Annotated in this window: 848 protein-coding genes, 2 tRNA genes, 7 pseudogenes and 7 riboswitches (2 of these 864 only partly in view); of the genes and pseudogenes, 379 read left to right on the top strand and 478 right to left on the bottom strand. The window is 72.2% G+C overall.

From position 1 onward, the window contains the following. The 3 genes in view from KM427_RS14405 to KM427_RS14395 are tightly spaced (each overlapping or abutting the next) and all read left to right on the top strand, a layout consistent with a single transcriptional unit that may run on beyond the window. Nucleotides 1-1320, top strand: the 3' portion of a protein-coding gene (locus KM427_RS14405) for an aldehyde dehydrogenase family protein (protein ID WP_215524309.1). 189 nt of this gene lie to the left of the window's left edge; only the last 1320 of its 1509 coding nucleotides appear in the window; its start codon lies off the left edge, out of view; the stop codon is at nt 1318-1320. Next, nucleotides 1317-2462 carry a CaiB/BaiF CoA transferase family protein gene (locus KM427_RS14400; protein WP_215524308.1) on the top strand — a complete coding sequence of 382 codons (1146 nt, stop codon included), beginning with the start codon at nt 1317-1319 and terminating at the stop codon, nt 2460-2462. The genes KM427_RS14405 and KM427_RS14400 overlap by 4 nt, the downstream gene beginning before the upstream one ends. Further along, the gene (locus tag KM427_RS14395) at nt 2459-3649 is read left to right on the top strand and encodes an acyl-CoA dehydrogenase family protein (RefSeq protein WP_252274513.1); all 1191 of its coding nucleotides are present in this window, start codon (nt 2459-2461) and stop codon (nt 3647-3649) included. The genes KM427_RS14400 and KM427_RS14395 overlap by 4 nt, the downstream gene beginning before the upstream one ends. 97 nt (nt 3650-3746) lie before the next feature. Here KM427_RS14395 and KM427_RS25555 read toward each other — a convergent pair whose 3' ends face one another. Beyond that, the gene (locus KM427_RS25555) at nt 3747-4229 is read right to left on the bottom strand and encodes a nuclear transport factor 2 family protein (protein WP_252274511.1); all 483 of its coding nucleotides are present in this window, start codon (nt 4227-4229) and stop codon (nt 3747-3749) included. Between the two features lie 64 nt (nt 4230-4293). Continuing rightward, nucleotides 4294-4635, bottom strand: a pseudogene (locus KM427_RS25550) (sigma-70 family RNA polymerase sigma factor); the annotation flags it as partial. Between the two features lie 253 nt (nt 4636-4888). On the opposite strand from KM427_RS25550, the gene KM427_RS14385 reads away from it, so the two are divergent. The 30 genes from KM427_RS14385 (at nt 4889) to KM427_RS14240 (ending at nt 47416) form a co-directional block, all read left to right on the top strand. Further along, nucleotides 4889-5707: an APH(3'') family aminoglycoside O-phosphotransferase gene (locus KM427_RS14385; RefSeq protein WP_215524306.1), complete on the top strand. Its 819-nt coding sequence runs from the start codon at nt 4889-4891 to the stop codon at nt 5705-5707. Nucleotides 5708-6182: 475 nt separating this feature from the next. After that, nucleotides 6183-7427, top strand: a complete 1245-nt coding sequence (locus tag KM427_RS14380) for a quaternary amine ABC transporter ATP-binding protein (protein ID WP_215524305.1) — start codon at nt 6183-6185, stop codon at nt 7425-7427. Further along, entirely contained in the window at nt 7424-8350 is a 927-nt protein-coding gene (locus tag KM427_RS14375; RefSeq protein ID WP_252274508.1) for an ABC transporter permease, read from the top strand. Before KM427_RS14380 ends, KM427_RS14375 begins: the two co-directional genes overlap by 4 nt. Nucleotides 8351-8516: 166 nt before the next feature. Beyond that, nucleotides 8517-9392, top strand: coding sequence for a glycine betaine ABC transporter substrate-binding protein (locus KM427_RS14370; protein WP_215524304.1), 876 nt, complete (start codon nt 8517-8519; stop codon nt 9390-9392). Between the two features lie 233 nt (nt 9393-9625). Then, complete coding sequence (locus tag KM427_RS14365; protein WP_215524303.1) at nt 9626-12766, top strand: CLIPPER-2 domain-containing protein; 3141 nt, start codon at nt 9626-9628, stop codon at nt 12764-12766. A gap of 507 nt (nt 12767-13273) precedes the next feature. Next, nucleotides 13274-14281, top strand: coding sequence for an AfsR/SARP family transcriptional regulator (locus KM427_RS14360; RefSeq protein WP_183594397.1), 1008 nt, complete (start codon nt 13274-13276; stop codon nt 14279-14281). 119 nt (nt 14282-14400) lie between these two features. Continuing rightward, complete coding sequence (locus KM427_RS14355; RefSeq protein ID WP_215524302.1) at nt 14401-15738, top strand: collagen-like triple helix repeat-containing protein; 1338 nt, start codon at nt 14401-14403, stop codon at nt 15736-15738. Nucleotides 15739-15799: 61 nt separating this feature from the next. Beyond that, nucleotides 15800-17458 carry a phage tail sheath subtilisin-like domain-containing protein gene (locus KM427_RS14350; protein ID WP_215524301.1) on the top strand — a complete coding sequence of 553 codons (1659 nt, stop codon included), beginning with the start codon at nt 15800-15802 and terminating at the stop codon, nt 17456-17458. A 10-nt stretch (nt 17459-17468) separates the two neighbouring features. Continuing rightward, the gene (locus KM427_RS14345; protein ID WP_215524300.1) at nt 17469-18005 is read left to right on the top strand and encodes a hypothetical protein; all 537 of its coding nucleotides are present in this window, start codon (nt 17469-17471) and stop codon (nt 18003-18005) included. A gap of 10 nt (nt 18006-18015) precedes the next feature. After that, on the top strand, nt 18016-18474 hold the full coding sequence (locus KM427_RS14340) for a hypothetical protein (protein WP_183594404.1): 459 nt from the start codon (nt 18016-18018) through the stop codon (nt 18472-18474). Continuing rightward, complete coding sequence (locus KM427_RS14335; RefSeq protein ID WP_215524299.1) at nt 18471-19697, top strand: hypothetical protein; 1227 nt, start codon at nt 18471-18473, stop codon at nt 19695-19697. Before KM427_RS14340 ends, KM427_RS14335 begins: the two co-directional genes overlap by 4 nt. A gap of 10 nt (nt 19698-19707) precedes the next feature. Next, a complete protein-coding gene (locus KM427_RS14330) occupies nt 19708-20241 on the top strand; it encodes a hypothetical protein (RefSeq protein WP_246391247.1) in 534 nt (177 codons plus the stop codon). A gap of 65 nt (nt 20242-20306) precedes the next feature. Beyond that, the gene (locus tag KM427_RS14325; RefSeq protein ID WP_183594410.1) at nt 20307-20723 is read left to right on the top strand and encodes a hypothetical protein; all 417 of its coding nucleotides are present in this window, start codon (nt 20307-20309) and stop codon (nt 20721-20723) included. A 56-nt stretch (nt 20724-20779) separates the two neighbouring features. Beyond that, nucleotides 20780-24835 carry a peptidoglycan-binding protein gene (locus KM427_RS14320; RefSeq protein ID WP_215524298.1) on the top strand — a complete coding sequence of 1352 codons (4056 nt, stop codon included), beginning with the start codon at nt 20780-20782 and terminating at the stop codon, nt 24833-24835. Beyond that, nucleotides 24832-25728, top strand: a complete 897-nt coding sequence (locus KM427_RS14315) for a hypothetical protein (protein ID WP_215524297.1) — start codon at nt 24832-24834, stop codon at nt 25726-25728. Before KM427_RS14320 ends, KM427_RS14315 begins: the two co-directional genes overlap by 4 nt. Then, nucleotides 25728-26786, top strand: coding sequence for a hypothetical protein (locus tag KM427_RS14310; protein WP_215524296.1), 1059 nt, complete (start codon nt 25728-25730; stop codon nt 26784-26786). Before KM427_RS14315 ends, KM427_RS14310 begins: the two co-directional genes overlap by 1 nt. Next, entirely contained in the window at nt 26783-27586 is an 804-nt protein-coding gene (locus tag KM427_RS14305; protein WP_183594416.1) for a phage baseplate assembly protein V, read from the top strand. The genes KM427_RS14310 and KM427_RS14305 overlap by 4 nt, the downstream gene beginning before the upstream one ends. A 75-nt stretch (nt 27587-27661) precedes the next feature. After that, a complete protein-coding gene (locus tag KM427_RS14300; RefSeq protein ID WP_183594418.1) occupies nt 27662-27985 on the top strand; it encodes a hypothetical protein in 324 nt (107 codons plus the stop codon). 46 nt (nt 27986-28031) lie between these two features. Further along, nucleotides 28032-28550, top strand: a complete 519-nt coding sequence (locus KM427_RS14295; protein ID WP_215524294.1) for a GPW/gp25 family protein — start codon at nt 28032-28034, stop codon at nt 28548-28550. Then, nucleotides 28547-30169, top strand: coding sequence for a baseplate J/gp47 family protein (locus KM427_RS14290; protein ID WP_215524293.1), 1623 nt, complete (start codon nt 28547-28549; stop codon nt 30167-30169). The genes KM427_RS14295 and KM427_RS14290 overlap by 4 nt, the downstream gene beginning before the upstream one ends. After that, nucleotides 30156-34526, top strand: coding sequence for a hypothetical protein (locus tag KM427_RS14285; RefSeq protein ID WP_215524292.1), 4371 nt, complete (start codon nt 30156-30158; stop codon nt 34524-34526). Before KM427_RS14290 ends, KM427_RS14285 begins: the two co-directional genes overlap by 14 nt. Next, the gene (locus KM427_RS14280; protein WP_215524291.1) at nt 34523-35479 is read left to right on the top strand and encodes a hypothetical protein; all 957 of its coding nucleotides are present in this window, start codon (nt 34523-34525) and stop codon (nt 35477-35479) included. Before KM427_RS14285 ends, KM427_RS14280 begins: the two co-directional genes overlap by 4 nt. 72 nt (nt 35480-35551) lie before the next feature. Next, complete coding sequence (locus KM427_RS14275; RefSeq protein ID WP_252274506.1) at nt 35552-39595, top strand: helix-hairpin-helix domain-containing protein; 4044 nt, start codon at nt 35552-35554, stop codon at nt 39593-39595. Between the two features lie 380 nt (nt 39596-39975). Beyond that, on the top strand, nt 39976-40449 hold the full coding sequence (locus tag KM427_RS14270; RefSeq protein WP_183594429.1) for a DUF3830 family protein: 474 nt from the start codon (nt 39976-39978) through the stop codon (nt 40447-40449). 4 nt (nt 40450-40453) lie between these two features. Next, nucleotides 40454-41248, top strand: coding sequence for an IclR family transcriptional regulator (locus KM427_RS14265; protein ID WP_183594431.1), 795 nt, complete (start codon nt 40454-40456; stop codon nt 41246-41248). Beyond that, on the top strand, nt 41245-42129 hold the full coding sequence (locus KM427_RS14260) for an ABC transporter substrate-binding protein (RefSeq protein ID WP_183594432.1): 885 nt from the start codon (nt 41245-41247) through the stop codon (nt 42127-42129). Before KM427_RS14265 ends, KM427_RS14260 begins: the two co-directional genes overlap by 4 nt. 10 nt (nt 42130-42139) lie before the next feature. Continuing rightward, nucleotides 42140-43060 carry an amino acid ABC transporter permease gene (locus KM427_RS14255; protein ID WP_215524289.1) on the top strand — a complete coding sequence of 307 codons (921 nt, stop codon included), beginning with the start codon at nt 42140-42142 and terminating at the stop codon, nt 43058-43060. Then, complete coding sequence (locus KM427_RS14250) at nt 43057-43821, top strand: amino acid ABC transporter ATP-binding protein (RefSeq protein WP_183594436.1); 765 nt, start codon at nt 43057-43059, stop codon at nt 43819-43821. The genes KM427_RS14255 and KM427_RS14250 overlap by 4 nt, the downstream gene beginning before the upstream one ends. 103 nt (nt 43822-43924) lie before the next feature. After that, nucleotides 43925-45097, top strand: a complete 1173-nt coding sequence (locus KM427_RS14245; protein WP_183594437.1) for a trans-sulfuration enzyme family protein — start codon at nt 43925-43927, stop codon at nt 45095-45097. 30 nt (nt 45098-45127) lie between these two features. Continuing rightward, entirely contained in the window at nt 45128-47416 is a 2289-nt protein-coding gene (locus KM427_RS14240; protein WP_252274504.1) for a thiamine pyrophosphate-binding protein, read from the top strand. Here the strand turns inward: KM427_RS14240 and KM427_RS14235 are convergent. Beyond that, nucleotides 47397-48308, bottom strand: coding sequence for a YhjD/YihY/BrkB family envelope integrity protein (locus tag KM427_RS14235; RefSeq protein WP_215524287.1), 912 nt, complete (start codon nt 48306-48308; stop codon nt 47397-47399). The two genes, KM427_RS14240 and KM427_RS14235, sit on opposite strands and share 20 nt — an antisense overlap. A gap of 453 nt (nt 48309-48761) precedes the next feature. Further along, nucleotides 48762-49427, bottom strand: a complete 666-nt coding sequence (locus tag KM427_RS25545; protein WP_252274502.1) for a class E sortase — start codon at nt 49425-49427, stop codon at nt 48762-48764. A 195-nt stretch (nt 49428-49622) separates the two neighbouring features. On the opposite strand from KM427_RS25545, the gene KM427_RS25540 reads away from it, so the two are divergent. Then, nucleotides 49623-50927, top strand: a complete 1305-nt coding sequence (locus KM427_RS25540) for a hypothetical protein (protein WP_252274500.1) — start codon at nt 49623-49625, stop codon at nt 50925-50927. 30 nt (nt 50928-50957) lie between these two features. After that, a complete protein-coding gene (locus tag KM427_RS14220; protein WP_215524284.1) occupies nt 50958-57209 on the top strand; it encodes an SdrD B-like domain-containing protein in 6252 nt (2083 codons plus the stop codon). A gap of 207 nt (nt 57210-57416) precedes the next feature. Here the strand turns inward: KM427_RS14220 and KM427_RS14215 are convergent, their stop codons facing one another. After that, complete coding sequence (locus KM427_RS14215) at nt 57417-59078, bottom strand: SulP family inorganic anion transporter (RefSeq protein ID WP_215524283.1); 1662 nt, start codon at nt 59076-59078, stop codon at nt 57417-57419. A 141-nt stretch (nt 59079-59219) separates the two neighbouring features. Between KM427_RS14215 and KM427_RS14210 the strand changes: the two genes are divergently transcribed. Beyond that, the gene (locus KM427_RS14210; RefSeq protein WP_215524282.1) at nt 59220-60977 is read left to right on the top strand and encodes a SulP family inorganic anion transporter; all 1758 of its coding nucleotides are present in this window, start codon (nt 59220-59222) and stop codon (nt 60975-60977) included. Continuing rightward, nucleotides 60974-61666 (top strand): GAP family protein, encoded by a 693-nt coding sequence (locus KM427_RS14205; RefSeq protein WP_215524281.1) that lies wholly within the window; start codon nt 60974-60976, stop codon nt 61664-61666. The genes KM427_RS14210 and KM427_RS14205 overlap by 4 nt, the downstream gene beginning before the upstream one ends. Before the next feature lie 41 nt (nt 61667-61707). Here KM427_RS14205 and KM427_RS14200 read toward each other — a convergent pair whose 3' ends face one another. Further along, on the bottom strand, nt 61708-62823 hold the full coding sequence (locus tag KM427_RS14200; RefSeq protein ID WP_252274498.1) for an AI-2E family transporter: 1116 nt from the start codon (nt 62821-62823) through the stop codon (nt 61708-61710). Between the two features lie 133 nt (nt 62824-62956). Continuing rightward, on the bottom strand, nt 62957-63247 hold the full coding sequence (locus tag KM427_RS14195) for a DUF1330 domain-containing protein (RefSeq protein WP_215524280.1): 291 nt from the start codon (nt 63245-63247) through the stop codon (nt 62957-62959). 149 nt (nt 63248-63396) lie between these two features. Here KM427_RS14195 and KM427_RS14190 point away from each other — a divergent pair, with 149 nt between their 5' ends. Beyond that, entirely contained in the window at nt 63397-64545 is a 1149-nt protein-coding gene (locus tag KM427_RS14190) for an NDMA-dependent alcohol dehydrogenase (RefSeq protein WP_183594451.1), read from the top strand. Nucleotides 64546-64643: 98 nt separating this feature from the next. Here KM427_RS14190 and KM427_RS14185 read toward each other — a convergent pair whose 3' ends face one another. After that, entirely contained in the window at nt 64644-65453 is an 810-nt protein-coding gene (locus KM427_RS14185; protein ID WP_215524279.1) for a siderophore-interacting protein, read from the bottom strand. A 141-nt stretch (nt 65454-65594) separates the two neighbouring features. On the opposite strand from KM427_RS14185, the gene KM427_RS14180 reads away from it, so the two are divergent. The 8 genes from KM427_RS14180 (at nt 65595) to KM427_RS14145 (ending at nt 77735) form a co-directional block, all read left to right on the top strand. Continuing rightward, complete coding sequence (locus KM427_RS14180; RefSeq protein WP_215524278.1) at nt 65595-67265, top strand: ABC transporter transmembrane domain-containing protein; 1671 nt, start codon at nt 65595-65597, stop codon at nt 67263-67265. Next, the gene (locus KM427_RS14175; protein WP_215524277.1) at nt 67262-69004 is read left to right on the top strand and encodes an ABC transporter ATP-binding protein; all 1743 of its coding nucleotides are present in this window, start codon (nt 67262-67264) and stop codon (nt 69002-69004) included. Before KM427_RS14180 ends, KM427_RS14175 begins: the two co-directional genes overlap by 4 nt. A gap of 56 nt (nt 69005-69060) precedes the next feature. Then, entirely contained in the window at nt 69061-70020 is a 960-nt protein-coding gene (locus KM427_RS14170; RefSeq protein WP_215524276.1) for a calcium-binding protein, read from the top strand. Between the two features lie 59 nt (nt 70021-70079). Then, a riboswitch (cobalamin riboswitch) is annotated at nt 70080-70225 on the top strand. A gap of 28 nt (nt 70226-70253) precedes the next feature. After that, nucleotides 70254-73892, top strand: a complete 3639-nt coding sequence (locus tag KM427_RS14165; protein WP_215524275.1) for a cobaltochelatase subunit CobN — start codon at nt 70254-70256, stop codon at nt 73890-73892. Between the two features lie 166 nt (nt 73893-74058). Next, nucleotides 74059-74826, top strand: coding sequence for a precorrin-6A synthase (deacetylating) (gene cobF, locus KM427_RS14160; protein WP_215524274.1), 768 nt, complete (start codon nt 74059-74061; stop codon nt 74824-74826). Beyond that, entirely contained in the window at nt 74826-75353 is a 528-nt protein-coding gene (locus KM427_RS14155) for a 2'-5' RNA ligase family protein (protein WP_215524273.1), read from the top strand. The genes cobF and KM427_RS14155 overlap by 1 nt, the downstream gene beginning before the upstream one ends. A gap of 121 nt (nt 75354-75474) precedes the next feature. Further along, complete coding sequence (locus KM427_RS14150; protein ID WP_215524272.1) at nt 75475-76971, top strand: cobyric acid synthase; 1497 nt, start codon at nt 75475-75477, stop codon at nt 76969-76971. Beyond that, nucleotides 76968-77735 (top strand): cobalt-precorrin-6A reductase, encoded by a 768-nt coding sequence (locus tag KM427_RS14145; RefSeq protein WP_215524271.1) that lies wholly within the window; start codon nt 76968-76970, stop codon nt 77733-77735. Before KM427_RS14150 ends, KM427_RS14145 begins: the two co-directional genes overlap by 4 nt. Here the strand turns inward: KM427_RS14145 and KM427_RS14140 are convergent. Further along, nucleotides 77647-78552: a cobalamin biosynthesis protein gene (locus tag KM427_RS14140; RefSeq protein ID WP_215524270.1), complete on the bottom strand. Its 906-nt coding sequence runs from the start codon at nt 78550-78552 to the stop codon at nt 77647-77649. The two genes, KM427_RS14145 and KM427_RS14140, sit on opposite strands and share 89 nt — an antisense overlap. 2 nt (nt 78553-78554) lie before the next feature. Here KM427_RS14140 and cobU point away from each other — a divergent pair, with 2 nt between their 5' ends. After that, the gene (gene cobU / locus KM427_RS14135; protein ID WP_215524269.1) at nt 78555-79073 is read left to right on the top strand and encodes a bifunctional adenosylcobinamide kinase/adenosylcobinamide-phosphate guanylyltransferase; all 519 of its coding nucleotides are present in this window, start codon (nt 78555-78557) and stop codon (nt 79071-79073) included. A gap of 2 nt (nt 79074-79075) precedes the next feature. Here the strand turns inward: cobU and KM427_RS14130 are convergent, their stop codons facing one another. The 7 genes and pseudogenes from KM427_RS14130 to KM427_RS14095 all read right to left on the bottom strand — a co-directional run bounded on the left by KM427_RS14130 (nt 79076) and on the right by KM427_RS14095 (nt 87217). Then, nucleotides 79076-79774 (bottom strand): adenosylcobinamide-GDP ribazoletransferase, encoded by a 699-nt coding sequence (locus tag KM427_RS14130; RefSeq protein ID WP_215527631.1) that lies wholly within the window; start codon nt 79772-79774, stop codon nt 79076-79078. Nucleotides 79775-79792: 18 nt separating this feature from the next. Further along, nucleotides 79793-80830, bottom strand: a complete 1038-nt coding sequence (cobT, locus tag KM427_RS14125) for a nicotinate-nucleotide--dimethylbenzimidazole phosphoribosyltransferase (protein ID WP_252274495.1) — start codon at nt 80828-80830, stop codon at nt 79793-79795. After that, a complete protein-coding gene (locus tag KM427_RS14120; protein ID WP_215524268.1) occupies nt 80827-81600 on the bottom strand; it encodes a CbtA family protein in 774 nt (257 codons plus the stop codon). The genes cobT and KM427_RS14120 overlap by 4 nt, the downstream gene beginning before the upstream one ends. A 13-nt stretch (nt 81601-81613) precedes the next feature. Continuing rightward, a complete protein-coding gene (locus KM427_RS14115; protein WP_183594470.1) occupies nt 81614-81832 on the bottom strand; it encodes a CbtB domain-containing protein in 219 nt (72 codons plus the stop codon). Between the two features lie 157 nt (nt 81833-81989). After that, a pseudogene (cobBC, locus tag KM427_RS25535) lies at nt 81990-84582 on the bottom strand (bifunctional hydrogenobyrinic acid a,c-diamide synthase/histidinol phosphate aminotransferase CobBC). Beyond that, nucleotides 84576-85193 (bottom strand): cob(I)yrinic acid a,c-diamide adenosyltransferase, encoded by a 618-nt coding sequence (gene cobO / locus KM427_RS14100; protein WP_183594473.1) that lies wholly within the window; start codon nt 85191-85193, stop codon nt 84576-84578. The pseudogene cobBC and the gene cobO overlap by 7 nt, the downstream one beginning before the upstream one ends. Beyond that, nucleotides 85193-87217, bottom strand: a complete 2025-nt coding sequence (locus KM427_RS14095; RefSeq protein ID WP_252274493.1) for a VWA domain-containing protein — start codon at nt 87215-87217, stop codon at nt 85193-85195. The genes cobO and KM427_RS14095 overlap by 1 nt, the downstream gene beginning before the upstream one ends. 34 nt (nt 87218-87251) lie before the next feature. After that, a riboswitch (cobalamin riboswitch) is annotated at nt 87252-87385 on the bottom strand. Between the two features lie 92 nt (nt 87386-87477). Between KM427_RS14095 and cbiE the strand changes: the two genes are divergently transcribed. From cbiE to KM427_RS14080, 3 genes are all read left to right on the top strand, one after another. After that, a complete protein-coding gene (gene cbiE, locus KM427_RS14090) occupies nt 87478-88689 on the top strand; it encodes a precorrin-6y C5,15-methyltransferase (decarboxylating) subunit CbiE (RefSeq protein ID WP_215524265.1) in 1212 nt (403 codons plus the stop codon). Then, nucleotides 88668-89438, top strand: coding sequence for a cobalt-precorrin-4/precorrin-4 C(11)-methyltransferase (locus tag KM427_RS14085; protein ID WP_252274490.1), 771 nt, complete (start codon nt 88668-88670; stop codon nt 89436-89438). Before cbiE ends, KM427_RS14085 begins: the two co-directional genes overlap by 22 nt. 91 nt (nt 89439-89529) lie before the next feature. Next, nucleotides 89530-89871, top strand: coding sequence for a hypothetical protein (locus tag KM427_RS14080; protein WP_183594479.1), 342 nt, complete (start codon nt 89530-89532; stop codon nt 89869-89871). A 13-nt stretch (nt 89872-89884) separates the two neighbouring features. On the opposite strand, the gene KM427_RS14075 is transcribed toward KM427_RS14080, so the two are convergent. The 3 genes from KM427_RS14075 to KM427_RS14065 are packed head-to-tail and all read right to left on the bottom strand — an operon-like array spanning nt 89885 to nt 92870. Then, a complete protein-coding gene (locus KM427_RS14075) occupies nt 89885-91390 on the bottom strand; it encodes a precorrin-2 C(20)-methyltransferase (protein ID WP_215524264.1) in 1506 nt (501 codons plus the stop codon). Further along, on the bottom strand, nt 91387-92064 hold the full coding sequence (locus tag KM427_RS14070) for a precorrin-8X methylmutase (RefSeq protein WP_183594483.1): 678 nt from the start codon (nt 92062-92064) through the stop codon (nt 91387-91389). The genes KM427_RS14075 and KM427_RS14070 overlap by 4 nt, the downstream gene beginning before the upstream one ends. Then, the gene (locus KM427_RS14065; protein WP_252274488.1) at nt 92061-92870 is read right to left on the bottom strand and encodes a ferredoxin-like domain-containing protein; all 810 of its coding nucleotides are present in this window, start codon (nt 92868-92870) and stop codon (nt 92061-92063) included. The genes KM427_RS14070 and KM427_RS14065 overlap by 4 nt, the downstream gene beginning before the upstream one ends. A 52-nt stretch (nt 92871-92922) precedes the next feature. Then, nucleotides 92923-93120: riboswitch (cobalamin riboswitch) on the bottom strand. Between the two features lie 108 nt (nt 93121-93228). Next, nucleotides 93229-93421, top strand: a riboswitch (cobalamin riboswitch). A 20-nt stretch (nt 93422-93441) separates the two neighbouring features. Here KM427_RS14065 and KM427_RS14060 point away from each other — a divergent pair. Genes KM427_RS14060 through KM427_RS14040 form a run of 5 tightly spaced genes read left to right on the top strand, consistent with a single transcriptional unit; the run spans nt 93442 to nt 97229 of the window. After that, nucleotides 93442-94452: an ABC transporter substrate-binding protein gene (locus KM427_RS14060; protein WP_215524263.1), complete on the top strand. Its 1011-nt coding sequence runs from the start codon at nt 93442-93444 to the stop codon at nt 94450-94452. Further along, a complete protein-coding gene (locus KM427_RS14055) occupies nt 94449-95489 on the top strand; it encodes a FecCD family ABC transporter permease (protein WP_425490202.1) in 1041 nt (346 codons plus the stop codon). The genes KM427_RS14060 and KM427_RS14055 overlap by 4 nt, the downstream gene beginning before the upstream one ends. Beyond that, complete coding sequence (locus tag KM427_RS14050) at nt 95486-96256, top strand: ABC transporter ATP-binding protein (protein WP_215524262.1); 771 nt, start codon at nt 95486-95488, stop codon at nt 96254-96256. Before KM427_RS14055 ends, KM427_RS14050 begins: the two co-directional genes overlap by 4 nt. Then, nucleotides 96253-96951, top strand: a complete 699-nt coding sequence (locus tag KM427_RS14045) for a (2Fe-2S) ferredoxin domain-containing protein (RefSeq protein WP_215524261.1) — start codon at nt 96253-96255, stop codon at nt 96949-96951. The genes KM427_RS14050 and KM427_RS14045 overlap by 4 nt, the downstream gene beginning before the upstream one ends. Beyond that, nucleotides 96948-97229: a hypothetical protein gene (locus tag KM427_RS14040; protein WP_215524260.1), complete on the top strand. Its 282-nt coding sequence runs from the start codon at nt 96948-96950 to the stop codon at nt 97227-97229. Before KM427_RS14045 ends, KM427_RS14040 begins: the two co-directional genes overlap by 4 nt. Nucleotides 97230-97384: 155 nt before the next feature. Here the strand turns inward: KM427_RS14040 and KM427_RS14035 are convergent, their stop codons facing one another. The 6 genes from KM427_RS14035 to KM427_RS14010 form a co-directional block, all read right to left on the bottom strand. Further along, nucleotides 97385-98080: a class I SAM-dependent methyltransferase gene (locus KM427_RS14035; protein ID WP_215524259.1), complete on the bottom strand. Its 696-nt coding sequence runs from the start codon at nt 98078-98080 to the stop codon at nt 97385-97387. Continuing rightward, the gene (locus tag KM427_RS14030) at nt 98077-98871 is read right to left on the bottom strand and encodes an ABC transporter ATP-binding protein (RefSeq protein WP_183594496.1); all 795 of its coding nucleotides are present in this window, start codon (nt 98869-98871) and stop codon (nt 98077-98079) included. The genes KM427_RS14035 and KM427_RS14030 overlap by 4 nt, the downstream gene beginning before the upstream one ends. After that, nucleotides 98868-99887: an ABC transporter substrate-binding protein gene (locus KM427_RS14025; protein ID WP_215524258.1), complete on the bottom strand. Its 1020-nt coding sequence runs from the start codon at nt 99885-99887 to the stop codon at nt 98868-98870. Before KM427_RS14025 ends, KM427_RS14030 begins: the two co-directional genes overlap by 4 nt. 34 nt (nt 99888-99921) lie before the next feature. Beyond that, complete coding sequence (locus KM427_RS14020; RefSeq protein WP_215524257.1) at nt 99922-101031, bottom strand: FecCD family ABC transporter permease; 1110 nt, start codon at nt 101029-101031, stop codon at nt 99922-99924. A gap of 253 nt (nt 101032-101284) precedes the next feature. After that, the gene (locus tag KM427_RS14015) at nt 101285-103747 is read right to left on the bottom strand and encodes a lysylphosphatidylglycerol synthase domain-containing protein (RefSeq protein WP_183594499.1); all 2463 of its coding nucleotides are present in this window, start codon (nt 103745-103747) and stop codon (nt 101285-101287) included. Then, nucleotides 103744-105777 (bottom strand): phage holin family protein, encoded by a 2034-nt coding sequence (locus KM427_RS14010; protein WP_215524256.1) that lies wholly within the window; start codon nt 105775-105777, stop codon nt 103744-103746. The genes KM427_RS14015 and KM427_RS14010 overlap by 4 nt, the downstream gene beginning before the upstream one ends. A 90-nt stretch (nt 105778-105867) precedes the next feature. On the opposite strand from KM427_RS14010, the gene KM427_RS14005 reads away from it, so the two are divergent. Further along, nucleotides 105868-106653 (top strand): spermidine synthase, encoded by a 786-nt coding sequence (locus tag KM427_RS14005; protein WP_252274485.1) that lies wholly within the window; start codon nt 105868-105870, stop codon nt 106651-106653. Nucleotides 106654-106665: 12 nt separating this feature from the next. Here KM427_RS14005 and KM427_RS14000 read toward each other — a convergent pair whose 3' ends face one another. The 3 genes from KM427_RS14000 to KM427_RS13990 form a co-directional block, all read right to left on the bottom strand. After that, a complete protein-coding gene (locus tag KM427_RS14000) occupies nt 106666-108222 on the bottom strand; it encodes an AMP-binding protein (RefSeq protein ID WP_215524255.1) in 1557 nt (518 codons plus the stop codon). Nucleotides 108223-108385: 163 nt separating this feature from the next. Continuing rightward, a complete protein-coding gene (locus KM427_RS13995) occupies nt 108386-109507 on the bottom strand; it encodes an acyl-CoA dehydrogenase family protein (protein WP_215524254.1) in 1122 nt (373 codons plus the stop codon). A 24-nt stretch (nt 109508-109531) separates the two neighbouring features. After that, nucleotides 109532-110752 (bottom strand): acyl-CoA dehydrogenase family protein, encoded by a 1221-nt coding sequence (locus KM427_RS13990; RefSeq protein WP_215524253.1) that lies wholly within the window; start codon nt 110750-110752, stop codon nt 109532-109534. Between the two features lie 130 nt (nt 110753-110882). On the opposite strand from KM427_RS13990, the gene KM427_RS13985 reads away from it, so the two are divergent. From KM427_RS13985 to KM427_RS13970, 4 genes are all read left to right on the top strand, one after another. Continuing rightward, on the top strand, nt 110883-112058 hold the full coding sequence (locus KM427_RS13985; protein WP_183594508.1) for a 3-ketosteroid-9-alpha-monooxygenase, oxygenase component: 1176 nt from the start codon (nt 110883-110885) through the stop codon (nt 112056-112058). Nucleotides 112059-112062: 4 nt separating this feature from the next. Beyond that, nucleotides 112063-112356, top strand: a complete 294-nt coding sequence (locus KM427_RS13980) for a hypothetical protein (RefSeq protein WP_183594510.1) — start codon at nt 112063-112065, stop codon at nt 112354-112356. 27 nt (nt 112357-112383) lie between these two features. After that, nucleotides 112384-113481: a 2Fe-2S iron-sulfur cluster-binding protein gene (locus tag KM427_RS13975; RefSeq protein WP_215524252.1), complete on the top strand. Its 1098-nt coding sequence runs from the start codon at nt 112384-112386 to the stop codon at nt 113479-113481. A gap of 174 nt (nt 113482-113655) precedes the next feature. Continuing rightward, on the top strand, nt 113656-114327 hold the full coding sequence (locus KM427_RS13970; protein ID WP_215524251.1) for a hypothetical protein: 672 nt from the start codon (nt 113656-113658) through the stop codon (nt 114325-114327). Between the two features lie 35 nt (nt 114328-114362). Here KM427_RS13970 and KM427_RS13965 read toward each other — a convergent pair whose 3' ends face one another. Together KM427_RS13965 and KM427_RS13960 are read right to left on the bottom strand one after the other, a co-directional pair. Continuing rightward, entirely contained in the window at nt 114363-115031 is a 669-nt protein-coding gene (locus KM427_RS13965) for an MBL fold metallo-hydrolase (RefSeq protein WP_252274482.1), read from the bottom strand. Nucleotides 115032-115033: 2 nt separating this feature from the next. Next, nucleotides 115034-115753: a maleylpyruvate isomerase N-terminal domain-containing protein gene (locus KM427_RS13960; RefSeq protein ID WP_215524249.1), complete on the bottom strand. Its 720-nt coding sequence runs from the start codon at nt 115751-115753 to the stop codon at nt 115034-115036. Between the two features lie 152 nt (nt 115754-115905). Between KM427_RS13960 and uvrA the strand changes: the two genes are divergently transcribed. After that, on the top strand, nt 115906-118944 hold the full coding sequence (gene uvrA, locus KM427_RS13955; RefSeq protein ID WP_215524248.1) for an excinuclease ABC subunit UvrA: 3039 nt from the start codon (nt 115906-115908) through the stop codon (nt 118942-118944). Between the two features lie 49 nt (nt 118945-118993). Here the strand turns inward: uvrA and KM427_RS13950 are convergent, their stop codons facing one another. Further along, on the bottom strand, nt 118994-119581 hold the full coding sequence (locus tag KM427_RS13950; protein ID WP_215524247.1) for a sulfotransferase family protein: 588 nt from the start codon (nt 119579-119581) through the stop codon (nt 118994-118996). Between the two features lie 134 nt (nt 119582-119715). Here KM427_RS13950 and KM427_RS13945 point away from each other — a divergent pair, with 134 nt between their 5' ends. Next, a complete protein-coding gene (locus tag KM427_RS13945; RefSeq protein ID WP_215524246.1) occupies nt 119716-120126 on the top strand; it encodes a Rieske (2Fe-2S) protein in 411 nt (136 codons plus the stop codon). A 492-nt stretch (nt 120127-120618) separates the two neighbouring features. Here the strand turns inward: KM427_RS13945 and KM427_RS13940 are convergent, their stop codons facing one another. Then, nucleotides 120619-121917, bottom strand: coding sequence for a tetratricopeptide repeat protein (locus KM427_RS13940; protein WP_215524245.1), 1299 nt, complete (start codon nt 121915-121917; stop codon nt 120619-120621). A 172-nt stretch (nt 121918-122089) separates the two neighbouring features. Here KM427_RS13940 and uvrC point away from each other — a divergent pair, with 172 nt between their 5' ends. The 9 genes from uvrC to KM427_RS13895 all read left to right on the top strand — a co-directional run bounded on the left by uvrC (nt 122090) and on the right by KM427_RS13895 (nt 131039). Continuing rightward, the gene (gene uvrC, locus KM427_RS13935) at nt 122090-124132 is read left to right on the top strand and encodes an excinuclease ABC subunit UvrC (RefSeq protein WP_215524244.1); all 2043 of its coding nucleotides are present in this window, start codon (nt 122090-122092) and stop codon (nt 124130-124132) included. Nucleotides 124133-124246: 114 nt separating this feature from the next. Continuing rightward, a complete protein-coding gene (gene rapZ / locus KM427_RS13930; RefSeq protein WP_246391439.1) occupies nt 124247-125074 on the top strand; it encodes an RNase adapter RapZ in 828 nt (275 codons plus the stop codon). An 8-nt stretch (nt 125075-125082) separates the two neighbouring features. Then, nucleotides 125083-126060, top strand: a complete 978-nt coding sequence (locus KM427_RS13925) for a gluconeogenesis factor YvcK family protein (RefSeq protein WP_215524242.1) — start codon at nt 125083-125085, stop codon at nt 126058-126060. Between the two features lie 38 nt (nt 126061-126098). Continuing rightward, nucleotides 126099-127085 carry a DNA-binding protein WhiA gene (whiA, locus tag KM427_RS13920; RefSeq protein ID WP_183594530.1) on the top strand — a complete coding sequence of 329 codons (987 nt, stop codon included), beginning with the start codon at nt 126099-126101 and terminating at the stop codon, nt 127083-127085. Between the two features lie 271 nt (nt 127086-127356). Further along, the gene (gene gap, locus KM427_RS13915) at nt 127357-128355 is read left to right on the top strand and encodes a type I glyceraldehyde-3-phosphate dehydrogenase (RefSeq protein ID WP_183594532.1); all 999 of its coding nucleotides are present in this window, start codon (nt 127357-127359) and stop codon (nt 128353-128355) included. A gap of 2 nt (nt 128356-128357) precedes the next feature. After that, the gene (locus KM427_RS13910) at nt 128358-129557 is read left to right on the top strand and encodes a phosphoglycerate kinase (protein WP_215524241.1); all 1200 of its coding nucleotides are present in this window, start codon (nt 128358-128360) and stop codon (nt 129555-129557) included. A gap of 4 nt (nt 129558-129561) precedes the next feature. Continuing rightward, entirely contained in the window at nt 129562-130371 is an 810-nt protein-coding gene (tpiA, locus tag KM427_RS13905; RefSeq protein WP_252274480.1) for a triose-phosphate isomerase, read from the top strand. A 31-nt stretch (nt 130372-130402) separates the two neighbouring features. Next, a complete protein-coding gene (secG, locus tag KM427_RS13900) occupies nt 130403-130633 on the top strand; it encodes a preprotein translocase subunit SecG (protein ID WP_215524240.1) in 231 nt (76 codons plus the stop codon). A 97-nt stretch (nt 130634-130730) separates the two neighbouring features. After that, the gene (locus KM427_RS13895) at nt 130731-131039 is read left to right on the top strand and encodes an RNA polymerase-binding protein RbpA (protein WP_221200099.1); all 309 of its coding nucleotides are present in this window, start codon (nt 130731-130733) and stop codon (nt 131037-131039) included. 234 nt (nt 131040-131273) lie between these two features. Here KM427_RS13895 and KM427_RS13890 read toward each other — a convergent pair whose 3' ends face one another. The 9 genes from KM427_RS13890 to tkt all read right to left on the bottom strand — a co-directional run bounded on the left by KM427_RS13890 (nt 131274) and on the right by tkt (nt 142081). Continuing rightward, nucleotides 131274-132209 (bottom strand): calcium/sodium antiporter, encoded by a 936-nt coding sequence (locus KM427_RS13890; RefSeq protein ID WP_215524239.1) that lies wholly within the window; start codon nt 132207-132209, stop codon nt 131274-131276. 161 nt (nt 132210-132370) lie between these two features. After that, nucleotides 132371-133312, bottom strand: a complete 942-nt coding sequence (locus tag KM427_RS25730; protein ID WP_215524238.1) for a methyl-accepting chemotaxis protein — start codon at nt 133310-133312, stop codon at nt 132371-132373. Then, nucleotides 133309-133791 (bottom strand): PAS domain-containing protein, encoded by a 483-nt coding sequence (locus tag KM427_RS13880; protein WP_215524237.1) that lies wholly within the window; start codon nt 133789-133791, stop codon nt 133309-133311. The genes KM427_RS25730 and KM427_RS13880 overlap by 4 nt, the downstream gene beginning before the upstream one ends. A gap of 120 nt (nt 133792-133911) precedes the next feature. Next, nucleotides 133912-134631 (bottom strand): 6-phosphogluconolactonase, encoded by a 720-nt coding sequence (pgl, locus tag KM427_RS13875; protein ID WP_215524236.1) that lies wholly within the window; start codon nt 134629-134631, stop codon nt 133912-133914. After that, entirely contained in the window at nt 134628-135539 is a 912-nt protein-coding gene (locus KM427_RS13870; protein WP_215524235.1) for a glucose-6-phosphate dehydrogenase assembly protein OpcA, read from the bottom strand. Before KM427_RS13870 ends, pgl begins: the two co-directional genes overlap by 4 nt. 145 nt (nt 135540-135684) lie before the next feature. Further along, nucleotides 135685-137220 (bottom strand): glucose-6-phosphate dehydrogenase, encoded by a 1536-nt coding sequence (gene zwf, locus KM427_RS13865; RefSeq protein ID WP_215524234.1) that lies wholly within the window; start codon nt 137218-137220, stop codon nt 135685-135687. Continuing rightward, nucleotides 137217-138899, bottom strand: coding sequence for a glucose-6-phosphate isomerase (gene pgi / locus KM427_RS13860; RefSeq protein WP_215524233.1), 1683 nt, complete (start codon nt 138897-138899; stop codon nt 137217-137219). Before pgi ends, zwf begins: the two co-directional genes overlap by 4 nt. After that, a complete protein-coding gene (gene tal, locus KM427_RS13855; RefSeq protein WP_183594549.1) occupies nt 138896-140005 on the bottom strand; it encodes a transaldolase in 1110 nt (369 codons plus the stop codon). Before tal ends, pgi begins: the two co-directional genes overlap by 4 nt. A 42-nt stretch (nt 140006-140047) precedes the next feature. Beyond that, nucleotides 140048-142081, bottom strand: a complete 2034-nt coding sequence (gene tkt, locus KM427_RS13850; protein ID WP_252275405.1) for a transketolase — start codon at nt 142079-142081, stop codon at nt 140048-140050. A gap of 181 nt (nt 142082-142262) precedes the next feature. Between tkt and KM427_RS13845 the strand changes: the two genes are divergently transcribed. Next, the gene (locus KM427_RS13845; protein WP_183594551.1) at nt 142263-143207 is read left to right on the top strand and encodes a heme o synthase; all 945 of its coding nucleotides are present in this window, start codon (nt 142263-142265) and stop codon (nt 143205-143207) included. A 166-nt stretch (nt 143208-143373) separates the two neighbouring features. On the opposite strand, the gene KM427_RS13840 is transcribed toward KM427_RS13845, so the two are convergent. Genes KM427_RS13840 through KM427_RS13830 form a run of 3 tightly spaced genes read right to left on the bottom strand, consistent with a single transcriptional unit; the run spans nt 143374 to nt 145917 of the window. Further along, nucleotides 143374-144282: a COX15/CtaA family protein gene (locus KM427_RS13840; RefSeq protein WP_252274478.1), complete on the bottom strand. Its 909-nt coding sequence runs from the start codon at nt 144280-144282 to the stop codon at nt 143374-143376. After that, nucleotides 144273-145046 carry an ABC transporter permease gene (locus KM427_RS13835; protein WP_215524232.1) on the bottom strand — a complete coding sequence of 258 codons (774 nt, stop codon included), beginning with the start codon at nt 145044-145046 and terminating at the stop codon, nt 144273-144275. Before KM427_RS13835 ends, KM427_RS13840 begins: the two co-directional genes overlap by 10 nt. Continuing rightward, complete coding sequence (locus KM427_RS13830) at nt 145039-145917, bottom strand: ABC transporter ATP-binding protein (protein WP_252274476.1); 879 nt, start codon at nt 145915-145917, stop codon at nt 145039-145041. Before KM427_RS13830 ends, KM427_RS13835 begins: the two co-directional genes overlap by 8 nt. Before the next feature lie 105 nt (nt 145918-146022). On the opposite strand from KM427_RS13830, the gene KM427_RS13825 reads away from it, so the two are divergent. The 8 genes from KM427_RS13825 (at nt 146023) to KM427_RS13790 (ending at nt 152774) form a co-directional block, all read left to right on the top strand. After that, entirely contained in the window at nt 146023-146742 is a 720-nt protein-coding gene (locus KM427_RS13825) for a helix-turn-helix transcriptional regulator (protein ID WP_215524231.1), read from the top strand. After that, the gene (gene sufB / locus KM427_RS13820; protein ID WP_183594556.1) at nt 146742-148160 is read left to right on the top strand and encodes a Fe-S cluster assembly protein SufB; all 1419 of its coding nucleotides are present in this window, start codon (nt 146742-146744) and stop codon (nt 148158-148160) included. The genes KM427_RS13825 and sufB overlap by 1 nt, the downstream gene beginning before the upstream one ends. A 149-nt stretch (nt 148161-148309) precedes the next feature. Then, on the top strand, nt 148310-149488 hold the full coding sequence (sufD, locus tag KM427_RS13815; protein WP_343057985.1) for a Fe-S cluster assembly protein SufD: 1179 nt from the start codon (nt 148310-148312) through the stop codon (nt 149486-149488). After that, entirely contained in the window at nt 149485-149832 is a 348-nt protein-coding gene (locus tag KM427_RS13810; protein WP_215524230.1) for a non-heme iron oxygenase ferredoxin subunit, read from the top strand. Before sufD ends, KM427_RS13810 begins: the two co-directional genes overlap by 4 nt. 76 nt (nt 149833-149908) lie before the next feature. After that, nucleotides 149909-150670 carry a Fe-S cluster assembly ATPase SufC gene (gene sufC / locus KM427_RS13805; protein ID WP_183594562.1) on the top strand — a complete coding sequence of 254 codons (762 nt, stop codon included), beginning with the start codon at nt 149909-149911 and terminating at the stop codon, nt 150668-150670. 1 nt (nt 150671) lies between these two features. After that, a complete protein-coding gene (locus KM427_RS13800) occupies nt 150672-151943 on the top strand; it encodes a cysteine desulfurase (protein ID WP_215524229.1) in 1272 nt (423 codons plus the stop codon). A gap of 2 nt (nt 151944-151945) precedes the next feature. Further along, entirely contained in the window at nt 151946-152398 is a 453-nt protein-coding gene (sufU, locus tag KM427_RS13795) for a Fe-S cluster assembly sulfur transfer protein SufU (protein ID WP_183594814.1), read from the top strand. A gap of 97 nt (nt 152399-152495) precedes the next feature. Next, nucleotides 152496-152774: a metal-sulfur cluster assembly factor gene (locus KM427_RS13790; protein ID WP_246391445.1), complete on the top strand. Its 279-nt coding sequence runs from the start codon at nt 152496-152498 to the stop codon at nt 152772-152774. Nucleotides 152775-152916: 142 nt separating this feature from the next. Here KM427_RS13790 and KM427_RS13785 read toward each other — a convergent pair whose 3' ends face one another. After that, nucleotides 152917-153837 (bottom strand): hypothetical protein, encoded by a 921-nt coding sequence (locus tag KM427_RS13785; RefSeq protein WP_215524228.1) that lies wholly within the window; start codon nt 153835-153837, stop codon nt 152917-152919. Nucleotides 153838-153894: 57 nt separating this feature from the next. On the opposite strand from KM427_RS13785, the gene KM427_RS13780 reads away from it, so the two are divergent. The 4 genes from KM427_RS13780 to KM427_RS13765 are packed head-to-tail and all read left to right on the top strand — an operon-like array spanning nt 153895 to nt 157929. Beyond that, nucleotides 153895-154500 (top strand): acVLRF1 family peptidyl-tRNA hydrolase, encoded by a 606-nt coding sequence (locus KM427_RS13780; RefSeq protein WP_215524227.1) that lies wholly within the window; start codon nt 153895-153897, stop codon nt 154498-154500. A gap of 24 nt (nt 154501-154524) precedes the next feature. Then, on the top strand, nt 154525-155442 hold the full coding sequence (locus KM427_RS13775; RefSeq protein WP_183594571.1) for an ABC transporter ATP-binding protein: 918 nt from the start codon (nt 154525-154527) through the stop codon (nt 155440-155442). Further along, nucleotides 155439-157010, top strand: coding sequence for an ABC transporter permease (locus KM427_RS13770; protein ID WP_215524226.1), 1572 nt, complete (start codon nt 155439-155441; stop codon nt 157008-157010). The genes KM427_RS13775 and KM427_RS13770 overlap by 4 nt, the downstream gene beginning before the upstream one ends. Before the next feature lie 10 nt (nt 157011-157020). Continuing rightward, nucleotides 157021-157929 (top strand): phosphotransferase, encoded by a 909-nt coding sequence (locus KM427_RS13765; RefSeq protein ID WP_215524225.1) that lies wholly within the window; start codon nt 157021-157023, stop codon nt 157927-157929. 180 nt (nt 157930-158109) lie between these two features. Here the strand turns inward: KM427_RS13765 and ypfJ are convergent, their stop codons facing one another. Continuing rightward, complete coding sequence (gene ypfJ / locus KM427_RS13760) at nt 158110-159036, bottom strand: KPN_02809 family neutral zinc metallopeptidase (RefSeq protein ID WP_215524224.1); 927 nt, start codon at nt 159034-159036, stop codon at nt 158110-158112. A 213-nt stretch (nt 159037-159249) separates the two neighbouring features. Here ypfJ and KM427_RS13755 point away from each other — a divergent pair, with 213 nt between their 5' ends. The 3 genes from KM427_RS13755 to KM427_RS13745 are packed head-to-tail and all read left to right on the top strand — an operon-like array spanning nt 159250 to nt 163553. Further along, nucleotides 159250-160848 (top strand): ABC-F family ATP-binding cassette domain-containing protein, encoded by a 1599-nt coding sequence (locus KM427_RS13755; RefSeq protein WP_215524223.1) that lies wholly within the window; start codon nt 159250-159252, stop codon nt 160846-160848. A gap of 37 nt (nt 160849-160885) precedes the next feature. Next, nucleotides 160886-161662: an enoyl-CoA hydratase/isomerase family protein gene (locus tag KM427_RS13750; RefSeq protein WP_215524222.1), complete on the top strand. Its 777-nt coding sequence runs from the start codon at nt 160886-160888 to the stop codon at nt 161660-161662. A 13-nt stretch (nt 161663-161675) separates the two neighbouring features. Continuing rightward, on the top strand, nt 161676-163553 hold the full coding sequence (locus KM427_RS13745) for an ABC transporter ATP-binding protein (protein ID WP_215524221.1): 1878 nt from the start codon (nt 161676-161678) through the stop codon (nt 163551-163553). 156 nt (nt 163554-163709) lie between these two features. Here the strand turns inward: KM427_RS13745 and KM427_RS13740 are convergent, their stop codons facing one another. Further along, complete coding sequence (locus KM427_RS13740) at nt 163710-164711, bottom strand: SURF1 family cytochrome oxidase biogenesis protein (protein WP_215524220.1); 1002 nt, start codon at nt 164709-164711, stop codon at nt 163710-163712. Nucleotides 164712-164795: 84 nt separating this feature from the next. Between KM427_RS13740 and moaA the strand changes: the two genes are divergently transcribed. Beyond that, nucleotides 164796-165785, top strand: coding sequence for a GTP 3',8-cyclase MoaA (gene moaA / locus KM427_RS13735; protein WP_502887136.1), 990 nt, complete (start codon nt 164796-164798; stop codon nt 165783-165785). Nucleotides 165786-165822: 37 nt separating this feature from the next. Here moaA and KM427_RS13730 read toward each other — a convergent pair whose 3' ends face one another. Together KM427_RS13730 and KM427_RS13725 are read right to left on the bottom strand one after the other, a co-directional pair. Further along, nucleotides 165823-166050, bottom strand: a complete 228-nt coding sequence (locus KM427_RS13730) for an acetone carboxylase (RefSeq protein ID WP_215524218.1) — start codon at nt 166048-166050, stop codon at nt 165823-165825. Between the two features lie 129 nt (nt 166051-166179). Beyond that, on the bottom strand, nt 166180-166527 hold the full coding sequence (locus KM427_RS13725; protein WP_183594587.1) for a DUF3099 domain-containing protein: 348 nt from the start codon (nt 166525-166527) through the stop codon (nt 166180-166182). Between the two features lie 43 nt (nt 166528-166570). On the opposite strand from KM427_RS13725, the gene KM427_RS13720 reads away from it, so the two are divergent. From KM427_RS13720 to KM427_RS13705, 4 genes are read left to right on the top strand one after another with little or no spacing between them, the layout of a single operon-like run. Then, nucleotides 166571-166783, top strand: coding sequence for a dodecin (locus KM427_RS13720; RefSeq protein WP_183594589.1), 213 nt, complete (start codon nt 166571-166573; stop codon nt 166781-166783). A 43-nt stretch (nt 166784-166826) separates the two neighbouring features. Beyond that, nucleotides 166827-167546: a 3-oxoacyl-ACP reductase FabG gene (gene fabG / locus KM427_RS13715; protein ID WP_183594591.1), complete on the top strand. Its 720-nt coding sequence runs from the start codon at nt 166827-166829 to the stop codon at nt 167544-167546. A gap of 5 nt (nt 167547-167551) precedes the next feature. Then, nucleotides 167552-168325, top strand: coding sequence for an enoyl-ACP reductase FabI (fabI, locus tag KM427_RS13710; RefSeq protein WP_183594593.1), 774 nt, complete (start codon nt 167552-167554; stop codon nt 168323-168325). Nucleotides 168326-168329: 4 nt separating this feature from the next. Next, the gene (locus tag KM427_RS13705) at nt 168330-168836 is read left to right on the top strand and encodes a SixA phosphatase family protein (protein ID WP_215524217.1); all 507 of its coding nucleotides are present in this window, start codon (nt 168330-168332) and stop codon (nt 168834-168836) included. 192 nt (nt 168837-169028) lie between these two features. Here the strand turns inward: KM427_RS13705 and serB are convergent, their stop codons facing one another. Beyond that, complete coding sequence (gene serB / locus KM427_RS13700) at nt 169029-170243, bottom strand: phosphoserine phosphatase SerB (RefSeq protein ID WP_215524216.1); 1215 nt, start codon at nt 170241-170243, stop codon at nt 169029-169031. A 59-nt stretch (nt 170244-170302) separates the two neighbouring features. Between serB and KM427_RS13695 the strand changes: the two genes are divergently transcribed. Beyond that, on the top strand, nt 170303-170665 hold the full coding sequence (locus KM427_RS13695; protein WP_183594598.1) for a VOC family protein: 363 nt from the start codon (nt 170303-170305) through the stop codon (nt 170663-170665). Between the two features lie 16 nt (nt 170666-170681). On the opposite strand, the gene KM427_RS13690 is transcribed toward KM427_RS13695, so the two are convergent. After that, entirely contained in the window at nt 170682-171416 is a 735-nt protein-coding gene (locus tag KM427_RS13690) for an Rv1486c family protein (protein ID WP_215524215.1), read from the bottom strand. 54 nt (nt 171417-171470) lie between these two features. On the opposite strand from KM427_RS13690, the gene KM427_RS13685 reads away from it, so the two are divergent. Beyond that, nucleotides 171471-172265 (top strand): ABC transporter ATP-binding protein, encoded by a 795-nt coding sequence (locus tag KM427_RS13685; RefSeq protein ID WP_183594602.1) that lies wholly within the window; start codon nt 171471-171473, stop codon nt 172263-172265. Between the two features lie 15 nt (nt 172266-172280). Here KM427_RS13685 and KM427_RS13680 read toward each other — a convergent pair whose 3' ends face one another. Further along, nucleotides 172281-173051: a phosphotransferase gene (locus KM427_RS13680; RefSeq protein ID WP_215524214.1), complete on the bottom strand. Its 771-nt coding sequence runs from the start codon at nt 173049-173051 to the stop codon at nt 172281-172283. Here KM427_RS13680 and KM427_RS13675 point away from each other — a divergent pair. After that, nucleotides 173046-174104 (top strand): phosphotransferase, encoded by a 1059-nt coding sequence (locus tag KM427_RS13675; RefSeq protein ID WP_215524213.1) that lies wholly within the window; start codon nt 173046-173048, stop codon nt 174102-174104. The genes KM427_RS13680 and KM427_RS13675 overlap by 6 nt on opposite strands. On the opposite strand, the gene KM427_RS13670 is transcribed toward KM427_RS13675, so the two are convergent. Together KM427_RS13670 and KM427_RS13665 are read right to left on the bottom strand one after the other, a co-directional pair. After that, on the bottom strand, nt 174092-174583 hold the full coding sequence (locus tag KM427_RS13670) for an adenylyltransferase/cytidyltransferase family protein (RefSeq protein ID WP_183594608.1): 492 nt from the start codon (nt 174581-174583) through the stop codon (nt 174092-174094). The two genes, KM427_RS13675 and KM427_RS13670, sit on opposite strands and share 13 nt — an antisense overlap. A gap of 10 nt (nt 174584-174593) precedes the next feature. Beyond that, nucleotides 174594-175463, bottom strand: coding sequence for a hypothetical protein (locus KM427_RS13665; protein ID WP_215524212.1), 870 nt, complete (start codon nt 175461-175463; stop codon nt 174594-174596). A 71-nt stretch (nt 175464-175534) separates the two neighbouring features. On the opposite strand from KM427_RS13665, the gene KM427_RS13660 reads away from it, so the two are divergent. Genes KM427_RS13660 through KM427_RS13650 form a run of 3 tightly spaced genes read left to right on the top strand, consistent with a single transcriptional unit; the run spans nt 175535 to nt 177909 of the window. Next, nucleotides 175535-175996 (top strand): NfeD family protein, encoded by a 462-nt coding sequence (locus KM427_RS13660; RefSeq protein WP_183594611.1) that lies wholly within the window; start codon nt 175535-175537, stop codon nt 175994-175996. A 27-nt stretch (nt 175997-176023) separates the two neighbouring features. Continuing rightward, nucleotides 176024-177148, top strand: a complete 1125-nt coding sequence (locus KM427_RS13655) for an SPFH domain-containing protein (RefSeq protein WP_183594612.1) — start codon at nt 176024-176026, stop codon at nt 177146-177148. Next, nucleotides 177145-177909 carry a sulfite exporter TauE/SafE family protein gene (locus KM427_RS13650; RefSeq protein WP_183594614.1) on the top strand — a complete coding sequence of 255 codons (765 nt, stop codon included), beginning with the start codon at nt 177145-177147 and terminating at the stop codon, nt 177907-177909. Before KM427_RS13655 ends, KM427_RS13650 begins: the two co-directional genes overlap by 4 nt. A 9-nt stretch (nt 177910-177918) precedes the next feature. On the opposite strand, the gene KM427_RS13645 is transcribed toward KM427_RS13650, so the two are convergent. Beyond that, nucleotides 177919-178278 (bottom strand): DUF4267 domain-containing protein, encoded by a 360-nt coding sequence (locus KM427_RS13645; RefSeq protein WP_215524211.1) that lies wholly within the window; start codon nt 178276-178278, stop codon nt 177919-177921. A 49-nt stretch (nt 178279-178327) separates the two neighbouring features. On the opposite strand from KM427_RS13645, the gene KM427_RS13640 reads away from it, so the two are divergent. Beyond that, a complete protein-coding gene (locus KM427_RS13640) occupies nt 178328-178987 on the top strand; it encodes a nitroreductase family protein (RefSeq protein ID WP_183594617.1) in 660 nt (219 codons plus the stop codon). 19 nt (nt 178988-179006) lie between these two features. Here the strand turns inward: KM427_RS13640 and KM427_RS13635 are convergent, their stop codons facing one another. The 7 genes from KM427_RS13635 to KM427_RS13605 form a co-directional block, all read right to left on the bottom strand. Next, entirely contained in the window at nt 179007-179978 is a 972-nt protein-coding gene (locus KM427_RS13635) for an alpha/beta hydrolase (RefSeq protein WP_215524210.1), read from the bottom strand. A 70-nt stretch (nt 179979-180048) separates the two neighbouring features. Beyond that, entirely contained in the window at nt 180049-180750 is a 702-nt protein-coding gene (locus KM427_RS13630; protein WP_183594621.1) for a glycerophosphodiester phosphodiesterase, read from the bottom strand. Further along, nucleotides 180747-181460, bottom strand: a complete 714-nt coding sequence (locus tag KM427_RS13625) for a gamma-glutamyl-gamma-aminobutyrate hydrolase family protein (protein ID WP_215524209.1) — start codon at nt 181458-181460, stop codon at nt 180747-180749. Before KM427_RS13625 ends, KM427_RS13630 begins: the two co-directional genes overlap by 4 nt. Beyond that, the gene (locus KM427_RS13620) at nt 181460-182239 is read right to left on the bottom strand and encodes a 3-oxoacyl-ACP reductase (protein WP_215524208.1); all 780 of its coding nucleotides are present in this window, start codon (nt 182237-182239) and stop codon (nt 181460-181462) included. Before KM427_RS13620 ends, KM427_RS13625 begins: the two co-directional genes overlap by 1 nt. A gap of 114 nt (nt 182240-182353) precedes the next feature. Continuing rightward, nucleotides 182354-183721 (bottom strand): aldehyde dehydrogenase family protein, encoded by a 1368-nt coding sequence (locus KM427_RS13615; protein WP_215524207.1) that lies wholly within the window; start codon nt 183719-183721, stop codon nt 182354-182356. After that, nucleotides 183721-185091 carry a glutamine synthetase family protein gene (locus tag KM427_RS13610; RefSeq protein WP_215524206.1) on the bottom strand — a complete coding sequence of 457 codons (1371 nt, stop codon included), beginning with the start codon at nt 185089-185091 and terminating at the stop codon, nt 183721-183723. Before KM427_RS13610 ends, KM427_RS13615 begins: the two co-directional genes overlap by 1 nt. Nucleotides 185092-185114: 23 nt before the next feature. Then, nucleotides 185115-185849, bottom strand: coding sequence for a FadR/GntR family transcriptional regulator (locus KM427_RS13605; protein ID WP_252274473.1), 735 nt, complete (start codon nt 185847-185849; stop codon nt 185115-185117). Between the two features lie 147 nt (nt 185850-185996). On the opposite strand from KM427_RS13605, the gene KM427_RS13600 reads away from it, so the two are divergent. The 3 genes from KM427_RS13600 to KM427_RS13590 all read left to right on the top strand — a co-directional run bounded on the left by KM427_RS13600 (nt 185997) and on the right by KM427_RS13590 (nt 191224). Then, nucleotides 185997-187601 (top strand): amino acid permease, encoded by a 1605-nt coding sequence (locus KM427_RS13600; protein ID WP_215524205.1) that lies wholly within the window; start codon nt 185997-185999, stop codon nt 187599-187601. A gap of 19 nt (nt 187602-187620) precedes the next feature. Continuing rightward, nucleotides 187621-188553: a phosphotransferase gene (locus KM427_RS13595; protein ID WP_215524204.1), complete on the top strand. Its 933-nt coding sequence runs from the start codon at nt 187621-187623 to the stop codon at nt 188551-188553. Nucleotides 188554-188845: 292 nt separating this feature from the next. Further along, entirely contained in the window at nt 188846-191224 is a 2379-nt protein-coding gene (locus KM427_RS13590; RefSeq protein ID WP_252274471.1) for a GcvT family protein, read from the top strand. On the opposite strand, the gene KM427_RS13585 is transcribed toward KM427_RS13590, so the two are convergent. Then, nucleotides 191130-191864: a DUF2238 domain-containing protein gene (locus tag KM427_RS13585; protein WP_215524202.1), complete on the bottom strand. Its 735-nt coding sequence runs from the start codon at nt 191862-191864 to the stop codon at nt 191130-191132. The genes KM427_RS13590 and KM427_RS13585 overlap by 95 nt on opposite strands. Before the next feature lie 85 nt (nt 191865-191949). Here KM427_RS13585 and KM427_RS13580 point away from each other — a divergent pair, with 85 nt between their 5' ends. Together KM427_RS13580 and KM427_RS13575 are read left to right on the top strand one after the other, a co-directional pair. Further along, nucleotides 191950-193119, top strand: coding sequence for an LLM class flavin-dependent oxidoreductase (locus KM427_RS13580; protein WP_215524201.1), 1170 nt, complete (start codon nt 191950-191952; stop codon nt 193117-193119). Beyond that, on the top strand, nt 193116-193736 hold the full coding sequence (locus KM427_RS13575; protein ID WP_183594638.1) for an FMN reductase: 621 nt from the start codon (nt 193116-193118) through the stop codon (nt 193734-193736). Before KM427_RS13580 ends, KM427_RS13575 begins: the two co-directional genes overlap by 4 nt. Nucleotides 193737-194098: 362 nt before the next feature. On the opposite strand, the gene KM427_RS13570 is transcribed toward KM427_RS13575, so the two are convergent. The 16 genes from KM427_RS13570 to KM427_RS13495 form a co-directional block, all read right to left on the bottom strand. Further along, nucleotides 194099-195271, bottom strand: a complete 1173-nt coding sequence (locus KM427_RS13570) for a M20 family metallopeptidase (RefSeq protein ID WP_215524200.1) — start codon at nt 195269-195271, stop codon at nt 194099-194101. 58 nt (nt 195272-195329) lie between these two features. Continuing rightward, complete coding sequence (locus tag KM427_RS13565) at nt 195330-197717, bottom strand: xanthine dehydrogenase family protein molybdopterin-binding subunit (protein WP_215524199.1); 2388 nt, start codon at nt 197715-197717, stop codon at nt 195330-195332. After that, nucleotides 197714-198226, bottom strand: a complete 513-nt coding sequence (locus tag KM427_RS13560; RefSeq protein ID WP_215524198.1) for a (2Fe-2S)-binding protein — start codon at nt 198224-198226, stop codon at nt 197714-197716. The genes KM427_RS13565 and KM427_RS13560 overlap by 4 nt, the downstream gene beginning before the upstream one ends. Beyond that, nucleotides 198219-199070: an FAD binding domain-containing protein gene (locus KM427_RS13555; protein WP_215524197.1), complete on the bottom strand. Its 852-nt coding sequence runs from the start codon at nt 199068-199070 to the stop codon at nt 198219-198221. The genes KM427_RS13560 and KM427_RS13555 overlap by 8 nt, the downstream gene beginning before the upstream one ends. After that, nucleotides 199067-200062 carry an LLM class flavin-dependent oxidoreductase gene (locus tag KM427_RS13550; RefSeq protein WP_215524196.1) on the bottom strand — a complete coding sequence of 332 codons (996 nt, stop codon included), beginning with the start codon at nt 200060-200062 and terminating at the stop codon, nt 199067-199069. Before KM427_RS13550 ends, KM427_RS13555 begins: the two co-directional genes overlap by 4 nt. After that, a complete protein-coding gene (locus tag KM427_RS13545) occupies nt 200059-201294 on the bottom strand; it encodes an oxamate carbamoyltransferase subunit AllG family protein (RefSeq protein ID WP_215524195.1) in 1236 nt (411 codons plus the stop codon). The genes KM427_RS13550 and KM427_RS13545 overlap by 4 nt, the downstream gene beginning before the upstream one ends. Then, entirely contained in the window at nt 201284-202147 is an 864-nt protein-coding gene (locus tag KM427_RS13540) for a DUF1028 domain-containing protein (RefSeq protein ID WP_215524194.1), read from the bottom strand. The genes KM427_RS13545 and KM427_RS13540 overlap by 11 nt, the downstream gene beginning before the upstream one ends. Then, nucleotides 202144-203157 (bottom strand): LLM class flavin-dependent oxidoreductase, encoded by a 1014-nt coding sequence (locus tag KM427_RS13535; RefSeq protein ID WP_215524193.1) that lies wholly within the window; start codon nt 203155-203157, stop codon nt 202144-202146. The genes KM427_RS13540 and KM427_RS13535 overlap by 4 nt, the downstream gene beginning before the upstream one ends. A gap of 14 nt (nt 203158-203171) precedes the next feature. Further along, complete coding sequence (locus tag KM427_RS13530; protein ID WP_215524192.1) at nt 203172-203882, bottom strand: ABC transporter ATP-binding protein; 711 nt, start codon at nt 203880-203882, stop codon at nt 203172-203174. Further along, nucleotides 203869-204603, bottom strand: a complete 735-nt coding sequence (locus KM427_RS13525; protein ID WP_215524191.1) for an ABC transporter ATP-binding protein — start codon at nt 204601-204603, stop codon at nt 203869-203871. Before KM427_RS13525 ends, KM427_RS13530 begins: the two co-directional genes overlap by 14 nt. Then, nucleotides 204596-205624, bottom strand: coding sequence for a branched-chain amino acid ABC transporter permease (locus tag KM427_RS13520; RefSeq protein WP_183594654.1), 1029 nt, complete (start codon nt 205622-205624; stop codon nt 204596-204598). The genes KM427_RS13525 and KM427_RS13520 overlap by 8 nt, the downstream gene beginning before the upstream one ends. After that, a complete protein-coding gene (locus KM427_RS13515) occupies nt 205621-206487 on the bottom strand; it encodes a branched-chain amino acid ABC transporter permease (protein ID WP_215524190.1) in 867 nt (288 codons plus the stop codon). Before KM427_RS13515 ends, KM427_RS13520 begins: the two co-directional genes overlap by 4 nt. Before the next feature lie 70 nt (nt 206488-206557). Beyond that, nucleotides 206558-207766, bottom strand: coding sequence for an ABC transporter substrate-binding protein (locus tag KM427_RS13510; protein WP_183594658.1), 1209 nt, complete (start codon nt 207764-207766; stop codon nt 206558-206560). A gap of 51 nt (nt 207767-207817) precedes the next feature. After that, on the bottom strand, nt 207818-208318 hold the full coding sequence (locus KM427_RS13505) for a YybH family protein (RefSeq protein ID WP_183594660.1): 501 nt from the start codon (nt 208316-208318) through the stop codon (nt 207818-207820). 97 nt (nt 208319-208415) lie between these two features. Further along, a complete protein-coding gene (locus tag KM427_RS13500) occupies nt 208416-209282 on the bottom strand; it encodes a MurR/RpiR family transcriptional regulator (RefSeq protein WP_183594662.1) in 867 nt (288 codons plus the stop codon). Between the two features lie 90 nt (nt 209283-209372). Beyond that, complete coding sequence (locus KM427_RS13495; RefSeq protein WP_215524189.1) at nt 209373-209900, bottom strand: YbhB/YbcL family Raf kinase inhibitor-like protein; 528 nt, start codon at nt 209898-209900, stop codon at nt 209373-209375. Nucleotides 209901-209993: 93 nt separating this feature from the next. On the opposite strand from KM427_RS13495, the gene cobA reads away from it, so the two are divergent. Both cobA and KM427_RS13485 read left to right on the top strand, forming a co-directional pair. Then, nucleotides 209994-211217 carry a uroporphyrinogen-III C-methyltransferase gene (cobA, locus tag KM427_RS13490; RefSeq protein ID WP_215524188.1) on the top strand — a complete coding sequence of 408 codons (1224 nt, stop codon included), beginning with the start codon at nt 209994-209996 and terminating at the stop codon, nt 211215-211217. 163 nt (nt 211218-211380) lie between these two features. Further along, a complete protein-coding gene (locus tag KM427_RS13485; RefSeq protein ID WP_183594667.1) occupies nt 211381-212184 on the top strand; it encodes a TrmH family RNA methyltransferase in 804 nt (267 codons plus the stop codon). Between the two features lie 162 nt (nt 212185-212346). Here the strand turns inward: KM427_RS13485 and KM427_RS13480 are convergent, their stop codons facing one another. Both KM427_RS13480 and def read right to left on the bottom strand, forming a co-directional pair. Continuing rightward, on the bottom strand, nt 212347-213483 hold the full coding sequence (locus tag KM427_RS13480) for a magnesium and cobalt transport protein CorA (RefSeq protein WP_183594668.1): 1137 nt from the start codon (nt 213481-213483) through the stop codon (nt 212347-212349). A gap of 119 nt (nt 213484-213602) precedes the next feature. After that, nucleotides 213603-214187: a peptide deformylase gene (gene def / locus KM427_RS13475; protein WP_215524187.1), complete on the bottom strand. Its 585-nt coding sequence runs from the start codon at nt 214185-214187 to the stop codon at nt 213603-213605. An 81-nt stretch (nt 214188-214268) separates the two neighbouring features. On the opposite strand from def, the gene KM427_RS13470 reads away from it, so the two are divergent. Both KM427_RS13470 and KM427_RS25930 read left to right on the top strand, forming a co-directional pair. Further along, complete coding sequence (locus KM427_RS13470; RefSeq protein WP_252274468.1) at nt 214269-216146, top strand: acyl-CoA dehydrogenase family protein; 1878 nt, start codon at nt 214269-214271, stop codon at nt 216144-216146. Continuing rightward, nucleotides 216098-216856, top strand: a complete 759-nt coding sequence (locus KM427_RS25930; RefSeq protein WP_252274466.1) for an acyl-CoA dehydrogenase family protein — start codon at nt 216098-216100, stop codon at nt 216854-216856. Before KM427_RS13470 ends, KM427_RS25930 begins: the two co-directional genes overlap by 49 nt. Nucleotides 216857-216864: 8 nt before the next feature. On the opposite strand, the gene KM427_RS13460 is transcribed toward KM427_RS25930, so the two are convergent. Both KM427_RS13460 and galK read right to left on the bottom strand, forming a co-directional pair. Further along, nucleotides 216865-217410, bottom strand: coding sequence for a hypothetical protein (locus KM427_RS13460; protein ID WP_215527763.1), 546 nt, complete (start codon nt 217408-217410; stop codon nt 216865-216867). A gap of 75 nt (nt 217411-217485) precedes the next feature. After that, on the bottom strand, nt 217486-218667 hold the full coding sequence (gene galK / locus KM427_RS13455) for a galactokinase (protein ID WP_215524186.1): 1182 nt from the start codon (nt 218665-218667) through the stop codon (nt 217486-217488). A gap of 56 nt (nt 218668-218723) precedes the next feature. Here galK and KM427_RS13450 point away from each other — a divergent pair, with 56 nt between their 5' ends. Continuing rightward, complete coding sequence (locus KM427_RS13450; protein ID WP_215524185.1) at nt 218724-220160, top strand: GuaB1 family IMP dehydrogenase-related protein; 1437 nt, start codon at nt 218724-218726, stop codon at nt 220158-220160. Nucleotides 220161-220169: 9 nt separating this feature from the next. On the opposite strand, the gene KM427_RS13445 is transcribed toward KM427_RS13450, so the two are convergent. The 4 genes from KM427_RS13445 to KM427_RS13430 form a co-directional block, all read right to left on the bottom strand. Next, nucleotides 220170-221957 (bottom strand): BCCT family transporter, encoded by a 1788-nt coding sequence (locus KM427_RS13445; RefSeq protein WP_183594674.1) that lies wholly within the window; start codon nt 221955-221957, stop codon nt 220170-220172. A 446-nt stretch (nt 221958-222403) separates the two neighbouring features. Beyond that, nucleotides 222404-222997, bottom strand: a complete 594-nt coding sequence (locus KM427_RS13440) for a LysR family substrate-binding domain-containing protein (RefSeq protein ID WP_215524184.1) — start codon at nt 222995-222997, stop codon at nt 222404-222406. Nucleotides 222998-223004: 7 nt separating this feature from the next. Continuing rightward, nucleotides 223005-223268, bottom strand: a complete 264-nt coding sequence (locus KM427_RS13435; protein ID WP_183594676.1) for a GlsB/YeaQ/YmgE family stress response membrane protein — start codon at nt 223266-223268, stop codon at nt 223005-223007. A 67-nt stretch (nt 223269-223335) separates the two neighbouring features. Beyond that, complete coding sequence (locus tag KM427_RS13430) at nt 223336-224559, bottom strand: hypothetical protein (protein ID WP_215524183.1); 1224 nt, start codon at nt 224557-224559, stop codon at nt 223336-223338. Nucleotides 224560-224653: 94 nt separating this feature from the next. Between KM427_RS13430 and fadD1 the strand changes: the two genes are divergently transcribed. Next, complete coding sequence (gene fadD1, locus KM427_RS13425; protein ID WP_215524182.1) at nt 224654-226243, top strand: fatty-acid--CoA ligase FadD1; 1590 nt, start codon at nt 224654-224656, stop codon at nt 226241-226243. Nucleotides 226244-226317: 74 nt separating this feature from the next. Next, nucleotides 226318-227802 carry an LCP family protein gene (locus KM427_RS13420; protein ID WP_215524181.1) on the top strand — a complete coding sequence of 495 codons (1485 nt, stop codon included), beginning with the start codon at nt 226318-226320 and terminating at the stop codon, nt 227800-227802. A gap of 23 nt (nt 227803-227825) precedes the next feature. Here KM427_RS13420 and KM427_RS13415 read toward each other — a convergent pair whose 3' ends face one another. The 4 genes from KM427_RS13415 to KM427_RS13400 all read right to left on the bottom strand — a co-directional run bounded on the left by KM427_RS13415 (nt 227826) and on the right by KM427_RS13400 (nt 230842). Then, complete coding sequence (locus KM427_RS13415; protein ID WP_215524180.1) at nt 227826-229772, bottom strand: CHAP domain-containing protein; 1947 nt, start codon at nt 229770-229772, stop codon at nt 227826-227828. A 303-nt stretch (nt 229773-230075) separates the two neighbouring features. After that, on the bottom strand, nt 230076-230417 hold the full coding sequence (locus tag KM427_RS13410) for a DUF5615 family PIN-like protein (protein WP_215524179.1): 342 nt from the start codon (nt 230415-230417) through the stop codon (nt 230076-230078). 20 nt (nt 230418-230437) lie between these two features. Beyond that, nucleotides 230438-230668: a DUF433 domain-containing protein gene (locus tag KM427_RS13405; protein ID WP_183594682.1), complete on the bottom strand. Its 231-nt coding sequence runs from the start codon at nt 230666-230668 to the stop codon at nt 230438-230440. An 88-nt stretch (nt 230669-230756) separates the two neighbouring features. After that, nucleotides 230757-230842, bottom strand: a tRNA-Leu gene (locus KM427_RS13400). 90 nt (nt 230843-230932) lie between these two features. Between KM427_RS13400 and KM427_RS13395 the strand changes: the two genes are divergently transcribed. Beyond that, nucleotides 230933-232258: a M20/M25/M40 family metallo-hydrolase gene (locus KM427_RS13395; protein ID WP_215524178.1), complete on the top strand. Its 1326-nt coding sequence runs from the start codon at nt 230933-230935 to the stop codon at nt 232256-232258. 21 nt (nt 232259-232279) lie between these two features. Here KM427_RS13395 and KM427_RS13390 read toward each other — a convergent pair whose 3' ends face one another. Together KM427_RS13390 and KM427_RS13385 are read right to left on the bottom strand one after the other, a co-directional pair. Then, nucleotides 232280-232498 carry a DUF5703 family protein gene (locus KM427_RS13390; RefSeq protein WP_221200106.1) on the bottom strand — a complete coding sequence of 73 codons (219 nt, stop codon included), beginning with the start codon at nt 232496-232498 and terminating at the stop codon, nt 232280-232282. 51 nt (nt 232499-232549) lie between these two features. Further along, nucleotides 232550-233497 carry an aldo/keto reductase gene (locus tag KM427_RS13385; RefSeq protein WP_183594684.1) on the bottom strand — a complete coding sequence of 316 codons (948 nt, stop codon included), beginning with the start codon at nt 233495-233497 and terminating at the stop codon, nt 232550-232552. Nucleotides 233498-233571: 74 nt separating this feature from the next. Between KM427_RS13385 and KM427_RS13380 the strand changes: the two genes are divergently transcribed. After that, a complete protein-coding gene (locus KM427_RS13380) occupies nt 233572-234396 on the top strand; it encodes an undecaprenyl-diphosphate phosphatase (protein WP_215524177.1) in 825 nt (274 codons plus the stop codon). A gap of 8 nt (nt 234397-234404) precedes the next feature. On the opposite strand, the gene corA is transcribed toward KM427_RS13380, so the two are convergent. Further along, nucleotides 234405-235376 (bottom strand): magnesium/cobalt transporter CorA, encoded by a 972-nt coding sequence (corA, locus tag KM427_RS13375; protein WP_215524176.1) that lies wholly within the window; start codon nt 235374-235376, stop codon nt 234405-234407. A 32-nt stretch (nt 235377-235408) separates the two neighbouring features. On the opposite strand from corA, the gene KM427_RS13370 reads away from it, so the two are divergent. From KM427_RS13370 to KM427_RS13350, 5 genes are read left to right on the top strand one after another with little or no spacing between them, the layout of a single operon-like run. Continuing rightward, a complete protein-coding gene (locus KM427_RS13370) occupies nt 235409-236134 on the top strand; it encodes an MSMEG_4193 family putative phosphomutase (protein ID WP_215524175.1) in 726 nt (241 codons plus the stop codon). A 10-nt stretch (nt 236135-236144) separates the two neighbouring features. Beyond that, nucleotides 236145-236723 carry a DUF3090 domain-containing protein gene (locus tag KM427_RS13365; RefSeq protein WP_215524174.1) on the top strand — a complete coding sequence of 193 codons (579 nt, stop codon included), beginning with the start codon at nt 236145-236147 and terminating at the stop codon, nt 236721-236723. Next, on the top strand, nt 236720-237493 hold the full coding sequence (locus KM427_RS13360; protein ID WP_286674191.1) for an SCO1664 family protein: 774 nt from the start codon (nt 236720-236722) through the stop codon (nt 237491-237493). The genes KM427_RS13365 and KM427_RS13360 overlap by 4 nt, the downstream gene beginning before the upstream one ends. 31 nt (nt 237494-237524) lie before the next feature. Beyond that, nucleotides 237525-238763 carry a cysteine--1-D-myo-inosityl 2-amino-2-deoxy-alpha-D-glucopyranoside ligase gene (gene mshC, locus KM427_RS13355; RefSeq protein ID WP_215524173.1) on the top strand — a complete coding sequence of 413 codons (1239 nt, stop codon included), beginning with the start codon at nt 237525-237527 and terminating at the stop codon, nt 238761-238763. Between the two features lie 12 nt (nt 238764-238775). Continuing rightward, nucleotides 238776-239267 carry a hypothetical protein gene (locus KM427_RS13350; protein ID WP_183594690.1) on the top strand — a complete coding sequence of 164 codons (492 nt, stop codon included), beginning with the start codon at nt 238776-238778 and terminating at the stop codon, nt 239265-239267. 12 nt (nt 239268-239279) lie between these two features. Here the strand turns inward: KM427_RS13350 and KM427_RS13345 are convergent, their stop codons facing one another. After that, nucleotides 239280-240128 (bottom strand): PAC2 family protein, encoded by an 849-nt coding sequence (locus KM427_RS13345; RefSeq protein ID WP_215524172.1) that lies wholly within the window; start codon nt 240126-240128, stop codon nt 239280-239282. A gap of 227 nt (nt 240129-240355) precedes the next feature. Here KM427_RS13345 and metH point away from each other — a divergent pair, with 227 nt between their 5' ends. Together metH and KM427_RS13335 are read left to right on the top strand one after the other, a co-directional pair. Beyond that, complete coding sequence (metH, locus tag KM427_RS13340; protein WP_215527618.1) at nt 240356-244021, top strand: methionine synthase; 3666 nt, start codon at nt 240356-240358, stop codon at nt 244019-244021. After that, nucleotides 244014-244679: an HAD family hydrolase gene (locus KM427_RS13335; protein WP_215524171.1), complete on the top strand. Its 666-nt coding sequence runs from the start codon at nt 244014-244016 to the stop codon at nt 244677-244679. The genes metH and KM427_RS13335 overlap by 8 nt, the downstream gene beginning before the upstream one ends. A gap of 804 nt (nt 244680-245483) precedes the next feature. On the opposite strand, the gene KM427_RS13330 is transcribed toward KM427_RS13335, so the two are convergent. Then, the gene (locus KM427_RS13330) at nt 245484-246365 is read right to left on the bottom strand and encodes a RecB family exonuclease (RefSeq protein ID WP_183594823.1); all 882 of its coding nucleotides are present in this window, start codon (nt 246363-246365) and stop codon (nt 245484-245486) included. A 91-nt stretch (nt 246366-246456) separates the two neighbouring features. Between KM427_RS13330 and KM427_RS13325 the strand changes: the two genes are divergently transcribed. The 3 genes from KM427_RS13325 (at nt 246457) to arc (ending at nt 250475) form a co-directional block, all read left to right on the top strand. Continuing rightward, entirely contained in the window at nt 246457-247593 is a 1137-nt protein-coding gene (locus tag KM427_RS13325; protein WP_183594693.1) for a site-2 protease family protein, read from the top strand. Nucleotides 247594-247613: 20 nt separating this feature from the next. Continuing rightward, a complete protein-coding gene (locus tag KM427_RS13320) occupies nt 247614-248591 on the top strand; it encodes a tRNA (adenine-N1)-methyltransferase (RefSeq protein ID WP_221200108.1) in 978 nt (325 codons plus the stop codon). 126 nt (nt 248592-248717) lie between these two features. Next, a complete protein-coding gene (gene arc, locus KM427_RS13315) occupies nt 248718-250475 on the top strand; it encodes a proteasome ATPase (RefSeq protein ID WP_215524170.1) in 1758 nt (585 codons plus the stop codon). A gap of 199 nt (nt 250476-250674) precedes the next feature. On the opposite strand, the gene KM427_RS13310 is transcribed toward arc, so the two are convergent. After that, nucleotides 250675-251469 (bottom strand): sulfotransferase, encoded by a 795-nt coding sequence (locus KM427_RS13310; protein WP_215524169.1) that lies wholly within the window; start codon nt 251467-251469, stop codon nt 250675-250677. Continuing rightward, nucleotides 251466-252095, bottom strand: coding sequence for a class I SAM-dependent methyltransferase (locus KM427_RS13305; protein WP_215524168.1), 630 nt, complete (start codon nt 252093-252095; stop codon nt 251466-251468). Before KM427_RS13305 ends, KM427_RS13310 begins: the two co-directional genes overlap by 4 nt. Nucleotides 252096-252138: 43 nt before the next feature. On the opposite strand from KM427_RS13305, the gene dop reads away from it, so the two are divergent. The 12 genes from dop (at nt 252139) to KM427_RS13245 (ending at nt 262700) form a co-directional block, all read left to right on the top strand. After that, the gene (gene dop / locus KM427_RS13300) at nt 252139-253647 is read left to right on the top strand and encodes a depupylase/deamidase Dop (RefSeq protein WP_286674189.1); all 1509 of its coding nucleotides are present in this window, start codon (nt 252139-252141) and stop codon (nt 253645-253647) included. Nucleotides 253648-253746: 99 nt separating this feature from the next. After that, nucleotides 253747-253944: a ubiquitin-like protein Pup gene (locus KM427_RS13295; RefSeq protein ID WP_183594698.1), complete on the top strand. Its 198-nt coding sequence runs from the start codon at nt 253747-253749 to the stop codon at nt 253942-253944. A gap of 82 nt (nt 253945-254026) precedes the next feature. Beyond that, a complete protein-coding gene (gene prcB / locus KM427_RS13290) occupies nt 254027-254884 on the top strand; it encodes a proteasome subunit beta (RefSeq protein ID WP_215524167.1) in 858 nt (285 codons plus the stop codon). Then, the gene (prcA, locus tag KM427_RS13285; protein WP_215524166.1) at nt 254881-255696 is read left to right on the top strand and encodes a proteasome subunit alpha; all 816 of its coding nucleotides are present in this window, start codon (nt 254881-254883) and stop codon (nt 255694-255696) included. Before prcB ends, prcA begins: the two co-directional genes overlap by 4 nt. 91 nt (nt 255697-255787) lie before the next feature. Then, nucleotides 255788-257149, top strand: a complete 1362-nt coding sequence (gene pafA, locus KM427_RS13280; protein WP_183594701.1) for a Pup--protein ligase — start codon at nt 255788-255790, stop codon at nt 257147-257149. Nucleotides 257150-257239: 90 nt separating this feature from the next. Continuing rightward, the gene (locus KM427_RS13275; RefSeq protein WP_183594702.1) at nt 257240-258196 is read left to right on the top strand and encodes an FKBP-type peptidyl-prolyl cis-trans isomerase; all 957 of its coding nucleotides are present in this window, start codon (nt 257240-257242) and stop codon (nt 258194-258196) included. 22 nt (nt 258197-258218) lie between these two features. Then, entirely contained in the window at nt 258219-259199 is a 981-nt protein-coding gene (locus tag KM427_RS13270; RefSeq protein WP_215524165.1) for a helix-turn-helix transcriptional regulator, read from the top strand. Further along, nucleotides 259196-260185: a WYL domain-containing transcriptional regulator gene (locus tag KM427_RS13265; RefSeq protein ID WP_215524164.1), complete on the top strand. Its 990-nt coding sequence runs from the start codon at nt 259196-259198 to the stop codon at nt 260183-260185. The genes KM427_RS13270 and KM427_RS13265 overlap by 4 nt, the downstream gene beginning before the upstream one ends. Before the next feature lie 85 nt (nt 260186-260270). Further along, nucleotides 260271-260528: a Sec-independent protein translocase subunit TatA gene (tatA, locus tag KM427_RS13260; protein WP_246391256.1), complete on the top strand. Its 258-nt coding sequence runs from the start codon at nt 260271-260273 to the stop codon at nt 260526-260528. A 90-nt stretch (nt 260529-260618) separates the two neighbouring features. Next, the gene (gene tatC, locus KM427_RS13255; protein WP_183594705.1) at nt 260619-261386 is read left to right on the top strand and encodes a twin-arginine translocase subunit TatC; all 768 of its coding nucleotides are present in this window, start codon (nt 260619-260621) and stop codon (nt 261384-261386) included. Then, on the top strand, nt 261383-261793 hold the full coding sequence (locus tag KM427_RS13250) for a hypothetical protein (protein WP_183594706.1): 411 nt from the start codon (nt 261383-261385) through the stop codon (nt 261791-261793). The genes tatC and KM427_RS13250 overlap by 4 nt, the downstream gene beginning before the upstream one ends. Before the next feature lie 28 nt (nt 261794-261821). Next, on the top strand, nt 261822-262700 hold the full coding sequence (locus KM427_RS13245; protein WP_252274461.1) for a diacylglycerol/lipid kinase family protein: 879 nt from the start codon (nt 261822-261824) through the stop codon (nt 262698-262700). 33 nt (nt 262701-262733) lie between these two features. On the opposite strand, the gene KM427_RS13240 is transcribed toward KM427_RS13245, so the two are convergent. Both KM427_RS13240 and KM427_RS13235 read right to left on the bottom strand, forming a co-directional pair. Beyond that, complete coding sequence (locus KM427_RS13240) at nt 262734-264188, bottom strand: aldehyde dehydrogenase family protein (RefSeq protein ID WP_215524161.1); 1455 nt, start codon at nt 264186-264188, stop codon at nt 262734-262736. A gap of 106 nt (nt 264189-264294) precedes the next feature. After that, the gene (locus tag KM427_RS13235; RefSeq protein ID WP_183594709.1) at nt 264295-265089 is read right to left on the bottom strand and encodes an IclR family transcriptional regulator; all 795 of its coding nucleotides are present in this window, start codon (nt 265087-265089) and stop codon (nt 264295-264297) included. Nucleotides 265090-265209: 120 nt separating this feature from the next. On the opposite strand from KM427_RS13235, the gene KM427_RS13230 reads away from it, so the two are divergent. The 9 genes from KM427_RS13230 to KM427_RS13190 are packed head-to-tail and all read left to right on the top strand — an operon-like array spanning nt 265210 to nt 276524. Then, a complete protein-coding gene (locus tag KM427_RS13230; protein ID WP_215524160.1) occupies nt 265210-266826 on the top strand; it encodes a thiamine pyrophosphate-dependent enzyme in 1617 nt (538 codons plus the stop codon). Then, entirely contained in the window at nt 266823-267692 is an 870-nt protein-coding gene (locus tag KM427_RS13225; RefSeq protein ID WP_215524159.1) for a cupin domain-containing protein, read from the top strand. Before KM427_RS13230 ends, KM427_RS13225 begins: the two co-directional genes overlap by 4 nt. After that, nucleotides 267689-268750, top strand: a complete 1062-nt coding sequence (locus KM427_RS13220) for an ABC transporter substrate-binding protein (RefSeq protein WP_215524158.1) — start codon at nt 267689-267691, stop codon at nt 268748-268750. Before KM427_RS13225 ends, KM427_RS13220 begins: the two co-directional genes overlap by 4 nt. Nucleotides 268751-268755: 5 nt before the next feature. Beyond that, complete coding sequence (locus KM427_RS13215) at nt 268756-269514, top strand: ABC transporter ATP-binding protein (protein WP_183594713.1); 759 nt, start codon at nt 268756-268758, stop codon at nt 269512-269514. After that, nucleotides 269504-270274: an ABC transporter permease gene (locus KM427_RS13210; RefSeq protein ID WP_215524157.1), complete on the top strand. Its 771-nt coding sequence runs from the start codon at nt 269504-269506 to the stop codon at nt 270272-270274. Before KM427_RS13215 ends, KM427_RS13210 begins: the two co-directional genes overlap by 11 nt. Further along, the gene (locus KM427_RS13205) at nt 270271-271029 is read left to right on the top strand and encodes an ABC transporter permease (RefSeq protein WP_215524156.1); all 759 of its coding nucleotides are present in this window, start codon (nt 270271-270273) and stop codon (nt 271027-271029) included. The genes KM427_RS13210 and KM427_RS13205 overlap by 4 nt, the downstream gene beginning before the upstream one ends. 57 nt (nt 271030-271086) lie before the next feature. Continuing rightward, nucleotides 271087-272388, top strand: a complete 1302-nt coding sequence (locus tag KM427_RS13200) for a type I glutamate--ammonia ligase (RefSeq protein WP_215524155.1) — start codon at nt 271087-271089, stop codon at nt 272386-272388. A gap of 13 nt (nt 272389-272401) precedes the next feature. Beyond that, complete coding sequence (gene rocD / locus KM427_RS13195) at nt 272402-273658, top strand: ornithine--oxo-acid transaminase (RefSeq protein ID WP_286674188.1); 1257 nt, start codon at nt 272402-272404, stop codon at nt 273656-273658. 40 nt (nt 273659-273698) lie between these two features. Further along, on the top strand, nt 273699-276524 hold the full coding sequence (locus KM427_RS13190) for a DEAD/DEAH box helicase (protein WP_215524153.1): 2826 nt from the start codon (nt 273699-273701) through the stop codon (nt 276522-276524). 61 nt (nt 276525-276585) lie between these two features. Here the strand turns inward: KM427_RS13190 and KM427_RS13185 are convergent, their stop codons facing one another. The 3 genes from KM427_RS13185 to KM427_RS13175 all read right to left on the bottom strand — a co-directional run bounded on the left by KM427_RS13185 (nt 276586) and on the right by KM427_RS13175 (nt 281671). Next, on the bottom strand, nt 276586-279900 hold the full coding sequence (locus tag KM427_RS13185) for a S8 family serine peptidase (protein WP_252274459.1): 3315 nt from the start codon (nt 279898-279900) through the stop codon (nt 276586-276588). Between the two features lie 185 nt (nt 279901-280085). Then, nucleotides 280086-280742, bottom strand: coding sequence for an NAD(P)H-binding protein (locus tag KM427_RS13180; RefSeq protein WP_215524152.1), 657 nt, complete (start codon nt 280740-280742; stop codon nt 280086-280088). A gap of 26 nt (nt 280743-280768) precedes the next feature. Further along, nucleotides 280769-281671, bottom strand: a complete 903-nt coding sequence (locus tag KM427_RS13175; protein WP_183594721.1) for a 5'-3' exonuclease — start codon at nt 281669-281671, stop codon at nt 280769-280771. Nucleotides 281672-281738: 67 nt separating this feature from the next. On the opposite strand from KM427_RS13175, the gene KM427_RS13170 reads away from it, so the two are divergent. Beyond that, nucleotides 281739-282191, top strand: a complete 453-nt coding sequence (locus tag KM427_RS13170) for an Lrp/AsnC family transcriptional regulator (protein ID WP_252274457.1) — start codon at nt 281739-281741, stop codon at nt 282189-282191. 1013 nt (nt 282192-283204) lie between these two features. Here KM427_RS13170 and KM427_RS13165 read toward each other — a convergent pair. Genes KM427_RS13165 through KM427_RS13145 form a run of 5 tightly spaced genes read right to left on the bottom strand, consistent with a single transcriptional unit; the run spans nt 283205 to nt 289089 of the window. Next, nucleotides 283205-284671 (bottom strand): KamA family radical SAM protein, encoded by a 1467-nt coding sequence (locus KM427_RS13165; protein WP_183594723.1) that lies wholly within the window; start codon nt 284669-284671, stop codon nt 283205-283207. A 60-nt stretch (nt 284672-284731) separates the two neighbouring features. Continuing rightward, a complete protein-coding gene (locus KM427_RS13160; protein ID WP_215524151.1) occupies nt 284732-285325 on the bottom strand; it encodes a GNAT family N-acetyltransferase in 594 nt (197 codons plus the stop codon). Beyond that, the gene (locus tag KM427_RS13155) at nt 285322-286932 is read right to left on the bottom strand and encodes an amidohydrolase (RefSeq protein ID WP_215524150.1); all 1611 of its coding nucleotides are present in this window, start codon (nt 286930-286932) and stop codon (nt 285322-285324) included. The genes KM427_RS13160 and KM427_RS13155 overlap by 4 nt, the downstream gene beginning before the upstream one ends. Continuing rightward, nucleotides 286929-288350 carry an AMP-binding protein gene (locus KM427_RS13150; protein ID WP_215524149.1) on the bottom strand — a complete coding sequence of 474 codons (1422 nt, stop codon included), beginning with the start codon at nt 288348-288350 and terminating at the stop codon, nt 286929-286931. Before KM427_RS13150 ends, KM427_RS13155 begins: the two co-directional genes overlap by 4 nt. Then, the gene (locus KM427_RS13145; protein ID WP_183594726.1) at nt 288343-289089 is read right to left on the bottom strand and encodes an enoyl-CoA hydratase/isomerase family protein; all 747 of its coding nucleotides are present in this window, start codon (nt 289087-289089) and stop codon (nt 288343-288345) included. Before KM427_RS13145 ends, KM427_RS13150 begins: the two co-directional genes overlap by 8 nt. Nucleotides 289090-289190: 101 nt before the next feature. Here KM427_RS13145 and KM427_RS13140 point away from each other — a divergent pair, with 101 nt between their 5' ends. From KM427_RS13140 to KM427_RS13125, 4 genes are all read left to right on the top strand, one after another. Next, nucleotides 289191-289808, top strand: coding sequence for a TetR/AcrR family transcriptional regulator (locus KM427_RS13140; RefSeq protein WP_215524148.1), 618 nt, complete (start codon nt 289191-289193; stop codon nt 289806-289808). A 583-nt stretch (nt 289809-290391) separates the two neighbouring features. Then, nucleotides 290392-291939: an apolipoprotein N-acyltransferase gene (gene lnt / locus KM427_RS13135; protein ID WP_252274455.1), complete on the top strand. Its 1548-nt coding sequence runs from the start codon at nt 290392-290394 to the stop codon at nt 291937-291939. Between the two features lie 13 nt (nt 291940-291952). Continuing rightward, nucleotides 291953-292720, top strand: coding sequence for a polyprenol monophosphomannose synthase (locus KM427_RS13130; protein ID WP_502887135.1), 768 nt, complete (start codon nt 291953-291955; stop codon nt 292718-292720). Beyond that, a complete protein-coding gene (locus KM427_RS13125; RefSeq protein WP_215524147.1) occupies nt 292717-293229 on the top strand; it encodes an FxsA family protein in 513 nt (170 codons plus the stop codon). The genes KM427_RS13130 and KM427_RS13125 overlap by 4 nt, the downstream gene beginning before the upstream one ends. 28 nt (nt 293230-293257) lie before the next feature. Here KM427_RS13125 and KM427_RS13120 read toward each other — a convergent pair whose 3' ends face one another. The 3 genes from KM427_RS13120 to KM427_RS13110 form a co-directional block, all read right to left on the bottom strand. Next, nucleotides 293258-293638, bottom strand: coding sequence for an RNA polymerase-binding protein RbpA (locus KM427_RS13120; protein ID WP_183594729.1), 381 nt, complete (start codon nt 293636-293638; stop codon nt 293258-293260). A 218-nt stretch (nt 293639-293856) separates the two neighbouring features. Beyond that, nucleotides 293857-295236: an MFS transporter gene (locus tag KM427_RS13115; protein WP_215524146.1), complete on the bottom strand. Its 1380-nt coding sequence runs from the start codon at nt 295234-295236 to the stop codon at nt 293857-293859. A 2-nt stretch (nt 295237-295238) separates the two neighbouring features. Next, on the bottom strand, nt 295239-296039 hold the full coding sequence (locus KM427_RS13110; RefSeq protein WP_252274453.1) for a glycerophosphodiester phosphodiesterase family protein: 801 nt from the start codon (nt 296037-296039) through the stop codon (nt 295239-295241). Nucleotides 296040-296105: 66 nt separating this feature from the next. Between KM427_RS13110 and KM427_RS13105 the strand changes: the two genes are divergently transcribed. Further along, a complete protein-coding gene (locus KM427_RS13105) occupies nt 296106-296378 on the top strand; it encodes a TFIIB-type zinc ribbon-containing protein (RefSeq protein ID WP_183594732.1) in 273 nt (90 codons plus the stop codon). Nucleotides 296379-296820: 442 nt separating this feature from the next. Here the strand turns inward: KM427_RS13105 and KM427_RS13100 are convergent, their stop codons facing one another. Then, nucleotides 296821-298347, bottom strand: coding sequence for a helix-turn-helix domain-containing protein (locus KM427_RS13100; RefSeq protein WP_215524144.1), 1527 nt, complete (start codon nt 298345-298347; stop codon nt 296821-296823). A gap of 85 nt (nt 298348-298432) precedes the next feature. Between KM427_RS13100 and KM427_RS13095 the strand changes: the two genes are divergently transcribed. Then, nucleotides 298433-299449 (top strand): zinc-dependent alcohol dehydrogenase family protein, encoded by a 1017-nt coding sequence (locus tag KM427_RS13095; protein ID WP_183594734.1) that lies wholly within the window; start codon nt 298433-298435, stop codon nt 299447-299449. Between the two features lie 36 nt (nt 299450-299485). On the opposite strand, the gene KM427_RS13090 is transcribed toward KM427_RS13095, so the two are convergent. Next, complete coding sequence (locus tag KM427_RS13090) at nt 299486-299896, bottom strand: hypothetical protein (RefSeq protein WP_183594735.1); 411 nt, start codon at nt 299894-299896, stop codon at nt 299486-299488. 114 nt (nt 299897-300010) lie between these two features. On the opposite strand from KM427_RS13090, the gene KM427_RS13085 reads away from it, so the two are divergent. From KM427_RS13085 to KM427_RS13070, 4 genes are all read left to right on the top strand, one after another. Beyond that, nucleotides 300011-300469 carry a helix-turn-helix transcriptional regulator gene (locus KM427_RS13085; RefSeq protein WP_215524143.1) on the top strand — a complete coding sequence of 153 codons (459 nt, stop codon included), beginning with the start codon at nt 300011-300013 and terminating at the stop codon, nt 300467-300469. A gap of 10 nt (nt 300470-300479) precedes the next feature. Next, the gene (locus tag KM427_RS13080) at nt 300480-300893 is read left to right on the top strand and encodes a VOC family protein (RefSeq protein WP_183594737.1); all 414 of its coding nucleotides are present in this window, start codon (nt 300480-300482) and stop codon (nt 300891-300893) included. An 11-nt stretch (nt 300894-300904) separates the two neighbouring features. Next, on the top strand, nt 300905-301132 hold the full coding sequence (locus KM427_RS13075) for a hypothetical protein (RefSeq protein WP_221200110.1): 228 nt from the start codon (nt 300905-300907) through the stop codon (nt 301130-301132). 99 nt (nt 301133-301231) lie between these two features. Next, nucleotides 301232-303592, top strand: coding sequence for an ATP-binding cassette domain-containing protein (locus KM427_RS13070; protein ID WP_215524142.1), 2361 nt, complete (start codon nt 301232-301234; stop codon nt 303590-303592). A gap of 12 nt (nt 303593-303604) precedes the next feature. Here KM427_RS13070 and KM427_RS13065 read toward each other — a convergent pair whose 3' ends face one another. Both KM427_RS13065 and KM427_RS13060 read right to left on the bottom strand, forming a co-directional pair. Continuing rightward, nucleotides 303605-304000, bottom strand: coding sequence for an MmcQ/YjbR family DNA-binding protein (locus KM427_RS13065; protein ID WP_215524141.1), 396 nt, complete (start codon nt 303998-304000; stop codon nt 303605-303607). A gap of 46 nt (nt 304001-304046) precedes the next feature. Next, nucleotides 304047-304520, bottom strand: a complete 474-nt coding sequence (locus KM427_RS13060; protein WP_215524140.1) for a hypothetical protein — start codon at nt 304518-304520, stop codon at nt 304047-304049. A gap of 316 nt (nt 304521-304836) precedes the next feature. Between KM427_RS13060 and KM427_RS13055 the strand changes: the two genes are divergently transcribed. From KM427_RS13055 to KM427_RS13040, 4 genes are all read left to right on the top strand, one after another. Continuing rightward, complete coding sequence (locus tag KM427_RS13055) at nt 304837-305082, top strand: type II toxin-antitoxin system Phd/YefM family antitoxin (RefSeq protein WP_215524139.1); 246 nt, start codon at nt 304837-304839, stop codon at nt 305080-305082. Continuing rightward, the gene (locus KM427_RS13050; RefSeq protein ID WP_215524138.1) at nt 305079-305336 is read left to right on the top strand and encodes a Txe/YoeB family addiction module toxin; all 258 of its coding nucleotides are present in this window, start codon (nt 305079-305081) and stop codon (nt 305334-305336) included. Before KM427_RS13055 ends, KM427_RS13050 begins: the two co-directional genes overlap by 4 nt. An 86-nt stretch (nt 305337-305422) precedes the next feature. Further along, nucleotides 305423-306253: a hypothetical protein gene (locus KM427_RS13045; protein WP_215524137.1), complete on the top strand. Its 831-nt coding sequence runs from the start codon at nt 305423-305425 to the stop codon at nt 306251-306253. Nucleotide 306254: 1 nt separating this feature from the next. Then, complete coding sequence (locus KM427_RS13040; RefSeq protein WP_215524136.1) at nt 306255-306788, top strand: RNA polymerase sigma factor; 534 nt, start codon at nt 306255-306257, stop codon at nt 306786-306788. On the opposite strand, the gene KM427_RS13035 is transcribed toward KM427_RS13040, so the two are convergent. After that, on the bottom strand, nt 306722-307315 hold the full coding sequence (locus KM427_RS13035; RefSeq protein ID WP_252274451.1) for an ArsR/SmtB family transcription factor: 594 nt from the start codon (nt 307313-307315) through the stop codon (nt 306722-306724). The genes KM427_RS13040 and KM427_RS13035 overlap by 67 nt on opposite strands. 67 nt (nt 307316-307382) lie before the next feature. Between KM427_RS13035 and KM427_RS13030 the strand changes: the two genes are divergently transcribed. Continuing rightward, entirely contained in the window at nt 307383-307952 is a 570-nt protein-coding gene (locus KM427_RS13030) for a dienelactone hydrolase family protein (RefSeq protein ID WP_215527463.1), read from the top strand. A 64-nt stretch (nt 307953-308016) separates the two neighbouring features. Continuing rightward, nucleotides 308017-308580 carry a dihydrofolate reductase family protein gene (locus tag KM427_RS13025; protein WP_183594744.1) on the top strand — a complete coding sequence of 188 codons (564 nt, stop codon included), beginning with the start codon at nt 308017-308019 and terminating at the stop codon, nt 308578-308580. Nucleotides 308581-308601: 21 nt separating this feature from the next. Here the strand turns inward: KM427_RS13025 and KM427_RS13020 are convergent, their stop codons facing one another. Beyond that, entirely contained in the window at nt 308602-309150 is a 549-nt protein-coding gene (locus KM427_RS13020) for a GNAT family N-acetyltransferase (RefSeq protein ID WP_215527462.1), read from the bottom strand. Nucleotides 309151-309451: 301 nt separating this feature from the next. Between KM427_RS13020 and KM427_RS13015 the strand changes: the two genes are divergently transcribed. The 4 genes and pseudogenes from KM427_RS13015 to mraY (KM427_RS13000) all read left to right on the top strand — a co-directional run bounded on the left by KM427_RS13015 (nt 309452) and on the right by mraY (KM427_RS13000) (nt 313213). Next, the gene (locus KM427_RS13015) at nt 309452-310696 is read left to right on the top strand and encodes an HNH endonuclease signature motif containing protein (protein ID WP_215527461.1); all 1245 of its coding nucleotides are present in this window, start codon (nt 309452-309454) and stop codon (nt 310694-310696) included. A gap of 362 nt (nt 310697-311058) precedes the next feature. Beyond that, nucleotides 311059-311778: pseudogene (locus KM427_RS13010) on the top strand (phosphotransferase); the annotation flags it as partial. Nucleotides 311779-311790: 12 nt separating this feature from the next. Then, nucleotides 311791-311976, top strand: coding sequence for a protein kinase family protein (locus tag KM427_RS25925; RefSeq protein ID WP_252275467.1), 186 nt, complete (start codon nt 311791-311793; stop codon nt 311974-311976). A 151-nt stretch (nt 311977-312127) separates the two neighbouring features. Further along, nucleotides 312128-313213, top strand: a complete 1086-nt coding sequence (gene mraY / locus KM427_RS13000) for a phospho-N-acetylmuramoyl-pentapeptide-transferase (RefSeq protein WP_215527459.1) — start codon at nt 312128-312130, stop codon at nt 313211-313213. A gap of 57 nt (nt 313214-313270) precedes the next feature. Here mraY (KM427_RS13000) and KM427_RS12995 read toward each other — a convergent pair whose 3' ends face one another. The 3 genes from KM427_RS12995 to KM427_RS25725 form a co-directional block, all read right to left on the bottom strand. Next, on the bottom strand, nt 313271-313582 hold the full coding sequence (locus KM427_RS12995; protein WP_183595060.1) for a hypothetical protein: 312 nt from the start codon (nt 313580-313582) through the stop codon (nt 313271-313273). Next, complete coding sequence (locus KM427_RS12990) at nt 313579-313917, bottom strand: AbrB/MazE/SpoVT family DNA-binding domain-containing protein (protein ID WP_183595059.1); 339 nt, start codon at nt 313915-313917, stop codon at nt 313579-313581. Before KM427_RS12990 ends, KM427_RS12995 begins: the two co-directional genes overlap by 4 nt. Before the next feature lie 86 nt (nt 313918-314003). Beyond that, nucleotides 314004-314129, bottom strand: coding sequence for a hypothetical protein (locus tag KM427_RS25725; RefSeq protein ID WP_286674388.1), 126 nt, complete (start codon nt 314127-314129; stop codon nt 314004-314006). A 427-nt stretch (nt 314130-314556) separates the two neighbouring features. Between KM427_RS25725 and KM427_RS12985 the strand changes: the two genes are divergently transcribed. Continuing rightward, nucleotides 314557-315837 carry an IS110 family RNA-guided transposase gene (locus KM427_RS12985; protein ID WP_215527114.1) on the top strand — a complete coding sequence of 427 codons (1281 nt, stop codon included), beginning with the start codon at nt 314557-314559 and terminating at the stop codon, nt 315835-315837. 404 nt (nt 315838-316241) lie between these two features. On the opposite strand, the gene KM427_RS12980 is transcribed toward KM427_RS12985, so the two are convergent. Together KM427_RS12980 and KM427_RS12975 are read right to left on the bottom strand one after the other, a co-directional pair. Next, nucleotides 316242-316418, bottom strand: coding sequence for a hypothetical protein (locus tag KM427_RS12980; protein ID WP_183595058.1), 177 nt, complete (start codon nt 316416-316418; stop codon nt 316242-316244). Nucleotides 316419-316591: 173 nt separating this feature from the next. Continuing rightward, nucleotides 316592-316924, bottom strand: coding sequence for a hypothetical protein (locus tag KM427_RS12975; protein WP_183595057.1), 333 nt, complete (start codon nt 316922-316924; stop codon nt 316592-316594). Nucleotides 316925-317031: 107 nt separating this feature from the next. On the opposite strand from KM427_RS12975, the gene KM427_RS12970 reads away from it, so the two are divergent. Continuing rightward, nucleotides 317032-318186, top strand: coding sequence for a GDSL-type esterase/lipase family protein (locus tag KM427_RS12970; protein WP_215527458.1), 1155 nt, complete (start codon nt 317032-317034; stop codon nt 318184-318186). Nucleotides 318187-318189: 3 nt separating this feature from the next. On the opposite strand, the gene KM427_RS12965 is transcribed toward KM427_RS12970, so the two are convergent. Both KM427_RS12965 and KM427_RS12960 read right to left on the bottom strand, forming a co-directional pair. After that, nucleotides 318190-319065, bottom strand: a complete 876-nt coding sequence (locus KM427_RS12965; RefSeq protein ID WP_215527457.1) for an LLM class F420-dependent oxidoreductase — start codon at nt 319063-319065, stop codon at nt 318190-318192. A 9-nt stretch (nt 319066-319074) separates the two neighbouring features. Continuing rightward, on the bottom strand, nt 319075-319785 hold the full coding sequence (locus KM427_RS12960) for a M50 family metallopeptidase (protein WP_215527765.1): 711 nt from the start codon (nt 319783-319785) through the stop codon (nt 319075-319077). A gap of 42 nt (nt 319786-319827) precedes the next feature. Here KM427_RS12960 and KM427_RS12955 point away from each other — a divergent pair, with 42 nt between their 5' ends. The 4 genes and pseudogenes from KM427_RS12955 to KM427_RS25515 all read left to right on the top strand — a co-directional run. Continuing rightward, nucleotides 319828-320322 carry a hypothetical protein gene (locus KM427_RS12955; RefSeq protein WP_215527456.1) on the top strand — a complete coding sequence of 165 codons (495 nt, stop codon included), beginning with the start codon at nt 319828-319830 and terminating at the stop codon, nt 320320-320322. Between the two features lie 14 nt (nt 320323-320336). Further along, the gene (locus tag KM427_RS12950) at nt 320337-321173 is read left to right on the top strand and encodes an aldo/keto reductase (RefSeq protein ID WP_215527455.1); all 837 of its coding nucleotides are present in this window, start codon (nt 320337-320339) and stop codon (nt 321171-321173) included. A gap of 47 nt (nt 321174-321220) precedes the next feature. Beyond that, nucleotides 321221-321898, top strand: a complete 678-nt coding sequence (locus KM427_RS12945) for a peptidylprolyl isomerase (RefSeq protein ID WP_215527454.1) — start codon at nt 321221-321223, stop codon at nt 321896-321898. A 32-nt stretch (nt 321899-321930) separates the two neighbouring features. Next, nucleotides 321931-323331, top strand: a pseudogene (locus KM427_RS25515) (alkaline phosphatase family protein); the annotation flags it as partial. Between the two features lie 103 nt (nt 323332-323434). On the opposite strand, the gene KM427_RS25850 reads toward KM427_RS25515, so the two are convergent. Genes KM427_RS25850 through KM427_RS12930 form a run of 3 tightly spaced genes read right to left on the bottom strand, consistent with a single transcriptional unit; the run spans nt 323435 to nt 325452 of the window. Continuing rightward, nucleotides 323435-324064: a CDP-alcohol phosphatidyltransferase family protein gene (locus KM427_RS25850; RefSeq protein ID WP_215527453.1), complete on the bottom strand. Its 630-nt coding sequence runs from the start codon at nt 324062-324064 to the stop codon at nt 323435-323437. 45 nt (nt 324065-324109) lie between these two features. Continuing rightward, on the bottom strand, nt 324110-325000 hold the full coding sequence (locus KM427_RS12935; RefSeq protein WP_215527452.1) for an oxidoreductase: 891 nt from the start codon (nt 324998-325000) through the stop codon (nt 324110-324112). A 2-nt stretch (nt 325001-325002) separates the two neighbouring features. After that, nucleotides 325003-325452 (bottom strand): OsmC family protein, encoded by a 450-nt coding sequence (locus KM427_RS12930; protein ID WP_215527451.1) that lies wholly within the window; start codon nt 325450-325452, stop codon nt 325003-325005. A gap of 112 nt (nt 325453-325564) precedes the next feature. Between KM427_RS12930 and KM427_RS12925 the strand changes: the two genes are divergently transcribed. The 4 genes from KM427_RS12925 (at nt 325565) to crcB (ending at nt 327447) form a co-directional block, all read left to right on the top strand. Beyond that, complete coding sequence (locus KM427_RS12925) at nt 325565-325849, top strand: Fe-S cluster assembly protein HesB (protein ID WP_183595047.1); 285 nt, start codon at nt 325565-325567, stop codon at nt 325847-325849. Between the two features lie 178 nt (nt 325850-326027). Next, a complete protein-coding gene (locus tag KM427_RS12920; RefSeq protein WP_215527450.1) occupies nt 326028-326573 on the top strand; it encodes a fluoride efflux transporter FluC in 546 nt (181 codons plus the stop codon). 119 nt (nt 326574-326692) lie between these two features. Continuing rightward, nucleotides 326693-327082 carry a DUF190 domain-containing protein gene (locus KM427_RS12915; protein WP_252275350.1) on the top strand — a complete coding sequence of 130 codons (390 nt, stop codon included), beginning with the start codon at nt 326693-326695 and terminating at the stop codon, nt 327080-327082. Continuing rightward, on the top strand, nt 327079-327447 hold the full coding sequence (gene crcB / locus KM427_RS12910) for a fluoride efflux transporter CrcB (RefSeq protein ID WP_215527449.1): 369 nt from the start codon (nt 327079-327081) through the stop codon (nt 327445-327447). The genes KM427_RS12915 and crcB overlap by 4 nt, the downstream gene beginning before the upstream one ends. A 19-nt stretch (nt 327448-327466) precedes the next feature. On the opposite strand, the gene KM427_RS12905 is transcribed toward crcB, so the two are convergent. Next, the gene (locus KM427_RS12905) at nt 327467-327877 is read right to left on the bottom strand and encodes a VOC family protein (protein WP_215527448.1); all 411 of its coding nucleotides are present in this window, start codon (nt 327875-327877) and stop codon (nt 327467-327469) included. A gap of 74 nt (nt 327878-327951) precedes the next feature. Continuing rightward, nucleotides 327952-329574, bottom strand: coding sequence for an aminotransferase class V-fold PLP-dependent enzyme (locus tag KM427_RS12900; RefSeq protein ID WP_183595043.1), 1623 nt, complete (start codon nt 329572-329574; stop codon nt 327952-327954). 134 nt (nt 329575-329708) lie between these two features. Between KM427_RS12900 and pepN the strand changes: the two genes are divergently transcribed. From pepN to KM427_RS12865, 7 genes are all read left to right on the top strand, one after another. Next, the gene (gene pepN / locus KM427_RS12895) at nt 329709-332168 is read left to right on the top strand and encodes an aminopeptidase N (protein WP_215527447.1); all 2460 of its coding nucleotides are present in this window, start codon (nt 329709-329711) and stop codon (nt 332166-332168) included. Beyond that, complete coding sequence (locus tag KM427_RS12890) at nt 332165-332998, top strand: formate dehydrogenase accessory sulfurtransferase FdhD (RefSeq protein WP_215527446.1); 834 nt, start codon at nt 332165-332167, stop codon at nt 332996-332998. The genes pepN and KM427_RS12890 overlap by 4 nt, the downstream gene beginning before the upstream one ends. 254 nt (nt 332999-333252) lie before the next feature. Continuing rightward, nucleotides 333253-334434, top strand: coding sequence for an exonuclease SbcCD subunit D (locus tag KM427_RS12885; RefSeq protein WP_215527445.1), 1182 nt, complete (start codon nt 333253-333255; stop codon nt 334432-334434). A 2-nt stretch (nt 334435-334436) separates the two neighbouring features. After that, on the top strand, nt 334437-337070 hold the full coding sequence (locus KM427_RS12880; protein ID WP_252275396.1) for an AAA family ATPase: 2634 nt from the start codon (nt 334437-334439) through the stop codon (nt 337068-337070). 18 nt (nt 337071-337088) lie between these two features. Further along, nucleotides 337089-337850, top strand: a complete 762-nt coding sequence (locus KM427_RS12875; protein WP_215527443.1) for a class I SAM-dependent methyltransferase — start codon at nt 337089-337091, stop codon at nt 337848-337850. Between the two features lie 123 nt (nt 337851-337973). Next, nucleotides 337974-339494 (top strand): TldD/PmbA family protein, encoded by a 1521-nt coding sequence (locus tag KM427_RS12870; RefSeq protein WP_215527442.1) that lies wholly within the window; start codon nt 337974-337976, stop codon nt 339492-339494. Beyond that, nucleotides 339494-340882 (top strand): TldD/PmbA family protein, encoded by a 1389-nt coding sequence (locus KM427_RS12865; RefSeq protein WP_215527441.1) that lies wholly within the window; start codon nt 339494-339496, stop codon nt 340880-340882. Before KM427_RS12870 ends, KM427_RS12865 begins: the two co-directional genes overlap by 1 nt. On the opposite strand, the gene KM427_RS12860 is transcribed toward KM427_RS12865, so the two are convergent. Continuing rightward, entirely contained in the window at nt 340807-341694 is an 888-nt protein-coding gene (locus KM427_RS12860; RefSeq protein ID WP_215527440.1) for a CHAD domain-containing protein, read from the bottom strand. The two genes, KM427_RS12865 and KM427_RS12860, sit on opposite strands and share 76 nt — an antisense overlap. Nucleotides 341695-341894: 200 nt before the next feature. Between KM427_RS12860 and KM427_RS12855 the strand changes: the two genes are divergently transcribed. Then, the gene (locus KM427_RS12855) at nt 341895-342638 is read left to right on the top strand and encodes a hypothetical protein (RefSeq protein WP_215527439.1); all 744 of its coding nucleotides are present in this window, start codon (nt 341895-341897) and stop codon (nt 342636-342638) included. A gap of 8 nt (nt 342639-342646) precedes the next feature. Here KM427_RS12855 and KM427_RS12850 read toward each other — a convergent pair whose 3' ends face one another. The 13 genes from KM427_RS12850 to KM427_RS12790 form a co-directional block, all read right to left on the bottom strand. After that, on the bottom strand, nt 342647-343987 hold the full coding sequence (locus KM427_RS12850; RefSeq protein WP_215527438.1) for a serine hydrolase domain-containing protein: 1341 nt from the start codon (nt 343985-343987) through the stop codon (nt 342647-342649). Nucleotides 343988-344018: 31 nt separating this feature from the next. Continuing rightward, nucleotides 344019-346814, bottom strand: coding sequence for an aminomethyl-transferring glycine dehydrogenase (gene gcvP / locus KM427_RS12845; protein WP_252275394.1), 2796 nt, complete (start codon nt 346812-346814; stop codon nt 344019-344021). Between the two features lie 183 nt (nt 346815-346997). Next, a riboswitch (glycine riboswitch) is annotated at nt 346998-347099 on the bottom strand. A gap of 89 nt (nt 347100-347188) precedes the next feature. Further along, nucleotides 347189-347782 (bottom strand): MerR family transcriptional regulator, encoded by a 594-nt coding sequence (locus KM427_RS12840; RefSeq protein WP_183595031.1) that lies wholly within the window; start codon nt 347780-347782, stop codon nt 347189-347191. Between the two features lie 307 nt (nt 347783-348089). Beyond that, on the bottom strand, nt 348090-348557 hold the full coding sequence (locus KM427_RS12835; protein WP_183595030.1) for a bifunctional nuclease family protein: 468 nt from the start codon (nt 348555-348557) through the stop codon (nt 348090-348092). A 99-nt stretch (nt 348558-348656) separates the two neighbouring features. Then, nucleotides 348657-349406, bottom strand: a complete 750-nt coding sequence (gene ftsR / locus KM427_RS12830; protein ID WP_215527436.1) for a transcriptional regulator FtsR — start codon at nt 349404-349406, stop codon at nt 348657-348659. A 7-nt stretch (nt 349407-349413) separates the two neighbouring features. Beyond that, complete coding sequence (locus tag KM427_RS12825; RefSeq protein WP_215527435.1) at nt 349414-349935, bottom strand: zinc-ribbon and FHA domain-containing protein; 522 nt, start codon at nt 349933-349935, stop codon at nt 349414-349416. Between the two features lie 138 nt (nt 349936-350073). Next, the gene (gene gcvH, locus KM427_RS12820; RefSeq protein WP_215527434.1) at nt 350074-350460 is read right to left on the bottom strand and encodes a glycine cleavage system protein GcvH; all 387 of its coding nucleotides are present in this window, start codon (nt 350458-350460) and stop codon (nt 350074-350076) included. 77 nt (nt 350461-350537) lie between these two features. Continuing rightward, nucleotides 350538-351314 carry a DUF881 domain-containing protein gene (locus KM427_RS12815; protein ID WP_215527433.1) on the bottom strand — a complete coding sequence of 259 codons (777 nt, stop codon included), beginning with the start codon at nt 351312-351314 and terminating at the stop codon, nt 350538-350540. A gap of 4 nt (nt 351315-351318) precedes the next feature. Next, complete coding sequence (locus KM427_RS12810; RefSeq protein WP_183595025.1) at nt 351319-351651, bottom strand: small basic family protein; 333 nt, start codon at nt 351649-351651, stop codon at nt 351319-351321. Further along, entirely contained in the window at nt 351648-352511 is an 864-nt protein-coding gene (locus KM427_RS12805) for a DUF881 domain-containing protein (protein WP_215527432.1), read from the bottom strand. The genes KM427_RS12810 and KM427_RS12805 overlap by 4 nt, the downstream gene beginning before the upstream one ends. Next, a complete protein-coding gene (clsA, locus tag KM427_RS12800) occupies nt 352504-353103 on the bottom strand; it encodes a cardiolipin synthase ClsA (RefSeq protein ID WP_183595023.1) in 600 nt (199 codons plus the stop codon). Before clsA ends, KM427_RS12805 begins: the two co-directional genes overlap by 8 nt. A gap of 244 nt (nt 353104-353347) precedes the next feature. Next, nucleotides 353348-354397 (bottom strand): hemolysin family protein, encoded by a 1050-nt coding sequence (locus tag KM427_RS12795; protein WP_183595022.1) that lies wholly within the window; start codon nt 354395-354397, stop codon nt 353348-353350. Beyond that, entirely contained in the window at nt 354394-355758 is a 1365-nt protein-coding gene (locus KM427_RS12790; protein ID WP_215527431.1) for a hemolysin family protein, read from the bottom strand. Before KM427_RS12790 ends, KM427_RS12795 begins: the two co-directional genes overlap by 4 nt. Before the next feature lie 249 nt (nt 355759-356007). Here KM427_RS12790 and KM427_RS12785 point away from each other — a divergent pair, with 249 nt between their 5' ends. The 3 genes from KM427_RS12785 to KM427_RS12775 all read left to right on the top strand — a co-directional run bounded on the left by KM427_RS12785 (nt 356008) and on the right by KM427_RS12775 (nt 359888). Further along, nucleotides 356008-357450, top strand: a complete 1443-nt coding sequence (locus KM427_RS12785; RefSeq protein ID WP_215527430.1) for a DUF1800 domain-containing protein — start codon at nt 356008-356010, stop codon at nt 357448-357450. Between the two features lie 5 nt (nt 357451-357455). Then, the gene (locus KM427_RS12780; protein ID WP_183595019.1) at nt 357456-358703 is read left to right on the top strand and encodes a DUF1501 domain-containing protein; all 1248 of its coding nucleotides are present in this window, start codon (nt 357456-357458) and stop codon (nt 358701-358703) included. Nucleotides 358704-358832: 129 nt separating this feature from the next. Next, entirely contained in the window at nt 358833-359888 is a 1056-nt protein-coding gene (locus KM427_RS12775) for an NAD(P)H-dependent amine dehydrogenase family protein (protein WP_215527429.1), read from the top strand. 265 nt (nt 359889-360153) lie between these two features. On the opposite strand, the gene KM427_RS12770 is transcribed toward KM427_RS12775, so the two are convergent. Together KM427_RS12770 and KM427_RS12765 are read right to left on the bottom strand one after the other, a co-directional pair. Continuing rightward, on the bottom strand, nt 360154-361257 hold the full coding sequence (locus tag KM427_RS12770) for an NAD(P)H-dependent flavin oxidoreductase (RefSeq protein WP_215527428.1): 1104 nt from the start codon (nt 361255-361257) through the stop codon (nt 360154-360156). A gap of 12 nt (nt 361258-361269) precedes the next feature. Beyond that, the gene (locus KM427_RS12765) at nt 361270-362931 is read right to left on the bottom strand and encodes an acyl-CoA synthetase (protein ID WP_183595016.1); all 1662 of its coding nucleotides are present in this window, start codon (nt 362929-362931) and stop codon (nt 361270-361272) included. 45 nt (nt 362932-362976) lie between these two features. Between KM427_RS12765 and KM427_RS12760 the strand changes: the two genes are divergently transcribed. After that, nucleotides 362977-363792 carry a crotonase/enoyl-CoA hydratase family protein gene (locus KM427_RS12760; RefSeq protein ID WP_215527427.1) on the top strand — a complete coding sequence of 272 codons (816 nt, stop codon included), beginning with the start codon at nt 362977-362979 and terminating at the stop codon, nt 363790-363792. A 118-nt stretch (nt 363793-363910) separates the two neighbouring features. Further along, nucleotides 363911-364729 carry a phosphatase PAP2 family protein gene (locus KM427_RS12755; protein ID WP_215527426.1) on the top strand — a complete coding sequence of 273 codons (819 nt, stop codon included), beginning with the start codon at nt 363911-363913 and terminating at the stop codon, nt 364727-364729. On the opposite strand, the gene fadD8 is transcribed toward KM427_RS12755, so the two are convergent. The 4 genes from fadD8 to KM427_RS12735 form a co-directional block, all read right to left on the bottom strand. Beyond that, entirely contained in the window at nt 364688-366292 is a 1605-nt protein-coding gene (gene fadD8, locus KM427_RS12750; protein WP_215527425.1) for a fatty-acid--CoA ligase FadD8, read from the bottom strand. The two genes, KM427_RS12755 and fadD8, sit on opposite strands and share 42 nt — an antisense overlap. A 36-nt stretch (nt 366293-366328) precedes the next feature. Then, on the bottom strand, nt 366329-367099 hold the full coding sequence (locus tag KM427_RS12745; RefSeq protein WP_215527424.1) for an NAD(P)-binding domain-containing protein: 771 nt from the start codon (nt 367097-367099) through the stop codon (nt 366329-366331). Nucleotides 367100-367142: 43 nt separating this feature from the next. Further along, a complete protein-coding gene (locus KM427_RS12740) occupies nt 367143-367802 on the bottom strand; it encodes a sortase domain-containing protein (protein ID WP_215527423.1) in 660 nt (219 codons plus the stop codon). Between the two features lie 65 nt (nt 367803-367867). Then, nucleotides 367868-368911: an LLM class F420-dependent oxidoreductase gene (locus KM427_RS12735; RefSeq protein WP_215527422.1), complete on the bottom strand. Its 1044-nt coding sequence runs from the start codon at nt 368909-368911 to the stop codon at nt 367868-367870. 76 nt (nt 368912-368987) lie between these two features. On the opposite strand from KM427_RS12735, the gene KM427_RS12730 reads away from it, so the two are divergent. The 5 genes from KM427_RS12730 (at nt 368988) to KM427_RS12710 (ending at nt 373211) form a co-directional block, all read left to right on the top strand. Then, nucleotides 368988-370007, top strand: a complete 1020-nt coding sequence (locus KM427_RS12730; RefSeq protein WP_215527421.1) for a Zn-ribbon domain-containing OB-fold protein — start codon at nt 368988-368990, stop codon at nt 370005-370007. Between the two features lie 21 nt (nt 370008-370028). Continuing rightward, nucleotides 370029-371096, top strand: a complete 1068-nt coding sequence (locus KM427_RS12725; protein ID WP_215527420.1) for a thiolase family protein — start codon at nt 370029-370031, stop codon at nt 371094-371096. Then, the gene (locus KM427_RS12720) at nt 371096-372262 is read left to right on the top strand and encodes a thiolase family protein (RefSeq protein WP_215527419.1); all 1167 of its coding nucleotides are present in this window, start codon (nt 371096-371098) and stop codon (nt 372260-372262) included. The genes KM427_RS12725 and KM427_RS12720 overlap by 1 nt, the downstream gene beginning before the upstream one ends. Continuing rightward, nucleotides 372229-372825: a DUF5994 family protein gene (locus KM427_RS25505; RefSeq protein ID WP_252275347.1), complete on the top strand. Its 597-nt coding sequence runs from the start codon at nt 372229-372231 to the stop codon at nt 372823-372825. Before KM427_RS12720 ends, KM427_RS25505 begins: the two co-directional genes overlap by 34 nt. A 65-nt stretch (nt 372826-372890) precedes the next feature. Continuing rightward, on the top strand, nt 372891-373211 hold the full coding sequence (locus KM427_RS12710; protein WP_183595006.1) for a helix-turn-helix domain-containing protein: 321 nt from the start codon (nt 372891-372893) through the stop codon (nt 373209-373211). Nucleotides 373212-373226: 15 nt separating this feature from the next. On the opposite strand, the gene KM427_RS12705 is transcribed toward KM427_RS12710, so the two are convergent. The 3 genes from KM427_RS12705 to KM427_RS12695 all read right to left on the bottom strand — a co-directional run bounded on the left by KM427_RS12705 (nt 373227) and on the right by KM427_RS12695 (nt 375390). After that, entirely contained in the window at nt 373227-373832 is a 606-nt protein-coding gene (locus KM427_RS12705) for a ClpP family protease (RefSeq protein ID WP_215527417.1), read from the bottom strand. Further along, entirely contained in the window at nt 373829-374434 is a 606-nt protein-coding gene (locus tag KM427_RS12700; RefSeq protein ID WP_215527416.1) for an ATP-dependent Clp protease proteolytic subunit, read from the bottom strand. Before KM427_RS12700 ends, KM427_RS12705 begins: the two co-directional genes overlap by 4 nt. 62 nt (nt 374435-374496) lie before the next feature. Continuing rightward, a complete protein-coding gene (locus KM427_RS12695; RefSeq protein ID WP_252275344.1) occupies nt 374497-375390 on the bottom strand; it encodes an aldo/keto reductase in 894 nt (297 codons plus the stop codon). Between the two features lie 38 nt (nt 375391-375428). On the opposite strand from KM427_RS12695, the gene map reads away from it, so the two are divergent. Continuing rightward, on the top strand, nt 375429-376199 hold the full coding sequence (map, locus tag KM427_RS12690; RefSeq protein ID WP_183595003.1) for a type I methionyl aminopeptidase: 771 nt from the start codon (nt 375429-375431) through the stop codon (nt 376197-376199). 18 nt (nt 376200-376217) lie between these two features. Here map and KM427_RS12685 read toward each other — a convergent pair whose 3' ends face one another. Further along, a complete protein-coding gene (locus KM427_RS12685) occupies nt 376218-377459 on the bottom strand; it encodes a cytochrome P450 (protein WP_183595002.1) in 1242 nt (413 codons plus the stop codon). Between the two features lie 124 nt (nt 377460-377583). Here KM427_RS12685 and KM427_RS12680 point away from each other — a divergent pair, with 124 nt between their 5' ends. Further along, the gene (locus KM427_RS12680) at nt 377584-378747 is read left to right on the top strand and encodes a steroid 3-ketoacyl-CoA thiolase (RefSeq protein ID WP_183595001.1); all 1164 of its coding nucleotides are present in this window, start codon (nt 377584-377586) and stop codon (nt 378745-378747) included. Between the two features lie 357 nt (nt 378748-379104). On the opposite strand, the gene KM427_RS12675 is transcribed toward KM427_RS12680, so the two are convergent. From KM427_RS12675 to KM427_RS12665, 3 genes are all read right to left on the bottom strand, one after another. Next, a complete protein-coding gene (locus KM427_RS12675) occupies nt 379105-379962 on the bottom strand; it encodes a hypothetical protein (protein ID WP_215527415.1) in 858 nt (285 codons plus the stop codon). Nucleotides 379963-380304: 342 nt separating this feature from the next. Further along, complete coding sequence (locus KM427_RS12670) at nt 380305-381186, bottom strand: SDR family oxidoreductase (RefSeq protein ID WP_215527414.1); 882 nt, start codon at nt 381184-381186, stop codon at nt 380305-380307. Continuing rightward, a complete protein-coding gene (locus KM427_RS12665) occupies nt 381183-381944 on the bottom strand; it encodes an SDR family oxidoreductase (protein WP_183594998.1) in 762 nt (253 codons plus the stop codon). The genes KM427_RS12670 and KM427_RS12665 overlap by 4 nt, the downstream gene beginning before the upstream one ends. Nucleotides 381945-382020: 76 nt before the next feature. Between KM427_RS12665 and KM427_RS12660 the strand changes: the two genes are divergently transcribed. Genes KM427_RS12660 through KM427_RS12645 form a run of 4 tightly spaced genes read left to right on the top strand, consistent with a single transcriptional unit; the run spans nt 382021 to nt 385494 of the window. Then, nucleotides 382021-382776: an enoyl-CoA hydratase family protein gene (locus KM427_RS12660; protein WP_215527413.1), complete on the top strand. Its 756-nt coding sequence runs from the start codon at nt 382021-382023 to the stop codon at nt 382774-382776. Continuing rightward, on the top strand, nt 382773-383666 hold the full coding sequence (locus tag KM427_RS12655; RefSeq protein WP_215527412.1) for a CoA transferase subunit A: 894 nt from the start codon (nt 382773-382775) through the stop codon (nt 383664-383666). The genes KM427_RS12660 and KM427_RS12655 overlap by 4 nt, the downstream gene beginning before the upstream one ends. Beyond that, nucleotides 383663-384430, top strand: coding sequence for a CoA-transferase subunit beta (locus tag KM427_RS12650; protein WP_215527411.1), 768 nt, complete (start codon nt 383663-383665; stop codon nt 384428-384430). Before KM427_RS12655 ends, KM427_RS12650 begins: the two co-directional genes overlap by 4 nt. Next, nucleotides 384427-385494 carry an NAD(P)H-dependent flavin oxidoreductase gene (locus KM427_RS12645; RefSeq protein ID WP_215527410.1) on the top strand — a complete coding sequence of 356 codons (1068 nt, stop codon included), beginning with the start codon at nt 384427-384429 and terminating at the stop codon, nt 385492-385494. The genes KM427_RS12650 and KM427_RS12645 overlap by 4 nt, the downstream gene beginning before the upstream one ends. 31 nt (nt 385495-385525) lie before the next feature. Here KM427_RS12645 and KM427_RS12640 read toward each other — a convergent pair whose 3' ends face one another. After that, nucleotides 385526-385990 carry a MarR family winged helix-turn-helix transcriptional regulator gene (locus KM427_RS12640; RefSeq protein WP_215527409.1) on the bottom strand — a complete coding sequence of 155 codons (465 nt, stop codon included), beginning with the start codon at nt 385988-385990 and terminating at the stop codon, nt 385526-385528. Nucleotides 385991-386038: 48 nt separating this feature from the next. On the opposite strand from KM427_RS12640, the gene KM427_RS12635 reads away from it, so the two are divergent. Then, nucleotides 386039-386401: a hypothetical protein gene (locus tag KM427_RS12635; protein ID WP_252275342.1), complete on the top strand. Its 363-nt coding sequence runs from the start codon at nt 386039-386041 to the stop codon at nt 386399-386401. A 26-nt stretch (nt 386402-386427) separates the two neighbouring features. Continuing rightward, nucleotides 386428-387210, top strand: a complete 783-nt coding sequence (locus tag KM427_RS12630; protein ID WP_215527408.1) for an isocitrate lyase/PEP mutase family protein — start codon at nt 386428-386430, stop codon at nt 387208-387210. Between the two features lie 205 nt (nt 387211-387415). On the opposite strand, the gene KM427_RS12625 is transcribed toward KM427_RS12630, so the two are convergent. From KM427_RS12625 to KM427_RS12610, 4 genes are read right to left on the bottom strand one after another with little or no spacing between them, the layout of a single operon-like run. Next, nucleotides 387416-388579 carry an acetyl-CoA C-acetyltransferase gene (locus tag KM427_RS12625; RefSeq protein WP_215527407.1) on the bottom strand — a complete coding sequence of 388 codons (1164 nt, stop codon included), beginning with the start codon at nt 388577-388579 and terminating at the stop codon, nt 387416-387418. A gap of 47 nt (nt 388580-388626) precedes the next feature. Then, on the bottom strand, nt 388627-389223 hold the full coding sequence (locus KM427_RS12620) for a TetR/AcrR family transcriptional regulator (protein ID WP_183594992.1): 597 nt from the start codon (nt 389221-389223) through the stop codon (nt 388627-388629). Next, a complete protein-coding gene (locus KM427_RS12615; RefSeq protein ID WP_183594991.1) occupies nt 389216-390019 on the bottom strand; it encodes an SDR family oxidoreductase in 804 nt (267 codons plus the stop codon). Before KM427_RS12615 ends, KM427_RS12620 begins: the two co-directional genes overlap by 8 nt. Further along, entirely contained in the window at nt 390019-391215 is a 1197-nt protein-coding gene (locus KM427_RS12610; protein ID WP_252275340.1) for an acyl-CoA dehydrogenase family protein, read from the bottom strand. The genes KM427_RS12615 and KM427_RS12610 overlap by 1 nt, the downstream gene beginning before the upstream one ends. A 21-nt stretch (nt 391216-391236) precedes the next feature. Between KM427_RS12610 and KM427_RS12605 the strand changes: the two genes are divergently transcribed. The 7 genes from KM427_RS12605 to KM427_RS12575 all read left to right on the top strand — a co-directional run bounded on the left by KM427_RS12605 (nt 391237) and on the right by KM427_RS12575 (nt 399458). Further along, nucleotides 391237-392742, top strand: coding sequence for a FadD3 family acyl-CoA ligase (locus KM427_RS12605; protein ID WP_215527405.1), 1506 nt, complete (start codon nt 391237-391239; stop codon nt 392740-392742). Nucleotides 392743-392856: 114 nt separating this feature from the next. Then, a complete protein-coding gene (locus KM427_RS12600; RefSeq protein ID WP_215527404.1) occupies nt 392857-394137 on the top strand; it encodes an acyl-CoA dehydrogenase family protein in 1281 nt (426 codons plus the stop codon). Next, nucleotides 394134-395006, top strand: coding sequence for an acyl-CoA dehydrogenase family protein (locus KM427_RS12595; protein ID WP_183594987.1), 873 nt, complete (start codon nt 394134-394136; stop codon nt 395004-395006). The genes KM427_RS12600 and KM427_RS12595 overlap by 4 nt, the downstream gene beginning before the upstream one ends. A 13-nt stretch (nt 395007-395019) precedes the next feature. After that, nucleotides 395020-395991 (top strand): acyl-CoA dehydrogenase family protein, encoded by a 972-nt coding sequence (locus KM427_RS12590; RefSeq protein WP_215527403.1) that lies wholly within the window; start codon nt 395020-395022, stop codon nt 395989-395991. 271 nt (nt 395992-396262) lie between these two features. Then, complete coding sequence (locus KM427_RS12585; protein WP_215527402.1) at nt 396263-397396, top strand: NAD(P)/FAD-dependent oxidoreductase; 1134 nt, start codon at nt 396263-396265, stop codon at nt 397394-397396. A 68-nt stretch (nt 397397-397464) separates the two neighbouring features. Beyond that, complete coding sequence (locus tag KM427_RS12580) at nt 397465-398820, top strand: MFS transporter (RefSeq protein ID WP_215527401.1); 1356 nt, start codon at nt 397465-397467, stop codon at nt 398818-398820. Beyond that, nucleotides 398817-399458, top strand: coding sequence for a hypothetical protein (locus tag KM427_RS12575; RefSeq protein ID WP_215527400.1), 642 nt, complete (start codon nt 398817-398819; stop codon nt 399456-399458). Before KM427_RS12580 ends, KM427_RS12575 begins: the two co-directional genes overlap by 4 nt. A 67-nt stretch (nt 399459-399525) precedes the next feature. Here the strand turns inward: KM427_RS12575 and KM427_RS12570 are convergent, their stop codons facing one another. From KM427_RS12570 to KM427_RS12545, 6 genes are all read right to left on the bottom strand, one after another. Further along, nucleotides 399526-400224, bottom strand: a complete 699-nt coding sequence (locus KM427_RS12570; RefSeq protein WP_246391483.1) for a flavin reductase family protein — start codon at nt 400222-400224, stop codon at nt 399526-399528. Between the two features lie 44 nt (nt 400225-400268). After that, the gene (gene hsaC / locus KM427_RS12565; protein ID WP_252275337.1) at nt 400269-401171 is read right to left on the bottom strand and encodes an iron-dependent extradiol dioxygenase HsaC; all 903 of its coding nucleotides are present in this window, start codon (nt 401169-401171) and stop codon (nt 400269-400271) included. Beyond that, nucleotides 401168-402013, bottom strand: a complete 846-nt coding sequence (hsaD, locus tag KM427_RS12560; protein ID WP_252275335.1) for a 4,5:9,10-diseco-3-hydroxy-5,9,17-trioxoandrosta-1(10),2-diene-4-oate hydrolase — start codon at nt 402011-402013, stop codon at nt 401168-401170. The genes hsaC and hsaD overlap by 4 nt, the downstream gene beginning before the upstream one ends. Nucleotides 402014-402085: 72 nt before the next feature. After that, complete coding sequence (gene hsaA / locus KM427_RS12555; RefSeq protein WP_183594981.1) at nt 402086-403252, bottom strand: 3-hydroxy-9,10-secoandrosta-1,3,5(10)-triene-9,17-dione monooxygenase oxygenase subunit; 1167 nt, start codon at nt 403250-403252, stop codon at nt 402086-402088. Nucleotides 403253-403442: 190 nt separating this feature from the next. After that, nucleotides 403443-403835 (bottom strand): VOC family protein, encoded by a 393-nt coding sequence (locus KM427_RS12550; protein WP_215527398.1) that lies wholly within the window; start codon nt 403833-403835, stop codon nt 403443-403445. Between the two features lie 87 nt (nt 403836-403922). Then, a complete protein-coding gene (locus tag KM427_RS12545; RefSeq protein ID WP_252275333.1) occupies nt 403923-405395 on the bottom strand; it encodes an FAD-binding oxidoreductase in 1473 nt (490 codons plus the stop codon). Between the two features lie 209 nt (nt 405396-405604). On the opposite strand from KM427_RS12545, the gene KM427_RS12535 reads away from it, so the two are divergent. Both KM427_RS12535 and KM427_RS12530 read left to right on the top strand, forming a co-directional pair. Next, complete coding sequence (locus tag KM427_RS12535) at nt 405605-406222, top strand: hypothetical protein (RefSeq protein ID WP_215527395.1); 618 nt, start codon at nt 405605-405607, stop codon at nt 406220-406222. Continuing rightward, nucleotides 406219-406422 (top strand): DUF6186 family protein, encoded by a 204-nt coding sequence (locus tag KM427_RS12530; protein WP_215527394.1) that lies wholly within the window; start codon nt 406219-406221, stop codon nt 406420-406422. The genes KM427_RS12535 and KM427_RS12530 overlap by 4 nt, the downstream gene beginning before the upstream one ends. A 7-nt stretch (nt 406423-406429) precedes the next feature. On the opposite strand, the gene KM427_RS12525 is transcribed toward KM427_RS12530, so the two are convergent. Continuing rightward, the gene (locus KM427_RS12525) at nt 406430-407659 is read right to left on the bottom strand and encodes a DUF222 domain-containing protein (protein WP_215527393.1); all 1230 of its coding nucleotides are present in this window, start codon (nt 407657-407659) and stop codon (nt 406430-406432) included. 176 nt (nt 407660-407835) lie between these two features. Here KM427_RS12525 and KM427_RS12520 point away from each other — a divergent pair, with 176 nt between their 5' ends. Next, nucleotides 407836-408156 (top strand): hypothetical protein, encoded by a 321-nt coding sequence (locus KM427_RS12520; protein WP_215527392.1) that lies wholly within the window; start codon nt 407836-407838, stop codon nt 408154-408156. Further along, nucleotides 408123-408674, top strand: coding sequence for a hypothetical protein (locus KM427_RS12515; protein ID WP_215527391.1), 552 nt, complete (start codon nt 408123-408125; stop codon nt 408672-408674). The genes KM427_RS12520 and KM427_RS12515 overlap by 34 nt, the downstream gene beginning before the upstream one ends. Nucleotides 408675-408706: 32 nt before the next feature. Here KM427_RS12515 and KM427_RS12510 read toward each other — a convergent pair whose 3' ends face one another. The 5 genes from KM427_RS12510 to KM427_RS12490 form a co-directional block, all read right to left on the bottom strand. Then, a complete protein-coding gene (locus KM427_RS12510) occupies nt 408707-409798 on the bottom strand; it encodes a hypothetical protein (RefSeq protein WP_215527390.1) in 1092 nt (363 codons plus the stop codon). After that, nucleotides 409693-410685 carry a hypothetical protein gene (locus KM427_RS12505; RefSeq protein ID WP_215527389.1) on the bottom strand — a complete coding sequence of 331 codons (993 nt, stop codon included), beginning with the start codon at nt 410683-410685 and terminating at the stop codon, nt 409693-409695. The genes KM427_RS12510 and KM427_RS12505 overlap by 106 nt, the downstream gene beginning before the upstream one ends. Before the next feature lie 205 nt (nt 410686-410890). Then, nucleotides 410891-411982, bottom strand: a complete 1092-nt coding sequence (gene dmpG / locus KM427_RS12500; protein WP_215527388.1) for a 4-hydroxy-2-oxovalerate aldolase — start codon at nt 411980-411982, stop codon at nt 410891-410893. Between the two features lie 121 nt (nt 411983-412103). Next, entirely contained in the window at nt 412104-413006 is a 903-nt protein-coding gene (locus KM427_RS12495) for an acetaldehyde dehydrogenase (acetylating) (protein WP_215527387.1), read from the bottom strand. A 4-nt stretch (nt 413007-413010) separates the two neighbouring features. After that, nucleotides 413011-413808: a 2-keto-4-pentenoate hydratase gene (locus KM427_RS12490; protein ID WP_286674387.1), complete on the bottom strand. Its 798-nt coding sequence runs from the start codon at nt 413806-413808 to the stop codon at nt 413011-413013. A gap of 34 nt (nt 413809-413842) precedes the next feature. On the opposite strand from KM427_RS12490, the gene kstD reads away from it, so the two are divergent. Beyond that, complete coding sequence (kstD, locus tag KM427_RS12485) at nt 413843-415555, top strand: 3-oxosteroid 1-dehydrogenase (protein WP_215527385.1); 1713 nt, start codon at nt 413843-413845, stop codon at nt 415553-415555. Continuing rightward, on the top strand, nt 415555-416433 hold the full coding sequence (chsH3, locus tag KM427_RS12480; RefSeq protein ID WP_215527384.1) for an enoyl-CoA hydratase ChsH3: 879 nt from the start codon (nt 415555-415557) through the stop codon (nt 416431-416433). The genes kstD and chsH3 overlap by 1 nt, the downstream gene beginning before the upstream one ends. Before the next feature lie 22 nt (nt 416434-416455). On the opposite strand, the gene KM427_RS12475 is transcribed toward chsH3, so the two are convergent. Next, nucleotides 416456-417661 (bottom strand): DUF480 domain-containing protein, encoded by a 1206-nt coding sequence (locus KM427_RS12475; RefSeq protein ID WP_215527383.1) that lies wholly within the window; start codon nt 417659-417661, stop codon nt 416456-416458. A gap of 35 nt (nt 417662-417696) precedes the next feature. Here KM427_RS12475 and ppk2 point away from each other — a divergent pair, with 35 nt between their 5' ends. After that, nucleotides 417697-418503 (top strand): polyphosphate kinase 2, encoded by an 807-nt coding sequence (gene ppk2, locus KM427_RS12470; RefSeq protein WP_215527382.1) that lies wholly within the window; start codon nt 417697-417699, stop codon nt 418501-418503. Nucleotides 418504-418637: 134 nt separating this feature from the next. Here the strand turns inward: ppk2 and KM427_RS12465 are convergent, their stop codons facing one another. The 6 genes from KM427_RS12465 to KM427_RS12440 form a co-directional block, all read right to left on the bottom strand. Then, entirely contained in the window at nt 418638-420719 is a 2082-nt protein-coding gene (locus KM427_RS12465; RefSeq protein WP_215527381.1) for an acyltransferase family protein, read from the bottom strand. A gap of 91 nt (nt 420720-420810) precedes the next feature. Beyond that, nucleotides 420811-421977 (bottom strand): lipid-transfer protein, encoded by a 1167-nt coding sequence (locus tag KM427_RS12460; protein ID WP_183594961.1) that lies wholly within the window; start codon nt 421975-421977, stop codon nt 420811-420813. Next, a complete protein-coding gene (locus tag KM427_RS12455; protein WP_286674386.1) occupies nt 421974-422360 on the bottom strand; it encodes a MaoC family dehydratase in 387 nt (128 codons plus the stop codon). The genes KM427_RS12460 and KM427_RS12455 overlap by 4 nt, the downstream gene beginning before the upstream one ends. After that, the gene (locus KM427_RS12450) at nt 422357-422755 is read right to left on the bottom strand and encodes a Zn-ribbon domain-containing OB-fold protein (RefSeq protein ID WP_215527380.1); all 399 of its coding nucleotides are present in this window, start codon (nt 422753-422755) and stop codon (nt 422357-422359) included. The genes KM427_RS12455 and KM427_RS12450 overlap by 4 nt, the downstream gene beginning before the upstream one ends. Continuing rightward, entirely contained in the window at nt 422752-423252 is a 501-nt protein-coding gene (locus KM427_RS12445) for an FAS1-like dehydratase domain-containing protein (RefSeq protein ID WP_215527379.1), read from the bottom strand. The genes KM427_RS12450 and KM427_RS12445 overlap by 4 nt, the downstream gene beginning before the upstream one ends. Continuing rightward, nucleotides 423249-425429 carry an acyl-CoA dehydrogenase family protein gene (locus KM427_RS12440; RefSeq protein WP_252275330.1) on the bottom strand — a complete coding sequence of 727 codons (2181 nt, stop codon included), beginning with the start codon at nt 425427-425429 and terminating at the stop codon, nt 423249-423251. The genes KM427_RS12445 and KM427_RS12440 overlap by 4 nt, the downstream gene beginning before the upstream one ends. Nucleotides 425430-425560: 131 nt before the next feature. On the opposite strand from KM427_RS12440, the gene KM427_RS12435 reads away from it, so the two are divergent. From KM427_RS12435 to KM427_RS12410, 6 genes are all read left to right on the top strand, one after another. Further along, the gene (locus tag KM427_RS12435) at nt 425561-426796 is read left to right on the top strand and encodes an alpha/beta hydrolase (protein WP_215527377.1); all 1236 of its coding nucleotides are present in this window, start codon (nt 425561-425563) and stop codon (nt 426794-426796) included. A gap of 83 nt (nt 426797-426879) precedes the next feature. Then, nucleotides 426880-427413 carry a DUF6318 family protein gene (locus KM427_RS12430; protein WP_215527376.1) on the top strand — a complete coding sequence of 178 codons (534 nt, stop codon included), beginning with the start codon at nt 426880-426882 and terminating at the stop codon, nt 427411-427413. 347 nt (nt 427414-427760) lie between these two features. After that, nucleotides 427761-428138 (top strand): hypothetical protein, encoded by a 378-nt coding sequence (locus KM427_RS12425; RefSeq protein ID WP_215527375.1) that lies wholly within the window; start codon nt 427761-427763, stop codon nt 428136-428138. 495 nt (nt 428139-428633) lie between these two features. Continuing rightward, the gene (locus KM427_RS12420) at nt 428634-429878 is read left to right on the top strand and encodes an HNH endonuclease signature motif containing protein (RefSeq protein ID WP_215527374.1); all 1245 of its coding nucleotides are present in this window, start codon (nt 428634-428636) and stop codon (nt 429876-429878) included. 317 nt (nt 429879-430195) lie between these two features. Next, nucleotides 430196-431824, top strand: a complete 1629-nt coding sequence (locus KM427_RS12415) for a calcium-binding protein (RefSeq protein ID WP_215527373.1) — start codon at nt 430196-430198, stop codon at nt 431822-431824. 94 nt (nt 431825-431918) lie between these two features. Next, a complete protein-coding gene (locus KM427_RS12410; protein ID WP_215527372.1) occupies nt 431919-432206 on the top strand; it encodes a DUF1905 domain-containing protein in 288 nt (95 codons plus the stop codon). A gap of 180 nt (nt 432207-432386) precedes the next feature. Here the strand turns inward: KM427_RS12410 and KM427_RS12405 are convergent, their stop codons facing one another. Further along, complete coding sequence (locus KM427_RS12405) at nt 432387-434435, bottom strand: acyl-CoA dehydrogenase family protein (RefSeq protein WP_215527371.1); 2049 nt, start codon at nt 434433-434435, stop codon at nt 432387-432389. 362 nt (nt 434436-434797) lie between these two features. Here KM427_RS12405 and KM427_RS12400 point away from each other — a divergent pair, with 362 nt between their 5' ends. Further along, the gene (locus KM427_RS12400; RefSeq protein ID WP_252275328.1) at nt 434798-435442 is read left to right on the top strand and encodes a class I SAM-dependent methyltransferase; all 645 of its coding nucleotides are present in this window, start codon (nt 434798-434800) and stop codon (nt 435440-435442) included. Here KM427_RS12400 and KM427_RS12395 read toward each other — a convergent pair. The 3 genes from KM427_RS12395 to KM427_RS12385 are packed head-to-tail and all read right to left on the bottom strand — an operon-like array spanning nt 435401 to nt 438520. Beyond that, the gene (locus tag KM427_RS12395) at nt 435401-436537 is read right to left on the bottom strand and encodes a glycoside hydrolase family 15 protein (protein ID WP_215527370.1); all 1137 of its coding nucleotides are present in this window, start codon (nt 436535-436537) and stop codon (nt 435401-435403) included. The two genes, KM427_RS12400 and KM427_RS12395, sit on opposite strands and share 42 nt — an antisense overlap. Further along, nucleotides 436534-437283: a class I SAM-dependent methyltransferase gene (locus KM427_RS12390; RefSeq protein ID WP_215527369.1), complete on the bottom strand. Its 750-nt coding sequence runs from the start codon at nt 437281-437283 to the stop codon at nt 436534-436536. The genes KM427_RS12395 and KM427_RS12390 overlap by 4 nt, the downstream gene beginning before the upstream one ends. Beyond that, entirely contained in the window at nt 437270-438520 is a 1251-nt protein-coding gene (locus KM427_RS12385) for a glycosyltransferase family 4 protein (RefSeq protein ID WP_215527368.1), read from the bottom strand. The genes KM427_RS12390 and KM427_RS12385 overlap by 14 nt, the downstream gene beginning before the upstream one ends. 267 nt (nt 438521-438787) lie before the next feature. On the opposite strand from KM427_RS12385, the gene KM427_RS12380 reads away from it, so the two are divergent. Beyond that, nucleotides 438788-439393 (top strand): TetR family transcriptional regulator, encoded by a 606-nt coding sequence (locus KM427_RS12380; RefSeq protein WP_215527367.1) that lies wholly within the window; start codon nt 438788-438790, stop codon nt 439391-439393. A gap of 27 nt (nt 439394-439420) precedes the next feature. Here KM427_RS12380 and KM427_RS12375 read toward each other — a convergent pair whose 3' ends face one another. From KM427_RS12375 to KM427_RS12365, 3 genes are all read right to left on the bottom strand, one after another. Continuing rightward, nucleotides 439421-440734 (bottom strand): peptidase associated/transthyretin-like domain-containing protein, encoded by a 1314-nt coding sequence (locus KM427_RS12375; RefSeq protein ID WP_215527366.1) that lies wholly within the window; start codon nt 440732-440734, stop codon nt 439421-439423. Further along, nucleotides 440731-441348 carry an RNA polymerase sigma factor gene (locus tag KM427_RS12370; RefSeq protein WP_215527365.1) on the bottom strand — a complete coding sequence of 206 codons (618 nt, stop codon included), beginning with the start codon at nt 441346-441348 and terminating at the stop codon, nt 440731-440733. Before KM427_RS12370 ends, KM427_RS12375 begins: the two co-directional genes overlap by 4 nt. Nucleotides 441349-441441: 93 nt before the next feature. Continuing rightward, nucleotides 441442-442626: a hypothetical protein gene (locus tag KM427_RS12365; protein ID WP_215527364.1), complete on the bottom strand. Its 1185-nt coding sequence runs from the start codon at nt 442624-442626 to the stop codon at nt 441442-441444. A gap of 488 nt (nt 442627-443114) precedes the next feature. Here KM427_RS12365 and helR point away from each other — a divergent pair, with 488 nt between their 5' ends. Next, on the top strand, nt 443115-445307 hold the full coding sequence (gene helR, locus KM427_RS12360; protein WP_215527363.1) for an RNA polymerase recycling motor ATPase HelR: 2193 nt from the start codon (nt 443115-443117) through the stop codon (nt 445305-445307). A gap of 191 nt (nt 445308-445498) precedes the next feature. Here the strand turns inward: helR and KM427_RS12355 are convergent, their stop codons facing one another. The 16 genes from KM427_RS12355 to KM427_RS12280 all read right to left on the bottom strand — a co-directional run bounded on the left by KM427_RS12355 (nt 445499) and on the right by KM427_RS12280 (nt 459775). After that, entirely contained in the window at nt 445499-445996 is a 498-nt protein-coding gene (locus tag KM427_RS12355) for a pyridoxamine 5'-phosphate oxidase family protein (RefSeq protein ID WP_215527362.1), read from the bottom strand. 4 nt (nt 445997-446000) lie between these two features. Beyond that, the gene (locus KM427_RS12350; protein WP_215527361.1) at nt 446001-446756 is read right to left on the bottom strand and encodes a glucose 1-dehydrogenase; all 756 of its coding nucleotides are present in this window, start codon (nt 446754-446756) and stop codon (nt 446001-446003) included. Further along, entirely contained in the window at nt 446756-447655 is a 900-nt protein-coding gene (locus KM427_RS12345) for a 3-oxoacyl-ACP reductase (RefSeq protein WP_183594944.1), read from the bottom strand. Before KM427_RS12345 ends, KM427_RS12350 begins: the two co-directional genes overlap by 1 nt. Nucleotides 447656-447659: 4 nt before the next feature. Continuing rightward, complete coding sequence (locus KM427_RS12340; protein ID WP_183594943.1) at nt 447660-447851, bottom strand: ferredoxin; 192 nt, start codon at nt 447849-447851, stop codon at nt 447660-447662. A gap of 4 nt (nt 447852-447855) precedes the next feature. Further along, complete coding sequence (locus KM427_RS12335) at nt 447856-448827, bottom strand: NAD(P)/FAD-dependent oxidoreductase (RefSeq protein WP_183594942.1); 972 nt, start codon at nt 448825-448827, stop codon at nt 447856-447858. Nucleotides 448828-448923: 96 nt separating this feature from the next. After that, nucleotides 448924-449757: a hypothetical protein gene (locus KM427_RS12330; protein WP_215527360.1), complete on the bottom strand. Its 834-nt coding sequence runs from the start codon at nt 449755-449757 to the stop codon at nt 448924-448926. Next, the gene (locus KM427_RS12325; protein WP_183594940.1) at nt 449754-450266 is read right to left on the bottom strand and encodes an Rv1363c family protein; all 513 of its coding nucleotides are present in this window, start codon (nt 450264-450266) and stop codon (nt 449754-449756) included. Before KM427_RS12325 ends, KM427_RS12330 begins: the two co-directional genes overlap by 4 nt. Beyond that, a complete protein-coding gene (locus KM427_RS12320; protein WP_215527359.1) occupies nt 450263-451528 on the bottom strand; it encodes an MlaD family protein in 1266 nt (421 codons plus the stop codon). Before KM427_RS12320 ends, KM427_RS12325 begins: the two co-directional genes overlap by 4 nt. Further along, nucleotides 451525-452952 (bottom strand): MCE family protein, encoded by a 1428-nt coding sequence (locus tag KM427_RS12315; protein ID WP_252275326.1) that lies wholly within the window; start codon nt 452950-452952, stop codon nt 451525-451527. The genes KM427_RS12320 and KM427_RS12315 overlap by 4 nt, the downstream gene beginning before the upstream one ends. Next, nucleotides 452949-454133, bottom strand: coding sequence for an MCE family protein (locus KM427_RS12310; RefSeq protein ID WP_215527358.1), 1185 nt, complete (start codon nt 454131-454133; stop codon nt 452949-452951). Before KM427_RS12310 ends, KM427_RS12315 begins: the two co-directional genes overlap by 4 nt. 1 nt (nt 454134) lies before the next feature. Then, nucleotides 454135-455130 (bottom strand): MCE family protein, encoded by a 996-nt coding sequence (locus KM427_RS12305; RefSeq protein ID WP_252275324.1) that lies wholly within the window; start codon nt 455128-455130, stop codon nt 454135-454137. Further along, entirely contained in the window at nt 455127-456215 is a 1089-nt protein-coding gene (locus tag KM427_RS12300; protein WP_215527357.1) for an MCE family protein, read from the bottom strand. The genes KM427_RS12305 and KM427_RS12300 overlap by 4 nt, the downstream gene beginning before the upstream one ends. Beyond that, a complete protein-coding gene (locus KM427_RS12295; RefSeq protein ID WP_215527356.1) occupies nt 456215-457540 on the bottom strand; it encodes an MCE family protein in 1326 nt (441 codons plus the stop codon). Before KM427_RS12295 ends, KM427_RS12300 begins: the two co-directional genes overlap by 1 nt. 10 nt (nt 457541-457550) lie before the next feature. After that, nucleotides 457551-458390: an MlaE family ABC transporter permease gene (locus KM427_RS12290; RefSeq protein ID WP_183594935.1), complete on the bottom strand. Its 840-nt coding sequence runs from the start codon at nt 458388-458390 to the stop codon at nt 457551-457553. 3 nt (nt 458391-458393) lie between these two features. Then, on the bottom strand, nt 458394-459167 hold the full coding sequence (locus KM427_RS12285; RefSeq protein WP_252275322.1) for an MlaE family ABC transporter permease: 774 nt from the start codon (nt 459165-459167) through the stop codon (nt 458394-458396). Nucleotides 459168-459445: 278 nt separating this feature from the next. After that, nucleotides 459446-459775 carry a GIY-YIG nuclease family protein gene (locus KM427_RS12280; RefSeq protein ID WP_215527355.1) on the bottom strand — a complete coding sequence of 110 codons (330 nt, stop codon included), beginning with the start codon at nt 459773-459775 and terminating at the stop codon, nt 459446-459448. Nucleotides 459776-460036: 261 nt separating this feature from the next. On the opposite strand from KM427_RS12280, the gene KM427_RS12275 reads away from it, so the two are divergent. Genes KM427_RS12275 through KM427_RS12250 form a run of 6 tightly spaced genes read left to right on the top strand, consistent with a single transcriptional unit; the run spans nt 460037 to nt 466182 of the window. Beyond that, a complete protein-coding gene (locus KM427_RS12275; protein WP_183594933.1) occupies nt 460037-460585 on the top strand; it encodes a DUF1707 SHOCT-like domain-containing protein in 549 nt (182 codons plus the stop codon). Then, nucleotides 460582-461244 (top strand): ion channel, encoded by a 663-nt coding sequence (locus KM427_RS12270; protein ID WP_252275320.1) that lies wholly within the window; start codon nt 460582-460584, stop codon nt 461242-461244. Before KM427_RS12275 ends, KM427_RS12270 begins: the two co-directional genes overlap by 4 nt. Nucleotides 461245-461298: 54 nt before the next feature. Continuing rightward, complete coding sequence (locus KM427_RS12265) at nt 461299-462024, top strand: class I SAM-dependent methyltransferase (protein ID WP_215527354.1); 726 nt, start codon at nt 461299-461301, stop codon at nt 462022-462024. Further along, on the top strand, nt 462021-463043 hold the full coding sequence (locus KM427_RS12260; RefSeq protein ID WP_252275317.1) for a glycosyltransferase: 1023 nt from the start codon (nt 462021-462023) through the stop codon (nt 463041-463043). Before KM427_RS12265 ends, KM427_RS12260 begins: the two co-directional genes overlap by 4 nt. Next, on the top strand, nt 463040-463963 hold the full coding sequence (locus KM427_RS12255) for an NAD-dependent epimerase/dehydratase family protein (RefSeq protein ID WP_215527353.1): 924 nt from the start codon (nt 463040-463042) through the stop codon (nt 463961-463963). Before KM427_RS12260 ends, KM427_RS12255 begins: the two co-directional genes overlap by 4 nt. Next, nucleotides 463960-466182, top strand: coding sequence for a hypothetical protein (locus tag KM427_RS12250; RefSeq protein ID WP_215527352.1), 2223 nt, complete (start codon nt 463960-463962; stop codon nt 466180-466182). The genes KM427_RS12255 and KM427_RS12250 overlap by 4 nt, the downstream gene beginning before the upstream one ends. Before the next feature lie 6 nt (nt 466183-466188). On the opposite strand, the gene KM427_RS12245 is transcribed toward KM427_RS12250, so the two are convergent. The 5 genes from KM427_RS12245 to uvrB all read right to left on the bottom strand — a co-directional run bounded on the left by KM427_RS12245 (nt 466189) and on the right by uvrB (nt 471878). After that, the gene (locus KM427_RS12245; protein WP_215527351.1) at nt 466189-466749 is read right to left on the bottom strand and encodes a hemerythrin domain-containing protein; all 561 of its coding nucleotides are present in this window, start codon (nt 466747-466749) and stop codon (nt 466189-466191) included. A gap of 61 nt (nt 466750-466810) precedes the next feature. Next, nucleotides 466811-467611 carry an NPCBM/NEW2 domain-containing protein gene (locus KM427_RS12240; protein WP_215527350.1) on the bottom strand — a complete coding sequence of 267 codons (801 nt, stop codon included), beginning with the start codon at nt 467609-467611 and terminating at the stop codon, nt 466811-466813. 68 nt (nt 467612-467679) lie between these two features. Next, a complete protein-coding gene (locus KM427_RS12235) occupies nt 467680-468966 on the bottom strand; it encodes an MFS transporter (RefSeq protein WP_183595076.1) in 1287 nt (428 codons plus the stop codon). Nucleotides 468967-469323: 357 nt separating this feature from the next. Beyond that, the gene (locus KM427_RS12230) at nt 469324-469737 is read right to left on the bottom strand and encodes a VOC family protein (protein ID WP_425490216.1); all 414 of its coding nucleotides are present in this window, start codon (nt 469735-469737) and stop codon (nt 469324-469326) included. Between the two features lie 20 nt (nt 469738-469757). After that, entirely contained in the window at nt 469758-471878 is a 2121-nt protein-coding gene (gene uvrB / locus KM427_RS12225) for an excinuclease ABC subunit UvrB (RefSeq protein ID WP_183594925.1), read from the bottom strand. A gap of 80 nt (nt 471879-471958) precedes the next feature. On the opposite strand from uvrB, the gene KM427_RS12220 reads away from it, so the two are divergent. Next, the gene (locus KM427_RS12220; RefSeq protein ID WP_252275314.1) at nt 471959-473218 is read left to right on the top strand and encodes a phospholipase D-like domain-containing protein; all 1260 of its coding nucleotides are present in this window, start codon (nt 471959-471961) and stop codon (nt 473216-473218) included. A gap of 110 nt (nt 473219-473328) precedes the next feature. Here KM427_RS12220 and KM427_RS12215 read toward each other — a convergent pair whose 3' ends face one another. Next, nucleotides 473329-474258 carry a DNA-3-methyladenine glycosylase family protein gene (locus KM427_RS12215; protein WP_215527349.1) on the bottom strand — a complete coding sequence of 310 codons (930 nt, stop codon included), beginning with the start codon at nt 474256-474258 and terminating at the stop codon, nt 473329-473331. A 54-nt stretch (nt 474259-474312) separates the two neighbouring features. Here KM427_RS12215 and KM427_RS12210 point away from each other — a divergent pair, with 54 nt between their 5' ends. Next, complete coding sequence (locus KM427_RS12210; RefSeq protein ID WP_215527348.1) at nt 474313-475098, top strand: enoyl-CoA hydratase/isomerase family protein; 786 nt, start codon at nt 474313-474315, stop codon at nt 475096-475098. Nucleotides 475099-475105: 7 nt separating this feature from the next. On the opposite strand, the gene KM427_RS12205 is transcribed toward KM427_RS12210, so the two are convergent. Next, on the bottom strand, nt 475106-475603 hold the full coding sequence (locus tag KM427_RS12205; RefSeq protein WP_215527347.1) for a MarR family winged helix-turn-helix transcriptional regulator: 498 nt from the start codon (nt 475601-475603) through the stop codon (nt 475106-475108). Between the two features lie 86 nt (nt 475604-475689). Between KM427_RS12205 and KM427_RS12200 the strand changes: the two genes are divergently transcribed. Beyond that, nucleotides 475690-477411, top strand: a complete 1722-nt coding sequence (locus KM427_RS12200) for an FAD-binding oxidoreductase (RefSeq protein WP_215527346.1) — start codon at nt 475690-475692, stop codon at nt 477409-477411. Beyond that, on the top strand, nt 477404-478273 hold the full coding sequence (locus KM427_RS12195; protein WP_215527345.1) for an LLM class flavin-dependent oxidoreductase: 870 nt from the start codon (nt 477404-477406) through the stop codon (nt 478271-478273). The genes KM427_RS12200 and KM427_RS12195 overlap by 8 nt, the downstream gene beginning before the upstream one ends. 27 nt (nt 478274-478300) lie before the next feature. On the opposite strand, the gene KM427_RS25500 is transcribed toward KM427_RS12195, so the two are convergent. The 3 genes from KM427_RS25500 to KM427_RS12185 are packed head-to-tail and all read right to left on the bottom strand — an operon-like array spanning nt 478301 to nt 480287. Then, a complete protein-coding gene (locus tag KM427_RS25500; RefSeq protein ID WP_252275312.1) occupies nt 478301-478453 on the bottom strand; it encodes a hypothetical protein in 153 nt (50 codons plus the stop codon). Nucleotides 478454-478506: 53 nt separating this feature from the next. Next, a complete protein-coding gene (locus tag KM427_RS12190) occupies nt 478507-479265 on the bottom strand; it encodes a 5'-3' exonuclease (RefSeq protein WP_252275310.1) in 759 nt (252 codons plus the stop codon). After that, on the bottom strand, nt 479262-480287 hold the full coding sequence (locus KM427_RS12185; protein ID WP_215527344.1) for an App1 family protein phosphatidate phosphatase: 1026 nt from the start codon (nt 480285-480287) through the stop codon (nt 479262-479264). Before KM427_RS12185 ends, KM427_RS12190 begins: the two co-directional genes overlap by 4 nt. Before the next feature lie 60 nt (nt 480288-480347). On the opposite strand from KM427_RS12185, the gene KM427_RS12180 reads away from it, so the two are divergent. Both KM427_RS12180 and KM427_RS12175 read left to right on the top strand, forming a co-directional pair. Then, on the top strand, nt 480348-481886 hold the full coding sequence (locus KM427_RS12180) for an ATP-dependent DNA ligase (protein WP_215527343.1): 1539 nt from the start codon (nt 480348-480350) through the stop codon (nt 481884-481886). A 76-nt stretch (nt 481887-481962) separates the two neighbouring features. Next, on the top strand, nt 481963-482211 hold the full coding sequence (locus KM427_RS12175; protein WP_215527342.1) for a hypothetical protein: 249 nt from the start codon (nt 481963-481965) through the stop codon (nt 482209-482211). 54 nt (nt 482212-482265) lie between these two features. On the opposite strand, the gene KM427_RS12170 is transcribed toward KM427_RS12175, so the two are convergent. Next, nucleotides 482266-482487, bottom strand: a complete 222-nt coding sequence (locus KM427_RS12170) for a hypothetical protein (RefSeq protein ID WP_183594907.1) — start codon at nt 482485-482487, stop codon at nt 482266-482268. Between the two features lie 72 nt (nt 482488-482559). On the opposite strand from KM427_RS12170, the gene KM427_RS12165 reads away from it, so the two are divergent. Beyond that, the gene (locus KM427_RS12165) at nt 482560-483240 is read left to right on the top strand and encodes a TetR/AcrR family transcriptional regulator (RefSeq protein ID WP_215527341.1); all 681 of its coding nucleotides are present in this window, start codon (nt 482560-482562) and stop codon (nt 483238-483240) included. Nucleotides 483241-483328: 88 nt separating this feature from the next. On the opposite strand, the gene KM427_RS12160 is transcribed toward KM427_RS12165, so the two are convergent. The 6 genes from KM427_RS12160 to KM427_RS12135 all read right to left on the bottom strand — a co-directional run bounded on the left by KM427_RS12160 (nt 483329) and on the right by KM427_RS12135 (nt 489311). Further along, complete coding sequence (locus KM427_RS12160) at nt 483329-483970, bottom strand: sigma-70 family RNA polymerase sigma factor (protein ID WP_215527340.1); 642 nt, start codon at nt 483968-483970, stop codon at nt 483329-483331. Nucleotides 483971-484102: 132 nt separating this feature from the next. Then, nucleotides 484103-485224 carry a DNA glycosylase AlkZ-like family protein gene (locus KM427_RS12155; protein WP_183594904.1) on the bottom strand — a complete coding sequence of 374 codons (1122 nt, stop codon included), beginning with the start codon at nt 485222-485224 and terminating at the stop codon, nt 484103-484105. A gap of 53 nt (nt 485225-485277) precedes the next feature. Continuing rightward, nucleotides 485278-486171: an acyl-CoA thioesterase gene (locus KM427_RS12150; protein WP_183594903.1), complete on the bottom strand. Its 894-nt coding sequence runs from the start codon at nt 486169-486171 to the stop codon at nt 485278-485280. After that, the gene (locus tag KM427_RS12145; RefSeq protein ID WP_183594902.1) at nt 486168-487019 is read right to left on the bottom strand and encodes an acyl-CoA thioesterase; all 852 of its coding nucleotides are present in this window, start codon (nt 487017-487019) and stop codon (nt 486168-486170) included. The genes KM427_RS12150 and KM427_RS12145 overlap by 4 nt, the downstream gene beginning before the upstream one ends. Continuing rightward, nucleotides 487019-487993 carry a PAC2 family protein gene (locus tag KM427_RS12140; RefSeq protein WP_252275308.1) on the bottom strand — a complete coding sequence of 325 codons (975 nt, stop codon included), beginning with the start codon at nt 487991-487993 and terminating at the stop codon, nt 487019-487021. Before KM427_RS12140 ends, KM427_RS12145 begins: the two co-directional genes overlap by 1 nt. 94 nt (nt 487994-488087) lie before the next feature. After that, nucleotides 488088-489311: a hypothetical protein gene (locus tag KM427_RS12135; RefSeq protein WP_215527339.1), complete on the bottom strand. Its 1224-nt coding sequence runs from the start codon at nt 489309-489311 to the stop codon at nt 488088-488090. A 157-nt stretch (nt 489312-489468) separates the two neighbouring features. Between KM427_RS12135 and KM427_RS12130 the strand changes: the two genes are divergently transcribed. The 7 genes from KM427_RS12130 (at nt 489469) to KM427_RS12100 (ending at nt 497463) form a co-directional block, all read left to right on the top strand. Further along, a complete protein-coding gene (locus KM427_RS12130) occupies nt 489469-490671 on the top strand; it encodes a thiolase family protein (protein ID WP_183594900.1) in 1203 nt (400 codons plus the stop codon). Then, the gene (locus KM427_RS12125) at nt 490671-492737 is read left to right on the top strand and encodes a 3-hydroxyacyl-CoA dehydrogenase NAD-binding domain-containing protein (protein WP_215527338.1); all 2067 of its coding nucleotides are present in this window, start codon (nt 490671-490673) and stop codon (nt 492735-492737) included. The genes KM427_RS12130 and KM427_RS12125 overlap by 1 nt, the downstream gene beginning before the upstream one ends. Nucleotides 492738-492925: 188 nt before the next feature. Next, nucleotides 492926-493687, top strand: coding sequence for a response regulator transcription factor (locus KM427_RS12120; RefSeq protein ID WP_215527337.1), 762 nt, complete (start codon nt 492926-492928; stop codon nt 493685-493687). Between the two features lie 43 nt (nt 493688-493730). Beyond that, a riboswitch (guanidine-III (ykkC-III) riboswitch) is annotated at nt 493731-493795 on the top strand. Between the two features lie 9 nt (nt 493796-493804). Continuing rightward, nucleotides 493805-494119, top strand: coding sequence for a DMT family transporter (locus tag KM427_RS12115; protein WP_183594897.1), 315 nt, complete (start codon nt 493805-493807; stop codon nt 494117-494119). 502 nt (nt 494120-494621) lie between these two features. After that, nucleotides 494622-494996, top strand: coding sequence for a hypothetical protein (locus tag KM427_RS12110; RefSeq protein WP_215527336.1), 375 nt, complete (start codon nt 494622-494624; stop codon nt 494994-494996). 35 nt (nt 494997-495031) lie between these two features. Then, nucleotides 495032-495451: a hypothetical protein gene (locus tag KM427_RS12105; RefSeq protein ID WP_215527335.1), complete on the top strand. Its 420-nt coding sequence runs from the start codon at nt 495032-495034 to the stop codon at nt 495449-495451. Between the two features lie 413 nt (nt 495452-495864). Continuing rightward, nucleotides 495865-497463: an IS1182 family transposase gene (locus tag KM427_RS12100; protein WP_215526751.1), complete on the top strand. Its 1599-nt coding sequence runs from the start codon at nt 495865-495867 to the stop codon at nt 497461-497463. A gap of 193 nt (nt 497464-497656) precedes the next feature. Here the strand turns inward: KM427_RS12100 and KM427_RS12095 are convergent, their stop codons facing one another. Further along, nucleotides 497657-498979, bottom strand: a complete 1323-nt coding sequence (locus KM427_RS12095) for a sensor histidine kinase (protein WP_215527334.1) — start codon at nt 498977-498979, stop codon at nt 497657-497659. A 4-nt stretch (nt 498980-498983) separates the two neighbouring features. After that, nucleotides 498984-499667 carry a response regulator transcription factor gene (locus tag KM427_RS12090; protein WP_183594893.1) on the bottom strand — a complete coding sequence of 228 codons (684 nt, stop codon included), beginning with the start codon at nt 499665-499667 and terminating at the stop codon, nt 498984-498986. A 111-nt stretch (nt 499668-499778) separates the two neighbouring features. On the opposite strand from KM427_RS12090, the gene KM427_RS12085 reads away from it, so the two are divergent. Both KM427_RS12085 and KM427_RS12080 read left to right on the top strand, forming a co-directional pair. Next, the gene (locus KM427_RS12085; protein WP_215527333.1) at nt 499779-500213 is read left to right on the top strand and encodes a hypothetical protein; all 435 of its coding nucleotides are present in this window, start codon (nt 499779-499781) and stop codon (nt 500211-500213) included. 19 nt (nt 500214-500232) lie between these two features. Beyond that, nucleotides 500233-502434 carry a CocE/NonD family hydrolase gene (locus KM427_RS12080; protein ID WP_215527332.1) on the top strand — a complete coding sequence of 734 codons (2202 nt, stop codon included), beginning with the start codon at nt 500233-500235 and terminating at the stop codon, nt 502432-502434. Here the strand turns inward: KM427_RS12080 and KM427_RS12075 are convergent. Together KM427_RS12075 and KM427_RS12070 are read right to left on the bottom strand one after the other, a co-directional pair. Further along, a complete protein-coding gene (locus KM427_RS12075) occupies nt 502431-503099 on the bottom strand; it encodes a response regulator (RefSeq protein WP_215527331.1) in 669 nt (222 codons plus the stop codon). The genes KM427_RS12080 and KM427_RS12075 overlap by 4 nt on opposite strands. A 187-nt stretch (nt 503100-503286) precedes the next feature. After that, complete coding sequence (locus KM427_RS12070) at nt 503287-505329, bottom strand: sensor histidine kinase (protein WP_215527330.1); 2043 nt, start codon at nt 505327-505329, stop codon at nt 503287-503289. A gap of 176 nt (nt 505330-505505) precedes the next feature. On the opposite strand from KM427_RS12070, the gene KM427_RS12065 reads away from it, so the two are divergent. Further along, nucleotides 505506-506126 (top strand): hypothetical protein, encoded by a 621-nt coding sequence (locus tag KM427_RS12065; protein WP_215527329.1) that lies wholly within the window; start codon nt 505506-505508, stop codon nt 506124-506126. Between the two features lie 128 nt (nt 506127-506254). Here KM427_RS12065 and KM427_RS12060 read toward each other — a convergent pair whose 3' ends face one another. Genes KM427_RS12060 through dxs form a run of 3 tightly spaced genes read right to left on the bottom strand, consistent with a single transcriptional unit; the run spans nt 506255 to nt 510947 of the window. Further along, nucleotides 506255-507760 carry an amino acid permease gene (locus KM427_RS12060; protein WP_183594888.1) on the bottom strand — a complete coding sequence of 502 codons (1506 nt, stop codon included), beginning with the start codon at nt 507758-507760 and terminating at the stop codon, nt 506255-506257. Nucleotides 507761-507808: 48 nt separating this feature from the next. Continuing rightward, on the bottom strand, nt 507809-509008 hold the full coding sequence (locus KM427_RS12055; RefSeq protein ID WP_215527328.1) for a hypothetical protein: 1200 nt from the start codon (nt 509006-509008) through the stop codon (nt 507809-507811). A 16-nt stretch (nt 509009-509024) separates the two neighbouring features. Continuing rightward, on the bottom strand, nt 509025-510947 hold the full coding sequence (gene dxs, locus KM427_RS12050; RefSeq protein ID WP_215527327.1) for a 1-deoxy-D-xylulose-5-phosphate synthase: 1923 nt from the start codon (nt 510945-510947) through the stop codon (nt 509025-509027). Between the two features lie 157 nt (nt 510948-511104). Between dxs and KM427_RS12045 the strand changes: the two genes are divergently transcribed. Then, nucleotides 511105-514497 carry an ATP-binding protein gene (locus KM427_RS12045; protein ID WP_215527326.1) on the top strand — a complete coding sequence of 1131 codons (3393 nt, stop codon included), beginning with the start codon at nt 511105-511107 and terminating at the stop codon, nt 514495-514497. Between the two features lie 385 nt (nt 514498-514882). Here the strand turns inward: KM427_RS12045 and KM427_RS12040 are convergent, their stop codons facing one another. Together KM427_RS12040 and KM427_RS12035 are read right to left on the bottom strand one after the other, a co-directional pair. After that, nucleotides 514883-515608, bottom strand: coding sequence for a hemerythrin domain-containing protein (locus tag KM427_RS12040; RefSeq protein WP_215527325.1), 726 nt, complete (start codon nt 515606-515608; stop codon nt 514883-514885). Between the two features lies 1 nt (nt 515609). Next, the gene (locus KM427_RS12035; RefSeq protein ID WP_215527324.1) at nt 515610-517751 is read right to left on the bottom strand and encodes an MMPL family transporter; all 2142 of its coding nucleotides are present in this window, start codon (nt 517749-517751) and stop codon (nt 515610-515612) included. Between the two features lie 175 nt (nt 517752-517926). Between KM427_RS12035 and KM427_RS12030 the strand changes: the two genes are divergently transcribed. Beyond that, complete coding sequence (locus KM427_RS12030) at nt 517927-518292, top strand: hypothetical protein (RefSeq protein WP_183594882.1); 366 nt, start codon at nt 517927-517929, stop codon at nt 518290-518292. 15 nt (nt 518293-518307) lie between these two features. On the opposite strand, the gene KM427_RS12025 is transcribed toward KM427_RS12030, so the two are convergent. The 4 genes from KM427_RS12025 to KM427_RS12010 form a co-directional block, all read right to left on the bottom strand. Further along, on the bottom strand, nt 518308-518991 hold the full coding sequence (locus KM427_RS12025) for an ABC transporter ATP-binding protein (RefSeq protein ID WP_215527323.1): 684 nt from the start codon (nt 518989-518991) through the stop codon (nt 518308-518310). Continuing rightward, nucleotides 518984-519856, bottom strand: coding sequence for an ABC transporter ATP-binding protein (locus tag KM427_RS12020; RefSeq protein ID WP_252275305.1), 873 nt, complete (start codon nt 519854-519856; stop codon nt 518984-518986). Before KM427_RS12020 ends, KM427_RS12025 begins: the two co-directional genes overlap by 8 nt. Further along, nucleotides 519853-522924: an FtsX-like permease family protein gene (locus KM427_RS12015; RefSeq protein WP_215527322.1), complete on the bottom strand. Its 3072-nt coding sequence runs from the start codon at nt 522922-522924 to the stop codon at nt 519853-519855. Before KM427_RS12015 ends, KM427_RS12020 begins: the two co-directional genes overlap by 4 nt. A gap of 79 nt (nt 522925-523003) precedes the next feature. After that, the gene (locus KM427_RS12010) at nt 523004-524617 is read right to left on the bottom strand and encodes a peroxidase family protein (RefSeq protein WP_215527321.1); all 1614 of its coding nucleotides are present in this window, start codon (nt 524615-524617) and stop codon (nt 523004-523006) included. A gap of 176 nt (nt 524618-524793) precedes the next feature. Here KM427_RS12010 and KM427_RS12005 point away from each other — a divergent pair, with 176 nt between their 5' ends. From KM427_RS12005 to KM427_RS11995, 3 genes are all read left to right on the top strand, one after another. Then, nucleotides 524794-525495: an SDR family NAD(P)-dependent oxidoreductase gene (locus tag KM427_RS12005; RefSeq protein WP_183594878.1), complete on the top strand. Its 702-nt coding sequence runs from the start codon at nt 524794-524796 to the stop codon at nt 525493-525495. After that, nucleotides 525492-526490 (top strand): S-adenosylmethionine:tRNA ribosyltransferase-isomerase, encoded by a 999-nt coding sequence (locus KM427_RS12000; RefSeq protein WP_215527320.1) that lies wholly within the window; start codon nt 525492-525494, stop codon nt 526488-526490. The genes KM427_RS12005 and KM427_RS12000 overlap by 4 nt, the downstream gene beginning before the upstream one ends. Before the next feature lie 190 nt (nt 526491-526680). Next, nucleotides 526681-527973: a FlgD immunoglobulin-like domain containing protein gene (locus tag KM427_RS11995; RefSeq protein WP_215527319.1), complete on the top strand. Its 1293-nt coding sequence runs from the start codon at nt 526681-526683 to the stop codon at nt 527971-527973. A 30-nt stretch (nt 527974-528003) separates the two neighbouring features. Here KM427_RS11995 and KM427_RS11990 read toward each other — a convergent pair whose 3' ends face one another. The 3 genes from KM427_RS11990 to KM427_RS11980 form a co-directional block, all read right to left on the bottom strand. After that, a complete protein-coding gene (locus tag KM427_RS11990) occupies nt 528004-528420 on the bottom strand; it encodes a hypothetical protein (RefSeq protein ID WP_215527318.1) in 417 nt (138 codons plus the stop codon). Between the two features lie 99 nt (nt 528421-528519). Next, nucleotides 528520-529317 carry an inositol monophosphatase family protein gene (locus KM427_RS11985; protein ID WP_215527317.1) on the bottom strand — a complete coding sequence of 266 codons (798 nt, stop codon included), beginning with the start codon at nt 529315-529317 and terminating at the stop codon, nt 528520-528522. Next, complete coding sequence (locus tag KM427_RS11980; RefSeq protein ID WP_183594873.1) at nt 529314-529721, bottom strand: YjbQ family protein; 408 nt, start codon at nt 529719-529721, stop codon at nt 529314-529316. Before KM427_RS11980 ends, KM427_RS11985 begins: the two co-directional genes overlap by 4 nt. A gap of 48 nt (nt 529722-529769) precedes the next feature. Here KM427_RS11980 and KM427_RS11975 point away from each other — a divergent pair, with 48 nt between their 5' ends. Next, nucleotides 529770-530561 carry a GNAT family N-acetyltransferase gene (locus tag KM427_RS11975; RefSeq protein ID WP_215527316.1) on the top strand — a complete coding sequence of 264 codons (792 nt, stop codon included), beginning with the start codon at nt 529770-529772 and terminating at the stop codon, nt 530559-530561. Here the strand turns inward: KM427_RS11975 and KM427_RS11970 are convergent. The 4 genes from KM427_RS11970 to KM427_RS11955 form a co-directional block, all read right to left on the bottom strand. Beyond that, nucleotides 530539-531294, bottom strand: a complete 756-nt coding sequence (locus tag KM427_RS11970; RefSeq protein WP_215527315.1) for a hypothetical protein — start codon at nt 531292-531294, stop codon at nt 530539-530541. The genes KM427_RS11975 and KM427_RS11970 overlap by 23 nt on opposite strands. A 100-nt stretch (nt 531295-531394) precedes the next feature. Continuing rightward, nucleotides 531395-532066: a thioredoxin-like domain-containing protein gene (locus KM427_RS11965; RefSeq protein WP_215527314.1), complete on the bottom strand. Its 672-nt coding sequence runs from the start codon at nt 532064-532066 to the stop codon at nt 531395-531397. Nucleotides 532067-532076: 10 nt separating this feature from the next. Next, nucleotides 532077-532376 carry an MTH1187 family thiamine-binding protein gene (locus KM427_RS11960; protein ID WP_183594870.1) on the bottom strand — a complete coding sequence of 100 codons (300 nt, stop codon included), beginning with the start codon at nt 532374-532376 and terminating at the stop codon, nt 532077-532079. A gap of 238 nt (nt 532377-532614) precedes the next feature. Next, nucleotides 532615-535467 carry an aconitate hydratase gene (locus KM427_RS11955; RefSeq protein WP_215527313.1) on the bottom strand — a complete coding sequence of 951 codons (2853 nt, stop codon included), beginning with the start codon at nt 535465-535467 and terminating at the stop codon, nt 532615-532617. A 208-nt stretch (nt 535468-535675) separates the two neighbouring features. On the opposite strand from KM427_RS11955, the gene KM427_RS11950 reads away from it, so the two are divergent. The 3 genes from KM427_RS11950 to KM427_RS11940 are packed head-to-tail and all read left to right on the top strand — an operon-like array spanning nt 535676 to nt 538228. Further along, a complete protein-coding gene (locus KM427_RS11950; protein WP_215527312.1) occupies nt 535676-536470 on the top strand; it encodes an ABC transporter permease in 795 nt (264 codons plus the stop codon). Then, nucleotides 536463-537263: an ABC transporter permease gene (locus KM427_RS11945; RefSeq protein ID WP_183594867.1), complete on the top strand. Its 801-nt coding sequence runs from the start codon at nt 536463-536465 to the stop codon at nt 537261-537263. The genes KM427_RS11950 and KM427_RS11945 overlap by 8 nt, the downstream gene beginning before the upstream one ends. Next, the gene (locus KM427_RS11940) at nt 537260-538228 is read left to right on the top strand and encodes an ABC transporter ATP-binding protein (RefSeq protein WP_183594866.1); all 969 of its coding nucleotides are present in this window, start codon (nt 537260-537262) and stop codon (nt 538226-538228) included. Before KM427_RS11945 ends, KM427_RS11940 begins: the two co-directional genes overlap by 4 nt. Before the next feature lie 423 nt (nt 538229-538651). On the opposite strand, the gene KM427_RS11935 is transcribed toward KM427_RS11940, so the two are convergent. From KM427_RS11935 to KM427_RS11900, 8 genes are all read right to left on the bottom strand, one after another. Next, complete coding sequence (locus KM427_RS11935; protein ID WP_215527311.1) at nt 538652-539938, bottom strand: TIGR02679 family protein; 1287 nt, start codon at nt 539936-539938, stop codon at nt 538652-538654. Beyond that, nucleotides 539935-544182, bottom strand: a complete 4248-nt coding sequence (locus tag KM427_RS11930; RefSeq protein ID WP_215527310.1) for a TIGR02680 family protein — start codon at nt 544180-544182, stop codon at nt 539935-539937. The genes KM427_RS11935 and KM427_RS11930 overlap by 4 nt, the downstream gene beginning before the upstream one ends. After that, nucleotides 544179-545495 (bottom strand): TIGR02678 family protein, encoded by a 1317-nt coding sequence (locus KM427_RS11925; protein WP_215527309.1) that lies wholly within the window; start codon nt 545493-545495, stop codon nt 544179-544181. The genes KM427_RS11930 and KM427_RS11925 overlap by 4 nt, the downstream gene beginning before the upstream one ends. Next, on the bottom strand, nt 545492-547108 hold the full coding sequence (locus tag KM427_RS11920) for a DUF2397 domain-containing protein (RefSeq protein WP_215527308.1): 1617 nt from the start codon (nt 547106-547108) through the stop codon (nt 545492-545494). Before KM427_RS11920 ends, KM427_RS11925 begins: the two co-directional genes overlap by 4 nt. A gap of 227 nt (nt 547109-547335) precedes the next feature. Next, the gene (locus KM427_RS11915; protein ID WP_215527307.1) at nt 547336-548058 is read right to left on the bottom strand and encodes a hypothetical protein; all 723 of its coding nucleotides are present in this window, start codon (nt 548056-548058) and stop codon (nt 547336-547338) included. Beyond that, nucleotides 548055-548756, bottom strand: coding sequence for a helix-turn-helix domain-containing protein (locus KM427_RS11910; protein WP_215527306.1), 702 nt, complete (start codon nt 548754-548756; stop codon nt 548055-548057). Before KM427_RS11910 ends, KM427_RS11915 begins: the two co-directional genes overlap by 4 nt. Nucleotides 548757-548885: 129 nt before the next feature. Continuing rightward, on the bottom strand, nt 548886-550016 hold the full coding sequence (locus KM427_RS11905) for a class I SAM-dependent RNA methyltransferase (protein WP_215527305.1): 1131 nt from the start codon (nt 550014-550016) through the stop codon (nt 548886-548888). Continuing rightward, a complete protein-coding gene (locus tag KM427_RS11900) occupies nt 550013-552061 on the bottom strand; it encodes an APC family permease (protein ID WP_183594864.1) in 2049 nt (682 codons plus the stop codon). Before KM427_RS11900 ends, KM427_RS11905 begins: the two co-directional genes overlap by 4 nt. Before the next feature lie 256 nt (nt 552062-552317). Here KM427_RS11900 and KM427_RS11895 point away from each other — a divergent pair, with 256 nt between their 5' ends. Next, nucleotides 552318-552980 carry a potassium channel family protein gene (locus KM427_RS11895; RefSeq protein WP_183594863.1) on the top strand — a complete coding sequence of 221 codons (663 nt, stop codon included), beginning with the start codon at nt 552318-552320 and terminating at the stop codon, nt 552978-552980. Nucleotides 552981-552987: 7 nt separating this feature from the next. Beyond that, nucleotides 552988-553659: a potassium channel family protein gene (locus tag KM427_RS11890; RefSeq protein WP_183594862.1), complete on the top strand. Its 672-nt coding sequence runs from the start codon at nt 552988-552990 to the stop codon at nt 553657-553659. 115 nt (nt 553660-553774) lie between these two features. On the opposite strand, the gene KM427_RS11885 is transcribed toward KM427_RS11890, so the two are convergent. Genes KM427_RS11885 through dut form a run of 4 tightly spaced genes read right to left on the bottom strand, consistent with a single transcriptional unit; the run spans nt 553775 to nt 556015 of the window. Next, complete coding sequence (locus KM427_RS11885) at nt 553775-554503, bottom strand: DUF3159 domain-containing protein (RefSeq protein ID WP_252275303.1); 729 nt, start codon at nt 554501-554503, stop codon at nt 553775-553777. Continuing rightward, entirely contained in the window at nt 554500-554862 is a 363-nt protein-coding gene (locus KM427_RS11880; RefSeq protein WP_183594861.1) for an OB-fold nucleic acid binding domain-containing protein, read from the bottom strand. Before KM427_RS11880 ends, KM427_RS11885 begins: the two co-directional genes overlap by 4 nt. 4 nt (nt 554863-554866) lie before the next feature. Further along, entirely contained in the window at nt 554867-555538 is a 672-nt protein-coding gene (locus KM427_RS11875; protein WP_183594860.1) for a DUF3710 domain-containing protein, read from the bottom strand. A 6-nt stretch (nt 555539-555544) separates the two neighbouring features. Beyond that, nucleotides 555545-556015 (bottom strand): dUTP diphosphatase, encoded by a 471-nt coding sequence (gene dut, locus KM427_RS11870; RefSeq protein WP_183595069.1) that lies wholly within the window; start codon nt 556013-556015, stop codon nt 555545-555547. A 55-nt stretch (nt 556016-556070) separates the two neighbouring features. Between dut and KM427_RS11865 the strand changes: the two genes are divergently transcribed. Together KM427_RS11865 and KM427_RS11860 are read left to right on the top strand one after the other, a co-directional pair. Beyond that, nucleotides 556071-556538 carry a DUF3093 domain-containing protein gene (locus KM427_RS11865; protein ID WP_183594859.1) on the top strand — a complete coding sequence of 156 codons (468 nt, stop codon included), beginning with the start codon at nt 556071-556073 and terminating at the stop codon, nt 556536-556538. A 23-nt stretch (nt 556539-556561) separates the two neighbouring features. Then, nucleotides 556562-556858 carry a DUF4235 domain-containing protein gene (locus KM427_RS11860; protein WP_183594858.1) on the top strand — a complete coding sequence of 99 codons (297 nt, stop codon included), beginning with the start codon at nt 556562-556564 and terminating at the stop codon, nt 556856-556858. 181 nt (nt 556859-557039) lie between these two features. On the opposite strand, the gene KM427_RS11855 is transcribed toward KM427_RS11860, so the two are convergent. The 3 genes from KM427_RS11855 to KM427_RS11845 form a co-directional block, all read right to left on the bottom strand. Continuing rightward, complete coding sequence (locus KM427_RS11855; RefSeq protein WP_183594857.1) at nt 557040-557330, bottom strand: DUF4193 domain-containing protein; 291 nt, start codon at nt 557328-557330, stop codon at nt 557040-557042. A gap of 158 nt (nt 557331-557488) precedes the next feature. Continuing rightward, a complete protein-coding gene (locus tag KM427_RS11850) occupies nt 557489-558310 on the bottom strand; it encodes an inositol monophosphatase family protein (RefSeq protein WP_183594856.1) in 822 nt (273 codons plus the stop codon). Then, a complete protein-coding gene (locus tag KM427_RS11845) occupies nt 558307-559398 on the bottom strand; it encodes a ferrochelatase (protein ID WP_215527304.1) in 1092 nt (363 codons plus the stop codon). Before KM427_RS11845 ends, KM427_RS11850 begins: the two co-directional genes overlap by 4 nt. A gap of 70 nt (nt 559399-559468) precedes the next feature. Here KM427_RS11845 and KM427_RS11840 point away from each other — a divergent pair, with 70 nt between their 5' ends. Together KM427_RS11840 and KM427_RS11835 are read left to right on the top strand one after the other, a co-directional pair. Beyond that, nucleotides 559469-560677, top strand: a complete 1209-nt coding sequence (locus KM427_RS11840) for an MFS transporter (protein ID WP_215527303.1) — start codon at nt 559469-559471, stop codon at nt 560675-560677. Continuing rightward, nucleotides 560670-561983, top strand: coding sequence for a D-arabinono-1,4-lactone oxidase (locus KM427_RS11835; RefSeq protein ID WP_215527302.1), 1314 nt, complete (start codon nt 560670-560672; stop codon nt 561981-561983). The genes KM427_RS11840 and KM427_RS11835 overlap by 8 nt, the downstream gene beginning before the upstream one ends. A 66-nt stretch (nt 561984-562049) precedes the next feature. On the opposite strand, the gene KM427_RS11830 is transcribed toward KM427_RS11835, so the two are convergent. Next, nucleotides 562050-562895, bottom strand: coding sequence for an ABC transporter permease (locus KM427_RS11830; protein ID WP_183594853.1), 846 nt, complete (start codon nt 562893-562895; stop codon nt 562050-562052). 67 nt (nt 562896-562962) lie between these two features. Next, complete coding sequence (locus KM427_RS11825; RefSeq protein WP_246391480.1) at nt 562963-563925, bottom strand: ATP-binding cassette domain-containing protein; 963 nt, start codon at nt 563923-563925, stop codon at nt 562963-562965. A gap of 281 nt (nt 563926-564206) precedes the next feature. On the opposite strand from KM427_RS11825, the gene sepH reads away from it, so the two are divergent. Then, on the top strand, nt 564207-565187 hold the full coding sequence (gene sepH / locus KM427_RS11820) for a septation protein SepH (protein ID WP_215527301.1): 981 nt from the start codon (nt 564207-564209) through the stop codon (nt 565185-565187). A 6-nt stretch (nt 565188-565193) separates the two neighbouring features. Here the strand turns inward: sepH and KM427_RS11815 are convergent, their stop codons facing one another. Then, nucleotides 565194-565997, bottom strand: a complete 804-nt coding sequence (locus tag KM427_RS11815; RefSeq protein WP_215527300.1) for a sulfurtransferase — start codon at nt 565995-565997, stop codon at nt 565194-565196. A gap of 66 nt (nt 565998-566063) precedes the next feature. Between KM427_RS11815 and KM427_RS11810 the strand changes: the two genes are divergently transcribed. Both KM427_RS11810 and KM427_RS11805 read left to right on the top strand, forming a co-directional pair. After that, the gene (locus tag KM427_RS11810; RefSeq protein WP_215527299.1) at nt 566064-566465 is read left to right on the top strand and encodes a VOC family protein; all 402 of its coding nucleotides are present in this window, start codon (nt 566064-566066) and stop codon (nt 566463-566465) included. A gap of 38 nt (nt 566466-566503) precedes the next feature. Further along, a complete protein-coding gene (locus KM427_RS11805) occupies nt 566504-567157 on the top strand; it encodes a thymidine kinase (RefSeq protein ID WP_183594849.1) in 654 nt (217 codons plus the stop codon). Nucleotides 567158-567500: 343 nt separating this feature from the next. Here the strand turns inward: KM427_RS11805 and KM427_RS11800 are convergent, their stop codons facing one another. Both KM427_RS11800 and cspE read right to left on the bottom strand, forming a co-directional pair. Beyond that, nucleotides 567501-567767, bottom strand: coding sequence for a hypothetical protein (locus tag KM427_RS11800; protein ID WP_183594848.1), 267 nt, complete (start codon nt 567765-567767; stop codon nt 567501-567503). A 183-nt stretch (nt 567768-567950) separates the two neighbouring features. Further along, nucleotides 567951-568154, bottom strand: coding sequence for a transcription antiterminator/RNA stability regulator CspE (cspE, locus tag KM427_RS11795; protein ID WP_183594847.1), 204 nt, complete (start codon nt 568152-568154; stop codon nt 567951-567953). Between the two features lie 257 nt (nt 568155-568411). On the opposite strand from cspE, the gene KM427_RS11790 reads away from it, so the two are divergent. Then, nucleotides 568412-568609 (top strand): hypothetical protein, encoded by a 198-nt coding sequence (locus KM427_RS11790; RefSeq protein ID WP_183594846.1) that lies wholly within the window; start codon nt 568412-568414, stop codon nt 568607-568609. On the opposite strand, the gene KM427_RS11785 is transcribed toward KM427_RS11790, so the two are convergent. Genes KM427_RS11785 through KM427_RS11770 form a run of 4 tightly spaced genes read right to left on the bottom strand, consistent with a single transcriptional unit; the run spans nt 568602 to nt 573711 of the window. Next, entirely contained in the window at nt 568602-569720 is a 1119-nt protein-coding gene (locus KM427_RS11785) for an alkaline phosphatase family protein (protein ID WP_215527298.1), read from the bottom strand. The genes KM427_RS11790 and KM427_RS11785 overlap by 8 nt on opposite strands. Nucleotides 569721-569728: 8 nt before the next feature. Continuing rightward, complete coding sequence (locus KM427_RS11780) at nt 569729-570316, bottom strand: DUF5998 family protein (protein WP_183594844.1); 588 nt, start codon at nt 570314-570316, stop codon at nt 569729-569731. A 42-nt stretch (nt 570317-570358) separates the two neighbouring features. Further along, nucleotides 570359-570982 (bottom strand): sulfotransferase family 2 domain-containing protein, encoded by a 624-nt coding sequence (locus KM427_RS11775; protein ID WP_215527297.1) that lies wholly within the window; start codon nt 570980-570982, stop codon nt 570359-570361. A 41-nt stretch (nt 570983-571023) separates the two neighbouring features. Further along, the gene (locus KM427_RS11770; protein WP_183594842.1) at nt 571024-573711 is read right to left on the bottom strand and encodes a bifunctional acetate--CoA ligase family protein/GNAT family N-acetyltransferase; all 2688 of its coding nucleotides are present in this window, start codon (nt 573709-573711) and stop codon (nt 571024-571026) included. A gap of 78 nt (nt 573712-573789) precedes the next feature. Between KM427_RS11770 and KM427_RS25920 the strand changes: the two are divergent. The 9 genes and pseudogenes from KM427_RS25920 to KM427_RS11735 all read left to right on the top strand — a co-directional run. Continuing rightward, nucleotides 573790-574356 (top strand): annotated as a pseudogene (locus tag KM427_RS25920) (DNA gyrase subunit A); the annotation flags it as partial. An 87-nt stretch (nt 574357-574443) separates the two neighbouring features. Next, nucleotides 574444-575010: pseudogene (locus KM427_RS25915) on the top strand (LAGLIDADG family homing endonuclease); the annotation flags it as partial. Between the two features lie 414 nt (nt 575011-575424). After that, nucleotides 575425-577542: pseudogene (locus KM427_RS25910) on the top strand (DNA gyrase/topoisomerase IV subunit A); the annotation flags it as partial. A 4-nt stretch (nt 577543-577546) separates the two neighbouring features. Then, nucleotides 577547-578254: an LppX_LprAFG lipoprotein gene (locus KM427_RS11760; RefSeq protein ID WP_215527295.1), complete on the top strand. Its 708-nt coding sequence runs from the start codon at nt 577547-577549 to the stop codon at nt 578252-578254. An 18-nt stretch (nt 578255-578272) separates the two neighbouring features. Further along, the gene (locus tag KM427_RS11755; RefSeq protein ID WP_215527294.1) at nt 578273-580036 is read left to right on the top strand and encodes an MFS transporter; all 1764 of its coding nucleotides are present in this window, start codon (nt 578273-578275) and stop codon (nt 580034-580036) included. 22 nt (nt 580037-580058) lie between these two features. Next, nucleotides 580059-580550 carry a beta-class carbonic anhydrase gene (locus KM427_RS11750; protein ID WP_252275300.1) on the top strand — a complete coding sequence of 164 codons (492 nt, stop codon included), beginning with the start codon at nt 580059-580061 and terminating at the stop codon, nt 580548-580550. Nucleotides 580551-580648: 98 nt separating this feature from the next. Continuing rightward, entirely contained in the window at nt 580649-580894 is a 246-nt protein-coding gene (locus tag KM427_RS11745) for a hypothetical protein (protein ID WP_183594838.1), read from the top strand. 113 nt (nt 580895-581007) lie between these two features. Continuing rightward, the gene (locus KM427_RS11740; RefSeq protein WP_183594837.1) at nt 581008-581328 is read left to right on the top strand and encodes an ArsR/SmtB family transcription factor; all 321 of its coding nucleotides are present in this window, start codon (nt 581008-581010) and stop codon (nt 581326-581328) included. Next, nucleotides 581325-581798, top strand: coding sequence for an SRPBCC family protein (locus KM427_RS11735; RefSeq protein WP_183594836.1), 474 nt, complete (start codon nt 581325-581327; stop codon nt 581796-581798). The genes KM427_RS11740 and KM427_RS11735 overlap by 4 nt, the downstream gene beginning before the upstream one ends. Nucleotides 581799-581829: 31 nt before the next feature. Here the strand turns inward: KM427_RS11735 and KM427_RS11730 are convergent, their stop codons facing one another. After that, nucleotides 581830-583929, bottom strand: a complete 2100-nt coding sequence (locus tag KM427_RS11730; RefSeq protein ID WP_215527293.1) for a DNA gyrase/topoisomerase IV subunit B — start codon at nt 583927-583929, stop codon at nt 581830-581832. Nucleotides 583930-584370: 441 nt separating this feature from the next. Here KM427_RS11730 and KM427_RS11725 point away from each other — a divergent pair, with 441 nt between their 5' ends. The 3 genes from KM427_RS11725 to KM427_RS11715 all read left to right on the top strand — a co-directional run bounded on the left by KM427_RS11725 (nt 584371) and on the right by KM427_RS11715 (nt 585996). After that, entirely contained in the window at nt 584371-584604 is a 234-nt protein-coding gene (locus KM427_RS11725) for a DUF7455 domain-containing protein (RefSeq protein WP_183590253.1), read from the top strand. An 85-nt stretch (nt 584605-584689) separates the two neighbouring features. Next, nucleotides 584690-585166, top strand: coding sequence for a DUF456 domain-containing protein (locus KM427_RS11720; protein WP_183590255.1), 477 nt, complete (start codon nt 584690-584692; stop codon nt 585164-585166). After that, the gene (locus KM427_RS11715) at nt 585163-585996 is read left to right on the top strand and encodes an EamA family transporter (RefSeq protein WP_183590257.1); all 834 of its coding nucleotides are present in this window, start codon (nt 585163-585165) and stop codon (nt 585994-585996) included. The genes KM427_RS11720 and KM427_RS11715 overlap by 4 nt, the downstream gene beginning before the upstream one ends. A gap of 68 nt (nt 585997-586064) precedes the next feature. On the opposite strand, the gene KM427_RS11710 is transcribed toward KM427_RS11715, so the two are convergent. From KM427_RS11710 to KM427_RS11695, 4 genes are all read right to left on the bottom strand, one after another. After that, complete coding sequence (locus tag KM427_RS11710; protein WP_215527292.1) at nt 586065-586514, bottom strand: hypothetical protein; 450 nt, start codon at nt 586512-586514, stop codon at nt 586065-586067. Nucleotides 586515-586637: 123 nt separating this feature from the next. Beyond that, entirely contained in the window at nt 586638-587201 is a 564-nt protein-coding gene (locus tag KM427_RS11705) for a hypothetical protein (protein WP_183590261.1), read from the bottom strand. After that, on the bottom strand, nt 587201-588655 hold the full coding sequence (locus tag KM427_RS11700) for an RNA polymerase sigma factor (RefSeq protein ID WP_215527291.1): 1455 nt from the start codon (nt 588653-588655) through the stop codon (nt 587201-587203). The genes KM427_RS11705 and KM427_RS11700 overlap by 1 nt, the downstream gene beginning before the upstream one ends. Before the next feature lie 170 nt (nt 588656-588825). Then, on the bottom strand, nt 588826-589056 hold the full coding sequence (locus tag KM427_RS11695; protein ID WP_183590265.1) for a hypothetical protein: 231 nt from the start codon (nt 589054-589056) through the stop codon (nt 588826-588828). Between the two features lie 287 nt (nt 589057-589343). Between KM427_RS11695 and KM427_RS11690 the strand changes: the two genes are divergently transcribed. Continuing rightward, on the top strand, nt 589344-589550 hold the full coding sequence (locus tag KM427_RS11690; protein ID WP_183590267.1) for a hypothetical protein: 207 nt from the start codon (nt 589344-589346) through the stop codon (nt 589548-589550). A 37-nt stretch (nt 589551-589587) separates the two neighbouring features. Here KM427_RS11690 and KM427_RS11685 read toward each other — a convergent pair whose 3' ends face one another. The 3 genes from KM427_RS11685 to KM427_RS11675 all read right to left on the bottom strand — a co-directional run bounded on the left by KM427_RS11685 (nt 589588) and on the right by KM427_RS11675 (nt 591006). Next, nucleotides 589588-590163, bottom strand: coding sequence for an HhH-GPD-type base excision DNA repair protein (locus KM427_RS11685; protein ID WP_215527290.1), 576 nt, complete (start codon nt 590161-590163; stop codon nt 589588-589590). Nucleotides 590164-590299: 136 nt separating this feature from the next. Then, on the bottom strand, nt 590300-590563 hold the full coding sequence (locus tag KM427_RS11680; RefSeq protein ID WP_183590270.1) for a metal-sensitive transcriptional regulator: 264 nt from the start codon (nt 590561-590563) through the stop codon (nt 590300-590302). Further along, entirely contained in the window at nt 590563-591006 is a 444-nt protein-coding gene (locus KM427_RS11675; protein ID WP_215527289.1) for a DUF302 domain-containing protein, read from the bottom strand. Before KM427_RS11675 ends, KM427_RS11680 begins: the two co-directional genes overlap by 1 nt. 109 nt (nt 591007-591115) lie before the next feature. On the opposite strand from KM427_RS11675, the gene KM427_RS25905 reads away from it, so the two are divergent. Beyond that, complete coding sequence (locus KM427_RS25905) at nt 591116-591277, top strand: DUF8730 family Cys-rich protein (RefSeq protein WP_502887156.1); 162 nt, start codon at nt 591116-591118, stop codon at nt 591275-591277. 112 nt (nt 591278-591389) lie between these two features. On the opposite strand, the gene KM427_RS11670 is transcribed toward KM427_RS25905, so the two are convergent. From KM427_RS11670 to KM427_RS11660, 3 genes are all read right to left on the bottom strand, one after another. Further along, nucleotides 591390-591971 (bottom strand): hypothetical protein, encoded by a 582-nt coding sequence (locus KM427_RS11670; protein WP_215527288.1) that lies wholly within the window; start codon nt 591969-591971, stop codon nt 591390-591392. 154 nt (nt 591972-592125) lie between these two features. Then, the gene (locus KM427_RS11665) at nt 592126-592308 is read right to left on the bottom strand and encodes a hypothetical protein (protein WP_183590271.1); all 183 of its coding nucleotides are present in this window, start codon (nt 592306-592308) and stop codon (nt 592126-592128) included. A gap of 21 nt (nt 592309-592329) precedes the next feature. Then, a complete protein-coding gene (locus tag KM427_RS11660) occupies nt 592330-592902 on the bottom strand; it encodes a hypothetical protein (RefSeq protein ID WP_215527287.1) in 573 nt (190 codons plus the stop codon). Between the two features lie 177 nt (nt 592903-593079). On the opposite strand from KM427_RS11660, the gene KM427_RS11655 reads away from it, so the two are divergent. Continuing rightward, the gene (locus KM427_RS11655) at nt 593080-593418 is read left to right on the top strand and encodes a hypothetical protein (RefSeq protein WP_215527286.1); all 339 of its coding nucleotides are present in this window, start codon (nt 593080-593082) and stop codon (nt 593416-593418) included. Then, nucleotides 593415-593858: a CBS domain-containing protein gene (locus tag KM427_RS11650; RefSeq protein ID WP_215527285.1), complete on the top strand. Its 444-nt coding sequence runs from the start codon at nt 593415-593417 to the stop codon at nt 593856-593858. Before KM427_RS11655 ends, KM427_RS11650 begins: the two co-directional genes overlap by 4 nt. Before the next feature lie 50 nt (nt 593859-593908). Here KM427_RS11650 and KM427_RS11645 read toward each other — a convergent pair whose 3' ends face one another. Further along, nucleotides 593909-594844: a universal stress protein gene (locus KM427_RS11645; RefSeq protein ID WP_215527284.1), complete on the bottom strand. Its 936-nt coding sequence runs from the start codon at nt 594842-594844 to the stop codon at nt 593909-593911. A gap of 229 nt (nt 594845-595073) precedes the next feature. Between KM427_RS11645 and KM427_RS11640 the strand changes: the two genes are divergently transcribed. After that, nucleotides 595074-595553, top strand: a complete 480-nt coding sequence (locus KM427_RS11640) for a pyridoxamine 5'-phosphate oxidase family protein (RefSeq protein WP_183590276.1) — start codon at nt 595074-595076, stop codon at nt 595551-595553. A gap of 1 nt (nt 595554) precedes the next feature. Next, nucleotides 595555-596151 (top strand): CBS domain-containing protein, encoded by a 597-nt coding sequence (locus tag KM427_RS11635; protein WP_215527283.1) that lies wholly within the window; start codon nt 595555-595557, stop codon nt 596149-596151. Between the two features lie 13 nt (nt 596152-596164). On the opposite strand, the gene KM427_RS11630 is transcribed toward KM427_RS11635, so the two are convergent. Further along, nucleotides 596165-597589 (bottom strand): MBL fold metallo-hydrolase RNA specificity domain-containing protein, encoded by a 1425-nt coding sequence (locus KM427_RS11630; RefSeq protein ID WP_215527282.1) that lies wholly within the window; start codon nt 597587-597589, stop codon nt 596165-596167. A 153-nt stretch (nt 597590-597742) separates the two neighbouring features. Between KM427_RS11630 and KM427_RS11625 the strand changes: the two genes are divergently transcribed. Continuing rightward, on the top strand, nt 597743-598195 hold the full coding sequence (locus KM427_RS11625; RefSeq protein ID WP_215527281.1) for a pyridoxamine 5'-phosphate oxidase family protein: 453 nt from the start codon (nt 597743-597745) through the stop codon (nt 598193-598195). 13 nt (nt 598196-598208) lie between these two features. Here the strand turns inward: KM427_RS11625 and KM427_RS11620 are convergent, their stop codons facing one another. The 12 genes from KM427_RS11620 to KM427_RS11565 all read right to left on the bottom strand — a co-directional run bounded on the left by KM427_RS11620 (nt 598209) and on the right by KM427_RS11565 (nt 608703). Continuing rightward, the gene (locus KM427_RS11620) at nt 598209-598892 is read right to left on the bottom strand and encodes a response regulator (RefSeq protein WP_183590280.1); all 684 of its coding nucleotides are present in this window, start codon (nt 598890-598892) and stop codon (nt 598209-598211) included. A gap of 85 nt (nt 598893-598977) precedes the next feature. Next, the gene (locus KM427_RS11615) at nt 598978-600387 is read right to left on the bottom strand and encodes a vWA domain-containing protein (RefSeq protein ID WP_215527280.1); all 1410 of its coding nucleotides are present in this window, start codon (nt 600385-600387) and stop codon (nt 598978-598980) included. After that, on the bottom strand, nt 600384-600812 hold the full coding sequence (locus KM427_RS11610) for a TadE/TadG family type IV pilus assembly protein (protein ID WP_215527279.1): 429 nt from the start codon (nt 600810-600812) through the stop codon (nt 600384-600386). Before KM427_RS11610 ends, KM427_RS11615 begins: the two co-directional genes overlap by 4 nt. Before the next feature lie 107 nt (nt 600813-600919). Then, entirely contained in the window at nt 600920-601141 is a 222-nt protein-coding gene (locus KM427_RS11605) for a Flp family type IVb pilin (RefSeq protein WP_252275298.1), read from the bottom strand. Between the two features lie 386 nt (nt 601142-601527). Further along, a complete protein-coding gene (locus KM427_RS11600) occupies nt 601528-602172 on the bottom strand; it encodes a response regulator (protein WP_215527278.1) in 645 nt (214 codons plus the stop codon). Next, nucleotides 602144-602830, bottom strand: a complete 687-nt coding sequence (locus KM427_RS11595) for a sensor histidine kinase (RefSeq protein ID WP_183590283.1) — start codon at nt 602828-602830, stop codon at nt 602144-602146. Before KM427_RS11595 ends, KM427_RS11600 begins: the two co-directional genes overlap by 29 nt. After that, on the bottom strand, nt 602827-603756 hold the full coding sequence (locus KM427_RS11590) for a type II secretion system F family protein (protein ID WP_215527277.1): 930 nt from the start codon (nt 603754-603756) through the stop codon (nt 602827-602829). The genes KM427_RS11595 and KM427_RS11590 overlap by 4 nt, the downstream gene beginning before the upstream one ends. Nucleotide 603757: 1 nt before the next feature. Continuing rightward, nucleotides 603758-604708, bottom strand: coding sequence for a type II secretion system F family protein (locus tag KM427_RS11585; RefSeq protein ID WP_215527276.1), 951 nt, complete (start codon nt 604706-604708; stop codon nt 603758-603760). Beyond that, entirely contained in the window at nt 604705-606102 is a 1398-nt protein-coding gene (locus tag KM427_RS11580; protein ID WP_183590286.1) for a TadA family conjugal transfer-associated ATPase, read from the bottom strand. The genes KM427_RS11585 and KM427_RS11580 overlap by 4 nt, the downstream gene beginning before the upstream one ends. Before the next feature lies 1 nt (nt 606103). Then, complete coding sequence (locus tag KM427_RS11575) at nt 606104-607282, bottom strand: CpaE/TadZ family protein (protein WP_215527275.1); 1179 nt, start codon at nt 607280-607282, stop codon at nt 606104-606106. Then, nucleotides 607279-608055: a Flp pilus assembly protein CpaB gene (cpaB, locus tag KM427_RS11570; protein ID WP_215527274.1), complete on the bottom strand. Its 777-nt coding sequence runs from the start codon at nt 608053-608055 to the stop codon at nt 607279-607281. The genes KM427_RS11575 and cpaB overlap by 4 nt, the downstream gene beginning before the upstream one ends. Nucleotides 608056-608301: 246 nt before the next feature. Beyond that, nucleotides 608302-608703 carry a universal stress protein gene (locus KM427_RS11565; protein WP_183590289.1) on the bottom strand — a complete coding sequence of 134 codons (402 nt, stop codon included), beginning with the start codon at nt 608701-608703 and terminating at the stop codon, nt 608302-608304. 151 nt (nt 608704-608854) lie between these two features. On the opposite strand from KM427_RS11565, the gene KM427_RS11560 reads away from it, so the two are divergent. After that, a complete protein-coding gene (locus tag KM427_RS11560; RefSeq protein ID WP_215527273.1) occupies nt 608855-609289 on the top strand; it encodes a hypothetical protein in 435 nt (144 codons plus the stop codon). A 26-nt stretch (nt 609290-609315) separates the two neighbouring features. Here KM427_RS11560 and KM427_RS11555 read toward each other — a convergent pair whose 3' ends face one another. Genes KM427_RS11555 through KM427_RS11545 form a run of 3 tightly spaced genes read right to left on the bottom strand, consistent with a single transcriptional unit; the run spans nt 609316 to nt 612978 of the window. Continuing rightward, nucleotides 609316-610779 (bottom strand): glutamate-cysteine ligase family protein, encoded by a 1464-nt coding sequence (locus tag KM427_RS11555; RefSeq protein ID WP_215527272.1) that lies wholly within the window; start codon nt 610777-610779, stop codon nt 609316-609318. A 9-nt stretch (nt 610780-610788) separates the two neighbouring features. Further along, on the bottom strand, nt 610789-611925 hold the full coding sequence (locus tag KM427_RS11550; RefSeq protein ID WP_215527271.1) for a carboxylate-amine ligase: 1137 nt from the start codon (nt 611923-611925) through the stop codon (nt 610789-610791). Between the two features lie 9 nt (nt 611926-611934). Further along, nucleotides 611935-612978 carry a DUF4192 domain-containing protein gene (locus KM427_RS11545; protein ID WP_215527270.1) on the bottom strand — a complete coding sequence of 348 codons (1044 nt, stop codon included), beginning with the start codon at nt 612976-612978 and terminating at the stop codon, nt 611935-611937. A gap of 144 nt (nt 612979-613122) precedes the next feature. Here KM427_RS11545 and KM427_RS11540 point away from each other — a divergent pair, with 144 nt between their 5' ends. Next, the gene (locus KM427_RS11540) at nt 613123-614454 is read left to right on the top strand and encodes a DNA polymerase IV (RefSeq protein ID WP_183590294.1); all 1332 of its coding nucleotides are present in this window, start codon (nt 613123-613125) and stop codon (nt 614452-614454) included. Here the strand turns inward: KM427_RS11540 and KM427_RS11535 are convergent. The 3 genes from KM427_RS11535 to KM427_RS11525 are packed head-to-tail and all read right to left on the bottom strand — an operon-like array spanning nt 614417 to nt 616601. Continuing rightward, entirely contained in the window at nt 614417-615295 is an 879-nt protein-coding gene (locus KM427_RS11535; RefSeq protein WP_215527269.1) for a 5-oxoprolinase subunit C family protein, read from the bottom strand. The two genes, KM427_RS11540 and KM427_RS11535, sit on opposite strands and share 38 nt — an antisense overlap. After that, nucleotides 615292-615885 carry a 5-oxoprolinase subunit B family protein gene (locus tag KM427_RS11530; protein ID WP_183590296.1) on the bottom strand — a complete coding sequence of 198 codons (594 nt, stop codon included), beginning with the start codon at nt 615883-615885 and terminating at the stop codon, nt 615292-615294. Before KM427_RS11530 ends, KM427_RS11535 begins: the two co-directional genes overlap by 4 nt. A gap of 14 nt (nt 615886-615899) precedes the next feature. After that, nucleotides 615900-616601, bottom strand: a complete 702-nt coding sequence (locus KM427_RS11525; RefSeq protein ID WP_252275295.1) for a LamB/YcsF family protein — start codon at nt 616599-616601, stop codon at nt 615900-615902. A 22-nt stretch (nt 616602-616623) separates the two neighbouring features. Here KM427_RS11525 and KM427_RS11520 point away from each other — a divergent pair, with 22 nt between their 5' ends. Both KM427_RS11520 and KM427_RS11515 read left to right on the top strand, forming a co-directional pair. Continuing rightward, on the top strand, nt 616624-618780 hold the full coding sequence (locus tag KM427_RS11520) for a S9 family peptidase (protein ID WP_215527268.1): 2157 nt from the start codon (nt 616624-616626) through the stop codon (nt 618778-618780). A 187-nt stretch (nt 618781-618967) separates the two neighbouring features. After that, nucleotides 618968-619921 (top strand): sigma-70 family RNA polymerase sigma factor, encoded by a 954-nt coding sequence (locus KM427_RS11515; RefSeq protein ID WP_183590299.1) that lies wholly within the window; start codon nt 618968-618970, stop codon nt 619919-619921. A 156-nt stretch (nt 619922-620077) separates the two neighbouring features. Here KM427_RS11515 and coaE read toward each other — a convergent pair whose 3' ends face one another. Both coaE and KM427_RS11505 read right to left on the bottom strand, forming a co-directional pair. Next, nucleotides 620078-620662 (bottom strand): dephospho-CoA kinase, encoded by a 585-nt coding sequence (gene coaE / locus KM427_RS11510; RefSeq protein WP_215527267.1) that lies wholly within the window; start codon nt 620660-620662, stop codon nt 620078-620080. A 147-nt stretch (nt 620663-620809) separates the two neighbouring features. Continuing rightward, nucleotides 620810-621760 (bottom strand): NAD-dependent epimerase/dehydratase family protein, encoded by a 951-nt coding sequence (locus KM427_RS11505; protein WP_215527266.1) that lies wholly within the window; start codon nt 621758-621760, stop codon nt 620810-620812. Between the two features lie 109 nt (nt 621761-621869). Between KM427_RS11505 and KM427_RS11500 the strand changes: the two genes are divergently transcribed. Beyond that, nucleotides 621870-622574: a TetR/AcrR family transcriptional regulator gene (locus KM427_RS11500; protein ID WP_252275293.1), complete on the top strand. Its 705-nt coding sequence runs from the start codon at nt 621870-621872 to the stop codon at nt 622572-622574. Nucleotides 622575-622796: 222 nt separating this feature from the next. Here KM427_RS11500 and KM427_RS11495 read toward each other — a convergent pair whose 3' ends face one another. The 3 genes from KM427_RS11495 to KM427_RS11485 form a co-directional block, all read right to left on the bottom strand. Next, on the bottom strand, nt 622797-624029 hold the full coding sequence (locus KM427_RS11495; RefSeq protein WP_252275291.1) for a cytochrome P450: 1233 nt from the start codon (nt 624027-624029) through the stop codon (nt 622797-622799). An 88-nt stretch (nt 624030-624117) separates the two neighbouring features. Beyond that, the gene (locus tag KM427_RS11490; RefSeq protein ID WP_215527264.1) at nt 624118-625014 is read right to left on the bottom strand and encodes a hypothetical protein; all 897 of its coding nucleotides are present in this window, start codon (nt 625012-625014) and stop codon (nt 624118-624120) included. Next, the gene (locus KM427_RS11485; RefSeq protein ID WP_215527263.1) at nt 625007-625573 is read right to left on the bottom strand and encodes an RNA polymerase sigma factor; all 567 of its coding nucleotides are present in this window, start codon (nt 625571-625573) and stop codon (nt 625007-625009) included. Before KM427_RS11485 ends, KM427_RS11490 begins: the two co-directional genes overlap by 8 nt. Before the next feature lie 112 nt (nt 625574-625685). On the opposite strand from KM427_RS11485, the gene KM427_RS11480 reads away from it, so the two are divergent. Beyond that, on the top strand, nt 625686-626756 hold the full coding sequence (locus KM427_RS11480) for an NAD(P)-dependent alcohol dehydrogenase (protein WP_252275289.1): 1071 nt from the start codon (nt 625686-625688) through the stop codon (nt 626754-626756). Here KM427_RS11480 and KM427_RS11475 read toward each other — a convergent pair. The 4 genes from KM427_RS11475 to KM427_RS11460 form a co-directional block, all read right to left on the bottom strand. Then, nucleotides 626722-627348 (bottom strand): fibronectin type III domain-containing protein, encoded by a 627-nt coding sequence (locus KM427_RS11475; RefSeq protein ID WP_215527262.1) that lies wholly within the window; start codon nt 627346-627348, stop codon nt 626722-626724. The genes KM427_RS11480 and KM427_RS11475 overlap by 35 nt on opposite strands. A 35-nt stretch (nt 627349-627383) precedes the next feature. Beyond that, the gene (locus KM427_RS11470) at nt 627384-627533 is read right to left on the bottom strand and encodes a hypothetical protein (RefSeq protein ID WP_215527261.1); all 150 of its coding nucleotides are present in this window, start codon (nt 627531-627533) and stop codon (nt 627384-627386) included. Next, entirely contained in the window at nt 627530-628573 is a 1044-nt protein-coding gene (locus tag KM427_RS11465; protein ID WP_215527260.1) for an SGNH/GDSL hydrolase family protein, read from the bottom strand. The genes KM427_RS11470 and KM427_RS11465 overlap by 4 nt, the downstream gene beginning before the upstream one ends. Before the next feature lie 117 nt (nt 628574-628690). Continuing rightward, nucleotides 628691-629635 carry a GlxA family transcriptional regulator gene (locus KM427_RS11460; protein ID WP_183590306.1) on the bottom strand — a complete coding sequence of 315 codons (945 nt, stop codon included), beginning with the start codon at nt 629633-629635 and terminating at the stop codon, nt 628691-628693. 94 nt (nt 629636-629729) lie between these two features. Between KM427_RS11460 and KM427_RS11455 the strand changes: the two genes are divergently transcribed. Beyond that, on the top strand, nt 629730-629876 hold the full coding sequence (locus tag KM427_RS11455) for a hypothetical protein (RefSeq protein WP_183590307.1): 147 nt from the start codon (nt 629730-629732) through the stop codon (nt 629874-629876). A 108-nt stretch (nt 629877-629984) separates the two neighbouring features. On the opposite strand, the gene KM427_RS11450 is transcribed toward KM427_RS11455, so the two are convergent. Then, complete coding sequence (locus tag KM427_RS11450; protein WP_215527259.1) at nt 629985-631607, bottom strand: sulfatase family protein; 1623 nt, start codon at nt 631605-631607, stop codon at nt 629985-629987. A gap of 286 nt (nt 631608-631893) precedes the next feature. Then, nucleotides 631894-633363, bottom strand: a complete 1470-nt coding sequence (gene rpsA, locus KM427_RS11445) for a 30S ribosomal protein S1 (protein WP_183590309.1) — start codon at nt 633361-633363, stop codon at nt 631894-631896. A 221-nt stretch (nt 633364-633584) separates the two neighbouring features. On the opposite strand from rpsA, the gene KM427_RS11440 reads away from it, so the two are divergent. Beyond that, the gene (locus KM427_RS11440) at nt 633585-634394 is read left to right on the top strand and encodes a class I SAM-dependent methyltransferase (RefSeq protein ID WP_183590310.1); all 810 of its coding nucleotides are present in this window, start codon (nt 633585-633587) and stop codon (nt 634392-634394) included. Between the two features lie 61 nt (nt 634395-634455). Here KM427_RS11440 and pgfA read toward each other — a convergent pair whose 3' ends face one another. After that, complete coding sequence (gene pgfA, locus KM427_RS11435; protein WP_183590311.1) at nt 634456-635385, bottom strand: cell envelope lipid trafficking protein PgfA; 930 nt, start codon at nt 635383-635385, stop codon at nt 634456-634458. Nucleotides 635386-635529: 144 nt separating this feature from the next. Between pgfA and KM427_RS11430 the strand changes: the two genes are divergently transcribed. The 4 genes from KM427_RS11430 to KM427_RS11415 are packed head-to-tail and all read left to right on the top strand — an operon-like array spanning nt 635530 to nt 642174. After that, nucleotides 635530-637317: a hypothetical protein gene (locus tag KM427_RS11430; protein ID WP_215527258.1), complete on the top strand. Its 1788-nt coding sequence runs from the start codon at nt 635530-635532 to the stop codon at nt 637315-637317. Then, the gene (locus tag KM427_RS11425; protein ID WP_215527257.1) at nt 637314-639179 is read left to right on the top strand and encodes a hypothetical protein; all 1866 of its coding nucleotides are present in this window, start codon (nt 637314-637316) and stop codon (nt 639177-639179) included. The genes KM427_RS11430 and KM427_RS11425 overlap by 4 nt, the downstream gene beginning before the upstream one ends. Continuing rightward, nucleotides 639176-640360: an acyltransferase family protein gene (locus KM427_RS11420; RefSeq protein ID WP_215527256.1), complete on the top strand. Its 1185-nt coding sequence runs from the start codon at nt 639176-639178 to the stop codon at nt 640358-640360. The genes KM427_RS11425 and KM427_RS11420 overlap by 4 nt, the downstream gene beginning before the upstream one ends. Then, a complete protein-coding gene (locus tag KM427_RS11415; RefSeq protein WP_215527255.1) occupies nt 640357-642174 on the top strand; it encodes a hypothetical protein in 1818 nt (605 codons plus the stop codon). The genes KM427_RS11420 and KM427_RS11415 overlap by 4 nt, the downstream gene beginning before the upstream one ends. Here KM427_RS11415 and KM427_RS11410 read toward each other — a convergent pair. Both KM427_RS11410 and KM427_RS11405 read right to left on the bottom strand, forming a co-directional pair. Beyond that, nucleotides 642090-646241, bottom strand: a complete 4152-nt coding sequence (locus KM427_RS11410; protein ID WP_215527254.1) for an alpha-(1->3)-arabinofuranosyltransferase domain-containing protein — start codon at nt 646239-646241, stop codon at nt 642090-642092. The two genes, KM427_RS11415 and KM427_RS11410, sit on opposite strands and share 85 nt — an antisense overlap. Continuing rightward, nucleotides 646241-647002: a class I SAM-dependent methyltransferase gene (locus KM427_RS11405; protein ID WP_215527253.1), complete on the bottom strand. Its 762-nt coding sequence runs from the start codon at nt 647000-647002 to the stop codon at nt 646241-646243. Before KM427_RS11405 ends, KM427_RS11410 begins: the two co-directional genes overlap by 1 nt. Before the next feature lie 44 nt (nt 647003-647046). Between KM427_RS11405 and KM427_RS11400 the strand changes: the two genes are divergently transcribed. Further along, nucleotides 647047-648228, top strand: a complete 1182-nt coding sequence (locus tag KM427_RS11400; RefSeq protein ID WP_215527252.1) for a glycosyltransferase family 4 protein — start codon at nt 647047-647049, stop codon at nt 648226-648228. Nucleotides 648229-648249: 21 nt separating this feature from the next. Here the strand turns inward: KM427_RS11400 and KM427_RS25720 are convergent, their stop codons facing one another. The 5 genes from KM427_RS25720 to KM427_RS11380 are packed head-to-tail and all read right to left on the bottom strand — an operon-like array spanning nt 648250 to nt 653147. Then, entirely contained in the window at nt 648250-648381 is a 132-nt protein-coding gene (locus KM427_RS25720) for a hypothetical protein (RefSeq protein WP_286674385.1), read from the bottom strand. 55 nt (nt 648382-648436) lie between these two features. Beyond that, nucleotides 648437-650125, bottom strand: coding sequence for an MmpA family trehalose lipid delivery protein (locus KM427_RS11395; RefSeq protein WP_215527251.1), 1689 nt, complete (start codon nt 650123-650125; stop codon nt 648437-648439). 14 nt (nt 650126-650139) lie between these two features. Next, entirely contained in the window at nt 650140-650895 is a 756-nt protein-coding gene (dprE2, locus tag KM427_RS11390) for a decaprenylphospho-beta-D-erythro-pentofuranosid-2-ulose 2-reductase (protein WP_215527250.1), read from the bottom strand. 40 nt (nt 650896-650935) lie between these two features. Next, nucleotides 650936-652285 carry an FAD-binding protein gene (dprE1, locus tag KM427_RS11385; RefSeq protein WP_215527249.1) on the bottom strand — a complete coding sequence of 450 codons (1350 nt, stop codon included), beginning with the start codon at nt 652283-652285 and terminating at the stop codon, nt 650936-650938. Further along, nucleotides 652278-653147 (bottom strand): decaprenyl-phosphate phosphoribosyltransferase, encoded by an 870-nt coding sequence (locus tag KM427_RS11380; protein ID WP_252275287.1) that lies wholly within the window; start codon nt 653145-653147, stop codon nt 652278-652280. Before KM427_RS11380 ends, dprE1 begins: the two co-directional genes overlap by 8 nt. 75 nt (nt 653148-653222) lie before the next feature. On the opposite strand from KM427_RS11380, the gene KM427_RS11375 reads away from it, so the two are divergent. Further along, nucleotides 653223-654449, top strand: a complete 1227-nt coding sequence (locus KM427_RS11375; RefSeq protein ID WP_252275284.1) for a lipopolysaccharide biosynthesis protein — start codon at nt 653223-653225, stop codon at nt 654447-654449. Nucleotides 654450-654610: 161 nt separating this feature from the next. Here KM427_RS11375 and polA read toward each other — a convergent pair whose 3' ends face one another. Beyond that, entirely contained in the window at nt 654611-657292 is a 2682-nt protein-coding gene (polA, locus tag KM427_RS11370; RefSeq protein ID WP_183590324.1) for a DNA polymerase I, read from the bottom strand. Nucleotides 657293-657334: 42 nt separating this feature from the next. Here polA and KM427_RS11365 point away from each other — a divergent pair, with 42 nt between their 5' ends. Further along, nucleotides 657335-657778 (top strand): PaaI family thioesterase, encoded by a 444-nt coding sequence (locus KM427_RS11365; protein WP_215527248.1) that lies wholly within the window; start codon nt 657335-657337, stop codon nt 657776-657778. 111 nt (nt 657779-657889) lie between these two features. Here the strand turns inward: KM427_RS11365 and KM427_RS11360 are convergent, their stop codons facing one another. After that, a complete protein-coding gene (locus KM427_RS11360; protein ID WP_215527247.1) occupies nt 657890-658462 on the bottom strand; it encodes a GNAT family N-acetyltransferase in 573 nt (190 codons plus the stop codon). A gap of 109 nt (nt 658463-658571) precedes the next feature. Here KM427_RS11360 and KM427_RS11355 point away from each other — a divergent pair, with 109 nt between their 5' ends. Beyond that, entirely contained in the window at nt 658572-659318 is a 747-nt protein-coding gene (locus KM427_RS11355; protein ID WP_215527246.1) for a DUF554 domain-containing protein, read from the top strand. Between the two features lie 145 nt (nt 659319-659463). Then, a complete protein-coding gene (locus KM427_RS11350; RefSeq protein ID WP_215527245.1) occupies nt 659464-660819 on the top strand; it encodes an ABC transporter substrate-binding protein in 1356 nt (451 codons plus the stop codon). A gap of 804 nt (nt 660820-661623) precedes the next feature. Here KM427_RS11350 and KM427_RS11345 read toward each other — a convergent pair. From KM427_RS11345 to KM427_RS11320, 6 genes are all read right to left on the bottom strand, one after another. Further along, entirely contained in the window at nt 661624-662415 is a 792-nt protein-coding gene (locus KM427_RS11345; protein ID WP_183590328.1) for an ABC transporter ATP-binding protein, read from the bottom strand. After that, nucleotides 662412-663398, bottom strand: coding sequence for an ABC transporter ATP-binding protein (locus KM427_RS11340; protein ID WP_183590329.1), 987 nt, complete (start codon nt 663396-663398; stop codon nt 662412-662414). The genes KM427_RS11345 and KM427_RS11340 overlap by 4 nt, the downstream gene beginning before the upstream one ends. 4 nt (nt 663399-663402) lie before the next feature. Next, nucleotides 663403-664578, bottom strand: a complete 1176-nt coding sequence (locus KM427_RS11335; RefSeq protein WP_215527243.1) for a branched-chain amino acid ABC transporter permease — start codon at nt 664576-664578, stop codon at nt 663403-663405. 17 nt (nt 664579-664595) lie between these two features. Next, nucleotides 664596-665882 carry a branched-chain amino acid ABC transporter permease gene (locus tag KM427_RS11330; RefSeq protein WP_215527242.1) on the bottom strand — a complete coding sequence of 429 codons (1287 nt, stop codon included), beginning with the start codon at nt 665880-665882 and terminating at the stop codon, nt 664596-664598. Nucleotides 665883-666076: 194 nt separating this feature from the next. Beyond that, on the bottom strand, nt 666077-666613 hold the full coding sequence (locus KM427_RS11325) for a response regulator (protein WP_246390042.1): 537 nt from the start codon (nt 666611-666613) through the stop codon (nt 666077-666079). A gap of 114 nt (nt 666614-666727) precedes the next feature. After that, complete coding sequence (locus tag KM427_RS11320; RefSeq protein ID WP_215527241.1) at nt 666728-666955, bottom strand: hypothetical protein; 228 nt, start codon at nt 666953-666955, stop codon at nt 666728-666730. A 94-nt stretch (nt 666956-667049) separates the two neighbouring features. Here KM427_RS11320 and KM427_RS11315 point away from each other — a divergent pair. After that, nucleotides 667050-667122: transfer RNA gene (locus KM427_RS11315), tRNA-Leu, on the top strand. A gap of 413 nt (nt 667123-667535) precedes the next feature. On the opposite strand, the gene KM427_RS11310 is transcribed toward KM427_RS11315, so the two are convergent. From KM427_RS11310 to trpC, 9 genes are all read right to left on the bottom strand, one after another. After that, nucleotides 667536-668060 (bottom strand): 2'-5' RNA ligase family protein, encoded by a 525-nt coding sequence (locus KM427_RS11310; RefSeq protein ID WP_215527240.1) that lies wholly within the window; start codon nt 668058-668060, stop codon nt 667536-667538. Between the two features lie 59 nt (nt 668061-668119). Beyond that, entirely contained in the window at nt 668120-669589 is a 1470-nt protein-coding gene (gene pyk, locus KM427_RS11305; protein ID WP_183590334.1) for a pyruvate kinase, read from the bottom strand. Nucleotides 669590-670032: 443 nt separating this feature from the next. Next, nucleotides 670033-671502 (bottom strand): glutamate synthase subunit beta, encoded by a 1470-nt coding sequence (locus tag KM427_RS11300; RefSeq protein WP_215527239.1) that lies wholly within the window; start codon nt 671500-671502, stop codon nt 670033-670035. Nucleotides 671503-671534: 32 nt separating this feature from the next. Beyond that, nucleotides 671535-676151 (bottom strand): glutamate synthase large subunit, encoded by a 4617-nt coding sequence (gene gltB, locus KM427_RS11295; RefSeq protein ID WP_425490143.1) that lies wholly within the window; start codon nt 676149-676151, stop codon nt 671535-671537. 187 nt (nt 676152-676338) lie between these two features. Next, nucleotides 676339-677280 (bottom strand): prolipoprotein diacylglyceryl transferase, encoded by a 942-nt coding sequence (lgt, locus tag KM427_RS11290; RefSeq protein ID WP_215527238.1) that lies wholly within the window; start codon nt 677278-677280, stop codon nt 676339-676341. A gap of 7 nt (nt 677281-677287) precedes the next feature. After that, nucleotides 677288-677896, bottom strand: coding sequence for an SCO family protein (locus tag KM427_RS11285; protein WP_215527237.1), 609 nt, complete (start codon nt 677894-677896; stop codon nt 677288-677290). Continuing rightward, nucleotides 677889-678713: a tryptophan synthase subunit alpha gene (gene trpA, locus KM427_RS11280; RefSeq protein WP_215527236.1), complete on the bottom strand. Its 825-nt coding sequence runs from the start codon at nt 678711-678713 to the stop codon at nt 677889-677891. Before trpA ends, KM427_RS11285 begins: the two co-directional genes overlap by 8 nt. After that, nucleotides 678710-679987, bottom strand: coding sequence for a tryptophan synthase subunit beta (gene trpB / locus KM427_RS11275; RefSeq protein ID WP_215527235.1), 1278 nt, complete (start codon nt 679985-679987; stop codon nt 678710-678712). Before trpB ends, trpA begins: the two co-directional genes overlap by 4 nt. Next, nucleotides 679984-680766, bottom strand: coding sequence for an indole-3-glycerol phosphate synthase TrpC (gene trpC, locus KM427_RS11270; RefSeq protein WP_215527234.1), 783 nt, complete (start codon nt 680764-680766; stop codon nt 679984-679986). The genes trpB and trpC overlap by 4 nt, the downstream gene beginning before the upstream one ends. Nucleotides 680767-680904: 138 nt before the next feature. Between trpC and KM427_RS11265 the strand changes: the two genes are divergently transcribed. Further along, nucleotides 680905-681249, top strand: coding sequence for a DUF4190 domain-containing protein (locus KM427_RS11265; protein ID WP_183590342.1), 345 nt, complete (start codon nt 680905-680907; stop codon nt 681247-681249). Nucleotides 681250-681358: 109 nt separating this feature from the next. On the opposite strand, the gene KM427_RS11260 is transcribed toward KM427_RS11265, so the two are convergent. The 6 genes from KM427_RS11260 to KM427_RS11235 all read right to left on the bottom strand — a co-directional run bounded on the left by KM427_RS11260 (nt 681359) and on the right by KM427_RS11235 (nt 686939). Beyond that, nucleotides 681359-681805: a DUF2752 domain-containing protein gene (locus tag KM427_RS11260; RefSeq protein ID WP_183590343.1), complete on the bottom strand. Its 447-nt coding sequence runs from the start codon at nt 681803-681805 to the stop codon at nt 681359-681361. 22 nt (nt 681806-681827) lie between these two features. Further along, nucleotides 681828-682028: an HGxxPAAW family protein gene (locus KM427_RS11255; RefSeq protein ID WP_183590344.1), complete on the bottom strand. Its 201-nt coding sequence runs from the start codon at nt 682026-682028 to the stop codon at nt 681828-681830. Between the two features lie 263 nt (nt 682029-682291). Beyond that, nucleotides 682292-682882, bottom strand: coding sequence for a Trp biosynthesis-associated membrane protein (locus KM427_RS11250; protein WP_215527233.1), 591 nt, complete (start codon nt 682880-682882; stop codon nt 682292-682294). Beyond that, nucleotides 682875-683228 carry a phosphoribosyl-AMP cyclohydrolase gene (gene hisI / locus KM427_RS11245; RefSeq protein WP_215527232.1) on the bottom strand — a complete coding sequence of 118 codons (354 nt, stop codon included), beginning with the start codon at nt 683226-683228 and terminating at the stop codon, nt 682875-682877. Before hisI ends, KM427_RS11250 begins: the two co-directional genes overlap by 8 nt. A 124-nt stretch (nt 683229-683352) precedes the next feature. Next, nucleotides 683353-685143, bottom strand: coding sequence for an ABC transporter ATP-binding protein (locus KM427_RS11240; protein ID WP_215527231.1), 1791 nt, complete (start codon nt 685141-685143; stop codon nt 683353-683355). Next, complete coding sequence (locus KM427_RS11235) at nt 685140-686939, bottom strand: ABC transporter ATP-binding protein (protein ID WP_215527230.1); 1800 nt, start codon at nt 686937-686939, stop codon at nt 685140-685142. The genes KM427_RS11240 and KM427_RS11235 overlap by 4 nt, the downstream gene beginning before the upstream one ends. 131 nt (nt 686940-687070) lie before the next feature. Here KM427_RS11235 and KM427_RS11230 point away from each other — a divergent pair, with 131 nt between their 5' ends. After that, a complete protein-coding gene (locus tag KM427_RS11230) occupies nt 687071-687700 on the top strand; it encodes a TIGR03085 family metal-binding protein (RefSeq protein WP_215527229.1) in 630 nt (209 codons plus the stop codon). A 707-nt stretch (nt 687701-688407) separates the two neighbouring features. On the opposite strand, the gene hisF is transcribed toward KM427_RS11230, so the two are convergent. The 7 genes from hisF to KM427_RS11195 all read right to left on the bottom strand — a co-directional run bounded on the left by hisF (nt 688408) and on the right by KM427_RS11195 (nt 694242). Next, nucleotides 688408-689169 (bottom strand): imidazole glycerol phosphate synthase subunit HisF, encoded by a 762-nt coding sequence (hisF, locus tag KM427_RS11225; RefSeq protein ID WP_215527228.1) that lies wholly within the window; start codon nt 689167-689169, stop codon nt 688408-688410. Continuing rightward, nucleotides 689166-689915 (bottom strand): bifunctional 1-(5-phosphoribosyl)-5-((5-phosphoribosylamino)methylideneamino)imidazole-4-carboxamide isomerase/phosphoribosylanthranilate isomerase PriA, encoded by a 750-nt coding sequence (gene priA, locus KM427_RS11220; protein ID WP_215527227.1) that lies wholly within the window; start codon nt 689913-689915, stop codon nt 689166-689168. Before priA ends, hisF begins: the two co-directional genes overlap by 4 nt. Before the next feature lie 18 nt (nt 689916-689933). Further along, entirely contained in the window at nt 689934-690524 is a 591-nt protein-coding gene (hisH, locus tag KM427_RS11215; RefSeq protein WP_502887155.1) for an imidazole glycerol phosphate synthase subunit HisH, read from the bottom strand. Between the two features lie 56 nt (nt 690525-690580). Further along, on the bottom strand, nt 690581-691189 hold the full coding sequence (gene hisB / locus KM427_RS11210; RefSeq protein WP_215527226.1) for an imidazoleglycerol-phosphate dehydratase HisB: 609 nt from the start codon (nt 691187-691189) through the stop codon (nt 690581-690583). Continuing rightward, nucleotides 691186-692319 carry a histidinol-phosphate transaminase gene (locus KM427_RS11205; protein WP_215527225.1) on the bottom strand — a complete coding sequence of 378 codons (1134 nt, stop codon included), beginning with the start codon at nt 692317-692319 and terminating at the stop codon, nt 691186-691188. The genes hisB and KM427_RS11205 overlap by 4 nt, the downstream gene beginning before the upstream one ends. 2 nt (nt 692320-692321) lie before the next feature. Next, nucleotides 692322-693623, bottom strand: a complete 1302-nt coding sequence (hisD, locus tag KM427_RS11200) for a histidinol dehydrogenase (RefSeq protein WP_183590355.1) — start codon at nt 693621-693623, stop codon at nt 692322-692324. Between the two features lie 79 nt (nt 693624-693702). Continuing rightward, a complete protein-coding gene (locus KM427_RS11195) occupies nt 693703-694242 on the bottom strand; it encodes a Uma2 family endonuclease (RefSeq protein WP_246389896.1) in 540 nt (179 codons plus the stop codon). Between the two features lie 175 nt (nt 694243-694417). Here KM427_RS11195 and KM427_RS11190 point away from each other — a divergent pair, with 175 nt between their 5' ends. After that, nucleotides 694418-695104: an LON peptidase substrate-binding domain-containing protein gene (locus tag KM427_RS11190; protein ID WP_252275282.1), complete on the top strand. Its 687-nt coding sequence runs from the start codon at nt 694418-694420 to the stop codon at nt 695102-695104. A gap of 336 nt (nt 695105-695440) precedes the next feature. Then, nucleotides 695441-695932 (top strand): Cys-tRNA(Pro) deacylase, encoded by a 492-nt coding sequence (ybaK, locus tag KM427_RS11185; protein WP_215527224.1) that lies wholly within the window; start codon nt 695441-695443, stop codon nt 695930-695932. Here the strand turns inward: ybaK and KM427_RS11180 are convergent. The 27 genes from KM427_RS11180 to mraZ form a co-directional block, all read right to left on the bottom strand. Further along, a complete protein-coding gene (locus KM427_RS11180) occupies nt 695919-697526 on the bottom strand; it encodes a DUF3352 domain-containing protein (RefSeq protein ID WP_183590358.1) in 1608 nt (535 codons plus the stop codon). The genes ybaK and KM427_RS11180 overlap by 14 nt on opposite strands. Before the next feature lie 54 nt (nt 697527-697580). Continuing rightward, a complete protein-coding gene (locus KM427_RS11175) occupies nt 697581-698114 on the bottom strand; it encodes a hypothetical protein (RefSeq protein WP_183590359.1) in 534 nt (177 codons plus the stop codon). Beyond that, on the bottom strand, nt 698111-701656 hold the full coding sequence (dnaE, locus tag KM427_RS11170) for a DNA polymerase III subunit alpha (protein WP_215527223.1): 3546 nt from the start codon (nt 701654-701656) through the stop codon (nt 698111-698113). The genes KM427_RS11175 and dnaE overlap by 4 nt, the downstream gene beginning before the upstream one ends. Before the next feature lie 168 nt (nt 701657-701824). Beyond that, a complete protein-coding gene (locus KM427_RS11165) occupies nt 701825-702559 on the bottom strand; it encodes a GNAT family N-acetyltransferase (RefSeq protein WP_215527222.1) in 735 nt (244 codons plus the stop codon). Continuing rightward, nucleotides 702549-703415, bottom strand: coding sequence for an RluA family pseudouridine synthase (locus KM427_RS11160; RefSeq protein ID WP_246390049.1), 867 nt, complete (start codon nt 703413-703415; stop codon nt 702549-702551). Before KM427_RS11160 ends, KM427_RS11165 begins: the two co-directional genes overlap by 11 nt. A 62-nt stretch (nt 703416-703477) precedes the next feature. Then, nucleotides 703478-704089, bottom strand: coding sequence for a signal peptidase II (gene lspA, locus KM427_RS11155; protein WP_183590363.1), 612 nt, complete (start codon nt 704087-704089; stop codon nt 703478-703480). Continuing rightward, the gene (locus KM427_RS25715) at nt 704062-705207 is read right to left on the bottom strand and encodes a TraR/DksA family transcriptional regulator (protein ID WP_286674384.1); all 1146 of its coding nucleotides are present in this window, start codon (nt 705205-705207) and stop codon (nt 704062-704064) included. Before KM427_RS25715 ends, lspA begins: the two co-directional genes overlap by 28 nt. Nucleotides 705208-705381: 174 nt before the next feature. After that, nucleotides 705382-706140 carry a DivIVA domain-containing protein gene (locus KM427_RS25710; RefSeq protein WP_183592125.1) on the bottom strand — a complete coding sequence of 253 codons (759 nt, stop codon included), beginning with the start codon at nt 706138-706140 and terminating at the stop codon, nt 705382-705384. 89 nt (nt 706141-706229) lie between these two features. After that, the gene (locus KM427_RS11140; RefSeq protein ID WP_252275280.1) at nt 706230-706493 is read right to left on the bottom strand and encodes a YggT family protein; all 264 of its coding nucleotides are present in this window, start codon (nt 706491-706493) and stop codon (nt 706230-706232) included. A 71-nt stretch (nt 706494-706564) separates the two neighbouring features. Then, nucleotides 706565-707074 carry a cell division protein SepF gene (locus tag KM427_RS11135; RefSeq protein ID WP_183590366.1) on the bottom strand — a complete coding sequence of 170 codons (510 nt, stop codon included), beginning with the start codon at nt 707072-707074 and terminating at the stop codon, nt 706565-706567. Between the two features lie 59 nt (nt 707075-707133). Further along, nucleotides 707134-707829, bottom strand: coding sequence for a YggS family pyridoxal phosphate-dependent enzyme (locus KM427_RS11130; RefSeq protein ID WP_215527221.1), 696 nt, complete (start codon nt 707827-707829; stop codon nt 707134-707136). After that, the gene (gene pgeF, locus KM427_RS11125) at nt 707826-708545 is read right to left on the bottom strand and encodes a peptidoglycan editing factor PgeF (protein WP_215527220.1); all 720 of its coding nucleotides are present in this window, start codon (nt 708543-708545) and stop codon (nt 707826-707828) included. The genes KM427_RS11130 and pgeF overlap by 4 nt, the downstream gene beginning before the upstream one ends. A gap of 4 nt (nt 708546-708549) precedes the next feature. Continuing rightward, nucleotides 708550-709725, bottom strand: a complete 1176-nt coding sequence (gene ftsZ, locus KM427_RS11120; protein WP_215527219.1) for a cell division protein FtsZ — start codon at nt 709723-709725, stop codon at nt 708550-708552. Between the two features lie 265 nt (nt 709726-709990). Next, complete coding sequence (locus tag KM427_RS11115; RefSeq protein WP_215527218.1) at nt 709991-711235, bottom strand: HNH endonuclease signature motif containing protein; 1245 nt, start codon at nt 711233-711235, stop codon at nt 709991-709993. Between the two features lie 852 nt (nt 711236-712087). Then, a complete protein-coding gene (locus tag KM427_RS11110) occupies nt 712088-712894 on the bottom strand; it encodes a cell division protein FtsQ/DivIB (protein WP_215527217.1) in 807 nt (268 codons plus the stop codon). Beyond that, nucleotides 712887-714257: a UDP-N-acetylmuramate--L-alanine ligase gene (murC, locus tag KM427_RS11105; protein WP_215527216.1), complete on the bottom strand. Its 1371-nt coding sequence runs from the start codon at nt 714255-714257 to the stop codon at nt 712887-712889. The genes KM427_RS11110 and murC overlap by 8 nt, the downstream gene beginning before the upstream one ends. Then, entirely contained in the window at nt 714254-715342 is a 1089-nt protein-coding gene (murG, locus tag KM427_RS11100; protein WP_215527215.1) for an undecaprenyldiphospho-muramoylpentapeptide beta-N-acetylglucosaminyltransferase, read from the bottom strand. Before murG ends, murC begins: the two co-directional genes overlap by 4 nt. Nucleotides 715343-715352: 10 nt before the next feature. Further along, nucleotides 715353-716600 carry a putative lipid II flippase FtsW gene (gene ftsW / locus KM427_RS11095; protein WP_215527214.1) on the bottom strand — a complete coding sequence of 416 codons (1248 nt, stop codon included), beginning with the start codon at nt 716598-716600 and terminating at the stop codon, nt 715353-715355. A gap of 35 nt (nt 716601-716635) precedes the next feature. Next, a complete protein-coding gene (gene murD / locus KM427_RS11090) occupies nt 716636-718096 on the bottom strand; it encodes a UDP-N-acetylmuramoyl-L-alanine--D-glutamate ligase (protein WP_183590375.1) in 1461 nt (486 codons plus the stop codon). Nucleotides 718097-718106: 10 nt separating this feature from the next. Then, complete coding sequence (mraY, locus tag KM427_RS11085) at nt 718107-719177, bottom strand: phospho-N-acetylmuramoyl-pentapeptide-transferase (protein ID WP_183590376.1); 1071 nt, start codon at nt 719175-719177, stop codon at nt 718107-718109. After that, nucleotides 719174-720562, bottom strand: coding sequence for a UDP-N-acetylmuramoyl-tripeptide--D-alanyl-D-alanine ligase (locus tag KM427_RS11080; RefSeq protein WP_215527213.1), 1389 nt, complete (start codon nt 720560-720562; stop codon nt 719174-719176). The genes mraY (KM427_RS11085) and KM427_RS11080 overlap by 4 nt, the downstream gene beginning before the upstream one ends. Beyond that, nucleotides 720550-722049: a UDP-N-acetylmuramoyl-L-alanyl-D-glutamate--2,6-diaminopimelate ligase gene (locus KM427_RS11075; RefSeq protein ID WP_502887154.1), complete on the bottom strand. Its 1500-nt coding sequence runs from the start codon at nt 722047-722049 to the stop codon at nt 720550-720552. The genes KM427_RS11080 and KM427_RS11075 overlap by 13 nt, the downstream gene beginning before the upstream one ends. A gap of 26 nt (nt 722050-722075) precedes the next feature. After that, nucleotides 722076-723851 carry a peptidoglycan D,D-transpeptidase FtsI family protein gene (locus tag KM427_RS11070; RefSeq protein ID WP_252275278.1) on the bottom strand — a complete coding sequence of 592 codons (1776 nt, stop codon included), beginning with the start codon at nt 723849-723851 and terminating at the stop codon, nt 722076-722078. Nucleotides 723852-723901: 50 nt separating this feature from the next. Beyond that, complete coding sequence (gene ftsL / locus KM427_RS11065; protein WP_215527211.1) at nt 723902-724483, bottom strand: cell division protein FtsL; 582 nt, start codon at nt 724481-724483, stop codon at nt 723902-723904. A gap of 76 nt (nt 724484-724559) precedes the next feature. After that, on the bottom strand, nt 724560-725525 hold the full coding sequence (gene rsmH / locus KM427_RS11060) for a 16S rRNA (cytosine(1402)-N(4))-methyltransferase RsmH (protein ID WP_183590380.1): 966 nt from the start codon (nt 725523-725525) through the stop codon (nt 724560-724562). Between the two features lies 1 nt (nt 725526). Next, nucleotides 725527-725733: a hypothetical protein gene (locus KM427_RS11055; protein WP_183590381.1), complete on the bottom strand. Its 207-nt coding sequence runs from the start codon at nt 725731-725733 to the stop codon at nt 725527-725529. Between the two features lie 231 nt (nt 725734-725964). After that, entirely contained in the window at nt 725965-726396 is a 432-nt protein-coding gene (mraZ, locus tag KM427_RS11050) for a division/cell wall cluster transcriptional repressor MraZ (RefSeq protein WP_183590382.1), read from the bottom strand. A gap of 478 nt (nt 726397-726874) precedes the next feature. On the opposite strand from mraZ, the gene KM427_RS11045 reads away from it, so the two are divergent. Genes KM427_RS11045 through KM427_RS25705 form a run of 3 tightly spaced genes read left to right on the top strand, consistent with a single transcriptional unit; the run spans nt 726875 to nt 731508 of the window. Continuing rightward, a complete protein-coding gene (locus KM427_RS11045; protein WP_215527210.1) occupies nt 726875-727846 on the top strand; it encodes an AAA family ATPase in 972 nt (323 codons plus the stop codon). Nucleotides 727847-727864: 18 nt separating this feature from the next. Next, on the top strand, nt 727865-729130 hold the full coding sequence (locus KM427_RS11040; RefSeq protein ID WP_215527209.1) for a DUF58 domain-containing protein: 1266 nt from the start codon (nt 727865-727867) through the stop codon (nt 729128-729130). Beyond that, complete coding sequence (locus tag KM427_RS25705) at nt 729127-731508, top strand: transglutaminase TgpA family protein (protein ID WP_215527208.1); 2382 nt, start codon at nt 729127-729129, stop codon at nt 731506-731508. Before KM427_RS11040 ends, KM427_RS25705 begins: the two co-directional genes overlap by 4 nt. Before the next feature lie 315 nt (nt 731509-731823). Here the strand turns inward: KM427_RS25705 and KM427_RS11030 are convergent, their stop codons facing one another. The 4 genes from KM427_RS11030 to KM427_RS11015 form a co-directional block, all read right to left on the bottom strand. Continuing rightward, nucleotides 731824-732258, bottom strand: coding sequence for an SCO2097 family morphological protein (locus KM427_RS11030; RefSeq protein WP_183590386.1), 435 nt, complete (start codon nt 732256-732258; stop codon nt 731824-731826). Between the two features lie 215 nt (nt 732259-732473). Continuing rightward, on the bottom strand, nt 732474-733208 hold the full coding sequence (locus KM427_RS11025; protein ID WP_183590387.1) for a methyltransferase: 735 nt from the start codon (nt 733206-733208) through the stop codon (nt 732474-732476). Nucleotides 733209-733271: 63 nt separating this feature from the next. After that, nucleotides 733272-733703, bottom strand: a complete 432-nt coding sequence (locus tag KM427_RS11020; RefSeq protein WP_215527207.1) for an SAV_6107 family HEPN domain-containing protein — start codon at nt 733701-733703, stop codon at nt 733272-733274. Nucleotides 733704-733891: 188 nt separating this feature from the next. Beyond that, complete coding sequence (locus KM427_RS11015) at nt 733892-734350, bottom strand: hypothetical protein (RefSeq protein ID WP_183590389.1); 459 nt, start codon at nt 734348-734350, stop codon at nt 733892-733894. Nucleotides 734351-734400: 50 nt separating this feature from the next. Between KM427_RS11015 and KM427_RS11010 the strand changes: the two genes are divergently transcribed. The 4 genes from KM427_RS11010 (at nt 734401) to KM427_RS10995 (ending at nt 737731) form a co-directional block, all read left to right on the top strand. Continuing rightward, nucleotides 734401-734874 (top strand): YbaK/EbsC family protein, encoded by a 474-nt coding sequence (locus KM427_RS11010; RefSeq protein ID WP_183590390.1) that lies wholly within the window; start codon nt 734401-734403, stop codon nt 734872-734874. Then, on the top strand, nt 734874-735230 hold the full coding sequence (locus tag KM427_RS11005) for an ArsC/Spx/MgsR family protein (protein WP_215527206.1): 357 nt from the start codon (nt 734874-734876) through the stop codon (nt 735228-735230). The genes KM427_RS11010 and KM427_RS11005 overlap by 1 nt, the downstream gene beginning before the upstream one ends. 7 nt (nt 735231-735237) lie before the next feature. Continuing rightward, nucleotides 735238-736539 (top strand): phytoene desaturase family protein, encoded by a 1302-nt coding sequence (locus KM427_RS11000; RefSeq protein ID WP_215527205.1) that lies wholly within the window; start codon nt 735238-735240, stop codon nt 736537-736539. A gap of 145 nt (nt 736540-736684) precedes the next feature. Continuing rightward, nucleotides 736685-737731 (top strand): hypothetical protein, encoded by a 1047-nt coding sequence (locus KM427_RS10995; protein WP_215527204.1) that lies wholly within the window; start codon nt 736685-736687, stop codon nt 737729-737731. Nucleotides 737732-737836: 105 nt separating this feature from the next. Here the strand turns inward: KM427_RS10995 and metF are convergent, their stop codons facing one another. Next, the gene (gene metF, locus KM427_RS10990) at nt 737837-738727 is read right to left on the bottom strand and encodes a methylenetetrahydrofolate reductase [NAD(P)H] (protein ID WP_183590394.1); all 891 of its coding nucleotides are present in this window, start codon (nt 738725-738727) and stop codon (nt 737837-737839) included. A gap of 64 nt (nt 738728-738791) precedes the next feature. Here metF and KM427_RS10985 point away from each other — a divergent pair, with 64 nt between their 5' ends. Beyond that, nucleotides 738792-739862: a polyprenyl synthetase family protein gene (locus KM427_RS10985; protein ID WP_183590395.1), complete on the top strand. Its 1071-nt coding sequence runs from the start codon at nt 738792-738794 to the stop codon at nt 739860-739862. Nucleotides 739863-740065: 203 nt separating this feature from the next. Here KM427_RS10985 and KM427_RS10980 read toward each other — a convergent pair whose 3' ends face one another. After that, complete coding sequence (locus tag KM427_RS10980) at nt 740066-740437, bottom strand: Rv2175c family DNA-binding protein (RefSeq protein WP_215527203.1); 372 nt, start codon at nt 740435-740437, stop codon at nt 740066-740068. Nucleotides 740438-740568: 131 nt separating this feature from the next. On the opposite strand from KM427_RS10980, the gene pknB reads away from it, so the two are divergent. From pknB to KM427_RS10955, 5 genes are all read left to right on the top strand, one after another. Continuing rightward, nucleotides 740569-742656 (top strand): Stk1 family PASTA domain-containing Ser/Thr kinase, encoded by a 2088-nt coding sequence (pknB, locus tag KM427_RS10975; protein WP_252275275.1) that lies wholly within the window; start codon nt 740569-740571, stop codon nt 742654-742656. 42 nt (nt 742657-742698) lie between these two features. After that, nucleotides 742699-743610, top strand: a complete 912-nt coding sequence (locus tag KM427_RS10970; RefSeq protein ID WP_215527202.1) for a deoxyribonuclease IV — start codon at nt 742699-742701, stop codon at nt 743608-743610. Then, nucleotides 743607-744500 carry a DMT family transporter gene (locus KM427_RS10965; RefSeq protein WP_215527201.1) on the top strand — a complete coding sequence of 298 codons (894 nt, stop codon included), beginning with the start codon at nt 743607-743609 and terminating at the stop codon, nt 744498-744500. The genes KM427_RS10970 and KM427_RS10965 overlap by 4 nt, the downstream gene beginning before the upstream one ends. Before the next feature lie 267 nt (nt 744501-744767). Continuing rightward, nucleotides 744768-745805 (top strand): 3-deoxy-7-phosphoheptulonate synthase, encoded by a 1038-nt coding sequence (gene aroF, locus KM427_RS10960; protein WP_246390062.1) that lies wholly within the window; start codon nt 744768-744770, stop codon nt 745803-745805. A gap of 57 nt (nt 745806-745862) precedes the next feature. Continuing rightward, nucleotides 745863-746756: an NADase-type glycan-binding domain-containing protein gene (locus KM427_RS10955; protein WP_215527200.1), complete on the top strand. Its 894-nt coding sequence runs from the start codon at nt 745863-745865 to the stop codon at nt 746754-746756. On the opposite strand, the gene KM427_RS10950 is transcribed toward KM427_RS10955, so the two are convergent. Then, a complete protein-coding gene (locus KM427_RS10950) occupies nt 746736-747383 on the bottom strand; it encodes a DUF2238 domain-containing protein (RefSeq protein ID WP_183590401.1) in 648 nt (215 codons plus the stop codon). The genes KM427_RS10955 and KM427_RS10950 overlap by 21 nt on opposite strands. Before the next feature lie 162 nt (nt 747384-747545). Between KM427_RS10950 and KM427_RS10945 the strand changes: the two genes are divergently transcribed. Continuing rightward, the gene (locus KM427_RS10945; protein WP_215527199.1) at nt 747546-749018 is read left to right on the top strand and encodes a PAS domain-containing sensor histidine kinase; all 1473 of its coding nucleotides are present in this window, start codon (nt 747546-747548) and stop codon (nt 749016-749018) included. Between the two features lie 159 nt (nt 749019-749177). Here KM427_RS10945 and KM427_RS10940 read toward each other — a convergent pair whose 3' ends face one another. From KM427_RS10940 to KM427_RS10865, 15 genes are all read right to left on the bottom strand, one after another. Beyond that, the gene (locus KM427_RS10940; protein ID WP_183590403.1) at nt 749178-750170 is read right to left on the bottom strand and encodes a threonine aldolase family protein; all 993 of its coding nucleotides are present in this window, start codon (nt 750168-750170) and stop codon (nt 749178-749180) included. A 176-nt stretch (nt 750171-750346) separates the two neighbouring features. Continuing rightward, nucleotides 750347-750673, bottom strand: coding sequence for a helix-turn-helix domain-containing protein (locus KM427_RS10935; protein WP_215527198.1), 327 nt, complete (start codon nt 750671-750673; stop codon nt 750347-750349). A gap of 69 nt (nt 750674-750742) precedes the next feature. Then, entirely contained in the window at nt 750743-751084 is a 342-nt protein-coding gene (locus KM427_RS10930; RefSeq protein WP_215527197.1) for a helix-turn-helix domain-containing protein, read from the bottom strand. A 418-nt stretch (nt 751085-751502) separates the two neighbouring features. Further along, a complete protein-coding gene (locus KM427_RS10925; protein WP_215527196.1) occupies nt 751503-752036 on the bottom strand; it encodes a hypothetical protein in 534 nt (177 codons plus the stop codon). Then, complete coding sequence (locus KM427_RS10920) at nt 752033-752680, bottom strand: hypothetical protein (RefSeq protein ID WP_215527195.1); 648 nt, start codon at nt 752678-752680, stop codon at nt 752033-752035. The genes KM427_RS10925 and KM427_RS10920 overlap by 4 nt, the downstream gene beginning before the upstream one ends. Continuing rightward, a complete protein-coding gene (locus KM427_RS10915) occupies nt 752677-753858 on the bottom strand; it encodes an MlaD family protein (RefSeq protein WP_215527194.1) in 1182 nt (393 codons plus the stop codon). Before KM427_RS10915 ends, KM427_RS10920 begins: the two co-directional genes overlap by 4 nt. After that, nucleotides 753858-755288, bottom strand: coding sequence for an MCE family protein (locus KM427_RS10910; protein ID WP_215527193.1), 1431 nt, complete (start codon nt 755286-755288; stop codon nt 753858-753860). Before KM427_RS10910 ends, KM427_RS10915 begins: the two co-directional genes overlap by 1 nt. Next, on the bottom strand, nt 755285-756337 hold the full coding sequence (locus tag KM427_RS10905) for an MCE family protein (protein ID WP_215527192.1): 1053 nt from the start codon (nt 756335-756337) through the stop codon (nt 755285-755287). Before KM427_RS10905 ends, KM427_RS10910 begins: the two co-directional genes overlap by 4 nt. Further along, nucleotides 756334-757347, bottom strand: coding sequence for an MCE family protein (locus KM427_RS10900; protein WP_252275273.1), 1014 nt, complete (start codon nt 757345-757347; stop codon nt 756334-756336). Before KM427_RS10900 ends, KM427_RS10905 begins: the two co-directional genes overlap by 4 nt. Next, complete coding sequence (locus tag KM427_RS10895; protein ID WP_215527191.1) at nt 757347-758420, bottom strand: MCE family protein; 1074 nt, start codon at nt 758418-758420, stop codon at nt 757347-757349. Before KM427_RS10895 ends, KM427_RS10900 begins: the two co-directional genes overlap by 1 nt. Further along, the gene (locus tag KM427_RS10890; RefSeq protein WP_215527190.1) at nt 758417-759799 is read right to left on the bottom strand and encodes an MCE family protein; all 1383 of its coding nucleotides are present in this window, start codon (nt 759797-759799) and stop codon (nt 758417-758419) included. Before KM427_RS10890 ends, KM427_RS10895 begins: the two co-directional genes overlap by 4 nt. Beyond that, nucleotides 759796-760662 carry an MlaE family ABC transporter permease gene (locus KM427_RS10885; protein ID WP_252275271.1) on the bottom strand — a complete coding sequence of 289 codons (867 nt, stop codon included), beginning with the start codon at nt 760660-760662 and terminating at the stop codon, nt 759796-759798. Before KM427_RS10885 ends, KM427_RS10890 begins: the two co-directional genes overlap by 4 nt. A 34-nt stretch (nt 760663-760696) precedes the next feature. Next, on the bottom strand, nt 760697-762457 hold the full coding sequence (locus tag KM427_RS25900; protein ID WP_502887153.1) for an ABC transporter permease: 1761 nt from the start codon (nt 762455-762457) through the stop codon (nt 760697-760699). 131 nt (nt 762458-762588) lie between these two features. Further along, the gene (locus KM427_RS10870; protein WP_215527189.1) at nt 762589-763572 is read right to left on the bottom strand and encodes a hypothetical protein; all 984 of its coding nucleotides are present in this window, start codon (nt 763570-763572) and stop codon (nt 762589-762591) included. Between the two features lie 201 nt (nt 763573-763773). After that, the gene (locus KM427_RS10865; protein WP_215527188.1) at nt 763774-765162 is read right to left on the bottom strand and encodes a hypothetical protein; all 1389 of its coding nucleotides are present in this window, start codon (nt 765160-765162) and stop codon (nt 763774-763776) included. A gap of 368 nt (nt 765163-765530) precedes the next feature. Between KM427_RS10865 and KM427_RS10860 the strand changes: the two genes are divergently transcribed. From KM427_RS10860 to KM427_RS10845, 4 genes are all read left to right on the top strand, one after another. Then, entirely contained in the window at nt 765531-767066 is a 1536-nt protein-coding gene (locus KM427_RS10860; protein ID WP_215527187.1) for an Ig-like domain repeat protein, read from the top strand. Between the two features lie 112 nt (nt 767067-767178). Next, a complete protein-coding gene (locus KM427_RS10855; RefSeq protein ID WP_215527186.1) occupies nt 767179-767970 on the top strand; it encodes a hypothetical protein in 792 nt (263 codons plus the stop codon). After that, complete coding sequence (locus tag KM427_RS10850; RefSeq protein WP_215527185.1) at nt 767960-769960, top strand: copper amine oxidase; 2001 nt, start codon at nt 767960-767962, stop codon at nt 769958-769960. Before KM427_RS10855 ends, KM427_RS10850 begins: the two co-directional genes overlap by 11 nt. A 314-nt stretch (nt 769961-770274) precedes the next feature. After that, nucleotides 770275-771036, top strand: a complete 762-nt coding sequence (locus KM427_RS10845; protein WP_215527184.1) for a hypothetical protein — start codon at nt 770275-770277, stop codon at nt 771034-771036. A 310-nt stretch (nt 771037-771346) separates the two neighbouring features. Here the strand turns inward: KM427_RS10845 and KM427_RS10840 are convergent, their stop codons facing one another. Next, nucleotides 771347-773062 (bottom strand): hypothetical protein, encoded by a 1716-nt coding sequence (locus KM427_RS10840; protein ID WP_215527183.1) that lies wholly within the window; start codon nt 773060-773062, stop codon nt 771347-771349. A gap of 386 nt (nt 773063-773448) precedes the next feature. Here KM427_RS10840 and KM427_RS10835 point away from each other — a divergent pair, with 386 nt between their 5' ends. The 7 genes from KM427_RS10835 (at nt 773449) to KM427_RS10805 (ending at nt 780970) form a co-directional block, all read left to right on the top strand. Further along, the gene (locus KM427_RS10835) at nt 773449-774114 is read left to right on the top strand and encodes a hypothetical protein (RefSeq protein ID WP_215527182.1); all 666 of its coding nucleotides are present in this window, start codon (nt 773449-773451) and stop codon (nt 774112-774114) included. Nucleotides 774115-774231: 117 nt separating this feature from the next. Next, nucleotides 774232-774885: a hypothetical protein gene (locus KM427_RS10830; protein WP_215527181.1), complete on the top strand. Its 654-nt coding sequence runs from the start codon at nt 774232-774234 to the stop codon at nt 774883-774885. Between the two features lie 63 nt (nt 774886-774948). Next, on the top strand, nt 774949-775629 hold the full coding sequence (locus KM427_RS10825) for a hypothetical protein (RefSeq protein WP_215527180.1): 681 nt from the start codon (nt 774949-774951) through the stop codon (nt 775627-775629). A gap of 369 nt (nt 775630-775998) precedes the next feature. After that, complete coding sequence (locus KM427_RS10820; RefSeq protein ID WP_215527179.1) at nt 775999-777234, top strand: hypothetical protein; 1236 nt, start codon at nt 775999-776001, stop codon at nt 777232-777234. A 554-nt stretch (nt 777235-777788) separates the two neighbouring features. Further along, nucleotides 777789-779051 carry a PucR family transcriptional regulator gene (locus tag KM427_RS10815; RefSeq protein WP_215527178.1) on the top strand — a complete coding sequence of 421 codons (1263 nt, stop codon included), beginning with the start codon at nt 777789-777791 and terminating at the stop codon, nt 779049-779051. Then, the gene (locus KM427_RS10810; RefSeq protein ID WP_215527177.1) at nt 779048-780163 is read left to right on the top strand and encodes an HAD family hydrolase; all 1116 of its coding nucleotides are present in this window, start codon (nt 779048-779050) and stop codon (nt 780161-780163) included. The genes KM427_RS10815 and KM427_RS10810 overlap by 4 nt, the downstream gene beginning before the upstream one ends. 567 nt (nt 780164-780730) lie before the next feature. Then, nucleotides 780731-780970, top strand: coding sequence for a hypothetical protein (locus tag KM427_RS10805; protein WP_215527176.1), 240 nt, complete (start codon nt 780731-780733; stop codon nt 780968-780970). Between the two features lie 743 nt (nt 780971-781713). Here the strand turns inward: KM427_RS10805 and KM427_RS10800 are convergent. From KM427_RS10800 to KM427_RS10790, 3 genes are all read right to left on the bottom strand, one after another. Further along, nucleotides 781714-783054, bottom strand: a complete 1341-nt coding sequence (locus KM427_RS10800; protein ID WP_183590426.1) for a class II 3-deoxy-7-phosphoheptulonate synthase — start codon at nt 783052-783054, stop codon at nt 781714-781716. 70 nt (nt 783055-783124) lie between these two features. Next, the gene (locus KM427_RS10795; RefSeq protein WP_215527175.1) at nt 783125-784570 is read right to left on the bottom strand and encodes an APC family permease; all 1446 of its coding nucleotides are present in this window, start codon (nt 784568-784570) and stop codon (nt 783125-783127) included. Between the two features lie 79 nt (nt 784571-784649). Continuing rightward, entirely contained in the window at nt 784650-785222 is a 573-nt protein-coding gene (locus KM427_RS10790) for a hypothetical protein (protein WP_252275270.1), read from the bottom strand. A 74-nt stretch (nt 785223-785296) separates the two neighbouring features. On the opposite strand from KM427_RS10790, the gene KM427_RS10785 reads away from it, so the two are divergent. Then, nucleotides 785297-786061 (top strand): endonuclease/exonuclease/phosphatase family protein, encoded by a 765-nt coding sequence (locus tag KM427_RS10785; protein ID WP_215527174.1) that lies wholly within the window; start codon nt 785297-785299, stop codon nt 786059-786061. Nucleotides 786062-786064: 3 nt separating this feature from the next. Here the strand turns inward: KM427_RS10785 and KM427_RS10780 are convergent, their stop codons facing one another. From KM427_RS10780 to KM427_RS10770, 3 genes are all read right to left on the bottom strand, one after another. Next, entirely contained in the window at nt 786065-787027 is a 963-nt protein-coding gene (locus KM427_RS10780) for a hypothetical protein (RefSeq protein ID WP_215527173.1), read from the bottom strand. Then, a complete protein-coding gene (locus KM427_RS10775) occupies nt 787024-787551 on the bottom strand; it encodes a SigE family RNA polymerase sigma factor (RefSeq protein ID WP_183590430.1) in 528 nt (175 codons plus the stop codon). Before KM427_RS10775 ends, KM427_RS10780 begins: the two co-directional genes overlap by 4 nt. An 88-nt stretch (nt 787552-787639) precedes the next feature. Further along, nucleotides 787640-788668: a 6-phosphofructokinase gene (locus KM427_RS10770; protein WP_183590431.1), complete on the bottom strand. Its 1029-nt coding sequence runs from the start codon at nt 788666-788668 to the stop codon at nt 787640-787642. A gap of 115 nt (nt 788669-788783) precedes the next feature. On the opposite strand from KM427_RS10770, the gene KM427_RS10765 reads away from it, so the two are divergent. Continuing rightward, a complete protein-coding gene (locus KM427_RS10765) occupies nt 788784-789611 on the top strand; it encodes a DUF1028 domain-containing protein (protein WP_183590432.1) in 828 nt (275 codons plus the stop codon). Further along, on the top strand, nt 789608-791089 hold the full coding sequence (locus tag KM427_RS10760; protein WP_183590433.1) for an FGGY family carbohydrate kinase: 1482 nt from the start codon (nt 789608-789610) through the stop codon (nt 791087-791089). The genes KM427_RS10765 and KM427_RS10760 overlap by 4 nt, the downstream gene beginning before the upstream one ends. A 280-nt stretch (nt 791090-791369) precedes the next feature. Here KM427_RS10760 and KM427_RS10755 read toward each other — a convergent pair whose 3' ends face one another. From KM427_RS10755 to KM427_RS10745, 3 genes are read right to left on the bottom strand one after another with little or no spacing between them, the layout of a single operon-like run. Then, nucleotides 791370-792269 carry a hypothetical protein gene (locus KM427_RS10755; RefSeq protein WP_215527172.1) on the bottom strand — a complete coding sequence of 300 codons (900 nt, stop codon included), beginning with the start codon at nt 792267-792269 and terminating at the stop codon, nt 791370-791372. Further along, nucleotides 792266-792769 (bottom strand): flavin reductase family protein, encoded by a 504-nt coding sequence (locus KM427_RS10750; protein ID WP_215527171.1) that lies wholly within the window; start codon nt 792767-792769, stop codon nt 792266-792268. The genes KM427_RS10755 and KM427_RS10750 overlap by 4 nt, the downstream gene beginning before the upstream one ends. Before the next feature lie 7 nt (nt 792770-792776). Further along, a complete protein-coding gene (locus KM427_RS10745; protein WP_502887152.1) occupies nt 792777-793529 on the bottom strand; it encodes a lysophospholipid acyltransferase family protein in 753 nt (250 codons plus the stop codon). A gap of 88 nt (nt 793530-793617) precedes the next feature. Between KM427_RS10745 and KM427_RS10740 the strand changes: the two genes are divergently transcribed. From KM427_RS10740 to KM427_RS10730, 3 genes are read left to right on the top strand one after another with little or no spacing between them, the layout of a single operon-like run. Then, nucleotides 793618-794391, top strand: a complete 774-nt coding sequence (locus KM427_RS10740) for an alpha/beta hydrolase (protein WP_215527170.1) — start codon at nt 793618-793620, stop codon at nt 794389-794391. A 21-nt stretch (nt 794392-794412) separates the two neighbouring features. After that, nucleotides 794413-794904, top strand: coding sequence for a hypothetical protein (locus KM427_RS10735; RefSeq protein ID WP_215527169.1), 492 nt, complete (start codon nt 794413-794415; stop codon nt 794902-794904). 37 nt (nt 794905-794941) lie between these two features. Further along, nucleotides 794942-796186 (top strand): ornithine cyclodeaminase, nickel-pincer nucleotide-dependent, encoded by a 1245-nt coding sequence (locus KM427_RS10730; RefSeq protein WP_183590438.1) that lies wholly within the window; start codon nt 794942-794944, stop codon nt 796184-796186. On the opposite strand, the gene KM427_RS10725 is transcribed toward KM427_RS10730, so the two are convergent. From KM427_RS10725 to KM427_RS10695, 7 genes are all read right to left on the bottom strand, one after another. Then, nucleotides 796119-797087: an ROK family protein gene (locus tag KM427_RS10725; protein WP_183590439.1), complete on the bottom strand. Its 969-nt coding sequence runs from the start codon at nt 797085-797087 to the stop codon at nt 796119-796121. The genes KM427_RS10730 and KM427_RS10725 overlap by 68 nt on opposite strands. A gap of 32 nt (nt 797088-797119) precedes the next feature. Next, nucleotides 797120-797401, bottom strand: coding sequence for a type II toxin-antitoxin system RelE family toxin (locus tag KM427_RS10720; RefSeq protein WP_183590440.1), 282 nt, complete (start codon nt 797399-797401; stop codon nt 797120-797122). Next, nucleotides 797398-797664, bottom strand: coding sequence for a type II toxin-antitoxin system Phd/YefM family antitoxin (locus KM427_RS10715; RefSeq protein ID WP_183590441.1), 267 nt, complete (start codon nt 797662-797664; stop codon nt 797398-797400). The genes KM427_RS10720 and KM427_RS10715 overlap by 4 nt, the downstream gene beginning before the upstream one ends. A 52-nt stretch (nt 797665-797716) precedes the next feature. Further along, nucleotides 797717-798658: an ROK family glucokinase gene (locus KM427_RS10710; RefSeq protein ID WP_183590442.1), complete on the bottom strand. Its 942-nt coding sequence runs from the start codon at nt 798656-798658 to the stop codon at nt 797717-797719. Nucleotides 798659-798848: 190 nt separating this feature from the next. Further along, nucleotides 798849-799238 (bottom strand): hypothetical protein, encoded by a 390-nt coding sequence (locus tag KM427_RS10705; protein WP_215527168.1) that lies wholly within the window; start codon nt 799236-799238, stop codon nt 798849-798851. Between the two features lies 1 nt (nt 799239). Further along, complete coding sequence (locus KM427_RS10700) at nt 799240-800433, bottom strand: ArsA family ATPase (RefSeq protein WP_215527167.1); 1194 nt, start codon at nt 800431-800433, stop codon at nt 799240-799242. Further along, nucleotides 800433-800873, bottom strand: coding sequence for an SRPBCC family protein (locus KM427_RS10695; RefSeq protein WP_215527166.1), 441 nt, complete (start codon nt 800871-800873; stop codon nt 800433-800435). The genes KM427_RS10700 and KM427_RS10695 overlap by 1 nt, the downstream gene beginning before the upstream one ends. Nucleotides 800874-800975: 102 nt before the next feature. Between KM427_RS10695 and KM427_RS10690 the strand changes: the two genes are divergently transcribed. Next, on the top strand, nt 800976-802775 hold the full coding sequence (locus KM427_RS10690; protein ID WP_215527165.1) for an AMP-dependent synthetase/ligase: 1800 nt from the start codon (nt 800976-800978) through the stop codon (nt 802773-802775). 16 nt (nt 802776-802791) lie between these two features. Here the strand turns inward: KM427_RS10690 and KM427_RS10685 are convergent, their stop codons facing one another. The 5 genes from KM427_RS10685 to KM427_RS10665 all read right to left on the bottom strand — a co-directional run bounded on the left by KM427_RS10685 (nt 802792) and on the right by KM427_RS10665 (nt 808319). Continuing rightward, nucleotides 802792-804039: a M48 family metallopeptidase gene (locus KM427_RS10685; protein WP_215527164.1), complete on the bottom strand. Its 1248-nt coding sequence runs from the start codon at nt 804037-804039 to the stop codon at nt 802792-802794. Further along, complete coding sequence (locus KM427_RS10680) at nt 804036-805310, bottom strand: hypothetical protein (protein WP_215527163.1); 1275 nt, start codon at nt 805308-805310, stop codon at nt 804036-804038. The genes KM427_RS10685 and KM427_RS10680 overlap by 4 nt, the downstream gene beginning before the upstream one ends. 50 nt (nt 805311-805360) lie before the next feature. Beyond that, on the bottom strand, nt 805361-806344 hold the full coding sequence (locus tag KM427_RS10675) for a C40 family peptidase (RefSeq protein ID WP_183590449.1): 984 nt from the start codon (nt 806342-806344) through the stop codon (nt 805361-805363). A 13-nt stretch (nt 806345-806357) separates the two neighbouring features. Then, a riboswitch (cyclic di-AMP (ydaO/yuaA leader) is annotated at nt 806358-806544 on the bottom strand. A 233-nt stretch (nt 806545-806777) separates the two neighbouring features. Next, entirely contained in the window at nt 806778-806984 is a 207-nt protein-coding gene (locus KM427_RS10670; RefSeq protein WP_183590450.1) for a hypothetical protein, read from the bottom strand. A gap of 66 nt (nt 806985-807050) precedes the next feature. Then, nucleotides 807051-808319 carry an NYN domain-containing protein gene (locus KM427_RS10665; protein WP_215527162.1) on the bottom strand — a complete coding sequence of 423 codons (1269 nt, stop codon included), beginning with the start codon at nt 808317-808319 and terminating at the stop codon, nt 807051-807053. Nucleotides 808320-808420: 101 nt separating this feature from the next. Between KM427_RS10665 and KM427_RS10660 the strand changes: the two genes are divergently transcribed. Continuing rightward, nucleotides 808421-810235 (top strand): DEDD exonuclease domain-containing protein, encoded by a 1815-nt coding sequence (locus KM427_RS10660; RefSeq protein ID WP_215527161.1) that lies wholly within the window; start codon nt 808421-808423, stop codon nt 810233-810235. Nucleotides 810236-810263: 28 nt separating this feature from the next. After that, nucleotides 810264-810542 (top strand): Lrp/AsnC family transcriptional regulator, encoded by a 279-nt coding sequence (locus KM427_RS10655; RefSeq protein ID WP_183590453.1) that lies wholly within the window; start codon nt 810264-810266, stop codon nt 810540-810542. Between the two features lie 24 nt (nt 810543-810566). Here the strand turns inward: KM427_RS10655 and trpD are convergent, their stop codons facing one another. Genes trpD through KM427_RS10640 form a run of 3 tightly spaced genes read right to left on the bottom strand, consistent with a single transcriptional unit; the run spans nt 810567 to nt 813077 of the window. Then, a complete protein-coding gene (gene trpD / locus KM427_RS10650) occupies nt 810567-811589 on the bottom strand; it encodes an anthranilate phosphoribosyltransferase (RefSeq protein ID WP_183590454.1) in 1023 nt (340 codons plus the stop codon). Beyond that, nucleotides 811586-811981 (bottom strand): Rv3143 family two-component system response regulator, encoded by a 396-nt coding sequence (locus KM427_RS10645; RefSeq protein WP_183592131.1) that lies wholly within the window; start codon nt 811979-811981, stop codon nt 811586-811588. The genes trpD and KM427_RS10645 overlap by 4 nt, the downstream gene beginning before the upstream one ends. Before the next feature lie 34 nt (nt 811982-812015). Beyond that, on the bottom strand, nt 812016-813077 hold the full coding sequence (locus KM427_RS10640; RefSeq protein WP_252275268.1) for a cytochrome c oxidase assembly protein: 1062 nt from the start codon (nt 813075-813077) through the stop codon (nt 812016-812018). A gap of 134 nt (nt 813078-813211) precedes the next feature. Between KM427_RS10640 and ctaE the strand changes: the two genes are divergently transcribed. The 4 genes from ctaE to qcrB are packed head-to-tail and all read left to right on the top strand — an operon-like array spanning nt 813212 to nt 817533. Next, entirely contained in the window at nt 813212-813790 is a 579-nt protein-coding gene (ctaE, locus tag KM427_RS10635; RefSeq protein WP_246389906.1) for an aa3-type cytochrome oxidase subunit III, read from the top strand. Between the two features lie 34 nt (nt 813791-813824). Further along, nucleotides 813825-814703, top strand: a complete 879-nt coding sequence (gene qcrC, locus KM427_RS10630; RefSeq protein ID WP_183590457.1) for a cytochrome bc1 complex diheme cytochrome c subunit — start codon at nt 813825-813827, stop codon at nt 814701-814703. Beyond that, a complete protein-coding gene (gene qcrA, locus KM427_RS10625) occupies nt 814700-815782 on the top strand; it encodes a cytochrome bc1 complex Rieske iron-sulfur subunit (protein WP_183590458.1) in 1083 nt (360 codons plus the stop codon). The genes qcrC and qcrA overlap by 4 nt, the downstream gene beginning before the upstream one ends. Nucleotides 815783-815784: 2 nt before the next feature. Next, nucleotides 815785-817533, top strand: a complete 1749-nt coding sequence (gene qcrB, locus KM427_RS10620) for a cytochrome bc1 complex cytochrome b subunit (RefSeq protein ID WP_215527160.1) — start codon at nt 815785-815787, stop codon at nt 817531-817533. A gap of 274 nt (nt 817534-817807) precedes the next feature. Here qcrB and KM427_RS10615 read toward each other — a convergent pair whose 3' ends face one another. From KM427_RS10615 to ctaC, 4 genes are all read right to left on the bottom strand, one after another. Further along, on the bottom strand, nt 817808-819016 hold the full coding sequence (locus KM427_RS10615; RefSeq protein ID WP_215527159.1) for a L,D-transpeptidase: 1209 nt from the start codon (nt 819014-819016) through the stop codon (nt 817808-817810). An 86-nt stretch (nt 819017-819102) separates the two neighbouring features. Beyond that, complete coding sequence (locus KM427_RS10610) at nt 819103-819501, bottom strand: cytochrome c oxidase subunit 4 (RefSeq protein WP_183590461.1); 399 nt, start codon at nt 819499-819501, stop codon at nt 819103-819105. Next, nucleotides 819501-821255, bottom strand: coding sequence for an aa3-type cytochrome oxidase subunit I (gene ctaD, locus KM427_RS10605; protein WP_183590462.1), 1755 nt, complete (start codon nt 821253-821255; stop codon nt 819501-819503). Before ctaD ends, KM427_RS10610 begins: the two co-directional genes overlap by 1 nt. Next, nucleotides 821252-822112, bottom strand: coding sequence for an aa3-type cytochrome oxidase subunit II (gene ctaC, locus KM427_RS10600; protein WP_183592132.1), 861 nt, complete (start codon nt 822110-822112; stop codon nt 821252-821254). The genes ctaD and ctaC overlap by 4 nt, the downstream gene beginning before the upstream one ends. A gap of 164 nt (nt 822113-822276) precedes the next feature. Here ctaC and KM427_RS10595 point away from each other — a divergent pair, with 164 nt between their 5' ends. Both KM427_RS10595 and KM427_RS10590 read left to right on the top strand, forming a co-directional pair. Next, the gene (locus KM427_RS10595; RefSeq protein WP_215527158.1) at nt 822277-823374 is read left to right on the top strand and encodes a cysteine desulfurase family protein; all 1098 of its coding nucleotides are present in this window, start codon (nt 822277-822279) and stop codon (nt 823372-823374) included. Next, a complete protein-coding gene (locus KM427_RS10590) occupies nt 823375-823620 on the top strand; it encodes a sulfurtransferase TusA family protein (protein ID WP_215527157.1) in 246 nt (81 codons plus the stop codon). Nucleotides 823621-823774: 154 nt separating this feature from the next. Here the strand turns inward: KM427_RS10590 and KM427_RS10585 are convergent, their stop codons facing one another. Genes KM427_RS10585 through KM427_RS10575 form a run of 3 tightly spaced genes read right to left on the bottom strand, consistent with a single transcriptional unit; the run spans nt 823775 to nt 825979 of the window. Then, a complete protein-coding gene (locus KM427_RS10585) occupies nt 823775-824938 on the bottom strand; it encodes an NAD(P)/FAD-dependent oxidoreductase (protein WP_215527156.1) in 1164 nt (387 codons plus the stop codon). Between the two features lie 13 nt (nt 824939-824951). Further along, entirely contained in the window at nt 824952-825572 is a 621-nt protein-coding gene (gene folE, locus KM427_RS10580; protein ID WP_183590466.1) for a GTP cyclohydrolase I FolE, read from the bottom strand. Next, a complete protein-coding gene (locus KM427_RS10575; RefSeq protein WP_183590467.1) occupies nt 825569-825979 on the bottom strand; it encodes a hypothetical protein in 411 nt (136 codons plus the stop codon). The genes folE and KM427_RS10575 overlap by 4 nt, the downstream gene beginning before the upstream one ends. 96 nt (nt 825980-826075) lie before the next feature. Here KM427_RS10575 and KM427_RS10570 point away from each other — a divergent pair, with 96 nt between their 5' ends. Next, nucleotides 826076-826762, top strand: a complete 687-nt coding sequence (locus KM427_RS10570; RefSeq protein ID WP_183590468.1) for a helix-turn-helix transcriptional regulator — start codon at nt 826076-826078, stop codon at nt 826760-826762. On the opposite strand, the gene KM427_RS10565 is transcribed toward KM427_RS10570, so the two are convergent. Continuing rightward, nucleotides 826746-827729, bottom strand: coding sequence for a carbohydrate kinase family protein (locus tag KM427_RS10565; RefSeq protein WP_215527155.1), 984 nt, complete (start codon nt 827727-827729; stop codon nt 826746-826748). The genes KM427_RS10570 and KM427_RS10565 overlap by 17 nt on opposite strands. Before the next feature lie 64 nt (nt 827730-827793). Here KM427_RS10565 and KM427_RS10560 point away from each other — a divergent pair, with 64 nt between their 5' ends. Then, nucleotides 827794-828003 (top strand): hypothetical protein, encoded by a 210-nt coding sequence (locus KM427_RS10560; protein WP_215527154.1) that lies wholly within the window; start codon nt 827794-827796, stop codon nt 828001-828003. 482 nt (nt 828004-828485) lie between these two features. On the opposite strand, the gene erpA is transcribed toward KM427_RS10560, so the two are convergent. Together erpA and KM427_RS10550 are read right to left on the bottom strand one after the other, a co-directional pair. Continuing rightward, nucleotides 828486-828848, bottom strand: a complete 363-nt coding sequence (gene erpA / locus KM427_RS10555; protein WP_183590471.1) for an iron-sulfur cluster insertion protein ErpA — start codon at nt 828846-828848, stop codon at nt 828486-828488. 70 nt (nt 828849-828918) lie between these two features. Next, nucleotides 828919-830016, bottom strand: coding sequence for a glycerate kinase family protein (locus KM427_RS10550; RefSeq protein ID WP_215527153.1), 1098 nt, complete (start codon nt 830014-830016; stop codon nt 828919-828921). A 35-nt stretch (nt 830017-830051) separates the two neighbouring features. On the opposite strand from KM427_RS10550, the gene KM427_RS10545 reads away from it, so the two are divergent. Together KM427_RS10545 and nadA are read left to right on the top strand one after the other, a co-directional pair. Then, complete coding sequence (locus KM427_RS10545) at nt 830052-830969, top strand: GNAT family N-acetyltransferase (protein ID WP_252275266.1); 918 nt, start codon at nt 830052-830054, stop codon at nt 830967-830969. A gap of 50 nt (nt 830970-831019) precedes the next feature. Next, nucleotides 831020-832192: a quinolinate synthase NadA gene (gene nadA, locus KM427_RS10540; protein WP_215527152.1), complete on the top strand. Its 1173-nt coding sequence runs from the start codon at nt 831020-831022 to the stop codon at nt 832190-832192. Nucleotides 832193-832224: 32 nt separating this feature from the next. On the opposite strand, the gene KM427_RS10535 is transcribed toward nadA, so the two are convergent. The 9 genes from KM427_RS10535 to KM427_RS10495 all read right to left on the bottom strand — a co-directional run bounded on the left by KM427_RS10535 (nt 832225) and on the right by KM427_RS10495 (nt 841420). Next, nucleotides 832225-833385 carry a sensor histidine kinase gene (locus KM427_RS10535; RefSeq protein ID WP_183590474.1) on the bottom strand — a complete coding sequence of 387 codons (1161 nt, stop codon included), beginning with the start codon at nt 833383-833385 and terminating at the stop codon, nt 832225-832227. A 109-nt stretch (nt 833386-833494) separates the two neighbouring features. After that, nucleotides 833495-835048 (bottom strand): permuted SH3 domain-containing protein, encoded by a 1554-nt coding sequence (locus KM427_RS10530; RefSeq protein WP_215527151.1) that lies wholly within the window; start codon nt 835046-835048, stop codon nt 833495-833497. Continuing rightward, nucleotides 835045-835821 carry a hypothetical protein gene (locus KM427_RS10525; protein ID WP_215527150.1) on the bottom strand — a complete coding sequence of 259 codons (777 nt, stop codon included), beginning with the start codon at nt 835819-835821 and terminating at the stop codon, nt 835045-835047. The genes KM427_RS10530 and KM427_RS10525 overlap by 4 nt, the downstream gene beginning before the upstream one ends. Before the next feature lie 28 nt (nt 835822-835849). Further along, on the bottom strand, nt 835850-837076 hold the full coding sequence (locus tag KM427_RS10520) for an ABC transporter permease (protein WP_183590477.1): 1227 nt from the start codon (nt 837074-837076) through the stop codon (nt 835850-835852). Then, nucleotides 837073-837795 carry an ABC transporter ATP-binding protein gene (locus KM427_RS10515; protein ID WP_286674375.1) on the bottom strand — a complete coding sequence of 241 codons (723 nt, stop codon included), beginning with the start codon at nt 837793-837795 and terminating at the stop codon, nt 837073-837075. The genes KM427_RS10520 and KM427_RS10515 overlap by 4 nt, the downstream gene beginning before the upstream one ends. After that, nucleotides 837792-838931, bottom strand: coding sequence for an efflux RND transporter periplasmic adaptor subunit (locus tag KM427_RS10510; protein WP_215527149.1), 1140 nt, complete (start codon nt 838929-838931; stop codon nt 837792-837794). The genes KM427_RS10515 and KM427_RS10510 overlap by 4 nt, the downstream gene beginning before the upstream one ends. A 132-nt stretch (nt 838932-839063) precedes the next feature. Next, on the bottom strand, nt 839064-839651 hold the full coding sequence (pspAB, locus tag KM427_RS10505; RefSeq protein WP_183590479.1) for a PspA-associated protein PspAB: 588 nt from the start codon (nt 839649-839651) through the stop codon (nt 839064-839066). Further along, the gene (gene htpX, locus KM427_RS10500; RefSeq protein WP_183590480.1) at nt 839651-840568 is read right to left on the bottom strand and encodes a zinc metalloprotease HtpX; all 918 of its coding nucleotides are present in this window, start codon (nt 840566-840568) and stop codon (nt 839651-839653) included. The genes pspAB and htpX overlap by 1 nt, the downstream gene beginning before the upstream one ends. Before the next feature lie 36 nt (nt 840569-840604). Beyond that, complete coding sequence (locus KM427_RS10495; RefSeq protein WP_183590481.1) at nt 840605-841420, bottom strand: PspA/IM30 family protein; 816 nt, start codon at nt 841418-841420, stop codon at nt 840605-840607. 131 nt (nt 841421-841551) lie between these two features. On the opposite strand from KM427_RS10495, the gene KM427_RS10490 reads away from it, so the two are divergent. Next, a complete protein-coding gene (locus KM427_RS10490) occupies nt 841552-842136 on the top strand; it encodes a DUF3043 domain-containing protein (protein WP_183590482.1) in 585 nt (194 codons plus the stop codon). Between the two features lie 182 nt (nt 842137-842318). On the opposite strand, the gene KM427_RS10485 is transcribed toward KM427_RS10490, so the two are convergent. From KM427_RS10485 to paaA, 8 genes are read right to left on the bottom strand one after another with little or no spacing between them, the layout of a single operon-like run. Next, the gene (locus tag KM427_RS10485; RefSeq protein WP_183590483.1) at nt 842319-843323 is read right to left on the bottom strand and encodes an aldo/keto reductase family protein; all 1005 of its coding nucleotides are present in this window, start codon (nt 843321-843323) and stop codon (nt 842319-842321) included. A gap of 40 nt (nt 843324-843363) precedes the next feature. Further along, nucleotides 843364-843792, bottom strand: a complete 429-nt coding sequence (locus KM427_RS10480; protein WP_183590484.1) for a TA system VapC family ribonuclease toxin — start codon at nt 843790-843792, stop codon at nt 843364-843366. Then, nucleotides 843789-844019 carry an antitoxin gene (locus KM427_RS10475; RefSeq protein ID WP_183590485.1) on the bottom strand — a complete coding sequence of 77 codons (231 nt, stop codon included), beginning with the start codon at nt 844017-844019 and terminating at the stop codon, nt 843789-843791. Before KM427_RS10475 ends, KM427_RS10480 begins: the two co-directional genes overlap by 4 nt. Before the next feature lie 34 nt (nt 844020-844053). Further along, nucleotides 844054-845112 carry a 1,2-phenylacetyl-CoA epoxidase subunit PaaE gene (gene paaE / locus KM427_RS10470; RefSeq protein WP_215527148.1) on the bottom strand — a complete coding sequence of 353 codons (1059 nt, stop codon included), beginning with the start codon at nt 845110-845112 and terminating at the stop codon, nt 844054-844056. Between the two features lie 29 nt (nt 845113-845141). Beyond that, entirely contained in the window at nt 845142-845681 is a 540-nt protein-coding gene (gene paaD, locus KM427_RS10465; protein ID WP_215527147.1) for a 1,2-phenylacetyl-CoA epoxidase subunit PaaD, read from the bottom strand. Next, nucleotides 845678-846415, bottom strand: coding sequence for a 1,2-phenylacetyl-CoA epoxidase subunit PaaC (gene paaC / locus KM427_RS10460; protein WP_183590488.1), 738 nt, complete (start codon nt 846413-846415; stop codon nt 845678-845680). Before paaC ends, paaD begins: the two co-directional genes overlap by 4 nt. After that, complete coding sequence (paaB, locus tag KM427_RS10455; protein ID WP_183590489.1) at nt 846412-846693, bottom strand: 1,2-phenylacetyl-CoA epoxidase subunit PaaB; 282 nt, start codon at nt 846691-846693, stop codon at nt 846412-846414. Before paaB ends, paaC begins: the two co-directional genes overlap by 4 nt. Beyond that, complete coding sequence (gene paaA / locus KM427_RS10450) at nt 846690-847613, bottom strand: 1,2-phenylacetyl-CoA epoxidase subunit PaaA (RefSeq protein ID WP_215527146.1); 924 nt, start codon at nt 847611-847613, stop codon at nt 846690-846692. Before paaA ends, paaB begins: the two co-directional genes overlap by 4 nt. A gap of 85 nt (nt 847614-847698) precedes the next feature. Between paaA and KM427_RS10445 the strand changes: the two genes are divergently transcribed. From KM427_RS10445 to KM427_RS10430, 4 genes are read left to right on the top strand one after another with little or no spacing between them, the layout of a single operon-like run. Further along, on the top strand, nt 847699-848256 hold the full coding sequence (locus KM427_RS10445; RefSeq protein ID WP_183590491.1) for a GNAT family N-acetyltransferase: 558 nt from the start codon (nt 847699-847701) through the stop codon (nt 848254-848256). A 52-nt stretch (nt 848257-848308) separates the two neighbouring features. Further along, entirely contained in the window at nt 848309-848527 is a 219-nt protein-coding gene (locus tag KM427_RS10440) for a hypothetical protein (RefSeq protein ID WP_183590492.1), read from the top strand. 14 nt (nt 848528-848541) lie between these two features. Then, nucleotides 848542-849240, top strand: coding sequence for an AzlC family ABC transporter permease (locus KM427_RS10435; protein WP_215527145.1), 699 nt, complete (start codon nt 848542-848544; stop codon nt 849238-849240). Continuing rightward, the gene (locus KM427_RS10430) at nt 849237-849536 is read left to right on the top strand and encodes an AzlD domain-containing protein (RefSeq protein ID WP_183590494.1); all 300 of its coding nucleotides are present in this window, start codon (nt 849237-849239) and stop codon (nt 849534-849536) included. The genes KM427_RS10435 and KM427_RS10430 overlap by 4 nt, the downstream gene beginning before the upstream one ends. Before the next feature lie 78 nt (nt 849537-849614). On the opposite strand, the gene KM427_RS10425 is transcribed toward KM427_RS10430, so the two are convergent. Continuing rightward, complete coding sequence (locus KM427_RS10425; RefSeq protein ID WP_183590495.1) at nt 849615-849815, bottom strand: hypothetical protein; 201 nt, start codon at nt 849813-849815, stop codon at nt 849615-849617. 134 nt (nt 849816-849949) lie between these two features. Beyond that, complete coding sequence (dapB, locus tag KM427_RS10420) at nt 849950-850696, bottom strand: 4-hydroxy-tetrahydrodipicolinate reductase (RefSeq protein ID WP_215527144.1); 747 nt, start codon at nt 850694-850696, stop codon at nt 849950-849952. 63 nt (nt 850697-850759) lie between these two features. Here dapB and KM427_RS10415 point away from each other — a divergent pair, with 63 nt between their 5' ends. Genes KM427_RS10415 through KM427_RS10390 form a run of 6 tightly spaced genes read left to right on the top strand, consistent with a single transcriptional unit; the run spans nt 850760 to nt 857028 of the window. Next, a complete protein-coding gene (locus tag KM427_RS10415; protein WP_215527143.1) occupies nt 850760-851275 on the top strand; it encodes a class I SAM-dependent methyltransferase in 516 nt (171 codons plus the stop codon). Nucleotides 851276-851331: 56 nt separating this feature from the next. Continuing rightward, the gene (locus KM427_RS10410; RefSeq protein ID WP_183590497.1) at nt 851332-851952 is read left to right on the top strand and encodes a sigma factor-like helix-turn-helix DNA-binding protein; all 621 of its coding nucleotides are present in this window, start codon (nt 851332-851334) and stop codon (nt 851950-851952) included. After that, nucleotides 851942-852502, top strand: coding sequence for a hypothetical protein (locus KM427_RS10405; protein ID WP_215527142.1), 561 nt, complete (start codon nt 851942-851944; stop codon nt 852500-852502). The genes KM427_RS10410 and KM427_RS10405 overlap by 11 nt, the downstream gene beginning before the upstream one ends. 55 nt (nt 852503-852557) lie before the next feature. Continuing rightward, nucleotides 852558-854444 (top strand): ATP-binding protein, encoded by a 1887-nt coding sequence (locus KM427_RS10400; protein WP_183590499.1) that lies wholly within the window; start codon nt 852558-852560, stop codon nt 854442-854444. Nucleotides 854445-854491: 47 nt separating this feature from the next. After that, a complete protein-coding gene (locus tag KM427_RS10395) occupies nt 854492-856492 on the top strand; it encodes an eCIS core domain-containing protein (protein WP_183590500.1) in 2001 nt (666 codons plus the stop codon). Next, nucleotides 856489-857028 carry a hypothetical protein gene (locus KM427_RS10390; RefSeq protein ID WP_183590501.1) on the top strand — a complete coding sequence of 180 codons (540 nt, stop codon included), beginning with the start codon at nt 856489-856491 and terminating at the stop codon, nt 857026-857028. The genes KM427_RS10395 and KM427_RS10390 overlap by 4 nt, the downstream gene beginning before the upstream one ends. A 375-nt stretch (nt 857029-857403) precedes the next feature. Here the strand turns inward: KM427_RS10390 and KM427_RS10385 are convergent, their stop codons facing one another. The 3 genes from KM427_RS10385 to rpsO form a co-directional block, all read right to left on the bottom strand. After that, nucleotides 857404-858753 (bottom strand): M16 family metallopeptidase, encoded by a 1350-nt coding sequence (locus tag KM427_RS10385; protein WP_252275263.1) that lies wholly within the window; start codon nt 858751-858753, stop codon nt 857404-857406. Then, the gene (locus tag KM427_RS10380; RefSeq protein WP_215527141.1) at nt 858750-860999 is read right to left on the bottom strand and encodes a polyribonucleotide nucleotidyltransferase; all 2250 of its coding nucleotides are present in this window, start codon (nt 860997-860999) and stop codon (nt 858750-858752) included. Before KM427_RS10380 ends, KM427_RS10385 begins: the two co-directional genes overlap by 4 nt. A 288-nt stretch (nt 861000-861287) precedes the next feature. Beyond that, nucleotides 861288-861563 carry a 30S ribosomal protein S15 gene (gene rpsO / locus KM427_RS10375; RefSeq protein ID WP_183590503.1) on the bottom strand — a complete coding sequence of 92 codons (276 nt, stop codon included), beginning with the start codon at nt 861561-861563 and terminating at the stop codon, nt 861288-861290. A 179-nt stretch (nt 861564-861742) separates the two neighbouring features. Between rpsO and KM427_RS10370 the strand changes: the two genes are divergently transcribed. Further along, a complete protein-coding gene (locus tag KM427_RS10370) occupies nt 861743-862444 on the top strand; it encodes a L,D-transpeptidase family protein (RefSeq protein ID WP_252275260.1) in 702 nt (233 codons plus the stop codon). A gap of 23 nt (nt 862445-862467) precedes the next feature. Here the strand turns inward: KM427_RS10370 and KM427_RS10365 are convergent, their stop codons facing one another. Beyond that, on the bottom strand, nt 862468-863028 hold the full coding sequence (locus tag KM427_RS10365) for an RNA polymerase sigma factor (protein ID WP_215527140.1): 561 nt from the start codon (nt 863026-863028) through the stop codon (nt 862468-862470). A 65-nt stretch (nt 863029-863093) separates the two neighbouring features. Here KM427_RS10365 and KM427_RS10360 point away from each other — a divergent pair, with 65 nt between their 5' ends. Next, nucleotides 863094-863945: a hypothetical protein gene (locus KM427_RS10360; RefSeq protein ID WP_215527139.1), complete on the top strand. Its 852-nt coding sequence runs from the start codon at nt 863094-863096 to the stop codon at nt 863943-863945. 50 nt (nt 863946-863995) lie between these two features. Then, a complete protein-coding gene (locus KM427_RS10355; protein WP_183590506.1) occupies nt 863996-864373 on the top strand; it encodes a hypothetical protein in 378 nt (125 codons plus the stop codon). A 64-nt stretch (nt 864374-864437) separates the two neighbouring features. Here KM427_RS10355 and KM427_RS10350 read toward each other — a convergent pair whose 3' ends face one another. Next, entirely contained in the window at nt 864438-866267 is a 1830-nt protein-coding gene (locus tag KM427_RS10350; RefSeq protein WP_215527138.1) for a phosphoenolpyruvate carboxykinase (GTP), read from the bottom strand. Nucleotides 866268-866382: 115 nt separating this feature from the next. Between KM427_RS10350 and KM427_RS10345 the strand changes: the two genes are divergently transcribed. Then, nucleotides 866383-866742, top strand: coding sequence for an ArsR/SmtB family transcription factor (locus KM427_RS10345; protein ID WP_215527137.1), 360 nt, complete (start codon nt 866383-866385; stop codon nt 866740-866742). 8 nt (nt 866743-866750) lie between these two features. Beyond that, on the top strand, nt 866751-868406 hold the full coding sequence (locus tag KM427_RS10340) for a SulP family inorganic anion transporter (RefSeq protein ID WP_252275258.1): 1656 nt from the start codon (nt 866751-866753) through the stop codon (nt 868404-868406). A gap of 268 nt (nt 868407-868674) precedes the next feature. Here the strand turns inward: KM427_RS10340 and KM427_RS10335 are convergent, their stop codons facing one another. Further along, nucleotides 868675-870834, bottom strand: coding sequence for an MMPL family transporter (locus tag KM427_RS10335; RefSeq protein WP_215527136.1), 2160 nt, complete (start codon nt 870832-870834; stop codon nt 868675-868677). A 175-nt stretch (nt 870835-871009) separates the two neighbouring features. Between KM427_RS10335 and KM427_RS10330 the strand changes: the two genes are divergently transcribed. Both KM427_RS10330 and KM427_RS10325 read left to right on the top strand, forming a co-directional pair. Continuing rightward, the gene (locus KM427_RS10330; RefSeq protein WP_215527135.1) at nt 871010-872170 is read left to right on the top strand and encodes a sensor histidine kinase; all 1161 of its coding nucleotides are present in this window, start codon (nt 871010-871012) and stop codon (nt 872168-872170) included. Next, complete coding sequence (locus KM427_RS10325) at nt 872167-872763, top strand: LuxR C-terminal-related transcriptional regulator (protein ID WP_252275385.1); 597 nt, start codon at nt 872167-872169, stop codon at nt 872761-872763. The genes KM427_RS10330 and KM427_RS10325 overlap by 4 nt, the downstream gene beginning before the upstream one ends. Nucleotides 872764-872769: 6 nt before the next feature. On the opposite strand, the gene KM427_RS10320 is transcribed toward KM427_RS10325, so the two are convergent. Next, nucleotides 872770-874425, bottom strand: coding sequence for a putative PEP-binding protein (locus KM427_RS10320; protein ID WP_252275256.1), 1656 nt, complete (start codon nt 874423-874425; stop codon nt 872770-872772). Between the two features lie 27 nt (nt 874426-874452). Between KM427_RS10320 and KM427_RS10315 the strand changes: the two genes are divergently transcribed. Next, nucleotides 874453-874710 carry an HPr family phosphocarrier protein gene (locus tag KM427_RS10315; protein ID WP_183590513.1) on the top strand — a complete coding sequence of 86 codons (258 nt, stop codon included), beginning with the start codon at nt 874453-874455 and terminating at the stop codon, nt 874708-874710. Here the strand turns inward: KM427_RS10315 and KM427_RS10310 are convergent. The 8 genes from KM427_RS10310 to rimP all read right to left on the bottom strand — a co-directional run bounded on the left by KM427_RS10310 (nt 874707) and on the right by rimP (nt 883058). Further along, the gene (locus KM427_RS10310) at nt 874707-875675 is read right to left on the bottom strand and encodes a hypothetical protein (protein WP_215527133.1); all 969 of its coding nucleotides are present in this window, start codon (nt 875673-875675) and stop codon (nt 874707-874709) included. The two genes, KM427_RS10315 and KM427_RS10310, sit on opposite strands and share 4 nt — an antisense overlap. Next, the gene (locus KM427_RS10305; protein ID WP_215527132.1) at nt 875672-876604 is read right to left on the bottom strand and encodes a bifunctional riboflavin kinase/FAD synthetase; all 933 of its coding nucleotides are present in this window, start codon (nt 876602-876604) and stop codon (nt 875672-875674) included. The genes KM427_RS10310 and KM427_RS10305 overlap by 4 nt, the downstream gene beginning before the upstream one ends. 20 nt (nt 876605-876624) lie before the next feature. Next, entirely contained in the window at nt 876625-877491 is an 867-nt protein-coding gene (truB, locus tag KM427_RS10300) for a tRNA pseudouridine(55) synthase TruB (protein ID WP_215527131.1), read from the bottom strand. After that, complete coding sequence (gene rbfA / locus KM427_RS10295; protein WP_215527130.1) at nt 877484-877996, bottom strand: 30S ribosome-binding factor RbfA; 513 nt, start codon at nt 877994-877996, stop codon at nt 877484-877486. Before rbfA ends, truB begins: the two co-directional genes overlap by 8 nt. A gap of 107 nt (nt 877997-878103) precedes the next feature. Further along, entirely contained in the window at nt 878104-880920 is a 2817-nt protein-coding gene (gene infB / locus KM427_RS10290) for a translation initiation factor IF-2 (protein WP_215527129.1), read from the bottom strand. Between the two features lie 136 nt (nt 880921-881056). Then, nucleotides 881057-881290, bottom strand: coding sequence for a YlxR family protein (locus KM427_RS10285; protein WP_252275254.1), 234 nt, complete (start codon nt 881288-881290; stop codon nt 881057-881059). 284 nt (nt 881291-881574) lie between these two features. Continuing rightward, nucleotides 881575-882558 (bottom strand): transcription termination factor NusA, encoded by a 984-nt coding sequence (nusA, locus tag KM427_RS10280; RefSeq protein WP_215527128.1) that lies wholly within the window; start codon nt 882556-882558, stop codon nt 881575-881577. Next, nucleotides 882558-883058, bottom strand: a complete 501-nt coding sequence (gene rimP, locus KM427_RS10275) for a ribosome maturation factor RimP (RefSeq protein WP_183590521.1) — start codon at nt 883056-883058, stop codon at nt 882558-882560. The genes nusA and rimP overlap by 1 nt, the downstream gene beginning before the upstream one ends. 118 nt (nt 883059-883176) lie before the next feature. On the opposite strand from rimP, the gene KM427_RS10270 reads away from it, so the two are divergent. Beyond that, nucleotides 883177-883596, top strand: a complete 420-nt coding sequence (locus tag KM427_RS10270) for a hypothetical protein (protein WP_215527127.1) — start codon at nt 883177-883179, stop codon at nt 883594-883596. Then, complete coding sequence (locus KM427_RS10265; protein WP_183590523.1) at nt 883593-884027, top strand: ferritin-like domain-containing protein; 435 nt, start codon at nt 883593-883595, stop codon at nt 884025-884027. Before KM427_RS10270 ends, KM427_RS10265 begins: the two co-directional genes overlap by 4 nt. A 199-nt stretch (nt 884028-884226) precedes the next feature. Here KM427_RS10265 and KM427_RS10260 read toward each other — a convergent pair whose 3' ends face one another. From KM427_RS10260 to KM427_RS10240, 5 genes are all read right to left on the bottom strand, one after another. Then, entirely contained in the window at nt 884227-886008 is a 1782-nt protein-coding gene (locus KM427_RS10260) for a proline--tRNA ligase (protein WP_215527126.1), read from the bottom strand. A gap of 66 nt (nt 886009-886074) precedes the next feature. Next, nucleotides 886075-886923 carry a GNAT family N-acetyltransferase gene (locus tag KM427_RS10255; protein ID WP_183590525.1) on the bottom strand — a complete coding sequence of 283 codons (849 nt, stop codon included), beginning with the start codon at nt 886921-886923 and terminating at the stop codon, nt 886075-886077. 119 nt (nt 886924-887042) lie between these two features. Further along, complete coding sequence (ispG, locus tag KM427_RS10250; protein ID WP_183590526.1) at nt 887043-888194, bottom strand: flavodoxin-dependent (E)-4-hydroxy-3-methylbut-2-enyl-diphosphate synthase; 1152 nt, start codon at nt 888192-888194, stop codon at nt 887043-887045. A gap of 121 nt (nt 888195-888315) precedes the next feature. Beyond that, nucleotides 888316-889671, bottom strand: a complete 1356-nt coding sequence (locus tag KM427_RS10245; protein ID WP_286674371.1) for a M50 family metallopeptidase — start codon at nt 889669-889671, stop codon at nt 888316-888318. 29 nt (nt 889672-889700) lie between these two features. Continuing rightward, nucleotides 889701-890786 carry a 1-deoxy-D-xylulose-5-phosphate reductoisomerase gene (locus KM427_RS10240; protein ID WP_215527125.1) on the bottom strand — a complete coding sequence of 362 codons (1086 nt, stop codon included), beginning with the start codon at nt 890784-890786 and terminating at the stop codon, nt 889701-889703. A gap of 30 nt (nt 890787-890816) precedes the next feature. Between KM427_RS10240 and gabT the strand changes: the two genes are divergently transcribed. Next, the gene (gene gabT / locus KM427_RS10235) at nt 890817-892136 is read left to right on the top strand and encodes a 4-aminobutyrate--2-oxoglutarate transaminase (protein ID WP_215527124.1); all 1320 of its coding nucleotides are present in this window, start codon (nt 890817-890819) and stop codon (nt 892134-892136) included. A 257-nt stretch (nt 892137-892393) separates the two neighbouring features. Beyond that, complete coding sequence (locus KM427_RS10230) at nt 892394-892762, top strand: YciI family protein (protein WP_215527123.1); 369 nt, start codon at nt 892394-892396, stop codon at nt 892760-892762. Between the two features lie 6 nt (nt 892763-892768). Here KM427_RS10230 and KM427_RS10225 read toward each other — a convergent pair whose 3' ends face one another. The 6 genes from KM427_RS10225 to KM427_RS10200 form a co-directional block, all read right to left on the bottom strand. Beyond that, nucleotides 892769-896290: an ATP-binding cassette domain-containing protein gene (locus KM427_RS10225; protein ID WP_215527122.1), complete on the bottom strand. Its 3522-nt coding sequence runs from the start codon at nt 896288-896290 to the stop codon at nt 892769-892771. 54 nt (nt 896291-896344) lie between these two features. Continuing rightward, nucleotides 896345-896875: a pyridoxamine 5'-phosphate oxidase family protein gene (locus tag KM427_RS10220; protein WP_215527121.1), complete on the bottom strand. Its 531-nt coding sequence runs from the start codon at nt 896873-896875 to the stop codon at nt 896345-896347. Nucleotides 896876-896963: 88 nt separating this feature from the next. Further along, entirely contained in the window at nt 896964-898172 is a 1209-nt protein-coding gene (locus KM427_RS10215; RefSeq protein WP_215527120.1) for a saccharopine dehydrogenase family protein, read from the bottom strand. Between the two features lie 238 nt (nt 898173-898410). Beyond that, complete coding sequence (locus KM427_RS10210) at nt 898411-899844, bottom strand: aminobutyraldehyde dehydrogenase (RefSeq protein WP_215527119.1); 1434 nt, start codon at nt 899842-899844, stop codon at nt 898411-898413. A gap of 70 nt (nt 899845-899914) precedes the next feature. Beyond that, the gene (locus tag KM427_RS10205) at nt 899915-901537 is read right to left on the bottom strand and encodes an amidohydrolase (RefSeq protein WP_215527118.1); all 1623 of its coding nucleotides are present in this window, start codon (nt 901535-901537) and stop codon (nt 899915-899917) included. Further along, on the bottom strand, nt 901537-902085 hold the full coding sequence (locus KM427_RS10200) for an arginase family protein (protein WP_215527117.1): 549 nt from the start codon (nt 902083-902085) through the stop codon (nt 901537-901539). The genes KM427_RS10205 and KM427_RS10200 overlap by 1 nt, the downstream gene beginning before the upstream one ends. Nucleotides 902086-902210: 125 nt before the next feature. Here KM427_RS10200 and KM427_RS10195 point away from each other — a divergent pair, with 125 nt between their 5' ends. Both KM427_RS10195 and KM427_RS10190 read left to right on the top strand, forming a co-directional pair. Continuing rightward, nucleotides 902211-903599, top strand: coding sequence for an aspartate aminotransferase family protein (locus KM427_RS10195; protein ID WP_215527116.1), 1389 nt, complete (start codon nt 902211-902213; stop codon nt 903597-903599). Between the two features lie 116 nt (nt 903600-903715). Then, nucleotides 903716-904654, top strand: coding sequence for a hypothetical protein (locus KM427_RS10190; protein ID WP_215527115.1), 939 nt, complete (start codon nt 903716-903718; stop codon nt 904652-904654). A gap of 45 nt (nt 904655-904699) precedes the next feature. Here the strand turns inward: KM427_RS10190 and KM427_RS10185 are convergent, their stop codons facing one another. From KM427_RS10185 to KM427_RS10170, 4 genes are read right to left on the bottom strand one after another with little or no spacing between them, the layout of a single operon-like run. Beyond that, the gene (locus KM427_RS10185) at nt 904700-905497 is read right to left on the bottom strand and encodes an ABC transporter permease (RefSeq protein WP_183590538.1); all 798 of its coding nucleotides are present in this window, start codon (nt 905495-905497) and stop codon (nt 904700-904702) included. Beyond that, complete coding sequence (locus tag KM427_RS10180) at nt 905497-906402, bottom strand: ABC transporter permease (protein WP_183590539.1); 906 nt, start codon at nt 906400-906402, stop codon at nt 905497-905499. The genes KM427_RS10185 and KM427_RS10180 overlap by 1 nt, the downstream gene beginning before the upstream one ends. Then, entirely contained in the window at nt 906402-907568 is a 1167-nt protein-coding gene (locus KM427_RS10175) for an ABC transporter ATP-binding protein (protein ID WP_183590540.1), read from the bottom strand. The genes KM427_RS10180 and KM427_RS10175 overlap by 1 nt, the downstream gene beginning before the upstream one ends. Next, complete coding sequence (locus KM427_RS10170) at nt 907552-908757, bottom strand: polyamine ABC transporter substrate-binding protein (protein WP_252275251.1); 1206 nt, start codon at nt 908755-908757, stop codon at nt 907552-907554. The genes KM427_RS10175 and KM427_RS10170 overlap by 17 nt, the downstream gene beginning before the upstream one ends. Nucleotides 908758-908956: 199 nt before the next feature. Here KM427_RS10170 and KM427_RS10165 point away from each other — a divergent pair, with 199 nt between their 5' ends. Together KM427_RS10165 and KM427_RS10160 are read left to right on the top strand one after the other, a co-directional pair. Continuing rightward, nucleotides 908957-909430 (top strand): Lrp/AsnC family transcriptional regulator, encoded by a 474-nt coding sequence (locus KM427_RS10165; RefSeq protein ID WP_183590541.1) that lies wholly within the window; start codon nt 908957-908959, stop codon nt 909428-909430. A 113-nt stretch (nt 909431-909543) separates the two neighbouring features. After that, the gene (locus KM427_RS10160; RefSeq protein ID WP_252275249.1) at nt 909544-910824 is read left to right on the top strand and encodes an NAD(P)/FAD-dependent oxidoreductase; all 1281 of its coding nucleotides are present in this window, start codon (nt 909544-909546) and stop codon (nt 910822-910824) included. Nucleotides 910825-910827: 3 nt separating this feature from the next. Here KM427_RS10160 and KM427_RS10155 read toward each other — a convergent pair whose 3' ends face one another. Further along, nucleotides 910828-912291: a M1 family metallopeptidase gene (locus KM427_RS10155; RefSeq protein WP_183590542.1), complete on the bottom strand. Its 1464-nt coding sequence runs from the start codon at nt 912289-912291 to the stop codon at nt 910828-910830. Between the two features lie 178 nt (nt 912292-912469). Here KM427_RS10155 and KM427_RS10150 point away from each other — a divergent pair, with 178 nt between their 5' ends. After that, nucleotides 912470-913288: the 5' portion of a serine protein kinase RIO gene (locus tag KM427_RS10150; protein ID WP_183590543.1), read on the top strand. Its footprint extends 93 nt past the window's final position; only the first 819 of its 912 coding nucleotides appear in the window; its start codon is at nt 912470-912472; its stop codon lies beyond the right edge, outside the window.

The following is a 913288-nucleotide window of genomic DNA, read 5'->3' as shown; positions in this document are numbered from 1 at the left end:
GAGCTCGCCCGGCTGGCGGACACCGAGACCGCTCTCGGGCTGGACCGACTGACCGGCGAGGTCGGCCGGATGGCCGACCAGCTCCGCTTCTACGGCCAGGTCGCGGAGGAGGGGAGCTGGCTCGACGTCACCGTCGATCACGCGACCCCCACGACGCCGCGGCTGGTGAAGGTGAACCGGCCGCTCGGCCCGGTCGCCGTGTTCGGCGCGAGCAACTTCCCCTTCGGGTTCGGGGTGCTGGGCAACGACACCGGCTCGGCGCTGGCCGCCGGCTGCACCGTGGTTGGGAAGGCACACCCGGCCCACGTGCAGACCTGTGTGCGGCTCGAGGAGATCGCGCGGACGGCGCTGGCCGCGGCCGGAGCGCCCGACGGCACCTTCGCGATGGTGAGCGGACTCCAGGCCGGGATCGACCTCGTGCGGTCCCCGGCCGTGGCCGCCGTCGGTTTCACCGGCTCCCAGGCCGGCGGCCTCGCTCTCTGGAGAGCGGCCAACGAGCGCGAGGTGGTGATCCCGGTCTACGCCGAGATGGGCACCGTGAACCCGGTCGTCCTCGCCCCCTCGGGGCTGGCCCGGCTCGACGAGATCGCGCAGGGGTTCGTCGGCTCGTTCACGCTGGGGGCGGGGCAGTTCTGTACCAAGCCCGGTCTGATGTTCGCCCCGGCGGGGGAGCAGGTGCCGGCCAGGGTCGCCCGCGCCCTCGCCGACGTGTCGCCCGCAGCCGTGATGCTCACCGAGGCGATCGCGGACGGGGTGGCCAGCGGGATCCGCGACCTGGTCGCGGCGGGGTGCTCCGTGGTGGGCCGGGTCCCCGGTCCGCCGACAGGATGGGCGGCGGACGCCGCCGTCCTGTCCGCGCCGCTCGAGGCCCTGGCGCCCGGGAGCCGGGTCCTCGAGGAGTGCTTCGGCCCGGTGGCCGTCGTCGTCGAGTACGACGCCCTGGACGACCTCGGGCCGGCGCTGGCCGGGCTGCAGGGGAGTCTTGCCGGTGCCGTGTTCACCGCCGGCGATGGATCGGTGGACCCGGCGGAGGCGTCCCTGGTCGCCCAGCTGGCGCGGAAGGTCGGCCGGGTCATGGTCGACGACTGGCCGACGGGCGTGGCCTTCACCTGGGCGCAGCAGCACGGCGGCCCGTGGCCCTCGACGTCGAACCCGGCGGCGACCTCGGTCGGCGCGGGAGCGCTCGGCCGGTTCCTCCGGCCCGTCGCCTACCAGTCCGTGCCGGACCCGCTGCTCCCGCCCGCGGTCCGCGAGGCCGTCTCCCCGGACAACCCCTGGGGCGTCCCGCGCCGGATCGACGGCCGGCTGGAGACCGCATGACGATGCCGCTCGAGGGCCTGCTCGTCGCCGACTTCAGCCGGGTCCTCGCCGGTCCGCTGGCGACGGCCACCCTAGCCGACCTCGGTGCCCGGGTCGTGAAGGTCGAGCGGCCCGGGACCGGCGACGACACTCGGTCGTGGGGACCACCGTGGACGCCGAGCTCGAGTGCCTACTTCGAGAGCTGCAACCGCAACAAGGAGTCGGTCGTCCTCGATCTCGCGGACCCGCACGACCGCCGGCTCGCGCAGCGGCTGGCGCGGCGTGCCGACGTGCTGGTCGAGAACTTCCGCACCGGCACGCTCGACAAGTACGGGCTCGGCTACGACCAGGTCGCCGCCGACCAGCCCGGCATCGTGTACTGCTCCATCACGGGCTTCGGCAGCGGCGCCGGGGCCGCGCTGCCCGGCTACGACTTCCTCGTCCAGGCCGTCGGCGGCCTGATGAGCGTCACCGGCGAGCCGGACGGCGAGCCGATGAAGGTGGGAGTCGCCCTGGTCGACGTGCTCACCTCGAAGGACGCGGTCACCGGCATCCTCGCCGCGCTGCACTCGCGCCACCGCGACGGCGTCGGCCAGCACGTCGAGGTGAACCTGCTGTCGAGCCTGCTCACGTCGCTGGTCAACCAGGCATCGTCGTACCTGACACCAGGAGCGGGGGTGCCGCCGCGGCTCGGCAACGCGCATCCCTCGATCGCGCCGTACGAGCTGCTCCGCACCGGCAGCGACCACCTGGCACTGGCCTGCGGGAACGACCGCCAGTTCCGCGCCCTCGTCACCGCGATCGGGGAGCCGTCGCTCGCCAACGACCCGCGGTACGCGACGAACGCCGCCCGGGTGGCGCACCGGGCCGACCTGGCCGCCGATCTCGAGCGACTGCTGGCCGCCGACACCGCCGCAGGCTGGACCGAACGGCTCGCCGCGGTGGGCGTGCCGGCCGGGCAGGTGGGCGACCTCGCCGGGGCGTTCGCCCTCGCCGACGACCTCGGGCTGCGGCCCGTCGTCGAGGTCGGTGCCGGGCGACCTGCACAGGTGCGGCACCCCGTCAGCTACTCCGCCGACCCCGTCACCACCTACACCCCGCCCCCGGACCTGGGACAACACAGCGACGAGATCCGTCGTTGGCTCGAGGAGGAAGAATCATGACCGCTGCGATGAAGCCCGGCCGCGTCGACGCCCTGGACCCGGCAGGCCTCGACGCCCTGCTCACCGACGACGAGCGATCGGTCCGGGCCTCCATCCGCGAGATGCTCGACCGGTCGGTCGAACCGAACATCGCCGAGTGGTTCGAGCAGGGCGGCATCCCCGACGTCCGCGGCCTGGCGAAGGAGCTCGGCGCGCTCGGCGTACTCGGCATGCACCTGGAGGGCTACGGCTGCGCCGGGATGAGCGCCACCGAGTACGGCCTCGCGTGCCTGGAGCTGGAGGCGACCGACTCCGGGCTGCGCTCACTCGTCTCGGTGCAGGGCTCGCTCGCGATGTACGCGATCTGGCGGTGGGGGAGCGAGGAGCACAAGCAGGAGTGGCTGCCCCGGATGGCGGCGGGCGACGCGATCGGGTGCTTCGGGCTCACCGAGCCTGACGTGGGCTCCGACCCCGGCGCGATGACCACGCGCGCCCGCCGGGACGGCGACGACTGGGTCCTCGACGGCCGCAAGATGTGGATCTCGAACGCGCCGTACGCCGACGTCGCCGTCGTGTGGGCCGGAACGCCCGAGGGGGTCCGCGGCTTCGTCGTACCCACGGACACGCCGGGCTTCTCCGCTCCGGAGATCAAGCACAAGATGTCGCTGCGCGCGTCGGCCACGGGCGAGCTCGTGCTCGACGGCGTGCGGCTGCCGGCATCGGCCGTGCTGCCCGAGGTCATCGGCCTCAAGGGGCCGCTGTCGTGCCTCAACGAGGCTCGTTTCGGGATCGTCTGGGGCGCCCTCGGCGCGGCCCGGTCCAGCATCGAGGCGGCGCGGTCGTACGCGATCGACCGGGTGCAGTTCGGCAAGCCGATCGGTGCGTTCCAGCTCACCCAGCAGAAGCTCGTCGACATGTCGCTCGAGTACGTCAAGGGCTACCTCCTGGCCGTGCACCTCGGCCGCCGCAAGGACGCCGGCGTGCTGGAGCCCGAGCAGGTGAGCATCGGCAAGCTCAACAACGTCCGGGAGGCGCTGGAGATCTGCCGGACCGCCCGGACGATCCTCGGCGCTAACGGCATCTCGCTCGAGTACCCCGTCATCCGGCACATGAACAACCTCGAGTCCGTCCTCACCTACGAGGGCACGACCGAGATGCACACGCTCGTCCTCGGGCAGGTGCTCACCGGGCAGTCCGCGTTCCGCTGATCCGCACCACCCAGCGCCTACGACGAACGGCCGGGCGCCCCGCAGGGGTTGCCGGCCGTGGTCGGATCCGACGCCCGACCTATCGGACGACGCCGGACTACGCCGGACTGCTCGTGTCGTCCGCAGGCAGGCGCTCCGGCAGTCCGAGCCGCGGGAACTGGTCGGCGTGGAACGTGACGATCTCGGTGATCGCCCCGCCGCTGACGCGCAGGACGTCGAGCGTCAGGGGCAGGTACGCGCGCTCCGGATCCCGCCAGTGGTAGAAGGCGAGGGCGGGCTGCCGGTTGACGGCGGTGGGTACGGCGCGCAGTCCCGTCATCTCCTCGAAGCCGTCCTCGCGCCAGTCGTTCACGACGGCGTCGCGGCCGACGTACAGGCCGGGCGTGGGCGGCATCGAGCAGCGGACGTCGTCGCGAAGCATGGCCGCGATCGCGTCGATGTCCGTGGCCACGCTCGCGTCCGCGAAGCGGCGTACCAGGTCGCGCGTGCCGGTGTCGTCCTCGGCGCCGGTCCAGTCCTGCCGCTCGGCGGGCAGGTGCTCCCGCATGCCGGCGCGGGCGCGCTGCAGCGCGCTGTTCACGGAGTTGACGGGAGTCCCCGAGCAGCTCCGCGACGTCCTTGGCCGGCCAGCCGAGCACATCGCGCAGGATCAGCACCGCCCGCGGGCGCGGCGCGAGATGCTGGACCGCGACCAGGTACGCCAGCTCGATCGTCTCCCGGGCGACGGCGACGGTTTCCGGCTCGTCCGCGTCGTCGGCGGTGAGCTCGTCGAGCAGCCGGTCCGGGTAGGGCTGCAGCCACCGCACCTCGCCACCGGTCGCCGGTTCCGGGCGTCGCCGGGCGAGCAGGTCCAGGCAGGCGTTGGTGGCGATCCGGTACAGCCAGGCCCGGAACGTCGACCGCCCCTCGAAGGTCTCCCGCCGCCGCCAGGCGCGCAGGAACGTCTCCTGCACGGCGTCCTCGGCGTCCTGGAACGACCCGAGCATCCGGTAGCAGTGCACGTGCAGCTCGCGCCGGTGCCGCTCCGCCAGCCTCGAGAACGCCGGCTCGTCGATCTCGCCGAGATCGTTCGCGTTCATGTCGAGCTCCTCCAACCGCAGGTCTGCACCCATCACGTCGATCCTTCCGTCTCCGCGTGCCTCGTCGCAGGTATGACGGACGCGAGCGCCACAACTCATCACTCGGGCTGCCGTGTGGTGCTGAGAACCCGCACGCCCCTCGGCACGGCATACTGGGCGGATGTCGGTGAACGCGTCGATCGCGGTCGCGGCGCTGCTGCCCGTGGACGGATCGGCGTGGGTCCCGGTCGAGACCGGGGAGTCGGGCGCGACGGTGCTTCACGATCGCGAAGGGGCGCGTTTTGCGAAGCTCGTCCCCGTCGAGGAGTCGGAGACTCTCGCCGCTGAGCGGGACCGGATCTCGTGGCTCGGCGAGGCCGGACTGCCCGTCGCCTCCGTCCTCGATTGGCACGCGACCGACGACGGCGCCTGCCTGATGACTCGTGCCGTCCCCGGCGTGCCGGCCGATCGGCTCGATGCGGACATGCTGCGACGGGCGTGGCCGTCGATCGCCACGATGCTGCGCGAGCTGCACGAGGTCCCGGTGGCAGGCTGCCCCTTCGACAGGAGCCTCGCGGTGATGATGGCGGTCGCCCGCCGGACGGTGGCGGAGGGCCGCGTGCAGCCGGAGTTCCTGCCCGACGACCTGCAACGAGCCGCGCCGGCGGAGATCCTCCGGCGGGTCGAGGACGAGCTGCCGCGACGCCGCCAGGAGGAGGACCGCGAGCACGTCGTCTGTCACGGCGACTTCTGCCTGCCGAACATCCTCGTCGACCCCGAGACGCTGGGTGTCTCGGGGTCGATCGACCTGGGACGACTCGGCCGCGCCGACCCGTACGCCGACATCGCGCTGCTGCTGGCGAACGCGCGGGAGACGTGGCCCGACGAAGGCGCTGCACGCAGGGCCGATCACGACTTCGCCGCACGGTATGGGATCGACCTCGACGCCGGGCGGCAGCGCTTCTACCTGCTGCTCGACCCCCTGACCTGGCCGGGCTAGGCCGAGGCCGGCCGATCTGCGCCTGTCGGAGCGCCCGGGTCAGGCCACAGGCGGTGGCGTGGTCACCCGTGGTTTCGAGGCTCGGGCCTGGCGGCCCTCGCACCTCAACCACCGTGGTGGGAGGTCGGTGGTTGAGGTGTGAGGCGCGTGAGCGCCGAGCCTCGAAACCACTGTGGTGGCGGCGTGGTTTCGAGGCTCGGGCCTGGCGGCCCTCGCACCTCAACCACCGTGACGGCCTGGCCGTTTTCGCACCTCGACCGCCGTCCGATTCCAGCGGGGGAGGGCTCTGTTATTTGCGGACGCGTGAGGTCCGGACTAGCGTGCTGGGCTGGTCCGGCAGGAGCGCCGGCGTAGCGGGTGCTCCCCGGTCGTAGGACGGGGTGACTCGGGACCTCGGTGCGATGGACATGCCTGGCCGGTTGGAGCGACGTCGGCGGGAGGTCGATGTCCACTGCATCCTGAGGAGCCCTTGCGCGTGCCGTTGATCGAGGCCCATGAGATCTACAAGGTGTTCGGACGACGACCGGAGAGAGGGGTCGAGCGTCTGAGGCGCGGTGAGGACCGGGAGGGGCTCAGGAGCGACGGCTACACGGCCGCGGTCATCGACGCGTCGTTCGAGGTCGAGCAAGGTCAGATCTTCGTGGTCATGGGGCTGTCGGGCTCCGGCAAGTCCACGTTGATCCGCATGGTCAACGGCCTGCTCACCCCGACGGCGGGCCGGATCGAGGTGGCCGGCCGGACGGTCTCCGGACTCGGTACGGCGGGGCTGCGCCAGCTGCGCCGCGAGCAGGTCAGCATGGTCTTCCAGCACTTCGCGCTGCTGCCGCACCGCACGGTGGGGGAGAACGCCGCCTACGGCCTGAAGATCCAGGGCCTCAGCCGGTCGGAGCGGGAGCGGCGGGCCGAGCAGGCGCTCGACCTGGTCGGCCTCGGCGGCTGGGGCGGGTCGATGCCCGGCGAGCTGTCCGGCGGGATGCGGCAGCGGGTCGGCCTCGCACGGGCACTGGCGGCGGGCACCGAGGTGCTGCTGATGGACGAGGCGTTCAGCGCGCTGGACCCGCTGATCCGGCGGGAGATGCAGGACCAGCTGGTCGAGCTCCAGCACCGGCTCGACAAGACGATCCTGTTCATCACCCACGACCTCAACGAGGCGATGCGGCTCGGGGACCGGGTCGCGATGATGCGCGACGGGCGGATCGTGCAGATCGGCACCGCCGAGCAGATCCTCAACGACCCGGCCAACGACTACGTCGCGCAGTTCGTCCAGGACGTCGACCGCACGCGCGTGCTGACCGCCTCGTCGGTCATGGAGCCACCGGTCGCGGTGCTGAGGTCGGAGCAGGGGCCGCGGGCCGCGCATCGGCTGATGCGCGAGCACCAGGTGAGCTCGCTGATGGTCGTCGACCGCGACCGGCGCCTGCGCGGCGTCGTCACCGAGGACGACGCGGCCGACGCCGTACGCCGAGGCGCGGACGCGCTGGGCGACGTCCTCCGTCCGGCGGTCTCCACGGGTCCCGACACGGCGCTCGCCGATCTCTTCGCCGCGGCCGCCGACACGGCGATCCCGCTCGCAGTGATCGGCGAGGGGGACCGGCTGCTGGGGGTCATTCCGCGGGTGACCCTGCTGAGCGCGCTGGGGGCGGGCACGACGCCCGAGGTCACGACCGTGCCACCCGACGACGATCCGGCCCGCCGCGAGCACGTGGGGGTGGGCGCGTGAACGCGTGGGAGACGGTCGACGGCGTGCCGCGCATCCCGGTCGGCGACTGGAGCGAGTCCGTCTTCGAGTGGGTCCTGGACCGGTTCGGCGAGTTCTTCGACCGGCTCTCGGACCTGATCGAGTCGACGGTCGACGGCCTCGCCGACCTGCTCAACACACCGGCGCCGTTGGCGATGGTCGTGATCCTGTCGCTGCTGGCCTGGCTGGTCCGCGACTGGAAGGTCGGGCTGGGATCGCTGGTCGGGCTGACGGTCGTGATCGGCATGGGCCAGTGGGAGCCGACCATGGAGACGCTCGCCCTGGTGTTCTTCGCGACCGTGGTCGCCCTGGTGATCGGCGTCCCGGTCGGGATCGCGGCCGCCCGCTGGAGTCGGTTCAGCCGTCTGGTGCGGCCGGTGCTCGACCTGATGCAGACGATGCCCGCCTTCGTGTGGCTGGTGCCGGTGGTGATGCTCTTCGGCATCGGCGCGCCGGCCGGGTTGGTGGCCACGGTGATCTTCGCGCTGCCGCCGGGGGTGCGGCTCACCGAGCTCGGCATCCGGCAGGTGGACGCCGAGGTCGTGGAGGCCGGCCACGCGTTCGGGGCGACACCGCGCCAGATCCTGCGCGAGACCCAGTTGCCGCTGGCCATGCCCACCGTGATGGCGGGGGTGAACCAGGTGATCATGCTCGCCCTGTCCATGGCGGTCATCGCCGGCCTGGTCGGCGGCGGGGGACTGGGCAGCCAGGTCACGACCTCGATCTCGCGACTCGACATCGGCCTGGGCTTCGAGGCCGGGCTGTCCGTGGTGATCCTGGCCATCTACCTCGACCGGGTCACCGCCTCTCTGAGCGCCGATCGCAGCCGCGCGGGCGTCGTACGCCGCCTCCGCGCCGCGGCCGCGGCACGGGCCGACGCGCGGGCGGTCGCGCGAGCCGGCTGAGCCGAGTCACCCGCCGCAGCACCAGACGTTTCTCGGGACGGCGCGTGCCCGGGCAAGCCGGCGCGCGCAGCACACAACTGAACCCAGAGTGAGTGAAGAAAGAGCGAGAGGACGACGAACCATGCCGAAGAAGATGACGAAGCGAGTCGGAAGTGCAGTGGCCGCGGTGCTCAGTCTGAGCCTGCTGGCCGCCGGGTGCGGCAGCGACGACGGTGACAGCGGAGCGGCCAAGGACGGTGGCTCCAGCGCCGACAAGTCGATCACGCTCGGGATCATCCCGTCGTGGACGGACGGGCTGAGCACGGCGTACCTGTGGAAGGACCTCCTTGAGGAGGAGGGCTACGAGGTCACCATCCAGGAGCTCGCGGACGCCGCGCCGCTCTACGCCGGGCTCGCCAAGGGCGACATCGACGTCTACCCGTCGGCCTGGCCCGAGGTGACGCACCAGTCCTACATGAAGAAGTACGCCGACGACATCGAGGACCTCGGCGCCTACTACGACGGGGCGAAGCTGACCTTCGCGGTGCCGGAGTACACCGACATCGACTCGATCGCCGACCTCCCGGACCACGCGGACGACCTCGGCGGCAAGATCATCGGGATCGAGCCCGGCGCCGGGCTGACGGAGACGACCAAGAGCTCCGTGATGCCCGCCTACGGCCTCGAGGACGACTTCCAGCTCGTGGAGTCCTCCACCACGGCCATGCTGGCGCAGCTGAAGAAGGCGACCGACGCCGAGAAGGACATCGTGGTGACGCTGTGGCGGCCGTTCTGGGCCAACAGCGCGTTCCCGGTCAAGGACCTCGAGGACCCCGAGGGCGCGCTGGGCGAGGCCGAGGGCCTGCACGAGCTCGCTCGCGAGGGCTTCGGCGAGGACCACCCCGAGATCGCGGCGATGATGAGCAACCTCAAGCTCGACGACGCGCAGTACGGCGCTCTGGAGGATCTCGTCGTCAACGAGTTCGGCCAGGGCAAGGAGGCGGAGGCCGTGGCCGCGTGGAAGAAGGATCACCAGGACGTGCTGGACAGCCTCCGGGGCTGATCCGTTCGTCACCCGAGGGCCGTCCGACACGGGCGGCCCTCGGGCGCTCTCGGCGTGACCTGGGACCGTCGTCGTGCGGGTCGCGGGGCACGGCGGTCGCCGCCCGAACGATCCGGTGCATTTGACCCACGTGGGTGTGGTCAGGGCCCGGTCTCGGGTCTACCGTCGGAGCTACCACGGGCCAACCGGGAGGGGCTGACCCGGCAACCAGTTCGGGCTGGTGGGTGAGCCTCATGGCGTGTCGAGTCCAGGGCCGGGGAGCACGGCGGGCCGCGGCGGGCTTCGTCTCGATGATCATGGCGGTCGTCGGTCTGGTCGTCGTCCAGACCGCCTTCTCCCCACCGGCGCAGGCGGCCGAGGTGCCCTGGGACTGCGGGGACGCCGCCTATCTGTTCCAGTCGCCGAACAATCTCAACCCGCCGCACCAGGTCCAGTCGATCGACCTCGTCAGCGGTGCCTACACCACCGCCGGAGCGACCGCCGACGCCGTCAACGCGGTCGCCTACAACACCGCGGACGACTACATGTACGCCTGGAACCTGCGCACGGACACCCTCGTGCGCATCTCCGCCGACCTGACCCTGACGAACCTGGGCGTACCCGCGAACACGGGCGACAGCTTCCGGGGCATCGACTACAACGTCGGTGACTTCGACGCGGACGGCAATCTCTGGATCATGGACAACCAGACCGGCAGGTGGCTCCGCATCGACATGAGCGACCCGGACGCGCCCCGGACCACGGCCTCCGGAACGGCCGCCGCTCCGGCGAACCTGCTCATCCCGGGGGACTGGGTCTACCTGAACGGGGTCTTCTACGGCGTCGCACCACGCGCCGACGGCACCGGCGACGCTCGGTTGGTCTCGTTCGACCTCACCAGTCGGACCTTCACCAACCGCGGCATCCTCACGGGGATGGCGTCCGGTTCGACCTTCGGGGCCGTCTACAGCGACGACACCTACCTCTACGCCTCGCGCAATCAGGGCGGCAACATCTACCGGGTCAACCCCACCGACGTCACCAACATCTTCCTCTCCGCCGGGCCGGCGGCCTCGTCCAACGACGGCGCGCGCTGCCGCTCCAACAAGATCCCCACCGTCACCCTCGTCAAGCAGGTCGGCGGACGCCTCGTGCCCGACGACCAGTTCCGTGTCGAGCTGGTCAACGCGTCCGGGACGATCGTCAACTCCGTCACCACCTCCGGCACCCAGACGACCGCGACGTCGATCAACCAGCCGGTCGAGTACGGACGCACCTATGTCATCGCGGACCGCCTCACCGACGGCGCCCCGTCGCAACCCGGCGACTACCAGGGCAGCCTCAGCTGCACGACCAGCGGGCTGCCGGCGGCGGCGACCCCGGCGGTCGCCATCGCCACGTGGACCTTCACGCCGAACTCCCGCGCCGCCTGGACCTGCGTCGTCACCAACGCCCCCAGGAGCCCGGCGCCCGCACTCGAGCTCGTGAAGTCCGTCTCGCCGCAGGACGCAGGCTCGTTCACCGCCGGTCAGGTCCTCACCTACTCCTTCGTGGTCACCAACATCGGCAACACCGTCGTCTCCAACATCGCCGTCAACGAGGTCGCGTTCTCCGGCGCGGGCACCATGAGCACCCCGACCTGCCCGGTCACGACCCTGCTGCCGCGGTTCTCGGTGACGTGCACCGCCACGTACACCGTCCAGGCCGCCGACGTCACCGCGGGAACGATCACCAACACCGCCCGCTCCACCGGGACCGGCCCCAGCGGCGGGCCGGTGGTCTCCAACGACGACAGCGCCGAGGTCCCCACCGGCGGGATCCCCGGGCTCAGCATCGTGAAGACGGCGCTGCCGCCGATCGCGCTCAAGGCGGGCGAGGTCGTCCACTACGAGTTCGTCGTCACCAACACCGGCAACACCACCGTCTCGAACATCGCCATCGCCGAAGGCGCCTTCAACGGCACCGGCGCACCGATCACCCCACCGGTCTGCGACCGCACCACGCTCGTTCCGGGTCAGCGCGCGCTCTGCTCGGCCCGCTACACCGTGACCCAGGCCGACATCGACCGCGAGACGCCACTGACGAACACCGCCCGCGCCACCGGCACCGACCCCGGGGGTGGACCGGTGCTCAGCCCACCGGACGACGCCGACGTCCCCGTCCTGCAGAGCCCGCAGCTCGACCTGGCCAAGGACGCTCGATCGTCAGGCCACGAGGCAGGCGACGTGGTCACCTATCGGTTCAAGGTCACCAACACCGGCAACACCACCGTCACGGGTCTCACCGTCGGTGAGACCGACTTCTCCGGTACCGGCACGCTCGGCCCCGTCACCTGTCCCGTCACGACCCTCGCGCCGGGAGCGACGACGACCTGCACCGCCACGTACACGCTGACCCGAGCAGACATCCGTGCCGGCCACGTGGACAACACGGCAGTCGCCACCGCCCGCGACCCCCAGGGCACCGCCGTACCCTCGCCGCCGGACGCGGCGATCGTCGGGTTCCCCCAGGCAGCCCGCTCCGCGCCCCGGCTGACCACGCGTGTCTCCGACAAGCGGGTCACGCCAGGACAGAGGTTCCACGACCGGCTGCGCCTGCGCGGCATCGTCAAGGGCACGAAGGTCAAGGCCACGGCCCGGCTCTACGGCCCCTTCGTGAGCCGCGGTGCCGCCACGTGCAAGAGCCAGCACGTCGCCAGGACCGTGACCTGGCGCGCCGGTAGGGGCTGGTCGAAGTCGCCGGCCGTCAGCGTGTCCGCTCCGGGCGTTTACACCTGGCGCGTCAAGACCAAGGCCAGCGCGAACAACGGTGCCGGCCGACACCCGTGCGGGCAGAAGGCCGAGACCCTGACCGTGGCGAAGCCCGCCTACCAGGCACCGACCGTCAACGGCGGCTTCTCCGGCACCCTCCTCCCATCGACGAGGGCCAGGACGACACTCCCTCGGGTCCACGCCAGAGCGATCCGCCTGAACGCGGCCGTGCTCACCGCGGGAGTCACCCGTGGCCAGATGGAGCTGCCCGGGGACGTCGGCATGGTCTCCTGGCTGCGCAAGTCGGCGGGCTACGGCGACAAGATCGGCACCACCGTCATCGGCGGTCACGTCTCCGACCGGCACGACCGACCGGGCGCGCTACGCCGCCTCAGCCAGGCGCGGCTCGGGCAGCTCGTCGATGTCGCGTCGATGGGCAAGGTGCACCGCTTCAAGGTCGTCAGCAAGGCCAGCTTCGCGAGGACCACGGGCATCCCGGCCCGCTACTTCTCCACCACCGGACCTCACCGGCTCCTCCTGGTCACCTGCACCGATCGCGTCGTCTACCCGAACGGGCACTTCCACTACACCCGCTACCAGGTCGTCGTCGCCAAGGCGGTCCCGCGGCGCCACCACCGCCGCTGAGGTGAGGGGTGCCGCTCCGCTCCCGGGGCGGCGCCGCGCTTGGTCCCTGACCCGGGTGCACCCGCCCAGGCGGTTGGGGCGGGGGTCACGGCAGCGTCCAGGCTCCTGCTTCGCAGCCGAAACCCGCGCGACACGCCGTATCGGTCCGGCGTGTCGCGCGGGCTTCGGCGGTCAGCCGGTGAAACCCGCGACGCCCGCACGGCGCCCGGTGCTCGGACGACGCGGGCAATGGGTCGACCGGGCTATTTTCCCGTGCGAGCAATGGCACCATCGGGCCTTGGCACCTGGCTCGAACGCGGCACAGGATGAAGTCGCCGCAGGGTGCTGCTGCGGCTGCGGCAGCATCCCGGTGAACCGGCTCGCCTCGGGAGGCTCGGATGAGCGCCGCCACCGTCGACACCAGGACTCGTTCGGCGCTGCGCCGCGGCCGTCGTGCCCCGGGCCGACCGCAGGGCGCAGCCGCGCGTACGGATGGCGGCGCGGTCGAGCGACGGCAGAGGCGGGGCGTTGCGTGAGCTGCAGGTATCGATGATGGGCACCTTCGCGATCAGGGACGCGACCAGGGGCCCACCGTCGGCGATGCTGGGCAAGGCCCAGGACCTGCTCGCCCTCATCCTGCTCGCCCCGCAGCGCAGCGTACGTCGCGAGCACGCCGCCGAGTCCCTCTGGCCGGACGCCGGGGCGAACGCCTCGAAGAAGGCGATGCGTCAGGCGCTCTGGCGGATCCACCACGCGACCGACTCCGCCGTCCCCGAGTCCGGACGGCTGATCGTGACCGAGGGCGAGGCGCTGCGGGTCAACCCCGAACGACGCCTGTGGGTCGACGTGTCGGTGCTCACCGCGGCGGTGCGGGTCGCCCAGACCGCCGGACCGGACCTGGCCGACGGCGAGCTCGCCCATCTGGGTCGCGCCGCCGACCTGTACCGCGGGCCGCTGCTCGCCGGCTGCTACGGCGAGTGGTGTCTCGCGCCGCGCGCTCGCATCGAGGACGGCTGCATCACCCTGCTCGACACCCTGACCCGCGCGTACGAGCGGCGCGGCAGCCTCGACGCATCGATCGGCTGGGCCCAACGACTGCTCGACATCGAGCCGGCACACGAGCTGAGTCACCGCAGGCTGATGCGCCTGCACTATCGCAACGGCGACCGCACCCGCGCGCTGCGCCAGTTCGACCAGTGCCGGGCGGTGCTCCGGCAGGAGCTGGGCGTCCTGCCGTCCGCGCACACGATGGCCCTGGGCGAGGCGATCATGGCCGACCGGATCGGCGATGCGCTGAGCCCCGACCCGGTGGGCCGTGACTGGCACGGGATGGCCGTGCTCGACGCCGGGCCGGAGGTCGTCGTGCTCGCGGTGCCGCGGGCCGCGGCGCACATGATGGTGTCGATGACCCGGGCGGTACGCGAGGTGACCCGCCCGGCGGTCGGCTCGGGTGTCGCGACGCCGCTGGCCGCATCGGGCGGGGGAGAGGCCCCAGCGAGCACCGACGGGTCGCCGACGGGGCGGCCCACCCCGTAGGCGAGACGCGCGCCCGAGACACGCACGAGACACGGACGAGACACGGGCGAGACGCTCGCGAGACAGCCCGGCCCCACCGTGAGGGCACGAACCAGCACGTCACCAGGGGCAGTCGTGGCATGGACGAGTCGACGTACGACGACGAGGACGGACCAGTCCTCGCGCGGTCCTTCGTCGTCCGTGCCCTGCTCGAGCAGCCCAACCTCGTGGCCAACGGTCGCCGGTTCGGGCGACCCAGACGCGGCGCGCCGCAGTGGCACGGCTACGTCACCGACGCCGAGACCGGTGACCGGCTGGCGTGGACGCGACCCCAGGACGTGGCGCGATTCATCGAGCGGCGGCTCGAGCAGAGCGGCCCGGGTCCGGCCGCGGTCGAGCGCCTCGAACCCGGCGCACCCGGCGCACCCGGCGTACCCGGAGTGCCCGGTGAACCCGGCGCACCGGGAGTCCGCCTCCGAGGACTGGCGATGGCCGCACCGGCACTGACGGACGTCGTCACCGACATGCTGACCGTGCTGGGGCAGCGGCTCCCGCCCGCCGCCGGAGCGGTGCCGGCCCCCAACGTCACCCTCGAGCGAGTCCGCGAGCGGCTCGTCGGCCTTGGCAACCACACCGGCGCCGAGCCCACCGGCACCCTCGGCGTGCGGACGGTGCGTGGCGGCCGGCTCGACGCGCGGGTCCGGTTCCAGGTCTGGGCGACGACGGCGTCCGACGTCGACGCCGCGGTGCAGACGCTGCACACCGCGCTCCTCGACGACCGCGACGAGCTCAAGCAGGCCGGGTTCCTGCAGCTGGCCGCCGCGGACACGACCCTCGCGGGGGAGGAGGCGTCGGTCCCCGGTTGGCGCAAGGCCACGAGCTACGACGTGCTGTACGAGTACCGCTACGTCGACAGCGACGACGCGCAGAGCCTGATCGTGCGGATCCCGGTCAGCACGGACCCGGAGGAGTCGCCCAGCCCCGTGCGGGAGGTCGAGTCGATCACCGACGAGATGGTGCGGTGGGACCAGGACGGTGCGCCACCCCTGGAGGTGCGCGGTCCCGGCGTCGTCACCCGGCTGTCGGCCCTGGTGTTCGTGCCCGGCCCGGCGCTCGGCGGCACCGTGACGTTCGCGCGCAGCTCGGGCGGCGGCGGCCCGGTGGCGCATCTGCCCACCCTAGCGGCGTTCCTCGACGCGACCTCGGGCGAGGAGCCGGCGGAGACCGACGCCGACGTGCAGCTCGACCCGGCCGCCGCCTTCGCCGGGCTCGGGGCGGCCGGCCCCGGGCTGACCATCGGCGACTGGGACGCCGACGCCGTCACCGACGTCTACGCGGGCTTCGACCGGCGGCTCGACGTCCCCATCACCCTGACCGGCGCCGCGGACCGGTTCACCGTGACCTACGCCCCGCCGGCGGGACCGGCGACGGGGCTCGACCAGACCGCCGTCGTCTACCTGCGGGCGAACCCGCCGTGAGTCGCAACGGAGCCGGCGCGGCGCGCCCAGACCTGACCGACCAGTCGGAGGAGAGGAAGTCATGACCGAACAAGTCCTGCCCGGCGTGCTCATCGAGGTACGTCCGGAGGCGCTCATCGTCCCCGGTGCCATCACCGTGGGGAACGTGGGGGTCGTGGGCACGGCGGGCAAGGGTCCCGTCGGCTCTCCTCAGCTGCTCGGCAGCTACTCGGACGCCCTCCAGCGGTTCGGCGCGTATGACCGCTGGGTCGACGGCGCCTCCGGCGAGCTCACGCTCACCCGGGCGCTGGAGCAGGCGTTCAAGTTCGGGGCCACGACGGTCTGGGCCGTCCGGGTCGCCGACGCCAACGCCGGCGCCGCGTCGGTTGACCTCGACTCGGCCGGCGGCCCCTGTGTGACCATCCGGGCCAAGTCGCCGGGCACGTGGGGCAACGACCTCACCGTGTCGGTGTCGACCGCGGACACGAACGCCGTGGTCCGCGAGGAGGAGGTCGCTGCCGCGACGCTCACCCTCGCGCACACGGCCGTCGTCCAGAGCGCCGTGAACCGGATCGTGGTCCGGCCCGGCGGCGGTGGCGCCGACCGGGTGCCCGGCGTCCTCTACGACGCCGCGGCCGCCGACGTCGGGCCCACGCAGGTGAGCATCGACACCGCCGGTGGGGTGCTGACCTTCGGCACCGCGCCGGCTGCGGGCGACACCGTCCTCGCGACGTACACCGTCGAGAAGACGGCCGCGCGCAAGGTCACCGTCAAGCTCGGTGTGGCCGTCGAGGAGTCGTACAGCATCGTCTCCGGTGACGACCTGATCGCGGACCTCGCCGCCGGATCGGCCCTGGTAGAGGGCGTCGCGCTCGCGAATCCCACCGAGCTGCCCGACGAGGTCGCCGCGACCCCGCTCGGGGGCGGGGCCAACGGCGCGGCGGGCGCCGACTACCAGAGCGGCCTGGACGCGCTGCTCGAGGTCGACGCGCACATCGTCGTCGCGGGCGGTCAGGACGCGTCCTTCGGCGACGACCTGGCGGCGCACGCGGCCCTCGCCTCCGGCGACGAGAACAAGCGCGAGCGCATCGCGGTGGTCGGCACGGCCCTCCAGAGCGACCGCGACCAGTTCGTGCAGAGCGCGTCGGGGCACTCGCTCAACAGCGACCGGCTGATCCTGGTCGGTCCCGGCATCCGGGCGGCCGACCGCTCGCAGCAGCCGCCGGCGACCGTCACCCTGCCGGGCGCCTACACGGCCGCGGCGGTGGCGGGCCTGCTGGCGTCGCTCCCGGCGCACGTGAGCCTCACCAACAAGGTGCTCGCGGTGGACGGCCTCGAGCACGACCTGACGAACGCGCAGCTCAAGCAGCTCGTGCTGTCCCGGATCCTCGCCGTCGAGAACCGGCAGGGCTTCCGGCTCGTCAGGGGCATCACGACGTCGACCAACACGGCGTGGACGCAGATCACCACGCGCCGGATCGTCGACTACGCGAAGTACGGCGTGCGGAGCGCCGCGACGCCGTACATCGGCCTGCTCAACAACGAGCGGGTGCGCGGTGCCCTGCGGGCGACCATCAACAGCTTCCTCAACGGGATGGTCCTCGACGAGATGCTCGTCAGCTACGACCTGACGGTCTACGCGAGCCGTGACGACGAGATCCGCGGCATCGCCCGGGTCGACCTCGTGCTCCGGCCGACGTTCAGCATCGACTTCATCAAGGTCACGATGTTCCTCGAGTAAAGGATCCACCATGGCTCTCACAGAGGTGTACACGGGCAAGAACGCCCAGCTCTCCCTGGCGACCGCGGACTCCCCCGAGGGTGCGGACGCGAAGGCCGCGCTCGACGGCTACGCACTGCAGACCGTCGGCCGCCTGACGGAGGTCCGGGTCACCGTCGACACCGCCCTCAAGGAGTTCTACGAGGTCGGTCGCCGGCACCCGGTGTCGCTCAGCCCGGGCGACATCGCGATCCACGGCAGCGCCCAGCGGGCCTACATCAACGGCGCCCTGCTGTTCCTGCTGATGGGCCGCGGCGCGTCGTTCACGGCCGTCGCCGAGCCGTACGTCCAGCCGACGTTCGAGATCTCGATGGGCTTCGCCGACCCCGCGCGCCCGGAGGAGGCGCTGTCGCTGACGATCGGGGGCGTCAAGTTCGAGAACTGGCGGGTCACGGTCCCCGAGGACGAGTTCGTCATCGAGAACCTGTGCTTCCGGGCACTGACCATCGGTGTCCTCGACGTCGGCGCGGACAACGCCGGCAACGTCGTGTTCGCCGACCAGCAGTGAGGCCGGTGCCATGCCCCTCACCGCCGAGGACCTGCTCGCCGGCAGCTCGCTGACCCACGTCGTCGACGTGCCGGCCGGTCTGGTGGGAGCCGGCGACCCCGGCACCGTCACGCTCCGCCCGCTCACGGTCCGCGACGTGCAGCTCGTCGCCCACGCGGCGAAGGACGACCGCGAGCTCGCGGCGGTCCTGATGATCTCGCGCGCGCTGGTCGAGCCCCCGCTCACCGCGGACCAGGCCGGGCGGCTGCCCGCGGGCCTCGCCCGGTTCCTCGTCGACACGATCAACGAGCTGAGCGGCATCGACACGCCCCGCGACCGGCTGGCCGAGCTCGTCCAGGCGCCGCTCGCGAAGGCGTGCTTCGTGCTCGCCGACGAGTTCGGCTGGACGGCGGAGGACGTCACCGGCATGACGATCGGACAGATCCTGATGTACCTCGAGATGGCCGGGCGGGCCGCGGAGGTCGCATGACCACGAGACCGGCACGCGAGCACCGCTCGGGCATGGTGACGCTCGGCGGCGGCAGCGCCGCGCAGTGGTGCAGGGACGTCGTGCGGGTCACGCGCGACGTGCACCGGATCGACACCGCCCTGGAGGCGGCGTGCGCGACGGTGTCGCCCGCGCCCCGGATCACCGCGACGCCGCTGCTGGGTGGTGCGCTGGCGGAGGTCGTCGAGCGGACGGAGCGACCCGTGCCCGACGCCGCCGCCGAACACCGGAGCCACCGCCGTGTGGAGGCGGTCGCGCGTGACCTCACCGGACCCCACGCGGACGACTGCCCGGCGGGCACCCGGCCCCGCCCACGACCGGTCGAGGCGCCCGACCCGGTCTCGCCCCCGGGATGCGCGCCGCGCCCAGCCGAGCGGCTCGACCCGGGGCCGGCGCCGTCGGTGCCCCGGAGCCCGTCCGTGCCGGTGGCCCGGCTGCGAGCGCTCGCGGGACCCGACCTCGACGCGTGCGCACCGGGACGCAGCCCCGGTGCGGCCGACGCCGGACGTCGTACGCCGTGGCCCGCCCCACGCACCGGGCCGAGCCGGCCGGCGCAGGCCGTCGCGCCGGTGCACCCGTCTGCGGACCTCGCCGCGAGCCTCGCGTCGCGGCTCGCGAGCCGGGTCGGGGCGAGTGGTCCCGACGACCTGCTGAGGCTCGGGCGGGCGCGGGTGCGCGCGACCGGCCCGGCCACCCACCTCCTGGCGGCCGACCTGCGGACGCTCGCCACTCCGGGCGCCGCGGACCACGCCCTCGGCACGGCGCGCGAGCGTGCCGCGGACACGCCCGTCGAGGCGCCGCGCGGCCGGCGACGCCGGCCCGCCGAGCCGCCGGGTGGTGGCCACCGAGCACCGTCGACCGCCGACCGCGCCGACTCGGTCCGCGCCCCGCGTGCACGCACCGACGCACCGGCAGCTCCCGACCGGACGCCGTCGACCCCGGCCGCCGACCCACCCACGGACGTGCAGGGACTGCGCGCGCTCGCCCGGTACGCCGAGCCGCCGGCGCCGCCGCCCAGGCTGGGCGGTGGACCGTTGTCGGACGACACCGAGGCCGCCCGCGGGCTGCCGTGGACCGGCACCGCGCCGGTCACCCCCGATGTCCGCGCCGCCACGACCGCCGTCGGGCTGAACGAGCCCGACCTCGAGCTCGTGATGACCCGCATCCTCGACGATGCCGCCCGCCGACACGGGATCGAGGTGTGAGGTGCGCCCGATGCTCGCGGGGACCGAGCTGCCGCAGGTGCAGGACCTGACGACGGCGGACCTGCGCGCGGTCGCGGAGCACAAGGCGCCCGGCAAGGACGGGTCGATGCTGCAGAACCTGGGCCGGGCCCCGACGGGCGTCACCGTCGCCGGCATCGCCTCGGACCCGAGCGCGCTCGACCTCGTGGAGAGGCTCAAGGACGACCTGCGCACCGGCCAGCCGGTCGCTTTCGTCGCCGACATCACGGCGGACACGGTCATCGAGCAGGTGCTCATCGACGACGTCCAGGTCCGGCAGCTCGCGGGGCGGCCGGACCGCTACGCGTACGCGATCGCGCTGCGCGAGTTCATCGAGCCGGTCGAGCCCGCCTCCACGGCGGCGCTCGACGCCGACATCCTCGGCGACGCGACGGACCTGCTGGGCGGGCTGCTCGACGGCCTCGACATCGCCGACCTGTTCGCGACCGGGCTGGAGCGGTTCGTCGAGCCGCTCAGCGGCCTGCTCGGCCGCCTGCAGGAGGCCAACGGGTCGGGAGGTCCGTGACCGCGCGGCGCACGAACCGCGGACCCCCGCACCACGACAGGACAGGACCGAGAGGGGAGAGACCGATGGCGGACCAGAGCCTGTTCGAAGAGCTCAAGGAGGTCCTCAGCGACTTCAAGAGCTTCCTGGACGACAACGTGCCGACGATCAAGCCCGCGATCCAGGCGATCGCGTCGCTCGTGCCGCAGGTCACCGAGCTCCTCGACGAGCTCGCCGGTCTGCTCGACAAGCTGAAGACCGAGATCCAGAACCTCGACGTCGGGGCGATCCCCGGCCTGGGCGAGGTGGCGGAGTTCACCGGCAAGATCCCGGCGCTCCTGGAGGCGGCCAAGAAGCTGCTGCCGAACGAGTCCTCGAGCATCGGCGCGATCGGCGACATCTCCGACGTGGTCAGCGGCCTGCCGTCGGTGGACGCCGTCAAGCAGGAGCTCCTCGACCTGATCGACGCGGTGAAGGCGCACCTCGTCTCGCTGAAGCCCTGACCGGCGCGAGGCACCCGACGGGCAGGGCACGGACCGCAGGAAGGGGGTGAGCGCGCATGGTGCGTCCGATGCTGGGCGACCTCGAGCTGGAGCAGGTGCAGGTCGTGGAGACCGACGAGGACCAGCTCCTCGTGCGCCACCCCGTGCCCGTGCTCGAGGGCGACTTCCTGCAGGACCTCGGCCGCCGCGGCGCACGGGTGTCGCTCACCGGCGTGCTCACGCGGCCCGACGTGGCGGACGGCCTCGCCGACCTGCGCGACGCGTTCTACGCGGGCGACCCGGTGGCGTTCGTCTCCGACATCACGCAGGCGACCCTGATCGACCGGGTGCTGATCGAGCGCATGGACGTGCGCGAGCTCGCCGGCCGACCGAGCGCGTACGAGTACTTCCTCACGCTGCGCGAGCTGACCGAGGCCGAGCCGATCGAGGTCACGCCCGTGATCATCCCGCCGCCCCCACCGCCGAAGGTCGACCAGGGCCGCTTGACCGTGACGGTCGTGGTCGAGGGCGACCCGGCGTTCGACATGGACCGCGTGCAGGTGACCGTGGCGGGGAGGACCGACGAGGGCGACCCGGGCTTCCGCAAGCAGCTGACCAACCGGATCCGCCCCGACACCTGGTTCGAGGATCCGTTCCCCGCGGGTCAGTTCACCGCGACCGCCCTCGTCGACGACGACAAGACACCGACCGGCCAGCACGAGACGCTCACGGGCTCCGAGCCGGTGACGGTCCGCGAGGGCGAGGAGGCCCACGTCACGATCGTGTTGCGGCGCGGCTCGAAGATCGGCACCGTCTTCGTCGTCACCTTCCACTTCGACAAGGCGTTCGTCGAGCCGTGCGAGCGGCACGTGCTGCAGCAGGTGCAGCAGTACGCCCAGGAGCACCCGGACGAGCAGCTGCTGGTGGTCGGACACACCGACAAGGTCGGGTCCGACGAGTACAACCAGGCGCTCTCGGAGCGCCGCGGCCGCGCGACGTTCGCGATGCTCACCGCCGGCAGCGACCGCGCCCGGTCCGTGGCCGAGTGGAACGGCCTGCGCCAGGCCAGGCCGACCGGCACGATCGCCACCGTCAAGGACACGTGGGGCACCCGCGAGATCCAGCTCATGCTGCAGGACCTGGGCCGGTTCCAGGGCAACGTGGGCAAGGACCCGGAGCTCACCGACGCCGCGATCCGCCAGTTCCAGCGCGACCACGGCCTGGCCGACGACGGCGTGGTCGGCGACGCGACCTGGCCGGTGCTCATCGACGAGTACCTGGCGCACGACGCCGTGGACCTCCCGCCGGCCCGTCTCTTCGAGAACAAGAACGCCTCCGGCTGCGACTCGGGCGCGCTGCGCTGGCTCGGCTGCGGCGAGCAGGACCCGGTCGACGGGCGCGAGACCGCGTGGCGGCCGAACCGCCGCTGCGAGCTCATGTTCGTCAAGGAGCACACGATGCCCTGCCAGGTGCCGCGGCCGGTGACCCTGGACCAGACCCCCGACGGAGCCGGTGGCGGCGGCTGGTGCCTCGACGACGGGACGGCCACCGCCGTCGACTGCTTCGTGGTGCCGTGGCCGGACCCGTGCCCCACCAACCCACCCGGTGCCGGCGGCCCCGCCCCGGCGAACCGGCCCTGGTGCCGCAAGCCGGCGGAGTCCGGCACCTTCCCGGTCGCGGGGAGGATCACCTTCGAGGACGGCAGCCCGTTCGCCTCCGGCTCCTACGTGCTCATGGCTCCGGACGGCGAGTACCTCGGCGGCGAGGTCGCCGTGACCGGAGCGGAGCGCGCCGGCACCCCGATCGCGAGCCGGTCCGCATCCGACGGGTCCTTCACGTTCCCGGGGCCGGTCCCGCAGAAGGGGCCCGGCACGTACGTCGTTTCGGTGGACGGGCCGTTCCTGGTGCGCACGCGCACGCAGACGCTGGCCGAGGTCACGGGCAACGCCACCTGCTTCCGGCTGGACGGGTCGGCGCCGGCGGACGTCGTGATCGTCGACCGGGCGGTCGCGTCGGTGCGGCCCGCCGTCACGGGACCCGACGTCGTCGTCGTGCGGAAGCCGCACACGAACCCGGCGCGCCGGCAGGTAGTGCTGCGCTCCACCACGGCCTTCACCGGGACCGGCACCTTCACCCGGTCGAGCGACGCGGTCCGGTTCTTCGACGCCGCGGCGGGCGGCACCGAGCTCACCTTCGACGGCGTCGACAACGTCTTCGACGCCGCCCGGCTCGCCGCGGGGGTCACCCTGTTCGCCGAGGGGCGTACGGCGAGCGCGGCGCCGAACGACGTCACGCTGACGCTCGCGCTCACCGTCAACGGGACGCCGGGGCTGTCCACGACCCACCGGCTCACGTCGGTCGAGCTCTTCCTCGACCTGCACGCGAGCCGGACAGCCGCGGGCGCGGCCCCCACCCCGCTCAGCGATGCGCAGAAGATCGACCCCGGCCGGTTCGTCCAGGTGCAGGACGCCGGCAACCACGCCGGCCGCGCGATGCTGACCGTGCGGCAGGCGGCCCCCGCCGCCTTCACCGGCATCCTGGTGCTCGCGCCCGTCGGCGCGCGCACCCGGCTCTTCGGCGCCGCCGACGAGGTCGCCGCCGCGGGACAGGCTCCGCTCGGCACGCCGGTGAACCTGCCCACCACGGGCATCCCGGCCACCGGGACCTCGTTCTGGGTCGAGGGGGTGACGGCGAGCGGCGCGCTGCGCGACGCGACCGTGCAGCTCGGGATCGACGGCGTCGAGCCCGATGGCGACCACGTGAACCTCACCGTCGTGCTGCTCAGCGACCTCGTCGCCACGGTCCCGGCGACGCCGGCTCGGACCGCACGACTCGGCAACTCGCCGGTCGCGGCGCACGCGCTGACCGTCGCCGCCGGACCGGTGCCACCGGCGTCCGCCTTCGACACCGACCCGACCGTGAACCCGCCGCTGCCGCTGGTCGAGGGCTCGGTCGCCGCCGGCTCGCCCGTCGCCCTCACCGTGCAGGTCCGGCCCGCCGGCGTACCGGTGCGATGGCAGGCGCTGCGCGCGACCGGCATCGCGGTGGCGAGCGGCGGCGACGACGCGCCGGGCGTGGTCGCGCTGTCCGCGAACCCCGTGCCGACCGTGACCCCGGACGCCGGCAACCCGCTCGCCGCGACGATGGTCGCGGACGCCGTCGGCACGTTCCACGTGCGCGCCTTCGTGGACGGCAACGGCAACGGCGCCTTCGACGCGGGCGCCGATCGCGAGCCCGCCATCGTGCTGCCGGTGGTGTGTGGCCGCGCGACGCTCTTCCTCGACTCGTCGGTCGCGCGGTCGACGAACTTCACCGTGACCCCGAACGGCGTCGGCGGCATCACCGTCACCTCGGGCTCGTTCAACATCGCCGCCCCGGCGACCGCCGCGATCCACATGAACGCGCAGGTCGACATCGTCACCGGCGGCGCGGACGGGCGGCGCGTCATCAACCAGTTCTTCGGTGGCTGGATCAACAACGAGACCGCGGTCGAGAACGTCGTCGGCACCTTCCAGGACGCCGCCGGCACCGTGCACTCCGACCCGGCGGTGTTCGCGTCCAACACCGGCGCCGCCACCGGAGGTACGCCGGCGAGCCCGGTCTTCCTGCCCGGCGACCCCGCACCGGCGCTCATCGCGCCGCCGCTGCTCGACTCCGGGCGCGGCGCCGGCACGGTCGGGATCGGCGGCGACAGCGCGACCCTCACCCGGAGCCGGATCCGCACCCGGACCAACCAGGCCCTCGGGGAGCGCTGGATCGTCGAGTCGGTCGACAGCCCCGGCGACGGCGAGGGCCCCACCCATCCCGGGTTCGCGGCGGCGACCCTGCGCAGCTTCCGGTTCGGGCTCACGTTCTCCTCGACGCTGGGCATCTGGACGAACCGCACCGCGGTGAGCGGCGCGACCGGCGACCCGGCGGACCGGGTCTACGGCGTCGTGCTGCAGCTCGCCTGGACGCAGGGCGGGCAGTGGACCGTCACGCCCGCCACCGGTGCCATCGCCGTCGTCACCGCGCCCACCACGACGATCTCGGGGCGGGTCACGACGTCGCCCGCCGTCGCCGCGTCCACCACACCCGTGGAGGTCCGGTTCCCGGCCTCGACCGACCAGATCGCGAGGGACGCACGCGCATGACGGACTGGACCGTGACCTCGGAGCTCCTCGACGCCGGCCTCGTCGTCGCGGTGGAGGTCGTCGACGTCCGACTGGGCGACACGGAGGACGACGGGTCTCGGGTGGTGCGTCGCGGCACGGTGACCGTGCGGGTCGTCGAGGTGGTCAAGGGCCGCTCGCTGACGCCGGTCGGCGAGACCGCGGACGTCGACATCGAGGTGCGTACGTCGTCCGGCACGCGGGTGCCGGGCGGCTGGTTCGGCATCTGGTCGGCCGTGCCGCTCGAGCCGGGCGTCGTCCTGGTCGCGTTCTGCGACGCCGGGTCGGCGGACCTCGCCGTGGCCCTGACCGACGAGCACTGCACGCAGTTGGTGCCGGACGGGCCGAGGCTCGACGACGTGCATCTCGCCCAGGCGGTGCAGCGGCGCAGCCCGACCGTCGACCGGCTGCTCGACGAGGCCTGGCGGCGCCGCGGGGAGGCCGGCCCGGTGTTCGCCCGCTACGTCTGGGTCGCCGTGCGCGAGGCCGTGGTGGCCGACGCGGCGCGCTTCGGCCGGCTGATGGACGTCGCGACCGACGGTGGGACGCGCGCCGACGCGCAGGAGCAGTACCTGGTGTGCGCCTACGAGGACGCGACCTTCTCCTCGGCGTTCCCCGCCGAGCGACGCGCGGCGCTGGCCCGCGCGATGGCGGCCGCCGCGCTCGACCCGCGACTCGGCGAGCTGCGTGAGCACCTGCTGTCGACGTACCTGCCGAACCTCGTGGGCGCGCCGGCCCCGGAGCCGCTCACCCCGGCGGCGGTCTTCGCCGACGACGAGCACCTGCGCGACGTGCTCGCCGCCGAGGTCGCCGACCCGGCCGATCCCGCGACGTCGAGCCCCGCGCTCTCGGCCTGGCTGCGGGAGGGGTCCTGATGCTGCGCCCCGGGTACCGGATCACGATCGGCGACCACGTCGTCGACACGACCGCCGAGCCGAGGGCGAGCACCGCGGTCGAGCTCACGGTCCGCCTCGACATGGACACGCCCGTGGACTCGGTGACGCTCGTGCAGGGCCAGGTCGGCGGCCTGCGTGCGCAGCCCGGCGACGACGTGTCGGTCGACCTCGGGTACGCCGACGAGGACGACGGGCTGGTCCGCGTGCTCACGGGCACGGTGGTGACCGCCGGCCCCGGGATCCGCACCGAGCGCATCGTCGGGCACTCGACCGCGGACGCGCTGCTGCGCACCTTCGTCGACCGCACGTTCGAGGACACGACTGCGGGCGAGATCGTGCGGACGCTCGCGCAGGAGGCCGGCGTCGACGTGGACCGCGCCGAGGACGGACCGTCGCTCCCGGCGTACGTCGTCGACGGCCGGCGCAACGGGCTGCGGCACGTCCGAGACCTGGCCTGCCTGTCCGGTTTCGACACCTACGTCACGCCCGCGGGGGCGCTCGTCTTCGAGCCGTTCACCGGCAGCCGGGACGTGCACACCGTGAAGTACGGCGAGCACGTGCTGGGCGCCGAGCAGTGGCGGGCGCGCCCGCGAGCGGGGACCGTGGTGGTCTTCGGAGAGAGCCCCGGATCGTCGCGCGGGGACGAGTCGTGGGCCTGGCTCACCCAGGACTTCACGCCGCGGCGGGGGAGCGCCGGGAGCGGCGCGCCCACGCTCCTGGTCGAGCGCCCGGTCGCCCGGTCCGCACAGGTGGCGCAGGCCGCGGCGCGGGGGATCGCCGACGCGCTCGTGGCCTCGTCGCTGCGGGTGCGGGTGCGGCTCCAGGGGCGCCCGCAGGTCAAGCTCGGCGACCTGCTGCGGCTCGAGCGGTTCCCCGCGAAGGCCGCCGTCGACCGTCTCGACGGCAACTACCAGGTCCGCGGCGTCCAGCACCGCATCACCAAGACCGACGGCCTGCTCACCGACGTGACCCTCCGCGGGCTCGCCGGACCCGCCGCCGGGATCGGGGCCGGCCTGCCCACGGGAGGCACCCCATGACCCTCGTCGACACCATCGCCGCCATCGTCCGGCACGAGCTCGCCGCGGTGCGCGTCACCGAGCTCGGCGTCGTCGCGGACGTCCACCCGCACTCGGACGCGAGCGACGACGACAACTACGGCGTCGACGTCACGCTCAAGAACAGCGGACTGGCCCTCAAGCGGGTCCCCGTCGCCACCGGGCACGTCGGGACGGTGGCGATCCCGAACGTCGGCGACCTCGTGCTCGTCGGCTTCGACCACGGCGACGTCAACGCGCCGGTCGTGCTCGGCCGCCTGTACGACGACCGGGACCGCCCACCGCTGTCCACGACCGACGAGACGGTCTTCCGGCTGCCGCTCGCGGAGCCCGACGACAAGAGCGTGCTCGCGGCGATCCGCAACCACCAGGACGACGACCCGCCCCGCGAGCTCGTCATCCAGATGCCACCCAAGATCACGGTGCGGATCGTCGACGGCGTCGTCACCGTGACGGCGGGCAGCACCGAGATGGTGCTCGACCAGGCCGGCAGCAGCGGCGGCAAGGTCACCGTGCGGTCCGGCTCGTCGTCGATGGTCCTGGACCAGGACGGGGACGTGACCGTCGAGTCCGCGCGGTCCGTCACGTTCAAGGCCGCGCAGGCGCTGGCCATCGAGGCCGGCACGTCGGTGTCGATCAAGGCCGGGACGAGCCTCACCGCGTCGGCCGGGACGACCGCCACCGTCAAGGGGTCGCTGACCGCAACGCTGCAGGGGAGCGCCGGCGCGACCGTGCAGGGAGCCCAGGTGTCCGTCAAGGGCATGACCTTCTTCTCGCCATGACCACCTCGATCCGCGCCCGGGCCGAGATCCGGGCCGACACCACCCACACGACCGGAGGGAGCGACCGTGCCAGGGATGCCCGTCAGCATCGGCTGCAACGTGATGGTGATGCCCGGCGCAGCCGGGCCACCGGACACCGGCACGATCATCGCCGTCCTGCCGCCGTTCGTGTTCGCCGACGTCATGCCCCTGGCCACCTCGGGCTCGATCTGCCTCATGGTCAACTCGCTCTCGGGCGTGACCTACCCCCTGGTCATCGGGCCGCTCGGGTCGGCCGGGGTACGGGTGACCGGCAGGTCCCTGGTCCGGATGGGCGACCTGATCCCGTCGCCACCGGGCGTGCTGATGATCCTCGGCCCGCCGGCCGCGACCTGCGTGACGGACCAGTGGCCGCCGTGACGCCGCGCCGTCGGTCCACCACCTCCGGATCCGGAAGGAGAGAGCGATGAGCACCCCGGCGATCGGATCGGCCGGCGCCCTCCGCGACGCCCTCTTCGGGAACGACCTGCGTCTGCTCGGCGACCTCTTCACCGCGGAGCAGCGCGAGCGCGGCAGCGACCTGTTCACGGCGCCGCGCCCGCAGGCCGTGCTGCCCGGTGCTCCGGACGCGTCGCCGCAGGACCTCCAGCGCGTGGAGGGCGTCGCGGACCTCATGCAGGCCCTCATCCTGCGATTCCTCACCCAGGTGGGCGAGCTCGCACACCTGGGCCACCCGACCTACGGCAGCCGGCTGCACGAGCTCGTCGGGGAGCCGAACACGGAGACGACCCGGAACCGGGCCAAGCTCTTCGCGCTCCAGGCGCTCCTCGACGAGCCGCGGGTCGCGAAGGTCCGGTCGATCTCCGTCGAGACCGACCGCCGCCGTCCCACCTGGGTGGAGGTCAGGGCGGCGATCGTCGCGATCGACGAGGTCACCGAGCTCAACCTCGTCTTCCCGGTCCCGCTCGAGGGAGGTACGCCGTGAACGTCGACACCGTGACACTCGTCCATCGCCCGTACGGCGACCTGGTCGACGACATCCTGACGTCGGTCGTCGGCGGCGTGGTCAACGAGAAGATCCTCTTCGACCTCAAGATCCTCACGTACCCGCTCGCCGAGCCGTCGTCGGGCATCCGCGGCATCACCGGCACCGCCGGGGGGCAGCCGCGCACGTTCCTGCTGCACATCGACTTCGAGTTCGGGGCGGCCACCAACGTGGTGATCTGGCTCGACGACGGCACGCTGCCCGACGACGACACGGCGTTCTACGTCGACTACTTCCGGGTCGACAGTCGCTCGCCGCTGAGCGACATCAACGTCGGCAGCGTGACGCGCACCCTCACCGAGGCGGTCGGCCGCGAGGTCGCGACCGTCTACGAGCAGATCAACCTCGCCTACCTGTCGGCGTTCGTGGACACCGCGACCGGCCAGTCCCTGGACTACGTCGTCGCGATCTTCGGCATCACCCGCAAGACCGCCGAGTTCGCCGAGGGGCTCGTGACCTTCTTCCGGGCCGAGGGTCTCGACGGCAACATCACCATCGCGGCCGGCACGGGGCTGGCGACCACGACCGGCTCGGTCCTGTTCGTCACCACGCAGCCGCGGACGCTCCAGCGCGGCCAGGTGCGCATCGACGTGCCGGTGCGGGCCGACGTCGGGTTCGCGGGCGACCCCGGCCTGGTGGCTGCCGGGACCATCACGGAGATGACGCAGCCGGTCGCGGGCATCGCGCGGGTGAGCAACCTGGACCCGACGCTGCGGGCGGCGGCCGACGAGACCGACGACGAGCTGCGCGCCCGCGCCCAGGCGGTGCTCCGCGGCCTCGGCAAGGCGACCCTCGCCGCGCTCGATCGCGTGATCCGGGAGGGCAGGGGCACGCCGGTGGAGTTCTTCGACCCCAACAGTCCGCCGGCCAACCGGGCCGAGCCCGGCACGGTGACCGTGGTGGTCGACGCCGAGCCGGAGCGGCTGCCGAGCCTGGTCGACCAGGTGCACCAGACGCGTGCCGCCGGGGTGCTCGCGACGCTCGTGGCGCGCTACGTGTTCATCACGCCGCGCGTGCACGCCACCATCACCGCGGACCTCTCCGACCCGGGCCAGGAGCAGGTCCGGCGAGACGTCGTGGCGGCGCTCCAGGCGTACGTCGACGGTCTCACGCGCGGCGACCCGGCGGACGGCGCCACGATGCTCACGGCGATCAAGGCGGTGCCGGACGTGCTGGACGCGACGGCCATCGTCGACGTGGTCGTCGCGCGCGCGGACCTGACCGGGGCCGACGGCGACGACGCGCTGCTCGACGCGCTCGTGCAGGCAGCCGTGCTGACGCCGCCACCCGCGACCCCGGGGGACACCTCGGTCCTGCGGGCGGCGCTCGCGGCCGCGGTCGACGCCGCGGGCAGCCCGGCGCCCAGCGGCGCCCGGGTGCCGGACCGGTCGCTGCTGGTCTCGACCGCGGAGGGCCGGGCCGGGCAGCCGGCCTCCGACGCCGACATCGAGGCGGGCGAGTTCCGGGTGTCCGCCACGGTCGCGGGCGAGTCCTGGTGGATCGCCCTGGCGATGACGCCCGGCGACGTGGGGACGGAGGTCGGTGGTGCCGAAGGCTGACCGAATCCTCGCGAACCTGCCGCCCACCTTCCGGCTGCGGGGCGACCCGTCCGCGCTGCGCGCGCTCGTGGACGCGTACGGCGGCGAGCTGCAGGCCGCCGAGAACTCGCTGGTCTCGGTCATGCGCGCCCACTGGGTGCAGTTCGCCGACGCGGGCGAGCGCGAGATCCACGACCTCGCGCTGTTCGCCGCGCTCTACGGACTGCAACCGCGTGCGGACGAGAGCGTCGAGGAGTTCCGCGAGCACCTCCTGCGCTACGTGCGCAGCCAGCTCGACAGCACCGCCACCGTGCTCGGCGTGCTCCGGACCACCGCGGAGGCGCTCGGCCTGCACCTGGAGGAGGCGGCGCTCGACACCTGGTGGGAGCGCGAGCTGCGGGGCGAGCCGCTGCTGACGACGACCCAGTCGATCGGCGCCGACGCCGCGACCCTGGTGCTCGGCCTGCCGAAGGCCGTCCGCACCGGAGCGGCGGCGGCCCCTGGGCGGGTCCGCGGCACGGTCGACCTGAGCGACGGCGTGGACCTGAGCGGGCGCTCCTGGCTGTGGGTCGCGCTCGACGGCGGCGCGCCGCAGCGGGTCGAGCTCGCCGACGGCGCCCCGGACCCCTCGTCGGTGACCGGGCAGCAGATCCTCGGCGCGTTGGACCGCGACCTCGGCCCCGACGGCGTCGGCTCACTCGTCGACGGCCGGCTGGTGCTGACCTCGCCGACCGCGGGGCCCGGCTCCGAGGTCGCGGTCGTCGACGGCGAGAACGACGCGGCGGACCTCGTGCTCGGGCTCCGGCCGCGGACCTACCAGGGCACCGCCGCCACCCGGGCCCGGCTGACCGGCACGCCCGACCTGTCCACCGCCCTCGACCTCACCGACGCGCGCTACCTGCGCCTCGCCGTCGACGGCAGCCGCCTGGTCGAGGTGGACTGTGCCGCGCTCGCGGGCGACCCCGCCGCGGTCGACCTCGGCGAGGTCACCGACGCCGTCAACGACGCCTTCGGCGTCGCGGTCGCATCCGACGACGGACGGTTCCTCACGCTGACCTCGCCCACGCTCGGTCCCGCCGGGTCGATCGTCGTGCTCGACCCCGCCGCGCAGCCCGCGACGACCCTGCTGCTCGGGCAGGCGCCGCGCACCGCGGTCGGGCTGCCCGCGCTCAGCGCGCGGGTGGTGTCCGACCGGAGCATCGGACTGGGCGTCGACCTGGGCAGCGACTCGGTGCTGCGGCTGGCCATCGACGCGGAGCCGGCGGTGTCGGTCGACGTCGCGGGCCTGGACCCCGGCGCGACCCTGCCCCAGGAGATCGTCACGTCGGTCAACGAGGGGCTCGGCGCCACCGTCGCCTCGCACGACGGCGACCGCGTGACGCTGCGCTCCTCGACCGAGGGCGAGACCGGTCAGCTGCTCGTCGAGGAGGTCACCGGTGACGCCGCCGAGGCGGTCATGGGCCTGCGCCCGCGGGCCGGCCGGGGCGCACCTCCCGTCACCGCCGCGCTCACCGGGAGCCCCGACCTGGCCGGCAGCGTGGACCTGTCGGCCCGGCACGTCCTCGTCCTGGCACTAGACGGCGCCGAACCGGTCGCCATCGACCTGCGCTCGCACGCCGCCGACCCGACCCACGCCACGCTCGAGGAGGTTGCCCGCGCGATCAACACCGCGCTCGGACGCCCCGACGACGACCCGGTCGCCTCCGACGACGGCGCGCACCTGGTACTCGTCTCGCCCACCGAGGGCGAGGGCGGCGGCCTCGCCGTGCTGCCGTACGTCGAGACGTCGCACCGTCGGTTCGTCACCCGCGCCCGCGTGACCGACGACGCCGCGACCACGCTGCTCGGCTTCACGGCCCGCACCGCCCACGGCACTGCGGCCACGAGCGCCCGGCTGACCGGGGCGTCGGACCTGGCGAGCGGCGCCGACCTGAGCGCCCACCGGTGGCTGCGGGTGCGCATCGGGGCTGCCGAGCCGCTCGAGGTGGACGTTGCCGGGCCGCGGCCGCGCGCGACGACGCCGGAGGAGATCGCCGGCCGGGTCGACGACGCGTTCGCCGCCGAGCGGCCGGGGGTCCGGCGGCCCGTCGCGCTCTCCGACGGGCACGCCGTGACCTTCCAGGACCTGGAGGCCGGTGCGGCGTCGTCGGTCGCCGTCGAGCCGTCGCGGTCCCTGGACGCGCGCGAGACCGTCCTCGGGACGGTGCCGGACCTGGTGCCCGAGGATGTGCGCGGCCGCGGCCCCGCCGGCGTGCTCCTCACCGGCACCGTCGATCTCTCCGCGGGTGTCACGCTGCCGGGCGACGCGGCACTGCGCATCGGCGTGGACGGGGCAGGTCCGGTCGACGTACCGATCGGTGAGGGCGGCGGCCCGGCGTCACACTCGCTCACCCAGGTCGCCGCTCGGGTCAACCTCGCACTCGGCGGACCCGTGGCCGGCCACGACGGCACCCATCTGCTGCTCACGTCGCCGACCACCGGCTCCGGCAGTCGGCTCGTGCTGGAGCCACCGAGCGCGGGCACCGACGTGTCCGCCGAGGTGCTCGGTGTCTCCGTGCCGCGCACCTACGCCGGGCGCGAGGCCACGGCCGCGCGGATCACCGGGGTCGTCGACCTCGCGGCCGGGGTCGACCTCCGCACCGCGCACCTGCTGTCCCTCGCCGTCGACGGGGCGCCGGCCGTCGTGGTCGACCTCACCGCCGCGGTCGCGGGGGAGGGCCGCGACGCCGTACCCGCGAACGTGATCGCGGCCGCCGTCAACGCCGGCTCGGCCGCCGAGGCCGTGACCGTGCCGATCCCGGGCGGGGTCGCGGTGCAGGTCACGTCGCCGACCGCCGGACCCGACAGCCATCTGGTCCTCGGCATCGCCCACGAGGGCGACGCCGCGGACCTGGTCCTCGGCGGCGCGCCCCGCACGGCTCACGGCCTCGCGCCGGGCCCCGCCGTGGTCGACGGCGACGTGGACCTGCTCGGCGCGGTGGACCTCTCGGACCGCTCGGTGCTGCGGCTCGCGGTCGACGGCGGGGAGGCCGTCGACGTCGACGTCGCCGGTCCGGCACCCGCGCAGACCATGCTCGGCGACGTCGTGGCCGCGATCGACGCGGTGCTGCCGGGCGTCGCAAGCCGAACCCCGGCGGACCGGCTCCGGCTTACCTCGCCCACGGCCGGCGTCGACAGCCGCGTCGAGGTCGTCACCATCCGCCACCTCGAGCTGCAGGAGTACCCGCCCACCACTGATCGAGCCTCGGCCGCGGTCCGCAACGGCGCCCTCGTCGCGCTGCACAACGTGGGCGCCGCGGCGGTGACCGGCCGCGTCACGCTCACGACCACCCACGGGGTCGCCGGGCCGCGGTTCGCGGACCCCGACGTCGGCTGGTCGGTGCGGATCGGCGACGCGGTCAGCGCGGGGGAGCGGCTCGTCGTCGCGGCGACCGCGGCGGGCGACGTCGTCGCCACCATCACCGAGCTCGGTACGCCGCGCACGGTCGCTCCGGAGCACGTGCACGTCGCCTCCGGCGAGGTCGCACCGCTCACCGTCCGTCGCGGTCGCACCCGGTGGAGCTACACGGAGTGCCGGGCCGCCCGCTTCGACGAGGCCGTGTTCGACACCGATCACTTCGCGGGGGGACCCTGCACGGAGGAGGCGGTCCTCGACCTCAGCCGGTTCGCCCCCACCGACGTGTCCGCCGTGTTCTCGGCCGGGGGCGCGCGACCCGCGACGGCGCAGCTCGAGGTCGTCTGGGACTCCCACGCCGCCGGCTCCTTCGTCGTGAACCTGCCGCGCGAGCTCGACGTCCGCTTCGGCGAGGGGCTGGGGGAGACCCGGCTCGGCGCGGGCGACCCCGAGCACATCCCCGGCGTCGTCACGGAGCCGTCGAGCGACGACGACTTCCTGCGCGACCGCATCAACCACGAGTCGCGCCTCGTCGTCGTCGCGCCGCTGACCGTCCCGCAGGTTCCGATCGGGTGGGAGCCCGTCACGCTGCCCTTCCGTCGGCTCGTCCCGTTCACCCTCGGCAACGCCGAGAGACCCGCGCGGCTCTACCTCTCCGACCCCGGGTTCGGGTCGCGCTTCCTGCTCCTGGAGGCCAAGGCGCCCGGCGCATGGGGCAACCGGATCAGCATGTCGGCGCGACTCGCCGGACCCGCGATCTACGACCTGGAGATCCACTTCACCGGCAGCAGGTTCGAGTCCGCCCGCAGCGTGGCGCTCGGACCGCCGCTGCCCACACTCGCCGACGACCTCCTCGCCCCGCGCCCGCTCGGCGTCGGGACCGGCAAGGCCGCCGGAGTCCGCGCAGCAGTCACCAGGGACCGGGTGGCCGGACCCACGACCAGTCAGGGCGGGCCCAGCCCGCACGAGGAAGGAACACCATGAGCGAGAGCACCGCGCCGTACGTCGAGCGGTCGCCTGGCGACCTGCTCACCGCCGAGGACTGGAACACGGTCCAGGTGAAGATCCAGGAGGACATCCGCGCAGCGGCTCAGGCGGCGGCGGACTCCGTCACCCACGTCGCCGCCGCCGACGACGCCACCAGGATCGAGGGCAAGGACCTCGACGCCCTCACCGACGAGATCGTCAAGCGGGTCCGCGACGACCTGCGCGGGCAGACCGGCTACCAGCAGCTGTTCAAGGTGCTGCACGCCGGCGAGGTCACCGTGATCGAGCACGACCTCGGCACGATGCCGCTCGTTGACCTCTACAGGCTGGAGTACTTCCAGGTGGTCTGCCGCGAGGACGACGAGTCGCGCCTGGCGTATGCGACCTTCTACCTGCACAACGCCGAGGAGCGCCGCCTCCGCGTGACCAACGACGCCGGCACCCGCGTGGCCGTCGACGTCCAGGAGCCGGACGGGCCCGAGCGGGGCATCCCGTTCGCCGACATGCTCACCCGCTACGACGTGCAGTACACGGACACGACCTCGCTCGACGACCTGGTCACCGAGTTCTGGCAGGCGTTCTTCGGCGACCCCAACGACCGCTTCGACGACGACCAGTACTGCTACTCGCCCTGGTTCGAGCGCTGCTGCAAGGAGCAGCAGTCGGTTCGCAAGCTCAAGCAGAACGGCGACTGGGACGACATGATCTTCCAGTTCCGCCCGCTCAAGTCGGTGAACTACCCGACGGGCGCGACGCTCGGCTCGGGCGACGACCCCACCCTCCTCCCGCGGCCGGCCAACACGTTCGTCGAGCATCTCGACAACAACCGCACCGCGGTGCGGTTCCTGGGGAAGTCCGTGCACAACGCGGCCGACGCGGGCGCCGTCGAGTACATCGGTCAGGAGGAGTTCGAGGACGAGCTCAAGCTGATGATCCTGCTCAAGGTCTGAGGAGAGGGCGGTTGGCGGAGGAGCGAGAGGGGCGTCGCGATGCGGGTTCGGGCCGAGCACGTGGGGCGAGGGTTGCCGTTCGAACGCGACCGGCGGCTGGTGCTGCGGCGCCTGCCGGTCGACGCCGTCGTGCAGCGCGCGGTCCTGACGCTCACCCCGGTCAGCACCGACGCCGGCGGGCGGTTCCTGGAGACGCTCTCGTTCGGTGACGGCCGGGGCGACTGGGGCGCGACCAAGGTCGCGACGAGCACCGCCGTCGAGATCGATCTCCACGCCCGCCGCCGGCTGGCGTCGCTGACCGGCACCAACCTCGGCACGGCGCACCTGCTCGCCGACCTCGGCGGCGGATTCCTCGCGGTCGACTCCGAGGGCGGGTTCGGCGACAACGGCACGTTCGCCCTGGGCAACGCGGTCACCCTGCCCGGCATCTGCGTGACGGGCCTGCGCGCGCCGACTCCCACTGCGTCGGCCCCCGACATCTCGCAGCTGCGGGTGTCCTCACCCCCGAGCAACGTGACGGTCGCGGTCGAGGGCGGGCCGGTGTTCTTCACCCACCTCGGCGACCTGATGGACCCGGTGACGACGCCGGACTTCGCCGACCTCCTCCAGGGGCTGCTCGCGGACCTGGACGTCGAGAACGGCTGCGTCGTCGTGCCCTTCGTGTTGCACTCCGACACCATCGCCCGCCTCGACCTGGTGCTCGAGATCGACTACGCGATCGAGGCCGGCGGCCTGCCCGACGGGGTCGCCTCCGCGCAGGCGCAGTACGCGTTCGGCGGAGCGCCCGTGGCCGGGCAGGGCGCACTGTCGGTGACGGCGCCGCCGGGGCTGGTCGCGGTCGCGGGCGGGACGACGGGTCGGGTGCAGGGTGCCTTCGCCGAGACCCGCGTGGTGTTCGGCGCGGTGACCGGGGCGCTGCCGCCCGAGCTGGTGTCGGTGGGCCCGGGGCAGTCCCTGGCGCAGCAGATCGTGCTGCCCGGCGCCCGGGTCGCGTCGTCGGTCGACCTGCTGCTCACCGCGGTGACCGCCGAGGCCGCGCTCGCGATCGACATCGTCGACGACCTCGACGGCAAGCCGGGGCGGACGTCGCTGCTGAGCCGGCCGGCCGACCTCCGCCTCACCCGCGACGACGCCGGATCGCCTACGTGGCTGAGTGTCCCGCTGCCCGCGGAGACCGAGCTGGCGGCCGGGACGACGCGCTGGGTCGTGGTGCAGGCGCGGACCGGCTCGGCGGCCTGGAGTGCGGGGCCCGACGACGGCGACGCGGTGGCGCCGGGGCTCCAGACGACCCGTGACGGTGGGCTGTCCTGGCGACGCGCGGAGGGCAGGTCGGTCACCGCGCCGTTGCGTGCGCCGTTGCGGCTGCGGCACACCACGCCGGGCTTCGAGATGCCGCTCGAGCTGCGGGTCGGGGCCGGCGGGGCCGAGGTCGCGGTCGACCTGCAGCGGTTCGCCGCATCCGGGACCGTCGACTTCGGGCTCGACTTCCCCGAGGTGGCCGAGGCGTTCAACGCCGCGCTGGCCGCGGCGGGCGCCCGTCCGGACGGTGGCGGCGAGCGGGTCGCCAACGGCGACTTCGTGACGTGGTACCGCGTCGGCAGCGCCGTTGCTCGGAGCAACGAGCTCCGCCTTCCGGAGGCGACGGGCCTCCGGTTCGGGCTCGCGGCCTTCGGCCGCGACAGCGGACTGGTCCACACCGTGGTGCAGGGGGACGGCGACGCGAGCTACGTGGGGTTCGACGTCTTCTCCGGGGCGCCGACGCTGCAGCAGAGGATCGGCGACGGGACGCCCGTCGCGCTGGCCATGGACGCCCCCGGCCGGACGGCGCTGGTCTCGATGGTCGACTTCTCCGATGCCGTCATCGGTCGCCTCGGCTCGGACAGTGTGGTCCTCGCGGCCGCCGGGGCCGACGGCCCGACGATCCGCGGCGGGCTGCTGCTGGTCGACACGGCGACCGGGCGGCCCTCCGGGGGCCGGGTCGCGACCCCGGAGCCGGTGATCGGCCTGGCGGCCGCCCCCGACGGGCAGGGCGTCTACGTCGTCGGCTGGGACGTCGTCGCCGACGAGACCAGGTCCGTGGTCCGGCACGTCGGCTGGTCCGACCTGCGAGCCGCCGCGGCGGGCGCCGAGCTGGCGTGGTCGACCCTGCCGCGCACGGTCGTGAGCGGGCAGCTGCGTCACGTCACCGTCGCGCCGGACGGTCGGCTCGTGCTGCTGGTCGCGGGTCCGGACGGGGACGTCGCGGCCGGCGGCTCCGCCGGAGAGGTGCTCGCCTACGCGGACCGGGCCGCGGTCGCGGCCGGCGACGCCGTACGGGTACCGGCGCCCGCCGATGCCGTGCAGGTCGCGGCGACCCCGGACGGCGCGAAGCTGCTCGTGCTGGCGCGCGCGGGCGTGACGTACCTGCGATCGGCGGATCTGGCGACGCTCGACGACGTCGCGTTCCTCGACGAGGCAGGCGGCGCGGGGCAGGCGCTCGGCATCGCGCCCACGGGCGACGTCGCCGCCGTCGTGCGCCGGGAGGCCGTGAACGTCCTCGACGTGCCGAACCGGCGCTGGCTGACCGACCCCGGGTTCTCGGTGCCGGTCGGCAGGGCCGGCGGGCAGGTCGTCGTCAACGCCGCGGGGACGCACGCCGCGGTCGTCGGCATGGGCATGTCGGACGGCACCCTGGTGGCCATCGGGGCCGCCCTGCCCGCCGACTGGGAGGTCACCGCCGGGGCGGTCCGGCCGGTGAGCCTGCCGGCGACCGGCGAGGTGCTGGCGCTGCTCGGCGACCCGCGCGGGATCTCCGGCCGGGTGGCGACCCAGGCCGCGGCGATCTCCCAGGTGGTCCCGGTGACCGGCGCCGTGCGCTACCGGATCTCCTTCGACGGGCTGTCGCTGGTCGAGGGCGGCGTCGCGCAGGTGCGCTGGCTCGGTGACCGCTGCCGGCCCGGCCGGGTCGACCGGGTGCCGGTGACGTCGTTCGACGTCGAGTCCGGAGGGTCGGTCGAGCGGATCCCGCACCACGAGGCGGTGCTGACCTCGCCGGCCGACGCCACGCAGGCCGAGGTGCGGTTCCACGTGCCCGAGGCGGCGATGGCGATCGACAAGGTCTCCCTGCTCCCGTCGCTGGACGTCGCCTCCGGCGCGTGGACGCCGGACGACCCGGCCACGACGGTGACGGCTGCGGGCGCCGGCACCGTCGTCTCCAACGGCGGCGCGGCCACCTCGACGGTCTCGCAGGTCGCGGCGGTGCGGGCGGGCGACCTGTTCGAGCTGACGGTGGAGGCGACCACCAGCGGCGAGCCGGGGGCGGCGGTCGAGCTCGGCTTCGCGGATGACGCCGGCGCGGTCGTCGGCGACGTACCGAGCGTGCCGCTCGACCCACTCGACTTCGACGACCGCGCCGCGAGCGGCACCGTCCCGGACGGCGCCGTCGAGGCGACCCTGCGGCTCGTGCTGCCACCGGGCGCCGTCGTCGAGCTGCGCACGCTGTCCTTGTCGGTGGGCGCCGCCGCGGAGGTGGAGCTCTACTTCGCCTCGCAGGCTCCGGGCGAGCTGCGCGTGTCCGACGTGGGCGTCAGGTTCGAGGCGGACGAGCCGCAGCCGCTGCCCGTGCCGCCGGGTGGGCTCTGCCCCGCGACGCCGACGGGGGAGGGCCCCGACGGCGAGGCCTGCCACTGCCAGGCCTGCGGTACCACCGGCCCGGTCCGGCAGGCCGCGGCCGCAGTCACGCCCGCCGGGCGCCCGGTCGTCGTGACGCCGTGTCCGACGTGCGGCACCGACCGGGTCCGGCTCGGCGGCAAGGTCGTCCGTGGGGCTCAGCGCCCCCTGTTGCGCCAGTTCGAGGTCCACGACCGCCAGGTCGCGCTCCGAGTCGGCGAGGAGCGCCGTCCGGCCGTCGAGAGCCGGGTGCGCGTCGACGAGCCGCTCGAGGCCGTCGACGGGATCGCCGAGTCCCGCGCGACCCTGCTGCGCGCGCACGGCGTCCGCGATCTCGTCGCGCTGAGCCGGGCCGACGCCGCCGCGCTCGCGGACCTGCCCGGGGTGTCGCGCGGGATGGCCGAGAGCTTCATCGCCCAGGCCCGGATGCTCGTCCGCGAGCGCGGCGTCCGCGTCGTCTTCGACTGAGGTCCGGCGCGTCGGATGTCGGTGGTTTCGAGGCTCAGGCGCCAGGGCGCCTTCGCACCTCAACCACCGTGGCCGGTGGTTGAGGTGTGAGGAGCGCCGGCGACGAGCCTCGAAACCACCTCGACGAGACGCGCCAGAGCACCTTCGCGCCTCAACCACCGTGGCCGGTGGTTGAGGTGTGAGGAGCGCCGGCGACGAGCCTCGAAACCACCTCGAAGACCGGGGCCGACCTCAGGTCGACAGCGTCCCGGGAGGCGGGCGCGAAAAGGCGCATGAGAACTCGCGTGGAGCCCTTCCATTTGCGGCGCGCGAGTGCCTATGATCCAGCACACATGTTCGTTCAGCGTACAGGCGTTTCGCACAGTAAAACAAGGAGTCCCATGAGTTTCATCGAGATCGAGTTCACCGGCCAGCAGAAGACCTTCCGGGCCGAACTGCTCGATCAGACCGCCCCGAAGACCTGCGAGGCGCTGCGATCGATGCTCGCGGAGCCGGTGGTCGGCGCGAGCTACCACTCGATCTACTCCGGCCAGGAGTTCTACGTGTACTGCCCGCCGGTCGACCTGCCGCTGGAGAACCACGTGGTGTGGCCCAAGCCCGGCCAGATCGTCTACTACTACTTCCCCGAGAACATGTACGCCGGCATGCACGTCCACAAGGACCGCATCCAGGGGGACGGCGCGGAGATCGCGCTCTGGTACGGACACGGCGACCTGCGCGTGGTCAGCGAGACCGGGATCCGGGGCAACCTGTTCGCCGAGATCGTCCCCGAGCAGCTCGACGACTTCTACGCCGCCGGCGACCACGTGCTGGCGCACGGCCGCGAGGACATCATCATCCGGCTGGCGGACTGAGACCATGCCGCGCTACGAGGTCGAGGGCGTCCAGAAGGCGGTCGGGCTGCTGCGCGCGCTCGCCAAGTCGGATCAACCGCTCGGCGCCTCCGACCTCGGCCGGCAGGTCGGCCTCGGCCGGTCGACGGTCTTCCGGCTGCTCTACACCCTGCAGCTGGAGGGCATGGTCCGCCAGGACGAGAGCACCAAGAAGTACCGCCTCGGCCCGGACCTCGCCGCCCTCGGACGCGCGGCCAGCGACGACTTCGACCTGCGGCGCGAGGCGCGTCCCGCCATGGAGCGCCTCGCCGCCGCGGTGAACCTGCCGGTCTTCCTCAACGTGCCAGGTGCCTCGGAGGTCATCTGCATCGAGCACGTGGCCAGCCTGAGCACGGTCGAGCTGTACGGCCGCGCGGGCTCGACCCTGCCCTACCACGCCTGCCCCTCCGGCTACGTGTTGCTGGCCTTCGGTCCGTCCGAGCGGCTGGAGCAGGTGCTGGAGGGGCCGATGCCCCGCTACGCGTCCCGGACGCCGGACGCCGACACGTTGCGACAGCGCGTGCTCGACGTCCGGCAGGCCGGGATCGCCCACGCGAGCGACGACCTCGACGAAGGGGTCTCCTCGCTCGCCGTCCCCGTCCTCGACATCCACGGAAACACGATCGCCTCGCTCGGCCTCGCGGGATTCTCCGTCAACTTCGACGCCCGCGTCGACGAGCTCTCCCGCGGTCTGCGCACTGCCGCATCCCAGGTCTCGGAGCACAACCATCTCGCCGTCCCCGGCCTCGCCCGGCCGACCAACCCCGGAGATCCGACATGATCACGAACCACCGCCGCCTGACCGGCGCCCTCCTCGCCGCCGGCCTGCTCGCCACCGCCGTCGGCTGCGGGTCCTCCGACTCCACGGAGTCCGAGCCCGACCAGAGCGCCATCGTCAAGGAGCTGCGTGACCAGCTGCCCGAGGCGGTGACGAAGTCCGACACCCTCAAGGTCGCCACCTCCATCTACCCGCCGGTCGACTTCTACGAGAGCGACGGCAAGACCCTGACCGGCTTCGACTACGAGCTGATGGAGGAGATCGCGAGCCGCCTCGGCGTCACCATCGAGTGGAACGTGATCGACTTCGCGAACATCATCCCCGGCATCCAGTCCGGGCAGTACGACTTCGCCACCGACCTCAACGACACCGCCGAGCGCGAGGAGGTCGTCGACTTCGTCACGGAGTTCCGCGACGGTACGTCGATCCTCGTGCCCGAGGGCAACCCGGACGGGATCACCGACCTCGACAGCCTGTGCGGCAAGACGGTGGTCGTCACCAAGGGCAGCACCCAGGTGGCCCTGGTCGCGGAGCAGAACAAGACCTGCTCGACGCCGATCAAGCCGATGCAGCTGCCCGACGACCCCGACGCGATGCTGGCGATGCGCAACGGCCGAGCCGACGCCTACCTGGTGAACACGCTGGCCGGCTCGTACGCCGTGAACACCGCCGGGCAGCAGGGCTTCGAGATCCTCGAGGGCGTCTACGACGAGGTGTTCGCCGGCCTGGTGTTCCCGAAGAAGTCGACGGAGCTGCGCGACGCGATCCTGAGTGCCATGCAGGCACTGATCGACGACGGGACGTACGCCGAGGTGATGAAGGACTACGGCCTGGAGAACAACATGATCGACAAGAGCATGGTCAATGCGGTCGGCAACGGGTGAGGCGGCGGTCGTGACCGCGCCCGCGACCCAGCCGGCGGAGGAGGTCGAGGCGATCCGGGCCGTGCCGGTACGGCACCCGGGCCGGACCGTCGCCGGCGTCGTCCTGCTGCTGCTGATCGTCTGGGTGGCGATCACCGTCGCCGGCAACGAGCAGTTCGACTTCGGCGCGATCCCGGAGTACCTCTTCGACCCGGTCGTGCTCAGCGGCGTCCGGCTGACGATCGTGCTGACCGTCGTCTCCATGGTGCTCGGACTCGTGGTCGGCGTGATCGCCGCGATCGGCCGGCTGTCGGAGAACCCCGTGCTGCGGTGGGTCGCCGGCGCCTACATCTGGCTGTTCCGCGGTACGCCGGTGCTGGTCCAGCTGGTCTTCTGGTTCAACATCGGGATCGTCTTCCCGACGGTGGGCATCTCGGTGCCCTTCACCGACATCTCCCTGGTGTCGGTGGAGTCCAACAGCGTGGTCACCCCGGTCAACGCCGCGATCCTCGGCCTCGGTCTCAACTCGGGCGCCTACATCGCCGAGATCGTCCGAGGCGGCATCACCTCGGTCGGGCGGGGCCAGGTCGAGGCGGCTGCGGCGCTCGGCCTGGACCCGCGCCGGACGATGCGCCGGATCGTGCTGCCGCAGGCGATCCCGGTGGCCGTGCCGCCGCTGGGCAACGAGTTCGTGAGCATGCTGAAGTACTCCGCGCTGGCGAGCGTGATCGCCGTCCAGGAGCTGCTCGGGTCGGTGGAGACCATCTACTCGGTGAACCTGCGGACGCTGGAGCTCCTCGTCGTGGCCAGCATCTGGTACCTCGCGCTGACGACGCTCTTCTCCGGCCTGCAGTCGCTCCTCGAGCGGCGGCTCAGCCGGGGCCGCACCGGCATCGTCACCGTGCGGTCGAGTCGGTTCTCCTTGTCGAGGCTCTGGAGGTGGAGCGCATGAGCACCCCCGCCGTCCTCGCCCGTCAGGTGCACAAGAACTTCGGCCCGAACCACGTGCTGCGCGGGATCGACCTGGAGGTCGCACCCGGCCAGGTGCAGGTGATCGTCGGCCCGTCGGGCAGCGGCAAGTCGACGTTCCTGCGCTGCATCAACCACCTCGAGCGGATCGACGCCGGCCGCCTGTACGTCGACGGCGAGCTGGTCGGCTACCGGGAGGTGCACGGCAAGCTGCACGAGCTCCGGCCGCAGGAGGTGGCCCGGCAGCGGGTCCGCACCGGCATGGTCTTCCAGCACTTCAACCTGTTCAGCCACATGACGGTGACGCAGAACATCATCGAGGCGCCCCGGCACGTGCGCGGGCTCTCGAAGTCGGACGCCGTCACGCTGGCCCACGACCTGCTCGCCCAGGTGGGCCTGGCCGACAAGGCCGACGCCTACCCGGCCGAGCTCTCCGGCGGCCAGCAGCAGCGGGTCGCGATCGCCCGGGCCCTGGCCATGGAGCCGAAGCTGATGCTCTTCGACGAGCCGACGAGTGCGCTCGACCCCGAGCTGGTCGGCGACGTGCTCGCCGTGATGCGCTCGCTCGCCGAGGGCGGCATGACCATGGTCGTCGTCACCCACGAGATGGGCTTCGCCCGCGACGTGGGGGACGCGCTGGTGGTGATGGCCGACGGACGCGTGGTCGAGCAGGGCCCGCCGCGCGAGGTCCTGGCCAACCCGTCCACCGAGCGCGCCGCCAAGTTCCTCGCCCGGGTCAACTGACCCCCGCTCGCCCGACCCCTTCCCGCCGACGTCGCACGACCTGCGGCCTCGCACGATCACTCGCACGACTTCGCATGACCTTCGTATGACAAGGAGCAACACCATGAGCACGGCCAACCCGCGCGCCGACCTGGACTCGAACCTCGGCCTGAACACCCTCTCCATCCACGCGGGGGAGGCGACCGACCCGAGCACGAACGCGCTCAACACGCCGCTGTACCAGACCGCCACCTTCGCCTTCGAGAGCGCGGTGGCGAAGGAGGACGCCGTCGACCGGGCCCTGGAGTGGGAGCCCGGCGTGTTCTTCTACAGCCGCACCGGCAACCCGACGACGTACGCCCTGGAGCAGAAGCTCGCGGCCCTCGAAGGGGCCGAGGACGCGGCGGTCGGGGCGTCGGGCATGGCCGCCTGCGCCACCGCCCTGATGGCGGTGCTGGACGCCGGGGACCACTGCATCGCCTCCGAGGACCTCTTCGTGATCACCCGGGTGCTGCTCGACGAGGCCCTGTCCTCCAAGGGCATCGAGGTGACGCACGTGGACGTGACCGACCTCGACGCGGTCGCGGCGGCGGTGCGCCCGAACACGAAGGCGCTCTTCATCGAGTCCCTGTCGAACCCGCACATGGACGTCGCGGACCTGCCGGCGCTGGCCGCCCTGGCCCGGGAGCACAACCTCACCTACATCGTCGACAACACGTTCCTCTCGCCGAGCCTGCTGCGGCCGCTGGAGCACGGCGCCGACCTGGTCGTGCACTCGGCGACCAAGTGGCTCGGCGGCCACGGCGACGCGGTGGCGGGCGTGGTCGCGGGGCGCAAGGAGCTGATCGACCGGGTCCGGTTCAACATGGACGCCTTCGGTGCGGCCGTCAGCCCGTTCAACTCCTGGCTGATCCTGCGCGGGATGCGCACGCTCGGGCTGCGGATGAAGGCCAGCAGCGCCAACGCGCTCGCCGTGGCGGAGTTCCTCCAGTCGCGGCCGGAGGTCGCGATGGTCAGCTACCCGGGGCTCCCGACGCACCCGCACCACGAGCTGGCCGCCAAGCTGCTGCCCGACGGCTTCGGCGGCATGATGGCGATCCGGCTGCACGGCGACGCGGAGACCATGGGCAAGTTCGCAGCCGCGCTGAAGCTCTCGGCGATCGCGGTGAGCCTCGGCGACGTGCACACGCTGGTCTACCCGATGCCCAAGCGCGACAACCTGATCCGGCTCTCGATCGGCTGCGAGGACACCGACGACCTGGTGGCCGACTACGCGCAGGCACTGGACGCCTGCTGACCGATGACTGCCTACCAGGTGCCGATTCCCATGTCCGGGGCTGACGTCGGGGTGCTGCGCGAGATCGCCCAGCGGGTCCTCTGGCTGTCCACGTCGATCGTGGACTCCGCGAACAACGGCCGCCGGGACCCCTCGGGGCTGAAGGTCGGGGGACACCAGGCGTCCTCGGCCTCGATGGTCGACATCATGGTCGCGCTGTGGTTCCACGAGCTCGACGAGACCGACCGGATCTCGGTCAAGCCGCACGCCTCCCCGGTGCTGCACGCGATCAACTACCTGATCGGGCAGCTGCCCGCGTCGTACCTGACCACGCTGCGAGCCAAGGGTGGGCTGCAGAGCTACCCCAGCCGGCTGAAGGACCCCGACCCGGTGGACTTCTCCACCGGGTCGGTGGGGATCGGGGCGACCGCCCCGATCTGGGCGGCGATCGCCCACCGCTACGTGCGCGCGCACTTCCCGGACACCCCGCGGGCGGGCCGGTTCATCAGCCTGCTCGGTGACGCCGAGCTCGACGAGGGCGCCGTGTGGGAGGCGATCGCCGACCCGCAGGTCGGCCAGCTCGGCGAGCTCCTCTGGATCGTCGACCTCAACCGCCAGTCGCTCGACCGGGTCGTCCCGGACATCCAGGCGGGCCGGCTCAAGGGCATGTTCGAGGCCGCCGGCTGGCAGACGATGACGCTCAAGTGGGGCCGGGCCATCTCGGCGGTCTTCGAGCGCCCCGGTGGCACCGAGCTGAAGCAGCGCCTGGAGTCGATGTCGAACGAGGAGTACCAGCGGTTGCTGCGGCTCCCGGACGGCGAGCTGCCGGACCGGCTCGCCGGTGCGCAGCCGTCACCGCAGCTGCGCGCGCTGGTCGACTCGATCGCGCCGGCCGAGCTGGCGGAGACGATCCGCGACCTCGGCGGCCACGACCTCGGGCTGCTGCTCGACGCGTTCGGCCAGGTCGCCACGGACCGCCCGACGGTCATCTTCGCCTACACCGTGAAGGGTCGCCGGCTGCCGACGGAGGGCCACCCGGCCAACCACTCGGCGCTGCTGACGGGGGAGCAGATGGTCGCGCTCGCCGAGACCTGCGGCGCCGACCGGGACGACCCGTGGGCGGCGTTCCCGGCGGACTCGGCGGCCGACCTGCTCTGTCGCGAGCGCAGTGAGCGGCTGCGGCGCCCGAACCCGGGCGAGCCCGCCGCCCTCACCGTGCCCACCTCGCTGGGGCATCCCTTCCGCAAGCCCGTCTCGACGCAGGCGGCGCTGGGACGGATCCTGGCCGACCTGAGCCGGGACGCTCCCGATGTCGCGGACCTCGTGGTGACCTGTAGCCCGGACGTCGCGTCGTCGACCAACCTGGGCGGCTGGATCAACAAGCGCAGCGTGTGGGCGCCGTACGATCGATGGGACTGGTTCTCCGACGATGCCGAGCGCCTGCTCCGCTGGTCGGAGGTCGACTCGGGCCAGCACATCGAGCTGGGCATCGCCGAGGTGAACCTGGTCGGCCTGGCCGCGGAGCTCGGCACCACCTGGAGTCGGTGGGGCAAGCGGCTGATCCCGATCGCGACGCTCTACGACCCGTTCGTGGCGCGCGCGCTGGAGCCCTGGTCGTACGGCATCTACGCCGGCGGGCAGTCGATCCTGGTCGGTACGCCGTCCGGGGTGACGCTCGCGCCCGAGGGCGGCGCCCACCAGTCGATCACCACCCCGTCGATCGGGCTGGAGCAGCCGGGCTGCGTCGCCTGGGAGCCGGCCTTCGCGCAGGACCTGGAGTGGTGCCTGCTGCACGCGATGTCCCAGGTCGGCCGACCCGACGGCACCTCGGCGTACCTCCGCCTCTCGACCCGCTCGATCGACCAGGAGCAGGCCCGGCTGCCGGAGGAGCCGGCGTTGCGCGAGCGCCGGCGGCGGCAGGTGGTGGCGGGCGGCTACCGGATCGCGGGCGACCCCAGTGCCGACCAGGTGACGCTCGTCGGAGTCGGCGCGATCATGCCGGAGGTGATCGAGGCCGCCGGGATCCTGACCGACCTCGGCCACGACGTGGGCGCGATCTGCCTGACCAGCCCGGACCTGGTCTTCCGGGCCTTCCAGCAGGGTCCGGCGACCGGCATCGCGGGGGAGCTGTTCCCGCCGGCGCATCCGGCGCCCCTGGTGACGGTGCTCGACGGGCACCCACACACGCTGTCGTTCCTGGCGGGCCTGCGCGGGGACCGGATCCGGTCCCTGGGCGTGGTCGACTTCGGTCAGTCGTCGTCGCTGGCCGACGCCTACGACCTGCACGGGATCGGCGTCAACGCCATCGTGGACGCGGCCCTCACTCTGCTGGAGTCGTGACCTCCGACTGCTGGCGGCGTCGGGTGGCCTGCCACACCGACGTCGCCAGCCGGGTCACGGTCGGGTCCTCGGAGACGATCCGGCCCACGAGCGCCGCGCCCACCATGACCGCGGCGAACCCGATCAGCCACGTCGACACGGCCAGGATCACGCCGAGCGTGCCGAACTGGTCGGCGTTGGCCTGGACGTACGGCGGCATCACCAGCGACGAGCCGCGGTTGTAGAGCACGCCGAGGTAGCCGGTCAGCAGCGCTCCGATGGCCAGGGAGCGCCAGGGGACCCGCCCGAACAGCAGCACCCAGCTGGTGGCCCACCAGATCAGCGACAGGGCCAGCCCCTGGAGCGCCAGCGCCAGTCCGTCGCCGACCAGGCCACCGATGCCGTCGAAGGCCCGGCGCAACGCCCCGGCGATCTGCAGGGTCATCATCCAGCCGAGCAGCCACAGCAGGCAGCGCCGGGCGCCGGACATCCCGCCGACGTGCGGCTGCTCCCAGATCCGCTCGTACATCCGCTGGATCGCCCGGGCGAAGCTGGTCGCCGAGAAGATCGTGATGACCAGGCCGAGGAGGCCGGTCTGGGTGCGGACCTCGTCGGCGCTGACCTGGCCCTCGATCAGCTGCGTCCCGTCGTGCCCCACACCGGCGGCGTCCGAGAAGGACCGGACGGCGTCGCCGGTGATGTGCGGCAGGAACGCCGAGAGCACGACGAGCATGGGGATCAGCGCCAGCAGCCCCTGGGCGGCGATCAGCATGCACCGGTCGATGAACTCGATCCGGATGAACTCGTTCACCAACCGGCCCAGGATCGGGATCCGGTCCACCAGGGCCTTCGCCTGGTCGCGCCGGGTGCGGAACGTCGTGGTCGCCCGGACGCGCAGCGCGGCGAGGTCCACGGGTGCTCACCTCTCCCTCGGTGCGCCGCGGTGTCGGCAGGATGGCCCCATCGTGGGTGGAACCGGACCCACGGCGATCACCCGGAGCGGGTGAACCGGGGTCGCTCGGCGTGCTCGCGGGCGGTCGGGGCGGGTCGGCGTTTCATCAAGGGATGAAGGTGGGGCCGCGGCTCCCTGGCTGAGCTCACCCGGGGAGGCGTGGATCGGCCTTCTTCCCTTGATGAAACGGTTGCCACCTCACCGCCGGGCCGGGGAGTTTCCGGGTGGCGGTGGGTAGGCAACGTTTCGGGTGCGCGGAATGGTTGCTACGGCACCGCTGGGCCGGTGGGTTCCCGGGTGGCGGTGGGCAGGCAACCTTTCGGGTGCTCGGAACGGTTGCTGGCTCACCGCCGCACCGGCCCGCCCACAGCCAACGACAGCACCCGGCCCCCCGGGACCACCAAGGAGCCCGGGCTACTTCGGCTTCTTCGACACCAGGTGGCCGAAGGCGACCAGCCGGTCGTCGGTGTGGAACAGCTCGGCGCAGGTCACCAGCGTGATCAGCCTGGTCGAGCCGATCCGCTCGGACATCGGCCGATCGGTCCCGGGCTCGACCGGGTCGGACGTCGTCACCCAGCCCGCGTTGAAGTCGACGGTGAGGGCGTCGCCGTCGGTGTCCAGCACGTAGGTGTACGTCGTGTCCGCGGTCTCGACGACGATCTCGTCGCCCGCGTCGAGCTCGGGGAGGCGCCGCAGCGGCTCGCCGTGGGTGATCCGATGCCCGGCGAGCGTGAAGTTGCCCTTGCCGCCCGGCGGGGCGGCGTCGTCGAAGATGCCGAAGCCGCGCGCGAGCGTGGCGTCGTCGGTGCCGCGGTGCGCGGGGACGACGTACTCCTCGCCGAGCCTCGGGATCCGGACCAGCGCGACGACCCCGTCGGCGAGGGCGCGCTGGTCCGCGGATCGGCCGCCGCCCTCCCACACGTCGCGGGTGGCCTCGACGATCTTGTGCTGCTCGCGTTTGGACACCCAGGTGGTGCCGTAGAGCTGCCACCCGACGTAGCCGAGCAGGGCCACGCCCGCGACGATGAGGAGGACGCCCGATCCCACGAGGAGTCGTCTGCGCTTGCGCTGGCCGGCCACGGCACCAGTCTCCGTCACGCCGGTGCGCAGCCGGGCGAGCGGGGTGGCGACGGCGTGACGATCGCGAAGTCCGGGTCGCCGGGATCGAGCACCGACGTCAGGCGCTCGAGCACGTCGTTGGTGCCGGAGGCCCGTGGCTCGCTTCACCCTTCTTGGGTGAGTGAGGCGCGGGCGATGCCTGCTTACGGTCGCTGCATGACGGATCCTCGGGAAGGGGTGCGTGTCGTCCGCGCGCACCCGTGGTCCAGTCTGCCCGCGTGGACCGGCCTGTTGCTGCTGGCGACGATCCTCGCGGTGGTGCCGCTCCCGCAGGGCCTCACGCCCCGGGCCGATGCGGCGGCGGTGCTGAGCGTGAGCCAGGACATCCCGGGCGAGACCCTGATCGGCGGCGAGACGCCCGTCGTGGTGACCTTCGAGAACACCGGCGACCAGCCGGCGTACAACCTGGCCTTCTCGGTCCGGGTGCCGGTCGGGGTGACGCTCTCGTCGGCGGACCAGCCGCCGAGCCGGACGGTGGTCGAGACCGACGGCGCGGGTACGCCGACCGGGACCGTCTACCTCTGGGAGAACGTCGTCGACATCGCGGCGGGGAGCGTCTTCCACTTCCGCTACGCGCTGCAGCACGAGGTCGGCACGGGTTCCGGCCAGTGGCAGGTCAACGACACCATCGAGGCACCCGTCGACGCCTACTTCAGCACCGCCGAGGCCACGGTCCCGACCTTCCCGGACCCCGGCACCGCCGACCCGGTCGAGGTCGACCCGCCCACGGGGGCCGGGATCGTGGCCGCGCCGAGCGCCGCCGGCGCCACGACCCTGGTCCCGGTGCTGCTCACCAAGGCGGAGCCGTCGCCGGAGGGCGAGCTGCTGCGCGGCGTCCACGACCACCAGACCGTCTACACGCTCACGTTGGAGACCGGCACCCAGGGAGGCGTCGAGATCGGCCTGGTCGAGGACTGGATCCCGGCCGGCCTGGAGTTCCTCGGCTGCGACGTCGACAACTCGGCGGGGGAGGAGTACCCGGGCTCGGGACCGCTGACCCAGGGCAACGTGCTGCCGTCGGCCGAGTGTCCCGCACCCGTGACCGTGGAGACCGTCGACAGCGGGCTGCCCGCCGGCCTGGCCCCCGGCGTCTACACCCATGTCGTGTGGGACGTGGGTGACACCCTGGGGGCCTCCGCGACCGCGCAGATCTCCTACGTCGCCGGCATCCCGCAGCGCAAGAACACCATGACCTGGCCGGGCGCCACGCCGGGGACGGGCGGAGCCCAGGCGGCGAACCTCGACAACAACACCGGCGCCCTCACCACCCAGGTCGGGGACGGCGAGGTCTACGTCAACCAGGCGCAGATCGACACGACGTTCGGGGGCCAGGCGAGCGTCGTCACCGACACCGAGTCCGTGCAGGCCGTCGACGTCTCCGAGCAGAAGTACGTCGACACGCCGACGATCGCCCAGGGCGGCATCTCGACGTGGACGATCCAGCTGCAGACCTCCGAGTAGGTCGTGGCCGGCGGCGTCGGGAGCCCGGTCGTGCGCGACACGACGCCCGACGGCACCTGCCCGATCGACACGGCCGCGACGGCCTGCACCGGCGAGACCGCGCCGCCGCCGAGCCTCGCCTACGACCTCTACGAGTACGACGGGAGCACCGGCCGCACCAGCCTGCGCTGGGACCTGCCCGCCGGGTGGTTCGGCCCCAACGAGAGCGGACAGATCACCTTCTCCACCGAGGCCCTGACGGCTTACCACAACGGCAACCCGGTCTCCGCCAACGACACCTGGACCAACACCACGGACCTCGACGCCGACGTGACGACCTTCGACCAGCGCGGGCCGAGCAACCCGCTCGGTCACGACACGAACGCCGTCACCGACGACTCGAGCGCCACCCAGTCCGGCACCGCCGTGACGTTCACCAAGGACGTCGGGATCCCGACCCCCGGCCAGCAGTGCGGCGACGGTCGGTTGGTCAGGTGGCATCCGAGCTTCGCGGCAGGGGTCGGGCCGGGCGACCGCGTCTGCTTCCGACTCACGGCCACCGCGCCCGACTTCCTCGACACCCGCGACGTGTCGATGGTCGACTTCCTGCCCCTCGGCTTCAACTACGAGACCTCGATGCCCGGCCCCGACAACGAGGTGCCCGAGGCGAACATCGCGAACCCCCAGGTCACGCCGCCGTCGCCGACCCAGGCCCAGCAGCGGGTCGACTTCACCCTGATCCCGGGAGAGGTGGTCCAGCCGGCGCAGACCGCCCAGGCGATCATCCAGGCCGTGTTCGTCGCGGCGGACCCGCCCGACCTCGGCACGAACGGGACCACGATCACCAACAGCGCCCGTTACTCCTTCCAGAACACCAACGGCGAGGTCTTCGTCAATCCGGACGACGCGTCGGTCGGGTTCGTCGAGGCACACCTGAGCCTGACCAAGGGCATCAGCGGGCTCAACAGCACGACGTACGACCCGCCGGTCGACCCGCTCCGCGACGTGGTCGAGGGCGACGCGGTCACCTATGCCGTCAGCGTCGCCAACGACGGTGAGCGCGACGCCACGGACGCCGTCGTGTGGGACCTGCTGCCGCAGGGCACCGGTGGCGTCCCGGACGCCACCTGTGCGCAGATCTCGAGCATCGACCACGGCGGCGCGTGCAGCGGCGGCCGGATCACCTGGTCCGGCCTCGACCTCGCCGCGGGCCAGACCATGGTGCTGCACTACACCTGGACCTTGCCCTCCGGCGCCGTGCCGCTCGCGGCGCAGTGGACCAACCACGCGGGCGTGGTGGAGTACCAGTCGGCCACGAACATCGGCACGAGCTTCACCTACGTCCCTCGGAACAACATCGACCCGGGTCGTGAGGACGACGCGAACACCGACCGGGCCGACGACACGGCGAACGTCTACAGCCCCGGCATCGTCCTGACCAAGACGCGGAGCACCGGCGTCGCGGAGACCGGCAACGCCGGGTCGAACCAGGCCACGATCGGCGAGACCATCCACTACACGATCGAGACCCGGCAGCCCGGGGGCACGACGGCCCAGGACTACGTGCTCGACGACACGCTGGTCGGCCGCGGCCAGACGCTGGTCCCGGGCTCGGTGGACGCGAACAGCGGTTTCGTCGCGGAGGGTGCGGAATGCCCCACCTCGGGCGGCACGTCGGCCACCGTGACGACCTCGGGCAACGCCATCCACGCCGAGCTGCCCGGCCCCATGTCGCCGGACGCAGGGCAGGAGGGCTGCTTCCGGCTGACCTTCGACGCCGTGGTCGAGGACGCCGCCGACGACCCGGGCGAGCCGCTCAACCGCCGGCCCGACTCGGTCATCAACGCCACCGACCTGACCTACAGCTTCGACAACGGCTCCGGTCCCGTTGCCGGCTCGGCGCACGCCGAGGTGAGCACCCAGCTCGTCGAGCCCGACATCGCCATCGACAAGGTGGCCGGTGCGAGCACGACGGTGCTGCCCGGCGCGGATGTGCCCTACACGATCGTGGTCACCAACCGGGCCGGCAGCGCGGTCTCGACCGCGCACGACCCGGTCGTGGTCGACGACTTCGACCAGGGGAGGGTCGCCTCCGTCAGCGGCGTCGGCAACGGCGGCGTGGTCGACATGGCCGCGGGCACGATCACCTGGAGCCTCGCCGACCTCGCCCCCGGCGAGTCGGTCACGCTCACCTACACGGTGCGGCTCGCGAGCCCGCTGGACGCCAGCGCGACGATCGCGAACACCGCCGAGGCGACGACGACGTCGCTGGCCGGTGCGAGCGGCGCGGAGCGGTCGGGCCGGGACCCCGGCGCGTCGGCCTGTTCGCCGTCGACCTGCCCGGGCTACCAGGCCACCGACGGCGCCAGCGTCACGGTTGCCGGCCCGATCTTCACCAAGACCACGACGACGCCGCGGACCACGCCCGGCGGCATCGCGACGTACACGCTGCGGGCGGAGTTCCCCCGCGGCCTGAACTTCGGCCAGACGACCATCACCGACGACCTCGCGGGCGACCGCACGGAGTACGTCCGCACCGTGTCGGCCGACTGCACGAACTGCAGCCTGGCGAACCTGACCGCCTTCCTGCGGCCCGAGGACGCCGACCCGCCGGCGACCGACCCGCCGGTCTGGGACCTGGGCGTGGTCGGGGCCTACCGGTTCACGCGCACCTGGACGATCACGTTCGAGGCCCGGACCCTCGACCTGCCTGCGAACGTCGACGGCGCCACCGTGCACAACACGGCCGACCTGGACTACGCGACGGGCACCCTCTCCGACGCAGCCGACGTGCCGGTCGCCGAGCCTTCCGTGACGATCACCAAGCAGGTCGAGACCGATATCGACCCCGGCCCGGCCGACACGGCGCGCGGCAAGGTCGGCGGCACCGTCACCTACCACGTGTCGGTGACCAACGACAGCGACTGGACGGCGTACGACGTGGCCGTCGTCGACGAGCCGGACACCGGCGAGACCGACGGCTGCACGACCGGCACGCCGCGGGTCGCCGTACCGGCCGGCGGCATCGCCGACGGGACGAGTTGGGCGGTCACCGACGACGCGCTGGGCGCGGGCGACGCCTGTCTCGGCTTCACGGTTCCGGTGATCCTGCCGGGTGCGACCGTCGAGATCACCTACACCCTCGACGTCCCCGCGACCTTCCCGGTCGGCGACATCGGGCCCGGACCGGAGCTCGTCAACCGGGCCGACGTGACGGGGTTCTTCGGTCTCACCGAGGCCGACCGTGCCGGCAACGACGAGGCCCGCAGCTACGACGGGCCCGCCGACACGGCGGCGGTCAACCTCGACGGCGGCGAGCTGGGCAACCTGGTCTGGCTCGACGTCGACGGCGACGGCAACGGGCCGGACACCCCGGGTGCCGGCGCCGACCCGGGCGAGCCCGGCATCCCCGGCGTCGACGTGACCGTCACGTGGTTCGGCCCCGACGGCGTGGTCGGTGGCGGGGACGACGAGGTCTACGACCGCACCACGGACGCGGACGGCCGGTGGCTGACCAACAACACGATCAACCCGCCGACCCTGCTGCCGGCCGGCACGTTCCGCGTCGACATCGACACCACGACGCTGCCACCGGGCCTGACGAACAGCTTCGACCCCGACGGCGGTGCCGACAGCACGTCGGAGGTGGCCTTGGCCGAGGGAGCCGAGGACCTCGACCAGGACTTCGGGTACGCCGGCACCCAGAGCCTCGGCGACCGGGTCTGGCTCGACCTCACCCGTGACGGCGCACAGGACCCCGCTGAGCCGGGGCTCAACGGGGTCGGCGTGAGTGTCACCTGGGCCGGGTTCGACGGCGACCTCGGGACCGCCGACGACATCGCCGACTACGGCACCGCGACCACCAGCGGCGACGGCGACTACACCGTCGACGGCCTGCCGACCGGGCGGTTCGAGGTCACCGTCGACGGGCCGTTCCCGGTGGGTGGCCTGACCGAGACCTACGACCTCGACGACGGCACGACCGACCCCGACGGCGTCGCCGTACGCGACCTGGGCGTGGTCGACGACGCCACCGACGTCGACTTCGGGTACGGCGGCACCAACAGCGTCGGCGACACGGTCTTCCTCGACACCGACGGCGACGGCGACCAGGACTCAGGCGACCCCGGTCTCGCCGGCGTCGAGCTCGACGTCACGTGGTGGGGCCTCGACGGCGCCTTCGGGGGAGGCGACGACGTCACGGTCACCCGGACCACCGCCGCGGACGGGACGTACCTCGTCGAGGGCATCCCGAACGGCGACGTCCGCGTCGACGTCGTCACGGGATCGCTGCCCGGCGGGCTGACGCAGACCTTCGACCCCGACGGCACGCTCGACGACTCGACCGTGCGACAGCTCGCCGGGCCCGGCGACGAGGACCTCGACGCCGACTTCGGCTACACCGGCACCCACGAGATCGGCGACCTGGTCTGGCTCGACGTCAACGGTGACGGCGACGGCCCGCGCACCCCGGGTGCCGGCACCGAGCCCGGTGTTCCCGGGCAGCGGGTCCGCGTCGTCTGGGCGGGGGTCGATGGTGCCCTCGAGACCGCCGACGACGTCGTGCTGGGCACGCAGCAGACCGGTGCCGACGGCGGGTGGAGCCAGCCGCGAGTGCCGTCGGGCGTCGTGCGCGCCACGCTCGTCGGCGCCCCCGCCGACCGGATGCGTGTCAGCTACGACCGGGAGGGCGCCCTGGACGGGGTCGGGATCGCGACCGTCACCGGCGACGACCTCGACTTCGACTTCGGGCTCGCCGGCACCGGCTCGATCGGCGACACGGTGTGGCTGGACTTCGACGAGGACGGGACGGTCGACGCGGGAGAGCCGCGGCTCCCGGACGTCGACATCCACCCGACCTGGGCCGGCTTCGACGGCAGCTTCGGCACCGCGGATGACGTCGACTACGGCACGCGGACCACCGACGCGCAGGGCGAGTACGTCGTGGCGAACCTCCCGCCCGGCCGCTACCGGGTCACCGTGGTCGCCGCGACCCTGCCGGCCGGCGTGCGCGCGGTCTACGACCTCGACGGCGGCGGCGACGGCAGCGCCGTGCGCGTCCTCGACCGGGCCGAGGCCGCCCGCGACGTCGACTTCGGGTACGCCGGCACCGGCTCGATCGGCGACTTCGTGTGGTGGGACCTCGACGGCGACGGCGTCCAGGACCCGACCGAGCCCGGCCTCGCCGACGTCGGTGTCACGCTCGACTGGGCCGGCTTCGACGGCGCGTTCGGCACCGCCGACGACGCGCGGCTCAGGCAGCCGACCGAGGGCAAGGGCGGCTACCTCTTCACCGGGCTGCCCGCGGGCGGCTACCGGGTGACGATCGCGAAGGCGGACCTGCCGAGCGGCGTACGCGCGACGGCCGACCCCGACGGCGGCGGCGACTCGGCGTCCGCGCTGACGCTCGCGGGCGGGGAGAGCAACCTCGCCCAGGACTTCGGCTACGTCGGCGACTCCGCGATCGGCGACCTGGTCTGGCGCGACGTCGACCTCGACGGCACCCGGCAGGCCGACGAGGTGGCCCTCGGCGGCATCGGGATCACGGTCACCTACCTTGGTCCCGACGGTGTCGAGGGCGGCGGCGACGACGTCTCGATCCGGCAGACGACCGGCCGCCCGCCGACGACGGCGCCGCGTGTCGCCCGTGGTGGCGCGCCGACCGGCGACGACCCGTACTACCGCGTCGACGGCCTCGCCCCCGGCAGGTACGTCGTGACGCTCGACGGCGCCACGGTGCAGGTGCCCGACGCGCCGGTCTCGGACCTCGACGGCGGCGACCCGACGGTGACCCGGCTGACGCTCACCTCGACGCCGCAGCTCGACGCCGACTTCGCGGTGTTCCGCAACGACGAGCCGACCTTCGACGGCGACGGTGCCGCGGGCGCCGGCATCTCGGTCGCGTGCGACGGCCGCGTCGTGATCGACCCGTTCGCGTTCGTCGGCGACCCCAACGGCGACGAGCTGCACATCGTCACGGGTTCGATCGAGGTCCCCGCCGACGTCACCGTCGAGCGCACCGACCACGGCAGGCTGCGGATCGGCACCACCGGCGACGACGACTTCACGGTCCGCTACCGGGTCGCCGACGGCCGGGGCGGCACCGTCACGGTGCGTATCCCGATCGAGGTCTCGACGAGCTGTGCCGACGGTGGCACCGACGACGGGGACGACGGCGGCGGGATCCCGCTGCCCGGCACCGGCGCCGACGTGCCGCCCTGGCTGTTCGGCCTCGGCCTCGGTCTGCTGCTGGCGGGCGCGGTCGCCGTCGGGCTGGGACTCCGCCGCCGCGAGCACGGCTGACCCGCTGACAGTGGTTGCGCTAGCAGCGGCTCGAAACCGCCGCCCACCTGGCAGCCGAAACCCGCACGACACGCCGGTGATCCGCGGCGTGTCGTGCGGGTTTCACCGGCCAGCCGCCGAAACCCGCAGGGCCGGGAGCCGCTGCAAACCGTCGCGGACCCTCGGTGGAGGCGTGCGGCCCAGACCTGGCGGCGGGCGCGGGCGCCGTCAGCCGGATCGCGCGCGGCTGACGGCCTCGTCGACGTCGTGGCAGAGGCCACCCCGCTCGGCGAAGTCGGCGAACCACGCAGAGTGCCGGGCCGCCCGGACGGAGCGCTCCGGCAGCCCGGCGATGAGCAGGTCGATGCCCTCGCGGTCGAGGTCGGTCGCGAGCCCCTCGATCACGTCGAGGAACGGCATCGTCACCCAGCTCACCTCGAGCGCCTCCAGCACCACCGCACGCGGTCGTGCGGCGAGGGCGGCCGCGAACACCGCGTCCTGGGTGGGGCGGGCGTTGCCCGTGTAGAGCGGTCCGCCGACGTGGAGCAGCAGCAGGTCGTCGTACGCCGGCACGGCGACCCCGGCCTCGGGCGGGACGAGCGTCCAGCCGCCGCCCGGGCGCGGATAGAGCGGCCGGGACTGGTCGCGGCTGACGGCCCGGAGCACCAGCACCAGCGTCAGCGCGACGCCGAGCCCGACCGCGACCAGCAGTCCCGCGGTGAGCCCGACCACGGCGGTGCCGGCCGCCACCCAGAACTCGCCGCGGTCGACCCGGCGCAGCCGCACGAAGTCGGGCGGCGAGACCAGTCCGAGCACGGCGACCAGCACCATCGCGGCGAGGATCGCCTGGGGCAGGTCGTCGAGAACCGGCCCCAGGAAGAGCGCCACCAGCACCGCGAGCACGGCGGTGGTGAGGCCGGCGAGCTGCGAGCGGGCGCCGGCCCGCTGGTTGACCGCGCTCTGGGAGAAGCCTCCGGCGGGCGGCAGGCACTGGCTCAGGCCCCCGGCCAGCGCGGCGACGCCGTTGGCCAACAGCTCCTGGTCGCTGTCGATGGGAGGCTCGTTGCGCTCCCGCTGCGCCCGGGCGACCAGCACGGTCTCCATGAAGGCCATCACCGCGATCGCGAGCGCGCCCGGCACCAGCGCGCCGACGTCTCCCCACATCGGCATGGTGGGGGTCGGCAGGCCCGAGGGCACTTCGGCGATCAGCGCGAGACCATGCTCCTCGACGTCGGTCAGCGCCACGAGCAGGATCGCCCCGACCACCACGACCAGGGGACCCGGCACCTGAGGCGCGAAGCGCCGCAGCAGGTACAGCGTGGCCACCGCGATCGCCGAGACGACGACCGTCGTGAGGTCGGCCTCGTCGAGCTTCGACAGGGTGTCGACGAGCTTGTCGAAGAAGCCGCCCCCGCCGTCGTCGTCGCTCACCCCCAGCAGGGTCGGCAGCTGGGTCACGGCCACGGTCAGCCCGACCCCGGTCTTGACCCCGACCATCGTCGCCGGACTGATCTGCTCGACCAGGGAGCCGAGCCGGAAGAGCCGCATCGCGAGCAGCGCGACCCCGACCAGCACCGTCAGCGTGAAGGCGTCGCGGAGCGTCTCGTCGGCGGACCGCTGGTCGGGCAGCACGCTCAGCGTCGAGGCCGTGAGGATGGCGATGGTCGACGTGGTCGAGATGCTCAGCGACCGGGAGCCGCCCAGCAGCGCGTAGACCAGCATCGGCAGCATGCACGTGTAGAGGCCGACCTCGACCGGCAGCCCCGCGATCGTCGCGTACGCCATCGCCTGGGGGATCACGACGGTGCCCGCCGCGACGCCCGCCAGTACGTCGTACCGGACCCGCCCGCGGCCGTAGCCGTGGAGCGTCGGGAGGAGCCAGGCGGGCACGCCTCACCCAAACGTGACGGGCCCTGCGGCGCCTCACCCGCATCGGGTGAGGCGCCCGCGCCGCCGGACCCACAGGCTGGACGCTCCCGGCGGGACAGCCTCGCGGCGGCCGGACCAGTGATCCAGGAGTACCAGGAGACGATGGCTGCTACCAGCGCTCACCCGGCTCGCCTCTTCACGTCGCTGGGCGGCTACCGGCGGTCGTGGCTGCGCGGCGACGTCGTCGCCGGGCTGACCGTCTGGGCGGTGCTGGTGCCGGAGTCGCTCGCCTACGCGACGATCGCGGGCGTCTCGCCGGTGGTCGGCCTCTATGCGGCGGTGCCGGCCCTGCTGCTGTACGCCGTGTTCGGGAGCTCGCGGCAGCTGGTGGTGGCGACCATGTCCGGCACCGCGGCACTGTCGGCCTCGGTGGTGGCGGACGCCGCGACGCCGGGCACCGAGGCCTTCGTCGTCACCACCGCGGCACTCGCCGTGGTGGTCGGCCTGCTGGGCATCGTGGCGGGCCTGTGCCGGATGGGCTTCCTCGCGTCGTTCATCTCCGAGCCGGTGCTCAAGGGCTTCATCGTCGGCCTGGCGCTGACGATCATCATCGGCCAGGTGCCCGCGCTGCTGGGCATCGACAAGCCTGCCGGAGACTTCTTCGAGAAGCTGTGGGGCATCCTCGCCGAGCTCTCGAGCGTCGACGGGCTCACCGTCCTCGTCGGCGGCTCGGCCCTGGTGGCGATCCTGCTCCTCAAGCGGCTGCTACCCCTGGTGCCGGCGTCGCTCGTGGCCGTGCTGGCCGGCATCGCGGCGGTCGCGATCTTCGGTCTCGACGACCACGGCGTCGCTGTGGTCGGCTCCATCGAGGCCGGCCTGCCCGCGGTCGGGCTGCCCGACCTGGGCCTGCGGGACTACCTGGACCTCGTCGGGCCCGCCGCCGGCGTCCTGCTGATCGGGTTCGCCGAGGGCCTGGGCGCCGCGAAGACGTACGCCGTCCGCGAGGGGTACGAGATCGACGCGAACGCCGAGCTCATCGGCATGGGCACCGCGAACGTCGGCTCCGGTCTCGCGAGCGGCATGATCGTCAACGGCAGCCTCTCGAAGACGGCGGTCAACGGCGCCGCGGGCGCCAAGTCCCAGGTGTCCGGCATCACGGTGGCGCTCCTGACCCTGGTCACGCTGCTGTTCCTGACCGGACTGTTCGAGCAGTTGCCCGAAGCGGTCCTCGCGGCCGTGGTGATCGCCGCGGTCATCGAGCTCGTCGACATCGCCTCGCTGCGCCGGCTCTACGGCGTGTGGACCGGGCCGCTCGGCAGGATCTACCACGTCACGGCGCGCGTCGACTTCATCGCGGCCGTCACGACCATGGTCGGAGTCCTCGTCTTCGACACCCTGCCCGGCCTCTTCATCGGCATCGCGGTGTCGCTGCTGACCCTGCTCTACCGGTCGTCGCGACCGCACGTCGCCCGGCTGGCCCGGGACCCCGGCCCCCCGCCGACCTGGGTCGACCTGGCGCGGCGGCCCGAGCTGGCCGCCGACGAGGAGCTCGTGGTGGTGCGGGTCGAGGCGGGGCTCTACTTCGCCAACGCCGACGTCGTCCGCGACGCCATCACCGGCATGGTGGGTCCGCGGACCCGGACCGTCGTCCTGGACGCCGAGACCGTGCCGACCATCGACGTGTCCGGTGCGTCCATGCTCGCGACGCTCCGGACCGATCTGGAGCGCCGAGGCGTCCCACTACTGATCGCCAAGAGCATCGGCCAGGTCCGCGACGTCGTGTCGACGGCGGAGTCCGTCGACGTCATCGCCGGGCGCTACCCCAGCGTCGACGCGGCCGTGGCCGCGGCGCGGACCGCTGAGACCGCTCAGCAGCACGAAGACCCTCCCGCACCGGGGGAGAGGAAGGATCGAGGATGACGACCAGCGCAGACCTGTCCACCGCACTCGGTGACCTGCTGCCCGCGGCACTGGGTGTCGCGATCAGCCCGGTGCCGATCATCGCGACCGTGCTCATGCTGCTCTCGAAGCGGGCCCGCGTCACCGCGCCGGCGTTCGCCGTCGGGTGGATGCTCGGCACCACCCTGGTGCTCGTCGTCGTGCTGCTGCTCGCCGGCCCCGACGGGATCGACACCGGCGGGTCGTCGGACCTGACCGGGTGGATCAAGCTCGTCCTGGGCCTGCTGTTCCTGCTGCTGGCGGCGCACACCTGGCGCGGTCGTCCCCGGCCGGGCCAGGACGTCGTACCGCCGAAGTGGATGTCGGGCCTGGACCGGACACCGCCCCTGGTCGCACTCGGCCTGGGCGCGGCGCTGTCGGGCCTCAACCCGAAGAACCTGGCCCTGGCCGTGACCGGCGGTGTCGCCATCGCCTCGAACGGCCTCGACACCACCGAGTCGGTGATCGCGGTCGTCGTGTTCGTGCTGATCGCGAGCACGCTGGTGGTCGGCCCGGTCGTCGCGTTCCTGGTCGCGGGCGACCGGATGACGCATCCGCTCAATGCGCTCAAGGACTTCATGGAGGTCCACAACAGCGCGATCATGGTGGTGCTGCTCGGGATCCTCGGCCTGTCCAGCCTGGGCAAGGGGCTCGGCGTGCTGCTCGGCTGAGCGCCTGCCCGGGGGCCTCCATCCGGGGCGCGGTCGGGCCGTCAGGCTGCGGGCGGATCCGCCGCGGTCTCCGCCGGATCGTCCTTGTTGGAGATCAGCGAGCGCATCCAGCGGGTGGTCGGATCGACGTCGACCAGCAGCGCCTTGGCGAAGAGCGTCAGCGGGATCGCGAGCAGCGCACCGAGCGGGCCGATCACCCATGCCCAGAAGACGAGCGAGATGAAGGACAGCGTGGTCGACAGGCCCACCGCGTCACCGACGACCTTCGGCTGGATCACCGACTGGATGACCACGTTGAGGACGCAGTAGATCGCGATCACCGCCAGCATCAGGCCCGGGCCCCCCTCGAGCAGCGCGAGGATCGCCGGCGGGATCAGGCCGATCACGAAGCCGATGTTGGGGATGTAGTTGGTGATGAAGGCCAGCAGGCCCCACAGGAACGGTGCCGGCACGCCGAGCAGTGCCAGGGCGATCGTGTCGAAGACCGCGACGATCAGGCCGAAGACCGTCGAGACCGCGAGGTAGCGCCGGGTGCCCCGCGCGAAGTCGCTGACGGCGTCGACCAGGGCGGGGCGGGCCCGCCGCGCCCGCTCCAGCTGCCGCGGGAACGAGCCGCCGTCCATCGTCATGAAGAGCACGAGCGCGAGGATGAAGAACAGGTTCGAGACGAGACCCATCAGCTCCGTGAGCAGCGCCCCGACGAACGAGCCGAGCTGGCCGAGGCTGAAGGAGGAGCCGACCTTCTCGACCTGCTCCTGGCTCACGCCGGCGTTGGTGAGCCACGCGGTCAGATCGTCGATTCGCTGCGAGGCCTCGTCGGTGTACTCGGGGAGCAGCGTCGCGAACCGGGCCACCGAGACCACGACGGCCAGCGCCAGGCCGAGGAGCAGCGCGTAGATCGCCACCGTGCAGACCAGCGAGGACGCCCACGAGGGCATCCAGGCGTCGAGCCACCGGCGCATCGGATGCGCCAGGATCGTCAGCACCAGCGCCAGGAAGGTCGGCGCGAGGATGTCGGCCGCCGACCTCATGCCCGCGATGACGATGACGGTCGCCGCCAGGCCGCCGAGGACCAGCACCCCGCGCGGCAGCACCGGACGGCTCGGCTCGCTCGTGATCACCACGTCCCACTCCGCCTTCCCGCTAGTGGCCGCCACCGGAAGTTCTTCGGGTGGCCCGAGGAACTTCCAGCGACGACCGCTAGCCCCCGCCATCGTCGGGGCGAGCCGGGGCCGTCGGATCACCCGAGTCGGGTGATCTGGCCCGTCCGCTCACCCGGCCCCGCTCGCGTCAGTCGCTGCCCGGCACGATGCGCAGGTCGCGCACGGCGCCGCCGTCGAGGGCGGCCAGCGCCTCCTGGTACGCCGCGCTGTCGTGCGCCGCCTCCGCCTGCGCCACGGACTCGAACTCGATGACCACCGTGCGGGTCCGCTGCCCGGACTCGTAGACGACCTCGGGCAGTCCCCGGGCCACGAACCTGCCGCCACCTCCGGTCAGCGCCGGACCGGCCAGCGCGGCGTACGCCGCCAGCTTGGCCTCGTCGGTGACCTCCACGTAGGTGCTGATCCAGTACGCCGTCATGGCGTCATCGTGCCGCACCCGTGGGACGGCGCGCCGGTCGGTTCGCGGAGCGACCGCTCGCGGCACCGAGCGAACACGTGACAGGCGCCACACCAGGGACTACCTTGCAGGTGAACAAGAACGCGTTCTACTTTTCCGAGGGAGTCAGCATGAAGACCCGCGCAGCCATCCTGTGGGAGCCGCACACCGAGTGGAGTGTGGAGGACATCGAGCTCGACCCGCCGAAGCGTGGCGAGCTCCTCGTCAAACTGGCCGCCTCGGGCCTGTGCCACTCCGACGAGCACATGGTCACCGGCGACATGGTGCTCGACCCGGAGCTCGCCGAGGCCTTCGGGCTCAAGCAGTTCCCGGTCATCGGCGGACACGAGGGCGCCGGCGTCGTCCAGGAGATCGGCCCGGACACGGTCGGCTTCGAGGTCGGCGACCACGTCGTGTTCAGCTTCATCCCCTCCTGCGGGAGGTGTCCGTCGTGCTCGACCGGCCAGCAGCACCTGTGCGACCTCGGCGCGTTCCTGCTCAGCGGCATGCAGCTCTCGGACTTCTCCTACCGCCACCACGCCAAGGACGGCCGCGACCTCGGCATCATGGTCGGCCTCGGCACGTTCTCGCCCTACACCGTGGTCAACGTCGACAGTGCGGTGAAGATCGACAAGAGCATCCCGCTCGAGAAGGCCGCGCTCGTCGGCTGCGGCGTGACGACCGGCTGGGGCTCCGCGACGTACGCCGCGGACGTGCAGTCGGGCGAGACCGTGGCCGTGGTGGGCATCGGCGGCATCGGCATGAGCGCCGTCCAGGGCGCGGCGATGGCCGGCGCTCGGCACGTCGTCGCGATCGACCCGGTCGCCTGGAAGCGCGAGAAGGCGCTCACCCTCGGCGCCACCCACACCGCGGCGTCCATGGAGGAGGCGCAGCCGCTGATCAGCGAGATCACCCAGGGCGCGATGGCCGACAAGGCGATCCTCGCGGTCGGCCTCGCGACCGGAGATCTGATCGCGCCGATGATGAGCCTGGTCAAGAAGGCCGGCCGGGGCGTCGTCACCGCGGTCGCCAACATGATGGCCGACGAGGTGAAGCTGAACCTCTTCGAGATGTCGATGATGCGCAAGGAGCTGGTCGGCTGCATCTTCGGCAACGCCAACCCGCGCTACGACATCCCGCGCCTGCTCAACCTCTACATGGAGGGCCGGCTCAAGCTCGACGAGATGGTCACCACGACGTACACGCTCGACGACATCAACCAGGGCTACCAGGACATGCGCGACGGCAAGAACATCCGGGGCGTCATCGTCTACGACTGATCCTCATCTCGGCGCGGCTGGGATTGGGTGCTACACACACGCCCGGTGGTCGTGCGGGTTTCGGCTGCCAGCAGCCGAAACCCGCACGACGGCGACCCCTACGCGACCTCGGCGTCCATCGCCGCGACGTAGTCGCTCTTGATTGCCCGCCAGGCCTCGTCGGTCATCGTGCGCCGCCAGTACGGCGAGCACGACATGCTGGACCGGTCGAGGCCGCGGTCGGTGAGCAGGTGGCGGCGGATCGCCCGGATCTCGTCGGCCTCGCCGTGGACGAACGCGTGCACCCGGCCGGACGGGAACTCCAGGTCGGCCACCGCGTCGGCGAGCAGGTCGACGTCGTCGTCGGCGCCGGTGCGGTGCAGCCAGACGAGGTCGAGCTCACCGGGGCAGGTCAGCGCGATCTCGTGCTCCGGGCCGTCGCAGACCAGCCGCACCACGGCCCGGCTGCCGGCGGGGACCGCCGCGAGCGAGACCGCGATCGCCGGCAGCGCCGACTCGTCGCCGGCCAGCAGGTGCCAGTCTGCGGCGGGGTCCGGGCGATAGCCGCCGCCGGGACCCTCGAAGACCAGGATGTCGCCGACCCGCGCCCCGGCCGCCCACGGACCGGCGACACCGTGGTCGCCGTGCACCACGACGTCGAGGGTCAGCCGGCCGGCCGCGCCGTCCCAGTCGCGCACGGTGTAGCGACGGCGCACCGGCCAGTGCTCCTTGACGTGCTGCTCCTTGACGTCGGCGGGGGCGAAGACCCCGGCGTACGGCGCACCCGGGGGCGGGATCGCGACGTTGACGTAGGTGTCGGTGGTGTCGGGCAGCTCGAAGCCGGTGAGGCCGTCGCCGCCCAGCACCACCCGCACCAGCGCGGGCGTCACCCACTCCGTGGTCTCCACCTGTCCGTGCCATGCCGGCATCCGGGCTCCTCTCGTCGTACGGCTCGTCGTCCGGCCGCCTACTTAGGCTACCCTTAGTTCAATGGACGCGCGCTCGCGGTATCTCGATCCGATTCTCTCCCGCCGCCGGTCCGCGCGCGCCGACGTGACCGTGCAGCCGGCGTGAGCGCGGAGCAGGTCCCGGCGACGCCGGGCGCGCTGATCCGGCGCACGGTACGCCGCCAGCGGCGCCGCCTGCTGGGCGCGATCGCGCTGATCACGCTGTGGCAGGTGTGCGAGGCCGCGGTCCCGGTCCTGATCGGCGTGGTGATCGACCGGGCCGTCGCCTCCGGCGACCTGGAGCGACTGGTGCTGTGGTGCGCCGTGCTGTGCGTGCACTTCGCGGTGCTGAGCTTCTCCTACCGGTTCGGGTCGCGGATCGGCTTCCGGGCGGTCCAGGAGGAGGGCCACCTGCTGCGCACCGAGGTCTCGGCCCACGTGCTGTCGGCCCGTGGCGCGCGGACCGACCGACTGCCGGGCGACGTGCTCGCCCTTGCGACCGGGGACGCCGAGCTGGTCGCGGGAGTCGTGCGCCAGCTGACCTTCACGGTCGCCGGCACCGCCGGCCTGGTGATCAGCGCGATCGTGCTCGCCACGATCGACCCACTGGTCGCGGTGGTCGTGCTCGTCGGCGTACCTGTCGTGCTGGTGTGCACCCAGGTGCTCGCGCCCCGGCTCGCCCACCGTGCCCACGAGCGCCAGGAGGCGATCGGCCGAGCGACCGGGCTGGCGACCGACCTGGTGCGCGGCCTGCGCCCGCTCAAGGGCATCGGCGCCGAGCGGGTGGCCCACGCGCGCTACCGCCGGCAGAGCCAGGACGCCATGGGCGCCAGCATCGCCGCCGCTCGCTGGGAGGGGCTGCTCTACGGGCTGACCAGCGGGCTCAGCCTCGCCTTCCTCGCGGTCGTCGCGCTGGTCGCCGGCCACCGGGCGCTCGACGGCGGGATGAGCATCGGCGAGCTGGTCGCCGTGGTGGGCCTGGCCCAGTTCGTCGCCGAGCCGATGGGGATGATCGCCTACCTGGTCGCCCAGCTCGCTCGGTCGCGGGCGTCGGCACGGCGCATCCTCGGCGTGCTCGCCGCTCCGCCGCTCGTGCGGGCCGGCGATCGCACCGCGGTCGCGTCCGACCTCGAGCTCGACGGCGTCGTCGCCGGCACCCTCGTCGACGTCTCCGCGCGCGTCGCGCGCGGCGAGGTCGTCGCCGTCGTGGCCGAGGATCCCTCCGACGCGGGCACCCTGATCCGGCTGCTGCACGGCGAGGAGGTGCCCGACCGCGGTGCGGTGCTGCTCGGCGGTGTGCCCCTGACCGAGCTCACCATCGCGGAGTCGAGGCGGCTGCTGGTCGTGGCCGAGCACCACGTCGACCTCTTCGAGGGCACCCTGCGCAGCAACGTCGACCCCGCGGGTCGGATCGGCGAGGAGCGGTTCGACGAGGTGCTGCGCGCGTCCTCGGCACACGACCTCCCCGACGAGCCGGTGACCGTCAACGGAACCACCCTCTCCGGCGGCCAGCGCCAGCGGCTCGGCCTGGCCCGCGCGCTCGCCGCCGCGGCACCCGTCCTGGTGCTGCACGACCCCACGACCGCTGTCGATGCCGTGACCGAGCAGCGGATCGCGGAGGGCATCGACGCCGTACGCCGGGCCGACGGTGCCACGCTCGTGCTGACCAGCAGCCCCGCGCTGCTGGCGCGGGCCGACCGGGTGCTGCACCTGGTCGGCGGCCGGGTGGTCGCGGTCGGGACGCACGTCGAGCTCGCCGAGCTGGACGAGTACCGCGCGGCGGTGCTGCGATGAGTGCCCACCAGCTCCCGGTGGCCACGCCGCGCGAGGCCGGGGCGCTCGCCCGCCGACTGCTGCGCCGGCGCCCGGCGGCGCTGACGCTGTGCGCGCTGATGTTCGCGGTCGAGGGCCTGACCGGACTGGTCGGGCCGTGGATGCTCGGGCGCATCGTCGACGTCGTCGTGTCGAACGGCTCGGCGGCGCAGCTCACCGGGCCGGTGCTGTGGATCCTCGGTGCCGCAGTGGTGGGCGGGACGGCGACGGCGCTGTCGATCGCGCTGCTGGCCCGCACCGCCGAGCCGGCCCTGGCCGATCTGCGCGAGATCGTCGTCGAGCGGTCGCTGGGGCTCGAGGCCGGCGAGCTCGAGGCGGCCGGGCAGGGCGACCTGCTGTCGCGGGTCGGCGACGACGTACGCCTGATCACCGAGTCGTTCACCGAGGTGATCCCGATCCTGGTGAACTCCGCGATCGCGGTGGTGTTCACGGCCATCGGGCTCTTCGCGCTCGACTGGCGGCTCGGCCTCGCCGGCCTGGTGGCGGCGCCGTTCTACGTGCTCGGCCTGCGGTGGTACCTGCCGCGGTCGGGGCCGTACTACCGCCGCGAGCGCGAGGCGAACGCCGCGCGCGCCGAGGCGCTGCTGACCGGCGTGCACGCCAGCCGCACGCTGCGGGCCTACCGCATGGCCGACCGGCACCAGGCCGTGACCGAGGAGGCGTCGTGGCGCTCGACCCAGCTGTCGATCGACGTCTACCGGCTGCTGACCCGCTTCTGGGCACGCAACAACCGGGCCGAGGTGATCGGGTTGCTGGCGATCCTCGCGACCGGCTTCGCGCTGGTCGACGCCGACGCGGTGACCGTCGGCGCGGTGACGTCGGCCGCCCTGCTCTTCCACCGGCTCTTCAACCCGATCGGCGCGCTGATCGCGCTCTTCGACGAGGCGCAGTCGGCCGGGGCGTCGCTGGTCCGGCTGGCGGGCATCGCGCTCCTGCCCGCGCCGGTGCCCGTGCCCGACGCCCGCCGCCCGGACGACGGACACCTCGTCGTACGCGACCTGCACCACGAGTACGTCGCGGGTCGGCCCGCCGTCGACACCGTGTCACTGGACGTGGCGCCCGGGCACCGGGTCGCCGTGGTCGGCGCCTCGGGCGCGGGCAAGACGACCCTGGGCGCGGCCGTCGCGGGCCGGCTGCGGCCGACGCGAGGCACGGTGTCGCTCGGCGGCGTGCCACTCGCGGGGCTGGACGGCGCGGGCCGGCCACCCGTGGCGATCGTGAGCCAAGAGGTGCACGTGTTCGCGGGCACGGTGCGCGACAACCTGACGCTCGCGGCGCCGTCGGCGACCGACGAGGACTTGCTCGCCGTCTTGGACGCGGTGGGCGCTCGGGCGGCGGTCGCGGCGCTGCCCGACGGCTTGGCGACCGCGGTCGGCGACGGGGCGTCGACCCTCACGCCGGCGCTCGCGCAGCAGCTGGCGCTGGCGCGAGTGCTGCTCGCCGACCCGCTGGTGGTCGTCCTCGACGAGGCGACGGCGGAGGCGGGCTCGGCCGGCGCCCGTTCGCTCGAGCGGGCGGCGACCGCGGTGGCATCCGGGCGCACCTCGCTCACCATCGCCCACCGCCTCACCCAGGCCGTCGACGCCGACGAGATCGTGGTGATGGACGCCGGCCGGGTCGTCGAGCGGGGCCGGCACGACGAGCTCGTCGCCGCCGGGGGTGCCTACGCCGAGCTGTGGGCGGCCTGGGCCGGGCGCTGAGCGGGCTCCGCGTGGCACTCGTGTAACGGCAGGCCGGGATGGCACGCTCTCCAGACATGACGCTCTCTCGGCTCCAGCTCCGGACGGTCGGACCGATCGCCGCGGTCGCGACGCTGCTCGCGGCCGCCGGCGCCGCCTCGGTCGCTCCGTCGTCGGCGGCGGACATCACGACCTGCCGCGGCCAGCTCCCGACGATGGTCGCGACCGCCGACGGGCAGACGATCACCGGCACCGACGGCGACGACGTGATCATCGCGTGGGGCTTCGCCGACGTCACCGTGAACGCGGGTGCCGGCAACGACCGGATCTGCGGCGATCCCGTCGCCGTTGACGGCGGCGACGGCAACGACACGATCTTCACCGTCGGCGGCACGGTGAACGCCGGCGCGGGCAACGACGTGGTCTCCCACGCCGGCGGCACGACCGACGGTGGCCCGGGCAACGACCGCATCGTGCAGCGCCAGTTCGGCTCCGCGCGCGGCGGCGAGGGCAACGACGCCGTGACCGCGCGGATCCACGTCGGCGCCGTCGACCCCGCACTCGCCCCGTGGGAGACGGCGATCCCGGCCGGCGCCCCGGTGTTCGACCTGGCCGGGGACGCGGGCCCGGACCGGCTCACCGTCAGCGCCCCCACCGACGGCACGACCAGCAAGCGCTGCCCGGCGTGCAAGCTGAGGGTCGACGGCGGCGACGGGAAGGACACGGTCGTGGTCCGCGGTGTGGGTGCCCGGATCCACCTCCAGGCGGGCACCGCGCGGTTCGCGGGCACCAAGGCCCGGGTGCGCAACGTCGAGAACGTCATCGGCACGGCCGGTCCCGACGTCATCGTCGGCGACGCCGGCCGCAACACCCTCAGCGGCAAGGGCGGCCGCGACCGGATCTACGGCGGCCCCGGCGGCGACCTGCTCAAGGGCGGTGCCGGCCGCGACCTCCTCGTCGGACAGGGCGGCCTCGACGGCGCGCTGGGCGGGCGCGGGATCGACCGGTGCTTCGCCGAGCTGTCGCAGAACTGCTGACGTCGTCCTCTCGTGGTCGTCGCTGGAGGTTCCTCCAGGGTGCGGGCCACCCGAAGAACTTCCGGTGATGGCCACTAGGCTGAGGACACTCACGTCTCGTGGAACAGGAACCCGGTGCGAGTCCGGGGCGGTTCCGCCACTGTGAGGCCGCTCCCGGGTGAGGGTGCGGCCGAAGCCAGACACTGGCCACGGGACCTCCGTCGAACAGGGGCGAGAACCCCAGGAGAAACCAGATGCGACTGGCGCTGTTGTCCACCTCCGACACCGACCTGCTCTCGGCCCGGGCCTCGGGTGCCGACTGGCTCTGGGCGAACCCGGCACGGGAGCTCCCCGACCTGGGCGGCGTCGCCCTGGTCGTCGTCCGCCTGCTGGGGTCGCCGCACGACCTCGAGCCGTGGCGAGCGGAGCTCTTCGCCGGAGACCGGCCGGTGGTCGTGCTCGGGGGCGAGGCGCAGCCGAGCGCGGAGCTGATGGAGCTCTCGACGGTGCCGATCGGAGTCGCGGCCGAGGCCCACCGCTACCTCGCCGAGGGCGGGCCGGCGAACCTCGCCCAGCTGCACGCCTTCCTCTCCGACACGGTGCTGCTCACCGGTGAGGGCTTCGAGCCGCCGGCGGTGGTGCCGGGCTGGGGCTTTGCTCGTCGGGAGGGTGGTTTCGAGACAGGCGCTAGCGCGCCTTCCTCAACCATCGAGACGGTGGTTGAGGTGCGAGGGCCGCTAGGCCCGAGCCTCGAAACCACCGCGGCCCTGCCGCGCGTCGGCGTGCTCTACTACCGCGCCCACGAGATCAGCGGCAACGACGCCTTCGCGCACGCCTTGGCCGACGCGATCGACGCGACCGGCGAGGCCGTCGGCGTACCCGTCTTCGCGGGCAGCCTGCGGTCGGCGCCCGACGAGCTGTACGACGCGCTCGGCACGCTCGACGCGCTCGTCGTGACCGTGCTCGCGGCCGGCGGCAGCAGGCCGGCCGGGGCGAGCGCCGGGGGAGACGACGAGGCGTGGGACGTCGAGCGACTGCGGCGCCTCGACATCCCGGTACTGCAAGGGCTCTGCCTGACGACCAGTCGGGAGGAGTGGGAGGCCTCCGACGACGGCGTCACCCCGCTCGACTCGGCGACCCAGATCGCGATCCCCGAGTTCGACGGGCGGATCATCACTGCGCCGTTCTCCTTCAAGGAGGTCGACGCGGACGGACTGCCCCGCTACGTGGCCGACCCCGAGAGGTGCGCCCGCGTGGCGGGGATCGCGGTCAACCACGCGCGGCTGCGGCATATCCCGAACGCCGAGAAGCGGATCGCGCTGATGCTCTCGGCGTACCCGACGAAGCACTCGCGGGTCGGCAACGCCGTCGGCCTCGACACGCCGGTGAGCGCGGTGCGACTGCTGCGCCGGATGCGTGCCGCCGGGTACGACGTCGGTGACGTGCCGGGGCTCGACCTCGCCGATGACACCGAGGCCGGCGACGCGCTCATCCACTCGCTGATCGCCGCGGGCGGCCAGGACGAGGAGTGGCTGACCAGCGCCCAGCTCACCGACGCGCACGTGCGCATCACCCGGGCGGAGTACGACGCGTGGACCGCCGACGTGCCGGCGCCGTTGATGGACGCGATGGTCGAGGCGTGGGGAGAGTCGCCCGGGCGGCTCTTCGTCAACGATGCCGGGGAGATCGTGCTCGCCACCATCCAGGCGGGCAACGTGGTGCTGCTGATCCAGCCGCCGCGCGGGTTCGGCGAGAACCCGGTCGCGATCTACCACGACCCGGATCTGGCACCCTCGCACCACTACCTCGCGGCGTACAAGTGGGTCGAGCACGGCTTCCGCGCGCACGCCGTCGTGCACCTCGGCAAGCACGGCTCCATGGAGTGGCTGCCGGGCAAGAACGCCGCCCTGTCGGCCTCCTGCGCGACCGACGCGGCGATCGGAAACCTGCCGCTCGTCTACCCGTTCCTCGTCAACGATCCGGGCGAGGGCGCACAGGCCAAGCGCCGAGCCCACGCGACGATCGTCGACCACCTGGTGCCGCCGATGGCTCGGGCGGAGACGTACGGCGACATCGCGCGCCTGGAGCAGCTGCTCGACGAGCACGCCAACATCGCCGCGATGGATCCGGCCAAGCTGCCGGCGGTGCGCGGCGAGATCTGGCAGCTCATGCACGCCGCCGAGATGCACCGCGACCTCGGGCTCGACGAACGTCCCGAGGACGACGACTTCGACGACTTCCTGCTCCACGTCGACGGCTGGCTGTGCGAGATCAAGGACGCCCAGATCCGCGACGGGCTGCACATCCTCGGGCAGGCGCCGTCCGGCGAGGCTCGCGTCAACCTCGTGCTCGCGATCCTGCGGGCCGCGCAGGTCTGGGGCGGTGAGGCCAACGCCGTACCCGGGCTGCGGATGGCGCTCGGCCTCAAGGACGGCGAGTCGGTGACCGCGGTCGACGCCATCGAGCAGCAGGCGCGCGAGCTGGTGCAGCGGATGGAGGAGGCCGACTGGTCGCCGGCCGCCGCGACCGGGCTGCACGACAACCCCGAAGTGCAGCGGGTGCTGCGCTTCGCGGCCGACCAGGTCGTGCCCCGGCTGCGGCGTACGACCGACGAGCTGGACGCCGTGCTGCACGCCCTCGACGGCGGCTTCGTGCCCGCCGGACCGTCGGGCTCGCCGCTGCGCGGCCTGGTCAACGTGCTGCCGACCGGCCGCAACTTCTACACGGTCGACCCGCGGGCGGTGCCGTCGCGACTGGCCTGGCAGACCGGGCAGGCGATGGCCGACTCGCTGCTCCAGCGCTACGTGGACGAGACCGGCGACTACCCGTCGTCGGTGGGCCTCTCGGTGTGGGGCACATCCGCGATGCGCACCTCGGGCGACGACGTGGCGGAGGTGCTCGCGCTGCTCGGCGTACGCCCGGAGTGGGATGAGATGTCGCGGCGGGTCAGCGACCTGCGCGTCGTGCCCTTCGACGAGCTGGGCCGGCCGCGCATCGACGTGACCGTGCGGATCTCGGGCTTCTTCCGCGACGCCTTCCCGCACGTGGTCGCGATGCTCGACGACGCGGTGCGGCTGGTGGCCGGGCTCGACGAGCCCGACGACCGCAACTTCGTGCGCGCCCACGCCCGCGCCGACCTCGCCGCCCACGGCGACGAGCGGCGGGCCACGACCCGCATCTTCGGCAGCAAGCCGGGGTCGTACGGCGCGGGCATCCTGCAGGTCATCGAGTCCGGGTCGTGGCGCTCCGACGAGGACCTCGCCGAGGTCTACACGGCGTGGGGCGGCTTCGCCTACGGGCGCGACCTCGACGGCGCACCGGCCGCCGACGACATGCGCACGGCGTACCGCCGGATCAAGGTGGCCGCCAAGAACGTCGACACCCGCGAGCACGACATCGCCGACAGCGACGACTACTTCCAGTACCACGGCGGCATGGTCGCGACGGTGCGCGCGCTCACGGGCACGGATCCGAAGGCGTACGTCGGCGACTCGACCTCGCCCGATGCGGTCCGGACTCGCACGCTCCAGGAGGAGACCAACCGGGTCTTCCGGGCGCGGGTGGTCAACCCGCGCTGGATCTCGGCGATGCAGCGGCACGGCTACAAGGGCGCGTTCGAGCTCGCGGCGACCGTCGACTACCTCTTCGGCTTCGACGCGACGGCCGGGGTGGTCCACGACTGGATGTACGAGTCGCTGGCCCGGGAGTACGTGCTCGACGAGACCAATCGCGAGTTCATGGGCCGCTCCAACCCGTGGGCGCTGCGCGGGATCGTGGAGCGGTTGCACGAGGCGGCCGACCGTGGCTTGTGGGAGTCGCCCGACCCGGACACCCTTGCTGCCATGCAGCAGGTGTACCTCGAGCTCGAGGGCGATCTGGAGGACCGCGGGTGAGCGCGTCGGTGCGGAGCGGCGGTGAGCCAGCAACCTTCTCGTCGTCCAGATCGGTTGCCTGCTCACCGCCGCGCGGTGCGACGACCGGGCAGCGGTGCGTGAGCAACCTCTTCGTCGTCCAGAACGGTTGCCTGCTCACCGCCGGGCGCACGGCCGGACGGACGCCGTGAAGCGGGTCCGCGTGATCGGCGTCGGCCCGGGCGACCCCGACCTGGTCACGCTGGAGGCGGTGCGCGCGCTGCGCGAGGTCGACTACTTCGTGGTGACCGACAAGTCCGGTCGGGGCGGCATGCCCGACCCGCTGGTCCACGCCCGCGAGCGGCTGCTCGACCGGCACCTGGGCCGCGAGCCGGTCGTCGTGCGCGTCGACGACCCCGAGCGGGAGCGACGGCCCGACCGGACCGCCACCCAGGAGCAGTACGACGCGGCCGTCGCGCAGTGGCACGAGGCGCGGCAGGAGGCGTTCGCGCAGGCGCTGGAGTCGCGAGCGGGGGAGGCCGGCTTCCTGGTGTGGGGCGACCCGGCGTTCTACGACTCGACGATCCGGATCCTCCAGTCGCTGCAGGAGCGGGGCCGCCTCGACCTGGTCCTCGACGTGATCCCGGGCATCTCCAGCATCCAGCTGCTGGCCGCGCGGCACCGCATCGTGCTGCACGAGGTCGGCCACGCACTGCACGTGACCAGCGGCCGACGGCTTCAGGAGGCGGTCGAGCAGGGGCAGGACAACGTCGTCGTCATGCTCAACCGGGTCATCGAGCTGCCCGGGCTCGACGACTGGTCGATCTGGTGGGGCGGCAACCTCGGCACCCCGGTCGAGGAGCTGGTCGCCGGCCGCGTCGGCGACGTGCTGCCCGAGATCGATGCCGCTCGTGAGCGGCTGCGGACGGCGGCCGGCTGGGTGATGGACATCTTCCTGCTGAGGCGGGACGCCTGATGGTCCGCCCGCCCGCGCACACCGTGCTCGTCGTACCGGTGCCGGAGCTGGAGCGCTTCGTGCGCGAGCGCACCGAGCACTACGACGCGTCGTTCCTCTCGGCCGACCCGGCGTTCGTGCACGCGCACATCACGGTGCTCGGCCCGTTCCTGCCCGCGCCGGCCGCCGCCGACCTCGACCTGGTCGCGGCGATCGCGGCCGGTGTGCCGGCGTTCGACTTCCGCCTGGAGCGGCTGGGCGAGTTCCCCGACGGGATCATCCACCTGCTGCCCGACCCCGACACGTCCTTCCGCGAGCTGACCCGGCGGCTCGTCGCGGCGTTCCCGCAGTGCCCGCCGTACGGCGGCGCCTTCCCGGAGCCGATCCCGCACCTGACGCTCGACCAGCGCGCCGCGGGCATCGACCCGGAGTCCGTGCGCGCCGCACTCGGCGCCGAGCTCCCCGCGAGCTGCCGGGCCGACCGGATCGCGCTGCACCGCTACGCCAACCACGACTGCCGGGTCCTGGCTGACTGGAAGCTCGCATGAAGGCCGTCGTCGACAGGGCGCACCGTTCGCCTCACGTGTCACAGTGCTCGGGGACAGCCCTCGGTTCACCGGGTATTCCCGCGCGTTCTGACCCCGCCCGCCTCCGACCGGTCGAGCTCCCATGACCGGCCTCCTCGTCGCCGGCACCACCTCCGACGCCGGGAAGAGCATCGTCACCTCGGGGCTGTGCCGGGCGTTGGTCAGGCGCGGCGTCAAGGTCGCGCCGTTCAAGGCGCAGAACATGTCCAACAACTCGATGGTCGTCGTCGGCCCCGGCGGCAGCACCGGCGAGATCGGCCGTGCCCAGTGGGTGCAGGCGCTCGCGGCCGGCGTCGAGCCCGAGATAGCGATGAACCCGGTGCTGCTCAAGCCCGGCAGCGACCGTCGCAGCCACGTGGTGGTGCTCGGGCGGCCGGCGGGCGAGGTGTCCGCGCACGACTTCGTCGCCGGGCGGGCGCATCTGGCGCGTGCGGCGTACGACGCCTTCGACGACCTCTCGTCGCGCTTCGAGATCGTCGTCGCGGAAGGTGCGGGGAGCCCGACGGAGATCAACCTGCGGTCGAGCGACTACGTGAACCTCGGCCTAGCCCAGCACGGCGGGCTCGCCACGGTGCTGGTCGGCGACATCGACCGCGGCGGGGTCTTCGCGTCGCTCTTCGGCAGCGTCGCGCTGCTTGCACCGGAGGATCAGCGGCTGGTGGCGGGCTTCGTCGTCAACCGGTTCCGGGGCGACGAGACCCTGCTCGCACCCGGCCTGCGCGAGCTGGAGTCGCTGACCGGGCGGCGGGTGTACGGCGTACTCCCGTTCAACAGCGACGTGTGGCTCGACAGCGAGGACACCCTCGACGTCGGCGACCGGCGCGTCCTCGACGGTCCCGCGCCGTTGCGCGTCGTCGTGGTGCGGTCGCCGCGGATCAGCAACTTCACCGACATCGACGCCCTCGGGCTCGAGCCCGGCGTCGACGTCGTCTACGCCTCCGACGGCCGCTCGGTCGCGGACGCCGACCTCGTCGTACTGCCCGGCTCGCGGGCGACGCTGGCCGACCTCGCCTGGCTGCGTGGTCGTGGCATCGATCGGGCCGTGGCCGCGCACGCCGCCGCGGGCCGGCCGGTCCTCGGTATCTGCGGCGGCTTCCAGATGCTCGGCCGGACGATCTCCGACCCCGACGGCGTCGAGGGCCCTCCCGGCGCGGCGACCGACGGCCTCGGGCTGCTCGACGTCTCGACGACGTTCGCCGCGGAGAAGGCGCTGCGGCTCCTGCGGGGCAGTGCGCTCGGCACCCAGGTCGGGGGCTACGAGATCCACCACGGGCGGGTGACGGCGGGATCGGGCGAGGAGTTCCTGGGCGGCGTCCGCGACGGCCACGTCTTCGGCACGATGTGGCACGGCTGCCTGGAGCACGACGACTTCCGTGCGGCCTTCCTCGGCGAGGTCGCCCGGCTCACCGGGCACGTGTGGACGCCGTCGGGGGTCAGCTTCCTGGCCGCGCGGGAGCGCCGCCTCGACCTGCTCGGCGACCTCGTCGAGCACCACCTCGACGTCGACGCGCTGCTCGACCTGGCCAGGTCCGGCCCGCCCGCCGGCCTGCCGGTGCTGCCGCCGGGGGACCGGCGATGAAGGTGCTGGTGCTCGGCGGTACGGCGGAGGCGCGGTCGCTCGCCGCGGCACTGGTCGACGACGGCGTCGACGTGACCACCTCGCTGGCCGGCCGGGTCGCCGAGCCGCGACTGCCGGTCGGAGCCGTGCGCGTCGGCGGGTTCGGCGGCGTGGCCGGGCTCGCCGCGTACGCGCGGGACTTCGACGCGATCGTCGACGCCACCCACCCCTTCGCCGCGCAGATCTCGGCCCACGCCGCGGCGGCCTGCGACGACGTACCTCTGCTGCGGCTGCAGCGGCCCGGCTGGGCCGACCGGTCGGCGCCGGCGTGGGTGTGGGTCGACGACCACGACGCGGCGGCGGCCGCGGCCGCTGAGCTGGGGGAGCGGCCGTTCCTGACCGTCGGGCGACAGGCGCTCGGTCGCTTCACGGGACCGCTGGCGGGCGCGTCGGTGCTGGTGCGGGTGGTCGACGATCCGGAGGTCGCCCTGCCGGACACCTGGGAGGTGCTGCGCGATCGGGGCCCGTACGCGCTCGAGGACGAGACGGCGCTGATGCAGGGGCACGACGCCGACGTGCTGGTGACCAAGGACTCCGGCGGCGACCACACCTGGCCGAAGATGCAGGCCGCGGCCGGCCTCCGGATCCCGGTCGTGGTGGTGCGGCGGCCGTCGACGCCGGCCGGAGTGACGACCGTCAGCGGCGTCGACGACGCAGTGCGATGGGTGCGATCGCGGCCAGCGCCCCGACCCCGACCCGCCGCGCCAGCCGGCGGGCCCGGGTGATGTCGTGACGGTCGGGAGCGCGTCCGTCGCCGAGCACCTGCCGGTCCTCGGTCCGGCCGCCGTACGCGTTGACGCCCCCGAGCCGCACGCCGAGCGCTCCGGCGAACGCCGCCTCGACCGGCCCGGCGTTCGGGCTGGGGTGGCCGCCGGCGTCGCGCCGCCACGTCCGCCAGGCGGCGCGCCGGTCGTGGCCGAGCATGACCGTCAGCGCGGCGGTGAGCCGCGCGCCCGGCAGGTTGAGCAGGTCGTCGAGTCGGGCCGCCGCCCAGCCGTAGCGCTCGTAGCGCTCGTTGCGGTGGCCGATCATCGCGTCGAGGGTGTTGGTGGCCCGGTGGGCCAGCAGCCCGGGCACGCCCGCGACGGCGCCCCAGACCAGGGGCGCGACCACGGCGTCGGAGGTGTTCTCGGCGAGCGACTCGATGACGGCGCGCGCCACACCGGCCTCGTCGAGCTCGCTCGTGTCGCGGCCGACCAGGTGGGTGAGTCGCTGCTGCGCTGCGGGCAGGTCTCCCGCGGCGAGATGGGCCTGCACGGCCGCGGCCTCGCGGTCGAGGGAGCGGCCGCCGAGGACGACCCAGGTCGCGATGGCCGTCGCGACCGGACCGGCGCGGCGCACCCCCACCGAGGTCGTCGCGCCGACGAGGATGGCCACGTGCACCGCGCCGGCGCCGCGGCGGTCGGCGTACGTCAGTCGCTCCAGGGCCGCCGCCGCGCGCCCGAACCCGGCCACCGGGTGCCAGCGTGCCGGGTCGCCGAGCACGCGGTCGGCGGCGAAGCCCGCCGTGAGTCCGAGCAGCCGTCCCGAGAGTGGAGTCATCGATGAGGGTCCTGGTCACCGGCGGCGTCCGATCCGGCAAGTCGCGGCACGCAGAGGGCCTGCTCGCCTCGGCCACGGCGGTGCGGTACGTCGCGCCCGGGCCGGTGCGCGACGACGCCGACTGGCAGGAGCGGATCGCGGCCCATCGCGCGCGCCGCCCGGCGCACTGGTCGACCGTCGAGACCGGCGATCTGGCGACCGCGCTGACCACCTCGGACGCCGTCCTCGTCGACTGCCTCGGCACCTGGCTGACCCGGCTCGTCGACGACGCCGGCCTGTGGGACGCCTCGATGCCCGATCTGTCGGATTACGTCGACGAGCAGGTCGATCGGGCCCTGGAAGCACTGTCGGCGGCCGGTGGCACCGTGGTCCTGGTCAGCAACGAGGTCGGATGGGGGGTGGTGCCGGAGCACCGGTCGGGCCGGGCCTTCCGTGACCTGCTCGGGTCGGTCAACCAGCGGTTCGGGGCGGTCTGCGACGAGGTGCACCTGGTGGTGGCGGGGAAGGTGCTGCGCCTCTGACCTCACAGCCATGCCCAGGTGAGCAGCATGGTGGCGAGGGCGAGTTCGATCGCGGCACCGAAGACGTCGCCGGTGACGCCCCCGAAGCGAGTGGTCGCCCGGCGTACGAGCACGAGCACGGCCAGGCCGCCGGTGACCGACAGCAGCACGCCGCCGAGCACCGCGACGGGCAGTGGCACGGTGCGGGTGTAGGTGACGCCCAGGCCGTCGGCGCGCGCCGCCGGTACCCGCGTGCAGCAGACGACCCAGAGCGCACAGCGCGACAGGCAGACGAGCGCGCCCGCGAGCGCGGCGAGCGCGATCGAGTGGCTGTAGGCCGTCAGCGCGGCCGCCTGCGTGCCGGCCACCACGACGGTCGCGGTGACGCCGGCCGGGCCGCTGGTCCCGGTCTTCATGACGGCGAGCGAGCGCTCGCGGTCGTACGACGCCGTCAGCCCGTCGGCCACGTCGGACAGGCCGTCCCAGTGCAGGGCCCGCGATCCGGCGGCCAGCGCGCCGACGGCGACGAAGGTGACCGCCAGCGGAGGAAGGGAGGTGAGGTCGCCGAGCCACAACAGCATCGCCACGAGCACGCCGAGGGGGAGCACGGCCAGTGGCGCCAGCAGCATCGCGGTGCGCGCGGTGCGGCGATCGACGCGCGTCGGTGGACGGACCGGCAGCGCCGTCAGGGTGCCGGTCGCCAGGCGCCAGGCGTCACGCATGGTCGTCACGCTCGGTCGTTACGCACGGTCGTCGGACGGCAGCAGCTCGGAGAGCAGCGCGACGTCGCGCAGGAGGGCGACCGCACTGCGCAGCACCGGCACGGCGGCCACCGCGCCGCTGCCCTCGCCGAGCCGCATGCCGAGGTCCAGCACCGGTTCGAGCCCGAGCTTGGCCAGCGCCAGCGACTGGGCGGGCTCGGTCGAGCGGTGGCCGGCCGCGAACCACGCGGCCGCCCCCGGCTCGATCCGGTCCGCGGTGAGGCCGCAGGCCACGGCCATCAGGCCGTCCAGCAGCACCGGGACGCCCTGCCGGGCCGCCTCGAGCAGATAGCCCGTGCTGGCGGCGAGGTCGGCGCTGCCCAGCGCGGTGAGGCAGTCGACCGGGTCGCCGAGGCGTCCGCCGGCCCGGTCGAGCGCCCGCTGGACCACGGCCTGCTTGTGCGCGAGCGCGTCGTCGGCCACGCCGGTGCCCCGGCCGGTCACCTCCGGTGCCGGCAGGCCGAGCCCGGCGGCGACCAGGGCCGCGGCGGGCGTGGTGTTGCCGATGCCCATGTCGCCGCTGAGCAGCAGCTGGGCGCCGCCGGCGATCTCCTCGCGGGCCACGGCGGCTCCGACCGCGAGGGCCCGGTCGGTCTCGTCGGGCGTCAGGGCGTCCTCGAGGTGGATGGCGCCCGATCCGCGGCGCACCTTGTGCCGGCGGACGTCGTCGGGCACGCCGTCGAGGTCGTCGTCGACGCCCAGGTCGAGGACCCGCACGGAGACGTCGTGCGCCGCCGCGAGCACCGAGACGCCCGCGCGGCCGGAGACGAAGGTGCGCACCATGGCGGCCGTGATCTCGGGCGGATACGCCGACACGCCGTGACGCGCGACGCCGTGGTCGCCGGCGAAGATCACCAGCCGGACGTTGTCGAGGGCGGGTGGCGGCACCGTGCCCTGGGTCGCGGCGAGCCAGACCGCGAGGTCGCCGAGCCGCCCCAGCGCCCCGGGAGGGGTAGCCAGGGCGGCCAGGCGCTCGGCCGCCGCGGCGGCGACCGAGGACGGCGGCGGCGCGATCACAGGCTGGCTGCCAGCTCGCGTCGGTCGGCGAGGCCACGCTCGTGGCGATGGAGCCGACCGATCAGGCCGGTGAGTCCGATGCCGATCACCGCCCACAGCGTGGCCAGGGTCAGCAGCGAGGCGCGCCGGAAGTACCAGAGCACGTCGGCGGGGAAGTCGCCGATCTCGTTGACGGTCGGCATCATCCGGCCCGCGACGACGACGGCCACGACGTATACACCGGCGCCGGCGAGGACGGCGCCGTACGTGCCGATCTCGTCGAGCAGCCGGATGGCGAGCAGCGACGAGAACGCCGCGAACGCGACCGAGATCAACACGAAGCCGAAGTAGTAGCTCGTGCGGTCGCCGATCGTGTCACCGGACCCGACGGCGGGCGGGGTGGCGGGGTACTTCAGGAACGGCACCAGCGCCACCGAGACGAAGCCGATCAGGCTCACCAACGCGGTCGACTGGCCCGGGGAGAGCCGGCCGATGCGGCCGACGACCGAGGCGGCGACCAGGGCGACGAGGCCGCCGACGGCCACGCCCACCGCGAGGCTGCCGGTCAGCAGGCCCCAGGTCCGCTGGTGCTGGCGGGACACGGTGGTGCCCTCGTCATCGTGGGAGTGTGCGGTCTCCGTCGCGGCGGGATCGTCGGCGGAGGCCGCCTCCTCCAGCGCGATCGCGGTCTCGACGTGCGGCTCGCCGACCTGGTGGGCGACGAGGAACGTCGCGAAGCCGGAGAGGAGGCCGATCAGCAGCCCCCGAACCAGGAATGCTCGTGCGGTCATCGTCCCGGCCCTCTCAGTGGCAGGGGTAGCCGAGCAGGTGCCGGCCGTCGTGGACCCATTCGTGGATCGCGTTCCCCGACGGGATCGAGATCGCGCCCTGGTCGGCGCTGATGAAGAACAGGATGAGCAGCCCGAGCAGGCCGAAGAAGAGCGCCCAGGGGGCGATCTCGCGGAGCGGGATCGAGGGAACCTCGGCGGTGGGTGCAACGGGGGCAGCAGACGTCTGCGACATGTGTCCTCCTCAGGGATACGTGCGTCCCTGGTCGTTGGGGATTGGACGGACACTCGGGTCTGACTCCAGCTCCCACCTCGCCTCTCGGCGTCGCGGAGGGCTGTCACAGTAGCGCGACTGTGCCGGATTCCCACCGGCTTCCTCGTGCCCGCGAGCGTCAGCCTAGGGCATCGGAGCGCAGTGCGGACAGGGCATCGAGGAGTGATCTGCTTCGCGCCGGCGGGCGGACCGCGATGCGTACCCAGGCCGGCCCGAGTCCGGGGAACGTGTCGGCGCGCCGTACGGCGATGCCGGCGTCGCGCAGCGCTGCGTGGACGCCCGCTCCCACCTCGGCGAGCACGAAGCTCGCGCGCGATGGGACGTGCCGAACACCCATGGTTGACAGGGATTCCTCCAGGTCGCGACGCCATGCGTCGATCTCCAGGGCCCGCCGCTCGGCCTCGGTCAGCGCCTCGGCGGTCGAGCACGCGACCATCGCGGCCGCGGCGGCGCTGGACACCGACCACGGCACCTGCCCGTCGCGCAGGTCGCGCACCACGTCGGGCTCGGCGAGGACGTAGCCGGCGCGGACGCCCGGGATGCCCCAGTGCTTGGTCAGGCTGCGGATCACCAGCAGTCCGGGGTGCCGCTCGCCCGCGAGCGTCTCGGGCTCGCCGGGCACGGTGTCCATGAAGGCCTCGTCGATCACGACGAGCCGGTCCTCGCGCAGCAGCTCGCGGATCGTCGCGCGCGGGTGCAGCACGCCGGTCGGGTTCGTCGGGTTGCCGATCACGACCAGGTCCGCGTCGTCGGGAATCGCGGCCGGGTCGAGTCGGAACGGCTCGGCCAGCACGACCTCGGTGACGGCGTGACCGGCCTGGCGGAGCGCGGCGTGGGGCTCGGTGAACTGCGGGTGCACCACTGCCGGGCGCCGCCACGGCCGCAGCCGCGCCACCAGTGAGAACGCCTCGGCGGCGCCGGCGGTCGCCAGTGCCTCGGCCGGGTCCCGGCCGTGGCGGGCAGCGACGGCGCGCTCGGCCTCGGTCGCGGACGGGTAGCGCGCGGCGTCGTCGAGGCTGGCCTGCAGGGCCAGGTCGAGCCAGGCCGGGCGCGGCCCGTCGTAGACGTTGACGGCGAAGTCGAGCAGTCCGCCGCGGGCCTCGACGTCGCCGTGATGGCGCAGTGGGTCAGGCACGCGTGGCCGCCCGGGCATGGACCGCCGCCGCGAACCGCCCGGCCAGCTGGGGGTGGCCGGCCCAGTGGGTGTGCAGGTACGACGCGTGCAGGCTGTCGGACGCGAAGCCGACGTCGACCCCGTCGACCGTCCACGCGGCCCGGCCGGCGGTCATGGGCAGCACCTGGGTGCGGTGGAACTCGTGCCCGGTCAGGGTCTCGCCGGCCCGGTTCAGCAGGTTGTCGGTGGTCGCCGTCATCGTGGGATACCGCAACGTCAGGCGTTCGGTCATCACCGCCTCGGCCGGGATCGCGCCGACCATCGGAGAGGAGTCCAGTGACCGGCAGAGATAGAGCAGCCCGGCGCACTCGGCCACGGTCGGGACGCCGTCCGCGAGCGCCGCCGCGAGTTCGCGCCGGAGCACCACGTTGTCGGTGAGCTCGCGGGCGTGCACCTCGGGGAACCCGCCCCCGAGGTAGATGCCCGCGGTGCCGTCGGGCAAGCGCGGATCGACCAGCGGGTCGAAGCTCACCACCGCGCACCCGGCCGCCCGGAGCAGCTCCTCCGTCTCGGCGTACCGGAACGTGAACGCCCGCCCACCCGCCACCGCCACCACGGGCCCGCCGCCGGTTGAGGTACCAACGGTGGTTGAGGAAGGCGCGCTGGCGCCTGTCTCGAAACCACCCCGCGTCGGGGGTCCTCCCGCGGTTGAGGCGCGAGACGCGCTAGCGCCGCCAACGGTGATTGAGGAAGGCGCGCTGGCGCCTGTCTCGAAACCACCCCACGTCGGGGCTCGTCCCGCGGTTGAGGCGCGAGACGCGCCAGCGCTGGTACTGAGGTGCGAGCTCGCGAGCCTCGAAAACCCGGAGTCCCGCAGCGCCACCGCCGGATCCCACGGCTCCGCATCGAGCTCGGGAGCGGATCGCGCGAGGTCGAGGACGGCGTCGAGGTCGACCAGCTCCGCGATCCGGTCGGCGATCCGGTCGATCGCGTGGCCGGCCTCGTCCCGCTCGGCCGCGGGGACCAGCCCGAGATGCCGCGACGGTACGCCGAGCTCGGGGTCACGCCCGATGGTGCCGAGCACGGGCAGGTCGACGGCGTCCGCGACCTCGCGTGCGTGCCGGGGCGAGCCGGCCCGGTTGAGGATGACGCCGGCCACCCGCACCCGGGGGTCCCAGGTCGCCATGCCGTGCACGACCGCGCCGATCGATCGCGACGAGCGCGAGATGTCGACGACCAGGACGACGGGCGAGCGGGTCAGCGTCGCGACGTGTGCGGTCGAGGCGAATCCGGTCCCGCCGATGCGGCCGTCGAAGAGGCCCATCACGCCCTCGATGACCGCGACGTCGGCACCGCGGGCACCGTGCAGCAGCAGCGGCACGATCCGCTCCTCGCCGACGAGGTGTGGGTCGAGGTTGCGGCCGGGTCGCCCGCAGGCCAGGGCGTGGTAGCCCGGGTCGATGTAGTCGGGACCGACCTTGTGGCCGGACACGACGTGGCCGGCGCGGGACAGCGCGGCCATCAGCCCGATCGAGACGGTCGTCTTGCCCTGCCCGGTGGCCGGCGCGGCGACGACGACCCGCGGGAGGCTCACCACTCGATGCCTCGCTGGCCCTTCTGGCCGGCGTCCATCGGGTGCTTGAGCTTGGTCATCTCGGTGACCAGGTCTGCGGCCTCGATCAGCCGAGGGTCGGCGCGGCGCCCGGTGACGACGACGTGCTGGCGGCCGGGGCGGGTGGCGAGCGTCTCGACGACGTCGTCGACGTCGACCCAGCCCCACTGCATGGGGTAGGTGAACTCGTCGAGGACGTACAGGTCGTGCGCCTCCGCGGCGAGTCGGCGCTTGACCTCGGCCCAGCCCTCGGCGGCGTCGGCGGCGTGGTCCTCCTCGGTCCCGCCGCGGCGCGACCACGACCAGCCCGAGCCCATCTTGTGCCACTCGACCGGGCCGCCCTCGCCGGTCTGCTGGTGCAGCTCGCCGAGACGTTCGAGCACGGTCTGCTCGCCGATGCGCCACTTGGCGGACTTCACGAACTGGAACACCCCGATCCGCCAGCCCTGGTTCCAGCCGCGGAGTGCGAGTCCGAAGGCGGCGGTCGACTTGCCCTTGCCGTCGCCGGTGTGCACCGCGAGCAGCGGGCGGTTGCGGCGCTGGCGGGTGGTCAGCCCGTCGTCGGGGACGACCGACGGCCGGCCCTGCGGGGCCATCAGGCGGCCCGCCCGTCGCGCACCGCGCCGGTGAGGGCGTCGGCGCTCACCTCGGTGACCGGCAGGTGCTCGGCCCGCAGGTGTTCGGCCAGCACGGCGGCGAGCCCCAGGCGGAGCGGGCCACTCTCGCAGTCGACCACGACGGCGCTGGCCCCGGTGGCGGCGACGGTCTCGGCGGCCCGGCGGGAGCGCGGCACGGCGTCTCGTCCGGAGGTCGCGCGGCCGTCGGTCACCACGACCAGCAGCGGACGGCGCCGCGGGTCGCGGATCCGCTCGACCTCGATCACCCGGGCCGCTTCCAGGAGGCCCTCGGCGAGCGGGGTGCGGCCGCCGGCCGGCAGCGCGTCGAGGCGGGTGGCGGCGATGTCGACCGAGTGGGTGGGCGGCAGCGCCAGCTCGGCCGCGGCGTCGCGGAACGTCACCAGCCCGACCTTGTCGCGGCGCTGGTAGGCGTCGAGCAGCAGCGAGAGGATCGCGGTCTTCACCTGCTCCATCCGCCGGCGCGCGGCCATCGAGCCGGAGGCGTCGACGCAGAACAGCACGAGGTTCGACTCCCGTCCCTCGCGGGCGGCACGGCGCAGGTCGCCCGGCAGCAGGCGCAGGGCACCGCCGGCGCGTCCCCGCGCGACCTGGTGGGGTGCGGCGGCGCGGATCGTCTCGGGCAGGTGCAGCGGGCCGCGGCCGTCGGTCGACGTACCGATCCGGCGGCCGTTGTCGGTCCGGGCCCGGCTGCGGCGGCCGGCCTCGCCGGCGCCGGTGCCACGGGCGGTGAGCAGCCGGGCGCGGTACGGCGTGCCGCCGCTCACGGTGGTCGCCGAGGAGGCTGCGCCAGCGGCGGCCGGGGTGCGATCGGGGCGAGGCTCGTCAGCGCCGTTCCCCGGGACGTCATGCGCCTCGTGGGAGGGGTTGCTCTCTTCGTATGACGTCCCGCCGTCCGGCCGGGGGTCAGTCGGGCCGTCCGGCGTGGGATCGGGGTCGGGATCGGGGTCGGGGTCGGGGTCCGGCCCGAGCACCTCGTCGAGCAGGTCCTCGTCGAGACCGGGGGCGTCGAAGGGGTTGCGTCGGCGTCGGTGCGGGAGGGCGAGGCGAGCGGCGGCCCGGACGTCCTCGGTGGTGACCTCGGCGCGGCCGTGCCAGGCGGCGTGCGCCACTGCGGTGCGGGCGGTCACGATGTCGGCGCGCATCCCGTCGACCTCGAACGCCGCGCACAGCTCGGCGATCTGCAGCAGCGCCGCGTCGGACAGCGCGACGTCGGCCACCCGGGCCTGGGCGGCGCCGATGCGCTCGGTGAGGTCGCGCTCGGCGTCGGCGTACGCGGCGGCGAACCCGTCCGGGTCGGCGTCGTAGGCCATCCGGCGCCGCACGACCTCCATCCGCGCCCCGGGGTCGCGTGGCGCGCGCACCTCGACGGTCAGGCCGAACCGGTCGAGGAGCTGCGGTCGGAGCTCGCCCTCCTCGGGGTTCATGGTGCCCACCAGCACGAAGCGGGCCGCGTGCGAGACGGAGACGCCGTCGCGCTCCACGGTCGAGCGACCCATCGCGGCGGCGTCGAGCAGCAGGTCGACGAGGTGGTCGTGGAGGAGGTTGACCTCGTCGACGTAGAGGATGCCGCGGTGCGCCCGGGCGAGCAGGCCGGGCTCGTACTCGGTGCGGCCCTCGGAGAGCGCGCGTTCGAGGTGCAGCGAGCCGAGCACCCGGTCCTCGGTCGCGCCGACCGGCAGCTCGACCAGGCGCACCGGGCGGGTCTCGACGGGTGCGTCGTGGGCGAAGGGGCCGTCGGGGGAGAGCGGCGCCGGATCGCGCGGGTCGCTGGAGAAGCGGTCGCCCGCGACGACGTCGATCCGGGGCAGCACCGCCGCGAGCGCGCGGACGATGGTCGACTTCGCGGTGCCCTTCTCGCCGCGCACGAGGACGCCGCCGATCTCGGGTGACACCGTGGTGAGGATCAGCGCGAGCGCCATGTCGGTGCGGCTGCCGGGCTCGTCGGAGTCGACGACGGCACTGAAGGGGTAGTGCTGTGGCATGAGAGGCTCCCGCTCGCTAGCCAACGGACATCGGAGTGATGCGTGGCGCGAGGCCGGTCTTCGGACTTTCCAGGTCTGTGCCTGGATCACCGCAGCGGGCCTGTGCCGGACTCTCACCGGCTTCCCAGATTCTCCCCACAGAGGGGCACCTCGTGCCGAGGTCAGGTTAGCGCCTCGGCCTCGGCGTGCAGCCGGCGGCCCGTCTCGGTGCCGCTCAGGCGGGCGCGGAGCGGCGGCTGCCGTGCCTTAGGGTCGGGCGCGTGCCCGAGCCGGACCAGTCCCGTGTCGCCGTCGTCGGCATCGGCGCCGACGGCTGGAGCGGACTGACCGACGAGGCGCGCTCCCGGGTGCGGGACGCCGAGGTGCTGCTGGGCGGCGACCGCCACCTGCGGCTGGTCCCGGACCTGCCGGGTCAGGTACGGCGGCCCTGGCCGCGTCCGCTCGCCGACGGACTGGGCCCGCTGCTGGCCGAGCACGAGGGGCGGCGGGTCGTGGCGCTGGCGTCGGGCGATCCCTTCGTCTCGGGCATCGGTACGACGCTGGTCCGACTGCTCGGCGCCGACCGGCTCGACGTGCTGCCGACGGTCTCGTCGGTCGCGCTGGCGCGCGCCCGGATGGGCTGGTCGGCCGAGTCGTGCGCGGTCGTCACCACCGTCGGTCGCGATCCGCACGCGGTGCTGCGTGAGCTCGCGCCGGACCGGCGGGTGCTGGTGCTGTCCTCCGACGCGGACACCCCGGCGGCGTTGGCGGCGCTGCTCGTCGACCGGGGGTACGGCGCGACCGGGATGACCGTGCTCGGCGACCTCGGCGCCGACGACGAGTCGAGGGTGGCGGCGACCGCCGAGAGCTGGAGCGGCACCGTGCCGGCCCTGAACGTCGTGGCGCTGGAGCTGCGCGGACCGCTCGTCGGCTCGTGGGTCGCCGGCCTGCCCGACGACGCGTTCGAGCACGACGGCCAGCTCACCAAGCGGGACCTGCGGGCGAGCGCCCTGGCCCGGCTCGCGCCCCAGCCCGGCCAGCTCCTGTGGGACGTCGGCGCCGGCGCCGGGTCCGTCGGCATCGAGTGGCTGCGCGCGCACCCGACGTGTGCGGCGGTCGCGGTCGAGGCCGACCCCGACCGGCTGGCGCGGACCGCCCGCAACGCCGCGCGGCTCGGCGTTCCTCGGCTGCAGACGGCGGGCGGGCGGGCGCCCCGGGCGCTGGCCGACCTGCCGGCCCCGCACGCGGTGTTCGTCGGCGGCGGCGCCACCGCCCCCGGCCTGCTCGACCTGTGCCGCGCCCGGCTGCGCCCCGGAGGCCGGCTGGTCGTGCACGGGGTCACCCTCGAGACCGAGGCGCTGCTCGCCGCGGCGTACGCCGAGCACGGCGGCGAGCTGACCCGGCTGGCGGTCGAGCACGCGGCACCGATCGGGTCGTTCACCGGCTGGACCCCGGCCCGGACCGTTACCCAATGGAGCTGGAGCAAGCCATGACCGTGCACTTCGTCGGCGCCGGACCCGGTGCGGCGGACCTGATCACCCTGCGTGCTGCCGCGCGGCTGGCCGCCGCCGACGTGGTGCTCTACCCGGGCACCTACCTCGACGACGCGGTGCTCGCGCACTGCCGTGAGGGTGCGCGGCTCGTCGACACCCAGGACCTCGACCTCGACGGGATCGTCGCCGAGCTGGTCGGCGCCCACGGGGCCGGACTCGATGTCGTGCGTCTGACCTCCGGTGACCCGTCGGTCTACTCCGCCGTCGCGGAGCAGACCCGCCGCCTCGATGACGCCGGCGTGCCCTGGGACGTCACCCCCGGGGTGCCGGCGTACGCCGCGGCCGCCGCACTGGTCGGCCGCGAGCTGACGGTGCCGCTGGTCTCGCAGTCGGTCGTGTTGACCCGCACCCAGGCCCGGTCGACGGCGATGCCCGAGACCGAGTCGCTGGCGGCGTTCGCGGCCACGCGGGCCACCCTGGTGCTGCATCTCGCGATCACCCGGACCCGGGAGCTGATGGCCGAGCTCGAGGGCGAGTACGGCGCGGACTGTCCCGTCGTGGTCGTGCACCGGGCCTCGCAGCCCGGCGAGCAGGTGCTCGTCGGCACGGTCGCCGACATCGCCGACCAGGTCGAGGCGGCCGGGCTGCGGCAGGCCGCCGTGATCCTCGTCGGCCGAGCGCTCGCCCGCGACGGTGGGGAGTCCTGGCTGTACGCCGGCTCGCGCCGGCGTGAGATTCGCCCTGTCTAGACAGGGATTACGGACGGGCAGGGCTGGAAAGGACTGGGGGCAGCCGCCGCGAGACGGAGCGGACGGCACCCGAATCCCGGAAAGGGACCCCATGACCAAGCGCCTTCTCCCGGCGGCTGCTGCTGCCGCCCTCGTCCTCGCCCTCGCCACCGGCTGCGGCGGTGACGGTGACGGCGGCGGCCGCCCGTCGGTGGACGAGCTCTCGCAGGGCATCCAGGACAACCTGGGTGACCAGCTCGGCGACGCGATGACCGACGACGTCGCCGACTGCATGGCCGAGGCGTTCCACGACTCCGACCTCTCCGACGAGGCGCTGCAGGCGATCGCGGACGGCGACGAGGACTACGACCCGAGCGACGAGGACAAGGACGCCCTGGGCTCGCTCACCAGCGAATCGGTGGCCACGTGCGCGGCGGAGCTCGCCGGCCAGTGAGCCCGGCCTGACGTCAGCCGACCGAGCGCGGTGTCCACACCGCGCCGGTCGGGCTGACGATCGTCCGTGACGCCCCGACGATCAACAGGCACTTCATGTCGATCGTCGCGGCGTCCAGTTCGGCGAGCGTGGTCACGGTCAGCGACTCCCCGGCCCGGCCGACATCGCGGCCGACGACGACCACGGTGTCGGGGGAGCGGTGCTCGAGCAGCACCTTCCGGGCCTCCGCGACCTGATGCGTGCGCGATCGCGACGCCGGGTTGTAGATCGCCAGCACCAGGTCGGCCGCCGCGACGGCGACCAGCCGACGCTCGATCACCGGCCACGGCTTGAGCCGGTCCGACAGGCTGAGCACCGCGAAGTCGCCGCCGATCGGCGCGCCGGCCCGGGCGGCCACGGCCTGCACCGCGCTCACTCCCGGCAGCACCCGCACGGGCACGTCGGCGTACGCCGGGTCGGTCGCGGCCTCGTAGACGGCCGCGGCCATCCCGAACACGCCCGCGTCCCCGCCCGACACCACCGCTACCCGCTCGCCGGCCCGCGCGAGATCGAGCGCCAAGCGGGCCCGGTCGATCTCGACCGTGTTGCCCGAGGCGTGCCGGGTCAGGCCCGCGCGCTGCGGCACCCGGTCGACGTACGGCGCGTAGCCGACGACGTGGTCGACCTGCGCCAGCGCGGTCGTCGCCTCGGGGGTGAGCCACCGGTCGGGGCCCGGCCCCAGCCCCACGACGAGCAGCTCGGCGGCTCGGGACGCCTCGACGTGCTCGGTGCCGGCCGTGCGGCGACCGATGCCGTGGCGCGAGTCGCCCGCGACGATGATCAGCGAGAAGTACGGCACCGAGTCGGGGTCGACCTCGGCGACCGGCAGCGAGCGTTCGGCGGGCATCGAGGCCCGTTCGACGTACACCGCCTGGTCGAGCCGGCCCGCCGCCTCCAGGGCGCGGCGCACGGCGGGAAACGTGCGGCCGAGCTTCATGATGATCGCGCCGTCGGTGTCGGCCAGGCGTCGGGCGAGCTCGGGCTCGGGGAGGGTGCCGGGCAGCACGGCGAGCACGTCGGTCTGCCGCACCAGCGGCGCGGCGGCGGTGGCCGCCGCGGCGGCGAACGCGGGCACGCCCGGCACGATCTCGGTCTCGTACGTCGGGGCGAGCCGGTCGTGCATGTACATGAACGACCCGTAGAAGAGCGGGTCCCCCTCGGCCAGCAGCACGACGTCGCGGCCGGCGTCGAGGTGCGCCGCCAGCCGGGCCGACGACTGCTCGTAGAACGCCGCCATCGCGCCGGCGTACCCGCCCGGATGCGTGGTGGCGCCGGTCGTCACCGGGTAGCGGAGCTCCTCCTCGATCACGCCGTCGGGGATCAGCGCCGCGGCGATCCGGCGCGCGTTCGAGCTCTTGCCGACGCCGGCGTGGTAGGCGACGACGTCGGCGGTGCCGATCAGGCGGGCGGCCCGGAGCGTGATCAGCTCGGGGTCGCCGGGGCCGACGCCCACGCCCCGGAAGCGACCCGGGGTCGTCACTCCTCCTCCTGCGCCAGCGCGTTGACCGCGGACGACGCCATCGCCGAGCCGCCGCGCCGGCCGCGCACGGTCACGAACGGGACGTCGACGCCGTGCTCCGTCGCGAAGGACGCCAGCGCCTCCTTCGACTCCGCGGCCCCGATGAAGCCGACCGGGCAGCCGACGATCGCGGCCGGGCGGGGCGCGCCGTCGAGCAGCATCTCGAGCAGGTGGAAGAGCGCCGTCGGGGCGTTGCCGATCGCGACGACGGCGCCGTCGAGCAGCGGCTCCCACAGCGACACCGCGGCGGCGGTGCGGGTCGTGCCCCAGGCGCCGGCCAGGGTCGGCACCCGCTCGTCGGTCAGGAAACAGTGCACCTCGTTGCCCGCGGGCAACCGCCCGGCCGTGATCCCCATCGCGACCATTCGGGCGTCGGTGAGGATCGGCGCGCCCAGCATCAGCGCGGTGCGCGCGGCGGCGACCAGCCGCGGGTGGACCACGAGGTCGGCGACGAGGTCGGTCTGGCCGCTGCCGTGGATCATCCGGACGGCCAGCTTCTCGGCGTCCGCCGGTAGGCCGCCCAGGTCCGCCTCGCGCCGGATCGTCGCGAAGGAGTCGACGTAGATCGCCGGCCCGTCGTCGACGTACTCGTACCGCTGGGGCGGCCGGCGCAGCGCGCTCGTGTCGGTGCTCATGCCACCGCCTCCGGCACGAGTACGCCGCGCCACGGCGTCACCACCAGGTCTCGATCGCCGGCGCCGAGTGCCGGGTCGAGGAGACCGCCCACCGCCGGCACGTGCCGACCGCCGGGCACCGCGCCGTACGCCAGTGGTGGCGCGGGTGCGGGCAGCCGGGGATCGGGCGGCCTCGGGCCCGCCAGGGGCGAGCCGAGCTCGGAGATGTGCCACTCGCTCGTGCGGACGCTCACGAACGCCGCAGCCAGCGCGACGAGCTGCGCCGGGGCCTCCTCGAGCGGGACGACCTCACCCCAGGCCCCGGCCACCCGCAGCTGCGCCACCCGGGCGTCGAGGGCGACCAGCCCGAGGTCGGTGGGGCGGTCGAGCAGGTCGCCGCGGCCGTCGTCGAGCACGAAGAGGAACCGGCCGGACAGGTGGGCGAGCGCCGGCTCGGCGCACAGCAGCCGGTCGAGGTCGGCCACCACCGGGCGCAGATCGGCGCGGCCGCCGGCGAGTCCGGTCTGCGGCGAGCTCATGATGTTGCGGGCGAGCTCGTGGCTGCGCGAGGGCAGCAGCCCGGTCGCCTCGAACGCCGCGACCACCTCCGCGGTGACCCGGGGGATCCCACGCACCTGCAGGTTCGCGCGGCGAGTGACGTGCACGTCGCCGTCGCCGTACGCCGCGGCCACCTCGGTCAGGGACCGGAGGCCGGCCACCGGTAGCCGCCCGCCGGCCAGGCGGAGCCGCACCAGGTCTCCGTCGGCGGCGGGCCAGGGGCGGAGCACGCCGGGGCAGCGGTCGGGTCGGGTACGGGTAGCGGTCACGGTTCCTCCGCGGTCAGGGGCTCGTGCGCGGAGCCCGCGGGGTTCCTCGCGGCTGGTGCCGGGAGGGCCAGCAGGTCTTCGGACTCGGGATCGACCGGCACGGGACGCCTTCCCAGGACGCCTGTCTCGACAGGGAGGTCCCAGTGGCTTGCATGTCCCGCCCGTCACCCTCACCGCTGCGCGTCAGTCCCGGAGTTGCACCGGGTTCCCTGACCACCGAGGTGGCACGACTGGCAGGGGCGACGTTAGCAACTGCCGATCCGGGGTGGGCGCTCGCGGCCGTGTTCGGGGCCCAGGCTCCTGGCCGAGGTGGGATATCTCGCACCGCGTCGAGGCGCCGGGTGGGTGGCCAGAACTGCTACGTTGCGGGTGCCGTGGTGCACGGGAAGCCGGTCTGATGCCGGCGCGGCCCTCGCCACTGTAGCCGTCGAGCGAGACGGCCCTTGCGGAGCAGTTCGGGCTGCTTCGGACCACTGGGCGCGAGCCCGGGAAGGTCGGCCGTCGAGCGTTGACACGGAAGCCAGGAGACCGGCCACGGCGCATTGATTCCACGAGGGTTTGGAGAAAACAGATGCGCAGTCGACCCCTGCCTACCGTCCTGTCCACCATCGCGGCCGCAGCGGCGGCGCTCGTCCTGGCCGGCTGCGCCGGTGCGCCGGATCGGGAGGCGGCCGCGGAGCCGGCCGACGACCCGGACTTCCCGGTCGAGGTGGCCTCCTGTGGCCACACCGCCACGCTCGAAGCCGCGCCCGAGCGCGCCGTCACCCTGAACCAGGGCGCCACGGAAGTGATGCTGGCGCTCGGCCTCGAGGAGCGGATGGCGGGTACGGCGTACCTCGACGACCCCGAGCCGTCGGCCCGCTGGGCGCGGGCCTACGCGTCGGTGCCGGTGATCGCGACGGAGTACCCGACCCGCGAGGAGCTGCTGGCGGCCGAGCCCGACTTCGTGTACGCCTCCTACGTGAGCGCCTTCGACCCGAAGGTCGCGGGCAGCCCCGAGGAGCTCGACGAGCTCGGCATCGGCTCCTACCTCTCGCCCTTCGGGTGCGGCGACGGCGCCGAGCGTCCGGAGCCGTCGTTCGAGGCGGTCTGGACGGAGCTCGGGGCGATCGGCACGGCCTTCGGCGTCGCCGACGCGGCCGAGGCCGTCGTCGAGGAGCAGCAGGAGAGGCTCGCCCAGCTCGGCGAGCGCGCGGCCGGCGACGGCACCACCGTGTTCTGGTACGACTCCGGGGAGAAGACCGCGCTCGCCGGGGTCGGCGGAGGTGGTCCGCACGTGCTGATCGACGCGGTCGGTGCCACGAACATCTTCGCGGACGTCGACGGCGGCTGGAAGGAGGTCAGCTGGGAGAGGGTGATCGCCGCCGATCCGGACGTGATCGCGCTCGCCGACGCCAGCTGGTCCACGGCCGAGGACAAGATCGCCTACCTCGAGGGCGACCCGGTCCTCTCCCGGCTGCGGGCGGTTCAGGAGGAGTCCTACGCCGTGGTGCCCTACTCGCAGTCCACGCCCGGCGTGACGCTCATCGACGGGGCGACCTCGCTCGGCGAGCAGCTGGTCGAGCTGTCCGCGCAGGGGTGAGCTCTCGCGCCCTGGTGGCGCCCGGCGCTGCCGCCGTCACGGCCCTCGTGCTCCTCGTGAGCGTGGCCGTGGCACTCGGCCTGGGTGCCGTCTCGATCCCGGTGAGCGACGTCGTCGCGGTCGTCGCCCGGCGGCTCAACCTCGGGACCTACGACGTGTCGCCGCTCGACGATCAGATCGTGTGGCAGCTGCGGCTGCCGCGCGTGCTCGGCGCGGCCGCGGTCGGTGCGGGTCTGTCGGTCTGCGGCGCGGTGCTCCAGTCGCTGACGCGCAACGACCTGGCCGACCCCTACCTGCTCGGCATCTCCAGCGGCGCGGCGGTCGGCGCGGTGACGGTGATCGTCCTGGGCACCTCGGCGGTCGGCGTCCTGGGCGTCGCCTCTGTCACCGGCGCGGGTCTGCTCGGCGCGCTCGGTGCGCTCGCCGTCGTACTGCTGCTGGCGGCGGGCCCGCGGGGAGAGCTCTCACCCGCGCGCACGGTGCTCGCCGGTGTGCTGGTCGCCCAGGCGTGCGGAGCCTACGTGGCCGCGCTCATCCTGATGAGCGGCGACAGCGACGCCGCCCGCCGTGTGCTGACCTGGACGCTCGGCTCGGTCGCCGGACTGCGCTGGGACTCCGCGCTCCTGCTCGTCGTCGTCGCGGTCCTCGGCACGGTCGCCTTCACGGCGCTGGCCGGCCAGCTCGACGCGTTCGCCTTCGGCGACGTGTCCGCACGGTCGCTCGGCGTCCACGTCGATCGGCTGCGGTGGCTGCTGATGGTGGGCACGGCCCTGGTCACGGCCAGCCTGGTCGCCTACGCCGGGACGATCGGCTTCGTCGGCCTCGTCGTACCCCACCTGGTGCGTGCCGTCACCGGCGCGCTGCATCGGGCGTTGCTGCCGCTCTCGGCGCTGGTCGGCGCGGTGCTGCTCGTGTGGGCCGACACCCTCGCGCGCACGGTCGTCGACGGGCAGGAGATCCCCGTCGGCGTGGTGACGGCGATGGTCGGGACGCCGTTCTTCGCCTGGCTCCTGCGACGCCGGAGGGAGGCCCGATGAGGCTGTCGGTGGACGGGCTGGGCTGGTCGGCCGGCGGGCGACCGGTCCTGGAGGACGTGTCGCTCACGTGCCGGTCGGGCCGGGTCACCGGGCTGCTCGGTCCGAACGGCTCCGGCAAGACGTCCCTGCTCCGGCTGGTCGCCGGGCTCGTGCGCCCCGAGTCCGGAATCGTCCGGCTGGGTGACCGCGACGTGCACCGGATGCGCGTGCGCGAGCGTGGCCGGGTGCTCGCGCTGGTCGAGCAGGAGGCGACCACCGCGCTCGACCTGAGCGTGCGCCAGGTGGTCGAGCTGGGGCGGACGCCGTACCGCTCGCGTCTGGTGGTCGGGGACCCTGAGGGCGCCGAGGCCGTGACCGTCGCGTTGCGGACGGCGCAGGTCGAGGAGCTGGCCGGGCGGGCCTGGCGCACGCTCTCCGGTGGAGAGCGGCAGCGCACGCACCTGGCCCGGGCGCTCGCCCAACAGCCCGAGGTCCTGCTCCTCGACGAGCCGACCAACCACCTCGACCTGCGTCATCAGCTGGACTTCCTGGCGCGGGTCCGGGGACTCGGGCTGACCGTCGTGGCAGCCCTGCACGACCTCGAGCTGGCTGCGGCGTACTGCGACGACCTCGCCGTGCTCGACGGCGGCCGACTGGTCGCGCAGGGCCCGGTCGGGGACGTGCTGACCCCCGGACTCGTCGAGCGGGTGTACGGCGTCGACGTGGCCGTCGAGCGGCACCCGGTGCACGATCGGCTGCACGTGCGGTGGAACGGCGTGGCCTCATGACCGGCGCCGACCCGCTGGTCGTGGTCTGGATGGGCGTCGCCGATCCGGGACCGGGACTCTCCGTGCTCGCGACGCGGTGCGGCGCGTCCGTCGCGCACCTCCAGCTCGGCGAGCCGTCGTTGCGTCGGGAGCTGGATCGGCTCGCGGATGCGGGGGAGCGGCGAGTCGTGCTGGTGGGTGTCTCCTTCGGGGCCGCGCCCGGGAACTCCTGGCTGCGCCGGGTCGCCGCGCACTGGTGGCGAGAGCGGACCGACCCACCCGAGGTGGTGGTCGCGACCGGCCTCCTCGACCACGAGCACGACGAGGTCGCGCCGTTGCTGGCGCGGGCCCGCCCGATCGTCGGCACCGAGGCGGGTCTGGCGTCGTCCGCCTGGGAGGACGTGCCGAGGCATCGCCAGCAGGTCTTCGTGTGTCGCGGCCCGCGCTGCACGGCGCGCGGCGCCGACGAGAGCGCCGCGGTGCTCGGGCGGGCGCTCGCCGCGGCGGGTCTGGGTGACGACGACGTGCTGGTCACCCAGACCGGCTGCCAGTTCCCGTGCAACCACGCGCCGGTGGTCACCGTGCAGCCCGACGACGTCTGGTACGGCGGGGTCGACGCGGCCGCCGCCCGGGCCATCGTGCACGAGCACGTCGTCGGCGGCTCGCCGGTCGCCGGCCATCGGCTCGTCCGCGACCCGGGGGGAGCGGGGCGATGACCGGGCGGCTGCGCCAGGACGTCGGGGCCCTGCGTGGGTTCCTCGAGGCCCGCCTGATGGAGGACCTGACTCGCATCTGGGCCCGCGACGCGGTCGCCGTCGACCCGGAGCGCCGGCCGGGGATGGCCGCGCAGGTCGAGGTGGTCGACGACCTCCTCCGGGTCGTCCGGTCCGGCGGGCTCCCGGCGCGTCGCGAGCTGCGGATCCTGCTCCACGGCTACGGCGGGCACCCCGACTTCGACCCGGCCTGGCAGGCCCTGCTCCGGGACTGGCTCTAGGAGCCTCCTGAACAATCCGCGCGGCTACGCGACGGCCGGTGGAGCGTTGGCTGCGTTCGCCTCGGTCGAAGTGACCCGCCACGCCTTCCCTCGGCCGCCTTGCCACCGCACGCACCGGCCGCCGCTCGCGCTCGCCCGTCTTGTTCAGCAGACTCCTAGGGGCGCCGGCCGGTGACGACGTACTGGAGCTGCACGTCGTGGCCGGGTGCGACGCCGTGAGCGCGGTCGAGCTCCAGCACCTCCTGCAGCGGGGAGACGGTGACGTCGAGGAGGCCGCCGCGGCGCAGCGCCTCGGCCGTCTCCTCGATGCTCGTGGCGTCGGCCAGCGGCAGCGCGGCGTCCGGCCGGTCGCCGTACAGGCTGCCCAGACCGTCGGTGAACCAGGTGCTGTCGACCATCGCCACGACGCCGCCGGGGCGGAGCAGGCGGACCCAGTTCGCGACCGCCGCGTCCGGGTCGCGCAGCGTCCACATCACGTAGCGGCCGACCACGGCGTCGAAGCTGCCGGCCGGGAAGTCCGGTGCGACGGCGTCGCCGGCGAGGATCCGCGGTGGGTTGTCGAGCCCGGCCGCGTGGGTGCGCGCCAGGTCGAGCATGCCGCCGGCCAGGTCGATGCCGGTGACCCGGTGTCCGAGCCCGGCGAGCAGGCACGCGACGTGGCCGCTGCCGGTGCCGACGTCGAGGACCTCCGCCGGCGCCGCCGGGAGGGCCGAGGCCCAGACCCGGCCCCAGGCCTCGCGGTCGAGGTCGCGCCGCTCGGGGCGCTGCTGGTAGGCGTCGTACGACGGCGCCCGGTCGGTCCAGTAGTCGTTGATGGTGTCCTGGAGTCGCTGGTCGGTGGGCTGGCTCATGCGGTGGCGTCCTCCTCGACGCGGGTGAACGGGTGGAAGAGCAGGTGGAGCTGGTCGTCGGCCTCGACGCGCTCGATGCCGATGCCGTAGACGGGCTCGAGCATCTCGGGCACGAGCACGTCGTTCGCCGGGCCGGCGGCGGCGATCCCGCCCCGGCCGAGCAGCACGAGGTCGTCGCAGTAGCGGGCGGCGAGGTTGAGGTCGTGCAGCACGACGACGACCGTGCGGTGCAGGTCGTGGGCGAGGCCGGCGACCAGGCCCAGCACCTCGTGCTGGTAGCGGATGTCGAGATGGTTGGTCGGCTCGTCGAGCAGGAGGTGGGTGGCCTGCTGGGTGAGCGCCCGCGCGATCAGCACCCGCTGGCGCTCCCCGCCGGAGAGCCCGCTGAAGGGCCGCGCGGCGAGGTGGGAGGCACCGACCCGGGCCAGGGCCTGCGTGGCGGCGGCGTGGTCGTCGGGCCCGCTGCGCTGGAACGCCGAGAGGTGCGGGCCCCGGCCGAGCAGCACGGTCTCGGCGACGGTCATGGAGCTCTCGCCGCCGGCCTCCTGGACCACCACGGCGAGCCGCCGCGCGGCCTCGCGCGGCGGCAGTGCGTGCAGCTCGTCACCGTCGACGCTCACCGAGCCGGTGGGGCTGCGCAGCGCGCCGTACAGGATGCGGAGCAGCGTGGTCTTGCCGCTGCCGTTGGGCCCGATCAACCCCAGCACCCGGCCGTGCGGCGCGGCCAGCGACACCGCGCGCAGCACCTCGGACCGGCCGTAGGACCACGACAGCCGCTCGGCGCCGATCACGTGCCCGACCCGAACCGCTCCACGATCCGCTCGAGCCCCTCGACCGAGAGCGGGGTGGGCGGCTCGGTGAAGTTGAAGAGCTGGGCCATCACGTCGCCGTTGCGGACCGCGGTCAGCTGCCCGGCACCGGGCAGGCCCGCGATCGAGTCCTCCACCTTGGCCGGGTCACCCTCGCTGTGCAGCAGGATCAGCACGTCGGGGTCGCGGCCGAGCAGCTCCTCGAGCGTGACCTCGAAGACGCGCTGGTCGACGTCGCCGAAGGCGTTCTCGAAGCCCGCGGCCTCGAGCTGCGGGTGCGCCATGCTCTTCGTGCCGTAGGCGTAGGTCGTGCCGCCGCCGACGGTCGGGTAGAGCACCGCCGCCGTCCGCCCGTCGGCGGCGCCGACCTCGGCCCCGACCTCGGCGAGGTCCTCCTCCAGGTCGGCGATGGCCGCGCGCGCCTCGGTCTCGCGGCCGAACACCTTCCCGTAGATCTCGAGCTGGGCGTAGACGTCGTCGAAGCCGGGCTCGTCGACGCCCTGCTCGCAGAGCGCCGGCTCCTCGATCAGGGGGATGCCGACCGCGTCGAGCGTCGCCCGGGAGAGGTTGTCGACCTCGCCCAGCACCAGGTCGGGCTCCTCGCTGATCACGATCTCCTTGGAGATCTGCAGGTGGCCGCTGCTGTCCAGCTCGTCGGTCAGCAGGGGGATCCGGTCGAGCTCGGCGAGGGTCTCCTCGTCGTAGTACGCCGAGGGGTACTGGCCCGCCCGGGCGGTCACGCGGTCGAGCACGCCGAGCTCGTGGAGGAACGGCACCGACGAGCTCTTCAGCAGCACGACGCGCTCGGGCGCCTTGTCGAAGGTCACCTCGGCGCCGCAGTTCTCGATCGTCACCGGGTAGGAGCCGGTGGCCGCGGAGGTGGGCTCCCGGTCGTCGTCCTCGGAGCCGCAGGCGGTCAGCCCGCCGGCGAGCACCAGGCTCGCGGCGACCAGGCGACGGGTCGGGCGAGAGGGACGGGACGGCGACGTGGTGGGCACGGGGCTCCTTCGGGGTGGTGGACGGGGCTGGTCGCTACGCGTTGGCGGCGTGGAGACGGCGGATGAGCACGAGCAGGAAGGGGGCGCCGACGAGCGAGGTGATGATCCCGATCGGGATCTCCTGCGGGGCGAAGAGCGTGCGCGCGAGGACGTCGGCCCAGATCAACAGGATCGCTCCCATCAGGGCCGCGACGGCGACGGCGCGCACGTGCGTCCCGCCGACGGCCCGGCGGGCGAGGTGCGGGACCACGAGGCCGACGAAGCCGATGCTGCCCGAGGCCGACACGACCACGCCCACGCACAGCGCCACGACGACCAGCAGCTGGAGCCGGAGGCGATCGGGCCGGACGCCGAGGGTGTGGGCGGTCTCGTCGCCGATCGCCAGGGCGTCGAGGCGGCGCCCCCAGAGCGTCAGCAGGGCGACGGAGAGGAGCACGACCACGGTCACGATGGCGAACGGGACGTTCCACTGGGCCAGCGCCAGCGAGCCGAGCAGCCAGAACATCACCGAGCGTGCTCCCTCGGCGGAGCCGGAGGCGAAGATCAGGAAGCTGGTCAGGGCGTACAGGGCGTAGCCCACGGCCACGCCGGCGAGCAGCAGCCGGATCGAGGTGACCCGGCCGGCGCTCCGCGCCACGAGGAACACCAGGATCGAGGCGGCGAGGGCGCCGAGGAACGCCGTGGCCTGCAGGGCGTACTCCGCGAAGCCGGCGCCGAAGCCGAAGAGGATCGCGGCCGCCGCGCCGCTGGAGGCGCCCGAGTTGACCCCGAGCAGGTAGGGGTCGGCGAGCACGTTGCGCACCATCGCCTGCAGCGCGACGCCGCAGATCGCCAGGCCGGCGCCGACCAGCGCGCCGAGCAGCACCCGGGGGAGCCGGACCTGCCAGACGATCGCGTCGGCCGGCGCGCTCCAGGTCTGCTCGGCCGGCCAGCCGACGAGATGGTGGGTGATCACCTGGGCGACGGTGCCCGCCGGCACGGAGTAGGCGCCGACGCCCACCCCGGCCACGATCGTCGCCAGCAGCCCGAGGCTCAGCCCGACCAGCCAGGCCGTCGTACGCCGCCGCATCGCCCGTAGCCCCAGGACGTCGGCCGCGGCCTCCCGCGCCCGCGTCTCCGGCGCGACGGCGGTGTCGACACCCACCACGACCTCCTCCGCTTCGACGTTATTGCGAGTAATGCGCAACAACACGACCTTAGCGAGAGGAATCGGGGACCGGCCGACCGGGGTCGCCCCCCAGAGGTGACTGAGGTGCGAGGGCCGCGTGGGGGTGGTGGTTTCGAGGCTCCTCGCTGGCGCTCGTCGCACCTCAACCACCGTGGGGATGCCGGTGGTTGAGGTGTGAAGGCGCGCTAGCGCCTGAGCCTCGAAACCACCTCCTGGGACCCGCCCGGGGCTAGTCGATGTAGTCCTCGCGGCGCAGCCAGCGCAGCGCCCAGCCGCCGTAGACGGGCGGCAGGTACGACGTGGCGAGCCGCTGGGTGACGGCGATCGCGAACGCCGGGCCGCTGTCGACGCCGACCGCGACCAGGCCCGCGGCGATCGCGGCCTCGCCGACGCCGACGTTGCCGGGCACCGGGACGATGCTGGCGAAGAGCGCGGCCGCGGCGGTGACGAAGAGGACGGTGCCGTAGGGCAGGGACGGCTGCAGCCCCTCGACCATGCAGGACATCGCGACCGCGGTGATCATCAGCGAGGCCAGGTTGGTGCCGAAGAGGCCGAGCGCCCGGGCCGGGCTGTCGGTGACGACCCGGAGCGACGTCCACGCGCTGCGCACGGCGGTCACCAGGTGCCGGCGCAGCTTCGGGATGACCGACACCGCGATCGCCGAGAGCACGACCGCCACGACGATGAAGACGATGATCCGGTCGAGGTTGTCGGGGCCGGCGAGGTCGACGTCGGGGATGTGCTTGGCCAGCAGCAGGGCGACCAGCACGACCACGACGTTCACGACGGCCCCGGCGAAGGAGTCGAGCGCGCTGGCGGTCACGGCGGTCGCCGGGCCCTCGCCGAAGCGGCGGAGGAACGAGGTGTAGAGCGCGACCCGGCCGAGGGTGGCGGAGATCGCGAGGCCGACGGTCTTCACGGCGTACTGCAGCTGCACGAGCGGCACCAGCGGCAGTCGGGTGCGCACGGTCGTCATCGCGGTCGCGGCGTCGGCGAAGGCCGTGCCCTGCGCGACGACGAACCCGATGGCGACCCAGCTCCAGGTCGCGTTGCGCCAGGTGTCCCAGACGGTGGCCCAGTCGAGCTCGGCGAGCGTGGAGAGCAGGGCGTACGCCGCGAACAGGATCAGCCCGGTCTGCAGCAGGTCACGCCACCGGATCCGGACGATCTCGGCCGGCTCCGGTGGCTCGGTGCCGGTGCGCTCGGCGATCGCCGAGCCGATGGCCGGGAGCGTCGCCTTCAGGCGCTGGCCGCCGAGCGAGCGCGGCATCGCGGCGCGCTGCAGGTAGGGCTGCGCGGCCGCGACCGCCTCGCCGCCGATCCCCGCGACGGCGGCGTCGACCGCACGGGTCGCGCCCACGGCGAGCGCCTGGCTGGTGAGCAGCACGGCGACGTCCCGGGCCCGCTCGGCGTCGTCGGCGGCGACGACGCCGGAGGCGAAGTCGGACAGCACCGGCCGGCCGTCGGTCATCGCGACGTGGCCGAGCGTGAGCTCGCCGTGTGTGAGGCCCGCGTCGTGCAGGCGGGCGACCGCGGCCCAGACCGCGCGCAGCGTCTCGTCGGCGACCTCGACCTCGAGACCGTCGCCGGAGCCCTCGCCGGAGCCGTCGGCGTCCGGACCGCGGGTGCTCGCGAGCGACGGTGCGGGGCGGCCGAGCACGAGCAGGGCGTCGCCGGACGTCTCGGCCGCGGCGACCAGCTCGTCGACGTCGACGCCGGCCCGGTCGGCCAGCACGGTCAGCAGCGCCTCGTGCTCGACCATCTGGAGCCGGGTCGCGCCCGGCGCCGCCTGGTCGCGGTAGAGCAGCGTGCGCCACCAGCGAGCCGCGAGCCGGGCATCGGTGGCGTCGCGCCCGTAGACCTTGATCAGCAGCGGCCGGCCGTCGGTGGCCTCGGCGTACAGGATGCGCGCTCCCCAGGGCTGGCGCTCGGCGAAGCGCAGCCCGGTCACCTCGATGCCGAGGTGCGCGAGGCTCGAGGAGACCTGTCGCAGGTCGGGGTGTCCGGCGGGGGAGCCGACCAGCACCAGCGTGAGACCGGCGGCCGCGATCCCGATCGCCAGCGCCCCCAGCACGTCGGTAGGCCCGGCGATCCCGATCGCCCACGCGGCCAGGCACTGCACGGCCACGACGCCGACGTGGAAGCGGCGCAGCGGGATCACCACGAACGGGCGCAGCACCAGCAGCACCGACGTCACCATCGCGACCCGCAGCGTCGGGAAGCCGTGCGGCGAGCCGCTGCGGACCGGTCCGGGGTCGAACTCGGGCAGGCCGGCGCCGGCGAGGTACGACGCGACCACCGCGCCGCCGATCGCGGCGGCGGCGGCGAGCAGCATCGCGAACGGGAGCAGGCCGCGCCGGGGGACGGTGAGCACGACGATCACCACGACGACCAGCGCGTACACCGAGCCGAGCGCGTAGGCGGCGTCGAACAGCGCGGTCGCCCAGCGCGGCAGGTCCTCGGCGACGCCCCGCACGGCGCTGTCGAGCACCCCGCGATGCGCCGCCGCCCGGGCGGAGCCGAGGGCGATCAGCAGGCCGACGACGGCGAGCGCGACGTCGATGGGCCGGCGCGACCGCGAGCCGGTGCCCGCGACGAAGAACCCGGCGGAGATCCGGTGGCGGGCCGGTGGCGGGGTCGGTGGCGGGGTCGGTGGCGTGGCCGGTGCCGCGCCGGCCGGGGCCGCGGTCACGAGGCCGACTCCTCACGCAGCGCCGTCCGGTGGCCGACCTGCTCGAGCCAGCCGCGCAGCACCCGGTGCAGCGCATCGGCGCCGACGACCATCTCGTCGGGCATCGCGAAGTCGACCGGGTGCACCATCATGCCGCGGTCCTGCCAGCCGCCGAGCCCGCCGTGGCAGGCCACCAGCCCCTCGAACGCCGCCACCTCGTCGAGGTCGTCGATCAGGCTGTTGACGTAGATGTCCGGGGCCTCGGCCATCGTGGCGGCCCGGAGCACGAACTCCGGAGCATGCGACCCGTACGCCGCGAGCGGGTCGTCGCCCACGACCACGCCGTCGCGTACGCGGTGCTCGCCGGACGCCCCGATCGCGACCGGCCCGTGCTCGACGGTGTCGACGACCACGAACCCGACGCCGGGATGGGCGACCAGCCCGGGCACCAGCGACGGGTACCGCTCGGCGAGCTCGTCGGCGGTGAGCCGGTGGTCCTCCCCGGAGACGTACACGAGCCCGAGGTTCCCGGAGCCGAACACGAGGAACTCCTGCTCCTTCTCGGGCTGGCGGGTCTCGAACGTGTCGGCCGTGATCCGGTCGGAGGCGCGGGCGGAGGCCCGCTGCAGGGTCCGGGCGAGCACGGTGTCGTCGCCGGCGCCACCGGCCATCATCGAGTTCAGCGACCCGGCCGCCTCGGCGTTCTCCAGTGAGGCGACCGCGGCCGAGTCGGTGAGGCGGGTGACCAGGCCGGCCAGGTCCTCGCCGTACCGGTCGGCGAAGATCGCGCCCTGCGACTGGCCGTGGTCGGAGAGCACCACGATGTGGTACTTGCGCGGCGCGACGGCCGCGATCGCCTCGATCTGGGCGAGCACGGCGTCGATGCCGGCGAGCGCGTCGAGCGACTCGGGCTGCAGGATGCCGGCATGGTGGGCGACCGCGTCGTAGTCGACGTAGTCGACGTAGATGCTGCGGCGCCCGCGGAGCATCGACTCGGCGACCAGGGTCGTGTTGAGGTCGCGGATCACGCCGGTCAGCGCCGCCCGCTCCATCGCGAAGGACCAGCCGCGGTGCACCCGGGGCCGGATGTCGCGGCGCTTCGCGCGCGCCGCCTGGAACCGCTCGCGTGCGATCTCGCTGATCGCCCGCGACATGCTGCGCGCGAAGCCGGCAGGCCGGCTCAGGTACTCCGAGACGATTCGGCGCGACTCCCGGGTCTGCTGACCGCGCCCGATCGCGCTCATGGTGGCGTACGCCGTGGTCGCGTCGCCGGTGAAGAGGTTGCTCACCGAGACACCGTCGTCGGCCAGCAGGCCGCGCCCGTCGGAGTGCACGGCCTCGATGGCGGCGGCGTCGGCCGGCCGGTTGGCGACGTACACCTTGCCGCTGGGTCGGTCGACCCAGCGGAAGGCCGGGATGCCGTCGATCGTGCCGTGCAGGATGCCCATCTGGCTGGCGGGCGTGGTCGCGGGCAGCTTCGGGCGCCACTCGACGGCCCGGTGCGAGCCACTGCGGAGCCAGCGGGAGAGCGTCGGCAGCGTGCCGGCCCGGACGCACCACTCGAGCACCGGGTAGGGGACGCCGTCGGCCTGGACGAAGACCACGCCGGGCAGGTCGGGGTCCTCGATCGGGTGCCGTCGGCGCCGGGCGCGGCGCAGCAGGGAGGCCGTCACCGCGTCGTCGGTGCCGGCGGTCGCGACCCAGCCGAAGAGGGTGGAGACGGCGGCGACGATCCACGAGGCCACGAGCGCCCAGCCGAGGTCGGCTGCGTCGCCACCGCGCGGGGCGTAGACGACGAGCCAGATCACCAGGGCCTGGCCGAAGAGCCCGACGAGCACCGCGCCGACCCACCCCAGCAGCACCGCGCCCCGCACCAGCAGGAAGCGCAGCACCATGCCGCAGATCGCGATCAGCAGCGCGGTCCAGAGCGCGCCCTCCCAGGAGCCGACGTCGAAGCCGGGCACCAGCCACGACGCGATCCAGAGGCCGAGCGCGGCGCCGACCAGCGCGACCACGGCCCGGCCCAGGTCACCCCAGCGCAGCACGGTCATGACGCGACGCTAGCGGAGCATCGCACCCCTGTGGGGTCCCCCGATTCGTGTGGTCGTGGGCGTGCCCGGGTCGCATGGCAGGCTGCAGCCGTGCAGCACGACGTGGAGATCCTGCCGGCGGACCGGCCCGGCTGCTTCGTGCTCCGGATGTCGGGCATGGACCAGTCGTACGTCGACCTCACCGACCCGACCCGGCTGGTCTTCGAGTACGTGCGCCGGCTCGGCGACGTCGTCGACGTGGTCGCCCCGCCCCGATCGCCGCTGCGCGTGGCGCACGTCGGTGGTGCCGGGCTCACGCTGCCGAGGTACGTCGCCACGACCCGCCCGCACTCGTCCCAGGTGGTGCTCGAGCCCGCGGCCGCGGTGACCGAGCTGGTGCGTCGGGAGCTGCCGCTACCGCGCCGGAGCGGCATCAAGGTGCGTCCGGTCGACGGGCGGGCCGGGGTCGCGACGCTGCGCGACGGCGGCGCCGACCTGGTGGTCGTCGACGCGTTCGCCGACGCCCGGGTGCCCGCGTCGCTGGTCACCGACGCGTTCTTCGCCGACCTGGCGCGGGTGGTCGGATCGACCGGCGTGGTGGCGCTCAACCTCACCGACCGCGCGCCCTTCGGCTGGACCCGCCGAGCCGTCGCCGCGCTCCGCGGCGCCCTCCCGCACGTGCTGCTCACCGCCGAGCCGGCCACCCTGCGGGCCAAGCGGCTCGGCAACCTGGTCGTGGTGGCCTCCCGCGGGGAGGTCCCGCTCGACGCGCTCCGGCAGCGGGCGACCACCGCCGCCGCGCCGTACCGGGTGCTCGACGCCGCCGCCGTGTCGGACTCCTTCGGCGGGGGCACGCCGTTCACCGACGCGGACGCCGAGGCGTCGCCGGCGCCGTGAGGCGAACACCCTTCACGAGTACGCCGTACCGCGGGCGTCCCGCGTCCACAGCGCCCCGTCACCGGCGGCCGCGCCGTCGGCCGCCAGGGCGCGCTTGAACACCTTGTTGGTGGCGGTCCGGGGCAGCGTGGCGGCGATCCGCACGTAGCGCGGCCAGGCCCGAGGGGAGAGGTCGGGCTGGGCGGCCAGGAACTCCTCGAAGGAAGCCGGCGTCAGCGGGCCGGTCAGCACGAGCGCCGCCATCACCTGGTCACCGACGGACTCGTCGGGTACGGCGTACACGGCCGCCTCGGAGACCGCCGGGTGCCGCAGCAGGATGCGTTCGACGGGCGCGGTGGCGAGGTTCTCGCCGTCGACGCGGAGCCAGTCGGCCGTGCGACCTGCGAAGTAGACGAAGCCGTCGGCGTCGCGGTAGGCGAGATCGCCGGACCAGTACATGCCCCCGCGCATCCGCTCGGCCGCGGCGTCCGCGTCGCGGTAGTAGCCCGCGAACGCCCCCGACCCGAGCGTGTTCACCAGCTCTCCGGTCGCCGCCTCGGCGTTGAGCAGCGCCCCCGACGCGTCGAAGGCGGCATCCGGTGTCTCGGCGTGCGTCACCGGGTCGAGCACCCGCACGCCCGGCACCGGCCGGCCCAGCGAACCCGGCGGCATGCCGGCCACCCGCTGCACGATCACGGCGTTCTCGGTGGAGGAGTAGGAGTCGACGACCACGCAGCCGAAGCGCCGTCCGAAGCCCTCGATGTCCCGCTCGTTGGCCTCGTTGCCGAAGACCAGCCGGAGCGGATTGTCCGCGTCGTCGGTGCGCTCCGGGGTCGCCATCACGTAGGCGAGCGGCTTGCCGACGTAGTTGGCGTACGTCGCGGCGTACCGCCGCACGTCGGGCAGGAAGCCGGACGCCGAGAACCTCCGGGCCAGCGCGACCGTCGCCCCGGAGGCCAGCGCCGGGCCCCAGCCGGCCATGATCGCGTTGGAGTGGAACATCGGCATCGACACGTAGGCGACGTCCGCGGGCGACAGCCCGAACCGCTCGGAGAGGAGCTGCCCGGGGTGCGCCACCTTCGCCTGGGTGACGTTGACCGCCTTCGGGTCGCCGGAGGTGCCCGAGGTGAAGATCAGCATCATCAGGTCATCGGGGCCGACCGCGACGTCGGGCACCGGCGCGCCGGTGTGCTCGGCGAGCAGCGCCGCCCAGTCGGGCGCGTCCACGGGCAGCACCGGCACCTCGGCGTCGGCCAGCAGCTCGGCGTGCGCGGCGTCGGTGACCACGACCTGCACGTCGGCCCGGCGGACGTCGGCGGCGAGCGCCGCGCCGCGCCGGGTGGGGTTGAGCCCGACCACCACGGCGCCGCCGAGGCCCGCGCCGCCGAGCAGGAACGCGAACTCCGGCAAGTTCTCGAGCAGCACCCCGACGTGCGGGGGCCGACCCGGAGGGAGCAGGACGTCGAGGGCGGCCGCCCGCACGCAGGACTCGCGGACCACCTCGGCCCAGGTCCACGACTCGTCCTCGAACAGCAGCCCCGGGGAGTCGTCACCCGCCCGCGCGAGCAGCTGCTCGCGCACCGTGGGCATCACGGATGGGGTGGTTTCGAGGCTCGGCGCTGGCGCGCCTCGCACCTCAACCACCGTGCCCGCTCGGGCCTAGCGGCCCTCGCACCTCAACCACCGGCTCGCCACGGTGGTTGAGGTGCGAAGGCGCTCTGGCGCCTGAGCCTCGAAACCACCACCCCGTCGCTCACACCGGCTCGGCGGCCAGCGTGCGTCCGATGGCCAGGGCCTGCTCGGTGGCGCCGCCGTGCAGGAACTCGAAGCGCTTCGCGCCCGTGAAGTAGCGGTGCGTCTCGCCGTCGAGGTCGATGCCGACGCCGCCGTGCACGTGCACCGCGGTGTGCGCGAGCCGATGGCCGGCGTCGGCGGCCCAGAGCTTCGCGATGGCGACCTCGGTGTCGGCCGGCATGCCCTCGTCGAGCCGCCACGCGGCCTGCCACAGCGTGAGCCGCTGGCCGAGCACGTCGATGTAGCCGTCGGCCAGCCGCTGGGAGACCGCCTGGAAGGTGCCGATCGGCCGCCCGAACTGCTCCCGGGTCTTCGCGTACGCCGCGGTCAGCCGCAGCGCGCCCTCGGTGATGCCGAGCTGCTCCGCGGCGGCACCGAGCACCATCAGCCGGCGCAGCCGGTGTGCCACGGAGCCGTCGGCGGCGCCGAGCAGCCGGTCCGCACCGAGCACGACGCCGTCGAGGTCGAGACGAGCCACCGCGTCGCGGTCGGAGGACGTCTGGGCCACCACCGTCACGCCGGCGTCGCCCGGCTCGACGAGGAACACACCGACGCCCGCCGGCGTCTCGGCCGGCACCAGCACGAGGTCGGCGTACGGCCCGGCGGGCACGACCGCCTTGCTGCCGGTCAGCAGGAAGCCGCCGTCCGCGGTGTCCTGGGGCGTCGCGACCGTGGTCGGTCGCTCGGGCGCCCAGGACCGCTCCTCGGCGAGCGCCGCCGTGACGACGATCGCGCCGGAGGCGGCGCGGGACAGCCAGGCGGCCCGCTGCGCGTCGGAGCCGTGCTCGGCGATCAGCCGCGAGGCGGGGCCGTGCGCGGCCAGCGGCACCGGCGCGACCGTGCGGCCCACCTCGACCAGGACCCGGCACAGCTCGACGAGGCCGAGCCCGGCGCCGTCGTACTCGTCGGGCAGCGCGAGCCCGAGCAGCCCGGCCTCCCCGAGCGCGGCCCAGAGCTCGCGGTCGAAGCGGTCGCCGGCGGCCTCGACGGCCTTGAGCCGCTCGTTCGTGGCGCGGTCGGAGAGGATGTTCGCGGCGAGCTCCGCGGCGTCGTCCTGCTCCGGGGTGAACTGGAAGTCCATGTCAGTCTCTCCTCGTCGAATCCGCTACGAACGCTTCGCCGCGGGCAGGCCCAGGCCGACGTAGCCGATGATGTCGCGCTGGATCTCGTTGGTCCCGCCGCCGAAGGTCATCACCAGCGCGGAGCGGTAGAACCGCTCGAGCCGCCCCTGCAGCACGGCGCCCTCGGAGTCTCCGGTGACGCCGGCGTTGGGGCCGACGATCTCCATCAGCGTGCGGTAGACCTCGGTCGCGAGCTCCGAGCCGTAGATCTTGGTCGCCGATGCCTCGGCGGGGGACAGGTCGACGCCGGCGTCCGCGTCGGCGGCGAGCTTCCAGTTGATCAGCCGCAGCGCCTCCGCGCGGGCGTGCGCCCGGCCGAGCGCGATCTGCACCCACTCGACGTCGATGACACGCCTCTTCCCGGTCCCTGAGGAGCCGAGGGACGAGGCGTCTCGAAGGGTGGTGTCCTGCGCCCAGGTGCGCACCATCTCGATCGAGTGGGTCAGCGGCGCCGCCGAGGTCAGTGCGACCCGCTCGTGGTTGAGCTGGTTGGTCATCAGCGACCAGCCGCCGTTGAGGTCGCCGACCAGGTTGCTCGCCGGCACCCGCACATCCTCGTAGTACGTCGCACTCGTGCTCACGCCCGCGACCGTGTGCACCGGCGTGTAGGAGAAGCCGGGGGAGTCGGCCGGCACCAGGATCATCGACAGGCCCTTGTGGCGGGGCAGGTCGGGATCGGTGCGGCAGGCGAGCCAGATCCAGTCGGCGTACTGGATCAGCGAGGTCCACATCTTCTGGCCGTTGATCACCCACTCGTCGCCCTCGCGGACCGCCCGGGTCTTCAGCGACGCCAGATCGGTGCCGGAGCCGGGCTCGGAGTAGCCGATCGAGAAGTGCAGGTCGCCCGCGAGGATCTTCGGGAGGAAGTGCTCCTTCTGCTCGTCGGTGCCGTAGCGCATGATCGTCGGGCCGACCGTGTTGAGGGTCAGGTAGGGGATCGGCACGCCGGCGACGGCGGCCGCGTCGGTGAAGATCAGCTGGTCGACCATCGAGCGGGCCTGGCCGCCGTACTCCTGCGGCCAGCCGATCCCGAGCCACCCGTCGGACCCGATCCGGCGGATCACGTCCTTGTAGACGCCCGCGTCGCCGAACTCGCCGGTGGCGGACGCGAGCCCCGCGCGCACCTCCGGGGTGACGAGGCCCGCGAAGTACTCCCGCAGCTCCTCGCGGAGCCGCTCCTGCTCGGATGTGAGGGCGATGTGCATGCTGCTCCAACTCTCCTCGAGGTGCCCTGCGGGCGCGGGTGCGACGGCAGGATCTGGGGGGTCCCCTGGAAACGACGACCCGAAAACTATAACCTGTTCTCGTTTTGGTCCACAGGTCTGGAGGCACGCCATGAGCGACACCCGTTACCTCGATCGCGGTACGCCGCCCGAGCGCTTCGCGCGAGGCTGGCACTGCCTGGGTCTGGCCACGGCGTTCGGCGACGGCCGGCCGCACGCCGTCGAGGCGTTCGGCGGCAAGCTCGTCGTCTGGCAGGACAGCAAGGGCGAGATCAACGTGCTCGACGGCTACTGCCGGCACATGGGCGGCGACCTCACCCAGGGCACGGTGAAGGGCGACGAGATCGCCTGCCCGTTCCACGACTGGCGCTGGGGCGGCGACGGGAAGTGCAAGGCGATCCCTTACGCGCGGCGGGTGCCGCTGCGGGCCCGCACCCAGAAGTACCCGGTCGTCGTCCGCAACGGCCAGGTGCTGATCTGGCACGACGTCGAGGGCTCCGCGCCCGACCTCGACATCCTGCCGCCGGTGCTGCCCGGCATCGGCACCGACGAGTACACCGACTGGACCTGGGAGGTCCTCGACGTCCCGACCGCGCACTGCCGCGAGATCATCGACAACGTCGTGGACATGGCGCACTTCTTCTACATCCACTTCGCGTTCCCCACGAACTTCCGCAACGTCTTCGAGGGGCACATGGCGACCCAGTTCATGGAGTCGACCGGCCGCCCCGACGTGGACGGCGCCGGGTACGGCGACGAGGGGCTGATGCTGAAGTCCGAGGCGTCCTACTTCGGGCCGTCGTACATGGTCAACTGGATCCACGTCGACTACAAGGGATTCGAGACCGAGGTCGTGCTGATCAACTGCCACGTGCCCACCTCGGACAACTCCTTCAAGCTGCAGTACGGCGTCTGCGTCAAGAAGCCCGAGGGCGTGGACGACGCGACCGCGGAGTACATCGGCAAGCGCTACTCCGAGACCTTCAAGGAGGGCTTCGAGCAGGACGTCGCCATCTGGTTGAACAAGGCCCCGGTCCAGAACCCCCTCCTGTGCGAGGAGGACGGCCCCGTCTACCAGCTGCGCCGCTGGTACGAGCAGTTCTACGTCGACCGGGCCGACGTGACGGCCGAGATGACCGACCGGTTCGAGTTCGAGGTCGACACCACCAAGGCGAACGAGTTCTGGCAGGAGGAGGTCGCGGAGAACCTCCGCAAGAAGGCCGAGGAGGAGAGCCGACCCGCCGACGAGGCGGCCGCCGCGTCCTCCAGCGCGATGACGAACGGCTGAGGCCATGGCGTCCTTCGTCCCCACCAGCGCCGACACGCTGGAGGACCAGCGGCTCTACACCCGGGCCCGGCTGACCGAGGTCGCCTGCCTCGACTGCCTGGCCACGGTCGGCGTGAAGAAGAACAGCGAGCACCACACGTCGATCCAGTGGACCGCCGAGGCCCGCGCGCACTGCCCCGAGCTGTCTCGCAGGGCGAACGGCCGCGACTCGCACTACGCGTGCCCCCGGATGATCGCCAGCATCGAGGCGGCGGTGCGCGAGGATCGGATCCCCATTGGGGCCGAGGACGGCTACTGAGGACGGCTACTGACCAGATGAGGACACATGTCTGACGAGTCCTTCGAGGTGAAGGTCGTGAGCGTGGTCGAGGAGACCGCGGACGCCCACTCCATCTCGTTCGCGGTCCCGGCCGGCGCCGAGGAGCGGTTCGCCTACAAGCCGGGCCAGTTCCTCACCCTCGCCGTACCTTCGGAGCAGACGGGGGTCGCGGCGCGCTGCTACTCGCTGTCCAGCAGCCCGATCGGCGGCGGCCCGCTCACGATCACGGTGAAGCGGACCGCCGGCGGCTACGCCTCCAACTGGGTCTGCGACCACCTGCACGAGGGCGACAGCATCCGGGTGCTGCCGCCGAGCGGCATCTTCACGCCGGCGTCGCTGTCGGCCGACCTGCTGCTCTTCGCCGCGGGCAGCGGCATCACCCCGGTTATCTCGATCACCCGCACGGCCCTGCAGCAGGGGACCGGCCGGATCGTGCTCTTCTACGCCAACCGCGACGAGCGGTCGGTGATCTTCGCCGACGAGCTCAGCCGGCTCGCCGCGGAGCACCCGGACCGGCTGCAGGTCGTGCACTGGCTGGAGACCGTGCAGGGCCTGCCCGTCCAGGAGCAGCTGAAGGCGTTCGCGCGCGACTACGCGACGTACGACGCGTTCGTCTGCGGCCCGGCGCCGTTCATGAAGATGGTGGTGGCCGCGCTCAAGGAGCTGGAGTTCCCGCGCGAGCGACGGCACCAGGAGAAGTTCATCTCGCTCGGCGGCAATCCGTTCGGGGACCTGCACGACCGCGAGGTCGCCGAGCACGAGATCGAGGACGCCGAGCGCGACGAGGACGACGCGGCGGCCGACGCCGGGGAGCCCGGCCCGGAGGGGCCGGTGCGGCTGGAGGTCGAGCTCGACGGCGAGCAGTACGCCTTCGACGACTGGGCGCCCGGCACCAAGATGCTCGACCACCTCGAGGCGAAGGGCGTCAAGGCGCCGTACTCCTGCCGCGAGGGGGAGTGCTCGGCGTGCGCGGTGCGGCTGCTCGAGGGCGAGGTCACGATGCTGCACAACGACGTGCTCGACGACGAGGACATCGCCGACGGGATCCGGTTGGGCTGTCAGTCGGTGCCGGTCACCGACGTGGTCAAGGTGACCTACCACTGAGGACCGGCCCCGGCCGGTGCGCTCGTAGCACCGATCCCGGGGGCCGGCATCCTCAAGATTGGTGCAAGAAATTCTGGTCTAGTCCTCACCGCTGTTCGGTCCGTCCAGGTATCAGGCTGGCCTCTTCAGGGAAGTTCCTGCTTCAGACGAACTCACTGACATGAGGACCCAGCCATGTATCTCGGACTGTGCTTGTTCGGCGTGGTCGCCGCCGTATGGGCGATCGCCTACGTCACGACGCGACCGGACGCCGCCAGCCGCGGCGCGCGTGACCGCGACCGGCGCGCTGCCCAGCTGCGCACCTGCCCCGACCGCGCCACCATCCTCGACGTCGAGGAGATTCTCCGTGCCCATCCGCTGCCGGACCCGACGGTCGCGCGGGTGCTCGGCACCGCCGCGGAGCGGCGGATCGGCTCGCGGACCCTGTGGTGCTGGGCGGACCGCTTCGGTGCCGACCGGCTGGTGCTCGCGATCGACGCCGACGTCGCCGAACGGCGGCTGCGGCGCCATCTCGACGCCGGGACCGCGCCCGACTGGAACGCCCTGGAGGTCTTCGCGCGGCTCAACCGGGAGGCGCTGCCCGGCGGCCTGCCGCTCCAGGAGATCGTCGACCTCGACGCGGTCCCGCCCGTGGACGAGCTGAGGTTCGACGTCGCCGGCTGGGAGACCCAGCCCCCGGACGCCGCCGTACCCGTGGCGACCGACGCCGACCTGAGCCAGTTCGACAACCTGCCCCCGATCTTCGAGCCCGGCCTGCCGGTCGCCCGGTCGATGCCGCCGCCCGACGGACGGCCGTCCACTCCGCCCCGGGCCGGCGGCGACGACCCCTGGCCGATGGTGGCCTGACCCGCGACCCGGCGCTGAGTGACGCGCCGACTCGGCTACCAGCCGCGCTTGCGCCACTCCGGCAGCGCGGGGCGCTCGGCGCCGAGCGTCGAGTCGTCGCCGTGGCCGGGGTAGAACCAGGTCTCGTCGGGGAGCCGGCCGAAGATCTTGGACTCGACGTCGTCGACGAGGGTCGCGAAGGCCGCGTCGTCGCCGAAGGTGTTGCCCACCCCGCCCGGGAAGAGCGAGTCGCCCGTGAAGAGGTGTGGGTGACCCGCGGGGTCGTCGTAGAGCAGCGCGATGGAGCCCGGCGTGTGCCCGGTGATGCGGATGACCTCGAGCGTGCACGACCCGACCGCGACGGTGTCGCCGTCCTCCACGGGCCAGGTCACCGGGACGCCCGTCTGCGCGGTGATCTCGTCGGCGTCCGGGGCGCCGGCGACGACGGCCGCGCCGGTCGCGGACACGACGTCCGCGAGCGCCCGGTGATGATCCCAGTGCTGGTGGGTGGTGACGACGGCCGCCAGCCCGTCGGCACCGATCAGCGGCAGCAGCGTCTCGGCCGAGTCGGCCGCGTCGATCAGCACCTGCTCGCCGGTGTCGCGGCAGGTCAGCAGGTAGCAGTTGTTCGACATCCGCTCGTCCACCGCCACCTTGGTGATGGTCAGGTGCTCGAGCTCGCGGACGTCGGGGCCGCCCCCGACCCGCACGGTTCCGGTGTACATGCTCACCATGCTCCGATCCGCGGCAGCGCGCCGCCCTCGCTCGTGACTCCGTCGCCCGACCCGCGTCCGAGCAGCCACCACGCGAGGTCCACCGCGCGACCGGTCACCACCCTCCCGCTCGCGCCCCAGGCCCACTCCCGGTCCAGGTCGGTCGCCCGGGCCACCAGCGGCTCGGCCGGACCGCCGCGGGTCAGCGTCGTCTCCAGCACGTGCGCGGCGAACTCGGGCGTCCACGCGGCCCGGTCGTAGCCCGCGCCGAGGTCGGCGTGGTGGATCTCGACCTCGCGCAGCCGCATCCAGGGCACGTCCCCGGCGGTGAACACCCGGCCGCCGGGCACCCGCTCGATCGTGGTGTCCGAGGCGTCCGCCGGCACGGCGGCGATCGCGTCGTGCAGGTCGGTGCACGCCCCGAGCAGCCGCGAGCGCAGCACCGACGGCCCCGTGGCCGCCAGGTTCTCGATGTCGCCGTCCCGGGCCTCGGTGGAGACGTACATCGACACCGGCCTGCCCTCGACGACGCCGGTGAGCGCGGTGGCCAGGCCCTCCGCGTTGAGGGCGAGGTGGGCGAGCACGTGGGCGCGGGTCCAGCCCGGGAGTCCGCTGGGCTCGGCGTACGCCGGGTCGGGGAGCGCGTCGGCGGTGCGCACCATCCGGCGCGTCGCCTCGGGCAGGAGTCTGTCGACGACCGTCTCCGTCGTGAGTTCGGGCATGCGGGTGCTCATGGGCCCATCCTGCCGGACGGCGCGCGCTGCCGGCCGGAGCGCTGTCGGTGGTGCGTGAGATCGTGGGGAACACCGGCGTGCCGGGAGTCGTTCTGCCTTGCTGATGCCGGTTAGGATGGCGAACACCTGTTCGAAGCGAGGGGAATCAGTCAGTGGCGGACCAGCTCATCGTCCGGGGTGCGCGCGAGCACAACCTGAAGGACGTCTCGATCGACCTGCCCCGCGACTCGCTGATCGTGTTCACGGGGCTGTCCGGGTCGGGCAAGTCCTCGCTCGCGTTCGACACGATCTTCGCCGAGGGGCAGCGACGGTACGTCGAGTCGCTGTCGGCGTACGCCCGCCAGTTCCTCGGTCAGATGGACAAGCCCGACGTCGACTTCATCGAGGGCCTCTCGCCGGCGGTCTCGATCGACCAGAAGTCCACGTCCAAGAACCCCCGCTCGACCGTCGGCACCATCACCGAGGTCTACGACTACCTGCGCCTGCTCTTCGCGCGCGCGGGCCGGCCCCACTGCCCGACCTGCGGCGCGCCGATCGAGCGGCAGACCCCGCAGCAGATCGTCGACCGGGTGCTCGCGCTCGAGGAGGGCCGCCGGTTCCAGGTGCTCGCGCCGGTGATCCGCGGCCGCAAGGGGGAGTACGTCGAGCTGTTCAAGCAGCTCCAGACCCAGGGCTTCTCCCGCGCCCGGGTGAACGGCGAGACCTACCCGCTCGACGAGCCACCGAAGCTCGACAAGCAGAAGAAGCACACGATCGAGGTGGTCGTCGATCGGCTCGCGGTCAAGGAGTCGTCGAAGCGGCGGCTCACCGACTCGGTGGAGACCGCGCTCCAGCTGGCCGGCGGCCTGGTGCTCTTCGACTTCGTCGATCTCGACGCTGGGGACCCCGGTCGCGAGCTGCGGTTCAGCGAGAAGATGGCATGCCCCAACGAGCACCCGATCGACACCGACGAGCTCGAGCCCCGCTCGTTCTCGTTCAACTCGCCCTTCGGCGCCTGCCCGGCCTGCCACGGCCTCGGCACCCGGCTCGAGGTCGACCCGGAGCTGGTCGTGCCCGACCCGCAGGCGACCCTCGGTGAGGGCGCGATCCAGCCGTGGAGCCAGGCGCATGTCGCCGACTACTTCCTGCGGCTGATGGGTGCGCTCGGCGAGGAGCTGGGCTTCGACCTCAACACCCCGTGGGCCGACCTGCCGGCCACCGCGCAGAAGGCGATCATCAAGGGCCATCCCACGAAGGTGCACGTGGTCACCCGCAACCGCTACGGGCGGCAGCGGGCCTACTACGCCGAGTTCGAGGGCGTGAGCTCCTACATCGCGCGCCGCCACCACGAGGCCGAGTCCGACGTGAGCCGGGAGCGCTACGAAGGCTTCATGCGCGAGGTGCCGTGCCCGGCCTGCGGCGGCAGCCGGCTCAAGCCGGTGTCGGTGTCGGTGACCCTCGGGGCCTCGCTGCAGGACGGCGGCAAGAACATCGCCGAGGTCTGCGCGATGCCGATCAACGAGACCGCCGACTACCTGCGCGACCTCGACCTGACCGCCCGCGAGCGCCAGATCGGCGAGAGGGTGCTCAAGGAGATCCAGGAGCGCCTCAACTTCCTGCTCGACGTCGGCCTCGACTACCTCTCGCTCGACCGGCCGTCGGGCTCGCTGTCCGGTGGCGAGGCGCAGCGGATCCGGCTGGCGACGCAGATCGGTGCCGGCCTGGTCGGCGTCCTCTACGTCCTCGACGAGCCGTCGATCGGCCTCCACCAGCGCGACAACCACCGGCTGATCGAGACCCTGGTCCGGCTCAAGGACCTCGGCAACACGCTGATCGTCGTCGAGCACGACGAGGACACCATCCGGGTCGCCGACTGGGTCGTCGACATCGGCCCGGGCGCGGGGGAGCACGGCGGTCAGGTCGTGCACAGCGGCGACGTCGCCGGCCTGCTCGCCCACCCCGACTCGATGACCGGGCAGTACCTCTCCGGTCGCCGCGAGATCCCGGTGCCCGCCGTCCGGCGGCCGCGCACCACAGGTCGCGAGCTCAAGGTCCACGGCGCCCGGGAGCACAACCTCAAGAACGTCGATGTGGCGTTCCCGCTGGGGCTGTTCGTGGCCGTCACCGGCGTCTCGGGGTCGGGGAAGTCGACGCTGGTCAACGACATCCTCTACACCTCGCTGGCCAAGCAGATCTACAACGCCCGCGCCGTCCCCGGCCGGCACCAGAAGATCACCGGGCTCGAGCACGTCGACAAGGTGATCCACGTCGACCAGTCGCCGATCGGGCGTACGCCGCGGTCCAACCCGGCGACGTACACCGGCGTCTTCGACCACATCCGCAAGCTCTTCGCCTCCACCCCGGAGGCGAAGATGCGCGGCTACCTCCAGGGCCGGTTCTCGTTCAACGTCAAGGGCGGGCGCTGCGAGGCGTGCTCCGGCGACGGCACGATCAAGATCGAGATGAACTTCCTGCCCGACGTCTACGTCCCGTGCGAGGTCTGCCACGGCGCGCGCTACAACCGCGAGACGCTCGAGGTGCACTACAAGGGCAAGACCATCGCCGAGGTCCTCGACATGCCGATCGAGGAGGCGGCCGAGTTCTTCGCGGCCGTGCCCGCGATCGCCCGGCACATGAAGACGCTGGTCGAGGTGGGCCTCGGCTACGTCCGGCTCGGGCAGCCGGCGACCACGCTCTCCGGCGGCGAGGCGCAGCGGGTCAAGCTGTCCTCCGAGCTGCAGAAGCGGTCCACCGGTCGCACCGTCTACGTGCTGGACGAGCCCACCACCGGCCTGCACTTCGAGGACATCCGCAAGCTGCTGCTGGTGCTGGGCCGGCTGGTCGACCAGGGCAACACGGTGCTGGTGATCGAGCACAACCTCGACGTCATCAAGACCGCCGACTGGCTGGTCGACATGGGGCCCGAGGGTGGTTCGCGCGGCGGCACCGTGGTCGCGGAGGGCACGCCGGAGGCGGTCGCGGCCAACCCGGGCAGCTACACGGGCGAGTTCCTCCGGCCGCTGCTCGACGGTCGGGCGGCCGCGCAGCCCGCGGCGCGGACGGCGAAGAAGACGACCACGAAGAAGGCCGCCAAGAACTCCTCGGTCACGAGCGCGCCGGCCAAGAAGGTGGCCGCCAAGAAGGTGGCCGCCAAGAAGGCCCCGGCGAAGAAGGCCGCGGCCAGGAAGGCGACCACGCGCAAGGCGGGATGATCGGCCATGGTGGTTGAGGTGCGAGCGGAGCGAGCCTCGAAACCACAGGTCAGTCGGCCGCCGCGTAGATCGCCAGCTCCGGGGCGAAGAGCTCCTCCAGCCGGCGGCGCAGCGCCGGGTCGAGCGCGGCCGGTCGCTCCGGCGACTGGTTGAGGCGCGGCAGCTCGAGCCTGGTCCCGACCCGCTCGCCCGCCCAGGCGAGCAGGGCGTCGATGTGGTCGTAGCGCCACAGCCGCTCGACCAGCACGGCGCCGTCGGTGCCGGCGAGCCAGGTCGACGGCCGGGTGAAGCCGCCCTCGCCGGCCAGCACGCGCTCGGCGTACTCGTCGATGGTCGTGCCGGCGGTCGACCGGGGCTGGCCCTCGAGCTCGGGACGTGAGCGGTAGCGCCACCACGAGACGACCAGGTCGACCGGGTGTCGGATCATCGCGACCGTGACGTAGGAGTCGCGCGCGAAGCCGTCCGCGGTCAGCAGGGGCGCGACCTCGTCCTCGAAGCGGAGCGGGCCCAGGTGCTTCTGGTACGGCGGGGTCCGGTACTCGAGGTGCGCGTACGGGCGCAGCGCGCGCTGCACCGAGGTGGAGCCGGTCTTCGACGCCGCGAGGTAGACGAAGCCGTGCTGGGGCGCCGCGAGCATGGCGGCAGTGTAGGTGCGCGACGGGCCGACGCCGACGCGGGGATTCTCATCGGACTCTCATCGGCCGGCCAGCCGGTGCCCATCGACCGGCGGCTAGGGTGAAGATTCAACGATCATCTGCCGAGAGGACGCCCGTGACCGACGGCATCACCCGCCGCCAGACGCTGACCGGAGCCGCCGCGCTCGGGGTCGCGGCGCCACTGCTCGCCGCGTGCGGAGGCGGTGACAGCGGGTCGGCGACCGAGCCTCCGCCCGCCGGCGAGGAGCTCGGTCCGACGAGCGACGTCCCGGTCGGCGGCGGGAAGGTCTTCGCCGAGCAGCGGGTCGTGGTGACCCAGCCGACCGCGGGCGACTTCAAGGCGTTCTCGGCCGTCTGCACCCACCAGTCGTGCCTGGTCTCCCGGATCAGCGCCGACACGATCGACTGCATGTGTCACGGCAGCAAGTTCTCGGCCGAGGACGGCTCGGTCGTCAACGGCCCGGCCCGGACGCCGCTGAGCCCGGTGCGGATCAGCGTCAAGGACGACACCATCACCACCGCCTGACCCGGGTGGTCGGTCGCGGTGGTGGAGGTTGAGGGCCGCCAGGCCCGAGCCGTCACGGTGGTCGAGGTGTGAGGGCCGCCAGGCCCGAGCCGTCACGGTGGTGGAGGTGTGAGGGCCGCCAGGCCCGAGCCGTCACGGTGGTTGAGGTGTGAGGGCCGCCAGGCCCGAGCCTCGAAACCACCCCACCCAGCACACCCGACCGTGGTCCCGGCCGCCTTCACACTCACCGGGTTTCGAGGCTCAGGCGCAGAGCGCCTTCGCACCTCAACCACCGCGGGGGTCGGGGAACGGTGGTTGAGGTGTGAGGGCCGCCAGGCCCGAGCCTCGAAACCACCCCATCCAGCACACCCGACCGTGGTCCCGGCCGCCTTCACACTCACCGGGTTTCGAGGCTCAGGCGCAGAGCGCCTTCGCACCTCAACCACCGCGGGGGTCGGGGAACGGTGGTTGAGGTGTGAGGGCCGCCAGGCCCGAGCCTCGAAACCACCACCCTCAGGCGGACGAGCCGACCGGCCCGACCGAGCACGAGTCGCGCCAGCGCCGGTCGCGCACCGACGCACGCCGGTCCAGGCGAGCGTCGAGCACGTCGCGGGCCTCGTCCAGTCGGCCGGCGCGCACCAGCGCGGCGATCCGGGCCTCCTGGACGATCTCCCGCTGCGCGTCGGAGCCACCGAGTCGCCACACCTGCGCCTGGAGCGCCCCGAGACGGTCGGCCGCGGCCGAGCAGTGCCCGTCGGCCATCGACCGGAAGGCTCGGGCCAGGGGAGCGACCACCTCGCGCTGGGTGGGGTGCTCATGGGCCGCCGCCCACCGTTCCAGGCCGAGCAGTGCCGGCCGGTCGTCGAGGGCGAGGTGCACGACGGCGGCGTGCAGGGCGAGGAACGGCGTCGTCGGTCGGTGCAGCGTGGCCTCGGACGTCACCGCGACGACCCGCCGCAGGTCCGGTACGTCGTGGGCGCCCGGGGTGAGCGCCCAGCGGAAGAGCAGGGAGCCCGAGTCGACCAGTGCGCGACACCCGGTCGCGTCCTCGGGCCGCAGTTGGGCGTCGTAGCGGCGCCGTACGGCGTCGAGGTCCCCGAGTGAGAGCTCGTGCAGTGCGGCGTGCCAGGAGAAGTGACTGAGGCTGTCGGTGCCGGCCCCGGCGCCGGTGACCCAGCCGTCCATCCAGGCCAGCCCGGCGTGGTGGTCGCCGGTCTCGTAGTGCGCGTGCGCCCGCGCGTGGGCCGAGTGCCCGGCGCTCGGCTCGACGAGCAGCGACCGGCACGCGAGCTCCATCGCCTCGTCGAAGCGACCCTGCTCCTGGCGCACGAAGGCGAGCAGCCCGGCATACCACCAGTCGTCGCCGTACGCCGGGGCCGCCTGCTCCACGATCGCCCAAGCCTCGGCGGGCACCTCGGTCACCCCGGCGAACGCGATCGTCGGCACGGCGGTCGCGAGCAGGACGGCGTCGCCGGGATACGACGCCAGGTGCCGGACGATCGGCCGGCCGTCGCCGCGCAGATGGGCGGCGACGGCGTGCACGTGGCTGCGCTCGCGCTCGGTCGCGCGGGGCGCGAGGGTGAGCGCGTCGGCGATCCGCGCCCCGACGTCGACGGCGGCGCACATCTCGTGGCCGAGCAGGGCGAGGGTCGCGTGCCCGAGCGCGAACGTCGGGTCGAGCGCGATGGCGGCGGCGACCGACCGCTCGGCGCCCCCGCGGAGCCGGAGCAGGTCCTCGGTCCCGCGGCGATAGACGGCGGCCGCCTCGGGGGAGCAGGTGAGCAGCTGGTCGTTCCGGTCCCGACATCGCATGAAAGTAGAGTAAAGCACTCTAATTAAACTCCGCGGCTGTCGGGCCGTGCGTCGCGGCGCCTGGGTGATGGTTCGGTGGTTTCGAGGCTCACAGCCTCGAGACCCGGTGAGTCCGGAGACGGTGCCGGGCTGTCGGGGCCGGGCTGTCGGTGCCGGACCGTAGGGTTGGGACGTGCCTCCAGCTCCGTCTCCGCGTTCGGTCCGAGGCCCGCTGTCGTATCGCCCGGAGCCCGGCTCGATCCCGACCCAACCGGGCGTCTACCGGTTCCGCGACCCCCGCGGCCGGGTCGTCTACGTCGGCAAGGCGAAGAACCTCCGCGCGCGGCTCTCGTCGTACTTCCAGGACGTCGGCAACCTGCATCCGCGCACCGCCACGATGGTGACGACCGCCGCGAGCGTCGAGTGGACGGTGGTGAAGACCGAGGTCGAGGCGCTCCAGTTGGAGTACTCCTGGATCAAGGAGTTCGACCCGCGGTTCAACGTGAAGTACCGCGACGACAAGTCCTACCCCTGGCTCGCCGTCACCATCGGGGAGGAGTTCCCCCGGGTGATGGTCGGCCGTGGGGCCAAGCGCAAAGGCACCCGCTACTTCGGGCCCTACAGCCACGCCTGGGCGATCCGCGAGACCGTCGACCTGCTGCTGCGGGTGTTCCCGATGCGCTCGTGCAGCAACGGCGTCTTCAAGCGCTCCAGCCAGATCGGCCGGCCCTGCCTGCTCGGCTACATCGACAAGTGCTCGGCGCCCTGCGTCGGCAACGTGACGGCCGAGCAGCACCGCGAGATCGTCGACGACTTCTGCGACTTCATGGCCGGGCAGACCACGGCGTTCGTCCGCCGCATCGAGAAGGAGATGTACGCCGCGAGCGACGCGCTCGACTTCGAGAAGGCCGCGCGCCTGCGTGACGACCTGGGCGCGCTGAACAAGGCGCTCGAGAAGCAGGCGGTCGTCCTCGGCGACGGCACCGACGCCGACGTGATCGCCCTCGCCGAGGACCCCCTCGAGGTGGCCGTGCAGATCTTCTACGTGCGCGGCGGGCGGATCCGCGGCCAGCGCGGCTGGGTCGCCGATCGGGTCGACGAGGGCGACACCGCGAAGCTCGTCGACGACTTCGTGCTGCAGCTGTACGCCGGCGCCGGGCCCGACGAGATCCCACGCGAGATCCTGGTACCGGCGCTGCCGCTCGACGTCGCGACGTACGAAGCGCTGCTGGGCGACCTGCGCGGCTCGAAGGTCGCGATCCGGGTGCCGCAGCGCGGCGACAAGCGAGCCCTCCAGGAGACCGTGGCGCAGAACGCCGCCCAGGCGCTCGTGCTCCACAAGACCAAGCGCGCCAGCGACCTGACCACCCGCAACCGGGCGCTGGAGGAGATCCAGGAGGCACTCGCGCTCGACGAGGTGCCGCTGCGCATCGAGTGCTACGACGTCTCCCACCTCCAGGGCTCCGAGATCGTCGCCTCCATGGTCGTCTTCGAGGACGGACTGCCGCGCAAGAGCGAGTACCGCCGCTTCCTGATCAAGGGCCAGGACGGCTCCGACGACGTCCGGGCCATGCACGAGGTCGTCACGCGTCGTTTCCGGCGGCTGCTCGACGAGGGTTTCGAGACGCCTTCGCTCGTCCCTCACGAAGGCTCCTCAACCACCGCCTCTGGGGCCATGGACGACCCGGCCACACCGATGCTGGTCGACCCCGAGACGGGCCGGCCCCGCAAGTTCGCCTACGCCCCGGGTCTGGTGGTGGTCGACGGCGGCGCGCCGCAGGTCGCGGCCGCCCAGCGGGCGCTCTCCGAGCTGGGGATCGTCGACATCCCCGTCTGCGGGCTGGCCAAGCGGCTGGAGGAGGTCTGGCTGCCCGGCCAGGAGGACCCGGTGATCCTGGCCCGCTCCAGCGAGGGGCTCTACCTGCTGCAGCGGATCCGCGACGAGGCGCACCGGTTCGCGATCACCCACCACCGGTCCCGCCGCTCGAAGTCGATGGTGGAGAGCCTGCTCGACGGCGTGCCGGGGCTGGGGGAGGTGCGTCGCAAGACGCTGCTCAAGCACTTCGGGTCGCTGAAGAAGCTGCGCGCCGCCACCGTCGAGGAGATCGCGATGGTGCCCGGCGTCGGCCCGCGCACCGCAACCGCGATCAAGGAGGCGGTGGCGCAGGAGACCCGCCAGACTGGCCCCACCATCGTCAGCGTCAACACGGCGACCGGCGAGATCGAGGAGGGCTGAGGCATGACGGAGGTCAGGTCCGAGGGCGGGTCCGAGGGCGGGTCCGAGGGCAGGTCGGACGGCGTGACTGCGGAGCTCGCCGACCGGCACGGCGAGCTCGTGGTGGTGACCGGCATGACCGGCGCCGGCCGGAGCACGGCGGCCAAGGAGCTCGAGGACCTCGGCTACTACGTGGTCGACAACATGCCGCCGAGCCTGCTGCGCGACGTCGTACGCCTCGTCGACGAGAGCCGTGGCGTCGCCCAGCCGGTCGCGGTCGTCGTCGACGTCCGCTCCGGCTCGTTCTTCCAGTCCCTGCAGACCAACCTCGCCCAGGGGGCGACCAGCCGGCACGCGACGCTGGTGTTCCTGGAGGCCTCCGACGACGTGCTGGTACGCCGCCAGGAGGCCGCCCGGCGCCCGCACCCGCTGCAGGGCACGGGCCGGCTCCTCGACGGCCTGCGGCGCGAGCGCGAGGTGCTCGCCGAGCTGCGCAGCGACGCCGACCTGGTCATCGACACCACGGCGCTCAACGTGCACCAGCTGACCGACCGGATCGCCGAGGCGTTCGGCACCCCCGACACGATGCGATTGAAGGTCACGGTCACCAGCTTCGGCTTCAAGTACGGCATCCCGGTGGACGCCGACTTCGTGGCCGACATGCGCTTCCTGCCCAACCCGCACTGGATCCCCGAGCTGCGGCCCGGCACCGGCAAGGATGCCGAGGTCGCCGAGTTCGTGATGTCGCAGCCGGGGGCCGCGGAGTTCCTCGACGGCTACCTCGCCGTGCTCGAGCGGGTCGCCGAGGGCTACCTGCGCGAGGGCAAGCGGTTCATGACGATCGCCATCGGGTGCACCGGCGGCAAGCACCGCAGCGTCGCCGTGGCCGAGGAGATCGCCCGGCGGATGTCCGAGGCCGGCTACAAGACCCGTGCCACCCACCGCGACCTGGGACGGGAGTGAGGTCCGGGGTGCCGGCATCGGCCGACCGGGCCCAGGCGGTGGTGGCCTTCGGAGGCGGGCACGGCCTGTCGGCCTCGCTCCAGGCGCTGCGGCTGCTGGTCGCCGATCTGGTGGTCGACGACCTGACGGCGGTCGTCACGGTCGCCGACAATGGCGGCTCCTCCGGGCGGCTGCGCGGTGAGTTCGGCGTCCTGCCGCCGGGCGACCTGCGGATGGCGCTGGCCGCGCTCTGCGGCGAGCACCAGTGGGGCGACACCTGGGCGCGGGTGCTCCAGCACCGGTTCGCCGGTCACGGCGAGATGAACGGGCACGTCATCGGCAACCTGCTGATCGTCGGACTCTGGGAGCAGCTCGGCGATCCGGTCGCCGCGCTCGACTGGGTGGGCAGGCTGCTCGGCACCACCGGCCGGGTGCTGCCGATGGCGCTCACGCCGCTCGACATCGCAGCCGACGTGCGCGGGCTCGACCCGGACGAGCCCGGTCGGCTGACCACCGTCCGCGGCCAGGTGCAGGTCGCCACCACCGACGGCGTGATCTCCGCGATCTCCCTCGACCCGCCGAACCCGCGGCCGTGCCCGGAGGCGATCGCCGCCGTGCATGCCGCCGACTGGCTGGTGCTCGGCCCGGGGTCGTGGTTCACCTCGGTGATCCCGCACCTGATGGTGCCCCGGCTGCGCGACGCGATCGTCGGCAGCGACGCCCGGGTGATCGTCACGCTCAACCTCGCCGAGCAGGCGGGGGAGACCCACGGCTTCGAGGCGGCCGACCACCTGGCCGTGCTCGTCGAGCACGCTCCGCAGCTCCGGGTGCACACGGTCCTGGCGGACGCCCGACAGGTCGGGTCGGGGCTGGCCGACCTCGAGCACGTGGTCCGCGCGACCGGTGCGCGACTGGTGCTCGACGACGTCGCGCTCGACGACGGCTCGCCCCGGCACGACCCGGTGAAGCTGGCGGCGGCGTACACCCGGATCCTGGGCGGAGCCTGACTCCGAGGCACGTTGACGCGCGTGGCAGGATCGGCGTTATGGCGATGACGGCACAGGTCAAGGCGGAGCTGTCGAGCACCCAGGTGACGAAGACCTGCTGCCGCAAGGCCGAGGTGGCCTCGATGCTCCGCTTCGCCGGCGGGCTGCACATCGTCAGCGGCAAGATCGTCGTCGAGGCGGAGTTCGACACGGGCGCCGCCGCGCGTCGGCTGCGCACGAACATCGCCGAGGTCTACGGCCACCAGTCCGACGTCGTGATGGTGCAGGGCAACGGCATCCGGAAGGGCAGCCGCTACATCGTGCGGGTCGTCAAGGACGGCGAGGCGCTGGCCCGCCAGACCGGTCTGCTCGACCAGCGCGGCCGGCCCGTGCGCGGGCTGCCGCCCGCGGTGGTGTCGGGTGGCGGCTGCGACGCCGTCGCGGCCTGGCGCGGCGCCTTCCTCGCGCACGGCTCGCTCACCGAGCCGGGCCGGTCGTCGTCACTGGAGGTGACCTGCCCCGGGCCCGAGGCGGCGCTCGCGCTGGTGGGGGTCTCGCGTCGACTCGGGATCCACGCGAAGGCTCGCGAGGTGCGCGGCGTCGACCGCGTGGTGATCCGCGACGGCGACGCGATCGGGCAGCTGCTCACCCGGCTGGGCGCCCACGAGTCGCTGATGGCCTGGGAGGAGCGCCGGATGCGCCGCGAGGTGCGCGCGACGGCCAACCGGCTCGCGAACTTCGACGACGCCAACCTGCGCCGCTCGGCGCGCGCGGCGGTGGCCGCCGGCGCCCGCGTGGGCCGGGCCATGGAGATCCTCGGCGACGACGTGCCCGACCACCTGCGGATGGCCGGCGAGCTGCGCCTCGAGCACAAGCAGGCCTCGCTGGAGGAGCTCGGCCAGCTCCACGACCCGGTGCTGACCAAGGACGCGATCGCGGGCCGGATCCGCCGTCTTCTCGCGATGGCCGACAAGCGGGCCGAGGAGCTCGGCGTCCCCGACACGGAGGCCTCGCTGACGCCGGAGATGCTCGTCGAGGATGGCTGAGCAGCCGCGTGCTAGCACGCGGCGTGGGCGAAGGCAGATTGAGCGAGCCCCGCGGCCGGGGAACGAGGTCGCGACGGGCGCGTCGAAATCGAGCCCTCGTCGCGGGGTGAGGCTCGCCGGAGGACTCGAGGCTCGCTCCGCTCGCACCTCAACCACCGCCGGGCGGTTCGTTACCACGGCGTACGCCGGACGCGACCTGGGTCGCGCGCGCCTCAGCCGATAGGGTCGGAGCGTCCCATCGCACCAGACGACCGACAAGCAGGAGCACGCAGTGACTGTTCGAGTAGGTATCAACGGGTTCGGCCGGATCGGCCGCAACTTCTTCCGCGCCGTCCGTGCCTCCGGCCTGGACATCGAGATCGTCGCCGTCAACGACCTGACGGACAACAAGTCCCTGGCGCCCCTGCTCAAGTTCGACTCGATCCTGGGCCGCCTCGACGCCGACGTGTCGGCCACCGAGGACGAGATCAGGGTCGGCGACCAGGTCGTGAAGACCTTCGCGGAGCGCGACCCCGCCAACCTCAAGTGGGCCGACCTCGGCGTCGACGTCGTCGTCGAGTCGACCGGCTTCTTCACCGACGCCACGAAGGCCCGCGCCCACGTCGACAACGGCGGCGCCAAGAAGGTCATCATCTCCGCGCCGGCCTCCAACGAGGACGTCACCGTGGTCATGGGCGTCAACCACACGTCGTACGACCCCGCCGCCCACACCGTCATCTCCAACGCGTCGTGCACGACCAACTGCCTCGCGCCGATGGCGAAGGCGCTGCACGAGGGTCTGGGCATCAACAAGGGCCTGATGACGACGATCCACGCCTACACCGCGGACCAGAACCTCCAGGACAACATCCACAAGGACCCCCGCCGGGCCCGTGCCGCCGCGCTCAACATGGTGCCTACCTCGACCGGTGCCGCGAAGGCGATCGGTCTGGTGCTGCCCGAGCTCAAGGGCAAGCTCGACGGCTACGCCATGCGCGTGCCGGTCCCGACCGGCTCCGCGACCGACCTGTCCTTCGAGGCCGCGCGCGAGACCTCCGTCGAGGAGGTCAACGAGATCGTCAAGGCGGCGGCCGACGGCAAGATCCTCAAGTACTCCACCGACCCGCTGGTCTCGACCGACATCGTCACCGACCCGGCGTCCTGCATCTTCGACGCGCCGCTGACCAAGGTGATCGGCAACCAGGTCAAGGTGCTCGGCTGGTACGACAACGAGTGGGGCTACTCCAACCGCCTCGCCGACCTCATCGCCTACGTCGGAGAGACCCTCTGACGATGGGGGAGTACGCCGGCCTCGGAGACGTGGCTGGGAAGCGCGTCCTCGTCCGCTCCGACCTGAACGTTCCGCTCGACGGAACAACGATCACCGACGACGGCCGGATCCGGGCGAGCGTGCCGACCATCCGGGAGCTGGCCGAGGCCGGCGCCCGGGTAGTCGTGACCGCCCACCTCGGCCGCCCGAAGGGCGCCCCCGAGGAGCGGTACTCGCTGCGCCCGGTGGCCGCCCGGCTCGGCGAGTTGCTCGGGCGGCCGGTGGCCTTCGCGACCGACACCGTCGGCGACAGCGCCCGCGAGACCGTCGCCGGCCTGGCCGACGGTCAGGTCGCCCTGCTGGAGAACGTCCGGTTCAACCCGGGGGAGACCAGCAAGGACGACGCCGAGCGGGGCGCGTTCGCCGATCGGCTCGCGGAGCTGGCCGACGCCTTCGTCTCCGACGGCTTCGGCGTCGTGCACCGCAAGCAGGCCTCGGTGTACGACGTGGCGCAGCGGTTGCCGCACGCGATGGGCCAGCTGGTGTCGACCGAGATCGGCGTGCTGCGCCGGCTCACCGAGGAGCCCGAGCGTCCGTACGTCGTGGTGCTCGGTGGCTCGAAGGTCTCCGACAAGCTCGGCGTGATCGACAACCTGCTCGGCAAAGCCGACCGGCTGCTGATCGGCGGCGGCATGGTGTTCACCTTCCTGCGGGCCCAGGGCCACGAGGTCGGCAAGAGCCTCCTCGAGGAGGACCAGCTCGACACCTGCCGGGCCTACCTGCAGCGGGCCCAGGAGTCCGGCGTCGAGATCCTGCTGCCCACCGACATCGTGGTCGACACCGAGTTCCCGGCGGGTGAGCGGACCCCGGAGCCGCGCGTCGTTCCGGCCGCGGAGATCCCCGCCGACACCCTCGGCCTCGACATCGGGCCCGACTCCGCGGCGGCGTTCGCCGCGGCCCTCGCCGACGCGCGCACGGTCTTCTGGAACGGCCCCATGGGCGTCTTCGAGGTCGCCGCCTTCGCGGCCGGCACCCGGGCCGTCGCGGAGGCGCTCACGAAGATCGACGGCCTGTCCGTCGTGGGTGGCGGCGACTCCGCGGCCGCCGTCCGCACGCTCGGCTTCGACGAGGCCGCGTTCGGCCACATCTCGACCGGCGGTGGCGCCAGCCTCGAGTACCTCGAGGGCAAGGAGCTGCCCGGCATCCAGGTCCTGGAGGACTGAACCGATGGTGAACTCTGCGAAGTCCAAGGGACGCACCCCGCTGATGGCGGGGAACTGGAAGATGAACCTGAACCACCAGGAGGCGATCGTCCTGGTGCAGAAGCTCGCGGTCACGCTCTCCGACAAGAAGCACGACTTCAGCCGGGTCGAGGTCGTCGTGGTGCCGCCGTTCACCGACCTGCGGTCGGTGCAGACGCTCGTCGACGGCGACCGCCTGCAGATCCGGTACGGCGCGCAGGACGTGTCGACCCACGAGGCAGGCGCCTACACCGGCGAGATCTCGGCGGCGATGCTCGCCAAGCTCGGCTGCTCGTACGTCGTGGTCGGTCACAGCGAGCGCCGTGAGTACCACGCGGAGGGCGACGAGGTCGTCAACGCCAAGGCACACCGCGCCCTGGCGACCGGCATGACGCCGATCGTGTGCGTCGGCGAGGGCCTCGACGTCCGGCAGGCAGGGGCGCACGTCGCGCACTGCCTCGCGCAGGTGGACGGCTCGCTCGCCGGCTTCTCGGCCGAGCAGGTCGGTGGTCTGGTCGTCGCCTACGAGCCGGTCTGGGCGATCGGCACCGGCGAGGTGGCGACGCCCGAGGACGCGCAGGAGGTCTGCGCGGCGATCCGCGGGCGGATCCGCGAGGTCCACGGCGACGGTGCGGCCGACGGCGTACGCATCCTCTACGGCGGCTCGGTGAAGGCGGCGAACGTGGCCGGCATCATGGCGCAGCGCGATGTCGACGGCTGCCTGGTGGGCGGTGCGAGCCTTCAGGCGGACGAGTTCGGGGGCATCTGCCGCTTCTACGACATGCCGGTCCTGTGATCGCGCCGAACCTGACGTAGGCTGTGCGACCGTGGAACTGATCTTCACCATCGTGCTCATGATCGCCAGCGGGCTGCTCATCCTGCTGGTGCTGCTTCACAAGGGCCGCGGTGGCGGACTCTCTGACATGTTCGGCGGTGGCGTCTCGAGCTCGCTGGGCGGCTCGTCGGTTGCGGAGCGCAACCTCGACCGCCTGACGGTCGGCATCGGCATCATCTGGTTCGCCTGCGTGATCGCCCTCGGGCTCTTGCTGGCGTACTGACACACAGGTTCAGAGCGGTCTCGAAGGACTCGAAGGGGAAACGTCGGTGGCTGGTGGAGGAAACGCGATTCGCGGGAGCCGGGTCGGCGCTGGTCCGATGGGCGAGGCGGAGCGCGGTGAGGCGGCTCCGCGGCAGACGGTGACGTACTTCTGCGCCCGCGAGCACCGCTCGGTGGTGCCGTTCTCGACCGAGGCGCAGGTGCCCGAGTCCTGGGACTGCCCCAAGTGCGGGCTGCCAGCCAGCCTCGACTCCGACAACCCGCCCCCGGCGCCGAAGATCGAGCCGTACAAGACCCACCTCGCCTACGTGAAGGAGCGTCGCTCCGACAAGGAGGCCGAGGACATCCTCGACGAGGCCCTCGAGCTGCTGCGCACCCGTCGCAAGGCCGGCGAGATCATCTTTTAGCGCCCCTGGTCCGAGCTTGCGAGGACCAGGACCCAGGCGCAAGGTCGAGGAGCCGCGCGAGCGAGGAACGAGCTCGCGACCGGCGTCTCGAGACCAGAGGATCCAGCGGCAGGCTCGAGCCGCACGAGCGGCGCCTTGAGTTCACAGGTTCCAGCCGCAGGGTCGAGGAGCCACGCGACCGGCGTCTCGAGACCAGAGCACCCGGCGGCGCTGAGCAGCAAGCGCCAGGGCGACTCATGCCCGGGTGGCGAGCAGCGTCGCCAGGTAGACCAGGTAGGCGCCGACGAAGAGCGCACCCTCGATCCGGCTGAGGCCGCGTCTGGTCCAGAACACCGGTACGCACGCGAGCGTTGCGCCGACCATGAGCAGGAGGTCGCCGGCCAGGACGTCGTCGGGCACCGGGACCGCCGTGGGCGCCGCGAGCACGGTGGGGCCGAGGACGAGCGCGACGTTGAAGACGTTCGAGCCCATCAGGTTGCCGATGGCGAGCGCCCGCTCGCCGCGGACCGCCGAGACGACCGCGGTGACCAGCTCCGGCGCGGAGGTCCCGACGGCCACGACCGTCAGTCCGATCACCGCGTCGCTGACGCCGAGGCGCTGCGCGATGTCCACCGCGCCGTCGACGAGGAGCTCGGCGCCGAGCACGATGGCCGCCAGGCCCGCGAGGAGGACGACGACCGTCACCGGCGCGCGCACGTCACGATGGCTCTTCGGTGCCGCGGCGCGCGCACCACGGGTCGAGAGCAGGATCGACGCGAGGTAGACCGCGCCGAAGGCCGTCAGCCAGAGCCCGTCCGCCGCCGACAGCGCACCGTCACGGGCCAGCACGAAGAGCAGCACCGCGGCGAGCGCTCCGGCGGGCAGGTCGTGGCGCAGCGTGCGTGCCTCGAAGCGGATGGGCGCGAGCAGGGCGGCCAGGCCGAGCACCAGGAGCGTGTTGACGAGGTTCGTGCCCACGATGTTGCCGACCGCGAGCTCTCCGGCACCGTCGCGCACGGCGCTGAGGCCGATCGCCAGCTCCGGGAGACTGGTCCCGAGCGAGACCACGGTGAGGCCGACGACGAGCGGCGGCACGCCCAGCCGTGACGCGAGGTCGGACCCGCCGCGCACGACGCCCTCGGCGCCGACCACGAGCAGCACCAGGCCGGCCAGGAGGAGCCCGGCGCTCACCCCGCGGCCCGGTCAGCCACTGCGCTCCGACGGCCGGCGACCGCGCCGTTCGGCGCCGGCCATCGACCCGGGCACAGCCTGCTCATGACGTCCTCCTGCCGTCATCGTGCCGCAGGTGGGTGGGCGCCACCACCCTCCACGTCGGTCCGGGCGCGAGACGTTCAGGCGCGCAGCTCGGCGAGCAGCCCGGCCACCTCCGCGCGGAGCAGCTCGGCCATCGCGGCCAGGCCCTGGGAGCCCCCGTCGACCCGGTCCCGCCCGTCGACCGCGACGGTGACGGCGTCGACCATCGGGCTCATGTCGGCCACGGTCGACTCGACGCTCGCCATGGCGGTGCTGCTCGCGCCCGCGACGTCCTGCATGGCCTCCACCTGGCTGGTGATCCGGCCGGTGGACTGGGCGGTCGAGTCGGCAAGCGTCTTCACCTCGGTCGCCACGACCGCGAAGCCCCGTCCGGCCTCGCCGGCGCGGGCGGCCTCGATGGTGGCGTTGAGCGCCAGCAGGCGGGTCTGCTTCGCGATCTCGGAGATCACCCGCACGACCTCGTGGATCTGCTGGGCCGCCCCGGTCGCCTCGCGTACGGCGGCGCCCGCCTGCTCGGCCTCGGCCCCGGCCCGCCGGGCGGAGTCCGCGAGGCTCGCCGAGGTGGTGCTGAGCTCCGCGGCGACCGCGGCCACCTGCTCGGCGACGGCGCCGACCGTGAGCTCGAGCCGCTCGGCCAGCTCGGTGCGCCGGGCGGCCGTGGCGTCGAGGTCGGCCTGGGTGCGGGCCATCGCGGCGGTGGCCCGGTTGATGGTCTCGGCACCGGAACGGAAGACGCCGGTGGTCCCGGTGACCAGGAAGCGCCGGTAGAAGCGGCCCTCGGCCGCCGCCTGCAGTGACGCGGCGGACTCGCGCACGTAGGCGTCGGTGCGGTCGAGCAGGCCGTTGACCGCCAGCCGGAGGGCGGCGACCTCGGGCAGTTCGTCGGTGCCCGGCAGGGGGCAGACCCGGGCCTCGAGGTCGCCGTCGGCCGCAGCGGTGCAGACCCGCAGCAGCTCGTGGATCGCGTCGGCGTACGCCGCCGGGACGGCAGCGGGCGTGCGGTCGGGGCGGCGGATCATGCCGCCTCCGCCGCGTTGGTGAGCTCCCACACGTAGCGCTCGTAGGTCGTGCCCTGCTCGGCGAGGACCCGGTCGAGCCGGGCGCTGCCGGCGTTCGCGGCGTCGACCGCCCGCCGATGGTGCGCCTCCTCGGCGAGCAGCCGTTGGTACAGCGGTCGCACCCGGGCGATCGCGCCGGCGGCGGGGCGACGGCGGTTGGAGTGGTAGCCGACGATCCGGCCGTGGGCGTCTCGGGACGGCGTGACGTGGGCGAGCACCCAGTAGTGGGCGCCGTCGGCGGCGAGGTTCACGACGTATGCGAAGAGCTCCCGGTCCTGCTGGACGCTGTCCCACAGCAGCTTGAACACCGCCCGGGGCATCTCCGGGTGCCGGATCACGCTGTGCGGCTGTCCGATCACGTCGGTCTCGTCGAGGGCCGAGATGCGGCAGAAGACGTCGTTGGCGTAGGTGATCCTGCCCTTCAGGTCGGTCTTGGTCACGATGACGTCGTCTGATCGGAGCTCGCGCTCGATTCCAGACGGGTGGATTCCTGAAATCACACCCCTGTGATCGGCCACCGGCCGGTGGACGTTACCCAAACCGCCGACGGGTCGGATTGCTCACAGCGCCGAGGCGGCCTCGCGGTCGAGGAACCAGACCGTCTCCTCGCGACCCGCTACACCGGCGGCCGGGATCTCGTGCACGTCGGCGCCCCCGAGGGCGGCGGCGACCGCGCGCGCCTTGCCGGAGCCGCTCACCAGGAACCACACCGATCGAGCGCGGTTCAGCGCCGGCAGGGTGAGGCTGATCCGCTCCGGGGGCGGCTTGGGCGAGCCGGTGACGCCGACCGCGATCGCGTCGGCGTCGAGCTGCGGGAAGCCGGGGAAGAGCGAGGCGATGTGACCGTCGGGGCCGATGCCGAGCATCACGATGTCGAACTCGCCGCTGCCGTGCCGGCGCAGCGCGTCGGCGTACGCCGCGGCGCCGGCGTCGACGTCGCTGGCGTCGGCCGTCGACGGCATCTCGTGGACCTGCGTCGCGCCCACGGCGTCGAGGAAGGCGGCGCGGGCCTGGCCGCTGTTGCGGTCAGGGGAGTCGGGGGCGACGAAGCGCTCGTCACCCCACCAGACCACGACCCGGCCCCAGTCGACCTCCGAGCCGGGCGTGAGCCGCGCGATCTCGCGATGGATCTGGTCGGCGATCGTGCCGCCGGTGAGCGCGATCCGGGGGACGCCCCCGGCGTCCTGGGCGTCGGCGAGGCGACTGAGCAGCTCGCCGGCCACGGCGGTGGCCAGGGCCGGGCCGTCCTCGTGCACCTCGACCAGGGGTTCAGGGGTCACCTCGAGGCCTCCATCCTCAGCAGCCGCTTCGTGGTCTCCGCGTAGACGTCATCCTCGTCGAGCCGGCGCAGCTCCTCGGCCAGCAGCTCCGGCAGCTCGCGCCGCTTGAGGGCGACGGGGCGGTCGGGGCGGTCCGGCGACGAGAACGTCGCCAGCCTGCCGTCGGGGCGCGAGATCCGGATCGGGCCCTCGCGGGTCTCGAGCACGACCTCGGTGATGCCGGGCCCGGAGGAGCTCGTGCGGGTGACGTCGACCTTGAGGCGGTCGGCCAGCCAGGCCGCCAGGAGGTCGGCACTGGGGCTGATCCGCTCCGCGGTGACCGATGCCCGGGTCACCTTGAGCGGCTGCTGGTCGAGCGCTGCGGCCAGCAGCGCCCGCCAGGGGGTGATCCGGGTCCAGGCCAGGTCGGTGTTGCCGACCGTGTAGGCCTCGCACTGGCGGTAGATCGCCTTGGTCTTGCCGCGCACGGCGGCCGCGGCGTCGGTGATGCGGCGCTGGGCCAGCCGGCCCAGCGGGTCGCCGGCGGGGTCGGCGGGTGGGTGGCTGGGCCACCACACGGCGACGGGGGAGTCGGGCAGCAGCAGCGGCAGCACCACGGACTCGGGGTGCTTGACGACCTCACCCTTGAGCCGGATCAGCGCCGTCTCGCCGGTCCAGCCCGACCCGGTGCCGACCTGGGCGCCGATCTCGGCGGCGCCGCGGGCGTCACCGAGGATGACGCCGAGCACCCGGGCCGGGTGCTCGTGCGAGGCCGCCCGGGCGGCGCGCATGGCACCCTCCGCGTCGTCCTCCGCGACGACGATGACCAGCGTCATCACCATGCCCATCGCGGGGCTGCCGGCGCGCACGCGGGCCCGCCGGAGCTCGGCCGCGATCTCGGCCGAGTTCGTGTTCGTCAGCTCGATCATCTCGGGGTCCCCTCGAAAGTGTGGAGCGGAGGGCGTCGGGGTCCCCGCGGGATCGTGCGCCGGGGGAGCGTAGCGGAGGAGGCCGCGATCTCGTGGGGTGAAGCGTTGCGGGGGAGCTCCGCAGTTTCGTGGGGTGAGGTCATGCTCAGGGCCTCCTCCAGACGCGTCCGTCGCGGGCCAGCATCGCGTCGGCGGAGGCGGGGCCCCAGCCGCCCGACTCGTACGGCTCGGGCCGGCCCTTGCCCTTCTCGTCCTGCGCGGCCCAGTGGTCGAGGATCGGGTCGAGGATCTGCCACGAGAGCTCGACCTCCTCGTGCCGGGGGAAGAGCGGCGGATCGCCGAGGAGTACGTCGAGGATCAGCCGCTCGTAGGCCTCCGGGGAGGACTCGGTGAAGGCGCCGCCGTAGACGAAGTCCATGTTCACGTCGCGGATCTCCATCTGCGTGCCCGGCACCTTCGAGCCGAACCGCAGCGTGACGCCCTCGTCGGGCTGGATCCGGATCACCAGGGCGTTCTGCCCGAGCTCCTCGATCGAGGAGTCCGCGAAGGGCAGGTGCGGTGCCCGCTTGAAGACGATCGCGACCTCGGTGACGCGGCGGCCGAGCCGCTTGCCGGTGCGCAGGTAGAACGGCACGCCGGCCCAGCGCCGGGTCTCGACGTTGAGGGTCACCGCGGCGTACGTCTCGGTGGTCGAGGTGCGCTTGATGCCCTCCTCCTCGAGGAAGCCGGGCACCTTGACGCCACCGGCCCAGCCCGCGGCGTACTGACCTCGCGCGGTCGTCAGGTCGAGCCGGCGGGGGAGCGTCACGCTGGAGAGCACCTTCTGCTTCTCGATCCGCAGCGACCGGGCGTCGAACGAGGTCGGCTCCTCCATCGCGACCAGGCTGAGCAGCTGGAGCAGGTGGTTCTGGATCACGTCGCGGGCGGCGCCGATGCCGTCGTAGTAGCCGGCCCGGCCGCCGATGCCGATGTCCTCGGCCATCGTGATCTGCACGTGGTCGACGTAGTTGGAGTTCCAGATCGGCTCGAACATCTCGTTCGCGAAGCGCATCGCGAGGATGTTCTGCACGGTCTCCTTGCCGAGGTAGTGGTCGATCCGGAAGATCGAGTCGCTCGGGAAGACCTCGCCCAGGATGCCCTGGAGCTGGCGGGCCGACTCCAGGTCGTGGCCGAAGGGCTTCTCGATCACCACCCGGCGCCAGGAGCCCTCGCTGGCCCGCGCGAGGCCGTGCTCCTTGAGCTGCCCGACGACGTCACCGAAGAACCCCGGCGGGATCGCCAGGTAGAACGCGTGGTTGCCGCCGGTGCCGCGCAGCTCGTCGAGCTCCTCGATCGTGCGGCGCAGCCGGTCGAAGGCCTGGTCGTCGTCGAAGTTGCCCGGCACGAACCGGAAGCCCTCGGCGAGCTGCTGCCAGACCTCCTCGCGGAAGTCCGTGCGCGCGTGGGCCTTCACCGAGTCGTGCACGATCTGGGCGAAGTCCTGGTCGGCCCAGTCGCGCCGGGCGAACCCGGTGAGGCTGAAGCCGGGCGGCAGCAGGCCCCGGTTGGCGAGGTCGTAGATCGCCGGCATGATCTTCTTGCGCGACAGGTCGCCGGTGACCCCGAAGAGCACCATCCCGCTCGGGCCGGCGATGCGAGGGAGTCGTCGGTCACGGGGGTCGCGCAGCGGGTTGTCGCTCACGAGCGGTGCCTCCGGTAGTAGTCGATCAGCGCCCGCGTCGAGGCGTCCTGGGCGGCGGCCACCTCGACGTCACCGGCCACGGCCGGGGCGATCTGCTGAGCGAGCTGCTTGCCGAGCTCGACGCCCCACTGGTCGAAGGAGTCGATGCCCCAGACCGTGCCCTCGGTGAAGGTGATGTGCTCGTAGAGCGCGACCAGCTGGCCCAGCACCGATGGCGTCAGCGCCGGCGCCATGATCGAGGCGGTCGGGCGGTTGCCGGGGAAGACCCGGGCCGGGACGATCGCCTCCGCCGTGCCTTCGGCGCGCACCTCGTCGGCGGTCTTGCCGAAGGCCAGCGCCCGGGTCTGGGCGAAGAAGTTGGCCAGGAAGACCTCGTGCACGTCGGTGCGCTGCCCGTCGTGGGCGTCGACCAGCGGGTACGCCGGGTTGGCGAACGCGATGAAGTCTGCGGGGATCAGCCGGGTGCCCTGGTGGATCAGCTGGTAGAACGCGTGCTGGCCGTTGGTGCCCGGCTCGCCCCAGAACACCTCGCCGGTGTCGGTCGTGACGGCGATGCCGTCCCAGCGCACGCTCTTGCCGTTGGACTCCATCGTGAGCTGCTGCAGGTAGGCCGGAAACCGGTGCAGCAGCTGGGAGTAGGGGAGCACGGCGTGGGTCTGCGCGCCGAGGAAGTTGGTGTACCAGACGTTGAGCAGGCCCATCAGGACCGGCACGTTCCGCGCCAGGTCGGCGGTGCGGAAGTGCTCGTCCATCGCATGGAAGCCGGCGAGGAACTCCGCGAACCGCACCGGCCCGATCGCGATCACCAACGACGTGCCGATGGCGGAGTCGACGGAGTAGCGGCCGCCGACCCAGTCCCAGAAGCCGAACGCGTTCTCGGGGTCGATCCCGAAGTCGGCGACCTTGTCGAGCGCGGTCGAGACGGCCACGAAGTGCCGCGCGACGGCGTCGGTCGGGTCGGTGTCGGGCAGGCCGTCGAGCAGCCAGGATCGGCACAGGCGGGCGTTGGTCAGCGTCTCGAGGGTCCCGAACGTCTTGCTGGCGACGATGAACAGCGTGGTCGCCGGATCGAGTCCGGCGAGGGTGGTGGCTGCGTCGGTCGGGTCGATGTTGCTGATGAACCGGCACTCGAGGCCCTCCTGGCGGTACGCCGCGAGCGCCTCGTAGGCCATCACCGGACCGAGGTCGGAGCCACCGATGCCGATGTTGACGACCGTGCGGATCCGTTCGCCGGTGACGCCCGTCCACTCGCCCGACCGGACCCGGTCGGCGAACTCGTAGACCCGACGCAGCACGTCGTGCACGTCGCGCACCACGTCCTGACCGCCGACGCCGGGCCGGTCGCCGGGCGCGGCGTCGGCCGGCAGCCGGAGCGCGGTGTGCAGGACGGCACGGTCCTCGGTGACGTTGATGTGCTCGCCCCGGAACATCGCGTCGCGCCGTGCCTCGAGCCCGACCTCGCCCGCCAGCGCCAGGAGCGCGGCGAGGACGACGTCGTCGACGAGCGCCTTGGAGAGGTCGACGTGGAGGTCGGCCGCGTCGAAGGTGAGCCGCCCGACCCGGTCGGGATCGTCGGCGAACCAGCGGCGCAGGTCGGGCTCGAAGCCGGACGCGATCTTCGTCAGCCGCGACCAAGCCTCCGTCGTCGTCGGATCGACCGGGTCGGCGGCCGCGTTCATACCGAGGCGGCCTTGTCCATCTGGCCCTTCACGGTCTCGACCAGCTCGTCCCAGGACTTCTTGAACTTGTCGACGCCTTCGGTCTCGAGCACCACCAGCACGTCGTCGAAGTCGATGCCGGCGGCGGCCAGCTGGTCGAAGATCGTCTGCGCCGCCCCAGCCCGCCCGGTGACCTGGTCGCCCTCGAGCGCACCGTGGTCGGCGAAGGCGTCGAGGGTCTTCTCCGGCATCGTGTTGACCGTGTCGGCGACCACGAGGTCGGTGACGTAGAGGGTGTCGGGGTAGTCGGGGTTCTTGACCCCGGTCGAGGCCCACAGCGGGCGCTGCGGGTTCGCGCCCGCCTCCGCCAGCAGCCGCCACCGGTCGGAGGCGATCACCTCCTCGAAGGCGGCGTACGCCAGCCGGGCGTTGGCGACCGCGGCCCTGCCGCGCAGCGCGAGCGCCTCGTCGGTCCCGATCTTCTCGAGCCGGGCGTCGACCTCGGTGTCGACCCGGGAGACGAAGAACGACGCCACCGACTGGATCCGGCTCAGGTCGAGACCCGCGTCGCGTGCCTGCTCGAGCCCGGTGAGGTAGGCGTCCATCACCTCGCGGTAGCGCCCGATGCCGAAGATCAGCGTGACGTTGACGCTGATGCCCTGGGCGATCGCGGCGGTGATGGCGGGCAGCCCCTCCCGGGTCGCCGGGATCTTGATGAGCGCGTTGCGCCGGTCGACCGCGGTCCAGAGCGCGCGCGCCGAGGCGATCGTGCCCTCGGTGTCGTTGGCGAGCGCCGGCTCGACCTCGATCGAGACCCGGCCGTCGGCGGCGGTGCTGTCGGCGACCGGCGCGAGGATGTCGCAGGCGTTGCGCACGTCCTCGGTGGTGAGCTCGAAGATCACCCGGTCGACCGGCTCGCCCTTGTCGACGAGCTGGGCGACCTGCTCGTCGTAGCGCTCACCGTTGGCGATCGCGGCGGCGAAGATCGTCGGGTTCGTGGTGACGCCGACGACGGACTTGTCCTTGACGAGACCGGCGAGATTGCCGGTCTCGATGCGCTCGCGGGACAGGTCGTCGAGCCAGATCGACACCCCCGCGTCCGACAGAGCCTTCAGGCGGTCATTCATCGTTTTCCTCTCTGGATCGCAGACGATGGGGGTCGAACGCGGCTAGGCGGTGACCGCCGCGATCGAGTCGTGGGCGGCGGCGACGACCGCGTCGGTCGTGACGCCGTACTCCTGGAAGATCCGCGCGAAGTCCGCGGACGCGCCGTAGGTCTCGATGGAGATGATCCGCCCGTGGTCGCCGACCACCTCGCGCCAGCCCTGGGCGATGCCGGCCTCGACGGAGACCCGGGCCTTCACGGTCGGGGGGATCACGGTCTCGCGGTAGGACTCCTCCTGCGCGTCGAACCACTCCCGGCACGGCATCGACACGACGCGGGCGCCGATGCCCTGCTCGGCGAGCAGGGCCCGCGCCTCGACGGCGAGCTGCACCTCGGAGCCGGTGCCGATCAGCACGACGTCGGGCAGGCCGCCCAGCGGGGTGTCCTGGAGCACGTACGCGCCGCGGTGGACGTTGCTGGTGTCGGAGAAGCCGTCGGTGCCCCGCGGGAAGACCGGGACGTTCTGCCGGGTCAGCGCGATGCCCGTGGGCCGGGAGGTGTTCTCGATCGCGGCCTTCCAGACGGCGGCCGTCTCGTTGGCGTCGGCCGGGCGGGCGACGTCGAGGCCCGGGATCGCGCGCAGCGCGGCGAGGTGCTCGATCGGCTGGTGGGTGGGGCCGTCCTCGCCCAGGCCGATCGAGTCGTGGGTCCAGACGTAGGTGACCGGCAGCCCCATCAGCGCGGCGAGCCGGACCGCCGGGCGCATGTAGTCGGAGAACTGCAGGAACGTGCCGCCGAAGACCCGGGTGCCGCCGTGCAGCGCGATGCCGTTCATGATCGCGCCCATCGCGTGCTCGCGGATGCCGAAGTGCAGCACCCGGCCGGTGTACGGGTCGCCCTCGAACATCTTGCTGGAGCGGTCCTTCGGGATGAAGGACAGCGCGCCCTCGATCGTGGTGTTGTTCGACTCCGCGAGATCGGCCGAGCCGCCCCACAGCTCGGGGATCACGGCGGCCATCGCGTTGATGACCGCGCCGGACGCCTTGCGGGTCGCCATGCCCTTCGGGTCGGCGTCGAACGTCGGCAGCGAGTCGGCCCAGCCCTCGGGCAGGGCGCGCGTCTGCAGCCGCTCGAAGAGCGCGACGTCGGCCGACGGCTTCGTGGTCCAGTGCTGGAACTGCTTGTTCCACTCCTCCTGGGCCTGCTGGCCGCGGACAACCGCCCGGCGGGTGTGCTCGATCACGTCGGCCGACACCTCGAAGGTCTGCGCCGGGTCGAAGCCGAGCACCTCCTTGGTGGCCTGCACCTCGGTCTCACCGAGGGCGGAGCCATGCGCCTTGCCGGTGCCCTGGGCGTTGGGCGCGGGCCAGGCGATGATCGTGCGCAGCACGATGAAGCTGGGCCGGTCGGTGACGGCCTCGGCCGCCTGGATCGCGTCCCAGAGGGCCTGCACGTCCTCCCGGTAGCCGCGGCCGTCGTGGGTCCAGTCGACGGTCTGGACGTGCCAGCCGTAGGCCTCGTAGCGGGCCGCGGTGTCCTCGGAGAGGGCGATGTTGGTGTCGTCCTCGATCGAGATCTTGTTGTCGTCGTAGATCAGCGTGAGGTTGCCGAGCTGCTGGGTGCCGGCGAGCGAGGAGGCCTCGCCGCTCACGCCCTCCTCGATGTCGCCGTCGGAGCAGATCGCGTAGATGTGGTGGTCGAACGGCGACTCGCCGGGCGCGGCGTTCGGGTCGAGCAGGCCGCGCTCCTTGCGGGCGGCCATCGCCATGCCGACGGCGTTCGCGACGCCCTGCCCGAGCGGGCCGGTCGTGGTCTCGACACCGGCCGTGTGGCCGTACTCGGGGTGCCCCGGGGTCTTGCTGCCCCAGGTGCGCAGTGCCTTGATGTCGTCGAGCTCGAGGCCCCACCCACCCAGGTAGAGCTGGAGGTACAGGGTGAGCGAGGAGTGCCCCGCCGAGAGCACGAACCGATCCCGGCCCGGCCAGTGCGGGTCGGCGGGGTTGTGCCGCATCACCTTCTGGAAGAGCAGGTAGGCCGCGGGAGCCAGGCTCATCGCGGTGCCGGGATGGCCGTTGCCGACCTTCTGCACCGCGTCCATGGCGAGGACTCGGACCGTGTCCACCGCCTTCTGGTCGAGGTCGGTCCAGTCGAGTGCAGAGGTCTTGCTCACAGGGTTCCTTTCCGGAGGTTCGGCCAGTGCCGAGCCTACTCAGGTCTGGCGATAGACTCCCATCCGTCCAGCATCGCTCCGGTGCCCACCATTCCTCCCGAGGACTCCCGTGACCTACGTCGGCCATTCGGCCTCTGCCGCGAGGCAGTCGACGGTCGGACGGGCGAGCGTGAAGGACATCGTGGCGGCGTACGTCGGGCTGACCAAGCCCCGCGTCATCGAGCTGTTGCTGCTGACGACCGTCCCGGTGATGTTCTACGCCGCCCGCGGCGTACCGGACCTGGGCCTGGTGGTCGCGACGGTGCTCGGCGGAGCGTTCTCCGCCGGGTCGGCGTCGGTGTTCAACTGCGTCTACGACCGCGACATCGACGAGCAGATGCGGCGCACCCGCCGGCGGGCGCTGCCCCGGCACATCGTCTCGCCCCGCGCGGCGCTCGTCTTCGGGTTCGTGCTGGCGATCCTGTCGACGGCGATCCTGCTGCTGTGGGTCAACCCGCTGTCCGCGGCGCTGTCGGTGGCGGCGAACGCCTTCTACGTCTTCGTGTACACGATGCTGCTCAAGCGGCGGACCACCCAGAACATCGTCTGGGGCGGCCTGGCCGGCTGCTTCCCGGCGCTGATCGGCTGGACCGCGGTCACCGGCTCGCTGTCGTGGACCCCGGTGGTGCTGTTCCTGGTGGTCTTCTTCTGGACGCCGCCGCACACCTGGGCGCTCGCGCTCCGCTACCGCGAGGACTACGCGAACGTCGACGTCCCGATGCTTCCGGTCGTCAAGCCCGCCCACGAGGTCGGGCGGCAGATCGTGATCTACAGCTGGGTGATGGTCGCCACGTCCCTGGCGCTCTGGCCGGTCGCCGACACCAGCGTCGTCTACCCGATCGCGGCGACCCTGCTGGGCGCGGTGTTCCTGGTCGAGGCGCACCGGATGTGGCGTCGCGCCCGCGGCACCGAGAGCCTCACCGTGATCCAGCCGATGCGGCTCTTCCACACCTCGAACCTCTACCTGTCGCTGCTGTTCGTCGCCGTCGCGATCGACCCGCTCGTCACCCGCTGACCGCTCGCGGGTCGGTGGTTTCGAGGCTCAGGCCTGGCGGCCTTCGCACCTCAACCACCGTGGTGGGGTGCCGGTGGTTGAGGTGTGAGGCGCGCGCGCTTGTACTGAGGTGCGAAGCGAAGCGAGCCTCGAAGTGCCGAGCCTCGAAACCACCCCGGCAGGACGGTCAGGACCGGTCGGGCTCGCGCACCTGCAACAGCGCCCAGGTGACCGCCGCGGAGGTGAGGCCGGCGCCGAGCATGTGGAAGCCGACGAGCACGATCGGCAGGTCGGTGAAGTACTGCACGAAGCCGATCAGGCCCTGGGACAGCTCGACCACGAGCAGCACGACCACCGCGGACCGGGTCCTGCGCGGCTGGCCGGTGGCGATCACCGCGAGGAGCAGGCCGATCGTCAGCCCGATGAGCAGGAACACCAGGTCGGCGTGCACCTGGCTCCACTGGAGCGGGTCGAGGCCGTTGCGCGGGGCGTCCGCGTCGCCGGCGTGCGGACCGGCGCCGGTCACGACGGTGCCGACGTAGAGCACCGCCCAGGCTGCGGCGAACGCCGACCACGCGAGCCAGACCAGCGCGCCCCGGGGCGGTACGGCGGGCGCGGGCCGGTCGATCCGATGCCGGAACAGCATGGCCAGGCCGACGATCGCCATCGAGACCAGCAGGTGCAGCGACACCACCCACGGATTGAGGTCGGTGAGGACGGTGATGCCGCCGATCGCCGCCTGGGCCGGGATGCCGAGTGCGATCAGCAGGGCGATCGCGCGCAGGTCGCGCCGGCGGGACTGCCAGGCGGCGATGAAGGTGGCGATGGCGATGGCGACCAGGACCCAGGTGAGCAGCCGGTTGCCGAACTCGATGGCCGAGTTGATCGAGTAGGCGCCGTGCGGGGTGAAGGACTCCTCGGTGCAGCGCGGCCAGGTGGGGCAGCCGAGCCCCGATCCGGTGAGCCGGACGACGCCGCCGGTGACGACGAGGCCGACGTTGGCCACGATCGAGGCCCAGGCCCACCCGACGAGCCACTCGTCGAGGTGGCGCAGCCGGTAGGTCAGTCGGCCCTGGGGCCGGTCGGTCACTCCCACTTGAACGTCCTAGCCGTGAGGACCGTGCCGAGGCCGGCCCAGATGATCAGTACGCCGAGATCGCGCCACGCCACGCCGCCGTCGATGAAGCCGATGCGCATCGCCTCGCCGAGGGCGCCGGACGGCAGCCACCGGACGATGTCGCCGAACGCGCCGTAGGCGCTGAGCGGCAGCACCACGCCGCCGCCGGTCATCAGCAGCAGGTAGATCAGGTTGGCCGCCGCGAGGGTGGCCTCGGCTCGGAGCACGCCGGCCACGAAGAGGCCGAGGCTGGCGAACGCCGCGGTGCCGAGCAGGATGGCCAGGGCCACGCCGAGCACGCCCGGCTTCGGCGTCCAGCCGAGCAGCTGGCCGACGCCGCCGATCACGATGATCTGCAGCAGCTCGACCAGCAGCAGGGCGAGCACCTTGCCGGCGAGCAGCCCGGACCGGGGGAGCGGCGAGCTGCCGAGCCGCTTGATCACGCCGTACCGGCGCTCGAAGCCGGTCGCGATGGCGAGCGAGGTGAACGACGTGGACATCACGGCCAGCGCGATCACGCCGGGGGTGAAGATGTCGACCAGGGGAGTGCCGGACTTGAGGTTCAGGGAGAGGTGCTCGCCCGCGGTGACGCCGCCCACCAGGACCATCACCGGGATCACCACGGCGAGCAGCAGCTGCTCGCCGTTGCGGAGCATCAGCTTGGCTTCCATACGGGCCTGCGCGACGACCTGGCGGTGCAGGGGCGCGGCCCCGGGTCGCGGGGTGAAGTCGAGCTCACTCATCGTCATCGTCCATCTCTCGCCCGGTGAGCTCCAGGAAGACGTCCTCGAGGGTGCGTGAGCCGAAGCTGATCGAGCGCACCCCGACGCCCTGCTCGGCGCTCCAGCGGTCGACCGAGGTCCGCAGCGCGGCCTCGGCGTCGACCGGGAGCTCCTGGTCGACGACGAGACGGACGGTCGCCGACGACCCGCGGGTGAGCTCCTCCGGCGTGCCCGAGGCGATCAGGCGGCCGCGATCGATGATGTGGACCTGGTCGGCGAGGTGCTCGGCCTCCTCCAGGTAGTGGGTCGTGAGCACCACGGTCACGCCGTCGTGCCGCAGTTCGCGCAGCAGGTCCCACGTTGTCCGCCGCGCCTGCGGGTCCATCCCGGCCGTCGGCTCGTCGACGAACACGATCTCGGGACGACCGACCAGCGCCATCGCCAGCCCGAGGCGCTGCTGCTGTCCCCCCGAGAGCCGGCGGTACGGCGTACGCCCGCAGTCGCCCAGGCCGAGGCGCTCGGCCAGCAGGGCGGTGTCGAGCGGGTGCGCGTGCAGGCGGGCGACGTGGTCGAGCATCTCCATCGCCTGCACCCCGCTCCACGCGCCACCGCCCTGGAGCATCACGCCGATCCGGGGCAGCAGGTCGGAGCGGTCGCGCACGGGGTCGAGGCCGAGCACCCGCACGCTGCCGGCCTGGGGGCGGCGGTAGCCCTCGCAGGTCTCGAGCGTCGTCGTCTTCCCGGCGCCGTTCGGGCCGAGCACGGCGGTGATCGTGTGTCGATCGACCGTCATCGACAGCCCGTCGACGGCGGCCTTCTCGCCGTACCTCATCACCAGGCCGTCGATCTCGACGGCGGCCGCGGGCGAGACGGCGGGGGAGGCAGCGGGCACGGCGGTCAGTCTAGGGACGGCCCCCGTGTGGCCCGGCTCACCCCTCGATCCAGGTAAGGGTTGCCTTCCTTGAACGGACCGAAGCATTAACGGCACACTGACGTTGTGGAATTCGACGAGGCGCTCCCCAGGGATGGGGGAGTCGGACCCGACCAGCCGACGCGGCAGCGCGTCGTGTGGTCGATCCTCGTCAACGGACCCTCGACCGCGGCGGCACTCGCCGAGCGGCTCGACCTCACCCCGGCGGCGGTCCGCCGCCACCTCGACCAGCTGCTCGAGGAGGGTGACGTCGAGGCGCGCGAGCCGCGCTCCCAGACCACCCGGGGCCGGGGCCGTCCGGCCAAGGTCTTCGCGCTGACCGAGGTCGGCCGCGAGGGCTTCGACCAGCAGTACGACGACCTCGCCGTGCAGGCGCTCCGGTTCGTCGCCGAGACCGGCGGCGAGCAGGCGGTCCGGGAGTTCGCCGCTCGCCGCGTGGCGTTCATCGAGGAGCGGTTCGACGGGATCCGCGCCGAGCACCCCGACCTCGGCTCGGCCGAGGTGCTGGCGAAGATCTTCAGCGACGAGGGGTACGCCGCGGCGGTCCGCGACCTGCCGATCGGGGAGCAGCTGTGCCAGCAGCACTGTCCGGTCTCGCACGTCGCCCACGAGTTCCCCCAGCTGTGCGAGGCCGAGACCGAGGCGATCAGCAAGGTCCTCGGGCGGCACGTGCAGCGTCTGGCCACCATCGCCCACGGCGACGGGGTCTGCACCACCTGCATCCCCGACGTACCGATCACCGACGTGCCCACGGACACCGACAAGAAGAAGGAGCGGGTCAGCTGATGACCTCGATCGAAGAACTCAACCCGGAGCTCCAGGGCATCGGCCGCTACGAGTTCGGCTGGGCCGACCCCGACGTGGCCGGCGCGTCCGCCCAGCGCGGGCTCAACGAGGCCGTCGTCCGCGACATCTCCGGCAAGAAGAACGAGCCGCAGTGGATGCTCGACCTGCGCCTGAAGGGCCTCAAGCTCTTCGACCGCAAGCCGATGCCGACCTGGGGCTCGGACCTGTCGACGATCGACTTCGACAACATCAAGTACTTCGTCCGCTCCAGCGAGAAGCAGGCGACCTCGTGGGAGGAGCTCCCCGAGGACATCAAGAACACCTACGACAGGCTCGGCATCCCCGAGGCGGAGAAGCAGCGCCTGGTCGCGGGCGTCGCCGCGCAGTACGAGTCGGAGGTCGTCTACCACTCGATCCGCGAGGACCTCGAGGAGAAGGGCGTCCTCTTCCTCGACACCGACACCGCGCTGAAGGAGCACGAGGACCTCTTCAAGGAGTACTTCGGCACCGTCATCCCGGTCGGCGACAACAAGTTCGCCGCGCTCAACACCTCGGTGTGGTCGGGTGGCTCCTTCATCTACGTGCCGCCGGGCGTGCACGTCGACATCCCGCTGCAGGCCTACTTCCGGATCAACACCGAGAACATGGGCCAGTTCGAGCGGACCCTGATCATCGTCGACGAGGACGCCTACGTGCACTACGTCGAGGGCTGCACGGCGCCGATCTACAGCTCCGACTCGCTGCACTCCGCGGTCGTCGAGATCATCGTGAAGAAGGGCGGCCGCTGCCGCTACACGACCATCCAGAACTGGTCGAACAACGTCTACAACCTCGTCACCAAGCGGGCGACCTGCGAGGCCGGCGCCACCATGGAGTGGGTCGACGGCAACATCGGCTCCAAGGTGACGATGAAGTACCCCGCCGTCTACCTGATGGGCGAGCACGCCAAGGGCGAGACGCTCTCGATCGCGTTCGCGGGCGAGGGGCAGCACCAGGACGCCGGCGCCAAGATGGTGCACGCCGCGCCGCACACCTCGAGCTCGATCCTGTCGAAGTCGGTGGCGCGCGGCGGCGGGCGTACGTCGTACCGCGGCCTGATCCAGGTCAACGAGGGCGCCCACGGCTCGAAGTCCAACGTGCTGTGCGACGCGCTGCTCGTCGACCAGATCAGCCGCTCCGACACCTACCCCTACGTCGACATCCGCGAGGACGACGTGTCGATGGGCCACGAGGCGAGCGTCTCGAAGGTCTCCGACGACCAGCTCTTCTACCTCATGTCGCGCGGCATGGAGGAGGACGAGGCCATGGCGATGATCGTCCGCGGCTTCGTGGAGCCGATCGCGAAGGAGCTGCCGATGGAGTACGCCCTCGAGCTCAACCGCCTGATCGAGCTGCAGATGGAAGGCGCGGTCGGCTGACGGCAGCCGCAGCCGGGTGGTTTCGAGGTTCGGCGCTGGCGCGCCTCACGCCTCAACCACCGTCACGGTGGTTGAGGCGTGAAGGCCGCCAGGCCTGAGCCTCGAAACCACCACCACGATCGGAAACGAAGAAAGCAGACCTAGTGACTGTGACCGACACTGCCCGCGAGAGCGTGGCTGCCTCCCTGGAGCAGGACCGGGTGGAGAGCCACCTCAACCCGCCCGCGTCGTACGACCTGGCGGACCACCCGGTCCCGACCGGCCGCGAGGAGATCTGGCGCTTCACGCCGCTCAAGCGGCTGCGCGGCATCCTCGACGGCGAGGCGTCGGCGGCGGCGCTGACCTGGGAGACGACGCTCCCGGCGGGTGTGACGCTCACCGAGGTCGGCGACGCCGAGGCCCGCGAGCTCGGCGAGCTGGCGCCCAACGACCGGCCGTCGGCGCTGGCCGCCGCGCATGCCGGCGGTGCGCTGCTGCTCGACGTGCCCGCGGAGGCCGAGGTGGCCGAGCCGATCGTGCTGCGCCTGCACGGCGAGTCGGTCGACGACCTGGTCTGGGGCCGCCTGCTGATCCGGGTGGGCCGCCACGCGCAGGCGACGATCGTGATCGTGCACACCGGCTCGGCGCGCTACTCCGCGCTGACCACGGCGCTGATCGGCGACGGCGCGGTCGCGAACATCCTGTCCCTGCAGGACTGGGACGACGACGCCGTGCACCTCGGCCGCGACGCGATCCGGGTCGGCCGCGACGCCACGATCAAGCACACCTCGATCTCCTTCGGCGGCGACCTGGTGCGGATGAACGCCAACGTCGAGTACGCCGGTCCCGGCGGCGACGCCGAGCTGCTCGGCCTCTACTTCGCCGACGAGGGCCAGCACCTGGAGCACCGGCTCTTCGCCGACCACACCGCCCCGAGGACCAAGAGCCACGTCCTCTACAAGGGCGCGCTGCAGGGCGAGGGCGCCCACACGGTCTGGATCGGCAACGTGCTGATCCGCAAGGTCGCCGAGGGCATCGAGACCTACGAGGAGAACCGCAACCTGGTGCTCTCCGACGGCTGCCAGGCCGACTCGGTGCCGAACCTCGAGATCGAGACCGGTGAGATCGAGGGCGCGGGCCACGCGTCGGCGACCGCCCGCTTCGACGACCAGCAGCTCTTCTACCTCCGCTCCCGGGGCGTCTCGGAGAAGGAGGCGCACCGGCTGGTCGTGCACGGCTTCTTCAACGACCTGATCCGCAAGGTCGGCATCCCGTCGATCGAGGAGAAGCTGCTCGAGACCGTCGAGGCCGAGCTGGCGAAGAACCTGCTGCAGGAGGACGCATCGTGAGCTACGAGCGCGCCTGTGCGACCAGCGAGGTGCCCACCGACGAGGCGCTCGGCGTCACGATCGGGGAGTACGAGATCGCGATCGCCCGCTGCAGCGACTCCGGCGTCGACGAGTTCTTCGCCGTCCAGGACCTCTGCACCCACGCCGCGGTCCCGCTGAGCGAGGGCGAGGTCGCCGACTGCACGGTCGAGTGCTGGCTGCACGGCTCCCGCTTCGACCTGCGCACCGGCAAGCCCACCGGCCTGCCGGCCACCGAACCAGTCGCGACCTTCCCCGTCGAGATCCGCGGGGACGAGGTCTTCGTCGACACCACGACCACCCTGAACGGAGTCACCCCTTCATGAGTGAGCGAAGCGAACTCATCATTCAAGTCAGTGCGCACGGTGCCTCGTGCGTGCCCGGAGCGAAGCGAGGACACGCATGAGTGTGTTGGAGATCAAGGACCTGCACGTCTCGGTCGAGACCGAGGACGGTCCGAAGGAGATCCTCAAGGGCGTCACCCTGACGATCGCGGACGGCGAGACGCACGCGATCATGGGCCCCAACGGCTCGGGCAAGTCGACGCTCGCCTACTCGGTCGCCGGGCACCCGAAGTACACCGTGACCGGCGGTTCGGTGACGCTCGACGGCGAGGACGTCCTCCAGATGTCCGTCGACGAGCGGGCCCGCGCCGGCCTGTTCCTGGCGATGCAGTACCCCGTCGAGGTGCCCGGCGTCTCCGTCGCCAACTTCCTGCGCACCGCCAAGACCGCCATCGACGGTGAGGCCCCGAAGCTGCGCACCTGGGTCAAGGACGTCAACGCCGCCCTCGGCCACCTCGACCTCGACCCGACGTTCTCGCAGCGCTCGGTCAACGAGGGCTTCTCCGGCGGGGAGAAGAAGCGCCACGAGATCGCCCAGCTCGAGCTGCTGAACCCGAAGGTCGCGATCCTCGACGAGACCGACTCCGGCCTCGACATCGACGCGCTCAAGATCGTCTCCGAGGGCGTCAACCGGTTCCGCGGCCAGGAGGGCAAGGGGGTCCTGCTGATCACCCACTACACCCGCATCCTGCGCTACATCCAGCCCGACTACGTGCACGTGTTCGTGGCCGGCCGCGTGGCCGAGTCCGGCGGTGCCGAGCTCGCGGAGCAGCTCGAGGCCGAGGGCTACGAGAAGTACCTCGCCGGGGCGGCGGTCTGACATGACCACGACCCAGCTGGCCGGCCTCCTCCCCGAACTGGAGGTGATCCGCGCCGACTTCCCGATCCTGGAGCGCACGGTCGCGGGCGGCCTGCCGCTGGTCTATCTCGACAGCGCGAACACCTCCCAGAAGCCGCAGGTGGTCATCGACACGATGGTCGATCACCTCGAGCGTCACAACGCGAACGTCGCCCGGGCGATGCACGCCCTGGGCGCGGAGTCGACCGAGGCGTTCGAGGGCGGCCGCGACCGGGTGGCGGCGTTCCTCAACGCGCCCAGCCGCGATGAGGTGATCTTCACCAAGAACGCCTCCGAGGCGCTGAACCTGGTCGCGAACACCCTCGCGTGGGCGCAGGGGCCGCTGCGGGTCGGCGAGGGCGACGTGGTCGTCACCACCGAGATGGAGCACCACTCCAACATCGTGCCGTGGCAGCTGCTCACCGAGCGCACCGGCGCGACGCTGAAGTGGTTCGGCATCACCGACGACGGCCACCTCGACCTGGCGAACATCGACGAGCTGATCTCCGAGCGCACCAAGGTCGTCACGCTGACCTGGGTCTCGAACATGCTCGGCACCATCAACCCGGTCGCCGAGATCGCCCGCCGGGCCCACGAGGTCGGCGCGATCGTCGTGCTCGACGCCTCGCAGGCCGCGCCGCAGCTGCCGGTCGACGTGGTCGCGTGCGGCGCCGACGTCGTGGTCTTCACCGGCCACAAGGTGGTCGGCCCGACCGGCATCGGCGTGCTGTGGGGCCGGCGCGAGCTGCTCGAGCAGCTGCCGCCCTTCCTCGGCGGCGGCGAGATGATCGAGACCGTGCGGATGGAGGGCTCGACGTACGCCGGGATCCCGCACAAGTTCGAGGCCGGCACCCCGCCGATCGTCGAGGCCGTGGGCCTGGGCGCGGCGGTCGACTACCTTTCGCACATCGGCATGGACGCGATCCACCGCCACGAGCAGGCGATCACGGCGTACGCCCTCGAGGGCCTGCAGACCGTCCGCGGCCTGACCGTGCTCGGCCCGCTCGACGCGGCCGAGCGCGGGGGCGCGATCTCGTTCGAGCTCGACGGCGTGCACCCGCACGACGTGGCGCAGGTGCTCGACTCGCGCGGCGTCGCCGTGCGCGCGGGCCACCACTGCGCGAAGCCCGCGCACGCCCGCTTCGGCGTGCAGAGCTCGACCCGGATGTCGTCGTACCTCTACACGACGCCCGCCGAGATCGACGCGCTCGTCGACGGCCTGGAATACACCCGCTCGTACTTCAAGTTGGGCTGATGATGAGCCACGAACTCGACTCGCTCTACCAGGACATCATCCTCGACCACGCGAAGCGCCGGCTGAACGCCGGGCTGCGCGAGCCGTTCGAGGCCGAGGTCCACCACGTCAACCCGACCTGCGGCGACGAAGTCACGCTGCGGCTGCACCTGGAGGGCGATGTCATCCGCGACATCTCCTACGACAACCAGGGCTGCTCGATCTCGTCGGCGTCGGCCTCGGTGATGACCGAGCTGCTGATCGGCAAGACGGTCGCGGAGGCGAAGCCGATCCACGACGCGTTCCTCGAGATGATGCGCGGCAAGGGCCAGGTCGAGCCCGACGAGGATGTCCTCGAGGACGCGATCGCCTTCGCCGGGGCCGCCAAGCTGACGGCTCGCATCAAGTGCGCACTACTGTCGTGGATGGCTTACCAAGACGCTCTCGTCCGAGCCCAGGAGGAATCCGATGTCTGACACTGGTTCGATCGACCACGGCGACCTCCCCGAGGTCCCCGAGGCCACCGGTGGCGTGGCCACCTCCACCGTCACCGTCGACGACGTCACCGAGGCGATGAAGGACGTCGTCGACCCCGAGCTGGGCATCAACGTCGTCGACCTCGGCCTCGTCTACGGCGTGCACGTCGACGAGGACACCAACGTCGTCATCGACATGACGCTCACCTCGGCCGCCTGCCCGCTCACCGACGTGATCCAGGACCAGACCAACGGCGCCCTGGAGGGCCTGGTCAACGATGTCCTGATCAACTGGGTCTGGATGCCCCCGTGGGGCCCGGACAAGATCACCGAGGACGGCCGCGAGCAACTGCGCGCCCTCGGCTTCAACGTCTGAGCCGCGACGGGCGGCTCGCCCGCTTCGGGCTCGTGCGGGTTTCGGCTGCTGACAGCCAGGCCCCGCACGACACGCCGTGCCGGCCCGGCATGTCGTGCGGGTTTCGGCTGCTGGCAGCCGAAACCCGCGGCCCCGCCGACCCTCAGCGGGGCGGGGCCGGCTCGAACCTGAGCGGGGTGTCCTCGGCGCCGGCCGTCGACGTCGCCCGGGCCCGGTGGTGGGCCCCGTCGACGACGACGTCCACGTCGTACCTGAAGGGGCCGTCACCGAGCCCGTCGACCTCGGCGTCCACGACCCCGCGCGCGGTGAGCAGGACGTAGCGGTCGCCGGCGCAGCCCTGGTCGCCGACGCGCAGGTCGAAGGTCTCGGAGCGCTCGGAGCCGGTCACGCTCACCGTTCCGCCGACCGCGCCGTCGACCGCGGCACCGTCGAGCACCACCTGCACGGTGCCACTGCCGCCCTCGTACGGACCGTTCTGGTGCAGGTGCGCCCACGACATCGGGGCAACGGCGCCTGAGGTGTCGCCGCCGGCAGACGGCTGGACGAAGAGCGAGACCTGGTACTCGCCGCCCGGCCCGCTGGGGGTCAGGTCGTACCGGCCGTCGCCCGTCGGGGTGAGCAGCACCGGGTAGACGGCGCACCGGCGCTCGCCCAGGAGGCTCACCGACCAGGTGGCGCCGACGTCCGCGAAGCCCGCCTCGGCCCGGGCCACGGCGCCGAGGACCGGCAGCTCGTCCCATGGCGGGGAGATCATGTCGACGCAGCGGGTGCCCCAGCAGTAGGACCCCTGCCAGGCTTCGGCCTGGGGACCGTCGCCGCGCACCACGACGGGCGGCGGCGTGCCGCCGGACCCGGACGGCGGTACGGCGAGAGGCGGTGGGGTGGCTGCCGCGGTCGCTGTCGGTGGCGCCTCGGCCGGGCCGGACGGCGCCGACGCCCCGTTCGCCAGGGCTGCGGCGCCGACCGCGCAGACCGCGACCGCGGCGGCCGCGATGCCGGCCGCCCGACGGCGGGAACGCCGGGAGCGGTCGTCGGTGCCGGACGGGTCGGGTTCGCTGGCCATGAGGGTTGTACGCGCCCGACCCGCGATCGGTTCCGCCGACCGGATAGCGTCGGGCCCGTGGAGGTGCTCGTACCCGCGTCGCGACTGGTCCGTTGGGTCGAGAACTTCACCCAGCGTCACGGAGACACCTCGCTGGGGGTCGTCGACGGCGCCCTGACGGGCTCCGCGGCCGACCGGTCCACCTTCACGGCCCGGCTGCCCTTCGACGCGCCGTACGTCGGGCCGCCTGAAGCGTCGTCCTTCGCCGCCGCGGTCGGCGCCCCCGACGACTGGGGCGTGCTGCTGGTGCGCAAGGGCGGGTTCGCGATCGCCCGGTTGCGCGGCCTGACCACCACCGACAGCAAGGTCGGTCAGCGCCACGTCCAGGGCCGCACGAAGGCGGGCGGACAGAGCCAGCAGCGGTTCGCCCGGCGCCGCGACAACCAGGCGCGGCAGGCGTTCGAGGCGGCGGCGGACCACGCCGCGCGCGTGCTGGCCGGCCTCGCCGGGCCGGTGGTGGCCGGGGGAGACCATGTCGCGGTCGACGAGGTGCTCGCCGACCCCCGGCTGCGCGGCCTGGGCGTGGTCGGCCCGTGGCTCGCCGTACCCGATCCGAAGCGAGGTGTCCTGGAGCAGGCCGTGTCCGACGCGTGCGCGGCCCGGGTCGAGGTCCACAACGCCTGATCCGGGCGGCGGTACCGTCGGTGCGTGACCGACGAGCGCGTCATCGAGATCAGCGGTCTGGTGAAGACGTTCGGGAGCGTGCGCGCCCTCGACGGGCTGGACCTCGAGGTGCGGGCGGGGGAGGTGCACGGCTTCCTCGGGCCCAACGGGGCCGGCAAGTCCACGACGATCCGCGTGGTGCTCGGCCTGCTGCGCAAGGACGGCGGCGAGGTCCGCCTCTTCGGCGGCGACCCGTGGCGACAGGCGGCCGAGCTGCACCGACGGCTCGCCTACGTGCCCGGTGACGTCAACCTCTGGCCGAACCTCACCGGCGGCGAGGTGATCGACCTGCTCGGCCGGCTCCGCGGCGGCGTCGACGAGCGGCGCCGCGCCGAGCTGATCGCGGCGTTCGAGCTCGATCCGACCAAGAAGGGCCGGGCCTACTCGAAGGGCAACCGGCAGAAGGTCGCACTCGTCGCCGCGCTCGCCTCCGACGTCGACCTGCTGGTGCTCGACGAGCCGACGTCGGGGCTCGACCCGCTGATGGAGGCGGTCTTCCGGCGCTACGTCGACGCCTTCCGCGACCGGGGCCACGCCGTGCTGCTCAGCAGCCACATCCTGGCCGAGGTCGAGGAGCTCGGCGACCGCGTCAGCATCATCCGGTCCGGCCGCGTGGTCGAGAGCGGCACGCTCGCGGACCTCCGGCACCTGACCCGCACGTCGGTGAGCGCCGAGCTCGAGCGCCACGTCGACGGGCTCGACGGCGTCCCCGGCGTACACGACCTGGTCGTCGAGGGCACCCGGGTCCGGTTCCAGGTCGACACCGCCCAGCTCGACCCCGCGCTCGGCGTCCTGGTCAGGAGTGGGGTGCGCACGCTGACCAGCCAGCCGCCCACGCTCGAGGAGCTGTTCCTGCGGCACTACGGCGACCGGGTCGACGACGCCCCGGGAGAGGAGTCGTGACCGGCTGGGCGTCGTTCCTGCGGCTCTTCCTGCGCCGCGACCGCTGGATGCTGCTGTGGTGGGGCCTGGGCACCATGCTCCTCTACGTCAGCCAGGCGGTGAGCGTCGACGACCTCTACGCCACCCAGGCGGAGTTCGACCGCGCGGCGGCGAGCATGGAGGGCAACGCGGCCTTCATCGCGATGGCCGGGCCCGCCCGGGCGCTCAACACCACCGGCGGCCAGGTGTTCTGGCAGGCGTCCGCGTTCGGCGCGATCGTCGCGGGGCTGATGAGCATGTTCATCGTCGGGCGACACACCCGCGCCGAGGAGGAGACCGGGCGCGACGAGCTGCTCCGAGCCACGGCGGTCGGTCGCCTCGCACCGACCACGGCGGCTCTGGTCGCCGCGGCGATCGCCAACGTGCTCCTCGGCGTGCTGGTGGCGGGCAGCCTGGTGCTCTACGGGCTCGCGGTCGCGGACTCGATCGGCACCGGCGTCGGCCTGACCCTGTGCGGCTGGTTCTTCTCCGCGACCGCCCTGGTGGCCGCCCAGCTGACCACGAGCACGCGCGCGACGTACGGCGTCGCCGGCATCGTCATCGCGGTCTCCTACGTGCTGCGCGCGGTCGGCGACGTCGGGAACGGCGTGGCGAGCTGGCTGTCGCCGATCGGCTGGTACCAGGCCATGCACCCCTTCTCCGGCCTGCGCTGGTGGCCGGCGCTGCTCCTGGTCGCGGGCACGGCGGCCGCGGCCACGGTCGCCTACCGGCTGTTCGTGGGCCGCGACTACGGCTCGGGCGTGCTGGCCGCGCGTCCGGGCCCGCCGCGCGCGCCGACGACGCTCTCGGGCGGCTTCGGACTCGCGTGGCGGTTGCAGCGCGCACCGATGCTCAGCTGGACGGCGGGCATGTTCGCGCTCGGCCTGGTGTACGGGTCGATGGGCAACGACGTCTCGGACCTCGTCGGCGACTCCGAGACGTCCCAGGAGATGTTCCTGCAGGGCAGCAGCGACATCGTCGAGGGCTTCTACGCGACCTCGATGATCATGCTCGCACTGATCGTCTGCGGCTTCGCGATCTCCTCGACGCTGCGTCCGCGCGGCGAGGAGGACGACGGGCACCTCGAGGTGGTGCTGGCGACCGCGCTCCCGCGCTCGCGATGGCTGCTCGCGCATGTGGCGATGACGGTCGCCGGCACGGCTGCGGCGCTCGCCGCCGCCGGGGTCGGGCTGGCGGTCGGCTACTCGCTGGTCACCGGCACCTCCGACGAGCTCTGGCACCTGTCCGTGCCGCTGCTCCAGTACGCCCCGGCGGTGCTCGTGCTCAGCGGCGTCGCCCGGCTCCTGTACGGCGTCTCGCCCCGCCTGATGGTGGTCGCGTGGCTGCCCCTGGTCCTGGCCGCGGTCGTGATGCTGTTCGGCGACCTGCTGTCGATCCCACAGTGGGTCCAGGACGTCTCGCCGTTCGAGCATCTCGCGCTGGTCCCGGCCCAGGACGTCGACTGGGCGGCGCTCGTCGGCGTCGCCCTGGTCGCCGTCGCCCTGAGTGTCGCGGGCCAACTGGCCTTCCGGTGGCGCGACGTGCACTAGCGTGCCCAGCATGTGGCAGCCCGAACCCGGGTGGCACCCGCTGCCCGGCGGCAGCGGCGCGTCCACGGTTGGTGTCTGGAGGACGGTCGTCGGCGACCAGCCCGTGGCGGTCAAACGACTCGCCGCGCCGACCCCCGGGGACCCCGACGAGCTGTCCGACCCGCGGCACTTCGCCTACTGGCGGCGCGCGGCCGACGTGGTCGCGGTCGGCACGGTCGACGACACACCCGGGCTGCGGGGGCCGCGGCTGGGGGCGGTTGAGGAGGACGCCTCCGGCATCACGATCACCCAGGAGTGGGTCGAGGACGCCTCGAGCAGCGGGCTGTTCTGCGCGCACGCCCTCGGCCGCTTCGCCGGAGCGCAGCTCGCTCCCGCGCCCTGGCTGGCTCGCAACCAGCTGCGCGACCGGCTGACCCGGGTCGAGCGGTCCGGCGGCTGGCAGACCCTCGCCCGGACGACGGTCGCCGACGTCGCCGACCACCTGTGGTCGCGTCGCGTCGAGCTGCTGGGCGCCGTCGACGCGCTGGTGCAGGTGCCGCAGCACGGCGACGCCGTACCCGCCAACCTGCTCGGCCGGTCGGCGGACGACGTCGTCGCGATCGACTGGGCGACCCTCGGCACCGGCCCGGTCGGCGCCGACCTCGGCTACTTCGCCCTGGCCGCCCGCGAGGAGCTGGAGCCGCTCGTCGACGCCTACCTGTTGGGGCTGCCCGGCGGCCTGGCCACCCGGGAGGAGGTCATGCTCGGCGCGCGGGTGACCACCGTCTACACGGTGCTGAACCGGGCGGAGTGGGCGCTGGCCCGGGCCGCCCGCGGCGAGGGTGCGCTCGCCGGGAAGTTCCGCCACCCCGCGGTCGCGCCGTACCTGCGCGCGCTGCAGCGGCAGTTCCCGCACATCGAGGCGTTGGTGCAGGGCTGAGATCGGGATAGTCCGTCACGAATCGGTTGTTCGAGGGCGGGATGGTCGACCAGAACGTGACGGACTATCGCTCGGACCGCAGGCGTCGGGTTAGCGCAAGCATCGGGATAGTCCGTCACGAATCGGTTGCTCGAGGGCGGGGTCGACGACCAGAACGTGACGGACTATCGCGGCAGCCCCTCACAAAGCCCCAGGCGCGAACGTGTCGCACGCGTCGAGGGTGCCCTCCCGGTAGCCGCGGGTGAACCACTCGACCCGCTGCTGCGCTGAGCCGTGGGTCCAGGAGTCCGGGTCGACCTGGCCGCCGGAGGCGGACTGGATCCGGTCGTCGCCGACGGCGGTGGCGGCCGCGATCGCCTGCTCGACGTCCTGGCGGGTCAGATCGGAGATGAGCACGGCGCCCTGGGCGTCCTGGGTGCCGGTGGCAGACCCGGCCCACATGCCGGCGTAGCAGTCGGCCTGGAGCTCGAGGCGCACGGCGTCGCTGCGGGCACCCTGCTGCGTCCTGACCCGCCCCATCGTGCCGAGCAGGTTCTGGACGTGGTGGCCGTACTCGTGGGCGAGCACGTACGGCTCCACGAACGCGCCCGACGGCCCGGCCAGCCGGTCCTGGAGCACGTCGGCGAAGAACGTCGTGTCCAGGTAGATCGTCTGGTCGACGGGGCAGTAGAACGGCCCGACGTCGGCGGACGCCGAGCCGCAGCCCGTCGACACCGCACCGGAGAAGGTCCGCAGCGACCTCTCGGGCGTGAACGCCGTCGCCGACTGCTCCGGCAGCGTCGAGGACCAGTAGTCGTAGAGGGAGTTCTCGACGGCGACCCGGGCGCAGTCGGCCGACCGGTTCGCGTCGTCGCCGGTCTCGCAGGAGGCATAGCGGTCGGTGTCGGCCATCCGGCCGGTGTCGTACGCCGTGGGGGAGTCGCCGCCGCCGAGGACCATGCTTAGCCCGACGATCACCAGGACCACGAGCAGCCCGCCCACGCCGCCGCCAGCCAGCCCACCCGGGATCGGGATCCCGCCCGAGCGACCGGCCGCGCGACCTCCGGCACCCCGGCCGGCGTCCGACGTACGCCGCGTGTCCAGCCGTGCCTTCGGGTTGAACCGCATGACCACGCTCCACAGCCGAGCCGCCGATGTCAGACAGGACGCTACTCCCGCCTAGGATTGCCCAGACATGATCCTCACCCCACAGAGTCGCGAGGTTCCCCCGCAACGCTTCATCCCACGAGCTTGCGGCTCCTCCGCTTCGCTCCTCCGTCACAAGCGCGCAGGGACCCCGAAGCTTCGCTCCGCCACCTCACTCTTCCGCGGGGACCCCGGATGATCACCACCCACCAGCTCGAGGTCCGAGCGGGGGCGCGCCTGCTCATGGAGAACGTCAGCTTCCGGGTCGCCGCCGGCGACAAGGTCGGCCTGGTCGGCCGCAACGGCGCCGGCAAGACGACGCTCACCAAGATCCTCGCGGGCGAGGCGCTGCCCGCAGCGGGCAGCGTGCAGACCAACGGCGAGGTCGGGTACCTGCCCCAGGACCCGCGGATCGGCGACCCCGAGGTGCTCGCCCGCGACCGGATCCTCTCCGCGCGCGGCCTCGACGACGCCGTACGCCGGCTCCGGCTGGCGGAGGCCCAGATGGCCAGTGACGATCCCAAGGTCCGCGAGAAGGCGATGCGCCGCTACGAGCGGGCGGACGCCGAGCTGCACGCCGGTGGCGGCTACGCCGCGGAGTCGGAGGCCGCTCAGATCGCACACAGTCTCGGCATCGAGGACCGGCTCCTCGGCCAGCCGCTCAGGACGCTCTCCGGCGGTCAGCGCCGCCGCGTCGAGCTCGCCCGCATCCTCTTCTCCGGCGCCGAGACGCTGCTCCTCGACGAGCCGACCAACCACCTCGACGCCGACTCGATCCTGTGGCTGCGCGACTTCCTCAAGGCCCACAAGGGCGGCCTGATCGTGATCAGCCACGACACCGGCCTGCTCGAGGAGACCGTCAACAAGGTGCTCCACCTCGACGCCAACCGCGCCGAGATCGACGTCTACAACATGGGCTGGAAGGCCTACCTCCAGCAGCGCGAGACCGACGAGAAGCGCCGCAAGCGCGAGCGGATGAACGCCGAGAACAAGGCCAAGACGCTCACCGACCAGGCCAACAAGATGCGCGCCAAGGCCACCAAGGCGACCGCGGCCCAGAACATGCTGAAGCGCGCCGAGCGGCTGATGGCGGGCGTCGAGGGCGAGCGGCAGGCCGACAAGGTCGCGCGGATCGCCTTCCCCAAGCCCGCGCCGTGCGGCAAGACCCCGCTCACCGCGGCCGAGCTGTCGAAGTCCTACGGCTCGCTCGAGGTCTTCACCGACGTCGACCTCGCGATCGACAAGGGCTCGCGCGTGGTCATCCTCGGCCTCAACGGCGCGGGCAAGACCACGCTGCTGCGCATCCTCGCGGGCATCGACCAGGCGGACACCGGCCAGGTGGTCCCGGGGCACGGGCTCAAGATCGGCTACTACGCGCAGGAGCACGAGACGCTCGACGTCGACCGCACCGTGCTCGAGAACATGCAGAGCGCGGCGCCCCAGCTCACCGACACCGAGGCCCGCTCGGTGCTCGGCTCGTTCCTCTTCTCCGGCGAGGACGCGCACAAGCCCGCGCAGGTGCTCTCCGGCGGCGAGAAGACCCGGCTGGCACTGGCCAGCCTCGTCGTCTCCAGCGCCAACGTGCTGCTGCTCGACGAGCCCACCAACAACCTGGACCCCGCCTCCCGCGAGGAGGTGCTGGCGGCGATCCGCAGCTACGAGGGCGCGATCGTGCTGGTCACCCACGACGAGGGCGCGGTGTTCGCGCTCGAGCCCGACCGGGTGCTGATCCTGCCCGACGGTGTCGAGGATCTCTGGAACGCCGAGTACGCCGACCTGGTCTCGCTCGCCTGAGGGTGGCCAGGTCTGTGGCCAGGTCTAAGGTGCGGCCATGGACGCAGACACCCTCCTGGCGGCCGGGCTGAGGTACGACGTGGCCGGGCCGGTCGCGACGATCACGCTGCACCGGCCCGACGTGCGCAACGCCCAGACGCCTGCGATGTGGCGCGCGCTCGCCGACCTCGGCCGTGCGCTGCCCGCCGACGTACGCGTCGTGGTGGTGAAGGGGGAGGGGCGGTCGTTCTCGGCCGGCCTGGACCGGACCATGCTCGACCCGGGCAACACCTCGGGCGCGGAGTCGGTCGCCGGGCTGCTCGCGCTCTCCGACGAGGAGGTGTCGGCCACCATCGACGCCTACCAGCAGGGCTTCACGTTCCTGCGTGACCCGCGGTTCGTGTCGATCGCCGCGGTGCAGGGCCACGCCATCGGCGCGGGCCTGCAGCTCGCGCTCTCCTGCGACCTGCGGGTGCTCGCCGACGACGCCCAGCTGTGCATGAAGGAGGTCGCCCTCGGCCTGGTGCCCGACCTGACGGGAACAAAGCCGCTGGTCGAGTGCGTTGGCTATGCCAGGGCTCTGGAGATCTGCGCCACGGCGCGGACGGTGGGGGCGCAGGAGGCCGTGCAGATCGGGCTCGCGCTGACCGCCGTCCCCGCCACCGAGCTGGAGGCGACCGTGGCGGACCTCGCCGGGGCCCTGTCCGCGCCGATGGCCGGCGCGGTGAGCGAGACCAAGGCACTGCTCCAGGGCGCCGCCGACCGCAGCCTCGACGACCAGCGCCGGCTGGAGCGGGAGGCGCAGACGCGGAGGTTCCGGGAGCTGGCCGGCTGACGAAGGAGGGGACATGTCGGGGATGAGCATGGGGCCCGCGTTCCGGGCCATGCGCGCCGACCGCAGCGCGACGCAGCAGCGGCTCGCTCGCGGCACGGTGCGTCGCGTGCTCGGCTACGCCCTCCCGCACCGCCGGCCGATCGCGCTCTTCCTGCTCCTGACCGTGGTCGACGCGGGACTCGTCGTGGTCTCGCCCCTGCTGGTGCAGAGGATCGTCGACGACGGCATCCTCGCCGGCGACGGCGCGCTGGTCACCGAGCTCGCCCTGGCGATGGCGGCCGTCGCGATCCTCGACGCCCTGCTGACGGTGCTGGTCGGCTGGCTCTCCTCGCGCATCGGGGAGGGTCTGATCTACGACCTGCGCACCGAGGTGTTCGGGCACGTCCAGCGCCAGTCACTGGCGTTCTTCACGCGTACCCAGACCGGTGCCCTGGTCTCCCGTCTCAACAACGACGTGATCGGTGCCCAGCGCGCGTTCACCTCGACGCTCTCGGGCACCGTCTCGAACGCGATCTCGGTGGTCGTCGTCGGCATCGCGATGGTTGCGCTGAGCTGGCAGATCACCCTGCTGTGCCTGGTGCTCTTCCCGCTGCTCTACCTCTCCTCGCGCTGGGTCGGCAACCGGCTGGCCGGGCTGACCCGCACCCAGATGGACGGCAACGCCGATCTCGGCAACGCGATGACCGAGCGCTTCAACGTCGGCGGCGCGATGCTGCTCAAGCTGTTCGGCCGTCGTGAGGAGGAGGACCGCGTCTTCGCCACCAAGGCCGCCGTGGTGCGCGACCTCGGCGTGCGCATCGCGCTGATCCAGCGGGTCTTCATGGCCGCGATGCTCGCCGTGCCCGCGCTAGCGACCGCACTGGTGTACGGCGTGGGCGGCCACCTCGCCCTCGACGGTGCTCTCACCGTCGGCACGCTGCTCGCGCTGGCGACGCTGCTGGTCCGGCTGCTCGGCCCGCTGCAGGGGCTCTCCAACGTGCGGATCGACGTGATGACCGCACTGGTCAGCTTCGAGCGGGTCTTCGAGGTGCTCGACCTGCCGTCGCTGGTCCAGGAGCGGCCGGACGCCGTCGTGCTGCCGCCCTCCGCGGGGCGCCTCGAGTTCGACCGCGTGGCGTTCGGCTACCCCAGTGCCGACGCCGTCTCGCTGGCCTCGCTCGAGGTGGTCGCGCGCACCGACAGCCGGGACAGCGGCCAGGTGCTCTCCGACATCTCCTTCACCGCCGCCCCCGGCGAGATGGTCGCCCTGGTCGGCCCGTCCGGCGCCGGCAAGAGCACCATCACCCACCTCGTGGCGCGGCTCTACGACGTCGACCGGGGCGCGGTGCGGGTCGGCGGCCACGACGTCCGCGACGTCACCCTCGACTCGCTCGAGGACGCCGTCGGGTACGTCACCCAGGACGCCCACATGTTCCACGACACGATCCGGGCGAACCTGCTCTACGCCCGGCCGGCCGCCACCGACCCCGAGATCTGGGACGCGCTCGACGCCGCCCAGGTCGCCACCTTGGTGCGCGCGCTCCCCGACGGACTCGACACGGTCGTGGGCGACCGCGGCTACCGGCTCTCCGGCGGCGAGCGGCAGCGCCTGGCGATCGCCCGCCTGCTGCTCAAGGCGCCGGCGATCGTCGTGCTCGACGAGGCGACCGCCCACCTCGACAGCGAGTCCGAGGCCGCCGTGCAGCGGGCGCTCGACGCGGCCCTGGAGGGGCGAACGTCGCTCGTCATCGCCCACCGGCTCTCCACCGTCCGCGACGCCGACCAGATCCTCGTCGTCGACGGCGGCCGCATCGTTCAGCGCGGCACCCACGCCCGGCTGCTCGCCGAGGGCGGGCTCTACGCCGACCTCTACCGGACCCAGTTCATCGCCGACCCGTCGGTGCCGGTGTAGCCGACTCGGGGTCGGTCGCCCGTCGGCCGGGGTTTCATCAAGGGATGAGGGCGAAGGCGCGCATCCCTGGCCGAGCTCACCGGGGTGGGCGCGGGTCGACCTTCATCCCTTGATGAAGCGACGCGCGCCCATCCACAGGCGGCAAGACGGAGCGCGCTACGGCGTACCCGAGGAACTCGACCCGGTCGCGGTGCTCGTGCCCTGGTCGGCGGCTTGGCTCCCGGGCCGGTCGCCGGCGGACGGCCCGGCCGGCGTGGTCGCCTGCTGGGCGTCGCGACGGGCCTCGCGGGCGGCCCGCTCGGCGGCGTAGGCCCGCTGGTAGGCCGCCTTCACCTTCTGCTTCTGGGCGCTCTTCGCGGCGCGCTTGCGCTTGCGTTCGCCCTCCGTCGGGTCCGGCTCGTCCGCGGCCGCCTCGCCGTCGGCCGGCTCGGTGCGGTGGCCGCGGCGCTCGTCCCAGGCGAGGTAGCCGAACCCGAAGACGGCGAACACGCCGAAGAACCACCACTGGAGGCCGTAGAAGAAGTGCGGCCCGTTGTTCAGCTCGGGCAGCTCGACCGGCTCGAGGCCCGCGGCCGGCTCGCCGTCCTCGGACTCGAGCACCACGAAGCCGCCGTACACCTCCGTGCCGATGGCCGGGCCGATCTGCGCGCTGGAGATGGCGCGCGTCGAGTGGCCGTTGACCGCGGTGCTGTCGCCGGTGGCGTCGGCTCGGACCCAGCCCTCGACGGTGACCTCGCCGGTCGGCGCCGCGGGCACGTCGTCAGGGCCGGCACCCTCGTTGTCGGAGGCCATCCAGCCGCGGTCGACCAGGAGCGTGCTGCCGTCGCTGGTCCGGAGCGGGACGACGACGTCGATGCCCGACTGACCGTCGCGGGTGCGGTAGCGCACGATCACCGTGTTGTCGGCGTCGTAGGTGCCGGTCGCGATGACCTGGCGCCACTCGTCGTCCTCGGCGACGCCCCGCCCCGGCGCCAGCACCTCGCCGACGGGGGACGGCGCGCGGTCCTCGTTGGCACGCACCACGGCGTTGCTGGCCTTGCGCTCGTCGAGGCGGTGGAACTGCCACTGGCCGAGCCACCAGGCGCCGTAGCACAGCAGCACCACGACGGCGCCGAAGAGCAGCCACCGTCGGCTGAGCAGGAACCGCCACGATCGCACCACCCGAGGCTAACCGGCCGGGCCACGCCGACCGCCAGCGCCCCGGGTTCACGTCGAGGGCGGTCCACCTAGACTGTGATGGTGATGACACGCCGCCTCGAGGATCGCTACGGTCGGGTGGCGACCGACCTGCGGGTCTCGCTCACCGACCGGTGCAACCTGCGCTGCAGTTACTGCATGCCCGCGGAGGGGCTCGACTGGTTGCCCGACGACTCCGTGCTCACCGACGACGAGGTCGTCCGGCTGGTCCGGGTCGGGGTCGACCTGCTCGGCATCCGCGAGGTGCGCTTCACCGGAGGCGAGCCGCTGGTACGCCGCGGTCTCGTCGACATCGTGCGGCGTACCCACGAGCTCGGCGTCGAGACGTCGTTGACGACCAACGCGCTCGGCCTCGCCCGCACCGCGGCCGCACTCGCCGAGGCCGGGCTCGACCGGGTCAACGTCAGCCTCGACAGCATCCGCCCCGAGAGCTTCCTGGCGATCACCCGTCGCGACCGGCTCCACGACGTGCTCGCCGGCCTCGAGGCGGCCCGCGCCGCCGGCCTCGGACCGGTCAAGGTGAACGCCGTGCTGATGCGCGGCATCAACGACCGGGAGGCTCCGGAGCTGTTGCGGTGGGCGCTGGCCGAGGGCTATCAGCTCCGGTTCATCGAGCAGATGCCGCTGGACGCCCAGCACGGCTGGTCCCGCGAGGGGATGATCACCGCCGAGGAGATCTTCGCGACCCTGGAGTCGGAGTTCACGCTGACGCCCGTCGAGGAGCCGCGGGGGAGTGCGCCGGCCGAGCTCTTCCATGTCGACGGCGGCCCGGGCACCGTCGGCGTGATCGCCTCGGTCACCCGCCCCTTCTGCGGCGACTGCGACCGGGTGCGGCTGACCGCCGACGGTCAGGTGCGCAACTGCCTGTTCGCGCGGGAGGAGTCCGACCTGCGGTCGGCGCTGCGCGATGGTGCCACCGACGACGAGATCGCCGATCGCTGGATCGTGGCGATGCGCGGCAAGCGCGCCGGGCACGGGATCGACGACCCGTCGTTCCTGCAGCCCGACCGCCCGATGTCCGCGATCGGCGGCTGAGTGGGTCGTCCGCCTCTCGCGGGTGTCGGCACCGGCCTCAGCCGGCCGACCCGGCCGACCCGGCCGAGTCGTGCGGTACGACGTCCTTGAGGAACTGCCGCGCGGTGAGGAAGTCCGAGAGCGACTGTCGATGCTCGTCGCAGGCGAGCCAGACCTTGCGCCGGTCGGGCGTGTGGATCTTGGGGTTGTTCCACTGCAACTGCCACACGGCGGTCGCCTGACAGCCCTTGGCCGAGCAGAGGTCGGGCGCGGCAGCGTCGGTCACGATCGGGTCGCCTCCTGGAAAGAGAAGTGGTGCCAGACAGCCACGGGGGAAGCCGTCCGGCACCACGACGAGCCAGGACGGGGGAGACCCGACTCGCGCCTCGGATTCTGTTCACCCGCTCGGGTGAAGTCAAGGATGAGGGTGTTCCGCGCCCGGAGTGTCGTCCTCCGGCCCCGCGTCGAGCTCGCGCACGTACTGCTGGTCCGGCAGGCCGAGGCTCTCGTCCTTCGTCTCGCCCGCGTTGGCCATCACGACCGCGACGTACGGCAGCAGCAGGGCCGCGGCGACCAGCACCCACCGGAGCACGCCGGGGCCGACCGCGATCGCGGCCACGAAGCAGACGGTCCGGATCGCCATGGACACGACGTAGCGGCGCTGACGAGCAGCGATGTCGACGTCGCGACTGGGTGCGGCCGTGGTGATCCGGACGGCCTCGTCGTCATGACGCGCGCCGTGCCGGCGCAGGTCCCGGGCCATTGCTCCATCGTACGTCGGCGCGCACATCGCTACGCTCGGGGGCATGAGCAACCGCACCTACCGCGTGACCGAGATCGTCGGCACCTCCCCGGACGGCATCGACGCCGCCATCCGCAACGGCATCGAGCGGGCCGGCCGCACGCTGCGGCACCTCGACTGGTTCGAGGTGACCCAGGTGCGTGGCCAGGTCAAGGACGGCACCGTCGAGCACTTCCAGGTCGGCATGAAGGTCGGCTTCCGGCTCGAGGACGACTGACCGGTTCCCGATTACTCGGCGGTAGTCGCTAGCGTCACGTGCCGTGAGTGCATCCCACGAACCCAGGTCGGTCCTCGTGACCGGAGGCAATCGCGGCATCGGTCGCGCGATCGCGGAGGCGTACGTCGCGAACGGTGACCGGGTCGCGGTCACCACCCGCAGCGGGGGTGCGCCGACGGGCACCCTGGATGTCCGGTGCGACATCACCGACGCCGAGCAGGTCGAGGCGGCGTTCGCGCAGATCGAGGAGGCGCACGGCCCGGTCGAGGTGCTGGTCGCCAACGCCGGCATCACCGCCGACACCCTGCTGCTGCGGATGTCCGACGACGACTGGTCGTCGGTCATCGACACCAACCTCACCGGCTCCTTCCGGCTCGCGAAGCGGGCCTCGAAGGGCATGCTCCGGCTGCGGCGCGGCCGGATCGTCTTCATCTCCTCGGTCGTCGGGCTGCTCGGCTCGGCCGGCCAGGTCAACTACGCCGCCTCGAAGTCCGGCCTGGTCGGCATGGCGCGCTCGATCGCCCGGGAGCTCGGTTCGCGGTCGATCACCGCGAACGTCGTCGCCCCCGGCTTCATCGAGACCGACATGACCGGCGTGCTCACCGACGAGCAGAAGGCGGCGATCAAGGCACAGGTCCCGCTGGGCCGCTACGGCTCGGTCGAGGACATCGCAGAGACGGTGCTGTGGCTGACCGGCCCCGGCGCGACGTACGTCACCGGGGCGGTCATCCCCGTCGACGGTGGACTGGGAATGGGGCACTGACACCGATGGCAGGCATCCTCGAAGGCAAGCGCATCCTCGTCGCCGGCGTGACGATGGACAGCTCGATCGGCTTCGCGGCCGCGAAGGTGGCCCAGGAGCAGGGCGCGACCGTGCTGATCTCGAACTTCGGTCGGGCGCTCGGCATCACCAGGCGGATCGCGAAGCGGCTGCCGGTCGAGCCGCCGGTGCTCGAGCTCGACGTCACCGACCCCGACCATCTCGCCGGGCTCGAGGCGCAGGTGCGCGAGCACGTGGACGGGCTCGACGGCGTCGTCCACTCGATCGCGTACGGCAACCCCGAGACGCTGCTCGGCGGCAACTTCCTCACCGGACCGTGGGAGGACGTCGCGCAGGCGATGCACGTCTCGGCGTACTCGCTGAAGTCGCTGACCATGGCCTGCCGGCCGCTGCTGTCCCACGGCGGCTCCGTGGTCGGGCTGACCTTCGACGCGACGGTCGCCTGGCCGGCGTACGACTGGATGGGCGTGGCGAAGGCCGGGCTGGAGTCGTGCTCGCGCTACCTGGCCCGCGACCTGGGTCCGGAGGGCATCCGGGTGAACCTGGTCTCGGCCGGCCCGCTGAAGACGCTTGCGGCGAAGGCGATCCCCGGCTTCGAGGACCTCGAGTCGATGTGGGGCTCGCGCTCGCCGCTCGGGTGGGACAACACCGACCACGCCCCGACCGCGAAGGCGATCTGCGCCCTGCTGTCGGACTTCTTCCCGGCGACGACCGGCGAGATCGTGCACGTCGACGGCGGCTTCCACGCGATGGGCGCCTGATCCCATGCCCCGCCGGCTGGTCGTGATGCGACACGCGAAGGCCGAGCAGGAGGGCCCGACCGACTTCGAGCGCCCGCTGGCCGACCGCGGCCGCCGGGACGCCGCCGACGCGGGCCGCTGGCTGGCGGGCGAGGGCATCGCGCCCGGCCACGCGCTGGTCTCGGCCGCGCTACGCACCCGGGAGACCTGGGGGGCGGTCGCAGCCGGTGCGTCGTGGGCGCTGGAGCCGGACGTCGACCGGGGGCTCTACGCCGCCGGACCCGAGACCGCGCTCGACCTGATCCGCCTCACCCCGGACGCCGTCGGCACGCTGATCGTGATCGGGCACAACCCGACGATGGCCTACCTGGCCCAGCTGCTCGACTCGGGCGAGGGCGACCCGCCGGTGCCCGACGCACTCGCCGGAGGCTTCCCGACCAGCGCGGTCGCGGTCTTCTCGTACGACGGGGCGTGGGTCGACCTCGGCCCGGGCTCGGCCGACCTGGTCGCGGCGTACGTCGGCCGCGGCTGACGCGGATCCGGCGCGTGGATCGACCGGCCGTCTAGTGACCCGGGCGCGAAATCCGTGCCATAGGTCGTGCTCCGAGTGCGTGCCTCGCAAGGCGGCGGAGCGCAGGGCTACCGGGCGTATCTCAAGCTCTGCCAACGCCGCGAGGGGCGTGCTCGGGGTGCGACATAGGGTGCGGATCTCAAGTTCGGGTCACTAGACCGGCGGCGCCGGGGTGACGATCCCCGCCTCGGCGTCGGCGGCGACGATCTCCTCGCGGGAGATGCCGAGCAGGTACATGATCGCGTCGAGGTAGGGGACGTTCACGGCCGTGTCCGCGGCGTCGCGGACCATCGGCTTGGCGTTGTAGGCGATCCCGAGGCCGGCGGCGTTGAGCATGTCGAGGTCGTTGGCGCCGTCGCCGATCGCGATCGTCGCGGCCTCGGCCACCCCGATCTCGGCGGCGAACTCCCGCAGCGCCGCGGCCTTGCCGGCCCGGTCGACGATCGGGCCGACGATGCGGCCGGTGAGCCGGCCGTCGGCGATCTCGAGCTCGTTGGCGCGCGAGAAGTGGATGCCGAGGTCGACCGCGAGCCGGTCCGTGATCTGGCTGAAGCCGCCCGAGACGATCGCGAACCGGTAGCCGAGCCGGCGCAGGGTGCGGACCATGGTCCGAGCGCCGGGAGCGAGCTCGATGGCGTCGTACACGTCGTCGAGGGCGCTCGCCGGCACTCCCTCCAGCAGTGCGACCCGCGAGCGCAGCGACTCCGCGAAGTCGATCTCGCCGCGCATCGCGGCCTCGGTGACCCGGGCGACCTCCGCCTCGCAGCCGGCGTGGGCCGCGAGCATCTCGATCACCTCGCCCTGCACCAGGGTGGAGTCGACGTCCATGACGATCAGGCGGGTGCCGCGGCGCAGCAGGTTGGCGGGCTGCACCGCGATGTCGATCCCGTGGGCGGCGGCCTCCGGCGCCAGCACCGTGCGCAGCGCGTCGGTCGCCACGCCGGAGACGTGCAGGTCGATCGCGGTGACGGGGTAGCGCGCCATCCGCTCGATGCGGTCGATGTTCGCGCCGGCGTCGGCGATCCGGCCGGCGACCGTGGCCATCGCGGCCGCCCGCAGCGGCAGCCCGATGACGGTCACGTGCGAGCGTCCGGCGCCGCGGGCCTTGTTGTCGCCGACGCCGGTCTCGACGTCGACGTCCATGCCGAGCGCCCGCGCGGTGTCGACGACGGCCGCCCGGACGCGGGCGAGGTTGCGGGGCGCGGTGACCAGCACGCCGAGCACCAGTCGGCCGCGCAGCACGATCTGCTCGATGTCGACGACCTCGAGGCCGGCGCCGGCCAGGGCGCCGAACACCGCCGAGGTCACGCCCGGGCGGTCCTTGCCGGTGAGCGTGATGAGGAGGGTCTCTGGCTTCGCTGCGGTCATCTCAGGCGCGAGGCTATCGCTGACCGGGCGGTGTCGGTGGTCGGGTCCATGCTGGATCCATGGCCAACATCCATCACGCGATCGACTATCTCGAGCTCGGTGCCCCTGACCTTGCGGCGTCCAGGGCCTTCTACGAGGCCGCGTTCGGCTGGCGGTTCCACGACTACGGCCCCGACTACGCCGGCATCGTGGCGCCCGACGGCGACGGTGAGGTCGGGGGCCTCAATCGGGCCCGGCCGGCGGGGCGTGGTGGCGCCCTGGTGCTGCTGTTCTCCGACGACCTCGATGCCACGGCCGATGCGGTCCGAGCCGCCGGAGGGGAGGTGATCGAGGGTCCCTACGAGTTCCCCGGCGGGCGCCGGTTCCACTTCACCGACCCAGGCGGGAACGAGCTGGGCGTCTGGGCCACGCCCGACAACTGAAGAGCGACGGGCCGCCTCACTCGGGCGGCCACACCTCGGGCGAGCACGCCGCGACCAGCGCGTGTCGGCCGGCGCGCTCCAGCGGCAGCAGCGCCTCCCGACGGCTGCGCACGTCGTACGCCGTGACCGACCCACCGTCGTCCTCCAACGCGAGCGCGACGATCCGGGTGGCCTGGAGGCCGCGCGCCGCGAGCTCCACACAGCGCCCGGGAACGCCGTGCGGGGCGGGGGGTAGGTCGAGGTGTCGGAGGTTCATCAGCCGGTCGGCGACCTCGGGCCGCCAGCGTGCCACGTCGAGGTCGGCCAGTGCCTGCGCCGCGGCCAGCAGGGCGGCGCGGAGCTGACGGTCGGCCTCGCCGACATCGGTCAGCTGCCGGCGATCGGCGGGCCGGGCGTGCCAGGCGACGGCGGCACCGGTGCGGTGGGGCACCAGCCCGAGTCCGACCTCCACGGCCATGACCGCCTCGCCCATCTCGAGGGCGTCGGCGTTGAGGTCGCGCGGACCGCCGAGCCCGGCCGGGTCGCCCTCCACCGGGAAGGCTGCGCCGAGGGCCGAGGCACCCGCCGCGCGCAGCCGCGCGAGGCCGGCGACCAGGGTCTCCGTGCCCTCGGCGCCGGGCAGGCCGACCACGGTGTGGGTGGCGTCGCCGTCGATCACCGCGTCGACCACCAGGTCGGCGACGGCGTGGCCGCGCAGCCACGCCGTGCCCCACCAGGCGAGCCTGGCGGCGGGCGGGAGCGATGTGGTCACGGCGCGTGACGATACGCTGCGGACGGTCCTTGTCCACTAGATAGGGTGTGCGACATGACCGCCGTCCTGGACTTCGCCGAGGTGACGATCCGGCGAGGACAGGCGACCCTGCTCGACCGCGTCAGCTGGCGCGTCGAGGAGGACGAGCGCTGGGTGATCCTGGGGCCGAACGGCGCCGGCAAGACGACCCTACTGCAGGTCGCGAGCGCGCAGATGCACCCGACCTCCGGCGTCGCGGGCATCCTCGACGAGGTGCTCGGCACGGTGGACGTCTTCGAGCTCCGGCCTCGGATCGGCATCACCAGCGCGGCCCTCGCCGAGCGCATCCCGCGCGCGGAGCGGGTGCACGACGTGGTGGTGTCGGCGTCGTACGCCGTGGTCGGCCGCTGGCGCGAGGCGTACGACGAGCTCGACCACGACCGGGCGACCGACCTGCTGACCGAGGTCGGGGTGTCCCACCTGGTCGACCGGACGTTCGGGACCCTGAGCGAGGGAGAGCGCAAGCGGGTGCAGATCGCTCGTGCCCTGATGGCCGACCCCGAACTGCTGCTCCTCGACGAGCCCGCGGCCGGCCTCGACCTGGGCGGTCGCGAGGACCTGGTCTCGACCCTGTCGGTGCTGGCCGCCGACCCGGCGTCGCCGGCGACCGTGCTGGTCTCCCACCACGTCGAGGAGATCCCGCCCGGCTTCAGCCACGCCATGCTGCTGCGCCGGGGCGAGATCGTGTCCGCGGGGCCGATCGAGGAGGTCGTCACGGCGGCGAACCTGTCGTCGACGTTCGGCATGCCGCTGGTGCTCTCGCACGAGGACGGCCGCTGGGCGGCGCGCCGGCGCACGCGACACCGGTAGCGCACCGGGGCGGCGTCACGCACCGACGGCCGCGAGGCCCTCGCGGGCGATCTCGGCGTAGGCCCGGACCCGGTCGAGCCGCTTGCCGTGCGCGGCGTACGACACTGCGTGGCAGGCGCCCACGATCGCGGCCCACCCGGCGACCCGGTCCCGGCCGTAGTCCGCGCCGAGCAGGTCGATCCAGGCGCGCCGGGGCATCAGCTTGTCGGCCTTCAGCGACCAGACGGCGGCGTCGTACGCGGGGTCGCCGACCAGTCCCTTCGGATCCAGCAGGACCAGGCCGGTGCCGGTCGTGACCACGTTCGTGGGGTGGACGTCGCCGTGCAGGTAGGAGCGGTGACCGGTGCTCGCGAGCGCGACGGCCAGGTGCTCGGCCCGTTCGAGCAGTGGCTCGTCGACACCGCACGCCCCGGCCCGTGACAGCTGACCGCGGGCCGCGTCCAGGTGCCGGCGCACGTGCGGCCCGAGCAGCCGCAGCCCCGCGGTCTCGGGGACGTCGATGTGGATCCGGTCCAGGGTCGCGACGAGGTCGCCGGGGGAGATCTCGGGGTCGGCCGTCCGGCCGGAGATCCAGAAGGTGGCCATCGCGCCCCGCCGATATCGGTACGCTCGCGCGAGCGGTCGGATGTCGAGCTCCTGGGCGACCCCCAGGGCTTGGTGCTCAGCCTCGAGCTCGGGTTCGTCGAAGGACAGCTTCAGCGCCAGGTCACCTGACGAGGCGTCGTCGCACCGAGCGCGGAAGACCAGACCCGAGGTGCCCGCATGGAGGTTCTCCGTAGGATGCACGCCCCAGTCACGGGCGAGAGCCGCGAGCCGAGCCGGCACCTCGGAGAGCCATCGGACGCCACCACCGGGTCCGAGGACGTCGTCGACGGCCTTCGCCGCGTTCGGCGACAGGGCCAGATCCACCGCGGGAAGCTACCACACCGCGGACCGGTCGGACGGCTGGACGACCGGGTCGCCCGGGCCCTGCTCGCCGAGGCCGGCCTGGTCGGCTGGGCCCGGGTCCGGAGCGGCCACAACGCCGTCTACCGCTCGCCCGACGACGCGCAGATCGCCAAGGTGTACGGCGAGGCGTCCCGCTGCTCCGTCGACGTCACCGGTGCGCGTCGGGCCCGGGAGGCGGGCGTCTGTGTGCCGGCCCTGGTCGCGACGCCGCATCCGAGGGTGGCGGTCTGGCAACGGGTGCCGGGGGTGCCGGGACCGATCGGACCGGCGGCGTGGGCCCGGCTGGGCATCGACGCGCGGCGACTGGCGGCTGTGCCGGTGGCCGTCGCGCCCGTGCACTGGCTCGTCAACGTCACCGAGCGCGCCTCGGTGCTGGAGCAGCTGGCGGCCGGGACACCGACGGCGTACACGGGCCCGGTCGCGCTGCCGGCCCAGGTCGGCGCCGACGTCGCCTGGCTCGCGCACGAGCTGCGGTCCGTCGCGGAGTGCGACCTCGCCCTGGACGCACCGCTCGCCTTCCAGCACGGCGACCTGTCGCCGGCCAACCTCGTGCACGACGGTCGACGGCTCCACGTCATCGACTTCGAGACCGTCCGGGCCGCGCCCGCCGACTGGGACGTCGGGTGCCTGGTCGCGGCGACCCGCCGGTACGGCACCGTGCCGACCCGGGAGCTCGCGCCCTTCCTCGAATCGCTTGACCCGGCGCCCGACCCCGAGCTGCTCGCCCTGTGCGTGCGCACCAAGGAGCTCCTCAACGCCTCGTGGCTCGCCGTCATCGGCGCCGACCGGCCGGAGCTGGTCGGCGAGCTGCGACTCCGGGTCCGCTCGCTGCGCGACGGCACGGCGTACCGGTGGCGCGAGCTCGGTGGGCTCGCAGCTCAGGTCGTCTGACGCGCCCCGCCCAGCAGACGGTCGACCACCTGGGAGCTGGAGAACGTGTCCTCCTCGGTGTGCACCACCCGACCGCCGTACGCGACGACGAGGTCGCGCTCGGCGCGGAACTGCGCCGCCCGGCGCTCGTCGCGGACCGGGCCGAGGTAGTCGCTGCCCTTGACGAAGACGTCCGGTCGGAGCGCCTCGAGGATGGGCATCGCGTCGGGCGCCGACACGACGACGACATGGTCGACGAACGAGAGCGCCGCGAGCACCCGGGCGCGCTCCGCTGCCGAGAAGACCGGCCGGCCCGGCTTCGTGACGTACGCGTCGTCGGTGATCGACACGACGAGCCGGTCGGCGAGCGTCGAGGCGACCTCGAGGTGGTTGACGTGGCCGAAGTGGATGACGTCGAAGCACCCGTGGCAGAGCGCGACGGAGACCGCCCGGACGTCGGGCCGCAGGCGATCGGGGATGCGATCGGGCAGGGCGAGCACGCGCCGGTCCTCAGCGGCCGAGCAGCAGCTCGTAGAGCAGCGGCGACTCGGTGTCGGGCGGCTCGTCGAGCTGGATGTCGACGACCTGCTTGTCCGGCACGAGCTTGAGCTGACCGTCGTCCAGGCCGTCGGAGGGGTCGTGGTCGTACTGCACGACGTACCACTCGCCCTTGTCGCCGGTCCCGAGCAGCCCGCCGACCACCACGCGGTCGTCGTTGGTGAGGATCCGGATGTCCGGCGGCGCCTTGGGATGGACGTACGTGCTCATGATGCCGATCACCAGCAGGCCCACGAGTCCGGCGCCGAGGAGCGCGTTCGGGCTCATCAGGGCCGTGAACCGGCAGGCGAGCAGGAGGTAGCCGACGAGCGCGAGCATGACCAACGTGCCCTCCCACCACACCGAGGTGAGCAGCACGATGACGAGCAGGGCGCCCGCGGCGACCCGGGCCCCGATCGTCTCTCCTCGAGACCAGCGGCGGCCCACGGTGGACTGCCCGCTGCGGGGACTGAAGGTGTCGCGGACGAACGTGCGGACCCGTCCGTTGACGGCCATGCCCACCACGACGACCAGCGTCACGAGCGCCGGCACGTGGGAGAGGATCGCGCCGAAGCCCTTCATGAGCACGTCGTCGTGCTTGAAGCCGGTCAGCGTGGCCGTGCTGTGCAGGCCGAGCGCCCGCAGCTGCCCCGCGAGCACCATCATGCCGAGGGCGTACGCGACGGCCACGACCACGGCGGTGACCTCGGCGGCCTGCGCGAGGCTGCGGGTGACCAGCGCCTTGTCGATGCGCTGGCCGGCGAGTGACGCCGTGCGGACCTGATAACCGGGCGGCAGGCCGTTGCCCGCGGGCGACTCCGGCGCCGCCTCTGCGTCAGTCACCGGGGCAAGATAGCGACCCGCTGGCACCCCCGTCCGGGAAATGGGCGGCACCGGGGCACTAGGCTCGTGGAATGGACTGGCTGAGCGATCACGCATGGGCGGTCTGGGTCGGGATCGCCGCGTTCCTCGGAATCGCCGAGCTCCTCAGCCTGGACCTCGTGCTGGTGATGCTGGCCGTCGGTGCACTGGGTGGCGCGGTGACGGCCGCGGCCGGCGGAGCGGTCGTGCTCCAGCTGATCGTCGCCGCGCTGGTCGCGATCGGCATGCTGTGGCTGGTGCGGCCCTCGCTCGTGGCCCGGCTGCACCAGGGGCCGGACCTCAAGCTCGGCACCGGCAAGCTCATCGGTCAGCGCGCGACCGTGACCCAGCGGATCACCGGCCTCGCGACCGGTCAGATCCGTCTCGCCGGCGAGACGTGGACGGCCGCGCCGTACGACGAGCACATCGTGATCGAGTCCGGAGAGACCGTGGAGGTGCTCGAGATCCGCGGCGCCACGGCGTACGTCCACCCCGTGCCCGAGCTCGAGCCCTGAGATGCCTGAATCCGTGAGGAGGCTGCTGTGCCCGTAGCGATCCTGATCGTGGTCGCCCTGCTGTTGCTGTTCGTGGTGGTGGTGCTCGCCAAGACGATCCGCATCGTGCCCCAGGCGCGGGCGGCGATCGTCGAGCGGTTCGGCAAGTACAAGGAGACGCTGCCCGCGGGGCTGAACTTCGTCGTGCCCTTCATCGACCGGGTGCGCTTCACCATCGACCTGCGCGAGCAGGTGGTGAGCTTCCCGCCCCAACCGGTGATCACCGAGGACAACCTGACGGTCTCGATCGACACCGTCATCTACTTCCAGGTCACCGACCCGGTCGCGGCGACGTACGAGATCGCCAACTACATCCAGGCCGTCGAGCAGCTCACGATGACCACGCTGCGCAACATCGTCGGCGGCATGGACCTCGAGGAGACGCTGACCAGCCGCGAGTCGATCAACGCCGGCCTGCGCGGTGTGCTCGACGAGGCCACCGGCAAGTGGGGGATCCGGGTCAGCCGGGTCGAGATCAAGGGCATCGACCCGCCGCCGTCGATCAAGGACGCGATGGAGAAGCAGATGCGCGCCGACCGCGACAAGCGCGCGCTGATCCTGACCGCGGAGGGCGAGCGGCAGTCGGCCATCCTCACCGCCGAGGGCAACAAGCAGTCCCAGATCCTGAACGCCGAAGGTCAGCGCGAGTCCCAGATCCTGCGTGCGCAGGCGGACCGTGAGGCCGCCATCCTGCGCGCACAGGGCGAAGGACAGGCGATCCAGACGGTGTTCCAGGCCATCCACGACGGCCGGCCGGACCAGTCCCTGCTGGCCTACCAGTACCTCCAGATGATGCCGAAGATCGCCGAGGGCGACGCCAACAAGGTCTGGATCGTGCCGAGCGAGATCGGCAAGGCGCTCGAGGGGCTGGGCTCGACGATGAACAGCCTGCAGGGGATCCCGCAGCACGTCGAGGGTCCCGCGAAGCGGATCGACATGGGCCCCTCGGAGCCGATCGACCCGAGGAAGGACGACGAGCTGAGCCAGACCGACGCCGCGGTGCAGGCGGCGATCGCGGAGGCCGCGAGCGCCGCCAACCCGGGCCGGGGTAGCGGCCAGCCGGTCGAGACGGACCCGGCCGTCGACCCCGGTGAGGTACCGCCCAGCCCGTGACGCTCTTCGAGGTGGTCGCGATCCTGCTCGCCGGGATCGCGGCCGGCGGCATCAACACCCTGGTGGGCTCCGGGACCCTGATCACCTTCCCCACCCTGCTCGCCTTCGGGGTGCCGCCGGTCACGGCGAACGTCTCCAACACGATCGGCCTGGCCCCAGGGTCGCTGTCCGGGGCGATCGGCTACCGCCGCGAGCTGAGCGGGCAGCGCTCGCGGGTGCTGCGGCTGAGCGTGGCATCGCTGATCGGTGGCCTGCTGGGCGCGGTCCTGCTGCTGGTGCTGCCGTCGAGCGCCTTCGAGGCGATCGTGCCCGCGCTGATCCTGCTCGGTCTGGTGCTGGTGATCTTCCAGCCGCGGATCGCGGCCTGGGTCGCGCGCCGCCACGAGTCGGTCGGCGGGTTGCCCCACCACGGCGCCTGGTGGGTGCGGCCGGGCGTGCTGGGCGCGGGCATGTACGGCGGTTACTTCGGCGCCGCCCAGGGTGTGTTGCTGATGGCCGTGCTCGGCATCGGCATCGACGAGGACCTGCAGAGCCTGAACGCCATCAAGAACGTGCTCTCCGCGATCGTGAACGCCGTCGCGGGCCTGACCTTCGCGTTCGTCGCCGACGTCGACTGGTGGATCGTGCTGCTGATCGGCGTCGGATCGGCCATCGGCGGCCAGCTGGGCGCCACCGTGGGCCGGCGCCTCCCACCGCTCGGGCTGCGGATCGTGATCGTGCTGGTCGGCACCGTCGCGCTGGCCGTCTTCATGCTCGGCTGAGCAGGCGCCTCAGCGTCGCAGGAGTCCCACGGCCCCCGACCCGATGGCGCCGACGGCCGGGCCGATCAGCGTCATCGCGGTCTTGCGGGAGATCGAACCGTCGCGCATCGCGAGGTAGCCGGTGGCCGCGTCGGCGGCGTCGACGAGCACGCCCAGGCCGATCAGCCCGCGCTGCGCCCGGCGACCACGGGCGAGCAACGTCACCGCTCCGAGCGCCACCTCGCGGGAGCCGAACAGCCGGAGCACGTAGGGGACCTGCGGGTTGCCCACCGGGTCGAGCTGGAAGGTCCGCGCGGCGAGCTCGGGCTTCGCGAGCGCCGCCACGCCGACGGCGATGCGTCCCAGGGAGAGGCCGATCACAGGGTTCATGCCGTGCACGCTAGCGGTCGTCAGCCCGCCGACGTGGCACGCTCGCCCCATGGACCTGTACGACGTGATGCGCTCGACCGCCGCGGTGCGGGAGTTCACCGACGAGCCGCTGCCCGACGAGACCCTGCACCGGATGCTCGACGCGGCCCGCTTCGCCCCGAGCGGGGGCAACCGCCAGGGGACCCGCGTGATCGTGGTGCGTGACGGAGCGACGCGCGGCCGGCTCGCCGAGCTCAACGAGCCCGCCGTACGCCGCTACGTCGCCCAGATCAAGGCCGGCCAGAGCCCCTGGAACCCGCTGGAGGCGCCGCTCCCGAGCGCCGAGGAGATCGAGGCGACCGCGGTCCCGGAGCAGTTCACCAGGCCGGTGCTCACCGCCGCCGCCGTGCTCGTCGTCTGCGTCGACCTCGGGGTCGTGGCCGCGATGGACCAGCACCTCGACCGGATCGGCCTGGTCGGCGGCGCGTCCGTCTACCCGCTGGTCTGGAACATCCTGCTCGCGGCCCGCGCGGAGGGCTTCGGCGGCACGATCACCACCATGGCGGTCGCCGAGGAGCCAGCGGTCCGCGAGCTGCTCGGCATCCCGCCGCAGTACGCCGTGGCCGCCGTGCTCCCGCTCGGCCGTCCGGTCCAGCAGGTGACGCGGCTGCGGCGCCGACCGGTCGAGGACTTCGTCACCCGCGACCGCTTCGACGGCGAGGCGTTCTGACGCCGGCCCGCGTGGGCCGTCACCCGACGTACGTCGACAGCCAGCGGCCGATCTCGGCGTAGGCCTTCGCGCGGGGCTCGGGGAGCGAGAGGATCACGTCGTGCCGGGCGCCCTCGACCGCCACGTAGGTGACGTGGCCGCCGAGCGCGGTGGCCCACTGTCGGATCTGCGGCACCTCGAGCACGATGTCGAAGTTGTGCGCGTCGGGGCCCATCTCGTGGGGCCAGCGGGTGCCCGACGACGACAGCACGAGCGCCGGGCAGCCGACCTCGAGGCCGGTGTGCAGCTCGTCGTGCCCGAGTCGGATCGCGCGCAGCCACCCGAAGGTCACCGGAAAGGAGTCGAGCGGCTTCCAGTCGGTGTTGAACATCCACTCGCCGGCGTGGTCGGCGTGCAGGCTGCGGCCGTAGTGGCCCTCGACGGTGCGGGGGATCAGGCGCTTGGGCTGGCGCGCGCCCACCTGCTTGATCACCGAGGTGCCGAGCCCGCGGATCAGCGTGCCGCCCTGCATGTCGAGCCAGGGCGAGTTCAGGACCATGCCGGCCAGGCCCGGCCCGCGGTCGCGGCGCTCGTTGGCCCACAGCGCGACGATCAGGCCGCCCGTGGAGTGGGCGCTGATCACGACGTGGTCGTGGTCGTCGCGCTCGGTGACCCGCAGGTACGCCGCGTCGAGCTCGGGGAAGTGCTCGCGCAGGTTTGTGACGTAGTTGGGCGTCTGGTGCGGGAGCAGCGAGCGGCCGTACTTGCGCAGGTCGAGCGCGTAGAAGTCGTAGCCGCGCTCGTTCCACCACTCGGCGTACGCCGTCTGGAAGAAGTAGTCGCAGAAGCCGTGCACGTGCAGCACCGCCCGGCCCGTCGGCCGGGCCGCGCGGCGTACGACGAGCGTCGCGACGACCGGGCCCTCGTCGTCGGGCGGCAGGGTGATGGTCTCGGCGAGGTAGGGCTCGCCGAGCACGTCGGGGACCAGCTCGTCGAACACGCTGCGACTCATCCGAGGTCCCCGCGGAATCGTGGGGCGGAGGAGCGCAGCGGGGGAGCAACGCGATTCCGTGGGGTGGGGCTCATGGCGAAAGTCTCTCAGGACGACGCAGCCGCAGGGCCAGGTCGGGGTTGTTCGTGGTGACCAGCCAGGCTCGGCCGGTGCGGGTCCAGTGCCGCAGCGACGGCGCGGTGTCGACGGTCCACACCAGCAGCGGCAGCCCGTGGTTGCGGGCGAACCGGGCCACGGTCAGCCGGGCCAGCCAGTGGTGCGCGACCACGACGTTGGCCCGCGAGTGGCGGTAGCGCACCCGCGGGAAGAACTCCGAGAGCCGCACCCGCACCTGCCGCAGCACCGGGAAGCCGGACACCCCCCGCCCCAGCGACAGCCCGACGAGCAGCGCCGGGGCGTGCACGTCCGACCAGGCGCGGATCGCCGTCACCGACCGGTCCTCGAGCGTGGTGACGACCAGCCGGTCGGTGCCGAGTCGGTCGACGGCGTGGGCGACCGCGTCGACGCAGCCGTCGTGGAACTTCAGGTCGAGGTGGGCCCGCCCGCGCCCGGCGAGCACCTCGAGCACCTCGTCGTACGTCGTGGCGTCCGGCGGCGCGACCGCGACCGGATCGTGGGCCAGCACCAGCGAGCCGTCGGCGCAGCGCTGCACGTCGAACTCGACGTAGTCGACGCCGAGCCGCAGCGCGTGCTCGACCTGCTCGATCGTGAGGCAGCGGTGGGCGCTGACCAGCACCGGGTCGCGCCGCTGACGGCGTCGGGAGGGGATCATCGGCACTCAGCGTAGGCGGCGGCCGCGCGCACCAGGCCGGCCAGCAGCCCGACGTCGGCCGCGGTCTCGGGGTGCCACTGCACCCCGACGCAGAAGCGGTCGCCCGGCGCCTCCATCGCCTCCATCGTGCCGTCGGCCGCGTGCGCGGTGGCCCCGAACCCGGGATGGGTGCGCACCGCCTGGTGGTGGTGGCAGTTGACCGCGAGCCGGTCGCCGACCAGCGCCGCGATCCGGCTGCCGGCCGTGGTCGCCACCTCGATCGCGCCGAACTCGTCGCCGCCGGGGGAGTGCCGCTCGTGGTCGACGAGGTCCGGCAGGTGCTGGTCGAGCGCGCCGCCCGCGTGCACCGCCATCACCTGCATGCCGCGACAGACGCCGAGCACCGGCAGCCCGACCGCGTCCGCGGCGGCCAGCAGCGCCAGCTCCCACGCGTCGCGGTCGGGGCGCCAGCCGGCCGTGCGGGCGTGCGCCTCGGCGTCGTACCGTGCCGGGTCGACGTCGGCGCCGCCGCTGATCACCAGGCCGTCGATGCGGGCGACGACGGCGTCGGCGGCCCCGACGCCGGCCGTCGGCGGCAGCAGCACCGGTACGCCGCCGGTCGCCTCGACCGCGACGGCGTACTGGCTCGGCAGCACGTCGGCGGTCTGGTTCCAGACGCCCCAGGCCGCCCTCTCGCGGTAGGTGCTCAGGCCGATGACCGGAGTCGTCATCAGAGGGGGGTGACGTAGGCCCCGGAGATGCCGCCGTCGACCAGGAACGTGGTTGCGGTCATGAAGGACGAGTCGTCGGAGGCCAGGAAGAGCACCGCCGCGGCCATCTCCTCCGGCTCGCCGAAGCGGCCCATCGGCACGTGCACGAGCCGGCGGGCCGCGCGCTCGGCGTCGGCCGCGAAGAGCTCCTGGAGCAGCGGCGTGTTGACGGGGCCCGGGCAGAGCGCGTTGACCCGCACCCCCTGGCGCGCGAACTGCACGCCGAGCTCGCGGGTCATCGACAGCACCCCGCCCTTGGACGCCGAGTAGGAGATCTGCGACGTCGCCGCACCCATCACCGCCACGAACGACGCGGTGTTGATGATCGAGCCCCGGCCCTGCTCGAGCATGTAGGGGAGCGCCGCCTTGCAGCACAGGTAGACCGAGGTCAGGTTGACCTCCTGCACGCGCCGCCAGGCGTCGAGGTCGGTGTCGAGGATCGAGTCGTCCTCCGGCGGGCTGATGCCGGCGTTGTTGAACGCGATGTCGACCGACCCGTAGGTGTCCGCGGCGGTCCGGAACAGCGCGTCGACCTGCTCCTGGGAGGTGACGTCGACGTGCACGTACGTCGCGACGTCGGCCCCGCCGAGCTCCTCGACCAGCGTCCCGCCGCGGGCGTCGTCGATGTCGCCGATGACGACCTTGGCGCCCTCCGCGACGAAGCGCCGGATGGTCGCCAGGCCGATGCCCGAGCAGCCGCCGGTGACGACCGCGACCCGGTCCTGGATGCGTCCGGCCATGGTGACTCCTTCGTCGAGGTGGTTTCGAGGCTCAGGCCTGGCGGCCTTCGCACCTCAACCACCGCCACGGTGGTTGAGGTGCGAGCGAAGCGAGCCTCGAAACCACCCCTTCTCCTAGTGGGCGATGAAGACGTTCTTCTCCTCGGTGAAGGCCATCGGGGCGTCCGGGCCGAGCTCGCGGCCGAGCCCGGACTGCTTGTAGCCGCCGAACGGCGTCCAGTAGCGCACCGACGAGTGCGAGTTGACGCTCAGGTTGCCCGCCTCGACGGCCCGGGCGACGCGCAGCCCGCGGCCCAGATCGGTGGTGTAGATCGAGCCGGACAGGCCGTACTCCGTGTCGTTGGCCTTCGCGACCGCGTCGGCCTCGTCATCGAAGGGCATCACCGCCACGACCGGGCCGAAGACCTCCTCGCGCCAGATCCGCGTGGCCGGGTCGTCGACGGTCACCACTGAGGGGGGCACCCAGAAGCCGTCCGACACCGGGCCGCCGGGCGTCGAGCCCGCGAACGCCACCTCGACCTCGTCGAGGTAGCCGAGGACGGACGCTCGCTGACGGGCGGAGATCAGCGGGCCCATCTCCGACGCCTCGTCGCCCGGGTCGAGCACCCGCAGCCGGGCCACGGCCGGCTCGAGGTGCGCGAGGAACTCGTCGTACGCCGCGCGCTCGACGAGGATCCGCGAGCGCGCGCAGCAGTCCTGGCCCGCGTTGTCGAAGACCGCGTACGGCGCGCTCGCGGCCGCCGCGGCGATGTCGGCGTCCGCGAAGACGATGTTGGAGCTCTTGCCGCCGAGCTCGAGCGTCACCCGCTTCACCTGCTCGGCGCAGCCGGCCATGATCCGTTTGCCCACCTCGGTGGAGCCGGTGAAGCAGATCTTGCGCACCAGTGGGTGGGTCACGAACCGCTCTCCGACGACCGAGCCCTTGCCGGGGACCACGGTCAGCACGTGCTCGGGCAGTCCCGCGTCGAGGGCCAGCTCGCCGAGACGGATCGCGGTCAGCGGCGTGAGCTCGGCCGGCTTCAGCACGACGGTGTTGCCCGCGGCCAGCGCGGGGGCGAACCCCCAGCCCGCGATGGGCATCGGGAAGTTCCACGGCACGATGATCCCGACCACGCCCAGCGGCTCGTGGAACGTCACGTCGACGCCGCCGGGCACCGGGATCTGCCGGCCGAAGAGCCGCTCCGGCGCCCCGGAGTAGTAGTTGAGGCAGTCGCGGACGTTGCCCGCCTCCCAGCGGGCGTTGCCCCAGGTGTGGCCGGCGTTGCGGACCTCGAGCTCGGCGAGCTCGTCGATGTGCGCGTCGACCACGGCGGCGAAGCGCCGCAGCAGCGCGGCGCGCTCACCCGGTGGCAGCGCCCGCCACGCCGGGAACGCCGCGTGGGCCGCCTCGATCGCCGCGTCCGCGTCCGCGACGGAGGCGAGCCGGACGTCGGTCACCGGAGCGGCGGTGGCCGGGTTGATGACGGTGTGGACGTCGGTCACTACAGCCTCTCGAATCCTCGGAACAGCTCCCAGTCGGTAACGGTCGCCTCGTAGGCGGCCAGCTCGACGTCGGCCATGTTGACGTAGTGGTCGACGACGTCGTCGCCCAGACTGCAGCGCGCGATCTCCGACGACGCGAACGCGTTGCGGGCGGCGGCGAGCGTGTGTGGCACCCGATCACGACCGGACGTGTAGGCGTTGCCGGCCAGCGGCGGCTCGAGCTCGAGGCCCTGCTCGATGCCGTGCAGGCCGCCGGCGAGCATCGCGGCGAGCGCGAGGTAGGGGTTCACGTCGGCACCCGGGATCCGGTTCTCCATCCGGGCCCCGGCGCCGTGGCCGACCAGGCGAACCGCGCAGGTGCGGTTGTCCAGGCCCCACGCGATCGTCGTGGGTGCGAACGAGCCGTCGGCGAACCGCTTGTAGGAGTTGATGTTCGGGGCGTAGAGGAGCGTGAAGTCGGCGGCGGAGGCAAGCACACCCGCGACGAACTGGTCGTAGAGCGGGGTCCGAGCGCCGTCCTTCCAGAACACCAGGTCGCCGTCCCGGCCGCGCAGCGACAGATGGATGTGGCAGGAGCTGCCTTCGCGCTCGTCGTACTTCGCCATGAACGTGATCGCCTTGCCGCGCTGGGCCGCGATCTCCTTCGCGACGGTCTTGTAGACCACGTGGTTGTCGGCCGTGGTCAGCGCGTCGGCGTAGAGGAAACCGACCTCGTGCTGACCGAGGTTGCACTCGCCCTTCGCGCCCTCGACGTCGAGGCCCGCGTCGTACATGGTGTTGCGGATCGCGCGCAGCAGCGGCTCGATGCGGGACGTCCCGAGGATCGAGTAGTCGACGTTGTACTGGTTGGCCGGCGTCAGATCGCGGTAGCGCGCCTCGTGGGCAGCTTCGTACGACGTGTCGAACACGATGAACTCGAGCTCGGTGCCGGCGAGCGCCTGCCAGCCGTGCTCGGCGACCCGGTCGAGCTGGCGTCTCAGGATCGCGCGCGGCGACTGAGCGATGGGGGAGTGCGGACCGTCGTCGGTGGCCGGCCAGACGAGGTCGCACTGCACCATGGCGGTGGCGGGGTGGTGGGTGAGCAGCCGGATCGTGTCGGCGTCCAGGACGAACTCCATGTCGCCGTAGCCGTTCTCCCACGACGAGATGGCGTAGCCGCCGACGGTGTTCATGTCGACGTCGACGGCCAGCAGGTAGTTGCAGCCCTCGGTGCCGTGCTGCACCGCGACGTCGGCGAAGTAGCGGCCGTGCAGGCGCTTGCCCTGGAGCCGCCCCTGCATGTCGGTGAAGGCCACGACGACGGTGTCGATCTCGCCGTCGTCGATCAGCTCAAGCAGCTGGTCCATCGAGAGGTGCCGATCGTTGCGCATCTGTCTCCTCAGTCGTCCACGTCCTAGCCGAGCAGACCGCGCAGCAGCGCGGCCGTGTCGTCGCAGTGCTCCTCCATCACAGACCTGGCCTTCTCGGCGCGACCCGCGAGGATCGCCTTCACCAGCGCGGCGTGCTGCCGGTCGGAGTGGGCGATGTTGGTCTCCAGGACCGGGATCGCGAGCAGCATCTCGTGCAGCATCGCCTGTACCGAGGTCACCGCCTCCACGGTGCGCGGCGACCCGGACAGCGAGGCGACCGTCAGGTGGAAGCGCGAGTCGGCCTGCCGGTGCTCGGCCCGCCGACGGGCCCCGGCGACCTCGTCGTGGGCCCGCTCGAGCTGGCTGCGCATCGCATCGTCGAGCTCCGCGTTCGCGGCGAGGTACGCCGCGCCGGGCTCCACGATCCGACGGAACTCGAGGGCGTCGAGCCACTCCCTGCGCTGCTCGGCCGAGACGCGCGCCGCCCGGCGCGCCGACGGCGTCCGCTGCTTGAGCGTCACGACCGTGCCTCCGCCCCGGCCGCGGGTCGTCTCGATCAGACCCGCCTGTCGCAGCGCGGCCATCGCCTCGCGCAGCGTCGCCCGCGAGACGTGCAGCATCGCGGCCAGCTCGCGTTCGGGCGGGAACGTCGAGCCACGGGGGTAGACGCCGAGCCGGATCGCGGTCGCCAGCTGCTCCACACACGCCTCGAAGGCGTGGTGCCCGCGCACGGGCCGCAGCACCGCTCCCGGAAGGTGGTGGTCAGGCGACGCGGTCACAGGGTCATCCTTCGATCCAGGGGGCGCAGTGTCAATCACCAATGGTCGGAGTTCATACCAAAATCGGCGACGACTCTGGACACGCCAAACCGCCCGGGTCTAGCGTCCTTTCACGTTCGCACGATCTCTCATCGGAGGGTGTTGCCAATGCCCGAAGCACATGAGCCACTGCCGACGCACCCGGTTCCCGAGCTCACCGACGACGAGAAGCACCTGGCCAAGCTGGGATATCGCCAGGACCTCAACCGCTCCTGGTCGGGGTTCTCCAACTTCGCGATCTCGTTCTCGATCATCTCGATCCTGGCCGGCTGCTTCACCAACTTCGGTGCCGGCTTCAACAACGGCGGCCCGATCTCGATCTCGTGGTCCTGGCCGATCCTCGGCATCTTCATCCTGATCATCGGGTTCACGATGTCCGAGTTGGTCTCGGCGTACCCGACCTCCGGTGGCATCTACTGGTGGGCGTCGAAGCTCGGCGGCCCGGCCGCGGGCTTCTTCACCGGCTGGCTGAACCTGATCGGGCTGGTCGCGGTCACCGCCGGTGTGTCCTACGGCTGCGCGACGTTCATCGACCTGACGATCAGCACCTACTCCGACTCGTTCGCCGCGGACTACTCCCTGACCCGCGTCTTCATCATCTTCGTGATCATCCTGGCGCTGGTGTCGGTGCTGAACATCTTCAGCGGCCACCTGATGGCGATCATGAACAACGTCTCGGTGTGGTGGCACGTGGTCGGCGCGGCGGTGATCGTGGTGGTTCTGCTGTTCGTGCCCGACCAGCACCAGTCGTTCAGCTACGTCTTCACCGAGCGCTTCAACAATTCGGGGTACGCCGACGGCAGCACGTCGGGTGTGGCCTTCTGGTTCGCCATCGTGCCGTTCGGCTTCCTGCTCACGCAGTACACCATCACCGGCTTCGACGCCTCCGCCCACCTGTCGGAGGAGACCGGGTCGGCCTCGCGCGCCGCCGCGAAGGGCATCTGGCGCTCGATCCTCTACTCGGTGATCGGCGGCTACATCCTGCTGCTCTGCGTCGTCTTCGCGATCCCGAACAACGACGCCGGTCAGCCCGACAACGCGCTCGCCGGGCTCGGCGTCCAACCCATCTTCCTCTCGGCGCTCGGGCAGAACTGGGCCACCCTGGTGCTCTTCATCTCGGCGTCCGCACAGTTCTTCTGCGCGACCTCGTGCATGACGTCGGCGTCGCGCATGACCTTCGCCTTCAGCCGGGACGGCGCGATCCCGGGCTCGCCGACGCTGCAGCGCCTCACGCGGTCGCGGGTCCCGGCCAACGCGGTGGTCTTCGTCGGGGTCTGTGCGGCGGTGCTGACCCTCCCGGCGCTGATCAAGGTCGACGTCAACGGCACGCCGGTGCCGTTGGCCTTCTACGCGGTCACCTCGATCGCGGTGATCGGTCTCTACCTGGCCTTCGCGATCCCGATCTTCCTGCGCTGGCGCTACGGCAGCCGATTCGAGACCGGCTCGTGGAACAACGGGGCGAAGTACAAGTGGATGAACCCGATCGCGGTGATCGAGATCGTGGTGGTCTCGGTGTTCCTGATGATGCCGACGACGCCGGCGGCGAACCCGTTCCGCGACGAGTTCGAGTGGAAGTTCGTCAACTACGCCCCGATCGTCACGCTCGGCGCACTGCTGCTGCTCACGATCTGGTGGAACACCTCGGCGAAGAAGTGGTTCACCGGTCCCAAGCACACCATCGACCAGGCCGTCGTCGACGCGTTCGGCGACTAGGACGTCCCAGGCCATCGGGGTGGGACGCCCACCGCTGGACCGCCTCGCCTGCCTGGCGGGGCGGTCCTGGCGCGTCTCCGACCTGCCCGGCGGCCTGACCAACCGCAACTTCCACGTCCGCACCGAGGACGAGCACCCCGCTGGGCCGCGCGACGTGGTGGTCCGATGGGCGCTCGGCGACGCCACCCTGCTCGGCATCGACCGCGACGCGGAGGCGGCGAACACGGCGACCGCCGCCGAATCCGGCGCCGGGCCCGCCGTGCTGGAGTACCGCCCCGACCTCTCGCTGCTCGTCATCGAGTTCCTCGAGGGGAGGTCGCTGGAGGATCGGGACTTCGGCGACCCGGAGGTGTTGCGGCGAGCGGCCGAGGCCAACCGCCGGCTGCACGCCGGGCCGCGGTTCGCCAACGGGTTCGACATGTTCGCCCGCCAGGCGACGTACCTGCGCACCGTCCGCGAGCGGGGCTACTGGCTGCCCCCGGGGTACGCCGAGCACGAGGACGCGTGGGCCGGCGTACGCCGTGCGCTGACGAGCACCCATCGGGCCACGGTGCCGTGCAACAACGACCTGCTGGCCGCCAACTTCATCGACGACGCTGAGTCGGACGGGGGCGGCCGGGTCTGGCTGATCGACTACGAGTACTCCGGCAACAACGACCCCTGCTTCGAGCTGGGCAACACCGCGACCGAGTGCGGCTTCTCGCCCGATCAGGTCGAGGCGTACGTCGCGGCGTACTTCGGCTCGCCGTCCCGCGCCGACCTGGCCCGGGTGCGGCTGCAGATGCTGTGCAGCGAGTACGGCTGGTCGCTGTGGGGCTTCATCCAGGCGGCGGCGAGCCCGATCGACTACGACTTCCGGGAGTGGGGCCGGGAGCGGTACGAGAAGGCCGCCGCGACCTTCCGCGGCCCCGACCTGCCCCGTCTGCTGGACGAGGCCGTCAACGGTGGTTGAGATGGAGGGTGGTTTCGAGACAGGCGCTAGCGCGCCTTCCTCAACCACCGAGGCCGCGGGCACGGTGCTTGGTCCGGAGGGTGGTTTCGAGACAGGCGCTAGCGCGCCTTCCTCAACCACCGACGCCGCGGGCACGGTGCCTGGTCCGGAGGGTGGTTTCGAGACAGGCGCTAGCGCGCCTTCCTCAACCACCGAGGCCGCGACAGGCGCTAGCGCGCCTTCCTCAACCACCGAGACCCGGAGCACGGTGGTTGAGGAGGTTGCGCAGCAACCGTCTCGAAACCACCTCCCCGTGCGCGCCCAGGTCGTCATCGTCGGTGGCGGCGTCATCGGCGCCTCGGTCGCCTACCACCTGACCGGACTCGGCTGGAGCGACGTGCTGCTGCTGGAGCAGGGGACGCTGTCGTGCGGCACCACCTGGCACGCGGCCGGCCTGGTCGGGCCGCTGCGGGCCTCCGAGAGCGGCACCCGGCTGGTGCAGTACTCCGCCGAGCTCTACGCGTCGCTGGAGGCCGAGACCGGCCTGGCGACCGGCTACCGCAACGTGGGCGGCCTGATCGTGGCGCGCACCGAGGACCGGATGGTGCAGCTGCGGCGTACGGCGGCCAACGCGGTGGCCTACGACCTGCCCTGCGAGCTGGTGTCGCCGGAGCGGGCGCGCGAGCTGTGGCCGCCGATGCGGGTCGACGACCTGCTCGGCGCGCTGTGGCTGCCCGGCGACGGGAAGGTCGACCCGGCGGACCTGACCCAGTCGCTCGCGAGGGGCGCCCGGATGCGCGGCGCCCGGGTGGTCGAGCGGGTCCGGGTCACCGGCTTCGGCGTCGCGGACGGGCGGGTCACCGGCGTCCGCACCGACCGGGGCGACGTCGAGGCCGAGGTGGTCGTGAACTGCGCGGGGCAGTGGGCGAAGGCGCTGGGCGACCTGGTCGGCGCGACGATCCCGCTGCACTCCGCCGAGCACTTCTACGTCGTCACGGACGCCGTGCCCGGCACGCATCCCGACCTGCCGATCATGCGCGATCCGGACGGCTGGACCTACTTCAAGGAGGAGACCGGCGGCCTGGTCGTCGGCGGGTTCGAGCCGCAGGCGAAGCCGTGGCGCTCGCCCGATGACCTCCCGTATCCCTTCGAGTTCCAGCTGCTCGACGAGGACTGGGAGCACTTCTCGGTGCTGATGGAGCAGGCGCTGCTGCGGGTCCCGGGGCTGGAGGAGACCGGCATCCGGAAGCTCTACAACGGGCCGGAGTCGTTCACCCCCGACAACCAGTTCTTGCTGGGGGAGGCACCGGGACTGCGCGGCTTCTTCGTCGGCGCGGGCTTCAACTCGGTCGGCATCGCCTCGGCCGGCGGGGCGGGTCGGGCGCTCGCCGAGTGGATCGTGGCCGGTGCGCCGCAGGAGGACCTGGTGGCGGTCGACGTACGCCGCTTCGCCCCGTTCCACGGCGACCACACGTGGCTGCGGTCGCGGGTCTCGGAGGTGCTGGGGCTCCACTACGCGCTGCCCTGGCCCAACCGGGAGCTCGAGTCCGGTCGTCCGCAGCGCACCTCGCCGCTGCACGACCGGCTGGCGGCGGCCGGGGCGCTGTTCGGCACCCGGATGGGGTGGGAGCGGCCGAACGTCTTCGCGCCGACGCTGGAGTACACCTGGGGCAAGCCGTCCTGGCTCCCGGCGTCGGCGGCGGAGCAGCGCGCGACCCGGACGGACGTGGCGGTCTTCGACCAGACCTCGTTCTCCAAGTACGCCGTCTCGGGCGCCGCGGCGCTGACCGCTCTCCAGTGGGTGTGCGCCGCCGACGTCGACGTGCCGGTCGGCCGCTGCGTCTACACGCCGTTCCTCAACGAGCGGGGCACCTACGAGGCCGATCTGACCGTGACCCGCACCGGTGCGGACTCCTTCCTGCTGGTGTCGAGCTCCGCGACCACGGTCCGCGACCTCGACTGGCTGGCCCGCCACGGCGTACCGGCGCGCGACGTCACCGAGGAGTACGCCGTGCTCGGCGTGATGGGCCCGCGCTCCCGGGCTCTGCTCTCGTCGCTGTCGCCGGACGACTGGTCGGAGGAGGGCTTCCCGTTCGCGACCAGCCGCGAGGTGGGCGTCGCCGGCGTGCGGGTGCGGGCCACCCGGATGACCTACGTCGGCGAGCTCGGCTGGGAGCTGCTGGTGCCCGTGGCGGACGCTGGCGCCGTCTACGACGCGGTGCACGCGGGTGGCGCCGCCGACGCGGGCTACTACGCGATCGAGTCGCTGCGGCTGGAGAAGGGCTACCGCGCGTTCGGCAGGGAGCTGACCCCCGACTACGGTCCGGTCGAGGCCGGCCTGGTCTTCGCGACCGACCTCACGGGCGCCAAGGACTTCCTCGGCCGGGCCGCCCTGGCCGCACACCGGGACGCGCTGGCGGGGGGCGGCCCACGGCGGCGGCTCGTGTCGCTGGTCGTGTCGTCACCCGAGCCGATGCTCTGGGGCGGCGAGCTGCTGCTTCGCGACGGCGCACCGGCCGGACAGGTGACCAGCGCCGCCTGGGGCGAGACCGTCGGCGCGTGCGTCGGCCTCGGCTACCTGCGCCACGCCGCCCCGGTCACCTCCGCGTGGCTCGCCGGCGGCCGGTTCGAGGTCGACGTCGCGGGGGAGCGGTACGCCGTACGCTGCGCGCTTCGCGCCCCGCTCGGCTAGCCGAGCGCACCGTGCCGACCGGCCCGGTCACCACCGGCGGCGCGGGTCTCCGGAAGGCCACGAGGAACCCGGCACCGAGTGCACCCAGGGTGCCCAGCACCTCGTCCCCCAGGGTGTCCTCGTACGCCGTGTCGAGCTCGGTGCCGTGGCGGATGAAGGTCCACCACTCGCCGACCTCCCACCCGATGGCCAGGATCGCACCGAGGCCGCAGACCAGCACGACCACCGCCCACCGGGGCTGCACCTGCTCGCAGAGCAGCAGCCCCAGGCCGGTGAGCAGCAGCAGCCAGTTCGCGAAGTGGTTGAGGTCGTCCCACCAGACGAGTGAGTCGTAGAGATCGAGGCTGTTCCCGGTCACGTCGATCAGGAAGGGCAGCATCACGAGCGTGAAGGCGCCGTACGGCGCGTGGTGGGACGTGAGCGCCGCCCGCGGCTCCCGGCGTCGGTGTGCCAGCCACCAGATCGCCGGAGCGAGCACCATGAGCAGGGGATAGGCGATCAGCCGTGCGCCGAAGGCCTTGTCGGCGAACCGGTCGATCCCCGGAGCCCACTCCGCGACGGCCAGTTGGCCGACGGTCAGCAGGAGCACGAGGACGGGCACCCAGGCGGGGCAGCGGCGGACCGGGAGGAGGCGCTTCACGCGAGGATGGTGGCAGGAATACCCGGGCCGTGCCCCTCGTTGGGCATATAGTTCGGAATTCAACCAATCTCAGGAGTGATCGGCCATGCAGTTCGGGATCTTCACCGTCGGCGACGTGACCACCGACCCCACCACGGGTCGCACGCCGACCGAGCACGAGCGGATCAAGGCCACGGTTGAGATCGGGAAGTTGGCCGAGGACATCGGCCTCGACGTGTTCGCCACCGGCGAGCACCACAACCCGCCGTTCATCGCCTCCGCACCGACCACCACGCTGGCCTACATCGGCGCGCAGACGAAGCGGATCATCCTGTCGACCGCGACCACGCTGATCACCACGACCGACCCGGTGCTGATCGCCGAGAACTACGCGAAGCTCCAGCACCTGACCGACGGCCGCGTCGACTTGATGATGGGTCGCGGCAACACCGGCCCGGTCTACCCGTGGTTCGGCAAGGACATCCGCCAGGGCATCAACCTGGCGGTCGAGAACTACGCGCTGCTGCACCGCCTCTGGCGCGAGGACGTCGTGAACTGGGAGGGCCGGTTCCGCACCGCACTCCAGGGCTTCACCTCGACCCCGAGGCCGCTCGACGGCGTCCCGCCGTTCGTCTGGCACGGGTCGATCCGCAGCCCCGAGATCGCCGAGCAGGCGGCGTACTACGGCGACGGCTTCTTCCACAACCACATCTTCTGGCCCGCCGGACACACCCAGCAGATGGTCGACCTCTACCGCCGCCGCTACGAGCACTACGGCCACGGCGCGTACGACGAGGCGATCGTCGGCCTGGGCGGCCAGTTCTTCATGCGGAAGAGCAGCCAGGACGCCGTCAACGAGTTCCGTCCGTACTTCGACAACGCGCCGGTCTACGGGCACGGCCCCTCGATGGAGGACTTCACCGAGGCCACGCCGCTGACCGTCGGGTCGCCGCAGCAGGTGCTGGAGCGCACCCTCGGCTTCCGCGACTACGTGGGCCACTACCAGCGCCAGATGTTCCTGGTCGACCACGCCGGGCTGCCGCTCAAGACCGTCCTGGAGCAGCTCGACCTGCTCGGCGAGATCCTGCCCGACCTGCGGAAGGGGATGGCCGAGGGCCGCCCGGCCAACGTGCCGGACGCCCCGACCCACGCGTCGCTGGTCGCCGCCGCGGGTGGCCCGAAGGACTCGACGGTGTACGCCGAGGCCGACAGCGCCACCGGCCATCGGGCCGAGGACGCCGACGGCGTCGACGAGGGAATCGAGGGAACGGCATGACCAGGCTCGTGGTGGTCTCCGCCGGGTTGTCCAACCCGTCGTCGACCACGCTGCTGGCCCAGCGGCTCACCGCCGCGACCGTCGAGGCGCTGGAGGAGGTCGAGGTCACGCACGTCGAGCTGCGCGACCTGGCCCACCAGCTGACCGACCAGCTGCTGACCGGGTTCCCCGGTCCGGAGCTGGCGGCGGCGCAGGCGGCGGTCGCCGAGGCCGACGGCCTGATCGTCGTGACGCCGATCTTCTCCGCGTCGTACTCCGGCCTCTTCAAGACGTTCTTCGACGTCCTCGAGACCGGTGCGCTGGACGGCAAGCCGGTGCTGGTCGCCGCCACCGCGGGCACCGCCCGCCACTCGCTGGTGATCGAGCACGCGCTGCGCCCGCTGTTCGCCTACCTGCACGCGGTGGTCGTGCCGACCGGCGTCTTCGCCGCCACCGACGACTTCGCCGGCACCGACCTCGACAGCCGGATCGGCCGGGCCGCCGGCGAGCTGGCCGCCCTGATGGGCAAGGTCAGCCGCGTCGACACGGTCGTCACGAAGCGGCGCACCGTCGAGGACGAGTTCGCCGCGGTCACGCCGTTCGAGGAACTGCTCCGCCAGGCCTCCCACGGTGGTTGAGGAAGGCGCACTGGCGCCTGTCTCGAAGCCATCGTCGTCGGGTCCGGTGGTTTCGAGGCTCGTCGCTGGCGCTCCTCGCACCTCAACCACCGTGGTGGCAGGCGGTGGTTGAGGGAGGCGCGCTGGCGCGTGCCTCGAAGCCATCGTCGTCGGGTCCGGTGGTTTCGAGGCTCGTCGCTGGCGCTCCTCGCACCTCAACCACCGTGGTGGCAGGCGGTGGTTGAGGGAGGCGCGCTGGCGCCTGTCTCGAAGCCATCGTCGTCAGGAACGGTGGTTGAGGAAGGCGCGCTAGCGCCTGTCTCGAAACCACCACCCAGGCGGGACCGCGGTGACTCCCGGACGGCCGTGGGCGACGCGCGCTCCTAGGCCCGCTCCTCCGCCCGGCCCGACGTCAACAGCAGCGGTCCGTTCTCGAGCACGCGGATCGCGGTGAGTGCGAGCGTCGCGGCACCGTCGAGGACGGCGCGGTCGCCGTCGGGCCCGCCGGCGTAGTCGGCGAAGCTGCGGGTGTGTAGCGAGACCTCGGCGGGAGCGGCCTTGATCAGGGGATGGATCGACGGCACTGCGTGACTGACGTTGCCCATGTCCGTGCTGCCGACGACGGTGGTGCCGTCCTCGGGCACGTCGACCGTGCGCCCGATCTCGGCGGCGCTCCGGACGTAGAGGTCGAGCAGGGCCTCGCTGGTGACCATGTCGTAGTACACGCGACCGATCGGCTCCCTGCTCATGCTGCAGCCGGCGGCGGCCGCACCGGCCTCCAGGCAGGACTGCACGCGAGCGACCAGGCTCTGGAGGCCGTCCATCGTGGGGGAGCGCATGTACCACTCGGCCTCGGTCCACTCCGGCACGATGTTGGGCCGGGTGCCGCCGCGGGTGATGACCCCGTGGACCCGCTCGTGGCGGGCGAGGTGCTGGCGCAGCGCGGCCACGTTCAGGTAGCCCAGCACCGCGGCGTCGAGGGCGTTGCGGCCCAGCTGCGGCGCGGCCGCGGCGTGCGCGGCGAGGCCGCGGTACTCCACGCGGGTGCGCTCGATCGCGATGGTGTTCATCTCGGTCAGGTCGCGACCCGCGGGATGGACCATCATCGCCGCGTCCACGCCCTCGAACGCGCCGCGCTCGAGCATGTAGACCTTGCCCCCGCCGCCCTCCTCGGCCGGCGTCCCCAGCACCACGATCCGCCCGCCGTGCCGCTCCGCGAGTGAGCGGGCCGCCACGATCGCGGCACCCGCTCCCGCGGCGGCGATGACGTTGTGCCCGCAGGCATGGCCGATCTCCGGCAGCGCGTCGTACTCGCAGATGATCGCGACGGTCGGCCCCGCGCCGGCGTCGATCTCGGCGCGGAAGGCCGTGTCCAGGCCGTAGGCCGAGCGGGTGACGGCGAACCCGGCACTCTCGAGCAGGTCGGTCAGCAGACCGTGGGCACGCACCTCCTCGAAGGCGAGCTCGGGGTGGCGGTGGATCTCCCGGGACAGCTCGACGAGGCTGTCGGCCTCGGCGGCTACAGCACCGGCGACGCGGTCCTTGAGGGTGGGCATGATGGGCGGCTCCTGTCGTGAGGGGCTGACGAAACGTGGCGAGGGGTGCGGGTGAGGGCTAACTCGTCGCAACACCGCTTCCGTCGATCGCCTCCAGCAGTCGCTCCGGCCGCAACGGCACCTCCGTGACGAAGACACCCGTGTCGGCCAGGGCGTCGTCGACCGCGGCGCACAGCGCGGGTGCCCACGGCAGCGTGCCGGCCTCGCCGACCCCCTTGACGCCGCTCCCGCTCGCCGGTGAGGGCGTCTCCATGTGGCCCAGCCGCAGGGGTGGGAAGTCGGTGGTCCGCGGCAGTCGATAGCCGTGGAAGTCGGGGTTCGTCAGCCGTGCGTCCGCGTCGTAGACGAGCTCCTCGAAGAGCGCGCCGGCCAGCGCCTGCACCGACCCTCCGACCAGCTGCCCCTCGACCACGTCGGGGTTGATCACCACGCCGCAGTCGTCGACCATGGCGCCGTCGAGCAGCCTGACCTCGCCGGTCTCGGCGTCCACCTCGACCAGCGCGGCGGCGGCGCCGTAGGAATAAGTCATGGCGGTGGGGTCGTAGACGGCGCGCCCCTGCAGGGTCCCGGAGAAGCCGTCGCCGGCGAGGGTCAGGTCGCGGTACGCCGCACGGCCGATCTCGGCATGGGTGAGGCGACGTCCGGGGACGCCTCGGACGCCGACCCCGTGCTCGTCCATCACCAGCTCGGCCGGGTCGGCCTCGAGCCGGTCGGCGGCGAGCCCGAGCACCTGGTCGCGCAGCTCGACGCCCGCCAGCCGCGCGGCCTCGCAGCCGACGGCGGCGCCCCGGCTCCCGGCCGTGCCGTAACCGGTGTAGGGACAGCGGTCCGTGTCGCCCGAGACCACCTCGACGCGCTCGGGTGGCAGGCCGAGCTCGTGGGCGACGGTCTGCGCGATCGTCGTGAGGATGCCCTGGCCCAGCTCGGCCTGCCCGGTGTAGACGGTGACCTGACCGTCGGCGTCCATCCGGGCCACGGCCTCGTCGAACCCGGCCTGCTCCACGCCGATGGCCGACATCACCCGACTGGGGCCGATGCCGGTGGACTCCACGAAGCAGGCGTAGCCCATGCCAACCCGGCGTCCGGCGCTCCGTGCCTCCCGGATGGTGTCCGGCCAGCCGGCGTCGACCGTGAGCGCCTCGACCCGGCTCAGGCACTCGCGGTAGTCACCGCTGTCGAGTCGCGCCAGGATGCCGTTGGCGTAGGGCATCTCCTCCGGGGTGACCAGGTTCCGCCGGCGCAGCTCCTGCGGGTCGAGGCCCATGGTCCGGGCGAGCCTGTCGACCGTCCGCTCGATCGCGAAGACGGCCTTCGGCGCGCCCCACCCTCGATAGGAGCCGTACGGCGACCGGTTGGTCATCACGCCGCGGGCCCGGACCCGGATGTTCTCGATCCGGTAGGCACCCGGCAGGCTCACCGCGGCGAGCCACACCGGCCCCATGCCGACGCTGCTGAGCTCGCCGCCCAGGGTGCCGACGACGTCGCCGCGCAGCCCGACGATCCGGCCGTCCGCGTCCGCGGCGAGCGCGACCTTCAGGTGCTGCTGCCGCGCGTGCGAGCTGGCGACGAAGCTCTCGTCGCGGTCCTCGACGTACTTGACCGGCCGGCCGGTGCTTCGGGCCAGCAGGCAGGCGAGGATCTCCTCCCCGTAGTAGTTGGCCTTGGTACCGAAGCCACCGCCGACCGCCGGGATCCGGACCCGCACCCGCGCCTGGGGCACCCCGAGGACCTCGCTGACCACCTCGCGGACCCGGTTCGGGGACTGGCTGTTGATCCAGACCTCGAAGCGCCCGGCGACCGGCTCGTACTCCACGACGCAGCCGCGGGTCTCGAGCGGGGCGCCGAAGGAGCGACCGAAGTCGAACTCCTCCTCGACGACGTACGCCGCATCCGCGAACGCCCGGTCCGTGTCCCCGGTGCCGTAGACCTGCTCGCCGAACACGTTGTCGGGCCACTCCGGCACCAGCAGCGGAGCGCCCGGCGCGAGCGCCTCCGCCACGGTGGCCACGACCGGGAGCGGCTCGTAGTCGACCGCGATCAGCTCCAACGCGTCCTCCGCGAGGGCCCGGGACTCCGCGGCCACGGCGGCGACGACCTGGCCGTGGTAGCGAACCCGGTCGACGGCCATCGCCCGGGTCTGCGGGGTCCGTTGGCCGGTCAGCTGCCAGTAGACCGGATGCGGTCCGGCCCGGTCGAGAACTTCGGCGCCGGTCAGCACCGCGTGGACGCCGGGCAGCGCCCGGGCCGCCGCCACGTCGATGCCGCGTACGAGGGCGTGGGCGTGCGGGCTGCGCAGCATCGCCACGAAGAGCGTGCCGGGCGGCTCGATGTCGTTGACGTAGTGGGCGGCACCGCTGAGCGCGGCCGGCAGGTTGACCATCGCGGCGGTCTCGCCGACGCTGTCGCGCTGGGGCGCGATGGACGCGTGGTCGCGGCGCACGCTCATCGCTCGGCCACCTCCCCGGTCGCCGGGCCGGTCGCCGGGTCGGTCGCCCCGTCGACCGCGCGCAGGACGCCGGCGACGATGCTCTCGTAGCCGGTGCAGCGACACAGGTTCCCGGCGAGCCGCTCACGGACCGAGTCGGCATCGGGCCGGGGCTCCTCGGCCAGCAGCTCGGAGGCGGTCATCAGCATCCCGGTCGCGCAGAATCCGCACTGGAAGGCGTTGCCGCAGGCGAAGCTCTCCTGCAGCCGCTGGAAGCAGGCGTCGTGGGCGGCGAGACCCTCGGCGGTCTCCACCTGGGCGCCCTCGGCCTGGATCGCGAAGACCAGGCAGGACCGCACCGTGCGCCCGTCCAGCCGGACCGTACAGGCACCGCAGGCACCGTGCTCGCAGCCGAGCCGGACGCTCCGCGTGCCCTGGGTACGCCGCAGCGCGTCCGCCAGGGTCTCGCGGGGCTCGACCCGCAGCTCGACGTCACTGCCGTTCACCGCCAGCCGGACCGTGTCAGTCATCGTCCACCCCCATCGATGCGACCAGGGCCCTCCTGATCGCGGTGCGGCCGAGCCGACGCCGATAGGCCGCCGACATCGCGGCTCCGCCCAGCGGCTCGAGGTCGGTCGCCGCCGCGGCCGCGTCCGCGAACAGCTCCGCGCCGGGCAGCTGACCGGCCAGCGCCCGCTCGGCCGCGGCCACCCGACGGCCGGGATCACTGGTGCCGAAGATCGACACCCGCGGATCCCGGATCACGCCCCGCTCGTCGCTGGCGTAGGAGACCAGGCAGCCCAGGGGACGGTCCTGGCCGACGCGCAGCTTGACGGCGGCGTACCGCGAAGCCGGCTGCCTCGGGAACCTGACCTCCGTGAGCAGCTCGCCCGGCCGCAGCACCGTCGCGAAGTCCGTCGCGAAGAAGTCGGCGGCGGTCAGCTGCCGCTCGTCCTCCGCGCCGCGGACGACCAGCCGCGCGTCCAGCAGCGCCGCCAGTGCCGGCAGTTCGCCACACGGGTCGGCGAAGCAGAGGCTGCCGCCGACCGTGCCCCGGTGGCGAGTGCCGACGAAGCCGATCAGGGCGATCGCCCGGGCCACGACGGGCTGCACCCGGGCGACGACCGGATGCAGCTCGAGGTCCCGTTGACGGGTCATCGAGCCGACCACGATCTCCGCATCGGTGACCTCGACGCCGGCGATCTCCGGCAGCGCGTTCAGGTCGCAGACCCGCGCCGGGCGCAGCTGGCGGCGGACCATCGAGGGCACCAGGGACTGGCCGCCGGCCAGCGCCATGGTGCCGTCGAGCGCCACGGTCGCGAGCGCCTGCTCCAGCCCCGTGGGCCGGACGTAGTCGAAGCTCGCCGCCTTCATGCCACCTCACCGCCGCTCACGAACCGCGGCCGCACCTCGTCGGCGATCAGCTCCAGGCTCTCCAGCGCGGCGGCGACCGGGAGCCGTCCCGGCCGCACCCGCAGCTGGAGGTCGGTGACGCCGAGCTCGGCGTACTCCGCGGTCCGCTCGGCGACCTGCGCGGGCGTGCCCACCAGGCAGAGCTGGTCGCGGTCGAGCTCCGGATCTCTCCGGTCGACCAGCCCGGTCGCGCGGTACGCCGCCAGCAGCGGCGCGACGTGCTCCCGGTAGCGGGCCAGCGCTTCCCGCTCCGTGGCCGCGACCACGGCGAAGCGGTTGACCGAGACCGAGCCGACCGTCCCGGGCGCGGCCGCCTCGCGGTAGCGGCGTACCTGGCGCGCGATGAGGTCACGCGAGTAGCCGGACGAGGCGACGAAGCCGTCCGCCAGGGCCGCCGCCCGCTCGGCGGACACCTTGCGGGCGCCCCCGAGGAGGATCCGCGGACCGCCCTCCTGCACCGGTCCGGGCACCAGGTCGACGCGCCCCTCCGGCAGGGAGAAGGAGCCGGACCAGGCCTCCCGGAGCAGCCGCACCGTGCTCTCCAGCCGCCGACCCAGTGCCTCGGGGGCGATGCCGAAGACCCGCCACGCGGCCGGCGAGCCGAGGCCGAGGCCGAGGGTCAGTCGCCCGCCGCTGAGCTGGTCGACCAGCGCGCTGTCGTAGGCCAGCCGGCGTGCGTCCCACCCGGCGAGCAGGCTGACGCCCGCGACCAGCCGTACGCCGGTCAGTCGGTGTGCGAGCGCGGCCAGCATCATCAGGGCGTTGGGGCCGTGGAACCCCATCGCGTCGGAGCGGGAGAACACGTAGCTCTCACCGGCCGACAGCGCGTCGTACCCGGCCGCGCCCACCAGGTCGAGCACCGGGTCGAGCTCGGCCAGCCGCTCGGCGTACGTCTGGCCCGGGGGCGCCGCGAAGTCGAGCGCGACGCCGAAGCGCGGCGCCGGCCCGCTCACCCGTCGACCCCGATCACCCGTGGGGCGAGAGCCTTCCGGGCCTCCAGGAACGGCTGCATCGGCATCCGGATCACCCCGGCGCCGACCCGGCCCGCACCGAGGTTGCGGCTCAGGAAGCCCAGCGTCGTCGCCGGTGCGACGCCGGAGTCGGCGACCCTGACCACGTCGATGCCGGCGGGGGTCGGCGCGAAGTCCTGGTTGGGCAGGCCGTAGACCGGCGAGTCGCAGCCGCAGACCTGCCGCATCTCCTCCACCAGCTCGCGGCTCCCGTCGGTGGAGAACCCGAGCGTGCGCGCGAGCGCGGGCGCGGAGCTGAGCGCGAACGCGCCGAGGCCCAGCGTCTCGATGATCGGGGAGTCGCCCTGGCCCGGCGAGGCGGTCGTGATGTCGGCGCCACCCAGGGCGACCATCGGACCGACCGGCGAAGGCCCGCGGAACCAGCCGTCGAGCCCGCTGACCCGGATGCCGAAGTCCTGGCCGTTCATCCCCACGGCGGTCACCAGGCCCGCCGGTCCGCTGCACTCGATCGAGTCGGCGACGGCCTTGGCCACCGCCGCCGAGATCGCGATGAAGTGCTGCGTCGTCCGGGTGAAGTAGTCGAAGACCGCCGCCGCCTCGGGCAGTCGGGCCAGGGCGGGAGCCAGAGCGAAGACCAGGCCCAGCGTGGACGCGACGTTGCGGTTGTGGCACTCGTCGCCCCGGCGCAGCGCCGAGACCTGCATCTCGACGGGTCGGAGCGGCACCGGCGTCTCGAGCACGGCGCGGTTCAGGGCGGGGGCGACGACCTCGGCCACCTGCCGCAGCCGCTCCAGCGTCGGTACGTCGTACGTGCCGGTCCGCATGCCGCCGTCGTCGCCCTCGTGCATCGGCGAGCAGAACAGCCGGCCGTCCCCCCGCTCGACCACCACCATCGGCGTTCTGGGCGTGACCAGGCCGGTCAGCGGCCCGGCGACGTTGGTGTCCTGGCAGGGCATCAGCCGCACCCGGCCGTCGCGCGTCATCGCGACGGCCTCCTCGGCCGTCGTCGCCGCACCCTCGAAGAGCAACCCGGCGGCCACCGCGCCCACCAGCGGAGCGGGCAGGGGCCGGTAGAGGTCGATCGGGGGTCCGCTGTGCAGATAGGTCAGCTCGTCGAGACCGTCCACGACCTCGTGGGCCGGGCGGTAGCCGGCCAGCCTGACCTCCGCGGCCAGCAGGTCACGCAGGTCCTTCTGCGGCGTCTCAGTCGACATCGTCGGGTCCCTTCGTCGAGGAATCGGTCCGTGGTGCGGCCATCCGGGCGACCAACTCGGCGGCCGACCGGGTCGTCTCGGCGGACGCCGGCGGACGCGGGAGGCCGGCCAGCTCGCTGACGACCACCCACCAGACCGCGACGTCGGCGTCGTGCTCGGCCGCGGTCGCGAGCCGGGCGGTCAGCGGCGCGACCTCGTCGGCGGGACAGCCGCGCTCGACCCACCGGAAGCACGAGCCGAGCACCGCGCGGGCCCTGGCCTGGACCCGCAGTCGCTCCAGCTCCTCGTGCGGGCGGTCGTGGTCGTCGACGCTGAGGTGCAGGTCCCCGTACCGGCCGACGGTGACCAGGCCGGCCGCCCGGTCGCCGCGGCAGTCGCCACCGGCCGCACCGGCGGCGGTCAGGGCCGCCAGCACCCGCTCGTCGAGTGCTCCGGTGCTCGCGAGGTAGGCGGCGTGGGCCGCTTCGAGCACACCGGAGTCCAGCAGCATGTTGCCGGCCAGCGCCACGCCGGCCTCGACGTCGACCACGTCGCCGGCGTACGTCAGGCAGCGGTCGCCCGTGTAGGTCGCCAGCCCGCCCCGGTCGGTCACCATCGCGACCTGGCGGAAGCCGCCGCCCTCGCTCGCCCGGCAGATCGCCGGGACCTCACGAAGGTCGCCGTCGTCCAGCGCATGAGCCGCCACCGCGGCGCCGAGCGCTGGGCTGGAGAACGCCTGCGACGCGACCAGCACCCGGTGCCCCTGGGCGCCCGCACCCGTCAGCACCTTGGCCAGCACCGAGCTGGAATGCGAGACGGTGCCCAGGGCGATGGACCGCGTGGCGCGGTCCGTGGCGACGACCGTGTACGTCACAGCGAGCGCTCGACCAGCGGCATCACCCGGGAGGCGAACGCCTCCATGGTGGGGATCGGATCGCCGTCGGGGGAGTGCGGCAGCACGACCACGCGGCGTACGCCGAGCTCCAGCAGGCGCCCGATCTGCTCGGCCACCCGCGTGGGGCCGCCGACCCAGCCGAAGGCCTCGATGAGCTCCTCGGGGATCAGCCCCAGCCTGGCCCGCATGCCCACGAAGTCGCGGTTGCGCGCGATCTCGTGGAGCTCGTCGGGGAGCCGCAGCTCCAGCGTGTCCAGGAAGAACCAGTTCGGGTGCAGCAGCACCAGCAGGTAGCCGATCAGCGGGCGCAACGCATCGCGGGCCCGGTCCAGGTCGTCGTCGATCGCCACGTCGATGCGGGCGATCACCTGCTCGGCGACGTCGAGCTCGCGGCCCGCATCGGCCGCCCCGTCGCCGGCCCAGCCCACGGCGAGCCCGAAGAGCCGGGGGTCGGCGAACGTCGAGATCATCACCTGGTCCGCGGCCCGGCCGCCCAGCGCCAGCATCTTCGGGCTCTGGGAGGCGAGCACCACGGGCACGTCGCCGGCGGGGCTCAGCTCGAGCACGGCGTCGTGCATCTCGAAGTGGGCGTCGTCGGCCGTGACCCGCTCACCCCGGAGCAGGCCCTTGACCGCGTCCAGCGCTGTGGACATCGAGGCGACCGGCCGCCGGGGCCGCAGCCCGATCTGCGAGAAGCCGGTCCCTCCGGCGCCGAGGCCCAGGATCGCCCGCCCCTCGGAGAGGCTGTCGACGGTCGCGATCGCGGCCGCCGTCACCGCCGGGTGCACGGTGAACGGGTCGGCGACGAAGGTGCCCAGGCGCAAGGAGCGGGTCAGTGCCGCCGCCGCGCCCATGACGACGAACATGTCGCGATGGAACCTCTCGTTGGAGATCCAGGCCTCGTCGTAGCCGAGCTCCTCGGCGCGGACCGCCGCCCGCGGAACCTGACGAGAGTCGAGGGCCTTGCCCAGACCGATTCCCCACTGCATGCTCTGCTCCTCTCTCACAGGCCCAGGTAGGCGCTCTTGACCTGCGGGTCGTTGCGGATCTGGCTCGCCGGACCGGAGAGCACGACCCTGCCGTTCTCCATCACGTAGGCCCGGTCGCTGACCTCGAGCGCCTCGCCCGCGTTCTGCTCCACCAGCAGCACGCCCAGTCCCGCCTCGCGCACCTGGCGGACGGTGTCGAACGTCGCCTCGACGAGCGCGGGGGACAGGCCCAGCGAGGGCTCGTCGAGCATCACCAGGGCGGGGTCGGACATCAGCGCCCGGGCGACCGCCAGCATCTGCTGCTCGCCTCCGGAGAGGGAGCCGGCCAACTGGTCGCGGCGCTCGAGGAGGCGCGGGAACATCTCGTAGGAGCGCTCCATGCGCTGCGTGCGGACCTGCGCCGAGGGGGCGCGGATCCCGCCGATCTGCAGGTTCTCGGCCACGGTCATCTCCGGGAACACCCGGCGTCCCTCGGGCACCTGCACCAGGCCGAGGCGGGCGATCTCGTGGCTGGCCACCCGGGCTAGTTCGCGTCCGTCGAAGGTGACGGTCCCGTCGCGGTCGGGCAGCACCCCGGAGATCGCCATCAGCGTGCTCGACTTCCCGGCTCCGTTCGCGCCGAGCAGGCACACGATCTCGCCGCGCTCGACGCTCAGGGAGACGTCGTGGACGGCGACCACGCCGCCGTAGCTGACCCGCAGGGCGGACACCTCAAGAAGTGGCATATTTGGTCCCTAGGTAGGCCTCGATGACCTTGGGGTCACCGAAGACGTCGTCCGGCGTGCCGTCGGCGAGCACCCGGCCCGCGTCGAGCACCACGACCCGGTCGGCCAGCGAGCGCACCGCCGAGAGCAGGTGCTCGATCAGCACCAGCTCGCTGCCGCTCGCGGCGCACAGGCTGCGGATCAGCTCGACGATCTCGCGGACCTCGGAGGGGTTGAGCCCCGCCATCACCTCGTCGAGCATCAGCACCCGCGGCCGGACCGCGAGCGCCCGGGCCAGCTCCAGCCGCTTGCGCTCGCCGTGGCCGAGCTCGGAGGCGCGAGCGGCCGCCTTGTCGGCGAGACCGACCTGCTCCAGCAGGTCGACGGCGACGTCCATCGCGTGCGCGCGACCGTCGCCGACAGCGAGCGCCGCGACGGCGACGTTGCGGACCAGCGTCTCGTCGAGGAAGGGACGCACCGTCTGGAAGGTGCGGGAGATCCCCATCCGGGCGCGCTGGTCGGCGCGCGAGGAGGTGATGTCCCGGCCCTGGAGGAGTACCCGGCCGCTGGTCGGCCGGATCGCTCCGGCCAGCACGTTGAAGAGGGTGCTCTTGCCGGCGCCGTTGGGGCCGACGATCCCGAGCACCTCGCCGGAGCGGATCTCCAGGTCCAGGTCGGCCAGTGCGCGGAGCCCGCCGAAGCGGACGTTGACGTCCACCGCGCTCATCACGATGTCAGACACGATCCGACCTCCTCGACCAGATGCGCTTGAGTCGTACGCCGAGGCCGCCGATGCCCGTCGGGAACCAGTGCGCCAGGGCGATGATCGCCAGGCCCAGGACCAGGAGGCTGGCCGACGGCAGCGCGTCCATGTACTTCTGGGTGAGCTCGGTGACGCTGGTCATCGCCACGGATCCGAGCAGCGGACCCAGGACCAGGACGGCGCCGCCGAGAATGGCCCGGACCGCGATGTCGATCGAGACCGACACGTTGAAGGCCAGCTCCGGGTCGATGTACTGGATGTACTGCGCGTAGAGGCCGCCGCCGATCGCGGTCATCGCCGCGCTCAGTGCCATCGTGCGGGTGAGCGACCGGGCCACGTCGACACCGCTGGCGGCCGCCGTCGGCTCGTCGCCGCGGATCGCGGAGAGGCGCCAGCCGAGCGGGCTGCGCTTGACGAGGAGGAAGACGATCATCGCCAGCGCGGCGTACCCGACGGCGACGAGATAGAAGCCGCGCGGGTCCGAGAACTGGAGGTCCGCCGGTCCGGCGTCGACCTTGTAGGGCACCAGGACGCCGTTGGTCTTGCCGAGGTAGTCCAGGTTCGACGCCAGGATGCGGAGCATCTCGGCCCAGGCGAGCGTGTAGAGCGCGAAGTACGGCCCGCGCACCTTGAACCGCACGGCCAGGACCGTCATCAGCCAGGCCAGCGCCGCGGCGATCACCATGCCGACGACGATGCCGAGCCACGGGCTCAGGTCGTACTTGGCGAAGACCACGGCGGAGGCGTAGCCGCCGATCCCGAAGAAGGCGGCGTGGCCGAGCGGGATCAGGCCGCTGAGGCCGCCCGCGATCGCCCACCCGCTGGAGACGCCCGCGAAGATCAGCGCCACCGTCCAGATGCCGAGGGAGTGCCGGCTGCCCGTGAGTGGGGCGAGGGCCAGCGCGGCGAGCACGGCGATCCCCACGATGATGCCGAGGGACGGCCGGCGCCGGGGACGGACCCGGCGCGGCGCCGGGCTGGTCGTGGCCTGCGTGGTCATGCGCGCCTCCTCAGGCCCTCGGGCCGGAACAGCAGGAATCCGATGAACACGAGGAAGACGATGAAGACCTTCATCGTGCCGGGCAGGAAGAGCGAGCCCACTCCTTCGACGACGCCGATCAGCACGCCGCCGACGAAGGCGCCCTTGATGTTGCCGAGCCCGCCGAGCACCGCGGCGACGAAGCTCATCAGCAGCAGGTTGGTCGCGGCTCCGGGGGTGATCGGCACGAGCGTCGCCGAGAGCGCGCCGGCGAAGAAGGCCGCCGCCGCGCCGAGGGCCATGGTGGCGGCCAGCAGCCCGCCGACCGAGAGCCCCATGAGCTGGGCCGCGGTCGTGTCCTGGGAGACGGCCCGGATGCCGCGCCCCAGGTCGGTGTGCTGCAGCAGCCAGTGCAGCCCGACGGTGAACGCCACCGCCAGTGCCAGGACGACCAGTCGGCTCCAGTAGAAGTTGGCGGGCCCGATCGAGAACGTCGCGTCGGACAGGCTGGACTCCACCGTCTTCGGGTTGGAGCCGAAGACCATCGCGCACACCGCCTCGATGGCGATCCACAGGCCCAGGGTCACCAGCAACGGCCCGTCCTGGCCGGTCGCCATCAGTCGGGCCAGCAGGCCCCGCTGCACCAGCCAGCCGACGGCGAGCCCGCCGAGGATCGCGGCGAAGGCGAGGAGGAACGGATCGAGCGATGTCCAGTCGTGCAGGACGTACACCAGGTACATCCCGAGCAGGATGAAGGCCCCGTGGGCCAGGTTGACGATCTTCGCCACCCCGAACACCAAGGCAAGGCCGACCGCAGCCACGCCGTACAGACTGCCGTTGAACAGCCCTCCGATGACGGACTGCAAGACCAGGCGCCAATCCATTCGCTCCTCGCTTCGCTTCGGTCCGCCCGCAGGCGGAGAGGTCGAGACGGCCCGTGATGGCCCGTGACGGCTACGGCCGCTGCAGCTTGCCGGTGGCGAACTGCTCGGGCCAGACCACCTCGCGGCGTCCGTTCTGGAACTGGTAGTCGATCGGCTCGATCTCCTCGTTCTGCCCGACGTCGTCGAAGGAGATCTGCTCCTGGGTGAGCAGGTAGCCGTCGAAGGTGCCGGACGCGAGGGTCTCGCGGATGTCGGCCGGGTCGCTGGAGCCCGCGTCCTCGATCGCCTCGAGCAGCACCCGGGCGGACACGTAGCTCATCACCGCGCCACCGGACGGCTCGCTCCCGAACTCGCTCTCGAACCTCTCGGCGAACGACGTGTAGTCGGGCGAGGCGAAGTCGATCGGGTAGCTGCCGGCGTCCATGACGCCCTCGATGAGGTCGCCCGCGTCCTCGGCGAACCGGTTGCTGTACCAGCCGGCGCTGTCGACGCCGATGACCGCCTTGAACTCCGCGTTCTGCTCCTGGAGGGTCTTCAGCAGCAGGAGGCTGTCCGGGGCGTAGCCGGTGGAGAGCAGGATGTCCGCACCGCTCGCGATCGCCTGTGCGACCTCGGAGCTCATGTCCGTGGTCGACGACGCGTAGGGGATGTCCTTGACGACCTCGACCGAGCGCTGCTCGGCCTCCTTGCGGAAGTACTCCGACTGCGAGGTCCCGAACGCGGAGTCCTCGTGGAGGAAGACGGCCTTCCCGTTCAGGCCCCACTCCTCGTTGACGTGCTCGACGAAGTCGTTGGCGGCCTTGGCGACGCGCGGCGGGTCGAACATGACGCGGAACGTGTACTGGTAGCCGCGTTCGATGAGCTCGGGTGCCTGCGACTGGTCCACGATGTGAGGGACCTTGGCGCGCTCGGCCACCTGGGTGGTGGCCAGCGTGTTGGAGCTCAGCCAGGCACCGATGATCGCCGAGGAGCCCTCGTCGATCAGCGCCTGGGTGTTCTTCGCCGCCTGCTCGGGAGCGCCGGTGCTGTCCTTGGCCTTGAACACGACCTCGGTGCCGTCCAGCGACTTGATGCCGCCGGCGTCGTTGACGTCGGCGACCGCCATCTTGATGGCGTTGACCATCTCCTGACCGTCGTCCGCGAGCGGCCCGGTCAGCGGATAGGTGCCGCCGATCAGCACCTCGTCGGGGGAGGAGGACGACGACGAGTCCCCGCCGCCGCACGCGGACAGCGCCAGCGCGCACGCGGTTGCCGCCCCGACCAGTTTGAAGCTACGCACAACAGTCACCTACTTCGATGGGATGGACCGAGCGCCGGTGCGCTCGACGAGTCAGTCCTGCGGGGGAGCCCATGGCCGCTCACCCTCGAGCTCGCTGGGGGAGTAGTGGGCGTGCACGCACTTCCAGCCGTCGCTCTCGCGCGTGTAGACCATGGTTCCGCGCATCACCGGGCGTCCCGTGATGTGGCGTCCGAGGATCGGGCCCTGGTTCTTGGGTTCACGGTGGATCTGCACACGGTCGTCGGTGAGCACGGCCATGTCGCCGCGGATCATCACCTTGACGTTGCCGAGGCGAGCCGGCTCGATCAGGTCGAAGCGCGGGCCGTAGTAGCGCCAGACACCCAGCCAGTCCTGGAAGCCGTTGTACGTGAACCCGTTGGAGTTGAAGTAGACGTAGTCGTCGCTGTCCCGCCACAGCTCCTTCAGGCGTGGGATGTCCAGGACGTCGTTCGCGGTCCAGAAGTCCTGGAACGCCCGCAGCAGCTCCTGCTGCTCGGCCTCCGTGCCTCCGTCGAAGGTGACCTTCTCTGGTGTCTTGCCGTCACTGCTCATCGAGATCCTTCCTGGGTCGTTTCGCATCGTGGGTAGGTTCGAGCCCCGAGGCACGAAGTTCGTGTCTCGTTGGGAGAGAGGGGCGCCCGTCGGCGCGCTAGTCGGTCAGGTAGTGGTCCATCTCGGAGGCGACCTCGTCGAGGTCTCCGAGTCGTCGGCGCATCAGCTCGGGACGCAGCCCGCCGACCTCCTCGGCCAGCAGGGCCGAGATGACGGTGGCCGCGGTATGGGTGCCGAAGGTCAGACCCCAGTTGATCTCGGCGATCAGGGCCTCGTCGGCGAGGCCGGCGAACTCGCTGGCGTGGTTGTCGGTCACCACCACCACGGAGTAGCCGCGCTTCTTCGCGTAGCGCATCAGCCGGACCAGCTCACGCGGGTAGCGCGGCATCGCGAACACCAGCAGCGCCTTGGTGGGCGCGTCCGCGGCGAGGGCGAGGTCGTCGTAGACCTGCGAGCCGTCGGTGATCGAGAGTCGGACGTTGGGCCTGATCCGACCGAGTCGGTAGGCGAAGTTCTGGGCGAGGGACGCCGAGATGCGCAGCCCCACCACCATCACGATGTCGGCGGAGTTGAGGAGCTGACCGGCCCGCTCGATGGCCTGTCCCTCGGCCAGGGACCGCCGGAGGTTGTGCAGCAGGGCGACCTCGTCGTCGATCGCCTTCTGGTACCGGTTGCCGGCCTCGTCGGCGGGCGGACGGGCGCCGTGCCCGACCTGGACGCGCTCTCGGACGGCGACCATCATCTCGCCGTAGCTGCCGTAGTCCAGGGCCCTGGCGAGGCGGCTGACCGACGGCTGGCTGACGCCCGCCTCCGCCGCCACGTCGGCCGCGGAGAGGAACATGAAGTGCTCGGACTTCTCCAGGAGCAGCCGGGCGATCTGGCGCTGGGCCGGCGTCAGCTTCGCCGTGCGCACCCGCGCCTCGAGTCCGAGCACCTCCGGCGCCGCCGTCTGGTCCAAGCCCATGCCGGGAGCATGGCATGAATCAATACAGAGCACAATGGTCGTGAATGAAATTGTCTGAATAGGGTTCGGGGCCGCTGAATGGCCCGCGGGTCAGTGCTGGTAGGTGCCGTGGATGATCGCCCGGCCGGCGGTCTTGAACGCCAGGTTGAAGGAGACCACGGCTGCCGAGGCGTCGGAGTCGACGCCGAGCGACTCCTCGCGCACGGCGTGCACCACGAAGTAGTAGCGGTGCACCTGGTCGCCCTCCGGAGGCGCGGCGCCCATGAACGCCTGGGGCCCACCGTCGTTGCGGCACATGAAGGCGTTGCCCGGCAGGGCGGCGCCCTCGGCGCCGGCGCCCGCGTCGAGCGAGGTGACGTCGGCGGGCAGGTCGACCAGCACCCAGTGCCAGAAGCCGCTCGGGGTGGGTGCGTCGGGGTCGAAGCAGGTGACGGTGAAGCTCTTGGTCCCCTCGGGTGCGCCCGACCAGGACAGCTGCGGCGAGGTGTTGCCGGCCGCGGCGACCTGGTCGTCCCCGAGCGGCTGGCCGTCGGTGACGTCGGTGCTGGTGACCGTGAACGACGGGGCGGCGGGAAGCAGGTCGTACGGGTTGGGGCTGACGGGCCGGTCGAGGGTCATGGCGCTCCTATCGCATGGGCGGTGTCGGTCCGAACCTAGTCCGGTCGTCGAGCCGTGCCCAGGACCCCGGCCGGTCCGGGCGATGATGGCCCGATGGACGACTTCGCGACGTACCCCTCCGGCCTGCGCCTCGCCGACCGGCGCGTCGTCGTGGTGGGCGGCGGCCATGTCGCCCAGCGACGACTCCCCGCCCTGATCGCCGCCGGAGCCGACGTGTACGTCGTGTCCCCGGAGGTCACCCCGGCGATCGAGGGCCTGGTCGGCGCCGGCGAGGTCACGTGGCACGAGCGCGGCTTCGCGGCGCCCGACCTCGACGACACCTGGTACTGCATCGCCGCGACCGCCGACCGCGAGGTCAACGAGGCGGTCTCGGCGGCGGCCGAGGAGCGGCGGGTCTTCTGCGTGCGCTCCGACGACGGCACCCGGGCGACGGCGTGGACGCCGGCCACCGGCCGCCACGACGGGGTGACCGTCGCCGTGCTGTGCAACCGTGAGCCGCAGCGCTCGGCGCGGATCCGCGACGAGATCGTCGAGGAGCTGCGCGAGGGCGCCATCGCCACCCGACAGCAGCGTTCCCACGCGGCCGGCGTGGTGCTGGTCGGCGGCGGTCCGGGCGACCCGGAGCTGATCAGCATCGCCGGCCGCAAGGCGCTGATGGACGCCGACGTCGTGGTCGCCGACCGGCTGGCGCCGCGCGAGCTTCTGGGCGACCTCCCCTCGGACGTCGAACTGTTCGACGTCGCGAAGCTGCCGCGGGGGCGCAGTGCTCAGCAGGAGGAGATCAACCGGATCATCGTCGAGCGCGCACTCGCCGGAAAGCGGGTGGTGCGCTTCAAGGGCGGCGACAGCTTCGTCTTCGGTCGCGGCTACGAGGAGATCATCGCCTGCCGCGAGGCCGGCGTGCCGGTGACGGTGATCCCGGGCCTCTCGAGCCCGGTCGCGGTGCCCGCCGTGGCGGGCATCCCGGTCACCCATCGCGGCGTCACCCACGAGTTCACGGTCATCTCCGGGCACCTGCCGCCCGGCGACCCGGAGTCACTGGTCAACTGGGGCGCGGTGGCGGGCCTGACCGGGACCGTGGTGCTGATGATGGCCGTGCAGAACGCCCCGGCGATCGCGGCTGCGCTGGTCACGGGCGGGCGCGCCGAGGCGACGCCGGTCGCGGTCGTCGCCGACGGCACGATGCCGGGGGAGCGCACCGTGCTCGCGACGCTGGGCACCCTGGCCTCCGTGCTGGAGGCCGAGCAGGTCCGGCCGCCGGCGATCATCGTCGTCGGAGAGGTCGTGCGGGTCGCCCACCCCGAGGCGTTCGCCTAGTGGCCACCACCGTTGATTCGTCGTGTGTCCCGCACCCCGGGCACGCACCTCGCGGCGTTGCCGTCGCTTGCTGGACGGGCAGGTACGGCGTCGCTCCGGCGCCTGGCGAGGCACGCACCCGGAGCACGGGCCACCCCCGACGAATGAACGGCGGTGACCACTAGTGGCCACCCTCGTCGAGATCACCGATCCCGCCGACCCGAGGCTGGCCGACTACCGCGACCTGCGCGACGTCGAGCTGCGCAAGCACCTCGAGGCGGAGCACGGGCTCTTCCTGGCCGAGGGCGAGAAGGTGGTGCGCCGGGCCGTCGCCGCGGGCTTCCCACCCCGGTCCTTCCTGATGGCACCGCGCTGGCTCGACGGGCTGGCCGACGAGCTCGCGGCCTCCGACGTGCCCTGCTACGTGGTCTCCGAGGCGCTGGCCGAGGAGGTGACCGGCTTCCACGTGCACCGCGGCGCGCTCGCGTCGCTGGAGCGCACGCCGCTGCCGCCGGTCGAGTCGGTGCTCGCCTCGGCCCGCTCGATCCTGGTGCTCGAGGACATCGTCGACCACACCAACGTCGGCGCGATCTTCCGCTCGGGCGCCGCCCTGGGGTTCGACGCCGTGCTCCTGGCGCCGCGCTGCGCCGACCCCCTCTACCGGCGTTCGATCAAGGTCTCGATGGGTGCGGTGTTCACGACTCCGTGGACTCGGCTGCCCGACTGGCATGACGCGCTCCCGTCGCTGTCGCGGGCCGGCTTCACCACCGTCGCGCTGACGCTGGCCGAGGACGCCGTACCCGTCGAGGACGCCGTCGCCGGGATCGACCGGGTCGCCCTGGTGCTCGGCTCGGAGGGGCACGGGCTCTCGCCGCGCTGGGAGCAGTCCGCCGACCGGCGCGCGATCATCCCTATGCGCGCCGGCATCGACTCGCTCAACGTCGCGGCCGCCACCGCGGTCGCCTGCTACGTCACCGCGCGCCGCTGAGGGGTTCGTGGCTCGACGGTGGTCGAGGTGCGAGCGAAGCGAGCCTCGAAACCACCCTGGTGCTGAGGTCTCGAGACGCCGGCCACGACCTCCTCCGTCGGTCGTGCGGCTCCTCGACCTTGCTGCTGGACCCCGGTCCTCGCAGGCTCGGCCCGGGGCAGCTCAGATCCAGCGTCGTACCTTGAACACGCCCCACAGGGTGACGCTGACCAGCACCATCAGCACCAGGGCGAACGGGTAGCCGATGGACCAGTGCAGCTCGGGCATGTCGTCGAAGTTCATCCCGTAGACCGTGCCGATGAGGGTCGGTGCGAAGAGGATCGCGGCCCAGGCGGAGATCCGCTTGACGTCCTCGTTCTGGTCGATGCTGACCTTGGACAGCGCGCGCATCTCCTCGTTCTGGCGCTGCGCGACCAGGGTGGCGTTGACGGTGAGGATGTCGCGGAGCAGCTCGCGGAAGCCGTCGACCTGCTCGATGACCGCCGTGAGGTGGTCGTCGACGTCGCGTAGGTAACGCTGCAGCTCCTCGCCGGTGCCGTACTTCTCGAAGCCCGCGGTGAGGTGCTCGAGGACGCTCGCCAGCGGCTGGGTCGCGCGCTGGAACTCGATGACCTCGCGGGAGAGCTCGTAGATGCGCCGGGACACCCGCGGGTCGCTGCCGAAGACCTCGGTCTCGATCTCGTCGATGTCGTTGGCCAGGCCCGCCACCACCGGCCGGTAGCCGTCGACCACGCGGTCGAGGATCGCGTAGACGATCGCCTCCGGACCGAGCGCGAGCAGGTCCGGGTTGCTCTCCAGGCGGCGGCGTACGGCGGAGAGGTCCGGCGACTCGCTGTGCCGGACGGTGATCACGAAGTCCGCGCCGACGAAGACGTGCACCTCGCCGAAGTGCACCTCCTCGTGCGCGTCGTCGTAGTGCGCCGCGCGCAGCACCAGGAAGAGCGTGTCGCCGTACCGCTCCAGCTTCGGCCGCTGGTGGGCCTTGATCGCGTCCTCGACGGCCAGCTCGTGCAGGTCGAACTCGGCGGCCAGCGACCCGAGCTCGTGGTCGTCGGGCCGGTAGAGGCCGATCCAGGCGACGGCGTCGTCGTGTCGGCGCAGGGACCGGTAGGTGTCGGCCAGGGAGGTGGGCGAGTCGATGCGGTCGCCGTCGACGTAGATCGCGCTGTCGACGACGCTGACCCGGTCGCCGGCGTGCTCGACGGCGTGGGCGGAGCCGGTGACGACGGGATGCTGCGCGACGGGCCGGCGGACCCGGCCGGTCAGCGAGCGGATCGGCTTGAAGCTGCGGTCGGACATGACGAGACCTCGCGGTGAGTGCGGTGAGTTCGAACGGAACGGCGGCAACTGTCGCTATGCACCGCAATCACCTCCTCGTCGTCAGCGGTCCTCAGGCCGTCGACAGGGTACGCCGAGGCTCACCCCGCGGGCCACTCCAGGGGGTACTCGGCGGCCGCCTTGTCGTGGGACTTCTGGAGCCGCTTGCGCAGCTTGGTCGGGAGCCGGTCCCCGAACACGGTGCCGACCGTGTGGTCGGTCTCGTGCTGCAGGCAGCGCGCGAGCAGGCCGTCGCCCGAGAACGACACCGGCTCGCCGTCGAGGCCGGTGCCGGTGACCGTGGCGGCGTCCGGCCGGGCGCACTCGACGAACGCGCCGGGGAAGGACAGGCAGCCCTCGTCGCCCTCGTCGAGCTGCCGGTCGCGGCCCTCGGGGAGGACGAGCACGGGGTTGCAGACCACGCCGACGGTGTGCCGCCCGGACTCGTCGGGGCAGTCGAAGACGAACATCGCGACGTCCTCGCCGATCTGGCAGGCGGCCAGGCCGACCCCGTCGGCGGCGTACATCGTCGCGACCATGTCGGCCGCCAGGCTGCGCAGCGCGTCGTCGTACGTCGTGACCCGCTGCTGGGGCCGGTGCATGACCGGCGTGCCCCAGCGGGTGATGGGACGGACGCGGCCACCGGTCGGGAGCGGGCCGTGGGGTGCGAGCGGCTGGTCGGGCATGGGCAGGAGCGTAGTCAGCGTGTGACCGGACCCACCGACCGGACCGTAGCGCCGTGTGTAACTCGTAGTTACATTGACGCCATGTCCCTTCTCCCGAGCCTGCGACCGGGCGGCAGGCACGGCCTGGCGACGACCGAGTCACGCGATCCGATCGGGTACGCCGTGGCCGCCCTCTCCAGGCTCGCCCGGAGCGACGTCCTCGACCTACTCGGCATCCGCCGGCAGGCGGAGCAGGCGGTCTTCACCGCCACCCGCGGCGGCTTCCGCACCCTCACCAGGGCCAGCCGCGCCTTCAACCGGAGCGGGAGTCGGGGCACTGCTGGGGCCCGCCCGGCAGCCGCCCCGAGCACCGGAGTCTTCGATCTCACCCCGAGCGAGGACGAGCAGCTGCTGGTCGACGTCGTCACCGGGCTCGCGACCGACGTGCTGCGCCCGGCGGCCGCGGCCGCCGACGAGGCGTGCGCGGCACCCGACGGCGTCCTGCGGGCCGGGCTCGAGGTCGGGCTGCCGATCCTCGGCCTGCCGGAGTCGCTCGGCGGCGTGGCGGAGGAGCGCTCGGCGGTCGCCGGCGTGCTCGTCGCGGAGGCGCTCGCTCGTGGAGACCTCGGGCTTGCCGTCGCGTCGCTGGCCCCGGGAGCGGTCGCCACGGCCATCGGGCTGTGGGGCACCGACGCCCAGCAACGGACCTACCTACCGGCCTTCACCGGCGACGACGCCCCGGCCGCCGCGCTCGCGCTGACCGAGCCGACCGTGCTCTTCGATGCGATGTCGCCGGCGACGACCGCGACCCGCACGCCCGACGGCTTCGTGCTCGACGGCGTGAAGTCGGCGGTGCCCCGGGGCGCCGAGGCGGAGCTCTTCGTGGTCGGCGCGACGCTCGACGGCCGGCCGACGCTCTTCCTCGTCGAGGGCGGCACCGAGGGCCTCGACGTCGAGGCCGACCCGGCGATGGGCGTGCGGGCCGCCGGCCTCTGCAAGCTCCACCTACGCGGCATCGAGGTCCCCGCGGACGCCGTGCTCGGCGCGACCGGCGGCCCGCCGGCCGAGCGGGCGTACGTCGAGTGCGTGCGCCTCTCGCGCCTGGCCTGGTGTGCGCTCTCCGTGGGTGTCGGGCAGGCGGTGCTCGACTACGTCACGCCGTACGTCAAGGAGCGCGAGGCGTTCGGCGAGCCGATCGCCCACCGGCAGTCGGTCGCGTTCATGGTGGCGAACATCGCGATCGAGCTGCAGGCGATGCGGCTGCTCACCTGGAAGGCCGCCTCGCGGGCCGCCGCGGGCCATGACATCGCCCGCGAGGTCGCGCTCGCGCGCCGGCTGTGCGCCGAGAAGTCGATGCAGATCGGGCTCGACGGCGTGCAGCTGCTCGGCGGACACGGGTTCGTGAAGGAGCACCCGTGGAGCGGTGGTACCGCGACCTGCGGGCGATCGGGATCCTGGAAGGCGGTGTCCTGGTATGAGCATCTCTCTCGACGATCCGCAGCGGTTCCGACCGCTCGTCGCGCAGGCCCATCAGGTCGCGATGAACATGCTGCGGCCGATCTCGCGCAGGTACGACAAGGCGGAGCACGACTACCCCAAGGAGCTCGACCTGCTCGCCGCCATGATCGACGGGCTGTCGGCGTCCGGTGCCAGCGAGGGCGCCGGGGCCGCGGGTGTGAAGCGGTCCGCCGACGCCGACGATGGCTCGGTGCGGAACGGCGCGAACCTCGCCTCGGTCCTGTCGATCGCCGAGATGTGTTGGGGCGACGTCGGGCTGCTGCTCTCGATGCCGCGGCAGGGACTCGGCAACTCCGCGATCGCCTCGGTCGCGAGCCGGGAGCAGCACGAGCGCTTCGACGGGCTGTGGGCGTCGATGGCGATCACCGAGCCCGGCACCGGGTCCGACTCCGCCGGCATCCGGACGACGGCCCGTGCTGGACGGCGACGAGTACGTCATCAACGGCGAGAAGATCTTCGTGACCTCCGGCGCGCGCTCCGACGCCGTGGTCGTGTGGGCGACGCTCGACCGGGACATCGGCCGGGCCGCGATCAAGTCGTTCGTGGTGCCGAAGGGCACCCCGGGCATGACGGTCGAGCGCCTCGAGCACAAGCTCGGCATCAAGGCCTCCGACACCGCGACGATCCGGTTCGAGGACTGCCGGGTGCCGGCGGCGAACCTGCTCGGCTCACCCGAGATCGACGTCAAGCAGGGCTTCGCCGGCGCCATGGCGACCTTCGACAACACCCGGCCGCTCGTCGCGTCGATGGCGGTGGGCTGTGCGCGGGCCTCGCTCGACCTGACCCGCGAGCTGCTGGCGCAGGCGGACGTCGAGATCGACTACGACCGCCCGGCGATCACCCAGCCGGCGGCCGCCGCCAAGCTCCTCCAGATGGAGGCCGACTGGGAGGCGGCGTACCTGCTGGTGCTGCAGGCGGCGTGGCTGGCCGACAACGGCCGGCCCAACTCGCTCGAGGCGTCGATGGCCAAGGCCAAGGCGGGGCGCGTCGGCTCGGACATCACGCTGTCGTGCGTGGAGCTCGCCGGCTCGGTCGGCTACAGCGAGTCGGAGCTGCTGGAGAAGTGGGCCCGCGACTCGAAGATCCTGGACATCTTCGAGGGCACCCAGCAGATCCAGCTGCTGATCGTGGCCCGTCGGGTGCTGGGCCTGACGAGTGCAGAGCTGCGGTAGCGGAACCGTCAGGCCTGATCGGGATCGGCCGGTGGGGCCTTCTTGGCGGGCTTCTTGGCAGGTGTCTTCTTGGCGGGGGCCTTCTTCGCCGGTGCGGTCTTCTGGGTGGGTGCCTTCGCAGCCGGGGCGGCCTTCTTCGCCGGCGCCGTCTTCTTGGCCGGCAGCTTGGCGCTCGGGGTCGACGTGCGGGCCGGGGCCTTCTTCGCCGGGGCCGCCTTCTTCGCGGGTGCCTTCTTCGCGGGAGGCCGCGGCTTCGGCCTCATCTCGACGACCTCGGCGACCTCGGCGACGTCGGCCGGCGTGGGCGGCTCCGCGGGGAGCGGCGGCACCACCGGTCGACCGGGCGCCGACGGAGGCGGCGGCGGAGCAGACACCCGGTTGAGCCGCTCGGCGACGGTCTGGGCGACCTGGCCCGCCACGGTCAGGCCGAGCGACACCAGGCCGCGGGCCTGCTCGGCGGCCTTGCCGGCCGCGGCGCCCGGGTCGGCGGCGACGTTGCGGACCGCCGCGGCGACGGTCTCCTGCAGCTTCTCGAACGGCGACTTCTCGGGCACGCGGTCCTCCTCGGTCGGCGCGGTGCGGTCGGGGTCCTGTCTCGGATTCAAGCACGCCCCGGTTGGCCGAGCGTCTCAGCCCACCACGCCGGCGGCACCGGCCGGCTCGGCGAGGAGGTGCTGCGGCGGCCGGAACCCCGCTGCGGCGAACGCGGTGTCGACGGCCCGGACGACGGCGCCGAGCCGATCGCCGGGCACCAGCGCGATCGACGAGCCACCGAACCCGCCTCCGGTCATCCGGGCGCCGACCGCCCCGGCCTCGATGGCGGTCGACACGGCCAGGTCGAGCTCAGCACAGGAGATCTCGAAGTCGTCGCGCATCGAGGCGTGCGAGGCCGCGAAGAGCCGACCCACCTCGGCCCAGTCGGTCGCCGCCACGGCGGCCACCGTGTCGGTGACGCGGGTGATCTCGGTGACGACGTGCGTCGCGCGCCGCCGGACCCGGTGATCGCCGATCGTGCGTACGTCGGCCAGGGTCGCCGGGCGCAGGCTGGTCAGGCCGAGCTGCGCGGCAGCCGTCTCGCAGTCTGCCCGTCGGGCGGCGTACCCGCCGTCCACCAGGGCGTGCCGGACTCGGGTGTCGGTCACCAGCAGCGTCAGCCCGGCATCGCCGAGGGGGAGTGGCACGTCGCGAGTCGGGTCGGAGGCGGCGTCGAAGTCGATCAGCAGCGCGCGGCCGACCGACGCGAGCAACGAGACCGTCTGGTCCATGCCGCCGGTCGGCGCCCCCGCCACCTCGGTCTCCGCGCGGATGCACGCGGCCACCAGCCGCCGCCGCAGGGCGGGCGAGTCGTCGACGCCGGCCACCGCACAGGCCGCGAGCGCCACCGAGCACTCCAGCGCCGCCGAGCTGGACAGGCCCGCGCCGAGCGGCACGGTCCCGTGCACCAGCACGTCGACGCCGGGCACCTCGATCCCGTCCTCGCGCAGCGCCCACAGCACGCCGGCGGCGTACGCCGCCCAGCCCGAGACCCGGCCGGGCCCGAGCGTGTCGACCGTGCCGGCGAACGGCGACCCGGAGTCGCCGCTCGAGATCCGCACCACATCGTCGCGTCGGGGCGCCACGGCGGCGTAGGTCGCGTGTGGCAACGCGATCGGCAGCACGAGGCCGCGGTTGTAGTCGGTGTGCTCGCCGATCAGGTTGACGCGCCCCGGCGCCCGTCCGACGACCGCCGGCGGGCGGTCGTAGGCCGACTCGAACTGCGCGCGGGCCTCGGCGGCCAGCTCCGACGGGTCACCCGGTGGGACGAACGGCATGACCACACCCTAGGAGCGCGCCGTGGATGCCCGCGCCGCCCGTAGACTGCCGCAACGTGCAGTTCCTCGATGTGACGACTCCGCAGCACGACCTGACCTACGACGACGTGTTCATGGTCCCGCGGCACTCCGCGGTCGCCAGCAGGTACGACGTCGATCTCGCCACCGACGACGGCACCGGTGCGACCCTCCCGCTGGTCGTGGCGAACATGACCGCGATCTCGGGCAAGCGGATGGCCGAGACCATCGCCCGGCGCGGTGGCCTCGCGGTCATCCCGCAGGACATCCCCACGACGGTGGTCGCCGACGTCGTCGCCTTCGTGAAGGCGCGACACCTCGTCTTCGACACGCCGATCGAGCTCGCACCGCACCAGACGGTCGCCGAGGCGCTGGCTCTGATCCCCAAGCGGGCGCACCGGGCCGCGGTGGTGGTCGACGGCGGCCGGCCGGTCGGCATCGTGTCGGAGGACGACTGCAGCGAGGTCGACCGGTTCGCCCAGGTCGGTCAGGTGATGCGGCCCGTCGAGGTGCGGCTCCAGGCGGACGCCGACCCGCGCGCCGCGTTCGACGCGCTCGACAGCGCCCACGTGCCCGTCGCCGTCGCGGTCGACGGCCAGGGCGGGCTGGTCGGCGTGCTGACCCGCAACGGCGCGTTGCGAGCGACGCTGTACAAGCCGGCCGTCGACGCCCGGGGCGGGTTGCGGATCGCCGCGGCGGTCGGGGTGAACGGTGACGTCGCGCTCAAGGCTGGGGAGCTGCTGGACGCGGGCGTCGACTGCCTCGTCGTCGACACGGCACACGGGCACCAGGACCGGATGCTCGAGGCGCTGCGCGCGGTGCGCGCGCTCGACCCGCAGGTGCCGGTCGTGGCGGGCAACGTGGTGGCCGCCGACGGCACCCGCGCCCTGATCGAGGCGGGCGCCGACATCGTCAAAGTCGGCGTCGGGCCCGGCGCCATGTGCACGACGCGGATGATGACCGGCGTCGGCAGGCCGCAGTTCTCGGCCGTCCTCGAGTGCGCCGCGGCCGCCCGCGAGCTCGGCCGGCACGTGTGGGCCGACGGCGGCGTACGGCACCCTCGTGACGTCGCGCTGGCGCTGGCCGCCGGCGCGTCCTCGGTGATGATCGGGTCCTGGTTCGCCGGCACCCACGAGTCGCCGGGCGACCTCATGCACGACGCCGACGGCCGGGCGTTCAAGACCTCCTTCGGCATGGCCTCCGCGCGGGCGGTCGCCAACCGCACGAGCGCCGAGTCGGCCTACGACCGCGCCCGCAAGGGCCTCTACGAGGAGGGCATCTCGTCGTCGCGGATGTACCTCGACCCGCTCCGGCCCGGCGTCGAGGACCTCGTCGACCAGATCTGCTCGGGCGTCCGGTCGGCATGCACGTACGCCGGCGCCGCCTCGCTCACGGAGCTGCACGAGCGGGCGGTCGTCGGCGTGCAGAGCACCGCCGGATTCACCGAGGGTCGCCCGCTGGCGACGAGCTGGTAGCGAGGCCGCTCAGTCGGGCGCCGGGTCGGCCGAGTCGGACCCGTTGGACGACGAGGTGATCGACCAGTCGGCGGAGTTCTCCGGATCGTGGTCGACGGCGATCACGAAGTCGTCGCCATGGGCCGTGACGCCGGTGACGACGGCCTGAGCGACCGCCTCCTCGGCGTACTTGCGGCGCACGACGAGCGGGTCGGACCGCAGGTCCTTCACCAGTGCCACCGCCAGGCCGACCATCACCAGGACGAACGGCAGCGCGGCGACGATCGTGATGTTCTGCAGACCGGTGAGGGCGTCGTCCCCGCCGATGAGCAGCATCACCGCGGCGACGGCGCCGGTGGCGACACCCCAGAAGATGACCGTCGGACGCGTCGGGTGCTGGGTGCCCCGTTCGGAGAGGGTGCCCATCACGATGGAGGCGGCGTCGGCGCCGGAGACGAAGAAGATGCCGACCAGCACCATCACCAGCACGCTCGTCAGCGTCGCCCACGGGAAGGCCTCGAGGGTGGTGAAGAGCTGTGACTCCGTCACCCCGCCGCCGGCGCCGGCGATGTCGGTGCCGGTCTGCTGCAGGTCGATGGCGGCGCCACCGAAGATGCAGAACCAGACCAGGCTGACCAGGCTGGGCACCAGCAGCACCCCGGCCACGAACTGGCGCACGGTGCGGCCCCGGGAGATCCGGGCGATGAACATGCCCACGAACGGCGTCCAGGAGATCCACCAGGCCCAGTAGAAGACCGTCCAGCTCTCCAGCCACGCGTTGGTGTCGCCGCCCTCTGCGCCGGTGCGGGCTGCCATCGTGGGCAGGTCGGCGAGGTAGCTGCCGAGCGAGGTCGGCACCAGGTTGAGCATGAACACGGTCGGGCCGACCACGAACAGGAAGAGGGCCAGCGCGAGCGCCAGCACCATGTTGATGTTGGAGAGCCACTGGATGCCCTTCGCGACCCCCGAGACCGCGGACAGGATGAAGGCGGCGGTGAGGACGGCGATGATCCCGACCAGCACGGCGTTGCCGACCTCGCCGATGCCGCCGACGATCTCGAGGCCGCTGCTGATCTGGAGGGCGCCGAGGCCCAGGGAGGCGGCCGACCCGAACAGCGTGGCGAAGATCGCCAGCATGTCGATCACCTTGCCCCAGGCGCCGTGGGCCCGCTCGCCGATCAACGGCTCGAAGGCCGCGGAGATCAGCTGGAGCCGGCCCTTGCGGTAGACGCCGTAGGCGATCGCGAGCCCGACCACGGCGTAGATCGCCCAGGGGTGCAGGGTCCAGTGGAAGAGCGTGGTGGCCATCGCGTGCTGCACGGCCTCGGGGTTCCCGGGTTCGCCCGTGCCGGGCGGCGGTGTCACGAAGTGCGCGATCGGCTCGCTGACGCCCCAGAACATCAGCCCGATGCCCATCCCGGCGCTGAACATCATCGCGATCCACGACACGGTCCGGAACTCCGGCTCCTCGTCGTCGCGGCCGAGCGGGATGTTGCCGTATCTGCTGGCCGCCAGCCAGATCACGAAGACCACGAACGTGCTCGAGGCGGTGACGAACAGCCAGCCCATGTCCTCCATCACCCAGGTGAGGGCGCTGCTGGAGGCGTCGCCGAGGCTGCTCGTGCTGACGAACCCCCACACCAGGAACGCGATCGCGATCGCCGCGGTCACGCCGAAGACGATCCAGTCGACGCCCGGACGGCTCGGCCGGGCCTCCTCGATGGGGCGGTCCAGCGCCGGGTGGGGGACGACGTCGGCCGCGGGCGCCCGCACGGCGTCGGCCACCCGGCGGGACGGGCGGTGCTGCTGAGTAGTCACTAGAGGCCCCTACCCGGGCCCGGTGACGGGCGAAACCTCCTGATGAGAAACCGGTCGGGCTACCTGCTGGCGGAGTGAGTGGCGGCCTGGGTATCGGGCGCCTGATGAACCTGCGGCCCGTGGTGCCCGAGCCCGCTCCGGCCCGGATCACCTCGTTTCCCCGGCCGCCCGGGGAAACGAGCGCGACACGCCGACGCGCCCCGGCGATCGCACGCGTCCGGGCTCCCAGGGCGGTGGAACACCCACCGCCCGGTGCCGCCAGCCGGATAGTCCGTCACGAACCGGTTGCCCCACCACCGGAACGGCAGCCAGAACGTGACGGACTATCCCGGCCGCGGGCCTCACAGGCGGACCGACGAGCCGTCACCACCCACCCGCCTGCGCCCGTCGCCGGCGCTTCGATCGCCACCCGGACCACGGGCCGGCCGCGGACACCGGCCATGGGCTCACCCGCGCGAGCTGCGCTCCGTCCGACCGCGCACGATCCCGATGAAGCGCTGCACCCAGGGGTCCTCGTTGTCCATCAGCCAGGCCAACCCGACCTGGGTCGGCTCCAGATCGGTGACCACGCGATAGGTGACGTCCTTGCGGTGGTGCAGCCGAGCCACCGACATGGGCACGATGACGACGCCGGTGCCGCTGGCGACGACCTCGACGGCGTCCGCGACCGACATCGGCGGCCAGGCGAGCTGCTCGGCGTCCGGGGTCCAGCCCGAGCGGTGGGGGAGCACCAGCTGCTCGTCGGCGAGGTCGGCGAGGGTGACGTCCTCGGCGAGCGTGAGCAGGTGCTCGATGCCCATCACCGCGACCGGCAGCTCGTCGTACAGCGGGATGCAGTGCAGCCCGTCGCGGTCGATCGGCAGCCGCACGATCGACATGTCGAGGGTGCCGGCCCGGAGCCGGGTCTCCTGCTCTTCCTCGACGACCGGCACCAGATCGAGCGGGTCGCGGGCGTGGCGGGTGCGCCAGATGCGCGCCCACTTGTCGGGCGTCGCACCGGTGACGAAGCCGACCCGGAAGTGCCCGAACGCCTGGCTCAAGCCGGGGTCACGCGGCCTTCGAGCGCCCCGCGAGCCAGCGCCACAGGGCCGTGACGATGAGCGCACCGGCGAGCGAGCCGATGATGCCGCTCGCGCGCAGCTCGATGCCGTCGCCGGCGAGCAGGCTGATCAGCAGCCCACCGACGAACGACCCGACGAGGCCGGCCACGATCGCCATCGTCCAGTCGATGCCGCCACCGTCGCGACCGAGGATGAGCTGTGCGCCGGCGCCGATCAGCATGCCGAACAGGATGAGACCCAGGATGAGCATGGCCCGAAGCCTAGTGCTGCCAGGCCCCTCCGCACCGCGCAACGCGGATCGTGTCGGCCGGTGTGCCTCAGACCGGGGTGATCGGCAGCGACCGCCGCGGCGCGAACTCGAACGCCGCCCCGGTGCTGAACCGGGTGACCGCCACCTCGGCGGCCTCGGGCGCGGGCTCTGCTCGACGTACGACGGTCGCGGTCCACGCGTCGTCGACGCCGTCGACCTCGACGTCGAGGTGCGGGTCGACCGCACGCACGATCGCCTGGAGCGCCGCGAGGCGTCCCGGGCCGCAGAGCGCGAGCCAGCCGCCGTCGTCGTGTGCGGCCGAGGGCCGTACGGTCAGCCGGCTCGCGTCGACGTCGGCGTCGACGTACGCCGCGGGGTTGAGCACCGGGTGCAGCTCCAGGATCCGCAGCGGGTCGTCGGTGCCGAGCGCCCGCGAGATCCGCTCGGCCGCGATGCCGGCGACGCCGACCAGCTGCTTGGTGGCGATCTCGTGGGCCTGCTCGCCGTCGCCGGCCCGCTTGTCGACCGCGAGCCGGAAGGACAGGTTGAGCAGGTGCATCTGCAGGCAGACCTCGTCGGCGATCCGCACCAGCGCGGAGTGGGAGAACGCGCCGAAGTCGAGGTCGGAGAGCAGCGGTCCGGAGTAGTCCGACGCGCCCTCGTCGGTGGGATCGATCGGGTCCAGCTCGAGCTGCGCCGCACGGGTCCGCACGATGACGTAGTAGGGCTCGAGCGGTGCCACCTCCGGATGCGCGTCGTCGATGACCACGGTCCACTCGCAGTGCGGGCGTCGGTCGGCGGCCAGGTCGTCGGGGCTGCGGGGCGGCCGGTGCACGGGCCGTACCCGGGCCCTGGGGTTGGTCGCCACCGCGGTCGCGTCGAAGGTCGGGTCCTCGATGTCGTGGCACATCGAGCGGACGTAGCTCTCGCCCATGGGCTCGACGTCCATCAGCGCGCCGCAGTGGTCGAGGTGGAACCCGCCGTGCCACCGATCCTGTACGTCGTAGCGGAAGTCCATGAACTGCGGCGGGGCGCCGATGTCGAGCTGGAGCCCCTTGAAGATCGTCACGACGTCGATGCCCTCGTAGCGCAGCGCGCGCTGCATCCGGCGCGTGTAGACGGGGCTCGACCCGGCCCACTCCTCGACGGCTACCCGGGCCATCTCCTCGCGGCCCCACGCCGAGATGCACCACGCCATCCCGGAGCGGTCGATCAGCTGCCCGACGAGCAGCAGCTCGGGCACGAGCGTGGCCAGCTCGGCGCGGGTGAGGCCGGCGTATCGGCTGGTCATCGGGGGCGCTCCCTCGGTCCGTCTCGGCTAGAACGCGTTGCAGTTTGCCCTACGGTCGCCTAGTTTGACACGCGTCAACCCGCGAGGAGGGGGCATGGCCGAGACCATCCAGCAGCTCCTGCGCGAGCGCGCGGACGACGCCGGCACGGCGATCCGCTGGGGCGAGGTGAGCTGGACCTGGTGGGAGTACGTCGCCGAGTCGTCCGCGATCGCCGCCGCACTGCTCGGCATCGCCGACCGGTCCCGGCCCCTGCACGTCGGCACGCTGCTCGGCAACACGCCGGACATGCTGCACGCGATGGCGGCGGCCGGCCTCGGCGGCTACACCCTGTGCGGGATCAACACCACCCGGCGCGGGGAGGGGCTGTGCGCCGACATCCGCCGCGCCGACTGCCAGCTGCTGGTGACCGACGCCGAGCACCGATCGCTGCTCGAGGGGCTCGACCTCGACGACGTACGCGTCCTGGACACGTCGTCGCAGGAGTGGACCGACCTCCTCGCCGCCGCGGGCACGTTGACGCCGTACCGCGAGGTCGAGGCCACGGACACGTTCATGATGATCTTCACCTCCGGCACCAGTGGCGACCCGAAGGCCGTGCAGGTGAGCCACCTGATGGTGCTGTTCTCGGGTCTCAACCTCCAGGGCCGGTTCGAGCTCGGCCCCGACGACGTCTGCTACGCGGCGATGCCGCTCTTCCACTCCAACGCCGTGGTCGCCGGCTGGAGCCCGGCGGTGTGCGCGGGCGCCACGATCGTGCCGGCCAGGTTCAGCGCCTCGGGCTTCCTGGCCGACGTGCGGCGGTACGGCGTGACGTACCTGAACTACGTCGGCAAGCCGCTCGCCTACGTGCTCGCGACCCCGGAGCGACCGGACGACGCCGACAACCCGCTGCGGGTGGCCTTCGGCAACGAGGCCAGCGACCGCGACATCCGGGAGTTCGGCCGCCGCTTCGACTGCGAGGTCTCCGACGGCTTCGGCTCCACCGAGCTCGCGGTGATCATCACCCGCGAGCCCGGCACCCCCAACGGATCGATCGGCAAGGGCTTCGAGGGCGTCGCGATCTACGACCCGGAGTCCGTGACCGAGTGCGCCGTCGCGGAGTTCGACGCCGACGGCCGGCTCGTCAACGCCGACGCCGCGGTGGGGGAGCTGGTCAACACGACCGGCGGCGGGTACTTCGGTGGCTACTACAACGACAAGGCCGCCAACGACGACCGGATGCGGCACGGCATGTACTGGTCCGGCGACCTCGCCTACCGCGACGCCGACGGCTGGATCTACCTCGCCGGCCGCACGGCCGACTGGATGCGGGTCGACGGCGAGAACCTCGCCGCCGCGCCGATCGAGCGGGTGCTCCAGCGGCTCGATGCGGTCAACCGGGTCGCGGTGTACGCCGTGCCCGACGAGCTGGTCGGCGACCAGGTGATGGCCGCGGTCGTGCTCCAGGACGACGCGACGCTCGCGCCGGCCGAGCTGGAGGCCTTCCTCGGCGCGCAGGGGGACCTGTCCGCGAAGGCGTGGCCGCGCTATGTCCGGATCGCTCCCGACCTGCCCAGCACGGCCACCAACAAGGTGCTCAAGCGTGAGCTCGCGGCGCAGGGTCCGACGGCGGGCGACGGGGTGCTCTGGATCCGCGACGCGCGGGGGACGACGTACGCCGTCGACGGCTCGGTGCCGGCCTGAAGCTCCGGAATGCGGGTCGTCCCGGGACCTCGTTGGTACCGTGCTCCCCGGGATTTCGGCGGGGGAGGGTGCGCATGACGGTGACCGCGGGTCCGCCTGCGCCCGCAGCACAGCCGTCGCCGCGCCGCCCGAGCGGTGCTGCCGGCCGGCATCGGGCGGTCAAGGTCCGCGAGTTCCGGCGCGCCAAGACCCTCGCCGGTGCCCTCGGCGTCACGCTGCTGGGTGCCGCGCTGCCGGGCGCCGGTTACCTGTGGTCGCGACGACGGCTCGGGTACGTCGTCCTGGTGCCGTTCCTGATCGGCCTGGCCGGTGCGGCCTACTACGTCGGCGACCTGCACCGGGCGGTCGACTTCGCCTTCGACCCCGGCCGGCTCCAGGTCGCGTCGGTGGTGCTCGGCGTGGTGCTCGTGGCATGGGTCTTCGTGGTGGCGACGACGTACCTGATGGTGCGTCCGCTCGGCATGGCGATCCTCGAGAAGACGCTCGGAGTGATCGTCGTCGCGCTGCTGTGCGTGCTCGGCACGATCCCCGCCGTTCAGGCGGTGCGGATCGCGCACAGCCAGGCCGACCTCGTGGCCACCGTGTTCGACAACGAGCAGACGGCCACCGCACCCAAGAACGTCACGAAGGCCGACCCGTGGGCCGGCCGCGACCGGGTCAACGTCGTGCTCCTCGGCGGCGACGGAGGAGTCGGCCGCACCGGCATCCGCACCGACTCGGTGATCCTGCTGAGCATGGACACCCACAGCGGCAAGTCCGTGATGTTCAGCCTCCCGCGGAACATGATGAACGCGCAGTTCCCCGAGGACAGCCCGCTGCACGACGTCTTCCCGGACGGCTTCCGCGGCGAGGGCGACCCCGGCAGCTGGATGCTCAACGCGGTCTACGGCCAGGTGCCGGCGCTCTACCCGAACATCCTGGGCAAGTCGGAGAACGAGGGCGCCGACGCGGTCAAGCAGGCCGTGGCCGGCAGCCTGGGCACGCACGTGGACTACTACGTGCTGATCAACCTGCTCGGCTTCCAGCAGCTGGTCGACGCGATCGGTGGAGTCACCGTCAACATCAACGAGCCGATCGCGATCAACGGCAACACCGACGCCGGCATCCCGCCGACCGGCTACCTCCAGCCCGGCCCCGACCAGCACCTCGACGGCTTCCACGCGCTGTGGTATTCCCGCGGCCGGTGGGGCTCCGACGACTACCAGCGGATGCTGCGCCAGCGCTGCATGGTGAGCGCGATCGTCGACGCCGCCGACCCGCTGAACGTGCTGCGCCGTTACCAGGACCTCGCCGCCGCCGGCAAGGAGATCCTCCGCACCGACGTGCCCCGCGACCTGATGCCCGCCTTCGTCGACCTGGCGCTGAAGGTGAAGGAGAAGAAGATGCGCTCGATCGCCTTCGTCTCCTCGGACCGGTTCTTCTCCGGCGATCCCGACTTCGAGTGGATGCAGTCCGTCGTCGCCAAGGCGCTCGGCCCCAAGACCAAGGGCGGCGAGAAGGACGACCCGGGCAAGGCCGTCAAGACCGAGAACGCCTGCGGCTACCACCCCGTGGACTGATCGGGGTATCCCCGCCCGGCGGGTCAGCGCTTGGGCGCCGGCATCCGGATCGCGGCCTTGCGGATCGACTTCGAGACCGTCGGGCTCCCGGTGTAGCCGACCCGCGCGGGGTGCTTGCCCTTCGTGAGCCCGACCACCACGACCCGGGCCACGCCGTGCTTGTTGAGCGCGACCTTCTGCCGGAAGCCGCCCTTGACGCGGACCGCCACGTTGCCCTGGACGCTCGGGACGTAGCGGGCCACGACCCGGATCACGAGCCGCACCCCGTGGCGCAGCTGGACGCGCTGGACCTGGATCCGGGGGAGCACCTTCACCCGGGCCGTCGACGGCGTGCTGAGCGCGGCGACGTCGTAGCCCGCCCGGCTCGTGGTCACGCTCGCCGTGAGGCGGGTGCCGAGATCGGCCGGCGTCACCCGGTACGTCGTCGCGACGGCATCGGGGATCGGCTGGCCGTCGCGCAGCCACTGCACGGCGGCGGTCGCGTCGGCGGGCCGGTAGGTCCCGGGGCTGACCGTCAGGGTGCGGCGCGGGCGCGCGTCACCGGCGATCGCCGGCTTCTTGCGGACCCGGATCGTGCCGGGCGCGACCGGAGCGCTGGCCGCGGTGGGGACGGCCGCGTCGGCGTACCCCTTGCGGACCGCGGTCACAGCCGCGGACACGGTGCGGCCGGCCAGGTCGGGCGTGAGGGTCAGCGTGGTGCCGGTGGCGCCGGCGATCGGCTGCCCGTCGACGTACCAGCTGTAGGCGTACCCGGACGGCACCGGGCTCCAGGCTCCCGTGTCGAGCCTGAGCTTCTTCTCGACCTTGGCGTTGCCGCTGATGACCGGGGCGATCGTGTTCGCGAGGAGGCCGGGCTGGACCGGCCCGGTGGGCGCGGAGCTCGCGGTCTGGTCGTTGTACCCGCTTCGGGCAGCAGTCGTCTGCACCGACAGCACCTGACCGACCCGACCCTTGCCGAGGGCGACGCTCGACTTGGTCGCGCCCTTGATCGGCTGGCCGTTGGCGAACCACTGGTACTTCACCGAGCTCGCCGCCGGCGTCCACGTGCCGGCCGACGCGGTCAGCCGGGTGCCGACCCGCGCGTCGCCGGAGATCATCGGGGCGGCGGTGTTCTGCACGGTCATGTCGGTGAAGTGGATGAAGCCGCTCGGCCAGTTGCCGCTCGACCGGGTCACGCGCGCCCACGAGAAGTCGCCGCGCCAGCTGTCCTGGGAGACGATGATCTCGTCTGCGGAGACCACCTGCTCGATGTAGGCCACGTGACCCGCGGAGCCGGCCGGGCCCTTGTTGGCCTTCCACCAGGCGACGGCGCCGACGGCCGGTGTGCCGTTCGTCAGCTGCGGGACGGAGGTCCCCCAGTACGTCGCGTTGCCGCCGCCGGACCACGGCCGGACGTTGGGCATGCCGTTCTGGACCATGCGGTAGGCGACGTAGTTCGTGCAGTTGTGGCCGGCGTACATCCGCCAGTACATCTTGTTGCCGGCCTGGGCGTACCCCGCGTGCCCCATGCCCGCGTTGGCGCAGGCCTGGTAGCCGTAGCAGAGGTACGCGCTCTTCTTGAAGTTGAGCTGCGAGCGGGTCAGCCCGTCGGCGGCCGCGGCGCGCTCGCGCTCGAGCAGCGCCGCCTTGCTGTCGTCGTCGGCAGACTGCTGCTTCGGCTGGGCCTTCTCCTGAGCCCTGTCCTGGGTCTTCTCCTGCGTCTTCTTGTCAGCCTCCTGGCCCAACTGCTCGGCATCCGCCTGGGCGTCCGGCTCAGCCGGGTCCGTGGCGTCGCTCTCGCTCTCCGGGTCGGCCTCCTGCTGGTCGACCGTCGCCGCATCCGGCTGCGCCTCGCGCTGCTCCTGCCGGGGCTCGGACGTGGGGTCGTCGGGCGTGGCCGAGGTGGTCGGGGCGAACGCCACGAGGCTGCCGACGAGCGCGGTGGTCGCCGCTGCGATCAGCGGCGCACGGAGGCGTGAACGGAGCGACACGCGTGGGAGTCTAGGGACAAAAGTGCGCTCGTGGGAAACTTGTGAACGAATTTGTCAAGCGACACGCCGAACTACAATGGTTAAATTACAACCGTGTGATTTCGGGTTTGCCTGGAGTCGATGATGGCGAGGCCCCCGCGCGAGCACGGACGACGTCTCGATCGATGACATCGCCTGATCTCCCGTTAAGAGTTGGTCGCGGTCGGCGGGTCCGGGGCGTGCGCCGTGCGCGAGCGACTTCTCGATACCGCCCTCAAGGCTGTGGCCTCGGGTCCGTCTTCAGGCGCCTGAAGACGGATGGGCTCAGCGCAGCGGTAGCCGTCGGACCCGAATTCTGTCGTCAGCGAAGACGACGACCGCCCCGGTCACGAGGTCGTCGGCCACCTCTGCGAGATTGGCGAGGAGAGTGTCAACCCGATGCTCGACGCTTCGATTCCCTTGACGGAACAAGATCAGGCTGGGCAGGTCGGCGCCGGAACGCGCCAGGATCTCCCCGAAGTCGGTGTCCGCTGAGATCAGGATGCGCCGCTCGGTGAGGGCGAGCTCGAGTACCTCGTCATCGACGTGTCCCTGCAGACCGCGATCCTGTACGTGGGCGACGTCGTGACCGGCTGCTCCGAGCAGTTCGGTGGTTCGAGTGCTCAAGCACTCATCAACCAGAAACCTCACGCAGGCATCCGCAGTGGGAGCTGACGCTCCGAGACCGCGGCCGCGGCGAACTCAAGGGCGGCCCGGACATCCTCCGGCGAGAGTTGGGGATAGTCCGACAGGATCTCGTCGATGCCCTGTCCCTCGGCAAAGAGGCCTACAACCGTGGCGACCGGAACCCGGGTGCCACGAATACACGGCACACCGCCCATGATGCGGTGGTCGGCGACGATCCGGTCTTCGGTCATGCGGTCAGTGTAGAGCGGAACCGTCGCAGGCACTCTGCCTCAGAGGCCCGAGCCTCATAGCCGGCGAAGGCCCTACCTGTCGTCTGTGTGTCCGAGGGGGGACTTGAACCCCCACGCCCTAATACGGGCACTAGCACCTCAAGCTAGCGCGTCTGCCAATTCCGCCACCCGGACGAGTGCGGTGGAACAGTAGCAAAGGCTGGGACGAAGTTCCGCATCGGCATCGGACGTGGCGCCACTGCCGCGCGATGCCATGCTGGAGCCATGACCGACCGACCCGTGCAGCCGGCTTCCGACCCCACCGCCGAGGTGGTCGAGCTGTGCCGTGACCTGATCCGGATCGACACCAGCAACTACGGCAGCACCGACGACGGTCCGGGGGAGCGCAAGGCCGCCGAGCACGTCGCCGCGCTGCTCGACGAGGTCGGCATCGAGAGCCGGCTGTACGAGTCCGAGCCCGGTCGGACGTCGGTCGTGGCCCAGTGGGGCGGCTCGGCCAGCGACCGCGGTGGGCTGCTGCTGCACGGCCACCTCGACGTCGTACCGGCGGCTGCCGAGGACTGGCAGGTCGACCCGTTCTCCGGCGAGATCCGGGACGGCTACCTCTGGGGTCGGGGCACGGTCGACATGAAGGACTTCGACGCGATCCTGCTCGCCGTCGTGCGCGACCGGCAGCGCACCGGGCGGGTGCCCGAGCGGCCGATCACGCTGTGCTTCACGGCCGACGAGGAGGCGGGTGGGCACCTCGGGGCCGAGGTGCTCGTCGAGGAGCACGCCGACGAGTTCGAGGGCTGCACCGAGGCAGTCGGCGAGGTCGGTGGCTTCAGCGCGACGGTGCGTGGGCGCCGGATCTACCTGATCGAGGCTGCCGAGAAGGGCATGGCGTGGATGCGGCTGACGGCCCGCGGCCGCGCGGGACACGGGTCGATGCTCAACCACGAGAACGCCGTGACGGCGCTGTCGGCGGCCGTGGCCCGGATCGGCGCGTACGAGTGGCCGGTGCGGCTGACGCCGGCGATGCGGACGCTGCTCGCGGCCGTCGCCGAGCTCGCCGGCACGGAGGCGACCCCGGAGAACGCCGAGGCGCTGGTGGAGGAGTTCGGCGGTGCCGCCCGGATGATGGGCGCGGCGATCCGCAACACCTGCAACCCGACGATGCTGGACGCCGGCTACAAGGTGAACGTCATCCCGACCGAGGCCACCGCCCACGTCGACGGCCGCTTCCTGCCGGGCTTCGAGGACGAGTTCTTCGCGACGCTCGCCGCGCTCGCGGGCGACGACATCGACATCGACTTCGTCAGCAACCAGCCGACCTGGGCGACGCCGTACGAGGGCGACCTGGTGGACGCGATGACCCGGTCGATCCTGGCCGAGGACGACGAGGCGATCGTCGCGCCGTACCTGATGAGCGGCGGCACCGACGCCAAGCACTTCCGCAAGCTCGGGATGCGCTCCTACGGGTTCGCGCCGCTGCGGCTGCCGGCGGACCTCGACTTCACCGCGCTCTTCCACGGGGTCGACGAGCGGGTGTCGCTCGACGCGCTGACGTTCGGAGCCCGGGTGTTCGACCGGTTCCTCGACGACGTGTGAGTCGGCCCGGCGCGGGCCGGCTCAGGCGGTCCGTACGGCGCGGATGATCTTGCGCCGGAGCACGACCCGGCGGGTGCCGTCGGCACCGATCCGGACCCGGTCGAGCTCCCAGCCGCCGTGCTCGGCCCGGTCGACCAGCAGCTTCGTGACGACGTTGCGGGAGAACTCCCGCGAGAACGACACCTTGTCGAACTCCCACTCCACCCCGGCTGCGGGTGGGCGGCGCAGTGCACGGCTCATGGGGTTCCCCCAATCATGATTCCACCAGTCATGGTTCGACCCGGTCGGGACTCAGTCGGTAGACACATCATCCAGGGCGGCGGTGATCTCGGGTGGCAGGCTCAGCTCGTCGACCCCGAGGGCACCCCGCAGCTGGGCGGCGGTGCGGGCGCCGACGATCGGTGCGGTCACCCCGGGCCGGTCGCGCACCCAGGTCAGGGCCACCTCGAGCGCCGACCAGCCCAGGCCCTCGGCGGCGCGGGCGACCGCCTCGACGATCCCGGCGCCTCGCTCGTCGAGGTAGGGGTTCACGAAGTTCGCGAAGTGACTGGTCGCCGCCCGCGAGTCCGACGGCGTACCGGTGCGGTACTTGCCGGTCAGCACGCCACGTCCCAGCGGCGACCAGGGCAGCACCCCCAGCCCGAGCGCGGCGGCCGCCGGCAGCACCTCCTGCTCGACCGCGCGGTTGAGCAGCGAGTACTCGACCTGCGTGCTCGCCAGGGGAGTCCGCCCCGGCACCGCGCGCTGCCACGTCGCGGCCCGGGCGGTCTGCCAGCCGGCGTAGTTCGAGACCCCGACGTACGAGGCGCGTCCGGTCGACACGGCGTGGTCGAGGGCCGCGAGGGTCTCCTCGAGCGGGGTGTCGTCGGACCAGATGTGCACCTGCCACAGGTCGACGTGGTCGACGCCCAGCCGGCGCAGCGAGGCGTCCAGCGTGCCGAGCAGGTGGCCTCGCGAGGTGTCGTAGGACCGGCCGCCCTGCCGCGAGCTGATGCCCGCCTTGGTCGCGAGCACGACCTCGTCGCGGGCGACCACGTCGCCGATCAGCGAGCCGATCAGCTCCTCCGATGCACCGCTGCCGTAGCCCGCGGCGGTGTCGATCAGCGTCCCGCCCGCCTCGGCGAACGCGATCAGCTGGTCCCTGGCCTCGTGCTCATCGGTGTCGCGACCCCAGGTCATCGTGCCGAGGCCGAGCCGGGACACCGTCAGGCCGGTCGAGCCGACACGCCGCTGCTGCATGGCGACAAGGTAGTCGGCGCGCGTCCGCGGGGCGTCCCCGGCACGCCAGGTGGGCGCCCGTAGGATTCCGCGTCGTGGTGGACTTCCTCCAGGCCGTCGTCCTCGGGATCATCCAGGGACTGACCGAGTTCCTCCCGATCTCCAGCAGCGCACACCTCCGGATCCTCCCGGAGGTCTTCGGCTGGGGCGACCCCGGAGCCGCGTTCACCGCGGTCGTGCAGATCGGCACCGAGCTGGCCGTCCTGATCTACTTCTGGCGCGACATCTGGCGGATCGGCTCGACCTGGGTGAAGTCCCTCTTCCGCCCGGAGTACCGCGGCCAGCTCGACGCCCGGATGGGCTGGTTCATCATCCTGGGGTCGGTGCCGATCGTCGTGCTCGGCATCGCGCTCAAGGACGTCATCGAGAAGGACTTCCGCAGCCTCTGGGTGATCGGCACGATGCTGATCGTCATGGGCATCGTGCTCGGCATCGCCGACCGCATCGGCGGCACCAGCAAGGGGCTCAAGCAGCTGTCGCTGCGCGACGCGATCCTGATGGGCTGTGCCCAGGCGCTGGCCCTGATCCCCGGCGTCTCCCGCTCGGGCGCCACGCTCTCGATGGGCCGCTTCCTCGGGTACGAGCGGGAGACCGCGACCCGGTACGCGTTCCTGCTCGCGATCCCGGCGGTGATCGGCGCCGGCCTCTTCGAGCTCAAGGAGATCCCGCACGGCGACAACCTCTACGGCTGGGGGCCGACCATCGTCGCGACGATCGCCTCCTTCATCGTGGGGTACGCCGCGATCGCCTGGCTGCTCCGGTACATCACGACGCACTCGTACACGCCGTTCGTCATCTACCGGATCGCGCTCGGCGCCGGCACCCTCCTGCTCGTGGCGACCGGGGTGATCGCCGCCTGAGCCTGGACTCAGAGCCAGCCGGACTTCTTGAAGAGCGTCCACAGCCCGGCGGCGACGAGACCCATCAGCACCAGCGCGAACGGGTAGCCGTAGGTCCAGCCGAGCTCGGGCATGTGCGTGAAGTTCATGCCGTAGATGCCCGCGATGAGCGTCGGCACCACGACCAGCGCGGCGCCGGCCGAGATCTTGCGCATGTCGTCGTTCTGCTGCACCGAGATCTGCGCGAGATGGGCGTCGAACGCCGTCGACAGCAGCGCGTCGAGGGAGTCGACCGTCTCCGCCGCCCGGGCGAGGTGGTCGGCCACGTCGCGGAAGAAGGGCCGTGCCTTCTCCGGCACCGTCGCCACGTCGCCGCGCGCCAGCCGTGCCACCGGCTCGCGCAGCGGCAGCACGGCCCGTCGTACCTCCGCGAGCTCGCGCTTGAGCACGTAGATCCGGGCGGAGTCGTTGGTGCGGTCGGTCGAGAACACGGACGTCTCGATCTCGTCGACGTCGACGACCAGCTCGTCGACCACGTCGAGGTACTCGTCGACGACCCGGTCGATCACGGCGTACAGCACGCCGCCCGGCCCGTGACCCAGCACCTGGTGACTGGACTCGAGCGCCCGGCGGGCGGAGTGCAGCTCGTTGCCCTGGCCGTGGCGCACCGAGACGACGAAGTCGTGCCCGGCGAACATCGCGATCTCGCCGGTCTCGACGGCGTCCCGCTCGTCGACGTACCAGAGCGTCTTGAGCACCACGAACACCATGTCGCCGTACCGCTCCAGCTTCGGCCGCTGGTGGGCGCGCACGGCGTCCTCGACGGCCAGCGGGTGGAGCCCGAACACCTCGGCGACGTCGGCGATCTCGTCCTCGGTCGGCTCGTGCAGGCCGATCCAGACGAAGTCGTCGGCACCCCTCGCCCGCGCGCGCAACGCGCGGTAGTCGGTGTCGCCCTGCACGCGGGACCCGTCCCGGTAGAGGGCGCAGTCGACGATCACAGAGCAACGGTAGCCCCATTAGAGTCCCGGCCATGGCAACTGTGATCCTGGTCCGCCACGGGCGTACGACCTCGAACGCGTCGGGCGTGCTCTCGGGCCGGCTCCCGGGCGTGCTGCTCGACGAGACCGGGACGGCGCAGGCCGCACGGACGGCCGAGCGGCTCGCCGCCGTCCCGCTCGCGGCCGTGGCGACCAGCCCCCTGGAGCGCTGCCGGCAGACCGCGAAGGCGATCGTCGCGGCCCAGCCCCGCGGGCTGCGGGCGGCGACCGACCGGGCGCTCACCGAGTGCGACTACGGCGAGTGGCAGGGCCGTCCGCTCAAGGAGCTGGCCAAGGAGAAGCTCTGGTCGACCGTGCAGAGCCAGCCGTCGGCGGTGACCTTCCCCGGCGGCGAGGCGATGGCGGCGATGCAGGCCCGTGCGGTGGCGGCGGTACGCCGTCGCGACGCACTCGTCGAGGCCGAGCACGGCCCCGGGGCCGTCTGGGTGGCGGTCAGCCACGGCGATCTCGTGAAGTCGATCCTCGCCGACGCCCTCGGCCTGCACCTCGACCTGTTCCAGCGCCTGCACGTCGACCCGGCGTCGGTCTCCATCGTCAGGTACACGCCCAGCCGGCCCTACGTGGTCGCCACCAACACCCACTCCGGTGACCTCTCCTGGCTGGCGCCGCCGGCCAAGAGCGCGCGCAAGGGAGGCCGGAGGCGGGCCTCGGACGACGCGGTGGTCGGCGGTGGCGCCGGGCCTTCCGAAACCGCCTAGGGTTGCTGTCATGGCACCCCTGGTCCACGGCTTCGACCCGCCCGAGCGCTTCGTGGCCGGCACGGTCGGCCCGCCCGGACAGCGCACGTTCTTCCTGCAGGCCCGGACGGGCGCGCGCCTCGTGAGCGTCGCGCTGGAGAAGCAACAGGTGCAGGCGCTCGCCGAGCGCATCGACGAGCTGCTCGACGAGGTGCTGGCCAGCTCGCGGAGCGACGCCGTCATCCCGGCGGTCGCCCCGCTCGGCCTCGACGACACCGCCCCCCTGGAGCAGCCGATCGAGGAGGAGTTCCGCGCGGGCACGATGACGCTGTCGTGGGACCCCGACGACGAGCGCGTGGTGATCGAGGTGTTCCCGTTCACCGAGGCCGCGGTCGTCACCCCGGACCAGCTCGACGAGGACTTCGAGGAGCCCGAGCCGGACGAGGTGTTCCTGGTCCGGATCGCGGCCGGATCGGCGCGGGCCTTCGTGAAACGCGCCGAACAGGTGCTCGGCGCGGGCCGCCCCGACTGCCCCTTCTGCGGCAACCCGATCGACCCCGACGGTCACCTGTGCGTGCGGGCGAACGGGTTCCGGCGGCGGGACCCGTGACGGCCGAGCCCGTCGCCGAGCTCCTCGAGGGCGAGCTCACCCTGCACGGCCGGATCATGCCGGCCTCGAACGCCACCTTCCTGGGCGAGATCGGCGGCATCAAGGTCGTCTACAAGCCGGTCGCGGGGGAGCGACCGCTCTGGGACTTCCCCGACGGGTCGCTCGCCGAGCGCGAGCGCGCGGCGTACCTGCTCTCGGCGGCGACCGGCTGGAATATCGTGCCCGAGACCTGGCTCCGCGACGGCCCGCATGGCCGCGGCATGGTGCAGCGCTGGCAGGAGCCCGACCCGGAGCAGGTGGCGGTGACGCTGGTGCCCGAGGGAGAGGTGCCCGAGGGCTGGCGGCACGTCTTCGACGGCATCGACGGCCAGGACCGGCCGGTGTCGCTGATCCACGAGGACACCGCGGCGCTGCGCCGGATGGCGGTCTTCGACATTCTCGCCAACAACGCCGACCGCAAGGGCGGGCACGTCCTCGAGGTCGCCGACGGGCATCGGTACGGCGTGGACCACGGCGTCAGCTTCCATGCCGACCACAAGCTCCGCACCGTGCTGTGGGGCTGGCTCGGCGAGCCGCTGACCGAGGACGAGCTGGCCGGCGTGCAGCGGGTCCTCACCGCGGTCCGCGGACCGCTCGGCGACCGGCTCGCCGAGCACCTCGACGACCTCGAGATCGAGGCCCTGGCGCGCCGCTGCGTCCGGCTCGCGGAGCGGGCGGTGCTGCCCTCGCCGCGGGGGGACTGGCCGGCGATACCGTGGCCGCCGTTCTGACCGCCGCAGGTCCCTCGTCTAGGCTTCCGGCATGCGCGCCTGGCCTTCCCCGGAGATCCCGACCCTGCTCGTCGCGGGCCCCCCGGTGGCCCTCCACGACACGCCGTCCGGCGCCCTGGTCACCACCTCGCCGGACGCCGCGGCGCGGCTCTACGTCTGCGGCATCACGCCGTACGACGCCACGCACCTGGGGCACGCCAACACCTACGTCGCGTTCGACCTGCTGAACCGCGCCTGGCGCAACGCCGGCCACGACGTGGTCTACGTCCAGAACGTCACCGACGTCGACGACCCGCTGCTCGAGCGGGCCGCGAAGGTGCACGTCGACTGGGTGGAGCTCGCCGAGCGCGAGACCGAGCTCTTCCGCCAGGACATGGTGGCGCTGCGGGTGCTGGCCCCCGACCACTACGTCGGCGCGGTCGAGTCGATCCCGCTGGTGATCGACCTGATCCGCCGGCTCGAGGACGCCGGGAGCGTCTACCGTGTCGAGGACGACCTCTACTTCTCGGTGACCGCGGACCCGGCGTTCGGTGCGGAGTCCGGCTGGTCCCGCGAGCGGATGCTCGAGATCTATCCCGAGCGCGGTGGGGACCCGGACCGGCCCGGCAAGAAGGACCCGCTCGACTGCGTCGTCTGGCGCGGCGAGCGCGAGGGCGAGCCGTCGTGGGAGAGCCCCTGGGGTCGTGGGCGTCCGGGCTGGCACGTCGAGTGCACCGCGATCGCCCAGCGGCATCTCGGCGGCGCCTTCGACGTGCAGGGCGGGGGCAGCGACCTGGTCTTCCCGCACCACGAGATGTGCGCCGGCCACGCCCAGGTAGCCGACCCCGGGACGCCGTTCGCGAAGATCTACAGCCACGGCGGGATGGTCGGGTACGACGGCGAGAAGATGTCGAAGTCCCGCGGCAATCTCGTCTTCGTCTCCGCGCTGCGCAACAGCGACGTCGACCCGATGGCGATCCGGCTGGCGCTGCTGCGCCACCACTACCGCGCCGACTGGGAGTGGGTCGACGACGAGCTGTGGACCGCCGTCGACGACCTCGACCGCTGGAGGCGAGCGCTCTCGCTCGGCGCGGGCGCTCCGGCGGCACCGGTGGTGACCGAGGTCCTCGCCGCGCTCGCCGACGACCTCGACGCCCCCCGCGCGACCGCGGCCGTGGACCGCTGGGCGGCCGCCACGCTGGGCACCGACGGGCTGGCCGACACCTCCGACCCGGAGGCCGCCGTCCAGCTGCTCGCCGTGCTCGATGCGGCACTCGGCCTCGCCGTCTGACCCACCACCGTCGTGACAGGCCCGGTCGGCGTCGAACGAGGCCGGGCCCGCGTCTCGGCGTACGTCTACGGCAACATCCTGGTGCTGGCGGCGGTCCTGACCGCGACGCCGCACACGATCCGGAGCGGCCACGCCGTCGTGGTCGTGCTGGCGACGACGGTCACGACGTACCTCGCCCACGTCGTAGCGCACGCGGTAGGCGCCGCCGTCGGCGAGGAGAAGCCCGAGGGGCTGTCCCGCGACGAGCTCCGCGACGCGGTCCCGATCATGTCCTCCGGCTCGCTGCCCACGCTGATCCTCGCGCTGGGCGCGCTGATGTCGCTGGACCCGTCACTGGTCGAGGGCGCGGCGGCCGCCGTGGTGATCGTGCGCCTCGTCGGCATCGGTGCGGTCGTCGACCGGTTCAGCGACCGGACGCATCGGCGGCGATCCTGGCTGGCCGGCGCCGTGGTGGCCGGGGTCAGCGTGCTGATCGTGGTGCTGAAGCTGGCCTTCGCGCACTGAGGGCGTCGACGGCTAGGTGTCGTCCTGGCGGCGCTTGAGATATCGCTCGAACTCGCGGGCGATCGCCTCGCCGGACGCCTCGGGGAGGTCGGTGGTGTCCCGCGTCTCCTCCAGCGAGCGGACGTAGTCGGCGACGTCCTCGTCCTCCTGCGCGAGCTCGTCGACGCCGCGCTCCCAGGCCCGGGCGTCCTCGGGGAGCTCGCCGAGGGGGATGCTCGCCTCCAGCAGGTCCTCGAGCTGGCCGAGCAGCGCGAGCGTGGCCTTGGGGCAGGGCGGCTGCGCGACGTAGTGGGGCACCGCCGCCCAGTACGACACCGACGGCATGTCGAGCCGCCCGCAGGCGTCCTGGAACACGCCGACGATCCCGGTCGGCCCCTCGTAGCTCGACTCCTCGAGCTTCAGCCGATCCATCAGCTCGGGCTCGCTGGCGGTCCCGGTCACCGGGATCGGCCGGGTGTGCGGCGTATCGGCTAGCAGCGCCCCCAGGGAGACGACCAGCTGGGCGCCGAGCTCGTCACAGGCGGCGAGCAGCTCCGCGCTGAACTGCCGCCAGCGCATGTTGGGCTCGATGCCGCGGACCAGGATGACGTCGCGGTCGAGGGTCGGGGGAGAGGCGATCGCGATCTGGGTGGTCGGCCAGGTGATCCGGCGGTGGCCGTTCTCGTCCACGCCGACGAGGGGCCGGTTGACCTGGAAGTCGTAGAAGTCCTCCGGGTCGATGGCGCCGGCCACGCGCGCGCCCCAGACCTTCATCAGATGGTCGACGGTCGAGGAGGCGGCGTCCGCCGCGTCGTTCCAGCCCTCGAAGGCCGCGATCACGATCGGGTCCACCAGGTCGGGAACGCCCTCGAGCTCGATCACTCCTCCAGCGTAGTCTCCGAGGCGAGAACGCCGAGGATTTCTGCTGCCTCCGGGCCCGGTGTCACGATCTGGGAAGCCTGTCCACGAGGTGGACGAGGTTCCTAGGCTGGATCCTGGCCGTCCCCGCTGGCGGCCCGAGAGGAGAACTCGTGCCATCAGGGCAGACCCCGTCGCCCCACCTCCGGCCCGACGCCACCGAGGAGCTCACCCGCGCCCTCGAGTCGCGGATGCTCGTGCTGGACGGAGCGATGGGCACCGCGATCCAGCGCGACCGCCCGGACGAGGCGGGCTACCGCGGCGAGCGCTTCGCCGACTGGCCCTCCGACCTGATCGGCAACAACGACCTGCTCACGCTGACCCAGCCCGAGATCATCGCGGGCATCCACCGCGAGTACCTCGACGCCGGTGCGGACATCATCGAGACCAACACCTTCAACGCCAACGCGATCTCGCTGGGCGACTACGGCATGGCGGAGCTCGCCTACGAGCTCAACCTCGAGGCGGCTCGGCTCGCGCGCGGCGAGGCCGACGCGGTGGCGACCCCGCAGTGGCCGCGGTACGTCGCCGGGGCGCTCGGCCCGACCACCCGCACGGCGTCGATCTCGCCCGACGTCAACGACCCCGGCGCCCGCAACGTCTCCTTCGACGGCCTCGTCGCGGCGTACCTCGACGCGGCGCGCGGCCTCGTCGACGGCGGCGTCGACCTGCTGGTGATCGAGACGATCTTCGACACGCTCAACGCCAAGGCCGCCATCTTCGCGGTCGAGTCGCTCTTCGAGGAGCACGGCCGCCGCTGGCCGGTGATCGTCTCCGGCACCATCACCGACGCCTCCGGCCGCACCCTCTCCGGTCAGGTCACCGAGGCGTTCTGGGACTCCGTGCGCCACGTCCGCCCGCTCGCGGTCGGCCTCAACTGCGCCCTCGGCGCGAAGGAGATGCGCCCCTACATCGCGGAGCTGGCCCGGATTGCCGACTCGTTCGTGTCCTGCTACCCCAACGCGGGTCTGCCCAACGCGTTCGGCGAGTACGACGAGGCGCCCGAGGAGACCTCGGCCGTCATCGCGGAGTTCGCCGAGAGCGGCTTCGTCAACATCGTCGGCGGCTGCTGCGGCACCACCCCGGACCACATCGCGGCGATCGCCGACGCGGTCCGGGGCAAGCAGCGTCGTACCCCCGTCGAGCTGTCGCCCGGCATGCGCCTGTCCGGCCTCGAGCCGCTGACGATCACCGACGACAGCCTCTTCGTCAACGTCGGCGAGCGCACCAACATCACCGGGTCCGCGCGGTTCCGCAACCTGATCAAGGCCGGCGACTACGACACCGCGCTCTCCGTCGCGGCGCAGCAGGTCGAGAACGGCGCCCAGGTCATCGACGTCAACATGGACGAGGGCATGATCGACGGCGTCGCGGCGATGGACCGCTTCACCAAGCTGATCGCCAGCGAGCCCGACATCAGCCGGGTTCCGGTGATGGTCGACTCCTCCAAGTGGGAGGTCATCGAGGCCGGCCTGAAGAACATCCAGGGCAAGCCGATCGTGAACTCGATCTCCATGAAGGAGGGCGAGGAGAAGTTCCGCGAGCAGGCCCGCCTCTGCCGCAAGTACGGCGCCGCGGCGGTCGTGATGGCTTTCGACGAGGACGGGCAGGCCGACAACCTCCAGCGCCGGACCACGATCTGCGAGCGCGCCTACCGGATCCTCGTCGACGAGGTCGGGTTCGCGCCCGACGACATCATCTTCGACCCCAACGTGTTCGCGGTCGCCACCGGCATCGAGGAGCACGCGTCGTACGGCGTGGACTTCATCGAGGCCACCCGGTGGATCAAGCAGAACCTGCCGGGTGCCAAGGTCTCCGGTGGCATCTCCAACGTGAGCTTCTCCTTCCGCGGCAACAACCCGGTCCGCGAGGCGATCCACGCGGTCTTCCTGTACCACGCGATCGCGGCGGGCCTCGACATGGGCATCGTCAACGCCGGCGCGCTGGCCGTCTACGACGAGGTGGAGCCCGAGCTGCGCGAGCGGATCGAGGACGTCGTACTCAACCGGCGCCCCGACGCCGCGGAGCGACTGCTCGAGATCGCGGAGAGCTACAACAAGGCCGGTGACGAGGCCGAGGCCGCCGCCGACGAGTGGCGCTCGCTCCCCGTCGCCGAGCGGATCACCCACGCCCTGGTCAAGGGCATCGACGCCTACGCCGAGGTCGACACCGAGGAGCTGCGGCTCGAGATCGCCGCACGCGGGGGGCGCCCGATCGAGGTGATCGAGGGCCCGCTGATGGACGGCATGAACGTCGTCGGCGACCTGTTCGGCGCCGGCAAGATGTTCCTGCCGCAGGTCGTGAAGTCCGCCCGGGTGATGAAGAAGGCGGTCGCCTACCTGATCCCGTTCATCGAGCAGGAGAAACTCGACAACCCCGAGTTCGCGACCGCGAAGGACACCAACGGCACGATCGTGATGGCCACGGTCAAGGGCGACGTCCACGACATCGGCAAGAACATCGTCGGGGTCGTCCTGCAGTGCAACAACTACGAGGTCATCGACCTCGGGGTCATGGTGCCGGCGCAGAAGATCCTCGACGCCGCGGCCGAGCACGAGGCGGACATGATCGGCCTGTCCGGGCTGATCACCCCGTCGCTCGACGAGATGGTCAACTTCGCGGCCGAGATGCAGCGCCAGGGGCTCGACATCCCGCTGCTCATCGGGGGCGCGACCACCTCACGCGCACACACGGCGGTGAAGGTCGACAAGAAGTACGACGGGCCGGTGGTCTGGGTCAAGGACGCGTCGCGCTCGGTGCCCACCGCTGCGGCGCTCCTGGACGACAAGCAGCGCCCCGCCCTGCTGGCCACGATCCAGGAGGACTACGACGCGCTGCGCGCCCGGCACGCCGCCAAGCACGACCGGCCCCTGCTCAGCGTCGAGGGGGCCCGCGAGAACCGCACCCCGGTCGACTGGGACGGCTACGTCCCGCCGGCTCCGGCCCAGCCGGGCGTCCACGTGCTGTCGGCGTACGACCTGGGCGAGCTGCGCGAGTTCATCGACTGGCAGCCGTTTTTCAACGCCTGGGAGATGAAGGGGAAGTTCCCCGACATCCTCAACAACCCGCAGACGGGGGAGACGGCGCGCAAGCTCTACGAGGACGCGCAGGCGATGCTCGACCGCGTCGTCGAGGAGAAGTGGCTCACCGCGAATGCGGTGTTCGGCCTGTTCCCGGCGAACGCCGTGGGCGACGACATCGAGCTGTACGCCGACGACGCGCGCGCCGAGGTCCGCGAGACCCTCCACCACCTGCGCCAGCAGGGCGAGCACCGCGCGGGCGTGCCCAACCGGGCGCTCAGCGACTTCGTCGCCCCGAAGGAGACCGGCCTGGCCGACCACGTCGGCGCGTTCGCGGTCACCGCCGGCCTGGGCTCGGTGGAGCGGATCATGAAGTTCAAGGAGGAGCTCGACGACTACTCCGCGATCCTGCTCGAGGCGCTGGCAGACCGGCTCGCCGAGGCGTTCGCGGAGCGGCTGCACCAGCGGGTGCGCACCGAGTTCTGGGGCTACGACTCCGGCGAGACCCTCGCGAACGAGGACCTGATCGCCGAGAAGTACCGCGGCGTCCGACCGGCCCCCGGCTATCCCGCCTGTCCTGAGCACACCGAGAAGCAGACGCTGTGGCGGCTGCTCGACGTCCACGCGAACACCGGCATCGAGCTGACCGAGTCGATGGCGATGTGGCCGGGCGCCGCGGTGTCGGGCTGGTACTTCTCCCACCCGCAGTCGCAGTACTTCGTGGTCGGCCGACTCGGTCGCGACCAGGTCGCCGACTACGCCGAGCGCAAGGGCTGGACGATGCCCGAGGCGGAGCGCTGGCTCTCGGCCAACCTCGGCTACGACCCCGATGACTGAGCGCCGGAGGAGTCCGTACGCCGTCCTGTGGGACATGGACGGCACCCTGGTCGACACCGAGCCCTACTGGATCGAGACCGAGTTCGAGCTCGCCGCCAAGTACGGCGGCACGTGGAGCAAGGCGCACGCGCTGAACCTGGTCGGCAACGGCCTGCTGGACTCGGGCCGCTACATCGTCGACGTCTTCGGCATCGACGTACCACCCGAGCAGATCGTGGAGGAGCTCCTCGATGGCGTCGTGGCCCGGGTCCAGGACTCGGTGCCGTGGCGACCCGGTGCCGTGGACCTGCTGGCCAGCCTCGCGGACGCGGGCACGCCGTGCGCATTGGTGACGATGTCCTATGAGCGTCTCGTCGCGCCGATCCTGAGCGGGCTCCCGGCCGAGACTTTTCGGGTGATCGTCACCGGCGACCAGGTCGAGTTCGGCAAGCCGCATCCCGAGCCCTACCTGACCGCTGCGGCCGCCCTCGGCGTCGCCGCCGGCCACTGCCTGGCGATCGAGGACTCCAACACCGGCGCCAAGTCGGCCGAGAGCGCGGGCTGCCTGGTCCTGGTGGTCGAGAACCATGTCCCCGTGCTGCCCAGCGAACGTCGGGTCTTCGCCGAGACTCTGGAGGGCATCGACCTCGACGGCGTCTGGGCCGAGTTCCACCGCTGAACCGACGACGGTGGTTGAGGAGGTTGCGCTAGCAACCGTCTCGGTGGTTTCGAGACAGGCGCCAGCGCGCCTTCCTCAACCACCGCGGCCCCGACGACGGTGGTTGAGGAGGTTGCGCTAGCAACCGTCTCGAAACCCACGCACCCACCCCGACCCAGTCCCGACAGCCACCGCCACCGCCCCGGATGGTGGTTTCGAGACAGGCGCCAGCGCGCCTTCCTCAACCACCGCGCCCCCAAGAACGGTGGTTGAGGAGGTTGCGCTAGCAACCGTCTCGAAACCCACGCCCACCCCGGCCCAGCCCGACAACCACCGCCCCGGATGGTGGTTTCGAGACAGGCGCCAGCGCGCCTTCCTCAACCACCGCGCCCCCGAGAACGGTGGTTGAGGAGGTTGCGCTAGCAACCGTCTCGAAACCCACGCACCCACCCCGACCCCGCCCGACAACCACCGCCCCGGATGGTGGTTTCGAGACAGGCGCCAGCGCGCCTTCCTCAACCACCGCGGCCCCGACGACGATGGTTGAGGAGGTTGCGCTAGCAACCGTCTCGAAACCCACGCACCCACCCCGACCCACCCCGACAACCACCGCCCCGGATGGTGGTTTCGAGACAGGCGCTAGCGCGCCTTCCTCAACCACCGATACCGCCCAGGCGCCTGCGCGCCTTCCTCGACCACCGATACCGCCCAGGCGCCTGCGCGCCTTCCTCAACCACCGATACGGCGCAGGGCTGACGGGCCTTCCTCAACCACCGTGAAGCTCAGGCGCGAGCGCTCTCACACACGTCAACCACCGGGCCGGCGTCAGCCGGGCGACCCGACCTCGTCGTCCACGAGCGGGTCACGCTCGGGCAGCGGGGGTGGGGTGCCGCCGTAGGCCGGGCAGATGGCCTGGTGGGCGCACCACGAGCACAGGCGGCTGGGACTGGGCCGCCAGTCGCCGGACTCCTCGGCACGCCGGATCGCGTGCCAGACCGCCTCGACCTTGCGCTCGGTGGCGCGCAGGTCGGCCTCGTCGGGGACGTAGCGGAGGATCTCGCCGTTGCCGAGGTAGACGAGCTGGAGCATGGCGGGCACGATGCCGCGAGTGCGCCAGATGACCAGCGCGTAGAACTTCATCTGGAAGAGCGCCCTGCCCTCGAACATCTCGCTCGGACTCGACCCGCTCTTGTAGTCCACCACTCTGATCGAGCCGTCGGGCGCCACGTCGAGGCGGTCGACGAAGCCGCGCAGCAGCAGCTTCGACTCGAGCAGCGTCTCGACGTACAGCTCGCGCTCGGCCGGCTCGAGTCGGCGCGGGTCCTCGAGCGTGAAGTAGCGGGCCAGCACCTTCCGGCACGCCGCGAGCCAGGACGTGATCTCACGCCCCTCGGCGCCCTCGAACATCTCGTGGAGCGTCGGCTCCTGCTCGACGAGCGCCTCCCAGGCGGGCTCGAGCATGTCGTCGGCCCGCTCGGGCGTCCGGTCGGTGGCGGGCAGGTCGAAGAGGTCCTCGAGCACCTTGTGGATGACGGTCCCGCGGACCGCATCGGGGGAGAAGGGCTCGGGGAGCCTGTCGATGGTGCGGAAGCGGTAGAGGAGCGGGCAGGTCATGAAGTCGCCCGCGCGGCTCGGGGACAGTGCCCCGAGGACGTCGACGCCGTCGACCGGGGTCGAGATCCGGGTCGCCGGCGACTCCTGCTCCACACCCACGCGCTCACCCTAGACGGGCGCACGGACAGTGCCAGGCCCCGGGCGACGCGGGGGAGCGGAGGACCGGTCGGATAGCCTCGGAGACGTGCCCGACTCGCCTCCCCGTCCCCGGCCACCGGGCACCATCAGGATCGGCACCGTCGCCGGAAGCGACGTCCTCGTCTCGTCCTCGTGGTTCCTGGTCGCGGGCCTGATCGCGATCATCGTCGCGCCGCGCATCGAGGCCTCCGAGCCCGGCCTCGGCGCCTGGAAGTACGTCGCGGGGCTCGCGTTCGCGGTGATCCTGTACCTGTCGGTACTGCTCCACGAGGCCTCGCACGCCATCGTCGCCAAGCGCCTCGGGTTCCCGGTCGGGCCGATCACCCTGCACTTCCTCGGCGGCATGACGTCGATCGAGGGGGAGGCCCGCAAGCCCCGGCAGGAGTTCCTGATCGCCGTGGTCGGCCCGCTGACCTCACTGGCGGTCGGCATCGTCGCGGTCGGGCTGTGGTTCGTCACCCCCGAGGGGCTGCTGCTGGTCGCCGTCGAGGGCCTGGCGGGCGCCAACCTGCTGGTCGGACTGCTCAACCTCGTGCCCGGACTGCCTCTCGACGGGGGGCGCGTGCTGAAGTCGCTGGTCTGGCAGGTCTCCGGCAACGCCCACCGCGGCACGATCGTCGCGGGCTGGACCGGGCGCGCGACCGCGGCCGCGGCCCTGCTCTGGCCGGTCTTCCAGGAGCAGCTCACCGGAACCCCTCCCACCATCCTCGACTTCGCGCTGGCGCTGATCGTCGCGGCGTTCCTGTGGTCGGGCGCCACTGCCGCGATGTCGGCCGCCCGCCTCCGCAGCCGGCTCCCGCGACTGGTGGGCAGGCAGCTCGCCCGGCGCACGCTCGCCGTCCCCGGTGACCTGCCGCTCGCCGAGGCCGTACGCCGCGCGCAGGAGGCCCAGGCGGGGAGCCTGGTCACGGTCACCTCGGACGGCCACCCGGTCGGCATCGTGAGCGAGGCCGCGCTCAACGCCACCCCCGAGGATCGCCGGCCCTGGGTCGCGACCTCGACCGTGGCGCGGACCCTCGACGACGGACTGCGGCTGCCGGCCACGATCGCCGGCGAGGACCTGGTCACCGCGATCAGCCGGCACCCGGCCGCCGAGTACCTGCTGGTGGAGGAGGACGGCTCGATCTGCGGAGTGCTGGTGACCGTCGACGTCGACCGGGCCTTCCGCGAGGCCGGCCGCTGATGGCCACTAGGGTTCCGGGGATGTCCGACAGACCCGATCCGCAGCCCGCTCGACAGACCGCGCCCGACGTCGCGCCCGAGGCCTGGTCCGGCGTGCACCGCGGGCCGCTCCGCGCGGGCGAGTGGGTGCGCCTCACCGACAGCAAGGGGCGCCGGCACAACATCTGCCTCGAGCCGGGCAAGCGCTTCTTCTCCAACCGCGGGCACTTCGACCACGACGAGCTGATCGGGCGTGAGGAGGGCTTCAGCGTCACCTCCTCGGCCGGTGGGGAGTACCTCGTGTTCCGGCCGCTGCTCTCCGAGTTCGTGGTCTCGATGCCCCGCGGCGCTGCGGTCGTCTACCCCAAGGACGCCGCCCAGATCGTCGCGCTCGCGGACATCTTCCCCGGCGCGCACGTCGTCGAGGCGGGGGTCGGGTCGGGTGCGCTCACCTGCTCGCTGCTCCGGGCGGTCGGACCGTACGGCCGGGTGTCGTCGTACGAGCGTCGCGAGGAGTTCGCCGACGTGGCCCGCCGCAACGTCGGCCAGTTCTTCGGCGCGCCCGAGGGCGAGACCCACCCCGCCTGGCGGCTCACGCTCGGCGACCTCGCCGAGGCGCTGCCGGCGTCGGAAGAGCGCGCGGACCGGATCATCCTCGACATGCTCGCGCCCTGGGAGTGCCTCGACGCCGCCGCCGACGCGCTGTGGCCCGGTGGCATCGTCTGCGCGTACGTCGCCACCACCACCCAGCTCTCGCGGTTCGTCGAGACCGTCCGGGTGCACGGCGGCTTCACCGAGCCGCAGGCGTGGGAGTCACTGGTCCGCGACTGGCACGTCGAGGGTCTCGCGGTCCGGCCCGGCCACAAGATGATCGGGCACACGGCGTTCCTGGTCACCGCGCGCCGGATGGCCCCCGGGCAGCGGGCCCCGATGAAGAAGCGCCGTCCGGCACCGGGCGCCTACGGGCCGGACTACACGGGCCCGCGCCCCGCCGGGATCCCCGTCGAGCCTGCCGAGTGAGGCCGGAGTAGCGCCGGGTGACGGCCCGGTGACCGGGTCGCGTCCAAATCGTGATCAACTCCGCGAAATGAACCGGCTTGTCCCCTGTTCCCTTGGGTAGTGTCGAGGACACAGGAGGTGGCGCTGATGTCGACATCATCGGAAGGCGTGCCCAGCCCGGGGGGCCGTAGCCCCGAAGAGCTGACCGAGCAGGTGCGGCTCCTGGAGGCGGAGGTCACGGACCTCAGGTTCCGGCTCCGGGAGAGTCCCTCCGGCTCGCGCGGTCTCGAGCTCCGGCTCGCCGACGCGCAGCGCTCGCTGGCCGGCCTGACCGCCCAGAACGAGCGCCTGGCCCAGACCCTGCGCGAGGCGCGGGAGCAGATCATGAAGCTCAAGGAGGAGGTCGACCGGCTGGCGCAGCCGCCGGCCGGGTTCGGCACCTTCCTCTCGCGCAACGAGGACGACTCGATCGACGTGTTCACCGGCGGACGCAAGCTCCGCGTCAACGTGAGCCCCAGTGTCGACCTCGACGGTCTCCAGCGCGGCCAGGAGGTCATGCTCAACGAGGCCCTGAACGTCGTGGGCGCGCTCGAGTTCGAGCAGGTCGGCGAGGTCGTCATGTTCAAGGAACTGCTCGCCGGCGGCGACCGGGCCCTGGTCATCGCGAACGCCGACGAGGAGCGCGTCGTGCGCCTGGCCGAGCCGCTGTGCGGGGAGACGATCCGCGCCGGCGACTCGCTGCTGCTCGACTCGCGCTCCGGCTACGTCTACGAGAAGGTCCCCAAGTCGGAGGTCGAGGAGCTCATCCTCGAGGAGGTCCCCGACATCGCCTACGAGTCGATCGGCGGACTGGCGGGCCAGATCGAGCAGATCCAGGACGCCGTGGAGCTGCCCTACCTCTACCCCGAGCTGTTCAAGGAGCACCAGCTCAAGCCGCCCAAGGGCGTGCTCCTCTACGGCCCGCCCGGCTGCGGCAAGACGCTGATCGCGAAGGCGGTCGCCAACTCGCTCGCGAAGAAGGTCGCCGCCAAGACCGGCCAGGAGGGCAAGTCCTACTTCCTCAACATCAAGGGCCCCGAGCTGCTCAACAAGTACGTCGGCGAGACCGAGCGGCACATCCGCCTGGTCTTCCAGCGGGCGCGCGAGAAGGCGAGCACCGGCACGCCGGTCATCGTGTTCTTCGACGAGATGGACTCCCTGTTCCGCACCCGCGGCTCCGGCGTGTCCTCCGACGTCGAGAACACCATCGTCCCGCAGCTGCTCAGCGAGATCGACGGCGTCGAGCTGCTCGAGAACGTGCTGGTCATCGGCGCCTCCAACCGCGAGGACATGATCGACCCCGCGATCCTGCGACCCGGCCGGCTCGACGTGAAGATCAAGATCGAACGGCCCGACGCCGAGTCGGCGCGCGACATCTTCAGCAAGTACCTCACCACCAGCCTGCCGCTGCACGCCGACGACATCGCGGAGTTCGGCGGCGACCGGGACGCGACCGTCGCGGGCATGATCCGCGCAACCGTGGAGCGGATGTACACCGAGACCGAGGAGAACCGCTTCCTCGAGGTCACCTACGCCAACGGCGACAAGGAGGTCCTGTACTTCAAGGACTTCAACTCCGGCGCGATGATCCAGAACATCGTCGACCGGGCCAAGAAGATGGCGATCAAGGACTTCCTCGACCACGAGCAGCACGGTCTGCGGGTCTCGCATCTGCTCCAGGCGTGCGTGGACGAGTTCAAGGAGAACGAGGACCTGCCGAACACCACGAACCCCGACGACTGGGCCCGGATCTCCGGCAAGAAGGGCGAGCGGATCGTCTTCATCCGCACGCTCATCACCGGCAAGCAGGGCACCGAGCCGGGCCGGTCCATCGACACGGTCGCGAACACCGGACAGTACCTGTAGACCGCACGCGACCACGATGGTCGAGGGGCGAGGCGCGCCAGTGCCGAGCCTCGAGACCACCGCGGACCGAGGCTGCTTCTCGGCTCACGGGGTTTCGAGGCTCCTGCGCTCGTTCCTCGCTCCGGCGCACCTCAACCACCGCAGGTTTCGAGGCTCCTGCGCTCGTTCCTCGCTCCGGCGCACCTCAACCGTCGCGGGCTCAGCGTGAGTGCCGCACCGCGAGGACGGCGCGCACCTGCTCCTCGTCGAAGGGCTCCCCGAGCCAGGCGAAGAACGGCGCCAGCGCGGCCGGGTCGGCGACGTAGTCGTCGTACCTGACGTGGTACGCCGCGTCGCCCAGGTCGGCGGCCGTGGCGAGCAGCCTCGCCTCGGCGCGCTCGAGCCGCTCCGGGGCGGTCGGGTCGTCGGCCCACCACATGCTCTTCGAGACGTCGTCGTGGTTGCGCGTGTTCACGACGAACCGGGCGTCGGGGAAGACCTGACGCAGCCAGGCGACGAAGTCGCCGAGGTCCTCCTTGGTCCACCGGATCTCCTTGAACCCGATGACTCGGGTGTCCTCCTCCGGCCGCAGGATGGTGTCCAGCGCCAGGCGGCGGAAGCCGGCGATCGACCGCTTGCTCGGGTAGCCGTCCATGCCGAAGAAGGGCCGGGTCGGGTCCGTCGGCGTCTTCGTGCCGGTCAGCCGGCGCATCACCTTGCGCTGCACCCGCCGCGCCTCCATGCCGGTGCGGTGGTAGTCGTAGAGGAGGCGCATCATCTGCCGGTTCTCGCCACGGATCAGGTAGCCGGGGATCGAGTTCAGGACGCCCTGCAGCAGGGTGGAGCCGGAGCGCCCGTAGGTGAGCACGAAGAGGTACCCGAGGTCGGTGCGACCTTCGAGTGCGGCCAGCCGGCGGCGCAGCGCGGCGTTCTCGTCGCGGAGCCGCGCGAGCTCGCCGCGGCCGCGCAGCACTCTCGGCGACCTTCCGGTCCCGTCCGTCTCCGTCCTGCTCATCGCGTCGAACCTACGGCCCGCCCGCGGTAGACGTAGGTCCAGGGTCGGCCGGCCGCCGGCCCGGGCAGGTAGGCGGCCGCCAGGGTGGCCGGTGTCAGACCCGCCGCCTCGACCAGCGCCGGGACGTCGCGGCTGAGATGACAGCCGCCCGCGACCCGCCGTTGGACCGGGTCCAGCCGCCGCTGCCAGGAGGCGACCTGGGGGTCGGGGGAGCGCCCGTGCTCCAGGAAGTGCAGGCTGCCGCCGGGGCGCAGCACCCGGCGCACCTCCGCGAGCGCCCGGGCGACGTCGGGGATGGTGCACAGCGTGAACGTCGACAGCACGGCGTCGTACGACGCGTCCTCGGCCTCGAGACGCTGTCCGTCGAGACCGACCCGGGCGACCGGTACCGGGCAGGCGGCGCGGGCCCGCTCGGACATCCGCCAGCCGACGTCCGACGGCTCGACCGCGTCCACGCTCTCGACCGCCTCGGGGTAGAGCGCCGCGTTGCGCCCGCTCCCGAAGCCGATCTCCAGCACCCGGCCACCGAGCCCCGTGACCGCCTCCCCACGCAGCCGCATCACCGGCCCGGTCGAGAGCGAACGGTCCGCCAGGTGCGGGACGACATGCTCGGTCCACCAGCCCATGCTCCGGAGCCTACGGCCTCTGCGGCTCGCGTACGCTCGAGTCATGAGCGTGCGACGGGTGATGGGGACCGAGGTGGAGTACGGCATCGCCGTGCAGGGCCAGCCGCTGGCCAACCCGATGGTCGCCTCCTCGCAGATCGTCAACGCCTACGCGTCCGCGACCCTGCGGGCGCGCCGCGCCCGGTGGGACTTCGAGGAGGAGTCGCCGCTGCGCGACGCCCGCGGCTTCGACATGTCGCGGCAGGTCGCCGACCCCAGCCAGCTCACCGACGAGGACATGGGGCTGGCCAACGTCATCCTCACCAACGGCGCCCGCCTGTACGTCGACCACGCCCACCCGGAGTACTCCACGCCCGAGGTGACCACGCCGCTCGACGCGGTCACCTGGGACAAGGCGGGCGAGCTGGTGATGCTCGACGCCTCCCGGCGGGCCGGGCAGCTGCCGGGCGGACCGCCGATCGTGCTCTACAAGAACAACACCGACAACAAGGGCGCCTCCTACGGCGCCCATGAGAACTACCTGATGCGCCGCTCGACGCCGTTCGGCGACATCGTGCGGCACCTGACGCCGTTCTTCGTCAGCCGCCAGGTGGTGTGCGGTGCCGGCCGGGTCGGGATCGGCCAGGACGGCCGGGGCGACGGGTTCCAGATCAGCCAGCGCGCGGACTTCTTCGAGGTCGAGGTCGGCCTCGAGACCACCCTGAAGCGGCCGATCATCAACACCCGCGACGAGCCGCACGCCGACCCGGAGAAGTACCGCCGTCTCCACGTGATCATCGGCGACGCGAACCTGGCCGAGATCTCGACGTACCTCAAGGTCGGCACCACCGCGCTGGTGCTGGCGATGATCGAGGACCGGTTCATCACCACCGACCTGACCGTCGACGCCCCGGTCGCCGGCCTGCGGGCGATCTCCCACGACGCCTCGCTGCAGCACCGGGTGCGCCTGGTCGACGGGCGCGAGCTCACCGGCGTCCAGCTCCAGCTGGAGTACCTCGACCTGGCTCGCAAGTACGTCGAGGACCGCTACGGCACGGACGCCGACGCGCAGACCGTCGACGTCCTCGCGCGCTGGGAGTCGGTGCTCGACCGCCTCGAGCGCGACCCCATGTCGCTGGCCGGCGAGCTCGACTGGGTGGCCAAGCTGCGGCTGCTCGAGCAGTACCGCCAGCGTGACGGGCTGGAGTGGGACGACGCCAAGCTGCAGCTGATCGACCTCCAGTACTCCGACATCCGTCCCGAGAAGGGGCTCTACCACCGGCTGGTCGCCGGAGGCCGGATGACGCGGCTGCTCGAGGACACCGTCATCGAGCGCGCCATGCACGACCCGCCGGAGGACACCCGGGCCTACTTCCGGGGTCGCTGCCTGGAGAAGTACGCCGAGCACGTCGCCGCCGCCTCGTGGGACTCGGTGATCTTCGACCTTCCGGGCCGCGAGTCGCTGCAGCGGGTGCCGACCATCGACCCGCTGCGTGGCAGCAAGGCCCACGTCGGAGAGCTGCTCGACCGCAGCGAGACCGCCGAGGCGCTGTTCACCGCGCTCACCTCCTGAGGCACCTCCCGAGGCTCACGGGCCGGCTTCCCGGATCCCGGTGTCTCGACGCGCCGCCGCGTCGCTGACCGGGTACCGCTGACTGGATAGGGTGGTGGTATGGCACAGGAGCAGAAGCAGCCGCGCCGCTCGTCGGAGTCCGAGGCGGCCGTCGAGACCGCGCCCGAGACCGACGTCGCCGAGCGCAAGGAGGCTCTCGACGACGAGGTTGACGACATCCTCGACGAGATCGACGACGTGCTCGAGACGAATGCCGAGGACTTCGTGAAGTCCTTCATCCAGAAGGGCGGGGAGTAGGAGTGGGCGAGCGAAGCGAGCTCACCATCCAATGCCGCGCCCTCCGTGCCTCATGCGCGCACGGAGCGAAGCGAGTACGTGCATGAGCAGTCCTCGTCTCCCGGCCGCCTTCCTGCAGCCGGGCACCACGTCGTTCGCCGACTTCCTCGCCGAGCAGGCGCCCGACCTGCTGCCGGGGCGCCGGGCGGTGCCCCAGGGGCAGGCACCGGGCCACGCCGGCGACCTCGCCCCGCACGGCACCACGATCGTCGCGGCGACCTTCGCCGGCGGCGTCGTGATGGCCGGTGACCGGCGCGCGACGATGGGCAACATCATCGCCCAGCGTGACATCGAGAAGGTCTTTCCGGCCGACGAGTTCTCCGCCGTCGGCATCGCGGGCACCGCCGGGATCGCCGTCGAGATGGTGCGGCTCTTCCAGGTCGAGCTGGAGCACTACGAGAAGATCGAGGGCACCACGCTCTCGATGGACGGCAAGGCCAACCGCCTCGCGGCGCTGATCCGCGGCAACCTGGGCATGGCGATGCAGGGTCTCGCCGTCGTACCCCTCTTCGCCGGCTACGACCTCACCACCGACCAGGGCCGGATCTTCAGCTACGACGTCACCGGGGGACGCTACGAGGAGACCGCCTTCCACTCGGTGGGCTCGGGCTCGCTGTTCGCGCGCGGGTCGCTGAAGAAGCTCTACCGCGACGACTTCGACGAGACCGGGTGCGTCACGGCGGTCGTCCAGGCGCTGTACGACGCGGCCGACGACGACTCGGCCACCGGTGGGCCCGACCTGACCCGCCGGATCTTCCCCGTCGTCCAGGTGATCACCGCCGACGGCGGGCGCCGGCTGGCCGACTCGGCCGTGGCCGCGGTCGCCGACCAGGTGATCGCCGGCCGGATGACCCGGCCCGACGGCCCCGCGGCCCCGCTGATGGAGGGTGGCCAGGCATGAGCATGCCGTTCTACGTCTCGCCCGAGCAGCTGATGAAGGACCGGGCCGACTTCGCCCGCAAGGGCATCGCCCGGGGCCGCTCGGTGGTGGCGGTGCAGTACGCCGACGGCGTGCTGTTCGCGACCGAGAACCCCTCCCAGGCGCTGCACAAGGTCTCCGAGATCTACGACCGGATCGCGTTCGCCGCGGTCGGCCGCTACAACGAGTTCGAGAACCTGCGGATCGCCGGCGTCCGCCTCGCCGACATGCGCGGGTACGCCTACGACCGCCGCGACGTGACCGGGCGCGGCCTGGCCAACGCCTACGCCCAGACGCTCGGCACGATCTTCTCCAGCGGTGGCGAGAAGCCCTACGAGGTCGAGCTCTTCGTCGCCGAGATCGGCGACAGCGCGGCCGACGACCAGCTCTACCGGCTCACCTACGACGGCCAGGTGGCCGACGAGCACGGCTTCGCCGTCATGGGCGGCGCCGCCGACGTGGTGGGCGGCTACCTCGAGGAGCGGTACGCCGAGGGCGCCTCCCTCGCCGACGCCCTCCGGCTCGCCGTCGAGGCGCTGGGCCACAACGAGGCCGAGCACCGGGTGATCGAGGCGGGCGACCTCGAGATCGCCGTCCTCGACCGCACCCGCTCGCAGCCCCGGAAGTTCTCCCGGCTCCGCCCGGCCCGGCTCGCGGAGCTGCTCGGCGACCGGACGCCGGTGCCGACGACCGAGCCCGCCGAGCAGCCGACGGACCAGACGGGGGACCAGACGGGGGCGCCAGCCGCCGACACCGGTGACGATGGCCCGCCGGTGGCACCGCCGGTCTCCTGACCGGCGGGCGCCCCGGCCTCCGGGCCCGCTCCGACGACTCGTCGGGCTCGAAGTGACCCGGTTCCAACCTCGGTGCGCCTAGGCTGCAACCGTGGACAGGCGGATCTTCGGGATCGAGAACGAGTACGGCGTCACGTGCACGTTCAAGGGGCAGCGGCGGCTGAGCCCCGACGAGGTCGCGCGCTACCTCTTCCGCAAGGTCGTCAGCTGGGGGCGCAGCAGCAACGTCTTCCTCCGCAACGGCGCCCGGCTCTACCTCGACGTGGGCAGCCACCCGGAGTACGCCACGCCCGAGTGCGACGACGTCGTCGACCTGGTCACCCACGACAAGGCGGGGGAGCGGGTCCTGGAGGGCCTCCTCCTGGACGCCGAGCAGCGGCTGCACGACGAGGGCATCGCGGGCGAGATCTACCTGTTCAAGAACAACACCGACTCGGCCGGCAACTCCTACGGCTGCCACGAGAACTACCTCGTCAGCCGGGCCGGGGAGTTCTCCCGGCTGGCCGACGTCCTCATCCCGTTCCTGGTGACCCGGCAGATCGTCGTCGGGGCCGGCAAGATCACCCAGACGCCGCGCGGCGCGTCGTACTCGGTCTCCCAGCGTGCCGAGCACATCTGGGAGGGCGTCAGCAGCGCCACCACGCGCAGCCGGCCGATCATCAACACCCGCGACGAGCCGCACGCCGACGCGGAGAAGTACCGGCGCCTGCACGTGATCGTCGGCGACAGCAACATGAGCGAGACCACCACGATGCTCAAGGTGGCCAGCTGCGACCTGGTGCTGCGGATGATCGAGGAGGGCGTGGTGATGCGCGACCTCACGATGGAGAACCCGATCCGCGCGATCCGCGAGATCTCCCACGACGTCACCGGCACCCGCAAGGTGCGGCTCGCGAACGGCCGCGAGGCCAGTGCGCTCGACATCCAGCAGGAGTACCTCTCGAAGGCACGCGACTTCGTCGACCGCCGGGGGATCAGCACCCCGGTGATCGAGCAGGCCCTCGACCTGTGGGAGCGCGGCCTCAAGGCGGTGGAGTCCGACGACCTCGGTCTGGTCGACCGCGAGATCGACTGGGTCATCAAGTGGAAGCTGATCGAGCGCTACCGCGCGAAGCACGGCCTGCCGCTCGGCCACCCCCGCATCGCCCAGCTCGACCTCGCCTACCACGACATCCACCGCGGCCGCGGCCTCTACTACCTGCTGGAGAAGCGGGGCATGGTGGCGCGAGTGACCAGCGACCTGAAGATCTTCGAGGCCAAGTCGGTGCCGCCGCAGAACACCCGCGCCCGGCTGCGTGGCGAGTTCATCCGCCGGGCCCAGGAGCGCCGCCGCGACTTCACCGTCGACTGGGTGCACCTGAAGCTCAACGACCAGGCCCAGCGCACCGTCCTGTGCAAGGACCCGTTCCGCGCGCACGACGAGCGGGTGCAGCGCCTGATCGACGGGATGTGAGCGCGGTCAGGTTGCCTTCAGGGTCGGCCGCTAGGGTGTCCGGGCTGGAGTCTCAGCATGTCCTCTGCATCCGAACCGAAGGTTGATCCCGTGTCACGACGTCTGCGACGGCTCCCGGCCATCGTCCTGCCGCTCCTCCTGGCCACCACGCTGGTCGCCTGCGGCGACGACGACGGCTCCGACAGCGGCTCCGGCTCGACCGATGCCCTGCACGGCATCACGATCACCGGCGACGTCGGCAAGGAGCCCGAGGTCGAGTGGGACGGCGAGCTCAAGGTCGACAAGACCGCCACCGAGGTCGTCACCGAGGGCGACGGCGAGAAGGTGGCCGAGGGCGACCAGGTCTCGGCCCACATCTGGATCGGCAACGGCACCACGCAGGAGAAGGCGTACTCGACGTACGACCAGAAGCAGCCGGAGTCGGTCCAGGCCAGCAACGACCTGAGCCCGGTGTTCAAGGACGCCATCATCGACCGGACCATCGGCTCGCGCATCGCTGTCACCGCCACCGCCGCCGACGCCTTCGGCGAGGCCGGCAACGCGCAGATGGGCATCGGCAACAAGGACACCGTGCTGCTGATCGTCGACCTCATGGACAAGCAGGTCGTCCTCGACGGCCCGGAGGGCAAGGAGCAGCCGGCGCCGTCGTGGGCGCCCGGCCTGATCACCGAGGGCGACAAGGTCACGGGTCTCGACTTCTCCAAGGCGCCCGAGCCCGACCGCAAGCTCCAGTCGGCGACCCTGATCCAGGGCGAGGGCGACGTGGTCAAGAAGGGCCAGACGATCACGGTCAACTACCTCGGCCAGGTCTACGGCGGCAAGAAGCCCTTCGACGAGAGCTACAGCAGCGCCCCGGCGTCCTTCGCCATCGGCGTCGGTCAGGTCGTCTCCGGCTGGGACAAGACCCTGGTCGGCGCCAAGGTCGGCAGCCGGATGATCATCGCGCTGCCGCCGGCCTGGGGCTACGGCAAGGACGGCAACCCGGACGCCGGCATCAAGGGCACCGACACGCTGTACTTCGTGGTCGACATCCTGGCGGCGTCCTGACCCGTCGGGAAGGATCGGCAGCATGAGCGGGACGACGGGCAGGAAGAGCGAGCGTCTGCTCAACCTCCTGATCATGCTGCTGGTCCAGCGCCACTTCGTCTCGAAGGACCGGATCCGGGAGATCCTCTACCCGGGCATGTCGGACGACGCCTTCGAGAAGATGTTCGAGCGGGACAAGGAGGAGCTGCGCAGCCTCGGGGTCCCGATCGAGGTCGGCAGCATCGACGCCTACTTCGACGACGAGCCCGGCTACCGGGTCCGGCCCGACGAGCTCTCGCTGCCCGACATCGCGCTGACGCCCGACGAGGCGGCGGTGATCGGCCTCGCCACCCGAGTCTGGCAGCACGCCCGGCTGGCCGACGCCACGACGGAGGCGGTGCGCAAGCTCGCGGCGTTCGGGGTGGAGGTGGACGAGTCGGCCCTCGACATCGCGGAGCCGCGGCTCTCGGCGGAGGAGCCGTCGTTCGACGTGTTCTGGGAGGCCACCCAGGAGCGCACGCCGGTCGAGTTCGAGTACCGCCGCTCCGGTGCGACCCGGACCACCACCCGGCACCTCCAGCCGTGGGGTGTCGTCCGCTACTCCGGCCGCTGGTACGTCGTCGGCCTCGACACCGACCGCGGCCAGGAGCGGGTCTTCCGCCTGTCGCGGGTCCAGGGGGAGGCGCGCCGCGCCGGCGCGCCGGGCTCGTACGACGTACCGCCCGGGACGGACGTACGGGCCACCGCGATGCGGCTGGCCCCACCGCCGCCCGCGGGGGAGACCGTGGTCCTGGTGCGTCGCGACGCGGGCGGACCGCTGCGCCGCGACGCCGTCGCCGTCGAGTCCGACGTCGCCGGTCCGGATCGCCGGACCGCCTGGGACCGGGTCCGGCTGGCGCGCAGCGGCTCCGAGGTGGCCGAGCAACTGCTCGGGTACGGCGCCGACGTCTACGTCGAGTCACCCGACGAGGTGCGCACCATCGTGATCGAGCGGCTGCGTGCCGTCGTGGGGAGGGACTCGTGAGCACCCAGCCGGCGGGCGCGAAGGACCAGGTGGCCCGGCTGCTGACCCTGGTCCCGTTCCTGCACGCCCGGGGCAAGGTCCGGCTCGAGGACGCCGCGGCGGCCCTCGGCGTCCCCGCCGAGCAGGTGCTCGCCGACCTCAAGGTGCTGCTCATGTGCGGGCTGCCGGGGGGCTATCCGGACGATCTCATCGACGTCGACCTCGACGCGCTCGAGGAGCCGGAGGGCGACGGCGTGATCCGGGTGACCAACGCCGACTACCTGGCGCGCCCGCTCCGGCTGTCCCCGACGGAGGCCACCGCGATCATCGTCGCGCTGCGTGCCCTGCGCGGCAGCGCGGGCGACGACACCCGTGAGGTGGTGGACCGCGCGCTCGCGAAGCTCGAGGCCGCCGCCGCCCACGGCTCCGGCGCCCACCAGATCGATCCCGGGGAGATCCCCGGCGGCGCCGACCTGGTCCGGCTCGAGGCCGACCTGCGCCGCGCGGGCGACGCCCGGCGGCAGGTCCGGCTGCGCTACTACGTGCCCTCCCGCGACGAGCTCTCCGAACGCGTGGTCGACCCTCGCGGCATCGTGACGGCCCACGGCTCGACCTACCTCGACGCGTGGTGCCACAGTGCCGACGCACCTCGCCTCTTCCGGCTGGACCGGATCGAGGCGGCCCACGTGCTGGAGAGCGAGATCGTCTCCGACCCCGAGCCGCCCCGCGACCTGACCGACACGGGCCTCTTCCCCCGGTCGCCCGAGACGACGCTCGCGACCCTCGAGCTCGACCCGGCCGCGCGGTGGGTGGTCGAGTACTACCCGGTCGAGGACGTCCGGCCGCGCCGCGGGGGCCGGCTCGAGGTCGACCTCGTCATCGCCAACGAGCGCTGGCTGCAGCGCCTGCTGCTGCGGCTCGCGCCCCATGCCCGCGTCATCGCGCCGGCGGCGTACGCCGAGTCGTACGCCGCCGCCGCGCGCGAGGCGCTCGACCTGTACGGATGACCGTCGGCCACCCCGTCCGGCCGAGCGACGGGGCGTACGATGGAGCCGCTACCCACCAACAGATGAGGTCACGATGCTCAACCCCATGATCGGAATGCCCCAGGGAGCCGAGTGGCTCGTCATCCTGGCAATCGTGGTGCTCGTCTTCGGTGCCGCCAAGCTCCCCGATCTCGCGCGCGGCACCGGCCAGGCCCTGCGGATCTTCAAGGCCGAGACCAAGGGTCTGCGCGACGACGACGATGACGAGCCGACGCCGCCGACCAAGCCGGCGAGCGAGCTGCCGCCGACCACACCCGAGCAGCCCCAGGCCGAGGACCGGCAGGCCGACAAGAACAACGGCTGACCTCGAACCCACAGCACCCCCGTGGCGTTCCGAGGTCTGCTCCTGTTCCTCTCCACCAAGCCGGTCCATCCGGTCGGAGAAGACGGTCGGATGGCACTCTCCGACCATTTCCGGGAGTTGCGTGCCCGGATCCTGAGGGTCTTCCTGACCCTCGTCGTCGTCTTCGTGGTCGCGCTGTTCTTCTTCGACCCGCTGTTCGACTTCGTCTACGGCCCCTACGAGGACGCCGTGGCGAAGCTGCCGGAGGGCACCAGCCTGGCGACCACCAGCGGCGCCGGCGGCGGCCTGATGCTCTACCTCAAGCTCTGCGGGTTCACGGCGCTGCTGGTCACCTCACCGGTCTGGCTCTACCAGATCTGGGCGTTCATCCTCCCCGGCCTGCACCCCAGCGAGCGGCGCTGGACGCGGATCTTCATGGCCGTGGCCGTGCCCCTGTTCTTCATCGGGGTGGTCCTGGGCTTCCTCACCCTGCCCAAGGGGCTCGAGGTGCTGATCGGGCTGAACCCCGACCCGATCACCAACCTGGTGGACTTCAACGAGTACCTCCAGTTCTTCACCCGCACCCTGCTGGTCTTCGGCCTCGCCTTCGAGATCCCGGTCTTCGTGGTGATGCTCAACCGGGCCGGTGTGGTCAAGGGCAAGACCCTGGCCCGCTACCGCCCCTGGATCATCGTCGGCATCTTCGTCTTCGCCGCGGTCGCCACCCCGTCGACGGACCCGTTCACGATGACGTTCATGGCGGTGCCGATGGTGCTCCTCTACTTCGTCTCCGAGGTGATGGCCCGCGTCCACGACCGCCGCAAGGCCGAGCGGCGGCCGTTCAAGGACCTCTCGCCCGACGAGGCATCGCCCCTGTGACGGACGACGAGACCGCGGTCGACCCGTTCGACCTGCCCGACTGGCTCGGCATCGCGGACGTGACGTGGTCGGCGCGCGCCGGGCTGCGCACCGGGTACGCCGTACCCGGCGAGCTCGCGGCCGACGGCCAGGACCCGCTCCCGTGCGACCTGCTCGCGGTCGACGAGGCGTACCCGGCCCCGGTCGCGTCCGACCGGCTGCGTCGCCTGGCGCACCAGGCCTGGCGGCACGGCGAGGTGCACCTCATCGAGCGCGGCGACCGGATGACGCTCGCGGTGCCGGGCACGTCGTTCTCCGCCGACCTGGTGCTCGATGCGGTGGGCCGGCTCGCCCGCGCGGTCGGTGCCTCCGCGGAGCGCTACTCCGTGCGTCTGCGCATCGGCGACGTGGGCCGAACGCCTCGCTGAGCGGCCCTCCGTCGTCTACTGTTCGGCCGTGACCGGCACCCGCGACATCGCGCTCCTCACCAACCCCACGGCGGGCAGGGGGCGCGGCGCGAAGGCCCGCGACGCCGCGCTGCAGCGGCTCCGGGAGGCCGGCATCACCCCACGCACGCTGCAGGGTCGCGACCCGGCCGAGGCGCTCGACCTGGCCCACCAGTGCGTCGCGGACGGCGTGGAGACGCTGGTCGTGGTCGGCGGCGACGGCATGGTGCACCTCGGCGTCCAGGCCACCGCCGGCACCTCCACGGCGCTCGGCCTGATCCCGGCGGGCACCGGCAACGACGTGGCCCGCTACTTCGACCTGCCGCGCAAGGACCCACGGGCCGCCACCGAGCGGCTGCTGGCCGGGGCACCCCGCCGGATCGACCTGGCCCGCAGCGGCGATCGATACTTCCTGACCGTGCTCGCCGCGGGCTTCGACGCGATCGTCAACGAGCGCGCCAACCGGATGACCTGGCCGCGGGGCCAGATGCGCTACAACATCGCGACGCTGGCCGAGCTCCGCGTCTTCGAGCCGATCCCGTACACGCTCGACCTCGACGGCGAGAGCCACCACCTGGAGGCGATGCTGGTCGCCGTCGGCAACGGCCCGTCGTTCGGCGGCGGGCTCCGGATCACCGAGGGCGCCCTCCTCGACGACGGGCTGCTCGACGTGGTCGTCATCAAGCCGATGAGCAAGACCGGCCTGGTCCGCACGTACCCGAAGCTCTTCAAGGGCACCCACGTCACCCACCCCGCCTACGAGCACCACCGCGTCCACTCGGTCACGGTGGCAGCACCCGGCATCGTGTCGTACGCCGACGGCGAGCGCTTCGGCGCGCTCCCGCTCACCGTCGAGTGCGTGCCCGGCGCCCTCACGGTCATCTGCTGACGCGGGCTGGTCGAGCCCGCGGGCCGCAGCCGGTCAGAACGGGTAGGGCGCGATCTGGCCACGGACGGTGAGCCACTGGGTCTCCGTGAACGCCTCGATGTTGGCGGCGGCGCCGCCGAACCGGCTGCCCGTTCCGGACGCGCCGACCCCGCCGAAGGGAGCCTGGGGCTCGTCGGAGACGGTCTGCTCGTTGATGTGGACGATCCCGCTGGGGATCCGGTCGGCGAGCTCCATCGCCTCCCCGACGTCACCCAGCAGCCCGAGTGCGAGGCCGTGCTCGTCGGCCCGGCAGGAGGACACGACGTCGTCGAGCGTCCGGAACGGTGTCACCGGGGCTACCGGGCCGAAGATCTCCGAGCCGAACGCGCTGGTCTCTCCCCGACGGTCCGCGATGACGGTCGGCCGATAGAATAGACGCTCCGACGTGCCGCCGGCCGCCAGGTGCGCGCCACCCGACACGGACTCCGTCACGATCCGGTCGACCCGGGCCCGCTGACCCTCGTCGATCAACGGGCCCAGGGCGACGTCCGACCGGTAGGGGTCGCCCACGGGGAGGGCGTCTGCCTTCGCCGCGAGGGCGGCGACATAGTCGTCGTAGAGGCTCTCGTGCACGAGGTGACGGCCGGTCGTCATGCAGATCTGCCCCTGGTGCAGGAACGATCCGAAGGCACCGGCGGCCGCCGCGGGCTCGACATCGGCCGACCCCAGCACGACGAGTGCGTTGTTGCCGCCGAGCTCGAGGTGGGTGCGCTTGAGCAGGCGGCCGCCCAGTTCGCCGACCGCCCGCCCGGCTCCGGTCGAACCCGTGAACGAGACGACGGAGACCTCGGGCGCCGCGACGACGGCCGCGCCGACATCGACCCCGCCGGGCAGGACGTGGAGCAGTCCCGCGGGCAGGCCGGCCAGCTCGAAGACGCGCGCCAGGGCGACCCCACCCCCGACCGCCGTGCGCGGGTCGGGCTTGAGCAGCACCGCGTTGCCCAGGGCCAGCGCGGGGGCCACGGACCGGATCGACAGCACGAGCGGGAAGTTGAACGGGGCGATGACGGCGACGACCCCGGCCGGGCGCCTGCGCGCGAAGCTCCACCGCGGCTCGTTGGAGGTCAGCACCTCGCCGTGGGGAGCCGTCGGCAGCCCGGCCGCCTCATGGCACTCGGCCGCAGCGACGCGGAGCTCCAGCTCCGCCTTGGTGCGGACCGAGCCGCTCTCTCGCACGATCCAGGTGGCGATCTCGTCGAGGTTCTCCTCCCAGAGCGCGGCGGCTCGACGGAGCACAGCGGCGCGCTCGGACGGGGGGAGTGCCGCCCACCGGGGCTGCGCCGAGGCGGCGTGTCGCGCGGCCGCGGCCACGTCCTCCGGACTGGCCCCACCCACACCGGCCAGCACCTCCCCGGTCGCCGGCTCGACCACGTCGAGAACGGCGGAGGAACGCTGCCATCCCTCGCTGAAGATCGTGTCGTGCCAGACATTGGTCTCGAGGATGGGCATCGCGAACCTCCCGGATCGACTGGACGGCCCCGCGGCCGAAGGGAGCCGACCATCGCAGCACGACCGCGGCGCGTGGAACCACTCCTCGCACCCTGCGGAATACCGGTCAGTTGAACGATGCGGGCGGAAGCCCGCCGACCTGGGCGCGCGCCTGCAGCGCCCTCGAGAGTGCGTGAGCGACGGTTCTGAGCGGCTGTGCCAGACGGGCCGTGTCGATGCTGTCGGCGGCGCCGACCACCGCGAGGGCGGCGACGGCGTCGCGGCCCTCGGCGAAGACCGGAGCCGCCACGGACGCCGTACCGGCGGAGGCCTCCTCGCGCGAGATCGCCACTCCGGTCCGGCGGATGTCGGCCAGGGCCGCTCGAAGCGCGCGCTCGGAGGTGATCGTGGCCGGCGTGAGGCGGGGCAGGCCGTTCTCGACCACCCGTTCCAGGAGCGACGGGTCCCCGAACGCGAGGAGCACCTTGCCGGGCCCGGTGGCGTGCATCGGCAGGCGGCGACCGACTCCGGAGGTCACCCGGACCGACCTGCGCGCGGTGATCTTCTCCAGGTAGAGCACCTCGTCGCCGTCGGGCACGGCCATGTGCACGACCAGGTGCGTCGCCTCGTAGAGATCCTCGAGATAGGGCAGGGCCAGATCGCGCAGCACCCGGGCCGAGGGCACCGCCGCCCCCAGCCGCCACATGTGCAGGCCCAGGCGGTAGCGGCCACGACCGATCCGCTCGACGCCGCCCCACTCCACGAGGGTCGCCAGGATCCGGTGGACCGTGGCTGGCGGCAGCCCGGTGGTCGCGCCGATGGTCGTCGGCGTGTGCGGACCCGGCGTGGCACCGAGGCAGTCGAGGACTCGCAGGCACCGCATGATGGCGGTGTCCGGGGCGCTGCTCGCGCTCGGGGGCATGTCCACTCCTCGTGGTCGTTGCTGTCGACGGGAAGATATTCCGCCACATGCGACAAGCCGTTGTCGAGTGTTCCACGCGTCGACAGGCTCCCGGTCAACGACGAGAGGAGGCTGCACCGGATGCCCGAGACGACTGTGCGTGACGCAGCCCTGGACCTGCTCCGCGAGCTGGGGATGACCACGGTGTTCTCCAACCCGGGCTCGACCGAGATCGACCTGCTCGCGGGTCTCCCGGACGACGTCCGCTTCATGCTCGGGCTGCACGAGGGCTCGGTGGTGGGCATGGCGACCGGCCATGCGCTGGGGACCGGCCGGCCCGCCCTGGCCGTGCTCCACACGACCGCCGGCCTCGGCAACGCGGTCGGGGCGATCGCGACGGCCCGGGTGAACCGGGCGCCGGTCGTCGTGATCGTCGGTCAGCAGGACTCGCGCCACCTGGTCAACGAGCCCTTCCTCGTCGGGCGACTCAATGGGCTGGCGGGGGAGTATCCGGTCTGGTGTGGTCAACCCGGGTCTGCCGCGGACGTGCCCTCACTTCTGCTCCGAGCCACCAATGAGGCGATGCTGCACCGTGGGCCGGCAGTCCTGGTGGTGCCGACCGACTACTGGAGCGCGCCGTGGCCGGACGGCCGGGAGCTGGCGAGTCCACGACGCCTCACCGTGGCCACCGGCGTCCGCGCGGCGGAGCTGGAGGACTACGTCGACGTGCTCGGTGCCGCGGCGTCACCGGTCATCGTCGTCGGTGCGGACGCCGACTCGGCAGCGACCTGGGACGCGGTCGGCCGCCTCGCCGAGGCCCTGGGGTGTGCGGTGTGGCAGGAGCCCTTCGGCGCGCGGGCCGGCTTCCGGCAGGACGACCCCCGCTTCGCGGGCCACCTGCCGGCCCACCGGCGACAGCTGCGCGCGACGCTGGATCCACACGACGTCGTCGTGGTGGTCGGCGCGCCCTCGCTGCGCCAGTACCTGTTCGACGAGGGTCCACTGTTCTCGCCCGGCACTCGGGTGCTGTCCTTGGTCGTCGATCCGACGGAGGCGACGGTCAGTACGGCGGAGCAGCTCGTGCTCGGCTCGTTGGCCCCCGCGTGTACGGCGTTGGCCGATCGGGTCCGGGCCGTGCGAGCCGCACCGACGCCTCCCGGTCGCCCACCGCAGCGACGTCCGCGGCCGCCGGGCCCGACCCGGTTCGACGCCGACGGCGTCCTCAGAGAACTGGCCCGCCGCCTCCCGGAGGACGCGGTGGTCGTGGAGGAGTGTCCCTCGGACCGACACCGGTTGCTCGAGGCGCTGCCTGCCCGGCGTCCCGGAGGCTTCTTCAGCGCGGCGATGGGCGGCCTCGGTTTCGCGATGCCCGCCGCGGCCGGCCTGCGGCTCGCCCAACCGGACCGGCCCGTGGTCGCCGTCGTTGGCGACGGTTCCTCGATGTACGCGATCCAGTCGCTGTGGAGCGCGCAGCACTACGGCATCGGCGTGCTGTACGTCGTCCTCGCGAACGGGGGCTACGCGATCATGGACCAGCTCGCCGCGCCCCACGGCCGGGCGCCGTGGCCCCGGCATCTCGGTCTGGACATCTCCAGCATGGCGCGCGGACTCGGATGTCGTGCCGAGCGCGTGTCCACCACTGCCGAGCTCGCCGCGAGCATGGACGACCTCATCCCCGGCCTCCGTGCTGCGGAGGCTCCCGTACTCATCGAAGCCGTGCTCGACGACGGCGCACAGGAAGGAGCGAAGACGGAATGAACCAGCAGCACGTGGAGGGCTTCGTCGCACCAGACCTCTTGGTGAAGGCCGAGCTCGACGAGTACCTCGGCTCCGGGATGAAGGTGTTCTCGTACCCGTTCGACTCCGTGCGTCCGGGCGAGAACACCTGGATCTCCGTCGCGACCCTGGAGAAGGGCTGGGACAAGCCACGACACAAGCACAACTTCGACCAGTTCCGGTACATCGTGTCGGGCTCGGTGCGACTCGGTGATCACGTGCTGCGAGCCGGCGACTGCGCCTACTTCCCGGAGAGCGTCGCCTACGGGCCGCAGCACCAGGACGAGGACGCCGACGTCCTCGCCGTCCAGTTCCCGGGGGCCAGCGGCCAGTACTACCTGTCGTGGGACGAGCAGGCGCGGGTCGTCGCCCGGCTCGACGCTGAGACGGAGAACTTCGGACTCGACGTGCACGGCCGCCCGATGGAGACCAGCCACCTGGTCTGGGCGGCTCATCAGGGCCGCAAGGTCGAGTACGCGTCGCCCCGCTACCGCGACATCGTGATGATGCGTCCGCAGGCGTTCGACTGGGTGCCTGCGGGTTCCGGCCTCGAGCGCCGCTACCTCGGCATCTTCGGCGAGCGTCGCACCAGCGTCGAGATGGTGCGGATCACCAGCCCCCAGACGCTGCAGCCGATCTCCGAGCACCAGCCGGAGTTCTGGTTCCTGACCGGGGGCTCGTTCACCTGCGACTCGACGACCTTCGGAGTCGGAGCCGGCGCGATGGTGCGCACCGGTGAGACGCACCTCCCGTCCGTGGCCCCGGTCGGGTCCGCCGAGTTCCTCGTCGTCCGTTATCCCCTCCCGCTGCCGATCGCGGCGGCACCCATCCCTGAGGAGCAAGCATGATGCAGTCCAGCAGGTCCCGCCGTTGCCGCACCCGACGCATCGCCGTCCCGTCGCTCGCCGTCGCCGTGGCGATGGGGCTGACCGCCTGCGGCTCCGGGGGCTCCACGGTCGAGACCGACGACGACGGCGTACGGCACGTGTCGGTCGTCGTCGGCGCCTACCCCGTGCTCGAGTCGAGCGTTCCCTGGATCGTGGGCACCGCGAAGGGAACGTTCGCCGAGCACGGAGTCGAGGTCGACGAGATCATCGGCAGCGCCGGCGGCAGCAGCGACATCCGCAACGCCCTGGCGGCCGAGGTGCCGCTGGCCAGCGTCGGCACCCTGGCCGCGGCGGAGGCGGCGCAGAGCGGAATCGAGGTCACCGCGGTCGCAGCGCCCTCACGCAACCTGGCCGGCACGTATCTGGTCGCCTCGCAGAAGTCCGGCCTGAAGACCCTCGACGACGTGCGAGGAAGCGACGGGCTCCGGTGGGGCTACACGAACCCGAAGTCGGTGACCGAATCGTTGGCCTACCTCGCGATGGACGAGTTCGGACTCGCCGAGGGCGACCAGGTGGAGATGGTGTCCTCCGGCGGGTCGGGCGAGGCGGTGACGCTGCTGTCCAGTGGCGACCTCGACCTCGCCTTCATCCCGGCGACGCTCTACGTGGGCAGCGAGCAGCGCTTCGGAGCGATGCTCGGCACCGCCAGCGAGATCGTGCCGGACTACAGCTGGGAGCTGCTCGTGACGACGCCGGCGATCCTCGACGAGAACCGGGACGTCATCAAGGATCTGCTCCAGGGATATGCCGCCGCCGTGGAGTACATCGAGCAGGACCCGGCCGAGGCCGGCAAGCTCTGGGCCGAGGCGGCCGAGATCGATCCCGACGTCGCCGTCGAGGTCCTCGAGGTCGCCGTGGCGGCGGGGGCGTTCGGCACCGGTGGCCTGGACGACAACGGATGGCTCGCGGTCGAGGACAGCCTCGACCGCGCCGGGGTGAAGCAGACGACCACCGCCACGCTGTTCGCCGCCGACTTCATGCAGGACGTGGGCTTCGAACTGCCCGCGCGGCTGCGGTGACCCAGGTGAGCGGGGCGATCGACCGCGCCGCCGTCTCCGTGCGCGCGGTGTCCAAGGCCTACGGCGGGGTGCCGGCAGTCGATGGCATCAGTTTCGAGCTCGCCCCCGGGTCGTTCGTCGCGCTCGTGGGCCCCAGCGGATGCGGGAAGAGCTCGCTGCTCGAGATCATGGCCGGCATCCGCGGTGCCGACCGGGGCGAGGTCGTCGTCGGAGGTCGGCGGGTCGACCGGCCGATCCGTTCGGTCGGCGTGATGTTCCAGGAGGACACCACGCTCCCGTGGCGCACGGTCTACCGCAACGTCGCCTTTCCGCTCGAGGCCTCGCGCCGGGATCGTCACGAGATCGCCGCCAAGGTCGAGGCGGCGCTGCGGATGGTCGACCTGTGGGAGCACCGCACCATGCACCCGGCCGCCCTCTCGGGCGGGATGCGTCAGCGGGTGTCGCTCGCCCGGGTGCTGGCCACCGACCCGTCGGTGCTGCTGCTCGACGAGCCGTTCGGAGCCCTCGACGAGCAGCTGCGCCTCCGGCTGGGGCTCGAGGTGCAGCGCATCTGTCGGGAGCAGGGACGTACCGCCGTGCTCATCACCCACAGCATCCAGGAGGCGGTGCTGCTGGCCGATCGGGTCCTGGTGCTCTCCGGCCGACCCGCGACCGTGGTCCAGGATCTCGAGGTACCGCTGCCCGACCATCGGTCCGCGGACCAGCTGGGCGACCCCCGGGTCGCTCAGGTCGTCGCGAAGGTGTGGGCGTCCCTTGCGTACTAGACGCGACCGACTGTCGCTGCCGGTGTTGCTCGTCGCCGCCGTCGCCGCCTTGGAGGTCGGCTGCCGGGTCGGCCTGATCGACCCGCAGATCGTCGTGCCGCCGACCCAGATGGTCCGGGGAGCGTGGGAGATCGTCGGTCGGGGCGAGGGATGGCGAACGGTCATCCTGCCGTCGGCGACGGCGATCCTGGTCGCGACCTGCTTCTCCGTGCTCATCGGGACCTGCTGCGCCCTTGCGCTCTCGCGGAGCCGGATGATCAGGTCGGCGTGCGAGCCCTACATCGTGGTCCTGCCCGCCATCCCGGTCTTCGCGCTCTACCCCGTGTTCATCGCCGTGCTCGGGCAGGGCGTCGTCTCCCTGGTCCTGACGGGGGTGCTCCTCGGGGTCGTCCCCATGCTGACCCAGGTGCTGGCGGGGCTCGACTCACTGCCTGCGTACCTGGACAAGCTGGCGCGGGTCTACGAGGTGCGCGGCCTCTCGCGCCTGACGCGTCTGACCCTGCCGGGCATGGCCCCCGCGCTGCTGACCGGGCTGCGACTGAGCTCCGCCTACAGCGCCATCGGCGTGATCGCCGCTGAGCTCATCCTGTCCCCGCGGGGCCTCGGCCACGCGATCCACTCGGCGTACGAGAGCTTCGACCTGACCCGGATGTACGGCGCGATCCTGCTCGTGCTGGCGCTGATCGGCTCGATGTACGTCGGCATCGCGATGGTCCAACGGCGGGTACTCGCCCCCGGGCACGTGGAGGTTCGCGCATGAGCTCCCTGGTGCGTGGCGCCGCGACCTACCTGGCCGCGCCCATCGTGGTGCTGGTCCTGTGGCAGGCGATCAGCATGATGGTGGCGAGCCCGTCGGTGCCGACCTCGACCGACGCCGTCGAAGGGATGGTCGATGCCCTCGGCAACCCCCGGTTCCGATCGAGTCTCCTCTCGACGCTGCGGCTGTTGGGGCTGTCGTTCCTGCTTGCTGCCGTCATCGGGATCCTCGCCGGCGCGCTCGCGGGTGGCTCGTCGCTGGCCCGCAGAGTGCTCGGCCCGGTCCTGCACCTGGTGAACGCGACCCCCAAGATCGTGTTCTTCCCGGTGTTCATCCTCGCGCTCGGGCTGGGGGACTCGGCGAAGCTGAGCTTCGCCGTCTTCCACGGCGTGTTCATCGCCGCGATCGTCATGATGGAGGCCACCGAGGGCCTGGACCCCCGCTATCGCAAGGTCATCTCTGCCTACCGACTGCGCCCCGTCCAGGCGACGCGGCTGATCGTGCTTCCCGCGCTGCTGCCCTACGTGGTCACGGCCCTGCGGCTGTGTCTCGCCTTCACCTTCATCGGTCTGATCCTGGCCGAGCTGCTGACCGGCACCGGCGGCATCGGAGGCGAGATCCTCCGGCTGATGCGGCTGGCCGAGGTCGAGCGGATCACCGGGATCGTCCTCCTCGTGATGGTGATCGCGGTGGTGCCCGTGATGCTCCTGCGGGCGGTCGAGGTGCGGATCCGGAGCCGGTACGCCCCGAACCCCTGAGCACGACACCCCTGAGCACGACACCCCTGAGCACGGTCCCGATCGAGAAGGACACCGATGACATCTCCCGACCTCTTCGTCGCCACCTGCGACCTCGGCGCGCAGGTGCGTGGGCGAGGCGCACCCGGATCCCGCCTCGACTCGGTGCTGCGCTCCGGCGTCGGCTGGGTCCCGGCCAACCTGGCGCTGACCGCGTTCGGTGACATCGCCCCGGACAACGCCTTCGGCTCCGCCGGCGATCTCCGGCTGATCCCCGACGAGGCGACGTCCGTCGTGGTGCCCACCGACCCGGAGACCGACGCGCCGGCCCTGCGACTCTTCCTCGCCGACCAGACGCTGACCGACGGGGCGCCGTGGACAGGTTGTCCTCGCGGATTCCTGAGACAGGTGCTCGCCGACTTCGAGCAGACGCTCGGCCTCCGGGTGGTCGCCAGCTTCGAGCACGAGTTCGTGCTCCTCGGGCTGGACGGCTCGCCGCCCTTCTCCCTGCGTCGCCATCGCGATGCGGCCCGCTTCGGCGGCGAGCTCCTCGACCTGTTGGCGAACTGCGGCTTCGAGCCGGAGACCTGGCTGCCCGAGTACGGCGAGTCGCAGTTCGAGATCACCCTCGCGCCGACGGGAGCCCTGGTGGCAGCCGACCGAGCCGTCCTCCTGCGCGAGCTGGTGCGCGACCTGGCGGCCCGGCGCGGGCTGCGGGCGTCCTTCGCCCCGTTGCAGCGCCCCGACGGCACCGGCACGGGCGTGCACGTCCATCTCAGCTTCCGCTCCGCCGACGGGCAGCCGACCCTCTTCGACCCGGCGCGGCCCGGGCGCTTGTCCGAGTCGGGCACGAGATTCGCCGCCGGAGTGCTGCGGCACGCACCTGCACTGAGCGCGTGGACGGCACCCAGCCCCGCGTCCTTCCTGAGGCTCACGCCCCGTCGCTGGAGCAGCGCCGGCGCCTTCCTCGCGGAGCGCAACCGGGAGGCGCTGCTGCGGATCTGCCCGACCACCTCGGCGGACGAGGACGAAGCAGCCCGGCAGCTCAACCTCGAGTACCGCGCGTGCGACGCCACGGCCAACCCCTGGCTCGCACTCGGCCTGCTGCTCCGAGCCGGGCTGGCGGGGATGACCGATCCGAGCTGTCCCAGTCCGACCGTCTGGCCCGAGGACGTCACCACAACCGGCCCGGCCGAGGTGGCGCCGCTTCCGACGAGTCTTCCCGAGGCGCTCGGTGCCCTCGTCGCGGACGAGGAGCTGTGTTCGTGGCTCCCGGCTCCGTTGCTGGACACGTTCCTCGCGGTGAAGCGGCACGAGATCGCTCAGGTCGACGGGCTCGAGGCCGCCGACATGGTGCAGCGGATCGCCGATGTGTACTGAGGAGGTGGGGTCGGTGGCGGCCCGAGACGCAGACCTGCCCACACCGGTCGAGACACAGGCCCAGATCCGGCTCGCGGAGGCCGTGGTGGCACGCAACTACGCGCCGCTGCCGGTGGTGGTCACCGACGCAGACGGTGCCTGGGTGCGCGACATCGAGGGCAGGCGCTACCTCGACTGCCTGGCCGGATACTCCGCGCTCAACTTCGGGCACCGGCATCCGCGCCTCATCGCCGCCGCCGAGCAGCAGCTCCACCGGGTCACGCTGACCAGCCGGGCCTTCCACCACGACCGGCTCGGGCCCTTCTGCCGCGACCTGGCGGAGCTGGCCGGCCTGGAGACGGTGCTCCCGATGAACACCGGCGCCGAGGCCGTCGAGACCGCGATCAAGCTGGTCCGCCGATGGGGATACGAGGCCAAGGGCATCGAGCCGGGCCGGGCGAAGATCGTGGTTGCCGCCGACAGCTTCCACGGCCGCACGACGACGATCGTCGGCTTCTCGAGCGACCACGAGGCACGGAGCGGATTCGGCCCCTTCACGCCGGGCTTCGTGACCGTCCCGTTCGGCGACGCGGACGCGTTGTCGGCGGCGGTCGACGACGAGACCGCGGCCGTGCTGCTCGAGCCGATCCAGGGCGAGGCCGGCGTCATCGTCCCGCCCGACGGCTACCTGAGCGCGGTCCGGGCACTCACCCGGCAGCAGGACGTGCTGTTCGTGGCCGACGAGATCCAGAGCGGTCTGGGCCGGACCGGAACGACGTTCGCCGTCGATCACGAGTCGGTGCGCCCCGACGTCCTGATCCTCGGCAAGGCCCTGGGCGGCGGTCTCCTTCCCGTCTCCGCCGTGCTGGCCACTCGCGACGTCATGCGGGTGATCCGGCCGGGCAGCCACGGCTCGACATTCGGCGGCAACCCCCTGGCGGCCGCGGTCGGCCAGGCGGTTGTCGCACTGCTCGACACGGGCGAGTACCAGGAACGTGCCCGGGCGCTCGGAGAGGCGCTCGCGGCCGGCCTGCACGAGCTCGTCGGACAGGGATTGACGGCCGTCCGGAGCCGGGGTCTGTGGGCGGGTATCGACGTGGAGCCGGACCTGATGAGCGGCCGCCAGCTCTGCGAACGTCTCCTCGGCCGTGGGCTGCTCACGAAGGACACCCACGGGCAGACGGTACGGCTCGCGCCGCCCCTGGTGATCACCCGGTCCGAGATCGAATGGATGATCGAGCAGCTGGCCGACGCGCTGGCCGACGGTCGGGAGGCTCAGCACCACGGTTGACGGAGAGGTGGAGCGTTGCGGCCCCACTAGTGTGGGGCCTATGAGCACCGCGGACGACCAGCAGCTCTCGCCGGCCGAGCGGTACGCCGACTATCGCAAGCACCGGCAGCACCCGGTGCTCAAGGACTTCGTCGCGCTCTACGACTTCCCGCTCGACGACTTCCAGCGCCGGGGGTGCGAGGCGATCGAGGAGGGTCGCGGCGTGCTCGTCGCGGCCCCGACCGGCTCCGGCAAGACGATCGTGGGGGAGTTCGCCGTCCACCTCGCCCTCCAGACCGGCCGCAAGTGCTTCTACACGACGCCGATCAAGGCGCTGTCGAACCAGAAGTACAACGACCTCGTGGCGCGGTACGGCGCCGACCAGGTCGGCCTGCTCACCGGTGACAACGTCGTCAACGGCGAGGCACCGATCGTCGTGATGACCACCGAGGTGCTGCGCAACATGCTGTACGCCGGCAGCCGCACGCTGCTGGGTCTCGGGTTCGTGGTGATGGACGAGGTGCACTACCTCGCCGACCGGGCCCGCGGTGCCGTCTGGGAGGAGGTGATCATCCACCTGCCGGAGTCGGTCGCGCTCGTGTCGCTCTCGGCGACGGTGTCGAACGCCGAGGAGTTCGGCGAGTGGCTGGAGACCGTCCGCGGCGACACCAGCGTGATCGTCGAGGAGCGGCGTCCCGTGCCGCTCTACCAGCACGTCATGGTGGGGAAGCGGCTGCTGGACCTGTTCGCGTCGTCCGACGTCGACGCGGCCGCGGGCTTCGTGAAGGAGGGCGCCCCGGTCAACGACGAGCTGCTCAAGGTGGCTCGCGACGACTGGGCGAGCACCCGCATGCGCGACCGGCGCTCGCCGCGCGACCGCAACCGGAAGGCGACCAGCAAGCACGCGGCCGCCAGGACCGTCGGCAACGGCCGCCGGGTGTGGATCCCCAGCCGGGTCGACGTCATCGACCGGCTCGACCGCGAGGGCCTGCTGCCGGCGATCGTGTTCATCTTCAGCCGGGTCGGCTGCGACGCCGCGGTCACGCAGTGCCTGAACGCCGGGGTGCGGCTCACCACCCCGGAGGAGCGCGACGAGATCTACGCCTACGTCGAGGCCGCCTGCCGACACCTGCCGCCCGACGACCTGCACGTGCTGGGCTACCACGACTTCCTCGACGGCCTGACCCGCGGCGTGGCCGCCCACCACGCCGGCATGCTGCCCACCTTCAAGGAGTGCGTCGAGGAGCTCTACCTGCGCGGGCTCTGCAAGGTCGTCTTCGCGACCGAGACCCTGGCGCTCGGCATCAACATGCCCGCCCGCACGGTCGTGATCGAGAAGCTCGACAAGTGGAACGGCGAGACCCACGCCGCCATCACGCCGGGGGAGTACACCCAGCTCACCGGTCGGGCGGGCCGGCGCGGGCTCGACGTGGAGGGCCACGGAGTCGTGCTCTGGCAGCCCGGCATGAACCCGCGCGAGCTCGCCGGCCTGGCCTCGACGCGCACCTATCCGCTCCGGTCGTCCTTCCGCCCGTCGTACAACATGGCGGTCAACCTCGTGCACCAGTTCGGACGGGCCCGCTCGCGGGAGCTGCTCGAGCAGTCGTTCGCCCAGTTCCAGGCCGACAAGGCGGTCGTCGGGCTGGCCCGGCAGCTGCACAAGGCCGAAGAGGCGCTCGACGGCTACCGGGAGGCCGCGACCTGCGACCGCGGCGACTTCATGGAGTACGCCGCGCTGCGCCGCCGGATCGGCGAGGTCGAGAAGGGCGCCAGCCGGGCGCGCAAGGCGGACCTGCGCGACGAGGCGATGGCCTCGCTGCGCGAGCTGAAGCCCGGCGACGTGATCATGGTGCCGACCGGCAAGTTCGCCGGCTGGGCGGTCGTGGTCGACCCTGGCTGGTCGCCCGAGGGGCCGCGGCCCTACGTCGTGACGTCGGATCGGCAGGCCCGGCGGCTGGCCATGATCGACTTCCCGGCCCCGGTGGCGGCGCAGGCGAAGGTCCGGATCCCGAAGAACTTCAACGGCCGCAACCCGCAGATGCGGCGCGACCTGGCCTCCGCGCTGCGGTCGAAGACCCACGACCTGGCGCCGCCCCGGCTGGCCAAGCAGGGTGCCCGGCGTACCGACCCGACGCGGACCCACGCCGACGAGGAGATCGCCCGGCTCCGCGCGGAGCTCCGTGGGCATCCGTGCCACGACTGCCCGGACCGGGAGGACCACGCCCGCTGGGCCGAGCGCTACTTCAAGCTCGACAAGGACGCCCAGACCCTGCGCCGGCGGGTGGAGCAGCGCACCAACACGGTCGCACGGCAGTTCGACCGCGTCTGCGACGTGCTGACGGCTCTGGACTACCTCGAGGGCGACGCCATCACCGATCGGGGCCGGCACCTGATGCGGCTGTACTCCGAGATGGATCTGGTCGCCGCCGAGTCGATCCGCCTCGGGCTGTGGGACGACCTCGCGCCGTCGGGCCTCGCCGCGGCGCTGTCCGTGCTGGTCTTCGAGGCGCGCCGCCCCGACGACGCGAGCGCCCCTCGCCTGCCCGGCGGTGCGATCCGAGAGGCGATCGGCGAGATGGTCAGGCTCTGGGGCAGCCTCGACGCGCTCGAGCGCGACCACCGGCTCGACTTCCTGCGCGCGCCCGACCTGGGCTTCGCCTGGGTCGCCTACCGGTGGGCGGAGGGCGACGAGCTCGACGACGTGCTGGTGGCCAGCGACCTCGCCGCCGGTGACTTCGTGCGGTGGATGAAGCAGCTGATCGACCTGGCTGGACAGGTCGCGGACGCCTCCGGCCCGGGGCCGCTGCGGGAGACCGCACGCGAGGTCGTGCGCCGCCTGCGCCGCGGCGTGGTGGCCTACTCCAGCCTGGCCGACGACGAGGAGTGACCGGGCGGTTCCGAGCGGCCGACACCGCCCCGGCGCGGACCGGGGCGGTGTCGGACGGAGCTCAGCGCGTGACGCTCACATCGCTGTCCAGCGTGGTCACACCGGGCACCTTCGGCGCCGTCAGCTCGGTGTGCACGACCCCGCTGCCCTTCTTCACCCCCTTCGCGGTCACCGTGTAGGTGAACGTGTCACCGGGCGTCGGGTCGGTCGAGGTCACGCGCAGCGTCCCGGTCGGCAGCGTCGCGGACATGTCACCCTCCCCGGCCTCGTTCTCCGCGCCGACCAGGAAGGGCTGTCCGCCCGGGTCGGTCTGCGGGGCGCTGTACTCGTAGGTGATGTCCTGGGTCGGCTGGGTGCCGATCCAGACCTGGAAGTGCCGGGTGTCGGTCGTCCCGAACACGTTGACATCCCACTGGACGACGATCCATTGGCTCACGCCGTCGGTGAGGGTGCCCACCCTGACCCCGGGCGCGCCGGTGCCGTTCAGGTCGGACCAGAAGGGCGCGAGCACGTTGTTCGGCCGCGCCGAGGACGCGCCGGACGGCAGCGTGCAGCACTCGTTGTCCTCCGAGGTGGCGCCGCCGACGACGAGATAGCCGTTGGTGTCGATGCCGATGCTGCTTGCCGCCTTGCCGTTGAACATGAACGACGGCGTCGTGAAGTTGAGGACGTCCTCGTCCCCGACCGAGATCGGGGCGATCCCGAACCCGGCCAGGTCCAGGAACCCGCCGCCGGGGGAGTCGCTGGCCGGAGCCACCGACGGCACCCCCAGGCTGGCGCCGGCCAGGGTGGTGAGACCGCTGACCTTGCCGCCCCGCAGGCGGCCCGCCGTAGTGCCGGTGAGCTGGAGCCGGTCGTTGGTCGTGGTGGTGAACGAGACCGCCTGTGCGTCGAAGTCGGTGTTGGTCGCCGAGATCGTGCAGGTCGTCATCGCCTTGACCCGCACGCTGGCCGGGTCGCAGGACTGGGTCGCCGTCACGGTGCCCTGCTGGCGGATGAACGCCACCGGCAGGTGCAGGTCGCCGCGGTTGGTGTCGAAGTACACCGTGCCGAACTGCTGGGCGCCGATCGGGGCGTCCGAGGTGAGCCGCATCTCGACCGACGTCGACCGGCCGGGCTTGAGCGTGAACGACCGCGGCGAGAAGCTGATCTCCGTGGCGTCGGGCAGCGACGCGTACGCCTTCACGTGCAGCGTCTTGCCGGTCACGTTCTGCACGGTCCGGACCGTGTCGATGTAGCCGGGCATCGTGGGTGCGTTGATCGACGGGATGTTCAGGTCGATCGCATGCACCGGGTCCGCGGTGTAGGCCAACATGTCGTCGGTCGTGTCCGAGATCGTCATCGGCGCGTCGGCCGCGCGCCCGACGTCGATCCGGCCGGCGCCCATGTCGAACGCGTCGGCCGGAGTCGTCTCGTCCTCCTTGACGACCTTCGTGAGCGACTGCGTCATCATGGCCGACTTGATCTGGCCCGGCGTCCAGCCCGGGTGGAGCGCCTTGAGCAGGATCGCCGCTCCCGCGATGTGCGGAGCCGACATCGATGTCCCCGCGATCACCTGGTAGTACTCGCCGGGCGGTCCGTTGACGACCTCGGTCGGGGTGGGCGTCATCGCCGCAAGGATCTGGACCCCGGGCGCGGTGATGTCGGGCTTGATGAAGGAGCCGCCCGGGCCGCGTGAAGAGAACGCCGCCATCACGTCGCCCTTGCCGGTGTCGGCCCGGCCCGCCGTGAAGCTGGCGGTGACGCCGGAGTGGGCGGCGAGGAACGCCGTCAGGTCGGTGCCGTCGGCCACGTGCACCGACGGCAGCCAGTGGTTGTCGGTCTCCACGTCGGCCAGGGTCGGGTTGTAGAGGATCATCCCGGCCGCGCCGCCCTGCAGCACGTTGTAGCCCTTCTCGACCCGGCCGTTGACGCCGCGCTGGCAGACCACGATCTGCCCGGTGAAGGTCCCGGCGGGCGCCGGGGTCTGGCACAGCGGGTCGCCGTACGGCGCTGCCGATGCGGGCGTCACCGGGGCCGGACCGGCGCCCGCGGTGATCGACGCACCCTTGACCGAGTACGTCGCGCCGTCACCGGCGGTCAGGGTCAGCGTGGAGGTGAACGACCGCGTCTGGGTGGAGGCGGCCACGGTGGTGACCCACGGGCTCAGGTGGTCCGAGGTGGATGCTCCCGGACCGCTGTTGCCCGCCGAGGCCGCGACGAAGACGCCGGCGTTGTAGGCGTCGAGGAAGGCGAGCTCGGTCGAGTCGGTGAGCGGGCTGCTCCCACCGCTGATGGAGTAGTTGATGACGTCGGCGCCGTCGACGATCGCCTGCTGGACCGCGGCGGTCAGGTCGGAGGCGTAGCCGCCCTGGGGGCCGAGGGCCTTGTACTCCACGACCCAGGCGCCGGGGGCGACGCCGTTGACCCGGGAGAGCGTCGGTCCGAGCGTCTTGACGTTCGTGACGATGTCGCCCGCGGAGGTCGACGACGTGTGCGAGCCGTGGCCCTCGGAGTCGCGCGCGGTACCGGGGTAGACCAGGTCGTCGTTCAGGGCGGCGTAGGTGTCGAGGAAGGGCTGGCCGCCGATCAGCTTGTTGTTGCAGACGAACGGGTCGTCGGCCGGCGTCAGCGGGTTGTCGCCGAACGCGCAGGCCCGGGCCGGGCCCGGGGGAGCGGACAGGTTTCCGTGGTCGGCGAAGGAGGGGTGCTCGGGCCACAGACCGGTGTCGATGTTGGCGAGGATGATCCCCTTGCCGGCGCTCCTCGTCGTGCGCAGCTCCTCGTAGGCCGCCGTGGCGTTGATGAACCGGGTGCTCGAGTCCGTCAGCGGCTGCCGCAGCGCGTCCCGCTGGACCGCCACGACGCCGGGCACGGCGAGCAGCGTGCGGATCTGGTTGCCGGGCACGACGGCCGAGACACCGCCGTACGCGACCTGGTAGCTCTGGTCGATGCTGGTGGCCGGGACGGCCGCCTCGACCCGGCGACTGATCGCCCGCTCCTGGCGGTTCACGTACGCGCGGTAGTCGCGGAGCGCGCTGGTCCCGGCGGTCACCGGACGGCCGGTCACGCTCGGGCTGGTCGCCGCAAGCCCGGGCACGGTGCCGGTGTAGCTCGCGATCGCGTCGTAGTCGTACTTGATGACGACGGGGACGCGCTTGGCCGAATCGAGCTTGAGCAGGGACGGCGAGGTCTCGGCCATGGAGCTCGACGGCGCCTTGTCGCCGCTGGACCGGCCGGTCAGGGTCGGCTGGGTATCGGCGATCGTGAAGCCGTCGCCGGGCGGACCTCCGCTGGCCGGAGCCGCGGTCGCGACCAGGCCGGTGATCGCGAGGGCCGCAGCCGAGCCGGCCACGGCGAGTCGGAGCTGACGAGAGTGGGGCGCGCGTGGGGACATGCTGGTCCGCCTTCCATGAGACCGAGATTGCGCCGCACGGAGCCCGGGGCCCGTGACGTCGCGACCCCGGCACCGCACTTCTCGGACCGTAGGGCCCCCACGGGTACGGCGACAAGACACGTCCCCAGTTTTTGACGTGGACCGCCGCCGCGGCCTCAGCGTGGTTCCAGGCTCAGCATCGAGGCTCAGCCCGCGGTCGCGACCGCCTCGGCCACCGGGGTGTCCCCGCCCACCAGGTCCCACTGCCGGCCGACGGTGCGCGGAGCATCCACGACGGCGGCGAGCACCGCGGCGACGTCGGCACGGGTCACATCGCCCCGCAGCACGGAGGAGCCGAGGGTGACCAACCCGGTCGCCGGGTCGTCGGTGAGGCGGCCGGGACGGATGATCGTCCAGTCGAGATCGCTGGATCGCAGGGCCGCGTCGGCGTCGCGCTTGGCCTCGACGTATGCCCGCCACACCTCGCCGGTGTCGTCGGGCAGCGGGTCGTCGACGCCGATGGCGGAGACCTGGACGAAGCGCCGGATCCCGGCCGAGCGGGCGCCCTCGATCGACTTCAGCGAGCCCTCCAGGTCGACGGTCCGCTTCCGCTCCTTGTTACCGTCCGGCCCACCGCCCGCGGCGAACACCACCGCCGCACACCCCGCGAATGCCGCGGCGAAGTCGGCGGCACCCTGCTCCTCGATGTCGAGCAGCCGCACCTGCGCGCCCCGCTGCTCGAGCTCGGCCCGGTAAGACTCCCGCCGGACCAGCGCCACCACGTCGTGGTCGGAGCGCCGGAGGTCGTGGATGAGATGGCGGGCCACCTGGCCGTGGCCCCCGACGATCGCGATCCGGCTCATGCCCACCACCGTACGGCGTCGACGGGTCAGCCGCAGAGCGCCTCGGTCAGCCGCTGCACGGGCGACTCGATGCCCCACGTCGTGCCGAGCTCGGCGACCCGCGCCAGGTCGCGCGGCTCGCGCGGCAGCCGGGTGTCGGGGGAGTCGAGGTCGAGCTCGCGAGCGACGGCCACGACCCGGGGTGCCACCTCGAGGTAGCCGGCTGCGGCCTTGATCTTGCCGCGCGGGCCCGGCCCCAGGTCGGAGTCGGGGTCCAGCGCGGCCGCGACGATCCCGTCCATGTCGCCGAACCGGCCGAGCAGGGTCGCCGCGGTCTTCTCGCCCACGCCGGCGACGCCCGGGAGCCCGTCGGAGGCATCGCCGCGCAGCGTGGCGAAGTCGGCGTACTGTGCGGCGTCGATGCCGTACTTCTCGCGCACCCAGTCGTTGGTGACCCGCTCGTGCCTGCCGACGCCGCGAGCGATGTAGAGCACCCGCACGTCGCGCACGTCGTCGACCAGCTGGAACAGGTCCCGGTCCCCGGTGACGACGTCGACCGGCTGCGTCGCCTGCGTGGCGAACGACCCGATCACGTCGTCGGCCTCGTAGCCGTCGACGCCCCGCACGCAGAGCCCGAAGGCCTCCAGGACATCGCGGATGATCGGCACCTGCACCTCCAGCGGGTCGGGCACCTCCTCGACGTCGGGGGCGTCGCTGCGCTCGGCGACCACCCGGTGCGCCTTGTACGACGGCAGCAGGTCGACCCGCCACTGCGGACGCCAGTCGTTGTCCCAGCAGCAGACCAGGTCGCTCGGCCGGTAGTCGGTCACCAGCCGGGAGATGAAGTCCAGGAAGCCCCGCACGGCGTTGACCGGGGTGCCGTCCGGCGCCGCGATCTCCGGGACCCCGAAGAAGGCCCGGAAGTACATCGAAGCGGAGTCGAGGAGCATCAGTCGGCCGGCCTGGGAATCGGTCACAGCCGCATCCTCCCACGCGATTGGGTCTAGTCTGTCCGCCGTGAGCCAGCCCGAACTCGAAGCCACGGACCGCAAGATCCTCGAGCTCCTGGCCGGTGACGGCCGGATGTCCTTCACGGATCTGGGCAAGTCGACGGGACTCTCCACCTCGGCGGTCCACCAGCGCGTCAAGCGGCTCGAGCAGCGCGGGCTGATCCTCGGCTACGGCGCGACCATCGACCACGAGCAGCTCGGGCTGCCGCTGACTGCGTTCATCTCGATCCGCCCGATCGATCCCTCCCAGCCCGACGACTCCCCGGAGCGGTTGCGCGGGATCGGCGAGATCGAGTCGTGCTGGTCGGTCGCGGGCGACGAGTCCTACATCCTCAAGGTGCGCGTCGCCGCCCCGACCGACCTCGAGGATCTGCTCGCCCGGGTGCGGGCTGCGGCCAACGTGTCGACGCGCACGACGATCGTGCTGTCGACGCCCTACGAGAACCGCTCCGTCGTCTGAGCGTCGCGGGTTGAGGTGCTCCGGAGCGAGGGACGAGCGCAGGAGCCTCGAAACCCCGTGAGCCGAGAAGCAGCCCCACGCCCCGCCTGGTCTTCGGGCGGTGGTGGTTTCGAGGCTCGGCGCTGGCGCGCCTCACACCTCAACCACCGGTGGTTGAGGTGCTCCGGAGCGAGGGACGAGCGCAGGAGCCTCGAAACCCCGTGAGCCGAGAAGCAGCCCCACGCCCCGCCTGGTCTTCGGGCGGTGGTGGTTTCGAGGCTCGGCGCTGGCGCGCCTCACACCTCAACCACCGGTGGTTGAGGTGCTCCGGAGCGAGGGACGAGCGCAGGAGCCTCGAAACCCCGCGACCCGAGAAGCAGCCCCACGCCCCACGTGGTCTTCGGGCGGTGGTGGTTTCGAGGCTCGGCGCCGGCGCGCCTCACACCTCAACCACCGGTGGTTGAGGTGCTCCGGAGCGAGGAACGAGCGCAGGAGCCTCGAAACCCCGCGACCCGAGAAGCAGCCCCCGCCCCACGTGGTCTTCGGGCGGTGGTGGTTTCGAGGCTCGGCGCCGGCGCGCCTCACACCTCAACCACCGGTGGTTGAGGTGCTCCGGAGCGAGGAACGAGCGCAGGAGCCTCGAAACCCCGCGACCCGAGAAGCAGCCCCCGCCCCACGTGGTCTTCGGGCGGTGGTGGTCTCGAGGCTCGGCGCCGGCGCGCCTCACACCTCAACCACCGGTGGTTGAGGTGCTCCGGAGCGAGGAACGAGCGCAGGAGCCTCGAAACCCCGCGACCCGAGAAGCAGCCTCGCGTCCGCCGCGGCCCGCCGTCGGTGGTGGTCTCGAGGCTCGGCGCCGGCGCGCCTCACACCTCAACCACCGGTGGTTGAGGTGCTCCGGAGCGAGGAACGAGCGCAGGAGCCTCGAAACCCCGCGACCCGAGAAGCAGCCCCCGCCCCACGTGGTCTTCGGGCGGTGGTGGTCTCGAGGCTCGGCGCCGGCACGCCTCACACCTCAACCACCGGGCTGGCGCTCACCAGGCCTGGAGCGCCGCCGTCCGTCGCGACGCCTCGGCGGCCTCGGCCGCCTTCAGCGCGGTCTCGGACAGGTCGGCGTGCTCGGCCCACCACGCCTGGCCGTCGGCGGGCAGGGTGTGGATCGGGTCGTAGTACTCGTAGGTCCGGGTCAGCGCGTCCGAGGAGGCGTCCTCGATCGAGGTGCGGTAGTTCTTGGTCCAGTACGAGATGCCCCGCTCGGTGTCGTACGACGCGAGCTGGTGCACCCAGCGCTTCCCGACGAACGGCACGTCGCACACGATCCGCGGCGTCGCGAAGCCGGGCAGGTAGCCCATGATGTGGTGCTGCAGCCGCTGCGCGGCGCCGACCGAGACCCGCCAGTGCTCCGAGAACGGGATCATGTCGCACATGTAGAAGTAGTAGGGCATGATCTGCGCACCGTCGAGCAGCCGGAAGCACAGGTCGAGCAGCGCGTGCGGGTCGGCGTTGACGCCGTTGAGCAGCACGCCCTGGTTGCGCACGTCGCGCACACCGGCCTCCAGCATCGCCGCCGAGGCCCGCGCCACCAGCGGCGTGATGGAGTTGGCGTGGTTGGCGTGGGTGTGGATCGCCAGTGACACCCCGCGGGAGCGGGCCAGCGTCGCGACCCGCTCGACCCCGGAGCGGACGTCGTCCTGCAGCCAGTGCTGGGGGAGCCCGATCAGCGCCTTGGTCGCGAGCCGGATGTCGCGGATGTTCTCGACCTCCAGCAGCGAGGTCAGGAACGACTCGAGTCGCGGCCACGGCATGTTGGCCACGTCGCCGCCCGACACCACGACGTCGCGTACCTGCGGCGTTCGCCGCAGGTAGTCGAGCATCGAGCCGAGCCGGTCCTGGGGCTTGCCGACGAACTTCAGCTTGTCGACGGTCGGCGTCGAGTTGCCGACCAGGTCCATGCGGGTGCAGTGGCCGCAGTACTGCGGACAGGTGGGCAGCAGCTCGGCCAGCACCTTGGTCGGATAGCGGTGGGTGAGACCCTCGGCCACCCACATGTCGTGCTCGTGCAGCGAGTCGCGGGTGGCGTGCGGGTGGGACGGCCAGTCGGTGCGACGGTCGGAGAGGACCGGGATCATGTAGTGCCGCACCGGGTCGGCGTAGAACTCCTCGGTCAGGGAGCCCGGGCCGTGCGGCACCGCCGACGGCACCATCGTGTTCATCATCTGCGGCGGCACCAGCATCGACATCGTCGCGCGCTCGGCCTGATCGCGCTCGAGGTCGGCGTAGAAGCGCTCCTCGAGCAGGTCGCCCATCAGCTCACGCAGCTGCTTGACGTTCTTGATGCAGTGCGCGCGCTGCCACTGCACCGACTCCCAGTCCGCGGCCGTGACGTCGCGCCAGCCGGGGAAGCGGGTCCAGTCGGGCTCCACCAGCTCGACGCGCCGGTAGGGGTACGGCTGGCCGGTCTGGTCCTCGACGAGGGCAGCGATGGAGGTCTCGATGCTCATACTGCCGAGAGTAGGTGGAGATCTTGCGGTCATGCAAACACATAGCCGCATGTTCTTCGGTCAGATCAGGTCACTGGCCAGCAACGTCCGGCGCACCTGGGGATGGTCCGGGTCGCTGCCGTAGCGGAGCCAGTACACCCCCTCGACCAGCTCGCGCAGTTCGGCCCGGTCGCCGGCTCCCAGCACGGTGTCCATGAGGCGCATCTGGGGCTCGTGCCCGTCGCCGTGGGGCGGGTGGTACTCGCGCACCGGCAGGAGCCGCGCGCCGAGGCGCTCGTAGAAGGCGATCCGGCGCCGGTGCTCGGTGACGGCGTCCTCGGACAACCCGCGCTCGTCGGGGTCCTCGACGTCCCAGACCAGCCGGGTGCGGCCCTCGTCGGTGAGCAGCCGGGTGAGCTCACCCCACATGGCCGAGCCGGTGCCGCGGCCGCGGCGGCCGACGGCGTAGTAGCGAAGGAACGTCCAGGTGGTGCCGGCGAGATCGCGCACCAGGGCCAGGCCGGCCGGGCCGTCGTCGTCCAGCAGCACCAGCATCCGGTCGGCGAAGAGATCGGGGAACGGCGCCAGCAGCTCCTCTGGGAAGGCGTCTCGATAGATCCGCTCGACCGCCGCGAGCTCGGCGGGGGACAGCTCGTCCGCTTCGACCAGCCTCACCGCTCCCACACCACCTCTCCGGCCAGGACGGTCGAGAGCACCTCGATGTCGCGGATCGTCGTGGGGTCGACGGTAGCGGGGTCGTCGGACAGCACGGCGAGGTCGGCGTACTTCCCGGCGGCGATCGTGCCGCGGTCGCGCTCGGCGTGCGAGGCGTACGCCGAGCCGAGCGTGTACGCCGTCAGTGCCTCGAGCCCGCTGACCGCCTCCTCGGGCCCGCACGGCAGCCCGCCGTCGGTGCGCCGGTTGACCAGGTCGTGCATCCCGAGCAGCGGGGCCCCGTCGACCACCGGCCGGTCGGAGCTGCCGGGGACCGTGATCCCGGCGTCGAGCAGGGAGCGGTATCGGTAGGCCCAGCCGGCGCGCGCGGGGCCGAGGGCGCGCAGCATCCCGTCGCCGATCTCGCCGACGAACCGCCCCTGCGGCACCGGCACCACGCCGAGCGCCGCCGCGCGGGCGACCTGGTCGGGCCGGGAGACCCCGAAGTGCTCGATCCGGTGTCGTACGTCGGGCCGCGGCCAGCGCCGCTGCGCCTCCTCGACGGCGTCGAGCACCAGGTCGATGGCCGCGTCGCCGATCGCGTGCGCGGCGACCCGCCAGCCCGAGCGGTGCGCCTCGACGATGCGGGTGCGCAGTGCCGCGGCGTCGTCCTGGAGGAAGCCGTGGTTGCCGGGGCTGTCCGCGAAGTCCTCGGTCAGCGCGCACGTGTGCCCGATCAGCGACCCGTCGCTGAAGATCTTCACCGGCCCGATGCGCAGCCGGTCGTCGCCCAGCCCGGTCCGGATCCCCAGGTCGAGGCCGAGCGTGATGTCGTCGGACTCGTGCGCGGGCAGGTCGTGCAGCACGTCGGCCGCGACCATCAGCTCGACCCGCACCGGCAGCCGGCCGCCGTCGCGGGCCCGCTGGTACGCCGCGACCTCGACCGGGCTCTTGCCGATCCAGCCGCCCCCGACGCCCGCCTCGGTGACGCTGGTGATGCCCTGCGACAGGTAGACCCGGCCGGCGCGCTCGATCGCGTCGACGAGCGTGGCGACGGGGTAGGGGAGGACCAGCCGGTTCAGCAGCTGCTGCGCCTGCTCCTGCAGCAGCCCGGTCGGCCGACCGTCGGCGTCCACGACGACCAGCCCGCCCGCAACGTGCACCGGAACGTCGGCGATCCCGAGATCGGCGAGCAGCGGGCCGTTGACCAGGCACATGTGGCCCGACGTGTGCTTGAGCCAGACCCTGCGTCCCGGCGCCGCCCGGTCGAGCGCGTCACGGTCGGGATGGGCACCGAGCTTGTTCTCGTCGTACCCCGCGCCGACGATCCAGGCGCCCGCCGGCGCCGCGGCGGCCCGCCTCGCGATCGCGTCGTACAGCGCGTCCAGGGTCGGCACCCGTAGGTCCACCTCGTCCAGCGACAGGCCGTACCACGCCATGTGGTTGTGCGCGTCGTGGAAGCCGGGCGTCACGACGGCGCCGCCGAGGTCGATCGTGCGGTGCGCGGGCATGTCCTCGAGGGCGACGATCCGGTCGCGCCAGATCGCCACGGCCGAGGCGACCTCGCCGTTCCCGGGACCCTCGAGCGTGCGCACCCGGGCGTTGGTCAGGAGCAGGTCCGCCTTCACAGCCTGCTCTTCTCGACGCGGTGGGAGGCGGTCAGCGGCAGATCGTCGCGGAACTCCCACAGCCGGGGCACCTTGAACGCCGCCAGCCGGTCCGCGCACCACGCCTCGAGCTCGTCGGAGGAGACACCCGGCGCCACGACGTACGCCTTGACCTCTTCGCCGCGGATCTCGTCGGGCACGCCGACGACCGCGACCAGCCGGACGGCGGGGTGGGCGAGCAGCACCTCCTCGACCTCACGGGCGGCGATGTTCTCCCCGCTGCGGCGGATCATGTCCTTGAGCCGACCCACCAGGTAGACGCGGCCCTCGTCGTCGAGGCGCGCGAGGTCGCCGGTCGGGAACCAGCCGTCGACGAACGGCGAGGGGTGCCCGAGGTAGCCGTCCATCATCCCCGGGCCGCGCAGCCACAGCTGGCCGTCGTCGTCGAGGCGCACCTCGCGGTGCGCCGCGGGCCGGCCGAGGCAGCCCGACCCGACCAGCTCGTCGTGGTGCTCGGGGGTGACCCGGATGTCGGCGCCGGTCTCGGTCATGCCGAAGGCCTCGAACCACGGCACGCCCCAGCGCTCCTCCAGCTCGGCGTGCAGCGCGGGCGGGATCGCCGAGCACTGCACGGCGCGCACCCGATGGTCGCGGTCGCGCTCGTCGACCGGCATCTTCAGCAGCAGCGTCGGCATCGCGGCGAGGCAGTAGAAGTACGTCACCTCGTAGCGGCGGACCTGCTGCCAGAACGTCGACGGGTGGAAGCCGTCGAGCACGATCAGGTGGGCGCCGGCCATCAGCGCGGTGACGAGGTTCCACATCGGGTCGAGGTAGAAGAACGGCTGCGCGGTGAGCAGCACGTCGTCGGACCCGATGCGCGGGAACTCCTCGATCATGCTCCCGCCCAGCGTGGTCCAGTAGCGGTGGGAGAGCAGGCAGCCCTTGGGCCGCCCGGTGGTGCCGGAGGTGTACTGGAGGTTGACGGTCGCGCCCGGGTCGACCGGCCCGAGCCCTGGGAGCTCGCTGGTGGTCGGCACCAGTTCGTCGACCAGCACGACCTCGGGCGCGGGGGAGAGGCCGCTGAGCAGGTCGGCGTACGCCGGCGACGTGACCGCCAGCCGCGCGCCGGCGTCGTCGAGGACGTGCTGCGCGTCGGCGCTGCGGTACTTCACGTTGAGCGGCACGATCGCGGCGCCCAGTCGCGCGAGCGCCAGCCAGACGATCGGGAAGTCGATGACGTTGTCGAGCATGACCGCGACCCGGTCGCCAGGTCCGACGCCGCGCCCGCGCAGCGCATGGGCGCGGACCGCGGTCTGATCCTCGATCGCGAGGAAGCTCAGCGTCTCGGTCCGGTCCGGGCCCGCGAACGTCCAGGCCGGGCGCTCCGGCCACCGCTCGGCGGCCTCCAGGAGCGCGGAGACGAGCGTCGGCTCAGCCACGGGTGAAGGCCTCCTTGGGCGCGGCGCCCTCGCCCGACAGCGACGTCAGGATGGCGTGGTCCACCTCGCGCAGCATGGCGTCCTCCAGGGTGGCGTCGAGGCCGTGGTCGAGCACCTGCTTCGCGAGGCTCAGCGCGAGCGGCGGCCGCTCGGCCAGCCGACGGGCGAGCTCGACCGCGGCGGTCTCGTGCTCCCCTGGCGGCACCACCCGCGCCACCATGCCGATCCGCCCCGCCTCGGCGCCGGTGATCCGGTCGCCGAGCAGCAGCAGCTCCTTGGCCTTCGCCCAGCCGACGAGGACGGGCAGCAGCTTGGAGATCCCCCCGGTGACGCTCAGCCCGACGCCCACCTCGGGGAAGCCGAACTGCGCGTCCTCGGTCGCCACCACCACGTCGCAGGCGAGCGCGAACTCGCAACCGGCGCCGAGGGCGTAGCCGTGCACGGCGGCGACGACCGGCCCGGGGAAGCGGCGGACCAGCCGGGTGACGTCCTGGATCTCCTCCAGCCGGGCGCGGGTCTGCACCGGCGTCTCGACCGGCTCCGGCTCCTTGAGGTCGTGGCCGGCGCAGAACGCCCGACCGCGCCCGGCCAGCACCACGGCCCGGGCGTCCTCGCGCGCGGCGCGGGCGAGCGCCGCCGCGAGGTCCTCGGTGAGGGCGGGCACGACGGCGTTGAGCCGGTCGGGGCGGTTGAGATGGATCAGCGCGAGGCCCCCGTCGCGCACGTACTCGACCTCCACGGCCGCCTCCTTCGATCGTCAGGTCGGTCACCCGTCCCTACCGATCGATCGATCGATAGGGCATCATCGGCACGGTAGGACTTCGTACGAGAGGGGGTCAAGTGCCCGCACGGCCCACGACCGAGTCCCCAGCCGAGCCCGCAGCAGGCACCGGTTCCACCGAGGAGCGGCTGCGGTCGGTCGCGCTCACCCTCTTCGCCGAGTGCGGCTACCACGGCACCGGCATCCGGCAGCTCGCGGACGCCGCCGGACTCTCGTCGGCGTCGCTCTACCACTACATGGGCACCAAGGAGGACCTCCTCGTGGCGATCATGCGGGCGAGCCTCGAGGACCTGCTGGCGGCGGGGGAGCGAGCGGTCGCCGCGCACCCGTCGCCGCGCGAGCGGCTGGTCGCCCTGGTGGAGCTGCACGTCCGCACCCATGCTGCTGCCCCCGAGCGGACCCGCGTCGTCGACGACGAGGTGCGGGCGCTGGCCTCCGCGGCGCGTGCCGAGATCGTGGCGCTGCGCGACCGCTACGAGCGGATCTGGCAGCGGGCACTCGACGACGGGGTGGCGACCGGCGAGTTCCGGATCGGCCGCCCGGCCGTCGTACGCCGCGCGCTGCTCGAGATGTGCAGCGGTGTGGCCCGCTGGTGGACCCCCGGCGGCGAGCTCGACCTCGACGCGCTGGCGGCGGAGTACGCCCAGATGGCGCTGCGCCTGGCGGACCCGACCTGAGCCTCGATCCACCGATTTCCGCCTGCTGCGCGCCACCATTCGGGGCGCTGGCTGCGTTACCGACGCTCAACGGACAACCAGTACGACGCTCGCGCCGGTGCCTGGCCAGCACACCCGCCTGGTGACGCTCGCGACGCCGCAAATCGGTGGATCGAGGCTGAGCCGTCCGAGTCACGCCATCGGCGCGTCGCGCGCGACACGCCGATGGAGCCTGGAAATTTTGCCCGGAATTGGTCTCGTGACGCGCGCGTCTGACCTGCGGATTCACGCATCGGCGCAGGTCATCGGGCGGTTGACACGGAGCCGTTCGCGCACCACTGTGACGGCGGTCCGTTCATGCAGATCGCGGTCGGCGAACCGGCGTCCGAGTGGCCGGGTCGGGGGTGGGCGTGCCACCCACGCTTCCGACCCTGTTCGCGGAGGTCGGTCCGCCGGCCCCGAGAGCGGATGCGGAGGGGGCCCGCGTCCCCTAGACAACAGCACGACCCCGGCAGCCGGTCGGGTTCGGGTTGGTCCGAAGGGCGCGGGATCCTTCCGGTGAACCGGCCCGGCGGTATTGCAGGTCGCTGGATATCGTCGGGTCGTGCTGCCCCGGATCCTGGTCGCCGCCCTCGGTGGCGTGGCGCTGTCGCTCGCCTTCGAGCCCGTGGCGCTCCCGATGGTGATCCCGTTCTGCATCGCCGCCTTCGTGCTGTGCTGTCGCGGCCTGCGGCTGCGCACCGGATGGATCCCCGCGCTCGCCTTCGGGATCGGCTTCCAGTGGGTGCACCTGTTCTGGATGCGCGCGGTCGGCCCGGACGCCTGGCTCGCCCTCGCCACCGCGGAGGCCCTCTTCATCGCCCTGCTGGGCTCGCTGGTCACCGTGCTCACCCGGCACCGCTGGTGGCCGCTGTGGACGGCGGCCGCCTGGACCGCGATCGAGGTCTGGCGCAGCGGCTGGCCGTTCAGCGGGATGCCGTGGGGCCGGCTGGCCTTCGCCACCGCCGACACCTTCGTCGCCGACGCGCTGCCGTGGATCGGCTCGGTCGGCGTCAGCTTCGTGCTGGCCCTGAGCGGCACGCTGCTCGCCTGGCTCCTGGTCGCGCGCGGCCGGGAACGCCGGATCGCGGCGGGCGCGCTGGCCGGGCTGGTCGCCGCGTCGCTGGTGCCGGTGGCGGTCTCGTGGCAGGGCGACAGTGCGGGCACCGCGACGGTCGCCGCGATCCAGGGCGACGTGCCGGGCGACGGCGACGACATCCTCTACGACTACCGCCAGGTCACCCAGAACCAGATCGACGTCACGACCCGGCTGGCGCAGGACGTCGCCGCCGGCCGTGAGCCACGACCCGACTTCGTGGTCTGGCCCGAGAACTCCACCGCGATCGACCCGTTCCGCGACCAGCAGACCAATGCGGGCATCCTGGCCGCGAGCGACGCGATCGGCGTACCGATCCTCGTCGGCGCCATCGTCGACGCCGGGCCCGAGCACGTGCTCAACCAGGGGATCGTGTGGGACCCCGTCACCGGTGCGGGCGACCGGTACACGAAGCGGCACCCGGTGCCCTTCGGCGAGTACATACCCGCCCGCAAGTTCTTCACCCGCCAGTTCGGCCGGCTCGCCGAGATCCCCCGCGACATGCTCAGCGGCACCCGGGAGGAGCCGTTGCGGATCGCGGGCGTCGAGGTCGCGGACTCGATCTGCTTCGACGTCGCGTACGACGACGGCATCTACGCCCAGGTCTCGCGGGGCGCCGAGATGCTGACCGTGCAGACCAGCAACGCGACCTTCATCCACACCGACCAGATCGACCAGCAGTTCGCGATCACCCGGCTCCGGGCGATCGAGACCGGACGCTGGCTCGTCGTGGCCTCGACGAACGGCGTCACCGGGGTGATCGCCCCCGACGGCACGGTGGTCACGAGCGCCGAGCCGCGCACCCAGGCCGCGCTCGTCGAGCAGGTCGGACTGGTCTCCTCGGTGACGCCCGCGGTGCGGATCGGCCCGTGGTCCGGACGCCTGTTCGCCGCGCTCACCGTCGTCGGCCTCGCGTTCGCCTGGGTCCCGTATCGTCGGTCACGTGCTCGGCGAGACGTCGAGCCGGCACCCCAGCCGACCGGCGTCGCCGGCGCCGAGGAGAGCAGGAGCGAGTGAGCAGGCGACACCGGTGACCCCCACCCCGAGAGACGAGATCGACGGCCTGGGCCGTGTGGTCATGGTGATCCCGACCTACAACGAGGCCGAGAACCTGCCGTGGATCGTCGGGCGGCTGCGCGCCGCGCACCCGGCGATCGACGTGCTGGTCGTCGACGACGGCTCGCCCGACGGCACCGGCGCGATCGCCGACGAGCTGGCCGCCGCCGACGAGGCGGTCCGGGTCGTCCACCGCACCGCCAAGGAGGGCCTCGGCGCGGCGTACCTGCACGGCTTCCGGGTCGCGCTCGAGGCCGGCTACGACGTGATCGGCGAGATGGACGCCGACGGGTCCCACCAGCCCGAGCAGCTGGACCGACTGCTCGAGGCGCTGCGGGACGCCGACCTGGTCATCGGGTCCCGCTGGGTGCCTGGGGGAGCGGTGGTCAACTGGCCGCTGCGGCGCGAGCTGCTCTCGCGTGGCGGCAACCTCTATGTGCGGCTGCTGCTCGGCGTGCCGGTGCGGGACGCGACCGCCGGCTATCGACTGTTCCGTCGCACGACGCTCGAGAAGATCGACCTGGGCTCGGTGCAGTCGACCGGCTACGTCTTCCAGACCGACATGGTCGCCCGGACCCTCAACGCCGGGCTGACCGTCCGCGAGGTCCCGATCGAGTTCGTCGAGCGCATCCGCGGCGACTCCAAGATGAGCGGCGCGGTCGCCGCCGAGTCGCTGCGGCGGATCACCGCCTGGGGCGCGCGCGAGCGGCTCGCCCAGGTACGCCGGAGGGTCACCCGATGAACCGGCGCCGCCGGCTGGTCCAGGGCGTGCTCTTCGTCCTCTTCGTGCTGGTCCCGCTGATCGAGATCTACGTACTGGTCCAGGTCGGCCAGGTGATCGGCGCCGGCTGGACGATCCTGCTCCTGGTGCTCGACGCACTCCTGGGCACCTGGCTGATCAAGCACGAGGGCGGCCGGGCCTGGCGGGCGCTGCGCGAGGCGATCGACGGCGGGCGGATGCCGGCCACGGAGATCGCGGATGGGGCGCTGATCCTGCTCGGCGGCACCCTGCTGCTGGCGCCCGGATTCGTCACCGACGCGTTCGGGATCCTGCTAATCCTGCCCTTCACCCGGCCGCTGTTCCGGCGCCTGCTCGCGGCGGCGGTCGCCCGCCGGCTGACGATCGGGAGCATCGACGTACGGCCGCCGAGGGGACCCCAGGGCGGCGCAGGGGGACCGGGACGACAAGGCCCCGGACCCGGGCCCGGCTCGGGGCCCGTCGTCCGGGGCGAGGTCATCGACGACGAGTGACCAGCGACCCGGTCACTCGTCGTCGGCGTCAGGAGACCCGACGCTTCTTGTTCGCGCGGTGCAGGTGCGCGGGGCCGATCTCACCACCGCGCAGGAGCTCGAGTCGCTCCTTGAGGATGTCCTCGAGCTCCTTCTCCGAGCGCCGCTCCAGCAGCATGTCCCAGTGGGTGCGGGCCGGCTTCTCGACCTTCGCCTCGGGCTGGATGCCGGCGACGCTGAGCGCCTCGGCGCCGCAGCGCGGGCACTCCCACACGGCCGGCACGTCGGCCTCGACCGACATCGTGATCTCGAACTCGTGCCCCTGCGGGCACCGGTAGCCGACCTGCTGACGAGCCGCGAACTCGATGCCGCGCTCATCCTCGAAACTCTGGCCCCCGAGCCGCGCTCCACGCAGAGTGCGCTCCGCCATGAGCCACCTCCCGAATCTTGTCCCCCGAAATTTGCCTGTCCGAGACGGACGAGTGTCCCACGTATGACGCGGGGTCTCGGGGAATCGTGTACCCCGCTCGTCGGCACCTCAACCCGTTCAACGGTAGAGGGCGGGGCAAGATTCCGGGAATCGACGCGCGTGCGCGTCATCACAGGGACTTCTCAGCAAAGTCCGGAGTGCGCCGGTCCGGGTGGCTGTCAGACCACCTGGGGGAGCTCGTTGCCGGCCTCCCGGATGCCGCGACGCGGGTCGACCCGGACCAGCAGCGCGATGCCGAGCACGAACAGCACCATCAGGGCGAGCAGTGCCGGCCGGTACGAGTCGGTCCACTGGTGGACCAGACCGAAGATCAGCGTGCCGATCCAGCTCGTGCCGCGCTCGCAGGCCTGGTAGAGCGAGAAGTACTCCGCCTCGCGGCCGCGGGGGATCAGCTGGCTGTAGAAGGACCGGGAGAGCGCCTGCGTGCCGCCCAGGACCACGCCGATGGCCATCGCGAGCAGCAGGAACAGCACGAGGTTGTCCGCGGGGGTCAGCCAGCCGGCGACCACCACGAGCAGCCAGATGAACAGGCCGCCCAGGATCACCCGGTAGGCCCCGACCCGGGCCGCGACCCGGCCGAAGCCGAGCGCGCCCGCGATGCCGACGAACTGCACGACGAGGAAGGCCATCAGCACGGTGCTCTTCTCGAAGCCCAGCTGCTTCTCGCCGTACACCGACGCGGCGTAGATGACCGTCTGGATCCCATCGTTGTAGAAGAGGTAGGCGAGCAGGAACGTGAGCGTGACGGGGTAGCCGCGCAGGTCCTTCAGGGTGTGCCAGAGCTGCCCGAAGCTCGCCTGCAGCAGGCCGGCCCGACCGTCGGCCGGCACGCGCACCGGGTCGACGGGTGGCCGCGACCGGATGCCGCGCACCGGGATGATCGTGAAGACGGCCCACCAGACGCCGGCGGAGAGCAGGCTGATCCGCACCGCCAGCTCGGTGTTGTCGCTCATCACGCTGAGCAGCACGAAGTTGAGCGCGAGCAGCAGCCCGCCGCCGAGGTACCCGAGCGCCCAGCCCTTGGAGGAGACCTTGTCGCGCTCGTCGGGCTCGGCGATCTCGACCAGGATCGCGTCGTAGACGACCAGGCTCGCGCCGAGGCACAGCGTGGCCAGCAGGAGCAGCAGCGCGCCCAGCTGCCAGTTGCTGCCCGCCACCAGGAACATCAGCGCCGCCATCAGGCTGCCCGCCCACGCGAAGCCGCCGAGCAGCCGAGGCTTGCTCGAGCTGCGGTCGGCGACCGCGCCGACGATCGGCAGCACCACCGCGGAGATGATCGTGGCGACCGTGACGATGTAGAAGACCAGCGACCCGGCCGAGAGGCTGAGCCCCAGGACGTGGAGGTCGGTCGTGCACTTCTCGCCGGCGTCCTCGTCGGTCACGAACCCGCAGGCGGCCTTCTCGGCGACCGAGGTGAGGTACGGCGCGAACAGCACCGCCGCCGTGGTCGTGACGTAGGCACTGTTGGCCCAGTCGTACCAGTACCACGCCCGCTGCTCCCGAGCCCTGCTCCGTGGATCGAGGCCGGCTGCGGTCATCACTACTCCCTCCACTGACCCCGCTCGACGAGGACCGCCTTGAGTATGTCGGTGCGGTCGGTGAAGAGACCGTCGACGCCCCGGTCCAGCAGCACCCGCATCTCGTCGGCGGTGTCGATGGTCCAGACGTGCACGTGCCGACCGGCTGCGTGCGCCCGGCGCACCAGCCCCGCGGTCGCGACCACGACCCGCCCGCGTCGATGCGGGATCTGCAGGGCCGCGGCGTTGCGGGCGAGCAGGCCCGCCAGCCGGGCGGGCAGCAGCCGGAACGCCGCGATCTCGGCGGGCGTCGCGCAGGTCGGCACCCGACCGTGGGTGAGCCGCCGGAACCGCGCCGTACGACGGCGCGAGAAGGAGCCGACCAGCACCCGGTCCCACGCGTCGCGGGCCGCGATGAACTCCGCCAGCGCCGGGACCGCGCCGTCGGACTTGAGGTCGATGTTGAACCGGGCGTCGGGGAAGGCGTCGAAGAGCTCGGCGAGGGACGGCACCGACTCGCGGCCGCCGACCAGCGCGCCACGCACCTCGGCGTGGCTCAGCGCACCGATCTCGCCGCGGTGGTCGGTGACCCGGTCGAGGACGCTGTCGTGGAACGCGAGCAGCACGCCGTCCCGCGTCACGTGCACGTCGGTCTCGAGGTAGTGGTAGCCGAGGCCGGCGGCGTGCCGGAAGGCGGCCAGCGTGTTCTCCAGGCCCTCGACCTCGGGATGGTAGGCACCGCCGCGGTGCGCGAAGGCCAGGACGCCGCCCGGGTGGTCGAGCACGGCGTCGAGGTAGGCGTAGCCGGTGCGCGGGGCGGTCACGGATGAAGTATCCATGCAGCGGCGTGCATCCGAGCCGGGTGCCCGGCCGAGCGGTAGCGTCGGACCATGGAGACCTTGACCTGTCCTCGCTGTGGCTCCGAGATGGTCACGCGCTCGCTCGGCGCGGCCCACGGGGAGGGCGAGATCGCTTCGTGCCCCGACGGGCACGGGGTCTTCCTCGCCCGCGCCGACCTCGGCGCCCTGATCGAGGCCGAGGGCGACTGGCACCGGCACGCCGGGCAGCACACCGCGCCCATGCCACGGATCACCGAGGACATGACCGCCCCGCCCGCCGGCCGGCCGCACGCCCGCGCCTGGGTGGAGACGCTCTTCGACTGAGCCGCGGCACGGTGGTTGAGGAGGTTGCGCTAGCAACCGACTCGACCCGGCCGACAGGTCGCGGTCCCGAAACGCCCACAGCACGGTGGTTGAGGAGGTTGCGCTAGCAACCGTCTCGAAACCACCGACCGCCGACTCGACCCAGTCGACAGGTCGCGGTCCCGAAACGCCCGCAGCACGGTGGTTGAGGAGGTTGCGCTAGCAACCGTCTCGATCCGGCCGATAGGTCGCGGTCCCGAAACGCCCGCAGCACGGTGGTTGAGGAGGTTGCGCTAGCAACCGTCTCGAAACCACCGACCGCCGACTCGACCCGGGCCGACCGGCTAGGTTTCGAGACCACGACTGAGGTCTCGAGACGCCCGTCGCGGCTTCGTTCCTCAGCCGCGGGGCTCCTCGACCTGGCGCGGGTTTCCGACGCCTCGCAAGCTCGGCGTCGGCGCGCTCAAATGTCCCGGAAGGGCTCGATGTTGGCGCCGAGCTGGTTGAGCCGCTCGGCGAGGTCCTCGTAGCCGCGGTGGATGACGTACGTCGACCGCAGCACCGAGGTGCCCTTCGACGCGAGCATGGCCAGCAGGATCACCACGGCCGGGCGCAGGGCCGGCGGGCAGACCAGCTCGGTGCCGCTGAAACCGGTGGGCCCCTCGATCATCACCCGGTGCGGGTCGAGCAGCTTGACCCGCGCACCGAGCTTGTTCAGGTCGGTCAGGTAGATCGCGCGGTTCTCGTAGACCCAGTCGTGCAGCAGCGTCTGCCCCTGGGCGACGGCGGCGATCACCGCGAAGAAGGGCAGGTTGTCGATGTTGAGGCCGGGGAACGGCATCGGGTGGATCTTGTCGAGCGGGGCGTGCAGCTCGGAGGGCTTCGTGGTGATGTCGACGAGGCGGGTGTGCCCGTTGAGCGCGACGTACTCGGCGGAGGAGTCGTACTTCAGGCCCATCTCCTCGAGCACCGCGAGCTCGATCTCCATGAACTCGATCGGCACCCGCCGGATGGTGATCTCCGACTTCGTCACGATCGCCGCCGCGAGCAGCGACATCGCCTCGATCGGGTCCTCGCTCGGCGCGTAGTCGACGTCGACGTCGATCTCGCTGCGTCCGGTGACGGTGAGCGTCGTCGTGCCGATGCCCTCCACGGCCACGCCGAGCCGCTGCAGGTAGAAGCACAGGTCCTGGACCATGTAGTTCGACGACGCGTTGCGGATCACGGTGGTGCCGGGGTGCAGGGCGGCCGCCATCAGGGCGTTCTCGGTGACCGTGTCGCCGCGCTCGGTGAGCACGATCGGGCGGTCCGGCTCGATCGCCCGGTTGACCGAGGCGTGGTAGTGGCCCTCGGTGGCCTTCACCTCGAGGCCGAAGGGGCGCAGCGCCGACATGTGCGGCTCGACAGTACGGGTGCCGAGGTCGCAGCCACCGGCGTACGGCAGCTCGAACGTCTCGACGCGGTGCAGCAGCGGGCCGAGGAACATGATGATCGAGCGGGTACGCCGTGCGGCCGCCGCGTCGATGTGCTCGAGGTCCAGCTCACGCGGCGGGACGATCTCGAGGTCGTTGTCCGCGTTGAGCCAGCGGCACTGCACGCCGAGGCTGCTCAGCACCTCGAGGAGGCGGTTGACCTCCTCGATCCGGGCGACCTTGCGCAGCGTGGTCCGGCCCCGGTTGAGCAGGGCCGCGCAGAGCAGCGCGACGCCGGCGTTCTTCGAGGTCTTGACGTCGATCTCCCCGGAGAGCGTGGTCGGGCCGGTCACGCGCAGGTGGGTCGGGCCGGCGCCGACGGCGACGATCTCGGAGTCGAGAGCGGCGCCGATCCGGGCCAGCATCTCCAATGAGAGGTTCTGGTGCCCCTTCTCGATCCGGTTCACCGCCGACTGGCTGGTCCCGAGCAGGTCGGCGAGCTGGTGCTGGGTGAGCCCGCGGTGCTTGCGGGCGTCGCGGATGAGGTTGCCGATGCGGTTCTTGTAGCTCTCGGTCATGCCGATCACGGTAACTCACATATGAGATAACGACGCAAATCGGAGGCGGCCCGGGGTGTCGCACGGGCCTGACAGGATGGGCGGCATGCGCGCGACGACGATCCACGGTACCCGAGACATCCGCGTCACCGACGTACCGGACCCGACGATCCAGGAGCCGACCGACGCGATCGTGCGCGTGGTCGCCGGCTGCATCTGCGGCTCGGACCTGTGGCCCTACCGCGGCGAGAACGACATCACGCCCGGCGAGACCATCGGCCACGAGTGCGTGGGGGTGGTCGAGGAGGTCGGCGCCGACGTGTCGTCGATCCGGCCCGGCGACTTCGTGATCGTGCCGTTCAACCACTGCGACAACACCTGCGTGCACTGCCGCAACGGCGTCCAGAGCGCCTGCGTCAACCCGGGCGCCACGGAGACCGGTCAGGCCGAGTACGCCCGCGTGAGCCAGGCCGACGGCAGCCTGGTCGCGACCGACGGCATGCCCGACGAGGCGCTGATCCCGGCGCTGCTGACGCTGGCCGACGTGTTCCCGACCGGCTACCACGCGGCGACGTCCGCCGGCGTCCGCGACGGAGGTACGGCGGTCGTCGTCGGCGACGGCGCGGTCGGGCTGTTCGGCGTGCTCTCCGCCGCCCTCCTCGGGGCCGAGACGATCATCGCGATGTCTCGTCACGAGCCGCGGCAGCGGATCGCCACGGCCTTCGGCGCTACGCACATCGTCGCCGAGCGCGACCGGGCCGCGACGGCCGCGGTCATGGAGATCACCGGCGGCGTCGGTGCCGACGCGGTGCTCGAGTGCGTCGGCACCGACCAGGCGATGCAGACGGCGTTCCGGGTCGCCCGGCCCGGCGCGACGGTCGGCTTCGTGGGCGTGCCGCACGGGGTGGAGCTGCCGGTGCGCCGGATGTTCGGCCGCAACGTCGGCCTGGCGGGCGGCGTCGCGCCGACCCGTCGGTACCTCCCCGAGCTGCTCGAGCGGGTGCTCGCCGGCGGCATCGACCCCGGGCTCGTCTTCGACCTGACGGTGCCGCTCGACGACGTCGCCGAGGGCTACCGCGCGATGGACGAGCGCCGCGCGATCAAGGTGCTCGTCCGGCCCTGACGACCGGACGAGCGATGGGTGGCGGCTACCGAGACGTCAGTCGCGGCGACCGGAGGCGTACAGGCCGGTGCCGACCAGCAGCACGATGCCGGAGGCCAGCTCGGCGACGAAGACCGCGGTCTCGTTCTCGAGGAACACCGCGAACAGGATCAGCAGGATGCCGCAGAGGCCGAGCAGCCCCAGGAAGGGCTTCTTGGGCAGCGTGGTGTTCAGCGCCATCGCGCAGAGCACCACGACGGTGCCGATGATGCCGTCGCGGTAGCCGGCCCACATGCCGTCGTACTCGGTGCCGTAGAGGAGCCAGGTCGCCATGATCAGGCCGATGCCGGCGGAGAGGATCAGCAGCCAGCCGAAGGGCGCCATCACCGGCACCGGGCCGGAGGCGGCAGGCGCCGCGGCGGGAACAGCCGGGGTGCCGGGTGCGGTACGTCGCTCGGGAGTCGCCATGGTGCGCAGCCTATTGCCCCCGACGCCGAGACGTCCCGCCAGGGGAGCCTTTCGCGGCCTCGGCCCGCTCCCACTGTCGGCCCGCTGTCGGCGCGGACCCGTAGGATCGCGGGCGTGAGCAGTCGCGACGCCGCCGAGTCCCAGCGGCTGCGCGACCTGGCGCTGCTGCGCCGGGTGCGCGACCGGATGGACCGGGAGTATGCCCAACCGCTCGACGTCGAGGCGCTCGCCCACGGGGTCAACATGTCGGCGGGCCACCTCAGCCGCCGGTTCAAGGCGGCGTACGGCGAGTCGCCGTACTCCTACCTGATGACGCGCCGCATCGAGCGGGCGATGGCGCTGCTGCGCCGCGGGGACCTGAGCGTCACCGACGTCTGCTTCGCGGTCGGCTGCCAGTCGCTCGGCACCTTCAGCACCCGCTTCTCCGAGCTGGTCGGCATGTCGCCCAGCGACTACAAGGTGCGGTCCCGGCAGGAGATGGCCGGCGTGCCGTCGTGCGAGTCCAAGAAGGTCACCCGGCCGGTGCGCAATCCGGTCAGGAATCGAGAAGCGCCCCTCGCCGGCCGCTCCTAAGGTCGTGGTCATGGACATCAGCATTCACACCACCTTCCTTCCGCAGGACGACCCGGACGCCGCCCTGGGGTTCTACCGCGACACGCTCGGCTTCGAGCTCCGCAACGACGTCGGCTACGAGGGCATGCGCTGGCTCACCGTGGGCCCGCCACAGCAGCCGGGCGTCAACATCGTGCTCCACCCGCCGGGGGCCGACCCAGGCACCACCGACGAGGAGCGCAAGGTCATCGCCGAGATGATGGCCAAGGGCACCTACGCCAGCATCATGCTCGCGACGCCCGACCTCGACTCGACCTTCGACCAGCTGCAGGCCAGCGACGTCGAGGTCGTCCAGGAGCCGACCGACCAGCCCTGGGGGATGCGCGACTGTGCGGTCCGCGATCCCGCCGGCAACATGGTCCGCATCCAGCAGATGGGGTCCTGACCGTGAAGACCATGAGCTGCCAGCAGCTGGGCGGACCCTGCGACCAGGCGTTCCAGGGCGAGACCGCCGACGACGTCATCCACCAGCAGGACGAGCACCTCAAGGCGATGGTCGCCGCCGGCGACCAGGCCCACGTGCCCGCCAACGACGACATGCGCGGACGCTGGAAGCGCCCCGTCAAGGGCCTCGGCTGGTACCGGCAGACCAAGAAGGATTTCGCCGCCCTGCCGGAGGACTGAGCCCGAAGTACTGGGCCCGGCCCACCGGACCGATGGATTCCGGAGCGAGCCCGGGTCCGATCGATCGACCGCCGTCGTACGACAGGAGAGAATCCCCGCATGCCGTCTCACGCAGCCGACAGCCACGACCTGATCCGCGTCACCGGAGCCCGGGTCAACAACCTCAAGGACGTGAGCGTCGAGATCCCGAAGCGCCGGCTCACGGCGTTCACCGGGGTCTCCGGCTCGGGCAAGAGCTCGCTCGTCTTCGGCACGGTCGCGGCCGAGTCGCAGCGGCTGATCAACGAGACCTACAGCGCCTTCGTGCAGGGGTTCATGCCGACGCTCGCGCGGCCCGACGTCGACGTCCTCGACGGGCTCACCACGGCGATCATCGTCGACCAGGAGCGGATGGGCACCGACCCGCGCTCGACCGTCGGCACCGCGACCGATGCGAACGCGATGCTCCGGATCCTCTTCAGCCGGCTCGGCGACCCGCACATCGGCTCGCCGCAGGCCTACTCCTTCAACGTGGCGTCGATCAGCGGCGCCGGGGCGGTCACCGTCACGAAGGCCGGGCGCGAGGTGAAGGAGCGCCGCAGCTTCAGCATCACCGGCGGCATGTGCCCGCGCTGCGAGGGCCGCGGCTCGGTCAACGACTTCGACCTGACGGCGCTGTACGACGAGGAGAAGTCGCTCAACGAGGGCGCGATCACGATCCCCGGCTACAGCATGGAGGGCTGGTACGGCCGGATCTTCCGCGGCTCCGGCTTCTTCGACCCCGACAAGCCGATCAAGAAGTACACCAAGCGGGAGCTGGCCGACCTGCTGTACAAGGAGCCCACCAAGATCAAGGTCGAGGGCATCAACCTGACCTACAGCGGCCTGATCCCGACCATCCAGAAGTCGATGCTGTCCAAGGACGTCGACTCGATGCAGCCGCACATCCGGGCGTTCGTGGAGCGGGCGATCACGTTCACCACCTGCCCGGAGTGCGACGGCACCCGGCTCGCCGAGCATGCGCGGGCCTCCAAGATCCGGGGCAAGAGCATCGCCGACCTGTGCGCCATGCAGATCAGCGACCTCGCCACCTGGGTGCACGAGCTCGACGAGCCGTCGGTGAAGCCGCTCGTGGACGCGCTGGGGGAGACCCTCGACTCGTTCGTCGAGATCGGCCTCGGCTACCTCTCGCTCGAGCGGCCCGCGGGGACCCTGTCGGGCGGCGAGGCCCAGCGCACCAAGATGATCCGCCACCTCGGCTCCTCGCTCACCGACGTCACCTACGTCTTCGACGAACCGACGATCGGCCTGCACCCGCACGACATCCAGCGGATGAACCAGCTGCTGCTCCAGCTGCGTGACAAGGGGAACACCGTGCTCGTCGTCGAGCACAAGCCGGAGACGATCACGATCGCCGACCACGTCGTCGACCTCGGCCCGGGCGCGGGCTCCGACGGCGGCACGATCTGCTTCGAGGGCACGGTCGACGGGCTGCGGGGGAGCGACACGGTCACCGGCCGACACCTCGACGACCGGGCCACGCTCAAGGAGTCGGTGCGCACCGCGACTGGGGCCATCGAGATCCGCGGAGCGTCCACCCACAACCTGCGGAACGTCGACGTCGACATCCCGCTCGGGGTGCTGGTGGTGGTGACCGGCGTGGCCGGCTCGGGCAAGAGCTCGCTGATCAACGGCTCGGTGTCGCCGCGCGAGGGCGTCGTGACCGTCGACCAGAGCGCGATCCGGGGCTCGCGGCGCAGCAACCCCGCGACGTACACCGGCCTGCTCGATCCGATCCGCAAGGCCTTCGCCAAGGAGAACGGCGTGAAGCCGGGCCTGTTCAGCGCCAACTCCGACGGCGCCTGCCCCAACTGCAACGGCGCCGGGGTGATCTATAGCGACCTCGGGATGATGGCCGGCACCGCCACGACCTGCGAGGTGTGCGAGGGCAAGCGCTTCGACGCCTCGGTGCTGGAGTACCGCTTCGGCGGCAAGGACATCGACGAGGTGCTCACGATGTCGGTGGCCGAGGCCGAGGCGTTCTTCGCCGACGGCGCCGGCAAGCTGGCGGCCGCGCACAAGGTCCTGATGCGGCTCGCCGACGTCGGCCTGGGCTACCTCAAGATCGGCCAGCCGCTGACGACGCTCTCGGGCGGCGAGCGGCAGCGGCTCAAGCTCGCGACGCACCTGGGGGAGAAGGGTGGGATCTACGTGCTCGACGAGCCGACGACCGGCCTGCATCTCGCCGACGTCGAGAACCTGCTCGGCATGGTCGACCGGTTGGTCGACAGCGGCAAGTCGGTGATCGTCATCGAGCATCACCAGGCGGTGATGGCGCACGCCGACTGGATCATCGACCTCGGCCCGGGCGCCGGTCACGACGGCGGCACGGTCGTCTTCGAGGGCACACCGGCGGACCTCGTCGGCGCGAAGCGGAAGACGCTGACGGGCGAGCACCTGGCGGCGTACGTCGGCGGCTGAGCGCGACCGCGCTCAGCGGGCCTGGTCGAGCAGCCTGACCCGGCGTACCCCGGCGGTCCGGCGGTACGACGTCTCGACCAGTTCGGCCACCTCCCGCCAGTCGGTCCGGTCGTCGAGGTCGAGTCCGACCCAGCCGGAGACCCCGAGGTACATCGGGTGGAAGCAGCGCGGGTCGTCGAGCAGAGCCGGCCGCTCGACCGGGTCGGCCAGCACCAGCACCGAGGCGCCGTGCCGCTCGTGGCCGTCGCCGATCTTCTCGCTGCCGCCGTAGTAGGCGAACACCTTGGTCGTGTAGAACGCCGGAGTGCCGTGGGAGACCTTCTCCGCGGCGTCGGGCAGCGCCAGTGTGATCGCCCGGAGGCGTCCGAGCACGGGATCGTCGTCGTCGAACATCAGCGGGTGGGCCACGGCGGCCACGCTAGGGGAGTCGGCTCCCCGGAGGAAGGGCGCCGGCTCAGGGACCGCAGACCCGGCTGCGGAGGGTGGCCCGGTCGCGCACGCCCCGCGACCGGCACGGGACGAGCGGCAGCACGCCTCGCGGCTGCGGGGTGAACTCGAAGGCGACCAGACCGGGCCGCTCGGTCTCGTTCGTGAGGATCCGCAGCCGGTGGGTGCCGGCGCCGATCCGGGCGACGGCCTGCTCCTCGTAGTGTGCGTCGCCGAGGATGACCGCGCCGCTGGCCGTGTGGAACTGGCAGGCATAGGCGCACGTCAGGTCGTCGGGCGCCGGGCCCTGCCACACTTCGGCGACCGCGGTGCCGTCGCGCTCGTGCCGGAGCGCCGCCGCGATGATGTCGCCGCTCGCGGTGGCGAGCGCGGCCTGGTCCGACTCGTCCGGGATCGCCGAGCGCGGCCCGAGATCGGTGATCACGGCGAGCTCCCCTGGCCATTCCCGCCGGATCGACAGCAGCCTCTGTCCTTGGTCCACGGGGACATCCTATGTGTGACCCAACGAATTTGGTATCACGAGGTCGGAAATTGTCCTCGCCGCGCTTCGAATCCAGCTTCGAGAGTCGATCAGGTACCCATCGAGGCACTGGACCAGACTCGGCCGGTCCTCGTGCTCACCGCCGCCGCGTTCGCGACGCCTGCGGTGGGCACCCGCGCCGGCCTGACCGCCGCCTTGGTGCCCGTTCCGTTCGTCGCCGCCGGGATCTGGCCCTGCGCGGGGCCGGCGGTCAAGGCGGCCGATGAGAGCTTTCCCAAGTGGTACCGTAAACCTGTACCACTTGAAGGAGGTTCCGATGCCCGTCACGGCGAGTGAGGCCCGCAAGCAGCTGTTTCCGCTGATCGAGAAGGTCAACAACGACCGCATCGCGGTCGAGATCACCTCGCGCCGTGGCAATGCCGTCTTGATCTCGGCCGAGGAGTTCGCGGCTCTGGAGGAGACGGCCTACCTGTTGCGGGTGCCTGCCAACGCCAAGCGGCTTCTCGAGAGCCTTCAGCAGGCGAGGTCGGGCGATCGCCACGAGCACGAGCTCGCCGAGTGAGGCTCGTCTTCACACCGAACGGCTGGGACGACTACCAACACTGGCTGCAGGCCGACCGGCAGATTCTCAAGCGGATCAACCGGCTGATCGATGACGCGCTGAGAGACCCGACCGACGGCATCGGCAAGCCGGAGCCGTTGAGGCACATGTTCGCTGGTGCGTGGTCTCGCCGCATCACCGACGAGCACCGCCTGGTGTACCTGGTCGATGGCGAGGACCTCGTCGTCCTTCAGGCACGCTTCCACTACAAGTGACGTGGGTCCGCCGAGGAACCGGCCGACCTGGTAACGCCTCGGCATGGAAGAGGTGAGAGCACCCACCTCGACCGAGCGGAGCACCCATGCGCACGACACCCTGGACCGACGACCACGACCGGCTGGTCGCGGAGGCCGCACCCACCGCGCCCGAGGCTGTCGACATCGACGTGGCGCGGGTGTGGGGCCGGGTCCACGTGACCATGGCCGAGGAGCCGAGGCGGCGCCGAGTGGTGCGCCTGCTCGCGGCCGGCGTGCTCGCGGCCGGGGTACTCGGCGGCACGGCCGTCGCGACCGCCGATCACTTCTCCGCCCGGACGGGCAAGGGGCCGGTGGACGCGGAGGACCTCCGCCTGGGCGGGCCGGGGGAGAGCCTCGACGTCGGCGCTCCCGACTACGGCGAGGTCGTCGCGGAGGAGTCGGCGGACATCCCGTTCCCCACCGAGGGGTTCCGTGCGATCGCGATCCGGCACCAGCTCCACGACGTGCGCTTCGCCGGGCCGGGGGAGCAGTACGTCTCCACCGGGGCGCTGCGTGCCTGGCTGGCCGATCAGGCCCTGTGTGCCTGGTCGAGCGAGTGGGCCGCCGCCACGCGGTCCGGCGACGAGGCCGCGCGGACCGAGGCCATCGAGACCATCCAGGCGGCACCGACCTGGCCGGCCGTGGTCGACCTCGACCCCGCGCCGTACAGCCGGATGGAGTCCGGCGAGGAGGAGGGCGAGGACGGCGAGGTCCGGACGTTCCGCTACCGCGACGAGAGCCAGTTCTACTACCTGGCCGCGCTCGGCGAGGCCGTCGACGGGCGGAGCATCGACGCGGTCGCGGAGATCCTGGCCGAGAACAACGGCTACTGCCGCCCCGAGCTGGTGCCGGACATCCCCCGAGCCGACGCCATGGCCCGGTTCGCGGAGCGCTGACGTGGGGCGAGACATCACCGCCGCGGAGTTCGAGGAGCTCTACCGCGACACCGCCCGCGACGTGTTCGGGTTCCTACGGCGCCGAACGACCGGCGACGCGGAGGACCTGGTGGCCGAGGTGTACGCCGTGGCCTGGCGCCGCCGTGCCGACCTGCCCGCCCCGATGCTGCGCCGGGCCTGGCTGTTCCGGGTCGCACACAACCTGCTGAAGGCCGACGCGCGCAGGAGGCGCCGGGAGGGCGCGGTCGTCGACGAGCTCGCGGCCCGGCCGAACGGCTCGGGAGCAGCGGCCGACGGGCCGCCCGGCACCGGTCGGGCCGCCGTGATCACCAGGGCCATGGACCGGCTGTCGCCGGGGGAGCGCGAGGTGCTCCGGCTGGTCGTCTGGGAGTGCCTGACGCCCGCGGAGCTCGCGGTCGCGCTGGACGTCCGACCGGGCACCGCACGCGTGCGCCTGCACCGGGCCCGTCAGGCGTTCGCCTCCGACCCGGAGGTCAAGGCCCTCGTCGGCAGCGTCGGGTGCTCGGTGGGGTAGATGCCGATCGCGAACCCGTACATGGAGTCGCCGGACCTCGGCAGCCGGTCGAACTCGGCGACGAGCTCGGCCATCCGGTCCCAGAACTCGGAGGCCTGACCCTCCGAGATGCGCGCATGCCGGATGAAGCCCCAGAGCTTGCCGTGCTCGAACGCCGTCGCGGACTCGCGCGCGGCCACCTCGAAGTCGTTGAAGTCGCGCGGCAGGTCGTCGCCGCCGTCCCCTGACGGCTCCGCGGCCACGTAGAACATGCGCGCGGTGCGTCCGTAGAAGCGCTCCTCGATGGCCCGCACCTTCCGCGTGTGCACGACCTGGAGCAGACCGTTGCGGGTGAGCACGTTCACGTGGTGCGCCACCGTGCTCTTCGGCCGCTCGACCGCGGCCGCCAGCTCGCTCACGGTCGCCGCCCGCTCGTGCAGGAGCTGCAGGATCGTCGTACGGAGCGGATGGCCGATAGCTCGCACCTGGGCAGCGGTGGTGAGCGCCATCCGATCGGCGAGCTCGTAGTCCGGGAGGTTGTGTGGCACGACAGAACAGACTAGCGTCACCGAATGTTCCAATATTCTCGATCAATGAGCGGGGGATAGGAGTGACATGGCCGAGGTGCTGCTCTACCACCACATCCAGGGCCTGACCGACGGCGTGCGGGCGTTCGCCGATGAGCTGCGACAGGCGGGGCACACCGTGCACACGCCCGACCTGTTCGGCGGTCGGACGTTCGACAGCATCGAGGAGGGCTTCGGATTCGCGCGTGAGGCGGGGTTCGACGCGATCCGCGAGCGTGGGGCGGCCGCGGCCGACGACCTCGGTCCCGCGCTCGTCTACGCCGGATTCTCCTTCGGCGTGACGATCGCCCAGCGACTCGCGCAGACCCGGCCCGGTGCACGCGGGGCGCTGCTCATCTACTCGTGCCTCCCCGTCACGGAGTTCGGCGAGGCCTGGCCGGGGGGAGTGCCGGTGCAGATCCACGGCAAGGAGGGCGACGAGTTCTTCGACGAGGACCTGCCGGCCGCACGCGCGCTCGCCGACTCCGCGGCGGAGGCCGAGCTGTTCCTGTACCCCGGCGACCAGCATCTCTTCGCCGACTCCTCGCTCGACGGGTACGACGCGGTGGCGGCCGCGCTGCTGATGCAGCGGGTGCAGACGTTCCTCGCCGCGGTCTGACCGATGACTCTTCCGTGCCGTGTCGGTCTGTACGCCGAACACCGACTCACGGGAGGCTGACGCCGTGCGAAAACTGACCTTCGGAATGAACGTGAGCCTGGACGGCTACATCGCCGGGCCCGGCGGCGACCTCGGCTGGAGCGTGCCGAGTGACGAGCTGTTCCAGTGGTGGTCCGACCGGGTGGCTGCGACGGAACTGTCGCTGTACGGACGCAGACTGTGGGAGGCCATGAGCTCCCACTGGCCGACGGCCGACCAGCAGCCCGGAGTCACACCGGCGGAGGTCGAGTACGCACGGCGCTGGCGGGACATGCCCAAGGTGCTGTTCTCCTCGACGGTCGGCACGGTCGACTGGAACACCCGCCTGTGCACCGGCGACGCGGTCCCCGAGATCACCCGACTCAAGGCCGAGGACGGCGGACCGATGGACATCGCCGGCGCCACCCTCGCCGCGGCGGCGATGCGCGCCGGGCTGATCGACGAGTACGTGCTGGTCACCGCGCCCGTCCTGGTGGGCGGCGGCACGCCGTTCTTCACCGCGCTCGACAACTGGGTGAACCTGGACCTGGTGGAGACCCGGACGTTTCCCGACGGCCTGCTTCTGACCAGGTACCAGACCAGGCGCTGAGCGCCCGCCCCGAACCAGTGCCTACTGGTCACGGTCGGCGGCGAGCCGACCGTAGACGATGGTGTCCGTCCACTCGCCCTTGCTCCACCAGTCCTGCCGCAGGTGCGCCTCGTGGCGCATGCCGGCGTTGCGTGCGAGCCTGGCCGAGGCGGCGTTGCGGCCGTCCATCTGCGCGGCGACGCGATGCACCCCGTAGTGGTCGAACGCCAGGTCGAGCACGGCCCGCACCGCCTCGGTCGCGAAGCCTCGGCCGCCATGGTCCGGATCGAGCACCCACCCGACCTCGGCCACGCGGCGTTCCCGGTCGGTGAGCCTCAGCGACACGTCACCGATCACCGCTCCGGCATGCTCGATCACGAGGGCGAGCGCGCCGGTGTCGCCGTCCAGGTCGGCCTTCCGAACGCGTTCGGCGGTCTTGTCCCGCGCGGCCTGCGCCGTCCACGGCTCATCCAGGAGAAATCTGGCGACCTCGGGGTGGGAGTAGATACCCAGCAGCGCGTCGGCATCGTCGGTGTCGTGCGGCCGGAGGATCAGGCGCTCGGTGTGCAGCGGCAGGAATGTCGACGTCATCCGCACCCACGGTAGCCGTCTCGTCTCCTCGAACAGGACGTATCGGCGGAGTGCTGATCTGCGGTGCGTCAGGATGATTGAGACGGCGACGCTCCTGGTGTCTCACCGAGTCTGACGCAACTCGCCGTATCAGGGTGCCCGGGGGAGCGACGGTGAGCTCCGGCCCGACCGAACGTTCATCGACACCCGTTCCGGGTGTGGATGAGGGGCCAGGATCGTGATCTATTCGTGACTCAGAACCCTGTGGAACAAGGGGATTCTCGACCCTCCACTGTCGGTGGCGGGTGCTTGAGTAGATGCCATGACGGCGATCGCGACACCCCGGCACCGGGTCAGTGTGGCGACCGCGCATGTCCACGCCGAGCTCGACGCGGTCGCTGACGCCTCGGTGTGGTCGATGGATGCCACCGAGGCAGGTCAGACGCTGATCGAGTTGGAGCGGGCCGAGGCCCGGATCGTCGAACTCAAGGCCCGAGTCGCCGCGCACGCCGACACCATGCATGTGGGCCAGGACGTGGGTGCGTCGTCGGCGGCGAACTGGCTGGCCCACCAGACCAAGACCACGCGTGCGGCGGCGTACGGCGCGGTGCGGCTCGGGCACGACCTCGAGGCCCACGCCTTGACGCGGGATGCGCTGGCGGCCGGAGAGATCTGCGTCGAGCAGGCGCGGGTCGTCATCCGGTGGGTCGACCGACTCCCCGCCGACCTCGACACCGAGACCCTCGCGAGGGCGGAGGCGCATCTGCTCGAGGAGGCGCGGCACCACGACGCGAAGGCACTGGGCCGGCTGGGGCGGCGGCTGTGGGAGGTCATCGCGCCCGAGGAGGCCGACGCCCACGAAGCCGAGATCCTGCAACGACAGGAGGCCGCCGCGCTGCGGGCCTGCTCGCTCACGATGGTCGACGACGGCGACGGCACCACCCGCGGCCGGTTCACCCTGCCGACCTACCACGCCGCCGCCCTCAAGAAGATCCTGATGGCGCTGGCCGCCCCCAAGCACCTCGCGGCCACCCAGGGCCCCGGCGTCGAGCGCCGGCCCGGCCCGGAGGCACTCGGGCGGGCGCTGTGCGAGCTGATCGAGCGCTACCCGGTCGACCGGCTCCCGGCCACCGGCGGCGTCAACGCCACCGTCGTGGTGGTCATCGGCGAAGACACCCTCACCGGACGCCTCGAGAAGGCCGGCGTCCTCGACACCGGCGACCAGATCTCACCCGCGATGGCCCGCCGCCTCGCCTGCGAGGCCGGCATCATCCCCGCCGTCCTCGGCAGCAACAGCGTCCCCCTGGACCTCGGCCGGAGAAGCCGCTACCACACCGAGCACCAACGGATCGCCCTGTTCCTGCGCGACCGCGGCTGCCGCGCCGAAGGCTGCGACCGCACGATCGGACTCCACGCCCACCACCAACAGCACTGGACCGACGGCGGCCACACCAACCTCACCGACGGCGCATCCCTCTGCCCCTGGCACCACACCCTCATCCACGACCCCACCTACGACACGACATACCTCCCCACCGGCAAGATCCGATTCCACCGGAGAACGTGACGGTTGCTTCGCGCGCGCCCCGAACCATGCCGAGGATGCTCCTGCGGCCCTGTCTCCTGCCTAGCTTCGGGCCCAAGCTGCCGCGCTGCACTGACGCCTCCCGACATCGACTTGCCGGAACCGAAGGCTCCCCGTCGATTGATCGCCGATAACTGACATTATGTCAAGTTCTAGCCCTGCGTGAGGCTTCGCGAGACGGAAGTGCGCTGCAGACAGAAGAGCTCAGCTCCCTCCTGACCCCGTCCCGCTCGTCCGCCGTCAAGTCCGACTCCGACGGTTCTGCGCCGCAGCCGCATGCCCCTGCTCGCTCGAAACGGGTGGCGAGCCCCCACGGAGTCGGCAACGATCCACCCGTGGCCGCGATGCATGACGATGAGTTGACCATCGACGCCTCCCTGGTGCGGAGCCTCGTCCAGGTGTCACTGCCGGAGCTCGGCGATCTGGCTGTCGAGCCGGTGGACGCCTCCGGTTCGACGAATGCGCTGTTCCGTCTCGGCGACGACCTGCTTGCTCGGCTGCCACGCCAACCCGGCGGGTCGGCAACCGTCGAGAAGGAGGCGCGGTGGCTCCCCCACGTCGCCAGCGGACTGTCGACCGCGGTGCCGGAGCTCGTCGCGGTCGGCGACCCCGGGTTCGGCTACCCCGAGAAGTGGTCGGTCGTGAGGTGGATCGAGGGTGCTGCGCCGTCGGTGCCATGGGACTCGTCCCGGCACCGGTCGTCGGAGCCCCTTGCCGCCGACCTTGCCGAGCTGGTCGCGGAGCTGCGGCAGGTGCCCGTCCCGGTCGAGGCACACGACGACCCGGCGCTGCACTCCTATCGTGGCGGTCAGCTGGCGGAGTTCGCGGATGACTTCCACGAGTTGGCCGAGGCGTGCCGCGCCATCCCCGACCTCGGCCTGGACCTCGACCGCGCACGGGCGGTCTGGACCGACGCCGTCGCGGCCGAACGATCCCTCGTGGAGAGCCGCAGCTGATACCACGGCGATCTCCTGGCCGAGAACCTGCTGCTCCGGGACGGTCGGCTGGCCGCGGCTCTCGACTTCGGTGGCCTGGCGGTCGGCGACCCCACCGTCGACCTGATCGTCGCCTGGGAGGTGCTCGACGGCGCCGGCCGTGCCGAGTTCCGCGGGCTGCTCGACCTCGACGATGCGACCTGGGCGAAGTCGATGGGCTGGGCGCTCCTGATCGCCCTGATCACCTTTCCGTACTACTGGCAGACGATGCCGTCCCGGTGCGCAGACCGCCGGGCGATGGCGACGACGGTCCTGGCCGAGGCTTGAGACGAGCGCGCTCGCCGCCTCTCCCCCGATCGCCACCGGCCGGTGTGCCGTGGCCGCCTCCCCGCTCCCGCTACCCCACAATGGCGGTGAGACGACTCCCTCGTGCCTGGAAGGGATCGACCGATCCTGATGGCCGAGGGGGCTGGACTGCATGCGGGCGATACTCCTGAGCGGCGGGCTCGCCGTGATCTGCTCGCTGCTGGGCACCCGGATCGCGATCGGATGGTTCACCCGGCACGGCTTCGGCCAGCCGATCAGGGACGACGGACCGACGACCCATCACGTCAAGCGGGGTACGCCGACCATGGGCGGACTCGTGATCCTGCTGGCGGCCACGGCGGCCTACCTGGCCGCCACGGCCCTGACCGGCAGGTGGCCCAGCGCGAGTGCCTGGCTCGTGCTGCTGCTGTTCCTCGGCTGTGGCGTCGTGGGCTTCCTCGATGACTTCATCAAGGTCTACACGCAGAACAACGCGGGCCTGAGCAGCCGGGCGAAGATGGCCGGTCAGACCCTGATCGCGCTCGTCTTCGGGGTCCTGGCCACCCAGTTCTTCGCCGACGAACGGGGAGTCGCGCCGGCGTCGCAGTACCTCTCCACCACGCACGACTGGGGAGTCAAGCTGCCGCTGGTCGTGGTCCTGCTGCTGATCTGGTTCATCGTCACCGCGACCTCCAACGCGGCCAACCTGACCGACGGCGCCGACGGGCTCCTCGCCGGCGCCTCGACGTTGATCTTCGGTGCCTACACGATCGTGAACGTCTGGCAGAACAACCAGATGTGCGGCTCCTCCCGACCCACGGTGGTGGAGTCCCAGTGCTACCAGGTGCGCGATCCCCTCGATCTCGCGGTGTTCTCCGCCGCCGTCATGGCGGCGTGCATCGGCTTCCTCTGGTGGAACGCCAAGCCCGCGCAGATCATCATGGGCGACGTCGGCTCGCTCGCGATCGGGGGCGCGCTGGCCGGGCTGGCGATCATGTCGCGCACCGAGCTCCTGATGGCCGTCATCGCGGGACTGTTCGTGCTCGAGACGCTGTCCGTGCTCCTCCAGATGAGCTACTTCAAGCTCACGAGGCGACTCACCGGCACGGGGCGGCGGATCTTCCGGATCACCCCCATCCACCATCACTTCGAGCACCTGGGATGGGACGAGGTCACCGTGGTGATCCGCTTCTGGATCGTCGCGGGGATCTTCGTCGCGACCGGGCTCGGGATCTTCTACGCCTCGTGGCTGGCCTGAGCCTCGACGAGCTGTCTGACGTCCATGCGCCAGCCAGGACTCCCCCGTACCTGGCGTCTACGGCTCCTTGAAGACGTCGTGATCGCCGACCCGGCGCCACCGGCACCGCAGCTCGCCGCCGATGGTCACGAGCTCGAACGTTGCGCGACCGTCAGGGCTGGCGAACGACCAGGTCATCTCGAGCACGCCGTCGGCTCCGCGGAGCGACTTCACGCGCAGTGAGGCCGGCCACGGCGTCGCAGGGTCAGCGACGTAGGCATCGCACGCCGGCGCGAACCTCTCCTTCACGACCGCCCTGAACTCCGCCAGCCACTCGCGTTCGAGTCTCCGAATGTCGCGGTCGAACGCCGGGGTGGTCTCGAACTTCACTCGCTATCGCTGTCACTGTCGGCGGAACCGTCGGCCACGTCGTCGACGTGGGCGAGGAAGTCCGTCACGTCATCGTGGATCGTGAGCTCGCCGGCCGCGACATGGACCTCGACCTCGCGCTCACGCTCCTGCCAGCTCTGGGTCCAGAACCAGGCCTGCTCGGCCGGCACCGGCAGCGCCGCCCGAAGCTCCAGAACCCCGTCCTCTCGCTCGGTGACCTCAAGCTGCGCGCCCGGCTCATCCAAGTGCATACGCTGCCGAACTTCGGCCGGCAGGGCAACGAGCCCGCGGCGCTGGAGACTCACGTAGCCGTGGTACCGGGGCTTGGTGTCCATGTGTCGATGGTGGCACGCGTACGGAAAAGCCGCAAGGCTGCGATGCGGTAACGTGGCACGGCCGTTGCGTGCCGAAGAGGTTCGGTTCAGTCCAGCCTCAGTACGTTGCGGATGGCCGGCCACGCCAGCGCGCCGATGCGCTCCGCAGCGCCCTCGTCGCCGCCGACGAGATAGCTGCGGGCCGGGTCCGGGGCGACCTCCCCGGGGAGCACGCTCGGATGAGTGATTCCAGGGTGTCGTGCAAGCGAGCGGCGCTCAGCGCCGCGCTGGCCAGGCGCCGGCGCGAAGGCAGACCGGGCGTCTCTCGAGCGCTAGCAACGCAGTCAGCGTGGATGCTGAGCGTCGCGCAGCGTGCGAGGCCTTGGAATTAGTCATCTAGCCAAAGTGCCCCTGTCGGGGCGCCCGTTCCGGGCTGAGAATGGTGCTGCGGCCGCCCGGTGACGCCGTTGTTCCTATGGTCCTGCGAGGCCGTCGTCTAGCCGGGCGCGGGAACCGCGTGGTGGGCCCTTCAATGCTGCCGATCCGGGTCACCAGGAGGTGAGTCGGTGTGAGCGCGAGGACTAGTTTCGCTTCTTTGCCCTGGTGGTTCCCCCGGGCGGTCGTTGCCATCAGAACCGACCGATCCCAAGGAGGAGTGGGGTGTTCGCAGACTCTGAAGACGATGAGCAGATCATCGAACGCGTCGCAGCGTTGGACATCGGCAAGGCCGAGGTCGTGTGCTGTGTCCGGCTGCCCGCGGCGGCGGGCAAGAAGCGCCGGGTCCAGGAGGTGACCACGCACTCGACCATGGTGGGGTCGTTGAGCGACCTGGCCAACCATCTGGTCGATCTACGCATCGAGCGGGTCGTGATGGAGGCCACCAGCGACTACTGGCGGCCACCGTTCTACCTGTTTGAGGCTCACGGACTTCAGCCGTGGCTGGTCAATGCCAAGGACGTCCGGCACCTGCCCGGACGGCCGAAGACCGACGTGCTGGACGCGGTGTGGCTGTGCAAGGTCGCCGAACGTCAGATGCTCCGACCCAGCTTCGTGCCCCCACACGAGATCCGCCGGCTGCGGGACCTGACCCGCTACCGAGCCGACCTGGTCGGGGTCCGCACCGCGGAGAAGAACCGGGTCGAGAAGCTGGTGGAGGACGCCTGCATCAAGCTCTCGGTAGTGGCCTCGGACATCTTCGGGGTCTCCGGACGCGACATGCTGGCCGCGATGATCGCCGGGGAACGCGACCCCAAGCGACTCGCGGACCTGGCCCGCTCACGGATGCGTCCCAAGATCAGCCTGCTGGAGGAGGCCTTCGCCGGACTCAAGGTCGGCACTTTCGGTGAGCACCATCGGTTCCTCCTGTCACGGATGCTGGCACGCATCGATCAGACCAACAACGACATCGCCGCCCTCGAGGACGAGCTCGAGGAGCATCTCGCCCCTTTCGCTGACGCGGTCGCCCGGCTCGATGAGATCCCCGGGATCGGCCCGCGAGCGGCCGCGGTCATCATCGCCGAGATCGGCCTCGACATGACCCGATTCCCCACCCCCGGCCACCTCGCGTCGTGGGCGAAGTTCTCACCCGGGATCAAGTCATCGGCCGGGAAGAACAAGGGCAACGGCTCCACCGGACACGGCAACCGCTACCTGGCCCGGGTCCTCGGCGAAGCCGCCGTCGGCGCCGGCCGCACCGAGACCTTCCTCGGCGCCCGCTACCGCCGGCTCGCGCGCCGACGCGGCAAGAAGAAGGCCATGGTCGCGGTCGGACGATCGATCCTGACCATCATCTGGCACCTCCTCGCCGACCCCAACGCCCGCTACCAAGACCTCGGCCCCGACCACTACGACCAGCGCGTCTCAACCACCGCCAAGAAGCGCAGCCACATCCGAGGCCTCGAAGCCCTCGGCTACCACGTCACCCTCGAACCCGCCGCCTAACCACCGCAACAACCCTTCCCGGCTCCGCCGGGAGCTGCCGCCTGCCTGGTCACCGCCATTCTCGGACTAGCCATCCTGCCCCCTTGCGGGGGCGCCCGTTCCGGGCTGAAAATCGGTGGGTGGCCGCCCGGTCGACGACGCTCACCCTATGGTCCGTTACGAGGCCGTGGACTAGCCTGCGCGCGGGGACCGGCCATGTGCCCTTCGATGTCGCCACGACCCTTCAGGGTCAGAGCACGAGGATTAGATTCGATCCACCTCATCAGTCCCCCCGGGCGGTCACCTGTCACACCCCTGCTCCAACAGCGCGGAGGTCACCCGTCCACAACTGAAGCCGACACGCAGCACCGAGCCATCGGAACGGCGCAAGGTTGTCGTGTGTCCGGCTCCGGCTGATTTTCGGATTAGGCGTGCGACAGGGCCCGTCCGCCGAGCAGCAGCGCGGTGGCCGCCCGCACGCGGAGCTTGGCTCCGCCCTCGTCGACTTCCTTCGCCTCGTGAGGATCGTTCTGGGACGTGCTGCGCGGCGTCCCGAAGAGCCGAAACATCCGGGCGCCGGTGCGCCGACGGCTGTCCATCATGCGTTGGATCCCCACTTCTGTGCTGCGAGTGGCGACCACCCGCCCTGGGCGGTCGCATCACCCTTCAGACCACGAGCGCGCCACTCGCTTACGCGCGTGCGGCCAACACCGCGGAGAATGGTCCTATCGGACCATGCCGAGCCACCCGTGCGGGCTACGGCGGCCCCAGATGCTCACGGGGAGTCGCTCTCCGTCGACTCCCCGCGCTGCCACAGCATCTCCAGCCCGAGCACGATGGCGCAGCCGACGCCCAGCGACCCCGGCACCGCGACCAGCGCCACGTGGATCGGGTTCCCCTCGTCGTACAGGAAGAGATCGACCCAGCCCAGCGTCAGGGCGGCGGCGGTCGCGACCCCGCCCACTCGCGAGGTCCACTCGAACATCTGCACATGCCACGGGTCGGACGCCGACGGCTGCCGCGACCGGATGTCGATGCTGAAGAAGATCAGCAGGACGGCGAGGAACGAGATCAGCGAGACCATCTCGCTCGAGGGCATCTGGCGCATGCCGGCCGACCGTACGCCACGTCGCGATCGCCGGTCCGGAGAATCGGCTGACCGCCCCGTCGGCCCTCGAGCCTGGGTGCGTAGGGTGCCACGACGGAGGACTGCAGATGAGCTGGACGACGACCCCGATCACCGCGGAGCTGCTACGAGGCTTCGTCGAACTCGAGCACACCGAGCGCGGCGTGCTGCCGCACCGGCTGCCCGCGTGGGCGCGCGCCCAGGCGGCCGACGGCCAGCTCGCGATGGCCGAGTCGCAGCCCGCCGGCGTCCGCCTGCTCCTGCGGACCGCGGCGACCGTGATCGAGCTCGACACGATCCCCACCAAGCGGGAGTACGTCGGCGCGCCCACGCGCCCCGACGGCGTGTACGACGTGGTGGTCGACGGGCGGCTGGCGGCCCAGGGCTCGATGCCGGGCGGCGACACGCTGGTCGTCGACATGGCGACGGGCGGGTTCGAGCACCGGCTCGGCGAGTCGGGCACCCTGCGCGTCGTCGACCTCCCGTCGGACGACAAGCGCGTCGAGATCTGGCTGCCCCACGACGAGACCACCGTGTTGGTCGCGCTGCGCACGGACGCTCCGGTCCGGCCGGTCGCGGACACGCGTCGGGTCTGGCTCCACCACGGCAGCTCGATCAGCCAGGGTTCCAACGCGGCGCACCCGACCGGCACCTGGCCGGCCGTCGCCGCTGGGCTCGCGGGCGTCGACCTGGTCAACCTCGGGTTCGGTGGCAGCGCCCTGCTCGACCCGTTCACGGCGCGGACGATGCGAGACACCCCCGCCGACCTGGTCAGCGTCAAGGTCGGCATCAACCTGGTCAACCAGGACCTGATGCGCACCCGCGCCTTCCGGCCGGCCGTGCACGGCTTCCTCGACACGATCCGCGAGGGTCACCCCGACGCTCCTCTGCTGCTCGTCTCCCCCGTGCTCTGTCCGATCCACGAGCACACGCCGGGGCCGAGCGGGCCCGACCTGAGCGGGCTGGCCGAGGGCCGGCTGTCGTTCGTGGCGATGGGCGATCCGGCCGAGGTCGCCGCCGGGAAGCTCACGCTCGAGGTCGTTCGCGCGGAGCTCAGCCAGATCGTCGCCGAGCGCCGGACGGCCGACCCGCACCTCCACTACCTGGACGGCCGCCGGCTCTACGGCGCCGAGGACGAGGCCGAACTGCCGCTGCCCGACTCGCTGCACCCCGACCCGGCGACCCACCGGCGGATGGGCGGGCGGTTCGCGGAGCTGGTCTTCGCGGGCGGCGCGTTCGGGTAGCGGTCAGAGCCGGGCCAGCCGCGGCACCACGTCGGCGCAGACCTGCTCGGTCCAGCCGACCGGGTCGTCGCTCGACGGCATCAGCGTGACGAGCGAGATGCCCAGCTCGGCGTACGCCGCCATCTCCTCGACGAAGCGATCGGGATCGGCGACCGGATCGGCGCCGCCGCCGCTGACCATCGTCTTCTCGATGCTGTCGTAGTCGCGGCCGACGTCGTCGCAGTGACGGCGCAGTACGTCGAGCTTGTGCCGGGTGCCCTCGACGCTGTCGCGGAAGACGTTGCAGGCGTCGGCGTACCGAGCGACCAGCCGCAGCGTCTTCCGCTCGCCACTGCCGCCGATCAGGATCGGCGGGTGCGGCCGTTGCACCGGCGGCGGCACGCACACGGTCTCGGCCAGCTGGTAGTGCCTGCCGGCATAGGGGCCGTCGTCGTCGCTCCACATCTGCTGCACGATCTGCAGCGTCTCCTCGAGGCGCTCGAACCGCTCCGAGGTCGGCGGGAACGGCACGCCGAGGGCGAGGTGCTCGCGCTCGTACCACGCGGCGCCGAGGCCCAGCACCGCACGCCCCCGCGACAGCACGTCGAGCGTGGTGACGATCTTCGCGAGCAGCCCGGGGCGGCGGTACGTCGTGCCGGTCACCAGCAGGCCGAGCCGCACGTCGGAGGTGACGCCGGCGAGGTAGCCCAGTGTCGTGTAGCCCTCCAGCATCGGCTCCGCCGGCCCGCCGAGGCTCTCCATCTGGAAGTAGTGGTCCATGACCGTGAAGAGCGACGCCCCACCCCGATCGGCGGCGCGGGCCGTCTCGGTGAGTCGCTCGGCGAGCCGCGACTCCCAGCCGGGATGGGTGAAGTTGGCGTAGTGGATGCCGATCTGCACATCTCGAACCTAGTAGCCAACCCCCAGCAGCCACCACGCCCCCATCAGCAGGCAGCCCGTGGTGACCGCCAGGAAGACCCCGACCCAGACCAGGCCCGGCACCCGGGTCAGCCGCGCGAGCTGGTCGGCGTCCGAGGTCCGGGCGCGGCCGCGGTGTCGCAGCGCCTGGAGTTCGAGCACCGGCCGGGGTGCCGCGAGTAGCAGGAACCAGGTGCCGAGGTACGCCGCCACCGACTGCAGCGTCCCGCTCCCCCACCACGTCACCGCGAACAGCGCGACGCCGGCGATGCAGACCGACCACAGCCCGAAGAAGTTGCGGATCTGCAGGAGCAGCAGTGCCAGCAGCGCGACGCCCAGCCAGAGCACGGCCAGCGCGTGGTCGTGGTGCAGGAGGTACGCCGCGCCGAGGCCGAGCAGCGCGGGCCCCACGTATCCCGCGAACGCCGTCAGCACCATCCCGGGCCCACCGGGCCGACCGCGCGAGACCGTCAGGCCCGAGGTGTCGGAGTGCAGCCGGATGCCGGTGAGCGAGCGGCCGGTGAGGAGCGCGGCGAGACCGTGCGCGCCTTCGTGCGCGATCGTGACGGCGTGCCGGGTCACCCGCCACAGCGCCGGCACGGCGACCAGGAGCAGGGCGACCGCAGCCAGCGCGACCACCGCCGCGTCCGACGGCGGCGGCTGGGTGCCGGTCACGTCGCGCCACAGCTCCTCGAGGTCCACGCGGCAAGAGTGCCGGAGCCGTGGAACGGGTACGCCGTCGGCATGACCGAGGAGCGGACTGAAGAGCGGACCGACGAGAGGGAGAGCGGCCCCGACGCCGCGCACCGTCGGCCCGACGGCGTCGACGACGCCACCGTCGAGGCGCTCGGCAAGCTGTCGGAGGCACTGGAGGTCGCCGAGGTCGCCCGCGGCCATCTCTACATGTTCCATCGGCGGTGCGGCACCGCCGACCTGACGCTCGGCGACGCGGTGCAGCAGCTGCGCGACGCCGGCCACGCCGAGATCGCCGACCGGATCGACCGCGAGCTGGTCGGCCGCAACGTGGTCCCCGGGCACTGGAGCTTCCAGCTCGTCGAGGCCTACGACGACGAGTACTACGCCCTGTTCAGGCAGCTCGAGCAGGCGGCACGGGACCAGCTCGTGCAGGGTCGGCGGCACCTCTACGAGGCGGAGATGAAGGAGCGGCGCCGCAGCGCGGGCCGGCCGGGGCACGAGGCGACGCCCGAGGAGCTGCCCGGGGTGACCGGAGCACGGTGAGTAGGTTGACCGGCATGGCCCTCCCGACGTACTCGCTCAACGACGGCAGCACCTTCCCCGCCATCGGCTTCGGCACCTACCCGCTGAAGGACGGCGAGGCGGTCTCCGCCGTCGTCTCCGCGATCGAGGCGGGCTACCGGCTGCTCGACACCGCGGTGAACTACCGCAACGAGGAGTCCGTCGGCGAGGCCGTGCGCGTCTCGGGGCTCCCCCGCGAGGAGCTGCTGATCGCCAGCAAGATCCCGGGCCGCGACCACGGGTACGACGACGCGATCGCCAGCACCCACGCCTCCTTGGAGCGGCTCGGCCTCGACTACCTCGACCTGCACCTCATCCACTGGCCGAACCCCAGCGTCGACAGGTTCGTCGAGGCCTGGCGCGCGCTGATCGAGCTGCGCGAGCAGGGCCTGGTGCGCACCATCGGTGTCTCGAACTTCACCGAGGTGCACCTCCGGCGGCTGATCGACGAGACCGGGGTGAGCCCGGCGGTGAACCAGATCGAGCTGCACCCCTACTTCCCCCAGGTCGAGATGCGCGCCGTACACGAGCGCCTGGGCATCCGCACGGAGTCGTGGAGCCCGCTCGGCAAGCGTCAGGCCCCGTTCGGCGAGCCGCCCGTCGCCGACGCCGCGGCCGCCCACGGGGTGACCGCCGGTCAGGTGATCCTGCGCTGGCAGGTGCAGCTCGGGTCGATCCCGATCCCGAAGTCCGCGACGCCGGAGCGGCAGCGGGAGAACCTCGACGTCTTCGGCTTCGAGCTCAGCGACGCCGAGATGGCGGCGATCACCGGCCTGGCCCGGCCCGACGGCCGCCTCTTCGGTGGCGATCCCGACACCCACGAGGAGATGTGAGCGGGTTCGATCCCGGACCATCGGCACGGCCCTCTACCCTCTCCCCCATGCGTTCGCGTCTGACCGTCGTCCCGGCCACCCTGCTCGCCCTCGCCGCCCTGGCGGGCTGCTCCGGCTCCGACGACGCCGACACCGCCGCCGACACCGCGCCGACCGAGGCGACGTCCTGCGACTACCCCAGCTCGTCGACCGGCGCCGCGAAGGACGTCGACCCGCCCCCGGCGTCCACCACGACCACCGGCACCGTGCCGGTCACGATCACCACCAGCATCGGCGACATCACGGCCGACCTCGACGCCGACGTTACGCCGTGCACCGTGAGCTCCTTCGTCTCGCTCGCGGAGCAGGGCTACTTCGACGGCACCTCGTGCCACCGGCTGGTGACCCCGCCCGCGTCGATCGCCGTGCTCCAGTGCGGCGACCCGACCGGCACCGGCACGGGCGGTCCCGGCTACTCCTTCGCCGACGAGCTGAGCGGCTCGGAGACCTACGGCACGGGCACGCTCGCGATGGCGAACGCCGGGCCCGACACCAACGGCTCCCAGTTCTTCGTCGTGTACGCCGACTCGAGCCTGCCGCCGAGCTACACGGTCTTCGGGCAGCTCGACGAGGAGTCGGTGCAGCTGGTCGCGAAGGCCGCGCGCAAGGGCAGCGACAACGCCAACGGTCCCAGCGACGGCCACCCCACGACGCCGGTCGACATCGAGTCGGTCACCGTCGGCTGAACCCCACGGCCCGCGGGACCGTGTGAACCCGTGTGCTCGACGAGCGACCCACCCGCCGGTGGCGCGCGGTCCCGGCCGCGCTCGTCACCGGGTGCGCGGCGCTCCTGGTGCTGGCGGCGCTGAACGTTCCCGACCGGCTCGAGCAGGTCGGGCCGGCGGCGTTCGTGCGGCTGCCCCTGGAGCTGCTGGTGCTTCTCGCCGCAGCGCTGCTGCTGCCGCCGAACCGGCCGCGGCTGCGCACGACGTACGCCGTCGCCGCCGGTCTGCTGGTCGCCGTGACCGCGATCCTCCGGGTGCTCGACCTCGGGTTCCGCGAGGCGCTCAACCGGCCCTTCGACGTGCTCATCGACTGGCAGTACGCCGGCCGGCTCGCCGAGACGCTGCGCGGGTCGGTCGGTGCCGGCCGCGGCACGGCGCTGCTGGTCGTCGCCGCCCTGCTCGCAGTGGCGCTCCTCGTCGTGCTGCCGCTGGCAGCGCTGCGGCTGACCCGGGTCGCCGGCCGCGACCGCGGCGCCGCCGGCCGGGTGCTCGCGGTGCTGGCCGCGCTCTGGCTGGTCCTCGCGCTGGCCGGTGTGGACTCCGGCGGCCGCGCGGTCGCGGGACACGGCACCGCGACGTACTTCTACGGCGAGATCTCCCGGATCCCGTCGGAGCTCGCCGACGGCCGCGAGTTCGCCCGGGCGGCTCAGGAGGACCCCTACCGCGACGTGCCCGGGTCGCGACTGCTGACCGCCCTGCGCGGCAAGGACGTGCTGATCGTCTTCGTCGAGAGCTACGGCCGGGTCGCGGTGGAGGACCCCGCCATCTCGCCCGGGGTGCGCGACGTGCTCACGCGCGGCTCCGCCCGGATCGCGGCCGACGGCTTCGGCGCCCGCACGGCGTGGCTGACGTCGCCGACCTTCGGCGCGGTGAGCTGGCTCGCGCACTCCACGCTGCAGTCCGGGCTCTGGGTCGACAGCGAGCAGCGCTACGACCACCTGGTGACCAGCCCCCGGCTCACCCTCAGCCGCCTCTTCGCCCGCGCCGGTTGGCGCACGGTGGCCGACGTCCCGGCCAACACCCGCGACTGGCCCCAGGGCGACTACTACGGCTACGACCGGGTCTACGACTCGCGCAACGTCGGCTACCGCGGCCCCCGCTTCGGCTACCCGACGATGCCGGACCAGTACACCCTCGACGCCTTCCACCGCCTCGAGCTCGCGGCCCGCCACCGGCGCCCGGTGCTGGCCGAGATCGACCTGATCAGCAGCCACGCGCCGTGGTCCCGCACCCCGCGGCTGATCCCGCAGGCGACCGTCGGGGACGGATCGGCCTTCCTCGGCATGCCCGAGACGCTGCCGTCGGAGGGCGACATCTGGCCCGACCCCGATCGGGTCCGCGCGGCGTACGGCGGGGCGATCGAGTACTCGCTGCGGGCGTTCACGAGGTTCCTGAGGGCCTACGGCGACGACGACACGGTCGTGGTCCTGCTCGGCGACCACCAGCCCGCGACGATCGTGTCGGGCAGCCACGCCGGCTTCGACGTACCGGTGTCGGTCATCGCCCGCGACCCGAGGGTGCTCGACCGGATCTCGTCGTGGGGCTGGCGGCCCGGCCTGCTGCCCGCGACCGACGCGCCGGTGTGGCGGATGGACGCCTTCCGCGACCGGTTCCTGGCCGCGTACGGACCAGCCACACCACGTCGCGACCGAACGACTCGGTGAGCAGCGCCAGCGCGGCCAGCAGCGCGACCGTCGCGATCGATGCCGGCAGCACGCCCGCGGTGACGACGGTGAGCACGACTCCCTGGACGGCCGCCACGACCTTGCGCCAGTAGCGCGGCGGCACCGGCCGGCGCAGCCACGGCCAGACCAGCTCCGCGGCACCGAGCAGGTAGCGCGCGGCGCCGATCAACAGCACCCACGCGCCGTACGACGCGGCGACGTGGACACTGAGCACGAGGATCAGCAGCGCGTCGGTCTCCATGTCGAAGCGCGCCCCGAACGCCGAGACCGTGCCGGTACGCCGCGCCACCCGGCCGTCGACGAGGTCCAGCACCAGCGCGACCGCCGCGACCGGGACCGCGGCACCGGCCTCCCCCACCGCGAGCAGCCCGGCCACGACGGCCACCAGCACGGCCCGGGCCAGGGTGACCCGGTCGGCCGGGCCGAGCTGCACCGTGGTCATGCCTGCGGATACGGCACGGGCCGACGGCCGGTTCAGCGGATGGGCTCAGGCGTCGAGCGGGAAGCCGGTGCCGGTGAGCTCCTCCGAGCGCCGCCACAGCCCGCGCGCCAGGTCGGGGTCGATCGCGTCCCGGCTGCGGCCGACCGCGGTCGGCCAGCCCCGCATCTCCAGGAGCCCGTCCGGTCCGACGAAGGTGTTGCCCGGCACGTCGACGGTCGCCGCGTAGAGCGTCGTCAGCGCGCCCTTCCACACCGGCATCCCGGCGAGCCGGTGGCCCCAGCCGCCGACCCAGGTCTTGACCGCGCTGCCCGTGTTGCCGGTGATCGCGGTCGCGGTCGAGCCCGGGTGGGCGCCCACCGCCCGCAGCTCCGATCTGGCGGCCGTGAGCCGACGCTGGAGCTCGGCCAGGAAGAGCAGGTTCGCGAGCTTCGACGAGACGTACGCGGCGTAGGGCTGGTAGCGACGCCGCTCCCAGTTCAGGTCGTCGAGGTCGACGACGCCGGCCCGGTGGGAGTGGGACGACACCACGACCACCCGGTCGCGGATCCCGGGCAGCATCAGGTTCGCGAGCGCGAAGTGGCCGAGGTGGTTGGTGGCCAGGTGGGTCTCGAAGCCGTCGGCGGTGAGCCGGTACGGCACGGCGAGCACGCCCGCGTTGTTGACCAGGACGTCCACCGGGCCGATGTCGGCGGCGAACGCACGGACCGACGACAGGTCCGCGACGTCGAGGCGGCGCACCTCGACGGCACCCGGCAGCTCGGAGGCGACCCGGTCGCCCTTCCGGACGTCGCGCACGGCGAGCACCACCTCGGCCCCACGCGCGGCGAGGACCCGCGCCGTCTCGAGGCCGAGGCCGCCGCTCGCTCCGGTGACGACGAAGCGCCGGCCGTGCTGCTCGGGTACGGCGTCCCAGCGACCGGGCCGCCTGCGGGGCACGCTCAGCCCTCGACGTACTCGATCGGACCGCCGACCTGGACGGTGCGGCCCACCGTGCACAGCCGGTCACGGGACTGCGCGATCGCGCGCGGCAGCGCCTCGCGAGCGCGGTCGCCGTCCTCGCCCTCGGGGAACTGGACGTCGAAGGTGAGCCGCAGGCCCACGAGACGGTTGCCCTGGTCGTCACGGATCTTGTCGCCCTCGGCGGTCACCTCGAACGACGTAGCCTGTGCGCGCTTGCCGGTGATCAGGTCGACGTCGATCCCGCTGCAGCCGGCGATCGCCGCGAGCAGCAGCTCGACCGGGGTGAAGTCCGGGTCGCCACCCGACCCGATCGCGACCACTCCCCCGCGAGCGTTGGTCGCCTTGTACCGGCCCTCCCCGATCTTGGTCAGGTCGATGCGGCGACGGGCGTTCTCGGCGACGGGCGGGAAGGGCAGGTCAGGGGTCATGGCGACAGGGTGCCAGAAGCCGCGACACGCCCGAGACGACCTGCGCCCTTGTCTGGCGGCGATCCGTCGGGAAAGGTGGTCTGGACCAGCAACCGCCATCGGAAAGGCGAGCATGCTCACCCTCACCGACAACGCAACCGCCATCGTCAACGAGATCACCAGTCAGCCGGGCCTGGGCGACACCGCCGGACTCCGGATCACCTCCACCGAGACCCCCGACCCCGCCTTCGAGGTCACCGCGGCCGCTCAAGGCGAGCCGGGCGACCAGGTCGTCGAGCAGGGCGGCGCCACCGTCTACCTCGATGAGAACGCCGCCACGATGCTCGACGACAAGGTGCTCGACGCCGCGGTCGACCCGAGCGGGAAGGTGGAGTTCGCGCTGGCCCTCCAGGGCTGACCAGACCCCTCCCCCAAGCGGGTCCCGGCCGGCGGCCGGGGCCCGCGCTCGTCGTGCGACCCGCTCGCCGGTGCCGCTACGATGGCACCGAACAGCGATGGCGGTGGGGCTCGCCGAAACCGCGACCGACCAGGTCGCCAACAGTCCCTACCTGACGAGAGCACCAGGTAGGAGACCCATGCCCCCATCAGCAGAGCGCCCCGCGGGCCGGCCGCGGCTGGGCGACGTCGTGCGCGAGCACCGCGACATCCTGGTTGCGGTCGCCGCCGGCGGCGTCGTCGGAAGCCTGGGCCGCTGGGGCCTGGGCGAGCTGCTTCCGCACGAGTTCGGCGGGTTCGCCTGGAGCACGTTCACCGTCAACGTGACCGGGGCGCTCCTGCTCGGCCTGCTGATGGCCTTCATGGTCGACGTCCTCGCCAGCACCCGGTACGTGCGTCCGTTCGTCGGCGTCGGCGTGCTGGGCGGCTGGACGACGTTCTCCACCTACATGTTCGACACCCGCGCCATGCTCGCCGCCGGCGACGTGCCCGCCGGGCTGCTGCTCTACCTCGGCGGCACGCTGGTCGTCGGGCTGGTCTGCGTCTGGGTCGGGCTGGTCGCCGGACGCGTCACGATCCTCGCGGCGACCCGCACGCAGCGGCGGCGCCACGGTCACGAGGTCTCCGAGGAGCATGGTGGGCAGCTGCCGGAGCGGGCCCGGCGGCGCCCGGAGGCGGGCCGATGACCGGGCTGGGTCGACCGCCACGCATCACCCCGACCGGCGGTGGCTGCTCCACCTTCTCCGCTCGAGGTTCGCTGGACCGCCCACCGCCGCCCGCACCCGCCGCACCAGGCGGTCGCCCCGTGAGCGGACCCGAGCACGCACCCCAGGAGGACGACATGCATCTGCACAGCGGCCCGGCGCTGCGGCTGACGATCTTCGTCAAGGGCAACGACCAGTGGCACCACCGCCCGCTCTACACCGAGATCGTGCACCGCGCTCACCAGGCCGGCCTCGCCGGCGCCAGCGTCTTCCACGGCATCGAGGGGTTCGGCAAGTCCGACACCGTCCACACGACCCGGATCCTGTCGCTGAGCGACGACCTGCCCTGCTCGATCGTCATCGTCGACGCCGAGGAGCGCATCCGTGAGTTCCTGCCCCAGCTCGACGAGCTGGTCACCGAGGGCCTGGTGATCGTCGACGAGGTCGAGGTGATCCGCTACGTCAGCCGCGCCATCGACGGGCCGTCGTGACCGTCGCCCTCGTCGTGCTCGGCGCCGCGGTCGGCGCGCCGCTGCGCTACCTCACCGACCTGGTCGTGCAGTCCCGTCACGACTCGGTCTTCCCGTGGGGCACGTTCACCGTGAACGTCGTGGGGTCGTTCGTCCTCGGCTGTGTGGGCGCCGCAGTGCTGGTCCAGGACGCGCCGGCCTGGGTGCTCACCCTCGTCGGCACCGGCTTCTGCGGCGCGCTGACGACGTTCTCGACGTTCGGGTACGAGACGGTGCGGCTGGTCGAGGAAGGGGCCTGGCCCGAGGCGATCCGCTACGTCGCCGGCAGCCTCACCGTCGGCCTGGCGGCGTGCGCGCTCGGCTGGTGGCTGCTGAGCGCCCTGTGAGGCCGCCGGCCGGTGGGTCTCACCGTTGCTCCAGCACCGCCTGGATCTCCTCCGGGTTCTTCGTCGTCTCGGAGTGCAACAGCCACTGGACGCCGAACGGGTCCCGCACCCGGCCCCACCGGCCACCGAACGGCTGCTCCGACATCTCGAAGACGGTCTCGCCGCCGGCGTCGAGGATCGTCCGGGCGATCCGGTCGGGATCCTCGTGGACGACGTCGAGGATCGGGCCCGGCCCGGTCGGCGCCGGGTCGGCCTCGTCGGCGTCCTTGAGGGTGATGTGCGTGCCGTAGAGCTCGATCTCCGCGAAGACCACCGACCCGCCGACCTCGTACCTGGCGAGCTGCGTGGCATCGAGCACCCGCGTGTAGAAGCGCAGCGCGGCGTCGGCGTCGGCGAGGACGAGCTTGGGTCGGATCCGGTTGTCGGTCATGCCACCACCGTGGCAGGACGGGGCGAGATCGTCTTGAACGGATGGGCACAGGCCGATCGGAGGCGCCCGGTGACTCAGTCCAGCGCGGTCGTGGGCAGGTCGAACCAGCGCAGGTGCTCGAAGTCCGCGCTGACGTTGCCGGGGTGGCCGTCGAGGTCGGGGCCGGTCGCGGCGGCGAGGATCGCGGCACCGTCGCGGAGGTGCTCGGCGAGCAGCTCCTCTCCCCCGGTGGCCGTGTTGCTCGGCATCGACGCGCGGCCGCCGGCGTACGAGACGTCGCGCAGCGACAGCGGCGGGGTGACGACGCCCGCGCGGTGCTGCCACCGGCCCGAGGTCGGGTCGAAGCGGTAGTCGCCGAGGAGCCGCCAGCCGTCGCGGGCGACCAGGCGGACCGCCTCGATCAGGTAGTCGACCACGGCGTCGGAGACGAAGTAGTTGAAGTTCAGCCGCACCCAGCCGGGCTTGATGCCCTCGCAGCCGCCGGTGATCTCGCGCTCGAACTCGTGCGACCGATCGATGTCGATGCCCAGCAGCCGGTGGCCGTACGGCCCGGCGCAGGAGCAGCCACCGCGCGACTGGATGCCGAAGAGGTCGTTGAGCAGCGCGACGACGTAGTTGTGGTGCAGGTAGCGTCCCGACGGGGAGCGCAGCACGAACGAGACGATCGAGAGCCGCTCGGCGTCCAGGTTGCCGAGCAGCTCGATCGTCGGCTCCTCGAGCCAGGCGGACACCGCCCGGCGCAGGTGCCGCTCCTCCTGCTCGCGGATCGTGTCGGTGCCGACGGCCTCCTTCAGCTGGAAGACCAGGCCGGCGCGGATCGACTCGATGATCGCCGGTGTGCCGCCCTCCTCGCGGTGGGTGACGTCGTCGAGGTAGCAGTGGTCGTCGTCGTTGACGTAGGCGACGGTGCCGCCGCCGGGCACGTCCGGCACCCGATTGACGAAGAGCCCCCGGCGCGCGACCAGCACCCCCGGCGTCGAGGGGCCGCCGATGAACTTGTGCGGCGAGATGAAGACCGCGTCCTTGTACGACAGCGGCGCGCCCTCGACGGCGCGCATCCGGATGTCGACGTACGGCGCGGCCGCGGCGAAGTCCCAGAAGCTCAGCGCGCCGTGCTCGTGCAGGAGCGTCGCGATCCCGGCGGTGTCGGACACGATGCCGGTGACATTGGACGCGGCCGAGAAGGAGCCGATCTTGAGCGGCCGCTCGGCGTACCTCTCCAGCTGCGCGCGCAGGTCGTGCTGGTCGACGCCGCCGTCGGCGTCCTGGTGGATCGTGACGACGTCGGCGATGGACTCGCGCCACGGGATCTCGTTGGAGTGGTGCTCGTAAGGTCCGGTGAACACGACCGGTCGCCGCGCCGTCGGGATGTGCTCGACCAGCGCATGGGCGTCGTCGAGCACCGACGGGATCCGCAGGCCCAGCACGCCGATCAGCTTCGCGATCGCGCCGGTGCACCCCGCTCCGGCGAACAGCACGACCGTGTCGTCGTCGCCGCCCACGGCGTCGCGGATGATCGCGCGTGCCTCCTCACGCAGGCGGGTCGTCTGGAGGCCGGTGCCGCTCGACTCGGTGTGCGTGTTGGCGTAGCTCGGCAGCACCTGGTCGCGGATGAAGTCCTCGATGAACGTCAGCGCCCGGCCCGAGGCCGTGTAGTCCGCGTAGGTCACCCGCCGGGCACCGTACGGCGTCTCCATGACATGGTCCTCGCCGATCACGGAGTCCCGGATCAGGGCGAGGAGAGCCTGCCGGTCTGCTCCTCCGACCGCCGCCCCAACCGCTGTCCCAACCGTCACCACAGGGTCACGATAAGCCGACGTAGGGTGGCCGCGTGAGCAGTCCGTACCAAAGCCTCCACCACACGGAGGCGATCGCGCGGCGCGAGCTCCTCGACGTGGAGGAGTACGACGTCCGTCTCAACCTCGCCAGCGACGACCAGACCTTCGGGTCGGTGACGACCATCCGCTTCACCAGCCGGGGCGGTCCGACGTTCGTCGACCTCAAGCCGGTGCGGGTCAACCGGCTCACCTTCAACGGGTCGCCGCTCGACGCGGACCTGCTCGATCGCGGCCGGCTGCCGCTGGAGACCGTCGCGGGCGTCAACGAGCTGGTGGTCGACGCGGTGATGCCGTTCCGCAACGACGGCGAGGGCCTGCACCGCAGCAGCGATCCGGCCGACGGCAAGTCCTACGTCTACGGAATGATGTTCATGGACGCCGCGCCCTCGGTGTTCGCCTGCTTCGACCAGCCCGACCTCAAGGCGCCGTACGCGCTCCACGTCGAGGCACCCGAGACCTGGACCGTGATCGCCAACGCGCCGGGCGAGCGGACCGAGTCCGGGTCGCGGGGCTCGGCCTTGTGGGAGTTCCAGCGCAGCCAGCCGCTCTCGACCTACTTCGTGACCGTGGTGGCCGGGCCGTACCACGTGATCCGCGACGAGCACGACGGCATCCCGCTCGGCCTGTCGGCCCGGGCCAGCATCGCGAGCGCGCTCGACGCGGACGCCGACGAGCTCTTCACGATGACCAAGCAGTGCTTCGACGAGTTCCACCGGCTCTTCGGGATCCGCTACCCGTTCGGCGACTACCACCAGGCCTTCGTGCCGGAGTTCAACGCGGGGGCGATGGAGAACCCCGGCTGCGTCACCTTCCGCGACCCCCTGGTCTTCACCAGCCGGGTCACCCGCGGCATGCGCATCCAGCGCGCGACCACGCTCGCCCACGAGATGGCGCACCAGTGGTTCGGCAACATCGTCACGCCGGCATGGTGGGACGACCTGTGGCTCAACGAGTCCTTCGCCGAGTACATGGGCAACCGCGTCACCGCCGACGTGACCGAGTACGACGACGCGTGGGTCGACAACGCCTACGCCCGGCGGCAGTGGGGCCTGTACGCCGACCTGCGGCCCACCACCCACCCGGTGGCCGGCAACGGCGCGTCCGACGCGAGCGCGGCGCTGCAGGACTTCGACGGCATCTCCTACGCCAAGGGCTCGAGCATCCTCAAGCAGCTCGCCGCGTCGCTGGGCGACGAGGTGTTCTTCGCGGGCGCGATCGACCACTTCACGCAGGCCCGGTTCGGCAACGCGACCATGCACGACCTCTTCGAGTCGTGGGAGCGCGCGGGCGCCGACGACCTGTCGTCGTTCACCTCCAACTGGCTGCGCACGGCCGGCCCCGACACGATCGTGCTCGACCGGGCGGCGGGCGTCCTGCGTCGTACTCCCCCGGCCGAGCATCCCGCCGACCGCTCGCACACCTTCCGGGTCGCGGTCGCGACCGACGGCAAGTGGAGCACCCGGACGCTGGAGATCGACGCGCCGCAGACGCCGTTCGAGGTCGGCGGCGACGCGGTCGTCCTCGATCCCTACGAGGACAGCTGGGCGGTGGTCCGCCCCGACGCCACGACCGTCGAGCATCTCAAGACCCTGCTGCCCGACGTCGAGGACGACGCGCTGCGCGCCGGCATCTGGAACAACGTGCGCAGCGGGTTCCACGACGCCGCGCTGTCCCCCGCCGACGTGGTCGACCTCGTGGTGGCGAGCCCGCCGGTCGAGTCCACCGAGGACGGCAAGCGCCGACTCGGCTCGTGGCTGCTGAGCGACGTGCTGCCGCTGGCCCCGGCTGGCTCGCTGGAGCGCGTGCACGCGGCGGCGCTGCAGAAGATGGCCACCACGATCGCCGGGTCGGAGCACCAGCTCGCCGGGCTCCGGATGGCGATCTCGACCGCCACCGACCCGAGCCTGCTGCGCTCCTGGCTCGCCGTGACCCCCGACGGCATCGACCTCGACGTCGACCTCCGCTGGCGGCTGCTGGTGCGCCTGGCGGTGCTCGGCGAGACCGACCCCGAGGAGCTGCTCGCCGCGCTGGACGCCGAGCCGACCGGCCACTCGCGGGTCGAGCACATGAAGGCGCTGGTCTCGCTGCCCACCGCCGAGGCGAAGGCACACGCATGGTCGGTCTTCACCGGCGCGCTCGACGTACCCAACTACGAGCTGGAGGCCGCCGGCCTCGGCATGTGGCGAGGCGGCCAGGAGGAGCTGCTGGCGCCGTACGTCGACCGGTACTTCGACGAGTTGCCGGACACCGTGGCCGTGCGCAGCGGGTGGGTCCTGGCCGACGCGACCGAGTTCTTCTTCCCGGTGACGCCCCTGTCGGACTCGACGCTGGGCCGCGCGCGGGCGCTGGCCGCGGACGAGTCGCTGGACCTGTCGGTCCGGCGCCGCCTCGCCGACTGCGCCGACGACCTCGCCCGCCGCCTGGCGACCGCACGCGCCTACCCGCCCGCATGAGCCTCGACCGTCCCCGGCGTCCCGGGCCGACGGTCCGGACCCGGGTGCGCGTGCTGCTGGAGTCGGGAGAGCGTCAGCACGAGGACCGGTTGGCGACCGAGGAGCCGCTGGAGATCCGCCTCGCGTGGCCGGGTGCGCCGGCCCGGCGGGTCTGGGTCACGATGCGGACGCCCGGCCACGACTTCGAGCTCGCCGCCGGCTGGCTCGTGCACGAGGGCCTGTGCCCGCCCGCGGCGATCCACGGCGTGGCGTACTGCACCGACGTGTCGCTGGCTCCCGAGGAGGAGTTCAACGTCGTCACGGTGACCCTCTCCACCCCACCCCTGCGCGAGCCCGGACACCGGCACGTCGGGCAGTCGTCGGGCTCATCAGCGTGCGGGGTGTGCGGCAAGGACAGCGTGAGTGCGGCCCTCGACGTACCGTCGTCGCCGCGGTGGACCGGCGCGCTGCCCGCCCCGTCGGTCGTGCGGTCGCTGCCCGCGCTGATCGAGACGCACCAGCAGATCTTCGACCGCACGGGCGGCGTACACGCCGCCGCGCTGACCACCGCCGCCGGCGAGGTGCTCGTCGTACGCGAGGACGTCGGGCGGCACAACGCGGTCGACAAGGTGACGGGCGCCCGGGTGCTCGCCGGCGCGGACCCCGCCGAGGCCTGCCTGGTGGTGAGCGGCCGGGCCGGCTTCGAGCTCGTGCAGAAGGCGGTCGCCGTCGGTGTCGGCTCCCTGGTCGCCGTCGGCGCGCCCACGTCGCTGTCGGTGCGGCTGGCCGAGTCCTCCGGCCTCGCGCTCTACGGGTTCACCCGCGCCGACCGGGTCGTGCGATACGCCTGAGGCGCCGCTCGGCGTGGTGGTTTCGAGGCTCAGGCGCTAGCGCGCCTTCGCACCTCAACCACCGACCTCGGTGGTTGAGGTGCGAGCGCAGCGAGCCCGAGGACGGTGGTTGAGGTGCGAGCGCAGCGAGCCTCGAAACCACCCCTCCACCCGGTGGTTGAGGTGCGAGCACAGCGAGCCTCGAACCCACCTCTCCGCCCCCTGCTCGGCGTGGGCTCCCGGGCAGTGTCGGTGCCGCCTCCTAGCGTTGCGGTGTGCGCCTCCTCCACACCTCCGACTGGCACCTCGGGCGGTCCTTCCACCGCGAGGGCATGCTGGGGCACCAGGCTGCGTACGTCGACCACCTCCTCGCGGTGGTCGAGCAGGAGCGGGTCGACCTGGTCGTCGTCGCCGGCGACGTCTACGACCGGGCGCTGCCCCAGGTCGACGCGGTCCGGCTCGCCGACGAGACGCTCGCCCGCCTGGCCGCCAGCCGCGCGAAGGTGGTGCTGACCAGCGGCAACCACGACTCGGCGCAGCGCCTCGGCTTCAGCTCCCGGCTGATCGACGCGGCGGGCGTGTTCATCCGCACCGACGCGGCGGGGGTCGGCACGCCGGTGCTGCTCGACGACGAGCACGGCGACGTGGCGGTCTACGGCATCCCCTACCTCGACCCCGACGCCGTCCGTGAGCCGTGGCAGCTGCCGGCCCGGTCCCACGAGGCGGCCCTCGACGAGGCCATGCGCCGGGTTCGCGCCGACCGGAGCAGCCGCCCGAAGGGCACCCGGAGCGTCGTGCTCGCGCACGCGTTCGTGGCCGGCGCGCAGCCGAGCGACTCCGAGCGCGACATCAGCGTGGGCGGCGTCTCGCTCGTGCCCACGACCACGTTCCAGGGTGCCGACTACACCGCCCTCGGCCACCTGCACGGCCGGCACACGCTCACCGAGACCGTCCGCTACTCCGGCTCGCCGCTCGCCTACTCGTTCTCGGAGACCGACCAGCTCAAGGGCTCCTGGCTGGTCGAGCTCGGCGCCGACGGGTTCGCCGCCGCCGAGTTCGTCGAGGCGCCCGTCCCCCGCCGGCTGGCCCGGATCCGCGGCACCGTCGACGAGCTGCTCGCCGACCCCGCCCACCGGCGGCACGAGGACGCCTGGGTCCAGGCGACGCTCACCGACGCCGTCCGGCCGCTGCAGGCGATGGAGCGGCTGCGTGCCCGCTTCCCGCACACGCTGGTGATCGGGTTCGAGCCGGCCGGCGCGGCTCCCCACGGCGTACCCGCGGCCCGCCCCCAGGGTCGCTCCGACCACCTGATCGCGCTCGACTTCGTGACCGAGCTGCGTGGCGCACCGGCCACGGCCGCGGAGTCCGCCCTCCTCCAGGCCGCCACCGAGGCCTGCTGCGACGACCCCGAGGTCGACGTCCTGGTGTCCAGCGAGATCGCGGAGGGTCTCTGGTGAGGATGCACCGGCTGCGCGCGACGGCGTTCGGACCGTTCGCCGGCACCATCGACGTCGACTTCGACCAGCTGTCGACCGCCGGTCTCTTCCTGCTCTCCGGCCCGACCGGCGCCGGCAAGACCAGCGTGCTCGACGCGGTCTGCTTCGCGCTCTACGGCGACGTGCCCGGCGACCGCAACGCCGCGAAGCGGCTGCGCTCCGACCTCGCGGCGCCCGGCACCCGCCCGGAGGTCGAGCTCGAGGCGACACTGTCGGGCCGGCGCTTCCGGATCACCCGGTCCCCGTCCTGGGAGCGTCCCAAGAAGCGTGGTGACGGCATGACCACCGAGCAGGCGTCGGTCACGATCGCGGAGCGGGTGCACGGGTCGTGGGTCACCCAGTCCACCCGGCTCGACGAGACCGGCCACCTGGTCTCGCGGCTGCTGGGCATGAACGTCGCGCAGTTCACCCAGGTCGCCATGCTCCCCCAGGGCCGGTTCCAGGCGTTCCTGCGCGCGAGGTCGGAGGAGCGCCACCGGCTGCTCCAGCAGCTGTTCCGCACCGGCCGCTTCGAGGACGTCGAGAAGTGGCTGCGCGACCGCCGCCTCGACCTGCGGCGGCGCACCGACGCGGCGGGTCGCACCGTCGACGACCTGGTGAGCCGGGTCAGCGAGACCACCGGCAGCGAGGTGTCCGCCGACGTCTCGCCCGAGGCCTGGGCCCGCGACCTGCACGCCGACGCGGCGGCAGCCGCGGCCGAGGCGACCGAGACCGCGACCGTGGCCACCGAGGCCGAGGCGGCCGCCCGCGCCGCTCTCGACCGGGCGCGCGACCTGCACCGGCGGCGGGCCCGCATCGACGCGGCCGCCGCCGACCGGGCACGGCTCGAGGCGAGCGCCGAGGAGCACGCGGCCGCGCTGCGCCGGCTGGAGGCCGCCCGCCGGGCCGCGGGCGTCGTCCCCCTCCACCGGGTGGCGGTCACCGCCGGCCGGGCCCACAGCGCCGCCCGCAGCTCCGTGACCACCGACGACCGACCCGAGCTCGAGCGGGCGCTCGCCGCGGCGGTCGACGGGGCCGCGCGCATCCGAGCGCTCGAGCCCCGGGTCCGGCGGCTCCGGGCGGTCACCACCGAGACCGCCCGGCTGGAGCGACGCGCCACCGAGCTGGCCACGGCCGGCGAGCGGGCCCGCACCGAGGCGCACGCGTTGGTGGCGAGCCTGACCGCGCGGCTCGGCGAGGCCGAGGCGGCGCACGCCGCCGCCCGGCAGGAGACCCTCGACCGTCGGGAGCGGGCCATCGGGCTCCGGGAGCAGCGGGTCAACGGCATGGCCGCCGAGATCGCCGCCGGCCTCGTCGTCGGTGGCTCCTGCCCTGTCTGCGGCTCCTGCGACCACCCGCACAAGGCGGCCGCTCCCCACGACGCTCCCGACGAGGCGGCCGAGAAGGCAGCCCAGAAGGCGGCCGACGACGCGGCGGCCACCGAGTTCGTCCGCGCGGGCCAGGTCCGCGACCTGCAGACCTCGCTCGCGGCGGCGACCGAACGGGTCGACACCGTCCCGCCCGAGATCGCGACCGAGGCCGGCGCGGTCGCCGCCGCTCTCGACGCCCTGCACGCCGAGGCCGACGCGCTCCGTGGGGAGCTCGTCGACTACGACGAACACCAGCTCGTCGCCTGCCAGCAGGCCGAGCACGACGCCCGTGCCGGTCTCGCCGCGCTCGACCGGTTGGCGGCCGCCGAGAGGTCCCTCGCCGAGGCTGAGCAGGCGCTGGCGTCCGCCGTCGTCGACGCCGGGTTCGCCGGGTCCGAGGAGGCGCTGGCGGCGGCACTCGACCAGCGGGCCTACGACGACCTGGCCCGGCACACCGCCGACCACGACCGGCGCCTGGCCGCGGTCGCGGCCGTGCTAGCCGAGCCGGGTGCCGACGAGGTCGCCGCGGCGGACCCGCCCGACCTGCCGGCGCTCACGCAGACCCACGAGGAGGCGCTGCGCGGACTGCGCGACGCTCATGCGCGGCAGGCCGCCACGCACGCTCGCGCCGAGCGCCTGGAGCGGCTCACCGCCGACCTCGCCCGGGCCGTCGCGGCCTGGCGACCCGTGAGCGAGGAGCTCGACGTGCTCACCCGGCTCTCGGCCTTCGTCGAGGGCAAGGCGGCCGACAACCGGCTCCAGATGCGGCTGTCGGCCTACGTCCTCGCCTACCGGCTCTCCCAGGTCGTCGCGGCCGCCAACGAGCGGCTCGACCGGATGAGCGACCGGCGCTACACCCTCGAGCACACCGGTCGTCGCGGCGCCGGCGAGACCCGGGGCGGGCTGAGCCTGCTGGTGCGCGACGACTGGTCCGGCGAGGCCCGCGACCCGGCGACGCTGTCGGGCGGCGAGACGTTCGTGGTCTCCCTGGCCCTGGCCCTCGGGCTCGCCGACGTCGTCACCCAGGAGGCCGGCGGCGCCGACCTCGACACGCTCTTCGTCGACGAGGGGTTCGGCGCGCTCGACGCCGACACCCTCGACGACGTGATGGACACCCTCGACTCCCTGCGCGACGGCGGCCGGGTGGTCGGCGTGGTCAGCCACGTCGCCGAGATGCGCGACCGGATCCCCACCCAGCTGCTCGTCAGCAAGTCGCGGGGCGGCTCGACGGTGGCGATCAGCCGCTGATCGGGCGTACCGTCGAGCATGGCCTTCGACGTGGCCGCCGACGCCTACGACCGATTCATGGGTCGCTACTCGGTGCCGCTCGCGAGCGAGCTGCTCGAGGCCCTCGGCGTGGAGCCGAGCGATCGGGTGCTCGACGTCGGCTGCGGCCCCGGCGTACTCACCCGCCGGCTGGTCGAGCTGCTCGGTCCGGCCCAGGTCGCCGCCGTCGACCCGTCGACGCCGTTCGTGGCGGCGGCCCGCGAGCGACTGCCCGGCGTCGACATCCGGCAGTCCCCCGCCGAGGAGCTGCCCTTCGCCGACGACAGCTTCGACGCCGCGCTCGCCCAGCTCGTGGTGCCGTTCATGGCCGACCCGGCCGCCGGGATCGCCCAGATGCGCCGGGTCACGCGACCCGGCGGCGCGGTCGCCGCCACCGCCTGGAACCACGCGGCCGACGGGACGGGCCCGCTCTCGCCGTTCTGGCGTGCGGTGAGCGCGGCCGACCCCGGGGCGTACGACGAGTCGGACCTGCTCGGTCAGCGGGAGGGCGACCTCGTCACGCTGTTCCGGGACGCCGGGCTGGCCGATGTGCGCCAGCTGACGCTGACGATCGAGGTCACCCACGACAGGTTCGAGGAGTGGTGGGAGCCCTACACCTGGGGCGTCGGTCCCGCCGGCGACCACGTCGCCGGACTCGACGACGCCGGCCGGGAGCGGCTCCACGACCGCGCTCGGGAGCTGCTCGGCGACGGGCCGATCACGATCGTCGGCAACGCCTGGTGCGCGGTCGGTCGGGCCTGACCCGGCCCCGACCTGCGGCATCGGCTCGTGGGCGGGTGGTGTCGGCCACCATCCGAGAGACCCGGCCACCCCACCCAGACCGACGCGCGAGATCCGCTGGACAGCATCGGATAGGTTCGCCGCATGGGTGCCCACGAGCTGGATCCAACGTTCACCGCACTCCCCTACCGCGGCCTCGGCGACGCGGCTCTCGCCCGGGCGGCCGAGCTCGGGGCGAGCCACGCCGACTTCCGCTTCGAGCGGGTGCGCTACCAGGAGCTCGCGGTCCGCGACGGCGCGCTCCAGGGGGCGAGCGACACCGAGGACCTCGGCTTCGCGGTGCGCGTGGTCCACGGCGGCGCGTGGGGCTTCGCGTCGGGGGTCGTGCTCACCACCGACGAGGCGGCGCGGGTCGCCGAGACCGCCGTCGCGGTCGCGCGGGTGGCCGCCGAGATGACCGGCAGCCCGGTCGTGCTGGCTCCCGAGCCGGTGCACGCCGACGCCACCTGGGTGTCGGCCTACGAGGTCGACCCGTTCGACGTACCGGTCGCCGAGAAGGCCGCACTGCTGGTCGACTGGACCAACCGGCTGCGCACCGGCGCGGCCGTCGACCATGCCTCCGCGCACCTCCTCCAGGTGCACGAGAACAAGTACTACGCCGATCTCGCCGGCACCCGCACCACCCAGCAGCGCATCCGCCTGCACCCCGGCTTCGAGGCGATGGGCGCCGGAGCCGACACCTTCGACTCGATGGCGAGCATCGCCCCGCCGGTCGGTCGCGGCTGGGAGTACCTCACCGGTGGTGGGGGCGGCTGGGACTGGGACGCCGAGATCGAGGAGGTGCCCGAACTGCTCGCCGAGAAGCTCAAGGCGCCGAGCGTCGAGGCCGGCAGCTACGACCTGGTCATCCACCCCTCCAACCTGTGGCTGACCATCCACGAGTCGATCGGCCACGCCACCGAGCTCGACCGGGCGCTGGGCTACGAGGCGAACTACGCCGGTACGTCGTTCGCCACACCCGATCAGCTCGGCACTCTGCAGTACGGCAGCGGCGTGATGAACGTGACCGGCGACCGCACGCATCTGCACGGGCTCGCCACCATCGGGTACGACGACGAGGGCGTGGCCACCCAGAGCTGGGACATCGTCAAGGACGGCACCTTCGTCGGCTACCAGCTCGACCGGTCGATGGCCGCCATGCACCCCGAGCTCAACGACAATCGCTCCAACGGCTGCGCCTATGCCGACTCCCCCGGCCACATCCCCATCCAGCGGATGGCCAACGTGTCGCTCCAGGCGGCGCCGGACGGCCCGAGCACCGAGGAGCTGATCGGCCGGGTCGAGCGCGGCCTCTACGTCGTCGGCGACAAGTCGTGGTCGATCGACATGCAGCGCTTCAACTTCCAGTTCACCGGGCAGCGCTTCTACCGGATCGCCGACGGCGAGCTGGTGGGCCAGGTCCGCGACGCGGCGTACCAGGCCACCACGACCGACTTCTGGAACTCGCTCGAGGCCGTCGGCGGCCCGGACACCTGGGTGTTCGGCGGCGCGTTCAACTGCGGGAAGGCCCAGCCCGGACAGGTGGCGGCCGTCAGCCATGGCTGCCCGACGTCGCTCTTCCGCGGAGTCCGGATCCTCAACACCCTCACCGAGGCGGGCAACTGATGACCCTCTCTCCCCAGACCTTCGTCGAGCATGCGCTGGCCACCTCGGCGGCCGACGACTGCATCGCGATCGTGCGCGACCGGACCAGCGCCAACCTGCGCTGGGCGAACAACACGCTCACCACGAACGGCGTGATGCACGGCGTCGACGTCACGGTGATCTCGTTCGTGCGCACCGCCGACGGCGTGGCGACCGGATCCGTCACCGGCACGGCCACCGACCTGGCCGGGGTCGCGGCCCTCGTCGAGGCCGCCGACGGCGCGGCCCGCTCGTCCACCCCGGCCGAGGACGCGGCGGAGCTGGTCGCCGACGCCACCTCGACCGACTGGGACGAGGCGCCGGTGCCGACCGACATCCACGTCTACGACGCGTTCGCACCCGCCCTCGGCGAGGCGTTCGGCCGCGCGGGCGCCGAGGGCCGCGTCCTCTACGGGTTCGTCAACCACGAGCTGACCACGACGTACCTCGGCTCGACGACCGGCCTGCGGCTCCGTCACGCGCAGCCGACCGGCCACTACGGTTGCACCGGCAAGCCGAGCGACCTCTCCACCAGCGCCTGGGTCGGCGGCGCGACCCGCGACTTCAGCGACGTCGACCCGCTGGCCTTCGACGCCGAGCTCGCCCGCCGGCTGCGCTGGGCGGAGCGCAAGGTCGACCTCCCGGCCGGTCGCTACGACACCATCCTGCCGCCGAGCGCGGTGGCCGACCTGATGATCGACGCCTACTGGTACGCCGGGGCCCGGGTCGCCCACGAGGGACAGTCGGTCTACAGCGCCAAGGGCGGCGGCACCCGGGTGGGCGAGCAGCTCGCCGCCACCGGCGTCCACCTCTTCTCGGACCCCGCCTACGCACCGATCCAGTGCGCGCCGTTCAACGTCGCCTCGCAGTCGAGCAACGAGACGTCGGTCTTCGACAACGGGCTGCCGCTCGCGCGCACCGACTGGATCCGCGACGGGGTGCTCACGTCACTGGTCCAGACCCGCCACTCGGCCGCGATGACCGGCCTGCCGGTGACGCCGGGCATCGACAACCTCGTGCTCACCATCGACGGCGCGTCGGGCACCGAGGAGGACCTGGTCGCCGGCACCGAGCGCGGGCTGCTGCTCACCTGCCTGTGGTACATCCGGGAGGTCGACCCGCAGTCGCTGCTGCTGACCGGCCTGACCCGCGACGGCGTCTACCTGATCGAGGGAGGCGAGATCACCGGCGTGGTCAACAACTTCCGGTTCAACGACAGTCCGGTCGACCTGCTGCGCCGCTTCACCCACGCCTCGCAGACCGTGCCGTCCTTCAGCCGCGAGTGGGGCGACGACTACTTCTCCCGGACGGCGACGCCGGCCCTGCGGGTGCCGGACTTCAACATGTCGAGCGTGTCCCAGGCGCAGTAGCGGGCGCGCAGCTGCTCCGCCCGCGCCCGTTCCCGGCCGTGCAGCAGTCCGTAGGTGAAGGTCGGTTCGCCGGCGCGCGCCGCCGCGCGGGCCAGGGCGGGGAGCTCCCGCCGGCTCATGGCCGTGTCCTGGAGCTCGCCGAGGGTCGCGGTGAGCCGCTTGGCGTCGCGGGCCAGGCGGCGCGCGGGCCCGCCGGCGACGGGCTCGACCGTCTCAGCGGCGTACCGCAGACGCTTCACCGCCTTGCGCGCGTCGTGCCACGCCTCGTCGGTCCCGGCCCCGGCGGCCAGCCGGGCCCGGCGCCGCACCCGCTTGCCGTCCTTGCGCAGCAGGCGCGGCGCGACCTCGCCGACGGGCCGGTCCGCGAGCTCGGTCCAGGGCGGGTCGGCGGCCAGCGCCCCCAGCCGGGCCCGGAGGTCGGCGTACCGCGGCGAGCCGAGCGTGGCGCGGAGCTCCGGCTTGCCGCGTCCCTCGAAGGTCGTGCCGAGCCGGTGCCGCACCGGGCCGTGCACGAGCGCCGGCGGTTCCTGGTCCACGAGGCCACGGAGCCGGTCATGGACGACGGCGGCGTCCCGGGCGGCGCCGAGCACCCCCGCCAGCCAGGCCAGCTCGGCACGGATCGGATCGGTCTGCGCGCGGTCGAACACCGGGCGGAAGGTCGCCAGCAGGGCCCGCAGCCGACGGCACACCACGCGCATCCGGTGGATCGCGACGTCGTCGCCGGCGCGGGCGGCGTCCTCCCACCGGGCGAACGCCGCGACCTGCTGCGTCAGGCGGTCCCCGACGAGATGTGCGACCGGCTGACTGCCCATGGCTCATGTGTAGCGGACCGAGGTGAACACCGGCTCGGCTACCGGATCGAGAGCCGATGCGACCGAGCCGGCCTGGTGACCAGGGCGGCGATCTCGGTTCGGCCAACTCAGGTACAGCGAGGGCGTGGGTGGCCTAGGGTCGCCGGGACCAGCATCAGCCCGGGATCGGAGACCCCTTGCGCACCAGCGTCCTCGTCCGTATGTCCGCCCTCGTGGCGGGCGCCGCACTCGGCGCCTCTCTGCTCGTCGTCGCGCCTGCGCACGCCGACGAGCCGGCACCGCCGGTCGTGGTCCCGGACACCCTGACGATGTGGCCCGGCCAGGGCACGATCATCGACGTCCTCGCGAACGACACGTCCCCGAGCGGCGACGATCTCGCGCTCTGCCGGTTCCCCGAGCCGGACATCTTCACGGAGAAGCTTCCCAGCGTCATGGTGATGCAGAGCCCCGCGATCCTTCCCGACTCCACCGGCGGCCCGGGAGAGCTCCTCGTCGGTCTCGCTCCGCGGGCCCGCGGGACCCACGTCATCGACTACTACGTCTGCGACCACACCCACCTCGTTCCGGCCACCCTCACGGTCGTAGTCCGCGAGGTGCAGCCGGTCGACGTGGCCAAGGTGCGCGGCAAGCGGGGCCGGCTGAAGGTCACCAACCACAACGACCGCCCGGTCCGCGTCTGGTACGGCCACCCGCGGGCGATCCGCCCCGACGGCAAGCTGCGCGTCCCCGCCGGTGCCACCCGCACGATCCGCGTGCAGCGCCACAAGATCATGTGGGCAGCGATGATCGGCGGCAGCTCCGGGAAGGCGTCGCTGCTGTCCTCGCCGGGGATCGCCGACCACGGCGTCGTGAAGCACATCAAGCTCAAGGGCGAGCCGCTGCCGAAGCCGAAGAAGTCCGAGCTCGACGACCTCGTGGACCTGCTCGGCCGCTGGGGCGCCTGACCGTCGGCTCAGGCCGATCCCGGGTGGCCGCCCGGGATCGGCGCCTCCGGGTCGTAGGGCTCCCGGGTGTAGACGAACGTCGCGATGTCGAGGTGGCGGACGCGGCCATCGGCACGGCGGACGACGCGCAGCTCCTCGCCGGCGTGGTAGCCGGAGCGCCCCACGACGCGGCCGTCGACGACCGCGAACCGGTAGAGCTCCACCCCGCCGCGGCGACCCACGAGCTCGACGCCCTCCATCGCGAACACGATCGGCGTGTTGCCCCAGTGCCACACGCCGGGCACGCCCGCGAGCTCGGTGGGCAGCGTGGGTGACGGCGTCCACGCCGGCACGACCGTCGGCTCGCAGCGCTCGAGCTCGTCGAGCAGTTCGGTGACGATCGCTGCCGGCGAGTAGCCCGCGGTGCCGTTGGCCAGCACCAGCCCGCCCACCCGCCGGTCCCGGTCGACCAGGCAGGCCGCCAGGAAGCCCGGCATCGACCCGGTGTGACCGGCCAGCGTGCCGGCACCGCCGGGGAAGAGCTGGAAACCCAGCCCGTGGCCGTAACCCAGGCCGTCCTTCGGGGTGCCCGACTGAGGGCCGAACGCGCGGGCCAGCTCCTCGGCCGACAGCACGTCGGGATGACCCCCGAGCAGGAACGACGTGTAGCGCGCGAGGTCGGTCGCCGTCGCCCACACCTGCCCGGCCGGCGCCATCGCACCGGTGTCGGTGGCCGGCTCGGCGACGAGCGTCGACTCGTAGGGGTGCACCGACCACCCCTGGGCGGCCGTACCCTCGGGCAGGTACGACGTCCGCCGCATGCCCAGCGGCATCAGGATCCGCCGGTGCACGGCCTCCCACCAGGTGCTGCCGAGCAGCCGGGCGGCCAGCTCGCCGAGCAGCGCGTAGCCGAGGTTGGAGTAGTGGAACTCCTGGAGTGCGGGGAACACCGCACCCGATCCGTCGTTGGCGGCGGTCAGCTCCGCCCAGGACCCGCCGGCCGTGCGCTCCCACCACGGGCCGCCCGGCTCGGACTGCATGCCGGAGCTGTGCGCGAGCAGCGTGCGCACCGAGCGGTCGGCGTACCCGACCTCGCCGAGCACCACCGACGCCGGGTCGTCGAGCCCGATCCGGCCGTCACGGACGAGCTGGAGCACCAGCACCGCGGTCATCGTCTTGGTGATCGACCCGATGCGGTACTGCACGTCGTACGGGTCGTGGCCGGGCACCGGCGGGGTGCCGTACGCGTCGAACCACACCGGCTCGCCATCGCGCACCAGCCCGGCCACCACCGACGGCAGCCGGCCGGCCGACTGGGCATGGGCGAGCCGTGCCCGGAGCCGGTGTGCGGTCAGGTCGGAGACGCTCATTCGGGGTCCCCTCGGAAGCGTGGGGTGGTGCTCACTCCGCGAACGCTTCCGGCGGCGGGCACGCGCAGACCAGGTTGCGGTCGCCGTAGGCCTGGTCGATGCGAGCGACCGGGGGCCAGTACTTGTCGCCCGCTCCGTTGGGTCCGGTGACGCCGGTCGGGAAGACCGCCTCCTCGCGGGTGTAGGCGCGGTCCCAGTCGCCGACCAGCGCGCGCGAGGTGTGCGGGGCGCCGCGCAGCGGCGAGGTCTCCGGCGTCCACTCCCCCGAGGCCACCCGGTCGATCTCGCCGCGGATGGCGATCATCGCGTCGATGAAGCGGTCGATCTCGGCGAGGTCCTCCGACTCGGTCGGCTCGACCATCAGGGTGCCCGCGACCGGGAACGACATCGTCGGGGCGTGGAAGCCGTAGTCGATCAGCCGCTTCGCGACGTCGTCGACGCTGACGCCGGTGTCCTTGGTGAGGCCGCGCAGGTCGAGGATGCACTCGTGAGCCACCAGGCCGCCGTGGCCGCGGTAGAGCACCGGATAGTGCTCGCCGAGGCGGGTGGCGACGTAGTTGGCGGACAGCACCGCGACCGCGGTGGCCCGGGTCAGGCCGGCGGCACCCATCAGGCGGACGTAGGCCCACGAGATCGGCAGGATGCCCGCCGAGCCGTACGGCGCGGCGCTGATCGGGCCGATACCCTCGCGCTTGGCCTGCTCGGGGTGCATGGCGTGGGAGGGCAGGTACGGCGCGAGATGGGCGCGCACCGCGACCGGGCCGACCCCCGGGCCACCGCCGCCGTGCGGGATGCAGAAGGTCTTGTGCAGGTTGAGGTGGGAGACGTCGCCGCCGAACTCGCCCGGCTTGGCGTAGCCGAGCAGCGCGTTGAGGTTGGCACCGTCGACGTACACCTGGCCGCCGTGGTCGTGGACGACCCGGCAGAGCTCGGTGATGGTGTCCTCGTAGGCGCCGTGCGTCGACGGGTAGGTCACCATGATCGCGGCGAGGTCGTCGGCGTGCTTCTCGCACTGCGCCCGGAGGTCGGCAAGGTCGACCTCTCCCCCGTCGCCGGACTTGACCACGACGACCTTCATGCCGGCCATGACCGCGGAGGCGGCGTTGGTGCCGTGGGCCGAGCTCGGGATCAGGCAGACGTCGCGGTGCGCCTCGCCGTTCGCGCGGTGGTAGCCACGGATCGCGAGCAACCCGGCCAGCTCGCCCTGCGAGCCGGCGTTCGGCTGGATCGAGACCCGGTCGTAACCGGTCACCTCGGCCAGCAGGCCCTCGAGCTCGTCGACCAGCTGCCGGTAGCCGGTGGCGTCCTCGGCCGGCACGAACGGGTGCAGGTCGGCGAAGCCCGGCAGCGAGATCGGCTCCATCTCGGTGGTCGCGTTGAGCTTCATCGTGCACGAGCCCAGCGGGATCATGCCGCGGTCGAGCGCGTAGTCGCGGGCCGAGAGGCGGCGCAGGTAGCGCAGCATCGCGGTCTCGCTGTGGTGGGTGGAGAACACCTCGTGGGTGAGGTACGGCGTGCCGCGCCGCAGCTGTTCCGGGAGCGCGTCGGGCGTCATCGCGTCGACGGCGTCGAGGTCGGTGACCGCGACCCCGAATGCCTTGAGCACGCTGGCGATCGTCGATCGGGTGGTGAGCTCGGAGGTGCTGATGCCGACGTGGTCGGCGTCCACGAGGCGCAGCTGGAGGCCCAGGCCCCGGGCGGCGGTCACGACGTCGTGCGCCCGCCCGGGAACGGCCACGGTCAGGGTGTCGAAGAACTGCCGGTGCCGGGCCGGGAAGCCCGCCTCGGCGAGGGCGGCGGCGAGCACCGCGGCGTACCGGTGGGTGCGGGTCGCGATCGCTCGGAGCCCCTCGGGGCCGTGGTAGACGGCGTACATCGACGCCACGACGGCGAGCAGCACCTGCGCGGTGCAGATGTTGGAGGTCGCCTTGTCGCGGCGGATGTGCTGCTCGCGGGTCTGCAGCGCGAGGCGGTACGCCGGGCGGCCCTCCGCGTCGACGGAGACGCCGACGAGGCGGCCCGGGAGGTGTCGCTCCAGGCCCGCGGCGACGGCCATGTAGCCCGCGTGCGGTCCGCCGTAGAAGAGCGGCACGCCGAAGCGCTGGCTGGAGCCGACCACGACGTCGGCACCGAGCTCGCCGGGCGACTCGAGCAGGGTGAGCGCGAGCAGGTCGGCGCCGACGACGGCCAGGGCGTTGCGCTCGTGGGCCTGCTCGATCAGCGGGCGCGGGTCGAGCACCCGGCCGGACGAGCCCGGGTACTGCACCAGCACGCCGCACAGCTCACCCTCCGGCAGCCCGCCGGTCAGGTCGGCCACGACCACCTCGATGCCCATCGCCTCGGCGCGGGTGCGCACCACGTCGATGGTCTGCGGCAGCGCGTCGGCGTCGACCACGAACGGGCCAGCGGCCGACTTCTTGGCCCGACGTACCAGCGTCATCGCCTCGGCCGCGGCCGTGCCCTCGTCGAGCAGCGACGCGTTGGCGGTGGGCAGCCCGGCGAGGTCGCCGACCATGGTCTGGAAGTTGAGCAGCGCCTCCAGCCGGCCCTGGGAGATCTCGGGCTGGTACGGCGTGTAGGCGGTGTACCAGCTGGGGTCCTCGAGCACGTTGCGGCGCACGACCGGCGGGGTGATCGTCGCGTGGTAGCCGAGCCCGATCATCGCCTCCCCCGGCCGGTTCGCGTGCGCGATCGCGCGCAGCTCGCGCGCGGCCGCCTCCTCGCTGAGCGGCGAGGGCAGGTCGAGCGACGCGGCGACCCGGATCGCGCCGGGCACGGCGGCGTCCATCAGCGCGTCGAGCGAGTCGAAGCCGAGGCGGTCGAGCATCGAGGCGATGTCGGCCTCGCGGAGGCCGATGTGGCGCTCGACGAACGGCAGCGCGCCGTCGAGATCGGTCAGGGTGGGACGGTCCGGCACAGGGGGCTCCTCGACATATCGACTCGATGCGGTCGTTCGGGTGCCTCCCCCTCTGTCACCGGCTCCGAGCAGGCCGGACGGCTCCAGAGTTGCCTGACCCGCGCGGTCCTGGGCGCCTGAGAGGTTCCGGGGAGGGATTGCCCCTTCGGCGCTCCGCCCGGCAGCGCCGGACGAAGACTCTCCCGTGCGGGATTGTCGGCGTGCCCAATCTACCCGTGCCGCGGCGTACAGACGACTCCGGCCCGCTGCCGTGAGGCAACGGGCCGGAGTCGGAAGCGTGAGGATCAGCCGGTCTTGCGTGCCGCGCGACGGGCGGCGAGCTCATCGCCGACGGCCGGGGTCTCCTCGACCTCGGCGGTGCGCTCGGAGGGCAGCTCGGCGAGGGTGCCCTCGATCTCCTGCCAGACGCCGCCGATGGCGATGCCGAAGACGCCCTGCCCGCCCTGGAGCAGGTCGATGATCTCGTCGTTGCTGGTGCACTCGTAGACCGATACCCCGTCGCTCATCAGCGTGACGCGGGTCAGGTCGTCGGTGCCGCGCTCGCGCAGGTGCTGCACGGCGGTGCGGATCTGCTGCAGCGAGATGCCCGCGTCGAGGAGACGCTTGACGACCTTGAGCAACAGGATGTCCTGGAACGAGTAGAGCCGCTGCGACCCGGACCCCTTCGCACCCCGCACGGTCGGCTCGATCAGGCCGGTACGGGCCCAGTAGTCGAGCTGCCGGTAGGTGATGCCGGCCGCGTTGCACGCGGTCGGCCCGCGGTAGCCGGTGTCACTGGGCAGCGGGGAGACATCGTCGGTGAAGAGCAGTCCTTGCTCCTCCGCCGCCTGGGCAGCGACCGACGCCTCGGCGTCGTGCTGCTGCTCGTTCTCGTTCACACGGTCCTCCGTGGGGCTACTCCGTTGAGCGTAACTCGTTCGGGGAAGGTGCCGGTCGGTCCCGGAGGCCGGGGCGTCACAGCGATGGAGTTACAACAGAGACAGTTCAAGGTAGGCCCCCCGCGCGAGCCCGTCAAAGACGTGGGCGGCGTGTCGTGACCCTCAACCTGAGGTTGAGGGTTGGGGTTGGCGCTGTGCCGGTTTCGGCGGTCAGCAGCCGAAACCCGCACGCCACGCCGTGTCGCATCGGCATGTCTCGTGGGTTCGGCGGTCAGCAGCCGAAACCCGCACACCGCAACACCACACCTCAGTGCGCGTCGAAGTCCTCGGGGGTGACATGGTCGAGGAACTCCCGGAACTTCTCGACCTCGTCCTCCTGCTCGGCGGGTACGGCGAGGCCGGCCTCGTCGAGCACGTCCTCCGCGCACACGATGCGGGTGCCGGTGCGCAGCGCGAGCGCGATCGAGTCCGAGGGCCGGGCGCTCACCTCCGCGCCGGAGCCGAAGACCAGGTTGGCGAAGAACACGCCGTCGCGGACCTCGGTGATCTGCACCTCGGTGAGCTCGTTGCCGGTTGCCGCCAGCACGTCCTTCATCAGGTCGTGGGTCAGCGGCCGGGGCGGCACCACGCCCTGCTGGGCGAACGCGATGGCGGTCGCCTCGACCGCCCCGATCCAGATGGGCAGGTAGCGGTCGCCGGCCACCTCGCGGAGCAGCACGATCGGCTGGTTCGAGGGCATCTCGACCCTGACTCCCAAGACATCGACTTCGCGCACGAGACCACCCTACTCCCGCCACCCCGCGGCTCAATCCTCAGCCGATTCCTGCACTTCTCGGGCGTTGCAGCACCCGGCAAGTGCGGGCGGGGCGACCAGTCACACTCCCCGCAGGCCGGCCTTGACGAGGGTGGCGTGCAGGCGTACGGAGAGGGCGGCGATCTCGCTGACGGTCTCCTCGGCGCGGGCCCGCGCGGCGGTGTCGCGGCCGCGCTTGTGCGGGGCGACGACCTGCTCGACCAGCCCGACCTCGCGGTCGGCCGCCGTCTTGAAGGCGCGCAGGTGCCGCGGCTCGAAGCCGAAGTCCGCGAGCTCGCGCGCCGTCTGGGCGATCACCAGTGCGTCCGTGTCGTAGTGACCGGTGCGCGAGGCCGTCAGCAGGCCGAACTGCTCCAGCTCGCCGAGCAGCTCCTCGGAGATCTCCGCGATCTTCAGCAGCTCGCGCCGCGACAGCCGCAGGTTGTCCCGGCGCCGGAACGACTCGGGGCTCGGCAGCCCGTCGGCGGCCAGGGTCACCTGCGGGACGGTGGGTACGACGGGCTCGATCGGCGGCGGCTCGAGGCCGCGGTCGATGGCGTCGAGGTGCTCGCCGATCACCCGCAGGGGCAGGTAGTGGTCACGCTGCATGCGCAGCACATAGCGGAGCCGGTCGACGTCGTCGACCGAGAACTTCCGGTAGCCGGCCGGGGTGCGCTCGGGCTTGATCAGCCCTTTGTCCTCGAGGAACCGGATCTTGGGGATCGTGATCCCGGGGAAGTCCGGCCGCAGCTGGTCGAGGACCTGCCCGATGTTCATCCGCGCCCGGGGCGCGGACGAGGCCCCGGCGGCGGAGCCGGCCGGACTGCTCATCGGGTGTTCACGCGCCCGGGTGGCCTGCGAAGAAGACGAGCCGGAACTTGCCGATCTGCACCTCGTCGCCGTCGGTGAGCTGCACCCGGTCGATCCGGTCGCGGTTGACGTAGGTGCCGTTGAGGCTGCCGACGTCACTCACCGTGAACGAGTCGCCCTGCCGGTGGAACTCCGCGTGCCGGCGCGAGACGGTCACGTCGTCGAGGAAGATCTCACTGTCGGGGTGCCGTCCGGCGCTGATCACGTCCTGGTCGAGCAGGAACCTACTGCCGGCGCCCGGCCCCCGCTGCACGACCAGCAGGGCGTGGCCCGCCGGGAGCGCGTCGACCGCGGCGGCGTCGACCGGGTTGAGCTGCCGGTCGGAGGTCTCGACCTTGTCGGCCGACCCGATCTGGATGGTCGCCGTGGACTCCCCCGCGCCCTCCCCCGGATGGGTCGGAGCAGGCGGCGAGACCAGCCGGTTGCCGCACTGGGCGCAGAAGCGCGCGTCGTCGGGGTTCTGCGTGCCACAGACTGTGCAGAACGGCATCGGTCAGTCCTTCGATCTCGCGGCAAACCCTCAAGGGTCGGTTGAGGTTGACGGTTGCCCCGAACCTATCAGTCCGCCGGGGGCGATCAAGCGAACTCCCCGTCGTTCCTGGGGACGGTCGGCAGCGGGCCGGCGGGGTCAGCCCTCGAGCGTCCCCTGGTACGTCGCGGCGTCCATCAGGCCGGTGAGCTGGCCGCGGTCGGACGGCACCACCTCGAAGAGCCACCCGCCGGCGTACGGGTCGCTGTTGACCAGCTCGGGGGTCGCGTCGAGGGCCTCGTTGCGAGCGACGACCTCACCGGAGACCGGCGCGTAGATGTCGCTGACCGACTTGGTCGACTCGAGCTCGCCGCACGTCGAGCCCGCCTCGACCGCGTCGCCCAGCTCGGGGAGCGAGACGTAGACGATGTCGCCGAGCGCGTCCTGGGCGTAGTGGGTGATGCCGATCCGCACCGCACCCTCGTGCTCGCCGGGCTCGCGGACCCACTCGTGCTCGCTGGTGTACAACAGGTCGTCGGGGTACACGTCGTCTCCTCTGAGTCGTGCGCCTGAGTCGTGCGGCGGGTCGGGTGATCGGGAGGGCGCGGGTGCGCTCGCTGAGGTTACTGCGACGAGTCGGGTTCGGCGTACTCAGGCCGGCGCGGCTCGACGACGGTCTCGATGTCTAGCGAGGCCAGCTCCTCGACCTCGACGGTCGCCCCCTCGTCCTCGAACTGGTCGCGCGGGCCCTTGGGGAAGTCGACCGCGCCGTGGAGGGTGCGCGGGTCGCCGATCACGTCGACGACGTACGGCGAGCTGATCGTCGTGCCGTCGACCTCGATGCCGCCGACGGCGTCGTCGAAGGAGCTCTGCGCCACCAGGCGCACCTCCTCGTTGATCTGGATCGCCTCCGCGCCGGCCGTGCGCAGCTCCTGCACCAGGTCGACCATCGTGTCGACGTCGACGGTGCCCTCGTTCTCGGTGATCGTGATCCGGATGCCCGGGCCGGTCACGGGCACCAGGCCGGCCATGATCGCGAGCGTGTTGGCCTGCTCCTCCGCCTGCGCGAGCGCGGCCTCGCGCTGGCCGGTGTCGGACTGCAGGTCGTCGCGGGTGCGCTCGAGCCGCGCGATCTCGGCCTCCGCGCGCTGGGTCTGGGCGGCCAGGCCGTTGAGCACGTCGATGAGGTCCTGCTCGCGCAGGCTGGCGTAGGTGTCGTCGACGGTGGTGAACCGCACCTGGGTCACCGCGGCGTACCCCAGCAGCGCGAGCAGCACGGCCACGACCACCTGGCCCCGCGACGGGCGCAGCAGCGCGTGGCGTAGCCGGTCGCGACCGGAGCGCTGCTCCGGCTCGGCGGCCTCGCGGTCCGACTGCGGGGTGGGGTGGTCGTCGGCCATCGGATCAGGCGTGGAAGAGGTGCCGCCGGATGGCGGCGACGTTGGAGAAGATCCGGATGCCGAGGACGACGATGACGCCGGTGGACAGCTGTCCCCCGACGCCCAGCTTGTCGCCGAGGAAGACGATGCCCGCGGCGATCACGACGTTGCTGACGAACGAGACCACGAACACCTTGTCGTCGAAGATGCCGTCGAGGTAGGCGCGCAGCGCGCCGAAGACCGCGTCGAGCGCGGCGACCACGGCGATCGGCAGATAGGGCTCCAGCCAGTTCGGCACGTCCGGCTGGAAGACGATGCCGAGCAGGATGCCGGCGAGGAGCCCGAGAGCGGCGATCACGGCGCGGTCTCCTTCCCGTGCTTGATGCGGTTCTGCTCCGCGGTGCCCTTCACCGCGTAACGCAGACGGAGCTGCCGCTGGGTGGCGGCGGGCAGCGTGAGGTCGTCCACATTCTGTCGCTTGACCGAGAACCCGAGGACATCGGCCACGTTGGTGAAGGCCAGGCCGCTCGAGGTGTCGAGCAGGTCCGCCGGCAGCGTCTTGTTGTCGCCGATCGCCGAGACGACGTACGGCGGCGACATCGGCGGTGGTCCGTTGAGGTTGATCGCCGCCCCGGAGTTGTGCAGCGCCGACCGCGCGGTCAGCCGCTTGCCGTTGATGGCGACCTCCTCCGCGCCCGCCTCCCACAGCCCGTTGACCAGCAGCGCCAGGTCCTCGCCGCGGACCGTCTCCCCGTCGGGAGCGTCGTCGACGGTGATCACGACGCCCGGACCGCTGACGGCGCCGAAGCCGGTCGTCGCGGCGAGCCGCTCGGTGCGGTTCTCGGCGCTCTGCGCGTTCTCGGCGGCCGACTCGTACTTCGTCTGCAGCCCGACGATCAGCTCGCGCAGTCGCACGATCCTGGTCTGCAGGTCGGCGGCCTCCGCGCGCTGGTCCTCCATCCGCCGCAGCAGCGAGTCACGGTTGGCGTCGTTGATGCCGGAGGACGCCGAGGTCTGCACCGCCGCGATGGTCACCAGCACACCGAACGCCGCCACGACCACCGCCGCGGTCCAGTGCGAACGGCGCCCGGTGGGCGCCGGCTGCCGGGACGCGGCCCGCCGGTCGGCGACGTGCTGGTAGTCCTCGTCCATCGACTCCTGGGTGATCAGGGTCAGCAGCGGGGTCCGGGCGCGGTCGGATGTCGGGGCGTCAGGCATCGCTCACCGCTCGGCGTCGCTCGGTGGTGCGCAGCAGGGTGCGCACCTGCCAGGCGTAGAGCAGCCCGGCCCACCAGTAGAGCCCGATCCCCCAGATCGCGAACGCCCAGCCGAAGACCTGGGCCAGCGTCGCGACCGTGCCGTCGCCGTCGCCGAGCAGCAGCAGCGGGAAGGCGTAGAGCAGGTTGAACGTCGCCGCCTTGCCGAGGAAGTGCACCGGCAGCGCGCTGTAGCCGCGGGTGCGCAGCAGCGGCACCAGGCCCCACAGCAGCAGGTCGCGCAGCGGCAGCGAGAGCGCCACCCACCAGGGCACGATGTCGCGCAGTGCGAGGCCGACCACGACCGCGAGGATGTAGAGCCGGTCGGCCACCGGGTCCAGCACCTGACCGAGCACGGAGGTCTGGCCGAGCCGGCGCGCGAGGTAGCCGTCGAGGAAGTCGGTGATGCCCGAGAGCGCCAGCACGCCGAGTGCGAGCAGGTCGGCCTCGGGTCCCAGGACCAGCCAGAGGAACAGCGGGACGCCCGCCAGTCGCAGCGCACTGAGCAGGTTGGGCAGCGTCCAGACGCGGTGTCGCGTCGCGTCGTCTCCCACCGTGCTCCCGCCTGCGCTTCTCCGGGGTGCCTAACGAGGCACACCCTAGTGGCGTGCGTTGGAAGTTGGTAAACGGTTGGCGTGCTCAGGGTGGGTGCGCTGCCAGGCGCCGGAGCACCGCCATACCCGCTCGTCTCGCAGGCGACGGCAACGCCGCAGAGCGCGTGCCATGAGTGCGCGGAGCGCACCAGAACTTCTGACGCACGGCACCAACCGCCGAACGGCGGCCCGCCCGACTCCCGGGTCAGACCGGCTCGTCCTGATGCGCGGCGTCGCGGATCTCCCCGACCAGCTCCTCGATCACGTCCTCGAGCGTCGCGAGCCCGAGCGTCGTGCCGTCGGGGCCGACGACGCGCGCCATGTGGGCGCCGCGGCGCTGCAGCTTCTCCAGCGCGTCGTGCAGCGCGTCGGTCGGGGCGACCGGAGCGAAGGGCCGGATCCACTTGTCCTGGACGACCCGGTCGCGCCCGTTCGGGTCGGTCTCGATGACGTCCTTGATGTGCAGGTACCCGACCAGGTCGCCGTCGGCCCCGGTGACCGGGAACCGGCTGTAGCCGGTGGCGGCGCACACCGACTCGACCTCCGCGACCGACGAGCCGCGGCGCACGGTCGTGAGGGACTCCGACGGCATCAGCACGGCGGACACGGTCTTCTCGGTGAAGCCGAGCGCCCCGGCCAGCCGGTCGTACTCGTCGCTCTCGATCATGCCCTCGCCGTGCGACTCCTCCACCAGCGCCGCCACCTCCTCGCGGGTGTACGTCGAGTTCACCTCGTCCTTGGGCTCGATCCGGATCAGCCGCAGCATGCCGTTGGCGATCGCGTTCAGCCCGACGATCAACGGGCGCAGCACGGTGACGATCGCGTACATCGGCGGGCCGAGCACCAGAGCTGCCCGGTCCGGGCCGGCGAGCGCGATGTTCTTGGGCACCATCTCGCCGAGCACGACGTGCAGGAACACGACGATGCCGAGCGCGATGACGAACGCGATCGGGTGCAGCAGCCCGTGCGGCACGTGCAGCGCCTCCAGCAGCGGCGCGATCAGGTGCGCGACCGCGGGCTCGCCGACGGCACCGAGGCCGAGGGAGCAGATGGTGATGCCGAGCTGGGCGCCGGCCATCATCAGCGACACGTGCTCCATCGCCCGCAGCGTCGTCCGCGCCAGGCGGGAGCCGTCCTGGGCGCGCGGCTCGATCTGGCTGCGTCGAGCGGAGACCAGCGCGAACTCGGCACCCACGAAGAACGCGTTGAGCACGAGCAGCACGACGGCCAGCAGGACCGCGGTCACGTCGTTCACGAGTCGCTCCCCTCGCCGCCGACCAGCTTCAGCGAGAGCCGGTCGATGCGCAGCCCGTCCATCCGCTCGACGGTGAGCACGGCGAGCCGCTCCCGGGGCTCGTACTGGTCGGGGTCGTCGGCCGCGCTGTGGTCGGGTACGACGATCTCGGCGACGTCGCCGATCTTCGGCACCCGGCCCAGCGAGCGGAGCACCAGGCCGGCGATCGTGTCGTAGTCCTCGTGGTCGGGGAGCTCGATGCCCGTCGCTCCCTCCACCTCGTCGGGCCGCAGCAGGCCCGACAGCGACCAGCCGCCGTCGCGGAGCCGGCGCGCGCTGGCGTTGAGCCGGTCGTGCTCGTCGGAGATGTCGCCGACGATCTCCTCGACGACGTCCTCGAGCGTGACGGTGCCGGCGAACCCGCCGTACTCGTCCAGCACGACCGCGAGCTGGAAGCCGTCCTTGCGCAGCAGCGCCAGCAGCGGGTCGAGCCGCAGCGAGTCCGGCACCAGGATCGGCTTGGCCATCAGGTGCTTGACCTTGGTGGTGGCGCGCTCGCCGACGGGCAGCCCGACGGCGTTCTTGACGTGCACGGTGCCGACCACGGTCTCGTCGGTGTCGAGCACCGGGAAGCGCGAGTGGCCGGACTCGCGGGCGCGCTCGATCAGCGTGGTGGCCCGGTCGTTGACGCCCAGGGTCGTCGTCCGCACCCGGGGCGTCATGATCTCGCCGGCGGTCCGCGCCCCGAACTCCACCGACCGCTCCATCAGCTCGGCGGTCTCGACGTCGAGCGTGCCGAGGGTGGCCGAGCGCTGGATCAGCGAGGCGAGCTCGGAGGAGCTGCGGGCGGAGCGGAGCTCCTCCTGCGGCTCGATCCCGAGTCGGCGCACGATCGCGTTGGCGGACCCGTTGAGCACCCGGATCGGCCCGCGGGCCACGGCGGTGAAGGCGCTCTGGAAGCGCTCGGTCGCGAGCGCGACCGCCATCGGCTTCGCGATCGCGAGGTTCTTGGGCACCAGCTCACCGAAGATCATCGTGAGCACGGTGCTGAGCGAGAGCGCGATCGCGATGGCCACCGGCCGCACCGCGCCCTCGGGGACGCCGAGGTCCGCGAGCGGCTGGTCGATCAGGTCGGCGATCGCCGGCTCGGCCAGGTAGCCGATCGCCAGGTTGGTGATCGTGATGCCCACCTGGGCACCGGAGAGCTGGGTCGACAGCGAGCGCAACGCGCCCTGCAGGCGACGCGCCCCGCCGTCACCGGCCGCGGCGGCGCGGTCGACTTGGCCGCGGTCGACGGTGACGAAGGAGAACTCGGCCGCGACGAAGACGCCGCACGCCGCAATCATCAGCAGGGCCGTGGCGATCAGGATCCACGTGGTCATCGGAGGGGCTCTCCCTGGTCAGGGGCCGGGGAGAGCCGGGGACTTTGAGAGCCGTCCATGGCTGGGTTCGAGAGTTCCTCACGGGAGGCGAACAGGTCCCGACGAATGTTACCGGCGCACCGGTCGCCGAGAACACTCGGCACAGATGCGGCGCATCGCGGCCCCGACCCCCTACCGTGGTCTGGACCACGGTCCGCGGCCCTCTCGGGATCAGGTCTCGTGTCCCCCTGCCAGACCGGAGTCCGCCCCATGCCCGAGCTGCTGTCCCCCGCGGCACGCCACCTCGTCGGCCGGTTCTCGTACGGCGTCACACCGGCCCTGGCCCGCGACGTACGCCGGGCCGGGGGCGCCGGTGCCTGGTTCGAGCAGCAGCTCGCGCCCGGGCGGATCCACGACGGCGCCGCCGACCGCCTCCGCGGCTGGTGGCCCAGCCTCGACCGTGGTCCGACCGATCTCTGGAAGCGGCAGGACCGCGGGATCGAGGGCGGCTGGGAGGTGATGGCCGACTACCAGCGCTGGGTGCTGCTGCGCCGGATGCGGTCGCGCCGCCAGCTGCACGAGGTGATGACCGAGCTCTGGGAGCACCACTTCCACGTGCCGGTGAACGGCGACGCCCAGTTCACCTGGCGCTCCGACTTCGGCACCGTGATCCGCCGGCACGCCCTCGGGCGCTTCGACGAGCTGCTGCGGGACGCCGTGACCCATCCCGCGATGCTGATCAGCCTCGACAACGTCAGCTCCACCAAGAGGTTCCCCAACGAGAACCTCGGCCGCGAGCTGCTCGAGCTGCACACCGTCGGCCGCGGCGCCTACGACGAGCGCGACGTGAAGGACTCGGCCCGCATCCTCACCGGCTGGACCGTCGACATGTGGGAGACCTTCCGGCGGCAGTACGACGAGGAGGCCCACGCGCGCGGCCGGGTGCGGGTGATGGGCTTCCGGCACCGCAACGCGTCGGCGAACGGCCGGGAGGTCACCCGGAGGTACCTGCACTACCTGGCCCACCACCCGGCCACGGCCCGCACGGTGGCCCGCCGGCTCGCGACCAAGTTCGTCCGCGACGAGCCGCCGGCCGAGCTGGTCGCCGAGCTGGCCCGGGTCTACCTGCGCCACGACACCGAGATCCGCCCGGTGCTGCGCGCCCTGGTCGACTCCCGGGCGTTCCGCAGGTCGGCCGGGTCCAAGGTCCGCGACCCCGGCGAGGACCTGGTCGCGACGTACCGCGTGCTGGGCATCGACGTCCGCCGGCCGCCTGCGGGCGCGGCCGGCGACAAGCACGCCGCCAACCAGCTGCTCTGGCAGGTGTCGGGCATGGGCGTGGCGCCGTTCTCGTGGCCGCGGCCCGACGGCCAGCCGATCGACAGCGTGTCGTGGTCGTCACCGGCCCGGCTGATCGCGTCGATGGAGGTGCACCAGAGCCTCGCCGCCGGCTGGTGGCCCAGCGTCGGTGTCCGCTACCGGCGGCCCCGGGCGTGGCTGCCGAACGACACGGTGCGGTTCGAGGAGCTGGTCGACGACCTGTCGCGCCGGATCCTGCACCGCCGCGCCACGCCCCGCCTGCTCCAGGCGTGCTGCCAGGCCGCCGGCTGCCGGCCCCGCGAGCGGATCACCGCCGACCACCCCCTGGTGCGTTGGGGGATGTACCGGCTCCTCGCGACCCTCCTCGACTCCCCCGCCCACCTGACCCGGTGATGACGATGACGACTCCTGACCAGTCCCCCTGCTGCGCCGAGTTCGCGGCCGTCTCCCGGCGCGGCCTCCTCTCGGGCGCGGTCGCGCTCGCCGGTGCCACCACCCTGGTCGGCTCGGCGGCGGTCACGACGTCCGCCGCCGCTGCCGGCCCGGCCACGTCGGTGCTCGTCGTGCTGTCGCTGCGCGGCGCCGCCGACGGGCTGTCGCTGGTGGTGCCGCACGCCGACCCGGCGTACTACGCCGCCCGCCCCGGCATCGCGGTGCCGGCCGACCGGCTGCTGGCCCGCGACGGCATGTTCGGCCTGCACCCCGAGCTCGCGCCGCTGCTCCCGCTCTGGACCGAGGGCCGGCTCGCCGCCGTGCACGCGACCGGCCTGCCCGCGCCGAACCGCTCGCACTTCGCCGCCATGGAGGAGGTCGAGGACGCCGATCCGGGGTCGTCGGTGCGCAGCGGCTGGCTGAACCGCCTGATCGGCGCGACGCCCGGCCGCTCGCCGCTCGACGGGCTCAGCCTGGGCGGCGGGGTCGCCCCGACCTCGCTGTTCGGGCCCGAGCCGACCATGTCGGCCGGCGCGGTCGACGACGTGTCGCTGCCCGGCGAGGGCGACGACGACCGCGGCCGGCGTCGAGCCTCGCTGCGCACGCTCTGGGAGCACGACCGCTCCCCGCTGGCGCGCGCGATGCGCTCGACGTACGCCGCGGTCGACGGGTTCGGTCCCGCGAAGGCGGCCGCCGACAACAGCGCGAGCTATCCCGCGACCGACCTCGGCCGCGCGCTGGCCGAGGTCGCCCGGGCGATCCGCGGCGACGTCGGCATCGAGGTCGTCACCGTCGACCACGGCGACTGGGACATGCACTCCGGCATGGGCTCCGCCGACGGCGGGTGGCTGGTCGACAACACCCGCGAGCTGGCGGGCGCGATCGCGGCGTTCTTCGGCGACCTGGGCGACCAGGCCGCGAAGGTCACCCTCGTGACGATCAGCGAGTTCGGCAGGCGGGTGGTCGAGAACGCCAGCCGCGGCACCGACCACGGGTACGGCAACGTCATGTTCGTCGCCGGCGCGGGCGTCAGGGGCGGCCGCTACTACGGCTCCTGGCCCGGGCTCGGCACCGGCCCGGACGCCGACCTGCTGGTGACCACCGATTACCGCAGCGTGCTCGCCGAGATCGTCGCCACCCGCTTCGGCGCCTCGACGGCGGCGGTCTTCCCGCGCTTCGCACCGGAGGCGGTCGGTGTGATGTCGTCGCTGTGAAGCGGTGTCGCGACCTTCCTCGTCGCGGCGACCTTCATCGTCCAGGCGTGAAACGTCGGCCGGCCGACGAAACTCCCCACGCCGCCCGACCCATAGACGAGAACACGTTCTACCTGCGAGGGTGAGCCCGTGCGCGTCATCCAGTGGGCCACCGGCAGCGTCGGCAAGGCCGCCATCGAAGGCATCCTGCTCCACCCGGAGCTCGAGCTGGTCGGCTGCTGGGTGCACTCCGAGGAGAAGCACGGCCGCGACGTCGGCGAGCTGATCGGCGGCGAGCCGCTGGGCGTGCTGGCGACGTCGCGCATCGACGACGTACTCGCCCTTGACGCGGATGCCGTCCTCTACGCGCCGCTGATCCCCAACCGCGACGAGGTCGCCGCGATCCTGCGCTCGGGCAAGAACGTGGTCACCCCGGTCGGCTGGTTCTACCCGACCGAACGCGACGGCGCCCCGCTCGCCGCGGCCTGCGCCGAGGGCGGCACCACCCTGCACGGCACCGGCATCAACCCCGGCGGCACCACCGAGCTGCACCCGCTGATGTTCTCGGCGCTGTCGTCGGGGGTGACGTTCGTACGCGGTGAGGAGTTCAGCGACATCCGCACCTACAACGCCCCCGACGTCGTGCGCCACATCATGATGTTCGGCGGCAAGCCGGAGGAGGCCATGGGCGGGCCGATGCTCGGGCTGCTCTCGGGCGGCTTCGTGCAGTCCGTGCGGATGTGCCTCGACGTCCTCGGCTTCTCCACCGACGCCGACATCCGGACCTCCCAGGAGGTCGCGGTCGCGACCGCCCCGATCGACACGCCGATCGGCGTCATCGAGCCCGGATTGGTCGCCGCGCAGCGGTTCGTCTGGGAGGCGTACGTCGGCGACGCGTGCGTGATCCGGGTCGCGGTGAACTGGCTGATGGGCGAGGCGCACCTCTCCCCCGCCTGGAGCTTCGGCCCCGAGGGAGAGCGCTTCGAGGTCGAGGTGCTGGGCGACCCCGACACGTTCGTCACGATCAAGGGCTGGCAGCCCACCACCGTCGCGGAGGGCCTGGTGCGCAACCCCGGCGTGGTCGCCACGGCCATGCACTGCGTGAACTCGATCCCGTACGTCGTCGCCGCCGAGCCCGGCATCCGCACCTACCTCGACCTGCCGCTGATTGCCGGCCGGGCGCACCCGAACCTGCGCGGTGGTTGAGGTGCTCCGGAGCGGTGGTTGAGGTGCTCCGGAGCGGTGGTTGAGGTGCTCCGGAGCGGTGGTTGAGGTGCTCCGGAGCGGTGGTTGAGGTGCTCCGGAGCGAGGGACGAGCGGAGGAGCCTCGAAACCCCGCAAGCCGAGAAGCAGCCTTGAGGGCGAGCTCGTAGCGCTGCTCACCGGGTTTCGAGGCTCGGCTCGTCGAGGCTCGCTCCGCTCGCACCTCAGTACAAGCGCTGGCGCGCCTCGCACCCCACCACCGACAGTTCTACTTCCGGATCGACTCCAGCCGCGACACGGCGTCCTCGAACTCCGCGATCAGGCCGGCCATCACCTCGGCGACCGGCCGGACCTCGTTCATGCGACCGACGATCTGCCCGATCGGCATCGAGATGACGTCGGGGTCGCCGGAGGCGTTGATCCGGTTGTGGGCGTCGGCGACCAGGAGGTTCTGCAGCGGCATCGGCAGCGGCTCCGGCGCGTCCTCCTCGGCCCACGCCTCGGTCCACTTCGTCTTGAGCAGCCGGGCCGGCTTGCCGGTGTAGATCCGGGTGCGCACCGTGTCCGACGACGTGGCGCGCGTGAACGCCTCGGTCCACCCGGCGTTCGACTGGAGGTTCTGGTACTCGCTGGTGCCCAGCCAGATCGAGCCGGTCCACACGCCCTGCGAGCCGAGGGCGAGGGACGCCGCGATCTGGCGACCGGAGCCGATGCCGCCGGCGCCGAGCACCGGCACGTCGGGCCCGACGGCGTCGACGATGTCGGGCTGCAGCACCATGCTGGCGATCTCGCCGGTGTGGCCGCCGGCCTCGTAGCCCTGGGCGACGATGATGTCGACGCCGTTGCGCACGTGGGAGACCGCGTGCTTGGCCGCGCCGGCGAGAGCGGCGACCAGGATGTCGTGCTCGTGGCACTTCTCGATCACGTCGACCGGCGGCGAGCCGAGTGCGTTGGCGATCAGCACCGGCCGGTGCTGCAGCGCCACGTCGAGGTGCGAGCGCGCGACCGAGTGCAGCCAGCCGAGCACGCCCTCCCGGCCCTCGCCCTCGGGCAGCGGCGGTACGCCGAGGCGCTGCAGGGTCCGCTCGACGAAGGTGATGTGCTCCTGCGGGATCATCGCCTGCAGATCGACCGACTTGCCCTCGGTCGGGATCTTCATCGGCATCACGATGTCGACGCCGTACGGCTTGCCGTCGGTGTTGTCGTCGAGCCAGCTCAGGGTGCGCTCGAGCTCGTCGGTGTCGTTGAACCGGACGCAGCCGAGCACGCCCAGGCCACCGGCCCGCGACACGGCGGCCGCGACGTGCTCGGACGGCGTGAAGGCGAAGATCGGGTAGTCGATCCCGAACCGGTCACAGAGAGGGGTGCGCATGGTGCTCCCGGGTCAGACGCTGGTCGGGTCGACGGTCGCGGCCTTCGCGGCGAAGCCGGCGATCGCGATGTCCTTGGCGGCGGGGTACTGCGCCTTGCCGGCCGCGTTGCGCGGCACCCGGTCGACGATCGTCAGCGAGCGCGGCAGCTTGTAGCCGGAGAGGAACTCGCGCAGGTAGGTGCGCAGGTCCTCCAGCTCGAGCGACTGGCCCTCGCGCAGCTCGACGACCGCGGCCACGGCCTGGCCGAACTTCTCGTCCGGGATGCCGACCACGAGCACGTCGTACACCGACGGGTGCCCCTTGATGGCCATCTCGACCTCTTCGGGGTAGACCTTCTCGCCGCCGGTGTTGACGCAGTTGGAGCCGCGGCCCAGCAGCGTGAGCCGGTTGCCCTCCTCGATGCGCGCGAAGTCGCCGGGCACCGAGTAGCGCTCGCCGTCGATCACGAGGAACGTCGCCGCCGACTTCGCGGGGTCCTTGTAGTAGCCGACCGGCACCGAGCCGCCGCGGCCGAGGCGTCCGGTCTTGCCGATGTCGGTGGCCGGGTCGAGCAGCCGGTTGTTCTCGTCGAGCACCACGGCGTTCGGTCCGATGCCGATCACCGGGCCGTCGGTCGAGATGTTGTTGGGGTCCTGCAGGCCCATCCCCGAGAAGCCGGTCTCGGTCGCGCCGACGGAGTCGGTGAAGATCGAGTTGGGGAAGGCCGCCATCCAGCGCGCCTTCACCGGCGGGCTGAAGATCGCGGCGCTGCTCGAGATCGCGACCAGGTTGGCGCAGTCGTACGCCGTGCCGGTCGCGGCCTTCTCCTCGAAGGCCTCGATGAGCGGGCGCGCCATCGCGTCGCCGGTCATGAAGATCAGCTGCACCTTCTCCTTCTCGATCAGCTCCCAGGTGCGGACCGGGTCGAACTTCGGCTCGAGGATCGTGAGGTGGCCGGCGAAGAGGTGCATGAGCAGCCCCGACTGCGCGCCGCCGTGCATCAGCGGGCTGAGCGGGAAGGTGACCATCCGGGGGTCGGTCGCCTGGCGGGACTGGGCGAACTCGTCCTGCGGCTCCCCGGTGTAGAAGTCGATGCCACCGCCGAGCACCCGCCACCAGTCCTCCTGGCGCCACATGACGCCCTTGGGGAAGCCGGTCGTGCCGCCGGTGTAGATGATGTGGATGTCGTCGGGGCTGCGCTCACCGAAGTCGCGCTCGGCGCTCTGGCCGGCGATGGCGTCGTCGTAGTGCACCGCGCCGTACGACGAGAAGTCGGAGCGGTCGTCGGGGTCGAGCGCGTCGTCGACGACGACGGCGGTCGTCAGCCGGTCGTGCTTGTCCCAGATCGCCGCGACCAGCGGGGCGTAGGAGCGCTCGTGGATCACCGCGACCACGTCGGCGTTGTCGAAGAGGTAGTTGAGCTCGCCCTCGACGTAGCGGTAGTTCACGTTGATCATCACCGCGCGGATCTTCACGATCGCGAGCATGGCCACGACGTGCTCGATGCTGTTCTTGGCGTAGATCGCCACGTGCTCGCCCGGCCCGACGCCCTGCGCGGCCAGGTAGTGCGCGAGCCGGTTGGCGTCGGCCTCCAGCTGGGCGTAGGTCACTGTCCGGTCCCCCACCTTGAGCGCCAGGTTGTCGGGGGCAGCGTCGACGGCGTGTTCGAAGAGGTCAGCGATGTTGTGAGCCACGACGCGAGACTAGAACACGTTCTCGTTCTTGGCTAGGCTCCCGCCATGACCAGCGCCGATGTCCAGTCCGGGGCGACCCCGGAGCCGCACTGCCTCGTCGAGCAGGACGGCCACAAGCTCGTCGTCACGATGAACCGCCCCGAGGCGCGCAACGCCCTCTCCGGCGAGATGCTGGCGATCATGGAGGAGGCCTGGGACCGCGTCAACGACGACGACTCCATCCGCGCCTGCATTCTCACCGGCGCGGGCGGCTACTTCTGCGCGGGCATGGATCTCAAGGCCGCCACCAAGCGGTCGCCGGACGAGAGCTTCAAGTCGGGCTTCGACCCGTCGGTGCTCAAGGGGCTGCTCAAGGGGTTCCGGCTGACCAAGCCGCTGATCGCCGCGGTCGAGGGGCCCGCCATCGCGGGCGGCACCGAGATCCTCCAGGGCACCGACATCCGGATCGCCGGCGAGTCGGCGCGCTTCGGCATCTCCGAGGCCAAGTGGAGCCTCTACCCGATGGGCGGGTCCGCCGTCCGCCTCCCCCGCCAGATCCCCTACACCGTCGCGATGGACCTGCTGCTGACCGGCCGCCACATCAAGGCGCCGGAGGCGCGGGAGATCGGCCTGATCGGGTACGTCGTCCCCGACGGCGGGGCGCTCGCGAAGGCCCACGAGATCGCCGACCTGATCTGCGCCAACGGCCCGCTCGCCGTCCAGGCGATCCTCAAGACCGTCCGCGACTCCGAGGGCCGGCACGAGGAGGACTGCTGGGCCGCCGACGCGAAGGTCGGCATGACGGTCTTCGCCTCCGACGACGCCAAGGAGGGGCCGCGGGCGTTCGCGGAGAAGCGGGCGCCGCAGTTCCGCGGGCGCTGAGGTCGCGTCGAGACACCTGAGATGGCTGCTGGGGCAGCGGTAGGGCAGCCAATCCAGGTGTCTCGACGGTCTCGGACGCGCCGACGTCGTACCCGAGGGCACCTGCCAGAATCCTCCGGTGCCGTGGCCGACCTGGGAGCAAGCCGTCGTGGCCGCGGCCCTCAGCCTGCTGCTCGGACTCGCGCTGCGCCGCCGGCCCTCCCGGCTGACGGCGTACGTCGAGCCCGCCGCGGCCGAGTTCGCCCTGGTCGCGGGCCTCTACGCGGTGTGGCGGCTGGCCCGGATGCTGCCGATCGCGTCGACCGACGGCGCGCTCCGGCGCGCCCACGAGATCGCCAGCCTCGAACAGGCCCTGCACCTGCCTGCGGAGCTGTCGCTGCAGCTGTTCGTGCTGCGTCACGATCGGCTCGTCGACCTGTCGGCGTGGTACTACGCGAGCCTGCACGTGCCGGCGCTGATCGCCTTCCTCGTCTGGCTCTTCTATCGCCACCGCGACCACTACCCACACTGGCGCAACGCGCTCGCGCTGGTCACCGCCGGCTGCCTGGTGATCCGCTTCGTCCGGGTCGCCCCGCCCCGGTTCCTCGGCGAGCTCGGGTACGTCGACCTGACTCACTTCTCGGGACCGTCGGTCTACAGCGCCGACCCCACGACCGGCGTGTCCGACCAGTTCGCGGCGATGCCGTCGATCCATGTCGCGTGGGCGGCGGTGGTGTCCCTGGGCATCGTCGCGGCGAGCACGAGTCACTGGCGCTGGGTCTTCCTGCTGCACGTCGTGCTGACCATGCTCGTCGTCGCCGCGACCGGCAACCACTGGTGGCTCGACGGCGTCGTCGCCCTCGCCCTGCTCTGGGTCGCGCTGGCGCTCGACACCGCCGTCCGCACCCGCCTGCGATCAGCCGACCGCCCGGTCTCCGGTCCAGAACTGCGCCCGTAGCGCCTTCTTGTCCGGCTTGCCGAGCCCGGTCAGCGGCAGCGAGTCGGCCACGATCACCTGCTTGGGCGCCTGCACCGAGCCCTTGCGGTCCTTGACCAGCTGCTGGATCTCGGCGGTCATCGTCGCGATCGACTCCTCGTCGCGCGGGGCGTCGGAGCGCAGGACGACGATCGCGGTGACCGCCTCGCCGAACTTCTCGTGCGGGGTGCCGATGACACCGACCTGGGCGATCGCGGGGTGCTCGGCGACGACGTCCTCGACCTCGCGCGGGAACACGTTGAACCCGCCGGTGACGATCATGTCCTTGGTGCGGTCGACGATGTACCAGAAGCCGTCCTCGTCCTCGCGGGCCACGTCGCCGGTGTGCATCCAGCCGTCGCGGAAGGTCTCGGCGGTCTCGTCGGGCAGGTTCCAGTAGCCGCCGGCGAGCAGCGGCCCGGCCACGCAGATCTCTCCCGGCTCCCCCACCGGGACCGGCTTGCCGTCGTCGCCGAGCAGCGCCGTACGCACGAACGCCGACGGGCGCCCGCAGGAGGCGAGCCGACCGGCGCCTCCTGAGACGTGGTCGTCCTTCGCGAAGTAGGTGATCGCCATCGGCGCCTCGGACTGCCCGTAGTACTGGGCGAAGATCGGGCCGAAGCGGTCGATCGCCTCCTGGAGCCGCACCGGGTTGATCGCGGACGCGCCGTAGTAGACGGTCTCCAGCGACGACAGGTCGCGGGTCTGCGAGTCGGGGTGGTCCATCAGCGCGTAGAGCATCGACGGCACCAGCATCGTGGCGGTGATCCGCTGCTCCTCGATGGTGCGCAGCACCTCGGCCGGATCGAACTTCGCCAGCACGTAGAGGCAGCCGCCCTTGAGCACGGTCGGCACGAAGAACGCCGCGCCGGCGTGCGACAGCGGGGTGCACATCAGGAAGCGTGGCGACTCCGGCCACTCCCACTCCGACATCTGGATCTGGGTCATCGTGTTCATCTGTCGCGACAGGCCGATGACGCCCTTCGGCTTGCCGGTCGTGCCGCCGGTGTAGGTGATCGACACGACGTGCTCCGGGTCGAGCGTCTCCGCCTCCAGCGGAAGTGGGTCGAACGACGCCGCCGCCGCGACCAGGTCGTGCCCGACGTGGGCGAGCTCCGCGGGGACCGGCCCGATCGTGAGGATCTTCTCCAGCTTCGGGCAGCGCTCGAGCAGCCCCAGCGCCCGCTCGACGAACATCGGCACCGGGTCGATGGTCAGCGACGTGATCTCGGCGTCGTTGATGACGTAGGCGTGGTCGTCGAGCGAGCCCAGCGGGTGCAGCGAGCTGCGCCGGTAGCCCTGGGTCTGGCCGGCGCCGAGGATGAACAGCACCTCGGGCCGGTTCAGCGCGAGCAGCGCGCCGGCGGTGCCGCGGCCCGCGCCCAGCGCCTCGAAGGCCTGGACGTACTGGCTCATCCGCTCCGCGGCCTGGCCACCGGTGATCGTGGTCTCGCCCAGGTACATGACCGGCTTGTCGCGGTGCCGCTTGAGAGCGGAGACCATGAGATGGCCGTTGTGGGTCCCGACTCGCATGTCTGCCGTCATGGACCCGAGACTAGAACGTGTTCCAGTTCGGGGCAATCATCGCGGCCCGGTCCGAGCCAGGACGGCGTCCAGCCCCGCGCGCACCGCGGCGTACACGCCGGCCTCGTCGAGGTCGCGCGCGAGCTGCTCGTTGAGCCCGCCCGGAGTGGCGTGCGCACGCGCGAGCGCGTCGAAGTCCGCGCCGGGCGTGCCCAGCTCGGCCGACAACGCCGCGAACGTGTCCGCGACATACCGGCGCGCCTCGGCCCCCGGGACGCCCCGCTCGGTCATCCACCCGGAGATCGTGCCGAGGTAGCGGAAGTACGCCGCGACCGTCGCCGACGCGGCCCCCACCGCCTCGTAGGCCGTCTCGTCGCGCACCTCGAGGCTCCCACCGAGCCGGTCGAAGATCTCGGTGACCGCGGGCGTCGCGGGCTGCACCGGGGTGACGCTGTCGCGGGTCGCGACCGCCGGCAGCGGGATGCTGCGCGCGATGTCGGTCGCCGGCGCGACCAGCTCGGCCAGTCGGCCGACCGAGAGCCCGGCCACCGCACTGACCACCGCGTGACGGGTGCGGAACCGGAGCCCGTCGAGCACGCCCGCGGCGTCGGCGGGACGCAGGCAGACCAGCACCACGTCGCCGGCGTCGACGACGGCCTGGTTGTCCGCGGCGACCCGCACCGACGGGAACCGGGCCGCCAGGTCGGCCGCACGCGCCGCGTTGCGCGGCGACAGGACGACGACCGGCGGCTCGGGCACGCCGTCGCACAGGCCGGTGACGATGGCCGTCGCGATCGAGCCGACTCCCAGGACGCCGTAGGTGGTCACCGGACCAGCCTCCCACCCGGACCACGGTCTCGGGTGGGCCGGCTCAGCGACCGCGCCGCGGCGGGCGGTCGGTCCGCTTGACCAGGATCCCGATCTTGTCGATGCGGTGCTCGGGGTTGCCGAACCGATCGGTCCAGTGGTTGCCGCGGGCGCGGTCCTCCGGCGTCGCGCATGTCGAGATCGTGATGAACCCGCGGGTCGGCTCCTTCCCCGGCTTGCCGGGGACCGCGGCGCGCTGCCGGCGCAGCGACTCCGCCGAGCGGAAGGACACCCAGCGGGTCTTCACGATCCGGTAGACGTAGCGCCAGCGGCCGCTGTCGACGAAGACCTTGTCGTGCCGGCGCAGCGTCGGCGTCTGCCGGAAGACCCCGCCGTGCGAGGTGCGGTGGGCGGTGACCTGGTAGTTGCCGATCCCGCCCGGGCCGGTGCCGCCGTGCGGACCGTGGGAGCTCGCGGCGATGCCGCGGTCCTGGATCCTCGTGCCCGGCGCGTCGTCGGTCTTGCCGCGGTAGGCGACGACCCTCAGTCGGTGGATGCCGAGGGTGGGGATGGAGAGCCGGGCGTTGCGGGCCTCGCCGCTGCTGTGCTCGACCTGCGTGGCCGCCGGCGGCTCGGCCCGGGCGGGCGCTACGGGACCGGCCGAGAGGGCGAGGACGACCGAGCCGACCAGCCCGACGGCGGCGCAGATGCGCGTGGCGTGCATGTGCGGCTCCTACCCGCCGGGGACCCGGCACAGACGTTCAGGCGAGCAACTTCAGGTGAGCAACTTCAGGTGAGCAACTCTGCCACCGACCGGACCTCCGCGGCCGAGCGGCAGCTCAGGAGCAGCGTCGTCACGCCGGTCTCCTCCCACTGCGCGACCCGCTCGCGGACCTCGCCCGCGGTGCCGATGATGTGCATGTCGTCGACGAGCTCGTCGGGGATCAGCGCCGTCGCCTTGTCCTTCTCGCCCGCCAGGTAGAGCGTCTGCACCTCGGCCGCGAGCGCCTCGTAGCCCATCCGCACGAACACCTGGTTGTGGAAGTTCGCCTCCTTGGCGCCCATGCCGCCCATGTAGAGGGACACGAAGGGCCGCATCGCGTCGAGCACCGCGGCCTTCTCCTCCGGGCCACTGACCACCTGGAGGTGGCAGGTCGCGGCGATCTCGAAGTCGGCCCTGGTACGCCGCGCGCCCGGCCGCGCGAAGCCCTCGTCGAGCCACGGCTGGTACATGCCGGCCGACTTCGGCGTGTAGAAGATCGGGATCCAGCCGTCGGCGATCTCGGCGGTCTGCGCGACGTTCTTCGGGCCCTCGGCGCCGAGCCAGATCGGCACGTCGGCGCGCAGCGGGTGCACGATCGACTTGAGCGGCTTGCCGAGGCCGACGGCGTTGTCGCCGCGGTAGGGCAGCGGATGGTGAGGGCCGTCGTTGGTCACCGGCGCCTCACGGGCCAGCACCTTGCGGATGATGTCGACGACCTCGCGGGTGCGGGCCAGCGGCTTGCCGAAGGGCTGGCCGTACCACCCCTCCACGACCTGGGGCCCGCTCACGCCCATGCCGAGGACGACGCGGCCGCCCGAGAGGTGGTCGAGCGTCATGACATGCATGGCGATCGACGTCGGCGTCCGCCCCGACATCTGCACGATCGACGTACCCAGCCTGACCCGCGAGGTCTCGCGCCCCCACCAGGCCAGCGGGGTGAAGGCGTCGCTCCCCCACGCCTCGGCCGAGAAGACGGCGTCGAAGCCGGACTCCTCCGCCGCCGCCACCAGCTCCCCGACCCCCTGCGGGGGCTGCGCGCCCCAGTAGCCCAGCTGCAGTCCCAGCCTCACGTCGCGCACTCTCCTCAGAAGTCATATGTCGGTCATTGACCTTGTCGAAGTGTAGAACGTGTTCTACTTTCGGACCATGACACGAACCCTGTCGGCACCGGTCACCGTAGCGTTCGACTACACCCGCTCGACCGGGCCCGTGCTCGGTCGGTTCCTCACCGGCCTCCGCGACGGCCAGGTGGTCGGCGGCCGCACCTCGGACGGCACGGTCGTCGTGCCGCCGCCCGAGTTCGACCCGGTCACCCATGACCCCGTGACGGAGTTCGTCGACGTGGCGCCGACCGGCACGGTCACGTCGTGGACGTGGGTCCCCGAGCCGGTCGCCGGCCAGCCCTTCGACCGCCCCTTCGCCTGGGCCCTGGTCAGGCTCGACGGCGCCGACGCACCGTTCCTGCACGCGCTCGACGTCTCCTCGCCCGACCAGGTCAGCACCGGCATGCGGGTGCAGGTGCGGTGGGCCGAGGAGCGGATCGGCGCGATCACCGACATCGCGTGCTTCGAGCCCGAGGACGGTGGCGACGGGGGTTTCGAGACGGTTGCTAGCGCAACCTCCTCAACCACCGACACGGAGGTTGAGGTGCGAGGAGCGCCAGCGACGAGCCCCGACACCACCGTGCCGGTCACCGGCGTCGTCACCCCCGTCTCGCTCGACTACCTGTACGCCGCGTCGCCCGAGGAGTCGGCGTTCTACCGCGGCCTCAACGAGGGCCGGATCGTCGGCCAGCGCTGCCCCACCTGCCAGAAGGTCTACGTCCCGCCCCGCAGCGCCTGCCCGGCCGACGGGACGCCGACGGCGGAGGAGGTGGAGGTGTCCCAGACCGGCACCATCACGACCTTCTGCATCGTCAACGTCCCGTTCCTGGGCCAGAAGATCGTGCCGCCGTACGTCTCGGCCTACGTGCTCCTCGACGGCGCCGACATCGCCGTGCTGCACCTGATCCTGGGCGTCGACGCCGCCGAGGTGCGGATGGGGATGCGGGTCCGCGCGGTCTGGAAGGCCCGCGAGGAGTGGACCTACTCGCTCGAGAACATCGACCACTTCGAGCCGACGGGCGACCCGGACGCCGACTTCGACACCTACCGGCACCACCTCTGACCCGGAACCGAGAGGCCTGAGATGAGAGACGTTGCAGTCGTCGGGTTCGCCCAGCGACAGATGCCCGAGTTCGACGGGTCGCCGACCTGCGTGGAGCTCCTGGTCCCGCTGTTCGCCGAGTGCTACGAGCAGACCGGCTGGAGCCGCGGCGACATCGGCTTCTGGTGCTCGGGGTCGTCGGACTACCTGGCCGGACGATCGTTCTCGTTCGTGTCGGCGGTCGACGCGATCGGCGTGATCCCGCCGGTGAACGAGTCGCACGTCGAGATGGACCTCGCCTGGGCGATGTACGAGGCGTGGCTGAAGATCCAGACGGGCGAGGTCGACACCGCGCTCGTCTACGCCTTCGGCAAGGCGTCGGCCGGCGTGCTGCGGCGTACGCTCGCGCTCCAGCTCGACCCGTACACGATGACCCCGCTCTGGCCCGACACCGTGTCGCTGGCCGGGCTGCAGGCGCGGGCCGGCATCGACGCCGGCGCCTGGGACGAGCGGGCGATGGCCGAGGTGGCCAACCGCTCGCTCACCGACGCGGAGAAGAACGAGTACGCGATCCGCAAGGGCGGCTCGTCGGTCGAGGAGCTGCTCGCCCGGCCGATGTACGCCGATCCGCTGCGCAAGCACGACTGCTCCCCCGTCACCGACGGAGCGGCGGCCATCGTGCTCGCCGCGGGCGACCGGGCGCGCGAGGTGCGCGACCGGCCCGCCTGGATCGAGGGCCTCACCCACAGCATCGACCCGATGAGCATGGGCACCCGCGACCTGACCCGGGCCCCGTCCGCCGCCCGGGCGGCCGCCGCCGTCGACCTCGTCGGGGTCGAGGTCGCCGAGCTGCACGCGCCGTTCAGCCACCAGGAGCTGATCCTGCGCCGCGAGCTCGGCCTGGCCGGCGACGTACGCATCAACCCCTCCGGGGGGGCGCTGACCGGCAACCCGATGTTCTCGGGCGGCGGCATCCGCATCGGCGAGGCGGCCTCGCGGATCTGGTCCGGCGAGGTGTCCAAGGCCGTCGGGCACGCGACGTCCGGCCCGGCGCTGCAGCAGAACCTGCTCTGCGTCCTGGGCGCTACTACCGAAGGGGCGAGGAACTGATGGCGAAGCAGCCTGCCGCCGTGGTCGGCGTCGGTCAGACCCACCACCGCGCGAAGCGCGAGGACGTCTCGATGGCTGGCCTGTGCCGCGAGGCCATCGACCGGGCACTGCTCGACGCGAACCTGACGCTCGACGACATCGACGCGATCGTCGTCGGCAAGGCGCCCGACCTGTTCGAGGGCGTGATGATGCCCGAGCTGTTCCTCGCCGACGCGCTCGGCGCCGCGGGGAAGCCGCTGCTGCGCGTGCACACCGCCGGCTCGGTCGGCGGGTCGACCGCGATCGTCGCGGCCTCGCTGGTGCAGGCGGGCGTGCACCGGCGGGTGCTCACGGTCGCCTTCGAGAAGCAGTCGGAGTCCAACGCGATGTGGGCGCTCTCGGTGCCGTTGCCGTTCAACATGCCGGTGCACGCCGGCGCGGGCGGCTACTTCGCCCCGCACGTGCGCTCCTACATCCGCCGCTCCGGCGCGCCGAACCACGTCGGCGCGATCGTCGCGGCCAAGGACCGGCAGAACGCGCTCAAGAACCCCTACGCACACCTGAAGAACCCCGACACCACCGTCGAGTCGGTACTGGCCTCGCAGATGCTGTGGGACCCGATCCGGTACGACGAGACCTGCCCCTCCTCCGACGGTGCCTGTGCACTGGTGATCGTCGACGAGGACACCGCGGCGGCCTCGCCCAACCCGGCGTGGATCCACGGCACCGTGATGCGGTCGGAGGCGACCACCGCGGCCGAGCGCGACCAGGTCAACCCGCAGGCGTCCCGCGACGCGGCGGCCGCGCTCTGGAAGCAGGCGGGGATCACCAACCCGGTCGAGGAGATCGACGCCGCCGAGATCTACGTGCCGTTCTCGTGGTTCGAGCCGATGTGGCTGGAGTCGCTCGGCTTCGCCGAGGCGAACGGCGGCGGCTGGCGGCTCACCGAGTCCGGCGCCACCGCGATGGACGGCCGGCTCCCGGTCAACTGCTCCGGTGGCGTGCTGTCGTCGAACCCGATCGGCGCCTCCGGCATGCTCCGCTTCGGCGAGGCCGCCCTGCAGGTGCGCGGCGCCGCCGGCGAGCACCAGGTCGACGGCGCCCGCCGCGCGCTCGGCCACGCCTACGGCGGCGGCTCGCAGTTCTTCGCGATGTGGGTCGTGGGCGCGGAGAAGCCCACCAACTGAGGACGGGAGCGTACGGTGGTGTCCAACGGATCGCGAGGAGTACTCCATCGGGGAACCTCCGACCGGTCGAAAGGCGGAACGCCATCGCGACGTCGCACGACCCACCCCGACCCGCTCCGCCCGCTGATCGCGAACCCCTTCGGCTGCGGCTGAGCGCGAGCCCGCGTCTCGACACGCTCGACGGCGGTTGGTGGCCGCAGAGCCGGGACCTCCCCGTCGAGGTGGCCGACCTCGCCGACCACTTCCCGCAGTCCCTGGGACGGCTGCACCATGCCGTCTACTCGCCACCGGACTGGAACCACCTCCCGACGCGCCGGGTCCCGGTGCGTGACGGATACGTCGAGCTCAACGCCGTGCCGCAGGACGACACCCACGTCATCCTGCTGCGCACCTCGCAGCGCACGACATTCCGCGTGCTCGTCGTCCCGGTCGAGTTCACGACCGGCCAGGGCGAGGAGGCCCTGCTCGCGGCCACCACTGCCGGGTACACCCACTCCGCGGCCTGCCTCCTCGACACCGTGACCGACCAGCTCGACGTCGATCCCGCCGACCGCTGGGGGTGATCCTCGACGTTCGCCCGCGGCGAACGCTCCTGACCGGGAGGGTCGGCCGGCCGTAGGGTCGCGACATGGGTGACGTCCTCGCATTCCCGTCCCGTCCGGAGCCCGACCACGCCCCCGAGGCCGAGCCGCTGTGGCGCGAGGCCGTGGGCCACGAGCTGCGCGCGGAGCGGCGTACGGCACAGCGCACGCTGGCCGACGTCGCCACCGAGGCGGGCGTGTCCACGCAGTACCTCTCCGAGGTCGAGCGCGGGCTCAAGGAGCCCAGCTCCGAGGTGCTCGGCGCGGTCGCCGGAGCCCTCGGACTCCGCCTCGTCGACCTCACGACGCGGGTCAGCCGCCGCCTGGTGACCGGGCCGATCTCCGGGCCGGTCTGCCTGGCTGCCTGACGCAGACCCTCGCCCTCAGGCCGACAGCCGCTTCCGGCTGTCGAGGACCCCGTCGACGATGCCGTAGGCCACCGCCTCCGGTGCCGACAGCACGAGGTCGCGGTCGGTGTCCTCGCGCACCTGCTCGACGCTGCGGCCGGTGTGCCGCGCCAGGATCACCTCCATCTCGGCGCGCACCCGCGCGATCTCCTTGGCCTGGACGGCGAGGTCGGGCAGCGTGCCCTGTCCCCCACCCGACGGCTGGTGCAGCACCACCCGGGCGTGCGGCAGCACGGTGCGCCGACCGGGCGCGCCGGCCGCGAGCAGCACAGCTGCCGACGAGGCCGCCTGGCCGACGCACGTCGTACCGACCTCGGAGCGGATGAACTGCATGGCGTCGTAGATCGCCAGCATCGCCGTGACCGACCCGCCCGGGGAGTTGAGGTAGAGGTCGATCGGCGAGTCCGGGCTCTCGGACTCCAGGTGGATCAGCTGGGCGATGACGACGTTCGCGACGCCGTCGTCGATCTCGGTGCCGAGGTAGACGATGCGGTCGGTCAGCAGCCGGCTGTAGATGTCGACCGCGCGCTCACCGCGATGCGTCTTCTCGACGACGCTGGGGATCGTGTACTGACCGCTCATCGGGCCACTCCGAACGCCGCGGCGGTCCGGGCCGGCGTCACCGCACCGACGTCGGTGAGCACCTGGTCGACGAAGCCGTAGTCCCGCGCCTGTTCTGCGGTGAACCACCGGTCGCGCAGCGAGTCCCGCTCGACCACCTCGCGCGGCTGGCCGGTGTGCTCGGCGATCAGCCCCAGCAGCAAGTTCTTGACGTGCTCGAGGTTCTCGGCCTGGATCTCGATGTCCATGGCGGTGCCGCCGATGCCGGCCGAGCCCTGGTGCATCAGGATCCGTGAGTGCGGCAGGGCGTACCGCTTGCCCGGCGTGCCCGCCGAGAGCAGGAACTGGCCCATGCTCGCCGCGAGCCCCATCGCGAGCGTGCTCACGTCGTTGGGGATCAGCCGCATCGTGTCGTAGATGGCCAGGCCCGCCGTGACGCTGCCGCCGGGCGAGTTGATGTAGAGGGCGATGTCGCGGTGCGGGTCCTCCGCGGAGAGGAGCAGCAGCTCCGCGCAGATCTTGTTGGCGATCACGTCGTCGACCTCCTGGCCGAGGACGATGATCCGCTGGTGCAGCAGGCGGTCGGCCGCGGAGAGGCCGGCGAGCGAGGGTGTCTGGGTCATGCCCCCAGCGTTCGGCGTACGACGTCCGCGTTCCAGCGAATCCGCTCCTGGCGGATCCGCCGTCAGCGGATGGAGGCGGCGGCGAGCGCGGAGTCGAGCTGCTCGACCGTGCTCACCCCGACGATCGGCCGCCACCCGCGCTCGAGCATCCAGGCGAGCACCAGCCGCGACCGCGGGACACCGAGCTCCTCGGCCCTGGCCGTGAGCGCGGCCAGCCGCTCGGTGGTGCCCGGGTGGTCGTAGGCCTCCGGGAACGGGCGGTCCGCACGGTCGTAGCTGCCCTGCACCAGCGGGCTGTAGACCCACAGCTCGATCTCGGGGTGTCCGTCGAGGTAGTCGACGGTCTCGTCGGTGACGAAGCCGAAGCGGTGGTCCTTGCCCGGCACCGGCGCGCCCGGGCGCGGCTCGACGTACGACGTGGTGAGCTGCAGCGCGGTCCACGGCTCGACCCCGAGCCGGTGCGCGATGGCCCGGCCGCGCTCGACCCGCCAGGTCGGATGGTTCGACACGCCCAGCCGGCGGACGACGCCCCTCTCGACGAGCGAGCCGAACGCCGCCACGGTCTCCTCGAGGTCGGTCGAGCGGTCCTCGCCGTGCGCCCAGTAGAGGTCGATCGCCTCGACGCCGAGCCGCTCCAGGCTGCGGGCCGCCTCGCGCTCGATCACGGGCGCGGACAGCCCCTCCACCCCGCCGCCGTCGAGGGGCTCCACGCCCACCTTGGTCGCGATGACCAGCTCGTCGCGCAGCCCGGGGTTGGCCGCGAGCCAGCGGCCGAGCAGCGCCTCGCTCTGGCCGCCGTGACCGGTCGGGGACGACCAGAAGGCATAGCAGTTGGCGGTGTCGAGCACCCGCCCACCGGCTTCGACGTACCGGTCCAGGAGCGCGAACGACGTCGCCTCGTCGGTGCGGGTGCCGAAGTACATGGTGCCCAGCACCAGGCCCGTGTCCAGATCCACCCACCCAGCCTACGGAGCCGCGCCGATAGGGTCGTCTCATGATCGAGCTCCGCACGCCCGCCCAGATCGAGCAGATGCGACCGGCCGGCCGGTTCGTCGGCGAGGTGCTGACCGCGCTCGCCGCGAAGGCCGCCGTCGGCGTCAACCTGCTCGAGCTCGACGAGCTCGCCCACCAGATGATCCGCGACCGCGGTGCGGAGTCCTGCTACATCGACTATCACCCGTCGTTCGGCGCCTCGCCCTTCGGCAAGGTGCTCTGCACGTCGGTCAACGACGCCGTGCTGCACGGCCTCCCCCACGACTACGCCCTCGAGGACGGCGATCTGCTCTCGGTCGACTTCGCCGCGAGCGTCGACGGCTGGGTCGCCGACTCGGCCCTCAGCGTCGTCGTCGGGACTCCTCGGCAGGAGGACCTCGACCTGATCGAGGTCACCGGCCGCGCGCTCGACGCGGCGATCGCCCAGGCCCAGCCGGGCAACCGGCTCGGCGACATCTCGGCCGCCATCGGCGACGTCGCTCGGGCGGCGGGCCTCGGCATCAACCTGCAGTTCGGCGGCCACGGCGTGGGCCGCACCATGCACGGCGAGCCGCACGTGCCCAACGACGGCCGCGCCGGCCGCGGGCTCAAGCTGCGGCCGGGCCTGGTGCTCGCCCTGGAGCCGTGGTTCCTGCACACCACCGACGAGATCTACACCGACGAGGACGGCTGGACCCTACGCAGCCAGGACGGCTCCCGCGGCGCCCACATGGAGCACACCGTCGCCATCACGGCAGACGGCCCGCTCGTGTTGACCGAGCGGGCCGCCTGAACCGTCGTACGTCGTTCCTCAGGCGTACTTGACCTGCAGGTTCTTGATGCCGTTGACCCACGAGTGGCGCAGCCGCACGGGCTCGGCCAGCCGGGAGATGTCCGGCACCACGTCGGCCAGGGCGTCGAAGATCACCCGGATCTCCTGACGGGCCAGGTTGGCACCGAGGCAGTAGTGGGCCCCGTGACCGCCGAACCCGAGCTGCGGGTTGGTCTCCCGCAGGATGTTGAACGTGAACGGGTCCTCGAAGACGTCCTCGTCGAAGTTCGCGCTGGCGTAGAACAGCGCCGCCCGCTCGCCCTTGCGGATCGTGACGCCGCCGACCTCGACGTCGTCGAGGGCGGTGCGCTGGAAGACGCTCACCGGCGTGGCCCAGCGGACCACCTCGTCGACCATGGTGGCCGGCCGGTCCCGCTTCCAGATCTCCCACTGCTCGGGGTTGTCGAAGAACGCGTTCATGCCGTGGGTGATGGCGTTGCGGGTGGTCTCGTTGCCGGCGACCGTCAGCAGGATCACGAAGTAGCCGAACTCGTCGTCGGTCAGGCCCCGCTCGCCCTTGTGGGCGTTGATCAGCTTGGTGATGAGGTCGTCGCGCGGGTTCGCCTGCCGCTCGGCGGCGAGCATCATCGAGTAGCCCAGGATCTCCGCCGCGGCGACGTCGTTGGCCCCGGCGAAGTCGGGGTCCTCGCCCGCGAGCATCTGGTTGGACCAGTCGAAGAGCTTGTGCCGGTCCTCCTGCGGGACGCCGATCAGGTCGGCGATCGCCTGCAGCGGCAGCTCGGCGGCCACGTCGTCGACGAAGTTGCCGGTGCCGCGCGCCTTGGCGTCCCCGACGATCTGCGCCGCCCGCATCTCCATCGTCTTCTCCAGCTCCGCGATGGAGCGCGGCGTGAAGCCACGGGAGACGATCTGCCGGGTGGCGGTGTGCTCGGGCGGGTCCTGGTTGATCAGGATGACGCGCTGGAGCTCGATCTGCTCACGGGCCATCTCACCGGGGAAGCGGATGATCGCGCCGTTCTCGTACGTCGACCAGTTCTTGCTGTCCTTGGAGATCGCCGAGACGTCCTCGTGGCGGGTGACGGCGTAGTAGCCGGTCCCCGCCTCGGGCGCGAAGCCGCTGCACCACACCGGGTCCTGCTCGACCCAGACGACGGGGTGGTGCTGCCGGGCGGTGCGGAACTCGTCGTGCGGAATCGCCCTCTGGATCAGGTCGGGGTCGGTGAAGTCGAAGCCCACCGGCAAGACATCGGTTGCGGTCACAGGAGCTCCCTCGAGGCTGGCTGGAACACGTTCTAGTGATGGAGACTACATACCGAAGGTACGGAAGGGAAGGAGAACGCAACTGAGAATTGCCCAAGACGAGAACGTGTTCTACTTTTCTCCCATGGGCACCCCCGTGATCATCGACGCCGTCCGTACTCCCCTCGGCAAGAGGAAGGGCTGGCTCGCCGGCGTGCACCCCGCCGTGCTGCTCGGCTTCGTCCAGTCCCAGGTGCTGGCCCGCGCCGGCATCGACTCCGACCTGGTCGACCAGGTCGTGGGCGGCTGCGTGACCCAGGCGGGCGAGCAGTCCAACGACATGGTGCGCCGCGCCTGGCTGCACGCCGGTCTGGCCCAGCACACCGGCGCGACGGCGATCGACGCCCAGTGCGGGTCGGGCCAGCAGGCCGCCCACCTAGTCCACGACATGATCGCGGCCGGCACCATCGAGGTCGGCATCGCGTGCGGTGTCGAGGCGATGTCCCGGATCCCGCTCGGCGCCAACGTGCCCCCGGGCATGGGCGACCCGCGTCCGGACGACTGGTCGATCGACATGCCCAACCAGTTCGAGGGCGCCGACCGGATCGCCCGCAACCGGGGACTCGGCCGCGCGGACCTCGAGGCCTTCGGCCTCGCCTCGCAGCAGAAGGCGCGCGTCGCCGTCGACGAGGGCCGGTTCAAGCGCGAGATCGCCCCGATCGAGGCGCCCGTGCTCGACGAGACCGGCGCCCCGACCGGCTCGACGCAGGTCGTCGACAGCGACCAGGGCCTGCGCGAGACCACGCTCGAGGGCCTGGCCGGGCTCAAGTCGGTGCTCCCCGACGGTCTGCACACCGCCGGCACCTCCTCGCAGATCAGCGACGGCGCCTCCGCCGTACTCCTGATGGACTCCGACAAGGCCCGCGCGCTCGGTCTGACGCCCCGGGCCCGGATCGCCGCGCACTGCCTGGTCGGCTCCGACCCGTACTACCACCTCGACGGGCCGATCGACGCGACCTCGAAGATCCTCGACCGCACCGGCATGACCATCTCCGACTTCGACCTCTTCGAGGTCAACGAGGCGTTCGCCTCGGTCGTGCTCTCCTGGGCCGGCGAGCACCACGTCGACCTGGACCGGGTGAACGTGAACGGCGGGGCCATCGCCCTCGGCCACCCCGTCGGCTCCACCGGCACCCGCCTGATCACCACGGCCCTGCACGAGCTCGAGCGTCGCGACGCCAGCAGCGCGCTGATCACCATGTGCGCCGGCGGCGCGATGGCGACCGGCACGGTGATCGAGCGGATCTGATCCGTCGCGTGGCCGGCGGCCGCGGGGAGACTCGGGGGGCGGTTCATCAAGGGATGACGTCGAAGCTGCGGATCCCTGGCCGAGTTGAGCGCGGGATCCGCGGCTTCATCAAGGGATGAGGTCGAAGCCGCGGATCCCTGGCCGAGTTGGGCGTGGCAACCGCGGCTTCATCAAGGGATGAGGTCGAAGCTGCGGATCCCTAGCCGAGTTGAGCCCGGGAACCGCGGCTTCATCAAGGGATGAAGGCGAACCCGCAGCCAGACCGACCCCAGCCGCGGATGTCGCGCCCAGGACCCACCGCCAGCCGCTCGCGGTGACCGACAGCAACGGCCGAACACCCCAAGGCCCGAACCGCCGTCAGCCGACTCGTTTGAGCTGCGCACGTAGCCGCCGAGCCGTGGTCTCGGGCGTCTGATAGTCGGACCAGACCAACCGGACCATTCCCATGCCCGTGGCCTCACGCAGGCGGTCTTCTCGCACCTTCTCCTGGAAGACCACATCCCCGGGGTCCTGACCAGGCTTCAGCAGACGTCCGTACTTCATCCACCCGTCGAACTCACCGAGGACACCCTCCCCGAGCCAGGCCCAGTCCGTCGTGCCGATCAGCTCTCCGGACACGTTGCGAACCTCGTACTGCAGAGTCGGCGTGGGTAGCCCAGCCGACCTGAACAGCCACCGGCCGCGCGACTCGCCGACCGACCGCGATCGTGCGTCCGCCATCCGCACGGGCACGTGGAGATGTTGCGTGTACGGCCAGTGCTCCATGAGGGTGAACTGCCCGAACAGTGCGTCCGCGTCGGCAAGGCCAATCCGGAGCAACCCGTCGAACAGGACCAACGCGACCTCGTTGGACGTCCTCGAGGCGGTCTCGATCGCACATCGGGTTGCGCGCAGAACCGCCACTCCGTCGCGCTCGACGACGTCATCGGCAATGCACCTGCCCTCGTGGTGAACGACATCGCCCTCGATGCGGCCCGGGCCGCCGTCCAGCCGCGTGACATGCACCCTGCGCAGGTCGACGCCCCACAGGTCGACCCCGTGAGTGACGAGTCCCGAGACGTGACTCAGGGCAACAGCGTCGCCGAGCGAGTGCGCGACCGCACGAGACAGCACGCGGTGCCGGCCCACGGGGTCGAGCCCGGTCCACTCGTCGGTGAACGTGTAGTAGCCACGCCGGATCCGGTGCCACGATCGCGACCGCATCGCCGCGGCCACGGCGCGGTCGCCGTACCCGAGCTCACGCGCCTCGGCTCGGGTGAAGAAGCCACGGGTCGCGACGAGGATGCGGAGAGGTTCCATGCCGGCAGCGTGCCGCGGCGGCGGAAGGCGTCGCAGGAGCGCGGTCGCTCCCTGTGCAGTACGCGGTCCGCCGCACGACTGTGAGTGACATGTGGCCCGCGCGACGGTCTGTGCCGGGGCGCAGGCTCACCTTCATCCCTTGATGAAGCCACGCTTCCCAGCACCAGTTCGTCGAGGGAACCGACACTCGGTCCTCATCCCTTGATGAAACCGCGCCGCCACAGCACACCAACAGAAGCCGGCCCACCCACCACACGCCTACGCGCCGTACACCGGCTCCGGGTCCGGCCCCTGGGCGAGCAGCTCTCGCAGGGCGGGGCCGACCTCGACGGCCTCCCACCTACGGCCGGCGTCGCGGGCCGGACCGTGCCGCCAGCCGAGCTCGACGGTCATCGTGCTGCCGTCGATCTCGATCACCCGGCCGGTGACGTCGCCGGCCTCCGCGGAGGCGAGCCAGGCCACGATCGGGGAGTTGTCCTCGGGCAGCGCCATGGCGGAGGTGTCGAAGGCGCCCTCGGTCATCCGGGTGCGGGCGACGGGCGCGATCGCGTTGACGGTGACGCCGTATCGGCCCATCTCCTGGGCGGCGACCAGCGTCATGGCGGCGATGCCGGCCTTGGCGGCGGAGTACGTCGTCTGGCCGACCGATCCCTGGAGCCCGGCGCCGGACGAGGTGTTGATGACGCGGGCGGCCCGCTCGCGGCCGGCCTTCGCCTCGGCGCGCCAGTAGGCACCGGCGTGGCGCAGCGGCGCGAAGTGGCCCTTGAGGTGCACCCGGATCACCGCGTCCCACTCCTCCTCGGCGGTGTTGACGAGCATCCGGTCGCGCACGAAGCCGGCGTTGTTGACCAGGATGTCGAGTCCGCCGAAGGTGTCGATCGCCTGGCGCACCATCGCCTCGGCCTGGTCGAAGTCCGCGACGTCGGCGGTGTTCACGACCGCGCGGCCACCGGCGGCCTCGATCTCGGCCACCACCGACTCCGCCGGGGTCTCGCCGGTCCCTTCGCCGGCCAGCGAGACGCCGTAGTCGTTGACGACCACGGCCGCACCGTGCCGGGCGAGCTCCAGCGCGTGCGCGCGGCCGATGCCCCGGCCCGCGCCGGTGACGATCGCGACGCGACCCTCGAGGAGGTTGCTCATGTGAGTCCCTTCTGCACCACCAGGAAGGCGGGGGTCTCTCCCCCGCCGTGACAGGCCACGGTCGCGCCGGAGACGTACGACGCGAGGTCGCTCGCCAGGAAGGCGGCGAGGTTGCCGACCTCCTCGGGCCGCGCCATCCGGCCGAGCGGGATGGTCTGCTCGATCGCCGCCACCGACGCGTCGTCGCCGTAGTGGTCGTCGGTCTGCTCGGTGCGGCACAGGCCGACCTCGATCGCGTTCACCCGCACCTTGGGCGCCCACTCCATCGCCAGCGACGCCGTCAGCGAGTTGAGCCCGGCCTTCGCCGCGGCGTACGCCGCGATGGTCGGCGCCGGCCGGCTGGCCGAGATCGACGAGATGTTCACGATCGCGCCGCCGGAGTCCTGCTGCTGCATCACGGCGTTGGCCGCCTGGGCGCACAGCAGCGGTGCCTGCAGGTTGAGGCCGACGATCTTGTCGTGGAAGCGCGGGGACGCCGTCGCCGCGTCGGTCGCGGGCGCTCCCCCGGCGTTGTTGACCAGGACGTCGAGCCGGCCCAGGTCGGTCGTCACCCGGTCGACGAGCGCTCGGACCGCCTCCGGGTCGCGCACGTCGCAGACCCGGTGGACCGTGCCGGGCACCGGCTCGACCTCGGAGCGCGAGCAGGTCACCACGGACGCCCCGGCACCGAGCAGGGCACGCGTGATCCCGAGACCGATCCCGCGCGCACCGCCGGTGACGAGCGCGACGCGGCCGGAGAGGTCGAGTGGCAGCACCATGCTGGTAGCCTACCAAGCAAGCATTAGGTTGTGTGCATCACCGGTCCGCCGGTGACCCGAGACCGGAAGGCAGCAGATGAGCATCACCTCCGAGCTTCGCGCCGACGGGATCCGGGTGGTGACGATGGCCCACCCACCCGTCAACGCGCTCCCGGTCCAGGGCTGGTACGACGTGGCCGCCGCGCTCGACGAGGCGGCCGGCGACCTCGACACCAAGGTCGTCGTGCTCCGCGCCGAGGCCCGCGGCTTCAACGCCGGCGTCGACATCAAGGAGATGCAGCACTCCACCGGCTTCGACGCCCTGATCGGCGCCAACAAGGGCTGCTACGCGGCGTTCAAGGCCGTCTACGAGTGCGCGGTGCCAGTGATCGCGGCCGTCAACGGCTTCTGCGTCGGCGGCGGGGTCGGCCTGGTCGGCAACGCCGACTGCGTGGTGGCCAGCGACGACGCCTACTTCGGCGTACCCGAGGTCAACCAGGGCGCGCTCGGCGCGGCCACCCACATGGCGCGCCTGGTGCCGCAGCACATGATGCGGACCCTCTACTTCACCGCGCGCACCATCAAGGCGACCGAGCTGGTGCAGTTCGGCAGCGTGCTCGAGGTGGTGCCCCGCGACCAGCTCGACGACGCCGCGCTGCAGGTCGCCACCGAGATCGCGGCCAAGGACACCCGGGTGATCCGCGCCGCCAAGGAGGCGCTGAACGGGATCGACCCGATCGACGTCAACAAGAGCTACCGGTTCGAGCAGGGCTTCACCTTCGAGCTCAACCTCGCCGGTGTGAGCGACGAGCTGCGCGACGCCTTCGCCGGCACAGACAAGGGGAAGAAGTGACCAAGGGACCACGCGACAAGCGGATGTCGATCGACGAGGTCGTCGGCAGCCTGAAGAGCGGGATGACCATCGGCATCGGCGGCTGGGGCCCACGGCGCAAGCCGATGGCGCTGGTCCGCGCGATCTACAACTCCGACCTCGCCGACCTGACGATCGTCAGCTGGGGCGGCGCCGACGTGGGCCTGCTCGCCCGCGCGGGCAAGATCCGCAAGCTGGTCTATGCGTTCGTCTCGCTCGACTCGGTCCCGCTCGAGCCCAACTTCCAGCGCGCCCGTCAGGCGGCGTCGATCCCGGACGTCGTCGAGCTCGACGAGGGCATGTTCCAGACCGGCCTGCGCGCCGCCGCGCAGCGGCTGCCGTTCCTGCCCATGCGCGCCGGGCTCGGCTCGGACGTGATGGTCAACAACCCGTGGCTGAAGACGGTCACCAGCCCCTACGACGACGGCCACGGTCATGAGGAGCTCGCCGCCGTGCCCGCCCTCAAGCTCGACGTCGCGCTGGTCCATCTCAACCGCGCCGACCAGCACGGCAACGCGTCGTACCTCGGACCGGACCCGTACTTCGACGACCTGTTCGCGATGGCGGCGGACCAGACGTACCTGAGCGTCGAGGAGATCGTCGACACCGCCGGCCTCACCGTCGACACGCCGGTGCAGCGGCTGCTGCTCAACCGGATGATGGTCACCGGCGTCGTCGAGACCCCGAACGGCGCGCACTTCACCACCTGCACGCCCGACTACGAGCGCGACGAGAGGTTCCAGCGGGCGTACGCCGCTGCCGCGTCCGGCTCCGACGAGGAGTGGCAGGCGTTCCACGACCGCTTCCTCTCCGGCGACGAGGCGTCGTACCAGGCTGCCGTCCAGGCCTTCACCGAGGAGACCACCAAGTGAGTGCCCCCACGAGTTCCACCCGGGCGGACGTCTGCGCCGCCGCGATCGCGGACGCGTTCCGCGACGACGGCGAGATCTTCGCCAGCCCGATGGGGCTGTTGCCGACGCTCGGCGTACGCCTGGCCAAGCTGACCAGCAACCCCGACCTGGTGATCTCCGACGGCGAGTCGGTCTGGCTCGCCGGGGTGCCGCCGATCCACGCCAAGACCGAGGTCGTCGAGGGCTGGATCCCGTTCCCCCGGGTCTTCGACATCGTCGCCTACGGCAAGCGGCACGTGATGATGGGCGCCACCCAGGTCGATCGGCACGGCAACCAGAACATCTCCGCCATCGGCGACTGGGCCAAGCCCAAGCGCCAGCTCCTCGGCAGCCGGGGCGCCCCGGGCAACACCGTCAACAACCGGACGTCGTACTGGGTGCCGAAGCACTCCCCACGCGTCTTCGTCGAGCGGGTCGACATCGTCTCCGGTGTCGGGCCGAAGCTGGCCAAGGAGGCCGGACCTGCCGCGGCGCGCTTCAACGACATCCACCGGGTCGTCAGCAACCTCGCGGTCTTCGACGTCACCGGCGCCGGCGACACGATGCGGCTGCTCAGCGTCCACCCGGGGGTGAGCGTCGAGGAGGTCGTCGAGGCGACGGGCTTCGCGCTCGACGTGTCCGCCGACGTCCCGACGACGCGTGAGCCGACCGCCGAGGAGCAGGTGCTGATCAAGGAGGTGCTCGACCCGAAGGGCCTGCGCTTCAAGGAGGTTCCCAACCCATGATCGACCAGCTCCTCCGCACGCCGTTCACCGATCTCGTCGGCGTCCGCCACCCGGTCGTGCAGACCGGCATGGGCTGGGTCTCGGGTCCCCGCCTCGTCAGCGGTACGGCGAACGCCGGCGGCCTCGGCATCCTGGCCAGCGCGACGATGACCTTCGCCGAGCTCGAGCAGGCGATCATCGAGGTCAAGGGCCGCACCGACCAGCCGTTCGGCGTCAACCTGCGTGCCGACGCGGCCGACGCGGGCGACCGCTGCCAGCTGCTCATCGACCACGGCGTGAAGGTCGCGTCGTTCGCGCTCGCACCGAAGCCTGAGCTCATCGCCCAACTCAAGGAGCACGGCATCGTGGTGATGCCGTCGATCGGCGCCGCCAAGCACGCGGTCAAGGTCGCGTCGTGGGGCGCGGACGCCGTGATGGTCCAGGGCGGCGAGGGCGGCGGGCACACCGGCCCGGTGCCGACGACGCTGCTGCTTCCCACCGTGCTCGACGCCGTCGACATCCCCGTCGTCGCGGCCGGCGGCTTCTTCGACGGCCGGGGCCTGGCCGCCGCGCTGTCGTACGGCGCGGCCGGGGTCGGCATGGGCACCCGCTTCCTGCTGACCCAGGACTCCGCCGTCCCCGACGCGGTCAAGCGGCTCTACCTGGAGCGCGGGCTCACCGACACCGTCGTCACCGCCAAGGTCGACGGCATGCCGCACCGGATGCTGCGCACCGACCTGGTCGAGGAGCTCGAGGAGTCCAGTGCGGTCAAGCGGCTGGGCCCGACGATGCGACGCACACTGGAGTTCAAGCGCACCAGCGGGATGTCCTGGCTCGGCCTCGCCAAGGACGGCCGGGCGATGCGGAAGGCACAGGGCCGCACCCTCGCCCAGATGGCCCTGGCCGCCAACACGCCGATGATGCTCAAGGCCGGCCTGGTCGACGGCGACACCGACGCCGGCGTGCTCGCGAGCGGACAGGTGGTCGGCGTCATCGACGACCTGCCGACCTGCGAGGAGCTGATCGACCGGATCGTGCGCCGCGCCGCCGACGAGCTGCGCCGCGCGTCGTCGTACGTGCTCTAGCCCGACGCTGGACCCGGGGCACGGCGCCGGCTCAGCCGTCGGCGCCGTGCACCGCGTCGATGACGCGGACCAGCACCTCGTGCAGCTCGCGCAGCTCCTCCATCTCGAGGCCGAGCCGCTCGACGACCGCCGGCGGCACCGCCAGCGCCTGCTCGCGCAGCGCCCGGCCCTGCTCGGTGAGCTCGACCGCGAGCGCGCGGTCGTCCTGGGGATCCCGCCCACGGGTCAGGTGGCCGGCCCGCTCCAGCCTCTTCAGCAGCGGCGAGAGCGTGCCCGGGTCGAGCTGCAGCATCCGGCTCAGCTCGGCGGCCCGGACCGGGGCGTGCTGCCAGAGCGCGAGCATCACGAGATACTGGGGGTGCGTGAGCCCGAGCGGCTCCAGCACCGGCCGGTACACCCCCACGACGCCTCGCGCCGCCACGGACAGCGCGAAGCACACCTGCTCGTCGAGCGCGAGCGGGTTCACGTCGGGGGGGAATGCGGACGGCCGGGCCATAGTTGTTAGAGTACCAACTATTGGTGCACCAATGATTCAGGAGAGTTAGTGAGCGAGCCGCAGGCGAAGCCCAAGAAGCGCCCCCGCCACCTGATGGACCCCGCCAACCCGCATCGCGAGGTCGTGCGGTCGACCGGGGCCGGGGCGATGAGCCTCGAGCCGGTGCAGAAGTGGGTGCTCTCGGTGCTCGCCGCGACCACGATCGCGCACATGGCGGGCGGCCTGGTGATCGCCGCGATGTACGTCGACGACACCCGCACCGACGCCCAGATCGGCCTGAACGTGCTCGCCGCGGCCTTCGGCCTGCTCACCGTGGCGGTCTTCCGCGCGATCCACCAGATGCCGCTGGTCTCGGCGTGGCTGCTGCTCGGCCTGCTCCCGGGCATCCTCGGGCTCTACCTCACCCTCTGACGCTCGCCACCGCTAGGGTCGGGTCCATGGCCGACGAGACCACCCGCCTGAAGGCGGCGACCCTGCTCCGCCTCCACCAGGAGCCCGAGCTGCTCACCGTCGTCAATGTCTGGGACGTGGTCAGCGCCCGGACCGTGGCCCAGGTCGACGGCACCCGGGCGCTCGCGACCGCGAGTCACTCGATCGCGGCGTCGTACGGGTACGAGGACGGCGAGAACATCCCCGTCGACCTGATGCTCGAGGCCGTCGGCCGGATCGTCGCCGCGAGCGATCTGCCCGTCTCCGCCGACCTCGAGGGCGGGTACGGCGACCCCGCCGGGACCATCCGCCGCGCCATCGGCCTGGGGGTCGTCGGCGCGAACATCGAGGACCAGATGCGCCCGGTCGCCGAGGCCGCCCGTAACGTCGAGCAGATCATGAGGGTCGCCGACGACGAGGGCGTCGAGTTCGTGCTGAACGCCCGCACCGACACCTTCCTCCGCGCCGGGGACCGCGACCCCGCCGCCGTGCTGGCCGACGCGATCGAGCGCGGGCGGGCCTACCTCGACGCCGGGGCCCCGGTCGTGTTCGTCCCGGGCCGACTCGACGAGGAGCAGGTCGGCGCCCTGGTCGACGCGTTCGGCCCGCAGCGCCTCACGCTGATCGCCCTCCCCGGAGTGCCGCCGCTGGCCCGGCTCGGGGAGCTCGGCGTCGCCCGCGTCTCCTACGGCCCGATGTCGCAGAACGTCGCCCTCACCGCGCTCCAGGAGCTGGTCGAGGAGGTGCACCGCGGCGGCGGCGTGCCCGCCACGATGCGCCGGTTGAACTGACCGCGACGGCTCTCACTCGCCGGCGGCGGTGTTGGTCCTGCCGGTGGCCGCGGTTTCATCAAGGGATGCAGGCCAACCCGCGCCCACCCGGGCCAACCCAGCCAGGGAAGCGCGACCTCACCCTCATCCCTTGATGAAACCCCAGCAGCCACGCCCGTCGCACCAACGACCACAGCTTCCTCAAGGGAGCATCAGAGCCGAAGGCTCACAGCCGCTCGATGATCGTCACGTTCGCCTGGCCGCCGCCCTCGCACATGGTCTGCAGGCCGTAGCGTCCGCCGGTGCGCTCGAGCTCGGCCAGCAGCGTGGTCATCAGGCGGGCGCCCGTGGCACCGATCGGGTGGCCGAGCGCGATGCCGCCGCCGTTGACGTTCACACGGTCGTGCGAGGCGCCGGTCTCCTTCATCCAGGCGAGCACGACCGAGGCGAAGGCCTCGTTGCACTCGAAGAGGTCGATGTCGTCGATCGACAGCCCGGTCTTCTCCAGCGCGTGCTTGGTCGCGCGGATCGGGCCGGTCAGCATCCAGACCGGGTCGTCGCCGCGCACCGACAGGTGGTGGATGCGGGCCCGCGGCGTGAGTCCGTGCGTGCGGACGGCCGCCTCGGAGGCGATCAGCATCGCGGCCGAGGCGTCACAGATCTGGGAGGCGACGGCGGCGGTGATCCGCCCGTTCGGGGCCAGCGGGTCGAGCCCGGCCATCTTCTCCATCGACGTGTCCCGGGGGCACTGGTCGGTGTCGAAGACCGAGCCGTCGGCCAGCGTCACCGGCTCGATCTCGCCCTTGAACCGGCCCTCGGCGATCGCGGCGTGCGCGCGCTGGTGCGAGGCCAGCGCGAACTCCTCCATCGCGACCCGCGAGATGTCCCACTTCTCCGCGATCATCTCGGCGGAGCGGAACTGGCTGACCTCCTGGTCGCCGTACCGCGCCTGCCAGCCGGGCGACTCCGCGAACGGCGTGGAGAAGCCGTACTGCTGGCCGACCAGCATCGCCGCCGAGATCGGGATCGCGCTCATGTTCTGCAGACCGCCCGCGACCACGAGGTCCTGCGTCCCGGACATCACGCCCTGGGCCGCGAAGTGCACCGCCTGCTGCGACGACCCGCACTGCCGGTCGATGGTCACGCCGGGCACGTGGTCGGGCAGTCCGGCGACCAGCCAGGCGGTCCGCGCCACGTCACCGGCCTGCGAGCCGATGGTGTCGCAGCAGCCGAGGATCACGTCGTCGACGGCGACCGGGTCGACACCGGTACGGCGTACCAGCGCGGCGATCGTGTGAGCGCCGAGATCGGCCGAGTGCACGTCGGCGAGCGCGCCGCCGCGCTTGCCGACCGGGGTGCGGACCGCATCGACGATGTAGGCCTCGGGCATGGTGTTCCTTCCTGCGGTGGTTTCGAGACAGGCGCGGAGCGCCTTCCTCAACCACCGTCTCGTGCGATCCCGTCCAAGAGGATGGTCAGGTACTGGTTGGCGATGGCCTCGTGGGAGAGGCCGCCGCCGGGGCGGTACCACCGCACCGCGACCCAGACGGTGTCGCGGATGAAGCGGTAGGTCAGCGTGACGTCGAGGTCGGCCCGCAGGGCACCGGTCTCGACGCCGTCGGTCAGCAGCGTCATCCAGACGTTGCGCGACTGGGCGTTGCGCTCGGCGAGGTAGCCGAAGCGCTCGAAGCCACCGAGGTAGTCGGCCTCGTTCTGGAAGATCGCGACCGCGTTCGGGTGCTGGTCGATCGACTCGAACGACAGCCGCACCGCGCGCTCGATCTTGGTACGGGGATCGTCGTCGCTGGCCAGCACCTCGTCGTACGCGGCGAACAGCTCGTCCTGGAACGTCCGCAGGATCTCGTCGACCATCGACTCCTTGGAGTCGAAGTGGTGGTAGAGGCTGCCCGACAGGATCCCCGCGGCGTCGGCGATGTCGCGGACCGTGGTGTTCTTGAAGCCCTTCTCCGCGAAGAGTCCGGCTGCGATCGACAGCAGCTCGTCGCGGCGGGAGGCGCTCGACTGCTCAGGCATGCTGACTGCTCACCGAGACCACCTCGCCGGTCAGGTAGGACGCGTAGTCGCTCGCCAGGAAGACCATCACGTTGGCAACCTCCCACGGCTCTGCCGCGCGACCGAAGGCCTCGCGCTGCTTCAGCTCGGCGAGCAGGTCGTCGGAGGTGACCTTCGCGAGGAACGGGTGCATCGCCAGGCTCGGCGACACCGCGTTCACGCGGATGCCGTGCGGCGCCAGGTCGAGGGCGGCGCAGCGGGTCAGCGCCATCACGCCCGCCTTCGCGGCGGCGTAGTGCGCCTGGCCCTCCTGGGCGCGCCAGCCGATCACCGACGCGTTGTTGACGATCACGCCCTTCCGGCCCGCGGCCGCCATCCGGGCGCCCGCCGCACGGATGCAGCGCATCGTGCCGGTCAGCGTGATGTCGAGGACCCGGCTCCACTGCTCGTCGGTCATCTCCAGGATGGAGGCGGTGCCGCCGAGGCCGGCGTTGTTGACCATCACGTCGACGCCGCCGAAGTCCTCGGCCGCGTCGAGCAGGGCCTGCACCTGAGTCTCGTCGGTGACGTCGCAGACCAGCTGGCGGACCCGATCGGCGCCGAACTCGTCGGCCAGCGCCGCCTCGGCCTCCGCGAGCCGACGCTCGTGGGTGTCGCTGAAGACGACGGCCTTCGCGCCCTCCTCCAGCACCCGGCGTACGACGGCCGCGCCGATGCCCGCGCCGGCCGCGGCCGTCACGACGACGACCTTGCCGGCGAGCAGGTCGTGGCCCGGGACGTACGCGGGGGCGGGCTGCTCGGGTCGGTGGGTGGTCATCATGCTCCCTTGGGCTCTCGTGGAAGTCCGAGCACGCGCTCGGCCAGGATGTTGCGCTGCACTTCGTCGCTGCCGCCGTAGATCGTGTCGGCCCGCGCGAAGAGGAAGAGCCGCTGCCAGCGGTCCAGGTCGTACCCGGCATCGTCGCCGTCGGCCGTCGCGGTCGTCAGCCCGGCCGGGCCGAGCACGTCCATGGCGACCTCGCCGAGCCGCTTGTGCCAGTCGGCCCACACCAGCTTGAAGACCGACGGACCCGCGGAGTCCGACCCGGCCGCGGAGGAGAGGCCGCGCATCGCCTGGCGGCGCAGCACCTCGAGCTCGACCTTGAGGCCGGCGAGCCGGTCACGCAGGACCGGGTCGTCGATCGCGCCGTTGCCCCTCGCGAGGTCGACGACGCCATCGAGCTCGCGGGCGAAGCCGACCACCTGGGCGAGCACGGAGACGCCGCGCTCGAAGCCGAGCAGCGCCATCGCGACCCGCCAGCCCTCCCCCGGTGCGCCGACGACCAGATCGGCGTCGGTGCGGGCACCGGTGAAGAAGACCTCATTGAACTCCGAGCCGCCGGTGAGCTGCTCGATCGGCCGGACCTCGACGCCGCTCTGGTCGAGCGGTACCAGCAGGAACGACAGCCCGTGGTGGCGCCGCGAACCCGGCTCGGTGCGGCAGACGACGAACGCCCACTGGCTGAAGTGCGCGTTGGACGTCCACACCTTCTGCCCGTCGATGACCCAGTCTTCGCCGTCGCGACGGGCCTTGGTCTGCACGTTGGCCAGGTCGGATCCGGCGTCCGGCTCGGAGTAGCCCTGCGCCCACAGCTCGTCGACGGCCACGATCCGCGGCAGGAACCGCTCCTGCTGCGCCGGCGTGCCGAAGGCCATCAGCGTGGGTCCGAGCAGCTCCTCACCGAGGTGGTTGACGCGCACGGGCGCGTCGGCCTTGGCGTACTCCTCGTGGAAGATCACCTGCTGGGTCAGGCTCAGCCCGCGCCCGCCGTACTCCTGCGGCCAACCGACGCAGGTCCAGCCGTGCTCGGCGAGGAGCCGGTTCCACGCCACGCGCTCGTCGTGCGCCTCGTGGTCGCGGCCCGCGCCGCCGAGGCCGCGCAGCGCCGCCCACTCGCCGGTCAGGTGCTCCTCGAGCCAGTCCCGCACCTCGGCACGGAACGCCTGGTCCTCGTCGGAGTAGGTCAGGTCCACGAGTGATAGGGTACCAAGCAAATGCTTGGTACGAACACACTGCCCGCGCTGCTCCGCGACGCCGCGGAGCGTTTCGGCGACCATCCGGCGTACGTCGAGGGTGACCGCATCGTGTCCTACGCCGAGCTGCTGCGGCTCGTCGAGGCCACCAGCGAGGTCTACGTCAACTCCGGCGCGTGCTGCGGAGATCGCATCGTGCTCTGGGGGCCCAACAGCATCGACTGGGCCGTGGCGGCGCTCGCCGTGTCGTACGCCGGCGGGGTGCTGGTGCCGGTCAACTCCCGCTACGTCGGGGCCGAGGTGGCCGACGTCGTCGAGCGCACCGACGCGGCGCTGGTCGTGGTCCACGACGGCTTCCTCGGACGCGATCAGGTGCGCGAGCTGCGCGACGCCGGGGTCGACGACCAGGTCATCACCCCGATGGCCGGCCTGATGAGCGCGGCCCGAACGTGCGAGGGCCTGCGTCACGAGGAGGTCACGCCGGACGACGTGGCGGACATCCTCTTCACCTCCGGCACCACCGGGCGGTCGAAGGGCGCGATGAGCGCACACCGGCAGACGATCGGCGCCGCGCGGGCCTGGGCCGAGCTCGGCGGTGTCCGGCAGGACGACCGCTACCTGGTCATCAACCCGTTCTTCCACTCCTTCGGCTACAAGGTCGGCATCGTCGTCGGTCTGGTGACCGGCGCGACGCTCTACCCGGTGGCGACCTTCGACCTCGACGAGACGATGCGGCTGATCGAGGACGCCCGGATCACCGTGCTACCCGGGGCGCCGACGATCTACCAGTCGCTGCTGACCGCACCCGGGCGCGCCGAGCGCGACCTGTCGTCGCTGCGGCTCGCCGTCACCGGCGCCGCCGTCGTACCGGTCGTGCTGATCGAGCGGATGCGTGCCCCCGGACCCGACGGGCTCGCGATCGACCAGGTCGTCACGGCGTTCGGCATGACCGAGGCCGTCGTCGCGACCATGTGCCGCGAGGGCGACTCCGCCGAGACCGTGGCGACCACCTGCGGCCGCGCGATCCCCGGCATGGAGATCGCCATCGCCGAGCCCCGATCGGACTCCGGGGCCGGGGAGCTGCTGATCCGCGGCGACTACGTGATGCTCGGCTACCTCGACGACGCGGCCGCGACCGCCGAGGCGATCGACTCGGACGGCTGGCTGCACACCGGCGACATCGGCGTCCTCGACGAAGACGGCAACCTCACGATCACCGACCGCCTCAAGGACATGTACATCTCCGGCGGGTTCAACGTCTACCCCGCCGAGATCGAGCAGGTGCTCGCCCGCATGGAGGGCGTGGCCGACGTCGCCGTCATCGGCGTGCCCGACGAGCGGATGGGCGAGGTCGGCAAGGCGTACGTCGTCGCCGCCCCAGGCCACACCGTCGAGCCCGACCAGGTCGTCGCCTTCGCGAAGGAGCGGCTGGCGAACTTCAAGGTGCCGCGGCAGGTCGCGGTCGTCGACTCCCTGCCGCGGAACCTGTCCGGCAAGGTCCTGAAGACAGAGCTGCGCGGTGGTTGAGGTGCGAGCGAAGCGAACCCACACGGTGGTTGAGGTGCGAGCGAAGCGAGCCCATACGGTGGTTGAGGTGCGAGCGAAGCGAGCCTCGAAACCACCGCAGAGGAAGGATTGACCGTGGACCTGACCCTGTCCGAGTCCGAGCTGGCCTTCCAGGCCGAGGCGCGGGCCTGGCTGGCGGCCAACGTGCCGAGCGAGCCGCTGCCGTCGATGGACACCGCGGCGGGCTTCGTCGCCCATCAGGAGTGGGAGCGCCGGCTCACCGACGCGCGCTGGTCGGTCGTGTCGTGGCCGGAGGAGTACCACGGCCGGGGCGCCTCGCTCGTGGAGTGGGTGATCTTCGAGGAGGAGTACTACCGGGCCGGCGCGCCCGGACGGGTCTCCCAGAACGGGATCTTCCTGCTCTCCCCGATCATCTTCGACCACGGCACGCCCGAGCAGCAGGACCGCTTCCTGCCCTCGATGGCCACCGGCGAGAAGATCTGGGCGCAGTGCTGGTCGGAGCCCGAGGCCGGCTCCGACCTCGCCTCGCTGCGCTCGACCGCGACGCGGGACGACGAGCGCGGTGGCTGGGTGCTCAACGGCCAGAAGACCTGGTCGTCGCGGGCGGCCTTCGCCCACTGGGGATTCGGGCTCTTCCGCTCGGACCCCGAGGCGGCCCGGCACCACGGTCTGACGTACTTCCTCTTCCCGCTCGACGCCGACGGCATCACCGTGCGTCCGATCGCGCAGCTCGACGGGGAGGCCGGCTTCGCCGAGGTGTTCTTCGAGGACGTCTTCGTGCCGGACTCCGACGTGCTCGGCGCGCCCGGCGACGGCTGGCGGGTCGCGATGTCGACCGCCGGCAATGAGCGCGGCCTGTCGCTGCGCTCCCCCGGCCGGTTCTGCGCCGCCGCCGACCGGCTGGTCGACCTCTACCGGGCGCACGGAGGTTTCGAGATGGTTCCTGAGGAGGTTGCGCAGCAACCGTCTCGAAGGGCAGGCGCTAGCGCGCCTTCCTCAACCACCGATGCGGTGGTTGAGGTGCGAGGAGCGCCAGCGACGAGCCTCGAAACCACCGCCCGGGGCGTCGTCGACGCCTGGATCAAGGCCCAGGCCTACCGGCTCTACACCTGGGGCACGGTGACGAAGCTGCGCGACGGTGGCGACATCGGCGCCGCGGGGTCGGTCAACAAGGTCTTCTGGTCCGAGCTCGACGTGGCCCTGCACGAGACCGCGCTCGACCTGCTCGGCGCCGAGGCCGAGGTGGAGTCGCGCTGGCTCGACGGCTACACGTTCTCGCTGTCCGGTCCGATCTACGCCGGCACCAACGAGATCCAGCGCAACATCGTCGCCGAGCGGATCCTCGGCCTGCCGCGCGAGCCGAAGGGGCTCAGCCGATCGGAGGGGGCACGATGAGGTTCGAGCTCGACGACGATCAGCGCGACTTCGCGGCCGCGCTCGAGTCCCTGCTGTCCGGCGCCGGTGCCGTCGCCGCCGCCCGCGCCTGGGCCGAGGGCGACCACGACCCCGGCCTCAAGCTCTGGTCGCGGCTGGCCGAGCTCGGCGTGCTGTCGCTGGCCACCGACGCGACCCCGGTCGAGGTGGCGATCGCCTTCGAGGCACTCGGCCGGCACGCGGTCCCCGGCCCGTGGGTCGAGTCCGCCGCGTACCTCCCGATCGCGCTCGGACGTGAGATCGAGGGTGTCGCCACGGTGGCCGTGCCGCCGCACGTGCCCTACGCGCTCGACGCCGACGTCGCCGACGAGGTGTACGTCGGATCGACCCTCATCGAGGAGGTCGGTGAGCGGATCGGCTCCGTCGACCGGACCCGGCACCTCTTCCGCGTCGCGGGCGTCGGGGAGCCGAGCCGGCCGGCGTTCGACCTGGCCGTGCTCGCGACGGCCGCGCAGCTGCTCGGCGCGGGCGAGCGGGTGCTGACCGACTCGGTGACCTACGTGAAGCAGCGCAAGCAGTTCGGCCGCGAGATCGGCTCCTACCAGGCGATCAAGCACGCGCTGGCCGATGTGCGGATCGCGCTCGACTTCGCCCGGCCGCTCGTCTTCGGCGCCGCGCTCGGCGCCGTCGACGTCTCGGCCGCCAAGGTCGCGGCCGGCGACGCGGCGTACCTCGCCTCTCGCACCGGCCTGCAGGTGCACGGCGCGATCGGCTACACCCAGGAGTTCGATCTGAGCCTGTGGCTGACGAAGATCCGCGCCCTCGTGACCGCGTGGGGCACGCCCGACTTCCACCGGGCCCGGATCCTCCAGCAGCTCGGTGCCGACTGATGGGGGCGAGCTGATGGACTTCGCCCTCAGCGAGGAGCAGCAGGAGCTCGCCGCGACCGTGCGCTCACTGCTCGACAAGCGCGCCGACGCCCGCGTCGAGCGGTACGACGAGGCGCTGTGGTCCACGCTCTGCGAGCAGATCGGCGTGGCGGCGCTGAACGTCCCCGAGGAGCACGACGGCTTCGGTGCCTCGCTCTTCGAGAGCGCGGTGGTGCTGGAGGAGCTCGGGCGCTCGCTGGCGCCCACTCCCCTGCTGTCGTCGCTGGTGACCTCCGAGGCGCTGCTGGCCGGCGCTGACGACGACGCGCAGGCGCGACTGCTGCCGCGGATCGCGGCCGGCGAGGTGGCGGCGTACGCCGAGGGGCCGGAGGCCGTCGACGTCCTCGACGGCGATCTGGCCGCCGTCCTGGTGGTCGCCACCGACGACGGGCTCTTCGAGCTCGATCCGGCGCGCGCGGAGCGCACCTGGACACCGTCGATGGACCAGACCATCCGGCTCGCGACGGTGCGCGCCGACCTCGCCGCGGCGACCCGCATCGGCGACGGTCGTGCTGCGCGCGAGCGGGCGCGACAGGTCGGCGCCGTGGGCTGCGCCGCGCTGGCCGCCGGGCTCGCCGCCCGGGCGCTCGAGATGACCGTCTCGTACAGCAGGGAACGGGTGCAGTTCGGCCGCCCGATCGGCTCCTTCCAGGCACTCAAGCACCGGATGGCCGACATGCTCGTGCTCGCGGAGATGTCGCGCTCGGCCGCCTGGGCCGCGGCGTACGCCGTCGCCACGCACGCCGACGACGCCGACCAGCTCGCCCATGTCGCGAAGTCCTACTGCACCGACGCACTGTCGCGGATCGCCGGCGAGACCGTGCAGCTGCACGGCGGCATCGCGATCACCTGGGAGCACGACGCCCACCTCGTCTTCAAGCGCGCGCACGCGCTCGGACAGCTCTTCGGGTCGGCCGAGGAGCACCGCCGGGCCGTCGCGCTCTGAGCCGGGACCGGTCGGGGCGAGATCCCCCAGCGCACCGCTCGTGACCCACGCCACATGTCCCCCGTCACACTGTTGCCACCCTGTGGCAGGGCCGTTGCCGGAGCGTGGCACGCGCGGTCCTAGCCTGAGGCCATGACGAAGCAGAACGCGCAGCCCACCGCCGCCGCCAGCTCGTTCCCGGGCTCGGTCGCCAACCCGCGACGTACCCAGATCTGACCAGACCGCCCGCACAACGCCCCTAGCCCGGGGCGGCCGCAGCTAGGTTGCGGTCGTGCGAGTCCTGATCCTGGGAGCCGGCTTCGGCGGGCTCGAGCTGGCCACCACCCTGGTGGCCGAGGCCGGCGACTCCGTCGAGGTCACCCTGGTCGACCGGAGCGAGGGGTTCGTCTTCGGCTTCTCCAAGCTCGACGTCATGTTCGGTCGCACCACCCGCGACCAGGTCGTGCACCGGTACGCCGACCTCGCGCACCCCGAGGTGCACTTCCTCCCGGCGACCGTGCTGTCCATCGACCCGGCGGCGCGCCGTGTCGAGACCGACGCCGGCACCCTCGAGTGCGACGTGCTCGTCGTCGCGCTCGGTGCCGACCTCGACCCGGCCGCGACGCCGGGCCTGGTCGAGCACGGCCACGAGTTCTACACCGAGGAGAGCGCGTTCGCGCTGCGCGACGTGCTCGCGGACTTCCCGGGTGGCGACGTCGTCGTCGCGGTGACGTCCACGCCGTTCAAGTGTCCGCCGGCACCCAGCGAGACCGCGCTCCTGGTGCACGACCACCTGCGCGAGCGCGGACTGCTCGACCGCTCGTCGGTGGCGCTGGCGATGCCGCTCCCGGCACCGATCCCGCCCGCGCCCGACGCCTCCCGGGCGCTGCTCGCCGAGTTCGAGCGCCGCGGCATCGCGTGGCACCCCGGCGCCCTGGTGCGCTCGGTCGAGCCCGGTCGAGCGGTGCTCGCCGACGGTGGCGAGCTGCCCTTCGACCTGCTGCTGGCCGTGCCCGTGCACCGGGCGCCGCGAGTCGTCGTCGAGTCCGGGCTCGCCGAGGACGGCTGGATCCCCGTCGATCCGCTGACCCTGCGCACCCGGTTCGACGACGTGTACGCCGTCGGCGATGTCACCAGCGTCGGCACCCCGAAGGCCGGCGTCTTCGCCGAGGGACAGGCGGCCATCGTCGCCGCGCAGCTGGTCGCCCGGGCTCGCGGCGCGTCGAGCGGCGCGACGTACGACGGCCGCGGCGTCTGCTACCTGGAGTTCGGCGAGCACCGGGTCGCGAAGGTCGACGTGACCTTCGTCAGTGGCCGGCCGCCGGTCGGCACCCTGGAGGGCCCGTCGGTCGACCTGGTCCGCGACAAGGCGGCGTTCGGCGCCGACCGGGCCCGGCGCTGGTTCGGCGCGGACTGGGCGCCGTAGCCCCGAGCCTCAGCGGCTCTTGCGCGCGTCGCGCCCGCCCCTCCGACCGGCCTGACAGGATGTGTCGGGTGCGTCGCGCCGTGGCTCCCCTTCTCGCGGTCACCGTGGCGCTCGTGCTCGCGGACTCCGCGATCGTCACGCTCGCGCTGCCCGACATCCTCGTGCACCTCGACACGACCGTCGCGCAGGTCGCCTGGGTGCTGATCTCGTTCAACCTGGTGCTCGGGCTCGCCGCGGTGCCGACGGCCGTCGGTTTCGCCCGGGTGCAGCCGCGGGTCGTGGGCGCGGTGGGCATCGCGATCTTCGCGGCCGCCTCGGCCTGGTGCGCGGTGGCGCAGTCGATCGAGGTGCTCATCGCGGCCCGGTGCGTGCAGGCGCTCGGCGGGGCGCTCGCGCTGGTCGGCTGCCTGGAGCTCCTGGTGGCGCTCTACGGCGAGCGACGCGGCATCGCCACGTGGATCACCGCCGGCGTGATCGGCACCGCCACCGGACCGGTCGCGGGCGGACTGCTCACGCAGGCGTTCTCGTGGCAGGCGATCTTCGTGGTGCAGGTGCCCTTCGCCGTCCTGGCGGTGCCGGCGGCGCTCGCCGTGCGCACCGGGCCGCTCCCGACGCCGGCACCCGCCACCGTCCGGCACCGGCCCGCCGTACGCCCCAACCTCACCCTGGCGCTGCTCTCGGCCGCGCTGACCGCCGCGCTCTTCCTGCTGGTGCTGCTCCTCGTCAACGGCTGGAGCCACTCGCCGGCGACCGCGGCGCTGGCCGTGTCGGTGGTGCCGGTCGCGGCCCTCGCCGCCCGGCCGCTCGCCCGGCTCCTGCACCCGTCGGCCGAGGTCGAGGTCGCGGTGGGCTGCTTCCTCGTCGCCGGCGGGCTGGCCGGTCTCGCGCTCCTGCCCTCGGCCGACCTCGCCTGGACCGTGGCCCCGCAGGCGCTGATCGGTCTCGGTCTCGGCCTGACGATCGACCAGCTGACCGCGCAGGCGATGCACCTGCGCCTGCCGCGGATCGAGCACGCGAGCTGGACGATCGGCGCGCGGCACCTCGGTGTCGTCGTCGGGCTCGTGATCCTGACGCCGGTGTTCACCGCGGATCTCCAGGACGCCCAGGTCCCCGCTCAGGAGGCGATCACGGCGCTGGTGCTCGACGCCCCGATGCCGGCCCAGGACAAGGTGTCCCTCGCCGAGGCGCTCGGCGCCGAGCTCACCGACCAGCAGGGCCAGGTGCCCGACCTCCACCACGCCTTCGCGACCGCGGACTTCGGGCCCGAGGTCCGGCCCGCCGCGGCCCAGCTGGAGCGCGACCTCGACGCGCAGCTCGAGCGCGCCGCGACCCACGCCTTCCGGACCTCCTTCCTCGTCGGTGCGGCCCTCGCCCTCCTCGCCCTGCTCACCGTGATCGCGCCCCACCGCCGGCGGCCGGCGTGAGCCCCCGGCTCTCCGCCCTCGGGCTGCCGGCCGTCGCCGTCGCCCTGGTCGGCGGCGTACTCGCCGTCCACCTCGCGTACGGCGGCGGCCAGTTCGAGCCGCTCCGCCCGGCCGACCCCTGCGTGGTGCGCGACGTCACGTCGCAGTCCGAGGGGATCGAGGCGCTCACCGAGCAGCTCGTGCTGATCGGCCTCGACGAGGCCGCCTGCACCCTGGGCACCAGTCGCGAGGCGCTCACGCTCGAGCTCGCCCGGAGCGGCGCGGGTGCCCAGGCCGACGCCCAGGCCGACGACCGGGCCGACGACCAGGCCGACGCCCTGCGCGACGGGCTGCTGGCCGCGGTCGCCCGGATGCAGGGGGACGGCACATTGCCGGCGACCTCCGACCTGGTCGACGAGGCCCTCGACACGGCCGACCTCAACGGCGTCCTCGAGGCCGTGATCCGCGCCGTCCCGGACTCGGTCGTCGACGCGGCGCTCCCGATGGACGACGTCCTCACCCGCGCCATCGAGGACCTCGACCTGCACGCCCTGCTGGCGAACCTCGACGACCAGGCGGCCCTGGAGGCTCAGGTGCAGGCGGCGGTCAGCCAGGCGGTCGTCGACTCCCTGGTCGCACGGGTGCGCGACCTGGTGTGACGGGGCCGCTCCGACGGACGTGGGAGTTTCGTCGGCCGGCCGACGTAACTCCCTCAGCGGAAGACTCTCAGCGAGGGTCGGTCGTCCGGTACTGCCCGCGGTAGAACAGCAGCGGGTCGAGGTCTGCGTCGGAGCCCTCGACCCCGTCGTCGGTGATCAGGTCGAGCACCCGGCCGATCACGACGTAGTGGTCGCCGGCCTCGTGCACGGAGTGGATCGAGCAGTCGATGTGCGCGATCGCGCCGTCGAGCAGGGGCGACCCGGTCTGAGGCGCGGGCGACCACTTCACCTCGGCGAACTTGTCGGTGCCGCGGCTGGCCATCGTGTTGGACAGCTCGGCCTGGTCGGCGCCGAGCAGGTTCACGCAGAACTTCCCCGACCGCTGGATCAGCGGCCAGGCCCGCGACGTCTTCGCCGGGATGAAGAGCACCAGCGGCGGGTCGAGGGACACGCTCGAGAAGGACTGGCAGGTCAGGCCGACGGGGGCGTCGTTGCTGATGGCGGTGACCACGGTCACGCCCGAGGCGAAGCGGCCCAGCACGTCCCGGAACCGCCGCGCGGCGTACACCGCCTCCGGGTCGTCGTGGACGGCGACGTCCTCGCCCGGCCGGAACTCGAAGTCGACCTCCTGGTCGCCGAGCCAGGAGATGATCAGCTCCGGGCTGGGCCAGGTCTCCCTGGCGTCCGGGCTCATCCCCTCCGGGATGCCGTGCCCCTCCGGGATCTCGTGACCCCCCTGGATCTCGTCACTGGGCTCCGAGCTCATGAGATCGATGTTCCCACTCCCGGCGACATCGGCCGCACCCGGTCTCACTGTGCTCCGGCGCTGAAGTCGTGTCCCCAGTACGACACGGCCGTCGACTCCCGCGCGACCCACTTCGCGTCCTCGACGGTGAGCCCGTCGGTGCCGAACTCGACGTCGAAGCCGCCCGGCGACCTGACGTAGAACGAGATCATCTCGTCGTTCATGTGCCGGCCCAGGGTCGCCGACAGCGGCGCCTGGTGCTTGCGCACCCGCTCCAGCGCACGGCCGACGTGATCGAGCTCGTCGACCTCGAGCATGATGTGCACGCACTTCGACGGGTTAGGCATCGGCAGGAAGGCCAGCGAGTGGTGCCGCGGATTGACCCCGAGGAAGCGCAGCCACACCTTCGAGCCGGGCGCCTTGCCGACGAACTCCCCCGGCATGCTCATCGAGTCGCGCAGCCGGAAGCCGAGCACGTCGGCGTAGAACCGCAGCGCCTCCACGTCGTCGGTCACCGGCAGCACGATGTGACCCATGCCCTGGTCGCCGGTGACGAACTTCGCGGCGTACGGCGTGACCACCGGGCGCGACTCGTAGGTGATGCCGTGGAAGAGCTCGAAGACGTTGTCGAACGGGTCGGTGAACCGCACCAGCTCCTGCACCCGGCGCTCGTCGAGCTCGGCCTGGGCGCCCTCCTCGAACTCGACGCCGGCCTTCTGCAGGTGCTCGCGGGCCTCCTGCAGGGCGCGGTGGTCGGCGACCTCCCAGCCGACGCACGAGAGCTGGTCGACGTCGGCCGGGAAGACCACGAGCCGGGCCGAGACCTCGTCGATGCGCCAGTACTGGTGGTCCGGGTTCGGACCCCGCCCCTCGGCGAGACCGAGCACCTTGCCCGCGAACAGCCTCCACTGCTCGAGATCGGTGCTGGCCACGCGGACGTAGCCCATGGACTTGATGTCGATGGTCACTGCTTCGTCCTTTCGACGTGGCGAGCCAGGAAGGCGGTCGAGACCTCCGCGAACTCGTCCGCGGCCTCGATCTGCGCCCAGTGGCCGCAGTTGGGGAAGACGTGCAGCTGCGCCTTCGGGATCAGCTTGAGCGCGGCGAACGCGCCGTCGAGCGGGTTCACCCGGTCCTCGCGGCCCCAGGTCAGCAGCGTGTGCTTGCGCAGCCGATGGGCCTCGCGCCAGAGCATGCCGTCCTCGGCGGTCTCGGGGTTCCAGAACGACATCCCCATCGAGCGCATCGCGTCCAGGGCTGCCGGCGCGGTGGCGTCGGCGAAGCGCTCCTCCACGAGCTCGTCGGTGACCAGCTGCTGGTTGACGACCATGGTCGCGATGAACGCGCGCAGACGCTCGCGGGTCGGGTCGGCCCCGAAGTCCATCAGCCGCTGCACGCCCTCGGTGGGGTCGGCGTGGAAGAGGTTGAGCGAGAGCCCGCCCGGACCCATCAGCACCAGCCGCCCGACCCGGTCGGGGTGGGTGAGCGCCAGCCGCATCGCCGTACCGCCGCCGAGGCTGTTGCCGAGCAGGTGCACCCGCTCGATGCCCAGCTCGTCGAGCAGCGCGACGACGTGCTCGGCCGCGAACCGGTAGTAGTTGCCGACGACGGGTGGCTTGTCCGAACCACCGAAGCCCGGCTGGTCGACCAGCAGGGTCCGGAACGACGTGGCGAACCTCGGCAGCGCCGTACCGAAGTTCGACCACGCCGACGCCCCCGGCCCCCCGCCGTGCAGCATGACCAGCGGCAGGCCGCCGCCGATCGCGGTCGCGGCCCCCGCCTCGTAGTAGTTGAGGGTGGTCTCGCTCAACCCTGCCTTCACTGACCCCGCCTTCACCTGGGCAGAGCGGCGGGTGCTCTCCTGGGAGAAGTCCGCCATCGGTCAGTACATCCCCGGGTCGACCTTGTGGCCGAACTGATGCGCGCCGTACATCTGCAGCGCCCGCTCCGGGTCGTTGGCGGCGTGCACGCGGCCCGCGTGGGCGTCGCGCCAGGCCCGCTGCAGGTAGGTGCCCGTGGCGAGCGCGCGGCCGCCCGAGGCCTCGAAGAGCGAGTCGATGGCGTCGATGGCGCGCTGGGTGCCGAGCACCTGGTCGCGGCGCACCCGCAGCCGCAGCTCGAGCGGGATCTGCTCGCCCTTGGCGACGTGGGCCTGCTCCTCGCGGATATTGTTGACCAGCAGCGCCCAGGCCGCGTCGATCTCCGAGCTCGCCCGCGCGATCCGGACCGCGGCGAACGGGTCGAGGGACGCCTTCTCGCCGAGGTACGCCGCACGCACCCGCTTCTGCTGCATCTCCACGTGCTCGGCGTACGCCCCCCGCGCCATGCCGATGATCGGCGTGGTGATGGTGCCGGTGAAGATCGAGTGGAAGGGCAGCTTGTAGAGGTCGGAGGTGTTCTGCTCCTGACCGGGGCCGAGGCAGCGGCCGGTGTCGCTCATGCTCAGCGTGAACGCCTCGGGCACGAAGACCTCGTCGACCACGATGTCGTTGGAGCCGGTGCCGGAGAGGCCGACCATGTGCCAGACGTCGACGATCGTGTAGTTCTCCCGCGGCACCATGAAGGTCTTGAAGTCGATGACGTTGCCGTCCGCGTTGAAGACCAGGCCGCCCAGCAGCACCCAGCTGCAGTGGTCGCAGCCGGAGGAGAAGCTCCACTTGCCGGAGAGCGTGTAGCCGCCGTCGGTGACGGTCGCCTTGCCGGTCGGGGCGTACGACGAGCTCAGCCGGGTCGTGGAGTCGGCGCCCCAGACCGCCTGCTGGGCCTCGTCGGGGAAGAGCGCGACCTGCCACGGGTGCACGCCGACCACGCTGGAGACCCAGCCGGTGGAGGCGCACGCACCCGCGATGTCGCGCACCGCGGAGTAGAAGTCGACGGGGTCGGCCTCGAGGCCGTCGAAGCGCTTCGGCTGGAGCAGCCGGAAGAACCCGACCTCCTCCAGCTCCTTGATCGAGGCTTCGGGCACCACGCGAAGTCGCTCGGCCTCGTCGGCCCGCTCCCGGATGCCGGGCAGCAGGTCGCGGACGCCGTCGAGAACAGCCTGGGACATCGCATCTCCTGTCAGGTGAAAAGCACTGCCAGGCAATACTAGAACACGTTCTTGTTTCGGTCGAGACAGGGATGCCTTGCCTTCAGAACCTGCCTTCAGAACCTGCCTTCAGAACTTGCCTGAGAACGGATCCTGAAGGGTGAGGCCTTCAGGCCCAACACTTCAGCCCCAGCCCTTCAGGCCCAGCCCTTCAGGCGGATGGCTGGTAACGGGTGAGCACGCAGAACTCGTTGCCCTCCGGATCGGCGAGCACCGCCCACCCCTTGTCACCGTCGCGCAGGTCGTTGACGAGCGTCGCGCCCAGGCCCAGGATCCGCTCGACCTCCTCGTCGCGGGAGCGGTCCGTCGGGCGCAGGCAGGGATGCACCCGGTTCTTGATCGCCTTGTCCTCGGGCACCTTGAGGAAGAGCAGGTACCGGTCGTCGGGGCCCTCCAGCCCGGACTCCCTGGCGCCCTCATGGTTCCAGCCGGGCTCGGTGTCGCTCGGGTCGAAGACGAAGTCGTCGAGCACCTGGCCCCACCACCGGGCCTGCGCGAACGTGTCGTGGGCGTCGAAGCAGAAGTTCGAGAGTCGAGATGCCATGGCGACACGGTGCCCATTCCGGCCGGCCGCCGTCCACTCGGTTCCTGCCCAGTCGTCCTGCTCGGTAGTCCGGCTCAGTAGTTCGGCTCAGTAGTCCTGCGGTTGGGTGAAGAAGCCGTCGGGGTCGTACGTCGCGCGCGTCTGCGCGAGCCGGTCGGCGTTGTCGCCGAAGTACGCCGTCCGGTAGTCCTTCAGCGTCGCGTCGGCGTAGTTGACGTAGGCGTGGTTGCCCCAGTGCGGGAGCATCGCGTCGCGGAAGCCGCGCACGAACGCGTCCGCGTCGCCGGGCTTCCCCGGCGGGAACGTGGCGGTGTACTGCACGGTCGCGAGCGCCGTGCGATGCACGAACGCCGTGTCGCCGGGTGCGACCTCCCCGGCCTTGCCGCCGAGCGCGTCGATCGAGATGCCGGCCTCCTTCAGGCCCGAGTCCTGGGCCGCCTGCACCCGGTCGACGAGGTCCGCGATGCCCGGCGCGTCGAGCTCGGCGTACGCCACGTGGGAGGTGGCGGCGAACGCCTCGCGCGCGGGTGACCCCGCGAACGCCTGCATCGCCTCGAGGTAGCCGCGGGTGTGCACCGAGCGCGTCGTGGGCGCGGGCACGTCCTTGAGCAGCCCCGCGAGCTGGCCGTCGAGGGCCGCGGTAGGACCGACCCAGGTGCCGGAGAGGAGCAGGGTCGGCTGGCCCGGGTGCTGCGCGCCGCCGAGGGCCTTGAGGGTCGACCAGAGCCGATCGTCGGCGCTCGGCGCCCACTGCTGCCAGGCCGCGATCACCTGCTCGGCGGCGCTGAACGGCCACGCGAGGTAGACGGTGTTGATCGTCGGCGCTGTCGACGTCGCGAATTCGAACGACGTCACCATGCCCAGGTGTCCCCCACCCCCGCCGCGCAGCGCCCAGTAGAGGTCGGGCTCCTCGTCGGCGCTGGCGGTGCGAAGCCGGCCGTCGGCGGTCACGACCTGTATCGACGTGACGGCGTCGCAGGTCAGCCCCAGCGCGCGGGTGAGCACGCCGACCCCGCCGCCGAGGGTGAGGCCGGCGATCCCGACCGTCGGGCAGGAACCGCCCCCGATGGCCCGCCCACGGCTGCCGATCTCCTGGTAGACGTGGGCGAGCGCCGCCCCGGCGCCGATCGTGGCCGTGGCGCCGTTGAGCGTCACCCGGTCGAGCGGGCGGCAGTCGATGACCAGCGCTCGGGGCGAGCCACCGCCGGACCAGCCCGGATAGCTGTGCCCACCCGACCGGAGCGCGACCGGCACGTCGTGGTCGCGGGCGAACGCGATCGCCGTCGCGACGTCCTGCTCCGACGCCACCGACAGCACCGCGAGCGGACGCTCGCCGTCGTACCGGGGGTTCTGGAGCAGCCGCACCTGGTCGTACGTCGGGTCGCTGGGCCGCGCGAGCTGGCCGGCGACGTTGCGGCGCAGCTGTGCCCACGGAACCTTGCCGCTCGACGTCGGCGACGCGGACGTTGAACCGCTCGGCGGCCCACTCGGCGTCTGCGTCGGCGAGTCGCCGTCGGAGGAGCAGGCCGCGAGCGCACCCAGCGCCCCGGCCCCCAACACCGCTCGTCGCGTCAGCGCTAGCCGTCGAGTCGGTGCTAGCTGTCGAGTCGGTGCTAGCTGTCGAGTCGGTGCTAGCTGTCGAGTCGGTGCTAGCTGTCGAGTCGGTGCTAGCTGTCGAGTCGGTGCTGGCTGTCGAGTCGGTGCTGGCGGCCGAGTCCAGGTCGTCACGTGCTCACCGTAGGGGTTCGGGCCGACGTAGCCTCGACAACGTGACGGTCGGCGAGGAGGTCGTGGGACGACGACCCAGCCGACTCCGCACCCTGCTCACCGAGCCGACGCTGCCGGTCCTGGTCCTGGCGACGATCGCGATGGTGCATCGCCGCTACCTGCCGGACATCCTGCTCTTCGGCGGCACCGCCGCCCTCGTCTATGCGGACGCCGGCCGTTGGGGCTTCCGGACCACCTCCGCCGCGCCGGCGGCTCCGCCCCGGCATCGCTGGGCGACCGCCGTCGCCCTCCTCGCCGTCGCGGCCGCGATGGCCGCACTGCCGCCGACCTCGGTCGCCCTCGACATCGCCTGCGCGCTGGTCGGCATGCTGGCGCTGCGTGCGGCCTGGCGGCCCGGACCGGCGCTCGAGCCCACCCGCGCCGCGCCCGTGCCGCGACGCTGGTGGGTATGGCCGACGCTCGCGGTGGCCCTCGCGCTGGTCGAGCTCTGGTCGTTCGTGCACCGCGCACAGCCGCTCGTCGACGATCCCGACCACCCGGAGCTGAGCACGCTCGTCGAGCCGCTCCTCGAGAGCGAGCTCGTGCGGACCGGCTTCCTCTGGCTGTGGCTGCTGGCCGGTTGGTGGCTGCTGCGGCGGATCCAGGCGTGGGCGCGATGACGAGCTACGTGGCCACGGTCGCGGCATACCTCGGCGTCCTCGGGCTCGCCCTCGCCGTCGAGGTCGTCGCGTTCGCGACGCCCCGCCTGTGGGCGAGCTTCGGACAGGTCGTCACTTGGGCGCTGCGCCGTCGCTCCACCCAGCTCGGGCTCCTCCTTGCATGGTGGTGGCTCGGCTGGCACTGGGTCACGCAGCGTTGACCGGCCCTCACGTCCGCCGGTGGAACCGGACGCTGCCGTCCGGCATCCGCTCGGTGCGGTAGCGGTGATCGTGGGCGAGATGGTGGTGGAAGGAGCAGTGGAGGACCCCGTCGGCCAGGTCGGTGCGGCCGCCGCTCGCCCACGGCTCGCCGGCATGATGCGCCTCGCACCAGGCGGCCGGGATGTCACAGCCCTCGGCCGCACAGGTCGGGTACCGGAGCCCCAGCGCCTTCCGCTGGCCGCCCCTGTACAGCCTGCGAAGCCGGCCGAGATCGAGCACCTGGCTGGCACCGCCGAGCACCGCGGGCAGGATCCCCGCCGTACACGCCAGCCGGCGGGCCTCGCCCGCCGAGATCGGCTCGTCGCCGACGTAGGCCACGCCCGTGCCCGACCGCAGCACCTCCAGGTCGACGGTCACGACCAGGGTGGTCGCGTCGCCACCGTGGAGCGGCAGTCGCCCGGGGTCGACGGACTCGAGGAACGCCCCGAACGCAGCCCCCAGGCGCTGCTCGTAGGGCCGCCGGTCACTCGACGTCGCTCCCCCACGTCGTGGCGTCGTGAACGCCTCCAGGTAGGTCAGCAGCCGGTCGCACACGAGGTCCGCGACGCGGATGCGGAGGTCCGTGGTGCCGTCGCCGTTGCGCCGCGTCGTCAGGAACGTACGTCGGGCTGCCGACGCCTCCTCGCGCTCCAGCAGCCGAGCCTCCAGGCCCTCCGCCACCTCGGGCGCGACGACGTCGACCACTCGACGGCCGAGTATCCGCAGCTGCCGCGGTCCGAAGCGCGCCGCCTCGACCACCAGCCGGTCCTCCGCCGCGGCGCAGACGTCTCCGCCGATCTCGGCCGGCAGTTCGTCGAGCGCGCGCACCACCGCGCCCGCCTGGGCGACGTTGATCTCGCCGTCGCGCAATGCCTGTGCCGTCCGCTCCCGCTCCGCCAGTGCCCGTCCCAACCGAAGCCGCTGCCGACACTCGGCTCGGTCGCGTCGTCCGTGATGGGCCAGCCACGCCGCCGCGTCGCGCGCGCCGTCCTCTTCGGCCACGTCGTCCGCGGTGGCCAGCAGCCGCATCCGCAGCTCCTCCAGCCGATCGATCGACGAGCTCAACCCGAGCAGCGCCTGCTTCTTCTCCGCGGTCGACAGGTACATCGGGTCGACGTCGCCCACATCCGTCAGCGCCTCGTCCACCACACCCATGGCGGCAAGCACCGGGTGGAGCTGAAGCTGGTCCTCGGACATGCGCACACCTGTGATCGACGGGTGCCCGGGGACTGGAACCACACGGGACTTCACTCAACGTCGATGCCAGCGCGTCACGAGACGAGCGACGGTCGTGCGACCGAAGGACTACTGCACCTGCCTCTATTCAATCACATGTTTGGGTCACCGTCAAGGCTCGCGCCACCGTTCCCTCGATGAGGCGAACGACGGCGCTCCAGACCCCCTTCGCCCAGAATGACACGCCTCCGCAGTTGCCCGTCTGTGTCGATGTCCGTGAGGTCGAGGAAGTCCGGATGAACGACCCCTCGCGAGTGTTCGTGGCCCGCAACGTTCGGCCCGAGCGGACCAACCTGATGCTGAGTCGGGAGCAGGTCAACGAGCTAGTCGACCGGATGCTGAAGTCGAGTGGTCGCCAAATCGACCTGTCGCCGCCCTTCGTGGACGCCGCCGTCCGTCCGCGCCGCTCTGACACGATCCACCCATGGAAGTCATCGCGCTCGTGTTCTCCGGGCTAGCGGTCGTCGTCGCTGTCGCCAGCACCATCCTGTCCAACCGGCGCTCGACCGAGGCGTTGGAACTGTCGAAGCGCGCGGAAGCGGCGGCGATCTGGTCTCCGGTGCAGGACGCCGTACAGCGCCTAATCGGCTTCGATCCGTCGCGGGAGCCTGTCGGTGAGCGCCTGGCCAACCTCCGTATCGCAGGCATCGCCCTCGCCGACGACCCGGGGTGGGATGGACTCGACCCGTGGCTGAAGGCCGAGAGGGCGCTGGGCTCCGCCTACGCCCAACAGGCGATGAGTGACTCTTTGCCCAACGACACCCCCGATCGCCGCCTCGAAGTCACTCAGCCGTACTGGACCTGGGCCGACGTCCTTGGTCACAACCTCAGACGGTTCCGGAAGGAGGGCTACAAAGTGGATGAGATGGACTCGCTCCGCAGTCATGCCCTAGGCGAGGTGCAGAGAATCCACGCGAAGCACGGCTGGCCGCTCCCTCCGACCACCCTCCCCGGGGTTCAGGCCGTCGGCGAGTAGTTCGTACCGTCGCGGTCGGGACCGCCGCACGGTCAGGTGACAGCCGCTTCGACGACGGCCTTCTCAGCGGCGGCGAGGCAGAAGTCGTCGTTCATCTTGATGACCAACGCCACGGTCAACCGCAACGCGATCATGTAGGTGTGGAAGTGCGCACCCTCTCCCTCAGTGTTGACTTGTGACCCGTGCAGGTATTTGTTCCGCAATTCGGGTCCGTTGCTGAAGTCAACCGCGTTGAGGAAGTAGTTGAAGTACCTTCCTTCGGCCTCCGATAGCAGCGACGACCGTCGTTCCACCCACCCCTTAGCAACCATCCCGTCGGCCACAGCGCGGCCGCTGCCGGAGAGACGGAAGTAGTTCGCACACTGCGTGTTGAAGAGAGCCGACAGGATGAGGAACTGCTCGGGGTTGATCAGCTGCACCCTGATTCCGTCGTTATCAACTATCCCGAGTTTGATCAGGTGGTCGATCGCCGGCTTCTGGTAGTCGTGGAAGTCGTCATACGCGACCTCATTCTTCAACAAGAGCATTGCCCCGTTGTCGCCTCGCAACTCTTCGCTGATGTAGTTCACGGATGCCTGGTCGGAAAACAGCAGGTTCAGGATGCTCGTGATCTCGTCGGTCTCAGTCGAGTAGAGGTACTTGCCATCAAGAAGGCTTGGCATGTCCTTGTACCGAACTTGTTCTGACCCCATGGCGAGCAGGTCGCGGTCGAGTTCACCGTCCCTGGCGAACAGGCTGAACTGGCTCGCGACGCTCTCCATCTCCGCGAAGAGATGCCGCACCTTGTGAAGATGAGAAGCTCCCGCGCCAGACGGGGTGAAGGAGAAGTTCTCGGCCCGGAACTCTTCGACGAGGTACACCTCGAAGAACCAGGAGATCACCTGCTCCATGTCGATGTCCTTGGACTCCAAGAAGTGGTGGTACAGCCGGGTCTGGAGGAGCGAGCTCATGTCGGTCGCCTGGAAAGCGGCGCCGGTCCTGTACTCGGTCCTTCCTGGCGTCCCCATGAACCGCTCCATCACGCCCAGGTTGGCCGGGTACGACGGCAGGACGAGAAGCGCATTCCGGTCGACGAACTCGAACAGGTGGGGATGAAGTTGTTCAAGATGCTCGGGTTGTCGCACGTCTCCTCGAGCCAACGCCGGCTGTACGTGTAGCGGCACACCAAACCGTCTGACTCATCAAGCTCGGCGGCAGCCGGTTCTTCCTGATCGGTGATGCTCACTTCGCAGCCGGTCCTCATGCCGTCGTTGTCCTCGAAGAACTTCGCGTTCTGTTCCTCGCCACGCCGCTTCGCGCGCAACTTGAGCCGGGCGTCAATTCCTGCCGCTGGCGTCTCCTTGGCAGACGCAATCAGTCCGACGTAGTTCGGATTGGCGTCCTCCCCATCGATGTACTGCTCCAGAAGTGCTCGAGAGTCCTCTGTGGTGAAGCTCTGCGGAAGGTGGATGTCGTCACGCACGTCCTCCTGGAGGTACTTGCGCATCACATGCTCGGCACCTTGAGGTGAGGTCAGTAACTCCGCGCGGACCTCGGCGTCGTAGGCCTGAACCAGCCTCTTGCACCCCAGGATCTCGCCAAGATGCACCCCGGCCGCCGAGAGCGCAGGCAGAACAGTTGCGGCGGCGCAACGCTCGTACGCCTTGTTCCGACCGAGGAGCTCGAGAAGGTCGCCGTGGTAGTCATGCCTGCCCCCTGCCACACCGTCGATCACGGTCGCCACATTCGTATCGTCGACGCTCGAGAAGAATCGGGCGACCGCACCACGAATCTGCGGGATGCGTGCCTTCGCCAGGGCGTGTTGCTCCTCGTTGTAGGCCAGCGGCAGGAAGCCGTGCTCCAGGTACTGCTGAACGTTGTGCAGCTCGAGGATGTCGACGGTGCTCGTGGGCACGTTCGCGGGGTCGAACTGTTCAGCGAGTTCGACCGCCCGCTGAGCGAACCAGCCTGTTGCCAGGTCATTGGGGCCGAAGAACCGAACCCTTCGAACTTCCTCGTCCTCTTCATTCACCTACAGGCTCACCTCTCCTCGCGAACCGAAGCAATGTCGATCCTGACCCACAGGACCGACACAACTGGTCATACGGCTACGGCCCTAACGAGTGGCGCATTCACCCCGATCGACCAGACACAAGTCCCCGGCGCAGACTAAGCGAACCGAACCTGAGTCATAACGCCGCGATTGCCTCACCGAACCACCACCAACCAGCACCTGCTCACGAGTTCGCCGCCACCTTCTCCTGCTGGGCTTTGAGCATCAGCGCGATGTCGATGAGCTGATCCTCCTGGCCGCCGATGAGCTTCCGCCGGCCGGCTTCGAGGAGGATCTGGGCGCCGGAGACGCCGTAGCGGTCGGCGGCGTTGCCGGCGTGCTTGAGGAAGGAGGAGTAGACCCCGGCGTAGCCCATCATCAGGGTCATCCGGTCCAGCTGGCACTCCTCGGGCATCGCGGGCTTGATGACATCCTCGGAGGCGTCGACGATCTTGAGGAAGTCGATCCCGGTGGTCCAGCCGAGCTTGTCGCAGACGCCGACGAACGCCTCCAGGGGCGTGTTTCCGGCCCCGGCGCCGAAACGACGTACGGAGCCGTCGATCTGGGTGGCACCGGCGCGGGCGGCGATCACGGTGTTGGCGACGCCGAGGCCGAGGTTCTCGTGGCCGTGGAACCCGACATCTGCCTGCGAGCCGATCTCGGCGACCACCGCGGCGACCCGGTCGGCGGTCTGCTCCATGATCAGGGCACCGGCGGAGTCCACGACGTACACGCACTGGCAACCGGCGTCGACCATGATCCGGGCCTGCTTCGCGAGCACCTCGGGCGGCTGGGTGTGGCTCATCATCAGGAAGCCGACGGTCTCCAGACCGAGCTCGCGGGCGAGCCCGAAGTGCTGGATCGAGGTGTCGGCCTCGGTGCAGTGGGTCGCGATCCGGCAGATCTGGCCGCCGTTGTCCTGCGCCGCGCGGATGTCGTCCTTGGTGCCCACCCCGGGCAGCATCAGGAACGCGATCTTGGCGCGCTGCGCGGTCTCGGCCGCGACCTTGATGAGCTCCTGCTCCCAGGTCTTGGAGAACCCGTAGTTGAACGACGACCCACCCAGCCCGTCGCCGTGGGTCACCTCGATGACCGGTACGCCGGAGGCGTCCAGCGCCGCGACGATGTCACGGCACTCGGTCGCGGTGAACTGGTGCCGCTTGTGATGCGACCCGTCGCGTAAGCAGGTGTCGGTCAACCGCAGATCCAGCGCACCCCACGGGTCGTCACCGTGAGTGCCGGACCAGGTGCGCGTGAGGGCGTTGATGTCGGTCATGAGGTTGCCTTTCGGGTCCGGAGGTTTCGAGGCTCAGGCGCAGAGCGCCTTCGCACCTCAACCACCGTCAGCCTGCGGTTCAGAGGGGTTTCGAGGCTCAGGCGCAGAGCGCCTTCGCACCTCAACCACCGTTGGAGATCAGGGCGCGGGCGATGTTCTCCCCGACCTGCGTGGCGGCGGCGGTCATGATGTCGAGGTTGCCGGAGTACGGCGGCAGGTAGTCCCCCGCGCCCTCGACCTCGACGAAGATCGACACCTTCAGCTGCCCCCGGGTCGCCTCCGACGGCTCGTCGAGCTGCGGCTCCTGGAGCAGTCGGTAGCCCGGCACGTACTCCTGCACGGCCTTCTCCATCGCCAGGATCGACGTCACGATCGCGTCCCGGTCCGCCTCCGGCGGCACCGCGCAGAAGATCGTGTCGCGCATGATCATCGGCGGCTCGGCCGGGTTCAGGATGATGATCGCCTTGCCCTCCACCGCACCCCCGATCTCGGTCACCCCACGCGACGTCGTCCGCGTGAACTCGTCGATGTTCGCGCGGGTGCCCGGGCCGGCGGAGACCGAGGAGACCGACGCCACGATCTCCGCGTACGACACGGCCGCGGCCCGCGAGACGGCCGCCACCATCGGGATCGTCGCCTGGCCGCCACAGGTGATCATGTTGACGTTCATCGCACCCACGTGCTCCTCGCCGTTGACCGGCGGGATCACCGCCGGCCCGATCGCGGCCGGAGTGAGGTCGACCGCGCGGATGCCGGCCTCCTCGTACCGCGGCGCGTACTCGCGATGCACGTACGCGGAGGTCGCCTCGAAGATCAGGTCCGGCACCTCGTCCTGCTTCAGCAGCCAGTCCACGCCCTCGTGCGTCGACTCCAACCCCTGGTCGCGGGCCAGCCGCAGCCCCTCACTCGCCGGATCCACCCCGATCATCCACCGCGGCTCGATCACCTCCGACCGGAGCAGCTTGTACATCAGGTCGGTGCCGATGTTGCCCGGCCCGACGATCGCCGCACTCAGCTTGGACATCAGATTACTCCTCGAAGGTGACGCTCAGCGGCGCGAAGCCGCTGATGGACGCGTCGACCCGGTCCCCCGGGGCGAACGGCACGAACGGGCCCAGGGCCCCGGACAGGATCAGGTGGCCGGCACGCAACGGGTCGCCGTACCGCTGCGCCTGGACGGCGAGCCAGCGCAGCGCCTCCAGCGGGTCGCCGAGGCAGGCGGCGCCGGTGCCGGCCGAGCGCTCCTCGCCGTTGACGGTCAGCGACATGGTGACGTCGCGCGGCTCGATCCGATCGAGCGGGATGCCCTCGGTGCCGACCACGAAGAGCCCGCTGGAGGCGTTGTCGGCGACGGTGTCGGTGAACGTGATCGCCCAGTCGGCGATGCGCGAGTCGACGATCTCAAGCGCCGGCAGGGCGACGTCGACGGCGGCGCGTACGACGTCGAGGGTGATCTCGGCCCCACCAGGCGGGTCGATGTCGTGGGCGAGCACGAACGCGACCTCGGCCTCGACCCGGGGCTGCACCAGCGTCCGCATGGAGATGGGGTCGTCGGCGCTGACGTCCATGTCGCTGAGCAGGTAGCCGAAGTCGGGCTGGTCCACGCCGAGCTGGTTCTGCACGGCCTCGGAGGTCGCACCGATCTTGCGGCCGACGACGGTCACGCCGCCGTCGATGCGAGCCCGGACCAGCCCCTGCTGCACGGCGTACGCCGCGTCGAGGTCGTCGGTCCCGATGAGGTCGCGCACCGGCGCGCACGGCACCCGGGTGCGTTGGGCCTCGGCCAGTCGATCGACCGCTGCGGCGATGGCGTCCTGGTTGGTCACGGGACGATAGTAGAACCTGTTACAGTTTCTGGCCATGACGACCCCCCTGCCTCCCCGAGAACTTGCGGAGAGCGTCGACGTCGTGGTCGTCGGCGCGGGTGGCGCCGGCATGACCGCAGCGCTGGCGGCAAAGCGGCGCGGCCTCGACACGGTGCTGATCGAGAAGAGCTCCTACTTCGGCGGCTCCACCGCCCGGAGCGGCGGCGGGGTCTGGATCCCGGGCAACTACGCGCTCAAGGCGGCCGGGGAGGACGACGACCTCGCCAACTCCAAGCGCTACCTCGACTCGATCGTGGGCGACGCGGTGAGCAAGGTCCGCCGCGACACCTACGTCGACCGCGGCGCCGAGGTCATGGACTTCATCAAGGCCAACACGCCGGTGCGCTTCACCTGGGTGCCGCAGTACGCCGACTACCACCCGGAGGCGCCCGGAGGCCGGCCGCGCGGGCGCACGGTGGAGCCGATCCCGCTGGACGCGCGCTTCCTCGGCGACGAGCTCGACCACCTGCACCCGCCGTACACGAAGGCGCCCGCGAACCTCATCGTCACCCAGGCGATGTACCGCAAGATCAGCCTCGGCCTGCGCACGATCAAGGGCCCGGTCACGATGGTCCTGGTGGTGCTCCGGCGGCTGCTCAGCATGCTGCTCGGCCGCAAGATGTACGCGATGGGCAACGCCATCGCCATCGGACTGCGCCAGGGGCTCGTCGACGCCGACGTCCCGCTCTTCTACGACCACGCGCTGACCGACCTCATCCTCGACGGCGGCCGCGTGGTCGGCGTCGTGGTCGAGCACGACGGACAGCGCCACGAGATCCGGGCCCGGCGCGGCGTGGTGCTCGGCAGCGGCGGCTTCGAGCACAACCCGGAGCTGCGCGCCAAGTTCCTCCCGCAGCCGACCTCCGAAGACTGGACCACCGGCTCGGCGTACAACACCGGCGCGGGCCTGGAGGCCGGCATCGCCGCCGGTGCGGCGATCGACATCATGGACGACGCATGGTGGGGTCCGACGATCCCGCTGCCGGGCGGACCGTGGTTCTGCCTGGCCGAGCGCAACCTGCCCGGCTCGATCATGGTCAACCAGGCCGGTCGGCGCTACATGAACGAGGCGCTGCCCTACGTCGAGGCCGTGCAGGCGATGTACGAGGGCGAGCGGACCGGTGTCGCGCACGTGCCGAGCTGGATGATCATCGATCAGCGCTACCGCAACCGGTACCTCTTCGCCGGGCTGAGCCCGCGCCAGCCGTTCCCGGGGCGCTGGTACAAGAACGGCACGATCAAGAAGGGCGCGTCGCTCGAGGAGCTCGCGAAGGAGATCGCCGTGCCGCTCGACGCCCTGGTCGCGACCGTCGAGCGGTTCAACGGCTTCGCGCGCGGCGGCGTCGACGAGGACTTCCACCGCGGCGAGTCGGCCTACGACAAGTACTACTCCGACCCCACCGTCAAGCCGAACCCGTCGCTCCACGTGATCGACCAGGCGCCGTTCTACGCCGTCAAGATCGTGCCCGGCGACCTCGGCACCAAGGGCGGCCTGCTCACCGACGAGCGGGCCCGCGTGGTCCGGCCCGACGGATCGGTGATCCCGGGCCTGTACGCCGCGGGCAACGTCTCGGCCGCCGTCATGGGCTACACGTACGCCGGCCCCGGCGCCACGATCGGACCGGCGCTGGTGTTCGGCTACCTGGCCGTCGAGGACATCGCCGGCTCCGAGCCCGGCACGCCCGCCGCCACCACGGAGGAGTCCTGATGCCCATCGACCCCGACAAGGCGATCGGTGCCGAGCTCGGCTCGGTCGACTTCTCGTGGAGCGAGAGCGACGTCCTGCTCTACCACCTCGCGATCGGCGCCGGCTCGAAGCCGGGCGACCAGCTCTCCCCCACTGCACTCCGCTACACCCTCGACGGCCCGGACCTCCAGGTGCTGCCGTCCTTCGGCGTGGTCGCTCCGACCTTCCACGCCACCGACCCGCCTCCGCTCGAGCTGCCCGGTTGCGACATCAACCTGGCCCAGGTCGTGCACGGGTCGCAATCGATCTCCGTGGCCGGGCGGGTCCGCGCGTCCGGCTCGGCCACGGTTACCACTCGGATCAGCGAGATCTGGGACAAGGGCAAGGCCGCCGTGATCTGGCAGGAGGGCGTCGCCACCGCCCCCTCGGGCGAGCGGCTGTGGACCACCCGCTCGTCGATCTTCGTGCGGGGCGAGGGCGGCTGGGGCGGCGACCGCGGCTCGGCCGAGCCCGTCGAGCTGCCCGACCGCGTCCCCGACACGGACACGACGTACGCCGTAACCCCCCAGCAGGCGCTGCTCTATCGGCTCTGCGGTGACCGCAACCCGCTGCACGCGGACCCGGGGTTCGCCAAGGCCGCGGGCTTCCCCGCCCCGATCCTGCACGGGCTGTGCTCCTACGGCATCGTCCTCCGCACCCTCACCGACGAGCTGCTCGACGGCGACGCGGCGCGGGTCGGCGGCTTCGGGGTGAAGTTCGCCGGGGTGGTCTTCCCGGGCGAGACGATCCGAGTCCGCGGCTGGCACGAGGACGGCCGGATCGTCGGCTCCGCGACCGTCGCGGGCGGCGAGCGCGACGGCGCGCCGGTGCTGGGCGACGTCGTGCTGACGACCGCCTGACCGGCACCGTCGACTCGACCGGTCAGACCGGGCGGCGCGCCACGACGTACAGGCGGTCGGTCGTCTCGCCGCGGTGCTCGAGCGCGCCGCGGCGGTACCACTCGACCTCGACGAGCCCGGCCGCCTGCACCAGCGCCACGACGTCCTCGGGCTCGTACAGGACGAAGTCGAGGTCGACGGGCACGTCGAACCAGCTGTCGTGGTGCCGCACCTCGGCGCCGGCGTACAGGCCGAGCACCAGCCAGCCGCCCGGGGCCAGCGGCCGCGTCAGCGTCTCGATCGCGCCGGGCAGCTCGGAGGCGGCGAGATGGATCAGCGAGTACCACGCGAGCACCGCTGCCCACCCCGGTGCGGTCGTGGGACGCATCAACCGGCGCAGGTCGCCGACCTCGTAGGTGCCGTCGGGGAACCGGCGGCGCGCCTGCTCGACCATGCCCGGCGAGAGGTCGATGCCGGTCGCGTCGGCGCCCGCCTCGGCGAGGTAGGCCGTCACGTGGCCGGGGCCGCAACCGACCTCGACGACCGGTCCGCCGGCGGCGTGCGCGGCGACCCGGTCGAGCAGCCAGGTCTCGAAGGGCAGCCCGGCCAGCTCGGTGAGCAGGCTGTCGGCGTACGCCTCCGCGACCGCGTCGTACGACGCGCGAACCCGCTCGTCCCGGGTCTCGGCTCCGGCCGCGAGCACACTGTCGCGATCGACGGCGGGCGCGGCGGCCGGGGCCTCCTCGGCCGGTGGGCCGCCCAGCAGGTGCAGCCAGCGGCTGTCGCGGTCGCCGCCGCGGCGCGGCAGCTGGCGGACCAGGCCGCGCTCGGCCATCCCCTGCAGCGTCCGCTCCACCTCGTCGCGGTCGGCGAAGGCGTGCAACCGCTCGGCGCGGGTCCGCAGCTCGCCGGGTGCCTGGGGCCCGCGGAGCAGCAGCACGGTGACCAGGGCGCGCTCGTCGTCGGCGAGCCCGAGGGCCTCGTCGAGCGTCTGGTGGTACTTCAGCGTCCGCCGCCCGGTGTCGGACCAGACGATCCGCAGCAGCCCCTTCTCCTTGAGCCGACGGCCGGTCTGCTCGACGGTCTGCTCGTCGTACTCGGTCACGGGCTCGCGGCTGTTGGACTGGTTGCAGGCGGTGCGCAGCGAGTTCAGCGTCAGCGGGTAGGACGCGGGCACGGTCACCTGCTTCTCCAGCAGGCTGCCGAGGACGCGCTGCTCCTCGGGGTCGAGCTCGGGGAGGTCGGTCACGACCCCGACCCTAGTGGTCGTCGCTATGGTGGCTCATGAGCAAGCCGAGGAAGCGTCTCGACGCGGACACCTACGAGGCCGAGCTGTTCCGGCTGCAGGCCGAGCTGGTCAAGGTGCAGGAGTGGGTGCGGGCCACCGGCGCACGCGTGGCGGTGATCTTCGAGGGCCGCGACGCCGCCGGCAAGGGCGGCGCGATCAAGCGGATAACGCACTACCTCAACCCGCGCGTCGCCCGCATCGTCGCGCTGCCGATGCCCAGTGAGCGGCAGAAGGGACAGTGGTACTTCCAGCGGTACGTCGAGCACCTGCCCAGCCGCGGCGAGATGGTGCTCTTCGACCGGTCCTGGTACAACCGCGCCGGCGTCGAGCGGGTGCTGGGCTTCTGCACCCCGGATGAGCACGTCCGCTTCCTGCACCAGTGCCCGATCTTCGAGCGGCTGCTCGTGGAGGACGGGATCCTGCTGCGGAAGTACTGGTTCTCGGTGAGCGACGACGAGCAGCAGCGTCGCTTCAAGGACCGGATCGACGACCCGATGCGCCGCTGGAAGCTGTCCACGACCGACCTGCAGTCGATCACGCACTGGGAGGACTACTCCCGCGCGAAGGACGAGATGATGATGCACACCGACATCCCCGAGGCGCCCTGGTACGTCGTGGAGGGGGACGTCAAGAAGGAGGCGCGGCTGAACATGATGGCGCACCTCCTCTCCACGATCCCCTACCTCGAGATCGACCAGCCGCCGATCACGGTGCCCGACCGGCCGCCGTCCACCGGCTACGAACGGCCGCCCCGCGAGCTCACCCACTACGTGCCCGACCACGTCGCGACGCTCCTCGACTGACGACTGGTCTCATCTGCCTCGGTTTCATCAAGGGATGAGGGCGAGGTCGCGCCTCCCCTGCCGAGCTCGCCCGGGGAGGCGCGGGTCGACCTTCATCCCTTGATGAAGCCACCGCCCCGCAGCACCGACGAGCTCTAGCCGAGATCGAACCCCTCGAAGGCGCCGCTGTCGAGCAGCGCCTGCCAGATCTCGTCGCGGTGCAGGTCCAGCGCCCGGGGGGTGTAGTGCTTGCGGTCCTTCCACACGGGGATATCGCCGTCCATCGGGTCGCAGACCGGCGCCGCGGGGCACATGATCGGGTTGATGTTGACCGTGTGGACGCCGGGCATCGTGGCGGCCGCGGCGCGGTAGAACGCGTCGCTCGGCGGCGACTCGATCGGCACGGGCACCCGGCACTGCGCGAGCTCGGTCGCGCCGGCCAGGCAGTCCAACGGCGCGGCGCTGTCGCGCGGCACGGTCAGCATGCTGTCGATGACCAGGGCGCGCGCACCGGCGTCGTGCACCCGGGTGAGGGTGTCGTCGATGGTGCGCACCAGCCGCTGCTCGAGCGTCTCGCCCGGCTTCGGGTCGGTGCTGAGCAGCTTGGTGCGCCAGGCTTCGGTGTCCCGCGGGATCTGCGACAGGATCACCAGGTCGACGTCGGTGTTGGGGATGACGTCGTTGAACGTCTCGTCGCGGATGTCGGTGCACCGCTGCTGGGTCGCCCGGTCCTCGAAGGCGTTGTAGACACCGAGCTGCCACGGGCAGCTCTCCTGGAGGCTGACCGAGAGCTTGAACCCGTGCTCCCGCGCGAGCTTCGCGAGCGCCGGCGCGATCATCCGGGCGTGGGAGTCGCCGACCAGCATCACGTGCGGCCCGTCGCCGTCGACGATGACGCAGTTGTCGGCGTTCCTGAGCGTGCAGGTCGTGTCGTCGGTGCCGCGGTCCTCGACGTACCGCTCCCAGTCGACGCTCGGCACCGGGCCGTCCCGGTTGGCCTCCGAGCCGGTGACCGCCGACCCGGCCGCGGCCAGGGCCGGACGGCGGTCGGAGTGCAACAGGCCGGGCACCACCGTGAGCGCGACCAGCACGCTCAGCGCCACGCCGGCCACCGCGGTCGGCCATGCGAGCGGTTGGAGCACGCGCGACCGGCGGATCGGCATCTCGAGCACGGCGTACGACAGCGCCGCCAGCGCGGTCGCGAGCACGCCGGCCACCGCGACCATGGCCAGCGGGTCGAGGTCCATCAGCTCGCCGAAGAGGATGATCACCGGCCAGTGCCACAGGTAGGTGCCGTACGAGATCCGGCCGAGGTACGCCGGCGTCGGCCGGGCCAGCACCCGCGCGACCAGGCCCTGGTCGGCCCCCATCAGGCCCAGGATCAGCGAGACCGAGGCGGCGGTCGCCAGGATGCCCCGCCACGACGGCGTGACGTCGACCAGGCCGGACGCGACCAGCAGCAGGCAGGCGAGCGAGACCGCCGCCACCAGGCCGATGCCGCGCCCGCGGGGCCGGAACCGGGACCGGAAGAGCAGCGCGGCGAGCACGCCCGCGAGCAGCTGGTAGAGCCGGGCGCCGGTGCCGTAGTAGGCCTGGTTGGCGTCGATCGCCGCCCACACCAGCTGCGCGGTGAGCGACGCGACGAAGAGCACCGCCACGCCGACGAGCGTGGCGCGGCGCCACGACCGGTCGAGGCGCGCCAGCAGGAGCAGCACCAGCGGGAAGACGACGTAGAACTGCTCCTCGATCGCGAGCGACCAGAAGTGCAGGAACGGGCTCTGCCCGACCACGTCACCGGCGAAGTAGTCGTTGCTCTGCGAGATGAACCGCCAGTTCGCGACGTACAGGAGCGCGCTCTGGGCGTCGCCGACCAGCGGCAGCCGCCGCACGCTCGACAGCACGAGCACCGACGTCGCGCAGGTTGCCACCACGACGACGACCGCGGCCGGCAGCAGCCGCCGCACCCGGCGGGAGTAGAACCGGCCCAGCCGGATCGTGCCCGTCGTGCGGAGCTCCCGGAGCAGGATGCTCGAGACCAGGAAGCCCGAGAGCACGAAGAAGAGGTCGACGCCCACGAAGCCGCCCGCGAAGGCGCCGACCCCGCAGTGGAAGACCAGCACCAGGTAGACCGCGACGGTCCGCAGCCCGTCGAGGGAGGCGTAGTGACCCCAGCCGGTGGCGCTGTCCGCCGGCGCCGCGGGGGCAGGGGCAGGCGCGGGCGCGGCGGTCACAGACATCACCCAGCACCCTAGATGTGCGGCCTTCCGCGTCGGAACGCGACACGTGGGTGAGCCGCACTACACCGGCATGGACCGCCCTGCGCCCGCCCTACGCCGACAGCACGAGGCCGCTGGTCGGCACGCCGGTGCCGGCGGTGACGAGCACGTGCTGGACGTCGTCGACGGGGTTCACCGAGGTGCCGCGCACCTGGCGGACACCCTCGGCGATGCCGTTCATGCCGTGGATGTAGGCCTCACCCAACTGGCCGCCGTGGGTGTTGACGGGCAGCTTGCCGTCGATCTCGATCGCGCCGTCGGCGATGAACCCCGGCGCCTCGCCGCGCCCGCAGAAGCCGAGCTCCTCGAGCTGCATCAGCACGTACGGCGTGAAGTGGTCGTAGAGGATCGCCATCTGCATGTCGTCGGGGCCGAGGCCCGACTGCCGCCAGAGCTCGCGACCGACCACGCCCATCTCGGGGATGCCGATGTCGTCGCGGTAGTAGGACGTCATCACGAACTGGTCGACGCCGCTCCCCTGCGCGGCCGCCGAGATGTACGCCGGGCGCTGCGCCAGGTCGCGGGCCCGCTCTGCCGAGACGATGACGAGCGCGACCGCGCCGTCGCTCTCCTGGCAGCAGTCGAGCAGGTGCAGCGGGTCGACGATCATCCGGGAGGCCTGGTGGTCCTCGAGGGTGATCGGCTTGCCGTAGAAGAACGCCGCCGGGTTGGTGGCGGCGTGCCGCCGATCGGCGACCGCCACCCGGCCGAAGTCCTCGGAGGTCGCGCCGTACTCGTGCATATAGCGCCGGGCCTGCATCGCGACGGTGGCGGCCGGCGTACCGAGCCCCATCGGGTAGGTCCAGGCGTTGTCGAGGCCGTTGGTGTTCACCTGGGTCGCGGCCGCGACGGAGAACTGCCCGAAGCGCGAGCCCGAGCGCTCGTTGAAGCCGCGGTAGGCGACCACGCAGTCGGCCACGCCGGTGGCGACCGCCATCGCGGCCTGCTGCACGGTCGCGCAGGCACCGCCGCCGCCGAAGTTGATCCGGCTGAAGAAGCGCAGCTCCTGGCAGCCGAGCTCGCGGGCGACCGCGATCTCGGACGAGGTGTCCATCGTGAACGTCGTGAAGCCGTCGACGTCGGCGGGGGTCAGGCCGCAGTCGGCCAGGGCGTGCTGCACCGCCTCGACGGAGAGCTGGAGCTCGGAGCGGCCGGAGGCCTTCGAGAACTCGGTCGCGCCGATGCCGGCGATCGCGGCCTTGCGGTAGAGGCTGCTCACACCGCCACCTTGACGGTGCCGGTCACGTGGTCGCCGAGCGAGACGCGGCCCACCACGGAGATCGTGGCGATGCCGTCGTCGACCGACTCGACGGTGCCGCTGAAGGTCAGCGTGTCGTAGGGGTGGGCCGGCGCGCCGAGCCGGATGGCGATGCCCTTGAGCTCGGTGTCGGGGCCGGCCCAGTCGACGACGTACCGCTCCACGAGGCCGTTGCTGGTCAGGATGTTCATGAAGATGTCCTGCGAGCCCGCGGCCTGGGCGACGTCGCGGTCGTGGTGGACGTCCTGCCAGTCGCGGGTCGCGATCGCGGTGCTCACGATCGTGGTCGGCGTCAGGGGCAGGCTCCACTCCGGGAGCTGCTGCCCGGCGGTCAGGGTCGTCACTGCTTCCTCCAGATCGGCAGGGTGAGCTCGTCGTCGATGCGGTTGAAGTCCACCCGCAGTCGCATCCCGATCTCGATCTCGTCATCGGCCACGTCGACGACCTCGCCGACCATCCGGACGCCCTCGTCGAGGTCGATCAGCGCGATCACGATCGGCAGGTCCTTGCCGGGCACGGGCGGGTGCCGGTGCACGACGTAGGAGAAGACGGTGCCGGTGCCGGCGGCCACGACGTACCCCCGGTCGAGCGCGCCGCAGTCGGGGCAGGCGGGGCCGGGCGGGAAGCGCAGCGCCGCGCAGGCGTTGCACCGCTGGATGCGCAGCTCGCCGGCCGCCGTACCGGCCCAGAAGAACTGCGAGTCCTGCCCGATCATCGGGCGGATCACGGCGGTGGTCACGGGCGCTCCTTCGGGATGAACTTCAGGACCCGGAAGAGCATCGTGGCCACCTTCTCGCTGCGCCCGTCGGGATGGACGACGTACCACGTGTTGCGCGAGGTCACGAAGTAGCCCTCACCCATCGCGGTGCTCTTGGGACCGACGACCGAGTCGAGCGCGGTCGTCACCCGCAGCTGCTCGCCGACCCGCAGGTAGCGCTCGTAGGTCTGCTCGCAGTTGGTGCCGAGCACGGCGGTGTAGCCCTCGGCCGTGAGCAGCTCCATCATCCGGCTCAGCGGGTCGTCGTCGGGCCGCCGACGGCCGAGCCCGGGCATCGTCCACACCTGTGCCATCGACGGCGGCGCCTCGCCCTGCCGGAAGCGCTGGTTGTCGTAGCCCATCGCGTCGAGCCAGGCGCCGATGGTGGGCTGGTTGACGGGGTACGGCGCGCGCGACTCGGACGCCTCGCCGAGCGCCTTGATGCGCTCGGCCTCGGCCATGATCCTCTCGTGGGTCATCGCGGCACCCGGGGCAGTCCGAGCCCGAACATCGCGATCAGCTCGCGCTGCACCTCCTGCACCCCGCCGCCGAAGGTGAGCACGAGGTTCCGCTTGGCCTGTCCGTCGAGGTACGTCATCAGCTGGTCGGTCTCCTGGTCCGCGGGGTCGCCGTAACGATGCACGATGTCGACCAGGTCGGCCGCGAGGTGCTGCACCTGGTCGGCGGCGAAGACCTTCGACGACGAGGCGTCGCCGACCGAGATCTCCCCCTCGGCCGCGGCCCACGCGACCTCCCAGTTGAGCAGCTCGTTGACCCGGAAGACCGTGGTGACCTGGCCCAGCACGCGGCGTACGTCGGGGCGGTCGACCACCCCCGCCTTCGTGGCCCATGCGGCGACCCGGTCGCGCAGGCCCTCCAGCCGGCCTGCGGGGCCGAGCATCACGCGCTCGTGGTTGAGCTGGGTGGTGATCAGCTTCCAGCCCTGGTTCTCCTCGCCGACCAGCATGTCCACGGGCACCCGGACGTCGTTGTAGTACGTCGCGTTGACGTGGTGCGCCCGGTCGGCGGTGATGATCGGCGTGAAGGAGTAGCCGGGGTCGGTGGTGTCGACGATCAGGATCGAGATGCCCTTGTGCTTGGGCGCGTCCGGATCGGTGCGGCAGGCCAGCCAGACGTAGTCGGCCTGGTGGCCGCCGGTGGTCCAGAGCTTCTGGCCGTTCACGACGTAGTGGTCGCCGTCGCGGCGCGCGGTGGTGCGCAGCGAGGCCAGGTCGGTGCCGGCGTCCGGCTCGCTGTAGCCGATGGCGAAGTGCACGTCGCCGGCGAGGATCCGCTTCAGGAACAGGTCCTTCTGGTGCTCGGTGCCGTAGCGGATCAGCGTCGGGCCCACCGTCTGCAGCGTGACGGCCGGCAGGTGCACGTCGGCGCGCTGGGCCTCGTTGGCGAAGATCGTCTGCTCGATCTCGCCCAGCCCGCGCCCGCCGTACTCGCGCGGCCACCCGACGCCCATCCAGCCGTCGGCACCCATCCGGCGCACCACGCGCTGGTAGGTCTCGCCGTGCCGGTCGAGCGCCATGTCGCGGTGCTCGTTGTCGTCGGCGAGGCCCCTGAAGTAGTCGCGCAGCTCGGCCTTGAGCGCCCGCTGCTCGGCGGTGAGCTCGAGGTTCTTGGCCGTCGGGTCCTCGATGCGCACGTCGCCGGCCTGCGCCCCGAGCGCGTGGGCGATGTCGGTGACCCACGAGAAGTAGCGATGCATCGGGTAGGTGATGTCCACGCCCATGCCGCCGTGCAGGTGGTGGCAGGTGCGCATCGCCTGCGGCGCCTCGCTGCAGGTCCAGTGCGCCGCGACCGCGAGGTCGTCGGCGGCGTCGAGGCCGGCGCCGATCCGCCAGGCGGCGTTGTCGGCGGCGAGGTCGAGGGTGCGCGAGGCGATGTAGACGTCGGCGATCTGCATCGCCACGGCCTGGAACTCCGCCAGCGCCCGCCCGAACTGGGTCCGGCCCTTGATGTACTCCGCGGTCAGGTCGCGGGCGCCCGCGACCACGCCGGACGCGGTGAGACAGAGGCCGGCGATCGCGAGCTCGCGCAGCAGACGGGCCGCGTGCTCGCCGGGCAGCAGCTGCGCGGGGGCGCCGTCGAGCACCACGGTGTGCTGGGTGCTGCCGAACGACGAGTGCGACTCGAGCAGCCGGACGCCGGGGCCGTGCGGGTCGACGAGCGCGACCACCGCTCGATCGCCGTCGGACGCCGAGACCAGCAGGCGGGTCGCGCGGTCGGCGTACGTGACTCCGATCTTGCGACCGCTCACCGCGCCGTCGGCGTACGTCGTGGCCGGCCGGTCGGGGATGCCGGCGCCGACCTCGCGGAGCGCCGGCGTGAGGACGGTGTCGCCGGTGGTCACGCCCTGCAGCAGCCCCTGCTGCTCCGGGGCGCCCGCCGCCGCGATCGTCAGGACGCCGCAGCACAGCGTCTCCCAGACCGGCAGCTGGACGGCGCGGTGTCCGGTCTCGCGGAGCAGCACCGCCACCTCGGCGAGTCCGAGGCCCTCACCGCCCTGCGCCTCGGGCACGGGCAGTGCCAGCAGTCCGGCCCCGGCCAGCGCGGCCCAGGTCTCGTGGGCGTCCTCGCCGGCCCGGTCGAGGGCGTCCCGCGCGACCGATCGGACCGCCTCGATCGCCTCCAGCTCTTGCGTCACGTGCATCTCCTGCCACCGTCTCGGCTACCTACCGACGCGGAAACTGTAACTTGTTCTACCCTAGCCGGACGCGGTCGTCGAGGGCGAGGATGCCCCGGCGCGGTGAGCGGGAGGTTCTACATTTGGCCGCCATGGGGTTCCTTCGTCGCCAGGTCGTCACCGCAGCCCTCACCGCCAACGCGCTGCGTCCCCTGCCCGGGCCGCGCGCCGCGATCCCGGCCTTCGCCGCCGGCTGGCTGACCAGCGAGCTCGCACCGCACCTGATGGCGGTGACCGCGGTCGACACCGCCGCGCACGTCGTACGCCGGGGACGGCGTCTCGGGCTGCTGCTCGCCGGCCTCAACCTCGCCGGCCAGGCGGTGCTCGTCGACCAGGCGCGGCGGGCGCGCACGAACGTCGAGGACGCGCTCGTCGAGGGCCTTGGCGTCGACTACGTCGAGCAGCTCGACGCGAAGCCGACCCCGGCCGAGCTCGCGACGCCGTGGCGCGCACTGGTGAACCCGTTCCGGATGCGCAACGCCGGTGTCGTCGTCGACAGGGACGTCGCCTACGCTCCCGAGCACGGCAGGCGCGGACTGCTCGACGTCTACCGTCCCGCAGCGGGCACCGACGGGCGCGCGCCGGTGCTGCTCCAAGTGCACGGCGGCGCCTGGACCATCGGCACGAAGGACCAGCAGGGCATCCCGCTGATGCAGCACCTGGCCGCCAAGGGCTGGGTCTGCGTCGCGATCAACTACCGGCTCGCGCCGCGCGACCCCTTCCCCGCCCAGATCGTCGACGTGAAGCGTGCGATCGCGTGGATCCGCGAGCACATCGCGGAGTACGGCGGCGACCCCGCCTACCTCGCGATCACCGGCGGTTCGGCCGGTGGTCACCTCGCGGCGCTCGCCGCGGTCACCGCCGACGACCCCGGCTACCAGCCCGGATTCGAGGGCGCCGACACCAGCGTCGCCGTCGCGGTCCCGCACTACGGCGTCTACGACTTCGCCGGCTCCACCGGCCTGCGCAGCGCGGAGCGGATGCGCGACGAGTTCCTGGCGCCGCGGGTGGTCCGTCGTACCTGGGCCGAGGCCCCCGACGTCTTCGAGGCCGGCACTCCTCTGCTCCGCGTCGGCACGGACGCCCCCGACTTCTTCGTGATCCACGGTGCCCACGACTCGCTGGTCTCGGTCGACCAGGCGCGGCTGTTCGTGCAGCGGCTGCGCGAGACCTCCGGCGCCACGGTCGTGTACGCCGAGCTCCCCGGCACCCAGCACGCCTTCGACGTGTTCCCCTCGATTCGGTCCGCCCACGTCGTACGCGCGATCGACCGGTACCTGCACTGGCACTGGAACCGCTGGCGTCGCGAGCGCGCCCTCGCCTCCTGACCATGCCCCGCGTTCCCTTGCGCCGACCCCTGCGCCATCCACAGCCGCGGTCGCGGCCGTTTCGCATCGTCGCCGGTCGGGGAATGATCGGCGACGTGAGCCGTACTCGGGCGGTCCTCGTCGCCCTCCTCCTGTCGACGGTCGGGCTGGCCGGGTGTACCGACGACGACCCCGAGCCCGCCCCACCACTGCCGACCACCGAGGCGCCGACGTCGCCGAGTGCGACGGCGGCTGCCCCTGATGATCCGGAGGAGACCGTTCGGGCGTGGGTGGAGGCACGGAACGCCGCTCTCCAGGACGGAGACATGGCGGCAGTGCGCTCGCTAACGTCGCCGACCTGTCGGTCCTGTGCCGGGATCCTCGACCCAATCGAGACGGTCTACAAGAACGGCGGCCACTTCGAAACGGCGGGTTGGACAGTCCAGGCAGCAAATCTCAAGTCACAGACGGACAAGAGCGCGACGGTGTCGACCGGACTCGAGTTCGCTGAAGGACGCACGGTGCCAGAAGCAGGTGCGAAACCGGTGACTTACGAAGCCGAGAAGCACATCGTCGTCTTCAAGCTCCGGCTGACCAACGATGGCTGGCAAGTCAGGTTCATTGGGTTCGTCTCATGATCTGCCGATCTCTCCTCGCCACCGCCTGCGTCGTCCTGACAGTCCCCGTCGCAGCTGCGCCGGCGCACGCTGAGTGTCGCTACGTCCAGGAGGAGACGATGATCGACGGCGCGGTGCAGATCAGGACCGTGATGCACTGCTCAGGCTCCGAGGAGCCAGTCGCGGATCCAGCGGCCGTGCCACCTCGGGATTCCGACTGGGACGCAGTCTGCGTCCGAACCGCGCTTGATCTCGATCTCGACCCGCGCGAGTTCTGTGACATCCCCACCGACGCAGCTCAGCCCGAGGTGACGCCTGGGCTCGTGCTACGCGCATTTCAACGCATCCCGTTGCCCGAGGCGCAACTGATGATCCAGCCACCCAGGGGCCGGACCTTGGTGAACTTCGAGACGAACTTCTACACCGAACAGGGCGAGTTCACCCGCACCGTGCCGTTGCTGGGGCGTCAGGTCGAGCTGCGGATCTGGCCGGCGAGCTTCCGGTGGCGCTTCGGCGACGGCGACGTGCGCGAGACCTCGTCCCCGGGATCGGCGTACCCGGACCTGGAGATCACGCACTCCTACCGTCGGAGGGGCCGGGTCGCGCCGAGCGTGGACACGACATACGCCGCGGAGTTCCGCGTCGACGGCGGCCCGTGGCGGGAGGTCGCCGGCACCGTGACGATCCCCGGCAGCCCGCAGTCGCTGCGCGTCGTCACCGCTCGACCGGTCCTGGTCGGCGGCTGATCGCGGCGCCGCCTGAGCCTCGAAACCCCACTTCCGGCGGCCGGGGTCACGGTGGAGGAAGGCGCGCTGGCGCCCGTCTGTAGGAGAAGTCCGCCTTGGACTTCCCCTACACCGCGTCCGGGCGCAGCCCGCTGCACCTCGAAGACCACCGCCCTGGGTTGAGGGCGGTGGGCGTCCTCCCGGCGGCGCCAGTGTTCGTCCTCCACCAGTGGGGTCAAGGGTTCCCTGCGGCGGCTTCGCCGCCCTTGACCCCACTGTCTCCGGACGTTCTGGGCGCCTATCGGGAGGACGCCGATCTGCGGTCGGGACGCGGTGACACACGGTGGTTGAGGTGCGAGGAGCGCCAGCGACGAGCCTCGAAACCACCCCTCCACAAGACATCGGATCCGGGTGTGAAAAAGCGCCCCGGATCGTGACCTGTTCGTGACCCAGAACCCTGTGGAATAAGGGGATCCAGGGCTTCTAGTGTCGGTGGCGGGTGCTTCAGTAGGAGTCATGACAGCACAGGCCACGCCGCGACACCGGGTGTCGACGACGACCGCGCAGATGCGCGACCTCGCCGACGCCGTGTCCGATGCGTCGGTGTGGTCCATGGACCCCGCGGAGGCCGGCGCGACGCTGGTCGAGCTGACCCGGCTGGCGGCCCAGGTCAGCGAGCTGCAGGCCCGGGTGGCCGCGCACGCCGACACCATGCATGTGGGTCAGGACGTGGGTGCGTCGTCGGCGGCGAACTGGCTGGCCCACCAGACGAAGACCACGCGGGCGGCGGCGTACGGCGCGGTGCGGCTCGGCCACGACCTCGAACAGCACCCCATGACGCGGGAGGCGCTGGCGGCCGGGGAGATCGACGTCGAGCGGGCGTGGGTCGTCATCCGGTGGGTCGACCGACTCCCCACCGACCTCGGGGCGGAGACCCGGGAGAAGGCCGAGGCGCACCTGCTCGCGGAGGCGCGGCACCACGACGCGAAGGCGCTCGGTCGGCTGGGCCGGCGGCTGTGGGAGGTCATCGGCCCCGAGGAGGCCGACGCCCACGAAGCCCAGATCCTGCAACAACAGGAGGCCGCCGCGCTGCGGGCCTGCTCGCTCACGATGGCCGACGACGGCGACGGCACCACCCACGGCCGGTTCACCCTGCCGACCTACCACGCCGCCGCCCTCAAGAAGATCCTCATGGCCCTGGCCGCACCCAAGCACCTCGCCGCCACCCAAGGCCCCGGCATCGAACGCCGACCCGGACCCGAGGCACTCGGCCGGGCGCTGTGCGAACTGATCGAGCGCTACCCCACCGACCGACTCCCCACCACCGGCGGCGTCAACGCCACCGTGCTGGTGGTCATCGACGAAGACACCCTCACCGGCCGGCTGGAGAAAGCCGGCGTCCTCGACACCGGCGACCGCATCAGCCCCGGCATGGCCCGCCGGCTCGCCTGCGAAGCAGGAATCATCCCCGCCGTCCTCGGCAGCGCCTCGGTCCCGCTCGATCTGGGCCGGCGAAGCCGCCACCACACCGAGCACCAACGGATCGCCCTGTTCCTCCGCGACCGCGGCTGCCGCGCCGAAGGCTGCGACCGCACCACCGGACTCCACGCCCACCACCAACAGCACTGGACCGACGGCGGCCACACCAACCTCACCGACAGCGCCTCCCTCTGCCCCTGGCACCACACCCTCATCCACGACCCCACCTACCAGACCACGTACCTGCCCACCGGGAAGATCAGGTTCCACCGACGCACGTGACGGCCCCGTCACCGCCCGGGTGCGCGCGGCGCCTACTCCGCTCGCGAGGGCGCCGGGCAAGGAGCCGCACCTAGCCGCGGGTGTGGGTTCATCAAGGGATGCAGGCCGACCCGCGCTGACCCGGGCGAGCTCAGCCAGGGAGGCGCGACCTCGCCTTCATCCCTTGGTGAAACAGCGCCCGGCGGGACCACCGGAGAGCGACCAACGCCGCAGCCCACAATCGGCAGACCGAGCCTCCACACCACCGGCGATGTAACGCAACGGGCACCGACCGCGCTCTGCATGAGTGACCGATGAAACGAGTTCGGGAGGAACCCATGCGCCATATCGCGCTCAGCGCGGCTGCCATCACGGCACTCTCACTGTCCGTCGTACCGATCAGCGCGGCCACCGCCGCCGACCCGTTGATGTGCCAGGGGCAGGAGGTCACGATCGCGGCCACGGCCAATGACCAGGTCGTCGAGGGCACCGCCGGTGCCGACGTGATCTCGACCGCCGGGTTCGACCGGGTGACGATCAACGGCCTCGGCGGCGACGACGTCATCTGCCTGGGCGACAGCCAGAGCCCCGTCGTCAACGCCGGCGACGGCAACGACAAGATCCACGCCGAGACCAGCGCCACGCCGAAGATCGACGGCGGCGCGGGCGACGACGTCATCGAGGACCGGACCGCCGGCAGCGACCCGCTGCTCGGCGGCGAGCTCACCGGCGGCGACGGCAACGACACGATCAGCGTCACCTCCCGCACGACGGTCGCGCGGGGCGGCGCCGGCAACGACAAGATCACCGTCGCCGCGGACGTGGCCACCGATCCGGCGGCCGAGAACGGCGCGTACCCGACCGTCCTGCCCGGCGCGGGCGACGACACCGTGGACGGCGGTGGCACCGCGCTGCTGAGCTACGCGGACGCCACCGGGCCGGTGACGGTCGACCTCACCGCGGGCACGGCGACCGGCAACGGCACCGACACCCTGACCAACGTGGTCAACGTCGTGGGCTCGCCGGCCGCGGACACGATCGTCGGCACCGACACGGCCAACTACATCGAGGCGGGCACCGGCGACACGGTCGACGCCAAGGGCGGCGACGACGTGATCAAGGCCGACGGCGCGAAGAGCGTGCTCGGCGGCGCCGGCAACGACACCATCACCGCCACCTCCTCGACGGTCGACGCCGGTGACGGCGACGACACCGTGACGGCGACCTCATCGACGGTCAAGGGTGGCAACGGCAACGACACCATCACCGCCACCTCCTCGACGGTCGACGCCGGGGCCGGGGACGACGTGCTCCACCTGACGTCGTCCAAGGCCAAGGGCGGCACGGGCAACGACAAGATCACCGCCATCAAGTCGACCGTCAACGCCGGCTCGGGCAACGACGACATCGTGCAGAACGGCGGGACGGTCAAGGGCGGCTGGGGCGCCGACACGATCGAGGTCGTCAACTACGGCACCGCGCGCGGCGGACCGGGCAAGGACGTGCTCCGCACCAGCCAGGACCCCGCGCCCGAGAAGGCGGGCCAGGGCATCCGGCTCTTCGGTGACGCGGGCCGGGACCGCATCGTCGTGTGGACCACTGCCAAGAAGAAGAACGGCGACCGGATCAACGGTGGCCCGGGCCGAGACACGATCGACCTGCGCACCCTCGACGGCGGCACCGTCGTCGACCTCGAGGCCGGCCGGGTCGTGCTCCGGCCGACGTCGCAGAGCCCGCGCTGGACGCGCGTGCCCGCACGTGACTTCGAGGCGGTCCAGGGCTCGCCGTTCAACGACCGGCTCTACGGCAGCAGCCGCGCCGACCACCTGCGCGGCAACGGCGGCCGCGACGTGCTGTACGGCCGTGGCGGCGCCGACACGCTGCACGGTGGCAAGGGCCGCGACGTCGCCTACGGCGGCGCCGGCAACGACACCTGCATCGCGGTGGAGGTCCGGCACTCCTGCTGAGTGCACCCCCGGACCGCGTGCGCCCCGATGTGGGGGACGACCGGGCGGTGGCGCGTCGCGCCACCGCCCGGTTCGCACGTCGTAGGGTCCTGACATGGACCTGGAGTTCTCCGGCGACGTGTGGTTCTGGCGCGGACCCGCGCCCCATCACTTCGTCTGGGTGCCCGAGGACGACGCCGCCCAGCTCGACGACGTCGCGGCGGCGGTCACCTACGGCTGGGGCATGATCCCGGTGACCGTCCGGCTCGGCGGCTCAACCTGGACGACGTCGCTCTGGCCCAAGGACGGCGGCTACATCGTGCCGCTCAAGGCCGCCGTACGCCGCCAGGAGGGCGTCGCCATCGGCGACCGCGTCGCCATCGGGCTGGTCATCGACGTGTGACCCGCTTGCGGATCATCGGGGTACGCCACACCACGCGTTCGGTCCGGTCGCGGCCCACGACGACGGCACCCAGGTCGGCGCCCACCTCCGTCGGTGCGCCCGCGCCGGTGACCGTGTAGCCCTCGGTCTCGACGTCGGCACCCGCCAGCCGACTGGCGCGGTCCGGAAGCCGGCGCTGGTCTAGCGCGGCAGCCCCAGGATCCGTTCGCCCGCGACGTTGCGCAGGATCTGCGTCGTGCCGCCGGCGATCGACAGGCAGCGGGTGTTGAGCAGCTCCCAGACGTCGGCCCGCACCTCGTCGGAGTCGTCGACCAGCACGGCGTCGCCGTGCAGGGAGACGACGAGCTCGGCGCCGTCCTGCCGGTTGCGGACGCCGAGCAGCTTGGCGACGCTCGACTCCGCGCCGGGGCCCTGTCCGGCGAGCGAGCGCAGCGTGGCTCGCACCCCCAGCAGCGAGCAGACGGTTGCGAGCGCGACCGAGTGCCCGACCGCGACCCGCTGGGCGGCGGTGACGCCGGTCGCCGCCAGCTCGATCGCGCGCTCGGTGCTCTTCGAGAGCCGGGCGCTCGCCATCGCCACCCGCTCGTTGGCGAGCGTGGTGCGGGCCAGTCGCCAGCCGTCGTCCACGGCACCGACCACCATCGAGTCGGGCACGAACACGTCGTCGAGGAACACCTCGTTGAACAGGGCCTCCCCCGTGATCTCCCGCAGCGGCCGGACGTCGACGCCCTCGCTGTTGCGCATGTCGACGAGGAAGTAGGTGATGCCCTTGTGCTTGGGGGCGTCGGGGTTCGTGCGCGCCAGGCAGATGCCCCAGTCGGCGCGCTCGGCCACGGAGTTCCAGACCTTCTGCCCCGACAGCCGCCAGCCGCCCTCGACCCTCGTCGCCCGGGTGCGCAGCGACGCCAGGTCCGACCCGGCCCCCGGCTCGGAGAAGAGCTGGCACCAGGTCAGCTCGCCGAGCAGCGATGGGCGCACGAACCGTTCGCGCTGCTCCTCGGTGCCGTGCTCCAGGATCGTCGGCACCGCCCACCCGGCGATCACGATGTCCGGCCGGGTCAGCCCGGCGGCGGCGAGCTCCTGGTCGATGACGATCTGGGTGACCGCGTCGGCGCCCAGGCCGTACGGCGCGGGCCAGTGGGGTGTCAGGAAGCCGGTCTCGACCAGCGCCGCGCGCCGTTCGCTCTCGGGCCGCTCCGCGATCTGCGCGACCGTCGCGCGGATGTCCGCGCGGACCGGCTCGTCGCGACCGTCGAGGTCGAGCCGCACCCGGCGGCGTACGCCGTCGACGGCCGCCGCGGTCAGCCGCTCGGCGGCCGCGTCGCCATCCCCCACTAGGGCGCGCAGGGTCAGCGCGCGGCGCAGGTAGAGGTGCGCGTCGTGCTCGAAGGTGAAGCCGATCCCGCCGAGCACCTGGATGCACGACTTGGCGACCTCGACCGCCCCGTCGAACGCGATCACGGCGGCCACCTCAGCGGCGAACGCCCACTGCTCGTCGTCTCCGGACGCGACCGCCGCGACGTCCCATGCCGCCGCGGTCACCGCCTCCGCGGTCTCGAGCATCTCGGCGCAGAGGTGCTTGATCGCCTGGAAGGACCCGATCTTCTGGCCGAACTGCTCGCGCACCTGCGCGTACTCCACCGCCGTCGCCAGGCACCAGCGCGCGATGCCCGCGGCCTCGGCCGCGGCGAGCGTGACGGCCGTCCGGCGTACCCGCTCGGTCGTGACATCGACCGCGGCGCCCGCGGCGGCGTCGAGGACGCGCAGCCGCCCGAAGCGCCGGGTCAGGTCGAGGCCGGTCTCCGGCGCGATCTCCACGGCCGAGCGCGGCAGCAGCCGCCAGCCGCCGACGTCGGCGAGCACGTGGGTCGCCGAGGGTGCGTCCCAGACCAGGTCGCCGAGCGCAAGACCGACCACGGAGTTCTCGGGCAGCTCGCCCAGCACGGCGGCGGCGACGCTCGGGCCGAGCAGCGGCCCGGGCACCAGCTCGTGGGCGCACGCCTCCAGCGCCACCGCGACGTCGAGCGGCGAGCCCCCGCCCCCGCCGACGTCCTCGGGCAGCCCGATGGTCGCCACGCCCATCTCCTGGAGCGCCGCCCACGCCGGCGCGAAGGTCGCCTCGGCATCGCCCTCGGCTGCGCGCGCGAGGTCGCGGCCCCGCAGGTCGGCCGCCCACTTGCGCAGGCTGGACGCGAGCTCGACGTGCTCGTCGGAGATCCCGATCGACATGTGCTCCTGTGCTCCTCCGCGCAGTGGGTTTCGAGACAGGCGCTAGCGCGCCTTCCTCAACCACCGAGGTCCGGTGATCGAGGAGGTTGCGCTGGCAACCGCCCCGCAGCTCCGTGGTTTCGAGACAGGCGCTAGCGCGCCTTCCTCAACCACCGAGGTCCGGTGATCGAGGAGGTTGCGCTGGCAACCGCCCCGCAGCTCCGTGGTTTCGAGACAGGCGCTAGCGCGCCTTCCTCAACCACCGACATCCGGTGACCAAGGAGATTGCACTGGCAACCGCCCCGGTTCCGGTGATTGAGGAGGTTGCGCTAGCAACCGTCTCGAAATCTAGAACGTGTTCCAATCCTACTAGAGTCGGCGCCGTGAGCACCGACTGGATCGACCACGCCCTCGGCGCGAAGGGCTTCATGCCCGAGGACGAGGGGCTGCTGCTGCACCGGTACGCCCGGGAGCGGCTCCCCCACGGGCCGGCGCTCGAGGTGGGCACGTACTGCGGCAAGTCGGCGATCTATCTCGGGGCGGCGGCACGCGAGATCGGTGGGACGGTCTTCACGGTCGACCATCACCGCGGGTCGGAGGAGAACCAGGCCGGCTGGGAGCACCACGACGCGACGCTGGTCGACGACGAGTTCGGGCTGATGGACACGCTGCCGGTCTTCCGCAGGACGATCGCCCGCGCCGGCCTGGAGGACCAGGTCGTGGCGGTGATCGGCCGGAGCACGACCGTCAGCGCGCACTGGCGCACGCCCCTGTCGCTGCTGTTCATCGACGGCGGGCATGCCGAGGTGCACGCGCAGAACGACTACTCCGGCTGGGCGCCCTGGATCATGCGGGACGGACTGCTGGTCATCCACGACGTGTTCCCCGACCCCGCGGACGGCGGGCAGCCACCGTACCACGTCTACCTGCGCGCGCTCGAGAGCGGCGCCTTCGCCGACGTGGAGACGCTCGGCTCGATGCGGGTGCTACGACGTGTGTCGGGGGACGCTGGAGACCGCGTCGGCTGAGGGGCAGCCGCACTCGAGCGCCAGCTCGGCGAAGTGCGCCAGCGAGGTGCCCCGCATGATCCCCGAGCCGGGCGTGCTGTGCCCGCTGGACTCGCCGAGCGCGTCGACCGCGAGGATCATCGCCGCCGCGGTGTACGTCGTGTGCTCGACCGGCCAGTGCACGTTGCGCGGCTCCCCCGCCGCGGCCTCGGCGGCGGCGTCGCCGTAGACCCAGCCGGTCCAGTAGCGGCCGTCGTCCTCGCGCAGGTGCTGCATGTCGCACAGCAGGGTCAGGGCGCGGCGGTGGTCGCCGAGGAGGTCCAGCGCCATCGCGAGCTCGCAGGTCTCCGCGCCGGTCACCCACGGGTTGGTGTCGACGCAGCGGATCCCGAGGCCGGGCACGACGAAGTCGTCCCAGCGGCTGTCGAGCAGCTCGAAGGCGGCCCGGCCGCGGACCGCGCCGCCGAGCACCGGGTAGTACCAGTCCATGGAGTAGGTCGACTTGTCCTCGAACAGGTCGCGGTGCGCGCGCACGGCGTGGCCGAGCCGGCCGCCGGCCAGCTCCCACTCGGGCTGGGGGTCGTCGAGCAGGTCGGCGAGGGCGACCCCGGCGCGCAGCGAGTGGTAGATGCTCGAGTTGCCGGTGAGCAGGCAGAAGTCCTCGGTCGGCGTCCAGTTGATGCCGCCCCACGCGACCTGCTGCGAGACCACCCAGTCGAGCGCGGCCCGCACGATCGGCCAGTAGCGGCGCACGAACCCGCTGTCGCGGCGTACCAGCCAGTGGTGCCAGACGCCGACCGCGAGGTACGCCGTCATGTTCACGTCGCCGCGCTCGTCCTCGGGCACGCCGTTCACGATCTTCATCGGGAACGACCCGTCCGGGCGCTGGAGCGCCGGCATCCAGGCGTAAGCGCGCTCCGCGGCCTCGACCTCGCCCCCGACGAGCATCGCCATCGCGGCCTCGACGTGGTTCCACATGTCGACGTGCTCGCCGACGGTCCACGGCACCGCGCCCCAGGGCTCCTGCATCGCCACGATCGACGCCGCGGTTGCCGCGACCTGCTCGGCCGAGACGACACCCTCGACGTACGGGAGCCTGGCGAGGGGCCCGCTCATGCGGGCTCCGGCTTGCGGAAGTACAGCACCATGCTCTTGCCGATGAGCGGGTCGAGCACCTTGCCGGCCACCCGGAGGGTCCTGGGCTGCTTCATGATCTCCCAGACCAGCAGCTTGTGGTACGCCTTCGCGAGCGGGTGGTCGTCGTTCTCGACGCCGACTGCGCACTTGATCCACCAGTACGGCGCGTGCAGGCCGTGGGCGTAGTCCTTGCCCTCGAAGATCATCGCGTCGCCGGGTGTGCCGTCGTTGAAGCGCCCGGCCTTGGTGACCTTGTCGATCAGCTCGTGGTCGGTGTAGATCCGGATGTGGCCGCCCTGGGCGTTGTGGTAGTCGTCCGAGAGCTTCCAGTTGATGACCTCGGGCAGCCAGCGCGGCACCGAGATGGCCAAGGTGCCGCCGGGGCGCAGGACCCGCACCAGCTCCTTGATCGCGTCGACGTCGGCGTGGATGTGCTCGAGCACCTCGGCGGCGATGATCCGGTCGAACTCGCCGTCGGCGAAGGGCAGCTCGAGGGCGTCGCCCTGCTTGATGTCGGCGCTCGCTCCCTCCGGGACCTCGCCCTGCTCCTTCATCGCCCCGAAGATGTCCAGCACGCCGGCCAGCTCGTCGGCGTCCATGTCGAAGGCGACCACGTCGGCCCCGCGCCGGTACATCTCGAAGGCATGGCGCCCACCGCCGGCGCCCATGTCGAGCACCCGCTCGCCCGGGCGCAGCCCGAGCCGGTCGAAGTCAACGGTGAGCACTGGTGTCCTTCCGGTAGTCCTCGATCACGTCCTCGTACGCCGCGGCGACCTGCTGGGCGACCGCGCGCCAGCTGAACATCTCCTCGACGCGGCGGCGGCCGGCGGCGCCGTACCGCTCCCGGCGCTCGGGGTCGTCGAGCAGCGCGCCGATGGCCTTCTCGAGCTCGCCCACGTCGCCCGGGGTGACCAGGTCGGCACAGACCCCGTCGGGGCCGACCACCTCGGGGATCGCGCCCGCGTCGGAGACCACCAGCGGGGTGCCGCACGCCATCAGCTCCGCGGTCGGCAGCGAGAAGCCCTCGTAGAGCGACGGCACGCAGGCCACCTCGGCCGAGCCCATCAGCTCGACGAGCTCGGCGTCGCTGACGCCGTGGACGAAGCGCACCGAGTCGCCGATCGAGAGCTTCTCGATCAGGCGCTCGGTGCGGCCGCCCGCCTTGGGCTTGGTGACCAGGAACAGCTCGACGTCGCGCTCGGTGCGCAGCTTCGCGAACGCCTCCAGCAGCGTGGCGATCCCCTTCATCGGCGCGTCGGCGCTGGCCATCGCCATCAGCCGGCCGGGCACGCGGGGCTTGGTCGGCGGCACGAAGACGTCGTCGACGCCGAGCAGGATCACCTGCATCCGGGCCGGGTCGACGCCGAAGTCGCGGGCGATGTCGCGCCGCGACGTCTCCGACGGGGTCAGGATCCTGCGGGCCCGCCGGGCCACCCGGGACTGCATCTTCACGAAGCCGTACCAGCGGGTGAGCGTGAGCTTGCGCCAGGGGTTGCGGGTCGCCCGGATGTCGATGCGCCGGTCGTAGCTGATCGGGTGGTGCAGCGTGGTGATCAGCGGCAGTCCGAGCTTCTCGATCTCGAGCATGCCGTAGCCGAGCACCTGGTTGTCGTGGACGATGTCGAAGTCGTCGACCCGGTCCTTCAGGGCGCGTACGGCGCGGAGGCTGAACGTCTTCGGCTCGGGGAAGCCGGCCGCACACATGGTGAGGAACTCCTCGACGTCGATCCGGTCGCGGAACTCCTGGCGCTTCGGCACCCGGAACGGGTCGGGCTCGCGGTAGAGGTCGAGGCTCGGCAGCTTCGTCAGCGTCACACCGGGGTCGAGCTCGGGGTAGGGCTGGCCGGAGAAGACCTCGACGGTGTGGCCGAGGTTGGTCAGCTCGCGGCTGAGGTGCCGGATGTAGATGCCCTGGCCACCGCAGTGCGGCTTGCTCCGATAGGACAGCAATGCGACTCGCATCCGCACCCTCTCTCCCTGGGACTCCGTGGGTCTTCCGTGGGTATTCCGTGGGCTCCGCGTGGGCCGGATGCGATGACACCGGGCCAACCAAAGTGGAACGTGTTCCTATTTTAGACCATGGATTGTTAGCCTAGTCGCGACATCACGGAGTCGGTCCCGGCGGGACGCTGCCGGAGAACGACCGGGAGCGTCACTAGACTCGGTGGATCACGTAGTTCCGTCACCGACGAGTGGTGGCGACCAAGACAACACCTACGGGGGTCCCGTGTGAGCACCGCCAACTCGCTGGCTGTGGAAGATCTCGGCTCGGCCGCGCAGCGTGACCGGCGCAAGCGCATCCTCGACGCCACGATCCAGCTCGCGTCCCAGGGCGGCTTCGACGCCGTCCAGATGCGCGCGGTCGCCGAACGGGCCGACGTGGCCCTGGGCACGCTCTACCGCTACTTCCCCTCCAAGATCCACCTGCTGGTCTCGGCCCTGCAGCGCGAGTTCGAGCGCACCGAGACCGCGATGCGCGAGCGGCCGGTCGAGGGCGACACCGCCGCCGAGCGGGTGATCACCGCGCTCAAGCGCACCACCCGCGGCATGCAGAGCGACCCGCAGCTCACCGAGGCGCTGACCCGCGCGTTCATGTTCGCCGACGCCTCGGTGGCCGCCGAGATCCACCAGGTCGGCATGCTGCTGACCTCGATGCTGACCCGGGCGATGTACCCCGAGGGCCACGACGAGCTCACCGAGGAGGACGTCGCGATCGCGAGGGTGATCGGCGACGTGTGGCTCTCCGCGCTCGTCGGCTGGGTCACCGGCCGCACGTCGGCCGCCGAGACCGGTCAGCAGATCGAGGTCGCGGTCAGGCTGCTGCTGCGCGACTGACCTCCCCGACCCCAGGGCCTCGTGGGCTCAGGGCGAAGGTGACGCCGAGGCCGATCCGGAGGGCGACGGCGACGCGGAGGGTGACGGCGACGGCGTCGTGCCCGGGGTCACCGCGAGCCTGGTCTGCGCGAACGCGTGGGTCGGCGTGGCCGGCAGGCGTACGACGTACCTGGTCAGTCGCGCCGGCGTCGGCACGTCGAATCGGGCGGTGCCGGCCGCGTCGAGCACGCCGCGCGCCTGCTGCACGAGCAGTCCGTCGCGGCGGACCAGGAGCACGACGGAGTCGCCGGCGCGGCCACCGGTCGCGCTGACGCTCAGGCTGGTGACGGCGCCCTGGGTCTGGGCGGAGGCGACCAGCGTCGGCTGCAGGACGAGGCGCCAGGCCGGGCTGGCCACGCCGCCCGCGCGTAGTCGCACCGACGTCGACTGCTGCAGCGGGCCGGTGGCCATCGAGACCGACCCGTCGGCCGCGGTGCGCGCGACCGAGATCCGGTGCCAGCCGCTGCTCCCACGCGCCTGGAGCACCACCGAGATGCCGGCCACGGGGGTGCCGTCGGCGGCCCGCACCTGACCGGCGACCACCGCCGTGCCGCCGGGGGCGACCCGCTGGCCAGCGCCCGCGGAGACGATGCTGACCGAGGCGGGCGGTGCGACGGGCGGGACCGTCGGCGTGGGCTGACTGGGCTGGGCGGTCGGGGTCGTCGTCGGGCTCGGCGACGTCGTCGGCGCCCCGGTCGGGCTGGTGGGGACCGGGTCGGTCGGGTCGGTCGTGGGCGACGCCGGATCCGTCGCCGTGGGCGACGCCGAGTCGGTCGGGGTCGCGGACCCGCTGGGGTCGGTCGACGGCGACGCGCTGTCGGTCGCGGTCGTGGGCGACGCCGACTCGGACGACGACGGCGACGGCCCGGTCGACGGATCGGCGGAGGCCGACGTCGTGGGCGACGCCGGCGACGGTGCCGCCGAGGCGTCCGGCGGGGTCGGCTCCGGCGTGGTGCGGGCCTCCTGGGCGGTCGCCTGACGCTGCGAGTCGGACGGCGGGACGCCGATCGGCGCCAGCACCGAGTGGAAGGCCCGCTGCACGGGGTCCGGCAGGCTGCTGGAGTACGCCGCGGCGACCCCCGCACTGGCCACCGCGAAGACGATGGCCAACGTCGAGCCGGCGCCGAGGCGGCGGATCGCGGCCCGACGCGCCCCACCCGGCGCCGGCGTCGGCGCCGCGTCGGTGGCCCGGGCGGCGCGGAACATCGCGACGTACCGCTCCTCCTCGGACAGCTCGGACGGTGTACCGGGGGCGCGGAGCGCACGCTCCAGCGACGCCTCGTCGTGCTCGTCGCCGTTCATGACTCCTCGCCTCCTTCCGGTCGGGGCCCGGCGGTCCGGGACAGTGTCTTCAGCGCTCGGTGGACGCCCACGCGTACGGCGCCCGGTCTCTTGTCCAGCAGGCTCGCGACATGGGCGACGTCGAGTCCGGCCACCACCCGGAGCATCACCATCTCGGCCTGCGCGGGTGGCAGCGTGGCGACCAGGCGGAGCGCGGCGGCCGTGGCCTGGTTCTCCGCGGCGTCGGCCTCGGCGCTGGGGGCCGTCGCCTCCCGGGCTGCGGCCTCGGCCGGGTCGGCCACCGGCACCACGCTCAGGCCCCGGGAACGGGCCCGGCCCTGGTCGATGGCCCGGTGCCGGGCGATCGTGAACAGCCAGGCGCGGAAGTCGGCCAGTCCGCCCTCGAACGCCGCCAGCCCCTTGACCACGTGCATCCAGGTCTCCGCGGCGAGGTCCTCGGCGCCCTCGTCGCCGCGCACCCGCAGGTAGCGGAGCAGCCGCGGATGCAGGTCGCGCCACAGGGTCGCGAACCCGGCCTCGTCCCCCGCTCGGGCCGCGACCAGCGCGAGCTCCAGCTCGGTCATCGGCTCGTCGTGGTCACGGAAGTCGTCGAGCTCGACCACCGGCGCGCGCACGTCGGCCCGGGACGGTGACGTCCCGGGTCGACGTGGCAGGCGCCGATCGTTGGTCGCGTCCAGCTCAGCTCCTAAGGGTGTCACCGGGAGGCCTCATCGGATCGGCCCCGCTCTCATGGGAGCCGCGCTGACTCCGCTGCGCGAGGCAGGGCCCGTCCCGGCGTACGACCGACGGTAGTCGGTGCCCGGTGCCCGGACGTGGACCTCGACGGCGCGGCTGCGCCCGCCGGGGAGCCCGGCCACCGGGGCGACCCGCAACCGGTAGCGGGTCGTGCTCTCCGGGGTGACCGTGAAGGTGACCGTGCCGTCGGCGGTGCTGGTGCCGGTGCTCACGACCGTCCACGGCGTCTTGGGCTGGAGGGTCCGCGCGGCCAGCGCGACGGTGGCACCCGCGACTGGGCTCTCGCCGTGGACGACGGTCCCCGCGACCAGCGTGCTCTCCCCCCGCTCGATCTCCGGAGGCTCGACGACGATCGTCACCGTCGGCCGGACGTCGACCTCGACGATCGCGCTGGTCGTGGGGCGGAAGGTCGCGGAGCCGGCGTACGCGAGCCGGTACGTCGTACGCACCTTCGGCCACACCCGGAAGGCGACCCGGCCCTGGCGTCCGGTGCGGTGGCCGGTGCGGAACTGCCAGCTCCGCTGCGTCGCGGTGCGCGACAGCAGCACCACGGACTTCCCGGCGACCACGGTCTCGCCCGCGCGGAGCGTGCCGCGGAGCACGCCGCGACCGCCGGCCGGCACCACCCCGCGGACCGCACGCGCCGAGAGCGTGGTCGGCAGCCGCCGCGCCGGCTGCTGCGCGGTGTGCACCCGCAGGGTCGCGACGCCGCTGACCCGCGGCTGGGCGTCGTCCGCCCCGGCGTAGCTCCACCGGTAGCGGGTGGTCACCTCGGGACGCACGTCCAGGCGCAGGTTGCCCCGGACGCCCGCGACCGCGGCACCGATCGGGGTGAAGACCTGCTCCCCCTTCGCCCGCGCCTCGAGGGCGACCTCGCGCCCCTCGGCGGGCAGGCCCGCGACCCGGAGGTTGCCCACGACGGTGCCGGTCCTGCCCACCGTGATCGAGGGCAGCACCGTGCGGATCGAGATCGAGGTGGCGGCCGGCGCCGCGACCGATGCGGTTGTCGACGCCCCCGCCGACGCACCGGACGCGACACCGACAGCCCCGAGCCCGACGAGCGAGGTCGCGACCAGCGTCATGGCGACGAGCGCATGCCTCAGCCCGCGGGAGACGGTGGCGGCGGACGAGGACGACGAGGCACGGGTGCGGGCCATGGGTGCCATGGTGCTGCCTCCTCGGGTGGTCTCGTCCAGCGCGTCTCACCACCCAAAGCGTCGGCGACCCCGATTCCGTTACACCCGCAGCACCGCCGCGGTGGTTGAGGTGCGAAGGCGCGCTGGCGCCTGAGACGCTTCGAAACCACCGACCCGGGTCATCTGGGGTGGGCTGGTGTTCGCTGGGGCCGGGAGGGGGAGGTACGTCGTCCCGGTGGAACACCCACCGCCCGGTGAGCGTCCGTGGATAGTCCGTCACGAATGGCTGGCCGATCACGGGGAACGACAGCCGAAACGTGACGGACTATCAAACCACGAGCCCGACCGCGAGCCGGCAGCCGCGCTGCGCCCGAAATGAGAACCGGCGGGGAGCCGAAGCTCTCCCGCCACTACCAAGGTATAGCCGACCGGGGGTCTTGCGGCAAGGCCCCCGGTGTGCCGCAGAATCTCCGCTCCGGCCGCTCGCACCCCACGGGAGCTGACACCACGTGACCCCTCTGACGAGCAGCGCGTTCGCGCTGCCCGAACATCTCGCAGTCAAGGCCGACCCGGCCCTGATCGCCGACGACGAGCGGCACTTCGCCGCCATCGCGGAGAGCCTCGAGCACTCCATCGCGGACCTCGACGAACGGCTCGACACCACCCGGAAGGCACCCGGACGCGCCTACCAGGAGGCGCTCGACCGCGACCAGGAGGTGCACCGGCTGACCGCCCGGCTGCGTACCCTGCGTCGCTTCAGCCTGGACCTCTGCCTGGGCCGCCTCGTCACCTCCGGCAAGCCCGACGGCACCGGCGGCGAGGCGGTCTACATCGGACGCCTGGGCCTCACCGACCGCTCCGGTCGGCGGCTCCTCGTCGACTGGCGCTCCCCCGCGGCGGAGCCGTTCTTCGCGGCCACCCACGCCGAGCCGATGGGCCTGGCCAGCCGGCGCCGCTACCGCTGGACCGGCGGACGGGTCACCGACTACTGGGACGAGGTCTTCACCGCCGAGGCGCTGGAGGACGCGCGGCGCGGCAAGGTCGCGCTCGACGACGACTCCGCGTTCATCGCGAGCCTCGGCAGCAGCCGGTCGCCGCGGATGCGCGACGTGCTGAGCACGATCCAGGCCGACCAGGACGCGATCATCCGCGCCGGCTCGCGCGGCGCGCTGGTCGTCGACGGTGGACCGGGCACCGGCAAGACGGTCGTCGCGCTGCACCGCGCGGCGTACCTGCTGTACGCCGACCCGCGCCTGGGCGGGCGCCGCGGCGGTGTGCTCTTCGTCGGTCCGCACCGGCCCTACCTGGCGTACGTCGCCGACGTGCTGCCGAGCCTCGGCGAGGAGGGTGTGCAGACCTGCACGGTGCGCGACCTTGTGCCCGAGGGCGGGTCCGCACCCGACGAGGTCGATCCGGAGGTCGCCCGGCTGAAGTCGACGGCCGACATCGTGCACGCGATCGAACCCGCGGTCCGGCTCTACGAGGAGGCGCCGACCGAGGGCATAGAGGTCGAGACGCCCTGGGTGGACCTGTGGCTCAGCGCCGACGACTGGGCCGAGGCGTTCGCCGCGGTCGACCCCGGCACCCCGCACAACGAGGCCCGCGACGACATCTGGGAGGCGCTCGTCGCCATCCTGCTCGACAAGGTCGACTCCGATGCCGACGTCCCCGAGGACCAGCTCCGGCGCGCGCTGCTGCGCAACGGGGCGCTGGTCGACGCCTTCGATCGGGCCTGGACCCTGGTCGACCCCCACGACCTGGTCGGCGACCTGTGGTCGGTGCCGGCGTACCTGCGTCGCTGCGCACCGTGGCTGAGCGCCGAGGAGGTCCGGCTCCTGCAGCGCACCGACCCCCATGCCTGGACCCGGTCGGACCTGCCGCTGCTCGACGCCGCCCGGCTGCGCCTCGGCGACCCCGAGGCGTCACGGCGCCGCCGCCGGCGCGAGGCCGCGCTCGCCGCCCAGGCCGAGGAGATGTCGCACGTCGTCGACCACCTGATCGCCGACGACGACTCCGAGATGAAGGTGATGTCGATGCTGCGCGTCGAGGACCTCCAGGGCGCTCTCGTCGACGAGAGCGTCGCGCCGGTCGCCGACCCGGACCTGCTGGCGGGTCCGTTCGCGCACGTCGTGGTGGACGAGGCGCAGGAGTTGACCGACGCCGAGTGGCAGATGCTGCTGCTTCGCTGCCCGTCGCGCAGCCTCACCATCGTCGGCGACCGCGCCCAGGCGCGGCACGGGTTCGCGGAGTCGTGGCAGCAGCGGCTCGAGCGCATCGGCGTCGGTCAGGTCCGGCACGCATCGCTGACGATCAACTACCGCACGCCCGAGGAGGTGATGGCCGAGGCGGAGCCGGTCATCCGGGTCGCCATCCCCGACGCGAACGTGCCGACGTCGATCCGCAGCAACGGCCGACCCGTCGTCCACGGGTCGGCCGCCGGCCTGGACTCGATCGTCGCGTCCTGGGCGGCGGAGCACCCCGACGGCACCGGCTGCGTGATCGGCACCCCGTCGTTCCAGGCGGCGTACGCCGGCACCGACCGGGTGCGCTCGTTGACCCCCGAACTGGCGAAGGGCCTGGAGTTCGACCTCGTCGTGCTCGTCGACCCCGACTCCTTCGGCACGGGCATCGAGGGCGCCGTCGACCGCTACGTCGCGATGACCCGGGCGACCCAGCAGCTGGTGGTGCTGACCAGCGACTGACGGCGGGTCGGCGGGTCGGCGGGTCGACGGGTCGGCGATGAGCAGGCAACCAACTGCGACGTGGGAGAGGTTGCTGGCTCACCGCCAGCGGAACTCACCCGCACCCGGCGGTGAGCAGGCAACCGACTGTCGCGGCGAAAGGGTTGCTGGCTCACCGCCCCACGGTCCCGACGGCTCCGGACCCCGGCCGGCTACCCGACGTACGCCCCCGTGGTGCCACCCAGGTCCATGGCGGGGAGGCCGAGCTTGCGGTGGTCCCACGTCCGCACCCGGTCGGGGTCGAGGCGGATCGCGGCGCGGTTGTGGGCCATGAACTGCACGAACGGCCGCATCTCCTCGGAGTAGGGGCCGTGGTAGCGCTCGAAGATGTTGACGCAGACGTCCCAGACGACGGCCTCGTCCTCGATCACCACGCCGCGCCCCTCGATCGCGACGCCGCGGAGCTGGTCGTAGGTGTGCCCGGCCTCGACGAGGAACGAGCAGCGCGGGTCGCGGCGCAGGTTGAGCGTCTTCTGCGCCTTCCGCTTGGTCTCGAACCAGATGTGGTCGTCCATCACGGCGTACCACATGCCGACCAGGTGGATCTGCCCCTGCGGGCCGAAGGTGCCCAGGGTCGAGGACCGCTGCTGGTGCAGGAACTCGACCTGCTCGTCGTGGCTCATCACGACCTGGGCGCGCTGGTTGGCCATGTGGTCAGCCACCGAAGGCGTGGGTCGCCGTGACGCCGCCGTCGATGGAGATCTCGGCACCGTTGACGTACGCCGACTCGTCGCTCGCGAGGTAGACGTAGAGCGGTGCGATGTCCTCGGGGTACCCGACCCGGCGCAGCGGCACCTTCGAGGCACCGAACTCCATCGCGACGTCGCCCCCGTGCACGCGGGTCATCGGCGTGTCGATCATGCCGGGGTGCACGGAGTTGACCCGGACCCCCTTCGGGCCGAGCTCCATCGCGGCGCACTTGGTCATGCCCCGGATCGCCCACTTGGTCGCGGCGTACGCCGTGCAGCCGGCCATGCCGGCCAGGCCCTCGACCGAGGAGGCGTTGATGATCGAGCCGCGGCCCTCGCGGCACATCACCCGGCTGACCGTCTGCATGCCGAGGAAGCAGCCGAGCTGGTTGACCCGCCAGAGCAGCTCGACCTCCTCGGCGGGCATCCGCTCGATGTCGCCGAAGCGCAGGATGCCGGCGTTGTTGGCGAGCACGCTGACCGGGCCGAAGCGCACGCCGATGTCGTCGACGACCCGCTCCCAGGAGGCCTGGTCGCTGACGTCGTGCTCGGCGAAGTGGGCCAGCTCGCCCAGCTCGTCGGCCAGCGCCTGTCCGGCCTCCTTGGCGACGTCGGCGATGACGACCTTGGCGCCCTCGGCCACGAACGCCCGCGCGATCGCGGCACCCTGGCCCTGCGCGCCGCCGGTGACGATCGCAACCTTGCCCTCCAAGCGCGCCATCAGACGGTCAGCTTCATGATCGAGTCGGCCGCGAAGCCGACGGAGGGGTCCCGGTCACTGAAGTAGCCGCCCAGCTGCTTGTCGAGGTCGTCGGCGGTCCAGAGCGAGCCGGACTTGTCGAAGCGCTCCTCGACCACCGGCGCACCGACCAGCGCGACCATGCCGCCGTACACGACGAAGACCTGCCCGGTGATCCGGGCGGCCGCGTCGGAGGCGAGGTAGGCGACCAGCGGGGCGACGTGCTCGGGCGAGTAGGGGTCGACCTCCTCGCCCGAGGTGTCCGCACCGAAGACGTCGGCGGTCATCGCGGTGCGGGCCCGGGGGCAGATCGCGTTCGCGCGTACGCCGGAGCTCGCCATCGCCCGCGCCGTGGAGACCGTCAGCGCGGCGATGCCGGCCTTCGCCGCGCCGTAGTTGGCCTGACCGGGAGGCCCCGAGAGGAACGCCTCGGACGCGGTGTTCACGATGCTGGCGCCGACCGGACCACCGGTCTGCTTCGCCAGCGCCCGCCAGTGGGCGGCCGCGTTGCGCGAGAGCAGGAAGTGGCCGCGCAGGTGGATGTGGATCACCTGGTCCCACTCCTCGTCGCTCATGTTGAAGAGCATCCGGTCGCGGGTGACGCCGGCGTTGTTGACCACCACGTCGAGCCGTCCGAAGCCCTCGACGGCCGCCGCGAGCAGCGCGTCGGCGGTGGCCCGCTCCCCCACGTCGCCGGCCACGATGCTGGCCGCGCCACCGCGGGAGCGGATCTCCTCCGCCGTACCGTCCGCGCCGCCGGGCAGGTCGTTGAGCACGACCCGGGCCCCGGCGTCGGCGAGGGCGAGCGCCTCCGCGCGACCGAGGCCGGCCCCGGCGCCGGTGACGATCGCGACCCGACCGTCGAGAGATGCTTCGGACACGTGCTCACTCCTCCAGCGAGATCGCCGCGCGCGGGCAGGCTGCCGCGGCGCGCTTGACCGCTTCGATGTTCTCGGGTGTGGTCTCCTCGGTCTTGAGCTGGAGATAGTCGTCGTCGTCCAGCTCGAAGACATCGGGCGCCATCGCCTCGCACAGCCCGTTGGACTCGCAGAGGTCGAAGTCGACCTTGATCTTCATGGGTTCAGCCCCCTTCACTCGAATGGCCCGGGAACACGTGCGCGCTCGGGTCGAGCACGACGGCCGCGTTGTTGATCGCCGTCGCCGCCTCGCCGAAGCCGACGGCGATCAGGCGCACCTTGCCGGGGTACTCGGTGATGTCTCCGGCGGCGAAGACCCGCGACAGGTTGGTGCGCATCGAGGAGTCGACGACCACGTGCCGCTTCTTGACCTCGATGCCCCACTGCTGGATCGGCCCGAGGTCGGCGACGAAGCCGAGCGCGGCGACGATCGCCTGCGCCGGGCGGGTGGTGGTCTCGCCCTCGACGAGGATGTCGACGGACTCGACGGTGCCGTTGCCGCGGATCGCGGACACCTCGGCCTTGGTGACGATCTCGACCCGGGACGCCCGCACCGCCTCGACCGTGCGCGCGTGGGCCCGGAACGCGTCGCGCCGGTGCACGAGCGTCACGGACTGCGCGACCGGCTCCAGGTGCAGCGCCCAGTCGAACGCGCTGTCGCCGCCGCCGACGATGACCACGTCCTTCCCGGCGTACGGCTGGAAGCTCGGCACGAAGAACTCCAGGCCCCGGCCCAGCCAGCCCTCACCGGCCGGCAGCGGCCGGGGGCTGAACTTGCCGATGCCGGCGGTGATCAGCACCGCCTTGGCCCGCACCTGGGTGCCGTCGTCGAGGCCGACGGTGACGCCGTCCTCGTCCTCGACGAGCGTCGAGGCGGTGCGCTCGAGCAGGTAGCGCGGCTCCGCGGTGCCGGCCTGCTCGACCAGGCCCTCGACCAGCTCGCGGCCCTTCACGGACGGGAAGCCCGCGACGTCGAGGATCTGCTTCTCGGGGTACATGGCGGTGATCTGACCGCCGAGCTCGGGCAGGGAGTCGACCACGGCGACACTCATGCCGCGGAAGCCTGCGTAGTAGGTGGCGAACAGGCCGGTCGGACCGGCACCGATCACGACGAGGTCGGACTCGACCGTGTTCACCGCTGACGAAGGATTGACTGATGACGAAGGCACGCCGCGATCCTTCTCCACTCGGGTGAACGACTCAACTATAACACGTTCTAATTTTTCCCGACTCTACTTGGTTTCGATGTCCGACACCAGCCAGCCGTGGCCGGTGCGCACCACGGTGACCAGCGCGCGGTACTGCGCGTACGCCGTGGCCGGCGCGCCGTCCTGGACCTTCTCGACGTACTGGTTGAGGAAGAGCAGCGCCTGCACCTGCCGCGGCGAGGCCTGCACGACGCCCTGGGCGACCGCCTTGACCTGCAGCTCGGTCCGCTGCTCGACGAACTGCTCCTTGATGCCGTCGGCGGTCGTGCGGTACTCCTCCGCGAAGGTGTCGGTCATCTGCTCGGTGGCCTTCTCGACCTGCGCGTCGTAGTCCTGGTAGGAGGTCGAGAGGATCTGCTCGGTCGCGCGCGCCGCGGCCTCGACCGCGGAGCGGTGGGTGAGCTCGCCGGTCACGACCGGCCGCGCGGCCGACACGGTCGGCTCGGGATCGCGGTTGAGATAGACGATCTCCCCGACGCCGATCGCCGCCAGCACCACCACGACGGCCACCAGGATCCACGTCGTACGCCGGCGGCCACCGCCCTCCGCGTCAGGGGAGGTTTCGAGGCTCGGCGCTGGCGCGCCTCGCACCTCAACCACCGGCTCCTCCGCCGGCGCGCCTCGCACCTCAACCACCGGGCCCTCGGTGGTTGAGGAAGGCGCGCTGGCGCCTGTCTCGAAACCACCCCCCGCGCCGCCGTCACCGCCGTCACCGCCGTCACCGCCGGAGGTTTCGACGCTCGGCGCCGGCGCGCCTCGCACCTCAACCACCGGCTCCTCCGCGCCGGAGCGGCGGCCGGCGAGCTTGCGGGGACGGCCCACGGACGGGCGGGAGCCTCCTCGGCGGGGCGTGCTCATTGGACGAACTCGACGTTGTTGGTGAGCCAGTCGCCGTCCTCGAGCACCAGGTCGACCTTGAGCCGGAACTGCCGGGCCACCGGCTTGTTGTCGGTCGAGGCGTTGGCGACCGTGCCGGTGGTGGCCACGATGACCGAGGCGCTGTCGTGGTCGGTGTCGACGACGCCGGCCCAGAGCACCTTCCCGTCCATCACCGACTTCGCACGGGTCAGGATCTTGAGCACCTCCTGGGCGCTGGAGTCGTACTGCTCGGCGAACTCGCCGGTCGCACCCGCGGCCACGGCGTCGACGCTCTCCTGGGCCTTGCGGTAGTCGATGTTGACGAACGCCTCGACCTCCTGGCGCGCGGCGGCGAGCACATCGCCGTACCGCTCCTGCTCCGCCTCGGCGTGCCGCCTGTCCGAGCGCTCCTGGGTCACCAGCACCGCACCGAAGACGCACGCGGCCGCGAGCACCACCGCGAGCGCGCCGAGCGCGACGTTGAGGCCGCGCCGCCCCGGCCGCCTCATCTGCTCACCACCGGTCCCACCAGGAGCCACTTCCATGCGTCCTCTCCCAGGATCGACAGGTTGCCCTGATCGAGGAATCGTACGGGCCGACCTCGCTTGTCGACGGCACCCTCGACGATGCCCGTGCCCGGGTCGTACGCCGTGCGGTAGAGCCGCCCTGGCGACGGGTTGCCGGGCGACCCGGGCGCGTAGTTGGAGCCGCGCATGGCGAACGGCGGGCCGTCGGCGCACCGGGCCGGGAAGATCGGGCCGTCGGACAGGTCCGTGGGTGGCCGCCAGTCGCCACGCGGCCGATAGCCGTTGGTGCACGGCGGCTGGCTGTAGTCGAGCTGCAGGTTGACGTGGCCGTAGCCGTCGCCGGGGGTGCCGGTGAAGCCGGTGGCGATCGTCCGCGGGTAGGTCACCAGCAGTTGTTCGAGCCCGTCGAGGTGGGAGACGACGACCTGGTTGACGCTGACCGCGCTGCCGAGCAGCACCGGGAGGGTCGGCCCGAGGTCGTCGAGCATGGCGTCGAGCTCGCGTGCCGTGCCCGGCGTGCCGTCGAGCACGGTGCGCAGGTCGCCGTCGCTCGCGGCCAGGGTGTCGGTCAGGGAGCGCAGGTCGCGCGCGAGCGAGCGGATGTTCTCCCGCTGGCCCTGCTGGGTGTCGAGCACGCGCTCGCCCCGGTCGAGCAGCCGGATCGTCTCGTCGGTGTGCGCGGCCGCCTCGCGCACGAACTCGCTGCCGCTGTCGAGCAGCCGCTGCAGCGGCCGGCCGGTGTCGTCGAACATGGTGCCGAGCTCGCGGACCACCGTGCGCAGGCCCTCCTTGTCGACCGAGCCCACGAACTGGTCGAGCTCGACGAGCAGGTCGGCCTCGTCGACCGGCAGCGACTCGGCGGTGCCGGTGAGGGTGTCACCGGACGCGGCGTACGGTGCGCGGTCGTCGGCCGGTTCGAAGTCGAGGTACTGCTCGCCGACCGCCGAGAGGTTGTGGACGTACATCGGGGCGTCCTTCGGCAGCTTCGTGTCGTCCTGGAGCGCGAGGTCGAGCGTGACACCCTCGGCGGTGGCGTCCATCCGGGTGACCTTGCCGATCTTCACACCGCGGTAGGTGACCTCGCTGCCCTCGAAGAGGCCGCCCGAGGCGGGCAGCGTGGCGTGCACGGTCAGGCCGCGGCCCAGGAGCCGGTCGACCAGCCCGAGGTAGGAGCCGGCGATGTAGACGATGCCGACGGCGCTGAGCACCAGGAACGCGCCGATCCGGATCCGCAGACCGGTCATGACGGACCGCCGTAGAGGGCAGACGGGCTCGGCGGTGCCTGGCGCGGGGTGGCACCGCCGACCAGGCCGCCGACGAGGCCGTCGAGGAGGCCACCGAGCCCGTCGCCCGGGTCGGTGGGTGCCGGTGTGTCGCCGGAGCCGGTGCCTCCGGGCGGGCTCAGCAGGTCGAGGAGATCCTCCAGCAGCCCCGGTACCTCGGGTCCGGCGCCGCTCCCACTGGGCAGCGCGTTGACGACGGCGCAGACCGGGTTGGCGTCGTACTGCTTCTTCGCGCACTCCGCGAGGAGGTTCTTGAAGAGCCGCAGCTGGTCGAGCACGGCGAGGCAGGCGTCGCCGCGCAGGTCGCCGCTCTCGAGACACTGCTGCACCTTCGGCAGCACCTCGCCGACGTCGGGCAGGACCGGCGGAAGACCTCCGCCCGGTCTGCCGTTGGGGATGACGTTCTCGAGGTTGATGTCGGCGCGGATCGAGGTGTTCGCGTAGTCGCCCCTGACGATGTCGCCGGCCTCCTTGGGGAAGGGGAAGCTCACCAGCAGGTTCAGGCCGGGGGCGAGCGAGTCGCCCGCCTCGTGCAGCCGCGCGAGCACCGGCTGCAGGTGGTCGAGCGAGGCGAGCAGGTCGTCCTTGCTGGCGCCGATCACGCGGGTGCCGACCCGGCCCAGCTCGTCGAGCGAGGAGAGCATCGAGATCAGCTCGTCGTGCTGGGCGGCGAGCACCTCGACCGCCGGTCCGGTGGCGTCGAGTGCGTCGGTGATCGTCTTCTTCTCCCGGTTCAAGGTGGCCGTCAGGTGCGCGATCGACTCCATCGCCCGGATGATGTCCTCCTTCTGGTCGTCGATCGCGCCGACCACGCTCTCGAGCGATCCGAGCAGGTGCCGCAGCCGGCCGGTGCGGCCGTCCATCACCTCGTTGAGCTCGTGGGTGATGGTGCCCAGCTGGGCGACGCCACCGCCGCTGAGCAGGAACGACAGCGCGCCGAGCACCTCCTCGACCTCCGGGTTGCGGCCGGTGGTGGCCAGCGGGATGGCGTCGCCGTCGGAGAGCCGCCCGGTCGGCCGCTGCCCGGCCGGGGCCTCGAGCGCGACGTACTTCTCCCCGAGCAGGCTGACCTGGCGGATGTCCGCGATCGCGTTGTCGGGCAGCTCGACGTCGTCCTTGACGCGCATCGTGATCCGGGCGTGCCAGCCGACCCGCTCGACGTCGGTCACCTCGCCGACCGTGACGTCGTCGACCATCACCGGCGAGCGCGGCACGACGTTGAGGATGTCGGCGAACTCGGCCGTGACCTCGAAGGAGTGGTCCTCGTCGACCGGCGAGCCCGGCAGCGGCAGGTCGTAGGCACCGTCGAACCTGCAGCCGCCCGCGACCACGGCGAGGGCCACCAGGGCCATGAGGAGCGTGATGGTGCGCGGGGCCCGGGTCACGAGCGGCCTCCCATCAGGGCCCCGAGGCCGCCGGGTACCGACGGCGAGCGCTGGGCTCCCTGCGGCCTGGCCGGCGGGATCGTCGGCACCTGGTCCTCGACCGGCTCCAGCAGGCTCTTGAACAGGCCGCAGGCGAGGTCGGCGAGGTTGCGCTGGATGCTGGCGTTCTGGACGAGCGCGCAGAGGAACCCGTCGGCGTCCCAGACGTTGCCGCTGATGCCGATGCGCGAGCCGATCGTGCCGGTCTGGTCGTTGAACGCCAGGCCCAGGTTGCCGATCGCGGTCGGCGCGATCCGCAGCGCGGTGTCGAGGCTGGACTTCTCGGAGTTGATCGTCTGCATCACGCGGGTGAGCTTCTCGATGTCGGTCACCAGCGCCTCGCGGTTGTCCTTCACGAAGCCCTTCACGGTGCCGACCGCGTCGGCGACCGCCGCCAGCGCCTGGCCGATCTCGGTGCGCTCCCCCGCGAGCTGCGCGGAGACGCCCGCCAGGTCCTTGACGAAGGCCCGCACGAACCGGTCGTTCTCGGCGAGCGTCGTGGTCACCGCGGCGAGCTGCGAGACGGTCTCGAAGAGCGGGCCGCTCCCGTCGCCGAACGTCTCGGCGGCCGCCGAGAGCTCCCGGAGCATCTCGTTGCCGAGCTCGCCCTTGCCGTCGAGTGCCTTCGCCCCGGCCCGCAGGACGTGGTCGAGCGTGCCGTCGCGGTTGACGCCGTTGGGGCCGAGCGCCTCGGAGAGGTCGCGCAGGCTCGCGTAGATCCGATCGAGCTCGACGGGCACGGCGGTCTCGGCCAGCGGGATGTCGGCCCCGTCGGCCATCGGCTCGTCGCCCTGCTGGTACGCCGGGGTGAGCTGCACGAAACGGTCGGCGACCAGCGTGGGGGTGACGATGGCGGCCTTGGCGTCGGCGGGCACGTCGTACGCCGCGTCGTACTCCAGGTCGACCCGCACCGAGTTGCCCTCCGGCACGACCGCGGTCACCCGGCCGACGTTGACGCCCAGGATCCGCACGTCGCTGCCGCGGTAGATGCTGACCGCGCGCGGGAAGTGGGCGGTGACGGTCTTGGTCTCGGTGTCGTCGTCGACCGCGAAGAAGTAGATGCCGGAGACGAGCACGAGGGTCAGCACCCCGGCGAGCACGCGGCCGGCGAAGGTGTTGAGCCGGTCGGGCAGCACGGCCATGTCAGTCCTCCAGCCTGGTCGGGACGAACTCGCCGGTCGGGATCGCGAGCAGGTTGGACGCGTAGGCGTCGAACCACGGGCCGGTGCCGATGATGTTGCTGAGGATGTCGACGTACGGGCCGAGGGCGTTGAGCGTCGCCTTGAGCTCCTTCTCCTTGGCGTTGAGCAGCGAGAGCAGGTCGTCGACCTCCTGGAGCGCGGGCCCGATCTGGGCGCGGTTGTCGGCGGCGACGCCCTTCAGCTGGCGGGCCAGGTCGCGGGCGTTGACGAGCAGCAGGTGCACGGCCTCCTTGCGCTGCTGCACCTCCTGGAAGACCAGGTCGCTGTTGCGCATCAGCGACACCAGGTCGTCGCTGCGCTTCGCGAGCACTCTGCTGACGCCCTGCGCGCCCTCGAGCAGCGCCTGGATCTGCTGGTCGCGCCCGGCGACCGAGCGCGACAGGCGGGCGATGCCGCGCAGGCTCGACTCGATCTCGGGCGCCGCCTGGTTGGTCGTGTCGGCCACGACGTCGAGCGCCTTCGCGAGCCGCTCGGTGTCGATCCGCTCCGTCGTCGTGGTCAGGTCGCCGAACACGCCGACGATGTCGTACGCCGACTCCGTGCGGTCGGCCGGGATCACGTCGTCCTCGCCGAGCTGTCCCGGTCCGGCCGGCTGCAGGTCGAGGTACTTCTCGCCGAGCAGGTTGAGCACCTCGACCGACGCGCGGCTCTCGGTGCCGAACGCCACGCCGTCGTCGACGTCGAAGGTGACCACGACCGTGTTGCTGTCCTCGAGCGCGACGTCCTGGACCCGGCCGACCCGGATGCCGCCGACCTGCACCATGTTGCCTCGGTGCAGGCCGCTGGCGTCGGTGAACTCCGCGCGGTAGGTGCCGCCGCTGAAGCCCGGGAATCGGCCCAGGTTGAACGCCGCGACCAGGATCAGCGCCATCGCGAGCAGCGTCACGGCGCCCAGCCGCAGTACCCGGGCCTCGCTGTACTTGCGCGAGGTGCTCACTCCGTCGCCTCCGCCCCGTTGCAGCGGGGTGCGGTGGACCGGAAGTCGAGGTGGTTGAGCTCCTTGATCAGCAGCTTGAGGCCCGGGAGGTCGCCGAGGCCGGCCGGCAGCGTGATGCGCCCGCTGAAGCCGCAGACGTAGTAGTTGTACCAACTGCCGTAGGTGCCGGTGCGGGTCTGGTCGCTCATCGACTCGGGGAGCCGGTCGAGCATCTCGACGACCTGGGCCCGGGACTCCTTCCGGTTCAGCAGATGGGCCAGCCGGCGCAGCTTGGCGACGTCCGACTTGATCAGCGGGCGGCCCTGCCGGAGCAGGTCGGCCACGACCACCGTCAGGTCGGAGATGCTCTCCAGCGACGACCCGATCGTCGAGCGGTCGCGGGCCAGGTCGGTCATCCAGCCCTTGAGGCCGATGACGAGGTCGTTGAGCTGGCGGTGCCGGCCGTCGATGGTCGTCAGGGTCTGGCCGAGATTGTCGACGACCCGGCCGATCAGCCGGTCGCGGTCGGCGAGCGTGTTGGTGAGCGAGGCGGTCTTCCGAAGCAGGCCCTGCACGGTGCCGCCCTCGCCCTGCAGCACCTGCACGAGGTTGAGGCTCAGGTCGTTGACCTGCTGCGGGTTCAGCGCCTGGAAGAGCGGCTGGAAGCCGTTGAAGAGCGTGGTCAGGTCGAGCGCCGGCCGGGTCTGCGCGATCGGGAGCGTGCCGCCGGGCTCGAGCGGACGCGCGCTCCGGTCGCTGCCCTCCTCGAGCGCGAGGTAGCGGTCGCCGACCAGGTTCAGGAACCGGATCTCCGCCCGTGACGACGTGGTCAGCGGCACGTCGGCCTTGACCCGGAAGGTCACCAGCGCCTGGCTGCGGTCGTGATGCTCGACCTTCTTGACCTCCCCGACGCTCACGCCGGCGACGCGCACGTCGTCGCCCTTCTCGAGCATCGACGCCGTGCTGAAGACCGCGTGGTACGTCGTACCGGCACCGAAGCCGACGTTGCCCATGATCGCGGCCAGCAGGCCGGTCACCAGGAGCGAGACGACGGTGAAGATGCCGAGCTTGATGCCGGCGGCGATGGTGGTCGAGTTGCGCGACATCAGCGCTCACCACCGTCAGCCTGGCGGACCACCGGTCCGTACAGCAGCGACCCCAACGAGCCGAACTCGTCAGCCGGGCGCCCGGTGCGCTGGGCGAGCAGCCCGTTGACGATCTGCTGCTCCCCCGCACTGCCGGAGTAGTCGGCGCCGACCCGGTTGAGCGCGGCCCCGTTCAGGTTCAGCAGGTCGGGCAGCAGGGCCGTGGGCGGGTGCTCGTCCATGTCGCTGCCCTGGTCGAGGGCGATCGGGGGCGCCGGCACCTCCGGGTTCGGCAGGCCGAGGCACCAGGGCCCGTGGCCGACCTCGCCGTACGTCGGGCGGTCGCGCTCGTCGTAGGCGCGGTACTGCGGGGTGCCGATCTCGAGGTACTGCTTGACCTGGTTGCCCTCGAAGGTCCGGGCCAGCCGGGGTGCGTACTTCGCGGCGCCCTTGATCAGGCACGGGAACTCCGGGGAGTAGGCCGCGAGCAGCCGCAGCATCGGCTCGGTGACCTGGCCGAGCCGGATCAGGTTGGCCCCGTTGTCGCGGAGGATCCCGGTGGTGGTGTCGGCGACGCCGCCCAGGTCCGCGAAGAAGGTGCCGAGCTGCTTCCGGCTCTCGACGATCGTCCGGCTCGTGGTCGTGACGTTGCCGAGCGCGGCGAGCAGGTCGGGCGCGGCGAGGTCGTAGGTGTCGGCGACGGCGGCGAGCTTGACCAGGTCGCGGCGCAGCGTCGGTAGGTGGTCGCCGATCTCGCCGAGGTAGCCGTCGAGCCCATCCATGGTCTCGCCGAGCTGCTCGCCGCGGCCGCCGAGCGCCGTCGCCAGCGCGTTCAGGGTGGCGTTGAGGTCGGCGGGGCGCACCGACCGCAGCAGCGGGAAGAGGTCGGCGAGGATCCGGCTCAGCTCGACGTTCGTCTCGACCCGGTCGGCGGGGATCACGGCGCCGTCGGCGAGCGGCACCTCCGAGGGCCGGTCGGGCAGCACCAGCGAGACGAACTTCTGGCCGAAGAGCGTCGTCGGCAGGATCTCGACGCCGACGTTCTCGGGGATCTGTCTGGCCTCGTCGGGCTCCAGGGCGACCGTGATCACCGCCTGGCTGCCGTCCTGGTCGATGGCGCGGACCTGGCCGACCAGTGCGCCGTGGAGCCGGACGTCGCCGAACCTGGCGAGCTGGAGTCCGGCCCGGTCGGCCTGGATCGTGACCGTGGTGACCTTGTCGAAGGCCTTGTTGTAGATGGCGATCGAGAGCCCGATCAGCAGCGCGATCGCGGTCAGGAAGGCGACCCCGGCGACCAGCAGCCGGGCGTGCTCGCGCCGGCTGTCGTGGTGGATGTTCACGAGCATCGGTGGCCGCCTATCCCGTGATCCGCACGGTGGTGGTCGAGCCCCAGATCGCGAAGCTGAGGAAGAAGTCGGCGACGACGATCGTCACGATGCTGGTGCGGATCGCCCGGCCCACGGCGGTGCCGACGCCCGCCGGGCCACCCGAGGCGGTGTAGCCGTAGTAGCAGTGGATCAGGATGACCGCGGTCGCCAGGAAGAGCAGCTTCACGAACGACCAGACCATGTCGATCGGCGGCAGGAACTGCAGGAAGTAGTGGTCGTAGGTGCCCGGCGACTGGCCGTAGATGATCGTGGTGATCAGTCGTGGCGAGAGGTACGACGCGCAGAGCGCCACGATGTAGAGCGGGATCACCGCAACGAACGCCGCCACCATGCGGGTGGTGACCAGGAACGGCAGCGACGGGATGCCCATCACCTCGAGCGCGTCGATCTCCTCCGAGATCCGCATCGCGCCGAGCCGGGCGGTGTAGCCGCAGCCGACGGTCGCGGCCAGCGCGATCGCCGAGACCAGCGGCGCGACCTCGCGGGTGTTGAAGTACGCCGAGATGAAGGCGCTGAACTTCGCGACGCCGATCTGGCTCAGTGACGCGTACCCCTGGATGCCGACCTCGGTGCCGGCGAAGAACGCCAGGAACGCGATCACGCCGACGGTGCCGGCGATCAGCGTGAGCCCGCCGGCACCGAAGGTCACCTCGGCGAGCGTGTTCACGATCTCGCGGGGGTAGCGCCGCACCGCCCGCGGCACCCAGGCGAGCGCCTTGACGTAGAACAGCAGCTGGTCGCCGTACTGCTCGAGGGAGTCGCGGCCTCCCTTGACGAAGGAGCCGCCCAGCGCACCGATGCTCGCCATGGCCTACAACCCCGGGGGTGGGACGACTTGGAAGTAGATCGCGGTGATCACGGCGTTGAGGAAGAACAGCAGCATGAACGCGACGATCACCGACTCGTTGACCGCGCGGCCGACGCCGCTGGGGCCGCCGCCGGCGTTGAGCCCCTTGTAGGCGCCGACGATCGCGGCCAGCCAGCCGAAGACCAGCGCCTTGACCATCGAGATGTAGAGGTCGTTGATGCTGGCCAGTGCCGTGAACGACGACAGGAAGGCGCCCGCGGAGCCGCCCTGCACGATCACCGTGAAGAAGTAGCCGCCGCCGATGCCGGCGCCGATCACGATGCCGTTGATCATCACCGCGACGAACATGGTGGCGACGACACGGGGCGCGATCAGCCGCTCCAGCGGATCGACGCCGAGCACCTCCATGGCGTCGATCTCCTCGCGGATCTTGCGGGCGCCCATGTCGGAGCAGATCGCCGAGCCGGCCGCGCCGGCGATGATCAGCGCGGCCGCGATCGGCGCCGCCTCGCGGACCACGGCCAGCACGGCCGTGGCGCCGGCGAACGACTGCGCGCCCAGCTGCCCCGTCAGGTTGCCGACCTGCAGCGAGATCACCGCGCCGAACGGGATCGAGACCAGGATCGTCGGCACCAGCGTGACGCTCGTGATGAACCACGCCTGCTCCACGAACTCACGAAGCTGGAACGGCCTGGTGAAGATCCGCCTGGTCACCTCGATGACCATCACCGCGATCTCACCGGGACCATGGACCACCGACGCAGCGGAGAACGCCACGCTTCACCTCCCCAACTGGTCTAGACCGCATGCAGATTAGAACGTGTTCTCATTTCGCGCAACGGGTCGAGCGCTCCCAGCTAGAACCCGTTCTCCCCGTCAACGACGCTCCTCCCCGGAGGTGACGCACCCCGGTGGCGGTCGGTGGTTTCGAGGCTCGGCGCTGGCGCGCCTCGCACCTCAACCACCGGGACTACGGCGGTTGAGGTGCGAAGGCGTTCTACGCCTGAGCCTCGAAACCCGCCGCGCCCATACGGTGGTTGAGGTGCGAAGGCGTTCTACGCCTGAGCCTGGAAACCACCGTCACGCTCGGCGGCCCGCCGCTGCACGGCCGCCCGCCGCGACAGATCCGGCAGGGCGTCGTACTCGCCCCGGATCAGCGCCTCTCGCTTCCTCCGGCTCCACCCCTGGACCCGCTTCTCGTACGCGAAGGCCTGCTCGATCGAGTCGAACCAGCACGACCAGACGAGGGTCACGGGCCGCCGGCTCCGGGTGTACGTCGCCCCCAGGTCGGGGCTGTTGTGCTGCCACACCCGAGCCTCGACGTCCCAGGTGCTGCCGACGTAGTAGGTGTCGTCGGCGCAGCGGACGATGTAGGTGTACGGCACCCCGCCAGCCTCGGCCGGAGCCGTGCCCCGGGCAACAGGCGGTCGCTCGCCTGTGGACGACGGTGGCCAGTCGGGTGGTTTCGAGGCTCGGCGCTGGCGCGCCTCGCACCTCAACCACCGTTGCCCGGTGGTTGAGGTGCGAAGGCCGCCAGGCCTGAGCCTCGAAACCACCACCCTCCTACGAGCCCGGTTCCACGGTGGTTGAGGTGCGAAGGCCGCCAGGCCTGAGCCTCGAAACCACCACTCTCCTACGATGGCCGCGTGGACAGGGAGGTGTGGTCGTCGTTCACCCGCGACCCGCGCGATCGGCAGTACCAGGCACTGCGCGCCTCCGATCAGGACCGGTCGATCCTGCTGCAGGTCCTCTCCGAGGCCTACGCCGACGGCCGGCTCGACCGTGACGAGTTCGACGAGCGCAGCGACGCCGCGCGGACGGTGCGGACCCTGGGCGACATCGACCCGCTGCTCCGCGACCTGGTGCCGGCGAAGCCGGTGCCCGGCGGCAGCCTGGTCGGCACGTCGCGGAGCGACCTGGAGCAGCTGGCCCACCAGCACTGGCGCTCGAAGCGGCGCGAGGCGGTGTTCTCGTTCGTCGGGGCGAGCACCCTCACCACCGGCATCTGGCTCGCGACCAGCTTCCGCGACGGCGGCTTCAACCCGTACTTCTTCTGGCCGGTCTTCGTGATCGTCTTCAGCCTGCTGCACCTGATCCGCACCGCGACCACCCGCCAGGAGATCGTCGACGGCGAGATCCGCCGACTGGAGCGCAAGCGCGACAAGGACCTGCGCCGGAAGAGCTGGGGCCGGTGATCCTGCGCTGGGAGACGGTGCGCACCCATCCCTCGGCCGTCCTGCTCGCGGCCCAGCTCGTCGCGGTGCTCGCCTACCCGTTCCTGGACTCCACCGCCGGGGGCCGCGCCGTGGTCGGCGTGGTGCAGCTCGGCATCGTGCTGGCCGCGCTCGCCGCCGTCCGTCCGACCCCCGCGCTCACCTGGATCGCGGTGCTCTTCGGCGCCCCGGCGATGCTGATGACGATCGCGGAGGCCGTGCAGCCCGACCACGACGTGGTCGTGCTGGTCTCGGCGATCTTCCACGTGCCGTTCTACTTCTACATCTCCTACGCGATGCTCCGGTACCTCTTCCACGACGACCGGGTCACCCGCGACGAGCTGTTCGCGACGGGCGCGGCGTTCACCGTCGTGGCCTGGGGATTCGCCTACCTGTACGCCGCGTGCCAGGCGATCTGGCCGGGCTCGTTCATCGGTGCCGGCAGCGGTGACACGCGCAGCTGGTTCGAGCTGCTCTTCCTCTCCTTCAGCTCGCTCACCAGCGTCGGCCTCTCCGACGTGGTGCCGGTGCAGGCGCACGCCCGGTCCTTCGTGATGGTCGAGATGGTCGCCGGCGTCTTCTACGTCGCGCTCGTGGTCGCCCGGTTGGTCAGCCTCGCCGTGCTCCGCCAGCGGCCCTGAGCTCTGAGCACGCGACCTGGCGTCGGATCCGGGTCGTGGGGGCACCATGTACCCATGGGCACCGTCGGTTCGCCCTCGATCGCGCAGCCTGACTACTGGTGGTACCGGGCCCGCGCGGGCCTGCTGCGCGCCGCTGTGGGCCGCTACGTCGGCAGACCCGCCGCCGTCCTGGACGTCGGCAGCGCCGACGGGCCGAGCGTCGGGTGGCTCGCACCGGGAGCCCGTCGGGTGGCGGTCGACCTCGACCGGCGCGGCCTCGCGCCGGGTGACGTGTGTGCCTCCGCGATGCGGCTGCCGTTCGCCGACGCGACGTTCGACGTGGTCGCCGCCTTCGACGTCGTCGAGCACTGCGAGCCGGAGGCGGCCGCCCTGGCCGAGCTGACCCGAGTCCTGGCTCCCGGGGGCCGCCTGCTGGTGAGCGTGCCGGCCTACCAGTGGGCCTGGTCGGACTTCGACGTGCAGAACCGGCACCATCGGCGCTACACCCGGCGGCGCCTCGTCGCCGCGGTCGAGGCGCAGGGCCTGGACGTCCTGCGCGCGACGTACCTGTTCGCGGGCACCTTCCCGTTCTTCGCCGCCGATCGGCTGCGCTCCCGCGTGCTGGGCGGCGGGTCTCGGGAGGCCTCGGCCGACGGCGTCCCGCGACTACCGCAGACCGGGCCGACGGTCGAGAAGGTCCTGCTCGCGGCCGCCGGCCTGGACCGCCGGCTGCTCCCCCGCTGGGACCTGCCGTTCGGCTCGTCGGTGGTCGTGGCCGCGCGCAAGGAGGCGGCGTCGTGATCGGGTCGCGGGAGCACGCGCTGTCGGTCGTCGTCCCCGTGTACCGCGGCGCCGACACCCTCGACGCCCTGGTCGCCGAGCTCGCGCCGTTGACGACGGCCTTCCGCACGCCCGCGGGTCGTACGGCACGGGTCGCGGAGGTGCTGCTCGTCCACGACTGCGGGCCCGACGACTCCGACGTCGTGATCCGCCGGCTGGCCGCCGCCCACGACTGGGTCCGCCCGGTCTGGCTGAGCCGCAACTTCGGTCAGCACGCCGCGACCCTCGCCGGCATGGCGTCCTCCGGCGGCGACTGGGTGGCGACCCTGGACGAGGACGGCCAGCACGATCCGGCGTACCTCGGCCCGATGCTCGACCGCGCGATGGCGGACCGGGCCGACGTGGTCTACGCGGCGCCGGTGAACCCCGCCCCGCACGGGGCGTTCCGCAACGTGTCGTCCCGGTGGGCCAAGCGGACGCTGCGCTGGCTGACCGGCAACCGGGACGCGGGCAGCTTCCACAGCTACCGCCTGGTGCTCGGCGAGGTCGCCCGCAGCGTCGCGGCGTACGCCGGACCCGGCGCCTACCTCGACGTCGCGCTCGGCTGGGTGGCCCAGCGGATCACCACTTGCCCCGTGCGGCTGCGCTCCGAGGGCGAGCGCGCCTCCGGATACCGGCTCCGCACCCTGCTCTCGCACTACTGGCACTCGGTGCTCACCGGCGGCACCCGGCTGCTGCGGGCGGTGAGCGTGCTCGGGCTGCTGTTCGCGACCATCGGCTTCGCGCTGGCCGTGGTGCTGGTGTGGATGCGGCTGCGGCACTCCATCCACCCGGCGGGCTGGACCTCGCTCGCGGTCGTCGGCCTGATCAGCTCCGGCACGATCCTGCTCGCGCTGGGCGTGATCGCGGAGTACGTCGGGGTCGCGGTGCACATGGCGATGGGCCGGCCGCTGTACCTGATCGTCGGCGACAGCCAGGAGGGACCGCTGGGCGCCGACGAGGAGGAGCCGCTGCCGGTCGAGGAGCCGGAGCCCTCGTGACGACGCTGCTGGTGGGACGCGGACTCCTCGGCGGCCACGTCGAGGAGCGACTGCGAGCGACCGGGGACGACGTGCACACCGTCGCCGTCCCGTGGGCCGACCACGCCGCCGCGCTGGACGCGCTCCGCCACGCGGCCGAGATCGTCGGCGCGCGCAGCGGCTGGCGGCTCGCCTGGTGCGCCGGGGCCGGCGTCGTCGCGACCCCTGCGGCGGAGCTGGCCGCGGAGGTGCGGCTCTTCGGCGCCTTCGTAGGCACGCTGACGCACCCGCCCGCGAGCATGTTCCTGGCCTCCTCGGCCGGTGGCCTGTACGCCGGCTCGCCCGACCCGCCGCCGTTCGACGAGGGATCGACGGTGGCCGCGCTCGCGCCGTACGGCGTCGCGAAGCTCGACATGGAGGAGCTCGCGGGCCTGCTGACGGCCCGCGGCACCCGGCTGCTGGTGGGCCGGATCTCGAACCTCTACGGACCGGGGCAGGACCTGTCCAAGCCCCAGGGCCTGATCGCCCAGCTCTGCCTGGCCCACGAGACCCGCCGCACGCTCAACGTGCACGTCTCGCTCGACACGCTCCGCGACTACCTGTTCGTCGACGACGCGGCGGCGATGATCGTCGCCGGGCTCGACCTGCTCGACGCCGAGCCGCCGGGGACCACCGTGACGAAGGTGCTCGCGTCGGGGCGAGCTGCCTCGATCGCCGCGGTGGTGGCCGAGGCGACCCGGGTGCTGCGCCGCCACCCCCGGCTCTCGACCCGGCAGGCCGCCGGAGGTCAGGTGCGCGACCTGCGACTCCGGTCGGTGGTGTGGCCGGAGGTCGACGCCATGGCACGGACCCCCTTCGCCGCCGGTCTGCGCGCGACCGCCGACGACGTCGCGGCGCGCACCCGCTCGGCCGCGGGCCGGTCGACCCGGGCCGGCGGATGATCCGCCGCCACCGCACCGACCTGGGCTGGCTGGCGGTCGCGCTCGGCGCCGTCTGCCTGGTCTGGCTGTACCCGCTGCTGCTCGACCCGCGCCACTACTTCCAGGGCGACACCCAGAACGCCTACTACGGGTGGTTCCACCACCTCGGCGAGGCGCTCCTGCACGGCCGGTGGCCGATGCTCGACGTGCAGACGGCGAGCGCCGGCAACCCCCTCGCCGAGGGTCAGGAGGGCCTCTACAGCCCGCTCTCCTGGCTGATCGGCGTCGGCGCCGCTGTGGCGCCGCAGCTGGTCGTCTACGTGACCCTCGTCAAGCTCGCCATCGCCGCGCTCGCGGTGACCGGCTGCTACCTGCTCGCCCGCGGGTACGGCGTACGCCCCGGGCTCGCCGCCGTCGCGGCCGTGGCCGTGCAGCTCGGTGGCTTCACCCTGTCGGCCGACGCCCCGCGCTGGATCGCGGGGCAGCTGGTGGCCGCCCTGGTGCCGTGGGCGTGGTGGGCAGCACGGCGTACCGTCGCAGGCGCCAACCCGTGGCCGCTGCTGGTGTCGACGTTCGTGCTCGTCACGACCGGCTACGTCTTCGGCACCATGTACCTCGGCCTCGTGCTGGTGGGCCTGCTGCTCGAGGCGCTGCTGCTCCGCGACTGGCCGGGCGTGCGCCGGCTGCTGGTGACCGGCGGCTACGTCGGGCTGCTCTGCATCACCGTCTACCTGCCGGGCATCCTGACCGCGTCGGTCACCTGGCGCCGGGGGTGGGAGGTCGAGGGCCCCGGATTCCTGGAGATGGAGCCGGTGACCACGCTCCTGGCCGGGCATCCGACGACCGTCTCCCCCACCGTCAGCCTCCTCGACGACCCCGGGCTCGGAGCCGACCAGGTCACCTTCACCTACGTCGCGTGGTTCCTCCCGCTCGCGTGCTGGGTGGTCTACGCCAGGCTGCGGCACGACTGGCGGTCGCTGGTCTCCCTGGTCGTGCCGCTCGCCCTGGCGGTCGTCTGGACGCTGCTGCCCTATTACATGGGGCCGATCCGGATGCCGGGCCGGGTGATGGCGATGGTCACCCTGACCGGGGTGCTGCTGCTCGTCGTGCTCCTCGACCGGGCGCTGGACCGGGCGGTGGCCTGTCGGCCGAGCCGGCTGCGGCTCGGGCTCAGCCTGCTGTGGGTCGCGGCCGCAACGGTCGGCGCGGCGCTGCTGTGGCCGAGCTCGGCGTGGCTGCAGGCGGGCGCCGGCGCGGCGGTGGTGGTCGCCGTGGTGGCGACCTTCGTCGCGACGCCGCGTCGACGGCTGGTGCCCGCGGTGATGATCGCCGCGTCGGTGGGGCTCGCCGTGCTGCAGCTGACCGCCCAGCCCGCCGGGCTCGGGGGGCAGCGCGGGTCGCCGGGCGAGCTCTCGGCGTACGCCGACCTGCTGCCGGGCGCCGCGGGCGACGTGTTCGTCATCGGGCTGAGCCCCGAGGTGCTCGAGGAGCATCCCGAGATCGGCCGGTCGGTGCTGCCCGGCAGCCTCTGGGACCTCACCGGCAAGCCGGTGCACAACGGCTACACCCCGATGGGCTTCCGGGCGTACAACAACCGCTTCTGCGTGCGGTTCAACGGAGACGCCTGTCCCGAGGCGCTCGACCGGATCTTCGAGGTCGAGCCGACCACGGGGCGGCCCTGGGTCGACCTGCACTCGATCAGCACGCTGGTCCTGGTCGACCTTCCGGTCGCACGCACGGCGAGCCCGCCGGCCGGGTGGCACGTCGTCGGCGACGAGGGCGAGGACACCGTGGTGACCTGGGTGCGTGACCGCCCGCTGCCGACCGCCGGTGGCATCGTCTGGTCGTCCCCGGGCACCCGGGTCCACGAGGTCGCCCGCACCGAGACCGCCACGACCTTCGTCGTCGACGAGGTCGGCCCCGACGCGAGCGTGGTGCTGAGCCGGATCGCCTGGCCGGGCTACGAGGTGGACGGCGCGACCCTCGACGACCCGCTGGGCGGGCACCTGGTCCGGGTCGCGCTGTCGCCCGACGACGTCGGCAGCACCGTGACCGTGCGGTTCCGGCCGCCCGGGTGGCGCCTGGAGCTGGCCGCGCTCGGTGCGGCGGTCCTGCTCGGCCTGGCCTGGGCGCTGGTCCACGCGGTGCGACGCCGCCGCGACCGATCCGGGCTCCCGGGCCGGCCGCCCCGCCCGCCGGGTCGGCGCGACTCGGGCTTCGCGGTCAGGTCGTCCGGGTAGCCGGACTCAGTCGTCGTCGCGGCCCTCGTACTCGTCCAGCAGGCCGTCCTTGCGGGCCGCGGAGACGATCCGGCGCACGTTGGCCAGCGCGCCGCAGTCGTTGTCGATCTGCCGGTTGCGCTCGGCGCAGAACTGCTCGCCCAGGTCCGCGCGCACCCGCGGTCCGACCTCGTCACGCGCGGGGTTGAGGATCGTCAGCTCCTCCTCGGTGAGGTGGTGGTTGACCACCCGGGCGAGCTCCTCGACGGCGTCCTCGAACGCGTCGGTGTCGGTGCCCTTCAGCTCGAGCACGGCGAGCAGGGCGGCGTTGCCCTCGGCGTGCTCCTCCTCACCGTGCTCGGCCTCGTGCTCGCCGACCGCACGCTTGCGCCGCAGCTGCGGGTAGACGTGCCTCTCCTCGGCCTCGGCGTGGGCGACATGCAGCGTGGCGAAGGCGCGGCGTACGGCGTCGCGGTCCTGGCTGCTGTCGCGCAGGTCGCGCAGCAGCTCCTCGAAGCGACGGTGGTCGTCGAGGATCACGTCGACGACGTCGCCCTGCACGGGCCGGCCCAGGTCGATGTTGGTCATGACGGCTACGTAGCCCGCCCGCGCCGGGGTCAAACCTGTGCCGGTCGACGCCGGATCCGGCTCAGATCGCGCAGAGCAGCTCGGGACCGGCCATCGTCGCGATCGCCCCGGCCCGCGGCTCGAGGACGCCGGCCTTGGTCGAGGACCACGCGAACGCCAGCCGGAAGACGTCGCTGACGTCGAACGTGCGGCTCTCCGACTGGGTGAGCATGAACTGCCCCGAGAAGAGCTGCTCGCTGTCGCCGGTCAGGGTCACGTGGGCGGTGGCGTCGGCGTCGCCGTCGTCGCCGGCCCCGAAGCGCGTGCGCAGCGTCGTGCAGGACGGGTCGAGGTTCCAGTCGATGGTGCCCTTGGCGGCCCCGGCGTTGGACACGACCGAGTTGGCGTACTGCTTGCCGCCGATGCTCACCGTGGTGCCCGCCCGGGTGCCGTCGATGGCGCGGACCGCCAACTGGGTCAGCGGGACCCAGCGCAGCACGGTGACCTTGACCGGCTTGCTCGTGCCCGCCTTGACCTTGCCGGCCTTCGGCACCATCACGCGGTAGGACCGGAGACCCGGCGTCGACGGCTTGTCGACGTAGCGGAACTTGCCCGCCTTGGTCATCGTCAGTCTCTTCTCGACGGCCCACTTGCGGCCCTCGATCCGCTTCTGGAGCACGACCGTGCCGCCCTTGGCGGCGGGCTTGACCCTGCCGGACAGCACCAGCTTCTGGCCCGTGATCACCGTGGTCTTGCTCGCCTTCAGCGTCGGCTGGTACGCCGCGCGCCGCTCGGTCGGGGCCTGTGCGGCCGTCGCGGCCGGTGCCGTGAGCCCGGCGGCGAGGACGACGCCCAGCCCGGCGAGTGCGAACCTGGTGATCATGGGCGTGCTCCCTCTGGTCGATGCTGCCCCGGTGGGCACGGCGACCCTAGCCCAGCGGCACCTGCGGATCAGGGCACCGCGCGGACGATGCCCTCCAGCTCGTCGCGGTCGACGAACCGGCGGGTGCGCACCCGGTACCGGTAGATCTGGACCAGGCCGAGCGACCAGAGCAGGTACTGGGTGCACATCGCCCAGCGGAAGGCCGACGGCGTGTAGTCGCTGCCGCCCGGCGTACGCCAGTCGAGCACGACCCCGATCGCGATCACCAGCACCAGGCTGGCGACGAACCCGCCCTGGTTGATGATGCCGCTGGCGCTGGCCAGCCGCTCGTGCGGGTTGGAGGTGCGGCCGACGTCGAAGCCGATCATCGAGGCCGGGCCGCCGATGCCCACCACGATCACGAGGACGATCAGCAGCCAGAGCGGTGCGGTGCCCGGCCAGGCGAGCACCACGGTCCAGACGACGACGATGGCCGTCACGATCGTGAGCACCATGGTGGACCGTTGCCAGGGATACGCGCCGACCAGCCAGCCCAGGGTCGGACCGGCGGCCATCACCGCCAGCACCATCAGGGTCAGCAGCAGGCCCGCCGACGCGGCGGACTGGTGCTCGCCCCGGACGAAGAACGGGTAGCCCCACAGCAGGGTCAGCGCGGTCGCGCTGAACTGCGTCGAGAAGTGCATCCAGAAGCCCAGCCGGGTGCCGGGGTGGGCCCACGACGCGGCCAGGCTGGCCCGGATCGACCGCAGGGACATCGCCGGGCCCCGCAGGTTGCGGTGGGCCGGTGAGTCCCGCAGCACGGCCAGCACCGCGACGGCCAGCACCAGCCCGAGGGAGGCCGCGATCAGGTACGCCGTGCGCCAGCCCAGGTGGCCGAGCGCCCAGGTCATCGGCGCCGCGGCCAGCACCGCGCCCAGCTGCCCGAGGGTGCCGGTGAGCTGGGTGACCAGCGGAATCCGGCGAGCCGGGAACCAGGTCGCCACCAGCCGGAGCACGCAGATGAAGGTCATCGCGTCGCCCAGGCCGACGAAGAACCGGGCCACCAGCGCGGCCGGGTAGGTCTCCGCGAGCGCGAATCCCGCCTGGGCGAGCGTCAGCAGCGCCGTGCCGCAGAGCAGCACGCTGCGTGACCCGAACCGGTCGACGAGCAGCCCCACCGGGATCTGCATGCCAGCGTAGACCACCAGCTGGAGCATCGTGAACGTCGCCAGCTGGGACGCCGAGATGTCGAAGCGGTCGGTCGCGGCCAGACCGGCGACGGCGAGGGACGAGCGGTGGAAGACCGCGACGAGGTAGACCAGCAGCCCGACGATCCACACCACCCAGGCACGCGCCGTGGTGGTGGTCGGCTGCATCACTCCCCCGATTCTAGGCCCGGCGGCTTGCGAGACCGGCGCCAGGGCGGTCCCCCGCGGGGCCCGCGCGCTGGTTGAGGTGCGAGGGCCGCCAGGCCCGAGCCTCGAAACCCGCGCTCGCCGACCAACCACACGGTTTCACGGCCCAGGCTCCGCAGGCGGCCGCCCGCGGAGCCGGTGGTTTCGAGGCTCGGCGCTAGCGCGCCTCACACCTCAACCACCGACCAAGTGCCCGCGCGCTGGTTGAGGTGCGAGGGCCGCCAGGCCTGAGCCTCGAAACCCGCACGCGCCGACCAACCAGGTGGTCTCGAGGTTCAGGCGCCAGAGCGCCTCCGCACCTCAACCACCGCGGGCCCGCTAGTCGAGGCAGAACTCGTTGCCCTCGGGGTCCTGCATGACGATGTGTCCTCCGGACATGGGCGGGGCGGGCTCGTGGCGCTCCACGCGGGTCGCGCCGAGGCCGACCAGGCGGGCGCACTCGGCCTCGAGCGCGGCCATCCGCTCCTCGCCCGCCAGCCCGGGGGCGGCGCGGACGTCGAGGTGCACGCGGTTCTTGGCTGCCTTGCCCTCCGGCACCTGCTGGAAGAACAGCCGCGGGCCGACCCCGCCGGGGTCGACGCACGCGGACGCGCTGTTGCGCTGGTCGGGCGGCAGCGACTCCGAGAAGGCGTCCCAGGAGTCGAAGCCCGGCGGGGGCGGTGGGAACTCGTAGCCCAGTGCGTCGTTCCAGAACAGCGACAACGCCCGTGGGTCGGCGCAGTCGAAGGTCACCTGGACTTCTCGGACATCGCTCACTTGGCACCTGCTTCCATCATCTGCCGCAGCTCCTTCTTCAGGTCGCCGATCTCGTCGCGCAGGCGGGCGGCCACCTCGAAGTGCAGCTCGGCCGCGGCGCCCTTCATCTGGTCGGTGAGCTCCTGGATCAGCTGGGCGAGCTCGGCGCTCGGCAGCCCCGCCAGGTCCTTGCTGTGCTGGCCCGACTCTCCACCGGCCATCCGGGACAGCGCGGGGACCGGGGCCTTCCGGTTCTTCGGGTCCATGTGCTGCCAGGTCTCCAGCAGCGCCTGGGTCGACTCGTCCTCGCGCGCCAGCATGTCGGTGATGTCGGCGATCTTCTTGCGCAGCGGCTGCGGGTCGATGCCGTTGGCCTCGTTGAAGGCCACCTGCCGCGCCCGGCGCCGGTTGGTCTCGTCGATCGCCGCCTCCATCGACGGCGTGATCTTGTCGGCGTACATGTGCACCTGGCCGGAGACGTTGCGGGCGGCACGGCCGATCGTCTGGATCAGCGACTTGTCGGAGCGCAGGAAGCCCTCCTTGTCGGCGTCGAGGATCGCGACCAGCGACACCTCCGGCAGGTCGAGGCCCTCGCGGAGCAGGTTGATGCCGACGAGCACGTCGTACTGCCCCAGCCGCAGGTCGCGCAGCAGCTCGATGCGCTTGAGCGTGTCGACCTCGGAGTGCAGGTAGCGGGTGCGGACGCCGGCGTCGAGGAGGTAGTCGGTGAGGTCCTCCGACATCTTCTTGGTCAGCGTGGTGACCAGGACCCGCTCGTTCCTCTCGACGCGGGTGTTGATCTCGTGGATGAGGTCGTCGATCTGGCCCTTGGTCGGCTTGACGATCACCTCGGGGTCGACCAGCCCGGTCGGCCGGATGATCTGCTCGACGGTGTCGCCCTGGACCTTGTCGAGCTCGTAGTCGCCCGGGGTCGCGGAGAGGTAGATGGTCTGCCCGATCCGGTCGAGGAACTCCTCCCAGCGCAGCGGCCGGTTGTCCATGGCGCTGGGCAGCCGGAAGCCGTGGTCGACGAGGTTGCGCTTGCGCGACATGTCGCCTTCGTACATGCCGCCGATCTGGGGCACGGCCACGTGCGACTCGTCGACGACGAGCAGGAAGTCCTCGGGGAAGTAGTCGAGCAGGCAGTTGGGCGCCGAGCCGCGGGTGCGGCCGTCGATGTGCATCGAGTAGTTCTCGATGCCCGCGCACGAGCCGACCTGCCGCATCATCTCGACGTCGTACGTCGTGCGCATCCGCAGCCGCTGCGCCTCAAGCAGCTTGCCCTGCCGCTCGAAGGTCGCGAGCTGGTCCTCCAGCTCGAGCTCGATGCCCTGGATCGCGCGCTCCATGCGCTCCGGACCGGCGACGTAGTGGGTGGCCGGGAAGACGTAGAGCTCGGTGTCGTCCGTGACCACCTCGCCGGTGATCGGGTGCAGCGTCATCAGCCGCTCGATCTCGTCGCCGAAGAACTCGACCCGCACCGCCAGCTCCTCGTAGACCGGGAAGATCTCGAGGGTGTCGCCGCGGACCCGGAAGGTGCCGCGGGTGAACGTCATGTCGTTGCGGGTGTACTGGATCTCCACGAGGCGGCGCAGGATCGAGTCGCGGTCGTGCTCCTCCCCCACCTTGAGCCGGACCATCCGGTCGACGTACTCCTGCGGCGTGCCCAGGCCGTAGATGCACGAGACGGTGCTGACCACGATCACGTCGCGCCGGGTCAGCAGGCTGTTGGTCGCGGAGTGCCGCAGCCGCTCGACCTCCTCGTTGATCGAGGAGTCCTTCTCGATGTAGGTGTCGGTCTGCGGGACGTAGGCCTCGGGCTGGTAGTAGTCGTAGTAGGAGACGAAGTACTCGATCGCGTTGTCGGGGAAGAGCTGGCGCAGCTCGTTGGCGAACTGCGCCGCGAGGGTCTTGTTGGGCTGCATCACCAGCATCGGGCGCTGCAGCTGCTCGGCCACCCACGCCACGGTCGCGGTCTTGCCGGTGCCGGTGGCACCGAGCAGCACGACGTCCTCGACCCCGCCCCGGATCCGCTTGCTGATCTCGGCGATCGCGGCCGGCTGGTCGCCGGAGGGCTGGTAGTCGGAGACGACCTTGAACGGCGCCACCCGGCGCTCGAGGTCGGTCACTGGTCGCATAGCTCCGAGCCTAGACCGGCCCACCGACATCGCCCGACGGCCGATCCCGGCGGCTCGACGAGGGTCGATAGATTGGCCCCGTGACCGACGACCGCCTGCCGCTCGAGCGACTGCTGCGGCTGCTCCGTCGGACCCTCCTGACCATCGTCGGGGCACAGCTCGCGCTCGCCCTCGGGATGACGCTGGTCGACTCCTACCGGCGCCGCGGCAAGCGGCCCAAGCCGTTCCCGGTCACCCCGCCGCGCGACGTGGCCGTGGGCGACGGGGCGCTCACGCCGTACACCTTCGGCCAGGACCTGTACGACGCGATGATCGACGCGATCGAGAGGGCCGAGCGGCAGATCCTCTTCGAGACCTACATCTGGAAGGGCGACGAGATCGGCGAGCGGTTCAAGGCCGCGCTCGCCGCCGCGGCCGACCGCGGCGTCGAGGTCTACTGCATCTACGACGGCTTCGCGAACCTCGTCGTCTCCCCCCGGTTCAAGCGCTTCCCGCCGACCATGAAGGTGCTGCGCTACCCGATCTACCCGGCCGGCTGGAAGTTCTACGACCTCGCCCGCTACGGCCGCGACCACCGCAAGATCCTCGTGGTCGACGACGCGGTCGGCTTCGTCGGCGGCTACAACATCGGAACGGCGTACGCCACCGAGTGGCGCGACACCCACGTGCAGATCACCGGACCGGGCGTGTGGGACCTCAAGCGCGCGTTCGCCGACTTCTGGAACCTCAACCGCCGACGCCGGATCGGTACGTCGGAGCGGCCACTGCTGCTGGAGACCGCCTCGACCTGGGAGCCGCGGATCCGCTTCCACCGCAACGTGCCGCGGCTGTGGATGTTCCCGATCCGGTCGATGTACATCGAGGCGATCAACCGCGCCTCCACCCGGGTCTGGATGACCCAGGCCTACTTCTGCCCCGACCAGGACTTCGTCGACGCGATCAAGGACGCGGCCCGGCGCGGCGTCGACGTCCGACTGCTGGTGCCGCTGAAGTCCAACCACATCGTGGCGGACTGGATCTCGCGCGGGTACTTCTCCCAGCTGCTCGACGCCGGGGTGCGGATCTTCCGGTTCAAGGACGCGATGGTGCACGCGAAGACCGCCACCATCGACGGCACCTGGTCGACCGTCGGCACCGCGAACGTCGACCGGCTCAGCCTCCAGGGCAACTACGAGATCAACATCGAGGTCATCGACCCCGCCTTCGCCGCCGAGATGGAGCGGATCTACGCCGCCGACGAGTCCAACTGCCTCGAGCTCACCCGCAGCGAGTGGGAGGCGCGCGACCTGCACCGCAAGTTCACCGAGACGATCCTCGCACCGCTGCGGCCGCTGCTCTGAGCCCGGCCCGGTGGTTTCGAGGCTCGCTCCGCTCGCACCTCGACCACCGTCCTTCGTGGTGGTTTCGAGGCTCGGGCCTGGCGGCCCTCGCACCTCAACCACCGTGGCGCTCAGCGGCGGGTGACCCGGGCGGGCAGGTGCGTGCGCGGCTCCATCCGCGGGCCGCGGCGCGGACGCCGTCCGGCGGCCAGGCCGAGCAGCACCGGCACCCGGCCGCGATGCGGGCGCCACGGTTCGAGGAACTCCGCGAGCTCGGCGTCGTCGAAGGCGCGGCCGGCGACCGCCCAGCCGACGTCCTTGGCCACGTGGTAGTCGCCGAAGGACACCGCGTCGGGGTCGCCGTGGGCGCGCTGGCGCACCTCGGCGGCGGTCCAGACGCCGACGCCGGGCAGCGTGGTGAGTCGGCGCTCGACCTCCTCGCCCGGCAGCCCGACGGTGCGCTCGAGCGCGTCGGCGACCCTGGCGGCGGAGGCCAGTGCCCGCGAGCGGGCGGGGTCGACGTGCATCCGCAGCCACTCCCAGGACGGCACCTGCCGGATCGTCGCCGCCGCGGGCTGCACCCACAGCCGGCGGTCGGCGCCCGGGCCCGGCGCACGCTCGCCGTACCGGTGCACGAGCATCCGGAAGCCCGCGAACGCCTCCTGCCCGGTGACCCGCTGCTCGATGATCGCCGGGGTCAGCGCCTCCATGACCAGGCCGGTGCGACCGATCCGCCAGGCGGCGTAGCGGCGCCACCCCTCGACGACCAAGGGATGGCGCGGCTCGAACCCCGAGACGTCGTCGTCGGCCCCGAGCAGCGCCGGCAGCGAGGCCAGCGCCCAGTCGGCGCCCGGTCCCCAGGCCTCGGCGCGCACGACGCCCTCGGCCGAACGCGGCTCGACCATCAGGGTGGCCGGCCCCTCCGGCGTACGGATGCCGCGCCAGTGGCGCTCCCCCTCGATGCGGTACGTCGGGTCGCCGCCGCCCCGTTTGTGGACGGCGAGCACCGACGCGACCGGGCACGGCCAGTCGGGTCGCCATTCCCGCACCCGTCCGTCCACGCCGGTGAGGATAGCCCGGCACCCCGACACTGGAACACGTTCTATTCTCGTCCCATGTCGCTGCTGATCGAGGACCGCAACCGGGTCCGCACGCTCACCCTCGACCGCCCCGACGCGCTCAACGCCTTCAACGAGGCGCTGTACGACGCGACGACCGACGCGCTGCGCGCCGCGGCCGACGATCCGGGCGTCGCGGTGGTGCTGTTGACCGGCAACGGCCGGGCGTTCAGCGCCGGCACCGATCTGCTCGAGATGCACGCGCGGGCGACCGATCCCGGGTTCGTGCCGGGCCGGCACGGGTTCGTCGGGCTGCTCGACGCGCTCGTCGACTTCCCCAAGCCGTTGGTGTGCGCCGTCAACGGCGTCGGGCTGGGCATCGGCGCGACCGTCCTCGGCTTCGCCGACCTCGCGTTCATGTCGACGACCGCCCGGCTGAAGTGTCCGTTCACCAGCCTGGGCGTCGCGCCCGAGGCGGCCTCGTCGTACCTGCTCCCCCGGCTGGTCGGGCGCCAGGACGCCGCGTGGGCGCTGCTCTCGGCGGAGTGGATCACCGCCGCGGAGGCGCTCGAGATGGGGCTGGTCTGGCGGGTCTGCGAGCCCGACGACCTGCTGCCGGAGGCGCGCCGCCACGCCGAGGTGCTGGCCGCCCGCCCGATCTCGTCGCTGGTCGCGGTGAAGCGGACCATGACCGAGCCGCTGCGCGCGGGCATCGACGCCGCGCGGCAGCGCGAGAACGCGGCGTTCGCCGAGCTGATGGGCGGCCCGGCCAACCTCGAGGCGCTCACCGCGTTCGCCGAGGGCCGCGAGCCGGACTTCACGAGCCTGCCGCCGGGGTGGTGAGCCCGGCTCACCCGTCCTCGGTCACGACCGCGCACGCGTCGGGGTCGTGGCTGGTCCGGCCGTCGACGAGGGCGGCCTTGGCGAGCAGCCGGCGGAGTACGTCGCGCTCCCCCGGCTCGAGCCCACCGAGCACCTCCTCCTCGGCTGCGGCCACCCGGCCGCACGTGCGCGCGACCAGCCGACGGCCGCGCGCGGTGGCGACCACCTGCCGCTGTCGACGGTCGGCGGGGTTCTGCCGGCGCTCGACGAGGCCGGCCTCCACCAGGCCGTCGATCAGGTAGGTCATCACGGTGCGGTCGATGCCGAGATGGGTGGCGAGGGCGAGCTGGCTGGGCTGCTCGCCGCGGATCACCTCGCAGAGGGTCTGATAGCCCCGCGGGCCGTGGGGCACGTCCTCGAGCAGGGGGCCGATCCGCTCGCGGTAGCCGCGCAGCAGCGAGCCGAGGGCCCAGCCGAGGTCCTCGGCGGGCTCGGTCCCGCGGTGGGAGTCGTGCGGCTCGGTCACGGGAACATCGTACCCGCTTCTGTTGTTCAGCAGATCGTCTGTGGCACATACGATCTGTCGCGACAACGGTAGAGGGAGAACCCGGGATGACGAACGAGGTCGCCATCGAGCTGACCCTCGGCGAGCTCTCGCTCGACGAGCTGACCGCCCTGACCCGGCATGCCGAGGCCACGGACCTCGATCTGGTGGTGCTCACCGGAGAGGACGCCTTGCTCGACCCGTGGACCACCGCCGTCTGGCTCGCCGGGCGCACCGAGCGGATCCGGATCGCGACCGACCGGCCCGGCTCCCCACTGCCCGCGGTCGCGGCGAAGGCGCTCGCCAGCGCCGAGGCGCTCAGCGGCGGCCGGGTGCTCGTGGCCGATCCCGCACTCGTGCGCCTGCCGGCCCGCTCGACCGACGACGTCGACGGCCACGCGCCCGCGGTCCACGCCGCCCGGCGCGAGCGCCGCCTGACGCACCGGCGTCCGGGCATCGCGTACGACGACCTGCCCGCCTCGCTCGCGGCGACCGCGGTCGAGCCCGGCGATCCGGCGTACCGCGGCGCGAGCTCGACGTACCTGCGCGGCGGCTCCCCCGGCCTCGTGCTCCGGCCGCGCTCGGCGACGGAGGTCGCGCACGCCGTGGCGTTCGCGCGCGGCCATCGCGACCTGCCGCTCGGCGTGCGCAGCGGCGGCCACGGCGTGAGCGGTCGGTCGACCAACGACGGCGGGCTGGTCGTCGACGTCGGCGCGCTCGACGAGGTCGAGGTGATCGACGAGGAGCACCACCTGGTGCGGATCGGGCCCGGCGCCCGCTGGAAGGACGTCGCGGCGGTCCTGGACGGCCACGGCTGGGCGATCGGCTCGGGCGACTACGGCGGTGTCGGGGTCGGCGGGCTCGCGACGGCCGGCGGGATCGGCTTCCTCTCCCGCAAGCACGGCCTGACCATCGACCAGCTGCGCGCGGTGGAGCTGGTGCTGGCCGACGGCAGCCGGGTTCGCGCGTCGCGGGAGGAGCGCCCGGACCTCTTCTGGGCGGTCCGCGGCGCCGGGGCGAACCTCGGCATCGTCACCGCGTTCGAGTTCGAGGCGAGCGAGATCGACCTGGTCGGCTGGGCCCAGCTGGTCGTGGTCGTGCCCGACCTCGCGGACGGGCTCCGTCGCTTCGGCGAGGTGGCCAGCGGTGCGCCCCGGGACACCACGGTCTTCCTGGTCACCGGCCGCCCGCAGCGCGACCAGGCCGTGCTCCAGCTCTACGGCATGGTCGAGTCGGCGGACCCCGAGGTCGTGATCGAGCGGCTCACGCCGTTCGCGGAGATCGGCGCGCTCGCCCGGCAGCAGGTGGTGCTGGCCCGCTACGCCGACGTGATGGCGATGGCCGCCGACGTCGGGCCCGAGGGCCACCGGGGGTACGGCGAGCCGGTCACCCGGTCGGCGTACGCACCCCGCCTGACGCCGGAGCTCGCCGCCGACACGGCCGCGCTGCTGGACACCGGGCTCGTCCACTTCTTCCAGCTGCGCACGATGGGCGGCGCGATCGCCGACGTACCCGCCGATGCCACCGCGTTCGCCCACCGCACGCCGGACTTCCAGGTCACCGCGATGGGCGCCGACCGGACCGGGCTGGACGCGGCCTGGGACGCGCTCGCGCCGCACTTCGACGGCCTCTACCTGAGCTTCGAGACCGACCCGCGGCCGGAGCGGCTGCACGACGCCTTCCCGCCGCCGACCCTCGCGCGACTGCGCGAGATCAAGCGGCGCTACGACCCGGAGAACCTCTTCCGGGACAACTTCAACATCGACCCTCAGGAGGGACCCCATGACTGACTACGGACACGACCTGCTGTTCGGCACCTTCGTGACGCCGTCGGTCCAGGGCGCCGGCCACGTGCTCGACCTGGCCGTGGCGGCCGACCGGGCCGGGCTCGACTTGGTGACCTTCCAGGACCACCCCTACCAGTCGGCCTTCCTCGACACCTGGACCCTGCTGGCGTACGCCGCGGCGCGCACCGAGCGCATTCACCTGGCCGGCAACGTGCTCAACCTCCCGCTCCGCCCACCGGCGCTGCTCGCGCGGGCGGCCGCGTCGCTCGACGTGCTCAGCGGCGGCCGGCTCGAGCTCGGCCTGGGCGCCGGCGCCTTCTGGGACGGCATCGAGGCGATGGGCGGCCGCCGGCTCACCCCCGCCGAGGGCGTGCGGGCGCTGCGCGAGGGCATCGGGGTGATCCGCGAGGTCTGGGACACCGACACCAAGGGCGGCGTGCACCACCGCGGCGAGTTCTACACCGTCGACGGCGCGAAGCGCGGACCACGGCCGGCGCACGAGATCGGCATCTGGGTCGGCGCCTACAAGCCGAAGATGCTCGAGCTCACCGGCGCCGTCGCCGACGGCTGGCTGCCGAGCATGAGCTACCTCCCCGACGGCGCCGACTCCCTACCGGGGCTCAACGCCCGCATCGACGACGCCGCGGTCGCGGCCGGCCGCGCACCCGGCGACGTACGCCGGCTGCTGAACTTCATGGACGCCGGCCCGTCGTCGTCCGCGGACTGGGCGGAGCAGCTCGCCGACCTCGCGCTCACCCACGGCATCAGCGGCTTCATCGTCGGCGGCGACGACCTCGCGACCACCGAGCGGCTGGCCGCCGAGGTGGCGCCGGCGGTGCGGGAGATCGTGTCGAAGGAGCGGTAGGGCCACCGGCCCGCCGTACCGTGTCGATCACGTGAGCACGCGCAGCGCGAGCTGCGTCGTCGCGGGCACGCCGAGGTATCCGATCACGCGCGAGACCCGGCCGGGGTCGAGCGGGAGCAGACCGGGGGTGCCCGCGGTCTCGGGGGTGAGGCCGAGATCGACGTCGGTGCGGCCGGTCATCATCGCGAGGTTGAACTCGAACCGTTCCCGCGCCTGCCGAGGGGCGAGACGCTTCAGCAGCGCCGAGCCGATGCGACGCCGGCCCGTCTCCTCGCAGTAGGAGTCGATCGTGGCCACCAGGTTGGCGCCGTCGCAGTGGTCGATGTCGGCCCACACCGCCCGCATCGAGCCCATCTGGGACAGCAGGATCGGTGCGGTCTTCTCGCCGATCCCGGCACGCCCGGCAGGTTGTCGCTGGCGTCGCCGCGGAGCGCGGCGTACTCGAGGTAGTGCTCCGCCGCGACGCCGTAGAGGGTTCGCAGCCGGGCCGGGTTCAGCAGCGGCGACCCGGAGATGCCGCCGTTGATCAGGCGCAGTACCTGGGTGCGCTCGCTGATGTGGGCGAAGGCGTCGCGGTCGGAGGTGACGATGACGCAGCGCCAGCCCTCCCGCTCGGCCCACGCCGCGGCCGACGCGCTGACGTCGTCCGCCTCCAGTCCCGGTGGCTGCACGGCGCGCAGGCCGAGGGCGTCGAGCAGGGATTGCGCGCGTCCGAGCTGGTCGACGAGCTCGGGGTCCTTCTCGGCGCGACCCGCCTTGTACGCCGGGTAGGCGGCCGCGCGGACCGAGGACTCCCGGTCGTCGAGCCCGAAGAGCACGGCATCCGGCGCGAACTGGTCGATCGCCTCGAGGATCTGACGCACCATGCCGTGCAGGGCCCACGCCGGGCGGTCGCCGAGATCCCGCAGCCCGGACTCCGCGCGGGCGTGGTGGTTGCGATGGAGCAGCGACGGGGCATCCACGGCGAGCAGCAGACGGGGCTCGAGGGTCACAGCAGGCCGATCCCGCGGGCATGCTCGCGCACGGCGTCGCTGTCGGCGGCCAGCACGAACGGCACGTCGGCGTCCCACCCGTCGGTGACCTGCTCGACCCGGCCGTCGCCGGGATCGAGCCGCACCTCGCGGATGTAGACCGCGAGCACCCGGCCCGGGTGGGCGCGCACGATGTCGGCGTACACCTGCGGGTCCCGCTCGCCGGAGTCGCCGATCAGCACGAACCGCAGCTGCGGGTGCAGCCGCAGCACCTCCTCGATCCGCTCGTGCTTGCGGGCCCGGCCCTGGTGGCTCCCGATCAGGTCGCGCAGCAGCACCGGCCCGAGCGGGAAGTCGCGGTGCCGGAGGAAGCCGACCAGGAACTCGTGCAGGTTCCACGGACTCGACGAGACGTAGAAGACCGGGTTGCCCTGGCCGTCCTCGGTGGCCGCGAGGTCCTGGTAGAGCTCGGCGGCACCCGGGAACGGCGTCCGGGTGAGCGCCGAGCCGGTGAAGGTCTGGCGCAGCATCAGGCCCACCCGCTGCACGCCGGTCTCGAGGATCGTGTCGTCGACGTCGCTGACGACGCCGAAGCGGGCGTCCGGGCCGGGCACCCGGACGCGCACCGGCACCCGGTGCTCGGTCAGGCCGCGGTAGTCGCCCGCGAGCTCGATCGTGCCGTCGTGCCAGGGGCTGTCCAGCCGGCTCGGCCGCAACTCGACGCGGAAGTAGCCCTCGTGGTCGGTGGCGACCTCGGCGGTGGCGTCGCCCACCGTGACCCGCAGCGGTACGCCGGGCAGCTCGTCGGTCACGAACTGGACCAGGCTCCGGCGCAGCGCCGCACCCAGGCCCTCGCCCGCCATCGCCGGTGTGGGCGGCGGGTTGTCGAGCACCCGGCCGCGGACCACGACCCCCTCCGGCCCGCCGTGGCCGAGGTAGGCGTCGATCCGGAAGCTCTCCGGGGTCCGCCCCGCCTTGCGGCGCAGCCGCACCGCGTCCCACCGGCGCTCGGCCTCGACCAGCAGCCACTGCTTGCGACCCACGGCCCCCACCCTAGGAGTCGACGGCCCAGCGCTGTCGGCGCCGTCGGCTTCAATGGACGCATGCTGCTCGCCGACGTCGTCGCCACCTCCGCGGCCGTCGCCGCGACCCGGTCGCGCAAGGCCAAGGTCGCCGCGATCGCGGAGCTGCTCGCGCGCGCCGCGGCCGAGTCGCAGGGGTCGCTCGAGACGGTGACGGCGTACGTCGGCGGGGCGCTGCGCCAGCGGCGCACCGGCCTGGGCTGGCGCGGCCTCTCCGCGCTGCCCGACCCGGCCTCGGCGGCCACGCTGACGGTGGCCGACGTGCACGCGGCGTTCGACGAGATCGCGGCGCTGGCGGGCGCGGGGTCGCAGGCCGCCCGGTCGGCCGCGGTGACCCGGCTGTTCGGGCGCGCGACCGAGGCGGAGCAGGCCTGGCTGCGCGGCGTCGTCACCGGTGAGGTGCGGCAGGGGGCACTCGACTCGCTGGTGCAGGAGGGCCTGGCGGCCGCTGCCGGCGTACCCCTCGCCACGGTGCGCCGGGCCGCCATGCTCGGCGGCTCGACCGTGGCCGTCGCACGGGCCGCGTTCGCGGGCCCCGACGCCCTGGCGGCCGTCCGGCTGGAGGTCGGTCGCCCGGTGCTGCCGATGCTCGCCTCGTCGGCGCCCTCGGTGGCCGAGGCCCTGGTCAAGGCAGGCGCGGGCGACCCGGTGGCGGTGGACGTGAAGCTCGACGGCATCCGGATCCAGGTGCACCGGCACGGCGACGACGTCGTGGTCGCGACCCGCTCGCTCGACGACATCACCGCCCGGCTGCCCGAGGTGGTCGCGGTCGCCCGCTCACTGCCGGCCACGACGTTCGTGCTCGACGGCGAGGCGCTCGCGCTCGACGACACCGGCCGACCTCGGCCGTTCCAGGAGACCGCATCGCGCACCGCGATGGCCGACGGGGTCGTCGTCACGCCGTACTTCTTCGACGTGCTGCACCTCGACGGCCAGGACCTCCTCGACTCCCCCGCCACCGAGCGCGCGGCCGCCCTGGAGCGGCTGGTGCCGCAGGCGCACCGGGTGCCGCGGCTGGTGACCGCCTCCCCCGACGAGGCGGAGGCCTTCCTCGGCGACACCATCGGCTCCGGCCACGAGGGCGTCGTCGTGAAGTCGCTGTCAGCGCCGTACGACGCCGGCCGGCGCGGCGCCGCGTGGGTCAAGGTCAAGCCCGTGCACACCCTCGACCTCGTCGTGCTCGCGGTCGAGTGGGGCTCGGGCCGCCGCCGGGGCTGGCTCTCCAACATCCACCTCGGCGCCCGCGACCCGGCCACCGGCGAGCTGGTGATGCTCGGCAAGACCTTCAAGGGCATGACCGACGAGATGCTCGCCTGGCAGACCGAGCGCTTCACCGAGCTCGCCCTGTCACCGGCGACCGTGCACGACCACTACGTCGTCGAGGTCCGCCCCGAGCAGGTGGTCGAGATCGCCTTCGACGGCGTACAGCGCTCGACGCGCTACCCCGGCGGCGTGGCGCTGCGGTTCGCGCGGGTCGTGCGGTACCGCGACGACAAGCCGGTCGACGAGGCGGACACGATCGACGCGGTTCGTGCGTACATCACCGGGGTGTCCGGCTGATTCGTCACCCGGTCGCGGCCGGACCATCGAGAATGGCCACGTGGAGAAGCCGGGAGCCCTACGGCAGACAGACGACGTGCGAGCCCTGCTCATGGAGTGGGACGCGATCGGCATCGCGGAGACGGCCGAGTGCCAGGACGAGTACGACTGCATGATCGGGCCGCTCCTCAGCCACCTCCGTGGCGGTGCAGACGCGGTCCTCCTCGGCACCTGGATCGCACGCGAGCGCGCAGACCACTTCGGTCTTGAACCAGACGGGTCCGCCGACCGGGCGCTGGCCGACGCGCTCCTCACCTGGTGGCGAGCACAACGAGACACCTCGTGACGCTCCCCGGCGAGACGTTCACGGCGTGGCCGACAAGGCGGGCGCCCGGCCCGGTCAGTGCTCCAGCGGTCCCAGCGTGCGCAGGTAGAGCCACCAGGACGCGGCGACCGCGGCGACCGTGAGCAGTGCGCTCAGCAGGAGGGTCTGCTCCCAGGCGAGCGTCAGCAGCACCACGGCCCAGAGCAGCACGATCGGCAGCACCAGGAGCATCGGCAGCAGGTAGCCCCACAGGCGCGAGCCCTCCCCGGGCTGCCAAGCGGCACGCGACTGGATCATGCCGACCAGTATGACCCGTCGCCCGCGGTACGGCCGGGCAGCACCGGGCTCCACGGCTCGTACGATGACGCCATGGCGACAGCTCCCGAGACCGACGGGCGGCGGACGGCGGCCGCGGCTCGGCGCCGGGCGCGTGAGCAGGAGATCATCGCCGCGACCCGCGGGCTCTTCGACCAGCGCGGGGTCCGCGACGCCCAGATCGAGGACATCGCGCGGGCGGTCGGCATCAACCGGGCGATCGTCTACCGGCACTTCACCGGCAAGGAGGAGCTCTTCGCGCTCACGCTGGTCGAGTACCTCGAGGAACTCCGGGTCGCGCTCGCCGGCGCCGTCGCCGGCTCGGACGACCCGGAGCGGCAGCTCAGCGCCCTGGTCGCGGCGTTCGTGGAGTACGGCGTGGCGCATCCGGCGTTCGTCGACTGCGCGCAGACGATCATGCGGCGTACCGGCCCGGACCTGCTCGACGAGATGTCCGAGAGCGCCCTCTTCCGGCTCGGCCGCGGCATCTCCGGCTGCCTCTCGCTGCTCACCCAGGTGCTCGAGGAGGGCGTCGCGAAGGGCACGTTCCGGGTCGAGGACCCGGTGCTGCTCGCCAACACCCTCTACGCCAGCGGACTCGGCGCCCTGCAGCTGGCCCGGGTCGGCATCCTGGTCAAGGAGGCCGCCCCCGGGATCCCCACCGTCGGCACGATCTCGCCCGAGCAGGTGCGCGACTATCTGGTCGCCGCCGCGCTGGCCCTCGCCTCGCGCTGATGCCCAGGGTCGTCGAGACCCGTGAAGTGGTCGTCGGAAGGCGCGCAAAGCGACCATCTGACGGGTCTCGACGATCCCCGCGCGGGGCTCAGGCGGCGCCGCGCGGCAGCCCGTTGTCGTCGGGCATCGAGCTGGCCTGCACCAGCCGACGGGCGGCCACCGCGGCGTACGGCGCGCGCCGCGCCTCCTGGGGCCCGCGCGCCGCCGCGTCGACGGCATCCGCGGCGTCGGCACGCAGCGTGTCTCGCAGCAGCATCAGCGCCTCGGTCCGCAGCCGCACCACCTGTGCCTCCGCGAGGCCCAGCTCGAGCGCGATCCCGTCGGCGTCGCACTCGCCGACGAAGTAGCCGTCGAGCACGAGGCGGTGCCGCTCCTCGAGTGAGTCCAGCGCCACGCGCAGGTCGAGCAGCCGCGCGTCGGCGCTCTCGGCGTCCACCGTCGGCCCGGGACGCGGTCCGGAGAGGTCGATAGCGCGCAGCACCACCAGGATCTCGCTGCGGACCACGGCGTCGGCGTAGCGCAGGAAGTCGCCGTCCGCGTCGGGCCGGTAGGCCCGGGCGGCCTCCAGGGCGGCCACCAGGCCCGCCGAGAGCAGCTCGTCGCGGTCGACGCATGACGGCACCCGGGCGGAGATCTCGCGCACGATCCGGTGCACGAGCGGCACCGCGGTCAGGGTCCGCTCCTCGGCACTCGGACTCGCGGCCGGCACCTGCTCGTGTGCGTTCGTCATGTCTCCCACCCGCCTGCCCTACCCGGTGGAGGCGGCCGGGTGTTCACGGACTCCGGGGCTCCCATCGGCAGGACCGGGCGGGGCCCAAGCCTGGACCAGACCAGCCACGCGGCACCCGCCCTCGGTCGCCGGTCAGGGCTCCGTCAACCGCACCACGTCGAGACCGAGCCACTGCGCGAGCGAGTCGATCTCGGCGTCGACGTCGGCGGTCATCGCCGCCGAGAACGGCTCGTCCTCGTGGACGGCCCGCACCACCAGCGCGCCCTCCGCCCGGTCGGCACTCGCGTCGAGCTTCCCGACCAGCCGGTCGTCGTACAGGACCGGCAATGCGTAGTAACCCCATCTCCGCCGGGCGGCCGGCTTGTACATCTCGAGCAGGTAGTCGAACTCGAAGACCTCGGCGAGCCGCTTGCGGTCCTGGACGAGGCGGTCGAACGGCGAGAGCAGCGCGGCCCGGCCGTCGGAGCGGGCGACCTGGCCGTCCGCGAGCGCCGGGTCGACCCGCCAGGTGCCGCGCACCCCCTCGACGACGGCCGGCACCCCGGCCTCGCCCACGTCGTGCTGCTCCCCCGGAGCCGCAGCGGCCCGGCTGCGGGCGATCCCGAGCGCGGCCAGCCGCCGCTCGTCGCGCCGCCGGCGTGCCTCCTCGACGTCGGGGAAGGGCTCGTCGGGATAGATCCGCTCGGCGAGGTCCCAGAGCTGCTCACGGCCATCACGCCCCACGCACGCGACCTCACCGCGAGCCACCATCAGCATCAGCAGCATCTGCACGTTGCGGGCGTTGTTCCACCCCGACGAGCGCCACGGCACCTCGCAGCTGTCGGGCAGCTCGCTGGTCGGCAGCGGCCCGTCGCGGCGCAGCCGGTCGAGCAGGTCGCGGTGGCAGCCGGCGTTGGCGTCGACCCACTCTGCGCGGGCGACCTGCCACTCCTTGAGCGGCCCGGTGCCCGGCCACGCCGCCATCTCGGCGCGGAGCAGCGTCATGTCGCCGGTCGGGCGGATGAAGCCCTGGTGCTCGATCAGCGCCTGCTCGTCGAGCGCGTCGCGCAGCGCCGCCACGTCGTACGTCGGCCCGAGCCTGCTCCACAGCACCAGGTCGGCGCTCGGCGCGATCGCGGCGGTCGGCTCCGCCTGCACGACGGTGAGGTGACGGATGACCTCGAGCAGGTCGCGCGGCCGATCGGCCGTCAGCAGCTGGGCGCGGACCGCGATCCGCCGAGCATCGGCGCGGGTGAGCTGGAGCGGATCGGCCATGCCCCGACGGTAGACCGCACCGGGGACACCCACTCGGGTCCACCGGATGGAGCTCAGGGCCGGCCGACGGGCTCCTGGGCGCCCGGACCCTCGGAGCCGGGGCGCCGCGGCCGGATCAGCCCTTCCTGGGCGGCGGTGGCGACCAGCACGCCGTCGGCGGTGAAGATCCGCCCGAAGGCCAGGCCCCGGCCGCCCTGCGCGGACGGCGACCACTGGTCGTAGAGCCACCACTGGTCGGCCCGGAACGGCCGGTGGAACCACAGCGTGTGGTCGAGGGAGGCCATCTGGGTGCGCGACGGGTTCAGGTCGTGTGCCGACAGCGTGGAGCCGAGCAGGCTCACGTCGCTGGCGTAGGTGAAGGCGGCGGCGTGGATCGCCGGATCGTCCGGCAGACTCTCCCGCAGCCGCACCCACATCCGGGCCTGCGACACGTGGCCGTCCTCGGGCTCGAGCCCGAACCGGGTGTTGCCGAGCCAGCGCACATCGAGGGCGCCCCACTCCTTGCTGAGCGCCTCGGCCTCGTCGTTGCCGCCGCGGCGCATCACCTCGACCAGGTCGAAGCCGGTCTCCGGGGCGCCGACCTCTGGCATCGCGTCCTGGTGCTCGTAGCCGTCCTCCGGACGCTGGAAGTTCAGCGACTGGTAGTAGATCGGCCGGCCGTGCTGGCGGGCCACCACCCGGCGGGTCACGAACGAGCGGCCGTCGCGGGGGCGCTCGACGTCGTAGACGATCGGCACGGAGTAGTCGCCGCCGAGGAGGAAGTAGGAGTGCAGCGAGTGCACGACGTACTCCTCCGGCACGGTACGGATCGCCGCGATCAGGGCCTGGGCGGCGACCTGGCCGCCGTAGACGCGGGCGCGCTCCGACTCGGGCTGCTTGCCGCGGAAGAGGTCGACGTCGAGCTGCTCGAGGTCGAGCAGGTCGACCAGCTCCTCGGTGGGGTTCATGACCTGTCCTGACGTGGCCGGAGCACGGTCTCCTGCGCGACCGAGGCGACCAGCGCGCCGGCCTGGGTGAAGACCCGCGCCAGGACCAGCCCGCGGCCCGACGACGCCGAGGGCGAGACCTGGTCGTAGAGCCACCACTCGTCGGCCCGGAACGGCCGGTGGAACCACACCGCGTGGTCGAGCGACGCGGCGAACGCGTCGCCCCGGCCGAGGCTGATGCCGTGCGGGACCATCGCCGCTCCGACCAGCGTCATGTCCGAGAGGTAGGTGAACGCGGCGCGGTGCCAGAACTGGTCGTCGGGCAGCGGCGTCGCGACCCGCATCCAGACCCGCTGCCGCGCCGGATGGCGGGCGTCGCCGGGTGCGCCGGCCGAGGTGTCGACGATCCGGATCTCGGCGACGTTCCACTGGTCGGCGTGCAACTCCTCCTGGAGCCGACGGCTGATCGGGCGCACCGACGCGTCGTCGGGGCCGGGTACGTCGGGCATCGGCTCCGCGTGCTCGAGGCCGGGCTCGGCGAGGTGGAAGTTCACGGTCTGGGCGTAGATCGGCCGGCCGTGCTGCTGGGCGATCACCCGGCGGGTCGCGAAGGAGCGCCCGTCGCGCAGGTTCTCGACGTCGTAGATCGTCGGCACCGTCGGGTCGCCGGGCTGCAGGAAGTAGGAGTGCAGCGAGTGTGCGGTGTAGGGGTCGGCCACCGTGCGCGAGGCGGCGACCAGGGACTGCGCGGCCACCTGCCCGCCGAAGACCATCGACCTGGAGGTCGGCATCTGCGCGCCCCGGAACAGGTCGTCGTCGATCGTCTCCAGATCGAGCAGCTCCACGAGCTCGGCGGCGTCGCGGGGCATCAGTCGCGCTCCTGCCCGGCGGCGTCGTCGGCGTCGTCAGGGCCGTCGCGGCCCTCGAGGCCGTCGGGGCCGTCGAGGCCGGCCAGGAACTGCTCGAACTGCGCGCCGATCTCCTCACCCGTCGGCAGCGGCTGATCGGCCGCGAGCAGGCTGGTGCCGCTCTCCTCGGCGCGCTCGAACGCGTCGTACTGCCGCTCCAGCGCCGCGACCACCTCGGCGACCTCCTGGTTGGCCTCGAGGTAGGCCGCGATCTCGGCCTCCTTGTCCGCCGCCTCGGCGTGCAGACCGGACAGGTCGATCGTGAGCCGGCCGGCGATCTCGACCTGTTCGAGCAGCGCCGCGGAGGCCAGCGGGTAGTCCAGCTGCGCGAGGTAGTGCGGCACGTGGGCGACGAAGCCCATCGCGGCGTGGCCCCACTCCCCCAGGCGGATCTCCAGCAGCGCCTGGACGCTGCTCGGGATCCGCAGCTCGCCGCGCCACGGACTCTCGGCGGTGAGCAGGGACGGGTCGTTCGCGTGCGGGGTCAGCGCGATCGGCCGGGTGTGCGGCACCGCCATCGGCACCGACCCGATGCCGACGACGCGGGTGACGCCGAGCCGCTCGACCACCTCGCGCACCGCGCGGCAGAACGCCTCCCAGCGGTTGTCGGGCTCCGGGCCGTGCAGCAGCAGGTACGGCGTACCGCCCGCGTCGCGCAGCAGCCGGACCACGAGTCGCGGCGCGTCGTACGCCTCGTAGTGGTCGCGCACGAAGGACATCGGCGGCCGCCGGGCGCGGTAGTCGTGGAGCTGGTCGACGTCGAACGTCGCCACCACGGGCCCCTCGGACATGTCGACGAGGTGCTGGACCGCGCGCTCCGCCGCGTTGCCCGCGTCGAGGAACCCGTCGAGCGCCAGCACCATCGTGAGCGTGGACGTGTCCTCGAGCTCGGGCACGTCGTCGACGATGTGCACCAGCCGCTCCCGCTCCGCCACGCACCCTCCTCCGGTCGCGGGCGACCACCCCGGCCGCCCTGGGCACAACCGTAGTGGTCGCGCGGCGCATTCCGCCCGGGTGGGGAGACCCGGCTCACGAGTCCAGACAGAAGGCCTCCGCCTCGCGCGTCTGCTCGAGCCGGTCGCGCGCGCTCTGCCAACCGGCCCTGGCCAGGTCGTACGCCGCGTCCGCGGTGGATCGAGCGGCAGCGGCCTGCGTCGCCGCACCGGCGGCAGTGGCGGCGACCGCACCGGCACTCGCGCTCGCGGTCGCCGCGGACCCGGCGGCAGTGGTCGCCGTCCGCCTGCTCGCCCGAGCGGCCGACAGCGCCTTCTTCGCCTTCCGCACCTTCGCGATCGCCTGGGGCTTGCCCGACTTCTTCGCCTTCTTCCGCGCCTGCTTCAGCGCCTTGGTCGCCTTCGTCACGGCGTGCCCGGCGGCCTGCGCGGCGGCCGCCGTCTTCGCCGCAGCGGCCATGGCGGTCGCCGCATCGGCGGCCGTCGACGTCCGGGCGGCGTCGGCGGCGCCGAGCTGGGCGGCGGCGGCCGTCAACGTGGCCCGGGCGGAGTCGAGCGCCGTCTCCGCGGCGACCAGGGAGGCCTGCGCTGAGGCCGTCCGCATCCCCTCGGCGATGCAGCTGCTCATCTCGTCGACCGCGGTCTTGAGTTCGAGCGTCGCGGCGTGGACCGCTCCCTGCGGCCCCGGCGGGCCTTGGCAGTGGTCGACGAAGCGCAGCCTCCAGATGCCGTTCGCGTCGGTGAGGCCGGCGAAGGCGGCGGTGATCCCGGTGCGGACCGGACCGCTCCCGCCCGGCGTGCCCGGCGCGGTCGAGAAGTACCGACCGGCGGGCACCTCGGCGCCGGACGCCCACGTCCACCACTCGGTGCTGTGGTCGTCGCTGAACGTGTACGGACCCACGAGCGCCGCGTCGTAGCCGTCCGGATCATCGGCACCGACCCCAGTGCGGGCGAAGAGGACGTGGTCGGTGCCGTCGGGCGCGACCAGGGTGGCGGTGAGGTCGCTGACCTGCGGGTGGGAGACCAGCAGGCCGCTGATCCGGACGCCGGTGAGCGCCGTGCCCGTCGGCACCCCGGAGACCACGAACGAGACCTCCCGGGGTGCACCCGTGGAGGAGCAGCTCGCCCCGCCGTCGGTGATGCTCCCGTCGCCGGCGACCGTCCCGGCGAACCGGTGGTAGGGCGAGATGCCGGCGGAGGCCGGACCCGCCGTCCCGACCGTCGTCGTCGCACCGACCGACACGACCAGCATCGCCCCGAGCCAGCGCCGGACCCCATCGCGCCGTGCGCCTCCGACCATGGGCCCAGTGTTCGCCGGCGGACGCCCGACGGTGACCGTGGGCGCCGCCGTACCCAATTTTGGTGTCACGCGCGGGTCCGGGGGCGACTCGGCAAGCTTGTTACCGAGGGGTAACCTTGGGTCGACCGTTCCCGCCGACCCCCGAGGAGACCCCGAGATGGGTAGTGCCCGACAGCTGCGAGAGGTCGTCTTCGTCGACGGCGTGCGCACCCCGTTCGGCAAGGCCAAGGGCCAGTACGCCGAGACCCGCGCCGACGACCTCGTGATCAAGTGCATCCGCGAGCTCCTGCGCCGCAACCCCGAACTGCCGCCCGAGCGCGTCGACGAGGTGGCCGTCGCCGCGACCACCCAGATCGGCGACCAGGGCCTGACCATCGGCCGCACCGCCGCCCTCCTCGCGGGGCTGCCGCAGAGCGTGCCCGGCTACGCGATCGACCGGATGTGCGCTGGCGCCATGACCGCGGTCACGACCACGGCGTCCGGCATCGCGTTCGGCGCCTACGACGTCGCGATCGCCGGCGGCGTCGAGCACATGGGCCGGCACCCGATGGGCGAGGGCGTCGATCCCAACCCGCGGATCCTCTCCGAGCGGCTCGTCGACCCCGACGCGCTGGTGATGGGCAAGACCGCCGAGAACCTGCACGACCGCTACCCCACGATCACCAAGGAGCGCGTCGACGCCTACGCCGTGCGCTCGCAGCAGCGGACCGCCGCGGCGTACGACGCCGGGAAGCTCCAGCCCGACCTGGTGCCGGTCGCGACCCGGTCGGTCGAGCAGGGCTGGGGCCTGGCCACCACCGACGAGCCGATGCGACCGGACACCACCGTCGAGTCGCTGGCCGCGCTGAAGACGCCGTTCCGCCCGCACGGCAAGGTGACCGCGGGCAACGCGGCCGGCATCAACGACGGCGCGACCGCGGCGCTGCTCGCCGACGAGGAGACCGCGCGCGAGCTCGGCCTGCCCGTGAAGATGCGCCTGGTCTCCTACGCCTTCGTCGGCGTCGAGCCGGAGGTGATGGGCGCCGGCCCGATCCCGGCGACCGAGAAGGCACTCAAGCAAGCGGGCCTGACGATCGACGAGATCGGCGCGTTCGAGGTCAACGAGGCGTTCGCCGTGCAGGTGCTGGCCTTCCTGGAGCACTTCGGCATCGCCGACGACGACCCTCGGGTGAACCCGTACGGCGGTGCGATCGCGATGGGCCACCCGCTCGCCTCGTCGGGCGTGCGCCTGATGACCCAGCTGGCGAAGGCGTTCGAGGAGCACCCCGAGGTGCGCTACGGCCTGACCACCATGTGCATCGGCATCGGCATGGGCGGCACGGTGATCTGGGAGAACCCGAACTGGAAGGCGGACGCCTGATGAGCGACCTGACGAACCTGCTGGCCCGCGCCCAGGAGATCTCCTCCGACGCCGAGCGCGTCACCCGCGCCCACCTGCGGAAGGTGACGCTCCCCGGTGGGCCCGGCGTGATGGGCCTGATCACCCTCGACAACGGCGAGGACCACACCAAGCCGAACACGTTCGGCCCGCGCTCGCTGATCGAGCTGAACACCGCCATCGACGCCGCACTCGCCGACGACGAGGTCGTCGCGATCGGCGTCACCGGCAAGCCGTTCATCCTCGCGGCCGGCGCCGACCTGACCTCGATCGCCGGCGGCGGACCCGACGCGGTGCGCGTGGTCGCCGAGCTCGGACACGCGGTCTTCCGCAAGCTGCAGGACGGCGACAAGCCGTCGTTCGGCTTCGTCAACGGCCTCGCCCTGGGCGGCGGACTCGAGGTCGCGCTGCACTGCACCTACCGCACGGTCATGGACAGCGCCCCGGCGCTCGGCCTGCCCGAGGTCATGCTCGGCCTGGTGCCCGGCTGGGGCGGCGCGTTCCTCGTACCGAACCTGATCGGCGCCGACCGGGCCGTGACGGTGATCCTCGAGAACCCGCTCAACAACGGCAAGACGCTCCGCGGCACCGCGGCGTACGAGCTCGGTCTCGCGGACGCGGTCTTCTCCGGCGCGGACTACCTGGAGCAGTCGCTGCTCTGGGCCGGCGCCGTGCTGCGCGGCGAGATCGCCGTCGAGCGGCCGGCCGTCGACCGAGGCGAGGCGTGGGACGCCGCCGTCGAGCGGGCCCGCGGCATTGTGCAGGCGCGGACCGGTGGCGCGAGCCCCGCTGCGCTGACGGCGGTCGAGCTCATCGACGCGGCCCGCGACGGCGACCGCGACGCGGGATTCGCTCGCGAGGACGACGCCCTGGAGGCGATGTCGCACACGCCGGAGCTGATCGCGTCGCTCTACGCGTTCGACCTGGTGCAGAAGCGGGCCAAGCGCCCGGCCGGTGCGCCGGACCGCTCGCTCGCCCGCCCGGTCACCAAGGTCGGCATCGTCGGCGCCGGCCTGATGGCTTCGCAGATGGCGCTGCTGTTCGTGCGTCGGCTCGAGGTGCCGGTCGTGCTGACCGACCTCGACCAGGAGCGGGTCGACAAGGGCGTGGCCTACGTGCACGCCGAGATCGACAAGCTGCTCGCCAGGGGCCGCATCAGCAACGACAGGGCGAACCGCCTCGGCGCGCTCGTCACCGGTGCCGTTGACAAGGAGACCTTCCACGACGCTGACTTCGTGATCGAGGCCGTCTTCGAGGAGATGTCGCTCAAGAAGTCGGTGTTCGCGGACGTCGAGAAGGCCGTGTCGCCGGAGTGCGTCCTCGCGACCAACACCTCGTCGCTCTCGATCACCGAGATGGCGGCCGACCTCGAGCACCCCGAGCGGGTCGTCGGCTTCCACTTCTTCAACCCGGTCGCGGTGATGCCGCTGCTGGAGATCGTGCGCGGGGAGGAGACGTCGGACGCGACGCTGGCCACGGCGTTCGCCACCGGCAAGGCGCTGAAGAAGACCACGATCCTGGTCAACGACAGCCCGTCGTTCATCGTCAACCGACTGCTCGGCCGGTTCATGGGCGAGGTCGGCCGGATCGTCGACGAGGGCACCCCGGTGCCGGTCGTCGACGGGGCCTTCGCGGGCGTCGCGCCGATGCCGCCGTTCGTGCTGCTCTCGCTCGTCGGCCCGGCCATCGCGCTGCACAACAACGAGACGCTGCACGGCGCGTTCCCCGACCGCTTCTACGTCTCCCCCGCGCTCGAGCGCGTGGTCGCGGCGCGGAAGGCGTCGTACTACGGCCCCGACGGCAGCCTCGACCCCGAGGTCGAGGCGCTGCTGGAACAGCCCTCCTCGCCGGTGGTGCTCACCGCCGACGAGGTGCGCACCCGGGTGCTCACCGGCCTGGCCGACGAGGCCCGCCGGATGCTCGACGAGGGCGTCGTCGCCGCGGCCGAGGACCTCGACCTGGCGATGATCACCGGTGCCGGCTTCTCCTTCTGGAACGGCGGGCTGACGATGCTCCTCGAGCGCGAGGGCCTCGGCACGTTCCACTGATCCGGGCGGGAGTTTCGTCGGCCGGCCGACGAAACTCCCGCTGGGATGACGAAGCTTCGTCGTCCCAGCCATGAGTTGGGTCGTCTCGATCCGGACCTCGACCTGCGCAGGTACTTGGCGCCCGACTCGGTGCTCCTGACTGGTGATCCCGCTGCACGCGGGTCCCGGGTCACAGGGGAATCGGGTCCATGACCGACACCGACACCAGCACCGACACCGACACCGACACCGCCGACGTCACTCCGCTCCCACGCCGCCGGCCGCCCCGCCTGACGATCGTCGAGCAGCACGCGGCGTTCAGCGACGCCCTCGAGGGCAGCCTCTGGGGCCGGTTCCGGGTCCGCCAGGTCGTCGTCCCCGGCAGAGCGACCGCCGCCGGCATCGTCGCCGCGGCGCGAGCCACCCGGCCCGACCTCGCGCTCGTGTCCAGCCGGCTCGGGCCGTACGTCGACGGCGAGGCCGTGATCGACGGGCTCTCCGGCCACGGCGCCGCCGTGGTCGCGCTCTGCTCGACCCCCGTCGACCGGGACCCGGCCCGCTGGGGACGCTGGCTGCGGGCCGGCGCCGTCGGCGTCCTCTCGCACAGCTGCGACCTCGCCACACTCCGCGATGCGCTCGACCGAGCGGCCGCCGGTCGCCCCCTGCTCGACGCGGCGCAGCGGGAGCCGCTGCTCGCCGCGGCCCGGCGCGCCGACGACCACGCCGGGTCGGCCCGCTCGCGGCTCGACTCGCTGACCCCGCGCGAGCGGGAGATCGTCACCCAGCTCATGGGTGGCCGCAGCACCGCCGCGATCGCGCGCGAGGGGGTCGTGTCGGAGGCGACCGTGCGCACCCAGATCAAGTCGATCTTCGCCAAGCTCGGCGTGAACAGCCAGCTGGCCGCCGTCGCCCTCGCCCACCAGGCCGGCTGGTCCGCGCCCGCCGAGCACTGGCTGTCGGTCGCCGGCTGATCCTCCCGACTTGCCCGGGCCGCGCCCGTTTGAGAGCCTGGATGCAGAGCCGGACTCCGGCTCCCGGACGAGTGGTGCCGTACCCGGTCAGCGACAAGACGGCGCCAAGGAGACATCATGTCCTGGCTCGTTCTGGTCCTCTCCGGCATGCTCGAAGCCGTCTGGGCGGTCGCCCTGTCGAAGTCCGAGGGCTTCAGCAAGCTCGGCCCCACCATCACGTTCGTCGTCACGCTGTGCCTCAGCATGGCCGGCCTCGCCGTGGCGATGCGGCAGCTGCCGGTCGGCACGGCGTACGCCGTGTGGGTCGGCATCGGCGCGACCATCACCGTGGCCTACGGCATGGTGACCGGTGCCGAGCCCGCCTCCCTCGCCAAGGTGCTGCTGCTCGGCGGCATCGTCGCCTGCGTGATCGGGCTCAAGGTCCTGCACTGACCCTCGGGGGTGGGTGACGCCGGCGGGCGGACGGTTCATCGGCCGTGGGCAGCGCGGCTTCATCAAGGGATGAGGGTCGACCCGCGCTTCCCTGGGCGTTCAGGCTCCTGTGGCTGGGATTTCCGGACCGGGCCTGGAGCTTCGTCGGCCGGCCGACGAATCTCCCGCTGGGACGACGAAGCTTCACCGTCCAGGCGTGCGTTAGGTCGTCCTGTGGGACACCCGTCGCCGGACGCCGCGAGCGGATAGTCCGTCACGAAATGGCTGCCCGATCGCCGGAACGACAGCAGGAACGTGACGGACTATCCCGGAATCGCGACCCTCATCCCTTGATGAAACCAGCGCCCCTCGCCGCCGCAGGACCCGGCCCACTCCGACTTTGCCTCGCCTTAGCGTCGCGCTGGAGCGTGCTTAGCGCTCCAGAGGGGAACGTTCAGGTCATCCGCTCGGACCCGACCGGGCCCGAGCGATCCTGAGAAGCGACCCCGAGAGAGGGAGTCCCATGAAGAAGATGGTCCTGGCGGCCGTCGCCGTCGTCGCGCTGGTCGTGATCGCCGGTGGCGCCTGGCGGGCGCTCGGCGGCGACGACGAGAAGACCGAGCGCGGCACCTGCGGCAACGTGACCTGGGAGCTGGGCGCCGAGGACGAGGACGGCGGCGTCGAGGTGACCTTCGAGCTGCAGTCGGCCGCGCCGGGTGAGACGTGGCAGGTCGTCATCGAGCAGGACGGCACCGAGATCTACTCCGGTTCCCGGCAGACCGACGAGGACGCCGAGCTCGACGTCGACGTGACCGTGAGCGACAAGGACGGCTCGTCGTTCTCCGCCACCGCGACCCCCGAGAGCGGCGAGGCCTGCACCGCGTCGCTCGACCGCTGACCGACAACCCGACCGTACCAACCGAGGAGACAACCATGGAGACGAGCGTCATGACGAAGCGCACGATCACACTCACCGCCGCCGGCGCCCTGGTCGCCGGCGCCCTCACCGCGCTGGCCGCCGGGCCCGCGCAGGCCGACGGCCCCGAGCGGCACGCCCGCGGCCAGGTGGCCGGCGCGGCGTACGACATCTCGGTCGAGAAGGACCGCCGCTTCGAGGTCGACGCCGACATCGACGGCGTGCCGGCCGGATCGACCTGGCGGATGGTCGTCCGCCACGAGGGCAAGCGGGTCGGCGTCCGCACGGCGCGGGCGGTGCGCGACGACGGCCGTTGGGAGGTCGACTTCCGCGAGGTCCGGAGCAAGGACACCAGCGGTTCGGACACCTTCAAGGTCACGCTGAAGCGGGTCGGCGGCCCGGGCAAGGTGACCCGCACCCTGCACTTCGCACGCTGACCCCGGGGGGATCCGCGCGCCGCCTAGATGACTAATTCCAAGGGATCGTGCAAGCGAGCGGCGCTCAGCGCCGCTCCGGCAAGGCGCCGATGCGTCGGCAGACTGGACGTCTTTCAAGCGTCGGCAACGCCGCCGGAGCGGATGATGAGCGTCGCGCAGCGTGCGAGGCCTTGGAATTAGTCATCTAGGCCGCGTTGATCAACTCCGCGCCTGCTACGCGACGCGCTGGACGCACGCTGACTGCGTTGCCGGAGCTCGGAATACGAACGGGTATGCCGTCGCTCCGGGCGCCTTGTCATCGCACGCCCATCGCGCCGCTCGCGACGGCGCCCACTTGATCAACACGGCCTAGGAGACTGCTGAACAAGGGTGCGCCTCTCGTGTTGGTCGGGGCGGTCTGAAATCCTGTTGGTATGCAGGGCGAGGCGGATCGGCAGCGTGAGCTGCTGGATGTGGAGTCGGTTGCTGGGCATCTGCTCGAGTCGGGCAGCGTGTTCGCGTTGCTGGCCGAGCATCGTGGCCGGTTGTTCCCGGCCGAGTTGTTCGCCGACCTGTTCCCTTCGGGGCGTGGTCGGCCCTCGATTCCGGGCGAGGTGATCGCCTCGGTGATCGTGCTGCAGGCGCTGTATGGGCACTCCGACCGTGAGGCGGTCGACGCGTTGACGTTCGACCTGCGGTGGAAGGCGGCGTGTGGGTACGCGATCGACGCGAGGGGCTTCGACTCCTCGACGTTGACGTATTGGCGCAAGCGGCTGGCGGCCAGCGACCGGCCGCAGCGGATCTTCGAGGTGGTCCGCGAGGTCATCGAGCAGACCGGCGCGGTGAAGGGGAAGACGCGTCGTGCGTTGGACTCCACGGTCCTCGACGACGCGGTCGCCCGCCAGGACACCGTGACCCAGTTGATCGCCCAGATCCGCCGGGTCGGCCGCGAAGTGGCCGGAGCCAAGATTCTGATCGCCACCGAGTGCACCCGGCTGGCGGCACTGACCGGGCAGGACTACACCGGGCCAGGGAGCACCGGGAAGCCGCCGATCGCGTGGGACGACCCAGCCGCCCGTGATGAGCTGGTGTCCGCGCTGGTCGGTGACGCACTGGCTCTGCTCGCCGCGTTGGATGTTGAGGCGATCACCAAGAGCGGTGGGAGGCCGGCTGAGGCGGTCGCGCTGCTGGCCCTGGTCGCCGGCCAGGACGTGGAGCCGGCCGAGGATTCCGATGGCACCGATGGCCGGTGGCGCATCGCTCAGAAGACGGCGCCGGACCGGGTGATCTCGACGGTCGATCCCGACACCCGGCACGCCCACAAGACCCGCGAACGCCGCCAGGACGGCTACAAGGCTCATGTCGTGGTCGAGCCCGACACCGGCCTGATGCCTGTGGTGAGGCTGACCAAGACCAGCGGCAGTGAGAACTCCGACGCGAACGTGGGCGCCGAGCTCGTGGCCGCCGATCCCACCGTCACCGACGGCGAGCCGGTCGAGGTGCTCGGTGACTCCGCTTACGCCAGTGGCACGATGCTGGCCGCCCTGGCCAGAAGACAGTGGGCTGCGCTGGTCAAGCCGTGGCCGATCCAGCCGGCCGTCGCGGGCGGGTTCACCATCGACGACTTCGTCGTCGACCACGAAGCCAGCACCGCGACCTGTCCGGCCGGGGTCACCCGCCAGATCACCAGCAAGGGCAACGTGACCTACGGAATCGCCTGCCGCGACTGTCCACTCGCTACGCGCTGCACCAACTCCGCACGCGGTCGCAAACTCGTCGTCGGCGAACACGACCTGCTCCAGCGCGAGCACCGCCAGCGAGCCGCCGACGAAGGATTCCAAGCCGTCTACCGCCAACACCGACCGATGGTCGAACGCTCCATCGCCTGGCTGGTCCGTGGTGCTCGCCGCGTCCCGTACCGAGGGGTCGAGAAGAACAACAATTGGCTCCACCACCGCGTCGCGGCCCTCAACCTGCGCCGGCTCCTGGCCCTGGGACTCACCATCGACAACGGAGCCTGGACCCTGGCCTGACCCCCGCCCGGGACCCAGCAAGGCCCTTGCTCCAGCACTGACGATCCCGCAGGATGGCCACAGGCGGGCGGACCGATCCCCGTTGTCGCACCCAGAGTGCTGACCAGAAATGCCGCTCGACGGCCGTATTGGTGGCGCTCCGCCCGCCGCCAACCATCAACCACGCCAAGATGACGCCTTCTTCAGCAGTCTCCTAGCGGACGGCGGGGCCCAGCTCGACCACGACCCGGGCCCCGCCGGCGGGCGCGGGTCCCCAGGACAGGCCGCCACCGGAGTCGGTGGCGGTCCGGTCGACGATGGCCAGGCCCAGTCCGGTCGACCCGGCCCCGGACTCGCCCCGGCCGGAGACGTCCACGTCGTCCGGGAAGCCCGGACCGGCGTCGTCGACCGTGAGCGACAGCCCGCCGCCGGGGCGCGGCGCGAGGGTCACGGTCACCGCGGCGTCCTCGGGCGTGTGCGTGAAGACGTTGTCGAGCAGCACGTCGACGAGCGCCTGGAGGTCCTGCTCCGAGATCGGCACCGGCACGGGGCCGGTGACCTCCACCCGGACGTCGAAGGCGCGCCCCTGGTCGTCGGCGAGGGGCGCCCAGAAGCGCGCCCGCTCGGCCACGACGGCCACCGCGTCGACCAGCGGCACGACGCCCTCGCGCTCCGAGCGCCGGGCCTCGCGCACCACCTGGTCGACGGTCGCCTGGAGCTCGTCGAGGTCGCCGCCGAGCCGGGTCCGGCCCTCGGCGTCGGCCAGCCCGTCGACGCGCAGCCGCAGCGCGGTCATCGGCGTCCGCAGCCGGTGGGACAGGTCGGCGACCCCCGCCCGCTCGCGCTCGAGCAGGTCCTCGATCCGCTCGACGAGCCGGTTCATGGCGCTGGCCAGCTCCCGGACCTCGGCCGGGCCCGACGGCGCCACGGGCTCGGGACGACGACGCTCCCCGAGCGCTCCGGCGTACGCCGCGAGCCGGCGGATCGGCTGCACGAACGAGCGGCCCAGCCGGTCGGCGAGTACGAGCGCACCCACCAGCAGCACCACGCCGAGGAGCAGCAGCATCAGCCAGGCGCGCACGATGTCGGACTCCAGGCCGGGTGCGCGCACCTGCACCAGGATCACCGGCGTGGCCTCGGGCCCCGCACTGCTCGGGCCCAGCGAGACCGGCACCAGGATCTCGGCGCCGCCGTCGACGTCGCGCACGCTGGCCTGGCCGGTCAGCCGCGCCTCCACCACGTCGTGGTCCTCGCCGGGCGCCGGTCCGATCGCCTCGCCGTCGGGGTGCAGGTCGTCGGGCGGGTAGAGCACGGTCGTCTGCACGTCGGGGTTGCGGTTGATGGTCGCGAGGTACGTCGCGACCGCGCCCTCGTCGTGTCCCGACACGACGGTCTCGGTCGCCTGCACCTCGAGCGCCGCGCGCGAGATCCGATCCTCGAGGGCGTAGCTGCGCAGCAGCACCGCCATCGGCACCAGCATCGCGAGCAGCACCATGGTCACGGCCGCCGCCACCGTGAGGATCAGGCTCCGGCGCACGCGGTCACTCCGGGGCCGACAGCCGGACGCCGACGCCGCGGACGGTGTGGAGGTAGCGCGGCTCCGCGGCCGACTCCCCCAGCTTGCGCCGCAGCCAGGACAGATGGACGTCGACGGTCTTGTCCGAGCCGCCCCACGGCTGGTTCCAGACCTCGGTGAGCAGCTCGCGCTTGGTGACCACCTCACCCGGACGCTCGGCGAGGTGGCGCAGCAGGTCGAACTCGCGCGGGCTGAGGTCGAGCGCCTCCCCCTCGACGCTCGCGCGGCGCGCGGCGGGATCGATCTCGAGGCCACCGACCACGATCGACCGGCGCACGCTCGACGTACCGGTGACCCGGCGCATCACCGCCCGGATCCGCGCCTCGAGCTGGTCGGTCGTGAACGGCTTGACGACGTAGTCGTCGGCACCGGCGTCGAGGCAGCCGACCAGCGAGGGGTCGTCGTCGCGCGCGCTCGCGACGATGACCGGCACGTCGCTGACCGCCCGCAGCATCCGCAGCACCTGGGTGCCGTCGACGTCGGGCAGCCCGAGGTCGAGGATCACCAGGTCGGGCCGGTCGTCGACCGCCATCGCGAGGCCCTGCATGCCCGTCGCCGCCGACGACACCGCGTAGCCACGCTCGTCGAGCGAGCGCATCAGCAGCGGCCTGATGCGCGCGTCGTCCTCGACGATCAGGACCTGGGGCACCCTCGGACCCTAACCGCTCCTCGCCCCCGAGCCGTCGGTCCACACCACGGCTTAGCGTCGCCTTAGCGGTCCGCTAACGAAACCGGGAGGCGCGGCGGGCATGCTGACCCCGTGACCTCGCGACGGATCCTCGGCTACCTGCTGGCCTGGCTGATCGCGGCCGCGGTGGCCGTGACCGTCGGCGTGGTCGCGGTGACATCGGTCGGCGCGAGCGTCCGCGATCGGGGGCCACTCGGCAACGACGTACCGCCTCCCGAGCGGTCCGAGGGGGTCCGCAGTCCCGACCCGAAGGCGGCGGTGGTGGCCCGCATGATCGAGGACGAGTTCGGCAGGTTCGAGGTGGAGTGTCGCGGGGCCGTGGCCTACGGCCTGGCGCCGGAGCCCGCCGCGGGCTGGCGGGTGGTGAGCTACGAGGAGGGGCCCGACGACGACGTCGACGCGGTCTTCGCGAGCGGCGACCGCTCGATCGAGATCGAGGTCTACTGCAACCAGGGCCGTCCGGCCGTCGGCGACCGCGAGGTGAAGACGCTTCCCGACGACGACTGAGGATGGGAGCATCCTCCGCATGACGAGTCCCAGGCGGGCCGCGGCCGCCGTCGCCGCCCTTGCCCTGACCGCTGGTGTCCTGGCCGCCGGCGCGCCGAGCGTCGCCGGCGTCGCCGCGGCCGTCGACCCCGGGTTCCTCGTGCGTCCGAGCGTCAACCAGCTCTACGTGCTGGGCGCGACGCCGGGCCAGGGCCTGGAGCTGGTCAGGGGTGCCGGCGTCATCGCCTCGGGCACCGTCGACCCGGCCGGCAGCCTGGCCTGGCGCGAGCTGGACCCCGGCAGCTACACGGTGCGGGTGATCGGCGACCCGGCCATGACCTCCGCGCCCGCGACCGTCACCGACGCCGACGACCCGGCCCCGGCCGCGTCGTTCTACGCGGGCCAGACGCTGTCGGAGGGCTTCGGCTACCTGACCACCCGCGACGGCACGACCCTGTCGGCGAACGTGGTCCTCCCCGGCGGCGCCGGGCCGTTCCCGACCGTCGTCGAGTACTCCGGGTACGACCCGAGCCGGCCGGGCAGCTCGGTGATGGCGCAGTTGTTCACCGCCCTCGGGTACGCCTACGTCGGGGTGAACATCCGCGGCACCGGCTGCTCCGGCGGCTCCTTCCGCCCCTTCGAGCCGGTGCAGAGCATCGACGGGTACGACGCCATCGAGGCGATCGCCGCGCAGCCGTGGGTGAAGTACCACCGGGTCGGGATGGTCGGCGTCTCCTACCCCGGCATCGAGCAGCTGTACGTCGCGCAGACCCAGCCGCCGAGCCTGGCCGCGATCACGCCGCTGTCGGTCATCGACGACACCTACCGCAGCACGCTCTACCCCGGCGGCATCCTCAACACGGGCTTCGCGGTGCCCTGGGCGAAAGAGCGGTCGACCCAGGCGGCGCCGTACGGCCAGGGCTGGGAGCGGGGCCGGGTCGACGGCGGCGACACCACCTGCCAGGCCAACCAGGCGCTGCGGCTGCAGAACCCCGACGTGCTCGACATGATCGAGGACAACCCCTACTACGCCCCGCGGATCGGCGACCCGATGAACCCGAGCCTCTTCGCCCACCGGATCGACGTGCCGGTCTTCCTGGCGGGTGCGTGGCAGGACGAGCAGACCGGCGGCCACTTCCCGCAGCTGATCGATGACCTCACGTCGTCGCCCCGCGTCTACGCGACCATGACGAACGGCTCGCACACCGAGTCGCTCAGCCTCGGCATCTTCGGGCGGTACGCCGACTTCCTCGACCTGTACGTCGCGCGACGGGTGCCGACCTCGGCGAAGGCCCTGGTCGCGCCGATCCTGGCGCAGTCGCTGACCGGCGTGCCGGGGCTCAGCCTGCCGCGGCAGACCGACTACAGCGGGATGAGCTACGGCCAGGCGCTGCGCAAGTACGAGTCGGCCAAGCCGATCCGGATCCTCTTCGAGGAAGGGGCGGCCGCCGGGAAGCCGGCCGGGGCGCCGCTGCCGCGCTTCGAGCACTCGTTCCGGTCCTGGCCGATCCCGGGCGCCTCGGTGAAGCGCTGGTACCTGGCCCCGAACGGGCGGCTGCGCTCGTCGGCCCCGTCGGTCAGGGCGCGCGAGACCACGCCGCGCAGCTACCGGGCCGACCCGAAGGCGCTGCCGGCCACGACGTACGCCGGCCCGGGTGGCGGCATCTGGGCCGCGCAGCCGAAGTACCGCTGGCGACAGATCCCCCACGGCAAGGGCCTCGGCTGGGTCACCGCTCCCCTGAAGCGGACCGCGGTCGCCATCGGCACCGGCTCGGTCGACCTGTGGGTGCGCACGCCCAAGCGGGACACCGACCTCGAGGTCACGCTGAGCGAGGTGCGACCCGACGGCACCGAGGTCTACGTGCAGTCCGGCTGGCTGCGAGCCAGCCATCGCAAGCTCGCGCCGGGGTCGACCGCGATCTCCCCCCAGCACACCCACCTGAGGTCCGACCGGTTGCGGCTGCCCAAGGGAGAGTTCGCGAAGGTCCGGGTCGAGCTGTTCCCGTTCGCCCAGGCCTTCCGCGCCGGCTCGCGGATCCGGATCACCGTCGACGCCCCCGGCAACGCCCGCCCGCTGTGGGCCTTCGACACGATCTCGCGCGGCGAGAAGGTGGAGATCGCGACCGACCGCAAGCACCGCTCGCGGCTGGTGCTGCCGCTGGTCCCCGGCGTACGGGTGCCGGCGAAGGCGCCGGAGTGCGCGGCGCTGCGCAGCCAGCCGTGCCGGAGCTATCCCGGCTAGTGGCCGAGGCCCGCGTCGCGGGCCCGGATGATCGCCTCGGCACGATCGGTCGCCTGCAGCTTGGCCAGGATGTTCGAGACGTTGTTGCGCACCGTCTTGGGCGCCAGGTAGAGGGTCGAGGCGATCTGCGGGTTGTTCTTGCCGGCGGCGATCAGGTCGAGGATCTCGAGCTCACGCTCGGTCAGCTGCGGGAACGCCGACCGATCCGGGGTCGACGTACCGGAGAGCAGGTCGGCGATCCGCAGCGCCAACGAGGCACCGAACACCAGCCCGCCGGCGTGCACGGTCGAGATCGCCCGCGCGACCTCGTCCTGGCTGGCGCCCTTGACGAGGTAGCCCCGGGCCCCGGCCCGCATCGCGGCCAGCACGGTGCCGTCCTCCTCGCCCATCGTGAACACCAGCACCCGGACGTCGGGCTGGGTCTCGGTCAGCAGGCGGGTCGCGTCGATGCCGTTCATGCCCGGCATCTGCACGTCCATCACGACGACGTCCGGGTGGTGTTCGGCGGCGAGCGCGACCGCCTCGGCGCCGTCGCCGGCGGTCGCGACCACGGCAACGCCGGGCTGGGTGCCCAGCAGCGTCGCGAGCCCGTCGCGGAAGATCGGGTGGTCGTCGGCGACCAGCACCCGGACCGGCTCGGGTCCGCCGTCTGCTGCGGTGCTCATCGGCCCACCTCCTCGTGCCGCCGAGGCCGGGCAGCGGTGGGCAACCCACCTGCCGGCCCAGAAACGTGGAGCACCCACCGCTCCCCCGCCCCCCGCCCAGCCGGCGGTGAGCTGTCCACCGAACACCGCGCCGACAAGGTGGAGCATCCACCGCCGACCGGGGCGACACTCGCTGGTCGCAGCGTGCTCATCGGGCCTCCTCGGCGAGGGTCGGTGTCATCGGCAGCCAGGCACGCACCAGCGTGCCACCCTCGCTCGGGCAGGTGATCTCGGTGCGGCCGCCGAGCTCCTCGGCGCGCTCGCGGATCGACCGCAGTCCCACGCCCGCGACCACGTCGGCGCCGATGCCGGCCCCGTCGTCGCCGACCTCGACGAGCAGCGCGTCGTGGTCGCCCACGAGGCGCACCGCGGCGTGCCGGGCACCGGCGTGGCGGGCGGCGTTGGCGAGCGCCTCCGACGCGATCCGGTACGCCGCGACCTCGACCGCGGCCGACAGCGCCGGCACGTCCTCGGCGCCGACGGTCACCGCGAGCGACGCGGTGCTCATCCGCTCCGCCTGCTGGTCGAGCGCGGCGAGCAGCCCCAGATCGTCCAGCGCGGGTGGGCGCAGCCCGTGCACGAGGCGGCGGACGTCGGCCAGGGCGTCGGTGATGTCCTGCCGCGACCGCGCGACCAGCTGCCGGGTGGTCTCCGGGTCGCGGTCCAGCGCGTTGCCGGCCGCGTCGAGGCGCATCGCCACCCCGCCCAGCACGGGCCCGAGCCCGTCGTGCAGGTCGCGGCGGATCCGGCGCCGGTCCTCCTCCCGGGCCAGCACCAGCTGCTCGCGGGAGCGCTGCAGGTCGTCGGCGAGCCGCGCGCTGCGCACCGCCATCGCCGCCTGGCGCACGATGTCGAAGAGCAGCGCCTGGTCGCGCGTCGACAGCATCGACCGCACCCCGCGCGCCGGCAGCTCCAGCCGGCCGACCTCCTCCTCGACGTACCGGATCGGCACCTCGCGGGTCTCGCGCGGACGCTCGCCGTACGTCGCCGTGATCGTGCCGCCCGCGTGCCCGAACACCTCGACGCGCACGTAGTCGAGCTTGAACGCGGCCGCGACGGCGCGCGCCAGCTCGGGCAGCTGGGTGCGCACGTCGCCGGACTCCTCCAGGCGCGCGGCCAGCTCGGTGACGACGGAGTACCGGTCGCCCCGCCGACCGACGAGCGCCCGGCGGACCAGCGCGGTGATCCGGGAGCGGACCGGCGCGTAGATGGTCACCGCGACGAGCAGCAGCAGGAGCGTCGCGTCGCGCTGGTCGAGACGCTCGCCGAGCACCCCGTCGAGCACGGCGACCAGCAGCAGGTCGAGCACGATGACGGTGCCCGCCACCGTCGCCCAGACGACCGTGCCGCCCATCAGCGCGTCGACGTCGCGCACCTCCGGGTCGAGGATGCCGATCGCGATCGACGCCCCCGTGACGGCCAGCGCCAGCATCAGCGCGGCCGTCACGATCCAGCCGTTGTGCAGCCAGACCGCGATCCCGCTCATCACCAGGCACATCACCGCGGCCCAGAGCAGCCAGCGCAGCTGGGTGCGCTCGCGCCCGCTGGCGCGGCGCTGCCGGACGAAGATCACCGCGACGGCCAGCGGGAGCGACAGGAGCGTCAGCATCCGACCGACCGACAGCAGGCGGACGAAGACGTCCCCCGGCACGGGGAGCTCGGGCATACCGGTCTCCATCGGCATCTCGAAGCCGTCCGCGGTGAGCGCCGAGACCGGCGCGAAGAGCAGCAGCAGCGGCAGCGCGGCCGCCATCGCGACGACCAGGATGCTGACGACCCGCCACCGGCCGGGCATCAGCCGGCCGGTCGGGTAGAGCACCAGCACCAGCGGCAGCCCGACCAGCAGGAACGCACCGACCTGGGCGACCAGCCACACCGCGACGCCGGTCAGCGGCGGGTACGGCGGGTGCGCCATGCCGTACGCCGCCCAGGACTCGCCGAGCCCGTCGAGCGACCACAGCAGGCCGGTCAGCGTGATCACCCACGCGATCGGGTGACGGGGGTGACGCCAGAGCACCGGCACCTGGGTGGCCACGGCGATCGCACCGACACACGCCGAGATCGTGCCCCAGCCCATCATCGCCCGGGTGCGGTCCGCGGGCTCGTTGGCGAGGTCCAGGGCGACGCACAGCCCGAGCATCGCGAGTGCGAGCACCGCGACGACGGCGGCGGGCAGGCGAGCGGGGGTCACCCGAGAAGTATCGAGCGCGCGGCGTCCCGCCGTCCCGGGATCGGTGTCCCGCGCCCGCGGGACACCGGCGGAGGACCGGAAGAGGGACGCCGCTCCCTGCTGCCCGGGCCTCCGGACCCGGGAGTGTTCCGGTCATCGGACGGCTTCCGGTGCCGCCCCACACCCAGGAGAATCCCATGACCCTCGAGCAGACTCCCGCTCCCGCCCGCTCCGACGTACGCCGTCCGGCGGCCGCGTCGACCGGACCCACCCGCCCCTTCTTCAAGCGCGGCATGCTGCTGAGCATCGGCGCCGTCGCGTGGGGCACCGACTCGCTGATCTTCGGCACCGACCCCTCCGGATCGTTCGAGGAGGCGCTGTCGTCGATCACCTCCGGCACGTTCCTGCTCGGCCTGCTCGGCCTGCTCTCCGTCCTCTACGCGACCAGGGCACTCGGTGCGGGCCGGCTCGCCCGGTTCTTCCTCCGCTTCGAGGTAGCGCTGCTGCTCCTGGCGATCGGGTCGACGATCGCGGACGGCATCGGCGTCAGCGATCTCGATCAGGCCGGCTGGGCGATGCTCGACGCGTTCTGGCCGCTGTCGATGCTCGGCATGTTCTTCATCGGCATCCGCGTCGCCGTCGCCGGCCGCTGGCACGGCAAGGAGCGCTTCTGGCCGCTCATCGCGGAGAGCTGGGGCCCGATCGTGGTCCCGACGTTCGGCATCTTCGGCAGCACCGTCGCCGGCGTCGTGTCGTTCGTCCACCTCTGCCTGGGGTACGGCGTGCTCGGCCAGATCGTGGCGCGCAAGGAGGGCTGAGGTCTCGGGCTGGGATGGTTTCGAGGCTCGGGCCTGGCGGCCCTCGCACCTCAACCACCGTGACGGTGGTTGAGGTGCGAAGGCGCTCTGCGCCTGAGCCTCGAAACCACCGCCTCGGACAGGCTGCGTCAGCGGGACTCCGGTTCGACGGCCTCGGCGGTCTCGCTCTCCTCGTTCAGCCGCGAATGCCGGCGCCCGTAGGCGAAGTAGACGACGAACCCGATCAGCATCCAGATCACGAACCGCTCCCAGGTCTCGCCGGTCAGGTTGAGCATCAGGTAGAGGCACATCAGCACCGACAGGCCCGCGACCACCGGCACGATCGGCGTCCGGAAGGCGCGCGGGAGGTCGGGCCGGGTGCGGCGGAGCACGACGACCGCGATGCTGACCAGGATGAAGGCGAAGAGGGTGCCGATGTTCACCAGGTTCGCGAGCGTCGTCAGGTCGACGAAGCCGGCGATCGCGGCGACCACGCAACCGGTGATCAGGGTGATCCGGTACGGCGTGCCGTAGGTCGGGTGCACCTTCGAGATCCAGCGCGGCAGCAGCCCGTCGCGGCCCATTGCGAACGCGACCCGGCACTGCCCGAGCATCAGGATCATCGCGACCACCACCAGTCCGATGCACGCGCCGATCGAGATCAGGTTGCCCATCCACTCCACGCCGGCGGCGTCGAACGCCGTGGCGAGCGGGGCGGCGTCGTCCGGATCGATCTCGGTGTAGGGCTGGATGCCGGTGACGACCAGGCTGACCGCGGCGTACAGCAGCGTCACGATCGCGAGCGACCCGAGGATGCCGATCGGCACGTCGCGCTGCGGGTTGCGCGCCTCCTCGGCCGTGGTGGCCACGATGTCGAAGCCGATGAAGGCGAAGAACACGATGGCCGCGCCGGCGACCACGCCCGCGAAGCCGTAGACGGCCGGCTCGATGCCGAAGAGCGAGGTGATCAGCGGCAGCTGTCTGAAACCGCCCTCGCCCTCGGGGACCGGTTGGGACTCGGGGATGAACGGCACCCAGTTCGACGGGTCGACGTAGGCGATCCCGACGACGATGACGGTCACCACCACGGCGATCTTGATGGCCACCACGACCTGGTTGACCCGGCTCGAGAACTTCGTGCCGCGGATGAGCAGGCCCATCACGACGAGCGCGACGACCACGGCGGGCAGGTCGATGACGCCCTCGGAGGCCGACGACAGCGCCGTCGGCAGCTCGAAGGCCGTCCCGTCGAGCAGCTCCTGGAGGTACCCGGAGAAGCTGACCGACAGCGCCGCGGAGCCGATCGTGAACTCCAGCACCAGGTCCCAGCCGATCACCCACGCGATCAGCTCGCCGAGCGTGGCGTAGCTGAAGGTGTACGCCGAGCCGGCGACCGGCACCGTCGAGGCGAACTCGGCGTAGCACAGGCCCGCAAGACCACACGCCACGGCGGCGATCAGGAAGCTCAGCGCCAGGGCGGGGCCGGAGTTGGAGGCGGCCACGGTGCCGGTGAGCACGAAGATGCCGGCGCCGATGATGACGCCGACGCCGAACACGACGAGGTCGGCGGCGCCGAGGTCCTTCCGGAGCCTGTGGTCCGGATCGTCGGTGTCGGCGATGGACCGCTCGATCGACTTGGTGCGGAACAGGTTCATGTCCTGACACTGTCCTCCGGTGCGCCGGCCGAAACCAGGCCCGCCGGGTCAGCGGTAGGTCGCGAGGATCAGCCTCTCCGCCTGCTCGGCGAGCTCCCCCGTCGTGGTGCCCCACTGATCGCGCAACACCTGCTCGGTATCGGCCCCCTCCGCCCCGAGCGCGTCGAGCAGCAGCCAGGGCGCCTGCTCGCCGTAGGAGTCGGCGACGTACTCGATCGCCCACCACGCCAAGCCGTAGTGGGCCTGGGAGTCCTCGTCGTTGAAGGACCCGTCGTCCGGCAGGTCGGGGACGCCCTCCTCGGCCGCGGCCACGGCGGCGTCGGGGATGCGTCGGTCCTCGGGCGGCAGCGACTGCACCGAGACCCACTCCGCGAGCCCCTCCGAGACCCAGATCGGCGCAAGGTCGTCGGCGGTGCCGATCGCGACGTGGGTGAGCTCGTGGCGCACCAGCCGGTCCCTGCCGGGGCCGGCCCGGTCGACGATGCGCGGGTTGAGCACGAACCTGGTGCCCGCACCCACCGGGAACGACACCGCGTCGAGCTGCTCCGGGTCGTCGCCGGGGACGTCCTCCAGGCCGGCCATGAACGTCGGGTCCGACAGCGCGTAGACGACCACGGACCTGGACCACTCGTGGGGCACCAGCACGGACACGTCGGCGATGCCGGCCTCGACGGAGGTGAGCAGCGAGCCGGCGGTCGCGACCGATCCGGCGTCGAAGATGCCGAGCACGCCGAAGCCGGCCCGCACCTCGACCGGGCCGAGGTCCCACGGCTGCGGCTGTACCCGGTGCGCCGCCTCCCAGGCCCGGTCGGTCACCGACACCAGCCGCAGCCGGCCGCGCCCACCGGCGGCCGGGGCGAAGCGGAACCGGTCGGACGTGATGACGGGCTCCGCGTCGTACCCGTCGAGCTGGAGCACCTCGTCGACGATCGCCCAGTAGCCGTCGCCGTCGCGCACCAGGCTCGCCGGGTCGAATCGGTAGCCGAACCGCTCGAGCGGGAGCTGGGTCAGGTTGGCGTACCAGACGCGCTGCTGCTCCAGGAACCGGGCGCCGCCGCCCAGGGTCCGCTCGAAGGCCTCCGGACGGGCCCGGCGCACGGCCGCGGCCCGGGCCTGCAGCGCGTGCTCGACCGCCGCGGCGACGTCGGCGGCCGGTGCGGGCGCGGGCTGCGGCGGGTGGTCGTCGGCGCAGCCGACGAGGGCGATGCCCGCCAGCCCCAGGGCCAGCAGCCCCCGGACCAGCGGCATCGCGATCGGGCGATGGCTACGTCGTGTGCCCGACATCGAGGGGAGAACGACCGTCGGAGAGCGAGGTCATGTCTTCCACGATGCCCATCTCCTCGACGATGGACAGGGCGATCGCCTGCGGGGTGAGTCCGATCCGCTCGAGGATCGCGGCACGCTTGGCGTGGCTCAGGAACTCCTGCGGGATGCCGTGCAGACGGAACGGCGTGTGCACGCCGGCGGCGTTGAGGGTCTGCAGCAGCACCGCACCGCAGCCGCCGGTCTCGCCGTTGTCCTCGATGCTGACCACGAGCCGGTGCTCGCGGGCGAGCTCGATGATCGCGGGATCGACGGGCTTCACCCAGCGCGGGTCGACGACGGTGACGCCGATGCCCTGGGCGATCAGCCGGTCGGCCACGCCCACGGCCACGGTCGCCATCGAGCCGACCGCGACGACGAGGACGTCCTTGGTGCCGTTGCGCACCAGCACGTCGCAGCCGCCGGCCCGGCCGACGGCCTCGATGTCCTCGGGCGGCGGGCCCTTCGGGTAGCGCACCACGGTCGGGGCGTCGTCGACCTCGACGGCCTCGTTGACCAGTTCGCGCAGCCGGGTCGCGTCGCGCGGCGCCGCGAGCCGCAGCCCGGGCACCACCTGGAGGATCGACATGTCCCACATGCCGTTGTGGCTCGCCCCGTCGTCGCCGGTCACGCCGGACCGGTCCAGGACGAAGGTGACGCCGCACCTGTGCAGCGCGACGTCCATGAGCACCTGGTCGAAGGCGCGGTTGAGGAAGGTGCCGTACACGGCGAACACCGGGTGCAGGCCACCGAGCGCCAGGCCCGCCGCCGAGGTGGCGGCGTGCTGCTCGGCGATGCCCACGTCGAAGGTGCGGTCGGGGAACCGCGCCTGGAACTTGTCGAGCCCCACGGGGTGCATCATCGCGGCGGTGATGGCGACCACGTCGGGACGACGCTGGCCGATCTCGACGATCGCGTCGGAGAAGTGGTCGGTCCAGATCAGGCCCTTGGGCTTCTCCGCCCCGGTCTGCACGTCGAAGGGGCCGGGCCCGTGGAACTGGTCGGCCTCGTGCCGCTCGGCCGGATCGTAGCCGTAGCCCTTCCGGGTGATCGCGTGCACGATCACCGGCGCGTTGAACCGCTTGGCCTGCGCCAGCACCTGCTCCATCGCCACCCGGTCGTGGCCGTCGACGGGGCCGACGTACTTGAGTCCCAGGTCCTCGAAGAGGCCCTGCGGCGCCAGCGCGTCCTTGAGCCCCTTCTTCATCGCATGCAGGGCGTCGTACGCCGCGGGTCCGACGCCCGGCACGGCGTTCAGGCGCCGCTTGACCAGGTCGAGGACGTTCTCGTAGCGCGGGTTGGTGCGCAGCGCGGTGAGCGCGTTGGCCAGGCCGCCGATCGTCGGCGTGTAGGAGCGGCCGTTGTCGTTGACGACGATCACCAGCCGGCTGGTGCGGGCCACGGCGATGTTGTTCAGCGCCTCCCAGGCCATGCCGCCGGTGAGGGCTCCGTCACCGATCACCGCGACCACGTGCCGGTCCTCGCCCCGGACCGTGTAGGCCTTGGCGAGCCCGTCGGCGTAGCTGAGCGCGGTCGAGGCGTGGGAGTTCTCGACGATGTCGTGGTCGGACTCGGCCTGGCTGGGATAGCCGCTGACGCCACCCTCCTGGCGCAGCCCCTCGAAGCCGGCCTTGCGCCCCGTGAGCAGCTTGTGCACGTAGGCCTGGTGGCCGGTGTCGAAGACGATCCGGTCGCTCGGGGAGTCGAAGACCCGGTGCAGCGCCATCGTCAGCTCCACCACACCGAGGTTGGGGCCGATGTGGCCGCCGGTGCGGGCGCAGGTGGCGATCAGGAAGTCTCGGATCTCGGTGGCGAGCGTGTCGAGCTGGGCGTCGTCGAGGCCGCGCAGGTCGCGTGGCGACGTGATCGAGTCGAGTACTCCCATAGCGGGCGAGTCTACGTGGCCGCCGCTCGGCGGCCACGATCGCCGCGGTGGGCGTGGCACCGCAGCGGCTCCGCCCGGGCGGCCGGCTCTCCCGGAGTTGCGGTATGCCGCGCGGGATCGACGTACGCCCCGGCCCCGGCGGCCCTATCCTGCCGCCATGCGGATCGGCGTCCTCGGCACGACCGTGGCCACCGGCCCGTCGGGCCCGGTCAGCCTGGGCGGCCCCAAGCAGCGTGCGCTGCTCGCCGCGCTCGCGCTGCACCGGGGCCGCGCGGTGTCCGCCGACACGCTCGCCGACCTGGTGTGGGACGGGTCTCCTCCGCCGGGCGTGTCCGGGACGCTGCAGGGGTACGTCGCCGGGCTCCGCCGTGCGCTCGAGCCGGACCGGACCACGCGTGCCGCCGCGACCCTCCTGGTCACCGAACAGCCCGGGTACGCGCTCCGGTTGCCCGATGACGACCTCGACACCGCCGACTTCGAGGCGGCCGTGTCGTCGGCCCACACGCTCGTCGCCCCTCTCGCCGACGCGCTGTGCCGGGGCCGCGCCCTGCCACCGGGATCGCCCGACGCCGGCGGCCTGGCCGCCCTCCACGACTCGCTCGACCGGGCGCTGGGGTTGTGGCGCGGCGTCCCGTTCGCCGAGCTCGGTGATGTGCCCGCGGCCGCCGCCGAGCGGGCCCGGCTCGAGGAGCTGCGGGTGCTGGCCAGCGAGGACCGGGCGGCCGTCGGCGTCCTGCTCGGCCTGCACGCGACCGTCGCCGCCGAGCTGGACGCGCTGACCCGCGTCCACCAGCTGCGCGAGCGGGCCTGGGCGCTGCGCGCGCTCGCGCTCGCCGGGTCGGGGCGGCAGGCCGACGCCCTGGCCGTGCTGCGGGAGGTGCGCGACCTGCTCGACGAGGAGCTGGGGCTCGAGCCGGGGCCCGAGCTGCGCGCCGTGCAGACCGCGGTGCTGCGCCAGGAGCAGATCGCGACCGCCGCGCCGGCTCCCGCCGGGGACGTCGCCGTGGTCCCGCCCCCTCCCCCGGCCGGCGTCGAGACGCACGCTCCACTGCCGTTCCCGGCGCTGTGGCCGTGGTCGCTGGCCGGGCGCGACGAGGAGCTCGCCGCCCTGACCGGGCTGGTCGACCAGGTGGTCGCCGCCGCCGGATCCTCCCCGGCGTTCGTCGCGCTCACCGGCGAGCCCGGCATCGGCAAGAGCCGGCTGGCGATCGAGCTCGCGACGTACGCCGCGGAGCAGGGCGTCACGATCGCCTGGGGCCGCTGCTCGCAGGACGACGGCGCGCCCGCGCTGTGGCCGTGGGCGACCGTGCTCGAGCGGCTCGGCTCGCAGCTTCCGTCGGCCGCGGACGACGACGACCAGGCCGCGGCGTTCCGAGCCTGGGAGAGCATCGTGCAGACCGTGCTCGACACCGCCGAGCGAGCACCGCTGCTGCTCGTGCTCGACGACCTGCACTGGGCCGACACCTCCAGCCTGCGGGTGCTCCGGCTGCTCACCGAGGCGGTCGCGCAGGAGAGCCCGGCCCGACTGCTCGTGGTGTCGACCTGGCGCGAGCACCCGGTACCGACCGGCGCCCTGGCCGAGGTGGCGGAGGCGCTGGCCCGCAAGCACGCGCTGCGGCTGCAGCTGCGCGGGATCTCCGCCGAGGCGACCGCGCAGGTCTTCGCGCAGGTCGCCGAGGCCGAGCCCACCGACGCCGACGCCGACACGCTGCGGCGGCGTACGGAGGGCAACCCGTTCTTCCTCGTGGAGTACGCCCGGCTCGCCAAGGACGGCGACCTCGCCGCGCTGGTGGCCGACGGCCGGCCGCCGGCCGCCGTGCACGAGGTGCTGTCGCGCCGCCTGGCGACGCTCGAGGACGCCACGCAGGACCTGCTCCGGACCGCGAGCGTGCTGGGCCGGATCTTCGACCTGTCCACGCTCGCGGAGGTCGCGCGCGTCGACGAGGACGACACCCTGGACCGGCTCGACCCGGCGATCGCGGCCGGACTGGTCGCCGAGGACGGGGTGGACCGGTTCCGGTTCAACCACGCCCTGGTCCGCGACACGGTGCTCAGCGGGCTGCCGCAGTCGCGCCGGGCCCGCGTGCACGTCCGCGCCGCCGAGGCGCTCGGCGACCGCCCCGGGCGCGAGACCGAGGTCGCCCGGCACTGGCTGGCCGCCGGACCGCGGCATCTGGCGAGGGCCTGGCCGGCCGCTCAGGCCGCGGCCCGCTCCGCGACGGCGGTCTACGCCTACGTCGAGGCGCTGGAGATGCTCGAGTACGCCCTGAGCTCCCAGGACGAGGACCCGGCCTCGACCCCCGCGGACCGGTTCGAGGTGCTCGCCGACCTCGCCGACGTGCTCCGGCGCGCGGGCCGCTGGCTGGAGCTGCGCGAGGTCGCCCACGAGGCGATCGAGGTGGCCGACGAGGCCGGGGACCTGGACCTGCTGATCCGGGCCGGCGCGATGACCAGCACCGGCGCGCTGTGGACGCCCGGCGGTGGCGAGGTCGACGACATCGTCGTCGACTCGCTGCGGCGCGCGCTCGACCGGCTGCCCGAGGGCGACGACCCGCGCCGCTGCCGGGTGATGCTCTCGCTGGCCGGGGAGACCTACTACGGCTCGACGCCGCAGGAGCGCGAGGCGCTCGCGGAGGAGGCGGTCGCGATGGCGCGGCGCCTCGACGACCCGGCCCTCGTGCTCAACTCCCTGATCAGGTCCACGATCGCGACCTGGCGGGGTGCCAACGCCGGGCAGCGCCTCGACATGACCACCGAGGCCACCCAGCTGGCCCGCCAGCTCGGCGACGCCGTGGGGCTCGTCTCCGCGCTCGCCCTGCGGGCCGAGGCCGCGGGCGAGCTGGGCGACGTGGCCGCGCTCGAGGAGTGCCTGGTCGAGGGCCGGGCGCAGGCGGACCGGATCCGGCACGTCTACGCCCAGCTGTTCCTCGGCTCCCTCGCGGTCTCGTGGGCGGCGATGCGCGGCCGGTTCGACGAGGTCGCGACGCTGTTGGGCGAGCTGGACGACCTCGCCCAGGTCGTCAGCATCCCCGGCACCGCCGAGTCGATCGCCGGCGCCCTGATGATGCAGTCGCTGTGGCAGGGCGGCGAGGCCGACGTGCTCGCCGTGCTCGAGACGCTGCCGGTCGACGGCTTCGTCCCCACGACGCCACCGCTGCTGACCATGCTGTGCCGCACCGGTCGGCTCGACGACGCCCGCGCCTGCCTGATCACCCACCGCGAGCACCTCGATCGCGCCGTCGACGCCGACACCTGGTACTCCCCCATGGCCTGGAGCATGGCCGCCGAGACCGCCTGCTACCTGGGCGACCTCGAGCTCGCTGCCACGGCGTACGAGCTGTTGGCGGGCCTCGCCGGCCAGACCGCGAGCGCGGGGTCCGGCAGCACGATCGGGCCGATCGACATGTTCCTGGCGATGGCCGCGCACACGACCGGCCAGGACGACCTCGCCACCCGGCACGCCGAGCGGGCCGTCGAGCTGTGCGAGCAGTGGCGGGTGCCACTCGCCCGTGACTGGTGCCTACGGGAGCGGGAGCGGCTGGGCATCTGAGTCCGCCGCGGCCGGGTCGTGCGGGGCTGCGGGTTTCACCTGCTGGCCGCCGAAGAGTCCGGCGGTCGGACTGGTGGTTTCGAGACAGGCGCCAGCGCGCCTTCCTCAACCACCGTAGGCGCAACCTCCTCAGCCGCCGTGCCCGACGAGGACGATGGTTGAGGAGGTTGCGCTAGCAACCGTCTCGAAACCACCACGAACGCGACCCAGTGCCGACACTCCCCCGACCCGGACCAGGTGGTTTCGAGACAGGCGCTAGCGCGCCTTCCTCAACCACCGCCACGTCCCAGGCGCCAGCACGCCTTCCTCAACCACCGTGCGCGCGCCTTCCTCAACCACCGGGATCCCCACCACGGGCAGGTGCGCCTCTCCTCGACCACACCGCTCACACGTAGCGGAAGGTGCGGGCATGCACCCGGGCGAAGCGGCGCCGGGTGCACCGCCAGATCATCCGGGTGCCACGTCCGCCCGGCTGCGCGAAGATCCGGTCGAGGGCCTCGCGCGGGACGCCGTACGCCGCCCAGGGGACGATCCGGGCCACCTTGGCGAGGCCGAGGTCGGGGCCGGCCTCCTGCTCGATGCGGGCGAAGTCCGCGACCGTCAGCAGCCGCTGGATGATCGCGATCGCCTCGGTCTCCTCGTGCGCCAGGTGCCGGCGCAGGGACTCGCGGGCGGCGCTCACCCGGACCGCGAGGGCGGCGCGGGTGTCCTCCGCGGACCGCCGAGCGGTTCCGTGGGCGAGGCGCCGGAAGCCGGTGCCGCAGCCCTCGAGCAGCGGGTCGATCTCGTCGTGCTCGGCCTCCATCGCCGCGAGCACGGCGGCGTCCTCCGGCGTACCGAGACGCTCGAGCGCCGGCCAGACTCCGACGTCCTCGACGGTGTGGTGCTCGTGCAGGACCTCGGCGAAGAGCTCCCACCGGTGCGCGAGCAGCCCCCAGGTCGCGCGCTCGCCGACCGGGGTGGTGCGGACCGCGGCGACGAACAGGTCCAGGTCGCGCCGGAAGGCGTGGTGCATGACGTACATCATCTGCATGTCGATCGGTCCGTCCGGGGCCGCGACCTGGCCGGGCAGCCGCAGCTGCCGCGGCCAGGTCGGGCTGGTCGTCGCCATCTCAGGCACCGACCCTGTCGGGCTCACGCTCGGTCCGCGGCTCGTCGGCGCCATGCCGCTCTGCCTCGATGGTGGGCAGCAGGCGGTCGAGCCAGGCCGGCAGCCACCAGTTCCAGCGGCCGAGCAGCGTCATCGTGGCCGGCACCAGCACCATCCGGACGACGGTGGCGTCCAGCACGATCGCCACCGCCATGCCGAAGCCGAGCTGCTTGACGACCGTGTCGGCCTCGGTCGAGAAGCCGAGGAACACCACGACCATGATCGCCGCGGCCGACGAGATCACCCGGCCGGTGGCGGCCAGGCCGCGCTCGACGCTGGCCGTGGCGTCACCGGTGCGCAGCCAGAACTCCCGGATCCGGGAGAGCAGGAAGACCTCGTAGTCCATCGAGAGCCCGAAGAGGATCGCGAAGTTCAGGATCGGGATCCAGCTCGACACCGCGACCGCGTGGTCGATGCCGAGCAGGCTGCCGCCCCAGCCCCACTGGAAGACCGCGGTGAGGACGCCGTACGACGCGGTGATCGACAGCAGGTTCATCACGGCCGCCTTCACCGGGACCACGACCGAGCGGAACATCATCGCCAGCAGCAGCACCGACACGGAGACCACGAACCCGACGACCAGCCACAGCCGCTCCGACAGCATCCCGGAGATGTCCGCGAAGAGCGGGGTGGTGCCGGTGACCTCGACGCCCTCGGGCAGGTCGGCGCGCAGCGCCGTGACCAGCTCGGAGGTGCGCTCGTCGGCGGGCCCGGTCGACGGCTCGGCGTCGAAGACGCCGAGCGCGCCGTCGGGGGTCAGCATCGGCGTCGTGACGCCCGCGATGCCGGGATGCCCGGCGACCCGGTCGGCGATCGCCTGCGGGTCGGCCCGGGTGGCGTCGACGACGACGGTGAACGGCCCGTTCGCGCCGGGGCCGAACTCGGTGTCGATCAGGTCGTACGCCTTGCGCTGGGAGGTCTCCGGGCTCGCGCTGCTGCCGTCCTGCGGCCAGGTGCGCATGCCGAGCACGGGCGCGGCCAGGAACAGCAGGAACACCAGCGCGGCCAGCCCGAAGGCGACCGGGCGCCGGACGACGCGCGCCGCCCAGCGGGCGGTGAGCGGCGTCCGCTGCACGCGGAGCGCGCCGGCCCCCTCGGCCGTCCGGGCGCGCCGGGGCATCAGGCGACGGCCGGCCAGCCCGCACAGCGCCGGCACGAGGGTGAGCGCGGCGGCGAGCACCGAGACGACGGCGATCGCGGTGGCGTAACCGAACGTCGAGTAGACCGGGAGCCCGCCGAGCCGGAGCCCCAGGAGCGAGATGAGGACGGTCAACGAGGCGAACACGACCGCGCGCCCGGCGGTCTCCAGCGCGCGTCCGGCCGCCTCCCGCCTGTCATGGCCCTGGCCGAGGAACTCCACGTGACGGGTGACGATCAGCAGCGCGTAGTCGATGCCCACGCCGAGGCCGACCATCGTGGCCACCGTGGGCGCGGCGGTCGAGACGTCCATCGTCGCGGCGAGGAGGGTCACGCCCGCCGAGCCGACGGCGAGGCCCATCAGTGCCACCAGCAGCGGAAGGCCGGCGGCCACGACCGAGCCGAAGGCGATCACCAGGAGGGCGAGTGCCGCGAGCACGCCGGCGAGCTCGCCGGTGCCCTTCATCTGGGACTCGGCGCCGCCGGGGAGCTCGCCACCCAGCTCCGCCTGGAGCCCGGCGTCGCGCAGCGGCGCCACGGCGTCCTCGAGCGGCTGGTAGCCGTTCGTGCCCACGACGTCGGGGTCGGTCACCGGTACGTCGTAGGACACGGTCACCAGGGCGGTCGCGGTGTCCGCGGAGAGCCGGGGCGGGCTCACCGAGCTGACGTGGTCGAGGGCGCCGAGCCGCTGGACGAGCCCATCCAGGTCCGCGGCCGACAGCGGATCGCCCTCGCGGTCATGGACGACGACCTGCGCCGACGCGCCGCCGCCGTCGGGGAGGTGGGCACGCAGCTGCTCGATGCCGGCCTGGGCACGGGCGTCGGGGATGTCGTAGTCGTCCCGGGTGGTGCCGCCGACGGCGTTCGCGAGCCCGAAGGCCACCATGACCACGGCGAGCCAGGCGAAGATCGTCCGCCAGGGGTGCGCCGCGGTGTGGTGGCCGAGGCGGTAGAGGATGCGAGACACGGTGGTGCTCCCGTCAGAGATGGACCGAGGTCGAGCTGATCTGGTGGCAGGACTCTGACCCCGACCACTTGGGACCGGCTGGGAGCTGGCTTGAGGCGCGGTGGCTGGCGGTGGCTGGCGGCGGCTGGCGGGTCGGCGGCGGCTCGCGGCACGCGGCTGGGTACGGTTTCTCCCGATGACCCAGACCGAGATCCAGCTGCTGTCCACGATCGTGGCCGGCTTCCTGCTCCTCGCGCTCAGCGTGGGCGCCTTCGCGCTGCACCGGAGTCGCATCGGGGTACTGCTGCTGGTGCTGGCCGCCGTGGCGACGCTGCTGTCCTACCCGCTGATCGGGCAGGTCTCTCGCGACCAGCAGGAGTCGACCCGGCAGGCGATCGAGGCGAAGTACGACTTCGAGATCACGGAGTGGAGCGCGCCGCTCGGTGACTCCCCCATCTGGGTCATCGACGGCCGGCCGCAGTCCTGCGAGGTCGACCTGTCCGACCGGGACGACCCGGTGCTGGAGTGTACGGACCCCGTGGCGGAGGCTCCCGCCTCGTAGTGACGGACGTGCCCGTCAGCGGCGCACCGGCTGCCCGAGCGGACGTCGCCAGGTCGCGACGCCCTCGTCGAGATGCAGCTCACCGTCGGTCTGCTCCGCGGCCTCCGGGTCGTGGGTGGCCATCACGACGACGGCGCCGCGCTGCGCCTCGGCGCGCAGCGCCGACATGACCCGCTCACGGTTGGCGGCGTCGAGGTCGCTCGTGGGCTCGTCGGCGAGCAGCACGGTCGCCTGCGCGGCGAAGGCCCGCGCCAGCGCGACCCGCTGCTGCTGACCGCCGGAGAGCTCCTCGATCAGGTGGTTGCCGCTCTCCTCGAGGCCGACCAGGGCGAGCGCGCTGGCGGTACGACGGAAGGCCTCGTCGGCCGCCACCCCAGCGGTGAGCAGCGGGACGACGACGTTCTCGGCCGCCGTCAGCGAGGACGCCAGCCCGTTGCCCTGCGGCACGATCGCCACGCCCAGGACGGCGGCCTGGGTCCGGTCGGTCAGCCCGGTGCCCGCGAGGCCGACCGTGCCCTCGCTCGGCGGCACCGCGCCGGCCAGCGCCCACAGCAGCGTGGACTTGCCGGCGCCGGACGGGCCGGTGACGGCCAGCAGCTGGCCGGGCTGCACCATCAGGTCGACGTCGCGCAGCGCGACGATCTGGGCCTCGCCGGCGCCGTAGCGGACCTCGAGACCTCGGGCCACCAGCTCATGCATCGGTCCCACCCTCCTCCCGGAGCAGCGTGTAGCTCCCGTCCTCGAGCAGGTGGAACCGCACGAGCGTGCCCGGCAGCAGCTCGTCGCGGACGTGCAGCGGGAGCGGCAGGAAGCCGTCGGGCGTGACCACGGCGTACTCCTCGCCGCTGCGGCCCTCCCCGCCCACGCGGCCGTCGCGGATCGTGATCGTGCGCGGCAGGAACGCCGCGACGTCCGGGTCGTGGGTGACCAGCACCACCGTGGTGCCGAGCTCCCGGTTGAGGGCGGCCATCCGCTCGAGGACGAGGTCGCGGGCGCGATGCTCGAGCTGGCTGGTCGGCTCGTCGGCGAGCAGCAGCCCCGGCCGCGGCGCCATCGCGACCGCGAGCGCGGCCAGCTGGAGGTGGCCGGGGCTGAGCTCGGACAGCGGCCGCTCCGCCTCGGCGACCAGGCCGACGCCGGCGAGCACCTCCTCGGGTTCGGGCAGGTCTTTTCCGGACTGACGCGCCACCCCTTGGGCGAAGCGGACGTTCTCGAGCGGCGTGAAGTACGGCAGCAGGTTGCGGCCCGCGCCCTGGAGCATCAGGGAGACCTCGAGTGCGCGCAGCTCGTCGAGCTGGCGGTCGCGGGCCGCGGACAGCTCGACCGGCCCCACGAACACCTTGCCGGCACTGGGCCGGAACACGCCCGCCAGCAGGCTGAGCAGCGTCGACTTCCCCGCGCCGGACGGCCCGAGAAGGCCGACCATCTCCCCCGCGCCCACCTCGAGGTCGACGCCGGACAGCGCGGCCACCTCGTGGCCCTCGGAGCGGTAGATGTGCACCAGGCGCTGGGTGCTGACCCGCAGCCCGGTGGCGGTGGCACGAGCGGTCCCCAGATCGGTCACAGCGTCTCCCGCAGTCGTCGCAGCTCCGACCGCGCCGCCAGGGCCCGGCCGATGAGCACGCTGCCGGTCCCCAGCACCGCGAGCGCGGCGAGCACCGCGACCAGTACCGCCCACCAGGCGGTGTCGAGGTCGAGCGTCGAGACCTCGGGCGCGGTGGCGAAGAGCGGCACGATCGGCATCGCCAGCTGAGCACCCACCACACCCGAGATGCCACCGGCGACGACGCCGACCAGCACGGCGGGGAGCTGGGCCGCGACCGCCATCGCCCGGATCGAGGCTCGCGGGACGCCGCTCATCCGCAGGGCCGCGAAGTCACGGGTGCGGAAGCGCCACCCGCTGACGGCGCTGACCACCAGCACGAGCAGTGCGATCAGCAGGGCCACCCCACCGACCACGGCCGCGAGCTGGAGGCTCCAGGCCGCGGCCGAGGCGTCGTAGCCACGGCGTACGTCGGCGAGCGTGGTGGTCGAGGAGATCGCCAGCCCCTGCTCATCAAGCGCGGTACGCACGCGGTCGAGCAGCGCCGGGTCGTCGTCGGCGAACCAGATCTCGAGCTGATCGGTCGCGAGCACCGAGTGGCCGCGCTGCAGGGAGTCCAGGTCGGCGACGAACGTGTTCGCGGGCGACGCCGGCACCCGGGGCAACGTGCCGACCTGCGCGGCCTGCTGGAGCTCGCCGTCGAGCCCGGCCAGCTGAAAGCGGTTGCCCACCGCGCTCGGCGGCAGCGGACCCGCCACCAGCGCTGGGACGATGGTCGGGAGCCAGCGCTGCTGCATGGTCATCGGGGTCGCGCCCCGGCCGTCGAAGGTGACGGTGAGGTCGTCGGGAGTGTTCGAGGACGGCGTGACCGTGCCGTCCTCGCGCACGTCGTACGGCGTCCACTCGTCGGCAGGCCCGAGTGGCACGACCTCCCCCGACGGTCGCTGGGTGAGGTTGCGCAGGGTCACAGCGCCTTCGAGCGATGCGCTCGGCAACGTGCTGGCCCAGACTCCCGTGACGTGACAGCCCTCCGTGCAGCTGACCCGCTGGGTGAACCTGCGGTGATCGGCCGGCCCTTCCGGCAGCACCCCGAAGGTGGTGTGCAGGGTCTCGCCCCGCCGGTTGACCAGGTCCAGGCCGATGGTCACCGGATGCGACTCGCCGTCGGTCCGATGGGAGACGAGCGTCGAGTCATCGACATCGAGGCTCAGCTCGTCGGCGACCAGGTCGATCGGCTCCACGTCCGGCGGGGTGAGCTTGCCCCACACGGCCTCGGACGCCGTGCCGCCGGGGAAGAGCGCGATGTCGCGGAAGGACGACGCCACCACCGCCAGCGTCCCGATCGCCTGTTCACCGGGCGGCAGCACGCGCACCACCGGCGTCAGCTGCTGCCCGTCGGGGTCCACCTCGTCGATGGCCGCACGCAACTGGGCCAGCTCGTTCCCGCGGACCTCGACGACGCGGGCGGCGCCCGCCTCCTGCTGGGCAGCAGTCACCCGGTTCCGCCCACCGACGACCAGGGCGTCGGCGGAGAAGACCGCAAGCGCCGAGGCGAGGGTGACGATCGCGATGATGCGCCGGGTCGCCGGGCTCCGCGCCGCGTCGAGCAGGCTGACCCCTGCGCGCACCGTTCCCCGACGCAGCCGGCGTCGGCCGAGGAGGGCGGCGGTCGGCGTCGTGAGGTGGGCGAGCACGAGGCCGACCACGATGGCGAGCAGGCCGGGCGCGGCCAGCGCGATCGGTCCGTCGAGCCCCCCGGTCGCGAACACGACGACGATGCCGCCGGCGCCGGCGATGATCACGGCCTCCGTCGCCCCGAGTGCCCAGCCTGCAGTGCGCGGCGGCACCCGGCGCAGCAGCCGCTCCACGGGCTCGCGAGCGACCCGGCTGACGGCCATCGCGGTCACGCCCGCGAGCACGATCCCGGCGAGCACGAGCGCGGCGAGAAACGGCCAGCCGAGCTCAAACGGCACACTCCCCGGCAGCAGCACGCGGCGGGCGAACCAGTTGGCGAGCACGGCGAGCACGGCACCCGGCACCAGCGCGAGCAACGTGATCGGCAACAGCTCGGCCAGCAGCAGCCAGCGTGCGCCCCGCCGCCCACGACCACGGAGCCGGGCGAGCGCCACCTCGGGCCGGCGCTGCTCGGTGATCGCCAGCAGCACGAGCCAGAGCACGACGACCGCGAGCAGGCACAGCTGGGCCATCAGCAGCGGGACCGTCACCCGGGACTGATCGATCTGGCCCTGCACGTCGTCGGCGAGGCCGGGCAGACCGGAGACCACGTTCGCGGGCGTGACCCCGAGCTCCGGCTCGGCGTGCGCCAGGTCGTCGATGACCGGGCCGAGCTCGAGCAGCTGGTCGACCCCCACGGCAACCTGGTCGATCAGGAAGCCGGCGCTCGACGAACGGGCGTCGGGCCTGGTGCCATCGCTCTCGAACGTCTCGCGCGGAGTCAGCCACACGTCGTGCTGGATCACCTGCGGCGGATCGAGCGAGACCACGCCGGAGCGACCGGTGATCGACTGGCCGAACCAGTAGTCCGACGGCACCTGGCGGTAGACGCCGACGACCTTCAGGTCCAGCACCGGTGCGCGGCCGTCAGGCTGCGCGGCCCCGGGCACGTGCACCGTCTCGCCGACGTCGAACCCGAAGATGTCGACGTCGGCCGGGCTGACGGCGATCTCGCCGGTCGCGGTCGGACAGGCGCCCGCGGTGAACTCGAGATGGTCGCACTGGTCGCTGCGCCAGACCAGCTCACCCACCGGATCGGTGCGCTCGCCGGGCAGCACTTCTGCGCGACCGCTGTAGCTCAGGATCGGCTCGTGGAAGTCCGACCTGACCTCGGCCGGGAGCTTGTTCGCGACCACCTCGGGCGGCAGCACCGGCGCGGAGGAGAACTCGTCCGACGGCGTCACGGAGATCAGCACGCTGGAGTCGAGGACCGGTGCGTTGTCGATCGTGATCTCGGTGAGCGCCTGCTGCATCGCACGGTAGTACAGGGGCGCGAACGCCGCGCACGCGGTCATCAGGGCAGCCAGCGCCACGACGGCAGCGGCCTGCAGCGGCCGGTAGCGCCAACGCCTCACGTCTCAACCCCCGTGGTGCACCAAACCGAGCCACCATCTCATACGGACGGCGATCGACGGTTGCGGCACGCAGGGGCGCTCAGGCGCCGCCGAGGGGGTTGATGCCGGTCGCCCTGCCCGCGAAGGCGAAGAAGAGCAGGTCGGTCATCTCGAAGGTGTCGCCCCGTCCGTGAGCCGGGCGGAAGTCCGGGTTGCGCAGCAGCGAGAAGCGGCTGCCCTCCATCGCCCGGTGGAACGTCTCGGCCACGAGACGACCGCCGACGCGGCGCATCCGCCCGTCGCCGGTCTCGGCCTCGCGCAGCACGTAGAACCACAGCGGCGTGCGCTCGACGAGCGCGTCCTGCTGACGGCCGGTCAGGCCGTCGAGCTTCGCTCCTCCGCTGCCCTGGACGATCTGGCGCCGGCTCAGCGGCTGCACCGAGACCCCCGCCGCGCGCAGCGCGGCCACCATCTGCTGGCCGCTGGCGAGCTTGAGCATCGAACCGCGCACCAGGTTGCGGAACGCCAGGTTGCGCCGGCGGTCGTCGAACGGGATCCCGGCGCTCCCGCCGAAGGTGCTCGGCGGCAGGTTCTCGAGCGGGTCGGTCAGCAGTGTGTCGATGCGCTGGGCCCGGTTGACCTGGTCGGGCGGGGCGAGCTGCGGGTGTCCGCCGGCCGGGAAGTCGTACATCCGCCGCCAGTCCGCGATCCAGTTGCTGAGCAGGCGGTCCTCGCCCCCGAGGTCGCCGCCGAGCGCGGAGAACTGGAACATGTAGTCGAGGGACCCGATGCCCTGAGGGAACCGCCGGTTCCAGTCGTAGACCGGTCGCACCATGCTGTGCCCCAGCCGGAAGGCGGCGACCGAGAACTCCACCGGCATCCGCGGCATCTCGGTGGGCGCCGCCGCCGGGTCGACGAGCCTGCGGCCGTGGGCGAAGACGTCCTCCACGACGGCGGGGTCGACGATGCGCGGCAGGTAGTCGTGCCTGATCAGCCAGTGGTAGTGGAGCGTCACCGACCTGCGTGCCCGCCGGAACCGCTGCGCCGGCGGGACGCTGGCCGGCAGCTTGTCGACGACGCGGTTGTGGAAGCGGATCATCGCCAGGTGGGTCTGGGCGACGATCAGGTTCTCGTCGTTGCGGGGATCGGGGATCAGCGCCCGACGCCGCTCCTTGCGCGACCCGGTGCCGACCCGGGGCAGGTCGTGACCGTCCTTCGCCCGGTCCGGACCGGTCCGGATCGTGTCGCCGGTCTTCAGCCGCACGCCGTCCTCCGCGTAGAACCCGGCCGAGCCCGCGTCGGCCGGACCGGCGCCGTACAGCGAGTCGAGGTCCAGCGTCGGCGAGCGGCCCTGCAGCAGCTCGGCCGGTGTCACGTCCTCGCCCAGGCGGACGTCGGTCGCGTCCATCGTCAGGTCGTGGTCGATGAACTGGCCGAGATAGGTGTAGCCGGCCGGCACGTCGCCGTGGCCGCCGCCGCCCTTGGTCATCGCCTTGGCCAGCGTCAGTGCGAGCTGCTCCGGGACGACTCGGCCGCGCGGTCCCACCCGCGAGAAGCGGAACGGCGGTGCGGCGGCGCGCCGCACCGCTGGGGCCGGTGGAGCGTCCGGCTCCGTGATCGGGTCGGGCTGGTCGCCCCGGCGTCCGCCGAGCTGGGTGTTGACCACGCCCTCGCCCTCGATGAAGAAGGTCTCTGAACCGTGCCGAGTGTTCATCGTCCGACGCTAGGACGGGCAGCCGCCAGACCGCCTCGCCCAGGTTGGCCATGTTCGGCGGCACCTCCTCCGCCGATGCGTCCGGAATCTCGTCGATCCTCTTGACTTTAAGTTCACTTCAACTTGCAGCCTGGTGGGGACGAGTTCCTGACATCGACTCCTAGGAGAGATCCACCATGCCTGTCGCCGTCATCACCGGCGCGTCCCAGGGCCTCGGCCTCGCCCTCGCCCACGGACTGGCCGGCGCGGGCTGGTCGGTCGTCGCCGACGCGCGCGACGCCGACCGCCTCCAGTCCGCGGTCGCCGGCCTGCCCGGCGGCCCGCACCTCACGGTCGCCGGCGACGTCACCGACTCCTGGCACCGTGGCGCGCTCGCCGCGTCGGCCGCCGACCTCGGCGGCGCCGACCTGCTGGTCAACAACGCGAGCACCCTCGGCGCGAGCCCGCTCCCCCGCCTCGCCGACCTCGACCCCTCGACGTACGCCCGCATCCTCGAGGTGAACGTCGTCGCCCCCGTCGCCCTCGCGGGACTCCTGCTCCCCCAGCTGCGCGGGCGCCGCGGCCGGATCCTGTCCATCACCTCCGACGCCTCGGTCGAGGCGTACGAGACCTGGGGCGGCTACGGGTCGGCGAAGGCCGCGCTCGACCACGCGATGCGGGTGCTCGCCGCCGAGGAGCCGCTGGTCCGGGTGTACGCCGCCGATCCCGGCGACCTGCGCACCGCGATGCACCAGGCGGCGTTCCCGGGCGAGGACATCTCCGACCGGCCCGAGCCCGTCTCCGCCGTACCCCACCTGATGGCGCTGGTCGAGGGCGAGCTGCCGAGCGGGCGCTACCGGGCCGCCGACCTGGCGCCGGTGACGGGGGTGCGTGGATGACCGTGACGATCCGCGAGGCTGCCGTGCCGCCCGAGGCGCGCGGTGTCGCCCGCGACGGCGTCCGGCTCGCGGTGGTCACCCCGGCCGGGACCAGCCACACCACCACGTCGCGGCTGACCGACCACCTGCGCCCCGGCGACCTGCTCGTCGTCAACACCAGCGCGACCCTGCCGGCCGCGGTGGACGCCGACGGCTTCGGGGTGCACGTGTCGGCCGGCCTCGACGACGGCAGCTGGGTGGTCGAGGTGCGCCAGCCCGACAACAGCGGCCCGGCCATGCCGGTGCCGGGCGAGGCCCTGACGCTGCCCGGCGGGCTCACGCTGCGGGTGCAGGAGCCGCACCCGGCCGGCCAGACCCGGCTGTGGCGGGCGCTCCCGTCGCCGACGGTCGACCGCGCGACGTACCTGCACCGCTGGGGTCGCCCGATCCGCTACCGCTACGTGCACGGGTCGTGGCCGCTCGACGCGCTCCAGAACGTCTACGCCACCCACCCCGGCAGCGCCGAGATGCCCAGCGCCGGGCGGCCGCTGACCGAGCGACTGCTGGTCCGGCTGATGGCCGCCGGGGTCGTGATCGCCCCGGTGGTGCTGCACACCGGCGTGGCCAGCCAGGAGAAGCACGAGCCGCCGCAGCCCGAGAAGTACGCCGTGCCTCCCGCCACCGCCCGCCTGGTCGGCTCGACCCGGGCCGCGGGTCGCCGGGTCGTCGCCGTCGGCACCACCGTCGTCCGCGCGCTCGAGTCCGCCGCCACCGTCGACGCCCGGGTGATCCCCACGGCCGGCTGGACCTCCCTGGTCCTCGACGAGTCTCGGCCGGCCCGCGTCGTCGACGGTCTGCTCACCGGCCTCCACGAGGCCGAGGCCTCGCACCTCCAGCTCCTCGCGGCCGTCGCCGGCCGCCGCCTGGTCGACCGCGGGTACGCCGACCTCGCCACCCTCGACGCCCCGCCGTACCTGTGGCACGAGTTCGGCGACAGCATGCTGCTGCTCCCCTGAGCCGCGCGATCGGTGGTTTCGAGGCTCGGCGCTGGCGCGCCTCGCACCTCAACCACCGTCGGTAGACACGCTGGTTGAGGTGCGAAGGCCGCCAGGCCTGAGCCTCGAAACCACCCGCCGACCACCGCTCCGGTCCAGACCGGCGATTCGGCGGCGTAACACCCAGGTCGGCCCCTACGCTTCTCTGGCTATGAACGTGCTGCGTGAGCGCCGAGGTGCGCGCCTGGTCGTCGTCGGTGCCGCGCTCGCGGTCCTGGCGGGATCCGTGGGCCTGGCGCCGGCGACAGCCGCCAGGCCCACGGCGAAGCCGAGGCCCAAGCCGGTCATCGCCGAGCAGAAGGTCTCGCCGTACCGCTACTTCTCGCCGGACGGCGACGGGTCGGCGGACGCGGTCGGCGTCCCGTTCCGGCTGCGGGCCAAGGCCCGGGTGTCGGTGGTGATCCGCCCGATGTCCTCGGACTCGCACGCCAGTCCGTACGACGGCGTGGCGACGAAGGAGGTCGTGCGCCGCGCCGACGTCGGGACCCGGAAGGCCGGCGATCGAACCTGGTGGTGGCGCGGTCGCGACGACGACGGCAGAGTCGTCGAGGACGGCTCCTACGAGATCGCGGTGAAGGCGAGGCCGCTGGGGAAGAAGCGCCCGGCGGGCTCGATCTCGTTGGTCGTGGACTCGCATACGACGTTCCATCTTCGAGACGACCAGTCGCCGGCGATCACGGTCAGCCGCAGGTCGCTCTACCCCGACACGACCGCGATCAAGGACCAGATCTCGATCTCGACGAACGAGCTGCCCGGCGGCCGGTGGGACCCCGAGGGATCGACAGCGCGCCTGTCGATCACCGATGCGGCCGGAGCCGTGGTCCGCCAGCAGACGTACCCGGGTCACCTGCTGTGGGACGGCACGAGCTCGTCCGGCGCCCGGGTCCCCAACGGCCTGTACACGGTCCACGCGGACTGGTCCGACAACTACGGCCACCGCGTCTCGAAGAGCATGGACATCACGGTGGCCGCCGGTTCGCTGGTCCGGCAGGACTGGTCCAAGACGTTCGACGACCCGAGCGATCTGCTCGTCCAGAACGGTTACTCGTGCCCGCCCGGGTACTACGAGTGCGAACCGCACGCGGTCGCGCGACAGAGCACCCGCTTCGGCACCGGGCTCAGCTTCGGCCCGACCGCCCTGGCCAGGTTCGAGACGACGCTGCCGTTCGCCCCGCTCGACCCGGTCGTCGACCGGATCCGGCTGAGCGTCTCCGGCGGTCCCGCATCGGCCGGTGACACGACGGCGAACGCGTACTACTACCCGGCGGGCGCCGTCTCGAGCGCCGTACCGTCCGGCGACGGGACGACCGTGTCGGAGTGGTTCCGGACGGACCGGATCGGGCAGACGGGCCGGTTCGGATGGACCGTCGGCTCCGCCGCGGGCGGGTACGACGTCGACTCGTTCACCGTCGACCTCGTGCACTGGGCGCCGCCGACCGGCTGAGGATCCCGGACCACCCGCGCCGGGGCTTCGCTACGGCGTGGCGGCCACGACGCTCTCGGCGGCCGTCTCGTCGACACAGGTGGCCACGCGCCGCGCCCCCTCGGACGAGCCGAGCAGGTCCGCGAAGTCGGTCGCCGGGTCGTACCAGCCCCCGCCGCCGTCGAACCGCTCGCCGACGACGACTCTCGACCCGTCGACCTGCACCACGGCCCGCGCGGCGCCATCCCACGTGGTGCCCTGCGGCCAGAACACGACGCTCCCGCCGATCAACAGGCAGCCCTCCCGCTCACGCAGCTGCCCCACGACCTGGGCGGCCGGGTAGGCGTTCCAGTCCTCGACGACGGTGATGACCGGGCCCGCCTCGGCCCCTTCTGGCGCATCGGCGCCACCCGCCGCGAGGAGTGCCAGCAGCGCCGTCCCGACGAGCGACGTGGTCCGATCCCCCACGACGCCGCCCTCCCGACCTGTTCGTGCCTCTCGCCGGACCGATAGGACGCCGCGGGCAGCCCGCGAGTTCCAGCGGCCGGTCGCGGGACGGCGCGATCCCTACGACCCGATGAGCGTCTGCAGCGCCGCGTGCGTCTCCCGGTCCGCGGCGGCGAGCAGCCCGCTACCGCCGGCGGAGTCGACCTCCGCGCCGCGCAGGTCCGTCACCACGCACCCCACGGCCCGGCACAGCGCGATGCCGGCGGCGAAGTGCACGTTGTCGACGAAGTGGCCGTCGGTGACGTACGCCGCGCGCCGGCCCGCCGCGACCCAGGCCAGGGCGAGCGTCGTCGACAGCACCCGACCGCCGAACCGGGCGCGGAAGTCCGGATGGCCGAGCAGCTCGGCGGGACGGAAGCGATCGGGGTCGGGGTGGACCGCGTCGAGGTTGACGTCGACGAGGGCGCTGACCGGCGATGGCTCGAGCCGGGTGTCGTCGAAGCCGCGGCGCAGCCAGGCACCGCCGCCGTCGGTCCAGAACGCCTCGCCGGCCAGGGGATCCGCCGCGGCGGCGGCCACGACAGACGCGCCGTCACGCAGCGCGACGTTCACGGCGACCAACGGTGTGGTGGCCGCGAAGTTGAGGGTGCCGCACAGCGGGTCGACCAGCCAGGTGCGGTCGGCCCGCACCGCTCCGGTGCGCCCGCTCTCCTCGCCCAGGAGCGCGTCGTGGGGTCGCGCGTCGCGGAGCACCGCGAGGATCGCCTGCTCCGCCTCGATGTCGGTCGCCGTGGCGAAGTCGGTGGCGGTCTTGGCGAAGCGCTCCTGCGGGGATCCGTACCTGGCCCGGACGACGGCCGCACCGGCCGACGCCGCCGCCAGGGCGACCTCGGCGTCGGGTCCCGGACGAGGACTCACGCGCCACCGAGGAACGAGTACCGCACCTCGCGCTCGGAGTTGTCGACGTTCAGGTCGACCAGGCACACGCTCTGCCAGGTGCCGAGCGCCATCCGGCCGCCGACGACGGGGATCGTCGCGTGCGGCGGGACGATCGCGGGCATCACGTGCGAGCGCCCGTGCCCGCGACTGCCGTGCCGGTGCCGCCACCGGTCGTCCGCGGGCAGCAGGTCGCCCAGCGCGGTGAGCAGGTCGTCGTCGCTGCCGGCACCGGTCTCGATGACCGCGATGCCCGCCGTGGCGTGCGGGACGAAGACGTTGAGCAGCCCGTCGCCGCGGCCGGACAGGAACTCCCGACAGTCCTCGGTCAGGTCGAGCACGACCTCGTCGGATCCGGTCCGGTAGCTGCGGGTCTCGCTGTCCACGGTGCCGATGGTGTCACGGCCCGGGTCACGGGCGGATAGCGTCGCGCCATGGACGTGCGCTCCCTGGCCTTCCGGACCGATCTCGCGCTGCTGCGACTGGCGGGAAGCGAGGTCGATGACCACGGCTCGTTCCTCGCGGTGCGTACGCCTGACAACCCGACGTACTACTGGGGCAACTTCCTGCTGCTCCCCCGCCCGCCGACGACCGAGGAGCTGCCCGCGTGGGTCGACCGGTTCCGCTCGACGTACCCGCGGTCCCGGCACCTGGCGTTCGGCGTCGACGGCGGCGCCGGCGGCCTCGACGACCTCGAGCCGTTCCGGCTGGCAGGGCTGGAGGTCGACGCATCCTCGGTGATGACGGCGACGTCGGTGCACGAGCCGCCGCGGCCCAACCGCGAGGCGACCTATCGGCCGCTCTCCGGCCACGACGACTGGCGACAGCAGCTCGAGCTCGGGATCGCCGGCGAGCACGAGGAGAGCGGTCAGGAGTTCGTCGTCGCGAAGACCGCGGCCGAGCGGACCCTGAGCGAGCGCGGCATCGGCGCGTGGTGGGGCGCCTTCGTCGGCGACCGGCTGCTGGCCTCGATGGGGCTGTTCTCGGCCAGCCCCGGCCTGGCGCGCTTCCAGCAGGTCAAGACCCACCCCGAGGCCCGCGGGCGTGGCCTGGCCGGGACCCTGGTACACCGGGTCAGCCGGTACGGCTTCGAGGAACTCGGGGCGGCGACCCTGGTGATGGTCGCCGACCCCGAGTACCTCGCGATCCGGGTCTACCGCTCCGTCGGCTTCACCGACGCCGAGGTGCAGCTGACCGCTCAGCTCACCCCAGCTGTGGAGGGTTGACCTTCGTGATGATGGCCTGCGCGCCGGCAGCGCCGTCCTGGTCGCCGCGGATGGAGGCGACGACGTCGATGGTGCTGCCGCCCGGCGGCACCGTGACGACGTGCCCGCCGCTCGTCTGCGCGGCCTCCGCCGTACCGGGGAGGTTCCCGGTCCAGATGGTGCCGGGGATGTTGTCGGCGTCCTGGTAGAGCGTGACCACGCCGTAGTCCTCGCTGAACGGGTCGCCCAGGAAGAACTGCGCGGTGACGTCGACGACGTACGTGCCCTCGGGGAGGCCGAACCTGAGGATCGTGGTCTCGGTGTCGCCGCCACCGCTGTTGGCGACGATCGGCACCAGCCAGGCGCCGAGGCCGTTGTCGGCGCCCGGGGTGGAGTCGTCGGTGATCCTCGACCAGGCGGTCACCAGGGAGTCGCCGGGGTCGCCCTTGTCGCCCTTGTCGCCCTTGTCGCCCTTCGCGCCGGGCGCGCCGTCCTTGCCGGCGGGACCCGCCGGGCCGGCCGTTCCGTCCGTGCCCGGGGTGCCGTCCTGGCCCGACCGGATCTCGTCGAGCAGGCCGGCCTTGAGCTTGTTCGGTCCGACGCTCTCCGGTGCGAGGTGGCGGCTGGCGACCGCGTGCTTGGCGATGTCGTCGCCGGTGATCAGCCGTCCGGCGACGGCGCCGGTCGTGGTGCCGCCGACGAAGATCGCAGCGGCGGTGAGGACGGACAGGCTGACCTTGGTTGATCGGTTCATGTGCTTCTTTCGTCCGGGAACAGGGAACCCTCGGACGCTAGGGGCTCGAACGCCACCTCCGCAGGAGTTTCGGGCAGGCTCGTCGGAGCGCCGGGTCGCCTCAGACGTCGGCGCCCGACCCGGAGCCGCCGCCGTCGGGAGCGCGCACGCCGCCCGCGCACGACGCGAAGGGCTCCGGGGCGGTCTCCCCGCCGCCGTACCGGCGCACGAACAGCTCCAGCCGCGGGTCGTCCGCACCCTCGAGCTCCAGCTGCCGACCCCAGACGGTCACCACGACCGGGGCGGAGAGGCCGGGGTACGGCGCGAGGAGGCCGTTCTGCGGCAGCCGCTCGGCGAGCGTCGCGACGTCGCCGGCATCGAGGTCGGGGTCGTAGGAGATCCACACCGAGCCATGCTCCAAGTCGTGCACGGCGTTCTCCTCGCGCACCGGCTCGTCGTAGACGCCGCAGTCGAGCCAGGTCGGGTCGTGCCGCCCGCCGACCGGCGGGCTCTGCGGGTAGTCGACGTCGTCGGCGGTGTGCTCCACCGGCAGGTCGTCGTAGGCCCGCACCGCACTCAGGTCGGCGGGCGTGGGGTCCTCGACGAGGAGCATCGGCACCGCCACCGCCAGGCAGGCCACGATCGCCACCCCGATCACCGCGAGCGCGATCACCGGACCGCGCGCGGGGCGCGGCGGCGTGGGTGCCGACGACACCAGGAACGTCGCGGGCGGGCCCGCCGGCGGCGGGCCGAGCGGGGGCGGGTACGCCGGCGGTGGCGGCAGGTCGCTCATCGGGCGGCGGTCAGTCCCCGAGCAGCCGCTCGACCCGCTCGACCTTCGCGGTCAGCTGCCCCTCCCAGCCCGGCCGGATGTCGGCCTTGAGTACCAGCCCCACCCGCGGGGACACCTCGGCGACGACGTCGACCGCCTGCTTCACGACCGCCATCACCTCGTCCCACTCGCCCTCGACGTTGGTGAACATCGAGTTCAGCTCGTAGGGCAGCCCGGACTCCTTGACGACCCGTACCGCCGCGGCCACGGCCGCGGACACGCTGCCGGTCTCGTCACCGGTGGTCGGAGAGATGCTGAACGCGACGATCATGCGGCAACGGTAGCCAGCACTCCGACGAGCGGACCATACCGGTGCCCGCGTCAGCGCCGCCCGCCGCGCGGCGACGTACTCCTCGAACGACGCCCGGACTCCCGGGGAGCAGTCACACCCCCACCCACGCACCCAGCCCCGGGAGAGGTTGGCCGAAATGCCGAGTCGGCGCTACTTCACCAGGTCTCGGGTGAAGCAGCGCCGACTCGAGGGTGTTTTCGCGCCGACTCGGCGTTGTTCAGCCCCGACGCAAGTTGCGCAGGACGTACTGCATGATGCCGCCGTTGCGGTAGTAGTTCGCCTCGCCGGGGGTGTCGATGCGGACGACCGCGTCGAACTCCACGCTGCGCCCGTCGGCAGCGGTGGCCGTGACCTTGACGGTCTTGGGGGTGCGGCCCTCGTTGAGCGCGGTGATGCCCGCGAACGAGAACTCCTCCTCGCCGGTGAGACCCAGCGACTCAGCGCCCTCGCCCTCGGGGAACTGGAGCGGGATCACACCCATGCCGATCAGGTTCGAGCGGTGGATCCGCTCGTAGGACTCGGCGATCACGGCCCGCACGCCCAGCAGCGAGGTGCCCTTGGCGGCCCAGTCGCGCGACGAGCCGGAACCGTACTCCTTGCCGGCCAGGACGACCAGGGGCGTGCCGGCGGCGAGGTAGTTCTCCGACGCCTCGAACACCGTGGTGACGCTCTGCTCACCACTGGCGCCCTGGGTGAAGTCGCGGGTGAAGCCGCCCTCGGTGCCCGGCGCGAGCTGGTTGCGCAGCCGGATGTTGGCGAACGTGCCCCGGATCATGACCTCGTGGTTGCCGCGCCGCGAGCCGTAGGAGTTGAAGTCCCGCTGCTCGACGCCGTGCTCGGCGAGGTACTTGCCCGCGGGCGAGTCCTTCTTGATCGCGCCCGCCGGGCTGATGTGGTCGGTGGTGACCGAGTCGCCCAGCTTGAGCAGCACCCGCGCGCCCTCGATGTCGGACACCGGGGTCGGCTCGTCGGGCATGCCTTCGAAGTAGGGAGGCTTGCGGACGTACGTCGAGTCCGCGTCCCACTCGAAGATGTCGCCCTCGGGAGTGGGCAGCGACCGCCAGCGATCGTCGCCGGCGAACACGTCGGCGTACTCCTGGGCGAAGGTCTCGGCCGACATCGCCGACGCGATGACCTCCTCGACCTCGGACGGCGAGGGCCAGATGTCCTTGAGGAAGACGTCGTTGCCGTCCGTGTCCTGGCCCAGCGGGTCGTTGAACAGGTCGACGTCCATCGAGCCGGCCAGCGCGTAGGCGACGACCAACGGCGGGGACGCGAGGTAGTTCATCTTCACGTCGGGGTTGATCCGGCCCTCGAAGTTGCGATTGCCCGAGAGCACCGAGACGACGGCGAGGTCGTTCTCGTTGACCGCGGCCGAGACCTCGGGGATCAGCGGGCCGGAGTTGCCGATGCAGGTGGTGCAGCCGTAGCCGACCAGGTTGAAGCCGAGCTTGTCGAGGTACGGCGTGAGGCCGGACTTCTCGTAGTAGTCCGAGACCACCTTCGAGCCGGGGGCGAGCGTGGTCTTGACCCACGGCTTGCGCTGCAGGCCCTTCTCGACGGCCCGCTTGGCGAGCAGCGCCGCGCCGATCATCACCGACGGGTTGGAGGTGTTGGTGCACGAGGTGATGGCCGCAATCGCGACCGCACCGTGGTCGAGCTCGAACGTGGTGCCGTCCTCGAGCGTGACGGTCGCGGGGTTGCTCGCCCGGCCGCCGTCCGTCGGCGCGCAGGTGAGGTAGTCGCGGGCGGGCGTCTGCCCGTGGATGTCCTCGTGCGCGGCCGGCGAGTCGGAGGCCGGGAAGGACTCCTCGAGCGCCTCGTCGTACGCACCCGAGACGGCGGGCGCCTCGTGCTCGACGTACGCCGTGAGGGCCCCGCGGAAGGACTGCTTGGCGTCGGTGACCTCGATCCGGTCCTGCGGGCGCTTCGGGCCGGCGATGGACGGGACGACGGTCCCCAGGTCGAGCTCGAGCTTCTCGCTGTAGCGCGGCTCGGCGCTCGGGTCGTGCCACAGGCCCTGGGCCTTGGCGTAGGCCTCGACCAGCGCGAGCTGCTCGGCGGAGCGGCCGGTGAGCTCGAGGTACTTGACGGTCTCCTCGTCGATCGGGAAGACCGCGATCGTGGAGCCGAACTCGGGGCTCATGTTGCCGATCGTGGCGCGGTTGGCCAGCGGCAGCGCGGAGACGCCCGGACCGTAGAACTCGACGAACTTGCCGACCACGCCGTGCTGGCGCAGCATCTCGGTGATGGTGAGCACCAGGTCGGTGGCGGTCGAGCCCTCGGGCAGGTCGCCGGAGAGCTTGAAGCCGACCACGCGCGGAATCAGCATCGACACCGGCTGGCCGAGCATCGCGGCCTCGGCCTCGATGCCGCCGACGCCCCAGCCGACCACGCCGATGCCGTTGACCATCGTGGTGTGGGAGTCGGTGCCGACGCAGGTGTCGGGGTAGGCGAGCAGCTCGCCATCCACCTCACGGGTGAAGACGGTGCGGGCGAGGTGCTCGATGTTGACCTGGTGCACGATGCCGGTGCCCGGCGGGACGACCTTGAAGTCGTCGAAGGCGCCCTGGCCCCAGCGCAGGAACTGGTAGCGCTCGCGGTTGCGCTCGTACTCGATCTCGACGTTGCGCTCGAAGGCCTCCGGCGTACCGAAGACGTCGGCGATCACGGAGTGGTCGATGACCATCTCGGCGGGCGCGAGCGGGTTGATCTTCGACGGGTCGCCGCCGAGGTCGGCCATCGCCTCGCGCATCGTGGCGAGGTCGACGACGCAGGGGACGCCGGTGAAGTCCTGCATGATCACGCGCGCCGGCGTGAACTGGATCTCCTTGTCGGGCTCGGCGCTCTCGTCCCAGCCGGCCAGCGCCTTGATGTCGTCGGCGGTGATGTCCGCACCGTCCTCGGTGCGCAGCAGGTTCTCCAACAGCACCTTGAGGCTGAACGGCAGGCTCGCGACGTCCAGTCCCTCGCCCTCGACCGCGTCGAGGCGGAAGATCTCGTAGGACTTCCCGTCCACGTCCAGGGTGCTCTTCGCACCGAAGCTGTTCTGACTGGCCACAGCCGTCATCTCCTGAATGTCTCGTCGTCCGGTGTGATCGCTCCTCCATCCTGCCGCCGCGCCGGAACGCGGCAAAAGGAAGGCTCCCCTAACTTCCGAGAGCGGAGGTCGTCGCCATATCTCTTGATATCAAGATACATGATGCCGAGAGGAGACGCACCCGCGGCCCGGTAACCACGATGCGTCCGGACGCGCGGGCGGGTAGGTTCCCGTACTCGTGCGCACCTACCTCCGGCTCTTCGTCGCGGGGTTCCGGCGGCAGTCGACCTACCGTCTCGCGGCGTTCGGCGGGCTGGTCGCCAACACCGCGTTCGGACTGCTCAAGGTCGCGCTGCTCTTCGCCGCGGTGCGCACGTCGGGCGGTGAGCTCGCGGGGTACGACGTGGCGATGATGAGCAGCTACATCTGGATCTCCCAGGGGATGCTCGGCTCGGTCAACCTGACCGGTCGCACCGAGATCGCCGACCGGATCCGCACCGGCGACGTCGCGGTCGACTTCCTGCGTCCGCTCGACGTGCACCTGGCGAGCGTCACCACCGAGGTCGGCCGGGCGGTGTTCGCGCTGATCCCGCGCGGCATCCCGTCGGTGGTCATCGGCGCCCTGCTGGTCGGCATGGCAGTACCCGAGGACCCGTGGGCCTACCCGCTGGGCGCGGTCAGCCTGCTGCTCGGCATCGTCGTGTCGGCCACCACGGTCTACCTCGTCGGGGTCTCGGGCTTCTGGCTGCTGGAGACGCGCGGCGTCGCGCTCCTCTACATGGTCGTCTCGGGCTTCCTGGCCGGGCTCTTCGTGCCGATCGCGCTGTTCCCCGACTGGCTGCGCCTGGTCGCGACCGCGACGCCGTTCCCCGCGATGATGATGTACCCGGTCGACGTGCTCTCCGGGCGGGTGGGCGGCGCGGCCGCGGTCGGCCTGGTCGCGCTCCAGGTGCTCTGGCTGGTGCTCACCGTCGCGGCCGGGCAGCTCGCGACCCGGGTCGGCCGCCGGCGGCTGGAGGTGCAGGGTGGCTGACCTCGCGGCGTACCGCGCCGTCCTCGCCTCGCGGATCCGCGCGCAGCGCAGCTACCGCACCAGCTTCGTCCTCGACCTGGCCAGCTCGCTGCTGGTCGGGTTCGTCGAGCTCGCCGAGGTGTGGGTGGTCTTCCACGCCGTCACCGAGCTGGGCGGCCTCGACCTCGCCGCCGTGGTGCTGGTCTTCGGCCTCGCCGACCTGGCGTTCTCGCTCGCGGACCTGTCCTTCGGCCACTGCGACACGCTGCCGACCTACCTGCGGGCCGGCACGCTCGACGTCTTCTACCTGCGCCCCCAGCCGCTGCTGCTGCAGCTGATCACCAGCGACATCTCGCTGCGCCGCCTGGCCCGGGCCGTCGTCGGCGCCGCGGCCCTCGGCGTCGGGCTGGCGGTGAACGACGTCGCGTGGAGCCTCGCCTCGGTCGCCCTGATCGTGCTGGCGCTGGTCAGCGGGATCGCGACCTTCGCGGCCATGTTCGTCTGGGCCGCGGGCGCGCAGTTCTACCTCATCGACGGCGCCGAGGCGACCAACGCGTTCGTCTACGGCGGCCGGTACGCCGCCACCCAGCCGGCCTCGGTCTGGAGCCGGCCGCTCGTGGTGGTGTTCGGCTTCTTCTTCCCGATGGCGTTCACGGCCTACCTGCCCGTCGTGACGCTGCTCGGCCTGCCCGGACCCGAGTGGATGCCGACGTGGCTCGGGTGGTGCGCACCCGTGGCCGCCCTGTGGGCCTGGGTGCTCGCGCTGCTGACCTGGCGCGCCGGCGTACGTCACTACCAAGGAGGCGGAGGATGATCACCCCCACGATCGGCCCGATCATCGAGACCCACGACCTCGGCCGGGACTTCCGGGTCCGCGACGGACTCCGGCGGCGTACCGTCGTCGCGGTCGACCGGCTGTCCATCCGGGTCGAGCCCGGCGAGGCGGTCGGCTACATCGGGGCCAACGGCGCCGGGAAGTCGACGACGATCAAGCTGCTCACCGGCATCCTGATGCCTACCCGCGGCACGGTCGCGACGTGCGGGCTGCGCCCGATGGCCGACCGCCGCCGGCTGGCCCGCGAGGTCGGCGTGGTCTTCGGCCAGCGCACCCAGCTGTGGTGGGACCTGCCGGTCCGCGACTCGCTGCGCCTGCTCGCCTCGATCCATGCGCTCGGCCGGGTCGCCGAGCGCGAGCGCACCGACGAGCTCGTCGAGCGCCTCGAGCTCGCCGAGTTCCTCGGTACGCCGGTGCGTCAGCTCTCGCTCGGCCAGCGGATGCGCGCCGAGGTGGCGGCCGCCCTCCTGCACTCGCCGCGGCTGGTGATCCTCGACGAGCCGACGATCGGCCTCGACGTGCTCTCCAAGCAGCGGCTGCGCGAGTTCCTGATCGCCGAGCGCAGCCGGCACGGCACCACGCTGCTGCTCACCACCCACGACATGGGCGACGTGGAGCGGCTCTGCGACCGCATCCTGCTCGTCGACCGCGGATCGCTGGTCTACGACGGCACCCTCGCCGGCCTGTCCCGCACGGTCGGCGCCGAGCGGGTCCTGGTCGTCGACCTAGCCGAGCCGACGCCGGACCTCGCCGACGTGCCCGACACCCGCCACCTCGGCAGCGAGGCCGGCGGGATGCGCCAGCGGCTCGCCTTCGATCCCGAGTCGACGACCGCGGCCCGCGTGCTCGCCTCGCTCAGCGACCGGGCCGAGCTGGTCGACCTGGCCGTCGAGGAGCCCGAGATCGAGGAGATCGTCCGCCGGATCTACGCCTCGCGGCGCTGAGCCGGCCGCCTCTGGGGCCGCGGGTCGGCGGTGGCAGGTGCGGTGCGCGCGCGGACGTCATACGTTCCGAGCAAGGGGACACACCGTCCGTATGACGTCCCGCGGCGATCCCCACCGCCGACCCGGGTCGGCGGCCGGCGGGCTCCAGCAGCGCCACGCACTCGACGTGGTGGGTCATCGGGAACACGTAGATGGGACTGAGCGCGAATGCGATCCCCTGCGACTGGCTGCATCCCACGGGGGAAACTGCCTTCTGACCTGCAGCGATGCCGCCGAAGAGATCTGAGGTCGTCAGCACGCCGCTGACGGCGTTTGCGAATCAAAGCGAGCCCATTCCGAGCCCTCCTGTCAGCAGGCACCGACGGTCGCAGGCACCCACACAAGACCCTGACAACTCGTCTGCGACCGCCGTAGCGAAACGTTCTACAGGTCGGCGAGCAGCACATTTACGAGGGCCTCCTCATGAACAGCAACTCCGATGCGGGACATGCTGACCGCGAGTTGCGGGTCCCACGGCGTTGGGCCCGGAACCCCTGCGATCGGCAGCCTGCCAGCCGCTGTGAGCGACTCGACAGCGTCCTCGTAGTCGCCGGCGCACATGCGCCAAGGCTGCGCGCCGGCAGCCACGATTCGTCCGGCGATCGCGACCCCGGGCCAGTCAAAGTCACCGTGGTACCGCACCTGTGCGCCTTGCTTAAGAACGCCGCGGAGAAGAATCCACCCCACGCTCGCGGGGTTCCCGGACGTGCACACCAGGGGTCCCGTCGTTCTTGCGCGAGCAGCCGCCTGGAGGACTTGCGGGTTTTCGCACACCGACACGGTCGTCCCGGGCCTCGCCCAGGCCCGTGTGGCGGCGGCGCCGTTCAACTCATGCAAGGTCAGGTGGGTGACCAGGCCGAGATCGGCTCGAGCCCGCATCATGACCGACCAGGCGTCCTCCCCCGGTGGCCGTAGCGACCAAACCAGCACCGTGCCGGAAATCGCGTCGGGCACCACCCCCAGGAGGGTCCACATGTTCCGGACCTCGGCCGCCGACTCCGGTGGATGGAGACCGTGAGCGGCGGCCGCGGCACGCAGCACGAGGGCGGCGGCGACGCGGCCCGAGTCGAGGCCGTGCGCGTCGCCGGTGCACTTGGTCGCCAGTTCAGCCAAGCCCCACTCGGTTGGTCGCTCGGACGCGGACCTTGCTGGGGCAAGGGCACCGGATGCGGCGAGCTCGGCCAGGACGGCGCCCGCGTGTCCGACAGCGGCACCGGCGCCATCTCCGGCCTTGGTGAGGATTCCGGCGAGACGGGTTCCCTCAACGAACCCGGGGACCCACTCCTGGTCACCGACCCCTGCGGCGGCGAGCGCCGCGTCAAGCAGGGCGGCTGTGCTGGCTCGCGCCTCGGTCCGAGCCACACGGGCGGCCTTGCGGTCCACGATCGGCCCACTGAGCGCCTCCATGACCGTCACCAGCCCAGCTGCTGCAGCGGACCGCCGCAGCGCCGCGTCCACGTCTGCGAGACGCACGCGGACGGGGCTTGTCACGCGCCGGCCGAGGAGGCCGCTGAGATGGTCGACGCCCTGCTCGTCCAAGGTGACAGTCACAGTGCCGGTGACCTGGATGCCGTTTCGTTCGAGCCTTCCGCGAACGGCATCCCACAGGGGCGCCAGGTCGGGGTGGAGCAGGTAGTCGCGTGTCGCCGACGGGAGGGCAGAGTCGGTCATCGCGGCGCTGCCCGAAGGTGTCGGGTGTGTCCGTCCCAACGGACGTGGGTCGTCACAGCGGCCGAGCCTTCGACCCGGCGGACTTCGTAACAGTCCAGCGCCGGCACCTGCGGATAGTCACCCCACAAGGCGTGCCCGGTCATCGCGAAGTCGACGTCGAGCCGTACTAGCAGCCCCATGAGCTCACCGATGGTGCGGTTGTCGACCTTGGCGAACGCGTCGTCCAGTAGCAGCAGCCGCAGCGCGCGCCCGGTGTCGGGCAGACCGGACAGGTAGGCGTCGATGGCAGCGAACAGGGCCACATAGGATACGAACCGCGTCTCGCCCTGCGAGAGTCGCGCCTTGCGGCTAATGCGACGCTCCTGGCCCGACTTCGGACCGAGAATGATGACCTCGACTGTGTGCCAGGACCGGTAGTCCAGTGCGTCGTGTAGGTGGGTGGCGTAGCCCGCGGACTCGTCGAGCTCGAACGCCTCGTTGACGCGGTCCTTGAGGAGCTCGGTCAGTTCGGCGGTCTGGTCGGCGGACCTCACCGCACCGGCGGTGGACACGAGTTCCTTGATGCGTACGACGGCCGGGTCGGAGCTCTCCGAGATTTTCCACCGGAGCTTGACCCCGATGCCGTGCGAGGTCCGGATGGTGGCCAGTGACGCGTTCATCGCGGCGATGAGCTCGTCGGCCTGGTCCAGTCGACGACGAAGCTCCTCGGCGACTCCGCCGAGGACGAACTCGGTGAAGACGCTCCGTTCACGCTCGCTGAGAGCGTTTCGGCCTTCTTCCACGGTCCGGGTGAGCTCGGCGGCGGCGTCGGCGATGCTGCGTCGGCCGGTCGCGTCGGACAGCTCGATGAGGCGGACACCGTCGCGGACCTCAGTGATGACGTCGTAGGAGCCCGACAGGTCCCGCTCGAGCGTGCGTTGCGGACCGAAGAGCGTGTTCTCGTCGGCGCCCTGGCTGTGGCGGCGCAGGCCGGCGGCCGTGCGGGTCACTGCCTTGCGTACAGCGGCCGGCGTGACCTCAGACAGTTCGATGGTCTCCGGCGGCTCGGCGAATGCTGCTGCTGTGATGCCCGGCATCTCCAGGCGTCGCCGGAACTGGTCGAACGTCGCGGCAAGGTCCTCGTGGGTTGTTGTGACTCGTTCGGCGGCAGCGCGAGCCTCAGCCTCGGCGGTACCGACCTCCACACCAAGGCGTGAGTCGAGGGTCCGCGCCTTGTCCAGCTCGCCCTCCAGGGTCTTGCGGGTGGTCTCGCATTCGCGCAGCTCGGCCTTCGCCGCCTCCGCCTCCTGCCCGATGCTGGAACGGACCGACTCGAGCTCGGATGCCTCACGGTGCCAAGTCGTCCACTCTGTCGCGGCGCGCAACTCGTCCTCGACCCGTTCGTCGGTGCGGTCGCCGGCTCTTCCGACAGCGTCGGCGTGGTCGGCGACCACGGTGATGAGCTGGTCGAGGAGGTTGCTGAGGTCTCGGCATGCCGATTCCGCTTCGCCGGTTGCGTGGCGGACGACCTGGAGGTCGTCGGCGGTGTGCGGAAGGTTGAACTCGGAGCAGATCGCGCGGTGTTCGCTGACGTCACGGGACCAGGCTGTGCGCAGTTCGGATGCTTGCATCGCCGCTTCGTGGGCCCGGGACCGTTCCTTCGCGGCTCGGTTGGTCGCGTCGGCGGCGCGGACCCGGGCGGATGAGACTGCCTGGGTCCGTGGAGCGTTGCGAGTCACGGCGCCGAGCCGGTCTCGGGCAGCGCGAGCTTCGGCGCGGGCGGCGGCACGGACTTCGGCGGCGTCCGCGAGTTGGGCGAGTTCGACCTCGATGGCTGCTAGTCGGACCCGTCGCGCCTCGGCGCGGGCGGTGGTGCCGATGTGGCGGGCGACGGGCTGCAGGTATCGGCCGGTCAGCGGACCTGAGCCCCATGACCCGTCTGGGGCCACCCACACCCCGGCGGGTGTCGTGGCACCACCGCTGCGGCGGTCGCCGAAACCGATGCGTGCGAGGACCGCCTCCACGACCTCCACTGGCATCGGGCTCCCCGGGTCGGCGATCAGCTTGCCGGTCACCGGGGTCTCGTCGACCGGACCGGTCGGGGTGAGGAGCAGCTGCCCGTTCTCAGCGTGCAGGGTCCCGTCACGGTGCAGATCGGCGAGTAGGAGTCCGGAAGCCAGGAGCGCTCCTTCGAGGCCGGCGCGGTCAGTCGCATCGAGGTCGTCGCCGAAGTCGATGGCTCGCCACAACGGGATGGCGTCGACGCCGCGGGGTCGGATCCAGGTCGGCGTGGTCGGGCTCGGGTCAACCGCGGACTCCAGCTGGGTGCGTTCGACCTTCAGGTTGTTGCGGACCGCGTCGTCGACCTGGTCGGCGGCGTCGAGCTCGGCGATGGTGTGCGTGTGTTGTTCGCGCACGGTCTCGGCAAGCATCCCGGCGACGTGATCCAGCTCGGTCAGGTCGTCTTCGCTGAGGTCGCCGATGACAATAGGTGCATCGGCAAGTACGGCGTCGATGCCCGTGCCGGTCAGGTCCGGCTCGGCGCCGAATGCTGCGACCGTCGCGGCGGCGGAGACCCAGTCGCGCCACTGGGAGGCATACGTGTCGGCGGCCGTCGTGAGCTCGACCTGACGCTCAAGGTCGACCTCTTCGGCTTCGTTGGCCCGTTGGTCGGCTTCCTCGGCGCGCCGCTCGGCCGCCTCGACCTTCCCGCGCTGCACGTCAAGCGCCTGCGCCTTGTCCAGACGGCCCGCAGCCTGGCGGCCGCGTTCGGTGGCGCTGACCTGCACGAGGCGCGCCTGCTCGACCGCACTGCCGAGGTCGTCTGGGGTGACGGACAGTTGGACCGGGACAGGACGGTCGAGCGGGGTGGGGTCACCGTCCCGGGTGAGGCGCACCGGCTCGGTGAGGACGCTGGCCGGAGCAGTCGTAGCGGCGATGCTCGCCGGGAGCCCACCAGAGACGCCAGCGGCGTCAACCTTCGTGCGGGCCTTCTCGACGGCTGCAGCGGCACGCTCACTGGCGCTGACCCCCTTCGCGGCTGCCTCGTTGGCGGTGCGGACCTCTCGACCTTCGGCGCCGCGGGCGCGTTCTGCGGTGACGAGAGCGGCGACGGCGGCGGCGCCGAGAGCCTCGACCCTTTTCTCACGCTCGTCGAGGTCGCGGGCGTCGGCGTACGCGGAGGACTGCTTGATGCCGGCGATGGTTCCGCTGAGGTCGGCGATGCTCTCGTCGAGTTCGCCCATGCGTGCCTGGTTCTCACCGCGTGCCTTGTCGAGCTCGGCGTGAACGGTCGCGCGGTTCTTGGCGTCCTTGACCGCTGCCTCGGCGGCCGATGCAGCCTTCGTGGTGTTCTCGGCGCTGTCTGAGACCGCGGTTGCTGCGTAGCGTCGGTAGGTGTCGAAGAACGTGTTTACGTGACCCAAGGCGGCTTCGAGCCGGCCCTGTGCGAGGCGGGTTTCGGACAGCCCGTCGAGCTGCTCGCCGGCCGCGTTGAGGGCACGTTCGTCCAGCGGTGGGAGCGCGTCGGACAGGATCTGGGGAAGCCTGCCTTCCTCGATGCGGTTGCCGACGTCGGGTGAACGCAGCGTGTGCAGTAGCTGAAGCAGTCCGGCGTACCGTTCAGCACCCGCGTCGCCGGTCAGCGTGAAGACGGTCGCCCGGACGCGGTCGCGGTGGGTTCCCGGTGACGTAGTGATGCGGTCGGCGCCGATGAGGTCGGCGAGCTTGTCCCGTGGAAGCGTCTCTCGTGTCGGTGACAGGAGCTCGAGGTCGTAGCCGACACGCAGGTCGGTGGTGAAGTAGTGGACCTTCGCTTCTCCGGTCGAACGGGAGAACCGGATGTGTGCGCCGATGGTGGTGTGCTGCTCGGTCGTTCCGGACTCGTGAAGCTCGGCATCTGCGGGGTCGGTGGGGTCGACGCTGCGGGCCAGCTCGAGCCACACGTAGCCAGCCCTCGTGGTGCGGTCCGCTGCCCCGGCCTTCATGAGCTCGACGAGGCTGACCTTGCCGGACCCGGTTGCGTCCATCTTGCGGCGGTCCGCGTCGAGCACGAAGGGCAGGAGGAGCTCGAGGGCCCGGCTCTTGCCGGATCCGTTTGTTCCGCGCAGGACGAGCCGGCCGCCGGAGAGGTCGAACTCGGTGTCGTAGTAGTACCAGACGTCGACCAGCCCGGCGCGGTTCATGCGCCACCGGTACGGGTGGTGCTTCGGCGGCGTCTGGTCCGCGGTCTCGATGCCCTCGGTGGGGATCTGCGTGAGGGTCACGACTGCTCCTGGTTGTGCGGGTCTACTTCGGCGTCGGCGTCGGCGTCGGCGTCGGCGACGAGAGGTTCGTCTGCGGAGTCGATAGCTGAGCCATCGTCGGTGAGGCGGCGTTGGGCTCGCGTGCGTGTGGCTGTGCGGACAGGTTCGGGCCGGTATCGGCTGCAGGCGGGGTGGAGGACGAGCCCAGCGTCGGTGGGGGTAGCGAGCGACACCCCCGACAGGACCTGGACCACTTCGTCGGTCAGCCTGCCCAGGTCGCCGGCAACCTCAGCACGCCAGGCCCTCGCGTTCTGGTCGCAGAGAAGCTCGATGTTCTCGGCGACCACCTCCCACGACGCGAGGACACCGGGGACCGGGACGCCGTCGACTAGCGCGGTCGTGCCGGCAGCGACGTTCAACGTGTCAACGAGCGCGTCCAGAAGCAGGAGAGCAGCCTGGCGGACAGTGCCCTGACCGGGGAACTCGACGTCGGTGAGCTCGTCGTCCGGGTCGTAGGCCAATGCACCCTCGAGCCGAACTTCTAGGGTAAGGCCGAACGCATCATCGAGGGCCCTGGTGACGTCGCGCCGCTCACGCGACAGCGCGTCGGCCTCGGCCTCGGTGAGCGCCTCGCGTCGGGCGAGGGGGTGCTCCGTCAGCCGGCGACGCAATGCGGGCCGAGGCTGCTCACGTTCGACCGGGTCGACCGACCACATGTCCTTCGGGCTGTCCATCCCAGCGAGCGGGCGTGCGACAACGTGCGGCAGAAGAGACTGATTGACGGTCAGGAGCGCCTCTTCCCGGCGCTCACCCCAGCCTGCGACGCTGCCGTCGGTCTCGACTAGAACACCCCATTCGATGAGCTGGTCGATGGCAACGACCAGCGCTCGCCGTTCTCCGAGGGTTTCGTCCGTCGTGATGCCGACGGTCGCTGCGTCGGCACGGAGCTGCTCGACGAGGGCAGATAGGAGGACCTGCTCGCCCGCGCCTGGAGCCATCAGACCGGCGCACACGAGTGCCAGGTACGTGTAGGCACGAGGGGTGAGCTCGCCGCCGTTTGCGCGCCGCGCACCGCGGGCGGGCACGTCGACGGGTGGGACTGCCTTGACTAGTCGAGCGAACGTTGGCTCGACGACGAGTGGGTAGCCGAGGAGCGTCTGGAACGTCTGCCGGAGCGCGACCTTGTGCCGACGGACCAGCGTGAGGTCCTCAGCGTGCTGTGCCGCAGCGAGGATGGGTGTGGCCAGCAGTGCTCGCGCGGCGGCCCGACGTTCAGCAGCGGCATGCTCGCTCGTGGTCGACGTCAGAGTCGAGCGGCCGTCAAGGGTGCTCATGCCGTGGTCTCCGTCCATACATGGTTCCCGACACCCTCGGGTCCATCAATGACGGTGTTCGCGCCGGTAGCGGCAAGGTCGGCACGCAGTTCGAGATCGTGCACGGTGAGGTCGCCGTCGGGGCAGTGGACGATGGTGTTGGCTCCAGCGACCGGGGTTGCCGTGACGATGAGGTTTGCGTCGGTGTCCGTCGAGATTGCCGCTCCCTCGAGGAGTTGGTCGATTGCGATGAGGTCGGCAAGCCGGTCGAGAAGCAGCTCTCGAGCCGCCGGTGATAGGTGTGCGCCATCCAGGTTGCCTGCGGCAGCGAGCTCCGCTGCTGCTGCGCGCTTGCGGTCAGCTTCGGCCTGCGCCTCGGCGAGGAGCCGCTCGCGGTCCAACCCTGGGTCGGGAACCCGGGAGGTTCGGCCTCGGGCGGTGCGGTCGCCGCGCTCTCGTAGCGACAGAGGCACGTCGACTGGGTCACTGTCCCACCACGACGTTGTGGCGCCGGCTCGCCCGGAGTCCTCGTCGGGGCCGCCGAGAAGGTGACGTGCCGGGTACGCCCCGAACGCGGCATCGAAGATTCGGTGAGCTGTCGCCGTGTCAGCTTCGTCGAACCAGACGGCGAGCCGCAGCAAGTCCGCGCGCCGGGAGACGCCGGTCCCGGCGGCGGCGAGCATCCGCTTGGCGTTCGCGATGAGCTGGCCCAGGGCCTGGTCGGCGGCTGCACGCAACTGCGTCGGTCCGGATCGGCCACGTCGCCCGGTGTACCAGGTGGTCAGCTCCTCCCAGTCTGCTCGGCTGCGGCCCGGTGACCGTTCGGTCTGCTCGTCGGTGCCGGTGAGACCTGGGAGCGCGTCAAGCGTGGCGAGTACCAGGTCGAGCCGGTTCTCGATCTTCTCAAGGAGCGCCGCGACCGCGGGCGCGTGGCGGGCCACGTCGGCCGAGATGAGGTCGACGTAGGTCAGCAGCATCGTCTTGAACGCGGCGTACTCGGGTCCACCGAGGTCGTAGCGCGAGATGCGGCCCTGGACGAACGCGTAGAACTCCGTTGCGGACTCGGCGAAAAGGCGCTGGTTGTTGAACACGGTCGTCACATCGCCGGCGAGGGCGTCACCATCGACCGGCTTGGAGTCCAAGTGGACAAGAATGCGCTCGAGAGTCTGAACCGTGCCGCCGAGGAGCTCGCGCGCGATCTCGCGGGCACCGTCGGAAGCGCGAAGGACATCGCCGACCTGGCGGTGCACCCGACCGCCAAGCTTTGACGCCTGGTATCGCGACCTAGAACGAAGCCACTCGCTGACCGTGGCGACGCGAGCGTCCCGGACGGACGGGACGAGGTTCCCCCACGTCACCAACTGCCGGCAGCGATGCTCGATGTCGTCGACCGACGTCGCCATCTCCGGCGCGGTGCGAAGCAGAGCATCGTGCGCTTCAGCGGCGGACAGGTCAGTGAGGAGAGTCTCGGTGAACAGCCGCATCAGTTGCAGGTACTCGGCAGCGTTCTCGGCTGTGACGTGCCGGTAGAGCGCCAGCCTCTCCGTCATGGTGGGAGGACTCGCACCGGGCGACAGCTCGCCCGCTTCAATGACACGACCCTGCGCGTCGTCAGCATCGATGTTCGGTGCCACAGGCACAGCCTCCGTCCCTGGTTGGCGAGAGTCCCGCGGGGTCACCGACAACGAGCACGTCATTGGCTGCGCACCCTCGACGCTACGCACGCTATGTGAGACCGCCGACACTTGGACTGAGATCCAGTAAGTCGCAAAGCACAAGAGCCGAGGGACGTCCTCTCGGTCTGGGCCGGGTCCCGAGACGACGGTGCGCACTCAACTCGCTGACGCGACCCGGCTGCTAGTTACAACTCCCCCGCCGTAACGAGCCGGGCGACCGAAGACTCGGCACCCGGAAGTTCGAGCAGAAGCGCGCGGTCCCTTCGGACTGCCGCGACCATCGCGCGTAGTCGCTGGCGGTCTTTCTTCGTGAGTTCCTCCCCGCGGAAGTCGCGGGCCGTCAGCAGGCCGGCGAGGATGACGAAGTCGCGCCGGTGGCGGCCGAGGCCGGGGTCGCCCGTGTTGCTGAGAGCGGCCGCCTTACCGACCAGTGCGCCGACGAGGTTGGGGCGGCGTACCGATCCTTGGCGGCCGGCGACAGCCACCGCCACGGTCTCGCTGCGCTGGAGTGCTTGCGTCCCCCCGGCGGTGGGGAGGGTCGGACTTCCGGTGACTCCCTGGCGGAGGCTGGCACGCTCGCCGATACCGTCGGGCAGGAGGACATCGATCGAGGCGTCGCCCCGGACCCAGCGATGCTGGAACCCCTCGGCCGAAATGCCAGCTGAGGTGAACCCGAGGTCGGCCAAGACCCTGGTGAACGTGGCCAACATCGTGGGGTCGGCGCGTACGTCGATCACCGTGTCTGCGTCGTTCGTGGGGCGCACCGGGAACTGCCCCCGCTCAGCGCAGTGCAAGTGGACGAGCTGGCCGCCGATCAGGGTCCAGCCTCCAGCGAGCCGCTCGTGCAGGTCCAGGAGACCCAGCCAGGAAGCAGTCTGCTCGGGTGGCATCGCAGGCAGGTCGATCATCGTTGGGCCGCCTTCCACTCCAACGCGAGCTCGTGCAGCAGCTCAGCTGCCCTAGTCTCCTCGCGCGGCCCACGATGCTCCGCGAGATCGGCAGCGAGCCTGAGCTCGGAATCCGGGTACGGGTCCTGCCCGTCTGGGATGACATGGAGGATGACGTTCGCGTCGCGGTCGGCGTCGACCAAGAGGTAGTCCTTCAGAAGTCCATCAACGTCGGATTCACCCAGGTAACCCTCGACGTCTGCCGAAGCGATGCCGCTGGCGCCGAGGTCAACCAGCATGGCCCAGCGTTCGTCACCCTTGAGATCCGCAAGGTCGGCCGACGCGGCACGAAACAACCGTCGTCGCGCCCGGTTGCGGAACACTGACCGAAGCGACACAGCCAGGTCACTGACCGCCTCCTCATCGGCAGCCAACTCCACAGCGGACTCCAGGAGACGATCCAACTGTTGCCGGGTGCGCGCCGGGCCGGCCGGCCCCCGCGAGCTCGCCGAGGCCGCGATGATGGCCCACGCAGAGCGGGCAGAAAGAGGGCGACCCGCCTTGTGCCGTTCCTGGACACGCCCCAGCGACCGCTCGTCGACCACCCACTGCGACCCGACCCGTTCGGCAACGAGCGAACCGTCCGCGATGCGCTGATGGATCCGGGGCACGCTGACGCCCAGCCGCTCTGCGGCCTGCGCGACGCTCACCGATCCCATGCACACAATCCTAGAAGAGTTTCAAGGATTGTGAAACTGCCGACGCACCACTTCGAACCGAGCCCAAAGCGAGCTCTCAGTGGGCCCCAATCGTCGTGACGGCAAAGTCCTAAGCCGCAAAACCGCAGGTCAGCGGCTTTTGACAAGCTTCGCAACGACCTCAACATGTGAAGTCATCGGGAACAGGTCGAAGGCGCGGAGCTCGCGCAGCTCGTAGCCGAGCTCGGCGAACGTCGCGAGGTCTCGGGCCAGCGCGGCCGGGTCGCAGGCGACGTACGCGACCGCTCGCGGCGCGCGGGCGACGACCGCCTCCACCACCGGCCGCCGGGCGCCCTCGCGGGGCGGGTCGAGCACGACGAGGTCGAACGGTTCGTCGACGGAGCCGTCAGGAAGGGGCGCGGCGAGGACGTCGGCCACGCCGCCGGCCCGGACCTCGACACCGGGGCAGTTCGTCGCCGACAGCGCGGAGGCGGGCGGGTCGCCCTCGATGGCGATCACGCGTCCCGACTCCCCCACCGCCTCGAGGAGGAAGGCCGCGAAGAGCCCCACGCCGGCGTACAGGTCGAGGCAGCGCTCGCCCGGCCGCGGCCGCAGCATCTCGAGCACGGTGCCGACGAGCATGTCGGGCGCGCCCGGGTGCACCTGCCAGAAGCCGCCGTCGGCGACCTCGAAGGTGCGGCCCAACGCGACGTGGTCGGAGGGCTCGGGCGCCTCGATCAGGCAGGTCTCGACCGGGACGACGTCATGGGAGCGGTGCTTGCGCATCCCCCGCCCACCCCCGGGCAGCGGCACGTACCGCTGCCGGGTGCGCCAGCGCAGGCCGTGGTCGTCGCCCGGGACGGCCTCCACCACCACCTCGACGTCGAGGCCGGCCAGCCGGCGCAGCTGCTCGCTCACGACGTCGGCCTTGAGGGCACGCTGCCGGGCCAGGTCGACGTGCTGGAAGTCGCAGCCACCGCAGCGCCCGGGCCCGGCGTACGGACAGGGCGGCGGCACCCGGTCGGGCGACGGCTCGAGCACCTCGACGGCGTCACCGCGCCAGAACCGGTCGCCGTCGGTGCCCTCGGTGATCTCCAGGACCACCCGCTCCCCCGGGATCGCATGCCGCACGAACACGACCCGCGAGTCGGGCGGACCCAGGCGGACCACGCAGTGGCCGCCGTGGGCGACCGGACCGACGACCGCCTCGAACCGCTCGCCCACCCGGGAGGCGCCGCGCGGCTTGCGGGACCGCGTCCGGCGCCGGCCGGCACCGCTCATCGCTGGATCTGCCGATCGCGGTTGACCCGGGAGCGCACGTTGCCCATCCGCAGCTCGGTGGGGCGCACCCACACGCCCTCGCGCTCCTCGCGCTCACGCACCAGCTCCGAGGAGCGCAGCTGGTAGGGCACCGAGGTCACCATCACGCCCGGCGCGAAGAGCAGGCGGCCCTTGAGCCGGAGCGCGGTCTGGTTGTGCAGCAGCTGCTCCCACCAGCGGCCCACGACGTACTCGGGAATGAAGACCGAGACCACTCCGCGCGGGTTGGCCTTGCGGATCTCGAGGGCGTAGTCGACGATCGGCCGGACCAGCTCGCGGTACGGCGAGTGCAGCACCTTGAGCGGGATGTCGATGTTGCGCTCGTCCCACTCCTCGAGGAGCCGGCTGGTCGACTCGGGGTCGACCGAGACGTAGACGCCCTCGAGCACGTTCGGCCGGGTCGCCTTCGCGAACGCCAGCGCGCGCAGCGTCGGCTTGTGCAGCTTGGAGACCAGGACGATGGCGTGCACCCGGGTGGGCATCACCTTGTCCTCCTCGTCGGCGGCGAGCTCGTCGTTCACGCTGGCGTAGTGGCGGTGGATGCCGCGCATCAGCACGAAGAACACGATCATCGCGAGGATCGTGATCCAGGCGCCGGCGAAGAACTTGGTGACCAGCACGACGATCAGCACCACGGCGGTGAGCGTGAGCCCGATGCCGTTGATGACCCGGGAGCGGTACATCCGGCGGCGTACGGCGGGGTCCCGCTCGGTCTTCAGGTGCCGGGTCCAGTGCCGGATCATGCCGAGCTGGCTGAGGTTGAACGACACGAAGACGCCGACGATGTAGAGCTGGATCAGCCGGGTCGTCTCGGCGTCGAAGACCTGGATCAGGACGATCGCCATGAACGCCAGGAACACGATGCCGTTGCTGTAGGCGAGCCGGTCGCCGCGCGAGCCCAGCGCTCGGGGCGCGAAGCCGTCCTTGGCCAGGATCGAGCCGAGCACGGGGAAGCCGTTGAAGGCGGTGTTGGCGGCGAGCACCAGGATGATGCCGGTCACGGTGACGACCAGGTAGAAGCCCGGACGGAAGTCCGAGAAGAGCGCGTCGGCGATCTGGGAGATCGCCGTGTGCTGGTCGTAGTCGGCCGGCAGCGGCTGGCCGTCGAGGGTCAGCCGGTGCAGGTCCTCGGGGTCGACGAGCTGGAGCCCCATCTCCTTGGCCAGCAGGATGACGCTGAGCATCATCGTGACCGCGATCATGCCGAGCAGCAGCAGCGTGGTCGCGGCGTTGCGGCTCTTGGGCCGACGGAACGCCGGCACGCCGTTCGAGATCGCCTCGACACCGGTCAGCGCCGCCGATCCCGACGAGAAGGCGCGGGCCAGCAGGAAGATCAGCGCGATGGTCGTCATCGACTCGCCGTAGCCGGGCGCCGCGGCCATGTCCAGGTCCGCGCTCGCGACCTCCGGGAGATCCCCTTCGACGAGCCGGAAGAGGCCGAACCCGCACATGCCGAGGATCGCGGCCATGAAGGCGTACGTCGGGATCGCGAAGAGCGTGCCGGACTCGCGGACGCCGCGCAGGTTCATCGCGGCGAGCAGGACCACCATGACCGTGGCGAACGTCGCCTCGTGCCCGATCAGGCCGTGGAACGCCGACGCGGCGTACTGCGCCCCCGACGAGATCGACACCGCCACGGTCAGCACGTAGTCGACGAGCAGGGCGCTGGCGACCGTCGTGCCGGCCGTCGGCCCCAGGTTGACCGACGCCACCTCGTAGTCGCCGCCGCCGCTGGGGTAGGCGTGCACCGTCTGGCGGTAGGACGCGACGACGGCGATCATCACGATCGCGACGGCGAGGCCGATCTTCCAGGACCAGACGTACGCCGAGGCGCCGGCCAGCGACAGCATGATGAAGATCTCGTCCGGTGCGTACGCGACCGACGAGAGCGCGTCGCTGGCGAAGACCGGGAGCGCGATCCGCTTGGGGAGCAGCGTCTCGCCCAGCTGCGAGCTGCGCAGCTTGCGCCCGAGGAGGACGCGCTTCGACACGTCGCCGATACCCACGACCGGTTAGGCTAGACCCACTCGGCGACGGGTCGGGTATCCGCGCCGGGGCGTCGGCCGTCCGGTGCCCGCGAAAACCTAGATGAGTAGCTCCAAGGGATCGTGCAGGCGAGCGGCGCTCAGCGCCGCGCCGGCAAGGCGCCGATGCGTCGGCAGACTGGACGTCTTTCAAGCGTCGGCAACGCCGCCGGAGCGGATGATGAGCGTCGCGCAGCGCGCGAGGCCTTGGAGCTGGTCATCTAGTAGCGTCTGCCTGGTGCACGTCGTGATCATGGGCTGCGGACGCGTCGGTTCGACGCTGGCCCGCAGCCTCGAGGACCGCAACCACACCGTGTCGGTCATCGACGCCGATCCGGACGCCTTCCGCCGTCTCGGCCCGGGCTTCAACGGCGACAAGGTCACCGGTCAGGGCTTCGACCAGGAGGTCCTCGAGAAGGCCGGCATCCGGCGCGCCGACGCGTTCGCCGCGGTCTCCAGCGGCGACAACTCCAACATCATCGCGGCGCGGGTGGCCCGCGAGACCTTCGGCATCCAGCAGGTGGTCGCCCGCATCTACGACCCCGGCCGGGCCGAGGTCTACCAGCGGCTCGGCATCACCACGGTCGCCACGGTCAAGTGGACCGCCGACCAGATGCTGCGGCGGCTGCTGCCGGCCGGCGCCGAGCCCGACTTCCGCGACCCCTCCGGCACGATCCGGCTCGACCAGATCCCGGCCCCCGAGTCGTGGATCGGCCACCGCACCGTCGACTTCCAGATGCAGTCGAAGAGCCGGATCGCCTGGATCGACCGGCTCGGCGAGGGCGTGCTCGCCTCCCGCGAGAGCGTCATCCAGGAGGGCGACATCCTGCACGTCGCGATGCGCGAGGACAACGCCGCCCACGCCTACCAGGTCATCGAGTCCGGACCCGACGAGAGCTGAGGACCCCATGCGAGTCGCCATCGCCGGTGCCGGCGCCGTCGGACGCTCGATCGCCCGCGAGCTGATGCACAACGGCCACCAGGTGCTGCTCATCGACAAGAACCCCGAGGCGATCAAGCCCGAGCGAGTCCCCGATGCCGAGTGGCTGCTGGCCGACTCCTGCGAGCTGTCCTCGCTCGAGGAGGCCCGGCTGGACCGCTGCGACGTCGTGATCGCCGCGACCGGCGACGATAAGGTCAACCTCGTGACCTCGCTGCTCGCCAAGACCGAGTTCGGGGTGCCACGGACGGTCGGCCGGGTCAACCACCCGAACAACGAGTGGCTGTTCACCGAGGCGTGGGGCGTCGACGTCAACGTCTCGACCCCGCGCATCATGTCGGCACTGGTCGAGGAGGCCGTCACGGTCGGCGACCTGGTGCGGCTGTTCACCTTTCGCCAGGGCAACGCCAACCTGGTCGAGATGACGCTGCCCGCGGACTCGCCGTACGTCGGCAAGCCGGCCGGCCTGATCCCCTTCCCCGAGAACTGCGCGCTGGTCACCATCCTGCGCGACGGCCAGGTCTACGTGCCCGACGACGACCAGCCCGTCGAGGCCGGCGACGAGCTGCTGTTCGTCGTACCCGCCGACGTCGAGGAGAACCTCGAGCGGCTCCTCGCCCCCTCCGCCCACGGGGGCTGAGACAGACCAGGTCGGCGCGGGACAGTCACCGGGCTTCGACGCGCCTGTTCGCGACCTCGTCCCTCGGTCGCGAGGCTTGCTCAACCTGGCAACGCCCACACGCCGCGTTCGTTCCTCACGCGGCGCTGCGTTGCACAGGCGTGTGGTTGCGGGAGAGGACCCAGACCATGGCGGCGAGCGCGGCCAGCTGGAGCGGCCAGCCCATCGCGATCTTCAGGACGCCGAGGGCGGCGATCGCGGAGTCGGGGTCGATCGCGGCCGACTTGCCGGCCAGCCAGATCGGCCCCTGGACGAGCACCCGGAGCGCGCAGGGTACGGCGAGCAGCCAGGTCAACAGGGCGCACAGGCGCACCACCTGCCGGTCCCGGTGCCACGCCGTCGGGTCGCCGGTGACGCTGCCGACCATGAACCCGACCAGCGGCCAGCCGACCAGGCAGGTCGCCGCGAGGATCACGGAGTAGCCGGCGTTGTAGAGGATGCCGGGCAGGAAGTACGCCAGCGCCTGGTCGTCCTCGCTGCCGCCCTGCCGCGCCGAGATCGTGACGAAGAGCCAGCCGATGCCGATGCCGAAGAGCGCGTTGAGCACGAACTGCACGGTCGTGCGCTGCACGAGCCGGACCGCGAGCAGCGCCACCGCCGCCGCGACGCTCACGCCGAGCGCGAGCCGCATCTCCCGCGTCGTCAGCCACAGTGCCGTGAACACGATCGTCGGGACGGCCGCCTCGATCATGCCCCGACGGCCGCCCAGCGCCTTGGACATCTGGGTCCGCACCAGGGCCTCGACGGTCTCGACGCCGGCGACGGGCGTCGCGGGCTCGGGCCGCACGGGCTCGGCTGGGGTCACGGGATCAGCTCGTAGCGCGGGTTGAAGAGGATCCGCTGCCCGTCGTGCTGGCCGATCCGGCCCTGCACCGACAGCGACCGACCCGGCGCGATCCCGGAGATCCGGCGCCGGCCCAGCCACACGACCGTGATCGTGCCGGTGCCGTCGGAGAGCTCGGCCTCCAGCGCGGGCACGCCGCCGCGCGGGCGCAGCGTCACCGTCTGCAGGGTGCCGCGGAGCCGGACCCGCTCCCGGTCGGGGGCCTCGCCGACGCGCTCGTAGCCGCCCTCGGCGTGGGTCTTCCGCAGGTCGCGCACCTCCTGGTCGGTGGTGTTGGCCCACCGGCTGATCGTGCGGCGCAGCCTGCCCTTCTCGCTCATCGGACTAGGCCTGTCGGCGGATCAGGCGGTCCCGCGGGGGCAGCGTGAGCGGCAGCTCCGCACCGGCGGGCATCGCCTGGGCGCCGCGGCGTACGACGGTGGCCTCGATCGCGGCGTCCCAGGGGCCCTCGGCGTCCGGCTCGACGGCCGGGCGGCCCAGGAACGTGGCCCGCAGCATCCACCGCGGGCCGTTGATGCCGACCACCCGCGACGGCTGGGTGGCGGTGCGCCCGTCCTCGGTGCGCACGGTGATCTGGCAGTCCAGCTCGGTGCCGTAGCGGCCCTCGCGCTCGCTGGCCGTGCCACCGCGCTGGGCGAACTCGGCGGCGATCCGGGGCCGGACCTCCGCCCAGAGGTCCCCGTTGCGGGGGGCCGCGAAGGCGCGCAGCTCGACGGCGCCCTCGGCCCCGGCGTGCAGCACGGACTGCACCTGCTCGGTCGACTCGTCGACCTGGAGGCGGATCTCCAGCCCGTCGACCGCGGTCAGGACCAGCGACCCCAGGTCGACGCGCTCGCCGTCCTCGAGGTCGTCGTCCTCGAGGTCGTCGATGTCCCGGGGACCGGCCACCGACGCGTCGGCCTCGTCGACGACGGCAGCGGCGGCCTCGTCGAAGGGCCGGTCGGCTGTCGGGTCGACGGTCGCCTCGGTCTCGGCGGACTTGCGGCGGAACTTCACGCGGACCTACTCACTCTCGCTCACGTTCGACTGGAACCCTCCGGTAGAACCGTAGCCCCCGGACCCACGCACCGACTCCGGAAGTGCGGCCACTTCCACGAACGCCGCGCGCTCGAACCGCTGGACCACCAGCTGCGCGATCCGGTCGCCCCGGCGCAGCTCGATCGACTCGACCGGGTCGTGGTTGATCAACATCACCTTGACCTCGCCGCGGTAGCCCGCGTCGATGGTGCCGGGCGTGTTGACGATCGAGAGCCCGTGCCGCGCGGCCAGGCCCGAGCGGGGGTGCACCAGCGCGACGTATCCCTCGGGCAGCGCGAGCGCGATCCCGGTCGGGACCATCGCCCGCTCCCCCGGCGCCAGCGTCACGTCGACCGTGGTGACCAGGTCGGCCCCGGCGTCGCCGGGATGGGCGTAGGCGGGCGGCGGCAGGTCGGGGTCGAGGCGCTGGATGAGCACCTCGAGCGGGCTATCGATCACGTCGCGGGACCCTACCGGGCCGTGCCGCGAGGACCAATGACAGGATTCTGCCGTGACCGCGAGCCCCACCTACACCGAGCGCCTCGGCGTCCCGCTGCGCTGGTGGGTCCAGGGCACGATGCTGGTCGCGACCCTGTGGCTGGCGGTGGTCGTGGCGGTCCCGGGGCCGGCGGCCTGGGTGGTCACCGCGATCGCGCTCGCCGGGCTCTTCGGCGGGCTGTGGTCCTACGGCAACCCCCGGATCAGCGTCGACGGCGCGACCTTCCGCGCCGGCCGGGCGCACATCGCCGCGGGGTACGTCGGCGCGGCGACCGCCCTCGACGCCGACCAGACGCGGCGCACCGCCGGGCGGGAGGCCGACGCCCGGGCCTACCTGATGCTGCGGCCCTACCTCAAGCGCGCGGTCCGGGTCGAGATCCTCGACCCGGCCGACCCGACGCCGTACTGGCTGGTCTCCTCCCGACGCCCCGAGGAGCTCGCGCGGGCGCTGACGGCGCTGGGACAGTCGGTTCGCGGCTGAGCCGCGCTGGGTACTGTTCGCGCATGGCTGAAGGTGGATCGAAGATCTGGACGGCCTTCTCGCTGGCCTCGGCGTTGACCGCGGCGGCCGTGGCGAAGAAGACGCTCGACAAGTCGTGGACGCTCGCGACCGGCAAGAAGCCCCCGGAGAACCCCGCCGATCCCGACGTCGACATCTGGGAGGCCGTCACCTGGGCGGTGGCCAGCGGCGTCGCCGTCGGGCTGGCCCGGATGCTCGCGCAGCGCCGCGCCGCCTCCTACTACGCCCGGTCGACCGGCCACCTGCCGCCCGACCTGCAGCGCGACGCGCAGCGGGCCTGAGCGCCCACCTCAAGGCCGCCCGCAGACGCAGCGCAGACAGAGCGCAGACAGAGCAGGGCCGCAACCCTCGCGGGTTGCGGCCCTGCTCACGTCCACGCCGAGTCGGCGCAGATTGACCCGCGAGCCGGCGCAGCGTGACCCTGAACCACGGTCACTCTGCGCCGGGTCGGCGCTCACACGCTCACGCGCAGTCCTTGCAGATCATCTTCTTCGGGTCCGCCAACTGACTGCGGTGGTGGACCAGGAAGCAGCTCATGCAGGTGAACTCGTCCTCCTGCTTGGGCTTCACCTCGACCGCCAGCTCCTCGTGGGAGAGGTCGGCGCCGGGGAGCTCGAAGGACTCGGCGGCTTCCGCCTCGTCCTCGTCGACCTTCCCGGAGTTCTTGTCGTGACGACGCGCCTTGAGCTCTTCGATGCTCTCCTCGGACTGGTCTTCCTCGGTCTTGCGCGGTGCGTCGTAGTCGGTCGCCATCTGTCACTCCATCTCCGAGGTGTGCTGGGCCCACAACCTCGCACGTTCTTCGTCTCGTCCGTCGGCCCACCGGGGTCGGCGCCAGATTGTGCACCATGAACGATCCAAAGCGCACACCGCTATGCCGCTGCGGCAGATGAACATCAGGTGACCAACCGCTATTCCCCCGAAATGGGTGAGAATCCTGCGGCCCGGACGGCGGCCAGGAACTCGTCGAAGCCGTGGCCGGGCGCGCACACCAGCAGGTCGAGTCCGCCGGCGCCGATCTCGAGGTGGGTCCGGGCGCCGGCGATGCGGGCGATCAGGCCTGCGGCGGCGTGGTCCCAGGGGTTCACGCCCTCCTCGACGTAGCCGTCCATCCGCCCGTCGGCGACCAGGCAGAGGTCGAGCGCGCACGACCCGAGGCGCCGTACGTCGCGCACGTGCGGGAGCAGCCGGGTCACCGCCTCGGCCTGGAGCACCCGCACCCGGCGGTCGTAGGAGAAGCCGGTGGCCACCAGCCGCTCGGCCATCGGTGCCGGGCCGCGCACCGCGATCGGCGCCCCGTCGCGGGTCGCCGTGGCGGGGTGGCCGTCGTCGGCGGCGTGCCCGACGTACTCGGTGCGCCCCTGCACGTCGATCACCGCGCCGGCCACGACCTCGCCGTCGCGCTCGGCCGCGATCGAGACGGCGTACTGCGGGATGCCGTAGAGGAAGTTCACCGTGCCGTCGATCGGGTCCACGATCCACCGCACCCCGCTGCTGCCCGCGAGGTCGGCGCCCTCCTCGCCGAGGAAGGCGTCGTCGGGCCGGGCCTCCCGCAGCCGGGCGCGGATCAGCGCCTCGCTGGCCCGGTCGGCCTCGGTGACCACGTCGATGTCGCTCGACTTCACCGCGGCGACCGTGACCTGGCCGCGCGCCCGCTCGCGAACCAGCTCGGCGGCCTCGCGGGCCAGGGCCAGCGCGAGGGCGGCGAGATCGCGACTGGAGGCGGCGCTCACGTGTCGGCGCCCGCCAGCGCGGGCCGCTCGGGGGCGCGCGGGTTGGGGCAGCAGCCGACCGGACAGCGGTCCCAGCACGCCGGGTAGCCGCCGACGCTGGCCCGGGCGACATCCTCGCCGCGCTCGACGGCCGCCCGCTCGAGCAGCAGGTCGCGGACCGCCGCGACCAGCCGGGGGTCGAGGCCCGCGGTCGCCGCGCGCGTGGCCGGAAGGCCGAGCTTCTCCGCGGTCGCCAGCGCCTCGGTGTCGAGGTCGTAGACGACCTCCATGTGGTCGGAGACGAACCCGATCGGCACCATCACCACCGCGGGCGCCCCGTCGGCGTGCAGCTGCGCGAGGTGGTCGTTGACGTCCGGCTCCAGCCACGGGACGTGGGGCGCCCCCGACCGCGAGCAGTAGACGAGCGCGTGCGGATGCCGCCGCCCGGTCTCCTGCCGGACCCGCTCGACGACCTCGGTCATCACGCTGCGGTGCTGCTCGACGTACGCCCCGGACTCCGGTCCGCTGCCGTCGTTCATCGCGTCCGGGATCGAGTGGGTCACGAACGCGAGGTGCGCCCCCTCCCGTACGTCGTCGGGGAGGTCGGCGAGCGCCGCCAGCGTCGCGTCGACGGCCGGCTCCACGAAGCCGGGGTGGTTGAAGTAGAGGCGCAGCTTGTCGAGCACCGGCGCGCCCGGCACCTCGGCGACCGCGTCGTAGAGGTTCTCGCGGTACTGCCGGCACGAGGAGTACGACGAGTACGCACTGGTCACGAAGCAGGCCGCGCGGGTCACCCCGTCGGCCGCCATCTGCCGCACCGTGTCGGTCAGGTAGGGGTCCCAGTTTCGGTTGCCCCAGTAGACGGGCAGGTCGATCCCGGCCCCGGCGAGGTCCTCGCGCAGCGCGGCGAGGAAGGCGCGGTTCTGGTCGTTGATCGGCGACCGCCCGCCGAAGGCGTAGTAGTGCTGCCCGACCTCCTCGAGCCGCTCGCGCGGGATGCCCCGGCCGCGGGTCACGTTCTCCAGGAAGGGCACCACGTCCTCGGGCTTCTCGGGGCCTCCGAACGAGACCAGCAGCACGGCGTCGTACGGGCTCGGATCGGGGCTCATGCCGTCAATCCTAGGAATGGACGGATATCGATTCGTCCGGGGTCGTCGGCCACCGATAGCGTCACGGCTGATGTTCACCTCCTATCGCCGGATCCTCAGCGCGCCCGGCGCCCTGAAGATGTCGTCGACGGCGCTGATCGCGAGGCTCCCGATCTCGATGGTCGGCCTCGGCATCGTGCTGCTCGTCTCGGCGGCGACCGGCAGGTACGGCGTGGCCGGCGCGGTCTCGGCGGCGTACATGGTCTCCAACGCGGGCTTCGCGATCCTCCAGGGCCGGCTGCTGGACCGGCTCGGCCAGGGGCGGGTGCTGGCCGTCGCCAGCATCAGCTTCGGGGTGTCGATCTCCCTGCTCGTCACCTCGGTGCAGGCCGGGTGGCCGATCGTCACGACGTACGTCTTCGCGGCGATCGGCGGCGCCTTCCTGCCGCAGGTCGGCTCCGCGGTCCGCGCCCGGTGGTCGCACGTGCTCGACCAGCCGTCCGACGTGCAGACGGCGTTCGCGCTCGAGGCGGTGCTCGACGAGGCCGTGTTCATCCTCGGGCCGATCCTGGTGGCCGTGCTGGCCACGAGCTGGCACCCGGTGGCCGGCCTGGTGATCGCCGTGGTGGCCTGCGTCGCGGGCACGCTGACCTTCAGCGCCCAGACCTCGACCGCGCCGCCGGCCCAGCCGCGCGACGACGGCGCCGGGCCGCGCCCGTCGATGCCGTGGCGCGCGGTCATCCCCCTGGCGGTCGTCTGCGCGGCGCTCGGCGTGCTCTTCGGCGCCGCCGAGGTGACGACGGTGGCCTTCGCCGAGGAGAAGGGCCACAAGGCGGTCTCCGGCGCGCTCCTCGCGCTCTGGGCCGCCGGCAGCCTCTCCGCGGGCGTGATCACCGGTGCGATCCACTGGCGCCGCGGTCCGTCGGCCCGGGTCCGGTGGGGCTCGTTCGCGATGGCCTGCGCGATGACGCCCCTCTACTTCGTGGGCTCGCTCCCGGTGATGGGCGCCGTGCTCTTCGTCGCCGGCTTCGCGATCGCGCCGACGATGATCGCGACCATGTCGCTGACCGAGTCCGTGGTGCCGGCCGGCCGGCTCACCGAGGGGATGGCGATCATGCAGACCGGACTGGTCGCCGGGGTCGCGCCGGGCGCCACCCTCAGCGGCCTGGTCGTCGACCACCAGGGCGCCTCCGCGGCGTACCTCGTCTCGGTCGTGGCCGGCCTGGTCGCCGCCATCGCGGCCCAGACGCTGCCGCGACCCGAGGGCTCGCTCCGCGGTCTACGATCGCGCCGTGACTGAGCGCAGCGACTGGCGGAACTGGTCCGGCCTGGAGTCGGCGCGCCCGACCCGCGTCGAGGAGCCCACCGACACCGCGGCCGTGGTGGCCGCGGTCGAGCGGGCCCGAGCGGAGGGCTCGACCCTGAAGATGGTCGGCACCGGCCACAGCTTCACCGCCATCTCCGCGCCCGAGCACACCATGCTGCGACCCGGCGCGATGTCGGGCATCGTCTCGGTCGACCGCGAGGCGATGACCGCGACCGCGCTCGCCGGCACCCCGCTCAAGGAGCTCAACGCCGGCCTGGAGGTGCTCGGGCTCAGCCTGCACAACATGGGCGACATCGCCGAGCAGACGCTGGCCGGCGCGACCTCGACCGGCACCCACGGCACCGGCGGCGTCTGGGCCTCGCTCTCGGCGCAGATCGCGGGCCTCGAGCTGGTCACCGGCACCGGCGAGGTGGTCCGTGCGACCGCCGAGGAGAACCCCGACGTGCTCGAGTTCGCCCGGCTCGGACTGGGCGCGCTCGGCGTGCTGACCACCATCACCTTCCGCGTGGAGCCGGCGTTCGTGCTGGAGGCCCACGAGACGCCGATGGGCTGGGACGAGGCGCTCGACGGGTTCGACCAGCGGGTGGCCGACCACCACCACGTCGACACCTACTGGTTCCCGCACACCGACCGCCTGATGACCAAGACCAACGACCGGGTCGACCTGTCGCTCGCGGAGGCCGCCCCGCTGTCGCGGCTGCGCGGCTGGTGGGACGACGAGTTCCTGTCCAACACCGTCTTCGGCGCGGCCAACCGCCTGACCAACCGTTTCCCCCGCACGATCCGGCCGTTCAACCAGGTCTCGAGCCGGCTGCTGTCGGCCCGCACCTACAGCGACGTCGCGCACCGGGTCTTCGTGACCCCGCGCACGGTCGTCTTCCGCGAGATGGAGTACGCCGTGCCGCGGGAGGCCGGTCTCGCGGCGCTCCGCGAGGTCCGGGCCGCGATCGAGGCCTCCGACCTGAGCATCACCTTCCCCGTGGAGATCCGGGTCGCGCCGGCCGACGACGTCCCGCTGTCGACCGCGACCGGGCGCGACTCGATGTACCTCGCGTTCCACACCCATCGCGACGCCGACCACCTGAAGTACTTCGCGCTGCTCGAGCCGATCCTGCGCGCCCACGACGGTCGGCCGCACTGGGGCAAGGTGCACACCCGCACGGCGGCCGACCTCGCCCCGGCGTACCCGCGGTTCGAGGAGTTCCTCGCGCTCCGCGACCGCCTCGACCCCGACCGGGTCTTCGCGAACGCCTACCTGCGCCGGGTGCTGGGCGACTGAGCCCGGCGGACGTCATACGTTGCGAGCAAGGGGACACACTGCCCGTATGACGTCCGCGGGGCCGGCTCAGCTCTTCGTGTTGTAGAGCCGCAGCGCGATCGGCGCGAACACCGCCGTCACCGCGGCCGACAGGATCAGCACGAGGGTGATGTCGCCGCCGTCGGGCACGTCGTCCATGAGGCCGCGGGCCGCCTCGCAGAGCAGCGTGACGGGGTTGACGTCGACGAACGCCTCGAGCCAGTCGGGCATCGTCTCCGGCGGCGCGAACACGGAGCTGACGAAGGTCAGCGGGAACAGCACCATCATCGAGACGCCCATGACGGCGTTCGGCGTGCGGGCCTTGAGGCCGACGATCAGCCAGAGCCAGCTCAGCGAGAAGCAGAACACCAGCAGCACCAGTACGGCGAGCACGACGCCGAGCACCCCGCCCGGGGGCCGGTAGCCGATGATGATGCCGACGGTCAGCACCATGACCGAGGCGAGCAGGTAGCGCAGCGTGTCGCCCAGAAGGGCACCGACGAGCAGCGAGGCCCGCCAGACCGGCAGCGACCGGAACCGGTCGAAGACGCCCTTCTCGATGTCGGTGTTGATGGTCAGGCCGGTGTACATCGTGATGAACACGACGGTCTGGGTGAGGATGCCGGGCAGGGCGTACTGGAGGTACTCCCCCGTCGAGCCGGAGATCGCGCCGCCGAACACGTAGGTGAACATCAGCGTGAACAGGATCGGGAACATCGTCACGTCGAAGAGCTGCTCGGGGACGTGCTTGATCTTCAGCAGGGCCCGCCAGCCGAACGTGAGCGAGGAGCTGAGGGCATGGGCGGGCCGGGGCCGCTCGCCGCTGCCGAGCGCGGCGATCACGCTGGCGTCGAGGGCGGGCGCGTCCTCCGAACGGGTCGTCTGGATGCTCATGCGGGGCCCCCGCGGAAGTGTCGGCTGGAGGAGCGGAGCGGGGGAAGCCCGCAGTTTCGTGGGGTGTTCATGCCGCCTCCTCCTCGTCGGTGTCGTCGGTGGGGCGGCCGGTCAGGGCGAGGAACACCTCGTCGAGGCTCGGCTGGCCCAGGCTGTACTCGGTGATCCGGAACCCGTGCTCGGCGACCCGCTGCAGCGCGCCGGCGACCCGCTCGGGCTGGTCGACCCGCAGGCTGATCGCCGCCCGGTCGGACTCGAGCACCGGCTCGGCCGCGAGCGTCTCGGCCAGCAGCCCCGCGACCTGCTCGCGCTCGGCCGGGTCGGCGACCCGCACGTGCACGGCGCCGGAGCCCACGGACGCCTTGAGCTCGCCGCTGGTGCCCTCGGCGATCACCCGACCGTGGTCGATGACGGCGATCCGGTCGGCCAGTTGGTCGGCCTCCTCGAGGTACTGCGTGGTCAGCAGCACGGTGGTGCCGGAGCCGACCAGGCCGCGGACGATCTCCCAGACCTGGTTGCGGCTGCGCGGGTCGAGGCCGGTGGTCGGCTCGTCGAGGAACATCAGGTCGGGGCGGACCACGATCGAGCCGGCGATGTCGATGCGCCGGCGCATGCCGCCCGAGTAGGCCTTGACCTGCTTCTTCGCCGCGTCGGCGAGCCCGAACGCGGCGAGCAGCTCGGTCGCCCGGCCCCGGGCGGCGACGCGGGAGTAGCCGTAGAGCCGACCGAGGAGCACGAGGTTCTCGAGGCCGGTGAGGTCCTCGTCGAGTGAGGCGAACTGGCCGGTCATCGCGACCCGTGACCGCACGGCGGCCGGCTCGCGGGCGACGTCGTGGCCGAGCACGGTGGCCGTGCCCCCGTCGGGCTTCAGCAGCGTCGCGAGCATCTTGATCGTGGTCGTCTTGCCGGCGCCGTTGGGCCCGAGCACGCCGTAGACGCCGCCCGTCGGGATCGCCAGGTCGACGCCGTCGACGGCACGTTGCTCTCCGAAGACCTTCACCAGGTCGTGGGTCTCGATCGCGAGGTCCATGCGCATCATGCTGGCAGCCGCCACCGACAGTGCGCATTCGAGTTGTTGTCCATGGGAGGTCCGACCGGCCCGGGTCGCCGGACTCATCGGTTCCGGTCCGGACCGGCCGACCGCCCGACGCGGTACCCGTGTGACGGGAGTGACGAGGAGGCACGCCGGTCGGGTCCCCGACTCGCGTGTCCCCCTGGCGTAGGCTCGGCGCACCGATGACTGCACCCCTTCAGCACCAGACGCGTGAGCCCGACCCCGGGCCGGACCCAGGGACCGGAGCACGACCTGCCATGTCCTACCTCCGGTTCACCGGCACGAGCGAGGACGGCACCCTGCTGTGCCTGGTCGACGAGGAGGGCACCGAGCACCTGCTGACGGTCGACGACCGGCTCCGCGCGGTGGTGCGGCCGGCCACCCCGCCCGCACCCCCGGCCCGAGGAATGGAGAAGACGATGGAGAGCATGCTCCGGCCTCGAGACATCCAGGCCCGGATCCGGGCCGGCGAGACGCCGGAGGAGGTCGCCCAGGCGGCTCAGACGTCGGTGGAGAAGATCATGGCGTTCGCGGCCCCGGTGCTCGCCGAGCGCGAGCACGTCGCGCAGCGCGCGCAGCGGTCGTCCGTACGCCGCAGCGACGGCGCCGCCCCGGCCGGAGCCCGCACCCTCGGCGAGGCCGTCGCGACCCGCCTGCGGGCGCTCAACGTCGACCCGGAGTCCGTGGCGTGGGACGCCTGGCGGCGCGAGGACGGCCGCTGGACGATGACCGGTGGCTACGCCACCGGCGAGCGGTCCGGCAGCGCGTCGTTCACCTTCGACCCGCCCGGCAACTACGTCACCCTCGACGACGAGGACGCCCGCTGGCTGGTCGGGGAGGCCATCACCCCGGCCGCGCCGGCCCGGCCCGACGATCTTCAGGTCGCGCGCGAGCGCCGGCTGAGCGCGGCCGCCGAGGACCAGCTGCCGCTGGGCGACGAGCTGGGCGACGAGCTGGGCGACGAGCTGGGCGACGAGTTGGGCGACGACGCCCTCGACCTGGTCGCCGAGCAGCCGGTCGAGGCGTTCCTCGACGACGCGGCGCCCACCGACCCCGACGTCGCCCGCGAGGACGCCGAGCTGCGGGAGGAGGCGGCCGAGGCGGCCGCCGCCGAGCCCGACACCCAGCCGGAGCCCGAGCCCGAGGCGCCGACCCGTCGTCCGGTCAAGAAGAACCGGGGTCGCGCGTCGGTCCCCAGCTGGGACGAGATCATGTTCGGCGGCTCGGACCGCGGCTGACGCCGCTCACGCCACCGGTCGGTCCGGGTCGGTGATCCAGTCCGACCAACTGCCCGGGTAGAGCGCCGCCGGAATGCCGGCCACCTCCAGCGCGATGATGTCGTGCACGGCGGTCACGCCCGAGCCACAGTAGACGGCCACCGGCGTCGCGCCCGAGACCCCGGCCGCGGCGTACAGCGCCCGGAGCTCCGCCGCGTCGCGGAAGCGGCCGTCGGCCCGCAGGTTGGTCGTGGTCGGCACGTTGACGGCGCCCGGGATGTGCCCGGCGACCGGGTCGACGGGCTCGGTCTCGCCGCAGTAGCGCTCCGGCGCCCGCGCGTCGACCAGCACCGGTACGCCGAGCACGTCGTCCGCCTCGACGACCGGCAGCTGCCCGGGGCGGGCGGTGAAGTCGCCGCGGCCCGGCAGCAGTCCACCGGTGTGCACCGCACCGCCGGCCGCGACCCAGGCCGGCCAGGCGCCGTCGAGCACCCGGACGTCGCGGTGGCCGTGGTAGCGCAGCAGCCACCACGCGCGCCCCGCGGCCAGGCCGGACCAGTCGTCGTACACGACCACGGGCCGGTCGTCGCGCACGCCGGCCCGGCGCATCGCGGCCTCGAAGTCCTCGGTCGCCGGCAGCGGGTGCCGACCGCCGTCGCCAGGAGGCGCGGCCAGGTCGGCGTCGAGGTCGACGTACGCCGCGCCGGGCAGGTGCCCCTTCTCGTACTCGGCCCGGCCACCGGGCCCGCCCAGCCGGTAGCGGACGTCGAGCACGGTCACGTCGGGCAGCCTCTCGTGGAGCTCGGTGACGGAGATCAGCGGCGAGGTCATGCCACCATCCTGCCAACGCCCGCCCCGGACCGATGAGTCCGGCCCGCGCTCCCGGTCAGGACGGACATGGACACCATCGTCACCCTCGCGCTGCCCACCGCCGACCGCCGGGCGGCGTACGACTTCCACCGTGCCCTCGGGCACGACACCCCCGGCGACCTCGCCGAGGACGGCGTACCGGAACCGCTGCGGGTGGCGCTCAACGCCGGCACGGAGGTCATGTACATCCCGACCGGCGGCTTCGGCTGGGTCACCGCGGGGCGGCCGACCGCCGAGCGAGGTACGACGGAGTGCCTGGTCGGCGTGGCCCTGGCCGGCCGCGCCGAGGTCGACGCGTTCGCCGCCCGGGCCGCGGCCGCCGGGGGCGAGGTGGTCACCGGACCGACGGAGCGACCCTGGGGCATCTACAGCTGCGTGGTGGCGGACCCGGACGGACACCTCTGGGAGGCCGCCGCGCCGCCGGCCTGAGTGCTCGCCGGCGTCGGGTCGTGAAAGGATTGCGCCCCGTGGCTGAACTGCACTTCTTCACCGGCACCATGGACTCCGGCAAGAGCACGCTCGCGCTCCAGACCAACCACAACCACGCCGCCCGCGGCCGGGTCGGGAAGCTGTTCACCACCCACGATCGTGCGGGCGAGGCCACAGTCTCGAGCCGACTCGGCCTGGCCCACGACGCGATGGAGGTCCCGGAGGACTTCGACTTCTGGCGCTACGTCGTCACCACCCTCACCCAGGGCGGCCGGGTCGACTACCTGATCTGCGACGAGGCGCAGTTCTACACCCGCGACCAGGTCGACCAGCTCGCCAAGATCGTCGACGAGCTGCAGATCGACGTGTTCGCGTTCGGCATCCTCACCGACTTCCGCACCCACCTCTTCGAGGGCAGCGCCCGGCTGGTCGAGCTCGCCGACCGGATGAACGTGCTCCAGGTCGAGGCGCTGTGCTGGTGCGGCAAGCGCGCCACGCACAACGCCCGCACCGAGAACGGCGTCATGGTCGTCGAGGGCGAGGTGATCGTCGTCGGCGACGTCGACAAGGCCGACGAGCCACCCGCCGACGTCGCCTACGAGGTGCTCTGCCGCCAGCACCACCGGCGCCGGCTCACCGCCGCCCGCGCGAAGGCGGTCTCGCTCGCCCCCGAGCCGCTCCCCTTCGGCTGACGAGGGCGCGCGACCCTCGGGAGGGTGGTTTCGACAACGGTGGTTGAGGTGCGACGAGCGCCAGCGAGGAGCCTCGAAACCACCACTTCCCCACACGGCGGTTTCGAGACAGGCGCTAGCACGCCTTCCTCAACCACCGAGGCCCCGACAACGGTGGTTGAGGTGCGACGAGCGCCAGCATGAACCGCCCTGAGACCACCACTTCCCCACACGGCGGTTTCGAGACAGGCGCTAGCACGCCTTCCTCAACCACCGAGGCCCCGACAACGGTGGTTGAGGTGCGACGAGCGCCAGCGAGGAGCCTCGAAACCACCACCCGGCCACAGCTCGGCGCGGAACGACCTCAGCTGCGGTCGCCGAGGCGCCGGTAGAGGGCGAGCTCGTCACGGAGCCGGTAGGGCAGCGGCAGCCCGCTGGCGGCGAGCGCGCCGGCGTACTCCTCGAGGGCGGCGATCAGCTCGGCGCGGAGCTGCTGCTCCTCGGCGCGCGTGCCGCGGGCCTGGCGGCTGCGCTGGAGCCGCTCCCGCGCGTGGTTGACCTCGCGCATCCATCGATCGACGCCCTGTCGGTCCGACCCGTCCGACTGGTCCGGGCGACGTACCTGCGACATGCGGCCTCCGACCGTGCCCATCGGCGGGCGCGGGGTGCGGGAAACGCCAGGGACACCGCCGACCCTACGCCCCGGCGCTCAGCCACACCTGGCCGCGACGCCGCGCCACGTCGAACCGTCCCGAAACGCAGCGGTGCCCCGGCCGCATGCGGCCGGGGCACCGAACTGTCGAGGCGGTGGGCCTCAGAGCGCGCGGACGTTCTCCGCCTGCGGGCCCTTCGGGCCCTGGGTGACGTCGAACTCGACCTTCTGGTTCTCGTCCAGGCTCTTGTAGCCCTGCGTCTGGATGGCGGAGAAGTGCACGAACACGTCCGCACCGCCATCGTCCTGGGAGATGAAGCCGAAGCCCTTCTCCGCGTTGAACCACTTCACGGTTCCCTGAGCCATGTGCTGTCCTTCGATAAATCAACGGCGCGGACGCCGTGCCCGCTGCCAGCCGGAGACATCCAGCGGGTGCCTGATGTCCAGCTGTACCGAAGACCAAGAACGACGAAAGATGCGCCGCCGTGTGCGGGCGGCCGGGAGCCCGTGCTCCCTTCCAACGGCGTCACGCTATCACCGCGCTCGCTCCGCGTGGGCATCTGCGTCGTGCCGGCGTCTGCGCCACACTGGGAAGGAGACCCGGAACCCCGAGGAGGTACGACGTGTCGGATGTCGGCTCCGACGATCTGGCCCGGCTGCTGCGGTGGGAGAACGCCGGCGGCGCCTGGCGCGTGCTGCACCGCACCGACGACGAGATCGCCGTGGCGCTGCTGACCTGCGACGGCGGGACCGAGATGGAGCGGCTGACCAGCGGCTCCGCCGACGTGCGTGAGCACGTCGGCGACCGCGACGTCAGCTGAGCAGCACCGGGATCAGCATCTCGTCGGGGGTCAGCGACCCGTGCAGCCCGACGAGCGTGGCCTCGTACGGGAAGTCGGCGGTCGACAGGATCGCGGTGTCGCCGTGGCAGGCGACCACGACGTCGCCCAGCCGCGGCAGCACGCCCGGCAGCACCGGGCCGAACCAGCCGCGTCCGACGGCGTCGGCGCGGGTGAGCACGGTCGCCCGGCCAGCCAGGACCTCCCGCCAGGTCGCGACGACGTCGTCGACGGCGCCGCGGTGGCAGTAGAGGTGCCGGAAGCGCGCCTCCCCGCCGAGCAGGGCGACGCCGTCGCGCAGCTCGGTGCGGTCGTCGACGTCGATCCGGCTCCCGCCCGGGGAGTCGATCATCCCGTGGTCGGCGACGACCAGGAGCCGTACGTCGGACGGGAGCGCCTCGCGCAGCTGCTCGGCCTCCGCGTCGACCATCGAGAGCTGCTGGAGCCAGGGGCTGGAGGCGACGCCGTACCGGTGCCCGGTCCAGTCCAGGTCGCCGTCATAGAGGTAGGTCAGCGAGATGGGCTCGGCCGAGGCGGCGACCGCGGCCGCGATCCGCTCGCCGACCCGGTCGGCGCCGACGTACTCGGCGCCCCGGTGGGCCGCGACGGTGAGCCCGGTGCCGCGGAACTCGCGCTTGTTGACGACGGTCACCGTGGCGCCCCGGGCGCGCAGCCGGGCGAACGCCGTGTCGTGCGGCTGCCACTCGACCGGGTCGACGTCCTTGTCCCAGAAGAGCGCGTTGAGCAGCCGGTCGGTGCCCGGCACGCGGGAGGTGAAGCCGACCAGGCCGTGCGCGCCGGGGGTCAGGCCGGTGCCGAGCGAGGTCAGGCTGGTCGCGGTGGTCGAGGGCACGCCCGCGGTGGCCGGGGTGCTGCCGGCCAGCAGCCCGGCGAGGAACGGCGCCGCGTGCGCATAGCGCTCCAGCAGGCGCGCCCCGAGGCCGTCGACGAGGAAGACGACGTACGCCGCGGCCCCGGGCAGCACCAGCCCGGTCGGTGCGTCGGGGGCGGGCAGGCCGAGGGCCTCGGCGACGGCGGGCACCACGTCGCCGAGCGAGCGCTCGCCGTAAGCCGGTTCGAGGAACTCCCCCACGACGGTGGCTAGCGGGTGTGGGTGCGCGCGGAGAGCGACTCCGCGAAGGCGAGGAGGCCGACCACGGCGTCCGAGCCGTCGGCGGCCGCGGAGACCCGCAGCGAGAAGTCGTCGGAGGCCAGCACGCCGGTGTAGCCGTGGTCGGCGTCGCACTGCGGGTCGCTGCACCCGGCCGGCTCGAGGTCGACGCGGCTGACCCCGCCCCAGCCGATCGTCACGACGGCCTCGGCCGGCGGACGCGGGCCGGCGGTCGGGTTGGCGACCATCCGGGTCACCACGACCGAGCGGACCGACGTCAGCCGGATGGCCTCGGTGGACGTCGAGGTGTAGGGCTCGGGCAGCAGGTCGTCGCCCTCGTGCTCGTCGGTGTGCACCAGGATCAGCCGGCTGGGCGTCAGCACCACGACGGAGAGGTGCCGGCGCACCTCGTCGCGGTCGAAGGTCGGCTCGTGGTGGACGAAGTAGGAGACGATGTCCTCGCCGGCGACCGCCGCGTCCACGGCGTCGACGACGACGTCCGGGTAGTAGCCGGTGCGGTGGATCGCGTCCCTGAGCTCGACGTCACGGTCGCGACCCTCGGTCCTGGTGCTGCGCATGCCTGCAGTGTGTCACGCGGGGAATCGGGCCACCGCGAGGCCTCAGAACGAGTAGTCGAAGGCGGCGAGGTCGGGTGCGAAGACCTCCTCGACGCGCCGCCGCATCTGGTCGGTGAACAGCTCGCGGTAGTCGGGACGGTCCTGGTCGACGTTCTTGCTCTCGAGGCCCTGCCACGGCAGGTCCAGCCGGGCGAACATCGCGCGGACGTCGGCCTCCAGGGTCTCCTGCCGGCCGATCAGGTCGGCCCGTCTGGTCCGCGTGCTGAGGTAGCGCAGCTGCGGCGTGCGCAGCTGGACCCGCTCCTCGGAGCCCGTCAGCACGAAGGTCTCGAGGTCGGCGTAGTCGCGCGCGACGGAGCGGATGAACGGGCTCTTCCGGCCGAACCGGTCCGCCCAGTCGGGCTCCCGCTCGGCACGCTCCCGGAACCGGTCGACCATGCGGTACCAGGAGACCAGGCGGGCGAAGGGGTTGCGCACGAACCCGACGGTCCAGTAGGACCGCAGCCCGGGCTCGGCCCGCAGGATGCCGCCCAGCGTGGCGTGCCGCTTGAGCCCGTCGACGGCGCGCGCGTCCGGGAGCACCTCCCCCAGCCGGTGATCGATCGTCGAGCCGCCCGTCTTCTGCACGTGCACGAAGAGGAACCGGTGAGCGTCGGAGATGACCACGGCCGGGATCCTAATGTGGGATCGGACCGCCGGTGGGTGGATCAGGACGGCAGGGTGTCACCGGCCGGCTGGGAGAGACGCCGGACGAACCAGTCGGAGCGCGGGTCGACCACGGGCTCCACGCGCGCCGCCGCGGTCAGCACCGTCGCCCCCTCGGCTCCGGCCAGCACCAAGGAGAGCTCGAGCGAGCGGACCTGCGGCAGGTCGTTCTGGAGCTGGGCCACCCGCTGGATCAGCCGCTCCACCTCGGCGACGTCGACGACCTCGCTCCCCCGGTAGCCGAACAGCATCGGCGACGACTTGATCTCGCGGACCATCGAGGCCGCGTCGCGGGCCCCGAGCGGCGGGATCCGGTAGGAGCGATCGGCGAGCAGCTCGGTCAGCGGACCGGCGATCCCGAACGACACGACCGGCCCGAAGAGTGGGTCCTCGATGCTGCGGATCGCCACCGGCACGCCGGGCCGCGAGTTCTTCTGCACCACGAAGCCCGCGCGCTCCGGCTCCGAGATCACGCTGCCCAGCGTGTCCCAGGCGTCGACCATCTCGTCGGCGTCGTCGATGTTGCGCCACACGTGGGCCTGGTCGGGTCGCTCGCGCAGGTGCTCGGCGGTCGCCTTGAGCACGACGTCCCAGCCGAGCGCCTTGCCGGCCCGGATCGCGTCGTCCCGAGAGCCGACGGACCGGGTCTGCCACAGCTCGATGTCGTAGGCGGCGAGCAGCTCGGTGAGCGTCTCGAGGTCGAGCTCGGTGCCGTCGGGGTGCTCCGCCAGGATCCGGGTGACCAGGCGCTTCGCGGCGGCCTCGTCGACCTTCTCGGGGTCCGCCGGGGTGCCGTCGGGCGCGCGCAGCCACACGGCGTACTCGACGACGTGGGCGAGCGCGCGCACGGCGGCCTCCACGCCGGGGTACGACGGCACCGAGCCGCGGCCGGCCGTCGAGCCGGCCACGTCGGGCACCCGCAGCAGCTCGGGCACGCCCTCGGCGCCGAGGAACGAGGAGACCAGCGGCTTGTCGGACTGCTCGCCGACCGCGGCCAGCACGTTGGCGACCTCTTCGCCGGAGACGTTGATCGGGGGCACGTAGACCGCGATCACCGAGTCGATCTCGGGGTCGTCGATGGCCAGGTCGAGGGCGTCCTCGAAGTCCTCCGCGCCCGCGTCGGTGCCCAGCGCCGTCGACTTGTTGACCACGAGCCCGACCGCCGCGGCGGCGTCGGCGGCGAGCAGGCCGAGCGCGTCGGAGTTGCCGACGATCGCCACTCGGCGGCCGCGGGGCAGCGGCTGGTGGGCGAGCAGCTGGGCGACGTCGAACATCTCGTCGAGCGTGTCCACCTGGATCACGCCCGCCTGGCGGAACATCGCGTCGACGGCCGCGGGCGGGGCGGCGATCCGGCGTACGGCGTGGCCCATCGGCACGCCCTGGGTGGTCCGCCCGGAGCGGACCGCGATGATCGGCTTGCGCAGCGAGACCCGACGGGCGATGCGGGAGAACTTGCGCGGGTTTCCGATCGACTCCAGGTAGAGCAGCACGACCTCGGTGGAGTCGTCCTCCTCCCAGTACTGGAGCAGGTCGTTGCCCGAGACGTCGGCACGGTTGCCGGCGCTGACGAAGGTGGAGAGTCCGAGGCCCCGGTTGTAGACCTTCTCGAGGATGGCCGTGCCGAGCGCGCCGGACTGGCAGAAGAAGCCGGCGCGGCCGCGGGGCGGCATCAGCGGCGAGAGCGACGCGTTCAGCGAGACCTTGCCGTCGGTGTTGATGATGCCCAGGCAGTTGGGCCCGATCAGGCGCAGGCCGTAGGAGCGGGACAGCCCGACGAGCTTGCGCTGCCGCACCCGGCCCTCCTCGCCGGTCTCGGCGAAGCCCGCCGACACGACGACCAGGCCGTGAACCCCCTTCGCCGCGCAGTCGAGCACGACGTCCTGCACCGACTCGGCCGGCACCGCCACGACCGCGACGTCGACGTCGTCGGGGATGTCGGCGACGGACTTGTACGTCGGGAGGCCCGAGACGGCGTGGGAGGTGGGGTTCACGGCGTACACCCGGCCGGTGAAGTCGCCGGTCACCAGGTTGCGCACCAGCGCCTGGCCGATGGTCTCCTGGCGGCGGCTGGCGCCGATCACCGCGACCGAGCGCGGGTTGAAGAACTTCTCGATGGACGCCGACTCGGCGCGGTGCTCGCGCTCGGACATCAGCCCGATCGCGGTGTCGGTCGGGTCGATCGAGAACTCGAGCTGGAGCACGCCCTCGTCGTACTCGCTCGCCACCTGGTAGCCCGCGTCGCGGAAGGTCTGGATCATCCGGGTGTTGTCGGGCAGCACCTCGGCGACGAACCGCTCCACGCCGCGCTCGCGGCCGGCCTGGGCGAGGTGCTCGAGCAGCAGCTGGCCGATGCCGCGACCCTGGTGCCGGTCCTCCACCAGGAAGGCGACCTCGGCCTCCCCCGGCTTGATCACGTCGTAGCGGCCGACCGCGATGATCAGCCCCTGGAGGGTCAGCACGAACGCCACCCGGTCGACGTTGTCGACGTGGGTGAACCGGTCGATGTCGCGGTCGGAGAGCCGCGGCATCGGCGAGAAGAACCGGTAGTACTTCGACTGGTCCGACACCCGCGCGTAGAACTCGACGAAGACCTCGCGGTCCTCGGGCCGGATCGGGCGGATGTGGGCCGTCCGACCGTCGCGCAGCAGGACGTCGGCCTCCCAGTGCGTCGGTGCGTCGGTGCTGGTCACGCGGTGAAATCTACCGGTCGGCCACACAACGGCGTGCCCCTGCCGCTTCCGTCGGTGGGCCTTGGAAGAATCGTGGCCATGGCGCGGCGTACGACGAAGCAGGACCTCCCTCCCGACGACTTCGAGGAGCACATCCTCGACACCGACATCAAGCAGGAGATGGAGTCGTCGTTCCTCGAGTACGCCTACTCCGTCATCTACTCCCGCGCGCTGCCCGATGCCCGTGACGGGCTGAAGCCGGTGCAGCGCCGGATCCTCTACACGATGAACGACATGGGCCTGCGTCCCGACCGCGGCCACGTCAAGAGCGCGCGCGTCGTCGGCGAGGTCATGGGCCGGCTGCACCCGCACGGCGACGGCGCGATCTACGACGCGCTGGTGCGGATGGCCCAGCCCTGGGCGATGCGGCTGCCGACCGTCGACGGCCACGGGAACTTCGGCTCTCCCGACGACTCTCCGGCTGCGATGCGGTACTGCCTGACCGGAGAGACTCGGGTGCGCATGGCTGACGGCCGCTCCGTGCGCATCGACCACCTCGCCGACATTCCCGAGAACTCCGAGCTGGACGCCGACTACGAGGTCCTCGACAAGGACGGGAAGGCGGTCCGGGTCAGCAAGGTTTTCAACTCGGGCAGGCACCCGGTCAAGAAGCTCACCGCCAAGAGCGGCCACTCGATCCGAGGCAGCCACAACCACCCGGTGCTCTGCCTGATCCCCGTGGCGGGCGTCCCTATGTTCCAGTGGCTCCGCCTCGACGAGATCACGCCGGGCACCGTCGTGTGCCTGGCCCGCAACGCCTGGAGCACCGCCCTCCCCATGGCCTACGAGATGCAACTGGGCACGCTCCTCGGGGGGTGGGCCTCCGAGGGGTTCGCCAGCGACGGGCGGGCCGGGTTCAACAACACCGACCTCGAGTACTTCCACTACGTGCGAGAGGCGTACGACGCGCTCGTCGGTGGGCCGCGCTACGTGTACGACCGGCAGCTGCGCCGCTCGGGCAAGCAGATCTACGAGCTGGACGTCCAGAACCTCGCGGCCTTCGAGAGCAGCCCGCTGGCGCACTTCATCGGTCAGAAGGCGGCCGACAAGACGATCCCCGACGTCATCTGGACCGGTGGACCGGGCGTGAAGCGTGCCTTCCTGATGTCGCTCTTCGAGGGCGACGGCGGAGTGCACGCCGTCGCCAACAACTCGATCACCGTCCAGTACTCGACCTACAGCGAAGAGCTCGCCTCCGGGGTCCAGGAGCTGTTGCTGGAGTTCGGGATCCACAGCAATCTCAGCGTCTACACGCGCGGCGAGTATCGGATCGTCATCTCCGGCCTGCACAACATGCACGCCTTCGCCGAGCGGGTCGGCTTCCTGACCGACAAGCGACGCAAGCTCGAGAACCTGCTCGCTGACGCCCCGCCGAACCGGCACCGGCTGTCGCGTGACTACGCGCCGTACGTCGCGGACTACGTCATGTCCACCTTCCCCCCCGGCAGAGGGACGGGCAAGGACTGGTTCACGAAGAACAACTTCGACCGCATCGAGCGCTGGCAGGCCGACCGCAGCCTCATCGCCACGAAGTTCAAGGACCCGGAGACCTTCGCCGTCGTCGCCTCGATCATGGACTCGGGCTATCGCTTCGTCGAGGTCGCCTCGGTCGAGGACCAGCCGGCGGAGACGGTCTACTCACTCAGGGTCGACAGCGAGGACCACTCGTTCCTCGCCGGCGGATTCGTCAACCACAACACCGAGTGCCGGATGGCGCCCCCGGCCGTGGCGATGACCGCCTCGATCGACGAGGACACCGTCGACTTCAAGCCCAACTACGACAGCCGCGAGCTCGAGCCGGCGGTGCTGCCCGCGGCCATCCCCCACCTGGTGGTCAACGGCACGACCGGCATCGCGGTCGGCATGGCGACCAACTGCGCCCCCCACAACCTCGTCGAGGTCGTGCAAGCGCTGCGGCACCTGATCACCCACCCCCGGGCCGACGTCGACGACCTGATGCGGTTCATCCCCGGCCCCGACCTGCCGACCGGCGGCAAGATCATCGGGCTCGACGGCATTCGCGACGCCTACGAGACCGGCCGCGGCACGTTCCGGATGCGCGCGACCGCCCGGGTCGAGTCGGTCACCAACCGCCGCAAGGGCATCGTGGTGACCGAGCTGCCCTACGGCGTCGGCACCGAGAAGGTCATGGAGCGCATCAAGACGCTGGTCCAGTCCAAGAAGCTCCAGGGCATCTCCGACATCAAGGACCTCACCGACCGCGACCACGGGCTGCGGCTGGTGATCGAGGTCAAGAACGGCTTCGTGCCCGAGGCGCTGCTCGAGCAGCTCTACAAGCAGACCCCGATGGAGGACTCCTTCGGCATCAACGCGGTCGCCCTCGTCGACGGCCAGCCGCGCACGCTCTCGCTCAAGGAGCTGCTGCGGGTCTTCCTCGACCACCGCTTCGAGGTCGTCCGGCGCCGCTCGGTCTTCCGCCGCGGCAAGGCCGCCGACCGCCTGCACTTGGTCGAGGGCCTGCTGATCGCGATCCTCGACATCGACGAGGTGATCCAGCTGATCCGCTCCAGCGACAACGCGGCCGCGGCGAAGGAGCGGCTGATCTCGGTCTTCGAGCTGAGCGAGATCCAGGCCGACTACATCCTCGACATGCCGCTGCGCCGGCTCACGAAGTTCTCCCGCATCGAGCTGGAGAAGGAGCAGGACGAGCTGCGCCGCACGATCGAGGAGCTCGATGCGATCATCGAGGACGAGAAGCTGCGCTGGAAGGTCGTCTCCGACGAGCTCGCCGAGGTCGCGAAGACCTTCGGCACGCCGCGACGCACGGTGCTGCTCGAGTCCGCTGGTACGGCGGTCAGCGCGGCCGCCGTACCCCTCGAGGTGGCCGATGACCCGTGCTTCGTCTACCTCTCCTCCACCGGGCTGCTCGCCCGCACGGCGAACGCCGAGCCGCCCGGCCAGGGCGGCGGTCGCGCCAACCACGACGTCGTCGTCTCGGTGGTCCGCGCGACCGCCCGCGGCGAGATCGGCGGCCTGACCAGCGCCGGCCGGTTGGTGAAGGTCGGCGTCCTCGAGCTGCCGCAGCTGCCCGACACCGCCAACGACCCGCACCTCGCGGGCGGTCTGCCGGTCACCGAGATCCTGCCCCTCGAGCCCGGGGAGCGGCTGCTCGGCCTCTGCACGCTCCGCACCGACGGCCCGGGCCTCGCGCTCGGCACCCGCGACGGCACGGTCAAGCGGGTCAACCCCGAGGTGCTGGGCCGCGACGACTGGGAGGTGATCCGGCTCGCCGAGGGCGACGAGGTCGTCGGCGCGGTCGAGCTGGCCACGGGCGCCGAGACCCTCTGCTTCATCAGTTCCGACGCCCAGCTGCTGCACTTCGGCGCCGACGGGGTCCGGCCGCAGGGCCGCTCCGGTGGCGGCATCGCCGGCATCCGGCTGGCGGCCGACCAGCGGGTGGTGTGGTTCGGCGTCGTCGACCCGGACGCCCCCGAGGGCTCGGTCGTCGTCACCGCCTCCGGCTCCTCCACCGCCCTGCCCGGCACCGAGCCCGGCGCGCTCAAGGTGGCGCCGTTCGCGGAGTACCCGCCCAAGGGCCGGGCCACCGGCGGCGTCCGCTGCCACCGGTTCCTCAAGGGCGAGGACGCCCTGGTCTTCGCCTGGGCCGGCACCGCGCCGGCGCGCGCGGCCGCGGCCAGCGGCGCCCCCGTCGACCTGCCCGCGGCCACCGGCAAGCGCGACGGGTCGGGCACGCCCGGCAGCCAGCCGATCGCCGCGTGCGCCGGGCCGGTCGCGACCCGCGTCCGGGTCGAGAGCGGTGTGGAAGGCTGACCGCGTGCTGATTCATCGACGACTGTCCGCGGCCCTGGTGGCCGGCGTCCTCGCGCTCTCGGTCGCCGCGTGCGGCGGGAGCGACGACAACGGGGGCGGCGGTGACCAGACTCCCGAGGAGGCGCTCGCCGCGGCCAAGCAGACGCTCGACGACACCAGCGGCGTCGAGCTGACGCTCAGCACCAACGACCTCCCCGAGGGCGTCACCGGAGTCGAGAAGGCCGCCGGCGTCGGCACCCATGCGCCGGCGTTCGAGGGCAAGATCACCGTCGTGCTGTCCGGCCAGGCCTTCGAGGTGCCGGTCGTCGCGGTCGACGAGAAGGTCTACGTCCAGCTGCCGCTCACGACCGGATGGCAGGACATCGACCCGGCGGAGTACGGCGCGCCCGACCCCGCCCGGCTGATGAGCCCCGACGCCGGCTTCTCGTCGCTGCTCGACGCCACCACCGACCTCGAGGCCGGCGAGAGCGTCCGCGGCGGCGAGGACAACAAGGAGATCCTCACCGAGTACACGGGCACCGTGTCCGGCGACGTCGTCGAGAACATCATCCCGACCGCCACGGGTGACTTCGACGCGACGTACACGATCACCGACGACGGCGAGCTGCGCAGCGCCGACCTGACCGGTGTCTTCTACGAGGACTCCGACCCGATGACCTACACGGTGACCTTCGACGGCTACGGCACCGAGAAGGACATCACCGCGCCGTGACGGCGCCGTGACCCTGCCATGACAGCCATCACCGGGGCGTCCCGCTGGCTGCTCGGCCTGGCCGCCGTCGCCGTGGCCTTCGCGGCCGCGGACACCTATGTCGTCGTGCTGGCGCTGCCCGACATGATGGCCGGCACGGGCATCCCCGTCGAGCAGCTCCAGCGGGCGGCCCCGATCGTCTCCGGCTTCCTGCTCGGGTACGTCGCGATGCTGCCGCTGATCGGCCACATCGCCGACCTGCGCGGCCGGGTGCCGGTGCTGGTCGCGGCGCTGCTCGTCTTCGCGCTCGGGTCGCTGCTCACCGCGCTCGCCTACGACCTGCCCACGATGGTGGCCGGCCGCTTCCTGCAGGGCGTCGGCGGCGGCGGGCTGGTGCCCGCCACCCTCGCCCTGGTCGCCGACCTCTACCCCGTGGAGCGGCGCGGCGTGCCTCTCGGGCTGGTCTCGGCCGTGCAGGAGATCGGCAGCGTCCTCGGCCCGCTCTTCGGCGCGCTGGTGCTCGCCGTGGCGGACTGGCGCGCGATCTTCCTGATCAACCTCGCCGTCGGGCTCGTCCTCGCGGTCGTCATCAAGCGGTTGGGTGGTTTCGAGACAGGCGCCAGCGCGCCTTCCTCAACCACCGGGCGCTTCGACTGGATCGGGCTCGCCCTCGCGCTGATCACCCTGGTCGCCGGCGCACTCGTCTTCGTCCAGCCCAGCCAGCTGATGCGCGACCTCACCTGGGGCCGGCTGTTCATCCCCTACGCCGGCGACAGCCGGTGGCTGACCCCGCTCGGCCTGGCCACCATCGCGGCGCTGGTGCTGCTCGTCGTGCGCTGCTGCACCGCGCGGCGCCCACTGCTCGACCTGCCCGGCTGGGTCCGCACCGTCCGCGAGGCCGACGTGCTCGGCGCGCTGCTGCTCGCGCTGGCACTGGCCGGCATCGTCCTGGCGTTCGCGACCGCCGACCCGAAGGTGCAGGTCTTCTCCGACCAGGGCGTCTGGTACCTGCTCGCCTCGGCATTCGCCACGGTCGGCTTCGTCGTGCACGTGCGCCGGGTCGAGCGGCCGCTGGTGCCGGCCGGCGCGCTGCGGCGTACCCCGGCGTGGGGCGCGATGCTGGTGAGCCTCTTCATCGGCGCGGCCCTGATCGCGGCACTCATCGACATCCCGCTCTTCGCGCGCACCACCGTCTACCCGGGCTCGCAGCTGATGGCGGCGCTGGTGCTGGTGCGCTTCCTGGTCGCGCTGCCGGTGGGTGCGGTGGTCGGCGGCTACCTGACCCACCGCCTGCCCGCGGGCGTCGTGACGGCCGCCGGGATGGCCCTGGCCGTGGTCGGCTTCCTGTGGATGGCGACGTGGGACCTGGAGTCGCTGGAGAGTCCGGTTGCGACGCTGCCGCTGGTGATCGGCGGCCTCGGCTTCGGCCTCGCGCTCGCGCCGGTCAACGCGGCCGTGCTGGCCAGCACCGACGACGACGTGCACGGCCTCGCGAGCGCGTTCGTGGTGGTCGCGCGGATGGTCGGCATGCTGGTCGGCATCTCGGCGCTCACCACGATCGGGCTGCGCCGCTACTACGCCGAGCAGGCCGACGTACCGCCCGTCCGCGAGGTCTGCGACGGCGCCAGCCGCTGCTCGGACTTCACCCGGCTGCTCAAGCTCGCCGGGATCGCGCAGGAGCAGACCGTGTTCACCGGGGCGGCGATCTGTGCGGTGATCGCGGGCGTGCTCGCGCTGGTGCTCTTCCGCAACGCCCCGACCCGGGCGATCTCGACCGGTGACCTGCTTCGGTCGGCCGGCTGAACCTTCGCTACTGTCCGAGGTTGTGAGCTTCAACGATCTGCTCGAGGCGAACCGGGAGTTCGCCGCCCACTTCGACCTCGCCGGCTTCGACGGCGTCGCCCATGCCGGTGTCGCGATCGTGACCTGCATGGACTCGCGCATCGACCCGCTCGGGATGCTCGGTCTCAAGCCCGGCGACGCCAAGATCTTCCGCAACCCCGGCGGCCGGATCACCCCCCAGGCGCTGGAGGCGCTGGTCCTCGCGGTACACCTGCTGAAGGTCGAGCGGGTGCTGATCGTCCCCCACACCCGCTGCGCCGTCGCCAGCAACACCGAGGCCGAGCTGCGCGCCCAGGTCGCCGCCTCCGCCGGCATCGACGCCTCCTGGCAGCCCTTCTCCGTCATCACCGACCAGGTCGCCGCCCTCGGCGAGGACGTCCAGAAGGTGCACTCCCACCCCCTCGTCCCCGACTCCATCGAGGTCGGCGGCTTCCTCTACGACGTCGACACCGGGCTGCTGGACCAGAAGTACTGACCCGGCCCGACTGCCGGAAACGGGTCAGACGCTGACGGACCCGGCCGATGGGACTCCCGCAACCGACGCGGACGACCAACGGCAGGAGCTCGGCATCGATGGCGGACTACAACCTGGTGACGCACTCCGACATGGTCTCGGCCGGGCGCACCCACTACCGGGGCCAGCCCTCCCGCCCGCCGGAGCACCACTACATCGAGGCCACGATGATCGAGCTCACCACCAACCAGAGCTATGACTTCGTCGGTGTCGTCCCCGCCTGGGGCGACCGTGAGCCGCTCTACATCTTCGCCTCGACCCTCGTGCTGCGCGACCAGGAGGAGAAGCGCCGAGCCGGCGCCTGACCCGGGGGGCGACCGCGCGGAGGGCTCGGCGTACCGACCCGTGGCCGCGTCGAGAAGCGGCCCCGTGTCGACGGTTGACGTGGCACTTTCATAAGTCGTACCTTCTATTTGTTATGACTTATGAAGGTGACGCGGCCTGGGCCGCTCTGGCCGACCGGACCCGCCGGGCGATCGTCCTGGAGCTCTCCGAGGGCGAGCGCACGGTGGGCGAGCTGACCGAGGCGCTGCCGGTGAGCCAGCCGGCGGTCTCGCAGCACCTCAAGGTGCTCCGGGAGATCGGCCTGGTCAGCGCCCGCGCCGAGGGCACCCGGCGCAGATACCGGCTCAACGAGCACGGCGTGGCCGCGCTCCGCGACCAGCTCGACACGTTCTGGCGCAGGACGCTGGCGAACTTCGAGCAGCACATGGACTCGGACCAGGAGGAAGAAGGATGACGAACGAGAACGTGGTACGCCGTGAGGCGGTCGTGAGCGGCACCCCGGAGCGGGCGTTCGCGGTGTTCACCGAGCGGTTCGACGCGATCAAGCCACGAGAGCACAACCTGCTCGGCGCGCCGATCGTGGAGACCGTCCTCGAGCCGCATGCGGGCGGACGGATCGTCGACCGCGCCGAGGACGGCAGCGAGTGCGCGTGGGCGCGGATCCTCGACTACGACCCGCCGAGCCGGATCGTGTTCACCTGGGACATCGGCCCGACCTGGCAGCTGGAGCAGGACCCCGACCACGCCAGCGAGGTCGAGATCCGGTTCGTGGCCGACGGCCCGGACCGGACCCGCGTCGAGCTCGAGCACCGGCACCTCGACCGGCACGGCCCCGGCTGGGAGTCCGTGCGCGACGGGGTCGCGGACGAGCAGGGCTGGCCGGTCTACCTGGCGCGCTACGCCGAGCTGGTCGAGGCGGCCTGACCGCGCACCCGCGTCGACGTGGAGGCGCCGACTACGCGTCCAGTGTCTCCATGTCGACTTCGTAGGCTCCCTGCACGATGAACTCCTTGCGGGGCGCGACCTCGGAGCCCATCAGCAGCTCGAAGATCCCGGCCGCGCTCTCCGCGTCGTCGACGGTCAGCCGTCGCAGCGTGCGGTGCCGCGGGTCCATCGTCGTCTCGGCCAGCTGGTCGGCGTCCATCTCGCCGAGACCCTTGTAGCGCTGCACCGGGTCCTTCCAGCGCACGTTCTTCTTCTTCAGGTCGGCGAGGGTGCGCTGCAGCTCGTCGTCGGAGTAGGTGTAGACGTACTTGTCCATCCCCTTCTTGGGGTTGGCGAGCTCGATCCGGTGCAGCGGGGGTACGGCGGAGTAGATGCGTCCGGCGGCGATCAGGTCGGGCATGTACTTGAAGAACAGCGTCGCCAGCAGGCAGCGGATGTGCGCGCCGTCGGAGTCGGCGTCGGCCATGAAGATGATCCGGCCGTAGCGGCGCGCCTCGAGCTCGAACGTGCGTCCCGAGCCGGCGCCGACGACCTGGATGATCGAGGCGCACTCGGCGTTCTTGAGCATGTCGCCGACCGAGGCCTTCTGGACGTTCAGGATCTTGCCCCGGATCGGCAGCAGCGCCTGGAACTCCGAGTTGCGCGCGAGCTTGGCGGTGCCGAGCGCCGAGTCGCCCTCGACGATGAACAGCTCGGTGCGGTCGTTGTCGGCCGCGCGGCAGTCGGCGAGCTTGGAGGGCAGCGCCGAGGACTCCAGCGCGTTCTTGCGGCGCTGGGTCTCCTTGTGCTGTCGCGCCGCGAGCCGGGTCTTGGCCGCCCCCGCGACCTTCTCCATCACCAGCTTGGCCTGGGCCTTCTCGGCCCGCTTGGTCGACGTCAGGAACTTCTTCAGCTCCGCCGACACGACCCGGCGTACGACGGTGCGCGCCGCCGGCGTGCCGAGGATCTCCTTGGTCTGGCCCTCGAACTGGGGCTCGGCCAGCCGCACGGTGACCACGGCCGTGATGCCCTCGAGCACGTCGTCCTTGATGACGTCGTCGTCGTTGACCTTGAGCACCTTGGCGGCCTTCATCGCGTCGTTGAAGGTCTTGGTGACCGCGCTCTCGAAGCCGCTCACGTGGGTGCCGCCCTTGGGCGTGGCGATGACGTTCACGAACGACCGCAGCACGGTCTCGTAGCCGGTCCCCCACCGCACCGCGACGTCGACGTGCAGCTCGCGCTCGACGTCCTGCGGGGTCATGTGCCCCTTGTCGTCGAGCAGCGGCACGGTCTCGGTGAAGGTGTCGGACCCCTGGAGCCGGACGATGTCGGTCACCGGCTCGTCGGGCGCGAGGAAGTCGGCGAACTCCGCGATGCCCCCGTCGTGGCGGAACTTCTCCTCCCGCGGGCCCCCGTCCGGTCCGGTGCCACGCAGGTCGCGGATCACCAGCTCGAGGCCCGGGACGATGAACGACGTCTGCCGGGCCCGGCCGATCAGCTCGTCGTAGACGAACGAGGCGTCCTTGGTGAAGATCCGCCGGTCCGGCCAGAACCGGATCCGGGTGCCGCTCCTGCCCTTGGCGACCCGCGCGCCCTTGCGGGTCAGACCCGACTTCGGCTCGAACGACGCCTCAGGCCCCTCACCCGAGAAGACCCCGGGTGCACCGTGGCGGAAGGAGAGCCCCTGCTCGGCCGGGGACCGCTGCACATCGATGTCCATGCGCGCCGACAGCGCGTTGACGACGGAGAGTCCGACGCCGTGCAGGCCGCCGGTCGCGACGTACGAGCCGCCCCCGAACTTGCCGCCCGCGTGCAGCTTGGTCGCCACCACCTCGACGCCCGGAAGCCCGGTCTTGGGCTCCTTGTCGGTCGGGATGCCGCGGCCGTCGTCGTGGACCTCGGCCGAGCCGTCGGGGTGCAGGGTGACCTCGACCCGGTGCGCGGCGCCGGCCAGCGCCTCGTCGACCCCGTTGTCGATGATCTCCCACAGGCAGTGCATCAGCCCACGGGTGTCGGTGGACCCGATGTACATGCCCGGACGCTTGCGAACCGCCTCCAGCCCCTCGAGGACGAGGAGGTGTGCTGCGTTGTAGGTGTTGTCGGCGATCGTGGGGCTCCTACGGGGTGGCACTGGGTGGGTACGGGTGGCACGGACTGGACACCCCGAATCTACCCGCGACACGCCGGGCCCCGGTGCAGGCACGCCTGCCGACCCCGGGTCTAGCGTGGGCAGCACTTCCCCGAGCAGCACCAGGCAGCGACCGCACACCAGCAGCACCCGACCGCGGCATGTGGGATCACGTCACGATGTGGACACGATCGGCTCTCGGACGGCCGGTTCCGCAACGGAACGTCGGCCCCGCGCGTCACACTCGACAGCAGGGTTGGACCCGTGAGTGACATTCCCCCACCGACAGCCTCTCAAGGCATGAAAAGCTGCCGATGAGGGAAGACAGAACATGATTGGATTGACCGTGTTACCCGCCACGTGGCGGTCGGACCAGGACGGGAATCTTGGAGCCGGTCGCTACGTTGTGGCAGACACCGAGGCAGTACGAGAAATGAGGCCGATGTGACCACTGCACTTGCCCCCAACGCCGCCGCGCTGAGCGCCGCGGACCGTTGCGACCGTTGCGGAGCCCAGGCCTACCTTCGCGTGGAGCTCCAGTCGGGCGGTGAGCTGCTCTTCTGCGCGCACCACGCCCGCGAGCACGGGGACAAGCTCAAGGAGATCGCCGTCAACGTGATCGACGAGACCCACAAGCTGTCCACCACGCCCGGCAGCGCCCCCGACGGCGAGCGCTGATCAGCCAGACGCCCGACTTCCACCGCGGCCCCGGACCTCGTGTCCGGGGCCGCGGTGCATCTCCGGCTGTGGCAGATTGCCACTCGTGACCGCCACCACCCTGCTCGCCGCCGTGCTGGTGGCGGTCGGCCTGGTCGGCATCCTGGTCCCGATCCTGCCCGGATCGGTGCTGGTCGTCGCCGGCGTGCTGGTCTGGGCCTGGGCCGAGGGCGGTGCCACGGCCTGGACCGTGTTCGCCGCGTCGACCCTGCTGGTGGCCGCCGGCGCCGTGGTCAAGTACGTCGTACCCGGTCGCCGGCTCCAGGTCGCGGGGATCCCGGCCAGCACCCAGTGGGTCGGGGTGCTGCTCGGCGTCGTCGGCTTCTTCGTCGTGCCCGTGATCGGGCTCTTCCTCGGCTTCGTGCTCGGCGTCTACCTGGCCGAGCTCGCGCGGGTCGGCACCCGCGAGGCCTGGCCGTCGACCGTGCACTCGCTCAAGGCGGTCGGTCTCAGCATCGTCATTGAGCTCCTGGCCGCGCTCGGCGCGACCGTGGTCTGGCTCGGCGGGGTGATCGCGACGTGACGGTCCTCCTCTCGCTGCTCGCGGCGGGCACCTACGGACTCGGCGACTTCAACGGCGGCCTCTTCTCCAGGCGCGGCGGCCCCTGGGCGGTCTCCCTGCTCGCCCAGCTCGGTGGGACCGTGCTGGTGCTCGCCGTCGCCCTCCTCGACGGCGGCTCGCCCACCACCGCGGACCTGCTCTGGGCGGCGCTGGCCGGAGTGGGCAACGGCTTCGGCACGGCGTTCCTCTACCGAGGGCTGTCGTCTGGCCGGATGGGAGTGGTGGCGCCGGTCTCGGGTGTCGGTGCGGTGCTGGTGCCGGTGGCGGTCGGCCTCGCCACCGGCGAGCGGCCGGGGTCCCTGGTCTGGCTCGGGGTCGTCGCCGCGCTGCCGGCGATCTGGCTGGTCTCGCGCGAGCCGGCCGACGGCCCACCGATCGGCCCCGGGTCGGGGCTCGTCGACGGGGTGCTGGCCGGGCTCGGCTTCGGGGCGCTCTTCGCCGCGCTCGCGCAGGTGCCGGAGCAGGCCGGCTGGCTGCCGCTGGCGGTCAACCAGTTCGTCGGCGGGGTCCTCATCATCGTGGTCGCGCTGCTCCTCCGGCAGGACTGGGTGCCCCGCAACCGGTATGCGCTCGGCGGCCTGATCAGCGGCGCACTCGGCGCGCTCGCGACCGGCCTCTTCCAGGTCGCCACCCAGCAGGGCTACCTCACGGTGGCCGCGGTCATCGCCTCGCTCTATCCCGCGTTCACGGTGCTGCTGGCGGCGACCGTGCTGCGTGAGCACGTGCACCGCACCCAGGCGGTCGGGCTGGTGCTGTGCGCCGGGGCGGTGGTGCTGGTGGCCGCCGGGTAGCCGCTACTCGCCGTCCTCGTGGGCGCCGCGCCGGAGACGGGCATGCTCGGCCGAGGCCGAGGCGCGGATCACCCGAATTCGAAGTAGCTGCTCACCGGCTTGTCCTCCCAGCTGGTGAAGCACCCGAGTGGCCCGCTCATGAACTCGCTGGTCCAGTAGCCGCGGCCCTTGCTGCCCTTGTCGTTGTCGAAGTAGATCTTGAGGAAGTAGTCGTGTCCGTTCTGGACGCTGCTCTTCGCCACGGTGCCGACCGAGTCGACCTTGAACGTTCGCTTCAGCTTGATGCTGACCTCCCCGGCGGTCTGCCAGTCCTCGCAAAGGTAGTCCAGGCCGGAGATCTTGACGTTCTTCACCTTCACGGCCTCGCCCTTCTTGACGACGACCTTGAAGGTGACCCGAAGGTTGGCGTCCTCCTCGCCGGTGGCCCGCACCCGGTGGCCGCCCGCGGCCTGGGCCGGGGCGGCCACGGCCCCCACGAGACCGAGCGCCGCGATCGCCGCCGCCAGCTTGTTGACCACGCCCACGAGAGTGCCCCCCGGTTCCGCCGGGCTGCGCGCGCCGGCTCGGGTCGAGCGTACCCATCAGCCGCGCCCCTGTCCGGGCATCTGCCCGGACGTCTGACCCAGCTCGCGTGCGGCCGCTCAGGAGCTGCGGACCCAGCGGGTCCAGGACCTCGGCTCGCCCAGCCAGTCCAGGACCGGGTGAGAGGGGTCGAAGTCGTCGCGCATCTTCACGCCTATCCGCACCCGGCCGGGCTCGCCGAGGCAACTACGCACGGCGTCGAACGCCAGCCGGTCGCCCGCGAACCCGAGCCGCACCCGGTGCGGGCAGGTCAGCGGCGCGCCGACCGGGTGGCCGCGCCGGATCCGCAGCAGCTGGTAGTCGGTGCCGTCCTGGAGGCCCGTGGTGAGACCGAAGTCGGCGCCGCGACGGTCCTTGCGGGTGTCGATGAAGATCGTCAGGCCGGCGGCCCCGCCCTCGGAGCGGCGGCGCAGGTCGGTGAAGCCGACGACCACCCGCAACTTCGCCGGGGTGTGCTTGATGGCGACGGTGCGGATGTCGGTCAGCGACGCGGTGGCGTCGGCGGGGTCGTCGTACGTCGCCTCCGCGGCGCCCGCCGGCGCCGCGGGCAGCCCGGGAACCACGGCCGCGGCCAGCAGGCCCGCCGCGACGGCGGACCTCCGGAGCGGCCGGGCGGGTCGCATCAGTCCAGGTAGTCGCGCAGCACCTGGGAACGCGACGGGTGCCGCAGCTTCGACATCGTCTTGGACTCGATCTGGCGGATCCGCTCCCGCGTCACACCGTAGACCTTGCCGATCTCGTCGAGGGTCTTCGGCTGGCCGTCGGTGAGGCCGAAGCGCATGCTCACCACGCCCGCCTCGCGCTCGGAGAGCGTGTCAAGGACGGCGTGCAGCTGCTCCTGGAGCAAGGTGAAGCTGACCGCGTCGGCCGGGACGATCGCCTCGGAGTCCTCGATCAGGTCACCGAACTCGGAGTCGCCGTCCTCACCGAGCGGGGTGTGCAGCGAGATCGGCTCGCGGCCGTACTTCTGGACCTCGATGACCTTCTCGGGGGTCATGTCGAGCTCCTTGGCGAGCTCCTCCGGCGTGGGCTCGCGGCCCAGGTCCTGGAGCATCTGGCGCTGCACCCGGGCCAGCTTGTTGATGACCTCGACCATGTGCACCGGGATCCGGATGGTGCGGGCCTGGTCGGCCATGGCGCGGGTGATCGCCTGCCGGATCCACCAGGTGGCGTACGTCGAGAACTTGTAGCCCTTGGTGTAGTCGAACTTCTCGACCGCACGGATCAGGCCGAGGTTGCCCTCCTGGATCAGGTCGAGGAAGAGCATGCCGCGGCCGGTGTAGCGCTTGGCCAGCGAGACGACGAGTCGGAGGTTGGCCTCGAGCAGGTGGTTCTTCGCGCGGCGGCCGTCCTCGGCGATCCACTCGAGCTCCTCGAGCGTCTTCGGCGCGATCTTGCCGCCCTTGGCGAGCTTCTCCTCCGCGAACAGGCCGGCCTCGATCCGCTTGGCGAGCTCGACCTCCATCTCGGCGTTCAGCAGCGGCACCTTGCCGATCTGCTTGAGGTAGTCCTTCACCGGGTCGGCGGTCGCGCCGGCGACCATGACCTGCTGCTCGGGCTCGTCGGTGTCGTCGGCCGCGGAGACGACGAACGACGCCTCCTTCTCGTCCTCCTGGATGGAGGGGTCGGTCGCGACGTCCTTCTCGAACTGCTCGTCGGAGATGTCGGGGAGGACCTTCTTGCCGTCGGGGCCGACCACGACCTCCTCGGTCTTGGCCTCGCCCTCGTCGGGCTTCTTCGCGGCGGCGGCCTTCTTCGCCGGGGCTGCGGCCTTCTTGGCCGGAGCGGGCTTCTTCGCCGGCGGGGCGGCCTTGGCCGTCGTCGTCTTGCGCGTCGACGTGGCGGCCACCGCCCGGGTCGTGGCGACCGGCAGGTGCACGGAGATGCCCAGCGAGCTCAGGTGGCCGAGCAGGGCCTTGAGGTGACGCGGCTCGACAGCGGCGTCCTCACTGGCCTGCCGGACCTCCTCCGGCGTGAGGGTGCGGGTCGGCCCGGCCCGCTCGATCAGGGCCACGACGGCAGGGTGCGACAGCACCTCGGCAGGGAGCAACTTGCGCGCGTTCGAGGACACGAACACCTCTCGTGAAACGACGGTCCAACCAGATCAAGGGCGCGGCCCATCCCGGTGTCGTCAAGAGCCGCGCCGCCCATTCTGCCACGCGCTCCCAGCGATTCGGGCAATCCCCCACCTGCCGGTGGGCCGCGCCGCGGACGAGGGCGCCCGAGCACCCAGCGCGGACCGGCCGTTCAGCAGGTGGAGCTGGGCTCCATGACCGCGGCTTCCGGGCCGGCGTTCGGAGCCGATCGGCCCGTCGGGAGCGGGAACTCGGCCAGCACGGTCGTCCCCGGTCCGGCGGGGTCGATCCAGACCCGAGCCGCGCCGTACTGGTGCAGCACGGCCTCGGTGCGCGTCAGGAGCGCATCCAGCAACGAGAGGGGTAGGCCCGAGGAGACGGTGAGGACGTGGACTGCGGGCAACTCTCGCACCTTCCATGGCTCCGCCGGCGTCCCCGAGCGGGGCCACACCGGCGGTACGGCGGCCCGTCCGCGAGACCCGCGAATCCGACAACGAACGACCATAAACGTTCACGCGCGCACGGCCGAGCGGGCGTCCCCGACATGAGGTAAATCGGCCTGTCGTCGCGGCCAATCCGGTACATGCCCGCGGCGGGTCCGCTCTGATGGAGCCCTGGGCCCGTCTGACAGGGCAGGCGGCCCGGACGGCTGGCGGGTGAGCGCCAGGATCGTGATGTGGGGGATGACAGATGGACGTTGTGCAACTCGTAGATCAGTCGGCGGCGACCGCGCTCCAGCACGCGTCGGCGCTGCAGGACCACCTCCGCTCCGTGGACCGGACGGGCAACCCCGTCATCCACGAGTGCCGGGCGGAGATGCACCGGCTCGTCGGCGACATCGTGTCGCTGCGCAACGCGGCCGAACTGCTGAAGCGCCAGAGCGAGCTCGACGCCTGAGCGCCGGCCGCGACGTCAGCGCACCGTCAGCGCGACGTCAGCGCGCCGTCGCGGCCTTGGCGGCCGCCTTCTTCTGCTTCTTGTAGTCGCGCACCTTCTGCAGCGAGTCGGTGTCGACCACGTCGGCCACCGAGCGGTAGCCCTCCTCGGCGTACGCGCCGACAGCGACCTCCCAACCGGCCGGGCGGACGTCGAGCTGCTTGGCCAGCAGGGCGACGAAGATCTGCGCCTTCTGCTTGCCGAAGCCCGGCATCTCCATGACCCGCTTGAGCAGGTCCTTGCCGTCGGCCGCCTCGGTCCAGATCCGCTCGGCGTGCCCGTCGTACCTCTCCTCGACCAGCGCGGCGAGCGCCTGGAGGCGGGCGGCCATCGAGCCCGGGAACCGGTGGATCGCCGGCGGGGTCGAGCACAGCGCCGCGAACTCCTCCGGGTCGGCTGCGGCGATCCGGGCCGGCTCGAGGCTGCCGAACCGGTCGAGCACCTTCGCGGGACCGCGGAAGGCGTGCTCCATGGGGTACTGCTGGTCGAGCATCATGCCGACCACCAGCGCGAACGGGTCGTCGGTCAGGACCTGGTCGGCGTGGTCGTCACCGGTGATGTGGATCGTGGCCATGTCCCCATCTTGCCCGAGGTCGGCCGCCGGGACGTCATACGTTGCGAGCAAGGGGACACACTGTCCGTATGACGTCCCGCGGCCGGGCGGGGCCCGGGTGCTTCGTGGGTGTCGTTCGGGAGAGGTGTGGTCAGGGTCAGGCCAGGCTGAGGAAGAGCTTCTCCATCTTCTTGACGTCGACGGATCCGGGGCCGTCGCCGGCGGCGATGCACTGCTGGAGGCCGGTGGCGACGATCTGGAAGCCGGCGCGCTCGAGCGCCTTGAGGACCGCCGACAGCTGGGTCAGCACGTCCTCACACTCGGCGCCCTCCTCCAGCATCGCGATCACCTTGCCGAGGTGGCCGTGCGCCCGCTTGGCGCGGTTGACGATGGCCTGGAGCTCACCGGGATCGAGCTGCATCACGCCTCCCGGACATCGGGGACGTCGAGGACGTCGAGCCTGTCGAGGGCGTCGCGCAGCCGGGTGCGGGCCTCGGCGGCCACCGACGCGACGACCGGTCCGGACTCCAGACGGGCCATCGCGTCCGGGTCGATCGCCTCGACGACCGTCGTGCCGTCCCCCGCGTCGCGGACGACGACGTTGCACGGCAGTAGGGCGGCGATCGAGGGCGCCGCGGTGAGGGCGCGGTGCGCCAGCTCGGGACGGCACGCCCCCAGGATCACCTGGGCGGGCACGTCGACGTCCAGCTTCGCCTTCATCGTGGCCCGGACGTCGACCTCGGTCAGCACGCCGAACCCCTGCTCGGCGAGCGCGTTACGCACGCGGGCGACGGCATCGTCGTACGGCAACGAGGTCCGGATCCGCATCGTGTAGCGGTCGGGGGCCTGCTCGAGGGTGCTCATGGGTTCCTCCCGGGTGGTGTTCCTGTGTCATCATATCCCCCCGGGGGGATAACCCCACGGGGGGATATCTCAAAGCCCGGCCCGGGCTCGATCACGAACAGGAGACGCCATGTGCCAACCGACCCGATGCCGCACCTGCGGACGGACGACCTGGCGCGGTTGCGGCCGCCACGTCGCCGAGGTCCGGGCCGCCGTGCCCGCGGACCAGTGGTGCCCGGGCCACCCGGACGCGCCGCGCCGGGGCATCGCGGCGTGGTTCTCGCGCCGCTGAGCGGGCACCTCGGGACAGTGGACGGCTCCGCTCCGCCGGTGCGGCGGAGCGGAGCCTGGCGAACGACGGCGCGTCGGTGCGCTCGGAGGCCGACGCGCCGTCGGCTCGGGGGTCAGCGCAGGGCCGGCCAGCGCCGGACCAGCGTGGTCCGGGCCCAGGCCCGTCCGGCTCCCCAGGTGTCACCGGCGTAGGCGAGCACCAGCACCACCATGCTGATCGCACCGAGGACGTGCTCGTCGAGCACCGGGTTGTTGTCGGGCAGCAGGTAGACCGACCACATCATCAGGTAGAGCAGCGCGCCGGCAGTGCCCGCGATCCGCATCCCGACGCCGAAGGTCACCGCCAGGCCGATGCCGAGCAGGCCGACCATGAAGAGCCAGTCGGCCCACCAAGCGCCCGCGATGGAGTGGTAGAAGCCCTCGAACGGCCCCTTGGCGCCGTACTTCAGGAAGCCCTCGGTCGGGCTGCCGCCGTTGATCCAGGCCGCGTCGCCGAACCGGTCGAGGTTGCCCTGGGCGTCGTAGCCGGTGTGGTAGCCGAGCGCCAGCAGCTTGTCGAAGAACGCCCAGAGGAAGGTGAGGCCGAACGCGATCCGGAGTACGGCGAGGGCGCGCGCGGCGGCGACGGTGAGACCCCGGGCGTCAGCCAGCTGCGGGGTCGTGGTGGTGGCGTGCGTGCCATGGATGGTGCTCATGGGATCTCTCCTCCCGGTTGTCGCACGTGGGTTTCGTCCTGGTTCCAGTCGACGCCATGACCGTTGGTCCGGGACAGGGCTGGACTCCCCGATCGGGCGGGACCAAGGTCCGCCCAGGAGGCCCAGTGGCCGGGCCCTTGTCCTCGGGTCGCTCTCAGTGCAGCGCCGCGAAGGCGTCGTAGACCATGAACGCCGGCCACACGAAGCCCTCGAGCACGGCCAGAACGTGCCACCAGAACCCGTCCGCCTGCTGCCAGAACCAGACCCAGGCGCCAAGGATCCCCAGCGCGTAGAGGGCTCCCCCGCCCGCGGCCGCACCCGATCCGTTTCCTGCCATCACCGAACTCCCTCCGTGCCATCACTCCACGCCGAACTCGGTGTCGGAACCGGCGCCGCGCCACCCGGCACGGACCAGCCGGACCTCGAGCTTCCCCGGGTCGCGCCGTTCCATCTCGTCGAGGAGCTGCTCCCGCTCACGGACGAGCCGGAGCGCCAGTGCCGGAGTCGTCCGCGGGTCGTGCAGCTCCTCCGACGTACGCCGCCACCGCCGCTCCAGGTCGCGGTCGCCCAGCCACCGGGTGTCCCGGGGGCGCGCCTGGCGGTGCTCCACCCAGAGGTCGACCCCGCACTGCACCAACGGCGGGCTCGCGCCGCCGAGCGCCAGGACGACGAGCAGCGCGACGTCCCCGAGCGCCGTCGGCAGGCCGACGAGCAGCACGCCGGCGACGCCGAACCAGAGGGCGCACTCCCCCGCCAGCCGCCACCTGCTCCGGTCCTCGACCCAGCACGGACCCAGCACTGCGCCGAGAGCGGCGAGCATGGCGGCCGACCCGACCATCGCCCACCAGCCGAGCTGCGCCCCGGCGAGGACGAACGTCAGGGCCGACACCAGCACCGTCGTCGTGCTCCAGAGCGCCCGATAGCTACTCATGCGACCACCGTGCTCACCGACCGCGGGCGCCGGCAGGGCCCATGGTCACATCGAGCGCAGGCCTTCCGGCCGTGCCGCCGGCGCCGCCGCACTGCTCACGCTGGCCGCGTGAATGAGGGACGACGACACTGCGGCGGTCCACCCCGATCGAGGCACCCCGGCCCCGGGGTGGTCGTCGTGCGCCGGGACAGCCGGGACAGCCGGGACAGCTGGCGACGGACCCCGGACTGGGCCGCGGACCAGGCGGTGCGCGAGCACCGGCCGCTGCCGATGGTGCATGCCGTGGCGGCGGCCGAGGAGCTCTGGCGCGACCCGCAGGGTCGCGACACCCGCGTGGGCGTCGTCACGGTCTCCGGGGGCGCCGGTCACACGCGCGCTCCCGCGCAGTTGCTCCTCGACCGCGCGCACCACGGGCGCCCGGCGTCCGACGTCCTGCCCGGCCCCGTGGTCGCGCCCGTGGTCGAGCCCGTGATCGGGCACCCCCGCTGCCCCGTCGCGGGGGTGCCGCACCCATGACCGCGGACGCGCCCCGCGACGATCGGCCGGATCGGCCGGACCCGCCACGCCCGCACCGGGTCGCGGACGTGATGAGCCGCCGGGTGCTCGCCGTCCGCTCGGACTGCAGCATCGTGACCGCGATGCGGTCGGCGCTCGGCGCCGGGCACCAGCACGTCGTGGTCGTGGACGCGACCGGGCGCTACGTCGGCGTCGTCTCCGTGCACTCCGTGGCCCAGGTGATGTTCACGCCGACCACGGTCCGGCGGGTGGCGGTGTCCGCGATCGTGGAGCGCGACGGCCCCCGGACCCGGCCCGACCAGCCGCTGGCCGACGCGGCGTCGGAGATGCTCGACGCCGGCGTCGACGCGATCGGCGTGGTCGACGTCGAAGGTCTGCTGGTGGGCCTGCTCACCTGGGCCGACATCGTGCGCTCGGTCGCCGACACGGCGCGGGAGTAGTGGGCGCGGGAGTAGTGGGCGCGGGAGTAGGGCGGGCGGGGCCGACCGCGTCAGCGGGCCAGCTCGCCGCGGCGCTCCACCACGAGCGACGGAATCGGCGGTACGTCGGCGGGCGCGACGACCCGCACCGGGCACGGCGCGGTGCGCAGCACGGCTCGGGCGGTGGCACCGAGGTGGACGGCGGCCGGCACGCCGTGCTGGCGCCGGGCGATCATCACGAGGTCGGCCTCGCGGGCGGCCTCGACCAGGGCGTGCCCGGCGTGGTCGTGCACGACCCGGAGCTCCACACGCACGTCCGGGTAGGCGGTCCGCCAGTCCCGGACCAGCGCCTCCAGCTCGGCCGTGCCCTCTCGCCGCCACTCGTCGAGGTCGACCCGCGACTCGATGATGTCGTCGTACTCGCTCGGCAGCTTCCACGCATGGACGATCAGCAGCTCGGCCTGCCGGCGCTGGGCCAGCGCGAACGCGTCGGCGAGCAGCTCGGCGGTGTGTCCGACCGCCTTGACGCCGACCGCGATCCGGCCCCGCTCGTCCGGCTGCCAGCCCGCCGGCACCTCGATCACGGGCACCGTCGCCCGGGCGGCGACGCCGGTGGCGGTGTCGCCGCGCAGCAGGCGCTCCAGCAGCGGCCGGTCGTCGCGGCCGACGACGATGGCCACGGCACCGTCGCCGGCCGCTGTCAGCTGCGCGGGCCGGGTGCCGTGGCGCAGGCAGCGCTCGGTCGGCACGTCCGGGGCCAGCGCGGCCACTCGGGCGGCCGCCTTGGCCAGGACCGCCTCGCCCACCCGCGTCAGGTCCACCGGAGCCTCCGGCAGCAGGGGCGAGATCGGCGTCTGGTCGGGCACGACGTGCACCAGCCGCAGCGTCGCGCCGAGCGACGCCGCCTCGGCTGCGGCGTACCGCAGCGCGCCGAGGTTGTCGGCGCTGCCGTCGACGCCGACGACCACGTGTCGCTGCTGCTCCTGGATGCCCGTCTGGACGCTCATGGCGACCTCCTCGACGTCGGTGAGGCGGCGACTCCACCCCTCTCGCCAGCGTCGGTCCCGGAGGCCGCCGCCGTCAGGGCCGCTCGTCCGCCACCGGGCTGACCAAGGTCACCCCGGGCCGGGACCCTGGGCCGTGGCGCCGAGCGCCGTCCCGCCGCACCGTGGAGGCAACGGAGATCGACCGAGCGGGACCGAGAGGGACCGAGCGCTCCGGTGTGAGGAGGTCGAGATGAACACCACGATGCCGACGCCCCCGCCGGTCGTGCTCACCGGGTACGACTGCTGGGGCCTGCTCGAGGACGAGGAGATCGCACGCATCGCCTGGTCGAGCCCGGACGGTGTCGCCATCGTCCCCGTCAACTACGCCGTCGCGGACGGCGCGCTGTGGTTCCGGACCCAGCTCTACACCGCGCTGGCGCGCCAGTGCGCCGGCGGACGCGTCGCGGTCGAGGTCGATCACCTCGACCGGCGGAGCCGGTCGGCGTGGAGCGTCGTGGTCGTCGGCACCGCCGAACGGGTGCCCCCGCAGGAGGTGCCCGACAGCGTGATCGGCATGGAGGTCTGGGCGCCGGGTCCGCGCAGCCTCTTCATCCGGGTGACGCCGATCGAGGTCACCGGCCGGCGCCTGTGGGGTCGCCCCGCACCCGATCGCGACGACCGGACCGAGCCCGAGACCCGGAGCGAGGCCCCGACCGAGGAGGAGAGCTGACATGTTGGTCCAGGAGGCCATGGCACGCGAGCCCGTGACCGTGACGGTGCAGACGAGCATCAAGGAGGCCCTGCGGCGGCTCTGCGACCACGCGATCACCGCGATGCCGGTCGTCGACGCCGGCGGCCGGCTCCGCGGCATCGTGAGCGAGGCCGATCTGATCCAGGACCTCGTTGCCCGGGATCCCCGGGCGCTGGAGCGACCGATCACCGTCGAGCCGCTCTATCCGCCGGTCACGGTCGAGGACGTCTACACCCGCGCGACCGTGACCGTGGCGCCCGACGACGACGTCGCGACGGCGGTCGAGCTGATGACCGCGACCGGGGCCAAGAGCCTGCCGGTGGTCGACCGTCGGCACCGACTCCTGGGGATCCTCAGCCGCAGCGACGTCGTGCGCGCGCTTGCCCGCGGTGACGAGGCCATCGCGTCGGACGTCACCGCGCTGCTGTCGTCGCTCGGCCACGACGACTGGCTCGTCGACGTCGACGACGGCGTGGTCTCGATCACCGGGCCCGCGGACGCCGCCGAGGCCGCACTGGCCCGGGCGCTAGCGAACACCGCGGCCGGCGTCGTCGACGTACGGATCAACCTCGGGTGAGGCCGGGCGCCGGTCAGCCCACTCGCACCCGCTCGCCGAGGGCCGGGACGACGGCGGTGATGCCGAGCTGCCGGTCGATGCGGGCCGCCAGGCGGCGGGACGCGTCGACCTCGCCGTGCACGACGTACACCACCTCCGGCGGCGCGCTCGCGGACGCGATCCAGCCGACGAGCTCGTCGGCGTCGGCGTGGACGGAGAACGTGGGATCGTCGACGATCTCGGCCCGCACCGGCACGTACCGCCCGTGGATCTTGACCTGATGCGCACCGTCCAGCAGCTGGCGGCCACGCGTGCCGACCGCCTGGTAGCCGGTGAGCACCACGCAGTTGCGGTGGTCGGGCAGCTGGTGCGCCAGGTGGTGGATCACGCGCCCGCCGGTCGCCATGCCCGAGGCGGAGACGACGATGCACGGCGAGCCGGGCCGGTTGAGCCGCATCGACCCGGCCGCATCGGGGACTCCCCGGACGCGCAGGAGGTCGAGGGCGGCGAGCAGCTCGGTGGCCTCGGGACGCAGCTGCGGCGACCCGGTGGCGACCGCGGCCCGGTAGACCTCCAGGGCCGCCAGCGCCATCGGGCTGTCGAGGAAGACCGGCACCCGCGGGATCGCGCCCGCGCTCATCAGCCGGTACAGCTCGAGCAGCACGAGCTCGGTGCGGTCGACCGCGAACGCGGGGATCAGCACGGAGCCGCCGCGGCCGACCGTCCGGCGGACGGCGCCGGCCAGGACGTCCGGCTCGTCCGCGGCGTGGACGCGGTCGCCGTACGTCGACTCGATGACGATCGCCGACACCGCGGGCGGCGGCGCGGGCGGCCGGAGCAGCGGATGGTGCGGACGTCCCAGGTCACCGCTGAAGGCGAGAGCGGCCCCGTCGACCTCGAGGTGGACCGTGGCCGAGCCGAGGATGTGCCCCGCGGGACGCAGCGTCAGACGGGTGGACCGGCCGAGCACGACCTCCTCGTCGTACTCGACCGCGTCCAGGAGCCGCAGCGTGCGCTCGACGTCGTCGACGTCGTACAGCGGGAGGGCCGGCCGGTGCCGCGAGAACCCTCGTTCGTTGGCGAACCTGGCGTCCTCCTCCTGCAGGTGGGCGCTGTCGCGGAGCACGATCTCCACCAGCTGGGCGGTCTCGGGCGTGCACACGATGCGCTCCCGGAATCCCTCGCGCACCAGGCGGGGCAGGTAGCCGCAGTGGTCGAGGTGGGCATGGGTGAGGACGACCGCTGCGAGCTCGCCGACGGGCACGTCGCTCGGCTCCCAGTTCCGTCGCCGCAGGGCGGACAGCCCCTGGTAGAGCCCGGCGTCGACCAGCAGGCTGCCGTCGTCGGACTCGACCAGGAACCGGCTGCCGGTCACGGTGCCCGCGGCACCGAGGAAGGTCAGGGCCGGGCTGCGCCGGGTGTGCTCACGGGTGTGCTCACGGTGCTCGGTGGGGTTCATGGGACGCTCCTTCGACTCCGTCTCCAGGCTCGGGTACCGCGCGGGCACCGGTCAGGGCCCTTCGTCACTGGGAGCGGGGCCACAGGTACCGCCGGGCTCGGTGACCGGACAGGTGCCAGGCTGGGGTCGAGATCCGAGTCGAGGGAGTGAGTCGTGGACGAACACGGGCACGAACACCGGCACGAACACCGGGCCGAGGTAGGCCGGGAGCAGGCGAGCCGAGCCGGGCTCACGCCGCTCACCGACGACGAGTGCCTGGCGCTGCTCTCGCGCGCGGAGGTCGGGCGGATCGCCTGGTGCACCAGCCGCGGACCGGTCGTGCTGCCGGTCAACATCCGGCTGGTGGGTCACGCGGTGCTGATCCGGGCGTCGGGGCTCTCCGCGATGGTGGCCAAGATCGACGCCGAGCGCGTCGCCGTCCAGGTCGACCATCTCGACGCCGACCGGCGGGAGGGCTGGTCGGTGCTCGCCCGCGGGCGAGCCGAGGTCAGCTTCGGCCCGCCCACTCCCGGCTCCCCCGAGCCGTGGCCGCCGGGTGAGCGCTCCGCCGCGGTGCGCGTCACCGTCGACGAGCTGAGCGGCCGTCGACTGACGGCTGGCCAGTAGTCTCCCGCCTCGCTCAGTGGTGCTCGTGCCCGTGCTGCCGGGTCGCGATGATCGCCGCCTGCGTCCGGCTCTCCACGCCGAGCTTGCCCAGCATCGTCGAGACGTAGTTCTTGACGGTCTTCTCCGCCAGCGAGAGCCGCTCGGCGATCTGCCGGTTCGTCAGGCCCTCGCCGACCAGGTCGAGGATCTGGTGCTCCTTCGGGGTCAGGTGCTTGGTCACCGGGTCCTCCGGCGGACCGTTGCGCAGCCGCGCCAGCACCTGGGCGGTCACCGCCGGGTCGAGCATGGACTGGCCCGCGGCCACCCGGCGCACCGTCTCGACGAAGTCCGCGCCCTTGATCTGCTTGAGCACATAGCCCGAGGCGCCGGCCATGATGGCCGCGAAGAGCGCCTCGTCCTCGTCGTACGACGTGAGGATGAGCGCCGCGATCGTCGGATCGACCGACCGGATCTGCCGGCACACCTCGACCCCCGAGCCGTCGGGCAGCCGCCCGTCGAGGATCGCGACATCCGGCCGCAGCGCCGGGATCCGGCTGGCCGCCTCCTGCGCGAGACCGGACTCGCCGACCACCTCGATGTCCCCCTCGCTCTCGAGGAGGTCGCGGATGCCGCGGCGGACCAGCTCGTGGTCGTCGAGGAGGTAGACCGTGATCGGGTCACCCCGTGGCTGCTCCGGATGCTCGTCCTGCTTCCACATGTCTCGACGGTACGCGCCGGATACCCGGGACCGCCGCGGGCGATCGCACCCCCGCGACGGGACCTTCGTCCCTGGGCGCGGCTGCTCACGGCAGCCGGATCAGCCGGGTGCCCTGCACGATCGCCGACGCGGCGGTCTGGAAGAGCGGCGCCAGCGCCTCGGGCGTCGGGGTGCAGAAGAAGAAGTCGCCGTCGGCGTTCTCGCCGTTCTGCTCCGCGGTCGTGTCGCAGCCGGGTCCCGCTCCCCCGCCGTCGTCCTTGCTGGGCGTGCCGTCCGGGCGGTTCGACGCCGCGGTGGCCAGTCGCTCGGTGACGAGCGCGGATCCGCCGCCGTTGCACCGAGTGCCGTCGAGCCGGAAGGCGATCGTCACCACGAGGATCCCTGCGTTCTTGGCCGAGGCGGCCTCGTTGACGAGGTTGTTGCAGGCCGTCGTGCCGTTGCTGCTGTAGGGGTAGCCGTCCCCGGGGTTGGTGTCCTCGTTGGGCTCGCCGTCGGTCATGAAGATGATCGCCTTCCGCACCGGCGCCGGTCGGGCGGCGGAGCTGGCGAGCAGCTCCCGTGCGGCGCGCATCGGCGCCGCGAGATAGGTGCCGGTCGACGATGACGTGTTGCCGATGCAGTCCACTGCCAGGGCCAGCGGGTCACTGGCGCTCAGCACGGGCGGGGTGGTGGGTGGGTGGACGTCCGTGTCGTCGTAGGTGCTGCTGAAGCCGACCGGGATCCACGGCCCGGAGCTCTTCGAGGTGCTGGGCCGGCTCTTGCACGACAGCGGTGCATCGCCCGAGCTGCGCCCGATGGTCCCCAGGGCGACCCGGTGCTGACTCGGCGTGAGGTACTCCAGGAGGCCCTTGATCGCATCCTCGAGGTTCCGGATGGCGCTGCCCATGCTGCCCGTCCGGTCGCCGACGACCACCATGTCGATCGGGTTCGCCGGGATCGAGCCGCACGCGCCCTGGCAGGCGACGGACGTGAGCGACCCGGTCTCCCCCTCGTCGACGCCGATGACCGGCGCGAAGACGTAGGGCACGTCCTTCTCGTCGCGGACCCGCAGCGTGTTGCACAGGTCGCCCTGCTCGGGCACGCACGGGATCGCGCAGATCCGGCCGTTGCAGGCGAGTCCGGGGTAGGCCGAGGCGGTGTACGGCGCCGAGCCCGGGTTGCAGCTGAGCGGGATGTGCGTGGTGTCCACGACGTACGTCGAGCCCGAGGCCTTGGAGCCCACGACGCAGAAGAAGTCGACGTCGGGTGACGCGTCGGGGTCGTTGGCGTGGGCGTTGGCCAGGGCCGCAGCCCTGGCGCCGGCACCGTCGGCCGGCAGCTTCCCTGCCCCGGCCTGCGCGGCCATGTCGAGGGTGTCGTGGAGCTCCTGCCGCTCGTTGACGAGATCGGCGAGGTCGACGGCCAGGGCCGCGAACCCGAACAGCACGACCGCCACGACGGCCGAGATGACGGCGATGGCGCCGCGCTCGTCGCGGGGCAGGTCGGACCCGGTCATTCGATCCTCATCTCCGCCCGCTTCGTGAGGGTGGTGCCGCCCGGGTCGACCATCTCCCCGACCGGGGTGATCCAGCCATGCGGCAGGCTCACCGTCACGATCACCGTGTCGCCCGGAACGGCCGCGGCGAGGCTGCTGCAGACGACGCCCGACGGCTTGCGACAGGCGACCGTGACGGTCGCGGCGGCGGCGTCGCCGGCCGGGAGGCTCGACCGGACCACTCCGCTGACCGCCGCGGCGTTCGGGTTGAGGCTGCCCTCCCGGGCGCCCTCCCGGGCCGCGTTGTTGATCAGCACGTCCCGGTTGATCGCCCACCCGAAGTCGACCGCGCCGAAGACCAGCAGGAAGAACGGCAGCAGGACGAGCGCGAACTCGACCGCGGCCGCCCCCCGCTGGTCGCGGGTGGTGGTCCGTCGAGGACTCATGTCGGCCTCCCTCGGGTCGTCGGTCACGGTGGGCTGGAGACGCCGGCGGCCGGTGCCGCCTCCCCCCATGGGCGGCACCGGCCGGTCGGCTGGTGGGGTGCGTCGGATCAGCTGGCCGGAGGCGTCGGCAGCTGCCCTGTGATCGTGAGGAAGGCCTGGTGGATCTGGTTGCCGAGCAGGACGACGGTGGCCACGATGACCGCCGCGATCAGGGCGACGAGCATGCCGTACTCGACGGCGGTGGCGCCGCGCTCGTCGTCGCGCTTGTCGCGACCGGTCTTGAGGTCGGTGAGGAACATCAGGGTCATCAGCTGGAGCTTCTCGATCATCGGACTTTCCCTTTCAGTGAGGCGACCGGTGACCGGTCCCTTCCGAACCCCCCGATGGGGCCCTTCGTGACATCAATGCTGGGCCGGCCGGGAGCCGCCGGCGTACGCCGTTCGGCTCGACCGCATGGCCCGTTCGGGCCATCTCCGGACGGCCGCTCGACCCACGGGTCGACCCGGAACGGCGGTGGGCGGTCCACCGTTTTCAGGCGACAGACGGTGGATGGGCCACCGCCGCACGCCGCACCCGCCAGGCCGGCGGTGGATCATCCACCCTTCCCGGACGACAGACCGTGGAGAGCCCACCGCCGCACGCCGTCACCCCACGAACGCGGCGGAGCCGCAGGCCCCGAGGGGCCTGCGGCTCCGCCGCTGACGATGCGGGCGGCTCAGCCGGCCACCGGCACCGGTGCCATCAGCAGGCCGAGGCGCAGCCCGGCCGCGAGCGCCTCGGTACGGCTGGCGACGCCGAGCTTGCGGTAGATGTGAGCCAGGTGCACCTTGACCGTGGACTCGCTCAGGTACAGCTGGCGGGCGATGTCGGCCGTGCGCAGACCCTCCGCGAGCAGCCGCAGCACGGCCAGCTCGCGCTCGGACAGGCGGGTGGTGGCCGAGCCGGACCGGCGCATCAGCGCACCCGCGAGCCCGGTGCACAGGAAGCTGCGCGGCGTGCGCACGGCGTGCCGGACGGCCCCGATGACCTCCTCGCTCCGCAGCTCCTTGCCGAGGAAGCCGGAGGCACCCGCCTCGAGCGCGGCGAAGATCTGCGGGTCGCCGGCGTGCATGGTCAGCACGAGGACGCCGGTGCGGTCGCTGTCCCGGCGGACCGCCTCCACGACGTCCAGCCCGCTGCCGTCGGGCAGCTGGAGGTCCGTCACGACGGCATCGGGGCGCAGGGCGCTCCACATGGAGAGCGCCTGGGCGACCGTGGCGGCCTGGCCGACCACCTCGAAGCCACCCGCACGCTCGAAAGCGCGGACCAGCCCCTGGCGGACCAGGTCGTGGTCATCGACGAGCAAGACGCTGAGTGTCATCGCCCTCTCCTTCTGTCCTGAGATCTCTCCTGAGCCGAGCCGGGACCCCCAGGGCGAGGGTCACGACGGTGCCGCCGTCCGGGCGGACGCCGATCACGAGAGCCGCGCCGACCTGGTCGGCGCGCTCCCGCATGCCCTGCAGTCCGAAGTGGCCCGGGCTCGGGGCGACGGTCCCGACGCCGTCGTCCTCGATCGCCAGGACCAGCCGGTGCCCGTCCGAGACCAGGCGCACCCACAGGTTGACCGCCCGCGCGTGCCGGCGGACGTTGGTGATCGCCTCCCGGGCCACCATCAGCACCTCGTGCTCGACGGACTCCGGGAGTCGCTCGCCGCGCTCGTCGAGGTGCAGGTGCACCCGCAGGTCGCCGCGGCGTCCGAGCTCGCCGACGTACGCCGAGAGCGCGCCCGACAGGCCGTCGACCGGCCGCGGCTCGGAGCGCAGGCCCTCGACGGCGCGGCGCACCTCGCAGGCGATCCCAGTGACGTCGTCGCGGAGCGCGAAGAGCGCCTCGCGGCCCGGGCCCGACCCGACCACGAGCGCCACCTCGTCGACCCGGTAGGCGAGCGCGACGAGCTGCTGGATCACGCCGTCGTGCAGCTCGCGGGCGAGCCGGCGCCGCTCATCTCGGGCGGAGCCCGCCGCGGCCGGGCGGCTCATCCGAAGGCCTCCATCATCTTCAGCGCCGCCGGGCCGAGCACGACCAGGAAGAGGCTCGGCAGGATGCAGAGGACGAGCGGGACCATGATCTTGACCGGGACCTTCTGCGCCTTCTCCTCCGCGGTCTGACGGCGGCGCACCCGCATCTCCTTGCTCTGGATGCGCAGCACCCGGCCGATCGGCACGCCGAGCTGGTCGGCCTGCACCATCGCCTGGCAGAAGGAGCGCAGCTCCTTGATCGTGCTGCGGTCCCCCATCGCGCGCATCGCGGCCATCCGGCCCATGCCGAGCTGCATCTCCTGCAGCAGCCGGGAGAACTCCTGGGCGAGCGGGCCGGTGGTGTTCCGCGCGACCTTCAGCACCGCCGCGTCGAAGCCGAGTCCGGCCTCGACCGAGATCGTCATCAGGTCGAGCGCGTCCGGCAGCGCCCGCCGCATCAGCGCCTCGCGCTTCTGCCCGGCGTTGTAGAGCAGCAGGTCCGGGACCAGGAAACCGGTCAGTGCAAGGACCACCGCCACCGCGAGGGCCGGTGCCGGCGCGACACCGACGGCCAGGCCGTAGAGCAGCGCGGCGCCGCCGAGGACGCCCATCGCGACCACCTTGACGCCCAGCATCCGGTCGACGTCCCACCCGGTCGGGTTGCCCGCGATGTCGAGCCGGCGCTGGATCCGCGCCTCGGCCCCCGACCGCGTCAGCCGCCGGGCCAGGCCGGCGAACCGGACGGCGTACGGCGCGAGCACGCGGCGCACGAACGACGGGTCCGGGTCCATCGCGACGGGCTCGGGCGCGGCCCCCAGCACCTGGATCGCGGCGAGGGAGGACGCCACGCCGCGCCGGTCGGACGCCAGTCCGCCCAGCGCCACGAAGGCGAGCACCGACCCGGTGAGCAGCAGCAGGCCACCGCCGACCATCACGAAGGAGGACATCTCAGACCTCCACCTTGACCATGCGCGACATCACCCAGCCGCCGACCGACACCAGCGCGACCGCGGCGCCGAGCATCACCAGCCCGAGCAGGGTCGTGTAGAGGGGCTCGGCGAACTCGCGGTTCGCGACCATCAGGTAGCAGAACATCGCGACCGGGAGCCCGCCGAGGATGTACGCCGACAGCCGGCCCTCGGCGCTGAGCGTGCGCACCTGCCGGCGGAGGAACTCGCGCTCCCGGAGCGTCTCGGCGACGGTCTCGAGCACCTCGGCGAGGTTGCCGCCGACCTCGCGCTGGATCCGGATCGCCATCACCACCCACGCGAAGTCGACGCTGCCCATCCGGGCGGCGATGCCGTCGAGGGCGTCGCCGATGTCGACGCCGAGGCGCTGCTCGACGAGGGCCCGGCGCAGCTCCCCCGCGATCGGCTCCTGGCCCTCCCGGACCACGGTGTCGATCGCCTGGGGCACCGAGAGACCGGCCGACAGGCTGTTCGCGATGATCGTCAGCATGTCGGGCAGCTGCCCACTGAACGCCGCCAGCCGCCGGGCGTGCCGGATCCGCAGGTAGACCAGCGGCGCCAGCACCCCGAGCGCGAGACAGACCAGCGCGAGGGCCAGCCCGCCCAGCGCGAAGCCCAGGCCGGCGACGACGAGCGCCACGGCGGCGTGGATCACCGCCCACTCCGCCGGGCGGACCGCCATGCCGGCGCCGGAGAGCCGGCGGGCGAGCCGGGCCTCGACGTCGCCGGGCACCACGGCCTGGGCGACCAGCACGGCCACGCCGCGCACCCCGGCACCCTCCCGCTGCCCGGTGCCCTCGCCGAAGTACGTCGCGAGCCGACGGTCGGCCGACGGCAGCGCGGGACGAACGAGCACGGTGCCGACCGCCAGGGCCAGGCCCGCACCGATCGCGACGGCGCCGAGCAGCAGCGGCACGGGGAAGGTGCTCATGCCGCGGCCCCTGCCGCGCTGAACACCGTCGGGTCGATGTGCACGTTGCGCTCCGCCAGCCGGTCCAGGAACCGCGGCCGGAGCCCGGTGGACCGCAGCTGACCGCGGGCGGCCCCGTGCTCGTCGTACCCCGCGGCGAAGTCGAAGAGGAAGACGTCCTGGAGCGTGATGACGTCGCCCTCCATCCCGACGATCTCGGTGATCGCCGTGATCCTGCGGCTGCCGTCCTTGAGGCGGACCTGCTGGACGACCAGGTCGATCGCACTGGACGCCTGCTCCCGGATCGCCCGGACCGGCAGCTCCATCCCGGCCATCATCACCATCGTCTCGACCCGCGCGAGCGCGTCGCGCGGCGAGTTGGCGTGCACGGTCGACAGCGAGCCGTCGTGCCCGGTGTTCATCGCCTGCAGCATGTCCAGCGCCGCGGCGTCGCGGATCTCGCCGACGACGATGCGGTCGGGCCGCATCCGCAGCGCGTTGCGCACCAGGTCGCGGATGGTGACGGCGCCCCGGCCCTCGATGTTGGCCGGCCGCGACTCCAGCCGCAGCACGTGCTCCTGGTGCAGCCGCAGCTCGGCGGCGTCCTCGACCGTCACGATGCGCTCGTCGCTGGCGATGAACGACGACAGCACGTTGAGCGTCGTCGTCTTGCCGGCGCCGGTGCCGCCGGACACCAGGATGTTCAGCCGCCCGCGCACGCAGGCGGCGAGCAGGTCGGCGGCCTCCCGGCCGAGCGTGCCGGCCGCGACGAGGTCGTCGGCGGTGAACGCGTCGGCGGCGAACTTGCGGATGGTGAGCATCGAGCCGTCGAGCGCCAGCGGCGGGATCACCGCGTTCACCCGGCTGCCGTCGGTGAGCCGGGCGTCGACCATCGGGCTGGTCTCGTCGACCCGCCGGCCGACGCGGCCGACGATCTTGTCGATGGTGCGGCGCAGGTGCGCCTCGTCGTTGAACGCCGCGTCCACCCGCACGATGCGGCCCGCCCGCTCGACGAAGACGTCGCTGGGACCGTTCACCATCACCTCGGTGAGATCCGGGTCGCGCAGGTACGGCTCGAGCGGGCCGTAGCCGAGGATGTCGTCGGCGATCTCCTGGACCACCCGACTGCGGTCGGCACCCGACATCGGCTGGTCGCTGCCGGCCACGGCGGTCTGGAGGGCGGTGCGCACCAGCTGCTCGAGGTCGTCGGAGGTCATGTTGACGTCGTAGAGCTGCGGCCCGAGATCGCTCACGAGCTGGACGTGCACCATCCGCTTGAGGTCACCGAAGGGGTCCCGTGCGAGGTGGCGTCCGGGCGTCGGCTCGGAGGGCTGCGACGACGCCTCCTCGGCGGCGCCTCCCGCTGCGCGCGACCGGTCCTGGTGTGCCGCCAGGAGCCGGTCGGAGAGTGCCATGTCACGCCGCCTTCCGCAGTCGCCGACCTCGGCGACGGTCGCGGGCCGCGGCGGCCCGGCCGGCCGCCGGCAAGGCGAGGTCGCGCGACAACGCCGCCGCGAACGAGGCGAGGGTGCGACCCACCGGACGTCCGGCGTACGCACGGACCGCGGGCTCGCCCCGGTTGACGGCGACCAGCACCTCGCGGGTGGTGGGCATCGTGACCGTGCTGCGCACCCCGAGCGTCTTCTCGAACTCCTCGACCGAGAGGCCGACCTTCGCGTCCGCCCGGTTGAGCACCACCCGCCACAGGTCCCGCGGATAGTTGAGCAGATCGAGAGTGCCGACCGCGAGCTTGAGGTTCTTCAGCGCCGGGATGTCCAGCGTCCCGACCAGCACCAGCAGGTCGCTGTGGTCGAGGGCCTGCAGGGCCTGGTCGTCGAAGGAGCCGCTGGTGTCCACGACGACCACGTCGAACATCTGCTTGAGCAGGTCGAGCACGGCGCCCACCGACGCCGGCGAGACCACGGTCCCGAGCTGCACCGGCGCGGCGAGTACCGCGAGCCGGTCGGAGTGCCGGGTCAGCAGCGACTCGACGGCACTCTGGTCGAGGTTGCCGTCGAACCGGGCCAGGTCGTCGAGCGTGTGCTGGGGCGCCAGCGAGAGCATCACCGCCACGTCGCCGCCCTCGATGTCGAGGTCGACGAGGCAGGCCCGGTGGCCGAGGTCGGCCAGCGCGACGCCGAGGTTGGTGGCGACCAGCGTCTTGCCCACCCCACCCTTCGTCGAGAACACCGTGACCAGGCCACCCCGGGCTCCCTCGGGCCCGGCCTGCTCCTGGACGCCGGACATGGCGCGGGCGATCGCCTCGACCCGGCGTACGGCGCTGCCGATCGCGGGCAGGTCGTCGCTCGCGACGACCTCGCGCACGCCGGCCCGCATCGCACGGGCGAGCACCCCGTCGTCCACGCTGTCGCGGAGCAGGACGACGCCGAGCGCGGGACGGAGGATGCGATTCTGCTCGGCGACCCGGAGCGCGTCCTCCACCGGGACCGACGGGCCCAGGACGACGGCGTGCTCGGGGTGCCGCTCGAGGTGGCGGGCGAGCCGGTCGGTCGTGGTGAGCACGGACGGCGTGCCCGGCATCAGCTGCTGGACCAGCCCCGCCACCTGCGGGTCGGTCTCGACGATCGTGGTCATGACACTCCTCGGAACAGCTCGGGCGCGAGCTCGCGCGCGGTGGTGCCGGGGCCGTTGACGACCCGGCTCTTGTCGGTGCGGAGCGCGAAGGTCAGGTCGCCGTTGCGGGCGCCGTAGATGACCCGCTCGGCCTCCTTCTGGCTGACCGCGATCGTGAGGATCGTCCGCGGGACCTGCTCGGTGGTCTCGGTGCCGTCATCGTCCTTGGTGGTCCGGGGGGTGACGGTCGTGTCGCCGACCCCGAGCACCTGCACCTTCGGCAGCAGCACCCTCGTCAGCGGCGGCAGCTTCCGGGTCGACCCGTCCTTGAGGTACAGCTCCGGGTCGCCCGACACGAAGATCGCCACCCGCGATCCCGGGGTGACGAACCCGGCGACCCGTTCGGGATCGGTGAGCTCGACGCTGATCGCCAGCCGCTCGCCCGGGATGCCCAGCACCTGCTCGCCCCCGGGCTGCCCGAACTGCTCGGCGATCAGCTGCTGCCCGGGATAGATCGTGCTCAGCGCGACCAGGTCCTTGATCGACGCCGTCGACGTCAGGGCTCCCCCGCTGAGGTCGTTGCGGACCACCTTGCGGGTCTGGAGCTTGTCCGCGACCAGGGCGTCCCGCACGGACTCACCCGGCGCGATCACCTCCGTGGCCGTCACGACCTCGACGTACTCCCGTCCGTCGGCGGCCCGGGCGTCGACGCCCTGGAGGTACCAGATGATCATCGTCGTCCCCAGCGCTGCGATGGCCAGGGCCACGATGAGGGCTGTCGCTCGTCGTGCCATGGTGCTGCCCTTCTCCCGCGTGATGGGCGAACATGACGCGGCCGCTGCTACCGATGCCCGACCTCGGCCATGTCTCCCGGATGACCCGGAACGTAGGGCTCGGCGCTCAGACGGCCCGGCCGAAGGATTCGGTCGCTACCCAAATCTGGGGATCGGCGAGCACCAGTGGTCTGGACGACAGGTCTGGACCACTGGGAGCGCTCCGGAGGAGCGAGGTGCGGCGTGGGAAGGTGCGGGAGGTGCGGCTCAGTCGGCCTTGACTGCCAGCACCGGGCAGTGCGCGTCGAGGAGCACCCGCTGCGCGTTGCTGCCGAGGATCAGCTTGCCGACCGGCGAACGACGGCGCAGGCCGATCACGATCAGCTCGGCCTGACTGGCCTCCGCGATGCTGATCAGGTCCTCGGCGGGCTCGAAGCCACGGACCAGCTGACGGACCTCGTAGTCGACGCCGGACCCGTCGAGGATCTTCCGGACGGCGGCCATCTCACGGTCGGCCTGGGTGGACGCCTCGGCATCGAAGTCGGAGCCACCGCGGTGGGAGTTAACCACGACGAGGCTGGCGTCGCGCAGCTTGGCCTCGGCCACGGCGGTGCGCAGGGCGGCCTCGCCCTCCGGCTTCGGCACGTAACCCACGACGACCTTGCCCATCGATCCTCCCAAGCTCAGCGACTGGTGGTCCATCCGGGCGGGGCGCCCACCGGCACCGTAGCCGATCCGGCCACGCCCATGCATGCCTGTGGAGGACGCCCGGCGCGTCCGGCGCGTCTGCACGAGGGTGGTCCTCGACGACGGGAGACGCATGGACGGCATCCGAGAGCCGGTGGGGCGGCCGCTGCAGGCAGTGCTGCGTCGGGCGGTGCTCGACCACGGCCGGCGCGAGCGCCGGCGGGTCCATCCGCCGCTGCTCCACGTGGGCTGGCCCGGCGCCCGGGAGGAGCTGTTCGCGGCCGAGCCCGGGGACGTCCTCGACCATGCCCTGCGCACCGATGTCGCCGCCGCCCTGCTGCGCGCCGCCCGCCGGCACCCGCCGGTCAGCGGCGCCGTGCCGATGCTGTGGCTGACCAGGTCGGCCCCGCTGGAGGTCGGCGACGCGGACCTCGCCTGGCTCGCGGCCGCGTGGTCGGCGACCGCCGAGGCGGGTCTCGGACTCACCTTCGTGGTGGTGAACCGGCACGGGTGGCTCGACCCGCGCACCGGCGTACACCGCGAGTGGAAACGGCTCCGGCAGCGGTGAGTGCTCCCGGCGGCCGCCCCGATCGATCAGTCCCAGGTGTGCACCGGCTCGTTGGTGTGCATCCGCTGGCGGTAGTCGAGCAGGGCCGCGCGCAGGGCGTCGTAGCGGTCCCGCTCGCCCTCGGCGCGCACCCGGCCGACGAACCACTCCGCGCCGTTGGCACCCCGCAGGCAGCGCTCCTCGATGATGCCGAGCAGTCGGTCGCTCTCGGCGCCGGACGCGCCCCACGACGCCAGGCCCTCGCGGGCCATCGGCAGCAGCCGGCGCAGCACCAGCTCGGTCGCCCGCACCTGGCCGACGCCCGGCCAGTACACCTGCGCGTCGATGCCCTGCCGCGACGCGGCGTGGAAGTTCTCCTCCGCGGCGCTGAAGGACATCTGCGACCACAGGGGTCGCTCGCTCTCGGCCAGGGCCCGGACCAGGCCGAAGTAGAACGCGGCGTTGGCCATCGTGTCGGCGACCGTGGGACCCGCCGCGAGCAGGCGGTTCTCCACCCGCAGGTGCGGCACCCCGCCGGCGATGTCGTAGACCGGCCGGTTCCATCGGTAGATCGTGCCGTTGTGCAGCCGCAGCTCGGCGAGCGTGGGGGTCCCACCGGCCTCGAGCACGGCGAGCGGGTCCTCCTCGTCGGAGACCGGCAGCAGCGCCGGGAAGTACCGGACGTTCTCCTCGAACAGGTCGAAGACCGACGTGATCCACCGCTCCCCGAACCAGACCCGCGGCCGCACGCCCTGGGCCTTCAGCTCCTCGCTGCGAGTGTCGGTCGCCTGCTCGAAGAGGGGGATCCGGGTCTCGCGCCACAGCTCGTGGCCGAGCAGGTACGGCGAGTTCGCCGCCAGGGCGACCTGCACCGCCGCCATCGCCTGCGACGCGTTCCAGTACGCCGCGAACTGGTCGGGCGAGGTCTGCACATGGAACTGGGTGCTGGTGCAGGCCGCCTCGGGCACGATCGAGTCGGCCGTGGCCCGCAGTCGCTCGGCCCCGTCGATGGCGATCGCGATGTCCTCGCCCCGCGCGTTGAGGATCTGCTCGCTGAGCAGCTTGTAGCGCGGGTTGGCGCTCAGGCTGTCGACACTCATGTGCCCCTCGGCCAGGGTCGGGAGGATCCCGATCATCACCATGTGCGCGCCCACCGCCGCGGACTTCGACTCGGCGTCGTTGAGACTGCGCCGCAGACTCGCCTCGAACGTCGTGAGGCCGCCCTCGCGCAGCTTCGCGGGAGGCACGTTGATCTCGATGTTGAACTGGCCGAGCTCGGTCTGGAAGTCCTGGTCGGCGATCGCCGCCAGGGCCTCGGCGTTCTTGAGCGCGGGGTCACCCTCCTCGTCGACCAGGTTGAGCTCGACCTCCAGCCCCGTCATCGGGTCGTCGGTGTCGAAGCGCGCCTCGCGCAGCATCCGGGCGAACACGTCCAGGTTGCGGCGCACCTTCTCCCGGTGCCGCGTGCGGTCCTGGCGGGAGAACTCCTGAGCTTCGACCTCTTCGCCCATGACCAGACCTTAGGCCGTGTTCCGCCAGGAGGCTTCGGTACGGGCGATCAGGTCGTCGACGACCCCGGCCACCTCGCCGGTGCGCTCGAACGCGGCACGCTGCCGGGTGGCGCCGTTGTCGCTGACGCTGCCGGCGACCGCGGCCGTGACCGCCTCGAGGTCATCCGCCTCGTCGAGCACGACCCGAACTCGCTCGACCAGGGCGTCGACCACCTCACGGGCGGGCGCCAGGCGGCCCGATCTCGGGTGTACCAGCGAGTCGGCCATGCCGAACCGGGAGGCCCGCCAGTGCGCGGCCCGCAGCCCCTCCGCGCGCCACCGGGGCAGCGGACGACCGGCCCGCCAGTCCCGGGCCGCGGTCTCGACCAAGCCCCGGACCAACGCCACGATGGCGACCGCGAGCACCGGGTCGGTGCAGACGTCACAGACCCGGACCTCGACGGTCGGCTGCGCCTCGGAGAGCCTGGCGTCGAAGTAGAGCATCCCGGCGTCGCGGGCCGCCCCGGTCTCGAGGAGCATCCGGCTCACCTCGCGGTAGCACTCGACCGACCCGAACTGCTCGGTCTGGCCCGCGCTCGGCCACCGCGGCCAGACCTGGGCCCGCCACGAGGCGTACCCCGAATCGCGGGACTCGACGAAGGGCGAGTTGGCGCTCAGCGCGAGCAGCACCGGCAGCCAGGGCGCGATCCGGTCGATGACCGCCACGCCCTCCTCCTCGCCGTCGATGCCCGTGTGCACGTGCATCCCGCAGGTGCCGCCGGTCCGCGCGACCTCGCCGTAGGTGTCGACCATGTCGCGATAGCGGTCGCGGGGGGTGACGACGGAGCGGTCCCCACCGAGCGGCACGATCCCGCACGCACCCACCCGGAGGCCCGCGGCCCGGGCGGCCTCTCCGGCGGTGCGTCGGCCGGCCACCAGCTGGGCGAGGACGGCGCCGAGGTCCGTCTCGGGGTCGGTGCGCGTCTCCAGCTGGTGGCGGAACAGCTCGTGATCGAGCTCGTCGGTCGCCGCCCGAGGCCGTCGGCGACCGTGACCGTGCTCGCGGAACTGCTTGAGCACGGCGGGGGCCGCAGCCTCCACCTCGCGGGTCGCCGGGTCGAAGAGCAGCAGCTCCTCCTCCACGCCGACCGTGCGCGTCCTCCCCATGCCGGACCACTACCCCACCCCCGGAGGCGGCATGCCCGGCCCGATGCCCGGCCCGATGCCCGGCCCGATGCCCTGGGTCCAGTCGCCGATGCCCGCCCAGCTCTGGGGCGCCACCGCGCGGGTGAGCAGGTCGCCGACCAGCTGCGCGAGCGAGTAGTCGGGCTCGACCTCGCAGCAGCGGTCGACGGCGCACCAGGCCAGGGCACCATCGCCGGCCTGCCAGGCGGCCAGGGCCAGCACGGCCGACGGAGCCGGCACGAGCGGGTCGGGCGCCCGCCGCACCACGTCGGTCCAGAGCTCCACGTGGGAGCGGGCGCGATCGCGACACAGTGACGAGCACGCGGCGTCTCGGACCCGGACGTCGAGCATGCCGCGCAGCAGCCGGGCCACCGCGCCGTCGTCGGGGCGGGTCGCCGCCTCGGTGTGCCGCACCACGAGCTCGCGCGCCCACTGACCCTCGTCGAGAGCCGGTGCCTGCGGACCGAGCGCGGCCAGCTCCGGGACCACCCGTGCCACCAGGTCGGGCACGGCGGCGATCGACCTCGCGAGCTCCTCGCGGGAGGTGTGCAGCACCCGGCCGTCGTAGACCGCCTGGGCCGCGAACCGGTGCGCGGAGAGGTCGTAGGGCACCCCGATCGCGGGGATCGCCATCGACGGGGTGCCGCGGACGGGGACCGGGAACCAGCGGCGACCATCGGCCCGCAGCGCGTCGATGACCTCGATCCCGCTGTCGGCCAGGGCCCGGGCCGTCGCCTGCAGCGCTCGGTCGGCGAATCGGCCACGCTGGCTGTAGACGACGAGGAGAGCGTGGGGTGCGCCGTGGCGCCGGGCCGGCTCGGCGAGCATCGCGGCCATCTCGGGGATGGCTGAGCGCGCCGGCAGGTCCACACGAGCGTGGAAGGGAGGATCGGCGCCGAAGGTGAGCATCACCATCGACTCCGACGGCTCGAACCCGAACACCACGGGCACCAGCGCGAGCACGTCCTCGGGGGAACGCACGATCATCGAGGTCGGGTCGGGTCGGCGGGCACGGGCGGCGTGGTCTGTCGTCATGACACGACGGTCCCCGCGCGGTCCGACATCGGGAACCGGCGTCGGCCCGGCCTGTGGAGGACCCGGTCGGAAGCCTGGCTGTGCGCGGTTGGCGGGCCGTCCCTCTCGGTCGGCACCGTCGGCGGCCCGCGATAGGTTGCGCGGGTGCGAGCAGTTGCGTCGGTGCTGCACCTCGACCTCGACGCGTTCTTCGCCGCGGTGGAGCAGCGCGACAAGCCGTCGTTGCGGGGCAAGCCGGTGGTCGTCGGCGGCGTCGGCGGCCGGGGCGTCGTCGCGACCGCGTCGTACGAAGCGCGGCAGTTCGGCGTCCGCTCCGCGATGACGACGCGGGAGGCGCGGTCGCGGTGCCCCCACGCGGCGTTCCTCACCGGCCGGTTCCACGCCTATCGCGAGACCAGCGAGCAGGTGATGGGGCTGCTCCGGTCGGTCTCGCCGCTGATCGAGCCGCTGTCGCTGGACGAGGCGTTCGTCGACCTCGCCGCAGCCGACCGCGAGGCCCACCCACTCCTCGGCGACCTCACGGTGGCCGACGTGACCGCGTTCGGTACCCACCTGCGGGAGCGGGTCGTCGAGGTGACCGGCGGGCTGACCGCGTCGGTGGGCATCGCCACCTCGAAGTTCGTCGCGAAGGTCGCCAGCGATCTGCGCAAGCCCGACGGCCTGGTCGTGGTCCCGCCCGGTAGCGAGCGCGACCTGCTGCGCCCGATGAGCGCGTCGGTGATCCCCGGGGTCGGCCCGGCCACGGCGGAACGACTGCGCCGGGTCGGCGTACACACGGTCGAGGAGCTGGAGACGCTGAGCGAGGACGAGCTGGTCCGGCTGCTCGGCAAGGCCTCCGGTCACTGGCTCCACGCCCTCGCCCGGGCCCAGGACGACCGCCCCGTCGTCGCCGAGCGGGAGGCGAAGTCGGTGAGCGTCGAGGGCACCTACGACCACGACCTCACCGACCGCGACCTGATGGAGCGCCTGCTGACCCGGCAGGCGGGCGACGTGGCGCAGCGGCTGCGCCGGTCGGGCCTGTCGGGGCGCACGGTGACGATCAAGGTGCGGCTGCACGACTTCACGACGCTGAACCGGTCGACGACGCTGTCGTCGCCGACCGACGCCGCCGCGACGATCGCGCGACTGGCCAGGGCGCTGCTGGCGGATCTCGACACCTCGGGCGGCGTCCGGCTGCTCGGCGTGGGCGTGTCCGGGCTCGCCGACTGGGTGCAGGAGGACCTGTTCGGCGAGCCCGAGGAGGAGCAGGACGAGCTGCCCGAGGTCGAGGTGCCCCACCACTCCCGGCGCAGCTGGTCGCCCGGCATGGACGTCGTCCACGTCGAGATGGGCCGGGGCTGGGTGTGGGGCTCGGGGCGCGGCGTGGTCACCGTGCGCTTCGAGACCGCGCAGACCCCGGCGGGGCCGGTGCGCAGCTACGCCGAGGACGACCCCCAGCTCAGCCCCTGGCGTCCGCCGACCCCCGACGACGAGTGAACCGCAGCTCCTCCCCCGGCCGCAGCTGCGCGCACTGCCACAGGTCGGCCTCGTCGACCACCGCGAGCACCGGGTAGCCGCCGGTCGGCGGGTGGTCGGCGAGGAACACCACCGGCACGCCGCTCGGCGGCACCTGCACCGCACCCAGGACCATGCCCTCGCTGGCGAGCTCGCCGGAGCGCCGGCGCGGCAGCGCCGGCCCGTCGAGGCGCAGGCCGACCCGGTCGGAGTCGGCCGCGACGACGTACGTCGTGGCGCACAGCCGGTCGAGCGCCTCGTCGCCGAACCAGTCGGCCCGCGGCCCGGCCGAGACCCGCAGCGGGCCCGGTCGTGGCGCCCGCGGGGTGTCGAGCGGGCGGGGCTGGCCGGTCGGCTCCCCCACGGGCAGCACCGTGCCGGCCTCGACGCGCGGCGGACCCACCCAGGCGAGCGTGTCGGTGGACCGCGAGCCGAGCACCGGGGTGACGGCGACGCCACCGCCGACGGCCAGGTAGCTGCGCGCGCCCGCGACCGGCGTGCCCAGCGACAGCGTGGCGCCGGCGGGCAGCCACTCCGCCCGGGCGTGCGCTCGGGCGGAGCCGCCGACGGTCAGCGGAGCTGGCGCTCCGGTCACCGCGATCCAGCAGCCGGTCCCGGCGCGCAGCCTCAGCCCGCCGAGCAGCACCTCCAGCACGGCCGCATCGGCGTGGTTGCCGACCAGCCGGTTGGCCAGGTCCGCCGCCGGTACGTCGAGCGCACCGGCCCGCGGCACCCCGAGATGCGCGAGCCCGTGGCGGCCACGGTCCTGCACGGTCACCAGCGGCCCGGTCGCCAGCACGTGCAGGCTGCGGGACGCGATCATGCCGGGACGAACCTGACCCGGGTGCCGGGCGCCAGCAGCGCCGGCCGGGCGCGATCGGCGTCCCACAGCCGCGCGTCGGTGCGGCCCAGCAGCCGCCAGCCTCCGGGCGAGGCCGTCGGGTAGGTGCCGCACCAGGTACCGGCCAGCCCGATCGACCCCGCGGGCACGCGCGACCGCGGCGACGCCAAACGAGGCACGGCGAGCTCGGCCGGCAGCCCGGCGAGGTAGGCGAATCCCGGCGCGAACCCGCAGAACGCCGACACGAACTCCAGGTCCGTGTGCCGGGCCACCACACCGTCGACGTCGGTGCCCCACGCCTCGGCGACGAACGCCAGGTCCGGCCCGTCGTAGACGACCCCGACCTCGACCCGCTCCCCCGCCGGCACCGTCGACGCCGGCGTCCACTCCCGCAGCCGGGCCACCAGCGCATCGACGTCGGGCACCCCGTCGAAGAGCACCGTCTCGGCGGCCGGGACCACCTCGACCGCCTCGATCCGCGCCGACCGCGCCCACATCGCGAGCGCGAGCGCCGCCGCCGGGTCGCCGACCTCGGCCAGGAGCGCCGAGGAGGCGATCGGTCGCAGCTGCATGGGCCCAGTCTGGCTCAGACGAACGGCCGCAGCAGCAGCCCGCCGGCCTCGAGCGCGGCGCGGACGGCGCGGGCGTGCTCGACCGCGCCGGGGCTGTCGCCGTGCAGGCACAGCGACTCGACCTCGGCCGCGAGCGCGAGCGCCTGCGCGACGATGCCCGCCTCGTCCTCGACCAGCGCGCCCGGCTCGGTGCGCGGCAGCAGCCGCCCCTCGGGCGTGTAGCTGCGATCGGGGAAGCCCTCGTGGAAGACCGGACGGCCGCCCCCCTCCGCAAGCCTCAGGAACGCCCCGGGCATGCCCAGCACCGGCAGATCGCCCGACCCGGCCAGCACCGCCGCCGCCTGCTCCTCGTCGACGATCACGCGGTGGTAGAGCGCCCCGTGCGGCTTGACGTAGCGCACCGGCGTACCGGCCGCCGCCGCGATCTCCGCGAGTGTGCCGACCTGGTCGGCGACCTGGTCGCGCAGCACGTCGTGCGGGACGTCGCGGGCGACCCGGCCGAAGCCCGCCCGGTCGTCGTAGGAGACCTGGGCGCCGACCGCGACCCCGAGGCGGGCGGCCTCGGCGCACACCGCACGCATGATCGCGGCACTGCCCGCGTGGTAGCCGCAGGCCACGTTGGCACTGGTCACGACCGCGAGCAGTGCGGAGTCGTCGGTGACCTCCTCCCCCAGGTCGGCGTTGAGGTCGATCGAATGTCGCGAGAGCGAACCCACACCCCGACGCTATCGTCGCCGCATGCAGCCGCCCGTCGCGCCACCGATCGCAGAGCGCCGTCCCACCAGCCGCGAGATCCACGGCCACACCCGCACCGACGACTACGAGTGGCTGCGCGAGAAGGAGTCGCCCGAGGTCACGGCGTACCTCGAGGCCGAGAACGCCTACACCCAGGACCGGACCGCACACCTCGCCGACCTGCGGCAGGCCATCTTCGACGGCATCAAGGCGCGCACCCGAGAGACCGACCTCTCGGTGCCGACCCGCAACCGCGGCCACTGGTACTACGGCCGCTCCTTCGAGGGCAAGGAGTACGGCGCGAGCTGCCGGATCCCCGTCGTCGACCCCGACGACTGGACCCCGCCGCGGCCGGCCGAGGACACCGCTCCGGACCAGCCGGCGCTGCCCGGCGAGCAGGTGCTGCTCGACCTCGACGCGCTGGCCGAGGGCCACGAGTTCTTCTCCCTGGGCGGGTCGTCGGTCAGCCCCGACGGCGACCTGCTCACCTACTCCACCGACGTGGTCGGCGACGAGCGATACACGATCCGCGTCAAGGACCTGACCACCGGCGAGCTGCTGGCCGACGAGATCAGCGGCGTGCTCGGCGGCGCCACCTGGGACCGGGCCGGCGAGAGCTTCTACTACACGACGACCGACGAGTCCTGGCGCGCCGACAAGATCTGGCGGCACCGCCTCGGCACCGCGCAGTCGGAGGACGAGCTGGTCCATCACGAGACCGACGGCCGGTTCTGGGTCGGCGTCGGGCGCACCCGCAGCGACCGGTTCCTGGTGATCGCCAGCGGCTCGAAGACCACCAGCGAGTACCGCTTCCTCGACGCCGACGCCCCCGACACCGGCTGGCAGATCTTCGCCGAGCGCTGCGAGGGCCTGGAATACTCCCTCGACCACGCCGTGATCGCCGGCGAGGACGTCTTCCTCGTGCTGCACAACCACACGGGCGCCGACTTCGAGCTCGCCACCGCCCCGGTGGCACCGACCCCCGCGGCGGAGTGGCGGGCGCTGATCACCCACGACCCCGCCGTCCGCCTCGAGGACGTCGACGCGTTCGCCGGCCATCTTGTCGTGCACCAGCGCAGCAACGGCCTCACCCAGCTGCGCATCCTCGAGCTGGACGGGGACGGCGTGGGCGACGACTACCTCGTGGAGTTCGACCACGAGATCTACACCGTCGGGTCGGCCGGCAACCCCGGCTTCCACCAGCCGGTGCTGCGCCTGGGCTACACCACGATGGCGGTGCCGTCGTCGGTCTACGACTACGACGTCCGCACCCGCGACCTGACCCTGCTGCGCCGGGCGCCGGTACTGGGCGGCTACGACCCCGACGACTACGAGGAGCACCGGCTCTGGGCGACCGCCGACGACGGCGAGCGGGTCCCGATCTCGATCGTGGCCAGGCGGGGCTCCCGCGAAGACGTGGGTGGGGGGACGCGTCCCGTCCCGACCCTGCTCTACGGGTACGGCGCCTACGAGACCTCGATCGACCCGTACTTCTCCATCGCCCGGCTCGCGCTGCTCGACCGCGGCGCGGCCTTCGCGATCGCCCACGTGCGCGGCGGCGGCGAGCTGGGTCGGCGGTGGTACGACGACGGCAAGCTGAGCCGCAAACAGCACACGTTCTCCGACTTCGTGGCCTGTGCCCGGCACCTCGTCGACACCGGCTGGACCACCGCCGAGACCCTGGTCGCCGAGGGCGGCAGCGCCGGCGGCCTGCTGATGGGGGCGGTGGCCAACCAGGCGCCGGAGCGGTTCGCGGGCGTCGTCGCGGCCGTGCCGTTCGTCGACGCGCTCACGACCATGCTCGACGCCACGCTGCCGCTGACGGTCACGGAGTACGACGAGTGGGGCAACCCCGAGGCCGACCCGGCGGTCTACGACTACATGGCGTCGTACGCGCCGTACGACAACGTCGCGGCCGTCGACTACCCGCCGATCCTGGCGGAGACCTCGCTCAACGACACCCGGGTGCTCTACGTGGAGCCCGCGAAGTGGATCGCCCGGCTGCGGGCCACCGCCATCGGCCGCCAGGACTTCCTGCTGCGCACCGAGATGTCGGCCGGCCACGGCGGCGTCTCGGGCCGCTACAAGGCCTGGCACGACCGGGCGTTCACGCTCGCGTGGATCCTCGACCGGATGGGCCTGGCCGGGGTCGCACCCTGAGCCGGTCCGAGGGAATTCCCCTGAGAAGTCCCTGAGAGTACGCCGTCGAGGCAACTCTTCAAGTCCCCCACACGTCGTCACGGGTGAAGGCACCACGTTTGACCCGGGAATCCCGCGGTCACCGTGGACGTTGATGAAGACGTGTGGGGGCGCAGCGGCGCCGTCCACCACGGAAGGAGGGCGTCCCATGGCTACCCGTACCGCTTCGGCCACGCGCGAGATCGAGGGTCGCGACAGCGTCGGCCTGTACCTCGATGAGATCGCCCGCAATCCCCTGCTGGACGCGGCCGCCGAGGTCGAGCTCTCCAAGACGATCGAGGCCGGCCTGATGGCCGAGCACCTGCTGGCCGAGGGCCGAGTGGGTCGCCGCAAGGGCGGCGCCCCGATGTCGGCCAACCAGGAGGAGCTCGAGTGGCTGGCCGAGGAGGGCCGCAAGGCCGTCGACACGTTCATCACGGCCAACCTGCGCCTGGTCGTCTCGATCGCGCGCAAGTACGGCCGGGCCCAGATGCCGATGCTGGACCTGATCCAGGAGGGCAACACGGGCCTGATCCGGGCGGTCGAGAAGTTCGACTACACCAAGGGCTACAAGTTCTCGACGTACGCCACCTGGTGGGTGCGGCAGGCGATCACCCGCGGCATCGCCCAGCAGGCGCGCGTCGTCCGGCTGCCCGTGCACGTCGTCGAGGAGCTCAACCAGGTCGGCGGCGCCCGCCGCACACTGGAGCGCCAGCTCGGCCGCGAGCCCGAGCCGCAGGAGATCGCCGCCGAGCTCGGCATGGAGGTCGACCGGGTCCTCGACCTGATGGCGTGGGGTCGCGAGCACGTCTCGCTCGACTCCCCCGTCGACGAGGACGGCGACACCTCGCTGGGCGACCTGATGGCGCAGGAGACCTCGCCGGGCCCGGACCTGACCGTGCTCGACGTCGAGTCCCGCGAGCGGCTCAACCGCCTGGTCGGTCAGCTCGACGACCGCGCCGCCGACATCATCCGGTCCCGCTACGGCCTGGTCGACGGTCGGCAGCACAAGCTCGCCGACATCGGCGCCAAGCACGGCATCTCCGCCGAGCGGGTCCGCCAGCTCGAGCGGGAGGCCCTGCAGAAGCTGCGTCGCCTCGGCGACCCCGACCTCGCCGCCTGAGGTCCCGCCGCGCTCGACCCGCCCGACGTGCTTCGGGCGGGTCGAGACCATTTCAGGGGCCCCATCGCGATAGTCCGTCACGTTCCAGCTGCAAATCGGCTCGCCGGACAACCAGAACGTGACGGACTATCCCACCCGCCCGCTATCCACAGCCCGTCACCCCACCAGCTCGGCGTGGACCTCCTCGACCCGCTTGCGCAGGTCGGCCCGCGAGCCGTCGTTGACGATCAGGTGGGTGGCGATGGCCCGGCGCTGCTCGGGGCTCGCCTGGGCGGCGATCCGCGACTCGGCGTCCGCACGGGACCAGCCGCGGTCGCGGAGCATCCGCTCGACCTGCACCTCGGCGGGCGTCTCGACGACGATCACGGCGTCGAAGGTGTCCGCCCGGCCCGACTCGGCGAGCAGCGGGATGTCGTGGACGACCAGGCCACCCTCCGGGGCGGCCGCCTCGAGCTCGGCGTACCTCTCGAAGACCAGGGGGTGCACGATCCCCTCGAGGGTCTTCCGCTTCGCCTCGTCGGCGAAGACGATCCGCCCCAGCTTCGGCCGGTCGAGGTCGCCCTCCGGCGTCAGGATCTCCGGGCCGAACGCCGCGACCACCTGCGCGAGCCCCGGCGTGCCCCGCTGCACGACTTCGCGGGCCAGCACGTCGCCGTCGATGATCACTGCGCCGAGCTCGGCGAGGATCGTCGACACGGTGCTCTTGCCCGACGCCACGCCTCCGGTCAGTCCGACTCGCATGGGCCTCAGGCTAGTGGTCGTCGCTGGAAGTTCCTCGGGGGTGGCCCGTGCTCGGGGTGCGGCCTAGGGTGCGGATCTCAAGTTCGGGCACTAGGTCGTCCGCGAGCATGCCCCGCGGGCGGTCCGGGTCGGCGCGGTCCGCCTCGGTCAGGACGCCGTGACGGCCAGGCCGTCGGTCCCGGTCGCCGTGGCCCGGCAGATCTCCGCCCACGGCGTCGGCTCGAGCCCGAGCTCCCGCGTGATCGCGCCGGAGTCGAGCACGTACGGCCGGGTGAACTGGTATTCGGTCTCCCGCAGCTCCCGCAGCGCCGGTACGACGGCACCGCCCAGGCCCAGCACCCACCGCGGGAAGCCCTTGACGGTCACCGGCTCGCGTCCCGCGGCGCGGCAGACGTCGGCGATCGCCTCGGCCTGGGTCCGCGGGGAGTTGGTGGGCGCGTGCCAGACCCGGCCCCAGGCGCGCGGCGCCTGCGCGACCGCGGCCAGCGCCCGCCCCATGTCGCGCACGTCGGTGAACGAGTGCGGCCGGTCGGGGCGGCCCAGCACCCGCACCGTCCGGCCCGCCAGGGCGGCGGCCGTGACCCGGGCGATGTGGCCGTTCGCCGGCGCGACCCACGGGCCCATGTAGTCCGAGCCGCGCACCTCGACGGCCGCGATCCGGCCGGCCTCGTGGGCGGCGAGCGCGTCCGCCCACATCAGCGCGCGGATCCGCGCCTTCTTCGTCGTGGCGGCGTCGGGCATCCCCTCGACCATCGGCTCGTCGACCGGGCCGTAGCCGTAGAGGCACGAGGCGATCACCAGCGTCGCGCCGGTGCGCTCGGCCGCGGCCAGGAAGGCGGCGGCGACCGGCGGCCAGAACTGCGGCCACACGGTGTAGGAGGGCGGATTCACGCAGTTGTAGAGCGCGACGGCGCCCGCGGCCAGCTCGACGAGCCGGTCGGCGTCGGCGGCGTCGGCGGCCTCTCGTCGTACGCCGGGGAGGTCCGGGCCGGTGCCCGATCGGCTCACAAGGAGCACCTCGTGGCCCTCGGCGGCGAGCTGGAGCGCGGCGGCACGGCCGACGGGGCCGGCGCCGACGACGACGTGCAGATCGGGCATGGTTCCTCCTGAGGATCGAAACGAGAGCACTGCTCTCAGTTCTTCCAGGCTGGCACATCTCCAGCCCCAAAGCAAGAGCACTGCTCTCACAATGTGCGAGGATGCTCCCGTGCCCTCGACCTCCCGCGCGCAGAACCGCGCCGACCAGACCCGGGCCATCCAGGAGACCGGGCGCCGACACCTCGCCGAGGTCGGCCCGGCCGCCCTGTCGCTGCGGGCGATCGCCCGCGAGGTGGGGATGGTCTCCTCGGCCGTCTACCGCTACTTCCCCAGCCGCGACGACCTGCTCACCGCGCTCATCGTCGAGGCGTACGACGAGCTGGGCGACGCGGTCGAGGCGGCCGACGCGACGGTGGCCGACCCCACGGACCTCGCGGTCCGCTTCCGCGCCATCGCCCACGCGATCCACGGTTGGGCGCGGGCGAACCCGCACGAGTACGCGCTGCTCTACGGCTCTCCGGTGCCCGGCTACGCCGCTCCCGACACGACGGTCCCCTCGGCCGCCCGGGTGACCGGCGCCTTCCTCCGCCTCGCCGAGGCGTCCGAGCGGGCCGGCCTGGCGCTCGGCACCCCGACCTCGCCGGTCGCCGGCGGCGAGCACGACGCGCTCGCCGGCGTCCGGGCGGCGCTCGACCCTCCCGTCACCGACGAGCGCACGGTGCGGTGGCTGATGGCGTGGTCGACGGTCTTCGGCCACATCAGCCTCGAGCTCTTCGGGCACATGTACCGCGGCATCCTCGACTACGACGCCCACTTCGCCCACGTCACCGACCAGCTGGCGGCGGACCTGGGGCTGGCCCGTCGCGTCGGCTGACGCGGCCACAGCGATCACGGCATCCCGCCGGGTCCACGCCGCGGTCGCCATGCTCTCCGGGTGACTTCTCGGGGAGTCCCTGACGTTCTGGGGTGTTGCGTTGGCCGAGAAGTGCAGGGATACCCGGTGCACCGGGTATCCCTGCGCGGGCGGCATCACCCACCGACCAGTCAGAAGAGCCCGGCCGAGGCGGCGGATCTCGGCCTAGCGAAGCTAGGTTCGCTAGCGCAGCCGAACCGGTAGCCGGTCGATGCCATACACCGCCGACAGCTTGCGGAACCGCGGCCGACCGGACGCCGGGCGCAGCCGCGGGAACCTGGTCGCCAGGCCGCGCAGCGCCGTACGCAGCTCCATCCGCGCGAGCTCGGCGCCGACGCAGCGGTGCATGCCGTGGCCGAAGGCGAGGTGACCGGTGATGTCGCGGCCGGGAGCGAAGTCCGGCGCCAGGTCGCGGTTGGCCCCCAGCAGCGAGACCAGGACGGCGTCGCCGCGCCGGATCGAGCGACCGAACAGCTGGTGGTCGAAGCGGGCGAACCGCGGGAACGCGAGCTGCACCACGGTGAGGTGGCGCAACAGCTCCTCGACGACCTCGTCCGCCGAGGCCGGGTCGGTGGCGAGCGAGGCGTAGACGTCCGGGCGCTGCATGAGCAGGTGCGCCGACAGCGCCAGCATGCTGGCGCTGGTCTCGTAGCCGCCCAGGAAGACACCGTCGGCGAGCCCGCCGAGCGTGGTGTCGTCGAGCTCCTCGCCATGCTCGCGCAGCAGCGCCCCGATCAGCCCGTCGCCCGGGTCGCGGCGCTGCCGGGCCACGGCGTCGATCAGGAACTCGCGGGACGCGGCGGCGGCACCGAACGAGCCCGCGCTGCCCCTGCTGAGGTCGAACCTGGCGACCCCCAGGCGCCGGAAGTCGGCCCGGTCGGCGACCGGCAGGCCGAGCAGGTCGCAGATCACCTCGAACGGCACCGGGAACGCGAACTCCGCGACCAGGTCGACCCGGCCACGCCGGCGCTGCATGGCGTCGAGCCGCTCGTCGACGATCCGCTCGATGCTCGGCTGCAGGCGGCCCAGCCGGCGGCGCGTGAACTCCGGGGTGAGCAGCCGGCGCAGCGTCGTGTGGTCCGGCGGGTCGGTCATCCCGAGCCCGCCGATCTGCTCGGCGGCGGACCGACCGCCACGCGAGATCAGCGGCCGCAGGTCGTTGCTGTAGGTCTCGGCGTCGGCGAGGACCGCCCGGGCCTCGTCGTACCCGCTGACCAGCCACACGTCGGTGCCGAACAGGCTCACCAACCGGGTGACCGGCTCCGCCTCGACGAGCCGGGGCACCGGGTCGATGCCGACCCGCTGCAACGGGTACTTCGCGACGCCCGGGACGAAGCGGAGCTTGCGCAGGTCCAGTCCGTCCCGGGTCGCCCACGCGCTGATCTGGTTGCCGACGATGTTCGCGATCGTGCTCACACCTCAAGTCAACTGAGGCATCCGGGCGCACACCATCGGGGAAGGCCCCGAGTTCGTGGTGGTGCTGGCACCACCACCAACGTTCCGGTCAGCAGCCGTGGTTGGCCTGGGCGCAGGTGTCGAGCCCCCACTGCAGCCGGTAGTCGTGCCGGACCCCGGAGAGGGTGAGCGTCACCTCGATCGGGGGCTGCTTCGCCTCGCTGCCCTCCGGCGCGGCGGAGCGGTGGACCACCCGCCAGTACGTGCGTCCGTCGGAGCCGGTCGTGAGCTCAGCCGGCACCGTCGCGCCGTCGGGGAACCGATAGCGGACGTCGTACGCCGCCGCGCCGTCGGGCACGACGCCGGCCGCCACGCGCGTGACGTCAAAGCCACCGCCGTCGGCGGGCAGGTACATCGAGCTGACCCGGAAGGTCTCGACGCCCGGCCCGGGGGTGAGCGGGAGCGGCTGGTGGGTCGTGGTCATGCCGTCGGCCACGTCGCAGATCGTGAACCGGTCGCCGGCCACCCAGACCGAGGTGGCGTGAACGCCGTCGTCGGGGAACTCGGCGACCTGCGCGGCGCCGGGCAAGGTCTCGCGCATCGTCCGTGCGCAGCCGCGCTCCTTGACGTCGACCTGGTGGTCCTCCTGGGCGCCGGGCACCTTGCTGACCTCGATGGACCGCACGTCGGTCGGCCCGGGCTCGGTCGGCCCGGGCTCGGTCGGCCCGGGCTCGGTCGGTCCGGGCTCGGGGGTCGCGGTCTCGGTGGACGTCGCCGAGGTCGACGCTCCGGCGGGCGCGCCCTCCGAGCCGCCGCCGCCACCGGACTGCACGGCCCAGCCCGCGAGTCCGGCGACCACCACGACGGCGGCCGCCGCGGCCGCCGGGACCACCCAGCGACGGCCGGAGGGGCGGTCACCCTGGGCCGCAGCGACCAGCTCGGCCCGGATCCGGGCGCGGGCCTGATCGGGCATCGGCTCGTCGGGCGGCGGGGTCAGGTCACTCATCGTGGGCACCTCCGGAGGTCAGGGTGGCGAGCCGGGCGCGAGCCCGGGAGAGCCGGGACCGGACGGTCCCGACGGGCACGTCGAGCGCGGCGGCCGCCTCCTCGTAGGAGAGCCCGGACCAGGCGACGAGGCCGAGCACCTCCTGCTCGCGGGGCGGCAGCTCGCGGATCGCGTCGAGGACGGTGCGCATCCGCTCGGTCGAGCCGACGCGGTCGGTCACCCGGTCGGCGTGGTCGGGCTCGGATTGCGGCGGCGGCAGCGTCGCGAGCGCCCGCAGGCGCCGGCGCCGCGACCGGGTCAGGTTGCGGCAGACGTTGGTCGCCACGCCGTACAGCCACGGCAGCGCCGAGCCGTCGTGCACCTGGACCCGACGCCGATGGCGCCAGACCTCCAGGAACACCGACGCGGTCGCGTCCTCGGCGTCGGCCCAGTCGCCGGTCGCACGGAAGCAGTGGTTGTAGACGCGGTCGCCGTACCGGTCGAAGAGCGTCGCCAGCGCCTCGGGGTCGTCCGACCGCAGCGCCGTCACCAGCGCCCGCTCGTCGCCCTCGGTCGTCACCGATCCTCCTCGCACACCTGGTCATGTCCGCACGCCCCGAGGAGTTCCCGGGTTCGCGGACCATTTCACCTGTCTCGGGCGATGGCACCCACCCGCGGCCGGAGGAGGCTCGGTGCGTCGTCCCCGGAAGGAGTACGCCGTGCGTGCCGTCGTCTTCGAACAGTTCCAGACCTTCCCGTCTCTGACCGAGATCGACCGCCCCGTGCCGGGGCCCGGCGAGGCGCTGCTCAAGATCGCCGGAGCCGGCGCCTGCCACTCCGACGTCGCGGTCTACTGCGAGTTCACCGCGGACGGCCCCGCGTCGATCCCGCCGCCCTTCGTGCTCGGCCACGAGAACGCCGGCTGGATCGAGGAGCTCGGGCCCGGCGTGAGCGGGTTCGAGAAGGGCGAGGCGCACCTCGTCTACGGTCCGATCGGCTGCGGCCACTGCAAGGCCTGCTCCCGCGGCCAGGACACCTACTGCGAGAACGTCGCGTCGATGCCCTACCTCGCGGTCGGGCTCGGGCGCGACGGCGGGATGGCCGAGTACATGACGGTCCCGGTCCGCAACCTGGTGCCGCTCGGCGACGCCGACCCGGTCGACGCCGCGCCGCTGGCCGACGCCGCGCTCACGCCGTACCACGCGATCAAGCTGTCGCTCCCCCAGCTGGGTGGCGGCGGCCGGTACGCGCTGGTCGTCGGCCTGGGCGGCCTCGGCCAGATCGCCGTGCAGATCCTGACCGCCCTCACCGGCGCCACCGTGATCGCCACGGACGTCAAGGAGGACGCGATGGAGCGCGCCGCCGCCCACGGAGCCGTCACGGTGCCCGGCGGGCCCGACCAGGTGGCGCGGATCCGCGAGCTGACCGGGGGCCGGGGCGTCGACGCGGCGTTCGACTTCGTCGGCGCGAGCGGCACCATCGCCGCGGCCCAGGGGTCGATGGCGCAGCGCAGTCGGCTCACGGTCGTCGGGATCGCCAACGGAACGGCGCAGTGGTCCTTCTTCACCAACCCGTACGAGTGTGAGCTGACGAACACCTACTGGGGCACGATCGAGGACCTCCACGAGGTCGTCGCGATGTACCGCGCCGGCCAGATCCGCCCCGACGTCCAACGCTTCGGGATGGATCGGGCGCTCGAGGCCTACGAGCTGCTGGAGTCGGGCGGCCTCACCGGTCGTGCTGTGGTGATGCCGAACGCGTGAGGCTCAGCCGGACCGGTTCGGACCAGCCGCCCGGCTGCCGCTGGTGCCAGGAGCGGACCCGCCACCGCGACCTGGCCGGACCGGCGCCGACCGGGACCGTCGCCCGCGGGCGCGCCGTGGTTCGCACGCTCACCCAGCTACCGCCCCGCCTGGCCGCCACTTCGTACGCCGTGGCGTGCCGTCGCTCCCGCCAGGTCAGTCGCACGCGCCCGCCGTCGAGCGCGCGGGCGCGCAGTCGGGCCGGGCCCGTCACGTGCGGCCCGGTCGGCGTGCCGGTCGCCTGCGCCATCGGCCCGGCCCCCGCGCCGTTGCGCGGAGTGACGTAGATCGTGTAGCGCTCACCGGCCAGCAGGCGGCGGTAGACGACCGGGGCGTCCGCCACCAGGCGCCGCCCCAGATAGCCGCTCGTCTCGCCGACCACTCCGAGGTCGTACGACGTGTCGGCCGAGCCGGCATCCCAGGTCACGCGCAGCCGGTGCCGACCCGGCTGGACCCGAAGCCCCCGGGGCGTCGCAGGCGGCGAGACCCGTGGCATCGGGCGGCCGGTGGCGATCGCCGGCGCTCCGGTGCCGCCACCGTTGCGCGCGGCCACGGTCAGGCGGTACTCCAGGCCCGGCACCAAGCCGGTCAGGACCGCGTGCGGAGCGCGGTCACGCTGAGCAGCCCCGACGATCCACCGTCGACCGCCCAGGCCACGTCGTACGAGGTGGCGCCCGGCACCGGGTCCCACGACAGCCCGAGCTGCTCCGGCGCGGAGTGGACGCTCAGCCCCGTCACCGCTCCAGGGCCGCCGTCAGCGGCTGGAGCGGAGTGACCTGGGCGACGGCGGAGAAGTCGGCGGAGATCGCCGTGCCCTTGGCCGATTGGAGCCGGAACTCGTAGGTGTGTGCGGCGGCGAGTCCATCCACCGTCCAGGCCTCACCCCGGACGGGGTAAGGCAGCCGCACCCACGCCGCGTTCTCCGACACGTCGCGCATCCAGACGTACTGCTCGAGGCCGCCCGGTGGCGCGACCCAGTCCAGTCGAGCGGCGCGCTCCTGCGCGGTGGCCACGACGTCGTGGGCGATCCCCCAATGGCCGTTGTCGACGTCGGGCCAGGGCCTCGGATAGGGAGTCCCGACGCCCAGCGCGGCCAGCGCGTCGGCGACGGCCGCCGCGAACCTGATCTCGCCCGTGGCGGAGAGATGCGCCGGATCCCAGGTGTCGACTCCCTCGCTGAAGCCGACACCCGTGCCGGCAACCACGACGCGCGAGCCCGGCTCGCCCAGGTCGGTCGCCAGCCCGGGGAGCATCGCGTTGTACTCGGTCGCGCCGCCGAACCAGACCTGCGGGAGCCCGGCGACCACGAAGTCCACCTCGGGCTCCACGGCGCGGGCCTCGTCGATCTCGTGGGCGACGTCGTCCACGACCTGGCCCGGTGAGCGTCCGAACCAGATGAGGTCGTTGATGCCGCGCGTCTCGATCACCACATCGGGTCGGAAGGTCTCGACCAGCGATGTCATCGTGGCGTCCGGGTCGACCAGCGCCATGCCCCAACGGGCCGCGTGGTCACGGTCGAAGTCACCGTCCGCGTAGGCGAGGGCGCCTGCGGGATCCGATGTGAGGTTGTGCAGCTCGTCGTTCGGCCCGACGAGGTCGACCGAGGCACCCGACCCGGCCAACGCCTTCCAGAGCCGGTAGCGCCAGGTCCAGTCGCCCGACGAGCCGTGCGCGACCGAGTCCCCGACGATGAGGATCCGCGTCGGCTCGCTCGCGGCCGAGGAGGTCGGCACGATCACGAACGCCGTGAGGATCACGAGCACCAGCACCTGGCGCATCCGTCTCATCTCGGCCCCCGGTTCCGCGCGACCGCCCGATGCTAGTGGCCATCACCGGAAGTTCTTCGGGTGGCCCGAGGAACCTCCAGCGACGACCACTAGCCCAGGAGCGCCTCGTCAGCCGGCGAACCGGCGCCGGTACTGCTGCGGACTGAGGCCGCGCACCCGCCCGAAGTGGTGGCGCAGCGTGGCGGCGTTGCCGAAGCCGACCTCGTCGGCGATCCAGTCGATCGAGTGGTCGGTACGCTCGAGCAGCTCCTCGGCCGCCTGCACCCGCTGGCGGGTCACCCAGGCGTGCGGGGTGGTGCCGGTCTCGGCGCGGAACCGGCGGGCGAAGGTGCGCGGCGACATGTGGTTGTGGCGGGCGAGCGTCTCGACGCTGAGGTCCTCGCCGAGGTGCTCGACGATCCACTGGAGCAGCGGCCCGAGCGTCTCGGCGTCGCAGTCGGGCACGGCGTTCGCGATGAACTGCGCCTGACCGCCGTCGCGGTGCGGCGGTACGACGATGCGGCGGGCCGTCGTCGCGGCCACCCGCGCCCCGAAGTGGTCGCGCATCAGGTGCAGCGAGGCGTCGATGCCGGCCGCCGCCCCGGCCCCGGTGAGGACGTTGCCGTCGTGGCAGTAGAGGACGTCGGGGCAGACCTTCGCCTCCGGGTAGGTCTGCGCGAGCCGGTCGGTGTAGCGCCAGTGCGTCGTGCACTCCCGCCCGTCGAGCAGGCCCGCCGCTCCGATCTCGAAGACACCCGAGCAGTGCGCGTAGATCGTGGCACCGCGGGCGTCGGCGGCACGCAGCGCCTCGAGCACCAGCGGATCGTGGTTCATGAAGTCGAACTTCGGGCTCAGGCAGACCAGGTCGGCGTCCTCGGTCGCCTCGAGGCCGCGCTCGACGACCAGGTCGAAGTCGGAGCGCCCGTGGAGCCGGCCCGGTCGCGGAGCGCAGACCTGGAAGTCGAAGACGGGGTTGTCGTCCTCGGGGTGGTAGGGCTCCCCCCACACCTCGACCAGCGAGCCGAGCCCGAAGGGCTCGGCCCCCTCCTGCACGATCACGGCCACTTTCCTCACGAGGCCCAGCCTGCATCAACGCTGGCAGAAAATCAACGGAGACTGTCTTTCCTGCCACTCGTGGCAGGATCACAAGTGGCGCATGATTACTGCCATGACCTTCCTGATGATCCTGCTGGTGATCGCGCTGGCGATGAGCGTCGCAACGGTGGTGCTCAGCGTCAGGGACGGCCGGGGGCCGCAGCGCCCGCCGGTCTCGCACCTCGAGGACCGCCGGTTCCAGGCGCCCTCGGCACGCTGACTCCCCCTCCGAGACTCCCACCGACGAGGCCGGCCTCCCCCTGAGGCCGGCCTCATCCCGTACGGGGCCGGCCTCCCCCTCCCGCCGGCGCCCCGGACCGGTCGGCCGCTAGCGGCCCCGCCCGGCCCCCGCGAGCGGTGCGAGCCGGTGCCGCTGCACCTTCCGGATCCGCTTCTTCAGCCGCCGGAAGTGGGCCCGCTGCTGCGGCGTCATCCGCTTCGGCCGATGGGCCAGGTTGCGCCGTTCGAGCGGGTCCCTGCGCAGGTCGTACATCTCCCACTCCGGCTTCTTGCGCCCGGACTCGTCGTAGTACTTGGCCAGCTTCCAGCGCCGCTCGCGGACCGCGACGATCCGGTTCGGCGGCGGGATGTAGGGTCCCCGCGCCTGTCCGGCCTGCCAGTCGTCGAAGGTGAACACGACCCGGTCCTGGGTGTGCTTCGAGGTCGCGCCCAGCACCTGGGCCGCATAGTCGACGCCGCGCCACTGCGGGTCCCGCGCGGTCCTGGGCGCCTTCACCAGCGACGCCAGGGTCGGCAGGAGGTCGACGTGCGAGACCAGCTGCTGCGAGCGGCGCGCTCGCGGATAGAGGACCGGGTTCGAGAAGACCAGCGGCACCCGCAGCGTCTCCTCGTAGGCGTTGAAGTTCTTCTGCTGCATCTGGTGGGCCAGGCCCATCTCGCCGTGGTCGGAGGTCCGGATCACGATGGTGTCGTCGAGCTGGCCGGTGGCCTTGAGCTCGTCGAGGATGTCGACCAGGTAGCCGTCCACGAGCTTCATCAGGTTGCCGTAGAAGTTGAGGTAGTTCAGCTTCTGGCGGCGGGTCCGCAGCTTGCCGGCCAGGCCGAACAGCTTGACGAACCGCGCCTGGCACTTGGGCTTGGTGGACAGGTCCTCGTCGTACGTCGGCGGCAGGCCGATGTCGCCGTCGAACCAGCCGTCCTCGGGCAGGTAGCCGGCCTGCTCGTACTTCGGCGGGTCCATGTTCGCCGGACCGGGATACATCAGCACGTCGTGCGGGTTCACCAGCGAGACGATCATGCACCACGGCTTGGTGGCGCCCGCGCGGCCCCGGATGAACTGCAGGACGCCCTCGTGCCCGGTGGCGGCGTCGCCGTCCTCGTCCATGATCCGACCGTCGTGGTCGGTGACTCCGCCGCCGGCCTCGCTGATGTCCTGGTTGGCGCCCGCGTCCGGCGGGTTCCAGCGGTCGAAGCCGAAGCGGGCCAGGTCCTCGGGCGCCCAGTCGTCACCGAGCGGCTTGGACAAGTGCCACTTGCCCTTGAAGACGACCTCGTAGCCGGCGGCCTTCATCACCGACGCCACGTTGGTCAGGTCCGGCGAGAGCTCGACCTGGGGGTAGTCCCCGGCCGGCATGTCCAGCTCGAGGGTGTACCTCACCCCGTGCTGGGCCGGGTAGAGCCCCGTGAGCAGCGACGCCCGGGACGGCGAGCACATGCTCGCGTTGCAGAAGGCGTTCTCGAAGCTGACGCCGTGCCGCTTGAGCCTGGTCAGGCCGGGGAGGTTCTTCTGCTCCCAGCCCTTCGGGAAGTGCTGGACCTTCCGGTCCTGGTCGGTGATGAAGATCAGGAAGTTCTTTCCGGCCGCGGCCCCCGCGGCGGCGCTCGCGGCGAGCTCGGCGGCGACGGCCGGGTCGGCCAGCTCGCCGGCGGCCAGCGCGATCGCCGGTGGGGTCGCCGCGGCCGAGGCCAGCAGCCGTCTCCGCGTGATCATGGACGCTCCCGTCGTTGCATGTCCCGCACGATAGGGAGAACGACGGCCGGCCGGGGGTGGAGTCAGCCACGGAAAAGAGGGGGTTGACAGCACCGCCGAACGGACGAGGGCCCGCCCCGGTCTCCCGGGGCGGGCCCTCGTCGTGGTGTTGCAGTCGCTCTGCGGCAGTCGCCAGAGGAGCGTCGTCCGGCGCGTGCGGCCGCAAGGCGGCGGGCCGAAGGCGACCTTGGAGCGGAGCGGTCGTCGAGGCCCGCCAACGCAGCGGACGCTCCGCCGGACGGCGCTCCTAGTTGCCGCCGGTGAGCTTCTCGCGAAGGGCCTGCAGCGCCTCGTCGGAGGCGAGCGAGCCGCCGGCGTCGCCCTCGTCGGCCGCCGAGGAGGAGTACGACGTCGCCTCGCCGGCCTCGACCTCGGCCTTCTTGGCCTCGGCCTGCTGCTTGACGTGGGCCTCCCAGCGGGCGTGCGCCTTGGCGTACTGGTCCTCCCAGGTCGCGCGCTGCTCGTCGAAGCCCTCGAGCCACTCGCCCGTCTCGGGGTCGAAGCCCTCGGGGTAGACGTAGTTGCCCTGCTCGTCGTACGTCGCGGTCATGCCGTACAGCGTCGGGTCGAACTCCTCGACGTCCGCGGCGGCCGCGGTCTCGTTGGCCTGCTTGAGCGACAGCGAGATCCGGCGACGCTCGAGGTCGATGTCGATGATCTTGACCATGACGTCGTCGTTGACCTGGACGACCTGCTCGGGGATCTCGACGTGACGCTCGGCGAGCTCGGAGATGTGCACCAGGCCCTCGATGCCCTCCTCGACGCGGACGAACGCACCGAACGGCACCAGCTTGGTGACCTTGCCCGGGACGATCTGACCGATCTGGTGGGTGCGGGCGAAGTGCTGCCACGGGTCCTCCTGGGTCGCCTTCAGCGACAGGGAGACACGCTCGCGGTCCATGTCCACGTCGAGGACCTCGACGGTGACCTCGTCGCCCACGGCGACGACCTCGGACGGGTGGTCGATGTGCTTCCAGGACAGCTCCGAGACGTGCACGAGGCCGTCGACGCCGCCGAGGTCCACGAACGCACCGAAGTTGACGATCGAGGACACGACGCCCTTGCGGATCTGGCCCTTCTGGAGCTGGGTCAGGAAGCCGTGGCGGACCTCGGACTGGGTCTGCTCGAGCCACGCACGACGCGACAGGACCACGTTGTTGCGGTTCTTGTCGAGCTCGATGATCTTCGCCTCGAGCGTCTGGCCGACGTAGGGCTGCAGGTCGCGGACCCGGCGCATCTCGACGAGGGAGGCCGGCAGGAAGCCGCGCAGGCCGATGTCGAGGATCAGGCCGCCCTTGACGACCTCGATGACGGTGCCCTCGACGACGCCGTCCTCCTCCTTGACCTGCTCGATCGTGCCCCAGGCGCGCTCGTACTGGGCGCGCTTCTTGGACAGGATCAGGCGGCCTTCCTTGTCCTCCTTCTGGAGGACCAGGGCCTCGACCTTGTCGCCGACCTCGACGACCTCGTTGGGGTCGACGTCGTGCTTGATCGACAGCTCACGCGAGGGGATGACGCCCTCGGTCTTGTAGCCGATGTCGAGCAGGACCTCGTCCCGGTCGACCTTGACGATGGTGCCATCCACGATGTCACCGTCGTTGAAGTACTTGATGGTCGCGTCGATCGCGGCGAGAAAGTCCTCCTCCGACCCGATGTCGTTGACCGCAACCTGCGGCGCGTCGGTGATGTCGGGGAGGGTCGAGATGCTGCTCGTCATAAGGAAGGTGTGTCCTTGGATGGATGGTGTCGTGCGGGCACGTCGAAGGTCGGTTTCACCGCTCGTGGAGAGATAGCGAGCACGTGTCCGCTCCGTCTGGGACCCGGGCAGACCTCCGGCGCAACCTAAAGACTACGCGGGGCGGCGGACGTGCGTCCAACCCGCGCCCGCCGGCCCGCCCGCCGCTCCGGCCCTCGCGTCGCGGGACTACTCTCCCGAACGTGGAGAACCATCCCCCTGTGCGGGTCGAACGCCGACCGGTCTCCGAGGAGGAGTCCCGTCGGGCCAACGGTCCGGACTGGGACCGGTACGCCGACGAGTACCAGGCCACCCACGGCGAGTTCCTCGGCGATGTGGGCTTCGTGTGGGGGCCCGAGGGCCTCACCGAGGCGCGGGCCGGGATCCTCGGCGACCTGGCCGGGCGCGACGTCCTCGAGGTCGGCTCGGGCGCGGGCCAGTGCTCGCGCTGGGTCCGCGCGCAGGGCGGGCGCGCGTACGGCCTCGACCTGTCCTTCCGCCAGCTGCAGCACTCCCGCCGGATCGACCTCGACACCGAGCTCCCGGTCCCGTCGGTGCTCGGCACCGCCACCGCGCTCCCCTTCCGCGACGACTCCTTCGACGTGGTGTTCTCGTCGTTCGGCGCGCTCCAGTTCGTCAGCGACATCGACGTCGCCGTCGCGGAGACCGCGCGGGTGCTCCGCTCCGGCGGGCGCTACGCCTTCTCGATCACCCACCCCACCCGCTGGATGTTCCCCGACGACCCGGGCGAGGAGGGCCTGACCGCGAGCCAGTCCTACTGGGACCGCACGCCGTACGTCGAGATCGACGACGCGACGGGGGTGGTCGCGTACGTCGAGCACCACCGCACGCTCGGGGACTGGGTCGCCCTGCTCGCCGGCCACGGCTTCGTCATCACCGACCTGCTCGAGCCGGAGTGGCCCGAGGGCCACGAGCGGGTGTGGGGCGGTTGGTCGGGCGTGCGCGGTCGACTCACCCCCGGCACGGCGATCTTCGGGGCGCGGCTCGACTGAGCCGGATCCACCGATGTGCGGCGTCGCGAGCGGTTCCGGGCTGCGGCCGGGCCACCGGTGATCAGGCGGACGAGCCCGCGAGCTCCTTGTGCTCGGCGTCGCCGCTGCGGCCCCCGCGGCGCACGCTGAGCAGCAGCAGTGCGCCGGCGACCAGGCAGAGTGCGCCACCCACGAACCCCAGCAGCGGCACCCAGAAGAGCAGCAGCCGCAGCAGGCCCATGTTGTCCTCGGCGTCGTCGGCGCTGGCCTGCTGCTGGTCGTCGGTGAAGCCGATCTTGAGGTCGAGGACCTGCGTGCCGTCGTCGAGGTAGCGCTGCTGGTCCTGGGTCTGCTGTTGGATCGCGCCCGTCTGCGGCTCGACCCAGATCTCGATCTCGTTGTCGTAGGTGCCGGGGATGCCGTCGGCGATCTCGATCGGCGCGTCGCTGATGGAGATCGTGTAGACGTAGCAGTCGACGCCCAGGAGCGTCTCCTCGCGGTCGTAGACCGCGGGGACCGCGGCGCCCACGGTGCCGTCCCAGTACTCGTAGTCCTGCTTCTGGGAGTCGAACGGCCACTTGTTGACCAGGCCGTCGGTCGGCGTCGCGTCCGCGGGCAGGCCCCCGAAGTCGGGCACCGACTCCGCGGTCACCCGGTCGGTCGCGAACACCTCGATCTCCGCACTGACCAGGCGCTCGTCGTCGCCGTCGACGCAGGCCGGCGGGTCGTCGACGTCGATCACCACGCAGGTCTTCTGCACCCAGACCGCGGTCTCGCCGTCCGAGGCGTCCGCGTCGACCTGGGTGATGTTCTGGACCTTGACCGGGTTCTCGACGAGCTCGCCCGTGGCCGCGTCGAGCTTGCGCACGGTGCCGTCGAGGTTCGTCGTCTGGTTGACATCGAGCGGCAGCCTCTTCACCTGACCGGGCGCCCAGGTCACCGCGAGCACGCCGGCCACCAGGAGGAAGGTGCCGAGGCCGACCAGGACGAAGCCGAACACCTTGCGCTTCACGATGCCCTCCCAGCGGTTGTCGGTTGCGCCCGCACCGTAGCAGTACTGGCCAGTAGATGTGAGGCGTGGATCACACTCGTGTCGAAATCTTTTCTCGGCTTCCCGGTCTGACTTCTCGGCTTCCCGATGTGACATAGTCCCGGCGTGCCGCGCCGCCCCGACCGCTTCCTCGTGCTCGGCGCGCTCCTGATCGCCGGTCAGCTCGGGGTGCGCGCCTGGGCCCTGTCGGGGTCGTGGTTCTACTTCGACGACCTGGCGTTCATGTCCCGGGCGATGAACCAGCCCTTCGACGCCGACTACCTGCTCGAGTCGTACGGCGGCCACCTGATGCCGGCGGGCTTCGCCGTCGTCCGGCTGCTGACCGACTGGGCGGCGTACGAGTGGTGGCCCTGGGCGCTCACGCTGCTCGTGCTCCAGGCCGTGGCCGCGATCGGCTTCTTCCGGCTACTGGTCTCGATGTTCGGGCGGCGACCGTTCGTGCTGGTGCTGCTCGCGGTCTACCTGTTCTGGGTCTTCACGCTCTCCGCCGGCATCTGGTTCGCCGCCGGCATCAACCAGCTCCCGCTGCAGATCGCGCTCGGGTTCGGGCTCACGGCGCACCTGGCGTACCTGCGCACCCGCCGGACCCGCCACCTCGTGGCCACCCTGCTGTGGACCGTCTTCGGCCTGCTCTTCTACGAGAAGACGATGATCCTCTTCGGGATCTACGCCCTGGTCGCCCTCTGCTGGTTCGGCACCGGGAACACGCCGGTGCGACTCCGCGGACTGTGGGACCGCTACCGGCTGGGCATCGTCGCGCACGGCCTGGTCGCCGCCGGCTACCTCGCCGCCTACGTGCACTGGGGACTGGACTTCGGTCTCGAGGAGTCGGCCGACGTGGCGTGGGGTCCGATCGCCTGGAACCTCGTGGGCGTCGCGCTGTCCGCCGGCCTCGTCGGCGGCCCGATCACGTGGCAGGCCCTGAACGTCGGCTCCCTGGCCGACCCGTCCGACCTGCTCCTGCTGGCCTCGTGGGCCGGCGTCGCCGGCACCGTCGCGTACGCCGTCTTCAGCCGGGTGCTCAGCAAGCGCGCCTGGTCGCTGCTCGGCTTCACGATGCTCGCCAACGTGGTGCTGCTCGCCAGCGCCCGCGCGGCGATCGTCGGCCCGGAGATCGGCCGCGAGTACCGCTACCAGACCGAGTCCGCCGCGGTGGCCGCCCTCTGCCTCGGGCTGGCCTTCCTGCCGCTGCGGGGCGCCGTCGAGCAGAACGCGCCGCGCGCAGGCGTACCCCGCAGCTACGAGGGCCGCGCGTTCGTCGGCGGCGTCGCGCTGGTCGTCACCGCGCTCGCGCTGGTCTCGACCGTGCGCTACGTCGACCTGTGGCAGAGCCGCAACGACTCCCCCGAGTTCTTCCGCAACGCCCGCACCACCCTCGCGGCCGCCCCCGAGCACCCCGTGCCGCTCGTCGATCGCGGCATCCCCCAGACCCTGCTCTGGTCCTTCCGCTTCCCCGAGAACTCCTACCGCCACGTGCTGCGGCCCTACGCCGACAAGACGTCCTTCCCGCGCTCGGCGGTCGACGAGCTGTTCATCCTCGACGACGACGGCCGCCTGGCCCCGGTGACCATCGACCCGGCCCGGTCGATGAAGAGGACCGGAGGGTGCGGCTACCGGCTCGAGGACGACACGACGACCATCCCGCTCGACGGCCCCGTCCTGGGCGGCGGGTGGTGGATCGAGATGAGCTACGAGGCTCCGCGCGCGACGTCGCTGACCCTGACGGCCGGCGAGGAGATCCATGACCTGGAACTGCCGGCCGGCGAGCACGACGTCTTCGTCCAGGCGGCCGGTGAGTTCGACGAGGTCGAGCTGAGCGACTACCCGCGCGGGAGCGACCTCTGCGTCACCGACCTCGTGCTCGGGGCCCCGGTCCCCGACTCGTCGTCATGACCTGGTCGCGGCGCGGCATCCTCGTCACGGCCGTCGCGATGATCGCCGCCCAGCTCGCCTTCCGGGCCTGGGCGACCTACGGCTCCTGGTACCACTACGACGACTTCAACTTCATGGCCCGGATGGCCGGCGCCGGCCCCAGCCCCACCGCCGCGCTCGAGCCCTACATCGGCCACCTGATGCCGGGCGGGATGTACCTCTCCTGGCTGGCCGACGCCCTCGCGCCGTACGACTTCCGGGTCACCGCGACGATGCTGCTGGTGCTGCAGGCCGGCGCCGCCGCGGCGCTGCTGTGGATGCTGGTCCGGATGTTCGGGTGGCGTCCCGGCATCCTGCCCCCGCTCGCGTTCTACCTCTTCAGCGTGATCACCACCCCCGTGGCGATCTGGTGGGCGGCGGGGGTCAACCAGCTGCCCTGGCACATCGCCCTCTTCGCGGGGCTCGGCACGCACGCGACGTACCTGCGCACCCGGCGGCTGAGGTACGCCCTGCTCACGGTCGCGTGGTCGGCGTTCGGCCTGGCTTTCTTCGAGAAGACGATCCTGCTCTTCGGCGCCGTCGCGTTCCTGGCGCTCGCCTACTTCGCCTCCGGCACCCTGGGAGTGCGGGCGGTCACCGTGCTGCGCACCTACGCGCGCGGGGTCGTCGTGTACGCCGTGGCGCTCGGCGCCTACCTCCTCGCCTACGTGACCACCGCGCTCGACTTCGACCCCGGCGCGGCCACCGACGGCAGCCTGGCCGAGGTCGCGTGGAACATGGTGGGCCGCGGGTACCTCCCGTCCCTGGCCGGCGGCCCGCTGCGGTGGCACTACCTCGACCAGGCCGCCTTCCCCGACCCGGTGAGCGCGGTGCGCTGGGCCAGCGTGCTCGCCGCGGGGCTGGTGATCTGGGAGATCCGGCGGGCCCGCACCCGCAGCCTGCGCGCCTGGCTGCTGCCGCTCGGCTTCGTGGCGGCGAACATCCTGCTCGTCACCGCCGGCCGGGTGACCTACCTGGGCACGATCGTGAGCCTCGACTACCGCTACCAGGGCGAGCTCGCGGCGGTGACGGCGATCGCGCTCGCCCTGGCGGTGCTCCCCGTGCGCGGCGCCGTCGAGCCCGTGGAGGTCCGCCGGCCGAGCGCGCTGCTCGACCATCCGCGCCGGGTGGCCGTCGCGGTCGTGGTGCCGGTCGCGCTCGCGCTGGCCTCCTCGACGCTGTTCGTCCGGCACTGGCAGACCCATGACCCCGGTCAGGCCTACTTCGCCCACCTGTTCGCGGCGCTCGACGCGGCCACCGAGCCGCTGGTCCTGGACGACACCACGGTCCCGGAGGTCGTGATGGGCGCCTACTCCTATCCCGACAACACCCTCAGCCACCTGCTGACGGCGTACGGCAAGGACGTCTCGTTCCCGGACGCCGCGATCGACGCCGTGGCCACGGTCACCGACGACGGCCGGGTCGTGCCGTCGGTGATCACCCCGCTGGAGCAGGCGCCGCCCGGCGACGAGCAGGACTGCGGCTATCGGGTCGCCGACCGGCCGCGCACCATCCCGCTCAACCCGACCGGGCTCGAGCCCGGCCCGGAGGCGCGCTGGAACGCCCGCTCCTGGGTCCGGATCGGCTACCTCAGCAGCGGCACCAGCCCCGTGTCCGTCGAGGTCGGTGGTGAGACGATCTCCGCCACCATCGTGAGAGGACTCCACGCCTTGTACGTCAGGACCCCACTCGTCGCCGACCGCGCCGCGCACGAGCCCGTGGGCAGCGTGACGATCTCGGGCCTGACCGGCGACGCCCAGCTGTGCACCGACGACGTCACCGCCGGTCCTCTCGCGCCGGCCGACCCGGCCGGCGCCGCCGACGGCGACGGGGCCGGCTCATGACGTTCCAGGACCGCTCGTTCCCGACCCTGAACGCCGTGCGCGCGATCGGCGCGATCATGGTCGTGCTCACCCATGCCGCCTTCAACACCGGCCAGATCAACCACGGCTGGATCGGCGCGGCCCTGGCCCGTCTCGACTTCGGCGTCACCCTGTTCTTCGTGCTGTCCGGTTTCCTGCTGAGCCGGCCGTGGTTCCTCACCGCCGCCCTGGGCCGGCGCGCGCCGTCGACCCGCCACTACCTGTGGAAGCGGGCGCTGCGGATCCTGCCGCTCTACTGGGCGGTGGTCGTCGCCGCGCTCGCCCTCGACCCGGCGAACGACGGCTCGAGCTGGGAGGTCTGGCTCCGCAACCTCACCCTCACCCAGCTCTACTGGCCCGAGCTGCTGCCGAGCTCGCTCACTCAGATGTGGAGCCTGTGCACCGAGGTCGCCTTCTACGTCGTGCTGCCGTTCCTGTGCTGGTGGCTGACCTGGCAGCCCCGGCGGGGTGGGCACCGGCTCGAGGTGCGGTCGGTGCTGCGCCGGGCCGGAGTGCTGTTCGTCGCCGGCGTCGCCTGGCAGGCGGTCGTCGCCCAGGTCCCGGGTCACGAGGGCCACTACGCCCAGTGGCTGCCCGGATACCTACCGTGGTTCCTGGTGGGCGTGTGGTTCGCCGCGGTGTCCGCCAAGCTCGCGGTCGAGCCCGGCGACCACGTGCTGGAGCGGCTGGCCCGCGACCTGCCCGGGTGCTGGATCCTGGCCACCGCCGTCTTCGCGATCGCCTGCTCGCCGCTCGCCGGGCCGCGGCAGCTGCTGGTCCCCGGCGGCTGGGAGGCCGGCTCCAAGGTGGTCCTGTACGCCGTGGCGGGCGCGCTCTACGTGCTGCCGCTGGTGTTCGGGCCGGAGCGTGAGGGGTGGGTACGCACCCAGCTCAGCGGTCCGGTGCTCTTCTGGCTGGGCGAGATCTCCTACGGCATCTTCGCGATCCACATGCTCGTGCTCAACGCGGTGTTCGCGGTGCTCGACATCCCGATCTTCACCGGCCGCTACCTCACGGTCGCCGGGGCCACGCTGGCGGTGACGATCGTCCTCGCGACGGCGTCCTTCTACCTGTTCGAGAAGCCGATCCTGAGGGCCAAGAACATCCGGTACTTCAGCCGGATGGACCGCGAGGCACGACCGATGGGGGCGACGGTCCGGTGATCGGCAGCGGCGCCGGGCGCGCCGCCCGGCCGCAGCGCAGCGCCGGGCGCGGCGTGCTGCTGGCCGGCCTCCTGGTGGTCGCCGTCGCGACCGCGTTCCGGGCCTGGCAGCTCCAGGGGGCCTGGTTCTTCTACGACGACTTCTACTTCATCCAGCGGGCGCTGGACGGGCCGCTGACCTGGACCTACCTGGTCGAGCCCTACAACGGGCACCTGATGCCCGCCGGCGCCCTGCTCACCTGGCTCAACGCCCACGCCGACGCCATGTCGTTCGCCTATCCGGCCGTGCAGATCATCGTCGGCTTCGCGCTCACCGGCCTCGCCGCGCTGCGGCTCGTGCTGCGCCTCTTCGGCGTGCGGTGGGCGGCGCTGGTGCCGCTGGTGCTGTTCCTCTTCTCCCCCTTCCTGATCCCCGCCACGATCTGGTGGGCCGCGGCGGTCAACCAGGTGCCGATGCTGCTCGCGGTCATCATGGCGCTGTCGTCGTTCGTGGCCTACCTGCGCTCGCCGCGGTGGCCGGCCCTGGTCGCCACGTTCGCCTGGATGGCCGTCGGCCTGCTGTTCGTCGAGCGGACGCTCACCGGCTTCGTCGTGCTCTGGCTCGTCGCGCTGCTGTACTTCACGGAGGGCACGTTCCCCGACCGGCTGCGCCAGCTGTGGAACAGGTACCGCGCGGCGGTCGTCCTCCAGGTGGTCGCCGTCCTCGTCTACCTCGCGGCGTACGCGCCCTTCGCCCTCAACTTCGACGCGGGCTCGGTGCGCAGCCGCCCGCTGTTCGGGGTGCTCCGCGACCTCGCGGGCGTCGCCTTCCCGATCGGCGCGGCCGGCGGCCCGCTCGACTGGCAGGTCTCCGGCGTCACCCAGAGCGAGGTGCACCCCTCGCAGCTGCTGCTCGTGCTCTCCTGGGTCGTCCTCGGGGTCGTGGTGCTCGCGTCGGGGATGACCCGGCGCCACGGCCTGCGGGCCTGGCTGATCCCGGTCGCCGGGCTGCTGGCCAACGCCGCGCTGATCGCGGTCAGCCGCGCCATCTACTTCGGCAGCGCGATCGCCCTGGACCTCCGGTTCCAGACCGAGTCGGCGCTCACCGTCGCCCTGGCCGCGGGCCTGGCGTTCCTGCCGGTGCCGGGCGCCCGGCAGTCCGCCGAGCCGCGCCCCGGCGCGACGTGGTCGATCACCCGGCCGTCGTGGGTGGTCGGCGGCCTGGTCGGCTATCTGGCGCTGGCGGTGGCGAGCACGGCGTCCTACCCGCTGCGGAACCTGACCGACACCAGTCCGGAGCGCTACTACGGCAACGTCGCCGCCTCGATGGCCGAGGACCCCGACGCGGTGCTTCTGAACCGGACGGTGCCGGACTGGCTGTGGGCGCCGCTGGCCTACCCCACCAACACCTACCGCCACATGTTCCCGATGCTGAGCCCCGGGCCGCAGGTGGCGACCACCGTGACCGACGGCGGCGCGGTGGTCGACGCGACCGGCCGGTTCCGCCCGATCACGTTCGTGCCGCAGCGGACCCAGCGGGCGGCCGTCGGCGCCGACGGCTGCTTCGCGCGGGCGCTCACGGCCCGCACGACGCACGTCCTGGACGGTCCGGTGCTCGGCCCCGACTGGTACCTGCGGCTGCGGTACGCCGCGGCTCGCGACACCGACGCCACACTGCGGATCGGCGACCGCACGGTCGACGTCCGGCTGGAGCGGGGGGAGCACACGCTGATCACGCCAGCGCCGGGCGCCTACGCGTCGGTCGACGTACGCGTGGCGTCCGGTACGGCGTGTCTCGAGCGCCTGGAGATCGGGGCGGTGCTCCCGGCCGGCTGACCGGCGGGCTGACCCGCGGCGGGACCGGCCGGACGACCGCCCACGGCCAGCCCGGCGGCGAGCAGGCAGACCGCGCCCAGGACCCATGCCTGGCTCCAGGTCGTCGCCCACGAGCGGTCCGTGAGGACGTCGACGCTCAGCGCCAGCGCCCCGCCGAGCACCGCGAGCCCGGCCAGCCACGCCCAGCCCTCGAAGGTCCGGCGCAGCACCCGCGCGACCACGAGGGCGAGCGCCGTGCCGCCCAGTCCCCACCAGCCCGCGAGCAGCGCCCCGGAGCCGAGGGCCACGACCACGTCGAGCAGCCCCACCCGACCGGTGCGCAGCCCCGGCGACTCCCGCCGTCCGCCTCGGCGCGGCCAGAGCGCCACGCCGAGGACGCCCAGGACCGCCAGCGCGCTGAGGCCGAGCAGCGCGACGAAGGGCACGGCCGGCCGGTAGGTCAGCTCGACCGTCGCCGCGCCGCCGGCCGGCAGCCGCCAGGCCTGCTTCCAGCCGTCCGTGCGGGTCGCCGACAGCTCCTGTCCGTCCAGCGTGGCCAGCCAGCCGGCGTTGACGTTCTGCGGCAGGGTGAGCACGGTCGCGGCGTCGCGCGCGGGCACGTCGACCGCGTCCGGGGTCCCGCGCGCGTCGCGGCGGACGGCGCCGCCGGACAGCGGCGAGCTCGGCTCGGAGCCCGCCGCGGCCAGCGTCAGGGTCTCGGCCCGCAGCAGCGTCGGGACGGCGAGGACCGAGGTGGGCTCGGCGTCCAGGTCCGCCTCCGTCGTCTCGCACAGCCGCAGGGGGACGCTCCTCCCCCGGATCAGGTCCTGGGTGCTGGCGGTGAGCGCCGTCTCCTGCACCACGCCCGCGACCCCGATCCGCGGGCCCGTCCCACACCGGAACCTGCGGGGCGTCGTCGCTCCGGGGTTCAGCGACTCGCCGTCGACCTCCAGCTCGGAGATGCCCGGCGGCAGCTCGACGAACTCGCTGCCCGACGCGGAGTAGGCGCGCTCGACCTCCCGCACCGTCAGGTCGAGCTCGTCGACGCGCCACCCGGGAACCCGGACGACGCCGTCCTCGACCGGCAGCACCCGACGCCGGTCGCCGGAGGTCAGCTCGACCCGCGTCGGCCGGGAGACGGGCGCTCCGTCGTCCACCGAGATCCGGAGCGCGTCGATGCGGCGCCGCTCGGGGAACTCCAGATGCACGGTCTCGCTCGCCGAGCGCGAGACCCACGAGGTACCGAGATCGCCGTCCGCGAGGGCGACGGGGCCCTCGGCGACGTCGCGCACGTCGGCGTCGCTGCTGACCCGGACGCCAGAGGCGAGTAGGTCGCTGGCGTCGACGGTGCGCCGCAGGGAGGCCGTCGCGGACAGCCGGTAGGTGTCGGCGAAGGAGAGCCGGAAGCGCCGGGCCAGCGTGTCGCCGTCCTCCCCCGACGCGACGAGCGCGTCGTCGCACGGGAACGCCGAGCCGACCTCGACGCAGGCGGCGCGCTCGCGGTCCCGCTGGAGCAGGATCGACGAGACCGGCATCCGCTGGTCGGGCGGCGGCAGGTCGAGGAAGCGCTGCGCCACGATGCCGGGCACCTCGACCTCGGCGAGCGAGAACGACCCCCCGAGGTCCGGGTCGGTCCCCGCGGCGGTGATCCGCAGGAGCGACGCGTCGGTGAAGCCGAGGGCGTAGGTGCGCGAGCCGCCGGGCTCGGGCGCCGGGACCAGCCGCGACCGGGTGCCGGACTGGAGTACGAGCTGGTCCACCGGTGCGGAGCCGGCCGCCAGCTTCACGCGCACCTGGGGCACCGGAACCGGCTCGACGAACCGCACCTGCCACCACTGCCCCACCGGCCGTACCTGTCGCGCCGAACGCCAGGCCGTGGCCGGGTCGTGGTCGAGGGCCGCGCCGGGATGGGTCCCGGGCTCGAGGGGCGGCAGTGCCTCGGCGTACGCCTGCGAGGTGCTCGCGTCGGCCGACGAGACGTCCCCGGCCCAGGCCTCGGTCGTCTGCCATCGGTCCTGGTCGCGCAGGAATCGATGCTGGTGCTCGGGTCCACGCAGCCGGTACGGCTGGATCGCGGGCATGGTGGCCGACTGGTTGGCGCGCACCGCGGCGAAGTTGACCTCGCGCCGCTTGTTCCCGTCGGTGAGGATCGCGCCGCCCTCGTCGCCGCGGACGTCGTCGGGCAGGACGAAGGGCCCCGCACCGAGGCCCGCGGCCGCCGTCTGGAAGCCGCTGCCGGGATCGCCCACGAGCGGGGGCGGGTCGTTGACCGTCATCGTGCGAGCGCCGGCGACCTCGTAGACGTCGACCGAGCCGACCTCCGCCGCGATGCCGGAGCCGGCCAGCACCCGGACGTCGCCCTCGGGTGTCTCGACCTCGTCCACCGGCGGGGCGCCGACCGTCGGCCCGAACGACCTCGCCAGCCGGATGCCCGGCGAGCCCGCCAGCGCCCGCTCGACGTAGGCGGGGTCCGGTGCGCCCGTCTCGAACCGGTCGAGGTCGTTGCGGACCACGAGCCTCCCGACGCCGTTGACGGCCAGCACCTCGGCGAGCGTGTCGCTGGGCCGGCCCGCCTCGACGGCACGTGTGACGGCGTCGAGGAACGCCACGTTGCCGGGTTGGGCGAGCGGGATGACGTTGCGGACCGCCCAGGGGCTGTCGGCCAGCCCCTGGAGGACGTCGTCGTGGACGTTGCCCCACGAGTAGACGCCGAAGCTCGAGGCCGGCAGCACCAGCGAGACCGTGCCGTCGTCGTGGTCGTGCAGGTAGCGCGCCACGTCGTACCAGTAGTCCGGCACCTCGACGACGCCCTCACGCGGTGCGATGCGGTCCTGCGCCCACGGCAGCGTCGTCGCGACCACGGCGAGCAGGGCCGCGGCCCACAGCGACCGGACCGCCCAGGTGGACGCGCGGTCCCGGCGGCCGCGGACCAGGGCGGGCAGCGTCGTCAGGACCTGGGCGAGACCGAGCATCAGCGGCACCCGCAGCACGACGTCGAACTTGTGCAGGTTGCGCAGCGGCGCGAGCGGGCCGTCGAGCAGCTCGACGCGCTCGCCGGCGAGGAAGCCGGAGAGGTCGCCGGCGTAGCCGAGGCCGACCAGCGCCAGGCCGACGAGCACGCCCCAGGTCAGGAACCTGCGGTGCGGGTTGCTCGCGAGCCCGACGCCGACGATCCCGAACGCCGCGATCACCGCGGCGTCGAGCATCAGGAACGGCGTGGTGACGAGGAACTGGCCGGCCGGGTAGTCGATGCCGGCGAAGTAGGCGACCCAGTCGGACTCGCCGATCAGGGTGCGCAGCAGGTCGGTGGGGACAGTGGTGACCGTCGCGTTCTCGATGTAGTCGAGGAACGGGACGCTGTAGCGACCCAGGAAGATCAGCGGCGTCCACCACCACATCGTGGCGAGCGCGGTGAACAGCGTCCACCAACCCAGGAGCGGCCACTTCCGCGGCCCCGGGCCGCGGGTCAGGATCCAGATCACCCCGAGCGGCAGCACGGCCGCCACGGCGACCGCGTTCACGCCTCCGCAGCACGCCACGACGAGGGCGCTGACGGCGGCGGCGCGGCGTACCGAGCCCTCCCGGCTGCCGCGGACCAGCGGGAGCAGCACCCACGGCGCGAGCGCCATCGGCCAGATCTCGACCGACGTCCCGCCGAGGAGCGTGGTGATCCGCGGCGTCAGCACGTAGGCGAAGGCCGCGACGACCTGCGTCAGCGGCGTGCCGAGGCCCAGGCGCTGGGCGAGCCGGACGATCCCGAAGAACGCCGCACAGAGCAGCAGGGTCCACCACAGTCGCTGGACCACCCAGCCGGGCAGCTGGAGGAGGTCGCCGAGCAGGAAGAACGGGCCCATCGGCCAGGCGTAGCCGTAGGCCTGGTTCTGGATCTGCCCGAACGCCGCGGACGGGTCCCACAGCCGCAGTGCGTTGCCCAGGAACTTCGCGGGGTCGGTGACCAGGTCGAACTTCGTGTCGGCGACCATCCGGCCCGCCGACTGGGAGAACGCGAGTGCGGCGAGGATCGCGGCGTACCCCCACATCCGCAACCGCGACGTGGCCAGCCCCCGGGGCGGGGCGTCGGGCGGCATCACGCCTTGCGCACCACGATGACGAGGTTCCAGGTGAGCAGCTCGCGCAGCACGGGCACCCGGACCAGCCCGTGGCTCCAGCGCGGGTGGTAGCGCGGCAGCACGTCGACGACCTCGCCCCAGGGCTGCGACCGGGCCCAGGCGAGCCCCTGGCGTACGGTCACCGGGAAGAGCGACTCGCCGTACCGGTTCTTCGGCTCGTGCCCGTGGCGGCGGGCGTAGCGCCGGCGCGCCCGAGCCCCGCCGAGATAGTGCCAGGGCGACGTCTCGTGCCCGCCCCACGGCCCGTACCAGAGCGTGTACGACAGGAAGGCGATGCCGCCGGGCCGGGTCACCCGCAGCATCTCGTCGGCCATCTCCCAGGGCCGCGACACGTGCTCGAGCACGTTCGAGGAGTAGCAGAGGTCGACCGCCCCGTCGCGGAACGGCAGCCGCATCCCGTCGCCGATGACGGTGCCCGCGGCGATGTCCCCGAGGCCGGACAGCTCACCGACGTCGGCGTCGAGGGCCCAGTACGTCGCACCGGCCTCGCGGAACGCGTCGCGGAAGTAGCCCGGCCCGCCGCCGACGTCGAGCACGGTGGCCCCGTCGAGGGCGAGGTAGCCGGCGAGCTGGCCGATGGAGTCGGCGGCGAGCGCGGAGTAGAAGCGCCGCGGGTCGGACTGCTCGACCCGGAAGTCAGCGAGCAGCCGGCGGGACCTGCGCAGGTCGGCCCGCCACGGTGGCGCGCCGGCGGACGCGGGGGTCGACCGGCTCAGCATGCGCGCACCCTATCCGAGGAGTGACTCGGTAGTAACCTCGCCGAGTGCCGACCTCCGACGCCGACGAGCTGACCGGCCGCCGCGTCGTCTTCCTGAGCTGGCGCGACACCCGCAACCCCGAGGGCGGCGGCGCCGAGAGGTACCTCGAGAAGGTCGCCGCGGGCCTGGTGGAGCGGGGCTGCTCGGTCACGATCTTCTGCGTCGCCCACTCCGGCGCGGCCCCCGACGAGACCATCGACGGGATCCGGTTCGTCCGCCGCGGGACGAAGCTCTCGGTCTACGCGCGGGGGATGTGGGCGCTGCTGCGCCGCGAGCTCGGACCGGTCGACGTCGTGGTCGACGTGCAGAACGGGCTGCCGTTCTTCTCCCGGCTGGTCACCCGCAGGCCGGTCGTCGTGCTCGTGCACCACGTGCACCGCGAGCAGTGGCCCGTGGTCTACCCCGGTCTCACCGGCCGGTTCGGGTGGTGGGTCGAGCGGCGCCTCGCGCCCTGGGTCTACCGGCGCGACCAGTACGTCGCCGTCTCGCGGGCCACCCGCGCGGAGCTGCGCGGGCTCGGCGTGACCGGCCCCCGGGTCGCGGTCGTGCACAACGGCACCGACCCGGTGGTGCCGGTCGAGGTCGACAAGAGCCCCGCACCGACCGTCTGCGTCGTCGGCCGGCTGGTGCCGCACAAGCAGGTCGAGCACGCCATCGACGCGGCGGCCGAGCTGGCCGTCGACCACCCCGACCTGCGGCTGCGCATCGTCGGCAGCGGCTGGTGGGAGGGCGAGCTGCACGACCACGCGCGAGCGCTGCTCGAGCGCGGGATCGTGGTCTTCGAGGGTCATGTCTCCGAGGTCCGCAAGCAGGAGATCTACGCGGAGTCCTGGGTGATGGCGCTGCCCTCCCTCAAGGAGGGCTGGGGCCTGGTCGTCGGGGAGGCGGCCGCGCACGGCACGCCGACGGTCGCCTACGCCGACGCCGGCGGCACCCGGGAGTCGATCATCGACGGCGTCTCAGGACTGCTCGCCGACGACCGCGCCGGGTTCACCGCCGCGCTGCGCGCCGTGCTGGAGGACGCCGGGCTCCGGCGCCGACTCGCCGACGGCGCACTGCGGCACAGCGAGGGCTTCACCTGGGGTCACTCCCAGTCGGCGTTCGCCCACGTCGTCGCCGCGGCGATCCGCGGTGAGCTGGTCACCGACCAGGACCTCCCCGAGGAGGGCGTGCGCTCCGCCCGTTGACCGGTCAGCGGGCCCGGGGCACTACTCCGTCTGGCCGTAGACCAGCGACGGGTTGGTGGAGTCGCCGGGCGACTGGGAGGGGGCCGCGGTCTGGTTGTTGACGACCCCGACGATCGTGGCGCCGGCGAGGCCGCCGCCGACCAGCAGGCTCACGCAGGTGATGAGAAAAGCTTGCACGTGGGGTTCCTCCCTCTCGGCGCAGACCGTATCACCTGCCCCGAGCGGAAGACCGGATTCCGGAGCGCCGTAACCGGAACGTGTTCCACCCGGCCGCGACGAGCAGGCCGGTGTACGCGGACCAGGCCACCGTGACCGCCGCGACCCACCCGGCGGAGGGCTCCCGCACGTCGACGGACCCCGCCAGGCGGACCACCTCGACGTCGGGACCGTCGTGCAGCACCACGCCCGCGAGTGGGGCGTCCTGCGTCGGCAGCGCCGGCACGCCGTGCTCGCGGGCGACCATCGCGATGCCCAGTCTCGTCAGCGCTGCCGAGCGCGCCACCTCGGTCGGCAGTGCGAGCGCGGCGTACACCTGCGGCGTCCGCGGGTCCTCGCCGGCGAGCACGAGCGAGTCGACCGCGAGCTCGTCGTTGACGACGTAGTCGGGCTGGAGGTAGCGCGGCAGCGGGTCGAGGACCGTGCGGCCGTGGTTCCAGGCGGGTGCGCGGAAGCCGCTGAAGGGCAGCACCAGCAGGTCCCCGTCGGGACGCTCGCTCAGCGCGGCGCGGGCCGCGGCATAGTCGTCGGGATAGTCCGCGGGAGCCATCGTCCCGAGGAGGCCCCAGGCCGCGCCGGGCAGCAGCGCCAGCGGCGCCAGCACCGCACCGATCGCCACCACCGGTCGCAGCCCGGGGATCCGCAGTCTCCGGACCAGGCGCTCGCAGCCCGCGGCGACCAGCACCACCACGAGCGGCACGCACAGGGCGAGCCAGCGGGCACCGTCGCGGAGCAGCCCGCCGCCCGGCACGTGGGCCGCCAGCCAGCCGATGGCGTCCGGCGCGAGCCAGGTGAGCACGGCCAGCAGGTAGCCCGCGACCCAGAGGCCGGCCAGCGCACCGCAGGTGCGGGCGCCGAGCCGCCGCCACGCCGGGCGCAGGCCGTACGCCGCCGCGGCGGCCAGCAGCCCGGTCGCGACGATCCCGAGCGCGAGCACGTCGCGGCTGCCCGGCACGACCTGGGCGTTCCAGATCCCGCCGAGGGTGAGGGCCGCCAGCGGCGCGGGGAGCCCGTCGCCGTTCAGGGCGAAGACCGAGCCGGTCGAGTCCGACGTCGCATCGGAGGCGTGCAGGAGCCCGGCGACGACCCAGGGCGCGTTGGCGGCACCGACCAGCACGAGCAGCGTCGCGAGGGGCCGGCGCCGGCGGGTGGCGGCGACCGCGAGCAGGACCGCGGCCGACATCACCCCGGCGTTCGCGCTCAGCGACCCGACCAGCAGCAGGAGCGGCAGCGCGGCGCCGACCCGCGACTCGTCTCGGAACCGAGCCCCCGCCAGCACCAGCCACGGCAGCGCCGCCCAACACAGCAGCACCGGCCAGTGCCCGATCCACAGCCGCTCGACGACGAACGGGCTCCACACCGCGACGCTGACGGCGACCGAGCGCGCCACCAGGCCCGGGCCGGCCAGGCGGGCGGCGCCGAGGCCGCCCGCGGCCAGGCAGCCGAGCAGCACCGCCTTCTGCAGCAGCATGCCGGGCACGACCTCGTCGGCGAGCGCCACCACCAGGTCGGAGGGGACCGCCCGGGGCAGCGCCGGCCCGAGCCCGAGGAAGTCGCCGCGCACCGCGAGGTCGGGCACCCAGACCATGTCGTAGGTCAGCAGGTAGCCCGCCCCGAGCGCGGGCCCGAGCAGGAGCACGGCGAGCAGCACCGCCCACAGGTCCGGGAGGAGACGCCGCACGGTCGGACCCATGGTCAGATCGGCAGCCGGCGGAAGAGCGAGCGCGGCACGTGCCGCAGGCCGGACATGACCCCGCGCATCGCGGCCGGCACCCAGATCAGGTCATCGCCCGAGGCGACCGCCTTGGTCACCGCGCTCGCGACCTGCTCGGCGCTCACCGACAGCGGTGCGGCGTCGCGACCGGCCGTCATCTTGGTGTGCACGAAGCCCGGCCGGACCACGAGCACCCGGGCGCCGCTGCCGCGCAGCGCCTCGCCGAGGCCGAGATAGAAGCCGTCCATGCCCGCCTTCGACGCGCCGTAGGCGAAGTTCGAGCGCCGCACCCGCTCCCCCGCGACCGACGAGAGCGCGACGATCACCCCGTGGCCCTGGCGGCGCAGCCGGTCGGCCAGGCAGACGCCGACGCTGACGGGCGCGACGTAGTTGACCTCGGCCAGGTGGACCGCGGTCTCGTGGTCCTGCCAGGCCCGCTCCTCGTCGCCGAGCACCCCGAAGGCGACCACCGCCACGTCGATGTCACGGCCGGGCGCGACCGACTCGACGAGCGCCGGGTGCCGGGCGGTGTCGGTCGCTTCGAAGTCGATGGGCTCCACGACGCACCCGAGCTGCTCGAGCTCCGCGGCGGCCGCGTCGCGGCGCGGGCCCGGACGGGCCGCCAGCACGACGTACAGGCCGGGCTCGTGGGCCCACGACCGGGCCAGGGCGAGGGCGATGTCGCTGGTCCCGCCCAGGAGAAGGACGGTCTGCGGCCGGCCGAGCGCGTTGATCATGGGTGCCTCTCGTCGGGTCGGGATCACGGTCGGGTCGGGGTCAGAGGTGGAGGCGGCGGGCGAGGTCGGACTGGAGGCGGCGCTGCGGGTCCAGCCGGGCCCGGAGCTCACGGAAGTCGCTCGCGCGCGGGTACATCGCGTCGACGATCTCAGGTCGCAGCCGGGCGTCCTTGGCGAGGTAGACCCGACCGCCCGCCGCGACCACCTGCTCGTCCAGGCCGGCGAGGAGGTCGGCCAGGTCCGGCCGCGCCGGGGTGTCGACGGCGAGCGTCCACCCAGCCCGCGGGAAGGACAGCCAGCCGGGGCTGCCCGGACCGAACCTCTTGAGCACCGCCAGGAAGGTCGGGTGCCGGTCGGCCGCGAGCCGCTCGAGGATGCGGCGCACGACGTCGGCGTGCGCCTCGGGGACGGCGAACTGGTACTGCACGAAGCCGCGCGGGCCGTAGAGCCGGTTCCAGCCGGCGACGCCGTCGAGCGGGTGGAAGAACGCGGAGACGTCCTGCAGCTCGTCGCTCCGCCAGCGGGGCGCCTTGCGGAACCACAGCTCGTTGAACGCGCGGACCGTCGCGGCCCTCACCAGCGAGGTCGGCGGGGTGAGCGGCACCGTCAGCCGGGGGTCGCGCGGGAGCGCGAGCGGGTCCCGGGCGGCGCGGCCGGACAGCTGGTCGCGGCGCGCGTGGTCGCCGCGCGAGAGCACCGACCGGCCCAGGGATCGGCCTCGTGCCTCGGTGTCGATCCACGCGACGGAGTACCCGAAGCGGGCGTCGCCCTCGGCCATCTCCCGCAGCACGGCGTCGAGGTCGGGGAGCCGCTGCGTGGTGACGGTGAGGTAGCCGCTCTCGACCGGGATCGTGCGCAGCACCGCGGCCACGATCACCCCGGTGAGCCCCATGCCGCCGACGGTCGCCCAGTACAGGTCAGGGTCGGTGTCCGGGCCCACGGTCCGGGTGGTGCCGTCGGGCAGCACCAGGTCGAGGGAGACGACCTGCTCGCCGAAGCTGCCGGTGACGTGGTGGCCCTTGCCGTGTACGTCGGCGGCGATCGCGCCGCCGACGCTCACGTAGCGCGTTCCGGGGGTGACGGGCACGAACCGGCCGCGCGGCAGCAGGTGCCGCATCAGGTCGTGCAGGCTGGTGCCGGCCGAGACCCGTACCGATCCGTCCGGCCCGGGCTCGTCGATCCAGCCGGGCAGCGGCGCGAGGACGTCCCCACCGGCGTTCTGCGCGGGGTCGCCGTACGAGCGCCCGAGCCCGCGGGCGATCAGGCCGCGCGGCCCGGCGTCGCGCAGCAGCCGCGCGACGCCGCTGGCGTCGGCCCGGCGCAGGGACGCGGCCGTCGGGGCGGTCCGGCCCCAGCCGGTCAGCACGACGTCGGTCGCGGGCTCAGCCATCGAGGACGCCGACCGTGAGGAGCACCAGCCAGACCACGCCGATCCCCTGGAGAACCCGGTCGCGCCAGACGATGTCCTCCGGCTCGGCGGCGGTGCCCGCGTCGATGTCGACGGCGTAGCGCAGCAGCGCACCGACGAACGGGATGATCGAAAGCGCGTGCCACGGCAGCAGCTGCCCGGCGTTCGAGTTGCCGAACGCCCAGAGGCTGTAGCCGGCGATGGTGACCGCGGCCGCGGCGCTCCACACGAACCGGAGGTACGACGCGGTGTAGCGCACCAGCGAGCGGCGGGTGCCCGCCTCGCTGCCGAGCGTGTGCAGCTCGGAGTAGCGCTTGCCGGCCACCATGAAGAGGGAGCCGAACCCGGCGACGAGCAGGAACCAGTCGGAGATCTCCAGCGACGCGGCGAGGCCACCCGCGACGGCGCGCATCAGGAACCCCGCCGCGACCAGGAGCAGGTCGATCACCGGCTCGTGCTTGAGCCAGGCCGAGTAGACCAGCTGCACGGCGACGTACGCGAGCACCAGGGCGACGAGCTGCCACGTCGTCGTCAGCGCGAGCGCGGCCGCCGACACGGTGAGCAGGACGGCGGTCGCGACGGCGGTGGTCACCGACAGCTCGCCGGCAGCGATCGGGCGGTGCCGCTTGCGGGGGTGGGCGCGGTCGGCCTCCCGGTCGACGCAGTCGTTGACGAGGTAGACGGCCGACGACGCGAGGCAGAAGGACACGAAGGCCACGAGCGTGGCGCCGAGCACCCCCGGCTCGCCGATGTCGCCGGCTGCCAGCGGGGCGGCGACCACCAGCACGTTCTTGACCCACTGGCGCGGGCGCATGGAGCGCGCGAGCGCGGCGGCGGTGGTCACGGCGGTGAGTCTAGGAGGATCCCGGCCCAGGGCGCGGTACGGCGAGCGCGGCCGCGTCGCCTACGCTTCCCTCCCGTGAGTGTCGCGTCGCACCGGCTGGCCGCCGTCTTCCGCGGCGGCGGCTCGATCGCGATCGCGATGGGCGTTATGAACGTCGCGACGTACGCCTTCACGATGATCGCCGCGCGGCTGCTCGGGCCGCGGTCCTACGGCGCCTTCGCGTCCCTGATGGCCGCCCTGCTGGTGATCGCGGTGCTCCAGCTCGGCCTCCAGGCGACGGCCGCACGGCGCATCGCCGCGGAGCCCGAGCACGTGGCGCAGATCGAGAAGACGGTCCTCGGCGTGACCTACCGGGCCGCACTGGGCCTCGGTGTCGTGCTGCTGGTGCTCACGCCCGTGCTCAACCAGGTGCTCCGGCTCGAGAGCCTGGCCACGGCGGCGCTGATCTCGGTGGTGTCGATCCCGTTCACCGTGATGGGCGGGCAGGCCGGCGTCCTGCAGGGCGAGCGGCGCTGGGGTGCGCTGTCGGTGGTCTACCTGCTGAGCGGGGTCCCCCGACTGGTCATCGGCACCGCGCTGATCCTGTGGCAGCCCACCGAGACGGTGGCGCTGGTCGGCGTCGGCCTCGGTGCCTGCGCTCCGGTGGTCGCGGGCTGGTGGTTCCTCCGGCGCCCGCGGGACGTCGGCGCGGGCTCGGCGGACCACGGCTTCCGCAACGTGATGCGGGAGATCCTGCACAACTCCCAGACCCTGTTGGCGTTCTTCGCGCTCTCCAACGCCGACATCGTCGTCGCGCGCAACGTGCTCGACCCGCACGACGCCGGCCTGTACGCCGGCGGCCTGATCCTGACGAAGGCCGTGCTGTTCCTTCCCCAGTTCGTGGTCGTCGTCGCGTTCCCGTCGATGGCGACGATCGGCCAGGCCCGCCGAGCGCTGACCGCGAGCCTGAGTCTGGTGCTCGCGATCGGCCTGCTCGTCGTGCTCGGCGCCGCCCTGCTACCCGACCTCGCACTGGTGTTCGTCGGCGGCAGCGACTACCGCGAGATCGGCGATCACCTGTGGATCTTCGCGCTGCTCGGCATCGTGCTCGCGATGCTGCAGCTGCTGGTCTACTCGGTGCTGGCCCGCCAGGGACGACGCTCGGTCTACCTGGTCTGGGCGGCCCTGGCCGTCATGGTCGGCGTCGGGCTCACCTGCTCCTCGCTGCGCGGGCTGCTGACCGTCGTGACCTGCACCGACGCCGCCCTCCTCGCCGTGCTGCTGGTGGTCAGCCTGCGCGTCGTCCGGCCGGCAGAGAGGTAGCCGACCGACTCACCAGCGGTGAGCCAGCAACCCTTCCGGCATCGGATCCGGTTGCCTGCTCACCGCCGACCACCGACCACCCCCACCAGCGGTGAGCCAGCAACCCCTTCCGGCACGACCCGGTTGCCTGCTCACCACCGACCGCCGACGGCGGCGTCGCCTCAGTGCGCGGCTTCGTGCCAGCTGCGGCCGAAGCCGACGGAGACGTCGAGCGGCACGGCGAGCTCGGCCGCACCGCCCATCTGCTCGCGCACCAGGGTCTCCAGCGCCTCCTGCTCGCCGGCAGCGACCTCGAACACGAGCTCGTCGTGGACCTGCAACAGCATCCGGGACCTCAGACCGGCCTCGGCGATGGTGCGGTCGACGTTGAGCATGGCGACCTTGATCAGGTCGGCCGCGGAGCCCTGGATGGGCGCGTTGAGCGCCATCCGCTCGGCCATCTCGCGGCGCTGCCGGTTGTCGCTGGTCAGGTCGGGCAGGTAGCGGCGCCGGCCCATGATGGTCTCGGTGAAGCCGGTCTTGCGGGCCTCCTCGACCACGCCCGCGAGGTAGTCGCGGATGCCACCGAAGGTCTGGAAGTACTCGTCCATCAGCCCGCGCGCCTCCCCCGGGTCGATGCCGAGCTGCTGGCCGAGCCCGAACGCCGAGAGACCGTAGGCGAGGCCGTAGTTCATCGCCTTGATCTTGGCGCGCATCTCGACGCTGACGTCGTCGGCCGGCACGTCGAAGACCCGGGCGGCGGTGATCGAGTGAAAGTCGCGCCCCGACTTGAACGCCTCGATGAGCAGGTCGTCCTCGGACAGGTGGGCCATGATCCGCATCTCGATCTGGCTGTAGTCGGCGGTCATCAGCGACTCGTACTCGCCGCCGGCCGCGCCCTGCCCGACGACGAAGGCCTCCCGGATCCGCCGGCCCTCCTCGGTGCGGATCGGGATGTTCTGCAGGTTGGGGTCGGTACTGGAGAGCCGGCCGGTCGCAGCGATCGTCTGGTTGAACGTGGTGTGGATGCGCCCGTCGCTCGCGACCGTCTTGAGCAGGCCCTCGATGGTCTGCCGCAGCCGGATCACGTCGCGGTGCCGGAGCAGGTGGAGCAGGAACGGGTGCTCGGTCTTCACGTAGAGCGCCTGGAGCGCGTCGGCGTCGGTGGTGTAGCCGGTCTTGGTGCGCTTGGTCTTGGGCATCCCGAGCTCGTCGAAGAGCACCACCTGGAGCTGCTTGGGCGAGCCGAGGTTGATCTCCTTGCCGATGACGGCGTACGCGTCGTCGGCGGCCTTGCGCACCTCGGCGGCGAAGTGCTGCTCCAGGCTCTGCAGGTGGTCGACGTCGACGGCGATGCCGGTGCGCTCCATGTCGGCGAGCAGGTCGACCAGTGGGAGCTCGACCTCGGCGAGCAGCCGGGTGCCGCCGCGCTCCTCGAGCTCGTCGTCGAGCGCGGCGGCCAGGTCGAGCACCGCCCGCGCGTGGAGCATCTCGACCTCGCCGGCCGACTCGGTCTCCAGGCCCAGGCTGAGCTGGCCGTCGTCGGCGCCACCCTGCTTGAGCTCACGCTTGAGGTAGCGGACCGTCAGGTCGGCGAGGTCGTAGGACCGTTGATCGGGCCGGGCGAGGTACGCCGAGAGCGCGGTGTCGCGGGCCAGACCGGCCAGCGGCAGCCCCCAGGCCGCGAGCGCGAGCATCGGGCCCTTCGCGTCGTGCAGCACCTTGGGGCGGTCGGCGTCGGCGAGCCAGGCACCGAGCGCGGCCTGGTCGGCAGGGTCGAGGCTCTCCGCCGAGACCCACGCCGCGGCGCCGGCCGGGGTCGCGAGGGCGAGGGAGTCGACGTCGCCGGTGCCCGAGCCCCAACGGCCGGTCAGGTGCAGCCCGACCCGATCGCCACTCGCGGCGTGCTCGGCGAGCCAGCCGGCCACCTGGCCCGCGGCGAGCACGGACCCGGCGAGCTCGAAGCCGGAGTCGTCGATCTCCTCCTCGGAGGTGAGGGTCTCGAAGAGCCGGTCGCGCAGCACCCGGAACTCGAGCCCGTCGAAGAGCGTGTGCACCTCCTGGCGGTCCCAGGGGCGCACGGCCAGGTCGGCCGGGGCCTTGTCCAGCGGCAGGTCGCGCACCAGGGCGTTGAGCTGACGGTTGCGGATCACGTCGCCGAGGTGCTCGCGCAGCGCCTCGCCCTTCTTGCCGGTGATCTCGTCGGCGTGGGCGATGACGTTGTCGAGGCCGTCGTACTGATTGATCCACCTCGCGGCGAAGCCCTGGCCGACACCGGGGACGCCGGGCAGGTTGTCGGAGGTCTCCCCCACGATCGCCGCGAGCTCGGGGTAGCGGGCCGGCGGGACGCCGTACTTCTCCTCGACGGCGGCCGGAGTCATCCGGGCCAGGTCGGAGACCCCGCGCATCGGGTAGAGGACGGTGGAGCGGTCGGTCACGAGCTGGAGCGAGTCGCGGTCGCCGGTGAGGATCAGCACCTCCATCTCCGGGTCGTCGAGGGCCTGGGTGACCAGGGTGGCGATGATGTCGTCGGCCTCGTAGCCGTCCTTCTTCAGGAACGGGATGTTGAGCGCGTCGAGCACCTCCTCGATCAGCGGCAGCTGGCTGCTGAACTCGGACGGCGTCTTGTTGCGCTTCGCCTTGTACTCGGAGTACTGCTCCAGGCGGAAGGTCTGCCGCGACACGTCGAAGGCCACCCCCACATGGGTGGGCTGCTCGTCGCGCAGCACGTTGATCAGCATCGAGGTGAAGCCGTAGACGGCGTTGGTGTGCTGTCCGGTCGTCGTGGAGAAGTTCTCCACCGGCAGCGCGAAGAACGCACGGTAGGCGAGCGAGTGACCGTCGAGCAGCAGCAGGCGTGGCACCCTGCGACTCTAGCGGCGGCCACCGACGGGCAGGATGGCACCATGACCACCCCCGACGCGGACCCGCTGAGCATCGACGACTACATCGCCGCGATGCCCGAGGGCATGGGCGGGCTCAACCACAAGATGGGCATCCGGCTGACCGAGCTCTCGGCCGAGCGCGTGGTCGCGACGATGCCGATCGAGGGCAACACCCAGCCCTACGGGCTGCTCCACGGCGGCGCCTCGGTGGTGCTCGCGGAGACCCTCGGCTCGGTCGGCTCCGCGATCCACGCCCACCCCGACCGGCTGTCGGTGGGCATCGAGATCAACGCCACCCACCACCGCTCGGCGACCTCCGGCACGGTCACCGGCACGGCCACCGCGATCCACCTCGGCCGCACGACCGCGACGTACGAGGTGGTGGTCACCGACGAGCGCGGCAAGCGCGTGTGCACCTCGCGGATCACCTGCGCGCTGATGCCGCGGGAGCGGTACGCGGGGTGAGTGGTGCTGCGGGTCTTGGCTGTCAGCAGCCAGGACCCGGGCGACACGCCGGTGCGCGTCGGCGCGTCTCGCGGGTTTCGGCTGCCAGCAGCCGAAACCCCGTGGCCGCGATCAGCCCTCGGCCCCCGCCCGGCTGCGGCGTAGCGAGCGGCGGGCGGCGAGCACCTGGGTGAGCTGGCGACCGCCCGCGGCGGCCGGGCGACGGTGCGCGCTGAGCCGTCCGCGCACCGCGTGGGTCGTGGCGACCCGCAGCACGGCGTACGGTCCGAGCGCGATCCGGGCCATGAAGCGGTTGGCGTCCCGGGAGCCCGCGACGGCCGCGGTCGCGACGTGCGCGATGCCGAGCTCCTCGGCCCAGGCGACCGCGGCCTCCATCAGCGCGGTGCCGACCCCGCGCCGCCGGTGGGCCACGAGCACGTGCGGCGACAGCGCGCGGACCACGGGCTCGAGGTTGAGCGCCGACATCGTGGTGCGCTCGAGATGGACGGCGCCGGCGAACTCGCCGTCGTACTCGGCGACGACGATGCGCTGATCGTCGGAGTCCAGGACCGTGGCGATCACGGCCTCCATGTCGGCGACCTGGTCCTCGGGACCGGCCCTGCGGATCACGTCGCCCCACACCTCGGCGAGATGGGCGGCGTCCTCGGGGGTCACCGAGCGCAGCGACACCAGCAAGCGGCTCATCGCGACATGCCTATTCCGACCTCTCAGGCCTGCCGCGTCTCCTGTCCCCCGGTCGCGGCTCCACCGGTAGAGACTACGCTCAGCCTCCCCGTGATGTCAGAGGAGTCCCGTGATCCCCGGTATCGGCACCGTCGTGAACGTCGCCACCGTGCTGATCGGCAGCACGATCGGCGTGCTTCTCGGCAATCGGCTCCCGGTGCGCACTCGCGACGTCGTCACCGACGCACTAGGGTTGGTGACCCTGCTGATCGCGGGTACGTCGGCGATGGCCGTGCTCGACGACGACCTCTCCGACACGATCGGTGACAGCGCCCCGATGCTCGTCGTGCTGGGTTCGCTGCTCGTCGGCGGGATCGTCGGCTCGCTGCTGCGCCTGGAGTCGCGGGTGGAGTGGTTCGGCGGCTGGCTGCAGCGCCGGCTCTCGGGCGGGGCGAGCTCGGTGGAGCGGCACCGCTTCGTCGAAGGTTTCGTGGTCTCCTCGCTGGTCTTCTGCACGGGGCCGCTGACGATCCTGGGGTCGCTCGACGACGGGCTCGGCAACGGCTCCGAGCAGCTGTTCCTCAAGGCCGCGCTCGACGGCTTCGCCGCGATCGCCTTCGCCGCGTCCTTCGGGTGGGGCGTCGCGGCCAGCGCGATCACGATCGTCGTGGTCCAGGGCGGCCTCACGCTGCTCGGCCTCGCGCTCGGCGACGTCCTGCCCGACGCCCATCTCGCGGCGATCACCGCGACCGGTGGGCTGCTGCTCGTCGGGGTGGCCCTCCGGCTGCTGCGGGTGCGGGAGATCCCGGTCGCGGACCTGCTCCCGGCACTGCTCGTCGCACCGGTCCTGGTACAGCTCGTGGCCGCGTTTCGTTGACGGTTTCGGTGACGTAACGGTTCGCTAACGACAACGTGCCGTACATCACACTGCCCGGTAGCCGGTCCTACGGTGGCAGGGCTATGCCCGGTCTCTCGAGGACGGGCGCGGTGTAGTGCATCAACGCGACAGAAAGGTTCACCCCGTGAATCGATCCAGAACCGCCACCTGGGTGCGGCTGATGGCGGGCACAGCCGCGATCAGCTTCGTCCTGACCGCATGCGGCGACGACTCGAGCGACGAGCCCGAGGCAACCGCCAGCGACACTCCGTCGGCCTCCGAGTCCGCGCCGGCCGCGGACTCGTTCACCAACGACAAGTGCGCCGCCAACCAGACCAGCGCAGACAGCCTCCGCGTCGGCGGCATCCTGCCGCTCACCGGCAACTTGGCCTACCTCGGCCCGCCGGAGATCTCGGGCGTCGGGCTGGCGGTCTCGGACATCAACGCCGCCGGCGGCGTCGACGGCACCCAGGCGTGCCACGACGTCCAGGACTCCGGCGACTCCACCGACATGTCGGTCTCCACCGCGTCCGCCGGCACGCTCGTCGCGAGCAAGCCCTCCGTCGTCATCGGCGCCGCGTCCTCCAGTGTGTCCCTGAACGTCGTCGACACCTTCGCCGACAACAAGATCGTCCAGGTCTCCCCGGCCAACACCGCCGTCGACCTGTCCGGCTACTCGCCGTGGTACTTCCGCACCGCGCCGCCGGACGGCGTCCAGGGCAACGCGCTGGGCACCCTGATCTCGACCGACGGCTACTCGAAGGTCGGCTTCCTGGTGTTCAACGACACCTACGGCACCGGCCTGCGGAACGCGGTCGAGGACACCGTGAAGGGTGCCGGCGGCTCCTGCGTCTACGGCTGCAAGGGCCAGGGCGACGAGTTCCCGGCCGGCCAGACGACGTTCTCCGCCGAGGTCAGCGGCGTGCTCGCCGCCAAGCCCGACGCGATCGTCGTGCTCGCCTTCGACGAGACCAAGTCGATCATCCCCGAGCTCAAGGCTCAGGGTTGGGACATGTCGAAGGTCTACCTCTCCGACGGCAACACCGCGGACTACAGCGCGGACTTCGCCAAGGGCACCATGGAGGGCGCTCAGGGCACCATCCCCGGCGCGGACCCGGACCAGGGCTTCAAGGACCGCCTGGTCGGCTGGTACGAGGCGGCTGAGGGCACGAAGCTCAAGGACTTCGCGTACGGCGCCGAGTCCTACGACGCCACGATCCTCGCCGCGCTCGCCGCGGTCCGGGGTGGCGGCACCGACCCGCAGACGATCCAGAAGAACTTCGCGGCCGTCTCCGGCGCGGTGGACGGCGCCGAGGAGTGCAACACCTACGCCGACTGCGTCGCCCTGCTCGGGGAGGACAAGGAGATCCGGTACGCCGGTCCCTCGGGCATCGGCCCGATCGACGACGAGAACGACCCGTCGTCGGCGTTCGTCGGCATCTACACCTACAACGCCGACAACAAGAACGAGCTCACCAGCACCGTGGAGGGCCAGAAGTGATCTGCTGATCACCGCTGAGTTCTGCGAGAGGCCCCGGACTTCGGTCCGGGGCCTCTTGCTTGGTGGTGCCGTCCGAGCGGGAGGTTCGTCGGCCGACCGACGAACCTCCCGCTGAGATCCACCCCACTGCCCATGTCATCACCGGTCGCAGGTTCATCACGGGATGATGGTCAGGCCACGCTTCCCTCGATGAGCTGAGCCAGGGAGGCGCGACGTCGACCTCCTCCCTTGATGAACCGCCAACCGACCTGGGCACCGGGGCGCTCCTCCACCGGTGGTGGTGTCGAAGCTCGGGCCTGGCGGCCCTCACACCTCAACCACGGCGCCCCAACGCGGCCCAACGCGGCCCAACGCGGCCCAGATCCGACCATGGATCGGCGTCCAGTCCAAGAGGCGGCAACGAGTGCGCGGGAGGAGTCGTCAAGGGCCGGAGCGGCGAACGAGAACCCTGGACGAGGAGGACGCGCACCCACCCTGGCACCGGGAGGACGCCGGCACTCGCACGCGCGGGACAGGTGGTTTCGAGACAGGCGCTAGCGCGCCTTCCTCAACCACCGTGGGGCGCGCCTTCCTCAACCACCGTGCTCCAACGACGGTGGTCGAGGTGCGACGAGCATCAGCGAGGAGCCTCGAAACCACCATCAACGCCGCCGGGAGGACGCCGACACTCCCGGACGCGGGACAGGTGGTTTCGAGACAGGCGCTAGCGCGCCTTCCTCAACCACCGTGGGGCGCGCCTTCCTCAACCACCGTGGGCGCGCCTCCTCGACCACCGTCACCGCCGAGCGCGTCGACGGGGATCCGTCAGGCCGAGGGGTGGTCGCGCGCGTCGTCGACGTCCTTGGCCAGGGTGCCGAGGTAGAGCTCGATGACCTTGGGGTCGTTGGCGAGCTCGCGGCCGGTGCCGGTGTAGGCGTCGCGGCCCTGGTCGAGGACGTAGCCGCGGTCGCAGATCTGCAGGCAGCGGCGGGCGTTCTGCTCCACCATCACCACACAGACCCCGGTCTTGTTGATCCGCCGGGTGCGCAGGAAGGTCTCGTCCTGGCGCACCGGCGACAGGCCGGCCGACGGCTCGTCGAGCAGCAGCACCGAGGGCTCCATCATCAGCGCGCGGGCCATCGCCAGCGACTGGCGCTCACCGCCCGAGAGCGCGCCCGCGCTCTGGTTGCGCCGGTCGTGCAGCACCGGGAACAGGTCCCACATCGCGTCGAGGCGCTCCCGCACCTTCCGCGGGCGCAGGAAGAGCCCCATGCGGAGGTTCTCCTCGATGCTCAGCGACGGAAAGACGTTGTTGGTCTGCGGCACGAAGCCGACGCCCATCTCCACCAGCTGGTTGGTGCGCAGGTTCGTGATGTCGCGGTCGCCCAGCAGCACCGAGCCGGAGTGCACCTTCACCAGGCCGAACATCGCCTTGAGCAGGGTCGACTTGCCGGCGCCGTTCGGACCGATGATGCCGATCATCTCGCCCGGGAACGCCTGCAGGCTGCAGCCGTTGAGGATGTTCACGCCCGGCAGGTAGCCGGCGACCAGGTCGCGGGCCTCCACCACCGGCGTGCGGGTCTCGGTGGCGGTGCCGCCCGTCTGCTGCTCGGTCATCGCAGTCCCTCCGCCTCTTCCTCGGCCTCGCGTTCGGCCTCCTCGGCCGCCACCTGCTCCGCGAGCTCCTCCATCGTCTCGTCGGAGAGCAGGGCGTCGTCGCCGAGGTCGGTGTCGTGGTGCGCACCGAGGTACGCGTCGATCACGGCCTGGTCGGACATCACCGACTCGGCCGGCCCCTCGGCGACCAGGCGGCCCTCCGCCATCACCGCCACCCAGTCGGAGATATGGCGTACGACGTGCATGTCGTGCTCGACGAAGAGCACGGTCATGCCCTCGTCACGCAGGCTCTGGATGTGGCCGAGCAGCGACTGGGTGAGCGCGGGGTTCACGCCCGCCATCGGCTCGTCGAGCATGATCATCTTCGGATCGCTCATCAGCGCCCGCGCCATCTCGAGCAGCTTGCGCTGACCGCCCGACAGGCTGCCGGCGTAGTCGTCCTTCTTCTCGTGGAGCTTGAACCGCGCGAGCAGCTCGTCGGCCTTCGCCTCGATCTCCCGCTCCTGCTTGCGCCAGGTGCCGCGGAACATCGACTTGAAGAGGTTCTCCCCCGCCTGGTCCTGGGCGCCGAGCATCATGTTCTCGATCACCGTCATGGCGCTGAGCGCCTTGGTGAGCTGGAAGGTGCGCACCATGCCGGCCCGCGCCACGCTCGATGCCGACGTCTTGTCGAGGGTGCGGCCGTCGAAGGCCCAGTGCGCGCCCTTGCCGGCCGAGGTCGGCTTGTCGAAGCCGGTGATCAGGTTGAAGAAGGTCGTCTTTCCGGCACCGTTGGGGCCGATCAGCGCGGTGATGATCCCCCGTTGCACCTCGAGGTGCTGGACGTCGACGGCGGTCATGCCGCCGAACTGGCGCACGATGTTGTCGACGACGAGGATCGGGTCGGGCTTGCCCGAGCCGGGCGTCGCCTCGAATCCGGAGACCAGCTCGCGGCGCGCGGCCGGGTCGGCGAGCCCACGCGGGGCAACGGACGGGGATGCCATCTGGTCAGACATTGAATCGGAGCTCCCTCTTGTTGCCCAGGATGCCTTGTGGTCGGAAGATCACGATCAGCATCAGCGCCACGCCGACGACGATGTAGGAGAACTGCTCGGTCTGCTGGTTGTTCATGATGCTGTCGGGCACGTACGCCGCGGCGGTGTACTTGATGCCGATGCGGGCGGCGAAGAACAGGATCGAGCCGAGCAGGGGCCCGAAGATCGTCGCGGCTCCGCCGAGCAGCAGCGCCGTGTAGCAGAAGAACGTCAGCGAGCGCCCCATCGAGTCGGGCTGCACGCTGGCGGGCAGCACGTAGACGATGCCACCGAGCGCACCGAACAGGCCGCCGATGATCAGCGCCTGCATCTTGATGGAGAAGACGTTCTTGCCCAGGGAGCGGATCGCGTCCTCGTCCTCGCGGATGCCGCGCAGCAGGCGGCCCCACGGACTGCGGACCAGCAGGTACACGACCAGGGTGCAGAGCAGCACCAGGCCCCAGGCGATGAACCTGACCCACCAGCCGTTGACGCCGGTGCGCTGGTTGGGCACCGGGAAGAGGAAGAACAGCAGGAAGACGCCGACGATGATGAGGCCACCCATCAGCGCGGCCTGCCCCAGGCCGGCGAACGCGTGGCCCCTCCGGAGTCGCAGGATCAGCGCCACGGCGCACGCCACCACGAGGACCCACCCGATGATCCGTACCCAGGCCGCGCCGTCGGCGACGTCGGTGTAGTTGAACGGCAGCAGCGTGAACTGGCCGCCGCCGAAGAACGACAGGCTCGTGAAGGGGTCGCGGTACTGGCTGCCCGGGATGCCCTGGGCGGAGCCGGTGAAGTCGGTCAGCAACGCCGATCTGCCGACGTACCTGATGATCTCGGCGGCCGAGATCGTGACGATCGCGAGATAGTCGCCGCGCAGCTTCAGGGTGGGCGCGCCGAGGATGAGGGCGAAGACGAACGCCGCGCCGAACCCGAGCGCCAGGCCGACCACCATCGGCAGGCCGTGCCAGACGGAGATCGCGAAGCCGTAGGCGCCGAGCAGCATGAACGCCGACTGGCCGATGTTGATCAGTCCGGTGAAGCCGAAGTGGATGTTCAGGCCGATCACCGCGATGGCGACCGCGGCGGTCTGGGGCGAGAGCGCCTCGCGCATCATGCCGTTGAGGATGAACTGGATGGTGTCCATGGTCGTCAGTCCCTCCCTTACCCGACCCGCTGCGGCTTGCCGAGCAGACCTTGCGGTCGCACGAGCAGGAGCAGGATCAGGATCAGCATGGCGGTCGCGTACTTGAAGTCACCGGGCATGCCCAGCACCGGCGACAGCTCGACGACGAGGCCGATGATCAACGAGCCGAGGAGGGCGCCGAACGCGGTGCCGAGGCCACCCAGGGTCACCGCCGCGAAGAGCAGCAGCAGGATCTGCATGCCCGAGTCCCACTTGATGCCGTTGGTGACCAGCGCGTAGAGGAGGCCGGAGAGACCCGCGAGGCCCATCGCGACCGTCCAGACCAGGCGGATCACCCGGTCGGTGTCGATGCCCGACGCCGACGCCAGCGCCGGATTGTCGGAGACGGCGCGGGTGGCGCGGCCGATGCGGGTGCGCAGGAGTGCGTACCCGACCGCGGCCAGGACGACGATCGAGATCCCCATGGCGACCAGCGACTGGTTGGTGATCGTGACCGGCCCGAACGTGCTGACCTCCGGGTTGGCCTGCTCGACGCGGACGGTGCGGGCCCCGACGGCGTACTGGAAGACGTACTGGAGTGCCAGCGAGAGCCCGATCGTCACGATCATCATCTGGATCAGCCCGAGCCCCCGGCGCCGCAGCGGCTGCCAGAGCACCCGATCCTGGAACCAGCCGGTGAACGAGCACACGATCACCACCAGGATGCCGCCGACCCAGAGGCTGAGGCCCTGCTGGTTGACGAAGAAGTAGCCGAGCAGCCCACCGAGGGTGACCTGCTCGGCGTGCGCGAAGTTCGAGAGGCCGGTGGTGCCGTAGATCAGCGAGAGCCCGACCGAGGCCAGCGCGAGCAGCAGGCCGAGCCGGATGCCGTTGACCGTGCTCTGCACGAGCTCGTCGACCTTGCTCGTCGAGGCGCTGTAGGCCTCGGTGCGGACGTCGAAGAGCGCCGGCTTGGTGACTCCGAACGCCGCCTGGACCGTGATCTGGTCCTCGGCGACGACCACGTCGTCGGGCAGGGACGCCTCATCGATCTTGACGACGTAGGGACCTTCCTTGTCGAGCTGGAGGTTCCACTTGCCGGTCTCGCTGGTGGTGACCTCCTGCTCGGCGCCGCTCTCGTCGGTGACCGTGAGCTTCACGTCGGCCAGCGGACCGTCCTCCGTGCGGACGGTGCCCGCGATGCAGGCGGCGTCGGGGCCCGGGAGGCAGAGCGTGTCGACGGCCTGGGCCGCCCCTGAGGACATCAGTGCAAGCAGCGGCGCGAGCAGCAGCGCGGCGATCAGCCCCGCAGCCCCTCTGGCCACCCTCCGCTCGCGGACGACGTGTTGAGACTTCAACTCGGTCCTCCCATCCAGAACCCGGCCGGGTTTCGGGCAGTCTAGGGGCCAATAATGTGGTCTGCGCCACTCTCCCGCGCCAGTCGCGCGCGTCGCAACGAGGCTTTACCAAAGCGTGATCAGGCGGAGACGTACGGCGGCGGAGCCGCCCGGCGCAGGGCTCAGCCCGCGATGCCGGGGCCGTGCGCGATGACGCCCTCGGCCACCTGCCGCATGGAGAGGCGCAGGTCCATGGCGGTCTTCTGGATCCACCGGAAGGCCTCCGGCTCGGAGAGCCGGAGCTGCTCCTGGAGCACGTTCTTGGCGCGGTCGACCGCCTTGCGGGTCTCCAGCCGCTCGGTGAGGTCGGCGACCTCGGCCTCGAGCATCGACAGCTCGGCGAAGCGGCTCATCGCCATCTCGATCGCCGGCACGAGATCGGACTGGCTGAACGGCTTCACCAGATAGGCCATCGCGCCCGCGTCACGGGCCCGCTCCACCAGGTCCCGCTGGGAGAACGCCGTCAGGATGACCACCGGCGCGATCCGCTGGCCGGCGATCTGCTCGGCCGCGGCGATGCCGTCGAGGACGGGCATCTTGACGTCGAGGATCACCAGGTCGGGGCGCAGCTCCTGGGCCAGCTCGACCGCGGTGGCACCGTCGCCCGCCTGGCCGACGACGTCGTACCCCTCTTCGGTGAGCATCTCCGCGAGGTCCATCCGGATCAGGACCTCGTCCTCGGCGATGACGACCTTCCGCGCGGGACCCTCGGGCGCCCGCGGGTCGGTCGGCTGCGTCACGGACAGCAGCGTATCCGCCCGCGGCCGGCGCCGTCAGGCCGGTCGGGTCACATCGCTGATCGGCTCGTGACGGACCGGCCCGGCGTACCGCGTGCGCAGGTAGAGCTCGACCTCCTCGCGCTCGACCCGCGTCCGGCTCAGCGTCGTCGACGCCTCCCGCGCGTTCGTTCGCGCGCCCTCGTTGCTCCGGCGACCCCAGCCGCCGATCCGCGCACCGATCCCGGCGATCATGGTCATGTCGATCTCCCCGCTGCCGAGCACCCGCGAACCTCTTCGCTCGAAACTGTAGTAGACAGGTCGACTTTGGCCAAGGGCGTGGGCCGGCGGCGTTTCGGCTAAAGTTCTGGCGCTGCTGGCCCCGGTAGCCCAACGGCAGAGGCGATGGTCTCAAACACCATTCAGTGTGGGTTCGAATCCCACCCGGGGCACGGTCCCCGCCACCTGCGTGTTCCAGCAGGACCCGCGGCTCGGTGTCCATCGGTCGCGGGGGTGGACGAGCGACGGGCTGGCCACGGGCGCAGCCGGGTCGCGACGGATCACAGCCGGCTTGCGGGCCCGCGGACGGGATAGTCCGTCACGTTCTGGCTGTCGTTTCGCGCGGTCGGCCCGCCGTTCCGTGACGGACTATCCACGGGGCGGCACCCGGCGGTGCGCATTCCACCGGGACGACCGAACTCACGCCCGGACGACGAAGCTCCGTCGTCCCAGCGGGAGATTCGTCGGCCGGCCGACGAATCTCCCGCTCGGCCCCCGGGATCCCACCGCAGGGCGCCAGACGTACCACCCACGGATCAGTCAGGACAGCCGGTCGTACGGCGCCTGGATCCGACGATCCGACCCGTCACGGCACGGTCGAGAGCGGCCAGGTCTGCCCGGTCGCACTGTCGATCAGCGCGGCGCGGGCGACCGTCAGGCCCAGCGGCAGCGTGTCGGCGACCATCGTGACCGCGGCCGCCTGGCGGGTGCCCTTAGCCCTGGTCGCGACCGAGACGTGCGGGATCCAGTGGCCCGGGCGGTAGTGCTGGTGCAGGTCCGCCCCGGCCGCCACCAGCGCCGTGGCGACGCGCTCCTGGCGGAGGGCGACCGCCGCCGGAATCGACACCGCGAGCGCGACCCGGCCGCGCGGGAACAGCACCGAGCCGTGCCCCTCGGCGAGGAAGCCGCCCCCGTCGGGCATCGCCTCGACGATCGCCCGGACCCGGTCGAGGTCCCACACCCGCAGCACGGCGTACGACAGGTGGGGGCGGTGCCGGCGGTGCGTGTGGGTCTCGAGCGTGCGGATGCCGTGGACCTCGAGCCGGCTCCACAGGTCCCGGACCAGGCGCTCGGACCGGCCGTCGAAGAGGAGGCAGACCGCGAGCGCCATGCCTTCAGTGTCGCCCAGTGTCGCCCAGTGTCGCCCAGCGTCGGCGCCGGGACGGCGCCTCAGCGCGTGGGGCGGCGGTACGCCGGGGCGACCTCGTTGATGGCGTCGCCCATCCGGTGGATCCGCAGTGCGTTCGTCGAGCCCGGGATGCCCGGCGGGCTGCCGGCGATGATCACGACCAGGTCGCCCTCGGTCACCCGGCCGATCTGGAGCAGCTGCTCATCGACCTGGCGGACCATCTCGTCGGTGTGCTCGACGGGCTGGGTCTTGAAGGTCTCGACGCCCCAGGTCAGGGCCAGCTGCGACCGGACGGCCGGCAGCGGCGTGAAGGCGAGGACCGGGATCGGGCCGCGCAGCCGCGACATCCGCTTCGCGGAGTCGCCGCTCTGCGTGAAGGCCACGACGTACTTGGCGCCGACCCGCTCCGCGACCTCCTCGGCGGCCTTGGCGATCACGCCGCTCTTGGTGTGGGGGTCCCAGTCGATCGCGGCGACGCCGAAGCGGTCGCTGTCCTGGAGCGCATGGGCCTCGGTCGCCGTGATGATGCGCGCCATCGTCTCGACGGTGTGCACGGGGTACTCCCCCACGCTGGTCTCGCCGGACAGCATCACCGCGTCGGCCCCGTCGAGCACGGCGTTGGCGACGTCGGAGGCCTCGGCGCGCGTCGGCGCGGGGTTGCCGATCATCGACTCGAGCATCTGGGTCGCGACGATGACCGGCTTGGCGTTGAGGCGGGCCTTCTCGATGATCCGCTTCTGCAGGAACGGCACGTCCTCCAGCGGGCACTCGACGCCGAGGTCGCCGCGGGCGACCATGAACCCGTCGAACGCAGCGATCACCTCGTCGAGGTTCTCGATCGCCTGCGGCTTCTCGATCTTCGCGATGACGGGGATGCGCACGCCCTCCTCGTCCATGATCTTGCGGACGTCCTCGGCGTCCTTGGCGTCGCGGACGAAGCTCAGCGCGATGAAGTCGACCGTCAGGCGCAGCGCGAAGCGCAGGTCCGCGATGTCCTTCTCCGACAGCGCCGGCACCGAGACCGCGACACCGGGGAGGTTGATGCCCTTGTTGTTCGAGACCTTGCCGCCGACCAGCACCTCGGTATGCACGTCGGTGCCGTCGACCACCTTCGTGACCCGCAGCCGGATCTTGCCGTCGTCGATGAGGATCGGGTCGCCGACCTGCACGTCGCCGGGCAGTCCCTTGTACGTCGTGCCGCACGCCTGGTCGTCGCCCGGCACGTCGCGGGTGGTGATCACCCACTCCTGGCCGCGGTGCAGCACGACCGGCCCGTTCTCGAACGTCTCGAGCCGGATCTTCGGGCCCTGGAGGTCGGCGAAGATGCCCACCCCGTGACCGCTGGCGTCGGAGGCCTCGCGCACCAGGCGGTACGCCTCGGCGTGGTCCTCGTGGGACCCGTGGCTCATGTTCAGCCGGGCCACGTCCATCCCGGCGTACACGAGCTCCCGGATCCGTCGCGGCGACGAGGTCGCCGGGCCGAGGGTGCACACGATCTTGGCTCTACGCACGTACCTCACCCTAGCGACTTTGACCTTCCGAAGACCAAACCTCCAGGGCGCTGGGTCGCAGAACCGCCGGTTCGCGTGCCAGTGAGCGGTGCCGGGCCGGCTTGCCAGGGGCGGATCGCGTGTCTCTTCGTTTCCCCGGGCGCCCGGGGAAACGAAGAGACACGCCGGGCCCGGCAGGGGCGGTCAGGGCAAGCGACGGCGACACGCCGGAGGTTGTCGGCGTGTCGCCGTCGCTTGCCCTGACCACCCCAGCAGCTCGACCGGCCGACGGCCCGCGCAGACCCAGACCCCAGCAGACCCAGACCCCACCAGACCCAGACCCCACCAGACCCAGACATGAGGTTCAGACCGGCACTGCCCGAACGACCCCGAGCAGGTGGTCAAACGACCGAGTCGGCACTGTCTCACCCGGAGTTCGGGGGAACAGCGCCGACTCGCCGAGCTCACACCACCAGCGGGCGCTCGGTGGGGGCGATCGGGGCGGGGAGCGTGGTCGAGCCGGTGAGGAACCGGTCGACGGCCGCCGCGGCCGCACGCCCCTCGGCGATCGCCCACACGATGAGCGACTGGCCCCGGCCCGCGTCGCCGGCGACGAAGACACCCGGCTCCGAGGACTCGTACGTCGCGTCGCGCTTGACGTTGCCGCGCTCGTCGAGGTCCACGCCGAGCTGCTCGACGAGGCCCGGCCGCTCAGGACCGAGGAAGCCCATCGCGAAAAGCACCAGGTCGGCCCGGATCTCCCGCTCGGAGCCCTCGACCTCGGTCAGCCTGCCGCCCTCGAACACGACCTCGACCAGGCGCAGCGCCCGCACGTTGCCGTGCTCGTCGCCGAGGAACTCCTTGGTCGAGACGCCGTACACGCGGTCGCCCGCCTCCTCGTGCGCCGAGGAGACCCGGAAGATCATCGGGTAGGTGGGCCACGGCTGGCCCGCAGGGCGGGACGCCGGCGGCTCGGCCAGGATCTCGAGCTGCGTGATCGACGCCGCGCCCTGACGGGTCGACGTGCCGAGGCAGTCGGCACCGGTGTCGCCACCGCCGATGATCACGACGTGCTTGTCGGTCGCCAGGATCTGGCCGTCGACCTCCTCGCCCAGCGCGACCCGGTTGGCCTGCGGCAGGAACTCCATCGCCTGGTGGATGCCGGCGAGCTCGCGCCCGGGCACCGGCAGGTCGCGGGGCTCGGTCGCGCCCATGGCGAGCACGACGGCGTCGTACCTCTCCCGGAGCCGGTCGGCGGTGAGCTGCTCGCCACCGACGTCGACGCCGGCCCGGAAGACGGTGCCCTCACGGCGCATCTGCTCGAGGCGCTTGTCGAGGTGCTTCTTCTCCATCTTGAACTCGGGGATGCCGTAGCGCAGCAGGCCGCCGATCTTGTCCGCCCGTTCGTAGACCGCGACCGTGTGGCCGGCTCGGGTCAGCTGCTGGGCGGCGGCGAGGCCGGCCGGGCCCGAGCCCACGACCGCGACGGTGCGACCCGAGAGCCACTCCGGCGGCTGGGGCCGGACCAGGCCGGACTCCCATGCCTTGTCGATGATCGAGACCTCGACGTTCTTGATCGTCACCGGATCCTGGTTGATGCCCAGCACGCAGGCGGTCTCGCAGGGGGCCGGGCAGAGGCGGCCGGTGAACTCGGGGAAGTTGTTGGTCGCGTGCAGGCGCTCGATCGCGCCCTCCCAGTCGTCGCGCCAGACCAGGTCGTTCCACTCGGGGATGATGTTCCCGAGCGGGCAGCCCTGGTGGCAGAACGGGATGCCGCAGTCCATGCAGCGGCCCGCCTGCTCGGTGATGATCGGGAGCAGGGCCCGCCCGGCGCTGCCGGGGTAGACCTCCTGCCAGTCCCGCACTCGCTCCTCGACCGGCCGTCGCTCGGCGACCTGACGGCCGCTCTTGAGGAATCCACGTGGATCAGCCATGCCGAGCTCCCCCCTTCATGCCTTCGCTTCGCTCATCCATGAAGCACCTCCATGATCCGGGCGGCGGCCTCGTCCTCGTCGAGGCCCTCCTCGAGGGCCTCGGCGCGCGCCTCGAGCACGCGCTTGTAGTCGCTGGGCATCACCTCGGTGAACCTGCCGAGCGAGGTCGCCCAGTCGGCGAGCAACGCCTCGGCCACGGTCGAGCCGGTCTCCTCGAGGTGCCGGCGGACGAGCTCCTCGAGCTCCTCGGCGGCGGCACCCGTGACGGAGCCGAGGTCGACCAGCTCGGGGTTGACCCGCCCGGGGGCCAGGTCGAGCACCCAGGCGACCCCGCCGGACATGCCGGCCGCGAAGTTGCGTCCGGTGGGGCCGAGGACGACGACCCGGCCCCCCGTCATGTACTCGCAGCCGTGGTCGCCGACGCCCTCGGTCACCGCCCGCGCGCCGGAGTTGCGCACGCAGAACCGCTCGCCGACGCCGCCGCGGATGAACAGCTCACCCGAGGTGGCGCCGTACGCGATCACGTTGCCGGCGATGATCTGCTCGGCGGCGTCGAACGTCGCGGCCCGGTCGGGCCGGACGACGATCCGGCCGCCCGACAGGCCCTTGCCGACGTAGTCGTTGGCGTCGCCCTCGAGCCGCAGCGTCATCCCCCGCGGGACGAACGCGCCGAAGGACTGTCCGGCCGATCCGGTGAAGGTGATGTCGATGGTGCCGTCGGGCAGCCCGGCCCCGCCGTACTTCTTGGTCACCTCGTGGCCGAGGATCGTGCCGACGGTGCGGTTGACGTTGCGGATCCGGACCTGGGCGCGCACCGGCTCGCCGTGCTCGATCGCGGCCCGGGCCAGCGGCACCAGCTCGGTGACGTCGAGCGACTTCGCCAGGCCGTGGTCCTGTGCCTTGGTGCGGAACAGGTCCTGCGCGGGGAACGCCGAGCGGTCGGGCTGGTGCAGCACCGGGGTCAGGTCGAGCCCGGCCGCCTTCCAGTGGTCGACCGCGGGCTTCACGTCGAGGCTGCCCACCTGGCCGATCGCCTCCTCGAGCGAGCGGAAGCCGAGCTCGGCGAGCAGCTCGCGGACCTCCTGCGCGATGAACTCGAAGAAGTTCACGACGAACTCGGGCCGGCCGGAGAAGCGCTCGCGGAGCACCGGGTTCTGCGTCGCGACCCCCACGGGGCAGGTGTCGAGGTGGCAGACCCGCATCATGATGCAGCCGGAGACCACCAGCGGCGCCGACGCGAAGCCGTACTCCTCGGCGCCCAGCAGCGCCGCGATCACGACGTCGCGACCGGTCTTGAGCTGGCCGTCGGTCTGGACGACGATCCGGTCCCGCAGGCCGTTGAGCAGCAGGGTCTGCTGGGTCTCGGCGAGGCCGAGCTCCCAGGGACCGCCCGCGTGCTTGAGCGACGTGAGCGGTGCGGCACCGGTGCCACCGTCGTGGCCGGAGATCAGCACCACGTCGGCGTGCGCCTTGGAGACACCGGCCGCGACGGTGCCGACGCCGACCTCGGAGACCAGCTTCACGTGCACGCGGGCCTGCGGGTTGGCGTTCTTGAGGTCGTGGATCAGCTGCGCCAGGTCCTCGATCGAGTAGATGTCGTGGTGCGGCGGCGGTGAGATGAGTCCCACGCCAGGGGTGGAGTGCCTCGTCTTGGCCACCCAGGGGTAGACCTTGTTGCCGGGCAGCTGGCCGCCCTCGCCGGGCTTGGCACCCTGCGCCATCTTGATCTGGATGTCGTCGGCGTTCGTCAGATACTCCGACGTGACGCCGAACCGGCCCGACGCGACCTGCTTGATCGAGCTGCGCCGCTCCGGGTCGTAGAGCCGCTCGGGGTCCTCGCCGCCCTCGCCGGTGTTGGACTTCGCGCCCAGCCGGTTCATCGCGATCGCGAGGGTCTCGTGCGCCTCCCGGCTGATCGAGCCGTAGGACATCGCGCCGGTCGAGAACCGCTTGACGATCTCGGACACCGGCTCGACCTCGTCGATCGGCACCGGTCCGCGGCCGGTCGCCACGGCGTCCTTGAACCGGAACAGGCCGCGCATCGTCATCAGCCGCTCGGACTGCTCGTCGACGCGGGCCGTGTACTGCTTGAAGATGTCGTAGCGGCCGGTGCGGGTGGAGTGCTGCAGCCGGAAGACCGTCTCGGGGTCGAACAGGTGCGGCTCGCCCTCGCGGCGCCACTGGTACTCCCCGCCGATCTCGAGCTCGCGGTGCGCCGGCGAGATGCCGCCGCGCGGGTACGCCGTGGCGTGCCGGCGCGCGACCTCCTCGGCAATCGTGTCGAGCCCGATGCCGCCGAGCTTGGACGTGGTGCCCGTGAAGTAGCGGTCGACGACCGCCTGCGACAGCCCGACCGCCTCGAAGATCTGGGCGCCGGTGTACGACGCGACCGTCGAGACGCCCATCTTCGACATCACCTTGAGCACGCCCTTGCCGAGCGCCTTGACCAGGTTCTTGACCGCCTGCTCGGGCTCGTTGGTGACGTAGTAGCCCTGACGCGCGAGGTCCTCGACCGACTCCATCGCGAGGTACGGGTTGACCGCGGCCGCGCCGTACCCCACCAGCAGGGCGACGTGGTGCACCTCGCGGACGTCGCCGGCCTCGACCAGCAGCCCGACCTGGGTGCGGGTCTTCTCCCGGACCAGGTGGTGGTGGACCGCGCCGGTGAGCAGCAGCGACGGGATCGGCGCGCGCTCGGCCGTCGAGTGCCGGTCGGAGAGCACGATGACCCGGGCGCCGTCGGCGATCGCCGCCGACACCTCCTGGCAGATCTCCTCGATGCGCTGCGCCATCGCCGCGCCGCCGCCCTCGACCGGGTAGAGGCCGCGGGCCACGTGGGTGATGAAGCCCGGCATGTCGCCGTCGCGGTTGATGTGCCGGATCTTGGCCAGGTCGTCGTTGGAGATCACCGGGAACGGCAGCACGACCATCCGGCACGACGCGGGCGCGGGCTCGAGCAGGTTGGCCTCCGGGCCGATGGTGCCGGCCAGAGAGGTGACCAGCTCCTCCCGGATCGCGTCGAGCGGCGGGTTGGTCACCTGGGCGAAGAGCTGGGTGAAGTAGTCGAACAGCAGCCGCGGCTTCTCGCTCAGCGCGGCGAGCGGCGTGTCGGTGCCCATCGACCCGATCGGCTCGGCGCCGGTGCCGGCCATCGGCGTGAGCAGCACCCGCAGCTCCTCCTCGGTGTAGCCGAAGACCTGCTGACGCCGGGTGACCGACGCGTGGGTGTGCACGATGTGCTCACGGTCCGGCACGTCGTCGAGGTGGATCAGGCCGGCGTGCAGCCACTCGTCGTACGGGTGCTCCGTGGCGAGCTCGGCCTTGATCTCCTCGTCCTCGATGATCCGGTGCTCGTCGGTGTCGACCAGGAACATCCGGCCCGGCTGGAGGCGGCCCTTGCGGACCACCTTCTCCGGGGCGATGTCGAGCACGCCGACCTCGGAGGCGAGCACGACGAGGCCGTCGTCGGTCACCCAGTAGCGTGACGGGCGCAGGCCGTTGCGGTCGAGCACCGCGCCGATCTGCGAGCCGTCGGTGAACACCACGCAGGCCGGGCCGTCCCAGGGCTCCATCACCGTGGAGTGGAACTCGTAGAAGGAGCGGCGCGCCGCGTCCATCTCGCCGCCCTGATCCGGTCCAGCGTTCTCCCATGCCTCGGGAACCATCATCAGCACCGCGTGGGGCAGCGAGCGACCGCCCATGTGCAGCAGCTCGAGCACCTCGTCGAACGACGCGGAGTCCGAGGCCCCGGGGGTGCAGATCGGGAACAGCCGGTCCAGGTCTCCCGGGATCACGTCGGAGGCGAGCAGCGCCTCACGCGCCCGCATCCAGTTGCGGTTGCCCATCACCGTGTTGATCTCGCCGTTGTGGGCGATGAACCGGAAGGGGTGCGCCAGCGGCCAGCTCGGGAACGTGTTGGTCGAGAACCGCGAGTGCACCACGGCCAGTGCCGAGGTGACCCGTTCGTCGAGCAGGTCCGGGAAGAACCTGTCGAGCTGGTCGGTGGTGAGCATGCCCTTGTAGACCAGGGTCCGCGAGGACAGCGACGGGAAGTAGACGTCGGTCTCGCGCTCGGCCCGCTTGCGCAGGCAGAAGGCCAGCCGCTCGAGCGCCATGCCGGTGACGCGGGAGCCCGCGCCGGCCACGAACAGCTGCTGGAAGGCCGGCATCACCCCGAGCGCCATCCCGCCGAGCCCGGCGGGATCGGTCGGGACCTCGCGCCAGCCGAGCACGCTCAGGCCCTCCTCGGCGGCGAGCTCCTCGATGCGGTTGCGGGTCTTGGCGATCTGCTCGGCGTCGCCGGACAGGAACGCCGTGCCCACGGCGTACGCGTGCTGTGCGGGGAGCTCGAAGCCCGCCTCCCGCGCGACCGCGCGCAGGAAGGCGTCGGGGACCTGGAGCAGGATGCCGGCACCGTCGCCGGTGTTGGGCTCGGCACCGGCGGCGCCGCGGTGGTCGAGGTTGCGCAGGGCCTGGATGCCCTGCTTCACGATCTCGTGGGTGGCCTCACCCGTGAGGGTCGCCACGAACGCGACGCCGCAGGCGTCCTTCTCGTGGCGGGGGTCGTAGAGCCCTTGAGCTTGCGGGCCGCGCCAGTGCGCGGGCCGGGGCAAGGATGGGGGCGGCGGGAATGCATGCGAGTACGGCACGGGCATTCTCCCGTCGTCGTCTGCGCCCGCGTGGACTCCACGACGCTGTCGAGGCCTCCGCCGGCGGTGTGATCAGTCCTGGTGGACCCGGTTCGAACTAGGCACGGGACGACATTGGCCCAAGCGGAGGGAAAAGACTAGCACCGGATGTGGCGCGATTCGTCCAACGGCGGACGGCTTCAGCCGCTCAGCGGGATGCGGGGTCGTCGGCCTCGCCGGGCTCCGAGGTCCCGTCCGCGGCGGACGACGCCTCCGAGGCGGACGACTCGTGCCGGGCCAGGGCCGCGTCGGTGTAGACCTGCTCCTCGCGGCCGGGCCGGCGGCGGGTGCTGACGACGAACCAGACCAGGGCGGCGACGAAGAGCACCAGCGAGGTCCACACGTTGAACCGCAGCCCGCCGACATCGTCGAGCTCGACGTTGTCGATGCGCAGCATCTCGATCCAGCCGCGACCGATCGTGTAGACCATGATGTAGAGCGCCACCACTCGACCGTGACCGAGCCGGAACCGGCGGTCCGCCCACACCAGCAGCGCGAAGCCCGCGAGGCACCACAGGCTCTCGTAGAGGAACGTCGGGTGGAAGGTCGTGCCGGGCTCGTAGCCGGCCCGGATCGCGACGTCGTCGCTGACCTCCAGCCCCCACGGCAGGTCGGTGGGCTTGCCGAAGAGCTCCTGGTTGAACCAGTTGCCCCAGCGGCCGATCGCCTGCGCGACCAGCACGCCGGGCGCCATCGCGTCGAGCACCGGCAGCAGCCTGATGCCCTTGCGCTTCGCGGCGATCACCGCACCGAGCGCGCCGAGCCCGATCGCACCCCACACGCCGAGTCCGCCGCGCCACACGTAGAGCGCCTCGACGGGGTTCGCCCCGGAGCCGAAGTAGAGGTCCTGGTCGGTGAGCACGTGGTAGAGCCGGCCACCGACCAGCCCGAACGGCACCGCCCAGATCGCGATGTCCTGGATGTCGCCCGCCCGGCCGCCGCGGGCCACCCAGCGCTTCTCGCCGATCCAGATGGCGGCGACGATGCCGAGGATGATCGCGAGCGCGTAGCCGCGGATCGGCAGCGGCCCGAGGTGCCAGACACCGGACGACGGGCTCGGGATCGAGAGCGCGGTGGCGAGCACGGTCATGGTGTCCTCAGTTCAGGAGCGTGTGGATGTCGGCGGCGAAGTCGGCGGACGACGTCGCCTCGCTCCAGTAGATCGTGCCCTCGTCGTCGGCGTCGACGCCGGTGATCGTGGTGCCGTGGGTGACGTCGTAGCCGCCCGAGGGCAGCCGCTCGCCCTGGGTGACGCCGACGCCCATCGGCTTCGCGACGGCCACGATCGTGTCGAGCTCACCCGTGAGGCCGACGAACGCCGGGTCGAAGTGCTCGAGGTAGCGCTTCAGCACGTCCTCGGTGTCGCGGGCCGGGTCGGTCGTCACGAACACCACGTCGACGCGGTCCCGGTCCTTCTCGTCGAGCCGCGTCATCGCCGTCGCGAGGTTGGACATCACCGTCTGGCAGATGTCCGGACAGTGCGTGTAGCCGTAGAACACCAGCGTGAGCGGCTTGTCGGTGTCGTCGGTGAGTGAGTACGGCTGGCCTGCGGTGTCGGTCAGCGGGGTCGAGGAGACCTCGAACGGCGGGTCGAGCACGGTGCCGCTGAGCCCGCCATCGTCGTCGCCGCCACCACAGGCGGCGAGTGGGAGGAGGAGAGCGGTCAGGGCGGCGGCCAAGCGGACGGGGCGGGGCCGGCTACGCACGTCGCACTCCCCTGGCCAGGTCCTCGGTCAGCCGGGCCAGGGCCCGCAGCCCCTCACCGGGCTCGTCGGGGTGGTCGAGAAGGGTGCGGACGAACGCCGAGCCGACGATCACCCCGTCGGCGCCGATCCCGTCCTTGGCGGCGATCTCGGCCGCCTGGGCGCCGTTGCTGACCCCGAGGCCGACGCCCACCGGCAGGTCGATGCCCTGCTGCGCGATCGCGGCCTTGGTGCGCGCGACCAGCGGGCCGGCGAGGTCGGAGGTGGACGTGCGGGTGCCGGTGACGCCCATGACCGCGGTGGCGTAGACGAACCCGCGACAGGCGGCCGTCGTCATCGCGATCCGCTCGTCGGTGGAGCTCGGCGCGACGAGGTAGACCTTGTCGAGGTCGTGCTCGTCGGCGGCCCGACTCCACGACGGGTCGGCGTCGGGGGTGATGTCGGGCGTGATGAGGCCCGCGCCGCCCGCGCTGGCGAGGTCGCGGGCGAACCGCTCCACGCCGTACCTCTCGACCGGGTTCCAGTAGGTCATCACCAGGGTGGGCGTGCCGGTGGCGGCGACCGCCTCGACCGTGCGCAGCACGTCCTTGGTGCGCACGCCGCGGTCGAGCGCCTGCTGCGCGGCGGCCTGGATGGTCGGACCGTCCATGACCGGGTCGCTGTAGGGCAGCCCGATCTCGATCACGTCGCAACCGGCGTCGACCAGCGTGCGCATCGCCTCGATGCCACCCGCGACGTCGGGGAAGCCGGCGGGCAGGTAGCCCACCAGCGCGGCGCGGCCCTCGGCCTTCGCCTTCGCGAAGGCGATGCTGCTGCTCACGCCCGTCCCTCCGTCTCGTCGGACGCACCGAGCTGGCTGTGCTCGTCGCTGCCGGCCTCGGCTTCGCCGAGCCGGAAGTACTCCAGCGCCGTGCCCATGTCCTTGTCGCCGCGCCCGGAGAGGTTGACCAGGATCGTCTGGCCGGGCCGCTCCTCGGCCAGCCGCAGCGCACCGGCCAGTGCATGGGCCGACTCGACGGCCGGGATGATGCCCTCGGTGCGCGACAGCAGCGCCATCGCGTCCATCGCCTCGGCATCGGTCACCGGGAGGTACGTCGCGCGCCCCACGTCGGCGAGGTGGGCGTGCTGCGGGCCGACCCCGGGGTAGTCGAGTCCGGCCGAGATCGAGTGCGACTCGATGGTCTGGCCGTCCTCGTCCTGGAGCACGAACGTGCGGGCGCCGTGGAGCACCCCGCGGTCGCCGGCGTAGATGGTCGCCGCGTGCCGACCCGTGTCGAAGCCGTCGCCGCCGGCCTCGAAGCCGTAGACGTCGACGTCCGCGTCGTCGAGGAACGCGGTGAACAGCCCGATCGCGTTGGAGCCACCGCCGACGCAGGCCGCGATCGCGTCGGGCAGCACGCCGTACTGCTCCAGGCACTGGGCGCGCGCCTCGTCGCCGATGCCGCGGCAGAACTCGCGGACCAGGCTCGGGAAGGGGTGCGGGCCGGCGGCGGTGCCGAAGAGGTACGCCGTGTGGTCGACGCTCGCGACCCAGTCGCGCAGTGCCTCGTTGATCGCGTCCTTGAGCGTGGCGCTGCCGGAGTCGACCGCGACAACCTTGGCGCCGAGCAGGTTCATCCGGGCGACGTTGAGCGCCTGCCGCTTGGTGTCGACCGAGCCCATGTAGACCGTGCAGTCGAGACCGAAGTACGCCGCGGCGGTCGCGCTCGCGACACCGTGCTGGCCGGCGCCGGTCTCGGCGATCACGCGAGTCTTGCCCATCCGCTTGGTGAGCAGCGCCTGGCCGAGCACGTTGCGGATCTTGTGCGCGCCGGTGTGGTTGAGGTCCTCGCGCTTGAGCAGGATCCGGGCACCGACGCGCTCGCTGAGCCGCTCGGCGTGGTAGAGCGGGCTCGGGACGCCGGCGTACTCGCGCAGGATCCGCTCGAAGTCCGCCGTGAACGACGGGTCGGCCATCGCCTCGTGCCACGCCACCGTCAGCTCGTCCAGCGCGGCGACCAGGGCCTCGGGCATGAAGCGCCCGCCGAACCCGGACTCGGCGCCGCCGAACCACCCGTGCTCGTCGGCGTCGAAGCCCGCGAGGTGGGCCGTCATGCAGTCACTCCTGTCATCGCGGCGACCGCGGCCTGCGGGTCGCCGTCCTTCACCAGTGCCTCGCCGACGAGCACCGCGCGGGCACCCTCGGACACGAAGCGCTTCACGTCCACGGGGCCGAAGATGCCGCTCTCGGCGACCTTGACCCGATCGTCGGGCACCAGCGGTGCGAGCCGGCCGAAAGTGTCGGCGTGGATCTCGAGCGTCTTGAGGTTGCGGGCGTTGACGCCGACCAGCTCGGCGCCGAGGTCGACCGCGCGCGCGGTCTCGGCCTCGTCGTGCACCTCGACCAGCACGGTCAGCCCGAGCTCGCGGGCGTCGTCGTGGAGCCGGCGCAGGGTGTCGTCGTCGAGCGCCGCGACGATGAGCAGCGCGAGGTCGGCGCCGGCGGCGCGCGCCTCGACCAGCTGGTAGGTCGTGACGATGAAGTCCTTGCGCAGGATCGGGACGTCCACCGCGGCCCGGACCGCGCGCAGGTCGTCGAGGCTGCCCCCGAACCTGCGCTGCTCGGTGAGCACGCTGATCGCGGCGGCCCCGCCCGCGGCGTACCGCTGGGCGAGCTCGGACGGGTCCGGGATGTCCGCGAGCGCGCCCTTGCTGGGGCTGCGCCGCTTGACCTCGGCGATCACGCTCGAGCCGGGCGCGCGGAAGTGCGGCATCGGGTCGCGCGGCGGGTCGACGTCGGCGAGCGCGGCCCGCAGGTCGGCGAGGCTGGTGCGGGACTCCCGCTCGGCGAGGTCGATGCGCACCCCGGCGACGATGTCGTCGAGCACGGACATGCTGGTCTCTCCCACCGGACTGGCCACGGACTGCGGACGGACCCCAGTCTCCCACGCGACATGAAGCACCCGAGCGTGGGTAGTGTCCGCTGAACACGGACCCGACAGACGGACGGGGCCGACCAGAGAGGAACCCCCGTGAGCTACTCCGACCCGCCGCCCCCGCCGCCGCAGTACGGCGCGCCGCAGCCGCCGATGGGCGGCATGCCCCCGAAGACCTCGGGCATGGCGGTCACCTCGCTGGTGCTCGGCATCATCGGCGCCATCCCCTGCTTCTGGGGCTGCCTGATCTTCTCGATCCTCGGCATCGTGTTCGGCCAGCTGGGCAAGAAGGACATCCGCGAGTCCGCGGGCGCCAAGAAGGGCGACGGCCTCGCGCAGTGGGGCTTCATCCTCGGCATCATCGGCGTCGCGCTGGGTGCCGTCTACTGGATCCTGGTCGCGACCGGGGTCATCGACATCACCTACGACACCAGCGCCTGACGGTCGTCGGTGAGACGTACGTGACTCGGGCCCGGCCACGCGGCCGGGCCCGAGTCACGTCCGCTCGGCACGAGCGGTCGGGCAGACCATCGGTCGGTCGGACCGGCGCTCAGGGCGCGAGCCAGGATCCCGCCGGCAGGTTGCGCAGCACCGTGAAGACCGCGAGCAGCGCCAGCCCCGCGTAGGCCGCCGGGCGGACCAGGCGCATCGGTGGCCGGACGGTGACGCCCCGCCAGCGGGCCACGGCCCAGGTGCCGAGACCGATCACGACCAGCGGCACCAGCGCCACGAACAGCAGGTTGCTCGACGCTGCCGCGCCGATCTCGCCATTGGTCAGGTCGTTGACGGCCCGCAGGCCACCGCAGCCGGGGCAGGAGAAGCCCAGCGCGGCGCTCGGACACACCCCCCACGCGCCCTGCTGGTGCGGGTCGCGCAGGTGCAGGGCGAGCGTGGCGAGGCCGAGCCCGCCGATGACGATCGCCGGTCCGCGGACCCGCCGCCACCGGCTCTCGGCGTACGCCGCCCCCGCGGGCGGGGCCGGCGCGGTGGCGGTCATGGTGTCGTGCCGCGGTCGGCGGTCAGCTGCCCGACTCGTGGAAGCCGAGCTTGGCCATCACCGCGAAGATCACCAGCGAGGCGACAGCGAGCCCGACGCCCACCCAGAAGATCGGCCACTTGATCGGGTCGAACAGCATCCCGGCGGCGCCGACGACGAACCCGAGCATGGCTACCGTGACGAACGTCCAGGCCGCAGGGGTATTGCCGTGGTGTGCAGACATGCAAGGCTCCTCGAGCACAGTCTCGTGTGATGGGCACGCGTGATGGTGCGGGGACAGTCTATTCAGGTGCGCTTCCGGGCCGGCCACCGGCTCAGCCTCGATCCACCGATTTGCGGCGTCGCGAGCGTCACCAGGCGGGTGTGCTGGCCAGGCACCGGCGCGAGCGTCGTACTGGTTGTCCGTTGAGCGTCGGTAACGCAGCCAGCGCGCCCGAATGGTGACGCGCAGCAGGCGGAAATCGGTGGATCGCGGCTCAGCCCGGATCAGTCGGTCGGGTCGCGGCCCTCGTCCATCGCCTTCCAGAGGTCGATGCTGCTCTGCTCCTCGGGCGGGGCGGTCGAGGTCGGCTCGGACGCCCCGGGCGCGTCGTACCGGGTGCCCATCTCCGGCCACGTGGGCGTCCAGAGGAACGCCAGCGCCGCGCACACGACGGAGACGCAGGCCGCGGCGAGCGCTGCCCAGTACCACGCGGTGTGCGAGATCTGGACGTCGGTGACGCCGACCTGGGCGAGCTCGTCGCGCAGGTCGTCACTCACCTGACCGAAGGCGACCAGCACCCCCACCAGGGCGCCGTCGGCAGCCAGGGAGCCCAGCAGGGCCACCGCCCGGCGCACCCGCCCTCGGGTCACCAGCACCACGCCCCAGCAGGCAAGCACGACCAGGGCGAGCGCCGTCACCAGCGGCATCGTGCCCTCGAAGGTGAGCGTCAGCACGCTGCCGGCGCCGGTGCCGGAGGCTCCCCCGTTGACCGCCGGCTTGTTGGCCGCGATGGCGGTCAGGCCGGCCGAGGCGAGGCCGAGCAGCACGACCGGCCCGAAGGCGCGCCGCCGGGTGGAGGGGGTCGGCTCAGTCATCTGCGAGCTCGTGGAGCAGCGCGGCGTCGAAGCAGGTGCGGTCGCCGGTGTGGCACGCCGCGCCGACCTGGTCGACCCTGACCAGCAGCGTGTCGCCGTCGCAGTCGAGCCGGATCTCCTTGACCCACTGGACGTGGCCGGAGGTGTCCCCCTTGGCCCAGTACTCCTGGCGGGAGCGACTCCAGTAGGTCGCCCGGCCCGTCTCGATCGTCCGGGCCAGCGCCTCGTCGTCCATCCAGCCGAGCATCAGCACCTCGCCGGTGTCGTGCTGCTGCGCCACCGCGGGCACGAGGCCCTCCGCGGTGCGCTTGAGCCGGGCGGCGATGGCGGGGTCGAGGGTGGTCACCGGGTCATTATCTCGCGCGGGTGGTTTCGAGGCTCAGGCGCGGGGCGCCTTCGCACCTCAACCACCGTGGCGGTGGTTGAGGTGCGAGGGCCGCCAGGCCCGGGCCTCGAAACCACCCACGCCGTCACGAGCCCTGCTGCGCCACCCAGGAGCGGTGCAGGCCGGCGTACACCGAACCCTCCTGCGCGACGAGCACCGCGTGCGGTCCGCGCTGGACGATCCGGCCGCGGTCGACGACGACCACCTCGTCGGCGGCCTCGGCGGTCGAGAGCCGGTGTGCGATCGTGACGCTGGTGCGGCTCTGCATCAGCCGCTCGAGGGCCCGACCGATGCGCATCTCCAGGGCCGGGTCGACGGCGCTGGTCGCCTCGTCGAGGACCAGCAGGTCGGGATCGGCGAGCTGCGCGCGCAGCAGCGCGACCAACTGTCGCTCCCCCGCCGACAGCGACTCGCCACGCTGACCGACCCGGGTCTCGAGCCCGTCGGGCAGGCCCGCCAGCCAGTCGCCGAAGCCGAGCTCGTCGGCGGCCGCGGCGATCTGCGCGTCGGTCGCGTCGAGCCGGCCGTAGCGCACGTTGCTGGCCAGGGTGTCGTCGAAGAGGAAGCCCTCCTGCGGCACCAGCACCACGCTGCGCCGCAGCGACTCCTGCGCGATCTGGCGCACGTCGACGCCGTCGAGGGCGATCGAGCCCTCGCTCGGGTCCATCAGCCGGGTCAGCAGCTTGGCGATCGTGGACTTGCCCGAGCCGGTCTCGCCGACGACGGCGACCCGGGTGCCGCCCGGGATGTCGAGATCGAGGTCGCGGAGCACGGGCGGACCGCCGGGGTAGGCGAAGGTGACGTCGCGGAACGACACGTCGATCGGTCCGCGGGGCAGCACCTGCCCCGACTCGCCCGGGTCGACGAGGTCGGCGGGCGTCTCCAGGATGCCGATCACCCGGCGCCAGCTGACCAGGGCGTTCTGGGCGTCGGTGAGGATCTGGGTGCCCATCTGCACCGGGCCGACGAAGAGCGTCACCAGGAACGCGAACGCGAGCACCTTGCCGGCCGTCATCTCCCCGGCGAAGCCGAGCTGGATGCCGACGATCAGCGTGCCGGCGTTGGCCAGGCCGGCGGAGATGCCGCCGAGCGAGAACGACACGACCGTGAACTTCTGGGCCTGGGTGCTCGCGGTCTTGAACTCGTCGATCGCCTCGTCGATCCGGGCCTGGGTGCGGTCCTCGATCGCGTAGGACTTCACGACCGCGGCGCCCACGACCGGCTCGGAGATGGCCGAGAGCATCACGGCGACCTGGCGCCGGACCACGCCGTAGGCGTCGGACAGCTTGCGCTGGAAGTACCGGATCGAGGCGAAGAGCGGCGCGAAGCAGACCCACACGACGATCGCCAGCTGCCAGCTGTAGACGAGCATCACGATGGTCGCGATGATCACCTGGCAGCAGCTGACGATCAGCAGCAGCCCGCCGAAGACGAGGAACTGGCTGACCTGGTCGACATCGCTGGTGACCCGCGAGACGAGGGCCCCGCGGCGCTCGGTGTTCTGGGTGAGCAGCGGCAGGTCGTGGACGTGCCGGAAGGCCTTGATCCGCAGGGTCGCGAGGCCGCGCTCGGAGACGGTGAACAGCCGCGCGGTCATGAGGTACGACGCCCAGCTCGTCACCAGGATCGCGGCGGCGGCCGCGACCCCCATCAGCACGGTGAACGAGACGTCGGGGCCGTCCGGGCCGTTGAGCCCGCGGTCGAGCGTCTGCTGGACCGCGATCGGCACCACGACCTGGCCGATCGCGGCCACGAACGCGAGCGTGATGGTCCAGCCGAGACCGTCCTTGAGCTCGGGCGAGACCCGCACGCCCCGGCGGACGGTGTCGAAGCCACCGATCTGCTCGCCGGTGTCGAAGGTGGTGCTCGTGCTCATACCGTGTTCTCCCCCACCAGTTCGCCCTGGCCCTGCTCGTAGGCGTTGACCAGGCGGGCGTACGCCGGGCTGCGGTCGAGCAGCTCGGCATGGGTACCGCGGTCGGCGATCCGGCCGTCGTCGAGGTGCACGACCTCGTCGGCCAGCCCGATCGTGGCCTTGCGGTAGGCGACGACGACCAGGCTGCTGCCGTGGTCGTTGCTGCGCAGCGCCTCGAGGATCCGGGCCTCGACCTCGGGGTCGACCGCGGACGTCGCGTCGTCGAGGACCAGCAGGCGCGGGCGGCGTACCAGGGCCCGGGCCAGCGAGATGCGCTGGCGCTGCCCGCCGGAGAGGGACGTGCCGCGCTCACCGAGCCGGGAGTCGAGCCCGTGCGGGAGCGCGGCGACGAACCCGTCGGCCTGCGCCGCGCGGAGCGCCGCCCAGACGTCGTCGTCGGGGACCTCGGCCCCCAGCGTGACGTTGCCCCGGACGGTGTCGTCGAAGAGGAACGCCGTCTGCGGGACCACGGCGACGACCTCGGCGAGCTCGCCCTTGCCGAGGTCGCGCAGGTCGGTGCCGTCGAGCAGCAGCCGCCCCTCGTCGGGGTCGACCAGCCGCGCGATCAGGGTGGTGAGCGTGGTCTTGCCGGACGCGGTGGCACCGACGAGCGCGACGGTGCGTCCGGGCTCGACGGTGAAGGACACGTCCTCGAGGAGCGGCTGGTCGGCGGCGTAGCGGTAGCCCAGGTCGACGACGTCGAGCCGCGCACCGGCCCGCGCGGACCGGTCGACCGTCCGGTCGCCGTACGGCATCGCGCCGGTCGCCCGGAGCACGGAGCGCGCCCGGTGGTAGCCGACCACGCTGCGTGGGAACTCCCCCAGCAGCCAGCCGATCGAGCGGATCGGGAACGAGACGACCGTGAGCAGGTAGGCGACGGTCACCACGTCGCCGGGCGCGGTGGCGCCGGAGAGCACGCGGCTGACGCCGACGGCGAGCACCACGAGGACGCCCAGGTTGGGCAGTGCGGCCAGGGCCGGATCGAAGGCGGCGCGGATCCGGCCGGCGCGGATGTTGACGTCGCGCAGCTCGCGGGCCTTCTCGGCGAACCGGGCGGTCTCCTCCGACTCCCGACCCAGCGTCTTGACGACCATCGCGCCGTCGAAGGACTCGTGCGCGACCTCGCTGAGCTCGGCCCGCAGCTGCTGCGCCTTGGTCATGAGCGGGGAGGCGAGCCGCTGGTAGGCGAGGTTGGCGACCACGACCGCCGGGAAGACCATCAGCCCGACCAGGGCCATCACGACGTCGGCGGCGAACATCTGGGCGACCGCGATCACCATCATCGCGAGCGTGCCGACCGCCATCGGGAGCGGCGCGATCGGGCCCCAGGCCGCCTCGACGTCGGAGTTGGCGTTGGAGAGCAGCTCACCGGTGGGGTGCCGCTGGTGCCACGCCATCGGCAGCGCGAGGTACTGCCGGGTCACGGCCCGGCGGGTGTGCGCCTGCATGCGGTACTGCATGATGCCCGCGCCCAGGCGGCGCGCGACGATGCCGACCGCGCGCAGCAGCGCCACCCCGAAGAAGAGCGCGAACACCGCGACCAGCAGGTCGGCGCCGATCTCGCCGCGCTCGAACGCGGGCAGCACCACGTGGTCGGTCGACCACCCCAGCACCCAGGCGTCGGCGACGGTCAGCGCGCCGAAGAGCACGCTGCCGATCGTCGACAGCGTGAAGATCCACGGCTCCCGACGGATCGCGACGGCCAGGACCCGGAACCCGTCCGTCGTGGTCCCCCGCCTGCTGCGCCTGTCGCTCACTACCCGCTCGTCCCCGTCCGTACCCGTCTGCCCGCGGGGAACCCCGCCGCCCGGCCAGGCTATTCCCACGCGCGGACATCGGGCGTCGTGATCGCCGTCCCGCCCGCCGCGTGCCGCCGTATGCTCCGGTGGTGACCGACTCGCTCTCGCGCCGTGAACGGGCCGCCCTGTGCGACCTTGCGCTCGAGGTCGGTGCGGAGTCGCCGACGCTGTGTGCCGGGTGGAACGCCCAGGACCTCGTGGTGCACCTCCTGGTGCGCGAGCGCAGACCGCTCGCCGCCGCGGGCATCGTGCTGTCGCCGTTCGCGAGGTTCACCGACCACGCCTCCCGCTCCGTGGGCCGGCGGGAGTACGACGAGCTCGTCGCGCGGCTCCGCTCGCCCGGCGCCATGTTCGCGGTGCCCGCCGTCGACCGGGCCGCGAACACCCTCGAGTTCCTCGTGCACCACGAGGACCTGCGCCGCGGCCGCACCGGCTGGCAGCCCCGATCCCTCGACCCCGCCGACGTCGACGAGCTGTGGTCGCGACTGGCCCGCTCGATGTCGTTCATCGGGCGCAGGCTCCCGGTGCCCGTCGTCCTGCGCCGCCGCGACACCGGCGCGACCACCGTCGCCCGAGCGGGCGACGACCCGGTGACGATCACCGGCGACGTCGTCGAGCTGATCCTCTTCCTCTTCGGGCGCTCGGCCGTGGTCGGCCTCGAGCTCGACGGCCCCGACGACGCGGTCGCCACGCTCCGGGCGGCGGACCTCGGGGCGTAGTCGGTTTCGGGGGTGGTCGGTGGGGGCGCCCGCGGTGGCCGGCCGGCTCCGCTGGCGCCGCGACCGCGGCTCCCCTCGTTTCCCCGGCCGCCCGGGGAAACGGCGAGACACGCCGATGACCCGCCGGGGTGGTCAGGGGAAGCGACGGCGACACGCCGGGGTACGACGGCGTGTCGGGCTCGCTTTGCCTGACCGGCCCGCGATGCGCGCCGGGGCTGCAGCGACGCCTGGGCGGCGACTGTCTGGTGGGCGACTGTCTGGTGGGCGACTGTCTGGTGGGCGACTGTCTGGTGGGCGACTGTCTGGTGGGCGACTGTCTGGTGGGCGACTGGCCTGGTGGTTTCGAGGCTCAGGCGCCAGTGCGCCTTCGCACCTCAACCACCGTGCCGACGCCGTCGCACCTCAACCACCGTGCCGACGCCGTCGCACCTCAACCACCGTGCCGACGCCGTCGCCACGGCGGCGCCCCACCGCCCCGAGGGCTAGGCTGCCGGGACCATCGACCGCGAGGAGCAGCCGTGCTGTTGTGGACCATCATCGGGATCGCCGCACTGATCCTCGCCGGTGGGCGTTCTGGCCACGCCGGCGCGGCCTCGCGGACGCCGAGGTGGATCGGGCGCGGCGCACGGTCCAGGGCCGCGGCGAGAGCTACAACAACCCGTCCGGTCCCAACTTCAGCGGACCGTTCTGAGCGGGCCGGCGAGGGCTCAGCGGACCGGGTGACCCGCCCCGGCGAGCGCCGCCTTCACGTCGGCGATCCGCAGCGTGCCGAAGTGGAAGACGGTGGCCGCGAGCACGGCGTCCGCGCCGGCCGCGACGGCCGGCGGGAAGTGCTCGGTCGCACCGGCGCCGCCGGAGGCGATCACCGGGATCGCGACCTCGCGGCGTACGGCCCGGATCAGCTCGAGGTCGAAGCCGTCCTGGGTCCCGTCGGCGTCCATCGCGTTGAGCAGGATCTCCCCGGCGCCGAGCTCGGTCGCGCGGACGGCCCACTCGACCGCGTCCAGGCCGGCCGACCGGCGACCGCCGTGGGTGGTCACCTCGAAACCGGACGGTGTCCCCGCCGCGCGGCGCGCGTCGACCGACAGCACCAGCACCTGGTTGCCGAACCGGTCCGCGATCTCGGCGACCAGCTCGGGTCGGTTGATCGCGGCCGTGTTGACCGCGACCTTGTCGGCGCCGGCGCGCAGCAGCCGGTCGACGTCCTCGACGGAGGACACTCCGCCGCCGACGGTGAGCGGGATGAAGACCTCCTCCGCGGTCTTCGACACGATCTCCATCGTGGTCGCCCGGCCCTCGTGGGAGGCCGAGATGTCGAGGAAGGTCAGCTCGTCGGCACCCTCCGCGTCGTAGGTCCGCGCCAGCTCGACGGGGTCGCCGGCATCGCGCAGCTCCTTGAAGTTGATGCCCTTGACCACCCGCCCGGCGTCGACGTCCAGGCACGGGATCACGCGTACGGCGAGGGTCACGACGCGCCCCGGGTGAGCGCGAGCGCGTCCTCGAGGGTGAAGCGGCCCTCGTAGAGAGCGGTGCCGGCGATCGCACCCTCGACCCCTCCCGGAGCTCCGGCGGGGCGCACCAGCGACATCAGCGCACGGATGTCGTCGAGCGTCGTCACGCCGCCGGACGCCACGACCGGCGCGGACGTCGCGGCGCAGACGTCCTCCAGCAGCTGGAGGTTGGGCCCCTGGAGCATGCCGTCCTTGTTGACGTCGGTGACGACGTACCGCGCGCAGCCCTCGGAGTCGAGCCGAGCCAGCGTCTCGTAGAGGTCGCCGCCCTCCTTGGTCCAGCCGCGGGCGGCGAGCGTCCGGCCGCGTACGTCGAGGCCGATCGCGACCCGGTCGCCGTGCTCGGCGATCACCCGGGCGCACCACTCGGGCTGCTCGAGCGCGGCGGTGCCGATGTTGACCCGGCGGCAGCCGGTGGCGAGCGCGGCCTCCAGCGACTCGTCGTCGCGGATGCCGCCGCTCATCTCGACCTGGATGTCCAGCGCCCCGACGATCTGCGCCTGCAGCTCGCGGTTGGAGCCGCGGCCGAACGCCGCGTCGAGGTCGACCAGGTGGATCCACTCCGCACCGGCGTCCTGCCACCGCATCGCGGCCGCGATCGGGTCGCCGTACGTGCGCTCGGAGCCGGCGACGCCCTGGGCGAGCTGGACGGCTCGCCCCTCGGTGATGTCGACGGCAGGCAGCAGCTCGAGGTAGTCACTCATCTTCGTCTCTTCGATCGTTCAGTCGGATGTGGTCAGCGAGTTCACCCAGTTGCGCAGCAGCGCGGCGCCGGCGTCACCGGACTTCTCGGGGTGGAACTGGGTCGCGCTCAGCGGGCCGTTCTCGACGGCGGCGACGAAGCGGTCCCCGCCGTGCTCGGCCCAGGTCACCAGGGGCGCCTTGGTGCGGTCGTTGGTGACAAGGGTCCAGTCGCGCACACCGTAGGAGTGCACGAAGTAGAAGCGCTCGTCCGCGATGCCCGCGAAGAGAGAGCTCCCCTGTGCGACATCGACCGTGTTCCACCCCATGTGCGGCACCACCGGAGCCTGCAAGCGCTCGACGACGCCCGGCCACTCGTCGCAGCCCTCGGTCTCGACGCCGTGCTCCACGCCGCTGGCGAAGAGGATCTGCATGCCGACGCAGATGCCGAGCACCGGACGGCCCCCGGCGAGCCGGCGGCCGATGATCCGCTCACCCTTGATCGCCCGCAGCCCGGCCATGCAGGCGGCGTACGCGCCCACGCCCGGGACGACGAGGCCGTCGGCCGCCAGCGCCGTGTCGAAGTCGCTGGTGAGCGTCACCTCGGCGCCGGCGCGCTCGACCGCGCGCACGGCGGAGCGGAGGTTCCCCGACCCGTAGTCGAGGACGACGACGCCGGGCCTGGTGTTCAGAGGGTCCCCTTCGTGGAGGGCACGCCCGTCTCGCGCGGGTCGAGTGCGACCGCGTCGCGGAAGGCCCGGGCGAACGCCTTGAACTGGGTCTCCACGATGTGGTGCGGCTCGCGGCCGGCGAGCACCCGCACGTGCAGCGCGAAGTGGCCGTGGAACGCGATCGTCTCGAAGACGTGCTGGGTCAGCGAGCCGAGGTACGCCGGCGTCGACCCACCCAGCTGCACGTACTGCTGGCCCTCGGGCTCGCCGGTGTGCACGCAGTAGGGCCGGCCGGACACGTCGACGACGGCCTGCACGAGCGCCTCGTCGAGCGGCACCGTGGCGTCGCCGAAGCGGCGGATGCCCTGCTTGTCGCCGAGCGCCTGGCGCAGCGCCTGGCCGAGCGCGATCGCGGTGTCCTCGGTCGTGTGGTGGGCGTCGATCCAGTGGTCGCCCTCGGACTGCACGGTCAGGTCCACGAGCGAGTGCCGCGCGAACGCGGTGAGCATGTGGTCGTAGAAGCCGATGCCGGTGGAGACGTCGTGACGCCCCGAGCCGTCGAGGTCGACCTCGACGAGCACCTTCGACTCGCTGGTCTGCCGCTCGATCCGAGCCGTCCTGCTCATGCCTGTGCCTCCATACCCAGGGTCCGCGCTGCCACGGTCTGCATGACCTCGGTCATCGCCTGCTTGAACGCCATCATCTCGTCTGCGGTGCCGATCGACACCCGCAGCCACCCGTCGGGCCCGACCTCGCGGATCAGCACGCCCCGGTCGAGCAGTCCCTGCCACACCGCATGACGGTCGGCGAAGGTGCCGAACAGCACGAAGTTCGCGTCGCTGTCGGCCACGGTCAGCCCCTGCTCCCGCAACCAGTCGACGCAGCCGTCGCGCTCGGCCCGCAGCTCGTCGACCCTCCCGAGCAGCTCCGGCGCGTGCCGCAGCGCGGCGAGCGCGGCCGCCTGGGTCACCGCGGAGAGGTGGTAGGGCAGCCGGACGACCCGGATCGCGTCGCAGATCGCCGGGTCCGCCGCCAGGTAGCCCAGCCGCAGGCCGGCCGCCGCGAACGCCTTGCTCATCGTGCGCGTGACGACCAGGTTGCGGTACGTCGGCAGCAGCTCGACCGCGCTCGGGACGCCGGAGCGCCGGAACTCGCCGTACGCCTCGTCGACGACCACGAGCCCACCCGGCTCGTAGCTGGCCGCTGCCTTGCAGAGCAGGCCGACCGCCTCGGGCGGCAGCGCGGTGCCGGTCGGGTTGTTGGGGCTCGGCAGCAGCACGACGCTCGGCCGCTCGCGCTCGACGGCCTCGCGAGCGGCGTCGAGGTCGAGGCTGAAGTCCTCCGCGCGCCGGCCGTGCACCCAGGTGGTCGAGGTGTCGCGGGCGTACTCGGGATACATCGAGTAGGTCGGCGCGAAGCTCATCGCCGTGCGCCCGGGCCCGCCGAAGGCCTGCAGCAGCTGCAGCATCACCTCGTTGGAGCCGTTCGCCGCCCACACCTGGTCCGGCGTCACGCCGTGCGGGGTGTCGCGGGAGAGGTACGCCGCGAGGGCGGCGCGCAGCGCCACGTGCTCACGGTCGGGGTAGCGGTTGAGGGTCAGCGCGGCCTCGCGCACGGCGGCGGCGATGTCGTCGGCGCATGCCGCGGAGGGCCCGTAGGGGTTCTCGTTGGTGTTGAGCTGGACGGGGACGTCGAGCTGGGGCGCGCCGTACGGCTCGAGCCCCCGCAGCTCCTCGCGGATCGGGGGGAAGTCCATGCTCACTCCCCGAATCGCACGCTGACCGCGGCGCCGTGGCCGGGCAGGTCCTCGGCCTCGGCGAGCGTCACCACGTGGCCGGCGACCGCCTCGAGCGCGCCGCGGTCGTACTCGACGACGTGCACCGACTTGGTGAACGCGCGCACCGACAGGCCGCTGCTGTGGCAGGCGCAGCCGCCCGTGGGCAGCACGTGGTTGGAGCCGGCGCAGTAGTCGCCGAGGCTCACCGGAGCGTAGGGGCCGACGAAGATCGCGCCGGCGTTGTTGACCCGGGCCGCCCAGGCGGCGGCGTCCTCGGTGTGGATCTCCAGGTGCTCGGCGGCGTACGCGTCGACCACCTGGAGTCCCTGCTCGAGGTCGTCGACCAGCACGATGCCCGACTGCGGGCCGGAGAGGCTGGTGCGGATCCGCTCGACGTGCTTGGTCACCGAGACCTGCTTGTCGAGCTCGGCCTCGACCTCGCTCGCGAGCCGCTCGCTCGGCGTGACCAGCACCGACGCCGCGAGCGGGTCGTGCTCGGCCTGGCTGATCAGGTCGGCGGCGACGTACGCCGCGTCGGCGGTGTCGTCGGCCAGGATCGCGATCTCGGTCGGCCCGGCCTCGGAGTCGATGCCGATCTGGCCCTTGAGCAGCCGCTTCGCGGTGACGGTGTAGATGTTGCCCGGCCCGGTGACCAGGTCGACCTTGGCGCACGGCCCGACGCCGTAGGCGAACATCGCGATCGCCTGGGCGCCGCCGACGGCGTACACCTCATCGACGCCGAGCAGCGCGCACGCCGCCAGGATCGTCGGGTGCACGGAGCCGCCGAACTCCCGCTGCGGCGGGCTGGCCAGCGCGATCGACTCGACGCCCGCGGTCTGGGCGGGCACGACGTTCATCAGCACGCTGGAGACCAGCGGCGCGAGGCCGCCCGGCACGTAGAGGCCGACCCGCCCGACCGGCACCTTGCGGTGGGTGACGCGGGCTCCCGGGCCGAGGTCGGTCACGGCGTCCTGCTCCAGCTCGTTGGCGCAGGTCGCGCGCAGCCGCCGGATCGACTCGTCCAGCCCGGCGCGGATGGCCGGGTCGAGCTCGACGAGAGCCCGCTGGAGTGCCTCCGGCGCGACCCGGATGTCGTCGACGCGCACCCCGTCGAACCGCTCGCCGTACTCCCGGATCGCGGCCAGGCCGCGGGTGCGGACCTCCTCGCAGATCGCATGCACCGCCGGCACCGCCGCCTCGACGTCGAAGTCGGCACGGGGCACGGCTGCTCGGTAGTCGACCGTCGTCCGGTCGGCGCCCCGCAGGTCGATGCGCTGGATCATGGCACCGATTCTACGAGCGCCCCGGCCCCGGCCTCGCCCCGCGTCCGACGGCTGAGGCGCCGAGGACACAACCGAGGACTCAGTCGGTCAGGTCACCGGGCGCGACGGCGACCGGGAACGGCCGGACGGCCGACCAGCGCTCCCCCGGCCCGACATCGGCGATCTCGACGTAGCGGCCGTCGACCAACTCCCACACCACGAGCCGCAGCTCGTCCGGGTCGACCACCCAGTACGACGCGATGCCGGCGCGCTCGTAGCGGGCGAACTTCGTGTTCAGGTCGTAGATCCGGTTCGAGGGCGAGAGCACCTCGACCGCCAGCAAGGGCGGGTGGTCGAGGTACTTGGCGCCGTAGTCGGACTTCGGCGCGACGACGATGTCGGGCTCGACCCACGTCCGCTCGTCGATGATGACGGCCGTCGGGGCAGGCAGCACACGCAGGTGCGCTGGGGCTGTCGTCCGGAGCAGCACGAGCAGGTTCGTCAGCACGTCCTGGTGTCGCCAGGCGGGCGTCGGGCTCACGACGAGGACACCGTCGATGAGCTCGTAGCGCTGCCCGTCATCGGGCATCGCCTCGATGTCCGCGACCGTCAGCGCCCGCCCACGCGGCAGCGTCGTCATGACCACCATGGTGCCTCACCCCTCGCTGATCAGCCACAGCCATGGGCATGAGCGTGCGGTGGGAAGCAGCGTGCCGCAACCGGCTCTCCACAGGCGCTGGCGCGCCTTCGCACCTCATCCAGCGAAGCCGGTGGTTGAGGTGCGAGCGCCAGCGAGCCTCGAAACCACCACCGCGATGACCGACTACGTTGAGACCGTGGCCGACACGCTGCCGATGTTCCCGCTGAACGCGGTCCTCTTCCCGGGTCTCAGCGTGCCGTTGCACGTCTTCGAGGACCGCTACCGCGCCCTGGTGCACGAGCTGCTGCGGGTCGCGGATCCCGCCGCCCGGCTGTTCGGGTCGGTCGGCATCCGGGAGGGGTACGAGGTCGGCGAGCACGGGGCGCAGTCGCTCTACCGGGTCGGCTGCCGGCTCCAGCTCACCGACGTCGAGAGCAACGCCGACGGCAGCTTCGACATCGTGGCGGTCGGCATGGAGCGCATCGAACTCCAGCGGCTCGAGACCGGGGGCACCTTCCCGGTGGGTCACGTCGTGGATCGGCCCGACAGCGGCGCGGACGTCCCGACGGAGGTGCTCGAGCGTGCCCGCGCGGCGTTCGTCGCCTACCGTGCGGCGCTGGCCGACCTGCGCAGCGACCCGTACGAGGGCACCCTCCCCCGCGACCCGACCTACCTCTCCTGGACCCTGGCCGCCATCGCCCCGCTGCCGATGTCGGAGCGGCAGTCGCTGCTGGAGGCCGAGGACGCCACCGAACGTCTGGTGCTGCTCACCGACCTGCTACGCACCGAGCTGCGCGCCATGAACGTCATCCCGTCGCTGCCGGCCACCGAGGTGGCCCGCACCCGGTGGTCGCCCAATTGAGCGAACAGCGCGCACGCGAGGAACGAGCGTGGGCGCGTGGTGAGCGAAGATTGAGCAAGCCAGCAGGGTGGCGCGAGGAACGAGCGCCGCCCGTGGCTGGCGCAGATTGAGCAAGCCAGCAGGGTGGCGCGAGGAACGAGCGCCGCCCGTGGCTGGCGCAGATTGAGCAAGCCAGCAGGGTGGCGCGAGGAACGAGCGCCGCCCGTGGCTGGCGCAGATTGAGCAAGCCCCGCGACCGAGGAACGAGGTCGCGACGGGCGCGTCGAAATCCAGTGAGCCGAGAGTCGGCGCCGACCCAGGAGACCACCCAGCGGCGCCGACCCAGGAGACCAACTCGTGGCCAAGAAGAAGAGCACCGGCGGCACCCCCGCCACCGTCGCGCTGACGAAGGCCGGCATCGCGTTCACCCTGCACGAGTACCACCACGACCCCCGCGCGACCTCCTACGGACTCGAGGCCGCGGAGGCGCTCGGCCTCGACCCGGACCGGGTCCTCAAGACGCTGATGGTCAGTCTCGACGGAGCGCTGACGGTCGGCATCGTGCCCGTGTCCGGCCAGCTCGACCTCAAGGGCCTGGCCCGCGCCCTGGGCGGTAGCAAGGCCCTGATGGCCGAGGTGGCCGCGGCCGAGCGCGCGACCGGGTACGTCGCGGGCGGCATCTCCCCCGTCGGGCAGAAGCGCCGGCACCCGACAGTGCTCGACGACACCGCGACCAGCTTCGACACGGTCTTCGTCTCCGCCGGCCGGCGCGGTCTCGACCTCGAGATCGCGCCGGCCGACCTGGTGACCGCGACCGGGGCGGTCGTGGCCCCGATCAGTCGGTCGTGATCTTGAGCACGGCGTGGCTCGTGTCGCCGTCGAGCCAGGCGCTCATGCCGAGGCCCTCGAGCGGCTCGAGGTTCTCCCGCACGTCCTGATCGTCGCCGGCGAGCTTCACCAGCCAGTCGTCGCCTGCGTCGAAGTCGACGAAGAGGACGACCGCGGCGTCGTCGTGGTGCTCGACGACGCGCTCGAAGGAGTCGGTGCCGCCGAGCCCCCGGTCGGAGAGCAGCTTTGCGCGGTAGTCGGCGTCCGGCCCGAGGGCGACCGCCTCGTCATCGGCGTCGCTGTCCAGGAAGCCGGCGTCCTGACCCGCGGCCGCGGCGCGGAGCTTGTCGAGCACGTCCTCGACGCCGTCGGGGTCGCCGAGGATCTTCACGCCGATCCCGGACCCCGGCTCCGCCGCGCCCCCGAACCACGACTCCGGGTCGAAGTCGCCGTCGACGGCCAGCGCGATCGCCGAACCGGCCAGGGTCTCCGCGTCCTGGGGCAGATCGATCCCGAGCACCTCGCTCGCCTGCGCGACGAGCTCGTCGGTCGACTCTCCGGTCGCCTCCGCGATCTGGTCGAGCAGCTCGTCGGCCCAGCCGTCACCGAGGCTGAGGCCCAGCGCCGCCACGGTGCCCTCCGGCAGGGACGCCACGAGGTCGCCGGCGGCGTCACCGTCGGCCATGCTGCCCGTGGCCCCGGCGTCGGCCGCCATCTCCAGCTCCAGACCACCGTCGTCGAAGCGGATCGTGGCCGCGGCGCCGCGGAACTCCTTCAGCAGCTCGATGCTCTCCTCGGGCACGACCTCCTCGGGTGCCAGGCCGAGGTCGTCGCCCACCCCGCCGAGCTCATCGGCGAGCAGCGCACCCACCTCGGGCGCGGCGTACAGCGACACGATGCCCGAGTCACCCGCCTCGCTGGTCCAGTGCTGGAAGTCGTCGTCGTCCGCCAGCGACGCCTCGGCGGCATCGGCGGCGGCATCGTCGACGATCTGCTGGGTCTCGCCGATCAACGCCCAGCCGTCGCGGATCGACCAGGCGCCCTCGACCGAGTCGCCGCCCGCGCACTCGCGGATCGCCTGGAGGCCCGCGTCGGCGGCGTCGTCATCGCTCACCTGGAGCACGAAGACCGGCGCGGGCAGATCGCCGCCGGCATCGACGGCGGCCACCGCGAACCGGTCGCCGAGCCACGGGGCGACGTCGTCGTCGTAGTCGAGCGCCTCGCACTCGGTCTCGCCCTGGATCTCGTCGAAGATCCACCGGCGGACGTCGTCGTCGGCGTCGAGGCCCACGACGTCGTCGAACGCCGGGAACTTCGACAGCGCACGCAGCGCGGCGATCTTCTGCCCGCCGCTCGGGTCGAGGTCGATGCTGGCGTAGCCGAGCGTCGAGGCGGGCAGCGCCTCGGCCGGCTGGTCGCCCGTCGAGAAGAACGACAAGGTCGCCCATGCGGCACCGCCGACGGCCACGACCGCGACGGCGGCCCCGGCCGCGAGCACGGTACTGCGTCGGCCCCGGCCCCGGGGCCGGTCACCGCCTCGGCTGTCGAGCGTCTCGGCCTGTCCACCCGGCGGCGGGCCCGAGGGCGGCGGTCCGGACGGCGTGTCGTACGACATCGGCTAACCCCATGAGATCGGACGCCGACCGATGCCGGCGAAGAGGAGGGCAGCCTATCCGGCGAGCTCCCGGCCCGACGGCGACTCCAGCGACTCCTGTGGAGGAACCCGGGCCGACAGCCCGATGAACACGAGCACCAGGCCGAGCAGCGCACCGACCGGGAAGGCGATGAACGGGCTCCGACCGGAGACCGCGAGGTGATCGGGCAGCCGGGTGCCGTCGGCGGCGCTGCGCGCGGCCGTGGCGGGGTCGGGCGGCCCGAGGGCCGTGCCGACCTGCAGCATCAGCCAGGCCGCGACGACCGACCCGACCACGACACCGGCGAGCGTGAGCAGCGGGACCCGGTCGGCCACGAGCGTGACGGCGATGCCGGCGACCAGTCCGGCGACCACGGCCACCACGACGTACCAGCCGGTGCCGGAGAACTGGTGCTGCAGCCCGAGGGCGTCACCGGCCGTCCACTGGTGGTCGACGACCACGCCGATCGTGGGGCTCCAGATCCACTCCCAGACCACGCCGGCCAGCGCGCCCGCCAGCGCCAGGACGACCACGACCAGCGCCAGCTGCACCACCAGCCGCCGCGTCATCCGGCCAGGCACCCCGGGCCGAGGAGCTGCTTGAGGTCGGCGAACAGGGCGGGGCTCGGCGTGACCCGATGGCGCTCGAGGTTGAGCACGACGGTCTTCTCGCGCATCCGCAGGCGCAGGTGGACCTCGGTCACGCCGGCATGGGTGGCCAGCACCTCCTTGAGGTGGTCGACCACGTTGCCGTTGACCCGGGTCTGCGGGAGGTTGATCACGACGGGGCCGCTCGGACCCCGGGTGGTGTCGACGAGCGACACCTCCTGGCCCATGATCTCGGGCTGGTCCTTGCTCCGGGAGAGCCGGCCCTTGACCGTGATGATGGCGTCCTCGGTGATGAGGTGGCCGCACAGCTGCCATGAGCTCGGGAAGAGCAGCACCTCGATCGAGCCGTCGAGGTCCTCGAGCGTGACGAGGGCCCACGCGTCGCCGCGCTTGGTGATCTTGCGCTGCACGGAGGTGACCAGGCCCGACACCGCGATCGGGCTGCCGTCGGGGCGGCTCTCGTCGAGCATCAGCTGCCCGATCGTGCAGTCGGTGCCCTGCGAGAGGACGTGCTCGAGGCCCAGCAGCGGATGGTCGGAGACGTAGAGACCGAGCATCTCGCGCTCCCGCCCGAGCAGCGTGGTCTTGTCCCACTCGTCGATGTCCGGGATCGGAATGCTGACGTCGAAGCCGACCTCGTCGACCGAGTCGGCCGCGCCGAAGAGCGAGTCCTGCCCCTCGTCCTCGCGCTTCAGCCCGACGTAGCGGTCGGTCGCCTCCTCGTGAACGAGGTGGAGCGCCCGCCGCTTGTGCTTCATGTCGTCGAAGGCGCCGGCGAGGATCAGCGACTCGATGACCCTCTTGTTGCAGACGTTCGCCGGCACCTTGCTGAGGAAGTCGTTGAAGTGCTCGTAGCGCGCCTTCTCCTCGCGCGCGGCCACGATGCCGTCGACCACGTTGGCGCCGACGTTGCGGATCGCGGTCAGGCCGAAGCGGATGTCGTTGCCGACCGGGGTGAAGTCGTGGGCCGACTCGTTGACGTCCGGCGGCAGCACCTGGATCTTCATCCGACGGCACTCGTTGAGGTAGATCGCCATCTTGTCCTTGTCGTCCCGCGCGGACGTGAGCAAGGCGGCCATGTACTCGGCCGGGTAGTTGGCCTTGAGGTAGGCGGTCCAGTAGGTGATGACGCCGTACGCCGCGGAGTGCGACTTGTTGAACGCGTAGTCGGCGAAGGGGACGAGGATCTCCCACAGCGTCTTGACCGCGTCCTGCGGGTAGCCGCGCTCGAGCATGCCAGCCTCGAAGCCGGCGTACTGCTTGTCGAGCTCCTCCTTCTTCTTCTTGCCCATGGCGCGCCGCATGTTGTCCGCCGCGCCCAGCGAGAAGCCCGCCAGGACCTGGGCGATCGCCATGACCTGCTCCTGGTAGACGATCAGGCCGTAGGTCTCCCCCAGCACCGGCTCGAGAGCCTCGGCGAGGGCGGGGTGGATCGGCTCGATCGGCTGGCGGCCGTTCTTGCGGTGCGCGTACTTGTTGTGCGAGTCCGCGCCCATCGGGCCGGGGCGGTAGAGCGCGCTGACGGCGGTGATGTCGGCGAACTGGTCGGGCTGCATCGAGCGCAGCAGCGCACGCATGCCACCACCATCGAGCTGGAAGACGCCGAGCGTGTCGCCGCGGCCCATCAGCTCGTAGGTGGGCCGGTCGTCGAATGGGAGCTCCTCGAGGACGATCTGCTCGTCCCGGTTGGCCGCGATGTTGGCGACCGCGTCCTCGAGGATGTGCAGGTTGCTCAGGCCGAGGAAGTCCATCTTGACCAGCCCGAGCGACTCGCACATCGGGTAGTCGAACTGGGTGATGATCGCGCCGTCCTGTGGACGGGCCATGATCGGCACGATGTCGAGCAGCGGCTCGCTCGACATGATCACGCCGGCCGCGTGGACGCCCCAGTTGCGGATCTGGCCCTCGAGGCCGACCGCGGTGTTGTAGATCGTGCGGACGTCGGGGTCCTGATCGTGCAGCGCGCGGAACTCGCCGCCCTCGCCGTACCGCTTGTGCTCGGGGTTGAAGATCTCCTTGAGCGGCACGCCCTTGCCCATGACGTCGGGCGGCAGCGCCTTGGTGATCCGGTCGGAGATCGCGAAGCCGTGGTCGAGCACGCGGGCCGCGTCCTTGATCGCCGCCTTGGACTTCAGCCGGCCGAAGGTCGCGATCTGCGCGACCCGGTCGGCGCCGTACTTGTCCGTGACGTACTTGATGACCTCGCCGCGGCGGTGGTCGTCGAAGTCGATGTCGAAGTCGGGCATCGACGGGCGCTCGGGGTTGAGGAAGCGCTCGAAGAAGAGCCCGTGCTCGAGCGGGCAGAGGTCGGTGATGCTGAGCGCGTACGCCGCGATCGAGCCCGCACCCGAGCCACGGCCGGGGCCGACCCGGATGCCGTTGCGCTTGGACCACTGGATGAAGTCGGCGACCACGAGGTAGTAGCCGCAGTAGCCCTTCTGCGAGATGATGCCGAGCTCCATCTCGACGCGGTCCTTGACCTCCTGGGTCAGTCGGTCGCCGGGGTAGCGGGCCTCGATGCCCCGCCACACCTCCTTGCGGAACCAGCTCTCCTCGGTCTCGCCCGCCGGGACGTCGGCGCGCGCCATGTAGCCGCCGGTGGACTCGACGAACTCGACCTCGCAGCGTTCCGCGATCGCGAGCGTGTTGTCGCACGCGTCGGGGAAGTCGCGCCACAGCTCGCGCATCTCCGCGGCGGACTTGATGTAGTAGCCGCCGCCGTCGAACTTCAGGCGGTTGGTGTCGGCCAGCCGCTTGCCCGAGGCGACGCAGATGAGGGCGTCCTGACCGTCGGCGTCCTCGGGGTTGGTGTAGTGGGTGTCGTTGGTGACGATCGCCGGCAGGTCGAGCGTCTTCGCGATTCGGAGCAGGTCCTCACGCGTCGCCCGCTCGGCGGCGATACCGTGGTCCATCAGCTCCAGGTAGAAGTTCTCCTTGCCGAAGATGTCCTGGAACTCCCCCGCCGCCCGCAGCGCCTCGTCGTACTGCCCGAGCGTCAGGCGGGTCTGGATCTCGCCGGAGAGGCAACCGGTGCTGGCGATGATGCCCTTGGAGTAGCGCTGCAGCAGGTCGCGGTCCATCCGGGGCTTGTAGTAGTAGCCCTCGAGGCTGGCCAGGCTGGCGAGCCGGAAGAGGTTGTGCATGCCGGCGGTGTTCTCGGCCCACATGGTCATGTGGGTGTAGGCGCCGCCACCGGCGACGTCCTTGCCGCCCTCCTCGGCGGTGTCCCCCTTGCCCCAGCGGATCCGCTTGCGCTCGCCGCGGGGCGTCCCCGGCGTGAGGTAGGCCTCGATGCCGATGATCGGCTTCACGCCGTACTTGCGGGCCTTGGAGTAGAAGTCGAACGCGCCGTGCAGGTTGCCGTGGTCGGTCATCGCGATGGCCGGCATCTCCTGCGCGGCCACGCGCGTGAACAGCCCGTCGAGCAGCGAGGCCCCGTCGAGCATGGAGTACTCGGTGTGGACGTGGAGGTGGACGAAGGAGTCCTGGGAGCCGTTCGCCATCGTCGTCGGCTACTCCTCGGGGCTAGCGGTTGTGCGGGCATGCTGGACCAGAGCCACGGAGAAGGCCGGGCGCCGATCGGGGGAAGGACGCCAGCCTACGTGACTTCGCGGGACACCTTAGGGCGGCGCACCGACAGTCGGGGTTTCGAGGCTCGCTGCGCTCGCACCTCAACCACCGTGAGCCCCGACACCGCCCTCGCGGGCGGCCTCGAGGCTCTCGGTGATGATCGTGTGCACGATCCGGGCCAGTCGCTCCTCGCCCAGCTCCGGGGCACGACGGGCCAGGGCGGCGGCGATCTCACGCTCGCGCCCGGCGTCCCTCGAGGTGTCGTGCTTGATCCGCTGGACGGCGCGGGTGAGCGCGACCCGACGGGCGAGCAGGTCGCCGAGCTGCTCGTCGACCTCGTCGATGAGGCCCCGGTAGAAGCGCAGCGGCTCGGCGCCGGGCCAGGCCATCCGGACGTCGGGCGCCCTCTCCTCGTTGCCCGACCCGTCGGTGCGCTCCAGCTCGACCAGGCCGTGCCGCGCGTAGAACCGCCGCGCGCCCTCGTTGCTCTCGAAGACCCACAGCGCGAACCCGTCGGGACGCAGCGACTTCACGAGGTCGAGCAGCACCGACCCGGTGCCCGAGCCCAGGTGCTCGGGATGCACGAAGAGATGGTCGAGCCAGGTCGGCGTGATCAGCGCGTAGCCGATCACCCTCCCGTCGTGCTCGGCCAGCCAACCCTCGTGGTCGACGCGCGCCAGCTGCCCGGCCATCCACTGCCGGTCCTCGGCGTTCGTGTGCAGCGCCGGTGGCATCTGCGGCACCGCCGCGACCCGGGCGGCGGAGTAGAGGTCGGCGAGCGCCTCGGCGTCCTCCGGCTCGGCCCGGCGCAGGGTCAGCTCCGGGTCAGTGGGCATCCCGGATCACCTCGAGCGCGTGCGCCAGGTCGTCGGGGTAGGTCGACTCGTACTCGACGTACTCCCCCGACTCCGGGTGCTCGAAGCCGAGGCGTACGGCGTGCAGCCACTGCCGCTCCAGCCCGCAGCGTCGGGCGAGCGTCGGATCGGCCCCGTAGGTCAGGTCGCCCACGCAGGGGTGCTTCAGGGCCGCCATGTGCACCCGGATCTGGTGGGTGCGCCCGGTCTCGAGGTGGATCTGGAGCAGGCTCGCGAAGCGGTGCGCCTCCAGCGTCTCGTAGTGGGTGACGCTGTGCCGGCCGTCGGCCATCACCGCGAACTTGTAGTCCGCCTTGGGATGCCGCCCGATCGGGGCGTCGACGGTGCCCTCGAGCGGGTCCGGGTGGCCCTGCACCAGCGCGTGGTAGGTCTTGTCGACGGTGCGGTTGCGGAAGGCGTTCTTGAGCACGGAGTACGCACGCTCGGACTTGCAGATCACCATCACGCCGGAGGTGCCGACGTCGAGCCGCTGCACGATGCCCTGGCGCTCCGACGCACCGCTGGTGGCGATCCGGAAGCCGGCACCGGCCAGGTGGCCGACCACGGTCTGGCCGGTCCAGCCCGGCGAGGGGTGGACGGCGACGCCGACGGGCTTGTCGATCACGACGATGGAGTCGTCGTCGTGGATGATCTTGATCCCCTCGACGATCTCGGGCACCACCTCGAGCGGGTCGGCCTCGACGGGGATCGTGACGTCGAGGATCGCGCCCGGGAGCACCCGGTCGCTCTTCGCGACCGCGGTGCCGTCGAGCTCCACGTGACCGGCCGCGATCAGGTCCGCGGCGCGGGTGCGGGAGAGGCCGAAGAGCCGCGCCATGGCGGCGTCGACCCGCTCCCCGGCGAGCCCCTCGGGGACCGGCAGGATCCGGTGGTCGGCGTTCACTCCGCGGACTCCGCGCGGACGTCGTCCTCCCCGGTCCGGTCGCCGGAGTCCTTGCGCTCCTCACGCCGCCCGTCGAGGTGCACGCCCCGGAAGACCTGCACGAGGATCAGTCCCGCGGCGACGTTGATGCAGATGTCGGCGACGTTGAACACCGGCCAGTTCGGGAGCATGAAGAAGTCGATGACGTGGCCGCGCAGCGGCCCCGGCTCACGCAGCAGACGGTCGGTCAGGTTGCCGGCGACCCCGGCGAGGAGGAAGCCCAGCGCCACCGCCCAGACCAGGCTGCCGACCTTCCGGGCGAACCACAGGATCACGACCACGGCCACGCTGGCCAGCACGCTGAACACCTCGGTGAATCCGGTGCCGGTGCTGAACGCCGCGCCGGGGTTGCGCACCAGGTGGAGCACGAGGAGGTCGCCGACCACCTCGACGTCCGGGCGCCCCGTCAGCCGGTCGACCGCGAGGTTCTTGGTGATCACGTCGACGGCGTACGCCGTGGCCGCGATCAGTCCGAAGACGGTGAGCAGGCGGGCGCGCGAGGTGCGGGATCGGGCCGGTGGATGTTCCTCGTGGTCGCCGGTCAGCGACGCTCCTCGCGCTGCTTGCATGTCATGCACAGTGTCGCACGGGGGAAGGCCATCAGCCGCATCTTGCCGATCGGGTTGCCGCAGGACTCGCACACGCCGTACGTGCCGTCGTCGATCCGCGCCAGCGCCCGGTCGATCTGGGCGAGCTTGTCACGCTCGCTGCTGAGCACCGCGAGCTCGTGGTCGCGTTCGAACGTGCTGGCACCCACGTCGGCCTGGTCCTGTCCGGCCCCGTCGCCGGAGTCGCGCATCAGGCCGTTGAGCTCGTCGTCGAGGCCCTCCACGATCTCGAGGCTGTGCCGGCGCTGCTCGTGGAGCTCGTCGAGCACCTCCTTGAGCTCCGCCTTGGTCCAGGCGGACTCCCCCGGCTGGACGACCAGCGAACTCGGCGCGACCGTCTTCCGCGACGCGGCCGACTTGGTGGCCGACTTGGTGGCCGTCTTCTTGGCCGCCACCTTGGCGGGCGCGGTCTGGGCTGCCGGTGCGGCCTTCTTCACGGGTGCCGCCTTCTTGGTCGGGGCTGTCTTCTTGATCGGGGCGGCCTTCTTGGTCGGGGCGGCCTTCTTGGTCGGGGCGGCCTTCTTGACCGGGGCGGCCTTCTTGACCGGGGCGGCCTTCTTGACCGGGGCGGCCTTCTTGACCGGGGCGGCCTTCTTGACCGGGGCGGCCTTCTTGACCGGGGCGGCCTTCTTGACCGGGGCGGCCTTCTTGACCGGGGCCGCCTTCTTGACCGGGGCCGCCTTCTTGACCGGGGCCGCCTTCTTGACCGGGGCCGCCTTCTTGACCGGGGCCGCCTTCTTCGCCGGGGCGGCCTTCTTGACCGGGGCGGCCTTCTTGACCGGGGCGGCCTTCTTGACCGGGGCGGCCTTCTTGACCGGGGCGGCCTTCTTGACCGGGGCGGCCTTCTTCGCCGGGGCCGCCTTCTTGACCGGAGCGGCCTTCTTGACCGGAGCGGCCTTTTTCGCCGGGGCCGCCTTCTTGACCGGGGCCGCCTTCTTTGCGGGCGTGGCCTTCTTGGCCGCCGTCTTCTTCACCGGTGCCGACCCGGTCCCCTTCGTGGCGGGCGCCTTGCGCGCGACCACCTTGCGGGCCGCTGCCGCCGCCTGTCCGGCGATCGACTTCCTGGTGCTGCGAGCCATCAGCGGGCCTCCTCGGCCGTTGGGGCGCCTGTGCGTCGTGCCACAGTGGTGCAGGGAGGGTAGCCGAGCGCCGGTACCCCCTCAACCCGACGCTCCGGGAAGCACGACACCGGCCGGTCCCGTGGGACCGGCCGGTGTCGGTGGAGCTGCGCTCCGTGAGAGATCAGCGCGAGATCAGGCGTCGTCCTCGCCCAGGATCGACCGCAGCCGCTTCGGGGCGGGCGTCTCCTCGCCGGAGGACGACGGGGCCTCGGAGCCGCCGGTGTTGAGGGCCTCGAGCTGCTGGCTGAAGTAGCTCTTCAGGCGCGAGCGGTACTCACGCTCGAAGGAACGCAGCCGCTCGACCTCGGAGTTGAGCTTGTCCCGCTCGGTCTCGAGCTCGCCGAACATCTGGCGACGACGCTCGGCCGTCTCCGAGTCCAGCATCTGAGCGCGGGTGCGGGCGTCCGCCTCGAGGCGGTCGGCCTTGGTGCGGGACTCGACGTCGAGACGCTCGGCCTTGGTGCGGGCCTCGGCGATGATCTTGTCGGCCTCGTTCTTGGCGTCCTCGACCAGCTCGTCGGCGTTGCGGGTGGCGATCTCCAGCAGCCGCGCCGCGGCGTTGGAGGCCTCCGGCACCGTCTCGACGCGCAGCGTCTCCACCGGACTCGCGGCCACCGGGCTGGCGGCCACGACGGGCTCGGGCGCCGGGGTCGGCGTCGGCTCCGGGGTCGGCTCGGGAGCCGGCCTCTCCTCGACCACCGGCGCGGGCGCCGGGGCGCCGGACTGCGCCGTGGCGAGCTTCGACCTGAGGTCGTCGTTCTCCTTCGTGAGTCGCGCCAGCTCGGCCTCCACCTCATCGAGGAACTGGTCGACCTCGCCCATGTCGTAGCCCTCGCGGAGCCGGACGGGAGTAAAGCGCTTGTTGCTCACGTCCTCAGGCGTCAGCGGCATGACCTCACCCATTCATTCTCGTCAGAGTTACTGTCGGTCGAACAATAGCGCTTGCACCGGTCTCGGAGTCAGCCAGCACCGCGCTTGATTCAGCTCAGCAGGAGTCGCCCGTTGAGCGAGAGCAGGACGTACGCCCCGATCATCACGATCAGGAAGCTGAGGTCGAGCGCGATGCTGCCCAGCCGCAGCGGCGGGATCACCCGGCGCAGCGCCTTGATCGGCGGGTCGGTCGCGGAGTAGACGCCCTCGAGCCCCACCAGCAGCGCGCCGCGCGGCGTCCACTGCCGGGCGAAGATCTGCACCCAGTCGACGACGAAGCGCACCCACAGGAGCGCGATGAACACCCACAGCACGACCTGGATGATCAGACCAACGGTTTGCAACGTACGACGTGTCCTAGCCCTGGTTCAGCTCTGGTAGTGGTTCAGCTCTGGTTGAAGAATCCGCCCTCGACGATCCGCTGCTTGTCCTCAGCGGCCACCGACACGTTCGGCGGCGAGAGCAGGAACACCTTGTTGGTGATGCGCTCGATGGTGCCACGGGTCGCAAAGACCAGGCCCGCCGCGAAGTCGACCAGGCGCTTGGCGTCGGAGTCGTCCATCTCGGAGAGGTTCATGATGACCGGCGTGCCCTCGCGGAAGTTCTCGCCGACGGTGCGCGCCTCGTTGTAGGTGCGCGGGTGCAGCGTGGTGATGCGGGACAGCTCGGCGACGACACCGGTCGGACCACCGGCCGGGGCGCTGGAGGCCCCCGCCGAACGACGGCGTTCGGCCAGGTCGGAGACCGGCGCGGGGCGGGTCTCCCGCTTGCGCGCGGCGACCGGCGCGGTCTCCTGGGTCTCGTACTCGTCGTAGGAGCCGTACTCCTCGTCGTAGCGTCCGGTGTCCTCGAGCAGGCCGAGGTACTCGCCGATCCTGCGCATCGCGCCGCTCATGACTGTCGTCCTCCGGAACTCCGCATCCCCTCGGGGACGCACTTGTGGTGATTGGGACCCTACTTGAGCCGAGGCCTCGAACCGAGGACCGCGGACCCTATCCGTACGTGTGTCGCCCCGGCGCGGACGGCGTGCTCCAGGTCGCCGCTCATCCCGGCCGAGAGCCAGGTCGCATCGGGGTGCTCGGCGACGAAGTCGGCCCGGATCGCCGCGAGCCGCTCGAACGCGGGCCGCGGGTCCTCCCCGAGCGGCGCCACCGCCATCAGGCCGCGCAGCCGGAGCGGCTCCGCCTCCGCCACCGCGACTGCCAGCGCCGGCAGCTCGGCCGGGTCGACGCCCGCCCGCCCCGCGCGTCCCGGCGGGTCGAGGCTGACCTGGAGCAGCACGTCGACCGGCCGCTCCCCCGCCCCGCGGGCGAGCGGCGCGACCAGCTTGCGCCGGTCGACCGACTCCACGACGCCGGCGTACGCCGCGACCGCCGCCGCCTTGTTGCTCTGGAGCCCGCCGATGAAGTGCCAGGTGAGCCCGAGGTCGGCGCACTCGGCGGCCTTGGCCTCGGCCTCCTGGTGACGATTCTCACCCACGTCGGTGACGCCGAGTTCGGCGAGCAGCCGCACGTCGGCGGCCGGGAAGAACTTGGTGACCACCACCAGCCGCACCTCGGCGGGGTCGCGGCCGGCGTCGGTGCACGCGGCGGCGATCCGCCCGCGCACCGTCACGAGGTTGGCGGCGAGCTCGTCGCGCCGGGCGCTCATGACGCCCTCCGGCGGATCAGGCCGGCATGCCGGCCGGCGCTCCTACCGTCGCGACGGTAGGAGTAGAGGTCGGTCGACTCGCGGGTGCAGCGAGCGACGTCGACGACCCGTACGCCGGCGCGCTCGAGCTGCGCGCGGACGCCCGCGCCGAGGTCGAGCGACGGCGTACCCCACGACGTGGTCGCGACGCTGGACGGCTCCACCGCCCCGACGTCGGCCTGGAGGTCGGCGGGCACCTCGTAGCAGGCGCCGCACACGTGCGGACCCACCCACGCGGTGATCTGGCGCGCACCGAGATCGCGCATCCGGGCCACGGTGGCAGGTACGACGCCCGCGGCGACCCCCGGCCGGCCGGCGTGCGCCGCGCCGACGACGCCCGCGGCGGCGTCGGCGAGCAGCACCGGCACGCAGTCGGCGGCCCGCACCATCAGCACGACTCCGACGCGGGCGGTGACCAGCCCGTCGGCCTCGGCCCGCTCCACGCGCTCTCCCCCGACCGACACGACGTCGCACCCGTGCACCTGGCGGAGGTCGGCGAGCTCGTCGCCGGGCGCGAAGTCCCCGAGCAGCAGCCGCAGGTTCTCGGCGCGGTCCGGCTCGGGGTCGTCGCCGTCGATCGCCAGGTTGAGCTCGTCGAAGGGCACACCGCTGACCCCGCCGTACCGGTCCGTGAAGGCCAGGTCGACGGGGCCGTCGGTGTCGCGATGGAAGTACAAGCCGCTACTTCAGGAAGTCGGGCACGTCCAGGTCGTCGTCGTCGAACTGCACCTGGGTGGGCACCGGGCGGGGGGCCGGCTGGGACGGGGCACTGACCGGCTCCGCGGGCCTCGCGGGCGCGGCCTCGGACTGCTTGGTCGCGACCGCCTGGGCCGCGGCCCGGGTCTCGGCCTGGGTCTGCTGCGGTCGGGCGTCGCGCCGCAGGACGGCCCCCTCGTCGCGCCGCTTCGGCTGACCGCCGTCGAAGCCGGCCGCGATCACGGTCACCCGGACCTCGTCACCGAGCGCGTCGTCGATGGTGGCGCCGAAGATGATGTTGGCCTCGGGGTGCACGGCCTGCGCGACCAGCGCCGCCGCCTCGTTGATCTCGAAGAGGCCGAGGTCGGAGCCGCCGGCGATCGAGAGGAGCACGCCGTGGGCTCCGTCGATGCTGGCCTCGAGCAGCGGGCTGGAGACCGCCATCTCGGCGGCCGCCACCGATCGGTCGTCGCCCCGGGCCGAGCCGATGCCCATCAGCGCGGAGCCGGCGTTGGACATGACGGACTTCACGTCGGCGAAATCGAGGTTGATCAGGCCCGGCGTGGTGATCAGGTCGGTGATGCCCGAGACACCCTGGAGCAGCACCTGGTCGGCCTGCTTGAAGGCGTCGAGCACCGACACATTGCGGTCGCTGATCGACAGCAGCCGGTCGTTCGGGATCACGATGAGGGTGTCGACCTCCTCGCGCAGCTGCGCGATGCCCTCCTCGGCGGAGTTGGCCCGGCGGCGACCCTCGAAGGCGAACGGCCGGGTCACGACGCCGATCGTCAGCGCGCCCAGCGAGCGGGCGATCCGCGCCACCACCGGCGCGCCGCCGGTGCCGGTGCCGCCGCCCTCGCCGGCGGTCACGAAGACCATGTCGGCGCCCTTGATGACCTCTTCGATCTCGTCGGCGTGGTCCTCGGCCGCCTTCGCCCCCACCTCGGGGTTGGCGCCGGCGCCGAGGCCACGGGTGAGCTCGCGGCCGATGTCGAGCTTGACGTCGGCGTCGCTCATCAGGAGGGCCTGGGCGTCGGTGTTGATCGCGATGAACTCGACGCCCTTGAGGCCGACCTCGATCATCCGGTTGACGGCGTTGACACCACCACCACCGATGCCCACGACCTTGATGATGGCCAGGTAGTTCTGTGCTGCTGCCACGGCAGGTTCGCCCTTCGCTGCTCGTTCGGATGGTGCGCTGGTCTGGTGCTGCTGGCGGACCTTCGCGGCCCGGGGAAGCTCGTCCGGCGTGTTCCTCAACTCTGACCCTCAGCCTGAGGGTTATAGTTATGTCAACCTCGCCGTGTTGAAGACAGTAGGCAAGCACCATCCGCATTTCGGCGACGACACGCCCACGACGCCGACCCGGCACGAATTTCTCGGGCAGGTTGGCCGCGCTTCCCGGTCGTCGCGAGGGCTCCACCCGTCACGTGCGTCGGTGGAACTGAACCTTCCCGGTGGGGAGGTACGTCGTCACGTAGGCCGGGTCGTGGATGAGGGTGTGGTGCCAGGCGCACAGAGATGCGCCGTCGTCGAGGTTGGTGTGGCCTCCGTCGGTCCAGTGCTGTTGGTGGTGGGCGTGGAGTCCGGCCGTGCGGTCGCAGCCCTCGGCGCGGCAGCCTCGGTCGCGCAGGAACATCGCGATCCGCTGATGCTCGGTGTGGTACCGGCTCCGCCTACCCAGGTCCAGCGGGACCGAAGCGCTGCCGAGGACGGCGGGGATGATCGAGGCCTCGCACGCGAGTCGCCGCGCCATGGCGGAGCTGATGCGGTCACCGGTGTCGAGGACGCCGGCCTTCTCGAGGTGTCCGGTGAGGGTGTCTTCGTCGATGACCACCACGACGGTGGCGTTCACCCCGCCGGTGGTCGGCAGCCGGTCGACCGGGTAGCGCTCGATCAGCTCGCACAGCGCCCGGCCGAGTGCCTCGGGTCCGGGCCGGCGCTCGATGCCGGGGCCCTGGGTCGCCGCCACGTGCTTCGGGGCGGCCAGCGCCATGAGCATCTTCTTGAGTGCGGCGGCGTGGTAGGTCGGCAGCGTGAACCGGCCACGGGTGGTGCCGTCGCCGTCGTCGACCATCGTCAGCGAGCAGGCCCGCAGCGCGGCCGCCTCCTGGCGTTGCAGGATCTGGGCTTCGTGGGCGTCGGCCTCGTCGGGGCCGATGACCTCCCACAGCCACCGCCCCAGCCGCCCCAGCGCCTTCGCGTCGTGGCGCCGCGCCTCCGCGACCAGGTGCGCCTCCGCCTTGCCCAGGGCCTCCGCCCCGAGGTCGGCGGGGAGCCGGTCGACCCACCGGACCACCACCCGCGCCCGCTCGACGCAGATCTCCCCGGCCGCCAGCGCCTCCCGGGTCGACGCGTGGGCCTCGAGGTCGTGGCCGAGCCGCACCGCACCGTACGCCGCCGCCCGGGTGGTCTTGGTCTGGTGGGCCAGCCAGTTCGCCGCACTGGACGCCCCCACCTCTTCGCCGACGTGGATCGTGCCGGCGTGCGCGGCCACCCGGGCCTGCAGCTCGGCGACCTGGGCCGCCAGCCGGGTCAGCTCGACCAGCGTCGCGCCGGCCTCCGCGGGGTCCATGGACCACACCGACGCATCGGCCACCGCGTCGGCGAGGTCGCGCATCTGCGCGGTCGTCGTCGACACCCGGTGTCGCGGCGTGGCCTGTGCTGTCATGCCCACCACTCAAGCACCCGCCACCGACACTCAAGGTCCTGAATCCCCTTATTCCACAGGGGTCTGAGTCACGAACAGGTCACGATTCGGCGTGCTCGTCCACACCCAATGCCGATGTCTGTGGAGGGGTGGTTTCGAGACAGGCGCTAGCGCGCCTTCCTCAACCACCGTGATCCCGGCGACGGTGGTTGAGGTGCGACGAGCGCCAGCGAGGAGCCTCGAAACCACCACCACGACCCGAGCTAGCGCCGACAGTCACGTGCCACGCGTGGGACAGGTGGTTTCGAGACAGGCGCTAGCGCGCCTTCCTCAACCACCGTGATCCCGGCGACGGTGGTTGAGGTGCGACGAGCGCCAGCGAGGAGCCTCGAAACCACCACCACGACCCGAGCTAGCGCCGACAGTCACGTGCCACGCGCGGGACAGGTGGTTTCGAGACAGGCGCTAGCGCGCCTTCCTCAACCACCGTGATTCCGGCGCGGGTGGTTTCGAGACAGGCGCTAGCGCGCCTTCCTCAACCACCGTTGCCCGACGAGGACGGTGGTTGAGGAGGTTGCGCTAGCAACCGTCTCGAAACCACCCCCTACCTCGAACCGACCACAGGTCGGCGTCCTCCCGATAGGCGCCAACGGGGTGCGCGGGAGGAGCCGTCAAGGACGGCGAAGCCGCCGCAGGGAATCCTTGACGGCGGAGGACGCGCACCCATACTGGCGCCGCCGGGAGGACGCCGACACTCCCCGCCGCGCGGCAGGTGGTTTCGAGACAGGCGCTAGCGCGCCTTCCTCAACCACCGTGGGCGCACGGAGGTTTCGAGGCGCCAGCGCGCCTTCGCACCTCAACCACCGTGGCGACTCAGCGGCTGGTCGGCTGGCCGGGCACGCTCACGTCGTACCGCTGTGCCTCGACGGCGCCCAGGAGCTGCGCGAGGACCTTCGCCTTCAGGTCGGGCTCGTCGGCGCTCCCCCAGACGACCTCGCGGCCGTCTCGCAGCTCGAGGGAGATCGCGTCGATGGTCCGCACGTCGACGTGGTCGACCTTCGCGGCGAGGTCGCCGGGCAGCGCGGCGACCACCAGCGCGCCCTCGCGGAGCGCCTCCGAGCCGGTGTCGGCGGCGGTCTCGATGCGCGGCAGGTCGGGCGGTGCCTGGGCGAAGTCACGGAACACCACGCCCTGGTCGTCGAGGCCGCGCAGCTGGCCGCTGATCGTCACCACGGCGACCGGCACCCGCTCGACGACGGTGACCAGCACGGTGTCGGGCCACTGGCGGGTGACGTCGGCCGAGCGCACTGGCGCGAGCGCCTCGACCCGGGTACGGATCCGGTCGAGGTCGACGGTGGCCAGCGGCTCCCCGGTCGGCACGGCGGCGGCCCGCTCGACCTCCGCCGCATCGAGCTGCTCCACGCCGGTGACCTCGACCCCGTGCACCGACAGGTACGAGGAGAAGTAGACGAGCCACACGCCGCCGACGATCAGCCCCACCACCAGCACCACGGCGAGCGCGGGCTTCCACGCCAGCCAGCGACGGGCCCGCTGACGGCGCGCGAAGCGCCGACGGCTGGCCACCAGAGCCGGGTCGAGCAACGGGTCGGGCCCGTCGTCCTGCGCGGCCTGCAGCGCGTCGAAGCCCTGCGTCTCGTCGGGGTCGCGGCGCCTAGCCATCGCCGCTCTCCCCGGAGAGCAGCCGGAGCACCCGCGGGCCGATCTCGGTGATCGTGCCGGCGCCCAGCGTCAGCACGAGGTCGCCGGGGCGGGCCCGCGCGACCAGCGCCGCGGGTACGGCGTCGAAGTCGGGCACGAAGCTCACCCGCTCGGGCGGCAGTGGCACGGCGCCCGCCACCAGCGCGCCGGTGACGGCCGGGTCGGCGTCCTCGCGCGCGAGGTAGACGTCGAGCACCACGACCTCGTCGGCCGCCCCGAGGGCGACGCCCATCTGCTCGCCGAAGATCCGGGTGCGCGAGACCAGGTGCGGCTGGAAGGCGACCACCACGCGGCCCTCCCCCGCGACCGCCCGCGCGGCCTGCAGGTCGCCGGCGATCTCGGTCGGGTGATGGGCGTAGCTGTCGTAGACGCGCACCCCGCCGGCCTCGCCCTTGCGCTCCATGCGCCGCTTGGTGCCGGTGTACGACGCGATGCCGCGCGCCAGGTCGTCGGCCCCGACGCCGAGCGTGACGCCCGCGGCCAGCGCGGCCAGCGCGTCGACCAGGTAGTGCTCCCCCGGCGACCACAGCGTGACGCCGGCCAGCGCGTCCGGGCCGAAGTCCGCGTCGTGGCGCGCGGAGACCGTCACCACCCGGCGACCCGCGGCACGCTGCCGCGCGGCGAGCGCCGCGGCACCCGGGTCGTCGACGCAGCAGACCAGGAACCCGTCGGGGTCGACGGTGTCGGCGAACTCGTCGAACGCCGCGACGTAGGCCTCCTCCGTGCCCCAGTTGTCGAGGTGGTCGGCCTCGACGTTCGTGACGATTGCGGCGTACGGCGCGTAGTGGAGGAAGGCCCCGTCGCTCTCGTCGGCCTCGGCGACGAACACCTCGCCGGCACCCTCCGCGGCGTTGACCCCGGTGGCGGTCAGCTCGCCGCCGATGGCGTACGTCGGATCGGCCCCTGCCGCCTGCAGCCCGACCGTCAGCAGGGAGGTCGTGGTCGTCTTGCCGTGGGTGCCGGCGACGGCGACCACCCGGCGGTCGGCCATCACCGCGGCGAGGGCGGCCGAGCGCGGCAGCACGCGCAGGCCGCGGCGCATCGCCTCGGCGTACTCGGGGTTGTCCTCGCGCACCGCGGTCGAGACCACGAGCGTGTCGGCGTCGGCGACCTGCGCGGCGTCGTGGCCCAGGTGCACGGTCGCGCCGAGGGCCCGCAGCGCGTCGAGCGTCGGCGAGTCGACGCCGTCGCTGCCGCTGACGGTGACGCCCCGGGCCAGCATGATCCGGGCGATGCCGGAGAGGCCGGCGCCGCCGATGCCGACGAAGTGGACACGGCCGAGGCGCTCGGCGGGGAGCAGCTCGTCGGGGACGGGGATCTTCACGACCGGGCTGCCTCGAAGACGATCCGGGCCAGCCGCTCGTCGGCGTCCCGCGGGATCAGCGCGGCCGCCGCGGCGCCCATCGCGGCGAGCCTCTCGGGGTCGATCGCGAGGCCCGGGACGGTGTCGGCGACCCAGTCGGCGGTGAGGTCGGCGTCCTTGACCAAGATGCCGCCGCCGGCGTCGACGACCGGGCGGGCGTTGTGCTCCTGCTCGCCGTTGCCGATCGGCAGCGGCACGAAGACGGCGGGCAGGCCCACGGCGGCGGCCTCGGTGACGCTGCTGGCGCCGGCCCGGGAGACCACGAGGTCGGCGGCGGCGTAGGCGAGGTCCATCCGGTCGACGAAGTTGACGACGACGTAGGGCACGTTGGGGTCGGTCTCGGGGGACGCCTCGCCCTGCGGGCCGACGACGTGCAGCACCTGCACGCCCGCGGCGGCCAGCGCGCCCGCGGCACCGGAGACCGACTGGTTGAGGCGCCGGGCGCCCTGCGAGCCACCGGTCACCAGCAGCGTGGGCCGGTCGGGGTCGAGGCCGAAGGACGCGCGCGCCTCGGCGCGCAGCACGGCCCGGTCGAGCCCGGAGATCATCGGCCGGATCGGCAGTCCGACGTACTCCGCCCGCGGCAGCGGGGTGTCGGGGAAGCTGACCGCGACGCGCCGGGCGACCCGGGCTCCGGCCTTGTTGGCCAGGCCGGGCACGGCGTTCTGCTCGTGGACGACCAGCGGCAGCTTGCGGCGGCGGGCGGCGAGGTACGCGGGCATCGACACGTAGCCGCCGTACCCGACCACGACGTCGGGGCGCACCCGGTCGAAGACGGCGAGCGTCTCCTTGACGGCGGCGCGCAGGCGGGCCGGCACCTTGAAGAAGTCGGCGTTGGGCTTGCGGGGCAGCGGCACTGGTGGGATCAGCTCGAGGGGGTAGCCGGCCTCGGGCACCACCCGGTTCTCGAGACCGCGGGGCGTGCCGAGACAGGTGATCTCGGGCTCGATGCCGAGGTCGGGCGCGAGCCTCCGGATCGCGTCGGCCGTGGCGAGCAGGGGCGAGGTGTGGCCGGCGGTGCCACCGCCGGCGAGGAGAACGCGCATCAGCACAACCCTAGCCAGCGCGGGGACCGGCCGAGAGGCCGGCCGATCGGGCCTTCTTGCGCTGCGCGAGCGCCCGCGCCGCCTCGGGCTCGCGACGGGCGAAGCCGATCAGCAGGCCGAGCGCGACCAGCGACGGCAGCAGCGCGGAGCCGCCGTAGGACACCAGCGGCAGCGGGATGCCGATGACGGGGAGCAGCGCGAGGACCATGCCGACGTTGATGATCATCTGCCCGAGCAGCCAGACGACGATGCCGAAGGTCATGTAGCGCACGAACGGCTCGGTGGTGCGGGAGGCGACCCGCACCGCGGCGTAGGCGATGGTGAGGAAGAGCACGATCACCAGCAGCGTGCCGATCAGACCGAGCTCCTCGCCGAGCACGGCGAAGATGAAGTCGGTGTGCGCCTCGGGCAGGGTGCCCCACTTCTCGCGGCTGCCGCCGATGCCCTGGCCGAAGATGCCGCCGGAGGACAGCGCGAAGAGTCCGTGGGCGGGCTGCCACCCGGCGTAGTGGTAGTCCTTGAACGGATCGGTGAACGTCATGATCCGGTCGAGGCGATGCTGGCTGGTGGTCGCTAGATAGAGCGCCAGCACGCCGATCATCGACAGCATCAGGGTGAACAGCCGCGCGGGCGCTCCGACGACCCACAGCATCGCGAGGAGGATCGCGAAGAGCACGAGGGCGGTGCCGAGGTCGCGGCCGAGCATGACGAGCACGATCACCAGCCCGATGCCGAACACGACGGGCATCAGGATCTGGTGCAGGCTGGTGAGCTTCCGGTCCTTGCGGGCGTAGATGTGGGCGGCCCACAGCACGATCGCCAGCTTGGCGATCTCGGCGGGCTGGATCGTGAACGGGCCGATGCCGAGCCAGTTGGTGTTGCCGTTGACCGTGCGCCCGAGCCCGGGCACGCGCACCAGCGCGAGCAGCAGGACCGACAGCAGCAGCGCCGGCCAGGCGAAGCGCCGCACCAGCCCGAGCGGCATCCGGGAGGCGAGGAACGCGCACGGGATCGCGATCACCACCCAGATCAACTGCCGGGTGACGATGGCGTAGGAGTTGCCGTCGTTCTTCTCGTAGGAGTAGACGCTCGACGCGCTGAGCACCATGATCAGGCCGATGGTGAGCAGCAGCGCGGACGCGCCGAGCAGCAGGTAGTACGACGTCAGCGGCCGGTCGAGCGCGGCGCGGGCCGCGGCGTACCAGCCACCGATCGCCGAGCGGCGCTGGGTGCTGTCGAAGGGATCCGCGGTGGTCATCGCGTCCCCTCCCTGAACCGGGCCCTGAACCTGGGCTACATCCTGCGGCGTACGGCGGCGGCGAACGCGTCGCCGCGCTCGCCGTAGTTGGTGAACATGTCCATGGAGGCGCATCCCGGCGCCAGCAGCACCGTGTCGCCGGGTCGAGACAACTCGGCGGCCGTCGCCACGACGCGCTCCATGGCATGTCCACCATCTACCGGGCCAGTCTCGTCGTCGCCGACCACGATCACGGGCACATCGGGGGCGTGTCGCGAAAGCGCGTCCGCGATCACGTGGCGGTCGCGGCCGAGCAGCACGACGCCGCGCAGCCGGTCGCGCACGGTCAGCACCAGGTCGTCGAAGCTCGCGCCCTTGGCCAGGCCGCCGGCGACCCACACGACGCTGTCGTAGGCCAGCAGCGACGACGTCGCGGCGTGGGGGTTGGTGGCCTTGGAGTCGTCGACCCAGGTGACCCCGTCCGCCTCCCCGACGACGGCGATCCGGTGACCGTCGGGGCGGAAGGCGCGCAGCCCGTCGCGCACGGCCGCCTGCGAGACCCCGTGGGAGCGGGCAAGTGCCGCGGCCGCCAGGGCGTTGGCCACGAAGTGCGGAGCAGGCGAGGCGAGGTCGGCGATCGTGCAGAGCTCGGCGGCGCTGGTGTCCCGCTGCTCGATGAACGCGCGGTCGGCGAGGATGTCCTCGACCAGGCCGACCATGCCGACCGCCGGCATGCCCAGGGTGAACCCGATCGCCCGCGCGCCCTCGATCACGTCGGCCTCGCGGACCAGCCGCTCGGTCTCGGGGTCGGCGACGTTGTAGACGCAGGCGCGCTGCACGCGCTCGTAGATGCGCCCCTTGTCGGCCGCATAGTCGGCCATGCCGGTCGGCCCGGCGTACCAGTCGAGGTGGTCCTCGGCGACGTTGAGGACGGCGGCCGCCTCGGCGCTCATCGAGTCGGTGTAGTGGAGCTGGAAGCTCGACAGCTCGACCGCCAGCACGTCGTACGGCTCGGGGTCCATGACCGCCTCGACGATCGGCAGCCCGACGTTGCCGACCGCGATGCTGCGCAGCCCGGCGGCCCGCAGGATCGAGTCGAGCATCTGCACGGTCGTGGTCTTGCCGTTGGTGCCGGTGACGCACAGCCACGGGGTGTCGTGGTCGGGATCCCGCAGCCGCCAGGCGAGCTCGACCTCGCCCCAGATCGGGACGCCGCGCGCGGCCGCCTGCGCGAGCAGCGGCGCGGTGGGCCGCCAGCCGGGCGAGGTGACCAGCAGGTCGACGTCGTCGGGCAGGGTCTGCGTCGTGCCGGGGCCGAGGCGTACGTCGGCGCCGAGCACCTCGAGCAGCTCGGCCTTCGCGGGCCGGTCACCGGCGTCGGACTCGTCGAGCGCGACGACGCTCGCGCCGAGGTGGTTGAGGTTGTCGGCGGCGGCGAAGCCGGACACGCCGAAGCCCGCGACGACCGCGCGGACACCCTCCCAGGAGTCGTGCCGGCCGAGGCTCCCCGGATTCATGGGAGATCCTTCACAGACGTGCCACCCACTCGGCGTAGAAGATGCCGAGGCCGCCGGCGACGCACAGCCCCGTGATGATCCAGAACCGGATCACGACCGTGACCTGCTCCCACCCGAGCATCTCGAAGTGGTGGTGCAGCGGCGCCATCCGGAAGATCCGCTTGCCCTTGGTGACCTTGAAGTAGCCCACCTGGAGCATCACCGACAGCGTCTCGACGAGGAACAGCCCGCCGAGGATGATCAGCAGCAGCTCGGTGCGGGTCAGGATCGCGAGGCCGGCGAGCGCGCCACCGAGCGACAGCGATCCGGTGTCGCCCATGAAGATCGCGGCGGGCGAGGCGTTCCACCACAGGAAGCCGAAGCACGCGCCGGTCAGCGCGGCGGCCACGATCGCGAGGTCGAGCGGATCTCGTACGTTGTAGCAGAGCGCGGTGTTCTCGACGGTGCACGACTGGTTGCTCTGCCAGATGTTCACGATCATGTACGCCGCGAAGACCATCGTGCAGGCGCCGGTGGCGAGGCCGTCGAGGCCGTCGGTGAGGTTCACGCCGTTGCTGGTCGCCACGATGATGAACCAGATCAGCACCACCGCCAGGACCATCGGCAGCGCCAGCCAGCTGATGTCGCGCAGGAACGAGATCTTCTGCGACGCCGGCGTGACGCCGCTGTCGTCCTCGAGCCACGGCGACAGGGCGAGCACGCCGAAGACCACGGCGACCAGGGTCTGGCCGATCATCTTGGCCTTGCTGCGCAGGCCCAGGCTGCGCTGCTTGGAGATCTTGATGTAGTCGTCGAGGAAGCCGACCAGGCCCATGCCCACGAAGAGGAAGAGCAGCAGCAGCGCCGAGGCCGACGGCACCGTGCCGGTGATCAGCAGCGCTCCGAAGTAGCCCAGCACGGTCGCCAGGATGATCACGACGCCGCCCATCGTGGGTGTGCCGCGCTTGGTGTGGTGGCTGGTGGGCCCGTCGTCGCGGATCTCCTGGCCGTAGCCCCAGCGGGTGAAGAGGTTGATCGCGACGCGGGTGCCGAGCAGCGAGATCAGCAGGGCCAGGCCGCCACCGAACAGGATGGCTCTCATGGCTTGTGGTCTCCCTCCAGCAGGCCGTCGGCGATCGTCTCCAGGGCGGCTCCGCGCGAGGCCTTGACCAGCACGACATCGGCGCCCGCGACATTCTCGCGCACCCAGGCCGCCGCCTCGTCGCGCCCCGCCGTGACGATCACCTCACCGGCCCACTCCGGTACGCCGCGCAGCCCGTCGGCGATGCCCGCGGCCGGAGCGCCGACCACGACCACGACGCCGACGCCGAGCGCGGCCGCGGCCCGGCCGACCTCGACGTGGCCGGCGTGTGCCTGGTCGCCGAGCTCGCGCATCTCGCCGAGGACGGCGACGGTACGACGTCCGCGGCGCGCGCCGATCTCGGCCAGCGTCTCGACGGCGGCCGTCATCGAGGCCGGGTTGGCGTTGTAGGCGTCGTTGATCACCAGCAGCCCGTCGGACCGCTCGTGCAGCTCCATGCGCATCGGGGACGCGGTCGCGGCGGCCTCGAGCGCGGGCCCGATGACCGCGAGGTCGACCCCGGCCGCCAGCGCCATCGCCGCGGCGGCCGCGGCGTTCTCGACCTGGTGGAGACCGCTGTGCGGGAGCCGCAGCCGGGTGCGCTGCCCGCCGACCGCCAGGGTGACCTCGGGCCGGCCGAGGTCGTCGAGGTCGACGTCGGAGGCGCGTACGGTCGCGTCGGCGTGCTCGGCCCCGAAGGTGAGGACCGCGGCCGCCGTGCGCGTGGCCATCGCGGCCACGAGCGGGTCGTCGGCGTTCAGCACCGCGGTGCCCGAGGGCGGCAGCGCCTCGACGATCTCGCCCTTGGCGGCGGCGATCGCATCACGCGAGCCGAACTCCCCGATGTGCGCGGTGCCGACGTTGAGCACGGCGGCGACCTGCGGCGGCGCGATCTCGCACAGGTAGGCGATGTGACCGACGCCGCGGGCGCCCATCTCGACGACGAGGTAGCGCGTGGCGGCGTCGGCGGTGAGCACGGTCAGTGGGACGCCGATCTCGTTGTTGTGGTTGCCGGCGGTCGCCACGGTCGGACCGGCGGCGGCGAGCACCTGGGCGAGGTAGTCCTTGGTGCCGGTCTTGCCCTGCGAGCCGGTCAGCGCGAGCACGGTGGTCCCGCCGGCGACGAGCCGGTCGACGACGTGGCGCGCGAGGCGCCCGAGCGCGACGACGGGGTCGGCGACCACGACCGTCGGCGCCTCGGTCGGCCGGGTGCCGAGGACGGCGTGCGCCCCGGCGGCGTACTCGTGGCCGTCGACCCGCTCGCCGACCACCGCCACGAAGAGACCGCCCGGCTGCGGCCGGCGGCTGTCGACGTAGGCAGGTCCGCTCACCACGACATCGGCGACGTCCGCGGTGACCGAGCCGCCCACGATGTCCGCGATCTCGCGCAGGCTCAGGGCAAGCACGCCAACTCCTCCCGGGCGACCTCGCGGTCGTCGAAGGGATGCACCACGCCGTCGATCTCCTGTCCCGTCTCGTGCCCCTTGCCCGCGATCACCACGATGTCGCCGGGCCGGGCCCTGCGCACCGCCGCGCGGATCGCCGCGCGCCGGTCGCCGATCTCGACGACCTCCGCCGCGCCGTCCTCGACGCCCGCCAGCATGGCCGCGCGGATCGCGGCCGGATCCTCGGTACGCGGGTTGTCGTCGGTGACGACCAGCACGTCGGCGAGCCTGGCGGCGATGCCCGCCATGATCGGCCGCTTGCCGGGGTCGCGGTCGCCGCCGGCGCCGAGCACGACGATCAGCCGGCCGTCGGTCAGCGGCCGGAGGGTGCGGATCGCGGCCTCGACGGCGTCGGGCTTGTGGGCGTAGTCGACCACGACGAGGAAGTCCTGGCCGGCGTCGACGCGCTCGAGGCGGCCGGGTACGCCGCCCGCCGCGGCGATGCCGGCCGCGACCGCCGCCGGGTCGAGGCCGGTCTCCCCCGCCGCGGCGACGGCCGCGAGCGTGTTGGCGACGTTGAAGTCACCGGGCAGTGGGCAGCCCGCCGCCAGCCGGCGCCCGTCGGGGGTCACGATCACGAACGTCGAGCCCTCCGGTCCGGGCTCGACGTCGTCGACCGTCCAGTCGGCGGCACCGGTGGTGGAGAACGTGCGGACCGGCACCGTCGCCTCGGTGACGAGCCGACGCCCGTGCTCGTCGTCGATGTTCACCAGCCCGAGCCGGGCGCGCTCCGGCGTGAACAGCGACGCCTTCGCCGCGAAGTACTCCTCCACGTCGCCGTGGAAGTCGAGGTGGTCGCGCCCCAGGTTGAGGAACACCGCGACGTCGAAGACGACGCCGTCGACCCGGCCCATCACCAGCGCATGGCTGGAGACCTCCATCGCGCAGGTCGTCACGCCGCGCTCGCGCATCATCGCGAACAGCCCGTGCAGGTCGGGCGCCTCCGGCGTCGTCAGCGTCGTCTGCACGTCCGCGCCGGCCACCCGGGTGCCGTTGGTGCCGATCACGGCCGCGAGGCCCCCGCCCTGGGTCAGCCCGCCCTCGAGCAGGCGCGTCGTGGTCGTCTTGCCCTGGGTGCCGGTCACACCGATCATCCGCATCGACTCGGCGGGGTCACCGTAGACATGGGCGGCGAGGCGCCCCAGCACGGCGCGGGGCCGGGAGACGACCAGCACCGGGACGTCGACGGCCGCCGACCCGGCACCCGCCGGGTCGGTGAGCACCGCGACGGCGCCGGCCCCGACCGCGGCCGGCGCGAAGTCGACGCCGTGGGCGCGGCTGCCGGGCAGCGCGGCGTACAGGTCACCGGGCCGGATCCGCTGCGAGGAGAGGGAGATCCCGGTGACCTCGACGTCGCCGAGATCACCGACCGCCTGCGCGCCGACCCAGTCGGCGAGGGTCGCGAGCGGCGTCCGCGGGGGGTGTTGGGGCCGGGTGGAGTCGCTCACCACGTGAACCTATCGCTGCACGACGCTCACCACTCGACCGGCAGCCGCGAGGGCTGGGTGCCGGTCGGAGGCACGCCGTAGCGGCGCAGCGCGTAGCTCATGATCTTGGCGAACGCCGGGCCCGCGACCGAGCCGCCACCGCCGCCGTTGCGGGGGTTCTGGACGACGACGTAGATGGTGAAGCGCGGGTCGTCGGCGGGCGCGAAGCCGGCGAAGGAGACGGTGAACGTGCCGTCGTAGCAGCCGCACTCCTCGCCGACGCGCTGCGCCGTACCGGTCTTGCCGGCGACGCGGTAGCCCGGCACCGCCGCACCGGGCGCGACGCCGACGTCGGGGTCGACGACCCGCTCCATCATCAGCGCGGTCTGCTTGGCGGCCTGCTCGCTCACCACGCGGGTGCTGGTGGCGTGGTCGGTGCCGACCGGCCGGCCGTCGTCGCCGGTGGCGGAGCCCTTGATCAGGCTCGGGGACACCCGGACGCCGCCGTTGGCGATCGTGTTCACCGCGGCCGCCATCTGCACGCCGTTGACCGACAGCGACTGGCCGAAGTCGATGCGGTCCTCGAGCTGGGACGTCCACTCGCTCAGCCGCGGCAGCAGGCCCTTCGTCTCGCCGCGGACGCCGATGCGGGTGGGCTTGCCGAGCCCGAACTGGCGCAGGTAGCGGAAGAGCTGGCCGTCCTTGAACCGGTCGGCGGCCAGCACGGTGCCGATGTTGGAGGACTGGGCGATCGCGCCGGTCAGGGTCAGCCGGATGGTGCCGTGGGTGAACCAGTCGTGGATCACCCGCCCGTCGCGCGGCAGGTCGGACGGCACCACGATCTTGGTGCGCGGCGTGACGAGGCCCAGGTCGAGCAGCGAGCTGGCGGTGAGCACCTTCTGGACCGAGCCGGGCTCGTAGACGTCCTGGAGGGCGCGGGAGCCGAGGTCGGCCTTCGCGGACGCGGTCGGCTCGTTCGGGTCGTACGTCGGGTCGTCGGCCACGGCCAGCAGCTCGCCGGTGCGGGAGTCCATCACGATCGCGAAGCCGGACTCGGCGCGGGCGTTCTCCACGGTCTCGCGGATCACCCGCTGGGCGTACCACTGGAGCTTGGTGTCCAGCGTGGTCCGCAGGTCCTTGCCGTCGACCGGCTCGGTGATCGTGCTCTCGCCCAGCGGCAGCCGGTTGCCGCTGCCGACCTCGTAGCGGGTGGAGCCGTCGACGCCGGAGAGCTCCTTGTCGAAGGTGCGCTCGAGGCCGGCGAGCGGCTCGTCGGTGCCCATGAAGCCGACCAGGTTGGCGGCCACGTCACCCGCCGGGTAGTCCCGCAGCGGGTCGCGCCGGGTGTCGAGGCCCTGGTACCCCTTGCTGTCGGCCTCCTCGACGACCTCGGTCGCGATCGTCGCGGGGACCCGCCGGGCGATGTACTCGAACCGTGCCTCCACGCCCTGCTCGGTCTGGTGCGCGCGCAGCTTCGCCAGGGTGCTGACGTAGTCGACGCCGAGCTTGCGGTAGAGGAACGCCGCGAGGTCGGCCGCGTCGTCGTCGGTGAGCCGCGGGTCGGCGACCACCATCATCCCGTCGATCGAGTCGGCGAGCGGCTCGCCGTTGCGGTCCATGATCTGGCCGCGCGTGGCCGGCAGGTCGACCTCGACGAGGCCCTCAGCGGCGGCCATCTCGGCGTACGAGTTGGGGTCGATGCCCTGGAGCTGGACCAGGCGCGCACCGAAGACCGACAGCACCATCGCGATCACCACGAACCCGATGCGCAGGCGCAACTGGGGCGAGCCGCGCCGGGTGCCGCGGGGCGTGGTCGCGGGCAACGGCTGCTCCTCTGGTCGGGGGATGGGCGGGGGTCGGGAACGAGCCGGGGCTACCGGTTGTTCTTCTTCCTACCGTCCCGGGCGTCCCGATCCGGGTTGCCGCGGCCCGTGTCGGCCTGTGAGTTCTCACCCGCGGAGGCCGGTGGGTCGACGGTGACGACGTTCGGCGGCGGGTTCAGGATCGCGGGCTTGCTCGGCGGCAGCGGGTTGATCCGCAGCGACGGGCTGTCCGGGCCACCACCCGCGCAGGGCACGCCGGAGACCTCGCCGGTGCCCAGCCGGAGGAACGCCGGGCTGCAGGCCTGCACCATGCCCAGCCGCTTGGCCGCGGCGGCGATGCGCTGGGGGTTGCGGAGCCGGTCGAGCTCCATCTCGAGGCTCTGTTGGCGGGCGGCCAGGCGGGTCGCCTGCTGCTCGAGCCCGGTGGTCGCGAAGGACGCCTGCTGCATCGAGGTGTTGAAGAGCAGCAGCCCGACGACGCCGCCGAGCAGCACCATCGTGACCAGGGCGAGGAACGGCGCCCGACCGGCCGCCTTGCGGCGCCGCGGGACGACCGTCAGCCGGGCCCGCTCGACGGCGGCGCCGGCGAGCCTCGGGATCCGGGACCGGACCTGCATCGCTGGACTGCTCATGGGCGTACTCGCTTCGCTCCGTGCGCCCCTGAGGCACCGGATGCACTGTCTTGGATGACTCGCTCGCTGCGCTCGCTCATGCTGTCTCTCCCCTGCTGTCTCGCATCCGTTCGACGGCCCGCAACCGCACCGACGCGGCGCGCGGGTTCGCTGCGATCTCCTCCGGCCCGGCCTTCTCGCTGCCCCGGGTGACCAGCCGGAGTGCCGGCTCGTGCCCCTCCGGCACGAACGGCAGGTCCTCGGGCACGTCGCTGCGGGTCGCCGCGGTGAACGCCTGCTTGACCAGGCGGTCCTCCAGCGAGTGGTAGGACTCCACGACCACCCGGCCGCCGACGTTGATCGCGTCGATGGCCGCCGGCATGGCCCGCCGCAGCACGGCCAGCTCGTCGTTGACCTCCATCCGCAGCGCCTGGAAGGTGCGCTTCGCGGGGTGTCCCCCGGTGCGCCGCGCGGGCGCCGGGATCTCGGCGTACAGCAGCTCGACGAGGCGCCCGGAGGTCGTGAACGGCTCGCGCTCGCGCTCCCGCACGACGGCGGCCGCGATCTTGCGGGCGAACTTCTCCTCGCCGTACTCCTTGAGGATCCGGGTCAGGTCGGCGGCGGGATAGGTGTTGAGGACCTCGGCCGCGGTGATGCCGGTGGTGCCGTCCATGCGCATGTCGAGCGGGGCGTCCTCGGCGTACGCGAACCCACGCTCGCGGACGTCGAGCTGCATCGACGACACCCCGAGGTCGAACAGCACCCCGTCGACGGCCGCGAGCCCGAGGTCGGCGAGCACGTCAGCGATCTCGTCGTACACCGCGTGGACGCCCGTGAAGCGATCGCCGTACGCCGCGAGCCGGCGGCTCGCCAGCTCGAGCGCCTGCGGGTCGCGGTCGATGCCGACGACGCGGGTCGCGTCGATGCGGGAGAGCACGGCCTCGGTGTGGCCGCCGAGGCCGAGGGTCGCGTCGACCAGGACGGCGCCGGGTCGGTCGAGCGCGGGTGCCAGCAGGGAGACGACCCGGTCGAGGAGGACCGGGACGTGGGAGGGGCTCGGCATGTCAGGCCTGACGCGCCGCGAGTGCCAGCAGGAGGAAGCACGCCGCGACGCCGACCGAGGTGGCCGCGGAGAACACCATCAGGGTGGCCGCGTCGCGGGCCAGTTGTCGCACCCGGGGCGCGGGCTCGCCGTGCTGCCCGGCCGGACGGAGATCCGGCTCGTCCGGTGCAGCCAGGTGCGGCGACGGTGCCGCGGAGGCGATGCTCATGGTCTCGACCCTTGATGTGGTGGTGCTGGGGAAGTGGTTTCTCGGGTGCTGCGATCCGCCTGACCAGGTCCCTGCCCGCTCCCACGTGGGAAGGCATCTGGAACCGGGGAAGGTGCCCCAGATGCGGGTCGTCTGGAACCGGGGAAGGTGCCCCAGACGGTGGCGGGAGCGGGCTCGAGACCTCGTCCTGCGGATCGCTCTTGAGTTCTGTGGGTGCTGGCCTCTCGGCGGCTAGCCCTGAGGGGCCGGCTGTTCGTCGAGCTCGGCGAACTTGGCCTGTGCTCCGCTGGAGTACTCCCGCCAGCGGGCCGGGTCCCAGATCTCGACCCGGTCCATCACGCCGATGACGACCACGTCGCGGTCGAGCCCGGCGTACTCACGCAGCGGGGCCGGGATGCCGATCCGGCCCTGCTTGTCCAGGGATCCCTCGTCGGCGCCGGCGAAGAGGATGCGGGCGTAGTCACGCGCGCCGCGCACCGTCATCGGCGTGGCCTGGGCCCGGCGGGCCTCCTCCATGAAGACGTCGGTCGGCCACACCACGAGGCAGTTCTCCTGTCCCTGTGTGACCACGAGCCCCTCCGAGAGCCGATCCCTGAACTTGGCCGGGAGGAAGAGCCGCCCCTTGTCGTCGAGCTTCGGGGTGTACGTGCCCATGAAGAACATCGGGCACCTCCACTCCTCACGCTTCCTCCACTTCGCCCCACTCTACTCCACATCACTCCACCGTCAACCACTTAGCGCCCGCGGCGACCGCGATTTCCGGGGCCCGCGGGCCGGATCCGAGCGGCGGGCGACCGCCGGTTCCCGACGTACGCCGATCCGCGGACCTCGCGTTTGCGCAGGTCAGCACGGGTCCCCCGGGCGCCGTACCGCCCGGGGTGGTGCGCCGGTGGGGAGGGATCCACTCGTGGTGGGGCGCGATGGAGCGGGGTGGAGTGGCTGGTGGGGCCGGCGCGGGCTCGGCCGGGTGAACCCGGGTGGCAACCAAAACGTGCTGACCGGAGTCAGATACCCGAGTCGGGTGGGCGCGGCCAGAATCGTCGGGTTGTGGGACCACATAGGTTTCCCTTCACGACTTAGGGTTGAGACAGCGTGGTCCGCCTCACAGGAAGGCGGGCTTCGGGGGTTGGGAAGGGACAACGTGGACATTCAGGCGGGCGGGGCGGACCTCGAGACGCTGGCACGGGTCGTGGGCCGGGTGCGGTCGAACATCGAGCGGGTCATCGAGGGCAAGCCCGACGTCGTCCACTCGACGCTCGTGGTGCTGCTCGCCGAGGGGCACCTGCTGATCGAGGACGTTCCCGGGGTCGGCAAGACCATGCTGAGCAAGACCCTGGCTCGCAGCATCGACTGCTCGGTGCGGCGCATCCAGTTCACCCCCGACCTGCTGCCCTCCGACGTGACCGGCGTGTCGGTGTTCAACCAGAACACCCGTGAGTTCGAGTTCCGGCCCGGCGGCGTCTTCGCCAACATCGTCGTGGGCGACGAGATCAACCGGGCGTCGCCGAAGACCCAGTCGGCGCTGCTGGAGTGCATGGAGGAGCGTCAGGTCACCGTCGACAACTCGACGTACCAGCTCGAGCAGCCGTTCATGGTGATCGCGACCCAGAACCCGATCGAGATGGAGGGCACCTACGCCCTGCCCGAGGCGCAGCGCGACCGGTTCATGGCCCGGGTCTCGGTCGGCTACCCGGTCGAGGCCGCGGAGATCGCGATGCTCGGCACCCACACCGGCGCCAACCCGCTCGACGACCTCGAGCCGGTCACCGATGCCGCCGAGGTGCGCAAGCTGATCGCCATCGTCAACCAGGTGCACGTGTCCTCCGACGTGCAGCGGTACGCCGTGGCCATCGCCTCGGCGACCCGGCGCTCCGAGGAGCTGTCGCTGGGCGCCTCGCCGCGCGCGACGCTGCACCTGGTGCGCGCGGCCAAGGCGGTCGCCGCCATCGACGGGCGCGACTACGTGCTCCCCGACGACGTCCACCGGCTCACTCGCCCGGTGCTCGCGCACCGGCTGCTGCCCAGCGTGGAGGCCGCGATGAGCGGCCGGTCCACGGCCGCGATCCTGGACGCCGTCGTCGGGACGGTCGCCGTCCCCGCCGGCGCCCGCTGACCCGAGAGCACCAGGCTCATGAGAGAGGCACTGGCCGGCCTGAGCGTCCGCGGACGGGCCTTCCTCGCCGCCGGCGTCACCGCGGTCGTCTGCTCGATCATCCTCGACCAGACGACGCTCGCCCGCGTGGGCGTGCTGCTGCTGGCGCTGACGCTGATCACGGTCCTGGTGCTCGCGCGCAACCGCTACCGGCTCACGCTGGTGCGCAACGTCACCCCGCAGCTGGTGGCCGCCGGGCAGCCGGCCCGGGTGACGCTCACCCTCGCGAACGACGGGCTCGCGCCCAACGGCGTACTCCTGCTGGAGGACCAGGTGCCCTACGTGCTCGGCACCCGGCCGCGCTTCGTGCTCGAGGGCATCAGCCAGGGCTGGCGGCACTCGGTGAGCTACCAGGTGCGCTCCGACGTGCGCGGCCGGTTCGAGATCGGCCCGATGTCGGTGCGGGTCAGCGACCCCTTCGGATTGGTCGAGCTGGGCCGCACCTTCCGCACTACGGTGCCGCTGATCGTCACGCCGCGGACCGTGCCGCTGCCGCAGATCCCGCTCGGCGGCGCCTGGACCGGCTCGGGCGACAACCGGCCGCGGGCGTTCGCGATCGGCAGCGCGGAGGACGTGACCGTGCGCGAGTACCGCCGCGGCGACGACCTGCGCCGCGTGCACTGGCGCAGCTCGGCGCGCGTCGGGCAGCTCATGGTGCGCCGCGAGGAGCAGCCCTGGCAGTCGCGGGCGACGCTCTTCCTCGACAACCGGGTGACCGCGCACCGCGGCCAGGGCATCGCGTCCTCGCTCGAGGCGGCGGTCTCGGTCGCGGCCTCGGTCGCCCTGCACCTGACCCACCGCGGCTTCGCCGTACGCCTGGTGACCGCGACCGGTGAGGAGCCGGGCAGCGCCTGGCACGTGCGCGGCGCCGACCTGAACACCGGTCCGCTGCTCGAGGCGCTCGCGGTCGTGGCGCCGGTGCAGCAGCCGCGGCTGGAGACCGGGTGGCTGGCCGAGGGCGCCCACGGCGGGCTGACCGTCGCGGTGTTCGGCGGCGTGGACGCGGCGGACCTGCCGGTGCTGCGCCGGATGCAGCACCACGCCGGCTCGGCGCTGGCCGTCGCCGTCGACGTGGACGCCTGGATCGGGGCCGCCCCCGACGACGGCGCGACCCGGGTGCTCGCCCAGCAGGGCTGGCGCGCGGTGGCGCTGCGACCCCGCGACCGGCTCGACGCGATCTGGCAGGAGCTCGGCCACACCAGCGCGCAGACCGCGCGCGGCGCACACCAGCAGGTCGGGTCATGAGCACCCGGCCCCGGGGCCGGCTCGGCGCCAACGTCATCTTCGCCGCCACGACGGCGGGCACCACCTGGCTGGCGATGAACGCCTGGCGCGACCTCACCGTCCGCCCGGGCGACTTCCTCAACCCGCTGCTGCTGCTGGCCCTGGTGATCGCCGGTGTCGGGGTCGCGGCGCGCTGGTGGCGCTGGCCGGGCGCCGCCGTCGTGGCGTTCCAGGTGGTCGTCGGCGCGATGCTGAGCTGCCTGATGCTGGTCGGCTCCCCGCTGCCGGTCGGCGGTGCCTGGACCGAGCTGACCACGATGATCGGCGACGCGCTCGACACCTCCCGGCAGTACCGCGCGCCGGTGCCGCTGGGCGCGCCCCCGGTCGACGTCCTGCTGGTCCTCGGTGGGCTGGCGTGCCTGCTGCTCGTCGACATGCTGGCGTGCACGCTGCGGCGGGTGCCGCTGGCCGGCCTGCCGCTGCTCGCGATCTTCAGCATCCCGGTCGGGATGATCGACCAGGGCATCGCCTGGTGGGTCTTCGCCATCACCGCGATCGGCTACCTCACGATGCTCTTCCTCCAGGAGAGCGACCAGGTCGCGCGCTGGGGCCGTCCGCTCGGCGAGGACCGCGAGACCGGCGATCCCATCTCGTTCGGCGCCGGCGCGACCACCGTCCGCAGCACCGCGAGCCTGGTCGGTGGCGCCGCGACCGCGATCGCCGTCATGGTGCCGGTGCTGATCCCGGCGACCGGGCTGCACATGTTCGACTTCGGCCCGGGCTCGGGCGGCGGCGACGACATCAAGGTGGCCAACCCCACGGCCGACCTGGTGCGCGACCTCAAGCGCGGCGACGACATCCCGCTGATCCGGGTGACGACCAACGACCCGGACCCGTCGTACCTGCGGATCCTCGCCCTCACCCGCTTCTCCGACGCGGAGTGGAGCCCCGGCAACCGGGAGGTGCCGGCCGACCACCTCGCCGACGGCCAGATGCCGCCGCCGCAGGGCGTCGCCGCGGAGCTCTCCCGGCAGGACTATCCCTACCAGGTGAGCGTGCTGCCGACGTTCGACTCGCGCTGGCTGCCGACGCAGCCGCCGGTCAGTCTCGTCGACGCCCCGGGTGACTGGCGCTACGACCAGCGCACCATGGACTTCATCGCCGGCGACCAGGACCTGTCGACGGCCTCGCTCGACTACACCATGACCTCGGTCGACCTCAACCTCACCTCGGCGCGGCTGGAGCAGGCGGGCACGCCCACCGGCAAGGTGGACGACATCTTCACCGACCTGCCCGAGGACATGCCGCCGATCGTCCACGACCTCGCGGTGCAGGTGACCGACGGCGCGACCACGCAGTACGAGAAGGCGGTCGCGCTCCAGAACTGGTTCCGCACCGAGTTCAGCTACTCCCTCGACCGCGCCGACGGCAACGGCACCGATGCGCTGGTGGAGTTCCTGACCGACGCCCCGGGCGGCCGGATCGGCTACTGCGAGCAGTTCGCCTCGGCGATGGCGGTGATGGCTCGCGACCTCGGCATCCCCGCCCGGGTCGCGATCGGCTTCCTGAACCCGTCGGCGGACGGCCCGGACACGTGGGTCTACAGCTCCGACGACATGCACGCCTGGCCCGAGCTGTTCTTCGACGGCGCCGGCTGGGTGCGCTTCGAGCCCACCCCGGCCGGCCGGGCCGAGGACGTCCCGTCGTACACCGTGCCCGGCACGCCCGACGACGGCCCGACCGCGTCGATCTCGCCGTCGGCGAGGTCCTCGGCGGTCGCGCCGACCAACCGTCCCCAGGACACCGAGTCCGCCGCGGCGGACGCCGGCGACTCCGGCGACACCGGGTCGACGATCGCGTGGGGGCCGACGCTCGGCGGGCTCGCCGCGGTCGCGCTCCTCGTCGGCGGACTGCTGCTCCCCCGGCTGGTGCGCTCTCGGCGTCGCGAGCGCCGGCTCGCCTCGGGCGCGATCGAGGCGGTCTGGGACGAGCTCCACGACACCGCGCTCGACCTCGGCGTCCCGTGGCCGCCCGGCCACTCGCCGCGGCGTACCCGCAACGTGCTGGTCGAGCACCTCGGCGCGCCCGCCGGGCCCGACTCCCCCGAACGCCCGGCACACGGACCGGCCGTCGCCCCCGCGGCGGTCGCCGCCCTGGACCGGCTGGTGCTCACCCTCGAGCTGGCCCGCTACTCCCGCGCCGGCGCCACCACCGACCCGGTGCGGCTCCGCAGCGACGGCGAGGCGTGCGTCGCCGCGCTCGCCGGCGGCGCCACCCGGGCCGCCCGGCGCCGCGCCACCTGGTGGCCCCGCTCCGTGCTCACCCTGCGCCGCCGTACCAGCTCCACCGCCCCGCCCCTCGAGGCCCGCTACGGCGGGGTCGTCGACAACATGAGCTGACCGGCCCCGCACCCGGTCGGCGTCGGATCGGACTTTGCGGATAGTCCGTCACGTTCCGGTTGTCGATCCACGCTCATGACGACCAGAACGTGACGGACTATCCCGCCGCCGCTGCCGGCCGGGTGGCCGACGGGGAGGTCGCCATGAGGGATACCCAGTGACGATGTGGTTGTTCCGAGCGCTCCGGAGCAACCACATCGTCACTGGGTATCCCTCATCCGGCTGCGCGTGGGACGTGCTCCGAACGTGGAACGACCCGGCCGTGGTCGACCGGGTCGTGGTGCTGGTGGTGCTGGTGGTGCTGGGTGGCGCGAGTCAGAAGCCGCCGTGCTCGCGGCGCCGGCGCCAGCGCTCCTCCATGCGCTCCATGAAGGAGCCGCCGTTGGAGCCGCGGTTGCGCTTGGTACGGCGACCGCCGTCGATGACGGTGAAGCCGCGGCTGGGGTGTGCGGCGCGCGGGTCGGCCGCCGCCGGGGCCGCATGATGACCACGCATGGCGGCCAGGGCCACGGTGGCCGAGCCGAGCATCACCACGAAGCCCGCGATGCCGAGAACTGTGATCCGGGCGACGGCGCCGGTCATCAAGACAGCGACACCGATCGCGAAGCAGACACCTGCGATGATCGCGCGGCGACGGGCCGTGCGGCGGAAGGCCGTGCCGCGCAGCGTCGACGCCAGCTTGGGGTCCTCCTCGACGAGGGCCCGCTCCATCTGCTCGAGCAGTCGGAGCTCCTCTTCCGAGAGTGGCACCGTACCTCCCACATGGTCATCGCCGGACACAACGACTCCGGCAACTGCAAGTCTAGGCAGCGGCTGCTGATCCCGGTAGGCGGGTCGCCGAATTTCGTCACCGAATCGTGGCCGACGCCTGGTCGGCACGGTGCCCAGGACGGCGTCGGGGCGTTCCGGACGCGGTCACGGGCGGCTGCGATCCGCCCCCGCACGGGCATCCGGCCGTCAGCGGGTCAGCGCGCCAGAAGGTGCAGCTGGGCCGCCAGCGGGAGGTACTCGGGTCGCTCCGAGACCGCGCGCTCCAGCTCGACCAGGGCGGCGGTCGCCCCAGCCTCGAGGTCGAGCAGCGAGCCGGGGACCAGGTCGGCGAAGACGCGGACACCGTGGACCGCGCCGACCGCGAAGCCGGACCGTTCCAGCAGCTCGGTGGCCTCGGCCGCCGTGAAGCGGTGGCCGGCGCGGCCGTCTCGCGCCCCCACCGGGGCATCGAGCAGCGTCAGCGCCTGTGTGAAGTGGCCGGCCATCGCCCGGGCCACCACGGCCGCGTGTCGCTGGGCGACGAGCAGGCTCAGCGTCCCGCCCGGGCGGAGCACCTGACGCAGGGTCGCCAGCGCGGCGACCGGATCGTCGACGACCTCGAGGACACCGTGGCACAGCACGACATCGGCACTCTGCGGCCCCACGGCGTCCAGCAGCGTCGCCAGGTCGCCCTGCTGCGCCGCGACCTCGACGTCGAGCTCGCGGGCCCGTCGGCTCAGCGCCGCGAGCGCATCGGGGCTCGGGTCGACCACGGTCACCCGGGCGCCGAGGCCGGCGACCCGGACCGCGAACCCGCCGGTGCCGCCGCCGATGTCGAGCACGTCGCCGCCGGCCTCGACGTACGGCCGGACAGCGTCCCAGACCACCGAGCTCCTGGCGGCGGTCCGTCGCTCGCTCGGGGGCTCGGTGGGCCGCGCGCTCTCGTTCATGCCTCCGACACTAGTGGCGCGAGGCCGGTGACGCGCGAGACCCGGCGCGTCACCCGGCGTGCATCACCCGGCGCGCATCACCTCCCCCGCGGCGAGCGGGGCGTGTGGCACCAACCCCAGGGACCGCTCGACCACGGCGAGGAACCGGTCGGCGTCGCGCACCAGGTCGTCGGCCTCCCGCGCGGCGACCGCCCGTGTCGAGCCGGCCTCGGCGGCGGCCCGCTTGGACGCACCGGCCGCGAAGAAGGTCGCCCACTCGCCGAGCTCGGGAGCGACCTCGGCGAGCAGCACCCACGCGTTCTTCTGTGGTCGGCGACCGCGGCGTGCCGATGGCCGGGCCCGGGCCGCCAACAGCGCCGCCGCCGAGCGGAGCGCCGCGACGTGGGCGCAGGCGTAGCGCGTCGGGGCGTCCGTGGCCGCCACCGCCTCGCTCAGCGACTCCGCCGCGCGGGCGAGATAGGAGTGCGTGGTGGCGGGCAGGGCGTACGGGTTCATCGAGCACCTCATCTCCTCGACCCAGGACCGGCGACCCACTGTCGGTGCGACCGGGCATGCTGAGCCAGGCCCGGCCCGGCCCGACGGGGACGGGGTCGAGGTCGTCCCCGTCGAGCCCGGATCGAACATATGTTCGATCCGATGGCTACGCTACACCCCGGTGCCGACGGCCCGTCAAGGGCGCGAGATCAGGATCCGGCGCGGACGTCGCCGGAGCGGTCGGCCGCCCGCAGGTAGACGCCGGTGTCGCGATGCCACAGCGCGACCAGCACCGCCGCGTCGAGCACCAGGCTCACGATCGACAGCACCACGAACAGGGCGGGCGGTCCGATGCGCAGGGTCGCCAGCGTGCCGATCGCCAGCGCCGCCACCGTCACGGTGATCGCCACCCGTGCCCAGCCGTGCCGGGCCCGGAAGAACTCGAGCAGGACCGCCATCATCAGCGCGATCACCACGAGCATCACGACGATGACCGGCACGATGTCGGGAGGCTCCACGGAGCCGGCGTCGGGGCGACCGGCCTCCCACGCGTCGGTGAGCTCGGACTTGAAGACCATCGAGAGCCCGGCCGTGACCATCGACAGTACGACCAGCGCCCCGGTCAACCAGACCGCGGCCGTCACCGCCGTTGCTCGCCCCTGACTCATCCAGCTCCTCCTCCATCCCCGGCGCAGCACGCTGCCCTAGGGTCTCGACCATGAACTCCGAACACCCGACGATCACCCGGTTCCGCGACGACCACGCGCGACGAGGCGGCACCGGTGAGATCGTCATCCTGCCCGATTCGGTGCACACCGCGGCACTCGCGGCCGAGGCACTGGGGTGTGAGGTCGGTGCGATCGCCAACAGCCTGCTCTTCGACGCCGACGGGACGCCCGTACTCATTCTGACCTCGGGAGCCCATCGCGTCGACACGGTTGCGGCCGCGGCGCGCGTCGGGGTGAGCAAGCTCAAGCGGGCCTCGCCCGACTTCGTGCGCGAGCACACCGGGCAGGTCATCGGCGGGGTCTCCCCCATCGGGCATCCGGCCCCCGTGCCGACGTACCTCGACTCCTGGCTGCGGCGCTACGAGGTGGTCTGGGCGGCGGCCGGCCACCCGGCTGCGGTGTTCTCCACGACCTACGACGAGCTCGCGGCGATGACCGGCGCGCCGGAGATCGAGGTCGACTGATGGAGATCTGGCTCAACCCCGCCTGCTCGAAGTGCCGCACCGCCGTGGCCGAGCTCGACGCGGCCGGCGTCGCCTACACCGTACGGCGCTACCTCGACGAGCCGCCGACGGCCGCCGAGCTCGCCGACGTCGTGGCCCGGCTCGGCCTGGAGCCCTGGGACATCGCGCGCGCCAAGGAGGCCCGCGAGGCCGGCATCGACCTGCCCCGCGACGCCGAGCACCGGGCGGACTGGCTCGAGGCGCTGGCGACGCACCCCCGGGCGATCCAGCGGCCGATCATCACCGCGGCCGACGGCACGACCGTCGTGGGCCGCGACCAGGAGTCGCTCGACCGCGTGCTCGGCGCCGAGGCCTGAGCCGGGGATGGCACGCGTCGCGGTCGTCGGCGGCGGGTTCGGCGGTCTCGCCGCCTCGCTGCGGCTCGCCAAGCTCGGCCACGACGTCACCCTGATCGAGCGAGCGGCGCGGCCCGGCGGGGCTCTGTCGGAGGTCCACGCGGGCGACTTCGCGTGGGACGCGGGCCCGACGTACACCCTGCTCCCCGCCGTCGTGCGCGACCTCTTCCGCAAGTCCGGGCGGCCGATCGAGCGGGAGCTGGAGCTGGTGCCGCTCGACCTCGTGCGGGAGCACCGCTTCGAGGACGGCACGTCCGTGCGGCTGTCGAGCGGCCGGGCGGCGCAGGTGGCCGCGTTCGACGGGCTCGGCCGCGGACTCGGTCAGCAGTGGGTGGACCACGTCGCGTCGTACGCCGACGACTGGGAGGTGCTGCGCCGTGGCTACCTGGAGAACCCGTGGGACCCGGCCGACCTGCCGCGCGACGTCGCCCGCCGGCTCGACGGTCGGGAGATGCTGGCCAGACGCCTGCGGAAGGCGTTCCGCGACGAGCGGCTCCGGCTGGTCGCCGGGCATCCGTTCGTCGCCGAGGGTCACGAGCTGCGCAACGTGCCGGCCTGGGCCGGCATGACGGCGTACGTCGAGCAGCGCTTCGGTGCCTGGACCGTCGAGGGCGGGATGGCGCGGCTCGGCGACGCGCTGGTCGCACGACTCGCCACCCGCAAGGTGCAGGTCCTGACCGACACCGAGGCCGACGACCTGGTGGTGCGCGACGGAAGGGTCGCCGCGGTCGCCACCCCTGCGGGCGAGGTCGAGGCCGACGTCGTGGTCTGCGCCGTCGACCCGCGACGACTGCCGGCGCTGGCGGCGTACGTCGAGCGCACCATGCCCGCGATCCCGCCCTTCGTGGTGCACGTCGGCCTGTCAGGCGAGGCGCCGGACCTGCCGCACGAGCTGGTGCTGCACGGTGACCCGACGCTTGTCGTCCGCACCGGCGGGCGCGCCCCGGAGGGTCACGCCGCCCTGACCGTGCACGGCCGCGGCAGCCTCTCCGAGGACATCCTGCGTGCCCTGGCGCGGCACCGGATCGACCTGCGGCCACAGGTCGTCGAGCGGGTGGATGTCAGCCCGCGCGAGCAGGTCGAGCAGTGGGGCGGCTCGCCGATGGGCGTCCTCTGGCAGGGCCGGGGCACCACGCGGAGGCGACTCGGCCCGCGCACCCCCATCCCCGGCGTGTACGCCGCCGGCGCCCACGCCACCCCGGGCGCCGGGCTCCCCTACGTGGGACTGTCGGCGGCGCTGGTGGCGGCGGAGGTGGGACCGGCGGGATAGTCCGTCACGTTCTGGTCGTCACTCCGGACGATCGGCAACCGGAACGTGACGGACTATCCCGATAATCGACCCACTCCGCCCCCGCACCTCGCGGGCCTGTGGATGACGGGAGCAGCGACGGCCGGATGCGGCGCACGATGCTGCGGTGTTCGAGCCGTCGCCGTTCCACCCGAACCGACCGGGGATCGTCGCCCCGGTGCGGGTGGACGCTCGCGGTCTGGCGGGGCCCACCCAGGCCCAGGCGCGAGGGCGGGACTGGCGGCGGAGCTCGCGGGGGCTGTACGTCCCGAGCCGGATCGACGACGAGCCGGTCGAGCAGCGGATCGTCGAGGCGGCCGCCGTCCTGCCGACGTACGGCGGGGTGACCGGGTGGGCGATGCTGCGCTGGGCGGGTGACCGCTGGTTCGGCGGGCTCAACCACGACGGGACTCCTCGCGACGTCACGCTGGCCACCGCGGGCCTCCATGTCCGGACCCAACCGGGCATCGCGGTGTGCCGGGAGAAGATCGCACCCGCCGACCTGACGGTGGTCGACGGACTGCGGACGACCACGGCCGTGCGGTCCGTCTGCTTCGAGATGAGGTACGCCCCGTCCCTGCTCGCAGCGGTCATCGCTCTCGACATGGCCGCGTACGCCGACCTGGTCTCGATCGAGGAGCTGGGTGCGTACGCCGATGAGCACTCATCCTGGACCGGCATCCCCCGATGTCGCGACGCGATCCCGTACGCAGACGAGAACGCCTGGTCGCCGACGGAGGTCGAGATGCGCTGGGCCTGGACCGTGGAAGCCGGCTTCCCACGGCCGCTCTGCAACCGTCCCGTCTTCGATCGGTCGGGGCGACACATCGGCACCCCGGACCTGATCGACCCGGTGGCCGGGATCGTCGGCGAGTACGAAGGGTCGCTGCATCTGGTGGGCAAGCGACGCGCTCGCGATCTCGACCGGGAGTCCGCGTTCCGGGGAGTCGGCCTCGAGTACGTCACGATGGTCGCCGAGGACCGTCCGCACCCGGCCGCCTTCATCGAGCGACTGCGCGGGACCTACAGCCGTGCTCGGTACGAGCCCGGGGACGCGTGCCGATGGACCCTCGCGGCGCCGGCGCGGTGGGTCCCCACCGTCACGGTCGACCAGCGCCGTCGACTCGACGACGTCCAGCGACACCGGTTGCTGAGGTACCGCCGGGTGGGCTGAGGGTGCTCGGGCCGCGTGCATCGTCGGGATAGTCCGTCACGTTCTGGTCGTCGATCGGCCCGGTGGGCAACCAGAACGTGACGGACTATCGCAAATGGCGACGTCCTACACCGCCATGTTGAGCGCCGCGAAGATCTCGCGCGTCGCCTTGGAGCGGTTCAGCGTGTAGAAGTGCAGGCCGGGCGCGCCGCCGTCGAGCAACTGCTCGCACAGCTCGGCCGCGAGGGCGACGCCCGCCGCGCGCATGGCGACCGGGTCGCCGTCGTGGGCCATGATCCGCTCGACCACGGAGCCGGGCACGTCGGTGCCGATCAGCTCGCTCTGGCGGCGGATGTTGCCGAGGTTCAGGATCGGCATGATGCCGGGCAGGATCGGCAGGTCCACACCGCGCGACCGGACCCGGTCGACGAGCGCGAAGTAGTCCTCGGCGCGGAAGAACATCTGGGTGACGGCGAACTCCGCACCCGCCCGGGCCTTCGCGACCAGCACGTCGGCGTCGTGGTCGAGCGACTCAGCCGAGGGGTGTCCTTCGGGGAACGCGGCCACGCCGATGCTGAAGTCGCCCCGGGCACGCACCAGGTCGACGAGGTCCTCGGCGTAGGTCAGCCCGCCGGCGGTCGGCGTCCAGGGCGCGCGGGGCCCCTCCTGGGGGTCGCCGCGGAGCACCATGACGTTGCGGATGCCGGCCTCGGAGTACGAGTCGAGGACGCCTTCGAGCTCCGCGCGAGTGTGCCCGACACAGGTCAGGTGGGCCATCGCCGTCATCGAGGTCTCCCGCGCGATCCGGCTCGTGACCCGCACCGTCGCGTCGCGCGTCGACCCGCCGGCGCCGTACGTCACCGAGACGAACGTCGGGCGGTAGGGCTCCAGCTCGCGGATCGCCTGCCAGAGCTGCTCCACGCCGGCGGCGTCGCGCGGCGGGAAGAACTCGAAGGAGAACGATCGCCCCCCGGACCGGACGAGGTCGCCGATCCCGGGCTGCTGCTGGTTCGCCATACGCAACAGTCTAGGAAGGGGACCGGCTCCGACCACATCGCGTCCACTGGCTAGTCTCCTCGGCGTGACGGCGAACGGGTGGGACAGCGGCGCGTTCCGCGCCCGGGTCCAGGCGGCACTCGACGAGTTCGTCGACGAGCGTGCCGCGCAGCTGACCCCGCTGGGACCCGACGCCGACCGGCTCGTGGCCGAGGCCCGCACCTCGATCAGCGGGGGCAAGCGGTTCCGCGCGTCCTTCTGCTACTGGGGCCACCGCGCGGTCGCGCCCGAGCCCGCCGACGAGGACGCCCTCGTGCGCGCCTGCGCGGCACTGGAGCTGCTGCATGCGAGCGCGCTCGTCCACGACGACCTCATGGACGCCTCCGACACCCGTCGCGGCCGGCCGGCCACCCACCGCGCGTTCGAGGCCGAGCACCGTACGGCGGGCTGGCCGGGCGACCACGCCCAGTACGGCGCGGCCGCGGCGATCCTGCTCGGCGACCTGCTGCTGAGCTGGGCCGACGAGCTGCTGCGCCGCTGCGGGCTCCCGATCACCCAGGTCGCGCCCGCGCTGGAGGTCTTCGACCGGTGCCGCTCCGAGGTGATCGCCGGGCAGTTCCTCGACGTGTCGGTGCAGGCCCGCGGCCGCGCCGACGTCGACCTCGCGATGACCGTGCTGCGCTACAAGTCGGCCAAGTACTCCATCGAGCGGCCGCTGCACATCGGCGCCGCACTCGCCGGGGCGACCTCGGACACCATGCGAGCCCTGTCGGAGTACGGCCTCCCGCTGGGTGAGGCGTTCCAGCTCCGCGACGACCTGCTCGGCGTCTTCGGCGACCCGGCGACCACCGGGAAGCCGGCCGGAGACGACCTGATCGAGGGCAAGCGCACCGTGCTGGTCGCGCTCGCCCTCGACGGCGCCCCGCCCGCCGACGCCACCCTGCTGGACCGCTCGCTCGGCACCGACCTCTCCCCCGACGACGTCGCCCGGCTGCGCGGGATCATCGACGCCTCCGGCGCCCACGCCCAGGTCGAGGCGGTCATCGACGAGCTCGCCGGCCGCGCCGTACGCGCCCTGGACCGGGCCGACATCGACGACCACGCCCGCGAGGTGCTGCGCGGGCTGGCCGACTCCGCCACGCGGCGGGCGGTCTGAGGGCGGTCTGGCCGGGTGGTTTCGAGGCTCAGGCGCTAGCACGCCTTCGCACCTCAACCACCGAGACCACCGGTGGTTGAGGTGCGACGAGCGCCAGCGAGGAGCCTCGAAACCACCACCCTCCCACTCACCGGGTTTCGAGGCTCAGGCGCTAGCGCGCCTTCGCACCTCAACCACCGAGACCGGCTCAACCACCATGCTGCCTAGAGCAGTGCCTGGGCGCGGCGCTTGACCTCGGAGCCGCGGTTCTCGCGCAGCGCGTCGATCGGGCGGCCCGGGAGCTCGTCGTCGGTGAAGACCCAGGCGATGCACTCGCGGTCGTCGAAGCCCGCGTCGTGGAGCAGGGTGAGGAGACCCGGCAGGCCCTTGACCGGCAGCCCGTCCTGGAGGAAGTCGGCCGGGACCTGCTGGCCCGCGCCCGGCGACGGGACGGCCGCGGCCAGCTCGTGGTCGCGGATCATGGTGCGGACCTTGGCGACCGTCACGCCGAGCTGCTCGGCGGCGGCCGCCCAGTCGAGCCAGTCCGGCACGAGGACGGCGAGGTCGGCGTCGGCGAGGCTCCGGGAAGTGGTCATGCCGCCAGTCTCCCACCCGCATCCCGGCCGCTCCACGCCACGCCGGGCCGCCGCCCAACAGGCGGGCAACGGGGACCGTCCGTACGATTGAGGCTCCGGACCCTTCCCCGTCCGGTCCCAGGAGGGTCGCTGTGCAGCAAGACCGGCACGACGACCGGCGCGCCCGCGCGGGTGGCGCCGGCGCTGCCGCCGACCCCCTGACCGGGCGGGTGCTCGACGGCCGCTACCGGATCGGCTCGCGCATCGCCCGCGGCGGCATGGCCAGTGTCTACGAGGCCACCGACATCCGCCTCGACCGCACCGTCGCGGTCAAGGTGATGCACCCCGGGCTCGGCGACGACAACGAGTTCGCCGAGCGCTTCGTGCGCGAGGCCCGGGCCGCCGCACGCCTTTCCCACCCGAACGTCGTCGCCGTCTACGACCAGGGCGACGACCACGGCACCGTCTTCCTGGCGATGGAGCTGGTGTCCGGCCACACGCTGCGCGACGTCATCCGCAAGGAGAGCCCGATGCCGCCTGCGAAGGCGCTGGCGCTTCTCGAGCCCGTGCTCTCCGCGCTCGCCACCGCCCACCGGGCCGGCCTCATCCACCGCGACATCAAGCCCGAGAACGTCCTGATCGCCGACGATGGGCGGGTCAAGGTCGCCGACTTCGGCCTGGCCAAGGCGGTCAGCGCCGACACCCAGCACACCGCGACCGGCGGCGTGCTGATCGGCACCGTCTCCTACCTGGCACCCGAGCTCGTGGTCAACGGCCGCGCCGACGCCCGCGCCGACGTGTACGCCGCCGGCGTCGTGCTGTTCGAGATGCTCACCGGCGCCAAGCCCCACGAGGGCGAGACGCCGATCCAGGTCGCCTACCGCCACGTCCACGAGGATGTGCCGGCCCCGTCGGCGACCGTGCCGGGTATCCCGGCGTACGTCGACGCACTGGTGGCCCGCGCCACCGCCCGCGACCGCGAGCTCCGGCCGGCCGACGCGGCCGTGCTGCTCCACCAGGTGCACCGGGTCAGCCACGCGCTCGCCGAGGGGGTCGTCGACGACCCGGACCTGACCACGGACCTCACCCCGCTGCGGGCCAGGCTCGAGGCGGCCGAGGCGCCGACCACGGAGGACACCGCCCCCGATCCGCTCGGCGGACCCTTCCAGCCCGGACACGTGCTCGCGACCATCCCGGCCGTCGCCGACGCCGACCTGACCGCGCCGCTACGCACCCTCGACCCGCAGCCGACACCAGCCGCGCCCCCCACCCGGACGACGCCGCCCGTGCCGCCCGCGGGACGCGCACAGCCGCCCGGCGCGGACGGCGCCCGACCGCCCGGTCGCCGACGCTCCCGCAAGGGACCCCTGCTCCTGATCGTCGCGCTGCTGCTGGTGATCGGCGGCGGCACGGCGGCGTGGTGGCTCATCGACGGGCGCTACACGACCACCCCGGGCGTGCTCGGGATGACCCAGAGCGGTGCGCAGGACGCGCTCGAGTCGGCCGGGCTGGCGGCCGAGTTCGGCGACGAGGCCTACTCCGAGACGGTTGCGGCCGGCCGGGTCGTCTCCACCGACCCCGAGCCGGGCGCGAAGGTGCTCGACGGCGGCACCGTCTCGGTCGTGATCTCGCTGGGCAAGGAGCGCTACGACGTACCCAAGCTCAAGGGCAGGTCCGAGGACGCCGCGCAGGACGCGCTGCTCGCCACCCACCTCGGCTACGGCAGGTCGATCGAGAAGTGGTCGGACACCGTGCCGGCCGGCGAGGTGATCAGCAGCGACCCCAAGGCCGGGACGACGCTGCGCCCCGACTCCCCCGTCGACCTCGTGGTCAGCAAGGGGCCGAAGCCGGTCGACCTCAAGGACTGGGTCGGCAAGAGCGTCGACAAGGCCATGGAGTGGCTCGAGAAGAAGGGCCTCACCGGCAAGGTCGCCAGTGAGGAGTACTCGAACGACGTCCCCGACGGCGCCGTCATCTCGATGGACCCCCAGGGCGGCACGACCGTCCACCGCGGCGACCAGGTGTCGTTCGTGGTGTCCAAGGGTCCCGAGCTGGTCGAGGTGCCGTCGGTGCGCGGCGCGGGCGTCGACGCGGCCCGCGAGAAGCTCGAGGGCCTCGGCTTCGACGTCCGGACCGAGGACGCCGCGGGGTCGCTCGGCCTCGGCTTCGTGTGGTCGCAGTCCCCCGGGGCGGGCGAGATGGTGCCGCCCGGCACCACGATCACCCTGTCGCTGATCTGAGCCGGCGCTGGTTCGCCCCACGGCCGCCGGTAGGTTGTGCCGGTGTCCGCCCCCACCCCTCTCGATCCGGTACGCCGCAACCCGATCGGCACCCACGTCCTGGTCGGCAAGGGCCTCGTCGACGGCGCCGTCGCGAACGCCGACCTGGTCGGCTGCGAGACGTTCCAGGTCTTCGTGGGCAACCCGCGCGGCTGGGCGCTCACCGAGGGCAAGCCCGCCGAGGACACGCGGTTCCGCGACCTCATGGCCGAGCGGAGCACCCGGGTCTTCATCCACGCCCCCTACCTGGTCAACCTCGGCTCGCCGACGCCCACGACGTACGAGCGTTCGGTGGCCTCGGTCGCCCACAACCTCAAGCGGGCCGCCGAGATCGGCGCCGAGGGCGTCGTGGTGCACACCGGCTCCTTCGTCGACCCGAGCGAGGGCGACAGCACGGCGCGGTACGACGCGGCGATGGCCCAGGTGCGCGAGGCGCTGCTCCCGATGCTGGACGCCGTGGCGGCCGACGACGCGCCGTGGCTGCTGCTCGAGCCGACCGCGGGGCAGGGGCGTTCGCTGTGCGCGGGCGTCGAGGACCTCGCGCCGTACCTCGACGCGCTCGACCACCACCCCAAGGCCGGCATCTGCCTCGACACCTGCCACGTGTTCGCGGCCGGCGCGCCGCTCGACGAGCCCGGCGGCACCACCGCTACCGTCGACCGCGTCGTCGAGATCGGCGGCCCGGGCCGGCTGCGGCTGATCCACGCGAACGACTCGATGGACGTGCGCGGCGCGTTCAAGGACCGCCACCAGCGCATCGGCGAGGGCCACATCGGCGAGGGCGCCTTCGCCGAGCTCTTCGCGCACCCGGCCACCGAGGGGGTGCCCTTCATTCTCGAGACGCCGGACTCACGCACCGCGGACAACCGCGACATCCCGCTGCTCAAGCGGCTGCGCGCGCAGGCCGCGCCGTGACCCAGAGCCGTCGTACGACCCTGCTGGCCACCGCGGCGCTGCTGAGTGTGACGGCCTGCTGGGGCAGCACGTTCTTCCTGATCCGCGACCTGCTCGACCGGATCCCGACGGTCGACTTCCTCGCGCTGCGGTTCTCGATCGCGGCCGTCCTGCTGCTCGTGGTCGCCCCGAAGGCGCTGCTGCGGCTCTCCCCCGCGACCCGCCGCCAGGCGATAGTGCTCGGTGCGCTCTACGGCGTCGCGCAGATCCTGCAGACCGCGGGGCTCGCGCACACGCCGGCGAGCGTGTCCGGATTCATCACGGGCATGTACGTCGTGGCGACGCCGCTCTTCGCCGCCGTACTGCTGCACAACCGGATCACCCGGACCACCTGGCTCGCGGTGCTCCTCGCCTTCTGCGGCCTGGCGGTGCTCTCGCTCGACGGGCTCTCGATCGGGTACGGCGAGGCGATCACGTTCCTGGCCGCGCTGCTCTACGCGCTGCACATCGTCGGGCTCGGCGCCTGGTCGAACGCCCGCGACGCCCTCGGCATGTCGATCCTCCAGGTCGTGGTGGTCGCGGTGATCTGCCTGGTCGCCAGCGCGCCGCACGGGATCGTGCTGCCCGACACCGGCCGGGACTGGCTGTCGGTCGTCTACATGGCCGTCTTCCCGGCCGCCCTCGCGCTGCTCGCCCAGACCTGGGCCCAGGCACACCTGACCGCGACGCGGGCGGCGATCGTGATGAGCATGGAGCCGGTGTTCGCGGCGCTCTTCGCGGTGCTGTTCGGCGGCGAGTCGCTGACGCTGCGGATGCTCACCGGCGGCGTCCTCGTGCTCGCGGCGATGCTGATCGTGGAGATCGGTCCGCGGCGCAAGGTCGAGGGCGAGGTGCCCCACATCGCGGTCTGATCTCGGGTCGGCACAGGGGGCGAGACTTGAACCTCCCGGCCCCGTCCGCATGCCGAAAACCAGCGGCCCGGCCCGGGGAGGGTCGTCTACGCTCCTCGACATGGCCGCGACCTATTTCTTCGGACACCTGCCGGGAGCACCCGTGCGGGCCGTCCCGATGTAGGCAGCCAGCACACCAAACGCCCCGGCCACCCGCGGGGCGTTGCGCATCTCTGGCCCCGACGACGTGGCCGCTCATCGAGAAAGAGAACCAGCATGGTCGTCGTGATGTCCCCCGATGCCACCGACGAGGACATCGCCCGCGTCGTCGCCCGCGTCGAGAGTGTCGGCGGGGAGGCCAACGTCAGCAAGGGCGTCGTCCGCACGATCATCGGGTTGGTCGGAGACATCGACTCCTTCCACCACCTGAACCTGCGCACGCTGCCGGGTGTCGCCGACGTGCACCGCATCTCCGACCCGTACAAGCTCGTCAGCCGCCAGCACCACCACGACCGGTCGACGGTCTGGGTCGGGCGGCCCGGCCGGCAGGTGCCGATCGGCCCCGAGACGGTCACGTTCATCGCCGGCCCGTGCGCCGTCGAGTCGCCCCAGCAGACGCTGGAGGCCGCCCAGATGGCGCGGTCGGCCGGCGCGACGATCCTGCGCGGCGGCGCCTACAAGCCGCGCACCTCGCCGTACGCCTTCCAGGGCCTCGGCGTGAAGGGCCTCGAGATCCTCGCCGACGTGCGGGAGGCGACCGGCCTGCCGATCGTGACCGAGGTCGTCGACGCGCGCGACGTCGGCGTGGTGGCGGAGTACGCCGACATGCTCCAGATCGGCACCCGCAACATGGCGAACTTCGGGCTGCTCCAGGCCGCCGGCGAGTCCGGCCGGCCGGTGCTGCTCAAGCGCGGCATGACCGCGACCATCGAGGAGTGGCTGATGGCGGCGGAGTACATCGCCCAGCGCGGCAACCTCGACATCGTCCTGTGCGAGCGCGGCATCCGCACCTTCGAGCCGGCCACCCGCAACACCCTCGACATCTCCGCGGTGCCGATCGTGCAGGCCGCCAGCCACCTGCCGGTCATCGTGGACCCGTCACACGCGGCCGGCCGCAAGGATCTGGTCGTCCCGCTGTCCCGGGCGGCGATCGCGGTCGGCGCCGACGGCGTGATCGTCGACGTGCACCCCCAGCCCGAGGTCGCCCTGTGCGACGGACCGCAGGCGCTGGAGGGCGCCGAGCTGCGCGAGCTGGCCCAGGCGGTACGCCGGCTGCCCGCGCTGGTCGGCCGCGTGGCCGCGCAGGCGCCCATGCCCGCGGTCTGACTCCTGTCCGACCCGTCGTCTAACCTGGCGCCCGGGCCACGAGCCCGGAGGAGAGCGATGGATCACTGCGCCAAGTGCGGCTACGAGCTCGGCGTCGGGCGTTACTGCACCAACTGCGGTCACCCCGTCGGCGCCGAGCCGACGTGGCGCACCGACACCGCCGAGCGGCCTCGGGTCGCCCCGGCCACGCCTCCGCCGGACGAGCCGCCACCACCGGCCTGGACCCCACCTCCACCGGCCCGGTTCCCGCTGTACGCCGACGAGGCCGACCCCGCCGAGCAGACGATGCACGCCGAGCCGGTGGCTCCTCCCGCGAGCCACCGGCGCCGGCCGTGGGGGCTGTGGGTGGCCGGCGCCGCCGTGCTGCTGCTGGTCGCGATGGTCGGCGTCCTGCTGGTCGTCGGCGGCGACGACCCGTCGTCGACCGTCGAGGAGCCCGCGTCGGGTGCCACGAGCGACACGGGCGACGGCGGGGGCGGCGGCGTGGGCAACCTCGCGTCGGCGGCGTCGGTGAGCGTGCCGGCCACGGCCGAGCCCGGGCAGGACGTCGACGGCAAGCCGGTCGCCTACGACGGCGAGAACATGCTCGACGGCGTCCCCGAGACCGCGTGGCGGATGCCCGGCGACGGCACCGGTGCCGAGATCGTCGTGACGCTGGCCGAGGAGTCCCGGCTGAGGTCGGTGGGACTGATCAACGGCTACGCGAAGTCGGCGGCCGACCGGGACTGGTACCACGGCAACCGGCGCATCGAGCAGGTCGAGTGGGCCTTCGACGACGGCACCACCGTCACCCAGGAGCTCGGCGACAGCACGGGCGTCCAGTCGGTCGACGTCGACGTCTCGACGACCACGGTCACGCTCCGGCTGCTCGCCGTGTCGAAGCCGGGCAGCGGGCCGTCCGCGCGCGACTTCACCGCGATCAGCGACCTGTCACTGGTGGGCACCAGCTAGCCGGCCGCGCCACGGCATCGGCTCGTCGACCAGGATGTCGCGCCGGCGCAGCGCGTGGACGACCACGGCCGCGATCAGCACCCCGATCGTCCCGAGCGTCAGGTCGCCGAGCGTGTCGGCGTACGCCTCAATGTGCTTGCCCGCGATCCGCAGGAAGGCGATGTACTCCGCGACCTCCCACGCCACGGCCGCGGTCACCCCGAAGGCGAGCGCGCGCTCGATGGTCTCGCCGAGTCCCGCGGTCCGCGGGAGGGTCAGCAGCACGAACGCTGCGGCCAGGATGCCGGTGTTCAGCAGGTGCATCAGGTCGTCGAACCAGCGGATCGTGTCGTAGAGGTTCAGCCGGTTGCCCAGCACGTCGCTGAAGCAGGTCAGCGTCACCAGCAGGTCCGCCAGCCACGGGTACGACGCGCGGCCGCGCCACCACGCCGTCCAGGCCAGGGGCAGGGCGAAGGCCAGCAGCGGGTAGCCGATCGCTCGCGCCATCGCGCCCTTGCCGCGCAGATGCCCGAGGTCGGGATAGGTGATGGCCACCCAGAGCAGCAGGAGGAGCCCGGCCTTGGCGGCGACGTCGAGGGTCCGGACGATGCCGGGTGTCTCGTCTCGGGACGCCACAGCATCGGTCACCCGATGACTCTACGTCACCATGAACGCCGCCGAGCGGGCACGATCATCGTGCCCCGCACTCCCGCGGTCGTGCCCTACCGTGATCCATACGGCCTCGCGCACGGGTATCGCGCAAGGTCTCGGGCAAGGTCTCGGGGAAGGTCTCGGGCAAGGGAGGGCCGGATGGAGGTGGCGTCGGACGGCGGGGAGCTGTGGCGCCTGACCCTGCAGTACTCGCCGGTCGGGATGACGCTGGTCGGCCTCGACGGGCGCCTGCTGATGGTCAACCACGCGCTGTGCGAGATGCTGGGCTACGACGCCGAGGAGCTGTCCCAGCGGGGCTTCCAGGAGATCACCCACCCTGAGGACCTCGACACCGACCTGGAGCACTTCGAGTTGGCACTGAACGGCGTGATCGACTCGTACCGACTGCGCAAGCGCTACCTGCACTCCGACGGGCACCCGGTGTGGGGCGATCTCTCCGTCGCGCTGGTGCGCGACGCCGGCGGCGAGCCGCTGCACTTCGTCTCGCAGATCCTCGACGTGAGCGAGCAGCACGAGTACGAGCAGCGGCTGCGCGAGACCAACGAGGAGCTCCAGCACGAGCGCCAGGCGCTCTCGGCGATCTTCGACACCGTGAACGTCGGGCTGCTGCTCATCGACCAGGACGGCCGCTACGAGCGGATGAACCGGCGGCACCAGGAGACCATGCAGCTGCCCTTCCCCGAGGGGCACGCGGGCGAGGCCGGCCAGCTCGGGCACGTGTACCTCCCCGACGGGCGGCTGATGACCAGCGAGGACATGCCGTCGTACCGCGCGGCCCGTGGCGAGGAGTTCGACGACTACACCTACTGGGTCGGCGACGACCCGGGCGACCGCGCGGCGTTCTCCGCCTCCGCCCGGCAGGTGCGCGGGCCGGCGGGCGAGCACCTCGGCGCCGCCCTCGCCTACCAAGAGATCACCGACCTGATGCGGGCGATGCGCGTGAAGGACCAGTTCGTGTCGTCGGTGTCGCACGAGCTGCGCACCCCGCTGACGACCGTGCTCGGCTACCTCGAGCTGCTCTCCGATCGGACCGACCTGCCCGTGGACGCGGCCGGCCAGATCGAGATCGCGCAACGCAACACCCAGCGGCTGCTGGCCCTGGTCTCCGACGTGCTCGACGTGGCCCGCGCCGGCGCCGGCCACCTGGTGCTGACCCGGACGGCGACCGATCTGACCGCGCTCGTGCGCGAGGCGGTCGAGACCTCGGCTCCGATGGCCCGGCAGAGCGGGGTGAGCCTGCGCGCCGACGCGCCCGACCGGCTGGTCGCCGTCGTCGACGGCAGCCGGATGCGCCAGGTCGTCGACAACCTCGTCTCGAACGCCGTGAAGTACAGCGAGCGCGGCGACGCCGTGACGGTCTCGCTGCGCCGGGTCGGCGGGGCGATCGAGCTCGACGTGGCCGACACCGGAATCGGCATCCCGCCCGACGAGGTCGACCTCGTCTGCGACCCGTTCTTCCGCGGCGGGAAGGTCGTCGAGCGACAGATCTCCGGCACCGGACTCGGCCTCAACATCGTCAAGTCGATCGTCGCCGCTCATGGCGGCACGATCTCCCTCGAGAGCGAGCTCGGCCGGGGCAGCACGTTCCGCGTCGTGGTGCCGGCCGGGTGAGGCTGGTTGCGGGTGGCTCGGGGCGCGGCGGGCGGGCGGGCGTTTCACCAAGGGATGAGGGCCGAGCCGCGCATCCCTGGCTGAACTCACCTGGGGAGCCGCCACCCCACCGTCATCCCTTGATGAAGCATCCCCTCCCGGGGCGACGAGGCGCCGCGCCTAAAGCCGGGCGAGCACCGCGGCGGCCTTCTCGGCGTCGTCGCGGCTGACGTCGAGATGGGTCACCAGGCGGACGGCGGTGGGGCCGACCGCGGAGACCAGCACACCCTGTTCCGCAGCGGCTGCCACGAACGCCGCGGCGTCGGAGCGCTGCGCGACCACGATGTTGGTGTCGACGGTCGCCGGGTCGACGCCGCAGGCCTCGGCGAGCACCCGGGCGTGGGCGTGGTCGTCGGCGAGCCGCTCGACGTGGTGGTCGAGCGCGTGCAGTCCGGCGGCGGCCAGGATGCCCGCCTGTCGCATCCCGCCGCCCATCCGCTTGCGCCATACCCGCGCCTCGGCGATGGCGTCGCGGCTGCCGACCATGAGCGAGCCGACCGGCGCGCCGAGTCCCTTGGACAGGCAGACCGCCAGCACGTCGGCGACCGCGCCGTACTCGACGAGCGGCGTGCCGGTCGCGACGTGCGCGTTCCAGATGCGCGCGCCGTCCATGTGGACGCCGACCCCCACACCGGTGGCGTACTCGCGCAGGTCGCGGAGATCCTGGAGCGGCAGCACCGCTCCCCCGGCGAAGTTGTGCGTGTTCTCGACCGAGATCGCGGTGGTCGCCACGAAGAACGGGCCCATGTCGGGCGCGAAGATCGACCGGATCGTCGGCAGGTCGACCTGGCCCCGCGGGTGGATCCAGGTCCGCATCGTCAGGCCGGTGTAGGCGCCGTGTGCACCCAGCTCGGCACGAGCGATGTGGGCGCTCGCCTCGCAGAGCACCTCCTGACCGGCGGCGACGAGGGAGCGTACGGCGAGCACGTTGGCCATCGAGCCGGTCGGGGTGAACAGCGCCGCCTCGTGACCGAACAGTCCCGCGACCCGCTCCTCCAACCGGATCACCGTCGGGTCCTCGCCGTACACGTCGTCACCCACCTCCGCCCGGGCCATCGCGGCGCGCATCTCGTCGGTGGGCTTGGTGAGGGTGTCGGAGCGCAGGTCGATCACGCGGCAATCCTGCCAGCCGGCCGCTCGGCGCCGGTCGACACCATGCCGCTGGGGCCGATGTCGCATGTAACGCCGGGTTATCGGCTGTTCCCACCAGGTTGCAGCATGGTGGGAACAGCGAGTAACCCGGCGTTACATGCGATCACGCGCAGCGAACGACCGGCCCGGCGACGCCGTCACCCCTGCCGTGCGCCCTGCTCGGGACCGGCGGCCTCGGGGATCGGCCGGGCAGCATCAACGAGGTAGGCGGCCTCGATGTGCAGCGCCTGGGCGAGGACGATGATCGTGTCGAGCCGGGGGTTGCCCGGCCCGTGGCGACCGGTGACCGGGTCGCGGGCGTTGTTGCGGCAGTGCTCGATGTTCTGGATCTGGTTGCGGCTGAGGCCGGTGCGGCCGGCGAGCTCGTCCTGGCTGAGTCCCAGGGCCTCGCGGGCCGCCCGCACCTTGAGTCCGAGTAACCTCGCGACCTCGCCGGAGGCGTGGGCGATGCTCCTGGCCGACATGCACCCACCCTGCCGGTGACCCCACCGACGGGCCGCCATACCTGTTTGGCCAATCGAGCGGTGCGCAGCTCAGGCCGGAGCGTCCGGAGACTCGGGCTCGGAGTCAGGCTCCGGCTCCGGCTCGGGGGCAGCCTGGGTCGGGTCGACGAGGTAGGTGACGTCGATGTCGAGGACCTCGGCGAGGATGAAGATCGTGTCGAGCCGGGGGTTGCCGGGCCCGGGACGGCCGGTCACCGGATCACGCGTGTTGTTGCGGCAGTGCTCGATGTTCTGGATCTGGTTGCGGCTGATGCCGGTGCGGCCGGCCAGCTCGTCCTGGCTGAATCCGCGGGCCTCCCGAGCGGCCCTCACCTTGCGACCCAGTAGCCTGGCGGCGTCCTCGTAGTTGCGCGCAACTCTCCTCTCCGACACGCGCTCACCCTGTCGGTCATCAGCCTCGGAGACCGCCAAATATGTTGGGTATCCAGGGTGAGATTGGTCGCTCTGCTCCGGTCGGGTCGCTGGGGTGGTTTCGAGGCTCGGGCCTGGCGGCCCTCGCACCTCAACCACCGCCTGCCACGGCGGTTGAGGTGCGACGAGCGCCAGCGAGGAGCCTCGAAACCACCGACCGTCCCCACAGGGGTTTCGAGGCTCAGGCGCTGGCGCGCCTTCACACCTCAACCACCGCCTGCCACGGCGGTTGAGGTGCGACGAGCGCCAGCGAGGAGCCTCGAAACCACCCCGAGCGCTCACCGGGTTTCGAGGCTCGGGCCTGGCGGCCCTCACACCTCAACCACCGTCAAGCCCGGCGGCCCTCCCCACACGGTGGTTGAGGCGCGACGGGCTGCGATCAGAGCGGCTTCAGGCCGGTGATCACCCAGGTGTCGCCGGAGCGCTCCGCCGTGACCGCCAGCTGCGCCGCGGAGACCGAGGCCTCCTGGTCCTTCTTGCGGAGGCTCTTCTGGTCGACGAAGACCAGCAGGGTGGCCTTGTCGTCGGTGAGCTCCTCGACCCCGGCGACCTGCACCTGCGCGGTCAGGGTGAGCTTCTGGCCGGGGGCCCGCTCCTGGAGGCTGGCGAACAGGGTGTCGTACTCCTCGCGGGCCTGGCCCTCCAGCACCTGGTCGGCGAAGGCCCGGGTTGCGTCGGGCTGGGAGTAGTCGTAGCTCAGCACCTGGGTCAGGCCGCGCGACACGTCGGCGACCATGCCCTCCTGGATCGACTTGTCCAGCATGGCCCGGTTCTCCAGGGCCGGGTCGGTCTTCAGGGTCTGGGTCTGCCAGACCAGTACGGCCGCGACCACCAGCAGCGCGACCGCCAGTCCGACCACCAGCCCGCGGAGCGTCGCCACGCTGCGCAGCAGCCGGGCCGCCCGCGCCTTCACAGTCCCACCGCCACTTGCTGCAGGTTCTCGATCTTCCACTCCCCGTCGACCCGCACCAGGTCGGCGGAGAACCGGTTGCGCTTCACGGCCGGCTCCTCGGTCCCTTCGTCGTCACGCACGGTGACCTCGACCGCGACGATCAGCGTCGCGGACCGGTCGGTGAGATCGGTGAGCGCTGCCTGGACGACGCGACCGGTGGCGATCTTGCCCTGGTCGGCGAGCATCTGCTGCTCGTCGTCGCCGACCGCGAGCAGCTGGTCGTGCATCACGCCGGTGGACACGGCCTGCCAGGCCTTGATCCCTCCCTCGACGTCGCGGTGGTCCATCGAGGTCATCGTCTCGACCGCGGCGGTGCCCTCGATCACCGCGCTGTCGCGCAGCGCGGCACGATCCCGGTCCGGGTCGCCGTCGGCGTCGCGCCAGGCCAGGAACGCTACGACGACCGCCACCACCGAGATCGCCAGGAGCAGCCACGCGAGCCCGCCCACGCGGGGCCGCCGGGACGCCGGCGGCGCCCCGTCGTCCTCGCCGGGCAGACCCGACTCGTGCGACTGATCCGGCGAGTCCGCGTCGTTCGAGTCCTCCGGCTCGTCCGGCAGGTTCGGCTCGTTCGGCTCGTTCGGCTCCTCGGGCACATCGCTCACGGCCTGCCGCCCATGAGGTCCTCCAGGCTCTCAGCCGAGCTCAGCGCGGTGGTGCGCACGTTCTTCTTCTCCTTGTCGCCGCCGCCCAGGACCGCCTGCGGGCCCCGCACGTTGATACCAGAGGACGGGTCGGCGGTGCAGCCGGCCTTCGTGTTGAACGGCTTGCCCGGGCTGGTGTCGGTGCCCTGACGCATCTCGGTTCCCTCGTAGCCCGCGACACACGGCAGCGGGTTGAAGAAGGACAGCTGCAGACCGGACTGCATGCCCTTGCTGGTCATCACCGCGTAGGTGATCGAGATGCCCTCGGGCAGCCGGATCATGGTCTCCTTGACCCCGTCGGCGTTGGTGCCGAAGACCTCTGCGGTCGAGATCAGGTTGCTCATCAGCTCGCCGAGCGGCGCGCCGACCGTGCCGAACAGCTTGTCCAGCTCACGGGCCGCGGCGGGGGTCTGCTGCACCAGGCGGCGCCAGTCCTTGTCCTGCTCCGCGAGCGAGTGCGCCAGCAGGTTCAGGTCCTTGCTGAAGCTCTGGAAGCTCGAAGCCGCGGCCTCCTGCGTCGCCAGCACCCGGCCGGAGTTGTCGATCAGGCTGACCGTCGTCAGGAAGTTGCGGTCGGCGGTCTTCGCGAACTCGGTGGAGGTCTTCAGCAGGCGGGCCATGTTCTCGCCGTTGCCGCGGGTGAACTCGTACGTCTCGTCGATCACGGTGTTCAGCGCGTCCGACGGGATCGAGTCGAGCAGGTCCCGGCTGCTGCGCAGCAGGCCGTCGATCGAGGGCGGCAGGTCGGCGGCGGTGAGCGTCAGCTCCGAGCCCTCCTCCAGCGTCTTGCCGTCGGTCGAGCCGCCACGCAGGTCGAGGTACTGCTCGCCGATGGCGGAGCGGTCCACCACCCTGCCCTGCACCTGGGCCGGGATCGGCGGCGCGCCCCGGCTGATCCGGACCTCGGCCTGGGCACCGTCCTGGTCGGCGTCCAGCGACTCCACCAGGCCGACCGGCACCCCGCGGTAGGTGACCTCGGAGCCCTCGAAGAGGCCGCCTGCGTTCGGCATGTAGACCGTGACCCGGTAGCCGCCGATGTAGCGGTCCAGGCCGACATAGTGCACCGCCAGGAACGTCGTGGTGCACACGGCGACCACTACGAAGACGAGCACCTTGCCCTTCGTCATCCAGGTGAGCATCAGCCCTCCTCCCCTGCGGACGACGCTGCCGACGATGGTGCGGACGACGACGCGGACGAGCTCGCGCTCTGGCTGGGCACCTGCACCGACGGCTGCGGCAGACCCGGCAGCGCCGAGTCGGTGGGCGGCAGCAGGCTGGGCGTGGGCGAGACCGACGTCGGCGGCTTGGCGGAGTCCGTCGCACCGTCCGTCGAGGCGCTGCCCGACGGGCTCGGCGAGCCCGACCCGCTCGCACTCGGCGACGACGAGCCGCTGGCGCTCGGCGACGAGGACGGGCTCGCCTTCTTCTCACCGCGCCGGGCGGCTGCGCCCTGCTGGACGCCGGAGCCCGAGCTGCCGGCGAAGGGGTCGACAGGCGGCAGCGTCCCGGTGTCGGGGTACTGCGGCCAGGGGCACCCCATGCCCGTGCAGGTGTCGGGCAGCGAGGCGTAGTTCGCGGTCACGAACACGTTCATGTAGTCACCCTTGATCGCGTCGAGCACCGAGTCCGGGAACGGGTAGGTGAGCAGCAGCTCCAGCGAGTTCGGCAGGGCGGCGCCCGACGCGGCCAGCTCGCGCAGGATCGGCTCGAGCAGCTCCATGTCCTTGACCATGTCCTTCTGGGACGCGTCCAGGGTCCGGATGCTGACCTGCCCGAGCTTGTCCAGGGCCTGCAGCATCTTGACCAGCTGGGTGCGCTGCTCGGTCAGCACCTGCATGCCGGGGCTCAGCCCCTCCAGCGCCTCCGCGATCTTGTCCTTGTCGCGGTCCAGCGTCGCGGAGAGGGTGGCCATGGAGTCGAGCGCGTCGGTGATCGCGCCCTTGCGCGCATCGAGGTTGGCCATGAATGCCTCCATGTTGCGCAGGAAGCCCCGGATCTCGCCGGGCCGGCCGGCGGAGACCTGCTGCAGCTCGCGCGAGATGTCGCGGAACTTGGCGATGCCGCCGCCGTTGACCACCAGCGACAGCGCGCCGAGCACCTGCTCGATCTCGGCCACCTGGCTGGTGTCGGCGATCGGGATGTTGGCGCCCGACGTCAGCGCCGGGCCCGAGGTCGACTTGACGGGCCGGATCAGCGCGACGTACTTCTCGCCCAGCAGCGAGGTCTGCTGCAGCCGGGCCGTGGTGCCCTTCGGGAGTACGACGTCGCCGCGCACCAGCAGGGTGGCCCGGGCGGTGCGCCCGTCGGGGTTGAGCTCGATCGAGGCGACCCGGCCGACCGCGATGTTCTCCACCTTGACGCTGCTCTGCGGCACCAGGTCGACGACGTCGTCGAAGTCCGCGGTGATCTCCAGCGGGTGGTCGCCGACGTCGGCGCCACCGGGCAGCGGGGTGTTGTAGAGGTCCTTGCCCAGGCTGCACCCGGACAGCAGCAGCGCCAGGCCCATCGTCAGGGCCAACGCGAGGGTCACGACCGGCCGGCGCCGGAAGGTACGACGGCGGGAGCTCATCGGCGTCCCTCCTCGCCCGCGCCGCCCAGCATCGTCGGCGGGGCCTTGCGCGAGGTCTGGGCGGTCAGGCCGTCGGTCGACCACAGGGAGACCTCGTTGACGTTGCCGCGGCCGGCGATCACGTTCTGCTCGGGCACGTAGGCGTCGCTGAGGTTGTGCAGCAGCAGCGGCGCCAGCTTGATCATCTCGTCGAGCGACTGCTGCTGCTTCTTCAGCGCCTTGGCCGTCGGCACCAGCTGCTTCACGCTGGAGCGGAGGTTGGCGCGGTTCTCCTCGATGAAGTCGTCGAGCACCGCCATCGCGCCGGCCAGGTTCTTGGCCATCCGGCCCATGTCGTCGCGGTCGTCGGCCAGGTAACCGGCCACGTCGGCGAACTGGTTGCTCACCTTCAGCACCGCGCTGTCGTTGGCCACCAGCATCTGGTTGAGCTGGTCGAGGTTGGCCAGCATGGAGAAGAAGCTGTCGTCCACGTTCGACAGGGTCGCGCTGGCCTTGCCGAACTCGCGGATCATCGTGTTCAGGTTCTCGCCCTGCCCGTCGAGGTTGTCGGCGCCCACCTCGAGCAGCCGGGTCAGGGCGCCGTTGCGGTTGGCGCCGCGGGGGCCGAGGGCCTCGGCCATGTCCTTCAGCCCGGCGTACAGGTCGTCGATCTCGACGGGCACCGCGGTGTCCTTGCGCGCGATGACGGTGCCGCTGCTCAGCTTGGCGCCGGAGCCCTCGACCCAGGGCTCGGTCATCTGCACGAACCGGTCGCTGACCATGGTCGGTGCGATGATCACGGCCTTGGTGTCGGCGGCGATCGGCTGGTCCGCGTCGATCTCCATGGTGACCCGCACGCTCTCGCCCTCGGCGCTCACCACGGTGACCTTGCCGACGGGTACGCCGAGCACCTGCACGTCCGACCCGGGGTAGAGACCCACGGTGGAGTCGAAGAGCGCGACCACCGTGATCGGCTCGGTGCGCAGCATCATCCGCGCCCCGAGCGCGCCGGCCACCACCATGGTGACCACCAGCGCGGTCACCAGGCCACGGCGCAGGGCGTGACTCATGAGGCACCTCCGGGGTAGCAGTTGCGGACCACGTCGTTCTCCAGCACCGGCTCGTTGTTCTGGTCGAAGAGACCGCACAGGTAGGCGTCCACCCAGCGCCCGTTGCCGAGGGCCGAGCCCAGCATCCGGTAGTAGGGGCCGAGCTTCGCCAGGGCCTGGTCGAGGTTCTTCTGGTTGTCGTTGAGGATCGCGCTGACCCGGTCGAGCTTGCGCAGCGCCGGCGCGAGGGTCTCCTCGTTGTCCTCGACCAGGCCGCGCAGCTGCTCGCCGAGCTCGGAGCTGCCGACGAAGAGCGCGTGCACCGCCTTGCGACGCTTCTGCAGCTCGCCGAGCAGGTCCGAGCCGTCGTTGATGAGTGCCGCCAGCTCGGTGTTGCGGCTGGCGAGGGTGCCGGTGACACCGTCGGTGGCCGTCAGGAGCCGGTCCAGCTCGGTGTCGCGCGAGGAGATGGTCCGGGACAGGTCGGTCAGGCCGGCAACCATCCGCTGCACCGACTCCGGGGTGTCCTCGAACGCGTCGGCCAACGCGTCGAAGCTGGCCTCGAGCTTGACGGTGTCGATCTCGCCGAAGGTGCTGGCCATGTCGGACACGGCGGCGTTCACGTCGTACGGCGTGGTGGTGCGCGCCAGCGGGATGGGCCCGTCGAGCGAGCCGGTGCCGAGCGGGTCGAGGGCGACGAACTTCTGCCCGAGCATCGTCTTGACCTTGATCGCCGCGGTCGTCTCGTCGTGCAGGTCCACGCCCTTGGCCTGGAAGCTGACCACGACCTGGTTGCCGTCGAGCCGCACGTCGGTGACCTCGCCGACCCGGACGCCGGCCACCCGGACCTCGTTGCCGGGGCGCAGGCCGCCGGCCTCGGTGAAGACCGCCTGGTAGACCTTGCCGTCACCGATGATCGGCAGGCCGCTCATGTTCATCGCAGCCAGGAAGGCCACCCCCATGACGAGCAGGCCGGCCAGCGCCAGCACCACCCGGTTGCGTTCGGCGAACGCGCGTGGGAACCGAGGCATCAGCGACACCTCCCGGCGACCGGCTGCACACCGAGATCACCCATGTAGCCCTCGGCCATCGGGATCCGTCCGTCCATGGAGCACATGTAGAAGTTGAGCCACGAGCCGTAGCTGGCGGTCCGGCCGATGCGGTCGAGCTTGATCGGCAGCTTCTTCAGGAAGCTGTCGACCTGGTCGCTGTGCTTGTCGAGGTTCGCCGAGAGCACGCCCACGTGGGTGATCGACTTGCGCAGCGGCGGCCGGATGTCGTGCATCAGGTCGGCGACCCGGGAGGTCAGCTCGCCCATGCCCTCGATGGAGGCGCCGATCGAGGCGCGATCCTGGGAGAGCCCCGAGACCAGCTCCTGCATCGAGACCAGCATCGTGTCGAGCTGCCCGGAGCGCTCGTTGACGGTGGTCATCACGCCGTTCAGGCTGGTGATCAGCTCGCCGATCACCTGGTCCTTCTCGGCCAGCGTCGAGGTCAGGCTCGCGGTGCTCTGCAGCAGCCCGTCGACGGTGGCGCCCTCGCCCTGGAACACCGCGATGATCTGCTCGCTGAGCTTGTTGACGTCGTCGGGGTCGAGCATCCGCAGCAGCGGCCGGAAGCCGTTGAAGAGCACGGTCAGGTCCAGCGCGGGCCGGGTCTCGTCGAGGCCGAAGGTGTGGCCGGGCTTGATCGCGGCCTCGGTGGAAGCGCTCGCGGGCTGGATGTCGCTGCCGGCGCCGGCCCGGGGCGGCTGCTCCACGGCCAGGTAGCGCTGCCCGACGAGGTTGCGGAACTTCAGCTGGATCACCGCGCCCGCATCGACGCGCACGCCCTTGCGGATCGTGAAGGTCACCTTGGCCAGCCGGTTGTCGGTGACCGACACGTCCCGCACGGTGCCGACCTTGACCCCGGCGATCCGGACGTCGTCGCCGCGGTTGACGCTGGTCGCGTCGCTGAAGATCGCGGTGTACTCCTGGGCTTCCCCCGCCGAGCTGTTGCGGATGGTGGTGGCCAGGATCCCGGTCGCCGTCACCGTGATGATCGTGAAGACCAGGCTCTTGATCGCGATGATCCACAGCGGGCCGTGGTTGGCATCCCTACTCATTTCAGCACCACCTTGGTGTTGCGGAGGGTCGGCCCGAGCAGGAGGCTGTTCCAGCGCGGGTACTCGCTCGGCGCCATCCCCTGGGTGGGCGCGACCAGCTCGGCGATCAGCTGGTTCTCCCCCGGCGAGTTCGCCTCGCCGAGCCCGGCCAGCGCCCGCATGTAGGACTGCGCGTTGTCGCCCGGCGGCGGACCGATCTGGGCGGGCTCGCCGGTGGAGGCGTCGGTGGCGTCGTCGCCGACCGGCACCTGCGGCCAGGCCGCCATCCGGGCCGCGCTGGTGTCGGCGCTCCGCCTGGCCGCCTCGGTGCCGACCTCACCGGTCACGTAGGGGCACCGCGGCGGCGGGTTGCCCTGGGTGTACTCGATGTCGTCGACGCCGGCGAGGTACTTGCTGCGGGCCGGCATCACGGTGAGCACGCCGTGCATGCCGGGCTCGTCGGTGCCCGCGCCCAGCGCGTCGTCCATGCGCGGCTTGAAGTTCGCCACCGCCTTGAACAGGCAGGGGAACTGCGAGGCGTAGGGGGACGTGGCCCTCAGGGCGGCCTTGCTCTCCTTGGAGAGCACCACGATGGTGTCGTGGTTGTCGCTGATCCAGCCGCGGGTGGTGTCGGCCGAGCTGATCACGCTGGCGTAGACGTCGCGCAGCCGGGCCTGCTCGTCGACCAGCGTCTGCGAGCTGGTGGTCATCGTGCTCAGCGCGTCGACCAGGTCGGGGACGGCGACGTTCCACTCGTCCGCGACCCGGGCCAGCCGCTCCAGGTCCTCGGTCATCTGCGGCACCTTCGGGTTGAGCTTGGCCACGTAGCGCGACCACTCGACCATCGTGTCGCCGATCTCCTTGCCCTGGCCGCGGAGCATGTCGGAGAACTCGCTGAGCATGGCCGAGAGCTTCTCCGGCTGGATCGCGGTGAGCACGGGCAGCAGGGAGTCGAGCACCTGCTGCAGCTCGGCGGCCTCGGCCGAGGCGTCCTGGTGGATCACGTCGCCGGCCTGCAGGGTCGTGCTGCTGGGCTGCGGCGGCACCACCAGCGCGACGTACCGCTCGCCGAACATGGTCTTGGGCAGCAGCCGGGCGACCACGTTGTCGGGCACCTTGTCCAGCGTCGCGGGGTCCAGCGCCAGCCGCAGGTCGGCGCCCTCGTCGGTGGCGGAGATCTCGGACACCGAACCCACCGGGACGCCGTTGAGCTTGACGTCGGAGCCGACCTGGAGCGCGTTGCCGACCACGTTGGTCTGCAGGATCACGTCGCGGTGCGGCACCAGCACCCGGTTGTAGGACAGGTAGGCCACCACGAGGCCGCCGGCCAGCAGCGACAGGGTGAGCACGCCGAGCAGCACGTCTCGGAGTTGGCCCAGGTTCAGGAAGGGGCGGCTCATCCCGCGATCCTCACCGTCGTGGCCGCGCCCCACAGGGCCATCGAGAGGATCAGGTCCAGCATCGCGACCGCGACCAGGCTGCGGCGTACGGCGCGGCCCACGGCCACGCCGACCCCGGCCGGTCCGCCGGTGGCCTGGTAGCCCATCCGGCAGTGCACCATGATGATCATCACCGAGAAGATCAGCACCTTGACGAAGGACAGCATGATGTCGACGGGCGGCAGGAACAGGTTGAAGTAGTGGTCGTAGGTGCCGGCCGACTGCCCGTAGATGTAGACGGTGACGAACCGTGCGCCGGCGTAGGAGGTGAGCAGCCCGATCACGTAGAGCGGGATGATCGCCACGAAGCCGGCGATCACCCGGGTGGTGATCAGGTAGGGCACCGGCGAGACGGCCATCGCGCTGAGCGCGTCGACCTCCTCGTTGATCCGCATCGCGCCCAGCTGCGCGGTGAACCCGGCGCCGACGGTGGCCGAGAGGGCCAGGGCGGCGACCATGGGCGCCACCTCGCGGGTGTTGAAGTAGGCGGAGATGAAGCCGTTGAGGGCCGAGGCACCGATCTGGTCGAGCGCGGCGTAGCCCTGCATGCCGACCACGAAGCCGACCGAGAGGGTCAGCCCGAGCATCACGCCGATGGTGCCGCCGATCACGGCCAGGGCACCGGAGCCGAAACTGACCTCCGAGAGCAGCCGCAGCACCTCCTTGGGGTAGTGCCGCAGGGTGCCGGGGATGTGCAGCAGCACCTGCACGTAGAAGCGCATGTCGGCGCCGAGCTGCGCGAGCTTGTCCAGCGGACGCCGCAGCAGTCGCGGGGCGCCCGCGGAGAGCCGGCTGGTGTACTTCGGCCGCGCGGGGGCGGCCATCGGAGGAAAGCTGAGAGTGGGGTTGTCGGCCACGTCAGGACCCCTTCATAGGCACCAGCGTCAGGTACAACGCGGTGAGGACGAAGTTGACGAAGAAGAGCAGCAGGAAGGTGATCACCACGGACTGGTTCACCGAGTCGCCGACACCCTTGGGGCCGGGCGCGGTGTTCAGACCCCGGTAGCAGGCGACCACGCCGGCGAGGAACCCGAAGATCACGGCCTTGATCTCGCCGACCCACAGGTCGGAGATCTGGGCCAGCGCGGTGAAGCTGGAGAGGTAGGCGCCGGGGGTGCCGCCCTGCAGGATCACGTTGAAGAAGTAGCCGCCGAGCACGCCGACCACCGAGACCAGGCCGTTGAGCAGCACGGCGCCGATCACGCAGGCGAGCACCCGCGGCACCACGAGGCGCTGCACGGGGTCGAGCCCCATCACCCGCATCGCGTCGATCTCGTCGCGGATGGTGCGGGATCCGATCTCGGCGCAGATCGCGGCACCGCCCGCCCCGGCGATCACCAGGGTGGTCACCATGGGTGCGGCTTGCTGCACCACCGCCAGGACACTCGCGGCGCCGGTCATGGACTGGGCCCCGATCTGCTGGGTCAGGGTGCCGAGCTGGAGCGCGATCACCGCGCCGAGCGGGATCGAGATCAGCATCGCGGGCACCCACGACACGCTGACCACGAACCAGAACTGCTGGAGGGTCTCGGCCCACGAGAAGGGCCGGCGGAAGCCGGCCCTGATCGTGTCGAGCCCGAGGGCGAAGAGACTGCCGGTCGCGGTCAGCGCCCGGGCCGGGAGACCGGGCTTGGGGATGGCCCGCGCTCGGTCATTCTCCTCGTCGTCGGCGATGTACAGGGACGCGGCGCCCGAGCTGACCCGGGCCCGGTGGCGCTCGGCGCTGGCGCGGACCGCCCCGGAGCGCGGCGCCAGCTGGCGCGGCAGCACCTCGATGGCCCGGGCGCCGGCGTGCACCATCGTGGAACCGGGGTAGCCCCCGCCCTCGTAGCCGATCGGGTCGGTGCGCTTGTGGTCGGCCTCCTCGCTCATCCCGATCGGGCCGTCGGGGTCGCCGCTCATGAACTGGCTGACCACCGGGTGGTCGGTCATCAGGAAGTCCTCGCGGGGCCCGAACATCACCAGCTCGCGACGATAGAGCATGCCCAGGTTGTCGGGCAGGGTGCGGGCCAGCTCGATGTTGTGGGTGACGATCAGCATGGTCGCGTCGGTGGCCGCGTTGACCTCGATCAGCAGCTCGGCCAGGTTCGACGTACGCACCGGGTCAAGGCCCGAGTCGGGCTCGTCGACGAGGATGATCTCGGGGTCGGTGACCAGCGACCGGGCCAGGCCGGCGCGCTTCTTCATGCCGCCGGAGATCTCGCCGGGCAGCTTGTGCTCCTGGCCGACCAGGCCGACCATGTCGAGCTTCTCCAGCACGACGTCGCGGATCTTCGACTCCTTGAGCTTGGTGTGCTCGCGCAGCGGGAACGCGACGTTGTCGTAGACGCTCATGGAGCCGAAGAGCGCGCCGTCCTGGAAGAGCACGCCGAACTTCTTGCGCAGCTCGAGCCGCCGCGACTCCCGCGCCGAGACCATGTCGACCCCGTCGATGAGCACCTGCCCGTGCTCGGGCTTGGTGAGCCCGATCAGTGACTTGAGGAAGACCGACTTGCCGGTGCCCGACGGCCCCATCATCGCGGTGATCTCACCGGGCGGCAGGGTCAGCGTGACGTCGTGCCAGATGTTCTGGCGACCGTACGTCTTGCTGAGTCCGATCACTTCGACGGATCCGCCCACGGCGGGCCTCCTGGGTTCGTGGTTGGGTCCCGGCCCGTCGGAGCCGGGGCACTTCTCGTGGCTGAACGCGCTAGGGACGGTGCGCGTCAGCGATCTCGGAAAGAGAGGGACTAGGGGCGGGCCGGGTCACCTCAGTCGCCGGTCCGCTCGGGGTAGACGAACTTCTTGGTTCCGTTGCAGCCGCGCACGTCCTGCAATCCGTCATTGCCCGTCGACGTGGGGTGCGCGTCCTCGATCGTGGAGCCGGGCGTGGCCTGTCCCGGGGCGAGCGGCCACTCGGTGCCCTCCTTCGGCACGACACAAGGCCAGCCCACCCGGGCCGAGACCGGGTTGTCGGGCCCGGAGACGGACAGCGTCATCAGCTTCGAGAGATCATCACCCGAGGCGGTGGTACATCCGGTGAAGGGAGGGATGGTGATGGTGCCAGTCAGCTCGCCGCCATAAAGGGGGCTGAAGAAGGTGGACGGGTCCTGCGACCGGAACCACAACTTGATGTCAGCACGACCTGACTCGTCGAGGTATGAACGAGGAAACGGAATCGTGTAGCTAGGTCCGACGACACGCATAGGCGCCGGCGTGACCGTTCGGCAGTCGCCCGAGAGATCCAGGTCGACCCCGTCCACCCGCACCTGGAGGATCTGGATGTTGAAGGCGTCCTCGACCACTGTCTCACTTGCTACTTGACGGACGGGGTCTTGGATACCCGGCTCGTAGTAATCTGTGCCTCTGAGCGTCGTGGTCAGAGGGATGGGGTAGCCGTTCTCCCGCCGCTGGCTGATCTGCACGGTGGCCTCGACCGGCATGAGGCCGAAGCCGACCGAGCGGACCGTGATCGGCGCCATGTACCCGTAGTTCTCCGGCGCTCCGTTCGGCGAGACGATGTAGGCCTCTCCGAAGGCGCCGTAGCTCCAAGAATCTGGCTCCCTTGGTTCGTAGATGAGCGCCGCGGTGAAGGTGACCATCCCATCGGGGCTTCGGAACCACTGCTTGGCCCGCTTCGCGTAGGAGATGCCGCCCTGCGACGCGCCGCCCCAGGACGAACCGGTGGTGCCGTCGGGGTCCGGGAGCCCCGGGTACCACTCGTCGGCGCGCGACGACTGGGCACCGAGGACCATCGCCGCGCACAGCGCGGCCGCCCAGCACGCGCGACGGAGGAGTCTGCTTCTCTGCACACCGGAACCCTCCCCGGTGACGCCCCTCACAGCAACCGGAACCGGCAACTCCGTCCGACGATCCCCGCATAGTTGTCACCCCGATGACAACTGGCCGGTGACCCGGCGACCGACTGGTCGCCGGGCCACCGGCTGGGTCGTGGGTCAGGGCGCCGGCCGGAAGTCGATCGGTCCGTCCGACGTGACGTCGAAGGTGAGGTCGAGGGTGATCGCGTTCCCGGTGCTGACGTGGCCAAAACACCAACTAGGGGCGGCCGGGTTGCCCGAGACCGCGAGGCCACTGCCGACTAGCCTCAGCTCCTGGGCGCCGCCGGGCCGAACTGCCTCGTGGAACTCCACGGCGACGCTGCCACCGACCCACAGGTGGCACGGACCACCCGGCGCATTGACCTCGACGCAGGCCCTGCCGGTGCCGTCACTCAGGTGGGCCACGCCGGAGACGAAGTCGGGGTCGTGGGACGCCTTGTAACCGGTGTCGCTGAGGCCGTTGTGGACGAGGTCGTCGTTCATGTCCACGTCGACGTCGCAGCCGGTGATGCGCCAGACGTTCGCGCTCCAGCTCGGGTAGAAGGAAACGCAGCTGAGGTTGAGGTCATCGAGAGTGAAGGCCGGATCGGCGGTGCCCCCACCGTGCACCTCACCGTCGATAGTGCCGCTCGAGCAGCCTAGGTCGAGGTAGCCCTGGAAGGTCTGCATGCGCATGCCGCCGCTCGTGAGCACAGCATGGAGGTCGTAGTCGGCGTCGGCATCGCTGCCCCCCACCGCGACCCCGGCGACGGGACCGTGCGAAGCGGTGGCGTTCGCGTCCGGAGCGAAGTCGACGGCCCGGAAGGTGGCGCCGGACACGCGCACATCGAAGGTCACGTCGAGGTCGAGGCCGGCACCGGCGCTGACGATGCCCAGGCAACCCGTGGGAGCCTGGGCGCCGCCCGCGACCGTGAGACCCGTGCCGACCAGCCTGAGCTCCTGGTGGTCGACGCCGTCTACCGGCGTGGCCGCCTCGTGGAACTCGGCGTCGACGGCGCCGCCGATCCACAGCGTGCAGCCGCTGTTGGTGGTGACCCGCACGCAAGGCTCGCCGCCGCTGCCGGTCAGGTCGGCGAGGCCGGCGACGGAGCCGGGGCCGGTGTCGCCGAGGCCGGCGTGGACGTCGTGGTCGTCCATCGTCACCTCGACGTCGCAGCCGGAGAGGTCCATGTCGACCGTGGTGCCGGGGATGAAGGAGTCGCAGTCGAGGCTGAGCTCGTCGAAGGTGAAGGCCGGGGCGGGCCGGACGCCCGTAGTGCCGCCGTTGACCCGGCCGGCTGCGGTCCCCCCGACGCAGCCGAGCTCGCCGTTGCCGAACAGCGTCTGCATGTGGACGCCGGCCTCCTCGAGCACGCCGTCGAGGTCGTAGCCGGTGTCGGCGGCGCTGCCGCCGACCAGCACCTGGCCGATGGCGAGCGGGGTGGTGGCGTCGGCGGGCGGGATCGGCGCCAGCACGCCGGCGACCGTGGCGGCGCCGACGACGGCGAGCAGCTTGCGGAATCTCATGAAAGGGCTCTCCTGGGTATCGGTGTTGATCCACGTGGATGTGCCGCCGGGCGCCCTCGTGGCACCCGGCGGCCACATGGTCGGGGCCAGGGTCATGGCGCTCGCAAGTCGCAACTGGGGACGGTCGGCGGAAGTAGTCATGCGCATGACAACTCCCGGCCGGGGTGGGCCAGACCGGTGGCCTCACGACCGTCGCCGGACCACCGTCGACGTCGTCTCACGACGATTCGTTATGAGCGGCATCACAACTTTGGCCGATTCCTGTCCTCCCAGTGGCCGAATCGGTGGCGCACAGCGGCTGCGGCCAGCACTATCTGGCCCACCCAGCCCCGGAGGCACTACCTCCACTGATCGTGGGAGAACGAACGATGAGATTGCGCACCCTGCTGGCCACCGCGGTGGCTGGCACCCTTGCCGTCGGGTTAGCCGGCACCGCCCAGGCCGACCCCGTGCTCGCCCCGGCCAAGGCCGGGAAGGTGGTCGCCTGGGGCACCTCGGCCGACCCCCTGGCGGGCCCCGCCCTGACGGTGCCCGGCGACCTGCCCGGGCCGGTCGTCAGCGTCGCGGCCACCAACCAGGCCACCGCCGTCGTGACCGCCGACGGCCAGATGCGGGCGTGGGGCGCGAGCGACGCCGGCGAGGTCGTCGAGGCGCCGACGGACGTCACCGACGCGGTGTCCGTCGCTCTCTCGGGTGGCCACGGAGCCGTGCTGCACGCGGACGGCAAGGTCACCGCTTGGGGGCCGACCCCCGACCTGGTCGACGTTCCCAGTGACCTGCGGGCCAAGGCCATCTCGGTGGCGATCGGCACCGGATACGCGGTCCGCACCGACGGCACGCTCGCCGTGTGGGGTACGCCTCCCGACTTCGCACCCCCCAGTGGCCTGACCGACCTGGTGGACGTCTCCGCCGGGCTGTTCTCGGTGATGGCGCTGCGGGCCGACGGAACGATCGAGACGTGGGCCCACCCCTTCTTCGCCGCGTTCAACGACGTGCCGGACTTCGGCGGCAAGAAGGTCACCCAGATCGCCACCGGCAGCACTGCGAACGGCGTCGTGCTGGAGGACGGCACCATCAGGGTGTGGGGTCCCGCACCCCCGGCAGATCTGCCCGACTTCGCCGGCAAGAAGGTCATCGGTCTGGACCTCTACGCGAACGCCGGCGCGATCACCGAGGACGGCGCCGTCTACTCCTGGGGCTCCGTGAACGAGCTCAAGAACAACATTCCCGCCGACTTGCCCGGCCAGCCCCTCGCGGCGATCGCCATGGGTGAGAAGCACGCCGTCGTCGTCGTCACCGAGTTCCGGGAGGTGTCCAAGCCGGCCGTCACGGGCACCCCCCAGGTCGGGCAGACCCTCACCGCTGCGCCGGCGACGTTCTCGCTGACCCCGGACGCGGCCGCCACCGGCCAGTGGTACGCCGGTGCCGACCCGATCAGCGGCCAGACCGGCACCACGCTGGCCCTCGACCAGGCGCTGGTCGGGAAGACGATCAGCTACCGCAGCACCGCGACCCGCGGTGGCAAGACGATCACGTCGGCCTCGAACCAGGTCGGGCCGGTCACCGCGGTCGCCGTCGTCCAGCCGCCGCTGCCGGAGCCGAAGACGAAGGCCGACAGCAAGGTCAAGGCCAAGGTCAAGGTCAAGGGCAAGAGCAAGAAGGTCGCCAAGAAGGTCACGATCACCGTCACCGTGAAGACCAGCGACGGTGTCTCCCCCGCCGGCAAGGTGACCGTCACCCTCAAGGGCAAGACCAAGAAGAAGGTCACCGCCAAGGTCAACGCCAAGGGCAAGGCCAAGGTCACCGTCAAGAAGGTCAAGCGCGGCAAGTACAAGGCGCAGCTGAAGTACGCCGGCAACGCCGACGTGGCCGCGGCCAAGACCACCAAGAAGTTCAAGGTCTGAGCCAGACCACACCACTGCACCAGAGGCACGACCAGGGGGGCGCGGGTTCACACGACGTGAGCCCCGCCCCCCTGCGCATTCGAGGAAGCCGCCCACACCGCCAGGAGTCACGATGCGTTCCACCAGCACCCGACCACGGAGGAGGCTCGCCATCGCGCTCGGCGGCGTGGCAGCGCTCTGCCTGTCTGCTCTCGCGCTGCCCCTGCTGCCCTCACTGGCGGGTCCCGGCCCCTCGGAGTCAAGATCGGACGGACGACTCCACCCCGTCGGGGACGGCGCGTTGCCGGAGCGGGCACCCGAGCTGCGGTCCGTCGACGCGCCGCTGAGCGTGGCCGAGCGTGGCTACGCGATCCACCTCGCGCAACAGGCGATGCCCGACGACGCCACGGACGTGCTGGGCTTCCCGGGCGGGGAGGTGCTGGCCGCCGATCTGCCACCCATCGAGGACCGCGGTCCCGGACGCAGGGCCTCGGTCTCCCTCTACGACTACACCTCCGACCGGCTGCATCAGACGCTGGTCGATCTTGCGGCGAGCTCCGTGCTGCGCAGCAGAGACGTTCGCGACCTGCAGCTCCCTCCATCGATCGCCGAGACGACCATCGCCACCCAGGTTGCCCTCACCGCCGATCCGACGCCCGCCTTCGTCGAGCAGTACCGACGCGTGACCGGCTCGGCGCTGATCGCCGCCGAGCAGGTGCGCGCCGTGGCCGGGGTCTGGAGCAGCGCCGACGACGCCGCCCCGGTCGGTCCCACCAAGGACTGCGGCACAGACCGGTGCCTACGGCTGCTGCTCGCCCTCCCCTCCGGGCAGTACCTCGACACCAGTGACTTCGCCGTCGACCTCAGCAGCCGCACGGTGCTGCCCGTGACACCCGTCGAGCCGGAGCAGCCCCATGAGCACTGACGCCCCCCGCACGAGCGCTCCCAGCAGACTCGCCCTGCTGATCGGACCGGTCCTCCTGGCGATGGCGGCCTCCCTGACCGCCGGGGCACTTCCGGCCCGGTCCGACGACACCAGTCAGGCGGATTCCCTCGGCTGCGGCTCGGCCGAGGTGACCAGAACCCTGACCACCGGATCGGCGTGGCGGATGTGTGTCCGGATCGACCGGATCAAGGGGCTGGTGCTGGAGAAGGTGCAGTTCCGCCCCGCCACCGGGGACCGGGAGTACTCCGGCTGGCTGCCGGTGATCGACTCGCTGTACCTGGCCCAACTGGTCGTTCCCTACGACGCCGGCGGCTTCGCCTTCAACGACATCACGGAGTACGGCTTCGGCGACCTGCATCTGCTCGACCAGAACGAGCAGACCTGCCTCGGCGACATCATGTCGGTGCAGCAGTCCACCATGTCCGGCAGCCAGTACAGCGAGCGCACCTCCCCGGGGATCTGCCTCGACGAGGTGGACACCGGCCTCGGCTGGGACTCCAAGGGCAGCGAGGTCGACGGCACGGACAACGACCGGTACTCCCAACAGGGCAGCGCCCTCGAGGTCTCCTCGATCAGCAAGATCAGCTGGTACGAGTACCAGCAGAAGGTCACCCTGACCGACCAGGGCACCATCACGGTCGGACTGGGCGCCACCGGCGATCTCGCCACCAGCATCTTCTCCGACGACCCCGCGATCGGCTGGCCGATCGGCTCCGAGCACGACGAGGCCACGGCCGAACACGCCGGGTCGCACTGGCACAACGCGGTCTACCGCGTCGACTTCGGGATCGGATCGGGCGCCCAGCAGGTCCAGCAGTGGGACTACGCCCAGCCCGACCCGGGACCACGAGGTCGGATCGAAGGGACCGGCACCATCCAGACCCAGGCCTTCGCCGCGGACGACGACCCCGACCCGCAGACTTGGTGGCGGGTGCTGAACCCCACGTCCCTCAACCGGGACGGGCACCCCCGCTCGTACGAGATCGCCAACGACTCCATCCAGAACCCGTACGACCCACTCACCCGGCCGAAGGTGAGCTTCACCAATGACCACGCCTGCCAGGAGTACGCCTCGGACAACCTGAACGCCGGCTGTCCCGGACTGTCGGTTCCCGACTACGTGGCGGCGGAGACCGAGCCGCTCACCGATCCGGTGGCCTGGGTGAGCGTCGGGTTCCACCACATCGTCCGCGACGAGGACCAGTCGCCCATGCCCGCCCACTGGCAGCAGTTCTCCCTGATCCCCCGGGATCTGCTCGCTCAGCAGGCGACCACGCCCCTCGCCCGGTCCTGCGTCAACGGCGGACCGTTCACGATCTACGGATCGTGCGCGGCCGACAACCTCGCCGTGCCCCGGATCATGGTGGGTGCCGGACCGATCGGTCCGGGGACCGTGCTCAGCAGCGACACCGGCATCTGGCGCCCGGCTCGCTCGCCCCTGGGCTACCAGCGGGTGTGGCTGCGCGACGGCACCCCGATCGCCTCGGTGGGCGGCGACGGACTGCCGATCAACGCCACGGCGGAGGAGTACACCGTCACCACCGCCGATCTGGGCCATGAGATCAGCGTCCGGGTCGACGCCTCGGCCGACGGCGTCATCCCCGGCTCCGCGACCTCCAGCGCCCTCTCGATCCCGCCGGCGGCCGGTCCGACCGGCAGCCCGCCGACCAGCGGGCCGCAGCACCGGGCCAAGCCTCGACTCAAGGTCACCGTGCCAGCGCGGGGCAAGCCCCGGCTGAAGATCAGGGTCTGGGGCAACCTCGGTGCCGCCACCGGCAGGGTCGTCGTGCGGGCGCCGGGCAACTGGAAGCGCGCCCGGACGCTCCACCACGGACGGGTGACCGTGCGGGTACCCAAGGCACAGCTCAAGAAGGCGCAGGCCAAGAGAGGCAAGCGGCTCGTGGTCAAGTACCAGGGCGACGCCCGATACCGGCCCCTCAAGCACCAGTTCCGACCGCACCGCCGCTGACGTTGCCCCTGGTCCGGCGACAGCCTGTCGCCGAGCCAGGGGTTCCTCACAGCTCAGGGCCGAGGGCCGATGGGCGGGGCGATAGCGCGGACGGCAGCTCAGATGAGGGCCCGGTGTCGCGTCCCGAATCCGGCAGCAGACTCACGCACGTGTGGAGACTTGGCGTTTCTCAACAACTTATGACCGGGATCGACGATTCCGCTTGTGGACGCCGCGCCGACTCGCGTCCAATCGCGTGGAAAGCCCGGTGGCTCAGGTGCCACTCGGCGCGAGAGCAGCACGGGCGGAGCCCGTCGACACCCAGGAGACCCATCATGAACCTCCCCAGACTGGCCATCGCTACAGGTGCGCTGGCGGCAGCCGGCACCCTCGCACTGGCTCCGGCCGCGCTCGGACTCGCCCCCGGCCCGATCGCCACGGTGCTGGTAGCCAATCAGAACACCAACACGTCCTATGACCTCGAGGGCGTGCTCACCAACGGCGACTTCACCTTGGAGACGGCCTTCGGTGACGCCAACCTCACGTGCAGCAGCGGCTCCGCCGGCGGCCTGGTCCGCGGAGGCACGACCGGCATCGACCCCGCCGCAGCCTTCACCTTCGACGAGCTCGGCTTCGCCTGTGACTCCTTCATCCCCGGCACGTCGGCCACCATGGACATCGTTCCCGGCTGCGACATCGATGTCGTCATGAACGACGACCTCGTCCACGACGGCGACGGCATCACGGTGCGCACCGACACCGGCGGCACCTCCTCCAGCACTCCCAACTACGTGTCCGGCACGGCCTACATGTCCAACGGCGGTGTCCCCTGCCTCGTATACACCATCTCCAACGGGTGCACGATCAGGATCAAGGGCTACGTCACCGCCCAGTTCCACGAGGCCGCCAGCAGCGGCGGCGGCTACCAGGACCTGAAGCTGGTCGGCGGCGGACTCGAGGTCGCCGGCACGCCGTACGCCCCCACCGGCTGCCTCGGCATGGTCAACCCCGGGGACGACCTCAAGAACCTGGACTTCACCCTGAAGGTCCGCGTGGTCGCAGGCACCTGGAAGCCCATCGACTTCGTCCCCGCCTGATTCGCGACCAATCACCCGGGGCCTAGACGACAATCGTCGTCCGGGCCCCGGGTGCTTGCCCGCCCGTGCGGGAGTCGATGGGCTGGCACCCGGACCAGCCTGCGAGCGTCGATGCTGCGGTCGGTAGTGGCGCCGAGGTAGCCCCAGCAGCCGCCGGGAGGAGATCAGGGTCGCGAGTGTCGTCAGTTGCAGGAATCGCCAAGCCCCGCTGCGCCCGATCGCACCTTCAGGCCTGGAGAGGAATGCGGTGGCGCCCCGGCCGGAATGGTCCGGTCGGGGCGCCACCTCGTGTATCTGGCCGGCGTGTGGGCTACTTCTTGCCCTTCTTCGGCTTGGCCTTCTTGACCGTGAACTTCTTGGCCGCCTTGCTGGGATCGACCTGGGCGTTGCCGGCGTAGTCGATGCTGACGACGTACTTGCCGTAGTAGCTCGGCTTCTTGCCCTTCTTCCCCTTCTTGCCCTTCTTCTTCGGCGTCAGCTTCTTGATGACGAGCTTCCCGAACTTCTTGACCGTCAGCGCCACCGAACCCTTCGCGGAGACCTTCACGGTCTTGGCGACGATGGTCTTCTTGCCCTTCTTGATCGTCACCTTGGCCTTGCCGGTCACCGGCTTGGCCGCGGTGACCTTGCCGGTCACGGCCAGCTTCTTGGCGTTCTTGGCGACCTTGACCTTGAGGACCTTCGTCGTCGAGGCGACCTTCGGCGTCGCGACCGGTGCGGGCTCCGTCACGGTGACCGCCGCCGAGGTCGAGGAGATCGTGGTCTCGCCGGCCTTGGTCGCGGTCGACTGGTAGGTGATCTTCTTGCCGAGGAGGGCGGGCGTCAGGCTCAGGGCGGCGCCGCTCGCGCCCGCGACCGGCGCGCCGTCGGCCAGCCACTGGCTGGTCACGGCGTCCGGCGACGCGGAGAACGTGCCCGGGGTGGCCGTCAGCGTGCTCCCGACCGTGGGCGTGCCCGCGATCGTGGGATCGGCGCCGCGCAGCATCTTGGTGATCACCACGGCCCCGTTGCGATCAGGGCCCACGCTGAACTGCGCCAAGGCACGACCGTTCAGCGCCGCGGGCACCAGGCCCGACTCCGCCGTGGCGATCTCGTTCCAGTGATGGATCACGCCGTCGCTGTCGACCATCCCGGCAAAGCCGCCGCCGGCAGAGACCGACACCGGGGCGGACCCCGCCAGCCAGGACGTGTCCGATACCTCGCGGATGTCCCACTGGACCACGGTGTCGTCGGCGAGCACCGCGACCCCGCCGTACCCAAGCGCCCCGATGGCCTTGACGTTGCCGGGCTGCAGCACCGAGGCCGGCATCTTGCTGATGACGTTGGCGACGTTACCCCACGGGATCACGGTGCCGTCCTCGGTCAACGCGTATGCGGTGTCGTTGCCGGCGACGATCGCCTTGGTCCGCACGCCCGCCAGCGCCGGAGGAATCTGGTTGAGCGCCTCGTCAGCGCCCCAGGCCACTACCGAGCCGTCGGCCTTGAGCGCCACCGCGTTCCAGTTGGCCAGGACCAGCTGGGTCACCCCGGTCAGGCCGGCGGGGACGCTCAGCGGGCTCGGGCGGCGGGTCGTGATGCCCCACATCAGGACCCGGCCATCGCGCGTCACGGCGCCCGCGAACTCGGATGTCCCCGTCGCGATCTGGGCCACGTCGGCTTTGCTGACCTCGTCGGGGATCCGCTGGAGCCGTCCGAGGTTGCCGCCCCAGCCCACCACCTTGCCGGCCGCGGTCAGCGCCAGGACGACCGATTCGGCCACCGCGACCTGGCTGACCGCGACCCCGGCCAGCGAAGCCGGCACCGTCGCCTGACCGGCGTCGTTGTGCCCCCACACCGCCACCTCGCCGGCCTGTGCCAGCGGCACCGCCGTCACCGGCATCGGCGCCACGGACATCCTCGGATCGGCGGCCGCGACCGCCGGGGCCGTCGGCACGACGGCGGACGCGGCCCCGACGGCCAGCGCGAGGGCCACCCCCACCACAACTGGTCGCACCCGGCCCGACCGGGCCGTCCCCGTGACTCTCATGGCTCTCTCCTCACCAACGTCCCGGCCACGTCCCGACGACGCGACCACCGCCACACCGTAAGAGCCGGATCCGCCCCATGCCTCCCAGGAACGGCAGCCACGCGCCAATACATGTCGAAAGTTGTCACGCGCGTGAGCACAATCACCAGATCCGACCCTGCTGACCACACGTCCCACTCTCGCGAGCGGCGTTCTTTACCAGGCACCGACTCACGCGTCAAGACGAAGCCTGAGAATCTGGTGAATTTCGACAACTTGTGGTTGGAATCACTGCCCGGGGCTTGCGAGCCCCGCGGTGCGGACGTCAACCATGTGGCCCGTCAGGTGCCATCCCGGCACCGGGCAGCACATCCAGGTAAAGCTCCACTGAACCAGGAGAAACCATCATGCGATTCCGCAAGCTACTCGTCGCCACCGCAGCAGTCGTGGCCGCCGGCGCCATGGCCCTGGCCCCGGCCGCGCAGGCCGCCCCCACCAGCGTCGACGTGGGCGGCGACAGCAGCAACACCAGCCACGTCCTCAACGGTGTGCTCAAGAACGCCAGCGTCAACATGCAGACCGTGTTCGGCAACATCAAGCTCAACTGCAGCAGCGGCTCGGCCGCCGGTACGGTCAACGGCGGCGCCATCGGCAACCCGGTCTTCGAGTTCACCTCGCTCAACCTCAACTGTGACTCGTTCATCCCGGGCACGACCGTCTCCATGCAGGTCACCGGCTGCAACGTCACCGCCGACCTGACCGGCGGCGTCTCCGGCGGGATCAGCACCGGAACGGCCCACTTCAGCGACAGCACCGGCAAGGCCTGCGTGAAGGTCACCGTCAGCAGCGGCTGCACCCTGTACATCGGCGGCCACGTCGGCGTCACGTTCGACAACACCGTCAAGGCCGGCGGCGGCCAGGACTTCGTGCTCAACGGCTCCGGCGCCACCGTCTTCAGCAACCCCGCGGCGCCCTCCGGCTGCCTCGGCACCGTCTCCACCGGTAACGCGCTCACCCTCAACAGCGTCACCTTCAACCTCTCGTCCCCGGACGGGGCGATCACGGTCTCCTGACCTAGCACCAGCACCAACCAGTGGCCCGGCGACACCGTCGCCGGGCCACTGGCACGTTCGGGGACAGCGATCCCGGCACTCGACCTACGACCCCATCGACACCCAGGAGAGACGACCATGCGACTCCACCGACTACTCATCGCCACCGCAGCCGCCCTGGCCGCCGGCACCCTGGCCCTGGCCGCGACGGCGCAGGCCCTCAGCCCCAGCAACGTCGACGTGGGCGGCGACAGCAGCAGCTCCAGCCACGTCCTCAACGGCGTACTGAACAGCGCCAGCGTCACCATGCAGACCGTGTTCGGCCACATGAAGCTCAACTGCAGCAGCGGCACCGCCGGCGGCACGACTAACGGCGGCACTGTCGGCAACCCGGTCTTCGAGTTCACCGCGCTCAACCTCAACTGCGACTCCTGGTACCCCGGCACCACCGTGACCACGTCGGTCACCGGCTGCAACGTCACCGCCGACCTGACTGGCGGCGTGTCCGGCGGGATCAGCACCGGCACGGCCCACTTCAGCGACAGCACCGGCAAGGCCTGCGTGAAGGTCACCTACAGCAGCGGCTGCACGTTCTGGATCGGCGGCCACGTCGGCGTCGCGTTCACCAACAGCACCCAGCGACTCGTCCTCAACGGTTCCGGCGCCACCATCTACAACAACCCCGCGGCCCCCTCCGGCTGCCTCGGCATCGTCTCGACTGGTCACGCGCTGACCCTCAACAGCGTGACGTTCACACTCTCGTCCCCAGACGGCGCCATCACCGTCTCCTGACCCAGCGCGACGATCACTTCCGGCACTCGTCGTACCACACCATCGACACCAGGAGAGACCACCATGCGATTCCGCAAGCTACTCGTCGCGACTGCAGCCATCGTGGCCGCCGGGGCCATGGCCCTGGCCCCGGCGGCCCAGGCCGTCACCCCCAGCAACGTCGACGTGGGCGGCGACAGCAGCAACAGCCCTCACGCCGTCACCGGTGCGCCACACGCCTCCGCCAGCCTCACCCTGCAGACCCTGCTCGGCAACGTCAATCTCAGTTGCAGCAGCGGATCCGCCAGCGGCACCGTCAACGGGGGCTCGTTCGCCACCGCTCCGCCCAATCCGGTCTTCGACTTCTCGGCGCTCACCCTCAACTGCGACTCCTTCGTCCCCGGCACCACCATCACCTTCCAGCTCGCCGGGTGCCACGCCGTCACCGACCTGAACAGCGTCACCAGCGGGGTGAGCACCGGGGTGATCCGCTTCAGGGGCAGCGGCGGCGTCGCCTGCCTCAAGGGCACCATCAGCAACGGCTGCATCTTCTGGGTCGGCGGCGACGTAGCCGCCTCGTTCGACAACGCGGTGAAACCGGACGGCTACCAGCACTTCACGCTCAACGGCACCGGTGCCACGATCTTCAGCTCTCCCGCGGCTCCTTCTGGCTGCAGCGGCCTCGTCAGCACCGGGAACTCGCTCGTCTTCAACAACGTCATCCTCGATCTCACGGCATCCGACGGAACTATCACCGTCTCCTGACCGACACCAGCACCAACCTGGTCGGCCGGCGACACCGTCGCCGGCCGGTCCATGCCGGCGCGTTCGCGAGCTGGTGGTGCGGTACAGGACCACCTCCTCCGCCCCGAGACGACGGCGGGCCTTCGGGCGGGAGCGGCCGACACCGTTCTGCACTCCTGAGCACCGCGCCGCGCGTCTCAGGGGGCCCAACAAAGGTAAAAACCTATCACCCGCATGAGCAGTTCTTGACTTGGTGTCAGGTCGGAGATGTGACGAGACGTGACTGTCCGCAGTAAACGCGATGAAGTTGGGCCGCGCAGGCACTCCGACGACGGTCGGGAGGGACCGAGAGCGGAGCGCCACCTTCTGGGACGTGCTGAGGGAGGTTCGATGACCGGTCGCGACGACCGACCCAACGTGAGTCAGCGACGACGCGTGGGGCAGATCCGCGCGAAGCTGGGGCTGGCGAGCGTCCCGCCGTACATCGGCGCCGAGCTCCAATCGGTGGCGGCGGTTGTCTCGGCTCAGGTGCGGGTCCGCCTGGCGCACGAGCTTCCCCGCTACGCCGTGCTCGCGCCCGAGGAGCAGCAGCGCCTGCTCACCGCCATCACCCGTGCGGTGGACGAGTTCGCGCGCATCGTCGAGAACCGGCCACTCATCGCGCCCTTCGTCGGCGCCACACTGGTGGAGATCGCCCACGACGCGGCGCACCCGGAGCGGTTTATCCTCACCTTGCACACCGCCCTCGAATCAGTCCGGGCAGTAATGCGTGACATCTGGCCCACCCTCGCCCACGGCAGGTCGCACGCCGTCCGGCTCGATCTCGCACTGGCGCGCTACGTAGAGCAACTCGGGGCCAGGACGATGAATGCGCTCCACCCGCCAGCGGGTGATCCGCACGAGCGTCGGGTCGAGGCCCAGCTGAGCGCACTGGTCGCCGTCGTCGAACGCCGGTGGCCCGGCCAGCCGATCCACCTGTGCCTCGGCCTCATCCCGCTCGTGGCCGAGGACGGCACGACTCCGGCCGCCGCGCACGGTCACCCGATCGCGGCGGATCGCCGAGAGATGCCACATCCGGTGCGCCTGGTCGCCACCGACCACATCCTGCTGGTCACGGCGCACCAGCCGCGCGCCGCGGAACCGAGCGTGCCGGTGCGCTCGGCGGCGGGCGTGCTCTGGGGCGGCCCGGTGCCCGCGGGCGAGGTGGCCGAGGCGTACCAGACCGCGCTCCTGATGTTCCGGCTGGTCGGTGCCGGTGTGGCGACGCCACCACCGACGCCGGTCCCGCTGCCCAACCTGGGCTTCCTGCGCGCCCGGCCGAGCGAGGCCGCAGTCGCGCAGATCACGGAGCTGCTCCGGCCGCTGACGCGGCAGTCGGCGCACCGCCGCGCCACCCTGGCGCGCACCCTGCAGCTGAGGCTGCGCACCGGCGGCACGGCGCGGGCTCTGGCCGAGCACCTCGGGTTGCACGCGCAGAGCGCCCGCAACCACCTCGGTGCGCTGCGCAAGCTCTTCGACAACCAGGACCTCGACTTCGGCCAGGACACGCTGACGATCCAGGCGGCACTCGACCTCGTGCTCCCGCTGTGGGAGCACGAGTCTCCGGGCCATCGGGGTCCGCGGTGAGGCCGCGACACGCAGCGGAGAGCAGAGAAAGGCTCCGACGATCGATAACTTGTTCTAGCCTGACGCCACCCTGTCGGATCGGTGGCACATCAGCATGGGGACCGTCTGTGGGGCTGGACGGTGTGCGCGCAGCCCCGAGGAGGCCGCCGTGCGCCGGACCCACCACACCACCCCCTCGAGCGACCGAGGCTCTCCCCCGTTCGCGCGACCAACTCCCGCGACTTTTGTGATGCGCGTCGCAACTTTCGACCCGACGTGCTCCCGACCCCTTGCCGTCGGCCGCCGCGCGTGTGTGAATCGGGACGGCAGATGGCCACTCCCGAGGACGGCACCCTCCCCCGCCAAGTCCTCGAGAGCGGCGGATAGGAGCTCGGCGCTCCGCACATCGGCTAGGTCACGGGGCGTCGGCGTGGCGCCCCGTGACCTGCCTCAGGTGCGGACCGGACGAGCACCTGGAAGGCCAAGGATCTGTGACCCGAGACGAAGCGGACGAGCAGGGATCGGAGGCGCATGACGATGTGGGGCCACCGCCGCCGGTCACGAATCTGCCGGCCATGACCGGCGCCGTCCAGGTGTCCGACCTCGGATCGCCGTCGTCACTGGAGCTCTTCCACCCGCTGGCCGCGCGGATGGTGCAGGCGGTCGTCCACCGGGTGCGCGCCGAGGTCCCGGCGTACGACGGCGGCGACGGCTTCGACCCGTGCCCCCGCCTGGAGATGGCGGTCCGCGAGGCCGTCCACGCCTTCCTCGACGACGGCCCGGGCCGCGAGTCTCGACAGCGCAAGGTCGACGAGCTGTTCCGGCGACTGGGGCACCGCGAAGCACAGGAGGGCAAGGACCTGGCGCTGATGGTCGCGGCCCTGCGGGTCGGCAGCCGCTGCGTCTGGGATCACGTCGCCGACTTCGCGGTCGCGCAGCGCTACTCGGTCGCGGCCTTCCGCGACCTCTCCACCGCGCTCATGGAGTACGTCGACCACCTGCGCGAACAGCTCGTCTCCGGTCATGAGCTCGGGTCGCGCTTCGCGACTCCGAGCCGGTCGACGGCCCGGGCCCGGCTGATGGACTTCATCATCCACTCCTCCGGCGGGCGGGTCTCCCCCCTGCGCCCGCTGGGCATGGACGAGGGCGAGCTGCGCCGGCTGGCGGAGGCGGCCGGGTGGCCGGTGCCCGAGCGCATCTCCGCGCTCGCCGTCAGCTACCACGGCGATCCACCGCCGCTACCCGACCGCGACGAGGTGCTCAGCAAGGTCGGCCCCGACCGGATCTTCGTACTGTGCCCCGGCGAGAACGCCGAGGACCTGGCCGCCCTGCTGACCAGGTCGGCCCCCGACCGGAGGGTGGCGCTGAGCTGGCCGGTCCAACCCGACGAGGCCGGCAGCGCGCTGCTCTGGACGGCTCGGGCGCTGGACCTCGTGCGCCTGGGTGTGATCGCACCGACGTCGCTCGTGCGGTGCACCGACCACGTGACCCAGCTGTGGCTGCACGCCGAGCCGTCGATGCGGCAGCGACTCTGCCAGGAGCTGCTGGAGCCGCTGCTCGCCGAGACGCCCAACTCCCGGGAGATCCTCTCCGACACCCTGCTGGCCTGGCTGGAGACCCGCGACAGCGCTCCGGCGATCGCCGCGCGGCTCGACGTACACCCCCAGACCGTGCGCTACCGCTGGAAGCGGATCAACGAGCTGTTCGGCGAGTCCCTGCACGACCCCGAGTTCATCCTGCAGATGACCTTGGTGCTCAAGACCAGCCTGCTGATGTGGAAGGCCGGGAACCAGAGCGACTTCGAGCGGTTCCGAGACAGAAAGCTGTCTGATCCATGAAACTAGCCGCCCTTCCTCTCCTCGGGGGACTCGTCGGCGTGGAGCTCGTCGCCGCCGGCGCCACCTGGTGGGGCTCAGAACTCGTCGGACGAGAAGGTCTCGCCCCGGCGCTCGCCGTGCTGCTGGTGGCCTCCCCGCTCGGCTTCCTCGTCGCGCGGTACCTGCCGGTGCCGGTCGTGCGCCGGCTCGGCCGTCGCGGTGGCACCACGTACGTGGGGTCGTCGGCCGACCGCGCCCTGACCCGATTGCGGCAGCTGGTGATCGAGGTGGAGCACGTCGTCACCACGGGCAATCTCGTGGTGGTGGACGTCGTACCCCTCGACCTGCGGCACAAGAACGACCTGCGCTGGTTCGCCGGCGCGCTGGCGCACGGCTCCACCGACCCGGTCGCCCGGGCGATCGCGAAGCTCTCCGGCCTGGGGCGACCGATCGACGTCAGCCAGGGACCCTCCCACGAGCTGCGCGGCGCCGTCGACCGGCATCCGGTGCGCTTCGGGGTCAACGGCGTCGACGGGCCGCCCGACCAGGTCATCGGGACCACGGTGCGCGTCGACGTGGACCAGCGGCCGATGGGGCACATCACGGTCGCCGACGAGGTGCGCAAGAACGCCGCCCGCTGCCTGTCGACGCTGCGGGCCGAGGGCATCGAGCCGATCCTGGTGTCGTCGTCCCTGAGCGCGCCCGACCTCAAGCGGGTCTCGGAGCAGGTCGGCGTCACCCAGATCCACCACGGCACCGACGCCTCGTCGATCGCGGCCACACTGCCGCCGGACACGACCGGCATCCTCCGAGCGGCCACGGTGCCCGGTGCCTCCGGCGTCACCGCCGAGACGACGCTGCCGAGCGAGCCCGGCGAGGACACCGTCGTCCGCTGCGCGAGCCCGTCGATCGACGCCGTGCTGGAGTCGATCCAGCACGTCCGGTGCCTGCGCCGGGCTCGCTTGGTCGCCCGGGTGTGCGCGGCGGTCGCCATCGTGGTCGCCGTACCGCTGGCGGCCACGGGCCTGATCACGATCGCCCACGCCGCGCTGCTCGCCGCCGCCAACCTGCTGTTCGTGGCCGTGGTCGCGTCCTCCGCCGTGATGTTCTACTCCTCGCAGGACCCGAACTGATCGACGGTCCCGGCACGGTGGTTTCGAGGCTCGGGCCTGGCGGCCCTCACACCTCAACCACCGACGTCGGTGGTTGAGGTGCGACGAGCGCCAGCGAGGAGCCTCGAAACCACCACCACCACGCCCGCGCCGGATTCGAACCTCGGGCCTGGGGGCCCTCACACCTCAACCACCAACGGCACGGTGGTTGAGGCGCGACGAGCGCCAGCGAGGAGCCTCGAAACCACCACCTACAACGTCGACGAGTTCGGGTACTAAGGACTGTCGCTGTGGGGAGTCACCGGTGCCTGGCCCCTGGACCGGATCTGGGCGGAGAAGACTCGCCGGGCGCGACGAGTAGCGCTCTTCTCCGCGGGCGCCCTGCGTACCACCGGGTTGGGAGTCACGCCCGCGGGAGGACACCTCACTACGACGCCAGCTGCGGACCGGTGTACGGAGACTCCTATGGCAGCGCTTCCTCCGCAACGGCGAGCGCGGAGGAGTTCGTCGACCGCTTCGTACGCGCGCCCTACACTGTGCTTGTCAACTCGTGGTGCAGGCCGGATCCGCGCTGAGAGGGGGCCCGACATGATCCAGATCGACATCGACGCCGACCTGAACATGGTCGACGACGAAGACCGCACCATGGCGAGGCTGCCCTCCAGCCGTACCGATCTCAAGGCCGGAGGGGTGGCCGTCGCGGGTCGCCCAGGCAACTGGTCGTGGGTGCTGATCGATGAGATCACCGACACCTCGGTCTTCTTCCGGCAGGTCACCGCCCACGAGGCCGCGGAGCATGGCGACCTTGTCGTGGCGGCCTCCACCTGAGACCCGAACTCTCGCGACCCCCGGGACCTCGTCTCGTCCGTGCACCGTCTCGAGGCTCGGGCCTGGCGGCCCTCACCCCTCAACCAGCGTTCTCGCCGTGGTTTCGAGACAGGCGCTAGCGCGCCTTCCTCAACCACCGCGGAGCCCCAGCGCCAGCGCGCCTTCCTCAACCACCGACCACACGGTGGTTGAGGTGCGACGAGCGCCAGCGAGGAGCCTCGAAACCACCACCCCCGACGCACGCACCGGGTTTCGAGGCTCGGGCCTGGCGGCCCTCACACCTCAACCACCGTGTGCTCGACCACTCTGTCCCGACCGCAGGTCGGCGTCTGCTGGGACGACGAAGCTCCCGCCGGGACGATGAAGACTCGTCGTCCCAGGAGGAGTCTCGTCGGCCGGCCGACGAAACGCTCCCGTCGTCGCCGCCTCACCATCATCACCAGTGGCAGGTTCACCAAGGGATGACGGTCAGACCACGCCTCCCTCGGCGAACTGAGCCAGGGCAGCGCGACGTCGACCTCATCCCTTGATGAACCGCCGGCCAACCCTGACACCGGGCGGTGGTTTCGAGGCTCGGGCCTGGCGGCCCTCACACCTCAACCACCGTGCTCGCCGTGGTTTCGAGACAGGCGCTAGCGCGCCTTTCTCAACCACCGTGGCGGCCCGGGCCTGGCGACCCTCACACCTCAACCACCGCGGGACCTCGGCGCTCACGCACCTTCCTCAACCGCCGCGGCGATGGGTCAGGCCTGGCGGAGCATCTCCGCGACGAGGAAGGCCAGCTCGAGCGACTGCACGCGGTTGAGGCGGGGGTCGACGACGGACTCGTAGCGGTGCGCGAGTCCCTCCTCGTCGATCTCCTCGCCGCCGCCGATGCACTCGGTGACGTCGTCGCCGGTCATCTCGACCAGGACGCCGCCGGGCCAGGTGCCCAGGGCCCGGTGGACGTCGAAGAAGCCCTGGACCTCGTCGATCACGTCGTCGAAGCGGCGGGTCTTGTAGCCGGTGCTCGACTCGAAGGTGTTGCCGTGCATCGGGTCGCACACCCAGGCGACCTTGATGCCCGCGGCGGTGACCTTCTCGACCAGGTTCGGCAGGCCGTCGCGGATCTTGCCGGCGCCGAACCGGGTGATGAAGGTGAGCCGACCGGCCTCGTTGTCGGGGTTCAGCCGCTCGGCGAGCGCGATCGCGTCGTCGGCGGTGGCGGTCGGGCCGAGCTTGCAGCCGATCGGGTTGGCGATGCTGCGGAAGTACTCGACGTGCGCACCGTCGAGCTGGCGGGTGCGCTCGCCGATCCACACGAAGTGGCCGGAGACGTTGTAGGCCGTGTCGGTGCGCGAGTCGATGCGCGTCATCGCGTGCTCGTACTCCAGCAGCAGCGCCTCGTGGCTGGAGTGGAAGTCGACCCGCTTGAGCTCCTCGGGGTCGGCCCCGATCGCGCTCATGAAGGCCAGCGCCTTGTCGATCTCGCCGGCGATCGTCTCGTAGCGCTGACCGGCGACCGACGTACGCACGAAGTCGGTGTTCCAGGTGTGCACCTGGCGCAGGTCGGCGTAGCCGCCGGTGACGAACGCGCGCACCAGGTTCAGCGTCGCCGCGGAGGCGTTGTAGACGTCGAGCAGGCGGGTCGGGTCGGGGATCCGCGATTCGGGGGTGAACTCGAAGCCGTTGACGGCGTCGCCGCGGTACGCCGGGAGCGTGACGCCGTCGCGGGTCTCCATGTCGGACGAGCGCGGCTTGGCGTACTGCCCGGCCAGCCGGCCGAGCTTCACGACCGGCACGGAGCCGGCGTAGGTCAGCACGACCGCCATCTGCAGCAGCACCCGCAGCTTGTTGCGCACGTTGTCGGCGGTGACGCCCGCGAAGGTCTCCGCGCAGTCGCCGCCCTGGAGCAGGAACGCCTCGCCTCGCGAGACCGCCGCCATCTTGGCCTTGAGCTCGTCGCACTCACCCGCAAAGACCAGGGGTGGCATGGTGCGCAGCCGGGCGACGTTGGCCGCAAGGGCGCCGGCGTCGGGGTAGGTCGGCTGCTGCGCTGCTCCGATGGCATGCAGGGTGGCGAGGTCGGGGACGGTGGTGCTCACCGTCCCAGGGTACGGCGAGGCGGCACACTCCCCCGATTCCTCGGGCCACCGCGAGACGCCGGCGACGGACCTACTCCTCCAGGTGGTCGATGTCGCGGAAGCCGGTCTTCTGCGCGCGGACGCCGCGGTTGGTCAGCCAGGTGAACAGCCAGAGCACGATCCCGACGGCCAGCAGGCCGGCGGCGATCTCGTAGACGATGCCGTCGCGGTCGACCCACGGACCGACCAGGAACGCGCACAGCACGGCCGCCACCGCCGGGGTCACACCGGGCGAGCGGAACCTGCTTTCACGGCCGTCGCGGCGCAGCACGAGGCAGGCGATGTTGACGATCGTGAAGACGCCGAGCAGCAGCAGCGCCGTCACCGAGGCGAGGTTGACGACGATGTCGTCCTCGGCCCGGTTGGCGACGTACACGATGAGCGCGAGCGCCAGCACGGTCGAGAAGATCACCCCGACGTACGGCGAGCGGCGGTTGGGCGACACCTTGCCGAGCGTGCGCGGCAGCACGTCCTGGTGGGCCAGGCCGTAGAGCAGCCGGCTCGCCATCAGCATGTTGATCAGCGAGGTGTTGGCGACCGCGAACACCGCGAGGAACGGGAAGACCTTGTCGATCGGGAAGTCGGGGGCGCCGACCCGGACGACCTCGAGCAGCGCTCGCCCCTCGGAGGCGCTGGCGATCTGGTCGGAGGTCAGCACCGAGACCACCGAGATCGCGACCAGCATGTAGATGATCACCGCGATGCCGAGGCCGGTGATCATCGTGCGCGGGAAGATCCGCTCGGGGTCCTTGGTCTCCTCGACCATGTTGACGGAGTCCTCGAAGCCGACCATCGCGAAGAACGCGATCGAGGTGGCGGCGGTGACGGCGAGGAAGATCCCCTTGCCCTCGGGGTTCTCGAACGTCGTGACCCGGCTGAAGTCCGCGTCGCCCTGGGCCATCGCGTAGAAGCCGACGCCGATCACGATCGCGAGGGCGGTGACCTCGACGAGGGTGAGGAGCACGTTGAACTTCACGGACTCGCCGACGCCGCGCAGGTTGATCAGCGCCAGCAGCACCATGAAGGCCAGCGCGATGATCGTGATGGTGGCGGTGCTGGGCTCGGAGTCGATCCAGCCGTTGACGACCAGGCCCTGCGTGAGGTTCTGGGCCAGCACGTTGGCCGACGTCGAGGCGCTGGTGATGCCCGAGCAGATCACCGCGAAGGCGACGAGGAACGTGACGAAGTGGATGCCGAACGCCTTGTGCGTGTAGAGCGCGGCGCCGGCGGCCTGGGGGTACTTGGTGACCAGCTCGAGGTAGGACAGCGCGGTCAGCGTGGCCACGACGAACGCGACCAGGAACGGCAGCCAGACGATGCCGCCCACCACACCGGCCATCTGGCCCGTGACGGCGTAGACACCGGCGCCGAGGATGTCACCGACGATGAACAGCAGCAGCAGCTTCGGGCCCATCACCCGCTTGAGGTTGGGAGTCGGGCCGTTGACGTCGCGGGTCTCCGGAGCGGCGGTGGTCATCGTGGCCTCCTCGTGGTGGTCCGTCGTGGTGCAGCGTCCCCCGCGACCGTGATCCTGAACCCACTCTGGCCCTCCGGCGTCACGATGCGCCACCCTCGGGCCGCTCCGGCTGCACCTCCAGCCGCTCCAACAGGAAGAGCAACGCGGCCGCGAACGGATTGTCGGCCGTTCGCTTGGCCACGACCGCCCAGTCCACCTGCTCGCGGACGGCCCGGGCGACGGGCACCACGGCGCCGAAGTCCGCGGCATGCTCCTCGAGGGCGTTGAGCTTGTCGACCATCAGCTCGGTCGCCGTCAGCACCGGCATCCGCACCGACCCGACCTCGATCTGGTCGACGTGCTCGAGCCGCTCCCGGGAGACCGGGTCGCCACCGGCCCGGAAGAGCACGTCGACCATGGCGTCGTCGACGTACACCTTGAACAGCCAGTCCTCCGGTGGCTGCACCACCTGCAGGCCGCGGCCGGCGAGCAGCTCGGCCGTGGCCGCCGCGTCCTCCTCGGCGACCATGAAGTCGACGTCGTGGTCGGGCTCGGGCCCGCCGCGCGCCCAGAGCGCGTAGCCGCCGGTCAGCGCGAACGGCGCTCCGCCCTCCTTGAGGGCGACCGCCACCAGCTTCAGCGCCTCCCGCAGCCCCGAGCGCACCTCGTCCACACTCGCTGGGTTACCCGGCGCCACGGCGGCGCATGCCACGGGTGCCGCATCCGGCGGTGGGTACCGTCGAGGCGATGCGCCTGGCGACGTTCAACATCCTGCACGGCCGCTCCCCGGCCGACGGCCGTGTCGACGTGTCGAGGTTCGCCGACGCGGTGCGCGAGCTCGACGCCGACGTACTCGCCCTGCAGGAGGTCGACCGCTTCCTCCCCCGCTCCGCCCACGCCGACCTCACCGCCGTCGCGGCCGCCGCGATGGGTGCGGTCGACCATCGCTTCGTGGCCGCCCTCGACGGCAGCCCGGGCGCCACCTGGACCGCGGCGACCGGCGCGGAGCAGCCCGACAGCGCGGGGTACGGCGTGGCGCTGCTGAGCCGGCACCCGGTGGTCGCCTGGGAGGTGGTCCGGCTCCCCGAGCTGCCCGGCCGCGGACCGTGGCGCTGGCACGGGCAGCGGCTCCCCCGGCTGGTGCGCGACGAGCCTCGGGTGGCCGTGGCCGCCCAGCTGGAGACCCCGGCGGGATGCGTGACGGTCGCGAACACGCACCTGTCGTTCCTCCCCTACTGGAACGCCCGGCAGCTGCGCCGGCTCGTGCGCGCGCTGCGCGACGCCCGTCGTCCGCTGGTGCTCACCGGCGACCTCAACATGGGTCCCCGGCGGGCCGAGCGACTCACCGGGCTGGCGTCGCTCGCCACCCACGCGACCTTCCCGGCCCAGCGACCGGAGCGCCAGATCGACCATGTGCTGGCCGACGGGCCGGTCGTGGCCGTCGACTCGGCCGCGCACCTGCTGCCGCTCTCCGACCACCTCGCGCTGGTCGCGGACCTCGACATGGGGTGAGGGTCAGCGGACCTCGCAGTCGACGGGGTTCGAGCACGGCTTGAGCTCGTGGTCCTCGATCACGTCGCCGTCGGCGTCGTACGCCACCACCGCGGCGAGCTTCCCGACGACCGTGCCCCAGAGCATCGACGCGCCGGGCACCACGCTGCCGCTCTCGACGTGACCCGGCACCGTGGTGCCGTCGGTGGTCACCAGGTCGACCCGCGCCACGTCGGTGCCGGGCAGGCCCGCGAGGACGAGCTCGCCCGGTGCCCCGGTCGAGTAGTCGTCGCTCAGGAACACCTCCATGTCCGAGCCGGGCCGCAGGAAGCCCTCGGTGCCCATCCCCCACTGGTAGGACCAGCCGCCCGCGTCGCGGGTCAGGAGCGCAGGTGTGCAGGAGTCGTCGCTGCCGACGCACCCGAGGTACGCCGCGCCGGCGTCGACGAGGATGCCCATGTCGGTCGAGCCGACGGGATGGCTGCCGTCGTCGGACGCGAGGTCGGTCCGCTCGATCTTCGCGACGCCGCGGTGGAGCCAGTCGGGGAAGGCGCCGGCCCGGTAGGAGGTCACGCCTGCGTAGTGGCGGGCACCGGTGTCGACGGGGGTGCCGGCCACCGCCATGTCGGTCTCGGGCCACTGATGCGCGGCTCCGGCCGGCGCGGGCAGCACGACCTGCCAGTCGGAGACCTGCACCGCGCCCGGCACCTCGTCGAGGACGCGTTCGGCCAGCGGTGAGAGCTCGTGCGGCTGGGCGGCGACGGGTACGTCGTCGACGGCCCGTCCGATGCCGCCGCCGAGCGTGAGGCCGAGCACGAGGCCGACCGCCACCGTGGTCGCCAGCAGCGCCGCGCCCATGCCGGCCGCCGTCAGGTAGCGGCGGCGCATGCCGGCGGCGCGGATCGCCTCGAGGTCGGGCTGCGTCAACATGTCGCGCTCGTCGCGGTGCAGCTCGTGCTCGAGCTCCTGAAGGGTGCGTGTGCTCATCGAAGTCCCTGCCTCACGAAGGTTGTCTCGTCGTCCGCCGCGGCGACCCGCAGCTTGCGCAGTGCCCGGGACAGCGCGCTCTTGACGGTCCCCGGCGCGATCCCGAGCTCGCCGGCCACCTCCGCCTCGGAGAGGTCGAAGTAGTGGCGCAGCACGACCACCCGCCGTTCGCGCTCGGTCAGTCCGGCCAGCAGCCGGACGATCTCGTCGCGATCGGTCGCGATCTCCGCACTGCCGCGTCCCGACTCCGCCCGGGTGGCCAGCGCGACATCGGCCGCCACGCCGCCGAGCTCGGTGGCGCGGCGCCGCCGGATGCGGTCGATGTTGGCGTTGACCAGCACCTTGCGGGCGTAGGCGAGCGCGTCGGCGCGACGTACCCGCCGCCAGCTCGCGTAGGTGCGGGCCAGCGCGGTCTGGGCGAGGTCCTCGGCGAGGTGGTGGTCGCCGGTGAGCAGGTACGCCGAGCGCCGCAGCCGGGGCCAGGCGGCGACCGCGAACTCGTCGAACTCCTGCTCCGCCGTCACGGACCCTCCACGCGCTGGGTGATCGTCACACCCACCTCTACGCAGGGTGGGTCGCGCCGGTTCCGTGCCGTGCCGGAATCAGTCGGGGTCAGCCGAAGAAGACCTGTGCCTCGGCGTACTCCTCCTTGCTGACGAGCTTGAGCTCGCCGGTGCCCTCGATCAGCGGGACCCGCGCGATGGCGGTGCCGCGCAGGGCCATCATCTTCCCGAAGTCGCCGTCGGCGACGGCGTCGACCGCCTGGAGGCCGAAGCGGGTGGCGAGCCATCGGTCGAACGCCGTGGGCGTGCCGCCGCGCTGGATGTGGCCGAGCACGACCGCGCGGGCCTCCTTGCCGGTGCGGGTCTCGATCTCCCGGGCGATCCGGTCGCCGATCCCGCCGAGACGGACGTGGCCGAAGTCGTCGAGCTCCCCGGAGGAGAGCGTCATGTCGCCGCCCTCGCGCGGCACCGCACCCTCCGAGACCACCAGGATCGGGGCGTAGTGGGACTCGAAGCGGCTCTCGACGAGGTCGCAGACCTCGCGGATGTCGAACGGCTGCTCGGGGATCAGCACGATGTTCGCACCGCCGGCCAGCCCGGCGTGCAGCGCGATCCAACCGGCGTGCCGGCCCATCACCTCGACGACGAGCACCCGGTGGTGGGACTCGGCGGTGGTGTGCAGCCGGTCGATCGCCTCGGTGGCGATGTTGACCGCCGTGTCGAAGCCGAAGGTGAAGTCGGTGCCGGAGAGATCGTTGTCGATGGTCTTCGGCACGCCGACGACGTTCACGCCGAGGTCGGCGAGCTTGGTGGCGACGCCGAGAGTGTCCTCGCCGCCGATCGCGATCAGCGCGTCGACGCCGTCCTTGGCCAGGTTTTCCTTGATCCGCTCCACGCCGTTGTCGAGCTTGAAGGGGTTGGTCCGCGAGGAACCGAGGATGGTGCCGCCGCGGGGCAGGATCCCCCGGCACTGCTCGATGCCGAGTTGCATCGTCAGCCCCTCGAGCGGGCCACGCCAGCCGTCGCGATAGCCGACGAACTCGAAGTGGTGCTGCCTGACCCCTTTGCGCACCACCGCCCGGATGACGGCGTTCAGGCCGGGGCAGTCCCCGCCTCCGGTGAGCACTCCGACGCGCATGACCTCTCCCGTCGCTGGACTGTCTTGGATCGTTCACGCAGACCGCCCCGAGCCTAGCCAAGGTCGGGGCGGACGTCATCGAGCCGGCGGCGCCCCGAATCGCTACTGTCGGCCCATGACCTTCTCGATCGTGGCCCGCTCCGCCGACGGTGAGTCGTGGGGCGTGGCGGTGGCCTCGAAGTTCCTCGCGGTCGGTGCGACCGTCCCTGCCGCCGTCGCCGGCGTCGGCGCCATCGCGACCCAGGCGCACGCCAACGTCGCCTACAAGGGCCAGGCGCTCGCCCACCTCGACGACGGCGCCACCGCCTCGGTCGCGCTCCAGCGGCTGCTCGAAGAGGACGACGGCCGCGACCTGCGCCAGGTCGGCATCGTCGACCTCGACGGCAACGCCGCCAGCCACACCGGTACGGCCTGCCTGGAGTGGGCGGGCAGCGTCACCGGCGACGGCTACGCGATCCAGGGCAACATCCTGGCGGGCGGCCAGGTCGTCGAGGCGATGGAGGCGGCCTGGCTCGACTCCTCGCCCGAGGCGCCCCTGGCCGACCGGCTGCTCGCGGCCCTCGCCGCCGGCGACGCCGCGGGTGGGGACTCGCGCGGGCGGCAGTCGGCGGCGCTGCTCGTCGTACGGGAGGGGGCCGGGTACGGCGGTCTCGACGACATCGCGGTCGACCTGCGCGTCGACGACCATCCCGAGCCGGTCGTCGAGCTCGCGCGGCTGCTCGCGCTCAACGAGCTCTATCTGACCGCCTCCACGGCGGAGGAGCAGGTGCCGATCACCCCGGACCTCGCCGAGGAGCTCGAGCAGCTCGCGACCGCGCTCGGGCACCGCGACTTCGCCGCCTGGGTCGGCGCCGAGAACTACGAGATGCGGGTCGCCGACGACGGCTCCTGGATCGACGTACGCATCCTCGAGATCATCCGCGACACCGAGGCCGACCGGTGAGCTCGCCGGACGGCGCGATCCTCGCGATCGACGCCGGGACCACCGGCGTCACCGCGCTCGTCGTCGAGCACGACGGGCGGATCGCCGCGCGGGGCTACCAGGAGTTCTCCCAGCACTTCCCGCGCCCGGGCTGGGTCGAGCACGCGCCGGAGGAGATCTGGCAGGCGACGCTCGAGGCCTGCCGCGAGGTGCTGAAGAAGTACGACGCGTCGGCGCTGCGGGCGGTCGGCATCACCAACCAGCGCGAGACGGTCATGCTCTGGGACCGCGAGACGCTCGGCGCGCCGCGTCGCGCGATCGTGTGGCAGGACCGGCGTACCGCCGAGCTGTGCACGCGTCTGCAGGACGACGGGCACGAGGCGCGAGTGCGCGAGCTGACCGGGCTCCGGCTCGACCCGTACTTCTCCGGTACCAAGCTGATGTGGCTGGCCGAGCACGAGCCGCACACCTGGGCGCTGGTCGAGTCGGGCCGGTACGCGATCGGCACCGTCGACTCCTACCTGATCGCACGGATGAGTCGCGGCAACTACCACGTCACCGACGTCTCCAACGCGTGTCGCACGCTGCTCTTCGACCTCGAGGCCGGCGACTGGTCCGACGAGCTGTGTTCGCTGTTCGGCGTACCCCGTGACGCGCTGCCCGACCTGGTGCCCAGCTGGGGCGACATCGCCACGACCGATCCGGCGACGTTCCTCGGGCTGTCGCTGCCGATCTCCGGGATGGCCGGCGACCAGCAGTCGGCGCTCTTCGGGCAGACCTGCTTCGACGAGGGCGACTCGAAGTGCACCTACGGCACCGGGTCGTTCATCCTCACCAACACCGGGTCGTCGGTGCAGCGCTCCGACGCCCTGCTGGCCTCGGCGGCGTGGCGCTCCCCCGACGGCGCGATCACCTACTGCTCGGAGGGCTCGATCTTCGTGACGGGCGCGGCCGTGCAGTGGCTGCGCGACGGCATCCAGATCGTCGGGTCGGCGGCGGAGAGCGAGGCGGTGGCCTCGACGGTGGCCGACAGCGGTGGGGTGGTGTTCGTGCCGGCGCTGACCGGCCTGGGCGCCCCGCACTGGGACCCGCAGGCGCGCGGCCTGATCGTCGGCATCACCCGGGGCACCACCCGGGCCCACGTCGTACGCGCGACCCTGGAGGCGATCACCTTCGAGGTGCGCGATGTGCTCGACGTGATGCCCCGGCTCTCCTCGCTGCGGGTCGACGGCGGCGCGGCCGCCAACGACCTGCTCTGCCAGCTGCAGGCCGACCAGGTCGGCGTACCCGTCGAGCGCCCGACCGCCGTGGAGACCACCGGCCTCGGCGCGGCGTTCCTCGCCGGTCTCGGCGTCGGCCTGTGGTCGTCCACCGACGACCTGCGCCACACCTGGACCCTCGACCGCCGCTTCGACCCCACCTCCGACCGCACCGCGGCCGATGCCGCCCACGCCCGCTGGTCCCGGGCCGTGGAGCTGGCCAAGGGGTGGGCGGACTGAGGACATCGGGATAGTCCGTCACGAAACGGCTGCCCCACGACGAAAACAACAACCAAAACGTGACGGACTATCCCTCCGGCAGGGACATCGGGATAGTCCGTCACGAAACGGCCGCCCCACGACGAAAACAACAACCAAAACGTGACGGACTATCCCTCCGGAGCGCCAGCACACCAACCCCCGGGCTGCCCTCCCAGGCGGACCACACCCCGTCCGAACGGCGATACCCAGTGACGATCTGGCTGTTCCCGAGGTCCGGGAACAGCCAGATCGTCACTGGCTATCGCTGCAGCCGCGCCAGCGCCGCGCGGGCGGCATCGCGGGCCCGGGCGGCGGCGTCGAGGTCGGCGGTCGCCTCGGAGCGGGCCTCCTCGGCCTCGGCGAGCTCGTCGTCGGTCTCCTCGGCGGAGGCCTCGAGGTCGTCGATGCGGCCGCGCAGCTCGGCGATCTCGGCCTGCAACTGGAGGCCGCGGGCCTCGAGGGTCTCGACCGTGGCGGTGGCGTCACCGTGGGCGGCCTCGGCCGCGGCGTACGCCTCCTGCGCCTCGGCGAGTGCCGTCTCGGCGGCGACGACGGCCTTCGCGTCCGCCTCGGGATCGGGTACGACGTGCAGGTCGGGCCGACCCGGCGGCTCGGCCTCCCGCGCGGCAGCGACGAAGCCCAGCGCCTCGGGCACGGCCACCGCACCCTCCACCTCGGCCGGCTCGAGCCCGGTCGTGGTGAGTGCGGCGACGAGCATCCCGCTGCGCAGCGCCTGGCCGCAGCGCTCGTCGACCATCGCGGCGGTGAGCGTCGCCTCGACCTGGTCGGCGACGGCCTGGGTGACCCGAGTGCCCTCCTCGCGGGCGATCCGGCGGGCACCGGTCGTCACGGCGGCGGTGAGCTGGCGACGCTGCCGGGTCAGCGCCCGCAGCTCGTCGGCTGACATCGCGGCCTGCGCCCCACGCAGCGCGGCACCGACCGCCAACACCTGGTCGACCTGCTCCGCATCGCGGCGTACCAGCAGGTTGGCGACCCATGCCGCGGTCGACGGCTTCCGCAGCGCCTTGACCCGGGCGGCCACCGGGGTGCCCTTCAGCGCCTTCGCCCGGGCGTCGCGGGACGGCGTGAAGTCCGCCAGCGGGAGCCCGTAGAGCTCGTCGGCGATCCGCAGCAGCTCGTCGGTCGTCGAGTCGCTCACGGCCGCACCCACCGACCCCGCCGGCTCACCAGCGGCTCGGCGTCGTCGCCGACGGTCAGCGACTCGATCACGCACGTGAGCAGCGTCGACCAGCCGACCTCGACCGCCGACTCCACGGACACGCCCGCCCAGGTCACGGCGTCGGCGAGGCGAGGCCCCCAGGACGTGTCGGCGAACGTCGCCATCCGCCACGGCCCGCCGGGTGCGGGGGCGGTGCCGGCGAACGCCTCCGCCAGGTCGCGGTGCCGCCACGACAGCAGCTGCACGACGGCCCGGCCGGCGCGCGTCGCCTCGTCGGCCAGATCGCTGTCGGGGTCGACCAGCAGCAGCATCCGCGCCGGAGAGCCGTTGGCGACCATCAGCGACGAGACGGTCAGCCCGGCGCGCGCCGCCGGCCCCCCGGCGGTGACGAGCGAGACCGTGCCGCCGAGCCGACCGCGGAGACGGCGTACGGGGTCGGGATCGGGGTCCGCGAAGGGATGCGTGTCGTGGATCGTCACAGGACCGTCAGGACGCGAGCCGCGACGGGCCCTCGCCGTGGCCGCCGTCCTTCTCGACCTTCGACAGCTCCTTGGCCCGGGTGGCGTACATGTCGACGTACTCCTGACCGGAGAGCCGCATGATCTCGTACATGATCTCGTCGGTGATGGAGCGCAGGATGTAGCGGTCGTTCTCCATGCCGTCGTAGCGGGAGAAGTCCAGCGGCTTGCCGAAGCGCACGACCGGCCGGGTGAACCGGCCGAAGGTCTTGCCCGGAGGCGCCACCACGTCGGTGCCGACGACGGCGACCGGGATCACCGGGACCTTCGACTCCAGCGCGAGGCGGGCCACCCCGACCTTGCCGCGGTAGAGCCGGCCGTCGTGGGAGCGGGTGCCCTCGGGGTAGATGCCGAAGAGCTCGCCCTCGGCGAGCAGCCGCTTCGCGGAGATGATCGCCCCCTCGGAGGCGCTGCCGCCGGACCGGTCGATCGGCACCTGCCCGGACCCCTTGAAGAAGGTCTTCTGCAGCCAGCCCTTGAGACCCGGGGTCGTGAAGTACTCCGCCTTGGCCACGAACGTCACCCGGCGCGGCAGTGTGAGCGGCATGAACAGCCAGTCGGCGTACGAGAGGTGGTTGCTGGCGAGGATCGCGGGACCCTCGAGGGGGACGTTCTCGGCGCCCGACACCCGCGGCCGGAACACGAGCCGGAGCCATGGGCCGAGCGCGATCCACTTCAGGAACCAGTAGAACACCGCCACCTCCGCACCAGCCCGAGTCACCTTCGCGGGAAGCCTAGTACCCGGCCCGCCGCTGGTCTCCCCACCCGTTGTACTCCCCGAGACGGGTCCGGTGGTGCACACTGCGCAGATGACGATCCATCCGCTGGCCGCGCCGCTGTCGGAGCCCGCCCGGCCGGAGCTGACCGGAGGCCGCCGGATCGGGGTCCTCCTCAGCCACGGATTCACCGGCCAGCCGGCCTCGATGAAGCCGTGGGGCGAGGCACTGGCGGAGCGTGGGTACGCCGTCGAGGTGCCGCGCCTGCCCGGGCACGGCACCACGTGGCAGGAGCTCAACACGCTGACCTGGGCCGACTGGTACGCCGAGCTCGACCGGACCCTCGACCGGCTGGTCGCCGAGAACGACGCCGTCGTCGTGGGTGGCCTGTCGATGGGCGGCGCGCTCGTGCTGCGGCTCGCCGCGGACCGGCCGGGCGACGTCGCCGGCGTGATGGTGGTGAACCCGGCGGTGGCGACCAAGCGACTCGACGTCAAGCTGCTGCCGGTGCTCAAGCACCTGGTGAAGTCGTTTCCCGGCATCGCCGACGACATCAAGAAGCCGGGCGCCGAGGAGTTCGGCTACACGCGTACGCCGTTGAAGGCGGTCCACTCGATGATGCAGCAGTGGCCGGAGCTGGTCGCCGACCTGCCGAAGGTCACCGCGCCGCTGCTCTACTTCCGCTCGGCCGAGGACCACGTCGTCGACGAGGCCTCCGAGCCGCTGATCACCGGCCGGGTGTCCTCCCGCGACGTCACCGTGGTCCGGCTCGCGGACAGCTACCACGTCGCCACGCTCGACCACGACGCCCAGCGGATCTTCGACGAGAGTGCCGCATTCGTCGCCCGAGTGGCCACTATTTCGTAGGACGGGCATACGCTCGTGGATGTGCCGGACCCCCGCGACCCGCGCGACGAGCGCGGCGATCACGATCACCACGACCAGAGCGCCGACGAGCGCGCCTGGCAGGCGATCGTCGACAACTACGGCGAGCGCGCCGAGATCGACGAGTCGCCCGCGGCCGAGCCACCGGTGTCCGACGCACCCTTCGGCGGTCGGTTCGGCGACCCGCGCGCGTTCCTCGAGGACGCCGATGACCCCTACGTCGGGCACGAGCCCGCCGACCTCGACGACGCCGAGGACGGCTACGTGCCGCCACCACCACCGCCGCTCCCGACGGTGGCCCCCGACCGCGGGCTGGCCTGGGCCGGCGTCTTCGGCTCGCCGACCATCCTGCTGGTCTCGCTGATCCTCGGCATCGACCTGCCCAGCTGGCTGGGCTACCTGCTGATCGCCGGCTTCGTCGGCGGCTTCGTCTACCTGGTGCTCAAGATGCCCCGCGAGCCCCGCGACCCCTGGGACGACGGCGCGCAGGTCTAGTGGTCGTCTCGAAGCCCCCCGGCATTACTGTGCCATCGTGAGCGTCAACGAGACCGTCGAGATCACCGGCCACCTGATGGACCACGGCATCCTGTCGCGGGTCCTCGACGACATCCGCGAGTACGGCGGCGACTACACGATCGACCGCTTCGACGTCGGCCGCGAGACCGACGACACCTCGCACGCCGTGGTCAACGTGATCGCGGAGGACGAGGAGTCGCTCCAGCGACTGCTGATGCGGCTGCAGACCCGCGGCGTGAACCAGGTCGACCCGGGCACCGCCCAGGTCACGGAGGCCGACCGGGACGGCGTCTTCCCCGACCAGTTCTACTCGACCACGAACCTCGAGACCCGGGTGCGCATCGACGGCACCTGGCTGCAGGTCGAGAACCCGGAGATGGACTGCGGCCTGGTGCTCGAGCGCGACGCCGACGGCAAGCCGGTCCGCGTCTACACGCTGCCGATGTCCGACGTACGCGCCGGCATGCTCGTCGTCACCGGCGCCGACGGCATCAAGGTGACGATCCCGGCGCCCGACCGGAGCGGGGAGGCGTTCGGGTTCATGGAGTCGGAGGTGTCCTCGGAGAAGCCCCAGGCCGTGCTGGTGCGCCAGGTCGCCGACGGCATGCGCGAGGCCAAGGCGGCCGGCAAGAAGGTGCTGTGGGTCGGCGGCCCGGGCATCGTCCACACCGGCGCCGCACCGGCGATGGTCGCGATGGTCGAGGCGGGGTACGTCGACGTGCTGTTCGCCGGCAACGCCCTCGCGACCCACGACATCGAGTCCGCGCTCTATGGCACCAGCCTCGGCGTCGACCTCGCGATGGGCCGCGGCGTCGAGCACGGCCACGAGCACCACATCCGCGCGATCAACACGATCCGCAAGGCGGGCTCGATCCGCGAGGCGGTCGAGGCCGGGGTGCTGACCCGCGGGATCATGCACGCTCTCGTCCGGCACGACAAGGAGTACGTGCTGGTCGGCTCGGTGCGCGACGACGGCCCGCTGCCCGACGTCTACACCGACGTCATCGAGGGTCAGCGTGCGATGCGCGCCCAGCTCGAGGACGTCGGCTTCTGCCTGATGACCGCGACCATGCTGCACTCCGTCGCGACCGGCAACATCCTGCCGGCGTCGATCCCGCTGGTCTGCGTCGACATCAACCCGGCGACGGTCACCAAGCTCGCCGACCGGGGCTCCTCCCAGGCCCGCGGCATCGTCACCGACGTCGGGCTGTTCCTCGAGCAGCTTGCCGTCGAGCTCGTGCCCGAGTACCGGCGGTCCTGAACCGCTGCCGGGCCAGGTCGGCCGCCCCGATCGCCCCGGCCTCCGGCCCGAGCGCGGCGCGGACGACCGGCGGGACCGTGCGGTGGTCGGCCCCGACCAACGACGTACGCAGCGCGCTGCGCGCCGGCTCGAGCAGCAGGTCGCCCGCGGCCGAGAGCCCGCCCCCGATCACCACGATCTCGGGATCGAACGCCGCGACCAGGTTGGCCACCCCGACGCCGAGCCACGTGCCCACGGACGCGAACGCCTCCAGCGCCAGCGGGTCGCCGGCCTCGGCGGCCTCGGTGATCATCGGACCGGTCAGCTGGTCGCCACCGCCGCGCTCGCGGACGAAGCGGACCAGCGCGTTGCCGCTGCAGTACTGCTCCCAGCAGCCGGCGCCGCCGCACTCGCAGCCGCGGCCGTCGGGCACGACCTGCATGTGGCCGAACTCCCCCGCCATGCCGTTGTAGCCGCGGTGCACGGTGCTCTCGAGCACGACCGCGCCGCCGATCCCGGTGCCCAGCGTGATGACCAGCGCGTTCTCGGCGTCCCCCACCGCGCCGTACACGACCTCGGCGCGGGCCGCACAGTTCGCGTCGTTGTCGAGCACCACCGGCGCGCTCCAGCGCTCGGCCAGCCGCGCGCGCACGCCCTCGTCGCGCCACGGCAGGTGCGGCGCGAACCGCACCCGCTCCCCCTGCGCGTCGACGAAGCCGGCCGCGGCGATCCCGATCGCGCTGATCCGGCGGATGCCCGCGATCTCCTGGACCGCCTCGGTCAGCGCGTCCTCGACCAGACTCGCCTCCACCCGGCGCCCCGGCGTCGTGCGCAGTGCCGTGCGCAGCACCCGCCCGGAGCGCGACACGGCCGTCGCCAGGACCTTGGTGCCGCCGATGTCGACGCCGATGAACAGAGCCACGCGGGCTATTCGACCACGCCGCTCGGACGCCGCTACCTCGGCCGATACACCTCCGCCCGGTGTTCGATGCGCATCACGAGGATCTCATCGGCCTCGTCGTCGATGCGATAGAGCACGCGGTAGGTGCCGCGCCGAGCCGCGCGGATACCGGCCAGCTCGCCACGCAGCGCCTTCCCGACCCGCTGCGGGTTCTCGAGCAGCGGCCCGGTGAGGAACTCGATGACCGCGGTCGCCACCGGCTCCGGCAGCCCCGACTGCAGGGCCCGGACGGCCGGAGGGGCCAGGACCAGTTCGTACGGCGGGCTCGTGCTCACCGACGAAGGGCCCGCACCGCGTCCGCGCCGCGAACGACATCTCCGGTGCGGTAGGCGGCATCGGCCTCCCGGATGTCGGCCATGGCCTGCGGATCGCTGAGCACGGCGAGGGTCTCCTCCAGCTCGGCAAGGTCGTCGGGACTGATGATGACGGCCGCGGCCCGGCCGTTGCGCGTGACCGTAACCCGCTCGTGCTCGCGTTCGACGCGATCAATGACGTCGCTGAAGTGGTTGCGAACTTCGCGCAGCGGCTCGACAGACATGACCACAATTGTGGCGCTCCGGACCCGAATACTCAACCCTTCACGGAGCGACTCAGCGCCGGGACAGGTCGGCGGCGCCGATCAGGCCGGCGCGGTTGCCGAGGCGGGCCTTGCGGATCTCGGGGATCGGGCGGAAGCCGCGGCCGACCAGCTGGGCGCCGAACGCCTCGCGGGTGGGGCCGAGCAGCAGCTCGTCGGCCTCGCTCACGCCGCCGCCGATCACGACCACCCCGGGGTCGAGGATCTCGGTGAGCGACGCGATGCCCTCGCCCAGCCACCGACCGAGCTCGGAGAGCTGCTGGATCGCGCCCTGGTCGCCGTGCTGGGCGGCCTCGGTGATCAGCGGCCCGGTGATCGCGTTCAGGTCGCCGCCGGCGCGCTGGAGCATGCCCTGCGCGATCATCGCGCCGCTCATCGCCAGCGCTCGGGCCTCGCGCACCAGGGCGGAGCCGCTGGCGTACTGCTCGAAGCAGCCGTGCTTGCCGCAGCCGCAGAGGATCCCGTTCGGTACGACGCGCATGTGGCCGATCTCGGCGCCGACGCCGTTCGCCCCGCGGTAGACCTCGCCGTCGAGCACCAGGCCGCCGCCGACACCGGTGCCGACCGTCACGAGCAGCAGGTCGTCGACGTCGTGGCCGGCTCCGTAGACGAACTCGCCCCAGGCCGCGGCGTTGGCGTCGTTCTCGATCACGACGGGCAGGTCGACCCGCTTCTCGAGCTCACCCTTGAGGTCCTCGTTGCGCCAGGCCACGTTGGGGGCGAACAACACCACCGCCCGGGCCTTGTCGATGTAGCCCGCCGCGCCGACGCCGACGGTGGCGATGTCGTGGCGGGACCGCAGGTCGGTGACCAGGCCCGCGATCGCCTCCTCGATCGCCTCGGCGTCGGTCGCCGGCGACTCCACGCGCAGCGCCTCGAGGATCACGCCGTGCTCGTCGACCACGCCACCGGCGATCTTGGTGCCGCCCACGTCGATCCCACAGGCCAGGCTCATCGGGCCACCGCCTGCGGCCGGATCCGGGCGGCGGTGGGCAGTCCACCTGATGCCGGCCGGGGCAGGTGGAGCGCCCACCGCTCCTCGGCCCCCCGTGCAGCGGGAGGTGGGCAGTCCACCTGATGCCAGCTGAGGAAGGTGGAGCATCCACCGCCGTTCGGCGAGACACGCGGTGATCGACGCAGCCTGCTCATCGGTCGTCCTCCTCGGGATCGGTGTCGTCGGGCCACTCGTCGCCCTCGTCGTCGAGGTCGATGTGCTCGACCCCGCTCTCCGCGGCGCCCCGATCGTGGGTGCCGGCCGCGGCCACCAGCCCGGCGAGGGCGTGGAGCGCCGAGGTCGCCGCGCTCGCGAGCTGCGTGCGCACCTCGGGGCTCAGCTCCCGCACCGCGTGCACGGTGCGGCAGATCGGGCAGTACGAGCACTCCGGCGCGCCGGTGGCCAGATGCTCCTCCACGTCGTGGGTCGCGTCCCTCGCCCAGCCGGTCAGCGCACCGAGGAGCTTCGCGGCCTCCTCGGCGAGGCTGCCCACCTCGGGCCCCTCGGGCCCGTCGCCCGGCTCGTTCCCGTCCCCGCTCACGTCATCTCCCTGCCTCGTCCACGGGGCCCTCGACGAACCGCACCCGCAGCTCGCCCGCCTCCACCCGGGCACCGGCGACGCGGTGCCGCGCCAGCCCGGATGGGAGCGTGACCACCCGACGATACGATCCCACGGTCACGACCAGATCGTCGCCGGTGCGCGCCAGCTGGACCTCGGCGCGCGAGACCAGCGGCAGCGCGAGCCGCAGCACCGTGCCGCCGCGTCCGCGGGTGACCTGGAACGGCCCGCTGCCCGTCGCGGCCGCCAGCGGGTCGTCGGCGCCGTACACCTCCCCCGCCAGCGCGGTCAGCGCCGCCACGCCGACCGGCTCGCGGGGTCGGTACGCCGAGCGCCACAGCGGCAGCCCGGCGAAGGACTCCGTGACCCGCTCGAGCACCTCGTCCTGCGCGACCACCCAGCCGGCCCGCCAGTCGTCGGCGCCGCCGTCGGGGAACACCCGGTTGGCGACCACGCCGTCCACCCGGTAGCCGAAGAGCGACAGGGTCGTGTACGACCGGCGCGCCTCGGCGAGCACGACGTTCTCGGGGGTCAGCACGATCCGCACGCTGGCGTCCGGACCGGCCAGCAGGGTCCGGACCTCGTCGAGCTCGGCGTGCAGTCGCTCGATCGCGTCGAAGACGGTGTCCCCCGGCATCGGCACGCCCGCAGCCCGGCTCAGCACCGGCCGCAGCGCCTTGACCACGCGCCGCTCGACGGGGAGCACCCGGTGCAGGTACCAGCCGAGCGCCTCCGGGAGCGCGAGCAGCCGCAGCGTCTCCGCCGTCGGCGCGCAGTCGACGACGATCACCTCCCAGGCGCCCGACCGGGCCTGGAGCCGCAGCTCGAGCAGCGCCAGCACCTCCTCGGCGCCGGGGATGACCGTCAGCTCCTCCGCGGTGACGGGGTCGAGGCCGGTCGCGTCGAGCACCGAGAGCAGGTAGCGCTGGACATCGGCCCAGGACTGCTCGAAGCGCAGCTGGGCGTCGACCTGCTGGACGTAGAGGTTGCTCGCGACCTCGGTCGGCTCCGCGCCGATCGTGCCGGGCGGGCAGCCGAACGCGTCGGCCAGCGAGTGCGCCGCATCGGTCGAGAGCACGAGCGTGCGCCGTCCGGCGGCGGCCGCCAGCGCCGCCGTACCGGCCGCGATCGTCGACTTCCCGACCCCTCCCTTGCCGGTGAACAGGAGGATGCGCACTACGAGGTCGACTCGACGCGCTTCTTCAGGCCCTTGAGCGCGGTCTCGATCAGGATCTTCTCGCCCTTGCGCTTGAGCATGCCGATCAGCGGGATCGAGACGTCGAGCGCCAGGCGGTAGGTCACCTCGGTGGACCCGTTGCCGAGGTCGCGCAGCACGTAGGCGCCGTCGAGCGCGCGCAGCATCTTGCCCTCGACCAGCGTCCAGGTGACCTCGTCGTAGCCGTCCCACTCGTAGGCGAGGGTGTACTCGTCCTTGATCGGGCTGACGTCGAGCGCGAAGAACACCTGCTCCGCCCAGCCGTCGGCACCCTCCGCGACCACCTCGGCGGTCGTGACGCCCTTGGCCCACTCGGGGTAGGCCGGGAAGTCCCCGATGACCTCCATGACCTCGGCGGGGGCGGCGTCGATGACGATCGACGAGGTGGTCTGCTCGGCCATCGGGCCCCCTTGCTCACGGGCTGGTCTCGACTGGTAGGTCTCCACTGGGGCTGCGAGCGTACCGGATGGGCCGGACCCTCGAACACGCGGTAACCTCAGCCGGTGCGTGAGTTCTCGACCCCGCTGACGACCGAGATCCCGACCACCGGCAATCTCACCGACGACGTGGTGACCAACGCGCGCGAGGCCGCTTCGACGGTGATGTTCAGCCGGCGCGCCGGCGGCCCCGAGAGCCCGTGGGTCGACGTGACCGCGGCCGCCTTCCTCGCCGAGGTCGGCGCGGTGGCCAAGGGCCTGATCGCCGCCGGCATCGAGGTCGGCGACCGGGTCGCGCTGATCTCCAAGACGCGCTACGAGTGGACGCTGCTCGACTACGCCATCTGGTTCGCGGGCGCCGTCACCGTGCCGATCTACGAGACCTCCTCGGCCGAGCAGATCCGATGGATCCTCGGCGACTCCGGCGCCCGCGCGGTCATCGCCGAGACCTCCGGCCACCTCGCCCGCGTGGCCGAGTCCCGCGCCGAGCTCGACCAGCTCAACCACGTCTGGTCGATCACCGACAACGCGGTCGACGCGCTGACCCGGCTCGGCGGCGACATCTCCGACGAGGAGCTCGAGAAGCGGCGTACGACGGCGACGCCCCTCGACCTCGCGACCCTGATCTACACCTCGGGCACGACCGGCCGCCCCAAGGGCTGCATGCTCACCCACGGCAACTTCATGTTCGAGCTGGGCGTCGCGGTCGACGAGCTCGAGCGGCTCTTCCACGAGGACGACGGCGCCACGCTGCTCTTCCTGCCGCTGGCCCACGTGTTCGCGCGGATCATCCAGATCGGCTGCGTGAAGTCGCGCACCCGGATGGGCCACACCGCCGACATCAAGCAGCTGCTGCCCGACCTGGCGGAGTTCCGCCCGACGTTCATCCTCGCGGTCCCCCGGGTCTTCGAGAAGGTCTTCAACACCGCCTCGCAGCGTGCCACCGCCGACGGCCGCGGCAAGATCTTCGACGCCGCCGCCGAGACCGCGATCGCCTACTCCCGCGGCATCGAGCGCGGCAAGATCCCGTTCGCGGTCCGCGCCAAGCACGCCGTCTTCGACAAGCTCGTCTACGGCAAGCTGCGCGCCGCGCTGGGCGGCCGGTGCCTGTACGCCGTGTCCGGCGGCGCCCCGCTCGGCGAACGCCTCGGCCACTTCTACCGGGGCATCGGCCTCGTGGTGCTCGAGGGCTACGGCCTGACCGAGACCACCGCGGCGCTCACCGCGAACCTCCCCGACGCCACGAAGATCGGCACCGTCGGCCGGCCGCTCCCCGGCACCGCCGTCCGGGTCGCCGACGACGGCGAGCTGCTGTTCCGCGGCGGCCAGGTGATGGCCGGCTACTGGCACAACGACGAGGCGACGGCCGAGGTGCTGGAGTCCGACGGCTGGTTCCACACCGGCGACCTCGGCGAGGTCGACGACGAGGGCTTCGTGCGGATCACCGGCCGCAAGAAGGAGATCCTGGTGACCGCGGGCGGCAAGAACGTCGCCCCCGCCGTGCTCGAGGACCGCCTGCGCGGCCACCTGCTCGTCGACCAGTGCATCGTCGTCGGCGACGGCCAGCCGTTCATCGCGGCGCTGGTCACCCTCGACCGCGAGGCGATCCCGCTGTGGGCCGAGCAGCACGGCAAGCGCAACAACATCGCCGAGCTCGTCGACGACCCCGACCTGCAGGCCGAGATCCAGGCGGCCGTCGACGACGCCAACAAGGCCGTCTCCAAGGCCGAGTCGATCCGCAAGTTCACGATCCTCGTCGACGAGTGGACCGAGGAGGGCGGCCAGCTGACGCCGAGCCTCAAGCTCAAGCGCAACGTCGTGATGCGCGAGTTCAAGGACGACGTCGCGGCGCTCTACGTCGGCTGACCCCGCACCAACCGGGTCAGTCGTCGAAGCCGCGCTCGGCGAGCTGCTGGGCGATCGCGATCCGGGTCAGGCCGGTGGGGTGCGAGCCGAACCAGAACTGCGAGAGCGCCGGCGGGGTCGGGTCGGCCAGGGAGCGCAGCGCGAGCTGGCGCTGCACGGCCTCGAACGCCGCCGGGTCGCGGGTCACCTCGAGCGCGTCCACGTCGGCGCGGGTCTCGATCTGCCGGCTGATGGTGTTCTGCATCGGCGAGGCCAGGAAGGTGCCGATCGCCAACAGCGCGAGCACCAGCGGCACCACGGCCGGCTCCGGCATCGACGGCCGCCCGCGCCGGGACAGCCCTCCCACCACGAGGGCCAGCAGCCCCACCCCGAACACCGCACCGGCCGCGCCCAGCAGCGACCCGGTGAGCACGTCGTCGTGCTTGGCGTGCGCCAGCTCGTGGGCGACGACCGACAGCACCTGCGCCCGGGGGACGTCGTCGACCAGGTTGTCGTAGAGAACCACCCGTCGGGTGCTGCCGAAGCCGGACACGTAGGCGTTCAGCGTGGTCGTACGCCGCGAGGCGTCGGCCACGAGCACGTCGTCGACGGGCACCCCCTCCCGGTCGGCGAGCGCCAGGATGTCGGTGCGCAGCGACCCCGCCTCCAGCGGCCGGAACTCGTTGAACAGCGGCTCGACCAGCACCGGGTAGACGAACGACCCGGCCAGCACGAGCACGGCGAGCAGCCCGCCGGCCACCGCCGGCCAGACCCGCGGCCAGAGTCGGGCACACCCGACCAGCACCAGCAGCAGGAGCGACAGCGCCACGATCTGCACGATCTCGGTGCGGACGACGTCGGCGGCGAATCCGCTCCACGCCTGGTTGCTCAGCCCGTGGTCGAGCGCCCGCCGGCGCAGCGCCACCGAGAAGGGCAGCGTGCAGACCCGGCCCACCAGCACGACCACCGCGACGGCCAACACCACCCGCACCCACCACCAGCCGGGCAGCCGCCCGACCAGGCGCTGTCCCCACCGGCTGAAGCCGAGCACACACGAGACCACCAGCGATACCGCGAGCGAGCTCCAGCTCAGCACCCGCGACCAGCGGGCGTACTCCTCGCCGCGCGCGAGCTGCTCGGGGGTGAAGACCGACGACACGGCGACCGGGGCGGGCGTGCCGCCCGGCACCGGCTGCCACGGCACCAGCAGGGCGGCGAGCACCACGAACGCGGCGCCACCGACGAGCGTGACGACCAGCGCGACCCGCCGGTCGGGGCTGCTCATGCCGCCCCCGCCGCGTCGGCCAGGGTCGCGAGGTAGTCGCGCCACCGCCCGGTCAGGCCGGCGACGCTCAGGCCGGTGGCCGCCGCCAGTGCCGGTCCGACGCTCCGGCCGCGGTCGACGGCGCGGTAGAGCGTCACCAGCGCGGCCTCCCCCGCGTCCTCGGCGATCAGCCGGCAGGCCAGCCAGGCGCTCTCGTACGTCGCGCCAAGCCGGGGCGTGTGGGCTCCGAACGCGGCCGCGTCGGGCAGCGCCCGCGGCGAGCCGGACCGGCGTACGGTCGCGATGATCTGGGCCGCGGAGCGCTCGACGGGCAGGGCGACGTCGCGCAGCGCGACGTAGTCGGCGAAGCCCTCCAGCAGCCAGAGCGGGGCCCGGCTGTCCCACGCGCCGGTCGCGACATGGGTGGCCTCGTGGCTCATCACGACCTGCGCGCCGGTGCGCCGCAGCCCGCCGAAGATCTCGGGGTTGGCGAAGACGTGCACCGCCGACCGCGGGGCCGCGGAGCCGTCGGCCGCGGCGGTCACGGCGGCGATCTGGTCGTAGCTGCCCGCGTCGGCGCCGAGCGCCTGCTCGAGCCCCTGCGCCGAGGCCGGCACCTCGACCACCAGCCCCCGGCGCCAGGTCGGCAGCACGGCACGAACGGCCGGCACGGCGGCCTCGGCACGAGCGACGTAGCGGTCGGCGCCCGCCACGGAGTCCGCGACCAGCACGAGGGTCGACGACGTACGCCGCACGTCGACCGGGCCCGCGAGCCAGACCGGGGAGACCCGGTCGCCGCCGCCGAAGCCGGCCAGCGCGACCCGGTCCCCCTCGTCGACCAGGTGCGCCGTGATCTCGGCGCGGGCCGAGACCGTGTCGAAGCCGCGGAAGCGCCACGTCGCGTCGACCGCCGCCGTCCACGCTCCGTCGGCGGTCGGCGCGCCGTCGTCGTCGACGTAGCGCAGCGTGAAGTCGGTGACCCGCAGCGCCTCGCCGTTCGCCGCCAGCGCCGCCAGCAGGCCACCGGCGCCGTCGTCCCCGCCCGGCGCGAGCCCGCGGGCGGCGTCCGGGTCGCGCTGCCGCACGGCGCGCTCGAACGCCGCGAGCGTGGTGCCGGCCCCCGCCGGCGCGACGCTCGGGCGCACCGCCCGCGGCGTCGGCGCGACGTAGGCGTCGTCGCGGACGACCGCCCAGCCGACCAGCGCCGCCGCGACCAGCACGCACAGCGAGAGGCCGGCCACCCACCAACGTGGGCGGCCGGCCTCTCGGGGCTGGTCGGGGGTCGTGCTCACCCCCGCATTGTGCCGTCAGGCGCCAAGGCCCGGGGCGACGGATCGGGCGATCAGCCGGGCCGGACGGCGCCGACGTACGGCATCGAGGACACCGAGGAGACCACGACACCGGTGCCGGGGTTGGCGGCGTGCACGATCATGCCGTTGCCGATGTACATGCCGACGTGGCTGATCGGGCTGTAGTAGAAGACCAGGTCGCCGGGCTGGAGGTCGCTCATCGCGATGTGCGGGCCGGAGCCGTACTGGGCGCTCGACGAGTGCGGCAGCGCGACGCCGGCCTGGGCCCAGGCCATCATCGTGAGACCGGAGCAGTCGAAGGCGTTGGGCCCGGCGGCGCCGTAGACGTAGGCGTCGCCGACCTGGGCCATCGCGTAGGCGATCGCCGCGGAGGCGCGGCCGGAGGCGGGCACGTCGGAGGGGATCCGCGCGACGCCGCGCGAGAGGATCTCCTCGCGCTCCTTGGCCTTGAGGTCGTCGAGGAGGCTCTCGGCCTCCTCGAGCTTCTTGTCGACGGTCGCCTTCTCCTCGCCCAGCTGCTTCTCGAGCGCGGCGACCTCGGTGGCGCGCCGCTCGGTCGCCTGCTGGCGGATGCCGAGCGCCTCGGCCTCGGTGGCGTACTTGTCGAACAGCTGCGACTGCAGGTCGTTGAAGGCCGACATCGTCGACAGCTGCGCGAGGAAGGACTGGGGGTCGTCGGAGACCACGACCTGGCCGACGTTCGAGAGGCTCTCGCCCTCGTACTGGCGCACGATCGAGTCCTGCACCTGGGAGCGGACGTCCTCGAACGCGTCGTCCTGGCGGGCCTGGTCGGCCTTCAGCGAGGTCAGGTCGCGCTGCAGGTCCTTCAGCTCGAGCTGGGCGTCGTGGTAGCGCTCCTGGGCCTGCTCCGCCTCGTGGTAGAGCTTGTCGACGCGGGCCTGGACGTCGTCGATGTCCGGCTCCGCCTGCGCGGGGCTGGACGGCATGAAGCCGACGCAGGCGATCATGGCGCAACCCGAGACGATGGTGGCGAGTCGCTTCCGGCTCTTCTGCACGAGCGGGCGGTCTCCTTCGGTACGTCGTACGCCTACCGGGTGAGCTGACGGATTCGGGCACGACATTTGCCCTACACCGGTCCGGTCCCGGCACGCACGCGTCCCGTCACCCTTCCGGTGATTCACCCCGGGCGGCGGGCGGGCCCGCCACCGATGGTTCCCCGGCTCCGGATGCTCCGACGGGTCGGCGCATCCGGATTCAGCGCGGTGGCCGCGCGGATCCGAGTGATCCACGTCCCCGGCCACCTGAGCGACTGAGGTTAGTCATGCCGGACCGCGGTCGCCAAACCTTCCACCGGCAACACGCCGGAATTTTGCATTGACCTTGCGGCTGACCCGCCGTGGATCCCCGGTTTTCCACAGCATCCGACCCAGAAGTCACATGCGTCACATCAGCCCCACCCCCGTCCCGCGGCGTCGTGGGTGGGCCGTCTCACGCCGACTCCATGTGCGGCGTGTCGACGGATCGGACCAGCCGCAGCGGCGGCACCAGCCCGCTCTCGGCCAGGACGTCGAGCGCGCGGCACTCGTCGTCGTCGAAGGTGAGCTCGGGCGGCGGACCGAGCAGGACGGTGACCACGCAGTCGTGGCAGTGCAACCCGCGGACCTCGCAGGTGTCGCAGTCGATTCTCGTGCTCATGAGAGGCACGGTGCCAGGGACCACCGACAGTCCCCCGGACACCGTCCGGGAGGCGCGTCGCGGCGGTCAGCGGGCGAGCAGCCCCAGCAGCGCGTCGGGGTCGACCACCCGGGCGCCGGAGCGGGCCACGTCGTCGGCGACCGCCCGGTCGGCGGTGACCACGACGACCACCCGGCCGGCCGGCTCCACGGCGACCAGATCGCGCACGACGTCGTCGGCGATCACGCCGCGCGGGCTGTAGAGCACGCGGACCCCGCGCGGGGCGACCACCGGCGGTCGGTGGTCGGTCTCGGCCGCGTCGAAGACCAGCGTGGTCTCCGCGCCGGTACGGGCCACCAGCGCCGCGAGCCCGCCGGCGAGCCGGTTGCGCTGGGCCTCCAGCGACGAGCTCGGCCAGGCCCGCTTGCTGACGTTGTACCCGTCGACGATCAGCCGCGACCTCGGCATCGCGAGCAGCTGCTCGAGGAGCGCGGGACTCTCGGCGCCGAGCGCCCCGGCCGCGCTCGTCGTCCGCGCCCCCGACGCCGCGACCTCGGCCTCCACCCGGTCGGCCGGCACGCCCTCGACCGTCCGCAGCGCCAGCTCGCGGCGCAGCCCGGAGGCCGCGTCGATGACCGTGTCGAGCAGCAGCCGGGCCCGCAGCGTCACCTCGTCGCGGTCGGACCGGGCGGTACGACGCGCCTGCGCCTCCTCCGCGTCGCGGCGCTCCCCCTCGGCGCGGAGCCGGCGGTTCTCCTTCTCCAGCGCCGCGACCCGGCGCTCGACGTCGCCCTGAGCGGCGGCCAGCTCCTCCTCCGCCCGCTCGGCGCGGGCACGGGCCTCCCGCTCAGCCGCCCGCGCCTCCCCGATCCTGCGCCGCAGCGAGGTGTGCTCCGCCTTGTGCTCCTCGGCCCGGACCCGCTGCTCCTCGCGCAGGTCGCGCACGGCCTGCTCGGCCTCGGCCAGCCGGCCGCGCAGCCGCTCGAGCTCGCGGTCGCGCGGATCCGGCTCGGGCGCGGCCGCCACGATCCTCTCGACCCGCTCGGCGAGCTGCTCCTCCCACCCGTCGGGCCGGACCAGCCAGATCCGGGCGGCCACCGCGGCGTCGCCGTCGTCGGGCTCCGGGCGCGCGGCCACCTGGATCCCGACCCGCTCGCGCAGCTCGTCGTCGGCGAGCGCCTCGGTGATCGCGCTCGCGCCCAGACGGGCGCGCCGGGCCGGGGCGAACGACGCCACCCGGCGTACGGCAGCGGGCAGCGACGGCACGTCGGGCAGCACCTCGGCGGTCTGCGCGACGACGCGGGCGCGGACCGGCTCGGGGAGCCCGGCCAGCGCGTGCGGGTCAGGGACAGTCATCGGCGCTCCTCTCCCTGAACGTGTGGTCACCATAGACCGCGCGTCGCACCCGACCGCGCGTCGTCCCAGGAATGTCGGTGGTCGGATCTAGCGTCGAGCACATGGCCCAAGGACCCCGCGTGCACAGCGGCGTTCAGCGTGCGACCTCCACCTGGGAGTCGCAACGCAGTTTCGACGAGCTGGGCCGTCCGCTGCGCGACATCACGTTCTGCGTCGTCGACCTCGAGACCACCGGCGGCTCCGCGGAGGGCGGCTCGATGATCACCGAGATCGGGGCGGTCAAGGTGCGCGGCGGCGAGCTGCTCGGCGAGTTCCAGACCCTGGTCAACCCCCGCGCCGAGATCCCGGCCTTCATCGCGGTGCTGACCGGTATCACCAACGGCATGGTCTCCGACGCGCCGCCGATCGAGTCGGCGCTCCCGGCGTTCCTCGAGTTCGCGGCCGGCTGCGTGCTGGTCGCCCACAACGCGCCGTTCGACGTCGGGTTCCTGCGCTACTTCGCCGAGCAGCAGGGCCGCCCGTGGCCGACGTTCGAGGTGCTCGACACCGCCCGCCTGGCCCGGCGGGTGATCACCCGCGACGACGCGCCCAACTGCAAGCTCTCCTCGCTCGCGAAGGCGTTCGGGTCCGCGACCACCCCCAACCACCGGGCGCTCCAGGACGCGCGGGCGACCGTCGACGTGCTGCACGGGCTGATGGAGCGCCTCGGCGGGCTGGGCGTGCACACCCTCGAGGAGCTGCAGACCTTCTCCTCCCGGGTCTCCACGGCGCAGCGCCGCAAGCGCCACCTCGCGGAGGCGCTCCCCCATGCCCCGGGCGTCTACCTCTTCCGCGACGACCGGGCGCGCGTGCTCTACGTCGGCACCTCGCGCGACCTGCGCACCCGGGTGCGCTCGTACTTCACCGCTTCGGAGACCCGGTCGCGGATCGGCGAGATGGTCGGCATCGCGACCGTCGTCGACGGCATCGAGTGCGCGACGGCGCTGGAGGCCGAGGTCCGCGAGCTGCGCCTGATCGCGGAGCACAAGCCCCGCTACAACCGGCGCTCCCGGTTCCCCGAGAAGGTCCACTTCATCAAGCTGACCCGCGAGCCCTGGCCGCGGCTGTCGCTGGTGCGACGGGTGCTCGACGACGACGCCGACTACCTCGGCCCGTTCTCGTCGAAGAAGACCGCGGAGAAGTGCCTGGCCGCGCTCCACGACACGTTCCCGATCCGGCAGTGCTCCGACCGGATCGCCCGCGACCCCGGCGGCCCCGCGGGCGGGCGGACCCCCTGCGTGCTGGCCGAGATGGACCGCTGCCTGTCCCCCTGCGACGGCAGCGTCGACGCCGCGACGTACGCCGCGGTCGTGCGCCAGCTGCGCGACACCCTGCTGCGCCGTCCCGACGAGGTGGTCGAGGCGATCAACGCGCGGATGGCCGCCCTCGCCGACGACGAGCGCTTCGAGGAGGCCGGGGTGCACCGCGACCGGCTCGCGGCGTTCGTGCGCGCGGCCGCCCGCACCCAGCGGCTCGCCGCGCTCACCCGCTGCCCCGAGGTGGTCGCCGCGCGGCACGAGGACGACGGCCGGTGGGCGGTCCACGTGGTCCGCCACGGCCGGCTGGCCGCGGCCGGCGTGATCCCGCCCGGGGCCGACGCCCACGCGTTCGTCACGACGCTCCGGCAGTCGGCCGAGACGGTCCGCCCCGGCCCGGGCCCGGTGCCGGCGGCGTCCGCGGAGGAGACCGAGAAGGTGCTGCGCTGGCTGGAGTCGCCCGGCATCCGCCTGGTCGACGTCGACGGCGAGTGGACCTGCCCGGTCGCCGGCGCCACCCGGCACCTCGCGGTGCACGACGCGGTCAACCAGTCCCGGCTCTCGCTGGTGCCGTTCGCCGACCGCCGCGGGCTCGCCCCGGTGCACCGGCCGGCCCGCTGAGCTCACGGGGCCGAGTAGTGTCCGTCCCGTGATCACCGCCATCGTCTTCGTGAAGGCCGACGTCGCCCGCATCCCGGAGGTGGCCGAGGCCATCGCCGCGCTCGACGGCGTGAGCGAGGTCTACTCGGTCACCGGTCAGATCGACCTGATCGCGCTGGTGCGGGTGCGCGACCACGACGACATCGCGGCCGTGGTCGCCGACCGTCTCAACAAGGTGCCCGGGGTCAACGCCACCGAGACCCACATCGCGTTCCGCACCTACTCGCGCCACGACCTCGAGTCGGCGTTCTCCCTCGGCCTCGACTGACGGTCGGAAGTCCCGATTCAACCCTCAGGCGGACGCGGCGATCCAGCGCTCGAGGGTGGCCTTCGCGGCACCGGAGTCGATCGCGTCGCGGGCCTTGTCGATGCCGGCCGCCAGCGCGTCGGCGGGTTCGGCCGCGGGGTCGTCGTACACGGCCAGCGCCGCGCCGGCGTTGAGCAGCACGGCGTCGCGTACGGCGCCGGTCTCCCCGCCGAGCAGCCGGCGCACGACGTCGGCGTTGTGAGCGGCGTCGCCGCCGCGCAGCGCCTCGGTGGTGCCCCGGGCGATACCGAGCTCGGCCGGGTCGACCACGGACTCGGTGACCGCACCCTCGTGCACGCGCCACACCCGGGAGGTCGTGGTGGTCGTCAGCTCGTCGAGCCCGTCGTCGCCGCGGAAGACCCACGCGTCGACGCCGCGGCCGGCGAACACGCCCGCCATCACCGGCGCCAGCCGCGCGTCGGCGCAGCCGATCGCCTGGGCACCGGCCCGGGCCGGGTTCGTCAGCGGGCCGAGCAGGTTGAACGTCGTACCGATGCCCAGCTCGCGCCGCGCCACCGCGGCGTGCCGCATGGCCGGGTGGAAGGTGGCCGCGAAGCAGAAGGTGATGCCCGCCTGCTCGGCCACCGACGCCACCCGCTCGGGCGGCAGGTCGAGACGGATGCCGAGCTGCTCGAGCACGTCGGCGGAGCCCGACTGCGAGGAGGCCGAGCGATTGCCGTGCTTGACCACGCGAGCGCCGGCGCCGGCCGCGACGATGGCGGACATCGTCGAGATGTTCACCGACATCGAGCGGTCGCCTCCGGTGCCCACGACGTCGAGCAGGCGACCCGGGACCGACAGCGGGGTGGCGACGGCGTACATCGCCTCGACGAGGCCGAGCACCTCGTCGATCGTCTCCCCCTTGGCGCGCAGCGCCACCGCGAAGCCGGCGACCTGCACGGGCGTGGCCTCGCCCGAGAGCATCTCGTGCATCGCCCAGGCGGTCTGCTCCGCGCTGAGGTCGGTGCCGGCGACCAGCGCGCCGAGGACCTCGGGCCAGCTGGTCACGTGCCGGCGGGCACGCGCGAGCTCAGCAGCGACACGACGGTCTCCGCGAGCTGGATCGGGTCGAGCGGGTGCGGCACGGCGGCCTCGGCCCGCGACCAGGTGGCCAGCCACGCGTCCTGCGGGCGGCCGGTGAGCACCAGCACCGGCGGGCACTGGTAGATCTCGTCCTTGAGCTGCTTGGCGATGCCCATCCCGCCCGCCGGCACGGCCTCGCCGTCGAGGATCACGAGGTCGATGCCACCGGCGTCCATGTTCTGGATCACGACCGGCTCGGTCGCCACCTCGACGTACTCGAGCTCGGGCAGCTCCGGGTGCGGGCGTCGGCCGAGGGCCAGGATCACCTGCTGGCGGGTGTTCACGTCATCGCTGTAGACCAGCACCCGCAGGGGCATGGTCCGAGAGGTCGCGTCGTTCACGTTCGCGACTCTACCGGTCGGTCTCGGTGGGAGGTGCGGCCGAGGGTGTGACCTGCGGCGCGGTCTGGGGTCCGGCCTGGGGTCCGGCCTGGGGTCCGGTCTGGGCTCCGGTCTGGGGGCCGGCTTCGGGCGGGGACCCGGATGCGGACGCCGCACGCTCCCGCGCCTCGAGCCGGTCCAGCCTCCGGTCCTCGCGCTCGGCCTCCTTCAGCGACTGGCGCACCCACTGCACGAACAGGACGCCGAAGAACGCCACCGCGATCAGGTCACCGGAGCCCCAGAGGATGCCGCCGGCGAGGTGCTGGTCGTCGAGCGGGTCGGGCAGCCAGGCGCCCATCGGCCCGTCGTGCAGGGAGGCGTAGTGGTCGCCGCCGAGCACTTCCTCCTCCTGCATGATCGTGATCCCGAGGAAGGCGTGGAACGGCAGCGTCATCACGATCAGCAGCATCCGGAACGGGTAGGCCACCTTGCCGGGCACCGGGTCGACGCCGACCAGGGGCCAGAAGAAGAGGCAGCCCACGAGCACCAGGTGCAGGTGCATCGTCTCGTGGAGGTACGTCGAGTCCAGCGTCGCGGGGTACCAGCCGGTGAAGTAGAGCGACCAGGGCGAGGTCACGTAGAGCACGAACGTCAGCGGCGGGAAGGACAGCACCTTCGCGACGCGCGAGTGGAGTACGACGAGCAGCCAGCGCCGGGGCCGGGCCGGCAGCGTGCGCAGCGCCAGGGTGACCGGGGCGCCGAGCGCGAGGGAGAGCGGCACCAGCATCGACAGGACCATGTGCTGGACCATGTGCACGCTGATCAGCGTCTCGTCGTACGCCCCCAGACCGGACGCCGTGGCGAAGTAGAAGAGCCCCATCCCGACGGGCACGAAGGCGATCGTCCGGCCGACGGGCCAGCGGTCGCCGCGGCGGTGCAGCGTGACCACTCCCCAGATGTAGAGACCGGCCACCCAGACGGTCAGCACGAAGGCGACCGGCTGCAACGACCACCCCGTGAGCACGGTGCCGAAGGTGAAACGAGGGAGGTCGACACCGGCGTCCAGGACGGTGCCGACAGCGGGGATGAGCACGTTGTGAACTTTATGACGACGAAACGCGGGGGGCCGGGGTGCCCTCCCCGAGCGGTCACGCCATAATGGCCACCGTGGCGACAGCAACTGCGATTCCGGCTTCCCGTCTGCACGGGCATCATGACCGTCCGAGCATGGTCTCGGTCGGCACGATCATCTGGCTCTCGAGTGAGCTGATGTTCTTCGCGGCGCTGTTCGCGTCGTACTTCACGATCCGGGCGGTGAGCCCGGACCTGTGGGCCCAGAACACCCAGCACCTCAACGTGCCGTTCGCCACGGTCAACACCACGATCCTCGTGCTGTCGTCGCTGACCTGCCAGCTGGGCGTCTTCGCCGCCGAGCGCGGCCAGGTCGGCCGCACCGGCTCGGTCTGGAACGTCAAGGGCTGGGGCCTGCGCGAGTGGTTCATCCTGACCTACGTCATGGGTGCGATCTTCATCGGCGGCCAGGCCACGGAGTACGCCGAGCTGGTGCGCGAGGGCATCACGATCCAGGACTCGGCCTACGGCACGATGTTCTACCTGACCACCGGCTTCCACGGCATCCACGTGACCGGCGGTCTCATCGCCTTCCTCTTCGTGCTCGGCCGCACCTACGTCGCCCGGAAGTTCACCCACGAGCAGGCGGTGAGCGCCATCGTCGTGTCCTACTACTGGCACTTCGTCGACGTCGTGTGGATCGGGCTCTTCGCCACCATCTACCTCGTCCAGTAGCCCCGAGTAGACCTACCCAACGCAAGGACAAGATGTGCGTCTCCTGAATCGATCCGCAGGTCGACTCTCGCGGCACCGCCGTAGCCCCCTGGCGGGCCTGCTCGTCATCCTCGCCGGCCTGCTGCTGACCGGCGGCATCTTCACCGCCGTCGCCAACACGACCGCCCAGGCCGACCAGACCGCCTCCAACGAGGAGCTCGTCGCGAAGGGCCGGGCGCTGTTCCTCGTGAGCTGCTCCTTCTGCCACGGCCAGAACGGCGAGGGCGTGAGCACCGAGAACGGCAACCAGCTCGGCCCGTCGCTCGTCGGCGTCGGCGCCGCTGCCGCCGACTTCCAGCTCAGCACCGGCCGGATGCCGATGGCGCAGCCCGGCGCGCAGGTGCCGAGCAAGCCCGAGGCGTTCGACGACGACGAGATCGCCGCGCTGTCGGCGTACGTCGCCTCCCTCGGCCCCGGCCCGGCCATCCCGGACGAGTCCGACTACAGCATCGAGGGCCTCAGCGACGAGGAGCGTCAGGCGGCGATCGCGCGCGGTGGCCAGATCTTCCTGACCAACTGCACCGCCTGCCACAACTTCCAGGGCTCCGGCGGCGCCATGCCGCGCGGCGGTTACGCGCCGGCACTGCACGAGACCAGCGCCAAGAACATCTACCAGGCGCTGCTCACCGGCCCGCAGAACATGCCGAACTTCACCAACGGCAACCTCTCCCCCGAGGAGAAGCGCGACGTCATCGCGTACCTCTACTCGCTGCGAGACATGCCCGAGTACGGCGGGTTCGGCCTCGGCGGTCTCGGACCCGTGCCGGAGGGCATGGCGGCCTGGCTGTTCGGCATCGGCCTGTGTGTCGGCGCCGCGGTCTGGATCGCCGCCCACACGACCCGTTCGAACAAGAAGAAGGTGGACGCGGCATGAGCACTCCGTCCCACGACGGGGGCCACGACGAGCCCGTGGACGAGAATCTTCCCGAGCGCGACGACCTCTACGCCAACCCCGGCCTCCCCGAGCACCAGTGGCGGCCGACCGACGTCGACCCGAAGGCCGAGAAGCGCGCGGAGCGCCAGGTCGCCACGCTGTTCGGGCTGTCGGCGATCTGCACCGTGCTGCTGGTCGTCGCGTACTTCACCGTCGACGTCAACGACACCGTCGGTAACCTCGGCGCCCAGAACCTCACCCTCGGCCTGTGCCTGGCCGGCGCCCTGCTGTTCCTCGGCTTCGGCGTGATCCAGTGGGCCCGCAAGCTGATGGCCGACCAGGAGATCGTCGAGTACCGCCACCCGGCGGCGTCCTCCGACGAGGACCGCGCGGCGACCCTCGAGGCGCTCAGCACCGGTCTCGCCGAGTCCGGCATCGGCCGGCGCCCGCTGGTGCGCAACTCGCTGCTCGGCGCGGTCGGCCTGCTCGGCGTGCCCGCGATCGTCTTCCTGCGCGACCTCGGCCCGACCAACGCCCAGGTGACCAAGGCCCAGCCGTACCCCGGCGCCGGCCTCGAGCACACCATCTGGGAGCAGGGCATGCGCGTCGTCCGCGACGTGGTCGGCACCCCGATCAAGCCGGGTGACCTCCAGATCGGCGACCTGGTGAACGCCGAGCCCGAGGGCCTGTTCAAGAGCCCGTGGGACGGCGAGCCGCTGGAGGGCCTCGCCCTCCAGGTCGGCAAGTCCAAGGGCGCCGTCGTCGTCGTGCGCATGGAGCCCGACGAGATCATCCCGGGCAAGGGCCGGGAGAACTGGTCCGTCGACGGCATCCTCTGCTACTCGAAGATCTGCACCCACGTCGGCTGCCCGATCTCGCTGTACGAGCGCACCACCCACCACCTGCTCTGCCCCTGTCACCAGTCCACCTTCGACCTGGCCGACTCCGCCAAGGTGGTCTTCGGCCCGGCCGCGCGGCCGCTGCCGCAGCTGCCGCTGGCCGTCGACAGCGAGGGCTACCTGGTGGCGCAGAGCGACTTCACCGAACCCGTGGGACCGAGCTACTGGGAGCGTGGCTGATCATGGACACCAGCAAGGTCGCCAGCAGCAACACGACGACCGCTGCGACAGCGAGCAAGCCCAAGCGCATCGGTGCCGTCGCCACCTGGGCCGACGAGCGCCTCGGCCTCGCCGGCCTCGCCAAGAAGAACCTGCGCAAGGTCTTCCCGGACCACTGGTCCTTCATGCTCGGCGAGATCGCGCTCTGGAGCTTCGTCGTCCTGCTGCTCACCGGCGTCTTCCTGACGCTCTGGTTCACCCCGAGCATGGGCGAGGTGCAGTACAACGGCACCTACGAGCAGCTGCGCGGCGTCCACATGTCCGAGGCGTTCGCCTCGACGCTGCGGATCTCCTTCGACGTGCGTGGCGGCCTGCTGATGCGCCAGATGCACCACTGGGCGGCGATGCTCTTCGTCGCGTCGATGATGATCCACCTGCTGCGCGTCTTCTTCACCGGTGCGCACCGCAAGCCGCGTGAACTCAACTGGGTGATCGGCTGCCTGCTGCTGATCCTGGGCACGCTCGAGGGCTTCACCGGCTACTCGCTCCCCGACGACCTGCTCTCGGGCACCGGCGTCCGGGCCGCGGACGGCTTCATCAAGGCCACCCCCGTGGTCGGCACCTACATGTCGTTCTTCCTCTTCGGCGGCGAGTTCCCGGGTGAGTCGATCATCCCGCGCCTGTACGTCGTCCACGTGCTGCTGCTCCCCGGCCTGCTGCTCGCGCTGATCGCGGCGCACATGCTGCTGCTCGTCTACCACAAGCACACGCAGTGGCCTGGTCCCGGCCGCACCGAGAAGAACGTCGTGGGCTACCCGATGCTCCCGGTGTACGCCGCCAAGGCCGGTGGCTTCTTCTTCATCGTGTTCGGCGTGACCGCGCTGCTCGCCAGCCTGCTGTCGATCAACGCGGTGTGGAAGCTCGGACCGTACGACCCGTCCAAGGTGACCGCCGGCTCCCAGCCGGACTGGTACATGGGCTGGCCGGACGGCGCGCTGCGGATCATGCCCGGTATCGAGAGCGAGTTCTGGGGCATCACGATCTCCTGGAACGTCATGCTCCCGATCCTGGTGCTACCGATGCTGATGTTCGTGATCCTGCTGCTCCTGCCGTTCCTGGAGGCGTGGATCACCGGTGACAAGCGCGAGCATCACCTGCTCCAGCGGCCGCGCAACGCCCCGACCCGCACCGCCCTGATGGTCGCGCTGATGACGATGTACGGCCTCTTCTGGGCGGCCGGCGGCAACGACATCCTCGCCATCAAGCTGCACGCGTCGATCAACGAGATCACGTACTTCCTGCGCGGCGCGGTGTTCGTCGGCCCGATCCTGGCGTTCATCATCACCCGCCGCTGGTGCATCTCGCTGCAGCGCAAGGACAACGAGACCCTCCTGCACGGCTACGAGACCGGCATCATCATGCGGTCGGCCGAGGGCGGCTACTCCGAGCGCCACCTGCCGCTGCCGGACTCGAAGGCCTACACGCTCACCGCTCGCGACCGCGACCCGGTCGTCGACGGCTTCGAGGCCGACGCCGCGGACGCCAACGGCCTGCCGGCTCCCGGCGAGGGCCGGATCGCGGCGCTCCGCCACCGGCTCCGCACGCTGTGGTACACCGACAACGTGCAGAAGCCGACCCAGGCCGAGCTGGAGGAGGGTCACCACCACTCCGAGCACGAGCACGAGCTCCAGGAGCCGATGGACGGCCGCGCCGCCGACGGCCACCAGTTCGACGGTCACCACCTGGTCGACGACGAGTCGCTCCGGCACTGACCCGGCCCTGCGCCGTACGAGGCCGCCCACTCCCCCGCGGAGTGGGCGGCCTCGGCTCATTTCAGGCTGTGCCGACCAGGGTGTTGGTCTCGCTCTGGCTGGCCTCAGCCGTCGCGGCTTCCCGTCGCGGCTTCATCAAGGGATGAGGGCGAGGCCGCGCTCCCCCGGGTGAGCACACCGAGGGAACCGTCGCTCCACCCTCATCCCTTGATGAAGCGCCCGCAGCGCGCCGCACCGGAACGACGTTGCTCACGCCAACCGCCCGCAGACCCGCTCAGGCCAGCGCGGAGCCCTGCCGGTACTCCCGGAACGACTCGTTCCAGTCGCCGTAGCCGTTGTCGAGGGTCATCGGGCGATCGGTGCCGGTGTAGTCGACGACGTCGCCGCGGCGGGACATGGCGTAGAGCCAGGCGGCGTTCTCGGTGCTCATGCCGGTGCAGCCGTGGGAGACGTTGGCGTAGCCCTGGGAGCCGACCGACCACGGTGCGGCGTGGATGAACTCGCCGGAGTTGGTGACCCGCATCGCCCACTTCACGCCGGCGATGTTGTAGGCCTCGGCGCCGGTGATGCCGACCGTCTCGGAGTTCATGTCCTTGGACTCGAACTTCTCCATGATCACCTTCACGCCCGAGCGGGTGGTGAAGTCGGGCTGCTTCCCGGTGGTGATCGGGATGGTCCGCAGCAGCTTGCCGTTGCTGAAGACCTTCATCTGGTGGGTGCGCGCGTCGACCCGGTAGATGTGCGCGTCGCCGACGTGGAAGTCGAGCTGGCGGCTCTCCTGGCCGTAGATGCCGTTGCCGGCGGGCACGCTGTTCACGTCGACGTCGACGTGCACGTCGGTGCCGGCCTGCCAGTACTTCTTCGGGCGCCAGTGCGCCTCGTTGTCGCTGAGCCAGTGCCACGTGCCCGGCTGCGCGGGCGTGGAGGTCACCGTCATGTGCTTCTCGAACGCCGCCCGGTCGGTGACCGGAAGGTCGAACCTGACGATCACCGGCATGCCGACGCCCACCGTCTCGCCGTCGAGCGGCGCCACAGAGGCGTAGGTCTGCTCGTCGAGGGTGAGGCTTTGGGTCGAGAAGCTGAGCCGGCGGGTGGCCTGGTCGCCGGCCGCGCTCTGCCCCGAGGCCTTCACGACGTACGTCGTGCCGGGCTCGAGCCGCGCGGTCGCCCGCCACGAGGTGCCGTCGGACGAGACCTTCCCCGCGACGTCGCCGGCCGGTGAGGTCGCCTGGACCGAGCTGATCGTGCCGCTCGAGGCGGTCACCGTGAGCTCGGTGTCGACGGGCACGTCGCTCGCGCTCCGCTGGACGCTCGAGGTGACCCGGAAGGGCGTGGTGTCGGGCGTCGGCTCCGCGGCCGACGTGTCGCCGCCCGCGACCGCCGAGGCGCCCGGGACGTCGTCGGTGTTGCAGGCCGACAGCCCGCCACTCGCGAGCAACAGCAGCGCCACGGCACCGGTCAGGCGCGTGCGACTCACGGACATGGTCTCCCCCGAAACAGACGGCCTACGAACGTCGTCCAGGGTAACTGCCGAAGCCACACGCGCCGATTCGACGCGGCCGGGTGGGCTCAGTGAGCGTGGACACCCCGGTAGTACTCGAAGATCCAGCCGCTCACGGCCAGGGCACCGAGCACCAGGCCGATGATGAACAGCCACCAGGCGCCCGCGGCGATGCCGAAGACACACACGCTGAGCGTCAGGCCGCACCACAGCGGCCACCAGGAGTACGGCGGGAAGAAGCCGAGCTCGCCGGCGCCGTCGGCGATCTCGCCGTCCTTGCGGTCCTCGGGACGGGGGTCCATCCGCTTCGCGTGGAAGCCGAGGTAGAAGGTCACCATCACGGCCAGGAGCGTGGTCATGGTGAGCGCGGACGTGCCCGTCCAGTCACCGGCGATGAACCAGTAGGCCGGGGTGACGAGGGCGAAGAAGATCGTGACGATCGCGAAGATCCAAGCCTCGGACTTCATCAGGCGTCGCCCTCCGGGTTGTCGTTGCGGTCGCGCAGCATCTCCTCGCGGCCCTCCATGTCAGGCGCGTCGGCCGGTCCGCCGACCCGCGCCATCTCGTTGTCCTCGAGCTCCATCGCGGCGACCTCCGGGTGGTGCAGGTCGAAGGCCGGGGACTCCGAGCGGATCCGCGGGATGGTGACGAAGTTGTGCCGCGGCGGCGGGCAGCTGGTCGCCCACTCGAGCGACCGGCCCCAACCCCACGGGTCGTCGACCTCGACCAGCGGAGCCCGGCGCGAGACGTAGACGTTGTAGAGGAACGGCAGGGTCGAGGCGCCCAGCAGGAACGCGAAGACCGTCGAGATCTGGTTGAGCGTGGTGAAGCCGTCGTCGGGCAGGTAGTCGGCGTACCGACGCGGCATGCCCTCGACGCCCAGCCAGTGCTGGATCAGGAAGGTCCCGTGGAAGCCGACGAACAGCAGCCAGAAGTGCACCTTGCCGAGGCGCTCGTCGAGCATCCGGCCGGTCATCTTGGGCCACCAGAAGTAGAAGCCCGCGAACATCGCGAACACCACGGTGCCGAACACGACGTAGTGGAAGTGCGCCACGACGAAGTAGGAGTCGGAGACGTGGAAGTCCAGCGGCGGGCTGGCCAGGATGACGCCGGTCAGGCCACCGAAGAGGAACGTCGTGAGGAAGCCGATCGACCACAGCATGGGCGTGTCGAACGAGACCGACCCGCCCCACATAGTGCCGATCCAGTTGAAGAACTTCACTCCGGTCGGTACGGCGATCAGGAAGGTCATGCCGGAGAAGAACGGCAGGTCAACGGCGCCGGTCACGAACATGTGGTGCGCCCACACCGCGACCGAGAGGATCGCGATGCCGAGGGTCGCGCCGACCAGGCCGATGTAGCCGAAGACCGGCTTGCGGCTGAAGACCGGCAGGATCTCGGTCACGATGCCGAAGAACGGCAGGGCGATGATGTAGACCTCGGGATGGCCGAAGAACCAGAAGAGGTGCTGCCACAGGATCGCGCCGCCGTGCGCGGTGTCGAACACGTGGGCGCCGAGCTGGCGGTCCGCCTCGAGCGAGAGCAGCGCGCCACCGAGCACCGGGAAGACGATCAGCGCGAGCAGGCTGGTGACCAGCGTGTTCCACACGAAGATCGGCATCCGGAACATCGTCATGCCGGGCGCGCGCATGCAGATGATCGTGGTGATGAAGTTGACCGCGCCGAGGATGGTGCCGAGACCGGCCATCCACAGGCCCATGATCCACAGGTCACCGCCGACGCCCGGCGAGCGGACCGCGTCGGAGAGCGGCGTGTAGGCGAACCAGCCGAAGTCGGCCGCACCCTGCGGGGTGAGGAAGCCGGACGCCGCGATGATGCCGCCGAAGAGGAACAGCCAGTAGCTGAACATGTTCAGCCGCGGGAACGCGACGTCGGGCGAGCCGATCTGCAGCGGCATGATCACGTTGGCGAACCCGAAGAACAGCGGGGTCGCGAACAGCAGCAGCATGATCGTGCCGTGCATGGTGAACAGCTGGTTGTAGAGCTCGTCGTTGACGACCTGCATGCCCGGGTAGGCCAGCTCGGAGCGGATCAGCATGGCCATCAGGCCACCGATCAGGAACCACGCGAACGACGTGACCAGGTAGAGCTTGCCGATCAGCTTGTGGTCGGTGGTCGTGAGGATCCGCGCCACCTGCTCGCCAAGCGGCCTGCGGGGCGCCGGAATGGCGCTGGTCGGCTGTGCGGATGTCGTAGTCACTCCGCGCCCTCCTCGGACTCGTCACCGGACTCGAGTCCGGTCTGGGTGCTGGCGTAGTCGCCGCCGAGCAGCGGCAGGTCGGACGTCGCGCCGGCGTCCTCCAACTGCTGCAGGTAGGCCTGGTAGTCCTCCTGGCTGACGACGTGCACGTTGAAGAGCATCCGCGAGTGGTAGGCACCGCAGAGCTCGAAGCACTTGCCCTTGTACGTGCCGATCACGGTGGGGGTGACCTCGTAGTGGTTCACCCGGCCCGGGATGACGTCCATCTTCATCAGGAACGCGGGAACGCCCAGGTCGTGGATCACGTCGGGCGAGTGCAGGTTGAAGCGCGTGGTCTGGTCGACCGGGAGGTACAGGTCGGGGATCTGCGAGCCGGTGCCGCCGCCGTGGACGTAGGACTGGTACGGGAAGTTGTCGTCGGCCGGGTCGTCGTTGGCCGACGCGTCCATCTCACCGAGGCCGTAGTTGAAGGTCCACGACCACTGCTGACCGACGACCTCGATCGTGTTGTCGACCGGCAGGTCGTCGTCGAGCACGTAGTTCTGGGTCTTCACCGTGTGGGCGAAGAACACGATCACCATGATGACCGGAGCGATCGTGTAGAAGATCTCCAGCGGCAGGTTGTAGCGCGTCTGCACCGGGATCTCGTCGTCGCTGCGACGGCGGTAACGGATGATCACGTAGAAGATCAGGCCCCACACGATGACGCCGGTGATCATCGCGGCGATCCAGGCACCCTGCCAGAGGCCGAGGATGCGCTCGCCCTGGTTGGAGATCGGCGCCGGCATCGCCGCGCGCTTCCACTCATCGGTCGTCTCAGAGGAGCAGCCGCCGAGCACCAGGACAGTGATGCCCATTGCGATCAGCACGGCCGAGCGACGGATTGTCGCCGGCTTCACGGCCGAGCGCCTGGGGAGTTGCAGACCCACGAACGAGCCTCTCTCTCATCGATCACGGATACGCCGAACACTAGCGGAATCGCCCCCTCAATGATCCGGTGGGGTGCCGGTAGGTTGCGAGTGTGAGAAAAGCCGCGGCGTACCTGGACTCGGCATCGTCGGAGCCGCTCCACCCGGCCGCCCGCGAGACGCTGTCGGCCGCCTACGAGCGGGGGTACGCCGACCCCCGCCGGCTGCACGGCCCGGGGCGCGATGCCCGTCTGCTGCTGGACAACGCGCGCGCCGTCGTCGCGGAGTGCCTGGGCGTGCGCGCCGACGAGGTCACCTTCACCGCGTCGGGCACCGACGCCGTGCATCGCGGCCTCCTGGGGCTGCGCCGCACCGGCGCGGTCGGGCACGCGTCGGTGGCGCACACGGCCGTCGAGCACTCGTCCGTCGTCCATGCCGCGACGTGGGCCGGCGCCGCCCGCGAGATCCCGGTCGACCGGCTGGGGCGGGTCGACCCGGCGGCGGTGCCGGCAGACGCCGGCGTGGTCGCCGTCCAGAGCGCCAACCACGAGGTCGGCACCCTGCAGCCGGTCGCGAACCTGCACACCGCCGCCCCCCTCTTCGTCGACGCCTGCGCGTCGATGGGCCGGCTCCCCCTGCCCGGCGGCTGGGCGGCGCTCGCGGGCTCGGCCCACAAGTGGGGCGGCCCCGCCGGCGTCGGCGTCCTCGTCATCCGCAAGGGCACGCGCTGGGTGAACCCCTTCCCCGGTGACGACCGGATCGACGAGCGGACCTGCGGCTTCGAGAACGTGCCGGCGGCGCTCGCCGCTGCCGCCGCCCTGCGCGCGGTCGTCGAGGAGCGCGAGGAGGTCAACGCGCGCCAGTTCGCGCTCGTCGAGCGGATCCGCGAGGCCGCGGCGCTGATCCCCGACGTCGAGGTGGTCGGCGACCCCGTCGAGCGGCTCCCCCACCTGGTCACGTTCTCCTGCCTCTACGTCGACGGCGAGGCGTTGGTGACCGAGCTCGACAAGCGCGGGTACGGCGTGGCCAGCGGGTCGGCCTGCACGGCCTCGACGCTCACCCCGAGCCGGGTGCTCGAGGCGATGGGCGTGCTCACCCACGGCAACGTGCGGGTCTCGCTCACCCGCGACACCACCGAGGAGGACGTCGACGGCTTCCTGGCCGCGCTGTCCGAGGTGGTGCGCGACCTCCGCGCCCAGGTGGGGCTCTAGATGGCCGGGCCGCCCACGGTCGACCTCGAGCTCGACTGCCGCGGGATGCTCTGCCCGATGCCGGTCATCCACCTCGGCAAGAGGTACGCCGAGGTGCCGGTCGGCGGGCTGATCGGCGTGGTGGCGACCGACGTGGCCGCCCGTACCGACGTGCCGGCCTGGTGCCGGATGCGCGGCCAGGAATACGTCGGCGAGGACGCCGCGCCCGACGGGGCGCCGCGCTACCTCGTACGCCGGCTGCGATGACCAGGCCCGAGGGCTCGCACGCTGCGCGACGCTCGGCATCCACGCCGGCTTCGTTGCCAGCGCTCGACAGACACCCGGTATGCCCTGGCACCGGCGCCTTGCCGGCGCGGCGCCGAACGCCGCTCGCCGGCACGACCCCCCGGGCCTGCTCATCTCAGCTGACCGACTCCGCCAGCTCGGCGATCCCGACACCGGTGTCCTCCAGGCGCGCCACGTCGACGGTCCGGCCGACGAGCGCGCGCAGGTGGTCGATGCTGTCCCACTCGTTGAGGTGCATCCCGCCCAGGACCCGGCCGGCGTCATGCCAGAGCACCACGGCCTGCCGCGCCGCCAGGTCGCCACGCACGACGACGCTGTCGAGGTGCTCGCGCGGCACCCGCCCGACGTACTCGACCCCGAGGTCGTACTGGTCGGTGAAGAAGTAGGGCACCCGGTCGTAGGGCGCGTCCGCGCCCAGCATCGAGCGGGCGGCCGCCCGGCCCTGCTCGATCGCGTTGTCCCAGTGCTCTACCCGTAGCCGGCCGAGGGTCGGGTGGTCGTGGGCCGCGATGTCGCCGGCGGCGTAGACGTCGGGGTGGGAGGTGCGCAGGGTGGCGTCGACGAGCACACCGCCGTCGACGTCGAGTCCGGCCGCGACCGCCAGATCCAGCCGGGGCGCGGCACCGACCGCCACCAGCACCAGGTCGGCCGGCACCGGACTGGTGCCGTCGAAGGAGGTGCCCAGCCGCAGGTCGACGCCGTGCTGGCGGTGCAGGTCGGCGAAGGCCGATCCGAGCCGCTCCCCCAGCACGCCGAGCAGCGGCTGGGCCTGCGGCTCGATCAGCGTGACGTCGCACCCGGCAGCCCGGGCCGCGGCCGCGACCTCGAGGCCGATCCAGCCGCCGCCGACCACGGTCAGCCGCGGCTTCTCGAGCAGCGCGGCGCGCAGCGCGGCCGAGTCGTCGCGGGTGCGCAGGTACGCCGCCGGCGCGCCCGTCACCGGCAGCCGGCGCGGCTCGGAGCCGGTGGCCAGCAGCAGCTTGTCGAAGGCGATCTCGCCGCCCGGCGTCACGACCACCCGGCGCTCGAGGTCGACCGCGCTCGCGGCCGTGCCGGTGCGGACGTCGATCGCGCGCTCGGTGTACCAGTCGGCGTCGCGCAGACCGGTGGCCTCGACGTCCTCGTGGCCCAGCAGCACGTCCTTGGACAGCGGCGGCCGATCGTAGGGCAGGTGCTGCTCGGCGCCGAGCAGCACGACGTCGCCGTCGTACCCCTGCTCGCGCAGCTCCTCCGCGGCGGCGTTGCCCGCCAGTCCGGCGCCGATCACGACCATCGTCATGGGATCAACCTCTCTATCGATCTGGTGCTGTCGGTCGGGTGCGGGTGAGCGCGAGGAACTCCGCACGACTCGCCGGCTCCTCGCGGAGCCGGCCGAGCAGGGCGGACGTCACCGTCGTGGCTCCCGGCGCCCGGACGCCCCGCAGCGTCATGCAGAGGTGCTCGGCCTCGATGACGACACCGACGCCGGACGGCGCGAGAGCCTCCTCCAAGTGTCGCGCGACCCGTTGGGTGAGTCGCTCCTGAGTCTGCACGCCGCGGGCGTGGTGGTCGACCACGCGGCCCAGCTTGGAGAGGCCGACGATCCGGTCGCCGGGGAGGTAGCCGACATGCGCGACGCCGACGAACGGGAGCATGTGGTGCTCGCACATGGACCGCACCGGCAGGTCGCGCACCAGCACCAGCTCGTCGTACCCCTCGTCGTTGGGGAACGTCGTCATCTCGAAGGCGGTCGGGCTGAGCATCTCGGCCAGGGCGCGGGCCATCCGGCCCGGCGTCGCGGCGAGCGACTCGTCAGCGAGGTCCAGGCCGAGCGACCGGAGCAGGTCGACGGCGGCCGCCTCCGCGGCGTGGACGTCGACCCTGGGGTGATGCTCGACCCGCCAACGAGCGAGGTCCTGGGCGGCCTGGGTCATGCCCGGGACCGGTCCATGGCCAGCAGGCTGAGGGCCAGGGCGGCGAGCAGCAGGCCGAAGTCGCGCAGCGCGATGTCGTAGTACTCCCCCGTGCTGACCAGGTTGACGATGATGCCGGCCAGCCAGGCGGCGACCAGCAGCCCGCCCCAGCGCGGCGTGACGAGCACGACCAGGCCGGCGACGATCTCGACGACGCCGATCATCAGCATCGCGTCGTGGGCGTCGCCGGGGATCAGGTCGTTGACCCAGGTCGCGAGGTAGGCCTCCCAGTCGTCGGTGAGGACGCCGAGGAACTTGTCGAGCCCGAACAGGATCGGCGCCACGACGAACGCGGAGCGCAGCAGCAGGTAGGCCTGGTCGGTGTGGTTCGCCGTCATCACGGACGGCCGGTGGTGCAGCGTGGTCATGGCTCCTCCGGTTTCTAAAACTGAACTAGTTGCACGTTAGAATCCGTGGCACCATTGCGTCAAGAGTTTTCTGTTTTAGACAAGGAGCCGCCCGTCGTGGACCTCGCCGCCCAGGCCGCCAGCGTCGGTGCCCTCGCGGAGCCGATCCGCCTGGCGCTCTACGAGTACGTCGTGGCGCGCGGGGAGCCCGTGGGCCGCGAGGAGGCCGCGACCGCGCTCGACCTGGCGCCGCACACGGCGAACTTCCACCTCGACCGGCTGGTCGAGGCGGGGCTGCTGACCGCGGAGTACCGCCGCCTCGGCGGCCGCACCGGACCTGGCGCCGGACGCCCGAGCAAGCTCTACAAGCGGGCCGAGGACCCGGTCGCGATCTCCCTGCCCGACCGGAAGTACGACCTGGTGGGCCACATCCTGGCCAGCGGCATCGAGCGGGCGAGCGGTGCCTCCGGCCCGGATGTCGACACGGCGATCGACACGGCGGCCGCGGAGATCGGGCGGGCGATCGGCGCCGAGGCGGCGCCCGGCGACGTCGCGGCGTTCACGAGGGTGCTGGCCGACCACGGCTTCGAGCCCCGGGTGGACGGCGACACCGTGCTGCTGGCCAACTGCCCCTTCGACACGCTCGCCCGCAGCCACACCGAGCTGGTGTGCGGCATCAACAGGTCGTTCGTGCAGGGGGTCGCCGACGGGATCGGCTGCGACGTCAGCGCCTGCCTCGCGCCCGAGCCCGGGATGTGCTGCGTGCAGGGCCGGATCGGCCCGGAGGTCAGCCGATCGACTTGAGGTGCGGCTCGATGTCCGCGGCTGCGTCGCTCCCGTAGGAGTGCTCGAGGCGGGCGAGGAACTGGGCCGGGGTGAAGGCGTACTCCTGCGTGCCGACCGTCTCCACGACGTACGCCGCGAGCACGCAGCCCACCTGGGCGGCCCGCTCGAGGCCGAGGCCCCACGCGACGGCGGCGAGGAAGCCCGCGCGGAAGGCGTCGCCGACACCGGTCGGCTCGACCGCGGTGACGTCCTGGGCCGCGGGCAGGAAGATCGGCTGCTCCCCCGCGCGCTCGACGCGCACGCCGTCCTTGCCGAGGGTGGTCACCTGCACGCCGACCCGGTCGAGGACCTCGGCCGCCGACCAGCCGGTCTTCTGCTCGATCATGTGCGACTCGTACTCGTTGGAGAAGAGGATCGCGGCGCCGTCGATGAGCTCGCGGATCAGCTCGCCATCGCTGAACGCCAGCTGCTGGCTCGGGTCGGCGATGAAGGCGTAGCCGCGCTGGCGGCACTCCTCGGTGTGCCGGAGCATCCCGTCGGGGTCGTCGGCGCCGATCAGCACGTAGTCGGGGTGACCGACGCGCTCGACGACCGGGCCGAGCTCGATCAGCCGCGCCTCGCTCATCGCGCCCGGGTAGAACGAGGCGATCTGGGCGCCGGTCGGGTCGGTGGTGCACACGAACCGCGCCGTGTGCCGGGTGTCGGAGATCCGCACGTGGGAGCAGTTGACGCCGTGCCGCTCCAGCCACGAGCGGTAGTCGGCGAAGTCCTCGCCGGCCGCACCGACCAGCACCGGGCGCAGGCCGAGCTGGCCGAGCCCGAAGCACATGTTCGCCGCCACGCCCCCGCGCCGGATCTCGAGATCCTCGACCAGGAACGACAACGAGATCTTGTCCAGCTGCTCCACCACCAGCGAGTCGCGGAACTTCCCCTGGAAGCTCATCAGGTGGTCGGTGGCGATGGAGCCCGCGATCAGCAGCGACATGACACGGGAGACTACCGAGGCGAACTGCTACCCCGACCGGCCGGTAGCACTTACGGTCGATGTCATGAGCAACGCCCGACTGGCCTACGACGACGCCTCGACGCCCGCCGAGATGCGGATCGACTGCCTGGCGGCGCAGGCCGCCCTCACCGGCCCGCTCGCCGCGACGGCGCGCGAGCTGTCGCGGGAGCAGCCCAAGGCGGCGCAGATCGAGGTCCCCGAGGCCGCCGCCCGTCTGGCCCGCGCACTGCACCTGCAGCTCGACGGGGAGTGAGCGGCCCTCGCACCCACCGCACCGGTGGTTGAGGAGGTTGCGCTAGCAACCGTCTCGAAACCCGGTCAGCCGACAGGCATCCGCCACCACCGACGCCGTCAGCACGATGGTCTCGAGGCTCGGGCCTGGCGGCCCTCACACCTCAACCACCGCACCGGTGGTTGAGGAGGTTGCGCTAGCAACCGTCTCGAAACCCGGTCAGCCAACAGGCAACCGCCACCACCGACGCCGTCAGCAGGGTGGTCTCGAGGCTCGGGCCTGGCGGCCCTCACACCTCAACCACCGCACCGGTGGTTGAGGAGGTTGCGCTAGCAACCGTCTCGAAACCCGGACAGCCGACAGGCAACCGCCACCACCGACCCCGTCAGCAGGGTGGTCTCGAGGCTCGGGCCTGGCGGCCCTCACACCTCAACCACCGAGCGCGCCCGAAATGCAGCAGGCCCCGCCGGTCGTGCACCGACGGGGCCCTGCTGTCACTCAGCTCAGTGGAAGCTGTCGCCGCAGGCGCAGGAGCCGGTGGCGTTGGGGTTGTCGATCGTGAAGCCCTGCTTCTCGATCGAGTCGACGAAGTCGATCATCGCGCCGTTGAGGTAGGGAACGCTCATCCGGTCGACGACGACGGCCACGCCGTCGAAGTCGGTCACGACGTCGCCGTCGAGGCTGCGCTCGTCGAAGAACAACTGGTAGCGGAGGCCCGAGCAGCCACCGGGCTGCACCGAGATGCGCAGCGCGAGGTCGTCGCGGCCCTCCTGCTCGAGGAGGCTCTTCACCTTGGCGGCGGCCACCGGGCTCAGGTTGATGGAGTCGGCGTGGCGCTCGGTGGTGGTCTCGACCTGCTCGGTCATGGGCTGTTCTCCCGAAGTCGATGGAAGTGTCTTGCTAGCCCCAATGGTCGCACACCGGCGGTTATTCCGGTCACCCAGCGTGACCTCGCGGCGACCAGGTGCGCGCCACGCGCTCCGCGAGGTCCGCCAGCGCCCCGGCGGGGTCGGCGAAGGCGCGCTCCTCCCCCGTCAGGTCGACCAGCGAGTACGCCGACTCGACGCCCAGGGCCCGCATCTCCCGCGAGCCGACCTGGACCCGTCCGGCGAGCACCACGCAGGGGCGCAGCGCCTCCCCGGCGAGCTCGGCCACGCCGTACGGCACCTTGCCGCCGCGGCTGGAGTAGTCGAACGCCCCCTCGCCGGTGACGACGAGGTCGGCGGTCCGGGCGCGCTCGGCCAGCCGGAGGCTGTCCGCGACCAGCCCGATGCCCGGCCGGCGGGTGGCGCCGAGCAGCAGCAGCGCGAAGCCGAGGCCCCCGGCGGCGCCGGCGCCCTCGCCGAGCGCCACCCGGCGGTCGGTCGCCACGGCGAGCTCCTCCAGCCAGCCGTCGACGATCGGGAGCCGGTCCTCGGCGATGCCCTTCTGCGGGCCGAAGACCTTGGTCGCCCCGAACAGGCCGGTCAGCGGGTTGTCGACGTCGGTGGCTGCGACCAGCTCGACCGGCACCGACGGCAGGTCGACCCGGCCGATGCCCGCGAGCCCGGCGACGCCCCGGTCGAGCGGCCGGTCGGCGGTGGCCCCGAGGGCGGCCAGCAGCCCGGCTCCCCCGTCGTTGGTGCCGCTCCCGCCCAGCCCGACCACGACCCGCCCCGCACCCGTGTCGACGGCCGCGCGGACCAGCTCGCCGACGCCGTAGGTCGTGGCCTCCTCCGCCCGCTCCCCGCCGGTCAGGTGGACGCCGCAGGCCTGGGCGCTCTCGACGTACGCCGTGCGCACCCCGTCGTGCTCGACCACCAGCAGGGACGCCGGCGTCGGCTCGCCGTGCGGGCCGCGGACCGTCACCGCCAGCAGGTCGCCGCCGAGCGCCGCGTGCAGCACGTCGACGAAGCCGGGGCCGCCGTCGGCCATCGGCGCCAGGTCGATCTCGTCGTCGGGGGCCCGTCGCCGCCAGCCCGCCGCGATCGCGTCGGCGGCCTCCACAGCGGTCAGCGTGCCCGCGAACTTGTCGGGGGCGACCAGAATGCGCATGCGCCCATCCTGGCGGACTGCCTAGGGTCGGCGTCGTGGCAGACCCCCAGAACGGCCCCCGGCACGACCCCCTGAGCGGCCTGATCATCCGGCCGATGACCCTCGACGACGTCCCGGCGGCGGAGCGGGTGAGCGACGAGGGGTTCTTCGAACTCGACACCCGCCAGCGGCGCGGCACCGACCCGGAGCCCGAGCGCCGCTCGGAGGCGCACCGTGCGGTGTGGATCGAGCGGACCCGGCACTTCGTGCGCACCGACCCCGGCGGCTGCTGGGTGGCCGAGGACGCCTCCGGCATGGTCGGCATGGCCACCTCGTTCCGGCGCGAGACGCTGTGGTGCCTGGCGACGTACGCCGTGCTGCCGGGCCGCCAGGGGCAGGGCATCGGCAAGCCCCTGCTCGCGGCGGCGCTCCAGCACGGCGCGGCCAGCACCCGCGCGATGCTGTCGGCGTCGTCGGACCCCCGAGCCGTGCGGGTCTACCACCAGGCCGGGTTCGAGCTGCATCCGCAGATGTACCTCACCGGCGCCGTGGACCGGTCCGCGATCCCGGCGGTGCAGAAGGTCCGCGAGGGCTCGGCCGCGGACGTCGACCTGATGGACTCCCTCGACCGGGCGGCCCGCGGCGCCGGGCACGGTCCCGACCACGAGCTGATGCTGCGCACCTGGCGGCTGCTGGTCTCCGACACCTCGACCGGGTCGGGCTACGCCTACCTCAACGAGCGCGGCCAGCTGGCCCTGCTGGCCGCCAGCAACCGGCGCACGGCGACCCGGCTGCTGTGGGCGGCGCTGGCGGAGGGCCCCGAGCAGATCACGGTCGGGCACGTGACGGGGGCCAACCAGTGGGTGCTCGACGTCGGCTTCGCCGCGCGGCTCGCGCTGCACCAGGAGGGCTACCTCGGCCTGCGCGGGATGAAGCCGCCCGCGCCGTACGTTCACAACGGTGCACTCCTGTAGTGCCCCGCACCGGAAGTTCGGCACCCGACCCCCAGGACTAGGATTCGGCCATGGCGACCGTGGATCTCCCGCTGCTCCCGCTCGGGCGCGGCACCGACCTCAACAGCGAGCGGGGGGTGGAGTGCCCGGGCGACCTGCCCCCGGCGTCCGACCCCGCACTGGTCGCACGGGCGCGAGCGGCCAAGGACGCGCTCGGCGAGAAGGTGTTCGTGCTCGGGCACCACTACCAGCGCGACGAGGTCATCCAGTTCGCCGACGTCACCGGTGACTCCTTCAAGCTCGCCCGCGAGGCGGCGGCCCGGCCGGACGCGGAGTACATCGTCTTCTGCGGCGTGCACTTCATGGCCGAGTCGGCCGACATCCTGACCGGCCCCGACCAGCAGGTGGTCCTGCCCGACCTCGCGGCGGGCTGCTCGATGGCCGACATGGCCCGGCTGACCCAGGTCGAGATGGCGTGGGATGCGCTGGTCGAGGCCGGGATCGGCGACTCCGTCGTCCCCGTGACCTACATGAACTCCTCGGCCGACATCAAGGCGTTCTGCGGGCGCAACGGTGGACTCGTCTGCACGTCGAGCAACGCCGACGTCGCGCTGCAGTGGGCTGTCGAGCAGAAGCCCGACGCCAAGATCCTCTTCTTCCCCGACCAGCACCTGGGCCGCAACACCGGGGTGCTGAAGATGGGCTACACGGTCGACGACTGCGTGGTCTGGGACCCGCACCGCCCGAACGGCGGACTGACCACCGAACAGCTGCGCGACGCGAAGATGATCCTCTGGCGCGGCCACTGCTCGGTCCACGGCCGCTTCTCCCCCGAGGCGGTCGACGACCTGCGCGCCGAGATCCCCGACATCACGATCCTGGTGCACCCCGAGTGCCGCCACGAGGTCGTGCTCAAGGCCGACCTGGTCGGCTCGACCGAGTTCATCATCCAGACGATCGAGGCCGCGCCCGCGGGCTCCAGCTGGGCGATCGGCACCGAGCTCAACCTGGTCAAGCGGCTCGCCGACGCCCACCCCGACAAGCGGATCGTCTTCCTCGACAAGGCCGTCTGCTTCTGCTCGACGATGAACCGGATCGACCTGCCCCACCTGGTGTGGACGCTCGAGTCGCTGGTCGCCGGCACCGTCGTCAACCGGATCGAGGTCGACGCCGAGACCGAGAAGTGGGCGCTGGTCGCGCTCGAGCGGATGCTCGCCCTGCCGGGCAGGACCGCCAAGGACTGACCGGCGGGCCGCGCCCGGAACCGGGCGGGTCCTCAGGACTGCTCGGGCAGCTCGAACCAGGCGCAGGTCCCGCCGTACGCCGCCTCCCCGAGGCCGATGCGGCCACCGTGGGCCTCGATGATGCGGCGGCAGGTCGACAGGCCGATGCCCGAGCCCTCGACGTCCTCGTCGATGCGCGCGAGGGGCTGGAAGACCCGCTCCCGCTGGTCCTCCGGGATGCCCGGTCCGCGGTCGCAGATCTCGATCCGCCAGCGACCGTTGACCACCGTGCTGTCGACCTCGATGTGCGGCGGGCGGCCCGCCCGGGTGAACTTGGCGGCGTTCGCGACCAGGTTCTGCAGCACCGCGCGCAGCTGCACGGCGTCGCCCGTCACCGTCGGGAGATCGCCCGTGACGATCGTCGCCCCGGTCAGCGGCACGGCCAGGTCCTCGACGACGTCGCGGAGGACCCCGCCGAGATCGACGGGGCCGCGCTGCAGCTCGCCGCCGACCCGCGCGAACTTGAGCAGGTCGTCGATGAGCGACTGCATCCGGTCGGCACCGCCGATGGCCCGCTGCACGAGGAAGCCCATGTCCCCGTCGCCGTCGAGCTCGTCGTCGAGCATCCGCAGCGCCATCGTCACGGCGGTGAGCGGGTTGCGCAGGTCGTGACTGACCTGGCCGGCGAACGCCGCGAGCTGCTCGTTGGAGCGCTGCAGCTCGCGGGTGCGCAGCTCCAGCTCGAGCAGGTCGACGACCCGGTCGGCCAGCCCGACCAGGGCGCTCTCCTGCTCGTCGGCCAGCGTGCGCGGCTGCTCGTCGAAGACGCACAGCGTGCCGATCACGACGCCGTCGGGCGTGCGCAGCTGGTGGGTCGCGTAGAACCGCACGCGCCCGATCGCGCCGGTCACGAAGGGGTTGTCCGCGAAGCGGGGGTCCTTGCTGGCGTCCGGCACGATGACCGGCGCCTCCTCCTCGAGGACGGTCGCGCACATCGAGTCCTCGCGCCGGCAGACCGAGGCGTCGAACCCGTGGGTGGCGATCTGGTGCTGCTCGGTGTCGGTGAGCAGGTTGATCGTCGCCATCGGCACCAGCGCCACCTGCGCGGCGATCTCCACGAGCGCGAGCAGGTCCGGCCGCGGCGGCTCGACGAGCACCCGGTAGCGCCCGATCTCCGCGACCCGCCGCTCGTCCTGCACAGGCGCGATCGCCATCCGTCAGCCTCCCCATCGGCTCGAGGTACCCGGACCGAGAGCCGGGGCATCGGCCCCGGCCTCGAAGCCCGCAGGCTATCCGGGCCGCCGCCTCGTCGGCGCGGGCCCCTCACCGGCCGAACGGCTGGCCACCCGATCCGCCACGGAACTGCACCATCCCGCCACCGGGGACGCCGGGGAGGCCGCCCTCGCCGAACCGGAGTCCGCCGGTCCCGCTGTCCCCGCTCGGCAGCGCCCGGTCGAGGTCGGCGAGCACGACCTGATCGCCCGGCGACACCCCGTCGGTGATCTCAACCCGGGTGCCGCCGGCGACCCCGGTGGTGACCGGCGTCGGCGTGGCGACGCCGCCGTCGAGCACCAGCACCGTGCCGTCGGACACCGCCGACGCCGGCACCGTGACGACGTCGGTCGCCGCGCCGGTGACGACCGCGACCGAGGCGGTCAGTCCGGTCGCGAGGTCGAGGCGCTTGCGCTTCAGCGTGATGGTCACGGCGTACGCCGAGTCGTCGTCCGGCACCGAGCTGACCTGCGTGACGGTGCCGGCGAGCGACCGCTCGGCACCGGCGGGTGCGGCCGTGGCCCGCTGGCCGACCTTCAGGTCCTGCACCTGGGCGGTGGTCGCCGCGACCCGGACGGTCGTGGTGCCCCGGGAGACCAGCACGAAGACGTCCGTCCCCGCCGCGACCGAGTCGCCGACGGCGGCGTCGACCGCGACGATCCGGCCCGCGAACGGCGCGGTCACGGTGGCGGTCGCGAGCTCCTGGCGGGCGGCGACCAGGTCGGCGCGCGCCTGGTCGATCGCGGCCTGGTCGTGGGCGAGCGTCGCCGCGGTGACCGTGCCGCCGGGGGTCTCCTCGGCGACGAGCACGATGGGGGCCTCGCCGGAGGTCGACGTGGCCGCGGCGGGATCGGCCGCAGCTCCGGCCTCCGACAGGGTCGCGCCGAGCGCGTCGAGGGCGTCCTGGAGCACCTGCTGGTCGGTGGCCACCCGCTGCTGCGCGGCCTGCACCGCCCCCAGGGCGTCGGCGCACGCCTGGCCGGTCACGTCGACGCAGGCGGCCTGCTGGGCGACGAGCGCCTGCTGCGCCGCGACCAGCGACGCCGACACGGTCGACTGCGCGGCGACGACCGCCCGCTGCTGCTCGGCGAGCGCGGCGAGGCCCGGATCCTGGCTCGGAGACCCCGACGGCTCCGCGGGGGACTCCGAGGTCTGGGGAGCCTGGGGAGCCTGGGGACTCTGGGGAGCCTGGGGCGTCTGGGCAGGCGCGGAGGGCGATCCGCCGCCCGCCTGCGACACCGCGACGGTCTGGGCATCGATGTCGGACTCGAGCTGCGCGCGGGCCGCCGCCAGCGTGGCGCGGGCCGACCGCACGGCCCGGCGCAGCGTCTCGTCGTCGAGCCTGCCGAGGGCCTGCCCGGCGCGCACCTGCTCGCCTGGCTCGACCGCGATCGTCGCGACGGTGCCGGAGCTGGCGAAGGCGAGGTCGGCCCGCCCGGCCGGCTCCACGGTGCCGGACAGGTCGAGGGTCTGCTCGACGTCGCCGACGGTCGCGCGGGCGGTGCGGTACGACGGGTCGTCGGCCTGCGCGGCGTACGCCGCCCAGCCGACCCCGACGACGGACAGGGCCGCGACACCGACGACGGCGCGGCGCGGGATCCTCACGCGGCACCGTCGCCCGGGCCGCGCATCGCGAACCCGAGGCCGCCCGCGCACTCGCCGTCGACCGGGTCCGAGACGCCGATCGTGTCGGCCCTGACCGCGCCGGTGTCGTCGCTGTCGCCGCGGGCGGTGACGCAGCGGCCCACCACCACGGCGGAGGCCGTGGCCGCCACCGTCGTCGTGTACGTCGTGGCGTCGTCGACGGTGACCGTGACCTCGGCGTTCTCGTCGCTGCCCGGGGTCGTCGCGCTCAGCGTGAAGCCCGCCGCGGACACCCCCGTGACCTCGCCGAGCGTGCCGAAGCCGCGCATCCGGCCGCCGTCCGGCGCGTCCGACGGCAGGTCGGACGGCGTCCCCTCCGGCCGACCGCCACCGGGACCGTCGGCGCCGGGGCCGCAGGTCCCGTCGGCGTTCGCGTCGGTCAGCCGCACGCCGGCGGCGGTGACCGCGGTCGTGTCCGCGGAGGCATCGTCCGTGGTGACCAGGACGCAGGCGCCGACGGCGACGTCGTCGAGCGTGCCGCCCACCTGCTCGGTGAACGTGGTGTCCCGGGTCCAGGTCACGGCGACCTGGCCGCCCTGCGGGCTCTGCACCTGGGCGGTGCGGCCCGACACGGCGGCGACCTCGCCGGCGGCACCCGGGAGGCCCGCTCCGCCGGGCATGCCGCCCGATTGCGGAGCGGCGTCGGTCGCCTCGTCGTCGGCGCCGCAGGCGGCGAGGGTCGCGAGGAGCAGCACCGACGACGCGGTGGCGAGGGTGAGGCGGGTCAGGGTCATGGGGAGGGCCTTTCGTAGGGGCGCAGCCTCACTCGCTGCGGAGGGCGTCGATGGGCGTGAGACGGGCGGCGCGGCTCGCGGGGTAGACCCCGAAGCCGACGCCCAGGGCGAGCGAGGTCAGCAGCGCCGCGCCGACGGCCAGCGCCGAGAGGGTGACCGGCTGGTCGATGAGGGGCGGCAGCACCCACGAGCCGACGACGCCGACCAGCAGGCCGACGACCCCGCCCGCCAGGCCGAGCATCGACGCCTCGACCAGGAACTGCCGGCCGATCACCCGGGGCGTCGCGCCGAGCGCCTTGCGCAGCCCGATCTCGCGGATCCGCTCGGTGACCGAGACCAGCATGATGTTCATGACACCGACCCCGCCGACAAGCAGCGAGATCGCGGCGATGCCGGTGAGCAGCACGGTGAGGGTCCTGTTGGTGGAGTTCGCGGTCTCGACGAGCGACTCCTGGGTCGAGATGCCGAAGTCCGCGTCGGTCGTGGTGACGCCGTGCCGGGTGGCCAGGAGGCTCTGGACCTCCTGGTACGCCGCGCTGAGCGTCGCCTGCGACGCCGCCTCGACGTAGATCGTCGACACCGAGCTCGAGGTGGCGCCGGTCAGCGCCTGGGCGGTGCTGATCGGCAGGATCGCCTGGTCGTCCTCGGAGCCGCCCGACTCGGAGGCGCCGCTCGAGTCGAGCACGCCGATCACGGTCAGCCGCTGGCCGGCGATCGTCACGGTCTGCCCGACCGGGCTGCCGAGCCCGAGGAGCTCGCTCGCGGTGTCCGGTCCGAGCACCACCACGGGGGCGCCGGAGGCGACCTCGTCGGCGGTGAAGAACCGGCCCGACGCCAGCGAGCGGGCGCGGACGTCCGGCCACGAGGGCGTCGTACCGACCAGCGAGGTCGTCCAGTTGGTCTCCCCCGCCGTCAGCGACGCGGACGACGAGGTCGTCGGCGCGACCCGGCGTACGTCGGGCGCGGCGGTGTCGTCGCCGATGGCCGCGGCGTCCTCGAGCGTGAGCGTGGTCGCCGAGCCGAAGCCGCCGCGCATGCCACCGGAGTCGGTGCTGCTGCCCGGCGACACGATCAGCAGGTTGCTGCCGAGCGCGTCGATCTCGTCGCGCACCTGCTGCTGCGCGCCCTGGCCGAATCCGACGGTGAGGATCACCGACGCGATGCCGATGACGATCCCGAGCATGGTCAGCAGCGACCGCATCCGGTGTGCCCGCACGGCCTCCGCGCCGGCGCGGAGGGTCTCCACCCAGGTCACGCAGACACCCCCGCCCGCGCGGTCGGCGTGTCGGAGACGATCCGGCCGTCGTCGATGACCAGGTTGCGGCTCGCGCGGCCGGCGACGTCGTGCTCGTGGGTGATCAGCACGATCGTGCGGCCGGCGTCGTGCAGCCCGTCGAGCAGGTCGAGCACGTCGGCGGTCGACCGGGAGTCGAGGTTGCCGGTGGGCTCGTCGGCCAGGATGATCGCCGGCTCGGTCACCAGCGCCCGGGCGACCGCCACGCGCTGCTGCTGACCGCCGGAGAGCTCGCCCGGCCGGTGCGCGGTGCGGTCGGCCAGCCCGACCCGCTCCAGCGCGGCCACGGCCCGCTCGCGTCGCTCCTGGCGGGGCAGGCCGGCGTACACGAGCGGCAGCTCGACGTTGCGCCACGCGGGCAGGCCGGCCAGCAGGTTGAACTGCTGGAAGACGAAGCCGATGCGGCGGTTGCGCACCTCCGCCAGCTGGGCCTCCGACATGGTCGACACGTCCTCGCCGGCGAGCAGATAGCCGCCGGCGGTGGGGTTGTCGAGGCAGCCGAGGATGTTCATCAGCGTGGACTTGCCGGAGCCGGACGGGCCGACGACCGCGACGTACTCGCCCTCGCGGATCGCGGTGTCGATGCCGCACAGCGCCTCGAACTCCAGGCTGCCGGTGCGGTAGGTCTTGCGGACGCCGTCGAGCCCGATGATGGGCGGGGTGCTCGTCGTCGCGCTCACTGGGCCGGGCCGCCCGGCATCGCGGGCTGGCCGCCGTCCATCCGGAGCTGCGGCAGCTGACCATCCGGGAAGCCCTGCTGGCCTCCCCCGCCACCACCGGAGATCCGCTCGAGGCCCGGCACGACGACCGTGTCGCCCTCCTCGAGCCCCGAGACCACCTCGGTCGTCACGCCGAACGCCTCGCCGGTCTCGACCTCGACCCTGGTCTCCTCGCCGTCCTCGACCTGGATGGCGTAGGTCGTGCCGTCCTCGGTCGTGAGCGCCCGACTCGGCACGGTGAGCACGCCCTCGCGCTGCTTGACGACGATCGTCGCGGTCGCCGAGACCCCGGCGTAGAGGTCGTGGCGCCGGCCGGTGACCGCGATCGTCACCGGGAACACGGCGGCGCCGCTGTCGTTGGTCCGCGCGACCAGGCCGACCTCCTCGACGGTGCCGTAGACGGTGTCGGCCACGCCGGTGACGGCGATCTCGGCCTGCAGGCCCCGCTTGAGCCGGTCGACGTCGGCGGCGGCGACGGTCGCGTCCACGACGTACCTGCCGGTCGAGACGATCGAGATCGTGCCGGCCGAGGTGTCCGCGTCTGCGGTCGGCGCGCTCGACCCGACGGTGTCGCCCTCGGCGAGGTCGACCGAGGTCACCGTGCCCTTGATCGAGGCGCGCAGGGTGGCGTCCTCGACGGCGCTGCGGGCGTCGGCGAGGGCGGCGCGGGCCGAGACGATTGCGGCCCGGTCGCTGGCGAGCCGGACGTCGCCGGCGCCGGCGTCCTCGTCGTCGTCGAGCTGGGCCAGGGCGGCGTCGTACGACGACTGCGCGGCGCGCCGGGTGGCGACCAGGGCGGCATCGTCGACGACCGCGAGCACCTGGTCCTTGCGCACCCTCTCGCCCTCGGCGACGGCGACCCGGGTCACCCGGCCGGCGACGGCGAACGACTCGTCGGCGGTCCTGCTGGCGGCGACCGACCCGTCGGCCGTGACGGTGTCGCGGACGGTCTCCGTGGACACGGTCGCGGTGGTGCTGGAGGCGGCCTGTGAGCTGTCGCGGGTCGACAGCCAGGCGCCGGTGCTCGCGACCGCGACCAGCGCCACGAGGGCGCCGCCCAGCAGGACACGCGAGCGACGACGGGCGGGCAGGCGCACGGGGGTCCCTCTCGACGTGGGTCGATGCGGGACCGGTCGGCGCCGCGAGGGAGACGTTGCCGGGGCGGGCTGTGCCGCTCCTCGGGTCGACCTGTGCGTGGCCTGTGGGGCGGACCTGTGGGCGGACCTGCCCTACAGGCCGGGGGCGCCCCAGACCGCGAGCCAGCGGCCGAGGTCCTGCTCCATCGGGAGCTCGCCGGCGAGGGTGTCGCGCAGCTGGAGCTCGAGCAGGTTGTCGCGCTGCCGCTCCCCCGCCCCGGCGGAGCCGCCCTGGGGCGCGAACGGGTAGAAGGTGCCCTGCTTGTAGAGGTAGACCAGGCCGACCCGGCGACCGTCGGCGCCCGCGAACGGGATCAGCGAGCAGAGCAGGCCGGGTCCGAACCCCTGCTCCTCCAGCGAGGTGTTCACCGCGTGCAGGTCGGTGCAGAGGTCGGCGATGTCGGGGTCGTCGCGGACCACGAGCCAGGTGAAGCCGTACTCGTCCTGGCTGAGCTCGACGTCGGGCTGGCCGGGGTCGGCGTTGAGCAGCTCGACGACCTCCGACTGCACCTGCGCGAAGGCGTTGCCGGTCGCCGCCCGGTAGCAGACCGAGCCGGTGCCGGTCGGCCGCAGGCCGAGGCTCGTCTCCAGCGTGATCGCCGCGCTCGGCACGTGGAAGAGCGCGTCGAGACGGGGCGCCTTGGGGCGGGAGCGGCCGGTGATGACGTCCCAGAGGCCCATCAGGCGGACCGGTCCAGCTCGGCGCGGATCTTCGCCAGCTGCTCCAGGCGCTGCTCGAGCGTCGGGTGGGTCGAGGTGAGGGTGCGCATCGACACGCCCTTGACGGCCGGCGCGATGAAGAAGGCGTTCATCGGCTGCGAGGCGCGCAGGTCGCGGTCGGGGATCGTGTTGATCTCGCCGGTGATCTTCTGCAGCGCCGAGGCGAGCGCCTCGGGCTTCATCGTGAGGTAGGCGCCGGCCCGGTCGGCCGACATCTCGCGGTAGCGCGAGAGCAGCTTGAGGAGCAGGAAGCTCACGGCGTACGTGATCAGGCTGACGACGAGGACGATCAGCCAGACCGGGAGGCCGTTGTTGTTGTCACGCCGGTTGCCGCCGAAGATCGCGCCGTACTGCGCGCCCCGGGTGAGCATGCCGGCGACGATGCCCGCGGACGAGGCCACGGTCATCACCAGCACGTCGCGGTGGGCGACGTGGGACAGCTCGTGGGCGAGGACGCCCTCGAGCTCCTCGCCGTTGAGGCGCTGGAGGATGCCGGTGGTCACCACCACCGCGGAGTGGCTGGGCGAGCGACCGGTCGCGAACGCGTTGGGCAGCTCGGTGTCGGCGACGCCGACCCGGGGCTTCGGCATGTCGGCGAGCACGCAGAGGCGGTCGATCATGGCGTGCAGCTCGGGCGCCTGCTCCGGGGTCACCTCGCGGGCCCGCATCGCCTTCATGGCGACCTTGTCGGAGTTGTACCACTGGAACCAGGCGACACCGATTCCGCCGATGCCGATCAGGAAGACGAGCAGCGGGCTGTTCCAGAACAGCGCCATCAGAATCGCGATGATGCCGACGAACAGCGCACCGAGCAGGAAGATCACGGTGGTCATCCGGGCGGTGAGCCCGGGATCGCCGACGAATCGCGTGCGTGCCATGCCCTTATTCTCCGGGACGGCTCAAACGGGCGGGACTCAGGCCTGCTCGCCCTCTGCCTTCTCCTGGGCCTTCTCCTGTGCCTGCTTCTCCGGGGCCGCCTCGAGGACGTCCCCGCTGTCGTCGGCCCCCTCGATCGCCGCCGGCGGGGTGGGCGCCGTGCCGGCCTTGAGCGCGGCCAGCTCGGCCTCCACGTCGGCCTGCGAGCTGAGCGCGTCGAGCTCGCGCGCGATGTCGTCGCCGCTGTTGGTCGCGGTGACGTCGTCGAGCGCGCCGGAGGCGATCAGTTCGTCGATCGCGCCGGCCCGCGCCTGCATCTGGGCGGTCTTGTCCTCGGCCCGCTGGATCGCCTGGCCGACGTCGCCCAGCTCGTCGCCGATGCCCGACATCGCCTCGTTGATGCGGGTCTGCGCCTCGGCGGCGGTGTACGTCGCCTTGATCGTCTCCTTGCGGGTGCGGAACGCCTCGACCTTCGCCTGCAGCCGCTGCTGGGCGAGGGTGAGCTTCTCCTCCTCCGCCTGGAGCTGGGCGTGCTGGGTCTTGAGGTCGGTGATCTGCGTGGTCAGACCGGACTTGCGCGTGAGCGCCTCGCGGGCGAGGTCCTCACGGTCCACGGCGATCGCCTTCTGCGCCTGGTCCTGGAGCTTCGTGGACTGCTGCTCGAGCTGGTTGATCTGCAACTCGACCCGTTTGCGGCTGGTGGCGACGTCGGCCACCCCACGACGTACCTTGGAGAGCAGCTCCTGCTGCTTCTGGTAGCTGTAGTCGAGGGTCTCGCGGGGATCCTCGGCGCGGTCGAGCGCCTTGCTCGCCTTCGACTTGAAGATCAGGGTGAAGCGCTGCCAGAGTCCCATTGCGGCGTGGTCCCTCTCGATACGGTCCGGTCTCGGAGTCAACCCTAGACGGACAGCCGCAATGGGAACCACAGCGGCGCCGCCGGTAGTCTGAGGTCAACCTCTCGTCCCCGCTCTCCGAAGGCCCCGCGTTGTTCCGTCGCAGCAAGTCCGAACCCGCCCCCGAGCCGACTCCCACCAAGGTGGGCGGCAAGGGTCGTCCGACCCCGACGCGCAAGGAGGCGGAGGCCGCCGCCAAGGCGCGGGTCAAGCAGCCCCGGACCCGCAAGGAGCAGTCGGCGGCGCAACGCAAGCAGCGCTCGGAGTCGAGCAAGACCGTCCGCCAGGCGATGCGCGACGGCGACGAGCGCTACTTCCCGGCGCGGGACAAGGGCCCGGTGCGCCGCTTCATCCGCGACTACGTCGACGCCCGGTTCTCGATGATCGAGCTGGTGATCCCGCTGCTGCTGATCACGATGATCCTCGGCTACTCCGGCAACCCGTCGCTCGCCCAGTGGGGCAACACGCTGCTGCTGGTGATCGTGATCGTCGTCCTCTTCGACATGTTCTGGCTGCGGTTCCGGCTGCGCCGCGAACTGGCCCGGCGGTTCCCCGACAAGAGCCTCAAGGGCACGACCTACTACGCGATCACCCGCGCCATGCAGATGAAGTTCATGCGCCTGCCCAAGCCCCGCGTGAAGATCGGGCAGGCGCTCCCGGACGACTACGACCGCTAGGCGGTCGGCTCCGAGGCTCGGCGACGCTGGCTGGCCGTTCCGTGGGCCGGGTGTCGGCGGTTCACCAAGGGATGCAGGCGAACCCGCGCCTCCCTGGCTGAGTCCACCCTGGGAAGCGCGGCTCGACCCTCATCCCTTGATGAAACCGCGGCCGGCGACGCACGCACCGACCACCCGGACCGCTAGAAGTCGCGGCGCGACGGCGACTGGGTCTGGGCGGGGTCCCGCTCGACGATCGGGCCGACGACCTCGTCGATCGCCTGCAGCGTCGCCTCGTCGAGGGTGACGCCCGAGGCGCGGGCGTTGTCGGTGACCTGCTCGGGCCGGCTGGCGCCGATGATGGCGGCGGAGACGTTGTCGTTCTGCAGCACCCAGGCGACCGCGAGCTGAGCCATCGAGAGGCCGGCCTCGTCGGCGATCGGCCGGAGCCGCTGGACCCGCTCGAGGACGTCGTCCTGCATCCAGCGGCTGATCATGTTCGCGCCGCCCTTCTCGTCGGTGGCGCGACTGCCCTCGGGCGCAGGCCGGCCGGGGAGGTACTTCCCCGTCAGCACGCCCTGGGCGATCGGGGACCACACGATCTGGCCGATGCCGAGCTCGGCACTGGTGGGGACCACCTCGGCCTCGATGACCCGCCAGAGCATGGAGTACTGCGGCTGGTTGGAGACCAGCGGGATCCGCAGCTCCCGCGCGAGCTCGTACGCCGCCCGGATCTCCTCCGCGCGCCACTCGCTGACCCCGATGTAGAGCGCCTTGCCCCGGCGTACGACGTCGGCGAACGCCTCCATCGTCTCCTCGAGCGGCGTCTCGTGGTCGTAGCGGTGCGCCTGGTAGAGGTCGACGTACTCGGTCCGCAGCCGCCGCAGCGATCCGTCGATCGACTCCATGATGTGCTTGCGCGACAGGCCGTGGTCGTTGTGCTGGCGAGGCCCGGTCGGCCAGAAGACCTTGGTGAAGATCTCCAGGCCCTCGCGCCGCTCACCCTTCAGTGCGTTGCCGAGCACGGTCTCCGCGGCGGTGTTGGCGTAGACGTCGGCGGTGTCGAACGTCGTGATGCCCTCGTCGAGCGCCTGCCGCACGCAGGCCGTCGCGGCATCCTCCTCCACCTGGGATCCGTGGGTCAGCCAGTTGCCGTAGGCGATCTCCGAGATCTTCAGTCCACTGCCGCCGAGGTTGCGAGTCTGCATGGGTCCGACCCTAGTGCCGCCCGGCACGGGCCCTGCGCCCTCACAACAGCGTCAGGTGATCACGGCCTGCGCCGGGCACGGCCGAGACCGGCACCGACTCGTCGAAGGTCACGAGCCGGCCGCCGCGGGCCACGGCGAGTGCCAGCAGGTAGAGGGCGGTGACCTGCTTCGGTCCATGCACGCGATCGGCGCGGACCCGCTCGGCGTCGAGCACGGAGACCTCCGCCGGCCAGAACTCGTGGTGAGCGGTCGCGGTCGCCTGCCGCAGCAGCTCGATCGCCTGGCCGGAACGGATCGGGTTCGGGTAGCGCGGCTGACTGATGATCCGCACGAAGCCGTTCTGGGTGAGCGGGCACGAGGCCCATCCCTGGTCGATCTCGGCGTCCAGCCAGTCCCAGGCCCGCCGATGACTCACGTGGTCGGAGTCGAGCAGCGCCAGGAGCACGTTGACGTCGAGGAGTGCCCTCACGATTCGAGTTCCGCGGCGATCTCGTCGATCAGGGTGTTGGTGACCAGCCCGCCGCGGGACGGCAGGGGCCGGAATCCGTAGTCGGCGCGGGCGGCCTGGTCCGATGCATCGTTCAGCGCCTGCCGGGCGAGCTCCGACAGGATCGCGCCCGCCGACCGACGCTCGCGTCGGGCGCGCTCCTTGGCGACCATGAGCACGTCGTCGTCGATGTCGAGAGTGGTGCGCATACATCTGATGCTATCGCATCAGCGGCGCCCGGCCTCAGCCGTCGTAGTCGAGGACGACCTCCTCGGAGGTCGGGTGCGCCTGGCAGGTGAGCACGTACCCGCGCTCGATCTCGTCGGGCTCGAGGGCGTAGTTGGCGTCCATCGCGACGGTGCCGGAGACCAGGCGCGCGCGGCAGGTGCCGCACACCCCGCCCTTGCAGGCGAAGGGCAGGTCGGCGCGGACCCGCAGGGCCGCCTCCAGCACGGGTACGTCGTCGGGGCGCAGGTCGAGCGACGACGCGCGGCCGTCGAGGCGGATCGTCACCCGGGCCGCGCCGTCGGGTGCGCCCGTCAGCGCCTCGACGGGCGCCCGCTCGACGGGGTCGGCGTGGAAGAGCTCGCTGTGCACCCGCGCCGAGGGGACGCCCAGGTCGGCGAGCGCGGACCGGACCGAGACGAGCATCTGCTGCGGCCCGCACAGGAACCAGTCGTCGGCGCCGGCGAGCCCGAAGGCGGCGACGATCCGCGACAGGCGGGGACCGTCCAGCCGGCCGGACAGCAGCTCCACGTCGGAGGTCTCCCGCGAGAGCACGTGCACGATCTGCAGCCGCGACGCGAAGCGGTCCTTCAGGTCGTGCACCTCGTCGAGGAACATGACCGAGCGGTGCGTCCGGTTGACGTAGACCAGCGTCACCGAGGAGGCCGGCTCCCCTTCGAGGACCGCCGTGACGATCGAGAGCACCGGCGTGATGCCGGAGCCGGCCGCGACGGCCACGACGTGCCGGGCGGCGGTCGGGGACACCGTCGTGGTGAACCGGCCCGCGGGCGTCATCACGTCGAGCGTGTCGCCGACCGTGAGCGTCGAGAGCACCCCGGAGCTGAAGGCGCCGTCGGGGAGGCGCTTGACGCCGATCCGCAGCCGGCCGGACGACGGCGCCGTGCAGATCGAGTAGGAACGGCGTACGTCGTCGCCGCCGCGGATGTTCAGGTGCTGGCCGGGCAGCCAGGCGAAGTCGGACGCCAGGTCGTCGGGCACCTCGAAGGTGAGCGCGACCGAGTCGTCGGTGAGCTCGTCGATCGCCGCGACCCGCAGCGCGTGGAAGGTCGCCGACACCTCAGCGGTGCCCCATCAGTGGTGCCCCATCAGTGAGCCTTGAAGTGGTCGAACGGCTCCCGGCAGGAGCGGCACACCCATAGCGACTTGCACGCGGTCGACCCGAAGCGGCTCGACTCGCGGGTGTCCGGCGACCCGCAGCGCGGGCACCGGACCGTGAGCGGCACCGTGACCGGCCCCGTCACCTGCCCCGTCACCGGCCCCGTCACCGGCCCCGCCGGGCCCGGCGGCGCGATGCCGTACGCCGCGAGCTTGGCGCGCGCCTCCTCGGTCATCCAGTCGGTCGTCCACGCCGGCGACAGCACGTACTCCACGTCGACGTGCTGGTAGCCGGCCGAGGTCAGGGCGTCGACGAGGTCATCGCTGATCGTCTCCATCGCGGGGCAGCCGGAGTACGTCGGGGTGATCGTGACGTGCACGCGACCCTGGTCGTCCTCGGTGACGTCGCGCAGGATGCCGAGGTCGCCGATCGTCACCACCGGCAGCTCGGGGTCGGGCAGGTCGGCGGCGATCTTCCAGGCCGCCGAGGGGGCGGTCGGGGCGGCCCTGCGGTCGACGAAGCCGGTCACCAGACCGCTCCCGGGTGCGATCGGTGCAGGTGCTGCATCTCCGCGAGCAGGTGCCCGAGGTGCTCGGTGTGCAGGCCGCGCCGGCCTCCCCCGATGGCCGGTGCGACCTGCGGGACCGACAGGGTCGCCGCGACGACGACCTCCTCGACCCGTCCCAGCACCCCCTCGCGCAGCGCGCCCGGGTCCACGAGGGCGCCGGCGGTGGGGGCGAAGAGCTCCTCGACGTAGGGCCACTCCGCGTCCAGCGCCTGCTGCATCCGCAGGTGCGACACCTCGGTGCCGTCACCGAGCCGCAGCGTCCAGAGCCGGGCGTGGTCGACGTGGTAGGCGACCTCCTTGACCGCCTTGCCGGCCACGCCGGCGAGCGTGGGGTCGGACGCCGACGCGAGCGCGACGTACAGCTCCGACTGCCAGGTCGCGAGGACCAGCAGCCGCGCGATCGTGACGGCGAAGTCCGCCTGCGGCCGCTCGACCAGCCAGACGTTGCGGAACTCGCGGTCGTCGCGCAGGTAGGCCAGGTCGTCCTCGGTGCGGCCCGCCCCTTCGACCGCCCCGGCGTAGGTCAGCAGCGCCCGTGCCTGCCCGAGCTGGTCGAGCCCGATGTTCGCGAGGGCGACGTCCTCCTCGAGCTCCGGCGCCCGGCTGATCCACCAGCCCATCCGCTGCGCCGAGACCAGCGCGTCATCGGCCAGGCCGAGGACGTAGTCGAACAGGGTGCTCGGTGGGGTGGTCACAGGTGCTCGACCCCCTCGGGCACCGAGTAGAAGGTCGGGTGCCGGTAGACCTTGTCGTCGGCGGGGTCGAAGAACGCCTCGCGCTCCCCCGGGTCGGACGCCACGATCTGCGCCGACGGCACCACCCACAGCGAGATGCCCTCCTGGCGTCGGGTGTAGAGGTCGCGGGCGTTGCGCAGCGCGAGCTCGGCGTCCGGCGCGTGCAGCGAGCCGACGTGCACGTGCGAGAGCCCGCGGCGCGAGCGCACGAACACCTCCCACAGCGGCCAGTCGTTCATGCGGCGCCCTCCTCGGGGACCGCGTGCTTCGCGGCGTACGCCGCGGCCGCCTCGCGCACCCAGGCGCCGTCCTCGTGCGCCCGGACGCGGTGGGCCATCCGCTCGCGGTTGCACGGCCCGTTGCCCTTGATCACCTCGGCGAGCTCGCCGAAGTCGACCTCGCCGAAGTCGTAGTGGCCGCGCTCGTCGTTCCAGCGGATCTCCGGGTCGGGCAGCGTCAGGTCGAGCGCCTCCGCCTGCGGCACGGTCATGTCGACGAACCGTTGGCGCAGGTCGTCGTTGGAGAACCGCTTGATCCCCCACGCCATCGACTGGGCGGAGTGGGGCGAGTCGTCGTCGGGCGGGCCGAACATCATCAGCGCCGGCCACCAGTAGCGGTCGACGGCGTCCTGGGCCATCGCCCGCTGCGCCGGCGTGCCGTGGGACAGGGTGTGCAGGATCTCGAAGCCCTGCCGCTGGTGGAAGGACTCCTCCTTGCAGATCCGCACCATCGCGCGGGCGTAGGGGCCGTAGGAGCAGCGGCACAGCGGCACCTGGTTGACGATCGCGGCGCCGTCGACGAGCCACCCGATCGCGCCGACGTCGGCCCAGGTGAGCGTCGGGTAGTTGAAGATCGAGGAGTACTTCTGCCGGCCGGTGTGCAGCTGGTCGAGCAGATCGGCCCGGTCGACGCCGAGCGTCTCGGCCGCGGCGTACAGGTAGAGCCCGTGCCCGGCCTCGTCCTGCACCTTCGCCATCAGGATCGCCTTGCGGCGCAGCGACGGCGCCCGGCTGATCCAGTTGCCCTCCGGCTGCATGCCGATGATCTCGGAGTGCGCGTGCTGGGCGATCTGGCGCACCAGCGTCCGCCGATAGCCATCGGGCATCGGGTCGCGCGGCTCCACCCGACCGTCGTCGGCGAGCAGGTCGTCGAAGGACACGTTCGGCACGCTACCAGAGTTGTTACAGTTGCATTCCGGACGAACGGCGTACTGTAACAACTCGCGCGGCTGAGAGGATCGGGACATGAGCAGTCCCACCGCCGACGTCTCGGTCCGCGTCGCCTGGGCCGACGACGCGCCCGCGATCGCCGAGCTGCAGCTGCGCACCTGGCGCACGACGTACGCCGGCCTGGTGCCCGCCGACGCACTCCCCGACGACGCTGAGGCGGCCGCCGCGGCGTGGCGCGCCGCCCTCGACCGGCCCGGCGACGCCCGCAACCGGGTGCTCGTCGCCCTCGAGCGCAACCGGGTGGTCGGCTTCGCGATCTGCTCCCCCGCGGCCGACCCCGACTGCGACCCGATCGCCGACGGCGAGCTGGCCGAGCTGACCGTCGACCCCGACGAGCGCGGGCGCGGGCACGGCTCCCGGCTGCTCCAGGCCGCCGCGGAGACGATGGCCGCCGACCGCTTCGCGCGCGCCGTGCAGTGGGTGCTGGCGACCGACGACGCCCTGCGCGCCTTCCTCGCCGGCGCCGGCTGGGCGGCCGACGGGGCGCACCGCGAGCTCGACCTCGACGGCTCCGGCAGCACCCTCGTCAAGCAGATCAGGATGCACACCTCGCTCACAGAAGTCACCCCTTGATTTCCTGGGCTCCCGGGCCAGGATGGAGGTCCACTCCAGATCGGAGACCTCCGTGTTCGGACCCCTGCCGCGCCTGCACCGCCTGCTCGTCATCGTCACCGCCCTCGTCGTGGGCATGCTCTCCGGGATCTGGCTCGTCGAGGTCATGGGTGCGCCGCTCCTGATCGGCGCCGGCATCGGCTGGGGCCTGCTCGCGGGCCTGCTCCTCAACTACGTGCTGCTGCACGACTTCCACCACCGCACCCGTCCGGTGCGCGTGCGCCGTCACTAGCTACGCTCGGGCGGGTGACCGTCGCGCCCCTGGACCCCCGCGAGCGGCGCGCGATCGTCCGCGACAGCCTCGGCGTCGGCATCGCCACCGGTGCGTACGGCGTCAGCTTCGGCGCGGTCTCGGTCGCGGCCGGACTGTCGGTGGCGCAGACCTGCGCCCTGTCGCTGCTGGTCTTCACCGGCGCCAGCCAGTTCGCCCTGATCGGCGTGCTCGCGGCCGGCGGCGCACCGCTCTCCGGCGCCCTGACCGCCCTGCTGCTCGGCACCCGCAACACTCTCTACGGGCTGCGGATGGCGCCGCTGCTCCGCTTCACCGGGCTGCGCCGCGTCCTGGCGGCGCACGTGCTGATCGACGAGTCGACCGCGATGGGGGTGACCCGCGAGTCGACCCCGGCAGCCCGGGTCGGCTTCCTGACCACGGGCGTCTCGATCTTCGTGCTCTGGAACCTCGCCACGCTGATCGGCGCGGTCGCCGGCAACACGATCGGCGATCCGCGCACCTACGGGCTCGACGCCGCCGTCGGCGCCGCCTTCCTGGCGCTGCTCTGGCCGCGGCTGCACGGCCGCCGCAACCTGCAGGTCGCCCTCGCCGCCGCGGTGGTGGCGCTCGCGACCGTGCCGGTCGTGCCCGCCGGCGTACCCGTGCTGGCGGCGGCCGCGGTCGCCCTGCTCGCCGGGGCCCTGTCGCGGAGCACCCCGGGGAGCGCGCCGTGATCTGGGTCGCCGTCGTCGCCACCGGGATCGGCTGCTACCTGCTCAAGCTGGCCGGGCTGTCGGTGCCGCCACGGGTGCTCGAGCGGCCCCTGGTCGAGCGGGTCGCCGACCTGATCCCGGTCGCGCTGCTCTCGGCGCTGGTGGCCGTCCAGGTGTTCGCCGACGGCCACGACCTGGTGCTCGACGCCCGCGCGCTCGGCCTCGCGGTGGCCGTGGCGCTCCTGCTGCTGCGGGCACCGTTCCTGGTCGTCGTGTTCGGCGCGGCGCTCGCCGCCGCCCTGGCCCGGATGCTCTGACCGGACCGGACCTCGGCACCCCCAGCAAGGCCCGCACCGACCAGGTCGGCGCGGGCCCGCTCGCGGTCTCCCAGAGGGTCAGCTCACGCCGACGACGCTCCGGGCCGTGGCGACCGCGCTGTGCTGGACATCGCCCGCGGCGCCGAGGTCGCGCGCGACGTCCAGGGTCCGGGCACCGCGGTGGCCGGCGTCGGGGCCGGGTGGACCGTCAGGGGCGCGGTACCCGGTCCGGGCCGCGGCGACGCGCCCCGCATCGCCGGGTCCCGGGATCCTGCGCATGACACGTCCTTCTCCACCTCGAGGAGCGGCTACGGACTCGCAGCCTCGCCGCTGTCAACGAGCGGTGGAACCGGGCGGCACGCACAGGTTCCTGCAATGCACGAACCTGCAGGCAACCGAGTTCGCGCCGACCCCTAGATGAAGCCGAGGACGTGCTCCAGCCCGACGGTCAGGCCCGGCCGGGCGGCGATCTCGCGCACACCGGTGAGGACACCGGGCACGAACGACGCCCGGTCCAGTGAGTCGTGCCGGATCGTGAGGGTCTCCCCCGGCCCGCCCAGCAACACCTCCTGGTGGGCGACCAGACCGCGAACCCGCACGCTGTGCACCCGGACGCCGTCGACGTCCGCGCCGCGGGCGCCGTCGAGGCCGGTGGACGTCGCGTCCGGCATCGGGTCGAGGCCGGCCTCGCGACGGGCGGCGGCGATCAGCTCCGCCGTACGCCGAGCCGTGCCGGACGGCGCATCGGCCTTCGTCGGGTGGTGCAGCTCGACCACCTCGACGGACTCGTAGTACGGCGCCGCCGCGGCCGCGAAGCGCATCATCAGGATCGCGCCGATCGAGAAGTTGGGCGCGATCAGCACGCCGACCGACGGCGCGTCGGCCAGCCAGCGGCGCAGGGTGTCCAGCCGGGCGTCGTCGAAGCCGGTGGTGCCGACGACGGCGTGGATGCCGTGGTCGATGCAGAACTCGAGGTTGTCCATGACCGCGTCGGGATGGGTGAAGTCGACAACGGCCCGAGCACCGGAGGTCACCAGGGAGTCGAGGTCGTCGCCGACGTCGACCGCGGCGACCAGCTCCATGTCGGCGGCCGCCTCGACCCCCCGACAGACCTCCGAGCCGACTCGTCCACGCGCACCGAGCACACCTACCGTGATCACGCCCTCAACCTACCGGCCAGCCGGTGCCTGACTCGGCGGCGACCGTCTGGCAGTCTTGGGCGCATGGCGCTGCAGACGATCCCGCCGCGGATCCGGTGGGCTGTCGACATCATGGACGTCCAGCCGACGGACCATGTGCTCGAGATCGGTTGTGGTCCCGGCTACGGCGCCGAGATGATCTGCGAGCGGCTCGACACCGGGAAGCTCTTCGCGATCGACCGGTCCGAGTCGGGCGTCGACCGCACCAAGCGCCGCTGCGCCCGCTTCGTCGAGAGCGGCCGACTGACCGTGCGCCAGATCGACCTCGCGACGCTGCGGGTGCCGGTCAAGCGGCTGCACAAGGTCTTCGCCTTCAACGTCAACCTGTTCTGGGTGCGCGACTGCGCCGACGAGATCGCGCTGCTCCACGAGCGGGTGCTGCCCGGCGGCGCGGTCTACCTCTTCTTCGACTCCAACCGCCCCGAACTGGTACCCAACATCGTGCGCAAGTCCTCGGCGGCACTCCAGGGGGGCGGCTTCCGGGTCTCGGTGGTCAACCAGGTGGCGCCGCCGGTCGTCGGCATCATCGGTCGCAGATAAGGAAATATCCTTCACTTCTCTTGCATTAGGTTATTCCCTGACGTAACCTCCTCGGCATGACCACCCCCGTCGTGGTCCTGACCGTCGACCAACGCGGCAGCCGCAGCGGCCCGGACCTGATTCCCGAGGCACTCGCCAAACTGGCCGCCGTGCCCGCCCGGCTGCCCTTCGAGCGCACGGTGGGCGACGAACTCCAAGGCGTGCTGGTCCGGGCGCGGTCGGTCGCCGACGCGCTGTCTCTGCTGCTCCGGGCCGACGCGTGGAACATCGGCGTGGGCGTCGGCATGGTCGAGGAGCCGCTCCCCGACCATGCCCGCGCCGGCCGCGGCCCGGCGTACCTCCACGCGCGCGCGGCCGTGACCGCCGCCAAGAACAGTCCGTGGCACACCCGGGTCGTCGGCGACGAGCCCGCGGCGCGCGCCCTGGAGACCACGATCTGGCTGTGGGCCGCCGTGCTCGCCCGCCGCACCACCCGGGGCTGGGAGGTGGCCGACCTGGTCGCCGAGGGCCTGTCGTACGCCGAGGTCGGCGAGCGGCTCGGCATCAGCCAGTCGGCCGTGAGCCAGCGCGCCCAGGCCGCCGGCATCGTCGAGGCGCGCCGGGCGCACGAGCTCGTCGCCGGAATCGCCGCACACCTGCTCGGGACGGGAGAGGACCATGTCGACCATGTCGGCTGAGAACTGGGGCGCGCTGACGCTGGTACTGCTGGGCTTCACCCTCCTCTGCGGGCTGGCGGCGTGGGCGCTCGGTGGCCGCCGGATCTGGGCGCCGGCCGCGCTGCTGCTGCTCGCTGCCGCTGCCGCCGTCGCGGCGGCACCCGACCGGGTCAGCGTCGACTCTCCCGCCGCCGAGGCGCTGCTGGTCGCCCTCGGCGGCGCGGTCGCGGTCGCGGGCGGCGGGCCGCTCACCGCGCTCGTCTTCGACCTCGTCGACCGTCGCGAGCCCCCGGCCGAGTCCCTCGACCTGGCCGGGCACGTGCTGCGCGGCGGCGCCTGGATCGGCGCGCTGGAGCGGGCGGCGATCTACGCCACCCTGGTCGCCGGCTGGCCCGAGGGCCTCGCGGTCGTCCTCGCCCTCAAGGGCCTGGGCCGCTACCCCGAGCTGCGCGCGGCCGAGGACGGCGTCCGCACCGGCGCGGCCGAGCGGTTCATCATCGGCACGTTCACGAGCGTGCTCTGGGCCTGCGCGGCCGCGGGAGTCGTCGCGCTGGCGCTGGCGAGGGGCTGACCCGCCCCCCGAGGTACGCCGGACAGCGCACCCGGCCCATGGGATCCTGTCGACCGTGGAGACCCTGTCGACTCGGATCGCGACCGCGGTCGCCCGACGCACCGAGGCGGGCTGGAGCGCCGCCGGCACCGCCGAGGCGGCCCTCGCCGCGCTCGACCTCGACGCCGCCGACGTCGAGCGCGAGGCGGCCCTGGCCGAGCTGGCCCACCGGTTCGGCCTCTCCCCCGCCGAGACCGCGATCCTGGAGGTCGCCGCGCTGGCCGACCACACCGTGAGCGGTCACCTGCTGACCGGGCTGCTCTCCGGGGATCCCGGGCCCGCGCGCGCGACCGTCGCCGTCGCGATGGAGGTCGCCGGCCTGACCGCCGACGCCCGGGCGGCCCAGCAGCACCTCGGCCAGCACTCGGCGCTCGTTCGCCAGGGCCTGGTCGCCACCACCGGAGCCGACGTGCTGCTCAGCCGCCGTGTCGTCCTCCCCGATCGGGTGGCCGCCCACCTGGCGGGCGACGACGTACCGACCCGACGGGTGCTGGGCCTGCTGCACGACGCCGTTCCGGTCGAGGTCGAGGGCACCGAACTGGTGGCGGCCGCGCTCGGCGCCGGACAGCGACTGGTCTGGATCCACGCTCCGGCCGGGGGCGCCGGCGCGGCGATGGCCGCCGCCGCCTGCCGGCGGCTCGACGTGGCACACCTGGTGGCGGACCTGGGTCGGCTCGACCCGACGACACCGGTCGAGGAGGCGGCGTTCGAGGTGCTGCTCGAGGGCGGCCTGGCCGGCAGCGTCGTCGTGCTCGTCGGGGCGGAGCGGGTGCGACCCGACGTCTACCTGCGCTCCGCCGTGCCCGTCGTCGGCGTCAGCGCGGAGCCCTGGGACCCGGTCTGGCCGGCCGACCTCCCGCTGACCGTCCCGGCGCCCCGGCTCTCCGTCGCCGAGCGCCAGGCCCTGTGGCAGCCGCTGCTCGAGGACGAGACCGCGGCCCGCGAGGTGAGCGGCATGCCGCTGTCGCCCGAGCAGATCGTGGCAGTGGGGCGGCACGCGGTGACCAGCGCGCGGCTGCATGGCGAGGAGCGGGTGTCGATCGCGCGGGTCCGGCAGTCGGCGCGCGAGCTGGGCCGCGGCCGCAGCGTGCGCGCGAACGCCGGATCGTCGGTCACGCTCGACGACCTGGTGCTGCCGCCTGCCGCCCTGGGCGAGGTCACCCGGCTGCTCGACTGGGCCCGCTACCGCGACGAGGTGACGGCGCTCGGGCCGCTGCACGGCAAGGGCGGCAAGGGCACCGGCATCTGCGCGCTCTTCTCCGGGCCGCCCGGCACCGGCAAGACCCTGGCCGCCCACGTGGTCGCGGACTCGCTGGGCATGGACCTCTACCAGGTCGACCTCTCCACGATCGTCGACAAGTACATCGGCGAGACCGAGAAGAACCTCGAGCGGGTCTTCACCGAGGCGGAGGCCACCAACGCCGTGCTGTTCTTCGACGAGGCGGACGCCCTGTTCGGCTCCCGCTCCGAGGTCCGCGACGCCAAGGACCGCTACGCCAACCAGGAGATCGCCTACCTCTTGCAGCGGATGGAGCAGTTCGACGGCATCACCGTGCTGGCCAGCAACCTGCGCGGCAACATCGACCCGGCGTTCGCGCGGCGGCTGCACTTCATGGTGGCCTTCCCCGCGCCCGACGAGCCGACGCGCCGGCGTCTCTGGTCCCACCACCTGGACGGCATCGGCACCGACGCCCAGGACCCGGTCGACCTCGACGGCCTCGCCGCGTCCGTCGAGCTGGCCGGCGGCGACATCCGCAACATCGTGCTGACGGCCGTGTACGCCGCCGTCGCCGAGGGCACACCGCTCGGCATGCGACACCTGGCCGACGCCGTCGTCCGCGAGCACGTCAAGCTCGGCCGGCGGCCACCGGTCTTGACCAGTGGGTCGAACCCGCGGCGTTGATCGGCGTTTCCTGCGATCGGCGCCCCGGGGCAGGAGAGAATCGGGCCATGTCCAGCGGACCCACCCACGCGACACCGGAGACGGAGCAGGAGCTCGCCCGGTCGGCTCCGGCGCCGGCCGTCGCCGCCCCGGAGGCCCCGCTGCCGCTCGTCGTCGGGCACGCCGAGGACCGCGCCGAGCACGAGGCGGACGCGATGGCCGACAGCGCGCTGGCGCGGCTGAGCCGCCTCGAGGCCGGCCCCCACGTCCACGCTCCCGGGTGCGACCACGCGGTCCGGCGCAGCGCCACGGCGTCGGGCACCGCCGTGGTCGGCCACGAGGGCGGCGTGCTCGACCCGGGCACCAGCGACGCCATCGAGGCCCGTCGTGGCACCGGCCGGCCGCTCGACGCCGACGTACGCCGCCGGATGGAGACGGCGTTCTCCCGCGACCTCTCCTCGGTGCGCGTCCACCGCGACGACCACGCCGCCCGGCTCAGCTCGGCGGTCTCGGCCAGCGCGTTCACGACCGGTCAGGACATCTTCTTCGGGCGGCAGCAGTACGACCCCGGCTCCCCCACCGGGGAGCGGATGCTCGCCCACGAGATCGCCCACACGCTGCAGCCGGCCGGCGGTGCGCGCCGCCTCGTCGACCGGTCCGCCGCTCCGCTCGACCCGCACACCCGGGCGGCGATCGCCCGCGGCGTGGGCGCCGGCTCCCGGATCTGCCGCTGGGAGCTGCCCTGGCGCAAGAAGAAGGCGGCACCGGCCGCCGCACCCGCGCCCGCACCGGCGGCACCCGCGGTCGCGCCGAAGCCGCCCGCCTACAGCGGTCCGGCCGGCAAGCACGACCAGGTGGGGGTCGAGCTCGGCAAGCCGGGCATCGCCGGCGGCATCACCGGCAGCGTCGCGCTGGGCACCCACCTCGCCAAGGAGGCCGGCGGCGCCAGCGAAGCCCTCGGCGGCCTGCTGGTCGGCGACTCGCTGGTCGGCCTCAACAACGCCCGCAAGATGGGCAACGACGCCGCCGAGTTCGACGACGCGGGCATGAAGAACCTCGCCGGACGCAAGGGCAAGAACCAGGCCAACGCCCTCCTCGGCGCCGCCACCTCGACCGCCAAGGCCGGCGTGCAGACGGCGTTCGTGCACAGCGGAGGCAGCGTCAAGAACGTCGCGGTCGGCGTCGGCAACGCCACCCTCGGCACCGCCGCCGGGGCGCTGGGCGTCGCGACCGGCTCCGCCCAGGTGCTGCAGGGCATGTGGCGCGGTGGGAAGGCCGTCCAGAAGCTCTGCCGACTGGCCTGGGGACGCGCCCAGACGATGCTGAGCACTCGCGGCGCCGAGTGGAAGAAGGCGATCGTCAGCGCCGAGAAGTACAAGCTCGCGATCGCGGCGATGAAGACCACCCTCGGCGTACTCGGCATCGCCGCGGGAGCGCTGCTGATCGTCAGCAACCCGATCGGCTGGGGCATCGGGATCGCCGCGGCGGTGGCCGGTGGCGTATACGCCGCGGCGAAGATCGCCGGCAAGGTCTCCAACGCCCGCGACCGGGCCAAGGCCGCGGAGCAGATCGCCCAGGGCAAGCGGGCCGAGGAGGTCTTCGGCGAGATCGAGACCGAGGAGATGGACGCCGAGGAGGCCGAGCAGGTCACCACGCGCGGGCGCAGCCGCAGCTTCGCGGCGGCGCCACCCTCGACCCCGCCGCCCGCGAGCGTGGTCGGCTTCAGCAAGACGCGGTCGGGCCCGATGACGCCCCAGGCGAAGGCCCGCCGGCAGGCCATCGAGCAGGCGAACGAGGTGGCCCGCCAGGCCTCCGCCAACGCCCGGCTGGCCGACGAGCTGCGCGGCGCGCTCCGCCAGGGCAACGTACCCCTGGTGCTCGGCGCGATCGAGCGCTCCACCGTCGACTCGGCCTTCAGCCGCGAGGCGGCGCTGCCCGAGGAGAGGGAGCGCGAGCTGCACGACTCCTACCTGCTGCTGAGCTCGATCAACGTCGACCCGGACGAGGCGCTCTCGGAGTCCGGCCAGGACCTCATCGAGCGGAAGCTCTCCAAGGTGGAGTCCATGTGACCAGTCCGGGCGCGTCGTACGACGCCACCCAGGACCCGGCGTACGAGCTGCTCGGACTGCTCGCCGAGGAGTTCGCCGAGGGCGGCATCCCCTCGAGCGTCCTGCCGGGCGACGGCGAGGTGCCGGCGCAGCTGGTGGTCCCGCTCGAGGACGAGGCCGGGCGGACCTCGACCGCGCACGTGTGCTTCCTGCCCGGGCACGAGCAGCCGCCGGTGCTCCAGTACCTCGTGGTGCTCCCCCACGAGGTCGTGCCGGAGGCGGTGAGCGACGTCGCCCGCTTCCTACACATGGTCAACTCGACGCTGCCGCTGACCGGCTTCGAGCTCGGCGAGTCGGTCGCGACGGTGGTCTTCCGCTACAACCAGGCGGTCTCGGTGCACCCGCTCGACCCCGGCGTGGTCGCCTGGTCGCTGTCGATGATCCACCACGCCGTCGTACGCCTCGGTCCGCTGGTCGCCGCCGCCTGCGGCGGCACGTCGTACGCCGAGCTCGTGTCGGCGTTCGGTCGGGTGCAGGCCGAGCTGTTCGCGGAGTGAGGCCCGGCGCCGGGTGTCGGTGGGTGGGGTGCCCCGGCGAGGGGGTTTCATCAAGGGATGAAGGCGAAGCCGCGCCTCCCTGGCTGGGTTCACCCCGGGAGGCGCGATCTCGACCTCATCCCTTGATGAACCCGCGCCCCGACGGTGACCCCACCTGGTGCCGCCCAGGCGAGGCCGTCGGGCGGTGAGCCAGCAACCGATTCGGTGCCGCAGACGGTTGCCAGCACACCGCCAGGCCCCGGTCGGCCATCGTCGCGGTGAGCCAGCAACCTTCCCGGCGTCGCAGAAGGTTGCTGGCTCACCGCCAGGCCGGCCCGCCCGCGGGACCCGCAGGCCACCCCCGCCTACGCCCGAGGACCGACGCGGGCCCGCACGTCAGGCCGGGCCGACGACCGCGAGGATCTCGGGGCGCCCGAACACCTCGCGCCCGACAGCGCGCACCTCGTCGAGGGTGACCGCGTCGATGCGGGCCATCACCTCGTCGATGCTGAGCAGCTCGTCGTGGACGAGCTCGGCCTTGCCGATGCGCGACATCCGCGACGCGGTGTCCTCGAGCCCGAGCACCAGCCCGCCGCGCAGCTGACCCTTGCCGCGGGCCAGCTCCTCGGCGGTGATGCCGTCGCGGGCCACCTTGGCGAGCTCCTGGCGGACCACGGCGAGCACGTCGTCGAGCCGGTTCGGCAGGCAGCCGACCGAGACCCCCACCAGGCCCGAGTCGGCGTGGTGGGAGGAGAACGAGAACACGGAGTAGGCCAGCCCGCGGAGCTCGCGGACCTCCTGGAAGAGGCGGCTCGACGTGCCTCCGCCGAGCGCGGTGTTGAGCACGCCGAGCGCGAAGCGCCGGTCGTCGTCGCGGCGCAGACCCTCCATGCCGAGCACGAGGTTGACCTGCTCGAACGGGCGGCTCGCCTCGATCAGCCCGGGGGTGACCCGCTTGCGGCTGCCGTGCCGCGGCAGCACCGGCGCCTCGCGGACGTCGAGCCAGCCGTTGCGGCCGAAGGCCGTGCGCACCTGGCGGACCAGGCTCGCGTGGTCGACGTTTCCGGCGGCGGCCACAACGACGTTGGCCGGCCGGTAGTGCCGCCGGTAGAAGCGGTGGACCTGGGCGCGCGTCAGCGCCGCGATCGACTCCTCGGTACCGGCGATCGGGCGGCCCAGCGGGCTGTCGCCCCAGGCCCGGGCGGCGAACAGGTTGTGCACGACATCGTCGGGATCGTCGTCGTGCATCGCGATCTCGTCGAGGATCACGTCGCGCTCGGCCTCGACGTCGGCGGGCGCCAGCGTGGAGCCGGTGATCATGTCGCCGAGCACGTCGACCGCGAGCGGCAGATCCTCGTCGAGCACCCGCGCGTGGAAGCAGGTGTACTCCTTCGCCGTGAACGCGTTGAACTCGCCGCCCACGGCGTCGAGGGCGACCGAGATGTCGAGCGCGGAGCGCTCCGCGGTGCCCTTGAACAGCAGGTGCTCGAGGAAGTGCGAGCAGCCGTGCAGCGCGGGCGACTCGTCGCGCGAGCCGACGCCGACCCACACCCCGATCGCGGCCGAGCGGACGCCGGCCTGCTGCTCGGTGATGATCCGCAGCCCGCTGGGCAGGGTGGTACGGCGTACCCGCGCGGTCACCTGACCGGCGGCGTCACGCTCGGTGTGCAGCGTCACCGTCCGCTGAGAAGACGGCGACCCGCCAGAGAGCTTCTGGCGGGTCACCGTGTTCGGAGCCTTGGTCACTCGGCGTCGTCAGCTCCCTCGGAGCCCGACTCCTCGACGTCCCCGGCACCCTCCGCGTCCTCGACGACGGGGACGAGGGACAGCTTGCCGCGGTCGTCGATCTCGGCGATCTGGACCTGGATCTTCTGGCCGACCGAGACGACGTCCTCGACGGCGTCGACGCGCTTGCCGCCGGCCAGGCCGCGCAGCTTGCTGATGTGCAGCAGGCCGTCCTTGCCCGGGAGCAGCGAGACGAACGCACCGAAGTTCGTCGTCTTCACGACGGTGCCGAGGTAGCGCTCGCCGACCTCGGGCATCGTCGGGTTGGCGATCGCGTTGATCGCGGAACGGGCGGCCTCGGCGGCCTCGCCGTTCGTCGCACCGATGTAGATGGTGCCGTCGTCCTCGATCGAGATCGACGCCTCGGTGTCGTCCTGGATCTGGTTGATCACCTTGCCCTTCGGGCCGATGACCTCGCCGATCTTGTCGACGGGGATCTTGATGGTGATGATCCGCGGCGCGTGGATCGACATCTCCTCCGGCTCGTCGATGGCCTCGGCCATCACGTCGAGGATCGTCATCCGGGCGTCGCGCGCCTGCTGGAGCGCCTGCGCGAGCACCTCGGCGGGGATGCCGTCGAGCTTGGTGTCGAGCTGCAGAGCGGTCACGAACTCGCGGGTGCCGGCGACCTTGAAGTCCATGTCGCCGAACGCGTCCTCGGCGCCGAGGATGTCGGTCAGCGCGACGTACTGGGTCGAGCCGTCGATCTCACCGGAGACCAGGCCCATCGCGATGCCCGCGACCGACGCCTTCAGCGGGACGCCCGCCTGGAGCAGCGCCAGCGTGGAGGCGCAGACCGAGCCCATCGAGGTGGAGCCGTTGGAGCCCATCGCCTCGGAGAGCTGGCGGATCGCGTAGGGGAACTCCTCGCGGTCGGGCAGCACCGGCAGCAGTGCCCGGCGGGCGAGCGCGCCGTGGCCGACCTCGCGGCGCTTGGGCGAGCCCACGCGGCCGGTCTCGCCGGTGGAGAACGGCGGGAAGACGTACTTGTGCATGTAGCGGCGGTGCTTCTCCGGGGAGAGCGTGTCGAGCTGCTGCTCCATCTTGAGCATGTCGAGCGTGGTGACGCCCAGGATCTGGGTCTCGCCGCGCTCGAACAGCGCCGAGCCGTGCACCCGCGGGATCACGCCGACCTCGGCGTGCAGCGGCCGGATGTCGGCCAGGCCGCGGCCGTCGATGCGGACCTTGTCGCGCAGGATGCTCTCGCGCACGACGGCCTTGTTGACCGAGCGGAACGCCGCGCCGAGCTCCTTCTCGCGGCCGGCGAACTGCTCCTCGAAGTGACCGAGGACCCGGTCCTTGAGCTCGTCGGTGCGGTCCTGACGCTCCTGCTTGTCGGCGATCTTCATCGCGGCGGCGAGGTCGGCCTTGGCGAACGACTCGACGGCCGAGAAGACGTCGTCCTCGTAGTCGAGGAAGATCGGGAAGTCCTGGACCGGCTTCGCGGCCACGTTGGCCAGCTCGGCCTGCGCCTCGCAGAGCTGCTTGATGAACGGCTTGGCCGCGTCGAGACCGCCGGCGACGACCTCCTCGGTCGGGGCCTGGGCGCCGGACTGGACCTTGCCGAAGCTGGTCTCGGTGGCCTCGGCCTCGACCATCATGATCGCGACGTCACCGGTCTCGGTGACCCGTCCCGCGACCACCATGTCGAAGACGGCGTCCTCGAGCTGGCTGTGCGTCGGGAACGCGACCCACTGGCCCTCGATCAGCGCCACGCGCACGCCACCGACCGGGCCGGAGAACGGCAGGCCGGAGAGCTGGGTGGACAGCGAGGCGGCGTTGATCGCCAGCACGTCGTACGGCGCGTCCGGGTTCAGCGCCATCACGGTGATGACGACCTGGACCTCGTTGCGCAGGCCCTTCTTGAAGGTGGGGCGCAGCGGACGGTCGATGAGGCGGCAGGTGAGGATCGCGTCCTCGCCGGGCCGGCCCTCGGAGCGGAAGAACGAGCCGGGGATCTTGCCCGCGGCGTACATCCGCTCCTCGACGTCGATCGTCAGCGGGAAGAAGTCGAAGTGGTCCTTGGGGTGCTTGCCGGCGGTGGTCGCCGAGAGCAGCATCGTGTCGTCGTCGAGGTAGGCGGTCACCGAGCCGGCGGCCTGCCGGGCGAGCAGCCCGGTCTCGAACTTCACGGTGCGCTGGCCGTACTTGCCGTTGTCGAGGACGGTCTCGACGGCAGAGATCACGGGCTCGTTGGATTCAGTCAAGGGTCGTTCCCTGTTCTGTCGCGGAGCGAGCCGCGGCGTCCCGCTCACCCGGCGGGAGTGTGCTCGTGGACGAGTCCCTGCCGAGCGGAGCCGGTCTTCGATCGAGGCCCGCAGACCGCGAGGTCTGAGAGCCACTACCGAGGACCGGGCCAGACGGGCGGGTCGCTCCTGGTTGTTTCCGATGTTGTTCAGTTGTGGAACGGGTCCGAGCCTAGCCGGATCGGACCCGGATACGAGAGGAGCGGCTGCCCGAGAGGGGCAGCCGCTCCGCCCCGGAGACGGGGATGATCAGCGACGGAGGCCGAGGCGCTCCACGATCGAGCGGTAGCGCTCGATCTCGGTCTTCTGCAGGTAGTTGAGCAGGCGACGGCGCTGACCGACGAGCAGCAGCAGCCCACGACGGCTGTGGTGGTCGTGCTTGTGCTGCTTGAGGTGCTCGGTGAGGTGGCTGATGCGGTGGCTCAGCAGCGCGATCTGCACCTCGGGCGAGCCGGTGTCGCCCTCGGTCGTGGCGTACTCGGCGATGATCTTCTTCTTGGTCGCCGCGTCGGTACCGATCGACATGCGGGCTCCTTCCTCGGCCCTCTCGGGCACAGTCTTCGTTGCGCGGCGCGCCCGGGCCTGTTCACCGGGGCACTCTGGTTCCGCGGCCGTTCTGACGGCGTGTCGCCTCCGTGGAGGCAACCTGAGAAGACTAGCGCGCTGGGTCGCTCGCGGCCGAATCCGCATGTGATGATCGGGCCGTGCCACGACGCCTGGGAGCCGGGCTCGCCCTCGCGCTGCTGACGACCCTCCTCGTCGCCGCGCCGATCGGCGCGGCGACGAGGAGCGAGCGCGTCGACGAGCCCGCGTGGGCCCGCGGGCTGCCGGCCCGGACCACCCAGGTGGTGCGCACGGTGTCGAGCCGGACGTACTGCCGCCAGGTCTGGTGCACCGTCACCCAGGCCTGGGAGCGCGGTGACGACGGCGTCTGGACGATGCGCCGCGAGTTCCGGTCCACGATCGGCTCGCGGGGCTGGGGCAAGCAGCGCGAGGGCGACCGGCGCTCGCCGCTGGGGGTGTTCCGGATCAAGGTGACGTTCACGACGACGCCGACCAACCCGGGTCGGATGCCGTGGCGCCAGCGGCGCGCGACCTCGGTCGTCTCGGCCGCGGCCGGGCCGAACTACAACACCTGGCTCGAGGTCCGCGGCGTCACGTCGGGCAACCGACCGTCGATGCGATCGGGCTGGGTGCTGGACTTCAACCACGTCCGGCTCCGCCCGGGGGCGGGCGCCCGGCCCGTACCCGGCAAGGGCAGCGGCATCTTCTACCACACCTCGAAGCCGGGACACCCCTGGGCGCCGACCGCGGGCTGCACCCAGGTCGGCAATCCGCAGCAGATGCGCTGGCTGCTCACCTGGCTGCGCCCGGCGGCCCAGCCGCGGGTCGTCCAGGAGCGCTGAGCACGACCGAGCCCACGGCCGGGCTACGGCTCGTCGGTCCCGGCGACCTGCTGGCGCAGCCGGCGCAGGGCGCGGTGCCGCGCGACCCGGACGGCGGTCGGGCTCAGCCCGAGCGCACGGGCCGTCGTGGCGACGTCGAGGCCGACCACCTCCAGACAGGCGAGCACCTCGGCCTCCCGCGGGCTCAGCAGGGCGAGCAGTCGGCGGGTCTCGGCCTGGCCGACGACCGCGCCCTCGGGCGACCCGACGACGCCCCAGGCGTGGTCGGCGGGGTCCGGCTCCCGCGGATCGGTACGCCGTCGCCGCGCCGCGCGCCGGCGGTTGTTCAGGGTCAGTCGGGCGATGGTGAACAGCCAGCCCGCGAAGTCGTCGTCGGACCCGGCGAACTCGCCGATCTTGCCCGCCGCGGTCAGCCATGCCTCGGCCGCGACGTCCTCGGGCGAGGCGGTCGGGTCGCCGGACGGCAGGGACGCGAGCCAGGCCTCCAGCCGGCGCGCGTGCCGGGCGTAGAGCTCCCTCCAGGCCGCCTCGTCGCCATCGCGCGCTGCGGAGACGAGCGGACCGTCGCGTCGTGGTCCGGGCATCGCACTCCTTCCGAGACTGGCCCGGGGAGCGTAACGATCCGCGGGACTCGTGACATGTTCTCCATGTGCGACCCCGTCCCTCCCGTGCCGAGCTGCGGCGCCTGCTGCGCGCTCCGGTCGACGACCCCACCGTCGGCGACCGCACCGTCGACGACCGCACCGTCGACGACGAGTTCATCGCCCGGCTCGCCGCCGAGGCCCGCACGGCACCCCGACCCGCCGCCGCGCCGCCGCGCCGCCGGCTGCTCGCGCCGGTGGCCGCACTGGTCGCGGCAGGCCTGATCGGCGGGGTGGGCGCCTCCTACGCCGCCGGCATCGTCGAGCCGCGCTGGCCGCTGCACCCAGCTCCCGAGCGCTCCCCGAAGCCGACGCCGACCACCCCGGCCCAGCCGACACCGGCGCCTCCCGCCGGCAGCCCGGCGACCGGGCCATCGACACCCCTCGCGCCGGGAGCCGGCGATGGCGGCCAGGGCACCGGACGCGGCAACGGGCACGGCAACGGCAACGGCAAGGACCACGGGAAGGACCACGGCAAGGACCACGGCAAGGGTCACGGCAGCATCGGCAATCCCGGTCAGGGCCAGGGCAACGGCCAGGGCCAGGGCAACGGCCAAGGCCAGGGCAACGGCCAAGGCCAGGGCAACGGCCAAGGCCCGAAACAGGGCAGCGGCAACGGCCAAGGCCCGAAGCAGGGCAGCGGCCCGGGCCACGCAACGAATCTGAAGCCCGGCAAGAAGGCAGGCAAGGACCGCGGTCACGGCGGCGATCGGCCGGGCACGGGTCAGGGGCATGGTCAGGGGCATGGCCAGGGCCAGGCTCAGGACACGAGTGAAGACCGCGGTCGAGGCACCGCGCCCGGCGGCTCGGGCCCGATCCGCGAACGTCCTGTAACGCTCCGTCCCCGTCGCGACATGTAGCCACTGAGTTGTCCCAGGGACGTCCGCGTCCCGAGATCGAGGAGATGAGCATGCACCGCTTCCGCACCACGACCGCCGCACTCGTGTCGAGCGTCGCCCTCGCCGTGACCGGCGCGCCGTTCGCGGCCCACGCCGACAAGCCGGACCCCTGCGCCAAGCGGGAGGCACAGGTCGCGAAGGCCGAGGCCGCGCTGGCCCACGTGACCGCCGTCTTCGCCAAGCAGCAGGAGAAGGTGGCCGACGCCCAGGAGGCCGTCACGCATGCCGACAACCGCAACGCCAAGGCCGAGGCCCGCGCGCAGCTCGGTGCGGCCAAGGCCGACAAGGCGAAGGCCAAGAAGGCCAAGAAGGCCCAGCAGATGCGGCTGGCCAAGGCCACCGAGCGGCTTCAGCAGTGCACCGCCCCGGAGGCCCCCGCCGCGTCCTGACCGACCGGCCCCGATCGCCTCGGCCCGGCGCCCCACCCCCCACGTCGGGCGCCGGGCCGGGCGCCTAGATGAGAGCGGCGGCGACCCGCCGGTGCGCCGCCCAGATCTCCTCGGGCAGACCCTCGAACTGGGCGAGATGCTGCTCGCGGTGGCCCATCTCCTGCTGCCAGCGCGGCACGTCGACGGCCAGCACGGCGTCCAGGTCGGCGAGCGTGCGCTCGTCGAGGCCCTCGAGGTCCAGCTCGTGTCGGGCCGGCAGGATGCCGACCGGAGTCCGGACGCCGGCGACCTCGCCGTTCCGGAGCTGCATCAGCCACACGAGCGGGCGCAGGTTCTCCCGGTAGCCCGGCCACAGGAAGCGGCCGTCCTCGCCCCGCTGGAACCAGTTCACGTGCGCGAAGATCGGCTGGCTCTTCGCCGCACCGATGACGTCGAGCCAGTGCTGGGCGTAGTCGGCCTCGGGGTAGGACATGAACGGACGCATCGACATCGGGTCGTAGCGCAGCACGCCCTCGAGGCCGTCCGCCGCTGCGGTCGCCTCGGCGCCCAGCGTGAGTCCGTCGTAGACGCCTTCGGCGAGGTCCGTGATCGCGCGGATCAGCGGCTCGCGGTCCCGGGTGCGGCCGCCGAAGATGACGCCGTGGATCTCCACGCCACGCGGGTCGTCCCAGTCCGCGGCCACGTTCGGGACGTTGCCGAGCTGGGTCGTGAAGCGGGAGTTCGGGTGCGCCCACGGGTCGTCGGCCTGCTCGGCGGCGCGCTCGGCGATCGGCTGTCCCGTCCAGTCCAGCCAGCCATCCAGGTCGGTCGGCTGCGGGCCGCGGCCCTCCCACCAGACCTCCTGGGTCTTCCCGTTGTAGGCGACGTTGGTGAAGATCGCGCCGGAGTTCGGCGTGATCGAGTCGATCGCGGTGGGGTTGGTCAGCTCGTTGGTGTCCTTGGCGACGCCGAAGACGCCGTTCTCCGGGTTGAAGCCGCGCAGCACGCCGTCGTCGTCGACCCAGATCCAGGCGATGTCGTCGCCGTAGAACTCGACGTGGTAGCGGTCGCCGAGGGCGTCGGGAGCCAGCGTCATCGCGAGGTTGGTCTTGCCCGAGGCGGACGGGAAGCCGCCGCAGATGTGGTACTTCCGGCCGGTCTGCTTGTCCGTGATGCCGAGCAGCATGAACTGCTCGACCAGGAAGCCGTTCTTCCAGCCGTCGTAGGAGCCCTGGCGCAGGCCGTGGGCGATCTTGCCGAGCAGCGCGTTGCCGCCGTACGACGAGCCGAAGTGCAGGATCGTGCGCTCGTCCGCGATCGTCACGAAGTAGCGCCGGTCCTCCGGGGTGCCCTGGCCGAGGTTCTCCAGGTCGCCGGTCACGTGCACCGCGCGGACGAAGTCGTTGCCCAAGGCGTTGACGGAGTCGACCCCGACCCGCGCCATCCGGATCATCTGCAGCACGACGTTGCGATTGTCGGTGAGCTCGACTCCGGCGGCGAACCTCTCGAGCGGCGAGCCCGCCGGGGCCATCAGGTACGGGATGACGTACATGGTCTTGCCCGCCGAGGCGCCGGTCATGAGCTCGACGAGCTTCGGCTTCATCTCCGCCGTGGGCTTCCAGTTGTTGTACGTGCCGCGGTCGCGCTCGTCGGAGGTCGCGACGATGGTGCGCTCCTCCGCGCGGGCGGTGTCCTTGCGGTAGGAGCGCGAGTAGTACCGGCCGGCGCCCACCGGAAGCAGCTCGCCGGCCTCGAGGGACTCGGCGACCAGGCGGGCGTCGTCGGCGGCGGAGACGACCTCGACCCGGGAGGCGCCGGTGACCTCGGCCCAGTGCGCGACGTACTCACGCACGTGCGGATTCGTCAGACCCGCGTCATCGAGCACCTTCACCACGTCAAGCACCACGTCAACCATGCGCGTTCCTCATCTCGGGAGTCCAGGCGGGTGAGCCGGAGACTACCGGACATGAAGACTTCTTCATCTGATGTATTGTTGTGACATCGGCAACGCGGATGCGGAGGGAGCAGTCATGGGGGTGCCGCTGTACCAGGCGAAGGCCGAGTTCTTCAAGACGCTCGGCCACCCGGCCCGGATCCGGATCCTCGAGCTGCTCTGCGAGCGCGACCACGCGGTGCACGAGCTGCTGGAGCAGATCGAGATCGAGCCGAGCAACCTCTCCCAGCAGCTGGCCGTGCTGCGGCGTACGTCGATGGTCGTCTCGCACCGCCGCAACGGCGAGGTCGTCTACTCGATCAGCGTGCCCGAGGTCCGCGACCTGCTGCTGGCCGCCCGCAAGATCCTGTCCGGGTTGATCGCCGTCCAGGGTGAGCTCGGACACGAGCTCACCGACACCCTCACTGGCCCCCTCACCGATACCGCGCCCCGCTGATCCCGCCGTTGTCCTTGCGCATCGTCCTCCACCGCATCCGCGAGCTGGCGCCCCGTTCGTCCGACTGGTGCCACCTGCGCGTCGGGCGGGACCTCACCGCCGGTGTGCTGGTCGCGCTCGTCGCGCTGCCCCTGGCGCTCGGCTTCGGCGTCAGCTCCGGGATGGGCGCCGCGGCCGGGCTGGTCACCGCGATCGTGGCCGGGGTCGTCGCGGCCGTGTTCGGCGGCAGCCGGGTCCAGGTGAGCGGTCCCACCGGCGCGATGACGGTGGTCCTGGTCCCGATCGTCGCCGCGCACGGCGCCAGCGGCGTCCTCGTCGTCGGCCTGATCGCCGGCCTGATCCTGATCGGGCTCGGCGCCACCGGCGCCGGCCGGTTCATGCGCTACGTGCCGGTGCCCGTGGTCGAGGGCTTCACGGTGGGCATCGCACTGGTGATCGGCCTCCAGCAGGTGCCGACGGCCCTCGGTGTCGACGTACACGCGGAGAAGGTGCTGCCGCTCGTCGCGGACGCCGTACGGACGTGGCTGTCCGATCCGCACTGGACCGCACCGGCCATCGCGATCGGGGTCACCGTCGGCATGGTCGTCGTGGCCCGGGTGCGCAACGCGATCCCCGCCGCCCTGCTCGCGGTCGTGGTGGCCACGGCGGGCAACCACTTCCTCGACTGGGGCGCCGCGACGATCGGCGCCATCCCGCGCGGCCTTCCCGGTCCGTCGCTGCCCCGCGTGCCGTTCGCCGACCTGGACAGCCTGCTGCTCCCGGCCGTGGCGGTCGCCGCCCTGGCCGCGCTGGAGTCCCTGCTCTCGGCCACGGTGGCCGACGCGATGACCGTCGGCGAGCAGCACGACCCCGACCGGGAGCTGGTCGGACAAGGTCTCGCGAACCTCGCCGCTCCCGTCTTCGGCGGCATCCCGGCCACCGCGGCGATCGCCCGCACGGCGGTCAACGTGCGGTCCGGAGCCGGGTCCCGGCTGGCCGCCGTCACCCACGCCGTGGTCCTCCTCGGCATGGTGCTCGTGCTCGCACCCTGGGTCGAGCAGATCCCGCTGGCCGCCCTGGCCGGCGTGCTGATCGCCACCGCGGCGCGCATGGTCGAGGTCTCCAGCCTCACCGCAATGCTGCGCGCCACCCGGGGCGACGCGGCGGCGCTGGTGGCCACCGCGGCCGCGACGGTGGTCTTTGACCTCGTCCTGGCGGTGCTGATCGGCCTGGTGGTCGCGGGGTTCTTCGCCCTCCAGCAGACCGCCCGCACCGCCCGTCTCGACCAGGTGCCGCTCGACGAGAGCGACCACGTCGACGAGGAGCGCCGACTCCTCGACGAGCACATCGTCGCCTACCGGATCGACGGGCCGCTGTTCTTCGCGGCCGCGCACGACTTCCTGCTCGAACTGGCCGACGTCCACCGGGTCCGCGTCGTCGTGCTGCGCATGTCGCGCGTCACCACCGTCGACGCCACCGGCGCGCGGGTCCTGGCCGAGACCATCGCCGGGCTCGAGCGCCGAGGGATCCGCGTGCTGGTCTCGGGGGTGCAGCCTCAGCACGAGCGGGTGCTGCGCGAGCTGCGCGTCCACGACCAGCTCGCCCACGAGCAGCACCTCTTCGCCACCACCCCCGAGGCCATCGCCCACGCCCGGCTGCTCGCCGCGGAGCCCGGCGGGCCGTAGCTCCCGACCCGCTCCTCCCGGTGTCGCGTGCACGGGTGGTTTCGAGGCTCAGGCGCCAGAGCGCCTTCGCACCTCAACCACCGACACCGGTGGTTGAGGTGCGAGGAGCGCCAGCGACGAGCCTCGAAACCACCACCCCCCGACTCACCGGGTTTCGAGGCTCAGGCGCCAGAGCGCCTTCGCACCTCAACCAGCGACACGGTGGTTGAGGTGCGAGGGCCGCCAGGCCCGAGCCTCGAAACCACCCGTCGAAGCCCGGTCCTTGCCGTCAGCGGGCGCTGACGGCGTACGCCGGCTCCCGCTCGACCACCGGCTCGCCCCGCGGGCGGGACGGGCGCCAGGGCCACCAGACGTGGTCGCCGAGCAGCACCAGCACGGCGGGCAGGATCACCAGGCGGATCAGGGTGGCGTCGAGGAGGATCGCGGCGGAGAGACCGACGCCCAGCATCTTCATCTCCAGCATCGACAGGGTCGCGAAGATCGCGAACACCGACACCATCACGGCCGCGGCGCTGGTCACGACGCCGGCGGTGTCCGCGATGCCGCGCTGGACGGCCAGCCGGGTCGGCAGCCCGTGCTGGACGTGCTCGCGGACCCGGCTGAGCACGAAGACGTGGTAGTCCATCGACAACCCGATCAGCACGACCAGCACGAAGAGCGGGATCCAGTCGATCACGAAGCCCGGGCTGGTGAAGTCCAGGGACCCGCTGAACCAGCCGTGCTGGAAGACCAGCGTCAGCACGCCGAACGCCGCGCCGACCGAGGCCAGGTTGAGCACCGTCGAGATGCCCGCGAGCGCGACGCTGCGGAACGTCGTGACCATGATCAGCATCGTCAGCACCAGCACGAACCCGATCACCAGCCCGAGCCGGCCGCTCTGCTTGTCGGCGAAGTCGAGGCTCGCGGCGGCACCTCCGCCGACGGCGTGCTCGATCCCCGGCGCGTCGGCCAGGTCGCCGAGAGCGGCCGGCACCAGCTCGCCGCGCAGCTCGCGCAGCGCGTCGTCCACGCGCTCGTCGGTCTCGTCGTACGGCATGCCGAGCACGAGCAGCGACGTCGTGCCGTCGTCCGAGGTCTGCACGCCACGGCCCGAGGCCACGAAGTGGCCGGTGTCGACGGCGTCGGAGCTCAGTCGCTCGAGGGCCGCCTGCACCTGCGCCCCCTCCCCCGCGTCGCCGCGGACGACGACCGTCGCGCTGGCGCCCTCGTCGGCCGGGAAGCTCTTGCTGATGTCCTTGACCGTCTGCACCGCGGGGACCGAGGTGGGCAGCGTGTCGAGCGTCCCGGAGTGGGTCTTCATGCCGAGCGCCGGGATCGCCAGGCCGACGATGACGCCCGAGGCGAGCACCAGCGCGACCAGCGGATGCCGGACGACGGGGCCGAGCAGCCGCCGGCTGATGCCGCCCTGGCCGACGCGCCGGTTGAGCCGCCACAGCAGCGGCACGCGCGGGCGGTCCGACCAGCGGCCGAGCTTGACCAGCAGCGCCGGCAGCACGGTGATCGAGCCGAGCACAGCGACCGCGACGACGAGGATCGAGCCGATCGCCAGGGAGTTGAACGTCGGGTCCGCCACCAGGAACAGCCCGGCCATCGCGGCGATCACCGCGCCCCCGGAGACCAGGATCGAGTGACCGGAGGTCTGCGCGGCGATCTCGACGGCGTCGAGGGTGCGGTGCCCCTTCGCGCGCTCCTCGCGCTCGCGCTTGAGGTAGAAGAGCGAGTAGTCGACGCCGACGGCCATGCCGATCAGCACGATCATGCTCGCGGTCGTGTCGTCGGAGGGGATCAGGTGCGACAGCGGCGCCATCAGTCCGATGGTGGCCGCGACGCTGGACGCCGCCAGCAGCACCGGGATGCCGGCCGCGACGAGCGCGCCGAAGGCGATCAGCATGAGGACCAGCGTCACCGGGACGCTCGTGGTCTCGGCGGCACTCAGGTCGTCGCCCACCCGCTCGTTGATCGCCGCGTCCAGGCTGACGTCGCCGGCCTGTCGGATGTCCAGCCCGTCGTGCGCGGCCGCGACGCCGTCGACCGCGCGCTGGAGGTCGTCGACCTCGTCGGTGTCGCCGGCCAGCTCGATCGGCACGAGCAGCGCGCTCCGGTCGGCGTTCCACTGCGGGTCGCCGACCTCGGCCACGTGGTCCGCCTCGCCGGCCGCCGCGACGACGTCCTCGGCGGCGGACTCGGCGGCGCTGGACTCGAGCGAGCCGGACCGCGCGGTGATCAGGACGTTCTCGGTGTCCGCCTGGACCAGGTCGGCGTCGTGGACCATGGCGTCCGCGCGGCCCGACTCGCCGACCCGGTAGTCGGCATCGGTGGTGTTGTTCGTGGGGATCGCGACGGCGAGCCCGACGGCGAACGCGACGAAGGCGATCCAGGCCAGGATCGCGCGCCAGGGGTGCTCCGCGCTCCATCTCGCGGCTCGCATCGGTACTGCTGTCAACGGGTTGCCCATGGCCGTCTCTCCTCGGGTCCTCGATGGCTGGTGTGTCGGTCCCTTCCAGCGTCGGGCCACGCGCGCGGAAGGTCAGGGGCGCCAGGACCCCGGCCGAGGTGGTGCCTGCACCACTGCACAGGTCGGGCCGGCCCGAGAGGATGGGGACGTGGATCGTTTGCGCCTGACCGGGTACGCCGTCGCTCAGTTCTTCCTCGCGATCGTGCTGATCGTGCTGCTCGTGCTCTGGATCGTCGGCGGCGTGCTCGTCGTCGTCTGGATCGGGCTCGGCATCCTCACCGGCTGCCTGGTCGCCACCCGGTGGATCGCGAACCTGCACCGCGAGATGGCCGCCCGCACGCTCGGCGAGCCGATCCCGGTCCCCTACCGCCCGCTGCCGCCCAGTGGCTTCTTCGACAAGGCCCGCGTGGTGCTGGCCGACCCGATGACCTGGCGCGACCTGGCCTGGGTGCTGGTCGCCCCGGTCGTCGGCATCGTGGTCTCGCTGGTCGTGGTGATCCTGCTGCTCGGGATCGTCACGGGCTTCATCTGGTGGTTCGCGACGCCGCCGCTGATGATGGCGCGCGCCCACTTCGACCGCCTCTTCCTCGCCTACAGCCGCACCGAGCGGCTCGAGCAGCGGGTGCAGGACCTGACCCACAGCCGGGCCGACGTCGTCGACCACTCCGCGGCCGAGCTGCGCCGGCTCGAGCGCGACCTCCACGACGGCGCCCAGGCCCGCCTGGTGGCGCTGTCGATGAGCCTGGGCATGGCCGACGCGGCGTTCGACGGCGACCCGGAGCAGGCACGCCGGCTCGTGCAGGACGCGCGCGCCACCACCACGGCGGCGATCGGCGACCTCCGCTCGGTCGTCCGCGGCATCCACCCGCCGGTGCTCGCCGACCGCGGCCTCGGTGGCGCCGTCCAGGCGATCGCGCTGGACATGGCGATCCCGGTGCAGGTCGACGTCCGGCTGCCCGGACGGCCGCCCGCGCCGGTCGAGTCGGCGGTCTACTTCGGCGTCGCGGAGTGCCTGGCCAACATCGGCAAGCACGCCGGCGCCCACCACGCGTGGATCACGCTCACCCACGACGACGACCTGCTGCGCGCGGTCGTCGGCGACGACGGACGCGGCGGTGCCGACGCCGCCGCCGGGACCGGCATGCTGGGCGTGATGCGGCGGCTGGCGGCGTTCGACGGCACGATGTCGGTGTCGAGCCCGACCGGCGGGCCGACCCTGGTCACCCTGGAGGTTCCGTGCAGCCTGGACCCGATGCCGCACCCAAGCTCGTCCTCGCCGAGGACCACGCCCTCCTCCGGGCCGGCATGATCCAGCTGCTCGAGGGCAACGGCTTCACGATCCTCCACGCGGTCGACAACGCCCCCGCCCTCGAGCAGGCGCTCCGCGACCCCGACGCCGACGCGGCCGTCCTCGACGTACGCCTGCCGCCGACGCAGACCGACGAGGGCCTGCGCGCCGCCATCGCCGTGCGCGAGGCCCGACCCGGCTTCCCGGTGATGGTGATCTCCCAGTACGTCGAGCAGCTCTACGCCCGCGAGCTGCTGGCCAGCGGCGCCGGTGCCGTCGGCTACCTGCTCAAGGACCGGGTCTCCGACGTGGCGGAGTTCGTCGACGGCGTACGCCGGGTCGCCGCGGGCGGCACCGTCCTCGATCCCGAGGTGGTGGCGACGGTGATGGCCCGCCGGCGCGACGAGCCGCTGGACCGCCTGACCGCGCGCGAGCGGGAGGTGCTCGCGCTGATGGCCGAGGGCCGCTCGAACGGCGCCATCGCCGCGCACCTGCACGTGACCGAGAAGGCCGTCGCCAAGCACATCAACAGCATCTTCGCGAAGCTCGACCTGCCGCTCGCCGACGACGACCACCGCCGGGTCCGGGCGGTGCTGGCCTGGCTGCGCCTGTAAGGACGGTCAGCCCAACAGCGCGCGCACCGCGGCTCGGGCCGACTGCGGGTCGTCGGCCGACAGCGCGGCCTCCGCGGCGTCCTCGCACTGCTGCGAGGTGACCGTCGACAGGCGGGCGCCCACGGGACGGACGGCGGCGGCCGCCATCGACAGGGAGCCGACGCCCATGCCGACCAGCACGCAGGCGAGCAGCGGGTCGGCCGCGGCCTCGCCGCACACCCCCACCGGCTTGCGGGCGTGCAGACCGGCGTCGGCGGTGATCGCGACGAACTGGAGCACCGCCGGCTGCCACGGGTCGGTGAGGTAGGCGAGGTCGGCGGCGCTGCGGTCGGCGGCCATGGCGTACTGCGCCAGGTCGTTGGTGCCGATCGAGAGGAAGTCGACGACCTGGAGCATCCGGTGCGCGAGCAGCGCCGCGCTCGGCACCTCGACCATGATCCCGGCCTTCAGCCCGCGCCGGTGCACCCGGGCCGCGAAGCCCTCGGCCTCGGCGACGGTCGCGACCATCGGCGCCATCACCCACGCCTCTCCCCCGGTCGCGGCGGCGGCCGCCGCGATCGCGTCGAGCTGCCGGTCGAGCAGGCCGGGGTCGTCGGAGCTCAGCCGCAGCCCCCGGACGCCGAGCGCCGGATTGTGCTCGCCGCCGGGGCCGGCGTACGCCAGCGGCTTGTCCGAGCCGGCGTCGAGGGTGCGCAGCACGACGTGCCGGCCGGGGAACGCCGCGAGCACCTCGCCGTACGCCGCGGCCTGCTCGGCGACCGTCGGCTCGGTCTCGCGACCGAGGAAGCCGAGCTCGGTGCGCAGCAGCCCCACGCCCTCGACGGGCGCCCGGGCCGCGGCGCGAGCGGAGGCGCCGTCGGCGACGTTGGCGAGGATCTCCACCGGGTGCCCGTCGGCGGTGCGGCCCGGGCCGCTCCATCCGGCGACGGCGGCGCGCCGGGCGGCGTCGGCGGCGGCCCGGGCCCGCGCGGCCCGGCCGTCGGGGGCGACCTGCACGGTGCCGGCGGCGCCGTCGACGAGCAGCGGGGTGCCGTCGGCGACCGTCGCCACCCCGGCGACGCCGACCACGCAGGGGATCGCGAGCTGGCGGGCGACGATCGCGGTGTGGCTGGTCGGTCCACCGCGACGCAGCACCAGAGCCGTCACTCGCTTCGCGTCGAGGCCGGCTGCTTCGGCGGGCGCCAGGTCGTCGACCACCAGCACGGAGGGCCCGTCCGGGAGGTCGAGGCCGGGCTCGGGGACGCCGAGCAGCCGGGCGACCAGCCGCCGCTCGACGTCGCGCAGGTCGCTCACCCGCTCGGCCATCGACCCGCCCAGGTCGGCGAGCACGGCGACGAAGCGGTCCACGCCGGCCTGTACGGCCGCGACCGGGTCGGCACCGGCGCGGATGTCGAGCGCCACGGCATGGCGCAGGCCCGGGTCGCGGGCCAGCCCCGCGCTCGCGGTGAGCACGGCCGCCGCGTCCCCCGACGCCGCCCGCGCGCGACGCAGGTAGCCGTCGGCGACCTCCTGCGCGGCGAGGTCGTACGCCGCGAGCGCGGCCTCGGCATCGATATGGTGTGGGCCGTCCTGCGGCTCGGCGGCCCGGGGCCCGGCGGGCACGACGTACGCCGGTCCGTAGCCGACGCCCGGCACGACCGGGGTTCCACCCAGCACCGTCACAGGCGCACTCTGCCAGACTGGCCGGCGATGCCCAGCAAGACCGTCGCCGTCGGCTCCCGGGTGGGCCTGCACCTGCGGCCCGCGCAGCTGATCGCCGAGGCCGCCGCCGCGCTCGACGCCGAGGTGCGGATCGGCCGGCCCGGCGCGGAGCCGGTCGACGCCCGCTCCTCGCTCCTGATCATGACGCTCGGCGCCGGCCCGGGCACCGAGGTCGAGGTGTCGAGCGACGACCCGGCCGCGCTCGACGCGATCGTCGCCCTGGTCGAGCGGGACCTCGACGCCTAGACCTGCCCGCGCAGGGCGAGATAGACCGCTCGCATCCCGACGGCCCGCTCGAGCTCGCGGGTGACGCCGCCGAAGAACTGGGCGCGGTAGGCCTCGTCGGTCACCGTCGACACCATCAGGTAGAGCCCGGAGAACGCCGACAGGAACACCGACACCTGCACGAGCGCGCGGGAGGGGGTGAACTCCGGATCGGTCTGCCAGGCGCTGGTCACCGGGCCGGTCATGATGATCGACCCGAAGACCATCAGGAACGCGAACACGGTCAGCGACAGCAGCAGCACCTGGACGGTCTGCACGACGAGCAGCACGAGGATCAGGTTCCAGCGCTCGTAGCCGGTCACCTCGGCGTACGCCGCGGGGTCGGCCGCCGGGTCGCCGACCAGCTCACGGCACGGCTCCTCGAGCGGGGTGCCGCGGCAGGCCCGCACCAGCAGCGCGTCGTCGACGGCGTCGTCGGCGCGGTCGACCTCGTCGGGCAGCCGCACCAGCAGGAAGCCGATCGCCAGCGCCGAGAAGAGCGCGACCACCAGCCACAGCGACGCGACGGTGAGGTTGGCCGCGACCTGCCATACCTCGGTGTTGATGAAGAGGAACGTGATCGCGAGCAGCAGCAGCGGCAGCGCCCGCGTGGTCATCGGCAGCACGAAGCGCAGGCTGCCGAAGGTCCGGCCCAGGCCCCAGGCGACGATCTGGCGGGCGTGCAGCGCGGTCAGGGCGTACCAGAGCACCGCCAGCGCGCCGAGCGCCACCAGCGTCGCCGGCGCCGCGCTGAACTCGCCCGAGACCCACGCGATCACGCCGCCCGCCCCGGCCGAGAGCAGGGCGACCAGGACCACCAGCGGGACCGTGCGCCTAAGCCGGAGCGCGTTGCGCACGTCGGCCCGGCGCTCGGGCACGAAGTAGGAGAGACCGTGCTGGAGGAACCACGCGTCGGTGGCCGCGAGCGTCTCCTCCCGCGAGGTCACGCGAGTAGCTCGCGGGCCCGGTCGACGTCGGCGGTCATCTGCTCGATCAGGGACTCGACGGACTCGAACGCCACCATGCCGCGCAGCCGATCCACGAAGCTGACCTCGACCTCGACGCCGTAGAGCTCGAGGTCGGTGCGGTCCAGCACGTAGCTCTCGACCCGCCGGTCGCGCACCCCGTCGAAGGTCGGGTTGGTGCCGACGCTGATCGCGGCCGGGAACACCTCGCCGGTGTCGAGGCGGCGCAGCCGGCCCGCGTAGACACCGTCCGGGGGTACGGCGGTCATCGCCGGCGCGGGCACGTTGGCGGTGGGGAACCCCAGCTCGCGACCGCGCTGGTCGCCGCGGATCACCACGCCACGCACGGCGTACGGCCGCCCGAGCGCCTCGGCGGCCCCCGCGACGTCGCCGGCGGCCAGGCTCATCCGGACGTACGTCGACGACCACACCTGCGGCCCGCCGTCGAGCGGGATGCCCTCGACCGTGAAGCCGTGCCGCTCCCCCGCCTCGTGCAGCGTCGCGACGTCGCCGGACGCGCGGTTGCCGAAGCGGAAGTTGGCGCCGACGACGACCGCCGCGGCCCGCAGGGACTGCACGAGCACCCGCTGGATGAACTCCTTCGGCGACCAGCCGGCGACGCCGCGGTCGAAGGGCAGGGCCAGCACGTCGTCGGCGCCCGCCTCGCCGAGCAGCTCGGCGCGGACCTCGACGGTCGTGAGGGTGGTCGGAGCGTGCTCGGGGCGCAGCACCGCCATCGGGTGCGGGTCGAAGGTGACCGCGACCACGCGCAGCGACCGGTCCCGGGCGATCTGTCGCGCGCGGGCCAGCACGTGCCGGTGCCCGAGGTGCACCCCGTCGAAGTTGCCGATGACCACGGCGGTCGGTCCGAGGTCGGCCGGGACCTCACCGAGAGAGCGCCAGATCTGCACGGCGAGAACACTATCGGGGCTCACCCGGTGAACACCGCGACGGGCCGGGCCCGACCGTCCTTCGGCTCGTAGAGCGCGAGGAACTCCCCGTCCGGCGCGAACACCGCCGAGAGCCCCGCCAGGTCGACGTCGATCGCCCGGCCGACCCGCACGTCGCCCGCCTGGCGCTCGTCGAGGTCGACCGACGCGAACGCCGCGCGGGCGGCGGCCGCGATCGGCATCATCGCGAACCCGTCGCCGAGCTCGTCGAGCGTGCGGGCGTCGGCGAGCGCGTAGGGGCCGACGGCGGTACGCCGCAGCGACGTCAGGTGCCCCCCGACACCCAGCCGGGCGCCGAGGTCGCGGGCGATGGCGCGGATGTAGGTGCCGCTGGAGCAGCGGACCGAGACGTCCAGCTCGTCGCGCCGCACCGCGTGCACCACGAGCTCGTGCACGGTGACCGGCCGCGCCTTCAGCTCGACCTGCTCGCCGTCGCGCACCCGCTGGTAGGCCCGCTTGCCGTCGACCTTGATCGCCGAGACGGCGGTCGGCACCTGCAGCAGGTCGCCGACGAACTCCGCCGCGGCCGCTCGCACCTGCGCCTCGTCGAGGCCGTCGGTCGCGACGGTCGCGGTCACCTCGCCCTCGGCGTCGTCGGTGCTCGTCGCCACGCCGAGCCGGATCGTCGCGTCGTACGCCTTCTCGGTCAGCATCAGGTGCCCGAGCAGCCGGGTCGCCCGGTTGACGCCGAGCACCAGCACCCCGGTCGCCATCGGGTCGAGTGTGCCGGCGTGGCCGACCTTCCGGGTGCCGGCGAGCCGCCGCACCCGGGACACGACGTCGTGCGACGTCATGCCTCCGGCCTTGTCGACGACGACCAGGCCGGACCCAGCGCCGGACTCACTCATCGTCGAGGTCGGCGTCCTCGGCGTCCTCGGCGTCCTCGGCCTCGCGGGGTGGTTCCTGAGGAGCCGAGGTACGAGGCGTCTCGAAGGGCTTCTTGTAGGGGTCGGCCTCGCCGGCGTACGCCGTGCCGCGCGCCGCCGCCACGGCCTCGTCCTGCTGCCTGGCCCGGGCCAGCACCTCGTCGAGGTGCCGAGCGGACTCGGGCAGGGCGTCGGCCACGAACGTCAGCGACGGCGCGTGCCGCATGCCCAGCTGCTTCGCGACCTCGGAGCGCAGCAGCCCCTTGGCCGACTCGAGCGCGGCGGCCGTAGCGGCGAGCGCCGCCTCGTCGTCCCCGGTGGAGTCCAGGACGGTGTAGAAGATCGTGGCCTGCTGCGAGTCGCCGGTCAGGCGGACGTCGGTGATGGTCACGAAGCCGAGGCGCGGGTCCTTGATCCGGCGCTCCAGCATCTCCGCGACGATGACCTGGATCCGATCGGCGATCTTGCGGACGCGAGGGCTGCTCATGATTCCTACTCTCTCAAACGCCGAGTCGGCGCCAGTTTCCCGCCGTAACGCACCGAGCCGGCGCCAGTTTCCGCGCAGGGCGGGAAACTGGCGCCGACTCGGCCGGGTCAGCTGCGGGGGATCTCCCGCATCTCGAAGGCCTCGACGATGTCGCCTTCCTTGATGTCCTGGAAGTTGCGCAGCACCAGACCACACTCGAAGCCCTCGCGGACCTCGGACGCGTCGTCCTTCTCGCGCTTGAGCGACTGCAGGTCGAGGTTGTCGGCCACGACGGAGCCGTCGCGGATGACGCGGACCTTGGCGTTGCGCCGGATCACGCCGCTGGTGACCATGCAACCGGCGATGTTGCCGATCTTGGACGAGCGGAAGATCGCGCGGATCTCCGCCTGGCCCAGGGTCGACTCCTCGTACTCCGGCTTGAGCATGCCCTTGAGCGCGGCCTCGATCTCCTCGATGGCCTGGTAGATGACGGTGTAGTACCGGATCTCCACGCCCTCGCGGTCGGCCAGCTCCGTCGCCTTGCCCTGCGGGCGGACGTTGAAGCCGATGATGATCGCGTCGGAGGCGGCGGCCAGGTCGACGTTGGTCTCGGTGATCGCACCGACACCGCGGTCGATGACCCGCAGGCTGACCTCGTCGCCGACGTCGATCTTCGCCAGCGCGTCCTCGAGCGCCTCGACCGAACCGGACACGTCGCCCTTGAGGATGAGGTTGAGCTCCTGGCTCTCGCCCTTCTCCATGGAGGCCATGAAGTCCTCGAGCGTACGACGCACGCGGCGCTTGGCCTGCATGGCCGCCCGCTCGCGGGCCTCACGCTTCTCGGCGATCTGGCGCGCCATCCGGTCGTCCTCGACGACGATGAAGTTCTGGCCCGCGCCGGGGACGGCGCTCAGACCCAGGACCATCGCCGGGCGGGACGGGCCGGCCTCGGTGAGCTCGTTGCCGTACTCGTCGAGCATCGCGCGGACCCGGCCGTGGGCCGGACCGGCGACGATCGAGTCGCCGACGTGCAGCGTGCCGCGCTGGACCAGGACGGTCGCGACCGGGCCGCGACCGCGGTCCAGGTGCGCCTCGATGACCAGACCCTGCGCGTCCCGGTCGGGGTTCGCGGACAGGTCCAGCGACGCGTCGGCCGTCAGCACGACCGCCTCGAGCAGCTTGTCGAGGTTGAGCTCGGACTTGGCCGAGACGTCGACGAACATCGTGTCGCCGCCGTACTCCTCGGGCACCAGGCCGTACTCGGTCAGCTGGCCGCGGACCTTGGTCGGGTCGGCCTCGGGCTTGTCGATCTTGTTGACCGCGACCACGATCGGGACCCCGGCCGCCTTGGCGTGGTTGAGCGCCTCGACGGTCTGCGGCATCACGCCGTCGTCGGCGGCGACCACGAGGATCGCGATGTCCGACGACTGCGAGCCACGGGCACGCATGGCGGTGAACGCCTCGTGACCCGGGGTGTCGATGAAGGTGATGCGGCGGTCCTCGCCGTCGACCTCGGTGTGTACCTGGTAAGCACCGATGTGCTGGGTGATGCCACCGGCCTCGCCCGAGGCGACGTTGGCGCTGCGGAGCGCGTCGAGCAGGCGGGTCTTTCCGTGGTCGACGTGGCCCATGACGGTGACGACCGGCGGACGCGCCTCGGCGGCCTCCTCGTCGTCCTCGTCGTCGCCGAACTCGATGTCGAAGGACTCGAGCAGCTCGCGGTCCTCGTCCTCCGGGGACACGACCTGGACGACGTAGTTGAGCTCCTCACCGAGCAGCTCGAGGGTCTCGTCGTTGACCGACTCGGTCGCGGTGACCATCTCGCCGAGGCTGAACAGCATCTGCACCAGCGACGCGGCGTCGACGTTGATCTTCTCCGCGAAGTCGGTCAGCGAGGCGCCCCGCGGCAGGCGGACGGTCTCGCCGTTGCCCTTGCGGACGCGCACGCCGCCGATCGTCGGGGCCTCCATGGCCTCGAACTCCTGGCGACGCGCCCGCTTCGACTTGCGACCGCGCCGCGAGGGACCGCCCGGGCGACCGAAGGCACCCTGGGTCTGGCCGCGCTGACCGGGACGACCGCCACCGGGACGACCGCCGCTGGGGCCGAAGCCACCGGGACGACCCGGCGCGCCGGCGCCGGCACCGGGACGACCGGGGGCGCCACCGCGACCCGGCGCGCCACCGCGGCCGGGGGCACCGGGACGACCGGGACCGCCGGCACGGGCACCCGGGCCCTGGCCGAACGCGGCCGGGGACTTGGGCATCATCGCCGGGTTGGGACGCGGCATGCCCGGACGGCCGCCGGGTGCCGGCGGGCGCGGCGGCCGGTTGTCGCCGCCACCGGTCGTCGGAGCCGGGCGCTCGCCCGGCGCCGGACGACGGCCCATGCCCTGGCTGGACGCGAACGGGTTGTTGCCCGGACGCGGCGCACCGGGGCGGCCGACCGGACGCGGCGCCGGTGCCTTGGGCGCGGGGGCCTTCGGGGACGGCGCGGCGTCGGCGGCCGGCGCCTCGGGCTCAGGCTCGGGCTCGGCCGGCGGGGCCGGGGGCTCCTCGGCCTTCGGGCCGGGGCGGGGGCCGGGCTTGGGGGCGGCCTTCTTCGCCGGGGCCGCCTCGGCCTCGCCGCGCTCCTCGACGGGGGCAGCGGGTGCCGCCGCGGCGGCGGGAGCCTCGGCGGCCGGGGTCTCCACGACCGGGGCCTCGGCGGCCTTCTTGGCCGGGGCCTTCTTCGCGGCCGGCTTGGCCGGTGCCGCGTCGGCGGGAGCCGCGGCCTGCTCGGCCTTCAGCTTGTCGCCGTACTCCTTGCGGAACCGCATCTCAGCGGGAAGTTCGACCGTGGAGCTCGCCGACTTGACGAACTCCCCCATCTCCTTGAACTTCTCGAGAACGAACTTGCTCTCGACTCCGAACTCCTTGGCGAGTTCGTGAACTCGGGTCTTAGCCACGCTTCTCCTTCTGGCCTCGAACCCGAGTTCCCGCAGATCGGCTGGGGGGAGATCGAGACCGTTAGTGGGTGTGCACGCTCATCGCGAAGTACTCATCGAGTGCTCATGAGCAGGTGCTCCAGTTTCTGTCGGACGGTCAGGTTGGTTCTGCGCGCGAGTCGAGGTACTCGCCCAGCGGTGCGGTGGCCAGCCCCGCCCCGCCTCGCCCCTGGTCTCCCAGGAAGCGAAGGGCCCGGGCGAACGCTCGCCGCCGCACCGCGAGCTCGTAGCACTCGGGGGTGGGGTGGAGGTGCGCTCCCCGCCCGGGTGCGGTGCCCTGCGGATCGGGCACGACGGCCGGGTGGCCGTGCGCATCCGAGCCGACGGTCACCCGCAGCAACTCGCTCTTCGTGGCCCGCTCCCGGCACCCCACACACGTCCGAACCGGGCCCCCGGGTTCAGCGGAGGGGGCCGGGAGATCCGGGCATGCTGCAGAGAAGTGTTCACGCGCCACTGACGACAACCCTACCCCCACGAGCCCCTCGATTTCGAACTGGGCCTCGCCCGGGCCGAGCGCCCCGCGAGGCCTGCTGGGTTTCGACGCGCTCGCGCGACTTCGTTCCTCAGTCGCGTCGCTTGCTCAACCTGGCCGAGCCCACGCGCCGCCTTCGTTCCTCAGGCGTCGCTGCTCGTCTCAGCCTCGTCGCTGCGGATGTCGATGCGCCAGCCGGTGAGGCGGGCGGCGAGGCGGGCGTTCTGGCCCTCCTTGCCGATCGCCAGCGAGAGCTGGAAGTCGGGCACCACGACCCGCGCGGAGCGGGCCTCGGCGTCGATCACCTCGACCGAGGTGACCCGGGCGGGCGAGAGCGCGTTGGCGACCAACTGGGCCGGCTCGTCGGACCAGTCGACGATGTCGATCTTCTCGCCGTGCAGCTCCGACATCACGTTGCGCACCCGCGAGCCCATCGGCCCGATGCAGGCGCCCTTGGCGTTGACGCCGGGGGCGGTCGAGCGCACCGCGATCTTGGTGCGGTGGCCGGCCTCGCGGGCGATCGCCGCGATCTCGACGGTGCCGTCGGCGATCTCGGGGACCTCGAGTGCGAACAGCTTCTTCACCAGGTTCGGGTGCGAGCGGGACAGGGTGACCTGCGGCCCACGCATGCCCTTGCGCACCGACACGACCAGGCACTTGATGCGGGTGCCGTGGTCGTAACGCTCGCCCGGGACCCGCTCGCCGACCGGCAGCAGCGCCTCGAGCTTGCCGAGGTCGACCATCACGTCGTCCGGGTTGCGGCCCTGCTGGATGATCCCCGAGATGACGTCGCCCTCGCGGCCGGAGAACTCACCGAACCGGATGTCGTCCTCGGCGTCGCGCAGCCGCTGCAGCATGATCTGCTTGGCGGTCGTCGCGGCGATCCGGCCGAAGCCCTCGGGAGTGTCGTCGTACTCCCCGACCACGTTGCCCTCGTCGTCGAGCTCGCTGGCGAGCACGGTGACGTGCCCGGACTTGCGGTCCAGGTCGACGCGGGCCCGCTCCTGCGCGCCCGGGGTCTTGTGGTACGCCGTGAGCAGTGCCTGCTCGATGGCCTCCACCAGCACGTCGAACGAGATCTCCTTCTCCCGCTCGAGCATGCGCAGGATGCTCATGTCGATGTCCATCAGGCCTCCTCGCCCCCGTCACCCTCGTCGCCGCGGCGGTTGAACTCCACTTGCACCAGCGCCTTCTTCACCTCGGCGTACGCGACCTGCTGCCGCGCGCCGTCGACCTCGAGCGTGGCGGCGTCGTCGGTCGACTCGAGGATCCGCCCGGTGACGGTGCTCCCGTCGGCGCCGGTCACCTTGACCAGGCGGCCGGCGTTGCGCCGCCAGTGGCGCGGGAGCGTGAGCGGGCGGTCGACACCGCGCGAGGTGACCTCGAGCGTGTAGGGGTGCTCCCCCATCACGTCGGACTCGTCGAGCACCCGGTTGACCTCGCGGGTGGCCTCGGCGACCTCGTCGAGGGTCACCCCGCCGTCCTTGTCGACGGCGACCCGCAGGATCCGGCGCTTACCGGCCGGAGTGATCTCGACGGCCTCGATGTCGAGGCCCAGGGCACGCAGGGGGTCGTCGAGCTCGGCCTCGATCCGCTCCCTGGTGGCGTCCTGGTTGGCGCTGCTCACGGGTGGGCGACCTCCTTGTGCTGTTGTTGATCGTCAACCATAGCCGCTCCGGGGCACGGCGGCGGCACGGCGGCATCACGGCGGCATCACGGCGGCCAGAGGGGTTAGGGTCGGCGCCGTGCCCGCAGCGTCCCGCCTCTCCCGCCGCGCCGCGCTGGCCGTCGGCGTGGGCGGTCTGCTCGGGGTCTCCGGCTGCGGTCAGGACGCCCCGGCACCACTGCGCCCCGCCGCCGCGGGAGACCCCGACGAGGCCCTCGTCGACGAGGCGGTCGCCCGGATCACGGCGACCGCCGCGAAGTCCGGACGGGTGCCGCAGCTGACCGCGATGCACGCCGCGCACCTGGCCGCGCTCGAGGCCGAGGCGCCGGTCGCCGCGGCCGCCTCGCGCCGGCAGCTGCGCCGGGCCGAGCGCGACCTGCAGGAGTTCCTGGAGGACGCCGCGGTGCGCGCCGAGAGCGGCCCGCTCGCCCGGCTGCTGGCGTCGATGTCGGCGTCGGTCTCCCAGCACCTCGCCGCACTGCCGTCGGAGGCGACGTGAGCGACGTCGACGCCCTCCAGACCACGCTCGCGGCGGAGCATGCCGCCGTCTACGTCTTCGGCGTGCTCGGCGGGCGCACCTCGCGCAGCGCGATGCCGGTCCTCTACGCCGCGGTCTCGGCGGCGTACGCCGCGCACCGGGGGCGACGGGATCAGCTGACCGGCTGGCTCGTCGACGCGGGCGCCGAGCCGGTCGCGGCCGAGCCGGCCTACGTCGTGCCGGCGGACCTCGAGCGCGCCGAGCGGATCGCGCGGGTAGCGCGGGAGACGGAGCGGGCGTGCGCCACGACGTACGCCTGGCTGGTCGCGAACGCCGTCGACGAGACGCGGCGCTGGGCGATCCGGGCGCTGAACGAGACAGCGGTCCGCGAACTCGCCTTCCGGGGAACTCCCGAGATGTTCCCCGGAGCCGGCGAGCACGCGGACCGCTGAGGCCTGGACTGGCCCGCGAGCGAGGCACCGCCGGGATGTGGGGGGACTGGCGGCTCCTCGCTCTTGCAAAAGCATGCAACAGAGCGCCCCGAAGGCGCGATAGCCCGCCAACCTCACGTTTGTGCATTGCACAAACGTGCAGATCCCGCCCGGGCGCGGCCACGCCCGGACGGGACGCCGGGCGGTCGGCCCGTGCCGCTCAGGCCTTGACGAGGCGGACCAGGTGGTCGACCACGTGGTCCGCGGCGACGTCCTCACGGGCACCGGTGGCGCGGTCCTTGACCTCGATGGTGCCGTCGGCGAGGCCCTTCCCGACGATCACGATCGTCGGGACGCCGATCAGCTCGGCGTCCTTGAACTTCACGCCGGGGCTGACCTTCGGGCGGTCGTCGTACAGCACCTCGACGCCGCGCGAGGCGAGCTCGTGGGCGATCCGCTCGGCGGCCGCGTAGACCTGCTCGTCCTTGCCGGTGGCCACCAGGTGCACGTCGGCGGGCGCGACCTCCCGCGGCCACGACAGCCCGAGGTCGTCGAGGGTCCCCTCGGCGATCGCGGCCACCGCACGCGAGGGTCCGATGCCGTAGGAGCCCATCGTGACGGTGACCAGCTTGCCGGACTCGTCGAGCACCTTGAGGTCGAGCGCGTCGGCGTACTTGCGGCCGAGCTGGAAGATGTGGCCCATCTCGATGCCGCGGGCGGTCTCGAGGGTGCCGCCGGCACCCCCCTCGACCCCACAGACGGGGCACGGGTCGCCGTCGCGCACCTCGGCGGCCTCGATCGTGCCGTCGGGGGTGAAGTCGCGGCCGACGACCAGGTCGAGGACGTGGCTGCCGTCGACGTTCGCCCCGGTCACCCAGCTGGTGCCCGCGACCACGCGGGGGTCGACCAGGTAGCGGATGCCCGACTCGCCCTTCTCCCCCAGCGCCCCGGGGCCGATGTAGCCCTTGACCAGGCTCGGGTGACTCTTGAACTCCGTTTCGTCGAACGGCTCGACCTCGATCGGCTCCAGCTGGCCCTCGAGGCGCTTCTGGTCGACCTCGCGGTCGCCGGGAACGCCGATCGCGATCGGCTCGCGGGTACCGTCCGGGTGCTTGAGGACGATCAGGACGTTCTTCAGCGTGTCGCCGGCGGTCCACGGGCGGTCGGCGCGCGGGAACGCGTCGTTGAGGTGGTCGACCAGGGTCTGGATGGTCGGCGTGTCGGGCGTCTGCTCCGCGTGGGCGGCGGGCAGGCCGTCGTACGGCACCGGCCGCGGCGGCGCCACCTGCACGGCCTCGACGTTCGCGGCGTAGTCGCACTTCGTGCAGCGGACGTAGGTGTCCTCGCCGACCTCGGCCCGGGCCAGGAACTCCTCGGACTTCGACCCGCCCATGGCGCCGGAGGTCGCCTTGACGATGACGTACTCGAAGCCGAGCCGGTCGAAGATCCGGATGTAGGCGTCGCGGTGCTTCTGGTAGCTCGCGTCGAGGCCCGCGTCGTCGATGTCGAACGAGTAGGAGTCCTTCATCACGAACTCGCGGCCGCGCAGCAGGCCGGCCCGCGGCCGCGCCTCGTCGCGGTACTTGGTCTGGATCTGGTAGATGACCAGCGGCAGGTCCTTGTAGGAGCTGTAGAGGTCCTTGACCACGAGGGTGAACATCTCCTCGTGGGTCGGGCCCAGCAGGTAGTCGGCGCCCTTGCGGTCGTGGAGGCGGAAGATGTTGTCGCCGTACTCCGTCCACCGGTTGGTCGCCTCGTAGGGCTCGCGCGGCAGCAGCGCGGGGAAGCTGAGCTCCTGGCCGCCGATGGAGTCCATCTCCTCGCGGATGATGCTCTCGATGCGGCGCAGCACCTTCAGCCCCAGCGGCAGCCAGGTGTAGATGCCGGGCGCCGCACGGCGGATGTAGCCGGCGCGGACGAGCAGCCGGTGCGACGGCACCTCGGCGTCCGCCGGGTCCTCCCGCAGGGTCCGCACGAACAGGCTCGACATCCGCATGATCATGGCGAGAAGGCTACTTGTGGGGGTCCACGGGCAGCGAACCAGTAAGGCCGGTGCCCCGGGGCCGGCTCAGAACATCACGGTCGCGAAGCGCGCGGTCTCGCGGAAGCCGACCTTCTCGTAGACGGCGCGCGCCGGGGAGTTCCACTCGTTGACGTAGAGCGAGACCACCGGCGCGATCTCGCGGCGGACCAGCTCGACGACGGCCGCCATGCCGGCGGTCGCCAGTCCACGGCCGCGGAACTCGGGCGGCACGAAGACGCCCTGGACCTGCGCGGCGTACGGCGTCGCGCAGGCGACCTCGGCCTTGAACACCAGCCGGCCGGAGTCGTCGAAGCGGGCGTAGGACCAGCCGCGGCTCACCAGCTGCGCGACCCGGGCCCGGTAGAGCTCGGTGCCGCCGCCCCACTCCGGGGAGACGCCCACCTCCTCGGTGTACATGGCGACGCAGGCCGGGTAGAGCTGCTCCATGTCGGACTTGGTGGTCCGCCGGACGTACGGGTCGATCGGCGCGTGCGGCGGCGTCGAGATCTCGAGGTGCGGCTGGTCCCACCGGGCCTCCCGGGGCCGGCCCCAGCTGCTGGCGACGCCGTTCCAGAACGCCCGGACCGGCTCCTGCGGACCGACGATCGTCGACACCGTGCGGCCGCGGGCGAGGGCGCGCTCGGCGAACGCCGCGGCGTCGTCGGCGGTGGCGCAGATCGGCACCAGGTTGGCGCCGACGTGGCAGGCCGCGGTGAGCTCGCCCGCGACGAACCGGCCCCACATCTCGCCGCCGAGCCAGCGCGGCTCGAGGTTCGTGGTGGTCGCGCGATAGTCGGCGAAGACGTTGACGACCGGCTCGCGGCGGGCGAGCGCCAGGAAGGCGTCCAGATCGGGGGCACCGAGCGGCCGGACGCCGTGGCGGGTCGTGAGCACGGCGGCAGCCTAGTACCCAGACCGGGAACGCCCGGAGCGATGCCGAGCGAGCACGACGAAGCCCACGACCACGAGGACCGCTGCCGCGACCAGGAGCACCAGCGGCAGCAGCAGGGACATCACGAGACCGTGACGCTGGCCGAGGCTCCGTCGACCGACTCCATGCCCTCGGCGATCCGCATCGCCTCTTCGATGAGGGTCTCCACGATCTGCGACTCGGGCACGGTCTTGATGACCTCGCCCTTGACGAAGATCTGCCCCTTGCCGTTGCCGGAGGCGACGCCGAGGTCGGCCTCACGGGCCTCGCCGGGGCCGTTGACGACGCAGCCCATGACCGCGACCCGCAGCGGGACCTCCATGCCCTCCAGGCCGGCGGTCACCTCGTCGGCGAGTTTGTAGACGTCGACCTGGGCGCGTCCGCAGGACGGGCACGAGACGATCTCGAGCCGACGGGGCCGCAGGTTCAGCGACTCCAGGATCTGGAGCCCGACCTTGACCTCCTCGACCGGCGGCGCGGACAGCGAGACGCGGATGGTGTCGCCGATGCCCCGCGAGAGCAGCGCCCCGAACGCCGTCGCCGACTTGATCGTGCCCTGGAACGCCGGGCCGGCCTCGGTCACCCCGAGGTGCAGCGGCCAGTCGCCGCGCTCGGCCAGCATCTCGTAGGCGCGCACCATCACGACCGGGTCGTTGTGCTTCACCGAGATCTTGAAGTCGTGGAAGTCGTGCTCCTCGAAGAGGCTCGCCTCCCACACCGCCGACTCGACGAGTGCCTCCGGCGTGGCCTTGCCGTACTTCTCGAGCAGCCGCTTGTCGAGCGAACCGGCGTTGACGCCGATCCGGATCGACGTACCGCGGTCCTTCGCGGCGCGGGCGATCTCCTTGACCTGGTCGTCGAACCTCTTGATGTTGCCGGGGTTGACGCGGACGGCCGCGCAGCCGGCGTCGATCGCGGCGAAGACGTACTTCGGCTGGAAGTGGATGTCGGCGATCACCGGGATCTGCGAATGCTGGGCGATCTCAGGGAGCGCCTCGGCGTCGTCCTGGCTCGGGCAGGCCACCCGCACGATGTCGCAGCCGGACGCCGTGAGCTCCGCGATCTGCTGGAGGGTCCGGTTGACGTCGGCGGTGACGGTCGTGGTCATCGACTGCACGGAGATCGGGTGGTCGCTGCCGACGCCGACCTTGCCCACCTGGATCTGGCGGGTCTTGCGGCGGGGCGCGAGCACCGGCGGCGGCGCCGCGGGCATGCCCAGGCTGATCTCGGTCATGTGCCGACCCTAGCCGAGGGCGACGAAGGAGCCCGCGGCGTGGGGAGGCAGGTTGAGCAAGCCCGCGACCGAGCCTGCGAGGTCGCGACGGCGCGTCGAAACCAAGGATCCTAGGTCCCGGTCAGGACGCGATCCGAACGGGGACGACCAGGTCCCCGACGATCAGCACCGCACCCATGACCAGCAGCACGCTGGCCACGCAGTAGGCGATCGGCAACAGCCGCGCGACATCGACGTACCCGGGATCCGGGCGGCCGCGCAGCCGGGCCATCCCGCGGCGGATCGCCTCCCAGAGCGCGCCCGCGATGTGGCCGCCGTCGAGCGGCAGCAGCGGGATGAAGTTGAACATGCCGATGAAGAAGTTGAAGCCCGCGATCAGCATCAGCAGGAAGACGGCCTTCTCCTTGACCGGGAACGCCTCCTCCGACACGGTCTCGCCCGCGATCCGGCCGCCCCCGACGATGCTCACGGGGCCGTTGGGGTCGCGCTCCTGGATGCCGACGATCGCCTCGGCGACGTCCCACACCTTCACCGGGAGGGTGCCGAGGGCGACGACCGTGTCCTTGGTCATCCGGCCCATCTGGTCGACGGTGTAGATCGGCCCGCCCGTGTTGAGGCCGCCCAGGGTCGGGCTCACCCCGAGGAAGCCGACCTGGGTGAGGTCGGCGTCGGTGGTCGACGTGGGTCGGGCGGTCACGGTCGTGTTCGTGCTGAGCGTGAGCTGCCGACCGTCGCGCTCGACCACGATCGTGGCGGCGCCGTCGTCGTTGGCGCGGATCTCCTTCTGGAGCGCCTCCCAGCTCGTGAACGGCACGCCGTTGAACGACACGATCCGGTCGCCGACCTCGATCCCGGCGGCCTTCGCCGGCGCGACCGGATCGGTCGGACTGCAGGCACGGTCACCCTCGGAGGCGGGCAGCACGCAGTCGACCACCGTGCTGACGACCGGGCTGTAGGGCTTGGGATCGCTCAGGTTGCCGTACGTCGCGAAGACCCCGGCGAAGATGAAGAAGGCGATCAGGATGTTCACCGTGGGCCCGCCGGCCATCACGATGACCTTCTTCCACCACGCCATCTTGTAGAAGAGCCGGTCGGAGTCCTCCGGCCGGATCGTCTCCCACTCGGCCGCGCGCGCGTCCGAGATCAGCTGGGTGAACATGCCGGTGTTGGACTTGCGCACCCGCACGACCTGGTTGCCCTGGGCGTCGACCGTGACGTCGTCGGCGAGCTCCACCGCACCGGGCGGCAGCATCCCGACGATCTTGACGAAGCCGCCGAGCGGGATCGCCTTCACGCCGTACTCGGTCTCCCCGACCTGCTTGCTCCAGACCGTGGGCCCGAAGCCGATGAAGTACTGGGTGACCTTGCCGCCGAACTTCTTGGCCGGGATCATGTGGCCGAGCTCGTGGAGGGCGATCGAGGCCATGATGGCGGTCGCGAAGATCACCACACCGAGCAGGTAGAACAGGGCGCTCACTGGCCATCCTCACTCATGTGCGGCCTCACTCATGTCCGGCCCTCGATCAGCTGACGGGCCGCGTCGCGGGCCCAGGCGTCGGCATCGAGGACGTCCTCGATGCCCACCTCAGAGGGTACGACGTGCCGGCTGAGAACTTCCTGAACCGTGGGGACGATCCCGGTGAATCCGAGCCGACCGGACCGGAAGGCGTCGACGCACTCTTCGTTGGCCGCGTTGTAGACGGCCGGGGCCGTGCCGCCGCGCTCCCCCGCCTGCCGCGCGAGCGCGACCGCCGGGAACGCCTCGTCGTCGAGCGGGAGGAACTCCCACGTCTCCGGCCGCGTCCAGTCGACCGGCGGCGCCGTGTCGGGCACCCGGTCGGGCCAGGCCAGGCCGAGCGCGATCGGGATCAGCATCGTGGGCGGACTCGCCTGCACCAGCGTCGAGCCGTCGACGAACTCGACCATCGAGTGCACGACGCTGGTCGGGTGTACGACGACCTCGATGCGGTCGAACGGGATCCCGAAGAGCAGGTGCGCCTCGATGACCTCCAGGCCCTTGTTGACCAGGGTCGCGGAGTTGATCGTGACGACCGGGCCCATGTCCCAGGTCGGGTGCGCCAGCGCCTGCTCGGGAGTGACGTCGGCGAGCTCCGCACGGCTGCGGCCGCGGAACGGCCCGCCGCTGGCGGTCAGCACCAGCCGGCGTACCTCGTCGGGCGAGCCCCCGCGCAGGCACTGGGCGAGCGCGCTGTGCTCGGAGTCCACGGGCACGAGCTGGCCGGGCTTCGCCCGGTCGAGCACCAGCGGGCCGCCCACGATCAGCGACTCCTTGTTGGCCAGCGCGAGGGTGTTGCCGGCGTCGAGGGCGGCCAGGGTCGGCCGCAGCCCGACCGCACCGGTGATGCCGTTGAGGACGACGTCGCACTCCAGCGACGCGGCCTCCACGCTCGCGTCCTCCCCCAGCCCGGAGTACGCCGGCGCGAGCTCCGCCACCTGCCGCTCGAACAGCTCGGGCTGTGAGCCGCCGGCGGTGAGCGCCACGACCCGGAACCGGTCCGGGTTGGCGCGCACGATCTCGAGGGCCTGGGTGCCGATGGAGCCGGTGCTGCCGAGGATCGCGACGTCTCTCACCGGTCCAGTGTCGCGCACTAGGGTGCGGAGATGAGCATCGCGCAGGAACGCCGACTCGTCACCGCCATCCCCGGCCCGGGCTCGCTCGAGCGGCTGGAGCGCAAGAAGGCGCTCGTCGCCGACGGCGTCGGCACCACGCTGCCGGTCTTCGTCGCCGAGGCCGGCGGCGGAGTGCTCGTCGACGTCGACGGCAACCACCTGATCGACCTCGGCTCCGGCATCGCGGTCACCACGGTCGGCAACGCCGCCCCCGGGGTGGTCCGACGCGTGCAGGAGCAGGTCGCGGCGTTCACGCACACCTGCTTCATGATCACGCCCTACGACGGCTACGTCGATGTGTGCGCCGCGCTGGCGGAGCTGACGCCCGGCGTCCACGCCAAGAAGTCCGCGCTGTTCAACTCCGGCGCCGAGGCCGTCGAGAACGCCGTGAAGATCGCGCGGGTCGCGACCGGCCGCGACGCCGTGGCCGTCTTCGACCACGCCTACCACGGCCGCACCAACCTCACGATGGCGATGACCGCGAAGAACATGCCGTACAAGAACGGCTTCGGCCCGTTCGCCAGCGAGGTCTACCGGGCGCCGATGTCCTATCCCCTGCGCGACGGGCTCTCCGGCGAGGAGGCCGCGGCCCGCGCGATCGACGTGCTCGACAAGCAGGTCGGCGCGGCCAACCTCGCCTGCGTGGTGATCGAGCCGATCCAGGGCGAGGGCGGCTTCGTCGTGCCGGCGCCGGGGTTCCTCCCCGCGCTCGCCGCCTGGTCGCAGGAGCACGGCATCGTCTTCATCGCCGACGAGATCCAGTCGGGCTTCTGCCGCGCTGGCGACTGGTTCGCCTGCGACCACGAAGGCGTGGTGCCCGACCTCGTCACGACCGCGAAGGGCATCGCCGGCGGCCTCCCTCTCGCCGGCGTCACCGGCCGCGCCGAGCTGATGGACGCCGTCCACGTCGGCGGCCTCGGCGGCACGTACGGCGGCAACCCGATCGCCTGCGCGGCGGCGCTCGGCGCGATCGAGGAGATGCGCACCCACGACCTCGTCTCCCGGGCCCGCGAGATCGAGGCGCTCATGGAGACCCGGCTCGGCGCGCTGCGCGCCGAGCACGACGTGATCGCCGACGTGCGCGGTCGCGGCGCGATGATGGCGATCGAGCTGTGCCGGCCCGGCACCACCGAGCCCGACCCGGCACGGACCGCGGCCGTCGCGGCGTACTGCCACCGGCACGGCGTCGTCACGCTCACCTGCGGCACCTGGGGCAACGTCTTCCGGTTCCTGCCGCCGCTCTCCATCGGCGACGCGCTCCTCACGGAGGGCTTCGACGTCGTCGCGGAGGCATTCGCCGCGACCCGGTGACGCCGACCCGCCCGGGCCCGGCCGGCTGATGGGGCCGGAGGGTGCGGGGGCGGAAAGAGGAAGTCACCTGGAACGCGGTCGGTGCACCGCGCGGCGGATCAGCCAGGCGCCCGCCCCCGCATCTTCCAGAGCGTCCGGACCGGCCGCGGCGTTACATCGCGGCGTACGGTCGCACTCGGATCGACCGGCCCGCACCTGTCGATCCCGGGCCGCCCCGCCCGTCATCACGACGACCGCATCGCACCGAGGAGGATCCCGTGTCCGCAGAACGTCGTCGCTACCTGCTGCTGCTCCCGGCTCCGGAGGAGGAGTGGGCGAGGCTGCCCGAGTCGGAGCACGAGCTCGGCATGGAGAACCATCGTCGGTTCCACGAGGCGCTGGCGGCCCGAGGCCACGAGCTGGTGCTCACGAGCCCGCTCGAGCCGTCGAGCGAGGCGATCTCGATGCGCAACACCGGCCGCGGGTCGGTCGTCGTGACCGACGGCCCGTTCACCGAGACCGTCGAGCAGATCGTCGGCTTCTACCTCGTGGAGTCGGCCGACGAGCAGGATCTGATCGAGATCGTGCGTGCGTTCGCCGAGGGCGGCGACCACGTCGAGCTGCGGCGGCTGGCGTCGGGGGCCTAGCCCCGCCTAGCCAGCGAGGTGTCCCCACCGGGGCGCCAGCTCCGCCCACGGGCCGACGGCCGCCACGCGGCCCTCGACGAGCACCACCACCCGGTCGGCCTGGGCCAGGGCGGCGCGCTTCGAGGTCGCGCCGACCACGGTCGCGCCGGCTCGGCGCAGCGCCGTCCACAGCTCGATCTCGGTGGCGGCGTCGAGCGCCGACGACACGTCGTCGGCGAGCAGCAGCTCGGCGTCGCAGGCGACCCCGCGCGCGAGGGCGAGCCGCTGCACCTGGCCGCCCGAGAGCCGGACGCCCCGGTGGCCGACGAGCGCGTCGGGGCCGCCCGCCACCGCGACATCCTGCGTGAGCCGGGCCGTCTCCAGGGCGGGGACGACCCGCCGGTCGGGGTGGTCGAGGTGGACGTTGTCGGCGAACGTGCCTGACAGCACCCGGGGCACCTGCGCCACGTGGGCGACCCGCCCCGGGCGGAGGAAGGACTGCCCGTCGGCCACGGGTACGTCGTTCCAGCGGATCTCGCCCGTGCTGGACACGAGCCCGGCGAGCGCCGAGAGCAGGCTCGACTTGCCGGAGCCGACCTGACCGAGCAGCAGCACCAGCTCCTGCGCGGACACGCTGAGGTCGACGTCGCTGACGCCGATCGTGCCGTCGTCGTGGACGGCCGAGACGCCGCGGAGCTCGAGGGTGCGCAGTGGGTCGCGCACCCCCGCGAGCGGGGCGGGTGCGGTGCCGCGCACGAGGTCGACGCCCTCGGGCAGATCCATGAGGTCGCCGCCGCCGGCGAGCCGGCTGGTGGCCTGCATCCAGGCGCGGGTGCCGGGTGCCTCGGTGATGACGGCACCGGCCACCCGGCCGAACCAGTCGAAGCCGTTGACCGCGCCGGCCACCAGCAGCGCGGTGGCGAGGCCCCAGCCGCCGGCGACCAGGACCGCCCAGGCGGTGACGACCCCGCACTGGACCATCACGATCGGCACGCCGTCGAGCAGCGCCTGCACCCGGTGCTCGCGCACCGCGGCCTGGACCCGCCCACCGTCGACCTCGCGCAGGTGGGCGTGGACGCTCGGCGTCGACGCGGCGAGCTTGACCGTGCGCACCGAGTCGAGGGCCGAGACGAGCGAGCGGCCGAAGCGCGCCCGTGCCGCCGCGGACGCCGCGGCGGACCGGCCGGCGACCCGGCGCCCGAACGACGACGCCAGCGACGACGTCAGCATCACCGCGAGCAGCACGCCACCGGCGAGCAGGCTCTGGGCCAGCAGCGCGGTGACCACGGCGACCACGAGGCCGCTGACGAAGTCGACCCACCGGTCGGCGTACCGGGCCAGGCGGTCGGCGTCCATGGTGCGGGCGACGACCTCGCCGGGCGGGGTACGGCGCAGCCGGTGCTGCTCGGTCTGGCCGGCGAGCACCGTCGTGCGGACCCGCAGCATCACCGCGATCCACCAGCGCGGGTAGCGCCGGATCGCCTCGGCCAGCAGCAGCGGCGACACGATCAGGGACACGACGAGGGCGACCGTGAGCCGGGTCGGGTCGCCGTCCTCCTGGAGCGTCTCGACCAGGTGTCCCCACGCCCAGCCGGTGAACACGCCGAACGCGCCGGTGAGCGCGGACACGAGGAACAGCACGATCGACACGGCGCCCCACCGCGGCTCGATCAGCAGCGCCCGCAGCGTCGAGCGGGCCAGGCCCGGCACCGGCTTCAGCGCGGGTGCCGCGGGTGGCTCGCCCGTCCGCCGCGCGGTGCCGACCTGCTGTGCGTCGACGGCCGTCTCCCGCTCGACCGGGTCGAGTCGGTCGTCCTCGGCCGACGCCTCCAGCAGCGCGCGGAACGGGCCGGCCTCGGCGGCGAGCCGGGCGCGCGGGCCGCGCTGCACGACGCGGCCGTCGTCGAGCACCGCGACCTGCCCGGCGCGCTCGGTGGTGGACAGGCGGTGCGCGACCAGCAGCCCGGTGCGGCCGGCGAGCAGCCGGTCGGCGGCCCGGACGACGTGGGCCTCGGTCACCGGGTCCATGCGCGCCGTCGCCTCGTCGAGCACGACCACCCGGACGTCGCGGACCAGCAGCCGGGCGAACGCGACCAGCTGCTCCTCCCCCGCCGAGAGCGTGGTGCCGCCGGGGCCGAGCAGCGTGTCGAGGCCCTCGGACAGCCCGGCGACCCAGTCGTCGAGGCCGAGCTCGGCCACCGCGGCCGCGATGTCGGCGCGGGGGACGTCGGAGAAGAGCGTGATGTTCTCGGCGAGCGTGCCGGCCAGGATCTCGGTGCGCTGGGTGACGACGCCGACGGCGGCGCGCAGCCCCTGCAGCTCGAGGTCGCGCACGTCGACGCCGCCGAGGAGCACCGAGCCGGGCTCGGGCTCGACCGCCCGCGACAGCAGCGACGCCAACGTGGACTTGCCGGATCCGGTGCGGCCGACCAGCGCGCAGGTGGTGCCGGCCGGCACGTGCAGGTCGACGTGGCGCAGCGCGAACCGCCCCTCGGCGTACGCGAAGTGCAGGTCGCGGAAGGAGAGGTCGAGCCGCCCGTCGGGGAGCTCGGCACCGTCGGTCGGCTCCTGCTCGGCGCCGAGCAGGCCGCGCAGCCGGAGCACGGCGCCGAAGCCGGCCTGGAGGTCGGGGAGGTGGCGCGCCAGCTGGTCGACCTGGCCGACGAACATCGTGGTGACCAGGAACAGCGTGACCAGCGAGGCCGTGCCGAGATGGTCGCTCGCCACGAGGGCGACCCCGACCAGGGCGGTGCCCGCCAGGACGGCGTGCAGGAGGGTGCCGGTGCGGCGGCTGACCCGGGCCTCGAGCTCGAGCACGACCGCGAACAGCCGGTGCACCCGGGCCGCGAGCTCGGTGGTGCGCCGCAGCACGTGGGCCTGCCCCAGGCTGACACGCAGGTCGTCGCGGCCGGCAACGCCCTCCTCCAGGGCGGCCGCGTGGTCGGTCCACGCGGCCTCCTCCTCGACCTTGCGGGCCGAGATCTGCGGCAGCAGCGGCCGGACGACGCCGAACGCGGCGACCCCGGCGAGCGGGAAGAGCAGGAACGCCGGCCACCAGGTGAAGCCGGCCACCAGCCACAGCGGCCCGGACGCGAGCACGGTGCGCATCGCCATCCAGACGCTCTGCCGGAGCAGGGTGCCGACCTCGTGGGTGTCGTCGTCGACCCGGTCGAGCACCTCGCCGACGGCCTGCTCGGTGAGCGCGGCGAGCGGCTGGTCGAGGGCGGCGTCGAGCAGGTCGGCACGGAGCCGGCCCTCGGCGCGGTCGACGACGCCGGCCCACAGCGTGCGGCCGACCGTGTCGAGCACCGCGGCCCCCACGACGCACAGCGCGAGGACCCCGACGAGTCCGCTCGACGCGTGCTCCGCGAGCCGCCCGGCGACCAGCGAGCCGAGCGACGTACCGACCGCCGCGATCGCGCAGGCGACGACCGCCACGACGGCCACCGGCGTGCGGAGGCGACGCCAGTCGACGGTCCGGGCGGGTTCGGGAGGACCGGGAGGGGCGGACCGGAGCGACCGGTCGGCGTCGAGCTGGGTGGCAGGCATGGCGAGGTACGACGTTATGCCGCGGCACCGACGGTCGTCGCGTGAATATCCGGCTCAGAACCGCCAGCGCGTGGCGCCCCCGGGCTCGACCGTGAGCAGCGCCACCATCGAGGTCGCCTCGACCCGGTAGACCCACCACGGCGGCGGCCCGCCGGAGGGTGCGGTGAACGGAGCGGTCAGCGCGATCCCCGACTCGTCGACCACGCACGGCCACCCGTCGGCAGCCCACTCCGCGGCCCGGGCAGCCACCACCTCCGGGTCGGTCACCCGGCCGGCCGTGCCCTCGACCACGAGGTCGAACTCCTGCACCGCGAGGGCGAGCGAGCAGCGGGGGTCCCGGGCGAGGTTGCGCGCCTTGCGGGTGCCCGGCCCGGTCTCGAACCAGAACGCGCCGTCGGCCCACAGCGCCCCGATCCCGGTCGTGTGCGGACCGCCGTCGGCGTTCAGCGTCGTGATCCAGGTGCTGTGCCGGCTCGGCCCGCGGGTCTCCGGCGCCTGGGTGAAGCCCTGGTCGAGGCGCCGGGTGATCGTCGCCAGGTCCAGGATCGGGCTGTGGTCCTGGGTGTCGAGGTTCGTTGCGGTCATGTCAGATCCGACTCGACGGCGACGGCGTACTCATCGGCGCCTGCTCGGCCCACCACCAGGCCCGCCGACCGACGTCCTGCCGGACGCGTCAGAGCTCCTTGATCCCCCAGGGACTGCCGTACTCGGTCAGCAGGTCGAGGAACGGCACCGCGTCGAACGCCTCCGGGCCGAGCACGCCCGCGCCCTTCCAGGTGCCGCGCGCCAGCAGCTCGAGCGCGACGACAGGGTTGATCGCGGTCTGCCACACGACGCACTGGTGGCCGTACTCCTGCATGGTCCACTCGTTGTCGACCACGTGGTAGAGGTACGTCGACCGCTCGGCGCCGTCCTGGCCCGTGCCGGTCACCCACACTCCCGCGCAGGTCTTGCCCTGCATCCGCGGCCCGACCGTGGCCGGATCCGGGAGCACGGCGGCGACGACGTCGCGCGGGCTGACCTCGACCCCCTTGACCCGCACCTTCTCGGTCGAGTCGAGGCCGAGGGTGTGCAGCACCTTGAGGATGTTGATGAACTCGTCGCCGAGGCCGTACTTGAAGGTCGCGCGCTTGCAATCGATCCAGCGCGGCATGAGGAGCACCTCCTCGTGCTCGACGTTCACGCACTCGACCGGGCCGATGCCCTCGGGGAAGTCGAAGACCTCCGGCTCGGAGAACGGCGGCGTCGTGTGCCAGTCGCCGTCCTGCCACACCACCGGCGGGTTGAGGCACTCCTCGATCGTGGTCCACATCGAGAACGACGGCGCGAAGATCTCGTTGCCGTCGTCGTCGGTCACGACGAGGTTGGCGCCGTCGCGGGTGCCGAGCTCGTCGATCTCCCTGAAGAGGTGGTCGGCGGCGTACCGCGCGAACACGTCGGACAGCCCCGGCTCGACGCCCATGCCGACGAGCGCGAGCCGGCCGGCGGCCTCCCAACGGTCGGCGAGGGCGAACTGCTCGTCGCCGAGCTTGACCCCAGGCTTCTCGTACGGCGCCGTCGGGTGCGGCTGCGACAGCGACATCGCCATGTCGAGGTAGTCGGCGCCGGCGGCGAACGCACCGTCGAAGACCGGCATGTCGAAGACCGGGTCGACCGCGTTCATCACGTGGGTGATGCCGTGCTCGCGACACAGCGCCGCCACGGCGTCCGCGGACGACGCGTCGATCTGCGCGGCGACGTACCGGCCGTCCTGGGCCGCCGCCTTCTCGGCACGTGCCGGGTCGTAGTCGGCCACAACGATGGTCTCGAAGAAGTCGCGGCGGGCCGCGATGGCGGCGAACGCCGCCCCGACGCCCCCGGCGCCGACCAGCAGGATTCTCATGGTGTCTCTCTTCGCTCAGGAGGTGCGGTGGTTTCGAGCCTCAGGCCTTGACGGCCTTCACACCTCAACCACCGGCTCGGGTGGTTGAGGTGCGAGGAGCGCCAGCGACGAGCCTCGAAACCCAGTACGCCGCAACGCGGCCTCGGGTTGGACATGCTTCTCGACTCACGAGGTTTCGAGGCTCCTCCGCTCGTACCTCGCTCCGGAGCACCTCAACCACCGACCTCAACCACCGACCTCAACCACCGATGTAGCTCATGACGTGCTTGATCCGGGTGTAGTCCTCGAAGCCGTAGCCGGAGAGGTCCTTGCCGTAGCCGGAGTGCTTGAAGCCACCGTGCGGCATCTCGGACACGAAGGGGATGTGGGTGTTGATCCACACCGCGCCGAAGTCGAGCCTGCGCGACATCCGCAGGGCGCGGGCGTGGTCCGTGGTCCAGACGCTGGAGGACAGGCCGTACTGCACGTCGTTCGCCCAGGCGAGCGCCTGCGCCTCGTCGGTGAACCTCTGGACCGTCATCACCGGGCCGAAGATCTCGGTCTGGATCTGCTCGTCGGTCTGCCGCAGGCCGGAGAGCACGGTGGGCTCGTAGAAGTAGCCCTTCTCGCCCTTGCGCGCACCGCCGGTGTTGATCGTCGCGTGGTCGGGGAGCCGGTCCACCATGCCGGTGACGTGGCTGAGCTGGTTGGCGTTGTTGAGCGGCCCGTAGTACGTCGCCTCGTCGTCGGGCATGCCGGTCGGCATCCCCTTCGCGGCCTCGGCCAGCGCGGCGACGAACTCGTCGTGGATGCCCTGCTGCACCAGCACCCGCGTGGCGGCGGTGCAGTCCTGGCCGGCGTTGAAGAGTCCGGCGCCGGCGATGCCCTCGGCGGCGCCGGCGATGTCGGCGTCGTCGAAGACCACGACCGGCGCCTTGCCGCCGAGCTCGAGGTGGACGCGCTTGAGGTCGTGCGACGCCGCCTCGGCGACCTGCATGCCCGCACGCACCGAGCCCGTGATCGCGACCATCTGCGGCGTCTTGTGAGAGACCAGCGCGCGTCCGGTGTCGCGGTCGCCGCAGACCACATTGAGCACGCCCGGCGGCAGGAACTCCTGGCACAGCTCGGCGAGCAGTGTCGAGCTCGCGGGCGTGGTGTCGCTGGGCTTCAGCACGACCGTGTTGCCCGCCGCCAGCGCGGGCGCGATCTTCCAGATCATCATGAGCAGCGGGTAGTTCCACGGCGTCACCTGGCCGACGACGCCGATCGGCTCGCGGCGCACCCACGAGGTGTGGTCGGCCAGGTACTCCCCGGCCGCCTTGCCCTCGAGCATCCGGGCCGCGCCCGCGAAGAACTTGAAGTGGTCGGAGGCGTACGGCATCTCCTCGTCCATGGTGAGCTGCACCGGCTTGCCGGTGTCCTTGCACTCGACGGCGTTGATCTCCTCGACCCGCTCCTCGATCGCGCTCGCGATCCTCAGCAGCGCGTTGGAGCGGTCCTGGGGTGTCGCGTACGCCCACCCGTCGAAGGCGGCGTCGGCCGCGGCGTAGGCCCGGTCGATGTCCTCGGCGCCCGACTTCGGCGCCTGCGCGTACACCTCGCCCGTGGTCGGGTCGATGACGTCGTAGGTCTCCCCCGACGCGCTGTCGACGAGCTCCCCGTTGACGACGTTCTTGAAGGTCTGGTCGGCCATGGCTGCGAGCCTAGTGATGGGACAACGAAATCTGTAGGGGCGAGCCCGTTTAGATACTGATTTCGTTGTCTCAGGCGCGATGGACGGGCGTACCGTCGATCCACGTGGACGCGACCTGCGTGGCGCCGATGTCGTCGGCGGACTCGGCGAACGGGTCGCGGTCCAGCACCACCAGGTCCGCGGTCGCGCCCGGGCGCAACACGCCGGCGTTGTCCCTGTGGTTGATCCACGCCGAGCCCGAGGTGTACGCCGCGAACGCCGACTCGAGCGCGATCGCCTGCTCGGGCAGGAACCGGTCGTGGCCGGCGCGGCCCGCCTCGCCGTACGCCGTCCGGTTGACCGCGACGTGGATCGCCTCGAGCGGATTCGGGGTGCTGACCGGCCAGTCGCTGCCCGCGACCAGCCGGGCGCCGTGGCGCTCGAGGTCGCCGAAGGGGTACTGCCAGCGCGACCGCTCCTCCCCCAGGAACGGCAGCGTCAGCTCGACCATCTGGTCGTCGTAGCAGGCCCACAGCATCTGCAGGTTCGCGGCGACGCCGAGCGCGGCGAAGCGCGGCACATCGTCGGGGTCGACCAGCTGCAGGTGTGCGAGGTGGTGGCGGCGCTCGGGATCGCTGCCGCGGAGGGCGTCGAGCGCCTCCCGCACCCCGCGGTCGCCGATCGCGTGCACGTGCACCTGGAAGCCCGCGGCGTCGAGGCGCCCGACGTACCGCCGCAGCGCGTCGGGCTCGACAAAGGAGTGGCCCCGGTTGGCGGTCGCGTGGCCGCAGCGGTCGAGGTAGGGCTCGACGAGCGCGGCGCTGAAGTTCTCGGCGACGCCGTCCTGCATGATCTTCACGCTCGTCGCCCGGAACTGCCCGTGGGTGTACCGCTCGCGGCGCTCGACCAGGTCGGCGATCTGCTCCTCGCCGCGGCCGCGGTCCCACCAGAGCGCACCGACGACGTGGGCCGACAGGTCGCCCTCGCGGGCGGCGCGGAGGTACGTCGGGCCGACGTCGTCCATGCCGGCGTAGGCCCCGACGATCGCGTCCTGCCAACCGGTGACGCCGACCGAGTGCAGGTAGCGCTGCCCCTCGAGGAGTCCGGCGTAGTACTCGCCCTCGGAGGTGGCGGGCGGGTACCGAGCGACCACCGCCATCGCACCCTCGTGCAGGGTGCCGGTCGGATGGCCCTCGGCGTCGCGCTCGATCCGCCCGTCAGCGGGATCGGCCGTGTGCCGGTCGAGGCCGGCGAGCTCGAGCGCTCGGCTGTTGACCCAGGCGCCGTGGTGGTCGCGGTTGGGCAGGAACACCGGCCGGTCGGGCACGACCACGTCGAGGTCGGCCGCGGTCGGCGTGCCGCCCGGGAACGCCGACATCGCCCAGCCCCCGCCCAGGATCCACGGGCGGTCGGGGTGCGCGTCGGCGTACTCCCTGACGATCCGGAGGTAGTCCTCACGGGTCTCGCCCTCGGTGAGGTCGCAGCGGGTGCGCTCCAGCCCGCCCTGCACGGCGTGCACGTGGGCGTCGACGAAGCCGGGAACCAGCAACCCGCCGTCGAGGTCAACCACCTCGTCGGTGGTTGAGGTACGAGCGGAGCGAGCCTCGAAACCACCATGGACCGACACGATGCGCCCGGACTCGACCAGCACCTCTCCCGCACCGACGTACCGCTGCCCGTCGAAGAGGGCACCGTTGGTGAAGAGCGTCGCCATCAGCGCCCCTCCAGCAACGGGCCCGCCGGGTCGTGGGAGATGCCGTGCCTGCGGGCGGCCAGGCCCGAGAGCGCCTCCAGGCAGACCCGGTTGGCGAGGAACGCCGTGATCTCGGCGTGGTCGTAGGGCGGCGACACCTCCACCACGTCGATGCCGGCGACCGGCAGCTCGCGGCAGATACGGCGTACGGCGTCGAGCAGTTGGCGGCTCGAGAGCCCGCCCGGTTCCGGCGTACCGGTGCCGGGCGCATGGCCGGTGTCGGCGTGGGCGTCGAAGTGGATCATCGAGACCCGGTCGAAGCCGTGGTGGCGGGCCACGCCGGTCGCGTCGGACAGCGCGATGGAGTGGTCGCCGCCGAGCACGAGCGGAATCGCACCTGCCCGCGCGACGGCGTACACCGCCTCCTCGAGGGCGTGCAGGGAGCGCTCGATCTCACCGGGCGGCATCTCGACGTCGGCGGCGCCCAGCGCGGCGGGAGCGTCGAGATCGACGCGGTCGACGCCGAGGAAGGTGATGTCGGGACCGAACTGCGGGCCGTACCGGGTCATGGGCCATTCCTATCAGCCGGACGAGCGGCCCGATCGCCGTCGCACGACGAAATCCGTGGTCGTCGACCGGCATAGACGACGGATTCACTTGCAATTAGGGGGTCCGGCCGCGCATCATGGTCCCCATGACCTCGGACTACGACCACCTGCAGCGGGCCGCCAAGGACCACCTGTGGATGCACTTCACCCGGCACTCGTCGTACGACGAGGCGGACGTGCCGATCATCGTGCGCGGTGAGGGTGCCTACATCTACGACGCGCAGGGCAAGCGCTACCTCGACGGCCTGGGCGGCCTCTTCGTCTCCCAGCTCGGCCACGGGCGCACCGAGCTCGCCGAGGCCGCGGCCGCGCAGGCCAAGGAGCTGGCGTTCCACCCGCTGTGGTCCTACGCGCACCCGAACGCGATCCTGCTCGCCGAGCGGATCGCCGGCTACGCGCCGGGCTCGCTCAACCGGGTGTTCTTCACCTCCGGTGGCGGCGAGGCGGTCGAGACGGCGTGGAAGCTCGCCAAGAACTACTTCAAGCTCGTCGGCAAGCCGCTGAAGCACAAGGTGATCTCGCGCGCGATCGCCTACCACGGCACCACCCAGGGCGCGCTGTCGATCACCGGGCTGCCGCCGCTGAAGCAGCAGTTCGAGCCGCTGGTGCCCTCGACGTTCCGGGTCCCGAACACCAACATCTACCGGGCCGCGGAGACCACCGGCGGCCTCCTCGACGGCAGCGACCCCGAGGCCTTCGGCCGCTGGGCAGCCGACCAGATCGCCATCGCGATCGAGAACGAGGGCCCCGACACCGTGGCGGCCGTCTTCCTCGAGCCGGTGCAGAACGCCGGCGGCTGCTTCCCGCCGCCCCCGGGCTACTTCCAGCGGGTGCGCGAGATCTGCGACGAGTACGACGTGCTCTTCGTCTCCGACGAGGTCATCTGCGCCTACGGCCGGCTGGGCCACATGTTCGGCGCGGAGCGCTACGGCTACGAGCCCGACATGATCACGTGCGCCAAGGGCATCACCTCCGGCTACGCCCCGCTCGGCGCGATGATCGCCTCCGACCGGCTCATGGAGCCGTTCCTGGCCGATGGCGAGATGTTCGCCCACGGCTACACCTTCGGCGGCCACCCCGTCGCGACCGCGGTCGCGATGAAGAACTTCGACATCTTCGAGGAGGAGAAGGTCCTCGAGCACGTCCGCTCGAACGAGGACTCCTTCCGCGCCACCCTGGAGCGCCTGACGGACCTCCCCATCGTCGGCGACGTCCGCGGCGACGGGTACTTCTACGGCATCGAGCTGGTCAAGGACAAGGCCACCAAGGAGTCCTTCACCGACGAGGAGTGCGAGCGCCTGCTCTACGGCTTCGTCTCCAAGCAGCTGTACGCCGAGGGCCTCTACTGCCGCGCCGACGACCGCGGCGACCCGGTCATCCAGCTCTCGCCGCCGCTCATCTGCGACCAGCAGCACTTCGACGAGATCGAGCAGATCCTGCGCATCGTCCTCGACAAGGCCGGCTCGCTGCTCTGAGTCGACCCGGCGCCAGATCACCGCCGAGCCGGCGCCAGATTCCTCATTGGCGCCGGTTGTCCACAGATCGGTCCGGTGCGCGCTGAAGTCCCGGACCGGTGGGCAGACGTCGGGGCATGGAGACACCCGACCTGCCCAACCATCCGTTCACTCTCGCGATGGCCCGGGAGATCGGACTGAGCGCCGCCACGCTGTTCCGCCTGGTCCGACGTGGCGTGCTTCGCCACCCGGTGCGCGACGTCTACGTGCCGTCGGCGATCCCGGACGGGATCGAACTGCGGTGCCAGACGCTGCGACTGGTCCTTCCCGACGACGCATTCATCTGCGACCGGACCGCGTCGTGGCTCCACGCCGGTGACCGCGCGCTGGCACCCAACGAACACCTCTCGGTGCCACCGATCTCGTGCTTCCGGCCGAGCGATCACGGCCGCCTTCGCAACAAGCTCGTCGACAGCGGCGAGCGGGAGATCCGCCCGCGCGACCTGATGACGATCGGCGGGCTCACCGTTACCACGCCGCTGCGCACGGCGCTGGACCTCGGACGGCTCCAGCGCACCGCCGACCTCAAGCTCCACGGCATGGACACGATGCTCGGACTCGGAGCCTTCGGCTACGAACAGCTGCTCGCCGAGGTCCCCCGGTTCAATCGGAGACGCGGAGTCGTCGAGCTGCGCGTGCTCGCACCGCTGGTGGACGGTGGGTCGGAGTCGTTCGGCGAGAGTGCGCTGCGCCTCCGGTGGTACGGCGCCGGCCTCCCGCGGCCGCAGACCCAGATCTCGATTCGGGTGCACGGGCGCGAGGTCTACCGGATCGACCTGGGACTCGAGGACATGCTGTTCGCGGCCGAGTACGACGGTGAGCGCTGGCACGGCGAGGAGCAGGCCGAGCAGGACGAGGAACGTCGACGGTGGCTCGAGCGAGTGCGCGGCTGGGCGATCGAGGCGTTCCGCAAGCCACACGTGTTCGGAACTCAGCAGCATGCGGAGCAACGACTCAGGACGACGTACAACACCGTCCGCGCGCGTCACGGACTGCCTCCGGTGTACTTCGTCTGACTGCAATCTGGCGCCGTCTCGGCTGCAATCTGGCGCCAACTCGCGCTAGGTGAGTGCCCGTTGGCGACGGCGGTTGTTGACCTCGCCGCCGACCACGATCAGCACCGCCACCAGGAACATCACCGTGCCGACCACGTTGACCTGCATCGGGATGCCACGCTGCGCGACGCCCCAGACGAACATCGGGAACGTCGTGGTGTTGCCGGCGTTGAGGTTGGTGATGATGAAGTCGTCGAAGGACAGCGAGAAGCTCAGCAGCGCGGCACCCAGGATGCCGGGGAAGACCAGCGGGAAGGTGACCCGCCAGAAGGTCTGCCGCGGCGTCGCATACAGGTCCATCGCCGCCTGTTCGAGGTTGTCGTCCATGCCCGCCAGCCGGGCCCTGACCGTCACCACCACGAACGAGATGCAGAACATGATGTGGGCGATCAGGATCGTCCAGAAGCCGAGCTGACCGGCGAAGCCGGAGGCCACGAAGAGGGCCAGCAGCGACGAGCCCATGACGATCTCGGGGGTGGCCATCGGCAGGAAGATCAGCAGGTTCATCGAGGACCGGCCGACGAACTGGTGGCGGACCAGCGCGAAGGCCATCAGCGTGCCCAGGATCGTCGAGCCCAGCGTGGCCAGCAGGCCGATCTCGACGCTGGTCTTCAGCGCCGAGCACATGCCCTCGGGCTCGCACGGGTTGAGCCAGTTGTGCAGCGTGAAGCCGTCGAAGCGATAGATCAGCCGGCTCGTCGGGTCGTTGAAGCTCATCAGCACGACCACGAAGATCGGGATGAAGGTGTAGATCAGGACCAGGATCCCGAGAATCAGCACCAGGTGCTCGCGCAACCACCGCATCACAGCAGCTCCTCCGTCCCCGCCTTGCGGACGTAGACCAGCACCATCACGACGATCAGGATCATCAGGATCATCGAGAGCGCGCCCGCGGCCGGGTAGTCGTTGGCCTGGGTGAAGAGGTTCTGGATGACGTTGCCGACCATGCGCTGGTTGGGGCTGCCCAGCAGCTGGGCGTTGATGTAGTCACCGGCCGCCGGGATGAAGGTCAGCAGCGTCCCGGAGACCACGCCCGGCAGCGACAGCGGCCAGGTCACCTTCCAGAAACCGACGAACGGGTTGGCGTAGAGGTCGCTGGACGCCTCGATCAGCCGGTGGTCGATCTTGTCGATGCTCGCGAACAGCGGCAGCACCATGAACGGCAGGAAGTTGTAGACGAGGCCCGCGATCACCGCGAACGGGGTGGCCAGCAGCCGGCCGTCCGCGCCCATCAGGTGCAGCGCCTGGAGCGTGTTCACGACGAGGCCGTCGTCGGCGAGGATCAGCTTCCACGAGAGCGTGCGCACCAGGAAGCTGGTGAAGAACGGCGCGATGACCAGCACCAGCATCAGGTTCTTCCACCGGCCGGCCTTGAACGCGATCGCGTAGGCCAGCACGTAGCCGAGAACCAGGCAGATCAGCGTGGCGAGCGCGGCGTACCACAGCGAGCGCAGCAGCGGCTCCCAGTAGTCCTGGAGCGCGTGCCAGTAGTTGGAGAACTCCCACGTCATCTCGTAGCCGCGGAAGACCGAGCCGTTCGGGTCGTAGAGGCTGGTCGCGACCAGGGAGTAGAACGGGATGACGAAGAACAGCGCGAGCCAGACGACGCCCGGGATCAGCAGCAGGTAGCCGGTGCGCCCCCGCCGCCGGCCGGACTCCTCGGGCGGCGGCGCGCCGACCTCCGGCGCCACTCCCGCGGTGCTCGCCATCAGTCGTCGCCCTCCTGCGCACCCGCCCTCGCGTCCTGACTGAAGTCGAGGAGGAAGGCGTAGTCGGGCCGCCACGAGAGCTCGACCGACTCGCCCTGGCGGTAGATGCGCCGGTGTCCGGTGTTCTGCGCGAACACCTGGAGCTCCTGGCCCCACGGCATCCGCACGAGGTACTGGGTGCTCACCCCGACGAAGCTGACGTCGCTCACGACACCGCCCGGGATCGAGTTGCCGGGCGCGTCGAGCTGCTCACCCGGATCGCCGATCAGCACCTTCTCCGGCCGGATGCCGATCCAGCCCTTGCCGCCCTCGGCGTGGGCCCGGTGCGCCGGGATGGAGACGTCGACGCCGTGCATGTCCACGGTGACCAGGTCTCCGGAGCGGCTCTTCACCGTGCCCTCGATGAGGTTGGACTGGCCGAGGAAGTTCGCGACGAACGTCGTGCGCGGGTTCTCGTAGAGCTCCTCCGGGTCGCCCATCTGCTCGATGACGCCGGCGTTCATCACCGCGACCGTGTCGGCCATCGTCATGGCCTCCTCCTGGTCGTGGGTGACGTGGATGAACGTCAGCCCGACCTCGGTCTGGATCCGCTTCAGCTCGATCTGCATCGAGCGGCGCAGCTTCAGGTCGAGCGCGCCGAGCGGCTCGTCGAGGAGCAGCACCTCCGGCTTGTTGATCAGGGCGCGGGCGAGCGCCACCCGCTGCTGCTGGCCGCCGGAGAGCTGGGCCGGCCGCTTGCGGGCCTGCGTGTCGAGCTCGACGAGGTCGAGCATCTCGCGCACCTGACGGGCGACGTCGGGCGCCTTGCGGCGCTTGAGGCCGAAGGCGACGTTCTCGTGGATGTCGAGGTGCGGGAAGAGCGCGTAGTTCTGGAAGACCGTGTTGACCGGTCGCCGGTAGGGCTTGGCATAGGTGATGTCCTGCCCGGCGAGCGTGATCGACCCGGCGGTCGGGGTCTCCAGGCCGGCCACCATCCGCAGCGTGGTGGTCTTGCCGCACCCGGACGGACCCAGCAGCGCGAAGAAGGAGCCGCGGGGTACGTCGAGGTCGAGGTCGTGGACGGCGGTGAACGCCGCGAAGCTCTTGGTCACACCGCGCAGCCGCAGCCCGTCGAACGCGTCGTCGCGCGCGGGCGCCTGCTCGGCGAGGTCAGCCGGCGATGACATCGTTGAACTCTCCTTCGTACTGCTGGGACTGCTGGTCGGACAGGGGCATGAAGTCGAAGGAGTCCTTGAGGTCGTTGTTGTCGGGGAAGATCAGCTTGTTGTCGACCAACGACGGGTCGATCTTCTCCATCTCCTCGCGGGCGCCCTCGACGGGACAGATGTAGTTGACCCAGGCGACCAGCTTCGCGGCGACCTCGGGCTCGTAGTAGTAGTTCATCCACTCCTCGGCGTTCGCCTGGTGGACGGCGAGGTTGGGGACCATCATGTTGTCCGCCCAGAGGGACAGCCCCTCCTCCGGCGTGACGAACTTGATGTCGGGGTTGTCGAACTGAGCCTGGATGACGTCGCCCGACCAGGCCTCGCAGGCGACGATGTTGCCGGCGGCGAGGTCCTGGATGTACTCGTTGCCGGTGAAGGAGCGGACCTGCCCGCTCGCGACGACCTCACTCAAGCGGTCGATCGCCTGGCCCCACTCGGCCTCGGTGAACTTGTCCGGGTTGGCACCGACGACCCGGAGCATGAACGCCATCGTGTCCCGCATCTCCGAGAGCAGCGTCATCCGGCCCTTCAGGTCGGACCGGGTGATCAGCTCCTCGAAGCTGCGCACCTCCGGGACCTTCGCGGCGTTGTAGGCGATGCCGGTCAGCCCGGCCTGCCAGGGGGCGTGGTAGTCGAGGTCGGGGTCCCACTGGCGGTTGCGCAGCGGCTGGATCAGGTTCTTGTGCACGTTGGGGATCCCGCTCGGATCGAGCGGCTGGATCCAGCCCAGCCCCACCATCCGCGCCGCCATCCAGTCGGTCATGATGATGATGTCGCGGTCGATCGGCTGGCAGGAGCCCATCTGGTTCTTGATCTTGGCGAAGAACTCCGCGTTGTCGTTGATGTCGTCGGTGTACTGGACGCTGATCCCCGTGCGGTCCTGGAAGACCGACACCGTCGACGTGGCCTTCTTGCGCGGGTCGATGTAGGCGGGCCAGTTGGAGACGATCAGCTCCTGGGACGTGGCCGAGACGTCGGTGGCTCGGCACTTCGCGGGGTCCTGCTTCGCTCCGTCGACGCTGAACATCGGCAGCTTCAGCGCGGCGATGCTCAGCCCCGCGAACGCCACCCCGCCCCCGGTCTTGAGTAGCCCACGGCGGGTGAGTCCGGGCTCTCGGCGACCCGTGGCCCGCGGGTGTTCCTCGGCCATGCACCCATCCCTTCGTCGGGGCTCCCAACGCTCGGATCGTGCCATGCATCACCCGCGTCGACAAGCGATCCAGTCGAAAAGAAACTACTCTGCAACGGAATCCTTCGTCCCCGTCCGATCGGGGCACTGGTCGACAAATCCCCGCGCGACACGCCGGATCGCTTTGACCGGGCGCGGCGGCTGCGCCACCATCGCCTCCATGAGCAGGAAGCCCGACCGACCGACGGCCACGCTCGACGAGGTCTCCAAGGCGATCATCGAGCAGTTGCAGCAGGACGGGCGCCGGTCGTACGCCGCGATCGGCAAGGTCGTCGGCCTGTCGGAGGCGGCGGTGCGCCAGCGCGTCCAGCGGCTGATCGAGGCCGGCGTGATGCAGGTCGTAGCCGTCACCGACCCCCTCGAGCTCGGCTTCGCCCGCCAGGCGATGGTCGGGATCCGCGTGACCGGACCGCTCGAGCCGGTCGCCGACCGGCTCGCCGAGCTCGACGAGGTCGACTACGTCGTGGTGACCGCCGGCAGCTACGACCTGCTCGTCGAGGTCGTCGCCGAGAGCGACGAGCACCTGCTCGAGCTGATCTCCGGCCGGATCCGCGCGATCGAAGGCGTCACCGCCACGGAGACCTTCATGTACCTGAGCCTGCGCAAGCAGACCTACTCCTGGGGTGTGCGCTGAGCCCGAACATCCCGGGGCCGGACCCCTACTACGAACGGCTGTCGCTCTGGCACGACACCGTCGACACCGACTGGACCCCGCGCGCCCCGCTCGACGGCGACACCGAGGCCGACGTGGCGATCGTCGGCGCCGGGTTCACCGGACTCTGGACGGCCCACTACCTCGCGGAGGCCGACCCCGAGCTGCGCGTCGTCGTGCTCGAGGCCGAGACCGCCGGGTTCGGCGCGTCCGGCCGCAACGGCGGCTGGTGCTCGGCGCTCTTCCCCGCGTCGCTCGCCACGCTGGCGGGGTACGCCGACCGCGCCGCCGCGCTCGCCCAGCACCGGGCGATGCGCGAGACCGTCGACGAGGTCGCCCGGGTGGCCGCGGCCGAGGGCATCGACGCACACCTCGCCCAGGGCGGCACCATCGCCCTGGCCCGCAGCCGCGCGCAGTGGTCCCGCGCCCGGGCCGAGGTGGCCGAGGCACGCGCGTGGGACCGCGGCGACGACGACCTGCGTCTGCTCGGTCGCCAGGAGGCGGCCGAGATCCTGCGCGGCAGCCGCACCCGCGGCGCGACGTACACCCCCGACTGCGCGGCCCTCCACCCCGCCCGCCTGGTCCGCGGCCTCGCGGATGCGGTCGAGCGCCGAGGGGTCACGCTCCACGAGCGCACGCGGGTCACCGCGATCGAGCCCCACCTGGCGCGCACCGAGCGCGGGTCGGTGCGCGCCCGCACCGTGCTGCGCGCCACCGAGGGCTACACCGCGACACTGCGGGGCGAGCGCCGCACGATGGCGCCGGTCTACTCCCTGATCATCGCGACCGCGCCGCTCGCACCCGAGGTCTGGGACGAGATCGGCCTGGCCCGGCGGGAGACGTTCACCGACCACCGCCACGTCATCGTCTACGGGCAGCGCACCGCCGACGACCGACTGGTGTTCGGCGGCCGCGGCGCGCCGTACCACCTCGGCTCCCGGATCCGGCCGGAGCACGACCGCGACGAGCGGGTCTTCGCGCGGCTCTACTCGGCGCTCGTCGACCTCTTCCCCGTGCTGGCGGGCACCCGCATCACCCATGCCTGGGGCGGTGCGCTCGGCATCCCGCGCGACTGGTGCGCGTCCGTCGGGCTCGACCCCGCCACCGGCATCGGCTGGGCGGGCGGGTACGTCGGCGACGGGGTCAGCACGACCAACCTGGCCGGCCGCACGCTGCGCGACCTGGTGCTCGGCCGCGACACCGAGCTCACCCGGCTGCCGTGGGTCGGCCACCGCTCCCCCGCCTGGGAGCCCGAGCCGCTGCGCTGGCTGGGCATCAACGGCGGCCTGCGCGCGATGACGATCGCCGACGCCGAAGAGTCGATCACGCGCCTGCCCAGCGTGGTCGCCAAGATCGTCAGCCCCCTGCTCGGCTGACGGTTACCCCAGCCCGTTGGCGACGGTGTCGGCGGGCTTGCGCCCGGTGTGCACCCAGGCGCCGAAGAACCCGTCGAGGTCGGCGCCGCTGACCTCCTCCGCGAGCGCCTCGAACTCCGCGGTCGTGCCGTGTCCGCCCGCGCGCTCGGCGACCCAGCGCCGCAGCAGCGTGCCGAACGCGTCGTCGCCGATCCGGTTGCGCAGCGCCTGGAAGGCCATCGCACCGCGCTGGTAGACGAAGCTCGCGAAGATCCGGTCGACGCAGCCGACCCCGCGCGGACACGGATCGGCGACCGTGCCGGACCAGAAGGGGTCCCCGGGCCCGAACGCGTCGTACATCGAACGCAGCCGGGTCGCGGCGGACGCCCCGGCCGTCGCCTCCGACCACCGCCACTCGAAGTACGTCGCAGCGCCTTCGTTGAGCCAGATGTCGCTCCAGCGGCGCAGCGCGACCGAGTCGCCGAACCACTGGTGCGCCAGCTCGTGCACGACGGTCAGCTCGGCGCCGGCGCCCTGACCGAGGTAGGGGTACGTCGGCCGGGTCTGGTTCTCGAGCGCGAAGCCCACGGGCAGGCTGGTGACCAGCCCGCCGACCGTCGAGAACGGGTAGTCGCCGAGCGCGCCCTCCAGCCAGGACAGGATCTCCGGCGTACGCCGCATCAGGCTCATCGAGCCGCGCTGCTCGCTCGGGCCGAGACCGCGCGAGACCGCCACCAGCCACGGTGTCCCGTCGCTGGTGCCCGACGCGAACCGGAACCTGCCGGCCGCGAAGAAGGCGAGGTAGGGCGCCATCGGCTCGTCCGCGCGCCAGGTCGTCGTCGCCCAGCCGCGGCCTCGGCCACGGCGCTCGACGCGGCGCACCTGCCGGCCGTTGGCGACCACGGCGTACTCGCTGGGCACCGTGATGCTGACCCGCATGCTCGCCTTGTCGGCCGGGTGGTCGTTGGCCGGGAACCACCACGGTGCCATGTGCGGCTGGTTCATCGCGACGACCTCGCTCGGGCCGGCCAGCCAGTTCCGCTCGCCGTCGTAGCCGAGCGCGGCCGGGCGCCCGGCGTAGCGGACCCGTACGTCGACGGTCTCGCCGGTCGTCAGGGGCCGGGCCACGACGAGCTCGTGCGGCCGCTGCCGGAACCGCACCCGGCGGCCGTCGACCTCCACCCGCTGCACCGGCAGCAGGAAGTCGAGGGAGAAGCTCGACACCGGCGCGGTGCCCCGCAGCCGGACCTGGGTCCAGCCGCTCAGCCGGCCGGTGCGGAAGGCGTAGCGGTCGTGGACGTCGTAGGAGACCACGTCGATGCCGCCGTTGCCGTCCAACGGGAAGTACGGGTCCCCGATCCCCGGCGCGCCCGGCGGCCGGTCACCCGGCACCGCGACCGGCGCCGCCGTCGCGGTCGTGCCGCCGACCCCGAGCGCCAGGGTGAGCGCGATCAGCAGGGCGACGACGGACCTGGGTCGGGCGAGCACGTCGGCAACGTACCCGACCGCGCGTTAATCGGTTGCGCGGACGCGACCGCACACCCCAGAGTGTGCTCGACGCCCCGGAGCGACCGGGTGCCCGAGCGAGAGGAGCGCGACATGTCCACGACTGTCCTTGGCCTGTCCGCAGACCAGCACCCCTCTCACCTTCGGAGCACCCACACCGATGTCTCACGACTTCACCGCGGAGCCGCACGGCTCCACCACTGACACCACCGACCCCGGCCTCGACGACCTCGATCCGACCTTCGTCTTCGACTTCCAGGCCTACGACGACCTCGGCGACGGCCAGCGATGGTCCACCTGGCTCGCGGTCGAGCCGCTCTGTCGCGGCCCGGAGCCCCGCCCCGACTGGGTGGTGACCTCCCAGGCCGCGGTCGACACCGACCTCGGCATCCTCAAGACCGGCAAGGAGGCCGACGCCTTCCTCCTCGAGCGCGCGGTGCCCGGCTCCCCGCCGCCCGACGAGGGGGGCCTCGGCGAGTCCGTCGTCATGGTGGCCAAGCGCTACCGCAGCAGCGAGCACCGCAGCTTCCACCGCGCCGCGACGTACACCGAGGGCCGCAGCGTCAAGCGCTCCCGCGACGAGCGGGCGCTCAAGCGCAAGAGCACCTGGGGCCGGATCGTCGCCAGCAGCGAGTGGGCCATCTCGGAGTGGGACGCCCTCCGGCGCTGCTGGGAGCTCGGCCTGCCGGTCCCCTACCCGGTGCAGATCGACGGCACCGAGATCCTGATGGAGTGGATCACCGACGACGCGGGCGAGAGCGCACCACGGCTCGCGCAGACCCGGCCGGCGCCGGCGTTGCTCGCGTCGTACTACGACCAGCTCCGCGAGGCGCTCGCGACGATGGTGGCCAACGGGATCGTGCACGGCGACCTGTCGGCCTACAACCTGCTCGCGGCCGGGGAGCGGCTCGTCATCATCGACCTGCCGCAGATCGTCGACCTGGTCGGCAACACGGCGGGCATGGACTTCCTGCTGCGC

The organism is Nocardioides sp. LMS-CY, from assembly GCF_018732145.1.
Lineage (GTDB): Bacteria > Actinomycetota > Actinomycetes > Propionibacteriales > Nocardioidaceae > Nocardioides > Nocardioides soli.
This window is presented reverse-complemented; position numbering and strand designations above follow the sequence as displayed.

What these genes read in the sequence shown, in the direction of transcription:
- hisB (WP_215527226.1), bottom strand. Translation starts at nt 691,189, where the DNA reads ATGAGCAGGACGGCTCGGATCGAGCGGCAGACCAGCGAGTCGAAGGTG.
- KM427_RS10175 (WP_183590540.1), bottom strand. Translation starts at nt 907,568, where the DNA reads ATGTCATCGCCGGCTGACCTCGCCGAGCAGGCGCCCGCGCGCGACGAC.
- KM427_RS14095 (WP_252274493.1), bottom strand. Translation starts at nt 87,217, where the DNA reads ATGCCACAGCACTACCCCTTCAGTGCCGTCGTCGACTCCGACGAGCCC.
- KM427_RS13560 (WP_215524198.1), bottom strand. Translation starts at nt 198,226, where the DNA reads ATGACTGACACGGTCCGGCTGGCGGTGAACGGCAGTGACGTCGAGCTG.
- KM427_RS11745 (WP_183594838.1), top strand. Translation starts at nt 580,649, where the DNA reads ATGGCGGACTACAACCTGGTGACGCACTCCGACATGGTCTCGGCCGGG.
- KM427_RS11630 (WP_215527282.1), bottom strand. Translation starts at nt 597,589, where the DNA reads ATGAACCCCACCGAGCACCGTGAGCACACCCGTGAGCACACCCGGCGC.
- KM427_RS12235 (WP_183595076.1), bottom strand. Translation starts at nt 468,966, where the DNA reads ATGCAGCCGACCACCACCACGGCGCGTGCCTGGGTGGTGTGGATCGTC.
- KM427_RS10195 (WP_215527116.1), top strand. Translation starts at nt 902,211, where the DNA reads ATGACCTCGGACTACGACCACCTGCAGCGGGCCGCCAAGGACCACCTG.
- KM427_RS12170 (WP_183594907.1), bottom strand. Translation starts at nt 482,487, where the DNA reads ATGATCCAGTCGCGTGCCGCTTGGCAGCCCGGGGAGGGCTCGCGCCTG.
- KM427_RS12980 (WP_183595058.1), bottom strand. Translation starts at nt 316,418, where the DNA reads ATGATGGACAGCCGTCGGCGCACCGGCGCCCGGATGTTTCGGCTCTTC.
- KM427_RS10910 (WP_215527193.1), bottom strand. Translation starts at nt 755,288, where the DNA reads ATGAGCTCCCGCCGTCGTACCTTCCGGCGCCGGCCGGTCGTGACCCTC.
- lgt (WP_215527238.1), bottom strand. Translation starts at nt 677,280, where the DNA reads ATGACCGTGCTCGCCACCGCGCTCTCGATCCCGAGCCCGTCGTCCGGT.
- KM427_RS14190 (WP_183594451.1), top strand. Translation starts at nt 63,397, where the DNA reads ATGAAGACCCGCGCAGCCATCCTGTGGGAGCCGCACACCGAGTGGAGT.
- KM427_RS12430 (WP_215527376.1), top strand. Translation starts at nt 426,880, where the DNA reads ATGATCGGCGACGTGAGCCGTACTCGGGCGGTCCTCGTCGCCCTCCTC.
- ctaE (WP_246389906.1), top strand. Translation starts at nt 813,212, where the DNA reads ATGGTCTCGGTCGGCACGATCATCTGGCTCTCGAGTGAGCTGATGTTC.
- KM427_RS12815 (WP_215527433.1), bottom strand. Translation starts at nt 351,314, where the DNA reads ATGGCCGACGACCACCCCACCCCGCAGTCGGACCGCGAGGCCGCCGAG.
- KM427_RS12740 (WP_215527423.1), bottom strand. Translation starts at nt 367,802, where the DNA reads ATGCACGCCACGCGCATCTGCGCCGCCGTCGGGCTGGTCGGCTCGGTC.
- KM427_RS13985 (WP_183594508.1), top strand. Translation starts at nt 110,883, where the DNA reads ATGAGCGACACCCGTTACCTCGATCGCGGTACGCCGCCCGAGCGCTTC.
- KM427_RS13045 (WP_215524137.1), top strand. Translation starts at nt 305,423, where the DNA reads ATGCGCACGACACCCTGGACCGACGACCACGACCGGCTGGTCGCGGAG.
- mraY (WP_215527459.1), top strand. Translation starts at nt 312,128, where the DNA reads ATGCGGGCGATACTCCTGAGCGGCGGGCTCGCCGTGATCTGCTCGCTG.
- KM427_RS12340 (WP_183594943.1), bottom strand. Translation starts at nt 447,851, where the DNA reads ATGAAGATCAAGGTCGACTTCGACCTCTGCGAGTCCAACGGGCTGTGC.
- KM427_RS14070 (WP_183594483.1), bottom strand. Translation starts at nt 92,064, where the DNA reads ATGAGCACCGACACGAGCGCGCTGCGCCGGCCGCCCCAGCGGTACGAG.
- KM427_RS13660 (WP_183594611.1), top strand. Translation starts at nt 175,535, where the DNA reads ATGGACTGGCTGAGCGATCACGCATGGGCGGTCTGGGTCGGGATCGCC.
- KM427_RS11660 (WP_215527287.1), bottom strand. Translation starts at nt 592,902, where the DNA reads ATGAGTAGCTATCGGGCGCTCTGGAGCACGACGACGGTGCTGGTGTCG.
- KM427_RS13630 (WP_183594621.1), bottom strand. Translation starts at nt 180,750, where the DNA reads ATGATCCCCTCCCGACGCCGTCAGCGGCGCGACCCGGTGCTGGTCAGC.
- KM427_RS13395 (WP_215524178.1), top strand. Translation starts at nt 230,933, where the DNA reads ATGACCGACCGACCCGTGCAGCCGGCTTCCGACCCCACCGCCGAGGTG.
- sufU (WP_183594814.1), top strand. Translation starts at nt 151,946, where the DNA reads ATGAGCCACGAACTCGACTCGCTCTACCAGGACATCATCCTCGACCAC.
- KM427_RS13785 (WP_215524228.1), bottom strand. Translation starts at nt 153,837, where the DNA reads ATGGCCAGCGAACCCGACCCGTCCGGCACCGACGACCGCTCCCGGCGT.
- KM427_RS13230 (WP_215524160.1), top strand. Translation starts at nt 265,210, where the DNA reads ATGCCCGAGACGACTGTGCGTGACGCAGCCCTGGACCTGCTCCGCGAG.
- KM427_RS13165 (WP_183594723.1), bottom strand. Translation starts at nt 284,671, where the DNA reads ATGAGCATCGAGACCTCCATCGCTGCCCTCGTCGAGGACCAGACCGGC.
- KM427_RS13070 (WP_215524142.1), top strand. Translation starts at nt 301,232, where the DNA reads ATGCCGTCTCACGCAGCCGACAGCCACGACCTGATCCGCGTCACCGGA.
- KM427_RS13800 (WP_215524229.1), top strand. Translation starts at nt 150,672, where the DNA reads ATGACCACGACCCAGCTGGCCGGCCTCCTCCCCGAACTGGAGGTGATC.
- KM427_RS11880 (WP_183594861.1), bottom strand. Translation starts at nt 554,862, where the DNA reads ATGAGCGAGAAGGGCAGGCTGCGCCGCACGATCAGCCGGTGGGCCAAC.
- KM427_RS14170 (WP_215524276.1), top strand. Translation starts at nt 69,061, where the DNA reads ATGACGCTCTCTCGGCTCCAGCTCCGGACGGTCGGACCGATCGCCGCG.
- KM427_RS12975 (WP_183595057.1), bottom strand. Translation starts at nt 316,924, where the DNA reads ATGCGCCAGATGCCCTCGAGCGAGATGGTCTCGCTGATCTCGTTCCTC.
- KM427_RS12495 (WP_215527387.1), bottom strand. Translation starts at nt 413,006, where the DNA reads ATGTCCAAGCTGAGTGCGGCGATCGTCGGGCCGGGCAACATCGGCACC.
- KM427_RS12590 (WP_215527403.1), top strand. Translation starts at nt 395,020, where the DNA reads ATGGACTTCGCCCTCAGCGAGGAGCAGCAGGAGCTCGCCGCGACCGTG.
- KM427_RS10365 (WP_215527140.1), bottom strand. Translation starts at nt 863,028, where the DNA reads ATGCCCGGACCACGACGCGACGGTCCGCTCGTCTCCGCAGCGCGCGAT.
- KM427_RS10425 (WP_183590495.1), bottom strand. Translation starts at nt 849,815, where the DNA reads ATGCGCAGGATCCCGGGACCCGGCGATGCGGGGCGCGTCGCCGCGGCC.
- KM427_RS11110 (WP_215527217.1), bottom strand. Translation starts at nt 712,894, where the DNA reads ATGGCTAGGCGCCGCGACCCCGACGAGACGCAGGGCTTCGACGCGCTG.
- KM427_RS14175 (WP_215524277.1), top strand. Translation starts at nt 67,262, where the DNA reads ATGAGTGCCCACCAGCTCCCGGTGGCCACGCCGCGCGAGGCCGGGGCG.
- KM427_RS25710 (WP_183592125.1), bottom strand. Translation starts at nt 706,140, where the DNA reads ATGCCGCTGACGCCTGAGGACGTGAGCAACAAGCGCTTTACTCCCGTC.
- KM427_RS12850 (WP_215527438.1), bottom strand. Translation starts at nt 343,987, where the DNA reads ATGAGCGTCTCCGACCTGACCGCACACCGGCTCCGGGCACGGCTCGCC.
- KM427_RS10590 (WP_215527157.1), top strand. Translation starts at nt 823,375, where the DNA reads ATGGCCGGGCCGCCCACGGTCGACCTCGAGCTCGACTGCCGCGGGATG.
- KM427_RS10865 (WP_215527188.1), bottom strand. Translation starts at nt 765,162, where the DNA reads ATGAGATTCCGCAAGCTGCTCGCCGTCGTCGGCGCCGCCACGGTCGCC.
- KM427_RS10665 (WP_215527162.1), bottom strand. Translation starts at nt 808,319, where the DNA reads ATGACTGTCCCTGACCCGCACGCGCTGGCCGGGCTCCCCGAGCCGGTC.
- KM427_RS12410 (WP_215527372.1), top strand. Translation starts at nt 431,919, where the DNA reads ATGGACCTGGAGTTCTCCGGCGACGTGTGGTTCTGGCGCGGACCCGCG.
- truB (WP_215527131.1), bottom strand. Translation starts at nt 877,491, where the DNA reads ATGAGTGAGTCCGGCGCTGGGTCCGGCCTGGTCGTCGTCGACAAGGCC.
- KM427_RS13090 (WP_183594735.1), bottom strand. Translation starts at nt 299,896, where the DNA reads ATGGCGACTCCCGAGCGACGTACCGCACCCGGCACCCCGGCTGTTCCC.
- KM427_RS12365 (WP_215527364.1), bottom strand. Translation starts at nt 442,626, where the DNA reads ATGGCCCGCACCCGTGCCTCGTCGTCCTCGTCCGCCGCCACCGTCTCC.
- KM427_RS11240 (WP_215527231.1), bottom strand. Translation starts at nt 685,143, where the DNA reads ATGAGCACGAGCACCACCTTCGACACCGGCGAGCAGATCGGTGGCTTC.
- KM427_RS11690 (WP_183590267.1), top strand. Translation starts at nt 589,344, where the DNA reads ATGGACGTTGTGCAACTCGTAGATCAGTCGGCGGCGACCGCGCTCCAG.
- KM427_RS13790 (WP_246391445.1), top strand. Translation starts at nt 152,496, where the DNA reads ATGAAGGACGTCGTCGACCCCGAGCTGGGCATCAACGTCGTCGACCTC.
- ftsL (WP_215527211.1), bottom strand. Translation starts at nt 724,483, where the DNA reads ATGAGCAGTCCAGCGATGCAGGTCCGGTCCCGGATCCCGAGGCTCGCC.
- KM427_RS12720 (WP_215527419.1), top strand. Translation starts at nt 371,096, where the DNA reads ATGGCGAAGCAGCCTGCCGCCGTGGTCGGCGTCGGTCAGACCCACCAC.
- metH (WP_215527618.1), top strand. Translation starts at nt 240,356, where the DNA reads ATGCTCGTGCTGGACGGAGCGATGGGCACCGCGATCCAGCGCGACCGC.
- KM427_RS13520 (WP_183594654.1), bottom strand. Translation starts at nt 205,624, where the DNA reads ATGACCACGCAGGCCACGACCAGCCCGGCGCCGCGCCGGGTCCGTCCC.
- KM427_RS11040 (WP_215527209.1), top strand. Translation starts at nt 727,865, where the DNA reads ATGAGAGAGGCACTGGCCGGCCTGAGCGTCCGCGGACGGGCCTTCCTC.
- KM427_RS13190 (WP_215524153.1), top strand. Translation starts at nt 273,699, where the DNA reads ATGAGCACCGCGGACGACCAGCAGCTCTCGCCGGCCGAGCGGTACGCC.
- KM427_RS13235 (WP_183594709.1), bottom strand. Translation starts at nt 265,089, where the DNA reads ATGCCCCCGAGCGCGAGCAGCGCCCCGGACACCGCCATCATGCGGTGC.
- KM427_RS13200 (WP_215524155.1), top strand. Translation starts at nt 271,087, where the DNA reads ATGACATCTCCCGACCTCTTCGTCGCCACCTGCGACCTCGGCGCGCAG.
- KM427_RS12970 (WP_215527458.1), top strand. Translation starts at nt 317,032, where the DNA reads ATGAGCTGGACGACGACCCCGATCACCGCGGAGCTGCTACGAGGCTTC.
- KM427_RS10740 (WP_215527170.1), top strand. Translation starts at nt 793,618, where the DNA reads ATGACGATCCATCCGCTGGCCGCGCCGCTGTCGGAGCCCGCCCGGCCG.
- KM427_RS12990 (WP_183595059.1), bottom strand. Translation starts at nt 313,917, where the DNA reads ATGGACACCAAGCCCCGGTACCACGGCTACGTGAGTCTCCAGCGCCGC.
- KM427_RS14295 (WP_215524294.1), top strand. Translation starts at nt 28,032, where the DNA reads ATGAGCACCCCGGCGATCGGATCGGCCGGCGCCCTCCGCGACGCCCTC.
- KM427_RS11680 (WP_183590270.1), bottom strand. Translation starts at nt 590,563, where the DNA reads ATGCAGCTCGATCCCGGTGAGCTCCAGGCCATCGTCAACCGCGCCAAG.
- KM427_RS13610 (WP_215524206.1), bottom strand. Translation starts at nt 185,091, where the DNA reads ATGCGCAACGATCGGCACCTCTCGATGGACCAGCTGCTTGAGCTGATC.
- KM427_RS11890 (WP_183594862.1), top strand. Translation starts at nt 552,988, where the DNA reads ATGCGAGTCGCCATCGCCGGTGCCGGCGCCGTCGGACGCTCGATCGCC.
- KM427_RS12325 (WP_183594940.1), bottom strand. Translation starts at nt 450,266, where the DNA reads ATGAGGCGGCCGGGGCGGCGCGGCCTCAACGTCGCGCTCGGCGCGCTC.
- KM427_RS11580 (WP_183590286.1), bottom strand. Translation starts at nt 606,102, where the DNA reads ATGGCACTCTCCGACCGGCTCCTGGCGGCACACCAGGACCGGTCGCGC.
- KM427_RS11610 (WP_215527279.1), bottom strand. Translation starts at nt 600,812, where the DNA reads ATGAGTCCTCGACGGACCACCACCCGCGACCAGCGGGGGGCGGCCGCG.
- KM427_RS12530 (WP_215527394.1), top strand. Translation starts at nt 406,219, where the DNA reads ATGACGAGCTACGTGGCCACGGTCGCGGCATACCTCGGCGTCCTCGGG.
- KM427_RS12900 (WP_183595043.1), bottom strand. Translation starts at nt 329,574, where the DNA reads ATGGAGACGCCGTACGGTGCCCGGCGGGTGACCTACGCGGACTACACG.
- KM427_RS25715 (WP_286674384.1), bottom strand. Translation starts at nt 705,207, where the DNA reads ATGGCTCGCAGCACCAGGAAGTCGATCGCCGGACAGGCGGCGGCAGCG.
- qcrB (WP_215527160.1), top strand. Translation starts at nt 815,785, where the DNA reads ATGGACACCAGCAAGGTCGCCAGCAGCAACACGACGACCGCTGCGACA.
- KM427_RS12200 (WP_215527346.1), top strand. Translation starts at nt 475,690, where the DNA reads ATGACGAACGAGGTCGCCATCGAGCTGACCCTCGGCGAGCTCTCGCTC.
- KM427_RS12445 (WP_215527379.1), bottom strand. Translation starts at nt 423,252, where the DNA reads ATGACCCACGAGAGGATCATGGCCGAGGCCGAGCGCATCAAGGCGCTC.
- KM427_RS13685 (WP_183594602.1), top strand. Translation starts at nt 171,471, where the DNA reads ATGACCGCCGTCCTGGACTTCGCCGAGGTGACGATCCGGCGAGGACAG.
- KM427_RS12160 (WP_215527340.1), bottom strand. Translation starts at nt 483,970, where the DNA reads ATGACGAACGCACACGAGCAGGTGCCGGCCGCGAGTCCGAGTGCCGAG.
- KM427_RS12785 (WP_215527430.1), top strand. Translation starts at nt 356,008, where the DNA reads ATGCCCGAGCTGCTGTCCCCCGCGGCACGCCACCTCGTCGGCCGGTTC.
- KM427_RS14350 (WP_215524301.1), top strand. Translation starts at nt 15,800, where the DNA reads ATGACCGAACAAGTCCTGCCCGGCGTGCTCATCGAGGTACGTCCGGAG.
- KM427_RS10780 (WP_215527173.1), bottom strand. Translation starts at nt 787,027, where the DNA reads ATGAGCACACGCACCCTTCAGGAGCTCGAGCACGAGCTGCACCGCGAC.
- KM427_RS11740 (WP_183594837.1), top strand. Translation starts at nt 581,008, where the DNA reads ATGACTTATGAAGGTGACGCGGCCTGGGCCGCTCTGGCCGACCGGACC.
- KM427_RS11555 (WP_215527272.1), bottom strand. Translation starts at nt 610,779, where the DNA reads ATGGGCGAAGAGGTCGAAGCTCAGGAGTTCTCCCGCCAGGACCGCACG.
- KM427_RS13480 (WP_183594668.1), bottom strand. Translation starts at nt 213,483, where the DNA reads ATGTCCGACCGCAGCTTCAAGCCGATCCGCTCGCTGACCGGCCGGGTC.
- KM427_RS14155 (WP_215524273.1), top strand. Translation starts at nt 74,826, where the DNA reads ATGGTCCGCCCGCCCGCGCACACCGTGCTCGTCGTACCGGTGCCGGAG.
- KM427_RS10870 (WP_215527189.1), bottom strand. Translation starts at nt 763,572, where the DNA reads ATGGTCCTCGGTGCCCAGTCGTCGCGCGCCGACGAGTGGTACCCGGGG.
- kstD (WP_215527385.1), top strand. Translation starts at nt 413,843, where the DNA reads ATGACGACCCCCCTGCCTCCCCGAGAACTTGCGGAGAGCGTCGACGTC.
- KM427_RS13640 (WP_183594617.1), top strand. Translation starts at nt 178,328, where the DNA reads ATGGACCTGTACGACGTGATGCGCTCGACCGCCGCGGTGCGGGAGTTC.
- hisD (WP_183590355.1), bottom strand. Translation starts at nt 693,623, where the DNA reads ATGATCCAGCGCATCGACCTGCGGGGCGCCGACCGGACGACGGTCGAC.
- KM427_RS13705 (WP_215524217.1), top strand. Translation starts at nt 168,330, where the DNA reads ATGCCCCGCCGGCTGGTCGTGATGCGACACGCGAAGGCCGAGCAGGAG.
- KM427_RS12120 (WP_215527337.1), top strand. Translation starts at nt 492,926, where the DNA reads ATGACCGACACCGACACCAGCACCGACACCGACACCGACACCGCCGAC.
- KM427_RS10695 (WP_215527166.1), bottom strand. Translation starts at nt 800,873, where the DNA reads ATGGCCGAGCAGACCACCTCGTCGATCGTCATCGACGCCGCCCCCGCC.
- KM427_RS13100 (WP_215524144.1), bottom strand. Translation starts at nt 298,347, where the DNA reads ATGACCGAGAGCTACAAGAACCGCATCGGCAACCTCATCCGCGACGCC.
- KM427_RS12290 (WP_183594935.1), bottom strand. Translation starts at nt 458,390, where the DNA reads ATGGCGAGCATCGGTGCGCTGGGCGGCTCCTTCGTCAAGGGAGGCCGC.
- KM427_RS11840 (WP_215527303.1), top strand. Translation starts at nt 559,469, where the DNA reads ATGTTCACCTCCTATCGCCGGATCCTCAGCGCGCCCGGCGCCCTGAAG.
- KM427_RS11955 (WP_215527313.1), bottom strand. Translation starts at nt 535,467, where the DNA reads ATGACGGCTGTGGCCAGTCAGAACAGCTTCGGTGCGAAGAGCACCCTG.
- KM427_RS10165 (WP_183590541.1), top strand. Translation starts at nt 908,957, where the DNA reads ATGAGCAGGAAGCCCGACCGACCGACGGCCACGCTCGACGAGGTCTCC.
- KM427_RS12570 (WP_246391483.1), bottom strand. Translation starts at nt 400,224, where the DNA reads ATGAGCTCGGAGCCCAGTGACGAGATCCAGGGGGGTCACGAGATCCCG.
- ypfJ (WP_215524224.1), bottom strand. Translation starts at nt 159,036, where the DNA reads ATGCGGTTCAACCCGAAGGCACGGCTGGACACGCGGCGTACGTCGGAC.
- KM427_RS12920 (WP_215527450.1), top strand. Translation starts at nt 326,028, where the DNA reads ATGCCCCCATCAGCAGAGCGCCCCGCGGGCCGGCCGCGGCTGGGCGAC.
- KM427_RS13635 (WP_215524210.1), bottom strand. Translation starts at nt 179,978, where the DNA reads ATGAGTCGCAGCGTGTTCGACGAGCTGGTCCCCGACGTGCTCGGCGAG.
- KM427_RS13225 (WP_215524159.1), top strand. Translation starts at nt 266,823, where the DNA reads ATGAACCAGCAGCACGTGGAGGGCTTCGTCGCACCAGACCTCTTGGTG.
- KM427_RS11975 (WP_215527316.1), top strand. Translation starts at nt 529,770, where the DNA reads ATGGACGTGCGCTCCCTGGCCTTCCGGACCGATCTCGCGCTGCTGCGA.
- KM427_RS11010 (WP_183590390.1), top strand. Translation starts at nt 734,401, where the DNA reads ATGAACTCCGAACACCCGACGATCACCCGGTTCCGCGACGACCACGCG.
- KM427_RS14300 (WP_183594418.1), top strand. Translation starts at nt 27,662, where the DNA reads ATGCCCGTCAGCATCGGCTGCAACGTGATGGTGATGCCCGGCGCAGCC.
- KM427_RS10795 (WP_215527175.1), bottom strand. Translation starts at nt 784,570, where the DNA reads ATGACCACCGCCGCTCCGGAGACCCGCGACGTCAACGGCCCGACTCCC.
- KM427_RS10395 (WP_183590500.1), top strand. Translation starts at nt 854,492, where the DNA reads ATGTCCAGCGGACCCACCCACGCGACACCGGAGACGGAGCAGGAGCTC.
- map (WP_183595003.1), top strand. Translation starts at nt 375,429, where the DNA reads ATGATCGAGCTCCGCACGCCCGCCCAGATCGAGCAGATGCGACCGGCC.
- aroF (WP_246390062.1), top strand. Translation starts at nt 744,768, where the DNA reads ATGTCCCCCGATGCCACCGACGAGGACATCGCCCGCGTCGTCGCCCGC.
- KM427_RS10550 (WP_215527153.1), bottom strand. Translation starts at nt 830,016, where the DNA reads ATGCGCATTCTGGTCGCCCCCGACAAGTTCGCGGGCACGCTGACCGCT.
- KM427_RS11515 (WP_183590299.1), top strand. Translation starts at nt 618,968, where the DNA reads ATGGCTACCCGTACCGCTTCGGCCACGCGCGAGATCGAGGGTCGCGAC.
- KM427_RS12705 (WP_215527417.1), bottom strand. Translation starts at nt 373,832, where the DNA reads ATGAGCGGTCAGTACACGATCCCCAGCGTCGTCGAGAAGACGCATCGC.
- KM427_RS11595 (WP_183590283.1), bottom strand. Translation starts at nt 602,830, where the DNA reads ATGAGCCGCCCGGCCGCGGCGGGCTCCGCCCGAGATGAGCGGCGCCGG.
- serB (WP_215524216.1), bottom strand. Translation starts at nt 170,243, where the DNA reads ATGACCGCAGCGAAGCCAGAGACCCTCCTCATCACGCTCACCGGCAAG.
- KM427_RS12425 (WP_215527375.1), top strand. Translation starts at nt 427,761, where the DNA reads ATGATCCAGCCACCCAGGGGCCGGACCTTGGTGAACTTCGAGACGAAC.
- KM427_RS14045 (WP_215524261.1), top strand. Translation starts at nt 96,253, where the DNA reads ATGACCGGCGCCGACCCGCTGGTCGTGGTCTGGATGGGCGTCGCCGAT.
- KM427_RS13370 (WP_215524175.1), top strand. Translation starts at nt 235,409, where the DNA reads ATGGCAACTGTGATCCTGGTCCGCCACGGGCGTACGACCTCGAACGCG.
- KM427_RS10885 (WP_252275271.1), bottom strand. Translation starts at nt 760,662, where the DNA reads ATGGCCGCCCCCGCGCGGCCGAAGTACACCAGCCGGCTCTCCGCGGGC.
- KM427_RS13115 (WP_215524146.1), bottom strand. Translation starts at nt 295,236, where the DNA reads ATGACCGCAGCCGGCCTCGATCCACGGAGCAGGGCTCGGGAGCAGCGG.
- KM427_RS11915 (WP_215527307.1), bottom strand. Translation starts at nt 548,058, where the DNA reads ATGATCGACCTGCCTGCGATGCCACCCGAGCAGACTGCTTCCTGGCTG.
- KM427_RS11450 (WP_215527259.1), bottom strand. Translation starts at nt 631,607, where the DNA reads ATGATCACGCGGAGACGGCTGCTGGCCTCGGCCGCGGCGACCCCACCG.
- KM427_RS10715 (WP_183590441.1), bottom strand. Translation starts at nt 797,664, where the DNA reads ATGTCTGTCGAGCCGCTGCGCGAAGTTCGCAACCACTTCAGCGACGTC.
- fadD1 (WP_215524182.1), top strand. Translation starts at nt 224,654, where the DNA reads ATGGCCGAGACCATCCAGCAGCTCCTGCGCGAGCGCGCGGACGACGCC.
- KM427_RS11665 (WP_183590271.1), bottom strand. Translation starts at nt 592,308, where the DNA reads ATGGCAGGAAACGGATCGGGTGCGGCCGCGGGCGGGGGAGCCCTCTAC.
- KM427_RS14205 (WP_215524281.1), top strand. Translation starts at nt 60,974, where the DNA reads ATGACGACCAGCGCAGACCTGTCCACCGCACTCGGTGACCTGCTGCCC.
- KM427_RS11365 (WP_215527248.1), top strand. Translation starts at nt 657,335, where the DNA reads ATGACCACCCCCGACGCGGACCCGCTGAGCATCGACGACTACATCGCC.
- KM427_RS12525 (WP_215527393.1), bottom strand. Translation starts at nt 407,659, where the DNA reads ATGTCCGAGGACCAGCTTCAGCTCCACCCGGTGCTTGCCGCCATGGGT.
- KM427_RS10935 (WP_215527198.1), bottom strand. Translation starts at nt 750,673, where the DNA reads ATGTCGGCCAGGAGCATCGCCCACGCCTCCGGCGAGGTCGCGAGGTTA.
- KM427_RS11490 (WP_215527264.1), bottom strand. Translation starts at nt 625,014, where the DNA reads ATGAGTGACCTGACCCCGCCGCCCGACGAGCCGATGCCCGATCAGGCC.
- KM427_RS10215 (WP_215527120.1), bottom strand. Translation starts at nt 898,172, where the DNA reads ATGAGAATCCTGCTGGTCGGCGCCGGGGGCGTCGGGGCGGCGTTCGCC.
- KM427_RS13835 (WP_215524232.1), bottom strand. Translation starts at nt 145,046, where the DNA reads ATGAGTGAGCTCGACTTCACCCCGCGACCCGGGGCCGCGCCCCTGCAC.
- KM427_RS13430 (WP_215524183.1), bottom strand. Translation starts at nt 224,559, where the DNA reads ATGACCAGCCGATACGCCGGCCTCACCCGCGCCGAGCTGGCCACGCTC.
- KM427_RS12165 (WP_215527341.1), top strand. Translation starts at nt 482,560, where the DNA reads ATGGCGACAGCTCCCGAGACCGACGGGCGGCGGACGGCGGCCGCGGCT.
- KM427_RS12515 (WP_215527391.1), top strand. Translation starts at nt 408,123, where the DNA reads ATGGAAGTCATCGCGCTCGTGTTCTCCGGGCTAGCGGTCGTCGTCGCT.
- KM427_RS14165 (WP_215524275.1), top strand. Translation starts at nt 70,254, where the DNA reads ATGCGACTGGCGCTGTTGTCCACCTCCGACACCGACCTGCTCTCGGCC.
- KM427_RS10525 (WP_215527150.1), bottom strand. Translation starts at nt 835,821, where the DNA reads ATGACCCTGACCCGCCTCACCCTCGCCACCGCGTCGTCGGTGCTGCTC.
- KM427_RS11675 (WP_215527289.1), bottom strand. Translation starts at nt 591,006, where the DNA reads ATGAGCACCCTCGAGCAGGCCCCCGACCGCTACACGATGCGGATCCGG.
- KM427_RS13990 (WP_215524253.1), bottom strand. Translation starts at nt 110,752, where the DNA reads ATGCACATCGCCCTCACATCCGAGCAGGAGCGGCTCCGCGAGGAGCTG.
- KM427_RS13320 (WP_221200108.1), top strand. Translation starts at nt 247,614, where the DNA reads ATGTCCGACAGACCCGATCCGCAGCCCGCTCGACAGACCGCGCCCGAC.
- KM427_RS10410 (WP_183590497.1), top strand. Translation starts at nt 851,332, where the DNA reads ATGACCACCCCCGTCGTGGTCCTGACCGTCGACCAACGCGGCAGCCGC.
- cpaB (WP_215527274.1), bottom strand. Translation starts at nt 608,055, where the DNA reads ATGGCACGACGAGCGACAGCCCTCATCGTGGCCCTGGCCATCGCAGCG.
- KM427_RS13970 (WP_215524251.1), top strand. Translation starts at nt 113,656, where the DNA reads ATGTATCTCGGACTGTGCTTGTTCGGCGTGGTCGCCGCCGTATGGGCG.
- KM427_RS13020 (WP_215527462.1), bottom strand. Translation starts at nt 309,150, where the DNA reads ATGACGTCGACATTCCTGCCGCTGCACACCGAGCGCCTGATCCTCCGG.
- KM427_RS10610 (WP_183590461.1), bottom strand. Translation starts at nt 819,501, where the DNA reads ATGAAGTCCGAGGCTTGGATCTTCGCGATCGTCACGATCTTCTTCGCC.
- KM427_RS10830 (WP_215527181.1), top strand. Translation starts at nt 774,232, where the DNA reads ATGCGACTCCACCGACTACTCATCGCCACCGCAGCCGCCCTGGCCGCC.
- KM427_RS11650 (WP_215527285.1), top strand. Translation starts at nt 593,415, where the DNA reads ATGACCGCGGACGCGCCCCGCGACGATCGGCCGGATCGGCCGGACCCG.
- KM427_RS11590 (WP_215527277.1), bottom strand. Translation starts at nt 603,756, where the DNA reads ATGTCCTCCTTCGTGATGGTCGGCGGTGGCCTGCTGCTGCTCACCGGG.
- nusA (WP_215527128.1), bottom strand. Translation starts at nt 882,558, where the DNA reads ATGGACATCGACATGAGCATCCTGCGCATGCTCGAGCGGGAGAAGGAG.
- KM427_RS12790 (WP_215527431.1), bottom strand. Translation starts at nt 355,758, where the DNA reads ATGACCACGTGGATCCTGATCGCCACGGCCCTGCTGATGATTGCGGCG.
- ftsW (WP_215527214.1), bottom strand. Translation starts at nt 716,600, where the DNA reads ATGACCACCGCGGATCCCTTCGACAGCACCCAGCGCCGCTCGGCGATC.
- KM427_RS13765 (WP_215524225.1), top strand. Translation starts at nt 157,021, where the DNA reads ATGTGGCAGCCCGAACCCGGGTGGCACCCGCTGCCCGGCGGCAGCGGC.
- KM427_RS12245 (WP_215527351.1), bottom strand. Translation starts at nt 466,749, where the DNA reads ATGACCAACATCGACCTGGGCCGGCCCGTGCAGGGCGACGTCGTCGAC.
- sepH (WP_215527301.1), top strand. Translation starts at nt 564,207, where the DNA reads ATGTCCTACCTCCGGTTCACCGGCACGAGCGAGGACGGCACCCTGCTG.
- KM427_RS12110 (WP_215527336.1), top strand. Translation starts at nt 494,622, where the DNA reads ATGAAGAAGATGGTCCTGGCGGCCGTCGCCGTCGTCGCGCTGGTCGTG.
- KM427_RS12640 (WP_215527409.1), bottom strand. Translation starts at nt 385,990, where the DNA reads ATGGCCCGGCCGTCCGCATTCCCCCCCGACGTGAACCCGCTCGCGCTC.
- KM427_RS11005 (WP_215527206.1), top strand. Translation starts at nt 734,874, where the DNA reads ATGGAGATCTGGCTCAACCCCGCCTGCTCGAAGTGCCGCACCGCCGTG.
- ctaC (WP_183592132.1), bottom strand. Translation starts at nt 822,112, where the DNA reads ATGGGCATCACTGTCCTGGTGCTCGGCGGCTGCTCCTCTGAGACGACC.
- KM427_RS11175 (WP_183590359.1), bottom strand. Translation starts at nt 698,114, where the DNA reads ATGACGCGGCGGCTGGTGGTGCAGCTGGCGCTGGTCGTGGTCGTCCTG.
- KM427_RS13015 (WP_215527461.1), top strand. Translation starts at nt 309,452, where the DNA reads ATGACGGCGATCGCGACACCCCGGCACCGGGTCAGTGTGGCGACCGCG.
- KM427_RS12660 (WP_215527413.1), top strand. Translation starts at nt 382,021, where the DNA reads ATGAGCATCACCTCCGAGCTTCGCGCCGACGGGATCCGGGTGGTGACG.
- KM427_RS10535 (WP_183590474.1), bottom strand. Translation starts at nt 833,385, where the DNA reads ATGGCGATCGCGCCTGTGCAGGACGAGCGGCGGGTCGCGGAGATCGGG.
- KM427_RS11530 (WP_183590296.1), bottom strand. Translation starts at nt 615,885, where the DNA reads ATGCAGCTGCGACCGATCGCCTCCTCGGCGCTCCTGGCCGAGGTCGGC.
- tatA (WP_246391256.1), top strand. Translation starts at nt 260,271, where the DNA reads ATGATCGGAATGCCCCAGGGAGCCGAGTGGCTCGTCATCCTGGCAATC.
- KM427_RS13960 (WP_215524249.1), bottom strand. Translation starts at nt 115,753, where the DNA reads ATGAGCACCCGCATGCCCGAACTCACGACGGAGACGGTCGTCGACAGA.
- KM427_RS12060 (WP_183594888.1), bottom strand. Translation starts at nt 507,760, where the DNA reads ATGAACCTGTTCCGCACCAAGTCGATCGAGCGGTCCATCGCCGACACC.
- KM427_RS13940 (WP_215524245.1), bottom strand. Translation starts at nt 121,917, where the DNA reads ATGCGATGTCGGGACCGGAACGACCAGCTGCTCACCTGCTCCCCCGAG.
- KM427_RS11925 (WP_215527309.1), bottom strand. Translation starts at nt 545,495, where the DNA reads ATGAGCACCCTTGACGGCCGCTCGACTCTGACGTCGACCACGAGCGAG.
- KM427_RS12045 (WP_215527326.1), top strand. Translation starts at nt 511,105, where the DNA reads ATGCGGATCGGCGTCCTCGGCACGACCGTGGCCACCGGCCCGTCGGGC.
- KM427_RS11260 (WP_183590343.1), bottom strand. Translation starts at nt 681,805, where the DNA reads ATGACCGCCACCGCGCCGGCCCCGCCCGCGGGGGCGGCGTACGCCGAG.
- KM427_RS11255 (WP_183590344.1), bottom strand. Translation starts at nt 682,028, where the DNA reads ATGTCTGCACACCACGGCAATACCCCTGCGGCCTGGACGTTCGTCACG.
- KM427_RS13120 (WP_183594729.1), bottom strand. Translation starts at nt 293,638, where the DNA reads ATGGCGGAGCGCACTCTGCGTGGAGCGCGGCTCGGGGGCCAGAGTTTC.
- KM427_RS12030 (WP_183594882.1), top strand. Translation starts at nt 517,927, where the DNA reads ATGACCCAGACCGAGATCCAGCTGCTGTCCACGATCGTGGCCGGCTTC.
- KM427_RS10850 (WP_215527185.1), top strand. Translation starts at nt 767,960, where the DNA reads ATGAGCACTGACGCCCCCCGCACGAGCGCTCCCAGCAGACTCGCCCTG.
- KM427_RS12155 (WP_183594904.1), bottom strand. Translation starts at nt 485,224, where the DNA reads ATGGCCGATCCGCTCCAGCTCACCCGCGCCGATGCTCGGCGGATCGCG.
- KM427_RS11545 (WP_215527270.1), bottom strand. Translation starts at nt 612,978, where the DNA reads ATGACGACAGACCACGCCGCCCGTGCCCGCCGACCCGACCCGACCTCG.
- KM427_RS14250 (WP_183594436.1), top strand. Translation starts at nt 43,057, where the DNA reads ATGAGCACCCCCGCCGTCCTCGCCCGTCAGGTGCACAAGAACTTCGGC.
- galK (WP_215524186.1), bottom strand. Translation starts at nt 218,667, where the DNA reads ATGCCGTTCGTCCCACCGGGTGACCCGTCGGAGCTGGCCGCCGAGGCC.
- KM427_RS14040 (WP_215524260.1), top strand. Translation starts at nt 96,948, where the DNA reads ATGACCGGGCGGCTGCGCCAGGACGTCGGGGCCCTGCGTGGGTTCCTC.
- KM427_RS12890 (WP_215527446.1), top strand. Translation starts at nt 332,165, where the DNA reads ATGAGCCTCGACCGTCCCCGGCGTCCCGGGCCGACGGTCCGGACCCGG.
- qcrA (WP_183590458.1), top strand. Translation starts at nt 814,700, where the DNA reads ATGAGCACTCCGTCCCACGACGGGGGCCACGACGAGCCCGTGGACGAG.
- KM427_RS13295 (WP_183594698.1), top strand. Translation starts at nt 253,747, where the DNA reads ATGGCACAGGAGCAGAAGCAGCCGCGCCGCTCGTCGGAGTCCGAGGCG.
- KM427_RS10810 (WP_215527177.1), top strand. Translation starts at nt 779,048, where the DNA reads ATGAAACTAGCCGCCCTTCCTCTCCTCGGGGGACTCGTCGGCGTGGAG.
- KM427_RS11605 (WP_252275298.1), bottom strand. Translation starts at nt 601,141, where the DNA reads ATGATCGAGAAGCTCCAGCTGATGACCCTGATGTTCCTCACCGACCTC.
- KM427_RS13745 (WP_215524221.1), top strand. Translation starts at nt 161,676, where the DNA reads ATGTCGGGGATGAGCATGGGGCCCGCGTTCCGGGCCATGCGCGCCGAC.
- KM427_RS11310 (WP_215527240.1), bottom strand. Translation starts at nt 668,060, where the DNA reads ATGGCGCTCGCGGTCTGCCTCCTCTTCGACGGCCGGTCCGAGCGCCTG.
- dxs (WP_215527327.1), bottom strand. Translation starts at nt 510,947, where the DNA reads ATGGGAGTACTCGACTCGATCACGTCGCCACGCGACCTGCGCGGCCTC.
- KM427_RS12620 (WP_183594992.1), bottom strand. Translation starts at nt 389,223, where the DNA reads ATGCCTGAGCAGTCGAGCGCCTCCCGCCGCGACGAGCTGCTGTCGATC.
- KM427_RS10415 (WP_215527143.1), top strand. Translation starts at nt 850,760, where the DNA reads ATGGCGCTGCAGACGATCCCGCCGCGGATCCGGTGGGCTGTCGACATC.
- KM427_RS10585 (WP_215527156.1), bottom strand. Translation starts at nt 824,938, where the DNA reads ATGACGATGGTCGTGATCGGCGCCGGACTGGCGGGCAACGCCGCCGCG.
- KM427_RS13870 (WP_215524235.1), bottom strand. Translation starts at nt 135,539, where the DNA reads ATGATCGAGCTGACGAACACGAACTCGGCCGAGATCGCGGCCGAGCTC.
- KM427_RS12630 (WP_215527408.1), top strand. Translation starts at nt 386,428, where the DNA reads ATGGCCGACGAGACCACCCGCCTGAAGGCGGCGACCCTGCTCCGCCTC.
- metF (WP_183590394.1), bottom strand. Translation starts at nt 738,727, where the DNA reads ATGGCGAACCAGCAGCAGCCCGGGATCGGCGACCTCGTCCGGTCCGGG.
- KM427_RS12010 (WP_215527321.1), bottom strand. Translation starts at nt 524,617, where the DNA reads ATGAACACTCGGCACGGTTCAGAGACCTTCTTCATCGAGGGCGAGGGC.
- sufB (WP_183594556.1), top strand. Translation starts at nt 146,742, where the DNA reads ATGACCTCGATCGAAGAACTCAACCCGGAGCTCCAGGGCATCGGCCGC.
- KM427_RS10785 (WP_215527174.1), top strand. Translation starts at nt 785,297, where the DNA reads ATGCGCCTGGCGACGTTCAACATCCTGCACGGCCGCTCCCCGGCCGAC.
- KM427_RS10905 (WP_215527192.1), bottom strand. Translation starts at nt 756,337, where the DNA reads ATGAGTCACGCCCTGCGCCGTGGCCTGGTGACCGCGCTGGTGGTCACC.
- KM427_RS10615 (WP_215527159.1), bottom strand. Translation starts at nt 819,016, where the DNA reads ATGTCCGTGAGTCGCACGCGCCTGACCGGTGCCGTGGCGCTGCTGTTG.
- KM427_RS14345 (WP_215524300.1), top strand. Translation starts at nt 17,469, where the DNA reads ATGGCTCTCACAGAGGTGTACACGGGCAAGAACGCCCAGCTCTCCCTG.
- KM427_RS12615 (WP_183594991.1), bottom strand. Translation starts at nt 390,019, where the DNA reads ATGACCACCCACCGACCCGAGCAGCCCGCCCCCGCGTACGTCCCGGGC.
- KM427_RS14330 (WP_246391247.1), top strand. Translation starts at nt 19,708, where the DNA reads ATGCTCGCGGGGACCGAGCTGCCGCAGGTGCAGGACCTGACGACGGCG.
- KM427_RS12760 (WP_215527427.1), top strand. Translation starts at nt 362,977, where the DNA reads ATGACCAGCGCCGATGTCCAGTCCGGGGCGACCCCGGAGCCGCACTGC.
- KM427_RS12865 (WP_215527441.1), top strand. Translation starts at nt 339,494, where the DNA reads ATGACCCTCTCTCCCCAGACCTTCGTCGAGCATGCGCTGGCCACCTCG.
- KM427_RS11600 (WP_215527278.1), bottom strand. Translation starts at nt 602,172, where the DNA reads ATGACACTCAGCGTCTTGCTCGTCGATGACCACGACCTGGTCCGCCAG.
- ftsR (WP_215527436.1), bottom strand. Translation starts at nt 349,406, where the DNA reads ATGAGCAGTCCGGCCGGCTCCGCCGCCGGGGCCTCGTCCGCGCCCCGG.
- KM427_RS12520 (WP_215527392.1), top strand. Translation starts at nt 407,836, where the DNA reads ATGAGGCGAACGACGGCGCTCCAGACCCCCTTCGCCCAGAATGACACG.
- KM427_RS12860 (WP_215527440.1), bottom strand. Translation starts at nt 341,694, where the DNA reads ATGGGCAGTCAGCCGGTCGCACATCTCGTCGGGGACCGCCTGACGCAG.
- KM427_RS12605 (WP_215527405.1), top strand. Translation starts at nt 391,237, where the DNA reads ATGCTTGGTACGAACACACTGCCCGCGCTGCTCCGCGACGCCGCGGAG.
- KM427_RS10645 (WP_183592131.1), bottom strand. Translation starts at nt 811,981, where the DNA reads ATGCCCCTGCGGGTGCTGGTCTACAGCGATGACGTGAACACCCGCCAG.
- KM427_RS12055 (WP_215527328.1), bottom strand. Translation starts at nt 509,008, where the DNA reads ATGCCGCTGGTCCGGGGGCTGCTGGCCCTGGGGCTGGCGGGCATCGCC.
- KM427_RS12125 (WP_215527338.1), top strand. Translation starts at nt 490,671, where the DNA reads ATGAGCGACCTGACGAACCTGCTGGCCCGCGCCCAGGAGATCTCCTCC.
- KM427_RS14240 (WP_252274504.1), top strand. Translation starts at nt 45,128, where the DNA reads ATGTCCGGGGCTGACGTCGGGGTGCTGCGCGAGATCGCCCAGCGGGTC.
- KM427_RS13305 (WP_215524168.1), bottom strand. Translation starts at nt 252,095, where the DNA reads ATGGGCTGGTGGACCGAGCATGTCGTCCCGCACCTGGCGGACCGTTCG.
- KM427_RS13530 (WP_215524192.1), bottom strand. Translation starts at nt 203,882, where the DNA reads ATGCCACTTCTTGAGGTGTCCGCCCTGCGGGTCAGCTACGGCGGCGTG.
- KM427_RS10180 (WP_183590539.1), bottom strand. Translation starts at nt 906,402, where the DNA reads ATGGCGAGCACCGCGGGAGTGGCGCCGGAGGTCGGCGCGCCGCCGCCC.
- KM427_RS11940 (WP_183594866.1), top strand. Translation starts at nt 537,260, where the DNA reads ATGATCACCCCCACGATCGGCCCGATCATCGAGACCCACGACCTCGGC.
- KM427_RS10495 (WP_183590481.1), bottom strand. Translation starts at nt 841,420, where the DNA reads ATGGGACTCTGGCAGCGCTTCACCCTGATCTTCAAGTCGAAGGCGAGC.
- dprE1 (WP_215527249.1), bottom strand. Translation starts at nt 652,285, where the DNA reads ATGGCTGAGCCCGCGACCGACGTCGTGCTGACCGGCTGGGGCCGGACC.
- KM427_RS12710 (WP_183595006.1), top strand. Translation starts at nt 372,891, where the DNA reads ATGGGTGACGTCCTCGCATTCCCGTCCCGTCCGGAGCCCGACCACGCC.
- KM427_RS10355 (WP_183590506.1), top strand. Translation starts at nt 863,996, where the DNA reads ATGCACCGCTTCCGCACCACGACCGCCGCACTCGTGTCGAGCGTCGCC.
- pspAB (WP_183590479.1), bottom strand. Translation starts at nt 839,651, where the DNA reads ATGGGCCTCTGGGACGTCATCACCGGCCGCTCCCGCCCCAAGGCGCCC.
- KM427_RS13105 (WP_183594732.1), top strand. Translation starts at nt 296,106, where the DNA reads ATGGAGACCTTGACCTGTCCTCGCTGTGGCTCCGAGATGGTCACGCGC.
- KM427_RS11705 (WP_183590261.1), bottom strand. Translation starts at nt 587,201, where the DNA reads ATGCGACCCGCCCGGCCGCTCCGGAGGTCCGCCGTCGCGGCGGGCCTG.
- KM427_RS14265 (WP_183594431.1), top strand. Translation starts at nt 40,454, where the DNA reads ATGCCGCGCTACGAGGTCGAGGGCGTCCAGAAGGCGGTCGGGCTGCTG.
- KM427_RS10190 (WP_215527115.1), top strand. Translation starts at nt 903,716, where the DNA reads ATGGAGACACCCGACCTGCCCAACCATCCGTTCACTCTCGCGATGGCC.
- rpsO (WP_183590503.1), bottom strand. Translation starts at nt 861,563, where the DNA reads ATGTCGATCGGTACCGACGCGGCGACCAAGAAGAAGATCATCGCCGAG.
- tpiA (WP_252274480.1), top strand. Translation starts at nt 129,562, where the DNA reads ATGGTGAACTCTGCGAAGTCCAAGGGACGCACCCCGCTGATGGCGGGG.
- KM427_RS11015 (WP_183590389.1), bottom strand. Translation starts at nt 734,350, where the DNA reads ATGAGTCAGGGGCGAGCAACGGCGGTGACGGCCGCGGTCTGGTTGACC.
- KM427_RS13515 (WP_215524190.1), bottom strand. Translation starts at nt 206,487, where the DNA reads ATGGATTGGCGCCTGGTCTTGCAGTCCGTCATCGGAGGGCTGTTCAAC.
- KM427_RS11645 (WP_215527284.1), bottom strand. Translation starts at nt 594,844, where the DNA reads ATGAGCGTCCAGACGGGCATCCAGGAGCAGCAGCGACACGTGGTCGTC.
- mshC (WP_215524173.1), top strand. Translation starts at nt 237,525, where the DNA reads ATGCGCGCCTGGCCTTCCCCGGAGATCCCGACCCTGCTCGTCGCGGGC.
- KM427_RS13310 (WP_215524169.1), bottom strand. Translation starts at nt 251,469, where the DNA reads ATGAGCAGGACGGAGACGGACGGGACCGGAAGGTCGCCGAGAGTGCTG.
- KM427_RS12040 (WP_215527325.1), bottom strand. Translation starts at nt 515,608, where the DNA reads ATGGCGACGACCAGCCCGACCTGGCCGCGGCAGCTGCGGCTGCCCGGC.
- KM427_RS12265 (WP_215527354.1), top strand. Translation starts at nt 461,299, where the DNA reads ATGGGCACCGTCGGTTCGCCCTCGATCGCGCAGCCTGACTACTGGTGG.
- KM427_RS11670 (WP_215527288.1), bottom strand. Translation starts at nt 591,971, where the DNA reads ATGAGCACCATCCATGGCACGCACGCCACCACCACGACCCCGCAGCTG.
- KM427_RS11995 (WP_215527319.1), top strand. Translation starts at nt 526,681, where the DNA reads ATGAACGTGCTGCGTGAGCGCCGAGGTGCGCGCCTGGTCGTCGTCGGT.
- KM427_RS13695 (WP_183594598.1), top strand. Translation starts at nt 170,303, where the DNA reads ATGGCCAACATCCATCACGCGATCGACTATCTCGAGCTCGGTGCCCCT.
- KM427_RS14245 (WP_183594437.1), top strand. Translation starts at nt 43,925, where the DNA reads ATGAGCACGGCCAACCCGCGCGCCGACCTGGACTCGAACCTCGGCCTG.
- KM427_RS14325 (WP_183594410.1), top strand. Translation starts at nt 20,307, where the DNA reads ATGGCGGACCAGAGCCTGTTCGAAGAGCTCAAGGAGGTCCTCAGCGAC.
- KM427_RS11860 (WP_183594858.1), top strand. Translation starts at nt 556,562, where the DNA reads ATGGCTGAAGGTGGATCGAAGATCTGGACGGCCTTCTCGCTGGCCTCG.
- KM427_RS25705 (WP_215527208.1), top strand. Translation starts at nt 729,127, where the DNA reads ATGAGCACCCGGCCCCGGGGCCGGCTCGGCGCCAACGTCATCTTCGCC.
- tal (WP_183594549.1), bottom strand. Translation starts at nt 140,005, where the DNA reads ATGAATGACCGCCTGAAGGCTCTGTCGGACGCGGGGGTGTCGATCTGG.
- KM427_RS13725 (WP_183594587.1), bottom strand. Translation starts at nt 166,527, where the DNA reads ATGGCCCGGGACCTGCGCCGGCACGGCGCGCGTCATGACGACGAGGCC.
- KM427_RS11000 (WP_215527205.1), top strand. Translation starts at nt 735,238, where the DNA reads ATGGCACGCGTCGCGGTCGTCGGCGGCGGGTTCGGCGGTCTCGCCGCC.
- KM427_RS11825 (WP_246391480.1), bottom strand. Translation starts at nt 563,925, where the DNA reads ATGGACCTCGCGATCGAGACCCACGACCTGGTGAAGGTCTTCGGAGAG.
- KM427_RS10710 (WP_183590442.1), bottom strand. Translation starts at nt 798,658, where the DNA reads ATGAGCCTGGCCTGTGGGATCGACGTGGGCGGCACCAAGATCGCCGGT.
- KM427_RS11560 (WP_215527273.1), top strand. Translation starts at nt 608,855, where the DNA reads ATGGACGGCATCCGAGAGCCGGTGGGGCGGCCGCTGCAGGCAGTGCTG.
- KM427_RS13950 (WP_215524247.1), bottom strand. Translation starts at nt 119,581, where the DNA reads ATGCTCGCGGCGCCCCAGCACGGCTTCGTCTACCTCGCGGCGTCGAAG.
- KM427_RS12395 (WP_215527370.1), bottom strand. Translation starts at nt 436,537, where the DNA reads ATGAGCGGGCCCCTCGCCAGGCTCCCGTACGTCGAGGGTGTCGTCTCG.
- KM427_RS11425 (WP_215527257.1), top strand. Translation starts at nt 637,314, where the DNA reads ATGACCTGGTCGCGGCGCGGCATCCTCGTCACGGCCGTCGCGATGATC.
- KM427_RS12080 (WP_215527332.1), top strand. Translation starts at nt 500,233, where the DNA reads ATGACGAGTCCCAGGCGGGCCGCGGCCGCCGTCGCCGCCCTTGCCCTG.
- KM427_RS13335 (WP_215524171.1), top strand. Translation starts at nt 244,014, where the DNA reads ATGACTGAGCGCCGGAGGAGTCCGTACGCCGTCCTGTGGGACATGGAC.
- KM427_RS10185 (WP_183590538.1), bottom strand. Translation starts at nt 905,497, where the DNA reads ATGCGGTGGTTGCGCGAGCACCTGGTGCTGATTCTCGGGATCCTGGTC.
- KM427_RS11755 (WP_215527294.1), top strand. Translation starts at nt 578,273, where the DNA reads ATGACAGCCATCACCGGGGCGTCCCGCTGGCTGCTCGGCCTGGCCGCC.
- KM427_RS11640 (WP_183590276.1), top strand. Translation starts at nt 595,074, where the DNA reads ATGAACACCACGATGCCGACGCCCCCGCCGGTCGTGCTCACCGGGTAC.
- KM427_RS14400 (WP_215524308.1), top strand. Translation starts at nt 1,317, where the DNA reads ATGACGATGCCGCTCGAGGGCCTGCTCGTCGCCGACTTCAGCCGGGTC.
- KM427_RS10900 (WP_252275273.1), bottom strand. Translation starts at nt 757,347, where the DNA reads ATGCCTCGGTTCCCACGCGCGTTCGCCGAACGCAACCGGGTGGTGCTG.
- KM427_RS14120 (WP_215524268.1), bottom strand. Translation starts at nt 81,600, where the DNA reads ATGACCGCACGAGCATTCCTGGTTCGGGGGCTGCTGATCGGCCTCCTC.
- KM427_RS11115 (WP_215527218.1), bottom strand. Translation starts at nt 711,235, where the DNA reads ATGACAGCACAGGCCACGCCGCGACACCGGGTGTCGACGACGACCGCG.
- KM427_RS10225 (WP_215527122.1), bottom strand. Translation starts at nt 896,290, where the DNA reads ATGCCTGCCACCCAGCTCGACGCCGACCGGTCGCTCCGGTCCGCCCCT.
- KM427_RS13125 (WP_215524147.1), top strand. Translation starts at nt 292,717, where the DNA reads ATGAACCGGCGCCGCCGGCTGGTCCAGGGCGTGCTCTTCGTCCTCTTC.
- KM427_RS12415 (WP_215527373.1), top strand. Translation starts at nt 430,196, where the DNA reads ATGCGCCATATCGCGCTCAGCGCGGCTGCCATCACGGCACTCTCACTG.
- KM427_RS13470 (WP_252274468.1), top strand. Translation starts at nt 214,269, where the DNA reads ATGTCCCTTCTCCCGAGCCTGCGACCGGGCGGCAGGCACGGCCTGGCG.
- arc (WP_215524170.1), top strand. Translation starts at nt 248,718, where the DNA reads ATGTCGACATCATCGGAAGGCGTGCCCAGCCCGGGGGGCCGTAGCCCC.
- KM427_RS25850 (WP_215527453.1), bottom strand. Translation starts at nt 324,064, where the DNA reads ATGACCACGGTGCAGCTCGGCCCGGCCGACCGGGTCACCCTGGCCCGG.
- KM427_RS13555 (WP_215524197.1), bottom strand. Translation starts at nt 199,070, where the DNA reads ATGAAGGCGGCGAGCTTCGACTACGTCCGGCCCACGGGGCTGGAGCAG.
- fabI (WP_183594593.1), top strand. Translation starts at nt 167,552, where the DNA reads ATGGCAGGCATCCTCGAAGGCAAGCGCATCCTCGTCGCCGGCGTGACG.
- KM427_RS11935 (WP_215527311.1), bottom strand. Translation starts at nt 539,938, where the DNA reads ATGACCGACTCTGCCCTCCCGTCGGCGACACGCGACTACCTGCTCCAC.
- KM427_RS12240 (WP_215527350.1), bottom strand. Translation starts at nt 467,611, where the DNA reads ATGATCACCAGGTTCGCACTCGCCGGGCTGGGCGTCGTCCTCGCCGCC.
- paaB (WP_183590489.1), bottom strand. Translation starts at nt 846,693, where the DNA reads ATGAACGACTGGCCGCTGTGGGAGGTGTTCGTGCGCTCGCGCCGCGGG.
- gcvP (WP_252275394.1), bottom strand. Translation starts at nt 346,814, where the DNA reads ATGCTCGACCGCCTCGGCTTCGACTCGCTCGACGCGCTGATGGACGCC.
- KM427_RS11055 (WP_183590381.1), bottom strand. Translation starts at nt 725,733, where the DNA reads ATGAGCATCGCCTCCGCGGCACCGTCGCCGCACCTGGCTGCACCGGAC.
- KM427_RS14150 (WP_215524272.1), top strand. Translation starts at nt 75,475, where the DNA reads ATGACCGGCCTCCTCGTCGCCGGCACCACCTCCGACGCCGGGAAGAGC.
- tkt (WP_252275405.1), bottom strand. Translation starts at nt 142,081, where the DNA reads ATGGACGCGGTGCAGAAGGTCGGCAACGGCCATCCCGGCACCGCGATG.
- KM427_RS13575 (WP_183594638.1), top strand. Translation starts at nt 193,116, where the DNA reads ATGACCAGGCTCGTGGTGGTCTCCGCCGGGTTGTCCAACCCGTCGTCG.
- KM427_RS14085 (WP_252274490.1), top strand. Translation starts at nt 88,668, where the DNA reads ATGGAGCTGGAGCAAGCCATGACCGTGCACTTCGTCGGCGCCGGACCC.
- chsH3 (WP_215527384.1), top strand. Translation starts at nt 415,555, where the DNA reads ATGCCCATCGACCCCGACAAGGCGATCGGTGCCGAGCTCGGCTCGGTC.
- KM427_RS10205 (WP_215527118.1), bottom strand. Translation starts at nt 901,537, where the DNA reads ATGGCGACGCTCTTCACCAACGGTGCCCTCTTCGACGGGCAGCGGTAC.
- KM427_RS11855 (WP_183594857.1), bottom strand. Translation starts at nt 557,330, where the DNA reads ATGGCGACCGACTACGACGCACCGCGCAAGACCGAGGAAGACCAGTCC.
- htpX (WP_183590480.1), bottom strand. Translation starts at nt 840,568, where the DNA reads ATGGCACGCACGCGATTCGTCGGCGATCCCGGGCTCACCGCCCGGATG.
- KM427_RS12000 (WP_215527320.1), top strand. Translation starts at nt 525,492, where the DNA reads ATGACCGTGACGATCCGCGAGGCTGCCGTGCCGCCCGAGGCGCGCGGT.
- mraY (WP_183590376.1), bottom strand. Translation starts at nt 719,177, where the DNA reads ATGAGAGCCATCCTGTTCGGTGGCGGCCTGGCCCTGCTGATCTCGCTG.
- KM427_RS11575 (WP_215527275.1), bottom strand. Translation starts at nt 607,282, where the DNA reads ATGACCACGATCGTCGAGACCGACCCGCAGGTGGCGGGGCTGGTCCAG.
- fadD8 (WP_215527425.1), bottom strand. Translation starts at nt 366,292, where the DNA reads ATGACGGCAGACATGCGAGTCGGGACCCACAACGGCCATCTCATGGTC.
- KM427_RS12210 (WP_215527348.1), top strand. Translation starts at nt 474,313, where the DNA reads ATGTCGCTGCTGATCGAGGACCGCAACCGGGTCCGCACGCTCACCCTC.
- gabT (WP_215527124.1), top strand. Translation starts at nt 890,817, where the DNA reads ATGAGCATCGCGCAGGAACGCCGACTCGTCACCGCCATCCCCGGCCCG.
- KM427_RS14145 (WP_215524271.1), top strand. Translation starts at nt 76,968, where the DNA reads ATGAAGGTGCTGGTGCTCGGCGGTACGGCGGAGGCGCGGTCGCTCGCC.
- sufC (WP_183594562.1), top strand. Translation starts at nt 149,909, where the DNA reads ATGAGTGTGTTGGAGATCAAGGACCTGCACGTCTCGGTCGAGACCGAG.
- KM427_RS12855 (WP_215527439.1), top strand. Translation starts at nt 341,895, where the DNA reads ATGTCCGCCCTCGTGGCGGGCGCCGCACTCGGCGCCTCTCTGCTCGTC.
- KM427_RS11505 (WP_215527266.1), bottom strand. Translation starts at nt 621,760, where the DNA reads ATGCCCGATCTGCACGTCGTCGTCGGCGCCGGCCCCGTCGGCCGTGCC.
- KM427_RS13435 (WP_183594676.1), bottom strand. Translation starts at nt 223,268, where the DNA reads ATGCTCATCCTGGGTCTCATCCTGTTCGGCATGCTGATCGGCGCCGGC.
- KM427_RS13205 (WP_215524156.1), top strand. Translation starts at nt 270,271, where the DNA reads ATGAGCTCCCTGGTGCGTGGCGCCGCGACCTACCTGGCCGCGCCCATC.
- KM427_RS13500 (WP_183594662.1), bottom strand. Translation starts at nt 209,282, where the DNA reads ATGGGCTTGGACCAGACGGCGGCGCCGGAGGTGCTCGGACTCGAGGCG.
- KM427_RS14035 (WP_215524259.1), bottom strand. Translation starts at nt 98,080, where the DNA reads ATGAGCCAGCCCACCGACCAGCGACTCCAGGACACCATCAACGACTAC.
- KM427_RS10685 (WP_215527164.1), bottom strand. Translation starts at nt 804,039, where the DNA reads ATGAGCAGCCCCGACCGGCGGGTCGCGCTGGTCGTCACGCTCGTCGGT.
- KM427_RS12465 (WP_215527381.1), bottom strand. Translation starts at nt 420,719, where the DNA reads ATGTCTGTGACCGCCGCGCCCGCGCCTGCCCCTGCCCCCGCGGCGCCG.
- ispG (WP_183590526.1), bottom strand. Translation starts at nt 888,194, where the DNA reads ATGACCGAGATCAGCCTGGGCATGCCCGCGGCGCCGCCGCCGGTGCTC.
- KM427_RS10820 (WP_215527179.1), top strand. Translation starts at nt 775,999, where the DNA reads ATGACCGGTCGCGACGACCGACCCAACGTGAGTCAGCGACGACGCGTG.
- rapZ (WP_246391439.1), top strand. Translation starts at nt 124,247, where the DNA reads ATGACCGGCGCCGGCCGGAGCACGGCGGCCAAGGAGCTCGAGGACCTC.
- KM427_RS25500 (WP_252275312.1), bottom strand. Translation starts at nt 478,453, where the DNA reads ATGACCGGCCGCACCGACGTCGATCTCGGCCTCACCCCCGAGACCGCG.
- KM427_RS14000 (WP_215524255.1), bottom strand. Translation starts at nt 108,222, where the DNA reads ATGCCCACGGTGCGCGAGCAGCTGCTCGCGCGGGCGGGTGACGACTCC.
- KM427_RS12310 (WP_215527358.1), bottom strand. Translation starts at nt 454,133, where the DNA reads ATGGCCGTGCTGCCCGACCGGCTCAACACCTTCGCCGGCCGCGTGCTC.
- KM427_RS12195 (WP_215527345.1), top strand. Translation starts at nt 477,404, where the DNA reads ATGACTGACTACGGACACGACCTGCTGTTCGGCACCTTCGTGACGCCG.
- KM427_RS11135 (WP_183590366.1), bottom strand. Translation starts at nt 707,074, where the DNA reads ATGAGCGGCGCGATGCGCAGGATCGGCGAGTACCTCGGCCTGCTCGAG.
- KM427_RS11965 (WP_215527314.1), bottom strand. Translation starts at nt 532,066, where the DNA reads ATGAGCGACCTGCCGCCACCGCCGGCGTACCCGCCCCCGCTCGGCCCG.
- KM427_RS10770 (WP_183590431.1), bottom strand. Translation starts at nt 788,668, where the DNA reads ATGCGCGTCGGAGTGCTCACCGGAGGCGGGGACTGCCCCGGCCTGAAC.
- KM427_RS13565 (WP_215524199.1), bottom strand. Translation starts at nt 197,717, where the DNA reads ATGAGCGTGCGCCGCGACCACGCGTCCATCGCGCCCCAGCGCGACAGC.
- KM427_RS10325 (WP_252275385.1), top strand. Translation starts at nt 872,167, where the DNA reads ATGATCCAGCTGCTCGAGGGCAACGGCTTCACGATCCTCCACGCGGTC.
- KM427_RS12550 (WP_215527398.1), bottom strand. Translation starts at nt 403,835, where the DNA reads ATGGCATCTCGACTCTCGAACTTCTGCTTCGACGCCCACGACACGTTC.
- KM427_RS13720 (WP_183594589.1), top strand. Translation starts at nt 166,571, where the DNA reads ATGAGCAACCGCACCTACCGCGTGACCGAGATCGTCGGCACCTCCCCG.
- KM427_RS11165 (WP_215527222.1), bottom strand. Translation starts at nt 702,559, where the DNA reads ATGCCCACTGACCCGGAGCTGACCCTGCGCCGGGCCGAGCCGGAGGAC.
- KM427_RS10445 (WP_183590491.1), top strand. Translation starts at nt 847,699, where the DNA reads ATGAGCAGTCCCACCGCCGACGTCTCGGTCCGCGTCGCCTGGGCCGAC.
- KM427_RS11455 (WP_183590307.1), top strand. Translation starts at nt 629,730, where the DNA reads ATGACCTTCCTGATGATCCTGCTGGTGATCGCGCTGGCGATGAGCGTC.
- KM427_RS13580 (WP_215524201.1), top strand. Translation starts at nt 191,950, where the DNA reads ATGCAGTTCGGGATCTTCACCGTCGGCGACGTGACCACCGACCCCACC.
- KM427_RS10405 (WP_215527142.1), top strand. Translation starts at nt 851,942, where the DNA reads ATGTCGGCTGAGAACTGGGGCGCGCTGACGCTGGTACTGCTGGGCTTC.
- dop (WP_286674189.1), top strand. Translation starts at nt 252,139, where the DNA reads ATGAGCGTGCGACGGGTGATGGGGACCGAGGTGGAGTACGGCATCGCC.
- KM427_RS13620 (WP_215524208.1), bottom strand. Translation starts at nt 182,239, where the DNA reads ATGGCCGGACGCATCCAGGACCGGGTCGCGGTCGTCACCGGCGGCTGC.
- KM427_RS14365 (WP_215524303.1), top strand. Translation starts at nt 9,626, where the DNA reads ATGGCGTGTCGAGTCCAGGGCCGGGGAGCACGGCGGGCCGCGGCGGGC.
- KM427_RS13545 (WP_215524195.1), bottom strand. Translation starts at nt 201,294, where the DNA reads ATGTCGACTGAGACGCCGCAGAAGGACCTGCGTGACCTGCTGGCCGCG.
- cspE (WP_183594847.1), bottom strand. Translation starts at nt 568,154, where the DNA reads ATGGCTCAGGGAACCGTGAAGTGGTTCAACGCGGAGAAGGGCTTCGGC.
- KM427_RS11345 (WP_183590328.1), bottom strand. Translation starts at nt 662,415, where the DNA reads ATGACCGAGCAGCAGACGGGCGGCACCGCCACCGAGACCCGCACGCCG.
- KM427_RS12955 (WP_215527456.1), top strand. Translation starts at nt 319,828, where the DNA reads ATGACCGAGGAGCGGACTGAAGAGCGGACCGACGAGAGGGAGAGCGGC.
- KM427_RS13365 (WP_215524174.1), top strand. Translation starts at nt 236,145, where the DNA reads ATGGCACCCCTGGTCCACGGCTTCGACCCGCCCGAGCGCTTCGTGGCC.
- KM427_RS11635 (WP_215527283.1), top strand. Translation starts at nt 595,555, where the DNA reads ATGTTGGTCCAGGAGGCCATGGCACGCGAGCCCGTGACCGTGACGGTG.
- KM427_RS13755 (WP_215524223.1), top strand. Translation starts at nt 159,250, where the DNA reads ATGATCACCACCCACCAGCTCGAGGTCCGAGCGGGGGCGCGCCTGCTC.
- KM427_RS10335 (WP_215527136.1), bottom strand. Translation starts at nt 870,834, where the DNA reads ATGCGAGCCGCGAGATGGAGCGCGGAGCACCCCTGGCGCGCGATCCTG.
- KM427_RS10890 (WP_215527190.1), bottom strand. Translation starts at nt 759,799, where the DNA reads ATGAGCCGCCCCTTCCTGAACCTGGGCCAACTCCGAGACGTGCTGCTC.
- cobU (WP_215524269.1), top strand. Translation starts at nt 78,555, where the DNA reads ATGAGGGTCCTGGTCACCGGCGGCGTCCGATCCGGCAAGTCGCGGCAC.
- KM427_RS13750 (WP_215524222.1), top strand. Translation starts at nt 160,886, where the DNA reads ATGGACGCAGACACCCTCCTGGCGGCCGGGCTGAGGTACGACGTGGCC.
- mraZ (WP_183590382.1), bottom strand. Translation starts at nt 726,396, where the DNA reads ATGTTCTTCATGGGCACGTACACCCCGAAGCTCGACGACAAGGGGCGG.
- KM427_RS11615 (WP_215527280.1), bottom strand. Translation starts at nt 600,387, where the DNA reads ATGACCGGGTCCGACCTGCCCCGCGACGAGCGCGGCGCCATCGCCGTC.
- KM427_RS12435 (WP_215527377.1), top strand. Translation starts at nt 425,561, where the DNA reads ATGGGGTTCCTTCGTCGCCAGGTCGTCACCGCAGCCCTCACCGCCAAC.
- KM427_RS12355 (WP_215527362.1), bottom strand. Translation starts at nt 445,996, where the DNA reads ATGGCCAACCAGCGCGCCCAGGTCGTGATGAGCCACGACGAGCAGGTC.
- KM427_RS13600 (WP_215524205.1), top strand. Translation starts at nt 185,997, where the DNA reads ATGCCCGAAGCACATGAGCCACTGCCGACGCACCCGGTTCCCGAGCTC.
- KM427_RS13180 (WP_215524152.1), bottom strand. Translation starts at nt 280,742, where the DNA reads ATGAGCCGGATCGCGATCGTCGGGGGCCACGGCCAGGTGGCCCGCCAT.
- KM427_RS11025 (WP_183590387.1), bottom strand. Translation starts at nt 733,208, where the DNA reads ATGAACGAGAGCGCGCGGCCCACCGAGCCCCCGAGCGAGCGACGGACC.
- KM427_RS14315 (WP_215524297.1), top strand. Translation starts at nt 24,832, where the DNA reads ATGACGGACTGGACCGTGACCTCGGAGCTCCTCGACGCCGGCCTCGTC.
- KM427_RS12150 (WP_183594903.1), bottom strand. Translation starts at nt 486,171, where the DNA reads ATGAACCCCACCGAGGAGCTGGTCGACCTGCTCGACCTCGAGCAGCTC.
- hsaA (WP_183594981.1), bottom strand. Translation starts at nt 403,252, where the DNA reads ATGTCCCAGGCTGTTCTCGACGGCGTCCGCGACCTGCTGCCCGGCATC.
- KM427_RS13030 (WP_215527463.1), top strand. Translation starts at nt 307,383, where the DNA reads ATGGCCGAGGTGCTGCTCTACCACCACATCCAGGGCCTGACCGACGGC.
- KM427_RS13270 (WP_215524165.1), top strand. Translation starts at nt 258,219, where the DNA reads ATGAGCGGGACGACGGGCAGGAAGAGCGAGCGTCTGCTCAACCTCCTG.
- KM427_RS12625 (WP_215527407.1), bottom strand. Translation starts at nt 388,579, where the DNA reads ATGCCCGAGGCCTACATCGTCGATGCGGTCCGCACCCCGGTCGGCAAG.
- KM427_RS12930 (WP_215527451.1), bottom strand. Translation starts at nt 325,452, where the DNA reads ATGACCCCTGACCTGCCCTTCCCGCCCGTCGCCGAGAACGCCCGTCGC.
- KM427_RS10915 (WP_215527194.1), bottom strand. Translation starts at nt 753,858, where the DNA reads ATGCTCACCTGGATGACGAAGGGCAAGGTGCTCGTCTTCGTAGTGGTC.
- KM427_RS12905 (WP_215527448.1), bottom strand. Translation starts at nt 327,877, where the DNA reads ATGACCGACAACCGGATCCGACCCAAGCTCGTCCTCGCCGACGCCGAC.
- KM427_RS13240 (WP_215524161.1), bottom strand. Translation starts at nt 264,188, where the DNA reads ATGCCCATCCTCGAGACCAATGTCTGGCACGACACGATCTTCAGCGAG.
- KM427_RS11300 (WP_215527239.1), bottom strand. Translation starts at nt 671,502, where the DNA reads ATGGCTGATCCACGTGGATTCCTCAAGAGCGGCCGTCAGGTCGCCGAG.
- KM427_RS10485 (WP_183590483.1), bottom strand. Translation starts at nt 843,323, where the DNA reads ATGCAGACTCGCAACCTCGGCGGCAGTGGACTGAAGATCTCGGAGATC.
- KM427_RS12300 (WP_215527357.1), bottom strand. Translation starts at nt 456,215, where the DNA reads ATGTCGCGCAACTCGACCACCATCGCCGCCGGCATCAAGCTCGGCATC.
- KM427_RS13055 (WP_215524139.1), top strand. Translation starts at nt 304,837, where the DNA reads ATGCCCGTCACGGCGAGTGAGGCCCGCAAGCAGCTGTTTCCGCTGATC.
- KM427_RS13895 (WP_221200099.1), top strand. Translation starts at nt 130,731, where the DNA reads ATGGGCGAGGCGGAGCGCGGTGAGGCGGCTCCGCGGCAGACGGTGACG.
- KM427_RS12250 (WP_215527352.1), top strand. Translation starts at nt 463,960, where the DNA reads ATGATCCGCCGCCACCGCACCGACCTGGGCTGGCTGGCGGTCGCGCTC.
- cobO (WP_183594473.1), bottom strand. Translation starts at nt 85,193, where the DNA reads ATGGCCCCGCAGGGCCGGCCGTCGGTCGTCCCCGACGACGGGCTGACC.
- KM427_RS11685 (WP_215527290.1), bottom strand. Translation starts at nt 590,163, where the DNA reads ATGGCCACGATCCACATCACCGGTGACGACCACGCCGACCAGGTCCTG.
- KM427_RS10260 (WP_215527126.1), bottom strand. Translation starts at nt 886,008, where the DNA reads ATGATCATGCGGATGTCGAGCCTGTTCGTGCGGACCCTGCGGGAGGAC.
- KM427_RS25905 (WP_502887156.1), top strand. Translation starts at nt 591,116, where the DNA reads ATGTGCCAACCGACCCGATGCCGCACCTGCGGACGGACGACCTGGCGC.
- KM427_RS10835 (WP_215527182.1), top strand. Translation starts at nt 773,449, where the DNA reads ATGCGATTCCGCAAGCTACTCGTCGCCACCGCAGCAGTCGTGGCCGCC.
- KM427_RS10855 (WP_215527186.1), top strand. Translation starts at nt 767,179, where the DNA reads ATGCGTTCCACCAGCACCCGACCACGGAGGAGGCTCGCCATCGCGCTC.
- KM427_RS10670 (WP_183590450.1), bottom strand. Translation starts at nt 806,984, where the DNA reads ATGAGCACGAGAATCGACTGCGACACCTGCGAGGTCCGCGGGTTGCAC.
- KM427_RS11360 (WP_215527247.1), bottom strand. Translation starts at nt 658,462, where the DNA reads ATGAGCCGCTTGCTGGTGTCGCTGCGCTCGGTGACCCCCGAGGACGCC.
- KM427_RS13910 (WP_215524241.1), top strand. Translation starts at nt 128,358, where the DNA reads ATGGGGGAGTACGCCGGCCTCGGAGACGTGGCTGGGAAGCGCGTCCTC.
- KM427_RS14280 (WP_215524291.1), top strand. Translation starts at nt 34,523, where the DNA reads ATGAGCGAGAGCACCGCGCCGTACGTCGAGCGGTCGCCTGGCGACCTG.
- KM427_RS12700 (WP_215527416.1), bottom strand. Translation starts at nt 374,434, where the DNA reads ATGACCCAGACACCCTCGCTCGCCGGCCTCTCCGCGGCCGACCGCCTG.
- KM427_RS13570 (WP_215524200.1), bottom strand. Translation starts at nt 195,271, where the DNA reads ATGCCCACCCTCAAGGACCGCGTCGCCGGTGCTGTAGCCGCCGAGGCC.
- KM427_RS12025 (WP_215527323.1), bottom strand. Translation starts at nt 518,991, where the DNA reads ATGCATGAGCTGGTGGCCCGAGGTCTCGAGGTCCGCTACGGCGCCGGC.
- rbfA (WP_215527130.1), bottom strand. Translation starts at nt 877,996, where the DNA reads ATGAGCAGCCCTCGCGTCCGCAAGATCGCCGATCGGATCCAGGTCATC.
- KM427_RS13505 (WP_183594660.1), bottom strand. Translation starts at nt 208,318, where the DNA reads ATGAGCAGTGACGGCAAGACACCAGAGAAGGTCACCTTCGACGGAGGC.
- priA (WP_215527227.1), bottom strand. Translation starts at nt 689,915, where the DNA reads ATGAGTGACTACCTCGAGCTGCTGCCTGCCGTCGACATCACCGAGGGG.
- KM427_RS10980 (WP_215527203.1), bottom strand. Translation starts at nt 740,437, where the DNA reads ATGACCACTTCCCGGAGCCTCGCCGACGCCGACCTCGCCGTCCTCGTG.
- KM427_RS12825 (WP_215527435.1), bottom strand. Translation starts at nt 349,935, where the DNA reads ATGCCGTTCTGCACAGTCTGTGGCACGCAGAACCCCGACGACGCGCGC.
- KM427_RS14340 (WP_183594404.1), top strand. Translation starts at nt 18,016, where the DNA reads ATGCCCCTCACCGCCGAGGACCTGCTCGCCGGCAGCTCGCTGACCCAC.
- KM427_RS13075 (WP_221200110.1), top strand. Translation starts at nt 300,905, where the DNA reads ATGAGCTGCCAGCAGCTGGGCGGACCCTGCGACCAGGCGTTCCAGGGC.
- KM427_RS12420 (WP_215527374.1), top strand. Translation starts at nt 428,634, where the DNA reads ATGACAGCACAGGCCACGCCGCGACACCGGGTGTCGACGACGACCGCG.
- coaE (WP_215527267.1), bottom strand. Translation starts at nt 620,662, where the DNA reads ATGCGAGTCGGACTGACCGGAGGCGTGGCGTCGGGCAAGAGCACCGTG.
- KM427_RS12100 (WP_215526751.1), top strand. Translation starts at nt 495,865, where the DNA reads ATGCAGGGCGAGGCGGATCGGCAGCGTGAGCTGCTGGATGTGGAGTCG.
- nadA (WP_215527152.1), top strand. Translation starts at nt 831,020, where the DNA reads ATGGCGACCGTGGATCTCCCGCTGCTCCCGCTCGGGCGCGGCACCGAC.
- trpB (WP_215527235.1), bottom strand. Translation starts at nt 679,987, where the DNA reads ATGACGGCCCACCTCGCGGGCTTCGACGCCGACGAGCACGGGTGGTTC.
- KM427_RS10315 (WP_183590513.1), top strand. Translation starts at nt 874,453, where the DNA reads ATGCCCAGCAAGACCGTCGCCGTCGGCTCCCGGGTGGGCCTGCACCTG.
- KM427_RS12945 (WP_215527454.1), top strand. Translation starts at nt 321,221, where the DNA reads ATGCGTTCGCGTCTGACCGTCGTCCCGGCCACCCTGCTCGCCCTCGCC.
- KM427_RS12730 (WP_215527421.1), top strand. Translation starts at nt 368,988, where the DNA reads ATGACACGAACCCTGTCGGCACCGGTCACCGTAGCGTTCGACTACACC.
- KM427_RS11810 (WP_215527299.1), top strand. Translation starts at nt 566,064, where the DNA reads ATGGACACCATCGTCACCCTCGCGCTGCCCACCGCCGACCGCCGGGCG.
- KM427_RS12180 (WP_215527343.1), top strand. Translation starts at nt 480,348, where the DNA reads ATGCTGCTCGCCGACGTCGTCGCCACCTCCGCGGCCGTCGCCGCGACC.
- KM427_RS11160 (WP_246390049.1), bottom strand. Translation starts at nt 703,415, where the DNA reads ATGGCGCGGCTCTTCGGCCTCTCCCGCACCCGCGCCGCGGACCTGATC.
- KM427_RS13675 (WP_215524213.1), top strand. Translation starts at nt 173,046, where the DNA reads ATGCACGCCCCAGTCACGGGCGAGAGCCGCGAGCCGAGCCGGCACCTC.
- KM427_RS12065 (WP_215527329.1), top strand. Translation starts at nt 505,506, where the DNA reads ATGACCCTCGAGCAGACTCCCGCTCCCGCCCGCTCCGACGTACGCCGT.
- KM427_RS14010 (WP_215524256.1), bottom strand. Translation starts at nt 105,777, where the DNA reads ATGACCGTGCTGCGCTGGGGTGACCTGGGCCGGGCCGTGGTCGCGCTG.
- KM427_RS11535 (WP_215527269.1), bottom strand. Translation starts at nt 615,295, where the DNA reads ATGATCGCGTCCCGCAGCCTGCACGTGCTGGCGACCGGGCCGCTGGTG.
- KM427_RS10895 (WP_215527191.1), bottom strand. Translation starts at nt 758,420, where the DNA reads ATGAGTAGGGATGCCAACCACGGCCCGCTGTGGATCATCGCGATCAAG.
- KM427_RS13220 (WP_215524158.1), top strand. Translation starts at nt 267,689, where the DNA reads ATGATGCAGTCCAGCAGGTCCCGCCGTTGCCGCACCCGACGCATCGCC.
- KM427_RS10170 (WP_252275251.1), bottom strand. Translation starts at nt 908,757, where the DNA reads ATGGCCGAGGAACACCCGCGGGCCACGGGTCGCCGAGAGCCCGGACTC.
- murG (WP_215527215.1), bottom strand. Translation starts at nt 715,342, where the DNA reads ATGCGCGTTCTCCTCGCCGGCGGTGGCACCGCCGGCCACACCTCGCCC.
- KM427_RS12375 (WP_215527366.1), bottom strand. Translation starts at nt 440,734, where the DNA reads ATGAACGGCGACGAGCACGACGAGGCGTCGCTGGAGCGTGCGCTCCGC.
- KM427_RS13405 (WP_183594682.1), bottom strand. Translation starts at nt 230,668, where the DNA reads ATGACCGAAGACCGGATCGTCGCCGACCACCGCATCATGGGCGGTGTG.
- KM427_RS11420 (WP_215527256.1), top strand. Translation starts at nt 639,176, where the DNA reads ATGACGTTCCAGGACCGCTCGTTCCCGACCCTGAACGCCGTGCGCGCG.
- erpA (WP_183590471.1), bottom strand. Translation starts at nt 828,848, where the DNA reads ATGACCGAGCAGGTCGAGACCACCACCGAGCGCCACGCCGACTCCATC.
- KM427_RS10805 (WP_215527176.1), top strand. Translation starts at nt 780,731, where the DNA reads ATGATCCAGATCGACATCGACGCCGACCTGAACATGGTCGACGACGAA.
- KM427_RS11195 (WP_246389896.1), bottom strand. Translation starts at nt 694,242, where the DNA reads ATGACGACGCTGCCGCGTGGGCGGGCGCTGACGGTCGCGGACATCGAG.
- prcB (WP_215524167.1), top strand. Translation starts at nt 254,027, where the DNA reads ATGAGCAGTCCTCGTCTCCCGGCCGCCTTCCTGCAGCCGGGCACCACG.
- KM427_RS11190 (WP_252275282.1), top strand. Translation starts at nt 694,418, where the DNA reads ATGACCGACTACGTTGAGACCGTGGCCGACACGCTGCCGATGTTCCCG.
- KM427_RS12595 (WP_183594987.1), top strand. Translation starts at nt 394,134, where the DNA reads ATGAGGTTCGAGCTCGACGACGATCAGCGCGACTTCGCGGCCGCGCTC.
- KM427_RS10560 (WP_215527154.1), top strand. Translation starts at nt 827,794, where the DNA reads ATGAGCAACGCCCGACTGGCCTACGACGACGCCTCGACGCCCGCCGAG.
- KM427_RS11585 (WP_215527276.1), bottom strand. Translation starts at nt 604,708, where the DNA reads ATGAGCACCTTCCCCGTGCCGCTGCTGCTCGGCGCCGTCGCGATCGGT.
- KM427_RS13645 (WP_215524211.1), bottom strand. Translation starts at nt 178,278, where the DNA reads ATGAACCCTGTGATCGGCCTCTCCCTGGGACGCATCGCCGTCGGCGTG.
- KM427_RS12295 (WP_215527356.1), bottom strand. Translation starts at nt 457,540, where the DNA reads ATGCTCGTGAACATCCACCACGACAGCCGGCGCGAGCACGCCCGGCTG.
- KM427_RS14305 (WP_183594416.1), top strand. Translation starts at nt 26,783, where the DNA reads ATGACCCTCGTCGACACCATCGCCGCCATCGTCCGGCACGAGCTCGCC.
- KM427_RS11205 (WP_215527225.1), bottom strand. Translation starts at nt 692,319, where the DNA reads ATGGACTTCCCCCCGATCCGCGAGGAGCTGCGGGGGCTCGAGCCGTAC.
- KM427_RS12645 (WP_215527410.1), top strand. Translation starts at nt 384,427, where the DNA reads ATGATCGACCAGCTCCTCCGCACGCCGTTCACCGATCTCGTCGGCGTC.
- KM427_RS12870 (WP_215527442.1), top strand. Translation starts at nt 337,974, where the DNA reads ATGGGTGCCCACGAGCTGGATCCAACGTTCACCGCACTCCCCTACCGC.
- KM427_RS12770 (WP_215527428.1), bottom strand. Translation starts at nt 361,257, where the DNA reads ATGCGCACCCCTCTCTGTGACCGGTTCGGGATCGACTACCCGATCTTC.
- KM427_RS14115 (WP_183594470.1), bottom strand. Translation starts at nt 81,832, where the DNA reads ATGTCGCAGACGTCTGCTGCCCCCGTTGCACCCACCGCCGAGGTTCCC.
- ppk2 (WP_215527382.1), top strand. Translation starts at nt 417,697, where the DNA reads ATGAGCAAGCCGAGGAAGCGTCTCGACGCGGACACCTACGAGGCCGAG.
- KM427_RS12665 (WP_183594998.1), bottom strand. Translation starts at nt 381,944, where the DNA reads ATGGTGCTGCCACTCGACCTCTCCGGCCGCGTCGCGCTCGTCACCGGC.
- cobA (WP_215524188.1), top strand. Translation starts at nt 209,994, where the DNA reads ATGGACGACTTCGCGACGTACCCCTCCGGCCTGCGCCTCGCCGACCGG.
- KM427_RS12075 (WP_215527331.1), bottom strand. Translation starts at nt 503,099, where the DNA reads ATGAGCACCGCAGCAGACGGCGGACCCGAGCCGGTCCGGGTGCTGGTC.
- KM427_RS14335 (WP_215524299.1), top strand. Translation starts at nt 18,471, where the DNA reads ATGACCACGAGACCGGCACGCGAGCACCGCTCGGGCATGGTGACGCTC.
- KM427_RS14195 (WP_215524280.1), bottom strand. Translation starts at nt 63,247, where the DNA reads ATGACGGCGTACTGGATCAGCACCTACGTGGAGGTCACCGACGAGGCC.
- prcA (WP_215524166.1), top strand. Translation starts at nt 254,881, where the DNA reads ATGAGCATGCCGTTCTACGTCTCGCCCGAGCAGCTGATGAAGGACCGG.
- KM427_RS14185 (WP_215524279.1), bottom strand. Translation starts at nt 65,453, where the DNA reads ATGCCGGCATGGCACGGACAGGTGGAGACCACGGAGTGGGTGACGCCC.
- KM427_RS11405 (WP_215527253.1), bottom strand. Translation starts at nt 647,002, where the DNA reads ATGCTGAGCCGGTCGACCCCCGCGTCCGCCGGCGCGCCACCGTGGCGG.
- dnaE (WP_215527223.1), bottom strand. Translation starts at nt 701,656, where the DNA reads ATGGCGAACGGCTCCCAGGACTCCTTCGTCCACCTCCACGTCCACACC.
- KM427_RS14385 (WP_215524306.1), top strand. Translation starts at nt 4,889, where the DNA reads ATGTCGGTGAACGCGTCGATCGCGGTCGCGGCGCTGCTGCCCGTGGAC.
- KM427_RS13390 (WP_221200106.1), bottom strand. Translation starts at nt 232,498, where the DNA reads ATGAGCCGTGCACTGCGCCGCCCACCCGCAGCCGGGGTGGAGTGGGAG.
- KM427_RS12805 (WP_215527432.1), bottom strand. Translation starts at nt 352,511, where the DNA reads ATGCCTGACGCCCCGACATCCGACCGCGCCCGGACCCCGCTGCTGACC.
- KM427_RS10860 (WP_215527187.1), top strand. Translation starts at nt 765,531, where the DNA reads ATGAGATTGCGCACCCTGCTGGCCACCGCGGTGGCTGGCACCCTTGCC.
- KM427_RS11970 (WP_215527315.1), bottom strand. Translation starts at nt 531,294, where the DNA reads ATGAACCGATCAACCAAGGTCAGCCTGTCCGTCCTCACCGCCGCTGCG.
- KM427_RS14130 (WP_215527631.1), bottom strand. Translation starts at nt 79,774, where the DNA reads ATGCGTGACGCCTGGCGCCTGGCGACCGGCACCCTGACGGCGCTGCCG.
- whiA (WP_183594530.1), top strand. Translation starts at nt 126,099, where the DNA reads ATGGCGATGACGGCACAGGTCAAGGCGGAGCTGTCGAGCACCCAGGTG.
- KM427_RS11620 (WP_183590280.1), bottom strand. Translation starts at nt 598,892, where the DNA reads ATGTGGAAGCAGGACGAGCATCCGGAGCAGCCACGGGGTGACCCGATC.
- KM427_RS12135 (WP_215527339.1), bottom strand. Translation starts at nt 489,311, where the DNA reads ATGGTCGGAGGCGCACGGCGCGATGGGGTCCGGCGCTGGCTCGGGGCG.
- KM427_RS12130 (WP_183594900.1), top strand. Translation starts at nt 489,469, where the DNA reads ATGGGTAGTGCCCGACAGCTGCGAGAGGTCGTCTTCGTCGACGGCGTG.
- KM427_RS10565 (WP_215527155.1), bottom strand. Translation starts at nt 827,729, where the DNA reads ATGTCGCTGCTGATCGCGGGCTCCATCGCCACCGACCACCTGATGAGC.
- KM427_RS12005 (WP_183594878.1), top strand. Translation starts at nt 524,794, where the DNA reads ATGCCTGTCGCCGTCATCACCGGCGCGTCCCAGGGCCTCGGCCTCGCC.
- KM427_RS11565 (WP_183590289.1), bottom strand. Translation starts at nt 608,703, where the DNA reads ATGGGCAAGGTCGTCGTGGGTTACGTGCCGAAGCCGGAGGGCGAGGCC.
- KM427_RS12880 (WP_252275396.1), top strand. Translation starts at nt 334,437, where the DNA reads ATGCACCGGCTGCGCGCGACGGCGTTCGGACCGTTCGCCGGCACCATC.
- dprE2 (WP_215527250.1), bottom strand. Translation starts at nt 650,895, where the DNA reads ATGATCAACGCGCTCGGCCGGCCGCAGACCGTCCTTCTCCTGGGCGGG.
- KM427_RS10765 (WP_183590432.1), top strand. Translation starts at nt 788,784, where the DNA reads ATGACCTTCTCGATCGTGGCCCGCTCCGCCGACGGTGAGTCGTGGGGC.
- KM427_RS11180 (WP_183590358.1), bottom strand. Translation starts at nt 697,526, where the DNA reads ATGTCGTACGACACGCCGTCCGGACCGCCGCCCTCGGGCCCGCCGCCG.
- KM427_RS14320 (WP_215524298.1), top strand. Translation starts at nt 20,780, where the DNA reads ATGGTGCGTCCGATGCTGGGCGACCTCGAGCTGGAGCAGGTGCAGGTC.
- KM427_RS12680 (WP_183595001.1), top strand. Translation starts at nt 377,584, where the DNA reads ATGGGCACCCCCGTGATCATCGACGCCGTCCGTACTCCCCTCGGCAAG.
- KM427_RS12105 (WP_215527335.1), top strand. Translation starts at nt 495,032, where the DNA reads ATGGAGACGAGCGTCATGACGAAGCGCACGATCACACTCACCGCCGCC.
- KM427_RS12385 (WP_215527368.1), bottom strand. Translation starts at nt 438,520, where the DNA reads ATGCGAGTCGCATTGCTGTCCTATCGGAGCAAGCCGCACTGCGGTGGC.
- KM427_RS11905 (WP_215527305.1), bottom strand. Translation starts at nt 550,016, where the DNA reads ATGAGCGGTGCCGGCCGGCGCCGGACGCGGTCCCGCAAGCCGCGCGGC.
- KM427_RS12875 (WP_215527443.1), top strand. Translation starts at nt 337,089, where the DNA reads ATGGCCTTCGACGTGGCCGCCGACGCCTACGACCGATTCATGGGTCGC.
- KM427_RS12350 (WP_215527361.1), bottom strand. Translation starts at nt 446,756, where the DNA reads ATGGCGCGCTTGGAGGGCAAGGTTGCGATCGTCACCGGCGGCGCGCAG.
- KM427_RS10200 (WP_215527117.1), bottom strand. Translation starts at nt 902,085, where the DNA reads ATGACCCGGTACGGCCCGCAGTTCGGTCCCGACATCACCTTCCTCGGC.
- KM427_RS11335 (WP_215527243.1), bottom strand. Translation starts at nt 664,578, where the DNA reads ATGGACACCATCCAGTTCATCCTCAACGGCATGATGCGCGAGGCGCTC.
- KM427_RS13095 (WP_183594734.1), top strand. Translation starts at nt 298,433, where the DNA reads ATGCGCGCGACGACGATCCACGGTACCCGAGACATCCGCGTCACCGAC.
- trpC (WP_215527234.1), bottom strand. Translation starts at nt 680,766, where the DNA reads ATGTCCGTGCTCGACGACATCGTCGCCGGGGTGCGCATCGACCTCGCC.
- KM427_RS11250 (WP_215527233.1), bottom strand. Translation starts at nt 682,882, where the DNA reads ATGACTGAGCCGACCCCCTCCACCCGGCGGCGCGCCTTCGGGCCGGTC.
- KM427_RS10575 (WP_183590467.1), bottom strand. Translation starts at nt 825,979, where the DNA reads ATGACCACGCTGCACCACCGGCCGTCCGTGATGACGGCGAACCACACC.
- KM427_RS14080 (WP_183594479.1), top strand. Translation starts at nt 89,530, where the DNA reads ATGACCAAGCGCCTTCTCCCGGCGGCTGCTGCTGCCGCCCTCGTCCTC.
- KM427_RS12330 (WP_215527360.1), bottom strand. Translation starts at nt 449,757, where the DNA reads ATGAGCACGCCCCGCCGAGGAGGCTCCCGCCCGTCCGTGGGCCGTCCC.
- KM427_RS12405 (WP_215527371.1), bottom strand. Translation starts at nt 434,435, where the DNA reads ATGTCGATCGGGATCTCCGACGAGCACGTCGAGCTCGCGTCCAGCCTG.
- KM427_RS12925 (WP_183595047.1), top strand. Translation starts at nt 325,565, where the DNA reads ATGCTCACCCTCACCGACAACGCAACCGCCATCGTCAACGAGATCACC.
- KM427_RS13995 (WP_215524254.1), bottom strand. Translation starts at nt 109,507, where the DNA reads ATGGACTTCCAGTTCACCCCGGAGCAGGACGACGCCGCGGAGCTCGCC.
- KM427_RS11800 (WP_183594848.1), bottom strand. Translation starts at nt 567,767, where the DNA reads ATGTCGCAGGTACGTCGCCCGGACCAGTCGGACGGGTCGGACCGACAG.
- KM427_RS12950 (WP_215527455.1), top strand. Translation starts at nt 320,337, where the DNA reads ATGGCCCTCCCGACGTACTCGCTCAACGACGGCAGCACCTTCCCCGCC.
- KM427_RS11845 (WP_215527304.1), bottom strand. Translation starts at nt 559,398, where the DNA reads ATGAGCCCCGATCCGAGCCCGTACGACGCCGTGCTGCTGGTCTCGTTC.
- KM427_RS11020 (WP_215527207.1), bottom strand. Translation starts at nt 733,703, where the DNA reads ATGAACCCGTACGCCCTGCCCGCCACCACGCACTCCTATCTCGCCCGC.
- KM427_RS13495 (WP_215524189.1), bottom strand. Translation starts at nt 209,900, where the DNA reads ATGACCCTCGACCGGCCCGTCAGCCCCAACCCGTACGACCTGCTTCCC.
- KM427_RS13980 (WP_183594510.1), top strand. Translation starts at nt 112,063, where the DNA reads ATGGCGTCCTTCGTCCCCACCAGCGCCGACACGCTGGAGGACCAGCGG.
- KM427_RS11520 (WP_215527268.1), top strand. Translation starts at nt 616,624, where the DNA reads ATGCAGCCGCCCGTCGCGCCACCGATCGCAGAGCGCCGTCCCACCAGC.
- KM427_RS12145 (WP_183594902.1), bottom strand. Translation starts at nt 487,019, where the DNA reads ATGCCCCGCGACGCCGCCGAGCTCGTGGAGCTGCTCGATCTGGAGACG.
- lspA (WP_183590363.1), bottom strand. Translation starts at nt 704,089, where the DNA reads ATGCAAGCAGCGCGAGGAGCGTCGCTGACCGGCGACCACGAGGAACAT.
- KM427_RS13975 (WP_215524252.1), top strand. Translation starts at nt 112,384, where the DNA reads ATGTCTGACGAGTCCTTCGAGGTGAAGGTCGTGAGCGTGGTCGAGGAG.
- KM427_RS10955 (WP_215527200.1), top strand. Translation starts at nt 745,863, where the DNA reads ATGGATCACTGCGCCAAGTGCGGCTACGAGCTCGGCGTCGGGCGTTAC.
- murD (WP_183590375.1), bottom strand. Translation starts at nt 718,096, where the DNA reads ATGAATCCGGGGAGCCTCGGCCGGCACGACTCCTGGGAGGGTGTCCGC.
- KM427_RS11130 (WP_215527221.1), bottom strand. Translation starts at nt 707,829, where the DNA reads ATGAGCGCCCGGCGCGACGAGCTCGCCGCCAACCTCGTGACGGTGCGC.
- KM427_RS13625 (WP_215524209.1), bottom strand. Translation starts at nt 181,460, where the DNA reads ATGACGACTCCGGTCATCGGCCTGAGCACCTACCGCGAGAGGGCGGCC.
- KM427_RS10845 (WP_215527184.1), top strand. Translation starts at nt 770,275, where the DNA reads ATGAACCTCCCCAGACTGGCCATCGCTACAGGTGCGCTGGCGGCAGCC.
- KM427_RS13535 (WP_215524193.1), bottom strand. Translation starts at nt 203,157, where the DNA reads ATGCAGTGGGGAATCGGTCTGGGCAAGGCCCTCGACTCTCGTCAGGTT.
- KM427_RS14210 (WP_215524282.1), top strand. Translation starts at nt 59,220, where the DNA reads ATGGCTGCTACCAGCGCTCACCCGGCTCGCCTCTTCACGTCGCTGGGC.
- KM427_RS13965 (WP_252274482.1), bottom strand. Translation starts at nt 115,031, where the DNA reads ATGTACACCGGAACCGTGCGGGTCGGGGGCGGCCCCGACGTCCGCGAG.
- rpsA (WP_183590309.1), bottom strand. Translation starts at nt 633,363, where the DNA reads ATGACGAGCAGCATCTCGACCCTCCCCGACATCACCGACGCGCCGCAG.
- KM427_RS12115 (WP_183594897.1), top strand. Translation starts at nt 493,805, where the DNA reads ATGTCCTGGCTCGTTCTGGTCCTCTCCGGCATGCTCGAAGCCGTCTGG.
- KM427_RS10660 (WP_215527161.1), top strand. Translation starts at nt 808,421, where the DNA reads ATGGCCCAAGGACCCCGCGTGCACAGCGGCGTTCAGCGTGCGACCTCC.
- KM427_RS10350 (WP_215527138.1), bottom strand. Translation starts at nt 866,267, where the DNA reads ATGGTTGACGTGGTGCTTGACGTGGTGAAGGTGCTCGATGACGCGGGT.
- KM427_RS13080 (WP_183594737.1), top strand. Translation starts at nt 300,480, where the DNA reads ATGGACATCAGCATTCACACCACCTTCCTTCCGCAGGACGACCCGGAC.
- KM427_RS14310 (WP_215524296.1), top strand. Translation starts at nt 25,728, where the DNA reads ATGCTGCGCCCCGGGTACCGGATCACGATCGGCGACCACGTCGTCGAC.
- KM427_RS12725 (WP_215527420.1), top strand. Translation starts at nt 370,029, where the DNA reads ATGAGAGACGTTGCAGTCGTCGGGTTCGCCCAGCGACAGATGCCCGAG.
- KM427_RS12780 (WP_183595019.1), top strand. Translation starts at nt 357,456, where the DNA reads ATGACGACTCCTGACCAGTCCCCCTGCTGCGCCGAGTTCGCGGCCGTC.
- KM427_RS12320 (WP_215527359.1), bottom strand. Translation starts at nt 451,528, where the DNA reads ATGACCGGTCTGCGGATCCGGATCGGCGCGTTCCTGGTGCTCAGCGCC.
- KM427_RS11780 (WP_183594844.1), bottom strand. Translation starts at nt 570,316, where the DNA reads ATGCGCAGCACCAGGACCGAGGGTCGCGACCGTGACGTCGAGCTCAGG.
- KM427_RS12670 (WP_215527414.1), bottom strand. Translation starts at nt 381,186, where the DNA reads ATGAGCAACCTCCTCGAGGGTCGCGTCGCGATCGTCACCGGCGCGGGC.
- dmpG (WP_215527388.1), bottom strand. Translation starts at nt 411,982, where the DNA reads ATGACCGACATCAACGCCCTCACGCGCACCTGGTCCGGCACTCACGGT.
- uvrB (WP_183594925.1), bottom strand. Translation starts at nt 471,878, where the DNA reads ATGCGACCAGTGACCGACCTCGAGCGCCGGGTGGCGCCGTTCAAGGTC.
- KM427_RS10815 (WP_215527178.1), top strand. Translation starts at nt 777,789, where the DNA reads ATGACCGGCGCCGTCCAGGTGTCCGACCTCGGATCGCCGTCGTCACTG.
- KM427_RS11550 (WP_215527271.1), bottom strand. Translation starts at nt 611,925, where the DNA reads ATGGGGAGGACGCGCACGGTCGGCGTGGAGGAGGAGCTGCTGCTCTTC.
- KM427_RS25540 (WP_252274500.1), top strand. Translation starts at nt 49,623, where the DNA reads ATGACGGATCCTCGGGAAGGGGTGCGTGTCGTCCGCGCGCACCCGTGG.
- KM427_RS13420 (WP_215524181.1), top strand. Translation starts at nt 226,318, where the DNA reads ATGACGGTGACCGCGGGTCCGCCTGCGCCCGCAGCACAGCCGTCGCCG.
- KM427_RS11340 (WP_183590329.1), bottom strand. Translation starts at nt 663,398, where the DNA reads ATGGCATCCCCGTCCGTTGCCCCGCGTGGGCTCGCCGACCCGGCCGCG.
- KM427_RS10210 (WP_215527119.1), bottom strand. Translation starts at nt 899,844, where the DNA reads ATGGCCGACCAGACCTTCAAGAACGTCGTCAACGGGGAGCTCGTCGAC.
- KM427_RS11960 (WP_183594870.1), bottom strand. Translation starts at nt 532,376, where the DNA reads ATGATCGTCGCGTTCAGCATCTCTCCGACCACCGGTGACGAGACCGGC.
- KM427_RS25730 (WP_215524238.1), bottom strand. Translation starts at nt 133,312, where the DNA reads ATGATCCGCCGCCCCGACCGCACGCCCGCTGCCGTCCCGGCGGCGTAC.
- KM427_RS11830 (WP_183594853.1), bottom strand. Translation starts at nt 562,895, where the DNA reads ATGAGCATCCAGACGACCCGTTCGGAGGACGCGCCCGCCCTCGACGCC.
- KM427_RS10840 (WP_215527183.1), bottom strand. Translation starts at nt 773,062, where the DNA reads ATGAGAGTCACGGGGACGGCCCGGTCGGGCCGGGTGCGACCAGTTGTG.
- moaA (WP_502887136.1), top strand. Translation starts at nt 164,796, where the DNA reads ATGACACGCCGCCTCGAGGATCGCTACGGTCGGGTGGCGACCGACCTG.
- KM427_RS11465 (WP_215527260.1), bottom strand. Translation starts at nt 628,573, where the DNA reads ATGCGCCAGGTGCTGGTGCTCGTGATCCTCACGGCGTTCGTGATCGTG.
- folE (WP_183590466.1), bottom strand. Translation starts at nt 825,572, where the DNA reads ATGACCCAGGCCGCCCAGGACCTCGCTCGTTGGCGGGTCGAGCATCAC.
- KM427_RS14270 (WP_183594429.1), top strand. Translation starts at nt 39,976, where the DNA reads ATGAGTTTCATCGAGATCGAGTTCACCGGCCAGCAGAAGACCTTCCGG.
- KM427_RS10945 (WP_215527199.1), top strand. Translation starts at nt 747,546, where the DNA reads ATGGAGGTGGCGTCGGACGGCGGGGAGCTGTGGCGCCTGACCCTGCAG.
- KM427_RS11410 (WP_215527254.1), bottom strand. Translation starts at nt 646,241, where the DNA reads ATGCCGCCCGACGCCCCGCCCCGGGGGCTGGCCACGTCGCGGTTGCGG.
- KM427_RS14260 (WP_183594432.1), top strand. Translation starts at nt 41,245, where the DNA reads ATGATCACGAACCACCGCCGCCTGACCGGCGCCCTCCTCGCCGCCGGC.
- KM427_RS11910 (WP_215527306.1), bottom strand. Translation starts at nt 548,756, where the DNA reads ATGGGATCGGTGAGCGTCGCGCAGGCCGCAGAGCGGCTGGGCGTCAGC.
- rsmH (WP_183590380.1), bottom strand. Translation starts at nt 725,525, where the DNA reads ATGCCGAGCCCCTCCCACGTCCCGGTCCTCCTCGACCGGGTCGTCTCC.
- KM427_RS14050 (WP_215524262.1), top strand. Translation starts at nt 95,486, where the DNA reads ATGAGGCTGTCGGTGGACGGGCTGGGCTGGTCGGCCGGCGGGCGACCG.
- KM427_RS14060 (WP_215524263.1), top strand. Translation starts at nt 93,442, where the DNA reads ATGCGCAGTCGACCCCTGCCTACCGTCCTGTCCACCATCGCGGCCGCA.
- KM427_RS13175 (WP_183594721.1), bottom strand. Translation starts at nt 281,671, where the DNA reads ATGCTCCTCGACTCCGCTTCGATGTACTTCCGGGCCTTCTTCGGGGTC.
- KM427_RS13385 (WP_183594684.1), bottom strand. Translation starts at nt 233,497, where the DNA reads ATGCAGCAGCGGCGTGTCGGCTCGACCGGCCTGACGGTGTCCCGGCTC.
- KM427_RS14140 (WP_215524270.1), bottom strand. Translation starts at nt 78,552, where the DNA reads ATGACTCCACTCTCGGGACGGCTGCTCGGACTCACGGCGGGCTTCGCC.
- KM427_RS10345 (WP_215527137.1), top strand. Translation starts at nt 866,383, where the DNA reads ATGGGGGTGCCGCTGTACCAGGCGAAGGCCGAGTTCTTCAAGACGCTC.
- KM427_RS14395 (WP_252274513.1), top strand. Translation starts at nt 2,459, where the DNA reads ATGACCGCTGCGATGAAGCCCGGCCGCGTCGACGCCCTGGACCCGGCA.
- def (WP_215524187.1), bottom strand. Translation starts at nt 214,187, where the DNA reads ATGCCCGACCAGCCGCTCGCACCCCACGGCCCGCTCCCGACCGGTGGC.
- KM427_RS10825 (WP_215527180.1), top strand. Translation starts at nt 774,949, where the DNA reads ATGCGATTCCGCAAGCTACTCGTCGCGACTGCAGCCATCGTGGCCGCC.
- KM427_RS14355 (WP_215524302.1), top strand. Translation starts at nt 14,401, where the DNA reads ATGGACGAGTCGACGTACGACGACGAGGACGGACCAGTCCTCGCGCGG.
- KM427_RS13185 (WP_252274459.1), bottom strand. Translation starts at nt 279,900, where the DNA reads ATGTCCCCACGCGCGCCCCACTCTCGTCAGCTCCGACTCGCCGTGGCC.
- KM427_RS10220 (WP_215527121.1), bottom strand. Translation starts at nt 896,875, where the DNA reads ATGACCGCAACGAACCTCGACACCCAGGACCACAGCCCGATCCTGGAC.
- pgi (WP_215524233.1), bottom strand. Translation starts at nt 138,899, where the DNA reads ATGAACGCGGCCGCCGACCCGGTCGATCCGACGACGACGGAGGCTTGG.
- KM427_RS11325 (WP_246390042.1), bottom strand. Translation starts at nt 666,613, where the DNA reads ATGGACCTCGCGGAGATGCTCACCGAAGAGGGGTACGACGTCGTCGGC.
- KM427_RS10475 (WP_183590485.1), bottom strand. Translation starts at nt 844,019, where the DNA reads ATGCGCACCACTCTCGACATCGACGACGACGTGCTCATGGTCGCCAAG.
- KM427_RS11815 (WP_215527300.1), bottom strand. Translation starts at nt 565,997, where the DNA reads ATGACCTCGCCGCTGATCTCCGTCACCGAGCTCCACGAGAGGCTGCCC.
- KM427_RS11735 (WP_183594836.1), top strand. Translation starts at nt 581,325, where the DNA reads ATGACGAACGAGAACGTGGTACGCCGTGAGGCGGTCGTGAGCGGCACC.
- tatC (WP_183594705.1), top strand. Translation starts at nt 260,619, where the DNA reads ATGGCACTCTCCGACCATTTCCGGGAGTTGCGTGCCCGGATCCTGAGG.